This is a genomic window from Methylibium petroleiphilum PM1, assembly GCF_000015725.1.
Classification (GTDB): Bacteria; Pseudomonadota; Gammaproteobacteria; order Burkholderiales; family Burkholderiaceae_C; genus Methylibium; species Methylibium petroleiphilum.
Genome location: NC_008825.1, coordinates 1,176,233 through 2,071,161 on the forward strand (window position 1 = coordinate 1,176,233; position 894,929 = coordinate 2,071,161).

Sequence of the window (894,929 nt, forward strand, 5' to 3'; positions counted from 1 at the left end):
TCAGCACGGTGCAGATCATGAGCCGCGCCTGGAGCGAGAAGCACGGTGCCGCCCGGCCGCTGGACTTCAAGAACAAGCAGGAAGGTCATGCATCGCTGAACACCAACGGCACCGGCCCGTTCATGCTGGTCTCGCGCCAGCCGGACGTGAAGACGGTCTACAAGCGCAACCCGGCCTGGTGGGGCCGCTTCGCGGGCAACCTGCAGCAGGTGGTCTACACGCCGGTGAAGAGCGATGCGACGCGCTCTGCCGCGCTGATCTCCGGCGAGCTCGACTTCGTGCTCGACCCGGCGCCGCAGGACATCGCCCGGCTGCGCAACACGGCCGGCGTGCAGGTCGTCGACGGACCGGAGAATCGCGTCCTGTTCATCGGCATGGATCAGGCGCGCGACAAGCTGTTGTACGGTCGGGTGCCCGGCGACCGCAACCCCTTCAAGGACGTGCGGGTGCGCAAGGCGCTTTACCAGGCCATCGACATCGAGACGATCAAGACGAAGCTGATGCGTGGGCAGGCCTTGCCCACCGGCGGCATCACGCCGTCTCCGCTGGGCGCCTACAACGATGCGGCGCTGGAGAAGCGCCTGCCGTTCGACCTGGCGGCGGCCCGGCAGCTGATGCAGGCCGCAGGCTACCCCGAGGGCTTCGGGGTCACGCTGGACTGCCCGAACAACCGCTACATCAACGACGAGGAGATCTGCCTCGCGCTGGCGGCCATGTGGTCGCAGCTGAAGGTGAAGGTGCAGGTCAACGCGATGCCGCGCAGCACCTATTTCGCGAAGCTGGAGAAGCTGGACACCTCGCTGTACCTGCTGGGCTGGGGCGGTTCGATCACCGATGCCGAGACCACGCTGACGCCGGTGCTGCGCAGCCGCATCCCGGGCGATACGGGCGGTGTCGGGAGCTGGAACTTCGGCGGCGTCAAGGATGCCAGGCTCGACGAACTGGCCGCGGCGTCCAGCAGCGAGGCCGATCCGAAGAAGCGCGAGGCACTGGTCAAGGCGGCGCTGGCCCGCCACAACGAGCTGGTGCTGCACCTGCCGCTGCACCGGCAGATCGTGCCGTGGGCGGCGCGCAGCAACGTGACGGTGGTCCACCGCGCCGACAACTGGCTCGAGTGGTCGTGGATCAGTGTCAAGTGAGGCGGCGGCCCGCGCCGCCGACCTCAGCGCGTCGCGCGCCGCCGCACGCAGTCGATGTAGGCCTCGCCGTCCGGCGGCAACCCACTGCGCTGCGAGGTCCAGATCATCTCGCCCAGGCATTCCATCATTTCGTGCTGGGCCTCGTGGGCCGAGCCGCGGCGGGCCGCGAGCAGCTCGAAGGCCTGCTTGATGCCGCGCGGCTGGTCGACGCCCACCTGCTCGGTGATCGACAGGTGCATCGACAGGTGCAGGAAGGGGTTGGTGCGGCCGTCCTCGACGCTGTAGCGGGCCGCCACCGCGGTGTCGGCGTCGGCGAGGTCGGCGTGGTATTCGGGGTGCTGGCCGATCCAGTCGGCGGCCATCGCCTCGATCGGTGCAAGCACCTCGGCGGCCTGGTGTTTGCGCTGCACCTCGCAGAAGAAGCGGCGGACGTCGTGCTGGGAGGGCGTGAACATTGCACCATTGTCGCGCCGGCGCGGCAGGCGCCGGGGTGCGAGGGACTTCAGTCGATGCGCCAGGCTGGCAGCTGCCAGTTGCGCCAAAGCACCAGTGCGCGCAGCAGCACCGTGAGGAGCGTCCCGGCGATCAGCGCGGCAGTCTCGCTGCCGTCGAGGCTGTGCACCGCCACCACGGCCCAGCCGCCGGCGAAGGCGCACACGGCGTACGGCCGGTGGTCGCTGAAGGCCGCCGGGATTTCGTTGCACACGATGTCGCGCAGCACGCCACCGAAGACCGCGGTGACGACACCCATCAGCACCGACACCAGCGCCGGCAGCGGTGTGGCGAGCGCGATCAGCGTGCCGCTGGCGGCGAACAGCCCGAGGCCCAGCGCATCGGGCCAGACGATCGCGCGCTCGGTGGGCTGGAAGTGGCGACCGCGCATGAACAGCATCGCGATCACGGCCAGCGCCACGATGGCCCAGACGTACTGTGCATGCTGCACCCAGAAGAACGGTCGGCGGTCGAGCAGCACGTCGCGCAGCGTGCCGCCGCCGAAGGCGGTGAGGCCGGCGACCACCACGACGCCGACCGCATCGAGCCGCTTGCGCGCCGCCTCCATCAGGCCCGACAGCGCGAAGGCCAGCATCGCGGCCCACTCGGCCACGAGCAGGGCGGTCGCAAGGTTCAGCGGGTGGGCGGGCATTGGGGCGGACCATTCATGACGGCCGACATCATCACCGATCCCGTCTTCTATGCGGTGGCCGTGCCCGCGGTGCTGCTGATGGGCGTGAGCAAGAGCGGCTTCGGGGCCGGCTTCGGCGCGCTCGCGACGCCGCTGATGGCGGTCGCGCTGCCGGTCCCCCAGGCGGCGGCGATCATGCTGCCCCTGCTCGCCGTGATGGATGCCTTCGGCCTGGCCGCACTGTGGCGCGAGGCCGACCGCTCGCTGCTCCGGCTGACGCTGCCGGCCGGCCTGCTGGGCACCGCGCTGGGAACGCTCAGCTTCGGGCTGTTGCCGACGTCGACCGTGGCGGGCATCGTCGGCGCGCTGACGCTGCTGTTCCTTGCGCAGCGCCAGTTCTTCCCGCCGCGCGCCGAAGCCCCACCGCCGCCGCGCTGGTGGGGCTTCGGGCTCGGCATCGCTGCCGGCTACACCAGCTTCGTCGCGCATGCCGGCGGGCCGCCGGCGCTCGCCTACCTGATGCCCCTGAAGCTGCGCCCGCTGGTGTTCGCCGGCACGACGGCGGTGTTCTTCGCGGCGGTCAATGCGTCGAAATGGATCCCGTACGCGTGGCTCGGCCTGATCGACCTGCGGAACCTGACCACCTCGCTGCTGCTGATGCCGCTGGCGCCCATCGGCGTGTGGATCGGGGTGCGCCTGGCCCGGCGCGTCGAGCCCACGCTGTTCTACCGCCTGCTCTCGCTCGGCATGCTGCTGACCGGCGTGAAGCTGCTGTGGGACGGTCTGCGGGGCTGGGGGGCTTAGGATGCGGGCCCGGCGGTGCCTTCCGGTGCCGCGCGTCCAGCCGCAGGATCCCGCATGAAGCCTCGTTCGATCATCGTCACGGTGCACCCGGCCGCGCGCGGCGCGGTCCGCTGGCCCGCATGAGCGGCAGCCTGCATTTCGCGCGGGATCCGGCCGATCCCCGCATCGGCGTCCTGACGCTGTCGAACGCGGGCAAGCTCAACGCGATCGGCGTCGCCATGTGGCGCGAGCTCGGGACGCTGGCGGCGACGCTGGATGCGCTGCAGCCGACGCTGCACGCGGTGATCGTCCGTGGCGAGGGCGGCGACTTCGCGGCCGGAGCCGACATCGCAGAGTTCCCGGCGCACCGCTTCTCCACCCAGGCGCTGCGCGACTACCACGAGCGCCTGGTCGCGCCGGCACTGCACGCGCTGCTCGCGACGGACGTACCGCTCGTGGCGCAGATCGAGGGGGGCTGCATCGGCGGCGGCCTGGAGATCGCCGCCTGTTGCGACCTGCGCATCGCCCGGCGCGGCGCGCGCTTCGGCATCCCGATCGCCCATCTCGGCTTTCCGATGGCGCCCGACGAACTTGCGGTGGTGCTGAGCGCGGTGGGCCGGGCGAACGCGGCCGAACTGCTGCTGGAGGCCCGCCTGCTGGACACCGACGAGGCGCTGCGGCGCGGCCTGGTACAGCGCGTCGTGGACGACGTGGCAGCCGAGGCCGCCGCCACGGCTCGGCGCATCGCTGCGCTGCCGGCGTCGGTGGCGCGTGCCAACAAGCGCACGCTGCGCCAGTTGCTGAGCGGCGGGCCGACAGACGCCGAGCGCGCGCGACACTTCGGCTATGCCGACAGCGCAACGCATCTCGAAGGCGTGCAGGCCTTCCTGGATCGGCGCCGGCCGGTGTTTCCGGACGATCCGGTATGACGCGGGCGGCCACGGCGCACCTCGATGACCTTGATGTGGAACGGAATCCGCTCATGAAGAACGACAACCTGTTCGTCGCGTTGCGCGCCGGCTTCCCGGCCGATCTGGACGGCGTGGCGATCGAGGCCGACGGGGGGCTGGTCTACCGCTGGCGCGACATCGAGCGCGCCACCGCGATGATCGCCAACCTACTGGTGTCGCTGGAACTGCCGACCGGCGCCCGCATCGCCGTGCACACCGACAAATCGGTCGAGGCGCTGCTGCTTTATCTGGCCACGCTGCGCGCCGGCTTCGTCTACCTGCCGCTCAACAATGGCTACCAGCAGGCCGAGCTCGACTACTTCATCGAGAACGCCGAGCCGGACGTGGTGGTGTGCGCTACCCGCAACTTCCCCTGGATCAGCAAGCTGGCGTTCCGGCGGGGTGTGGGTCATGTGTTCACGCTGAACGACGACCGCAGCGGCACGCTGCTGGAGCGTGCCGCGCAGCAGGACGACCGGCACGAGCCGGCGCGGGTGGGCACCGACGAAGTGGCCGCCATCCTGTACACCTCCGGGACGACCGGGCGCAGCAAGGGCGCGATGCTCAGCCACGGCAACCTGCTGAGCAACGCGCGCACGCTGCAGCGCTACTGGGACTGGCGGCCCGACGACGTGCTGGTCCACGCGCTGCCGATCTTCCACGTGCACGGCCTGTTCGTCGCCTGCCACGGCGCCCTGCTGAACGGCAGCCGGATGCTGTGGCTGAACCGCTTCGATCCCGCCGCGGTGATCGAGCGCTTGCCGCGTGCCACCGTGTTCATGGGTGTGCCGACGCTCTATGTGCGGCTGCTGCAGGACCCCGCGCTGACACGCGCCGCCTGCGCCCGGATGCGGTTGTGCATCTCCGGCTCGGCGCCGCTGTTGATCGAGACCTTCCGGGACTGGCAATCGCGCACCGGCCTGACGATCCTCGAACGCTACGGCATGAGCGAGACGGCGATGCTCACCTCCAATCCCTGCCGTCCGGAAGACGGCGACCGCATCGGCGGCACCGTCGGCCGGCCGCTGCCGGGCGTGGCGTTGCGCGTGGTCGACGATGCCGGCAAGGACTGTCCGGCGGGCGAGGTGGGCGGGGTCGAGGTGCGGGGGCCGAATGTGTTCAAGGGCTACTGGCGCATGCCCGACAAGACAGCCGAGGAGTTCACCGCGGACGGCTGGTTCAGGACCGGCGACGTTGGGCGGCTCGACGAGCGGGGCTACTTGACGATCGTCGGCCGCAGCAAGGACCTGATCATCAGCGGTGGCTACAACGTCTATCCGGCCGAGGTGGAGGGTTACCTCAACGAACTGCCGGGCGTCGCGGAGTCGGCGGTGATCGGCGTGCCGCATCCGGATTTCGGGGAGGCGGTAGTGGCCGTCGTGGTGGCGCGGTCGGACGCCGGGGTGGACGGGGCGCAATTGGTGACGCAACTCAAGTCGCGCATTGCCGCGTTCAAGCTGCCCAAGCGGGTGTTCGTCATGGCCGAACTGCCGCGCAACGCGATGGGCAAGGTGCAGAAGAACCTGCTGCGCCAGCAGCATGCCGGGGTGTTCGTGAGCGCCGCCTGAGGCGGCAGCTCACTGGCTGATCTGCCGCCCGGCCTCGACTTGGGACTCGAAGTAGCGCTGCCCGCTGAAGGCGATGGTGGCGATCAGCACGGTGGCGCCGACGAACACGGCCCCGACCACACCGAACACCACCAGCCAGCCGCTCGGGCGGACAGCCGCACCGGCGTTGTGGCGCGCGTTCCAGCGTTCGTCTGGCGTCAGGCCGTAGACGATCGCGGCCAGCATGCTCGCGGCCAGCGCCAGGCCCAGCAGCGGGATCAGCGCCCAGGCCAGGCGATCGTCCTGCCCCAGTTCGAGCATGCGCTCCACGCCGTACAGGCCCAGCAGCGTCGGCGGCACGTGCAGCCAGCCCCAGGCATCGCGCAGTCCGTGCAGGTAGAAGCGGTGGAGGCCCATGCTGCCGGCGATGAAGGCGAGCCAGGTCGCCAGCGTCTTGGAGCGCGGGATCATGAACGGCCTCCTGCCGGGGGGCAATCCGAAGGCGGCGTGGCATCGCCGTCGCCGAGCCTGCGCTGCATGATGACCACGTCGAGCCAACGGTCGAACTTCCAGCCGGCCGCGTGCATCGTGCCCACATCGGCGAAGCCGAGCGCGCGGTGCAGGCCGATCGACGCGGCATTGGTGCTGTCGCCGATCACGGCGAACATTTGCCTCGCGCCCCAGGCCTCGCAGCGGGCGATCAGCTCCGCCAGCAGCGCCCGGCCCACACCCTGGCGGTGTGCGTGCGGGGCCAGGTAGATCGAGTCCTCGAGTGCGAACCGGTAAGCCAGGCGCGGGCGGAAAGGCGCTGCGTAGGCATAGCCGAGCAGGTCGCCGTGGCGTTCGGCCACCAGCCAGGGCAAGCCCTTGGCGAGCACGTCGTCTCGGCGCCGGGCCATCTCCTCGAGGCTCGGGCCCTCCAGCTCGAAGGTGCCGCTGCCATGCCGGGCATGCCAGCCATAGAGGGCGGTGAGGGCCGGCAGGTCGGCGGCGGCGCTGGGCCGCAGCAGGAGCGCAGCGGCAGGGTAGGTGGCACTCATCGGGAACGAGTTTATAATGCGCGGTTTCGGTGGCGGCTTCGTCCATCTGCCGTGCAGCAATGCGCGACGATGGCCCGGAGCGTATCTACGACGCCGAGCACGGGCAGCGCGAGCTGCCGATGAACCGATTCGCCGGCCCCGCGTGTCCCGGGTGACGTGGATCCTGAACCAGACTCAAGGAAACAACATGGTCGTGATCCGACTCGCACGTGGCGGCTCCAAGAAGCGCCCCTTCTACAACATCGTCGCCGCCCCGGCCCGCATCCGTCGCGACGGCCGCTTCCTGGAGCGCGTCGGCTTCTACAACCCGGTCGCGGCCGGCGGCGAAGAGCCGCTGCGCGTCGCGTTCGACCGCATCGACCACTGGGTCAGCCACGGCGCCCAGTTGTCGCCGACTGTCGCGCGTCTGGTGAAGGACGCCAAGGCCAAGGTCGCGCCGGCGGCCTGATGCCGCTGCTGCAGCGACGAACGCCTGCCGCACTGTGAGCGCCTCCGTGCTCGACGACGAGGTCGTCTGGCCCGAGGATGCCATCGAGGTCGGGCGCATCGTCGATGCCTGGGGGATCAAGGGGGGCATCAAGGTGCTGCCCTTCTCCAGCGATCCCCAGGCGCTGTTCTCGTCGCGCCGCTGGTTCCTGCGGCCGCCCGAGAAGCCCATGGGGCCGAAGGCGGCCAAGCCGCTGCCGACGCTGCTGCGCATCACGAACGCCCGCGAGCAGGGTGATGTGATCGTGGCTACCGCTCAGGATGTCGCAGACCGCAACGCCGCCGAGGCCCTGCGGGGCTGCAGCGTGTTCGTGTCGCGCGCAAGCTTTCCCACTGCCGACGTCGACGAGTATTACTGGATCGACCTGATCGGGCTGGCTGTCGTCAATCGCGAAGGGCAGGCTCTGGGCAATGTGGCCGACCTGCTGGACACAGGGGCGCACAGCGTGCTGCGCGTCACCCAGGTCGAGACGGATGACCAGGGCCGGTCGCTGGAACGCGAGCGGCTCATTCCCTTCGTCGCGGCCTACATCGACGCGGTGAGCCTTGAGCAGCGTTGCATCACGGTTGACTGGGGTCTCGATTTCTGAGTCGACTGCGCGCCTCCTCGCCATGCGCTTCGACGTCCTGACGCTGTTCCCCGAACTGTTCGCTCCGTTCCAGGCCGTGGGCGTGACGCGCCGCGCCTTCGAGAGCGGCGCCATCGATCTGAAGCTCTGGCAGCCCCGTGACTTTGCCGACAATGCCTACCGCCGCGTCGATGACCGGCCCTACGGCGGTGGCCCCGGCATGGTGATGCTGGTCGAGCCGCTGGAGCGCGCCTTGGCCGCGGTGCGCGATGACCAAGCCGCTGCAGGGGCCGCTCGCACGCCGGTCCTGCTGTTCAGCCCGGCCGGCGCGCCGCTCACGCAGAGGCGCGTCGAAGCGCTGGCGTCCGAGGCAGGCGCGGTCCTGGTATGCGGTCGCTACGAAGGGATCGATCAGCGCTTCATCGACCGCCATGTCGACGAGGAACTGAGCCTCGGCGATTTTGTGTTGTCGGGCGGCGAACTGCCGGCCCTGGCCCTGGTCGATGCCGTGGCGCGCCTGCAGCCCGGCGTGCTGAACGACCAGACCTCGCATCAGCAGGACAGCTTTTCCGATGGCCTGCTGGACTGCCCGCACTACAGCCGCCCGGAGCATCTGGGAGACGCCGCCGCGGACGGCGTGCCGGCGACGCTGATGTCCGGCCATCATGCCGAGATCGCCCGCTGGCGGCGCGAGCGGCAGTTGGAACTGACGGCCAGGCGCCGCCCCGATCTGATCGCCGCTGCCCGCGCCCAGGGGCGGCTGACGAAGGCGGACGAACGCTACCTGCAGTCGCTGCCGGGACTTGGCCTATAATCTAAGGCTTTTCGATCCTCTACCCGGCCATTCAAAACAGCTCCCTTGCCAGGGAACGCGGCGCGGGCACGATCACTTGGAGAACCCATGGACCTGATCCAAACCCTCGAGCAGGAAGAGATTGCTCGCCTGAACAAGACCATTCCGGCCTTCGCGCCGGGCGACACGGTGATCGTCAGCGTCAACGTCGTCGAAGGCACGCGAAAGCGCCTGCAGGCCTACGAAGGCGTGGTCATCGCCAAGCGCAACCGCGGCCTGAACAGCTCGTTCATCGTGCGCAAGATCTCCAGTGGCGAAGGCGTCGAGCGGACTTTCCAGCTCTACAGCCCGCTGATCGCGTCGATCGAAGTCAAGCGCCGTGGCGACGTGCGCCGTGCCAAGCTGTACTACCTGCGCCAGCGCAGCGGCAAGTCGGCACGCATCAAGGAAAAGCTCGCCTGACCCTTGGGTCAGCCGCTCGCGGTCGCGTCAAAAACTGCCTCACCAAGAGCCGCCCTCCGGGCGGCTTTTTCGTTCCCGAACGCCTAAGCTCGCACTTCCATGCAACGCATTCCGATCATCGATCCCAGGGCCGTGCCGGTGGTCGGGCGCGATTCACACCTTTCTGCCGTGCCGCTCGATCGCTTCCTGCCGGCGGCACTGCGGCAGCGCTTCCTCGCGCCCCCCGCGTGGCAGGTCGAGTTCCCGGGCGATGGGCGGCTCATCGATCGGGAGCCCGCCAACGCCTCGGTGCTGTTGCCGCTCGTCGTCCGCGACGGAGGTCCGGCGGTGCTGCTGACGCAGCGCACCGACCACCTGACCGATCACGCCGGCCAGATCAGCTTTCCCGGCGGCCGCGCCGAGCCGGAGGACGCCGATGCGATCGCGACGGCGTTGCGCGAGACCGAGGAAGAGGTCGGCCTGCCGCGCCGACACATCGAGGTGATCGGCACGCTGCCGATCTACACCACGGTCACCAACTTCGTCGTCACGCCGGTCGTTGCACTGATCGAGCCCGGCTTCACGGCCCGGCCCGATCCCTTCGAGGTGGCCGAGGTGTTCGAGGTGCCGCTCGCCTTCCTGATGAACCCCGCGCACCATCAGCGCCACCTGTTCGAAGGCCCGGGCGGCCAGAGGTCGTTCTACTCGATGCCGTGGTACCCGACCCCCGAGTCCCCGGGCTATTTCATCTGGGGCGCGACCGCCGCGATGCTGCGCAACTTTTACCGCTTCCTCAGCGCCTGACGACGCGGCAGCTCGCCGTCGTCCGCGTCTTGCGAGGCGGGCGCCTCGGTATCATCGACCCATGAGTTTCTTCGCGGTCTTGCTGGCCCTCGTCATCGAGCAACTTCATCCCCTGCCACGCAGCAACGGCATCCACGACGCGATGGTGGTGTGGATCCGGTGGACCGGCCGCAACTTCGATGCCGGGCGCGATCACCATTCCTGGGTTGTCTGGATCATTACGGTGGTGCTGCCCGCGCTGCTGGTGTTCGCGGTGCACTTCGCACTGGCGCACTTCAGCATCCTGCTGGCGCTGGTGTGGGACGTGCTGGTGCTCTACCTCACGCTCGGTTTCCGGCAGTTCAGCCACTACTTCACCGACATCCGCGACGCGCTGGAGCGGGGCGACGAGATCGAAGCCCGCCGGCTGCTGGCTGAGTGGCGTCAGCTCGACGCCAGCGACCTGCCGCGCACCGAACTGCTGAGGCACGTGATCGAGCATTCGCTGGTCGCGGCGCATCGCCATGTGTTCGGCGTGTTCTTCTGGTTCGTGCTGCTGTCCACGCTCGGTCTGGGTCCGGCCGGCGCGGTGCTGTACCGCCTGGCCGAGTTCTCGAGCCGCTATTGGGCCTTCCGCAGCCGCACAGTGGGAGTGCCGATCAACGAGCGGCTGATGCAGCGCTCCCAGCAGTTGTTCGCCTGGATCGACCACCTGCCGGCGCGCCTCACGGCCTTCGGCTTCGCGGTGGTCGGAGATTTCGAGGCCGCGATCGAATGCTGGCGACGCGATGCCGGGCTGTGGCGGTCACGGAACGACGGCACCATCCTGGCGGCGGCAGCCGGTGCGGTCGGTGTGCGCCTGGGCGGCAGCGCGCCGCCGCCGCTGCAGACCGATCAATCCAAGGACTTCGCCACCGGCGCCAACCGGCAGGACACGGATGCAGTGGGCTCGACGCCTGGGCTCGCACCGGAACTCGGCCACCTTCGCAGCGTGGTGGGCCTGGTATGGCGCTCGGTGGTGCTGTGGATGCTGCTGCTGGCCTTGCTGAGCCTGGCCAACCTGATCGGCTGAGGCGCGGCGGCGGGGGGCCTCGTCAGGCCATTGGCGGCTGCTTGATGAAGGCGTCCACGTCGTCCAGCACCGGTGCCAGGAAGCGCAGCGGGCGCGCAAGCGCGCCCGCCAGTGTCACGTGATTCACTCGCTCGTAGAGATGCAGGCTGACGTTCGTGCCGTGTGACTCGAGGCGACGCGCGAGCTGAATGGTGTTGCGCTGCGGGTCGACCAACGAGTCCTTCGCGGCCGCGCCGAGAAAGCTGCGGATCGCGGCGCGATCGGCATACCGGATCGGCTGAGACTCGGGTGGAACCTCGGGGTGATGGAACACCGGGCGCACGTCGGGGTTGACGATCGGGATGAAGTCGTAGGGCCCGGCCAGGCCGATCCAGCCGGCCAGCTGCCGCGGAGTGCAGTGCTCGGCGGCCAGCCAGCGCGGGTCGAGCGCCAGCATCGCGGCGTTGTAGGCGCCAGCGCTGTGACCCATCACGAAGACCCGGCCGGCATCGCCTCCCAGTCCACGCGTCTCGCCCAGCGTCCACGCCAGTGCCGCAGCGCAGTCACGCAGGAAATCGGGATAGCTCACCTGCGGATAGAGGCGGTAGTCGGCGATGACGGTCAGCACGCCTCGCGAGGCGAGCGCCTCGCCGACGAAGCGGTAATCGGCTCGCTCGCCGTTGTTCCAGGAGCCGCCGTAGAAGAACAGGGCGACCGGGTGGCCCGCGCGGGTCGCCGCGCGGGTCGGCGTGTAGATGTCGAGGCGCTGCCGTGGGTCCGGGCCGTAGGGCAAGTCGGCCTTCAGCGTGTACGTATCCGAGTCAGCCAGCGCATTGAGTACACGCGTCGGCGCACAGGCGGTCAGGCCCAGCGCCAGGCCGGTCAGGCCGCCGGTCCGCAGCAACGTACGTCGCGAGTTCATTCGTAGAGGTACGCGCGTCGCCGGCGCCTGGATGCGGACCGGGTCAGCTACCGAGCCGTGTGCGATGCCGTGCGATCTGGAATCGCACCTGCGCCGGCGCGGTGCCGCCCAGCACCTGGCGCGCATCGAGCGAGCCGCGCAGCGTCAGCGCGGCATGGACATCGTCAGTGATCGCCGGATGGAAGGCCTGCAGGGCCGGCAACGGCAGCTCGCTCAGGTCGCGGCCCTGGGCGATCGCGGTCTTGACCGCATGGGCGACCACTTCGTGGGCATCCCGGAACGGCAAGCCCTTCTTCACCAGATAGTCGGCCAGGTCGGTCGCCGTCGCATAGCCCTTCAGCGCGGCGCGTTCCATCGCCTCGGGCTTGACGCTGATGCCGCCCACCAGTTCGGCGAAGATGCGCAGCGTGTCCTTCAGGGTGTCCACCGTGTCGAACAGTGGTTCCTTGTCTTCCTGGTTGTCCTTGTTGTAGGCCAGCGGCTGGCCCTTCATCAGCGTGATCAGCGCCATCAGGTGACCAACGACGCGGCCGGTCTTGCCGCGTGCCAGTTCGGGCACGTCGGGGTTCTTCTTCTGCGGCATGATCGACGAACCGGTGCAGAAGCGATCGGCCAAGTCGATGAAGCCGAAGCTCTGGCTCATCCACAGGATCAGCTCTTCACTCAGACGCGACACGTGCACCATGCACAGCGAGGCGGCAGCGGTGAACTCGATCGCGAAGTCGCGGTCGCTCACCGCGTCGAGCGAGTTCTGGCACACGCCGTCGAAACCCAGCGTGCGGGCGACGCGCTCGCGGTCGAGCGGGTAGCTGGTGCCGGCGAGCGCGGCGGCGCCGAGCGGCAGCCGGTTGACGCGCCGGCGCACGTCGAGCAGGCGCTCGGCATCGCGGGCAAACATCTCCACATAGGCCAGCAGGTGGTGCCCGAAGCTCACCGGCTGGGCCACCTGCAGGTGCGTGAAGCCCGGCAGGATGACTTCGGCATTCGGCTCGGCCACGTCGACCAGCGCACGCTGCAGCGCCGAGAGCAAGGCGCCGATCGCGTCAATCTCGCCGCGCAGCCACAGGCGCACGTCGGTCGCGACCTGGTCGTTGCGCGAGCGCCCGGTGTGCAGCCGCTTGCCGGCGTCGCCGACCAACTGGGTCAGGCGCGCCTCGATGTTGAGGTGCACGTCCTCGAGGTCGAGCTTCCACTCGAACGCTCCCGATTCGATCTCGGCCACGACCTGCGCCATGCCGCGGACGATGGCCGCGTGATCTTCAGCCGTCAGGATGCCCTGCGCCGCCAGCATCTCGGCGTGGGCGAGCGAGCCGTCGATGTCAGCCCGCCACAGGCGCTGGTCGAAATCGACGCTGGCGGTGTAGCGCTTCACCAGCTCGCTCATCGGTTCGGAGAACAGCGCCGACCAGGCCTGGGATTTCTTGTCGAGTTGGTTGTCGTTGCTCATGACCGGACCCGCCGGGCGGTGCTTGCTGCGGGTCGTGCAGGTTGTGGACAATCGATTGTAGGAGCCTGCCCCTCGTGACCCCCCCGATGCCTGCCGCCCATCCTGCCACCCGACCCGACGGTGGCGAGATCGCCGCGGCGGTCGACACCGCCCTGTTGAGCACCGGGTTCGGGGCGTTGGGGCCTGACAGCGGCCGTGATCCCGGCCGGCCTGCGGTCGTGCCCGAGCGCTTGGCTTTTGACGTCTGCCATGTTGGCGTGGTGTTGCGCGCGCTGCTGTTCGTGCACGGCGTGCTGGCGCTGGGTACGGCGTTCAGCGTCAGCGAGATCGCGCAGTGGGGCCTGCAGTTCGCCATCGCGTCCGGCGTCGCGATGCCGGCCTTGATGTGGTGGTTGCTGACGGCCTGCCTGGCGCGGCGCTGGTTGGCCCGGCGATCGGTGGCGCTGCAATGGACGCTGGCCACGCTGTGGGGTGGCGCATGCAGTGCCGCGGCATGGTGGCTTTGGAGCTGGATGCAGTGGTCCAACCCCCGGGCGGTGGATGGCCTGCACGCGGCGGCCGGGGCCGCCACCGGGGCCGCGATGGCCGCCGCGTTCTTTCAATGGCTGAGGCAGCGAGCGAGGCTGGAGCAGCCAGCCGCGACGCGGGCCCGGCTGGCCGAATTGCAGTCGCGAATCCGGCCGCACTTCCTGTTCAACACGCTGAACACGGCGATCGCGCTGGTCCGTGTCGATCCGTCCCGCGCGGAAGCCGTGCTGGAGGACCTGGCAGAGCTGTTTCGGGTCGCGCTGAGCGACACCGGCAGCCAGGCTGCGGCGACCCTGCGCGACGAGGTCGAGCTGGCGCGCCGCTATTTGGCGATCGAGCAGATCCGCTTCGGTGATCGGCTGCAGGTGCGCTGGGAGATCGATCCCGCAGGCGATGCGGCCCGATTGCCGCCATTGCTGCTGCAGCCGCTGGTCGAGAACGCGGTGAAGCACGGCGTCGAGCCGGCCGCGGCCGGCGGCCTGTTGCGCGTGAGGACGCGGTTGCGGCGAGGCCAGGTCGAGATCCTCGTGGCCAACAGCGTGCCGCAGCAGGCCTCGGTGCCGGGGCATGGCATCGCTCTGCGCAACGTGCACGAGCGCCTGCGGCTGATGCATGACGTGGCGGCGCATTTCCAGGCCGGACGGGACGGCGACGTGTACCGCGTGCAGATCACCGTGCCGCTATGAACACCCCCGCTGCGCCCCTGCGTGTGCTGATCGTCGATGACGAGCCGCTGGCGCGCCTGCGGCTCGCGCAACTGGTGCGGGAGGTGTCGGCGGGCGGCGACCCGGCCGCCGAGGTTGCGGGCGAACTGGGCCAGGCGCAGGCGGCGCTCGACTGGCTGGCGCGGCAGGATGCCGACGTGCTGCTGCTCGACATCCAGATGCCCGGGCTCGACGGCACGGCCTTGGCCGCCCGGCTGCAGGCCCTGCCGCGTCCGCCGGCGGTGGTGTTCGTGACGGCTCACGCCGAGCATGCGCTCCGCGCCTTCGAACTGGAGGCGACCGACTACCTGACCAAGCCGGTGCGGCGCGAGCGGTTGCAGGCGGCGCTCGTTCGGGTGGCGCGACGCTCGGCAGCGCCGGGGGCCACGGCGACGGTGCTGCCGGTGATCGTGGTCAGCGAGCGGGGACGGTTGGTGCGTGTGCCGGTGGCCGATGTGCTGTACCTCAAGGCGGAGCTGAAGTACGTGACCCTGCGCACCGCGACGCACACCTACGTGCTGGACGATGCGCTGAGCGAGATCGAACAGCGGCTCGGCGACAGCTTCCTGCGCGTGCACCGCAATGCGATCGTCGCCAAGGCCGCGGTCAGCGCGCTCGAACGTCGCGCCAGCGAGGAGGAGGGCGCCGAAGGATGGGCCGTGCGCGTCGGATCCTCCGGCGAGTGGCTCGCCGTGTCGCGGCGCCAGGTCGGTGCGGTACGCGAAGCGTTGACGGCCAGCGGTCTGTAGCGCGCGCACGCCGGGCGGCTGCGGCGAGGGCGCCACGGATAATCGGTGCAATGCATCCATCCGCCTTGCTCGACCTCGCCAGTGAACTGCTGCGAGCCGTTCTGAAGCTCGACGCGCCGGCCGACGGCGTGGTATCGGCCTACTTTCGCGAGCACCGCAGCCTGGGCCATCGGGAGCGCCATGCGCTGGCCGAGACCGTGTACGCGGTGCTGCGCCGGCGCCTGTTGTTCCAGCACCTGGCGCAATCCGGGCAGGGGTCGATGGAGCGACGTCTGGTCCTGCTGGGCTGGCAGGGCGGCGACGGCATTCTGCAGGCCCACGCTTCACCGCCGGAGCGCGAGTGGTTGGCGCGAGCGCGGGCGATCGACGTCGACACCCTGCCCGAGAAACTGCGCCACAACCTGCCGGACTGGCTGGCGACGCCGCTCAAGGGCGTGCTGGGCGAGTCTGAGTTCTGGGCACTGGCGGCCAGCCTCAATGCTGCTGCGCCGCTCGATCTGCGCGTGAATGCCTTGCAAGCCAAGCGCGAGGATGTGGCGGCGGCCCTGGCCGAGGCCGGCATCGAGGCCGGCGCCACGCCGCATTCGCCCTGGGGACTGCGAATCCGGGGCAAGCCGGCGTTGAACAAGCTCGAGCTCTTCAAGCGCGGCGACGTGGAGGTGCAGGACGAAGGCAGCCAGTTGCTCGCGCTGCTGACCGAGGCGCGGCGCGGCGAGATGGTGGTCGACTTCTGCGCGGGAGCGGGGGGCAAGACGCTGGCACTCGGCGCGATGATGCGCAACACGGGCCGCCTCTATGCCTTCGACGTGTCCGGGCATCGGCTCGACGCACTGAAACCGCGTCTGGCGCGCAGCGGCCTGTCGAATGTCTACCCGGTGCAGATCGCTCACGAGCGTGACGACCGCATCAAGCGGCTGTCGGGCAAGATCGACCGCGTGCTGGTCGATGCGCCCTGTTCCGGCTTGGGTACCCTGCGCCGCAACCCCGATCTGAAGTGGCGCCAGTCGCCCAAGGCGATAGAGGAACTGCGCGTGAAGCAGGCAGCGATCCTGGCCAGTGCGGCACGGCTGCTCAAACCGGGCGGGCGGCTGGTCTACGCCACCTGCAGCCTGCTGGCCAGCGAGAACGAGGCCATCGCCGAGGCATTCTCCACAGAGCATCCAGGCTTCGAAGCACTGGCCGTCCAGCCGGTTCTGGAGTGTTGCAAGGTCGGCGATGCAGGGACGCTGGTGCAGGATGGCTTTCTTCGTCTTTGGCCTCATCGGCACGCAACGGATGGCTTTTTTGCAGCAATTTGGCTGAAAAAATAAAGAAATTCCATTGAAACAGTCGCCGCAGAACTTGCTCCAAGGCAAACAACCCCGGGAAAGTCCGTAGTTTCCCCGGGCCTTTCAGCAAGCCGACATTTACAATGCGGCGGCAATTCAAAGGATGGCGATGGAACTGGTTTCGACGATGTGGAATGGCGCGATCAACGGCTTGGCCCACGGGTGGTTGCACGCGACCTGGTGGCAGGTGCTGCTGTGCACGCTCGTGTTCACGCACGTCACCATCGCCGCGGTGACGATCTACCTGCACCGCTCGCAGGCCCATCGCGCGCTGGATCTCCACCCGGCCGTGGCGCATTTCTTCCGTCTCTGGCTGTGGCTGAGCACCGGCATGGTCACCAAGGAATGGGTGGCGATCCACCGCAAGCACCACGCCAAGTGCGAGACCGAAGACGACCCGCACAGCCCGCAGACGCGTGGCATCAAGAAGGTGCTGCTCGAAGGGGCGGAGCTTTATCGCGCCGAGGCCAAGAATGCCGAGACCCTCAGCAAGTTCAGCCACGGCACGCCCGACGATTGGGTCGAGCGTAACCTGTACACCCGATACAGCTGGCAGGGAGTGGGTGTCATGCTGCTGGTGAACGTGTTCCTGTTCGGCGCGGCGGGTCTGACCGTCTGGGCCGTTCAGATGATGTGGATCCCGATCAACGCGGCCGGCATCATCAACGGCCTCGGGCACTTCTGGGGCTACCGCAACTTCGAGGCGCCCGATGCCTCGACGAACGTGTCGCCCTGGGGCGTGATCATCGGCGGCGAGGAGTTGCACAACAACCACCACACCTACCCGACCTCGGCAAAGTTCTCGATCAAGCCCTATGAGTTCGACATCGGCTGGGTCTATATCTCGGTGCTGGTCAAGTGCGGTCTGGCTTCAGTGCGCAAGACGGCGCCGAAGCTGGCGCTCGGCACCATCCGGCCGGTGGCGGACAGCCAGACGCTCGAGGCGATCATCGCCCATCGTTATGAATTGATGGCGGGCTACGGCCGTGAATTGAAGGCGGCCTGTCGCGTTGAACTGGCGCGCCTGAAGGCCGAAGGCCAGCAGCATTCGCCGAAGTGGAACCAGCTTCATCTGGCGCATCGCTGGCTGCACCGTGATGACGATCGCATTCCGCAAGCCGTGCGCCTGCAAGTGGAAACGGCGCGCGCGGAACACCCGGTGCTCGACAAGCTCGTCACGATGCGCGAAGAGTTGCGGCAGTTGTGGACCCGTACCAACGTGTCGGCCGAACAACTCGTGGCCGATCTTCAGGCGTGGTGCAAGAAGGCCGAGGAGAGCGGCATCGCCGCGCTGCAGGAGTTTGCGCTGCGACTGCGTTCCGCACACGCCTGAGGCGCTGATCGGGCTGAACGAAACAAGGCGCCTGCGGGCGCCTTTTTCGTGGGCGGCACGGAGGATTGCGAATGGGCGGACAACAAAAAACCCGCCGAGCCAAGAGGCCGGGCGGGTTTCGCGACCGCGCGAAGCCTTACTTCAGCTTCACTTCCTTGTAGGCGACGTGCTTGCGCGCCTTTGGGTCGAACTTCATCAGCTCCATCTTCTCGGGATGCAGCTTCTTGTTCTTGTCGGTCGTGTAGAAGTGACCGGTGCCGGCTGTCGATTCCAGCTTGATCTTTTCGCGTCCACCTTTTGCCATGATCAGCTCCCGGGGTTCAGAGTTCGCCCTTGGCACGCAGGTCGGAGACGACCTGTTCGATGCCGACCTTGTCGATGAGCCGCAGTGCCGCGTTGGTCACGCGCAGGCGCACCCAGCGGTTCTCGGTCTCGAGCCAGAAGCGGCGGTACTGCAGGTTCGGCAGGAAGCGACGCTTGGTTTTGTTGTTGGCGTGGGAGACGTTGTTCCCCACCATCGGGCCCTTGCCCGTGACTTGACAGACGCGCGCCATGACGCTTCTCCGTTCGATGTGATGCAACACAGTGCGCAGAGCAGGTGAGGTGACTGGCAACCCGCCTGATGCGTACCCTTCCGGGCCTGCAGCCCGCGCAGCGCGGGCCCAAGGCACCGGGCCCTGTTCGGCAAAGACTGCGATTATAGCCAGAACTCTGCCAGTCTCGACGATCCCAGGCCGTCGAGCGGACGATCAGCCCTGTTCGAGGAAGCGCTGGGCGTCCAGCGCGGCCATGCAGCCGGTGCCGGCGCTGGTGATGGCCTGCCGGTAGACGTGGTCCTGCACGTCGCCGGCCGCGAACACGCCGGGCACGCTGGTCATCGTGGCAAAGCCGTTCAGCCCGGTACGGGTGATGATGTAGCCGTCCTTCATCTCCAACTGGCCCTGGAAGATCTCGGTGTTCGGCCGGTGGCCGATGGCGATGAAGCAGCCCTTGAGCATCAGGTCCTGCGTCTCGCCGGTCTGGGTGTTCTTCAGGCGCACGCCGGTCACGCCGCTGCTGTCGCCCAGCACCTCGTCGAGCACATGGAAGAGCTTGAGTTCGATCTTGCCGGCCGCGACCTTCTCCATCAGCTTGTCCACCAGGATGGCTTCGGCCTTGAACTTGTCGCGCCGGTGCACCAGCGTGACCTTGCTGGCGATGTTCGACAGGTAGAGCGCCTCTTCGACGGCGGTGTTACCCCCGCCGATCACGCAGACCTCCTGGTCGCGGTAGAAGAAGCCGTCGCACGTGGCGCAGCCGCTGACGCCGCGGCCCATGAAGGCTTCCTCGGACGGGAGGCCCAAGTACATGGCCGAGGCGCCCGTCGCCAGGATCAGCGCATCGCAGGTGTAGCGGCCCGAGTCCCCGGTGAGCGTGAAGGGTCGCTTGGAGAAATCGACGGCATTGATGTGGTCGAACACGACCTGCGTCTTGAAGCGCTCGGCGTGCTCCAGGAAGCGCTGCATCAGCTCCGGGCCCTGCACGCCGTGCACGTCGGCCGGCCAGTTGTCCACCTCGGTGGTGGTCATCAGTTGCCCGCCCTGGGCCATGCCGGTGATCAGAACCGGCTCCAGGTTGGCGCGGGCCGCGTAGACGGCAGCTGTGTAGCCGGCCGGACCGGAGCCGAGGATCAGGACGCGGGCATGCAGGGGAGTGGTCATGGCGGAGGGCTCGAAGGCAGGTGAAGACGTTGTTGGGGGGCCAAATCGGCGACGATCCGTGTTGGTAAGCGCTGACCGTCGGTTAGAGTTCGCATCGGTAAGATTTCACAGCCCGGGGCTGGCTTGCAGCGCAGGACGGAATTGTAGGTAGAGCTGCGAGCAGTCCGCGTCAAGGGGGCCAATGGCCTCGATAGTCCAACCAGACCGAAGGATGCCGCGATGGCCATGTTGTCCAACCTCGACCTGATCCGGCGCGTGCCGCTGTTCTCGCTGCTCACCGGCGAGCAGGCGCAGTCCATCGCCGAGGGCGTGGTCAAGCGTCGCTACCGCCGCGGCGAAGTGATCGTCGAGCAGGGCACCAAGTCGAACGCGTTGTACATCCTGCTGACCGGCCGGGCGCGCGTGGTCACGGCCGATGCGCGCGGCCGCGAAGTCATCCTCGCCGTGCTGCAGCCCGGCGACTACCTGGGCGAGATGAGCCTGATCGACAACGAACCGCACTCGGCCACCGTGCGCGCCGAGGTCCAGTGCGACGTGCTGGTGCTCGGGCGCCCCGAATTCGCGCGCTGCCTGCCGGAGAACTCCAGCCTGTCCTACGCGATCATGCGCGGCCTCGTCGCCCGCTTGCGTGCCGCGGACCGGCAGATCGAGTCGCTGGCGTTGCTGGATGTGTACGGTCGCGTCGCGCGCGCGCTGCTCGACATGTCGGAAGAAGGCGCCGAGTACAAACTGATCCGCAACAAGGTCTCGCGGCAGGATCTGGCCAAGGTGGTGGGTGCCTCGCGCGAGATGGTCAGCCGCGTGATGAAGGACCTGGAGGAGCGCGGCTTCATCCAGACGCAGGAGAACGGCTCGGTGCACATCATGGAGCGCCTGGCGCACCGTTGATGTTCGGGCGTCGCCAGAGCCGGGCGCGGATGCCGTCGCGTCCCAACAGTCCGACACAGGGCCCGCAGTCGCTTCGGCCACAATCTGCGGCATGAGTTTTCCGCTGGGTTCCCTGAGCAAGGACGCCGTGCCGCGTGACGGCGTCGCCGAATTTTCCGCGCCACGCTGGCGACTGCAGTTCGCCGTCGTCTTCGGTGGCGTGCTGTGGCTGCTGGCCCTGCTGGCGCTGGCAACGCACAGCGGCAACGACCCGGCTTGGTCCACCTCCGGCATGGCCGACGAGATGCACAACCGGGCCGGCGTGCTCGGCGCCTGGTTTGCCGACATCGCCTTCTTCTTGTTCGGCTATTCGGTCTGGTGGGCGCTGCTGATCGCCGGGCGCGCCTGGCTCAGCGCACTCGCCCGGCTGCTGCGGGCCGAGGACACGCCTGCGCGCAGCGATGTCGTGGCGGCACGGCCGGCCTGGCTGTTCTGGCTCGGGCTGGTGCTGGTGCTGGCGGCCAGCTGCTCCCTGGAGTGGACCCGCCTGTACCAGTGGGAATCGCGCCTGCCGGGCGGACACGGCGGTGGCGTCTTGGGCTATGCGCTCGGCGGCCTCAGCATGAAGGCCATCGGCTTCACCGGCTCCGGCGTGTTCTGGATCGCCGCGCTCGTGCTCGGTCTGCCTCTGGCGCTGCGCTTCTCGTGGTCGGCCGTGGCCGAGCAGCTCGGCTCGGTGCTGGAAGGGCTGCGCGAGAAGCGCCAGGAGCGCATCGAGCGTGCCGAGGACATCCGCCTCGGCGAGCAGGCGATGCGCGAGCGCGAGCATGTCGTCGAGATCGAGCGCGAGCAGCTCGACGATCACGCGCCGCTGCTGATCGAGCCCACTGTGATCGAGCTGCCCAGGAGCGAGCGCGTCGCCAAGGAGAAGCAAAAGCCGCTGTTCACCGAGCTGGCCGACACCAAGCTGCCGCAGGTGGACCTGCTCGACGCGGTGCCCGGCCGCATGGAAACCATGACGCCCGAGTCGCTCGAGATGACTTCGCGGTTGATCGAGAAGAAGCTCAAGGATTTCGGCGTTGAGGTGCGCGTTGTAGCCGCGTCGCCGGGCCCGGTGATCACCCGCTACGAGATCGAGCCGGCCACCGGCGTGAAGGGTTCGCAGATCGTCAACCTGGCCAAGGACCTGGCCCGCTCGCTCAGCCTCGTGAGCATCCGCGTCGTCGAGACCATCCCCGGCAAGAACTACATGGCGCTCGAGCTGCCGAACGCCAAGCGCCAGACCATCCGGCTGTCCGAGATCCTCGGTTCGCAGGCCTACAACGACGCGAGTTCGATGCTCACCATGGGCATGGGCAAGGACATCGTCGGTGGGCCGGTCGTGGCCGACCTCGCGAAGATGCCGCACGTGCTGGTGGCCGGTACCACCGGCTCGGGCAAGTCGGTCGGCATCAACGCGATGATCCTGAGCCTGCTCTACAAGGCTGAGGCGCGCGACGTGCGGCTGATCATGATCGATCCGAAGATGCTCGAGATGAGCGTCTACGAAGGGATCCCGCACCTGCTGTGCCCGGTGGTCACCGACATGAAGCAGGCTGCCAACGCGCTGAACTGGGGCGTGGGCGAGATGGAGCGCCGCTACAAGCTGATGAGCAAGCTCGGCGTGCGCAATCTCGCCGGCTACAACAAGAAGATCGACGAGGCCTCGACCAAGGGAGAGAAGCTACCCAACCCCTTCAGCCTCACGCCGGAGGCGCCCGAGCCGCTGGAGCGCCTGCCGCACGTCGTGATTGTGATCGACGAGTTGGCCGACCTGATGATGGTGATCGGCAAGAAGATCGAGGAACTGATCGCCCGCCTGGCACAGAAGGCGCGCGCCGCCGGCATCCACCTGATTCTGGCCACGCAGCGGCCCAGCGTCGACGTGATCACCGGGCTGATCAAGGCGAACATCCCGACCCGCATCGCCTTCCAGGTGAGCAGCAAGATCGATTCGCGCACCATCCTCGACCAGATGGGCGCCGAGGCGCTGCTCGGCATGGGCGACATGCTCTACATGCCCTCGGGCACCGGCCTGCCGATCCGCGTGCACGGCGCCTTCGTCAGCGACGAGGAAGTGCACCGCGTGGCCGACTACCTGCGCAGTCAGGGCCAGCCGAACTACATCGAGGGCATCCTCGAGGGCGGCACGCTCGATGACGAGTCGGGTGCGGGCGGCGAGGGCGGCGGCACGTCGGACGGAGAGGCCGACCCGATGTACGACCAGGCCGTGGGCATCGTGCTGCAGCACAAGCGGGCCTCGATCTCGCTGGTGCAGCGCCACCTGCGCATCGGCTACAACCGTGCGGCGCGCCTGCTGGAACAAATGGAGAAATCCGGACTCGTATCCAGCATGGCCACCAATGGAAATCGCGACCTGCTCGTGCCGGTGCGGAACGCCGAATGAGGCGGGGTCGTGTCTGGCTGGCGGCGCTGTGCCTCGCCGCAGGCGCAGCGCACGCGGATGCGATCGACACGCTCAAGGGATTCGTTGCCGAGGTGAAGACAGGGCGCGCGGCCTTCACGCAGACGGTCACCTCGCCCGATGGCGCGAAGAAGAAGTCTTCGAGCGGCAGCTTCGAGTTTTCCCGGCCCAACCGATTCCGCTTTGCCTACACCAAGCCGTACGAGCAGCTGATCGTCTCGGACGGCCAGAAGGTCTGGCTGCACGATCCCGACCTGAACCAGGTCACGGTGCGGCCCGTTGGCCAGGCGCTCGGCGCCACGCCGGCCGCCCTGCTGGCCGGTGCCTCCCTAGAGAAGGATTTCGAACTCAAGGCGCTGCCCGACGACGGGGGCCTGCAGTGGGCCCAGGCCCTGCCGCGGGTGAAGGAAGGGTCCTTCCAGTCGCTGAAGGTCGGGTTCCGCGGCAAGACGCTGGCCGCGGTCGAGATCGTCGATGCCTTTGGCCAGCGATCTCGGCTCGAGTTCAGCCAGTTCGAGGCTGACGCGAAGCTGCCTGCCGACCGGTTCGGCTTCACGCCGCCGGCCGGCGCCGACGTCATCGCGCAGTAGCCGCGTACGCCGGGGCGCAGATCTCCCCGCTGCGACAATCGCGGCATGGCGTCGCCCGCTTCCTTGCTTTCCTCGATCGATGCAGTCGCGTCCGACGACGCGCCGCTCGCCGAGCGCCTGCGGCCGGCCACGCTCGACGAGGTGATCGGTCAGCGGCAGCTGCTCGGCGAGGGCAAGCCGTTGCAGGCCGCGTTCGCGTCGGGCCGGCCGCATTCCATGATCCTCTGGGGACCGCCGGGGACCGGCAAGACCACGCTGGCGCGCCTGATGGCGCATGCCTTCGACGCCCAGTTCATCGCCATCTCGGCGGTGCTCGGTGGCGTGAAGGACATCCGCGACGCGGTCGAGCAGGCCCAGGTGGCCCAGGGCATGGGCCGGCGCACCATCGTCTTCGTCGACGAGGTGCACCGTTTCAACAAGGCCCAGCAGGACGCCTTCCTGCCGCACGTCGAGTCGGGCCTGTTCACCTTCATCGGCGCCACCACCGAGAACCCATCGTTCGAGGTCAATTCGGCGCTGCTGTCGCGCGCCACGGTGCATGTGCTGCGTCCGCTCGACGACAGCGAACTGGCCGAACTGCTGGAGCGCGGCCGGGCGCTGCTGAATGGATCGCCGCTCAGCGACGCGGCGCGCACGCGGCTGATCGCCTACGCCGACGGCGACGCTCGTCGCCTGCTCAACACCTACGAGAACATCGCGCGCATGGCCGGTGCCGTGCTCGAGATCGATGAGGCTTTTCTCGAGCAGGCGCTCGGCGAGCAGCTGCGCCGCTACGACAAGGGCGGCGACCAGTTCTACGACAGCATCTCCGCGCTGCACAAGAGCGTGCGCGGTTCCGACCCCGACGCGTCTCTGTACTGGTTCGTGCGCATGATCGACGGCGGCGTCGATGCCCGCTACGTCGCGCGCCGCCTGGTGCGCATGGCCAGCGAGGACGTCGGCCTGGCCGACCCGCGTGCGCTGCGGCTCACCCTCGACGCAGCCGAAACCTATGAACGCCTCGGTTCTCCCGAAGGCGAGCTGGCGCTAGCCCAGGCCGTGGTCTACCTGGCCGTGGCGCCCAAGAGCAATGCGGTCTACACCGCCTACAAGGCGGTGCGCGCCTTCGTGAAGAGCGACGGCAGTCGCCCGGTGCCAATGCATCTGCGCAATGCGCCGACCGCACTGATGAAGCAGCTCGACCACGGCAAGGGATACCGCTACGCGCACGACGAGGAGGGCGGTTTCGCAGCGGGAGAACGCTACCTGCCCGACGGCGTGGACCAGCAGTTCTATGTACCGGTGCCGCGCGGGCTGGAGATCAAGATCGGAGAAAAGCTCTCCCAGCTGCGCGCCCTCAACGTCGCTGCCGACGAAAAAAAGCGCCGGAACTCCTGATCTGCGGCGTTTTGCCAGCGGGACTTCCCGCAGCGGAGCGCCCGATTTGGCTGTCTACAATCCGCCGCGTCCGATGACAGGACGATGAACAAAGCCCGCAGCTGGCGGGCTTTTTGCTAGACATCGCAAACGCGGCCTACCGGCCGCTCGGCGGTGCAGCGGTGCTGATCCACAGCGCCCTACAGGGAGACCTCACGATGGACATCTTCATCCAGCAGATCATCAACGGCCTGGTGCTCGGGAGCATGTACGCTCTCGTCGCGCTGGGCTACACGATGGTCTACGGCATCATCAACCTGATCAACTTCGCCCATGGCGAGGTGCTGATGGTGGGCGCGCTCACCAGCTGGACGGTCGTCACGGTGCTGGCCGCCGCCGGCCTCCCGGGCTGGCTGCTGCTGCTGATCTCGCTGGTGGCGGCCATCATCGTGTGCTCCGCGCTCAACTTCGCGATCGAGAAGATCGCCTACCGGCCGCTGCGCAACGCGCCGCGCCTGGCGCCTCTGATCACCGCCATGGGCATGAGCCTGCTGCTGCAGACGCTGGCGATGATCATCTGGAAGCCCAACTACAAGCCCTATCCCATCCTGCTGCCCAGCGAACCGTTCAACGTGTTCGGTGCGGTGATCAACACCACGCAGATCCTGATCCTGGTCGTCACCGCGCTCACGCTGGCCGGCCTGATGTTCCTCGTCAACAAGACCAAGCTCGGCCGCGCGATGCGCGCCACCGCCGAGAACCCGCGCGTCGCCGGCCTGATGGGCGTGCGGCCCGACACGGTGATCTCGGCCACCTTCGTCATCGGCGCCGCGCTGGCCGCGCTGGCCGGCGTGATGTACGCAGCCAACTATGGCTCGGTGCAGCACACGATGGGTTTCCTGCCCGGCCTGAAGGCCTTCACGGCGGCGGTGTTCGGCGGCATCGGAAACCTGCCGGGTGCGATGGTCGGTGGCGTGCTGCTGGGCCTGATCGAGTCGATCGGCTCCGGCTACATCGGCCAGCTCACCGGCGGTGTGCTGGGCAGCCACTACCAGGACATCTTCGCCTTCATCGTGCTGATCCTCGTGCTGACGCTCAGGCCCCAGGGCCTGCTCGGCGAGCGCGTGGCGGACCGGGCCTGAGCGGGGAGACGACCATGATGAAGAACAAGCTCGTCGTCTTCCTCGTCGCCGGTGCGCTGCTGCTGCTGACGCCGCTGATCGCGCAGTATTTCGGCAACGCCTGGGTGCGCATCATCGACATCGCGTTGCTCTACGTGCTGCTGGCGCTGGGGCTGAACATCGTTGTCGGCTATGCCGGCCTGCTCGACCTCGGCTACATCGCCTTCTACGCCGTCGGCGCCTACCTGTTCGGCCTGCTCGCCAGCCCGCACCTGGCAGACCACTTCGCGGCGGTGCGCGCGATGTTCCCCTACGGCATGCACACGCCGCTGTGGTTCGTGATTCCGCTCGCCCTGGCGGTGGCCGGCACGGCAGGCGTGATCCTCGGTGCACCGACGCTGAAGCTGCGCGGCGACTACCTCGCGATCGTCACGCTCGGTTTCGGCGAGATCATTCGCGTGTTCCTGAACAACCTCGACGCGCCGGTCAACATCACCAACGGCCCGAAAGGCATCTCGCAGATCGATTCGATCAAGTTCTTCGGGCTCGACCTGGGGCGCACGCTGGACCTCGGCTTCATCTCGCTGCCCTCGGTCACGCTGTACTACTACCTGTTCCTCTCAATGGTGATCGTGAGCGTGATCATCTGCTACCGGCTGGAGCGCTCGCGCATCGGTCGGGCCTGGATGGCGATCCGGGAGGACGAGATCGCGGCCAAGGCCATGGGCATCAACACCCGCAACATGAAGCTGCTGGCCTTCGGCATGGGCGCCAGCTTCGGCGGCGTGGCCGGCTCCATGTTCGGGGCCTTCCAGGGCTTCATCTCGCCGGAGTCGTTCTCGCTGCAGGAGTCGATCATGGTCGTGGCCATGGTGGTGCTGGGCGGCATCGGCCACATCCCCGGCGTGATCGTCGGCGCGCTGCTGCTGGCGGCGCTGCCCGAAGTGCTGCGCTACGTGGCCGGGCCGCTGCAGGAGATGAGCGGCGGCCGGCTCGACTCGGCGATCCTGCGCCAGCTGCTGATCGCGCTGGCGATGATCGCCATCATGCTGGCGCGCCCGCGCGGCCTGTGGCCGTCGCCGGAGCACGGCAAGGCGGCGCCGCCGCCGAGCGGCGGTGTCCAACCCGTCCCCGCGAAGTGAGGAGAACGACATGACGAACACCGTTCTCCGCGTAGCCAACGTGTCCAAGCGCTTCGGCGGCCTGCAGGCCCTGAGCGACGTGGGCATCACCATCGACCGCGGCCAGGTCTATGGCCTGATCGGCCCCAACGGCGCCGGCAAGACCACCTTCTTCAACGTCATCACCGGCCTGTACACGCCGGACTCCGGCGTGTTCGAACTCGAGGGCAAGGCTTACAAGCCAAGCGCGGTGCACGAGGTCGCCAAGGCCGGCATCGCACGCACCTTCCAGAACATCCGGTTGTTCGCCGACATGACCGCGCTTGAGAACGTGATGGTCGGGCGCCACATCCGCACCAGGTCGGGGCTGATCGGCGCGGTGTTGCGCACGCCGGGCTTCAAGCACGAAGAAGCGGCCATCGCGAAGCGCGCCCAGGAACTGCTCGACTACGTGGGCATCGGCAAGTACGCCGAGTTCAAGGCGCGCACGCTGAGCTACGGGGACCAGCGTCGGCTGGAGATCGCCCGCGCGCTGGCCACCGAACCCAAGCTCATCGCGCTCGACGAGCCGGCCGCGGGAATGAACGCGACGGAGAAGGTGGTGCTGCGCGAGCTGATCGACCGCATCCGCAAGGACGGCCGCACCATCCTGCTGATCGAGCATGACGTGAAGCTGGTGATGGGGCTGTGCGATCGCGTGACGGTGCTCGATTACGGCAAGCAGATCGCCGAAGGCGCGCCGGCCGACGTGCAGCGCAACGAGAAGGTGATCGAGGCCTATCTGGGCGCCGGTCACAAGACCCATTGAGCGAGGAGCACACGATGGCAGACACTTTGCTCAAGGTCAGCGGACTCAAGGTCGCTTATGGCGGCATCCAGGCGGTGAAGGGCGTTTCGCTCGAGGTCAGGCAGGGTGAACTGGTGAGCCTGATCGGCGCCAATGGCGCCGGCAAGACCACCACGCTGAAGGCGATCACCGGCCTGCAGCCGGTGGGCAGCGGCGAGATCGAGTTCATGGGCCGCAACATCAAGGGCCAGGGTGCCTGGGACCTGGTGAAGCAGGGCCTGGTGATGGTGCCCGAGGGGCGCGGCACCTTCACCCGCATGACGATCACCGAGAACCTGCAGATGGGGGCGTTCACGCGCACCGACAAGGAGATCGACGCCGACCTCGAGAAGGTGTTCGGGATCTTTCCCCGCTTGCGCGAGCGCCGCAACCAATTGGCCGGCACGATGAGCGGCGGCGAGCAGCAGATGCTGGCGATGGGCCGCGCGCTGATGGCGCGCCCGAAGGTGCTGCTGATGGACGAGCCCTCGATGGGCCTGTCGCCGATCATGGTCGACAAGATCTTCGAGGTAGTCAACGATATTCACCAGCAAGGCACGACCGTGCTGCTGGTCGAGCAGAACGCCAGTCGGGCGCTGCAGCTCGCGACGCGTGGCTATGTGATGGAGTCGGGCGAGGTCACGATGAGCGGCGAGGCGAGCGCACTGCTCAACGACCCGAAGGTGAGGGCGGCCTACCTCGGGGAGTGAGCCGCGCGGCCCGCGCGCGGCGCTCAGTGCTTGTCGGCCTCACTGGTGAACGAGTCGGCGTAGAACGCCTCTGCAGGCAGGCCGCACCGCGCGACGAAGTCACGCTGGGCGGCGTCGACCATCACTGGGGCCCCGCAAGCGTAGACCTCGTGGCCGCTCAGGTCGGGCAGGTCGGCCATCAACGCCTGGTGGACGAAGCCGGTGCGGCCCATCCAGGCATCCTCCGGGCGCGGCTCCGACAGCACCGGCACGTAGCGCAGGTTCGGCATGTCGGTGGCGGCCTGCAGCGCCCAGTCGTGCAGGTAGAGGTCGGCCTGGCTGCGGCAGCCCCAGTACAGCACCGTGTCGCGCGCAATGCCCTTGGACTGCATGTGCTCGATGATGGCCTTGATGGGCGCGAAACCTGTGCCCGAGGCGAGCAGCACGATCGGCCGGGACGATTCCTCGCGCAGGAAGAAGCTGCCGAACGGCCCTTCCATGCGCAGGATGTCTTTCTCCTTCATCGCACCGAACACGTGGTCGGTGAACTTGCCTCCCGGCATGTGGCGCAGGTGCAGTTCCAGCCCCTCGGCGGCTCGATGCGGTGCGTTGGCCATCGAGTAGCTGCGGCGCGCGCCGTCGCGCAGGATGAATTCGATGTACTGGCCGGCGTGGTACTTCAGCACGACATTGGCCGGCAACTGCAGCTTCAGGATCGCCACGTCGGGCGCGGCCTTGTTCAGCGAGCCGACGCGGCAGGGCATCTTCTGTACCGCAAACTCGCCGGCGCCAGCCACGGTGCGGGCCTCGATCAGCAGGTCGGTCTGCGGGGTGGCGCAGCAGGTCAGCACCCAGCCGGCTTCTTCTTCGGCCACGCTCAATGCCTTGAGCTGGTGGGCCCCGTGGATCACGCGCCCCTCCAGCAGCCGGCTCTTGCATGAGCCGCAGGCGCCGTCGCGGCAGCCGTAGGGCAGGCCCACGCCGGCACGGATGGCGGCCGGCAGCACCGCTTCGTCGCGGGCCACCTCGAAGTGGCGGCCACTGGGCTGCAACGTCACCTTGAAATTCATTTCGTTATCCTCGACCACGATTCGAACCAGCCAGGATTGTGCCCGCCGCTCCCGTCGGCCCACGACGCCCCCACCATGCCCACACCCCCGCCCAGCCGTCCCGCCAGCTTCCGCAAGCCGCGCCTGCTGGTCGTCGGCTGCGGCGATGTCGGGCAGCGCGTGCTCGCGCAACTCGGCGGCCGCTACCGCGTGGCGGCGCTGGCCTCGCAGCCGTCGCGCCTGCAGGCGCTGCGCGCGCTCGGCGCGCGGCCGCTGCTCGGCGACCTCGACCGGCCGGCGACGCTCGGTCGGCTCGGCGCACTGGCCCCGCGGGTCCTGCACCTGGCGCCGCCGCCGGGCAGCGGCGAGGGCGATCCGCGCACCGTGGCGCTGCTGCGGGCGCTGGCGCGCGGCGGTGTCACGCGGCGCATCGTCTACGGCAGCACCAGCGGCGTGTACGGCGACACCGGAGGGGCGCGCTTCGACGAGACGCGCGCCGTCGCGCCGGCCACCGCGCGGGCGCGGCGGCGCGTCGCGGCCGAGGCGCAGTTGCGCTGGCACGGTCGCGCCTGCGGCGTGCGGGTGACGCTGCTGCGCATTCCAGGCATCTACGCGACCGATCGACCCGGCGGCGCACCGCGCGAACGGGTCGTGCGCGGCACGCCAGTGCTGGCCGCGCACGAGGACGTCTACACCAACCACATCCACGCAGACGACCTGGCGCGCTGCTGCATCGCTGCGCTGCACCGGGGGCGACCGCAGCGAGTGGTCCATGCGAGCGACGACACCGAGATGAAGATGGGCGACTACTTCGATCTGGTGGCTGATCTGGCCGGGCTGCCGCGACCGCCGCGCATCACGCGGGCCGCCGCAGGCGAAGCGATTTCCCCGGTCGGGCTGAGTTTCATGAGCGAGTCCCGGCGGCTGCTCAACCGCCGCCTGCACGAGGAATTGCGGGTAGTGCTGCGCTATCCGACGGTCCGTGAGGGGCTGATCGGAGGCTGAGCGGGCCGGTCAGATGCCGCGCGCGCGCCGCAAGGTCTGCGTGCGGTCGATGCTGTGCACCGGCACCGACTGCATCCGGCCTTCGCGCAACACCTCGATGGTCAGGTCACGCTCGGCGCTGCCTCCATTCCAGAGCATCTTGTAGAAGGACTCCAGGCCACCGACCGGCGCGCCATCGAGGCGGCGGATCAGATCGCCGGGCTGCAGCCCTGCCATCTCGGCCGGGCTGTCGCGGCTCACGCGCACCACGCGCAGGCCGTCGTCCTGCTCGACGCAGTTCACTCCCAGCCAGGCACGCATGCTGGCGCGCGATACGCCCCGTTCGCGCAACTCCGCGAAGATCGGCGGCAGCAGGTCGACCGGCACGAACATGTTGCCGGCACGGCGGCTGCCGTCGCCGGGCGCGCTGGGCACGAGCAGCGAGCCGATGCCGATCAGCTCCCCCTGCGCGTTGAAGAGCCCTGCACCACTGTGGTCGCGGCGGGCCGGGCTGGTGAACAGCGCGCCGTCGATGTGGTACTCCCAGTAGCCGGAGAAGCCGCGCCGCGACACCAGCTCCGCGGCGCTCAGCGCCCCGTCGTCGCCGCCGCTCACGAACAGCAGCGGCTCGCCCTCCGCCACCGCGTGGGCCTGGCCGAGCTGCGCCGGCGCGATGCCCAGCGGCAGCACCGCTTGCACCAGGCCGAAGCCGGTCGCCAGATCGTAGGCCACCACGCGGGCCGGCATGCGCTTGCCGCTGTCGAGCACCAGCTCGACCTCCTCCGCCTCGAGAATCAGGTAGCCGATCGTCAGCACCAAGCCGTCGCTGGCGATCACGACGCCGGAGCCGGCGCGGTATTCGCCCAGCGTGTCGATCGTGCTGGCGCCCTCGGTCGCCGTGCTCTGCACCCCGAGCACCGCATCGCTGGCCCGTTTCAGCGCCAGGCGCTGGCCCGGGAATTCGGCAGCCTCGCCGTTACCCTGACGGTCCGGTGCGGGGTGAGCGAGGCCGGCGGACAGTCCCAGAACCAGGGCGAACGACAGGCGAAGCAGAAGGGAGGGTGACATCTCGGCCTCCACGAGGGATGGCCGCAGCATGAACCGTCACCGAGCCCGACGGGAGTCTGAGGGCTTTGCGCCAGGCAAAAAGGCTGCGAGCCGAGGCGGCAACCCTAGGCCGGCGTCAGCGCCGACCGAATGGAGTTTGGCCGCGCCAGTAGCGGATCATCAGCCAGCCGCCGGCCATGCCGCCCAGGTGGGCGAAGTGCGCCACACCGCCTGTCGGGCTGATGAAGCCGAGCAGCAGTTCCAGGCCGCCGAACACCATCACAAAGGTGCGTGCCTTCATCGGGATCGGCGGGAAGAGCGGCATGATGGTGCGGTTCGGGAACAGCATGCCGAAAGCCAGCAGCAGGCCGAACAGGCCGCCCGAGGCGCCAACGGTCGGGTAGGGCGAGTTGAGCAGCCAGGCCACCAGCAACTGCGCCACGGCCGCGGCGAGCACGCTGGCGCCGTAGAACTGCACGAAGCGCTTCGTGCCCCACAGGCGCTCCAGCTCCGCGCCGAACATCCACAGGCCCAGCATGTTGAAGAACAGATGGCCGATGCCACCGTGCAGGAAGGCGTAGCTCGCCACCTGCCAAGGCATGAAACCGCCACCCAGCGGCCACAGCGCGAACAGCCGCGTGAACCACATGCCGAGGAACTGGTCGAGGCAGAACACCGCGACGTTGATCAGGATCAGGGCCTGGGTGATTGGGGGCAGGGGAGGCATGTGGCGCGGGTGGATCGGCCGCAGCGCGGCTGCCGGAGCGTGGGTGAGGGTGGGGGTGGTGCCTCGGGTCGGACTCGAACCGACACTCATTGCTGAACGGGATTTTGAGTCCCGCGCGTCTACCGATTTCGCCACCGAGGCAAGCGTGCTGCAGTGTAAGCGAGGCTGGCCGACCGCAGGCCCAGAGCCCTGCTCGCCGAATCGCCGCGAGAGCACTGTCCGGGCGCCCATGACGGGACGGGGGAAAACTACCGAGAAGCTTGCCACGCTCGTACTCATTTCAAGCCCCCCCAAGTCGCCAGAGCCTTCCCAGCAGGTGTCTTGAGAGCAAGAATTGCGTCATGAAGAAGCTGTCTCGTTGGATCGCTACTGCATCCTTCCTCGCGGTCAGTTTGGTGGCCTGTGGTCAGAACGCGGTTTTCGTCGATCGGGAGGTACGCGAGCACGTGGAGGCCGATGCCGCCGCGCGTGCCGCAAAAGCCTCGACGCCGATCGCGACAGACGACGCGCGCCTAGACCCGTTGACGGCTTCGGGTAGCTGACGGGCGCCTAAGGCACTGCACCGGCAGATGTCGCTGCCGTGGGTTGCAGTGTGGGCTCGAGGTGCTGAGCTACTGCCTATGCCGGAGTCGCCTGTGAGTTCATGGCATTCGCTGGCGGGCTTACGGTGTGATTCGACGCTGCCACAATGCGCGCAGGAAGGTGCCGCATGCCCAGTTATCTGACCGTCGAAGACACGATCGGCCGAACCCCGCTGGTTCGCCTGGTGCGCCTGCCGGGCGCCGAGAACGAGCGGCGCGGCAACGTGATCCTCGGCAAGCTCGAGGGCAACAACCCCGCGGGGTCGGTGAAGGACCGGCCGGCCATCAGCATGATCCGCCGCGCCGAGGAGCGTGGCGAGATCAAGCCGGGCGACACCTTGATCGAGGCCACCTCGGGCAACACCGGCATCGCGCTGGCGATGGCGGCGGCGATCCGAGGCTACCGCATGCTGCTGATCATGCCGGAGGACCTGTCGATCGAGCGGGCGCAGTCGATGCGTGCCTTCGGCGCGGAACTGGTGCTGACGCCCAAGGCCGGCGGCATGGAGTACGCGCGCGACCTGGCGGAGCGCCTGCAACGCGAGGGCAAGGGCCGCGTGCTCGACCAGTTCGCCAATGCCGACAACCCGCGCATCCATGTCGAGACCACCGGCCCCGAGATCTGGGACGACACCGAAGGGCAGATCACGCACTTCGTCAGCGCGATGGGGACCACCGGCACGATCACCGGCGTGTCGACCTACCTGAAGTCGAGGAACCCCGGCGTGCGCATCATCGGCGCGCAGCCCAGCGAAGGCTCGCGGATCCCCGGCATCCGCAAGTGGCCTGAGGCCTATCTGCCAAAGATCTACGAGCCCAGCCGTGTCGACGAGACCATCAACGTCAGCCAGTCCGATGCCGAGGACATGGCGCGCCGGCTGGCGCGCGAGGAGGGTCTGTTCGCTGGCATCTCGGCCGCCGGGGCGCTGTGGGCGGCGTTGGAGGTGGCCAGGACGGTCGAGAACGCGACCATCGTGTTCATCGTCTGCGACCGTGGCGACCGCTACCTGTCGACCGGGGTCTTCCCGGCCTGAGCCGCCGATGTCGCATGCGTTCCGCTTCTGCCCGAGCTGTGCCGCCGCGCTCGAATGGATCGTCGCGGCCGAGGATGGCGGCGACAAGTCCCGGCTACGCTGTCCCCAGTGCGCCTGGACGCACTGGAACAACCCGACGCCGGTGCTGGCCGCGGTGCTGGAATGCGAGGACCGCGACGGACGCCTGCTGCTGGCGCGCAACGCGGCCTGGGCGGGCAGGAACTTCGGCCTGATCACCGGCTTCATGGAGGCCGGCGAGACCCCTCAGGAGGGCATCGCGCGCGAGGTGCTGGAAGAGACCGCGCTGCGGGCGAGCCAGATCGCGCTGATCGGTGTCTATGATTTCCAGCGCATGAACCAGCTCATCGTGGCCTACCACGTGAAGGCGCGCGGCGAGATCGTGCTGTCGCCGGAGCTGGTGGAGTACCGACTGTTCGAGCCGGCGGAGGTGAAGTGCTGGACCGCCGGCACCGGGTTCGCGCTGGCCGACTGGCAGCGCACCCGCGGCATCGAGCCGCAGTGGATCGAATGGGGCCGGGCGTCGGCCTAGAATCGTTGCAACAGGGGATATCGATGGAAGTGAACAAGGAACTCGACACCCGCGGTCTGAACTGCCCGCTGCCGATCCTGAAGGCGAAGAAGGCACTGGCCGACATGAGCAGCGGCCAGACGCTGAAGGTGGTCGCCACCGACCCCGGCTCGGTGCGCGATTTCCAGGCCTTTGCCCGCCAGACCGGCAACGAGCTGGTCGACCAGCAGACCGAGGGCCAGGAGTTCATCCACTGGTTGCGGAGGCGCTGAGCTGAGCCAGCCCGCGCAAGAAAGCCGCCCTCGGGCGGCTTTTTCATGGGGTGCGGCCGCGCTCCGGGTCAGAGCGCCAGCGTCTTCAGGTACTCGCGCACGCTGGCGCCGATCTGCGGGTGGGCCATGCCGAGCTCGATGTTGGCCTGCAGGAAGCCTTCCTTGCTGCCGCAGTCGTAGCGCTTGCCCTCGTAGGTGTAGGCGAACACCTTCTGGCGGCGCAACAGGCCGGCAATGCCGTCGGTCAGCTGGATCTCACCCCCCACGCCGCGCGGCTGGTTGCGGATCTCGGTGAAGACGTCGGGCATCAGGATGTAGCGCCCGGCCACGCCCAGCCGCGACGGGGCGTCGGCCGGAGCCGGCTTCTCGACGATGCGCGAAACATCCATCATGCGGTCGTTGACCGGCGTGCCCGCCACGATGCCGTAGCGGCGGGTCTGGTCCTCCGGTACTTCCTGGACCGCGAGGATCGAGGCGCGCCATTCGTCGAACTGCTCGACCATCTGGGTCAGGATGGGCTTGTCGCCGACCATCAGGTCATCGGCAAGCAGCACGGCGAACGGCTCGTTGCGCACCAGCCGCTCGGCGCACAGCACCGCGTGACCCAGGCCCAGCATCTTGGACTGGCGCACGTAGACGCACTCCATGTCGTCGGGCTTGACTTGGCGCACCAGCTCCAGCAGTTCGGCCTTGCCGGCGGCCTCGAGTTCCACCTCGAGTTCGTAGGCCATGTCGAAGTGGTCCTCGATCGGGCGCTTGCTGCGTCCGGTCACAAAAATCATCTCGCGGATGCCGGCGGCGTACGCTTCCTCGACGGCATACTGGATCAAGGGCTTGTCAACGACCGGCAGCATTTCCTTGGGCTGTGCCTTGGTGGCCGGCAGAAAGCGGGTGCCGAGACCCGCCACGGGGAAGATCGCCTTGTTGATGAGCATGTACTTACAATCATGAGAGAAGTTCGATTCATTCTGTCATGCAGCTTCCGTCACGCGCTCCCCTGCTCAAGTGGGCTTGTGAACTTATGTCACGGCCAAGCTTGAGTCATCATCGGCCGCCATGGATCTGCTGATTGTCGAACCGATAGAAAGCGAAGTGCTGAGCTGGTTGCAGGCTCGCCACCGGGTGCGCTATGCACCCGAACTGGCGCGTGACGCACGAGCCTTCCGTCAGACCCTGTTCAATGTGCGGGCCGCGGTGCTGCCGCCGCAGTTGCGGATCGACTCCGAGGCGCTGTCGTTCGCCCCGCTGCTGCGGGCCGTGGCGCGCATCGAGCCGGGACTGGAGAACATCGACGTCGATGCCTGCTCGCGTGCAGGCGTGGAACTGGTGCGCGGCGCCGCCGCCACGGCCCCAGCCGAGGCCGAGTTCATGATTGGCGCGCTGATCACCCTGCTGCGCCCGGGCGCCGGTGGCGGCCGGGTCACGACCGGCCGTGAACTGGCCTCGGTGACGGTCGGCCTGGTCGGGTTGGCGCCGGCGGCGCGCTCGCTGTCGGCCATGCTCAGCGGCTTCGGCACGCGGCTGGTCGGCTACGACCCGACGTTGCATGCGAGCGACATCCTCTGGGGCCGCTGGCGCATCGAGGCCATGGGCCTGCGCGAGTTGCTCGAGACCGCCGACGCCGTCTGCGTGCAGTTACCCTATTACAGCCGCTATCAGGGCCTGTTCGGCGAGCGCTATCTGCCGCAGTGCAAGCCGGGGCAGGTGCTGGTCAGCACCTCGCATTCGGCGTTGTTCGACGAGGCCTCGCTGGCGATGGCCCTGCGCAGCGGCCGCATCGCGAGCGCCTGGCTCGACAGCGTGGAGCCGGGGCTGCTCGATCCGGGCCGGCCGCTGAACGGCGCGCCCAACCTGCACACGACCTCGCGTCTGGCCGGTTACACGCAGGAGTCCCGTGTCCGGAGCGTCTGGGCGGTCGCTCAGCGGCTCGACGAGATTCTCAGCCAGACCCCGCCGCTGGCGCGCGAACTCCGCGTGGCGGTGTCGCCGCCGCACGGCCCGGTGTCGGGCCCGGCGCCGCTGAGTGCGCAGCCCGACGATCTGCCGGTGGATGGTGCTGTCGTCGTCGACGATGACGACGACCTCGATCCGCCGCCACCTCCACCGTCGGCCAAGGCCGACGAAGCTCAGCTCAGCCCAAGCGCGAACGCTGAGCCCGCAAGCGATCCAGCGTCGCGCTGAAATCTGTGAGGCGCTGGCGCTCCTGCGCCACCACGGTCGCTGGAGCGCGCGCCACGAAGCTCTCGTTGCCCAGCTTGGCTTCGGCCTTGACGATCTCGCCCTCGAGCCGGGCGATCTCCTTCGACAGCCGCTCGCGCTCGGCCTCGACATCGACCTCCACGTGCAGCGCCAGCCGTGTCGCGCCGTGCACAGACACCGGCGCGGCCGCGGTGGCCTGCACGAACTCAGACTCGCTGTCGATGACCCGCACGTCGCCGAGCTTGGCCAGCGCCTTCAGCAGCGGCGTGGCCTGGGTGATGAAGGTGGCATCTCCGAAGCTCAGCAGCGGCACGCGCTCGGCCGGTGAGAGGCTCATCTCCGAGCGCAGGTTGCGGCAGGCGCCGACCAGTGCCTTCAGCTTCGCCACCCAGGCATCGGCTTGGGCGTCGACGCGTTCCAGTTGCGGCTGCGGGTAGCTTGCCGTCGCGATCGACGCGTCGCTGCCGGCGACCTTGCGTTGCGCGATCGGTGCGACGGCCTGCCACAGTTCCTCGGTGATGAAGGGCGTCAGCGGATGCAGCAGGCGCAAGACGGTCTCCAGCACGCGGATCAATGTGCGGCGGGTCGCGCGCTTCGCGGCGTCGTCGCCGACCGCGATCTGCACCTTGGCGATTTCCAGATACCAATCGCAGTACTCGTCCCACACGAAGCTGTAGACGGCGTTGGCGACGTTGTCGAGGCGGAACTCGGCGAACGCCTTCTCGACCGCCGCCTCGATGCGCTGCAGCTCGCCGGTGATCCAGCGGTCGGCGTTCGAGAAGTCGAGGTAGCCGCCCGGCACGCACTGCTCGGCCGTGTGATCCGCAAAGCCGCAGTCCTGACCCTCGCAGTTCATCAGCACGAAGCGCGTGGCGTTCCAGAGCTTGTTGCAGAAGTTGCGATAGCCCTCGCAGCGCTTGGTGTCGAAGTTGATGTTGCGGCCCAGGCTGGCGTAGCTGGCCATCGTGAAGCGCAGCGCGTCGGCGCCATAGGCGGGCATGCCCTCGGGGAACTCCTTCTTCACGCGTGCGGCGACCTTCGGCGCGGTCTCGGGTTTGCGCAGGCCGGTGGTGCTCTTCTTCACCAGCGTATCGAGGTCCACGCCCTGGATCAGGTCCACCGGATCGAGCACGTTCCCTTCGGACTTGCTCATCTTCTTGCCCTCGCTGTCACGCACCATGCCGTGGATGTAGACGGTGCGGAACGGCACGCGGCCGGTGAAGTGGGTCGTCATCATGATCATCCGGGCGACCCAGAAGAAGATGATTTCGTAGCCGGTGACCAGCACGCTCGAGGGCAGGAACAGCTCGAGTTCCTTCGTCCTCGCCGGCCAGCCGAGCGAGGAGAACGGCACCAGCGCGGACGAGTACCAGGTATCGAGCACGTCCTCGTCGCGCGTCAGCGCGCCGACGTAGCCGGCCGCGCGCGCCTTGGTCCGCGCCTCGTCCTCGCTGCGCGCGACGAACAGCTCGCCGCCGCTGCCGTACCACGCCGGGATCTGGTGGCCCCACCAGAGCTGGCGCGAGATGCACCAGTCCTGGATGTTCTTCATCCACTGGTCGTAGGTGTTGACCCAGTTTTCCGGCACGAACTTCACCTCGCCGGAGGCAACCGCGTCGATCGCCTTCTGCGCGATGCTCCTGCCGTCGGGGCCGGCCTTGCTGACCGCGACGAACCACTGGTCGGTCAGCATCGGCTCGACCACCTGGCCGGTGCGCGCGCAGCGCGGCACCATCAGCTTGTGCTTCTTCACCTCGACCAGGAAGCCCTGGGTCTCGAGGTCGGCGACCACCTTCTTGCGCGCGACGAAGCGGTCCAGCCCGCGATAGGCCTCCGGCGCAAGGTCGTTGACCTTGGCGTCCAGCGTCAGGATGCCGATCACCGGCAACCCGTGGCGCTGGCCGACCGCGTAGTCATTGAAGTCGTGGGCCGGCGTGACCTTGACCACGCCGGTGCCGAAGGCACGGTCGACGTAGTCGTCGGCGATCACCGGGATCGTGCGACCGCACAGCGGCAGCGTCACCTGCTTTCCGATCAGGCCGGCATGGCGCTCGTCCTCGGGGTGCACCATCACCGCGGTGTCGCCGAGCATGGTCTCGGGCCGGGTCGTCGCCACCACCAACTCGCCGCTGCCGTCGGCCAGCGGGTAACGGATGTGCCACAGGAAACCGTCTTCCTCTTCGCTCTCCACCTCCAGGTCCGAGACTGCCGACTTCAGCACCGGGTCCCAGTTCACCAGCCGCTTGCCGCGGTAGATCAGGCCCTGCTCATAGAGCTGCACGAAGGTGTCCGTCACCACCGGCGACAGCTTCTCGTCCATCGTGAAGTACTCGTGCCGCCAGTCCACGCTGGCGCCGACCCGGCGCATCTGCTGCGTGATCGTCGAGCCCGAGTGCTCCTTCCACTCCCACACCTTGGCGACGAAGCTCTGGCGGCCGAGGTCGTGACGGCTCTGGCCCTGCTGCTCCAGCTGGCGCTCCACGACGATCTGCGTCGCGATGCCAGCGTGGTCGGTGCCCGGCACCCACAGCGTGTTGTCGCCGCGCATGCGGTGGTAGCGCGTCAACGCGTCCATGATGGTCTGGTTGAACGCGTGGCCCATGTGCAGCACGCCGGTCACGTTGGGCGGCGGCAGCTGGATGGCGAACGAGGACTTGCCGTCGTCGAGCGTCGGCGCGAACAGGCCTCGCTGCTCCCACACGGGGGCCCACTTGGCCTCGATCGGGCCGGGTTCGAAGGATTTCGCGAGTTCGGTCATGGCAGGCTTGAAAGGAAAACGGCGCCCATGGGGCGCCGTTTCCGCTGGGTCGATGCCCCGATTCTACGAGGCAGGCCGGGCCCGCTCCGTCCGGGGCGGCGGCTTCACTTCGGCAGTCGGCCGATCTCCAGCAATTCGGGGTGTGCCTCGCGCAGTTTGCCGGTGACCGCGTCGACCTCGACGCGCACGTCGTCCCCATTGTCCTGCTCGATGTCGAACTCGTAGACCGGCGTGCCATCGGACTCGACCTCGTACTCGACGCGCTCGACCTTGCCCGGGTGCTTGGCAAGTGCGGTCTTGGTCGCGTCGGTCTCGCTGACCTTGACCTTCTCCTTGAAGCCGGGCTCGTCGGCCGACTTGAAGCGCTGCTCGCTCTCGACGATCTTGCCGGTGGCGCCGCTGCACTCCACGTCCCACAGCTTGCCGTCCTTGCCGTCGACCTCGATCTCCCAGACCGGCTTGCCGTCCTCCGGCTTCAGCACCACCTGCAGCACGGTGCCGGGGTGCTTGGCCAGCACCGTCGGGATGCATTTCTCGATGCCGACGCTGACCTTGGGGATCTTGGGTGCCGCTGCAGCTGCGGCGCTCCAGAGCGTGAGAACGGAGGTGGCGACGGCGACGGGAAGAGCGCCTCGCAGTGCTCGGAGACGGCTTGTTCGGGACAGAGTCATGGTGGAGCCTTCTGATGCAGGAAAGGGATGGGGCTGGAAAGCGAGACGGAACATCGAGACCGAGCAGCGGATCGCGCTGCGTGCAACAGGATTTTCTCCCGACCTTCGCGTTTGAACGCCTGTTCGATCCCAGGCGGTACGTCGCTGCGCAACACTCCGGGCGTTGCTTGAACGTCCCGCCAAGCCTTCTTTCTCCCGATGTCCGACTGGCTCGACCCCCTGCTGACGCGTACCGACGACCCGGTCAGTGGTGGCGCCCCTGCGGGCAGGGACAAGCGCACGCTGATCGTCGAAGCCGCGCTCGACGTGCTGCTGACCGATGGCATCGGGAAGCTGTCGATGCGGCGCGTGGCCCGGGAAGCTGGTGTGGCGCTCGGGTTGGCGCACTACTACTTTGCGTCCAAGGGCGAACTGATCGCGGCCTTGGTCGGCGCCAGCGCGCACCGCCTGCACGCGGAAGGCCCGCCGGAGACCGGCGACGCTGCAGGGCCGGGCGCCTGGCTCGGACGAGCGGAGGGCCTCGTCACCGCGGATCGGGTCCGTCTTTCAGCCGACATCGACAGCGCTGCCTTGCGTGACCCGGTGGTCGCGGAGGCCGCCGCGCAGCGTCACCGCGACGCGGAATCCGAGATGGGCCGGCAACTGGCCGCGATCACCGCCACGGCGGCAGTCGAACTCGGCGATCTGCCGTCGCTGAGCGCGGTACTGGCGGCGGCGCTCGATGGTCTGGCCGTGCGTGCCCTGATCGACCCGTCCTTCGATCTGCCGGCAGCGCATGCCGCCTTGCAGCACCTGCTGCAGGCCCGTCTGGCATCGCAGGCGGGTGCCGCGCCGAGACGGCGGACGGCCGCGACCTCCTAGCGCAGCGTGCGCCGATTCAGCGGGCCGTGCACGCCTCCAGCGCGATGCCACGCAGACGCGCCTCGCGATCCACCCACCATGCCATGCCCTGCAGGCGTTCCGGCTTGGCGCCCTCGGGGATGCGGAGCGCTCGCCACTGCGTCGAGCGCCGGCCATCCGCGTCCAGAACCAGCGGACCGGCCACGCTGCGCACCAGACGCCGTTCGACCGGGCTGCCATCGCTGCCGGCCGCGATGTGCTCGACCAGGGCCAGGTAGACCTCGGCGCCCTCGGGGAGCTTGCCACTGGCCTGCAATTGCAGGCCCAGGTAGCCGTTCCAGGCGGGGCCGCCGCCCACTGTCAGTCGCACCGCCGGTCGCCGGGCGAGCGGCCAACGAAACTCCTGCGTGCCGTCGACCGGTGCCGCCGTCGCCAGCGCCCGGCGGCGGGCAGCGGACTCGGGCAGGGCGCCTGCGGCCAGGGGTGCATCGGCCCCGGCGGCGCTCGGTTCGATCCAGTCCAGCACCCAGGTCGAGCGCGGCAGCGGCCGGGCCGCGGCGCCGGTCCAGCAGGCTTCGCAGTCGGACGACATCAGCCGCTCGATGACCTCGCGCGGCGCGCTGCAGGGCGCCGCCGCCGCGGGGGTGAGGCTGGTGAGCAGTGCGGCGCCAGCGGCGCCCAGGAGGGCGTTGCGCAAGGCTCAGGCGCGCCGTCGCGCGCGTGCGGCGTCGAGGAACTCGCGCAGGATCGGCCGGCCGTCGAGCTGGTCGGGATGGAGCTGGCGCTGCGCCATGAATTCCGGATGCCACTGCATGCCGAACACATAGCTCGAACCGCGCCAGCGCACCGCCTCGATCAGGCCGTCGGGCACCGCCACCGCCTCGATGTTCAGTTCGCGGCCCAGGTCCTTGATTGCCTGATGGTGGATGGAGTTGATCTCGGCCCGGTGCGTGCCCGGATAGAGCCCGGCCAGCCGGCTGCCCTGCACGAGGCTGACCTCGTGGAACTGGTTGTCGTAGCGGGCATCGTCGACGTGGGCGATGGCGGTGGGCACCTGGGTCGAGATGTCCTGGTAGAGCGTGCCGCCGAAAGCGACATTGATCAGCTGGCAGCCGCGGCAGATGCCGATCACCGGCTTGCCGGCGGCGACGAAGGCGTTGAACAGCTCGATCTCGTAGCGGTCGCGCACCCGGTCGCCGGCCCAGGCGGGCGCCAGCGGGGTCTCGCCGTAGCTCTCGGGGGCCACGTCGGCGCCGCCCTGCAGCACCAGGCCGTCGAGTCGCTGCGCGTAGTCGGCCAGGCTCACCTCGCTGGGCTGCAGCAAGCCCTCGCGCTCGACGGGCGGGATCATCAGCGCCAGCGCGTCGGGCTGCAGCACCCAGTGCGCCACCGATTGCTCCAGGTAGTGCAGGGTCCGGGTGAAGATGCCACCGATGTCGGCCACCGGTGTGATCGGGTGATAGATGCGCGCGGAGATGCCGATGAGCAGCGCGTCGGACATGGCAGGAAGAGTGGGTAGGACGATGGGGACGAGGATACCCTTGGAGCCGAGCGCGGCTCCATAGAATCCGCGGATGGATGTGTCAGTTGAAAACGATCGTGCGCCTCCGGGCGAAGCCGCTGGTCTGCTGCGCCACCTGAACCCCGAGCAGCTCGCCGCGGTCACGCTGCCGGCGGGCAATGCGCTGATCCTCGCGGGTGCCGGGTCCGGCAAGACGCGGGTGCTGACGACGCGCATCGCCTGGCTGGTGCAGACCGGACAGGTCTCGCCGGCCGGCGTGATGGCGGTGACCTTCACCAACAAGGCCGCGAAGGAGATGCTCACGCGGCTCTCCACGCTGCTGCCGGTGAACCCGCGCGGCATGTGGATCGGCACCTTCCACGGCTTGTGCAACCGCTTCCTGCGCGCGCACTGGAAGCTGGCGGGCCTGCCGCAGGGTTTCCAGATCCTCGATGCGCAGGACAGCGTCTCTGCGGTCAAGCGCATCGTTAAGGCGATGAAGCTCGACGAGGAGCGCTACATCCCCAAGCAGTGCGCGTGGTTCATCGCCGGCGCCAAGGAAGACGGACTGCGCCCGCAGCATATCGAGGTGCGCGACGAGCTCACCCGCACGCAGCAGGCCATCTACCAGGCCTACGAAGACCAGTGCCAGCGCGAGGGCGTGGTCGACTTCGCCGAGCTGATGCTGCGCACCTACGAGCTAATGCGCGACCACGCCGAGCTGCGCCAGCACTACCAGCGGCGCTTCCGCCACATCCTGGTCGACGAATTCCAGGACACCAATCGCCTGCAGTACGCGTGGTTGAAGATGTTCGCCGGCACCGACAACAACGTGCTCGCCGTCGGCGACGACGACCAGAGCATCTACGCCTTCCGCGGCGCGCGTGTCGGCAACATGGCCGACTTCGAGCGCGAGTTCCACGTTCAGCAAGTCGTGAAGCTCGAGCGCAACTACCGCAGCTTCGGCAACATCCTCGACAGCGCCAACGCGCTGATCGCGCACAACTCGCGCCGCCTGGGCAAGAACCTGCGCACCGAGGCCGGCCCCGGAGAGCCGGTGCGCGTGTTCGAGGCCACCAGCGACTTCGCCGAGGCGCAGTGGTTCCTCGACGAGGCGCGCCAGCTGCAGCGCGACGGCTCGCCGCGCAGCGAGATCGCAGTGCTCTACCGCAGCAACGCGCAGAGCCGGGTGATCGAGAGCGCGCTGTTCAACGCCGGCGTGCCCTACCGCGTCTATGGCGGCCTGCGTTTCTTCGAGCGTGCCGAGATCAAGCACGCGCTGGCTTACCTGCGGCTGATCGAGAATCCGAACGACGACACCAGCTTCCTGCGCGTCGTCAACTTCCCCACGCGTGGCATCGGCACCCGCACGATGGAGCTGCTGCAGGACGCCGCGCGCAGCAGCGGCCGCAGCCTCTGGCAGAGCGTGGGGGCGATCGCCGGCAAGGGCGGCAGCAACCTCGGCGCCTTCACCGCGCTTGTCGACGCGATGCGCGACGCGACGCGCGGCCTCACGCTGCGCGAGATCATCGAGCACGTGGTGCAGTCTTCCGGGCTGGCCGACTTCTACCGCAACGAGAAGGAAGGCGCCGAGCGGCTGGAGAACCTGGACGAACTGGTCAACGCCGCCGAAGCCTTCGTCACGCAGGAGGGCTTCGGCAAGGACGCGGTGGCGCTGCCGGTCGACGAACAGGCCGGCCGCATCGCCGAGCGCCTGCCGGCCGCCGTGGCCCTGGTCGACACCCAGCCCGATGCCGAGACCGGCGAGATCATGAGCCCGCTCGCGGCCTTTCTCACCCACGCCGCGCTCGAGGCCGGCGACAACCAGGCGCAGGCCGGCCAGGACGCCGTGCAGCTGATGACGGTGCACGCCGCCAAGGGCCTGGAGTTCGACCAGGTCTTCATCACCGGCCTGGAGGAAGGCCTGTTCCCGCACGAGAACGCGGCGGCCGACCTCGACGGTCTGGAAGAGGAGCGCCGCCTGATGTACGTGGCCATCACGCGCGCGCGCAAGCGGCTCTACCTGAGCTTCAGCCAGACCCGCATGCTGCACGGCCAGACCCGCTACAACCTCAAGAGCCGCTTCTTCGATGAACTGCCCGAGGCTGCGCTGAAATGGCTCACGCCGAAGCTGCAGGGCTTCGGCTCGGGCTATGCCCGCGACTACCAGGCCGCGTGGCAGCGCGGCACGGGGCTCGGCTCGATGGTGGGCGCGGGACGCGTAGTGCCTGCTTCGGCGCCGGCCGCCTTCGAAGCCCAGGCGCGCAGCACGCCGAACGGGCTGCGGTCCGGGCAAGGCGTGTTCCACACCAAGTTCGGCGAGGGCGTGATCGTCACGCTCGAGGGCATCGGCGCCGATGCCCGCGCCCAGGTCAACTTCGGCCGCCATGGCATGAAGTGGCTGGCGCTGAGCGTCGCGAAGCTGACGCCGGTCGACTGAGAGCGCGGCGCGCGCGCAACACCGCTTTCCGTCCGACGCTCCGTCATGGTGCGTTGTGGTCCCTGCTGAGACAGCCGGGAACAATTTGTAAGCAAATGCTGCGCTGCTCACAAAGGTTTGTCCTTGCTTGTTCGCGGCGGGGGTGATCCGAACACTGCCGCCACCACTCGTCGTTGGCAGTCAGGGGTGGTGCGCCGGCCGGCGGCGGGCGCTTCTTCTCTCCATACCGATACCTAGACTTGAGGAGACTCACCATGCCCTTGCTCATTGCCCTGGCGATTTCGATCGGCGTTCTGGCCGTGGTCGCGACCTTTCTTTTCCTCGGCCCGCTGGCGGCCTTCGGCGTCCAGATCTGGCAGGCCTTCGTGGCCTGGGCCTGCTACTTCCACAGCGGTGGCAAGCCCGCTTCGGCGCGGACCACCATCGTCTGCATGTCCTTCGGCATCGTCGTCGGGGCACTGTCGGTCATGCTGGCCGGGCAACTGGGTTCGCTCGGATCGCTTGCCGCACCGGTGGCGGTGGGCATCGGTGCGGCGGTGATCGTGCTGGCCGCGCACATCGGTCTGCTCGCAACGATCCCGGCCTGCGTCTACGGCTTCGCCTGCGTGGCCGGGCTCATCCTGCTGAAGAGCGTGGCGCCGGTCGACGCGATCGTGCCGTCCATCGTGTCGATCGCGATCGGCGCGGGCTTCGGTTGGGCCTCCGAGGCGCTGGCCAGCATGCTGACCAAGAAGGCCGCTCCCGCGGTGGCCTGACCCGCGGCGGCTCAGAGCGCCCGGCCGTTCCTGACGGTCGGGCGCTCTCGCATGGCCGTCCTCGTGACAGACGCGACACCGATCTGTCACCGCGCTTTCATGTCCCGTGCCTAACGTCTGCGGCTTCCCGGTGTGGCCATTCCGGCCCGCCCGCCACCCAGCAGTCGCAAGGAACGCAGACATGAATCAGCGAGTCGATCTCCCTCTGCTCGGCATCGATCGAGATGACGAGAACAGCAATACCAGCGGCAACGACAACTTCATGGCCGTGCTCGACGCCCGGCTGAGCCGGCGCTCCGTGCTGCGCGGCGGCGTGGGGACCGCGGCGGCCGTGGTGCTGGGCGGGTTGAGCGTCAGTGCCTGCGGTGGCGGGGACGACGACGCGCCGCCCGCGAACCCGCCGGTCGACAAGCTGGGCTTCACCGCCGTGGCCAAGAGCACCGCCGACGCCGTGAGCGTGCCGGCCGGCTACACCGCCGCCGTGATCTACGCACTCGGCGATCCGCTGACGGCGGGCACGCCAGCCTATGCCAACGACGGCAGCGACACCGATTTCGACCAGCGCGCCGGCGACCACCACGACGGCATGGAGTACTTCGGGCTCAACGCTGCCGGCACCGCGCGCGACGCGAACGGGTCCGAGCGCGGCCTGCTGGCGATGAACCACGAGGCACTGAGCGACAACTACCTGCATGTGAACGGCAGCTCGGCGCGTCCGCGTCCGGCATCGGAATCCGACAAGGAGATCCCGGCCCACGGCGTGTCGGTGGTCGAGGTCCGCAAGACCGGTGGCAGCTGGGCCTACGTCCAGGACTCGGCCTACAACCGCCGCGTCACGCCGCTCACGCCGGTGGAGCTGTCGGGCGCGGTGCGCGGCAACGCGCTCGCGAAGACGCTGTACTCGACCGCCGGCACCGGCGCGCGCGGCACCATCAACAACTGCGGTACCGGCTACACCCCCTGGGGCACGCTGCTGACCGGCGAAGAGAACTTCGAGGGCTACTTCACCCGCTCGGCCGGCGACGACGCGGCCCGAGGCGACAAGAGTGTCACGGCGCTCAACCGCTACAAGCGCAAGCAGGGCGCGGCCAGCCGTCACGGCTGGGAAACCAGCGGTGCGGACGACAAGTACCAGCGCTGGGACATCAGCAAGATCGGCGCCTCGGCCGACGGCAGCGACGACTACCGCAACGAGCTCAACACCTTCGGCTACATCGTCGAGATCGATCCGTACGACAAGGCGGCGACCATCAAGAAGCGCACCACCCTGGGCCGCTTCGCGCACGAGAGCGCGGCCTTCGGCAAGGCGGTCGCCGGCAAGCCGCTGGCCGTCTACATGGGCGACGACTCGCGTGGCGAGTACATCTACAAGTTCGTGTCGGCCACGAACTGGGATGCCGCCGACGCAGAGCCCTCGAACCGCATCGCCGCCGGCGACAAGTACCTCGACAGCGGCAAGCTCTATGTGGCGAAGTTCAACGACGACGGCAGCGGCGACTGGATCGAGCTGAGCTTCGACAATCTCGACGTGAAGAACTACGCCGGCTACGCTTTCGCCGACGCAGGCGACGTGGCGATCCACTCGCGCCTGGCCGGCGACGCGGTCGGCGCGACCGCGATGGACCGCCCCGAGTGGTGCGCGGTGCACCCGACGACCGGCGAGATCTACTACACGCTCACCAACAACAGCGTGCGCAAGCTCGAACCGGCGGCACCGGCGGTCGGGGCGTCGCCCGACTCGATCCAGCGCGCGCTCGACGCGGCCAACCCGCGCAGCTACAAGGACTCCTACGGCGGCGCGCCGGAAGGCTCGGCCGGCAACATCAACGGCCACATCATCCGCATGAAGGAAGACGGCGGCGAGCCCGCGGCGACCGGCTTCACCTGGGATGTCTACCTGTTCGGTGCGCAGTCCGACGCCGACACGTCCAAGATCAACCTGTCCTCGCTCACCGCGGACCAGGACTTCTCCAGCCCCGACGGCCTGTGGTTCAGCCGCTCGACCGGGCTGTGCTGGATCCAGACCGACGACGGCGCCTACACCGACGTGAGCAACTGCATGATGCTGCTCGGCGTGCCGGGCACGGTAGGCGACGGCGTGAAGACCACGCTCAGCTACACCCTGGCCGACACGTCCACGCTGAGCATCGACACCTATGTCGGCAAGAAGCCGACCGCCGACACGCTCAAGCGCTTTCTTGTCGGACCGAAGGACTGCGAGCTGACCGGCTGCACCGAGACGCCCGATGGCAAGACCGTGTTCGCCAACATCCAGCACCCGGGCGAGACGATCTCCGCCGCGACCATCGGCAACCCGGCGGGCTATGTGAGCCACTGGCCCGGCAACGCCGGCTACCAGGCGACCGTGGGCAACACCACCTCACGGCCGCGCTCGGCCACGCTCGCGATCACCAAGGACGACGGAGGCCGCGTCGGGGCCTGAGGCCCTGCGCGGCGCCCGTCCGGCGGAGGCCGGGCGGGCTTTCGAGGCCGGCGCATGCGCCGGCCTTTTTCATGCCGTCTTCGCTTCGTCTTCGCTGCTGTCGGGGCCGCCGCTGAGGTCGAAGGCGTCGACGAAGCTGAAGTACAGCGAGGCGTAGAAGATGGTCGACACCAGCATCGTGAGCGGCAGCACCGCCAGCCCCATCACCTGCTGCAGCCCGAGCAGCGCGGTGACGACCTGCAGCAGCGTCACGAACAGCATCGTCAGGCCGAACCAGGCGATGCCGTAGACGGCGAAGGCGCCGCGGCTGCGCCAGCACGCCACGATGCTGGCGAACAGCGCCTTGTTGACCGGCATGCGGCCCCAGCACACCAGGGCCGGCGCATGCCAGAAGGCGAGCGACAGCAGCGCCATCAGGCCCAGTCGCAGCAGCACGCTCCACGGCAGCAGCGGGTCCTCGAGTGCGGCGGCGGCGGTGGTCTCTTCGGTGGCGATGGCTTCGATGGCCGCCGCGAAGCGGCCGCCGTCCAGCACATGCGACAGCAGCACGACGGCGATCGCCGCCGCCGCGTAGGCTGCGCCGAGCTGCAGCAGGCGGTTGCGGTTCAGCGGGTCGCGCAGCGGCAGCAGCGCCAGTCGCGGCGTGGCGATGCGGCCAGCCAGTACCTCTCGGGTGGCCAGCAGGAAGGCGACGGTGGCCACCGGCATCAGCGACAGCGCGAGCACCGGGCCGACGGCCGGCAATTGCAGCAGCACGAACACCACCAATCCGAACAGCGCGAAGAGCGCGGCGAACGCCAGCGGCTGGCGGAAGAACACGGTGAAGCCGGCGCGCACCCACAGCAGGCCCTGACGGGCGCGAACAGTCTTGAGTTTCATCGGTCGGGGGGCTCAGCGGCTCGCGGGATGCCAGGGCGTCGCGATGCGCTCGCGCAGCACGCGCTCGAAGTGGGTGGGGTCGTGCGGCACCAGCATGCTGGCCTCGCGCGGGAGGTGCACGTCCCACAGCCGCGAGATCCAGAAGCGCAGCGCCGCGGCGCGCAGCAGCGCGGGCAGCAGGCGCAGTTCGTCGCCGGTGAGTTGGCGCACCTCGGCGTAGGCCGTCACGAAGGCCGCGGCCCGGTCTTCCAGCAGCCGGCCGCTGGCGAGGTCGATGCACCAGTCGTTCAGGCAGACGGCGATGTCGAAGGCGAGCCGGTCGACGCCGGCGAAGTAGAAGTCGAAGAAGCCGGTGAGCTGGGAGCGGCCCTCGGCGTCCTCGTCGAACATCACGTTGTCGCGGAACAGATCGGCATGGATCGGTCCGCGCGGCAGGGCGGCGTCGGAGGCCGACGCGCTGACGCTGTGCTGGAACGCCAGCTCGTCCTCCAGCAGCGCGCGCTGCGGCGGTGCGAGGAAGGTCAGGATCTGCGGCACCGTCTCGTCCCACCACGCCAGCCCTCGCAGGTTGGGCTGGTGGTACGGGTAGTCTCGGCCGGCCTCGTGCATGCGGGCCAGCATGGCGCCGACCTGCTGGCAATGCGCCGCGCTGGGGGCCAGCACATGACCGCCGCGCAGGCGCTCCACGATGGCGGCCGGCTTGCCGCACAGCGCATGGAGGATCTCGCCGTGGGCATCGGACTGCGGCATCGGGACCAGGATGTCGCGTCCGGCCAGGTGCTTCATCAGGTGCAGATAGAACGGCAGCTGCTCGGCGCTCAGCCGTTCGAACAGCGTCAGCACGTATTCGCCGCGCTCGGCGGTGAGGAAATAGTTGGTGTTCTCGATCCCGGCCTTGATGGGCTTGAGCGCCTTCAGCGGGCCGAGGCCGACCTTGTGCGCGAGGGCCGCGGCTTCGTCGAAGCCGACTTCGGTGAAGACCGCCATCGCTGGCGGCCTAGGGCCTGTTAACGCTATGGGAGGGCTTGCGCCGAGGCCCGGCGGGCCACGGGGCGAGGCGCGGCCGAGGCCGTGTGCCCGTGGCACACAACGAGGCCGCAACGTCGCCCCGTGGCCTGCCCGGCCCCGGCCCGAAGGGTGATCCCAGGAAGCGGGCGCCCTCTGCGTTGCAAATGCTCGCCGTAGCCCAAGCTACGGCTGTGCCTTGCGCCTTGATGGCGCCCGCTTCCTGGGTCACGCAAGCCCTCCCATAGCGCTAACAGGCCCTAGAAGGTGAGGACGCGCCAGACGCGCCGACCGGCGCCGCCCTTCGCCGAACTGGGGCCTTCCGCGGAGTCGCGGCCGGCATCGATCGGCAGCACCTCGTACTCGGCCTTCACCGGGCCCTTGGGCTGCACCTTGATGCTCTGCACGGCACCGCGCACGCGCAGCTCCTCGACGCGCGCGTTGTCGTCCTCGATGACGCTGCGCTTGACCGCCGGCTCACCGCGGGTGGTTGGTTGGTTCTCCTGCACCACGCGGGCGGCCGGAGCCGACGCGGCGACGGCCGCCTGGGCCAGGGCGAGCCCCGGGACCGCGCCGCAGGCGCAGCACAGCAGGGCGAGAGTCAGGGGGCGCTGCAGCGGCATGACGGTGATTGTAGGACGCGGCCTGTGGCTTCCGGGGGGTCGGGTCATGCGGCCCGGGGCAGCGGCCACAATCGGCGCCATGAGCGCTCACGACGATTCCTGCCTGTTGCTGGTGGACGGTTCCAGCTACCTCTACCGCGCCTACCACGCGCTGCCTGACCTGCGCAATCCGGCCGGCGAGCCGACCGGCGCGGTGCGCGGCATGGTGGCCATGCTGAAGAAGCTGCGCGAGGAGTTCCCGTCGGCGCACGCGGCCTGCGTGTTCGACGCCAAGGGCAAGACCTTCCGCGACGACTGGTACCCGGAGTACAAGGCGAACCGCGCCTCGATGCCGGAGGATCTGGCGAGGCAGATCGCGCCGATCCACGCTGTGGTGACGCTGCTGGGCTGGCCGGTGCTCGAGATCCCCGGCATCGAGGCCGACGACGTGATCGGCACGCTGGCGCGGGCGGCCGCCGCGCGCGGCCAGCGGGTCATCGTCTCGACAGGCGACAAGGACTTGGCGCAGCTCGTCGACGCGCACGTGACGCTGATCAACACGATGAGCGGCGAGCGGCTCGACGTGGCCGGCGTGACCGAGAAGTTCGGTGTGCCGCCCGAGCGCATCGTCGACTACCTGACGCTGGTCGGCGACGCGGTCGACAACGTGCCGGGAGTCGAGAAGGTGGGGCCGAAGACCGCCGCCAAGTGGATCGCGGAGCACGGCTCGCTGGACGGCGTGATGGCCGCGGCCGACGCCATCAAGGGCGTTGCCGGCGAGAACCTGCGCAAGGCGCTGGATTGGCTGCCGCTGGGTCGCCGGCTGGTGACCGTGAAGACCGACTGTGATCTGTCGGAGGCACTGCCGGGCTGGAACGGCACGGCCGCCTGGGACACGCTGACCTGGCGCGAGACCGACCGCGCGGCCCTGTTGGCCTTCTACACGCACAACGACTTCCGCGCGTGGCGCAATGAGCTCGAGTCGGCCCGTGCCGCCGCCGCGCCGGCCCCGCAAGTGGCGGCGGCGGAGGCCGGGGAAGGGCAGAGCGCGCTGTTCGCCGACCCGGCGGGTACCGGGCCGGCCGATGGTGGCGTCGCGCCTGCGGTCGACAAGCGCTACGAGACCGTGCTGGCGCGCGAGGCCTTCGAGGCGTGGCGCGCGCGCATCGAGGCGGCCGACCTGGTGGCTCTGGACACGGAGACCGACTCGCTCGACGGCATGCGGGCACGCATCGTCGGCCTGAGCTTCAGCGTGCAGCCCTACGAGGCCTGCTACATCCCGCTCGCCCACACCTACCCGGGCGCGCCCGACCAGCTGCCGCTCGATGAGGTGCTGGCGGCGCTGAAGTCCTGGCTCGAGGACGGCTCGCGCGCCAAGCTCGGCCAGAACGTCAAGTACGACACCCATGTGTTCGCCAACCATGGCATCGCGGTGCGTGGCTATGTGCATGACACCCTGCTGCAGAGCTACGTGCTGGAGGCGCACAAGCCGCACAGCCTGGAAAGCCTCGCCAGCCGCCACCTCGACCGCAAGGGCCTGAGCTACGAGGACGTGGCCGGCAAGGGCGCGCAGCAGATCCCGTTCGCGCAGGTCGAGCTGACGCGCGCCACCGAGTATTCGGGCGAGGACAGCGACATGACGCTGGACGTGCACAGGGTCTTGTGGCCGCAGCTCGAGGCCGCGCCGCGCCTGCGCGAGGTCTACGAGCGCATCGAGATGCCGACCTCGGTGATCCTCGGCCGCATCGAGCGTCACGGCGTGCTGATCGACAGCGCGCTGCTCGCGCGCCAGAGCGCCGATCTGGCGCAGCGCATGGTGGCACTGGAGCAGGAGGCGCATGCGCTGGCCGGCCAGCCCTTCAACCTGGGCAGCCCCAAGCAGATCGGCGAGATCCTGTTCAACAAGCTGGGCATCCCGGCGAAGAAGAAGACCGCCAGCGGCGCGCCGAGCACCGACGAGGAGGTCCTGGCCGAGCTGGCCGCCGACTACCCACTGCCGGCCAAGCTGCTGGAGCACCGCTCGCTCGCCAAGCTCAAGGGCACCTACACGGACAAGCTGCCGCTGATGGTGAACGCGGCCACCGGCCGCGTGCACACCAACTACGCGCAGGCAGTCGCGGTGACCGGCCGGCTGGCCAGCAACGACCCCAACCTGCAGAACATCCCGATCCGCACGCCCGAGGGCCGGCGCGTGCGCGAGGCCTTCATCGCGCCGCCCGGCCACGTGATCCTGAGCGCCGACTACTCGCAGATCGAGCTGCGCATCATGGCCCACATCTCCGAGGATCCGGGCCTGCTGAAGGCCTTTGCCGAGGGCCTGGACGTGCACCGCGCCACCGCGAGCGAGGTGTTCAACGTGCCGGTGGCCGAGGTCAGCAGCGAGCAGCGGCGCTATGCCAAGGTCATCAACTTCGGGCTGATCTACGGCATGGGCGCCTTCGGTCTGGCGAGCAACCTCGGCATCGAGCAGAAGGCCGCCAAGGACTACATCGATCGCTACTTCGCGCGCTTCGCCGGCGTGAAGCGCTACATGGACGAGACCCGCGCGCGGGCCAAGGAGCTGGGCTACGTGGAGACCTTGTTCGGGCGCCGCATCTACCTGCCCGAGATCAACGGCGGCAACGGTCCGCGCCGCACCGGCGCCGAGCGCCAGGCGATCAACGCGCCGATGCAGGGCACCGCGGCCGACCTGATCAAGCTCGCGATGATCGCGGTGCAGGCGGCGCTCGATGCCCAGCAGCGCGCCACGTGCATGGTGATGCAGGTGCACGACGAGCTGGTGTTCGAAGTGCCCGAGGCCGAGCTCGACTGGGCCCGGACCGCCGTGCCGGAACTGATGGCCGGCGTGGCCGAGCTGAAGGTGCCGCTGCTGGCCGAGGTGGGCGTGGGCGCGAACTGGGACCTCGCCCACTGAGGGTAAGCTCGGAGCCTGAGCGCTGCTGTGGCGCCGGGAGACCTTGGGTGAACGAAATGAGGCATCGTATGGCCCGGGCCGCCCTGCTGGCCCTGTTGTTCGTCGTCACCGCCGGCGCGCCCCAGTGGCTGCGGGCGCAGGATCTGACCGGCGAGAAGCGCGTGCTGCTGCTCGGCGCGGGCGGCGAGCGTCTGGAGATCGGCCGTGTGCGCTTCGAGCCGGTGAGTGCCGACCGCTGGCGCTTCCGCTTCGTGCTCGCCGGCGAGGGGTTCACCGAGCGCTTCCTCGCGATGCGGCCGTTCCGTTGCGTGGCCGGTGCGAGCCAGCAGCTCTGCCACTTCCCCTACGGTAGCGAAGACACGGTATCGCGCGACGACCTGTTGCCGCTCGAATACACGCTGATGTTCATCGCGACCAAGCCGGGCGCCCTGCACATCAGCGGGCGCGATGGTCTGTTCTACAAGCTGGCTTTCACCGAGCGCGGTCTGCGCGGCGAACTCTATGACGTGGATCTGGACCCGATCATCACGCCGCGCGAAGGCGGCACGCTGCGGCCCATCGGCTATCGGCAGCTCGATCGGGCCGACCCGAAGTCGCACTGGCTGCCCGTGCTGTTGATCGAGTGAGGGGGTCGCCCCGCTGCTGCGTGCACCGATCGGGCGCTCAGCGCAAACCCAGCTTGAAGGCGATCATCGCGCGCAGCTTGTTCGGCGCCACCGGTTTGATCAGCAGGTGGAAGTCGTGGCGGTTCGACTCTTCCTCGTGGCCGGTCATGGTGCTGCCGGTCACCAGGATGGCCGGCAGCGGCTGGCCGAAGGCGGCACGCAGGCTCGTCAGCGCCTCGATGCCGGTGCGCCCTTCGGGCAGGCGGTAGTCGACGATCGCCAGGTCGGGGGTCGTCACGCCGGGGCTGCCGGCCCAGGCCTCGGCGGCCGAGACGGTGTCGAAGGATTCCACGCTGGCACCCCAGCCCTTGAGCAGCACGACCAGCCCCTCCCGAACCGCCGGCTCGTCCTCGACGATGACGATGTGGCGATGCTCCAGCGTCAGTCCCAGCGCGGGCTTGCCGGTGCCCGGCTCGGAGAGCTGGCTGCGCTGGACCTTGCCGGGCGGCACCGTCAGCGTGAACACCGAGCCCCGGCCGGGCACCGACGCCAGGTGCAGCGGTGCCCCCATCAGGCGGGCCAGGCGCTGCACGATCGACAGCCCCAGGCCCAGCCCCTTGGGCTGGTGCAACCCGAGGGGTGCGTTCGCCTGCACCTGATAGAACTCGTCGAACACCCGCTGCTGTTCGGTCGGGGCGATGCCCACGCCGGTGTCCCACACCTGCAGCAGCACCTCATCGCCGCGCCGGCGGGCGCTGACCAGCACGCCGCCGTCGACGGTGTAGCGGATGGCGTTGGACAGCAGATTGCGCACGATGCGATCGACCAGCACCGGGTCGCCGTAGACCACGTGGTGCGCGCCGCGGAAGCGCAGGCTCAGGCCTTTCTCGAAGGCGGTCGGCTCGTACTGCAGCTTCAGGCGCTGGAACAGTTCGCGCAGCGCGAAGTGGCGCGGCTGCGGCTCGACGCCGCCGGTGTCGATCTTGGTGATGTCGAGCAGCTCGCCGAACAGACCCTCCAGAGCGTCGACCGAGCTGTTGATGCTGTTGACGAGGTGGGTCACCTCCTCGTCGCCGCGGCTCTTGGAGCGCAGCGCCTCGGCGAACAGGCCCATCGCGTGCAGTGGCTGGCGCAGGTCGTGGCTCGCTGCTGCGAAGAACTGGGTCTTGGCGCGATTGGCGGTTTCCGCTGCGCGCTTGGCCTCGTCGGCGGCGGCCTTCTCGGTCTGCAACTGCACGGCCAGCATCTCGGTGCGTACCTTGAGCTCGATGGCGCGGTCGAAGGTGCGGCGGTAGGCCCGACCCAGGATCGTCGTCATGAGGAACACGAGGCTCAGCACGCCGGCCAGCAGCAGGTTGTCGGTGCTGCCCAGCGTTGCGATGCGCAAGATGGTCGGCACGAAGCACAGCGAGATGAAGGCAAAGAACGCGCGGTGCTGCGAAGCCATCAGCGTGATCGAGCCGACGCAGAAGCTGTAGATGATCAGCAGCAGGGTGGTCTGGTGGAAGGCCCGCCCGTGCTCGTAGAACATCCAGGCCGCCAGGCCCCAGCAGGCGCCCGAGGCCATGGCGCCGGCGTTCCACAGGCGCTGCCAGCGCGCGGCCTGTGACGACGCTGCGGCCCAGCCGGCATGCGCGTAGCGCCGCAGCGTGACGAGGCGCAGTACCCACACCAGCCCGAACAGCACGCACCAGGCGATCAGCTCGCGGGACGGCGCAACGGGCCAGTAGATCATCGTCAGCACCATCGCGCCGAGCAGATTGCCCGACAGCGACACGCCCGTCTGGCTGTAGAGCGTGCGCACCACGTCGGGCAGCAGGTCGGCGCGGCTGACCGTCTTCCGCTCGGGCGGCATGGGCAGGGGAGGCAGCGGGGGCAGGGCGTTCATGGGTCGTGTTTCAGGTGTGCGGCCGGGCCCTCCGCCGCAGGGCGCCGGATCAGCGGTTGCCGAGGCGCCAGGTGGAGGTGAGTCCGCCCGCCTGCTGGGTCATCTGGCTCACCGCCAGCACGGCCTGGGTGCGGGAGTTGACGCCGAGTGCCCGCAGTACCGCGGCGACATGGTCCTTGATGGTCTCCACCGACAGGTTCAGGTCGCGCGCGATCAGTTTGTTGGGCTTGCCCTGCAGCAGCAGCGCCAGCACGTCGGTCTGGCGCGGCGTCAGCCCCAGCGCGGCCAGCGTGGGGGTGGTCTGGTAGTCGCTCTTTGCGGCCTGCGAGCCGATGACCTTCATGTAGCCCGGCACGGTGTCGGGCTCGGCGACCGGCGCGGCACTGCCGCCGCCCCCGTCGACGCCCATCGTCATCGGCGGCACGTAGATGCCGCCGGACATCACCAGCCGCAGGGCCTCGAACAGCGTGTCGTTGCTGGCGCGCTTGGGCACGAAGCCCATGGCGCCCATGTCGATCGAGCGGATCACGTCGCTGGTGCGGTCGCTGGCCGACACCACGACCACCGGCAGGGCCGGGTAGGCGTTGCGCAGTTCGGCGAGCAGGTCGAAGCCGTTGGCGTCGCCGAGTTGCAGGTCGAGCAGCACCAGGTCGAAATCGGCATCGGACTTGAGGGTGGCGCGGGCTGCAGCGGCGCTGCCGGCACCGACCACGGTGACGTCGTCGCCGAGACCCTGGATCACGGCCTTCAGGGCCGACAGGATGAGCGGGTGGTCATCGACCAGCAGGACCTTCATCGCTTGCCTCCGTGCGTTGGATAGAGCCCGCAGGATGGTAGCGGAGGGGCGATGCCGGACACGCCCTCTTTCGGGTGAGACCGGCGACGCCTGCTGCGAGCCTTCGCGGGTCGGTGCTAGGTGAAGCAGCGGATCAGCGACTCGGCGATGCACACCGGCTTGGCTGCGCCGTCGCGTTCGATCACGGCCTCGATGCCGAGCTGGGCTCCGCCGTCGATCGCGTCCCAGCGCTTCAGCGTGAAGCGCGCGCGCAGGCGGCTGCCCACCGGCACCGGTGCGGTGAAGCGCACGCGGTCGAGCCCGTAGTTGACGGCCATGCGCACGTCGGCGATCGCGTAGGCGCTTTCGAAGAACACCGGCAGCAGGCTCAGCGTCAGGAAGCCGTGCGCGATCGGTGCACCGAACGGCCCCAGGGCGGCGCGCTGCGGATCGACGTGGATCCACTGCCGGTCTTCGGTGGCGTCGGCAAAGCGGTCGATGCGGGCCTGGTCGATGATCAGCCAGTCGCTGTCGCCCAGCGGTTCGCCGACAAGGGCCCGCAGATCGACAAGGTGTTCGTAGCGACGCATGCGCTCAGCGGCCCTCGGCCCAGCGCGTGAGCGGCGTCCATTGCTCCAGGTCCTTCTCGACGCGGCTCGGCGCCACGTCCCACAGGGTCAGCCCGCGGGCCGCGAGATGGATGTAGTTCTGTGTGTCGCGCAGGTGGCCGAGCAGCGGCACGCCCAGCGTGCCGAGGAAGCTGTCGAGCTGGCCGGCCGAGATGCTGCCGTCCCGCACGCGGTTGGCGATCACCGCCACGTCGACCCGCTCGCTCTTGCGGCGCGCCAGCAACTGGGTGATGAAGTCGCGTGTCGCGTAGATGTCGAAGATGCTCGGCTGCAGCGGCACCAGCACGCGATCGGCGATCCGCATCACCTCGTCGAGCTTCTTGCCGTGCAGGCCGGCGGGCGTGTCCAGCACGACGTGGCTGGTGCCCTTTGGCGGCTTGACCAGGTGGTCAGGCTGGAGCTCCCAGCCGGTGATCTCCGGCAGCGCGGCGGACCGCAGGCCCAGCCAGGTGCGCGCCGACTGTTGGCGATCGACGTCGCCCAGCATCACCGCGTGACCCTGCCGGGCCAGGTAGCCGGCAAGGTTGGTGGACAGCGTGGACTTGCCCACGCCGCCTTTGGGATTGGCCACCACGATCACGGGCATTGCTTGCTCCTGTGCAAAGGTCGGGTCGCTGGGAGAGTGCGCGGGCTATGTTAGCGGCAGCCTCGCGCTCCCGCCTGCGTGCCCGGAACGATGGGACGGGAGACAGTGCCTCGGAGGGCTCTTGTCCGTGGCGGTGTAGGAGATCGGCTACGCCGGTGCGCGGGACTGTCTTCTAACGACCCGGCGGCGGCTCGGCGACGATGAGGTCACATCGCTCGAAAGCACGCCATGAGCCAAGCTGCACAGATCCTCGGCAAGGTCGAATACCGCGAAGGCGACGGTCCGATGATCGTCATCCGGCCCGGTCCGATCGAGGTCGAGACGACCGAGATGGACGCCATGCTGAGCTGGACCGACGAGGACACGCACGGCGCAGCCACGATGCCGATCGCGGACTTCCAACGCTATGTGGCGGCCGGCGCCATCCGACTGCAGGGCTGAGGGCGCGGGCGCTGCGCCTCAGATTTCCAGGTTGTCGATCAGCCGGGTCTTGCCCAGACGGGCGGCGGCCAGCACCACCAGCGGCTCGGCCGTCGGGTCGGCCGGGGCCTGCAGGTCGCTGCTGCGGCGCAGCGCCACATAGTCCGGAGCCCAGCCGCGCGACCGCAGGGTTCCCATCGCCTGCGCCTCGAGCGCCGCGGCGTCGATGCGGGCCCCACTCTTCACGGCAGCCAGCACCGCGGCCTGCACGGTGTGCAGCGTGGCCGCCAGTTGCGGCGCCTCGGCGCGCTCAGGCTCGCTCAGATAGGCGTTGCGTGAGCTGAGTGCCAGCCCGTCGTCGGCGCGTGCGGTGTCCACCGCAACGATCTCGATCGGCAGTGCGAACTGGCGCACCATGCCGCGCAGCACCATCAGCTGTTGGTAGTCCTTCTTGCCGAACACCGCCACGCGCGGCTGCACGCACTGGAACAGCTTCATCACCACGGTGCAGACGCCGGTGAAGAAGCCTGGCCGGAAGGCGCCCTCCAGCACATCGGCCAGTTCGCCAGGCGGCTGCACCTTGTAGGTCTGCGGTTCCGGGTAGAGCTCGGACTCGGTCGGCGCGAACACCAGGTTGCAGCCCACGCCCTTGAGCAGGTCGCAGTCGCGCTCCAGCGTGCGTGGGTAGCGGTCGAAGTCCTCGTGCGGGGCGAACTGCAGCCGGTTGACGAAGATGCTGGCCACCACCGGGCCGCCGTGGTCGCGCGCCTGCTTCACCAGCGCCAGGTGGCCCTCGTGCAGGCTGCCCATCGTCGGCACCAGCGCGGCCGGCCGCGTGGCGGCCAGGGCCTGGCGCAACTCGTTGATGGTGTGGACGACGCGCATGCTGTCGGTATCAGTAGGCGTGCAGGGTCTCGTCGGGGAAGCTGCCGTCCTTGACCGCGGCGACGTAGCGACGCACCGCGTCCTCGATCGACGTGGCGCTGTCCATGAAGTTGCGCACGAAGCGTGGCAGCCTGCCGCGCGTCACGCCCAGCATGTCGTGCAGCACCAGCACCTGGCCGGCGGTGCCGGCCCCGGCACCGATGCCGATGGTCATCAGCCCCGGGTTGTCGGCCTGCACCTCGCGGGCCACCCTGGAGGGCATCAGCTCCAGCACCATCATCGCCGCGCCGGCGTCGGCCAGCGCCTTGGCGTGGCGGCGCAGCGTGGCGGCGCCGGCCTCGTCCTTGCCCTGGATGCGGTAGCCGCCGAGCGCATGCACGCTCTGCGGCGTGAGGCCGAGGTGGGCGCACACCGGCACGCCGCGCTCGACCAGGAAGTTCACGGTCTCCGGCGTCCAGCCGCCGCCCTCGAGCTTGACCATCTGCGCACCGGCCGCCATCAATGTGCCGGCATTGCGCAGCGCCTGCACCGGGTTTTCCTGGTAGCTGCCGAAGGGCATGTCGGCGATCAGGAAGGCCGCCTTCGTGCCGCGCGAGGTGCTGCGCGTGTGGTACCCGATCTGCTCCATCGTGACCGACAGCGTGCTCGACTGGCCCTTCAGCACCATCCCCAGCGAATCGCCGACCAGGATGCAGTCGACGCCGGCCGTGTCCACCAGCGCGGCGAAGCTGGCGTCGTAGGCCGTGATCATGGCGATCTTCTCGCCGCGCGCGTGCATCTCGCGCAGCGTGTGCAGCGTGACGGGCTTGCGGGCACTCGGGGTGTCGGCGGGCGAGGAGTGGCTGCTCATGGTCGGGCTGCTGTCTTTCGACGCTGGGGCGGCGGATTCTGCCAGCATGCCGCCGGCCCGGCGCCCGGGGAACTCAGGACGGCTGGTAGGCGAGCCGGACGTACAAGGGCGCGAAGGCTTCGGCCTGCGTCAGCTCGATCAGGTGTTCGCGCGCCAGCTCCAGCATCGCGATGAAGGTCACCACCATCACCTGCGGGCCGCGCTGGGTCTCGAACAGGTCCTCGAATTCGACGAAACGGCGGCCCTGCAGCCGCCGCAGCACGAGGCTCATGTGCTCGCGCACCGACAGCTCCTCGCGCGTGATCTTGTGGTGCTGCACGAGCCGGGCGCGCTTGAGGATGTCGAGCCACGCGTCGCGCAGCTCTTCGACGTTCACGTCGGGGAAGCGTGGCGTCAGCGATTGCTCGATGTGCACCTGGGCACGCAGGAAGTCGCGTCCGAGCTGCGGCAGCTGATCCAGCCGGGCGGCTGCGGCCTTGATCTGCTCGTACTCCAGCAGGCGGCGCACCAGCTCGGCACGCGGATCCTCGGCCTCCTTGCCTTCCTCGCTGCGCTTCGGGGGCAGCAGCATGCGCGACTTGATCTCGATCAGCATCGCCGCCATCAGCAGGTACTCGGCGGCGAGCTCGAGGTTGCGGTCACGGATCTGGTCCACGTAGGCCAGGTACTGCCGCGTCACATCCGCCATCGGGATGTCGAGGATGTTGAAGTTCTGCTTGCGGATCAGGTAGAGCAGCAGATCCAGCGGACCCTCGAAGGTCTCGAGGAAGACCTCCAGTGCGTCGGGTGGGATGTACAGGTCGGTCGGCAGCGCGAACAGCGGCTCGCCGTACAGGCGGGCCAGGGCGATCTGGTCCACCACGTCGGTCGGGGCCGCCCCTTCGGCGACCACGCTGTCGTTGCTGCCGATCACGGTCGCGCGCACGCGCAGCTCGCGCTCAACCCTTGGTCTGGTAGACGTAGGGCTGCTGGGGCACCCGTGCGTCGCGCTGCTCGGCGGCAGCCTGGCGGTCCTGCGGGCGATCCCACAGCAGGGCGCGGCCCTGGCGCTGCTTCTCCTCGAGTTGCGGATCGCGCTGCTTCAGCGTGGCGATGAAGTCGGTCACGTCGGAGCGATAGGGTTTCCAGAACAGCGGCATGGCAGGGCTTCAGAGTTCAACCGGCATTTTACCGGGCGCGTCAGGCCGGCCCGGGGGGCGGGCTGTCACGCGGCGGTCACTGTCACATGGCCGTGCCATATTCGCGCGATGACCGAGATCGAACTCAAGCTGCAGGTGCCGGCCGTGGCGCTGGCCGCCGTGGAGCGCGCGGTGGCCACACCGGCCGCGGTGCGCACGCGGCTGCAGGCGGTCTATTTCGACACCCCGGACCGCCGCCTGGCGGCGGCCGGCATCGCGCTGCGTCTGCGCAAGGAAGGCCGGCACTGGGTGCAGACGCTGAAGGCCGGGCCGGCACACGGCATGGCGCGTGGCGAGCACAACGTGCCGCTGGTCGTGCCCGCCGGCCAGGTGCCGCAGGAGGCCGACCCGGCCCGCCATGCCGGCACGCCGCCGCATGCGGCGCTGAGCGCCGCGCTCGCGCCGCGCGACGGTGAGGCGCAGGCCCCGGCGCTCGTGGCGCAGTACCGCACCGACATCCGCCGCCTGCACCGGCCGCTGCGCAGCCGCGACGGCACGGTGGAGCTGGCGCTCGACCGCGGCGAGATCGTGGCCCGCGGTGCCGACGGCGTCGAGCGCCGCTGGCCGGTGTGCGAGCTGGAGGTGGAACTGCTGCGCGGCGCGCCGCAGGCGGTGGTGGAGGTGGCGCGCCGCTTGGCGCTGCGCCACGGCCTGTGGCTGGACGTGCGCACCAAGGCCGAACGCGGCGATCGCCTGGCGCGCGGTCTGTCGCCGGGCGAGCCGGTGCCGGCCGTCAAGGCCGAGCCGCTGCGGTTGCGCAAGGACATGCCGGCCCGCGACGCCTGGGATGCCGTGCTGCGCAACGTGCTCGCGCAGGCCACGCCCAACTGGAGTGAAATCGCCGCTGGCAGCAGCGCGGCCGAGCCGGTGCACCAGCTCAGGGTGGCGCTGCGGCGGCTGCGCTCGGCGCAGCGCTGTTTCGAGGGCTGGCCAGGCGTGCCGCCGGTGCCCGCCTGGGCCGATGCGGGGGCGGCGCTGTTCCGCGAGCTCGGCCGTGCGCGCGACGCCGAGGTGCTGCGTGGCGGGCTGCAGCGAGAAGTCGACGCCGCGCTGGTCGCCCTTGGCGAAGCGCCGCTGGCACTGCCGGCCGCCGCCGACCCGCCGCGCTGGACCGATGCCGAGCGCACCCGCCACGGCGCGGTGTGGTTCGATCTGCTGGCCGAGCTGGCGCGGCCGGCGGCCCCGGTCACTCCGGCAGCCGACGAAGCAGTCTCTCCCGCGCTGCCGGCGTTGGCGTCGCAGCGCCTGCAGGCCTGGCACGCGCAGGCGCTGCGCGACGCGAAGCGCTTCGACACCCTGAGCGACGAGGCGCGTCACCGCCTGCGCAAGCGTCTGAAGCGGCTGCGCTACACCATCGAGTTCACCGCCGGCCTGTTCCAGCGCCGCGCCGTCGAACGCTACCTCGATGCCCTCCGCGAGGCGCAGGAACACCTGGGCGAGTTCAACGACGTGTGCGTGGCGCTGGCGGCCTACCGGCCGCTGGTGCCGCAGCAGCCGCAGACCTGGTTCGCTCTCGGCTGGCTCGCAGCGCGGCGCGAGGCGACGCTGGCCGCCTGCAGCCGGTCGCTGAAGCGCCTGCGCAAGGCGCGGCCGTTCTGGCCCGACTGAGCGAGGTTCACGTGGCCGTCGGCGCGACCGACCGCGCCAGCGCCTCGGCGAGCGTGGGCGCGATGCGCTCCTCGCCGATCAGCGCCGTGAAGCCGCTGCGCTGCAGCAGCGAGCGCGGCTGCTCGTTCAGCTCGCACAGCCGCAGTCCCACGCCCTGGCGCTGCAGCGTGCGGTAGAGCTGGGTGAGGGCGTCGACACCGCTGGCGTCGATCGAGATCAGACGCTGCGCCTCGAGCACCAGCACGCGCGTGCCGGCCGGCAGGCGCGCCGGCACCGCCTCGAGCTTGGCCACCGCGCCGAAGAACAGTGCGCCGTAGAGCCGCTCGACCACCACGCCCGACGGCGTCTCGGCCGGGGCCGCCAGCGGTTCGATGCGGAACAGCGTGCTCATGCGGTAGATGAAGAACGCGCAGGCCATCACCAGGCCCACCTGCACCGCCACCGACAGGTCGAAGATCACCGTCAGCAGGAAGGTGCCGACCAGGATGATGCGGTAGGGCAGGCTGAAGTGCCGCAGCCGTGCGAACTCGTGCCATTCGCCCATGTTCCAGGCCACGAACAGCAGGATGCCGGCCAGCGCCGCCAGCGGCACGTGCTCGGCCAGCGGCGCCGCCACCAGCACCACCACGAGCAGCGTGACCGCATGCACGATGCCGGCGACCGGACTGGTCGCGCCGGCCCGCACATTGGTGACCGTGCGCGCGATCGTGCCGGTGGTCGGGATGCCGCCGAAGAACGGCGTCACCACGTTGGCGATGCCCTGCGCCATCAGCTCCTGGTTCGGGTCGTGCTTCGGCACGGTGCCCACGTTGTCGGCCACGCGCGCGCACAGCAGCGACTCCACCGCGCCCAGCATCGCTATCGTCAGCGTCGGGATGAACAGCTCCTTCGCGCTGCGCCAGCTGAGCTCGGGCCACACGAAGGCCGGCAGCGCCTGCGGGATGCCGCCGAAGCGCGAGCCGATGGTCTCGACCGGCAGGTGCAGCAGTGCGGTGGCCGTGGTCGCCAGCACCAGCACCACCATCGGCGCGGGCATGCGCGAGGCGCTGCGCAGCGTGGTGTGCTCGACCACGGTGTGGTGCTTCTGCAGCCGCGGCCACGCGAACAGCAGCGCCAGCGACAGCAGGCCGATCGCGAAGGCCATCGGGTTGAAGCTGTCGGCGTGCTCGAGCAGCACGCCGATCTGCGTGAAGAAGTCGGCCGGCAGCTTGGGCGTGACCAGGCCGAACAGGTCCTTGAGCTGCGACAGCGCCACCAGCACCGCGATGCCGTTGGTGAAGCCGATCACGATGGTGATCGGCACGTAGCGCACCAGGCCGCCGAGCCGGAACAGCCCGAGCGCGAACAGCATCGCGCCCGCCAGCACCGTGGCGATCAGCAGGTTGGCCAGGCCGTAGCGCTCGACGATGCCGTAGACGATGACGATGAAGGCGCCTGCCGGCCCGGCGATCTGCACACTGGAGCCACCGAGCGCCGACACCAGGAAGCCGCCGATGATCGCGGTGAAGATACCCTGCTCGGGCTTGACGCCGCTGGCGATCGCGAAGGCCATCGCCAGCGGCAGTGCGATCACGCCGACCGTCAGGCCGGCGCCGGCGTCGGCTGCGAAGCGGCCGCGGTCGTAGGTCTTCAGCGCATCGAGCAGGCGCGGGCGGAAGCGGTGCAGTTGCATGGAGCAGGTCCTCGGGCGTCAGGGGCGGGCGGCAGCGCGGCGGAAGGCCGTGCTGCCGGAGGACCGCAGTGGTGCAGGCGGGCGATGAAGCGACGGCGGCGTGACGGCCCCCAGGTCCGCGTCTCGGCACGGGGCAGGGGGCGGGCGTCGCGCGGGTCGCTCATCGAGGGTCGCGCGCGGCAGCGGGCGTCATCGCACCCGCAGGCCCGGCACGGCGCCGGGCGTGGGCTCGAGCAGGTAGAGCCCGGGATGGGTCTTCTCGTCGGCGTGCGACGCGGCCAGCACCATGCCTTCGCTGAGGCCGAACTTCATCTTGCGCGGCGCCAGGTTGGCGACCACCACCGTGAACTTGCCGATCACGTCGGCCGGCTTGAACGCCGACTGGATGCCGCTGAAGACGGTGCGGTGGCGGCCTTCGCCGACATCGAGCGAGAGGCGTAGCAGTTTGGTGCTGCCCTCGACGAGTGCCGCGTCGACGATCTGCGCGAGACGCAGGTCGATCTTCGTGAAATCGTCGATCGTGATCGTCGGCGCCAGCGCCTCGCCGCCGGGAACGGCTCCCGCTCCCGCCGCCGCGGGAGAGGTCTGGGGCGAGGGCTCGGCCGGTGGCTCGAACAGCGCATCGAGCAGCTTCGGGTCGACGCGCTGCATCAGGTGCTTGTATTCGCTGATCGCGTGCGCGCCCAGCAAGCGGCCGGCGTCGGCGAAGCGCATCGGCTCGACCTTCAAAAACCCTTCGACCTGCGCCGCCAGCGCCGGCAACACCGGCTTCAGGTAGATCGTCAGCAGGCGGAAGGCCTCGATGCAGGTGCTGCAGACCTGCTGAAGGCGTGCGTCCTGGCCAGCCTGCTTGGCGAGCTCCCAGGGCTTGTTGGCGTCGACGTACTCGTTCACACGGTCGGCCAGTGCCATGGCCTCGCGCAGGGCCTTCGCGTACTCGCGATCCTCGTACAGCCGCGCGATGTCGTCGCGCGCAGCCTGCAGGCCTTCGAGCAGCGTGCGGCTCTCGGCCGGCAGCTCGGCGGTCAGCCGGCCGTCGAAGCGCTTGGACAGGAAGCCCGCCGCCCGACTGGCGATGTTGATGTACTTCCCCACCAGGTCGCTGTTGACCCGCGCGACGAAGTCATCCGGGTTGAAGTCCACGTCCTCGACGCGGCCGTTCAGCTTGGCCGCGATGTAGTAGCGCAGCCACTCGGCATTCATGCCGATCTCGAGGTAGCGCAGCGGCGAGATGCCGGTGCCGCGGCTCTTGCTCATCTTCTCGCCGCTCACGGTGATGAAGCCGTGCACGAACACGTGGTCCGGCGTGCGCCGGCCGCTGAAGTGCAGCATCGCCGGCCAGAACAGCGTGTGGAAATAGGTGATGTCCTTGCCGATGAAGTGCACCTGCTCGGTCTTCGGGTCGGCCATGAAGGCCTCGAAGTCCAGCCCCTGCTTGTCGAAGTAGTTCTTCAGCGAGGCCAGGTAGCCGATCGGCGCGTCGAGCCACACGTAGAAGTACTTGCCCGGCGCGTCGGGAATCTCGATGCCGAAGTAGGGCGCGTCGCGCGAGATGTCCCAGTCGGCCAGACCGCCGTGGCCCTGCTCGTCGGTGGCGAACCACTCCTTGATCTTGTTCAGCACCTCGGCCTGCAGGCGCGGCTGGCCGCTGATCGGCGCGCTGCCGTGGGTCCAGTCCTTCAGGAAATCGAGGCAGCGCGGCGAGCTGAGCTGGAAGAAGTGGTGCTCGCTGGTCTTCATGACCGGCGTTGCGCCGGTCAGCGTGGAGTACGGGTTCTTCAGCTCGGTGGGCGCGTAGACCGCGCCGCAGACCTCGCAGGAGTCGCCGTACTGGTCCTTGGCGCCGCACTTCGGGCATTCGCCCTTGATGTAGCGGTCGGGCAGGAACATGGCCTTCACCGGGTCGAAGAACTGCTCGATCTCGCGCGTGAAGATCAGCCCGTTCCTGCGCAGCGCCCGGTAGGTGTCCTGCGCGAGCTGGTGGTTCTCGGGGCCGTCGGTCGAGTGCCAGTTGTCGAAGGCGATGTGGAAGCCGTCGAGGTAGGGCTTGCGGCCGGCGGCGATGTCGGCCACGAACTGCTGCGGCGTCTTGCCGGCCTTCTCGGCGGCGATCATGATCGGCGCGCCGTGTGCGTCGTCGGCGCCGACGAAGTGCACCGCGTGGCCCTGCATGCGCTGGAAGCGCACCCAGATGTCGGCCTGGATGTACTCCATGATGTGGCCGATGTGGAAATGCCCGTTGGCATAGGGCAGGGCGGTGGTGACGAACAGCTGGCGCGGCATGGGAACGGGGCCGGCGGGGGCCGGCAGGGACAATGGCCGAAGAAAAAGATTGTAGGTCTGGCCCCCGATAATCCGGCCCTTGCCCGGCTTCCGCCGGCCTGTCGATCCGGCTTCCGCTCCGCATGAACCCGCTCCTGCCGCCTCACCGCACGCTCCGTCCCACTGCCCTGCGGTCCGCCGTCGGGAGCGCCTGAATGCCACGCGGCCTGTACGTGGCGTGGCGCCTGCCGCTGGTGTTCTGCGGCCTGCTGGCGCTGCTGGTCGGCATGCTGCTGATCGGCTGGCGCGACTACGCGGCGCTGCTGCAGTCGCAGGAGTTGCGCCTGCGCAGCGAACAGGCGATCGCGGTGCTGGCCGAACTCGACCGCCTCGCGGTGCCGCCCACCGAGATGGCGCTGTGCGTGGCCGTCGGGGCGCCGGTGGCCTCGGCCCCCGAAGGCCGTCCGGACGGCAACCCCTGGAACGAACCGCTGGCGCGCCTGCGCGGCCTGGTGGCGGACAACCCCTCGCAGGTCGGCCGCGTCGAGTCGCTGACGATGGCGCTGCGTGAATGGCAGCAGCTCTACACGTTGCCGCTGCAGCAGGCCTGCACGGCTGGGCAGCGGCTGGGTTCGGCCTATGTGCAGTCGCTGTTCCGCGTGGCCGCGCCCACCCGGGCCCGCATCGCTGCCGAACTCGCCGGCCTGCGGCGCACCGAGGCGGGCCTGCAGGCCGAACGTGCGGCCGGCGGGCAGGCCGCGCGGGAAGCGACCGACAAGCTGATCGTGCTGGTGGCGGTGGTGGCCGCGCTGCTGGGTGTGGTGGCGCTGCTCGCGGTGCGCGGCTTCGCAGCCCAGCTCGCGGCCGCAGGCCGGCGCATGGAGCGCGAGGCCGACGAGCGCGGGCACGCCCAGGAACGCATGCTCGATGCCCAGCGCCGCCTGCGCATGGTGCTCGAGCACATCAGCGAAGCCGCGATCGCCTACGACGAGACCGGGCGCGTGCAATGGATCAACCCGGCCGGCGAAGTGATGTTCGGGCGCTCGCGCCAGGGCATCGGCGGACAGCCGATCTCGCTGCTGATCCCGTCGCTCGCCGAAGACCTGGACTGGCCGGTCACCCAGCCCGAGGCCGAACTCGACGGGCTCACCCCGTCGCCGTGGACCGTGCGCCGCGACACCGTGTCGGGCCAGCGCGCCGGCAGCGGCGGGGTCGAGGTGCCGATGGAGATCGCCCTGGTGCAGACCCACGTGGACGGCGAGCGCATCGGCATCTGCCTGTGCCGCGACCTCAGCGAGACCGAACGCGCGGTGCGCATGACGCACGCCTTCGCCGCGATGCTGGGCGACGCGCTGCGGCAGCCGCTGGCGCAGGTGCGCGATGCGCTGGCGCTGCTGCCGACGCTGCCGCCGGGCGCACTCGAGGCCCCGCTGCGCCAGCAGCTCACGCTGGCCTGGGGCCACAGCGAGCGCACCCTGGGGCTGGTCGACGACCTGCTGGAGCTCGAACGCCTGCGGGCCGGGCCGCGCCACGCCCGCGTCGTGCCCACCGACCTGGCGTCGGAACTGCGCGCCGCGGTCCGTGCCGCCCAGGTGCGGGCGCGCCGCCAGCAGGTGCGCCTGCTGCTGGAGCCGCCGGACGGCCCGCTGCCGGTGCAAGCCGACACGCGCGACCTGGGTCGGCTGCTGTCGCGCCTGCTGACGCTGGCGACCGACGCCTCGCCGGCCGGCGGCGAAGTGCGGGTGGCGGCTTCGCTGCGCGGCGACGCGGTCCGGGTGGAGCTGTTCGACGACGGCCCGGCGCTGCCCGAGGGCTATGCCGAGCGGGCTTTCGACCCCTTTGCGCCGCCCGAGCCGGCCCAGGGCCGACCCGGCATTGGCCTGAGCCTGGCGATCTGCCGCGAGCAGGCGATGCAGCTCGACGGCCACGTCGGGCTCGCGCCGGCACCGTCCGGGCCGGGCGCGCTGTTCTGGATTTCCCTGCCCCTGCGGCCGACGGGGCCCTGAAGTCGCGCACCGGTTTGCGGGGCAGGGCTCGGCTAGACTCGGCCGCGCCTTTGCACACCATTTCATAGACCCATGACCTCGCTCCTGAACGACGCCGCCGTGCTCGCCGCGCTGAAAGCCGTCGTCGATCCGAACACCGGCCGCGACTTCGTCTCGACCCGGCAGCTCAAGAACCTGAAGCTGGAGGGTGGCGACGTCGCGTTCGACGTCGAACTCGGCTATCCCGCCAAGAGCCAGATCGCGGCGCTGCGCAAGGCGCTGATCGCCGCCGCGCGCGCCGTGCCCGGCGTCGAGAACGTCAGCGCGAACCTCGGCGTGAAGATCGTCTCGCACGCGGTGCAGCGCGGCGTGCAGTTGCTCCCTGGCGTGAAGAACATCGTCGCGGTGGCCTCGGGCAAGGGCGGCGTGGGCAAGAGCACCACCGCAGTCAACCTGGCGCTGGCGCTGGCCGCCGAGGGCGCCAGCGTGGGCGTGCTCGACGCCGACATCTACGGTCCCAGCCAGCCGATGATGCTGGGCATCGAGGGCCGCCCCGAGAGCGCCGACGGCAAGAGCATGGAGCCGCTCGAGAACTTCGGCGTGCAGGTCATGTCGATCGGCTTCCTGGTCGACGCCGACAGCCCGATGATCTGGCGCGGCCCGATGGCCACCCAGGCGCTGGAGCAGATGCTGCGCCAGACCAACTGGCGCGAGCTCGACTACCTGATCGTCGACATGCCGCCCGGCACCGGCGACATCCAGCTCACGCTGTCGCAGAAGGTGCCGCTGACCGGCGCGGTGATCGTCACGACGCCGCAGGACATCGCGCTGCTCGACGCCCGCAAGGGCCTGAAGATGTTCGAGAAGGTCGGCGTGCCCATCCTCGGCGTGGTGGAGAACATGGCGGTGCACGTGTGCTCGAACTGTGGCCACACCGAGCACATCTTCGGCGCCGACGGCGGCCAGAAGATGAGCACCGAGTACGGCGTCGACTACCTCGGCGGCCTGCCGCTGAGCATGGCGATCCGCGAGCAGGCCGACGCCGGCCGGCCCACGGTGGTGAGCGACCCGGACGGCGACATCGCCGGCATCTACAAGAGCGTGGCCCGCAAGATCGCGATCAAGATCGCCGAGAAGGCCAAGGACTACTCGTCCAAGTTCCCGACGATCAGCATCTCCAAGACCACCTGAGCGGAGGCAGCACGCGCATGAACGGAAGCGATCGCCCGTCAGCGCGACCCTCCGTGACCGTGGCGGTGGTGATCGAGCGTGAGGCGCAACCCAACCGCTGGGAAGACTGGCGCTTCCGGCTCGTCGAAGTGCTGCGCGACGACGACGGCGCGTTCGGCACCGCGCCCCGCCTGCTGCGTGACGACGGCCGCTTGGCACGCTGGCTGCACCCCGGCTTCACCATCGAGCTGTTCGCCGACGAATGCGAGGGCTACTACCTCAACCTCAGCTCGGGCGCGCCGGTGTGGTTCGTCGCCTGGCGCATCGCCGACGACGACCCCTCTCGGGCCTGGCCCGAGACCGTGAGCCTGTCGTACAACGAGGCCGGCCGCTGGCTCGATGCGCAGGAGCGCGTCGACAACCTGCCGCTGCCGCCCGACGTGACCGCCTGGTTGCAGGCCTGGAACGACGAGCACTACCGGCCCGAGCCCAAGCGCCGCAAGCGTCCGGCCTCCTTCCTGCCGCCGGAGCAGCGATGAGCGACGCCTCCGACGGCTTTCTGTCGCGCTGGTCGCGCCGCAAGGCTGCGGTGAAGGGCGGGCGGCTGTCGCCGGACGAGCCGCTGCCGACCCCCACCGCTGCGCTCGTCGAGGCGCCCGCCGCCGTTGCGCCGGCCTTGCCTGTCGATCCGGCCGCCGACGCCGAGGCGGCAGCGGCCGAACCACTGCCGACGCTCGACGACGTGGCGGCGCTGCGGCCCGGCGACGAGGTGTCGCGCTTCGTCGCGCGCGGCGTCGACGAGGACGTCAAGCGCGCGGCGGTGAAGAAGCTGTTCACCGACCCGCACTACAACGTGATGGACGGGCTCGACATCTACATCGACGACTACAGCCAGCCCGACCCGATCCCCACGGCGATGCTGCGCCAGTTGAACCAGGCCAGGTTCATGGGCCTGTTCGCCGCCGAGGAAGCGGCCGAAGTGCAGGCCGAAACCCAGGCCCGTGCTGCGGCGCAAGCGACTGCCACGCCCGCCCACCCTGCCGACGCGGTGCCTGTCGCCGAGGCTTCTCCATCCCCCTTTTCCCCTGCCGAGGACGCAGGCGCGCCGGCCCCCGCCGTCGCCGCCGTGCCCCACGCCCCCGATGAAGACCCTGATCTGCAACTGCAACCAGACGATGCCGCTGGACGGCCCGGCGCTGCAACGCGCGCTGGGACCGGCGGCCTCTGACGGCCTCGACGTCGTCCACACGCTGCTGTGCCGCCGCGAGGCCGGTGCGTTCCAGCGCGCCGCGAAATCGGGCGAGGACCTGGTGGTCGCCTGCACGCAGGAGCAGCGGCTGTTCCTCGAGCTCAACGCCGAGACCGAGGGCGCGCCCGGCGTGCAGGAGCGGCCGATCCGCTTCGTCAACCTGCGCGAGACCGGCGGCTGGTCGAAGGACGTGCGCGCGAGGCCGACGACGCTCACGCCCAAGCTCGCCGCGCTGCTGGCGGCGGCTCAGCTGCCCGATCCGGAACCGGTCGCCACCGTCGGCTACCGCTCGGCCGGGCGCTGCCTGATCGTCGGCCCGGCCGACGCGGCGCAGCGCGCCGCACTGCTGCTGCAGGACGCGCTCGACGTGTCGTTGCTGCTCACGGCGCCCGGCGGCACGCTGCCGCAGGCGCGCAGCCTGCCGGTCGCCGCGGGCCGGGTGACGGCGCTGACCGGCTGGCTCGGCGCCTTCGAGGCGACCTGGACCTCGACCAACCCCATCGACCTGGACCTGTGCACGCGCTGCAATGCCTGCGTCGAGGCCTGCCCCGAGTCGGCGATCGACTTCAGCTACCAGATCGACCTGGCGAAGTGCAGCGCCCACCGCGACTGCGTGAAGGTCTGCGATGCCGCCGGCGCCATCGACTTCCAGCGTGCGCCGGGCGAGACCACCGAGCGCTTCGACCTCGTGCTCGATCTCGGCGTTGAGCCGCTGATCGGTCTGCACCAGCCGCCGCAGGGCTACTTCCACGCGGCCGACGAGGCACAGCTCGTGTCCGCGGCGCTGCGCCTGCGCGGGCTGGTGGGCGAGTTCGAGAAGCCCAAGTTCTTCCAGTACAAGCACAAGCTCTGCGCCCACAGCCGCAACGAACGCGAGGGCTGCACCGCCTGCATCGACGTGTGCTCCGCACAGGCCATCGGCAGCCGGCGCAGCGAGAACGGACCGGAGAAGGGCGGCATCAGCGTCAACCCCAGCCTGTGCGTGGGCTGCGGCGCCTGCACCACCGTGTGCCCCAGCGGCGCGCTGACCTATGCCACACCCACGCCGGCGCACCAGGGCCGGCGCCTGCGCACGCTGCTCGCCGCCTACCGGCAGGCCGGCGGACCCAAGCTGGCCGGTGACGCGGCGCTGCTGCTGCACAGCCAGGGCGCCGGCGTGCAGCTGATCGACGCGCTCGGTCGCGCGGCGCGCACCGAGCCCGCGGTCCGCGGCGTGCCGGCCCGCGTGATCCCGGTCGATGTGTTCCACACGGCCTCGGTCGGGCTCGACCTGTGGCTCGCGGCCATCGCCCACGGCGCTGCGCAGGTGTGGGTGCTGATGACCGACGAGGAGGCGCCTGACTACCGCGCGGCGGTGGCGGCCCAGATGGCCGTGGGCCAGGCGCTGCTCGACGGCCTGGGTTACCGCGGCCGCCACCTGCGGCTGATCGAAGCGCGCGACGTCGCCGCGCTCGACGCCGCGCTGCAGGGCGAGCCGGCGCAGACCGTCGCGCAGCCGGCCGGCTTTGCGGTGCAGGCCGACAAGCGCGCCACGCTCGACCTCGCGCTCGACCACCTGCTGGCCCAGGCGCCGGCGCGGCCGGTGCCCGAGGCGATCGCGCTGCCGGCCGCGTCGCCGTTCGGCAGCCTGCAGATCGACACCGGCAAGTGCACGATGTGCCTGAGCTGCGTGGGCGCCTGCCCCGAGAGCGCGTTGGGCGACAACCCCGAGCGCCCGCAACTGCGCTTCACCGAGAAGAACTGCGTGCAGTGCGGGCTGTGCGTCGTCACCTGCCCGGAGGGCGCGCTGGCGCTGGCGCCGCGCCTGTGGCTGGCCGACGGCGGCAAGGCGCGCAAGCAGCCGCGCGTGCTGCACGAGATGCCACCCTGGGCCTGCGTGAAGTGCGGCAAGCCGTTCGGCACGCAGAAGGCGATCGAGGGCATGCTGACGAAGCTGGCGGGCCACTCGATGTTCCAGGGCGCGGCGCTCGAGCGCCTGAAGATGTGCGGCGACTGCCGCGTGATCGACCTGCACACCAACCCGAACGAAGTGAAGATCACCGACCTCTGAGCCGCGTGGCCGACAGGACCGCTCCCCGATGAAACCGCAACCGATCCAGTTCGCCACCCCGGCCGACGACCGCGAGGAACTCGCGCGGGCCGAGATCTACGGCCTGCTCGCGCAGCTGTTCGTCGCTCCGCCCGATGCCGCCTTCCACGCACAGCTGCGCGTGGCGCCCACCGAGGCGCCCACGCCCGGCGGCTTTCTCGAGCCGGCCTGGGGCGAGGTGGTGGCGGCCGCGCGGCGCGTGCCGCCGGATGCGGTGGCCGCCGAGTACGACGCGCTGTTTCTGGGCGTCGGGCGGGCCGAGATCTTTCTCTACGGCTCCTTCCATCTGGCCGGCGCGCTGAACGACCGGCCGCTGGTCGAGCTGCGCGCGGACCTGCGCACGCTGGGCCTGGAGCGCGCCGACGGCGTGAGCGAGACCGAGGACCACATCGCCAGCGTGTGCGAGGTGATGCGCTTCCTGATCGCCGGCGACGACCCCGAGATCTGCAACCTGGAGCAGCAGCGGCGCTTCTTCCGCATCCACCTGCAGACCTGGGCCGAGGCGCTGTGCGCTGCCATCGAGGCGCACCCGCGCGCCGACTTCTACCGCGCCGTGGCCGGTTTCCTGCGTGCCTTCGTCGAGGTGGAGACGCAGGGCTTCGACCTGATCGACTAGCGCCTCAGGCCGGCAGCGTCGTCTCCGGCAGTTCGCTGTAGAGCCGCACGCTGAACACCGCGCCGCGCGCGCCGTCGTCGCGGTTGGCCGCGGTCAGCGTGCCGCCGTAGCGCTCGATCAGGCTGCGGCTGATCCACAGGCCCAGGCCGGTGCCGTCGGTCTTGGTGGTGACGAAGGGCTGAAACAGCCGCGACTCGATCTCCGGTCCCAGCCCGGGGCCGCTGTCGGCCACGTCGATCTGCACGCCCTGCACGCGGCCGTCGGCGGCGTGCCAGTCGCGTGTGTGCAGCGACAGCGTGCCGCTGTCGGGCATCGCGTGCAGCGCGTTGATCAGCAGGTTGAGCAGCACCTGCTGCAGCTCCTGGCGGTTGATGGCGGCACTGGCCGTCGCCCGGTCGTCGCGCTGCACCGCGATCCGGGTGCGCGCGAGCTGAGGCCCGACCAGCAGCAGCGAGTCGTCGAGCGCGCGCGCCACGCTCACGCTGTCCACGTAGCCGGCGTATTCGTTCGGGCGCGCGAACTGCAGAAGTTGCGTGACGATCAGCCGCATGCGCTCGATCTGCTCGTCCACCAGCCGCAGCTCGGCGTCGACCTTGGCGGCGGTCTGCGGCCCGAGCAGCTCGCGGAGCAGGTCGAGGTTGCCCTGGATCACCGCGATCGGGTTGTTGACCTCGTGCGCGATGCTGGCGGTGAGCTGGCCCACGGTGGCCAGCTTCTCCGAGCGCAGCAGCTGCGCCTGCGCCTGCTCCAGGTCGCGCGTGCGCTCGACCACCTTGCGGTCGAGCTCGTCGCCCCAGCGCTGCAGCGCGCGCGTCTTGTCGTCGATCACGTCGAGCAGGTGGTCCAGGTGGGCGGCGAGCCGGCCGATCTCGTCGGGGTGGTGGCCGGCCGCGCCGACGCGCGCGTCGAGCCCACCGGCCTCGACCTGCTGCATCGTGCGCGCCATCTGCTCCAGCGGCTTGAAGATGCTGCGCGCCCAGCGCAGCGACACCACGGTGGCGCCGATCATCACGGCGAAGAAGATCGCGCCGATGCTCAGCAGCACGGCGTACTTCAGCCAGGTGAAGGGCCGTTCCAGGTAGCCGACGTAGAGCATGCCGACGCGCCGGCCGGCGCCGTCGGCCAGCGGCAGGTAGCCCGAGACGTACCAGTCGTTGACGACGAAGGCGCGGTCCAGCCACGGCTGACCGCCGCCGAGCACGGTGTCGCGTACCGCCTGCGACACGCGGGTGCCGATGGCGCGGTTCTTGGGATCGTCGCCGAACAGCCGCACGTTGGTGCTGATGCGCACGTCGTCGAGGAACAGCGTCGCGGTGCCGCGGCTGCCGAAGGGCAGCGCGCCTTCGGGGTAGACGATCTCGTTGATGTGGTCGATGAAGGGCAGGTTGCGGTTCAGCAGCACGCCGGCCTGCACGTGGCCGCGCAGCACGCCGCGTTCGTCGTGCACCGGCGCGGTGGCCAGCACGACCATCGCGCGGTCTTCCTGCGTGCGAGCCGTGGGCGCGGCGTTGCGCGTGCTCACCAGCGGCACCGCGACGCGGTCCTGCAGCGCCGGCGCGAGACGCGCCAGTTCGTCGGGCTGCAGCACCTCGATGCTGGCGCGTGCCCGGCCGCTTTCGGCCGCCGCCGCACGGAACGCCGGCGAGCGCCCGTCGGTGGCCGGGGCCGCGCCGAAGTCGGTGATGCGCAACGTCCCGTCGGGGGCGCGCAAGTTGATGAAATCGAGGCCTTCGCGGGCCTTGAACGCCTGCAGCAGCGTCACCCACGTCCCCGCGTCGGCCGACGTCGCCGCCGTGTCGTCGTCCAGCGCACGGTGCAGTGCCTGCGAGTCGGCCACGGCGGCGGCGCTGCTGCCCACCTCGCCGAGCACGCGCTCGAAGTAGCCCTGGGCCACCGCCAGGTCGCTGCGCACCTTGGTGATCAGCAGGCGGTCCAGCGCCACGTTGCCCCAGACCAGCAGCAGCAGGCCCAGCAGCGGCAGCACCACCACCAACGGCAGCAGCACCATCGCCAGCAGCTTGCTGCGGATCGGCAGCCGCTGGAAGCGCTCGTAGAACGTCATCTCAACCGCCCGGTGCAACCCGACGCAGCAGCAGCCGAACGTCGCTGCGCGAACCCAGCGGCCGCCGCGGATCCGGCTCCGCCGGTCCGCCAGCGGCGCCCCCTGGGGTGAGCGGCGCAGCCGCAACGGGGGGACTCAAGCGACTAGCCATTCGGCGCAGCGCCGCTCCAGCGTGCGGCGCGAGATGCCCAGCAACTCAGCCGCGCGCGTCTTGTCGCCCTGCACCGATTCCAGCACCGCGAGGATGTGCTGCTTCTCCAGCGTCTGCAGGTCGGTCGGGCCGGCGCTCGCGCCGGTGCGCGACGTAGTACCGCCGGGGTAGAGCGCTGACACGTTGAGCGCGCCCAGGATCATCGAGCGCTCCACCAGGTTGCGCAGCTCGCGCACGTTGCCGGGCCAGTCGTACTGCTGCAGGTAGGCCATCTCGGCCGGGCTGACGGCGATCGGCTCGACGCCGAGATGCGGCGCCAGCGTGGCGATGAAATGCGCCACCAGCTCGGCGATGTCGTCCTTGTGCTCGCGCAGCGGCGGCAGGCCGATCTCGACCACCTGCAGCCGGTAGTACAGGTCCTTGCGGAAGCGCCCGGCGGCCACCTCGTCGGCCAGCCGCCGGTTGGTGGCGGCGACGATGCGCACGTCGACCGGGATCTGCTGCTCGCTGCCGACCGGACGGATGCGGTGGTCCTCCAGCACGCGCAGCAGTGCAGCCTGCTGGGCCAGCGGCAGTTCGGCGATCTCGTCGAGGAACAGCGTGCCGCCCTGGGCGTAATAGAACAGCCCGTCGCGGCCGTGCGTCGCGCCGGTGAAGGCACCCTGGGCATGGCCGAACAGCTCGCTCTCGATGCGCTCGGGCGCGAGGCTCGCGCAGTTGACCGGCACGAAGGGTTCCGGTGCGCGCGGGCTGTGGCGATGCAGCGCGATCGCCGCCAGCTCCTTGCCGGTGCCCGATTCGCCCGACAGCAGCACGGTGCTGGCCACCGGCGCGGCGCGCTGCAGCGCGCGCCTGAGGTCCTGCATCGCCGGCGAGCTGCCCACCAGGCCGTCGAAGCCCTCGCCGCGCTGCGAGATCATGTGCTTGAGCACCCAGTTCTCGCGCTTCAGCAGCGTGCGGTCGAGGCCGTGCTTCACCGCGTTGAGGATCTGCGTCACGCGAAACGGCTTGAGAACCAGGTCGGAGGCGCCCGCGCGCAGCGCCTCGATCGCGGTGTCGAGATCGGCATAGGCGGTGATCAGCACCACCTCGCCGCTGTAGCCCTGCTCGCGCAGCTCGCGAAGCCAGGCGAGGCCGCTCTTCCCGGGCAGCGAGATGTCGAGGATCACCAGGTCGAAACGGTGCCGGCGCACCAGCGCGTCGGCCTCCTCGGCGCTGGCAGCGCTCTGCACGTTGCCGCAGCGCGGTGCCAGCGTCTTCTCGAGGAAGTTGCGCATGCCCTGCTCGTCGTCGACCAGCAGCACCGAGGCGCGCGGCCAGGCGTCGAGTCCGGGGGCGGGAGCGGGCAGGGCGGGGCTGGCGGGCATGGGGCGGCGGGCAAGGCGGGCAGGGAACGGCTGCGACTGTGGCACAGCCTCACGTTGCCCGCGCCGCGGGCCGGCGGCGGGCGCGCGCGACGTCGTGCGGCGGGGTGACGGCCGGACAGTGTCCGAGCCACTCCCTGGGACTTTCCCGCATCCTGCGGCCCATCGCGCTGCGACAGCCTGTCGCGCCATCGGTGGTCAAGCTGTCGATCTCCAGGGGCGGTGCGCGACAGGCTGGCGCGGGCTCCGCGCTGCTGCACTGCAGCGTCCTTCCCGGGGCTGCTGCTGCGGGGTTTCCCTTTGCGCAGTCACGCACGGCGTGCAAAAGCCAGGGCTAACATAGGAATGGAATTGCCGAAGTCGGCGATCAGCTCGATGCCAAGGCACGCGCGCCCCACCGGGCGCAGAGACCCAGGAGTCAGCCATGAACGATCCGAAATCCAAGCTCTCGCGCCGCCACGTCGTGGCCGGTGCCGGCACCGTGGGGGCGCTGGCCGCTGCGGCGGTGGTGCTGCCGGGCGCACGCGAGGCCGAGCCCGCGGCCGCCGCGGCGGGGCCCCGGGCCGAAGCCGGCGAAGCCGCCGGCTATCGCCTCACAGCGCATGTGCAGCGCTACTACCAAACCACCAAAGTCTGAGTGCCGGAGGTCCCATGTTGCTCACGCGCAAGTCGCCTGATGCGGGCTCCGGCTCGCCTGCATCGTCGCTGGTCTCGAGCCTCTCGCGCGGCCTCTCGCGCGCCATCCCGACGATGGACCGTCGGTCCTTCCTGCGCCGCTCCGGCCTGGGCGTGGGGGCCGGTCTCGCCGCCGGGCAGCTGACGTTGGTGCGCAAGGCGCAGGCCTCGGATGCGTCCAAGGCCGAGGCGGGCCCGGGCAAGGTGGAGGTCAGGCGCACGGTGTGCGGTCACTGCTCGGTGGGCTGCGCGGTCGACGCGGTGGTGCACAACGGCGTGTGGGTGCGCCAGGAGCCGGTGTTCGACTCGCCGATCAACCTGGGCGCGCACTGCGCCAAGGGCGCTGCGCTGCGCGAGCACGGCCGCGGCGAATACCGCCTGCGCTACCCGATGAAGCTGGTGAACGGCAAGTACGAGCGCATCAGCTGGGACACCGCACTCGACGAGATCAGCGCGCGCATGCTCGAGCTGCGCAAGCAGAGCGGCCCGGACTCGGTGTTCGTGGTCGGGTCGAGCAAGCACAACAACGAGCAGGCCTACCTGCTGCGCAAGTGGATGAGCCTGTGGGGCAGCAACAACTGCGATCACCAGGCACGCATCTGCCACAGCACCACGGTCGCGGGCGTCGCGAACACCTGGGGCTACGGCGCGATGACCAACTCCTACAACGACATGCAGAACGCCCGCATGGCGCTCTACATCGGCTCCAACGCCGCCGAGGCGCACCCGGTGTCGATGCTGCACATGCTGCATGCCAAGGAGACCGGCTGCAAGATGATCGTCGTGGACCCGCGCTTCACGCGCACCGCGGCGCGTGCCGACGAACACGTGCGCATCCGTTCGGGCTCGGACATCCCCTTCCTGTTCGGCGTGCTGCACCACATCTTCAAGAACGGCTGGGAAGACAAGCAGTACATCAACGACCGCGTCTACGGCATGGACAAGGTGCGCGAGGACGTGCTCGCGAACTGGACGCCGGACAAGGTGCAGGAGGCCTGTGGCGTCGACGAGGCCACCGTGTTCCGCGTGGCCAAGACCATGGCCGACAACCGCCCCGGCACCATCGTCTGGTGCATGGGCCAGACCCAGCACACCATCGGCAACGCGATGGTGCGCGCCTCGTGCATTCTGCAGCTCGCGCTCGGCAACATCGGCAAGAGCGGCGGCGGCGCCAACATCTTCCGTGGCCACGACAACGTGCAGGGCGCCACGGACGTGGGCCCCAACCCCGATTCGCTGCCTGGCTACTACGGCCTGGCCGAGGGCTCGTTCAAGCATTTCGCCAAGACCTGGGGCGTGGACTTCGAGTGGATCAAGAAGCAGTACGCGCCGGGCATGATGACCAAACCCGGCATGACGGTGTCGCGCTGGGTCGACGGCGTGCTCGAAAAGAACGAGCTGATCGACCAGGACAGCAACCTGCGCGGCCTGTTCTTCTGGGGCCATGCGCCGAACTCGCAGACGCGCGGCCTGGAAATGAAGAAGGCGATGGACAAGCTCGACCTGCTGGTGGTCGTCGATCCCTTCCCGTCGGCCACCGCGGCGATGGCGGCGATGCCCGGCAAGCCCGAGGACCAGAACCCCAACCGCGCCGTCTACCTGCTGCCGGCGACGACGCAGTTCGAGACCAGTGGCTCGTGCACCGCGTCGAACCGCTCGATCCAGTGGCGCGAGCAGGTCATCGAGCCGCTGTGGGAGAGCCGCAACGACCACATGATCATGTACCAGCTCGCGCAGAAGCTGGGCTTCGACAAGGAGCTGACGAAGAACTACAAGCTGGTCGCCGGCAAGGGCGGCATGATGGAGCCCGAGCCCGAATCGATCCTGCGCGAGATCAACAAGAGCGTCTGGACCATCGGCTACACCGGCCAGAGCCCCGAGCGCCTGAAGGTGCACATGCGCAACATGCACGTCTTTGACGTGAAGACGCTGCGCGCCAAGGGCGGCACCGACAAGGAGACCGGGTACTCCCTCGACGGCGATTACTTCGGCCTGCCTTGGCCGTGCTACGGCACGCCGGAAATGAAGCACCCGGGCTCGCCCAACCTCTACGACACCTCCAAGCACGTGATGGACGGCGGCGGCAACTTCCGCGCCAACTTCGGTGTCGAGAAGGACGGCGTCAACCTGCTGGCCGAGGATGGCTCGTTCTCCAAGGGTGCGGACCTCACCACCGGCTATCCGGAGTTCGACCACGTGCTGCTGAAGAAGCTCGGCTGGTGGGACGAACTGAGCGAGCCCGAGAAGGCCGCGGCCGAGGGCAAGAACTGGAAGACCGATTCGTCGGGCGGGATCATCCGCGTCGCGATGAAGAACCACGGCTGCCATCCGTTCGGCAACGCGAAGGCGCGGGCCGTGGTGTGGAACTTCCCCGATGCGATCCCGAAGCACCGCGAGCCGCTGTACTCGACGCGTCCGGACCTGGTGGCCAAGTACCCGACGCACGACGACAAGAAGGCGTTCTGGCGCCTGCCCACCTTGTTCAAGACCGTGCAGGACAAGAACAAGGACATCGGCAAGGACTTCCCGCTGATCATGAGCAGCGGGCGGCTGGTGGAGTACGAGGGCGGCGGCGAGGAGACCCGCTCCAACCCCTACCTGGCCGAGCTGCAGCAGGAGATGTTCGTCGAGATCAACCCAGCCACCGCCAACGACCGCGGCATCCGCAACGGCGAGACGGTCTGGGTCCGCACGCCGACCGGCGCGCGCCTCACGGTCAAGGCGCTGGTCACCGAGCGAGTGGACCGCGAGACGGTGTGGCTGCCCTTCCACTTCTCGGGCCGCTGGCAGGGCGTCGATCTCGCGCCCTACTACCCGCAGGGGGCGATGCCGGTCATCCGCGGCGAGGCGATCAACACCGCCACCACCTACGGCTACGACAGCGTCACGATGATGCAGGAGACCAAGACCACGGTCTGCCAGGTCGAGCGCGCCTCTGTGTGAATTGGAGAGTTGACATGGCAAGAATGAAGTTCATCTGCGACGCCGAGCGCTGCATCGAATGCAACGGCTGCGTCACCGCCTGCAAGGCCGAGCACGAGGTGCCCTGGGGTGTGAACCGACGCCGCGTGGTGACGCTCAACGACGGTGTGCCGGGCGAGCGCAGCATCTCGGTGGCCTGCATGCACTGCTCCGACGCACCCTGCATGGCGGTGTGCCCGGTCGACTGCTTCTACCGCACCGACGAGGGCGTGGTGCTGCACGACAAGGACATCTGCATCGGCTGCGGCTACTGCAGCTATGCCTGCCCGTTCGGCGCGCCGCAGTTCCCGACCAACGGCACGTTCGGGCTACGCGGCAAGATGGACAAGTGCACCTTCTGCGCCGGGGGCCCGGAGGCCAATGGCTCCGAAGCCGAGTTCGAGAAGTACGGCCACAACCGCCTCGCCGAGGGCAAGCTGCCGGCCTGCGCCGAGATGTGCTCGACCAAGGCCCTGCTCGGCGGCGACGGCGACGTGGTCGCCGACATCTTCCGCACCCGCGTGCTGACGCGTGGCAAGGGCTCCGAGGTGTGGGGCTGGGGCACGGCCTACGGCAAGCCGACCGGTGGCGCGGCGCAGCCGGCCGCGGCCGAAGGCGGCAAGTCATGAGGCGGTCCCTGCCGCGTGGTCTGGCCCTCCTCGGCGCAGTGCTCCTGGCCGCCGGGCTGACGGCGTGCGCCGACAAGCCGCAGACGGCGTCCGGCCCCAAGAAGGGCGACAGCAAGCCCTGGGACGGCAGCACCGAAGCCGGCTACACGGCGCCGGACTGGAAGCAGGGCGACCGCGCCAGCTGGGAACAGCAGCTGAGGGCCCGCAACCAGCAGCAGAACGAGTACACGCGCTCGCGCTGATGGTGCGCGACGTCGAACACCGGCCGCAGCGTTGACAGGGGGATGCCGATGACACACACGATGCTTCGATGGTGGGCTGCCGGCTGCCTGGCATGGCTCGGCAGCGTGGCGGTGGCGCAGGGCACCCCGGTCGCCGACCCAGCCGTGTCGCCTGTTGCACAGGCCGCGCCGACCGCCCCGGCCGCCAGCGCGGCGGCCCTGGCGCTGCCCGACGCGAACGAGACCAACGCCCAGCGCGCCAAGACCCAGCCCTACAACAACGCGCCGTTCTGGCGTGCGGTGCGCGAGTCGGGGCAGCAATCGGGCATCAGCAACCTGCCGGGCGCCGAGAAGGGTGTGCTGATCCAGCAGTTCGTGCAGTACCCCGGCTCGCGCTTCACGACGGCGGGCGAGGCCTGGCGTGAGGTGCGCAACCGCTGGATCATTCCCTACGGCGGCGCGCTGCTGCTGATCGTGGTGGTGGCGATCGGCCTGTTCTTTCTGGCCAAGGGTCCGATCGGCGTGCACGCACCGGATACGGGCCGCAAGATCGAGCGTTTCACCTACTTCGAGCGTGCCGCGCACTGGAGCAATGCGGTGGCCTTCGTGGCGCTCGCGGTGTCGGGCGTGGTGATGGCGTTCGGCAAGTTCTTCCTGCTGCCGGTGATCGGCGGCACGCTGTTCGGCTGGCTGGCCTATGCGCTGAAGAACCTGCACAACTTCGCCGGACCGGTGTTCGCGGTCTCGCTGGTGATCGTGTTCTTCACCTTCGTGCGCGACAACCTGCCACGCAAGGAAGACCTGTTGTGGCTGGCCAAGGGCGGTGGCCTGTTCAACGGCGCCCACGTGCCTTCGCACCGCTTCAACGCGGGCGAGAAGCTCATCTTCTGGGGCGGCGTGTTTGCGCTGGGCATCGTGGTGGTGGGCTCGGGCCTGGTGCTCGACAAGCTCATCCCCGGCCTCGCCTACACGCGCGGCGACATGCAGATCGCCCACATGATCCACGCCGTGGCCACGGTGCTGATGATGGCGATGTTCCTCGGCCACATCTACCTCGGCACCATCGGCATGAAGGGCGCCTACCGCGCGATGCGCGACGGCCAGGTCGACGCCGCCTGGGCACGCGAACACCACGAACTCTGGTACGACGACATCCAGGCCGGGAAGATCCCCGCGCAGCGCACGCCGTCGCCGACACCGGCGGCCGGCACGCAGGGCGCGGCCGTGCAGTCCTGAACGGGAGCGAGACGATGCTGATGATGAACCGACCCACCCCGGGCCCGCGCTGCGTGGCCGCGGCGCTGTGCGCCGTGCTCGGCCTGGCCCTGCTGCCGGCCGCTCACGCCAAGCTCCCCGCACCCACGCCCGAAGCCAAGGCCAAGGCCGACGAGGCCAAGGCAAAGACCGCCTGGTCCGACAAGGTGGCGGCCTTCCAGCTCTGCAAGTCGATGGATCGCGTGGCCGCTCGTTACGCCCAGGAGGCCAAGGCGGCGGGCAAGGAGACCAAGCCATCGATCGCCACGCCGGCCTGCACCGATCCCGGGCCCTACCAGGTGGCCGCGACCGCCGCCACGCCGCCGCTCGAGGCCGCCGGAGCGCACTCGCCGGCCAAGACGGCGACCACCCCGCCCAGCGGCAAGGCGACCTCGGCAGAGCAGACCGGGACGCCGAAGAAGTAGCAGGGCGGTGAGCCTGACGCCCGGCACGGGCGCGTCGTCGTGAAGGAGTCTGCGATGTCCTACCGGTTCGCCTTGTTCCTGGTTTCCGCCGTCGCGCTGTCGGCCTGCGTCAGCAAGCCCCCTCCCGGCGGCAACACGCCACCGAGCGCCGCACAGGGCGTGTACTTCATCGAGCCCGTCGACGGCAGCACCGTCAGCAGCCCGGTGAAGGTGAAGTTCGGTCTCAAGGGCATGACGGTCCGGCCGGCCGGCGAGCTCGCGGAGGGCACCGGGCACCACCACCTGCTGATCGATACCGCGGGTCCGGGGCAGGGCAACGTGATTCCGGCGGACGGCAGCCACTTGCACTTCGGCAAGGGCCAGACGGAGACCGAGGTCCAGCTGGCGCCCGGCAGCCATGTGCTGAAGATGCAGTTCGCGGACGGCCTCCACCAGTCCTACGGGGAAGCGATGAGCGCCTCGGTGCGCATCACGGTCCGGTGACGGCGCGTTCCTCCGCCCGGTCGAGCGGGCCGCGCTCGTTTCGGGCCACACTGCGGGCATGAACGATCAGGACCCGCCGCTGCCTCGATTGAGCCGCGCTCAGGCAGCGCTGACCCGCAGCGTCGACGTGCTCGACGAGCACGGCCAGCGCGAGACGATCCAGATCCCGGCCGAGCGCCCGTTGACGGTGTTCGTCGACAAGCGAGAGCTCGTCACGCTGATGACGCTGGGCGCCGAACCCGAACTGCTGGTGCTCGGCTACCTGCGCAACCAGCGCCTGGTCGACTCGATGCACGACATCGACTCGGTCACGGTCGACTGGGACGTGGGCGCCGCCGCGGTGAAGACGCGCGCCGGCATCGAGGATTTCGACCGCAAGACCGCCCGGCGCGTGGTCACCACCGGCTGCGGTCAGGGCACGGTATTCGGCAGCCTGATGGACGAGCTCGACACGCTGGTGCTGCCGGACCCGCAGGCCGCCCGCATCAGCCAGCGCGCGCTGGTGGCGCTGCTCGATGCGGTGCGCCGCCAGGAGAGCACCTACAAGTCGGCCGGCTCGGTGCACGGCTGCGCGCTCTTCACGCTGGCCGGCGACGACGCGCGGCTCGAGCTCTTCGTGGAGGACGTGGGCCGCCACAACGCGATCGACACGCTGGCCGGCTGGATGTGGCTGCGCGGTCTGGGCGGGGCCGACAAAGCCTTCTACACCACCGGTCGCCTGACCAGCGAGATGGTCATCAAGTCGGCGCAGATGGGCGTGCCCATCATCGTCTCGCGCTCCGGCATCACGCAGATGGGCCACGAACTGGCCACGCGGCTCGGCCTGGCGCTGTTCGGCCGCGCGACCAACCGGCACTTCCTCTGCTACAGCGGCTTCGAGCGCTTCGACGGCGATCCGTCGCTGGCGCGGCCCCCTTCCGTGCCGCCGGCCGGGGAGGGCGGGAGCCGGGCTGCCTAGAATCCGGGCTTCTTGCAGGAAGAAGCACCGCGATGAGCATCAAGAGCGACAAGTGGATCCGGCGCATGGCCGAGCAGCACGGAATGATCGAGCCCTTTGAGCCCGGCCAGGTGCGCAACGCCCCCGACGGCCACCGCATCGTCAGCTACGGCACCAGCAGCTACGGCTACGACATCCGCTGCGCGCCGGAATTCAAGGTCTTCACCAACATCTACAGCACGGTGGTCGATCCGAAGGCCTTCGACGAGAAGAGCTTCGTCGACATCGACGCCGAGGTCTGCATCATCCCGCCCAACAGCTTCGCACTGGCGCGCACGGTCGAGTACTTCCGCATACCGCGCAACGTGCTGACCATCTGCCTGGGCAAGAGCACCTACGCGCGCTGCGGGATCTAATGTAGTCAAGAGCTTTCTGAGTAATTTGAGCAAGGTAGACGGGCTGAACTGAATTTCTTCTTGGTCATTGACTTCTAACGGCTGTTTGGCAAGCCCGCGCAGCGGGCGCGTCAGTCCATAGTGTGGGGAACCGGGGAACCGCCCGAAGGGCGGCTGTGCACACCCATGAGGTGTGTACAGCCCGGTTGTCCACACGGGCGAGTGGAATGCTTGGGTTGCCGGCGGGCTTTGAAAGGTGTGGTCCTCCGTCGAGGTCAAGCTCGGCCCGTCTTGGACAACACTTGCCTAGGCGCGGCCAGGTTTGCAGGAAGCAGTTGCCTGCTTCGAGTTGCCTCTCGCCACGAAGGCGAGGGGGATTCTGCGGTCGTTGCTGGACGCAGGCGCCTGAAGTCGGCCGCACGCCCTGACCGTCTACCCAAACGGTCGGCCGGCTTGCTGGTGCGGCATCGTGACGTTGCGGTAGCACCCGGGAACGGCGAAGGACGTCCTCCTGACGATGGAAGACGAAAAGGGGCGTTCGCCAGCGTGATCGTGTGGCGCGGTGTCTGGTAGCGGCAAGGTGCGATCAACAAGTCTCCTGGCTAGCCGCCTCTATGTACTCACGCCGCCGCGGGGCCGACTGGTTACCGAGAGCCGTGATTTTCACCAAAGAAGTCAAAGAAAAAGCCGTAAAAAAAGCACGGCGTTCGCCTTGTTTTGTGCTCGCGCGATCTCTATTGTTCAGGGGATGCAAGCACCCTTGACGCCATGAAGACCGCTGAAGACAAGCGCAAGATCTCGGTGCAGATGTGGGCGCCGCTGCTGCACAAGTTCAACGAGCTGTGCAACAAGGCTTGCCTGAACCGCGATGCCTACTTTGACTTGGTGCTTGACCACGAGGCGCCGATGCTCCTGTCTGAGCTTGCCGGAAGGAAGAACTCCGCGGCGGCGCGCAAGTACGTGAAGCGGTGCCTGCTCGAGCTTCAAGACCTGAGGCCGGTGAGCTTCAACCTTCGACGCAGCACCGCGGAAGCGGTGGATCGGGCCTGCGATGAAGCGAACCTGTGGCGCGACGTGTTCATCAACCGCGTGGCCTATCTGTTGGTTGTCAGGACGTCGAGCTTGGAATCGCAGTGGGACATTGAGTTCAAGCACTACCGGGACGAGATCTTCGAGGACGGGTGGGAGATCAAACGCCTGCTGCTCGGTCCTCGACTTCTAGCGATCGCTGACTTCCTCGGCGACGACCCCTTCGCCGGCATCCGAGCCGTCCTGCGGGCGGCCGATCGCGACACCGGGGGGGGCCTGCACCTGCAGCCTCTTGGCATGCCGGGGGCGGTACGTGAGCAACGAGGCCTCGCGGGTTTCACCACCTATTTGGAGGACGAGTTCGTGCCGGGCACCGAACCGAACGCTGCGCAGGCTCGGATGGTGGAGGTGCTCTTAGAGACCTTGCGCGAAGAAGGCGCCGAACGAAGCGGCGGCACCGCAGTGCGAAAGTCTCCGAAGGCGAAGAGGTCCAAGGGAAGCAGCCGTCGTGTTGGTGCATAAGGAGACGTCGATGACAAGGAGCAGTGAGTCGTTTTCGGCGGAGCGCCTTCTCGCAGAGTTCGATGAGGTGAACGCGGCGATGGCGGCAGCGAACACGTGGATGGCGAGTCTGGAGCTACGACGGCATCAGCTTGCTGACCTTCTCGACACAGCGACGCGGCCGACGACGACGCAGCTCGTCGCGGTCGCGCCGAAGATGGTTCACCGTGGCGTGCTGTTCCGAGGTGACCTTCGGCGCATGTGGAACTTCATCGACATCCACCTGTTTGTGCTGCGGGGGCTGCGGGCGGCGGTGCCTGAAAGGCGGGCATCGATGGCCGCTGCGATGTCATGCCGCGGTACGGCGCGCAGCTACGTGGCTGAGGACAGGCAACGGTTGTTCTTGGGCAAACCGGACGGATGGGTTCGCCGCCACAGCGTCGAGCTGTCCGAGGGGTGGTACGCCGACACGAACCTCAGCGTCGAGCGCATGCGAGTGCTTCTCCCCGTTGCAGTTCGCGCGGCCGGGTGGAGGTGGGGCGACGACGTGCGGGTCTTTTGGCGACCGACTCCGTTGAACTGAAGAAGTCCGGTCAAGATGTATGGTATTCCATACAGTATCGACGCGGCGAGGTGCTGTGGGGGTTGCCGGACTGGTGAAGTCCTCCAGTCCGGCTAAGATGCCCGGATGATTCCAATAATTCCCGGTCTGAAACCACAGTTCTCCGGCCATGAGACCTTCCCTCTGAGGCAGCTTTGGCTGCACAAGGCGGTGCGCGCGGTCGAGGAGAACGGCGCGGCCTCCTCACCCTTCGGCGATGAAGAGGCGATCGTCCGCTTCGGGGTGGGCAAGAACATGGTCACCTCGATCCGCTTTTGGGCGACGGCCTGCCGCGCCATCAGGGAAGAGGGCGACGGCTACGCGCCGACCGGGCTCGGTGCCGACATCTTCGGGCTCGATGGCTTCGACCCGTACTGCGAGCAAGCCGCGACGCCGTGGCTCATGCATTGGTTTCTCGCGAGCACCTACGACAAGACAACTACGTGGTACTTCCTCTTCAACCACGTCACTCAGCAGGTATTCGAGCGCGAGGCCGTGGTCGCCGCACTGCTTGGCGGGTTCAGTGAGCTGACGCAGGCAGTGCCAACTCTCAAGCGCATTTCGCCGGCGACTCTGAAGCGGGACGTCGAGTGCTGCATACGTAGCTACGTACCGCGGCTAGGAAGCGAATCGCCCGAGGAGATGAGCGAGCCGCTGCTTGGTGAGCTTGGCCTCATTCAGCAGAACGCCAAGGGTACGTTCGAGTTCCGGCGAGGCCCAAAGCGATCGTTGCCGGACGGCATCTTCGCCTATGCGCTTCTTGAGTACTGGAAGCGTCAAGCCGCCGGGTCGGTCATGGCGTTCGATCGCGTCGCCCACGACTACGGTTCACCGGGGCGGGTTTTCAAACTGGACGAAGGTGCGGTAGCCGACCGCCTGATGGCGCTCGAAGCGCTGACCGACGGCGACATCCAATGGACCGAGCAGGCAGGAATCAGGCAGGTCACGCGCACGGGGCGGGCGCTCGCGAACATCGACGAAGCGATGACAAAGGTGCTGAGGGCGGCGTATGGGAGGCGCTAAGAAGATGTCCGATGAACAGCTAGTTCCACGGCCACTGTCGGAGGTCGTCTCGATATCTCGGCAGTTCCTGCGCTCCATCCGCCTCGACGCCGATTTCGGTCGGGAAGACGCGTTGTCCGGCTACGTCTGCCAAGGGACGGCTCGATCACTCCTGGAGAGCATGGCCCGGCAACTGGTGTCGACGCGGCAACGGGCCTTCACGTGGACCGGACCGTACGGCGGCGGAAAGTCGTCCCTGGCGCTGATGCTGTGCTCTCTGGTCGGCCCGAACCCGCGACTGCGTGCGCGTGCTCGCGACATCCTCGACCTCCCGGCCGACAGCCCGGTGAGCAAAGCCTTTGAGGCGCGAGGCGAGGGCTGGCTCGTGGTCCCGGTGGTCGGCAAGCGTGCAAGCGTCGTTCAAGAACTGCACACTGCCCTGAACAAGGCGCGAGGAGGCGGCCGTCGAAAGCAAGGTGAGCTTGTCACCGAACTGGTCGCGGCCGCGGAAGCGCACCGCCAAGGCGTGCTGGTCGTGGTCGACGAACTCGGCAAGTTCCTCGAGGCTTCTGCACAGGGCGCCGGCGACGACATCTACTTCTTTCAAGAACTTGCCGAGGCGGCAAGCCGCACCGCCGGCAAGCTCGTGGTGGTGGGCATCCTCCATCAAGCCTTCGATGCGTACGCGACGCGACTGGGCCGCGACGCGCGAGACGACTGGGCAAAGGTGCAAGGGCGCTTCGTCGACATCCCACTGGTTGCTGCCTCCGACGAGGTGATCGAACTGATCGGGCAGGCGATCGACGTCAATCCGTCAGTCGATAGATCCCTGCTGATGCATTGCGTCGAACCCGTAGCTTCGGCCATCCGGACACGGCGCCCCGGCACGCCGGCAAGCCTCGCTAAGAGCCTGGCCAAGTGCTGGCCGCTTCATCCTGTGACGGCATCGCTGCTGGGTCCGATCTCGAAGCGCAAGTTCGGCCAAAACGAGCGCAGCACCTTCGGCTTCCTCGCGTCGCGCGAGCCCAATGGCTTTGCAGAGTTCATCGAGGGCCAGCCAGCGGACTGGAGGTCCATCTACGAGCCGGCGCGCTACTGGGACTACCTGCGTGCCAACCTGGAACCGGCCATCCTTGCGTCACCGGACGGCCACCGTTGGGCTGCGGCGGCCGACGCCGTCGAACGCGCCGAAGCCAAGGGCGAGGCCATCCATGTTGCGGCAACCAAGACCGTCGCGTTGATCGAGATGTTCCGCAATGGCTCCGGTCTCGTCGCGGACGAGTCAGTCCTCCGAGTCTCGGTTCACGCCCGCAACTACGGGGAAGTGAGCAAGGCGCTGCACGACCTGGTGCAGTGGAAGATCCTGATCGAGCGTCGCCACCTCGGGGCGTACGGTGTGTTCGCCGGAAGCGACTTCGACATCGAGGGGGCCATCTCGCATGCGAGAGGTGAGATCGGCGGTCCGTCGTTGGAGCACGTGTCCGCGCTGAGCGATCTGCAACCGGTCTTGGCCAAACGCTTCTATGCGCAGACAGGTACCATGCATTGGTTCACTCGGCGCATCGTGCGACTGGCCGACCTGCCTCACACGCTGGAGCACTTCCGGCAGGACAAGGGCAGCGCCGGCGCGTTCCTTCTCTGCCTTCCCGATGTCGACACGAGCGAACGCACCGCCGAGCGTCAAGTGAGATCGGCCAGCGCCGAGAACCCGACCGTGCAGGCGTTGCTAGGAACACCGGCGAATGCCGCTCGGATATCGGAGCTCGCGCTCGAGCTGGCGGCAGTCGAGCGCGTGATGAAGACGCGGCCCGAGCTCGAAGGGGATGCGGTGGCGCGACGGGAGCTTGGTGGGCGTCTCGCAGCCGTCCGTGGCGCTCTGGAGGACGAACTCGCCGATGCGTTCGTCCTGTCGAAGTGGTACTGGAAGGGAGAGCGGACCGGCGCCGACAAGCACAGCTCGCTCTCGTCGATCGCATCAGACGTCGCCAAGGACGTCTACCGCAAGGCGCCGACGATCTTCAGCGAACTGCTGAATCGCGAGGATCCATCGAGCAACTCGAACAAAGCTCGTAAGGATCTGATGTACCAGATGATCCGCGGCGGTGCCCGCGAGAACCTCGGCTACACAGGCTATCCCGCGGACGCTGGCCTCTACTACACGATCTTGCAGGCCACCGGCGTGCACCGCAGAGACGAGAAACGCGGCTGGGGCTTCTACGAGCCCTATGTGACGAACCCTCGGCTCGAGGGCATGTGGCAAATGTGGACGGCTGCTCGTGAGCGCGTTGCGCAGCCGGCCCACGAGACGACGGCTTCCGATCTGTATGCCTACTGGGGTGCACCACCCTACGGCGTGCGTGCGGGGGTCATGCCGGTGCTGGCGCTTGCCTTTTACCTGGCATACCGGTCCGAACTCGCGATGTACGTTGACGGTGTGTTCACGCCGGACCTCAGCGAGGCGGTGATCGACGACTGGCTGCAGGATCCACAACGGATTCGCTTCCAGTACGTTGCGGCGTCCAAGGACCAGGAAAGCCTGGTCAAGGCGATCGCAGCCAGTGTCTCGGAACAGTCCAACGTCACCATTCCGGCGGCACCACTGGACGCGGCGCGCGCGCTCGTTGGTCTGGTGACGTCCCTGCCAGGCTGGACTAAGCGAACGCTCACGGTATCGCCAGCCGCGCAAGATGTCCGCGCGATGCTTCTCAAGGCGAGCGACCCGCACAAGGTTCTGTTCGCCGATCTACCGACGCTGCTCAAGGCCGACTCACCGAGCGAGTTGGTGCTGCGCCTTCGCGCTGTCACCAATGAGCTGTCGACTGCCTATCAATCGATGTTGGCGCGCGTCCGTGAGCACGTGTTGAAGGCGCTCGACCATCAGGACCGGCCTCTTGAATCGCTCAACCATCGCGCGATCAACGTCAAGGGCATCACGGGTGAGTTCCGACTGGATGCGTTTGCAGCCCGCCTGGAAGTGTTCGACGACACCGACCAGGCTGTGGAGGGGATCATCAGCCTCGCGGTCAGCAAGCCGTCGGCGCAGTGGGTCGACCGCGACATCGATGCTGCGCTGCTTCAACTCGGCTCCTGGGCCATCGATTTCCGTCGGGCCGAAGCCATGGCGCCGTTGCGAGGCCGCCCATCGACGCGGCGCGTCATCGGTGTCGTGTTCGGCGCCGGCAAGGGTCAGGACGCAACCGGCTCTGTCGACGTCGCGGAGAGCGACATTCCCGCGATAGACCAGCTCGTGAAAGAGCTGCTAGCCACCGTCCAACGTGAGCGACGGGAGATTGTTCTGGCCGCTCTGGCAGAAGCGGGAGCAATGTTGGTCAAGCTAGGAATGAAGGAGAAGGCGTGATGGCAGAACACCATGTGCTGGGCCTGTCCGGAGGAAAGGACAGTGCGGCCCTGGCCGTTTACATGCGGCTCCACCACCCGGAGCTCGAGATCAAGTACTTCTTCACGGACACCGGCAAGGAGCTGCCCGAGGTGTACGAGTTCCTGGGGCGCCTCGAGGGCTTCTTGGGCCGTCCGATCAACTACCTGAACCCGCATCGGGACTTCGACTTCTGGCTTCGCCAATATGGCAACTTCCTGCCATCAGCGAGCACTCGCTGGTGCACGCGCAAGCTCAAGCTGGAACCGTTTAAGAACTGGATCAAGCCTTGGCTGGCCGCCGGCGACAGCGTGCATAGCTACGTTGCGATACGGTCGGATGAGGATCATCGGGAAGGCATGGTCGCCCAGCATGAAAACCTTTCGGTGCACCTGCCCTTCCGCGAAGCCGGCGTCGACAAACTCGCCGTGCTTGAGATTCTCGAAGGCTCTGGGCTCGGCTTGCCGAAGTACTACGATTGGCGCTCGCGCAGCGGCTGCACGTTTTGCTTCTTCCAGCAGAAGGTCGAGTGGGTTCGCCTGAAGCAGATTCATCCGGATGAGTTCGAGAAGGCAAAGGCCTACGAGAAGACCGCCATCGAACACGGATCGCCGTTCACGTGGGCACACCGGGAGCCGCTGACCGAACTGGAACAACCCGAACGGATGGCCGAGATCGAGACGGACTTCGAGCTCCGCAAGCAACGCGAGTTGGCGCGCCGCAAGCCCAACCCGCTGCGGCCGGTGACCTGCGAGCCTGTCGACATCGACGACCTCTACCTCGAGGACGAAGGCGGGGGCGCTTGCCTCGTGTGCCACAAGTAGAAGTCATGAGCTCGACGGGCATTGAACGTCGTCACCGATCTGCCGAGGCCGATCAGGCGGGCTTGTGGTGCGACACAAGGCAGCGCCCGAGCACGACGCTGAGCCCTGAGGTCGAGCCAGACCCCAATGCATTTGACTGGCACAGCAGAAAACTGCTTGCCAGCTGTACCACGCCGTGGTGTCTCACCTCGAGATAACGGAACAGGAACAATCCGACGAACTGCACTGGATCCTCGACCAGGTGCGTGCGGAACTCAACGCCAGATCTAAGCGACGTGACTAGCTGCTAGCGCAGCCAGCCGTCGAGCTTGTCAAAGATGCGCTCACACAGGTGCTGAGACCGCTGCTCGATGAACGACGCATCCCACTTCGCGCCGACAGTTCCGCGCAGGGCCAACGGCGCCAAGTGCGGCACGTGTTGAGTCCCTGCACTCAGCGTGCTGAGGCTCGGTGGTAGCGAAGCGATCCCCAGGCTCGCCATGAGGGCACCGGAACTCGGGCCTGCGGCGGTACTGGTTGGCGTGGTCAGGTGCCAGTAGTAGAAGGCCTTGTCCGGCCACTCCGAGTACACCGACGAGTTCACCGGCATTGACAGTAGGGTCAGGTTGCCAATCTTGTCGACGATGGACGTGTTGCCCGGGTAGATCGCCGGATCGAACATCGCAGGAAACGTCAACTTCTTGGGCTGGTCACGTGTCGCCACGTGCTCGATCACCTCGAAGGCTGAAGCGTGCCAAGCCTTTGAGGTCAGCATTGGCACCGAACCGGGCTTGCCATCGACGTAGAAGCCCTCTCGTCCAGCGGCGAGATCGACCCCAACGTCGTGCGCTGAGACGAACAACCCGAACTTGCATACGGTCTTTCGCTGATACCACGGCGAACCCTTCGCAGCGTTCACCCAGAGCGGGCGAGCTGCGATGCTGCTGGTCGCATCGTAGATCCCCTGGCCAGCGAGGGCCAAGCGGAGGGCACCCTTGAGGTAGGCGGCTGTCTGGTTGGCAGCGCCTCCCTTCAGGGACATGTTCGGCGCATGCTGGTCGAAGAGCTTGCGGTAGTCCGAATCAGGGAATCGCCCTTGCGACGCTCCCATCCAAAGGGTGAAGAACGCCGCGACCGCCTTCGCGGCTGACAGAAACTCTGCCGATGCGCCAGCCAATGCCACCGGGTCGCCCTTGGCCCGAAGAAGCTTGGCGTAGAACAGGCTGAGGACAGAGTGCGCCATGGCATGCTGTGCATCGCGAACGAAGTAGATGCATAGGGCCGCCAGGTCCGCATCGTCGAGCGGCATGCCGAGCTGCTGGAGGTGCGTCACCAAGCCCAGGTTGGTCGAGTTCTTCGGGGATCGCCGTGGCTTGACGACGACATCGAAATACTCCGCTTGGTCAGCTAACGCCTGAACGAACGTCGCAGCCAAGGCGCTCGGCGGCGCTGGCAGCGTGGCCGTCAACCAGTCCCGTTCTTCGCTGAAGCGCTTGCTCAGCTCGGTCCCGTCATACACCAACGCGGTCGACACAATCACCCGATCGGTGAGGTCCTCCTTCCGATCAGCGGTGCTCTCTTCATCGAAAACGCGCTCGATGCGATCCACCTGCGGCTTGATGCCCGTTGAGTAGTTGGCTCCCCAGGCCTTCACGACGGCCGGCTTGAACACCTCAAATGCGGTTAGCGGAGTGCCGGTGGCATTGAGCGACTGGAACATGTCGAACGCCAGACTCTCGTCCAAGCATTCGATCACGACAACATGACACCCTTTGCGCAGATAGATCGAAGCCGCGAGCAACAGCACCGCCGAATAGAAGCACTTCTGCTCTGGTGCTCCCAAGGCTCCGATCTTCGTAAGGTCCGGGGGGTATCCGGTGAAGCGTTCAAGCGCGCTGCCTTCCATATCGTTCGCGACAAGTAGGCGCGAGGCCAGCACCTGGTCCGCAGTCTCAAGCTGCGAATCAATGGTATCGATGAACTCTTCGACGACCGACTTCAAACGATCATCCAGCGCCAAGTCCGCCAGCTTGACCCCATTGATCGCATTCGCCAGTAGCGATGAAGTGTTGGACCGATAGAACGCGTCGATGGCGCCGGCCAACGTCCATTGGTCCGAGACGGGGTTGCTGGTCACGTCACCGGCGCGAATGACGATGGGCTTGCGGCTCGGCTGGGCCCCCCCCTTGGTCGTCTCCACGGAAAAGAACTCGCGAATCAGACGGACCTCGTCGGTCAGTTCGTTCGCCAAGCTTGCGAACTCGGCATGGGCGCCGCCGACCGTGGTCAGCTGGCTCGCCAACCGTCCCGCGTACTCAGCAAACACGCATGCGAGGATGGCTAGGGACGTGATGCGCTGCTGGCCGTCGACCACGTTGGAAACTTTGGTCAACAGATTCGGCGTGTCGAAGTGGGTTCCCAGCTTCGGATTCTTTTCGTCATGAAGAATGACCGTGCCGAGGAACAGCGCATGCGTGGGCTTAGAGAGCGTGCGGCGAACGGCGGCGAAGATGTCCGTGATGAGCTTCTTCGCGTTTTCGTCATCCCATGAGTAGTTCCGCTGGTAGTAGGGGATGTAGAAGCCCCTGCCCATCTGAGAAAAGAAGCCATGCAGTGCTTCGGCGCTGTGGGTAAACGGCTGAGCCAACGTTCTGTCTCCCTAGTTGTCGTCGTTCACGATCGCGGCTACTGCGGCGGCGATGTCGTCGTCATTGAGAAAGGGCGCCTGGCCGAACACCAGGCCTTGTTCGCCCGCAAGCTTGGCTGCGAGATGCCCCTTGCCGAGCAACAGTTCGGCCCCTGGACGATCGAGCGCGATCTTCGAAGTGGCTTCACTGGCCACCTTCAAAATGAGCCGGTTGCCCAGGTTCTCTCGTAGCTGCATCGGCATAACGTCCTTGTCGGGACGCTGCGCAGCGAAGACCAAATGGATGCCAGCCGCGCGTGCCTTGACGCCCAGGCGAGCCACTGCCGCACTCACCACGCCCTTGTAGTTGTCGTCGAGCATCCAGTCCGCGAACTCGTCGTGCACAAGCACGATCATCGGGAGTCGGCGATCTGGCGTGATTTTCGAGTTGAAGGTTGGCAGGTCCCGGGCTCGGACTTCCGCGAACTGCCGGTACCGCTGGTCCATTTCTTCGACGAGCGCCTTCAGCACCTCGATGGCCCGCTCCTGCGTCGTGATGATCGGCTCGCGTAGGTGCGGTAACGCTTCGAGCGCGGCATAGTCGACCCCCATCTTCGGATCGATCAGGACGATCTTGGCAAGGCGGCTGGGGTTGGTCGCGGCAATGTCCAGCAGCAGCGACTGGATGAGCACCGACTTGCCGCTGCCCGTCGCGCCGGCGACCAGAGAGTGCGGCTCGTGCTGCGACAGGCCGCCAAAATCGCCGCCTAGATTCAGGTAAAGGACGTTGCCATTGAGTTCCTGCAGGCCGAGTGCGAACGAAGTATTGATGCCCGCCGCGTTGCGCTTGAGTTCTCGCCGTGCCCAGACATCCCACAGCGAAACCGCCTGGCGCTTCTCGCCGGCGATCGACACGATGATCTCGCCCGGCTTGGGCTGGACGGTCACCAGCTGCAGGCTGTGGGTCGTGAGCAGCTGCATGCGCTTCGACTCGATGTCTTCGACCCGAAGCCGATCGGAACCGGCCAAACGCACGAGGCAGCCGTTAGGTGTCAAGCGCGTGCCGATGACGTTGGCCTGCAGGCCATAGCTGTTCAGCGCCTTCTTCAGCGCCGCTGTCATCTCGCGGGCCCAGGCCTCCCTGTCGTCAGTCGCGGTCGAAGCGGACCCGGCGTGGCTTCCGATGAGCTGCGTCAACGCCGGACCGTAGGCCGCAGCTGGCTGCGGCGCCGCTACGTCCAGTGGCGCGGCGACGGCCAGCGGCACCGCAGGTTCGAGGGGAACCGCTGGCTCCGGAGCGGCTGCAGCAGGTTCCTCTCCCGGCACGACGGCCGCCGGGGCTTCCGGTGCCGCAGGCGCCGCGGCGACGGGCGGCGGTGCAGTGTCACCCACCAGCTTGCCAATCATGTCGGTCCAGGTGACCCGCGCAGCGGGCGCATGGGCGTCGCTCAGCTGCCATGGCTTGTCACCACCGATCGACTCCCGGACCTCGGTCGGGTCGCGTTCCTGTGCATACGCCTCCGCGATGCGCCGCAGGGCCGTTCGATCGAAAACCTCCTGGAAAGCGATCGCGGGAGCGCTGATTTCCACGGGTGCACGCATCGACTGTGTATCTGGCTGGCCGGCATCTGCGCTGTGAAGGAACACGTGGGAGTAGCCGCGCAATGACAGCTGCACCGTTCCTTTGCGGATCTCATCCCGTGCGCGCTCGAGCAGGGCGGTCTGGTCTGGGGGGATGACGGCATCGATCAGGAGGTCAGCCAGGCGCGCGAGCCAAAGGTCTCTGTCCAGTCTGCCAGGGTCGCCGAACAGCGCCTCCCTCAAGGTGGTCAGCGTCGCCAGCAACTGTGCCCGGGAGCCGCGCTTGGCGTCCGCGGCGGCTTCGGCGGCGACGTACTTCGACTCGACAACCGCCAGGTGCAGACGGATGCCTTCCGACGACTCCTCGATGCAAAGTCCGAGCAGGTCGGCAATGCGGCTCTCGCGCTGCGCCAGCCAGCTCGCGTAGTCGTCAAGAAGGAAGAAGACCTGCACCGGGCTCTTCTGCGGGCTGCCGCACACACGCCAGAACTCGTGCTGAACGAGGTAGCGGCTGAGCGTCAGGCCCAGCATCTCGCCGGCGGACACGCCGCGCTTCGCGGCGCGCAAGACGATGTCGCCCGATACCGCCAGCGCGTCGCGGATGACGCGATCCGCGGCCGCGTCGAGCCGGTCGACAGGCACGTTGAGACCCAGCTCGTCAATGCGGCGACGCGCGAGGACCTTGAGCAGGCGCAGCTCGGACGTCGAGCTGACGATCATGTTGCGCCCGTTGGTCCTGTGACGGCGGTATCGCACCACCTTGATGTCGTTGGCCAGCAGCTGCCGCTTGTCGAGCAGCTCGTCGTAGGTGGCCACCCACTCAGCGATCTGGTGCGCATCCCGGAAGATGTCGCCCAGGCGCTCGTTCTTCAGCGAGATCTGGCGTGCCGGAACCAGGTGGTGGCCGGCCGGGGGATCCTGCTGCCGCACCACTGCGCCCACCATGTCGACGTAGGCACGTCCGGACGCGGTCTGCTGTGGGCAGGTCAGAAATGTCGTCGACTTGAGCTCGTTCTCCCCGGACACGCTGCGGTATGACCAGCGTGACGGCGCGTGCTCGAGCGAGTCACGGTCGTTGAGCCAGTGTTGAGGCACCCACTCCGGTGAGGCGGTTCGTGCGACGACGTCGTGCAGGAACGCGATGTCGAAGGGGCGGAAGCCGTGCGCGGACTCGGGGAGCGAGCCGCTGGTGGGGACGACGGAGATCCTCAACTTCGACATGAAGTTGTCCGAGGTCTCGCTGACCACGGGAACGTCAGGGTCCGCATCGGACTTGCTCACCAGCTCGGCGTAGAGCTTGCGCAACTTGCCTGGGTCCGTGTGGCGCACCGCCACGTTGCACTGGAGGTCCGACTCCTCGCTCTCCAGGTCGGTGAGAGCCCGAACGGTGGCCAGGGGCAGCGCGGCCGCGTCGGCGTTGTACAGCACGACCGACATGCTGCTCGCCTCGTGCCGCTGCAGGCCGACGTAGCGTTCGATGAGCTCACGCACTTGCCGTGCGGCTTCCGTGGGGCTCACATCGGTCAGCTCATCGTCGCCCGATTGCACCGGCTGCTCCATCAGGCTGTAGCCGTTGACCGTACTGGACTCAGCTACAAGCACGGGCGCCCCGTTGCGGTCGGCGACGGCGACCTCGGGGTAGAAGGGGTGGGCCAGCTCTTCGGTGAACTCCTGGAAGAAGATGTTGCGGTCCCCGAAGTCGATGTGCTCGGAAGACAGCAGGTGGTTGATCAGGCCGGCCGTGCGCCTGAGCTTGACAGCAAGTGCCTTCATCCGCTCGGGATGCCACGGGGGCACGACGAGGCTGGGCTGGTCGCCGGTGACAACAACGGTCCCGGCACGCAGGATCAGGTTGACCAGCTTCGATCGCGCGACATCGCCTCGGGCGTTGTCTTTGAGCAGCCGCAGCAGCGCCGCAAAGTGCTCGGCCTGCTGCATCACCGCATCAGTGTGCAGACCGCGGCCGATCATGTCGCCGAGGGCCTGCTGGTACGTCTCCTGGAAGCGATCCCAGGCCTCGACGATGGCCTTCGCCTGCTCCGGGGTGAGGCGCTCCTGCTCCTTAAGCTGCTTGATCGCTTGCGACACTTCGCGGCCGAGGTTGCGGATCTTCGCGGGCTGCGGGACCAGGGAGCCCGCGTCGCGTCCGAAGGTAGCCTCCAGCGTGCTCACATCGAGCAGAGAGACCGACTGGATGCCGCCCTTCTTGCTGACCAGCCGACGCGGTACTTCGGTGCAGGCGATCGTGCCCTTCTGGCGCAGCCGCTGCACGTCGTCCAGGAGCTGCAGGCCGATGGCCTCGGGCTGCCCCCACCAGATCAGGTGCGTCTTGTCCGCCGACACGACTTTGTCGCCCTGGCGGATTTCCAGTGCGACCTCGAACTTGAGCTGGATCTGCTGACGCGCGACGGAGATCACCGGCTTGGCCGACTCGGGTTTGCGCGCGCGCTCGAACTCCAGAAAGGCCGGGAAGTCGAACAGCGGGTCCGGCAGCCCGGGGTAGTTCGGCACCGAGCGCTCGAACGACACGCGCTCTTGCAAGAGCACCCGCAGCGCCCGGTACATCGTCGAGAAGTAGTTCCCGATGTCGTGGTTGAAGCGCTCGCGCCAATCCTTGCGGCCGCGGGCGACCTTGATCCGGACTCGTCGATCACCCACGGCGCTGGCTTCGGCCGCTGTCAGCCGTTGGATGGCGGTGACCAGGCCCTCCAGGAAGTCCGTGCAGTCGATGGGCTTCCCAAAAAGGGCCTTCTCCCACCTTGCCTTGAGCTTCGGATGTTGGTCGAGGTAGGCGCGATGAAGGTCGAAGAACTGCTCGTCCTCATCGGTCCACTCGTTGCGCTTCTCGCGGGTCCTGAGATCGACCAGGTGAGCTTCCCACTCCGGCGACAGGACATCTGTGTCGTTGCAATCTTCCTTGAAGAACTCGGTCGTCTCGTCGGCCAGGCCTCGCTTCTTCTCCTTCGGTCGGTCGAACAGCAGGTGGATGCCATCGGCCTCCCACTCGAAGTCGCACAGCGCCCGCGCCACGTCGAGGTCCCCCGGCTGCGCGGCGATGAAGCCGCCAATGACCGGCCGCGCCTCAAGCTTGATATTGGCCTCGTTCTCTTCGAACCGGTCGCGGATGTCCGCGCCATCGATCGTCTGGCCGTTCTTTCGCTGCTTGACGACCAGCGGGGCCCGTTCGTTGAAGAGCTTCTCGAACGCCTTGCGCCATGGCGTGATGGCAATGCCATAGGTGCGGCTGTTTGTGAACAGCGCCGTATCGCGGGGCAAGCGCAGTTCCGGCAGCGCACGGCCGATGGCCGCGCGGATGGGAAGTCCTTCGGACTTCGAGGCTTGGCCAATCGCCGCACAGAACGCGGCCAGCTGGTGGAGCGAAAACTCCTCGGCGGCGAGCAGGCCACGGAGGGCTGCGATGAAGACCTGATGGTCATCGTCGGCCAGCAGTAGCCCGGTGCCGAGGATCGTCGCCTCGACCCACTCCGCGGCCTGGCCGTGAAACTCGGCTGCGCCGATGGGCGTGACATGGCCCAGGGTGTCTTCGAGGTTTGGCTCGAGACCGTTGGCCGTCAGCATCGCCGCCTTGTCGGTGGGCGTGTTGCGAACGGCTCCCGCGTTCTCTTCGGTTAGCAGGTCGGGATGCAGGGTCTCGTTGACGACGAGAGTCCTGGGGATGCGCACGTCAACCAGCGCCCGGAGCGTGGTGTCGCTGTGGATCTCACGAACGATTGCCGCGATGTGGCCGCTGCTCAGACGGTCAAGACGAAACAGCGCCGGCGCCTCGGAGGCGCCGTCAGCTTGCTTGGCAGTGGCAATGCGCTGGCGAAGGATGGCCGCGCCCACGCGGCCGACAATGATGTCTGCGATGCTCACTGGGCACCTCGGCGGGTGAATGGGTTCTCCACGAAGGCGCACGAATCTGACAGGCGCCGCACCAGACCGAGGCCGAGGAGACGAGTCTCCAGGTGGGCCGCGTTGTCCATCAGCGCGGCCTGGTCCACCTGGTGGCTCTCGATGTAGCGGGCGCCTTCTACGTGCCCGACCACGATGCCGTAGCGCCGGTAGATCTCGGCCAGGAACTGTGAGTACTCCATCGTGTCGTCGACGACCGTGACGACGAGTGCCTTCAGCAGCCTGTCGCTTGGCGCATAGCGGACGCGCCGGCTCAACCGCCGTGAACTGAGGCCAAGTGCCCGAGACCATGTGCCATGGATGCGGGCAACGTGCTGTTCGTGCCGGTTGAGGGCGCGCTCGAGGAGCCGGCCGAGCAACTCGGTGGGTGCCATGTTGGTCAAGGGCACCTCGTCGTCCTTCTCGTACTGGAAGTGCTCCCGCACGAGGGCGGCGCAGTTGCCCGTCGGGTCTTCGGAAGCCAGCGCTTCCAGCCATGCCGGTGTCGTTTGGAACCGCTTGATGAGCGCTTCGATGGCACGAACAGACATGCCTTGGTTGGTCTGGAAGCCAGCGATCGAGAGCGCGCGAACCTTCGTCCGTTGCTTCGACACGATCTCGCACAGCAACTCCACCGGCTCTTCAGCGCCGATGGCGTCCCGGGCTTGCTCAAGGAAGTACAGCAGGAGGTTCAGGCCGGTGATGGTGATGAGGTGGTCCAGGCCGTCGTACAGCGGCATGTCGCGCGACAGCACGGCCAGCCAGTCGTCGCACAGGCGATCAAAGCGTGGGGCGCTGGCCAGGGGGAGGTAGCCGACTTCCTTTTCCTTGTCCGCAAGATGCGGCGGGCCCTGCAGGGAGGCGACCAGCCGGTCCATTTGCGATTCGGACTGGAACATGCGTCGCACGAGCTCGGCGCCGAGTTGCGGACTGCGCACCGCCCGGCTCAGCATCAGGTAGAGCAGTTCGCCTGTGCGGGCGAAGAAGCGGCGATCGTTGGACGCGTTGCCACTCGCGTCGAAGCGCAAGTCTTCGTACAGCGCGGCCGGCCCGAACGGGAAGACGAAGCGCGAACTCCAGCGCTTGTTGCTCTGTCCCTCGAAGGCAGAGGTGCGCAGCAGCTCGACAGCGCGCGCGAAGTCGTCGAAGCTCGTGAATCTGCGCTTCAACTCGTTCACATACCGTTCCGGCGGATCCGTCGCGTCCTCGCGAAATAGTTCGACCCACCGTGCCCACTTGGCTTCGTCGGAGCCGGTGGTGGAGCGCACGACCTCGATGTACGGGTTGTTGAAGAGGATGTTGCGCAGGCGGACCTGGTGCTGCGGGCGGTAGCGCACGCGGCCTTGGGCCGGTTCCCGCAACGGGTTGCTGAGGTTCGACTGCAGGACGTTGAAGAACTCGAGGACTGCCAGATGGGGAAGCTGCTCGTCGTACAGCCGGTGGCCCCAGATCTGCTCGTCGACGACGAATGAGACTTCCTTGATGGTGGGTGTCATGCACCGGCTCCCACGGTCACACGCTTGAGAAAGCCGCTGCCGTTTTCCTCGATCTCGATGAACGCGAGCTGCAGCTCGCCAGCGTCGGCGGTGGGTTCGCCGGGCTCGCTGTCATGTTCTGTCATCTGCTGCTGCCGCACGTGTTCCGCCTTGCGCAACAGTCGAACCTTGAACGCCAGCAGGTCTTCGTAGCACTCGTTGGAGAAGCTGCTCGGCAACGCGCCCTCAGCCACCCGGCAGATAAACTCGAATCGAACCGGCGTCAGGTCGAACTTGACCGATGCGGCCGCACCCGGGGCGACGTGCACCTCGATGGCCGGCCGCTGCGTGATCTGATCGAAGCGCAGGCGCAGCCCGGCCCCGTTGCCGACTCGCTTGGCAGGCACTTCGGTGTCGCACAGCACGCTGATCTTTGACTGGCTGAACCCGCCCGAGCTCGCGATGAAGATCGTGTCGGTGTTGTCGAGCAGAAGGCCCGTCATGACTCGGTTCAGGCCACGCACCATGCGCCCGCGCACGTGAGGCGACACCGCAAGGTTCTGTTCGCAGCACCGCTGCAGCGCCAGGTAGTCGCCTGCGAAGCGGAACATCGACAGGCTCCAGAATGGATAGGCTGCCGCGTCCTCAGCTGGCAGCGTGAAGAACAGGCGCTGCCGTTGGTCGCTGAGGCGCTGCACGAAGGCCGCGGCGGTCTGCTCTTCGCGCGCCGACTCGTCACCTTCCAGGTATTGGGCCTGCTGGGTGAGGTACCCGGCGCCGGCGCCGTAGACCCGGTCGTTGGCCACCAGTCTGTCGAAGTCGATGCGCAACGATTGGTCGTGCTGACCGTACACGAGGAGGCCGTCGATCGTGTTGGTCGACTCCTCGCCGATGCCGAAAGAACCCAGGGTGCGGAAAACCGTCCGCGCCATCGCGCGACGATGCCCAAGATTTGCACCGAAGACGTTCCGGTAGATGCTGGCGCGATCGGTCAGCCGCTCCTCCTGCAGGCGCGCGACGTCGCCGCACGTCATCAGGTTGTCCTTCGCATCCGGGTGACCAAGCAGCATGTTGGCCACTAGCGCGAGGAGGTCGCGCATCGGCAGGTGGGCGCCGTTCAGGCGGGCGAGGTCGATCAGGTCCTCAAGGCGACTGATGAACAGGCCGGCATCATCGGCGCCCATCGCGCGCCGACGGTTGGCGGCGATCGGACACTGACGGTCACCGGCGTTCAGCTGGCATCCATCGCAGTGGCTCCAGTCGGGGTGTTCGGTCACTGCCTTGATGACCGCGCGGAAGGAGTGGCGCTGAGTCGCGCCGCCGAGGTCGTTGAGCATCAGCCCAGGGATCGTTCGGCCCGGCTCAAGGAAGGCTCGCTGCACGTCATCGAGGAGCCGAGAGGCCGAGCCGTCCGCGGGCGAGCGGAAGGTGCGCAGCCGGTCGAGGATCTGGCCGTGGTTGCAAGCGATGACGTAGCCGACCGGGTGGCCCGGCTCAAGCGCGGACGACTCCAGCCCGGCCAACACGGCTAGGCCCTGCTCAGGGGTCAGCTCGCTCAGGTCCTTGACGAAGGTCAGGGCACGACCGCCGGCGAGTTCCAGCGTCTTGGTCTTCTCGTGCCGATCCCATCCTTTGGGGTCGCCACCCAGCCGCTCCCAGAGCTTGCGTGCGTGGTACGTCTTGCCGTCACCGGCGGTGCCGGCGATCAGGATCGACCGCACTTCGCCGGCGGCCACCTTCTCGGCCATGGCATCGACGGAGGGCGTCGGAAGTTCGATGGGCCGCACCTGCGCCCGCTTGAGCGCGGCGTTGATGTGCTCGTCGAACAGGTTGCCGTTGGTCGGCAACGGTCCGTAGTTGCGTAGAAATCGAATCCAGTGTGCTGCGGGTGGCGTCACGGCCCCCTCCCCTGTGTTGCTCCGTGCCCGTTCCCGGCCGGCGGTTGGATTGCTGGGTTATTTTCGCCCTTGGCAGGCCAGGACTTTCTAATACAGCGGGAAATGTCGCTCCTTGTAAACCGAACGCGACACGAGCGGGCGGAGTGCAGATGCTCTGTGCCGCAAGCGGGGCAGCTTGGGGTAGGGAAAACGCGGACCCGGATCTGAGAGGGGTTCGAGGCGGCGTAGCCACCAGGAACGTCACCCGGGCAGGTCGGCCCCTACCGGTGGCCCCTTACGGGTCAAAGGGGGCGGCGGTTTCGTGTGCCGCGCTGAAGTAGGCAGCCGGCATGCCAAGCGCATCGGCGACACTTCGACCTCCAGGTCAATGGCAGCGGGGGCACGATGGGCATTGCAGAGGGCTTCTATGCCAACGTCACGCTGACGGATGTGCTCCTGGCGTCAGCGTACTACCCGATCCTGGTGGACTTGGCCAAGCACAAGCATCGTCTCACCTATGGCGAACTGGTCGAACGCGCGAAGGCCGAGTATCCGGAGAGGCCGGTGGTGCAGAAGGCCATTGCGGTGTCCACTGGTCGCCGGCTCGATGTGGTCCGCATGTTCACGAGCGAACGAGGTCTTCCGGACCTGACTTCCCTCGTCATTAACAAGGGTTCTGGCGAGTGCGGCAGTGGCTTCACTCGCCACTTCGATCCAGTCGCCGCCCGCGAACGAGTTTTCGAGTTCGACTGGAGCACGGTGAGCCTGGACTTCGCCTGCTTCGTCAAGTCGACCGAGGTCGCGGTGCAACCGCGCAAGAGGGTGAAGGAGCCGCGCGCTCGTGAGCTAATGGCGATCTTCTACCAACAGCACAAGGCGACGTTGCCGCCGGCCGTGCGCGATCGCCGCGAGGTGATCGTCGAGCTGATCATGGAAGGCTTTGCAGAGCACGAAGCCTTTGCGCTGGCCATCCGAGACGTCGGATAGCAGTCGTATGGCAACACTGACAATGATCGTTGCACCTGAGGCGTGGCGGTAGTGCGGTGCTCGATGCGGAGGATCGTGGAGGCTGCCGGATGAAGTTGGAATCGGGGAGAGCATCGATCGTGATTCGCACCGGTACCCCTGGAACGGTGGTTTTCGAGGTGATGGGTTCGACTGGGGAGGTGCTGGCGAAGAGCATGCCGTTTCCCACGATCTGCCGCCTTGAGGCGGCGTTGGCAAGCATGGGCGCCGCGGTCGATGGGACATGGCGGGCCACGTGTGGTCCGGAAGGAGGGACGTTGCTGCTGGTCGGTCGTCGGCGAATCCCACTTCATGGAACGCCTTCGGAGGCCGAAGTATCCCTTGCCATTCAGGTCGTCGCGGAAGCGCGGATCATTGACCTGCGCCCGGAAGGCCGAAGAAGACAGGATCTGACCGGGCTGCGATGTGACCTTTCCGATGGATAGGTGGCTCACCTCCTGAGCCAGTGGGCGTACATACTCTCTGTCGAAAGGGTCGGGCATGAACAATCTCGAGCAGTCCATCGAACGAAAAGGCGTGCCGGTAGTGGCAGCGACAGACGCCTTCTACCGGGAGAACGCGCAGTCGTACTTCGACCGGACCTTCGGTCTTTCCATGGTCCATCTCTATCGCCCGTTCTTGGAGGCGGTCGGCGAGCATGGCCGGATCTTGGACGTTGGATCCGGTTCAGGCCGTGACGTCAAAGCCTTTCGGGCATTGGGTTACGACGCCTTCGGTATCGAGGCGTCGCCGGAACTTGCCACCCTAGCGTCGCGCCACGTAGGGCCGTACTTCACGGTCGCGCGCGCGGAGTCCTTCGAGACGAACGAGCGGTTCGATGCAATCTGGGCATGCGCTTCGCTTTTGCATTTGCGTCGTTCAGAGCTTTACGGAACCATCAGAAGCTTGCGAGATCTGCTCAGACCCGGTGGAGTCTTCTTCGCAACAGTCCAAGTCGGCGTCGGCGACCAAGTGCAATCGGACGGGCGCCGATACACGTACTACAGCGCTGCAGAGTTCGAGGATGCGATCACGGAAAGCGGTCTTCAGGTGCTCCGGTCCTGGGAAAGCAAGGATGTGATGCGGCCGGACGGTCCGCTATGGATCAACGTCCTCGCTCGCCGTGGAGCTGAACCGTCCCGCTAAGCTGTTGGCTGGGCAACTGAAGGTTTCGCCAGCTCGGCAAGAAGCTCATCGGCTCCTGCCCGGACGAGTCTCTGAATGCTGTTTGGAAACGCGGCTGCTTCCCTGACTTTGAGGGGAGCTCCGATTGCGACCTTCGCCTCGTCTTGAGGCTCTTGCGCCCCTGCATGGAGTTCCTTTAGGACCTCAAAGTGCGCCAGGTACTTTCCGAAGGAAGCCAAGAGCTCGGCGTGGTGCGGCATCACCAAGCCAGCCTTCTCCCCTATTAGCTTTGAGATGCTGCTGCCGATGTCGACAATCCTGTCGAAGTAGCCATCGACACCGAGGCCGCGGCCGTAGACGATGCTCCAGTCCATGATCGTTCGGAACTTGCGCCAGGCTCCTGTGGTCTCGTCGTAGATCTCAAAGAATCGGCCATCTGGATCGACCTCCTTCAGCTGATCGGCTTCGCCGGAAAGCGTCAAGTCCCGGAAGCGGTTTGGGTCCTGACTGATGAGAGCTTCATTCATCCGACGGTAGACCTCATTGGACCCGTCGAACAGCGCGCGCAGAGGTCCATACAGCTCCATGAACTGCCGCACTCGCCAATCGAACAGCGTTTGCCGGACTTCGTGGTTCGCCTTCTTGTCGGCCAGGTTCTCATCCAGGATCGCACGCTTGGCGGCCTGCTGATCCTGATGCTCGAGCAGGCGTGCTTGCATGAAGTACCCGATGCCACCTGTGATCAGTCCGCCGATCAAGACGGAGATCAGCGTGGTCAAAGGTGTCGTCCACCACGCTGACGGCAGCTTTCCTTCGATCCGGGCGACCGCTGATTCAAGGCCAGTCAGCGACTTCGTTAACGCAGCTTCATCTGGTTGCGATCCCTTGCCGTGGCCTGTCGCTGCGGGCGCTGGTGGAGGACTGACCTGGGTCGTTATCACTGGCGCCACCGCCGCGGAGTCAACGGCTTTCGGTGGGGGCGTCTGCTGCGCGCTGGCCAGCGTTGTCACGGTGGCCAAGGCAAACGCGATGAGCCATGTCTTCATGTTCCCTCCGGAGCGCGTTGATCGCGAATTGTGCCGCCATCGGAAGGCAGCCACCGCTCGTGCGGCCGACGTGAAGAAGGGCGCTAACATGATGCTGCCGTGCTGGAATGTTGCGCACGGGCAGACCGCCTGGAGCGACGCAGCGGTCGAGTTAAGCGGTGCACTTGGAGAGGCCTCGATGCGCAACGGCGCGGGGAAGCGGGTCGGCGACGACCTCTACGTCCATCTCGAGTTCGTTGACGATCTCGCGGATTCGTCGCAACGCGCGATCATTCGGAATGCGCTTCAGCGGCTCGACGATGGAGGGCGAGCGTTGGCCAACGTCGCGAAGATCAACACCCGCTCACAGCGCGTTTCACTTCTCGCCTACCCGGAGTTCGATGACGAGCCGTTTCCAGCCCTTGCTTTGAGCTGGTCCCCAGGGAGGAGCGGCAACAGCGAGCCAGTGCTACGGTCCTATGTCGAATCGCTGAACCCACCGATCCTGCACAGGAAGGAGCTGCTGGTGTCGGATCGGCATCCTGCGCGGGAACGTTGGTGCGCGATGACCTCACAGGCCGAAGCGCTCGGCTTGTTCGACGATCCGCTGTCAATCGGCTTCCGAATGAACTGGGAGCGACACATTGCGGCAAAGGGATATCAGCTGCTCGGTGGCCAGCTCGCGCCGTTGGGCAACGCCATCGACGATGTTGATGGGCGGGCGAACCGGGTAGGGCAATGTGTTCAGCGTCACCTGACCGCGCTCGGGCGGTCGGCGCTCTCGGCACCGGTCCAGACTTTGCTGCGGTTGGGTTTGCTAAGCCGCGAGATGTCATTCTTCGACTATGGCTGCGGACGAGGCGACGACCTGTCAACGCTCAGTGGCGAAGGTTTCGCTGCCCAAGGCTGGGATCCTCACTACGCGCCGAACAGGCCGCTCTCCACTGCCGAAGTGGTCAACGTCGGCTTCGTGATCAACGTCATCGAAGATCCCGCGGAGCGCGTCGACGTGCTCCACCGCGCTTTCTCCCTCGCCCAGCGCGTGATGTCCGTGGCAGTGATGCTGTACGGACCGGAGAACGCTGGAAAGCCATTCGGCGATGGCTTCATGACGTCGAGGGGCACGTTCCAGAAGTACTTTCAGCAGGCGGAACTGAAAGACTACCTCGAGCAGGCGCTGCACCAGGAGGCAATCCTTGTTGGGCCAGGCATGGCATTGGTCTTCAAGGACAAGGATTGGGAGCAGCGATACCTCGCCGGCCGATACAGACGGCGCGACGTGACGGAGCGCCTGCTTGCTGTCCGGCCGAGGCCGCCCAAGCCAGTCAGGGAGCAACCTGTCCGTGAGATCGCCGCGCCACGGACGCCTGAACCGCCACATCCACTGCTCACGGAGCTGTGGCGTGCAACCCTTGACCTGGGCCGATACCCAGAAGAGGCTGAGATTGACAGGCTGCCGGAACTCATCGACGTCTTCGGCAGCTTGGGCCGAGCCATCAGGAAGATGGTCCGCAGCTTCGATGGGGCTATGCTGGCGAAGGCGCAGGCGGCGCGCGCCGACGACTTGCTGCTCTACTTCGCGATCCAGCAGTTCAGCAAGCGCCCTCGGTATCGTCAGCTGGAGGTCCGCCTACAGCGAGACGTCAAGGCGTTCTTTGGTGACTATGCGAGTGCCCAGGCGGCCGGTATGGAACTGCTCACTCGTGCGGCTGATGGAGATGCGCTGCTCACGGCTTGCCGAGAAGCGGTGACTAGCGGGCTCGGCTGGCTGGACGCCGACAAGCTGCAGCTTCATGTCTCGCTGGTCGAGCGGCTCCCGATTGTCTTGCGCGCCTTCGTTTCGTGCGGCCTCCTGGTCTACGGTGACCTGGGCAAAGTGGATCTCGTCAAGGTGCACTGCGGCTCAGGGAAACTGACGCTGATGCAGTTCGAAAACTTCGATGCACAGCCACTGCCGCTGATGACCAGGCGCATCAAGGTGAACGTACGCCGCGCCGACTACGACCTCTTCGTGTACGGGGCCGAATACCCCAAGCCGCCTCTCTATCTCAAGGGTCGCTACATGCACGAAGAAATGGCGCACTACGAAGAGCAGGAAGCCTTCGATCGGGCACTGGAGGAAGCTGGTGTCCTGGGCAGCGCCGAACATGGACCGACCTATGAGCAGCTGGAGAAGAGCTTGGCAAGGCGCAGGCTGGAGGTCAAAGGCTTTTCCCTTCGCCGCAGCACGACCATCCCATCGCTCGACGAAGCGTGTGGCGCGACGCTTTCCTACCGCAGCTTCATCGAGTGCGGCGAAACCCAGGCGCGGCTGCGGCTGCCCAACACCCCGCTGAATCCGGAGAGCTATAACGCCTTGTACGACTTGGCCGTGAAGCTGCTCGATCCGATCGTGGAGTACTTCGGCGCGATCCGCTTGACCTATGGCTTCTGTTCCCCTGGTCTGGGCGCGCACATCAAGAGGCGGGTGGCACCCGACTTGGACCAGCATGCGGCACATGAACTGAACCGGCGCGGCCAGCCGCTTTGCGAGCGCGGTGGCGCCGCATGCGACTTCATCGTCGACGATGAGAACATGGAGGAGGTCGCCGATTGGATTGTCGAGAACCTCCCTTTCGATCGGCTCTACTACTACGGGAAGGACAGGCCGATCCACCTCAGCTATTCGCCTACCGAGTTGGGAGAGGCGATCGAGTTGCGGGCTGGACCTTCCGGCCGCCTGGTGCCCCGGCGCTACAAGTCGGCAGGAACTCCCAAGTGAGCTGTTCGAGACGACCTGCCGCCGGACGAAAAGCCACTAACCCCCGAGCTGTTCGAAGACGTAGAAGCTGATCGAGTCTGGCGCAATCTTCACCCGCAGCGCTTCCCTGCCACGTCGCCGCGCCTTCTCCTTCGCAGCTGCAAAGGACTCAGCAGAATCGGCGACCCCCATGCGGGCGGCATCGACACTGGCTCCCTCATCCAGGGCGTAGGCGCAGTCAACGACCAGCAGATCTGCTTGCTCACCGACTTGTGCGAGGCCGAGTGGGTTCGCGCAACTTCTGCCAAAGAAGTCGTTCAGCCGAACGTCGACATCGACGTGGTTACGAAGTGCCGCGCACAGTTGCTCGTGCTGCTCGCGCTCGCGCTCGCAGTACGGCGCACCAAGATCGTCCCTTGCAACGCAGACCAACTTCCCGGCTGTGCGCGCTGAATTGATCTTGCTGCGTGCCTCGGTCTGGGAAAGGTGACGCTTCTTGACGGTACCGATCGGGAAGTTCGACAGATCAACGTCCCAGAACGAGAGATAGGTGATCGGATCATCCATGGCGTTTTGTGCCTCATGGCACGCGGGCGACCTCGACATTATGGAGTCCACGCCACGCGCGCGGCTGGCGCACTGCGGCTCGAACAGACCGCGCTTTCCTCTGGCCTACTCCAGCGCTGTGGCTTCCACGATCGCCGCAAACTGCTCCAACATCTCCGGCTGCTGCTGCTTCAGGTACTTCGCCACCTTCGCGTTCTCAAGAAGCTTGGCGAGGTAGCCCCTGGCCAAGACAAGGTTTAACACGTCCTGCCCGTACGACTGCTCGACCAACCGATACTGGCCCTGCAGGTTCGCCATCTCGCGCTCCATGCGCGCCATCTGCTCGGGCGTCACGCCGCTCACTTTCCGTGGCCGCATTCCGTCCACCAAGGCCGACGCTGAAGTCGCGACAAGCAGCGCCTCGGCATAGGCCACAGTGAGGTTGTTCGCGGAAATCATCAACTCCGCGCACTCCACCTGGCGCGTCGGCTTCATCTTGCGGATCACCCGGCCCAGCTCAGCCGAGAACTGCCGGTCCTTGAAGAGCTCGACAGCCTCCGGGCAGATCCCGTCCAGGAGGTTCACCTTCTTGGCGATATGGCTCACGTCCACACTGAGCGCGCTGGCCAACCGTTCGGGTGAGACACCCCGATCGATCGCGCGTCGGATCATGTAGTGCTCCTGGATCGTCGACAGGCGGTTGATCCGGTTGTTGTAGGTGTAAGCCTCGTCGTCGGTGGCGACCAAGCAGGGTGCGTCCTCCTGCCCCAGGTCGCGCAGCACCACCAGCCGCACGTGCCCGTCTAGTAGAAGGTGCTGGCCCGTGCCGGCGTCCATCGCCGCAACGGAGAGCGGCTCAATCAGCCCGATCTCCTGGATTGACGCCCGGATCTGCCTGAACTTCCGCGACGTCGCCAGACCAGCCGGCACCTTGCGCGAAGGCAGGATCCGATCCAACGGCACCACCAGCGGCGCCGGCACAAAACCCAAGGCAACACCAGTCATGCCCGCCGCCCGTCGGTCCACACCCGCTCGGCGAGGTACTTCGGCAGGGTGTCCAGCCCCTCGGCCCGGAGCAAGTTGACGAAGTTCTCGTCCTGAAAGAGTTGCTGCAACGCACTCACCGCGAAGAGCAGTCGTTGCTGTGCGAACGTCGCCTTTCGCACCATAGCCTTCTGTCGCTCGACCTCCTTCTGATAGGTGCGTACCAGGCTCGAGGTCGTCACGTCTGCGGCCTTGCGCGGCATGCACTTGCCGACCGATCGCCCGAGGACGGCACGCCGCTCAAGCACACGCCGAGCGTCGATCAGTCTGCGCCCCCGTAGCGTGCCCGCCTCGTAGGCGTCCTGCAGTGCGGTCTGCACGGCTTTGTTGTCGTCGCCTGCGCCGACGATGGATAGAGCCGCATTCAGTGGCAGGTCACCCTTCTCGACGGCGACCAGCAGTCGCTGCTCACCTCGCTGGATCAACGTGAGGATGCCTTGGACATAGCTCAGCGTTAGCCCGGTTTTGGTGGCGATCTGCTTCGGCGTGTACCCCCGATCTCGGAGCTGCTGGATGCCGGCGAGCAACTCCAGCGGCCGCCACTGCCGCCGCGCGATGTTTTCAGTCAAGCTCATGATGAACGCGTCTTCGTCGCCGACGACAACGACCAGCGCAGGAATCGTCGCCTCGCCCAGCGCCTTGAAGGCCTTCATGCGCCCCTCGCCGCACACGAGCAGGTAGCGTTCGTCGCCATTAGGCCCACGCCGCGGTGTCACGACGATCGGCTTCTTCAACCCGATGGTCTTGATGTTGCCGACGATCTCCCCAAAGGCCCGGCTGTTGCGCTCGCGCGGGTTGAGCACCTCGATGCGATCGATCGGGATCTGTCGAAGCTCCTGCTGGCGATCTGCGCTCACGCCGCCACCCGCAGCCGCGCCCGGGCGGCCATTCCATAGAGGTAGTCGAGCGTCTCGAAGCGATAACTCTCGAGCTCAGCGGTGTTCTGCTCGGCAAGGCTGATGCGCGACGGGCCGAAGTCAACCCGCGGGAGGAGGTAGAAGTCCCGCACTGCCTGGTTGCCGTCATCGAGCCGGGCCGCCACGGAGATGTCCGGCGCGAGGCTGGTGTCGAGTCGAATCTTCCAACGGTTGTGGCCACTGTCGACGGCGTGGCACCGTGCAAGGACGATGGACACCGTGAACTCGCGGTTCACCCACAGCACGTCGGTGGCCGGGTCTCGCTCGAAGGAGCCGCCGAGGTTGGCGATCTCGCGCTCGATCTGCTGCACCAGGTCAGGGTGCATGCGGCGCAGCTGGCGGTTGATCTCCACGTATCGGTAGTCGCGGTCGGGTGTATAGCCCACCAGCTGATAGGCACGGACGAGGCTGCCGAAGCGGTGCGCATAGACAGCGGCGCAGGGCATGCCTTCGGCCTCGTTGATCACCAGTCCGGACAGGAAGCCGCGGTTGCGATACAGACCGCGCAACCGTTCGATCAGCTCCTCGTCGGTGTAGCGACGCGCCCGTGCCCGGATGATCCCCTGGGCGGTGTAGAACACGTCGGGCGGCACGATGCCGGTGAACGCGCCCTCCCGCCGGATCCACATGTCGGGCGGATTCACCACCCGCACCTTCTTCAGCTTGAACGAGACCCGGTTGTAGATGTTGTGGCCGACGTACTTCTCGTTGGTCAGCACCTCGTGCACCGTTGCCCGGGTCCACTCGCGGCCGAGGTCCGTGCGCAAGCGCATGCCGTTGAGCCGGCCAGCGATCTCCGATTCAACCAGACCGTCGTCAATGAACCAGCGGTAGATCTGGTTGACGATCCGAACCTCTTCTTCGGGGCCGGGCGTCAGGATGACGCGGTCGGTCTGCAGGCTCTTCTGCTCCCCGCGGGAGAGCTCCGTCTTAGCCGCCCCCTGTACATCAACCAGCGTGCGGCGCAGGCCGTACCCGGCTGGCCCGCCCTGACGAAAACCCAGCTCGATCAGTCGGCACTGGCCAGCAAACACTTTTGCCGAGAGCTCGCGGCTGTACTCGCCAGCCATCGCCCGCTTGACACCCTTGACGATCGTCGACACCGGCGAGCCGTCGTTCTCGAACTGTTCGGCGCAGTAGGCGACTTGGATACCAGCACGCCGGCAGATGTACTCGTAGTACGCGCTCTCGTCGGCGTCCTGGAAGCGTCCCCAGCGGCTGACGTCGTAGACGAGGATGATCTGGAAGTCGGCGCGCTTGTTCTCCACGTCATGAATCAGGCGCTGCAGCGCTTGGCGTCCGTCGATGCGCAGCCCGCTCTTACCCTCGTCTGCGTAGGTCGCAACGATCTCGATGCCGCGCCGCGCGGCGTACTCGCGGATCTTGTCGCCCTGGTTCTCGGTGGAGTACTGCTGGTGCTCGGTCGACATGCGCACGTACTCGGCCGCGCGCATGCGGATGGGCACCTCCTGCCCTTCGGTTCGTGGGACGTCCGATTGCATGTACGGCCTCCACCAGGTCAACGGGCCAACGGGCCTCACCGGCAAGGCACCGGTGGCGCAGGCGACGCCGTCGGTCGATGCGGGCCTGATGGAAAGGTCGTGCGTCGGCGCTCGGCGGTCGTGTTCGCCCTGCCAAGGTAGCAGCGAAGCTATGGCGCGTCGATCGAGTAGGCTGTTTGCAATCAGCTGCGAAGACGCTAAGTGCCTGACAGCAAAGTTATTTTGACGATCCACGCGTCCATCTTTGCAATCTCGCCCTTTTCGGCCGGAGTGAGGTGGTAAGTGCCTGAGGCCAAAGGAGAAACCTGCGGGATCGCGTCCATCTTTGCAATCAAACCTGGTTGACGCATGGCGTTGCGAACCTGTTGTTGACGGCGGTTGCGCTCGACGTAACCGGGGTGCTCGGCCCGGTACTGCTGCCAGTAGTCGGTGTGGCTCTCGCGCCAGCGACGCTGGCACTGGAGTTGGTTGGCGCGGTAGTCCCCGTCGGCGTGGCGTTTCTCCCGTTGCCAAAGCTTGCGGCGCTCTCGCTGGCACTCGGGTCGGCTGCAGTAGTTCTGTGTCGGCACGCGTGCTGATGTCTGGAAGGCGTCTGCGCACGCGAGGCATCTCTTGAGTCCCATGGAATCCTCCCTGCGCGAAGGGCGTGATAGCCCGGTGGCAGCGGCAGGGCGCCGCCGCTAAGCTGGCGCGATGGACTCGGACGAACGTCAGTCGCTGATGCGCATCGCTGCGTTCGGCCAAGTCCGACGTCTACTCGAGACTCACGACCAACTGACGGCCACCGACCTGGGCGCCGGGTTCACCTTCGAGGGCGAGCGTGTGCCGCTCGTGAACCCGCAACGCGGCATCTTCAAGCCGCAGCAGATGCAGCACCTGCTGTCGATCAAGACGGTGTTCCCAAAAGCTGGCGCCAAGGTCTGGTACGACGACCAGAGGCACGTCCACCGCCAGATCTACGAGGGTGAAGAGACGATCGACTACGCGTTCATGGGCACCGACCCCGACGTGGCCGAGAACCGCTGGCTGCGCGAGGCGATGGAGCAGCAGGTGCCAATCATCTACTTCCTCGGTGTGTCACCCGGGCGCTACCAGCCGGTCGTGCCGGCGTTCATCGTGGGTTGGGACGCGCAGGCATCCAAGGCGAAGGTGGCGTTCGGTGACCCGTTGTCCCTGGCTGCCAAGCCCCCGGGGGACCGTGCTGAACGTCGGTACGCGCTGCGCATGGTGCAGCAGCGCTTGCATCAGGCCTCGTTCCGCGACGCGGTTATCACCGCCTATCGTGGGCGGTGTGCGCTGTCAGGCTTGCCAGAGCCGCTGTTGCTGGATGCGGCTCACATCGTGGCTGACATGGACGAGCGGCTTGGGCAGCCGATCGTCCCGAATGGCATTCCGCTCTCGAAGATCCATCATGCGGCCTTCGACGCGCACCTTATTGGGGTCGACCCGGATTATCGCGTGCATGTTTCGGAGCGGCTACTTGGGCAGAACGACGGTCCCATGCTCGAGGCTTTGAAGCGACTTCACCGCGGCGAGCTGCACTTGCCTTCCCGATCCCAGGACCGACCTGATCGCGAACGCTTGGCACGTCGGTTTGAGCTTTTCAAGGCAGCGGCATAGCGCGCAGCGAAGCGAGTCGACGTGCAAGCTACTGTTTTCCTCTTTGGGGTTGGCCTGTGCTAGAGATCTCGCCCCGATGCCGCGCGCAGCGCGGGCGCGTATGGCGCAGGCTAGCTTGGCAGGCCGCCGCTCTTCTCGGTGGGCACCAGCTTGGCGTCGGACAGCACCTTGCCCTTGGGCAGATGCTCGGCCGCGTCCGCCTTGATCGCCGCAAGTTGACGAGCGGTCAGCGGCTCGTCATCGGGCTCGTAGCACGAGGGCCGCATCTTCTCGCCTGATCCAGCCAGTAGCGCGGCCAGCAACTTGCTCTCGTGCTCAAACTGCTGCGCCGGTGTGCTCGAAGCGAGGTCAGCCTAGCCGCGCTCGACGGCGACGCGCATCTGCTCGGCGAGCTCTTCGGGCGTGCCGGCAAGGCTGAGGTCGCGAGCGTCGAAGACGCTAGCGCTTGGCTGCTTGTGCTTTGTGCGGCCCACCTTGGCCTTAGCTGCGGCGATTCGTGACCGCGCTTCTTCTTCGGTGAAGCGCGGATTCCACCGAATGAACTCCGCGACCGTCATGCCCGCCAGGTCCTGCTCGAAAGCGACCTCGTACGCGACCGACGCAGGCGTGCCACCGGTGCCGGGCTGCTTGTTCTTCCTGTTCATGGTTTATCCGTCAAAGTCTAAGTGGACGGTGATGCAGAACGCGCGAGCGTACTGATCCAGGCCGCCGCCTTTGTAGCGCCGGCGAGGCGGCCGCCAGCGCTGGATCGAAGGCGCCAACGCGCGCGCGATAGTCCTCTTCCATCAGGCGCTCGAAGTTAGGACTGCCAAACTCGCGCCTGACTGGCTGCATCTGATCCCAAAGGCGGTCCTCGAGCGAGCCGAGCGCCACGCGTCGAAGGATGGTCCGACAGATCGCGGCCTTTCGCTTGCGCAGCGATGTCAACCAACGCGCCCCTCGCGGTCGCTCCTGCTTTCGAGGTACTCGATGAGCCGGTCGAGCTGGTGCCGGAAGAAGTAGAGCACCATCATGAGAATGGCGAAGGCGACCAGCGCCAGGTAGTGCGTAGATCGGGAGTGTTAGCCACCCCAGCCTGACAAGCCAGTCCACGAGCCATGGCTCCAGGTCGTCGGAGACGAAGACTTGCAAGCCACTCAGCAGCCGCTCGTACGCAGGCGTTCGCACAAACCGCTTCAGACAGTCCAGCAGGGCGCGTCGTTGAATGGCAATGTAGGCGTCGACGTTCGTCGTCACGATTGAAGACGGTGGATTCAGGCTACGACCACATCGGTCATCCACGACTCGAGCCGTAAGGCGCGGCGAGGCTTTCAAACGTTGTCAGGGGCCCCACGAACATCAGCCGTACCGTTCCAGTCGGTCCGTTGCGCTGCTTACCAACGATGATTTCGGTCAGTCCTGTGCACATGCTGGCCGCCCGTGTGTAGTCGTCGCGGTATAGAAGGACGATGACGTCGGCGTCGCATTCAATGGCTCCTGAGTCGCGCAAGTCTGCCAAAGTAGGGCGTTTGTCGGAGCGCGACGCGGGAGATCTTCCTAGTTGCGACAACGCGACCACGGGACAACCGAGTTCTCGAGCAAGTCGCTTCAAGCCCCTCGAGATCTCTCCGACTTGGCCAGCCCGTGTCTCGATGTTGGAAGTGAGTCCTCCGGCCATGAGTTGCATGTAGTCAACGACAACTAGGCCGAGCCGCCCCATTGCGTCTGCGCGTTTGTTCGCCCGTGCGATCAATTCGTTGACTGACAGCGACGGCGTGTCATCGATGACAAGGGGGGCGTCGGACAGCAGATTGAAGGCTTCGATTGCATGACTCCAGTCGTCATCGCTAAGCTGTGCCATTCTCACTCGTTGCAGATCGACTCGACTGATCGAGCTGACGAGTCGGTCCATGACATGGCGGCCGTCCATTTCCATTGAGAAGATGAGGACTGGGGTCCCCTGCTGGATGGCTACGTGGGTGGCAACGTTCAGTGCAAGCGCGCTCTTCCCGATCGACGGACGACCGGCGATCACGATGAGATCTCCCCGGTGCATACCCGTCGTGAGTTGGTCGAGTTCGCGGAACCCGGTTGGCAAGCCAGATGGATCTTGCGTCTGTCCGCGATCGTGCCGATCCGACAGCCGATCGATGAGGTCGGTCAAGAGCTCCCGTGCGGAGGCATCGAGCGACATCGGTACACCTTGTGTGTCACCGCCGCCCGTTGACCGCTTGCAGCTGTGAACAGTCACATCGCATGCGCGCGACCGTGAGTTGAGTCTGTCCTGAGCCATGGCTCCCATGCCGTCGGCCATTCCCCGTGCTACCGAGCCAGCGCACGGTCTCGAGGTCTCGCAGACCTAGATGCTACTCTAAGTCTGTAGACGCATAGTCATCGCACACGCAACCTTCCAGCCCATGTCACGGGGGAAGGTTGCACATGAATCCGCGCGCGCCCGTTTGGCGCGCCATCTACGCGGCGAGCGTGCGTTGCGTGGCCTGTCCCAGGAGGCGCTTGCTGACCTTGCCCTTCTGCACCGAACCTATGTGGGCTCGATTGAGCGCTGCGAGCGCAACGTGTCGCTTGACAACGTCGAACGACTCGCGCGGGCGTTGAATGTCGACATCGCAGATTTGCTTGCTGCCGACTGACGGAGACTAGGTGAGTCGACCCAAACGGAAGGGCGCGCCGCGTGTCGACAACGAGTACGATGTCCGACGAACCGGGCGAGCGCGCGCTCGTGGGCTCGGGTGCGCCTGCAGCTAGACTCTTACGGCGCGCCAGCGCGTAGCTGCGCCGAAGTCCTCGGTCAACACGCACGTTCACATGCACAACACCCCGCTGATTGACTGGCACTCGATGTTCATGGGCGTCGCCATGCTCGCGGCTGCTCGGTCCAAGGACGCGAGGAAGCGGAACGGAGCCTGCATCGCGAGCGCCGACAACAAGATTCTTGGCGTCGGCTATAACGGGCTGCCCCGCGGGTGCGACGATGACGACCCTTCGTACTGGGCGGACGTCGACGACGATCCCGTTCAGTCTCGACATAGCTACATCGTCCATGCTGAAGTGAACGCAATACTCAACTGCGTGGTTCTTCCGCTGACGGGAAGTACGATCTACACGACGCAGTTCCCCTGCCCGAGGTGCGTACAGTCGATCATTCAGGTGGGTATCAAGCGGGTAGTCTTCTTGGACAAGAAGACTCATCAAGTCGCACTCAACAGTGCCTCGGACAAGATGCTCGTAGACGCAGGCATCGAAGTCTTGTCCTTGGAAGAACTGGAGTCGACAGCAAGCCGATGGTGCGAGAAGCTCGACGAGTTTGTTCGAACTACAGGGCAGGAGATGCCTGTCGCGACTGCTCCTCTGCCTCCGAGCGGGATTTAGCTTCATACGCCGTGCGCAAGCGTTCATTCTCCGCGCGGAGATCTGCAATTGCTCGCGCTTGCTCTGCAAGTTGCGCCTCTGCCTTGCGCAGGCGTGCCTCGTCCCGAGATGAAATCTGACAGCCGAGTCGGTCTTGGGCGACAAGCACGTAGGGCTCAAGAGATCTGGGATTGCGGTGCCCTACTTTGATTGCAACCGCTGCAGCTACAGAAGCGGCAGAAGTATCAAGACCAAGCGCGAGCCGTTCCATCAGTTCTAGAAGAATCTGTACATTGACGAAGCGGATTCGCAACGCGTGGAATGACGTTCCCTTCTGAGCACCAATGGAACGCATGAGCTTGGAGAAGATCGTCGTGATTGACCTGTCCTCCAACGGGGTGCAATCGCGTGCCGACAGGAATAGCCCTTGCGGCGGCCGCGTCACTTGCTTGCCTACCAAGAGCTGTGATCGAGGGCCGTCGATGAAGTCACAGATGCGAAGCAAGATCGACGTCGGCAGTTCATAGGTAATGCCGCGATTGAACTTCTGCCGTATAGGGCGGATCAAGACGGTCGCACCAGTATTCGGTCCAATCAGCGAGCGCTTGAACTGATCCACTTGGAAAGAGTTGATCGAACCTCGTCGCAGCCCTGTTTCCAGACCGATGTCAAGTAGCAGGGCGTTTCGCTGCCTTACGTAGACAGACTGCTCGGACGTCATGATCGCGTCCAACACGTCGTCGCGGTCTTGATCGCTCAAGAGGTGCTTTCGGAGACCACGGTCACCTGCAGTCGTCACGCGAAAGAGCGCGGGGTACGTCCGAGTCGAACGACGATTGCCAGACGAGCCTACGCCAATCCCGCAATCAATCTGCGTGCCATTTGGACCGACAGCGTGGTCTGCGATCCGCTTGGTCTTGCGAAGCCAAAGAAACCAGCCGTACACGCAAAGCAGCTTCTGGTTCACAGTGCCGCGAGCGATGCGCTCGTCCCCTTTCGACGCGGGGTTGGCAAGAACGAGCTTCAGCTCAGCGTCTCGAAACTGCTTGAGCGTGGTGTCGCTGGCAGAGACTGGATCAATGCCTACTGATGCGCAGTGTGCCCAGAAGCTCACAACGTTCAGCACCTGCCCATGCACTGTGCTGAGAGCCAGCTGGCAGTAGTCAAGCTGGTGGAACGCGAAGTCAGTGACATCGTCGACCAGCATGCCTCGGTGGGTGTCGTAGACAAGGATGGCATTCAAGTCCTGCCGCAACCGAACTTGCAATTGGTTCCTCACGTCAGCCTCTTGCCCGGGGTGGACGTGGCGGCGAAGCGCCTGTGGTACCCGGCTTGACGAGTCTTGCCAGCTTTTCGCGCAGTTGCTGGATCTGTTTCTCCTTGCGCTGGAGTGCATCGGCCGACGCGTTGCTGAGCGAATCCAGTTGAACGCGCAACCGGCGAACTTCGTCCTGCAGCGTCTGATTCTCGCGAAGCGCGATCACCAGCCTCGCTTCCGCCGCGCTCTGAAGCTTCTGCACAAGCAGGGTCTGTTTCTTGACGGCGGAGATCTTTTCCCCAACTTGCTGGGTCCTCCGCGATCGCTCGGTCCTCAGCAAGCGAACGGCTGCTAGGAGTGCCGTGGCACGCGCTGTGGAGCTCGCACTGGCCCGCAGTGTCTGCGATGCGTTTCTACCGAATTGAGGTAGTCCCGGCAACGCCTGCGTGAGGTGACCGGTCTGCCAAGCGCAGAACTGGCGCAACGAACTCGGCAGTTCGCCAATCAGGACTTCGGCTGTTGCATCACCGGCCCGGGTTTTGATTGACTCGATCACACCAGCCAGCGCGTCAAGCTTGGCCTGCAGATTCCGCGCGGCCTCGGCTTGGGTGAGGAACGCTACTGCAGGCTTGGGACCAGAGGATCTCTTCTGCCGGCTCACGCTAGCTGCTCCCGGGGCGCGCTTGTGCGTCAGCGACCGCTTGCTCGAGTTCCGTGATCTCTGCCGTCATCTGCTTCCACAGCTTGCCACCGACCGGCAGCTCAGACAGGCGACGGCGCAGGTTGGCAATCCCGAGCGTCATGGCTTGCGCGTGGATCGGCGAGCGTGCGTGGAATGGACACTTCGAGCAGGTCTTGGGGGATGCGTTCTCGCGCCTTGGCCTGCCTGACCCACGTGAGCACTTGGCCGTCGCGCTGCGTGCGTCAGACGCGCAGCAATCGCCGTGGCGAAACGGAACCACCTTGTGGCCCTTACGCAGGAGAGCTTCCGTGAGGAGGTCAGTCGCCGCGCGAAGGTCAACGTCGTCGTACGTCATTCTTGAGGCGATGCGTGCGTGGAGGCGGTTGACGAAGACTGTGAATCCACCATAGAGGCTGTCGGTGCCGCGCACGATGGAGTTGACAATAGCTGCCAGTCGTTCGCGAGCTGCATCGGCAACAGTCGCTTCCAGGTCAGCAATGACCTCGGCAGGCGGCAAGCGTAAGCGACCAAAGCCTTCCAGTTGGTCTAGGGTGTTTCCGCGCATCGGATCGGACAGGTAGATGTTTGTGACGTCCAGACGGCCGTGATGGTCATATTGCTGTGAAAGCGCCAGGAGTGACGGGCTCGAGTAGCGGTTGATCATGATCAAGCCGTAGGCGCGACGGCCCATGTGCGATGCGTAAGCCAGTCGCTCGGCGGACGCTCCAAAGGCTCTCCGAAGCAGGCGGCGCGCACTGCGTGACCTGCTGAACTGAAACGTTCGGCTGGTCAAGGGATGCTTCGCGCGCACGGTCGGCACACGAAACAGCGACCGTCCAGTGCTCGGTCCGTGTCCTTGGTTGAGCCGGCGTTCGACGTCAGAAGCGGAGTGCAGCACCCGAACAGCAGCCACCGTCGCGTCGTTCACGAAGAAGTCACGGTAGTCCTTGGTGAACTTCTCGAGATAGAAGCTGCAGACGTAGAGGTCCAATGTCACATCGAATGGCCGCAACGAATCGTCCTTGAGTCCAATTACGGGATGTTGGATCTCGTCTTTGCGGCGAGCGTTGAAGAAGGCAACGGTGACAAAACACGCAGACATCAGGCAATCGATGGCTTCACTGAGCGTGCACTCGGTCGGGTTCTGGGCGACTCGACAGCGAATGTTGCGGATCCGCATGCCCGATAGCTCTTGAAAGCGCGCCGCGTCAGCCGACTGTGCCAAAACCTTGGCGACAAGGTCGGCACGAGCGCCAGAGTCTTTTGGGGGACTTCGACTGAGTTCGTCTGCAATCGTGTTCAACAGAGCGACCAGGGGTTCCGCCAGGGTATAGATCCAGGCGAAGCACTCCTTTAGAAGAGTCCCAACATGTTCCGGGCGCATGTTGCGCGTGCGCCCATTGGGAAGTCCAAGCTTGTTGGAAAGTACGAACGGATCAGGGAAGGGTACGAATGTAAGGCCCCGTCCCTCGGGAAGGTCTGACGCAAGATTCACAACGTCAAAGATCGCAAACAGCGTGCTGCTCTTGAGCTGATGGCCCCCTATGTCCCGAGTGCTCGGCTGGTCAAGCCGTAGGACTTTCCGAATTGCCCGTCGCACAGCTGCGGTCTCTGGCCCGGAGCAGTTCGTTCCCAAGTGACGCTTGACGCGATCGGTTATGCAGATGCCGTCGCGGATCTTAGGCTGCGATGTCATGCTCTGGATCGCACGCACGCCGAGCTGCTTCGCAAGGCCCAAGGTCCTCTCTTGGAGACGGAGGGCCTCGGACCAGCCGCCTGCAACTAGTTTGGTCAACAGAATCCTGATTGTCTCCTTGTCGCATTCGGAGGGAGCGTAGATTCCCTCGACATACAGGAATTCAATGAACTTGACGATGGTCCTGATTTGACCTGCGACGTCTGTCGCCTTACTCTTCGACTTCTTGCGGCGCCGGCAGATCAAAGTCACTGCATCTAAGACGAACGCTGAAAGGCGGGGGTTCTGGGCGATAGGCTCCACCTTGGAGAACGGAGTTGCCGGTAGCCACATCTTGTTGAGATCGACTTTGATGGGCTTGTCTGGTTGAAACTCGTCCGGCAGCAAGATGACGCCATCGACGTAGTCGAAGAGCTTGGACGAGGCTGCTACACGAGTCGTCATCGTTTGAGTGTGAGTCTTGCTGGACACACTTCGCGCGGCGCATCTAGCTCAGTGGCGGGAATGCTGGTGGATCGACAGGCCCTTCGGCCAGTGCCAGGTACCTTCGATAAGGTCCCTGCGCGACAATTTCTCGAAGGCCGAATGTGAACAGCATCGTAGGAAGGTGGTGCTTCTCGAATGCTTCGGCGTTCTCATCGAGGAGCGCCTTCCAGTGACGACTGTAGAACCGGTGCGTGCACGTGAGGTCCCTGAGTGCATCGGTGTCGATGACGATTCTTCTGTTGGGGCACCCGGCGCCAAGGTGGCATTCGTGTGCTTCGCAAAGCCCGTCGACGAGCATATCGAGCCTCGGTGGTGTTGCAGGGTCAGCGCACGAACTTCCATCGCCCACCGGTGAGAAAAGCCTGCCCGTCGGGCATGGTTGACCTTCGATGGCGAACTGCACAGAGCGTTCTAGCTCGCGCTGGTAGGCCAAATTTATTGACGAGTTAATGGCCCGAAGGATGGGTTGGTCCAGGTAACGCGCCGTTGTGGTTGACGTAGCATGTCCGGCCTTCCGTTGCGTCGCCTCGATACTCGCGCTCTCGAGATCAAAGGCATTGATCGCTTGAACTCGAACCTGGTCCAGTGAGAACTGAGGCAAGTCATGTCGAGAGATGAATCCCGACAGGACGTAGTGCCAGTTGGCATAGGGACGGACTACGCCGCGCCTAGCTACGTGCGTGTTGAAGAAGAGGCGGTCCTCACCGCTCGCGACCCAACCGAGCGCTTTGACTTCGCCAAGATTCTCTTTGAGTGTGCGCAAGGCCCGCAGGACTTCGTGATCTCGAGGTGATACGACCAGATCGGGAGCAGTTTGATTCGTTCGTCCCTTCAGTGAAGTCACGATGAACCCATTGCCGTTAGGAACTATTCCCTTCGTGGTGAGGGCTACGACAGTCGTGAAGTTCCATCGTGACGCGCATTGAAGAATGAGCGCGCAGGCAAGCATTTCCGTCTGAGTCAGGACCGTTGGGGTCAGGAGTCGATATGCTTTGTTGCGATCGATCTTCACGCCGTAGTCACGGGCCAGGGCGCACATCGCTTCGCCGCCATACACGGTTGGAAGTATTGGTACACGTGCCTCTCGCCGCCACTTTTCGATGACCTGGGCGTATGCGGTCAAGACCGTTTGGGGGCTAGCCACGCGCACTATCTCAGGCACGAACTTATGCCGCAGGTGCGCGTTGGACTCAATGAACAACTTGAGTTGCTCGAGCTCGCTTCCGTGGCACTCGCTCCGCGCAAGGTCTGCGATCGTCAACTGCAGAGTGGCGAATGCGTCAAGATCCTTGACTGCTCCCTCGACGACTCTGGCGAGATCGGTGTCGAGCGTCTGCCGTATTTGGGCCTTGAGGTCAGCTAATGACTCGTGGGGCAGTGCACCCACAGGGTAGCGATGAACAGTGTTCGCGCCGTCCGGTAGTTCGCTGAACAACTTTCGATTCTGAGGCGCGACGCGATCGAACCGGCTGACGAAGTGGCGGCTCAGTCGTTCTGGGTCGATGTTTGGCGGAAAGAGCTTGTGCTCTAGCAGCCAGCGCCTAGTCTCATTTGAACGACTGAACTTCTGAGCTTCTGGCCAGCTGGTCTCGGCAATAGAGTCCTCGAGCGCGGCCAGAGCTCGAGCAATGTCTGTGAGTCCTACTCGACCGACAGGTATCGACGCAGCCGCGAGCCACTCGGCGTTCTCCGCCGCTGCGGAAAGCGCCAGCCAAACGGAGTCCGCCACGCTGGTGTGTTCAGGTGTCGACTCGGCGCGTCTGGCACGCGCACTGAGCACTTCAGCAACCCATCCAGGAGCGCCCAACTGCGTGTCGAGCTTGCGGAACAGCTTACGGCCGGTGTATATCGCACCGTAGCGGTTCAGACGGACTGCGATGCTGATGTCCATTACCGTACGCGTGAAGACTAGACACTGCCGGGAAGTAGCTCGGCAAAGCTACGTTGCGCACCGTCTCTATACTACATTAGGCATCATCGTCAACGTCACGCCCTTCGAGCCGGAATGGGAAGGCTACGTGACGCTGGAGTTCAGCAACACCACGCCGCTGCCGGCCAAGATCTACGCGGGCGAGGGCTGCGCACAGGTGCTGTTCTTCGAGAGCGACGAGGTCTGCGAGACCAGCTACAAGGACCGCGGCGGCAAGTACCAGGGGCAGCGGGGCGTGACTTTGCCCAAGACCTAGCGTTGGTGGCGCCGTGGCGCGGGCGCCGCGCCGGGCCGCTGTGTTGCGCTCGTGTCCCCCGCGGTCCGCCCTGCGGGCCGACCGCTCCTCCTTTACCTCGCTCCACACAGCGGCCCGTCACGGCGCTTCGATACACCGTGGATTGCCACGGTCAAAAGACCTTCGTACGCCGCGGTGGTGCGTGCGACCAGGGCGTCGGGTGAATGGCGAAGTGAGGTAGAGGAGGAGGGCCGGGCGTGAGCCCGGCACGGGGGACACGAACGCAGCCGTTCACCCGGCGCCCTGGTCAGCAGCGCTCAGCCTGATCGGCGGCGAACGGACTGTAGGAAGTTGCCTGACACGCCACTACCGCTCCACGCAGCAAGCGCTCAACTGCGGAGGCTTCGGCGGTGTATTCGCGGCATTGCGGGTGTGCGGCGCCCCTAAGCTCATGACATCGAAATGCCATCCACGATGGCCCCGGAGCCGACTCATGAACCCGCGCGACCTGCCTGCCGACTATCACGACCTGCCGACGATGCCGGCCGAGTTGCTCACCGAGTTCGACGACACCGGCTTCGCGTCGATCGACGACATCGCCTGCACCCGCCTGGGCGTGAAGGCTTCGCAGACCCCGCTGGCGGTCGATGTGTGGACGCTGTCGCGCTTCCGGGCGCTGATGGCCGAGGAGGGCTGGCCGGTGCACGCCGCCCGCATGCTGTTCGACCGCGTCTACGCACACGAGCGCCTGGCCTTCGCCCACAGCAGCGCCAACCAGATCCTGCGCGAACTCGCGCTCGACCTGTTCCGCCGCATGCACGCCGACGACGGCCTGTCGCACTGAGGCCGCCGCCGCCGACGCGCGGCCGGGCCTGCTGTCCTTCCCCGAGATCGCTCCCTGGCTCAGCGAGAAAGCGCGGCGCCCGGCAGTACCATGGGCCGCATCGTTCGGCTTCCGGGGAGGGGCGTCATGAAGTGGGAAGGCCAGGAACAGAGTGACAACGTCGAGGACCGCCGCGGCATGGGCGGCGGTGGGCGCGGCGGACTGCCGATCGGTGGCCGCGGCATCGGTGTCGGCACCATCGTCATCGCGCTGGTGGCGGGCTGGATCTTCGGCATCAACCCGCTCACCGTGCTCGGCATCCTGAGCGGTGGCGGGGGCGCACCCACGGCGCAGGTCTCCACCGGCCCGGCCCCGGCACCACCGGCCGACGACGCGCAGGCGCGCTTCGTCTCCGTGGTGCTGCGCAGCACCGAGGACGTGTGGACCGAGGTCTTCCGCAGCGGCCAGGCGCAATACGTGCGGCCCAAGCTGGTGCTGTTCCGCGGTGCCACGGCCACCGCCTGCGGCACGGGCCAGAGTGCGATGGGCCCGTTCTACTGTCCCGGCGACCAGCAGGTCTACATCGACCTCCAGTTCTTCGACACGCTGCACCAGCGCCTCGGCGCGCCCGGCGATTTCGCGCAGGCCTATGTGATCGCGCACGAGGTCGGCCACCACGTGCAGCAGCTGCTGGGCATCAGCGAGAAGGTGGAAGCGGCGCGGCGCGGCGGCAGCGAGGCCCAGGCCAACGCGATGAGCGTGCGCCTGGAGCTGCAGGCCGACTGCTTCGCCGGCGTGTGGGCCAACCGCTCGCAGCAGGCGCGGCAGTGGCTGGAGCAGGGCGACATCGACGAGGCGCTGAACGCGGCCTCGCAGATCGGCGACGACACGCTGCAGCGGCGCAGCCAGGGGCAGATCGTGCCCGAGAGCTTCACCCACGGCAGCAGTGCACAGCGCGTGAGCTGGTTCAAGCGCGGCATGCAGACCGGCCGCATCGCCGACTGCAACACCTTCGAGGCCAGCCGGCTCTGAGTGGGGCCCGGGCAGCGCGGTGCGCTGCTCGCCCCCGCTGGGCCTACTTCGCGGCCGGCTCGCCGATCTCGATCTGCAGCCCGGTCGTCCCCACGGCCACGGCGTCCGACAGGCCCTGCAGGTCGCCCGGCTGCGGCATCGCATCGCCGCTGCGCGACAGGCGGGCGCCGACCACCACCTGGGTCGCACCCGAGAGCCGGGCCGCCGGCGACATGGACAGGCTGTCGTCGAGCGTGAACTGCAGCGGCAGGTCCTTCGCCTGGCGGCGCAGGATGGCGAGCGGCATGCGAGGAGCGCCTTCGCCGGCCGCCCGCGCGAACACGAACAGCGTGTCCTCGGGGGCCACGCGGTCCTTCAGCGACGGCGCCAGGCGCACCGTGCCACTCACCCGGGCCGGCACGCCGGCGGGCAGCGGCGGCGACGACGCGGCTGGCGTCACGGCGGGCGCAGACTCGGCGGACGGCGGCAGACCGGCGAGCTGGCGCGCCTGCGCCACGCTCGCGCGGATCTGCTGGGCGAACGGGCTGTCGGGCGGCTCCACGCGCGCCAGTGCCTCCCAGTGCTTCACCGCCGTCGGGTAGTCCTTGCGGTCGAAGGCGATCAGGCCGGCGAAGGCGAGCGCCTTCGGGTGCGCCGGGTCGAGCGCGAGCGCGCGTTCGACCAGCCGAGTCGGCTCGCCGTGCATCGCATCGCGGTCCAGCGCGACCAGCGAGGCGCCGAGGTCCACCAGCAACGAGGGGTCGCGAGGATTCAGCGCGACGGCCTTGCGGTAGGCCTCGACGGCTTCCGCATGCCGGCCCAGCGCCGCGTAGGAGCGCGACAGCATCTGCCAGCCCTCGGCGTCGTCGGGGAGGGACTTCAGCCGCTCGGCGAGTTGATCGACCATCGCGGCGATCTGCGCCCGGGCCGGGTCGCCGCCCGCGCCGCTCGCAGCGGCCGGCGGGGGGGCGGCGGCCGACCGCGACCCGGGACCGAGATCCAGCAGGCCGGGGGCGCCGAGCCAGCCGTAGCCGCCGCCGACGATGACGAGCGAGAACACCGCGAGCGCGGCCGTCAGCCCGAGCCGGCGGCGCGGACCGGCGGCGGCCGTGTCGCCGGCATCGGCTGGCAGGGAGGTCGGCGCGGTGCGCCAAAGAGGGCGCGTCAGGGCGGCGATCGCGGCAAGGCACAGTGCGGCCGCCAGCAGCAGGAAGAACAACAGCATCGGGGTCATGGGGCGCGCGGTCCGGCGCCGTCGGCGTCGTCCTCGTCGGGTTCGAAGTGATCGTCGCTCAGCCGCGCGCGCCGGCGCAGCACCAGCAGCAGGGTGACCAGGCCGCCCACCAGCAGCACGAAGGGGCCGAACCACAGCAGCCAGGTGCTGGTCCGGACCGGCGGGCGGTAGAGCACGAAGTCGCCGTAGCGGTCGGTCATGTACTGCAGGATCTCGGCCTGGCTGCGGCCTTCGCTCAGCATGCTGCGGACCTGCCGGCGCAGGTCGACGGCGAGGTCGGCGTGCGAGTCGGCGATGGTCTGGTTCTGGCAGACCAGGCAGCGCAGCTCGGCGGCGATGCGCATCACGCGCGCCTCGAGCACCGGGTCCTCGGCCAGCGGCGGGGCGTCCTTCGCCACGGCAGGGCCGGCCAGCAGGCCCGCCAGCAGGGCCGCGGCAACGAAGCGGCGCCCGCTAGCCATTCAGGGCCTTCAGCAGCGGCCGGATGCGGGTTTCGATGACGGCCGGCGTCAACGGGCCGATGTGCTTGAGGCGCACCAGCCCCTGCTGGTCGATCACGAAGGTCTCGGGCACGCCGTAGACGCCGAAGTCGATGCCGACGCGGCCGTCCGCATCGAAGGCCGAGGCATCGTAGGGGTCGCCGAAGCGGCGCAGCCACTCCAGGCCGGCCGGCCGGGTGTCCTTGTAGTTCAGGCCGATCACCGGCACCGACTTGCTGCGGGCGAACTCCATCAGCGTCGGGTGTTCCTCGCGACAGGCCACGCACCACGAGGCCCACACGTTGAGGATCCACACCTTGCCCAGCAGGTCGTCGCGGCGCAGCGTCTGGTTCGCGTCGTCCAGTCGCGCGAGCGTGAAGGCCGGTGCGGGCTTGCCGATCAGCGGCGAGGGCACCTCGGTCGGCGACAGCCCGAGCCCGCGCCACAGGAAGACGACAAGGACGGCGAACAGGCCGAGCGGAAGGATGTAGCGCAGGCTCCTCAGCATCACGCCACCGCTCCGGCCGGGCCGGCCTGCTGCCCGTGCTCCTGGCGCTGCCGGGCGCGGTAGCGCCGATCGCTCGCCGCGAGGGCGCCGCCCAGCGCCATCAGGACGCAGCCGCCCCAGATCCAGTTGACGAAGGGCTTGAAGTAGACCCGCACGATCCAGCTGCCGTCGGCGGTGGGCTCGCCCAGCGACACGTAGAGGTCGCGCGTGATGCCGCGGTTGATGTCGGCCTCGGTCATCGGGTTGCGCTGCACGCGGTAGATGCGCTTCTCGGGCTTCAGCAGCGCCACCGCCTTGCCGTCGCGCGTGACTTCGATCTGGCCCTGCAGGCCGTCGTAGTTCGGGCCCTGGATCTCCTTCAGGCCGCGCAGCGCGAACACGAAGCCGCCGGCCTCGGTGGTGTCGCCGATCGCCATCTTCACGTCACGCTCGAGCTGGTAGGTGGTGACCATGCTCACGCCGAAGGCGAACACCGCCACGCCCAGGTGGGCCAGCATCATGCCGAGCATCGCGCGCGGCAGCTGCCGCGCGCGGGCCGCCAGGCTCATCGGCAGGCCACCGGCCGGGCGCAGCCGCTCCCACAGGTCGACCCCGAGGGCGGCGACGATCCAGTAGCTCATCAGCAGGCCGAGCGTCGCGCCCAGCGCGATGCGGCCGGCCAGCCAGCCCGTGAGCAGCGCCGCGACCACCGCGATGGCGGCAGCCCAGCGCAGCCGGCGGGCCAGGTCGGGCAGTTCGGCCTGCTTCCAGCGCGCCAGCGGCCCCACGCCGAGCAAGAACACCGCTGGCGCCATGAGCGGCACGAACACGGCGTCGAAGTAGGGCGGCCCGACGGAGATCTTGCCCAGGCCCATGGCGTCGAGCAGCAGCGGGTAGAGCGTGCCGAGCAGCACCGACAGCGTGGCGACGACGAACAGCACGTTGTTGGCGAGCAGCATCGACTCGCGCGACACCACGCCGAAGCGCGCGCCGAGCCCCACCTTGGGCGCGCGCCACGCGTACAGGGTGAGCGAGCCGCCGATCACGATGACCAGGAACAGCAGGATGAACAGGCCGCGCTGCGGGTCCGTGGCGAAGGCGTGGACCGACGACAGCACGCCCGAGCGCACGAGGAAGGTGCCGAGCAGCGACAGCGAGAAGGCGACGATCGCCAGCAGCACCGTCCAGGACTTGAAGGCGCCGCGCTTCTCGGTGACCGCCAGCGAATGGATCAGCGCCGTGCCGGCCAGCCAGGGCAGGAAGGAGGCGTTCTCCACCGGGTCCCAGAACCACCAGCCGCCCCAGCCCAGCACGTAGTAGGCCCAGGTGCTGCCGAGCATGATGCCCAGCGTCAGGAAGGCCCAGGCGGCGGTGGTCCAGGGCCGCGTCCAGCGCGCCCAGGTGGCGTCGAGCGTGCCGCCGAGCAGCGCCGCGACGGCGAAGGCGAAGGCCACCGAGAAGCCCACGTAGCCCATGTAGAGCATCGGCGGGTGCACGATCATGCCGGGGTCCTGCAGCAGCGGGTTCAGGTCGTTGCCGTCCGGTGGGACCGGGAACAGGCGGTCGAAGGGGTTGGAGGTGATCAGCATGAACAGCAGGAAGCCCACGCTGATCAGGCCCATCACCGCGAGGATGCGCGACACCACCGGCACCGGCAGGTGGCGGCTGCGCAGCGCCACCGCGAGCGTCCAGCTGCTGAGCATCAGCACCCACAGCAGCAGCGAGCCCTCGTGGCTGCCCCAGGAGGCGGCGATGCGGTAGAACAGCGGCAGCGCGCTGTTCGAGTTGGTGGCCACGTTCAGCACCGAGAAGTCGTGTCGCACGAAGGACGCCACCAGGCAGCCGAAGGCCAGCGCGACCAGCAGGAACTGCGTCTGCGCCGCCGGCCGCGCGAGCGCCATCCAGTCGGCGCGGCCGCGAGCGGCGCCCAGCAGCGGCAGGGTGCCCTGGATCAGGGCGGTGGCCAGCGCCAGCAGCAGCGCGATCTGCCCGAGCTCGGGAATCATGGTCGGGTTTCCTTGACGACGGTCTCGCCGAGCTTCTGGTTGCTGGCGCCGGCGCGCTGGAGCGCCTCGGCGGCTTCGGGCGGCATGTAGTTCTCGTCGTGCTTGGCGAGCACCTCGCGGGCAACGAACACGCCGTCGTCGCCGAGCTGGCCTTGTGCGACGACGCCCTTGCCCTCCTTGAACAGGTCGGGAAGGATGCCCTGGTAGCGCACCGGAATGCTCTTGACGGTGTCGGTCACGACGAAGCGCACCACCAGGCCGTCGCGCTGCACGCTGCCGCCGTCGACCAGGCCGCCGAGGCGGAAGGCGCGGCCCACCGGCGCCTCCTTCGCCGCCACCTGGGCCGGCGAATAGAAGAACACGAGGTTGCTCTGGAAGGCATTGAGCACCAGCGCCGCGGCCACGCCCACGGCCGCGACGATGCCGACGATCAGCACCAGGCGCTTCTGGCGCGGCTTCATGGCTGCAGCTCCGTGTCGACCGTCTCGCCGGCGGCACGCGCGAGCGCCAGGCGCTGGCGGCGCGCGACCCGCCAGGGTTCGGCCGCCATCAGCAGGGCCGTGACGGCATACGAGCCCCACACGTAGAGGCCATAGCCGCCCATGTCGAAGAACGCCGAGGCGCTGGGCCAATTCATCAGGACTGCTCCTCGCGTGTTCGGGACCGTGTCGCCAGGTCGCGCACCCAGTCGGCATGCGACTCGCGTTCCAGCACCAAGGCGCGGGCGCGCATGAACACGACCGCGAAGGTGTAGGCCCAGAACGCGAACGTCATCAACAGCATTGCCGTCAGCATGGTGGTGGCCATCTTGGGTGCCGCGGTCATGGTGATCGTGGCGCCCTGGTGGAGGGTATTCCACCACCGGACCGAAAAATAGATGATGGGGATATTCACCGCGCCCACGATCGCCAGCAATGCTCCGGCACGGTCGCCGCGTCGCACGTCGTCGATCGCCGCAACCAGCGCGATGTAGCCTAGATACAGAAACAGCAGGATCAGTTCCGAAGTCAGCCGGGCGTCCCACACCCACCAGGTGCCCCATGCGGGTTTGCCCCAGAGGGCGCCGGTCCACAGCGCGAGGAAGGTGAACAGCGCGCCGGTCGGCGCCAGCGCGTGCGCCAGCATGAAGGCCATGCGGGCATTGAACATCCAGCCGACGGCGGCCCAGAAGGCCATCGCGAGGTAGATCACCATCGACATCCACGCGGCCGGCACGTGGATGAAGATGATGCGGTAGGACTCGCCCTGCTGCGCGTCGGTGGGCGCGACGAAGAAGCCCATGTAGAGCCCGGCCGCCGCCAGCGGCGCGGCCGCCGCCCACAGCCAGGGGATGAGCCGGCCGGCCAGCGCGTGAAAGCGCGCGGGCGCGGCGAAGGTGAACCAGCGAAAGCGTTCGGTCACGCCGTTTTACTCCAGTGAGATGCGCAGCGCGGCTGCGGTGGCGACCGGCGCCGTCAACGCCGTCAGGATCAGCAGCGCCCCGAGGATGGAGAAGTGTCCTCCAGGCGACAGGCCGGCGTCGACCGCAGCGACGGCGCCGGTGCCGAAGATCAGCGCCGGGATGGTGAGCGGCAGCACCAGCAGCAGCAACAACACGCCGGCGCTGCGCAAGCCGAGCGTCAGCGCCGCGCCCACCGCGCCGAGCAGGCTCAGCACCGGAGTGCCGAGCAGCAGCGACACGAGCAGCGCGCCGAGCGCGTCGCGGTGCACGTCGAACAGCAGACCCAGCAGCGGCGCGGCGGCGATCAGCGGCAGGCCGCTCAGCGTCCAGTGGGCCGCCGACTTGGCCGCGGCGATCACCACCGCGCTGCGGCCGGTCAGCAGCATCTGTTCCAGCGAGCCGTCGGCGAAGTCGCTCGCGAACAGCTGCGACACCGACAGCATCGCGGCGAGCAGCGCGCACACCCAGGCCAGGCCGGGCGCCAGCTGGCGCAGCACCTGCGGCTCGGGCCCGACGCCGAGAGGGAACAGGCTGGCGGTGACGACGAAGAAGGCCACCGGCATCAGCGTCTCGACGCGTCGGCGCAGCGCGAGACGCAGGTCGCGCAGGTAGACGGCGAGGAACAGGTCGCGCATCTCAGGCGCACCGGTCCAGGTCGATCTCGCGCGGCCGCAGCCGCACCGTGTCGAGCTCGAGGTGGCTGGTCAGCAGCACGCTGCCGCCGCGCGCCGCATGCGCCAGCAGCAGATCGTTCAGTCGCTCGATGCCGTCGGCATCGAGCGCGTCGTAGGGCTCGTCGAGGATCCACAGCGAGGGCTCGTCCTCGACTGCCAGCCGAGCCAGCGCGACGCGCCGCCGCTGCCCTTGCGACAAGGTGCGTACCGCGGCCGTGCGGCGGCCCTGCAGGCCCATGCGGTCGAGCGCGGACTGCACAGCGGCGGCGCTGCAAGGGCGCCCGTGCAGGCGCAGCAGGAACTGCAGCGACTCGGTCGCGCTCAGGTCGTCCTTCAGCGCATTGGCGTGGCCGATGAAAACGAAGCGCCGGTCCACGGCAGATGTGCTGGCCGCCACGCCGTCACGCAGGATCTCACCGTCCTCGGGTCGGGCCAGGCCGGCGGCGAGGCGCAGCAGGCTGGTCTTGCCGCGACCGTTGCGACCGCGCAGCCAGACGATCTCGCCGCCGGCGACCTCGAACGCCAAGCCCTTGAACAGCAGGCGGTTGCCGCGCCGGCAGGCCAGGCCGGTGGCCGACAGGTGTGGTGCAGCGGCAGGGGACGGCGGGACGTGTGGCGACAACACGGGACGTTTCAGGTTGCAAGGGCGGTGCGCAAGGCGTGCCGACTGTACTGCGGTCGTGGCCGGCCGCTGGGCGTACGAACGGCCCACGGCGGAGACCGGAGGGCGACTCCGGTTGCGCTTGCTCACATCTGAATCGTCTTTATGCAGACAAGCACAAATACGGCAGCAAATCATCTGCGACAGCGTGTAAGCGCTGCGTGCACTGCCAACTATTGACGCGTTTTTCGCTGGTTCAAGCGCGAGTATTCGTCCGCTCCGATCCCGCCGGCTTCCGGCAGCGTCCGGCGCACGAAAGAACGAACGAACAAGAAGGGTCCGTCGCCCGATCGGCGGACGAGCAGCTCAGGGGAGATCGTGATGTCCATGTCCAGCCTGTCGAGTGTCGGCCGCCGTGCGGCGGGCGCGGTACGCATGCCGGCCGCGGCCTGGGTTCAGGGCGGTTGGATGCGGCGCGAGGAGGCCATCATGGGCACCTCGATCAGCGTCGAGCTGTGGAGCGAAGACCCGTCCGCCGGCAACGCCGCGATGGATCTGGTGATCGGCGAGATGCACCGCATCGACCGCGGCATGAGCCCGCACAAGCCGGACTCCGAGCTGTCGCGCATCAACCGAGAGGCGTCGGTTCGGCCGGTACCGCTCAGCGAAGAGATGTTCGCGCTGCTGGCGCGCTCGCTGGAGTTCTCGCGCCGCTCCGAAGGTGCCTTCGACATCACCTTCGCCGGCGCCGGCCGGCTGTACGACTACCGCGAGCGCATCCGGCCGACCGATGCCGCGCTGGCACAGGCCTGTGCGGCCGTCGGCCACCAGTACCTGGAGCTCGACGCCGCCGCGCGCAGCGTGCGCTTCGCCCGCGACGGCCTGCGCATCGACCTGGGCGGCTTCGCGAAGGGGCATGCGGTGGACAACGCCGCCGCGATCCTTGCGCGCCGCGGCATCCGCCATGCCTTCATCAGCGCCGGCGGCGACAGCCGCGTCATCGGCGACCGCCGCGGCCGGCCCTGGACCATCGGTGTGCGCGATCCGCGGCGGCCTGGCGAGATCATCGCGCTGCTTCCGCTCGAGGACGCGGCGGTCTCCACCTCCGGGGACTACGAGCGCTACTTCGACACGCCCGACGGCGCACGCTGCCATCACATCCTCGATCCGAGGACCGGCAAATCCCCGGACAGCGTGCGCAGCGTGACCATCATCGCGCCGGACGGGCTGACCAGCGAAGCGCTCTCGAAGTGCCTGTTCGTGATGGGCGTCGAGCGCGGCCTGCGCTTCGTCGAATCGCACGCCGGTGTCGACGCCGTGGTGGTCGACGCGGCGGGGGCGCTGCACTACTCGTCCGGACTGCTCGCCGCCGGCGCGCAGCCGCGGCAGTGACACAAGAACCGCAAGTGACTCTCGCTCGTTGAATTCACCGATCAGGGGACCAGGATGAAGAACCAGCTGGGAAGACAACAGGCACTGCTGCTGGCCTGCAGCGCCGCGCTGCTGGGCCTCGGGCTCACGGCGTGCGGCAGCGGCGGTGGCGGCTCGGACACGGTCACCGTCCAGGGCGACGTGCCGATCGCCTACGTGAAGCGCGCCAACACGATCCGCATGAACCCGACCAACGGCGCGCCGACCGCGCCGGGCGGCGACCTGATGATCCGCGAGAAGTCCTCGCCGAGCGCGCCCGAGCACAACATCACCACCCAGTTCACGCAGGGGCAGGGCGACGCGTCCGACCCCGAGGTCTCGTACGACGGCAAGAAGATCGTTTTCGCGATGCGCTGCCCGACCACGAACACTGCGCAGATCGATGGCGGGCCCGCCTGCACCGGCCGCTGGAACATCTGGGAATACGACATGACCACCGGCGGCTACACCGGCGGCAGCTTCCGGCGCCTGACCAGTTCGACGCAGGACGATGACGTGGACCCGGCCTACCTGCCGGCCGACCGCGGCTTCGTGTTCTCGTCGAATCGCCAGACCAAGTCGAAGACGACGCAGGCGCTCGGCCAGACCTACTACGCACTCGACGAGTACGAGCGCGAGCGCGTCTTCAACCTGCACACGATGACCGCCAACGGCGTGAACATCCAGCAGATCTCGTTCAACCAGAGCCACGACCGCAACCCGGTGGTGCGCCCGAACGGCGACATCCTGTTCTCGCGCTGGGAGCATGTGGGCGACCGCAACCGCTTCGCGATCTTCCGCACCAAGCCCGACGGCACCGACATGTTCGTGCTGTACGGCGCGCACAGCCCGGGCAACAGCTTCCTGCACCCGCGCGACATGGATCCGGCCGGCGCCTACAGCGGCTTCCTGACCTCTTCGCTGATGTCGCTGTCGGGCACCCACGAGGGCGGCTCGCTGATGCTGGTCGACGCCGCGAACTACTCCGAATACAACACGCCCGCCAACCGCAACGTACAGGCGCTGGGCGGGCAGGCGCAGATCACCGCGCAATCGCTCAACGACGGGCGAGGCCTGTCGCGCTACGGCCGCGTCACCTCGCCGTTCCCGCTGTGGGACGGTACCGACCGCGTGCTGGTGGGCTACCGGCCCTGCGAGGTCACGCGCGACGGCGACGTGGTGTCGTGCGCGACACTCAGCAGCGCCGAGATTGCGCGGCTCAACGACGAGGAGCGCACCGAGGCCGAGGTCGCTGCCGACCCGGTGCAGGACAACGTGCCGCCGTCGTACGCGATCTACATGTACGACCCGTCCAAGCAGACCTGGCTGAACGTGGCCGCTCCGCCTTCGGGCTTCATGTACACCGACCCGGTCGCGCTGCAGCAGCGCCCCGAGCCGAACGCCGCCGACCCGACCAACGTGGACCCCACGCTCGCGGCGCAGAATCTGGCGCTGATCGAGGTGCGCAGCGTCTACGACACCGACGGCCTCGACCGCATGGGCACCTCGATGCTCGCCGCCGCCGACCTGCCGAGCGGCTGCACCACCGCGATCGAGAAGACCGCACCGACCGATCCGCTGGACACCCGCAACCTGGTCGCCGACCTGCTGCGCATCAAGGACCCGGCCGACCCGGCCTACAACTGTGCGCCGGCGCGCTTCGTTCGCGCGGTGCGGGCGGTGGCGCCGCAGGCCAACATGATGGGCATGCGCGAGGCGATCGGCGAGACCGACTTCGAGCCGCAGCAGATCCTCGGCTACGCGCCGGTGGAGCCCGACGGTTCCTTCAAGCTGCAGGTGCCGGCCGACACCCCGCTGGCACTGGCGATCGTCGACGCCAAGGGCCGTGGTATCCAGACCCACCTGAACTGGATCCAGGTGCGGCCCGGCGAACGCCGCACGTGCGACGGTTGCCACAGTCCGCGGCGCGGTGCTGCGCTCAACTCGGGCTCGATCGTCAACACGCTGGCGACGGCGCTGCTGCCGTCGATGTCGGGCGCGCACCAGTCCGGCGAGACCATGGCCTCGCTGCGCACGCGGCTGGATCCGACGGCGCTGAGCCTCGGCGCCGACATGGTCTACACCGACGTGTGGGCCGACACCAGCCGCGGCGGCGTGGCGCGCGCGCCGATCACGGTGCGCTACACCGGCAACACCAATCCCGCCGACGACCTGGCGACTGCGGTGCCGGTCAGCGGCATCATCAACTACGCCGAGCACATCCAGCCTCTGTGGACGCGCAACCGTGGAGGCAACACCTGCACGGGCTGCCACAACGACCCGGCCAAGCTCTCGCTGCAGGGCACGACCAGCGGTACGGGCCGACTGCTGTCCTACGACGAACTGCTGATCGGCGATCCGGTGATCGACGCCGGCACCGGCCTGCCGGTGACGCGCATCGAGGACGGCGTGCCGGTGATCGTGCGCGGCGCCGCAGTGGTGGAGACCATGAGCGGCAATGCCGGCGGTCTGGCGCGCATGAGCCGGCTCACCGAGATCCTGTTCGGCGAGGAGCTGATGGCCGGCGCCGCGGCGCGCACCGCGCATCCCAACCCGCCCGGCACCGCACCGAACCACGCGACCATCCTCAATGCGGCGGAACGCCGTCTGGTGACCGAGTGGATGGACCTGGGCGGCCAGTACTTCAACGACCTGACCAGCAGCCCGAGCGTCGTCAACGTCGCCGCGGCGCTGACCCAGGCCTCGTTCGAGGCCCAGGTGCAGCCGGTGCTGCGTGCCAGCTGCTCGGCGGGCTGCCATCAGCCGGGCGGCAATGCCGGCGCGTCGCAGACGACGCCTTCCTATGCGCGCAACCGCTTCATCCTCACCGGCGACCCGGGCGGTGACTACAACGTCACGCTGACGATGATCTCCGACACCTGCAACGCGGCGGCGAACTACCTGCTGAGCCGTCCGTCCACGGTGCCGCACCCGGCCGGGGCCGCCGGCCAGAGCGCCGCCGTGCTGCCGGTCGGCAGCGCGGGCTACACGGCGATCGCCAACTGGATCACCAGCGGATGCACGCCATGACCCTGAAGACTCTGCTGCCGCTGACGGCGCTGCTGCTGGTGAGCTGCGGCGGCGGCGGCAATCCGCTCGGCAATCCGTCGGACGTGGACAACAGCGGCGGCGTCACCGGCCAGAAGCTGTCGTTCATCTACTTCCAGAAGTGCATCAACCCGATCTTCCAGGCGCAGCTGCAGATCAACATCAACGGCGTGATCTCGACCAACAGCTGCGCCGGATCGGGCTGCCACGACAACACCAACGGCACCGGCGGCGCCTTCCGCGTGGTGCCGACGGCCGCCGAGGTCGACCTGGCCGATCCGGCCAACACGCCCGAAGTGGTGCGCGACAGCGACATGTACAAGAACTTCTACTCGGCGCAGGGCGAGGTGATTCCCGGTTCGCCCACCACCAGCCGGCTCGTCACGAAGCCCCAAGTGCTGGGCGTGCTGCACGGTGGCGGCCTGATCTTCGAGAACGACCAGGACCCGAACGTCAAGCTGCTGCAGTACTGGATCGGCCACCCCTCGCCGCAGGGCCAGGACGAGTTCAGCGTCGCCGGCAACAGCATGTTCACGCCGGCCGATCCGGCCACCGGCGTCTGCAACACCCAATGAACCGAACCTGCCTCTTCTCCGCCCGTCGGGCCCTCGCGCTCGCGCGCCACGGCCTCGCCTTCACGCTGCTCGCCGCTGCGGCGGCCGGCCTCCCCGTGCGTGCCGCGGAAGACGCTGCCACTGCGGCCGACGACGAGGAGCGCGTGCAGATCGCCGACCCCTACATCGAGCTGCACACCGGGCCCGGCCGTGGCTACCCGGTGCACTTCGTCGCGGCGCGCCAGGAGTGGATCGCCATCACGCTGCGGCACACCGATTGGTACAAGGTGCGCACCGCCGGCGGCAAGGAAGGCTGGGTGCACCGCAAGCAGCTCGAGACCACGCTGACCGAGGCCGGTGGCGCCAAGACCTTCCGCGACATCGCGCTCGACGATTACCTGGGCCGTCGCGTCCAGCTCGGCGCAGCCTGGGGGCAGTTCAAGTCGGAGCCGATGCTCAAGTTCTGGACCAGCTACAAGCTGTCGGACACGCTGAGCGTCGAGGGCACGATCGGCCAGGTGCAGGGGCTCTACTCCGGCACCGACTTCTGGCACGTCAACGTGCTGGCCGAGCCCTGGTCGGACCAGCGGCTGTCGCCGTTCTTCGGCATCGGCCTGGGCAAGTTCCGCAACTTCCCGAACCAGAGCCTGGTGGCGGCATCGGTCACCGACGCGAAGCTCGCGAACGCCGGCATCGGCGCGCGCTATCACGTCTCCGAGCGTCTGGTGCTGCGGGTCGACTACACGATCTACACCGCCTTCGTCGCCGACACCCGCAGTACCGAGTACCGCGCGGTCACCGCCGGCCTGTCCTTCTTCTTCTAACGAGAACACCATGACCGGAAGACCCCACGCCCAGCCTCTGCTGACGACGGCCCTCGCGGCCGCTGCCCTGACCGCCGCGCTGGCCACGGCGCCCACCACAGCCGCCGCCCAGAGCCAGCAACCCGGCAACGAGCAGGTCATCGTGCCGGAGGTCGACCGCCGCGACGTCCAGCTGCCGCGCTTCCCGTCGAACGACTTCGAGATCGGCCTGTTCACCGGCACCTACGCGACCGAGAACTTCGGCTCCAGCGTCGTCGGCGGCGTGCGCCTCGGGTACCACATCACCGAGGACTTCTTCGTCCAGGGTGTCTATGCGCAGACCAAGGTCAGCGACGAGGCCTTCCGCCAGGTGCTGCCCGGCGGCGTGTTCGCCGACGAGGACGAGAAGCTGGCGTACTACAACCTCTCGGTCGGCTACAACGTGCTGCCCGGCGAGGTCTTCCTCGGCCGCAAGCGGGCCAAGGCCACCGCCGTCTACGTGATCGGCGGCATCGGCAGCACCAAGTTCAACGACCAGCGGCGCCAGACCTTCAATGTCGGACTGGGCATGCGCCTGATGCTGGCGGACTGGGCGGCCATGCAGGTCGACATGCGCGACCACATCTTCTCGATCGACGTGCTGGGCAAGCGCCAGAGCACGCAGAACCTCGAGCTGACGGCCGGCCTCAGCTTCTTCTTCTGAAGGAAGGACGCCCATGACCCTGATCCTGCAAGTCCCGCGTCGACAGGCGCTGCGCCTGTGCGCCGGTGCGGCGCTGGGCGCCTACGCCGGCCTCTGCGTCCCGGCCATCGCACCGTCCACGACGGCGCCCGACTTCACGCTGCGCAGCATGGACGGGCCGAACCTGCGGCTGCAGGAGCAGCGCGGCCGGGTGGTGATGGTGAACTTCTGGGCCACCTGGTGCGGTCCGTGCCGACAGGAAATGCCACACCTCAACCGGCTGTACGAGAAATACCGCGCGTCGGGCTTCGTGCTGATCGGCGTGAACGTCGACGACGACGTGCGCAAGGCGGCCGACGTGGCCGCCAAGCTGGGCGTGAGCTTCCCGGTGCTGCTGGACACCGACAAGAAGGTGAGCCGCCAGTACGACCTGAGCACCATGCCGTCGACGATCCTGATCGATCGCGACGGGCGCGTGAAGTACGTCCATCTTGGCTACAAGACCGGCTACGAGGACACCTACGACAAGCAGGTCCGGGAGCTGCTCAAGCAATGAAGCCGCCACGCATCCTCACTTCCGCGGCGGCTGCGCTGCTGGGCCTGTCGCTGCTGACGGGCTGCGCCATCCAGCCCTGGGTCAAGCCCTATGAGCGCGAGCGACTCGCCGATCCCATCATGCAGTTCGCGCAGGACCCGCTGGTGGACAAGCATCGCGAGCATGTGCGCAGCGTACGCGAGGGCGCGCGCGGTGCCACCGGGGTACAGGGAGGTGGTTGTGGCTGCAACTAGCCTTCGCCGCCTGCGCCGACGCCACTGGGCGCGTGTCGCCGGCCTGCTGGGCAGCGTGCTGGCCGCCGGTGCGGCCCGCGGCGTCGACCTGCCGGGCGACCAGGCCGAGGCGCTGGCCCACGTCTACAAGGGCGGCGGCGTGACCGCCTCCGGCCCGGCGCTGCTGGTGCGCAAGAGCCTGGCCGACAAGGTGTCGCTGTCGGCCTCCTATTACGTGGATGCGGTGAGCAACGCGTCGATCGACGTCGTCACCACCGCCAGCCCCTACCGCGAGCGTCGCACCGAGTACGGCTTCGGTGCCGACTACGTGGTCCGCGACTCCAAGCTCACGCTGGGCTTCACCCACAGCAAGGAGCCCGACTACACGGCCGACACCATGAGCTTCGACGTGAGCCAGGAGGTGTTCGGCGGCATGACCACCGTGAACCTGGGCTTCACGCGCGGCTCCGACAAGGTCGGCAAGAAGGACTCGCCCGAGTTCTCGGACTACGCCCGGCACTGGCAGTACCGCCTGGGCGCGACGCAGATCCTGACACCGCGCTGGCTGATGAGCGCGAACCTCGAAGTGCTGTCGGACGACGGATTCCTGGGCAGTCCCTACCGCGTGGCGCGCGTGTTCGGCGCCGCCGTGCCCGAGCGCAACCCGCGCACGCGATCGGCGCGAGCCGTCAAGTTCCGCGTGGTTGGCGACCTGGGTTCGCGCGACGCGCTGCGCGCCGAGTACCGCTACTTCTGGGACACCTGGGCCATCAAGGCGCACACCGCGGAGGTTGGCTACAGCCGCTACTTCGGCGAGCTCTGGCTTGGCGATGCCTTCGTGCGCGTGCACACCCAGGACCGTGCGCTGTTCTACAGCGACAACGCCACTGTCGAGACAACCTACATCTCGCGCAACCGCCAGCTGAGCAGCTTCAACAACATCGGGCTGGGCAGCAAGCTGTCCTACACCTTCAAGCAGGTGCCGGGGCAGTACGAGCTGAAGGCGGGCGGTGCGCTGGAGTTCGTTCGCTACAACTTCCGCGATTTCACCGACATCCGCACCGGCAGCCGCTACAGCTTCACCGCCAGCGTGCTGCAGGTCTATGTATCGGCCACCTTCTGAAAGAGTCCGGCGTATGTTCAGTCGATGCTGTAGAGCCCTCGTGGCCGGGTGCCTGATCGGTGTGGTCCTCGCGCCGGCGCTGGCCGCCGATGCGGCCGCCACGCCGCCGGCCAGCGTGCCCGCCGGCGGCCTGGACAGCCGCATCCAGGACGTCAAGGGCGACGTGATCCGCCTCAACCGTGACCTGCTGGTGCTGGAGGAGGAACTGCTGTTCCCGGCCAGCACTCAGGTGGCGCTGTTCGTGTCGATGGACGTGGGCAAGCTGTTCGAGCTCGACTCGGTGCAGATCAAGCTCGACGACAAGGTTGTGGCGAACTACCTCTACACGCCGCTGGAAGTGCAGGCCCTGCACCGCGGTGGCGTGCAGCGTGTCTACCTCGGCAACCTGCGCACCGGCGAGCACGAGCTGGTGGCCTTCTTCACCGGCAAGGGGCCGCACGAGCGCGACTACAAGCGCGGCGCGACCGTGAAGTTCGAGAAGGGCACCGACCCGAAGTACATCGAGCTGCGCATCAACGACTCCACCGGCAAGCTGCAGCCGGAGTTCGACGTCAAAGTCTGGCAGTGAGGCGCATGGGTTCGAGGTCCTTCCTGTCGCGCGCAACGAAGCGGCTCCTTGCCACGGCCGCATTCGCGGCGCTGTTGCCGGCCGGCGGCGCGCTGGCGGCCGAGCCCCAGCCGCAGCGGGTGATCAAGGACCCGCACTACGGCGACACGCTGTTCCACTTCTTCCAGGACCACTACTTCACGTCGATCACCACGCTGATGACCTCGCAGCACTTCGACCGCGTGCCCGCGCACGCCGACGATGCCGAAGTGCTGCGCGGCGGGCTGCTGCTGTCCTACGGCCTGCACCGCGAGGCCGGTGAGATCTTCGCGCAGCTGATCGAGAAGGGTGCGTCGCCGGCGGTGCGCGATCGTGCCTGGTACTACCTGGCCAAGATCCGCTACCAGCGCGGCTTCCTCGCCGAGGCCGAGCAGGCCATCGACCGGGTCGAGAACCACCTGCCACCGGCGCTGGAAGACGACCGCGGCCTGCTCAAGGCCAACCTGCTGATGGCGCGTGGCGACCACGCCGGCGCCGCCGCCGTGCTGAACGGCATGGCCAAGCGCCCCGGCGCCGGCCAGTACGCGCGCTTCAATCTCGGCGTAGCGCTGGTGCGCAGCGGCGATACCGCAGGCGGCAGCGCGCTGCTCGACGAGATCGGCCGTGCGCCGCAGCCGGACGAGGAGTTCCGGACGCTGCGCGACAAGGCCAACGTGGCGCTCGGCTTCGCTGCGCTGCAGGACGAGCGGGCCGAGGCGGCGCGCGGCTACCTGGAGCGCGTGCGGCTGGAGAGCCTGCACGCCAACAAGGCTCTGCTCGGCTTCGGCTGGGCGGCCGCGGCGCTCAAGCAGCCGGCCAAGGCCCTGGTGCCGTGGACCGAACTGGCGCAGCGCGACGGCAGTGACGCGGCGGTGCTCGAGGGCCGCATTGCCTTGCCCTATGCGTATGCCGAGCTGGGGGCTCTGGGTCAGGCGCTGGCGGGCTACAACGAGGCGATCGCCGCCTACGACCGCGAGGCGGCGCACCTGAACGAATCCATCGCGGCGATCCGCGCCGGCAAGCTGGTCGAGGGCCTGATCGACCGCAACCCCGGCGACGAGATGGGCTGGTTCTGGACGCTGCGGGAGCTGCCCGAACTGCCGCACGCCGGGCATCTGGCGCAGGTGCTGGCGGAACACGAATTCCAGGAGGCCTTCAAGAACTACCGCGACCTGCGTTTCCTGTCCAACAACCTGCAGCACTGGGCCGACAACCTCGGCGTGTTCGGCGACATGCTCGCCAACCGGCGCCAGGCGTTCGCGCAGCGGTTGACGCAGGTCCAGGCGGGCGCCAAGGCGAACGAGAGCGGGCTCGACGCGGTTCAGCAGCGTCGCGACGCGCTGGCCGGCGACCTGGCGCGCGCCGAATCGCAGGCCGACGGTGTGGCCTTCGCCGATGCGCGGCAGCGCGAGTTGCTGACCCGCATCGACGACGTGCGTGCTGCGCTGAAGGCGCAGGCCGGCGACCCGCAGTTCGCGACGGCGCCCGACCGGGTCCGGCTCGCCGCCGGGGCGCTGAGCTGGCAGCTGGCGCAGGACTACCCGGCGCGCGTGTGGGAGGCGAAGAAGGCGCTGCAGACCATCGACAGCGAGCTGGCCGAGGCGCGCCGCCGCGACACCGCACTCGCCCAGGCGCAGCGCGACGAGCCGGTGCGGTTCGGGAGTTTCGACGGGCGCATCGCCGAGCTCGACCGCCGCATCCAGGCGCTGATCCCGCGCGTCGCCGCGCTGAGCCGCGAACAGCAGCAGGTGGTGCAGGACATCGCGGTGGCGGCGCTGACGCGCCAGCAGGAGCGCCTGACGGCCTACCTCACCCAGGCCCGCTTCGCAGTCGCTCAGCTGCATGACCGTGCCACCCTGGCCAAGGAGACCGACCGTGCGTCCGCGCAGTAGCCGTCGCTTGCTGCTGCCGCTGCTGATCGCCGGCGGGCTGGGTGCATGCGCCGGCAAGCGCAGCGGCACGCCCGACGACGAACCGACGCTGCGCAGCCTGGCCGGCCGCGAGATCCGTGTGCAGCAGGACGCCGGCATCGCGGGCAGCGAGGAGCAGGCGATCGCGGCCTACCGCAAGTTCCTCGAGGTGGCGCCCGGTGCACCGCAGCGCGCCGAAGCGATGCGACGCCTCGGCGACCTGGAGATGGAGAGCGCCGACAAGCGCAGCGTCGAGGCCACCGCGACCAGCGGGCCCGATTACCGCGCCGCCATCGCCAGCTACCAGGGCTATCTGAAGGCCTATCCCAAGGACCCGGGCAACGACCGCGTGCTCTACCAGCTCGCGCGCGCCCAGGAGCAGGGCGGTGAACTGGAAGTGGCGCTCAAGACCCTCGACCGGCTGGTGCAGGACTACCCGCAGACCGCCTACCGCGACGAGGCCCATTTCCGCCGTGGCGAGCTGCTGTTCACGGTGCGGGACTACGCGAAGGCCGAGCAGGCCTACGGGACCGTGCTCGCCGGCGACGAGGAGGGCCCCTACCAGGGACGCGCGCTGTACATGCAGGGTTGGTCGCGTTTCAAGCAGGGGCGGCTCGAGGAGGCCCTGAGCCCGTTCTTCGGTGTGCTCGACCTGACGCTGGGTGATCTCGAAGGCGACGACGACCTGGACAGCCTGGCCGACCTGAGCCGCGCCGACCGTGAGCTCGTCGAGGACACGTTCCGCGTCGCCAGCCTGTGCCTGCAGAACCTGCAGGGCGCCGAATCCATCCCGGCCTACATCACCAGCGACGTGCGGCGCGGCTACGAGTTCCGCATCTACCAGCAGCTCGGCGAGCTCTATATCAAGCAGGAGCGCACCAAGGACGCGGCCGACACCTTCGGCGCCTTCGCGCGACGCCAGCCGCTGCACGCGCAGGCGCCGGTGCTGCAGGCGCGCGTGATCGAGATCTACCAGCAGGCTGGCTTCGCCAACCTGGCGCTGGAGGCGAAGAAGGAGTACGTGGACCGCTACGGCGTGAGCAGCGAGTTCCGCCGTGCCAACCCGCAGGGCTGGGAACGCGCGCAGCCGCTGGTCAAGACCCACCTGGCCGAGCTGGCGCGCCACTATCACGCCAGCGCGCAGAAGAGCAGGAGCACGGCCGATTACCAGGAGGCGGTGCGCTGGTACCGCAGCTGGCTGGAGTCGTTCCCGACCGACCCCGATGCAGCGGCCAACAACTTCCTGCTGGCCGAGCTGCTGTACGAGGACGCCCGCCACGCCGAGGCCGTGACCGAGTACGAGAAGACCGCCTACCAGTACCCGCCCCACGCGAAGAGCGCCGACGCCGGCTATGCGGCGCTGCTCGGCCATGCGCAGCTCGAGAAGAAGGCTCCGGCGGCTGAACGGCCGGCGCTGCAGCGTGCGGCGGTGGCCAGTGCGCTGCAGTTCGCGAAGGCCTTCGACGGCGATCCGCGCGTCGGCCCGGTGCTGAGCAATGCCGCCGAGAAGCTCTATGCGCTGGGCGACGCCGAGCCGGCCGCGGGAGTGGCGCAGCAGGTGCTGGACCTGAAGCCGCCGGCCGCCGCCGAGCAGCGCCGGGTCGCGTGGACCGTGCTCGCGCACACTGCCTTCGAGCAGGGCGCCTTCGACCGTGCCGAGCGCGGCTATGGCGAGGTGATCGCGCTGACGCCGGAGAAGGCACCTGGCCGTGGTGAGCTGGTCGAGCGCCAGGCCGCGTCGATCTACAAGCAGGGCGAGCAGGCCCGCGCTGCGGGTCAGTCGCGCGAGGCGGTCGACCATTTCGCGCGGGTGGCCACGGTCGCGCCGCAGTCGACCGTGCGGGCGACCGCGCAGTACGACGCCGCGGCCGCGCTGATCGGCCTGAAGGACTGGGACGGCGCAGCCCGCGCGCTCGAGGACTTCCGCCAGCGCTTCCCGACCCACCCGCTGCAGCCGGAGGTCGGCGGCAAGCTGGCAGTCGTCTACGTCGAGCAGGGCCGCTGGGCCCAGGCCGCCGGCGAGTACGAGCGACTGGCGGCCGCGGCCAAGTCGCCAGCCACCGCGCGCGCCGCGCAGTGGCAGGCAGCCGAGCTGCACGAGAAGGCGGCCGAGAAGGGCGGTTCGCGCGCCGCGGCCGCGAAGGCCTACGAGACCTATCTGAAGCAGCACCCCGAGCCGCTGGAGCCGGCGATGGAGGCGCGCTACAGGCTCGCCCGCATCGCCAAGGCGGAGGGCAACGCGACGCGCGAGCTCGCACTGATGCAGGAGAACCTGCAGGCCGACCAGCGCGGTGGCACGGCGCGCACCGACCGCACCCGCTACCTCGGCGCCACCGCGGCGCTGGCGCTGGCCGAGCCAAGCCTGGACGCCTACCGCAAGGTGGCGCTGGTCGAGCCGCTGGCCAAGCAGCTCAAGTTGAAGAAAACCCGGATGGAAGAGGTGCTGAAGGCCTATGGCGTGGCTGCCAACTACGGTGTGGCCGACGTCACGACGGCGGCGACCTTCCACACCGCCGCGCTCTACCAGGATTTCGGCAAGGCGCTGATGGGCTCGCAACGGCCGAAGAAGCTGTCGAAGGCCGAACTCGAGCAGTACAACGTGCTGCTGGAGGAGCAGGCCTTCCCGTTCGAGGAGAAGTCGGTCGAGCTGCACGAGGTGAACGCGCGCCGCGCCGCCGCCGGGCTGTACGACCCCTGGGTCCAGCGCAGCTTCGCGGCGCTGCGCGAGCTGCAACCGGTGCGCTACGGCAAGGTCGAGCGCAGCGAGGGAGTGATCGATGCGATCCGCTGACGCGCACCGCGCATCTTCCTTCGCCGGCGTGGCCGGTCTCGTGCTGCTGCTGGGCGCGGCGCTGAGCGGCTGCGCCGCGATGCAGCAGCCCTTGAAGGCGCTGCAGCAGGTGGTGACACCGGCCGCGTCCGAGCCCGCCGCGTCCGCTGCCGATGCCGCTGCCGCAGCGGCACCGGCCCCCGTGGCGGCACCGGTGGTCGCAGAAACGCCGGTGAGCCCCGCGGTGCAGCGCGCCTACGACGAGGCCCGCAAGGCGATGCGCGCCGGTCGGCCGGCGGATGCCGAGCGCGGGCTGCGCGCGCTCGTGAAGTCCAACCCCGAACTCGGCGGCCCGCATGCCAACCTGGGCCTGCTGCTGCGCCAGGCCGGCCGGCTGCCCGAGGCGGTGGCCGAGCTGGAAGCGGCGGTGCACGCCAACCCGCAGCAGGCGGTCTATTTCAACCAGCTCGGCATCGCCTACCGCCAGCAGGGCGAGTTCGCGAAGGCGCGCGAGGCCTACGAGCGCGCCATCGATCTCGACGCGACCTATGCCTCGCCGCTGCTGAACCTGGGCATCCTGCACGACCTCTATCTCGGCGAGGGCTCTCGTGCCCTCGCGCTCTACGACCGCTACCTGGCGCTGTCGCCGGGCGGCGACGCGCAGGTCGCGAAGTGGGTCGCCGACCTGAAGAACCGCAAGCCGCCGCCGGTGACGGTGAGCCGCAAGGAGCAGCCATGAGACCGTCGTCCGTTCGCGGTGTGCTCGCCGTCGTCGCGATGGTGGTGGCTGCACCCGCGGTGTGGGCGCAGGACCGCGCCGACATCGACCGCACGCAGATCATCGGCAACCGCGAGTTGCCGAAGGTGCTGTACATCGTGCCTTGGAAGAAGCCCTTGCCCGGCGATCTGTCGGGCCGGCCGGCGGTGAGCGTGCTCGACGAGGCGCTCGCACCGATCGACCGCGACGTATTCCGCCGCCAGCTCCAGTACGACGCGCAGTTGCAGCCCCGTCCAGCGGGGGCGGCGCCGGCCCGTCCTTGATCCGAGTCCCTCCCCCTTACCCAGTTCGTCACAGGAGAAGCCCATGAGCATCCTCGAATTTGCCGTCAAGTTCTTTCAGGACAGCGGCGTTGCCATCTACTTCAGCATCGCGATCATGGCCATCGGCCTGGCGATCGCGATCGAGCGCTACATCTTCCTGAACCGCGCCCGCAGCCAGAACCGCAAGCTGTGGGCACAGGTGCTGCCGATGCTGCAGAACGGCCGCTTCAAGGAGGTGCAGGGCGTGACCGAGAAGTCGGACGCCGCGATCGGCAAGATCGTCGCCAACGGCCTGCAGCGCATGCAGAGCCCGGGCCGCCGCGAGGACATCGATGCGGCGATGGAGGAGGGCATGATGGAGATCGTGCCGCGCCTGGAGAAGCGCACGCACTACATCGCGACCTTCGCCAACGTGATCACGCTGGTGGGCCTGCTGGGCACCATCATCGGCCTGATCAAGGGCTTCACCGCGGTGGCCGCGGTCAACCCGGCGGAGAAGGCCGAGCTGCTGTCGGCGTCGATCTCGATCGCGATGAACAACACCGCGTTCGCACTGTCGGTGGCCATTCCCTTCCTGCTGATCCATGCCTTCCTGCAGGCCCGCACCAGCGAGATCGTCGACGGCCTGGAGGCCGCGAAGATCAGCTTCCTGAACCTGGTGCAGCGCATCAAGGCCGAATCGGCTCCGGCGAGGTAATCCACCATGCGTGTCCGACGCCTGCGCAAGAACGTGGCCCAGCTCGAGGTCACGGCGTTCATCAACGTCATCGTCGTGCTGGTGCCATTCCTGCTCTCGACTGCGGTGTTCACGCGGCTGTCGGTGCTCGAGCTGACGCTGCCCGCGCCGTCGTCCGGCGTCGAGCAGCTCAAGGTCGACGACCTGAAGCTCGAGGTCGTGATCCGTCCCGACGCGCTGGACGTCGGCGACCGCATCGGCGGGCTGATCCAGCGCATCCCGATGGCCTCTGCCGGTCATCACGATCTGGCCGCGCTGTCGCTGCTGATGCAGCAGGTGAAGCTCAAGTTCCCGGAAACCACCACAGCGACCGTGCTGGCCCAGCCCGACACGCCGTACGAACTGCTGGTGCAGGTGATGGACACGATGCGCGAGGCCCCGGCAGCGCCGACCGTGCAGGCCCACGCGACCGCGCCGGCCGCCATGTTGTTCCCGGACATCTCGATCGGCGACGCTCCGATCAGCGTCGCCAGGAAATAGGGAGAGGTCGACGATGAAGCTCACCCCGCTTCAGAAGCGCGCCGAACGCAAGGCGCGCAACAACCACGGTCTGGACATGAACCTCGTGGCCCTGATCGACATCTTCACGATCCTGATCTTCTTCCTGATGTCGAGCACCGGCGTGGAGGTGCTGAGCACCAGCCGTGCGGTCAAGCTGCCCGAGTCCAGCGCCGAGAAGACGCCGCGCGAGACGATCGTGGTCACCGTCAGCGGCTCGGAGATCCTGGTCGATGGCCGCAAGGTCGCCACGGTCGGCGAGGCCATGGCGGGCGAGGACGACCTGATCGCGCCGCTGAAGGCCGAGCTGGATCTGCAGGCCAGCCGCCCGGTGCTGCGCAAGGAGAACGAGGCGCAGGGCAAGGCCGTGACGATCATGGGCGACAAGGACATTCCCTACCGCCTGCTGCGCAAGGTGATGTACACCGCCGCGCGTGCCAACTTCAGCGACGTGGCGTTCGCCGTCACGCGGAAGGCGACGACATGAGTGCCGCCGCTGCTTCTGTCTCGTTCCGTGCGCCGCTGCTGCCCTGGGCGGTGGCGCTCGAGGACGAGGCGCGCTTCCGCCGCATCCTGCGCGCCGTGCTGGTCGCCTGCGTGATGGTGTGCCTGGCGCTGCTGCTGATGCCGCGGCCGGTCGAGGACCGTGCCGCGCCGGTCGAACTGCCGCCGCGCCTGGCCAAGCTGGTGCTGGAACAGAAGCCCGTGCCACCGCCACCGCCTCCACCGGCCGCAAAGGCAGCGGCCCTGCCGCCGCAGGCCGACCCGAAGCCGATCGGCTCGACCAGCAAGCCGCCGAGCCGCGACCCCGAGACCGTGCGCAGGCCGGTGCCCGAGGCGCGCCAGCCGGTGGCCGGCAAGCCGCCAGGCGAAGTGGCCGAGGCCGCGCGCCGCAAGGCAGCCGGCGTGGGCTTGCTGGCAATGGCCGATCAACTGGCCGAGATCCGCGGTGCGCCGGTGGCGGTGCAGTTGCAGAAGGACATCAAGCAGGGGCCCGGTGTGGGCACCGGCAAGGGCGTGGGTGTCGGGGCCGGCACCGAGGCCGGCACGCCGGCGCGTGCGCTGATCACGTCGAACGCCGGCCAAGGCAGCGGCGGCATCAACACCGCGGCCTACAGCCGCGACACCGGAGGCGGCGGTCTCGCCGGCCGCGCGACCACGCTGGTGGAGGGTGTGGCCGGTGGTGGCGGGGGCGGCGGCCCGGGCGGTGGTGGCGTGGCCGGCAAGGGCGGCGGCAGCGGTGGTGGGGGAGGCGGCGGCGGTGGGGCAGGGGCCGGCGGCACGCTCACCAAGAGCGGCAGCGGCAAGGCCTCGCGCTCGATCGAGGAGATCAAGCTCGTGTTCGAGCGCAACAAGGGCGCGATCTATGCGCTCTACAACCGCGCGCTGCGCGAGGACCCGTCGCTGCAGGGCAAGGTGGTGCTCGAACTGAAGATCGCGCCGGCCGGCGACGTGGTGGGCGTGCGCATCGTGTCGAGCGAACTGCATGCGAGCGAACTGGAAGGCAAGCTGCTGGCGCGCGTGCGGCAGTTCGATTTCGGCGCGAAGGACGTGGAGCAGATGGTGGTGTCCTGGCCGGTGGATTTCCTGCCGTCGTGACCTCGTTGCTCCGTGCGGAGGTCTGTCTGTCGAGTGGTGGAGGGGCGCCGTGACGGGCCGCTGTGTTGCGCTCGTGGCCCCCGCGGTCCGCCCTGCGGGCCGACCGCTCCTCCTTTACCTCGCTCCACACAGCGGCCCGTCACGGCGCTTTGGCACATCACGGACCGCGTGGACTTGAAGACCTTCGCTCGCCGCGGTGGGGTACCCTGGTCAGCAGCGCGCAGTTAATGCACGCGGGAGCAATGCGAACCTCAGCGTGTGTTGACGATGTCGCGGTGCATCGGCGCCAACCGAGCGAGCAGCCGGTTCTGCACCGAGAAGGGGATGCCCTGCCGGTCCATCGACTCCTGAAGCACCTCGACCAGCGCGTTGAAGTCGGCCTTGCGGATCTTCATCTCGGCGTGGGAGTTCTTCATCGTCTCGCCCTCGTAGACACAGGAGCCGCCGGACACCACACAGAACTGGTCGACGAGCTGCTTCTGCAGCTCCGACAGCTTGGTTTCCTTGAAGAATTCGCCGATGCGCGGATCGGCCGCGAGACGGGGCACGAAGTCGGCCATCAGTTTCGTCAGACCAGGCGTGCCGCCGAGGGCACGGTAGAGCGCATCGTCGGGGGGCGTGGATTGCGCGGCGGCGGAGAGCGCCGCCATGGCGCAGCTCAGGGCGATCAGGAGACGCTTCATGGGGAGGCTCATGGGTACGGGCGGGGTTGTCAGAACGCCACCTGGGCCGACAGGTAGGCGCCGCTCTGGTGCCGGTCGACGACGGCCGGCACGATGCGGCCGAGATCGACCCAGGCCAGCGTCAGCGACAGGTTCTTGCCCGGGGCCCAGGCGATGAACAGGTCCTTCCAGTCGTCTTCGGCCAGGCCGTTGCCGAGCAGCGAGGGGTTCAGGTTGTCCGGCTTGAAGCGGTACTCGGCGCCGATCGCCAGATTGCGGCGCAGCAGCCAGGCCACGGAAAACTCCGGCAGCAGCTTGTAGCGGTCGCGCGCCGTGCCGCCGAAGCCGAGCAGGCCGTTCTGGTTGGCCTTGGTGGCCCGCAGCGTCGTGTTGAGCAGCACGCCCTGCGCGAGCAGGAGCTTGGTGGCACTGAGGTAGACGTCGGTGCCGCGGTCGTCGGCGCCCAGGGCATGCAGCGTCGGAGCCAGGCCGCCGGCGTCGAGCCGCTTGCGCTCGAGGCCGATGGCGATCTGCGGCATCCACGTGTCGCTGTCCAGCACGGCATCGCCGGCGATTCTGAGCTTCAACGCGAAGATGTCCTGCTTCAGCCTCAGGCCGGGCAGGCCGAGCGCGGTGCCGGTGCGTCCGGTGTCGAAGTCCTGGCGGGCCAGCGACAGTTCGATGCGCTCGTCGAAGCTGGTGGCCACGCCGTAGCCGGTGAGCCCGTAATCCTGTGTCCTCAGGCGCGTCAGGTAGGCGCTGGCGCCGAACTGCCCGACGCTGGCATAGCTGCCGGTCAATGCCCAGGGTGTCAGGCCGCCACCGGCGGCGCCGTCGATGCTGCTGACGCCACCGGTCAACAGCAGCTTGCCCTCGCGCGCCGGTGCCGGGGCGGCAGCAGCCAGGGCCGATGCCGCCAGCAGGAACAGCGCGGTCACGCGGCCGCCGACCCCGACGGTCGATCGGAACTCGCGACTCAGGACTTCGAATGACATGGAGGCTCCCACCACCGACGAAAGAGGCCGCGCGGCGGCGGCGGTTCGTGACGTCCTGGGCACGGCGGTGCGTGCGGACGTCGCCGCGGACCCCCGGCTGCAAGTTGCGCGCCTGACATGTTGCGGCATGTCAGTGGCGCCTCAGTCGTCGAACAGCGATCGCGTATGCGGCTGCGCGGCCGGCTTCGCTGCGTCGGGTGGGACAAGCTCGCCGGGGCGCGACAGCGAGCCGACCCGCACGCCCAGCAGGCGCAGGCGTCGCTCGAGCGGGGCGCGCTTGAGGCATTCGCCGGCCGCCCGACGGATCGCCGCGAGGTCGTCGACCGGGGCCGGCAGCGTGAGGTCGCGGGTCACCGTCCTGAAGTCGTCGTAGCGCAGCTTCAGCCCGATGGTCCTGCCGACGTAACCCTTGCGCTGCAGGTCGTCGGCCACCTGCTCGCACAGCCGCGTGAAGATGGCCGACAGCGCTGCGCGGTCGTTGCGCGGGTGCAGGTCGCGGTCGAACGTGGTCTCGCGGCTCAGGCTGACCGGTTCGCTGTGCGTCACCACCGGCCGTTCGTCGCGGCCGTGGGCGGCGGCATGCAGCCAGGCGCCGTAGTGGGCGCCGAAGTTCTTCAGCAGCCAGGCCGCGTCGGCGGCGGCCAGCTCGCCGATCGTGCGGATGCCCAGGGCCTCGAGCTTCGCCGAGGCCTTCGGCCCGATGCCGTTGATGCGCCGGGCCGGTAGCGGCCAGATGCGTGTCTCGATGTCGGCCTCGCGCAGGATCGTCAGGCCGTCGGGCTTGTCGAGTTCGGAGGCGAGCTTGCTCAGCAGCTTGTTGGGCGTGACGCCGATCGAGCAGCTGAGGCCGGTGGTTTCCAGCACGCGGGCCTTGATGGCGCGCGCCAGCGTCGCGCCGCGGTCGACCGCGACACCGGGCAGGGCCGAGAGATCGATGTAGATCTCGTCGACGCCGCGGTCCTCGATCAGCGGTGGCGTGTTGCCCACGACCTCGGCCACCGCCGCCTTGAACAGGCGCGAGTAGCGCCGGTACTCGTCGAAGTCGACCGGCAGCAGCACCGCGTCGGGCGCCAGGGCGGCCGCCTTCATCAGTCCCATGCCGGAGTTCACGCCGTAGCGGCGCGCCGCATAGGTGGCGGTGGTGACGACGCCACGGCCGGCGTAGTGGCGCAGCGTCGCGTAGCGGCGGCTGCCGTCGGCCAGCACCTCCGGTTCGTGGCGCCGGCCCCCGCCGATGACCACCGGCTCGCCTTTCAGTTCCGGATAGCGCAGCAACTCGACCGACGCGTAGAACGCGTCCATGTCGAGGTGGGCGATGTAGCGTTCTGGCATGTGCCGAGCCGCCGGCCGGGAGGCGGCCCTGGCGGGGGCTCAGTGCGTTTGGCGGTGTTCGAGCGACAGTGCGTACAGCCGGCCGCTGCGGGCGCCGCTGCGGCAGAACGCCAGCACCGGCTTGGGCAGGCGCTCCATCAGCGCGGCCATCGCCTGCGCCTGTTCGGGCGTCTGGAAACCGCCGGCAACCGGCAGGTGGGCGTACTCGAGGCCGGCGGCCCGTGCGGCGGCCTCGATCGCGGCGCTGGTCGGCTGGTCCGGCCCGCCTTCGAAGTCGGGGCGGTTGTTGACCACACTGCGGAAGCCGGCGGCGGCCGCGGCGGCCATCGCGTCGGGGGTCAGCTGGGGGGCCGTGGCGATCTCGGCATTCAGGCGGGTGGCGGGCAGATCCATCGGGGCGTCCTCGTGATGCGGGTGGCGTGCCGGAGCGAGCTTACTTCGACAGCGCCTGCTTCACCGCGGCCGACACCAGGCCCATGTCGGCCTTCCCGGCCAGGCGGGTCTTGACGGCGCCCATCACCTTGCCCATGTCGCCCGGGCCGCTGGCGCCTAGCTCGGCGACGATCGCGGCCACCTCGGAGGCCACCTGCTCGGCGCTCAGGCGCGCCGGCAGGTAGGCCTCCAGCACGGCCAGTTCGGCGGTCTCCTTGTCGGCGAGGTCGGTACGGCCGGCGGCGCTGAACTGGCTGATCGAGTCCTTGCGCTGCTTGATCAGCTTGTCGACGATCGCGATCACCATGGCGTCGTCGAGCACCACGCGCTCGTCGACCTCCTTCTGCTTCAGCGCGGCCAGCAGCAGGCGGATGGTGCCGAGGCGTGCTGCGTCCTTGGCGCGCATCGCGCTCTTCATGTCTTCGGTGATGCGGTCTTTGATCGGGCTCGTCATGAGGCTCTCTCCGGTCTCCAGAAACGATCAAGCCCGCTTGGGCGTCCCCGCGCGGGCTTGATGTGGTGCCGACTGAGGGGTGATCAGTACAGCTTCTTGGGCAGCTGCATGCTGCGCACGCGCTTGAAGTGGCGCTTCACGGCGGCCGCCTTCTTGCGCTTGCGCTCGGCGGTGGGCTTCTCGTAGAACTCGCGGGCCCGCAGGTCCGTCAGCAGGCCGATCTTCTCGATCGTGCGCTTGAAACGACGCAGAGCCACATCGAAGGGCTCGTTTTCTTTGACGCGAACGGTGGTCATGAAACGGTGGATCCTTGAATTTGCGCACCGGGTTCCGGGGAATCTTTCCGGATGACTCGGGCCGGGTTCGGCGCGCGGTTTGCCAGCAAAGACGAAGATTATAGACCGGCGGCGAAGACCGGCGCAATGCAGCCTGCGCTGGGCGTCAAGGGTGCGGAACCGGTGTCTCCGCGCGGCCGGCGGCGGCCAGGGCCTCGGCGCAGGCGTGCCCGCTGGCCCAGGCCCACTGGAAGTTGTAGCCGCCGAGCCAGCCGGTCACGTCGACCACCTCACCGATGAAATGCAGGCCGGGCACACGCCGGCTTTCCATCGTCTGTGAACTGAGCTCACGCGTGTCCACGCCGCCGGCGGTGACCTCGGCCTTGCGGTAGCCCTCGGTGCCGGCCGGCGTCAGCATCCAGTGCTGCAGCGAGGCGGCGAGGGCGGCCAGATCCTTGTCCTTGACCTCGGGCAGTGGCCGCGCGGCCAGGTGGCCGAGCGGTGCGCACCAAGCCTCGGCCAGGCGGGCCGGCAGGCGGGTCGCCAGTTCGTTGCCGAGCTGGCGCCTGGATACCGCCTTGGCCTCGCGCAGGGCGGACGCCAGGTCCTGGCCCGGCGCCAGGTCCAGCGCGATCGGCGTGCCGGGCTGCCAGTAGCTGGAGATCTGCAGCACCGCCGGGCCGCTGAGCCCGCGGTGCGTGAACAGAAGGTCCTCGAGGAAGCGTCCGGCCGCGGAGCCGCTGCCGGTGCTCACCGTCACCTCGAGCGACAGGCCCGCCAGGGCCGCGAACGGCGCCCAGGCGGTGGCGTCGAAGGTCAGCGGCACCAGCGCGGGTCGAGGCTCGACCACGCGGTGGCCGAACTGCCGCGCGAGCCGGTAGCCGAAGTCGCTGGCGCCGATCTTCGGGATCGAGAGCCCGCCGGTGGCGACCACCACGCGCCTTGCGCGCACGCTGCCGCGATCGGTGTCGAGCTCGAAGCCGCGGACGGCGGCCCGCCGCACGGCGGCGACGCGGCAGGGCTGCCAGCGCGTCACGCCGCCGGCCTCGCACTCGCGCAACAGCATGGCGATCAGGTCCTCGCTGGACTCGTCGCAGAACAGCTGGCCCTTGTGCTTCTCGTGCCAGGGAATGCGGTGGCGCTGCACCAGGGCGATGAAGTCGCGCGGCGTGTAGCGTGCCAGCGCGGAGCGGCAGAACGCCGGATTGCCGGACAGGAAGTTCGCCGGCCCGGTTTCGAGGTTGGTGAAGTTGCAGCGCCCGCCGCCGGAGATGCGGATCTTCTCGGCCAGCTTCTCCGCGTGATCGACCAGCAGCACGCGCAGGCCGCGCTGGCCGGCGACGCCGGCACAGAAGAGGCCGGCTGCTCCCGCGCCGATCACCACGACGTCGAAGGAGGAAGCGGCCTGCATCGGGACGATTATCGGGGCGCGCGCCACGCGTCCATGCGCTGCTGCAGGTCGGCGAAGCGCTCGACCAGCTGGTCCAGCACCACGCGCACGCGCACCGGCACGTACTCGCGACTCGGCAGCAAGGCGTGCACCGGCACCTCGTCGCCGCGGTGGCCCGGCAGCACCTGCACCAGGCGGCCGGCCTCGAGATCGGCGAGCACGTCACACAAGGCTTTCGACGCGATGCCGCGACCCTGCAGTGCCCATTGCCGTGCCAGCGAGCCGTCGCCGCACAGCGCCCCGCCCACGCGCACCGGTTCGCCCTCGCCACGCACGCTGCGGCCCCGCCAGAAACGCCAGTCGCGGTTCGCGCGGCCCCCCAGCATCCACAGCAGGCAGTCGTGCCCGGCCAGATCGGCGGGCGTCTGGGGCGTGCCGCGCCGGCGCAGGTAGGCCGGCGATGCGACCGCGATGCGCGGGCCGCTGCACAGCGGGCGAGCCACCAGGCCGGAGTCGGGCAGGGCGCCGTAGCGCACCGCGATGTCGACCGCCTCGCGTCGCACGTCGTGCAGCCGGTCGCTGACATGCAGGCTCAGTCGCACGCCGGGGTGGGCCGTCAGCCACGGGGCGAGCCAGGGCGAAAGCAGCTGGTAGGTGGTGTCGGCGGGCGCGGCGAGTTGCACTTCGCCCTCGACCGTGCCGGGCTCGGCGCGCAGGCCCGCAGTGCCCTCCGCCCACTGCGTCACCATGGCCTCGCAGGTGGCGAGGAATCGTTCGCCCTCGGGGGTGAGGCGCAGCGCGCGGGTGCTGCGCTCGATCAGCCGTCGCTGCAGCGACGCCTCGATGCGCTTGATGGTTGCGCTCACCGCCGCCGGCGTCAGCGCCAGCTGACGCGCGGCGGCGCTGAACGATCCGCTGCGGGCCACCTGGATGAAGAGGTTCAGGTCGTCGAGATGCATGGGAGGGGATCAAGTTTCAAATATTTATTGAAAGTATTGTCGATTGATAAGCGTTGATTCGTTCTCACGGTCTTTCGACAATGCCTCATCCCGCCTCGGGTCCCGTTCCCCCTGCAAGGAGTTCCGCATGAAAGCCGTCGCATTCACCCGCAGTCTGCCGATCGACGCTGCCGGCGCCCTGGTCGACATCGACCTGCCCGTGCCCGAGCCGCTGCCGTACGATCTGCGGGTCGCGGTGCGGGCGGTGTCGGTCAACCCGGTCGATACCAAGGTGCGCCGCAACGGCGCGCACGCCGACGGCACGCCTCGTGTGCTGGGCTGGGACGCCGTCGGCGTGGTCGAGTCGGTCGGAAGCGCCGTCACGCGCTTCCAGCCCGGTGACCGGGTCTGGTATGCGGGCTCGATCGCGCGCAACGGCAGCAATGCCGAACTGCACCTGGTCGACGAGCGCCTTGCCGGTCGCGCGCCCGCGTCCCTGACGGATGCGCAGGCCGCGGCTTTGCCGCTCACCGGCATCACCGCCTGGGAACTGCTGTTCGACCGCCTGCTGGTCCCGCCCGGCAAGCGCGGCCGCGACAGCGCGGCTGGCGAATCCCTGCTGGTGATGGGTGCGGCCGGCGGCGTGGGCTCGATCCTGGTGCAGTTGGCGCGTCGCCTGACCGGGCTCACGGTGATCGGTAGCGCGTCGCGACCCGAGACCCAGGCCTGGGTGCGCGAGCTCGGCGCCCACCACGTGATCGATCATGGCCGCCCCTTGGGCGAGGAGCTGCGGCGCATCGACCGGCCGGAGGTCACGCACGTGGCGAGCCTCACCCACACCGACGTGCATTTCACGCAGCTCGTCGAGGCGCTGGCACCGCAGGGGCGCATCGCGCTGATCGACGACCCCGAGCCGATCGACGTGCGCCTGCTCAAGCGCAAGAGCGCGTCATTGCACTGGGAGCTGATGTTCACCCGCGCGCTGTTCGGGACGCCCGACATGGTGGCGCAGCACCACCTGCTGAACGACCTGGCGGCGCTGGTCGACGACGGCGTGGTGCGCAGCACGCTGGGCGAGCACTACGGTCGCATCACGGCGGCCAACCTGACGCGCGCGCACGCGCTGATCGAAAGCGGCCGGGCGCGGGGGAAGATCGTGCTCGAGGGGTTCTGAGGTCCGAGGGTGGTCCGGTGCGCGAACACGTTGCCGTCGGCTTCAGCCGACCGCCGCTGGCGGGACGTCATCGCCGGTCATCCTCGCCTCTGCGCGAAGGCGCGGCAGGTACTGCGGGTACTCGCGCTGGATGAAGTCGACCAGGTACTCGCGCACATGGCAGCGCAGGTCCCAGCCGGCCGGTGCCGAGGCCGAGGTCACCAGGCAGCGCAGCTGCATCGCGTGCTCGCCGGCCTCGGTGACCTGCAGCAGCGCGAAGCGGCCGTCCCAGTGCTCGGTCGATTCGCAGGCGCGCTGCAGCGCCGCGCGCAGCGGGGCGAGCGGCATGCGGTAGTCGACCCACAGGAACACGGTGCCGATCAGCTCCGAGGTCTTGCGCGTCCAGTTCTGGAACGGCTTCTCGATCCAGTACTGCAGCGGTACCACCAGGCGCCGCTGGTCCCAGATGCGCACGACGACGTAGGTGCCGGTGATCTCCTCGATCACGCCCCATTCGCCCTCGACGATCACCACGTCGTCGATGCGGATCGGCTGACTCAGGCCGATCTGCAGACCGGCGATCAGGTTGCCCAGCACCGGCCGCGCCGCGAAGCCGGCGATGATGCCCACCACGCCGGCCGATGCCAGCAGGCTGGTGCCGATCTGCCGCACCGCCGGAAACGTCATCAGCATCAGCGACGCGCCGATCAGCACGGCGAGGCCGGCCACGGTGCGCGACAGCACGCGGGTCTGCGTGTGGATGCGGCGCGCCTCCAGGTTGTCGGCCACCGTCACGGGATGGGCCGCGATCACCGCCTTGGCGAGGCCGTTGACGGCGCGCACCAGAAGCCAGGTGAATGCGGCGATCAGCAGCAGGCCGGTCAGCCGCTGCACCGAGGCCAGGCCGGCCAGTGTGTCGGGCGCCGCCTCGTGCCACACCAGGTTCAGCGCCAGCAGCGGCAGCGCCCAGCGCGCCGGGCTGCGCACCGCCTGCGCCACGGTCGAAGCCAGCGGTGTGCTGCGGGTGGCGCGCCGCACCACGCGCTCGCCGACATGGAACACGAGTTCAGCGAGCAGCATGGCCGCCGCCGCGATGCCCAACGCGGGCAGCCAGTCGGCGATCGACGGGGGGAGCCAGTTCGGAAAGTTCATCCCTGCTTGAGCACCGACTGGCGCGGAGGTTCCATCGTGCGCCGCCTCAGCGCGTGGCCTCGACCACCGTGGCGACCGCCTGGCCCAGCTCGATCACCGCCAGCGCGTAGTAGCTCGACCAGTTGTAGCGCGTGATCGCATAGAAGTTCTGCGTGCCGGCCACGTAGCTCGGTGCCGCGTTGCCGTTCTGCAGTTCGACCAGCGCCAGCGGGCCCTCGTGCTGCCGGCCCGCGGTTTCCAGAGCCGCGCCGTGCTCGGCGAACTGCGCTGCGCTGAAGCTGGGCAGGATGTCGGGCGCCAGCAGCACGGCGCGCTCGGCCACGTCGACCGGCGCGCCCACCGCGTAGTGGGTCGGCTGGCCGCGCTGCCAGCCGAACTCGGCCAGGTAGTTCGCCACCGAGCCGATCACGTCGGCAGCGCTGGCGTGCAGATCGACACGGCCGTCGCCATCGAAGTCGACCGCGTACTTCAGCCAGGAACTCGGCATGAACTGCGGCATGCCGATCGCACCGGCGTAGCTGCCCTTGAGCGCCAGCGGGTCGCTGCCCTGCTGCCGGCACAGCAGCAGGAAGCTCTCCAACTCGTCGCGGAAGAAGGGGCTGCGGTCGCGCCGCGCGTCGCGCGGGAAGTCGAAGCTCAGCGTGGCCAGCGCGTCGAGCACGCGGAAGTTGCCCATGTGCTGAGCGTAGATGGTCTCCACGCCGACGATGCCGACGACGATGGCCGCCGGCACGCCGTAGCGCGCCTCGGCCTCGCGCAGCCAGCGCTCGTTGTCGCGCCAGAAGGCCACGCCGGCGCGGATGCGCACCGGCTCGACGAAGCGCGCGCGGTAGGCCGCCCAGTTCTTGGCCGTGCCGGCCGGCGGCGGCTGGATCAGCCGCACCACGCCCGGGATGAAGCGCGCCTGCGCCAGCGTCTCCTCGACCCAGGCGCGGTCGAGCCCGCGCCGTTCGGCAATGCCGGCGGCGAGCGCCACCACGTCCTCGCGGCGGCCGTAGGTCACGGCGTCGGGCGCGTTGTCGTCCTGCAGGGCGACGGGCTTCTTGCGGGTCCGCGCGGCCTCGGCGTTGGTGGGCGGGCAGAGCGTGCCGAGCGCGACCAGGGTCGCGGCGAGGGCAGGAAGGAGGGGGCGGGCTTTCGTCATCATCGGGAAGCGGCGACCGGCATCTTGGACGGGGAAGTGTGAGGCTTCAGAGGGCGCAGGGCAGCCACGGCGGTGGCGGCGAGCCGGCGCGCCTGCACGGCCTGCCGGCGCCTGGAGGCCGGTGCGTCGGCACGGGCGTAGCGCAGGCGGTCGAGCGCGTCCAGCGCCCGCGCAGCGGGTTCTGCCGCACTGCCATGGCGTGCCCGAAGGGCCGCGGCCAGCGTGCGCGGCGGCATGCCGTCGTGCGCCGGGATGCCCCGCTTCGCAGTGGCCTGCCGCACGCGCGCATAGGCGCGCAGCCAGGGGTCGGTCCGGTGGTGGCCCCACCAGGCCCAGCCGGCGACCGCCAGGCTCAGGCCGCTGGCGACGACGATCAGCAGCAGGGCCAGGTCCTCCCAGCTCGGCGAGGCATAGCCCAGACGCTTGAGCAGGTCGAACTGCGTGCCGCGCGAATAGTTCAGCACCCACTGGTTCCATGCGTTGTTGGCCGACTCCCACAGCGCACGCAACTGCAGCAGCGCGTCGGGCGCCACGCCGCCGAAGGCGGTGGCCACGAAGCCGGGGGCTGGCGCCAGCGGACGGCTGCGGTCGATGCGCTCGGGCGCCACCGCCGCCGTCGGATCGGCGCGCACCCAGCCCTGGCCGGGCTGCCAGTATTCCGCCCAGGCGTGCGCGAAGCTGTTGCGCACGACCAGCGTGCCGTCGATCGGGTTGCGCTCGGCGCCCTGGTAGCCGGTGACCACGCGCGCGGGCACGTCGAGCGCGCGCAGGATCACCACGAAGGCGGTCGCGAAGTGTTCGCAGAAGCCGGCCTTGCCGTCGAGCCAGAACTCGTCGATCGCGGTGCCGCGCTGCGCTTCGTCGTAGAGGCCCGGGGCCAGCGTGTAGCTGTAGTTCTCGCGGCGGATGTGCTGCATCAGCGCGGCGGCGAGGGTGTTGCCGTCGGCCTGGGCATAACGCGGGTCGCGCCGCAGCGCCGCGGCCCATTCGAGCGTGCGGGGGTTGAAGCCGGGCGGCAGGTCCAGCGCATCCTGGAGGCCGAGCGTGGGCTCGGTCGGGCCGTGGGCGAAGCGCGGCCACGAAGGGGCGGTGTAGCGGATGCGCTCGGCCAGCGGGCGGTTCGTGATCCAGTGCAGGTCGTCGAGCAACTGCGTGCGCAGGTTCTCCAGCGCCGGCAGGGCCGGCGTGGCTTCCAGCGCCGGGATGGTGGACAGCCGCGATGGTTCCACCGTGACCTCGAGCTCCACCGGCTCGCCGATCGGCCGCAGGTTGCGCGCCAGCGTCGCGCCCGACGCGAAGCGTGGCGAACCGACGCGCCACGTCGTGCCATCGAAGCCGGTCAGCACCGGCCCGCGGAAGTACAGCTGTTCCGGCGGTGGCGGCGTGCCCGAGAGCACGCGCACGCGCAGCGCGATGCTGTCGTCGGCGGCCAGCTCGGCGATCATGCCCACGCGCATCTCGCCGGACAGGCCGGTCTTCGCGCCGGCGTCGTTCGGCACGCCCCACAGCGGACCGATGCGCGGGAACAGCAGGAACAGCAGCAGCATGACCGGCGCGCCGAGCAGCGCGAAGCGGCCGGCCAGCGCACCGGCCCGGTCCAGGCCGGGCTGGCCGACCGGCATGTGCGCGAGCACCAGCGCGGTCATCAGGCCCCACACTGACACCAGCATGGCCGCGGCGATGACCATCGACTGCGAGCTCAGGAAGTGGGTCAGCACCAGGAAGAAGCCGAGGAAGAACACCGCGAAGGCATCGCGCCGCGCGCGCAGCTCCAGCGTCTTCAGCGCCACCAGCACCACCAGCAGCGTGATGCCCGACTCCTTGCCGAGCAGCGTGCGGTGCGTCATGAAAGTCAGCGCCAGTGCCAGCAGCAGCACGCCGGCCAGCACCCAGCGGCTCGGCAGCGCCGCGCCACGCACCGCCAACGCCCCGCGCCACAACAGCACGGCGGCCGTCAGCGCAGTGCACCAGACCGGCAGCTGGCCGACGTGCGGCAGCACCGTCCAGGCAATCACCGCCAGCAGGAACAGCGTGTCGCGTGCCTCGCGCGGCAGGTGTCGCCAGCCGGGCCACGCGATCGTCGCGGGTCGGCGCATCAGGCCCACAGCGCCAGTGCCTCCAGCGCTGCGCGCCGATGCGCCTCGCCTGTCGCCGGCGGCCATTCACGGCCGGGCAGGCGCAGCCCCCACGCCGCGCCACCGTGCTCGACGGCGAGCACCCAGGCCGCCAGCCGCGAGAGCCGGGCCTCGGGCGACAGACCCCCGGTCGCCGCCCAGTCCAGCCAGAGTTCCTGGCGGGCCGCGCTGCGGGTATCGCGGCTGACCAGCTCGCCGCCGGTGTCGAGCGCACGCGCGGCCTTCTTCCAGACCACCAGCTTCAGCGGGTCGCCGCGCCGGTAGGCACGGATGCCCTCGAGCTCGCCGCCCTCGCTGCTGCGCGCCGTGCTCGCCTCGCCACCGACGGCCCGGGCCGGAGGCAGTGGAGGCGTGGGCCGCTCTGGTTGCGGGTAGGCGAGCACGGTTGCCTGCGGGCGCCACTCGCTCCAGGCGCGGAACAGCCCCAGCGGGAAACGCGTTTCCAGCACCACGTGGGGCAGCGGCAGCCGGCCGCGTCGCGGTGCGACGAAACTCAGCTGCATGGCGGACTGGCCGCCCGCCGGCACGTCGGTCCAGCTCCAGTGTGGCGGTCGTTCCGGGCCGGCCAGCCGCAGGCCGATGCCGTGCCGGGTGCGAGTGGCGGTGGACGCCAGCACGCACTCGACCACCGCCGCGTCACCCGCGAACACCGGCTGGGGCGGCCGCAGGTGCAGGCTCAGGCCGCGCAGCGTGGCATGCGTGACGTGCATCGACACCAGGCCGCTGCCGGCCAGCAGGAAGGTCAGCAGGTAACCCAGGCTGAGCTGGTAGTTGATCGACGCGACAAGCAGCACGCCCAGCGTCAGCGCGAACACCCAGCCGGCGCGCGTGGGGAGGATGTAGACGTTGCGCTGCGTGAGCTGCAGCGTGTCGCTGCGCGGATGGCGGGCGTCCCACCAGGTGCGCCAGCGCGTGCGCAGCGGCGCGAGCGGGCCGCTGCGCGCCGTCGGGTCGTCGAGCACCGCGCTCACGTCGGCTCCGTGGCCTTCAGGGCAGCGCGATCGCGTCGATCATCGCGCGCACCTGTTCGCGCCGGCCCCGGCCGGCCCCGGCGACAGGCAGCAGGCGGTGCGCCACGGTCTGCGGCAGCACGGCCTGCAGGTCGTCGGGCGCCACGTAGTCGCGCGCATCGAGCAGCGCATGGGCCTTGGCGGCGCGCAGCAACGAGATGCCGGCGCGCGGCGACAGGCCCTCGACGAACCAGCTGCCGTCGCGCGTGGCGGCGATCAGCGCCTGCAGGTAGTCGAGCAGCGGTTCGCTGGCGTGCACGGCCAGCACCGCCTGCTGCGCGGCCTGCAGGTCGGAGGGGCTCATCACCGCGTGCAGCTCGTGGATGGCCTCGCGGCGGTCGCGGCCGGACAGCAGCGCGCGTTCGCTGGCGCGGTCGGGGTAGCCGAGCGTGATGCACATCAGGAAGCGGTCGAGCTGGCTCTCCGGCAGCGGGTAGGTGCCGAGCTGGTCGCTCGGGTTCTGCGTGGCGATCACGAAGAAGGGCGCGGGCAGCGCCCGGGTCTCGCCCTCGACGCTGACCTGGTGCTCCTCCATCGCCTCGAGCAGCGCGCTCTGGGTCTTGGGGCCGGCGCGGTTGATCTCGTCGGCCAGCAAGACCTGGGCGAACACCGGCCCGGGGTGGAACACGAAGCTCTCCTTGCCGCGCTCGTAGACGCTGACGCCCACCAGGTCGGAGGGCATCAGGTCGGCGGTGAACTGCACGCGCGAGAAGCGCAGGCCGAGCGAGACGGCCAACGCGTGGGCGAGGGTGGTCTTGCCGACGCCGGGCACGTCTTCGATGAGCAGATGACCGCCGGCCAGCAGGCAGGCGAGGCTGTCTTCGATCTGGGGGCGCTTGCCGACGATAATCGTGGCGATCTGATCGACGAGCTGGTGAAGCCGGGTGTGCAGGGTCATGGCGCACACCTTAGCCGAAAGCCGCCGTTCCCGAGACCTCGCACCGCCAAGACGGATGGCCACCGCCTACTACTCCCACCCCGCCTGCCGCACCCATGACATGGGCGATGGCCACCCCGAGTGCCCGCAGCGGCTCGACGCCATTGCCGACCACCTGATCGCCACCGGCCTGGACATCGCGCTCGAGCAGCGCGAGGCGCCGCCGGTCGACGAGGGCACCTTGGCGCTGGCCCATGAGTCGCTGTACGTCGCCAACCTGCGCGGCTTCATGGAGCAGGTGGAGGCCACCGGCCAGCGCCGCGCGCTGGACCCCGACACCGTCGCCGGCCCCGGCACCTGGGCTGCGGCGCTGCATGCGGCCGGGGCCGCGGTGGCGGCGACCGATGCGGTGCTCGATGGCGAGATCGAGAACGCCTTCTGCGCGGTGCGCCCGCCGGGCCACCATGCCACCCGGCGCCAGGCCATGGGTTTCTGCTTCTTCAACAACGTCGCCGTCGCGGCACGCCATGCACTCGACCGGCGCGGGCTGGAGCGTGTGGCGATCATCGATTTCGATGTCCACCACGGCAACGGCACCGAGGACATCATCGCCAACGACGATCGCGTGCTGATGTGCAGCTTCTTCCAGCATCCGCTGTACCCGAACTCCGGGGCCCAGCCGCTGGGCGACAACATGGTGAACCTGCCGGTGCCGGCATATACCAAGGGATCCGAGATCCGCGAACTGATCGACCGGCACTGGTTGCCGCGGCTCGAGGCCTTCCGGCCGCAGATGCTGTTCATTTCGGCGGGTTTCGACGCTCACCGGGAGGACGATCTCGGTCAACTCGGGTTGGTGGAGAGCGACTACGCCTGGATCACGCGGCGCCTCAAGGGTGTGGCCGAACGCCATGCCGACGGTCGCATCGTCTCGTGTCTGGAGGGGGGCTACGCACTGAGTGCGCTGGCGCGCAGCGTGGCCAGCCACGTGCGAGTGCTGGCCGGACTGACCGATTGACGGCGCTCGCACGCCGCATTCCGCACCGAACCCGAAGGACCCGATGGCCCGACCGATGACCCCCGACGAGCTGAGTGCGCTGGGCAGCGCGCTGCTCACCACCAATGCCGCGCTGGAGCTCGCCGTGCTCGGTGGCTGCCTGCTGCTGGCGTGGGCGCTGGCTCGCACGCTGCGCGGTCGGCGCGAGGATCCCCATTCGGTGCTGTTCGGTCGCCGACTGGTCGACGGCGCGCTGTTTCCGCTGCTCTCGCTGGGACTCGTGCTGGCCGCGCAGCACCTGCTGCTGGCGGTGCTGCATCTGCCGCCGGCGGTACTGCGCATCGCGGTCGCGCTGCTGCTGTCGCTGGCGCTGATCCGCGTGTTCGTGCGGGTGCTGCGAGCGGCGTTCCCGGCGTCGGCCTTCGTGCGCATCGTCGAGCGCTGGCTGTCGTGGGCAGTGTGGATCGGCATGATCCTTTGGTTCACCGGCGTGCTGCCGATGCTGATGGAAGAGCTGGAAGGCATCAGCTGGAAGGTCGGCAGCGATCGCATCTCGCTGCGGGCCCTGCTCGAGGGCGCGTTCAACGCGGTGATCGTGCTGATGCTCGCGTTGTGGCTCAGCGCGGCGATCGAGGCGCGGCTCCTGAAGGGGAGATTGACCGACCTTTCGCTGCGCAAGATCGCGGCGAACGCCACCCGCGCGCTGCTGCTGTTCGTCGGCCTGCTGATAGCCCTGTCGGCGGCCGGCATCGACCTCACCGCGCTCAGCGTCTTCGGGGGGGCGATCGGGGTCGGGCTCGGCTTCGGCCTGCAGAAGCTCGCGTCCAACTATGTCAGCGGCTTCGTGGTGCTGGCCGAGCGCTCGCTGCGGATCGGTGACCTGGTCAAGGTCGACAACTTCGAGGGCCGCATCACCGACATCAACACGCGCGCGACGATCATCCGCGCCGCCAACGGCCGCGAGTCCATCGTGCCGAACGAGCTGCTGATCACGCAGCGCGTCGAGAACGCTTCGCTGACTGAGACCTGTGTCATGGCCTCGACGGTGGTTCAGGTCGCCTACGGCACCGACGTCCTGAAGCTGCGCCCCAAGCTGCTCGCGGCACTCGGAAGCATCGAGCGCATGATGAAGGACGACAGTCACTCGGCGGCGGTCCACCTGACCAACTTTGCGGCCGACGGTCTGGAGCTGACCATCTGGTACTGGGTGCCGGACCCGCTGAACGGCCAGTCCAACCTGCGCTCCGAAGTGAATCTGGCCATCCTGGCGGTGCTCGACGCCGAGGGCATCGAGATCCCGTTCCCGCAGCGTGTGCTGCGGCGCGTGCCGCCCGCCCACAAGCCGCCATCGGCGGCCTCGCAACCGCCCTGATCGTCAGGCCGACGCGCTCTGCGACCAGTTCGGGAAGCGCACCCGGCACTCGATGCCGGCCGGCAGCAGTTCGCGCCACTCGACCTCTCCGCCGAGCTGCTTGACTCGCTTGCGGATGCCGCCGAGGCCCAGGCCATGCGCCCACGCCTGCGGATTGCGGCCGTGGCCGTCGTCGTGCACACGCAGCTCGAGCCGATCGTCGGCCAGTTGCAGCGAGATCGCCACCCGCGTGGCCCGGGCGTGTGCGATGGTGTTGCTGACCAGCTCGCGCAGCACGCGCGTCAGGGCCGACCACTGCACCACCGTGAGCTCCGCGTCGCGATCGAACTGCGTGTGCCAGTCCAGCACGACGTTGGCGATCTGCAGCCGTTGCTGCACATCGGCCTTCCATTCGGCCGCGGCATGGGACAGGCGGTGGCTGCTGACCGCGAGGCCGCGCGTGAGCGTCTTCAGATCCTGCAGCGTGTGGCGGATGTAGTCCTCCTGCTCCGGGCTCTGGGCCTGGTACATCAGCGTCAACAGCCGCGCGCCGATGTCGTCGTGCAGGTCCTGCGCCAGGCGACTGCGCTCCTCGCTGCGACCCCGCTCGACGGCCTGGTCGAAGGCGACCGCGCGCTTGAGCTGCTCGACGATGCGGTCCGCCAGACGCGCGTCCTCGCGCGTGAACAGGCGCCGGCCGCGCTGCGAGTAGCGCAGCACCAGCGTCTCGTCGGCGCGACCGCTGATGCGGCTGAGGTCGGGCACCGGCACGGTCAGCGCCGAGCCGTCACCGCTGGCACGTGCATGCTGGGTGGATTTCGGCGCAACCGCGGCCTCCAGCGGTTCGAACAGCTCGCGCAGCAGGCTCAGCAACGAGGTCGACGCGCGTTCGGGGTGGGCCTCCACCTCGCGTGCCATGCGGTATAGGCGCTCGAACAGGCGTTCCATCGTGACCATGCCGGTGCCGCGCAGGTGGTTCAACAGCCACTGCCGCACGCTGACGTACAGGCCGATCGACAGAAAAACCGACAGCGTGATCGACGTGAACTGACCGAAGGAGAAGGCCGTGACGAACAGCAGGTCGAGCGAGGTGGCGACGGTGCTGACGCCGGCCAGCAGCGAGAACTCGCGCAGCATCTGCTGCGACTTGGCGAGAAACGGCACCAGCAGCATCAGCGAGGCGAGGAAGACCACCCAGATCATCGAACCGACGGTGGCGATCCCCTGCTGCGCGCCCGGGGTCTGGCCGACGGCGGCGATCGCGGCGGTCAGCAGGATCCAGGTGCCGGCGGTCACGATGCCGAATCGGCGTTGCACCAGGGCATAGGGGTGCGGCTCGATGCGGTAGGACAAGCTCAGCAGGCCGATTGCCGAGAGACCGAGCGCGGCACCGATGCCCTGGGTCCACCACCAGGCCTGCGGCAATGCGGACCGAACATCGAGCGTCAGCAGGCCGCCGACCAGGCCCCACACCAGCAACGCGATCGCCGGGCCACCGGGCAACCGCCTCGGGTGCAGGCAGGCAGCGTGGACGATGGCCGCAGCGGTGACCAGATCGAAGGCCATGCGGGCATGAACTTCCAATCCCGCGTAGCCCCGAGGCAGCGTCAGCTCCGACACCCCCGCCGCAGCGATGAACAGCAGATTGCCGCACTGGCTGAGCGCCATCAGCGCAAACAGGGCGTTGGCGAGCATCGGTCGCACCAGCACCACCACCATCGCGATCAGGTAGAGCACCAACGCCAGGCCGGCGAGCAGCCAGTACATCAGCCCCAGCCGGAAACTGCCGCGAGGCTGGAGCTGCAGCTCGGCCGTGCCGCCTTCGGCGAAGTAGAAACGCACATGGCCCTGGGACAGCGCCCGCTCGAGCTGGTCGTGCAGTTCGTGGTGGCGGGCCCGCTCGGCATCACCAGGCAGCCAGCGCGGCGAACGCTGCAGGGCCAGCGCGTCGAGCACGGCGACCTGGCTGTCGCCGCCGATGATGCCGAGCAGCGCGTGGCCGACGAAAGGCTGCAGCGCCGGCTCGTTGCTGGCCGCCAGCAGCAGCTGGCCGTGCTCGTTGCCGCGCCAGCTGGCGTCCAGGCGTGGTTGCTGCGCGAGTTCGCGCGTCAGCAGGAACAGCGCCAGGCAGCCCAGCAGCGCCAGCACGACCAGTGCCCGCAGCCGCCAGCCGAGCCAGCGCGAGCTGCGCAGCCGCGACGGCAGCCATTGCTCGAGGACCGTGGTGTCGATGCCGGAGTCGTTGTCGTCGAGCCGCGACGTGGGCGGGCCGGAAGTGTGCGCGTCGCGCCGCGACGGCCTAGTGGGATGGCGCTCGGCCGGCGCGTTCATCGACAGGCCGTGTTGTCAGCGAACCGAACGCGGGCTCACACGAGACCTTGCTTGCTGGCCAGCACGGCGGCCTCGGCGCGGCTGGAGACATTGAGCTTGCGGTAGATGGCCTTGATGTGGTCGTTGACGGTAAACCACTTGATGCCCATCAGACCGGCGATCTCCTTGATCGTGAAACCTTTGCTGAGGTAGGTCAGCACCTCGGTCTCGCGCGGCGTCAGGCGCTCGTGGTCCGGCTCCGCGTAGACCGCGGGGGCAGCCGGGCGGGCGGGCTGGAAGTCGCCCGGCGCGTGGGCGCTGTCGAGCGCCATCGAGCCCGAGTCACCGAGCCGGAAGTGCGACAGCAGACGCCGCGCGATCGCCGGCGACAGTGGCGGCTGGCCACGAACGATCTTCTGCAGCTCCTCGACCAGCACCTCGAAGCGGTCTTCCTTCAGCAGGTAGCCGTCGGCGCCGCACTGCAGCGCGGGGAAGAGATGGTCGTCGTCCGAGTACAGCGTGGTGACGATCTTCGTCGCACCGTGTCCGGCCAGTTCGGTGAGCAACTCGAGGCCATTGCCGTCGGGAAGCTCCAGGTCGACGAGCACCAGCTTGAACGGCTCGCTGCCCGCCGGCAACGGCGGGGCACCGCCGATGCCGAGCTGGCGGCGGGCGGATTCGAGGTCCCCGGCCTCGGCCATGCCCGTCACGTCGGAAAAGCTCTCGCGCACGACGCGCGCCAGGAAGTGGCGTGCGACGGGGTTGTCTTCGACGATCAGTACCTTGACGGCCATCGGATTCTCCAGAAAGGGGGACGAACGTCGTGGACCCGGCGCGGCGTCATCGCGGCGGATCCGCGTCGGCCTGGACAGCGCGCGACAGGCGCACATAGCGCTCGCGCAGGTCGGAGAGCCGTTCGTTCTTGGCGGACTCGCTCATCCTGGCGTCGAGCAGCACTTCGGAGCGCTGCTTGAAGTCGTCGACGTCGAGCACGAACTTGAGCTGCTGGTTGCTGGAACGCTTGAAACCGGCGAGGTCGAACATGCGCTTGAGCATCAGCTTCTCGTCATCGGTCCGACCCACACCGAAGATGTAGTCCGCGATGCGCTTGCGCACCGACAGGGGCAGGTCGCGGCGCCACAGCAGTGGATCCTTCGGGATCATCGCCGACTCCCACAGGATCCGCAGCTGCATCGCCTGAGCGGGCGACTGCTCGCGCAGGCGATGCAACTCCTCGGTGTTGTACGTGCCGGCATGGACCTGGCCGCCGAGCACGGCCGCGAGCGTCTGCGCATGGGTGCCGCGGCGCAGTGCCTGGAAGTGTTCTTCCGGCTTGATGCCGCGCGGCACGAACAGCGCGTACTCCAGCATCACGGCACCGGAGGTCGAGCTGGGCTCGCCCATCGCGAAACGCCAGGTGCGTGGGCGGTTGAGCAGAGGGTCGATCGACAGCAGTGCGCTGTCGCGACGCGTGACGATGATCGAGCGATAGCCGAGCGAGCCCGCGGAATCGACCAGCTGAGCGAACACTTCCACGTTGGTGCGCTCGATGCAATCGAGCGCGGCCTTGTTAGAGACCCAGGCCAGCTGCACCAGGTTGCGAACCACCGCGTCGACGGCTTCTTCGTAGGTGGCGTGGTAGACGCCGTGCACGTCGAGTCCGGTGCCGCGGCGCATGGCGGCGAAGAAGGGTTCCCAGGCTGCGCGGGTCTCGGCGACGGTGGTGGTGGTGATCACGCCGAAGGCCAGCGACGGAGCGTCGGCCGCAGCCACCCGGCCAGCCAGGCCGACGAGGACGAGCATGAGCAGCTTCAGCAGCAAACGGCGCACGGAGGGCTCGCGTTGAATGGGCACGCGAATTTAGCACCGGGGCCGGGCGGACCCGACCCATCAAGAGGGCCCCCCGACGGGGGGCCGCAGCGCCGAAGGCCCTGCGGTAAGAGTCGCTTCAGTCGACGCTGAGCACGATCTTGCCGCGCACCTGCCGTGACGCCATCAGCTCGAAGGCGCTTGGCAGGTCGCGCAGCGCGTAGCGGTGCTCGATCACCGGCTTGATGCGGCCCTGGGCGTACCAGCTCGCCAGTTCGTTCAGGGCCCGCGCGTTCTGCTGCGGTTCTCGCTTGGCGAACTCGCCCCAGAACACGCCGACCAGCGAGGCGCCCTTGAGCAGGGCCAGGTTCAGCGGCAGCGCCGGGATGGCGCCGGCGGCGAAGCCGATCACGAGGTAGCGGCCGCGCCAGGCGATCGAGCGGAACACCGGCTCGGCCATCGCGCCGCCGACGGGGTCGTAGACCACATCCGGCCCCTTGCCCTCGGTGGCGGCCTTGATCTGCTCGCGCAGGTCGGCGCTCGTGTAGTTGATCGACGCGTCGGCCCCGAGCGTGCGGCACAGCGCGCACTTCTCGTCGCTCGAGGCGGCGGCGATCACGCGCGCACCCACCGCCTTGGCGATCTGGATCGCGGCGGTGCCGACGCCGCCCGCCGCACCCAGTACCAGCACGGTCTCGCCGGCCTTCAACTGTGCGCGGTCGACCAGCGCGTGATGGCTGGTGCCGTAGGTGCACAGGAAGGCGGCAGCGTCGTCGAACGCGAAGCCCGACGGCAGCGGCATCACCTGCCGGGCGTCGACGCACACATGGCTGCCGAACCCGCCGATGCCGCCGAACGAGGCGACGGCCATGCCGACGTGCAACTGCGTCACGCCGGGACCGACTGCCTCGATCACGCCGGAGAACTCTGCTCCCGGCACGAAGGGCAGCGGGGGCTTCAGCTGGTACTTGTTCTGCACGATCAGCAGGTCGGGGAAGTTCAGGCTGGCGCAGCGCACCGCCACGCGCACTTCGCCGGCCTGCGGTTCGGGCGTGGGCAATTCGGTCCACTTCAGCGCCTCGGGGCCGATCGGGTTGTCGCAGAGCCAGGCGTGCATGTCGTCTCCTTGCTGCCGCAGTCAGCCGCGGCGACCGATGATAGGTAGAGGGCCGCGGGAACTCCGTCGCCGAGGCGACGTGGGGGCTCCCTACAATGAGTCGGATGCGCATCCTTGTTGCCAACGACGATGGTTATCTCGCCCCTGGACTGGCGGCGCTGGTCGAAGCGTGTCGCGGATTGGGCGAACTCGACGTGGTCGCGCCCGAGCAGAACTCGAGCGGCACCTCCAACGCGTTGACGCTGCAGCGTCCGCTATCGGTCTGGACCGCGGCCAATGGCTATCGCTACCTGAACGGCACGCCGTCGGACTGCGTGCACGTGGCGCTGACCGGGCTGCTGCCGCAGCGGCCCGACCTGGTGGTCTCGGGCATCAACAACGGCGCGAACATGGGCGACGACACGCTCTATTCCGGTACGGTGGCCGCGGCGATGGAAGGCTATCTGTTCGGCATCCCGTCGATCGCCTTCTCGCTGAGCGAGAAGGGGTGGACGCACCTCGACACGGCCGCGCGCGTGGCACGCCGTCTCATCGAGCAGGTGATCGCGCTGCCTCCGGTGCCCGGTGCCTGGCTGCTCAACGTGAACATTCCCGACCGGCCCTACGAGGACTTGCGCGGTCTGCGCACCACCCGGCTCGGCCGCCGCCACGCCAGCGAACCGGTGATCCGCCAGAGCAATCCCCGCGGCGAGCCGATCTACTGGATCGGTGCAGCCGGTGACGCTCGCGAGGCCGGTGCCGGCACCGATTTCCATGCCGTGGCTCAGGGCCACGTGTCGGTCACGCCGCTGCAGGTGGACCTGACCGATCACACCTGCCTGCCGGCTTGGGGCTCGTGGCTGGAACGCGCTGGCGAGGGCGGGCGATGAGCGCCGGCCAGCGACCGGCCCCGAAGTTCCCGCTGCGGCTCGACCAGGTCAAGCCGGCAGGTCGCTCAGGCGCCGCACCCTTGCTGCGGCCCCAGCGGCCATTGCACCAGGCAGCCACGGAGCGCGGCCGCGGCACCACGCCGGCTGGTCTGGGACTCGATTCGCACCTGGTGCGCGAGCGCATGCTGGCGCGCCTTCAGGCCGAAGGTGTGCGCGACGCGCGCGTGCTCGCGGCGATGCGGGCCGTGCCGCGGCACAGCTTTGTCGATACTGCGCTGGCCAACCAGGCCTACGAGGACACCAGTCTGCCGATCGGACTCGGGCAGACGATCTCCAAGCCCTCGGTGGTGGCGCGAATGATCGAGTTGATGCTCGCCCTGCAGCCGGCCGGCGCGCGACCGAGGCTGCTCGAGATCGGCAGCGGCTGCGGCTACCAGGCGGCCGTGCTGGCGCAGTTGGCGCGCCAGGTGGTGTCGATCGAGCGGCTGCGACCGCTGTATGACAAGGCGCGGGAGAACCTCGCGCCATTGAACTTCGGGAACCTGCGGCTGGTCTATGGTGACGGCCGTATCGGCCATGCACCGAACGCGCCCTACGACGGCATCATCGCGGCGGCGGGCGGTGAAGACATCCCGCAGCCCTGGATCGACCAACTTGGCCCGGGAGGACGGCTCGTCGCGCCGATGCTCGACGCGCGCAGTGGAGGGCAGGTGCTGGTGGTGATCGACCGTCATGCCGATGGCAACCTGGTGCGCTCGCTGCATGAGGCTGTCAGATTCGTCCCCCTAAAATCCGGCACCGACTGAACGAATGCGACGCAACCTCATGTTTTTTCCTGTCCCCGGTCGCACGCTGTCGCGCGGTCTGACGACCGCGCTGCTGGTGTTCCTGCTCGCGGCCTGCGTGCAGGCGCCACGGCGTGCACCCCCTGTCGAGGATCGCAGCACGCGCAGCCCGGCCGCAGCAGTGGCCGTTCCGGCGGGCGCGGCCGTGGCGTCGGCTGCCAGCGCGCCCGACGCCGGCAAGCCGCTGCCCGGCGCAGAGAACGCCGGCAAGCCGGGCTACTACACCGTCAAGCCGGGCGACACGATGATCCGCATCGGTCTCGAGACCGGCCAGAACTGGAAGGACATCGCTCGCTGGAACGGCATGGAGAACGTGAACGCCATCGAGGTCGGTCAGGTGCTGCGCGTGCTGCCGCCGACGGTCGACCCGACGGTGGTCGCGGCCAAGCCGGTGGCCAGCACGAAGGTTGAGGCGCGGCCGCTCGAGACCAAGCCGGGCGCCGCTGCGGCGTCGGCACCGGGAGGCAGCGCGTCGGGCGGTACCGTGGCAGCGGCCCCGCAGGCACCGGTCATCACCCAGACTCCCGCGGCCTCGTCGAACCGGGACGATGACGAACTGAACTGGGCCTGGCCGGCTTCGGGTGCCGTGCTGGCAAACTACGACGAGGCGCGCAACAAGGGGCTCGCGATCGGCGGCAAGGCCGGCGATCCGGTGACCGCGGCAGCGGACGGGCGCGTCGTGTATGCCGGGTCGGGTCTGCGCGGTTACGGCAATCTCGTGATCGTGAAGCACAACACCACCTACCTGACCGCCTACGCGCACAACCAGACGCTGCTGGTCAAGGAAGACCAGCCGGTCAAGCGGGGCCAGAAGATCGCCGAGATGGGCTCGACCGACGCCGAGCGGGTACAACTGCATTTCGAGATCCGCAAGCTGGGCAAGCCGGTCGATCCGGTCAAGCTTCTGCCACCACGCTAGCGACGCGCCCGACCATCATGAACCACAGGAAGCACTCTCCGCCCGGCAACGGACACGCGCTTCCTGATGCGAGGGCCCTGCCGCACGGGGCCTGGCCGGTCGAGCCGACGCATGGTGGTGGAGATCCGCCGAATGGTGCGGACGACCTGCCGGAGCCGGTGCAGGAGCACCTGCCGATCGCTGCCGGCGAAGGCGAGGTTGGCAACACGCTGCAGACCTATCTGCGCGAGATCCGGCGAGCGCCCCTGTTCACGCCCGACGAGGAATTCGCGATGGCCACGCGCGCCCGGGCCGGCGACTTCGCGGCGCGGCAGCAGATGATCGAGCGCAATCTGCGGCTCGTGGTCAGCATCGCCAAGAGCTACCTCAGCCGCGGCCTGCCGATGACCGACCTGATCGAGGAAGGCAACCTCGGCCTGATGCACGCGATTGGCAAGTTCGAGCCTGAACGCGGCTTTCGCTTCTCGACCTACGCCTCGTGGTGGATCCGCCAGAGCATCGAGCGCGCGATCATGCACCAGGCCCGCCTGGTGCGGCTGCCGGTGCATGTGGTGCGTGAACTCAACCAGGTGCTCAAGGCGCGCCGTGCGCTGGAGGGCGAAGCCGCAGCGAGCGCCGACGGGCGGACCGTCCGCGTCGACGAGATCGCTGCAGCGTTGGGGCGCCCGGTGACCGAGGTGTCCGAACTGCTGCGATTTGCCGAGCAGCCCACGTCGCTCGATGCGCCGCTCGAGCGCCAGGCAGGCAATGGGGCCGAGACGCTGGGCGACATGGTGGCCGACGAGCAGGCCACGGACCCGCTGGGCCACACGCTGAACCATGAACTCGACGTGCTGCTGGAGCATGGTTTGGGCGAACTGAGCGAACGCGAGCGCGAGGTGCTGGCTGGGCGCTATGGATTGCACGACAGGGAACCCGAGACGCTGGAGGTACTTGCCGAGCGGCTGGGCCTGACGCGCGAGCGTATCCGCCAGATCCAGCAGGAGGCGCTGCTCAAGCTCAAGCGCCGGATGGCACGCAACGGCGTCAACCGCGACTCGATCTTCTGAGTGGGAGGGTTACCGGCAGCGCCGGCCATGGCCCCGGATAATCTGCGGCATGACAGCAGGCGATGAATGGTTGACGGTCGAGTCGCTCGACCTCGAGGCACAAGGCGTGGCGCACAACGCCGAAGGCAAGGTGGTGTTTGTCGAGGGCGCCTTGCCGGGTGAGCAGGTTCTGGTGGCCGTGGGACGGCGCAAGAACAACTGGGAGCAGGGCACGATGACGGCGCTGCGCCGCGAGAGCTCGCAACGCGTCACGCCGCGTTGCGAGTACTTCGGACTCTGCGGCGGCTGCAAGATGCAGCATTTCCATGTCGGTGCTCAGGTCGCGGTGAAGCAGCGGGTGCTGGAGGACAACCTCTGGCATCTGGGCAAGGTGAAGGCCGGCCAGATGCTGCGGCCCATCGAGGGGCCGACCTGGGGCTATCGCTACCGGGCGCGCCTGTCGGTGCGGCATGTCGTCAAGAAGGGCAAGGTCCTGATCGGCTTCCACGAGCGCAAGTCGAGCTACGTGGCGGACATGAGCCGCTGCGAGATCCTGCCGCCGCACCTGAGTGCGATGCTGCTGCCACTGCGCGCCCTGATTGCCGCCATGGACGGCCGCGACCGGCTGCCGCAGATCGAGGTGGCGATCGGCGAGGCGCCCGACGGGCTCGTGACGGCGCTGGTGCTGCGCCACCTCGAGCCCCTGAGCGCAGACGACCTGCAGAGGTTGCGGGCTTTTGGCGCCGAGCACGGCGTGCAGTGGTGGCTGCAGCCCAAGGGGCCCGACACCGTGCAGCGGCTCGACGACGGCGGACCTCAGCTCGCCTACACGTTGCCGGAATACGGCGTCGTCATGCCCTTCAAGCCGACCGATTTCACCCAGGTCAACCACGCCATCAACCGCGCGCTGGTGGTGCGGGCGCTGCGGCTGCTGGCCGTGCAGGGCGACGAGCGCGTGATCGACTGGTTCTGCGGGCTCGGCAATTTCACGCTGCCGCTGGCCACGCAGGCGCGAGAGGTGCTCGGGATCGAGGGCAGCGAAGCATTGGTGGCGCGCTCACGGGACAACGCGGCGCTCAACGGCCTGTCGCACAAGACGCGCTTCGACGCGCGCAACCTGTTCGAACTGCTGCCGGCGGATCTGGTGGCCTACGGCAGCGCGACAAAGTGGCTGGTCGACCCGCCGCGCGAGGGCGCATTCGCCCTGGCCAAGGCCGTGGCCGATGCGGTGCAGGACCCGGGGCAGGCGCCCGGCTGGGTGCCACCGGCGCGCATCGTGTACGTGAGCTGCAATCCGGCCACGCTGGCGCGCGACGCCGGCCTGCTGGTGCACCAGGCCGGCTACCGCTGCGTGCAGGCTGGCGCAGTGAACATGTTCCCGCACACCGCGCATGTGGAAAGCATTGCGGTCTTCGACCGCAATGCTTCGGCTTAGGCGCATGTCGCAGAGCGACGTGATGCCGTAGCCAAAGCGCCAGGGTGCCGACCGCAATGCCCCGGCTTAGGCGCATGTCGCAGAGCGACGTGATGCCGTAGCCAAAGCGTCAGGGTGCCGACCGCAATGCTTCGGCTTAGGCGCATGTCGCAGAGCGACGTGATGCCGTAGCCAAAGCATCTGCGTTGAGCCAGGTACAAAGAAAAAGGCCCCGCGGAGCGGGGCCTTGTCGATCCGGCGAGGCGACTTACTCGCGTTCGCCGCCGAAGATGCCCAGCAGGCTCAGCAGGCTCTGGAACACGTTGTAGACGTCAAGGTAGATGGCCAGCGTCGCGGTCACGTAGTTCGTTTCGCCGCCATCGATCACGCGCTTGATGTCGTACAGCATGAACGCCGAGAAGATCACGATGGCGAGCACCGAGACCGTCAGGAACAGCGCCGGCATCTGCAGCCAGATGTTGGCGACGCTGGCCACGATCAGGCCGATCACACCCACCATCAACCACTTGCCCAGCCCGGACAGGTCTCGCTTGATGGTGGTCGCCAGCGTGGCCATGCCGAAGAACACCAGCGCGGTGCCGCCGAAGGCCATGCCGATCAGGGTGGCGCCGTTGCTGTAGTTGCCCAGCACGCCACCGATCAGGCGCGACAGCATCAGGCCCATGAAGAAGGTGAAGCCCAGTAACAGCGCGACGCCGATGCCGGAGTTCTTGAACTTCTCGATCGCGAAGAAGAAGCCGAACGCGATGCCCATGAACAGCAGGAAGCCGATGAAGGGGCTGCCGGCGAAGAAGCTGAAGCCGGTCGCGACCCCCACCCAGGCACCCAGCACGGTCGGCACCAGCGACAGCGCCAGCAGCCAGTACGTGTTGCGCAGGACGCGATTGCGCTCGCCGCCGACGGCGGCCGAGCCGGGGTAGGCGGTTTGCAGGGTGTCGTTCATTCGATAACCTCCATAGGGAAGAATAGGCTTGCTTGGAGCTGACGTCCGGATTCTAGTTCCGTTGTGCGAGTGATGCGCAGGCTGCCCCGGTTCCAATGGCGGGCTGATGAGGAATTGGCCGCAGTCTCTTTGCCACGGGGCCCGGGTCGCCTTAGAGTCGGGTTAACCCATAGTCGGAGGATTCCATGCAGACCAAGTCCGTGCTGTCCCTCGAGGATGTCAAGCGCATCGCGGCCGCAGCCGAAGCCGAGGCACTGGCGCACCAGTGGCCGGTGACGATCGCGATCGTCGACGATGGGGGGCATCTGCTGTGGCTGCAGCGTCTGGACGGCGCGGCGCCGGTCTCGGCGCATATCGCGCCGGCGAAGGCCCATACCGCCGCGCTGGGCCGGCGAGAAAGCCGGGTGTACGAAGAGGTCATCAACCAGGGGCGCACGTCGTTCCTGAGCGCACCGACCATCGCAGGCATGCTGGAGGGGGGCGTTCCCATCCTGCTGCAGGGTCAGTGCGTCGGCGCGGTGGGCGTCAGCGGCGTGAAGTCGAACGAGGACGCACAGGTGGCCAAGGCGGGGATCGCCGCGCTGGGCTGACCGGCAGGCCAGACGAGGACGGGGCGTTCCCGACCCTGCGGGGTCACTTGGTGAGGATGAGCTTGCCGAGCCGCGTGCTGCGCAGTTGGTAGAGCGCTCCGTTGTGCTCGATGTGCACAACATTGCGGCCCTGGAGCAGCGCCGCGCTATGAACCTGGGGCGCGGGCGGGGCGGTCGCCGCAGTACAGGGCACCGCGGGTCCAAGGCCGCCGGAACGCAGGGAAGGCAGGTCGAGAGTCGGGTTGGCGATGTTCATCAGGCATCCCTCAACGTGGTGAACGCAGCGCCCACCAGGCGCCCAGGACAACGACGGACAGGCTGGCCAGCCACCACATGTTCAGGCGAGTGCCGCAGCCGGTTGAGCCACGCGCAGGCGGCCCACCAGGCCGCAAGCGGGTTGCTGGCGGGCCTCGTCGAACACTGAGCGGGCGCAGTCACCGCAGCGGCCGCAACCGGTGGCGACACCGGTGTTCAACTGCAATTCATCGAAGCTGTCGCAGGCCGTTGCATGGCGCTCGATCTCGCGATGAGAGATGCGGTGGCAGACACAGACGATCATGGTGCGGCAGTCCGGGTTCAGAGTGCCTTCACTATAAATAGGAATGATTCGTAATACAAGCCCCTGTTGGCCCAGGGGCTTGTGCTGACCGTGCCGTCGCTCAGGAACCGATCTCGCCCATCTGCGACTGCAGGTAGTTCTGCGGACCGACCTGGTCGACCAGGCCGAGCTGCGTCTCAAGGAAATCGATGTGCTCCTCGGTGTCGTCGAGGATGCCCTGCAGCAGGTCGCGCGAGACGTAGTCGCGCACCGTCTCGCAGTGCGCGATGCCATCCTTGATCGTGAGTTGCGCGGTCTGCTCCAGTTGCAGGTCGCTGCGCATCGCCTCGACGACATCCTCGCCGATCAGCAGCTTGCCCAGGTCCTGCAGGTTCGGCAGGCCGTCGAGCATCAGGATGCGGTCCATCAGGCGGTCCGCGTGCTTCATCTCGCCGATCGACTCTTCGTATTCCTTCTTCGCGAGCTTGTCGAAACCCCAGTGCTTCATCAAGCGGTAGTGCATGAAGTACTGGTTGATCGCGGTCAGCTCGTTCTTGAGCTGAGCGTTCAGGTATTCGATGACTTTGGCGTCGCCTTTCATGGCCCTCTCCGTGGTGTGATTCGCTGCATTATCGAAGCGCAGAGGCGGCTTTCCAGCGATCCGCCTGCCAAGGCCCCGCCGATTCGCTCTTGACGCGCATGCGACTGACTCGCAGTCCCGGAGCGGGCGCGAAGCCAGCTACAATTCAAAGGTTTACCCGCACCCACCTGCCGCCCACCGAAACTTCCGCTGTTTCCCGCCGGACTCAGGCCCGAAGAGCCGAGCTGGGCGCGCGCAAATGACGGAGTTCCCGTGCTGCCAGATCTGCCCCTCGCTCTACTTGCTCTCGCAGACGGCACGGTCTTTCAAGGTACCTCGATCGGCGCGGCCGGTCGCACGGTCGGCGAGGTGGTGTTCAACACCGCGCTCACCGGCTACCAGGAAATCCTCACCGACCCGAGCTACTGCCGGCAGATCGTCACGCTGACGTATCCGCACATCGGCAACACCGGCGTCAACGAGGAGGATGTCGAAGCCTCGAAAGTCCATGCCGCCGGCCTGATCATCAAGGACCTGCCAGTCCTCGACTCGAATTTCCGCAAGACCCGCACGCTGTCGCAGTACCTGCGCGACGAAGGAACGGTGGCGATCGCCGACATCGACACCCGCAAGCTCACCCGCATCCTGCGCACCGGCGGGGCCCAGAACGGCTGCATCGTGGCGCTGCCGCGCGGGGAGACCTTCACCGAGGCGCTGGTCGCCGACGCGGTGGCCCGGGCGCGCAGTGCGCAGAGCATGGCAGGCCTGGATCTCGCCAAGGTCGTGAGCACTGCGATGCCCTACGGTTGGACCGAGACCGAGTGGTCGCTGGGCACCGGCTACGGCACCCAGGCGGCGCCGAAGTTCCACGTCGTCGCCTATGACTTCGGCGTCAAGCGCAACATCCTGCGCATGCTGGCCAGCCGCGGCTGCCAGGTCACGGTGGTGCCGGCCAAGACGCCGGCCGCGGAGGCGCTGCTGCTGAAGCCGGACGGCATCTTCCTCAGCAACGGCCCGGGCGACCCCGAGCCCTGCGACTACGCGATCGAGGCAACGCGCACGCTGATCGACACCGGCCTGCCGGTGTTCGGCATCTGTCTGGGTCACCAGATCATGGCGCTGGCTTCGGGGGCGAAGACCTTCAAGATGAAGTTCGGGCACCACGGCGCCAACCACCCGGTAAAGGACCTGGACGACGGCCGCGTCAGCATCACGAGCCAGAACCACGGTTTCGCGGTCGACGAGAAGTCCCTGCCGGCCACCCTGCGCCCCACGCACGTGAGCCTGTTCGACGGCACGCTGCAGGGGCTGGCGCGCACCGACAAGCCCGCCTTCTGCTTCCAGGGCCACCCGGAAGCGTCTCCCGGGCCGCACGACATCGGCTACCTGTTCGACCGCTTCATTGCGCTGATGGAAAAGAACTGACATGCCCAAGCGCACCGACCTTCAAAGCATCCTCATCATCGGCGCCGGCCCGATCATCATCGGTCAGGCCTGCGAGTTCGACTACTCCGGCGCTCAGGCCTGCAAGGCGCTGCGCGAGGAGGGCTATCGCGTCATCCTCGTCAACAGCAATCCGGCGACGATCATGACCGACCCGGAGATGGCCGATGCCACCTACATCGAGCCGATCACGTGGTCGGTGGTCGAAAAGATCATCGCCAAGGAGCGCCAGACGCATCCCGACGAGAAGATGGCGATCCTGCCCACGATGGGCGGCCAGACCGCGTTGAACTGCGCCCTCGACCTGCACAAGCACGGTGTGTTGTCCAAGTACGGCGTCGAGATGATCGGCGCCAACGAGCACGCGATCGAGAAGGCCGAGGACCGCCTGAAGTTCAAGGACGCGATGACCGGCATCGGCCTGCATTCGGCCAAGAGCGGCATCGCGCACTCGATGGAGGAGGCGCTGGCCGTCCAGCGTCGGATCACGAGCGACATCGGCGGCACCGGTTTCCCGATGGTGATCCGCCCGAGCTTCACGCTCGGCGGCACCGGCGGCGGCATCGCCTACAACCCCGAGGAGTTCGAGGAGATCTGCAAACGCGGCCTCGACCTCTCGCCGACCAAGGAACTGCTCATCGAAGAGAGCCTGATCGGCTGGAAGGAGTACGAGATGGAGGTGGTCCGCGACAAGGCGGACAACTGCATCATCGTCTGCTCGATCGAGAACCTCGATCCGATGGGCATCCACACCGGCGACTCGATCACCGTGGCGCCGGCCCAGACGCTGACCGACAAGGAATACCAGCTGCTGCGCAACGCCAGCATCGCGATCCTGCGCGAGATCGGCGTCGACACCGGCGGCTCCAACGTGCAGTTCTCGATCAACCCGGACAACGGCCGCATGGTCGTGATCGAGATGAATCCGCGCGTGTCGCGGTCGTCGGCCCTGGCTTCAAAGGCCACCGGATTCCCGATCGCGAAGGTGGCCGCCAAGCTGGCGGTCGGCTACACGCTCGACGAACTGCGCAACGACATCACCGGCGGCGCGACGCCGGCGAGCTTCGAGCCCAGCATCGACTACGTCGTCACCAAGATCCCGCGCTTCGCGTTCGAGAAGTTCCCGGCCGCCGACTCCCGCCTGACCACGCAGATGAAGTCGGTGGGCGAGGTGATGGCGATGGGCCGCAGCTTCCAGGAGAGTTTCCAGAAGGCGCTGCGCGGTCTCGAGACCGGCATCGACGGCCTGTCCGAGCGCAGCACCGACCGCGAGGAGATCGTCCAGGAGATCGGCGAGGCGGGTCCGGAGCGCATCCTCTATGTCGCCGACGCCTTCCGCATCGGCCTGAGCCGCGACGAGATCTTCGAGGAAACCGCGATCGACCCATGGTTCCTGGCACAGATCGAGCAGCTCGTGCAGGCGGAGCTGGCGCTGAAGGGCCGCACGCTGGCCAGCCTGTCGACGGACGAGCTGCGCTTCCTCAAGCGCAAGGGCTTCTCCGACAAGCGCCTGGCCAAGCTGCTCGGCACCCACCAGCATGAGGTGCGCGCCGCGCGCCACGCACAGGGCGTGCGGCCGGTCTACAAGCGCGTCGACACCTGTGCGGCCGAGTTCGCCACGCAGACCGCCTACATGTACTCGACGTACGACGACGAGTGCGAGGCGCAGCCGACCGACCGCAAGAAGATCATGGTGCTCGGCGGCGGCCCGAACCGCATCGGCCAGGGCATCGAGTTCGACTACTGCTGCGTGCACGCCGCGCTGGCGATGCGCGAGGACGGCTACGAGACCATCATGGTCAACTGCAACCCCGAGACCGTGTCGACCGACTACGACACCTCGGACCGGCTTTACTTCGAGCCGGTGACGCTGGAAGACGTGCTGGAGATCGTCGACAAGGAAAAGCCGGTCGGCGTGATCGTGCAGTACGGAGGCCAGACGCCGTTGAAGCTGGCGCTCGACCTGGAGCGCGCCGGCGTGCCGATCGTCGGCACCTCGCCGGACAGCATCGACATCGCGGAAGATCGCGAGCGCTTCCAGCAATTGCTGCACAAGCTCGGTCTGAAGCAGCCTCCGAACCGCACCGCGCGCACCGAGGAGGCCGCGCTGCAGCTGGCGCAGGAGATCGGCTACCCCCTGGTGGTGCGCCCGAGCTACGTGCTGGGCGGCCGTGCGATGGAGATCGTGCATGGCGACAAGGACCTCGAGCGCTACATGCGCGAGGCGGTCCGCGTGTCCGAGAAGTCGCCGGTGCTGCTCGACCGCTTCCTCGATGACGCGGTGGAGGTCGATGTCGACTGCATCTCCGACGGCCACGACGTGATGATCGGCGCGATCATGGAGCACATCGAGCAGGCCGGCGTGCACTCCGGCGACTCGGCGTGCTCGCTGCCGCCGTATGCGCTGAGCCCGGCGCTGCAGGATGAACTGCGGCGCCAGACCGCGGCGATGGCGAAGGCGCTGCAGGTCGTGGGCCTGATGAACGTGCAGTTCGCGATCCAGGGCGAGGGCGACGAGGCGGTCGTCTACGTGCTCGAGGTCAACCCGCGCGCGTCGCGCACCGTACCCTTCGTCTCCAAGGCCACCGGCCAGCCGCTGGCCAAGATCGCGGCGCGCTGCATGGTCGGCCAGAAGCTGGCCGCGCAGAAGGCCCTGAGGGGCGAGGCGCCGCGCGAGATCGTGCCCTCGTACTACAGCGTCAAGGAAGCGGTGTTCCCGTTCAACAAGTTCCCCGGCGTCGATCCCATCCTCGGCCCCGAGATGCGCTCGACCGGCGAGGTGATGGGGGCGGGCCGCAGCTTCGGCGAGGCCATGCTCAAGAGCCAGCTCGGCGCCGGCTCGCGCCTGCCGTCCAGGGGCACGGTCGTCATCACGGTGAAGAACGCCGACAAGGATCGCGCGGTCAAGATCGCCGGCGATCTGGTCGATCTCGGCTTCAACGTCGTCGCCACCAGGGGCACGGCAGCGGCCATCTCGGCGGCCGGCGTGCCGGTGAAGGTGGTCAACAAGGTCAAGGACGGTCGGCCGCACATCGCCGACATGATCAAGGCCGGCGAGATCCAGCTGGTATTCACGACCGTCGACGAGACCCGTACCGCGATCGCGGATTCGCGCTACATCCGCACCGCGGCGATCGCCAACCGCGTCAGTTACTACACGACCATGGCCGGCTGCGAGGCCGCGGTCGAGGCACTGAAGCATCAGGACGATCTGACCGTGCTTTCCCTGCAGGAACTGCACGCGGAACTCCACTAAACTGCGCGCTTCACACGGCCGCCCCGGAGCCCCGGGGCGGCTGAGTTTTTTGCACGCACCGATTCGACGAGAAGAGATCATGGCCACCATCCCGCTGACCAAACGCGGCGCCGAGAAATTGAAGGAAGAGCTCCACCGCCTGAAGTCGGTGGAGCGGCATGCCGTGATCCAGGCGATCGCAGAGGCGCGTGCGCAGGGTGATCTGTCGGAGAACGCCGAGTACGAGGCCGCCAAGGACAAGCAGGGCTTCATCGAGGGACGCATCCTCGAGATCGAAAGCAAGATGGCGGCGGCACAGATCATCGATCCTGCGATGCTGGACGCTGGCGGGCGGGTGGTGTTCGGCGCGACGGTCGAGCTGGAGGAGGAGAGCTCGGGCGACAGCGTCACGTACCAGATCGTCGGTGACGACGAGGCCGACCTGAAGCAGGGGCTGATCTCGGTCAGCTCGCCGATCGCGCGCGCGATGATCGGCAAGGAAGCCGGCGACGTGGCGGAGTTCCAGGCGCCCGGCGGCACGCGCCGCTACGAGATCGTCGAGGTCCGCTACCTGTGAGCGGCGCCAGCCTGGTGGCCGTGCCTGAACGGCTGCGGCGCCTGATCCCCGGCCTGTGGTTCGGCGTGTTGCTGGCCATTGCCCTCATCGCCGCCCCCAGCCTGTTCAGCTTGCTGGACCGGCCGTCGGCCGGGCGGGTGGCGGCGCGGCTGTTCGCGCTCGAGGCCCAGCTCAGCCTGGCGCTGTGCGTGCTGCTCGGGTTGCTGGAGCGCCTGCGGGCCGGCCGCCGCGCGAAGGCCGGGCAGGGCTCGCCGGTCAGCGCCGAACTGCTGCTGCTGCTGGGTGTGCTGTTCTGCACCGTGCTCGGCCACTACGCGCTGCAGCCGATGATGGAGGCCGCACGCGCCGGGGAGGGGCGCTGGTCGTTCGGCGCGCTGCACGGCGTGTCGACGACCCTCTACGCCGTGAAGAGCCTGTTGGTCGCTACATTGGCCTGGCGGGCGGCACGGGGCTGACGTCCCGGTTCGGTGCTTCCGCAGCGTGCGGAGGCCGATTGTTTACCGCCCCGAGGAGAGTCGCTTCATGACGTCCATGCCGCCGCCGCTGAAACGGACGCTGACGAGCATCTTCCTCGCCGGCTTGCTGGCTGCGCTGCCATTGGCTGCCACGCTTCTGGTCATCGTGTGGGTGCTGCGCCTGCTGTTCGCCTATGTCGGGCCGGGCAGCTTCATCGGTCAGCGACTGGTGGCGCTGGGCCTGGGCGGCGGCAGCTCCGAGGTGCTGGGCTACCTGATCGGCGTTGCCCTGGTGCTGGCGGCGATCTTCGCGCTCGGTGTCGTGGTCCAGACGCGCCTGCGCGGCTGGCTGGCACGCAGCGTCGACGCGCTGATCCAGCGCATTCCGGTCGTGCGCAGCATTTACGGCATCACCCAGCGCTTCGTCGAACTGCTGTCGCCGCGCGGGGCCGACGGCGGCGGGCTTCAGTCGATGCGGCCGGTCTGGTGCCACTTCGGCGGACCGGGCGGCGTGGCGGTGCTGGGCCTGCTGTCGGCCGCCGAGACCATCGACCTGGGCGGTGCGCCTTACCACGCAGTGCTGGTGCCGACCGCCCCGGTGCCGGTCGGCGGCGGGTTGCTCTACGTGCCGCAGGCGTGGATCACGCCGGCCGAGATCGGCATCGACGCGCTGACGAGCATCTACGTTTCCATGGGCGTCACCTCGGCCCAGTACCTGCCGCAGACGCCGGCAGACGGCCGATGACTCAGTCGCCCAGTTTCTTCTTGCTTGGCAGCCGCTCCTTGGCCCGCTTGACGATGCCGCCGGAGGTGATGCGCTGGTTGCCCAGCACGGTGAGCTTCTTCACCTGGGCACGGTGGTTGCCGCTCTTGGAGAACTTCAGGATCTTCACCACCCGCGGGCCGGCCTGGCGGTGTTCGTCCGGCGTCTTTTCCTTCGGCTCGACCGGGCGCCACAGCACCAGCAGCTTGCCGATGTGCTGGACGGGCGCCGCGCCGAGCTGTTCGCACAGCGTGGCGAAGATCGTTTCGCGGGTCTCGCGTTCGTCGGAGAACACGCGTACCTTGATCAGGCCGTGGGCCTTCAGCGCGGCGTCTGCCTCCTTGGTGACGGCGGGAGTCAGACCCTCGCCGCCGATCATCACGACCGGATCGAGGTGGTGCGCATCGGCACGGTGGGCCTTGCGCTCGGCAGGCGTGAGTTGAATGGCAGGCATCCCCGTATTATCGACGCGACATGAAAGTCAAAACCAAGAGCAAGAAGGTCAACAAGGCGTGGCTCAACGATCACATCAACGATCCCTACGTCAAGCTGGCCCAGAAGGAGGGCTACCGGGCCCGTGCCGCCTACAAGCTCAAGGAGATCGATGAGGCGCTGGGGCTGATCAAGCCGGGCCAGGTCGTCGTCGACCTCGGCGCGGCACCCGGCGCCTGGAGCCAGTACCTGCGCCGCAGGTTCGCACCCAAAGAGGCCGGCACCGGCGGCGCCGCGGCCGGTGCACTGAACGGCCGCATCATTGCACTCGACCTCCTGGATTTCGAGCCGATCGAGGGCGTGCAGTTCATCCAGGGCGATTTCCACGATGAGGCGGTGCTTGCGGAATTGAGCGCCGCGATCGGCGGGCGCGGCGTCGACGTGGTCGTGTCGGACATGGCGCCGAACCTCTCTGGCATCGCCTCCTCAGATTCCGCGCGCATCGCGCTGCTGGTGGAGCTGGCGGTCGAATTCGCCGAAACCCACCTCCATCCGCACGGCGCGCTGGTCTGCAAGGTGTTCCACGGCAGCGGCCACAGCCAGCTGGTCGAGCTGTTCAAGAAGCGTTTCCGGGTCGTGAAACCGATCAAGCCCAAGGCATCTCGTGACAAGTCGTCGGAAACCTTTCTGGTCGGCATCGGTCTCAAATCGAGGTGAAACCGGCGGAAATTCCCGCGAATCCAGGCCTTGACCTATCGCAGCCGATGACAAAGCCGATCGGCGTCCCGGGGTTGACTGGACTAAACTCGGCCCCATATCCCGCGAGAGTGAGACATATCCCGTGCAGCAAGTGAGTGACGCCCATTTCGGGCAGGATTCGGTGAAGGAGCCGCGGTGAACAATCAATGGTTCTCGAAGGTCGCTGTCTGGCTGGTGATCGCCCTGGTGCTGTTCACCGTGTTCAAGCAGTTCGACCGCACGGCGGCCGCGGGCGGGCAGATCGGCTATTCCGACTTCCTCGAAGAGGTGCGCAGCAAGCGCATCTCGACCGTTACCCTGCAGGAGAGCGGCAACGGTGCGACGGAGATCCGGGCGGCCACCACCGATGGCAAGACGCTGCGCACCACCGCCACTTACCTTGATCGGGGGCTGGTCGGAGACCTGATCAACAACGGCGTCAAGTTCGACGTCAAGCCGCGGGAGGAGCCGTCGATCCTGATGAGCATCCTGCTCAGCTGGGGCCCGATGTTGCTGCTGATCGGCGTGTGGATCTATTTCATGCGACAGATGCAGGGCGGCGGCAAGGGCGGCGCCTTCAGTTTCGGCAAGTCCAAGGCGAGGATGCTGGACGAAGCCAACAACTCCACCACGTTTGCCGACGTTGCCGGCTGTGACGAAGCGAAAGAGGAAGTCAAGGAGTTGGTCGACTTCCTGAAGGACCCGCAGAAGTTCCAGAAGCTCGGTGGGCGCATCCCGCGCGGCGTGTTGCTGGTCGGCCCGCCAGGCACCGGCAAGACCCTGCTCGCCAAGGCGATCGCCGGCGAGGCGAAGGTGCCGTTCTTCTCGATCTCGGGTTCCGACTTCGTCGAGATGTTCGTCGGTGTCGGCGCGGCGCGTGTGCGCGACATGTTCGAGCAGGCCAAGAAGAGCGCGCCCTGCATCATCTTCGTCGATGAAATCGACGCGGTCGGGCGCCACCGCGGCGCTGGCCTGGGCGGCGGCAACGACGAACGCGAGCAAACGCTGAATCAGATGTTGGTCGAGATGGACGGCTTCGAGACCAACCTCGGCGTCATCGTGATGGCGGCCACCAACCGGCCCGACATCCTGGATCCGGCTCTGCTGCGTCCGGGCCGTTTCGACCGCCAGGTCTACGTGACGCTGCCCGACGTGCGGGGCCGCGAGCAGATCCTGAACGTGCACATGCGCAAGGTGCCGATCGGCCAGGACATCCGCGCTGACATCCTGGCGCGCGGCACGCCGGGCTTCTCGGGCGCCGACCTGGCTAACCTGGTCAACGAAGCGGCGCTGTTCGCCGCGCGGCGCAGCGCCCGCGTCGTCGAGATGGCCGACTTCGAGAAGGCCAAGGACAAGATCATGATGGGCCCCGAGCGCAAGTCCATGGTCATGCCCGAGGAGGAGCGCCGCAACACCGCCTACCACGAGGCTGGCCACGCACTGGTGGCGCGTCTGATGCCCAAGACCGACCCGGTGCACAAGGTCACCGTGATTCCGCGTGGTCGCGCGCTGGGCGTGACCATGCAGTTGCCGGAGACCGACCGCTACAGCATGGACAAGGAGCGCATGCTGAGCACGATCTCGGTGCTGTTCGGCGGCCGCATCGCCGAAGAGGTGTTCATGAACCAGATGACCACCGGCGCCAGCAACGACTTCGAGCGCGCGACCCAGATCGCCCGCGACATGGTGATGCGCTACGGCATGACCGACGAACTGGGCCCGATGGTCTACTCCGAGAACGAAGGCGAGGTCTTCCTCGGTCGCTCGGTCACGAAGACGACCAACATGTCCGAAGAGACGATGCGCAAGGTCGACTCGGTGATCCGCCGCATCATCGACGAGCAGTACACCACCGCCCGCAAGCTCATCGAGGACAACCAGGACAAGATGCACGCGATGGCGAAGGCGCTGCTGGAATGGGAAACCATCGACGCAGAGCAGATCGACGACATCATGGGCGGCAAGCCGCCGCGGCCGCCGAAGGACTGGACGCCCAGTAGCGCGGCCGGCGTGAACGGCGGCAGCGGTAACGGCGGCACGCCGGCCGTCAGCACCGACGGTGCTCCGGCCGCGGTCTGACGTTCCGCTCGTTTGTCGATCGCGCAACGGGGCTTCGGCCCCGTTTGCTTTGAGCGGATCTCTTTTCCCCACTGACCCCACGATGTTCTGGCAGACCACGCGATTCCGCATCGATCTCGTCGCCCCGCGCGTCATGGGCATCGTCAATGTCACGCCGGACTCCTTCTCCGATGGCGGGCTGCATGGGGGCGCCGCCGGGGCGCTGGCCCACTGCGAGCAGTTGCTGAAGGACGGCGCCGACATCCTCGACATTGGTGGCGAATCGACCCGCCCGGGCGCGGAGCCGGTGCCGCTGCAGGACGAACTGGCACGCGTGCTGCCGGTGCTGCGCGGCGCGATGGCGCTCGGCGTGCCTGTGTCGCTAGACAGCTACAAGCCCGAGGTGATGCGCGCCGCGCTCGACCTCGGTGTGGACATCGTCAACGACATCAAGGCGCTGCGCGAACCCGGGGCGCTGGACGTGGTGGCGGCGCACGCGAACTGCGGTGTCTGCCTGATGCACATGCGCGGCGACCAGCCGAAGACCATGCAGGACGGCGATCCGCAGTACGACGACGTGGTGACCGAGGTGCGCTCCTTCCTGCGGGCGCGCGTCGAAGCGCTGCGAGCGCGGGGCGTCGACGACGCCCGGATCACGCTCGACCCGGGCATCGGCTTCGGCAAGCGCACCGAGCACAACGTGGCGCTGCTGGTCCGTCAGCAAGAGCTGCTGGGCCTGGGGCTGCCGCTGCTGGCGGGCTGGTCGCGCAAGGGCGTGCTGGGCCGGCTGACCGGCCGCGAGATCGGCGACCGCCTGGTGCCCAGCGTCGCGGCGGCGCTCGCCTCGGTGCAGCGCGGGGCGCGCATCGTGCGCGTGCACGACGTGGCCGCCACCGTCGATGCGTTGAAAGTGTGGCGGGCTGCCGGTCTTTGCCCGTGAGCGCAGGATTCGCCTCGCCGGGCGCCCGGCACAATGGCACCCCATGAGCAGAACCTATTTCGGCACCGACGGCATCCGTGGCGCCGTCGGCCAAGCGCCGATCACGCCCGACTTCGTGTTGCGCCTCGGTCATGCGGTCGGTCGGGTGCTGAAATCGCAACAGACCTCCCCGGCGTCGCGGCCCACGGTGCTGATCGGCAAGGACACGCGCATCTCGGGCTACATGCTGGAGTCGGCCCTGGAGGCGGGCTTCGCCTCGGCGGGCGTGGACGTGCTGCTGACCGGCCCGCTGCCCACGCCCGGCGTCGCCTACCTCACGCGGGCGCTGCGACTCAGCCTGGGCGTCGTCATCAGCGCCTCGCACAACCCCTATGGCGACAACGGCATCAAGTTCTTCTCTGCCAAGGGCGAAAAGCTGCCCGACAGCTGGGAGCAGCAGGTCGAGGCGACCGTCGAGGAGGCGGCACAGTGGGTCGACTCCAGCGGTCTGGGCAAGGCACGCCGGCTCGACGATGCACAGGGCCGCTACATCGAGTTCTGCAAGAGCACGGTGGCCGGTGAACTGAGCTTGAAGGGCCTGAAGCTCGTGGTGGACGGCGCCCACGGCGCGGCCTACCAGGTGGCGCCCGCGGTGTTCCACGAACTCGGTGCCGAGGTGATCTCCATCGGTTGCAACCCGAACGGGCTCAACATCAACGACGGCTTCGGGGCCACCCATCCCGAGGCGCTGGTGAGCGCCGTGCAGGCCCATCAGGCCGACTACGGCATCGCGCTCGATGGCGATGCCGACCGACTGCAACTGGTCGATGCCACGGGCCGTCTCTACAACGGCGACGAACTGCTGTACCTGATGACGCTCGACCGACTCGCGGCCGAGCCGTCGGAAGACGCTGCGCCGTCGCGCGTCGGCGTGCCCGGCGTGGTCGGGACGCTGATGACCAATCTCGCGGTGGAGCAGGCCCTCGCGGCGCGTGGCGTCGCATTCGTGCGCGCCAAGGTCGGGGACCGCTACGTGCTCGAGGAATTGCTGGCGCGCGGCTGGCAGCTCGGCGGCGAGGGCTCGGGTCATCTGATCGCGCTGGACAAGCACACCACCGGCGACGGGCTCGTCAGCGCATTGCAGGTGCTGCAGGCGGTGGTGCGCAGCGGGCGCACCCTGGCGCAACTGCTGGAGGGGTTGACGCTGTTTCCGCAGGTGCTGCTCAACGTCCGGCTGCAGCCGGGTCAGGACTGGAAGGCCAGCGCCGCGCTCGCCGAGGCGCAGCGCGAGTCGCTGGCCGAACTGGGCGAGCGCGGCCGCATCCTGATCCGGCCGTCCGGCACCGAGCCGCTGCTGCGCGTGATGGTCGAGGCCAGCGACGCAGCCCTGGCGCAACGCTGCGCCCAGCGCATGGCCGACGCGGTGCGCCGAGCTTGATCCGACGTGCGCGGGCCGCCTTGGCTCGGGCACGCCGCCCACGTCACTTCTTGACCGGCGGGATCAGCACCTTGTCGATCACATGCACCACGCCGTTGCTGGCGAGCACGTCGCTCTGGGTCACCAGCGCTTCATCGACCGTCACGAAGGTTCCGGCCTTTGCTACCGCCAGGTTGGCGCCTTGCGCGGTCTTCAGGTTGCCCGGTTGCACGTCGGCCGCCAGCACCTTGCCCGGGGCCACGTGGAACAGCAGCACCGCCTTGAGCTGTTCCTTGTCCTTGCTCAGGGCATCCAGGGTCTTGGCCGGCACGGCCTTGAAGGCGTCGTCGGTCGGTGCGAACACGGTGTAGGGGCCGGTGCCGTTCAGTGTCTCGGCGAGGCCCGCCTCGGCGATCAGCTTGTTCAGGGTCGACAGCGACGGCGTTGCGGCGGCGGTGCCGGCGATCGTCTTCGGCGCTGGGGTCGAAGCGCAGCCGGCCAGGGCCAGCCAGGCGGCCGAGGTAGCAAGCAGCAGGGTGCGTTTGTTCATGGAAGCTCCTGTTTCTGTGAAGGGGCGGCGGAGGCTCAAGCCCACCAAGCCGATCGCCGCGGAGCATAGAAGTCGATCGTGACACTCCGGTGACGAATCGGCGAGGGCGCTGTCACGAAAAAGTCCAGGCCCGCCACTGTCGGCGGCGCGTCATGGCTCTGTCACAAAGCCCACCTAGAGTGCGGCCCATCGATCCACCAAGCTTCGAAAGGGCTGCTCATGAACGTTTCTCTCCTCCGCTCCACCCTCGCGGCGGTCGCGCTGATCGCCGTGGCCGGCACTGCCTCGGCGCAGGACATCACCGGCGCCGGCGCCTCCTTCCCGGCCCCGGTCTATTCGAAGTGGGCCGATGCGTACAACAAGGCCACCGGCGCGCGCCTCAACTACCAGTCGATCGGTTCGGGCGGCGGGATCAAGCAGATCAAGGCCAAGACGGTCGATTTCGGTGCGTCCGATGCGCCGCTGAAGGACGAAGAGCTGGCCAAGGACGGCATGGTGCAGTTCCCGACCGTGATCGGCGGCGTGGTCCCGGTCGTCAACATCAAGGGCATCGCCCCAGGCCAGATGAAGCTGACCGGCCAGGTGCTGGGTGACATCTATCTGGGGAAGATCACCAAGTGGAACGACCCCGCGATCGCCGCGCTCAACGCCGGCGTGACGCTGCCCGATGCCTCGATCGCCGCGGTGCGCCGCGCCGACGGTTCGGGCACCACCTTCCTGTTCACGAACTACCTGTCCAAGGTCAACGCGGAATGGAAGACCAAGGTCGGTGAAGGCACCGCGGTCAACTGGCCGACCGGCGCTGGCGGCAAGGGCAACGAGGGCGTGTCGGCTTTCGTGCAGCGTCTGCCGAACTCGATCGGCTATGTCGAGTACGCGTACGCCAAGCAGAACAAGATGTCGCACGTGATGCTGAAGAACAGGGACGGCCAGTTCGTCGGTCCGGACGAAGACAACTTCAAGGCCGCCGCCGCCGGCGCGGAATGGGCGAAGAGCTTCTACCAGGTCCTGACCGAGCAGCCGGGCAAGGAAGCCTGGCCGATCACCGGCGCGACCTTCATCCTGATGCACAAGTCTCAGGACAAGCCCGAGAGTGCCTCCAACGCGCTGAAGTTCTTCGAGTGGGCCTACAGCAGCGGCGACAAGATGGCGGCCGACCTCGACTACGTTCCGATGCCCGACACCGTCAAGACGATGATCCGCAAGCTGTGGGCGGACAACATCAAGGACGCCTCCGGCAAGGCCGTCGCCTACAAGTGACCTGCCACGCCGACCCTGGGAGGGGTCGGTTCGAGGGGAGGCGCGCATGCGCCTCCCTGTTGCTGCAACGAAGGAGGAGGCGACGTGGCCGCTACACTGCCTGCAACCCCGTACCCCGATCAAGACAAGATGGAACGATCCGACCCGCAGGATCGGCCGCCGGTCGTGCGCAAGGCGGCGCCCTGGGCCGACACCGTGTTCTCGGTGCTCGCGCACGCGGCCGCCATCCTGACCCTCGGCCTGCTGGTCGGCATCATCGTGTCGCTGATCATCGGCGCCGGACCGGCCATCCAGGAATACGGCCTGAGTTTCCTGTGGCGCAGCGAATGGGATCCCGTCCAGAACCAGTATGGCGGGCTGGTGATGATCTACGGCACCGTGATGACCTCGTTCATCGCGTTGCTGATCGGCGTGCCGGTGAGCTTCGGCATCGCGCTGTTCCTGACCGAACTCTCGCCCGGCTGGCTGAAGCGGCCGCTGGGCGTGGCGATCGAACTGCTGGCCGCCGTGCCGTCGATCGTCTACGGCATGTGGGGCCTGCTGGTGTTCGCCCCCATCCTGTCCACCTACGTGCAGCAGCCGCTGCAGGGCGCCTTCGATGGCGTGCCGGTGCTGGGCACGCTGTTCAGCGGCCCGCCGGTGGGCATCGGCATCCTGTCGGCCGGGATCATCCTGGCGATCATGATCATTCCCTTCATCGCCTCGGTGATGCGCGACGTGTTCGAGGTCACGCCGCCGATGCTCAAGGAGTCGGCCTACGGTCTCGGCTCCACCACCTGGGAGGTGGTGTCGAAGGTCGTGCTGCCGTACACCAAGACCGGCGTCATCGGCGGGATCATGCTGGGGCTGGGCCGTGCGCTGGGCGAGACGATGGCGGTCACCTTCGTCATCGGCAACTTCAACCAGCTCAATTCGTTGTCGCTGTTTGAGGCGGCGAACAGCATCACCTCGGCCCTGGCCAACGAGTTCGCCGAGGCCGGCGAGGGCCTGCACCAGGCGTCGCTGATCTACCTGGGCCTGGTCCTGTTCTTCATCACCTTCGTGGTGCTGGCCTGTTCGAAGCTGCTGCTGGCGCAGCTCAAGAAGGGTGAAGGGAGCCGCTCATGAGCAGCATTGCAAGTCCTTCCGCTGCCGCGCTGCAGGCCTCGCGGCTGAACAAGCACGCCAGCCGCAAGCGCATCAACGCGATCGCGCTGGTGCTGTCGCTGGCCGCCATGTCCTTCGGCGTGTTCTGGCTGATCTGGATCCTGATCGAGACGGTGCGTCTGGGCGTCGGCGGTCTTGCGCTGTCGCTGTTCACGGAGATGACGCCGCCGCCGCAGGCCGAGTCCGGCGGCCTGGCCAACGCGATCTTCGGTTCTTTGCTGATGGTGTCCTTGGCCACGGCGGTCGGCACGCCGGTCGGCGTGCTGGCCGGGGTCTACCTGGCCGAGTACGGCCAGAAGACCTGGCTGGGCAGCGTCACGCGCTTTATCAATGACATCCTGCTGTCGGCGCCCTCGATCGTGATCGGCCTGTTCATCTACGCCGTCGTCGTGGCGCAGATGAAGACCTTTTCGGGCCTGGCCGGCGTCATGGCGCTCGCGCTGATCGTGATCCCGGTGGTGATCCGCACCACCGAGAACATGCTGAGCCTCATCCCGAACTCGCTGCGCGAGGCAGCGTATGCGCTGGGCACGCCGAAGTGGAAGGTCATCATGACCGTGACGTTGAAATCGGCTCGCGCTGGCGTGATGACGGGCGTGCTGCTCGCCATTGCCCGCATCGCCGGCGAAACCGCGCCGCTGCTGTTCACCGCGCTGTCCAATCAGTTCTGGACCACCGACCTGAACCAGCCGATGGCCAGCCTGCCGGTCACGATCTTCAAGTTCGCGCTGAGCCCGTACGAGAACTGGCAGAAGCTGGCGTGGGCCGGGGTCTTCCTGATCACGATCGGCGTGCTGGTGCTCAACATCCTGGCCCGCGTGCTGTTCCGCAACAAACACTGAAGGAATTTCGACATGGACGTCAAAGTCGAACTGCCCGTGACCGAGAAGCCCAAGCTCGCGGTGCGCAACCTGAACTTCTACTACGGCCACTTCCATGCGCTGAAGAACATCCACCTCGACATTCCCGAGAACAAGGTCACGGCCTTCATCGGGCCGTCGGGCTGCGGCAAGTCGACGCTGCTGCGCACCTTCAACCGCATGTTCGAGCTCTATCCGGAGCAGCGCGCCGAAGGCCAGATCCTGCTCGACGGCGACAACATCCTGACCTCGAAGGACGATGTCTCGCTGATCCGCGCCAAGATCGGCATGGTGTTCCAGAAGCCCACGCCGTTCCCGATGTCGATCTACGACAACATCGCCTTCGGCGTGAAGCTGTTCGAGACCCTGCCGCGCGTGGAGATGGACGAGCGCGTCGAGTGGGCCTTGAAGAAGGCGGCGCTGTGGAACGAGGTCAAGGACAAGCTCGGCCAGAGCGGCTCCGGCCTGTCGGGCGGCCAGCAGCAGCGCCTGTGCATCGCGCGCGGCATCGCGATCAAGCCCGAGGTGCTGCTGCTCGACGAGCCCTGTTCGGCACTGGACCCGATCTCCACCGGCAAGATCGAGGAACTGATCCACGAACTGAAGTCGGATTACACCGTGGTGATCGTCACGCACAACATGCAGCAGGCTGCACGCTGTTCGGACTACACCGCCTACATGTACCTGGGCGACCTGATCGAGTTCGGCCCGACTTCGGAGCTCTTCATGAAGCCGAAGAAGAAGGACACCGAGGACTACATCACCGGCCGCTTCGGCTGAGCCAGGGGGAACGAACATGAGCGACAAGCATCTCTCGACGCAGTTCGACAGCGAACTCAGCGGCATCTCCACGCGCGTGCTCGAGATGGGCGGCCTGGTGGAGTCCCAGGTGGCGCAGGCGATGTACGCCTTGACCAACTTCAGCAGCGAGACGGCGAGCCAGGTGCTGCTGCAGGAGGAGAAGGTCAACCAGATGGAACTGGACATCGACCGCGATCTCTCCAGCATCATCGCGCGGCGCCAGCCGACCGCGCGCGACCTGCGCCTGCTCACCGCCGTGAGCAAGACCATCGGCAACCTCGAGCGTGTCGGCGACGAGGCGGCGCGCGTGGCACGCACCGTGCAACGGCTGGTCAACACGGGCGTGTCGAGCCGCCTGCGGCTGCCGGTCTCCGACGTGTCCTTCGAGGCCACGCTGGCGATCGCGCTGCTGCGCAAGTCGCTCGACGCCTTCGCGCGCCTCGACGTGGAGAAGGCGATCGAGGTGATCAAGCAGGACGACCAGATCGACCAGGAGTTCGAAGGCCTGATGCGTAAGCTGATCACCTTCATGATGGAAGATCCGCGCACCATCTCGTCGAGCATCGACCTGGTGTTCGTGGCGAAGGCGATCGAGCGCGTGGGCGACCATGCCAAGAACCTCGCCGAGCAGATCATCTACATCGTCAAGGGCATGGACGTGCGCCACAACCCCGTCGAAACCGTGGAGTCGATGGTCAAGTGACTCTCAAAAGGAGCGAACGATGAGCCGAGTGCTGGTGGTGGAAGACGAGTCGGCGATCGCCGAACTGATTTCGATCAACCTGCGGCATGCCGGCTACGAAGTGACGATCGCGGCTACCGCCGACCAGGCGCAGCTCGCGATCGACAGCGTGCTGCCCGATCTGGTGATCCTGGACTGGATGCTGCCGGGCCAGTCGGGTCTGGCGCTCGCGAAGCGCTGGCGCGGCGAGAGCCGCACCAAGGAGCTGCCGGTCATCATGCTGACCGCGCGCGCGGAGGAGGGCGACAAGGTCGCCGGCCTCGACGCGGGCGCCGACGACTACCTGACCAAGCCGTTCTCCACCCACGAGCTGATGGCGCGCATCCGTGCCGTGCTGCGCCGCAAGGCGCCGGAAGCGCTCGACAGCGCTGTCGAACTCGGCGTGCTGAGGCTCGACCCGTCGACGCGCCGTGTGGCACGCGGCGAGCAGGAGGTCAAGATCGGCCCCACCGAGTTCCGTCTGTTGCATTTCCTCATGACGCACCCCGAGCGGGTGCACAGCCGTGCCCAGTTGCTCGACCGCGTGTGGGGCGACCATGTCTTCATCGAGGAGCGCACGGTCGACGTGCATGTGAAGCGCCTGCGTGAAGCGCTGGCGCCGGTGGCCTGCTCGACGATGATCGAGACGGTGCGAGGCGCCGGTTACCGCCTGACGCAGCAGATGGCGGCCGCCGCGGCCTGATCGGCCGGCCACCCGCGGGGTGAGTCCACTTGACCTGGCTGTTTCCGCGCCTCTTCTCCTGCCTTGTCGCGCTGCTGCTGGGCGGGACGGTCGGCTATGTGACCGGCGCAGCGGTGCGCGCGCCGATCCTGGGTGCCTTGCTGGGTGGCGCGCTGGCGATCGGCTTGATCGCCGCCGTGGACACCCTGCGCGGCGCGCGGCTGATCGCCTGGTTGCGCGGCTCGCAGGATACCGACGCGCCGCGTGACGCCGGCTTCTGGGGCGAGATCGCCTACCGCGTCGAGCGCGGCATCCGGGCGCGTGAGCGCAGCACGGTGCAGGAGAAGGCGCGGCTCGCACAGTTTCTCGACGCGATCGAGGCCTCGCCGAACGGCGTGTTGATGCTCGACGTCAACGGGCAGATCGACTGGTGCAATTCGGTGGCGGCCTCGCACTTCGGTCTCGACCCGCGGCGCGACCGGCTGCAGCGCATCACCAACCTCGTGCGCGCGCCGGCCTTCGTGGCCTACCTGCAGGCCGGCGTCTACCGGGAGGCGGTGGTCTTCCCCAGCCCGAACGGGCTGGGCACGCTGTCGGTCCTGGTGCGCGACTATGGTGAAGGCATGAAGCTGGTGCTGTCGCAGGACATCACCGAGCGCGAGCGGGCCGACGCCATGCGCCGTGATTTCGTGGCCAACGTGTCGCACGAGATCCGCACGCCGCTGACGGTGCTTTCGGGATTCATCGAGACCATGAGCACGCTGCCGCTGACCGAGGTGGAGTCGCGTCGCGTGCTCGTGTTGATGAGCCAGCAGGCTCAGCGCATGCAGACGCTGGTGAGCGACCTGCTGACGCTCGCGCAGCTCGAGGGCAGCCCGCGTCCGGCCGCCGACCGCTGGATCGCGGTGTCGCGGCTGCTGCAGCTGGTCGAGGCCGACGCCCGCACGCTGTCGCAGGGCCGGCACACGCTGACGCTGGCTGGCGACGACAGTGCACAGATCGCCGGAGCCGAAACGGAGCTGCTGAGCGCGCTCACCAACCTGGCGAACAACGCCGTGCGCTACACACCCGAAGGCGGACGCATCGACATCAGCTGGCGCCGGCTGGCCGACGGCAGCGGCGAGTTCGCCGTCAGGGATACCGGCCTGGGCATCGAGCGCGAGCACCTTCCGCGCTTGACCGAGCGCTTCTACCGGGTCGATGGCAGCCGCTCGCGCGACACCGGCGGCACCGGCCTGGGACTGTCGATCGTGAAGCACGTCGCGCAGCGCCACGGCGGCGAACTCGACGTCCAGAGCGAGCCCGGCAAGGGCTCGACCTTCCGTCTCGTCTTTCCGGCCGCGCGCCTGCGCTGCGTGGCGGCGCCGACGACACCTCAGCCGGCCAGCGACCCGGGGGTCCCCGTGGGCGGCCTCACGGCCGACACGCGCTGAAGCAGGGCCAGCAGCAGCGCGCTGACGCAGCCGAGCGCCACCACGTTGGCCAGCCAGAACGCGGCCGGGCCCGCCAGCGCGTTCGGCCAGACCGGTGGCGGGCTGAAGGCGAGCCAGGCCCCACCGGCCAGGCCGATGCCCCACAGCCCGATCGCATAGCTCAACGCCGGCAGCAGCGCGATGCGGTAGGCGCGCAGCGCGAAGGAGGCAATGCATTGAGTGGCGTCGGCGAGCTGGCTCGCGGCGACGAACAACAGCAGCTGGGTGGCCACGGCCTGCACGGCCGGGTCCGGGCTGTAGGCGCGCGCGAGCGGGCCGCGCAGCCCGGCCAGCAGTGCACCGAGCATCGCCACCAGCGCCAGCGCGAGCCACAGGCCCTGCCGCCAGATGCGCCGCGCCTGCGTGCGGTCGCCGGCGCCGAGGGCTTGCGCAGTCTGGGCGCCGGTGGCGATGCCGATCGACAAGGGCAGCATGTACAGCACCGCCGCCACGTTGGCGGCGATCTGGTGTCCCGCCAGCGGCGTGGTGCCCAGTCGGGCGATGAACACCGCCATCAGCGCGAAGCCGGTCACTTCGAAGAACAGGGCCGCCCCGCTGGGCAGGCCGAGCCGCAGCAGTTCGCGCTGCGCGTCCCAGCGCGGCCGTGACCAGCGGGCGAACAGCTGCAGTTCGCGATAGGCCGGATGACGCATCAGCATCAGCGCGGCCACGCCGGCCAGCGTGCACTGCACGATCAGCGTGGCGATCGCGCATCCGGCCACACCGAGCGCCGGCACGCCGGCGCCTCCGAAGATCAGCCAGGCGTTGAGCGGCAGCTTGAGGCCCAGCGCCATCAGCTGGAGCAAGGTGACCAGCAGCGGCCGCGACAGGCCCTGGTTGAGGCCGCTGTAGACACGGAACAGCAGGCCCGCCGGCAGCGACCAGGCCAGCCAGCCGAGGTAGGACTGCACGCGCTCGAGCACCGCCGCATCCGTCCGGGCCCAGCTCAGCGCCAGGCCGGGGAAGAGCAGCACGGTCATGCCCGGCAGTGCGATCGCCAGCGCCAGCCACACGCCCTGCTGGAAACTGCGGCGGACGCCTTCGTGGTCGCCCGCACCGTGATGGTGGCCCACCACCGGGATCAGCGCCTGGAGCACGCCGGTCAGCGCGATGTAGACGCAGATGTAGACCGCTGCCCCGATCGACAGCGCGGCCAGATCGGTGCTGTCGTGACGACCGGTCATCACCGTGTCTGCCACGGTGTAGCCGATCACCGCCACCTGGCCGACCAGGATCGATGTGGCGTGGCGCGCGATGCGTCCGGTGGTCCCCGCGCCGCTCACCGGCCGGCGCTCGCGAGATCGCGTCGGTAGACGACGGTCTGCTCGGCGCGATCGGTCGGTCGGCGCTCGCGCGCCAGCAGCTTCCAGCCGGGCCGCGCCAGCGTCTCGGTCACGGCGTTCGCGCGCGCCGTGGTCAGCAGGAACTCGCAGCCGGTCTGCGGCGGGACCGGGTGCGTCTCGACACGCCAGCCACCGTGGTACTCCAGCGCGGCCAGCTGGGCCCGTGGCAGGCCGACCGTGGCGATGCAGGCGTCGCTCGGCACATGCTGGGCGATGCGCTCGACCAGCGGGCGGTCGCTGCGCGCGTAGTCCAGAACCGGCAGCAACAGTGTCATCGCCAGCAGCCAGCACAGGCTCAGGCCGCCGGCCGGCAGCACCAGGCTCTTCCAGAGCACGGGGCGATGGCGACCGGTGCGCCAGCGCACCAGCAGCAGCCACGCCAGGGTGCCGGCCACGGCCGCCAGCAGCGGGAACCACGCGAAGCTGCTCTGGTAGCCCGGCACCAGCCGGGCAACGTTGGAGGCGGTCTTGGCCGGCACCCCGGTCTGCAATGCGGCGTAGACGACCCACACCGCGATGGCGGCGATGCTGAAGAACGCGACCGAGAACCAGTCGATCGCGGCCGACACGCTGCGCTGCAGGGTCGGCAAGGCGAACGCGGCCAGCGCGGCCAGCGGCGGGAGGGCCAGCATCAGCGCCCGGTCGGAGCCGCCCATGCCGATGCAGGCGAGCAGCGCGACGGCTGCCGCGGTGGCGGGCACCGCGATGTGCCGATGCATCAGGTGGCCCCGCCAGCGCCACAGCGTCCAGCCGGCCATCGCCCAGGCCGGCCAGGCGAACCAGGCCAGCAACTGCACCACCTGGCTGACGTCGGGCGTGCCGAGCCGCCAGCTCCAGGCGCCGATCGCCAGCGCGATGGTGGACGCCAGCGCGGCAGCCCCCACGATCCAGAGCGAGAACAGCCGGGCCAGCGGAAAGCTCGACCGCAGGCAGACGACAGCGCCGGCCAGCGCGTAGCCCAGTCCGATGGCCGGCGCGCCGCTGGCGGCCAGTACCGGCAGCGCCAGCAGCACGGCCCCGCGCGACGCCCAGCGGCGCGAGACACTCGCCGCCATGGCATAGAAGAACAGCGCTGCCGCGAACAACTGCATCAGCTCCGGCGTGGTTTCGTGCCCCAGCTGCAGCAGGCCGAGCGTGGCCATCAGGGCCAGCAGGGCGCCGTCGGCGATGGCCCGTGCGTAGTCGACCGGGCTGGCCTCGCCGCCGAAGGCGAACGGCAGCGGCTGGGCGTTGTCGGTCCTTGCCAGGTGGTAGGTGCCGTACCAGGTGAAGACCAGCACGCCGACCAGCAGCAGCGCGAATGGCAGGCGGGCCGCGAGCGCCGGATCGAGCAGACCGCCGAACAAGTGGATGCCCAATGCACCGAGCCAATACGGCAGCAGGGCGCCGTCTGCCGGCAGCCCGGCAATCGAGGGCGACAACAGGTCGGCCCCACCCTGCGCCAGGCTGAACATGTAGCCGAAGGCGGTGATGTCGGCATTGCGCCAGGGATCTCGGCCGAACAGGCCGGGCAGCACATAGGCGGCACAGAACAGCAGCAGCGCGCTGCGTGGCAGGCGCTCGACGGCACGCTGCGAGACGAGGGCGGGAGTGGGGGTGCTCAAGACAGGAGGGGCGGTGGCGGCGACGCGGCATCTTGCAGCAAAAGCCGCGACCGCGAACGTAAAGCAGGCGCACCGAACGTGGCGGTGCCCCGGCAAGTCCCGGCCCCGGGGCCCGAGTCGGCAACAAAAAAGGCAGCCGAGGCTGCCTTTGCACGTGTGCGAACCGCCGTCACTTCTTGGCGCCGAGGTGCGCGAACTTGTTGCGGAACTTCTCGACGCGACCGCCCAGGGAGTCGACGCTCTTCTGGGTGCCGGTGTAGAACGGATGCGATTCGCTGGTGGTCTCGAGCTTGAACAGCGGCAGTTCGCGGCCGTCGTCCATCTTGACGGTTTCGCGGGTCTGGGCGCACGAACGCGTCACGAACTTGAAACCGTTGGAGAGGTCCACGAAGCACACGTCGCGGTAGCTGGGGTGAATGCCGTCTTTCATCTCGAATCCTCGCAGGGTCTGGGTGCGGGAGCCACGCTGAGTCGCCACTGCGGCCATACAACGCACTTTCCGCCATGGCGAAAGCCTGAAATTATGCCATGCATCAACGACTTAGGCCAGGGGCTCAGCCGCCGCGGCGCATCATGTCGAAGAAGTCGAGGTTGGTCTTCGTGGCCTTCATCTTGTCGAGGATGAACTCCATCGCCTCGATCTCGTCCATCGAATAGAGCAGCTTGCGCAAGATCCAGGTCTTCTGCAGGATCTCTGGCTTGAGCAGCAGCTCCTCGCGGCGGGTGCCCGACTTGTTCAGCAGGATCGACGGGTAGACGCGCTTCTCGGCCATGCGGCGATCCAGGTGGATCTCGCAGTTGCCGGTGCCCTTGAACTCCTCGTAGATCACCTCGTCCATGCGGCTGCCGGTGTCGACCAGCGCGGTGCCGATGATGGTCAGCGAACCGCCTTCCTCGATGTTGCGCGCGGCGCCGAAGAAGCGCTTGGGGCGCTGCAGCGCATTGGCATCGACGCCACCCGTCAGCACCTTGCCGGAGGAGGGAAGCACGTTGTTGTAAGCGCGCGCCAGGCGGGTGATCGAGTCGAGCAGGATCACCACGTCCTTCTTCAGCTCCACCAGCCGCTTGGCGCGCTCGATCACCATCTCGGCCACCTGCACGTGGCGTGCGGCGGGCTCGTCGAAGGTGGAACTGATGACCTCGCCGCGGATCGTGCGCTGCATCTCGGTCACTTCCTCGGGCCGCTCGTCGACCAGCAGCACGATCAGGTGCACTTCTGGGTAGTTGGCGGTGATGGCGTGCGCGAGGTTCTGCATCATCACCGTCTTGCCACTCTTCGGGGCCGACACCAGCAGCGCCCGCTGGCCCTTGCCCAGCGGGGCGATCAGATCGACGATGCGGCTGGTGATGTTCTCCTCGGCCTTGATGTCACGTTCGAGCTTGAACTGCTCCTTGGGGAACAAGGGCGTCAGGTTCTCGAACATGATCTTCTGCTTGTTCTCCTCCGGCGTGATGCCGTTGACGATGTCCACCTTCACCAGGGCGAAGTAGCGCTCGCCGTCCTTGGGGACGCGCACCTCGCCTTCGATCATGTCGCCGGTGTGCAGGTTGAAGCGGCGGATCTGGCTGGGGCTGAGGTAGATGTCGTCGGTGCTCGCGAGGTAGCTCGCCTCGGGGGAGCGCAGGAAGCCGAAGCCATCGGGCAGCACTTCCAGCACGCCGTCGCCGAACACCTGCTCGCCCTGCTTGGCGCGCTTCTTCATGATCGCGAACATCAGCTCCTGCTTGCGCATGCGGGCGCTGTTCTCGATCTCCAAGGTTTCGGCGACCTTGATCAGTTCGGATATGTGCTGGGCTTTGAGTTCGGATAGATGCATGAAGCGCACCTCGGGGGCAAGCGTGACCACCCGGAAACGGGCGCCACCGGAGTCGGGCGATCGCAGGCTCTGGATAGGGCCCGGACCGCTCGCGGTCGGTGCCGATCGACATGCGATCGACGGTAGGACAGGTGTTCTGGGAGGGGGTGCCGGCTCCACGCGCTGGATGCAGCGTGGCGGCAATCTCGCTGGTGCTCGGGGCAGGCGGGTGGCCTCGCCCCGGCACGTTTGCAGCGATTATAGGTGGCCGTCGAGGAATGCGGTCAACTGCGACTTGTTCAGGGCGCCGACCTTGGTGGCGGCCAGTTGCCCGCCCTTGAACAGCATCAGCGTCGGAATGCCGCGGATACCGAACTTCGCCGGCACGTCGCGGTTCTCGTCGACGTTCATCTTCGCGATCTGCAGCTTGCTGCCGTAATCCTTGGCGACTTCGTCGAGGATCGGGGCAATCATCTTGCACGGGCCGCACCACTCGGCCCAGTAATCGACCAGCACGGGAGTACCGGACTTGAGCACGTCGTCGTCGAACGACGCATCGGAGACGTGTTTGATCAGTTCGCTGGCCATCATGGGTCCTTCAACTGCCGCCTGTCGTGCGCAGTTCGCACGAGCTTCCAGGGCACAATGATTTTGACACAAGGCCCCCTGGCGCGCCGCGCGGCGCCGGCCCTGCACGCTATGGGGACGATAGAAGGATCCCGCCCCTGAATCCGACACCGGACCCTGCCGCCAAGGACATGCCACCCGAGGCCGACCTGGCGGTCGCCGCATGCTGGACGCGCCTAGTGCGCGAGATCGCGGCGTTTTCGCGCCGCGAGGCCCTTGCATCGCGGGATGTCGTCGTGCTGCTGCCCTTTGCTCAGCATCTTTCGTTGGCGCGGGCCGCCTGGCTGGCGCTCGACCACGCGCCCTGGATACCGCGTTTCGAGACGACGCAGACCTTGCAGCGTTCGCTCGGTCCACCGCTGCCGGCCGCACCAGGCGAACTGGCTTTCGATCCGGTGGCCGATCCGCTGCAGGCCGCACAACTGCTGCGCGAGCAGGTTCCGGATTGGCCGCATCGCGACCCGCGCGGCTTCGCGCTCGCCGTCGCGCGCCTGAACGAGACGGCGCAGGTGCTGGCGCGCGCCAGGCTGGCGCTGCCGCCGGCCCAGCGCGCGGCTTGGCTCGAGAAGGCCCGTTCGCTGCTGTCCGGCCCCACCGGGCCGGGCCAGCAGGAGCGCGCGCTGGCGCGGCTCGCGCTCGAGTGGTCGAACACGGCGGCCACGATGGGCGCCGATGCGCTCTACGCCCTGAGGCCGGCGGCCTGGGTCGCACTGCGGGTCGGCGCCTCCGATCCGCTGGTCGAGTCCTTGTTGGCCGCATCGTCGGAACCGGTGCTGTGGCTCGATGCCGATCTGCGTGCCCCCGGCCTTCGCAGTGTTCCCGGTGCAGTGCAGGTGAGCGAGTGCGACGATTTCGAGGACGAGGCGCAGCGGGCGGCGGCGCAGGTGCTGGCTCATCTGGCGCAGGGCGAGCAGCCGGTGGCCCTGGTGGCCCTTGACCGCGTGCTGGTGCGTCGCGTGCGAGCGCTGCTCGAGCGGCAGCAGGTTCCGGTGAGCGATGAGACGGGCTGGAAGCTGTCGACCACCCGTGCAGGCGCCACGGTGATGGGCCTGCTGCGCGCGGTGCATCCCCGCGCAGCGACCGACGACCTGCTCGACTGGCTGGCCTCGGCGCCAGCCCCGGTGGATGGCCGTGCGGCGCTCGATGCCGCGTGGCGACGCGACGGCATCACCGCGTTGCGGCAGGTCGACGAGGCCCGCCTCGAGCCTGCTGCGCTCGCCCTTTGGCAGCAGTGGCTCGCGATCGGCGAGCCCTTGAGCGCAACCCGCCGCCTGGCGCTGGGCGAATGGCTGTCCCGCCTGCGCGAGGCGCTGCTGCGCGCCGGGCTGTGGGAGTCGCTGCTGGGCGACGCGGCCGGTCGGCAAGTCATCGATGCGCTGCGGTGCCGCGCCGAGCCACCGGCCGGCAGCGCCTGGGGGCAGCAGGCGGCGCGCGTGCGCTTCGATGCCGACGGCTTGCGCGACTGGGTCGACGGCGTGCTGGAGGCGGTTTCATTCGAGCCGCCGTCGCCCGACCTCGGCGGTGCGGCGCCGGTGATCCTCACGCCGCTGGCGCGCGCGATGCTGCGTCCGTTCGCAGCGGTCGTGTGTCCGGGTGCGGATGCGGCGCATCTCGGCGCGCTGCCGAAGCCGCAGGCCTTGCTGGGCGACGCACTGGCGGCCGCGCTCGGCCTGCCGTCGAGCGCGCAGCGTCGCGAGCACGAGCGACGGGCCTTCGCGCAGTTGCTGCGGGTGCCGCAGCTCACGCTGCTGCACCGCCGGCGCGACGGGGCCGAGCCGCTGCAGGCCAGCCCGCTGTTGCTGCAACTGCAGTTCGACGCACGCGAAGCCGTCAGGTCGGGCGGTGAGCCGCGGACGCCCGTCGCCGTCGTGCCGCGCCCGCTCGCGCACCCCTTGCCGGTCGCGCCGGCGCTGTTGCCCGACTCGCTCAACGCCACGGCCTACGAAGCGCTGCGCGCCTGTCCCTATCGCTTCTTCGCGCAGCGCCTGCTGGGCCTGGCCGAAGCCGAGGAACTCGACGACGCCGTCGACAAGCGCGACTACGGCACGTGGCTGCATGCGGTGCTGCAGGACTTCCACCGCCAGCGGCAGCCCGGTGCGCCGCAGGACGATGCCGCCTTGCTGCTGCGCATTGCCCGCGCGCGGCAGGCGCTGCTGGCGCGAGACGATGCCGATTTCCTGCCGTTCGCCGTGTGGTTCGAGGACCTGCTGCCGCGCTACCTCGCCTGGTGGCATGCCGAAGAGGCGCTGGGCGCGAACGTGATCGATACCGAACTCGAACTGCTAGCACAGCCGCCAGCGCTGGCGGCCGCCGGCCTGCGCCTGCGCGGCACGCTGGACCGCATCGATGCCGTGCCGGGCAAGGGGGGCCACGGTGCGCACCGCATCCTCGACTACAAGACCTCCAGCGAGACCACCCTGCGCGAGCGCCTGCGGCAGCCGCTCGAGGACACCCAGCTGCCGTTCTACGCCGCGCTGCTGGACGCGTCGCGCGGCGTCCCGCCAGGCGACGTGCAGGCCGCCTACCTGTCGCTCGACGGGCGCGAGGGCGTGAAGCTGCTGGCGCATCCCGACGTGGCCGCCAGCGCCGCGACGCTGCTCGAAGGCATCGCGGCCGACTTCACGCGCCTGCAGGCCGGCGCGCCGATGCCGGCGCTGGGCGAGGGCAGCGCCTGCGAGCACTGCAGCGCACGCGGCCTGTGCCGGCGCGACCACTGGCGCGAGGACCGGGCATGACGTCGGCGGCGTTCGCCTACCGCATCGATGGCGCGCTGGTGGCGCCGGCGGCGTTCTACCGCGTGGCCTGCGACCCGCGCCGCAGCGTCGTCGTCGAAGCCTGTGCCGGCGCCGGCAAGACGTGGATGCTGGTGTCGCGCATCCTGCGTGCGCTGCTCGATGGCGCGGCGCCGCAGGAGATCCTGGCCATCACCTTCACCCGCAAGGCTGCGGGCGAGATGCGCGAGCGCCTGCAGGGCTGGCTGCACGAGTTCGCGCTGTGCGACGACGCGCAGCGCGAGCAGGCGCTGGTCGATCGCGGCTGCACGCGGCAGGAGGCCGGCGTGCTCGTGCCCCGGCTGGCCGCGCTGTACTCAGAGTTGCTGTCCGGCGGACGGCTGGTCGAGATACGCACCTTCCATGGCTGGTTCAGCCAGTTGTTGCGCGCCGCGCCGCTGGCGCTGCTGGAGCCGCTGGGCCTGCAGTCCGAGGTCGACCTGCTCGAGGACCGCAGCGACCTGCAGCCGCACTACTGGCGGCGTTTCCTGTCGGCCGTATCGGCCGATGCCGCCCTGCGCGAGGACTTCGCGGCACTCGTGCACGATCGCGGGCGCCACGTGGCGCAGCAGTGGCTCGAGGCTGCGCTCGACCAGCGCGTCGAGATCGAACGGACCGATGCCGCCGGCGTGCTGGAAACCAGCGTGCCAGCGGCCGCAGCGCTGTGGCCGCAGTTCGACGGACTGGCCCATCCCGCCGACTGGCTGGCGCAGCCGGACATCCGGAGCGCGCTGTCGACTCTGGCGGTGGCGCTGGGGGCGGCCGGGGGCAAGAAGTCGCGAGATGCGGGCAGCGCACTCGAGCAGGCGCTGGCCGGCATCGAAGCCGATCCGTCGGCGGCCTTCGACGCCGCCTGGCAGGCCTTGTTCACCAAGACCGGCGAACTGCGCAAGCAGATCGACGCACCGGGCCTGAACGAGGCGGCCGACGTGCTGCGGCGCATTGCCGAGGCCATGGACCAGCAGGCGGCGCACCGTGCGCATGCGCGCATGGTCCGGCTGTCTCGCGTATTGCTCGCCAGCTACCGCCAGCTCAAGCGCGACCGCGGCCTCGCCGACATGGCCGACCTCGAGGCCTGCGCCGAGCACCTGCTGGCCGATGCCGAACTGTCGGGCTGGGTTCAGGAGCGGCTGGATGCGCGCGTGCGTCACCTGCTGATCGACGAGTTCCAGGACACCAGCCCGCTGCAGTGGCGCACGCTCGACGCCTGGCTCAGCGGCTACGCCGGGGCCGGCGGCGGCAGCAGCGGACAGCGGCCCCTGTCGGTCTTCATCGTCGGCGATCCGAAGCAGAGCATCTACCGCTTCCGTCGGGCCGACCCGCGCGTCTTTGCGCAGGCGCGCGACTTCGTCGTCACCGCGCTGGACGGTGCCCACCTGGCCTGCGACCACACGCGCCGCAACGCGCCCCGGGTGCTGGCCGTACTGAATGCGGTGTTCGCGCACGCGCAGGCTGGTGGCCGGTTCGACGACTTCCGCCCGCACACCACCGACGTGAGCGAGCCGCCCGGTGCGGTGTGGTTGCTGCCGGCGGTGCCCCGGCCGGAGAAGGGCGGCCCGGTGGTTGCCGCCGGCGGTTGGCGCGACAGCCTCACCACACCGCGCACCGAGCCTGAAGAGGTGCTGCGGCGGATCGAGGCGGAGCAGGTTGCGGTCGGCATCACCGCCCTGCTGGCCGAAGGGGGGCTGGCCCCGGGCGACATCCAGGTGCTGTGTCGCAAGCGGGCCCCGTTGGCACTGGTGGCCCAGGCGCTGCGTGAACGTGGCGTTCCCCACGCCACGCCCGAGCAGCGCGAGCTGATGGCGGCGCCCGAAGTGCGCGACCTGGTCGCGCTGCTCGATGCGCTGGCGTCACCGTCGCACGACCTGTCGTTCGCGCAGGCCCTGAAGAGTCCGGTGTTCGGCGCGAGCGATGACGACCTGGTGGCGCTCGCACGGGCGGCGCGGGCTGAGCGGCTTGCCTGGAGCGAGGTGCTGCTGCGTGGCGCAGGCGCGGGCAGGGCGGCCCTCGATCGGGCCCGCGCGCTGTGGCCCGGCTGGCTGGCGGCCGCCGCGGCACTGCCGCCGCACGATCTGCTCGATCGCATCGTCGACGAGGGCGAGGTGCGCGAGCGCTATGCCGCTGTGGTACCGCCTGCGGGGCGCTTGCTGGCGCTTGCGGCCATCGATGCGCTGCTGGCGCAGTCGCTGCTGCTCGACGGTGCGCGCCATGCCACGCCCTACAACTTCGTGCGTGCGCTCCGGCGCCGGCGCGTGCTGCTGCCGCCGCAGAGCGCGGCCGACGCGGTGCAGTTGCTGACCATCCATGGCGCCAAGGGCCTGGAGGCGCGCGCGGTGTTCGTGATCGACACCATGCCGGAGGCGCCGAAGGCGGAGACCGCGACCCTGCTGATCGACTGGCCGGCCGATGCGGCGCACCCCCATTGCTGCGCCTTCGTCGCCAGTGAGTCGCGTTGCCCGCCGTCGCTGCGCGCCCTGATGGCGGCCGAGCAGGAAGGGCGGGCGCGCGAGGAGCTCAATGCGCTCTACGTGGCGATGACCCGGGCCCGAGAGCGGCTCGTCTTCAGCGCGACAACCCCGCACCGCGCGGCGCCAGGGCCGAGCGCGTGGCAGCGACTCGCTGAAGCGGGGGCGGATGCCGTCCCACCGTCAGCCGATGCCGGTGGCACGGCAGGGTCCGCCGGGTCGGCCGAGAGCCCGGTGGTGCTGCTTGCGCTGCCGCGCGTCCGTCTCGCCGCCGAGCCCTCCGACCCGGTGGCGGCCGACGCCGACACCGAAGCTGCGCAACTCGGCCGTGCGGTGCATCGCGTGCTCGAATGGCTGCCGGCCGACGCCGCGCTCGATGCGGCCGCAGCGGCGGCGGCCATCGAGTTCGCGTTGCCGCCCGACGCCGCGCCTCGCGTGGCCGCGCTGGTGCGGGCGGTGCTGGGCAGTGCGGCCTGTGCACGCTTCTTCGACCCGGAGGCGCTGCACTGGTCGGGCAACGAGGTGGCGATCGCATGGCGCGGCGCCGCGTTGCGCATCGATCGGCTGGTGGCATTGCACACGCCCGCAGGCCCGGAGTGGTGGGTGCTCGACTACAAGCTGCAGCACGCACCGCAGGCGATCGAGGCCTACCGGGAACAACTGGCCGGCTACCGCGAGGCCGTGCAGTCTCTGCAGGGGGGCGAGAGCGTGCGTGCGGCCTTCATCACCGCGGCCGGCGAGGTGATCGAACTCTAGGGCCCGCTGCGCGAGGCTGGTGGCTCGTGCGGAAGCTTCGTTGGCGGGAGTGCCTGTGCTGCGGCCTGGCCGGCGCGCATTGCGCCCTCGAGCGTGGCGGGGTAGGGCCCATCGATGTAATCACCCGCGGCGAGCAATCCCGGCGCGATGCTGCCGCCCGGGCGCCGCAGACCGGGCGTGCAGAGGAAGGTGGCGCGCTTCTCGCTGAGCACCCGCAGCAGCCGGGGCTCGCTCGGCAGGCAGCGGCCGAGCTGCGCTGTGGCCTGCAGGCGCACCGCCTCGGCCGTGGCGTCGAGCCCGCGCACGACGGCGTCGGCCGCGCCGCTGATGACGAAGGCCAGCGTGCCGGTTGCGCCCGGTTCGCGTGCCGGGTCACGCAGCTGGCCGAGATCGAACACGTATTGCGCCGGCGACACGGCGTCGCGCGCGTCCAGGGCGAGCATCGGCGCCGGGAGCCGGGCTCCGGATGCGTGCAGCAGCACGGTGACGATCGGTTCGTAGCGCAGCGCGGCGGCCAGCTCGGCCCAGGCCGGCGCATGCGGCGCGGCGAGGCGGGCGGCCTCGACGGCGCTGCAGGCCAGCACCACGCGGTCGAATCGCTCGCCATCGACCTGCCAGCCGCCGGTGTCGGGGGCGATCGCGTTCACGCGCCGTCCGGTGTGCAGCACCGCGTCGCGGGTGCGCAGCCACGTTGCGGCGGCGTCGGGCCACAGCGCGCCGAGGTCCACGCGCGGCAGCAGCAGGTCCGAGGCGCCGGGGCCGGCGAACAGTGCGTCCCGCAGCACGCGCAGGAACACCTGCGCGCTCGCCTGCTGCGCCGGCGTGTTGAGCGCGGCGACGCACAGCGGTTCGATCAGGGCTCGGCGCAGCGTGGCGGGCAACGAGGCCGTGAGGTCCGCGACCGTCAGGCGTTCGTCGCAACGGAAGCCGCGCAGCAGCCATCCGCCGGTCGTGCACAGCAGCGCCATCCGCTCGCGCAGCGACCAGCCCCGGGCAGACAGCACGCCGCGCACGAAGCCGGGCAGCGCCGGCCCGCGCGGCAGGGACAGGCCATGTCCTTGCGCATCGATCAGGGTGAGGGGTCTGCGCTGCAAGACCGTGCGCTCATCGACCCCGACCGTCCGCAGCAGCGACAGCGTCGCGCTGTATGCGCCGATCAGGATGTGCTGGCCGTTGTCGAGCGCCAGGCCGTCGACCGACGCGGGCAGGCGCCGCGCGCGACCGCCCAGCGACGGCGCCATCTCGGCCAGCGTGACCTGGTGGCCGAGCGCGCTCGCCTCGACCGCTGCGGCCAGCCCGGCCCATCCGCCCCCGACGATCGCAACCCGCAGCGCCGACGTCATGCGAACACTTCGGTGATGGGGTCTAACCAGCCACCCTCAGGAGGAAAACCGAGGCCATCGCGCAGACGCCGCGGATCCGGCTTCGCCGGTCCGCCAGCGTCGCCCCCTGGGGGGGAGCGGCGCAGCCGCAACGGGGGGTCACCTTTCACGCCAGTTGGTTTTCCACGCCAGCCACAGCTTGCGCAGCGGGGTCAGCGCGGTGCGCTGGTGCAGCACCTGGAAGCCGGTGGCCTCGATCTCGCGCAGCAGCGTGCGGTAGATCTCCGCCATCATCAGGCCTGGCCGCTGTGCACGGCGCTCGTCGGCGGGCAGCGCCGCGAACGCCTCGTCGTAGGACCGGTGCGCGCGCTCGGCCTGGAACTTCATCAGCGAGGTGAAGCGCTCGCTGTAGCCCCAGGGCGCCTCGCGCTTGAGCAGCTCGTGCGCCTTCACGTCGAAGCGCTGCAACTCGCTCACCGGCAGGTAGATGCGGCCGCGGCGCGCATCGTCGCCGACGTCGCGGATGATGTTGGTGAGCTGGAAGGCGCGGCCCAGGGTGTGGGCATAGCGTCGCGTGCCCTCGCTCAGCGGGCGCCCGGGCTCGCAGCCGAAGATGCTGGCAGCGACCTCGCCGACCACGCCGGCCACCAGGTGGCAGTAGCGTCGCAGCGTCACGTCGTCGAGGTAGCGCGTCTGGGTGAGGTCCATCTCGCAGCCGTCGATCACGGCGCTCAGGTGCTCGGCACGGATGCCGTAGTCGGCCACGTGCGGCATCAGGGCCTGCAGGACCGGGTGGTGCGCCTGACCGGCGAAGGCCTCGGCCACCTCCTTGCGCCACCAGGCCAGCTTGGTGGCCGCGACGCCGGGGTCGGAGACTTCGTCGACGACATCGTCGACCTCGCGGCAGAACGCGTAGAACGCGGTGATGGCGGCGCGGCGCGGCGGTGGCAGGAACAGGAAGGCGTAGTAGAAGCTCGACCCGCTCGCAGCGGCCTTGTCCTGCACGTACTGTTGGGGCGTCATGGGGCGAGGGCGGGGCGGGCGAGTCGGTGCGGTGATTCAGGAGATTGTCACATCGGCCGCGGGCCGCACCGTGCTCCGTCAGGCGCGTGCACGCATGCGGCAGGCACGCCAGGCGATCAGCGGTCCGTCCAGCGCCCGCAGCCGCGGCCGCCGGCGCAGCGTGGCGAACTGCAGGGCCTCGATCTTGTCGACGATGCGCAGGCCGCCCTGCACCACGCCGCGCAGTTCCCAGCCGGCCCGGCCCGGCAGCCGGTGGACCAGCGGCGCGCCGCTCAGCATCAGCCCGCGCGTCCAGGCGCATTGCGCCTGCACCAATGCCCGGCTGGCGACGCTGTCGTGCTGCAGGAACAGCGCGGCCTCGTCGACGCCGTGGGCAGCGCACTGGTCGAGCGGAATGTAGAGCCGGCCGCGCGGCAGGTCGATGCTCAGGTCCTGCCAGAAATTGATGAGCTGCAGCGCGCTGCAGATCGCATCGGAGCGCTGCAGGCTGTCGGCGTCCTGCACGCCGTACAGGTGCAGCAGCAGCCGTCCCACTGGATTGGCCGAGCGGCGGCAGTAGTCCAGCAGTTCGGCGCGGTCGGAATAGCGGGTCTGGACCACGTCCTGCACGAAGGCGTCGAGCAGGTCCTCCAGCAGCGGCAGCGGCAACGCGTGCTTCGCGATCGCGACGGACAGCGGCTCGAACACGGCGGCCCAGCGTTGCGAGACCGCCGCGCCGGCGGCGACGGCATGCAGGTCGGCGCGGTAAGCCGCCAGGTCGGAGAGCCGCTGCGCGGCGGGCGCATCGCCCTCGTCGGCCAGATCGTCCGCCGTGCGGGCGTAGTGGTAGACCGCCGTCACGGCCGGCCGCAGGGCCGGTGGGCAGAGCAGCGAGGCGACAGGAAAGTTCTCGTAGTGATCGACGCTCATCGGGGCCTGCATGCTGGCGTGCGGCCGCATTGTCCACGCCGGCGGCGCGCAGCGAGCCGGGACGGACGCCGCGTTGACAGGCCCTGCGACCGACCCGTATATTACTGACCAGTCAGTCATTAAATCTTCCGGAGCTCCGTTCCACTGCGCCGGGAGTCCATTCCCGTCCCGTCCACCTGACGTTCAAGGGTTCGACATGCGCCTGCCGTTCTCTCGCCGCGTCCGCCTCGCCGTGATGCCGCTGTGTGCCCTGTTCCTGCTGGCCTGTTCGAGGCACGAGCCGGCGCCCGAGCCGGTGCGAGCCGTCCGCACGCTCACCGCTGCGGGCGACGTGGCCGGCGGTCGCTACGAGTTCGCCGCCGAGGTGAAGGCGCGCATCGAGTCGCGGCTCGGCTTTCGTGTCGGTGGCAAGATCCTGCGGCGCGATGTCGATCTGGGCGACAGCGTCAAGGCCGGCCAGGTGCTCGCTCGGCTCGATCCCCGCGATCTGCGGCTCGGCGAAGACAGTGCGCGGGCGGCCCTGTCGTCGGCCCAGGCCAGCCATGACCTCGCCGCAGCCGACCACCGGCGCTACCAGGAACTGCTGGCCCAGGGCTTCATCAGTGCAGCCGAGCTCGAGCGTCGCGACGCCACGCTGAAGGCGGCGCGCGCCGCGCTCGACCAGGCCCGTGCCCAGTTGGCCGTGCAGGGCAACCAGGCCGACTATGCGGTGCTGCGGGCCGATGCGGCGGGCGTCATCACGGCGGTGGAGGCCGAGCCCGGCCAGGTGATGGCGGCTGGGGCGGCCGTGCTGCGACTGGCCCAGGACGGGCCACGCGACGCGGTGTTCTCGATCCCCGAGGACAAGCTGGCGCTGGTGCGGGCGCTGGTAGGCAAGCCCGGCGCGGTGAAGGTTCAGCTCTGGGGTTCGTCGGAGTTGCTGCCGGCGACCGTGCGCGAGATCGCCGCGGCCACCGATGCCGCCACGCGCACCTTCTTGGTCAAGGCGGACGTGGGGCGTGCCGAGGTCAAGCTCGGACAGACGGCGGCGGTGATGATCGAGACGCCTCGGATCGCCGGCGTCATCAAGCTGCCGCTCAGCGCGCTGGTGGAATTGCAGGGCAAGACCTCGGTATGGCTGCTCGATGCGCAGAGCATGACGGTGCGGGCCCAGCCGGTGCAGGCCAGCGGCGCCGAGGGCAATGCGGTCATCGTGACGGCCGGCCTGGTGCCGGGCCAGGAGGTGGTGACTGCCGGCGTCCACCTGCTGACTCCGGGCCAGAAGGTCAAGCGCTACGCCGAGCCGGGCGCGGCAGCCGCCGCCGCGTCGGCCGTGACCGCGGTGACTCACTGAGTCCGAGGCCGTGATGGACGCACCCGCTGCCGATCGCTTCAATGTCTCGCGCTGGGCACTCGAGCACGCCGCGCTGACGCGCTACCTGATGGTGGTGCTGATGGTGCTGGGCTTCGTGGCCTACTTTCAGCTGGGGCAGGACGAGGATCCTCCATTCACCTTCCGCGTGATGGTGGTGCAGGCCTTCTGGCCCGGTGCGACCGCGCAGCAGATGGCCGAGCAGGTGACCGACAAGATCGAGCGCACGCTGCAGGAAGTGCCCTATGCCGACAAGATTCGCAGCTACACCAAGCCCGGCGAGTCGCTGACGCTGCTGCAGATCAAGGACTCGTCGCCAGCGCGCGAGGTACCCAACGTCTGGTACCAGGCGCGCAAGAAGCTGGGCGACGCGCGGGGCCAGTTGCCCTCCGGCGTGCAGGGCCCGTTCTTCAACGACGAGTTCGGGGACGTCTATGGCTCGATCTACGCGCTGTCGGCCGATGGCTTCAGCGACGAGGAGCTGCGCCAGCATGCCGAGTCGCTGCGCACACGGCTGCTGCGGGTGCCCGACGTGGCGAAGGTCGAGCTGTTCGGCGTGCAGGCCGAGAAGGTGTACGTCGAGATCCCGCAGAAGCGGCTGGTGCAACTGGGCATCGACCTGAACGCGGTACTGGCCCAGCTGGGCGCGCAGAACGCGGTGGAGGGCGCGGGCGCCTTCCACGTCGCCGGGCAGACGGTGCAGGTGCGCATCGGCGGTCAGTTCAACTCGATCGACGAACTGCGCGCCTTCCCGATCCGCGCGGTCAATGCGAGCACCGGCGCGGCCAGCAGCCTGCGGCTCGGCGACATCGCGACCATCCAGCGCGCCTACGTGGACCCGCCGAGCATCAAGGTTCGCCACCAGGGACGCCCGGTGATCGCGCTGGGCATCTCGATGTCGCGCGGTGGCGACATCATCGAGCTCGGCAAGAACCTGCAAGCGGCCACCGCGAAGATCCAGGCCGACCTGCCGATGGGTGTGGAGCTGTCTCAGATCCAGGACCAGCCGCAGGCGGTGTCGCGTTCGGTGGGCGAGTTCGTGCGGGTGCTGATCGAGGCGGTGGTGGTCGTGTTGGCGGTGAGCTTCATCGCGCTGGGCCTGCACTCCAGGCCGCTGCGCATCGACGTGCGACCCGGGCTGGTGGTGGCCATCACGATTCCGCTCGTTCTGGCGATCACCTTCATCACGATGTACTACTGGAGCGTGGGCCTGCACAAAATCTCGCTCGGCGCGCTGATCATCGCGCTGGGCCTGCTGGTCGACGACGCCATCATCGCCGTCGAGATGATGGTGAGGAAGCTCGAGGAGGGCTACGACAAGGTCCGCGCCGCCACCTTCGCCTACGAACTGACCGCGAAGCCGATGCTGACCGGCACGCTCATCACCGCCGCCGGCTTCCTGCCGATCGGGCTGGCGAAGTCGGTGACGGGCGAGTACACGTTCGCGATCTTCGCCGTGACCACGGCAGCGCTGCTGATTTCCTGGGCGGTGTCGGTGTACTTCGTGCCCTACCTCGGACTGCTGCTGCTCAAGGCCAGGCCGCACACGGCGGGCGAGGCCGCGCACGAGCTGTTCGACACACCGTTCTACACGCGCTTTCGGGCGCTCCTCAACTGGTGCGTGGCGCACCGCTGGCTGACCATCGGCGTGACGCTGCTGGTGTTCGCGCTCGGCATCGTCGGCATGGGGCGGGTGCAGCAGCAGTTCTTCCCCGACTCGAGCCGCCCGGAGATCCTGGTCGACCTGTGGCTGCCGGAGGGCGCCTCCTATGCGGCCAGCGAGGACGTTGCCAGGCGCTTCGAGGCCCGCCTGATGCGCGAGCCCGGGGTCGAAGCCGTGACCACCTGGGTCGGTTCGGGTGTGCCGCGCTTCTACCTGCCGCTCGACTTCGTGTTTCCGCAGACCAATGTGTCGCAGTTCATCCTGCTGCCCAAGGACCTGGCGGTGCGCGAGACGCTGCGCCAGAAGCTACCGGCGCTGCTGGCCGAAGAATTCCCTGAGGTGCGCGGGCGGGTCAAGTTGCTGCCCAACGGGCCGCCGGTGCCCTATCCGGTGCAGTTCCGGGTGATCGGCGACGACGTCCAGGCGGTGCGGCAGTGGGCCGACGAGGCCAAGGCCATCCTGCGCGGCAACGCCAGCATGCGCGGCGTCAACGACAACTGGAACGAGTCGGTGAAGGTGCTGCACCTCGAGGTGGACCAGGACAAGGCCCGCGCGCTCGGCGTCACCAGCCAGGCCATCGCCCAGGCCTCGCGCACGGTGCTGACCGGCAGCACGGTGGGCCAGTACCGCGAGGGCGACCGGCTGATCGACATCGTGCTGCGCCAGCCGGCCGACGAGCGCAACGCGCTCACCGACCTGGCCAATGGCTACGTCCCGACCACTAGTGGCCGCTCGATCCCCCTGGTCCAGATCGCCAAGGTCGGTTTCACCTGGGAGCCGGGCGTGCTGTGGCGAGAGGGGCGGCATTACGCCGTCACCGTGCAGGGCGACGTGGCCGAAGGCCTGCAGGGCGCCACCGTGACGGCGCAGCTGTGGCCACAGCTCGAACAGCTGAGCCGGCGCATGCCGCCGGGCTACACGATCGAGATCGCCGGCGCGGTGGAAGAGAGCAGCAAGGGCCAGGGGTCGATCGCCGCCGGGGCGCCGCTGATGCTGTTCATCATGTTCACGCTGCTGATGCTGCAGCTGCACAGCTTCAGCCGCGCGGTGCTCGTGTTCCTGACCGGTCCGCTGGGCATCGCCGGGGTGGCGGCCGCGCTGCTGCTGCTGGGGCGGCCGTTCGGCTTCGTCGCATTGCTGGGTGTGATCGCGCTGAGCGGCATGATCATGCGCAACTCGGTGATCCTGATCGACCAGATCGAGCAGGATCGCGCCCGTGGCATCCCGGCCTGGACGGCCATCGTGGAGTCGGCCGTGCGGCGCTTCCGACCGATCGTGCTGACGGCCGCCGCCGCGGTGCTGGCGATGATCCCGCTGACCCGCAGCGTGTTCTGGGGGCCGATGGCGGTGGCGATCATGGGCGGGCTGATCGTCGCCACCGCACTGACGTTGCTGGCCCTGCCGGCGATGTATGCGGCGTGGTTCAGGGTCCGGCGCCCCGAACTGGAAGCCGGCTAAAATCGCCGGTCGTCCGAATCGGGGCCCCGGCGAAGCGGTGCACCGAACTCGACCGAACTCGACGACAAGGGCCGGCGGGCCCTTGTTCAATTTCCAGCGCGGGTGGCGAAATTGGTAGACGCACCAGGTTTAGGTCCTGACGCCCGCAAGGGTGTGCGGGTTCGAGTCCCGCCCCGCGCACCACACGCATCCTTCAGTCCAGCGAGAGAGTACAGATCATGGCTGTCACCGTCGAAACCCTCGAGAAGCTCGAGCGCCGCATCACCCTCATCCTGTCGGCCGACACGATCAAGAACGAGGTCGAAATGCGCCTGAAGCGCCTGGCCAAGACGGTCAAGGCCGACGGCTTCCGCCCCGGCAAGGTGCCGATGAGCGTGGTGGCGCAACGCTATGGCTACTCGGTCCAGTACGAGGTGATGAACGACAAAGTCGGCGAGGCCTTCAGCAAGGCCGCCAACGAGGCGCAGCTGCGCGTCGCCGGCGCGCCGCGTATCTCCGAGAAGGAAGGTGCACCCGAAGGCGAGCTGGCCTTCGACGCGACCTTCGAGGTCTATCCGGACGTGAAGATCGGCGACCTGTCGGCCACCGAGATCGACCGCGTGAGCACCGAGGTGACCGATGCCGCGATCGACAAGACGCTGGACATCCTGCGCAAGCAGCGCCGCACCTTCGCGCAGCGCGCGGCGAGCGAAGGCGCGGTCGACGGCGATCGCGTGACGATCGACTTCGAGGGCAAGATCGACGGGGTGCCGTTCGACGGTGGCAAGGCCGAGGGGTTCCAGTTCATCCTTGGCGAAGGCCGCATGCTGGAGGCCTTCGAGAAGGCGGTGCGCGGTATGAAGACCGGCGAGTCCAAGACCTTCCCGCTGCAGTTCCCCGACGACTACCAGGGCAAGGAAGTGGCCGGCAAGGAGGCTGACTTCCTGGTGACGCTGACCAAGATCGAGGCACAGCACCTGCCGGAGGTCGACGAGGCGTTCGCGCAGTCGTTGGGGATCCAGGACCCGACCCTCGAAGGCCTGCGCGCCGACATCCGCAAGAACCTCGAGCGCGAGGTCAAGAACCGCCTGATCGCCCGCAACAAGTCGGCGGTGATGGAGGCCCTGATCAAGGTGGCCGACCTCGACCTGCCGAAGGCGCTGGTGCAGAACGAGACCGATCGCATGATCGAGGGCGCCCGCGCCGACCTGAAGCAGCGTGGCATCAAGGACGCCGACAAGGCGCCGATCCCCGCCGAGATCTTCCACGAACAGGCCGAGCGGCGAGTGCGCCTGGGCCTGGTGGTGGCGGAGCTGGTGCGCACGAACCAACTGCAGGCCAAGGGCGAGCAGATCGGGGCGCACATCGAGGAGATGGCGCTGAGCTACGAGAAGCCCGAGGAGGTCCGCCGTTGGTACTTCGGCGACCGGCAGCGCCTGGCCGAGGTCGAGGCCCTGGTGGTCGAGAACAACGTCACCGAGTTCGTGCTGTCGAAGGCCAAGGTCAGCGACAAGCAGCTGCCGTTCGACGAGTTGATGGTCTGACCCGGCAACGCTGTCTCCGAAGGCGCCGTGCCGCGAGGCCGGCGCCTTCTTGCCATCTCTCGAGGCTTGCTCTTGACGCGACATAATCAAGCCGCATCTGAAGCAGGTCGTCGAATCAAGGAGTGCCATGAGCGCGCTGGAAACACAGAATCTGGGCATGGTGCCCGTCGTCATCGAGCAGTCGGGCCGCGGCGAACGCGCCTACGACATCTACAGCCGTCTGCTGCGCGAGCGCGTGATCTTCCTGGTCGGTCCAGTCAACGACCAGACCGCCAATCTGGTGGTGGCGCAGCTGCTGTTCCTGGAGAGCGAGAACCCCGACAAGGACATCTCGCTGTACATCAACTCCCCGGGCGGCTCGGTCAGCGCCGGTCTGTCGATCTTCGACACCATGCAGTTCATCAAGCCCGACGTGTCGACGCTGTGCATGGGCATCGCGGCGAGCATGGGGGCTTTCCTGCTGGCCGCCGGCGCCAAGGGCAAGCGCTTCGCGCTGCCGAACTCGCGCGTGATGATCCACCAGCCCTCGGGCGGGGCCCAGGGCCAGGCGACCGACATCGAGATCCAGGCGCGCGAGATCCTGAAGCTGCGCGAGAGTCTCAACGGCATCCTGGCCGAGCGCACCGGCCAGCCCCTGGAGAAGATCCGCGCGGACTCGGAGCGCGACTACTTCATGTCGGCCGAGGAAGCCACCGGCTACGGCCTGATCGACAAGGTGATTGCGCAGCGCGCCTGACCCGACTGGCCGGGTAACTGGGTGGGCAACGGGGCCTTTTTCGACACCAAGGCCCCGTTTTCTTTTCCCTTATCATTCTTGTCACTCCCCAGACGGCTCGTCCCATGCCCGAGAAAAAAGGCTCCTCCAGCGAAAAAGTGCTGTATTGCTCGTTCTGCGGGAAGAGTCAGCACGAGGTGAAGAAGCTCATCGCCGGCCCGTCGGTGTTCATCTGCGACGAGTGCATCGAACTCTGCAACGACATCATCCGTGACGAAGTGCCCGCGGAAAGCGGGGACGCGAAGGCAGCCAAGAGCGATCTGCCGGTACCCGGCGAGATCAAGGCCAGTCTGGATCAGTACGTGATCGGACAGGAGCCGGCCAAGCGCACGCTGGCCGTCGCGGTCTACAACCACTACAAGCGCCTCAAGCATGTGCAGGGCGTGGGCAAGAAGGAGGACGTGGAGCTCGCCAAGAGCAACATCCTGCTGATCGGCCCCACCGGTTCCGGCAAGACACTGCTGGCGCAGACGCTGGCGCGGCTGCTCAACGTGCCGTTCGTGATTGCCGATGCCACCACGCTGACCGAGGCCGGATACGTGGGCGAGGATGTCGAGAACATCATCCAGAAGCTGCTGCAGAACTGCAACTACGAGGTCGAGCGCGCGCAGCGCGGCATTGTCTATATCGACGAGATCGACAAGATCTCGCGCAAGGCCGACAACCCCTCCATCACGCGTGACGTGTCGGGCGAGGGTGTGCAGCAGGCGTTGCTCAAGCTCGTCGAGGGCACGATGGCCAGCGTGCCGCCGCAGGGCGGCCGCAAGCACCCGAACCAGGACTTCCTGCAGATCGACACCACCAACATCCTGTTCATCTGCGGCGGCGCCTTCGACGGCCTCGAGAAGGTGATCCAGAACCGCTCCGAGAAGTCGGGGATCGGCTTCGGCGCCAGCGTGCAGAGCAAGACCGAACGCAAGGTCAGCGAAGTGTTCCGCGAAGTCGAGCCCGAGGACCTGATCAAGTTCGGTTTGATCCCTGAGCTGGTCGGCCGCCTGCCGGTGGTCGCCACGCTGGGCGAGCTGACCGAGGACGCGATGGTGCAGATCCTCACCGAGCCGAAGAACGCGCTGGTCAAGCAGTACCAGAAGCTGTTCGCGATGGACGGCGTCGAGCTCGAGATCCGGCCGTCGGCGCTGACCGCCATCGCCCAGAAGGCGCTGGCCCGCAAGACCGGAGCGCGCGGGCTGCGCTCGATCATGGAGCACTCGCTGATGGACACCATGTTCGATCTGCCCACCATGGATGGCGTCCAGAAGGTCGTGCTCGACGAGCACACGATCGAAGAACACACCAAGCCGCTGCTGGTCTACCGCGAACAGAAGGCCAGCGCCTGAGGCCGTAGGCGCATCCGAGGCTGGCCCGTCACCGCTCCGCCTGCCACCGTCGCCGCCACCCCAGGCTCCCTTCTTGCAATTCCCCGCTCGGGCTCCATCTGAGCCTGAGAAAGAGAGGCCTCCATGTCCGGACATCCCGTTCTTCCCGCCGACCCGATCACGCTGCCGCTGTTGCCGCTGCGTGACGTGGTCGTGTTCCCTCACATGGTGATCCCGCTGTTCGTCGGCCGCCCCAAGTCCATCAAGGCGCTGGAAGCCGCGATGGAAGCCGGCCGCCAGATCATGCTCGTGGCTCAGAAGGCCGCCGGCAAGGACGAACCCAAGGCGGACGACATGTTCGACATCGGCTGCGTCTCGAGCATCCTGCAGATGCTGAAGCTGCCCGACGGCACGGTGAAGGTGCTGGTCGAGGGCATGCAGCGCGCCACCACCGTCAGCATTGACGACAGCGGCGAGTACTTCACCGCCGAAGTGGCCCCGATCCCGCCCGAGCAGGGCGCCTCGCCGGAAGTCGAGGCGCTGCGTCGTGCCGTGACGCAGCAGTTCGACCAGTACGTCAAGCTCAACAAGAAGATCCCGCCCGAGATCCTGACCTCGATCGCCGGCATCGACGACGCCGGCCGCCTGGCCGATACGATCGCCGCCCACCTGCCGCTCAAGCTCGAGAACAAGCAGGCCATCCTGGATCTCGACTCCGTGAACGCGCGGCTCGAGAAGCTGCTCGAGCAGCTCGAGCATGAGGTCGACATCCTGCAGGTCGAGAAGCGCATCCGCGGCCGCGTCAAGCGTCAGATGGAGAAGAGCCAGCGCGAGTACTACCTCAACGAGCAGGTCAAGGCGATCCAGAAGGAACTCGGCGAGGGCGAAGAAGGTGCGGATCTCGAGGAGCTCGAGAAGAAGATCATCGCCGCCAAGATGCCCAAGGACGCGCGCAAGAAGGCCGACGCTGAGCTGAAGAAGCTCAAGCTGATGTCGCCGATGTCGGCCGAGGCGACGGTGGTGCGCAACTACATCGACACCCTGGTCAACCTGCCCTGGGCGAAGAAGACCAAGATCAAGCACGACCTGCTCAATGCCGAGGACGTGCTCAACGAAGACCACTACGGCCTCGACAAGGTCAAGGACCGCATCCTCGAGTACCTCGCGGTGCAGGCGCGCGTGGACAAGGTCAAGGCGCCGATCCTGTGCCTGGTCGGCCCCCCGGGGGTCGGCAAGACCTCGCTCGGTCAGAGCGTGGCGCGCGCGACCGGACGCAAGTTCGTGCGCATGGCGCTAGGTGGCGTGCGCGACGAGGCCGAGATCCGCGGTCATCGCCGCACCTACATCGGCTCGATGCCTGGCAAGGTGCTGCAGAGCCTGACCAAGGTGGGCACGCGCAACCCGCTGTTCCTGCTCGACGAGATCGACAAGCTGGGCATGGACTTCCGCGGCGACCCGTCGTCGGCGCTGCTGGAAGTGCTCGATCCCGAGCAGAACCACACCTTCAGCGACCACTACATCGAGCTCGATTTCGACCTCAGCGACGTGATGTTCATCGCCACGTCGAACTCGATGAACATCCCGCCGGCGCTGCTGGACCGGATGGAGGTGATCCGTCTGTCCGGCTACACCGAGGACGAGAAGCTCAACATCGCGCAGAAGTACCTGCTGCCCAAGCAGTGCAAGAACAACGGCGTGAAGGAAGAGGAACTCGACGTCACGGAGAGCGCGCTACGCGGCATCATCCGCTACTACACGCGCGAAGCCGGTGTGCGCTCGCTCGAACGCGAGATCAGCAAGATCTGCCGCAAGGTGGTCAAGGGTCTGTCGCTGAAGAAGTACGCTGGCCGCGTCGTCGTCACCGACGAGAACCTCAACGACTTCCTGGGCGTCCGCAAGTTCGACTACGGCCGTGCCGAGAAGGAAGACCAGGTCGGCCAGGTGGTCGGTCTGGCGTGGACCGAGGTCGGCGGCGACCTGCTGACCATCGAGGCGGCGGTGATGCCCGGCAAGGGCAACATCATCCGCACCGGTTCGCTCGGCGACGTGATGAAGGAATCGGTCGAGGCGGCCCGTTCGGTGGTGCGCTCGCGCGCCCGTCGACTGGGCATCAAGGACGAGCTGTTCGAGAAGCGCGACATCCACATCCACGTGCCCGATGGCGCAACGCCGAAGGACGGGCCGAGCGCCGGTGCGGCGATGACGACGGCGTTCGTGTCGGCGCTGACCGGCATTCCGGTGCGCTCGGATGTCGCGATGACCGGCGAGATCACGCTGCGCGGCGAGGTCACGGCGATCGGCGGGCTCAAGGAAAAGCTGCTGGCGGCCCACCGTGGCGGCATCAAGACCGTGATGATCCCGGAAGAGAACGTCAAGGATCTCCAGGACATCCCCGAGAACGTCAAGAACCACCTCGAGATCGTGCCGGTGCGCTGGATCGACAAGGTGCTGGAGGTCGCACTCACGGCCCTGCCGCAGCCGCTGGTCGACGAGGAGCCCAAGCCCGAGACACCCAAGCCCGATGCGGCACCGGCGGCCGGCGGAGAAGTGATCAAGCATTGAGCCGGCGGGGCGGTGGCGTGCTTGCGTCACCGCCACTGCTTCGGCTATACTGCGAGGCTCGCAACGAAGCGATTCCTTGCGAGACGGTCAGTGAAAAGTGTGCGGGAATAGCTCAGTTGGTAGAGCGCAACCTTGCCAAGGTTGAGGTCGCGAGTTCGAGCCTCGTTTCCCGCTCCAGTCTTGTGATGAAAGGGAAGCTCATGCTTCCCTTTTTCGTCAGCGGTTTGTTGTCAGGATCGCTGGTGTGGTCGTGCGACTCCAGGGCGCGGTAGCAAAGCGGTTATGCAGCGGATTGCAAATCCGTCCAGGGCGGTTCGACTCCGCCCCGCGCCTCCAGTCTCCGTACGGTTGTGCTTCCTCATCGCCTCGCGCCAGCGAGGCGTTTTTGTTTCCGGCCTCCTGTGCGGCGCTACCATCCGCTCGGGCCTCGATGGCGAAATTGGCAGACGCAGCGGACTTGAAATCAATTTGAGCGCCCGCGCGGAAACGCGCGGGATGAATCCCGTCAAATTCGGAGAACCCCCTGCGGTGCGTTACGCATCGCGAGGCAACGCCGAGCCAAGCCGCAGCCGGGCCGGGGCGGAAGGTGTAGAGAGCGGACGGCGGGCACCTAAGGCGCAAGCGATGGTGAAGGCGCGCTCCAGACCCCGAACGCGTACAGCGCTGGCTGCGCGCGGCGGCGAAAGCCGTAGCAGGTAAGAAAATCCGCCGGACCCTGACCGGTCCATCCCGGTTCGATCCCGGGTCGAGGCACCACCGAGCCCCCTGCGGGCGGCTTTGCCGTCCGCCGTGCGGCGTTTCGCGCACGCGTGTGCCTCGCCTCAGACCGCCGGGAGTTGTCGCGTCTCGACCTCGAAGTCCAGCCACCGGCCTGCGACCAGTGTCAGCGTCGCCAGGTCGCCGGTGGTCCACAGCCGGGCGGGCCGGGCGGCGGCCTGTACGTCGGCGGACCGCAGGCCGACGATGAGCTGCTGCACGCGTCGCGCCACGGCGTCGGCCGTGTCCACCAGCTGAACCCCAGCGCCGAGCGCCCGCTGGATGTGCTGCGCCACGAACGGATAGTGCGTGCAGCCCAGTACCACGGTGTCGACCGCCGCCTCGCGCAGTGGGGCTGTGTACCGGTCCACCAGGGCCAGCACCTCAGCGCTGTTGGCATCGCCGGCCTCGATCGCGTGCGCGAGACCGGCGCAGGCCTGCAGATGGAGCTGGGCCCCCTGCGCATGCGAACTGACGAGCCGACGGAACTTGTCGCTGGCCAGCGTGCCGCGCGTCGCCATCACGCCGATGCGGCCGCTGCGGCTCAGTGCGATAGCGGGCTTGATGCCGGGTTCGACCCCGACGAACTGCACGTCGGCATGCTCTTCGCGCAGCGCGCGGACCGCCGCGGCAGTGGCGGTGTTGCAGGCCACCACGATGAGCTGAGCGCCTTCGCGCAGCAGGTGGGTGGTCAGCACGCGCGAGCGCTCGACCACGTAGCCTTCGTCGCGCTCCCCGTACGGAGCGAACCCCGAGTCCGCGACGTACAGCAGGCGCGAGTGCGGCAGGTGGCGGTGCAGTGCGCGCAACACCGACAGCCCGCCGACGCCGGAATCGAACACGCCGATGCAGGCGGCAGAGGGGCGGTCGTCCAGCGGCGCGGCGGTGTTCGTCATGGGCGCGGGAGTCTAGCAAGTGGCCGGATCGCGCAGTTCGGCGCCCTTCATTGACGCCATCGGACATGTCTGGCCGGTGTGGCGATCGGTATCATTCCGCCGGAACCGAACGATCGTGCTTTTTTGCGGGGCGCCGTCCGGGTCGGGCAGGTGGGCTCCATAGAATCGCAGCGCAGGTTTGCATCAATTCCGGAGAAGATCGAATGAAGGCACTGGTCGCCGTGAAGCGCGTGGTGGACTACAACGTGAAGGTTCGCGTGAAGAGCGACGGCACGGGAGTGGACACCGCGAACGTCAAGATGAGCATGAACCCGTTCGACGAGATTGCCGTCGAAGAAGCGGTCCGGCTCAAGGAGAAGGGTGCGGTCAGCGAGGTCATCGCCGTCTCCTGCGGCGTCACCCAGTGCCAGGAGACCCTGCGCACCGCGATGGCCATCGGCGCCGACCGCGCCATCCTCGTCGAGTGCACCGAAGAGCTCCAGCCACTGGCGGTGGCCAAGCTCCTGAAGGCCCTGGCCGACAAGGAACAGCCTCAGCTCGTCATCCTCGGCAAGCAGGCCATCGACGACGACTGCAACCAGACCGGCCAGATGCTCGCCGCGCTCGCCGGCTGGCCCCAGGCCACCTTCGCCAGCAAGGTCGAGATCCTCGACGGCCGGGCGCAAGTCACCCGCGAGGTCGACGGCGGCCTGGAGACCGTCTCGGTCGCGCTGCCGGCGGTGGTCACGACCGACCTGCGCCTGAACGAGCCGCGCTACGTCACCCTGCCCAACATCATGAAGGCCAAGAAGAAGACCCTCGAGGTCCTCAAGCCGGCCGACCTGGGCATCGACGTCACTCCGCGCCTCAAGACCCTCAAGGTCAGCGAGCCGCCCAAGCGCGGCGCCGGCATCAAGGTGCCCGACGTCGCCACCCTCGTGGCCAAGCTCAAGACCGAAGCCAAGGTGATCTGATCATGACCACTCTCGTCATCGCCGAACACGACCATGGCAGCCTCAAGGGCGCCACCCTGAACACCGTCACCGCCGCGCTGCAATGCGGCGGCGAGATCCACGTGCTGGTCGCCGGCCACCAGGCCGCCGCGGCGGCGCAGGCGGCCGCGCAGATCGCCGGCGTGACCAAGGTGCTGCACGCCGACGCGCCCCAGCTCGCCGAGCAACTCGCCGAGACCGTGGCGGCGCAGGTGCTGGCCCTGGCCGGCGCCTACAGCCACCTGCTGTTCCCGGCCACGGCCCACGGCAAGAACGTCGCGCCGCGCGTCGCAGCGCTGCTCGATGTCGCGCAGGTCAGCGACGTCACCCGCGTCGACAGCCCCGACACCTTCGAACGGCCCATCTACGCCGGCAACGCGATCGCCGTGGTGCAGAGCAGCGACAAGGTGAAGGTCCTGACCGTGCGCACCACCGGCTTCGACGCCGCGGGCACGGGTGGTAGCGCGCCGGTGGAGAGCGTGGCGCCGGTGGCCGACGGCGGCAGCAGCCGCTTCGTCGGCCGCGAAGTCACCAAGAGCGACCGGCCCGAACTCACCGCGGCCAAGATCATCGTCAGCGGCGGCCGGGCGCTGGGCAGCAGCGACAAGTTCAACGAGGTGCTCACGCCGCTGGCCGACAAGCTCGGCGCGGCGTTGGGGGCCAGCCGTGCGGCGGTCGATGCCGGCTACGCGCCCAACGATTGGCAGGTCGGGCAGACCGGCAAGATCGTCGCGCCCAGCCTGTACATCGCCGCCGGCATCTCCGGGGCCATCCAGCACCTCGCGGGCATGAAGGACTCCAAGGTGATCGTCGCGATCAACAAGGACCCCGAGGCCCCGATCTTCAGCGTCGCCGACTACGGCCTCGAGGCCGATCTGTTCGAGGCCGTGCCGGAACTGGTCCGGCAGCTCTGAGCTCGACCGCATTCCCCACCCCGGCATCCGAACGCGACGGACCGCGCCCGGGTGCCTCATCGAACCGACAGAAGCTCGGCCTTCCAGGAGACACGTCATGAGCTACCAGGCCCCCGTCAAGGACATGCTGTTCTGCATGCAGGAACTCGCGGCGCTCGAGGAAGTGGCCAGGTTGCCTGGCTTCGAGGACGCCGGCATCGACACGGCCCAGGCCGTGCTCGAGGAGTGCGCCAAGTTCAACGAGGGGGTGGTGGCGCCGCTCAACTGGGAAGGGGACAAGCAGCCCTCGTCCTGGAAGGACGGTCGTGTCACCACGACGCCGGGCTTCAAGGAGGCCTTCCGCGGGTTCGTCGAGGGTGGCTGGCAGGGGCTGCAGCATTCGGTCGACTTCGGCGGGCAGGGTCTGCCCAAGACCATTGGCTCGGCCTGCGGCGAGATGCTCAACAGCGCCAACCTCAGCTTCGCGCTGTGTCCCTTGCTGACCGACGGCTGCATCGAGGCGCTGCTGACCGCCGGCTCCGAGGCGCAGCAGCAGACCTACATCCCGAAGATGATCTCCGGCCAGTGGACCGGTACGATGAACCTGACCGAGCCGCAGGCCGGCTCCGACCTCGCGCTGGTGCGCACGCGCGCCGAGCCGCAGCCTGATGGCAGCTTCAAGCTGTTCGGTACCAAGATCTTCATCACCTACGGTGAGCACGACATGGCCGAGAACATCGTCCATCTGGTGCTGGCCCGCGTCAGCGGCGCGCCGGAGGGCGTGAAGGGCATCTCGCTGTTCATCGTGCCCAAGTTCCTCGTCAAGGCCGATGGTTCGCTTGGCGAGCGCAACGACGTGCACTGCGTCAGCATCGAGCACAAGCTGGGCATCAAGGCCAGCCCGACCGCGGTGCTGCAGTACGGCGACCACGGTGGCGCGGTGGGCTACCTGGTCGGCCAGGAGAACCGCGGCCTCGAGTACATGTTCATCATGATGAACGCGGCCCGCTATGCCGTCGGAGTGCAGGGCATCGCGGTCGCCGAGCGCGCCTACCAGAAGGCCGTCGCCTATGCGAAGGACCGCGTGCAGAGCCGCCCGGTCGACGGCTCGGTGCGCGGCAGCGCACCGATCATCCACCACCCCGACGTGCGCCGCATGCTGATGACGATGCGGTCGCACACCGAAGGCTGCCGCGCGATGGCGATCGTCGCTGCCGCCGCCTACGACGCGGCGCATGCCCACCCCGATGCCGAGGTGCGGGCGCAGAACGAGGCCTTCTACGAATTCATGGTGCCGCTGGTCAAGGGTTACAGCACCGAGATGAGCGTCGAGGTTGCGAGCCTGGGCGTGCAGGTGCATGGCGGCATGGGCTACATCGAGGAGACCGGCGCGGCGCAGTACTACCGCGACGCCAAGATCCTCACCATCTACGAAGGCACCACCGCGATCCAGGCCAACGACCTGGTGGGCCGCAAGACCGCGCGCGATGGCGGCGGCACGGCCAAGGCGATCGCGGCCCAGATCGCGCGCACCGAGGCCGAGCTCGCGGCGCGCGACAGCGTTGCGGCCCGCGCGGTGCTCAAGCGCCTGACGGCCGCGCGCACCGCCTTCGAGCAGGTGGTCGATTTCATCGCCGGCCAGACCAAGGCCAGCCCGAACGCGGTGTTCGCCGGCAGCGTGCCCTACCTGCTGCTGGCCGGCAGCCTGATGGCCGGCTGGCAGCTCGCCCGGGCGCTGCTGGTGGCCGAGACGCGCGCCGCGGCCGGCGATGACGTGGCCTTCATGAACGCCAAGGTGGCCACGGCGCGCTTCTACGCCGAGCACCAGCTGAGCAAGCTGCCCGGCCTGCGCGACAGCATCGTCGAGGGGGCCGATTCGGTCACCGCGTTGGCGCTGGACGCGTTCTGAGCGGCGGGTCTTCGATGCCGCTGCCGCCGATCCTGCAGAAGCTGCCGCTGCCGATCATCGGCGCGCCGCTGTTCATCATCAGCAACCCCAGGCTCGTGATCGAGCAGTGCAAGGCCGGTGTCGTCGGCTCGATGCCGGCACTCAATGCGCGCCCGGCCGCGCAACTCGACGACTGGCTGGCGGAGATCACCGAGGCACTGGCCGCCCACGACCGGGCGCATCCGGAGCGACCGGCCGCCCCGTTCGCGATCAACCAGATCGTGCACCGGAGCAACGACCGCCTCGAGCACGACATGGCGGTATGCGCGAAGTACAGGGTGCCGATCGTGATCACCTCGCTCGGCGCGCGCACCGACATCAACGATGCGGTGCACGCCTGGGGTGGCGTGGTGCTGCACGACGTGATCAACAACACCTTCGCCCGCAAAGCCATCGAGAAGGGCGCCGACGGCCTGATCGCGGTGGCGGCCGGTGCCGGCGGTCACGCGGGCGTGAAGAGTCCGTTCGCGCTGGTGCAGGAGATCCGCCAGTGGTTCGACGGCCCGGTGGCGCTCAGTGGCGCCATCGCGCATGGCGGTGCGGTGCTCGCGGCGCGTGCGATGGGTGCCGACTTCGCCTACGTCGGCTCGGCCTTCATCGCCACCGAGGAGGCGCACGCGGTCGACGGCTACAAGCAGGCCATCGTCGAAGGCAGCTCGGACGACATCGTCTACAGCAACCTTTTCACCGGCGTGCACGGCAACTACCTGAAGGGATCGATCCGCAGCGCCGGCCTCGATCCCGATGCGCTGCCCGAGAGCGACCCGAGCGCGATGAACTTCGGCGCGGCGCTGAACGACAGCGGACCGAAAAAGGCCTGGAAGGACATCTGGGGCTGCGGGCAGGGCATCGGCGCGGTGCAGCAGGTCGTGCCGGCCCGCTTGCTGGTCGAGCGACTGGCGCGCGAGTACCGCGACGCAGTGTCGCGCGTCGCATCCTGAACCCTCGGCGCACTCAGCGCGCGGTCAGTCCCAGCAGCTCGACCTCGAACACCAACGTGGCATTCGGCGGGATCAGGCCGCCGCCCGCGCCTCTGGGGCCGTAGGCGATGTCTGAGGGGCAGGTCAGCTTGGCGCGGCCGCCGACCTTCATGCGCTGCACGCCCTCGGTCCAGCAGGGGATCACGCGGTTGAGCGGGAACTCGATCGGCTCGCCGCGCTTGTAGGAGCTGTCGAACTCGCGACCGTCGGTGAGCTTGCCGCTGTAATGCACCTTCACCACGTCGGTCGGTCGCGGGCTGCCGCCGCTGCCGTCCTTCAGCGAGAGGTACACCAAACCGCTGGGCGTGACCACCGCGCCGGCCTCCTTGGCGGCGCCGGCCAGCGCATCCGGCTGTGCCCGGGCCGCCATGCTGCCGAGTGCCAGCAGGCCGCCGATCAGCAGCACAGGGAGGTTCGAGGTCGGTTTCGTCACGGGCAGCTCCGGCGGGCAAGGGGATGAGGCGGCGGATCATGCCCGCGTCGCCGCGCCGGTGCAAACACTTGCGCTTCCGCGACATCGATCTCGGGGGCCGGCTGTCGCCGGCCGCCACGCCGGTTCACACCCCGGCGACCGCGCCGAGGCGTGCAGCAGGGGCATGGCCGCGGGGGCGCAGGGTGGCAACCGGCACGCGCGTCGGCGCGTTTCCTACAGACGCAGCAGTCCGCGGCCGACCCCCGGCTTGGGTGGTGAGCTACGGCGCCGGCACCGCCTTGCATCTAAGCTGTACACATCGTCGCTGCCATTGCAGATGGGAGTCCGCATCATGAGCACCGCCTCGTCACTTGCCGCTGCCGACGCCAGCTATGAGCTGCGCTTCGACTCCATGTTCGTCGCCGGACGGGGTCTGTCCTTTCCCTGCGACGCCCACGGGTGCGTCGACCTCGATCGGCTGAGCGAGCGCGCGCGTCACAACTACCTGTACGCAAGGGCCGTCGTGGGCCGCGAATTCCTCACGCCCTCGGTCTGCTGCTGCGCCCTGCACTGAGCCGCCGATCGCGCCCGGCCCCGGCCGCCGGGCTATTGGCCTATCACAAAGTGCGGACCGCATGGTGATCGCCGCGGCCGCTGACAGAAGATCGGGAAGTTTTCCCGGGTGTCGAATTTGCGGCTTGAGGGAAACTCTCCCGCTCGTCACGCATCCCACGCAGGCGTGGCCGGCCCCTAGCCGCGTTTCGAACGACAACCGAGGAGACCTTTCGCATGAAATTCCATTGCCCGCGTGGCGTCACGCTGCTGCCTGCCTTCGCGATCTCGCTGGTTGTCGGGCTCCAGGCAGCGCCGGCCCAGGCAGCCGGCGAAGCCGGCCTGGCTTACGTCAGCAACCAGAACGGCGAACTGTCGGTGATCGACCTCGCCACGATGGAAGTCACCAAGGAGTTCAGCAGTCCGGGCAAGGAACCGCGCGGCCTCGGCGTCACCGCCGACGGCAAGCTGCTGGTCACCGCGAATCGCGCCGATGGCAACATCTCGGTGATCGACCGCGAGACCGGCAAGCTGCTGAGCACCGTCGTGATCGGCAAGAACCCCGAGTTCGTGCGGACCCGCGGCCACATGGCCTTCGTGTCCTTCGAACCGGCCTCCGACGGCAAACCGCCGCCGAAGCCGGGCTCGCCGGAGGCGATGGCTGCGGAGAAGGCCAAGGATGACGACGATGAGAGCCCTGCTTACGTCGCCGTGGTGGATCTGAAGGCCGGGAAGGTGCTGCGGCGCATCCGCGGGGGGCTCGAGACCGAGGGCATCGAGTTCTCTGCCGACGGCAAGCACATCCTCGTGACCAACGAGGAAGATGACAACATCACGGTCCACAATATCGCGACCGGGAAGAAGGTCAAGACCGTCGATGTCAAGCCGTATGGCGATCGGCCGCGCGGCATCAAGCGCGCGCCGGACGGCAAGTCCTATGTGGCCACCATCGAGCACGGCAACACGCTGGTGGTGATGGACGACAAGTACAAGGTCGTCAAGTCGGTCCCGACCGGCGACACGCCGTACGGGCTCGCCTTCGACCGTAGCGGCGAGCGCCTGTTCGTGGCCAATGCGAAGAGCAAGACGCTGCAGGTCTACAACGCCAAGACCTACGAGACCATCAAGACCATTCCGACCGGTGAGCGCTGCTGGCATTTCACCTTCACCCCGGACGACAAGCAGATCCTGATCGCCTGCGGCCGCTCGCACGAGGTGGTGGTGATCGATGCCACGACGCTGGAGCCCACCAAGCGCATCGCCGACAAGAAGCTGCCTTGGGGCATAGTCACGTATCCCAAGTCGGTCGGCAGCCTCGACTGGCCGGAGTGAACGGCGTCTGCGGGTTCGGGTCGCCGTGTGCGACCTGACCCGCGGAGGTGAACCATGCTCGGAGTGGCCGATTACGGCGCGTTCGTCGTCACGGTGATCGTTTTCCTGGCGATCCCGGGCCCGGGCAATCTGGCGCTGATCACCTCCACCGGCAAGGGCGGGCTGCGCGGCGGCTTCGCTGCGACGCTGGGCGTCATCGCCGGCGACCAGTTGCTGATGTGGCTGGCGGTGGCCGGTGTGGCCGCGCTGTTGCAGGCCGCCCCGGTGGTGTTCGGCGCGGTGCAGTGGGTGGGCGCCGCCTACCTGGCCTACATCGGCTGGCGGCTGATCACCAGCCGGCCCGGTGATGCACCGGTGCTGCAGATCCTGCCGCGGCACTACTTCCGCCAAGCCTGCATGATCACCCTGCTCAACCCCAAGGCCATCGTGTTCTACATGGCGTTCTTCCCGCTGTTCGTCGACCCGGCGCGTCACCAGGGCCTGCCGACCTTCGGCCTGATGGCGGCCACGATTGCCGTGCTGACCTTTCTCTACGGTGCCATCGTGGTCCTGCTGACGCACCGGCTGGCCGACAGGCTGCGCGCCAGCCCGCGCATCACCAAGGCGCTGGAGCGGCTGGCGGGCGCGCTGCTGATCGGTTTCGGCGTGAAGCTGGTGCTGAGCCGGTAGCGGCCGGGCCGGCTGCCCCAGGCCGGGCGCAGCCCTGCCGAAGAAGCCTATTGCGTCTGCGGTGCAACGGCGGTATCAATGCAGTATTCCGACGGCTCGCCAACCACCGAGGAGACTGCATGGCCACCAAGACCGGGATCGACCAGGACGCGCTGATCACGATGTTCTCTCAGGCCAGCGCCAAGCAGGGTGAGGCGCTGCGGCAGGCCGTCGCCGAAACCACGCTGCGCGCCCTGCAGGGCCGCGAGCTGACGCTGAAGAACATCCGCAGCGTGCTGAAGACCGTGGCCGAAGCCGCTTCCAACGGCGCGGCCCAGCACGGCGGCAAGCCTGCCGAGGTGGAGGCGCTGCTCGGCTCGGCGATCGATGGCATGGACGCGGCGCTGCTGCAGGCCGTCGAGGCCAATCGCCGGGCGCTGCAGCAATTCCTCGACCAGGGTGCCGACCTTCAGAAGGGCGGTATCAAGAGCGCATTGAGCGACCTCGAGAAGCTGGAGGACACCTTCTTCAGCAGCGTCAGCAAGGCGGCCCAGACGGCCGGCGCGCCGCTTCAGGGACCGTGGGCGCAGGTCCTGGACTCGATGAAGCTCAAAGGCACCGACAGCGGCGCCCAGGCGGCGCAGACGGTCGAGCAACTGCTCTCGCAGACGCAGACGGCGATGCGCGACGGCCGGGCCATGAGCCTGCGCGCTGGCAAGGCGCTGATGGACAGCTATGCCGCCCTGGTGAGCGGCGTGCTGATCGGCATGTCCGAAGGCCTGCAGCGCGGGGGCAAGGATGCCGGTGCGCCGTCCTCGCGCAAGCGTTGAGCCGACCCGGGAGCGACGCCATGACCGACCATGTCTACAAGACCATCGAGCTGACCGGCTCGTCGAAGAAGGGCATCGAGCCCGCGGTGCAGAACGCCATCGCGAAGGCGCACGAGACCGTGCGCAACATCCAGTGGTTCGAGGTCACCGAGACGCGCGGTCACGTCGTCAAGGGCAAGGTGGCGCACTGGCAGGTGTCGCTGAAGGTGGGCTTCACGCTCGATTAGCTGGCAGGTCCGGTGGGGTGGGCAGTATGGAAATGGCGTTGATCGATGGGGTCCTGGCGGGCATCGCGCTCGCCGTGTGCGTCGTGCTGCTGCTGCGTCTGGTGGCCGGTGCGCGGCGCCGCGACCGATTCGACGCCGCCGCGCGGCGCACTTGGCGGGCCGGTCGTCAGCGCGCTGTGGCGCTGTGGCGCTGGCCGGGCCAACGCCGGGCGGCGGCCCGCGCGGCCGACGAGATCATCCGTCGCGCCGCCCGCCGCGACGCCGACCAGGACGGCAATGTGATCCGCCCCAAGGCCTTCCACGAAGGCCGCGGCCCGCGCAAGCCGCACTGACGGCGCGGCCCGCGCAAGCCGCACTGACGGCGCGGCCCGCGGGGGCGCGGTCGCCGGCCGGGACGGCCGGTGGCAACATGGCGTCCGCTGCGACCGGCGCTCCCCGCCGTTGCCCCCTGGCTACCGACGGAGACTTCTCGACGATGCGACAGTACTTCCTGCCCCTGCTGCTGGCTACCGGCCTGCTGGCTTCGTGCGCCACGGTGGTGAACCCTGTCACCGGCCGCGAGGAGCGCTCGGTGATGAGCGAGGAGGCCGAGATCGCCGAGGGCAAGAAGGCCCACCAGCAGGTGCTGGCCGAGTACGGCGTCTACGGCGACGCCAAGGTCCAGTCCTACGTCGACGACCTGGGCCAGCGTCTCGCGAAGCAATCGCACCGTGCCCACCTGCAGTGGACCTTCACGGTGCTCGACAGCCCCGAGATCAACGCCTTCGCGCTGCCGGGCGGCTACGTCTATGTGACGCGCGGGATCATGGCCTACATGGAGAGCGAGGCCGACCTGGCGGGCGTGATCGGCCACGAGATTGGCCACGTGACGGCGCGCCACGGCGCGCAGCGGGCCACCCGCCAGCAGACTGCCGGCATCGGCGTGCTGGCGGCGAGCGTGCTGGGCGCAGTGCTGGGCGTGGGCGACGTGGCGAGCCAGGTCTCGCAGAGCGTGGCCGCCGGCTACGTGGCGTCGTACAGCCGAGAGCAGGAGCTGCAGGCCGACCAACTGGGCGCCGAGTACCTGTCGCGCAACCGCTACGACCCGCAGAACATGGTCGACGTGATCCGGGTGCTCAAGCGCCAGGAGCAGTTCGCCGCCGACCAGGCCAAGGCCGAAGGTCGCACGCCGCGTCAGGGCGGCGACTGGCTGGCCTCGCACCCGAGCAATGAGCAGCGCCTGCAGCAGATCACGCAGATCGCCGCCGGCTACAAGGGCAGCGGCTACGTCGACGACGGACGCGCGCGCTACCTGCAGGCCGTCAACGGCCTGCCGTTCGGCGACAGCCGCGAGCAGGGCGTGACGCGCGGGCGCAATTTCTATCACGAGCCGCTGGGCATCGCGCTCACCGCGCCGCAGGGCTGGAAGATCCAGAACGCGCAGGACGCCGTGACGGTGGTCAACGCCACTGGAGACGCCGGGCTCATCATGCAGACCGTGCCCGACAAGGCCGGCAGGAGCCACGAAGAGATCATCCGCAACCTCATCAAGCCGACCCAGGGGCGCACCGAGCCGCTGTCGCTGAACGGCCTGAGCGCCACGCATTTCGTCGGTGCGCGCCAGAACCAGCAGGGCCAGACGCAGAACGTCGAGGCCACGCTGGTGACCGGTCCGGGTGCCAAGAACTATGCGCTGCTGTATGCGGCCAAGAACGCCACCGCGCTGCAGAACGCCCGTCCGCAGCTGCGCGAGACCGAAGGCTCGTTCCGCGCGCTCACCGCGGCGGACCGCAGCGCGGCCCGGCCGTGGGTGCTGAAGTCCGTGGCCTATCCGCGGGGCGGTTTCGCCGAGCTGGCCCGCCGCTCGCCGCTCGGCGGCAACGCGGAGCAGCAGCTGCGCCTGATCAATGGCCTCTACGGCGCGACCGACGAGCCCAAGGCCGGCCAGCTGGTGAAGGTGGTGGAGTAGGTCAGGGTGCTTCAGCCCGCCGCGTCGACCGTCCCCGCGGCGCGCCGCTCGGCATGCTCGCGCACCCCGGCGGGCAGGCGCTTGAGCATGAAACGGATGGCCAGCGGCACCAGCACCAGGTCGTCGACCACGCCGAAGAAGGGCACGACGTCGGGGATCAGGTCCAGCGGCGAGAACAGGTAGAGCACCACCATCGCCGTCCCCGCCTTCAACCACAGCGGCGCGGCCGGGTGGCGCAGCGCGTACCAGAGCTGGCGCGCGTCACCGCGCACTGCGAGCCACAGCACCGACAGACGTTTCCACATTGCAGGACCTCCGTGCCATCCGCGCCGCTCGGCGAGCGACGACGCTGGCAGTTGCGGCCCGCGGCGCCGAAACTCAAGGGGCCGCCGCCAGAATGTCGACCGATTCTCCCGCGGGGAACCCTGGGGCCTCTCGCGCATCAGACACCGATGACCATGACGAACGACTGGATCGAAGCCCTGAACCGCAGCCTGCGTGGGGCCGTTTCCCTGGTGCTGAAAATGGCGCTGACCCTCGCGGGCCTGGTGTTCATGCTCGGCGTGGTGGTCCTCGGCCTGACCCTCGGCGCGGTGCTGGTGGTGTGGGCGCTCCTGCAAGGCAAGCGGCCCCGGGCCGTGCGCTTCGGCCGTCACCCTGGCGCCGACTGGAATCGCTTTCGTGCGGCCGCCGCGGCGCGGCGCTCGCCAGGGGCTCGCCCCGACGTGCCGTCGCGCGGCGACGTCGTCGACGTGGAAGTGCGCGAGATCGCCGACCCGCGGCCGCGCGGCGACTGACGGACGGCCCGCACCCGGCCCCCGACGGCCTCGGCGCCGCGAACCGTCCAGTCCGGAGGCACAGCACGATGGACCGCAGAGCCTTGCTGGCCCGGGCTGCTGCGGGAGCCTTGGTGGCGACTGGGCTGTCGCCCGTCGCGGCCACTGCGGCGCAAGCCGGTCTTCCTGTGCTCACCCGACCCATCGCCCGCAGCGGCGAGAGGGTGCCGGTGGTGGGCATGGGCACCTGGCTCAGCTTCGACGTGTCGCCCGGCGATGCCGAGGCGCTGGCGCGGCGCAGCCAGGTGCTGGCGCGTTTCTTCGCCGGTGGCGGGCGCCTGATCGACTCCTCGCCGATGTACGGCCACGCCGAGGCGGTGCTGGGTGCGTTGCTTCCGACGCTGCCGCAGCCGACAGCACTGTTCAGTGCCACCAAGGTGTGGACGCCGATCGGCAGCTACGGCCCCACGCAGATGCAGCGCTCGCTCGACCTGTGGGGGCTGTCGCGTTGCGACCTGATGCAGGTGCACAACCTGCTGAACTGGCCGGCCCACCTGCCGACGCTGCGTCGCTGGCGCGCCGAAGGCCGGGTGCGCCACCTTGGCCTGACCACCTCGCACGGCAACAAGCACGACACGGTGCGCGAGCTGCTCGACAGCGAGCGCGACCTCGACACACTGCAGATCACCTACAACCCCGCCGACCGGCGCGCCGAGCCGCTGATGCGGCAGGCGGCCGCCCGCGGCATGGCCGTGGTGCTGAACCGGCCGTTCGACGGCGGCAGCGTGCCGCGCCGGCTGCGCAACGAGCCGATGCCGACGTTCGCCGCCGAACTGGGCTGCAGCGCCTGGGCGCCGCTGGTGCTGAAGTGGGAGCTGGCGCACCCGGCGGTGAGCTGCGTGATCCCGGCCACCACCGACCCGGATCACATGGCGCAGAACCTCGAGGCGCTGCGCGGTCCGATGCCGGATGATCGCCAGCATGCCGCGCTGACGGCCGTGTTCGACCGCGTGTTCGGCTAGGCCCGTCGGACGCTAGCCGGGCGTCGAGGCGTCGCCGTCCTCGCCGCCGTGCGCCAGTGCCTGGCGAGCCAGTTCCTCCTCGCTGAGTTCGGGCGCCGCCTCCAGTGCGGCCAGCTCCTCCAGCATCTCGGGCGTGGCTTCGGCGTTGCCGAGCAGCACGTCCTCGAGCGTGGGGTGAGCGACCGCGATCTCCTCGTGATCCTCGGGCGAGGGGTGCACGACGGCCGGGTCGAGCGCCGGCAGGCGGGCCGCGGCGAGTTCGAGCTGCTGGTCGATCAGCTTGGAGAAGTTGCCGTCGTCGGGCAGGGTGGTGGTGCTCATAGCGGGCCTCCTTGCGGTCGGGTCGACAGGCGGATCATGCACTGCGCGGCCGGTGCTTGCCAGGCCCCGGCGGCCACGCAATCCGACCTACGATCCGAACCGCGCAGCCGCCGTTGGAAGCCGATGAAACTCTACGCCCACCCGTTCTCGTCCTATTGCCAGAAGGTCCTGATCGCCTTGTACGAGAACGACACGCCCTTCGAGTGGGGGCTGCTCTCCCCAGACAACAAAACCCAGCTCGCCGAACACGCGGCGCTGTGGCCGCTGCGGCGCATGCCGGTGCTCGTCGATGCCGATCGCACCGTGATCGAGGCCAGCCTCATCGTCGAGCATCTGGACCTGTACCACCCCGGGCCGGTGCGTCTGCTGCCGACGGACGCGCGCGACGCACTCGCGGTGCGCAGCCTGGATCGCTGCTTCGACAACTACGTCATGACGCCGATGCAGAAGATCGTGCTCGACGTGCTGCGCCCCGCCGAACATCGAGATCCCTATGGCGTGGCGGAGGCGAGGCGCCTGCTCGACGCCAGCTATGCCTGGCTCGACGGCCGGTTGGCCGGGCGCACCTGGGCAGCCGGCGACGCCTTCGGCCTGGCCGACTGCGCCGCGGCGCCCTCGTTGTTCTATGCCGACTGGGTGCAGCCGATCGGCGCCCGGCATCGCGAATTGCGAGCCTACCGGCAGCGGCTGCTGGCACGGCCCTCGTTCGCGCGTGCAGTCGACGAGGCGCGGCCCTACCGCACGTTCTTTCCTCCGGGCGCGCCCGACCGGGACTAGCAATGACCGGCCCCTCGGTCTCGGCTGGTGCCGCGCTCTACATCGCGGTGATTCAGTTCCTGTTCGTCACCACCTGGACGGTCTACGCGATCTATCTGCCCCAGCTGCTGGAGACCACCGGTCTGCCCAGGGCCTGGGCGCCATGGATCCTGTTGTTCGACCAGCTGGTGTTCCTGGTGGCCGACATCGCCACCGGCGTCTTCGCCGACCGCGTGCAGCGCACGCTCGGGCGCATCGGCCCGTGGATCGTCGGCGCGACGGCGCTGTCCTGCCTCGCCTTTTTGCTGCTGCCACTGGCGGCTCGTTCGGGCAGCGCCGCGTCAGGGTGGTTGCTCGCGCTGACGCTGGTCTGGACGCTCAGCTCGTCGGCGCTGCGCGCGCCGCCCTGGGTGCTGCTCGGCCGCCACGCTGCACGCCCGGCGCTGCCGTGGCTGAACGCGCTGACGCTGCTCGGCCTAGCGGCCGGCGGTGCGGTCGCGCCCTACCTGGGTGTGCTGCTGAAGGGGGTCGATCCGCGGCTGCCGTTTGCCCTGTCCAGTCTCACGCTGCTCGCCACGACCGCCGGCCTGGTGCAGGTCGAACGCGCGCTGGCGCGGTGGCGATCGGCGCCGCTGCCGGCAGAGACCACGCAAATCCCGCACGTCGGTGGTGCCGGCCATGCGGCGTGGATGCTCGGCGTGCTGCTGCTGGCGACGGCATACCAGGCCCAGGTGTTCGTCAATGCCGTGCCGCACTACCTGCGTTTCGCTGCGCCGTCGGCGCTGGAATGGCTGCTGCCGCTGTTCTGGGTGGGCTTCGGCGTGGCGATGCTGCCCGGCGCTGCGCTGTGCCGTGCGTTCGGCGCCCTGCCGACCCTGGCCGCGTCCGCGCTGTGCGGTGCCGCGGCGGCACTGGCCAGCGCGGTGGCGGCGTCGCTGCCGTGGCTGGTGGCGGCCCAGCTCGGGGCCGGCGCGGCCTGGGGCGGCATGCTGCTCGCCATGTTCGCGTCGGCCGCCGAGCGGGGCCGCAGCGGGCGCGAGGGGCTGGTGCTCGGCACGATGTTCGCGATGCTGGCGCTGGCAACGCTGCTGCGCATCGGCGCGGTACTGGCCGGCGTGCAGGCCGATGCCGCGCGGGCCGCTGCGCTGGCCTGGATGCCCGCCGCGCTGTGGGGCATCGGAGGCGTGCTCGTTGCGCTGCTCGCGCGCCGCAGCGCGCGGCCGGACTGAGTGGCCTATTTGCCCCAGGAGTCCTTCAGGCCAGTGATGCGGTTGAAGACGGGTTGGCCCGTCCGGTGGGCCTTCGAGTCGGCGACGAAGTAGCCGTGTCGCTCGAACTGCAGACGTGACTCGGGCATCACCCGACCGACCGATGCCTCGACGTAGCCGGCCGCCACGCGCCGGCTGTCCGGATTCAGCACCGTCAGGAAGTCGCGCCCGCCGGCGTCGGGTTGCGCCTCGGTGAACAGGCGGTCGTAGAGCCGCAGCTCGGCCGGCACCGCCTCGTGCACGCCCACCCAGGTGATCGTGCCCTTGACCTTCACCGCGTCGGCGCCGGGCGTGCCGCTCTTGGTGTCCGGCACCACCGTGGCGAGCACCGCGACGATGCGGCCGTCGGCGTCCTTCTCGCAACCGGAGCACTCCACCACCACGCCGTACTTCAGCCGCACCTTGTTGCCGGGGAATAGGCGGAAGAATCCCTTCGGCGGCTGCTCGGCGAAGTCGTCGCGCTCGATCCAGACCTCGGGGCCGAGCGTGAACTCGCGCGAGCCCAGCTCGGGCAGGTGAGGGTGGGCCGGCGCGTGGCAGGGCTCCAGGTGGTCGGCGCTGCCGAACACCTCGGCCCAGTTCGTGAGCTTGAGCTTCAACGGATCGAGGACAGCCATCGCGCGCGGCGCCTTGCCTTCCAGGTCGTCGCGCAGTGCGGCGTCGAGCGTGGCGTAGTCGATCCAGCTGTAGTCCTTGCTGACGCCGATGCGCTCGCAGAACAGCTGAATGCTATCGGGCGTGTAGCCGCGCCGGCGCAGTCCGACGAGGGTGGGCATGCGCGGGTCGTCCCAGCCGTCAACGTGGCCCTCGTCCACCAGTTGCTTGAGCTTGCGCTTGCTGGTGACCACGTAGGTCAGGTTGAGCCGCGCGAATTCGTGCTGGTGCGGTCGCGGCTGCGCCAGCAGGCCCAGCGTGCACAGCGTGTCGAGCAGCCAGTCGTAGAACGGGCGCTGGTCCTCGAACTCCAGTGTGCAGATGCTGTGGGTGATGCCCTCCAGCGCGTCCTCGATCGGGTGCGCGTACGTGTACATCGGGTAGATGCACCAGGTGTCGCCGGTGTTATGGTGCGTCGCGCGCTTGATGCGGTAGATGGCCGGGTCGCGCAGGTTGATGTTGGGCGAGGCCATGTCGATGCGCGCGCGCAGCACCGCGGCGCCGTCGGCGAGCTGGCCGTCGCGCATGGCCCGAAAGCGCGCCAGGTTCTCGGCCGGCGTTCGGCTGCGGAACGGGCTGTCGGTGCCGGGCGTGTTGAAGTCGCCGCGCGTGGCGCGCATCTGCTCCGCGCTCTGCTCGTCCACGTAGGCGAAGCCCGCGGTGACCAGGGCCTCGGCGGCGCGGTACATGAAGTCGAAATAGTCGCTGGCGTAGTACAGGTGCTCCACCGGCGTCTCGGGGTGGGCGGGATCGCGCCCCTGCCAGTCGAAGCCGAGCCACTTGACGGCGTCGACGATGGCGTCGACGTACTCCTGCTCTTCCTTCTCGGGATTGGTGTCGTCGAAACGCAGGTGGCACACACCGCCGTAATCGCGCGCCAGCCCGAAATTCAGGCAGATGCTCTTCGCGTGGCCCACGTGCAGGTAACCGTTGGGCTCGGGCGGGAAACGGGTACGGATCTTCGCGGCGTCGAGCGGTGCGCCGGCGTGGTGGGCGGCGTCGCCGGGCGATCCGGCGTGGCGGCGACCGGCGTAGGTGCCGGCTTCCAGGTCGCGCTCGATGATGCCGCGCAGGAAATTGCCGGGGCGGTGCGGCTCGGCGGAGGCGTCGCCCGGGCCGGGCTTCTTGGGAGCGTGGTTCATGGCGGGCGGGAAAGGGAAGCGGTCATTCTAAGGAGCGCCCTCGTGCCGGCGCCGGGGCGTTGCATTCACAAAACTTCACCCGTTTTCTTGCATCTGGATACGGATCGCTGTGAACCTGACCAGGGGCTGACCCGTTCTTAGCAGCAAGGACATGAAAACCTTCCCCTTGGAAGCGTCCTGACAAGGAGACCGTATGAAGCAAGCGATCCGCAAGACCCTGGCCGTCGCCGCACTCGGCCTCGCCGGGCTGGCCGCCACCGGTGCGGCGCATGCCGGCGGCGTGAACTGGCACATCGGCATCAACCTGCCGGGCATCTTCTATCCGGCGCCGCCGGTGGTCTACGCACCGCCACCGGTCGTCTACGCGCCGCCTCCGGTGGTCTACGCCCCGCCGCCGCCGGTGTACTACCGCCCGGCGCCCATCGTCTACCAGCCGGCACCGGTCTATGTGCAACCGGCACCGCGCGGCTACTGGCGTGAGGGCCGCTGGCACGACCACGGTCGTCGAGACGGCTACCGCGATGGCTATCGCGATCGCAACGGCGACGGACGGCCCGACCGCTACCGCTACTGAGCGACCGACCGGCCCAGCCGGTCGGTCGAGCGGCCTCCCTTAGAATTCGGGCCCATCGAGATCGTGCCATCAGGGAGTCGCGTGCCGTCCGTCCAAGTCACCCCGTCCGCTGCCGGCGCAACGCTGGAACAGTCCGCATCGGAACATGAACTGGCGGTGCTGCTGGTCGAAGCGTTGAACCTGGAGGTCGCACCGGCCGACATCGATCCGAACGCGCCGCTGTACGGCGAAGGCCTCGGCCTCGATTCGATCGACATCCTCGAAGTCGCGCTCGAGGTCTCCCGGCGCTACGGCTTCCAGTTGCGATCCGACGACGAGAACAACCAGCTGATCTTCCAGTCCCTGCGCAGTCTTGCGACGCATGTCGCGAAACACCGCAGCACCTGAGAGCCAGAGCGTCCCCATGCCGAACGGGCGCCTCAGTCTCGGGCTGCTGGCGGCAGCGGCCTACGCAGTCCTTTCCCACTGGCTGATGGTGCATGCGGCCAATCGGCCGTGGGCCATCGCGGCGCTGTTCGGTCCGCTGCTGCTGGCGGCGCTGGGCTTCGCGCTGCGGCAGCGCAACGGGCCGCTGCTCGCGGGGCTCGCGTTCGCGCTGCTGGGGCTCTATGGCATCGTCGAGCGCGGCGGCGTCGGCGACGTGAACCGGTTGTACGTGCTGCAGCACGCCGGCATCCATTTCGCGTTGTTCGTCAGCTTTGCGGCCTCGCTACGGCCTGGGCGGCTGTCACTGATCGGCGGCGTGGCGCAGCGCGTGCATGGTGGATCGCCGCTGTCGCCCGAGATGGTGCGCTACACCGGCAAGGTCACGCGCCTGTGGGCCGGTTACTTCCTCGCGATGACGTTGGCCTCGCTGTGCGTCTATGTGCTGGCACCGTGGAGCGTCTGGTCGCTGCTGGCCAACCTGGTCACGCCGGTGCTGATCGCCGCATTGTTCGTCGGTGAACACCTGCTGCGCTACCGCCTGCACCCCGAATTCGAACGCGCCACGCTGGCCGCGGCCGTGCGCGCCTACAGCCACAAGCCGGTGAACGGCGACGCCGCGGGGCGATGAGCGAGGTGGTCGCCTTGAGCACTGCCGGGCCCGCGTTGCTGCCGCTGATCGAACGCGCCGACCTCGACGCGCCGCTGGCCTGGCGCGCGGGTGTCGCTGTCAGCGCGCGCCGGTTCCTGGCCGACGTGGCGGCGCAGGCCGCATGCTTGCCGGCCGCCGGCCCGCTGGTCAACCTGTGCGGCGACCGCTATCGCTTCGCGGTCGGCCTGGGCGCAGCGCTGCTGCGCGGTCGGACCAGCCTGTTGCCGCCGAACGCGCTGCCCGACACGCTGGCGCGCCTGCGCGGGTCCTGGCCAGCGCTCGAAGCCTTGACCGACGATGAAGCGCTGGAAGTCGACGGCGTGCCGCTGCTGCGGGCGTTGACCGATACGGAGAAGCCGGGTTCGGCAACGGTGCCGCGCATCGCGGCCGACCTGGAAGCCGCCTGCCTGCTGACCTCGGGGTCCACCGGCGAGCCGCAGCCGCACGCGAAATCCTGGGGTGCAGTGGTCGCCAACATCCGGGCCGCGTCGCTGCGCCTCGCCGAGGTGCTGGAGCGCCCGTCGCTGGCCGGCCTGAACCTCGTGGCCACGGTGCCGGCGCAGCACAGCTACGGCTTCGAGTCGAGCGTGCTGCTGGCCCTGCTGGGTGGTGCGGCCTTGGACAGCGGGCGGCCGTTCTACCCGGCCGACATCGTTCAGGCGCTGGCGCGTCTGCCGCGCCCGCGCGCGCTGGTCACCACGCCGTTTCACTTGAAGACGCTGCTGCTGTCCGGCGTCGCGCTGCCGCCGACCGACCTGCTGCTGTGCGCGACCGCGCCGCTGTCGCCGCAGCTCGCGCTGCAGGCCGAGCGCGCCTTCGGCGGGCCGCTGGTCGAGATCTATGGTTGCACCGAGGCCGGGCAGGTGGCGACGCGCCGCACGGTGCATGGCGAGTCGTGGCAGACCTTCGGCGCGCTGCGCGTGCACAGCGAAGGCGAGGGCGAGTCCGAGCGCTTCATCGTCGACGGCGGCCACGTGCTGCAGCCGACGCCGCTCGCCGACGTGCTGGAGCTCGAAGGCGCGCAGCGCTTCCGGCTGCTCGGGCGCGCCAACGACCTGATCCACGTGGCCGGCAAGCGCAGTTCGCTGGCGCATCTGAACTACCACCTCAACAGCATCGAGGGTGTGGTCGACGGCGCCTTCTGGCTGCCCGAGGACGTGGCCGACGGCGTGGTCCGGCCGGTGGCCTTCGTCGTGGCGCCGGGACTGAGCAGCGCGCGGATCATCGCGGCCCTGCGTGCACGGCTCGAGGCGGTGTTCGTGCCGCGCCGCGTGCTGCACGTCGATGCGCTGCCGCGCGAGGCGACCGGCAAGCTCACCAGCGGTGCGCTGGCGCAGTTCGCGCGGGCACGGCTCGACCGGCAGGCCGCACCGTGAACGAACCGGCCGTGCACCTCACGCGCCGCGTGGCGCCCGACCATCCGGCGTTCGCCGGGCATTTCCCGGGGCAGCCGCTGTGGCCCGGCGTGCTGCTGCTGGCCGAAGTGATGGAGGCGTTGCAGGCCGCGCCGGCACTGGCGGCGCGCCTGGGCGAGCGGCCGACGCTGGCGCAGGCGAAGTTCCTCGCACCGGTAGGCCCGGGCGACACGCTGGTCGTGTTGCTGTACGACGAGCCGCGCGGCCTGCGCTTCGAGCTGCGGCGCGGTGAGGTGCTGGCGGCCAGCGGCCTGCTGTTGCCGGAGGCCGCGGCATGAGCGCGGGCTCGCACACCAGCCGCCACGGCGATGCCGTCCCGGCCGACTGGACCCGCGAACCCGAGCGCAGCAACGCGACCGCGCTGCGCGTGATGAGCTGGATCGCGCTGCACTGCGGGCGACGCGTCGCACGCTGGGTGCTGCACCCCATCACGCTGTACTTCCTGCTGTTCGCGGCTGGCCCTCGGCGCCACTCGCGCCGCTACCTGGGCCGCGCCCTGGGGCGTCCCGCCCGACTGGCCGATGCCTATCGGCAGGTGCATGCCTTCGCGTCGACGATCCTCGATCGCGTCTACTTCCTCAGCGGGCGCATGGACCTGTTCGATGTGCAGGTGCACGGCGAATCGCTGATCGACGCCACGCTGGCCGACGGCCGAGGTGCTTTCCTGGTGGGGGCGCACCTGGGCAGCTTCGAGGCGCTGCACGTGGTGGGCCGCACGCGCCCGGCGCTACGCATCGCGATGGTGATGTACCCCGACAACGCCCGCCTCATCAACAGCGCGCTGGCCGCGGTGGCGCCCGACTTCCGAGCCGACATCATCGCGCTCGGCCGCATGGACTCGATGCTGGCGATCCGCGACTGGCTGGACGCCGGCGGGTTGGCCGGCATGCTGGCCGACCGCTCGCTGCCCGAAGGCAGCTCGACCCGATCGAGCAGCGTCAGCCTGCCGTTTCTCGGGCAGCCTGCGGAATTCAACGACGGCCCGTTCCGGCTCGCCGCGCTGCTGCGACGGCGCGTCGTCTTCATGACCGGGCTCTACCTGGGCGGCAACCGCTACGAGGTCCGCTTCGCGCCGCTGGCCGATTTCAGCGAGCGTGCCGGTGACCCGGCCGAGCGCGAGCGGCAGATCCGCGCGGCGCTGCAGGCCTATGCCGATCGGCTCGAGGCACTGTGCCGTGAACACCCCTACAACTGGTTCAATTTCCATGACTTCTGGCGCGAGGATGCACCCCGTCGTTGAACGACGCCGCTGCCTGCATCGCCTCGTGCAGGTGGGGGCCTGGCTGGCGCTGGGAGCGCCCGGCGTGGCGTCGGCCGCGGGGCCGGTCTTCGAGTTGCCGGAGCTGATGGCGCTGCTGGCCCGCCAACGCAGCGGCGAAGCCCGCTTCACCGAACTGCGCCATGTGCAGGGCCTGGATCAGCCGCTGGAAGCCAGCGGCACGCTCAGCTTCGCGGCGCCGGACCGCTTCTCGCGGCAGACGCTGAAGCCGCGCCCCGAATCGATGGTGGTGGAGGGCAACACGCTCACCATCCAGCGCAGCGGCCGCAGCCGCAGCTTCGCGCTCGACGCGACGCCCGAACTGGTGGCGCTGGTGGAGGCGGTGCGCGGCACGCTGACCGGCAACGCGCAGACGCTGACGCGCTATTTCCGCACCACGCTCGCTGGCAGTGCGGACAAGTGGACGCTCGACCTCGTGCCGGCCGACAGCCGGCTGGCGGGCCAGGTGCGCAGCGTGCGCATCGCCGGCCAGCAGGGCGCGCTGTACAGCATCGAGATGCTGCTGGTGGGCGGTGACCGCTCCGTGATGAGCATCGAACCGCTGCCCGCCAGCGCGTCGGCCTCGGCCCCGGTGCGGCCCTGATGCGTCCCGCCACGCCGTGGCCGCATCGGCGCGCCTGGATCGTGCTGACGCTGTGGCTCGCCGGCATGCTGGCGGGGGGCGCGCTGATTGCCCGCACCGGCTTCAGCACCGACCTGTCGGCCTTCCTTCCGGCGCGCCCCGATGCGAGGCAGCGCGTGCTGATCGAGCAATTGCAGAACGGCGTGGCGGCCCGCACGCTGCTGGTCGGCATCGACGGTGGCGATGCCGCGCAGCGGGCCCAGGCCTCGCGCACGCTGGCCGCGGCCCTGAGTGACAGCGGCCGTTTCGACCAGGTACAGAACGGCGATCGCAGCCCGGGCTCCGGCGAATGGGCCGCCGCCGGCACGTGGCTGGTCGAGCATCGCTACCAGCTCAGCCCGGCAGTGACGCCGGAGCGGTTCAGCGTCTCTGGGCTGCGCGACGCGATCGACGAGACGCTGTCGCTTCTGGGCACGCCGGCCGGCAACGCGGTCAAGCCGCTGCTCGAGCGCGATCCGACCGGCGAGATGCAGCGCATCGCCGAATCGCTGATCCCGGCCAGCGCGCCGCGCAGCGAGGAGGGCGTCTGGGTCGCCCGCACCGCGCCGCGCGCCTTGCTGCTGCTCACCACGCACGCCGCCGGCGCCGATCTCGACGGCCAGGCCGACACGGTGGCGCAGGTGGAGCGGGCCTTCGCGCCGCTGGCCGCGCAGGGGCTGACGCTTCAGCTCAGCGGCGCGCCGGTGTTCGCGGTGCACAGCCGTGCGCAGATCGAGCAGGAGGCCATCCAGCTGGCCCTCGTCGGCAGCCTGGTGATGGGCGGCCTGCTGCTGCTGGCGTTCGCCTCGCTGCCTGCACTGGCGGTGGCGCTGCTGCCGGTGGCGACCGGCATCGTCGCCGGCATCGCGGCGGTGAGTGTCGGCTTCGGCACGGTGCACGGTTTCACGCTGGCCTTCGGCAGCACGCTGATCGGCGAGGCGGTCGACTACGCGATCTACTACCTGATCCAGGCGCGCGGGGCCGCGGCACCCGGCGGCGGCTGGCAGCGCTGGTTGAAGGACAACTGGCCCACGGTGCGGCTGGGCCTGCTCACGTCGGTGTGCGGCTTCGCGGCACTGGCGTTCTCGGGCTTTCCGGGTCTGGCGCAGCTGGGGGTGTTCTCGATGGCCGGGCTCACCGGTGCCGCACTGGCGACTCGCTTCGTGCTGCCGGTGCTGGTGCCCGACGGCGCGGCCGGGCGAGGGCTGCGTCAGTCGATGGGTCGCTGGGCCGGCGCCGTGCTGCGGCGGTTGCCGCGGCTGCGCGTGGCCTTCTTCCTGCTCGGCGCCGCGGCGTTGCTGTTGCTTGCGACGCGCAGCGAGCCGCTGTGGCGCGGCAGCCTCTCTTCGCTCAGCCCGGTGCCGCCGGCGGCGCTGGCGCTGGCCGAGCAGCTGCGGGCCGATCTCGGTGCCGACACGGCGCGCACGCTGGTGGTCGCCACCGGCGCCGATCCGCAGGCTGCCCTGCGGGCCGCCGAGGCGGCCGGCCAGCGGCTCGATGCGCTGGTGGCGCAGGGCCTGCTGGCCGGCTACGAATCGCCGGCCCGGCTGCTGCCGAGCGTGGCGACCCAGCGCGCACGCCAGGCCGCCTTGCCCGAGGCGGCCGAGTTGCGCGAACGGCTGCTGCAGGCCACCGCCGGCGGGCCGCTGAAACCGGCGCGGCTGGAGCCCTTCATTGCCGAGGTGCAGCAGGCCCGCGGCATGACGCCCGTCGAGCGCGCGGCGCTGGACGGCAACCCTCTGGCGTCGGCGGTCGACGCGCTGATGCTGCCGCGCCGCGACGGCGGCTGGTCGGCCCTGATCGCGCTGCAGCCGGGCCCGACCGAACTGGGCGCCGAGCGCCTGCGTGCCGCCTTGGAGGGGCTGGGCGGGCTCGAGGTGGTCGACATCGGGCTCGAGCTGAACAGCCTTTACGGCAGCTACCTGCAGGAGGCCTTCCTGCAGGCGTTGCTGGGTGCGGCTGCGGTGTTGCTGCTGCTGGCCCTCTCGCTGCGCTCGCTCCCGCGGCTGTTTGCGGTGTGCCTGCCACTCGCGCTGGCGGTGCTGCTCACGCTGGCCGGCCTGGCGCTGCTCGACGTGGCTCTGGGCATCCTGCACCTGGTCGGCCTGCTGCTGGTGGTGGCGGTGGGCTCGAACTACGCGCTGTTCTTCGACCAGATCCAGAACACTCCGGCGCACGATGCCGCGGCCGTGCCGGCGCTGGTCAGCGATGACACGCTGGCCTCGCTGCTGCTGGCCAACCTGACCACGGTGGCGTCGTTCGGGCTGATCGCGCTGTCGGACATCCCGGCGCTGTCGGCGATCGGCCGGGTGGTGGCGCCGGGGGCCCTGCTGGCCCTGTTGCTGGCGGCCGCCTGCTCACGGCCGCTGCGCCTGGAGCGTGCTGCCTGAGCGCGGGTCCGGCGCGGCATTCCGGTCAGCCTGCTGTGGGAAAATTGACGCTTGCAGTAACCCGCCAGCGCCCCGCCACCGCGGCGGCTTTCCCCATGTCCCACGCCTCCTCCTCGAGCGCTGCCTGGCCGATGCCGCCGCTGCTGCGCGCCAGCCTCGGCCTGCATGCGGTGGCGGCCGGCGCGGCGATCGCCTTGCCGGGGGCGGCTCCGTGGGCTTTCGGCAGCGTGCTGGCCAACCACGCGGCGCTCACCGCGGCCGGCCTGTGGCCGCGCAGCCGGCTGCTCGGCCCCAACGTCACGCGGCTGCCCGATGCCAGCGCCGCGCGCGGCGAGATCGCGCTGACCATCGACGACGGCCCGGACCCCGCGGTCACGCCCGCGGTGCTCGACCTGCTGGACCGGCACGGCGCGAAGGCGAGCTTCTTCTGCATCGCAGCGCGTGCCGCGACCCAGCCAGCGCTGACGCGCGAGATCCTTGCGCGTGGCCACTGCGTGCAGAACCACAGCCATGTGCACCGCCACAACTTCGCGATGCTCGGGCCGCGCGGCTACACCGCCGAGCTGGAGAGGGCACAACAGGTGCTGGCCGACATCACCGGGCGCCGCCCGCACTGCTTCCGCGCGCCGGCGGGCCTGCGCAACCCCTTCCTCGACCCAGTGCTGCACCGGCTCGGCCTGCACCTCGTGAGCTGGACCCGGCGCGGCTTCGACACCCGCGAGCGCGCACCGCAGCGTGTGCTCGAGCGGCTGACGCGCGACCTCGCTGCCGGCGATATCCTGCTGCTGCACGACGGCCATGCGGCGACGACGGCGGCCGGCCGGCCGGTGCTGCTGGAGGTGCTGCCGCCACTGCTGGAGCGCTGCCGTGCCGCTGGGCTGCGTGGCGTGACGCTGACGGCCGCACTGCCGCCGCGCCGGACGGCGAGCGACGCATGAAGCCGTTGGCAGTCACCGACCACACGCTCGCCAGTGCGCTGGGCGTCGGCCGCGCGGCCACGCTCGCCGCACTGCGTGACGGCCGCAGTGGCCTGGCGCGCAAGACCTTCGAGACCGCGGCCCTCGACACCTGGATCGGCGAAGTGGAGGGCGTCGACGCGCAGGCGCTGCCGCCGGCGCTGGCCGACTTCGACTGTCGCAACAACCGGCTGGCCTGGCTCGGTCTGCAGGCCGACGGTTTCGCCGCCAGCGTGGCGCGGGCGCGCGCGCGCTTCGGGCCGCGCCGCATCGGCGTGTTCCTCGGCACCAGCACCTCGGGCATCCTGCAGACCGAGCTGGCTTACCGCCGCCGCGATCCAGCGACCGGCGCGCTGCCGGCCGACTTCCGCTACGCGCAGACGCACAACACCTACTCGGTGGTCGACTTCACGCGCCGCGTGCTCGATCTGGAGGGGCCGTCCTGCGCCGTGTCGACCGCCTGCTCCTCGAGTGCCAAGGTGTTCGGCCACGCCGCTCGCCTGATCGAGCTGGGCGTGATCGACGCGGCCGTGGTCGGCGGGGTCGACAGCCTCTGCCTCACCACGCTGTACGGCTTCAACTCGCTGGAGCTGCTGTCGGACGACATCTGCCGGCCCTGGGACGCGCAGCGCCACGGCCTGTCGCTCGGCGAGGCTGCGGCCTTCGCGCTGCTGGAGCGCGATGCTGACACACCGCAGGCCTGGTTGCGCGGCGTCGGCGAGAGCAGCGACGGTTTCCACATGAGCAGCCCGCATCCGCAGGGCGCCGGTGCGGCCGAGGCCATGCAGGCAGCGCTCGCCCAGGCTGGCGTGGCGCCGGGCGAGATCGACTACCTCAACCTGCACGGCACCGCGACGCCCAACAACGACAGTGCCGAGGACCTGGCCGTGTGCACGGTATTCGGCGACCGGCTGCCCTGCAGCTCGACCAAGGGCGCCACCGGGCACACGCTCGGCGCGGCCGGCGGCGTGGAGGCGGCGATCGCGATGCTGGCACTGCAGCACGGCCTGATGCCGGGCGGCCTGAACCGGCGCACGCCCGACGCGGCGTTGCGCAGCCGCTACCTCGACGCCAACGTCGAGGCACGCCTCCGCCTGGTGGCGAGCAATTCCTTCGGCTTCGGCGGGTCCAACGCCTGCCTCGTCTTCGGGGCCGCCGCATGAGCGTTGCGCTGAGCGTGAGCGTGCGCGGCATCGGCTTGCTGGGACCGGGCCTGGCCGATTGGAGCGGAGGGCAGCCACTGCTGCGCGAGCCGTCCTCCTGGGTCTTCCGGCCCACCGTGCTGACCGCGCCGGCCCGGCTGCCGCCGGCCGAGCGCCGCCGCGCCGGCGACGTCGTGAAGCTGTCGATCGCCGTGGCCGACCAGGCCTGCACCGAGGCCGGCGCCGACACCCAGCATCTGGCGACGGTGTTCACCGCATCGAGCGGCGACGCTGCCAACTGCAACGCGCTGTGCGAAGCGCTGGCGACGCCGCAGCGCGCCATCTCGCCCACGCGCTTTACCAACTCGGTGCACAACGCGGTGGCGGGCTACTGGCACATCGCCACCACCAGCCGCGCGCCGTCGACCAGCCTGTGTGCCCACGACGGCAGCTTCGGTGCCGGCTTGCTGGAGGCGATGGCGCAGTGCGTGAGCGCACGCCGCCCGGTGCTGCTGGTGGCGGCCGATGCGCCTTACCCGGAGCCGCTGCACAGCGTGCGGCCGCTGTCGGCCGCCTTCGGCGTGGCCTTGCTGCTCGATGTCGGTCCGGACGACGCACCGATGCTGACGCTGCGCAGCGACGAGACCGAGGCCCCTGCGAGCGACTGCGGCGATGCCGCACTCGATGCGCTGCGCCTCGGCGTGCCGGCCGCTCGCAGCCTGCCGCTGCTGCGCGCGCTGGCCGGCCGTGCGCCGGCTTCGCTGCGCATCGAGGGACTGAAGGGCTTCACGGTCGAGGTCCGGCACCATGCGTAAGTCCTTCCCGGCCGCCGCCCCGGCCACGCTGGATCGCGCCGGCATCGCGCTGCGCATCCCGCACCAGGGGCGAATGTGCCTGCTCGACCGTCTGCTGTCGTGGTCGCCGGAGCAGATCCACTGCGCCGCCGAGAACCACAGCGAACCCGACCATCCGCTGCGCAGCGCGAGCGGCCTGCTGTCGCCGTGTGCGATCGAGTACGCCGCGCAGGCCATGGCCCTGCACGGCGCGTTGCGCGCGCCGCCCGAGGCCGGCCCGCGGCCCGGGTACCTGGCAAGCGTGCGCGACGTGCGGCTGGCAGTGGCGCGGCTGGATGGCGTGGCCGGGCCGCTGCAGGTGCGCGCCGAGCGTCTGGCCGGTGAGGATCGGCAGGTGATGTACCGCTTCGAGCTCAGCGACGGGCACGGTCGACGGTTGGTCGACGGGCGCGCGACCGTGGTGCTCGACACGCCGCTCGCGAGGCAGCCCGCCATGCAGGACCTGCCGTCACCGAGGAGCGAGCCATGAGCCTGGACCACAAGCGTGCGCTCGTCACCGGCGCCAGCGGCGCGCTCGGTGCCGCGATCGCCCGGCGGCTGGCGCGCGACGGTGCGTCGCTGCTGCTGCACGCCAACGCTCGGCCGCAGGCGGTGGAAGCGCTGGCCGAGGCGATCCGCGCCGACGGCGGCCAGGCGCAATGCTGCGTGTTCGACCTGACCGACGCCGACGCCTCGCGTGCGGCCTGCGAGCGCCTGCTCGAGGCCGGGCCGGTGCAGGTGATCGTCAACAACGCCGGCGTGCACGATGACGCGGTGTTCCCCGGCATGCGCGCCGAGCAGTGGCACCGCGTGATCGACGTGTCGCTGCACGGTTTCTTCCACGTGACCCAGCCGCTGCTGCTGCCGATGCTGCGCACCCGCTGGGGCCGGGTGATCAACATCTCCTCGGTCGCGGCGCTGGCCGGCAACCGCGGCCAGGTGAACTACGCGGCGGCCAAGGGCGCGCTCAACAGCGCGACCAAGGCTCTGTCGCTGGAGGTCGCGAGCCGGGGCGTCACCGTCAATGCCATCGCGCCCGGCATCATCGCCTCGCCGATGGCCGATGCCGCCTTCGACGCCGCGACCATCGCGCAGCTGGTGCCGTGCAAGCGTGCCGGCACGCCCGAGGAAGTGGCCGACCTGGCCGGCTTCCTCGCCAGCGCCGCGGCGGGCTACATCACCGGCCAGATCATCTCGATCAACGGCGGCATGCTGTGAGCGTCGGTTGCAGCTGACCGTCGAGTCGCTCTGACACTGCCCGGCGCGCTGCAGATCGAATGCCTTCCCAAGTCGTGCTGGTCAGCAGCACTCACTCAGCAGGCGACCGCTGTCAAGCCTGGAACGGCGGCTGTCGCCGCAGCCGGCGCAGTAGGAGTACGGGCAGGCGCAACAGGAACTCCAGCATCAGCCGCGTGTGCATCCAGGCCAGCAGCAGGTTGTCGCGGCCGTAGCGGAAGTGCGAGACGCCGCCTTCCTCGGGGCGCAGGTACTTCACCGGTGCGTCGCGGTTGATCGGCTTGATGCCGCGCCAGGCGAGGCGCACCACCGCTTCGGTGTCGAAATCGAAGCGGCGCATCCAGGGCTGGCGCGCCATCACCGCGGCGAGCGCGGCGACCGGGTAGACGCGAAAGCCGTACAGCGAGTCGGCCACGCCGGCACCCAGGGTCTCGAGGTTGGTCCAGGCGTTGGAGACACGCCGGCCGCGCACCCGCAACAGCGGCGCGCTGGCATCGAACACCGGGCGGCCGAGGATCATCGCGTCGGGCCGGGCGAGCGAGGCGCGCATGAACTCCGGAATCAGGCCCGCCGGGTGCTGGCCATCGGCGTCCATCGTCAGTGCATGGGTGTAGCCGGCGGCCTGCGCGGCCTGCAGGCCGTGCAGCACCGCCGCGCCCTTGCCCTGGTTGACGGGCAGCAGCAGCACGTGCAGCCCCTCGTCGCCGACGGCCAAGCGCTGAACCTCCGTGCCGCTGCCGTCGGTGCTGCCATCGATCACCACCCACACCGGGTTCCACTGCGCACGCGCCTCGCGCACCGTGTCGCAGAGCTTGCGCCCGGTGTCGAAGCTGGGGATCAGCACCAGGTGCGTGGTCGACGGCGTCATGCGGTGGGCCCGGACGGCTTCACGCCGGCAGCGAAGTAGGCTTCGAGCTGTGCGAGCAGCGCATCGGTGTCCTCCTGCGGCGCGAAGCGCTCGCCCAGCCGGACCGAGAAGCGGATCGGCAGCGGCGGCAACTTCCAGATCGGCCAGCCCTTTCCGAGGTAGGGCGACTCGGTGTCGATGAAGACCGTCTGGATCGGTGCCCCGGCGAGCTTGGCGATCAGCGTCACGCCGGGCCGGAACGGGTTGACCGGATGCCGCGTCGTGCGCGTGCCTTCGGGAAACAGCACCAGTTGGCCGCCGTGCTGCAGGTCCTGCACCGCGAGGCGGATCATGCCGCGCGGCGAGTCGTTGCGGATGTAGCGCGCCAAGCGTGCGCCCGCACCGAGGAAGGGGTTGCGCATCAGTCCGGCCTTCATGATGCAGGCGCTCCTGGGCAGGCGGGCCACCAGCATCAGCGCGTCGAGCAGGCTGGGGTGGTTGGCGACGACGATCAGCCGTGGCTCGTCCTTGAACGCATCAAGAGCGTTCGCATCGAGCTTGATCATGCCGCTGGCCGAAGCCAGCAACCAGTAGAGTCGGTAACCGTAGGCGATGCCGGCGCGACCGACGACCAGGCCGCGATCGCGCGGCAGCAGCGGGTAGAGCAGCAGCGCGGTCAGGTTCCAGATCGTCGACATCACGCCGAGCAGCAGCAGCAGCGCGAGCAGGGCCAGGCTCAGGGGAAGGGCGAACAGGCGCTTCATCGATCGGAGGATACGGTCTCGGACGAGGTCGCGAAGACCCAGCTGAACACGATGCCGAACGAGAGGTTGTCTCGCTGGCGTACCAGCGGGCTGTCGGCGAAGCGTGCGCCGTGCAGCGTGTCGTGGCGGACGAACAGTCCGGCCCAGGTGCGCTCGAAGCGCCGCGACAGCGTCGCGGTGGCCTGGGCCCCTGCATAGCCGCCGGGGCTGCGGTAGGCCGGTCGATCGGCGGTGGCGTCGGCCGTCGGCACGTCGTAGAAGTAAGCGTTGAAGCGGCGGCTGCCGAACACCGGACCGCTCATCAGTCCGAGGTTCCAACCGGAGCTGCCGACGTTCTCGACATCGAGGCCGAGATTCGGCGTGGCGGTCCAGCCGATCCCGCGTGCGCGTGACTCTAGCGTCAGCGCCGCGCGCACGGGCGCTCGCAACTGCAGGGTCCAACCGGTGCCGCGGGCGGCGGTCCAGTTCAGGTTGGGTCCGAACTCGAGCGTCGGCGCGAGATCGCTCATGCCCCGGCGCGCGTCGTTGTCCTCGCTGCGCGTCGGCGCGGTGGCGGCGAGGCTCAGGTCGAAGTCGAGCCGGTCCGACTCGAACAGCACGGCGCGTGCACCGTCCCGGTCGGCCTTGAAGATCTTCCCGCGGTACACGGCGTAGGGCACTGGCAGCAGCCAGTCGTGCGACTGGTTCGCTCCGCGGTAGTGCGGCAGGCGCAGGCCTGCCACACCGAGTCCCAGTTCCCACAGCGGTCTTTGCGCCTGGGCCGCCACCGGCAGCGAGGCGGTGCAGGCCAGCAGCGAGGCGATGCAGGCGTTCCCGGCCAGCCGCCTCACGCGCGCACCTCGCCGGGCGCGAAGGCGTGGGCTTCGATCTCGACCAGCAGTTCGCGGCGGCACACGTCGCCCTGCAGCAGCACGGCGTCCCGCAGCGCCACGGCGTCGGCGCCGAGCGCGTCGCCGAGCAGCGACCGCACCTGTGCGGCGTCGCTCGCGTGGCGCACGTACACAGTCAGCGAGAGCTGATCGAGCTCGAAGCGCGCGCTGCTGCGCTGGCGCGCGGCGCCGAGCACCGCCTCCAGGTTGGTGAGGGTCTCACGCGTCTGCGCGGCCACGTCGCCCGCGTGCAGGCTGGCGTGGCCGACGATGCTGGCCGTGCCGGAGATCAGCAGCGCCACCTGGCCCGCGCCGGCGTCGAACACCGCCGCACGCGAGAAGCTCGGGCTGCGCGGGCCGTACTCGCTCGGGTAGTGGTAGGCCGACACCTGGCGCGGGTTCTCGACTTGCAGCGGCTGCGTGCGGCCGGCCAGGAAGTGCACGCAGAACGGGCCGCCTTGCGTGCCCAGCGCGCAGGCCGCCGGCGCGCCCTCGAAGGCAGGGCGCTGCGCATCGAAGAACGCCTGCTGGCGCCCCAGGTTGAACTGGCGGTAGCGCTCCAGGCCGTCGCCGTCGCCGTTGATGTCGGGCAGGTAGTTCCACAGCCGCAGCAGGTGCTCGCAGCCGGTATGGGCCAGCGTGGCGAACACGTCCTGGTAGGCGCGCTGTGCGAGGGCCTGCATGCCAGCACCGGCTTCGAGCGTTTCGTCGAGTTGCAGTGAGCCGAACAGCCAGTGGCCGTCGTGCTGCCAGTGGACGCGGCCGCAGCGGCCGGTGTCGACCAACGGTGCCGGGCTGCACCAGGCGTCGACGCGTGGACCGGCGGCGCCCAGCGTGCGGGCAGCCACCGCGGCCAGGCCGGGTGCGGCGGCCATGCCGTAGCCGAGTGCGCCCAGCGGCGGCGTCGCGCCGGCGGCGAGCGCCGACCACTGCGACGGCGTGAGGCGTTGGACGCTCAGATGGGGCGAGGGAAGGGCAGCCGGCACCGTCACTGCGCCTCGAGGATGTTCTCGCCGCGCAGCGGGCCCATGTCCTGGATGTTGCGACGATGCCGCCGCCAGCCGCCGATGGTGCGGCGCAGGCTGCGCAGCGAGATGAGGTAGTAGATGCCCTTCATGGCCCACAGCGACGGCCAGATCGGCGTCTTGCCGTAGATGTCGCCGGCCAGCAGCGACAGCAGCGCTTCTTTCACGCGCAGTGGGTTCGCCGGGTACATGAACATCTCGCGGATGGTCGGGTTGGTGACACGGAAGATGAACCACGAGTACTCGCGCGGGCCCTTGCGCATCGTCGCCTCGAAGCGGCGGCGGGCTGCGGCGGCCTCGCCGGGGCGGTCCAGGCAGGTCGCCACCACCTCGGCGCCGTCGAAGGCGCTGTGCATCGCAAGGTAGACCCCGGACGAGAACATCGGGTCGATGAAGGTGAAGGCATCGCCGAGCAGCAGGTAGCGTTCGCCGCTGCAGTGGGTGGCGCAGTACGAGAAGTTGCCGGTCGCGTGCACGTCGCCGCCCACCAGCGTGGCGTCCTTCAGGCGGTCGGCCAGTTCGGGGCACAACGCGATCGTGTCGTCGAAGAAATCCTTCAACGGCTTGTCGCGCTGCTTCAGGTAGTAGGGCCAGCACACGGCGCCGACGCTGGTGGTTCCGTCGGCCAGCGGGATGAACCAGAACCAGCCGTGGGCGAACCACATGATGCTGATGTTGCCTTCCTTCACACCCGGCAGCCGACGCGCGCCGGTGTAGTGGCCGAACAGCGCCGAGCTGTTGTGCGCCGGGTTCTTTTCCTTGCAGCGCAGCTTGTTCGCGATGAAGGTGTCGCGCCCGGAGGCGTCGACCACGAAGCGGGCGCGCCAGCGGCGCGCGGCGCCGTCGTCCAGCGTGGCCTGCACGGTGGCGCCGTCGGCGTCGAAGCTCACGTCGCGCACGCGGCAGCCTTCCAGGGACCTGGCGCCGGACGCCGCCGCATGGCGGAACAGCAGTTCATCCAGCTTGGAGCGGCGCACCTGCCAGGCATAGGGCTGGCGCTTGTCCCATTGGTCGGCGAACTCGAGGTAACTGCGGTGCTCGTGCTCGGGCGACACGAACTCGATGCCCCACTTGGGCATGCCGATCTTCTCGACCTGGTCGCGCACGCCGAGCCGCTCGAACAGCGCGACGTTGGCTGGCAGCAGCGACTCGCCGATGTGAAAGCGCGGGTGGTGGGCCTTCTCCAGCAGCACGACGTTGCGGCCCTGCTTCGCCAGCAGGGCCGCGACGGTGGAGCCGGCCGGGCCGCCGCCGATCACCAGGACGTCGCAGGAGGAGGGCGCCGTGTCGGAGGAGGATGCAGCGGAATTCATGGGTTCAGTTCCGGGCCGGCTTGCGGGCCGTGTACTCGGAGAAGATGCCGAGCTCGACATGGCGCTGCACCTGCTCGAAGCCCGCGGCCCGAAGCGCCTCCATCACCGAGTCCGGCGAGATGCAGGCTTCGATGGTGTCCCAGTAGTAGCGCCACAGCTCGGCGGTGTCGCTGCGGCGCCCGACGGCGCGGGCGATCAACGGCACCACCGCACGCATGTAGCCGCGCAGCAGCGAGGTGGGGATGCGCCCGACCGGGCGCGTGATCTCGAGCAGCAGCAGCCGTCCGCCGGGCCGCAGGGCGCGGTGGAACTCGGAGAACGCGGCCGACACGTCGGCGATGTGCCGCAGCGCGTAGCCGAGGCTGAGGAAATCGGCGCTGGCATCGTCGCAGGGCAGGGCCTCCGCGCGGCCCTGCCGCAACTCGACGCCGGGCAGATGCACTTCGCCCATCATGCCGGGGCTGGGATCGACGCCGACCAGCCGGCCGCCCGGACCGATCAGGCGCAGCGCCTCGCGCGCGACCATGCCGGTCCCGATGCCGACGTCCAGCACCTGCGCGCCGGTGGCGAGCCCGGCCCGCTCCAGCGCGCGCCGTCGGTACCAGGGGCCGGAGCCCAGGGCCAGGATGCGCTCGATGCGCTCGTAGTCCGGTGCGGTGTCGTCGAAAATGCGGCGCAGGAAGCGCTGGTGATCGGCTTCGTCTCCATAGTAGGCGCTGAGCGGCGCGTGCGGGGCCAGGGCCTCGCGGGACGGCGGGGTGGAGGGCGGGCCGGGTTGCATCGATCGATTATGGCAAGCCGCTGGAGCCGCCCCTCCCGCATGACCGAGCGCGGGCAGGGGGCCGCCGGGGCGGCGACACTCCGGGTCGGCCGATCGCCGGCCGTCATGGTCGCGGTGGCTTCACGCAAGTTCACAGTCCTTCACGCCGGGCTCAAGTGCGCGTGGCAACTTTCGCCTTTGCCCGAGATCGCAGTGACATGAAAAGAACGACGCTGTTGGGGGGGGCCGTGGTGCTGGTCGCCGCAGGGGCCGCCCTCGCCTGGACGCTGGCGCAGCGCCCGCCGGCCGGCGCCCCGCGTGCTGCGGCTGCGACCGCCGGCACCGCCGTCACGGTGACCACGGTGCCGGCACGCCGCGAGGATTTCGCGCTGGAGCTGGGGGCGACCGGCACGGTCAGCGCGCTGAACCGCGTGGAGATCCATCCGCAGATCAGCGCCGCCATCGAGCGGGTGCACATCCGCGAAGGGCAGACGGTCCGTGCCGGCGAACTGCTGTTCACGCTTGACAGCCGGGCTGCCGAGGTGCGGGTGGCCCAGGCCCAGGCGCAGTTGCAGCGCGATCTGGCCACGCTGGCCGACGCCGAGCGGCAACTGGCCCGCAGCCGCGATCTGCTGCGCCAGGATTTCGTGTCGCAGAGCGCCGTCGACACCAACCTCAGCCAGGTCGAGGCGCAGCAGGCGGTGGTGGTGGCCGACCGCGCGGCGATCCAGGCAGCGCGTGTGGACCTCGGCTACGCGCGCATCGTGGCCCCGAGCGCCGGCCGCGTGGGCGCGATCGCGGTCTATGCCGGCAGCTATGTGACGCCGGCGTCGCCAGCGCTGGTGACGATCACCCAGCTCGACCCGATCGCGGTGAGCTTTCCGGTGCCGCAGCGGCACATCGGCGCGTTGCTGGACAGCCTGAAGTCGGGCACCGGCCGCGTCACCGCGCGCCTGCCGGGCGCGCAGGCGCCGCTCACCGGCACGCTGCAGTTCGTCGACAGCGCCGTCGACGCGAACTCGGGCACGGTGCAGGTCAAGGCGCAGTTCGCCAACCCGCAGCAGCAGCTGTGGCCCGGTGCCTATGCCGACGTGAAGCTCGCGGTCGGCAGCCTGCCGGGCGCGATCCTGGTGCCGCAGGCCGCAATCATCCAGGGCGCCAAGGCCAAGTCGGTCTACGTGGTCGGTGCGGACGACAAGGCACAGCTCCGCGAGGTGGAGGTCATCGCCTCGGCCGGCGACGTGGCGGCCGTCAGCGGCGTGCAGGCAGGCGAGCGCGTCATCGTCGACGGCAAGCAGAACCTGCGGCCCGGTGCGGCGGTGGTCGAACAGGCCCCGGCGGCGGCCGCAGCGAGCCGGCCGGCGCGGCGCGTGGCCGCCGCGTCGGAGCCTCGGCCATGAACCTGTCGGAGCTGTTCATCCGCCGTCCGGTGATGACGGTGCTGCTGAACCTGGCCATGGTGGTGGCCGGCGTCATCGCCTACCGGCAGATCCCGATCGCCGCACTGCCGAGCTACAACACCCCGGTGATCAACGTCACGGCCTCGCTGCCCGGTGCCAGCCCCGAGACCATGGCCACCTCGGTGGCGCTGCAGTTGGAGAAGCAGTTCTCGACGATCCCCTCGCTCAGCATGATCAGCTCGACCAGCACGCTGGGCACCACCTCGCTGACGCTGGAGTTCGACGAGGGCCGCGACATCGACGCGGCGGCGGTCGACGTGCAGGCGGCGCTGCTGCGTGCCGAACGCACGTTGCCGCAGGACATGACCGCGCCGCCGTCCTATCGCAAGGTCAACCCGGCCGACGCGCCGGTGCTGCTGATGGCGATGACCTCGCCCTCGCTGAACCTGTCGGACCTGAACGACTACGCCGAGCACCTGATCTCGCCCGCGCTGTCCACGCTGCCTGGCGTGGCGCAGGTCAACATCTTCGGCCAGCGACGCTTCGCGGTGCGGGTGAGGGTGCACCCGCAGGCGCTGGCCGCGCGCGACATCGCGATCGAGGAGCTGAGTGCGGCGCTCGCCACCGCCAATGCCAACACGCCGGTCGGCACGCTCGAGGGCGACCGCCAGACGCTGACGGTGCAGGCCAACCGGCAGCTGCGCAACGCGGCCGAGTTCTCCGACCTGATCGTCAGCAGCAAGAACGGCAACACGGTGCGGCTGCGCGACGTGGCGACCGTGGAGGACAGCTACGAGAGCGTCAAGACCTCGGCCAACTTCAACGGCGAGGCGTCGATCACGCTGGCCGTGCAGCGCCAGCCCGACGCCAACACCGTGGCGGTGGTGGATGCGGTCAAGGCCGCGCTGCCGGGCTTCACCGCACAGCTGCCGCAGTCGATCCAGCTGAGCCTGCTGAACGACCGCTCCACCTCGATCCGCGAGGCACTGCACGACGTGAACCTCACGCTGCTCGGCACCATCGTGCTGGTGGTGCTGGTGATCTTTCTCTTCCTGCGGAGAGCGGTCGCGACGGTGATCCCGACGCTGTCGCTGCCGGTGTCGCTGATCGGTGCGGTGGCGCTGCTGTGGGCCGGCGGCTACAGCCTCGACAACATCTCGCTGCTGGGCCTGACGCTGGCCGTGGGCCTGGTGGTGGACGACGCGATCGTGATGCTCGAGAACATCATGCACCACGTCGAGCAGGGCATGGACCCGTTCGAGGCGGCGTTGAAGGGCTCGCGCGAGGTCGGCTTCACCATCATCTCGATCTCGACCTCGCTGGTCGCGGTGTTCATCCCGATCTTCTTCATGCCCGGCGTGATCGGCCTGCTGTTCCACGAATTCGCGGTGATCGTCTCGCTGGCCATCCTGGTGTCGGCCTTCGTCTCGCTGACCCTGGTGCCCATGCTGGCCGGACGCTACCTGAAGCCCGAGGCCACGCAGCGCCCGCCGGGTGCGCTGGTGCGCGGCTTCGAGCGCGGCTTCGAGGCCGTCACGCGCTGGTACACGCGCTCGCTCGACCTCGCGCTGCGGCACCGCCGTCTGATGCTGGGTGTGGGCGTGCTGACCTTCGCGCTGACCGCGCTGATGTTCGTCACCATTCCCAAGGGATTCTTCCCGGAGGAGGACATCGGCCAGATCCGCGCCTCCACCGAAGCCGCCGAGGACACCTCGTTCGCGGCGATGGTGAAGCTGCAGGACCAGGCGGTGCAGGTGATGCTGGCCGACCCGAACGTGCTGAGCGTGAACTCGGTCAACGGCGGCAGCGGCACGCAGAACACGGGCCGCATGTTCATCAACCTCAAGCCGCGCGGCGAGCGCCTGCCCATGAAGCAGGTGGTGGAAGGGCTGCGCAAGAAGTTGAGTCAGGTGGCCGGTATCACCGTCTACCTGCAGCCGGTGCAGAACCTGCAGCTCGGCGGGCGCCCCAGCAAGAGCCGCTACCAGTACATCCTGCAGAGCGTGAAGGCCGATGAGCTGAACGACTGGGCGGCCAGGCTGCAGGAGAAGCTGCGCGCCGATCCGCGCTTCCGCGACGTCACCTCCGACTCACAGCTCAAGGGACTGCAAGCCTCGCTGAAGATCGACCGCGACAAGGCCAACACGCTGGGCGTGTCGGTCGACTCGATCCGCAACGCGCTGTTCAGCGCCTTCGGCGAGCGCCAGGTCGCCACCATTTACACCACCGCCGACAGCTACCAGGTGATCATGGAAGTGGCGCCCGACGCCAAGCGCGACGAGAGCGCCTTCGACGGCATCTACCTGCGCAGCAGCAACGGTGCACTGGTGCCGCTGAACAGCTTCGCGACGGTCGAGCGCACGCTGGGGCCGACCTCGGTGAACCACGTCGGGCAGCTGCAGGCGGTGACGGTGTCGTTCAACCTCGCGCCGGGCGTGCCGCTCGGCGATGCCACCCGGCAGCTCGAGGCCTACGGGCAGGAGATCCGCCTGCCGGCATCGGTGATCACCAGCTACGGCGGTGACGCAGCGGTGTTCAAGACCTCGCAGGGCAGCCAGGCCATCCTCATCGTTGCGGCGTTGCTGGTGATCTACGTGCTGCTGGGCGTGCTGTACGAGAGCTACATCCACCCGCTGACCATCCTGGCCGGCCTGCCATCGGCCGCGGTGGGGGCCTTGCTGATGCTGGAGTTCTTCGGGCAGGACCTGACGCTGATCGCGACCATCGGCATCCTGCTGCTGATCGGCATCGTGAAGAAGAACGCGATCATGATGATCGACTTCGCGCTCGACGCGCAGCGCCATCAGGGCATGGCGCCCGAGGCAGCGATTCGCGAAGCCTGCGTGCGGCGCTTCCGGCCGATCACGATGACCACGCTGGCCGCGCTGATGGGCGCGCTGCCCATCGCGCTGGGCATCGGCGCCGGCGCCGAGCTGCGGCAGCCGCTGGGTCTGGCGGTGGTGGGCGGCCTGCTGTTCTCGCAGGCGATCACGCTCTACCTCACGCCGGTGATCTACCTCTACCTCGACCGCTACAGCGGTCGTGGGCCGATCCAGACGCCGGAGGTCGTGGAAGCCCGCTGAGGGGGGCGGCAGCGAGGGGGCGTCGGGTCTGGATCAGCGCCGCTTGCTGCCGCCCAGCAGGCTGCCCAGCACGCCGCGGATGATCTCGCGGCCCACCGTGGTGCCCATGGTGCGCACGGCCGACTTGGCCATCGACTCGGCCAGACCCTCGCGCTTGCCGCCGCGCGGCCCGGTCGAGCCGAACAGGATGTCGCCCAGCCCGCCGAGCATGCCGCCGCCGTCCTGTGCCGGCGCGGTGCCGCCGGCGCCGCGATTCGCCTTCAGCGCGTCGGCCGCCTCGGCCGTGGCGGCGCCGCGGCCCTTGAGCTTCTCGTAGGCCGACTCGCGGTCGACCACCTTCTCGTACACGCCGGCCACCAGCGAGCCGGCGATCAGCGCCTGGCGCTGCTGTGGCGTGATCGGGCCGATCTGGCTGCCCGGCGGGATGACGAAGACGCGCTGGGTGATGCCGGGGCGGCCCTTCTCGTCGAGCAGGCTGACCAGCGCCTCGCCGACCGCCAGCTCGGTGATCGCGGTGGCGATGTCGAGCCCGGGATTGGCGCGCATCGTCTCGGCGGCCGACTTGACGGCCTTCTGGTCGCGCGGCGTGAAGGCGCGCAGCGCATGCTGCACGCGGTTGCCGAGCTGGCCGAGCACGCTGTCGGGCACGTCGAGCGGGTTCTGCGTCACGAAATAGACGCCCACGCCCTTGGAGCGCACCAGCCGCACCACCAGCTCGATGCGCTCGACCAGAGCCTTCGGGGCGTCGGTGAACAGCAGGTGAGCCTCGTCGAAGAAGAACACCAGCTTGGGCTTCTCCAGGTCGCCCACCTCGGGCAGCAACTCGAACAGCTCGCTGAGCATCCACAGCAGGAAGGTGGCGTAGAGCCGCGGCGCGGTCATCAGCTTGTCGGCGGCCAGGATGTTGATCACGCCCTTGCCGTCTGCGGTCTGCATGAAGTCACCGATGTCGAGCATCGGCTCGCCGAAGAACTTGTCGCCGCCTTGTTCCTCGATCTGCATCAGGCCGCGCTGGATGGCGCCCACGCTGGCGGCGCTGATGTTGCCGTATTCGGTCTGGAACTCCTTGGCGTTGTCGCCCACGTGCTGCAGCATCGCGCGCAGGTCCTTCAGGTCCAGCAGCAGCATGCCGTTGTCGTCGGCGATCTTGAACACCAGCGACAGCACGCCCTGCTGGGTCTCGTTGAGCGCGAGCATGCGGCCCAGCAGCAGCGGGCCCATGTCGGACACGGTGGCGCGCACCGGGTGGCCCTGGGCGCCGAACACGTCCCACAGGGTGGCCGGGCAGGCGAGCGGGGTCGGCAGGTCCAGGCCGCGGTCCTTCAGCACCTTGGCGAGCTTGTCGTTCACGCTGCCGGCCTGGGCGATACCGGTCAGGTCGCCCTTCACGTCGGCCAGAAAGACCGGCACGCCGATCTTCGAGAACTGCTCGGCCAGCGCCTGCAGCGTGATGGTCTTGCCGGTGCCGGTGGCCCCGGTGATCAGCCCGTGGCGGTTGGCCAGGGCGGGCAGCAGCGCGCATTCGATCTCGCCGTGCTTGGCGATCAGCAGGGGTTCGGCCATGAGGTCCTCGGCAGGGGGGCGGGCGAAGACGCGGAGGCGTCCACTAAAATCTTTCCAATCCTAAGCTTTCCGAAACGAGAACAACATGGCCGGCCATTCCAAATGGGCCAACATCCAGCACCGCAAGGGCCGCCAGGATGAGAAGCGCGGCAAGATCTGGACCCGCATCATTCGAGAGATCGTCGTGGCGGCCCGCGCCGGCGGCGGCGACACCGCGATGAACCCGCGGCTGCGCCTGGCGATCGACAAGGCCAAGGCCGCCAACATGCCGGCCGACCGCATCAAGTACAACGTCGACAAGGCCACCGGCAACCAGGAAGGCGTCAGCTACGAGGAGATCCGCTACGAGGGCTACGGCATCGGCGGCGCGGCGATCATCATCGACACGATGACCGACAACCGGGTGCGCACGGTGGCCGAGGTGCGGCACGCCTTCAGCAAGTACGGCGGCAACCTGGGCACCGACGGCTCGGTGAGCTTCCAGTTCAAGCACTGCGGCCAGTTCATGTTCGCGCCGGGCAGCAGCGAGGACAGGATCATGGAGGTGGCGCTCGATGCCGGCGCCGAGGACGTGGTGACCGACGACGACGGAACGGTGGAGGTGCTCTGTGCGCCGCCCGATTTCGAGGCCGTGCAGGCGGCGTTGCAGGCGGCCGGGCTGGTGCCCGAACTGGCCGAGGTGACGATGCGTGCCGAGAACACCGTGGCGCTGGACGGCGAGGACGCGCAGCGCATGCAGAAGCTGCTCGACGTGCTGGAAGACCTGGACGACACGCAGGCCGTGTTCCACAACGCCGAACTGGACGAGTGAGCAGGACGACATGAAGGTTCTCGTCATCGGCGGTGGTGGCCGCGAGCACGCGCTGGCCTGGAAGCTGGCGCAGTCGCCCAAGGTGCAGATGGTCTACGTGGCGCCGGGCAACGGCGGCACGGCGCTCGACGTGCGCCTGAAGAACGTCGCGATCACCGAGGTGGACGCGCTGGCCAACTTCGCGCAGGCCGAGAAGATCGGCCTCACGGTGGTCGGCCCGGAGGCGCCGCTGGCGGCCGGCGTGGTGGACGTGTTCCGCGCGCGCGGACTGCGGGTGTTCGGCCCGACCCAGGCGGCCGCGCAACTGGAGAGCTCAAAGGCCTTCTCGAAGGACTTCATGAAGCGCCACGGCATTCCCACGGCTGCCTATGAGACCTTCTCCGATGCGGCGGCCGCGCATGCCTACGTCGACCGCATGGGCGCGCCGATCGTCGTCAAGGCCGACGGCCTGGCGGCCGGCAAGGGCGTGGTGGTCGCGGCGACGCTCGACGAGGCCCACCAGGCGGTCGACTGGATGCTGGCCGGCCACAGCGGCGACAACAAGCTCGGGGTCACGCACAACGCCGGTGGAGCGCGGGTGGTGATCGAGGAGTTCCTGGCCGGCGAGGAAGCCAGCTTCATCGTGCTGGCCGATGGCCGGCACGTGCTGCCGCTCGCCACCAGCCAGGACCACAAGCGCCTGAAGGACGGCGATGCCGGACCGAACACCGGCGGCATGGGCGCCTACTCGCCGGCGCCGGTGGTCACGCCCAACATCCACGCCAAGGTGATGCACGAGATCATCCAGCCCACGCTCGACGGCATGGCACGTGATGGCATTCCCTATACGGGTTTCCTGTACGCCGGGCTGATGATCGATGCCCAGGGCAACCCGAAGACGCTGGAATTCAACTGCCGCATGGGCGACCCGGAAACCCAGCCCATCATGATGCGCCTCAAGAGCGACCTGCTGGACGTGCTGACGCATGCCGCCGACGGCACGCTCGACCAGGTCGAGCTGCAGTGGGACCGGCGTTTCGCGCTCGGCGTGGTGATGGCCGCGCACGGCTACCCGGAGCAACCGCGCAAGGCCGACGTGATCACCGGCCTGCCGCCCGAGACCGCGGACGCGGTGGTGTTCCACGCCGGCACCAGCAAGCCGGGCAAGGACATCGTGACGAGTGGCGGCCGCGTGCTGTGCGTCACCGCGCTCGGGGACTCGGCCAAGGTCGCGCAGGCTCGCGCCTACGACGCACTCTCGGGCATCGCCTTCGACGGCATGCAGTTCCGCCGCGACATCGGTCACCGCGCGATCAAGCGCTGACGCCCGCCCGATGACTGACACGCAAGCCGTCCGGGACTACCTGCTGGGTCTGCAGGAGCGCATCGTCGCCGCGCTGGAGGCGGAGGACGGCGGGCGCTTCCTGAGCGACCGCTGGACGCGCGAGCCGGGCGGCAAGCTGGAGGGCGAGGGTCTGTCGCGCCTGATCGAGGGCGGCCGCCTGCTCGAGCGCGGCGGCTGCAGCTTCAGCCATGTGCGCGGCCGGGCACTGCCACCGTCGGCCACCCAGCATCGCCCCGAGCTCGCCGGCGCTCCCTTCGAGGCGATGGGCGTTTCGCTGGTGTTCCACCCGCGCAACCCCTATGTGCCGACGGTGCACATGAACGTGCGCATGCTGGCTGCACACCGAGCCGACGGCGAGATCGTCACCTGGTTTGGCGGCGGCATGGACCTGACGCCGTACTACGGCTTCGAGGAAGATGCGGCGCATTTCCATGCCACCTGCCGCGACGCGCTGGCGCCGTTCGGCGACGACAAGTACCCGCGCTTCAAGCAGTGGTGCGACGAGTACTTCTTCCTGAAGCATCGCAACGAGCCGCGCGGCGTCGGCGGCGTGTTCTACGACGACTTCTCCGAACTCGGCTTCGATGGCAGCTTCGCGATGACGCGTGCGGTCGGCGACGCGCTGCTCGCGGGCTATCTGCCGATCGTGCAGCGCCGCCAGGCGCTGCCGTTCGGCGAACGCGAGCGCGGGTTCCAGGCCTACCGGCGCGGCCGATACGTCGAGTTCAACCTGGTGTGGGACCGCGGCACGCTGTTCGGGCTGCAGTCCGGCGGGCGCACCGAATCCATCCTGATGTCGATGCCGCCGGCCGCGGCCTGGCGCTACGACTGGCAGCCCGAGGCCGGCACGCCGGAAGCCCGGCTCTACAGCGACTTCCTGCGGCCCCGTGATTGGGTGGCCCCGACTTGAACGCCTCGCCCCAACGCCGCATCGGCCTGTACGGCGGCAGTTTCGATCCGCCGCACATGGGCCATCTGGTGCTCGCGATGACCGCCGTGCAGCACCTCAAGCTCGACGAGCTGCGCTGGATCCCGGCCGGCGTGGCGTGGCAGAAGGAGCGCACGTTGCTGAGCGCCACACACCGCGCCGGCATGGTGAAGGCGGCCATCACCGGCCACCGCGGCTTCAAGCTCGACCGTCGCGAGATCGAGCGGAACGGCCCCAGCTACACCATCGACACGGTGCGCGAGTCGCAGCTCGCCGAGCCGAACGCGAAGTGGTTTCTGGTGATCGGACAGGACCAGTACGAACGCCTGCCCACCTGGCACGAGTGGCGCGAGCTGATCACGCGAGTCACGTTGGCGGTGGCCGGCCGCGACGGCAAGTCACCGTCGCCGCCTTCCGAACTGCTGGCGGTTTGGCACCGCATCGAGGCGCTGCCCATGCCGCCGATGAACGTCTCGTCGACGGCGATCCGTGCCCACCTCGCGGCCGGTGGCACCGCGCAGTCGCTGGTTCCCGACATGGTGCCCACCGTGGTCGCGCGCTATATTGACCGTTACCACCTCTACGCGCCGCCTCGCGGTGGCGTCCCCGCCGCCTGAGGGCGGCACCCAGCCCGGAGCTGCATGGACATCCGCAAACTGCAACGCGCCATCGTCGATGGCCTCGAGGACGTGAAGGCCCAGGACATCCAGGTCTTCAACACCGAGCACCTGTCGCCGCTGTTCGAACGGGTGATCATGGCCTCGGGCCTGAGCAACCGGCAGACGAAGGCCCTGGCCGCCAGCGTGCGCGACGCGGTCCGATCGCAGGGCTTCCCGGTCATGCGCACCGAGGGCGAGGACAACGGAGAGTGGATCATCGTCGACTGCGGTGCGGCTGTGGCGCACATCATGCAGCCCGAGATCCGCCGCTATTACCACCTCGAGGAGATCTGGGGCGGCAAGTCGGTGAAGATGAAGTTCGGCGCGGTGAGCAAGGGCCTGGTCAAGGCCTCGGCGCCGGCCGCGCCGGCGCGCAAGTCCGCCGCGGCCAAGGCGCCTGCGGCCAGGAAGGCGCCGGCCCGCAAGACGGCGGCTTCTGCGCCGGTCGCAAAGAAGACACCGACCCGGTCGGCCCCGACCACCCGCGCACCGGCCACGAAGCGCGCTCCCGCGAAGAAGGCCGCGCCGTCGCGCAAGACGTCGCGCGCATGAAGCTCGCGCTGGTCGCCGTCGGCCAGCGCCTGCCAGCCTGGGCCGAAACGGCCTGCGAGGATTACCTCAAGCGCTTTCCCGCCGATTGGCGCGTGGAACTGAAGGCGGTGAAGGCGGAGCCACGCACCCAGGGCAAGACCGTGGACGCCATGAAGGCCGCCGAGGCGCAGCGCATCGAGGCGGCCTGCGCCAGGGGCGTGCGCCGTGTCGTGCTCGACGAGCGCGGCACCCGCCTGACCACCCAGCAGCTGGCGCAGAGGCTGCAGGCCTGGCAGCTCGACGGCCGCGACGTGGCGCTGCTGATCGGCGGCCCCGATGGCCTGGCCGACACGCTCAAGGACGGCGCCGACGAGACGCTGCGTCTGTCGGACCTGACGCTGCCTCACGCCTTCGCACGGGTCTTGCTCGCCGAAGCGCTGTACCGGGCGTGGTCGGTCAACGCCGGCCACCCCTATCACCGCGAGTAGCGAGCGTGCCCGAATTCCTCTACCTGGCGTCGCAGAGTCCGCGGCGCCGCCAGCTGCTGCTGCAGATCGACGTGCGCCACGAACTGCTGCTGCCCGGCGCCGACGAGGACAGCGAGGCGCTGGAAGCCGTGCTGCCCGGCGAGGCGGCGGCCGACTATGTGCAGCGCGTGACGCTCGCCAAGCTGGCGGCGGCGCGGGCGCGCCTGCTGCAGCGGGCACTGCAGGCGGCGCCGATCCTGTGCGCCGACACCACCGTGGTGCTGGGCGGCCGCATTCTCGGCAAGCCGGCCGATGACGAGGAAGCAGCACACATGCTCGAGGCCCTGTCGGGCCAGACCCACCAGGTGCTGACGGCGGTGGCCGTGGTCGAAGGACCGCATGCGGCCTTCGAGCCCCAGCTGCGGCTGCAGGTGTCGACCGTGCGACTGTGCCGGCTGACCTCCGACGAGATCGTGCGCTACGTCGCGAGCGGCGAGTCGCACGGCAAGGCCGGGGCCTATGCGATCCAGAGCCAGGCGGCCGCATGGATCGAGCACATCGATGGCAGCTACACCGGCATCATGGGTCTGCCGCTGTTCGAGACGGCACAACTGCTGAAGCCGTTGGGCTGGCAGTTCTGACAGTGCGCGACCCCGGAGTCGCACGGTACGACCGCTGCGCATCCTTGCCCCTTAATATCGCCCGCATGCAAGACATCCTGATCAACTGGTCCCCGCAGGAGACCCGTGTCGCCATCATCGAGAACGGTGCGGTGCAGGAATTGCATCTCGAGCGAACGCTCGAGCGTGGGTTGGTCGGCAACATCTACGCCGGTCGCGTGGTGCGGGTGTTGCCGGGCATGCAGAGCGCGTTCATCGACATCGGACTCGAGCGGGCCGCATTCCTGCACGTGGCCGACCTGCACCGCGAGGACGCGCCCGGCCGCGACAATCCGCCGCCGGCACCGATCGAGCGGCAGGTGTTCGAGGGCCAGGCACTGCTGGTGCAGGTGATCAAGGATTCCATCGGCACCAAGGGCGCGCGACTGTCGACGCAGATCAGCATCGCAGGGCGGCTGCTGGTTTTCCTGCCGCAGGACGACCGCATCGGCATCAGCCAGAAGATCGGATCGCACGAGCTGCGCGAGCAGCTGCGCACGCGCATGCAGGCCCTGGTGGCCCCGCCGAACGGCGGCAGCAGCAGCGGCGGCTTCATCCTGCGCACCAATGCCGAGGAGGCTACCGATGCCGAGCTGGCGGAAGACATCGCCTACCTGCGCAAGACCTGGACCGCAATCCGGGAGCGCGCCTTCAAGGCGCCATCCGGCACCTTGCTGCACCTGGACCTGAACCTGATGCAGCGGGTGCTGCGGGACCTGACCCACGACCAGACCCATGCCGTGCGCATCGACTCGCGCATGCAGTACGAGGCGCTGAAGGAGTTCGGCGAGCAGTACATGCCGAGCTCGGTGGCCAAGCTCGAGCACTACCACGGCGAACGGCCGATCTTCGACCTGTTCGGCATCGACCAGGAGATCGAGCGTGCGCTGGCGAGGCGTGTCGACCTGAAGAGCGGCGGCTACCTCATCATCGACCAGACCGAGGCGCTGACGACGATCGACGTCAACACCGGTGGCTACGTCGGCGCGCGCAACTTCGACGAGACGATCTTCAAGACCAACCTCGAGGCGGCGCTCGCCATCGCCCGCCAGCTGCGGCTGCGCAATCTGGGCGGCATCATCATCATCGACTTCATCGACATGGCTCGAGAGGAGCACCAGAACGCGGTGCTCGCCGAACTGCGCAAGCAGCTCGCGCGCGACCGCACCAAGACCACGGTGAGCGGCTTCACGCAGCTCGGCCTGGTGGAGATGACGCGCAAGCGCACCCGCGAATCGCTGGCCCACCTGCTGTGCGAACCGTGCCCCACCTGCCAAGGCAAGGGCCAGGTGAAGACGCCGCGCAGCGTCTGCTACGACATCCTGCGCGAGATCCTGCGCGAGGCGCGGCAATTCAACCCCAAGGAGTTCCGCGTGGTCGCCAGCGCCGCGGTGGTGGAGATGCTGCTCGACGAGGAGAGCCAGCATCTCGCCGGCCTGTCCGACTTCATCGGCAAGCCGGTGTCGCTGCAGACCGAGCCCGGGCTCTCGCCCGAGGCCTACGACATCGTGCTGCTGTAGCGGACCGCCTTCCGCCGGCGGAGCGCAGTAGTGCAGTCGGCCCGCGGGCCTTGTGCACTCCGCGGCTTTTGTGTCCCTACAATGCCGGCCGAACCATGTCGCCGTCCGTGATCGTCATCCACCGCAGCGAGGCGCCGCGCATCGGCGCCCGCGGGGCTCCGACGGCGCTCTACACCGTGTCACGACTTTCATCGGGCCCTGGGGTCCGAGCAGCCGGTGCCGGCTGGTATCCTGCCCGGGTATCGAGTTTGTTGCGCTGCGGCCTGGTGCGCCGCGCCGGCGACACCGTGCACGAGCCCGCGCTTGCGGATGTCCCGGTCGCTTCTTCCGACGGACCTTTCCTCCCCGACAGCATGCCTCACATCGAGCCTCGTCTCGACACGACGATCCGCGATGCGGGCGCTCTGGCCGCTCACTCTGCCGCATGACCCACCTTCGAGCCCTGTCTTCTCCTCCCTCGATGCTGCGCCGCAGCTTGGTGGCACTGCCGCTCGCCGCGGCGCTGCCGTCCGCGCTGGCCCAGTTCCGCGTCGAGATCTCCGGCGTCGGCGCCACGCAGTTGCCGATCGCCGTCGTGAAGTTCCGCGACGAGGAGAAGGCGCCGCAGCCGGTGGGCGCCATCGTGCGGGCGGATCTCGAGCGCAGCGGGGTGTTCCGCAATCTCGACACCTCCGGCGTGGTGCTCGACGAAGGTTCCCAGCCGGCGATGAGCGACTGGCGCGGCCGCAGCGCCGATGCGCTGGTCGGCGGCTCGGTGACGCGCCTGGCCGATGGCCGTTTCGATGTGCGCTACCGTCTGTGGGACGTGGTGAAGGGCCGCGACCTCGGCGGCCAGAGCTATGCGGTCCCTGCCGGCGATCTGCGGCTCGCGGCCCACCGCATCGCCGACGCCATCTACGAGAAGCTCACCGGCGAGAAAGGCGTGTTCTCGACGCGCATCGCCTACGTCACCAAGGGCGGCGGTCGCTTCACGCTGTGGGTGACCGACGCCGACGGCGAGGGCGGCCAGTCCGCGCTGGCCAGCCCCGAACCCATCATCTCGCCGGCCTGGTCGCCCGATGGTCGCGAACTGGCCTACGTGTCGTTCGAGAGCCGCAAGGCCGTGGTCTATGTGCAGGAGGTCGCCAGCGGCAAGCGCCGCACGCTGGCGAGCTTCCGCGGCTCGAACAGCGCGCCGGCGTGGTCGCCCGACGGCCGCCAGCTCGCGCTGACCCTCAGCCGCGACGGCGGCTCGCAGCTCTTCGTGATGGGGCGCGACGGCGAGGGCGTGAAGCGCCTGACCAGCAGCGGTGCGATCGACACCGAGGCCACGTGGGCGCCGGACGGCAAATCGATCTATTTCGTCAGCGACCGGGGCGGCAGCCCGCAGATCTACCGCGTGCCGGCCGGTGGCGGCAATGCCGAGCGGGTGAGCTTCAGCGGCAGCTACAACATCAGCCCGGCGATCAGCCCGGACGGCCGCACGATGGCCTACATCTCGCGCGACGGCGGCGCCTTCCGGGTGCAGGTGATGGACCTCGCCAGCGGAACCGCCCGCGCGGTGAGCGACACCAAGGACGACGAAAGCCCCAGCTTCGCGCCGAACGGCCGACTCATCATCTACGCCACCCGAGACGGTGGCCGCGATGTGCTGATGACCACCACGACCGACGGCAAGATCAAGGCCCGCCTCGTGTCGACCCAGGCTGATGTGCGCGAGCCGGTCTGGGGCCCCTACGGACGCTGAGCCCTGCGAGCTCGCGCTTGTTTCGTCGATCGACCACCATTTACCAATGAGGAGAAAACCATGATGTCGATGATCCGCCGCTCCACCCCTGCCGTGGCCCTGCTGGCCGCTCTGGCCCTGGCCGGCTGCAGCTCGCCGGTGAAGCTGGACGAGCCGCCGGTGGAAAGCCGCACCGCGGCTCCGGTCGGCGGCGCCGGTGCCGGCGGTTCGGCCAGCGGGACCAGCCAGTCGCAGGTCGCCAACGTCGACCTGTCGGCCCAGCAGGCCGGTGCACTGGGCAAGGTGGTCTATTTCGACTTCGACAGCTTCCTCGTGAAGGACGAATACCGCCCGATCGTCGACAACTACTCCAAGGTGTTGAACAGCGACCGCAAGAAGCGCGTTGTCATCGAAGGCCACACCGACGAGCGCGGTGGTCGCGAGTACAACCTTGCGCTGGGCCAGAAGCGCGCCGAGGCAGTAGCCAAGTCGCTCACGCTGCTGGGCGTGCAGGACGGGCAGATCGAGTCGGTCAGCTACGGCAAGGAGCGTCCGGCGGTCACCGGCAGCGACGAGGCGGCGTGGGCCAAGAACCGCCGTGCCGAACTGCGCGACCGCTGAGATGACGCGCAGCACCGTCACGGTGGCCAGGATCGCCGGCTGGCGCCCCGCGATCCTGGCTGCGGCACTGCTGGGTGCCGGGGCCGCACAGGCCGGTCTGTTCGACGACGACGAGGCCCGCCGTGCCATCCTCGATGCGCGCGCGCGCATCGACCAGGTCGATCAGGCCGCCAAGGCGCGCGAAGCCGAGTTGACGGAGCAGGTGAACCAACTGCGGCGCAGCGTGCTCGACCTGAATACCACCATCGAGCAGCTGCGCGCGGACCTGGCCAAGCTGCGCGGCAGCGACGAGCAGTTGCAGCGCGACGTGGCCGAACTGCAGCGCAAGCAGAAGGACGTGCAGCAGGGCATCGACGAACGCCTGCGCAAGATGGAGCCGCAGAAGGTCACGCTGGACGGCAAGGAGTTCCTCGCCGAACCCGAGGAAACGCGGCTGTACGGCGAGGCCGTCAACGTGCTCCGGCAGGGTGATTTCGCCGGCGCGGTCAACGCCTTCAGCGCCTTCCAGCGCCGCTACCCCAGCAGCGGCTACTCGACCGCGGCGCTGTACTGGCTGGCCAATGCGCAGTACGGCAAGCGCGACTACAAGGACGCCATTCCGTCCTTCCGGGCCCTGGTGGCGGCGGCGCCCGACCACCCGCGTGCGCCCGAGGCCCTGCTGTCGATCGCCAACTGCCAGCTCGAGCTGAAGGACACCAAGTCCGCACGCCGCACGCTCGACGAACTGCTGAAGAATTACCCGAAGAGCGAGGCCGCGCAGGCCGGTCGCGAGCGGCTCGCCTCATTGAAGTGAGCGCGTTACCGGAGCCTGACGAAGCCGACCTGGAGCGCCGCTTCGGGGGCCTTCGGCGGCTCTACGGAGAGGCCGGGTACCGTCGGATCAGGGCGGCCCGGATCGGCGTGGTCGGTGTCGGCGGCGTCGGCTCCTGGGTGGCCGAGGCGCTGGCGCGTAGCGGCGTGGCTGCACTCACGCTGATCGATCTCGACCACGTCAGCGAGTCCAACATCAACCGGCAGGTGCAGGCCCTCGACGCCACCCTTGGCCAGGCCAAGGTGCTGGCCTTGCGGGATCGCATCGCGCAGATCCATCCGGCGTGCCGGGTGCATGCGGTCGAAGCTTTTGTCGAGGCCGACAACTGGCCGGCGCTGTTGCCGGAACGCATCGATGCGCTGGTGGACGCCTGCGATCAGGTTCGTGCGAAGGCGCTTCTGGCGGCGTGGGCGCTCGATGCCGGCTTGCCCTACGTATCGGTGGGGGCCGCTGGCGGCAAGCGCCGCGCGCAGGCGGTCGAGGTCGAAGACTTGGCCGAGGTGACCCACGATCCCTTGCTGGCGTCCCTGCGGCAGCGCCTGCGCCAGCGGCACGCGGCGGCGCGCAAGGGGGCGATCGGCGTGCGCTGCGTGTTCTCGCGCGAGGCCGTGAGCGAACCCGACGAGGCTTGCCGGGTTGACGGCAGCCTCAACTGCCATGGCTACGGATCCGCCGTCAGCGTCACAGCCACCTTCGGTTTGGTCGCCGCAGGTGAGATCATCGAGGGCCTCGTGGTCCGTGATGCGCAGACTTGAATCCGAGAAAAAAGTCTGGCTATAATGAGCGGCTCTACGGCGGGTTGTTAGCTCAGTCGGTAGAGCAGCGGACTTTTAATCCGTTGGTCGCGTGTTCGAGTCACGCACAACCCACCAAGGCGCTCCTCACGGGGTGCTCACCGTGGCCAGTTCACGGGCTCTTAGCTCAGTTGGTAGAGCAGCGGACTCTTAATCCGTAGGTCGAGTGTTCGAGTCACTCAGGGCCCACCAAGAAAGACAAGGCCTCGCACGACAGTGCGGGGCCTTTGTCATTTCTGGCTGTCGCGCGCGCGAGATTCCTCATCAGGCGATGGCCAATCGCCCAGCCTCTCGTGATGTCCGCGGCCTTGGTGACTGAGGATCAGTGTGAATCGCGCGGCGATCCATCCTGTCTGTTCGATGAGGTGCTCTGGTACCAGTATCGGGTCATAGAGCAGCGTCATGTGCGGTGTGCGGGACGGCTTCGGCCTGAGCCCTGCGCGGCGTAGTTCGTCTCCAAGTGCGTCCCGCAGTCGCGTCACGGCGTCATCGCTCTGTGCATCGCAGCGCAGGACGAAGGGGTTGTTGCCTGCGGTGTTGAAGCTGGATGCACGATCGAACAGGATGGACGAACCCGGCCAGGGCACTCGGGCAGCCGCGGCCCGGGCGGCTTCGATATCCGATCGAGGGATCCTGTTGGCGTAGCCCGCGACCGCATGCAGGCTGACGTGCAGGTTCTGAGGTGGGAGGCACGGACCCCGCAGCCCATGGCGCCTGCGCAGCTCGGCGCCGGCCTGGGCCAAGTGTTCTGCGTCGTCGCGCAGAGGGACGAGTGCAAAGAACAGGTTGTAGCCACGCAACTGGCCGGCGCGCCCGTGGACGGCCTCGGGCTGGAACAGTGCGGGCTCGGCAGGAACTCCTGGCAGGCTGATTTGATCGGGCATGGCATCCGCTCCTCGGGTCGATGTGCTGGTGGCAAACGGGTCTTCACGCGAGCCTCGAACGACCCCGCCGACCCTGGGTCATTCGTTGTCTGACAGCGGCGGCCGGTCTAAGGGTTACATCCCATGGCCTCTGTCGCCTGCGTGACGGAAACGCTGCCTTCGCTCCTCCATCCTTGGGCAGCGCTTCTCCCGTGACGCGACGCTCGGTCACGGCCGCTGAAATCACCAAGTGAAGGGAATCGTGATGAACGACAAGACCGTTGCCAAGACCACCAGGGTGGACGCCGTGGTCATCGGGGCAGGCATCGCCGGCCTGTACCAGGTCTATCGCCTGCGTGAGCAGGGGTTCGACGTCCAGGCTTTCGAGGCCGGCTCCAACGTCGGAGGCACCTGGTACTGGAATCGCTACCCGGGCGCCCGGTTCGATTCCACGGCCGAGGTCTACCAGTTCTGGTTTTCGGAAGATCTCTACAAGGGGTGGAAACCGAGCGAGCGCTTCCCGGCGCAGCCCGAGTCCGAGCGCTGGCTGAACTACGTGGCGGACCGCTGTGACCTGCGCAAGCATTACCGGTTCAGCACGCGCGTCGAGGCGGCGCACTACGATGAAGCTGCGCAGAGCTGGTCGATCACGACCGACCAGGGCGATACCGTCCAGGCGCGCTTCCTCATCACCTGCTGCGGCATGCTGTCGGCGCCGCTGACGTCGGTGTTCCCCGGTCAGGACAGCTTCAAGGGCCAGTTGTTCCACACCGCGCGTTGGCCGAAGGAACCGGTCGATTTCACCGGCAAACGCGTGGGCATCGTGGGCACCGGGGCGACGGGCATCCAGGTCATCCAGACGATCGCGAGTCAGGTCGGCCACCTCAAGGTGTTCCTGCGCACGCCGCAGTACACGATCCCGATGAACAACCCGAAGTACACCGAGGCGGTCTGGGCCGGATTCTCGAGCCGCTTCCACGAGATGAAGGAACGCGTGCAGCGAACCTTTGCCGGCCACGTCTACGACTTCGGCGGCTACGGCACTTGGGCCGAAAGGACGCCCGAGGAGCGGATCGCCGTGCTGGAGGAGCTCTGGAACGACGGCTCGCTGGCGTTGTGGCTGGCCTCGTTCTCCGAAATGTTCTTCGACGAAAAGGTCAACGCCGAGGTCTCCGAGTTCGTGCGCGGGAAGATGCGCGAGCGGCTCAAGGACCCGGTGCTGTGCGAGAAGTTGATCCCCACGAACTACGGCTTCGGGACCAACCGCGTGCCACTGGACACCAACTACCTGGAGGCCTACCACCGCCCGAACGTCGAGATCGTTGACGTGAAGGCGTCGCCGATCGAGTGCGTCACGCCCGAAGGTGTGCGAACGGCCGACGGCAAGCTCCACGAACTCGACATCCTGATCCTGGCGACGGGTTTCGATGCGGGAACGGGTGCACTGACGCGCATCGACATCCGCGGTCGCGGCGGGCGCTCGCTCAAGGACGACTGGGGCCGCGAGATCCGCACCACGATGGGCCTGCAGGTGCACGGCTATCCCAACCTCTTCACGACCGGGGCGCCGCTGGCGCCGTCGGCGGCCTTCTGCAACATGACCACCTGCCTGCAGCAGCAGGTCGACTGGATCACCGAGTGCCTGGTGGCGCTGCGCCGTAAGGGCCTGACCGTCATCGAGCCCAGCCGGGCGCTGGAAGACGAATGGGTGGCTCACCACGACGAGACCTCCAACGCGACGCTGCTGGTCAAGACCGATTCCTGGTACATGGGAACCAATGTCAAGGGCAAGCAGCGCCGCATGCTTTCGTACATCGGTGGGGTCGGAAAATACCGCCAACGCTGCGAAGAACTGGCCGCCGGCGGCTATCCGGGTTTCGAGATGCGCTGAGTTTGCTAGTCGGTCTCGGGCGTCAGCGTCAGGACGGCGGGGATCGTCTCGTCGCAGCTGTCCAGCAGCCCGGCATGCACGGCCCGCAATGTCGCGAGGCTGCCGACGTGGGGCAGGACCGTGTCCGCACCGCAGAGCGGACACACGGCGGTGGATTCGCCGTGTGTCCAACTCACCACGTCGGACGGCTCGAATGTGGCCAGGCAAGAGAAGCAGCCTGCAATCCGCGCCGAAGCCAGTTCGGCGCGGTTGTTGAAAGAGTCGTAGCCAGTGTCCGACATGTGCGAAGCGTCGGTTGCAGGACTCAGGACGTCACGCTGTCGCGCAGCGCCTTGATCTGGTCGTGGTTGGACTGCACCCCAAGCAACTGCCGGCCGAGCGTCTGCTGCACGTCGATCGGCAGTTGCTGCTTCAGCGCCTTGCGGTAGCGGGCCAGTGCCGCGTCCTCGCCGCGCTCGCACTCCTCCAGCAACGCGTGATCGCTGCTGCCGGTGAATGCATCCTTCACCGACACCCATCCCCGATGAAGGGCGCCGGCGACGCTGCCATGATCCTCGGGGCTTCCCCCGTGCTGCAGGACCAGGGCCTGCAACTCCACCGCGGCGCTTTCGCATTCCGCGGCACGGGCCTGCAGTGTCTGCTTGAGGGCGACGGACTCGGCTCGCTCGGCGCATTTCGCGAATCCGTACTGGCCGTCTTTCGACGTTTCGATCAGTTCGTTCAGGATCTGGATGACTTGCTTGTCGCTCATGGGAACTCCTCGAAGTTGGGCAAGTGGGACCACCCGGGATGGATGGGACCGTGGCAACTCGATGATGGGTAGCCTGCAGTCCAAAGGCAGTAGGGCGATCGCGCCGCGTGCTGTACGAACGCGCCTACACCGTGTCTCCTTCGCTGCGAATGAACGGCCCCTTGATCTGGCGCAAGGCCTGCTGGGCGGTCTGGATCGACGCTAGCGACCGACGGCGCGGCGGGTGTTTATCGCCGTGGCCGTACGCTTTCTTACACTGCATCAACCCCCCGTGCACGCCAGCTTGACCATCATTCGCCAGGAGCATCGGGCTCTGTCTGCGATGCTGCGCGCCATCCACCTGATGCTGGGAGAGCATCGCCGGCGCGGAACGCTGCCGGACTTCGGGATGTTGCGCGCCATGCTCTTCTACGTCGACGAATTTCCCGAGCGCCTGCACCATGCCAAGGAAAGCCGGCTGCTGTTTCCGATGCTGCGGTCGCGCAGCGCAGAGCGCACCGCCGTGCTGAACCGGCTCGATCAGGACCATGCCCAGGGCGAGCAGTTCATCCGCAAGCTCGAACACGAACTGCTGGCCTTCGAGGTGATGGCCGAGACGCCCCAGGGCGAGGAGCGACGCGAGCGTTTCGAGCGCTCGATGACGGCCTACATGCACTTCTACCTGAACCACATGCGCACGGAGGAGGCGATGGTGCTGCCGATGGCCGAGCGCGTGCTCGGTGATCAGGACTGGAGCGAACTCGATGCGGCCTTCCTGCAGAACCGCGACCCGCTTGCCGGCGACGAGGGCGATGCGGTGTATGCCGATGTCTTCAGGCGCATCACCGAAGCGCAACCGACCCTGCTGGGTCTGGGCTCCGCGCTGGAAGCACTGGCCGGGCGGGCGACGGCGAGGTCCGTCTAGAGCGCTCGAGACCGGCCCAGGCGGCCGGGCGACCGATCGGTCTCCGGCGGACCGATACTGCGTCCATGCAGGACGAGGCCCCAATTCCCCCGACGCCGCGCTGGATTCGCGCGCTGTGGTCGCTGGCGGGGGGGCTGGCCTTGCTGACGGGCCTGGTCGGCATCGTGCTGCCCTTGTTGCCCACGACGCCCTTCGTGCTGCTGGCGGCCTTCTGCTTTGCGCGCGGGAGCGAGCGCTGCGAACGTTGGCTGCTCGGGCATCGACGCTTCGGACCGATGATTCAGGCGTGGCGTTCGCATCGCGCGATCCCGCTGGCGGCGAAGCGACTGGCCACGGTGATGATGACGCTGGGCTGTGTCTGGTCGTGGTGGTGGCTGACTTCGCCCTGGCGATGGATGCCCGCACTGTGTTGCACCGCCGTTGCGCTGTGGATGTGGCGCCTGCCGACGGCGGACGCGACGCGGCGGCTGCCAGGTCGCGATTGAGCGACGTTGCTCAATCGCAATCTCCGCGCGACCGGGTCGGATTTCGCTCGCGGGCAGAATTTGCGCATGAACCGGCCGACCCCCGCTGCTGCATCGACCACCCTGCGCTGCATGCTGCTGTGGATCGGCGTGCTCGCGTTGTCAGCCTGCGCCGGTTACAGCCCTTCGGGCCTGCCCGTCGGTACACCGCAGGCGCAGGTCATCGAGCGCATGGGGCCGCCGACCGGGCGCTATGCACTCGCTCCAGCCGGTGAGCGGCTGGAGTTCGCCCGAGGCCCGATGGGCAAGCACACTTACATGCTCGACTTCGATGCCGACCAGCGGCTGCTGCGCTGGGAACAGGTGCTGACCGAGAAGAACTTCTATGCACTGCAGATCGGCATGAGCCGCGACGAAGTGCTGCGGCGCATCGGCCATCCGTCGAACGTGCGCTTCCTGTCACGTCAGCAGCACCAGCTCTGGTCGTACCGCTACGACACGCCGTTCTGCGTGTGGTTCCAGGTCAGCCTCGACACCTCCGACAAGGTGGCCGAACTGGGCAACAACGTCGATCCGCAGTGCGACGATCTCTTCGACGGTCGCTGATTCCATGCCCACGATCACCCTGTACGGCATCCCGAACTGCGACACCGTGAAGCGGGCCCGCGCCTGGCTGGAGGCCCGCGACGTTGGCTACACGTTTCACGACTTCAAGAAGCAGGGCGTGCCTCCCGACGCGCTGGCCAGATGGGTGTCCGCCACCGGCTGGGAGACGCTGGTCAACCGCAAGGGCACGACCTGGCGCCAACTCGATCCTGCGGTGCGGGAGTCCGTCGTCGACGCGTCGAGCGCCCAGCGGGCGCTCAGGGAACATCCGTCGCTGGTGAAGCGGCCCGTGGTGGAGTGGCCGGGTGGCGTGACGGTCGGCTTCGACGAGGCGGTATTCAGCGCACGGCTGTCCCACTGAGGACGCGACGACCGTCGTGCCGCGTCCTCACAACTCACAAGGCGGTGGTCACGCGGCGAGCAACTGCCTCAGCACGAAGGGCAGGATGCCGCCGTGCTTGTAGTAGTCCACCTCGATCGGCGTGTCGATGCGCAGCGTGACGATCACGGTCTTCTTCTCACCGGTGGGCGTGGTGATCACCAGCGTGGCGTCCGATTGCGGCTTCATGTCGGCATCGACCACCACGTCCACCACCTCGTCACCGATCAGTCCCAGCGTGCTCCATGAGTCGCTGCCCTTGAACTGCAGCGGCAGTACGCCCATGCCGACCAGGTTGCTGCGGTGGATGCGCTCGAAGCTCTTCGCCACCACGGCCTTGATGCCCAGCAGCTGCGTGCCCTTGGCGGCCCAGTCGCGCGACGAGCCGGTGCCGTACTCCTCGCCGCCGAAGATCACCGTGGGTACGCCGGCGGCGATGTACTGCATGGCGGCGTCGTAGATCGCGAGCTTGCGGCCCTTGTCCGCACCGTCGAGCTGGAAGAGGGTGTAGCCACCTTCCTCGCGCGCGCCGTCGTCCTTGGGCGGCAGCATCAGGTTCTTGATGCGCACGTTGGCGAAGGTGCCGCGCATCATCACCTCGTGGTTGCCGCGGCGCGAGCCGTAGCTGTTGAAGTCGGCCTTCAGCACACCGTGCTCTAGCAGGTACTTGCCGGCCGGCGTGGTGTCCTTGAAGGAGCCGGCCGGCGAGATGTGGTCGGTGGTGATCGAGTCGCCGAACAGGCCCATGATGCGTGCGCCCTTCACGCCGGCGTCCGCCACGGCCGGCTCCATGGTGAAGTCCTGGAAGAACGGCGGCTCGGCGATGTAGGTGCTCTTGGGCCAGGTGTAGACATGGCCCTTCACGCCCTTGATCTGTTCCCACAGCTTGCCGGGATCGCTCTTGACCTTGTCGTAATTCTTCTTGAACGCCTTGCCGTCCATCGCGAACTTCATCAGCTTGTAGATCTCGTCGCTGGTGGGCCAGATGTCGCCCAGGTAGACCGGCTTGCCGCCCTTGCCGGTGCCCACCGGTTCCGTCATCAGGTCCCTGCTCACGGTGCCGGCGATCGCATAGGCCACCACCAGCGGCGGGCTGGCCAGGAAGTTGGCCTTCAGGTTCGGGTGGATGCGGGCCTCGAAGTTGCGGTTGCCCGACAGCACGGCGGCGCACACCAGGTCGTTCTTCGTGATCGCCTCGTTGATCTCGGGCGTCAGGTCGCCGGCATTGCCGATGCAGGTGGTGCAGCCGTAGCCAGCGACGAAGAAGCCCAGCTTCTCCAGGTAGGGCAGCAGGCCGGCCTTCTCCAGGTACTCGGTGACGATGCGCGAGCCCGGCGCGAGCGAGGTCTTCACGTGCTTCTTCACCTTCAGCCCGGCCTCGACCGCCTTCTTCGCCAGCAGCCCGGCGGCCAGCAGCACGCCCGGATTGCTGGTGTTGGTGCAGGAGGTGATGGCGGCGATCAGCACGTCGCCGTTCCGGATTTCCAGGCCGTCGCTGGTGGCAAAGGCCTGCCCCAGCTTCTCAGCCGGCTGGTTGAAGCCGTTCTCCGCCGGCGGCTTGCTGAACAGCGAGCCGAACTGCGACTTCACGTGGCCGAGTTCGATGCGATCCTGCGGCCGCTTCGGGCCCGACAGCGACGGCGCCACTGTGCCCAGGTCGAGCTTCACGACCGCGCTGTAGTCGATGTCGCCGGCCTCGGGCACGCCGAACAGCTTCTGCGCCTTGAAGTAGGCCTCGAAGGCCTCGATCTCGGCCTTGCTGCGGCCGGTGCCCTGGAAATAGTCGATGGTCTTCTCGTCGACCGGGAAGAAGCCCATCGTGGCGCCATACTCGGGCGCCATGTTGCCGATCGTGGCGCGGTCGGGCAGGGCGAGGGTGCGGGTGCCTTCGCCGAAGAACTCGACGAACTTGCCCACCACCTTGGCCTTGCGCAGGATCTCGGTGACCGTCAGCACCAGGTCGGTGGCCGTCACGCCCTCGCGCAGTTGGCCGGTGAGCTCGAAGCCCACCACGTCGGGTGTCAGGAAGTAGACCGGCTGGCCCAGCATGCCGGCCTCGGCCTCGATGCCACCCACGCCCCAGCCGACCACGCCGATGCCGTTGATCATCGTGGTGTGGCTGTCGGTGCCCACCAATGTGTCGGGGTAGAAGATGCCGCCCTGGGTCTTGTGCACGCCGCGCGCAAGGTACTCGAGGTTCACCTGGTGCACGATGCCGAAGCCGGGTGGCACGACGCCGAAGGTGTCGAAGGCGTCCATGCCCCATTTCATGAACTGGTAGCGCTCGCGATTGCGGCTGAATTCCAGCTTCATGTTCAGGTCCAGCGCCTTGGCCGACCCGAAGTGGTCGATCATCACCGAGTGGTCGACCACCAGGTCCACCGGCACCAGCGGCTCGATCGCCTTGGGGTTCTTGCCCATCTTCGCGGCCACGTTGCGCATCGCGGCCAGGTCGGCCAGCAGCGGCACGCCGGTGAAGTCCTGCAGCACCACGCGCGCGACGACGAAGGGGATCTCGTCGCTGCGCTCGACGGTCGGCCGCCAGTTCGCGAGCTGCTCCACGTGCTCCTTCGTGACCTTCTTGCCGTCGCAGTTGCGCAGCACGCTCTCCAGCACGATGCGCACCGACACCGGCAGGCGCGCCACGTTCGGGAAGGTCTTCGCCAGCTCGGGTAGCGAGTAGAACCGACCCTCCTTGCCGGAGGCGGTCTTGAAGCTCTTCAGGGTCTTCGGGAAGGCGTGCGGGCTCGTGGCGGGCATGGTCGACCTCGGTGTGGGTTGGGGTTGAAAACGATTATGCGGTTTGCATGCCAACACCACATGACATCGCGGCACCTAGGTCGACGCACCCTTGCGAGGGCCGGTGCGCACCCCCGTGATCCGCTCCAGTGGGGAGGATCCCACGATGGCCATGCGACCGAACAATCGCCGCGGGCCATCGAAGGGCAGGAGGCGATCATGCAGGGGATGTCGAGGCGTGATGTGGTGGGGCGTGCGCTGGCCTTGGCCGCGGCCGCTGGGGTCCGGGTCGCCGGTGCCGCAGCGGTGCGACGATCCGGCGACGGTGCGGCCGCGCCGTCGATGCTGCTGGCGCGTGAGGCCGCGGCCGGCCAGTCTCCGGTCGGCTACCGGGTCAGCGAGAAGCTCGACGGCGTCCGGGCGCAATGGGACGGACGCGAGCTGCGGTTTCGTGGTGGCGGCGTGGTGCCGGCACCGAGCTGGTTCACGGCCGGCTTGCCGGCCGTGGCGCTGGACGGCGAGCTGTGGCTCGGCCGTGGCCGTTTCGAGGCGCTCACGGCGATCGTGCGGGACCGGCAGCCCGACGATGCCGGATGGCGGCAGGTGCGCTACGGTGTGTTCGAGCTGCCGGGAGCGCCCGGCCCGTTCACCGAGCGGGCAGCGCGGATGGCTCAACTGGTCAGTCAAACGGGGCCCGGGCCGCTGATGGCAGTGGAGCAATGGGAACTGCTCGATGCCGCAGCCCTGCAGGACCGACTGGCCAGCGTGGTGGCGCAGGGCGGCGAAGGGCTGATGCTGCACCGGGCCGACGCCCCCTACGTCACCGGCCGCAGCGAAGTGCTGCTGAAGCTCAAGCCGCTGCAGGACAGCGAGGCGGTCGTCATCGGGCACGTCGCGGGGAAGGGCCGCTTTGTCGGGCAGTTGGGCGCCTTGCGCGTGCGCACGCCGCAGGGACGGGAGTTCGCGCTGGGCACGGGCTTCAGCGATGCACAGCGGGCTTCACCGCCTCCGCAGGGCACGGTGGTCACCTACACCTACCGCGGCACCACGGCGCGCGGCCTGCCGCGCTTCGCCAGTTTCCTGCGGATGGCCGGGCCTTGACGCCGGTCCCGGCCACGGCTTGAGGTATGTTGCGGGCGATGAGCGAACACAGCTTCTACTGGCACGACTACGAAACCTTCGGGCGCTGGCCGCGGCGCGACCGGCCGGCGCAGTTCGCTGGCGTGCGCACCGACGCCGAGCTCAACGAGATCGGTCCGCCGCTGATGCACTACTGCCAGCCCGCGCCCGATTTCCTGCCCGACCCCGAATCGTGCCTGCTGACCGGCATCCTGCCGCAGACCTGCCTCGAGCAGGGCCTGCCGGAACATGCTTTTGCTGCCGCCATCGAGCGCGAGCTGGCGGCGCCGGGCACGGTGGGCGTGGGCTACAACACCATCCGCTTCGACGACGAGGTGACGCGCCATCTGTTCTGGCGCAACCTGATGGACCCCTATGCCCGCGAATGGCAGAACGGCTGCGGGCGCTGGGACCTGCTCGACGTGGTGCGCTGCACCTATGCGCTGCGGCCCGAGGGCATCGAATGGCCGCGCCACGAGGACGGGCGGGCCTCGTTCAAGCTCGAGCACCTGACGGCGGCCAATGGCCTGGCACATGAGGCGGCACACGACGCGCTGTCGGACGTGCGTGCCACCATCGGCCTGGCGCGGCTGATCCGCCGGCACCAGCCCCGCCTGTGGGACTTCTGCTTCCGGCTTCACCGCAAGGACGCGGTGATGGCGGAGATCGGTGCCGGTGCGCGGCGGCCCTTCCTGCACATCTCCGGCATGTACCCGGCCGAGCGGGGTTGCCTCGCCGCGGTGTGGCCGCTCGGCGCTCACCCGACCAACAAGAACGAACTGATCGTCTGGGATCTGGCAGCCGACCCCAGCGAACTCTACGGACTCGATGCCGCCGCGATCCGCCAGCGCCTGTTCACCAAGGCCGAAGATCTGCCGGAGGGCACGACGCGCCTGCCGATCAAGAGCATCCACATCAACAAGTCGCCGATCGTCATCGGCAACCTCAAGACGCTGAGCCCGGCGATGGCCGAGCGCTGGGGCTACGACGCGGCCCGGGTGCAGCGTCACGCCGACATCGCCCTGGCGCACGACGCGCTGCCACGCGCGCTGTGGGCCGACGTGTTCGCGCGGCCCGCGCCCGAGCAGGCACCCGACGTCGACGAAGACCTGTATGGCGGCTTCGTCTCCAATGCCGACCGGCGCACGCTCGAGCGGCTGCGTGGGCTGCCGCCGGAAGGGCTGGCGGGCCAGCGCCCGTCGTTCGAGGACGGGCGCCTGGAGGAACTGCTGTTCCGTTACCGGGCGCGCAACTTTCCGGACACGCTCGATGCCGAGGAGCGGGCCCAGTGGGAGCAGCATCGCGCCGAGCGGCTGCACCTGGGCGTCGGCGGCGGCAGCAGCCTGGCGGCCTTCTTCGAACGCATCGACGCGCTCAGCGAGTCGGCCGACGAGCGGGGCCAGGACATCCTGGGCGCGCTCTACGACTACGCCGAGCAGATCGCGCCGTCGGCCCCCTGACGCCCGTGCGCGGAAGCGAACGATGAAGATCGGCGTGATGGGCGCGGGGGCCGTGGGCTGCTACTACGGCGGCATGCTGGCGCGTGCCGGCCACGAGCTGGTGCTGGTTGGCCGACCGACCCATGTCGAGGCGCTGCAGCAGCGCGGCCTGCGCTTGCAGACGGCGGCCTTCGACGTCGAACTGCCGGTGCGCGCCAGCACCGAGGCGGCGGCGCTGATCGACGCGGCGCTGGTGCTGTTCTGCGTCAAGTCGACCGACACCGAGGCGGCCGGCCTCGAGCTGCGTGACCACCTGGCGCCGGACGCGCTGGTGCTGAGCCTGCAGAACGGGGTCGACAACGCCGAACGGCTGCAGGCACTGGTCGGTGTGCCGGTGTGGCCTGCGGTGGTCTTCGTCGCCGCCGAGATGGCCGGTCCCGGCCACGTGAAGCACAACGGCCGCGGTGAACTGGTGATCGGACCGACCGCCGTGCACGGCACATCGGGCACGCTGGAGGCCGCCGGCCTGCTGGCGCTGCTGGGCGATGCCGGCGTGCCGGCCGAGACCGGGAACAACGTGGCCGGCGTGCTGTGGGCCAAGCTGGTGCTCAACTGCGCCTACAACGCGCTGTCGGCGTTGACGAACCTGCCCTACGGCCCGCTGGTCGCGCGCGAGGGCATCGCGCGCGTGATGGACGACCTGGTGGCCGAGTGCCTGGCCGTGGCCGCTGCCGATGGCGTTCGGATCCCGGGCGAGGTGCCGGCGTCGGTGCGCCGCATCGCGCAGACCATGCCGGCGCAGTTCTCGTCGACCGCGCAGGACCTGCGCCGCGGGCGCCGCAGCGAGATCGATCACCTCAACGGCTACGTCGTGCGGCGCGGCGAGGCCACCGGCACGCCAACGCCGGTGAACCGCTGCCTGCACGCGCTGGTGAAGGCCCTGGAAGCGCCGCCTACCTGATGCGCGTTCCCTGGCGTCCGCTGCACGCGCTGCCGCTGCATGTCGTCAACGGCATCGGCGTCGCACTCGGCATCTGCCTGATCCAGGCGCTGGTGTCGGCGCTGGCCGGCAGCGCGCCGGCGCTGTGGGCGGTCAGCGGCGCGGTCTGCGTCAGCCTGGCCGACTTGCCCGTGGTGCCGCGGCGCAGCTGGCTCAGGGTGTCGCTGGCGGCGTTCAGCACCTGCGTCGTGACGGCGTTCGTCGTCGCGCTGCGCCTGCATCCGGTGGCGCTCGGCGGCGTGGTGGCGCTGGTGGCCTTCGCTTCCGCGATGACGCTGGCCTGGGGCCTGCGCGCCGGTCCGGTGTCGTTCGTCGGCATCCTCGCGATCGTGTTCGCGATGGCGTCGCCGCCTGTGTCGGGCGCGGCTGCGGTGTTCGCGCACACCACCTGGACGGCACTCGGCGCGGCGTTGTACATGGCCTGGGCGATGTTCTGCTCGGTGATGCTGCAGCGCCGCTATCGAGCGCTGGCCCTGGCTGGCGTGCTGGAGGGGCTGTCCGCCTTGCTGCGGGCGCGCGCCGCATTGCTCGTGCCTTCATCGCCGCAGGTGCGCGACAGTGACTCGGCCGCCGACCGGCTGCGAACGTGGATCCGCGACGAGACGGCACTCAACGACCGGGTGCAGGCGGCGCGCGATCTGATCTTCGAGCGGCCGGACCGCGATACCGAAACGCGGACCTTCGCCGGGTTGCTGGTCACCGCCGTCGATCTGCGCGACACCCTGCTGGCCAGTGAGCTCGATCTGGGCTTGCTGGGTGACGATGCGCTGGCGGCTGCGGTGCGCCAGCGGCTCGCCGCCAATCTGGAGGCGCAGGCGGCCGCGCTCGATGCGATGCAGGGCGCGCTGCGCTACGACGACCCGGTGGAGGCTGCGCACGACAGCGACGACCGCCCGTTGCATGCCTGGGTGGCCGGTGTCTCGATCCCGGCGGGCGACCGGCGTGAACACCTGCTGCCGGCGCTGGCCGATCGCGCGCAGCACATGATCGACGACCTGCGGCAGATGCGCGCGCTGTTGCGCGGAGAGCTCTTGCCGCTGCGTTTGACGCAGGAAGAGTTGAGCCTGTTCGTGTCGGTCGAGGGCTGGCCGCTCGCTGCGCTGAAACCACACACCAGCGGGAGATCGCCGGTGCTTCGGCACGCCGTGCGCTCGGCCGTCGCGCTCGGGGCGGCCTACTTCATCGGCGAGGCGCTGCCATGGGCCTCGCACCCGCACTGGCTGGTGCTGAGCGTCGCGGTCGTGCTGCGCGGCAATCTGGAGCAGACGCTCGAGCGGCGCAACGCGCGGCTCGGCGGCACGGTGCTCGGCTGTCTGCTGGTACTCGGGCTGGCGCAACTGCACTGGAGCGGCGTGGCCTCGGTGGCCTTCCTGCTGGCGGTCGCGGCCGCGCATGCCTTCGTCAACGTGCGCTATCTGGTCACGGCGATCGCTGCCACAGTGATGGCCCTGCTGCAGGCCCACCTGGCCGATCCGGCCGCTGGCTTCGCAGTGGCCGAGCGCCTGGCCGATACCGCACTCGGCGCCGGGCTGGCCTGGGCGTTCTGCTACGTCCTGCCGTCGTGGGAGCGCAACAGCCTCACGCGCGCGCTCGACCGGCTGCTGAACAGCCTGAACGCGCTGGCCATCGAGGTGCTGACCTGGCCCGAGCCCGGGCGCAGCCGCGCGCCGCTGGGTCTGGCGCGTCGCGAGGCCTATGAGTCCCTCGCCGGGCTGGCCGCGATGGCACAGCGAAGCAGCGTCGAGCCGGAACGCGTGCGGGTGCCCTTGCAGGCCATCACCGACGCACTGACCCACGGACAGGAAATGCTCGGCCACCTGGCCGCGATGCGGCAGATGCTCACCCGCCGGGTCGACGCGCTCGATCGCGAGCCGGCCGAGGCGGTGCTGCGTCGCGCCGCCGCGGCGGTGCACTCCTGCCTCGCGCCGCGCCCGACTTCGGCTGCCGCCACGCTGGCCGAAGTGGCACCGGCAGCGCTGCCGTCCTTCGAACTGCCGGCCCAGTCGGCAGGGGCGGCGCTGTTGCCGTGGTTCGAGCGCCGCTCGCAGATGGTGGTACGGGCCGCTCATGGTGTGGCCGCCGCGGTGCAACGGCTGCGCGCGCACGCGCAACGGCGGGTCTGAAAGGAAAACGGCCCGCAGGAGCTGCGGGCCGTGGCCTCGAGCGGGGTCGCCGGTGATCAGGCGGTGACTTCCTTCGCGACGCTCGCGTACTCGTCGATCTGGTCGAAGTTCATGTAGCGGTACACGCTGTCGGCGTCCTTGTTGATGATGCCCATCGCCTCGTGGTACTCGGCCACGGTCGGAATCTTGCCGAGCTTCGAGGCGATCGCCGCCAGTTCGGCCGAGGCCAGGAACACGTTGGTGTTCTTGCCCAGGCGGTTCGGGAAGTTGCGGGTGCTGGTGGAGACGACGGTCGCGCCTTCACGCACCTGGGCCTGGTTGCCCATGCAGAGGCTGCACCCGGGCATCTCGGTGCGGGCACCGGCGGCGCCGAAGTTGGCGTAGTGGCCTTCCTTGATCAGCTCGCTCTCGTCCATCTTGGTCGGCGGGGCGACCCACAGCTTGACCGGAATGTCGCGCTGTCCGCCCAGCAGCTTGGCGGCGGCGCGGAAGTGGCCGATGTTGGTCATGCACGAGCCGATGAAGGCCTCGTCGATCTTGGTGCCGGCGACCTCGGACATGAACTTGGCGTCGTCCGGGTCGTTGGGGCAGCAGACGATCGGTTCCTTGATGTCGGCCAGATCGATCTCGATCACGGCGGCGTACTCGGCATTCTTGTCGGCCTCGAGCAACTGCGGATTGGCCAGCCAGGCCTCGACCTTCTCGATGCGGCGCTGCAGGGTGCGGGCGTCGGCATAGCCGTCGGCGATCATGTTCTTCATCAGCACCACGTTGCTGGTGAGGTATTCCTTGATCGGCGCCGGGTTGAGCTTGATGGTGCAGCCGGCGGCCGAACGCTCGGCCGAGGCGTCGCTCAGCTCGAAGGCCTGCTCCACCTTCAGGTCCGGCAGGCCCTCGATTTCCAGCACGCGGCCGGAGAACACGTTCTTCTTGCCGGCCTTGGCGACCGTCAGCAGGCCGGCCTTGATCGCGTACAGCGGGATCGCATGCACCAGGTCACGCAGCGTCACGCCCGGCTGCATCTGGCCCTTGAAGCGCACCAGCACCGATTCGGGCATGTCCAGCGGCATCACGCCGGTGGCCGCGCCGAAGGCGACCAGGCCCGAGCCTGCGGGGAAGCTGATGCCGATGGGGAAGCGCGTGTGGCTGTCGCCGCCGGTGCCCACGGTGTCGGGCAGCAGCAGGCGGTTGAGCCAGCTGTGGATCACGCCGTCGCCCGGGCGCAGCGCCACGCCGCCGCGGTTGCTGATGAAGGCGGGCAGCTCGCGGTGCGTCTTCACGTCCACGGGCTTCGGGTAGGCCGCGGTGTGGCAGAAGCTCTGCATCACCAGGTCGGCGCTGAAGCCCAGGCAAGCCAGGTCCTTCAGTTCGTCGCGCGTCATCGGGCCGGTGGTGTCCTGGCTGCCGACGGTGGTCATCTTGGGCTCGCAGTAGGTGCCCGGGCGCACGCCCTGGCCCTCGGGCAGGCCGACCGCGCGGCCGACCATCTTCTGCGCCAGCGTGAAACCGGCCTGGGTCGCGGCCGGGGCCTTGGGCAGGCGGAAGAGCGTGGATGCGGGGAGGCCGAGAAACTCGCGCGCCTTGCCGGTGAGGCTGCGGCCGATGATCAGGTTGATGCGGCCGCCGGCGCGCACCTCGTCGAACAGCACCTCGTTCTTCAGCTTGAACTCGACGACGGTGGCGCCGTTCTTCTGGATCTTGCCCTCGTACGGCAGGATGTCGACCACGTCGCCCATCTCGAGCTTGGATACGTCCACCTCGATCGGCAGCGAGCCCGAGTCTTCCTGGGTGTTGAAGAAGATCGGCGCGATCTTGCCGCCCAGCGTGACGCCGCCGAAGCGCTTGTTCGGCACGAAGGGGATGTCCTGGCCGGTGGCCCAGATCACGCTGTTGGTCGCGCTCTTGCGCGACGAGCCGGTGCCCACCACGTCGCCGACGTAGGCGACCAGGTGGCCCTTCTTCTTCAGGTCGTCGATGAACTGCATCGGACCGCGCTTGCCGTCTTCCTCGGGCTTGAAGGCCGCACCTTCGCGGGTGTTCTTCAGCATCGCCAGGTAGTGCAGCGGGATGTCCGGGCGGCTCCAGGCATCGGGCGCCGGCGACAGGTCGTCGGTGTTGGTCTCGCCCGGCACCTTGAAGACGGTGACGGTGATCTTCTTGTCGACCTCGGGGCGCGAGGTGAACCACTCGGCATCGGCCCAGCTCTGGATCACTTCCTTGGCCTTGGCGTTGCCGGCCTTGGCCTTCTCGGCCACGTCGTGGAAGAAGTCGAACATCAGCAGCGTCCTCTTCAGGCCTTCGGCCGCGACGGCGGCCACGTCGGCGTCGTCGAGCAGGTCGATCAGGGGCTTGACGTTGTAGCCACCCACCATCGTGCCCAGCAACTCGGTGGCCTTGGCCTTGGAGATCAGCGCGACCGCGAGATCGCCGTGCGCCACGGCGGCCAGGAACGAGGCCTTGACCTTGGCGGCGTCGTCGACGCCCGGTGGGACGCGGTGTGTCAGCAGGTCGAGCAGGAAGGACTCTTCGCCGGCCGGCGGGTTCTTGATCAGCTCGATCAGTTCGGCCACCTGCTTCGCTTCGAGCGGGAGCGGCGGGATGCCGAGCGCGGCGCGTTCGGCGGCATGTTGGCGATAGGCTTGCAGCATGGTGGACTCCGGGGACGGTAGGAGGAGGGCGGGGGACGAAAGCGGAGGGGCCCGGTCAGGCGGCGCGCGGCACGATGACTTTCAGGCCTTTGAAGTAGAGGCGGAAGAACTCGGCATCTCGGGTGATCAGGCCGTTGCACTGAAGCAAGGCGTGGGCCCCGACGATGAAGTCGGGCACGTTGCGCTGGCGGGCACCTCCGCGCGAGCGGTAGCGACGCTGCATCTCGCCGGCACGCACCGCGGATTTCTGCTCGACCGCGCTGTAGACGATGCCCATGTCCTCGAGCACCTGCACGGCGCGATCGCCTTCCTCGAGCGAGCTGCAGACCTCTGCGATGACGACATCGCAGACGGCGACCGGCCCGCGCGACAGCGCGTCGCGCAGCGCGGCCTCGGCCGTGTCGGCCTCGGGGCTCTCGCTGAGGAGTTCGATCAGGACGGAGGAATCGATCGCGATCATCGACGGCGGGGCGCTCAGCGATCGACGGGATCGCCGGGGGCCCGACCGCGCACCGCGCGCAAGGCCTCGTCGACCGAGGTGAAGCCGTCGAGCTTGAACTTGCCGCGAGCGCGAGAGATGGCGTCGTCGACGTTCTTGCGCAGGATGATGCGGCCGCCGTCGAGCTCAACCTTCAGCTGCGTGCCCTTGACCAGCCCGAGGGCGTCACGCACGGCCTTGGGCAGAGTGATCTGCCCGCGCTCGGCAACGGTGGCTTCCATGCTGGCTCCCGTGAATCTGCATCGGTCGGTATGTATGAATTATACATACCTGAATCCGCATATTCAATCATGGAGCGCACGCCGGCGCCGGCCAGGGCCAGCGCGGCGGGGGTCGATCGGCGTCTCAGCGCGCCGCGGCGGTGACGGCCGCGACCGCGGCGCGCTGCTCCGCGAGGGTGCAGCCATCGACCATGCGCTGGCCGATCTTCTGGTTCATCATCATCGACTTCACGGGGATCTGCAGCCACACGACGCCGCTGCGTCTGTCCTCGAGCCGGACGGCGCCGGTGGTGGTTTCCTGCGGCGTCATCACATAGGCCGCCTTGTTGAACACGACCTCGAAGTGGCCCGGCTTGTTCTGCACCGGGGTCACGCTGACGGTCTGGTTGAACTCGCACTGCGCGGTGCCGGTCAGCACGCGGTTGGAGATTGCCAACTGGTTGTCGCTGATCGTCTCGGTCACTTCCGTGGCGAGCGCCAGGCCCTTGGCTTCGGACTTCAGTTCCTTGCGCGACTGCGACACCGGCTTCTTGGCCGGGGCCGGCTTCGCGGCGGGAGCGGTCTGCGCCTGCGCCAGGGCGGCGCCGCCGGTGGTCATCAGGCCGGCGACCAGCAGCGACAGGGCCAGGGGGGTGATGCGGCTCATCGGTTCTCCAAGCGAGTATGAAAGTCTTGATTGTCGAACGTGCGGCCGTCAGTTTCGTTGCAAGTTGCATCAGGGTGCGCCGCGGGCGCCCTGCGTCGGACGGGCGGCCGAGCCGCAGGGTGGCCGACGGCACGAGAGCGCGCAAGCTTTTGGTGCGTTGTCCGGCGAGGCCGGACGTGCGCGAGATCACGACGCCGAGGGTCGGGGAGGCCGCGCGGCATATCCGGTTGTGCTAGGGAGCATTCGCGGGTCCCGCCTGCCCGGCCGGCACCTCGGCGTGACGCCGTGTCGCCGGCCGATCGGCGGTTCTTTCGACTGGTTGCAGGCTGTGGGTCGGCAGCGACAGGCGATGCGGCGCGCGTCGTGACATCGGGCCGGTTCAGCCGCCGGATTCGTCGGACGGGGGCATGCAGCGTGCCGCAGCCTGCTCGATCACGAGGTCCGAGCGGGCGTGTGCGACGCAGGGCAGGATGATGCCGGCGGCTTTCTCGTCGGCACTGAGCCCCGGCCATTCGATGCGGTATGCCACCTCGCCGTGGCGCGATTCGCACAGGCAGGCCCGGCAGGTGCCGTTGCGGCAGGAACTGGGCAGGCGGATGCCGGCGCGCTGCGCGGCGACGAGCAAGGGCACCGACGCGGGTGCGGCGAAGACCCAGCCCGCCGGTTGCACCGTCACCGTATGGATCGCCGTGTCGTCGCTCGTCATGCGGCTGACTCTAGCGGCATGCCGCGCGAGGGTGCCAACGACGGTGCGGCCTTCATCGGACAATCGCTGCGATCGATCGATCGATCGATCGTTTGAACCGCTCCGGCAACCTCAGGACTCCGAATGGCCGCCTCCAGCTTGCTTGCCCTCATCGACGATATCGCGAGCGTGCTCGACGACGTGGCCCTGCTCACCAAGGTGGCCACCAAGAAGACCGCGGGGGTGCTGGGTGACGATCTGGCGCTCAACGCCCAGCAGGTGACCGGCGTCTCGGCCGACCGCGAACTGCCGGTCGTGTGGGCCGTGGCGCGGGGCTCATTGAAGAACAAGGCGATCCTGGTGCCTGCGGCGCTGGCGATCAGCGCCTTCGCGCCCTGGGCCGTCACGCCGCTGCTGATGGTCGGGGGCGCGTTTCTCTGCTACGAAGGCTTCGAGAAGCTGGCGCACAAGTTCCTGCACGACAAGGCGGAGGACGAGGCCCGCCGGGCGGAACTGGCCCGCGCGGTGGCCGATCCGGCGCTGGATCTGGTGGCTTTCGAACAGGACAAGATCAAGGGTGCGGTGCGCACCGATTTCATCCTGTCGGCCGAGATCATCGCGATCACGCTGGGCACCGTGGCCGAGTCACCCTTCATCACGCAGGTGTCGGTGCTGGTGGGCATCGCGCTGCTGATGACGGTCGGCGTCTACGGGCTCGTGGCGGCGATCGTGAAGCTCGACGATGGCGGCCTCTATCTGAGCCGTCAGCCGGGCGGCGGGGCATGGGGCCGCTTTCAGCGCGGTCTGGGCGCCGGCATCCTGAGAGCGGCACCGTGGCTGATGAAGGGGCTGTCGATCGCCGGCACCGCAGCGATGTTCCTGGTGGGTGGCGGCATCCTGACGCACGGCATCCCGGTGCTGCACCATGCCCTCGAGGCGATCGTGGCCCGGGTCGCGGCGTTCGCCGGTGGCGTCGGGGGGGTGTTGCAGGCGTTGCTGCCGAGTGTGCTGGATGGTGTGCTCGGCATCGTGGCAGGGGCGCTGGTGCTCGCTGGCACGAGCTTGGTGCGCCGGATCATGGGGCGCGCCAAGGAGGGCGCGACGCCTGCCTCGCGATAGGCCGTGAAGGAGATTCCTTCGCAGCTTCTCGCCGTGCGCGGAATCTGCCCGCCGGACCGCGACGCGGGTTTGTTTCCGGCTCCGGCACCTCGGTCCGCAAACGAAGCAGCCGCCCGTAGGCGGCTGGTTGAAAATGCCTCGGCCGGCTTCGCCGGTCGAAACCGATCGCCTGTCAGACCGAGAATTCCTCGATCTTGCGGCCGGAGGCCAGCGCTGCCTTCAACCAATTGGGTTGCAGCCCGCGGCCGCTCCAGGTATCGCCGGTCGCGGTATTCCGATACTTGACTGCGACCTTGCGGCCGGCGGTCCCGCCGGTTTTTGCAGCCTTGGCCGGTTTGACCGGGGACTTGCTACGCCCCAGATCCGCCAGCGTGATGCCGTGTTCGTCCATCAAGGCCTTGATCCTGGCGATGACCGCGCTGTGCTCGGCACGACGTGCGGTCTCGATCTGCTCGGTCAGGGCCGCAGCCTGCCGCTCGAGCGCGGCTTTCTGGGACATCAGGTCTTGGTATGTGGCCATTTCAGCGTCCAGCTCCATCGAATTGAATTGAAGCGGGGGGAATAGCGCCCGCCTGAATTTGATTCTAGGCGGTCCGGCGAAAATCGTGCAATGTGACAACTCAGAGAAAACCCGGCCGCGGCCGGGTTCCAGGTGGAATATGTCGGGAATTATTTGTAGCCGACCCGATCGAGGCTCTGCTGAACCCGGATGGAATTCAGCCCGACCACCGAGATCGGAATCAGTTCGGCCTTGAAAGCCCCCAGCGCGTCGAGTGCCGGATTGGCGACCTTCACGCCCGGCACCACTGGATATTCGTTGTTGCCGTTCGCGAAATAGGTCTGGGCCGAATTGGTGGACAGGTATTCGAGGAACTTCACGCCGGCATCGCGGTTCTTCGCGTGCCGGGCCAGCGCGCCGCCGGCGATGTTGACGTGGGTGCCCCAGGATTGCTGGTTCGGGAACACGACCTCGATCTTCTCGACCACGGCCTTGTCTTCCGGCTTTTCCGAGCGCATCAGGCGTGCCAGGTAGTAGCTGTTGGTGAGGGCGATGCCGCACTCGCCGCTCGCCACGGCCTTGATCTGGTCGGTGTCGCCGCCCTTGGGGGCGCGCGCCATGTTGTCGACCACGCCCTTGAGCCAGGCCTCGGTCTTCTGGGCACCGAGGTGCTCGTACATCGAACCGAACAGCGACAGGTTGTAGGGGTGCGAGCCCGAACGGGTGCAGACCTTGCCCTTGTTCTTCGGATCGGCGAGTTCCTCGTAGGTGTCCACGTCGTCGCGCTTGACGCTGCCCTTGTTGAACACGATCACGCGCGCGCGGGTGGAGAAGCCGAACCACTGCGAGCCCTGGCCGTCGTCCTTGCCGCGCAGCTGCGCGGGAATGCGCGACGCCAGCACGCTGGACTTGACCGGCTGGAACAGGCCGTCCGCGTCGGCCAGGATGATGCGCGCGGCATCGACCAGCAGGATCACGTCGGCCGGGCTCGAGGCGCCTTCGCTGCGCAGGCGCGCCAGCAGACCGGCGTCGTCGGCGTCGACGCGGTTGATCTTGATGCCGGTCGACTTGGTGAAGTCGGCGTAGAGCGCCTCGTCGGTCTGGTAGTGACGCGCCGAGTAGAGGTTCAGCACCTGGTCCTGCGCGGCAGCGGCGAACGAGGCACAAAGGGCGGCGGCGGCCAGGGCCGTGCGGGCGAGGGTAGAGCGGACCATCGTGGAGTCTCCTGTGACAACGATCTGTCAGTATAAGAGTCAACACGAATGATTCGCGTCTGCGTCACCATTCCAGGCATCCGCAACGCACCGCCCGCGCGGTGCGGGCCACGGCCGAACTCAGGTCGGCGTCGGCGGCACGTAGCCGGCGGGCTGCTCGGCGCCGGCGCCGAAGAAGTAGTTCTCCATCTGACGCGCGAGGTACTGCCGCGCACGGGCGTCCGCCAGATTCAGGCGGTTCTCGTTGACCAGCATCGTCTGGTGCTTGAGCCACTGGGCCCAGGCTTCCTTGCTGACGTTGTCGAAGATGCGCTGGCCCAGTTCGCCGGGGTAGGGCGCGAAATCCAGTCCGTCGGCGTCTTTCTTCAGCAGGGCGCAGTGCACGGTACGGGCCATGGGGAACTCCTTGTCCTTGTGATCGGGTCGACGAGGCTCGTCAGGCGAGCTTCTTCACCAGGACCAGCGAGCGTCGGTCCCAGTTGTACTTGCGTTTGCGCGCTTCGGGCAGCCAGTCGGCATCGACCTGGACGAAGCCGCGCTTGATGAACCAGTGCATCGTGCGGGTGGTGAGCACGAAGATGCTGGTGAGGCCGGCGGCACGGGCGCGCTGCTCCACGCGCTTGAGGATGCGCTCGCCATCTCCCTGGCCCTGCACGCTGTTGCTCACCGTCAGCGCTGCCATTTCGCCGGTGTGAGCCTCGGGGTAGGGGTAGAGCGCCGCACAACCGAAGATCACGCCGTCGTGCTCGATCACGGTGTAGTGATCGATGTCGCGTTCGATCTCGGTGCGGTCGCGCTTGACCAGCGTGCCGTCGCGCTCGAAGGGTTCGATGAGCTGCAGGATGCCGCCGATGTCGTCGGAGCTGGCCTCGCGCAGGCTCTCTAGCTTCTCGTCGACCACCATCGTGCCGATGCCGTCGTGTGTGTAGACCTCGGTCAGCAACGCGCCGTCGGCGTTGAAGGGCAGGATGTGCGAGCGCTCGACGCCACCCTCGCAGGCCTTGATGCAGTGGCGCAGGTAGAAGGCGGTATCGGTGGGTTGGGTCGGGTCGGGCAGGGCGGCCAGCAGGCGCCGGGCGTCGGCCAGCGCGAGCTCGGTATCGATCGCGCTCTCGGCGTCGCGCGGGTCCTCGCGCACGCCTGGCACCTCGGTCAGGAACATCAGCTTGTCGGCCTGCAACGCGATGGCGGTGCTGGTCGCCACGTCTTCCATCGTCAGGTTGAAGGCCTCGCCGGTCGGCGAGAAGCCGAACGGCGACAGCAAGACGATCGCGCCGATGTCGATGGCACGGCGAATGGCCGCCGCGTCGACGCGCCGCACGATGCCGCTGTGAAGGAAGTTCACGCCGTCGACGATGCCGACCGGCCGTGCCGTCAGGAAATTGCCCGACACCACGCGCACCGTCGCGTTGGCCATCGGCGTGTTCGGCAGGCCCTGCGAGAACGCCGCCTCGATCTCGAAGCGCAGCTGGCCGGCGGCCTCCTGGGCGCAGTCGAGCGCCACCGCGTCGGTGATGCGCAGGCCGTGGCTGAAGTGCTCCGGGTGGCCCTTGGCGCGCAGCTGCTCGCTCACCTGCGGGCGGAAGCCGTGCACCAGCACCAGCTTGATGCCCATCGCATGCAGGATCGCCACGTCCTGCACGAAGGCGTTCAGTCGGCCCGCGGCGATGCCTTCGCCGGCCATCGCGACCACGAAGGTCTTGCCGCGGTACGCGTGGATGTAGGGCGCGACCGAGCGAAACCAGGGAACGAAGGTGTGCGGGAAGACGAGGTCCATGAGACGGGCGCCGGGATAATCACGGATTCTGCCCGACACCATGCCCGAGACCGCTCCCCGCACCGCCGCCCCTGCACCGCCGCGATCGCTGCCACCCATCCGCTTCCCCGAGGCGCTGCCGGTCTCGGCCCGGCGCGACGAAATCGCCGAGGCGGTGCAGCGCCACCAGGTCGTCATCGTCTGCGGCGAGACCGGCTCCGGCAAGACCACGCAGCTGCCCAAGCTGATGCTGGCGCTGGGCCGCGGCAAGGCCAATGCCAAACCCGGCGAGCGGGGACGGCTGATCGGCCACACCCAGCCGCGGCGCATCGCGGCGAGCTCGGTCGCCAAGCGTATCGCCGACGAGCTGGAAACGCCGCTCGGCGAGGTGGTGGGCTACAAGGTGCGCTTCCAGGACCGGCTGACGTCGGGTGCCTCGGTGAAGCTGATGACCGACGGCATCCTGCTGGCCGAGACGCAGACCGACCCGCTGCTGCAGGCCTACGATACGCTGATCATCGACGAGGCCCACGAGCGCAGCCTCAACATCGACTTCCTGCTCGGCTACCTGCGGCAGATCCTGCCGAAGCGGCCCGACCTGAAGGTGATCGTGACGTCGGCGACGATCGATGCCGATCGGTTTGCACGGCATTTCGGGAGCGTCCGCCCGACGCCGGACCGCCCCAAGCCGGGCGGCGCGCCCTCGGGGGGCGGCGACAGTGCGGAGCGCGGAGCGTGGGGGCACGAACTCGTGCCGGCGCCGGTGATCCAGGTGAGCGGCCGGCTGTTCCCGGTCGAGCAGCGCTGGAGGGCTTTCGAGGAGTCGCGTGAGCACGACCTGAACGACGCGATCGCCGACGCCGTCGACGAACTGTGGCGCGAGGGCCGCGGCGACGTGCTGGTGTTCCTGCCCGGCGAGCGCGAGATCCGCGAGGCCGCCGACCACCTGCGCAAGCACCTGCTGCAGCAGCACCGCGGCGGCCCGCAGCCCGAGATCCTGCCGTTGTTCGCGCGGCTGTCGCAGACCGAGCAGGACCGCGTGTTCCAGGCCGGCAACGGGCGGCGCATCGTGCTGGCCACCAACGTGGCCGAGACCTCGCTCACGGTGCCCGGCATCCGCTACGTGGTCGACGCCGGCACGGCGCGCGTCAAGCGCTACAGCTATCGCAACAAGGTCGAGCAGCTGCAGGTGGAGCCCATCAGCCAGGCCGCCGCCAACCAGCGTGCCGGCCGTTGCGGGCGCGTGGCCGACGGCATCTGCATCCGCCTATACGACGAAAAGGATTACGCGGGCCGGCCGCGCTTCACCGACCCCGAGATCCTGCGCAGCTCGCTGGCCGGCGTGATCCTGCGCATGAAGGCGCTGGGCCTCGGCGACGTGGAGGCCTTCCCCTTCCTCGAGCCGCCGCCGAAGAAGGCGATCGCCGACGGCTACGCGCTGCTGAACGAGCTGGGCGCGACCGACGACGACAACGCGCTCACCGCGATCGGCAAGGAGCTCGCCAGGCTGCCGCTGGACCCGCGCATCGGCCGCATGATCCTGGCTGCGCGCGACCGCCAGGCGCTGGCCGAGGTGCTGGTGATCGCCAGCGCACTGTCGGTGCAGGACGTGCGTGACCGGCCGCTCGAACAGCAGCAGGCCGCCGATCAGAAGCACAAGCTGTTCGACGACGAGCGCTCTGAGTTCGTCGGCTACCTCAAGCTGTGGCAGTGGATCGAGGCTGGACGCGGCCACGCCGCGCACCCGTCGGCCATGCCGGCGCCGGCCCGTGCGCCGGACGGCCGCGGCGAGGGCACGGCCGCCCACAAGCTCTCCAACCGCCAGCAGGAGCAGCGCCTGCGCGAGCACTTCGTCAGCCCGCGCCGCGTGCGAGAGTGGCGCGACATCCATTCGCAGCTGCACACCGTGGTGGCCGAGCACGGCTGGCGGCTCAACGGTACGCCGGCCACCTACGAGCAGCTCCACCTGGCGATGCTGGCCGGGCTGCTGGGCAACGTGGGTTGCAAGAGCGACGACGAGGATTGGTACCTCGGCGCGCGCGGCATCAAGTTCTGGCGCCACCCCGGCGCGCACCTGAGCAAGAAGCCGGGCCGCTGGCTGATCGCCGCCGAGCTGGTGGAGACCACGCGGCTGTTCGGCCGCGCGCTGGCGGCGATCGAGCCGGCGTGGATCGTGCAGGTGGCCGGCCACCTGCTGAAGAAGCAGCTGCTCGAGCCGCATTGGGAGAAGAAGGCGGCCGAGGTGGTGGCGCTGGAGCGCGCCACGCTGTACGGGCTGGTGGTCTACAACAACAAGCGGGTCAACTTCGGCAACGTCGACCCCGCCGCCGCGCGCGAGATCTTCATCCGCGAGGCGCTGGTGAACGGCGAGTGGGAGAGCCGCCTGCCTTTCCTTGCGCACAACCGCAAGCTGATCCGCCAAGTGGAGGAGCTGGAGCACAAGTCGCGCCGGCAGGACGTGCTGGTCGACGACGAACTCATCTTCGCCTTCTACGACCAGCAACTGCCCAAGGACGTGCACTCCGGCACCACGCTCGAACGCTGGTACCGCGCCCAGAGCCCTCAGCAGCCGAAGCTGCTGATGCTGACCAAGGACGAGCTGATGCGCCACGAGGCCGCGGGCATCACGACCGCGGCCTTCCCGAAGACGCTGCGCCTGGGCGGCATCGACTGCGAGGCCACCTACCTGCACGAGCCCGGCGACAGCAAGGACGGCCTGACCGTCACCGTGCCGATCTACGCGCTGAACCAGGTGAACGACGAGCGCTGCGAGTGGCTGGTGCCGGGCCTGCTGAAGGACAAGGTGCTGGCGCTGATGAAGAGCCTGCACCAGCGGCCGCGCTCGCGCCTGGTGCCCCTGCCCGAGGCCGCAGCCGAGTTCTGCGAGCTGGTGCCGTTCGCGCAGGGCGGCCTGGTCGACGCGCTGCTGAAGGCGGTGCGCGAGCGCACCCAGATCGCGGTGCAGCGCAACGACTTCAAGCTCGAGACGCTGCAGCCCCACCTGTTCATGAACTTCCGTGTTGTCGACGAGCACGGCCGCCAGCTCGGCATGGGCCGCCACCTGCCGACGCTGAAGGCCGAGTTGGGCGCGCAGGCCAGGTCGGCGTTCCAGGCACTGGCGGCCTTGAAGCTGGGCGGGGTGGAGCAGGCGGCGAACTCGCCATCACCCCAACCCTCTCCCACCAGCGGGAGAGGGAACCGCACAAACTCTCTCCCTCTCCCGCCCGCGGGAGAGGGCCGGGGTGAGGGCACGCCACCCTCGGCCACGCCGCCTCAGCGCCACACCACCTGGTCCTTCGGCGAACTGCCCGAACTAATGGAGATCCGCCGCGGCGCGCAGAGCCTGGTCGGCTTCCCGGCGCTGATCGACAAGGGCGGCCACGTGGAGATCGAGGTGTTCGACGAGCCCGACGTCGCGGCCACGCGCCACCGCGCCGGGCTGCGCCGCCTGGTCGCGCTGCAGATCAAGGAGCCGCTGAAGTACCTGGAGAAGAGCATCCCCGACCTGCCGCGCATGGCGGTCGCGTACATGGCGCTCGGCGGCAGCGCCGACGAACTGCGGGCGCAGATCATCGACGTGGCGCTCGACCGCGCCTTCCTCGTCGAGCCGCTCCCCACCGATGCAGCGGGCTTCGCGAAGCGCATCGACGAGGGCCGCACGCGGCTCAACCTGATCGCGCAGGAGGTGGCGCGCCTCGCGGCGACCGTGCTCGCCGAGCAGGCGACCGCCACCCGCAAGCTCAAGGACACGCGGCCGGCCAAGGAGGTGGCCGACGACGTGGCGGCGCAACTGGCGCGTCTGTGCCCCAAGCGCTTCCTGGCCGAGACCGGCTACGCGCAGTTGCACCACCTGCCGCGCTACCTGAAGGGCGTCACGCTGCGGCTCGACAAGTGGCGCGCCGACCCGGCGCGCGATGCGGCCCGCCTGGCCGAACTGCGCCCGATCGAGCAACGCTACCTGCGCCGCGTGGCCGAACTCAAGGGCGCGGCCGACGCGCGGCTCGACGAGTTCAGATGGCTGATCGAGGAACTGCGCGTGAGCCTTTTCGCACAGGAACTCCGGACACCCCAACCCGTGAGCGCCAAGCGCCTGGAGAAGGCCTGGTCCCAGCTGAGCGCGTGAACATCCGGCTCGGCAAAGTGCGCTGGCTACAATCGCGGCTCAGTCGGGGCGTAGCGCAGCCTGGTAGCGCAACTGGTTTGGGACCAGTAGGTCGCGAGTTCGAATCCCGCCGCCCCGACCAATGTTCATGCGGCCTGTCAGGTGGAAGCCTCCAGGCCGCTTTTGCTTCTGACGGACCGGCCCGTCCGAGGCGAGCGCTCCTATCGACAACCCGGCATCCCGGCGCCGGCAAAAGCGCTGGGCAGTGCCGATGATCTGGGTCGAGCAGCGCAGGGGCCCGCTCCGGCGCCGCGACATTCGCAGATCGGCTGCTCTGCGTGCCAACGGTCGGACTCCACCTGCGCAACGACGCCCGGGTCCATATGCCCGTGTGTCGGAAACAGCCTCAGGCCGCGCTCGCTGAAGTCGCCCATGGCTATCCCACCACTGATCAATCGAGACAATTCGGTCGCGAAGTCCTCGGCCCAGATCACGCGCTGAAGCTTGTTCATGACCCATTCTGGCAACGGCGGCGGGCGCTGTGCGCGCCGGGGCAGCACCGCCGTTGACCCACATCAAGCGCCGAGCAATCGGGGCAGAGGTCGGCGTTGACGGCTCCCTGTCGGGTTCGGATTCACGGCTTGCTGCTGTAGTTCAGCGGCACCCAGACATAGCCCTTGCCCTCGGCACGAAGGCGTCCGATGCCCGGGAACGAGACATGAGCGATGGCCACGTAGTAGCCTTGGCGGGCCGCATCGGCGAAGGCCTTGCGGCGCTGCGGCATCGCCGTCTTCGAGTCGACATCGAACTTGATGACGATCGAGGGGTCGGGAAACTGCACGGCGGCCACGTGCATCGTGTCGCCCCAGATCACCAGTTTCTGCCCGCGGCTCTCGACGACATAGAAGGTGTGACCCGGCGTGTGGCCCGGCGCCGGCTCGGCGCGCACCCCGGGCACCAGGTCGGTGCTGCCCGTGAACGTCTTCAGGCGGCCGGCGTCCTGGTAGGGTTTGACGGCGGCCATCGCGCCGGCGAAGAAGCCCTTGGCGTCGTCGGGCGCCCTGGCCATCTGCTCGTTGCTGAGCCAGAAGTCGGCGTCGTGCTGGTCGAAGCGCAGCGTCGCGTTCGGGAACGCCGCCTTGCCGTCGGCGAGCAGGCCGCCCACATGATCGGGGTGAAGGTGGGTGATGTAGACCTCGTCCACCTGCTCGGGCAGGTAGCCGGCGGCCTTCAGGTGGGCCGGCAGCTTGCCGAGCGTCGGGCCGAACAGGCCGGCGGCGCCGGTGTCGATCAGCACCAGCCGCGTCCCGGTGTTGACCAGGTAGGCGTTGACCGAGGTCTCGAGCGGCACGCCCAGGTAGGCCCGCTGCAGCGCGCGCTTCACCTGGCCGGGCCGGGCGCCGGACAGCAGCTGGTCGACCGGCAGGTCCACGGTGCCATCGGACAGCGCGGTGATCTCGAAGTCGCCCAGCATCATCCGGTGGTAGCCCGGCGCCTGGGTCTTCTGCTGCGGCGCCTCGGCGCGGCTGTCGGTGAGGGCGGGGCCGCCGGCCGACAGCGCGACGATGAGCCCGAAGATGGCAAGGAGTTTGCGAGTCATGGGACGTTCTCGGGAGTCGCTAAGGGATAGAGCGGTAGGCAGTCTAGGCCTCATGAGATAAAACCGCTCGGGCTCGCGGCATGGCCGCCAAGGAAGGCAATTTGGGCGCTCGTCTGGTCGAATGGCGTCGTACGTTCCGGCGGCAGGCTGCCGGGTCTTTGCTGCTGCTGCTGGCCGTGGCCGTCTTCCTGGGCGTCTCGCTCGCGCAGAGCTTCGATCGCTACCAGGTCGCGGCCGATGATGACCTCGAGAACCTCACGCTCAACCTCGAGCGCTATCTCTTCACCCGCTTGCAGGCGGCCGACCTCGTGCTGCAGTCGGCGGCGCAGAGCTTCGCGCTGATGAGCGCGGCCGGTCCGGTGAGCGAGACCGAGTTCAATGCCGCACTGTTCGAGTTGCAGAAGCGGCTCCCCGATGCCCCGGCACTGCGCGCGGCCGACCACACCGGGCTGGTGCTCTATGGCGGGGGTGTCGACCCTGCGCAGAGGCTCAGCGTAGAGCGGCGCCAGTTCTTCCAGGAAGCCAAGAGTTCCTCGACGATGGTGCTGGGGCTGCCGCTCAAGTCACGCATCACCGGCCGCTGGGTGCTGCCGCTGGCCCAGCAGCTGCGCGACCACCGCAACGCCTTCGCCGGTGTCGTCTACATCAACCTCGATCTCGAGGAACTGAACGGATTCTTCGGCTCGTTGAAGCTTGGCGCCCAAGGGGTGATCACGCTGTTCAACGCGCGCCGGGAAGTCCTGCTGCGCCTGCCGGCCGCGCCGATGGCGCAGGACGAGCAACCGGTGCGCGTGGCGGCGCCGGAGGTTCTGAACTCGCTCGCGTCAGGCAAGCCGGCGGACCGGTTCCGCACCCGAAGCTCGATCGACGGCGTGCTGCGGGCCGTGATGTACCGGCAGGTCGGCGGCTATTCGGTCTTCATCCTGGCCGGCCTGGCGGAGGCGGACTTCCGGGCGCCCTGGTACCGGGAGCTGGCGATCACGGTGGCGTTCTGGCTCGTTCTGGCGGGTGCGCTCTGTCTGTTGTTGGTGCAGCAGTACCGGTCGGGGCGCGGCCAGCTGCGGGCGCTGCGGCTGCTCCAGGAGGCCAAGGAGCAGGCGGTGCGGGCCAATGACTCGAAGTCGCTGTTCCTGGCCAACATCAGCCATGAGATCCGCACGCCCCTCAACGGCGTGCTGGGCTTCGCGCAGATCGGCTACCGCGATCCGTCGGTCGTTCCGGAGGCGCGCCAGAAGTTCGCGCGCATCCTCGAGTCCGGCAAGCTGCTGCAGGGCATTCTGAACGACGTGCTGGACATGTCCAAGATCGAGGCGGGCAAGCTCCTGCTGGACCCAACCCCCACGATGCTGCGGCCGGCCCTGGAGCGTGCGGTCGACCTGGTCCGGGGCTTCGCGCGCGACAAGGGCATCGCGCTGTGCCTCATGGTGGACCGTCGCGTGCCCGAGGTCATCGTCGTCGATCCCCTGCGGCTGGGGCAGATCCTGCTCAACCTGCTGTCGAATGCGGTCAAGTTCACCGCGTCCGGCCAGGTGGACGTGACGGTCGGCGTCTCCGGCGACAAGCTGGTCATCAACGTGCGGGACAGCGGGCTGGGCATGTCCGAAGAGCAGATCTCCCGGCTCTTCATGGCGTTCGAGCAGGCCGATCGATCGACCACGCGTCGTTATGGAGGCACCGGCCTGGGCCTGGCGATCACCAAGCGGCTGGTCGAGATGATGAATGGCTCGATCGTGGTCACGAGCCACCTGGGGGCCGGATCCACGTTTTCGATTCGCCTGCCGCTCGCGCGCTCGACCTTGACCTCGGTGGAGCCCGAAGGGCCGGTCGGCACCGACGCGGAGCCTGTCGGTGCCGACACGATGCTGCAGCCTCAACGGGGCGAACGCGAAGAGACCGCGGGCCGGCTGCCGCATTCGAGGCTCGACGGGATGCGCGTGCTGGTGGCCGAGGACAACCCGGTCAATCAGATCGTCATCGAGAGCATGCTGTCGATGGAAGGGGCCTCCGCGGAGGTGGTGGCTGATGGCTACGAGGCGATCGACCGCGTCGCCGCGCAGCTGGATCCGAAGTACAACGCGGTGCTGCTGGACGTGATGATGCCTGGCATCGACGGCTACGAGACCGCGCGACGCATCCACTCGCTGGACGCGGAGTTGCCCATCATCGGCCAGACCGGTCACGCGCTCGCGGAGGATCGCACCCACTGCATCGAGGCTGGCATGGTCGAGCGCGTCACCAAGCCGCTCGATGCGGATGAACTCGTCAGCGTGCTGCTGAAGCATTCGCGCCAGGTCTGACGCCTGCCGGATCTGTCGACGAGCGCGAAGGCGCCGTTGCGCCATTTCCACCTGCTCAGGTGTGGTGTTGGGCTGAGAGGGCCGGCAAGCTTCTAATCTGTCAGCCGCGCGGACCCGGACGGCACACGCATTCTCTTCAGCACTCCACCAGGAACCTCATGTCCCCTTTGCTCAAGTTGATCGCTACATTGCCATTGTTGATGCTGCTGCCCACGAGCTCGGCGCAGACCAACGGATTGACCGCGACGGCCGGCGCGACGTGGACGCCCTGCGCGGAAGAACGCGCGCAGTGTCAGTTCTCAGGACGTCGCAAGGTGCGCTTCGGTGCCGGCTCGGCCGGCTGGTCGATCAGGGTGCACGAGGACGGCGTGAACTGCAGCAACGGCATTTTCGGTGACCCAGCGCTGGGCGTCGAGAAGCGCTGCGAAGTCGAGAGCGTCACGACACGCGAGCCCCTGTCCGGTGCGCCATCGGTGATCGAACCGGCTGGTCCGCGGGTGGCGCCGATGAGCCGCTCGAGCCCGCTGCCCAGGGCGGTCGGTGGTGTGCCGACGCCGGTGGAATCGGCCAAGTATCCGATCGTGGGGCCGATCGTCGCCGTCGAGGGCCAGGTGATCGAACGTGTGCGCGTGCGCAGCAGCAGCGGCCCCTGCATCGTTGTGGCAGTCAACGATGTGACGATCCGCAACGCCGAGATCGGACCGTGCGGGCCGGGCGAGGAAGGCAAGGGCGTGGACGTGCGCCCAGGCGCCACCCGCCTGACCATGCAGCGCAACTACATCCACGACATATCGACGGCGCTCTACGTCGACGGCGGACGGCACCCGATCATCTTCGACCGCAACTACGTCACTAACATCCGCGGTCCGATGCCGCGGGGACAGATGGTGCAGTTCAACGGCGTCGATGCGGGCAAGTCAGGGAGCAAGATCACCTGTAATGTGTCCGACACGCTGCGGGCTGCGCACAGCAACGTGGAAGACCACATCAACATGTTCAACTCGCCCGGCTTGGCGAAAGACCCGACCGAGATCGCCTACAACCGGCTGCGCGGAGGCCACCCCGTCAGCAACTCCGGCACGGCGATCGTGGTGGGCGATGGAGACACGGGCGGCAACGCCTGGGTGCACGACAACGTCGTGGTTCATGTTCGCAATGTGGGCATCGGGGTCGCCGGTGGCGTGAACGTCTCGGTCGAGAACAACCGCATCGTGATGGACAAGGCCGTCACCTACAGCAATGTCGGCCTCTACGTCTGGAACCAGGGAAAGGGGGCCTGCAGCGGGCATGCCGTCCGCAACAACCGGGTGTGGGTCGCCAGTTCGAAAGGCGAACAGAACCCGTGGTGGAACAACGGCAACTGCGGGGCTGTCGAAGTCAGCGGCAACACCTTCGGCGACGGAGGCCTTCACGCATCGATCTTCGACGAGGTGCCGGCGCCCTGCCGTTGACGGCATGCCAGGGAGACCATGTCCTGCGCGGTGACGGGGTGCCGCGTACACTTCCCCGGCCCCCTCTGCCCGTAGCTCAACTGGATAGAGCACCAGCCTTCTAAGCTGGGGGTTACAGGTTCGATTCCTGTCGGGCAGGCCAGTTGGGAAACCACCGTGCCGGCGATCCACGGTATGGCCTTCGTGCCCGCCGACATGACCTACCGAGGAGTGAAGTCTTGAACTCCCGTGTTGCCGAGTTGTCGTCCTCCGCGCCGTCCGTCGATCGCAGCCTGCGCATCGTGTGGCGCCGCCGCCTGGAGGCGGTGCGGTCGCAGTCGCTGCAGCTCGCTGCGCCGCTGTCGGCCGAAGACCGCTGCGTGCAGTCGATGCCGGATGCCAGCCCCACCAAGTGGCACCTCGCGCACACCACCTGGTTCTTCGAGACCGTGGTGCTGCAGGCGCACCAGCCAGGCTACCGCGTGCACGACGAGCGCTACGCCTTCCTGTTCAACTCCTATTACGAGTCGCTCGGGCCGCGTCATCCACGCGCCCAGCGTGGCCTGCTGACGCGACCGTCGAACGAGGAGGTGCTGCAGTACCGGCGTCATGTCGACGAGGCGATGCTCACCTTCGTTCGCGAGTCGGACGACGCCGCTTGGCTGGCCGCGCTTCCGCTGATCGCGCTGGGCCTGCAGCACGAGCAGCAGCACCAGGAACTGATGCTGACCGACGCCAAGCACCTGCTGTCGCTGAACCCGCTGCAGCCCGGCTACCGCAGCGCGTCTCCGGACGGCGAAGGCCGGGTGTTCGCCGCGCGCGGCCTGCATCCCGCACCGGTGTGTGGCCCGCCGTTGCGCTGGCTGGCGCGCGCCGGCGGTATCGCGGACATCGGCGCGCCTTCCACGACGGCGTTCGCCTTCGACAACGAGACGCCGTGTCACCGCGCACTGCTGCAGGCGCACGAACTGGCCAGCCGGCCGGTCGCCAACCGCGAGTTCCTCGAGTTCATGCGCGACGGCGGCTACCGTCGACCCGAGCTGTGGCTCAGCGATGGCTGGGCGGCCGTGCAGCAGCAGGGCTGGGCCGCGCCGCTGTACTGGAGCGACACCGAGGCGCGATGCCCGGGGGTCTTCACGCTGCTGGGGCCGCGGGCGCTGGATCTCGACGAGCCGGTGAGCCACCTGAGCTTCTACGAGGCGGCCGCTTACGCCACCTGGGCCGGTGCGCGCCTGCCGACCGAGTTCGAGTGGGAGGCTGCGGCCGCCGACGGCGTGCTGGAAGGGACGGGTGAGGTCTGGGAGTGGACGCGTTCGTCCTACGATCCCTACCCGGGGTTCCGGCCGCAGGCCGGGGCCGTGGCCGAATACAACGGCAAGTTCATGGTAGGTCAGCTGGTGCTGCGAGGCGGCAGCTGCGCGACGCCGAGCGGGCACGCGCGGCCGAGCTACCGCAACTTCTTTGCGCCGGGCGCGCGCTGGCAGTTCGCGGGCCTGCGGCTCGCGAGGGATGTCTCGTGACGACGCAGCCGTTGCGGGCCACGCCCGATGCTCGCGCCCATCTGCTGCCCGTGACCGACGCGCAGCCGCCGCACCAGGTGATCGACGGCGACTTCGCCCGTGAGCTGCTAGCGGGGCTGGCGCGCCGGCCGCGCAGCATTGCGCCCAAGTTCTTCTACGACCGCGAGGGCTCGGCGCTGTTCGACCGCATCTGCGAGCTGCCCGAGTACTACCCGACGCGCACCGAACTGGCCCTGATGAAAGCGCAGGCCGACGAGATGGCCGAGTGCATCGGTCCGGACGCCGAGATCGTGGAGTTCGGCGCCGGCTCGAGCCGCAAGATCCGCGTGCTGCTGGGGGCGCTGCAGCGGCCACGTCGCTTCGTTCCGATCGACATCTCGGCCGAGCACCTGCACGTCGCGGCCGATGCGCTGCGTGCCGACCACCCGGGGCTGGACGTGCGCCCGATCGCCGCAGATTTCACCCGACCCTTCGACCTGCCGGCACCGCATGCCGCGAGCCGTCGCCGTGTCGGCTTCTTCCCTGGCTCGTCGATCGGCAACTTCGGCCCCGACGAAGCGCTGGGCTTTCTGCGCCGCACGGCCGTGCTGCTGCGCGGCGGCGGGTTGTTGATCGGCGTCGATCTGGTCAAGGATCCGGCGCTGCTGCACGCCGCCTACAACGACACGGCCGGCGTCACGGCCGCGTTCAACCTGAATCTGCTGGCGCGCGCGAACCGCGAACTCGGTGCGAACTTCGATCTCGCCCAGTTCGCGCACTACGCCCCTTACCGGCCGGCCGAGCAGCGCATCGAGATGCACCTGGTGAGCCGCCGTGCGCAGCAAGTGCGGCTGTGCGGCCATGTCTTCGAGTTCGCCGAAGGCGACACGCTCCACACCGAGAATTCGCACAAGTTCAGCGTCGCGGGATTCCGCGCACTGGCCGAGCAGGCTGGCTACACGCCCCGGGCAGTGTGGGTCGACCCGCAGCGGCTGTTCAGCGTCCATTGGCTGGCCCTGCCAGCGTGAAGGGGGAGTTTTCTATGAAGGCGGAGTGGAACGGCGTGGTCATCGCCGAGAGCGACGACACCGTGGTGGTCGAGGGCAACCACTACTTTCCGGAGAGCGCGCTCCGGCGCGAGTACGTGGTCGGCAGTAACCACCACACCATGTGCTCGTGGAAGGGCGAGGCGAGCTACTACTCGCTGCTGGTCGACGGTGACCTGAATCCGGACGCCGTCTGGTACTACGCCGAACCGAAGGAAGCCGCGGCCGAGATCAAGGGTCGGGTCGCGTTCTGGAAGGGCGTCAAGGTCTCCTAGGCGCTGCGCCGGCGCAATGGCGGCACAGGCAGGCGACCCCGCGTTGCTCGGGCGGCAGCCCGGTCAGGCGTTCGGGGGCGATGCACACGGTGCTGCACCAGCAGGCCACGTCGAAGCGGCCGGCCGCGGCCACGGAGCAGCCGTTCGGCCCGCCGCAGGCCGGGCAGTCCGGGGCCTGCAGCGGCCCCGCGCTCAGGCGATGGCGACCGGAATCTTGCCGATCTTCGCCTGCCATTCGGCCGGTCCCGTCTGGTGCACCGAGCTGCCGGTCGAGTCGACGGCCACCGTCACCGGCATGTCCTTGACGTCGAACTCGTAGATCGCCTCCATGCCAAGGTCGGCGAAGCCCAGCACCTTGGCCTGCTTGATCGCCTTGGCCACCAGGTAGGCGGCGCCGCCGACGGCCATCAGGTAGGCGCTCTTGTGCTTGCGGATCGCCTCGATGCCGGCCGGGCCGCGCTCGGCCTTGCCGATCATGCCGATCAGGCCGGTCTGGGCCAGCATCATCTCGGTGAACTTGTCCATGCGCGTGGCGGTGGTCGGGCCAGCCGGGCCGACCACCTCGTCGCGCACCGGATCGACCGGGCCGACGTAGTAGATGACGCGGTTGGTGAAGTCCACCGGCAGCTTCTCGCCCTTGGCCAGCATGTCCTGGATGCGCTTGTGCGCGGCGTCGCGGCCGGTGAGCATCTTGCCGTTGAGCAGCAGCGTGTCGCCCGGCTTCCAGCTCGCCACCTCCTCGCGCGTCAGCGTGTCGAGATTGACCGACTTGCTCTTGTTGTAATCGGGAGCCCATTTCACGTCGGGCCAGAGGTCCAGGCTCGGCGGCTCGAGGTAGGACGGGCCGGAGCCGTCGAGCACGAAGTGTGCGTGGCGCGTGGCGGCGCAGTTCGGGATCATTGCCACGGGTTTGCTGGCCGCGTGCGTCGGGAAGGTCGAGATCTTCACGTCGAGCACCGTGGTCAGGCCGCCCAGGCCCTGGGCGCCGATGCCGAGGGCGTTGATCTTGTCGCACAGCTCGATGCGCAGCTCCTCCAGCTTGTTCTGCGGGCCGCGCTGCTTGAGCTCGTACATGTCGATGTCGCCCATCAGCGACTCCTTGGCCATCAGCATGGCCTTCTCCGCCGAGCCGCCGATGCCGATGCCCAGCATGCCCGGCGGGCACCAGCCGGCGCCCATCGTCGGCACCGTTTTCAATACCCAGTCGACCAGGCTGTCGCTGGGGTTGAGCATCACGAACTTGCTCTTGTTCTCGGAGCCGCCGCCCTTGGCGGCCACCTGCACGTCGACCGTGTTGCCCGGCACGACCGTCATGTGCACGACGGCCGGGGTGTTGTCCTTGGTGTTCTTGCGCTCGAAGTGGGGATCGGCCACGATGCTGGCGCGCAGGGTGTTCTCGGGGTTCAGGTAGCCGCGACGCACGCCCTCGTTGACGGCATCCTCGATCGAGCCGGCGAAGCCCTCGAAGCGCACGTCCATGCCGATCTTCAGGAACACGTTGACGATGCCGGTGTCCTGGCAGATCGGCCGGCGTCCTTCGGCGCACATCTTGGAGTTGGTGAGGATCTGCGCGATCGCGTCCTTGGCGGCCGGGCTCTGCTCCTGTTCGTAGGCACGCGCCAGGTGCGTGATGTAGTCTGCCGGGTGGTAGTAGCTGATGTACTGCAGCGCGGCAGCGATGCTGTCAACGAGATCGGCGTGTCGGATCGTGGTCATGGGGCTGTCCCGTGATCGGGGAGTGGCTGCGGAACGGAGGGCGGCGGTACCCGGCCGGTCTGCCGGGCAGCGGCACCAGGGCAAGTCGATAAGTTTACTGTTCGGGGGGACGCTCGTCCTCGTCCGGCCGATGCTCGGGCCGGGGCCGCCAGAGCAGCCAGACCAGCGTGAAGCCGGTGGCCGCACCGATCACGGCCAGCGAAGCCAGTCCCACGAGCAGCGGCGCACCGGCTGATTGCGCGGCCGTCCACAGCCCTTCGATGAAGCCCTGTTGCTCGAGCAGCGCCGCGGTCTCGCTTTCGACCCGCAGCGCCGCGGCCTCGTCGTCCGGTTCACCGAGCAGGAATCGGCCGATCTTGTAGGCGGCCCAGTAGATCGGAGGGAAGGTGAAGGGATTCGTGATCAGCGTGGCTGCCGCCGCGATCGCGACATGGCCGCGCAGCGCGATCGCCACGGCGATGGCGAACAGGAACTGCGCCACCGGCAGCATGAAGCCGACGAACACCCCGATGGCGACCGCCCGCGCCACGCTGCCGCGGTCGGTGCGCCACAGGCGCTCGTTGTCGAGATGGTGCGCGACCGGGCGCAGCCATTTCGAGCGGCGAAGCTGCTCGCGGGTGGGGATCCAGCGTTTCACGCGGGCTGCCGCCGGGGCCGCGGCGGAGTCAGTGCTTTTCCTGGTGAGTCGCTGCTGTCATCAGCTTGTCGGTGTAGGCGATGGCGAGCGCGGACAGCAGGAAGGTGATGTGGATCAGGGTCTGCCACAGCAGCACCTTGTCGGTGTAGTTGCCCGCGTTGATGAAGGTCTTGAGCAGGTGGATCGAGCTGATGCCGATGATGGCCGTGGCCAGCTTGACCTTCAGCACCGAGGCGTTGACGTGGCTCAGCCACTCGGGCTGGTCGGGGTGGCCCTCGAGATTCATGCGCGACACGAAGGTCTCGTAACCGCCGACGATGACCATGATCAGCAGGTTGCTGATCATCACCACGTCGATCAGCGCCAGCACCACCAGCATGATCACCGTCTCGTTCAGGCTCGCGATGGGTGCGTCGGTCTTGTAGCCGATGCTGGTCACCAGCTTCTGCAGTGCCTCGGTGTTGCCGAACGCCGCCTCGATCAGGTGGACCAGTTCTACCCAGAAATGGAAGACATAGACCACCTGCGCCAGGATCAGGCCCAGGTACAGCGGCAGCTGAAGCCACCGGCTGGCGAAGATCAGATTGGGCAGGGCGGGGAGCTTGTTCTTGATCGGGTCAGGGGAGGCGGACATGGGGAGGGAACGAAGGAGGAGGCGCAGATTCTATTGAACACCGCTCCGTGGGAGCGTGCCCGCATGAAGCAATGGCTCGGGGCTAGCCGCAATGGTCAGGGTCTGCCGGTCCGCGCTACATTGCCAAGCTGCGAGTAAGGGCATCGTAAGAGCGTCTGCCTATGGTGCCGACCGACAACTACGCCTCGAGGAGACGAACATGAGCAGTCAGGAACCCCACATCTACCTCCCTCCGGCGGAGCTCGCCGGCGCTGCCCATGTTTCGGGCATGGCGGCCTACGACAAGCTGGTCGCCGAGGCCGCGGCCGACTATCAGGGCTACTGGGGGCGGCTGGCACGGGAACTGGTGAGTTGGAAGAAGCCTTTCACCAAGGTGCTGAACGACAGCGATGCACCGTTCTTCAAGTGGTTCGAGGACGGCACGCTGAACGTCTCCTACAACTGTCTCGACCGCAACGTCGAGCGCGGCCTGGGCGACAAGACGGCCATCATCTTCGAGGCCGATGACGGCAAGGTGACCACCGCCTCCTACCGCCAGCTGCTGGCCCAGACCTGCCGGCTCGCCAACGGCCTGCGCTCGCTGGGCGTGAAGAAGGGTGACCGCGTCGTCATCTACATCTCCATGTCGATCGAGGGCGTGGCGGCGATGCAGGCCTGCGCCCGCATCGGGGCGACCCATTCGGTCGTGTTCGGCGGTTTCTCGGCGCAGAGCCTGCGCGACCGCATCGCCGATACCGGCGCAGTGGCCGTGATCACCGCGGACCAGCAGGTGCGCGGCGGCAAGCAGTTGCCGCTGAAGGCGATCGTCGACGAGGCGCTGGCGCTGGGTGGTTGCGAGAGCGTCAGGCATGTGCTCGTCGCCAAGCGCACCGGCGCCGACGTCGGCTTCCAGGCCGGGCGCGACGTCTGGCTGAACGAACTGCTCGCCGGCCAGGCCGACACCTGCGAGCCGGAGTGGGTCGAGGCGGAGCATCCGCTGTTCCTGCTCTACACCTCGGGCTCGACCGGCAAGCCCAAGGGCGTTCAGCACGCCAGCGGCGGTTACCTGCTCCACGCGGCGCTCACCACCAAGTGGACCTTCGACCTGAAGGACGACGACATCTTCTGGTGCACTGCCGACATCGGCTGGGTCACCGGGCACAGCTACATCACCTACGGCCCGTTGGCGCTGGGCGGCACCGAGATCGTGTTCGAGGGTGTGCCGACCTATCCGGACGCTGGCCGCTTCTGGCAGATGATCCAGAAGCACAAGGTCTCCGTCTTCTACACCGCGCCGACGGCGATCCGCTCGCTGATCAAGGCCGCCGAGGGCAACGAGGCGGTGCACCCGAAGAAGTACGACCTCTCCAGCCTGCGCATCCTCGGTTCGGTGGGCGAGCCCATCAACCCGGCCGCCTGGGAGTGGTACCACCAGCACATCGGCGGCGGCCGCTGCCCGATCGTCGACACCTTCTGGCAGACCGAGACCGGCGGCCACATGATCACGCCGCTGCCGGGCGCGACGCCGCTGGTGCCGGGTTCGTGCACGCTGCCGTTCCCCGGCATCCAGGCCGCGATCGTCGATGAAACCGGCAAGGACGTGCCGAACGGGCAAGGTGGCATCCTGGTGGTGAAGCAGCCCTGGCCCAGCATGATCCGCACGATCTGGGGCGACCCGGAGCGCTTCAAGAAGAGCTATTACCCGGAAGACTTCAAGGGCAAGTACTACCTGGCCGGCGACGGCGCGATCCGCGACGAGAAGACCGGCTACTTCACCATCACCGGTCGCATCGACGACGTGCTGAACGTGTCAGGCCACCGCATGGGCACGATGGAGATCGAGTCGGCGCTGGTCTCGCACACCGAACTCGTCGCGGAAGCGGCGGTGGTCGGCCGCCCGGACGACACCACCGGCGAGGCGATCTGCGCGTTCGTGGTGCTGAAGCGCCCTCGTCCGACCGGTGAGGAAGCGAAGAAGATCGCTGCCGAACTGCGCAACTGGGTCGGCAAGGAGATCGGCCCGATCGCCAAGCCCAAGGACATCCGCTTCGGCGACAACCTGCCCAAGACCCGCTCCGGGAAGATCATGCGCCGCCTGCTGCGCTCGATCGCCAAGGGCGAGGCCATCACCCAGGACACCTCGACCCTGGAGAATCCGGCCATCCTCGAGCAGTTGGCTCAGACCAACTGACGTGCTCTGTCGGACATGAAAAAGGGCCCCGCATGCGGGGCCCTTTCTGTTTTGGCGAGGCCGCTGGCGCGGCCTGCACAGATCACTTCAGGCCGAGGATCCAGGTCACCAGTTGCTGGGCTTCGGCTTCGTTCACCTGCGGATTGGCCGGCATGGGGATCTGACCGAAGGAACCCGAGCCGCCCTTGATGACCTTGGTGGACAGTTTCGCCACGGCATCCTTGTCGCCGGCGTACTTGGCAGCCACGGCCTTGAACGACGGGCCCAGGACCTTCTGGTCGACCTGATGGCAGGCCATGCAGTTCTTCTTCTGCGCCAGATCGGCGTTGGCGAAGGCGGGTGCGGCGCTCAAGGCGCCAACGACCACACACATCATCACTTTCGGGTTCATCGAGGGTCTCCTTGCTGTGTCATGGCTGGGGTAAAGTGCCCAACGCATTGTACGTGGGCGGGGTTGACCTGCGCGCGCGGCCGGCAAGCGCCGGCAGAGGAGAAGGCGATGTGGTTCGTGGTCCTGGGCGTCGTGTTGTCCGCGTTGAAACTGCTCGACATCGGGGTGGTCGGCGTTTGGTCGTGGTGGGCCGTGCTGGCGCCGTTCGCGCTGGCCGTGATCTGGTGGACCTGGGCCGACATGTCGGGTTACACCAAGCGCAAGGAAATGGAAAAGATGGACGAGCGCAAGGTCGCTCGTCGCAACAAGAGCATGGCCGCACTGGGGATCGACCCGCGCGGCTTCGAGAAGAAGAAGGCGGCCGCCTTCAAGGCGTCCCAGGCGAAGCGGACCGACAAGATCGAAGGTCAGCGTGAGGCGCAGCGCCAGAAGGCCCGGGATTCCGTACTCAACAGCCGCTTCGACAGCCAGAGCACCAGCCGCATCGACGGCGGACCGGACACCAAGCGCTGATCACTGTTCGCGCAAGCGTCCGACCATGAACAAGGCGACCCGCGGGTCGCCTTTTCCTTGCGGTCCGGTCCCGCCGCCTACCTACTCGAAGCGGTCCAATACCGCGCCGCTGCTGGCGCTTGACGCGTTCTTCGCGAACTTGGCCAGCACGCCGCGTGTGTAGCGCGGCGCCGGTGCCTTCCAGGCGGCGCGACGCTTTGCGATCTCGGCCTCGCTCACGTTGAGGTTGAGCACCAGCGTGTGCGCATCGATGGTGATCGAGTCGCCTTCCTGCACCAGCGCGATCGTGCCGCCGGCCGCGGCCTCAGGTGCCACGTGGCCGACCACCATGCCCCAGGTGCCGCCGGAGAAGCGGCCGTCGGTGATGAGCCCCACCGATTCGCCCAGCCCTTGGCCGATCAGCGCACCGGTCGGCGCCAGCATCTCGGGCATGCCCGGGCCCCCCATCGGGCCCAGGTAGCGCAGCACCATCACGTCGCCGGCCTGGATCTGCTTGGCCATGATGGCGGCCAGCGCCGACTGCTCGTCGTCGAACACGCGCGCCGGGCCAGTGATGCTGGGATTCTTCAGGCCGGTGATCTTGGCCACGGCGCCCTCAGGCGACAGGTTGCCCTTCAGGATGGCCAGGTGGCCTTGCTCGTACATCGGCTTCGTGATCGGGCGGATCACGTCCTGGTCGGCGCGCGGCGCATCGGGGATGTCGGCCAGGTTCTCGGCCACGGTCCTTCCGGTGATGGTGATGCAGTCGCCGTGGATCAGCCCGGCGGCGAGCAGCGTCTTCATCACCTGCGGGATGCCGCCGGCGCGGTGCAGGTCGATCGCCAGGTACCTGCCGCTGGGTTTGAGGTCGCACAGCACCGGCACCTTGCGGCGCACGCGCTCGAAGTCGTCGATCGTCCACTCGACGCCGGCGGCGTGCGCGATGGCCAGGAAGTGCAGCACCGCATTGGTCGAGCCGCCGGTGGCCATGATCACCGCGACCGCGTTCTCGATGCTCTTGCGTGTGACGATGTCACGCGGCTTGAGGTCGGCCTTCACTGCCTCGACCAGCACGCGCGCCGCTTCCTTGGTGTGCGCGACGATCGGGTCCTCGACATTGGCCATCGTGGAGGCGAACGGCAGGCTCATGCCCAGGGCCTCGAAGGCCGAACTCATGGTGTTGGCGGTGTACATGCCCCCGCAGGAGCCACTGCCCGGGATCGCGCGTCGCTCGATCTGGCAGAAGTCTTCCTCGCTCATGTTGCCCGCGGTGAACTGGCCGACGGCCTCGAACACGCTGACGATGTTGAGATCCTGGCCCTTGTACTTTCCCGGCAGGATGGTGCCGCCGTAGACGTAGATCGCGGGCACGTTGGCGCGCAGCATGCCCATCATGCCGCCCGGCATGTTCTTGTCGCAGCCGCCGACCACCAGCACGCCGTCCATCCACTGGCCGCCGACGCAGGTTTCCACGCAGTCGGCGATGACCTCGCGCGAGACCAGCGAGTACTTCATGCCCTCGGTGCCCATCGCCATGCCGTCGCTGATGGTGGGGGTGCCGAAGATCTGTGCATTGCCGCCGGCCGCCTCGATGCCCTCGACCGCGGCGTCGGCCAGCTTCTGCAGGCCCGAGTTGCAGGGCGTGATGGTCGAGTGGCCGTTCGCCACGCCGATCATCGGCTTCTTGAAGTCGGCCTCCTGGTAGCCCATCGCGTAGTACATCGAGCGGTTGGGTGCGCGGGCCACGCCTTCGGTGATGTTCTTCGAACGGCGGTTGATGCTCATGATGGCGGGCTCCTGGGCTGGCGGTTGGTAGGCGTGCGGCGCGAGTATCGGCCTAGGCCTCTGTCTTCGTCCAATATATGTTGGCGGCTCGATTGATATGCTTGGTGAATGACCAACGACCTGATCGACGTGCGCGTCTGGCGGCAGTTCCTCGCCGTGGCGGAACTGCTGCACTTCGGCCGTGCCGCGCAGCGACTGCACATGACGCAGCCGCCGCTGACGATGGCGATCCAGCAACTGGAGCGGCGCCTGGGGCAGCCGCTGTTCGTGCGCAACCGCCGCACGGTGACGCTTGCGCCCGCCGGGGCCGCGCTGCTGCAACCGGTGCGTCAGTGGCTGGCGCAGGGGGAGGCCTTGTCGGTGCTGGCGCGTGCGGTGGGCGAGGGCGATGTCGGGCGGCTGCGCCTGGGCTTCGTGTCGACGCTGGGGTTCGGCCCCTTGCCGGACTGGCTGCGTGGCTTCCGGGAGCGCCACCCGCGCATCGAGGTCGAGTTGCGTGAGGTCACGACCGACGTGCAACGCCACGCCTTCGCGCGGTCCGAACTGGATGCCGGCTTCATGCTGCACGCCAGCGGCATGGACCCGGGGGTGGAGAGCGCGGGGCTGGATGCCCTGCGCGTGCTCGAGGAGCCGCTGGTGCTGGCGCTCCCCGAGGCGCATCCGCTGGCCCGGGCCACGCGCCTGTCCCTCCCGGTCCTGATGGCGCAGCCGTTGGTGATCTTTCCCCGGCCGATCGCGCCCTCGCTGTTCGATGCGGTCCTGGCTTACTACCACCGCCACGGCGCGGTGCCGACGATCGCGCAGGAGGCGATTCAGATGCAGACGATCGTCAACCTGGTGTCGGCCGGGCTGGGCGTGGCCTGGGTGCCCGAGGTGGTGACCCGCATGCAGCGCCGCGGGGTGGTCTACCGTGCCCTGCCGCCGTCGCTGGCCGTCGGCGCGCCACGCTGCGAGACGAGCCTGGTGTGGCGCCGCGAACCGCCGGCGGTGGTGGCGCGCTTCGTCGACTTCGTGCGCGCCGCGCCGTCGCCAGGCGGTTGAGGTCGCGGGGCGCTGCGTTATCGTGCCGGCCTGTCCAGATGCCTGCGGCCCCCGGCGGCCGCAACCGACACGCCCATGCTGATCCATCCGCAGTTCGACCCCGTGGCCCTGGAACTCGGGCCGCTGGCGATCCACTGGTACGGTCTGACCTACCTGGTGGCCTTCGGCCTGTTCCTGTGGCTCGCGTCGCTCCGGGTGCAGCATTCGCCGTTCAGGGAGACCGGCTGGACGCGACGCGATGTCGAGGACCTGCTGTTCTATGGCGTGCTGGGCGTGATCATCGGTGGGCGGCTCGGCTATGTACTGTTCTACAAGCCCGGCTACTACGCGGCGCATCCACTGGAGGTGTTCGAGGTCTGGAAGGGCGGCATGGCCTTCCACGGTGGCCTGCTCGGCGTGATCGGCGCGATGGCGCTGTTCGCCCGCACCCGCGGGCGACGCTGGCTCGAGGTGACCGACCTCATTGCGCCCTGCGTGCCGACCGGTCTGGCCAGCGGACGCATCGGCAATTTCATCAACGGCGAGCTGTGGGGCCGGGCGGCCGATCCATCCTTGCCGTGGGCGATGGTCTATCCGCAGTCGGGCAGCGAGATCCCTCGTCATCCGTCGCCGCTGTACCAGTTCGCGCTCGAAGGGCTGCTGCTGTTCGTCGTGCTGTGGCTCTATGCGCGCAAGCCGCGTGCGACCGGGCAGGTCTCGGGCGCCTTCCTGGTGGGCTATGGCGTGCTGCGCTTCATCGCCGAATACTTCCGTGAGCCGGACGGCTTCCTGGGCCTGCTGGCGCTGGGCATGAGCATGGGACAGTGGCTGTGCGTGCCGATGGTGGCGGCCGGCGTGGCGCTCTGGGTGTGGGCCGGCCGACGGGCCTGACCGTCGCACTTGGAGGGTGCGCACTCTTTGTGTGCGATTGACCCAGAAAAACCGCCCGACCTCGCGGTCGGGCGGGATAAAAGGGACTAGCCCTGCTGAGGAGACAGCGACTGCGCGGCTCAGGCGCCAGTCACTGCATCTTCAGCAACTGGTATGCCAGGTGTGTGGCAGAACAGCCTGGCTCACGCGGCCTCGCGTTCGACGTGACCGTGACGCGTGTACAGGAAGTCGAGCACTTCCTTGCGGTAGTGCACATAAGCGGGATCTTCGGCGAGTTCCACCCGCAGGCGCGGGCGCGCCAGGTCCACCGTCAGGATCTCGCCGATGGTGGCGGCCGGGCCGTTGGTCATCATCACCACGCGATCGCTGAGCAGTACCGCCTCGTCGACGTCGTGGGTCACCATCACGACGGTGCTGCGGGTGCGTGCCACGATCTTCAGCAACTCGTCCTGCAGGTGGGCGCGGGTGAGGGCATCGAGCGCGCCGAACGGTTCGTCCATCAGCAGCACCTTGGGCTCCATCGCCAGCGCACGGGCGATGCCGACGCGCTGCTTCATGCCACCGGAGATCTCGTGGGGGCGCTTCGCGATCGCGTGCGACATGCCCACCAGCGCGAGCGCCGCTTGAGTGCGTTCCTTGAGCTGTTCCTTCGACTCGCTCGCGCCGAACACGCGCTCCACGCCGAGGTGCACGTTCTCGTAGCAGGTCAGCCACGGTAGCAGCGAGTGGTTCTGGAACACCACCGCACGCTCCGGGCCCGGTGCCGCGATCTCGCGGTTGTCGCACAGCAGCACGCCACTGCTGGGCGTCAGCAGGCCGGCGATCAGGTTGAGCAGGGTCGACTTGCCGCAGCCCGAATGGCCGATCAGCGTGATGAACTCGCCGCGCTCGATCTGCAGGTTGATCTCGCGCAGCGCATGGAAGCGGCCCTTGCGCGTGGTGAACACCATCTCGGCGTTCTGCACTTCGATGAAGCTGGTCATGGGAGTCTCCTCAATCGTCGAAGCTGAAGCGGCGTGCGATCAGCATCAGCGCCTGCTCGAGCAGCAGACCGACGATGCCGATGACGAAGATCGCGATCAGGATATGGGCCACGTTCAGGTTGTTCCACTCGTCCCAGACCCAGAAGCCGATGCCGACGCCGCCGGTCAGCATCTCGGCAGCCACGATCACCAGCCAGGCCGTTCCGACCGACAGGCGAACGCCGGTCAGCATGTAGGGCAGCACGGCGGGGAACAAGATGCGCGTCATCACCTTCCACTCGCTGAGGTTCAGCACTCGTGCCACGTTCAGGTAGTCCTGCGGCACGCGCTGCACGCCGACGGCGGTGTTGATGATCATCGGCCAGATCGAGCAGATGAAGATCGTCCAGATGGCCGCCGGATTGGCGGCCTTGAACACCAGCAGCCCGATCGGCAACCACGCCAGTGGCGACACCGGTCGCAGCAGGCTGATCAGCGGCGAGATCATGTGGTTGACGAAGCTGAAGCGCCCGAGCACGAAGCCGGCCGGAATGCCCACCAGCGCGGCAAGCCCGAAGCCCAGCGCAACGCGTTCGAGCGAGAACAGTACGTTCCAGCCGATGCCCTGGTCGTTCGGGCCGTTGTCGTAGAACGGATCGCTGAACAGCTTCGCGAACTCGGCCCAGGTGGCCGCAGGCGTCGGGAAGGCGCCGCCGTTCATCGTGAGCAGCGCCCAGATGCCGATCAGCAGGCCGGCGCCGAAGATGGGCGGCAGCACGCGCAATGCGAGCCCGCGCCAGTCGAAGGGCTCGGCCGGAAGGCGGGCCGCTGGCTTGGCCGACGGCAGGTTGGCTACAGACGCCGCCAATGCGGGCTTGCTGACACTCACCGCGGCGGGCGTACCGGCGAGGCCGGCACCCGAGGGATCGTGAAACACGGCACTGACCATGGGGTTCTCCTTGCTTTAAGCCTTGATCTTGAATCCGTCGGCATAGGCCTTCGGGTTCTTGCCGTCCCAGACCACGCCGTCGATCAGCTTGCTGCTGCGCATCGAATCCTTCGGCACATTGATCTTCATGGCGCTCGCCACGTCCTTGTAGAGCGCGATCTGGTTGACCTGCTGCGCCACGGCCAGGTAGTCCGGGTGTTCCTTCAGCAGGCCCCAGCGCTTGTGCTGCGTGAGGAACCACATGCCGTCGCTCAGGTAGGGGAAATTGACGGCCCCGTCGTTGAAGAACTTCATGTGATTGGGATCGTCCCAGGTCTTGCCGAGACCGTTCTGGTAGCGACCGAGAATGCGCTGGTTGATGGCATCCACCGAAGTGTTGATGTACGCCTTCTGCGCAACCGTCTCGGCCATCTTCATCTTGTTCTGCAGGCCGGCGTCGATCCACTGGCTGGCTTCCAGCACGGCCATCATCACTGCGCGCGTGGTGTTCGGGTTCTTCTTGACGAAGTCGTTGGTCGTTCCCAGCACCTTCTCGGGATGGTCCTTCCAGATGTCCTGCGTGGTGTTGGCCGTGATGCCGATGCCGTCCATGATGGCGCGGTGGTTCCAGGGTTCGCCCACGCAGAAGCCATCCATGTTGCCCACGCGCATGTTGGCCACCATCTGCGGTGGCGGCACCGTGATGAGCTTCGCGCCGGACAGGGGGTTGATGCCGGCGGCCGCCAGCCAGTAGTGCATCCACATCGCGTGCGTGCCCGTCGGGAAGGTCCCGGCGAAGGTGTACTCCCGCTTCTCCGTCGCCATCAGCTTGGACAATGAAGGCCCGTCGACGGCGCCCTTGTCCGCAAGCGCTTTCGACAGCGTGATCGCCTGACCGTTGTTGTTGAGCGCCATCAGCACGGCCATGTCCTTCTTGGGGCCGCCGGTACCGAGGTGCACGCCGTAGATCAGCCCGTAGAGGACGTGCGCCATGTCGAGCTCGCCGTTGACCAGCTTGTCGCGCACGCCGGCCCAGGACGCTTCCTTGGTGGGCACGATCTTCACGCCGTACTTCTTGTCGAAGCCGAGCACCGAGGCCATCACCACGGAGGCGCAGTCGGTCAGCGGGATGAAGCCGATCCGCACCTCGTCCTTCTCGGGCTTGTCGGAGCCGGCGGCCCAGACGGCGGATTGCAATCCAGGCACGGCGCCGACGGCGGTGGCGGCTGCAGCGGCCTTCAGCATGGTGCGGCGGCCCAGCAGGGCGCGGTTGGCGATGTCGTTCGGCATGGCATTCGGACTCCAGAAATCAGGCTCAAATGAAAAACGGCGCCATCACGACCACACAGCCCTGGAGCGGTGCGGGGTGAGACGCCGTCGTCTGCTGCGGTGTGGCCGAGCGTGGCCGCACCGGAAAGGGGATCGCCGTTGATCCTTGGGTGCACTGCAGCAAACCTCGTGCCAGAGCGGGAAAATCGAGCGCCTCAGCCCAGCATGTCGGCCACGTCGATCAGGCGTTGCGCGACCTCCGCGACCCGCAGGCCGCGGTCCATCGCTGTCTTGCGCAACCGGGCGTAGGCCTCGTCCTCGCTGAGTTGCTGGCGGCTCATCAACAAGCCTTTGGCGCGGTCGATCAGCTTGCGGTCGCTGAGCTGCGTGCGCGCGTCGGCGAGTTCGCGGCGCAGGGCTTCCTCGTGCTGAAAGCGTGCGAGCGCGACGTCGAGCACCGGTTTGATGCGCTCGGGCGCCAGGCCGGCGACGACATAGGCCGTCACGCCGGCGGCGATGGCCGCGCCGACGTGGCTGGTGTCGGCGTCGTCGGTGAACAGCACGATGGGCCGGCGTTCGTCGCGCGTGGACATCACGACGTGCTCGAGCGTGTCGCGCGCCTGGCTTTGCGCGTCGACAACGATCATGTCAGGCTGGATCTGCGCGATGCGCTCGGGCAGGAAGGCATCGATCGGCAATACCGCGACGATGTTGTAGCCGTTGGCCAGCAGGCCGATGCGCAGGCTGCGCGAGCGTTCCGCCTCGACGAGTGCGTCGTCGTCGTCCGCGGCCGGGGTGAGCGATTCCGGTGCGACGATGACGATGCGCAGCGCCTGGAGAGAGGTCATGTTGGCTGCGCTGCAAGGAGCGCGCCAACGGCCACCACGCCGACGCCGGAAATGACAAGGCCCGCTCGAGGCGGGCCTTGTCACGGAGTCGGTACCGTGAGTCTAGATCGGGCTCTGTGTCGCGAAGGCGCGGCGCCACAACGCCATCGGCAGCAGCTTGCCGAGCGCGGTGGGCGGTGCGGCGTGCGGACGTTCGTCGAGCAGTTCGCGCTCCGACAGCGTGTCGAGAAACTGCATCACCGCCGAACGTGCCAGGCCGCTCTCGGCCATCAGCTGGCGCACGGTCACGTGGCGGTGGGACATCTGGTGCAGCATGCGCCGGTAGGCCGTGCGATGGAATCCTGCCGGCAGGTCGGGCCAAGCGGAAAGCTTGTACTGTTTCATGGGGCGATCTACCGGGAGCGCGGCCTCACGCCGCTGTGAACGCAGGTTAACCAGCGCGCCCGGACTGCGATAGGTCGACAGTCCCGAATATCGTGTTTTCCGTCACACCCGCCATGTGACCAAAGGAAACGAATGGCATGGTTTTGTGGCAGGGCCGGTGCTCGAGGTCACCGGAATCGCCTCACTACACTCCTGCGATGCTGATTCTCGGCTTCGAATCTTCCTGCGACGAAACCGGCGTGGCGCTGGTGGCGGCCGACCATGGCGAGCGCCCGCGACTGCTTGCCCACGCCTTGCACAGCCAGGTCGCCATGCACGAGGCCTACGGCGGTGTCGTGCCCGAACTCGCCTCGCGCGATCACATCCGTCGGGCCTTGCCGCTGACGCGACAGGTGCTTGCCGAGGCGGGCCGGGCGTTGGCCGATGTCGACGTGGTGGCCTACACGCGCGGTCCCGGGCTGGCTGGCGCGCTGCTGGTCGGCAGCGCGGTGGCCTGCGCGCTCGCCGCGGCGCTGGACCGGCCGGTGCTGGGCATCCATCATTTGGAGGGTCATCTGCTGTCGCCCTTCCTGTCGGTCGATCCGCCGCAGTTCCCGTTCGTGGCGCTGCTGGTCTCGGGCGGGCACACGCAGCTGATGCGGGTCGACGGTGTGGGCGATTACGCGTTGCTTGGCGAAACGATCGACGACGCGGCCGGCGAGGCCTTCGACAAGTCGGCCAAGTTGCTCGGCCTGGGCTACCCCGGCGGACCTGCGCTTGCCCGCCTTGCGGAGTTCGGTGACCCGACCGCCTATGCGCTGCCGCGGCCGTTGCTGCACCGGGATACGCTCGATTTTTCCTTCGCCGGACTCAAGACCGCGGTACGCACCCAGGTTCTGAAGCTCGGTGAGGGCGTCTGCGAGCAGCCGCGTGCCGACCTCGCGGCTGCCACGCAGGCCGCGATCGTGGAGGTGCTGGTGAAGAAGTCGCTCGCCGCGCTGCGGGCCACCAGGCTGCAGCGGCTGGTGGTGGCCGGTGGTGTGGGGGCGAATCGCAGCCTGCGGTCGCAGCTCGATGCCGCTTGCGCGAAGCGCGGCGTGCGTGTGCACTATCCGGAGGTGTCGCTGTGCACCGACAACGGCGCGATGATCGCGCTGGCCGCGGCCATGCGGCTGCAGGCCGGCCGCGCGACCGCACGACGCGACCACGCGTTCGACGTGCAGCCGCGCTGGCCGCTCGCCGCGCTGGACGTCGGGGTGCCCTGAGCGAGGCCCCGACGTTCGGTTCGCCGCCGGATCAGCCGACGGCGAGCTGCGTGGCCGGCTTGAGCTTCTTGGTCAGTGTCAGGCTCAGCACGCCGTTTTCCAGGCGAGCCTGGGAAGCGGACTCGTCCACCTCGACCGGCAACGTGAAGCTTCGGGCGTAGGCAGTGCGGCTGCGTTCGCGCACCAGCAACTGTTCGCCTTCGGCGGCCGGCGCGTCGGCGGGCGACGAAGCCTCGATGCTGATGCGCTTGCCGTCGATCGTAACCTTGACGTCTTCCTTCGCGACGCCGGGCATGTCGAGCTGCACGCTGTAGGTCTGCTCGGTCTCGCGCAGATCCAGTGCAGGCTGGCGGGTGGCGGGCTCGGAAGCGGCAGCGGCGAAGACCCGTTCGACGCTGCCGTCGAACAGGCGGTCGAAGGCGCGGCCCAGGTTGCGGGCGTGGCCGTTGTAGGCGTGGCGGTGGGTGCGGGTGATGGGCATGACGAACATGGCGTTCTCCTAGAATCAGGTGGAAGGCAGCGAACGGCTGCCCATGCCGCCGAATTGAGAGCGGCATTTTTGTTTTCAAGGCCGTTGTATTTCGAGGCGCCGCCCTCACGCGGAGCGGCCTTTTTCGGGGGATCCCAGCGATGCGCGAGCTCATCCGGCAGCTGCCCGGCTCCAAGATCCGCGAGGTGGCCAATGCCGGGTTGGACCGCAGCGACGTGCTGGCGTTCTGGTTCGGCGAGGGCGACGAAGTGACGCCCGGTTTCGTGCGCGACGCGGCCGTCGCGTCGCTGAAGCAGGGCGAAACCTTCTACTCGCACAACCTGGGTCTGCATGAACTGCGCGAAGCGCTGGCCGGCTATGTCGGTGCGCTCCACCGGCCGCTCGGGCCGGAGCGGATCGCCGTCACTTCCTCGGGCGTGAACGCGCTGATGATCGCGATGCAGGTCCTGGTCGGGGCCGGCGACGAGGTCGTGGCGGTCGTGCCGGTCTGGCCCAACCTGACTGCGCAGCCGGTCATTCTGGGCGCGCAGGTGACTCGCGTGCCGCTGCGGCCGCAGTCCGGCGCCTGGCGGCTGGATCTGGACGAACTGCTGGCGGCGGTCACGCCACGTACCCGCGTGCTGCTGGTGAATGCGCCGAACAACCCCACCGGTTGGACGCTGAGCCGGGACGAGCAGGCGGCGATCCTGGCGCACTGTCGTCGCACCGGCACCTGGATCGTTGCCGATGAGGTTTACGAGCGGCTCTACTTCGGGGGCGGCGCGAGGGCCGGGGGGCCGCCGGCGGCGCCGTCCTTCCTCGACGTCGCCGACGCCGACGACCGCTTGCTGGTGGCGCACAGCTTTTCCAAGAGCTTCCTGATGACCGGTTGGCGGCTCGGCTGGCTGGTGCTGCCACCGGCCTTGCTGGACGCAGTGGGCAAGCTGATCGAGTTCAACACCTCGTGCGCGCCGGTCTTCGTGCAACGGGCCGGACTGGTGGCGGTGGAGGGGGCGGCGGCAACGCTGCCGAGCCTGGTCGGACACCTGCGAACCTGTCGCGACACCTTGCTGCCGGCGCTGCAGGCGCTACCCGGCTTGGAGGTGGCGGTGCCCGAGGGCGGCATGTACGCCTTCTTCCGCGTGGTGGGCGAGACGGACTCGCTGGCGTTCGCGAAGCGCCTCGTGGCCGAGGCTGGCCTGGGCCTTGCACCGGGCGCGGCCTTCGGGCCGGAGGCCGAAGGCTGGCTGCGCTGGTGCTTCGCGTCGCGCGACCCGGGCCGCCTGACGCAAGGGGTCGAACGCCTGCGGCAGGGACTGCGGCTATAATTTCCAAGTTTCGCGGCCCGCGGCTGCGTAACGTCAGCACGGCATGGGTCGGTTTCACCCGTGACCGCAAGTGGAAATCCGAAACCGTGGCACGCCGTTCCTGCGAGCGTCAGCGGTTTCATCGCAACCAGGAAACAGACATGGCAGTTGCCGACCTCAACATCTCCGAAATCGTCAAGTCGAACGCGCGCGGTGCTTCCGACACAGGATCGCCCGAAGTGCAAGTGGCCATCCTGACCGCTCGCATCAATGACCTGACCCCCCACTTCAAGACCCACGCCAAGGACCATCATGGTCGTCGCGGCCTGCTGAAGATGGTGAGCCGCCGCCGCAAGCTGCTCGACTACCTGAAGGGCAAGGACGCCGACCGCTATACCGCGCTGATCCAGAAGCTGGGCCTGCGCAAGTAAGCCGAATCGCATGACGAAGAGCCTGTCTGGCACCCCCAGCGCAGGCTCTTCGTGTTTTGGAGCAAGCCGCACGCGAGCGTCGATGTGTCATTCCAACGCGATTGCCGTTGCAGACGCGCTGGAATGGCATCCCGCTCGAGCGCTGAGCTCCCGGTGACAGGCGCCACCGATCGCGCCCCGAGTCGCCCCGGCGTACCGCGCCGGGCATCCAATTGGAGACAAGCATGAGCCTGTTCAACAAGATCACCAAGACCTTCCAATGGGGTCAGCACACCGTCACGCTGGAAACCGGTGAGATCGCCCGTCAGTCGGGGGGTGCGGTCATCGTCGACATGGACGGCACCGTGGTGCTGGCCACGGTCGTGGCCGCCAAGAACCCGAAGCCGGGCCAGGACTTCTTTCCGCTGACCGTCGACTACATCGAGAAGACCTATGCCGCCGGCAAGATCCCCGGCAGCTTCTTCAAGCGTGAAGGCCGCCCGAGCGAACTGGAAACGCTGACCAGCCGCCTGATCGACCGTCCGCTGCGCCCGCTGTTCCCGGAAGGCTTCTACAACGAGGTGCAGGTCGTCGTGCACGTGCTGTCGCTGAACCCCGAGGCGTCGGCCGACATCGCCGCGCTGATCGGCTCCAGCGCCGCGCTGGCGATCAGCGGCATCCCGTTCAACGGCCCGATCGGCGCGGCGCGCGTGGGCTACATCAACGGCGAGTACGTGCTCAACCCGGGCCCGACGCAGCTGGCCGATTCCAAGCTCGACCTGATCGTCGCCGGCACCGAGGCGGCCGTGCTGATGGTGGAGTCCGAGGCCGACCAGCTGCCCGAAGACATCATGCTCGGCGGCGTGGTATTCGGTCACGAGCAGGGCAACATCGCCGTGCGCGTGATCAACGAGCTGGTGCGCGAGGCCGGCAAGCCCGAGTGGCAGTGGACCCCGCCCGCCAAGGACGAGGACTTCATCGCCAAGGTCAATGGCCTGGGCGAAGCCAAGTTGCGCGCGGCCTACCAGATCCGTTCCAAGCAGGATCGCACGCAGGCCACCCGCGCGGCCTACGCCGAGGTGCTGGCCGCACTGGCCGCCGAAGGCGCGGCGGTCGACAAGGTCAAGGTCGAGAACCTGCTGTTCGACATCGAAGCCAAGATCGTGCGCAGCCAGATCCTGGCCGGCGAGCCGCGCATCGACGGCCGCGACACCCGCACGGTGCGTCCGATCGAGATCCGCTCCAGCGTGCTGCCGCGCACCCACGGCTCGGCGCTGTTTACGCGCGGCGAGACCCAGGCGCTGGTCATCACGACGCTGGGCACCGAACGCGACACGCAGCGCATCGACGCGCTGGCCGGCGAGTTCGAGGACCGCTTCATGTTCCACTACAACATGCCTCCTTTCGCCACCGGCGAGACGGGCCGCGTGGGCTCGCCCAAGCGCCGCGAGATCGGCCACGGCCGCCTCGCCAAGCGCGCGCTGATCCCGGTGCTGCCGAAGAAGGACGAGTTCGCCTACGCGATCCGCGTCGTCTCGGAGATCACCGAATCGAATGGCTCCTCGTCGATGGCCTCGGTCTGCGGCGGCTGCCTGTCGATGATGGACGCGGGCGTGCCGCTGAAGGCCCACGTGGCTGGCATCGCGATGGGCCTGATCAAGGACGGCAACCGCTTCGCGGTGCTGACCGACATCCTGGGCGACGAGGATCACCTCGGCGACATGGACTTCAAGGTGGCCGGCACGACCACCGGCGTGACCGCGCTGCAGATGGACATCAAGATCCAGGGCATCACCAAGGAGATCATGCAGGTGGCGCTGGCGCAGGCCAAGGAAGCGCGTCTGCACATCCTCGGCAAGATGGTCGAGGCGCTCGGCGGTGCGAAGGAAGAGCTGTCGGTGTTCGCGCCGCGCCTCTACGTGATGAAGATCAACCCCGAGAAGATCCGCGACGTGATCGGCAAGGGCGGCGCCACCATCCGCGCGCTGACCGAGGAGACCGGCACGCAGATCAACATCGAGGAAGACGGCACCATCACCATTGCGTCGACCGACGGCGACAAGGCCCAGGCGGCCATGAAGCGCATCGAGGAGATCACGGCCGAGGCCGAGATCGGCAAGGTCTACGAGGGCCCGGTCACGAAGATCCTGGACTTCGGCGCGCTGGTCAACATCCTGCCCGGCAAGGACGGGCTGCTGCACATCAGCCAGATTGCCCACCAACGCGTGGAGAAGGTCACCGACTTCCTGACCGAAGGCCAGATCGTCAAGGTCAAGGTCCTGGAGACCGACGAGAAGGGGCGCATCAAGCTGTCGCTGAAGGCGCTGCTCGAGCGGCCCGAGGGCTATGTCGAGGAAGAGCGCCCGCGCCGTGAATACGGTGACCGGGGCGATCGCGGTGACCGCGGCCGTGACCGGGGCGACCGCCCGCCGCGTCGCGAGCGTGGCGACGCGCCGCAGGCCGCGCCCGAGTCCGACGTGCCCTCGCCGCAAGCGGAGTGAGGCAGAGGATGGACGCGTCGTCGCCGGCTCGGCGCCGCTGACGACGCAGACACGCACGACGCATGCAAGCGATCGAAATCTCCCAGCCCGGCGGGCCCGAGGTGCTGCGTCTCGTCGAGCGGCCCGAGCCGGAGCCAGGGCCGGGGGAACTGCTCATCGACGTCGCCGCGGCCGGAGTCAATCGGCCTGATGTGCTGCAGCGCGCCGGGGCCTACCCGCCGCCGCCCGGCGCGTCCGACCTGCCGGGGCTGGAGGTGGCGGGGCGCATCGTCGGCGGCGACGCGGGTGCGCTGGCTGCGGCAGGCTTCCGGCTCGGCGACCGCGTCTGCGCGCTCACCCACGGCGGTGGCTATGCGCAGCGCTGCGTGGCGCCGGTCGGCCAGTGCCTGCCGGTGCCGGCCGGCTGGAGCGACATCGAGGCGGCCAGCCTGCCGGAGACGTTGTTCACGGTCTGGATCAACGTCTTCGAGCGGGCCCGACTCCAGCCCGGCGAGACGCTGCTGGTGCAGGGCGGCGCCAGTGGCATCGGCGTGACGGCGATCCAACTGGCCAAGGCCTTCGGTTGCAGAGTGTTCGTGACGGTCGGCGACGACGCGCGGGCGCAGGCCTGCCGCGCCATCGGCGCCGACGAGGCGATCAACTACCGGACCCGGGATTTTGTTGCCGAAGTCGAGCGCCTGACCGGAGGCCGGGGGGTCGATGTGATCCTCGACATGGTGGCCGGCAGCTACGTGGCCCGTGAACTCCGGTGTCTGGCCGACGACGGACGGCTGTCCATCATTGCGGTGCAGGGCGGCACGAAGGCCGAGTTCGACGCCGGCGCGCTGCTGCGCCGCCGGCTCACCATCACCGGCTCCACGCTGCGTCCACGCACCACCGAGTACAAGGCGGCCGTCGGTGCCGCGCTGCGCGCCCGGGTCTGGCCGCTGATCGAGGCCGGGCGTTTCAAGCCCATGATCCACAAGACGTTTCCCGCCGCGCAGGCTGCGCAGGCTCATGAGCTGATGGAGTCCGGTCAGCACGTGGGCAAGCTCGTCTTGACCTGGTGACAAGGAGAAGCCAATGAGTGACATCCGCCGCAAACTGGTGGTCGGCAACTGGAAGATGCACGGCACCCACGCCACGAACGAGGCCCTGCTCGAAGGGCTGAAGTCGGCCGGCCCCTTGCCCTGCGAGGCCGCGGTGTGCGCACCGTTTCCCTATCTGGCGCAGGCGGCGGAGCGGCTGGCCCGCAGTGCGATCGCCTGGGGTGCGCAGGACTGCTCGGTGCACGAGCAGGGCGCCTACACCGGCGAGGTCTCGGTGGCGATGCTGGCCGACTTCGGCTGCCGCTACGTGATCGTCGGGCACTCGGAGCGGCGTGCCCTGCACGCCGAAAGCGATCAGCTGGTGGCCGACAAGGCCCAGGCGGCGCTGGCCAGGGGTGTGACGCCGATCGTCTGCGTCGGCGAGACACTCGCGCAGCGCGATGCAGGCGAGACGGAAGACGTTGTCAAGCGGCAGCTCTCGGCCGTGATCCATACGCTTGCGCACTGCGTTGGCGAGATGGTGGTGGCCTATGAGCCGGTGTGGGCCATCGGCACGGGCCGCACAGCCAGCCCGGAGCAAGCGCAGGCGGTCCATGCGCTGCTGCGGGCTCAGCTTGCTGCGGCCACGCCGCGCGCTGCGCAGATGAAGTTGCTCTACGGCGGCAGCGTCAAGCCCGACAACGCCGCGACGCTGTTCGCTCAGGTCGACATCGACGGCGGCCTGATCGGCGGCGCGTCGCTGAAAGCCGCTGATTTCATCGCGATCTGTCGTGCCGCGAGCACGCGCTGAACGCCGCTAGTTCTTGAATCCTGGAGTCGATTTATGCAGATGCTGTTGACGGTGATGGTGGTGGTGCAGATGCTTTCCGCGCTGGTGATGATCGGCCTGGTGCTGATCCAGCACGGCAAAGGCGCCGACATGGGCGCGTCGTTCGGCAGCGGCGCCTCGGGCAGTCTGTTCGGTGCCTCGGGCAGCGCGAACTTCCTGTCGCGCTCCACGGGTGTGTGTGCGGCGATCTTCTTCGCCTGCACGCTGGCGCTCGCCTATTTCGGCAACCTGCGTGCGAGCACCGGCGGTGGCGAGTCCATCCTGGAGCGCGCGGTTCCTGCATCGACGGCGGCGAGCGCGGCGCCAGCCTCCCAGATCCCCGGTGCGGCATCGGCTGTCGCGCCGGTCGTCGTGCCGCAAGCGCCTGCAGTCGAAGCCTCGGGGGCCGCTCAGATCCCTGCGAAGTGACAGCCAGGCGATAGCTTTCCCGACCCGCGTGGCACGGCAGCGCAAGTCGCTGTTGTCATGCTGCGAATGGCGCAAAGTCGTACCAGTTTGACGATAGAATCAATGGCTGTCCGGTGAGCAATTCCTCATGCAATCCGGGCGGTGAATTCCGCGGTGCACGTGGCTGCGGAGCGAGTGAAGGCCGTCGTGGTGAAATTGGTAGACACGCTATCTTGAGGGGGTAGTGGCGAAAGCTGTGCGAGTTCGAGTCTCGCCGACGGCACCAAGAACAAGAAACGTTCGTTTCGGGCTGGAGCAGCATCCGGCGCAGCCCAAAGCGCCCTGACAGCAATGCACAGGGGACCGGGCGCGCTGAGCGTGTGGAGGGGTCTGGCAACAGGCCGCGTCACTGCAGCGCGCTTTGTTTTTGCCGGATGAGCGCAGCCAATCGATCGACGTACCGAGCCACGCACCACGATGAACCTCGAGTCCTACCTGCCGGTGATCCTGTTCATCCTCGTGGGCGCTGCGGTCGGCATCGCGCCGCAGTTGATCGGTTTCATCTTCGGCCCGCACCGGCCCGACGCGGACAAGAACTCTCCGTACGAGTGCGGCTTCGAGGCCTTCGAGGACGCGCGGATGAAGTTCGATGTGCGCTACTACCTCGTCGCCATCCTATTCATCCTGTTCGACCTGGAGATCGCCTTCCTGTTCCCCTGGGCCGTTGCGCTCAAGGAGATCGGCGCGCCGGGCTTCTGGGCCATGATGGTTTTCTTGGGCATCCTGGTCGTCGGCTTTGCCTACGAATGGAAAAAAGGCGCTTTGGATTGGGAATGACCGCAATGACCAGGAGCTTCTGAGATGGGCATCGAAGGCGTTCTCAAGGAGGGGTTCATCACCACCTCCGCCGACAAGTTGATCAACTGGTCGAAGACCGGTTCGCTGTGGCCCATGACCTTCGGTCTGGCGTGCTGCGCGGTCGAGATGATGCACGCGGGCGCGGCCCGCTACGACATCGACCGCTTCGGCATGCTGTTCCGCCCCAGCCCGCGCCAGAGCGACCTGATGATCGTCGCCGGCACGCTGTGCAACAAGATGGCGCCGGCCCTGCGCAGGGTCTACGACCAGATGGCCGAGCCGCGCTGGGTGCTGAGCATGGGCTCGTGCGCGAACGGCGGCGGTTACTACCACTACAGCTATTCGGTCGTGCGCGGCTGCGACCGCATCGTGCCGGTCGATGTCTACGTGCCGGGCTGTCCGCCAACGGCCGAGGCGCTGCTCTACGGCATCCTGCAGCTGCAGGCCAAGATCCGGCGCGAAAACACCATCGCCCGCTGAGCCGGACGCTGCTGCCCCTCCATGGACCACAAAATCGACCTCCTGCAGCCGGCCCTCGAAGCCGCACTGGCCGGCAAGATCCAGGCGCTGGTGCGCGATCGCGGCGAACTGACACTGACGGTGACGGCCGCCGACTATCTGGCCGTGTGCACGACGCTGCGCGATCATGCCGAGCTGAAGCTCGAGCAGCTGATCGACCTGTGCGGTCTCGACTACTCGTCCTACAAGGACGGCGCGGGCTCGCCCTACACCGAAGGCCCGCGCTACTGCGTCGTGCTGCACCTGCTGTCGGTCAGCAAGAACTGGCGCCTGCGGCTCAAGGTGTTCTGCGCCGACGACGGGTTGCCCGTCGTGCCGTCAGTCAACGAGATCTGGGCTGCCGCAAACTGGTTCGAGCGCGAGGCCTTCGATCTCTACGGCATCGTGTTCGAGGGCCATGCTGACCTGCGCCGCATTCTCACCGACTACGGCTTCATCGGTCATCCGTTCCGCAAGGATTTCCCGACCACCGGGCACGTGGAGATGCGCTACGACGCCGAGCAGCGTCGCGTGATCTACCAGCCTGTCACGATCGAGCCGCGCGAGATCACGCCGCGCATCATCCGCGAGGACAACTACGGCGGTCTGCACTGACGCGCTGCGAGAACCCGAGTCCCTCATGGCCGAGATCAAGAACTACACCCTCAATTTCGGGCCGCAGCATCCGGCGGCCCACGGCGTCCTGCGCCTGATCCTCGAGCTCGACGGCGAGGTGATCCAGCGCGCAGATCCGCACATCGGCCTGCTGCACCGCGCGACCGAGAAGCTCGCGGAGAGCAAGACCTACATCCAGTCGCTGCCCTACATGGACCGTCTCGACTACGTGTCCATGATGTGCAACGAGCACGCCTACTGCCTGGCGATCGAGAAGCTGCTCGGCGTCGATGTGCCGGTCCGTGCCCAGTACATCCGCGTGATGTTCTCCGAGATCACGCGCATCCTGAACCACCTGCTGTGGATCGGCGCTCACGGTCTCGACTGCGGTGCGATGAACATCCTCATCTACGCCTTCCGCGAGCGCGAGGACCTGTTCGACATGTACGAGGCGGTGTCGGGTGCGCGCATGCACGCGGCCTACTTCCGTCCGGGCGGCGTGTACCGCGACCTGCCGGACACCATGCCGCAATACCGGGTCTCGAAGATCCGCAACGCCAAGGCACTGGCGAAGATGAACGAGAACCGGCAGGGCTCGCTGCTGGACTTCATCGAGGACTTCTGCCGTCGGTTCCCCAAGAACGTCGACGATTACGAGACGTTGCTCACCGACAACCGCATCTGGAAGCAGCGCACCGTGGGCATCGGCGTCGTGACGCCGGAGCGCGCACTGAACCTCGGCTTCACCGGTCCGATGCTGCGCGGCTCGGGCATCGCCTGGGACCTGCGCAAGACGCAGCCCTACGACGTCTACGACCGCGTCGATTTCGACATCCCGGTCGGTGCCGGCGGCGATTGCTACGACCGCTACCTGGTGCGCGTCGAGGAGCTGCGCCAGTCGAACCGCATCATCCAGCAGTGCGCGGCCTGGCTGCGCGCTAACCCCGGCCCGGTGATCACCGACAACCACAAGGTCGCGGCGCCGGGGCGGGTGGACATGAAGTCCAACATGGAAGAGCTGATTCACCACTTCAAGCTCTTCACCGAGGGCTTCCACGTGCCCGAGGGCGAGGCCTACGCGGCCGTCGAGCACCCGAAGGGCGAGTTCGGCATCTACCTGGTGAGCGACGGTGCCAACAAGCCCTACCGACTCAAGATCCGCGCGCCCGGCTTCGCCCACCTCGCGGCGATGGACGAGATGTCGCGCGGCCACATGATCGCCGACGCCGTGGCGGTGATCGGCACGATGGACATCGTTTTCGGCGAGATTGACCGATGACACTTTCCGAAGCCACCAAGGCGCGCTTCGACCGCGAGGTCGCCAAGTACCCCGCCGAACAAAGGCAGTCCGCGGTGATGGCCTGCCTGGCCATCGTGCAGCAGGAGCAGGGGCACGTGTCGGCCGATGCCGAGCGGGCCATCGCGGCCCACCTCGGCATGCCGCCGATCGCGGTGCACGAGGTGACCACCTTCTACAACATGTACAACCAGCAGCCGGTCGGCCGCTTCAAGCTGAACGTCTGCACCAATCTGCCGTGCCAGCTGCGCGATGGTGAGACCGCGCTGCAGCACGTGTGCAAGAAGCTCGGCGTCGAGCCCTACGGTTCCACGGCCGACGGTGTGTTCACCGTGCAACCGAGCGAATGTCTCGGCGCCTGCGCCGATGCGCCGGTGATGCTGCTCAATGACCGCCAGATGCTGAGCTTCATGACCGAGCAGCGGCTCGACGAACTGCTAGCGCTGCTGGCAGCGCAACCGAAGTGAGGGCGCCGACGATGCTCGACCTGTCGAAGTTCCAGGCCACCGGTCGCGAGACCTGTTTCCACGACCGTCACATCGGCGCGCAGATCGTCGCCGGGCTCGACGGCCGCAACTGGCGCCTGAAGGACTACGAGGCGCGCGGCGGCTACCAGGCGCTGCGCAGGATCCTGCAGGGTGGCGAGGGCGTCGAGCCGATGACGCCGGACCAGGTGATCGCCGAGGTCAAGGCCTCCGGGCTGCGCGGGCGCGGCGGCGCAGGCTTCCCGACCGGGCTGAAGTGGAGCTTCATGCCGCGCCAGTTCCCGGGCCAGAAGTACCTGGTCTGCAACTCCGACGAAGGCGAGCCGGGTACCTGCAAGGACCGCGACATCCTTGCCTACAACCCGCATATCGTCATCGAGGGCATGATCATCGCGGCCTACGCGATGGGCATCTCGGTCGGCTACAACTACATCCACGGCGAGATCTTCGAGATCTACGAACGTTTCGAGGAAGCGCTCGAGGAGGCCCGTGCCGCCGGTTACCTGGGCAACGCCATCCTCGGCTCCGCCCACAGCTTCCAGTTGCACGCCTTCCATGGCTTCGGTGCCTACATCTGCGGCGAGGAGACGGCGCTGCTCGAATCGCTGGAGGGCAAGAAGGGTCAGCCGCGCTTCAAGCCGCCGTTCCCGGCCAGCTTCGGCCTGTACGGCAAACCGACGACGATCAACAACACCGAGACCTTCGCCGCGGTACCCTGGATCATCCGCAACGGCGGCCAGGCCTATCTGGAATGCGGCAAGCCGAACAACGGCGGCACCAAGATCTTCTCGATGGTCGGCGACGTCGAGCGTCCCGGCAACTACGAGATCCCGCTCGGCACCCCGTTCTCGACATTGCTCGAGCTCGCCGGCGGCGTGAAGGGCGGCCGCGGCCTGAAGGCGGTGATCCCGGGCGGCTCGTCGGCGCCGGTGCTGCCGGCCTCGATCATGATGAACACGACGATGGACTACGACTCCATCGCGAAGGCCGGCTCGATGCTGGGTTCCGGTGCGGTGATCGTCATGGACGACACGCGCTGCATGGTCAAGAGTCTGCTGCGCCTGTCCTACTTCTACCAGCACGAGAGCTGCGGCCAGTGCACGCCGTGCCGCGAAGGCACCGGCTGGCTGTGGCGCATGGTCGATCGCATCGAGCGCGGCCACGGCCGGATGGAAGATATCGATCTGCTGAACTCCGTGGCCGACAACATCCAGGGGCGCACGATCTGCGCGCTGGGTGATGCGGCCGCCATGCCGGTGCGCGCGATGATCAAGCACTTCCGCGAGGAGTTCGTGCACCACATCGAACACAAGACCTGCACGGTCCCGGCCTACGTCTGACGGGACACCCAAGATGGTTGAAATCGAACTCGACGGCCGCAAGGTCGAGGTGCAGGAAGGCAGCATGGTGATGCATGCCGCCGACAAGGCCGGCACCTACATCCCGCACTTCTGCTATCACAAGAAGCTCAGCATCGCGGCCAACTGCCGGATGTGCCTGGTCGACATCGAGAAGGCGCCCAAGCCGATGCCGGCCTGCGCCACGCCGGTGACGCAGGGCATGATCGTGCGCACCAAGAGCGACAAGGCGCTCAAGGCGCAGAGCTCGGTGATGGAATTCCTGCTCATCAACCACCCGCTCGACTGCCCGATCTGTGACCAGGGAGGCGAGTGCCAGCTGCAGGACCTGGCGGTGGGCTACGGCAAGTCGGCCTCGCGCTACGAGGAAGAGAAGCGCGTCGTGCTGCACAAGGACGTCGGACCGCTGATTTCCATGGAGGAGATGAGTCGCTGCATTCACTGCACCCGCTGCGTGCGCTTCGGCCAGGAAGTGGCCGGCGTGATGGAGCTGGGCATGATCCATCGCGGCGAGCACAGCGAGATCACCACGGTGGCCGGCGACACGGTCGACTCCGAACTGTCGGGCAACATGATCGACATCTGCCCGGTCGGTGCGCTCACCAGCAAGCCGTTCCGCTACAGCGCCCGCACCTGGGAGCTGTCGCGACGCAAGTCGGTCAGCCCGCACGATTCGACGGGCGCGAACCTGATCGTGCAGGTCAAGAACCACCAGGTGATGCGTGTCGTGCCGCTTGAGAACGAGGCGGTCAACGAATGCTGGATCGCCGACCGCGACCGCTTCTCCTACGAAGCCCTGAACACTGACGAGCGCCTCACCGCGCCGATGATCAAGCACGACGGGCAGTGGCGCACCGTCGACTGGAATACCGCGCTGGAGTACGTCGCCAACGGGCTGAAGTCGATCCAGTCCGAGCACGGTGCCGCGTCCATCGGTGCGCTTGCCACCGCGCACAGCACGGTGGAAGAGCTTTACCTGCTCGGGCAACTGGTGCGTGGCGTGGGTTCGGACAACATCGACCACCGCTTGCGGCATGCCGAGTTCGACACGGTCGAGAAGGCTCGCTGGCTCGGCACGAGCATCGAGTCGCTGTCGACGCTGGACCGTGCCTTCGTCATCGGTTCCTTCCTGCGCAAGGACCATCCGCTGTTCGCGCAGCGTCTGCGCCAGGCGGCCAAGCACGGCGCGCAGGTCTCCAGCCTGCATGCGCTGGCCGACGATTGGCTGATGCCGATCTCCACGCAGTTCACCGCGGCGCCGAGCGCCTGGGTGGCCGCACTGGCCGGTGTGGCCGCGGCGGTGGCCTCGCACACCGGCGCCGCGGCGCCGGTGGCGGCCGAGGCGAGCGAGCCGGCCAAGGCGATCGCCGCGTCACTGCTGAGCGGGCAGCGCAAGGCGGTGCTGCTCGGCAATGCCGCGGTCCAGCACCCGCAGGCTTCCCGGCTGCTTGCACTCGCCCAGTTCATCGCCGAGCAGACCGGTGCCACCTTCGGGGTGCTCGGTGAGGCGGCCAACAGCGTGGGCGCGCAACTTGTCGGGGCCCAGCCGCGCAGCGGCGGGCTGAACGCCGGGCAGATGCTGTCGCAACCGCTGAAGGCCTACCTGCTGCTCAATGCCGAACCGGTGCTCGACGCGGCCGATGGCCGGCAGGCGGCGGACACGCTGGCCCGGGCCGGCATGGTGGTGTCTCTGAGCGCCTTCAGGAACGCCAATCTCGAGCACGCCGACGTGCTGCTGCCGATCACGCCGTTCACCGAGACTTCGGGCAGCTTCGTCAACGCGGAAGGCCGCGTGCAGGGCTTCCACGGCGTCGTCCGGCCGCGCGGTGATGCCCGCCCGGCCTGGAAGGTCCTGCGCGTGCTCGGCTCGATGCTGGGCCTGCCGGGCTTCGGCTTCGAGACCTCCGAGGAAGTCAAGGCACAGGCGCTGGGTGACGTGTCTGCAGCACTGGCGTCGCGGCTCGGCAACGCCAGCCGTGCGAGCGTGGCGATTGCCGCAGATCGCCCCACGCTCGAGCGCGTGGCCGACGTGCCGATCTACGCAGGCGACGCCATCGTGCGCCGTGCACCGTCGCTGCAGGCCACCGCCGATGCACGCGCACCGCGTGCCGGGCTGCCGACGGCGCTGTGGCAGCGCCTCGGGTTGGTTGAGGGGGGCCAGGTCCACGTGCAGCAGGGCAGTGCATCGCTGCGGCTCGCGGCCTACCACGATGCCACGCTAGCACCGACCGCCGTGCGGGTGCCCGCCGGCCATGCCGCCACGGCAGCACTGGGCGCGATGTTCGGCGAGATCGCCGTCGAGAAGGCCTGAACATCATGATCGAGAGCTTCAACCAGTTCGGCAGCAGCCTGCTCGGCGGCTTCTGGCCCGTCGTGTGGAACCTGATCAAGATCGTGGCACTGATCGCGCCGCTGATGGGTTGCGTCGCCTACCTCACGCTGTGGGAACGCAAGGCCATCGGCTGGACGCAGATCCGTCCCGGCCCCAACCGCGTCGGCCCCTGGGGCCTGCTCACGCCGATCGCCGATGCGGTCAAGCTGATCTTCAAGGAAATCATCCTGCCGACGGCGGCCAACAAGGGCCTGTTCCTGCTCGGCCCCGTGATGACCATCATGCCGGCGCTTGCCGCCTGGGTGGTCGTGCCGTTCGGCCCGGAAGTGGCGCTGGCCAACATCAACGCCGGCCTGCTGTTCCTGATGGCGATCACCTCGATGGAGGTCTATGGCGTGATCATCGCCGGCTGGGCATCGAACTCGAAGTACGCCTTCCTCGGCGCGCTGCGCGCCTCGGCGCAGATGGTCAGCTACGAGATCGCGATGGGCTTCGCGCTGGTGGTGGTGCTGATGGTGTCGGGCACCCTGAACATGACCGAGATCGTGCTCGGGCAGGACAGGGGGCGCTTCGCCGACATGGGGCTCAACTTCCTCAGCTGGAACTGGCTGCCGCTGTTCCCCATCTTCATCGTCTACTTCATCTCCGGCCTCGCCGAGACCAACCGCCACCCCTTCGACGTGGTGGAAGGCGAGTCCGAGATCGTGGCCGGTCACATGATCGAGTACTCGGGCATGGCCTTCGCCATGTTCTTCCTGGCCGAGTACGCCAACATGATCCTGATCTCGGCGCTTGCCGTGACCATGTTCCTGGGGGGCTGGCTGCCGCCGATCGACAGCGTCGTCTTCAACTGGATTCCGGGTTGGATCTGGCTGGGCCTCAAGACCTTCGTGGTCGTGACCATGTTCCTGTGGGTGCGCTCCACGTTCCCGCGCTTTCGCTACGACCAGATCATGCGGCTGGGCTGGAAGATCTTCATCCCGATCACGTTGATCTGGCTGGTCGTCGTGGGGCTGTGGATCCAGTCGCCGTGGAACATCTGGAAATAAGGAGGGCCTGACCATGTCCGCTGTGGCCTCCATCAAGGAATTCTTCAACACCTTCTTCCTTCTCGAACTGCTGAAGGGGATGAAGCTGACCGGCCGGCACTTCCTGTCGCCGGCCATCACGGTGCAGTTCCCGGAAGAGAAGACGCCGCTGTCGCCGCGTTTCCGCGGCCTGCACGCGCTGCGCCGCTACGAGAACGGCGAGGAACGCTGCATCGCCTGCAAGTTGTGCGAGGCGGTCTGTCCGGCGCTGGCCATCACCATCGAGTCCGAGGTGCGCGACGACGGCAGCCGCCGCACGACGCGCTACGACATCGACCTGACCAAGTGCATCTTCTGCGGCTTCTGCGAGGAAAGCTGCCCCGTCGACTCGATCGTAGAGACCCACATCTTCGAATACCACGGCGAGAAGCGCGGCGACCTGTACTTCACCAAGGACATGTTGCTGGCCGTGGGCGACCGCTACGAAAACGAAATCGCCGCCAACAAGGAGGCCGACGCAGCCTACCGGTGACCTGGCCCTCGAGGGCCCGGACTTCGGTTGCGGACGACACCATGAACACAGAATCTGCGCTTTTCTACGTCTTCTCGGCGATCCTCCTGTTCGCCTCGTTCCGCGTCATCACCGCGCGCAGCGCCGTCTATGCCGCGCTCTACCTGGTGCTGGCCTTCTTCAACGCCGCCTGCGTGTGGATGTTGCTGGAGGCCGAGTTCCTGGCGATCTCGCTGGTGCTGGTCTACGTCGGGGCCGTGATGGTGCTGTTCCTGTTCGTGGTGATGATGCTCGACGCCAATGCCGACACGGTACGCAAGGGCTTCTGGCAGCTGTTCCCGGTGGCAGGCACGATCGGCGCAGTGATCGCGGCCGAGATGATCTGGGTGCTGCGCCGGGGCTTCGATCTGCCCGAGGCGCCGCCGCTCGATGCCGTGGCCGCGCAGATGGGCAACACCAAGCTGCTCGGCATCGAGATCTACACGCACTACCTGTACCCGCTGCAGATCGCCGCGGTGCTGCTTCTGGTGGCCATCATCGCGGCGATTGCGCTGACGCTGCGCAAGCGCAAGGACAGCAAGTACGTCGACCCGTCCGCACAGGTGAAGGTGCGCAAGGCCGACCGCGTGCGCATCGTCCAGATGCAGCCCGAGCGTCCGCCAGCGCCGCCGGCGCCGGCCGAACCGGCAGCCACCGGAGGGAAGACATGAGCATCACGCTGGGCCATTACCTCTCGCTGGGCGCGATGCTGTTCGCGCTGTCGGTGATCGGCATCTTCCTGAACCGCAAGAACCTCATCGTGCTGCTGATGGCGATCGAGCTGATGCTGCTGGCCGTCAACCTGAACTTCGTGGCCTTCTCCCACTACCTGGGCGACATGGCCGGCCAGGTGTTCGTGTTCTTCATCCTGACCGTGGCCGCCGCCGAATCGGCGATCGGCCTGGCCATCCTGGTGGTGCTGTTCCGCAACCGATCGACGATCAACGTCGACGAGCTCGACGCACTGAAGGGCTGACCCACGACCCAACGCAGGGGCGGGCCGGCGTGCCCGTCCGTTCGAAAGAGCAGAGAACAACAAGATGGCTGGACTTTCACAATCGATGCTGCTCGCCGTACCGCTCGCGCCCCTGGTGGGTGCCGTGGTGGCCGGCCTGTTCGGCAAGGCGGTCGGGCGGCGTGGTGCGCACAGCGTCACCATCCTCGGTGTGCTGATCGCCTTCGTGCTCTCGGCGATCACGCTGAAGGCCGTGGTGCTCGACGGCGCGCGCTTCAACGCCACGATCTACGAGTGGCTGGTGATCGGCGGCCTGAAGATGGAGGTCGGCTTCCTCGTGGACGGCCTCACCGCGATGATGATGTGCGTGGTGACCTTCGTCTCGCTGATGGTGCACATCTACACCATCGGCTACATGGAAGAAGACCCGGGCTACCAGCGCTTCTTCTCCTACATCTCGCTGTTCACCTTCTCGATGTTGATGCTCGTGATGAGCAACAACATGCTGCAGCTGTTCTTCGGCTGGGAGGCGGTGGGCCTGGTGAGCTACCTGCTGATCGGCTTCTGGTACACCAAGCCGACGGCGATCTTCGCCAACATGAAGGCCTTCCTGGTGAACCGGGTCGGTGACTTCGGCTTCATCCTCGGCATCGGCCTGCTGCTGGCCTACGGCGGCACGCTCAACTACGGCGAGCTGTTCGCCCAGGCGCCCGAACTGGCGAAGCAGGGTTTCCCCGGCACCGACTGGATGCTGATCACGGTGGCCTGTATCTGCCTCTTCATCGGCGCGATGGGCAAGAGCGCGCAGTTCCCGCTGCACGTCTGGTTGCCGGACTCGATGGAAGGCCCGACGCCGATCTCGGCGCTGATCCACGCGGCGACGATGGTGACCGCCGGCATCTTCATGGTCGCGCGCATGTCGCCGCTGTTCGAGCTGTCCGATACGGCGCTGTCCTTCGTGATGGTGATCGGCGCGATCACCGCGCTGTTCATGGGTTTCCTGGGCATCATCCAGAACGACATCAAGCGCGTGGTGGCCTACTCGACGCTGTCGCAGCTGGGCTACATGACGGTGGCGCTCGGGGCCTCGGCCTACTCGATCGCCGTCTTCCACCTGATGACCCACGCCTTCTTCAAGGCGCTGCTGTTCCTCGGTGCCGGCTCGGTGATCATCGGCATGCACCACGACCAGGACATCCGCAACATGGGCGGCCTGCGCAAGTACATGCCCATCACCTGGATCACCTCGCTGCTGGGCTCGCTGGCACTGATCGGCACTCCGCTGTTCTCGGGCTTCTACAGCAAGGACTCGATCATCGAGGCGGTGCACGCGAGCCACCTGTGGGGCTCGGGCTTTGCCTACCTGGCGGTTGTCGCCGGCGTGTTCGTCACGGCCTTCTACTCGTTCCGGATGTACTTCCTCGTGTTCCACGGCAAGGAGCGCTTCCGCGACAAGCCCTTCCCGGGCGAGCACGACCACCACGACGCGCACGATGACCACGGCCATGCCGTGCACCATGATCCGCACGAGTCTCCCTGGGTCGTGACGGTGCCGCTGGTGCTGCTGGCCATTCCGTCGGTGCTGATCGGCTACCTGACGATCCAGCCGATGCTGTTCGGGGACTTCTTCAAGGACTCGATCTTCGTCAATGCCGCCGCGCATCCGGCACTGGAAGAGCTGGCCGAGGCGTTCCACGGCGCCGCGGCGATGGCGCTGCACGGTCTCCAGACGCTGCCGTTCTGGCTGGCGCTCGCCGGCGTGGTGATCGCCTACGTGTTCTACATGCTCAAGCCGGGCATCCCTGCCGCGATCGCGCGCACGTTGTCGCCGATCGTGCGTCTCCTCGAGAACAAGTACTACATGGACTGGATCAACGAGAACCTGCTGGCGCCGGCCGCCCGTGGCCTGGGGCGCGGCCTGTGGAGGGGTGGCGACGTGGCCGTCATCGACGGTGCGATCAACGGCTCGGCGCGCCTGGTCGGCTGGATCGCCACGCTGACCAAGCCCTTCCAGTCCGGCTACATCTACCACTACGCACTGGTCATGATCATCGGCGTGTTCGCGCTGATGACCTGGTTCGTGTGGCTGGCCAAGTGAGCGAGGACGACTGACATGGGTCTGCTTTCGCTCGCCATCTGGATGCCGATCGTGTTCGGCGTTGTGCTGCTCGCCGCCGGGCGCGACGAGCACGCCGGCGTCGTCCGCTGGATCGCGCTGGTCGCCGCGGTGCTCAGCTTCGCCGTCACGCTGCCGCTCGTCACGGGCTTCGACACCGCGACCGCGTCGATGCAGTTCAGCGAGAACCTCGCCTGGATCGACCGCTTCAACGTGCGCTACCACCTGGGCGTCGACGGTATCTCGGTGTGGTTCGTGCTGCTCACGGCCTTCATCACGGTCATCGTCGTCATCGCCGCCTGGGAGGTGGTCACGGAGCGCGTCAACCAGTACATGGGCGCCTTCCTGATCCTGTCGGGCCTGATGGTCGGTGTGTTCTCGGCGCTCGACGGGCTGCTGTTCTACGTGTTCTTCGAGGCCACGCTGATCCCGATGTACATCATCATCGGCGTGTGGGGCGGCCCGCGGCGCGTCTATGCCGCGTTCAAGTTCTTCCTCTACACGCTGCTCGGCTCGCTGCTGATGCTGATCGCGCTGATCTACCTGTACTACAAGTCGGGCGGCAGCTTCGAGATCCTCGAGTGGCACACGCTGCCGCTGCCGATGACGGCGCAGACGCTGCTGTTCTTCGCCTTCTTCGCCGCCTTCGCGGTCAAGGTGCCGATGTGGCCGGTGCACACCTGGCTGCCCGACGCCCACGTCGAGGCACCGACCGGCGGCTCGGTGGTGCTGGCGGCCATCATGCTCAAGCTCGGCGCCTACGGCTTCCTGCGCTTCTCGATGCCGATCGCGCCGGACGCCAGCCACGAATGGGCCTTCTTCGTCATCGCGCTGTCGCTGATCGCCGTGCTGTACATCGGCCTGGTGGCGCTGGTGCAGCAGGACATGAAGAAGCTGGTGGCCTATTCGTCGATCGCCCACATGGGCTTCGTGACGTTGGGCTTCTTCATCTTCAACGAACTGGGCGTCTCGGGCGGCATCGTGCAGATGATCAGCCACGGCTTCGTCTCGGGGGCCATGTTCCTGTGCATCGGCGTGCTCTACGACCGCGTCCACTCGCGCGAGATCGCGTCCTACGGCGGGGTGGTCAACACGATGCCGAAGTTCACCGCGCTGGCGGTCTTCTTCGCCATGGCCAACTGCGGCCTGCCGGGCACCGCCGGCTTCGTCGGCGAGTGGATGGTGATCCTCGGCGCCGTGAAGTTCAACTTCTGGATCGGCCTGCTGGCAGCCACGACGCTGATCTTCGGTGCTGCCTACACGCTTTGGATGGTCAAGCGCGTCTACTTCGGCGCGGTGGCGAACGACCACGTGCGCGAACTGACCGACATCAACGGCCGCGAGTTCTTCATGTTGTCGCTGCTGGCCGCCGCGGTGCTGTGGATGGGCGTCTACCCGAAGCCCTTCACCGACGTGATGCAGGTCTCCGTGACCGAACTGCTGAAGCACGTGGCTGTCTCGAAGCTGAACTGATCGCCAGGCCACCTCTATGAACGACATGAACTGGCTCGCCATCTACCCCGAGATCGTGCTGCTCGCGATGACCTGCGTGATCGCGCTGGTCGATCTGTACTCGCGATCGCCCAAGCGCACCCTGACCTATGTGCTGTCACTGGCGACGCTGGTCGCCGTGGCGCTGATGCATCTCAGCTACTTCCGGGGCGGCTTCACGCTCTACGCGATGCAGGGCATGGTGGTGGCCGATCCGATGGGCCATCTGCTGGCCTTCTTCGCCACCGTCGCGACCTTCATCACGCTGGTCTACGCGCGCCCTTATGCCGCCGACCGCGAGCTGCTGAAGGGCGAACTGTTCACGCTGGCGCTGTTCTCGCTGCTCGGGATCTCGATCATGATCTCGGCCAACAACTTCCTGGTCATCTACCTGGGCCTGGAGCTGATGTCGCTGAGCCTGTACGCGCTGGTCGCGCTGCGCCGGGATCACGCGGTGTCCACCGAAGCGGCGATGAAGTATTTCGTGCTGGGCGCGCTCGCCAGCGGCTTCCTGCTGTACGGCCTGTCGATGATGTACGGCGCGACCGGTTCGCTCGACCTCGGCGAGGTGTTCAAGGCCATCGGCACCGGGCAGATCAACAAGCAGGTGCTGGTGTTCGGCGTGGTGTTCGTGGTCGCCGGCCTGGGCTTCAAGCTCGGCGTCGTGCCCTTCCACATGTGGGTGCCTGACGTCTATCAGGGTGCGCCCACGGCGATCACGCTGATGATCGCCGGCGCTCCCAAGCTGGCCGCCTTCGCGATCACGATCCGCCTGCTGGTCGAGGGCATGATCGGCCTCGCGCTCGACTGGCAGCAGATGCTCATCGTGCTGTCGGTCGCGTCGATGGTGATCGGCAATGTCGCCGCGATCGCGCAGAGCAACCTCAAGCGCATGCTGGCCTATTCGGCGATCGCCCAGCTCGGCTTCATGCTGCTGGGCCTGACGCCGACCGTGATCTCCGGCAACACCTTCTCGGCCGCCAACGGCTACAGCTCGGCGATGTTCTACCTGGTCACCTACCTGCTGACCACGTTGTGCACCTTCGGCGTGATCATGGTGTTGGCACGCCAGGGCTTCGAGGCCGAGGAGATCGATGACCTCCGTGGGCTCAACCAGCGCAACCCGCTGCTCGCAGCCATCATGGGCATCTGCATGTTCTCGCTGGCGGGCATCCCGCCGGCGGTGGGCTTCTATGCCAAGCTCGCGGTGCTGCAGGCGCTGGTGTCGACCAACGTCACCGGCTACATCGTGCTGGCTGTCGTGGCGGTGCTGTTGTCGCTGGTGGGCGCCTTCTATTACCTGCGCGTCGTCAAGACCATGTACTTCGACGAGCCGGCCGCCGGCCCGGCGCTCGTCGCAGGACCGACCGAGGTGCGCGTGCTGTTGTCGCTGAATGGCGCGGCGGTGCTGGTGTTCGGCCTGCTGCCCGGTGGTCTGATGGCGCTGTGCGCCGACGCCATCCGGCTCGCGCTGGCCACCTGAGGCCGGCATGACGACTTCGCCCGCCGTCTGGCTGGTGCTCGCCCTGGCGCTGCTGGCGGCCAATCTGCCGTTCGTCAATGAACGGTTGTTTGTCGTTGGCCCGCAACGGGCGCCAGCCAAGCCGCTCGGCTGGCGCCTGCTCGAACTGCTGAGCCTGGGCGCGCTCGTCGTGCTGCTCGGCATGGGACTCGAGGCCCGCATCGGTCAGCGCCATCCGCAGGGTTGGGAGTTCTATGCGGTGATGCTGTGCCTGTTCTTCACGTTCGCATTTCCCGGCTTCGTGTGGCGTTACCTTCGGCGCCATCCTCCTGGCTGAACCCGGATCGCGATGAGTGCCACACCCGACCGGATGTCCCCCGCCGACGACCGCCACCTGCGTGAGGACTGCGTCATCAGCACCCAGGTCTATCGCGGCCATTTTCTCGACGTGCGCCGCGACACGGTGCGCCTGCCGGACGGTGGCGAAGCGGCCCGCGAGTACATCGTCCACCCCGGGGCCGTGATGATCGTGCCGTTGCTCGACGACGGCCGCCTGGTCGTCGAGCGGCAGTTCCGCTATCCCTTGCACCGTGCCTTCATCGAGTTCCCGGCCGGCAAGCTGGACGCCTGCGAACCCGTGCTGCATTGCGCGGTGCGCGAGTTGGCCGAGGAGACCGGCTACCGGGCGCGCGAATGGGCGCGGGCCGGCCTGCTGCACAACGCCATCGCCTACTCCGACGAAGGCATCGAGGTCTGGTTCGCGCGTGGTCTGGTCGCCGGCGAGCGCCATCTCGACGCCGGCGAGTTCCTCGACGTCTCCACGGTCACGCTGGAGGAGCTCGAGGTGATGGCGGCGAGCGGCGAACTGACCGACGCGAAAACGCTGATCGGCATGCTATGGCTCACGCATTGGCGCGCCGGGCGCTGGGTTTTGCAATGGCAGCCCGCACCGACGGGCGTCGTTGGCGCATGATGTCGTCATGAAGGTTCTGAGTCTGCGCTGCTCGCACGGTCATGGCTTCGAGGGCTGGTTCGGCTCCGAAGACGATTACCGTTCACAGTGCGAGCGCGGGCTGGTCGAGTGCCCGCTCTGCGGCAGCGGCGAGATCAGCCGCCTGCCCAGCGCACCGCGTCTGAATCTCTCGCCGTCGCGTGCGGTCGAGGCGGCTTCCAGTGCGCCGACGCCCGAGCAGCAGAGCGTCGAGGCGCTCTGGCTGCGCGCGGTGCACCACGTGATGGCCCAGACGGAGGACGTCGGCGAGCGCTTCGCCGACGAGGCCCGCCGCATCCACTACGGCGAGACCGCGGAGCGCGGCATCCGTGGCCAGGCCAGCGCCGAGCAGACCCAGGCGCTGCGCGAGGAGGGCATCGAAGTGCATGCGCTGCCGGTGCCCAAGGCGCTCAAAGGCCCGCTTCAGTAGAGCCCCCGTCGCCCGCGGCGCGACTGGCGCCGCCTCGCTCAGAGCAGGCGGCCGGGGTTCATCAGCCCCTGAGGATCGAGGGCCTGCTTGATCGAGCGCATCAGTGCCAGTGCGACCGGCGACTCGTAGTGCTGCAGTTCCTCGCGCTTGAGCGCGCCGATGCCATGCTCGGCCGAGATCGAGCCGCCATGCGCCTGGACGGCGTCATAGACGATCCGGTTCACGGCCGGCTCGTGGCCGCGCAGGAATGCCGCCGCGTCGATCCCTTCCGGCGCCTGCACGTTGTAGTGCAGATTGCCGTCGCCGAGGTGGCCGAAGTTCACCAGCCGGGCGCCCGGCACGGCAGCCTGCAGCAAGGCGTCGGTGGTGACCACGAAGTCCGGGATGCGCGACACCGGCAGCGCAATGTCGTGCTTGATGTTCAGGCCTTCCTCGGCCTGGGCCAGCGGGATGCTCTCGCGCAGGTGCCACAGCTGCCTCGATTGCTGCACGCTCTCGGCCACCGCGGCATCGACGATCGTGCCCGCCTCGAGCGCGCTCTCGAGCAACCCTTCGAACAACCCGCGTGCATGTGCCTCGTCTTCGATGTCCGACTGCTCGAGCAGCACTGTCCACGGGCTGGGCGCCAGCGGTCGCGGCAGGGCGGGGAAGTGTTTCTCGACCAGCGACAGCGCAAAGCGCCCCATCACCTCGAAGCCGGTCAGCCCGGCGCCGAGCCGGGCCTGGGCCCGCTGCAGCAAGGCCACGGCGTCGGCCAGCGTGGCGCACGCGGCCAGCGCGGTGCAGCGTGCCGCAGGTTGCGGGTGCAGCTTCAGCGTCGCCGCGGTGATGACGCCCAGCGTGCCTTCGCTGCCGATGTACAGGTCGCGCAGGTCGTAGCCGGTGTTGTCCTTGCGCAGGCCACTCAGGCCGTCCCAGATCTCGCCGGCGGCGGTCACCACCTCGAGCCCCAGGCACAGTTCACGCGCATTGCCGTAGCGCAGCACCTGGGTGCCCCCGGCGTTGGTGGCCAGGTTGCCGCCGATCGTGCAGCTGCCCTCGGCCGCCAGGCTCAGCGGAAACAGCAGGCTCTGCGCGGCGGCAGCCTCCTGCACCGCTTGCAGCACGCAGCCGGCCTCGACCGTCATCGTCGAGTTGGCGGCGTCGATGGCGCGCACGCGGTTCAGGCGCGCCAGGCTCAGCAACACCTGGCGACCGCTACCGTCGGGCACGCCACCCCCGACCAGGCCGGTGTTGCCGCCCTGCGGGACCAGACTCGTGCCGTGCGCGACGCAAGCCCGCACCACCGCCGCGACTTCGGCCGCGCTGCCGGGCCGGACCACCGCCAGCGCCTTGCCGTGATAGCGCTTGCGCCAGTCGATCTCCCAGGCCGAGCGGTCGCCATCGGTCAGCACCTGCGCCGGCCCCAGCGCGGCGCGCAGCGCATCGAGCAGCGAAGCGCTCATGACGAGGCGCCGGCAGCGGCCTGCTTGAAGCGCCAGCGCACGTGCAGCGCGCAGGCGGCGAACAAGGTCAAGCACAGCACGATCTCCAGCCCCGCGAGCCAGGCGCTCAGGCCACGGTCGCCGCTGGCGCGCACCACGCCCTCGATGAAGTAGAGCCAAACCAGCAGGCTGACCCAGCGGTAGGTGTACATGCGCCGCTTCAGCAGGCCGGCCAGCGGCAGCGCGAGCGGCAGCACCTTGAATGCCAGCATGCCGCTGCCGGTCGGCGCCAGCCAGAGCTCCCACAACAGACCGAGCACGATCAGGCCGAGCAGGCTCCCCACCGCGACGGCCCGCGTGCCGTCCACCGCATTGCATCGAAACATGGCTGGCATCATATCGAGCATGACCGTTCCCGATCTCCTGAAGGCCGGCTGGCGCGAACGCATCGCGCTGCTGGCCGAGACGCTGCAGACCTGGCCCTGGCTCGACACGCTGAAGACCCTGCGCCAGCGCTTTCGCGAAGACCGCCTCGGGCTCACCGCCAGCAGTCTGACCTTCACCACCACGATCGCACTGGTGCCGCTGGCCACCGTGACGCTGGCGATCTTCAGCGCCTTCCCGATGTTCGGCCAGTTCCAGGGTGCCCTGGAAAAGTACTTCATCCAGTCGCTGGTGCCCGATGGCATCGCCAAGCCGGTGCTGGGCGCGCTGACGCAGTTCGCCGGCAAGGCGCACCGGCTGGGCACCGTCGGCCTGGTGGTGCTGGTGCTCACGGCGCTGGCGCTGATGCTCACGATCGATCGCACGCTCAACGCGATCTGGCGTGTGCGCAAGCCGCGGCCGATCGCGCAGCGCGTGCTGGTCTACTGGGCCGCCGCCACGCTCGGTCCGCTGCTGCTGGGCGTGAGCCTGACGCTCACCTCCTATGCGATCTCGGCTTCGCGCGGCGTGGTCGGCGCCATGCCGGGCAGCCTGAGCGTGTTGCTCAATGCACTGGAGTTCGGCCTGCTGGCTGCGGCGATGGCCGGGCTGTTCCACTACGTGCCCAACACCGAGGTGCGCTGGCGCCACGCCCTGGCGGGCGGGCTGTTCGTGTCGGCCGGTTTCGAGCTGGCCAAGAAGGGCCTGGCCTGGTACCTGGCCCAGGTGCCGACCTACTCGACGATCTACGGCGCTTTCGCCACCGTGCCCATCTTCCTGATCTGGCTCTACCTCGGCTGGGTGATCGTTCTACTCGGCGCGGTGATCGCCGCCTACGCGCCGAGCCTGTCGATGCACATCGTGCGGCAGCCCAACACCCCGGGCTACCGCTTCCAGGCCGCCGTCCAACTGCTGCGCGAGCTGGCCGCGGCGCGCGCCCGCGGTGAACGCGGCCTGGGGCTCGTCGGCCTGGCGTCCACGCTGCGCACCGATCCGCTGCAGATCGAGCCCTCGCTGGAGCGGCTGGTCGAGCTCGACTGGGTCGGTCGCCTCGACGAGGCCGGCGAGAAGCGCTATGTGCTGCTCTGCGACCCGAACACGACGCCGGCTCAGCCGCTGCTCGCCGCGCTGCTGCTCGACCCCAGCCCCGGTTTGCGGGGGTTCTGGCAGCGCGCGCGCTTCGGCGAGATGACGCTGCAGGAGCTGATCTGATCCCGGGTCGGGCAACCGCGATCCCGTCAGACGGTCACGCTCCTAGTTCCTTCTGTGGCCCTCGCCGGGGATTCTGGGTATATTGAATTCAACGGCATCTCGAAGGAGCCCATCATGAAAGTCAGCGACATCCTGCGCGTCAAGGGGGGCACCCTGTTCACCGTCACGCCCTCCCAGCCCCTGGCCGAGGCGTTGCGCACCATGGCAGAGCGCGACATCGGCTCGCTGGTCGTGATGGAGCACGGTGATGTGGTGGGCCTGCTGACCTTCCGCGAGGTCATCCAGGCTATCGTCGGCAATGGTGGCAATGTGGGCGACACCATCGTGCGCACGGTCATGGAAGACCACCCGATGACCTGCACCCCCGACACCGAGATCGACGAAGTGCGCCGCATGATGCTCGGCCGCCATGCCCGTTACATGCCGGTGCTGACCCAGCGCACCCTGATGGGCGTGATCTCGTTCTACGACGTCGCCAAGGCGGTGGTCGACGGGCAGGATTTCGAGAACCGCATGCTCAAGGCCTACATCCGCGACTGGCCGGTCGAGGAAGACTCCGCCCCGGCGCCCCAGCAGTAGCGCCGCAGTCGCAACCGCGGCGTTACAGGGTCCCCACCCGGACGTGAGGCATTTGGCAGGGACCCCGCTGCAGGGGTATCGGGGTGTTACCACTTCAGCCGCGCTTCATCTGAAACGCCGATGCTCTCCGCATGGGATGCGGGAGAGCCATCATGAAGCTTCGATTTCGGCGGTTGGGTCGCGGTGTCGCGTCGCTGGGCCTGGCTGCGGTGGTGTGCAGCAGCGCGGCCGTGGAGACGGCGCCCGGCGAGGACTCGGCCCCGAACGCACCGTGGACCGTGCAGCCGGCATCGCCGTCCTGGCCGTCGAGAGCGCAATCCGAACTGCGCGACGCGACGCGGCAGGATGCTGCCTTCAAATTCAGCATCGTCGAACTGCCGCGCTATGACGTGCCCGGTGCCGGCCGCCCGCGCCGCGCTCACCACGCACTGAGCATGAGTTCCGAGACGCCGCAGCGCATGCTGCGCTCCATCGGCGTCGAGGCCACCGACTGCGCCACACGCCTTCGGCTGCCGACCCGGCTGCGCCAGGACCGCGATGGCTCCAGCGTCGAGATGCGCGCCCACCTCGGGCTGGCCTGCCGATTCTGAGCGTCCGAGCGGCGGGGCCGGGCCGGGCATGGGGGTGACGGCACGGGCCGCTGTCACAATGCGGCTTGAGTTCCGCATTCGCCCCGAATCATGTCCGGCAGCACCCTCGGCCACTTGTTTTGCGTCACCAACTTCGGTGAATCCCACGGACCCGCCATCGGTTGCGTGATCGACGGCTGTCCGCCCGGCATGAGCCTGAGCGAGGCCGACATCCAGCCCGAGCTGGACCGCCGCCGTCCCGGCACCTCGCGCCACGTGACCCAGCGCAATGAGCCCGACGCGGTGGAGATCCTGTCCGGCGTCCACGAGGGCCGCACCACCGGCACACCGATCTGCCTGCTGATCCGCAACACCGACCAGCGCAGCAAGGACTACGGCAACATCGTCCAGACCTTCCGCCCCGGCCACGCCGACTACACCTACTGGCACAAGTACGGCCTGCGCGACCCGCGCGGCGGTGGTCGCAGCTCGGCGCGCCTCACCGCGCCGATGGTCGGTGCCGGCGCGGTGGCGAAGAAGTGGCTCAAGGAACACCACGGCATCGCCTTTCGCGGCGGCATGGCGGCGCTGGGCGAGATCGACATCGCCTTCGAGGGCTGGCAGCATGTGCCGGACAACCCCTTCTTCGCGCCCAACGCCAGCCAGATCGGCCAGCTCGAGGACTTCATGGACGCCTTGCGCAAGGAGGGCGATTCGGTCGGCGCGCGCATCGTTGTCGAGGCCACCGGCGTGCCGGTCGGCTGGGGCGAGCCGCTGTTCGACAAGCTCGACGCCGACATCGCCCACGTGATGATGGGGCTCAATGCCGTCAAGGGCGTCGAGATCGGTGCGGGCTTCGCGAGCGTCGCGCACCGCGGCTCGATGCACGGCGACGAACTCACGCCCCAGGGCTTTCGCAGCAACCACGCCGGCGGTGTGCTCGGCGGCATCAGCACCGGGCAGGATATCCGCGTATCGATCGCGATCAAGCCCACCAGCTCGATCCGCACGCCACGCCAGTCGATCGACCTGCAGGGCCAGCCGGCGACGGTCGAGACCTTCGGCCGCCACGACCCCTGCGTCGGCATCCGCGCCACGCCGATCGCCGAGGCGCTGCTGGCGCTGGTGCTGATGGACCATGCACTGCGCCACCGCGCGCAGTGCGGCGACGTGCGCCTGCCGGTGGCGCCGATCGCGGCGCACCTGCCGGACGCCTGACGGGGAGCCCCGATGCGCCACGCCCTTCGATCGTTCGTCGCGCTGTGCGGCCTGGCGGTGGCCGCTGCGGCCTGGGGGCAGGATTCGCCGCAGCGCGTCGAACTCAAGCGCAGCGACCTGAGCGGCGCGCCCGGCATGGAGGTGGTCTCCTCGATCGCCGAATACAAGCCTGGCGACACGCTGGAGGCGCACTTCCACCACGGGGTCGAGGCGGCCTACGTGGTGCAGGGTGCCACGGTCCAACTGCCCGGCAAGGAGCCGATGGCGCTGCCGACAGGCATCGCGATCCACAACCTGCGCGACGTGCGGCACGGCGGCTTCAAGGTGATCGGCGACACCTCGCTGAAGGTGTTCACGGTGCACGTGGTCGACAAGGGCAAGCCGCTCTACGATCTGGCGAAATAGCCGGGCCACCGCCACCGCCGCGGCGGCGCGATCAGAGCGTGAGCCGCCAGCCGTCGACGAGGGCCGCAGGTGCCGTGATCGAGGCGAGCTGCCGCGACTGGTAGGTGCTGCTGTCGGGCATCCGCTCGCAACGGTCGCCCAGGCCCACCAGGCCATCGCCGAACAGGCGCAGGAAGCTGTCGTCGAAGCGCATCACCTCCAGCGGCGCGGCCAGTTCGCCGCCCTCGACCCAGAAGCAGGCGAAGCGTGTCATGCCGGTCATGCGGCAGGCCTGGCGGTCGCTGTAGTTCAGGTACCAGAGGTTGCTCACGCAGAGGCCCGAGCCTAGCGTCTCGAGCAGTCGCCCATGCGGCAGTGCACCGGGCGCCAGCGCCAGCGCCTCCGGCGTCTCGGCCGCATTCGCGCCGTTGGCCGGCAGGCCGTACTCGCGGGCCGAGCGGGGCGCGTTCAGCGTGTCGACGGCGCGGCCGTCGCTGACCAGCAGGACCTCGGCCGGGCGCACGAAGCCGTCGGCCGTGAAGGCCGGCGTGAAACCGTGGCCGGGCGCCTCGCTCAGGCGCACCGACGGGTGCAGGCGGGCGTCGCCGTGCGCCAGCTTCGCCAGCGAGGACACGCCGGTGCGCCGGGCCTTCAGGCCGAAGCCACTCCAGCCCAGCGTGGCCAGCAGTTCGTTCATCGCCGCCGGGCTGAACAGCGCGCGGTAGGCACCGGGCGGCAGCGCGCGCGCCGGCTGGCGCAGCAGCGCGAGCTGGGCTGCCGCTTCGCGAAGGCGTGCCGCGAACTCGGACAGCGACCACGCCGTGCCGCCGTACTGCGTTTTCACCGCCTTGTCGGCAGCGTGGACCAGGCACCACTCGAAGTCAAAGCTTTCCACGCGGCGCCAGTGGCGTGCACCCAGGCTGTCGGCGTAGGCGCGCACCACCGGGCCGCCGGCATAGAAGCCGACGAAGTCCAGGCCGTCGGCGTGCTCGCGCACGGCGTCGATCACGGCCGCGGGCGACGGCAGCGCACCGCGGTCGTCGCGGTCGCTGCTGTGCGCTTCCTCCGGCAGCAGCAGCCAGGGGTCGTCGGGGATCAGCGAGAGATCGTGGATCAGAAGCGTGCGCTCGGCGAGCAGGCGTTGCGTGTCGAGCGCCAGGTCGCCGGTGAGGGTGAGGCTGCTCTCGGTGTGGCGCCGGCCGCGCACCACGGCCAGCGTCGCCTGTGCCTGCAGCACATGGGTGGCCTGGCGCAGCGCCGCGCGGTTGAAGCGCAGGAAGTCGCTGGCCTCGGCGTTCAGTGCCAGACTGACGCGGTCCACGCCATCGGCGCGGCACACGCTGTCGGCCAGCGCGTCGAAGTGAGGGCGCTCGGTCAGCCCGCTCATCCGTCGACCCCGCCGAACACGTCGACGCCGGTGAACAGGCAGGCCGGAGAGGCGTGCCCGACCCGGATCACCTGCGAGGGCTCGCCCTTGCCGCAGAAGGGCGTGCCCATCACCTCGCAGGTCGACGCATCGCCCACCCCGGCCAGCGAGCGCCAGAAGGTCGCGCTCACGCCGCGGTAGTTCGGGTTGCGCACCACCTCGGCCAGCCGGCCGTGGCGGATCATGCGGCCGTACTCGCAGCCGAACTGGAACTTGTTGCGCGAGTCGTCGATGCTCCACGAGCAGTTGGTGTGCATCACCACGCCGTGGTCGACCGCGGCGATCAGTTCGTCGAGCGTGCTGTGCCCGGGTTCGACGTTGAGATTGCTCATGCGGTCGATCGGCGCGCGGTTCCAGCTGCAGGCCCGCGTGGTGGCCACGCCGCCCACGTCGTGGCCGGCGGCCCGGGCGCGCGCCTGCGACAGGCTGCCGCCCAGCGGGTGCAGCAGCACGCCGCGCTCGATCAGCATGCGGCGCTCGGCCGGCGTGCCGTCGTCGTCGAAAGCGAAGCCGGCGAATTCGTGCGCACGTGACGGATCGAAGCTCACGTTCAGCAGCTCGCTGCCGTAGCGGTAGTGGCCGAACAGGTCGAGCGTGACGAAGCTCGTGCCGGCGAAGTTGCGCTCGTCGCCGAGGATGCGGTCCAGCTCCAGCGGATGGCCGATGCTCTCGTGGATCTGCAGCATCATCTGGTCCGGCATCAGCAGCAGGTCCATGCGGCCGCTCGGGCAGTGGGGTGCGGCCACGAGCTCCAGCGCCTCGCGCGCGACGCGCGGGCCGTCCTGCTCGAAGCGGGCGCGGTCCAGCACTTCCAGCCCGCCCTGCTGGCAGTAGCCGTTGTACTGTCCGGCGCTGGACCGCACCTGCGTCACGCCGCCGTCGACCGCCGTCACCTGGATGGCCGGCGTGAGGTAGGCGAAGCGCTGCTCGATGTGGGCGCCGTCGCTGCTCAGGAAAAGTTGATCGGTCTCGACGCTCCACAGGCTGGTCTGCGCGTCGACGATGCGCTCGTCGATCCGGCAGGCCGCGTTCACGCGCATCAGCAGCTCGAGCTTGTCGCCCAGCGTCAGGGTGTGGTGCGGTCGCTCGACGCGGCTGGCGTATTGGCCGCTGTCGCGCGGGCGCGGCAGCTCCGCGGGCGTGAACACCGTCTTGCCGGCGCCGGCCCGGGCCAGCGCGTGGGCGCGCAGCAGGGCGGTACGCAAGCCGGCTCCGGACGTGTCGGCGGTGGCCGCATGGCCCACGCCACCGTCGACGACGGTGAGCATCACACCCTCGTCACGCACTCGCTTCGGCGTTTCGGCAACGCCCTGGCGCACGCCGAGCTGTTCGGATCGCTCGCTGACGCCGCGTGCGGTCCAGTGCGTGACCGAATCGGGCAGGGCGGCGGTGGCGCGGCGAACGGTGGCGGCGAGCGTGTCGAGCATCTGGGGCAGCGGCAAAGGGGCGCAGGTCAGTCTACAAAGGCCGGCGCGCCCCCAGTTCAGCACTCGACGATGTTGACCGCCAGTCCGCCGCGCGCGGTTTCCTTGTACTTCGTCTGCATGTCGGCGCCGGTCTCGCGCATGGTCTTGATGACCTGGTCGAGGCTCACGTGGTGGGTGCCGTCGCCGCGCAACGCCATGCGCGCCGCGTTGATGGCCTTCACCGAGGCGATGGCGTTGCGCTCGATGCACGGGATCTGCACCAGCCCGCCCACCGGGTCGCAAGTCAGGCCCAGGTGGTGCTCCATGCCGATCTCGGCGGCGTTCTCCACCTGCGCCGGCGTGCCGCCCAGCACCGCGCACAGCGCGCCGGCGGCCATCGAGCAGGCGACACCCACTTCGCCCTGGCAGCCCACCTCGGCACCGGAGATCGAGGCGTTCTCCTTGTAGAGGATGCCGATGGCCGCGGCGGTGAGCAGGAAATCGACGATGCCAGCATCGCTTGCGTCGCGAACAAAGCGGGCATAGTAATGCAGCACGGCCGGCACGATGCCGGCGGCACCGTTGGTCGGTGCCGTGACCACGCGCCCGCCGGCGGCGTTCTCCTCGTTGACCGCCAGTGCGTAGAGGTTGACCCAGTCCAGCACCTGCAGCGGGTCGCTGAGCGCGGCGGTCGGGTCGGCCGTCAGGTCGCGGTAGAGCCTGGCGGCGCGCCGCTTGACCTGGTAGCCGCCGGGCAGCACGCCCTCGGTGCGCAGGCCGCGCTCCACGCAGGCCTGCATCACGCGCCAGATGCGCAGCAGGCCGGCGTCGATCTCGGCGTCGCTGCGCCAGTGGCGCTCGTTGCGGCGCATCACCTCGGCGATAGAGCAGCCGAGCTCGCGCGTCAGGCGCAGCAGTTCGTCACCGCTGCGGTAGGGGTGTGGCAGCACGGTGGTGTCGGGCACGACCTTCTGTTGGCGGCTGCCGTCGGCGGCCACCTCGTCACTCAGCACGAAGCCACCACCGACCGAGTAGTAGCAGCGGTTCGCCAGTTCGACGCCGTCGGCGTCGTAGGCGGCGAAGCGCAGGCCGTTGGGGTGGAAGGGGAGGCTCTGGCGGCGCCGGAACAGCAGATCGCGGGCCTCGTCGAAGTCGATCTCGTGCTGGCCCAGCAGCGCCAGGCGGCGATGTTCGCGCAGGGCGGCCAGACGGGTCGGGATGGCGTCGACATCGACGCTGTCGGGGTCCTCGCCGATCAGTCCCAGCAGCACGGCCTTGTCGGAGCCGTGGCCCTTGCCGGTGGCGCCCAGCGAACCATAGAGTTCGGACACCACGCGCGCGGTGCGCTCCAACAGGCCCTCGTGCGCCAGGCGCTGCACGAACAGCTTGGCCGCCCGCATCGGCCCGACCGTGTGCGAGCTCGACGGCCCGATGCCGATCTTGAACAGGTCGAAGACGGAAACGGCCATCGCAGTGTCGTGGTGAGGCTAGGGGGTCCGGCAGGCCACGGCCAGATCGGCCGCGAAGGCGTCGACGGTCTCGGGCCGGGTGTCCCAGGCGCACATCAACCGGCAACCGCCGTTCGGCAGCATCTCATGGAAGCGCCAGCCTTGCGCGCGCAGGGCCTCGATCGCGGGGCGCGGCAGCTCGGCGAACACGCCGTTGGCCTGCGGCGCGTGCAGCAGGTGCACGCCGGGCAGGGTATCGATGGCCGCCGCGAGCCGCTGGGCCATCGCGTTGGCGTGGCCGGCGTGCGCGAGCCAGGCGCCACCTTCGAGCAGGCCGACCCAGGGCGCGGTCAGCACGCGCATCTTCGAGGCCAGCTGGCCGGCCTGCTTGGCGCGCCACTCGAAGCCGTCGGCCAGCCCACGGTCGAAGAACACCACCGCCTCGCCGACCGGCGCACCGTTCTTCGTGGCGCCGAACGACAGCACGTCGACGCCGGCGCGCCAGCTCGCATCGGCCGGCGCGCAGCCCAGCGAGGCCACGGCGTTCGCGAAGCGGGCACCGTCCATGTGGACCTTGAGCTTCAGTTCACGCGCGGCGGTCGTCAGTGCGCGCAACTCTTCGACTGCGTACACCGTGCCCAGCTCGGTGGCCTGGGTCAGGCTCACCGCGCGGGCGCGCGGCGCGTGCAGATCGCGGCGCCGGCGGGCCGCGGCGTCCAGCGCCGCGGGCGTGAGCTTCGCGCGCCGGGCGGCATCGGAGCCGTCGTCGCAGGTCAGCAGCGAGACGCCCTGGCCCATGAAGCCCACCGCATTGCATTCGTCCGCCGCGATGTGCGCCAGCGGGGTGCACACCACAGCCTCGTAGGGTCGGCACAGCGCGGCGAGCGACAGCGCGTTGGCCGCGGTGCCGTTGAAGACGAAGTACACCTCGCAGTCGGTGTCGAACACCCGGCGCACCGCGTCGCAGGCGCGCTGCGTCCAGACATCGTCGCCGTAGGCCGGCGCATGGCTGCCGCCGTTCGCCTCCAGCAGGGCGGCCAGCGCCTGCGGTGCGAGGCCGGCCCAGTTGTCGCTGGCGAACTGGTCCTTCATGCCTGCTTGTCGGCTTCGGCGTAGGCGCTCAGCGGCACGCAGCTGCAGAACAGGTTGCGGTCGCCGTGCACGTTGTCGACGCGACCGACCGGTGCCCAGTACTTCTGACGCCGCAGGCTGCTCACCGGGTAGGCGGCCTCCTCACGCGAGTAGGGGTGCGGCCAGTCGGCCTTCAGCAGCGCCTCGGCGGTGTGCGGCGCGTGCTTGAGCGGGTTGTCGTCCTGCGGCCAGTGGCCTTGCTCGACCCGGGCGATCTCGGCGCGGATCGCGATCAGTGCGTCGCAGAAGCGGTCGAGCTCGTGCAGCGACTCGCTCTCGGTCGGCTCGACCATCAGCGTGCCGGCGACCGGGAAGCTCAGCGTCGGCGCGTGGAAGCCGTAGTCGATCAGGCGCTTGGCCACGTCCTCGGCGCTGACGCCGCTGCTGTCCTTCAGCGGGCGCAGGTCGAGGATGCACTCGTGGGCGACACCGCCGCCCTTGAGCCCGTCGACCTCGCCGCTGAAGTGGATGTCGTAGTGGTCGGCCAGCCGCGCGGCGATGTAGTTCGCGCTCAGGATCGCGGTCTCGGTCGCAGCGGTCAGGCCGGCTGCACCCATCATGCGGACGTACATCCAGCTGATCGGCAGCACCGCCGCGTTGCCCAGCGGCGAAGCACTGACGGCCCCCACGCTCGGCCCTGCGGGCACTTCGCTGCCCCCCGAGAGGGCGCTCGCCACCTTGGGGCGGCCCGGCGTCGGCTCGACCGCGCTGCCGACGTAGGCATCCACGGAGCTCGCCGAGGCGCCCGTGCGGTGCGTCGGCAGGAAGGGCACCAGGTCCTCGACCACGCACACCGGGCCCACGCCCGGGCCGCCGCCGCCGTGCGGAATGCAGAAGGTCTTGTGAAGGTTGAGGTGGCTCACGTCGCCGCCGAACTCGCCCGGCGCGGCCACGCCGACCAGCGCGTTCATGTTCGCGCCGTCCACGTAGACCCGGCCGCCGTGCTGGTGGACCAGTGCGCACAGCGCCTTGATGTGCGGGTCGAACACGCCGTAGGTCGACGGGTAGGTGACCATCACGGCGGCCAGTTGCGAGCTGTGCTGCTCGCACTTGGCGCGCAGGTCGTCGAGGTCGACGTTGCCCTCGGCGTCGCACTTCGTCACCACCACGCGCATGCCGGCCATCTGGGCGCTCGCCGGGTTGGTGCCGTGCGCCGACTCGGGGATCAGGCAGACGTCGCGCTGCGCGTCGCCGCGCGAGGCATGCCAGGCCTGGATCGCCAGCAGGCCGGCATATTCGCCCTGCGAGCCGGCGTTGGGCTGCAGGCTGATGCCGGCGTAGCCGGTGGCCTCGCACAGCCACTGGCGCAGCTGGGCGTCGAGTTCGGCATAGCCGGCCAGCTGCTCGGCCGGGGCGAACGGGTGGATGTGCGCGAACTCGGGCCAGGTGATCGGGATCATCTCGCTGGTCGCGTTGAGCTTCATGGTGCACGAACCCAGCGGGATCATCGTGCGGTCGAGCGCGAGGTCCTTGTCGGCCAGGCTGCGCAGGTAGCGCAGCATCTCGGTCTCGCTGTGGTGGCTGTTGAAGACCGGGTGGGTCAGGTAGGCGCTGGTGCGGCGCAGCTCGCTGGGGATCAGCGGGTCGGCGCCGTGCGCGAACGCAGCGACGTTGGGCACCATGCCCTCGGAGCGCGCGAACCATGACCACAGCGCGGTGAGATCTTCGCGCGTGGTGGTCTCGTCCAGCGTGATGCCGAGCTGCGTGGCCGACAGGCGTCGCAGGTTGGCTCCGGCATCGCGGGCGCGGCGGGCGATGGCATTGGTTTCGATGCCGGTCTCGACGCACAGCGTGTCGAAGGCGCTGTCACCGGCGAGCTCGAAGCCCATCGCGCGCAGGCCGTGCGCCAGGATGGCGGTGTAGCTCGCCACGCGCTGCGCGATGCGCTTGAGCCCCTGAGGTCCGTGGTAGACCGCATACATGCTCGCCACCACCGCCGGCAGTACCTGGGCGGTGCAGATGTTCGACGTGGCCTTCTCGCGGCGGATGTGCTGCTCGCGCGTCTGCAACGCCAGCCGGTAGGCGGGCCGGCCGTGCGCGTCGACGCTCACGCCGGCCAGGCGTCCCGGCATCGAGCGCTTGAACTCGTCACGGCAGGCCAGGAAGGCCGCGTGCGGGCCGCCGGCGCCCATCGGCATGCCGAAGCGCTGGGTGCTGCCGATGGCGATATCGGCACCCCATTCACCGGGCGGCGTGAGCAGCGTCAGCGCCAGCAGGTCGGCGGCGACGACGAAGGCCGCACCGCTGGCATGCGCCGCATCCACATAGGGCTTCATGTCGTGCACGATGCCGCCGGTCGCCGGGTACTGTGCGATCACGGCGAAGTACTCGTGCTGCGCCATCAGCTCCGGCACCAGGCCCACCAGCACCTCGATGCCCAGCGGCCGCGCGCGCGTGCGGATCACCTCGATGGTCTGCGGGTGGCAATCCGAAGCCACGATGACCGTGGCGCTCTTGCTCTTCACGCTGCGTCGGGCCAATGTCATGGCCTCGGCGGCGGCGGTGGCCTCGTCGAGCATCGAGGCGTTGGCGATCGCCATGCCGGTCAGGTCGCACACCATGGTCTGGAAATTCACCAGCGCCTCGAGCCGACCCTGCGAGATCTCGGCCTGGTAGGGCGTGTAGGCGGTGTACCAGGCCGGGTTCTCGAGGATGTTGCGCAGGATGACGCCCGGCGTGTGCGTTCCGTGGTAGCCCTGCCCGATGTAGCTGCGGTACACGCGGTTCTTCGCGGCGATCGCCTTCAGCTCGGCCAGCGCCTGGACCTCGCCGACGGGTTCGGGCAGCACCATCGGGCGCGCGCGGGCGATGCTGCGCGGGACGATGGCCTCGATCATGGCCTGGCGCGAAGCCGCGCCGATCACCGACAGCATGTGCTGTTCGTCGGCGGGGTCGATGCCGATGTGACGGCCGGCGAAGTCGGTGGTGTGTTCGAGTGCGGCGAGGGGCAGGGCGAGGGGCCTGAGCATGGTGTGCTCCGTGAGGGAAGGAAGGGCGGTGGACCGGACAGCCAGGAGGGTCGTGACAGCAGGAGGACAAGCAGGCGGCCAGCGGGATGGCGTGGCCGCGTGGTGCCTCAGAGCGTCTTGAGCAGCGCGTCGTAGCCGGGTGCGTCCATCAGTTGGTCGAACTCGGTCATGTCGGCGATCTTGACCTTGAAGAACCAGCCCTCGCCCAGCGGGTCGCTGTTGGCCAGTGCCGGGTCGTTGCGCAGCGCCTCGTTGACCTCGACCACCTCGCCGCTGACCGGCATGTAGAGGTCGGCCGCCGCCTTGACGGACTCGACGACGCCGGCGATGTCGCCCTTCTTGTAGGACGTGCCGACCGCCGGCAGGTCGACGAACACCACGTCGCCGAGCGCATCCTGCGCGTGCAGCGTGATGCCGACGACGGCGGCATCGTGGTCTTCGATGTTGATCCACTCGTGGTCGGTGGTGAACTTGGTGGTCATGGAGGCTCCTGAAAGGATGGACGGCCTGAGTCGAGCGTGGGCCGGAAGGTTGACGAAGAGGGGCGAGGCTGGAGTGTCAGGCACGCACGTAGCGGTGCGGCGTGAAGGGCAGGGCGACCACGCGCATGGGCAGCCGCTTCCCGCGCACCATGGCGAACACCTCGTGCGAGACGGTGGCATGGTTGCTGGCGATGCAGGCCATCGCGATCGGCTGGTTGACGGTCGGACCGAGGGTGCCGCTGGTTACCCGGCCGATGCGATGGCCCTGGCTGTCGACGAGTTCGGTGCCCTCGCGCACCGGCACCCGCTCCAGACCGATCAGGCCGACGCGGCGCTCGCTCACGCCGCCGGCGAGCTGGGCGTCGATGACGGTCGCCCCGGGGTAGCCACCGGCCCGCGCGCCGCCGGCGCGCCGCACTTTCTGGATGGCCCAGGACAGTCCGGCCTCGATCGGCGTGGTGGCGGTGTGGATGTCATGCCCGTAGAGGCACAACCCTGCTTCGAGGCGCAGGGTGTCGCGCGCGCCCAGGCCGGCCGGCGCGACCTCGGGCTGGGCGAGCAGCTCGCGCGCCAGCGCCTCGGCATGGGTGGCCGGCACCGAGATCTCGAAGCCGTCCTCGCCGGTGTAGCCGGAACGGGTGAGGTAGCAGTCGGAGCCGACCAGCGTGAAGGCGCCGCCGGTCATGAAGGTGAGGGCGCTCACGCCGGGGTTCAACCGCGCCAGGGCCGTGACGGCCTTCGGCCCCTGCAGGGCCAGCAGCGCTCGCTCGGGCAGGGGCTGCACCGTGCAGCGGTGGCCGATGTGCGCCTGCAGGTGGTGCAGGTCGGTGTCCTTGCAGGCGGCGTTGACGATCAGCAGCAGGTCGTTCTCGCGCCGGGTGACCATCAGGTCGTCGAGCAGGCCGCCGCCGGCATTGGTGAAGAAGGCGTAGCGCTGCTTGCCGACACCGAGGCCGAGCACGTCCATCGGCACCAGGGTCTCGAGCGCGAGCGCGGCCTGCTGCAGGTCGTCGGCGACCAGCCGGATCTGGCCCATGTGCGACACGTCGAACAGCGCGGCCGCATCGCGGCACTGGCGGTGTTCGGCCAGGATGCCGCTCGGGTAGTTGACCGGCATGTCGTAGCCGGCGAAGGGCACCATCTTGGCGCCGAGTTCGCGGTGGAGCGCGTGCAGGGGCGTGGTGAACAGGGGGGCAGCAGGGCTGCCGGCTAGTGCGGACATCTCGACTCCAAGGGCATGAAGGAAACCACCGTTGCCGGTGATGCCTGCCCTCGCTGTCCGCTTTACCTGAGAGATTGGCCGGTTCCGGTGTGTCGCACCTCGACCCGCTTGCCCCTTCGGTGGGCTGCCCCGGGTGCAGCCTCTCTCCAGTGAGGACGCCTCCGCTGGGAGGCGTTTGCCAGTCCTTTTGCCTGAGCGTTCGAGGTGTGTCCTCTGCGCCTTCGGCGGCTGCCGTCGGTGTGCTGACGGCAACGCTCTCCTGACGGTAACGATTATATGCACACGATCTCCTATTGATGCACGGCGGCACCACCGGCGTGACCTGTGCACGACCGCGGCGCGCCCGCGCCGCTGCGGCAGAAGGCTCAAGTCCGCGCCCGGCGGGCCGATACCTTTCCCGATGCACGCCCGGCGTGCTGCGCAAGGGGCCGGCGAACGGCCCGACAGGAACCTCCCGCGTGTCCTTGCTCCAGCCCTTGTACGACCCCCGCGTGGTCGTGCTGTCCATCGCTGTCGCGATCCTGGCTTCGTTCGTCACGCTCGAACTGGCCAAGCGCGTGCGCAGTGCCGACCGCGTGCTGTCGATGTGCTGGTGCATCGGCGGCGCCCTGGTCATGGGCAGCGGCATCTGGTCGATGCACTTCGTCGGCATGCACGCCTTCAGCCTGACGATCCCGCTCGGCTACCGCGTTTCGACCACGCTGCTGTCGTGGGGCGTGGCGCTGCTGGTCTCGCTGGTGGCGCTGGGGATCGCCGGGCGGGAGCAGCTGTCACGCAGCCTGCACGTGTGGGGGGCGCTGGCGATGGGCGGCGGCATCATGGCGATGCACTACATCGGCATGGCCGCACTGGAGATGGCGCCGGGCATCCAGTGGGATGCGCGCTGGGTGGCGGCATCCGGGTTGATTGCGGTGACCGCATCCGCTGCCGCTCTGCGGATCTTCTTCTGGATGCGCCGCCATGCCGGCTGGTCGGCGCTGGCCTACCAGTGCGCTGCAGCGGTGGTCATGGGACTCGCGATCAGCGGCGTGCACTACAGCGGCATGGCAGCTGCAGGCTTCCCCGAGGGCAGCGCCTGCCTGAGTCTGGACGGCATCAACGGCGACTCGCTGGTGCTGATCGTCAGCGTGGCCACCGTGCTGATGCTGACGATCACGCTGGTGACCTCGGTCTTCGACCGGCGCATGCAGGCCACCGCGGACGGCCTGTCGCAGTCGTTGCAGCAAGCCAACGAACGCCTCCAGTCGGCCAACGACGAACTGAGCCGCCTGGCCTACCAGGACGCGTTGACGGGCTTGCCCAACCGCAGCTACTTCGAGTCGCGCCTGAGCCAGGCGGTCGCCCGTATCGAACGGCTGCGCGAGCTGCCGACGCCCTCGGCATCGGCGGGCCTGGCGGTGCTGTTCATCGACCTCGACGGCTTCAAGCCGATCAACGATTCCTACGGTCATGCCCATGGCGATCTGGTGCTGCAGGCTGTGGCCGTGCGCCTGCGCGAGGCGGTGCGCGCGGCCGACACGCTGGCCCGCCTGGGCGGCGACGAATTCATCGTGCTGGTCGAGGACGTGAGCTGCGCGGGGGATTGCATCCACGTCGCGAAGCGCGCCCTGGCCAGCATGGGCGAGCCGCTCGTCGTGGTCGGCCAGCCGGTCCACCTGTCGTGCTCGATCGGGGTGGCGATGTACCCCGACGCCGGCGACGCCAGGCGCCTCATCGCGCACGCCGATGCGGCGATGTACGAGGCGAAGCGGGGTGGCGGCAGCACCTACGCGGTCTACGAGTCGGCGATGAACCAGGGCGCCGACCAGCAGGTGGCGCTGTACAACGATCTCGTCACGGCGATGGAGCGTGGCGAACTGCAACTGCACTACCAACCCAAGGTCGATCTACGTACCGACACGATCCGCGGCGTCGAGGCGTTGATGCGCTGGCGCCATCCCCAGCGGGGCATGGTGAGCCCGGTGGCCTTCATCCCGGTGGCCGAGCGCTTCGGCCTGATCAACACGCTCGGCGCCTGGGTCATCGACGAAGCCTGCCGGCAGCTGAGCGCCTGGGCCGACGAAGGCCTGCACATGCGCGTGGCGATCAACCTGTCGGCGCACCAGCTCATGCAGGCTGACCTGACAGAGCGGGTGGCCGACGCACTGGCGCTGCACCAGGTCGAGGCTTCGCAGCTGATCTGCGAGATCACCGAGTCGGTCGCGATGGAGGACACCCGCGTCACCCAGCGCGCGATCGACGGCCTGCTGGCCATCGGCGTGCAACTGGCGATCGACGACTTCGGAACCGGCTACTCCAGCCTCAGCTACCTGCGCCAGCTGCGGGCCCGGCAGCTGAAGATCGACCGCAGCTTCATCCGCGACCTGGCCGGCAGCAGCGACGCCCGCGCGGTGGTCGATGCGGTGATCCGGCTGGCCCATGCGCTGGGCATGCAGGTGGTGGCCGAGGGCGTGGAGGAGACCGACCAGCGCGACCTGCTGGTCGAGATGGGTTGCGACCAGCTGCAGGGCTTCCTGTACGCCAAGCCGATGGCGGCCGACGACATCTCGTACTGGGCGCGCCACCGCGGCGAGCAGCACGCGGTGCCGTTCTCCGACTCGACCCTGGTCGACACGATTCCGGGTTGACCGCGCTTCCAGCCGAGCGCCGGCTGTGGGATAGTCTTTCCGACCCGCCGCACGAGCGGGCCTGTCGCCGAGGCGACGGCACGAGGAGACATCCCATGAGCAGCAACATCAGCATCTACGAACAGGGGCTGGACCAGACCACGGCGAACTTCGTCGCGCTCTCGCCCGTCAGTTTTGTCGAACGCAGCGCCGAGGTGTTCGGCGACCTGCCGGCCGTCGTGCACGGGGCGCGCCGACAGACCTGGGCGCAGACGCGCGAGCGTTCGGCGCGGCTCGCCGCGGCGCTGCGTGCACTCGGCGTGGCGCGCGGCAGCACCGTCAGCGTGATGCTGCCCAACACGCCGGAGATGGTGGAGGCGCACTACGCGGTGCCGGCGCTGAACGCGGTGCTGAACACGCTGAACACCCGGCTCGACGCCGCGCTGCTGGCCTGGCAGATGAACCACTGCGAGGCCCAGGTGCTGATCACCGACCGCGAGTTCGCGCCGACCATCGCCGAGGCGCTGCGGCTGCTGCACAGCGAGCACGGCCGCACACCGATCGTCATCGACGTCTGCGACAGCGAGTACGCCGGTCCGGGCGACCGGCTCGGCACGCACGAGTACGAGGCATTGTTGGCCGCCCACGCGCCGCTGGCGCGGCTCGATGGTCCGGCCGACGAATGGGACGCCATCGCCGTCAGCTACACGTCGGGGACCACCGGCGACCCCAAGGGCGTGGTGACCCACCACCGCGGCGCCTACCTGAACGCGGTGAGCAACGCGGCCACCTGGACCATGCCGCACTTCCCGATCTACCTGTGGACGCTGCCGATGTTCCACTGCAACGGCTGGTGCTTCCCGTGGACGATCGCGATGCTGGGGGGCACCCACGTGTGCCTGCGCCGGGTCGATGCGCCCAGCATCCTCGGCGCGATGCGCGAGCACCGCGTCGATCACTACTGCGCTGCCCCGATCGTGCACAACCTGCTGATCGCCGCGCCCGACGAGCTGCGCGCCGGCATCACGCAGAAGGTGCGCGGCATGGTGGCGGGTGCCGCGCCGCCGGCCGCGATGATCGAGGGCATGGCGAAACTGGGCTTCGATATCACCCATGTCTACGGCCTCACCGAGGTCTACGGCCCAGCCGCCGTGGCCGTGAAGCGCGCCAGCTGGGCCGGCGAGAGCCTGTCCGAGCAGACGCGGCTCAACGGCCGCCAGGGCGTGCGCTACGCGCTGCAGGAGGGCATGACGGTGCTGGACCCCGAGACGATGGTCGAGACGCCGGCCGACGGCCAGACGATGGGCGAGATCATGTTCCGCGGCAACATCGTGATGAAGGGCTACCTGAAGAACCCCCAGGCCAGCGCTGCGGCTTTCGCGGGCGGCTGGTTCCACACCGGCGACCTGGCGGTGATGGAACCGGACCGCTACGTCAAGATCAAGGACCGCAGCAAGGACATCATCATCTCCGGCGGCGAGAACATCAGCTCCATCGAGGTCGAGGACGCGCTCTACCGGCACCCGGCGGTGATGGCCTGCGCGGTGGTCGCGAGACCCGACCCGAAGTGGGGCGAGACGCCGGTCGCCTACGTGGAGCTCAAGCCCGGCGCCGAGGTGAGCGCGGCGGAACTGGTCACCCACTGCAAGTCGCTGCTGGCTGGCTACAAGGCGCCGAAGGAGGTGCGCTTCGAAGCCATCCCCAAGACCTCGACCGGGAAGATCCAGAAATTCCAGCTGCGTGAGCGGGCCCGCTCGACGCAGGCGATCGAATAGCAGCGCGCAGGAGCCGAGATGTCCGTCACCGAAAGAGACGACCCGTTCGTGCTGAAGACGCAGGATGCCCGCGGCGTCGTCACGCTGACACTGAACCGCGCGCACGCCTTCAACGCGCTGTCCGAAGGCATGCTGGCCGCGCTGCAAGCCGAGCTGGACGCGGTGGCGGCGGATGCCTCGTCGCGCGTGGTCGTGCTCGCCGCCAGCGGCAAGGCCTTCTGTGCAGGCCACGATCTCAAGCAGATGCGCGCCGCGCCCTCGCTCGGCTACTACGAGACGCTGTTCGCGCAGTGCACGCGCGTCATGCTGAGCCTCCAGAACCTGCCGGTGCCGGTGATCGCCCGTGTGCAGGGCCTCGCCACTGCGGCCGGTTGCCAGCTCGTCGCGATGTGCGACCTGGCGGTCGCGGCGCGCGAAGCGCGCTTCGCCGTGAGTGGCGTCAACCTCGGACTGTTCTGCTCGACGCCCAGCGTGGCGCTGGCGCGCAACCTGCCGCGCAAGCAGGCGATGGAGATGCTGCTCACCGGCGATTTCATCAGTGCCGAGGAGGCGCGCGAGCGCGGTCTCGTCAACCGCGTGGCCGAGGCCGATCGGCTCGATGCCGAGGTGGCGCAACTGGTGCAGCGCATCGTTGCCAAGCCGCGCGTCGCGATCGCGGTCGGCAAGGCCCAGTTCTACCGCCAGGTCGAGGCCGGCATCGCGTCGGCCTACGAGATCGCCGGGCAGGCGATGGCCTGCAACATGATGGACGAGGCAGCGCTGGAGGGCGTGCAGGCCTTCATCGACAAACGCAGCCCGACCTGGGCGGTCGCCGAGCCGGGCCGCTAGCGACGTTGCCCCGGCTCGTCAGCCGGCGAGCCCCAGCATGCGTGCGCCCAGCGCCTCGGCCACCTCGATGCCGTCGACGCCGGCCGACATGATGCCGCCCGCATAGCCGGCGCCTTCGCCGGCCGGGTAGAGCCCCACGACGTTGAGGCTCTGGTAGTCCTTGCCGCGCGTGATGCGCAGCGGTGACGAGGTGCGCGTTTCCACGCCGGTGAGCACGGCGTCGGGCAGCGAGAACCCGGCGATCTGCTTGTCGAACGCCGGGAGGGCCTCGCGGATCGCGTCGATCGCGTAGTCGGGCAGGCTGGCGTTGCCGGTCTGGGCCAGGTCGGTCAGGTGCACGCCCGGCTTGTAGGAGGGCAACACGCTGCCCCAGGCGGTGCTGGGCCGGCCGACCAGGAAATCGCCGAGCCGCTGGCCCGGCGCCTCGTAGCTGCGCCCGCCCAGCTCGTAGGCACGCGACTCCCAGTAGCGCTGGAAGGCGATGCCGTCGAGCGGGTTCACCGGACCCTCGGTGAGGCCGTCCTGCCGGTAGTCCTGCGGTGTGATGCCGACCACGATGCCGGCATTGGCGTTGCGTTCGTTGCGCGAATACTGGCTCATGCCGTTGGTGACCACGCGCCCCGGCTCGGACGTGGCGGCGACCACCGTGCCGCCCGGGCACATGCAGAAGCTGTAGACCGAGCGGCCGTTGCGCGCGTGGTGGACCAGCTTGTAGTCGGCCGCGCCGAGGAGCGGGTGGCCGGCATTCGGGCCGAAGCGGGCCTTGTCGATCAGGCCCTGCGGGTGCTCGATGCGGTAGCCGATCGAGAACGGCTTGGCTTCCAGGTAGACGCCGCGCCGCTGCAGCATCTCGAAGGTATCGCGTGCGCTGTGGCCGAGGGCGAGCACCACGTGGTCGGCGCGCAGTTGCTCGCCCGAGGCGAGTGTGACGCCGCGGAGATGGCCGTCCTCGATCAGCAGGTCGGTCACACGCTGCTGGAAGCGGATCTCGCCGCCCAGCGCCTCGATGTCGGCGCGCATCTTCTCGACCATGCTCACCAGCCGGAAGGTGCCGATGTGCGGCTTGGCGACGTAGAGGATCTCCTCCGGGGCGCCGGCCTTCACGAATTCGGTCAGCACCTTGCGCGTCAGGTGGCGCGGGTCGCTGATCTGGCTCCACAGCTTGCCGTCGGAGAAGGTGCCGGCACCCCCCTCGCCGAACTGCACGTTCGATTCGGGGTCGAGCACGCGGCGCCGCCACAGACCCCAGGTGTCCTGGGTGCGCTCGCGCACCGCCTTGCCGCGTTCCAGCACGATCGGGCGCAGGCCCATCTGCGCCAGGATCAAGGCCGCGAAGATGCCGCAGGGGCCGAAGCCGATGACCAGCGGACGCAGCGGCGGCGCCGTGCCCGCGGCTGCGGCGTAGTAGCCGTCCGGCGCCTGTCCGACGAAGCGGTACCGGGTGTCCGGCGCCGGCCGCACGTGCGGGTCGCTGCCGAGCCGAGCTCGCACGGCGGCCTCGTCGGCCACTTCGCAATCGACGGTGTAGATCAGCACCACCGCTGTCTTGCGGCGCGCGTCGTAGCTGCGCTTGAAGACGGTGAAGGACTGCAGCTGCGCGTCGGCGATGCCCAGGCGCGCTACCACCGCGGGACGCAGCGCGTCCTCGGCGTGGTTCAGCGGCAGGCGCAGTTCGGTGATTCGCAGCATCGGTGCGAGGCCCCGGCCGGTGCCGGCGCGGCCGCGCGGTGCTCCGGGATCAGCCGCCCTTCTTGGAGCGCTTGCCCGGATTCTTCTTGCTGCGGGTGTGCGAACCGCGCTCCAGGCTGACCTTCTGGCCGCGGCCTGGCGTGAACACCACGCCGGTCGGCGGGGTGGGGCGGGGGGTGGCACGGCGGTCGGCTTCGGTCTTGATCTGGTTGCCCATGTCGGCTCCGGTAGGAATTGGCGAAACTCAGGATTAGGCCACAGGTCGCGCTGGCGAGCCGCCGCGGCGTGCGATCCCGTCGCTGCCCGCGGCCCCGATCGCGTCGCCGGCGGCGGGGTAGAGCCGCAGCAACAGCTCGCGGCTGCCGTCGCTCAGCAGCGCCTGCAACTGTGCCCGCAGGTGCTGCACGTCCTCCGGGTCGTCGCCGCCCTCGCGGGCCGACCAGAGCGCGGCCAGCAGTTCGGCGCGCGGCTGCAGCACCTGGCTCACCGCGTCGTGCCAGAAGTCGGGCTGCTCGGCCTCGGCCCAGTCGCCGCGACCGCGGCCGTAATGGGCCACCGCCAGGTAGCCCAGCAGCGCCGAATGCGCGAGGCCGGTCAGCACCTCGTCGGTCCAGGCCAGCGACGGCGCTTCCACGCCGCGCACCAGGTTGTAGCCGCGCGCCAGGCCGGCGGCCCCCAGCGCGCCGAGCACGCCGCCGGCCAGCAGGCCCCCGCCGAGCGTGAGACCGCCGGTGGCGATGTCGGCCTTCAGCCCGGCCAGCGCGCCGGTCAGCAGCCCGCCCAGCACCGCGGCCTTGCCCTCGCTGGCCGGCTCCCGCACCGCGTAGTGCTCGGCCAGGCGCGTCAGCACTCTCTCGGTCGCCCGGCCGTCCAGACCGTGCAGGTGGATCAGCCGGTCGGTCGAGGCGCGGACGTCGGCGTCGAGTCGCTCGGCCAGCGCCTGCATCGCCCGTTCGCGCGGCGTGACCGTGCCCTCGCGACGCAGGCCGAGCGCCGCGCCCACTTGGCGCAGCCGCCCGCTCCAGCCGGCCTCGACCACCGGTTCGCGGTCGAACGCAGCGCGCGCCAGCCGCTCGGCCAGCACCTCCATGGCTGCCGACCAGGTGGCCCGTCCGCGTTCGTCCCAGGCGGTGCGCAGGCGTTCGAACGCGGCCTGCCGTGCCGCCGGCAGCGCCGCTCCCACGGCCTGCAGCAGCCTGCCTTCCTGGACCCAGCAGCGCACGAAGGCGTCGAGTGCGAGCACCTCGCGCACACAGCTGAACGGTTGCACCCGCTCTCGCCAGCGCTGCAGTTCCGCGGCTTCGGCCTGCGGCGGTTGCGGCCGGCCCAACTGATTGAGCAGCACCAGCACCGGCTTGTCGATCAGCTCCAGCACCCGCAACTCCGCGTCGAGGTAGCCGGCGTCCTGCGGCGACTCGGAAGCGTTGACGAGGTAGAGCACCGCATCGGCCTGCTCGAGCACGTTGCGCACCGCGCGCTGGCTGGACCAGAAGGCGCGGTCGCGGAAGCGGTCCCAGACCTCGCTCAGGAACCAGCCGATCGGGTTGCCGGCCTGCGCGAGCCGTTTCGCGAGCCGCGCGCTGTCGCCGAAGCCGGGCGTGTCCCACAGCAGCAGGCGGTCGCCGGTGGGCGACTCGACCAGCGTGTGCGGCTCGGCGCTCTGCGTCACGTGCGCCTCGTCGCGCACTTCGCCGATGTCGCGCCGGAGCAGGCTGCGAGCCAGCGTGGTCTTGCCCACGTTGGTGTGCGACACGAGGCTCAGCGCCACGGTGACGGCGCTCGCGTCCGCGCTCATGCCTGCAGCCCCTTGTCCGCTTCGAGCGCCTGCAGGTCCGGCGCGGACAGGTCGACGAACACCGGCGTTCGCCCCAGCTCGCCCAGCATCTGCCGCCAGGCCGTGCGCCGCTGCTCGTGTCGCGCGGCGCCGTCGGCGCCGCCGAAGCGGGCCCGGAAACCCGATTCGTCGACCAGCACCACCAGCTGTTGACCGGCAGGCGCCCGCGTGGCGAGCGCCTGCACGAAGGCGCCGTGGGTCTCGCGCTCGGGCGTCGCAGTCAGCGCGAACAGCACCACGACGACCGCGCCGGGCGACGGCGGCAGCGACAGGGTCGCGAGCTCGTCCTCGCCGCCGAGCGGGACGCTGTCGTTCAGGCGCAGGTCCAGCCGCGGGCCCAGGCCGCTTTCCAGCGCGGCACGCAGCGCGGGCTGCAGGGCTGGCGGCAGCGCATAGCTGTAGGGCAGGACCTGCACGGCACGGCGTTCGCCGTCGCGGGCCGGCAGCAGGCGTTGGTAATAGGGCTCGTCCAGCGGCAGCGGCAGGTGCCGCGCCAAGCGGCGCGCCCGCCAGGCGGCCGACAGCGCGAGCGCGGTGCGCGGCAGCAGCACGGCCAGCGCGATCGTCAGCGCGTGCAGGTGGATCCAGCGCGCGGCGTTCTCACCCGGCCCGACCGAGAAACGCAGGCTCGCGAGCTGTGCCGCGTCGGGCAGCGCCAGGCCCGACAGCGCCGAGGCCGGCCCGAGCACGAGGCCCAGCCACTGCTGCACGTGCTGCGCAGTCAGGAAGGTGCTGTCCCAGCCGGCGCGGTACTCGAAGGCGATGCCGCGCAGGTAGAGCGCGGCCAGCGCGCCGATCGCGAATGCGGCCGCGGCTGCGTGCAGCACCGTGGCGATCCGGGCGCCGTGCAGCGCCGCCGAGGCCTCGGCCCAGGCGGAGGCGAAGCGCCGCAGCGTGGACGCTGCGGGAGCGCTCCGCGTCGCGCGCGTGCCGGCGCGTTCGAGCCATCGGATCAGCGCGCGGCGGATCGGCCCGCCGGCATCGGCCTGGGTCGCGCCGGCCGGGCGCAGGCCATGCAGCGCGAGCACTGCGTACACCGCCAGATTCCACACCAGCAGCGCGAGCAGCGGCGGCGCGAGGATGTTGATGCGCTGCGACGGCCCGATGGCGTCGCTGGCCGCACCCGCCAGCAGCGCCAGCGCCAGCAGGGCACCGCCCAGCCAGCCCGGCCAGGTCGTCGCTGCCAGCACCGCCCGCACGGCCGGCTCGCGCTCGGTCAGTCGCGCAGCGGCCAGGCCGGCCCGCTGTGCGATCAGCACGTCCGCTTCCGCACGCTCACCGGCAGCGCGCGCAGCCTGCTCGCTGGCCCAGGCCGCATCGGCTGCGGTCCAGGGCGGGGTCATCGGGGCTTCGAAGCTGCGAACGAGCAGCACGCGGCGAGCGTCGTCGGCGTTCATGCGGTCCGGGGCGTCGGCAAGCGCGGCAAGGTGGGCCGAGAGAGGGAGAGGCGGTGCGAGGAAGGCATGTCGTTGCGGATGGTTGCACAAGATTTTGCGGAACAACCCCGGCGCAGGGCCTTCTACCTCTGTCAACTCTCCCGGAAAGGACCGATCCCGATGCCCAAGATCTCCCGAACCCTCGCGCTGCTGCTGGCTTGCGGCAGCGCTGCGGCCTCCGCCCAGGTCACGCTCAAGGACGATGGCGAGTGGCGCGCGCTGCTCGGTGCCGGCCTCAGCGCCAGCAGCGGCAACACCCGCGCCACCAGCCTCACGATCAAGGGCGAGGCCGTGCGCCTGACGCCCGAGGACAAGTGGGCGATCTACGGCGACGGCCTGTACGCCGAGAACGAGGGCGAGACCTCGGGCAACCAGATCCGCCTGGGCACGCGCTACGACTTCAACCTCACGCGCGAGGTGTTCGCCTTCGGGGGTCTCGACGCCGAGCGCGACGGCATCGCCGATCTCGACCTGCGCACCGCCCTGAGCGGCGGCCTGGGCTACAAGTTCGTCAACACGCCCGAGCACACCTTCAACGTGTTCGGCGGTCTGCAGTACGCGCGCGATCGCTACAGCGAACCCCGCCCGGTGGACGGCGCCGACCGCGTGCGCTACAGCGCGCTGAGCGCGCTGCTCGGTGAGGAGTCCACTCACAAGCTCACCGACACCGTCTCGGCCAAGCAGCGCTTCGAGCTCTACCCGAGCCTGAAGAACGACGGCGAGTTCCGCGCCCGCTTCGACGCCGACCTGGCGGTGGCGATGACCAAGGCGCTGAGCCTCACGGTGGGCATTGCCTCGCGCTACGACAGCGAGCCCGGCCTCGGCCTGAAGAAGACCGACACCCTGCTCACCACGGGGATCAGCGCGCGTTTCGACTAGGACCCGCTAGCGCCGCAGCGTGCGGTAGACCGCGCTCTCGAAATCGACGAAGCCCGGATAGGACGCCACGTCCTGGAAGGGCAGGATCTGCGTGCCCCAGAACCCGCCGATGCGGTTCTTGCGGTCGATCCAGTAGTAGAGATTGCCGAGGCCGGCCCACATCAGCGACCCGGCCGGTCGGCCGGTGGGGGTGTCCTCGTCGTTGACCATGAAGGTGTAGGCCCAGGACTTCGACAGGCCGGGGAAGAACTCGCCGGAGTTCGACAGCGCGGGATTGGTCGTCACCCAGCCGCCGCTCTTCAGTGCGCCCAGCCCGTTCTGCGACATGCGCTGCACGATCTCGGCGCGCAGCACGCGGCCGTTCGCGCCGTCGCCGTCGTTGAGCAGCATGCGGATGAACTTCATGTAATCGCCGACCGTGCCGTACAGGCCGTGGCCGCCCATGTCCATCTCGGGCGGCTGCGGCAGCACCAGGTCGGGCACCGGCGTGAGCTTGCCGTCGGCGGCGCGCATGTGCAGCGAAGCGCGCCGCTGCATCATCGAGGGCGTGATGACGAACGCGGTGTCGTTCATGCCCAGCGGTGCGAACAAACGCTCGGCCATCACTTCGCCGAGCCGCTTGCCACGCACGGCCTCGACCACCTTGCCCAGCCAGTCGATGTTGCAGCCGTAGTTCCAGCGCTCGCCCGGATCGAACAGCAGCACCGACTGGATGGCCTCGTAGGTGTTGGCGATGAGGGTCGGGATGTTCTTCGCCTGACGGTAGGCCAGGTCTTCGGGGCTGAAGAACTCGTAGCCGAAGCCGGCGGTGTGCAGCATCAGGTCGTTCAGCGTGATGGCGCGGCGCGGCGGGCGCGTCTTCGGCTGGCCGTCGGCATCGAGGCCGTCGTAGACCTGGATCGCGGCGATGTCCGGCACGTACCGCGACGCCGCATCGTCGAGGCCGACGAGGCCTTCCTCCACCAGCTGCATCACCATCGCGCCGGTGAGCGCCTTGGTGCAGGAGAACAGGCACATCACGGTGTCCACCGTCATGGGCCGGTCGCTGCCGAGCTCGCGACTGCCGGCGGCGCCCTCGTAGAGGTTGCCGCGCGCATCGGTCGCCATCGCGACGACGCCGGGTGCGCCACCGGCGCGGCCGACGGTGCTGTCGAGAACCGCGTCGGCGGCCTGCTGGAGGGAGTGCTGCGTCATGCCGTGTTCCGTTCGAGAGGCGGCCGGGCCGCGAGAGCCGGGCCGGCACTCTCTCGCGGTGGTGCCGGCCTGCGTGGATGCCCGAATGTAGTCAGCGCGGCAGCAGGCGGGAGCAGGGCAATCCCGCGGGCGGGCGCGTCGCCTGCCCGTGGCTCAGGCGACCTTCACCACCACCTTGCCGAAGTTCCTGCCCTCGAGCAGCGAGACCAGCCCCTGCGGCGCGCCTTCCAGCGTGTCGATGACGTCCTCGCGCACCTTGATGCGGCCCTGCGCGAGCAGGCCGCTCATCTCGCGGAAGAAGGCCTCGTAGTGCTCGGCGTAGTGGTCGTAGATGATGAAGCCCTGCGTCTTCAGGCGCTTGAGCAGCGAGGTCAGCAGCAGCGGCATGCGGTCGCCCGATTCGCCACCGCCGTTGTAGTGCGCGATGAGGCCGCAGATCGCCATGCGCGAATGCAGGTTGAACAGCGGCAGCACCGCGTCGAACACCGCGCCGCCGACGTTCTCGAAGTAGATGTCGATGCCGTCCGGGCAGGCCTTCTTCAAGTCGCCGGGCAGATCGGCCGAGCGGTGGTCCACGCAGGCGTCGAAGCCCAGTTCCTGGACGGCATAGCGGCACTTGTCGGCGCCGCCGGCGATGCCCACCGCACGCAGGCCGCGCGCCTTGGCCAGCTGCCCGGCGATCTGGCCCACCGCACCGGTGGCGGCGGCGATCACGAAGGTTTCGCCGGCCTTCGGCTCGCCGATGTTGACCAGGCCGTGCCAGGCGGTGAAACCCGGCATGCCGAGCACGCCCAGGCCCCACGACGGATGCGCCATCGACGGGTCGAGCTTGATGTCTATGTCCGAGCCGTCCGACAGCGCGTAGTCCTGCCAGCCGCTGGCGGCGATCACCAGGTCGCCGGCCTTGTAGCCGGGATGGCGGCTTTCCTCGACGCGCGAGATCGTGCCGCCCACCATCGCGCCGCCGAGGTCGACGCCGGGCCGGTAGGAGTAGCCCTCGTTGAGGCGGATGCGCATGTACGGGTCGAGCGACAGCCACAGCGTGCGCAGCAGCATCTGTCCCTCGGCCGGCTTGGGAATGTCGACGGTCTCCAGGCGGAAGGTGCTGGCGGTCGGCATGCCGGCGGGGCGTTCGGCCAACACGAAACGGCGGTTGGTCGATGAGGTCTGTGGCATGGCGGGAGTCCTGTCTCGGTGGGGTGCGGGTGGTTTGTCGCGATCGAGGGGCCGTGCGTGCCGTTCCACGCTCACATGCCTGCGTAGTTCGGCCCGCCGCCCCCCTCGGGGGTGACCCAGACGATGTTCTGCGTCGGGTCCTTGATATCGCAGGTCTTGCAGTGCACGCAGTTCTGCGCGTTGATCTGCAGCCGGTCGGTGCCGGCCTCGGTCTTCACGAACTCGTACACGCCGGCCGGACAGTAGCGGCTCTCCGGACCCGCGTATGTCGCCAGGTTGACAGCCACCGGCACGCTCGCGTCCTTCAGCGTCAGGTGGGCCGGCTGCTGCTCTTCATGGTTGGTGTTGCTGATGAACACCGAGCTCAGCCGGTCGAAGGTGAGCTGGCCGTCGGGCTTGGGGTAGGCGATCGGCGTGCACTGGTCGGCCGGCTTGAGCCGCGCGTGATCGGCCTCGGTGCGGTGGATCGTCCACGGCGGGCGCTGCACGCCCAGCCTGGGCAGCAGCCACTGCTCGATGCCGGTCATCAGCGCGCCCACGGTGTTGCCCTTCTTGAACCACTGCTTGAAGTTCTTCGAGCGCTGCAGCTCGGCGTGCAGCCAGCTCGCCTCGAAGGCCGCCGGGTAGGCGGCGAGTTCGTCGTGCTGGCGCCCGGCCGCCAGCGCCTCGGCCAGCGCCTCGGCGCACAGCATGCCGGTCTTGATCGCGGCATGGCTGCCCTTGATGCGCGCGGCATTCAGCGTGCCGGCCTCGCAGCCCACCAGCGCACCGCCGGCGAACACCAGCTTGGGCAGGCTCAGCAGCCCGCCGGCGGTGATGGCTCGCGCACCGTAGCCCAGTCGCTTGCCACCGGCGAGCACCGCACGGATGGCCGGGTGGGTCTTCCAGCGCTGCATCTCCTCGAACGGGCTGAGCCAGGGGTTCTGGTAGTCCAGCCCCGTCACGAAGCCGAGCGTGACCTTGTTGTCCGCCAGGTGGTAGAGAAAGCCGCCGCCATAGGTGTGCGAGTCCATCGGCCAGCCGGCGGTGTGCACCACATGGCCGGGGCGGTGCTGTGCGGCGGGGATCTCCCACAGCTCCTTGACGCCCAGCGCATAGCTCTGCGGGTCGCGGCCCGCGTCGAGCCGGAACTTCGCGATGAGCTGGCGGCCCAGGTGCCCGCGGGCGCCTTCGGCGAACACGGTGTACTTGCCGCGCAGCTCCATGCCGAGCTGGAAGTTCTCGGTCGGTTCGCCGTCCTTGCCGATGCCGAGGTTGCCGGTCGCGACGCCGCGCACCGCACCCTGCTCGTCGTACAGCACTTCGGCGGCGGCGAAGCCGGGGAAGATCTCCACGCCCAGGGCCTCGGCCTGCTGGGCCAGCCACTGGGTCACGGCGCCCAGGCTGATGACGTAGTTGCCCTGGTTGTGGAAGCAGTCGGGCACCAGCCAGTCGGGGGTGCGCGTGGCGCCGGTCTCGGAGAGGAAGAGCACGTCGTCGCCGCTCACCGGCTGCTCCAGCGGGGCGCCGCGTTCCTTCCAGTCGGGGAAAAGCTCGGTGATCGCGCGCGGGTCCATCACGGCGCCCGAGAGGATGTGGGCGCCGGGCTCGGAGCCCTTCTCGAGCACGACGACGGAGACCTCCTGGCCGCGTTCGGCGGCGAGCTGCTTCAGGCGGATCGCCGTGGCCAGGCCGCCGGGTCCCGCGCCCACCACCACCACGTCGTAGTCCATGGCCTCGCGCGGGCCGTGCTGGTCGAGGAGGGCTTGCGGTGTCATGTCTCGTTCCTGTGCTTCGCTTCGGAGGGCCTCCGAAAGGCGCGCGGATTCTAAGCCGCAGCACGAGGAAAACGAACGGTCGTTCTATTCTGTTCCGGCGCGGTCCGGTGCACCTTACAGCGGCAGCAGCTTGACGTCGAACAGCCGTTCGCCCAGCCACACCAGCGCCACGATGCCGGCGAAGGCCGAGCCGCTGCGCAGCCAGGCGCCGGTATGGCCGCGTTCTCGCACCGGCCACAGCAGCAGCGTCGCGACCGCGACCACGAGCAGCTGACCGACCTCGACACCCAGGTTGAACTGCAGCAATGCGCCCGCCATCGCCCAGGGCGCGAGCTGCAGCTCGATCAGCGGCCCGGCGAAGCCGAAGCCGTGGATCAGCCCGAAGGCGAACGCCGCGACGGCCCGGCGCCTGCCGAGGAAGGGCCGGATGTTGTCGAGCGCGGTCAGCGCGATGGTCACCGCGATCAGCGGTTCGATCACGCTCGGCGGCACGCTGAACACGCGCAGCGAAGCGAGCCCCAGCGTGACCGAGTGGCCGACGGTGAAGGCCGTGATCAGGCCTGCCAGCGGCCACAGGCGCCCGCGCCAGCCGCCGTGCCGGGCATCGGGGCCGAGCACCAGCGGCAGCAGCAGGCAGATCAGGAACAGCACGTGGTCCGCGCCGATCAGGATGTGGTGCAACCCCTCGCCGAAGAAGCCCGGCGCGGGCGCCGACTCGGCGGGCGGGTCGACGCCGACCGCGGCCCCGGATGCGCCGGCGCTCGGAGCCAGCCGCAGCGGCGTGCCGCCCGGCGTCAAGCTGCGCAGCGGGCCGGTCGGTTGGCCCTGGGCGTCGAGCACGACCAGCAGGCCGCGATGCGTCGGGTCGGTGTCGCGGAACAGGCCATAGTCCAGCGCGGGTGCGCCGGCCGCCGCGCAGTCGCTGGCGTAGTGCAGCAGCGCGTACACGCCGTCGGCCTTGCGGTCCAGCGCCAGGCCCGGCAGCGCGCGCAGGTGGCAGCGTCCGTCGTCCAGGCGCAGCCGGTCGGCCACGTGGCCGGCGATGTCGGCCTCGCGCGTTCGCACCTCGCCCCAGCTCAGCTGGCCATCGGCGTTGGCGTCGAGCTCGAGCACGGTGTCGAGGTCGCGCAGCGCCACGTCGACCTGCAGTGCCAGCTTGCCGTGCGCATCGACGCCGGCGCGCAGGTAGGCGTCGCTGGCCTGGTGGGCTGAGGCGAGCAGCGGCACACCCAGGACCGACAGCCCCACCAGCAGCGCGCGCAGCCTGCGCATCGGTGCGCCGGTCATTGCGCGTTCCCGGCGGATGCCGGCTCCAGCCGCGCATCGCGCAGGCCGATCTGCCGCGCCAGCGCCACCACCTCGGTCTGCGCCGCCGCGTCGCCGGCGGCCGTGGCGGCGCGCTGCATCACCACGAAGTCGATCGCCTCGCGCTGCGATTTCAGGTTCAGGCGCGCCAGCGCCAGCGCGCGCGTAGGTGCCGCCTCGACGTCGAGAGCGAAGCGCGCCCGCTCGCGCGCATGGACCGCGACCGCCTCCGGTCGCAGGCCGGCCTGCGCATAGCGTGCGGCGACCGTGCCCTGCAGGCGGGCCGCATCGGCGCTGCCGAGGGCGCGGGCGACCACGGCCCGGCGCAGCAACCCGGCCTCGCTGTCGTCGTTGCCGAGCAGGCGCTCGGCTTCCGCCCAGGCCCGTGTGTCGATCAGCGCGTCGACCAGCGCGATGCGCGCGTAGGCATCGTCGGGCTGCGCCTGCAGCGCGGCGCGGAACTGCGCGAGCGCCGCGTCCGGCCGCCCGGCGCGGGTCTCCAGTTCGCCGAGCGTGGTGTGGATCCACGCGCGCCAGCCGGGGTTGCCGGGCGGCGCGGCGAGCAGGGCGTCGAGCCGGCGCCGAGCGGCCTCGTTCTCGCCGCGCAGGGCCTGGTTCTCGGCCTGGCAGGCCTGGGCGTAGAGCGGCTGGCCGGCGTCGGCGAGGCGGGCGCAGGCGGCATCCGAATCGGCGTAGCGGCCCTGCACGCGGTAGACGGTCGCCAGCGTCAGCAGCGCCTGCGGTTGGCGCGGCGTGGCGGCGAGCAAGGCCTGCAGTTCGGCGGCGGCGCCCTCGAAATCGTGCAGGTACTGGCGCAGCGTGGCGCGCTGCAGGCGGATCTCTGCGGGCGGCGCCGGATCGGCCTCCCAGGCGCGCAGCGCGCCGAGGGCCTGGCCCGCGAGCCGAGCATCGCCATCGTGACGGGCGCGCTCCAGCAGGCTGCGCGACAGTGCCAGTGCGGCCTTCGCGTCACGCGGTTGCGCCGACAGCTGGCGCCGCAGCGCGCGCTGCTCGCTCACGTAGGTGCCGAGCGTCGGCAGGGTCTCGACGATCTCGTCGTCGCTGGCGGGCCGCAGCGCGGCGGCCTGCGCAGAACAGGCCACCGCCAGCAGCCCGAGCCAGGCCGGCACGCGCCGGCAGGCGCGGCCGACGCTCATTCGTCGATCGACGTGGGGTAGGGCGCGCGGTCGTCCACGTTGTCCGGCGGCATCGTGACGGCGCTCACGTCGACCGGTTCGCTGTCGTCCAGCATGCGGCTGGCCAGGCTGGCGATGTAGTCGAAGAAGCCCTGGTTGCTGGCGCTGGCGCTGTCGGGCGCCACGCTGTTGTCCTCGGCCGAGCCACCGCCTCCGCCCCCGCAGGCCGCCAGCGCGAGGCTGGCGGCCGCGGCGAGGAGCGCGGCCCGCAAACGTGTGGTGTTCATGGGGTGCTCCTCGGGGTCAGTGGCTGGTGCCGCCGATCGGCGTCGCCAGGTAGGGGAAGGCGCTCAGCAACGGCACCGTGGCCTGGTCGACGGCATCGTGCACCGCCGCCGAGGTGGCGCCCAGCGGCACGCTCGAAGGCTTGCACTGCGAGCTCAGGCTGCTGACACCCGGCACGCCGTTCAGGCCCAGCGCGTTGCCGTCGCCGTTGATCACGCACAAGCCACCCAGCACCGCGACGAGCGAGATGTCGACCACGTCGTCGTTCGGCCGCCGGCCGTTGGGGTAGCCGGCCAGGTCGACCGCCTGCGCCAGGTTCTGCGGCCCGCCGACGCGCAGCACCTCGCCGGCGACGCCGAGCCGGTTCTGCTGCGCGCGCGGCACCGGTGCGATCGCCGTGTTCAGGCGCAGCATCTCGGCCGGCGTGACGGTGGCGGGCTTGTTCACGCCGGCGATGCCGGTCAGGAACACCGTGGCCAGGTCGGTGCGCGGCAGGTTGGTCGGCGCCAGCGCGGCGGCATTGCCGTCCGCCAGCACCAGGCCCAGCAGCGCCGGCAAGGTCGGGTGGGTCACGTAGTCGAGGAACTGCGTGTCGTTCTGCGGCTTGGAGGCGTTGAACCGGTCCTTGTCCTTCAGCCCGATCACCACCTCGTTGACCAGCGGCATGCCCAGGCGCGACACCTGCACCCAGGGTCCGGCGTTCAGCGAGGCGGTCTGGTAGCCGGCCTTCGGTGCGCCCGACAGCAGCTGGCCCTGGCGCAGGCTGGCGGTGGTCCAGCCGCCGATCACCGGGTCGCTGCCGGCGGTCAGGCAGTCCTTGTGGATCTCGAGCGCCAGCGTGGTGACGTTCTTGTCGTCGATGGTGTTCGGCGCGGCATTGAGGTTCGCCGGGTTGGTGATGACGCTGGCCGGCGCATTGACCAGGTCGAAGACCGTGCCCAGGTTGACGGCGAACGGGTCCTTGCGCTGGCCGACGAACACCTTGCCGGGCGCGCTGCAGCCGGGGATGTTGACGCTGTAGACGTGCTGGGCGGCATAGGCGGGGTAGTCGGCGAGGGTCTTGACGCCGATGTTGTCGACCGGCTTATCGAAGGTGGCGCTGCCGCCGGTGGCGTTGGTGATGGAGGCGCGGCTGCCGGAGCGGCGGTCGCCGCGCACGATGCCGACGGTGAAGGTCTCGGCGACGTTGAGGTTCGCGTCCTTGACGTTGGACACGGCGCCGGCCTGCGTCAGCGGGATCGACACCATCTTGTTGCCCACCGGCAGCTTGACGTCCTTCAGCGCGTTCAGGAAGCGGAACTGGAAGGTCAGGTCTTCCTTGGCGTCGCCGTTGTTGTCGATGTGGATCTCGTACAGCGCGTTCGGGTCCAGCTTGAAGTAGTTGGGGCCGCCGTAGGCGTCCTGCAGCGGCAGGTAGTTGGCGATCAGGGTCACGTAGTTCGCGCGGCCGGTCTCGTAGCTGCGGAACATGTAGAAGTCCGTGGCGTCGACCTTCGGGGCGGTGGTGATGAACGGGGCTTCGCGGTGGCTGGACGCCAGCGCGGCGCTGCCGGCGGCGCTCAGTGCGCAGGCCGCGACCACGAGCTTCAGGGCGCCGCTGCTGCGCGGGGGGGTGATGTCGAGCATGCTGTCTCCTCAGGGTTGCGGTGGGACCGCAAGGTCCGACCCTCACCCGGAAGCGACGGTGCCGAGGCCCTGCTGGAGTCGCATACGCAGTCGCTGCGCGATCGGATGCAACGGCGTCATCTTGGTGACAGCGCTGACGCGTGTGCGTGATATCTTGGCTGGCACAGAACACGACACGGCGACGAACGGAGACCCCATGAGCCATACCATCGACTTGTCCGGCCGCGTGGCCCTGGTGACGGGCGCCTCCAGCGGCCTGGGCGCGCAGTTCGCGCTGACGCTGGCCGCCGCCGGCGCGGCGGTGGTGCTGGGTGGCCGCCGCATCGAGCGGCTGAAGACCCTGAGGGCCGAGATCGAGGGCCTGGGCGGCGACGCCCACGTGGTCGGCGTCGACGTGACCGACCCCGACAGCATCCGCTCCGCGGTCGCCCACGCCGAGACCGAATGCGGCGCGATCGACATCCTCGTCAACAACTCCGGCGTCAGCACCACGCAGCGCATCATCGACGTGACGCCGGAGGACTACGACTACATGATGGACACCAACACGCGCGGTGCCTTCTTCGTGGCGCAGGAGGTCGGCAAGCGCATGATCGCGCGCGCCAAGGGTGCGGCGCCGGGCACCTTCACCGGCGGGCGCATCGTCAACATCGCGTCGGTAGGCGGGCTCAAGGTACTGGGGCAGATCGGCGTGTACTGCATGAGCAAGGCCGCGGTGGTGCACATGACGCGCGCGATGGCGCTCGAGTGGGGCCGCTACGGCATCAATGTGAACGCGCTGTGCCCCGGCTACATCGACACCGAGATCAACCACCACCACTGGGGCACCGAGCAGGGCAAGAAGCTGGTGGACATGATGCCGCGCAAGCGCGTCGGCCAGCCCAAGGACCTGGACACCGCGCTACTGATGCTGTGCGCCAACGAGAGCCATTTCATCAACGGCGCGGTGCTGCAGGCGGACGATGGATTCGGCCTCTGACGCCGGCGAGCGCCGGCCCGCGCGGGCAGCGCTGCGCGTGCTGTCGCTGATCGAGCAGCGCGTGGTGGCGGTGCTGGTCGAGAAGCAGCACACCGTGTCCGACAGCTACCCGCTGAGCCTGAACACGCTGCTGCTGGGCTGCAACCAGAAGACCGCGCGCGAGCCGGTGATCAACGCGACCGAGAGCGAGGTGCTCGCCGCGGTCGACGAACTCAAGCGCCTGAGCCTGGTGATCGAGGTCAGCGGCAGCCGCGTGGCCCGCTACGAGCACAACCTGCAGCGCGTGCTGGGCGTGCCCAGCCAGGCTGCGGCGATCCTCACGCTGCTGATGCTGCGCGGGCCGCAGACCGCGGCCGAGCTGCGGGCCAACACCGAGCGGCTGCACCGCTTTGCCGACATCTCCTCGGTCGAGGGCTTCCTCGACGAGCTGGCGCTGCGCGAGCCGCCGCTGGTGGTGAAGCTGCCGCGCGCACCGGGCTCGCGCGAGGCGCGCTGGGCGCAACTGCTGGGCGGCCCGCCCGAGGTGTCCGTCGCGGCGCCGGCCGGCGCCGCACCCGAGGATCTGGTGACGGCCGGCGAGATCCAGGCGCTGCGCGCCAACCAGCACCGCCTGCAGGCCGAGGTGGTGATGCTGCGCGCGCAACTGCACCGGCTGGCCGCCGAGCTCGGCGTCGACCTGTCCTAGGTTGCCGGCCGGGTAATTTGCCCGCGCTGCGCCGGCCGCGTGCAAACGCCGGGTCTCGGGCTCAGAATCGCCAGCGCCCGCCGTGCGGGCCGCCTGACCCACCAGCCCGGATTCCGATGATGTTCCTGCGCCGCCACGTCGACCGCTTCCTCAGGTCTGCCTTGTTCGGCCTCGCGCTGGCCGGCGCCGCTGCGGCCGGTGTCGCTGCGCCGGGCGCCGGCCCGGCCGCCTGGAGCGGCGATCTGCGACCGATCACCGCCGACCAGTGGAACGCCGAGCGCGCGGCGCATCTGCTGGAGCGGGCCGGCTTCGGTCCCACGCCCGAGGAGATCGCGCGCTTCGCCGCGATGACGCCGCAGCAGGCGGTGGCCACGCTGGTGCGGCCGCAGGGCATCGACAACAGCCACCTGCCGCCGTTCGACGCCTCCGACATCCACGAGCCCGGCCTCGAACCGTTTCCCGCCAGCCGGCCGGCCACCACCGAGGCGGCCAAGGCGCGCGGCGAGGCGCTCGGCGTGGCCGCCAAGCCCGAGGGCAACCGTCGCCTGCAGCCGGTGGTCAACAAGTTCTTCTACTGGCTGCGCGCCAGCCGCCTGGAGACGCACCGCGTCGCCTACTGGTGGGCCAACCGCATGCTGCTGACGCAGCGGCCGCTGGAAGAGAAGATGGCGCTGTTCTGGCACGGCCACTTCGCCACCCATGAGGACAAGGTGCGCGACGCGCGCAAGATGCTGCAGCAACTGCAGCTGTTCCAGGCCAAGGGCCTCGGCAACTTCCGCGAGCTGATGATCGGCGTGGCCCAGGACCCGGCGATGCTGGCCTTCCTGGACGCCGGCGTGAACGTGAAGGGCGCGCCCAACGAGAACTTCGCGCGCGAGATCATGGAGATGTTCACCATGGGGGTGGGCAACTACAGCGAGCGCGACATCCGCGAGGCGGCGCGCGCCTTCACCGGCTGGAACTACGACGACCTGCGCTTCGTCGTCAACCGCGCCCAGCACGACGACAGCGACAAGCTCGTGTTCGGCCGCCGCGGCCCGTTCGACGGCGTGCAGGTCATCGACCTGATCCTCGAGCAGCCGGTCACGGCCGAATACCTGGCCGGGCGCATCTACCGCTACCTGGCGCGCGACGAGATCACACCCGAGCTGCGCAAGCGCCTCGGCGCCGTGCTGCGCGACAACCGCTACGAGATCGCGCCGCTGCTCGAAGCCATCTTCCTGTCGCGCGACTTCTACAGCCCCGAGGTGGTGGGCACGCGCATCAAGAGCCCGGTGGAGCTGGTCGTCTCCACCTACCGCAAGCTCGGCCTGAAGGACGTGCCGGGCGTGCCCGACTTCAACGACGTGACCGGCGCGCTCGGCCAGCACCTGCTGTACCCGCCCACCGTGGCCGGCTGGGCCTACGGCCGCAGCTGGATCACGCCGGGCCTGCTGATGGAGCGCGGCAATTTCGCGCGCGACGTCCTGTTCCCCGACTTCACCGCGCTGCCCCACGACCGTTTTCCGACCAACGCCACCGGCCTGGAGATCCAGGCGGTGCACGAGCGCATCTCGCGCGGGCTCGACATCACCGCCGCCACCGTGCCCGAAGGCAAGGACATGGCGGGCGGCGAGGCGATGGCCATGTCCAACCGCATGAGCGACCGCGACGAGGAGTTCAACACCCGCTACGGCAGCTACCGCGGCTGGCAGAAGGCGGTGGAGGTCGTGAAGCCCATCCCGCGCACGATGGCGCGCGTGGACCTGAGCGGCCTCGTCGTCGCCAGCGGCAGCCGGACCACGGCCGATGCCGTCGACGCGCTGTCGCGCCGCTTCCTGAGCGCGCCGATCAGCGCTGCGCAGCGCACGGCCTGGGTCGAGTTCCTGACGCGCGAGCTGGGCACCGACCGCATCGAGCGCGCTGCCACCTACATGGAGGACGGCCTGCGCATGCTGCTGCACCTGATGCTCGCCAGTCCCGACTACCAGCTCGGATGAACAGGAAGGCCCCGCGATGAGCGCTTCGTCCCACACGCCCGCACGCCCCGCCCTGACGCGGCGCGCGCTGCTGCAGGCCGGCGTCGGCGGCCTCGTGCTGCCTTCCGCCTTCGCCGCGATGGCGCAACCACCGGCCGCGGTGCCGGCGTCCGACCGGCGCCGCATCCTCGTGGTGCTGGAGATGTCGGGCGGCAACGACGGCCTGAACACCGTGGTGCCCTACGCCGACGACACCTACTACCGGCTGCGGCCCAAGCTCGGCATCCCCGCCCAGCGCCTGCGCCGCATCGACGACCACCACGGCTTCAACCCCGGCCTGGCGGGCTTCGAGCGGCTCTACAAGGACGGCAAGCTCGCCATCGTGCACGGCTGCGGCTACGACAACCCGAACTTCTCGCACTTCTCGTCGATGGCCTATTGGCACACCGCCGCGCCCAACAGCGGTGAGGAGTACGGCTGGGTCGGCCGCCTGGCCGACGCGATGCGGCCCGACGGCGCCAGCAACTTCATCGTCAACATCGACGCCACGCAATCGCTCGCGGTGCGCAGCCGGCGCCACGTGCCGGTGGTGTTCGACGACCCGGAGAAGTTCGTCCGCGAGGGCTTCTTCGAGGAGCGCGGCCTGCTCGACCGGGTCGAACCGTCCGAAGCCTCCGACAGCGCCAACCGCCGTTACCTGCGCGACATCGCCCGCAGCGCCCGCGATGCCTCCGAACTGGTGCGCCAGGCGTGGTCCAAGTACTCGACGCCGGTCGACTACGGCGTGCTGCCGGTCGACCTGCCCAAGGTCGCCTCGCTGATCGCCGCCGGCCTGCCGACGCAGCTCTATTACGTGGCCTACCGCAACAACGCCTTCGACACCCACGTGCACCAGGCCGACCTGCACCAGCGCCTGCTGACCTACGTGTCCGACGGCGTGCTGGCCTTCATGCGCGACATGGAGCGCATCGGCCGCGCCGACGACGTGGTGCTGATGGCGTTCTCGGAGTTCGGCCGCCGCGTGCCCGAGAACACCAGCCTCGGCACCGACCACGGCACCGCCGGCCCGATGTTCATCGTCGGCAAGCCGGTGAAGGGCGGGCAGTACGGCCGGCCGGTCAGCCTGACCGAGCGCACGCCCGACGACAACCTGCGCCACACCACCGACTTCCGCCGCACCTACGCCACCGTGATGGACGGCTGGTTCGGCCGCACCGACACGCAGGCGGTGCTGCGGGGGCGCTTCGAGAGCTTTCCGCTGTTTGCTTGATAGAGGTTGCAATGCGGGTCCCTGGGTGCGGGCGCCGCGCCGGGCCGCTGTGTTGCGTTCATGTCCCCCGAGCCCGCCCTCCGGTCGGGCTCTCCTCCTTTACTTCACTCCACACAGCGGCCCGTCTCGGCGCTTCGATACACCGTGGACTGCGGGAGGTTGAAGACCTTCGCACGCCACGGTAATGCGTGCGACCAGGGCGTCGGGTGAATGGCGCAGCGAAGTAGAGGAGGAGAGGCCAGCCCGTCGGGCTGGGCTCGGGGGACATGAGCGGAGCCGTTCACCCGATGGCCTGGTCAGCAACTCTCAACAGAGGCAAGCGGCAGAACTCCAAACCGACCCCCATCGCCAACAAGGCCAACCGACTTCGGCAATGATGCTTCCGTGCGCGGACGGCCGCGCCCGCGGCCCGGAGGACGGCAATGCTCGACGCGGCGCTCTTGAGCTATCTGATGGCGGCCGCTGCGCGCCTCTCGGGCTACGACCCGGTGCCGCTCGAACAGCTGCCCTCGGTCCATCTGATGCCGGCCTCGGTGATCCGCTCGCAGGTCTGTCCGGTGCAGCCGCAGACCTGTGCCGACATGGTGGCCATCTACGACAACACCCGCAGCCGCATCCTGATCAGCGACGAGCTCGATCCGCACAGCAGCCACGACAGCTCCTTCATCGTGCACGAGCTCGTGCACGTGCTCGAGTTCCGGCGCAAGGCCTCGGGCTACCAGCAGGACTGCGAGGAGACGCTCGCCTCCGAACGCACCGCCTACCGTGCCCAGAACCTCTACCTGCGCGAGCAGGGGCGCCCGGAGCGCTACGGCGGGCAGCTGCAGCAGATGGTGTGCGCTCGCGAGCAGCCGCCCGGCGCCGGCACGATGCGGCTGGAGATGGCGCCGGTCGGATCGCGAGACGAGATGGCGCTCGAGGGGTTCATGCAGGATCTCGGGCGCCGACGTTCGGCGAACGCTCCGCCGCGCTGAGCGTCTCCTCCGACGCTCGGTGGCCGTCGATCGGCCGCAGTGCGGCCAGGAACTGCTGCGTCGCGCGTGCCCACGAATACTGCTCGCCGTGGCGGCGCACCGCGTCGCGCGGCAGCTGCAGCGCGCGCAGGCAGGCCTCGCGCAGGTCCGTGTGCAGCACGCCGCCGCCGGAGCGGCCCACCACGTCGATCGGGCCCGGCACCGGGAAGGCGGCCACCGGCGTGCCGCAGGCCATGGCCTCGGCCATCACCAGCCCGAAGGTGTCGGTGACGCTCGGGAAGACCATCACGTCGGCGCTGCGGTAGAGCGTGGCCAGCGCCGGGCCGTCGAGCACGCCGAACCAGCGCACGCCCGGATAGCGCGCCTCCAGGCGGGCCCGCGACGGGCCTTCGCCGGCGATCCATTTCTCGCCGGGCAGGTCGAGCTTCAGGAAGGCGTCGACCTGCTTCTCCACCGCGACCCGGCCGACGTAGAGGAACACCGGGTGCTCGGCGCGCGGCAGTCGCGCGCCCTCGGCGCTGAACAGGCCCAGGTCGACACCGCGCGACCACCAGCGCGCATGCCGGAAACCGCGGGCGCGCAGGTCGTCCACGATGGCCGGCGTGGGCGTCAGCGTGCCCAGCCCGGCATTGTGAAAGCGCCGCAGCAGCGCATAGCTCCAGGCCGTGGGCAGGCGCGTGCGCGCGTGCACGTATTCGGGAAAGCGGCTGTGGTACGCGGTGGTGAACGGCCAGCCGCGCGAGCGGGCCACCGAGCGGGCCAGCCAGCCCAGCGGGCCCTCGGTGGCGATGTGCAGGCAGTCGGGCGCGAAGGCGTCGATGCGCCGCGCCACGCCGCTGCGCGTGGCGAGCGCCAGCTCGATCTCCGGGTAGCTGGGGCAGGGCACGCTGCGGAAGCCCTGCGGCGACAGCAGCTCCACCTCGTGGCCCAGCTTCTGCAGTTCGCGGCGCGTCATCTTCAGCGTGCGCACCACGCCGTTGACCTGCGGTTCCCAGGCGTCGGTGACGATCATCAGCTTCATGCGTTCTCCGGTGTGGCGTTGGGAAGCGGTGCGCGGTGGGCGCCCTGGCTCGTGTGGCGGCGGTGCAGCGCGGTGATCGCGGCGGTGGCCAGCGCCACCAGGGCGCCGAAGCCCCAGATCAGCAGCGCCAGCGGCAGGCCGGCTGCGGTCAGCGCGGCATAGAGCGCCAGCAGCGCCAGCACGCCCAGGTTCTCGTTGAAGTTCTGCACCGCGATCGAACGGCCGGCGCTCAGCAGCGTGTGGCCGCGGTGCTGCAGCAGCGCGTTCATCGGCACCACGAAGAAGCCGGCGCAGGCGCCCACCGCGGCCAGCAGCGGCGCGGCCGCCATTGGCTGCTCGATGACCGTCATCCACGGCACCAGCAGGCCCATCGCGATGCCGAGCGGCAGCACCCGCGTGGCGTTCGGCAGGCTCAGCCAGCGACCGGCCGCCACGGCCCCGGCGATCAGGCCGAGCGCGGTCGCGATCTGCAGCCCTGCGGCTTCGTGCAGATCCAGCCCCAGCGAGTGCTCGGCCCAGCGCAGCACGACGAACTGCAGCGTCGCGCCGACGCCCCAGAACAGCGTGGTCACGGCCAGAGAAACGCGACCGGCCGGATCGCGCCACAGCCGGCCGTTGTCGTCGGCGAACTGCCGCAGCAGCCGGCCCGGCGCCACGCGCGGGTAGCGCGCGCCGCTGTCCGGGATGCACAGGTTCAGCACGCCGGCCAACACGAACAGCGCCAGCACCGTGAGCAGCGCCGGCAGCAGCTGCGTGCCGCCGGTCGGCAGCGCCTGCGCCAGCGGCGGCAGCCAGGGCGCGGCGGTCTGCGCCGACGGGCTGACCAGCAGGCCGCCGAGCGCGGTGCCGAGCAGGATGGCGCCGACGGTGCAAACTTCGATCCAGCCATTGGCCGCCACCAGCCGGGCCGGCGGCAGCAGCTCGGTCACCAGCCCGTACTTGGCCGGCGAGTAGGCGGCCGCGCCGATGCCCGCCAGCGTGAAGGCCAGCAGCGGGTCACCGCCGGCGACCAGCAGCGCGCAGGCGCCAGCCTTCAGCCCGTTGCTGACGAACATGACGCGCGCCTTCGGCCGGGCGTCGGCCAGTGCGCCCACGAAGGGCGCGAGCAGCACGTAGGCGAGCGTGAAGCCTAGCTTGAGCAGCGGGGCCCACCACAGCGGCGCGCCGAGCTCGTCCAGGCGGGCGATCGTGACGATCAGCAGCGCGTTGTCGGCGAGGCCCGAGACGAACTGCGCGGCGATGAGGACGTGGAAGCCGGTGGGCACGAGGCGGGGGCGGGCGCCGGCGGTGCGCCGGCCGCCCGATTGGATGACGCGCCCGTGGCGGCGTCGTGACCGCGGCGTGACCGGCGCGTGTCGGCGCCGCGCCGGCTCAGCCGCGCACCAGCTTGTTCACCAGCTCGGCGGTGCTGCCGGCGGCGTACTTGCGCAGCAGCCGGGCGCGGTAGATGTCGACGGTGCGGTGGCTCACGCCCAGCACCTTGCCGATCTGCTTGCTGGTCTGGCCCTCGATCAGCAGCGCAGCCACCTCGCGCTCGCGCGCGGTGAGCCCGGCGCGGCCGGCGGGCGTGAGCGGGCGCTGCGAGGACAGGTCCTCGAAGCTCCAGATGCCGGCCTCGTGCGGCGTCTCGCGGTTGATGGCGCGGCCCATCACGTGGCACCAGAACAGCTCGCCGCGCGGATTGCCGGGTTCACGTTTCATGATGCGGTCGTCGGCGTAGCGGCCGTGGCGGTCGAGCTTGAGCAGGATGCGCGCGCCGGTGCGCTCGAACTCGTCGTGGCTCGGGTAGAGCACCTCGAAGGACTGGCCGATCAGCGCCTCGCGCGGCGAGCGGAAGATCTCGGCCACCGCCTGGTTGCAGTCGACGATCTTGCGGTGGCTGGAGATCACCAGGCCCACCGGCGCCAGCTCGAAGGCGCCGCGGTGGTCGATGGTGGCGACGGCGGCAAGAGAGGCGCTAGTCATTGCTTAGGCGATTGTACGTATGCGGATACGTAGTACGCTGCGTGCTGGTGTCACCGCCCGATGGAGCGAACTGCATGAACAAGGTCTACCCGAGCGCGAAGGCCGCGCTCGACGGCATCGTGAAGGACGGCCAGCTGCTGGCCGTCGGCGGCTTCGGCCTGTGCGGCATCCCCGAGGCCCTGATCGACGCGCTGCGCGACAGCGGCGTCAAGGACCTGACGGTGATCTCCAACAACGCGGGCGTCGACGGCTTCGGCCTCGGCAAGCTGCTCGACACGCGGCAGATCAGGAAGATGATCTCCAGCTACGTGGGCGAGAACAAGGAGTTCGAGCGCCAGTTCCTGGCCGGCGAGCTGGAGCTGGAGTTCACGCCCCAGGGCACGCTGGCCGAGAAGCTGCGCGCCGGCGGCGCCGGCATCCCGGCCTTCTTCACCAAGACCGGCGTCGGCACCATGGTGGCCGAGGGCAAGGAAACGCGCGAGTTCGACGGCGCCGTCTACGTGATGGAGCGTTCGCTGCTGCCCGAGGTGTCGCTGGTCAAGGCCTGGAAGGCCGACAAGAGCGGCAACCTGCTGTTCCGCCGCACCGCGCGCAACTTCAACCCGGCGGTGGCGATGGCCGGGAAGCTCACGGTGGTCGAGGTCGAGGAGATCGTCGAGACCGGCCACTTCGATCCCGACGCGGTGCACCTGCCCGGCATCTACGTGCACCGCATCGTGCTCAATGCCACGCCGGAAAAACGCATCGAGAAGCGCACCATCACCGAGAAGGCGGGAGTCTGACCATGGCCTGGACCCACGACCAGATGGCGGCACGCGCCGCCAAGGAACTGCACGACGGCTACTACGTCAACCTCGGCATCGGCCTGCCCACGCTGGTGGCCAACTTCGTCGATCCGACGATCGAGGTGTGGCTGCAGAGCGAGAACGGCATGCTCGGCATCGGTCCGTTCCCGACCGAGGACGAGGTCGACGCCGACATCATCAACGCCGGCAAGCAGACCGTGACCACCCTCGCGGGTTCGTCGATCTTCGGCTCGCACGACAGCTTCGCGATGATCCGCGGCGGCAAGATCAACCTCAGCATCCTGGGCGCCATGCAGGTCAGCGAGCACGGCGACCTGGCCAACTGGATGATCCCCGGCAAGATGGTCAAGGGCATGGGCGGTGCCATGGACCTGGTGGCCGGCGTGGGCCGCGTCATCGTGCTGATGGAGCACGTGGCGAAGAAGAAGGACGGCAGCATCGACCTGAAGCTGCTGCCCAAGTGCACGCTGCCGCTCACCGGCGTGGGCGTGGTGAACCGCATCATCACCGACCTGGCCGTGATGGACGTGACGCCGCAGGGCCTGAAGCTCGTGGAGCTGGCCGCCGGCGTGACGCGCGAGGAAGTGCAGGCCAAGACCGGCGTGCCGCTGCGCTGAGCCGCGCACCCGCAAACAACGCCCGCGCCGGGCCCTGAACGGGCACCGCGCGGGCGTTGCCCCATCCGGCGCCCGCGGTGCAGGGTCTTCGGCCGAACCCGGCCTCGGCAGCCCTACAATGAAAATCATTCGTATTCACAGGACTGTCGATGAAACGCCGCCTCTTCCTCGCCGTCGCCGCCATCGCTGCCGGTTCGGCTTCCGCCCAGGGGGCGCCGGCCGCTGCCGCCGCCGGGCCGACGCCGGCCGCTGCTGCCGCCGGGCCGACGCCGGCCGCCGTGGCCGCGCACTACGCTGTGCTGGTGCACGCGAACTACGAGGACAGCCTGCAGGCCGCGCGCGCACTGCAGCAGGCCGTCGTGGCCTTCGTCGCCACGCCGTCGGCCGAGGCCCTGGCCGAGGCGCGCAAGCGCTGGCTGGCCGCGCGCGAGTTCTACGGCCAGACCGAGGCCTTCCGCTTCTACGGCGGCCCGATCGACGACGACAAGGGCCCCGAGGGCCGGATCAACGCCTGGCCGATGGACGAGTCCTTCGTCGACGGCGTGCAGGGCAAGCCGGGCAGCGGGCTGATCGGCAACCGCAAGTTCGTCATCAGCAAGAAGAACCTCGCGGCGCAGAACGAGCGCGGCGGCGAGGAGAACATCGCCACCGGCTGGCACGCCATCGAGTTCCTGCTGTGGGGCCAGGACCGGTCGGAGACCGGCCCGGGCGACCGCAGCTTCGAGGACTTCGTCGACGGCAAGGCGCCCAACGCCGACCGCCGTCGCCAGTACCTCACGGTGGTGACCGAGCTGCTGATCGACGACCTGGCGGGCCTGGTCAAGGCCTGGGCGCCGGCCACCAAGGGCAACTACCGCGCGCGCTTCGAGCAGGGCGGCAAGGAATCGGTGCGCAAGATCCTGGTGGGCCTGGGCTCGCTGTCGCGCGGTGAGCTGGCCGGCGAGCGGCTGGAGGTCGCGCTCAACAGCCAGGACCAGGAGGACGAGCATTCCTGCTTCTCCGACAACACCCACCGCGACGCGGTGAACAACGCCAAGGGCATCGAGAACGTGTGGCTCGGCCGCTATGTGCGCGCCGACGGCAGCACGCTGCAGGGCGCCTCGCTGCGCGAGCTGGTGGCGGAGAAGGATGCCGCGCTGGCCGAGCGCGGCACGCGCCAGATCGCCGCCTCGGTGGCGGCGGCCGAGGCCATCCAGGCGCCATTCGACCGCGAGATCGTCGGTGCCAAGGACGCGCCGGGCCGCCAGCGCATCCAGAAGACGATCGCCAGCCTCACTCAGCAGAGCAAGGACCTCGTGGCCGCCGCCAACGCGGTGGGCATCACCAAGCTCACGCTGGTGCAGCCGTGAGCCGGCGCGGGCGCGCGGCCGGCCGCGCCGCCGCGGTGCTGGCGGGCGTGGCCGGTGTGGTGGTCGGCGTGGTCGCCGCCACCGCGCCGCGCGACGACGACCCGCTGGGCGAGAAGACCGGCGGCGCCACCACGGTCCATGCCACTGGCCGCCAGGCGTTCTCCTTCCCGGCCGCCAACCTGGCCGACGAGGAGCACACGCGCTTCGTCATCGGCAACTCCTTCTTCAAGCGCAACTGGGTCGAGGCGCCGGCCTCCACCGGCGTGCGCGACGGCCTGGGGCCGCACTTCATCGCGCGCTCCTGCGGCGCCTGCCATGCGATGGACGGCCGCGGCGCGCCGCCCGAGGCCAAGTCCAAGGACCCGACCGTGGCGTTGCTGATGCGGCTGTCGGTGCCGGGCGAGGCCGATCCGAAGCAGGGCGTCGTGCCCGAGCCGGTGTACGGCGACCAGTTCAACAACGCCGCGGTGCAGGGCGTGCGGCCCGAGGGCGAGGTGCGCATCCGCCACCAGCCGGTGCGCGGCCGCTACGCCGACGGCACGCCGTACACGCTGCAGGCGCCGCGCTATTCGTTCGCGCGGCTGGCCTACGGGCCGATGCGTGCCGACGTCCTGGTGAGCCCGCGCATCGCGCCGCAGCTGATCGGCGTGGGGCTGCTGGAGGCCATCCCCGAGGCCGAGATCCTGCGCAACGCCGCTGACCAGGCCGCCGCCGGCGGGCCGGTGCGCGGCGTGCCCAACCGCGTGTGGGACGTGCGTGCGCAGCGCCAGATGCTCGGCCGCTTCGGCTGGAAGGCTAACGTGGCCACCATCGCGCACCAGACCGCCGGCGCCTTCCACGGCGACATCGGCATCACCTCGCGCTGGTTCCCCGACGAGACCTGCACGCCGGCCCAGGCCGACTGCGCCGCCGCGCCGCGCGGCGCGAAGGGCGAGGCGCCCGAGATCGACGACAAGACGCTCGACGACGTGGTGTTCTACCAGGCCGTGCTCGCGCCGCCGGCACGCCGTGCGCCGCGCGACGCCCAGGTGCTGCAGGGCCAGGCGCTGTTCACCCGGGCGCAGTGCGCGCAATGCCACCGGCCGAGCTACGTGACCGCCGAGCCGCCGTTCCCGCCGCTCAGCAGCCCGGCGCTGGCGGGCCAGCGCATCTGGCCCTACACCGACCTGCTGCTGCACGACATGGGCGAGGGCCTGGCCGACGGCCGGCCCGACTTCGCCGCGAACGGTCGGCAGTGGAAGACGCCGCCGCTGTGGGGCATCGGCCTCCTCGAGGACGTCAACGGCCACACGCGTCTGCTGCACGACGGCCGCGCGCGCGGCGTGCTGGAGGCGGTGCTGTGGCACGGCGGCGAGGCCGAGGCCAGCCGCCAGCAGGTGCTGAAGATGAGCCGCGCCGAGCGCGAGGCGCTGGTGCGGTTCGTGGAGTCGCTGTGATGACGAAGAAGCTCCTCGCAGGCCAGGCCGCGGCACGCGCCGCGATGCTGCTGCCGTTCTTGATGGCCGGCACCGCCGCGCCGCCGGCCGCTGCGCAGAGCGACTGGGCCCGCTCGGCGGTGCCGGTGTACGGCCCCACCGCGGTGCTGCAGGGCCTGAACGAGCACTGGACCCTGCCGCATGCGCGCGCCTTCGCCGCCGAGGCCCAGGCGCTGCCGGCGGCGGTGGAGGCGCGCTGCAATGCGGGCCCCGCCACGCCGGCCGCCGGCCGCGCGCTGGAAGGCGCGCGTGCGCAGTGGCGTCGCAGCGTGCAGGCCTGGGAGCGACTGTCCACGGTGGCCGTGGGGCCGCTGGTGGAGCGGCGCTCGCTGCGGCAGATCGATTTCGCGCCCACGCGGCCGGCGCTGATCGAGAAGGCGGTGCGCGCCGCGCCGGCCGACGCCGCCGCGATGGAGCGCGTGGGCACGCCCGCCAAGGGCCTGCCCGCGCTGGAGTGGCTGCTGTGGAGCCGGCCGGTGGCGCCGGGCACACCGGTCTGCCGCTACGCCGTGCAAGTGGCACGCGACATCCAGCGCGAGGCCGACGCGCTGGCGCAGGCCTTTGCCGCCCAGGCCACGGCCGCGGCCGAGCACGACGCCGACGGCGAGGTGGACGAAGCCAGCGTGGTGGCCGGCAGCACCGAGTTCGTGAACCAATGGGTGGGCGGCGTGGAGCGCCTGCGCTGGGCCCAGATGGAAAAGCCGCTGCGCGCCGCCGCCGGCCGCGCGCCCGACTGGCCGCGCGCCGCCAGCGGCGGCAGCGTGGTGAGCTGGAAGGCGCAGTGGGAGGCGCTGCGCGGCCTGGGCGTGTTCGCCGGTGGCGAGGCGCCGCTCGCGGGCCAGGGCCTGGTGCCGCTGGAGACCTGGCTGCGCAGCAAGGGCCGCAACCCCGAGGCCGACCGCCTGGTGGCCGCGGCCCGGCAGGTGGACGCGCGCCTGCAGCGCATCGACACGAAGCGCCCGCCCACCGTGCTGGCCGCCGCCCAGGCGCTGGCCGCGCTGAAGCGCGTGGCCGAGGCCGACGTGGCGCCGGCGCTGGAGGTGAGCCTGGGCTTTTCCGACGCCGACGGCGACTGAACGGGGCAGGGCCGTGGACCGCTCAGCACGCTCTGCCGACGCGCCGCCGCCGGACCGCCGCCGCGTGCTGAAGCTCGCCGCCGCAACTGCGCTGGCCGGGCTGGGCGCGCACGGTCCGGCCTTCGCCGCCACGGCCCCGCGCCTCGGCTGGGCCGCGGCCTGGGACGGCGAGGCCGGCGCCGAGATCGGCGTGGTGGCACCGCAGGGCGCCGCGGCGCTGCGCGTGCAGGCCCGGCTGGCGGTGCCCACGCGCGCCCACGGCCTGTGGGCCGAGGCCGGCGGCCGCAGCGTGCTCGCCGTGGCCCGCCGCCCCGGCGACTGGCTCGTCCGCTGGCAACCCGACGGCCGGCGTTCGCCGCAGTGGCAGTGGGCGGAGCCCGGCCGCGCCTTCAACGGCCACGTGATCGCCGGCGCCGGCGGCACGCGCCTCTACACCACCGAGACCGACCTCGAGACCGGCGCCGCGTGGATCGGCGTGCGCGACGCGCGCTCGCTGGAGAAGCTGGACGAGTGGCCCACGCACGGCATCGACGCGCACGAACTGTTGCTCGACGACGATGACACGGGCGGCCACGACGCACCTTCGCTGTGGGTGGCCAACGGCGGCGTGCCCACGCGGCCCGAGACCGGCCGGCAGAAACTAAACCTCGACCGCATGGATTCGTCGCTGGTGCGGCTGGACGCGCGCAGCGGTGCACTGCGTGGCCAGTGGCGCCTGGACGACCGTCGCCTCAGCCTGCGCCACATGGCCTGGCGCGACACGCCGGCAGCCGGTGCGCGCACGCAGCGCGTGCTCGGCATCGCGCTGCAGGCCGAGCACGACGACCCGGCAGCCAGGCAGGCCGCCCCGGTGCTGGCGCTGTTCGACGGCGAGCGGTTGCGCACCTTCGATGGCGGCGCCCCAGCGGGCGCGTCAGACGCAATGGGACTGGCCGGCTACGGCGGCGACATCGCCGCCACCGCCGACGGCTGGGCCGTGAGCTGCCCGCGCGTGAACGGCGTGGCGCTGTACGCCCCCGACGGCCGCGCACGCGGCGTGGCGCCGCTGCCCAACGCCTGCGCGCTGGCCGTCGTGGACGGCGTGTGCTGGGCCGCCGGGCAGACCGAGGCCATGCCACTGAACGCCGCACCCGGCCGCGAGCGGCGCCGTCTGCAGCACACCGCACCACTGCGCCTCGACAACCACTGGGTCGGCCTCGCAGTCTGACCCCCTCTCCCCGCCCACGGGGAGAGGGCCGGGGTGAGGGGCTTCGCGCCGCCCGCCCGCTCAGCCCCGCCGCGCCGCCTCGATCGCCGCGATGTCGATCTTGCCCATCGTCATCATCGCGTCGAAGGCCCGCTTGGCGGCCTGGGCGTCGGGGTCGTTGATCGCCTCCATCAGCGCCCGCGGCGTGATCTGCCACGACAGGCCCCACTTGTCCTTGCACCAGCCGCAGGCGCTCTCCTGGCCGCCATGGCCGACGATGGCGTTCCACAACCGGTCGGTCTCGGCCTGGTCTTCGGTGGACACCTGGAACGAGAAGGCCTCCGAGTGCTTGAACTCCGGCCCGCCGTTGAGGCCCAGGCAGGGGATGCCCAGCACGGTGAACTCCACCGTCAGCACGTCGCCCTGCTGACCCGACGGGTAGTCGCCCGGCGCGCGCAGGATGGGGCCGACCGCGCTGTCCGGAAAGGTGGCGGCGTAGAAGCGCGCAGCCTCCTCGGCGGTGCCGTCGTACCAGAGGCAGATGGTGTTCTTGCTGGGCATGGGGGTCTCCTGTTCGGAACGTAACGCTGTTGTCTGCATCAAGGCTGTGCGATGGCTTCGACCTGGATGCGCAGGTCCACGTTCATGTTGAAGCCATAGTCCTTGCCCGCGCTCAGGCCGAAGTCTTCGCGGTTGAAGCTGCCGCTGGCGTCGGCGCCGCAGTAGTCGCGCTTGAGCATCGGGTGCTGTATGCACTTCAGCGAGTGGACCGCGAGCGTCAGCGGGCGCGTCACGCCGTGCAGCGTGAGCTCCCCCACGAGCTGCGTCGGCACGCCGTCGACCGGCGACTGCAGAGCGCCCTTGAAGACCGCGCGAGGGTGCTTCTTCACGTCGAAGAAGTCCTTGCCGCGCGCCCAGGTGGCCAGCGCGTCCATGCCGAAGTCGATGCTGGCCAGCTCCGTCACGATCTCGACGGTGCCGGTGCCCGCGGCCTTGTCGTACAGCACCTTGCCGCTGCTCTTGTTGAGCTTGCCGCGCCACACCGAGATGCCCATGTGTGTTGACGATCACTGAAAACTGACCCACCTGAGGGCATTGCGATCGTTCAAAACTGACCCACGCAAACACACTGCCCTGCTCGATGAACGAGCGGGGAGAGCCAGGAGTGATCAGCGTGGCGATGTTGGCCAAGATCAGACGGATGCACCTGCGAGATGGCCTGTCCATCCGCGAGGTGGCGAGGCGCACGGGCTTGTCGAGGAACACCGTGCGGCAGTGGTTGCGCGAGGAAGGCGTGACCGAGCCGAAGTACCCCGAGCGCAGCACGGCGAGCGTGCTTGACGCCTGGGCCGAGCACTTGGAGGCGGCACTGCGTGCCGATGCGCACCGCCCGGTGCGCGAGCGGCGCACGGCCAAGGCCCTGTTCGAGCAGATCCGGGCGCTGGGCTACGCGGGCAGCTACCCGCGCGTGGTCGTGTGGGTGCGCCGCTGGCGCGAGCGGCAGGCCAGCGCCCCGCGGCGTGCGGCCTTCGTGCCGATGAGCTTCGAGCTGGGCGACGCCTTCCAGTTCGACTGGAGCTGCGAGTACGTCTTCGTGGGCGGACTGCGCCGCCGGCTCGAGGTGGCGCACACCAAGCTGGCGGCCTCGAGGGCCTTCTGGTTGACGGCCTACCCTGCCCAGAGCCACGAGATGCTGTTCGACGCGCACGCCCGGGCCTTCGAGGCGCTGGGTGGCGTGCCGCGCCGGGGCATCTACGACAACATGAAGACCGCCGTGGACAAGGTCGGTGTGGGCAAGGCGCGCTCCGTCAACGCCCGCTTCCAGGCCATGTGCTCGCACTACCTGTTCGAGCCCGAGTTCTGCAACCCGGCCTCGGGCTGGGAGAAGGGCGTGGTCGAGAAGAACGTGCAGGACCGCCGGCGCCAGGTGTGGCGCGAGGCCGGCGAGCGGCGCTGGAGCGACCTGGCCAGCCTGAACGCCTGGCTGGCCGAGCGCTGCCGCCAGGGCTGGGAGGAGACGGCACACCCCGAGTGGTCCGAGCTGAGCGTGGCCGACGTGCTGCAGGACGAGCGCACCCGCCTCATGCCATGCCCGAAGCCCTTCGACGGCTACGTCGAGCAGCCCGTTCGGGTGTCGGCGACGGCGCTGGTGCACTTCCAGCGCAACCGCTACAGCGTGCCGACCCGCTGGGTCAACGAAGTGCTCAGCCTGCGCGCCTACCCCGAGGCCGTGGTGCTGGTGGCCGAGGGCGTCGAGGTGGCCCGGCACACGAGGAGCTTCGAGCGGGAGCTGACCTTCTACGACTGGCAGCACTACATCGCGCTGGTGCAGACCAAGCCGGGGGCGCTGCGCAACGGCGCGCCCTTCAAGGCCATGCCCGAGGTGCTGCAGACGCTGCAGCGTCACCTGCTGCGCCATGCCGGCGGCGACCGGGTCATGGCGCAGGTGCTGGCGGCCGTGCCGGTGCACGGGCTGGAGGCCGTGCTCGTCGCAGCGGAGATCGCGCTGGAAGCCGGCAGGCCGAGTGCCGAGCATGTGCTCAACGTGCTGGCGCGGCTGAAGGATGGGGCGCCGGCGCTGCGCGAGCTGACGCAGCCCGCCCCGACGCTCAAGGAAGAGCCCCGCGCCGACGTGCAGCGCTACGACAGCCTGCGGGAGGCCCAGCAGCCATGAGCGCCGAGATCGTCACGCGCCTGAAGGCGCTCAAGCTACACGGCATGGCGGCGAACTGGCCGGAGCTGGTGGCGCGCTGCCGGCATGCGGCGCTGGAGCCCGAGCAGTTCGTCGAGCAGTTGCTCGATGCCGAGGGCGCCGAGCGCAACGTGCGCTCGATCGCGTACCAGATGACGGCGGCCCGGTTCCCGGCGCACCGGGACCTGGCGGGCTTCGACTTCGCCAGCAGTGCGGTCGATGAAGCGCTGGTGCGCAAGCTGCACACGACGGCGTTCACTGAGGCCGCCCACAACGTGGTGTTCATCGGCGGGCCGGGCACGGGCAAGACGCACCTGGCCACCGCGCTCGGCATCGAGGCGGTCCAGCGGCACGGCAAGCGGGTGCGCTTCCACTCGACGGTGGAACTGGTCAACGCGCTGGAGGCGGAGAAGGCCGCAGGCCGGGCCGGGCAGATCGCGCACCGGCTGACCTACGTGGACCTGCTCATCCTGGACGAGCTGGGCTACCTGCCGTTCAGCCAGGCCGGCGGCGCCTTGCTGTTCCACCTGCTGAGCAAGCTCTACGAGCACACCAGCGTGGTGATCACGACCAACCTGAGCTTCGGCGAGTGGGCCAGCGTCTTCGGCGACGCGAAGATGACCACTGCGCTGCTGGACCGGCTCACGCACCACTGCCACATCGTCGAGAGCGGCAACGACTCCTGGCGCTTCAGGCACAGCAGCACGACCACCGCTGCGGCACGAACCCGATCAACGACGCAACGCAGGAAAGGACCGACCCAAGACCCCAGAACCGCAGAGATATCCACAGACCAAGGCACCCTCGGGTAGCCTACAGGGGTGGGTCAGTATTGAATGATCGCAGCGGGTCAGTTCTGGGCGATCGTCAACACCCAGGGTCTTGGACAGCGTGAGGATGTCGGGCACCACGCCGTCGCGCTGGCACGCGAACATCAGGCCGGTGCGGCCCACGCCGGTCTGCGCCTCGTCCAGGATCAACAGCATGCCGCGCTCGCTGCACTTGGCCTTCAGCGCGGCCAGGTAGCCCAGCGGCAGGTCGATCAGCCCGCCCGAGCTGAGGATGGGCTCTGCGATGAAGGCCGCGAGGTTGCCGCTCGATTGGCGGTCGATCAGGTCGAAGGCGTAGTCCAGCTCGGCCTGCCAGTCGAAGCGGCCGTCGCGCTCGAAGCGCGGGCGGTAGGGGTAGGGCGCGGGGATCGCGAACGAGCCCACCGCGGCCGGCCCGTAGCCCTTGCGGCCCGCGCTGTAGGTGGCTGACGCCGCGCCGCCGGTCATGCCGTGCCAAGACTGCGCAAAGCTCACCACCTCGTACTTGCCGGTGTAGAGCTTGGCCATCTTGATCGCGGCCTCGTTGGCCTCGGCGCCGGTGCTCAGCAGCATGGCGCGCTCCAGGCCGGCCGGCGCCACGCCGGCCAGGCGCGTGGCCAGGTCCACCACCGGGCGGCTCAGCATGCCGCTGAACAGGTGGTCCAGCGAGCGGGCGTGCTCGGCCACCACCGCGGCGATCTCGGGGTGGCCGTGGCCGAGCAGCGCGCTCATCTGGCCCGAGGTGAAATCGAGGATCGCGCGGCCGTCGGCGTCGTAGACGAAGCTGCCTTGGGCGCGCTCGATGATCATGGGCTCGAACGTGCCACCGTAGCGTATGAGGTGCCGGCGGGCGCGCTGCCAGAAGTCGGGGTCGGCGTTGCGGGAGGAGGTCGTCGTCGTGGTCGTCGTCATCGCGGGCTCCAGGGAGAGAGGGGGATCTGTGGCCGCAGGCTAGAGGCGGCACGCTCGCAAGAAAAGCTAATATTTCTGAACGCTGCTATCAGAAGTGCTAACGCCGTGAGCCGCTCCCTCGACATCGACCTGTTGCGCACCTTCGTGGCCATCGCCGAGACGCGCACGCTGGGCCGCGCGGCCGCGCGCATCGGCCGCACGCAGGCGGCGGTGAGCATGCAGGTGCAGAAGCTCGAGGCCCTGCTGAGCCAGCCGCTGCTCAACCGCACCGGCCGCGGCGTCACGCTCACGCTGCACGGCGAGCGCCTGCTGGGCCATGCGCGCACCCTCCTGCGCCACCACGACGCGGCGGTGGCCGACATCACCGGCGCGGGCCTCACCGGCACGCTGCGCTTCGGCTGCCCCGACGACTACGCGGCCGCCTTCCTGCCGCACATCCTGCGCAGCTTCGCGGGCCGGCATCCGCAGGTGTTCGTGGAGGTGGTGTGCGCCCCCACGCCGCGGCTGCTGGCGCAGCTGGGCCAGCACGCGCTCGACCTGGCGTTGATCTCCACCACCGAGGGCGAGCGCTCGGCGGCCATCCTGCGGCGCGAGCCGCTGGTGTGGGTGGGCAACCGGCACGACCACGCGGCCACGCAGGAGCCGCTGCAGCTGGCGCTCTCCGACCCCGACACGCTGGACCACCGTGCCGCCCGCGAGCGGCTCGACGCCGCCGGGCGGCCCTACCGCGTGGCCTACGCCAGCGGCAGCATCTCGGGGCTGCTGGCGGTGGTGCGCTCGGGCCAGGCCATCGCGGTGCTCACGCAGGCCGCGGTGCCGGCCGACCTGCAGGTGCTGCCCACCGACGCGCGGCTGCCGCCGCTGCCCACGGTGGGCCTGAGCGTCCGGTTCGACCTGCCGCGGCCGCCGGAGCTGGTGGTGGAGTTTGCCGAGCACCTGCAGCGCATCGTGCCGGCGCTGTAGGTCTTGGTGGGGCCCTCAGCCCTGCCGCGGCGACCCGACCGTCTCGTCCCTCGGCTCGGGCTGCCACACGCCGTCGACCAGCCGCTCGTTCGGCCTGAACTGGGCCTTGTAGGACATCTTCGGGCTCTCGCCGATCCAGTAGCCGAGGTACACGTGCGGCAGCTTGAGCTGGCGCGTCTGCTCGATCTGCCACAGCACGTTGTAGGTGCCGTAGCTGGCGTCGGGATCGGGCTCGTAGAAGGTATACACGGCGCTCAGGCCGTCGTTCAGGATGTCGAGGATGGACACCATCTTCAGCGTGCCCAGCTGGCCTTCGGGCGCTGGCTCGCGGAACTCCACCAGGCGCGAATTGACGCGGCTCTGCAGCAGGAACTGCGTGTACTGGTCGATCGAGTCGTGGTCCATGCCGCCGCCCGCGTGGCGGCCGGCCTGGTAGCGCAGGTAGAGCTGGTAGTGCTCGGGCACGAAGCACAGCCGCAGCACGCGCGACTGCAGGCCCTGGTGGGCCTTCCAGGCGCGGCGCTGGCTGCGCGAGGGCTGGAAGCCCGCCACCGGCACGCGCAGCGGAACGCAGGCGCGGCAGCCGTCGCAATAGGGCCGGTAGGTGAACATGCCGCTGCGCCGGAAGCCGTTGGCCACCAGGCCCGAATAGGTGTCGGCGTGGATCAGGTGGCTGGGCGTGGCGACCTGCGAGCGCGCCTGCCGTCCGGCCAGGTAGCTGCAGGGGTAGGGCGCCGTCGCATAGAACTGCAGCGACGCGAGCGGAAGTTCTTTCGGATGGGTCACGGGGCGGCCGGGCGGAGCGAGATCTCGGTCACGCTGGACGATGCAGGATCCGGGCCGGTGTCGAGCCGGAGCTGCGTCCAGTGCGATCGATGATAGGTCCAATCCTCCGGCGGGCGCTGCGCGACGGTGCGCGCCAGGTGCCCCTCGAACGCGGGACGGTCGATCTCGCGCGCGCCCAGCGAGCCCAGGTGCGCGGTGCGCTGCTGGCAGTCGATCAGCGCGATGTCGTTCGCGCGGCAGAACGCCACCAGCGCGGCCAGCGCGATCTTGGAGGCGTCGGTGGCGTGCGAGAACATCGATTCGCCGAAGAACATGCGCCCGAGGTTCACGCCGTACAGGCCGCCGAGCAGCCGGCCGTCGACCCAGGTCTCGAAGGAGTGCACCGCGCCGAGGCGGTGCCACTCGGTGTAGGCCGCCTGCAGCTCGGGCTGGATCCAGGTGCCGTCCTGGCCTTCGCGCGGGGTCGTCGCACAGGCGTGGATCACGGCGGCGAAGTCGTGGTCGATGCGCACCTCGCAGTGCGGCGCGGCGCTGAAGCGGCGCAAGGTCTTGCGCAGCGAATGCGAGAGCTTGAACTCCGCCACCGGCAGCACCATGCGCGGGTCGGGGCTCCACCACAGCACCGGCTGGCCTGCGCTGTACCAGGGGAAGATGCCGCGCGCGTAGGCCTCGGCCAGGCGCCGCGGCGAGAGGTCGGTGCCGGCCGCCACGAGGCCGGGCACTTCGCTGCCGGCCGGCAGCGCATGGCGCGTGTCCGGCAGGGGGTCGTCGGGGCTGGCAAGCCAGGTGGGCATGCGCGCATTGTCCGCATCCGCCCTCCGGTCGCGTGGCCGTGCGGCCTTGGCGCCGCATGGCTGGTTTGTAAGATGCGACCAATTATCATTTGCAAGCCGCCTGACCCTGGAGCCTTCCCTGATCCTCGACGAACTCGAACCCGGCCAGCACGCCACGGTGGCGGCGCTGCGCCTCGCCGGAGCGGCGGTGGACGCCGCGGTGCTGCAGCGGCTGGGCGAGCTGGGTTTCCTGCCGGGCGAACCGGTGCGCCTGCTGCGGCGCGGGCCGGGCGGCCGTGAACCGCTGGCGGTGCAGGTCGGCGACACGATGTTCGCGCTGCGCCGTGCCGAGGCGGCCTGCATCGAGGTCACGCCGATCGCCGAGGTCGGCCCGTGAGCGCGGCAGCCTCGGCCGAGGCCCGGTTGCTGCAGGTGGCGCTGGTCGGCAACCCGAACTGCGGCAAGACGGCGCTGTTCAACCTGCTGACCGGCGCGCGCCAGAAGGTCGCCAACTACGCCGGCGTGACGGTGGAGCGCAAGGTCGGCGTGCTGCCGCTGAGCGACGGCCGCAGCGTGGCGGTGTTCGACCTGCCGGGCACCTACAGCCTCACGCCGCTGACGCCCGACGAGGAGGTGACGCGCGACGTGGTGTTCGGCCGGCGCGCCGGCGAGTCGGCGCCGGACGCCATCGTGGCCGTGGTCGACGCGACCAACCTGCGCATGAACCTGCGGCTGGTGCTGGAGCTGCGGTCGCTGGGTCGGCCGATGATCGTGTCGCTGAACATGGCCGACGTGGCGCGTTCGCGCGGCCTGCAGATCGACGTGGCGCGGCTGTCGGCCGAGCTGGGCGTGCCGGTGGTCGAGACGGTGGCAGTGCGGCACAACGGGCATGCGGCGCTGCGGGCCGAGATCGAACGCCAGGCGCTGCGGTTCGGTGCCGCGGCGGACACCGCGGCCTTGCCCGCGGCGGTCGCACCGGCCCCGACCACCGCCGAACTGCAGCGCGAGGTGCGCCGCATCCTCGCGGTGGCGGCGCCCGGGGCCCTGCAGTTCGAGCGCTTCGACCACCGCATCGACGCCGTGGTGATGCACCCGGTCTGGGGCCTGGTGCTGCTGGCCACGCTGCTGTTCCTGATCTTCCAGGCGGTGTTCTCGTGGGCCAACCTGCCCATGGACGCCATCAAGGACGGCATGGCCTGGCTCGCCGAGCAGACGACGGCCCGCATGGCCGAGGGCCCGCTGCGCAGCCTGCTGGTCGACGGCGTGATCGCCGGCGTGGGCGGCGTGCTGGTGTTCCTGCCGCAGATCCTGATCCTGTTCTTCTTCATCCTGCTGCTGGAGGATTCGGGCTACCTGCCGCGCGCCGCCTTCCTGCTGGACACGGTGATGGGCAAGGTGGGGCTGTCGGGCCGCGCCTTCATCCCGCTGCTGTCGAGCTTCGCGTGTGCCATCCCCGGCATCATGGCCACGCGCACCATCGCGAACTGGCGCGACCGGCTCGCGACCATCATGGTCGCGCCGCTGATGACGTGCTCGGCGCGGCTGCCGGTCTATGCGCTGCTGATCGGTGCCTTCATCCCGGCGCGCGACATCGGGCCGTTCAACGGGCAGGGGCTCACGCTGTTCGCGCTCTACGCGGCGGGCGTGCTGTCGTCGATGGCCGTGGCCTGGCTGCTCAAGCGCTTCTGGATGAAGAGCAGCTACCAGCCGCTGATGCTGGAGCTGCCTCCGTACCGCCTGCCCAGCCTGCGCAACCTGGGCTACGGTTTGTGGGAGCGGGCGCGCATCTTCGTGCGGCGGGTCGGCGGCATCATCTTCGCGCTGACCGTGCTGCTGTGGTTCCTGTCGAGCTACCCGGCGCCGCCCGAAGGCGCCACCGGGCCGGCCATCCAGTACAGCGCGGCGGGCTGGCTCGGGCAGGCGCTGGAGACGGTGTTCGCGCCGATCGGCTTCAACTGGCAGATCTCGATCGCGCTGGTGCCGGGCCTCGCCGCGCGCGAGGTGGTGGTGGGCGCGCTGGGCACGGTCTATGCGCTGTCGGGCAGTGAAGATGCCGTGGCCGACACGCTGATGCCGGTGATCGCGAGCCAGTGGTCGGTGGCGACGGCCTACGCGCTGCTGGCGTGGTTCGTGTTCGCGCCGCAGTGCCTGTCGACGCTGGCCGTGGTGCGGCGCGAGACCAACTCCTGGCGCTACCCCGTGCTGATGGCCAGCTACCTGTTCGCACTGGCGTACGTGGCGGCCTTCATCACCTACCGCGTGGCGCTCGCGCTGGCGGGCTGAAGGCGAGCGAACGATGCAGCACCTGGTCGTCGGCCTGCTGGTGGCGCTGTGTTCGGTCTATGCGCTGTGGTCGCTGATGCCGACGGCCTTGCGACGCCCGCTGGCCGGGTGGCTGCTGCGCGTGCCAGGGGTCGGGCAGGGCGGCCCGCTGGCGAGCGTGCTGCATCGCGCGGCGGCCGGGCCCAGCGCGTGCGGTTGCGATGGCTGCGATGCCAAGCCCGCGGCTCGGCCGCGCGCCGACGCGGCGGTGCCGATCCGCATCCACCGCAAATCCGGCAGGCGCTGAGAGGTGCACGGCCTCCAGCGCGGGCTGCTCAGCCCTCGATGCGCCGCCTAAGCCGGCGCATGCCCAGCCAGGCGGTGAGCGCGATCACCGGCACGGCCAGCGCAATGACCAGCTCCACCGGCACCGGCAGGTGGACCGCGTGCGCGCCCTTGGCCAGGTAGCCCACCAGCCCCACGCCGTAATAGGTGATGGCCGCCACCGACAGCCCTTCGACCGCCGCCTGCAGACGCAGCTGCAGGTGCTGGCGTGCGTTCATCGTCGACAGCAGCTCGCGCGCGTGTTCCTGCTGCAGCGTCTCGACCCGCGTGCGCAGCAGTTCGCTGGCGCGCGACACGCGCTCCGACAGTGCGCCTAGGCGCCGCGAGGCCCAGGCGGTGGTGGTGACCGCGGGCTTCAAGCGGCGGTCGACGAACTCGCGCACCGTCTGCAGGCCTTCGAGGCGGGTCTCGCGCAGTTCGTCGATGCGCTGCTCGACCAGATCGAAGTAGGCCGACGATGCCGAGAAGCGGCTGTGGTGCCGCGCGTAGGTGGATTCGACCTCGCGCGCGAGCCGCGTGAGCGAATCCAGCAGCCGCGCCTCGTCGGTCGTCTCGCTGCCGGCGCGGGTGTCGGCCAGGCCGGCGAGCTGGCGTTCGAGCTCGTCGAGACGGCGCGTGGTGTCGCGCGCCACCGGCAGGCCGAGCAGCGCCATCATGCGGTAGGTGTCGATCTCGAGCAGGCGCTGCACGTTGCGCCCCAGGCGCCGCGGCGTGATCGACGGGTTGCCCACGCCGACCAGCCAGCGGCCGTAGCCGTCGGGGTGCAGCCGGAAATCGCTGTAGATCTGCAGGTCGCCGTCGGCGATGTCGGCACCGACCAGCGAGTCGGCATCCAGCCAGGCGTCGACCAGGCCGCGAAGGTTCTGCTCGCGGGAATTCAGGACCAGCAGATTGGTGGCGACCAGCAGTTCACCCGGCACGCTCGCCAGCCAGCCGTCCGGCAGCGAGCGATAGGCCGGCGCGGCGTCGAGCGCTTCGTCGGCGCGCAGCGGGCGCCAGATCGTGTAGCTGACGAACTCGGTGTGGCGCTCCCAGCGCAGCCGCGCCCCGGGCAGGTCGATGCTGAGGTGGCTGGCCTCGGGCGCCGGCAGCGGCAGGTGCAGGTCGCGCAGCAGCGTTTCGAGATGGGCGCGGTCGGCCACCTGCACCTCGGGGCTGGAGACGAAGGCCAGGTGCGATACCGCCAGCGGCGGCTGCATCCGTTCATACGGCCGCGCGTGGACTTCGTTGTGGAGCGCGGTGCGCAGCGGGTGAGGGTGACGGGTCGGCATGGGTCGAGAGTATCCCGCGACTGCCCCTCGACCCGCAGTGGCGTACCTTGTCCCGTAGCATGTCGGACCGACCCTGACGAATCTCGATCACCCAACATGCTGCGTCGCCGTGAGTTGCTCCTTTCTGCCCTGGTGGCCGCCGTGCCGTCGGTGCGTGCTGCCGATCTGCCGTCGTTCCCGCGGGCCGCGTTCGACGCGAAGACCGTGGCCCAGTTGCTGAAGGCGCTAGGCCTGCCGGCGCCGGTGGCCAGCAAGGACGTGCTGCTGCAGGCGCCCGATCTTTTCGAGGACGGTACCGTCGTGCCGGTGACGCTGGGCTGCGCGCTGCCGGGCGTGCAGCGGCTGCTGCTCGGCGTCGAGCGCAATCCGACGCTGCTCGCGGCCCTGTTCGAGCCCGGCGAGTCGCTGGAGCCGAACATCGCCATCCGCGTGAAGATGCAGGAGACCTCGAACGTGATCGCGCTCGCCGTCATGAAGGACGGCCGCGTGCTGATGGCGAACAAGGAGGTCAAGATCACGCTCGGCGGCTGCGGCGGGGCGGCCGAGCCGCAGCCGGAACAGTCGGCGCAGCCGACGCTGATCCGCGTGCAGGCCGCGGGCGCCGGCGCCACCGTGCGCTCGCTGATGAAGCACGAGATGGAGAGCGGCCAGCGCAAGGACGGCAGTGGCCGCACGATCCCGGCCTGGCACATCCAGGAGGTGGTGGCGCGCGTCAACGGCCAGCCGGTGCTGACCGCACAGTGGGGCACGGCGGTGTCGAAGAACCCCTTCCTGCAGTTCGGCGTGCGCGGCGTGAAGCCGGGCGACAAGGTCGCGCTGGCCTGGGCCGACAACCACGGCGTCAGGCGCAGCGACGAGGTCGCCGTCGCCTGACGTTCACCCCCGGCCGGCGAGGCGCATCAGCCCAGCGCGTCGGCCCAGATGTTCTTCGCCCAGCCGAGCGCGTACTGCGCCTCGAGCGCATTGCGCTCGCTCGACAGGCCACCGGAGCCGGCCACCGTCTTGAAGGTCTTCTCGGCCTCCACGTACTCGTGCACGCTGGCGACGTGCACCACCAGGTCCGGCGCGACGAAGCTGTAGCAGGTGTTGGTCAGCAGCGGCTTCGGGTTCGGCGCCAGGCCGGAGAGCTCAGACACGATGGCCGCAGCGGCCACCTTGGCATGCGAGTTGGCCATGTGGCCGGACTTGGGCATGCCGGCGGCGAGCTGGATGGCATCGCCGATCACGTGGATGTCCTTCGCGGCGGTCGACTGGAAGGTGAGGTAGTCGACGCCGACCCAGCGCTTGTTGGAGTTGGCCAGGCCGGTCTGCACCGCGATCTGCCCGGCGCGCTGCTGCGGCAGCACGTTCAGCACGTCGGCCTTGAAGTTCTCCTGCACCTCGAACTTGAGCGTGTTGCCCTCGATGCCCACCACCTTGTGCTGCGGTCGGTATTCGATCAGGCCGGGATAGAGCTCGCTCCAGGCCTTTTTGAACAGCGCGCCCTTCGAGGTCACGTCGGGGTTGGCGTCGAACAGCACGACCTTGGACTTCGGCTTGGCCTTCTTGAAGTAGGACGCCACCAGCGCCACCCGCTCGTAGGGCCCGGGCGGGCAGCGGTACGGCGCCTCGGGCACCGTCAGCGCATAGACGCCACCGTCGGGCAGGGCCTCGAGCTGCTTGCGCAGCGCCACCGTCTCGGGCCCGGCCTTCCAGGCCTGCAGCACTCGGCCCTCGGCATGGGCCTCGCTCAGGCCCGGAACGGTGTCGAGCTGCAGCTCGACCCCCGGCGACAGCACCAGCTTGTCGTAGCGGATGCTGCCGCCGCGCGCCAGCGTCACGGTCTTTTTGGCCGGATCGACCGCCGAGACGTAGTCCTTCACGACGGTGATGCCGTGCTGCCTGCGCAGCCCGTCATACGACGTGGCCAGCGACGACAGGTCGCGCGCGCCTTCGAGCACCAGGTTGCTGAGCGGGCAGGAGATGAAGCTGTCGTTGGGCTCGATCAGCACCACGTCGATCTTGTGGTCCGACAGCAGCCGCACGTACTTGGCCGCGGTGGCGCCGCCGTAGCCGCCGCCCACCACCACCACCTTGGCCGATTCGGGCACGCGCGATGTCGCGCAGCCGCCCAACAGCGCCAGCAGGCCGGTCGCGCCGGCACCCTGGATCAATGCACGTCTTTGCATGGCGGTCCCCCTTCTATTTCTGTGAGGCGAAGTAGCCGGCGATCGCGTCGAGCTGCGCCGGCGTGTAGCCCTTGGTGAGCTGGTGCATGATCGTCGCGGGGCGCTTGCCTTCGCGGAAGGCGGTGAGCTGTTCGACGAGGTAGGCCTTGTCGAGCCCGGCCAGCTTGGCAAGCCCGGCGTCGGTGGACGACGAGCGGCCTTCGGTGCCGTGGCAGTTGGCGCAGGTGGCGGCCCAGCTGCGCACCTGCAGGGCGGCGGCGTCCTGGGCCAGCGCGCCGCCGGCGGCCAGGCTGGCGACCAGCGCGGCAGCGGCCAGCGTCGATCTCGCAAGCAGTGTCTTCATGTCGTTCTCCTGGTTCCCCGGTCTCGGGCCGGAGCGCATGGTGCCAGCATGCCGGCCCTTTGCATATTTGCGGTGCAACTATCGATCCGCGCCCGCCGACAGCAGGGGTGTGTCATGCGCTACCAGGTAGGCCTCGGCCTCTTCGAGGATGAAGTAGCGGAAGGCCTCGGCCGACGGCGACAGCAGTTTGGACAGCAGGTGCACCACGTTCCAGCTGCGCATCACCGGCGCGCCCTCGACGTCGACCAGGTGCAGCAGGCCCGACCGCAGTTCGAGCCCCACCGTGTGCAGCGACAGGAAGGACAGGCCCATGCCGGCCATCACCGCCTGCTTGATGGTCTCGTTGCTCGACATCTCCATGCTGATGCGCGGTGCGAAGCGGTGCTCCTTGAAGAAGCGCTCCATCGCGTTGCGCGTGCCCGAGCCGGGCTCGCGCACGATGAAGGGGTAGGGCGCCAGCGCCTCCAGCGGCGGGTGGCCGAAACGCAGCAGCGGGTGGTCGGGCGGCGCGATGAACACCAGCGGGTGCGCCGCGAACGGCTCGGCGCGCGTGGCCAGCTCCTTCGGCGGCCGGCCCATCACGGCCAGGTCGCACTCGTTGGCGTGCAGCAGGTCGAGCAGCTGCTCGCGGTTCTGCGAGACCTGCAGGCGCACGTCGATGCCGGGGTGCTCCTCGCGAAAGCGCGCCAGCAGCCGCGGCACGAAGTACTTGGCGGTGCTCACCATGCCGATCGTCAGCAGCCCGGTTTCCAGGCGCTGGAAGCGCGCCATCGCGTCGTCGGCGTCCTTCAGTGTGGCCAGCAGCCGCTTGGCGTAGACCAGGTAGTACTCGCCCGCGGTGCTGAGCGAAACGCCGCGCCCGCTGCGCTCGAACAAAGGCAGGCCGACCTGCGATTCGAGCTCCTTGACCTGCATCGTCACGGCCGGTGGCGTGAGGTGCAGCGCCTCCGCCGCGCGCGCGAAGCTGAGGTGGCGTGCCACCTCGGTGAAAACCCGAAGCTGGCGGAAGGTGACGTTCTTCATTAAGGCAAATGTGAACCCGAAGCCAAGAAGATATGAATTCCTCTTAGTCCAATACGAACCTATCTTGTGCCCCAGGCCGTGTCAATCGAACCGGACCAGCAAGGAGGCCGTCTTGAACAAGCCGATGGAAGACGCAGCGATCACCGACGTCAAGAAGCGCTACAGCGCGGGCGTCCTGAAGTACCGGCAGATGGGCTACTGGATGCCCGACTACGTGCCGAAGGACACCGACACGATCTGCCTCTTCCGCATCACGCCGCAGGACGGCGTGGACCCGGTGGAGGCCGCGGCTGCGGTGGCCGGCGAGTCCAGCACCGCGACCTGGACCGTCGTGTGGACCGACCGCCTGACGGCCTGCGACAGCTACCGCGCCAAGGCCTACAAGGTGGAGCCGGTGCCGGGCATTCCGGGGCAGTTCTTCGCCTGGGTGGCCTACGACATCATCCTGTTCGAGGAAGGCTCGATCGCCAACATGACGGCGAGCCTGATCGGCAACGTGTTCTCGTTCAAGCCGCTGAAGGCGGCGCGGCTCGAGGACATCCGCATCCCGGTCGCCTACGTGAAGACCTTCAAGGGCCCGCCGACCGGTCTGGTGGTGGAGCGCGAGCGGCTGGACAAGTTCGGCCGCCCGCTGCTGGGCGCCACGACCAAGCCCAAGCTGGGCCTGTCGGGTCGCAACTACGGCCGCGTGGTCTACGAGGGCCTGAAGGGCGGCCTCGATTTCATGAAGGACGACGAGAACATCAACTCGCAGCCTTTCATGCACTGGCGCGACCGCTACCTCTACGTGATGGACGCGGTGAACAAGGCCAGCGCGGCCACCGGCGAGATCAAGGGCAGCTACCTGAACGTGACGGCCGCGACCATGGAGGACATGTACGAGCGCGCCGAGTTCGCCAAGGAACTGGGCAGCGTGATCGTGATGATCGACCTGGTGATCGGCTACACGGCGATCCAGAGCATGAGCAACTGGGCGCGCCGGAACGACGTGATCCTGCACCTGCACCGCGCCGGCCACGGCACCTACACGCGCCAGAAGAACCACGGCGTGAGCTTCCGCGTGATCGCCAAGTGGATGCGGCTGGCCGGCGTGGACCACATCCACACCGGCACCGCAGTCGGCAAGCTCGAGGGCGACCCGATGACGGTGCAGGGCTACTACAACGTGTGCCGCGACAGCGTCACGAAGCAGGACCTGCCGCGCGGACTGTTCTTCGACCAGGACTGGGCCGACCTGAAGAAGGTGATGCCGGTGGCGAGCGGCGGCATCCACGCCGGCCAGATGCACCAGCTGATCGACCTGTTCGGCGACGACGTGGTGCTGCAGTTCGGCGGCGGCACGATCGGCCACCCGCAGGGCATCCAGGCCGGGGCGGTGGCCAACCGCGTGGCACTGGAATGCATGGTGAAGGCGCGCAACGAAGGCCGCGACATCAAGAACGAGGGCCCGGAGATCCTGCGCAAGGCCGCGCAGTTCTGCGCGCCGCTGAAGCAGGCGCTCGACACCTGGGGCGAGATCAGCTTCAACTACACCCCGACCGACACCAGCGACTACGCCGTCACGCCGGGCGTGGCCTGACAGGGAGCACCCGACCATGATGACCAACCCCACCGGCCGCCTGACCCAGGGCCAGTTCAGCTTCCTGCCGGACCTGAGCGACGCCGAGATCACGCTGCAGATCGAGTACGGCCTCGGCAAGGGCTATGCGTGGAGCGTGGAGTACACCGACGATCCGCACCCGCGCAACACCTACTGGGAGATGTACGGCAACCCGATGTTCGACCTGCACGACGCCGCCGGCGTGCTGATGGAACTCAACCACTGTCGCAAGACCTTCCCGAACCACTACATCCGCCTGATGGCCTTCGACTCGACACGCGGCATCGAGTCGATCGCGATGAGCTTCATCGTCAACCGTCCTTCGAAGGAGCCGGGCTTCATGCTCGATCGCCAGGAAAGCAACGGCCGCACGATGCGCTACCAGGTGCGCGGCTACGCCGCCGAGCAGCCCGAAGGCGAACGCTACGGCGAGCGCTGAAGCACGCTGACGAGTCCGCCATGAACCAGCCGCTGTACGCCATCCCCGGAGCCTCCGAGGCCGTGCCGCCGGTCTCGGTCGCCGCGGCATCGGCGTCCGGCGCGACGACGGTGGCCGAGGTGCTGGCCGACAGCCAGGTGGAGGCGGTGCTCGACGAGCTGGACCGCGACCTCATCGGCCTGGCACCGGTGAAGCAGCGCATCCGCGACATCGCCGCACTGCTGGTGATCGACAAGCTCCGGCTCAACCTGGGCCTCGCCGCGCAGTCGCCGTCGCTGCACATGAGCTTCACCGGCAACCCCGGCACCGGCAAGACGACGGTGGCGATGCGCATGGCCGAGATCCTGCACCGCCTGGGCTATGTGCGCAAAGGCCATCTGGTGGCGGTGACGCGCGACGACCTGGTGGGGCAATACATCGGCCACACCGCGCCCAAGACCAAGGAAGTGCTGAAGAAGGCGATGGGCGGCGTGCTGTTCATCGACGAGGCCTACTACCTGTACCGCCCCGAGAACGAGCGCGACTACGGCCAGGAGGCGATCGAGATCCTGCTGCAGGTGATGGAGAACCAGCGCGACGACCTGGTGGTGATCCTCGCCGGCTACAAGGACCGCATGGACACCTTCTTCAAGTCCAATCCCGGCATGAGCTCCCGCGTTGCGCACCACCTCGACTTCCCGGACTACAACCAGACGGAGCTGCTGAGCATCGCCGACCTGATGCTGCAGCAGCAGAACTACCGCTTCGACACGGCTCCCGGCGCCGACGCCCGCGCGGCCTTCGGCGACTACCTGAACCTGCGCATCGCGCAGCCGCACTTCGCCAACGCACGCAGCGTGCGCAACGCGCTGGACCGCGCGCGCCTGCGCCAGGCCAGCCGGCTGTTCGCGGACCGCCACCGGGCGCTGAGCCGCGACGACCTCACGACGCTCAGCGCCGACGACATCCACGGCAGCCGGCTGTTCCAGCGCGGCTGACCCACAAGAACACCACACTGCACAGGAGCCCCCCATGGACCCCATCGAGCTCGAGCAATGGCTCTCGGCGCACCCTCCGGCGCTGGCCGACGTGATCCGGCACGTGGCGGCGGCCTGCGCACGCATCAGCCGGGCGGCCGCGCGCGCGCCGCTGGCGGGGCAGCTCGGCGGCGCCGGCTCGCTCAACTCGCAGGGCGAGCCGCAGCAGCGGCTCGACGTGCTGGCCGATGCCTGCGTGTCGCAGGCGCTGTCAGCCTGCACCCATGTGGCCGGCTGGGTCAGCGAGGAGCACGCCGATGTGACGGTGTCGCCCGAGCACGGCAGCGGCGGCGCCTACCTGGTGGTGTTCGATCCGCTCGACGGCTCGTCGAACGTCGAGACCAACGTGGCGATCGGCAGCATCTTCTCGGTGCTGCCCCACCTGTTCCGCGGCACGCCGGCCAGCGCGGCCGCCTTCATGCAGCCGGGCCGGCGCCAGGTGGCGGCCGGCTACGCGATCTACGGCCCCTCGACGGTGCTGGTGCTGAGCCTGGGCCAGGGCGTGCACATGTTCACCCTCGACCCGGACGCGCCCGGCGACGCCGCTCGCTGGGTGCTGACGCGGGCGGACGTGGAAGTGCCGGTGTCGACCACCGAGTTCGCGATCAACGCCTCGAACCAGCGCTTCTGGGAGAAGCCGGTGCAGCGTTACGTGGCCGAGTGCCTTGCGGGCCAGAGCGGGCCACGCGGCCGCGACTTCAACATGCGCTGGGTGGCCAGCCTGGTGGCCGAGGTGCACCGCATCCTCACGCGCGGCGGCGTCTTCCTGTACCCGCGCGACAGCAGGGAGCCCTTCAGGCCCGGGCGCCTGCGGCTGCTGTACGAGGCCGCACCGATGGCCTGGCTGATGGAGCAGGCCGGCGCGGCGGCGACCACCGGCACCGGCCCGCTGCTGGAGCTGGTGCCCGACGCGCTGCACCACAAGGTGCCGGTGATCCTGGGATCGCGCGACGAGGTCGAGCGCATCGTGACCTACCATGAGGACCCGAGCGCCAATGTGTCCTGGCAGCTATTCAAGACACGCTCGCTGTTCATCCAGCCGCAAGCCTAGGCCGACGCATGAGCCGCAAGCATCCCGTCATCGCGGTCACCGGGTCCAGTGGGGCCGGGACGACCACCGTCAAGCGCGTGTTCGAGAACATCTTCCGGCGCGAGGGCATCCGTCCGGCGGTCATCGAGGGCGATGCCTTCCATCGCTTCTCGCGGCAGGAGATGAAGGAGCGCATCGCCCAGGGCGATCTGGAGGGCCGTGCCGTCAGCCACTTCGGGCCCGACACCAACGAGTGGGCGCTGCTGGAGCAGCAGTTCCGCGCCTACGGGCAGGGCGGGCGCTGCCGTTCGCGCTACTACCTGCACAGCCCCGAGGAAGCCGAGCCCTACCAGCAGGAGCCCGGGACCTTCACGCCCTGGGTGGAGACGCCGGCCGATACCGACCTGCTGTTCTACGAGGGCCTGCACGGTTGCGTGAAGACCGAGAGCATCGACATGGTGCGGCACGCCGACCTGAAGATCGGTGTCGTGCCGATCATCAACCTCGAATGGATCCAGAAGATCCACCGCGACACCAGGGACCGCGGCTATTCCAAGGAGGCGGTGTCCGACGTGATCCTGCGGCGCATGCACGACTACGTGCACTACATCGTGCCGCAGTTCGGCGAGACCGACATCAACTTCCAGCGCGTGCCGGTGGTCGACACCTCCAACCCCTTCATCGCGCGCGACATCCCGACGGCCGGCGAGAGCCTCACGGTGATCCGCTTCAAGAACCCGCGCGGCATCGACTTTCCCTACCTGCTGTCCATGATCGACAACTCGTTCATGAGCCGTGCGAACACCATCGTCGTGCCGGGCGGCAAGATGGACCTGGCGATGCAGCTGATCCTGACGCCGATGATCCTGCGGCTGATGGAGATCCGCCGAGCCCAGTTGCAGTGAGCCCGCTGCGTCGACCCCTGAACCAAGGAACAACATGACGATCCGTCTCGTGAGCTTCGACCTCGACGGCACCCTGGTCGACACCGCCGCCGAGATCGCCGAGGCCGTGCACCGCGCCTTCGACGACGTCGGCATCGAGCGCCGGCCGCAGGCCGAGATCACCAACCTGATCGGCCGCGGCACGCGCGAGCTGATGCTCAAGCTGCTGGCGCGCGTGATGCTGGAGCAGCCGGCGCTGTCGGAGCGGGTGCAGGCCGACGCGGTGCTGGAGCGCTTCGAGCACCACTACGCCGAGACGGCGGGCTGCTTCGGCAAACCGTACCCGGGCTGTGTCGCGACGCTCGAACGCCTGCGCGACCAGGGCGTGCGGCTGGTGTGCGTGACCAACAAGGAGCAGCGTCATGCCGAGCGCGTGCTGGCGGTGACGCGGCTCGACGGCTACTTCAGCATGCTGATCGGCGGCGACACGCTGCCGGTCAAGAAGCCGCACAACGGCGTCCTGGCCCATGTGCTGCGCCACCACGGCGTCAGCGCCGACGAGGCGGCCCATGTGGGCGACTCGTCGATCGACGTCGAGAGCGCACGCAACGCCGGCGTGCGGGCCTGGGCGGTGCCGCACGGCTACAACGCGGGGGTGCCGATCGAGGATTCCAACCCGGACCGGCTGTTTCCCAACCTGCCGGCGATCGCCGACGAGGTGGACGCCGTGCTGGGGCCGCTGCCGGCATGATGTGACGCAACGATTCACGAACGGGAGACGCTGATGCTGGCCGCCTTGCTGTGGGATGTGGATGGCACCATGGCCGAGACCGAACGCGACGGTCATCTCGTCGCGTTCAACGAAGCCTTCGAGGCGCTCGGCCTGCCGTGGCGATGGAGCGTCGAACGCTACACCGAGCTGCTGCGCGTGACCGGGGGACGCGAGCGCCTGCTGCACGACATGACCACGCAGGCCGACGCTCCTGCCGGCGCGGCCGAGCGCGACCGTCTGGCCGCGGCACTGCATGCCGAGAAGAACCGCCGCTACGGCCAGCTCGTGGAGCGCGGCGCGATCGCGCTGCGCCCCGGCGTGCTGCGGCTGATGAACGAGGCCACGGCGAGCGGGGTGCAGCTGGCCATTGCCACAACCACGTCGCGCGTGAACCTGGAGGCCTTGCTGGGCGCGCAGCTCGGCACGAACTGGCCCACACGCTTCGCGGCCATCGTCTGCGGCGAGGACGCGCCGGTGAAGAAGCCCGACCCGCAGGTCTACCTGCGATGCCTGGATGCGCTGCAACTCGACGCCGACGAGACGCTCGCGATCGAGGATTCGCCGAACGGACTGGCCGCGGCCCGCGCCGCCGGTATCGCGACGCTGGTGACGCGCAGCCTGAATTTCGCGAGCCACGCCTTCGAGGGCGCGCTCGCTGTCTGCGACGACCTGGACCACCCGGCGGCGCCGTCGCCGCACCTAAAGGGCGCGCGCGCCGCGCGCATCGACCTCGCACTGCTGCGGCATTGGCATGCCACGTGGTGGCAGGAGCCGCTGCGCGCCTGAGCTCAGGCCTCGCGCTCGATGACCCAGGCCTGGTAGCGCAGCGCCGCCACGGCACCGGCGACGATGCCGGCCACCGCGATGAACGAGCCGGCCGACAGCAGCGACAGCCCGCTGAGTCCCTGGCCGATCGAGCAGCCCAGCGCCGTGACGCCGCCCACGCCCATCAGCACTGCACCGACCAGATGCTGGGCGGTGTCGCGCACGTCGCGAAAGCCCTCCCAGCGGAACTCCCGTCGCAGCAGGGCGGTGGCGGCGGCGCCGAGCAGGGTGCCCAGCACGGTCGTGATGCCGAAGCTCAGCACCGTGCCGCGGTCGGACCACAGCGTCAGCAGATCCAGCGTGTAGGCCGTGGGCGCGACGAAGCTCAGCGCTTCCGGGCGGCGAGAGTGGGTGGCGAGCCAGGCCGGCTCCAGGGTTTCGGGGTGTTCGCTCAGGTGACCGAGCGAGCCCGTGACGAACCATGCCGCGACGATCAGCGCGCCGATGGCCAGACCGCCGAGCAGCGGTCCCGGTTGCAGGAAGTCACGGCTCCGCCGCAGCCAGAGCAGCAGCGGCACTGCCAGCAGCACGCACAGCGCGGCGCGCAGCCACGGCAGCGGCAGGTCGACAACGCGAGACAGCCACGAGGGCAGATCCTGCGGGCCGGCCAGCAGCGGCCCGACCGGGTCCAGCCATTCGACGCGCGGCAGCGCGAACGCGCCGCGCAGCGTCATCTGCGCCGCGAAGCCGACGACCAGTAGAACCACCAGGGCCTTCAGGCTGCCGCCACCGGCGCGCACCAGGGCCCGCGAGGCGCAGCCCGAAGCCAGCACCATGCCGAAGCCGAAGGCCAGCCCGCCCAGGCCCTGCGCCAGCCAGCTCAGGCGTCGACCGGTGTAGATGGACGCGCTCAGGTCCACGCCGCCCAGCCCGATCAGCGCCTGCGTGCCGACCAGCGCCACCAGCGCGGCCCAGACCCAGGTGCGCAGCCGGGTCGCGTCACCGAAGTTCACCACGTCGGCGATCGCACCCATGGTGCAGAAGCGCGTGGCCTGGGCGAGGGCGCCGAAGGCGATGCCGAGGGCCAGTCCGCACAGCAGCACGGTCTGGATCAATTGACTGGGGTTCGTGTCCACGGGGGGCGGCAAGGCAAGTCGGTTCCCCGGGATTCTGACGCGCCGCCGTCAAGCTAGGTGTGCTGCCGAGTCACCTCACTGCCTACGATGCGGTCCTTCCTGTCGGAGCAAGGGGGCGTTCATGGCCACGAAGACGATCAAGCGCAAGGGACTGTCGCTGCACGCCGGTCTCAATCTGGTCAGTGGCACGCACTACGGCGGCTGGACCGGCGAGCTCAGCGCCTGCGAGTTCGACGCCGAGGACATGGCGGCGCTGGCACGCGCTCAGGGCCTCAAGCCGACGGTACTGCTGACGAGGAAGGCCACCCGCGCGGCGTTGCTCGCCCGCATCCGAGCCGCGGCGAAGGCGCTGAAGAGCGGCGACCTGTTTTTCCTGACCTACTCCGGTCACGGCGGCCAGGTGGACGATGTGACCGGTGAGGAAAGCGACAAGCTCGACGAGACCTGGTGCCTGTACGACGGGCAGCTGATCGACGACGAGCTCTATGCCGAGTTGGGTCGCTTCGCGAAGGGCGTGCGCGTGCTGGTGCTTTCCGACAGTTGCCACAGCGGCACCGTGACGCGTGCGACATCGCCCGCGCCCGGTGGCGTGCCGATGCCGCGCTCGCGCATGATGCCGCCGGCGATCGCGCGGCGGACCTACCGCGACCACCAGGCGTTCTACGACAAACTGCAGCGCGACGTGGCTCGCGCCAGCGGCGGTCGGCCGGTGGAGCCCGATGCTGCGCTGGCGCAACTGGCGGTCAGTCCGCGACTCACGGCACTGGCGGCCCGGCTGAAGGCCGCGGTCATCCTGGTGTCGGGTTGCCAGGACAACCAGAGCTCGCTCGACGGCGAGCACAACGGTGCGTTCACCGAGCAGCTGCTGCGCGTCTGGAACCAGGGCAAGTTCGAGGGCAATTACGCCGGCTTCCACGCGAGGATCAAGGCCGGCATGCCGGCGAGCCAGACACCCAACCTGTTCGTGCTGGGACCGGCCGCGACCTTCCTGCGGCAACGGCCCTTCACGCTGTGAGGCGTGCGGCGCGGTTCATGGCCGCGTCATATCCGGCCCATCAGCAGCAGCACGATGACGATCAACAGCACCAACCCGACGCCGCCGCTGGGGCCATAACCCCAGTTCCGGCTGTGGGGCCAGTTCGGGATCGCGCCGATCAGGATGAGGATCAGGACGATCAGCAGGAGGGTACCGAGGGTCATGGGATGCTCCGGGAGTGTCGAAGGACCTCACGGTAGGCGGCCCGCGGCGCCGGCGATGTCGGAGCGAGGCTCGTCGCGAAGTCGGTCAGTGCCCCGCCTGCGCGGCTACGGCAGCGAGCGACTGCGCGATGCAGCCGCGGCGTGCGATCAGCTGGCGTACTTGACGCTGCAGCCGTAGGGCGTCGCGGTGCCGGTGCTCACCGCCTTGCCGGCCAGCGACTCGGTCAGGGCGGCCTTGACGAAGTTCCGTGCGCCCTTCACGTCGGCCGGGTCGGCGGAGCGCTTGTCGTCGATGCCGCCCGCATAGATGAGCTTGCCGCCCGGATCGATGACGTACATGTGCGGCGTGGTCTTGGCGCCGTAGGCCTTGCCGACGCCGCCCGCATCGTCCATCAGCAGCGCCGTGGGTGCCGCGCCCCAGCCCTGGTACTTGGCCTGCAGCGCTGCGGGCTCGAGGTAGTCGGTGGCGCCCCGTGCGGTGGAGCTGATGCTCAGCCACGCCACGTTGCGACCGACGAACTCCTTCTGGAGGCTCTGCATGTTCTGCGAGCTGTAGTGCTTCTGCACGAAGGGACAGCCCGGATTGGTCCACTCGAGCACCACGTGCCGGCCCTTGAAGTCGGCGAGCTTCACGGTCTTGCCATGGGTGTCCTTCAGCTCGAAGTCCGGAGCCGCCTCGCCGATGCTCACGGCCAGCGCGGCACCGGGCAGCGCCGTCAGGGCGGTCGGCAGTGCGATGACCGCCGCGGCCGAGAGCGTGAAACGTCGGCGGTTGTTCGAAAAGGCTCGCATCGTCATCTCCTTCGGAACTACAGGGTCGACAAGGCCTCGCGCACGAGACCTCCGGTGAGGATCTCCGGCAGCAGCAGCGGCTCGCGGCCGGGGCGCATCAGCACATAGACGGGCACGCCGTTGCGACCGAGCCGGCCGAGCGCGGCGGTGATGCGCTCGTCGCGGTGGGTCCAGTCGGCGCGCATCAGCGCCACGTTGGAGCGGGTGAAGGCCTGCAGGGTTTCATCGGTGTGCAGCACGAGCCGCTTGTTGACCTGGCAGCTCACGCACCAGGCGGCGGTGAAGTCGACGAAGACGGCCCGGCCCTGCGCCAGATGCGCGTCGATGGCGGCCTCGTCATAGGCTTGCCAGGCCGTGTGGGGCGAGCCGGCGTTCGACGCCGTGCCGTTACCGGCCTGCGGTGAGGCCGCCCGCTCGGATACCGGCCACCCCCAGGCCAGCACGGCGACCAGCAGCACGGTCACTCCCGCGCGCGCCGCCACGCCGCGCCACACACTCGCCAGCCACAGCCCGAAAGCCAGGCCGACCAGCGCCACCAGCGCGCGCGTGCTGCCGTCGATGCCGGCTTGCTGGCCCAGCACCCACAGCAGCCACACGACGGTGGCGAACATCGGGAACGCCAAGCCTTGCTTGAGCCTCAGCATCCAGGGCCCGGGCCGCGGCAACCGCGCGCGCCAGCCCGGCCGCAGCACCAGCAGCACATAGGGCCAGGCCATGCCGAGTCCGAGCGCCGCGAACACGCCCAATGCCTGGGCCGGCGGTTGCGCGATGGCGTAGCCGAGGGCCGCGCCCATGAACGGCGCCGTGCACGGGCTCGCCGCCACGACCGCGAGCACGCCGGATCCGAAGGCGTCCACCGCTGGTCGCTGTGCGCGCCATTGCGCCAGCCCTTGCGGCATCAGAAGGCCGAATTCGAACTGGCCGGCCAGGTTGAGCCCGAGCAAGAAGAACAGCAGCGCCAGCGCGAACACCACGCCGGGCTCCTGCAGCTGGAAGCCCCAGCCCACGGCGCTGCCGGCCGCACGCAGTGCGAGCAGCGCTGCAGCGAGCGCGACGAAGCTGCACACCACGCCCACGCCGTACGCCAGCGCGTGCATTCGCAGGCGGCGGGCGTCTCCCTCCTGCCGCGCGAGGCCGAGCAGCTTGATCGACAGCACCGGGAACACGCAGGGCATCAGGTTCAGCAGCATGCCGCCCAGGAAGGCCAGGCCCAATGCCGCCAGCAGGCCCACAGGGGCGCTGCCGCGCAGCGAGGCGGGGCCCCGATCCTCGGCCGCGGCGCGCGCGCCGGCGGGGACGGTGATCGTCGCGACGGGACGCAACGGTGCGCTGAACTCGACCGAGCGTTGCGGGCCGCCCCAGACGGCGGTCCCCGAGGCGCCGGGGGCGGCCTGCGCAACGGCGATGCCGTCGAGTCGGGCCGGCACCGTTGCGCCCTCCAGCAGCTTCAGCTTCAAGGCATAGCCGCGCGGGCCGCGATAGAGCGCATGGCTTGCGGGTTCCAACAACTGTTCCGCATACGGGAAGACATGAACCTCCGGTGCATCGGCGGGCAAGTCGCCGCCTGCCGGTTCGAGCGTCAGCAGCAGGTCTCGTCCGGCCTGCTGAACCTCCGCGGTCCACGCCGAGAGGGGCCCCGCCTGCGCCGCCGCTGCCTGCGCGAACAGTGCCGCGTGCGCGGCGGGTGCGGCGTTGTCGGCGGCCGCTGCCTCGGCCACCGGCAACCGCAGATCGAGCGTCGCCTGTTCGGGGATGCAGACGTCGTTGCACACCAGCCAGCGTGCCTGGGCCTGCAGCCTCAGCGTGTCGCCCGGCCTGGCATCGGGCGGTGCCGTGTACTGCAGCGGGAGCAGCACCTCGCCTTCGTAGCCGTAGTTGACCAGCGGGCCGATCGGCAGGCGTTCGGGCGCTGGCCATTCGATCTCGCCCATCCGGCTGCCGGGCGGCAGCGTCCAGCTCAGCGTCGTGGGCAGGCCCGAATCGCCCGGGTTGCGCCAGTAGGTGTGCCAATGCGGGATGTGCTGGAGCTTCAGTCCGATCCTGAGCGTCTGACCGGCTGCCACCGCACCGCGCTCGGCCACCAGTTCGGCCGTGACGTGGTCGGTGCGCACCGCAGCCGCGTGCGCCGCGCCGCCGAGGAGGAGGGCGGCCGAGGCGAGTGCCGCGACGAACAGGGGACCGAACGGTTGGGGCACGTTGCCGAGTCTCCGGGGCTGTATCGGGAAGCGGTGCGATTCTGAGGGCAGCGCGGAGTTCCACCCTGCGGCAGGGTTGATGCGCCTCAGCGTGCAGGGGATGCAAGCCGCGTGAGCGCTTGGCGCCTTTTGAAGTACAGCGCGCTTGTAGGGCGATGCACTGAGTCACCGGCCGTGGCACCCGTGGCCCGGACCCGTAAGCCCTTGATTCCATTGCCTGCGGATCGGGAGGCGTGCGCTCTGCGGCACCGGCGGTCTCTGGCACGCCTCGTGCGCCTGACGGGGTCGTGCCATGGGAGATCCACCGATCCGTGGCCTCTGCAACGGTGGATAACAAGGAGACCAAGACCGTGAAGACGATCCAGAAGATGGGGCGCATTGCCCTGGCTGCAACCTGCCTGCTGTCGGGCGCCGCGCTGCATGCCGAAGAAGGCCCCTGGATGATCCGCGCTCGCGCGCTGCTCATCGATCCGGACAACAAGTCCGACGCGATTCCGTCGCTGGCGGTTCCTTCCAACGCGGTCGAGGTCGACAGCCGCTGGGTGCCCGAACTCGACATCAGCTACTTCTTCAACAAGAACATCGCAGCCGAACTGGTGCTGGCCTACACCAAGCTGGACGTGAAGGTGAACGACAGCGCCATCGGCGCCTTCAATGCCGGCTCGTTCTACGCGTTGCCGCCATCGCTGCTGCTGCAATGGCACTTCCTGCCGGACGGGGGCATCCGTCCCTACGTCGGCGCAGGGATCAACTACACGCACATCTCTCGCGTGAAGCTCTCGGTGCCGGGCGTGTTGCCGCTCTACCTCGACAGCAGCAGCGTCGGTCCCGCGCTGCAGGCCGGCGTCGACTTCAAGCTCGACGGTCCGTGGTCGCTGAACTTCGACATCAAGAAGGCCTGGATCGAATCGGACGTCCGCACGGGCGCCGGTGTGCGCGTGAGCAAGGTCAAGCTCGATCCCATGCTGATCGGCATCGGCGTCGGCTACCGCTTCTGAACGCCGGGGGGCCGCGGCGACGCGGCGCTATCCCCCTGAACCAGGGCCGTCCCCGCGGTGACGTCATCCTTCACCTGCGGGGGCGTGCGGTGTTCTCGCCGACGGCCGGGCCGACAGAATCGGAGCGTGAAGACGTCGCAATCCGAGTTGGACTTTGCCGATACGGTCCCCGCTGCACTGGCGGAGGCGGAGACAGGAACCTGGTTCACCGGGGCGCGGGTCGGTGGCGCCGCGTCCGTCGACACCGCGGCCTGGATTCACGAACTCGACACCAGCGTCAGCCTGCCCACTCGGGAGCGGGCAAGCAAGGGTTTCCGTGATGCGCCCGATCCCTACGGCCGGCGCGGCTATGACCGGCGCTACCCGGTGGTCACGATCGTGAGCGCGATACGCCGTCGCCGCGTCGTCTGCACCATGGCGACGGCCGCCGTGCTGTTCGGGCTCGTCTCGCTCCTCGTCGGTTGACTGAGCGATCGTCCGGCGCGGGGCCTGGACAAGTCCCCTGGAGGTCAGTGCTGAACGCCACCGACCCCGAGCTTCAGCAGCAGCCGCAGGTACTCGAGTCGCGCGTGAAGCTCCGTCAGATCCTGCACCAGGTCGGCCCAGAGCGCCTCGCGTGCATCGAGTGTCCGGTGAGCGGGCAGCGACGAAGGCTTGAGAGGATCAGGTGTGTCCATGTCGGGCACTGGGGAGGTTGCAGAGCCTTCATGGTCTCGCTCGCGCCTCCCGTCGACAACCCCGTGTTCGGGGTGACGCGGCGACATCGGCGCCGGTCGGTCAGAAGCGTCGGGTCTCGGCCGCTTCGCGGAGCTGCCGGCACTCCAGGCGGTTCGTGAAGCGAGCCTCCTCGCACCGCCGGTGAACGCAGAAGGGCCTCACGAAGAAATTGCGGTCGGCACAGAGTTCGGTCGGGCCGGCCGCGACGACCCGCGACCGGCTGCTGCGCTTGGGACTCTGCGGCGGTTTCGCGGCTGTCTCGGTGAGCTTCGCGTCAGCGTTCTTCGGCGGTGAGACGGCGGGCCGGGAGTCCTCGGCCGTGGGTCCTGTCGATGCTGGGGTGGGAGTGTCAACCGTCGCCGGCGGCGACTCGGTGCGCAGCGTGGTCGGCGCTGCCGCGGCCACGACCGGTGACCCGGCGGCAGCGCTCACTCGCTCGCTGTTCTCGTTCGAACTCAAGGGCCACAGCATCGCGAGCGGAAGCAGCACGCTCAGGCTGGCCAGAGAGGGCCTGAACCAGGGGCGAGAGTGCTGCAGCGTGCTTCGAGGCGCCACGGACGGCAGCCCGGCCACCGCCGCGGGTGGGGCTCGCAGAGGCCGGGGGGGCTCTGCCGTGACCACCAGTTCCTGCGCGCGGTGCGAGGCACGCGGTGCCGTGGTGCCCTCCAGTGCGCGGCGGAACGTCGCCACGTCCTGCGGGCGGTCTTCGGGCCGGACGGACAGACCCCAGTCGATGGCCGAAAGGAAGCCGTGCGAGAGGCCGGGAAACGGGCGCTCGGCGAGCCGGTGCATGTCGTCGTGGATCGAGCGCGCTGTCGACGCGGGCGGCGGCTTGCCTTCCAGCAGAAAGGTGACCAGCGCCGAGAGGGCGTAGAGGTCGGTCCAGGGGCCTTGGCGAAGCCGCGTCGCTTCGGCGTACTGCTCGATCGGCGCGTAGTGCGGCTTGACCACGGCGGTGAGGAGTTGCGTGCGATCGCCGATCAGTCGGCGCGCGGCGCCGAAGTCGAGCAATACCGGCAGGCCGGCGCCCGTCAGGATCACGTTGTCGGGCGCGACGTCGCGGTGGTAGATGCGCTCGGCATGCAGCAGCTGCAAGGCCTCGAGCAGCGGGTCGACGATCGAGCGCAGCCAGATCTCGGTGGGCGCTTGCGTCATCGAGCGCCGCAGCTCCCACAGTGTGGGTCCGCGAAGATAGGGCATGGCCATGTAGGCCGTGCCGTTGGCCTTCCAGCTGCTGTGGACCTTGACCATCGCTGGATGCGAGAACCTGGCGAGCAGCTTGGCCTCGTCGACGAAGGACTCCAGCGCGAGCGCGAACGTGGTGGCGTGGGTGAGGGAGCGCACCGTGACCTCACAGCCCTCGCCACGACAGACCAGGTGAGAGGGCAGGAACTCCTTGATCGCTACATCTCGATCCAGCGCATGGTCGCGGGCGAGGTAGACGATGCCGAAGCCGCCGACCGCCAGGACCCGGACGATCTCCATCTCGCCGAAGCGGGTGCCCAAGGGAAGAGCCAGTCGGTCCATCAGGGAATCTCGGTGTCGGCTGCCGTGGAGGACGAGCGATTCGGAACGCGGCGCCGCATGACGGACGCCGCTGCAGAGTCTTGCCCCTGGTGCCGGCCTCGTCTGTCGGACAGGACGGCGCCGTGCCGTAGGACCGGGATCACAGCGCGGCGCAGCTTCAGGGACCAGGGAGCGAGCTTAGTCGCAGTGCGGGGAAGCCCGCTCCCCGATGTGCGGGGCGGCTGCGCGCCCAGTCTCGGGCCGCTCCTATGATGGAGCGGGACGGTTCGAATAGCGGGGAGACCCCATGACGATAAGAACATGGACACTGACCCTCGAGTCAGGCCGACAGGGCGGCTTCACGCTGCGCGACGAACGCGGATTCGAGATCGAGAACGTGCGCGCGATCGAACCCAAGGGGCGCGATCCGGACGGCAACCCGATCCACGTCTTCGAGATTGCCGTGAACCTCAGGGAAGTGGCGGCGCAGCCGAAGCGGCGCTGACCAGCCCTGCAAAGCAAAAAGCCCCGCACTTGCGTGCGAGGCCTTGCTTTTCTTGGCTCCCCGACCTGGGCTCGAACCAGGGACCTACGGATTAACAGTCCGGCGCTCTACCGACTGAGCTATCGAGGAATTGAGCCGCAGATTATAGCGGTTTCGCTGTCGCGCTCACAAGTCCGCGCTGAGCGAGACGCGCCAGGTGCGCGGTGCCATGGGGTAGAGGTAGGCGTGCTCGAACTGGTAGGGCGATTCCTGCCAGGCGCGTCGGTCGAGGACGTTGTCGACGCCGATGCGCCACACCAGCGTGCGTGTGTCGATCTTCTGGGCGTAGCGCGCTCCCAGGTCGACGCGTGCCCAGCCGGGGATGCGCGTCGCGCCGTCGTCCGGCAGCAGCGTGCGGTCGCTCTCGGCGACGATGCCGCCCTGCAGGCTCAGCCCGGCCAGGCCGGCCACCGCGTACTGGGTCTGCAGCTTGAACACGCGCTCGGGCACGTTGGGCGGGCGCTGCCCATCGACCGCAGGGTCGGCGCTGTCGGTTCGCTCGGCATGCAGCAGCATCGCGCTGGCGACCCATGTCCACGCCCCCGTTCGGGCCTCGATGCCGGCTTCCAGGCCGCGGTGCCGTGCGCTGCCATCGGATCGAAGCGGGCCCGGTACCACGCTGTCATCGCGTGCGTAGACCGGCCGGTCGATGTCGAAGGCGGTCAGGTTCCAGTCCAGTGCGTCGGTGCGACCCTTGACGCCGACCTCCAGTTGCCGGCTCTTCAGCGCGGGAAGCGCTTGCCCGGGGTTGCTGTAGCTGAGCGGCCGGTTCGGCACAACCTGCGATTCGATGCCCTGGCCCCAGCTCACGTAGCTCATCAGCCCGGGCCGCCACTCGTAATTGAACGCGATCCACGGCGTGGTGACGTGCTGGCCGTAGCCGGTGGCTTCGGTGTTCGAGGTGGTGACGGCGTTGCGGTGCAGGCGCGTGTGGCGCAGGCCGAGCCAGGTGCTGAGGGCGGGGGTGAGCTGGATCACGTCGCGCAGGTAGAGCTCGGTGTTGCGCTCCGTGCGATCCGTGTTGTCGCTCAGGATCGCGGGCCCTGGCGGCGTGACGGCGCTGCCGTCGATGCTGCCCACGCCGGCGTAGGTGTAGATCTGCTGCTCGAAACGCGCCTTGAAGCGCGAGAACAGCACCCCGGCGGTCAGCTGGTGAGCCAAGCCCGCGGTGGCGAACCGGCCCTGCAGCGACAGATCGAGCGCGTTGGTGACGCGGCGCTCGTTCTCGCTGCGGAAGTCGTAGAGGTCGAAGCTGCCGTCGCTGCAGTAGCGGTCATAGTTGCCCTCGGCGTCACAGCCGTAGGGGAAGGCCAGGCGGTCGTCCGTGTGGAGCCGCTGTGTGCCGTAGTGCGCCTTGGCGCTCCAGTCGGCGTTCAAGCGCTGCGTCAGGCGCAGGCTGGCGGTCTGTCCTTCCAGTACCACCGGCTGAGACCACGGCTGGTTGTTCAGGTTGATGCGCGGATCGATGCGGTTCGCACTGGGCACGCGATCGCCGAGCAGGCTGAAGGCCGGCTGGCTGGGCTGCGAGCGGCGGCTGGTCTCGACTTCAGCCTCGATCAGGGTGTCGGGCGTGGGGCGCCAGTCGCCCGCCAGCGCGAACAGGTGGCGCTTGCCCTTCGCGGCACGCAGTTCGGGGTCGAGGTGCTCGGCCGCAACGTTGACGCGCACGCCGAAGGCCCGGTCGTTGCCGAAGCGGGTGGCCAGATCCACCGCGCCGAGCACGCTGTTCGCGCCGCGCCAGGCCAGCGTGGCGCTGCGCACGTCGGCATCGGGCCGCTTGACGACCAGGTTCGCCAAGCCGCCCGGCGCGCTGGTGCCGGCCTGGATGCCGCTGGTGCCCTTCAACAGTTCGATGCGCGCCTTGTTGTCCAGGGCGATGGCGGTCTCGGCGTTGATCGGCAGCCCGTCGCGGCGGTAGTTGTAGCGCTGGTCGAGCACATAGCCGCGCACCGTGAGCGAGTCCCAGTAGCCCACGCTGTTGTAGGCGTCGCTGACGCTGGCGTCCTGGCTGGTCAGCGCGCGCAGGTTCTGCGCGCCCGTGTCCTTGAGTTGCTCCTCGCCGATCACGCGCGCCTGCAGCGGACTGCGCGTCAGCGGGATGTCGCCGAAGCCGGTGAGTTCGGCGCGGTTGCTTTCGCGGGGCGCCGAGATGCTGACCGTGGGCAGGGACGTCGCCGTGTCGTCTGCCGCCTGGGCAGTTGCGGTGCTGGCCAGCGTGGCGAGTGCCACGTGGGTGAGAGTGAACGGTCGAGACGTTGCCATCGTGCTTCCAATGCGACGGCAGGGCGGCGGTTCCGCAAGGTGGACGCACCCGCAGGGCGGGGCGAGGCACACCGAAGATCGCTTCCCTGCGCGAGGATTACCTCAATCAGGTTCGAAGGGACTTTCTCAGTCGAGCCCGGGCCTCTTGCGAGAGCGGGTCAACACCCCTAGCTGGTGTCGCGCGGTGCTGCGCGACACGTACGGATTATGACGTGCGGATCACCGGCTGTAGCGCGCACGCCCAAAAAGAAGGAGCCCGCACGCGGCGGGCTCCGTTCACGACGCGACGTGCCGCGCTCAGTCGAACACCGGCGTTTCCACGCCCAGCACCTTGTGGAGCTTCGGGCTGGTGGTGGTGTACTGCAGGTGGATGCGCTTCTCGGGGAAGATGTAGGGCGCGGCGCCGAAAGCGGCGAGCGCAGCCTCGTGGAAGCCCGAGAGGATGAGCTTCTTCTTGCCCGGGTAGACGTTGATGTCGCCGACCGCGAAGATGCCCGGGACATTGGTCTCGAACTTCTCGGTGTCGACCACGACCTGCTTGCGCTCGATGTTCAGGCCCCACTCGGCGATCGGGCCCAGCTTGGGGCTCAGGCCGAAGAACACCAGCAGCATGTCGAGCGGCACCACGCGGGTCACGCCGTCGCCGCCGGTCACCTTCACGCTGCGGAGCTGGCCCTCGGTCGCTTCGAAACCAGTGACTTGGCCGACGATGAACTGCATCTCGTAGGCGTCGCACAGCTCCTTCATCTTCGCGACCGAGGCTGGAGCGGCCTTGAAGCCGTCGCGGCGGTGCACGAGGATCACGCTCTCGGCCTTGTTCGGGCCGTCCTGGACGAAGTTCAGCGTCCAGTCGAGCGCCGAATCACCGCCGCCCACGATCACCAGGTTCTTGCCGGCGAAGGCGCTCGGGTTGCGCACGCGATAGTGCAGCTGACTGCCGTCGAACTGGTCGAGCCCGTCGACCTTCAGCAGCCGCGGCTGGAACGAGCCCACACCGCCGGCGATGAAGATGGTCTTGGTGATGAAGCGCGTGCCCTTGCTGGTCTCGAGGTCGAAGCGACCGTCGTCGCGCTTGTTCACCAGCGTGACTTCCTGGCCCAGGTGGAAGGTGGCACCGAAGGGCTCGATCTGCTTGAGCAGGTTGTCGGTGAGTTCCTTGCCGGTGCACACCGGCACCGCGGGAATGTCGTAGATCGGCTTGTCCGGATAGAGCTCGATGCACTGACCGCCCGGGTAGGCGAGCGAGTCGATGATGTGGGCCTTGATCTCGAGCAGGCCGAGCTCGAACACCTGGAACAAGCCGACCGGGCCGGCACCGACGATGACCGCGTCGGTCTCGATCGGGCCGTCGTGGCTGTTCGCGGTGGCGGTGATGGCGGGGTTGATTTGCGGGTCCATGAGGAAAGGCAAGGTGGATTCGGTCAGCGGATCAGTTCGCCGAGCTTGTCGGTACGGTCTTTCCAGTCGTCGGCATCGGGCAGGGCGGTCTTGCGCTTCGTGATGCTCGGCCACTTCTTCGACAGCTCGACGTTGATCGCGATGAACTGCTGCTGGTCGCCGGGCACGTCTTCCTCGGGCAGGATCGCATTGACCGGGCACTCGGGGATGCAGACCGCGCAGTCGATGCACTCGTCGGGGTCGATCACCAGGAAATTCGGGCCTTCGCGGAAGCAATCCACCGGGCAGACGTCGACGCAGTCGGTGTATTTGCAGCGGATGCAGGCTTCGGTGACGACGTGGGTCATGGCGGTTCGGGGTGGGTGAGGGACGGCGTCGAACGACGCAAAGCACACGATTTTAAGGGTTCGGGGTTTTCACGGAACGGGTTGCCGGGACGCAGGCGGGGTCTCGCGTCCGCAGGGCCTGCCGCGCGGCGACATGCGGCAGGGCCGCGGCCCCGACACCGACCGTCACCACGGCGGGTCGGCCGCTGTGCAGCACGCTGGCTTCCGCCAGCGTGGCGACCCGATGATCGCTGCTCAACTGGTCGGTACAGCCGGCGCGCGAGACCACGCAGACCGGGGTCTCCGCCGGCCAGCCGGCATCTCGCAGGCGGCGGGCCAGCGCGGCGAGCTGGCGTCCCGCCATGTAGAACACTTCCGTGTCGGCGCTGCGGGTCGCCAGCAACTCGCCGGCACGCGTCATGGCCGTGCTGAGGCTGACGCTGCGGCCGCTGCCGCGGCGCGTCAAGGGGCGTTGCATTGCCGCCGCAGCGGCAATGGCGGCAGTGACGCCGGGCACCACCTCCGCCGTCAGCCCTTCGGCCGCCAGCGCCAGCAGCTCCTCCTCCAGGCGGCCGAACACGCTGGGGTCGCCGCCCTTGAGACGCACGACGCGCAGGCCCTGGCTGGCGAACTTGACCAGCAGGGCGTTGATGCGTGTCTGGCCGGTCGCATGGCAGAAGCCGCGCTTGCCGACGTCGACCCAGCGCGCCTGCGGCGCCAGTTCGCGCAGGGCCGGATCGGTGAGCGCGTCGAACAGCACCACTTCGGCCGCAGCCAGGCGGCGCGCGCCGCGCACGGTGATCAGGTCCGCTGCACCCGGGCCGGCCCCGATGAAGACGACGGGCGGGAGGCCGTTGTCCATAACATCGGCCACGTCAGGCCGCCGCTGAGACCAGCAGCGCGCCGCTGGTGCGGTTGCTGGCCGGGTCGACGATGATCAGCGCACCGCCGATGCGGTTGGCCACATAGGCCTCCACCGGCAGCGGCGCCTGCGCCTCGATCTGCACCTGGCCGATCTCGTTGACGGCGAGTTCGTGCGCGTCGGTGTCTTCCAGCGTATGGATGTCGCGCCGGCTGTCGATGGCCGTGATGCGCGCCTGCACCCAGCGATGCCCGTGGCGCAGCCAGTACTTGCGGCCGACCTGCGCCGGCTCGGTGTCGAGCCAGGCCAGCGTGGCGGCGAATTGCTGCGTCGTCTGCAGCGGCGCGGCACTGGCGATCCAGTCGCCGCGCGAGATGTCGAGCTGGCGGTCGAGCACCAGGCCCGCCGACTGACCGGCTTCGCAGGCATCGACCACCGCGCCGGCATGGCGCACCTCGGCCACGACGGCGGTCTGGCCGCTCGGGAACACCTGCACCGTGTCGCCGGCGCGCACGCTGCCGTGGGCGATGCGACCCCACGCCGTGCGCGGCTGATGGCCGGTGCCCTGTTCGCCCTGCTTGGCGACGTATTGCACCGGGATCAGCAGTGCGCCGTCGTGGCGTTCGTCGGTGGCTGGCAGCGTGTGCAGCAGCTCCAGCAACGTGGGGCCGCTGTACCAATGCCAGACGGCCGAACGCACCGTGGCGTTGTCGCCGCGCAGCGCCGAGACCGGCACGATGCCTGCCGGCACGATGCCGGCCTGGCCGGCGAACTGGTTCAGAGCCTCGCTCACTGCGCCGAAGGCCTCCTCGGCGTCGGCGTCGATCGCGTCGAGCTTGTTGATCGCGAACACGATGCTCGGCACGCGCAGCAGCTGCGCGAGCAGCGAGTGGCGGCGCGTCTGCGGGAGCAGCTGCACCGGCTTCGAGCGCCAGTCGAGCTTGGTGATGTCGACCAGCACCACCGCTGCGTCGCTGCCGGCGGCGGCGGTGACCATGTTGCGGGTGTACTGCTCGTGACCCGGCGCGTCGGCAATGATGAACTTGCGCTGGCGCGTGGCGAAGTAGCGGTAGGCCACGTCGATCGTGATGCCCTGTTCGCGTTCGGCCTCGAGCCCGTCGGTCAGCAGCGACAGATCGATCGCGCTGCCGGCGGCGCGCTTCTCCAGCGCGTCGAGCTGGTCGGCCAGGATCGCGCGGCTGTCGTACAGCAGGCGGCCGATCAGCGTGCTCTTGCCGTCGTCGACGGAGCCGGCGGTCAGGAAGCGCAGCGCGTGGTGCTGGAGATCGTCATTCATGGTGTTCAGAAATAGCCTTCCTTCTTGCGCCGCTCCATCGAAGCGTCCGAGGTGCGGTCGTCCATGCGGGTCGCGCCGCGCTCGCTGATGGTGACCGTCAGCGTTTCGGCCACGATCTCGGCGGCGTTCGCGGCCGGGCTCTCGACCGGGCAGGTGCAGGTCATGTCGCCGACGGTGCGGAAGCGCACCAGCGCTTCCTCCACGGTCTCGCCGGCCTCGGGCGGCGTCACGTCGGTCAGTGGAACCAGCAGCCCCTTGCGGCGGATCACCTGACGCTGGTGTGCGAAGTACAGGTTCGGCAGCGGGATGTTCTCGCGGGCGATGTAGAGCCACACGTCGAGTTCGGTCCAGTTGCTGATCGGGAAGGCGCGGAAATGCTCGCCGGGCTTGATGCGCGTGTTGAACAGGCTCCAGAGCTCCGGACGCTGCTCCTTCGGCTGCCATTGGCCGAAGCTGTCGCGGTGGCTGAAGATGCGTTCCTTGGCGCGCGCCTTCTCCTCGTCGCGGCGGGCGCCGCCGATCAGGCAGTCGAAGCGGTGCTCCTCGATCGCCTCGAGCAGCGTCACGGTCTGGTGGCCGTTGCGCGACTCCAGCGGGTGCGACAGCCGGATCGTGCCGCGCTGGATGGAGTCCTCGAGGTGGCCGACGACCAGGCGCTCGCCCATCTCGGCGATGCGGCGGTCGCGGAATTCGATGACTTCGGGGAAGTTGTGCCCGGTGTCGACGTGCAGCAGCGGGAAGGGCAGGCGGCCCTCGAACTCATTACCCTGCCTGCGCATCTTGAAGGCCTTCTCGGCCAGGCGCAGCACGACGCAGGAGTCCTTGCCGCTCGAGAACAGCAGGGCCGGGCGCTCGAAGGCGCCGGCCACCTCGCGCAGGATGAAGATGGCTTCCTCTTCGAGCGCGTCGAGATGACGATGGTCGATTTCGGGCAACAACTGGTTCATGTCGAGAGACGCATTCATTGGGGAGCTCCGATCGCGGAGACGACGGCCGCTTCCTGGTGGACGTGCAGGCCGCATTCCTTGGCGGTCTCGTCCTCCCACCACCAGCGGCCCGCGCGGAAGGGTTCGCCCACCGCGATCGCACGGGTGCAGGGTGCGCAGCCGATGCTGGGCATGAACTGGTCGTGCAGCGGGTTGTAGGGCACCTGGTGGCGTTCGATGTAGTGCCACACGTCGGCCCAGCTCCAGTCGGCCAGCGCGTTGAGCTTCAGCCGGCCGGCGTCGTCGTGGTCGCGGAACGGCACCTCGCCGCGCGCGTCGGACTGCTCGCGGCGCAGGCCGGTGATCCAGGCACCGCGCTCGGCCAGCATGCGCGACAGCGGCTCGAGCTTGCGGATGCCGCAGCAGCCCTTGCGCAATGCGAGGCTCCGGTACATGGCCTCCTCGCCGTTGGTGCGCACGAACTCGATCACCGCCTCGTTCTTCGGGCGGTAGACCTCGACCGCCAGGCCGTAGTGCTGCTCGATGCGGTCGATCAGCGCGCTGGTCTCGGCGTGCAGCTTGCCGGTCTCGAGCGTGCCGATCGCGATCGGCAGCGCGTGGCGCGCGATCAGGTCGGTGATCACCATGTCTTCCGCGCCGAGGCTGGTGGCCTGCACGATGCGTCCGGCATGCTCAACTGCCGCGTCACGCAGCCGCTCCACGGCTTGCGCGACGCGCGCCTCGAAGCCTTCGGAGGCTCGCGCATACAGCGCGATCGCGCTCATATCGCCGCTCCCTGGCCGACGAACTCCCGCACCGGTTCGGCGACGAGGGCCTCGACGGCGGCCGGCGGCAGCGCGAACAGCGGGTGGTTGTCGCGCGCGTCGCCCTGGTAATGGCCGCGGAAGAAGCCGAGCGCGCGCTCGGCCACCTCGACCGACTGGTCGCCGCGCAGCGCCACGGCATCGAAGCCGGTGCGGGCCAGCAGCGGCATCATGTCCACCAGCACGTCGCCGGTGGCACGCACCTCGCCGGTGAAGCGATAGCGCGAGCGCAGCAGGCGGGCCTGCGTGTAGGCACGGCCGTCCACCCACTTCGGGAACTGCAGCGCCACCAGCGCGAGGCGGGGCAGGTCGCCTTCCAGTGCCTCGACGTCGGCGTCGTTCGGCAGGATCACGCCGAGCGGCAGGTCGGCTGGCCACTGGCTGCGCACGCCGTGCCATTGGGTCAGCGTCAGCAGGCGCTGGGGGGCGGGCGTGATGGTGACCATCGGGCCGTCCTCGCCGCCGACGGTGCGCCATGCGTCGCGATGGATGTCGATGAATTTCATGCGGCCACCTTCGCCGTGCTGCGGCGCACCGCGTTGGCGGCGGTCTTGAAGGGCTCGAGGCCGACGCGCCGCACGGTGTCGATGAAGCGCTCGTTCGCGGCGCGCTGGCCGCGGTAGGTCTCGATCACCGCCTCAACGGCGTCGGCCACCTCATCGGCCGCGAACGACGGGCCGATCACCTTGCCCGGCACCGCCGAGGCCAGGCCGCCACTCAAGGCCGAGCCGTCGGAGCCGCCCAGCGTGACCTGGTACCACTCGGCGCCGTCCTTGTCGACGCCGAGGATGCCGATGTGGCCGCTGTGGTGGTGGCCGCAGGAGTTGATGCAGCCGCTGATGTGCAGGTCGATGTCGCCGATGTCGTAGAGCTCGTCGATGTCGGCAAAGCGCTCGGTGATCTGCTCGGCCACCGGGATCGAGCGCGCGTTGGCCAGGCCGCAGAAGTCGCCGCCGGGGCAGGCGATCATGTCGCTCAGCAGCCCGATGTTGGGCGTGGCGTAGGCGGCGTCGCGCGCAGCCCGCCACAGCGCGTACAGGTCTTCCTCGCGCACCCAGGGCAACAACAGGTTCTGGTCGTGCGTGACCCGCGTCTCGCCGTGCGAGTAGCGGTCGGCCAGGTCGGCGGCCAGGTCGAGCTGCGTGTCGGTGGCGTCGCCGGGCGCCTGGCCGGCGCGCTTGACGGACAGCGTGACCGCGCGATAGCCGGCGAGCCGGTGGCCGTGCACGTTGCGCTCCAGCCACTTGCGGTAGGCCACGGGGGCATCGGCCGGGGCACCGTCCCCGGCGCTCGCGTGGGCGACGACGCCCTCGGGCAGCACGAAGCAGGCGGACACGCGGTCCAGCTCGGACTCAGGGATCAGTTGCGCGTCGCCATCGACGTCGCGGCTCAGGATGGCCTCGAACTCCTTGCCCACCTGTTCGATGAAGCGCTCGCCCTCGGCTTTGACCAGGATCTTGATGCGCGCCTTGTACATGTTGTCGCGCCGGCCGTAGCGGTTGTAGACGCGCACGATCGCCTCGATGAAGACGAGGATCTGGTGCCAGGGCAGGAACTCGCGGATCACCACGCCGGGGATCGGCGTGCGCCCCATGCCGCCGCCGACCAGCACGCGGAAGCCCACCTCGCCGGCGTCGTTCTTGTGCAGGTGCAGGCCGATGTCGTGCCAGGCGGTGGCGGCGCGATCCTCGGTGGCGCCGGTGACGGCGATCTTGAACTTGCGCGGCAGGAAGGCGAACTCCGGGTGCAGCGTGGTCCACTGCCGCAGGATCTCGCAGTAGGGCCGCGGGTCGACGATCTCGTCCGGTGCCACGCCGGCCAGCGCATCGCTGGTGGTGTTGCGGATGCAGTTGCCGCTGGTCTGGATGCCGTGCATGTCGACGTCGGCCAGCAGGTCCATCACGTCGGCGCTCCGGTCGAGCGGGATCCAGTTGTACTGGACGTTCTGGCGCGTGGTGAAGTGCGCATAGCCACGGTCGAACTCGCGGGCAATGCGCGCCAGCTGGCGCAGCTGGCGGCTGCTGAGTTCGCCGTAGGGGACCGCCACGCGCAGCATCGGCGCATGGCGCTGGATGTACCAGCCGTTCTGCAGGCGCAGGGGGCGGAACTCGTCGTCACCCAGCGTGCCGGCGCGGTTGCGCTCGAGCTGGTCGCGAAACTGCGCTGCGCGCTGGTGCACGAAGGCGCGGTCGAAGGGGGTGTATTGGTACATCGTTCGTCTGTCAAACCATCGTGGTTCAGTAAATGACCTTCACGCCGGCGGCGACCAGCGCGGTGCAGAGAAAGCCGCGAACCAGCCGGTCGGGCAGCTGGCGGGTCAGCTGGGCACCGATCCAGATGCCGGGGATCGAGCCGACCAGCAGCGTGACCAGCAGGAGCCAGTCCACATGGCCCAGCGTGGCGTGTCCGATGCCGGCGACCAGCGTCAGCGGCACCGCGTGGGCAATGTCGGTGCCGACCAGTCGGCGGGTCTCGATCCGGGGGTGCAGCAGCAGGATCAGGGTGGCGCCGATCGCGCCGGCGCCGATCGAGCTCAGCGAGACCAGCACGCCCAGCACGACGCCCGAGGCCACCGTCCAGGCCGCCTTGCGCTCCTGCGGCAGCCAGCGCTCCAGCTTCAGGCCGACCGCATGCCAGGCCTGCCGGTAGGCCACCGTGACCGCGGTGATGAGCAGGGCGATGCCGAGCGCCAGCGTCAGGGCGCTGGCCCAGGCCTTGGTGACGCCGGTCGCGTGCATCAGGGCGATCGTCGCCAGCGCCGCCGGGATGCTGCCCATCAGCAACTGCTTCAGGATGTCGTGGTCGATGTGCTGCTGCCGCCAATGGGCGATGGAGCCCGAGATCTTGGTCAGCCCGGCGAACCAGAGATCGGTCCCGATGGCCACTGCCGGCGGCAGCCCGAACACGCCCAGCATCAGCGGTGTCATCAGCGAGCCGCCGCCGACGCCGGTCATGCCGACAATGGCGCCTACGCCGAAACCGATCAACACCGCGATGAAGTCCATGTATGCCTGTTGCGCCGCCGCAAAAATGCCGCAGTGTCGAACTGTAGGGACCGCATGAGCAAATGCGAACAACAGATAAATGAGTTGCTTATCCGCCAGAGGAATAAAGAATCTTGGGTCGAGCCGTTTTGATGTCTGACAACTTTCCTGTCTCGCACCGGCGGCGCTGCCTGCTTGCCGGCGCGGGCGGGTTGCTGGCGTTGGCCAGCTGCTCGACGACGGCGCCGCCCGCCACGGCTCCCGCGCCGCCAGTGGCGGCTGCGCCGTTGCCGCCGCTCCGGCCGCCGCGCATCGGCCTCGCGCTGGGCGGCGGCGCCGCCCGCGGCTTCGCCCACATCGGCGTGATCCAGGTGCTGGAGGAGCAGGGGATCCGGCCCGACCTCGTGGTCGGTACCTCGGCCGGCAGCTTGGTGGCGGCCCTGTGGGCGGCCGGCCACAGCGGCGCCGAACTCGGCGCGCTGGCCGAGAGCATGGACGAATCGGCCTTGACCGACTGGATGTATCCGGGGCGCGGCCTGCTGCGCGGTGAGGGCTTGGCGCGCTACGTGCGCGAGCACACCGACGGCCGGCAGATCGAGGCCATGAAGCTGCCGCTCGGCATCGTCGCCACCGATCTGGCAAGCGGCGAAGCCATCCTGTTCCAGCGCGGCGACCCGGGTGTCGCGGTGCGGGCGTCGAGCGCGGTGCCGGCGGTGTTCCAGCCGGTCCGGATCGGTGCCCGCGAATACGTCGATGGCGGCCTGGTCGCGCCGGTGCCGGTGCAGTTCGCCCGGCAGATGGGGGCCGAACTGGTCATCGCGGTGGACATCTCTGCAGCCACCGAGGGCCAGCCGACCGGCGACGCCCTCAAGATGTTGCTGCAGACCTTTGCGATCATGGGCCGCAATCTTGGCCAGTACCAGTTGCGCGAGGCGGACGTCGTGATGCGCCCCAAGCTGCAGGGCGTGTCCGGTGCCGATTTCGGTGCCCGCCGGCTGTCGGTGCTGGCCGGACGCGAGGCCGCGCTGACGACGCTGGCCGATCTGCGCACCCGCATCGCGGCCAAGACGCACCGCTGACGCGACGAAGGAAAGTTGCCGCACCAATAAAAACGGCCCGGAGCAAGTCCGGGCCGAAAGGTACCTGGAACCGATGTTCGCAAGGGTACCGAGGAGACAACCTAACGGTCAGACGCCACGGGCAGCGCGGCGTCTCACACCCATCAGATGGAGGGCAGTCTCACAAGTTCAATACGCCACGCAAAGAAAGTGGCGTCTGCCGGGCGGACGCGCCACCCGGCCCAGTCAGATCAGCGGCGCGCCTTGGTGGCGGCAGCGGTGGCCTTGACGGCGTTGGTGTTCAGCGCCTGGAAGTTGGCTTCGGCCACGTCCTGGGCTTGCTTGGCGGCCTTCGTCACGCTCTCGAGCGCGTTGTTGGCAGCGGCGACGGCCGACTTCACCAGCGCGGCGGCATTCTCGGTGCCGGCCGGGGCGTTCTTGATCGCGGTGTCGACCACGGCCAGGAAGCTCTTTTGCGCTTCGCTGATCTTGCCTTCGGCGATCTTGCTCACTTCGGCGTTGGTGCCCGAGGCGATGTCGTACAGGTGGCGGCTGTAGGCTGCGGCCTTTTCGGCGGCGGGCTGCAGCAGGTTGGCTTGCAGCGCCAGCAGTTCTTGCGCGTCCTTGGCCGACAGGGTGGCCTTGGCGTGCTCGGCGACTTCACCGAGGCCGGACTTCGCGACTTGCAGGTTCAGCTCGACGAGCTTCTCGACGCCTTCGAAGGCCTTGTTGGTGAGACCGAACAGGGTCTCGAGGTTGGCCTTGTGTGCAGCGATGATTTGTTCGGCGGTCAGCATGTGGAGGTCTCCAGAGGTTGCGGGTCAGTGGGGCTGCAACGTTTGGTGCACTGCAGCATAGGATGAAGTATACGAGTGCAGCCGCCGCTTTCAAGTCTTTTTTGTTGCGTTGCAGCAATTTAGTTGCCGACCCCTAGAAGGGCCTCGGGACAGGCGTGCGGGCGGCCGTGCAGAACGCGCGACACAATCCGCGCTCCCATGCACGCCTACTACAGCGACCACTACGTCCTGCCGCTGCCGGCGGGCCATCGTTTCCCGATGGCGAAGTACCGGATGCTGCGGGACCGGCTGGCCGCCGAACTGCCGGCGTTGCGGCTGGTCGAGGCGCCGGCTGCCAGCGACGGCGAGCTCGCGCTGGCGCACGAGCCGGCGTGGGTGAACGCGGTGCTGGACGGCACGCTGAGCGCCACGCAGCAGCGAGAGATCGGTTTTCCCTGGTCGGAGGCGATGGTCGAGCGCTCTCGCCGCTCGGTGGGGGCGACGATCGCTGCCGCGCGCCGCGCGCTGGACGAGGGCGTGGCGGCCAATCTGGCGGGCGGCACCCACCACGCGTCGGCCGACAAGGGATCGGGCTATTGCGTCTTCAACGACATTGCCGTGGCCGCACGGCTGATGCAGGCCGAGTGGCACCGGGCGCGGCGCACGTTGCTGCGGGTCGCCGTGATCGACCTCGACGTGCACCAGGGCAACGGCACCGCGGCGATCTTCCGCGACGACCCGACCGTCTTCACGCTCTCGCTGCACGGCGAGAAGAACTTTCCCTTCCGCAAGGAGGCGAGCGACCTCGACGTCGAACTGCCCGATGGCTGCCGCGATGCGGCTTATCTGGCGGCGCTGGACGGAGCGCTCGCCACCTTGTGGGCGCGGCACAGCGACGCGCCGCCCGGCCTGGTGTTCTACCTGGCCGGCGCCGATCCGCACGAAGGCGACCGGCTGGGCCGCCTGCGGCTCAGCGCGGCGGGGCTGGCCGAGCGGGACCGGCGCGTGTTCGCCGCCTGCGCCGAGCGCGGCATCCCGGTGGTCATGACGATGGGGGGCGGCTACGGCGTGAACATCGACGACACCGTGACGGTCCAGCTGGCGAGCTACCGCGAGGCGCTTGCCGGCTGGTCGGCCTGGCGGGCACGGGCGGTGGTCACTGCGGACGGGACGGCCGCCGCCGGCCTCCGATAATGGATCGCATGTCCGAGACCCCGCCGCCTCCCGACCGACCTGCACCGCGACCGCGCGGCGACTTCCGCTGCTTCCGCGCCATCGCCACGCGCTGGATGGACAACGACGTCTACGGCCACGTCAACAACGTCGTCTACTACAGCTACTTCGATACGGCGGTGAACGGCTACCTGATCGACGCCGGGGTGCTGGACATTCACGCCGGGCCGGTGATCGGCCTGGTGGTCGAGACGCAATGCCGCTACTTCGCGCCGCTGGCCTTCCCGCAGCCGATCGAGGCCGGACTGCGCGTCGCGAGCCTGGGCCGCTCCAGCGTGCGCTATGAGGTCGGGCTGTTCGCCCACGGCGACGTGACGAGCGCCGCGCACGGCCACTTCGTGCATGTCTACGTGGACCGCGCGACGCGCCGCCCGGTCGACTTGCCGGCGGCGCTGCGACAGGCGCTGGAAGCGCTGCAGTGACGGGGACGCGACGGCGAAGGAGGGCCGCATGACCGGGCGGTCGACGGCGGTCCTGCCGGTGTTCGACGCCGAGGCCACTGCGGCGCTGCTGCCGGCGGCTCCGCTGGTCGATGCCGTCGCCGATGCCATGCGCGCCCGGCGGGCGGGGCGGCTGGCAGCACCCGAGCGCGGCGTCCTGCCGCTGCCGGAGGGTGGCCGCTACCTGGTCATGCCGGCCGCCGACGAGCACCTGGCTCTCACGAAGTCGCTCACCGTCCATCCGGGCCGGGCCGCGCACGGCCTGCCGACGATCCAGGGGCAGGTGCTGGTGGCCGACGCACGCGACGGCCGGCCGCTGATGCTGCTGGACGCCCCGACGCTCACCGCGCGCCGCACCGCCGCCGTCACGGCGCTCGGCCTGCGCGTACTCTCGACCGCGCCGGTCCGGTCGGTGGCCTTGCTGGGCACCGGCGCGCAGGCGCTGGCGCACGCGCGCGTGCTGGCTGAACTGGGCGAGGTGAGGGCGCTGCATGTCGTGGGCCGGACGACGGCGCAGGCCGACGCGTTCGCTGAGCGGCTGGCGGCCGAACTGGGCAGCGTCGAGCTCACGGCACATGGCCATCTTGCCGACGCCCTCCGTACAGCGCAGGCCGTCGTGACACTGACCACGAGCCTGCGGCCGGTCTTGCCGGACCAACAGCCCGCCGGCCTGCTGGTGGTCGGCGTCGGGGCTTTCACGCCGCAAATGGCCGAGTTGCCGCCAGCGCTGCTGCGGGCGCGCCGCGTCGTCGTCGATGCGCTCGACGGCGCACGCCACGAAGCCGGCGACCTGATCCAGGCGGCAGTGGTCTGGTCCGGCGTCACCGAACTCGTCGACCATCTCGATGCCCGGCCGGAAGGTGGCGCTGCGCCGGTGTTCAAGACCGTCGGCCATGCCGCCTGGGATCTGGCGGCCGCCCACGTCGCGCAGCGTATGCTCACAACTTCCTGACAACTGATATATCAATGCTGACCGTCGCACTCCACCCCCGCCGCGCCGCGCGATGGCATTTCATTCTGCTGGCGTTGGTCGGTTGCCTGCCCACCGTCGCGGGGGCGGCCGAGATCGACGGCAGTGCCCTCGGCGTGGTCTGGGCGGTCCCGTTCGCAGGCATCCTGCTGTCCATCGCCCTGATGCCGCTGCTGGTGCCCGCCTTCTGGCACCACCACTACGGCAAGGTCGCACTCGGCTGGGCGGCGGCCTTCATGCTGCCGTTCGGCGCGCTGTTCGGCGCCGGCGCCGCCGCTGCGGCATTGGTCCATGCGGCGCTGGCGGAATACATCCCGTTCATCATCCTGCTGACCGCGCTGTTCACGGTGGCCGGTGGCATCCACATCCGCGGGAACTTCCACGGCAGCCCGGGCTTCAACGTGGTGCTGATGGCGATCGGCGCGGTGCTGGCGAGCTTCATGGGCACCACCGGGGCGTCGATGCTGCTGATCCGACCGCTGATCCGCGCCAACGACAACCGCCGGCATGCGGCGCATGTCGTCATCTTCTTCATCTTCATCGTCTCGAACGCAGGCGGTTCGCTGACGCCGCTGGGCGACCCGCCGCTGTTCCTCGGCTTCCTGAAGGGGGTGGACTTCTTCTGGACGGTGAAGCACATCTTTCCCGAGACGCTGTTCCTGGTCGGTGCGCTGCTGGCCATCTTCTATGTGATCGACCGCCACTACTACGTGAAGGAAGGTGTGTGCCCGGTCGACCCGACGCCCGACACGCCGGGCTTCGCGATCGAGGGCAAGGTCAATCTGCTGCTGCTGGGCGTGGTGGTCGCACTGGTGCTGATGAGCGGCACCTGGCAGCCGGGCATCGAATTCGCGGTCTTCGGCACCCCGGTCGGCCTGCCGCAACTGGTGCGCGACGTGGCGCTGGTCGGCGTGACGCTGCTGTCACTGAAGCTCACGCCGCGCGGCGTGCACGACAGCAACCAGTTCAACTGGGCGCCGATGCTCGAGGTGGGCAAGCTGTTCGCCGGCATCTTCCTGACCATCGCGCCGGTGCTGGCGATGCTGAAGGCCGGCCCGGCGGGCGTGTTCGCGTCGATCGTCGGGCTCGTCACCGCGCCCGACGGACAGCCGATCCCGGCGATGTACTTCTGGGCGTCGGGGCTGCTGTCGAGTTTCCTCGACAACGCGCCGACCTACCTGGTGTTCTTCAACCTCGCCGGCGGCGACCCGCAGGTGCTGATGACGACGCTGGCGCCGGTGCTGGCGGCCATCTCGGCCGGCGCGGTCTTCATGGGCGCGAACAGCTACATCGGAAACGCGCCCAACCTCATGGTCAAGGCGATCGCCGAGGACCGCGGGCTCCGGATGCCCAGCTTCTTCGGCTACATGGTCTGGAGCTGCGGCATCCTGCTGCCGCTGTTCGCGGTGATGACCTTCATCTGGTTTCTCTAGGAGCAAGAACGCATGGACAAGGTCCTGGTGGCGCGTGCCGCCTTCCCCGACATCGTCGATCGCCTGCGCGCGCACTTCGAGGTCGAGGACAACCCGAGCGACACGGTGCTCGACAAGGCACAGCTGATTGCGCGCCTGCAAGGCAAGGCCGGCGCGTTCACCACCGGCAGCGAGCGCATCGACGCCGAGGTGCTGGCGGCCTGCCCGCAGCTGCGTGCGGTCTGCAACATGGCGGTCGGCTACAACAACATCGACGTGGCCGCCTGCACGGCGCGCGGCGTCATCGTCACCAACACGCCCGACGTGCTGACCGAGACCACCGCTGACTTCGGCTTCGCGCTGATGATGGCCGCTGCGCGGCGCATCGCGGAATCGGAACACTACCTGCGGCGCGGCGAATGGACGAAGTGGCACTACGACCAGCTCGTCGGCTCCGACGTGCATGGCGCCACGCTCGGCATCCTCGGCATGGGCCGCATCGGCCAGGCGATCGCACGGCGCGGCGCGCTGGGTTTCGGCATGCCGGTGATCTATCACAACCGTTCGCGGCTGGCGCCGGAGATCGAGTCCGCCCTGAACGCGCGCTACGTCGACAAGGCCACGCTGCTGCGCGAGTCCGATCACCTGGTGCTGGTGCTGCCGTACTCGGCGGCTTCGCACCATGCGATCGGCGCAGTCGAGCTGACGCACATGAAGCCGACCGCCACGCTCACCAACATCGCGCGCGGCGGCGTGGTGGACGACGCGGCGCTCGCCGAGGCTCTGAAGGCGCGCCGCATCGCCGCGGCCGGGCTCGACGTGTTCGAGGGCGAACCGAAGCTGAACCCGGCATTGCTGGAACTGCCCAACGTCGTGCTCACGCCGCACATCGCCAGCGCCTCCGTCGCCACGCGCCGCGCGATGGCGAGCCTGGCGGTCGACAACCTGATCGCGGCGCTGGGCTGCGGGCCGCAGGCTGGTCGTCCGCCGACGCCGGTGAACCCGGAGGTGTTGGCGCCGCGCTGATCGGAATGCCTCGTGCGAGGCCGTCTCGGCGTTTTCCCGCAAATAGAGCGGGAGCTTTTCCCGGTCGTCGACAGCTTGTTGTCAGTTTGAATGATGGACGCGCCTGAGAGCGCGTCTTTCCTCATTCTGACTTTCACGGATTCGACGATGACCCCCTCCAAGAAAACCTCGAGCCGGTTCGCGCCCGGCGTGGCGCTGGCCTGTCTGTCCTCGTTCGGTTCGGCGCAGGAAATCGCGCCCGACCGACGCGCGATCTCGGCCCTGCCGAGCGTGACCGTGACGGGCACACTGCCGGATCGGCTGGAAGCCGTGCCGGGATCGAGCGCGGTGGTCGGCGCCCGGCAGCTCGAGGCCGAGCGGCCTTATTCGGTCCGCGAGGCGCTGCAGGCCGTGCCCGGCCTGCACGTGGTCGGCGAGGACGCCTTCGGGCTGAATCTGAACATCGGCATCCGCGGGCTGGACCCGCGCCGTACCAGCCGCACGCTGCTGCTGGAGGACGGCATGCCCATCCACCTGGCGCCCTACAGTGACCCTACGGCCCACTACCACACGCCGCTGGAGCGTGTGGAGCGGGTCGAGGTGATCAAGGGCTCGGGCCAGATCGTCCACGGACCGCAGACGGTGGGTGGCGTGATCAACTTCGTGACCAAGCCGGTGCGGCGCAGCTTCGGCGGCGAAGTGGACCTGGCGGTCGGTGACCGCAATTTCAGCCGTGCCGCCGGCGCGGTCGGCAGCGGCGGCGACTGGGGCGGCTGGCTCGCCGAGGCGGCACTGCGCCGAGGCAACGGCAGCCGCGACGGCAGCTTCCACCGCATCCGCGACGCGTCGCTGAAGACCGAGTTCGACCTGGGCGACAAGCAGTCGCTGCGTCTGAAGTTCGGCTACTACGAGGAGGATTCGAAGTTCGGCGAAGCCGGCCTCGACCAGGCCCGCTACGACGCCGACCCGTACCAGAACGCCTTCCGCAACGATGTCTTCGAGCTCGAGCGCACCGCCTTCCAGGCCGTGCACAGCTTCAACTTCTCCGACACCACGCGGCTCGCGACCCAGGTCTACTACCAGAAGACCGATCGCGCCTCGTACCGCCAGCTCGACGCGATCGTCGAGGCCGAAGCGGACGGCGTGGAAGCCGAGAAGGAGCGCGAGGGCCTGCGCTTCGACGAGGTCGGGGCTGACGGTGCGGGCCTCGTTGCCGGCTGTCCGGAGGACATCGACTACACGGTGCCGAATGGCTTCGAGCAGTTCGCGAGCCTGTGCGGTAACCAGATGCGTCCGCGTCGCTACGAGTTCTACGGCATCGAACCGCGCCTCGAGATGCAGCATGGCGCCTTCGGCCTGCGCAGCGAGCTGGTCGCCGGGGTGCGGCTGCACCACGAGAAGGTGAACCGCAAGCGCTACAACGGCGCGACACCCACCGCGCGCGAGCACTCGCCCGGCACCGGGCTGCGCGACGAATTCGACATCGAGACAGACGCCGTCGCCGCCTACGTTCAGAACACCTTCTACGCCGGTGACTGGTCGTTCACGCCCGGCGTGCGCTACGAGAGCTACCGTCAGAAGAACCGCATCACGCAGGACGAGTTCGCGCCGGTCACGCCCGGCATCGAGACATCGCAACGCAACAACGAGCTGCTGCCCGGTTTCGGGCTGACCTACTTCGGCCTCGCCAACACCACGCTGTTCGCCGGCATCCACCGCGGCATCGCGCCGCCTCGGCCCGATGCCAACCTGCCACCCGGCGACGCCGACCTGCAGAAGGTCGACCCGGAGCTCAGCACCAACATCGAGCTCGGAATGCGCCATCGTCCGCGGCAGGGCGTGCAGCTGGAGGCCACGCTGTTCCAGATCGACTTCAAGAACCAGATCCTGCCGGGCTACGCGGTCGGCCTGGGGCAGACCTTCGCGAATGCCGGTCGCACCCTCAACCGCGGCGTCGAGTTCGGTTCACGCATCGACTTCGGCCGCCTTCAGGGCCGGCCCCACAACCCCTACCTGACACTGAGCTACACGAGCCTGTTCACCGCCCGGTTCGACAGCGATCTGCTGACGCCCGACTTCGCGCCCGGCGAGGACGAGACCACGGTGTTCGCCAATGCCCGTGGCAAGCGCCTGCCCTACGCGCCGCGGCACCTGCTGTCGGCCGGGCTCGGCTACGAGCACGGCTCGACCTGGGATGCGCGCATCGGCCTCACGCACGTGAGCGAGCAGTACACCGATGCGCTCAACACGCGGGCGCCGGCGGCGGATGGACAGTCGGGCGTGATCCCGAGCTACACGACGCTCAACGCCTCGTTCAACTACCGCCTGAAGCCGCAGGGCGTGACGCTGTACCTGAGCGCCACCAACCTGACCGACAAGCGCTATCTCGTTAGCCGGGTCAATGGGGCCTTCGCCGGTGTGCCGCGCCAGCTCTACGCCGGCGCGCGTTTCAGCTTCTGAGTCGCGGCCCATGCGTCCTGACGCTGCGCCGGCTGCCTATGGGCGGCTGTCCGTCACGATGCACTGGCTGATGCTGGCGCTGATCGCGCTGGCCTACCTGTGCATCGAGCTGCGCGTGCTGTTCGAGCGCGGCACGCCGCTGCGCGAGTTCCTGCGCCATGCGCATTTCTCGATCGGCCTGACGGTGATGGGCCTGGTGCTGGTGCGCCTGTGGGGGCGATGGCGCGGCGGCACGCCGCCCATCGTGCCGGCGCCGCCGCGCGCGCAGCGGCTGGCCGCGCACGCGGTGCACCTGCTGCTGTACGCCTTCATGGTCGGCATGCCGCTGGTCGGCTGGGTGATGCTGAGCCTGCGCGGCGACCCGGTGCCGTTCTTCGGCATCGAGTTACCACCGCTCGCTTCCGAGAACAAGGACCTGGGCAAGTGGCTGCGTGGCTGGCACGGCGACGTGGGGCGCATCGCCTACGGCGTGATCGCGCTGCACGCGGGCGCCGCGCTGTTCCATCACTACCGGCTGCGCGACAACACGCTGCGCCGCATGCTGACGGTGCGCTGAGTTCATGACCGGTCGCGAGGCCGGGACGGGCTGACACAATCACGGCACGATGCAACTGCCCGACTGGTCGCCCCTCCTGGTCCTCGCGCTGCTGGCGCTCAATCTCGTGTTGCTGCTGTGGCTGGCGTTGCGTCGGCCCGACGATGCGCCGTTGCGCGGGCTCGGCGAGCGGCTGCAGCAGACCGTCCGTGGCGACGCCGAGCGTCTGGAGCGTGAACTGCGCGGCGAGGTGCAGGAGAGCGCGCGCGGCACGCGCCAGGAACTGACCGCCTCGCTCGGCCTGTTTCAGCAGACGCTGCTGAACCAGAGCAGCGACGTCGCGCGCACGCAGAACGAGCAGATCGACTCCTTCCGCACCCAGCTCGCGGCCACGCAGCAGGCACTGTCGGACACGCTGCGCGGCAGCACTGGCGCGCTCACCCAGTCGGCGCTGGCGGCGCGCGAGGCGCAGGACGGCGCGCTCAAGCGCTTCGGCGACAGCCAGGCCGAGCAGCTGCGCGCGCTGTCCGAGGCCAACGAACGACGACTGCTCGAGGTCCGCCAAGCGGTCGAGGCGCGGTTGACGGCGCTGCAGGCTGACAACGAGAAGAAGCTTGAGCAGATGCGTCAGACGGTGGACGAGAAGCTGCACGCCACGCTGGAGCAGCGTCTCGGAGAGAGCTTCAAGCAGGTGGCCGACCGGCTGGAGCAGGTGCACCGCGGCCTGGGCGAGATGCAGGGGCTGGCGCGTGACGTGGGCTCGCTCAACCGCGTGCTGACCAACGTCAAGACGCGCGGCGTGTTCGGCGAGGTGCAGCTCGCCGGCCTGCTGGAGCAGGTGTTCACGCCCGAGCAGTACGGCGTCAACGTCGAGACGGTGCCTGGGAGCGGCGCGCGCGTCGAATTCGCGGTCAAGTTCCCGGGGCGGCGCGACGATGGCCTGCCGACCTGGCTGCCGGTCGACGCCAAGTTCCCGCGTGAGGACTACGAGCGCCTGCTCGATGCGCAGGAGCGCGCCGACGCACCGGCGGCCGAGGCGGCGGCGCGGGCGATCGAGCAGCGCCTGCGGTTGGAGGCGCGCACCATCCGCGAGAAGTACGTCGCCGCGCCGCACACCACCGAGTTCGCGATCCTGTTCGTCCCCACCGAGGGCCTGTACGCCGAGGCGCTGCGCCGGCCCGGGCTGGTGGAGGCTTTGCAGCGCGAGCACCGCGTGACGCTGGCCGGCCCCACCACGCTGCTGGCCACGCTGACCAGCCTGCAGATGGGCTTTCGAACGCTGGCGCTCGAGAAGCGATCGGCCGAGGTCTGGGAAGTGCTGGGCGCAGTGAAGCAGGAGTTCGCGAAGTTCGGCGAGGTGCTGGCCAAGACGAAGAAGAAACTCGAGGAGGCCAGCAACACCATCGATGCGGCCCAGACCCGCACGAACGTGATGCAGCGCAAGCTGAAGACGGTCGAGGCCCTGGACGAGACGCGGGCTCAGGCGCTGCTGCCGGGGGGCCTCGAGACCGTGGAAGACGAGGAGCGAGAACCCGTCCCGCGCGACCACCGTGGCTGAGGACGCGCCGGCGGCTCAGGGCGCGAAGGCGCTGGCGCTGCGGTTGCTGCCGCTGATCGGCGGCCAGCTCTGCCTGCACGCCGCGATGACCGGCCTGCGCATGGCCGCGCCACTGCTCGCGCTGCACGAAGGCCACAGCGCAGCAGCGGTCGGCGGGCTGCTGGCCCTGTTCGCGGTCGCGCCGATCGTGCTCGCGTTGCCGGCGGGCCGCATGGCCGACCGTCACGGCTACCACCGCCCGCTGCGCTGGGCCGTGGCGCTCGCCTTCGGCGGCGCCTTGCTGGCCGTGCTGGCGACGCTGCTGCCGGTCGGCTGGCACTACGCGGTGCTGTGTGCCGCCGCGATGTTGTGTGGTGGTGGCGCGAACTTCGGCCTGATCGCGATCCAGCGCACGGCCGGCCGGCTGGTGAGCGACCCGACCGGACTGAAGCGCGTGTTCAGCTGGCTCGGCCTGGCGCCGGCGCTGAGCAATGTGGTCGGCCCGGTGATCGCCGGTGTGGTGATCGACGCGGCCGGCTTCGGTGCCGCCTTCGCGGTGCTGGCCCTGCTGCCGCTCGCGAGCCTGTTGTGGTCGCGCCGGGTGCCGCGCGAGGTGCCCGCAGCGGCTCCCGCCGGTGCGCCGCGCAGCCACCGTGCTTCCTGGGAGTTGCTGACGGCGCCCCCGATGCGCCGGCTGCTGCTGGTGAACTGGCTGCTGTCGAGCAGCTGGGACGTGCACAGCTTCGTGGTGCCGGTGCTGGGCCACGAGCGCGGGCTCAGCGCGTCGGCGATCGGACTGATCCTCGGCGCCTTCGCGCTCGCGGTGGCCGGTGTGCGGCTGGTGATTCCGCTGCTCGCTCACCGGCTGCGCGAGGGCGCGGTGCTGGCCGGCGCGATGCTGCTGACGGCTGCCGTGTTCGCCGTCTATCCGCTGGCGCACGCGGCGCTGGCGATGGGCGCCTGCGCGGTGGTGCTGGGCCTTGCACTCGGCACGGTGCAGCCGATGATCATGTCCACGCTGCACCAGATCACGCCGCAGGCGCGCCACGGCGAGGCGATCGCGCTGCGCTCGATGACCATCAACCTGTCCAGCGCGCTGATGCCGCTCGGCTTCGGCATGGCCGGCGCGGCATTCGGTGCGGCCGGCGTGTTCTGGCTGATGGGCGCGATGGTTGGCGCGGGCGCGTGGCCGGCCCGCCGGCTGGCCGCGACCGGCTGATCCGGGGTCTTCTCAGCGCGGCACCGCGAAGACCGCGTCGTCGGTAGCGACGAACAGGCGGTCGTCATCGGCCGGCGTCACCGGGTGGCCGCCAGTGAAGGCGCCGAACGCCGGCAGCACAGTGCGCTGCGGGCCGACCACGAAGCAGGGCAGCCGCAGGCGCTCGCCACCCCAGGCCAGGTGATGCACCGGATGCAGGTGACCGCAGAGCAGATGCGGCCCGGCCGACGGGCGCGGGTGATGGCCGAATGCGAAGGGATCGAGCTGCCAGGGCTCGTCCACGACCGCGAGGCCCAGGTCGGCCGGCGGGTCGCCGGCGTGGGCGTCGTGGTTGCCGCGCACCAGTGTCAGCGCGAGATCCGCATGGCGCAGACGCCAGGCCCGCAGTGCCGCCAGAGTGGCGCCAGCCTGAGAAGATCGAGCATGAAGGAAGTCGCCGAGGAAGACGATGCCGCGCGCCGGCCGCGATGCCAGCAGCGCGTCCAGCGCCGCCAGATTCTGCGATGTCGTGCCATGCGGCACCGGCAGGCCGCCGGCGCGGAAGGCGGCGGCCTTGCCGAAGTGCACGTCGGCCACCACCAGCAGCCGCTGTCGCGGCCACCATGCGGCCCGCGCGGGCAGCAGTTCGAGGGTTTCGCCGGCGATGTCGATCTGCATGGTCATCACGGAGCGGCGGCTCGCTCGAGCTCGCGCAGCAGCCGCGCGACGCGGTCCGTCAGCGCCTCGGTGCTGAGTGCCTCGCGCAGCCGCTCGACCATCAGCGGGAAGCCGAACGGCGTTGCGCGGCGCAGTTCGAAGAAGGCGAGGCGTCGCTGGGTCAGCGCGGTGAGCGTCTCACGCAGCCGGCCGAGCTCCAGCTCCTGTTCCAGCACTTCGCGCTCGGCCTGGCCCAGCAGCAGGTTGCCGGCGTCATGGCGCTGGAACACGTCGAAGAACAGGCTCGACGAAGCCTGCAGCTGCCGTGCGCTGCGCGCCTGGCCCGGGTAGCCCTGGAACACCAGCCCTGCAACGCGGGCGATCTCTCGGAATCTTCGGCGCGACAGCTCGGTGGCGTTCAGGCCGGCCAGCACGTCCTCCAGCAATGCGTCGGTCGTCAGCAGGCGCTGCGCGGCCTCTGGCGTCGCGAGCAGCGCGGACCAGTCCACGGGGGTGGCGCTCAGCAGCTCGAAGCCGTAATCGTTGACGGCGATCGAGAAGCTCGCCGGTTGCCGTGCGCCGACACGGTAGGCCAGCAGCGCGGCGAGGCCGACGTGCACGAGGCGCCCGGCGAAGGGATAGAGGAACAGGTGCTGGCCCTCGCGGCTGCGCATAGTCTCGGCCACCAGCACGTCGGCCGCCGGCAGCGCCGACCAGCGCGCCTGCAGTTCGAGCAGAGGGCGCAGCGCCCGCATCTCGGGACCGGGGAAACGGTCACGCGCAGCCTGCTGCAGCCGCTCCAGTGCCGCGTGCGCCAGCTCGGACGACAGGGGCATCTGCCCGCCTTGCCAGCGCGGCACCGCGCCGCGCCGGCCGGTCGCGGGCCGCACGAAGGCGGTCATCTCATGGCTGCGCACGAACTCCAGCCGGCGCCCCCCGAACAGGAAGTGGTCACCGCGGCGCAACCGCGCGATGAACGACTCCTCGATGCTGCCGAGCCGCGTACCGTTCACGAAGCGCACCTGCATCGCGGCGTCGGAGACGATGGTGCCGATGCCCATGCGGTGTCGGCGGCCGATCGCCGCATCGGGCACGCGGTACATGCCGTCGTCGTCGGGCAGCACGCGGCGGTACTCGGGGTAGACGACCAGGCTCTGTCCGCCGCGCGCGACGAAGTCGAGCGCCCACTGCCACTCGACATCCGTCAGCGTGCGGTAGGCGTCGGTGCGGCGCACTTCCGCCAGCAGGTCCGACGCGCGAAACCCGCCGCCGAGCGCGACGGTGACGAGGTGCTGCACCAGCACGTCGAGCGGCTTGTCCGGGGCGCGGCGCGACTCGATGCGGCGCGCGGCGACCGCGCGGATCGCCGCGGCCGCCTCGAGCAGCTCGAGGCTGTGCGTCGGCACCAGCGTGAGCCGTGAGACCCGGCCGGGCGCATGGCCGCTGCGGCCGGCACGCTGCAGCAGCCGCGCCACGCCCTTCGGGCTGCCGATCTGCAGCACGCGCTCGACCGGCAGGAAGTCGACGCCCAGGTCCAGGCTGGAGGTGCTGACCACCGCCTTCAGCCGGCCCGACTTCAGACCCTCTTCGACCCAGCCGCGCAGTGCGGGATCGAGCGAGCCGTGGTGCAGCGCGAGCACGCCGGCCCAGTCGGGGCGCGCATCGAGCAGCTTCTGGTACCAGATCTCGGCCTGCGAGCGGGTGTTGGTGAAGACCAGCGTGGTCGAGTGACGGTCGATCTCGTCGATCACCGGCTGCAGCATCTCGATGCCGAGGTGGCCGCCCCAGGGGAAGCGCGACGGGTTCGGCGGCACCAGGGTGTCGACCACCACGCGCTTGGGCAGGCGGCCCTGCACCAGCACGCCCTGGGCGTCGGCGTCGCCGAGCAGCACCTGCCGCGCGCGCGGCAGGTTGCCCAGCGTCGCAGACAGGCCCCACACGACGAGGCGCGGCTGCCAGTGCCGCAGCCGCGCCAGCGCGAGCTGAGTCTGCACGCCGCGCTTGTTGCCCATCAGCTCGTGCCATTCGTCGACGATCACCATGTCGACGTGCTGCAGGCGCCGCGCCGCGTCGGCCTGGCTCAACATCAGCGACAGGCTCTCGGGCGTCGTGACCAGCGCGGCGGGCGGCGACTTCGCCTGGCGCGCGCGCTCGGAGCTCGGCGTGTCACCGGTGCGCAGGCCCACGCGCCAGCCGGGCATCAGCTCGGAGAGCGGCGCCTCGAGCGCACGCTGCGTGTCGGCGGCGAGAGCGCGCATCGGTGTGAGCCACAGCACCCGCAGGCCGCGGCTGTCGTCGGTGCCGGCGGCCCGCTGCTGCAGCGCGCGGCCCAGGGCGGCGAACCAGACCGCGTAGGTCTTGCCGGCGCCGGTGGTGGCGTGCAGCAGGCCGCTGTGGCCGCGCGCGGCCGCCGCCCAGACCCTGCGCTGGAACGCGAACGGCTGCCAGCCGCGAGCGGCGAACCAGCCGTCGAGTGCGGCTGGCGGCGACGCGCGCCGGTTCATGTGAGCAGGCCCTTCAGCGTGGCGAGCGTGTCGGCTTCCTCGACCGGTTTGTCGGGACGTGTCCGAAGGATGCGCGGGAAGCGCACCGCGACGCCCGCCCTGTGGCGCGTCGAGAGAGCGATGCCCTCGAATCCGATCTCGAACACCAGCGTCGGCCGCACGCTGCGCACCGGCCCGAACTTCTCGATCGTCGTCTTGCGGATCACCGCGTCGACGCGAGCGATCTCGGCGTCGCTCAGGCCGGAGTAGGCCTTGGCGAACGGCACCAGGCGGCGCTCGCCGGGCGCACCGTCCGGCGGGGCGTCCCACACCGCGAAGGTGTAGTCGGTGTAGAGCGAGGCGCGCCGCCCGTGGCCGGCCTGGGCGTAGACGAGCACCGCGTCGACGGCATAGGGGTCGACTTTCCACTTCCACCACACGCCGACGTCCTTGGTGCGACCGACGCCATAGCGCGCCTCGCGGGCCTTCAGCATCAGGCCCTCGACGCCGCGCTCACGGGCGGTGTCGCGCAGCACGGCCAGTGCAGCCCAGTCGGGGGCCTGCACCTGGGGCGAGAGCTGCAACGCGGGGTCGGCGGTCGCGGAGATCAGTTGCTCGAGGCGCATGCGCCGCAGGTGCTGGGGCTCGTCGCGCCGGTCGACACCCTCCTGCTCCAGCAGGTCGTAGGCGATCAGCACCGCCGGCAACTCCTGCAGCAGGCGCGCTCCGAGGGTCTTGCGGCCGATGCGCCGCTGCAGGGCTGCGAACGGGGCAGGTCGGCTGTCCTGCCAGACGACGATCTCGCCGTCGATCACCGCGCCGTCGGGCAGCGACAGCTTCGCCAGCTCGGGGAAACGGTCGGTGATCAGCTCCTCGCCGCGCGACCAGAGCCAGGATTGTCCGCCGCGCCGCACGAGCTGGGCGCGGATGCCGTCGTACTTCCATTCGGCCTGCCAATCGGCGAGCGCGCCGAGCGTCTGCGGCTCGGCCTGCAGCGGATGCGCGAGGAAGAACGGGTAGGGCTGGCCGCCGGGCGAGGCGTCGCCGGTTGCGGCCTCCGGCGCCAGCAGCGCGGCGTAGGCGTCGGCCGTCGGCTGGGCGCCTTTGTCGGTCCAGCCCATCAGCCGTTGGGCGATGAGCTTGGCGTCGAGCCCGGCCACCGCGGCCAGCGCGCGCGTGAGCAGCAGCCGCGAGACGCCGACGCGAAAGCCGCCGCCGATCAGCTTGCCGAGCAGGAAGCGGCCGGGGGTGTCGAGTTCGTCCCACGCATCGAACAGCGCGGTGCGCACCTGCTCGGGCGGCGCACCGCGCAAGGGACCGATGCGCTCGCGCATCCAGTCATCGAGGCCGAGCGCGCTGTCGCGTACCGGCGGCGGCAGCACGAGCGCGATCGTCTCGGCCAGATCGCCGACCGCCTCGTAGCAGGCGTCGAACAGCCAGGGCGGCAGGCCGGCGCGCTCGGCGGCCAGTTGACGCAGCAGCGCCGTCGGCACGGCCTGTCGCGGCTTGCCACCGGCCAGGAAGTAGGCCGCCCAGGCGGCATGGCGGGCGGGAGCGGCCCGGAAGTAGGCCGTCAGCGCCTCGAGCTTCTCGTGCGTCGAGGTGGTCGCATCCAGAGCGGCGTAGAGCCGGGCGAAGTCACGCACCGCCGGTCTCCGCGGCCGGCGGGGCGGTCTCGTCCTCGTCGCCGTACTCGGTCTGGAAGGCGGCGGCGTCGAGGCCCTGCTCGCGCAGCCAGCGGATCAGCGGGCCGGTCTCGCCGTGCGTCACGACGATGCGCCCGGCGCCGGTGGCCCCGATCGCCTCCAGCAACGCCGGCCAGTCGGCGTGGTCGGACAGCACGAAGCCGCGGTCGACGCCGCGCCGCCGCCGCGTGCCGCGCAGGCGCATCCAGCCGCTCGCGAAGGCGTCGTGGAACTCGCCGAAGCGCTTCAGCCACGGCGAGCCGGCCGCCGAGGGTGGGGCCAGCACGAGCGCGCGCCGCAGGTCGACGGGGTCACCGACCTGGTCGACCGTGATCGTGGGCGGCAGCGCCACGCCGGCGGCACGATAGGCGTCGTTGAGCGTCTGCACCGCGCCATGGCAGACGATGGGGCCGATCGAGGCGTCGACGCCGAGCAGCACGCGTTGCGCCTTGCCGAGCGCATAGCAATACAGCACGCTGGCCTGGCCCGCGTCGGCGTTGTCTCGCCACCAGTGCTCGACACCGTCAAACACCTGCGCCGGCGGGTCCCAGCGGTAGATCGGCAGGCCGAAGGTCGATTCGGTGACGAAGGTGTCACAGCGCAGCGGTTCGAACGGTGCGCAGCTCGCGTCCGGCGCGAGCTTGTAGTCGCCCGAGACCACCCACACCTCGCCACGGTGCTCGAGTCGTACCTGGGCCGAGCCGAGCACGTGGCCGGCGGGGTGCAGCGACAGCGTCACGCCATGGTGCGTGATGCGTTCGCCGTACTCGAGCGTGTCGAGGCCCACATCGCCCAGCCGCGTGCGCACCAGCGTCGCGCCCGCGCGCGCCGCGAGGTAGCGGCCGTGCCCCGGGCGGGCGTGGTCGGCGTGCGCGTGGGTCAGCACGGCGCGGGCCACCGGCCGCCACGGGTCGATGTAGAAGTCGCCGGCGGCGCAGTACAGCCCCTCCTTGCGCACGACGACCAGATCGCTCATGGCACCCCGAGGCCAGCCATGGCGGCGCGGCTCAGTAGATCAGCCGGTCCGGCCGGATGTCGCGCAGGATGGTGGTGGCGATCTCCTCGATCGACTTGTGCGTCGAGCTGAGCCAGGCGATGCCCTCGCGGCCCATCATCGACTCGGCCGCCGACACCTCCAGGCGGCAGTTCTCGAGCGAGGCGTATTTGCTGTTCGGGCGCCGCTCGTGGCGGATTTCGCGCAGGCGCTCTGGCGCGATCGTGAGGCCGAAGCACTTCTTCTTGTGCGGCACCAGCGCGGAGGGCAGGGCGCCGCGGTCGAAGTCCTCGGGGATCAGCGGGTAATTGGCTGCCTTGATGCCGTGCTGCATCGCCAGGTAGAGCGAGGTCGGCGTCTTGCCGGAGCGGCTGACGCCGACCAGGATCACGTCGGCGATGTCGAGGTTCTTGGACGACTGGCCGTCGTCATGGGCGAGCGAGAAGTTGATCGCCTCGATGCGATCGGTGTACTCCTGACTCTTTGAGATGTCGTCGAAGCGGCCGACGCGGTGGTTGGACTTGATGCCGAATTCAGCCTCGAGCGGCTCAACGAAGGTGCCCAGCATGTCCAGCACCAGACAGTGGGCGCTGCGGATGATGCCGCGCACCTCGGTGTCGATCAGCGTGATGAAGACGATCGGTCGCTTGCCCTCGCGCCCGGCGGTGTCGTTGATCTCGCGCACCACCTGGTAGGCCTTGTCGGGGGTGTCGATGAAGGGCCGGCGCACGTGGCGGGGCTTGGCCGAGAACTGCGCCAGGATGGAGTTGCCGAAGGTCTCGGCGGTGATGCCGGTGCCGTCCGAAACGAAGAACACTGTGCGATTTGGCATGGGGAAGAAGGAGCGCGGCGCGCTTTTAGGGGGTGGCCGTCAGGGCAAACGATTGCAACGGGGACCGTACAATCTAAACCAGTTTGCACCTGGCCCTTCAGCATCCGACTCCAGCCATGAGCCCCGCGCCGAGAACAAGACGAACAGGCGTGAGCGCGGCCGACTGGAAGCCTCGGTGGCCGCAACGGTGCGCCCCGGTTTCATCACATCACGGAGTTTTCCCATGTCCAGCTTTGATGCGACCGCCCTGGTCGTCCCGTTCGAACGACTGAGAATGACCGACGTCGACGCGGTTGGCGGCAAGAACGCCAGCCTCGGCGAGATGATCAGCCAGCTCGCGGCCTCCGGCGTGCGGGTGCCCGGCGGCTTCGCGACCACGGCGCACGCCTTCCGGCAGTTCCTCAAGCACGGCGGGCTGGTCGACAAGATCAACGCACGGCTGTCGGCGCTGGACACGGACGACGTGCGGGCATTGGCCGAGGCCGGTGCCGAGATCCGCGGTTGGGTTGAAGCGCAGCCGTTCCCGGCCGACCTGCAGGACGCGATCGCGACCGAGTTTTCGCAGCTCACCGCCGGCAACCCCGGTGCCTCGTTCGCGGTGCGTTCTTCGGCCACCGCCGAGGATCTGCCCGACGCCAGCTTCGCGGGCCAGCAGGAGACCTTCCTGAACGTCGTCGGCATCGAGGACGTGCTGCACAAGATGAAGGAGGTGTTCGCCAGCCTCTACAACGACCGCGCCATCAGCTACCGCGTGCACAAGGGCTTTGCGCACGCCGACGTGGCGCTGTCGGCCGGCGTGCAGCGCATGGTGCGCTCCGACCTCGGCGCGGCCGGCGTGATGTTCACGATCGACACCGAGTCCGGCTTCAAGGACGTGGTCTTCATTACCTCGAGCTACGGCCTGGGCGAGACGGTGGTGCAGGGTGCCGTGAACCCGGATGAGTTCTACGTGCACAAGCCGGCGTTGAAGGCCGGCAAGCTGGCGGTGATCCGCCGCAACCTCGGCTCCAAGCTGATCAAGATGGAGTTCGCCACGCCGCAGGAAAAGGCGGCCAGCGGCAAGCTCGTCAAGACCGTGGACACGGCGACCGAGCAGCGCAACCGCTACTCGCTGTCCGACGCCGACGTGACCGAACTCGCCCGCTACGCGCTGATCATCGAGGAGCACTACGGCCGCCCGATGGACATCGAGTGGGGCAAGGACGGCGGCGATGGGCAGCTCTACATCCTGCAGGCCCGTCCGGAAACCGTGAAGAGTCAGGCCGAGGGCAAGGTCGAGCAGCGCTACAAGCTCAAGGGCTCGGGCACCGTGCTGGCCGAGGGACGCGCGATCGGCCAGAAGATCGGCACCGGCCCGGTGCGCATCGTGCACAGCCTGGCCGAGATGGACCAGGTGCAGAGCGGCGACGTGCTGGTCACCGACATGACCGACCCGAACTGGGAGCCGGTGATGAAGCGCGCCAGCGCCATCGTCACAAACCGCGGCGGGCGCACCTGCCATGCAGCGATCATCGCGCGCGAGCTCGGCATCCCGGCGGTGGTGGGCTGCGGCGATGCGACCGAGACGCTGAAGGACGGTGCACTGGTCACCGTGGCTTGCTCCGAGGGTGACACCGGCTACATCTACGACGGACTGCTCGAGACCGAGATCAGCGACGTGCAGCGCGGCGAGCTGCCGTACTGCCCGGTCAAGATCATGATGAACGTGGGCAACCCGCAGCTGGCCTTCGACTTCGCGCAGATGCCCAACTCCGGCGTCGGCCTGGCGCGGCTCGAGTTCATCATCAACAACAACATCGGCGTGCACCCGAAGGCGATCCTCGACTACCCGAATGTCGACGCCGACCTCAAGAAGGCCGTCGAGAGCGTGGCCCGCGGCCACGCCTCGCCGCGCGCCTTCTACGTGGACAAGCTGGCCGAGGGCATCGCGACGATCGCCGCCGCGTTCTGGCCCAAGCCGGTCATCGTGCGCCTGAGTGACTTCAAGTCGAACGAGTACAAGAAGCTGATCGGTGGCTCGCGCTACGAGCCCGAGGAAGAGAACCCGATGCTGGGCTTCCGTGGCGCGTCGCGCTACATCAGCAGCGAATTCGGCGAAGCCTTCGCGATGGAGTGCGAGGCGCTCAAGCGTGTGCGCCAGGAAATGGGCCTGACCAACGTCGAGATCATGGTGCCGTTCGTGCGCACGGTGAAGCAGGCAGAGCGTGTGGTGGGCATGCTGGCCGAGCACGGGCTCAAGCGCGCGGCGGCCGGCGGCAGCGACGACCTCAAGGTCATCATGATGTGCGAGGTGCCGAGCAACGCCATCCTGGCCGACCAGTTCCTCGCGCACTTCGACGGCATGTCGATCGGTTCGAACGACCTGACCCAGCTCACGCTCGGACTGGACCGCGACTCCGGGCTCGAACTGCTGGCGGCCGACTTCGACGAGCGCGACCCGGCCGTCAAGGCCATGATCTCGCGAGCCATCACCGCGTGCCGTGCCACCGGCAAGTACATCGGCATCTGCGGCCAGGGGCCCAGCGACCACCCAGACTTCGCCGACTGGCTGGCGGCCGAGGGCATCGTGTCGATCTCGCTGAACCCCGACACGGTGGTCGACACCTGGCAGCGTCTCGCCAAGCGCTGAGTTCTGCACGCTGCAAGTCCGCGGGCTGAGCCCCGGACCTCGGAACGGCCCCGATCGGGGCCGTTTGCCGTTTTGCGTGCGCCAAGCTTCGGGTAAGTCCTAACAGGGCATATCAGAGCATCGTCAGGTTTCGTCAGCATCGCGTAAGGCGCTATTTCACAATGAAAGGAACCGTTACGGGGCCCCATGCTGCTGTTCATCGCATCGATCAAGCTCATCGCAGAGATCGCCCTGTGCGCACTGGCCGGACGCTGGCTGCTCGGCGTCCTGGCGGGCGCCAAGCGCGAACAGAATTTCTTCTATCAGTTGCTGAACGGCCTGACCCGCCCCTTCACCACTGCGTTCCGCGCCATCACGCCGAAGCTGGTGATCGACCGTCACATCCCGCTGCTGACCTTCATCGCGCTCGCGTGGATCTGGGTGTTCATGGTGATCGAGAAAGTCAGCCTCTGCCGGGCGGCGCCAGGTCAGGGGCTGTGCCAATGAACTCGGCGACCGTGCCGCGCCAGGGTGGTTGGTGGCGTCATCTGCTGCTCAAGTGGCGCGCGCAAATGCTGCTCGTCATCAATCGGCGCGATGGGGCGCTCGAGATCTTCGACGAGATGCTGGGGCAGTGGCCTGACGACGCGTATGCGCTCGCCAGCCGAGCTCACGTGCTGGCGCAGGCCGGACGGGCCGATGCGGCGATGGCCGATTTCCGCCGCTTGCTCGATGCGCAGCCCGAGCACGCCCATGCCTGGTTCAACCTCGGTTTCCTGCTGGAGCAGCAGGGCCGGCTCGACGAGGCCGAACAGGCATTCCGCCGCGCGCTCGAACTTGAGTCCAAACTCGACCGGGCCTGGTACGGCCTGGGTCTGGTGCTGATCCGTCAGCACCGCTACGACGAGGCCGTCGCCGCGTTGAAGCGCAACACCGAACTGCAGCCCATGAGCCCGCACGGCTGGTACCAACTGGCGCGGGTGCATGTCGATCGTCAGCAACCCGAGGAGGCGGCCAAGATCATTCGCCATCTCCAGGGGTTCGAGCCCAAGGTGGCCGCTCAGCTCGAGCGGGAAACCGGACTGCTCGGCTCGCCGGCCGGCGGGCACTGAAACGCGCCCGTCCACGGGCGGCAGGCATCGCGTCGAAGAACGCGAGGGACGGTGGCATCAGCAAGACCGGTGACCCCCCGACGGGGTTGGAGACAACAAGGACTGGAGCACAGCGATGCAGGTGACTGAACAGCAGCGGCTCTACTGGCAGAAGAACCTCAGGATCACCTCGGTCCTGCTGGCGATCTGGTTTGTAGTGACCTACGTAATGGCGTATTTCGCGCGAGACCTCAGCTTCTCGTTCTTCGGCTGGCCTTTCAGCTTCTACATGGCGGCGCAGGGCTCGCTGATCATCTATGTGGTCATCATCTGGTACTACGCCAGGACGATGAACCGCCTCGATCAAGAACACGGCGTTGCCGAGGAGGACTGACATGGCTGGAATCACACCGAATGCGGCCGCCGCGGGCAGCAGTCGCGCCGCCAACGCGGCCTTCAAGTCGCAACTTAACAAGGTCTACACCTGGTACACCGGTGGCTTCATCGCCTTCGTGATCGTGCTGGCGGTGCTGGAGCAGATGGGGCTGCCGCGCAGCTACATCGGCTTCATCTTCCTGCTGGCTACCGTGGCCCTGTATGCCGGCATCGGCATCATGAGCCGCACCACCGATGCGGCCGAGTACTACGTGGCGGGGCGCCGCGTGCCGGCGGTCTATAACGGCATGGCCACCGGTGCCGACTGGATGTCGGCCGCCTCGTTCATCGGGATGGCCGGCACGCTGTACCTCACCGGCTACGGCGGCCTGGCCTTCATCATGGGCTGGACCGGCGGCTACTGCCTGGTGGCGCTGTTCCTGGCGCCCTACCTGCGCAAGTTCGGGCAGTTCACCATTCCCGACTTCCTGGGTGAACGTTACGGCGGCAATCTGGCCCGGTTCATCGGCATCTTCGCGGCGATCCTGTGCTCGTTCACCTACGTGGTGGCGCAGATCTACGGCGTAGGGTTGATCACGGCACGCCTGAGCGGGCTGGCGTTCGAGATCGGGGTGTTCGTCGGCCTCGGTGGCATCCTGGTGTGCTCCTTCCTCGGCGGCATGCGCGCGGTCACCTGGACGCAGGTGGCGCAGTACATCATCCTGATCATCGCGTACATGATCCCTGTGGTTTGGCTGTCGGTGAAGCAGACGAGCGTGCCGGTGCCGCAGGCCATCTACGGCGCCCAACTGCAGAAGATCACCGCCAAGGAAGCTCAGCTCAAGGCCGACCCGAAGGAACTGGAGGTCATCGCCGCCTTCAAGCAGCGTGCCGAGGGCGCCGATGCCAAGTTGAAGGACGTGCCGGCCGCGATGGCAGCCGACAAGGCAGCGGCCGAGCAGAAGCTCGCCGACCTGAAGGGCGCGAATGCACCGCTGGCCGATGTGCAGGCGGCCGAGAAGGCGCTGGCTGCCTTGCCGGCAACGGAAGCCGATGCCAAGAAGGCCTACACGGCGGCGAAGACTGCGAACGAGGCGCGTGCCAAGCCCTTGGCCGGCATGCCACCCCACGCACAGCAGTACGCCGGCGACCCGAATGGCGACGAGAAGGCGCAGAAGACCTTCGACGATTCGCGTCGCAACTTCCTGGCGCTGGTGTTTTGCCTGATGGTCGGCACGGCCGCGCTGCCGCACATCCTGATGCGCTATTACACGACGCCTTCGGTCAAGGAGGCGCGCGAATCGGTGACGTGGTCGCTGTTCTTCATCTTCCTGCTTTACTTCACCGCGCCGGCGTTGGCCGTGCTGGTGAAGTTCGAGGTGTTCAACAACGTCGTCGGCACGCCGTTCGACCAGTTGCCCGCCTGGATCGCCAACTGGGCGCGGGTCGATCCGACGCTGATGTCGGTCACCGACATCAACAAGGACGGCATCCTGCAGCTCGGCGAGATGAAGATCGGCGGCGACATCATCGTGCTGGCCACGCCTGAGATCGGTGGCCTGCCGTACGTGGTGTCGGGCATGGTCGCCGCAGGCGGTCTGGCAGCGGCGCTGTCGACCGCGGACGGCCTGCTGCTCACGATCGCCAACGCGCTGTCGCACGACCTGTACTACAAGATGATCGATCCGAACGCGTCGACCTCCCGCCGCGTGACGATCTCCAAGATCCTCTTGCTGGTCGTGGCCCTGGCAGCGGCCTACGTGGCGTCGCAGAAGCCGGCGGACATCCTGTTCCTGGTGTCGGCGGCGTTCTCGTTCGCGGCGGCGGGCTTCTTCCCGGCCCTGGTGCTCGGCATCTTCTGGAAGCGTGCTTCCAGCGCCGGGGCCGTGCTGGGCATGATCGCCGGCCTGGGGACGACCATGTACTACATGGTCCACAACCAGCCCTGGCTGCGTGGCGTGTTCGGCATCACCGATCCCGTCAGCCTGTGGTTCGGCATCCAGCCGATCTCGGCGGCGACCTTCGGTGTGCCGATCGGTTTTGCGGTGATCATCATCGTGAGCCTGTTCACTCCGGCACCGAACAAGAAGGTGCAAGAGCTGATCGAGCACGTTCGCTATCCGAACCTGCGCGGCGACACGGTGAAGAGCCTGGGTACCTGAGGCCCCGTGGGGCCGGCCTCAGGGCTGGCCCGCCACGGCTGACTGGCGGCCCCCGGCAACGGGGGCCGTTTCCATTGATGCGGCTATAATCTTTGGCTCACCTTGCCGCACTCCTTGTTGACGCTAGGGGGCGGCTTCCCCGCCGACCGATCACCGTGCCTGCACGGCCGCAAAGCGGACATCCACAAGGAGTACCGATGCGTCATTACGAAATCGTCCTGCTGATCCACCCGGATCAAAGCGAGCAGGTTCCGGCCATGCTGGAACGCTACAAGGGCCTGGTCACCGCTGCCGGTGGCAAGGTGCACCGCGTCGAGGATTGGGGTCGCCGCCAACTGGCCTACCTGATCAACAAGCTCGCGAAGGCGCACTACCTGTGCCTCAACATCGAGTGCAGCAAGGAAACGCTGCTCGAGCTCGAGACCGGCTTCAAGTTCAACGACGCCGTGCTGCGCCACCTCACGGTGGTCAAGAGCAAGGCCGAGACCGCGCCCTCGATCATGATGAAGGCCGTCGAGCGTGAGGAATCACGCAAGGCGCCGCAGCCGCAGGAAGCCGCTGCCTGATTCCGGTGAAGCCCTGCCTGCCGCAGGCGCCTGCATGAACCGCGTGGTTCTTCAGGCGCAGTTGGTGGAGCGGGGCGTGATGCGCTACACGCCCGCCGGTTTGCCGGCACTCGACTTGAGCCTGAGGCACGAGTCGCAAGTGACGGAAGCCGGGCACCCGCGCCGGGTCTCCCTGGAGATCCGGGCCGTGGGAATCGGGGCGGTGGCCGAGCAGCTCGGCAAGCTGGCGGTGGGAGACACCGCCGGGTTCGCCGGATTCCTCGGGTCCCACCGCAACGGCAAGGGCGTGCTGCTGCACATCACCGAATTCGACGCCCAGCCCGCTTCGCTTTGAGCAACCCGTTTCAGATTTCAGGAGTTCACTATGCCCCCGCCCCGTGGTAAAGGCCGTTTCGGCAAGGACAAGCGCCCGAAGCGCAACACCCAATCGCTGCTGTTCCGTCGCAAGCGCTTCTGCCGCTTCACGGTCACCGGCGTTACCGAGATCGACTACAAGGATGTCGACACGCTGCGCGACTTCATCGCCGAGAACGGCAAGATCACGCCCGCCCGCCTGACCGGCACGCGTGCCTTCTTCCAGCGTCAGCTGTCGACCTGCATCAAGCGCGCCCGCTTCCTGGCCCTGCTGCCGTACAGCGACCAGCACAAGTCCTGAGGAGCCCGCCATGCAAATCATCCTGCTCGAGAAGGTGGCCAACCTCGGCAACCTCGGTGAGGTCGTCAAGGTCAAGGACGGCTACGCACGCAATTTCCTGATCCCCAGCGGTGCTGCACGTCGTGCCACCGAAACGGCGGTCAAGGAATTCGAAGCCAAGCGCATCGAACTGGAAAAGGCTGCGGCTGCAAAGCTGGCCGCCTCCCAGGCCGAGGGCGAGAAGCTCAACGGCAAGACCATCAGCATCACGCAGAAGGCCGGCGTCGATGGCCGCCTGTTCGGTTCGGTCACCAACCACGATATCGCCGAAGCGCTGGGCAAGGCTGGCTTCAAGGTCGTGAAGTCGCAGGTGCGCCTGCCCAACGGTCCGCTGAAGACCGTGGGTGAGCATCCGGTGACGGTCGCCCTGCACACCGACGTGGTGGTCGACGTGAACGTGACGGTGGTCGGCGAGACCGACTGAGTCTTCTGTCCGCTCGCGACGAAGGCCGGCATTCGCCGGCCTTTGTTTTTGCGGCGGTGCCTGTACAGCGCCGCCCCCAGACCACCCACCGGATTTCCACAGACTTGCCCACAACGGCGGGTCGGCGACCGGCATAAGATCGAACGATGTCAGCCATTTTCTCCGGGGGCGGCGCGCGCCCTGATGCCCGCGGCGACGACGAGGTCGCCCGCCTGCGCATCCCGCCGCAATCCATCGAGGCCGAGCAGAGCGTGCTGGGGGGGCTGCTGATCGACAACGGCGCCTGGGACCGGGCCGGCGACCTGCTGAACGACGGCGATTTCTACCGCCACGAGCACCAGTTGATCTACGGTGCCATCGGCAAGCTGATCAACGCCAGCAAGCCGGCCGACGTGATCACCGTCTACGAGCAGCTGCAGTCGCTCGGCAAGGCCGAGGAGGTGGGCGGGCTGGCCTACCTGAACCAGCTCGCGCAGAGCGTGCCGAGCGCGGCCAACCTGCGCCGCTACGCCGAGATCGTGCGCGAGCGCAAGATCCTGCGCGACCTGGTTGCCACCAGCGATGAGATCGCCACCAACGCCTTCAACCCGCGCGGTCGCGCGGTCTCCGAGATTCTCGACGAGGCCGAGGGCAAGATCTTCAAGATCGGCGAGGCCGGCTCGCGCACCAAGCAGGGCTTCCAGGGCATGGACACCCTGGTCGTGCAGCTGATCGACCGCGTCACCGAGCTGGCCGAGAACGGCGCCGAGGAAGTGACCGGCGTGCGCACCGGCTTCTTCGACCTCGACCGCATGACCGCCGGCCTGCAGCCGGGCGACCTGATCGTGCTGGCGGCGCGCCCGTCGATGGGCAAGACCGCGTTCGCGCTCAACATCGGCGAGCACGTCGCGGTGCAGGAAGGCCTGCCGGTGGTGGTGTTCTCGATGGAAATGGGCGCCTCCCAGCTGGCGTTGCGGATGGTGGGTTCGCTCGGCCGCATCGACCAGTCGGGGCTACGCACCGGCCGGCTGCGTGATGACGAGTGGGGGCGTCTGACCGAGGCGGTCGACAAGCTCGGCAAGGCCAGCGTGTTCATCGACGAGAGCGCGGCGCTGACGCCGAGCGAACTGCGCGCCCGCGCCCGCCGTCAGGCGCGCCAGTGCGGCCAGCTCGGCCTGATCGTGGTCGACTACCTGCAGCTGATGAGCGGCTCCAGCTCGAACGAGGAGAACCGCGCCACCGTGATCGGCGAGATCTCGCGCGGCCTGAAGTCACTGGCCAAGGAACTGAAGTGCCCGGTGATCGCGCTGTCGCAGCTCAACCGCAGCGTCGAGACGCGCACCGACAAGCGGCCGATGATGAGCGACCTGCGCGAGTCGGGCGCGATCGAGCAGGATGCCGACGTCATCATGTTCATCTACCGCGACGAGTACTACAACAAGGACACCAAGGAGCCTGGTGTTGCCGAGATCATCATCGGCAAGCAGCGTAACGGCCCGGTCGGCACGGTGAAGCTCACCTTCCTGAAGCCCCTGACCAAGTTCGACAACCTCGCGCCGGGCAGTAGCGGCAGCGACTACTGACGCCCGGGTGGGGTTTCAGGGTGGGCGGCTTGACAGTCGGCCCCCATGTACATACGCTGTCCATGGACAGGGGCAAGGGGCCCCGATCGGGAGAGACGACATGGCCGCAGCCGTCGAACGCATCGTGGTGCAGGCAACCTCGCAGGACAAGAAGGCGATCGCCGCCAAGGCAAAGCGTCTGGATCTGCCCGTGTCGGAACTGATGCGCCGCGGCGCCTTCGCCTACGAGGCCAAGGAAGCGGACCAGGAACTGGGCGTACTGGCCGATGCCGCGCGCGATGCTGCCGATCGCGCCGGCGCCGCCATCGACGATGCGCTGAATTTCATCGAGGCGAGCAACAAGCGCATCGCCGCGATGGAGGCAAAGGCGTCCCGCCCGCCGAAACCAGCCGCCGGCCGGGCAGCGGTGCGCAAGGCCGCCTGATGGGTGTCACCGACCGCGTCTGGGGCGCGCTCACCTCGATGATCAAGCTCGAGGACAAGGTCAACCGGCAGTCCGACGCGATGAAACTGCAGCAGCAGAAGATCGAGGACCTGACCGGCCGCGTGATCCGGCTCGAGGCTCAGCTCGAACTGCTGACCACGGCTGCGGTCGTGAAGCGGTTGAAGAACGACTGAGCCTTGGCCGCGCGACCGGCGCGACCGTCAGTGGAAATCGCGCGAACTCGTCGCCAGCCGGCCCAGCCAGGGCGTCATGTCGACCAGCCGCCGCGCCAGCAGGTGCGTCACCCCTTCCGGCGAGCGCTGCCATTCCCCGGCCACGGCCAGCAGGCGTGAGGCGAGCAGCGCCTGGCGGAAGCGCTCGCGCACGCCCTTCCAGACGATCACGTTGACCGAGCCGGTCTCGTCTTCCAGCGTGACGAAGATCGTGCCCTTGGCGGTCTCGGGCTGCTGGCGGCCGACGACGATGCCGCAGGCCCAGACGCGGCAGCCATCCTTCAGGGCACCGAGCTCCCGCGCGTTGCGCCAGCCACGCTGTACGAGTCGCGGACGCAGCAGCGCCAGCGGATGGCGGCGCAGCGTGAGCTGGGTGCTGGCGTAGTCGAGCGTGATCTCCTCGGCCTCGGGCGGCGCGGGCAGGACGAGCGGGTCTTCGCGATGCGTCGCACCGGCGAGCAGGGCGGTGCGGCGGGGCTGGCCACTCGCATGCCACGCCTGTTGCCGGCGGTGGCCGGCCAGGCTCTGCAGTGCGTCGGCGCGGGCCAGCACCTGCAGGGCCTGGGGATCGAGCCCGGCGCGCCGCGCCAGGTCGTCGAGGCTGGCGAATGTCGACACAGCGCGGGCAGCCACGATGCGGTCGGCGGCCGCCTCGCTGAAGCCGGAGACGAGGCGCAGCCCCAGGCGCACGGCGGGCTGCAGCGAGCGTGCCGCGCAGGGCGTGCTGCCCGGTGACGCCGGCTCGAGCGTGCAGTCCCAGCCGCTGTGGCCCACGTCGACCGGGCGCACTTCGACCGCGTGGCGCCGTGCGTCCTGGACCAGCTGCGACGGTGCGTAGAAGCCCATCGGTTGCGAGTTCAGCAGCGCGGCCAGGAAGATCGCCGGCTCGTGGCACTTGAGCCAGGCGCTCAGGTAGGCCAGCAGCGCGAAGCTGTAGGCGTGGCTCTCCGGGAAGCCGTACTCGCCGAAGCCCTTGATCTGCTGGAAGATGCGCTCGGCGAACTCGCGGTCGTAGTTCTTTTCCACCATGCGACCGACGATGCGCTGGTGGAATTGCTGCAAGCCGCCCTTGCGTTTCCAGGCCGCCATCGCGCGGCGCAGTTCGTCGGCATCGCCGCCGCTGAAATCGGCCGCGATCATGCAGATCTGCATCACCTGCTCCTGGAAGATCGGAACGCCCAGCGTGCGCTCGAGCGCCTGCTCGAGCGCTGGGTAGGCCGGTGGCGGGCGCAGGCCCCGGCGCTGCAGATCACGCTGCTTCAGGTAGGGATGCACCATGCCGCCGCTGATCGGGCCCGGCCGCACGATCGCGACCTGCACCACGAGGTCGTAGAACTCACTTGGCTTCAAGCGAGGCAGCATGCTCTGCTGGGCCCGGCTCTCGATCTGGAACACGCCCACGGTGTCAGCTTCCTGGATCATTTCGTAGGTGGCGATGTCATCGCGCGGGATGTCCTGCATCCGCCATGACGGGGATATGGGTGCGCCGCCGTTGGCGCCGGGCGGCGGGCCGCGCCAGTCGGTGATCAGCGCGAGCGCGCGCTTCAGCGCACTCAGCATGCCCAGCGCCAGCACGTCGACCTTCAGCAGCCCCAGCGACTCAAGATCGTCCTTGTCCCACTGGATCACGCGGCGGTCCTTCATCGCGGCGTTCTCGATCGGCACCAGGCGCGACAGCGCGTCCCGCGCGATGACGAATCCGCCGACGTGCTGCGACAGGTGCCGCGGAAAGCCGATCAGCGCGGCGCTCAGTGCCAGCCACTGCCGGGTGACCGGGGCGTCCGGATCGAAGCCGGCCTCGACCAGCCGGGCGGGCAGAGCCTCATGCCCGTCGAACCACTGGTGGCTCTTCGCGAGGCGGTCGATGCGCTGCCCGTCCAGCCCCAACGCCTTGCCGACCTCGCGCACCGCACCGCGCACGCGGTAGGTCGCCAGTGCGGCGGCCAGTGCGGTGCGGTGCGTGCCGTACTTGCCGTAGATGTACTGGATGACTTCCTCGCGCCGCTCGTGTTCGAAGTCGACGTCGATGTCGGGCGCCTCACCGCGCTCCTCGCTGATGAAGCGCTCGAACAGCAGTGGGGTCTGCGTCGGGTCGACCTCGGTGATGCCCAGGCAGTAGCAGACCGCCGAATTGGCGGCCGAGCCGCGACCCTGGCACAGGATGCCCTCGGAGCGGGCGAAGCGCACCACGTCGTGAACGGTGAGGAAGAAGGCCTCGTAGCGCTTGCGGAAGATCAGCGCGAACTCGTGTTCGATCTGCGCCTGCACCATGCCAGGCACGCCGCCGGGATAGCGCACGCAGGCCCCTTCCTCGGTCAGGCGCCGCAGGTGGCTGCTGGCCGTCTCGCCGGCCGGCACGATCTCGTCCGGATACTCGTACTTCAGCTGCTCCAGCGAGAAGTCGCAGGCCCGCGCGAGGTCCACGCTGCGCTGCAGCCACTCGGGACGGCAGAGCTGCGCCAGCGCCAGCCGCGAGCGCAGGTGCTGCTCGGCGTTGCGCATCAGCGCGTAGCCGCAGTCGGCGACGCGGCGCTTCAGGCGGATCGCGGTCAGCGTGTCCTGCAGCGGCTTGCGCGAGCGCACGTGCATCAGCACGTCGCCCGCCGCCGCCAGTGGCAGGCCGGAGGCGGCCGATGCGTCGAGCAGGCGCTCCACGAAGGACTCGTCGTCGGCCCAGCGCAGCAGCTCGACCGCGATCGAGGCGCGCTCGCCGCAGCGGCCCGCCAGCCAACGGGCCTGCGCGAGCAGGGTGGCGTGAGGCTCGTCGCGGCGTGGGATCAGCAGCGCCAGGCAGTCGGGCACGCCGGCGGCATGGCCCTGGCCGGCCAGCAGCGCATCGAGGTCGTCGACGCTCAGTTGGTAGTGCCCCTTGGCGCTGCGGCCGCGACCGAGCGTGATGAGACCACAGATCTGGGCATAGCCTTCGCGGTTCTTCGCCAGCAGCACCAGGCGGCAGCCCGGTGCGGTGGGCGAGGCCGCGAGCGTGAACTCGCTACCGATGATCAGGGCCGGCAACGGCGGGTTGCCGTTCTCGCGCAGCCGCTTCAGCGCCGCATGCGCCCGCACCACGCCGGCCACCGAGCACTCGTCGGTGATCGCGATCGCCGCATAGCCGAGCTGGGCGGCGCGCTCCACCAACTCCTGTGGGTGCGAGGCGCCGGTCAGGAAGCTGAAGTTCGAGCGGCAGTGCAGCTCCGCGTAGGCCGGCAGCCCGGGTCGCGTCCAGTGCAGCGGCGGCGGCGGAGGCGACGCCGGCTGCGGCGTCTTGGGATGGGCTGGTTGCGGCATCGTCTCACCCGAACCAGCCGTGCAGGAACCAGCCCCCCGACGAGGCGTCGCCGGGGTGCTCGCGGTAGATCCAGCGCAGCCGGTGGTCGGGGCCCTCGGCCACGTGGTAATCGCGCCGCACCAGCGCGCCGTCGAACCAGCCGGCCTCGATGCGCTCGGCCCGCGAGCACACCCGCAGGGGCCCACCATGCCGCGGCCGGCCCAGGGCATCGCTGGCCAGCGGCAGCGGCAACGGCAGCAACCAGAGTGGTCGGGGGGCGGTGGGAGCGGGCGCCGTGGTCACAAAGGGCGCTGGGGGCGGTTCGCCGACCGACCGGACACGCTGCGCGTGCTCGGGTCGGTGATCGGCCCGCGGCACCCAGCGCCGCACGTGATCACTCCCCAGCCGCGCGGTCAGTCGGTCAAGCAGCGCGGCGTGTTCGCCGTCCTGCCGGCCTGGTCCGGGCAGCAGCTCGCCAGGCGTGCCGCCGTGCGGCACGGCGGCTTCCAGTTCGAGCGCGAGCTCGTAGACCGGCGCGGCGAGCACATGGCGCTGCAGGCGCTCGCGCCACAGCAGCGCGAGCTGGGCGATGTCGCGGCTCGGGGCCGACAGCTGCAGTCGCAGCCGGGTGTCGGGGCAGGGCTCGCGGCCGTGCTCATGGCGCAGTCTCAGTGCCAGCACCGTGACGGCCTGCCAGCGCAGCTGCAGCCAACCGCGCAGTGCCGGCAGCAGAGCCTCGACGGCGGCCATCAGCACCGCAGCCTCGTCGGCGCGCTGCAGCAGTTCGCGTCGAGCCAGGAAGTGCTCGGGCGGCACGAACCACGGCCTCGGGTCTGGGGCATCGCCATAGCAGCGGTCGAGCGCCCGGCCCAGGTCCACGCCGAGCCGGCGCTGCAGACCGGCACGTGGCAGCGCGCGCAGCGCCCTGAAGGTCCGGATCCCCAGCGCCTGCAGCAACTCGCTCTGGTGGAGGCTGGGCGGCAGCAGACGCGCCAGGCTCGCTACCGGCAGCCGATCCAGCTGCTGCGCACTGCTCCGGGCCTGCAGTGCATGTCGCCGGGCCAGGCCGCTGGTGGCGAACAGCCAGGCGGCGCCGGGGGTGGGCGCACAGCCCGTCCGCACCTGCACCCCGCTCGTGCGCGCCAGGGCTTGTGCCCGGTGCAGCAGCGCATGGATGCCGCCGAACAGCCGCAGCGTGCTCTGCACTTCGAGCAGCACCCCGTCCGGAATGAGGCTCAGGTGGGGCGTGAGCGCAGCGAGCGCCAGGGCCAGTCGCTCGACCAGCGCGGCCTCGCGCGGCCGGTCACGCGGGAACACGACGAGCTGCGGCAGCAGGGACAAGGCCGTGGCCACGCTCTGCCCGGCTCGCACCCCGAGGGCGTGCGCCGCGCGGTTGGCGCCGAGCAGCATGTGCTGCTCGGTCACCGCTACCGGCAGCGCGGCCTCAAGCCCGGTGTGCGAACCGGGCAGAGCTTGCAGCGGCAGCTGGGGCAGGTAGAGGGCGATCCACAGCATCGTGAGGACTCCCAGTGAGCGGCGACGCGGGGCGCACCGATGCCGGCCAGGGCAGGGCCAGCTGCAGGGGGCGGGCCATCGGCGGGCCGCGGCGCTTGAACACGTCGACGGCCAGGGCATGGCCCGGCAGCGGTTGACAGGCCAGGCGCAGCGGCGCCGGGCTGCTCAGCGAGCGGGCCGCGGGCGCCTGCAGGCTCAGCAAGGGCGTGAGACCCGCTTGCGCGGCCAGGTGCAGGCGGCGCAGCGTGGGGCGGGTCACCGGCCGTTCGCTCCACCACAGCACGGCGGCGCAGCTGCCGGCGCGCACCGCCTGCTCGGCGGCCCAGGCGGCATCGATCGCTGTCTGCGGCGCCAGGCACAGCAGCCGTGAGCCGTCCAGGCCGAGGGCCTGCAGCGCGCTCAGGCAAGGCCAGCCCGGCGGGGAGATCCAGACCGTTTCGCGTGCGGCCTCCTGGCGCTGCCCCAGTTTGCGCAGCCACGGCACCAGCAACGCCAGTTCGCCGCTGGCCGGCGCGGCCAGCAGTTCGGTGAGGCCGCTCGCGGGCCAGCCTCCGCCGGGCAACTGCTCGTCGAGCGCCGGCCATCCGGTGGAAAGGGTCGGCAGCGGCGGCCGAGCCAGCACGCCGGCCCGCCATAGCGCGGCCCCGGGGCGGTCCATGAAGGAGGCCAGGCCGCGCGGTGGCGGCGACGGTGCGGTGGCGGCGGGGTCGAGGAGCATGGCGGAGAAGCAGACGGAGATGAATACTGTACATAAATACAGTATCCACGTGCGCGATTCCGCTCCATGCAGATCCCCGTCGGCGGAGGCCGCCGGGATTGGCTTACGGGTTCATCCGGTGTGCGGCGAGGGTGAAGGCCGGCACGCTCGCGCTTGCATTTCGCACCACCCCTGTCCCAGGAGACATTGATGAGCACCCCCGACACCTGCTGCAGCATCGCGCCTTATTTCAAGGTGGCGCCCGGCAAGCTCGATGAGTTCAAGGCGCTGACCGCGCGCTTCATCGAGAAGACACGCAGCGAACCCAAGTGCGCGCACTACGCCTTCAGCTTCGATGGCGATGCAGCGCACTGCCGCGAAGGCTATGACGGTGCAGCAGGCCTGCTGGCCCACCTGGAAAATGTCGGTGCCCTGCTGGGCGAGGCACTGAAGATCGCTGAAGTGACGCGGGTCGAAGTGCACGCGACAGCAGCCGACATCGAGCAACTGCGCGAGCCGCTGAAGGGCCTGAACCCGCAGTACTTCGTGCTGCAGAGCGGCGGCTTCCGCCGCTGAGGCAAGCCCGGGCCGGATGAAGCCCATCCTCTGGGCTTCATCCGCCGAGCGCGCGGTTCAGACGCGCTCGAAGATCGCGGCGATGCCCTGACCGCCGCCGATGCACATCGTCACCAGCGCGTAGCGGCCGCCGGTGCGCTGCAGTTCGTACAGGGCCTTGGTTGTGATGATGACGCCGGTTGCGCCGACCGGGTGGCCGAGCGAGATGCCCGAGCCATTGGGGTTGACCTTGGCAGGATCGAGGTCGAGCTCGCGCACCACGGCACAGGCCTGCGCGGCGAAGGCTTCGTTGGACTCGATCACATCGAGGTCCTGCACCTTGAGGCCGGCCTTCTTCAGTGCGAGTTGGGTCGCCGGCACCGGGCCGATGCCCATGATCTTCGGCTCCACGCCGGCATGGGCGTAGGCCACCAGGCGTGCCAGCGGCTTCAGGCCCCCGGCCTTGACCGCCTCGGCGCTGGCCAGCACCACGGCCGCCGCGCCATCGTTGATGCCCGAGGCATTGCCGGCCGTGACCAGGCCGCCGTCCTTCTTGAACGCGGGCTTCATCTTGGCCAGCGTCTCGACCGTGGTGTCGGCCTTCACGTGCTCGTCGGTGTCGAAGCTCACGGTTCCCTTGCGGGTGACGATCTCGACCGGCACGATCTGGCTCTTGAAGCGGCCCTCGGCGATCGCCTTGGCGGCGCGGTGGTGACTCTCGGCGGCCAGCTCGTCCATCATGCTGCGGGTGATGCCGAACTGCTCGGCCACGTTCTCCGCGGTGATGCCCATGTGGATCTTGTGGAAGGGGTCGTGCAGGATGCCGACGGTGTAGTCGACCATGGCCGTGTCGCCCATGCGCGCGCCCCAGCGGGCCGTGTTCACGTGGTAAGGGCCGCGTGACATCGACTCGGCGCCGGCCCCGATGGCCAGCTCGCAGTCACCCAGCAGCACCGACTGCGCCGCCGAGACGATGGCCTGCAGGCCCGAACCGCACAGACGGTTCACGTTGAAGGCCGGCGTTTCCTTCGACAGCCCGGCGTTGATCGCGGCGACGCGGCTCAGGTAGGCGTCGCGCGGTTCGGTCGGGATCACGTTGCCCATGGCCAGGTGGCCAATGCTGTCGGCCGCTGCGCCGCTGCGCTCGATCGCTGTCCTGACCGCCAGCGTGGCCAGGTCGGCCAGGGGCGTGTCCTTCAGCGTGCCGCCGTAGGTGCCGATGGCGGTGCGCGCGGCACCGACGACGAAGACGTCTCGGGAAATGGTCATCGCAGGTCTCCTTTTGTGCAGAGCATCAATTGTGCGCCTGCCGCCCGCGGGCACCCCTACCCGTGCAGGTGGGCCTACAACACGTCCGACGCGTAATCGGCCAGCCGCGAGCGCTCGCCGCGCGCCAGCATCACGTGGCCGCTGTGTGGCCAGCCCTTGAAGCGGTCGACCGCGAAGGTGAGGCCCGAACTGCCTTCGGTGAGGTAGGGCGTGTCGATCTGCGCCAGGTTGCCCAGGCAGACGATCTTCGTGCCCGGCCCGGCGCGCGTGATCAGCGTCTTCATCTGCTTGGGCGTCAGGTTCTGCGCCTCGTCGATCAGCACGAACTTGTTCAGGAAGGTGCGCCCGCGCATGAAGTTCAGGCTCTTGATCTTGATCTTGCTGCGCACCAGGTCATTGGTCGCGGCGCGGCCCCATTCGCCGGCGCCCGAGTCATTCTTGGACAGCACCTCGAGGTTGTCGTCGAGCGCGCCCATCCACGGGCCCATCTTCTCTTCCTCGGTGCCGGGCAGGAAGCCGATGTCCTCGCCGACCGGCACGGTCACGCGGGTCACGATGATCTCGCTGTAGCGGCGATCGTCCATCACCTGCGACAGGCCGGCGGCCAGCGTCATCAGCGTCTTGCCGGTGCCGGCGGTGCCGGTGAGGGTGATGAAGTCGCAGTCCGGGTCCATCAGCAGGTTCAGCGCGAAGTTCTGCTCGCGGTTGCGCGCGGTCACGCCCCAGATGGCGTTCTTGGCATGCGAGTAGTCCTTCAGCGTCTTCAGCACCGCGGTCTTGCCGGTGATCTCGGTGACCTTCGCGTAGAGCGGTGCGGCGCCCGGGGTCTCAAGGTAGACGAACTGGTTGACCATCAGCACCGGCACCAGCGGCCCGGCGATGCGGTAGAACGTGGAGCCGCCTTGCTGCCAGCTCTCCATGGTCTTGCCGTGGCGCTCCCAGAAGTCGGCCGGCAGCGGCAGCACACCGGTGTAGAGCAGGTCACCGTCTTCCAGCGTCTTGTCGTTGAAGTAGTCCTCGGCCGGCAGGCCCAGCGCACGGGCCTTGATGCGCATGTTGATGTCCTTGGACACCAGCACCACGTCTCGTGTCGGGTGCTGCTCGCGCAGGCCTTGCACCACGCCCAGGATCTGGTTGTCGGCCTTGCCCTGCGGCAGCCCGGCCGGCAGCTTGGCGTCGAGGAAGGTGGTTTGGAAGAACAGGGTGCCTCCGGCCTCCTTGTGACCGGTCTTCGCGAGCGCCACGCCGGCCGCGGGATCGAACTTCGCGCTGTCGGCGCCGCCGGCCAGTGCGTCGAGCTCGCGGCTGACCTGGCGCACGTTGCGCGAGACCTCGCTCATGCCCTTCTTGTGCCCGTCGAGCTCCTCGAGCGTGATCATCGGCAGGTAGACGTCGTGCTCGTCGAAGCGGAACAGCGACATCGGGTCGTGCATCAGAACGTTGGTATCCAGGACGAAGAGCTTGGGCGGGCCGCTGGCGCGCGGCTTGCGCGGGCGCGGTTCCGTGGCGGTGCCGCGGCTGATGGCCTTGACCGGCAGGTAGCCGGCCGCCGGGGCCTGTACTGCTCGCGGCGTGGCAGCGGGTGCCGGGGCGGGCGCCTTGGCGGCCGGCGCCTTGGGGTGGGGGTCGAACAGGTCGAGCAGGGCAGGACCGGGGTTGTCCTGCTTGGTGGCGCGGGTGCCCGGTTTGGGTGCGGCCTGGGAGTCGAAGTCGCTGGCGCTGAGGAGGGAGGCTTTCTTGGCGGGCGGTTTGGGCAGGGGCATGGACTTCGAGGGCCTTAAGAAGTGAAAAAGCCGCACAGTCGCCTGTGCGGCTTGCTCGGATGCGGTGAATGACTCACGGGCATGAACCCATTATGCACACCGCATGCCTGACTTCAATCTCCGCTGTGTGACGCCTTGGTAACGGTAACGTCAGGTTCTCAGGCGGCCTTCTTCAGCGCCTTGACCGACTTCAGCACCTCGTCGACATGGCCGGCCACCTTGATGCCGCGCCACTCCTCGACCAGCACCCCGGCGGGATCGATCAGGAAGGTGCTGCGCTCGATGCCCTTGACCTTCTTTCCGTACATGATCTTGTTCTTGACCACGCCGAACATGTGGCAGAGCTTTTCCTCGGTGTCGGCGATCAGCTCGAACGGCAGCTCGAGGTTCTGCTTGAACTTGTCGTGCGAGGCCATGTTGTCGCGCGACACGCCGAACACCACCGCGCCGGCCTTCACGAAGTCCTTGTGGCGGTCGCGGAACTGCATCGCTTCGGTGGTGCATCCGGGGGTGTTGTCCTTCGGGTAGAAGTACAGGATGACCGTCTGACCCAGATAGGCCTGGGGCGTGAACTTCACGCCACCGGTGGCCTGCGCTTCAAATTCCGGGAGGGCTTTATTGAGGGCGGGCGTCATGAAGGGTGCTGCTGAGGAGGCGCCTTGAGTAAGGCTAACTGTTGATTATAAAGGCGCTGTCAAGCGATACCGCCACCCCACACACTGCGGTTGCCGCGCCGCGGCGGTAGGTCGGACTCACGGCGGATCGATCAGCAGGGCGGCGATCACGCTGCGTCCCTCGGCCGCCAGCAGGTTGTAGGTGCGACAGGCGGCGGCGGTGTCCATGGTCTCGAAGCCGATGCGCCGATCGATCAGCGGGCGCAGCCATTCGGGGCGCGGGAAACGCAGCGCGTTGCCGCTGCCGAACAGCACAAGCTCCGGGCCGAGGACCGCGAGCGCCTCGAAATGCCGGGGGCCCAGCGTGTCGAAGCGGGCGTCCTGCCAGGACGTCACCTCGCCTTGCCAGGGCAGCACCACACTGTCGCGCCAGGTGCGCTCGCCGATCTGGACGCTGCTGCGTGTGTAGCCGCTGATCACGTTGGCGGCGGCGATGCGATCGGGCTGCAGTTTCATGGGGCGCGGGAGAGGGGCGGGGCAGGCTCGGAGGCGAGCGCTGTGGTCTAATTTTAGGCTCTGCGCGCAGCGCCGCCGCAGTCGTTCCATTGAGATCCAGGAGTTCTCGTGCCCAAGCCCATCGCCAAGTCCAGCAAGCTCGCCAACGTGTGCTACGACATCCGTGGTCCGGTGCTGGACAAGGCCCGCGCCATGGAAGAAGAGGGCCAGAAGATCATCAAGCTCAACATCGGCAATCTGGCGGTGTTCGGCTTCGATCCGCCCGACGAGATCGTGCAGGACATGATCCGCAATCTTTCCCAGACGGCGGGCTACACCGACAGCAAGGGTCTGTTCGCACCGCGCAAGGCGGTGGTGCATTACGCGCAGGAGAAGGCGATCTCCGGCGTGACGGTCGACGACGTCTATCTCGGCAACGGTGCGTCCGAGCTGATCGTGATGAGCCTCAACGCGCTGCTCGACAACGGCGACGAGGTGCTGGTGCCGGCACCCGATTACCCGCTGTGGACTGCGGCCGTGTCGCTGTCGGGCGGCAATCCGGTGCACTACCTGTGCGACGAGGCGAGCGACTGGTACCCGGACATCGACGACATCCGCCGAAAGATCACGCCGAACACACGCGCCATCGTCGTCATCAACCCGAACAACCCGACCGGCGCGCTGTACCCGGAGAGTCTGCTGCGCGAGATCGTCGAACTGGCCCGGCAGCACCAGCTGATCATCTTTGCCGATGAGATCTACGACAAGACGCTGTACGACGGCAACACCCATACCAGCATCGCTTCGCTGGCCGACGACGTGCTGTGCGTGACGCTGAACGGCCTCAGCAAGAACTACCGTGCCTGCGGCTACCGCGCCGGCTGGATGGTGGTGTCGGGCGACAAGCGCTGCGCGAAGGACTACATCGAGGGGCTCAACATGCTCGCGTCGATGCGCCTGTGCGCCAACACACCGGGGCAGCTGGCCATCCAGACCGCGCTCGGCGGCTACCAGAGCATCAAGGACCTCGTGGCGCCGGGCGGCCGGCTGACGCGCCAGCGCGACATGGCCTACGAGCTGCTGAGCCAGATTCCCGGCGTGAGCGTGGTCAAGCCCAAGGCGGCGCTGTACATGTTCCCACGGCTCGACCCCAAGCTTTACCCGATCCAGGACGACCAGCAGTTCGCCTACGAACTGCTGGCCGAGGAGAAGGTGCTGATCGTGCAGGGCACGGGCTTCAACTGGCCGCAGCCCGACCATTTCCGCGTCGTGTTCCTGCCGAACTCCGACGACCTGAGCGACGCGATCGGCCGCATCGCCCGTTTCCTCGACCATTACCGCAAGCGCCACAGCGTCTGACACCGTGTCCGAATCGAAGATGAAACCGATCCAAGTGGGCCTGCTCGGCGCGGGCGTGGTGGCTGGCGGCGTGGTGCAGGTGCTGCAGCGCAACCGGGCCGAGATCCAGCGCCGCGCCGGCCGCGGCATCGAGGTCGCCGCGGTCGCCGCGCGCGACGTGGCCAAGGCGCGCGCCACGCTCGGCAGCGAGGTGGTGCTGACCGACGACTTCGACGCCCTGGTGCGCCGGCCCGACATCGACGTGGTCGTCGAGGTGATCGGCGGCACGACACGGGCCCGCGAGCTGGTGCTGGCCGCCATCGCCGCCGGCAAGCCGGTGGTCACCGCCAACAAGGCGCTGCTGGCGGTACACGGCACCGAGATCTTCGCGGCGGCGCGCGAGCGCGGTGTGGCGGTCGGCTTCGAGGCGGCAGTGGCCGGCGGCATCCCGATCATCAAGGCGCTGCGCGAGGGCCTGACCGCGAACCGCATCAACTGGATCGCCGGCATCATCAACGGCACCACCAACTTCATCCTGTCGGAGATGCGCTCCAAGGGGCTGGACTTCGGCACCGTGCTGAAGGAAGCCCAGCGCCTGGGCTACGCCGAGACCGACCCGACCTTCGACATCGAGGGCATCGACGCCGCGCACAAGGCGACGATCATGAGTGCGATCGCCTTCGGCACACCGGTGCAGTTCGAGCACGCCTACATCGAAGGCATCACCAAGCTGCAGGCGGCCGACATCCGCTACGCCGAACAGCTGGGCTACCGCATCAAGCTGCTGGGCATCACCAAGCGCCGCGAAGATGCGCAGGGCATCGAGCTGCGCGTGCACCCGACGCTGATCCCGGGCACGCGCCTGATCGCCAATGTGGAGGGTGCGATGAATGCCGTGGTGGTGCAGGGCGACGCGGTCGGCTCCACGCTCTACTACGGCAAGGGCGCCGGCGCTGAGCCGACGGCCTCGGCCGTGGTCGCCGACCTGGTCGACGTGACCCGGCTCATCACCGCCGACCCCGATCACCGCGTACCGCACCTGGCCTTCCATCCCGATGCGGTGGCGGCCACGCCCATCCTGCCGATCGAGCAGGTCGTCACCGCCTTCTACCTGCGCCTGCAGGTCGCCGACAAGGCGGGCGTGCTGGCCAACATCACCCGCATCCTGGCCGACCACGCGATCTCGATCGATGCCGTGCTGCAGCGCGAGTCGGCCGAGGGCGAGAGCCAGACCGACCTGATCATCCTGACCCACGACACGCTCGAAGGGAAGATGAACGCGGCGCTGGCGCAGATGCAGGCGCTGCCGACCGTGCTGGCGCCCATCGTGCGCATCCGCAAGGAAGAACTGTCCTGATGCCCCACCCCCGTTGCGGCATGCTGGTTGTTGTGAGTCCGAATCGTCCATGAACTACCTCAGCACCCGCGGCGACTCCACGCCGCGCGGCTTCTCCGACATCCTGCTCGAAGGCCTGGCGCCGGATGGGGGTCTCTACCTGCCGGAGCGCTATCCGCGCGTCGATGCGGCCACGCTGGCGCGCTGGCGCGGCCTGTCCTACGCCGACCTCGCGTTCGAGATCCTGTCGCTCTACATCACCGACATTCCGGCCGACGACCTGCGCACGCTGATCCGCAAGACCTACACGCGCGAGGTCTTCGGTACGACCGAGATCACCCCGCTGAAGCCGCTGGAGCCTGGCGTCGCGCTGCAGGCCCTGTCGAACGGACCGACGCTCGCGTTCAAGGACATGGCCATGCAGCTGCTGGGCCAGCTGTTCGAGTACGAGCTGGCGCGCCGCGGCGAAACGCTCAACATCCTGGGCGCGACCTCCGGCGACACCGGCAGCGCGGCCGAGTACGCGATGCGCGGCAAGCAGGGCGTGCGCGTCTTCATGCTCAGTCCGCACGGCCGCATGAGCCCGTTCCAGCAAGCGCAGATGTTCAGCTTGCCCGACGCGAACATTCACAACCTCGCGGTCGAGGGCGTGTTCGACGACTGCCAGGACATCGTCAAGGCCGTGTCCAACGACCTGGAGTTCAAGCGCCGCTGGCGCATCGGCACCGTCAACTCCATCAACTGGGCAAGGCTGCTGGCGCAGGTGGTGTATTACTTCGCCGGTTATTTCCAGGCCACGAAGTCGAACGACGAGCGGGTGAGCTTCTCGGTGCCATCGGGCAACTTCGGCAACGTGTGCGCCGGCCATGTGGCGCGCATGATGGGCCTGCCGATCGAGCAGCTGGTGGTCGCGACAAACGAGAACGACGTGCTCGACGAGTTCTTCCGCACCGGCAGCTACCGCGTGCGCGGCGCGGCCGACACGCATGAGACTTCGAGTCCCTCGATGGACATCTCCAAGGCCAGCAACTTCGAGCGCTTCGTGTTCGACCTGCTGGGTCGCGACGCGGCACGCACGCGCCAGCTGTTCGGTGACGACATCGCACGGCACGGCGGCTTCACGCTGACGCCCGCCGAGTTTGCGCGGGTGCGCGAGTTCGGCTTCGTGTCCGGCAAGAGCACGCACGCCGACCGCGTGGCGACCATCCGCGACACTCAGCAGCGTTTCGGCGTGACCATCGACCCGCACACCGCCGACGGCCTGAAGGTGGGCCGTGCGTACGTGAAGCCCGGCACGCCGCTGCTGGTGCTGGAGACCGCGCTGCCGATCAAGTTCGCCGCCACCATCCTCGAGGCGCTCGGCCACGAGCCGCCCCGGCCGGCCGGGCTCGAGGGGCTCGAGCAGCTCCCCAGGCGCTTCAAGGTCATGCCGGCCAGCTCGGCGACGGTGCAGGCCTACATCGTCGAGAATTGTTCGACATGAGGGTTGTCGCCGGATGAAGGTCGTCGGTTTCTGCGGGTACTCGGGCTCGGGCAAGACCACGCTGGTGGAGCAGCTCGTGGCGCGCCTGCGCCTCGCCGGGCACCGCGTCTCCGTCGTCAAGCACGCCCACCACGACTTCGATATCGACCAGCCCGGCAAGGACTCGCACCGTCACCGCGCCGCCGGTGCCTACGAGGTGGTGATCGCTTCGAACCGGCGCCTCGCGAAGATCCGCGAGTACGACCTCGAGGCCGATCCGAACCCGCACCAGCTGATCGCCGAACTGTCCGACGCCGACTGGGTGCTGGTCGAGGGCTTCAAGCACGCCGACCTGCTGAAGATCGAGATCTGGCGTGCCGAGACCGGGCAACGGGTGCAGTACCCGCATGATCCCTTCGTGGTCGCGATCGCGACCGACAGCCCCGAGGCCCTGCCGTCGCCGACGCAGCTGCCGGTGCTCGACCTGAACGATGCCGACGCGGTAACGGCTTTCCTGATCCGCCAAGCCGCACGCCACGACTACCGGTCCCCTTATGACGACGCCGACAACGAAGCCGCCTATGTCGCCCCCTCGGCCGATGTTGAGCCTGACCGACGCGCTGGCGCGGCTGCTCGCCGGCACGACGGCACTGGCTGAGACCGAGACGGTCTCCACCTTCGAGGCCCTCGGTCGCGTGCTCGCGGTCGATGTGGTCTCGCAGCTCGACGTGCCGCCGCATGACAACAGCTCGATGGATGGTTACGCGCTGCGTACGGCCGATGTGCCTCAGCCCGGCACGCTGCTGACCGTCAGCCAGCGTATCGCGGCGGGGCAGGTCGGCGCGGTGCTGGCACCCGGCACGGCCGCGCGCATCTTCACCGGGGCGCCGGTGCCGGAGGGCGCCGATGCGGTCGTGATGCAGGAGCAGTGCGAGCCGGTCGACGGTGGCAGCGTGCGCGTCCAGATCCGACCGACCGCGGGCCAGTGGGTGCGCCGCCGCGGCGAGGACGTTTGTGCCGGCAGCGTGGTGCTGGCGCGCGGCAGCCGTCTCACGCCTCAGGCTCTCGGACTGGCGGCCTCGGTGGGCGCGGCGACGCTGAGCGTGGTGCGCCGGCCGCGCGTCGCGCTGTTCTCGACCGGCGACGAGCTGGTGATGCCCGGCGAGCCGCTGAAGCCCGGTGCCATCTACAACTCCAACCGCTACACGCTGCGGGCGCTGCTGCAGTCGGCCGGCTGCGAGGTCAGCGATCTCGGCATCGTGCCGGATCGGCTCGACGCCACCCGCGAGGCGCTGCGCCGGGCCGCCGAGGGCCATGACCTGATCCTCACGTCCGGCGGGGTGTCGGTCGGCGAGGAAGACCACCTGAAGCCGGCCGTCGAGGCCGAAGGCCGGCTCGACCTGTGGCAGATCGCCATCAAGCCGGGCAAGCCGCTGGCCTTCGGCGAGGTGCGCACGAGCGGAGCCGACCGGCCGGCGCTCTTCATCGGCCTGCCCGGCAACCCGGTGTCCAGCTTCGTGACCTTCCTGCTCGCGGTGCGCCCGGTGCTGCAGGCCCTGCAGGGTCTGCCAGGTGCGGAGCCGGCCGGCTGGCCGGTCCGTGCGGACTTCGACTGGCCACGGCCGGATGCCCGGCGCGAGTTCCTGCGGGCCCGGCGCAATGCCGATGGCGGGCTCGAGCTGTTCGGCAACCAGAGTTCGGGGGTGCTGACCTCGGCGGTCTGGGCCGAAGGCCTGATCGACAACCCGCCGGGCCGGGCCATCGCACGGGGCGACATCGTTCGCTTCCTGCCGTTTGCGGCGCTTCTGGCATGAAAGGCCGCGCATGAAGGTGCAGGTGCGCTACTTCGCCTCGGTCCGCGAGGCGCTGGGTCCCGGCGAAACGGTCGAGCTTGCCACGGGCACGCGCCTGTCCGGGCTGCGGGACCAGCTCATCGCAAGGGGCGGGCGTCATGCCGAGGCACTGGGCCGCGGTCGTGCTCTGCGCATGGCGCTGGACCAGGCGATGGTCGACGATGAGGCCATGACGGTGCATGAAGGCGCCGAAGTGGCCTTTTTCCCGCCGGTCACGGGCGGCTGAGCCGCGCGCCGCCCTGCGGCGTGGCCTTCGAGGGATGGCGGGGCGTTCAGGATGCGCTGATCCTGCGCGCAGTCACCGGGTATACGCTTTGCAACCAGAACGCAGGGAACTGCGGTCTATGCTGCAGACTCTGCCTCTCAGCCGTACATGATTCCCATCTCACGCCCTTCCGACCCCGCGAGTCCCCCCGCGGTGAGCGCCCGTCCGACGGTCGTGGAGCCCCAGCGGCTCCCGTCCGGTACGGCCGTGGGCAGCTTCGTGCTGCAGAAGCTCCAGGTGCGCGACGAATTCGGCCTGCGTTACCTGGCCACTGCCAGTGCGTCGGGCGGCGAAGTCACGATCGAGGAGTTCGCGCCGGCCGGTATCTCGCTGCGCGACACGACCGGGCTGCTGCGGCCCCGTTCGCCGGCCCATGCGGCCTTGTGGGAGGAGGGCCTGCAGGCCTTCCTGCAGGAGTCGGAACTGCTCGCCAAGCCCCTGCATCCCGCGCTGATGCGCATCGGCGCGGTGTGGCAGATGCGCGGCACCGCCTACCGGCTGTGGCCGCGCGTCGACGGGCGCACGCTCGCCGAGGTCTGCGCCGCGATGACCGAGGCGCCGAGCGAGGACTGGCTGCGTCGGATGATCGGGCCGGTGCTCGATGCACTGGAGAGCCTGCACGAGGCCGGATGGGTGCACGGCAATGTCCGACCCGGGCAGATCCTGGTGCAGCCGGATGGCACGCCGATGTTGCTGGACACCGCTGCGGTCCGGACAACGATCGGTGCGCGCCTGCCGCAGCACCCTGCCTGGCCGGAGCCCGGCTTCCGGCCCCCCGAGCTGGCCGAGCCACCGAGCGAGCACGCGCCGGGACCCTGGTCCGATCTGTACTCGCTGGCCGCCGTGGTGCAGTTCTGCATGAACGCGCCGCGACTGGGCGATGGTGCCGCCACGCAAGCTGGCAGCGCACCGGCAGTTGGGCGCTATGCGCACGGCTTCGTGTCGGTGCTCGAACGTTCGCTGGCCGCCGATCCGCGTGAGCGGCCGCAGTCGGTAGCGGCCTTCCGTCGCCAACTGCAGGCGGCGGGTGGCGGCGTGGCCGCTGCGGCACGCGAGCCGGTGGTCGCGCCGGAGCGTCGGGGGTTGGCGCTGTCGGACATCCCGGTACTGAAGACGCCGTTCCCGGAGCGCGAGGTGCTGTGGTCGGTGTCGGGGCCGGCGGAGCTCGGTCGCGACAGCCGGCCGCAGCCGCTGCCCAGCCTGCGCTCCGACCCCATGCTGCACGGCGCCCCGCGGTCGGCCCGACCCGCACCGCCACCCCCACCGCGCCCGCGCCGCTGGCCCTGGGCGGTGGCCGGCGTACTGGGGACGCTGCTGGTCGCCGGACTGGTCACCTACCAGCTCACCGGTGATACGAGTTCCCGGCTCGCGAGCATGATGCCGTTCCAGGCAGCGTCGCCGTCGGCGGAACAGGCCTTGCTGCAACGCGACCCTTCCGCGGCTGGCACGGCGGAGCCGGCCGCCTCCGAGCCGGCGCCGGCCGCGCAGGCGGCCAGCAGGCCCGTCACGCCGCTGCAGGCGGTGAACGTCCAAACCGGTCGCGGTGTTGTCACGGCGGCCCCCTCCGCCTCAGCGGCGACGGGGGGGGCCCGGGCGGCTGTGGCGGCGGCGGCGACGGTGCGGCCGGAGCGCGCGGCCTCCGCGCCTTCCACCGTCAGTGCGGTGCCGCCATCACAACAGGCGCAGGCCGCCGAGCCGGTGCGCCGCGAAGCCGTGCCCGGCACGCCGGCCGAGGCCTGTGCGCCGCGGACCAATTTCTCGCTCTATCGCTGCATGCAGGTGCAGTGCGAGCAGAGCCGCTTCTACGCGCACGCGCAGTGCGTTCGGCTGCGCCAGAACGACGAACTGCCGAGCTGAACGCTCATGGGCCGCGCACTCGGCCAGAGGACAGGGCGGTGCGAGAATCCTGTGCCATGAAGACCGGCCGCGTGACCATCCAGACGGAGGACTTTGATCTGTCCTCCGAAGTGGCCGCGTTGCGCGCCCATCAGCGCGGCGTCGGTGCAGTCGCCAGCTTCGTCGGCACCGTCCGCGACCGCAACGACGGTGACGAAGTCAGCCGCATGGAGCTCGAGCACTACCCCGGCATGACCGAGCGGGCGATCGAGGCCATGATCGACGCAGCCTTCGCGCGCTTCGACCTGCTGGGCGCCCGCGTCATCCATCGCATCGGCCCGCTCGAGGTGGGCGAACAGATCGTGCTGGTGGTGGTCAGTTCCGCGCACCGCGGCCAGGCCTTCCAGGCCTGCGAGTTCCTGATGGACTACCTGAAGACCCAGGCACCGTTCTGGAAGAAGGAACAGACTCCGCAGGGCGCCCGCTGGGTCGATGCCCGCGTTGCCGACGACGACGCCCTCCGACGCTGGGGCATCGCAGCGAGCGGCAACGCGTGAGCGCCGCCGTGGCCACGCCGCTGTTGCAGGCGCTGTGCGTGGCGGCCGGCTCGGCGGTCGGCGCGTTGCTCCGCTGGCGTGTCGCGCTGTGGCTCAACCCGATGTGGAGCGGCTTTCCGCTGGGCACGCTGCTGATCAATGCTTCGGGCGGCCTCGTGATCGGCGCCGCCGCGGCCTGGCTGTCGCAGCGGCCCGATGACCTGCTGCGCCTGCTGCTGATGACCGGCCTGTGCGGCGGGTTCACCACCTTCTCAGCGTTCTCGCTCGAATCGCTGGTGCTGCTGCAGCGCGGTTCCTATGCCATGGCACTGGGGCACACGCTGGCGCATGTGCTGGGCTCGCTGGCCTGTGCCGCACTCGGCTGGGCGCTGGCGCAGGCCTGGCTCGCGGCCCGCTGAGCGGGCCCGCTTGATGCAGGTCAAGCCGGCCCGTGCTTGAAAAGTCGCAGTGCCGGGCCCATCTTCGGTGCAATCCGGAGGAATTTCCCCATGCGTATCGACAAACTCACGACCAAGTTCCAGGAAGCGCTGGCCGACGCCCAGAGCCTCGCCGTCACGCGCGACAACCCCTACATCGAGCCGGCCCACGTGCTGGCTGCGATGCTGGCGCAGACCGACGGCCCCAAGGCCTTGCTCGAGCGGGCTGGCGCCAACACCGCGGCCCTGCGGACCGCGATGGACGTGGCCCTCAACGGACTGCCGCAGGTGCAGGGGGGCGGGCAGGGCGTGCAGCCCGGCCGTGATTTCGTCACCCTGATGCAGGCGGCCGAGCGCGATGCCGCGAAGCGCGGTGACCAGTTCATCGCCAGCGAGATGTTCCTGCTCGCCCTCGCCGATGCCAAGACCGACCTCGGCGGCATCGTGCGCGGCCACGGCCTCACCCGCAAGGCGCTGGAGACCGCGATCGACGCGGTGCGCGGCGGCCAGAAGGTCGACAGCGCCGAGTCCGAGGGCCAGCGCGAGGCGCTGAAGAAGTACACGCTCGACCTCACCGAGCGCGCCCGTGCCGGCAAGCTCGACCCGGTGATCGGCCGCGACGACGAGATCCGCCGCGCGATCCAGGTGCTGCAGCGGCGCAGCAAGAACAACCCGGTGCTGATCGGCGAGCCGGGCGTCGGCAAGACCGCCATCGTCGAGGGGCTGGCGCAGCGCATCGTCGCCGGCGAGGTGCCCGAGTCGCTCAAGAGCAAGCGCGTGCTGGTGCTCGACATGGCCCTGCTGCTGGCCGGCGCCAAGTACCGCGGCGAGTTCGAGGAACGGCTCAAGAGCGTGCTGAAGGAAGTGGCGCAGGACGAGGGCCAGACCATCGTCTTCATCGACGAGATCCACACCATGGTGGGCGCCGGCAAGGCCGAGGGTGCGATCGACGCCGGCAACATGCTCAAGCCCGCACTGGCGCGTGGCGAACTGCACTGCATCGGCGCCACCACGCTGGACGAATACCGCAAGTACGTCGAGAAGGACGCCGCGCTCGAGCGCCGCTTCCAGAAGGTGCTGGTCGGCGAGCCCAGCGTCGAGGCCACCATCGCCATCCTGCGCGGCCTGCAGGAGAAGTACGAGGTCCACCACGGCGTCGAGATCACCGACCCGGCGATCGTGGCCGCGGCCGAGCTCTCGCACCGCTACATCACCGACCGCTTCCTGCCCGACAAGGCCATCGACCTGATCGACGAGGCCGCGGCCAAGGTCAAGATCGAGATCGACTCCAAGCCCGAGGTGATGGACAGGCTCGACCGCCGGCTGATCCAGCTGAAGATCGAGCGCGAGGCCGTGCGCAAGGAGAAGGATGAGGCCTCGCAGAAGCGCTTCGGCCTGATCGAGGAGGACATCGCCAAGCTGGAGCGCGAGGCGGCCGACCTGGACGAGGTGTGGAAGGCCGAGAAGGCCACCGCCCAGGGCTCGGCCCACCTGAAGGAAGACATCGACCGCATCCGCACGCAGATCGAGGAGTTCAAGCGCAAGGGCGACTTCAACAAGGTCGCCGAGCTGCAGTACGGCAAGCTGCCGGAGCTGGAGAAGAAGCTCAAGGACGCGCAGGCCAAGGAGGCCAAGGGCGGGGTCGATGGCAAGCCCACGCTGCTGCGCACGCTGGTCGGCTCGGAAGAGATCGCCGAGGTGGTGGCGCGCGCCACCGGGATCCCGGTCGCCAAGCTGATGCAGGGCGAGCGCCAGAAGCTTCTCGACATGGAAGTGAAGCTGCACGAGCGCGTGGTGGGCCAGGACGAGGCGATCCGCGCCGTGTCCGACTCGATCCGTCGTTCGCGTGCCGGCCTGTCCGACCCGAACCGCCCGACCGGCTCCTTCCTGTTCCTCGGCCCCACCGGCGTCGGCAAGACCGAGCTGTGCAAGGCGCTGGCCGGTTTCCTGTTCGACACCGAGGAAGCCATGATCCGCATCGACATGAGCGAGTTCATGGAGAAGCACTCGGTCGCCCGCCTGATCGGCGCGCCGCCGGGCTATGTGGGCTATGACGAGGGGGGTTATCTCACCGAGGCAGTGCGCCGCAAGCCCTACAGCGTGCTGCTGCTCGACGAGGTGGAGAAGGCGCACCCCGACGTGTTCAACGTGCTGCTGCAGGTGCTGGACGACGGCCGCCTGACCGACGGGCAGGGCCGCACGGTGGACTTCAAGAACACGGTGATCGTGATGACCAGCAACCTGGGCTCTCACCTCATCATGCAGATGGCGGGGCAGGACCCGGAGCTGATTCGCGAGGCGGTGTGGGGCGAGCTGAAGACGCACTTCCGGCCGGAGTTCCTGAACCGCATCGACGAGACCGTGGTGTTCCATGCGCTCGACGCGCAGCACATCGAAGCGATCGCGGGCATCCAGCTCAAGGCGCTGGAGGCGCGTCTGGCCAAGCTGGACATCCGCCTCGAGGTGTCGGCGGCGGCGCTGTCGGAGCTGGCGAAGGTGGGCTTCGATCCGGTGTTCGGGGCGCGGCCGCTGAAGCGGGCGATCCAGCAGCGCATCGAGAACCCGCTGTCCAAGCTGCTGCTGGAGGGCAAGTTCGCGCCGAAGGACGTGGTGCCGGTCGACGTGGACCCGATCCGCTCGCCGGGCGAGTTCCACTTCGGGCGCGTGGTGCACTGAGGCACACCCCCACGCAGCCCGTCCCGGCGGGCCGCGTGGGGCAGATGACTCAGTTCCGCGGCTGTGCGGAGTTCGGCAACCGGGCCGCGAGCAGCAGCGCGTCGTCGAGCCGGCGCAGTTGCAGCACCATCAGGGCCAGCGAAACGTGCGGCTTGTCGAGCACGACGTGCAGCGCAGCACCCGGGTGCGCCGGCAGTGGACGCAGCAGCAGATGGTGTTGGCCGAGGGTGACCGACATGTCGGGCACTGCCGCACCCAGCCCGAGCGCGCGGCTGGCGCTCATCATCGTGGCCAGCACGGAACTGCCGTGGCGCCCCAGCTCGTCGGGGCCGGGCCGTGCACCTGCGTGGCCGATCGGCTGGCCGGTCATGATGTCGAAGGCGCAGGCACTCACGACGCCGGTGAGCTGGCTCAGATCGTGAAGATAGCGTTCGAGCGGCTCGTCGTGCGCCGGTGAGGGCGCGCCGACCACCGGCATCGGCGTCGGCACCGATGCAGCCCGGGCGGCCACGGCATTGGCCGCCGTGGCGGCGGCAGCGGCCGTGGAGCCGGTGCCCAGCAGCGGCAGCGTGGCCACGTCCTGACCGGGCTTGGTCTGGCGTTGCCAGGCATTCCACGCCAGGCAGAGTTGGCCCCACACGTCGGCCGGGCGGGTGACCTGGGCCGTGGGCGTGGCGTCCAGCGCGGTGGCCGCGCGGAACTTGGCCACCTCGGCCGGCAGTGCGGCGCCGGCGGTCAGCGGCAAGAAGAGCATGCGGCGGCAGATCCAGCCACCGCGCAGCACCGCCTCGCGCCAGGGTGCCAACGCCGTCGTCAGCGCATGGGCCGGCAGGTCGCCGACCATCATGATGCCCAGCCGCGCGCGGCCCAGCAGCACGCGTGCGAGGGTCTGGCGGGTGTGGGTGTCGGCATCGACCTCGGTGCTGTAGAGCCGTACGCTGCGGCCATTGGCGGCGGGGCAGTCGACGTACTCGATGGTGGCCAGCACGGTGCCGGCGCCGTTGCGCCGCACCACCAGCCGCTGCACGGCACGCTGGCTGGCCGCTGCGATGCCGCCCAGCAACTTGCGCGAGGCCGAGGTGCCCAGGTCGTGCACCGACACGAATTCCGGCTGCAGGTGGTCGAACTGCTGCGTCATCGCATCGGCCGGCTCGCAGGCGACGAACAACTCGCGCACGCCATTGCCGACCGCGCGACCGATGTCCTGCGCGTCGTCCGCCTGCTCCGCGGCGCCCGCCTGCCCATTGGGGAAGCGCGGCGAGATCTGGGTCAGCACGCGCGTCGATTCCCAGTCGTGCGCGGCCGGCGGCGACGTCGGGGGGCGGCTGGATCGGCTGTGGGGATCGGAGGAAAAACTCATGGACAACGCCAGGCTGGACGGCCATCCGGAGCGAATGTCACCAAGTGTAATGCGCGCCCCGAGGTCGATCGGGTCGCACTTTCCGCCGGGTCGGTGCGACGGGGGGCGTCGATAGAATCCGGGCCAGATGTCGCGCCGCTGCGGTGCGTCCGGTCCTGAAACTGCCGACATGCCGACCCGCCACGAAGCTGCATCCCCGTCTCCCGTGGTGATCATCGGCGCGGGTCTGGCCGGCTTGACGGTGGCACTGCAATTGGCCCCGAGACACCCCGTCGTGGTGCTCGCCAAGCGCAACCTCGACGAAGGCGCCACGGCCTGGGCGCAGGGCGGCATCGTCGGCGTGCTGGGCAGTGACGACAGCATCGAGAGCCATGTGCGCGACACGCAGGATGCGGGCGCCGGTCTGGTCGACGAACACACCGCGCGCTTCATCGCCCAGCACAGCGCCGAAGCGGTCGAGTGGCTGGTCGAGCGCGGCGTGCCGTTCTCGCCCGATCCCGAAGGCCCGCTCGGCCTGCATCTCACCCGCGAGGGCGGGCATGCGGTGCGGCGCATCGCGCACGCCGCCGACGCGACCGGCAAGGCCATCCACGACGTGCTGCTCGATGAGGTGAGGCGCCATCCGAACATCACGCTGCGCGAACGCTGGATGGCGGTCGACCTGATCACCTCGCGGCATCTCAAGACCGACGGTTCGCCGCGCTGCTACGGCGTCTACGCGCTCGACATCGACCGCCAGCGCGTCGAGACGCTGCCGGCCGCGGCGGTGGTGCTGGCGACCGGCGGCGCCGGCAAGGTCTACCGCTACACGACCAACCCCGACACCTCCACCGGCGACGGCATCGCGATGGCCTACCGAGCCGGCTGCCGCGTCGGCAACATGGAGTTCGTGCAGTTCCACCCCACCTGCCTCTACCACCCGCAGGAGCGCAGCTTCCTGATCACCGAGGCGCTGCGAGGTGAAGGCGGGCAGCTCAAGCTGCCGGACGGCACACGCTTCATGGCGGCCCACGACGAGCGGCTCGAACTCGCGCCACGCGACGTGGTGGCCCGTGCGATCGACTTCGAGATGAAGAAGCACGGCCTCGACCACGTGTGGCTCGACGCCACGCACCTCGGCGAGGCCTTCCTGAAGTCGCACTTCCCGACCATCTTCGCGCGCTGCCTTGCGCTCGGCATCGACATCTCCAGACAGCCGATCCCGGTGGTGCCGGCCGCGCACTACACCTGCGGTGGGGTGGTCACCGATCTCGACGGCCGCAGCGACCTGCCGGGGCTGTATGCGGTGGGCGAGACCACCTACACCGGCCTGCACGGCGCCAACCGGCTGGCCAGCAACTCGCTGCTCGAATGCGTGGTGCTGGGCAAGACCTGCGCCGAGCACATCCTCTCGCAGCACGAGAGTGGGCTCCCCGTCCTGCCGGCCTGGGACGAAAGCCAGGTCGAGAACGCCGACGAGCAGGTCGTCATCTCGCACAACTGGGACGAACTGCGCCTGCTGATGTGGAACTACGTCGGCATCGTGCGCACCACCAAGCGGCTGGAGCGGGCGCTGCATCGCATCAAGCTGCTGCGCAGCGAGATCGACGACTACTACGCCAACTTCCGCGTCACGCGCGACCTGCTGGAACTGCGCAACCTCGTTGATTGCGCCGAGCTCATCGTGCGGTCCGCGCTCAGCCGCCACGAAAGCCGCGGGCTGCACTACAGCCGCGATTTCCCGCAGACGCTGCCGGTCAGCTTCCCGACCATCCTGACGCGCAAGCCCAAGCGCAAGGCCGCGCCCTGGGCGGCCTGAGCCGCGTTCGGCCCGGGCTTCAGGCGCGCGCCCGCATCGCGGTGCGCGCCTGGACGAACTCGAACGCGAAGCCGACCGCGCTGGCCACCAGTCGCTCGGCCATCAGACGCTCCTTCTCGCTCTGGTAGAAGACCAGATCCACCTCGTGGCGGATGTAGCGCGCGGGCAGCCGGTTCAGCGCCACGCAGGCCACGTCGGGCAGCAGGTCGTCGCTGATCAGCGGATAGTGGTCGCGCCATGTGCGCACGGCGTCGAACACCGCGCGTTCCTGGTAGTTGCGGATGCCCGCGAATTCGGAGCTCATGCGGTCGATTGTCACGAGCGTGCAGCGCCGGCAAATGCCGAATTGCGCGGCAGAGCGCCCGCTTTTCGCCCGGCGAGGCCGGTGCTCAGGCGTCGCCGAGCACGCGCATCGAGTAATCGGTCGCCGTGACGTCCTTGGTCAACCGGCCGATCGAGATGCGGTCCACGCCGGTCGCGGCGATGTCGCGCACCTGGTCCAGCGCGACACCGCCCGACACCTCCAGCAGCGCGCGGCCCGCGTTCACCGCCACTGCCTCGCGCATCTGCGGCAGGTCGAAGTTGTCGAGCAACACGCTCACCGCGCCGTGGTCCAGCGCCTCGCGCAGTTGCGCGAGGGTCTCCACCTCGATCTGGATGTCGACGCCCGCATCCAGCTCGCGCGCCGCCGCCAGCACCTGCGCAATGCCGCCGGCCGCTGCGATGTGGTTCTCCTTGATCAGGATGCCGTGCCACAGCGCCAGCCGCTGGTTCTGGCCGCCGCCGGTGCGCACCGCGTACTTCTGCGCCTGGCGCAGGCCGGGCAGGGTCTTGCGGGTGTCGAGGATGGCGCAGCCGCGCGGGTTGGGCGAGGCGCCGGCGATCGCGTCGACGTGGCGGCGCGTCAGCGTCGCGGTGGCCGACAGCAGCTGCAGGAAATTGAGCGCCGGCCGTTCGGCGGCCAGCAGCGCGCGGGCATCGGCCTCGATCTCGCACACCAGCGTGTCGGAGTCCATGCGCGCGCCCTCGGCGTAGTGCCACTGCACGTCCGCCTGCGGGTCGAGCGCAACCACGCAGTCGAAGAACCAGTGCCGGCCGCACAGCACCGCCGCCTCGCGCACAAGCACGCGCGCGCGCACGCGGTGCCCCTCGGGGACCAACCGGCCCGTCCAGTCGGTGCGGCCGATGTCCTCGAACAGCGCGTCGCGCACGTTGCGCGCGCGAGCTTCGTCGAGCGTCTCGTTGGTCTCGAAAGTGAGCATGCCTCGCGGCTCCATCATGCGTATACAGCGTGGTTCGATGCAGACGGCCGTCTGCCGAGCAGCCGCCGCGGATCCGGCTCCGCCGGTCCGCCAGCGGCGCCCCAAGGGCCACGCAGTGGTCCCTTCCGGGCCACGGGGGAGCGGCGCAGCCGCAACGGGGGGAGCGTCATCACGCGGCACCGATGTTGGGGACGAAGCCGCGAGCCGGCTGGCTGATCGCGCCGGGATTCGCCTTCACGAAATCCAGCATGCGCTCGATGCAGCCCAGCGCCTGCGTGCGGGTCGGTTCGGGCACGGTGATCGCGCCGCGGCCGTGCTCCAGGCAGTCGACCACGCCCTGCAGCGCGTTCATCGCCATCCACGGGCAGTGCGCGCAGCTCTTGCACGTGGCGCTGTTGCCGGCGGTCGGCGCCTCCAGCAGCGTCTTGCCGGGTGCGAGCTGGCGCATGCGGTGCAGGATGCCGTTGTCGGTCGCCACAATGAAGGTCTGGCGGTCGCTGCCGGTCACGGCGTTCAGCAGCTGCGAGGTCGAGCCCACCACGTCGGCCAGTTCGACCACGCGCTTCGGCGACTCCGGGTGCACGAGCACCAGCGCGTCGGGGTGCTCCTTCTTCATGAGCTCGAGTTCCAGGCCCTTGAACTCGTCGTGCACGATGCACTCGCCCTGCCACATCAGCATGTCGGCGCCGGTGTGCTCGGCGATGTAGCGGCCCAGGTGCCGGTCGGGCGCCCACAGCACCTTCTGGCCCTGGGCGTGCAGGTGCTCGACGATGGCGACGGCGCAGGAACTGGTCACCATCCAGTCGGCGCGCGCCTTCACCGCCGCGCTGGTGTTGGCGTAGACCACCACGGTGCGGTCGGGGTGGGCGTCGCAGAAGGCTGCGAAGTCTTCGGGCGGGCAGCCCAGGTCGAGCGAACACGTCGCGTCGAGGTCGGGCATCAGCACCGTCTTCTCGGGCGACAGGATCTTGGCGCTCTCGCCCATGAAGCGCACGCCGGCCACCACCAGAGTCTGCGCGGCGTGGTCGCGGCCGAAACGCGCCATCTCCAGCGAGTCGGACACGCAGCCGCCGGTCTCCAGCGCCAGGTCCTGCAGGTCGCCATCGACGTAGTAGTGAGCCACCAGCACGGCATTGCGCTCGGCCAGCAAACGCCTGGCACGCGCCTTCAGTTCGTCGCGACGGGCCGGTGTCAGCGGCTCGGGCACCTTGGCCCAGGCCTGGGAGGTGCAACTGGCGCCGGTGGCGTCCTGCTTGGTGAAGTCGTAGAGGATCTGTTCGCTCATGAGGGCTCCTGGGCGTATTTTCGCCGAGCGCGCAGGCTCAAGCCGACGCGAAGAAGCGACTCGGCGGCGCTCCGACCGAGCGCCGCACCATCGCGCTGAAGGCGCTGGGGCTGGCGTAGCCCAGTTCGGTGGCGATCTGGCCCATCGGCGTGCCACGCGCCGCCAGCGACAGCGCGCGCGCCAGCAGCACCTGCTGGCGCCACTGCACGAAGCTCGTGCCCAGGTCCTGGCGGAACAGCCGCGCCACCGTGCGCTCGCTGGCACCGACGTCGCGCGACCAGTCGGCCAGCGTCTCGTGGCGCGTCGGGTCGTCGAGCACCGCTTCGCACAGCGCACGCAGCCGCTTGTCCTGCGGCAGTGCGACGCCCAACGGCACCGGCGCGGCGCGCTTCAATTCGTCGGCCAGCAGCGGGGCGATCAGCTTCTCACGCGCCAGTTCGTCTGCGCTCGGTGATGCACCGTCCGGGTTGGTCGGCAGCGCCAGCATCAGCGCGCGCAGCAGTTCCGACACCTCGAGCACCCGGCAGTGCCGCCAGTCGCTGCCGACCGTGTCGCTGCGCTGCGGCCCGCAGCGGCCGGGGCGCTGGTGCAGGTACAGCGTGCGCAGCTCGGCCGTCTCCACCACGGTGATCGCGTGCTCGATGCCGGGCGGTACCCACACCGCACGCGAGGGTGGGACGAGATAGGTGCCGCGCTCGGCGGTCAGCCGCATCACGCCGGTGGCCGACCAAGCGAGCTGGGCCCAGGCATGACTGTGCGGCGCCACCCGGGTGTCGGTGGCCAGCGTGTGCTGCTTGGCGCGCAGCGGGCGCTCGGCGGTGGGGGTGAACAGGTGCGGCGTCAGCGGGCCGACGCTGGTCGAGGCGGGTTTGATGCGGGCGCTGGACGGTCTTGGCATGATCTCGATAGAAGTTGTCCCGCTATCGTAAGCGCGCCGCAGCGTCCCCACCTAGCATCGGGGCATGCAGATTCCAGTTCCCGCTTCTTCGCCTGCCGCCGGCGCCACGCTGCGCCAGGACGCCCGCACCATCGGCCTGGTCGGCCTGGCGCACGGCACCTCGCACTTCTTCCACATGCTGTTGCCGCCGCTGTTCCCGGCCTTCATCCGCGACTTCGGCCTCAGCTACTCCGAGCTCGGGCTGCTGGTCACCATCTTCTTCGTGGTGTCGGGCATCGGCCAGGCGCTGGCCGGCTTCCTGGTCGACCGCGTGGGCGCGCGGCCGGTGCTGTTCCTGGCCCTGGGGCTGTTCGTCGCTTCGGCGCTCATGGCAGCCACGGCCCATGGCTATGTCGGCCTGATGCTGGCCTCGGCGCTGGCCGGGCTTGGCAATTCGCCCTTCCACCCGGTCGACTTCACGATCCTGAACAAGCGCGTCTCGCCGCCGCGCCTGGGTCACGCCTTCTCGGTCCACGGCATCACCGGCAACCTGGGCTGGGCCGCCGGACCTGTGTTCATGGCCGGGCTGACTGCCGCCACCGGCTCCTGGCGCATCGCCGCCGCGGCGGCAGGCGGTGTGGCGCTGCTGGTGCTGGTGGTGCAGGTGCTGAACCGCGAGGCGATCGACGACCGCGCCAGCAACTGGGCCCACGAGTCCAAGGCCGGCATCACGGATCTGCCCGAAGAGCACCCGATGGCCTTCCTGAAGCTGCCCTCGGTATGGCTGTGCTTCGCCTTCTTCTTCTGGACCACGGCGGCACTCACGGCGATCCAGAGCTTCGCCAGCCCGGCGCTGCAGCAGATGTACGGCCTGCCGCTGACCGTGACCGCCTTCGTCGTGACCGGCTACATGCTGTGCGGCGCAGCCGGCATGGTGATCGGCGGCTTCCTGGTCACGCGCATCCAGCGTCTGGAGCGCACCATCGGCTACGCGATGGCGGCATCGGCCGGCCTGCTGCTGCTCACCGGCACCGGCTGGTTGCCGGGCCTCGCTGCGGCGGCGGCAGCCTCGCTGGCCGGTTTCGGGACCGGGCTCGCCGGGCCGTCGCGCGACATGCTGATCAAGCGCGCCGCGCCGCCGGGGGCCACCGGCCGTGTCTACGGCACCGTGTACTCGGGCCTGGACATCGGGTTCGCGCTCGCCGCGCCGCTGTTCGGCGCCTTGCTCGACCACGGGCAGCCGAACAGCGTGTTCCACGGCGCGGCGCTGATGATGTTGCTGGGCGTGATGTCGGCCTCGATGGTCGGTCTGCGCATCGCGCGCGGCCGCGCCGTGCCGGTGCTCGCGACCTGAGTCCGAGGCGCCAGCACGGGGACAGCGCGGAGCGCGACGCCGCGGCTACAGTGCCGCCCATGCACACTCCCGTTGCGCGTCTGGCCGGCCATGCGCTGGTCGAGGCGCTGATCGCTCAAGGCGTCGGCACCTGCTTCGGCGTGCCGGGCGAGAGCTTCCTGCCGGTGCTCGACGGCTTTGTCGAGCACGCCGGGCGCATCCGCTTCGTCAGCTGCCGCCAGGAGGGCGGGGCAGCCTTCATGGCCGAAGCCCAGGGCAAGCTGACGCGCCGCCCCGGCATCTGCTTCGTCACGCGCGGACCGGGTGCCGCCAACGCCGCCGTTGGCCTGCACACCGCCTTCCAGGACAGCACGCCGATGGTGCTGTTCATCGGCCAGGTGGGGGCCGAGGTGCGTGACCGCGAGGCCTTCCAGGAACTCGACTACCGCGCGGTGTTCGGTCCGAACAGCGGCGGCTTCGCCAAATGGGTGGGCGAGGTGGCCAGCGCCGACCGCCTGCCCGAGTACGTGGCGAAGGCCTTCCACCTCGCGATGCAGGGCCGTCCCGGGCCGGTGGTGCTGGCGCTGCCCGAGGACATGCTGCGCACGCCGACCGCCGCGCCGGTGCTGCCGCGCGTGGAGCCGGCCCAGGCCTGGCCCGCGCCCGGCGCGCTGCGCGAGGTGCGCACCCGGCTGCTCGCCGCGCAACGGCCCTTGCTGCTCGCCGGCGGCAGCGGCTGGGATGCCGGTGCGGTGCAGGCGCTGCAGCGCTTCGCAGAGAACTGGCAGCTGCCCGTGGCCTGTGCCTTCCGCTTCCAGGATCTGTTTGACAACCACCACCCGCTCTACGCCGGCGATGTGGGCATCGGCGTGAACCCGAAGCTGGCCGAGCGGGTGCGCGATGCCGACCTAGTGCTGGCCGTCGGTCCGCGGCTGGGCGAGATGACCACCGGCGGCTATGCACTGCTGGCCGCGCCGCGTCCGCGGCAGACGCTGATCCACGTTCACGCCGGCGCAGAGGAACTGGGCAGCGTCTACGCCGCCGACCTGCTGCTGCAATCTTCGATGGCGAACGCGGCGCGCGCGCTGGAAACGCTGGCGGCACCGGCTGCCGTGCCATGGTCGGCCTGGGCCGCCGCGGCGCAGGCCGACTACCAGGCCAACCTCGTGCCGCTGCCGGTTGCGCCGCTCGACCTGGCCGAGGTCGTGAAGACCGTGCAGCGGCTCGCACCGGCTGATACCGTGGTCACCAACGGGGCCGGCAACTTCAGCGGCTGGCTGCACCGCTACTGGCGCTACCGTGGCCTCGGCAGCCAGCTCTCGCCGACCTCGGGGGCCATGGGCTATGGCATCCCCGCTGCCATCGCGGCCAACCTGCTGCTGCCGGGCCGCTGCGTCGTCGCCTTCACCGGCGACGGCGACGGGCTGATGACGGTGCAGGAACTCGCCACGGCGCGGGCGCACGGGGCCCGGCCCATCGTGGTGCTGGTCGACAACGCGAGCTACGGCACGATCCGCATGCACCAGGAACGCGAGTTCCCGGGCCGCGTCAGTGGCAGCGATCTGGTGAATCCCGACTTCGTGGGGCTGGCGCGGGCCTTCGGCTGGGTGGCCGAGCGCATCGAGCGCACCGAAGCCTTCGCACCAGCCTTCGGCGCCGCGCTGGCGCGCGACGAACCGACCTTGCTGCACCTGATACTCGACACCGAGGTCAGCACCACGCGCAGCACGCTGAGCGCGATCCGCGCCACCGCACTGCAGCGGCGTCACACCTGAATCCCGAGGAGTTCTGCCATGCACCCCCTGCGATCGACCCTTGCCGTGATGGCTTGCCTCAGCCTCGGCGCCTGCGTGGTGCCGATTCCCGTTCCGGCGCCGGCGCCTTCGCAACCTTCGCCGCCCGCTTCCGCCCCGGCGCCGGTCCCCGCGCCCACCCCACCGAACGTGGCTGCGGCGCCCGACCCGGCCGTGCTCGGCGCGTGGCGCATCGAGCAGGCCCGCAGCGAGCCGTTGCTGGATCGCAGCGCGGCCCGCGTCGACTTCGGGCCCGACGGCCAGCTCGCCGGCAACGGCAGCTGCAACACGCTGCGTGGTCGCTACACGCTCAGCGGCAACACGCTGAAGATCGGCCCCATCGTCACGACGCGCATGGCTTGCGCCACCCAGGCCATGGAGCAGGAAGACCGCGTGCTCACGGCGCTGGAGCGGGCCGCCACCGCACGAGTCCCGCCGCACGGTTTTCTGACGCTGGCCGATGCCGACGGTGCGGTGTTGCTGCGCGCATCGCGTATCGACGCGAAGCCCTGAGCGTCCGCGCCGGACTCAGGCCGCCGCGGGCCGCCGACCGGCGAGCAGCAGCACCACGCCGACCAGCACCACGCCGGCCGCGGCCCACTCGTAGCCGCTGACGGTCTCGCCGCCGAGCCACACGCCGAGCAGCAGTGCGATCACCGGGTTCACGAAGCAGTAGCTCGACGCCAGTCCCGGCGACGCCTTCGCGAGCAGCAGCATGTAGGCGTTGAAGGCGATCAGCGAGCCGAACACCACCAGGTAGAGCCAGGCCGCCACGGCCAGTGGTGCCGGGGGCCACTGGCGAGCGAACGTGGCGTATTCGCCATGCAGCGCGGCCATCGCCAGCAGCACCGCGCCGCCGCAGAGCATCTCGCTCGCGAAGCCCATCGCGCCGGGCGCCAGCGGCGTGCGGCGCTGGCTCAGCAGGCTGCCGGCGGTCCAGGTCAGGCAGGCCAGCGCGATCGCCGTCAGGCCGGCGGCCGAGGCCTGGAAGCCGGCGCCCTGGGTCAGCATCAGCACCCCGCCCAGGCCGATGGCGATGCCGGCCGCCTCCAGTCGGCTCGGGAATACGCGCCACAGCATCAGGCCGGCCGCCATCATGACCGGCACCACGGCGATGAAGGCGACCACGAGGCCGGAGCCCACGCTCTGCTCGGCATAGGCGGTGCCGCCCATGCCTCCGCCGAGCATCAGCGCGCCGACCAGCAGTGCGTTCCGCCACTGCCGGGCATTCGGCCACGGCGCACGCTTCACCCAGCGCATCCACGCGGCCAGCAACGCGCCGGCGACGAAGAAACGCGAGCCCATCTGCAGGAAGGGCGGGAAGCTGATCAGCGCGAACTTGATCGCGAGGTAGGTCGACCCCCAGACCAGCCAGGTGGCGGCGAGGCAGGCGATCACCAGCGGCGTCAGCCCAGGGCGCGGCAGGTGCAGGGGAGGGGCCAGCGAACTCATGCGCACATGCTACGAAGCCGGGCGCGGCGCCTGAAGAGCGCAATCAAGGAAAGACAGCGTCGCCGCCTTCGATTTGCAGGAAAGTCGCGTGCTAGGCTTCATCATGTCCGCCGCGATGAGTCTCGACGCCTACGACACGCGCATCCTGGCCGAACTGCAGGCCGAGGCCCGGCTGAGCATGGCCGAGCTGGGCCGGCGCGTCCACCTGAGCCAGCCCGCCGTGACCGAGCGCGTGCGCAAGCTCGAGGCGGCCGGCGTCATCACCGGCTACCGCGCCACGGTCAACCTGCAGGCGCTGGGCTACGGCATCCGCGCGATGATCCGCGTGGGCCGCGCCGAGTACGCGCGGGTGGTGAAGCTGGTGCAGCAGACGCCCGAGGTCATCAATGCCTACAACGTGACCGGCGAGGACAGCTGGATCCTCGAGATCGCCGTGATCGACGTGGCGCATCTCGACGCGGTGGTCACCAGGTTCTGCATCCTCGCCGAGACCTCGACCGCCATCATCCTCAACCCCGCGCGCGAGCACCAGCCGATGCTGCCGCCGCGCCGCGAGGACGTGAAACCCCCGATCAGGAAAGTGGAGAACGCATGAGCCGCCCGGCCCTCGAATTTGCAGTTTGCGACCTGTGCGACGAGCACAAGAACGACACCGACGGCGCCTTCCGCGTGCTGCCGCCGGTGTTCCACAGCTACGGCGGCGTCGCCAAGTTCGCCGGGCCGGTGAGCACGGTGAAGTGCTTCGAGGACAACAGCCTGGTGAAGCTCGCGCTCGACGAACCCGGCCAGGGCCGCGTGCTGGTGGTCGACGGCGGCGGCTCGCTGCGCCGCGCGCTGGTCGGCGGCAACATCGGCGCGGCCGCCGCGAAGAACGGCTGGGCCGGCGTGCTGGTGAACGGCTGCGTGCGCGACGCGGCGGAACTGGCGGCCAGCGCGGTGGGCATCCGCGCGCTGGCGCTGATGCCGCTGCCGACCGAGAAGCGCAACGAGGGCCAGCGCGACGTGGCGGTGCAGGTGCAGGGCGTGTGGGTGCGGGTGGGAGACTGGCTGTATGCCGATGAAGACGGCGTCGTCGTGATGCCGTCGCCGGCCGGTTGAGCGCGATCGCCTGCCGCAGGGCCGCTGCCCCGTGACCGAGCCCAGCCCCGCGTCGCTGCTCGGACCCCGACCGCCCGCGCCCTGGCTGGGCGAGTGGTGGCCGCGCCTGCGGCCCTGGGTGCTCACGACACTGGCCATGCTGCTGGCGGGTGCCGTGGCGCTGGCGCTGCAGGGCCTGCTGCGCGAGGTGCGCTATGCCGACGTGATGGCCGCGATGCACGCCACGCCGCCGTCGGACATCGCGTTCGCGCTGCTCGCCACCGCGGCGAGCTACCTCGCGCTGGCCGGGTATGACGCGTCGGCGCTGGTCTATGCAGGCGCCAGGGTCGGGCGCAGCACGGTGCTGCTGACCTCGTTCGTCGCCTACGCGCTGGCCAACACCATCGGCCTCGGCCCGCTTACCGGCGGCGCGGTGCGGATGCGGCTGTACGCCGCGGCCGGACTGGCGCCGCCGCAGATCGCGCGGGTGATCGCCTTCAACGCTGCCGCGTTCACGCTGGGCATCACCGCCTTCGGCGCGCTCGGGCTGCTGTGGGGGGCCGACGACGTGGCGTCGCTGCTGCACACGCGGCCAGGAGGCTTGCGCGCCGGCGCCGCGGTGCTGCTGCTGGCGCTGGCTGTCTTTCTGGTGCTGTGCCTGCGGCAGCGCACGCTGAATGTGGGCCCGCGCTGGACGCTGCGGCTGCCGTCGGCGGGCCTGGCGTTGCGCCAGCTGGTGATCTCGGCGCTCGAGCTCGGCGCGTCGGCCGCGGCACTGTGGTTCCTGCTGCCCGACGACCGCATCGCGCTGCCGACCTTCATGGCCTTCTATGCCATCGCGATCACGGCCGGCATCCTGAGCCATGTGCCAGGCGGCGTGGGCGTGTTCGAGGCGGTGATGCTGCTGGCCAGCGGCGCGCACGTGCCGACCGAGGCGATGCTGGGCGCCTTGCTGCTCTACCGCGGTCTCTACTACGTGCTGCCGCTGGTGCTCGCCACGGCGCTGCTGGCGTCCTACGAACTGCGCTCCGGCGTGGCCGCGCCGGTCGGCCGTCTGGCGGTGCGCCTCAGTCCTCGGTTGATGGCTGCGCTGACGCTGGTGGCCGGCCTGTGGCTGCTGGTCTCGGGCGTCACGCCGGTGACCGAGGATGCGCGGCAGATCCTCGCAGCGCTCGACCTGCCGCTGCCGCTGATCGAGGCCTCGCATTTCCTCGGTAGCGTCGCCGGCCTGGGGTTGCTGCTGGTCGCGCGCGGGCTGCTGCACCGGCTCGACGCGGCCTGGTGGGCGGCGCTGGTGCTGGCGGTCGTGGCGGCGGTGCTGGCGCTGCCCAAGGGCATTGCGCTGCACGAGGCGGCGCTGCTGTCGACGCTGGCGCTGCTGCTGCTGATCTCGCGCCGGCAGTTCGACCGCCGCTCCTCGCTGTTCGCGCAGCGTCTCGAGCCCGGGTGGCTGCTGGCGTTGGGCGGCGTGATCGCCGCCTGCGTGTGGGTGCTGTTCTTCGCCTATCAGGAGGTCGCCTACAGCAACCGGCTGTGGTGGCAGTTCGAGCTCGACGCGCATGCGCCGCGCTCGCTGCGCGCGCTGATGGGCGTGGCATTGATCGGCCTGGCGTTCGGCCTCTGGCAGTTGCTGCGCCCGCCGGCCGGCGGCGCGGCGCCGGCCACGGCCGAGGAGATCGCGCGCGCGGCGGCGGTGGTGCGGAGCAGCCCGTCGTCCGACGGCTGCTATGCGCTGGTCGGCGACAAGCACCTGCTGTTCTCGCCGTCGGGCCGCAGCTTCCTGATGTTCGGCAAGCAGGGCCGCTCCTGGGTGTCGCTGTTCGGCCCGATGGGTGACGCGCGCGAGTGGCCCGACCTGGTGTGGCGCTTCGTCGAACTGGCGGCGGCGCATGGAGGCCGCGCGGCCTTCTACCAGGTCCGGCCGGTCGCGCTGCCGCTCTACCTGGACTGCGGCCTGCAGGCCTTCAAGCTGGGCGAGCATGCGCACGTCACCTTGCCCGACTTCGATCTCAAGGGTGCCAAGCGCGCCAACCTGCGCTCCGGCGTGAACCGCGGGGAGCGCGAGGGCCTGAGCTTCGAGGTGCTGCCGCCGGCGGCGGTGGGCGCGGCGCTGCCGGAACTGCACGCCGTGTCCGATGCCTGGCTCGGCCAGCAGAAGTCGCGCGAGAAGGGCTTCTCGGTCGGCCGCTTCGACGAGCGCTACCTGCAGCAACTGCCGGTCGCCGTGGTGCGGCGCGAAGGCCGCATCATCGCTTTCGCCAACCTGCTAGCGACCGACGCGAAGGACGAGGCCAGCATCGATTTGATGCGCCACCTGCCGGAGTCGCCGCCCGGCACGATGGACTTCCTGTTCGCCAAGATCATGCTGTACCTGCAGGCCCAGGGCTACCAGCGCTTCGGCCTGGGCATGTCGCCGATGGCCGGCATGGCCGAACGGCGCCGCGCGCCGCGCTGGCAGCGGCTGGGGCGGCTGCTGTTCGAGCACGGCGAGCGCTTCTACAACTTCCGCGGCCTGCACAGGTTCAAGGACAAGTTCGAGCCGGTCTGGGAGGCGCGCTACCTAGCCGCACCCGGCGGCGTGGCGCCGCTGTTCGTGCTGGTCGACGTGGCCGCATTGATTGGCGGCGGCGTCAAGGGCGTGATCGCCAAATGAGCGTGGCGCGCGCACCCGCACCCGCACTCGCGTTCGCGGTGGCGCTGGCTGCCGCGGGCATGGCGTCGGTGGCGGCACCGGCCCGTCCGGCGCCGCCGGCGTCGGCACCGTTGCAGAAGCCGGCCGCCGCGGCCGCGCAGACGGTGTCGCACGGCCTGTTCACCGGCGTGCAGGTCTTTCGGCCCGCGGGCGAGGTGAAGCAGTTCGTGCTGCTGCTGGCCGACGAGGCCGGGCCCGACGCGACCGAGCGGCAACTGGCGCAGTCCATGACGAAGGCCGGCGCCCTGGTGGCGGCCGTGCCGCTGGCGCCGTTCCATCGCCGGCTCGAGGCGCAGGGCGGCAGCTGCCTGTACGCGGCGGGCGCCTTCGAGAACCTGGCCCACCAGGTGCAGGCCATCGAGAAGCTGCCGACCTACCTGGAGCCGATGCTGGTCGGTGCCGGCGCATCTCGAGCCGCCTTCGCCTACGGGGTGATGGCGCAGGCGCCGGCCGGCAGCTTCGTGTCGGCGCTGTCGCTGGGCTTCTGCCCGCGCCTGGACGACAGGACCCCGCTGTGCGCCACCAACGCGCTGCGCTGGCAGGCGGCGACCGGTGGTCGCGGCGTGGAACTGCAACCGGCGACGCAGGCGGTCGCGCCCTGGGCGGCGGTGCAGAGCGGCAGCGAGACCGCCGCCTGCAGCGCGAGCACGGCCCAGGCCTTCGTCGCGCGCGTCCCGCAGGCCCGTTGGGTGCCGCTGCCGTCGGGCGCGCCGGCCGCCACGACAGGCAACGATGGCACCGCGGGCTTTGACGCGGCCTATGCGCGCCTGGCCACCCACCGCGTGTCGCTCGGCGCGCCACCGGCCCAGCTGGCCGACCTGCCGATCGTCGAGGTGCCGGCGACGGCGGCGGCCGGCAGCGACGCGGGCAACGCTCGGCGCTTCGCGGTGCTGTTGTCGGGGGACGGCGGCTGGGCCGGGATCGACAAGAGCATTGCCGCCGCGCTGGCGAAGCAGGGCGTTCCGGTGGCCGGTTTCGATTCGCTGCGCTACTTCTGGAGCGCGCGCACGCCCGAGGGCCTGGCCGCCGACCTCGACCGTCTGATCCGCTACTACGCCGCACGCTGGCAGCGCAGCGAGGTGCTGCTGATCGGCTACTCGCAGGGCGCCGACGTGCTGCCCTTCGCGATCAACCGACTGCCGGCCCGCACGCGCGCCAGCGTGCAACTGACGGCGCTGCTCGGCCTGGGCCAGAAGGCAGCGTTCGAGTTCCACGTGACCCACTGGATCGGCGCCAGCGGCGACCGCCCGATCGCCCCCGAGGCCCAGAAGCTGTCGGCCGCGGGCACGCTGTGCATCCACGGCAGCGACGAGCGCGATTCGCTGTGCCCCCAGCTCGCACCGAAGCACGTGCGCGCGCTCGTGCTGCCGGGCGGGCACCACTTCGGCGGCGACTATGACGCGCTGGCCGGCCGGATCCTGGAGGCGGTGCCGCGCTGAACGAGTGCCGGTGCGGGATGGTGAGTCGGTGCCGGACGACGGGCCTTTCACGCCCGCCCGGCCAGCTCCCGCAATACCTGCTCGAACACCTCGACCGGCTGGCCGCCTTGAACCAGGTGCCGGCCGTCGATGACGATCGAGGGCACCGAATGGATGCCACGGTCGAGCCAGAGCTGCTCCTGTTCGCGCACTTCGGCGGCAAACTCGTCCGACGCCAGCAGAGCCTGCGCGCGCTGCGGGTCGAGCCCCGCCTCGCCCGCCACGCTCACCAGCAGGCCGGGGTCGGCGACGTTCTCGCCGTCGGTGAAGTAGGCGCGCAGCAGTGCGTGCTTCAGTTCGCGCTGGCGGCCTTCGAGGCCGGCCCAGTGCAGCAGCCGGTGGGCGTCGAAGGTGTTGTAGGTGCGGCTTCGGCGGCCGAAGCGGAAGCCCACGGTCTCACCACGCAGGCGGATCATCTCGGAGTTACGCGCGCAGTCCTCCGGTGTGATGCCGTACTTGCGCGTGAGGTGGGCCACGATCTCCTCGCCTTCGGGCGGCATCTGCGGGTTCAGCTCGAAGGGCTGGACATGCAGCTCGACGGACAGCTCGCCGTCCAGGCGCTGGATGGCCTGCTCCAGCGCGTTCAGGCCGATGGCGCACCAGGGGCAGACCACATCGGACACGAAATCGATCTTCATCCTCTTCATGGAGGATCAGTCTAGCGGCGAAGCCCGGGCTGCGGCGCCGCAGGCCCGGAACGGGCCGTCACTGGCTCACGTGGATCAGCTCGCGCACCCGTGGGTAGATCTGCTGCTGCCAGCGCCGGCCGCTGAACACGCCGTAGTGGCCCACGCCGAGCTGCACGTGGTGGGTCTTGCGGAAGGGGGCGAGGCCACCGCACAGGTCGTGCGCGGCGACGGTCTGGCCGATCGAGCAGATGTCGTCGCGCTCGCCCTCGACGGTGAAGAGCGCGGTGCGGCGGATCGCTCGGGTGTCGACGGTGCGGCCGCGGTAGTTCAGGTCGCCCTGCGCCAGCGCGTAGTCCTGGAACACCAGTTTCACGGTCTCCAGATAGAACTCGGCGGCCAGGTCGTTGACGGCGAAGTACTCCTCGTAGAACTGCCGCGTGGCCTCGGCCTTCTCGATGTCGCCGGTGGCGATGTGGTGGTACAGGTCGGCGAAGGCCTTGCGGTGCCGGTCCGGGTTCATGCTCATGAAGGCGGTGAGCTGCAGGAAGCCGGGGTACACGCGCCGCATCGCGCCGGCATAGCGCAGCGGCACGTCGTGTACCAGGTTCTTCTCGAACCACTCGATCGGCTTGCTGGTCGCGAGCTTGTTCACCTCGGTCGGGTTGATGCGGCAGTCGATCGGGCCGGCCATCAGCGACATGCTGCGCGGCTGCGCCGGGTTGTCGTCCTCGCTCATCAGCGCCACCGCGGCCAGCGCCGGCACGCAGGGCTGGCAGATCGCCATCAGGTGCGAGCCGGGGCCTATGGTCTCCAGGAACAGGATCAGGTGGTCGATGTACTCGTCCAGGCCGAACGGCCCCTCGGCCAGCGGCACATGGCGGGCGTTGTGCCAGTCGGTGATGTAGACGTCGTGGTCGGCCATCATCGTGCGCACCGTGTCGCGCAGCAGCGTGGCGAAGTGGCCCGACAGCGGCGCGGCGATCAGCACGCGCGGCTGGTCGGCCGGAGCGTCCTCGCGCACGAAGCGCAGCAGGGTGGCGAAGGGCGTGCTGGTCACCACCTCCTCGCGCACCTTCAGCTCGCGCTCGCCGACCCGCACGGAGCTGATGCGGAACTCGGGCCGCTGGTGCGTCAGCCTGGCGAGCGAGAACACCTCGCAGGCGGCAGCCAGCTTGCGCACCGCCGGCAGCTGCTTCAGGACGAACCACTCGTGGCTGAGGTAGCTCGCTGCGGTACTGGCCGCCGTCTGGAGCGGCGCCAGCAGATCGGTGTGGTTCTGGTAGGCCTGGTACATCATGGGCTGCCTCATCCCCCGTCGACAGGCGGGGTCATGCAAGGCACCGCAGGCAAGTTGCAGGCCATGCGGAGTCGCCGCCCCAGGCTGGCACAGCGATTGCGGGAGGGAGTGCACCTGGAGGACGGATGCACCATGGCCAAGGCCACGCTCACGATCAGCAGCAAGAACTATTCGTCGTGGTCCCTGCGCGGCTGGCTGCTCGCGCGCTTCGCGGGGCTGGACTTCAGCGAGCACGTCCTGCCGCCCGACGATCCGGGCGTGAAGGCCGAGATCCTGCTGCTGGCGCCTTCGATCCTGGTGCCGCGGCTGCGCCACGACAAGGTCGACGTGTGGGACACGCTGGCGATCGCCGAGTACCTGCACGAGATCAAGCCCAAGGCCGGGCTGCTGCCGGCCGATCGTGCGGCGCGCGCGCACTGCCGGGCCGTCTGCGGCGAGATGCACTCGGGCTTCAGCTCGCTGCGCTCGGCGCTGCCGATGAACCTGAAGGGCAGCTTCCCGGGCTACAAGGTGTGGAGCCGGGCGCAGTCGGACATCGAGCGCGTGGTCGAGATCTGGTCGGACTGCCTGAAGCGCTACGGCGGTCCATGGCTGTTCGGTGAGCACCGCACGATGGCCGATGCGATGTACGCGCCGGTGGTCACGCGGCTCAAGACCTACGACGTGCGCATCAGCGACCGCGCCTGCATCGAGTACTGCCTGCGGGTGATGTCGATGCCCGAGATGCAGGAATGGATCGCGGCCGCGAAGACCGAGCCGGAGTCGATGGAGGAACTCGAAGTCGAGTTCTGACCGCCCGCCGTCACCGACGGCCCGCTCCCGCCCTGGTGGGGGACGGAAACGGGCCCGGCGTTCTCAGAACCAGGCCTTGGGCGCCGGGATATCGCAGACCGGATCGACGTCGATGGTCTTGAAGTCGGCCGGGCCGACCACTTCCAGGTACTCCATGTCGGGCGAGTAGTCGAACAGGAAGTGGCGGACGCCCGGGCGCTGGTGCACGCAGTCGCCGGCAGAGACCAGCGTCTCCTGGTCCTCGTACATGAACTTCGCCCAGCCCCTGAGCATGATCACGATGTGGAACTCCGCCTCATGGCGGTGCCACCCCGTGCCTTTCTCCGGTGCATTGTTCGCGATCACCAGCTGCGCGATCACCTTGCCGTTGGTGGCCTCGGCGATGCCCAGATCGCGGTAGAGGAAGAAATCGCGCAAGCCGTCGCTGCGGAAGTGGGTGTCGGTCGGCTTGACGTGGGAGAACTTCGTGGCGGTGCGATCGAGCATGGCGGGGCCCTCCGGGGTTGGTAATGGATTGCTGCTATGCACAAACCATTCCTGCCGGAGCGATCCGGCCTGCCCCGGGACAGGGCAGCGCTCAGTGCGGCGACATCACCTCGAGCAGACGGTCCAGCCCGCCCTGCTCGATCGATACCATCGCCTGCGCCCGCACCGCGGGCTTCGCGTGGTAGGCCACCGACAGGCCGGCAGCGCCCATCATCGGCAGGTCGTTGGCGCCGTCGCCCATGGCGATCGCGCGCGAGGGCGCGATGCCCAGCTGCGCACAGGTGGCGAGCAGCATCTTCCGCTTCTCCTCGCCATCGCAGATGTCGCCCCAGTCCTGGTCGACCATCCGGCCAGTGAGGGCGCCGTCGGCCACCTCGAGCACGTTGCTGCGGGTGAAGTCGAGGCCCAGCCGGTCGCGCACGTGGTCGCTGAAGAAGGTGAAGCCGCCCGAGACCAGCAGCGTCCTCAGGCCCGCGGCCCGGCAGGCGCGCACCAGCGTCTCGGCGCCGGGGTTGAGCTGCAGGCGCTGGGAGAGCACCTGCTGCATCGCCGTCACCGGCACGCCCTTCAGCAGTGCCACGCGCCGTCGCAGGCTGTCCTTGTAGTCGGCGATCTCGCCGCGCATCGCGGCCTCGGTGATGGCCGCGACCTCGGCCTTGCGACCGGCCGCGTCGGCGATCTCGTCGACGCACTCGATGTTGATCAGCGTCGAGTCCATGTCGAAGGCGATCAGGCCGAAGTCCGGCAGCTTCAGGGGTGGCGCGATGCCCCGCACGGTCAATCCCGGGGCGAACTCGGTCGGTGGCGTCATGCTCATGCGGAAAGGGCGGGGGTGGGCGTGCCGAGCGAGCGCAGCACGTCGCGGATGAACTGGGCGCGGGCCATCGGATCAGGCAGGGCCTTCTCGATGCGCAGCTTGTCGTTGCCGGCCAGCTTGATGTGGCGGTTCTTCTGCACCAGCTCGATGATGCGCAGCGCGTCGACCGGCGCGTCGGGCCGGAAGCCGATGCTCATGGCCTGCGGGCCGGCGTCGATCTTGAGCACACCGTAGGCGCGCGCCTGCACGCGCAGGCGGTGCACGTCGAACAGCGTCTGCGCCTGCGGCGGCAGCTTGCCGAAGCGGTCGACGATCTCCTCGAGCATGGTGTCGATCTTGTCCAGCCGGTCGGCGCTGGCCAGCCGCTTGTAGAGCGACAGGCGCACATGCACGTCGCCGCAATAGGCGTCGGGCAGCAGCGCCGGCGCGTGCAGGTTGACGTCGGTGGCCACGTTCACCGGGTTCAGCAGATCAGGCTCGCGGCCGGCCTTCATCTCGCGCACTGCGGTGGCCAGCATCTCGTTGTAGAGCTGGAAGCCGACCTCCATCATGTTGCCGCTCTGGTTCTCGCCCAGCACCTCGCCAGCGCCGCGGATCTCCAGGTCGTGCATCGCGAGGTAGAAGCCCGAGCCGAGCTCCTCCATGTCCTGGATCGCCTGCAGGCGCTGCGCGGCCTGCTTGGTGAGGCCTTCCACATCGGGCACCAGCAGGTAGGCATAGGCCTGGTGGTGCGAGCGGCCGACGCGCCCGCGCAGCTGGTGCAGCTGTGCCAGGCCGAACTTGTCGGCGCGGCTCATCACGATGGTGTTGGCGGTGGGCACGTCAATGCCCGTCTCGATGATGGTCGAGCACAGCAGCAGGTTGTGCTTCTGCGCGACGAACTCGCGCATCACCCGCTCCAGCTCGCGCTCGGGCATCTGGCCATGGGCGACCGCGATGCGCGCTTCCGGAAGCAGTTCCTCCAGCGTGCGGCGGCGGTTCTCGATGGTCTCCACCTCGTTGTGCAGGAAGTAGACCTGACCGCCGCGCTTCAGCTCGCGCATCACCGCCTCGCGGATGGTGCCGTTGGACTCGCCGCGCACGAAGGTCTTGATGGCGAGCCGGCGCTGTGGCGCGGTGGCGATCACGCTCAGGTCGCGCAGGCCCTCGAGCGCCATGCCCAGGGTGCGCGGGATGGGCGTGGCGGTGAGGGTCAGCACGTCGACCTCGGCGCGCAGCGCCTTCATGGCTTCCTTGTGGCGCACGCCGAAGCGGTGCTCCTCGTCGATGATCAGCAGCCCGAGGTTGGCGAACTTGGTGTCCTGGCTCAGCAGCTTGTGTGTGCCGACCACGATGTCGATCGTGCCCTCGGCCAGTCCGGCCATCGCCGCCTTGATCTCCTTGGCCGAGCGGAAGCGCGACATCTCGGCCACCTTGACCGGCCACTTGGCGAAGCGGTCGGCGATGTTCTGGTAGTGCTGCTCGGCCAGCAGCGTGGTCGGCGCCAGCAGCGCCACCTGCTTGCCGCCGGTGACCGCGACGAAGGCAGCACGCAGCGCCACCTCGGTCTTGCCGAAGCCGACGTCGCCGCACACCAGACGGTCCATCGGCTTGGGGCTGACCAGGTCCTGGATCACCGCGTGGATCGCGGCGCGCTGGTCGGCCGTTTCCTCGAAGCCGAAGCTGGCGGCGAAGGCCTCGTAGTCCTGCGGCGAGAAGCGGAAGGCATGGCCTTCACGGGCGGCGCGGCGCGCGTACAGGTTCAGCAGCTCGGCGGCGGTATCGCGCACCTGCTCGGCCGCCTTGCGCTTGGCCTTCTCCCACTGGCCGGAACCCAGCCGGTGCAGCGGCGCCTCCTCGGCGCTGACGCCGGTGTAGCGGCTGATGAGCTGCAACTGCGCGACCGGCACGTAGAGCGTCGCCTTGTCGGCGTACTCGAGGTGCAGGAACTCGCTCGGCCCGTCGCCCAGGTCGATGTTGACCAGCCCCACGTAGCGGCCAATGCCGTGGTTGGCATGCACCACCGGGTCGCCGACCTTGAGCTCCGACAGGTCCTTAATCAGCGCGTCGACATCGCTGGTCTGCTCCTGCTTGCGGCGGCGCCGTACCGTGGGTGCGGCGTCGAACAGCTCGGTCTCGGTGACGAACTGGATGCCGGGCGTGCCCGACCCACGGACCCAGAAGAAGCCGCTCGCCAGCGGCGCGACGGTGATCGCGTAGCGGTGATCGCCGGCCTCGAAGTCCGCGAGCGAAGCGACCGTCGGCGGCTCCAGCTGGTGGTCGCGCAGCAGCTCCAGCAGGCTCTCGCGTCGGCCCTCGCTCTCGGCGACGAGCAGCACGCGCGGGCCGGTGCTGTCGGTGCCCTGCTTCGCGAGGTGCTGCTCCAGCTTGCGCAGCGGGTCGGGCGTGCCGCGCTCGACGGCCAGATCGGGCAGCGGGCGCACCCATTCGAGCGGGTCGCTGCCGCGCAGCGACAGCTGCGCATGGTCGTTGCAGCGCGCGAAGAAGGCGTCGGGCGGCAGGTAGATCTCCTGCGGCGGCAGGATCGGCCGCTCGGGGTCGTGCTGCAGGAAGCGGTGGCGCTCGCGCGTCTCGCCCCAGAACTTGTTCAGCGCTGCATCGACCTCGCCGTGCAGCACCAGTTCGGCCGCGGCGCCGAGGTAGTCGAACACCGTCGCCGTCTCGTCGAAGAACAGCGGCAGGTAGAACTCGATGCCGGGACCGGCCAGGCCGGTGCCCATGTCCTTGTAGAGGCGCGAGCGGCTCGGGTCGCCTTCCATCTTCTCGCGCCAGCGGGCGCGGAAACCGGTGCGGGCCGCCTCGTCCATCGGGAACTCGCGGCCCGGCAGCAGCCGCACCTCGGGCACCGGGTAGAGGCTGCGCTGGCTGTCGGGGTCGAAGGTGCGGATCGAGTCGACCTCGTTGTCGAACAGGTCCACGCGATAGGGCACCGGGGAGCCCATCGGGAACAGGTCAATCAGCCCGCCGCGCACCGCGTACTCGCCGGGCGACACCACCTGGCTCACGTGCTGGTAGCCGGCCAGCGTGAGCTGGGCCTTCAGCGCCGCCTCGTCGAGCTTCTGCTTCTGAACGAAGTGGAAGGTGTAGGCCGCCAGGAAGGACGGCGGCGCGAGCCGCAGCAATGCCGTGGTCGCCGGCATCAGCACCACGTCGATCGCGCCCTCGCTCCGCGCATGCAGGATGCGCCACAGCGTGGCCAGCCGCTCGGAGATCAGGTCCTGGTGCGGCGAGAAGCTGTCGTAGGGCAGCGTCTCCCAGTCGGGGAACACGGCGACGCGCAAGCCTGGCGCGAAGAAGGCCAGTTCGTCCTGCAGCCGCTGCGTGTCGGCCGGTTCGGCACTGATGACGGCGGTGATCTGCCCCTGCGCGGCGCGCTGCTCGGCGAAGCGCGCGAGCAGCAGTGCATCGGCCGAGCCGAACGGGCGGGGCAGGGTGTAGCGCTTGCCGGGGGCGAGGGCGGGGAGGTCCATGCGGTGAAGAAAGTCGAAAGCAGATCGCCCCGCCGCGGGAGCAGGCGGGGCGATCCACGGGGTGAATTCTAGAATCGGCATCCGATGACCCCGAATCCCGCTCTCGAGCCACCCCGGTGCTATGCGCTCGTGCCCTGTGCGGGCGTCGGTGAGCGGGCCGGCGTGGGCGGGCCCAAGCAGTACCGCGAGATCGCCGGCCGCAGCGTCGTCGCGCACACGCTGGCGGCGCTGGCGCGCGTGCCGCGCCTCGCCGGCACGCTGGTCGTCGTGGCGCCGGAGGATCGCGTGTTCGAGGCGCATGCGCCGGCGGTGCAGACCTGGGTGGCGCGCGTCGGCGGCGCCACGCGGGCGGCCAGCGTGCTCAACGGGCTGCAGGCGCTGGCCGGGCGCGGCGCACGCGACGACGACTGGGTGCTGGTGCACGACGCGGCGCGCTGCCTGCTGCAGCCCGCGGACGTGGAGCGCCTGATCGCCGCCTGCGAGGGCGACGCCGTCGGCGGCCTGCTCGCGCTGCCGGTCGCCGACACGCTCAAGCGCGAAGGCGCCGGCCCCGGCGAGGGCCGCGTCTCGGCCACCGTCGAGCGGCGCGCGATGTGGCAGGCGCAGACGCCGCAGATGTTCCGTCTGGGCCTGCTGCGCGAGGCGCTGCGCGCCGCCGGCGACACCGTCACCGACGAAGCGAGCGCGATCGAGGCGCTGGGCCACGCGCCGCGGCTGGTGCCGGGATCGCTGGAGAATTTCAAGCTCACCTGGCCGGCTGATTTTTCGCTGGCCGAACGACTGCTGAGGACACGCTGATGAACCCCGTTCCGTTCCGCATCGGCGAGGGCTGGGACACGCATGCGCTGGTCACCGGCCGCAAGCTCGTCCTCGGTGGCGTCGACATTCCGCACAGCCACGGTCTGCTCGGTCACTCCGATGCCGACGCGCTGCTGCACGCGATCACCGACGCGCTGCTCGGGGCCGCGGCGCTGGGCGACATCGGCCGCCACTTCCCCGACACCGACGCGCGCTTCGCCGGCGCCGACTCGGGCGTGCTGCTGGCCGAAGCGGCGAAGCGGGTGCGCGAGGCGGGCTGGGTAGTGGGCAACGTCGACGCCACCATCGTCGCGCAGGCGCCGAAGATGGCGCCGCACATCCCGGCGATGGTCGAGCGCATCGCCGCCTGCCTGGGCGTGGCGGCGTCGCAGGTCAACGTGAAGGCGAAGACGGCCGAGAAGATGGGACCGGTGGGCCGCGGCGAGGCCATCGAGGCGCGCGCCGTGTGCCTGCTGCTGCCGGCCTGAACGGCCGGGGGTTCAGTAGATCTCGGGCACGATCATGTGCTCGGGCACCGGGTGGCGCAGGTAGTCCGCGTGCCGCACGCGCTCGGGCAGCGTGACCGTGGGACGTTCTACCTCGTGGTAGGGCATCTGGCCCAGCAGGTGGGCGATGCAGTTGAGCCGCGCGCGCTTCTTGTCCACCGCCTGCACCACCCACCAGGGCGCCTCGGGGATGTGGGTGCGTTCCAGCATCGTTTCCTTGGCCTTGGTGTACTCCTCCCAGCGGCGGCGCGATTCCAGGTCCATCGGGCTGAGCTTCCACTGCTTCAGCGGGTCGTGGATGCGGCCGAGGAAGCGCAGGTGCTGCTCCTCGTCGGTGATCGAGAACCAGTACTTGATCAGCTGGATGCCCGAGCGCACCAGCATCTTCTCGAACTCCGGCACCGAGCGGAAGAACTCTTCGACGTCGGCCTCGCTGCAGAAGCCCATGACCTTCTCGACGCCGGCGCGGTTGTACCAGCTGCGGTCGAACAGGACGATCTCGCCGCCGGCCGGCAGGTGCGACACATAGCGCTGGAAGTACCACTGCGTGCGCTCGCGGTCGTTGGGTGCCGGCAGCGCGACCACACGGCATACCCGCGGGTTGAGCCGCTGCGTGATGCGCTTGATGGCGCCGCCCTTGCCGGCCGAGTCGCGCCCTTCGAACAGGATGACGACGCGGTGCCTGGTGGCAGCCACCCAGTCCTGCAGCTTCACCAGCTCGCTCTGCAGGCGCAGCAGCTCGCGGAAGTAGCGGCTGCGCTCCAGGCGCTGGGCCTCGCGCTCGGCATCGCTCGGCGCGCCGGACGGCGACACGAGGTCGCGGTCGTCGATCTCCATCTCGAGCTCTTCGTCGTAGCTGTCGACGAGATCGCGGTGGAGGCGCTGCAGCAGGTCGTCGTCGTCGTGGTCGATCCGGTCGTTCAGGCTCATGGGCGGGGCAGGCGAGGGGTTGCGGGAGGACACAGGCGTCCCGTTCGAGCGTGCCCGGTTCGCGTGACCGTTTCGTGACGGCCCGAGGCCCCTGTCTACGGCGCCCGCTTCAGCCGGATGTGCGCCACGAAGCCGCCGTCGGCCGCATTGGCGATCTCGAAGCTGCCGCCCATGCGCTGCACCGCCTTCTCGACGATGGCCAGCCCGAGCCCGGCACCGGTGGCGGCGGTGCGGGCCGCGTCGCCGCGGTAGAACGGCGTGGTCAACTGCGTGAGCTTCTGCGGCGGCACGCCCGGCCCGTGGTCGCGCACACTGACGATCACCCACGGCCCGGTGCGGGCGTAGCTGACCACCACGTAGGCGATGCCGTCGGTGGAGCGGCCGTAGCGTCGGGCGTTCTCGAACAGGTTGCCGAGCACGCGGCCGAGTTCGGTGTCGTCGGCCATCACGCGGGTGTCGATCGCCACGCGCGACTCGATGCGGATCTGCGTCGGGTCGCGGAAGGCCGAGATCTCGCGGTCGACCACGCTGCTCAGGTGCACCGGCACCAGCTTCACCTCGCCGGGTCGCGCGTAATCCATGAACTTGTCGATGATGGCGTCGAGCTGGTCGATGTCGGCCGCCATGTTGCGCTTGGCCTCTTCGTCGACGACGCTCATCTCGGCTTCCAGCCGCATGCGAGCCAGCGGCGTGCGCAGGTCGTGGCTGATGCCGGCCAGCATGACCGCGCGGTCTTCCTCCACCTTGGCCAGCTCGCGTGCCATGCGGTTGAAGCCCATGTTGACCTCGCGGATCTCGCTGGTCATGGTCTGTTCGTCGAGGCGCGATTCGAACTCGCCGTCGCGGATGCGGCTGGCCGCGAACGACAGTTCCTTCAGCGGCCGGTTGATCAGCCCGGCGATCACCGCAGAGGCCAGCAACGTGGCGATCAGCGCGATGCTGGTCCAGACGAAGTAGGTGCTGCCGGCCACGGCCTCCACGCGCTTCGGGTCGGCCTGCAGCCAGTACGGATCGTGCTCGATGTTGAAACCGACCCACAGGCCCGAGACGCCGTTGACGCTGTTGGCGACCAGCGTGTCGGGCCCGAGCCGGGAGCGCAGCTCCTGCCCCACGGCACGGCTGAAGCGGTCGACCTCGAAGGGCTCGTACTTGTCCTTGGGCTCGCGCGGCACGATCTTGACCGACTCCTGGTCGCTCATCGTCTTGACCAGCGTCACGCGGTTGATCGCGTCGGCGTAGCGCATCGCGGCGCGCGACAGGTTCACCAGGCTGGCGATCTGGCGCGCCGCCTGCACCGCGCGCGGCTCGAACTCCAGCGCGCGGAAGGTCTGCATCCACGCGAAGATGCCGCCGCACAGCAGCAGTGCCAGCAGGATGAAGGTGCGCCAGAACAGCGTCATCGCGAAACGCGGCAGCAGGTGCCATTCGTCCGCCGACGCTTCCGCTGCTGCGCGCTCCGCCGACGGCCGCGCGCGGTGTGGCTGGGGTGCCCGCGCGGTGCCGCGCGAGGCCCGCCTCACCCGTTCATTCGAGATGAGCGGGTCAACCATGGCCAGCGCTCACCAGGGGCCGGGAGACGGCGTGTGTTCGGTGCTTCAAGCTGCGCCGTCCGGCACGAACACGTAGCCCACGCCCCACACGGTCTGGATGTAGCGGGGCTGGGCCGGGTCGGGCTCGATCATCTTGCGCAGGCGGGAGATCTGGACGTCGAGACTGCGGTCGAAGGGCTCGAACTCGCGGCCACGGGCCAGTTGCGCCAGCTTGTCGCGCGACAGCGGCTGGCGCGGGTGGCGCACCAGCGCCTTCAACATGGAGAACTCGCCGGTGGTCAGCGCGATCTGCTCGCCGTCCTTGGTCAGGCGGCGCAGCGCCAGGTCGAATTCGAACGGGCCGAAGCTGACGGTCTGTGCCTCCTTGGCCGGCGCGCCGGGGGCTTCCAGCGTGGGGCGGCGGCGCAGCACGGCGTTGATGCGCGCCAGCAGCTCCCGCGGGTTGAAGGGCTTGGGCAGGTAGTCGTCGGCGCCCACCTCGAGACCGACGATGCGGTCCACGTCCTCCACCTTGGCCGTCAGCATGATGATCGGCGTGGTGTCGTTGTTGGCGCGCAGCCGACGGCAGATGGACAGGCCGTCCTCGCCGGGCAGCATGAGGTCGAGCACGATCAGGTCGATGGTGTCGCGCGTCATCACGCGGTTGAGCGCCTTGGCATCCTCGGCCAGCAGCACCTCGAAGCCTTCCTGCGTCAGGTAGCGGCGCAGCAGGTCGCGGATGCGGTCCGGACGTTGGCTGTTGGCGGTTGCATTCATACGCTCTCCTGCATTTGTAACAGCGGCATTGTGCGCAACGAAACCGAGTGAAACGGGCCGGTTTTCCCGCTGTTACATATCTTGCGCCTTGCCGAATCGAGGGCGCAAGCGGGGTTGCGAGCAAGCCGTCGATGCTGTGCCACAGTGGCGTCGATGCGCCCGTGCATCCGCCGGGCCGCGCCCACTCTTCGCCCTGAAAGGACTCTCCGTGATCGATCGATTGATGCGCCGGCGCCCGAGCCCGAGCGCCGCCCTGGCCGTCGCCGCGCTGGCGCTTGCGTTACCGGCCGCGCATGCGGCCGACGCGCCGCCGCGCGAGAACCTCGTCAGCTTCACCACCACCGCGAGCATCGAGGTCACCAAGGACCTGCTCGGCATCACGCTGCAGGCGGTGCGCGACGGCAACGACGCCGCGGCCGTGCAGGCGCAGCTGAAGAAGCTGCTTGACGCGGCGCTGACGGAAGCGAAGAAGGCTGCCCAGCCCGGCGCGCTGGACGTGCGCACCGGCAACTTCTCGCTCTACCCGCGCTACGGCAAGGACGGCCGCATCAGCGGCTGGCAGGGCCAGGCCGAGCTGATGCTGGAAGGCAAGGACAGCGAGCGCGTGGCGCAGACCGCCGGTCGCCTGACCGGCATGAACATCAGCAGCGTCGGCTACAGCATCTCGCGCGAGCTGGCCGAGAAGCACGAGAGCGAGGTCACCGGCCAGGCGATCCAGAAGTACCGTGCCAAGGCCACCGAGCTGGCCCGGCAGTTCGGCTACGCCGGCTATGCGCTGCGCGAGGTGAACGTGCAGACGGCCGACAGCGGCGGCGGGCCGCGCCCGGTGCTCTACCGCGCCAAGAACGAGATGTCGATGGCCTCGGACGCGCCGGTGCCGGTGGAGCCGGGCAAGGGCACGATCAGCGCGACGGTGAGCGGGAGCGTGCAGCTGACGCGGTAGCTCGCTGACAGGCGGTCACTCGGTTGCGGGCGTCGAGCCCGCGCCCTCGCCGATCGCTGCGCTGGCCGATCCCCTTGAAGGGGCCCCTCGGCCTTCGCTCCGCGCTCTACTGCGCCGTCCACCCACCGTCCATCGCCCACGCCTGGCCCTTCACGTTGGACGCGGCGTCCGAACACAGGAAGACGGCCAGCTCGCCCAACTGCTCGGGCGTGGTGAACTGCAGCGAAGGCTGCTTCTCGCCCAGCAGCTCCTTCTCGGCCTGCAAGACCGGGATGCCCTCGCGGGCCGAGCGGTCGTCGATCTGCTTCTGCACCAGCGGCGTCAACACCCAGCCCGGGCAGATCGCGTTGACGGTGATGCCGGTGGTCGCGGTCTCGAGCGCGATCGACTTGGTGAAGCCCACCAGCCCGTGCTTGGCGGCCACGTAGGCGCTCTTGCCGGCCGAGGCCACCAGGCCGTGGGCTGAGGCGATGTTGAGCACGCGGCCCCAGTTCTTCCTGCGCATCTGCGGGATCGCCAGGCGCGTGGTGTGGAAGGCCGAGCTCAGGTTGATCGCGATGATCGCGTCCCACTTGGCGACGGGGAAGTCCTCGACGTTGGCCACGTGCTGGATGCCGGCGTTGTTGACCAGGATGTCGACGCCGCCGAAATCGGCCGCCGCGTAGGCCATCAGGGCCTCGATCTCGGCTGCCTTGCTCATGTCGGCGCCGTGGTAGCCCACCTTGATGCCGTGGGCCTTGCCGGCCGCCAGCACCTCCGCCTTCGGTGCCTCGCTGTCGCCAAAGCCGTTGAGGATGATGTTCGCGCCCTGGCGCGCCAGGACGATCGCGATGCCGAGGCCGATACCGCTGGTCGAGCCGGTGACGAGTGCGGTCTTGCTGTTCAACATGATCCGGGTGCTCCTTGCGTTGGGTAGGATCATTATCGAGAGGAAACCCTATGACCGAACCGCGACTCGACTTTGTTCCGTGCCTGGACACCCAGGGCCTGCACCGCATGGCCTATTGGGAGTGGGGCGAACGCGACAATCCGCGGGTCGTCGTCTGCGTGCACGGCCTCACGCGCCAGGGGCGCGACTTCGACACCCTGGCCCGGGCGCTGGCGGCCGATTACCGCGTTGTCTGCCCCGACGTGGCGGGCCGCGGCCGTTCCGACTGGCTGGCCGATCCGGCGGGCTACCAGGTGCCCGCCTACGTGGCCGACATGGTGGCGCTGCTGGCGCGCATCGGCGCGCCGCAGGTCGACTGGGTCGGCACCTCGATGGGCGGCCTGATCGGCCTGGGCGTGGCCTCGCTGCGCGACGGCGCCGGCGGCACGCTGGTGCGCCGCCTGCTGCTCAACGACGTGGGGCCGGCGCTGGGCGCCGACGCGATCCAGCGCATCGGCACCTATGTCGGGCTGCCCAAGCGCTATGCCAGCCTCGATGAGGCCGCCGACTACCTGTGGAGCATCTCCAAGGGCTTCGGGCCGCACAGCCGCGAGCAGTGGCTGGCACTGACGAAGCCACAGCTCAAGCCGGTGCAGGACGCGCAGGGCGAGGGCTTCGTTTCGCATTACGACCCGCGCATCGGCCTGCCGTTCAAGGCCGTCACGCCGGCGCTGGCGGCGGCCGGCGAAGCGATGCTGTGGCAGCGCTACGACAGCTTGCGCTGCCCGACGCTGGTGCTGCGTGGTGCCGAGTCCGACCTGCTCTCGCACGAGACCGCACTGGCGATGACGCAGCGGGGACCGAAGGCGCGCCTGGTGGAGCTGGCCGGCGTCGGGCACGCGCCCACGCTGGTGGCCGCCGACCAGGTGGCACTGGTGCAGGAGTTCCTCGCCTCGCCATGAAGACCGTGCCCGCGGACGCGGCCCTCGAGACCGCGCCCATCGTGCTGCTCGCTGGCGACGTGGCCGGCGAGGAGGCCCTGGCGCCCGGCCAGCCGGCCGGCGATGCCGCGTCGCAGGACGCGGTGCTGGCTCGCGCGCGTGCCTTCGCCGAGCCGCTGCTGGCCGGCGAGCGCTTCGACACCGGCGAGGACGCGCTGGCGCACGCCGACGGCGTGGCGGCCATCCTGCAGGCCATCGGCGCGGCGCCCACGATGCGGGCCGCGGCCTACCTGGTCTACGCTGGCGACTACCTCGCCAAGCCCGAGGAGGTGATCGCCAAGGCCTACGGCGACAGCTATGCGAGCCTGGTCGCGCACACCCGCAAGCTTGTGCAGGTGCAGCGCAGCGCGCGCGAGGCGCTCGGCGACGCGGCGCTCGACGCCGCGCAGCAGGCCGCGCAGGTGGAGCGCGTGCGCAAGATGCTGCTGGCGTTCTCGCGCGACCTGCGCGTGGTGCTGCTGCGCCTGGCCTCGCGGCTGCAGACGCTGCGCTACTACGCGGCCAGCAGGCAGGCGTGCCCGCAGGCACTGGCGCGCGAGTCGATGCAGGTGTTTGCGCCGCTGGCCAGCCGGCTCGGCATCTGGCAGATCAAGTGGGAGATCGAGGACTTGGCGTTCCGCTTCCAGCAGCCCGACGAGTACCGGCGCATCGCCAGGCTGCTCGACGAGAAGCGCGTCGAGCGTGAGCAGGTGGTGGAGGCCGCGCGTGCCCGTCTCGTGACGGTGCTGGCCGAGGTCGGCGTGCGCGCCGAGGTGCAGGGGCGGCCGAAGCACCTGTACAGCATCTGGAAGAAGATGCGCGGCAAGCACCTGGACTTCGAGCGCGTGCTCGACGTGCGGGCGCTGCGCGTGATCGTCGACGACGTACCGGCCTGCTACGCCACGCTCGGCCGGGTGCACGAACTCTGGCGCTCCCTGCCCGAGGAGTTCGACGACTACATCGCCCGCCCCAAGGCCAACGGCTACCAGTCGCTGCACACGGTGGTGCTGGACGAGCAGGACCGCCCGATCGAGATCCAGATCCGCACGACCGCGATGCACGAGCACGCCGAGAGCGGCATCGCCGCCCACTGGGCCTACAAGGAAGCGGGCGCCCGTGGCTATGCCGGCGTCAGCGCCGGAGGCGACTTCGAGGAGCAGGTGGCGCAGGCCCGCAAGGCCGTGCTGCGCCAGCTGCTGGCCTGGGAGCGCGAGCTGGTCGAGCCGGGTGGCGACGGTGCGGTCGGAGCCGGGCAGGGCTTGTTCGACGACCGCATCTACGTGTTCACGCCGCAGGCTGCCATCATCGAGCTGCCGGCCGGCGCGACGGCGATCGATTTCGCCTACACGCTGCACACCGACCTGGGCCACCGCTGTCGCGGCGCGCGTGTCGACGGCGCGATGGTCACGCTGAACACGCCGCTGCAGAGTGGCCAGACGGTGGAGATCGTGGCGGTGAAGGAGGGCGGGCCGTCGCTCGACTGGCTCAACGGCGAGCTCGGCTACCTGCGCAGCTCGCGCGCCAAGACCAAGGTGCGTGCCTGGTTCAACGCGCTGACCCAGCAGCACACCATCGCAAGGGGCCGCGAGGCGGTGGAGAAGCTGCTGCAGCGGGAGGGCCGCACGGCGATCAAGCTCGACGAGTTGGCCTCGCAGCTGGGCTTCCGCAACGCCGAGGCGCTGTTCGAGGTGGTGGGCAAGGACGAGTACTCGCTGCGCAACATCGAGACGCTGTTGCGCCCGCCAGAGCCGCTGCCCGACCCCGACGAGGCACTGGCTCAGCGCCTGCGCCGCGGGCCGAGCAGCGACGCCACGCCCAAGGGGGGCGTGCTGGTGGTCGGCGTGGAATCGCTGCTCACCACGCTGGCGCGCTGCTGCCGTCCGGCACCCCCCGACGCGATCGGCGGCTACGTGACGCGTGGCAAGGGTGTGGCGATCCACCGCACCGGCTGCTCCAATTTCCGGCAGATGGCCGGCCGCTCACCGGAGCGGGTGATCAGCGTGGCCTGGGGTCGGCCGCGCGGTGATGCCCCGTCCGTGTACCCGGTCGACGTGGCCGTGGAAGCAGCGGACCGGCAGGGCCTGCTGCGCGACATCTCCGAACTGTTCGCGAAGGAGAAGATGAACGTGGTGGGCGTGCACACGCAGTCGCTCAGGGGCACGGCGTGGATGACCTTCACGGTGGAGATCTCCGATTCCGCGCGGCTGCAGGCCGTGCTGGGCTCGGTGTGCCAGGTGAGCGGCGTGCGCAGCGCGCGCCGTCGCTAGCGTGCGGCCCGGTTGCCGGGCGTCAGCCCGTTCGGGCCATGCTAGACTCCCGGCTCCTCAGGCGCGTAGCTCAGCTGGTTAGAGCACCACCTTGACATGGTGGGGGTCGTTGGTTCGAGTCCAATCGCGCCTACCAAATTCGGTAGAGAGAAAAAGCACCTGGCGGAGACGCCAGGTGCTTTTCTTATGCCGGTACGGAAAAAGTACGGCGAATCAACTTGCCGGCGGACGCGCTCGAGACTTGAGCTTCAAGAAGCTTAGCTTCATGCCGCGTGCAGCCCGCCGGTCAACAGGATGTCGCCCTGGCCAGCGAGGGCGTGCAGCGATACCTGTGGCAAAGCGCCTTCGGCGTGATGCTGATCGAAGTGCGCGACGGTGTATTCGAGATCCTCAGGGCCGGCATGCGCGCTTCGGCGAATTCGGTACTCGGCGCTTGACGGCTCACGGCCGACGCCACTCCCGCTCGAGCACATTGGTCCACAGCCGCTGCAGGTTGTCGAGGCCGCCCGCGGTGGAACTCCACAGCGTGGCGTCACCGATCAACAAGGTACCGGCGAACACATCTCGGTGCGACTGAAGCAAAGCGTCGAAGAGGAGACCCCGCTCCTGGACGAACGGATGCGGCGGGGCCGCCGGATCGATGCGCTGGCGCGCGAGCACCTCGAGCTTGTGAACGGCGTCCGCGCGGCGCTCGAGGTGCGGGAGATGGGCATGCAGGTTGAGCGATCCGATGCCTTCGAGCAGGTGCAGGCGATCGAGCTCTCGCGCCGCTTCGATGGGCGCAGGCCGTCCGTCCGCTTCGACCGCAGGGCGCAGCCCGAACCGGTTCTCCACCGGAACCCCCAGTCCCGCCAGCAGAGAACGCGCAAAGCCTCCGAAGCGCTGCTGCGGTGGAATCGTCCTGTCGCCGTGGTGCGTGAATTCCGCCAGCTGCAGCGCCATGCGCTCGTCGTGCGGCAGATCGGGCACGACCCCGATGTCGTGGTGCGGGCAGACGAACAGCAGGTGGTCGGGGTCGGCCAGGAAGCGCTGCACGGCGGTGACCTCCTGCGCGCTGGCCGTCTGTGCGGTGCGCAAGGAGTCGAAGCTGATCACGATCACCGTGTCGGCTGAGCCGAGCAGATCGTCGTCGAGCGGCCGTTGCGCGCCGTCGTCCCCACCGCGCTCGGCCTCGGCCACCGTGCTGCCGCACCGCGCTCTCGCCAGCTCGACGAAGGCCACGAAGTTCTGCCGCTGGATGAAGTCGAGGAAGCCACCGATGCCCTGGTCGAAACGTTGCGGATCGGACAGCGCCTCGTACCTCGGATAGAGCATCCGGCGGCTCTCGAACAGGGCGGGGAAGCGGTTGTCGATGACCGCCAGCGGAGCGCCGGTTTCTTGTGGCCTGCTCCAGGCGAAGTACAGCAGGACCTTGCGTCCGACCGCGCTGCTGCCTGCCATTGCCGGCTCCTTCTCGTGGTGCGGCCGGGCCGGCCGCGCCACGGAACTTAGCTGCTCTTCTGCGTCTTGTCACGGCCTGGCGACCCCATCGCATCGCACGCCGATGCCAGGTACCTTCTTCTTGGCGGTGGGACCGGACATCCGTCCGCTATTGCTGCTTGGCACCCTCCGTCAGACGCCGACCCAGCCCGACGGCGTACGGGGCGGCACGGGCCGCGAGCATCGGGTCGCCGGACGGTTCCACGCCCTTCGGCAGCACCATCGGGTTGTAGGTGATCGTCAGGCACTCGCCACCGCTGTCTTCCGCCGCGGAGGTGATCTTCAGCAGGCCCAGATTCACCTTCTTGCGGCCTTCCGGCAGCGGCACGGTGGCGCTGTCGATCTTGTCGTCGGCCTGGGCCAGCTCCAGGTTGAAGTTGAACGCGACCTTGCCGTCCTTCACGCGTTGGCGCAGGTCGTCGAAGAGGAAGGCCGGCCCTTTGGCCTTGGCTTCCTCGTCCGTCAGGCCCTGGAGCCCGCCGACAGGTTCGAAGATCCATTTTCCGAACTGCCGGGTTCCGCTGGCATTGACGAAGCCGAAGGCGTGCACGCCCCAGTAGTTGACCGTGCCGAAACTGGCCGGCACCGGCTGAGACGCAAAGTACTTGCCCTGCAGCAGCACTTCGGGGTTGGCGTCGGCGAAGGCCTTGACCTTGGCAGCGTCCGGCGTCTTGGTGACCGGGTCGGGTTGCAGCGAAGCCAGGCGGCCGAAGAACTGCTGCGGCGACGACGCACCGAACACCGGTGCCGAGATGTTGCCCATCTGCCACTGCTCACCGTTGGGCAGGTTGAACTGCAGGGCCAGGTTGCGCTGGGACCTGGCATTGTCCGGCGCCTTCGGGTTGGCGCCGCCTACCGAGAAGCGCGCCACCACCGGCACCGGGTTGCCGCTGAAGGCCGAGGCCGTGGACAGCGCACGTGCATCCGCCGAACCGAGGAACTCGCCCGTCGCGCAGATGCCCTTCGCACCCGAACGGCGAAAGCCTTCGAACTTGCCGAAGGTGGACTCGAACTGGTTCAGGAAGGTGTTCGGGTCGACCGGCGCGGCCGAGGGCGATTGCGCGAAGGCGCTCGCGGTCAACAAGGCGCAGGCCGCGGCCACGGCGGTGGGAACCAGTTGGGTCATGGATTAGCTCCTGAGGCGAGAAGTAGGGCGGGGAAGCCGCGTGCCGGTGACCGCATCGGGCCTTCGGCAACGCTTGAATGCGTTGTCGCTTCCGGAGGACCAAACTTACAGTGCGACCCGCCAAATCGCGGATCGCGCCTCAGATCGCGCGCTGGCTGACGCGCAAGGACAACGCGTCCGCGCTCTCCTTGCGCTCGCTGTAGCGGTCCACAAGGTAGGGCGCCACGTCGCGCGTCAGCAGCGTGAACTTCATCAGCTCCTCCATCACGTCGACCACGCGCTCGTAGTAGGCCGACGGCCTCATCCGGCCCGCGTCGTCGAACTCGAGGTAGGCCTTCGCGACCGAAGACTGGTTCGGGATCGTGATCATGCGCATCCAGCGCCCGAGCACGCGCAACTGGTTCACCGCATTGAAGGACTGCGAGCCGCCCGACACCTGCATCACCGCGAGGGTCTTGCCCTGCGTGGGGCGCACCGCGCCCACGCTCAGCGGGATCCAGTCGATCTGCGCCTTCATGACCGCGGTCATGGCGCCATGGCGTTCGGGGGAGACCCACACCATGCCTTCGGCCCACGCGGCTGCCTCGCGCAGTTCCCGGACCTTGGGGTGGCCCTCCGGTGCGCCGTCGGGCAGCGGCAGGCCGGCGGGATCGAACACCCGCACGTCAGCGCCCATGGCGATCAGCAGGCGTGCGGCTTCCAGCGCGAGCAGCCTGCTGTACGAGCGCTCGCGCAGCGAGCCGTAGAGGAGCAGGAAACTCGGCGCGTGGCTCGACGTGCCGGCGCCGCTCAGGCGCGCGCCGGTCGGCGTGTCGAAGAGCGTTGCGTCGATGTTGGGCAGGCTCAGGTCGGGGAGTGAGGGGTTCGTCGTCATGGTTTCAGTCCTGCCTCGTACCAGCCCTTGCTGGCGTTCACCCAGCGCACCACCAGCAGCATCACCGGCACCTCGATCAGCACGCCCACCACGGTGGCCAGCGCCGCGCCCGATTCGAAACCGAACAGGCTGATCGCCGCCGCCACGGCGAGCTCGAAGAAGTTGCTGGCGCCGATCAGCGCCGATGGGCAGGCAACGGCGTGAGTTTCGCCGAGCCGCCGGTTCAGCCCATAGGCGAGGCCGGCGTTGAACAACACCTGCAGCAGGATCGGCACCGCCAGCATCCCGATCACCAGCGGCTGCTGGAGGATGGCCCGGCCCTGGAAGGCGAACAGCAGCACCAGGGTCGCGAGCAACGCGGTGATCGACCACGGGCCGATGCGGTTCAGCAGGCTCTCCAGCGCGCCCGCGCCGCGCCGCAGCAGCGAGCGGCGCCACAGCTGCGCCAGCACGACCGGGATCACGATGTAGAGCACGACCGACGTGACCAGCGTGTCCCACGGCACGCTGATGGCCGACAGGCCCAGCAGCAGCGCCACCAGCGGCGCGAAGGCGAACACCATGATGGCGTCGTTCAGTGCCACCTGCGACAGCGTGAAGAGCGCATGCCCGCCGGTCAGCCGGCTCCACACGAACACCATCGCCGTGCAAGGCGCGGCGGCCAGCAGGATCAGGCCTGCCACGTAGCTGTCCAGCTGATCGGCGGGCAGGTAGGGCGCGAACACATGGCGGATGAAGATCCACCCGAGCAACGCCATCGAGAACGGCTTGACCGCCCAGTTGACGAACAACGTGACGCCGATGCCGCGCCAATGCCGTCGAACCTCGGCCAGTGCGCCGAAGTCCACCTTCAGCAGCATCGGGATGATCATCACCCAGATCAGCAGGCCCACCGGCAGGTTGACCTGCGCGAACTCCATGCGCCCGATGGCCTGAAAGGGCCCTGGCAGCCATTGCCCGAGCGCGATGCCGACCACGATGCAGAGGAAGACCCAGACGCTGAGATAGCGCTCGAAGAGACTCATCGGCGCGGGCGCTGCTGTCGGCGCAGGCAGTGTGGCGGTGGACATGGATGAATCAACGCGTGCCGATGTCCTTGATCTCGCGCTGGATCGCCAACCGGTCCAGCGACGCCATCGGCAGGGCCAGCATCAGATCGATGCGCCGCTTGAGGATGACCGCGGTGTCCCAGAAGGCGCGCTCCTTCTCTTCATCGCTTCCCTGCACCACCGAAGGATCCGACACGCCCCAGTGGGCCGTCATCGGCTGGCCTGGCCATACCGGGCACACCTCGCCCGCGGCGTTGTCGCAGACGGTGAACACGAAGTCCATCTCCGGCGCACCGGGTCGGCCGTACTCCGACCAGTCCTTGCTCCGGTAGCCTTCCGCGGGGATGCGCATCTTGCTCAGCGTGTGCAGTGCGAGCGGGTTCACCGTGCCCGCCGGGTGGCTGCCGGCGGAGTAGGCCTTGAAACGTCGGCCTCCGGCGTTGTTGAGCAGGCCCTCGGCCATGATCGAGCGGGCGGAGTTGTGCGTGCACACGAAGAGCACGTTGTAGATCTTGTCGGTCATGTTCGCGTCCTGGTCGAGGGGTGGGGAGTTCAGGCAAGTCTCAGCAGGTCGTGCATTCGGTAGCCGGCACGAGCTCGCAGGCTTGGCCCTGGCAGCAGTGAGCGGTCAGGTAGGAGAGCAGCGCGTTCATGTGGGCCAGTTCCGGCCGGTAGATCAGATGGCGGCCGTCCCGCTCCTGCGAGACCAGACCCGACACCAGCAACCCCTTCAAGTGAAAGGACAGCGTGGACGCGGGCACGTCGAGCGTGGCCGCCAGGTCCCCTGGTGTCATGCCTTGCGGCCCGGCACCCACCAGGGCGCGGAAGATGCGCAGGCGCATCGGCTGGGCCAGCGCGGCGAGCGATGTCACGGCGATCTTTTCGTCCATCAGGGGGGTCCTTCGGGCAAGGGGCTCAGGGCGTGCTGACGATGGCGGGCATGGCAGTCTGCCGGGCAGGCAATGCGAGGGTGACGAGCCAGCAGGCCATCAGCATCGCCGCAGAGCCGCTCAGGGAGAACAGCAGGCCGCCCCACTGATAGAGCAGCCCTGACAGCAGCGTGCCGAAGAAGCGACCCAGCGCATTGGCTGCGTAATAGAAGCCAACGTCCTCCGCCGCCTTCTCGGAGCCCGCACAGGCCAAGATCAGGTAGGAATGCACCGACGAGTTGACGGCGAAGGCGAAGCCGAACAGCGCCAGGCCGCCCACCACCACCCACTCCAGGTTCGGCAGATCCATCGCTACCGCGATGGCCAGGCCCAGGGGCACGGTGGCCAGCAGCGCCGACCACCATCGCGCCGCGGGCACTTCGGTGCTCAGGCCATCTTCGCTGCGCTTCACCAGCGAGGGGGCCAGGGCCTGCACGAGCCCGTAGCCGATGGTCCACGCGGCGAGAAAACCGCCGACCATGGTGAAGGTCCAGCCCGATGCGTACAGGAAAACCGGCACGCCGACCACGAACCACACGTCGCGCGCACCGAACAAGGCAACGCGTGCTGCGGCCAGCAGGTTGATGGCGCGGTTCTTCGCAAACAGTTCCCGGGCCGATTTCGAGGCTTTGGCCTTGCCCATCAGCGGTGGCACGAACCCCACCACACCGGCCAGCACGAGTGACAGCAACCCCGCCATCGCCCACAGCGAGGACTGGAAGCCAAGTCGGTCGAGCAGCAGTCCGCCGAGGAAGAAGCCCACGCCCTTCATCGCGTTCTTGCTGCCGGTGAACCAGGCGACCCACTTGAACAGCTGGCCCGAGGCGGTGCTTGCGGTCAGCTTGATCGCGGACTTGCTTGCAGTCTTGGTCAGGTCCTTCGCGACGCCACACACGCCCTGCGACAGCACGACCCAGGCGACCGACATCGTTACCGTCCAGTCGGGCGAAAGCTGCGACAGCAGCAGGAAGCCCAGGATCTGCGTGCACAGGCCCACGATCAGCATGCGCTGGATGCCGTAGCGCGTGGCCAGCCACCCACCCACGAGGTTGGCCACCACACCCATCGCCTCGTACAGCAGGAAAAGGAAGGCCAGGGTGAAGGGCGAGTAGCCCAGGCGGTAGAAATGCAGCAGCACCAGCATGCGCAGTGCGCCGTCGGTGAGGGTGAAGCCCCAGTACGCCGCGGTGACGATGGCGTAGTTGCGCGCGCCGTGGGTCGGGGCCGCCGAAGACCCGCCCGGCTTTGCAGGCGGCGAGGTGTGCGTGTCCATGTCGGTCACAACCCCTGGGCGTGCAGGTGGCACGCCAGATCCACCATGCGGCAGGCATAGCCCATCTCGTTGTCGTACCAGGCGTAGACCTTCAGCATCGTGGAGTCGGTGACCATCGTGGACAGCGCGTCGACGATCGAACTGCGGGTGTCGCGTGCGTAATCGGCGCTGACCAGCGGGCGCTCCTCGTAGCCCAGGATGCCGGCGAGCGGGCCACGCGCCGCCTCGGCGAACAGGCGGTTCACTTCCTCGGCGGTGGTCTCGCGCCGCAGCTCGAACACACAGTCGGTGAGCGAGGCATTGAGCACCGGTGCGCGCACCGCGTGACCGTTGAGCCTGCCCTTGAGTTCGGGGTAGATCAGCGCGATGGCCGTGGCGCTGCCGGTGGTGGTGGGCGCGAGGCTGAGCATTGCGCTGCGGGCGCGGCGCAAATCCTTGTGGGGCGCATCCACCATGAGGTTGGTGTTGGTGGGATCGTGGATCGTGGTGATCTGGCCGTGGCGGATGCCCAGAGCCTCGTGCACGACCTTGACCACCGGCGCCAGGCAGTTGGTCGTGCAGGAGGCCGCGGTGACGATGCGGTGCTGCGTCGGGTCGTACAGAGAGTGGTTCACTCCCATCACCACGTTCAGCACGCCGCCCACCTTCACCGGTGCGGCCACGATCACCCGTTTGGCACCGCGGTCGAGATGGCCCTGCAGGGTCTCGGGTGTGAGGAACTTGCCTGTGCACTCGAGCACCACGTCCACGCCGTGGTCGCCCCAGGGAATATCGGCTGGGCTGGCGTGAGCGGAGTAGCGGAGTTCGCGGCCGTCGATACGGACTGCGTGGTCGCCCTCGGCCTGGATGTCGGCATGCCAACGACCCTGCACGCTGTCGAACTCAAGGAGGTGGGCGGTTGCTGCCACGCCCCCCCTCAACTCGTTGAGGTAGACGACGTCGAGGCGGTTGTGAGCACGGGGATCACCGGTCGGCCTGTCAGCAGCACCCAGGGCCGCTCGCAGCGCCAGGCGTCCTATGCGGCCCATCCCATTGATGCCGACTTTCATGTGCGGTGCGTCCTTCCAGGGGCGAGATCATAAAATGATTCCAGTATTATGGAAGTATTGGATGACATCTTTGTGACCGCGCCTCGGTGCGCTCGTGGATGAAGCGCACCGAGCCGATCTGGAGCCGCTAATCGAGCATCAGGTACATGCCGAAGCAGGCGACGGCTGCAGACATCAGCCACTCGACAACCCGGCGCAGGCGAACGGGACGATGCAGCCGCAGAGACGGGGGCAGCGGCGAAGCGGCGTCGGTTGTCGTGGTCTTCATCGGCATGGCGTGTCTGGGGAGCGGAGGACGTGCGGGAGCACGCTCCTGGTCGCCGGCGAAACGCAGGGGCTGCGACTCGCCTGTGGCGCAGGCTACGTTCCGATTCTTAAGCCTTCGTGAAGCGGGTCGGTGTTGCGCGTGGACGCGCCACAGGTGTTGCATCGGCTCGCCCGGTGCGACACGCGCCGAGCCATGGCCGTGTCGCCCCGCAGGGCCGTCGCGGCCCGCCGGGCCTTTGTTTTCGCGGGTTCCGGTGGCATCACCGCGCGGCGGGCACGCGCCGTGGCGGCACGGCACGGGCATTGCACTGTGAGGGTGGGGCGGTGTCGCGACGCGCGAGCGTGCGACGGTCCGCCGCAGGAGACAAACCCCAACACAGGTTCCCCCATGAAGATTCGAATCACCACCCTGGCCGTTCTGACGAGCGGCCTCCTGTTGTGCGGTGCCTCGGGCCAGGCGCTCGAGAAGGCGCCGGTGCTGTCGCTCGACGCGGCGCAGAAGGCGGCGGCGGCCTGCCGGACGCTGGCCGTGCAGAAGAACTGGCGCATGGCGATCGCGATTGCCGATGCCGGCGCCAATACCGTGCTGTTCGAGCGCATGGACCGCAGCTTCCTCGGCAGCTCCGACATCGCGGTGCGCAAGGCCAAGACCTCGGCCAACTTCCCGTTCCCGACCCGCACCGCCGCCGAACTGAGCCACGGCAAGGACGGCAAGCCGGGCGTGGTGCCCGGCTTCGCGTGGACGCCCGGCGTGGTGACCTACGGCGGCGGGCTGCCGATCATGGCCGGCGGTGCGCACATCGGCGGCATCGGCGCCAGCGGTGGCTCGCCCGAGGAGGACGAGCAGTGCGCGAAGGCCGGGCTCGACGCGATCAGGGACCTGCTGAAGTGAGGTGTGCCTGATCGAGCGGTGGCGGGGCGGTGCGATGCCGCCCCGGCCCGCTTACCAGGGCACGTAGTCCGCGTCGGCCGCCTTGCGTTCGGCGGCCTTCACGCGCACCGACTCGGCCCGCAGGAAGGCGATGATCACGCGGATCTCGCCGTCGCTCAGCGCACCGCCGAAGCCGCCCATCTGCGTGTTGGGCCGGCCGTTCTTGATGATGCCGAACATGTAGTCGTCGCTGTTCGCGCCGCCCGGGCCCCAGGCCCCCTTGATGAGCTGCGGCCCCTTGCCGCCCTTGCCGCGAGAGTTGTGGCAGAGCTGGCAGTTGCGGCCGAACAGCTCGCTGCCCTGGCGTTCGAGGTCGGCGGCACCGAGTTCGGCGGGGGCCGTCGTGGCCGCGGGCGTCCCGGCGGCCGGGGCCGAAGCGCCCGGGCCGCCGGGGCCGAAGGCGAGCGCAGCGCAGGGCAGCACGGTGAAGAGCAGGGCGGCGAGCGGGCGCCGCAACGAAGGAAGACGCATGGTGGGCAGGAAGGTCGGAAACACGGTCATGGGGAGGCGGGTCGGGGTCAGGGCGGCGTGATCTTCGGCAGGTCGTGGCCCTGTGCGATCGCGTCGAAGCGACCCTCTCCGCGGAGGGCTTCCACGGCGGCCGCGATGTCGCGCGTCAGCGCTTCGTCGGCGCGTCGCGTCGCGACGGTCAGTCCGGTCACCAGGTCGGCGTCGCCCAAGGATTCGGTGCCGCGCACGTAGCCCTTCGCGGCGTCGTCGGCCAGCCAGGGCGACCAGATCAGCGCCACGTCGATCTCGCCGGACTTCAGGCCGGCCAGCAGGGCCGCGCTGCCGGGGAAGGGCGCGCGCGGCAGGTTCATTCGGTGCAGGTAGAGGTCGGCCGGCGTGGCCGAGACCGCGCCGATCTTGCGCGCACGGCGCAGGCTGGCGGTGGTCGGCACCGGACGGCCCGGCGCTGCCACCGCGACGTAGCCGAGCAGCAGGTAGGGGCCCGACTGGGTGAGCTTGCGCTCGGCCAGCTCGCCGGTCATGTCGGGGCCCTGGGGAATGCCGAGGTAGGCGTCGCACTGGCCGGCGGCGAGCGTCTGGCGCAGCGCCTTGCCGATGCCGCCGCGGTTCGGCACCTGCACCCACACCAGCCGCAGCGGGCGGTTCAGCTGCTTCGCCAGCGCCTGGGCCACCTCGACGTCGATGCCTCGCTCGGGCGTGGCCTCGGCGGCGAACGGCGGGTCGTCCTGGTCGACGCAGATCTTGAGCGCGGCGGTCGCAGGCGCATCGGCGGCGCAGGCGATGCCGGCCACGGCCATCAGCGCGGCGAGCGCAAGAGGTCGGATAGAGGTTGTCATGATCGATGCGGCCGGCGGGGCGCGGCAGCCGCCGCGCCCCGCCGTGGGCTCAGTCGGACAGGCCGAACACCATCATCCCGCCGCCGCGGTTGTTGCGCTTGAACAGCTCGTCGTAGACCAGCGGCCACAGGCTGCCGCCGCCGGGACCGTAGACGATCGCCACGTACTGCTTGCCGTCGGCGGTGAAGGTGGTCGGGTTGCCGTGGATGCCGGAGCCGACATTGAAGCGCCACAGCTCCTCGCCGGTGTCGTCCTTCAGCGCGCTGAAGTAGCCTTCTGCATCACCCGAGAACACCAGCTTGCCCGCGGTGGCAAGCAGGCCGCTCGTGGCCGGCGTGCTCTGCGGACGCGTCCAGACCTGTTCGCCGGTGGTGGCGTTGAAGGCCTTCACGCCGCCCGTGTAGGGGTTGGCCTTCAGCACCTTCGACGACAGGAACCACTCGCCCTTCTTCCACTCGGACTTCTTCGCCTGCACGTCCATCGAGCTGTCGATGAAGGGCACGTAGATCAGCTTGGTCCGCAGGCTGTACGCAGCCGGGTGCCATTCCTTGCCGCCGTCGAGGATGGGAGCGATGTCGGTCGCGACGCGGTCGTAGCCGGGCACCTTGTCGGGGTTCACGATCGGGCGGCAGTTCTCGCCGAAACCGGTGACCCAGTTCACCCGCGCGATCGGCACCACCCAGTTGCACTTGCCGTTGGTGCGGTCGATCGAGTACAGGTGGCCGTTGCGGTCGCCGTGCAGCCAGACCTTGCGACCCTTGTCGTCGTCAACGAGGATCATCTCGTTGTTGCCGTCGTAGTCCCAGGCGTCGTTCGGCGTGTACTGGAAGTGGTACTTGATCTTGCCGGTGTCGGCGTCGAGCGCGACCGTCGAGTTGGTGTACAGGTTGTCGCCCTTGCGCACGCTCGGGTCGAAGGCCGGCGACGGATTGCCCACGCCCCACAGCACGGTGTTGGTCTTCGCGTCGTAGGTGCCGGTGAGCCAGGCCGCGCCGCCGCCGGTCTTCCACGAGTCGTTGGCCCAGGTCTTGGCCTGCGGGTGGTCGGCGCTGGTGGGGCGCGTCTTGAACTCCCAGATCGTGTTGCCGGTGGCCGGATCGAGTGCGGTGATGCGACCGACGTTGGCGCCGACGTCGCCGCTGGCGCTGCCGACGATCACCATGCCCTTGGCGACCAGCGGCATCGAGGTGTAGATCTCGCCGGTCTGGTAGTCGCCCATCTTGCGTTCCCACACCACCTGGCCGGTGGTGTTGTTCAGCGCGACGACGTGCGTGTCCAGGGTGGCCATGAAGACCATGTCCTTGTAGACGGCCACGCCGCGGTTCACCGCGTCACAGCACAGCTTCGGGCCCAGGTCGCCGGGCAGTGAGCGCTCGTACTTCCACAGCATCTTGCCGGTCACGCCGTCGAGCGAGAACACCTTGTTCTGGCTCGCCGTCACGTAGATGCGGCCGTTGACCACGGTGGTCTGGCTGTCCTGCGCCTCGTTGACGCCGAACGACAGGTTCCACTTGGGCACCAGCTTCTTCACGTTGTCGGTGGTGATCTGCGTGAGGGCGCTGAAGCGCGTGTTCTGGTAGTCCTTGCCGTAGTGCAGCCAGTTGTTGGCGTCCTTGTCGGCGTTGAGCAGCATGTCGTTGCTGACGTAGTTCGGGCGCCACTTGAAGGTGGCCTCGAGAACGTTGACGCCCAGCGGCGGCTCGGCGTCCTGCGCCTGGCCGATCGATGTGAGGGCGAGCAAGCCGAGGCAGGCGGCGAGAGGGCGCAGCCCTGCCGTGCGGGAGAGGTTGAAGCGGATCATCGTTGAGTCTCCTGGTCGCGTACGCGTAGGGGTCGGTACGTCGTGTTGTTCGCCAAAAAAACGGCCCGGGTTCCCACAACGCCGGAGCGATGCGTGAACGCGGGCCTCAAGACACTGACGAAAGTGTTCTTTGAAAGATCAGAAGTTGTGGTTGATGCCGACGTTGATGAACGTCGTCTTCGCGTCCGGCTTGAAGCTGCCGTCGGCCACGATGCTGGTCTTCAGGGCGGCGGCACCGGTGGCGCCGGCGTCGGCGTCGACGAACGCGGCCTGCGCGTAGATCGTGGTGCGCTTGGAGATGAAGTAGTCGTTGCTCAGCACGAGGTTCTTCGTGTGGTTGGACTTGTTCTCCTTGTCCTTGTTGTCGTAGTAGGCGACGGTGGCGTTGTTCATCGGGTGCCACTTCCAGTCCACGCCGACGCCCAGGCCGTTGACCTTGGAGCTGGTGGTGCCGTCGGCGTTGTTGTTCTCGCCGCGCAGGAAGTTCGCCTTGAACGTGAAGTCGCCGAACGGCACGGCGGCGCCGACGCCGGTGTGCTTGACCACCTTCTCGCCGGTGATCTGGTCCTTCATGAACTCGTGCGAGAACGACAGCGTCACCGGGCCGCTGTAGCTGAGGCCCACGGCGAGGATGGAGTTGTTCGACGTGCTGCCAGCCTGCTCGCCCAGCGAATACAGCACGCCGGCCGTCACCGGACCGAAGGTGTTGCGGTAGTGGATCGAGTTCTTGAAGAAGATGCCGACGTCGTTGTTGCTGTTGACGCTGCCCGCACCGGCGATCGGCTCGAGCTGGTTGTAGGCCCAGGCGTAGAGGTTGGAGAACTGCTCCTTGAACGCGCGCGGCTCGGTGCCGATGTGCGCCAGCAGCGCGGGGCCGTACTGGCGGCCCAGGATCAGCGTGCCCCAGTCGCCGGACAGGCCGACGTTGGCCTGACGACGGAAGAGCACCGTGCCGACGGCGGGCGTGCCGTTGTCGCCGGTGCCGTGCAGGCCGCCGGTGTCGGTGTCGAAGTGCGACTCGAGGTTGAAGAAGGCCTTCAGACCGCCGCCCAGATCCTCGGTGCCCTTGAGGCCCCACACGCTCTGGCGCAGGCCGCTGGTCTCGAGCCGCGTGAGGCGGCCGCCCGCGGCGGACTTCGATTGGGTCAGGACGCCAGCGTCGATGATGCCGAAGATCTGGACCGACGAGGCGTCGGCGGCTGCGGCTGCGCCGGAGGCCAGCGCGAGGACTGTTGCAGTGGCGGCGAGACGCCGTTGCTTTGCCGAGATGCCGGTGGCTTTCTTGTCCATTGTGTCTCCTGGTTTTGTTAGGTAAGGGCAGTCCCCGCGTTGTGGATGGCGGGGCTCGCCTGTCGTGAACGGTCGACTTCCTGCCGTGTCGCCGTGCGGCCTCTTCTGCAGCATCCATGCCATGCGTCGCGACATCCCGCTTCACGAGGGCGTGCTCTCTTACGCAACGGGGAAAGCGGGGTGTGCGCGGTGTTTCGATGGCGCATCTGCCGCATCACAGTTGTCGCTCGTGCGACAAGCGTCGAAGTCCTGCGTCCGAGTGAAAGCGGTGTGCCGCATGTGCGCCCGACGTGCCGTCGGGACACGCATCGGCAGGCGTCTTTCCAGGGTTTGTATGTGTCACTGCAGCGACAGTTGATGCAGCACACCTGTCGCTGCGCACGGCGCCTTGCTGCGATGCGTCGAGCGCGGTCGCCGCCGCGCGGCGAGCATGCGGAACGGGCGGTCGGCGCGGCGGCGGCAACAGATGTCGCGTGTCCGGGCACGTGCGTGCGAAGCGTCCTGCCCGTCGCGGGCAGGTCCGGTGACGAGGGGCGGACGACGCCAGCGCCTATATCGACCCGGAGGTCGATATAGGCGCAAGCTGGAATATTCGGGGCCCGCGGCCGGTGAATATCACTCCGGCTTCTGCGTGCCCAGGTATTTCAGATAAGCCACCAGTTCCCAGATTTCTTCCTTGGTGAATACATCGCCCCAGGGCGGCATCGGCGTGGCACTTCCACCACCGTCGGAAATCATCCGGAAGGCGTATTCGGGCAGCAGGTCCTGGCGGCCGACGAACAGCGGAGGCGCGTGGCCGTGGCAGAACGCCGCGCAGGTCGAGTCGAAGCGGCTCTTGCCGGCACTGATGCGCGCGGGATCGCTCAGGTCGATCGGCGGCGCATCGGCGGGGCTCGTGCCAGCGGCCGGATCGGGCGGCGGAGAACCGCCGGCCAGGGCCCCGGCGACCAGCAGCGCGGTCCCGGCGGCGAAGGTGAAGGTCAGGAGGAGGGGTCTCATGCAGAAGCTTCGATGTCGTGGTCGTGGAGCGGAATCGAGACGAGGGGTGGGCTGGAACCCGCCACCCACCCCTCGTGCCGGGCCGGGTCAGTTCACCTGCACGGCCACCAGTTCGGCCGGGAGGCCGGCTCCCCCGATCGGCGCGACGACGAACTGCTTGCCGCCGGCGGAGTAGGTCATCAGGTTGCCGAACACGCCGCCGGGCAGACGGACCTCGCCAACCAGCGCGCCGGTCTTCGCGTCATGCGCGTAGAGGAAGGGCTCGGGCTCCTCCTTCGTGGCCTGCGTGATCAGCGCGTTGCCGCGTGCCGACAGGCCGATGACGCTGTTGGTGCCCTCCGGTGCGAGGAACAGCACGTTCTCGGTCAGAGCGATGTGGCTCTGGCGCGGCACACCCACGCGGTCGAGCTTCAGGTCCTTCAGGGCCGGGTGATCGACCGGGCCGCGGCCGGCCGGGATGCGCCACAGGTGCTTGCCGGTGTTCATGTCGATCGCGGTGACGGTGCTGAACGGCGGCTTGAACAGCGGCAGCCCGTCCGGACCACCGACACCGGCCCAGGTGCCGGTGTAGTCGTACAGGCCGGTCGTCCCCTTCTTCAGCTTGATGCCGAACGGGATCGTGAACGAGGGCACGTAGAGCACGTTGGACTTCGGGTTGTGCGCGGCGCCCACCCAGCTGGCACCGCCGAGCACGCCCGGCACTTCCAGCGTGCCGGCCTTGTCGAGCGTCGGCGGGAAGTAGAGCGGGCCGTAGTTGTAGCGCGCCAGGATCTTCTTCGCCTCCTCCTTCAGCTTGGGCGTCAGGTCGATCAGGTCGTCCTCGGTTACGCCCTGCTGCACGAAGGGCGCCGGCTTGCTGGGGAAGGGCTGCGTCGGCGACGACTTCTCGCCGGGCACGGTGGACTGCGGCACCGCCTTCTCCTCGATCGGCCAGATCGGCTTGCCGTTGACTCGGTCGAACGCGAACACGAAGCCCTGCTTGGTCACCTGCACCGCGGCCTTGATCTTGCGGCCGTCGACGGTGAGGTCCATCAGGTTCGGCGCGGCCGGCAGGTCGTAGTCCCAGATGCCGTGGTGCACGATCTGGTAGTACCACGCGATCTTGCCGGTCTTGGCGTTCAGCGCCACCAGCGACTCGCCGAACAGGCCGTCGCCCTTGCGCTGGCCGCCGTAGAAGTCGTTCGCCGGCGTCGACAGCGGCAGGTAGACCAGCCCCTGCTCGTCGTCGCAGCTCGCGCGCGTCCACATGTTCATGCCGCCGGTCGACTGCGCCGAGTCGCCTTCCCACGTCTCGTTGCCGGGCTCGCCCTTCTGCGGCGGCGCATGGAACACCCAGCTCTGCTTGCCGGTCATCAGGTCGAAGCCGCGCACGTCGCCGGGCGGGTGGTTCTTCAGCGGGTCGCGGCCGATCGCGAAGGAGTCGAGGACGGCGAGGCTGGGGATCACCTGTCCGCCGCAGATGATCGGCGGCGTGGTCGGGCTCACCAGCGAGCGGTCGACCGGGCGGCGCAGGCCCTTGGTCAGATCGATGCGACCCTTGTCACCCCAGCTCTCGATCGGCTTGCCGGTCTTCGCGTTCAGTGCGACGAGGTAGGCGTCGGGCGTGCCGACGAAGAGCCGCCGGTCCTCGCCCTTTTCCCAGTAGGTCACGCCGCGGCTGATGAAGCCCAGGTTCGGCGGTGTGCCGTCGGCCCAACCGCCGCCGTCCCAGGTCCACAGCGTCTTGCCGGTGGCGCCGTCGAGCGCGGTCACGATGCCCAGCGGCGAACTGGAGTACAGCACGCCGTTGACCGCCAGCGGCGTGGACTGGTTGACCCAGGTGCGCAACTCCGGGTTGTCGATCGGCAACTGGTTGCCGGGCAGTGGCACGCGCCAGGCCACCTTCATCGACTTCACGCTCTGCAGCGTGACGTTCACGCCCGGCTCGAAGCGGGATCCCGCCTTGTCGCCGTTGTACTCGCGCCAGTTGCCGGTCTCGGCGGCACTTGCAGCGATGCACGCAGCGGCCGTCGCCGTCAGCAGCGCCGTGGTTCTGATCGACATTGTCTTGCTCCTCGTTGTGGGACGACGCGTGGCGCCCGTCCCTTGTCTCCATATATTCGGCAGGCACGCGGCCGACCGGTCCGGCAGGCAATTTGCGGGATAGCGACAAACTGCCTGCGCGGCCTTGGGCTGCAGGACACATGCCATTTCGGCAGGGATTAATTCCCGACCCGACACGATCCGGGATAATTTCCCGCGCGATAAATGTCGGGACGAATTCCCGTATTCATGGCGCGAGCCACCGGATAGGGAAATGCAATAAATCGGTGGGGAGCTGCGATGGCGGGTTCGCGCCATCGCAGCTCACGCGCTCGCCCGGATGCCCAAGCGCGCAGTCGGCGGCGCCGTGGCTGCGACACGTGTCGCGCCGATCGTCGCGCCGCGACATCTGCAGCGTGACGCGGCCCGGAGCGCTTGCGATGCCTCTGCGGCGCGTGGCATGGAAACTGCCTTTGTGGTGCCCGGGGCTCCTGCGATACCGTGTGTCGGCGCACGAGAAGCACCTAAAAAACCACCATGGAGACGATGAGATGAATCACTTTCCCAGCGGCAACAAGAAACAGCTGGCGGCACTCGCCGCGGCCCTGACCGTCGGCCTGTTCGCCGCGGCACCCGCGGGCGCTGCGGGCAGTGGCCCCGGCTTCGACGACCCCAACAACTGGCCCCAGTACCACCGCAGCTTCAACGCGTGGCGCTTCAGCCCGCTGGACCAGATCAACAAGTCCAACGTCAGCAAGCTCAAGGTGGCCTGGATCCACCAACCCGGCACCATCACCCACGGCCTGCAGGCCACGCCGATCGTGATCGACGGTGTCATGTACACCATCGCGCCGGACAACAACGTGTTCGCGCTCGACGCGGCCACCGGCAAGATCATCTGGCGCTACACCGCCAAGCTCGACCCGATCGTCAAGGAAGTGTTCTATGGCTCGGCCAGCCGCGGCGTCACCGTGGGCCGCGGCAAGGTGTTCATCGGCACGCTGGACGGCCGCTTCGTCGCGCTCGACCAGAAGACCGGCAAGGAGCTGTGGTCGACCCAGCTCAGCGACATGAAGAAGGACTACGGCGCGCTGTTCTCCTCGCCGCCGCAACTGGCCGGCGACACGCTGTTCGGTGGAACCACCGGCGGCGACCAGCCGATCATCGGCAAGATCTTCGCCGTCAACGCCGACACCGGCGCGCGCACCTGGACCTTCGAGGTGCCGAAGGACGACCCGAAGAGCTGGCCCGGCGACAGCCGCAAGGTCGGCGGCGGCTCGGCCTGGCTGCCGGGCACCTACGACCCGACGACCGACACCATCTACATCGGCACTAGCAACGCTGCGCCGGACTTCAACCACGACGACCGCAAGGGCGACAACCTCTACACCGCCACGCTGCTGGCGCTCGACCCCAAGACCGGCAAGGTCAAGTGGCACCGCCAGGAGGTCCCGATGGACACCTGGGACTTCGACGCGGCCTACGAGGCGCTGCTGGTGCCGGACGGCAAGGGCAAGAACGTGCTCGTTCACCTGAACAAGAACGGCTTCGTCTACGTCATGGACAAGGACACCGGCGCCATGCGCAATGCGTGGCAGTACACCGAGAACATGAACTGGGCCAAGGGCGTGGATCCCAAGACTGGCCTGCCGATCGACCCGGTGTATCCGGAGACCGACAAGCAGAAGCTGCACTGTCCCAACCTGCTGGGTGCGCGCAGCTGGAACCACGGCGCCTACAACCCGAACACCAAGCTCTGGTACTCGCACGGCATGGAGGTCTGCAACTTCGTGACCAGCGCGAAGCAGGGCCCGGTGCCCGGCATCGGCGGTCTGTCGCTCGGCCTGTCGGACATCAAGCTGACCGATCCCCCGGGCAAGAAGGCCGACGGCTGGCTCGCCGCCTTCGATCCGCTGACCGGCAAGCAGGCCTGGAAGGTGCGCTTCGACATGCCGCCGCTCAGCTCGGCACTGGCCACCGGCGGCGGCCTGGTGTTCACCGGCGACATGTACGGCAACCTGTTCGCCTTCGACGCCGACAATGGCAAGGAGCTGTGGAAGTTCGCGGCCGGCTCGGGCGCTCGCGGCGGCCCGATCAGCTACTCGGTCAAGGGCAAGCAGTACATTGCGATCCCGACCGGCCTGGGCTCGCACGCGCCGGGCTTCCTGACCGGAGCCTTCCCGCAGATCCGCAACCTGCCGGGTGGCGCTGCGCTGCTGGTGTTCGCCGTCGACTGATGCTCGACGCGTGATGTTCTGAACACGGCGCTCGCTGCGCCGTGACGGGGAGGACGGTTAGTGGCCGTCCTCCCCCTTGACCTTGTGAAACGAGAACGAAGGAAGTCTTTCCGATGAAGAGCCTGCTGAGCCCCCGCCTCGTGACCCTCGCCGCCGTGCTGGCGTGTGCCGTCGGTCCGGCGATCGGCACGCCGCCGCCCAAGCCCGCCAACGAGTCGGCGCCTGCCGGCGGTGCTGCCGCACCGAGTTTCGATCTGAACGACGTCGCGCGCATCGAGGCCGGCAAGAAGCGCTTCAACTCCACCTGCTCCGCCTACTGCCACGGTGCCGAGGGCGAGGGCGGCAAGACGCCGCCGTTCAAGGGCAACACGAAATTCGTGGCGGCCGATGCCTACAAGACCATCAGCGAAGGTCGCCGCGGTTCGGACATCATGCCGCCGTGGGGCAATGCCTTCACGCCCGAGCAGATCTGGGAGTTGGTGGCCTACATCCAGTTCCTGTCGAAGCAGCCGCCGTCGCAGTGAGGGGTGCTGGGTTCAGGTCTTGAAGTGGTCGAAGCGGGCGTAGATGTCGCGCTCCGGGCAGCCCCGTCCGTCGACCAGGCGCAAGCCCTCCGAGGCCTGGATGACGCCGATGCGCGTGACCGGCGTCTGGGCCGCCCACGCGGCATCGACCACCGCCTGCCGGTCACCGCGCCGGGCCGTGAACAGCAGTTCGTAATCGTCACCGCCGGCCAGCGCGAACTGGCGGCGCAGTGACGGCGGCAGCTGCGTCAGCAGCGCCGACTCCGGCAACGCGTCGACGTCCAGCGTGGCACCGACGGCCGAACTCTCGAGGATGTGGCCCAGATCGCCGATCAGGCCGTCGGACACGTCGACCGCGCTGGTCGCGATGCCGCGTAGCGCCAGGCCGAGCTCGACGCGCGGCGTCGGCATCTCCATCGCCATGCGGGCCGTCTCGAACACCTCGCCGTCGGCCTGCAGCGTGCCGCGGAACACCTCCAGCGCGATGCGTGCATGGCCGGGCTGGCCGCTGACGTAGAGGTCGTCGCCGGGCAGGGCGCCCGAGCGCAGCAAGGCTGCACCGACCGGCACCTCGCCGAACACCGTGATGCAGATGTTCAGCGGACCGGCCGTGGTGTCGCCGCCGATCAGCTCGCAGTCATGCTCGTCGGCCAGGCGGAACAGACCGGTCGCGAAATCGGCCAGGAAATCAGGGTCGGCGCTGGGCAGCGAGAGCGCGAGCGTGAAGGCCAGCGGACGCGCACCGCAGGCGGCCAGGTCGGACAGGTTCACCGCGAGCGCCTTGTGGCCCAGCCGCTCGGGTCTCACCGTCGACAGGAAGTGGCGGCCCTCGACCAGCATGTCGCTGGAGATCGCCAGCGACATGCCGGGCTTCACGCGCAGCAGCGCGCAATCGTCGCCGACGCCGAGCGCGGCACGCCGCGCAGGACGCTTGAAATAGCGGTCGATCAGCTCGAACTCACCGAGCGGCATGGTGTTTCTCCGCGGCGGTGCGTTCAGCCTGCGACGACACCCACACCCGCGGCGTGGGCCTGCTGGTCGGCGTGGTAGCTCGAGCGCACCATGGCGCCCACGGCGGCGTGGCTGAAGCCCATCGCGTAGGCCTCGGCCTCGAAGCGCTTGAAGGTCTCGGGCGTCACGTAGCGCCGCACCGGCAGGTGGTGCCCGCTGGGCGCCAGGTACTGCCCGATGGTGATCATGTCGATGTCGTGCGCACGCATGTCGCGCATGACCTGCAGGATCTCCTCGTCCGTCTCGCCCAGCCCGACCATGATCCCGCTCTTGGTCGGCACGCCCGGGGCGAAGGCCTTGAAGCGCTTGAGCAGGTCCAGGCTGAACTGGTAGTCCGAGCCGGGCCGCGCTTCCTTGTACAGGCGCGGGGCGGTCTCGAGGTTGTGGTTCATCACGTCCGGCGGGGCCGCCTTCAAGATCTCCAGCGCGCGGTCGGCGCGGCCGCGGAAGTCGGGCGTGAGGATCTCGATGCGGGTGGCCGGGGAGAGGGCCCGCACCTGGCGGATGCACTCGACGAAGTGGGCCGCGCCGCCGTCGCGCAGGTCGTCGCGGTCGACGCTGGTGATGACCACGTAGCTGAGCTTGAGCGCGGCGATGGTCTTGGCCAGGTTCTGCGGTTCGTCGGGGTCGAGCGGGTCGGGGCGGCCGTGGCCGACGTCGCAGAACGGGCAGCGCCGGGTGCACTTGTCGCCCATGATCATGAAGGTGGCGGTGCCCTTGCCGAAGCACTCGCCGATGTTCGGGCAGCTGGCCTCTTCGCAGACGGTGTGGAGCTTGTGCTCGCGCAGGATCTGCTTGATCTCGTAGAAGCGGGTGCTGGGGCTGCCGGCCTTGACGCGGATCCAGTCGGGCTTCTTCAGCGTCTCGGCCGCCACCACCTTGATCGGGATGCGCGCCGTCTTGGCTTGCGCCTTCTGCTTGGCGAGCGGGTCGTAAGTCATGACAGGCTCCGTGTCAGCACAGCACTGTGCTGGAGCTGGCGCCCTGTTGCAGCAGCCTCACGACGTGCGGCGGCGTGATGCGGCGGCGCGTGCCGCCGGCCGGCACCGGGCCGCCGGAGCCGCGGGCGAGGTTGGTGATGGCGTCGCTGCGGTAGACGCGGTCGCTGCGGATCTCGGCCTCGAAGGCATTCGCATGGCGGGTCAGCGTGTCCAGATCGGCGTCGACCAGCAGGCAGGCGTGGGCGAGCACGATCTGCTCGGACGCGCTGGCGCGCCGCCAGTACTGCGCGGTGCCGGCGACCTTGCGACCGTTCACCGCGAGGTTGTAGCGGCCATCGCAGAACGAACCCGACACCGCCTGCGGCGTCGCGAGGATGCCGAACGTGGCTGCACTCGCCTGCAACAGGCGGCACAGTGCCGTGTACACCGCATCGGCAGCCGAACCCATGGCGGCGTGGGTACGCCACGCCAGGCTGAGGTTCACCATGCCCGGCCCCTGCGGCACCAGTCCGCCGCCCGAGCAACGCACCTGCACCGGCAGACCCTGCGCCGCGAAAATGGCACAGGCGGCCTCGAAGCGCTCGAAGCGCCTGTAGGAGGCCGGCACCACGAAGCCGGGCGTGGCCTCCCACACGTGCGCCACGGCCACGCCTTCGGCCGCGCGCTGCAGCAGCGCCTGCTCGATGGCCACGCCGTCGCTGTCGGCGGGCGCGCCGTCGAGCAGGGTGAACTGGCGCCGTACCGACGGTTCGACCATCGGTGCGGCGTGGTGCGACTCAGCCGCCCACATGCTGCTTGAGCAGCCGGTTGACGTCGTTGGCCCGTTCCATCTGGACCATGTGGCCGGCGTCGTCGAACACCTCCACCGTCGCGCCGGCCGGGGCGTTGCCGGCATGGGCCGCCGGCACCACCTGGTCGTCGCGACCCCAGACCACGAGCACCGGCTTGCCGGTCGACTCGAGCTGCAGACCGGGCTGCGACGCCTGGCGCCCGGCCGCGAACAGACCGCGACCCAGCGTGGCCAGCACCTCGCTCACGCCGTCGAGGCGCTTGTACTTCAGCACATCGTCGACCATCTGGCGGCTCACCAGCCCCGGGTCCTTGAACAACTGCTCCAGCACCGGCTTCAGGTCACGGCGCGATGCGGCGTTGGCGAAGCCCTCGGTGTAGCCGTTGTTGATGTCCGGGCCGAGGCCGGCGCTGGCGATCAGGCTCAGCGAGGCCACGCGCTTCGGGTGCGACAACGCCAGCTGGGAGGCGATCGCGCCGCCCATCGAGTGGCCGACCACGTGCGCCTGCGCCACGTCGATCACGGCCATGAAGCGCGCCACGAAGTCCGCCAGCGCCTCGAGGCTCGCACCCGGCAGCTTGGCGTCCGACTGGCCGTGACCCGGCAGGTCGAGCGCGATCACGGGGCTCTTCTCGCCGACGGCGTCGATGTTGAACAGCCAGTTGTCCAGGTCGCCGCCGTAGCCGTGGATGAACAGCACCGGGGTGCCGTCTTCCGCACCCTTGCGGGCGTAGCGGATGCGGGTGCCGTCGACATCGGCGTACAGGTAGGCCGGGCCGGCGCTGGCTTCGTCGTCCTCGTCTGCCGCGGGCATCACGTAGGACGCGATGTAGGCGTCGATGTCGGCATCGCTGACGTCGCTGCCGCCCATCACGCCGAGCAGCGCCTTCACCGGCAGCAGTTCGCCGTCGCTGGCCACCTTGCGGCGCAGCACGCCGGGGTCCGGCGCCTCGACCGCGTTGGCGATCTTGTCGGTTTCCACGTCGAGGATGGGCGTGCCCACCTCGATCTCGTCACCCACGTCGACCAGCCAGGCGACGACGGTGCCTTCGGACATCGACAGGCCCCACTTGGGCATGACGATGGGAGTGATGCCGGACATCAGTGCTTTCCTTTCATGGTGCGGCGCACCGCGTCGGCGACCTGCGCGGCCGACGGAATGTAGAGATCCTCGAGGGTCGGGGAGAAGGGCACCGGCACGTGCGGCGGCGACACCAGTTCGATCTGGGCCTTGAGCGCGCCGAAGGCCTGCATCGCGACCTGGGCCGACACGTCGGTACCGATGTTGCAGCGCGGGCTGGCCTCGTCGACGCAGATCAGGCGGCCGGTCTTCGTGACGCTGTCCAGCACTGTGTCCATGTCGATCGGCGACAGCGAGCGCAGGTCGACGATCTCGACCTCGACACCTTCCTTGGCCAGTGTGGCGGCGGCGTCGAGCGAGCGGTGCACCATCAGACCGTAGGTCACGATGGTGGCGTGCTTGCCTTCACGCACCACGTTCGCCTCGCCGAACGGGATCGCGTACGAGGCCTCGGGCACCTCGCCCTCGAAGCCGTAGAGGTTCTTGTGCTCGCAGAAGATCACCGGGTCGTTGTCGCGGATCGCCTGGATCAGCATGCCCTTGGTGTCGTAGGGCGTGCTCGGGCACACCACCTTCAGGCCGGGGATGTGGGTGAACAGCGGCGTCAGCATCTGGCTGTGCTGGGCGGCGGCGCGGAAGCCGGCGCCGACCATCGCGCGGATCACGACCGGCGTCTCGGCCTTGCCGCCGAACATGTAGCGGAACTTGGCGGCCTGGTTGAAGATCTGGTCGAAGCACACGCCCATGAAGTCGATGAACATCAGTTCGGCGACAGGACGCATGCCGCAGGCGGCCGCACCGACGGCCGCTCCGACGTAGGCGCTCTCGGACAGCGGTGTGTCCATCAGGCGGTCGCCATGCTTGGCGTACAGGCCCTTGGTCACGCCGAGCACGCCGCCCCACGCGTCCATCTCGCCCTGGCCGCCGGCGCCGCCGACGATGTCCTCGCCGAGCACGATCACCGACGGGTCGCGCGTCATTTCCTGATCAAGCGCCTCGTTGATCGCCTGCTTCATGCTGATTTTTCTGGCCATGAAATGTCTCCTGGGTCTGTTCGGGTGTCTTGTGGTGTGCGCGCGCTTCAGTAGGACACGTACACGTCGGTCAGCAGGTCGGCGGCGGTGGGCAGCGGGGCGGCCTTGGCCTGCTTCACCGCGTCTTCGATCAGTGCGGCCACTTCCTTGTCGATCGCCTCGAGTTCCGCCGCGCTGATCACGCCGGCCTTCGTGACATGCGCCTTGAACTTCAGCAGGCAGTCCTGGTTGGTGCGGATGTCGTCGAGCTCGCCCGGGGCGCGGTAGGTCTGCGCGTCGCCCTCGAAGTGGCCGTAGAAGCGGACCATCTTCACTTCGAGCAGCGAGGGGCCGCCGCCTTCACGGGCGCGCTTGATCACTTCGCCGGCGGCCTCGTAGACTGCGAAGAAGTCGGTGCCGTCCACCGTGATGCCGGGCATGCCGAAGCCGGAGGCGCGGTCGACGTAGCTGTCCACCGCGGTGCCGTAGTCGCGCGAGGTCGATTCGGCGTAGCCGTTGTTCTCGACGACGAAGATCACCGGCAGGGTCCACACCGCGGCCAGGTTCAGGCTCTCGAGGAAGGTGCCCTGGTTGGAGGCGCCGTCACCGACGAAGCAGATGCCGACCTCGTTCTTCTTGCGGAACTTCGCGGCCAGAGCCGCGCCGCAGATCAGCGGTGCGCCGGCGCCGAGGATGCCGTTGGCACCCATCATGCCCTTGGACAGGTCGGCGATGTGCATCGAGCCGCCCTTGCCGTTGCCGCAGCCACCCTTCTTGCCGTAGATCTCCTTCATCATCGCGACGACGTCCACGCCCTTGGCGATGCAGTGGCCGTGGCCGCGGTGCGTGGAGGCGATGCGGTCACCGTCGCCCAGGTGGCTCATGATGCCCACGCCGCCTGCCTCCTCACCGGCGTACAGGTGCACGAAGCCGGGGATGTCGCCGCGGCCGAAGTCCACGTGCAGTCGTTCCTCGAAATCACGGATCGTGCGCATCGAGCGATAGCAATTCAGCAGCGCTTCCTTGCTCAGAGGGAACGGGTTCTTGCCTGCCATGGTGTTGTCTCCTATCTAGGCTGGGTGGGTCATGAGGCGGAACAGGCCTTCGCTCGCAGCGAGCTGCATGCAACGGGCCACGTCCACCGTGGGGAAAGCGTTCTCGCGCAGCGTGATCTCCACGCGGTCGCCGGTGTCGAAGGTCAGCTCGCGCTCGCCGTCGAGCGCCACCACGCCGGCGTCGAGCGCCACGGCGAAGGGCTGGCCGGCCGGCATGGCTTCCCAGTGCGCGATGCCGACCGGACGCACCATGCCCGGCGCGATCGGCGCCAGCAGCTGGAGCTTGCGCGTCGCGGGGTCTTCGCTGAGCTGGATGGCCAGGCCGCCCGGGTCGCGCCGGCCGACCGGGTGCAGCAGCCCGCCGATGGCGGACAGGCCGATCGCCTGCGGTTCGGCGAAGGTCAGGTAGGCGGCGGCCAGGCTCTCGGTCTTCCAGACCGCGCGTGCGCCGATGAAGCGATCGGTCGAGATCACCGCGTCGACCAGCGCGATGTCGCGCCGCTCGCCCTCGTTGATCGACACCTCGAGCAGCTTGTTCGGCATCAGCGCCTGCGCGTCGCTCAACTGGCCCGAGGCGTAGAGACCGACCGCGATGCCGGTGATGGTCGACTCGCGCATCTCGGGGAAGGCATTGTTGGTGCCGGTGGACAAGCCGGCGATCGGGATGTCCGCACATTCGCGCACCACTGCGCGGTGGGTGCCGTCGCCGCCGAGCACGACGATCGCCCGCACGCCGGCCTGGCGCATCAGGCGCGCTGCGGTGAAGGTGTCGTTCACCGTGGTCGTGGGTTCCATGTCCACGAACTCGAGCTCCGGGAAGGCGTGATGCATCTCGTGCTCGCGCTTGAGGTTGCGCGTCAGCATGGCGCGGATGCCGCCGTTGTCCGGCATCATCAGAACCTTCTTCACGCCCATCGCGCCGGCCGCGCTCATCACGCGCATCACGATGCTCACGCGATCGGTGATCTGCAGGTTGCCGGCGTTCGCGATGATGCGGCGGATATCGCGCGCCGACACGGGGTTCGCGATGATGCCGATGCAGGGTGCCGAGCTCGCTCCGGGAGCGGACATGCGGAAGTCTCCAGATTTCGTTATGCGGCTGTCAGCGCAAGCCGCGTGCCATGCCGGGGGCGCCGTGGCGAATCGGGCTGCAGGCCGCGCCGATGCTGGATTCGCCCCACGGCAGTGCGATCGGGCGCGGACGCTGCGGCGTCGCAGCGAGACAGGTGTGACAGGCTCGATGCGACAGCCGTCGCGCCGACGCATCGGTCGCGCCCGGCGGTGGCGGATCAGCAGCTTCGGGTCAGCGCGGCAGCGGCCAGCGCGTAGTCGGGTTCGTCGGTGATCTCGCGCACCAGCTGCGCGTGCAGCACGCGGTTGTGGCCGTCGAGGACCAGCACCGCACGCGCGGTCAGGCCCTTGAGCGGGCCGCTGACGATGTCGACGCCGTAGGCGCGCGCGAAATGCGGGCTGCGGAACAGCGACAGCGCGACCACGCGGTCGAGCTGGGCCGCGTCGATGCGGCTCTGCGTGGCGAATGGCAGGTCGTGCGAGATCGACAGCACCACGGTGCCGGGGGTCTGGCGCGCGTGGTCGTTGAAGCGGCGCAGCGACGCCGCGCAGGTCGGCATCTCCAGGCTGGGCACGATGTTGAGCAGCTTGCGCTGCATGCCGAACTGCTCGAGGCCGACGTCGACCAGGTCCTTGCCTGTCAGCGTGAACTTGGGCGCCTCGTGGCCGACCACCGGCAGGTGGCCTTCGGTGTAGACGGGGGTGCCCTTGAGGGTCAGGCGCGTCACGGGCGTTCTCCAGGGGGGCCGGGAATCCGCAGCGGCCGGCGTGCCGTCGTGCCGCCGCTGCGGGTCGTCATCGTGCGATGCCGGCGTGGTTCAGGCCGGCGCCTTGGCGGTCATCGCCTGGCCCACGCGCTCCGAGATCAGCCCCATCACGGCGCCGCACACGATGGACACCAGCACCCAGCCCAGCTTGCCGTCGAGCGGCGCGCCGGCACCGAAGAACGACGCCGCGCCGATGAAGGCACCGGGGATGAAACTGAACAGGTCCACCTTCGACAGCTGACACAGCGCCCAGCCCAGCACCGCGAGCAGCAGGCTGAAGATCACCAGGCCCACGCCCTGCACCCCGCCGCCGAGCTGGCCGTTGAGCCAGACGATCGCCGCCGAGATCAGCGTGCCGGCGAAGGCGCTGGCGATCGCCTTCACGAGCCCGGCCTTGCCGCCGCCGGCGGCGTAGAACGAGGCCCAGGTCAGGAAGGTGATCCAGGTCATCACCTTGGGCTCCAGGTAGCCGAGCGTGGCGAAGCACCAGATGCCGACCCAGAGGCCGACGCTGAGCGAGATCGCGTTCAATGCATTCATGTGGTTTGTCTCCTTGGGGTGGATGCACTCGTTCGTCGACCCGCGGGGCGCGGGCCGCACCTGTCTGTTCGCAGGCGGGCTGGAGGTGCAATCGCCATGCCCATGGCCGGCGCGACAACAGCCCCGGGCGAGAGGTGCGCGTTCGTGGTGGCGTCGCCACAATCTCGGCCTCGCGGGCGGCCCGCCGCGGCGCACGGCGGGCCGGTGTCGCACCGGCGCATCGGTACGAGACACACCTGTCGCAGCGACGCCCGTCGCTCAGGAGGGCCGGGGTGCGACGCTCAGGGCGAGCGAGGGGTGCGGCAGCGCGGGCACCGGCGCCGGCGTGGGAGCCTGGCGCCCGGCCTGCAGCGCGCGCTGCAGCGACGGCAGCACGCGCGCCGGGTCGTCGCCCAGCACGCGGACCGCACACACGCCGTCGGCGCCGCAGCGCGCCGCGGCTTCCACCCGCTCGGGCGTCAGGATGCCGCCGATCGCGACCACCGGCCGGCCGGCCATGGCGCACCACCACGCCAGGTTGTCCAGGCCCTGGGGCCGCCACGGCATGGCCTTGGTCAGCGTGGGCCAGACCGGGCCGCAGGCGACGTAGTGGGGCGCCAGCGTGCGGGCGCGCGCCAGCTCCCACAGGCTGTGCGAGCTGATGCCGAGCGCGAGCCCGCTGGCGCGCAGCCGCGCCCGGCCCTCGTCGCCCAGCGCCAGCAGGTCCTCCTGGCCCAGGTGCACGCCGGGGGCACCCAGTTCGGCGGCGAGCTGCCAGTGGTCGTTGACGAACAGCGCGGCGCCGGTCCCGCGCGCTGCGGCGATGCCGCGCTGCAAGGTGGCACGCAACGCGGGATGCCAGCCGGCGTCGGGGACGGCTGGCGTCTTGAGGCGCAGCTGCAGCGTGCGGACGCCGGCGGCCAGCACCTGCTCCGCCCGCGCGGCGCTGTCGACGATGGCATAGAGGCCGAGCGAGGCGGGCGGTGCCTCAGACTCGGCAGCCGGCGCGAACACCGGCGCAGCGCCCCACGACAGCCAGGGCATCAGGCTCGGATCGCTGGCGAACCCGGCCGCGGCCCGCACCGGCCCGCGGCCCGCGCCGGCCGGGTGAGCGTGGCGCAGTGCGTGGCCGGTCGCCATCTTGGCCAGTACCAGCGCGTCGGCCGGCACGAAGCCGAGCGCCAGGGCGGCCGCCGCGCTGCTGGCGAAGGTGCAGCCGCTACCGTGGTGGTGTGGCGTGGCGATGCGCGGCGCGGCGAGCCAGCCGTCGGCCTGCTCGGTGGCCATCCAGTCCAGCACGCGGCCGTCGAGGTCGGCGGCGTCGCCGCCGGTGATGCAGACCGCCTGCGCGCCGCGGCGCCGCAGCGCCAGCGCCTGAGCCGGCAGGCCGGCCGTGCCAGCCTCGGGCTGGCCCAGCAGCGCAGCCGCCTCGCGGCGGTTCGGGGTGATCAGCGTGGCGCGGGGCAGCAGCAGCTCGCGGTAGGCGGCCAGCGTGTCGGGGTCGGCGAAGGTGGCGCCGCTGCTGGCCGCCAGCACCGGGTCGACCACCAGCGCCACCGGCTGACGGCGCCGCAGCCGGTCGATCCAGTGCGCGACCCGCCGCACATGTTCCGCGCCGCCGAGCAGCCCGGTCTTCACCACCTGGGGCGGCAGGTCGTCGGCCAGCGCCTCCAGTTGCGCCTCCAGCGCAAGCGGCGGGAGCCGCTCGATGCGCGTGACCGCGAGCGAGTTCTGCGCGGTGACGGCCGACACCACCGGGCAGAGGTGCACGCCGAAGGCGTCGGCCGCGCGCTGGTCGGCGCTGAGGCCGGCGCCGCCGCCGCTGTCGGTGCCGGCGATGCTCCAGACCACCGGACGGGTCGTGCGCTCCGCCGTCATGACGCGTCCGCCCGCAGCGCCGCCGAGCCGGCCGGCGGGTCCGGCAGCGTGAAGGGCTGGCCGCTGACCGGCGTGCTGGCGACGGCGAAGTCCTGGCGCGCCATGACGCCGGCCCGCCAGGCGGCGCGGCCGGCTTCGACGGCCAGGCGGAAGGCACGCGCCATCGCCACCGGTTCGCGCGCGTGCGCGACGGCGGAGTTGAGCAGGACCGCGTCGAAGCCCAGCTCCAGCGCCTGCGCGGCATGCGAGGGCGCGCCGAGTCCGGCGTCGATGATCAGTGTGGTGTCCGGCAGGCGTTCGCGCAGCGTGCGCAGCGCGAACGGATTCAGCAGGCCCTGGCCCGAGCCGATCGGCGCGCCCCAGGGCATCAGCAGCGGGCAGCCGGCATCGAGCAGGCGACGGCAGCTGACGAGATCGTCGGTGCAGTAGGGAAACACGGTGAAGCCGTCGCGCACCAGCTGCGAGGCCGCCGTCAGCAGCTCGAACGGATCGGGCTGCAGCGTGTGCTCGTCGCCCACCACCTCGAGCTTGAGCCAGGGCGTGTCGTAGAGCTCGCGCGCCATGTGCGCCAGTTGCACGGCCTCGCGCGCGGTGCGGCAGCCGGCGGTGTTGGGCAGCAGGCGCGCGCCGGTGTCGCGCAGGGTCTGGCGGATGGTGGCGATGTAGCCGTTGTCGCCGGCCGCCGCGAGCGTGCGCTTGAGGCCCACGGTGACCACCTGCGTGCGCGCCGCACGCAGCGCGCCCTGCAGCACCGCCGGAGAAGGGTAGCCGGCGGTGCCGAGCAGGAAACGGCTGTGCAGGCGCACGCCGCCCACCTGCCAGGGATCGTCGTTGGCCATGTCGGCTGGCGGGGGGACGGCCGGGGTTGCTTGGAGCATGGGGAGGTCCTCGTGGAAAAGCGGTCGTGCGGGGATCGATGGGCTCAACCGCCGACGATGGGTTGGAACAGCAGGATCTCGTCGCCGTCCTGCAGCACGTGGCCGGCGCGCAGGGCACGGGCGACGAACTCGCCGTTGACGGCGGTGGTGATGGCCTCGGGCGCTTGGCCGAGCAGGCGCAGCAGGTCGGCCAGCGTGCTGCCGCGTGCGAGCCGGCAGCCGCGGCCCTCGAGATGCACCGTGACCATCGTGTCCTCGTGTGCCGGCGGGCCGCTCATCGCTCGATCTCCGGTCCGGGCAGCGCGGCGTCGGCACGCAGCCTTGCCCAGGCGGCCAGCGCGTCCTCCACCAGCGCCGGCGCCAGCAGCCAGCCGTGACGGAACAGGCCGTTGACGGCCACCCGCTGCGGCGTGACGTCGATGTGCGGCCGGTTGTCGGGCAGCGCCGGGCGCAGGTTGCGGTCGAGCCGCAGGATGCGTGACTCGGCCAGCGCCGGCATCACGCTGTGCGCGGCGGCCATCAGCTCGACGGCGCTGCGCAGCGACATCGGCGAACGGTCCTCGCTCTCGATCTCGGTCGCGCCCAGCAGCACGATGTCGCCGGGTCGCGGCACCAGGTAGACGCGGTGCCGCGGGTGCAGCAGCCGCACCGGCCGCAACAGGCCGTGGCCGGGGGCGTGCAGCCACACGGTCTCGCCGCGTACGCCGCGCAGCGGCAGCGTCGGCCGCCCGCCGAGGCCGCGCACGTCGAACACCGTGTCGAAGCGCCGCCAGCCGGACTCGGCGCCGTCGATCTGCAGCGCGCCGTCGTGCAGCGTGCCGACGCGGCAGCCCCAGTGCCACTGCACGCCGGGGGCATGGTGGTAGAGCGAGAACATTGCCTTCACCGGCTCGATCTGCGCCTCGCCGGGAAGCAGCCAGGCATGGCCGGGCGGCTGCAGCGCGGGCTCCATGTCGGCCAGTTGCTGCGCCGACAGCGGCGAGGCGGTCGCGCCCGGGACCGCCGCCAGGCGCGCCAGCACGCGCTGCGCGGTGGCGAAGTCGTTGCGGTGCGCGAGCAGCAGGCTGCCGAGCTGGCCGAAGGCGGGCGGGTCGGGCAGTGCGGCGACGATGTCGCGCCACAGCGAAATGGAACGCCAGCCGAGCGTCGCGATGTCCGGGCCGGCGTTGTCGAGTTCCGCCAGCGGGCTGAGCATGCCGGCCGCGCTGAAGGCCGCGGCGCCCTGGCCGTCGAAGCGCGGCTGCGGGCCGGGCGCCGGGTCGAACACGCTGACGCGGTGGCCGGCGCGCGCCAGCCGCCAGGCCAGCAGCCGGCCCAGCAGGCCGGCGCCGGCGATGCCGAGATCGAGCAAGGGCATGGCGTTCAGCCCTTGTCGACGGCGAGCGGGATGTAGATCTCGCCGCCGGCCTGCCGGAACTGGCTCGACTTCTCGGCCATGCCGGCGCCCAGCGCCTGCGCCTCGCTGACGCCGCGCTGCGCGGCGTAGTCGCGCACCTCCTGGGTGATCTTCATCGAGCAGAACTTGGGCCCGCACATCGAGCAGAAGTGCGCCACCTTGCTGGCGTCCTTGGGCAGCGTCTCGTCGTGGAAGTCGCGTGCGGTGTCGGGGTCCAGCGAAAGGTTGAACTGGTCCATCCAGCGGAACTCGAAGCGCGCCTTGGACAGCGCGTCGTCGCGGGCGCGAGCGCCGGGGTGACCCTTGGCGACATCAGCCGCGTGCGCGGCGATCTTGTAGGCGACGATGCCCTGCTTCACGTCCTCGCGGTCGGGCAGGCCCAGGTGTTCCTTGGGCGTCACGTAGCACAGCATCGCGGTGCCGAACCAGCCGATCATGGCCGCGCCGATGGCGCTGGCGATGTGGTCGTAGCCGGGCGCGATGTCGATCGTCAGCGGCCCCAGCGTGTAGAACGGCGCCTCGTGGCAGTGCTTGAGCTGCTCGTCCATGTTGGCCTGGATCATGTGCATCGGCACGTGGCCCGGGCCTTCGATCATGGTCTGCACGTCGTGCTTCCAGGCCACCTGGGTCAGCTCGCCCAGCGTGCGCAGTTCGGCGAACTGCGCCTCGTCGTTGGCGTCGGCGGCCGAGCCGGGGCGCAAGCCGTCGCCGAGCGAGAAGCTCACGTCGTAGGCCTTCATGATGTCGCAGATGTCCTCGAAGTGCTCGTAGATGAAGCTCTCGCGGTGGTGCGAGATGCACCACTTGGCCATGATCGAGCCGCCACGCGAGACGATGCCGGTGCGGCGGTCCGCGGTGAGGTGGATGAAGGGCAGGCGTACGCCGGCGTGGATGGTGAAGTAGTCGACGCCTTGCTCGGCCTGCTCGATCAGCGTGTCGCGGAAGATGGCCCAGGTGAGGTCCTCGGCCACGCCGCCCACCTTCTCGAGCGCCTGGTAGATCGGCACGGTGCCGATCGGCACCGGCGAGTTGCGCAGGATCCAGTCGCGCGTGGTGTGGATGTTGCGACCGGTGGAGAGGTCCATCACGTTGTCGGCGCCCCAGCGGATCGCCCACACCAGCTTCTCCACCTCTTCCTCGATGCTCGACGTGACGGCCGAGTTGCCGATGTTGGCGTTGATCTTCACCAGGAAGTTGCGGCCGATCGCCATCGGCTCCACTTCGGGGTGGTTGATGTTGGCCGGGATGATGGCGCGGCCGCGCGCCACCTCGTCGCGCACGAACTCAGGCGTCACGATGGCCGGGATCTGCGCACCCATCGGGTTGCCGCGCAGGCGCTGTTCGCGCGGGGCGTCGCCGAGGTACTCCCGCATCCACTCGCGCTTGCCGTTCTCGCGCAGCGCCACGTACTCCATCTCGGGCGTGACGATGCCGCGGCGCGCATAGTGCATCTGCGTGACGTTGGCGCCGGCCCTGGCACGGCGCGGAGGCCGCTGCAGCGCTGCGGCGTCGAGGCGCAACTGTTCGATGCGCTCGGCCTCGCGGTCCTCGTGCTTCGCGCCGTCGTCCAGCGCCTGGTGCAGCCGGCCGGCATAGACCTCGGTGTCGGCACGCTCGTCGAGCCAGGGCGTGCGCACGCTGGGCAGGCCGCGCCTCACGTCGATCGCGACGCCGGGTTCGGTGTACGGACCCGAGGTGTCGTACAGCGAGACGGTCTCGCCGTTGGTCAGCGTCACTTCGCGCATCGGTACGCGCAGGTCGCTGCGCGAGCCTTGCAGATAGGACTTGCGCGAGGCGGGGAAGGGCTCGCGTGTCAGCGAGAGCAGGGTGGCGAGCTTGTCGGGGGCGTTCATCGTGGGCTCCTTCGTGAGAGTGATTGCTCCGAAGGTCGCCCCATGAAGACGCCCACCCGGGAAGGGGTGACGCCGCTGGAGTGAGAGCTCTTCTTCCGCCGGTACTAACCGGTTCAAGTTCGCGGGTTCGGATAACCGTCTCAGCACGCAGAACAGCGTGCACCCCGGAGCAGTGCTCATTTTGGAAGGGGGCGGGAACGACTGTCAATGCAGGGCGGCGATGAATTTCAGTCGAATCGTTTTCACGCACCCGAAGGCGATGCGACACCTGTCGCAGACGAGGATCTGCATGCGACAGATGTCGCAGGCCTCGAGCGCGCGGAGATGGCTTGGCGTCAGGTCCGCGCAGGAGAACGAGCGCGACGCGGCCGAGGGCGCCGGTGGGCATGCTGCGTGCTATTGCAGGGGCGGTCGCTGCAGCGCGTGCAGTGGCCGCCGGTGTGTCCGGGACGCGCCTTTCGCGTGGCGCGCCCCATGAATCCCGGGGGTTTCCGCTGTGGCACAGCCCATGGCGATCGAGCGATCATCGAACAACAAGAAGAACTTCAGCCATCGGGAGTAGACGGCAGAAGCCATCGGAGGTGACGAATGATTTCTGAGCGCACGCAGCACATCGACAACGTGGTGTCGGTTGTCACCAACCCCATCGACGAGGCGTCCGAGAAGAGCCGCGTCTACAAGTCCTGGGCCCGCTGCGTCAACGACTACGGGCTCGATCCTTCTCGGCCGACGCCGGCGCGCATCCTGCCGTCGCAGGAGGTGCGCGAGCATCAGCAGCAGATCGAGGAGTTCCTGCGCGTCGCCCGCTCCGGCATGGAAGACATGTACCGCCGCGTGGCCGACCTCGGCTACATGCTGCTGCTGACCGACGCCGCCGGCATCACCGTCGACTACATCGGCAATCCGGCGTGGGACAGCGAGCTGCGCGCCGCCGGCCTCTACCTCGGCGCGGACTGGAACGAGGCTCACGCCGGCACCTGTGGTGTCGGCACCTGCCTGATCGAGCAGACCCCGATCACCTGCCACCAGGCCGAGCACTTCGACGCGACGCACATCGGGCTGACCTGCACCACCGCGCCGCTGTTCGACCCGAACGGCAAGCTGCTGGCCGTGTTCGACGTGTCGGCGCTGCGCTCGCCGCGCGCCAAGGACAGCCAGCACCTCGTGTTCCATCTCACGTCGATGTACGCGCAGATGATCGAGGACGCGAACTTCCTGCGCCACTTCCGCAAGAACTGGATCCTGCGTCTCGGCAAGTCCTGCGGCTTGGTCGACGTGTCCGGCGACACCATGCTGGCCTTCGACGACGACGGCCTGATCGTCGGGGCCAACACCGGCGCGCGCGCCAAGCTGTGGCCGTCGGCGCGCGGCCGTCAGGGCGGGGCGCTGGTCGGTCGCTCGCTGTCGGAGGTGTTCGCCACGCCGATGGAGGCCATCTGGCGCATCGCGCGGGCCGGCACGGGCCTGGACGTGTCGGTCACCTGCTCGGAGCCGCGTGAGCACTACTACGCCACGGTGGTCGCGCCGCGCGAGAAGGGCTCGCTGACCTCGCTGCTGGCGGACCGGCCGGTCGCGGTGTCGACCGTGGCCCGCTCGGCCGACAGCTTCCCGGCGCTGGACCGGCTGGCCGGTGGCGACCCGGCGATGGACCGCCTGCTGGTTCAGGCCAAGCGCCTGGTGGACCGCAAGGTCAACATCCTGATCCATGGCGAAACCGGCTCCGGCAAGGAAGTGTTCGCCAAGGCGCTGCACGAATCGAGTTCGCGCGCTCGCATGCCTTTCATCGCGGTCAATTGCGCGTCGATCCCCGAGTCGCTGATCGAGAGCGAGCTGTTCGGCTACACGCCGGGCAGCTTCACCGGCGGCAAGAGCAAGGGCATGAAGGGCCTGATCCTGCAGGCCCACGGCGGCACGCTGTTCCTCGACGAGATCGGCGACATGCCGCTGCATCTGCAGACGCGCTTCCTGCGCGTGCTGTCGGAATCCGAGGTGCTGCCTCTGGGTGCGGAGCGGCCGATCCCGGTCGACTTCACCGTCATCGCCGCGACCCACCGCGACCTGCGCGACCGCGTGGCCGCGGGCACCTTCCGCGAAGACCTCTACTACCGCCTGTGCGGCGCGACGATGTCTCTGCCGGCACTGCGCGAGCGCGCCGACAAGCGCTACCTGATCGAGTCGGTCTTCAACGACGAGGCGAAGGGTCTGACCGAGCACGCCGGCATTTCCGCGGAAGCGATGGAATTGCTGCTGACCTACAGCTGGCCGGGCAACATCCGCGAATTGCGCAACGTGCTGCGTTTCGCGCTGGCGATCAGCGGCGACGGGCCGGTGACGGTCGACGACCTGCCGCAGGAGATCGGCATGCAGCGCCTGGGACATGGCCGGCCGCTGCAGTTGCAGGCGAGACTGGGCGACGAAGGTATCGCGATGGCCGCGGGCGTTGACGACATCGACGCGGAGCGACTGCTCAACTCGCTCAAGCGCAACAAGTGGAACATCACGCTGGCCTCGCAGGATCTGAAGGTCTGCCGGGCCACGGTCTACCGGCAGATGAAGCGCTTCAAGATCACGCCGCCGAACCACCAGTAGCGCGCCGGGGGACCGCCCACCGCGCTGCAGTTGCTGCGGCGCGGCGGGAAAACCCTCCGGAGCCGCTGGCGCCCGCCTCCTAGAATGGGAATCCTTCTCAGGAGAGGATCCCATGACGCAAGCGAAAGTCCGGTCCCCGCGCAGCACGACCGCGCCGGCCGACGAAGCCCCGGACGCCGGCAACCTTCGGGTTCTGAAGAAGTACCCGAACCGCCGCTTGTACGACACCCAGACCAGCGGCTACATCACGTTGGCCGACGTGCGGCAGATGGTCCTCGACAACGAGAGCTTCGTCGTGCGCGACGCCAAGACCGGCGAGGACCTGACGCGCAGCATCCTGCTGCAGATCATCCTGGAGGCCGAGACCGGCGGCATGCCGATGTTCACGACGCCGGTGCTGGCACACATCATCCGTCTGTACGGCCACACGATGCAGGGACTGCTGGGCTCCTACCTCGAGAAGAACATCCAGGCCTTCACCGAGATGCAGAGCCGCTTCGCCGAGCAGTCCGGGCTGAGCACCGGCAAGGCCTACAGCCCCGAGCTGTGGGCGCAGTTCATGAACGTGCAGGCGCCGATGATGCAGGGCCTGATGAGCAGCTACCTCGACCAGTCGAAGAACCTGTTCGTGCAGATGCAGGAGCAGATGCACAAGCAGACCGAGAGCCTGTTCTCGGCAACCACCGGCGCGAAGAAGTAGCCGCCACCGGCCGGCCTCGGCCCACGCGAAGGCAGGACGACCCGGATCGGCGAAAATCCGCCGATGACCCAGACTGCTGATGCGGCTTCGACCGCCCTGACCTCGGGCGACGCCGCCTCCCGCAACATCCCCAAGATCGGCTTCGTCTCGCTCGGTTGCCCCAAGGCGCTGACCGATTCGGAGCTCATCCTCACGCAACTGCGTGCCGAGGGTTACGACACCTCGAAGAGCTTCGCTGGTGCCGACCTGGTGATCGTCAACACCTGCGGCTTCATCGACGACGCGGTGAAGGAGAGCCTCGACACCATCGGCGAGGCGCTGGCCGAGAACGGCCGGGTCATCGTCACCGGCTGCCTGGGCGCGAAGGCGGGCGAGGGCGGCGGCAACCTAGTGCGCCAGATGCACCCGAGCGTGCTGGCGGTGACCGGGCCGCACGCGACGCAGGAGGTCATGGACGCCGTGCACGTGCACGTGCCGAAGCCGCACGATCCCTTCGTCGACCTGGTACCGGCCTACGGCGTGAAGCTCACGCCCAGGCACTACGCCTACCTGAAGATCAGCGAAGGCTGCAATCATCGCTGCAGCTTCTGCATCATCCCCAGCATGCGCGGCGACCTGGTGTCGCGGCCGATCGGCGACGTGCTGAACGAGGCACGTGCGCTGTTCGAGTCGGGCGTGAAGGAACTGTTGGTGATCAGCCAGGACACCTCGGCCTACGGCGTCGACGTGAAGTACCGCACCGGCTTCTGGGACGGCAAGCCGGTGAAGACGCGCATGACCGACCTGGTGGAGCGCCTCGGCGAGCTGGCCGAGCCCTTCGGCGCGTGGGTGCGGCTGCACTACGTCTATCCCTATCCGCACGTCGACGAGATCCTGCCGATGATGGCCGGCGGCCGGGTGCTGCCCTACCTGGACGTGCCGTTCCAGCATGCGCACCCCGACGTGCTCAAGCGCATGAAGCGGCCCGCCAACGGCGAGAAGAACCTCGAGCGCCTGCAGCGCTGGCGCGAGGCTTGCCCGCAGATCGTGGTGCGCTCGACCTTCATCGCCGGCTTCCCCGGCGAGACCGAGGCCGAGTTCGAGCACCTGCTCGACTTCATGCGAGAGGCCCGCATCGACCGGGCCGGCTGCTTTGCCTACTCGCCGGTCGAAGGCGCGAGCGCGAACGCGCTGGCCGGCGCCTTGCCCGAGGCCGTGCGCGAGGAACGCCGGGCGCGCTTCATGGCGGTCGCCGAGGCGGTGTCGGCCGAGAAGCTGCGCGAGCGCGTCGGCGCCGAGATGCAGGTGCTGATCGATGCTGCACCGGCGCTCGGCAAGAAGGGCGGCCGAGGCCGCAGTTACGCCGACGCGCCCGAGATCGACGGCGTGGTGCACCTGCTGCCGCCGCAGAAGGCCTCGAAGCAGTTGCGCGTAGGCGAGTTCACGCGCGCCCGCATCGTCGGCACCCAGGGCCACGACCTGGTGGGCCAACCGCTGTGAGTCGCGCATGAGCGGCGGCAGCGACGACGGACGGCACGGGGACGATCCGCTCACCACCGGGCTGATCCACCACCGCTACGAGCCGCCGGCCGGCTTCGGCGCGGTGCCGCCGGCGGTGTACAAAGCCTCGACGGTGATCTTCCGCAACGTGGCGGCCCTGCGCGCCCGTAACTGGAAGGAGAAGACCGGCTACACCTATGGCCTGCACGGCACGCCGACCACCTTCACGCTCGAGGAACGCATCGCGACGCTCGAGGGCGGGCGCCGGACCCTGCTGGCGCCGAGCGGCCTCGCGGCGATCGTGCTGGTGAATCTGACCCTGCTCAAGTCGGGCGATGAGGTGCTGCTGCCGACCAACGTCTACGGTCCCGGCAAGGAGCTGGCACGGCAGGAGCTGGCGCGCCTCGGGGTCACGCACCGGTTGTACGACCCGCTGGATGCCGCGGCACTGGCTGCGATGATCGGACCGCAGACGAAGCTTGTCTGGCTCGAGGCGGCGGGATCGGTGACGATGGAGTTCCCCGACCTGGCCGGCCTGGTGGGCGCCTGCCGGGCGCGGGGCGTGACGACCGCGCTCGACAACACGTGGGGCGCCGGCGTCGCCTTCTCGCCCTTCGATCAGGGCGTCGACATCTCGGTGCACGCGCTGACCAAGTACCCGTCGGGTGGGGGCGACGTGCTGATGGGCTCGGTGACGACACGCGACGAGGCGCTGCACCAGCGCCTGACGATGACGCACATGCACCTCGGCCTGGGCGTCGGTGCCAACGATGTGGAGTTCGTGCTGCGCTCGCTGCCGACGCTGGCGCTGCGCTATGCCGCGCACGACGCCGCCGCGCGCCGGCTGGCGGCGTGGTGGCAGACGCGGCCCGAGGTGGTGCAGGTGCTGCACCCGGCACTGGCCGGCGCACCCGGCCATGCGCACTGGGCCGCCAGCTGCCGTGCCGCGGCGGGGCTGTTCTCGGTGGTGTTCGATGCGCGCTTCACGCAGACGCAGGTCGACGCCTTCGTCGATGCGCTGAGGCTGTTCAGGATCGGCTATTCCTGGGGCGGACCGATGAGCCTGGCGGTACCCTACGACCTGACCGTGCTGCGCGGACCGGCCTCGGCGGGGCAGGGCACGCTGGTGCGTTTCTCGGTCGGGCTCGAGGCCGTGGAGGATCTGCAGGCCGACCTCGAACAGGCCCTGGCCGTACTGCCGCCCTGAGGTGTCGTGGGGCTCAGGTGTCCTTGCGGGGGCTGCTGATCTTGTGCCGCATCAACTGGCCTTTCTCCCGCTCCCAGTCGCGCTTCTTCTCGGTCTCGCGCTTGTCATGCAGATCCTTGCCCTTGGCGAGGGCGATGTCGGCCTTCACGCGCCCGCCCTTGTAGTGCAGGTTCAGCGGCACCAGCGTGTAGCCCTTCTGCTCGACCTTGCCGACCAGACGACGGATCTCGTCCTTCTTCATCAGCAGCTTCTTGGTCCGGTCGGCCTGCGGGTGGACGTGGGTGGACGCGGTGCGCAGCGGGTTGATCCGGCAGCCGATCAGGAACAGCTCGCCGTCCTTGACGACGACGTAGCCATCGGTCAGCTGCACCTGGCCGGCGCGGATGGCCTTCACTTCCCAGCCTTCGAGCACCATGCCGGCCTCGAACTGCTCCTCGATGGTGTAGTTGAAGCGGGCCTTCTTGTTGTCTGCGATGGCCATGAAGCCTCTCAATAGAATCGCTTCATTGTATGAAGCACGTCAAGAAGTCCGTTCTGCTGTGGTACTCGGCGCAGGAGATGTACGCACTCGTCACCGACGTGCCGGCCTATCCGCAGTTCCTGCCGTGGTGCGACCGCACCGAGGTGCTCGAATCGACCGAGCACGGCATGACGGCCCGCCTGCATCTGGCCTACCACGGCGTCCGCCACGCGTTCACCACCCGCAACGAGCACCAGGCCGGCCGGTCGGTCGTGGTCTCGCTGGTCGACGGGCCGTTCTCGCAACTGGAGGGTGTGTGGCAGTTCGTGCCGCTGGGCGCCCCGGCCGACGACAGCGCGGCGCCGCGGGCCTGCCGCGTCGAGCTCGACCTGCGCTATGCCTTCAGCAGCCTCGCGCTGGAAGCGGTGGTGAGCCCGGTGTTCGATCGCATCGCCAACACCCTGGTCGACTCCTTCGTCAAGCGCGCCGAGCAGGTGCATGGGCCGCGTTGAGGGTCAGCCGGTGCGGGTGGAGGTGGCCTACAGCCCGCGCGGGCGCGCGGTCGACCTGAGCGAGCTGGTGCTGGCCGAGGGCTGCACCGCGCTGCAGGCGCTGCAGGCGAGCGGCCTGCTGGAGCGGCACCCGGAGATCGACCTGGCGGTGCTGCGCGTCGGCGTGTGGGGACGTCTGTGTCCGACGGACGAACGGCTGCGCGAGGGCGATCGGGTGGAGGTCTACCGACCGCTAACGGTCGATCCGAAGGAAGCGCGGCGCCTGCGCTACCGCCGCCAGCGCAGCCGGCTCAGCGGCACTCGGTGACCATCGCCTGGCGGGTCTGCTCGACCTCTCGGGCACGGGCGGCGTCGTCGAGGATCTCGCGCTCGCCCTGGGCGTTGGTGCGGGCGATGCGCTGGCCGCTGTCGAGCGAGCGCATGTAGGTGCGGGCGCGTTCGCAGTTCTGCGCCTTCTGCTGGGCGACACGTGCCTCGTCGGCGCGTCGCTTGGCGGCCTCTTCCTGCTCGGCCTGCTTGCGCTTGGCCTCGAGCGCGGGATCGCTGGCGCTGGCGGCAGCGGCCGGTGCCGACGCCGCACTCGCGGCGGGCTGCACGACCACCGGCGCAGCGCTCAGCGGGCGCTGCAGGATGTCCTTCGCCGGCGTACCGGAGGGCGGCGGCAGATCGCTGTACTGGACCTGGCCTCGGCCGTCGCGCCACTTCCATTGCGCCTGGGCCGGCAGGCAGGCGACGAGCACGCAGGCGCCGAGCAGGGCGCCGAGCCAGCGGGTGGTGAGTGCGGTCATGGCGCGAGTTTAGCGGTCGACCCGCGAACGGCCGTGCAGCGCGACGGCAGGGGTCCGGTCGCCGGCGGCAGCGAGCGTGCATTCCTCACGCCGGAACGTCGCACAGAGCCGCCTCCGTATAATCTGCTTTTGCGACTGGAGCTTTTCCCATGCGCCTTCTCGGCAAAGCACTCACCTTCGACGATGTGTTGCTGGTGCCCGCCTTCTCCCAGGTCCTGCCGCGCGACACCAGCCTGGCGACGCGTCTGTCCCGCAACATCACGTTGAACCTGCCGCTGGCGTCTGCCGCCATGGACACGGTGACCGAGGCGCGCCTCGCGATCGCGCTGGCGCAGGAGGGCGGCATCGGCATCGTCCACAAGAATCTCAGCCCCAAGCAGCAGGCCGCCGAGGTCTCGCGCGTCAAGCGCTACGAGTCGGGACTCCTGCGCGATCCGATCACCATTTCATCGGGCGTTCGGGTCCAGGACGTGATCAACCTGTCGCGCCAGCACGGCATCTCCGGCTTCCCGGTGGTCGACGACGGCAAGGTCGTCGGCATCGTCACGGGTCGCGACCTGCGCTTCGAGACCCGACTGGATGCGCCGGTGCGCGAGATCATGACGCCGCGCGAGCGCCTCGTCTCGGTCAACGAGGGCGCCACGCTCGAGGAAGCCAAGTCGCTGATGCACCGGCACAAGCTCGAGCGCGTGGTGGTCGTGAACGCCGCCAACGAGCTGCGCGGCCTGTTCACGGTGAAGGACATCACCAAGCAGACCAACTTCCCGAACGCAGCGCGCGACGCCCAGGGTAAGCTGAGGGTCGGCGCCGCGGTCGGTGTCGGCGAGGGCACCGAGGAGCGCGTCGAGGCGCTGGTGAAGGCTGGCGTCGATGCGATCGTCGTCGACACGGCGCACGGCCACAGCAAGGGCGTGATCGAGCGCGTGCGCTGGGTCAAGAGGAACTATCCGCAGGTCGACGTGATCGGCGGCAACATCGCCACCGGCGAGGCGGCGCTGGCGTTGGCCGAGGCGGGCGCCGACGGCGTGAAGGTCGGCATCGGGCCGGGCTCGATCTGCACCACCCGCATCGTCGCTGGCGTCGGCGTGCCGCAGATCACCGCGATCGACAACGTGGCCACCGCGCTCAAGGGCAGCGGCGTCCCGCTGATCGCCGACGGCGGCATCCGCTACTCCGGCGACATCGCCAAGGCCCTGGCCGCCGGCGCCAACACCGTGATGATGGGGGGCATGTTCGCCGGCACCGAGGAAGCGCCGGGCGAGATCGTGCTGTACCAGGGCCGTAGCTACAAGAGCTACCGCGGCATGGGCTCGATCGGTGCCATGCAGCAGGGCAGCGCCGACCGCTACTTCCAGGACAACACGGGCGCCAACCCGAACGCGGACAAGCTGGTGCCCGAGGGCATCGAAGGCCGGGTGCCCTACAAGGGCTCGGTGATCGCCATTCTGTTCCAGATGGCCGGCGGCTTGCGCGCCTCGATGGGCTATTGCGGCTGCGCCTCGGTGGAGGAGATGCGCGAGCGTGCCGAGTTCGTCGAGATCACCTCGGCCGGCATCCGCGAGAGCCACGTGCACGACGTGCAGATCACCAAGGAAGCGCCGAATTACCGCGCCGACTGAACCGACACGGCGGCACGCCGAGGGCGTGTCGATCCGTGGCGCCCGCGCCGACGGCGGGCTGGAAAGACCGAGCCGATGACCTCCCCGCCGCGGGCCCGCGTAGCGGCCATGCCCTTCATCCTGATCACGGTGCTGATCGACATGGTGTCGATCGGCCTGATCATCCCGGTGCTGCCGCTGCTGGTCGGCAGCTTCACCGGCTCGCCCTCCGACACCGCGTTCTGGTTCGGCGTGGTCACCTTCGCCTTTGCGATCGCCAACTTCTTCGGCTCGCCGATCCTCGGCGCACTGTCCGACCGCTACGGGCGCCGGCCGGTGCTGCTGATCGGCTTCTGCGGCCTCGCGCTCAACTTCTTCTTCACGGCGCTGTCGACGGCGCTGTGGATGCTGGTGGCGGTGCGCCTCGTCGGCGGGGCGATGCAGGCGAATGCCGCGGTCGCCAACGCCTACGTCGCCGACATCACGCCGCCCGAACAGCGGGCACGGCGCTTCGGACTGCTGGGCGCGATGTTCGGCCTGGGCTTCATCCTCGGGCCGGTGCTGGGCGGGCTGCTCGGCGCGATCGACCTGCACCTGCCGTTCTACGTGGCAGGCTCACTGGCGCTGGTGAACTGCCTGTACGGCTGGCTGGTGCTGCCCGAGTCGCTGCCTGCCGAGCGCCGGCGTGCGATCGACTGGAAGCGCGCCAACCCGTTCAGCGCGCTCCGGGACCTGGCCGGCCTGAAGGGCGTGGGCTCGCTGGTGGCGGTGCTGGCGCTGTCGGGGCTGGTGCAGTTCACACTGCACATCACCTGGGTGCTGTACACCACCTACAAGTTCGGCTGGGGACCGCTGGAGAACGGCTGGTCGCTGTTCGCGGTCGGGCTGATGTCGGCCCTGGTGCAGGGCATGCTGCTGGGGCGGCTGCTCAGGCGCTTCAGCGCGCAGCGGCTGGCGGTGACCGGCCTGGTGTCGTCGAGCCTGGCCTATGTCTGCTGGGGCCTCGCGACCGAGGGCTGGATGATGTACGTGGTGATCGCGTGCAACGTGCTCGGGTTCGGCGTCACGGCCTGCCTGCAGAGCATCGTGTCGAACGCTGCCGACCCGCGCACCCAGGGGCAGACGATGGGCGCGGTATCGTCATTGAACAGCCTGATGGCCGTGGTGGCGCCGGTGATCGGCGCACCGCTGCTCGGCCTGGTGTCGCACCTGCCGCAGGGCGACTGGCGCATCGGCGCCCCCTACTACTTCTGCGCCGCGCTGCAGGCCACGGCCATGCTGCTGGCGCTGCGGCATTTCCGTGCGCAGCGCGGCCAGCGCGCCGCGGCTGTCGCGACCGAATCTCCCGTCTGATCGAACCGTCTCGAGCCCTCCACCATGCACGACAAGATCCTCATCCTCGACTTCGGTTCCCAGGTCACGCAGCTGATCGCAAGGCGCGTCCGCGAGGCGCATGTGTACTGCGAGATCCACCCGAACGACGTGTCGGACGAGTTCATCCGCGAGTTCGCGCCGAAGGGCATCATCCTGTCGGGCAGCCACGCCAGCACCTACGAGGACCACGACCTGCGCGCCCCGCAGGCGGTGTGGGAGCTGGGCGTGCCGGTGCTCGGCATCTGCTACGGCATGTTCACGATGGTGGTCCAGCAGGGCGGCGAGGTTGAGGCCAGCGCGCACCGCGAGTTCGGCTACGCCGAGGTGAGGGCGCATGGCCACACCCGGCTGCTGCAGGGCATCGAGGACTTCAGCACCCCTGAGGGCCATGGCATGCTGAAGGTGTGGATGAGCCACGGCGACAAGGTCACCAAGCTGCCGCCCGGCTTTAAGCTGATGGCCAGCACGCCGAGCTGCCCGATCGCCGGCATGGCCGACGAATCGCGCGGCTACTACGCGGTGCAGTTCCACCCCGAGGTCACGCACACGGTGCAGGGGCGCGCGCTGCTGGAGCGCTTCGTGCTCGAGATCGCGAAGGCGCAGCCCGACTGGGTGATGAAGGATCATGTCGCCGAGGCGGTGGCGGCGATCCGTGCGCAGGTGGGTGACGAGGAGGTGATCCTCGGCCTGTCGGGTGGCGTGGACTCCAGCGTGGCGGCGGCGCTGATCCACCGCGCCATCGGCGACCGGCTGACCTGCGTGTTCGTCGATCACGGCCTGCTGCGCCTGAACGAAGGCGACATGGTGATGGAGATGTTCGCCGGCAAGCTGCACGCGAAGGTGGTCCGCGTCGATGCCGCCGAGCTGTTCATGAACGAGCTGGCCGGCGTGGCCGACCCCGAGGCCAAGCGCAAGATCATCGGCCGGCTGTTCGTCGATGTCTTCAAGGCCGAGGCGGCCAAGCTCAAGGCGAGCGGCGCGGGGCACCGCGGCGCGACCTTTCTGGCGCAGGGCACGATCTACCCGGACGTCATCGAGTCGGGCGGTGCCAAGACCAAGAAGGCCACCACGATCAAGAGCCACCACAACGTCGGCGGCCTGCCCGAGCAGCTCGGCCTGAAGCTGCTCGAGCCGCTGCGCGACCTGTTCAAGGACGAGGTGCGCGAGCTGGGCGTGGCCCTGGGCCTGCCGCACGACATGGTCTACCGCCATCCCTTCCCGGGCCCTGGCCTGGGCGTGCGCATCCTCGGCGAGGTGAAGAAGGACTACGCCGACCTGCTGCGCCGCGCCGACGCGATCTTCATCGAGGAGCTGCGCAACACCGTCGACCCGGCCTCCGGCAAGACCTGGTACGAGCTCACCAGCCAGGCCTTCGCGGTCTTCCTGCCGGTCAAGAGCGTGGGCGTGATGGGAGACGGTCGCACCTACGACTACGTGGTCGCGCTGCGCGCGGTGCAGACCAGCGACTTCATGACCGCCGACTGGGCCGAACTGCCCTATGCGCTGCTCAAGCGCACCTCGGGCCGCATCATCAACGAGGTGCGCGGCATCAACCGCGTGACCTACGACGTGAGCAGCAAGCCGCCAGCGACGATCGAGTGGGAATGAGCCAGAATGGCTCGACAGCGTTCGGCGAGGTTCGCCGGTTCGCAAATTCCCGTTATCTGACAATGGGTTAGCGTTCAATGTGGTTCGTCGGCGTTCATCGTCGACCGAGCTCAAGTGACGGTATCCGTGACGGTGTTTGCGCTGCTACGCTGAAGCCGCCCGAAAAATACCGTCAGACGGGCTGACGGTATCGGGTGACGGTATCGGTGAGGCCCCCCATGTCAGTCGTGCGACGCCTGGACGAAGCTGCGCAAGCCATCCCCTTGCGGGCGCGATCACTCACGGATCTCCAGCTCAAGGCCCTGAAGCCGCGGGACAAGGCCTACAAGGTCAGCGACCGGGACGGGCTGTACGCCTACGTGGCGCCGTCGGGGACCGTCAGCCTGCGGTACGACTACCGCATCGGCAGGCGCCGCGAGACCCTGACCCTCGGTCGCTACGACGCCACCGCTCCGGCGCGGGTGCCTCGGTCCCTGGACGTGCTCGAGTACGGCATGGGCCTGTCCCTGGCCGAGGCGCGACTGCTGCTGACCAAGGCGAAGCGCGCGCTCGAGCAAGGCGTGTCGCCTTCGCGCGCGAAGGCCGAGCAGAAGGCGGCGGAATCCGACGCCCTCACGTTCGGCAAGTGGGCCGAGCGCTACTTCGAGTTCAAGGGTGATCCCAAGAGCAAGGGCGAGCAGCTGGCCGACAGTACGCTCGCCATGCGTCGCTCAACCTACAAGCGCGCGCTGGAGAAGCCCCTGGGCAAACTGATGCTGGAGGAGATCACACCCAACCGGCTGGCGGCCCTGTGCGACGACATCAAGGCGCAGCGTGGCCCGGCGGTGGCGGTGCACGCCCGCGAGATCGTCCTGATGGTCTACCGACACGTCCAGCGCAAGGGGATCGAAGTGCCGAACCCGGCCGAACGGGTGCAGGCGAGCGCCATCGCCCGCTTCGAGCCGCGCGATCGTGCGCTGTCTCCGAGCGAGCTGCGCCTGTTCCTCGCGGCGCTGGACCAGTGCGCGACGATGCCGACGCTGCGGCTGGCCGTGCGCTTTGTGCTGCTGACCGGCGTTCGCAAGGGCGAGTTCATCGGTGCGACGTGGGACGAGATCGTCTTCGACACCGAGACCTGGACGATTCCGTCGCGCCGGATGAAGGGTGGCAGGGCCCACGTGGTCTATCTCAGCGACCAGGCGATGGACATCCTGACGACGCTGCGGTCGTGCTTCTCGGCAAGCCGCTACCTTCATCCCGGCCGGTATGACAGCGACCTGCCGATCAGCGACGCGACCCTGAACCGGGTCATCGCGATGGCGATCCGTGGCATTCAGGCGACCGCTCCGGAGTTTCAGCCGTTCACCGTGCACGACCTGAGGCGGACCTTCAGCACCTCGCTGAACCGGGCCAAGTTCGACGAGCGCTGGATCGAGATGGCGCTGGCGCACGTGCCCCGGAACCGCATCGCCGCGACGTACAACGTGGCCCGCTATGCGGCCGAGCGCCGGATCATGATGCAGGCCTGGGCCGACATGCTCGACCTTTGGGAGAAGGGCGAGTCGGCCAAGGAAGTGATCTTGAAGGCGAAGCAGGCAGCCTCCGAGGTGACCGACTTCGAGTTGGAAGACGATCTTTGACCGATCTGGACTGGAGCGGCGGACCCGCTCGCACCACCCGGGGCAGGACAGCGAAAGCCCGTTCCTCCCGCTGGGCTCGAATCGAGCACGCCTGGGCAGCTTCGGCTATCGTGGCGGACGTGAACTTCAGCAAGCGCCTTCGTGCCCGCCTCATCGGCATCCTGTCGATGGCCTTGCTGTTTTCCCAGATCGCTGTCACCGCCTACGCCTGTCCGGCCCTGGGCGAGCGCGCCGACACGGGCGCTGCCGACATCGCAGCCATGGCAGGAATGCCCTGCGCGGAGATGATGGCCGCCGGGGAGCCACTCGATCCCGAGCAGCCGACGCTGTGCATGCAGCACTGCCAGTTCGGGTCGACCTCGCACGTGGTCGATCACGTGCCGTCGGTGTTCGCTCCGGTGACTGCTTTCCCCGCGTTGTTCACCGTCTCCTTCGACGAACGGTTCCACCTCGCCCTTCGTTCCTGGGCCGAGGACGACCGCCTGCGGGACCGACCGCCGCCTCTCGCGCACAGCATCGCGCACTGCTGCTATCGCATTTGATCTCCTGAAGTTGCCCGCTTGAGGGTTCGCGGCGCTGCCGCGGCCACGCTTGCCGAACTTCAGGAGTTCCCATGGATTCGCACATCCTCAGGAGGCCGCAAGGCCTTCGACTGGCGTTGTCGCCCGTGCCGGTGTTGGTGCTGTCGCTGGCACTCGGCAGCTGCCCCGCCTTCGCTCAGACCTCGCTCTCGCTCGAACGCGCGGTCGCCGACGCGGCCGCGCGTTCGCCGCTCGTGAGCGCCTCCGACTCGCAGGCTAGAGCCGCGCGCGAGATGGCCGTGGCAGCGGGCCAGTTGCCCGATCCCGTGCTCAAGCTCGGCCTCAACAACCTGCCGGTCGATGGGCCTGACCGCTACAGCGTCACCCGCGACTTCATGACGATGCGCTCGGTCGGGGTGATGCAGGAGCTGACCCGGGCCGACAAGCGCAAGGCCCGGGCGGGTCGCAGCCAGCGCGAGGTGGAACTTGCGCAGGTGGCACGCCAGGCCACCATTGCAGACGCGCAGCGGGACGCAGCGACGGCCTGGCTCCAACGCTCGTACCTGGAGTCGATGCGAGACCTGATGCAGGCGCAACTGACCCAGGCGGAACTCCAGGTCCAGGCTGCGGAGACGCTGTACCGCAGCGGCAAAGGCTCGCAGGCCGAGGTCTTCTCTGCCCGCGGATCGGTGGAGCAGCTTCGTGACGCGCTGGCGCAGGTCGACCGTCAGGTCGCGGTCGCGACCCTTCAGCTGGGTCGGTGGGTGGGCGAGGGTGCCCAGCAGCCGCTGGAGCCGCGTCCCGTGCTCGCGCTGCCTGCCTGGATCGAGGGCGCCCTGGCGGAGCATCTGGCCCAGCACCCGCAGATCGCCGCCGCGGCGCAACAGGAGGCCATCGCCGACAGCGATGCCGCCTTGGCGCGCGCCGAGCGGTCGTCCGACTGGAGCGTCGAGCTGATGTACAGCCAGCGCGGCCCGGCGTACTCCAACATGGTGTCGATCAATCTCTCGGTCCCGCTGCAGTGGGACCGGAAGAACCGGCAGGACCGGGAACTGGCCGCGAAGCTGGCCGGCATCGACGAGGCGCGTGCCCGCCGCGAGGAGCTTCAGCGTGCGCACGAAGCCGAGGTGCGCGCGATGCTGCAGGAGTGGCGCAGCCACGAGGACCGCCTGCGGCGCTACGACGCTTCGCTGCTGCCCCTGGCCAGCCAGCGCAGCGAAGCCGCCATCGCGTCCTACCGCGCCGGGTCCGGTCCGCTGACCGCCGTGCTCGATGCCCGCCGCAACGAGGTCGATGTGCGCCTGGAGCGCCTGCGCATCGAGATGGACCGTGCCCGCATCTGGGCTCAGCTGAACTACCTGCTGCCGTCGCACGACAGCGCCCAAGACAAGCCGGAGGCGGCCCGATGAACACTCGACAGATCCTGTGGACGGTCGGCGCCGTTTCTGCGCTGGCCCTGGGCGGCTATGCGCTCTACCAGCTCGGCATGCAGCGCGGCATGGGGCACTCGGCAACAGGGCCGGCCGACCCGGCGAGCCCGTCCCCAGCCGAAGACCCGACGAGCAGCATCGCCGCTGGCGAAGCCGCGACACGGCGCCACATCAAGGCCGGCATCAAGGCGGGCGATGTCGATCCCGCCACCGGCAAGCCGGTCCTTTACTACCACGACCCGATGGTGCCGGGCAAACGCTTCGACGCGCCGGCCAAGTCGCCCTTCATGGACATGATGCTGGTGCCGGTTTACGGCGGTGCCGGTGGCGAAGACCAGGGCACGGTCACCGTGAGTCCGCGCATCCAGCAGAACCTGGGTGTGCGCACGGCCGAGGTCGTGGAGGGCACGTTGCAGCCCATGGTCAGCGCCGTCGGCAGCATCGCCTGGAACGAGCGCGACCAGTCGGTGGTGCAGGCAAGGGCGACGGGCTACATCGAGAAGCTGCATGTGCGGGCAACGCTCGACCGCGTGCGCGCAGGCCAGCCCTTCGCCGACATCTACGTGCCCGAGTGGGTCGCAGCCCAGGAGGAGTACCTCGCTGTCAAGCGTTTCGCGAAGGATGATGCGGGGCTGGCAGCAGCAGCACGCCAGCGCCTGCTGCTGGCCGGCATGAGCGAGGCGCAGGTCGTGCGCGTCGATGCGGCGAGCACCGTGCAGCCGCGCATCACGCTGGTAGCACCGTCGAGCGGCGTGGTCGCCGAACTGGTCGCCCGCGAGGGCATGACGGTGAGTCCGGGGATGATGCTGGCGCGCATCAACGGCCTGGCCGCTGTCTGGGCGAATGCCGAGCTGCCCGAGAGCCAGGCCGCGCTCGTGCGGCCCGGCAGCCAGGTCGAAGCGCGCAGCCCCGGCGTCCCGGGGGCGGTGTTCCGCGGCACCGTCCAGGCGCTGCTGCCCGAGGTGAACGCGACCACGCGCACCCTGAAGGCGCGCGTGCAGTTCGCCAACCCCGAGGACCGGCTGGTGCCGGGCCTCTTCGTCACGATGCAGTTCATGGACATGCGTGCCCAGAAGGCCATGCTGGTGCCGACCGAGGCCGTGATCCAGACCGGCCGGCGCGCGGTGGTGATGGTGGCTGAGGAGGGCGGGCGGTTTGCGCCGGTCGATGTGGAGACCGGTCTGGAAATCAGTGGCCAGACCGAAATCAAACGCGGTCTGAAGGCAGGCCAGCGTGTCGTCGTCTCGTCGCAGTTCCTGATCGACTCCGAAGCCAGCCTGAAGGGTGTCGAGGCGCGGCTGAACAACCAGCCGGCGCCGACGGCAGCCAACACCGCCCAGCGCCACAGCGCGCAGGGGCTGATTGAGTCGCTGGACCGGGAGAGCGTCACGCTCAGCCACGGCCCCATCCCGAGCGTCGGCATGGGCGCGATGACGATGGAGTTCAAGCTGCCGCCGCCCAATCGGCTGCCCCGTGGCCTGGCGGTGGGTGACCGCGTCGATTTCGAGTTTTACGTCGACCCGACCGATGGCCCGACGGTACTCACGCTGACGTTGCTGCCGCCGGCAGCTCCCGCTGCCGCCGCGCCGGGAGCTTCGCGATGATCGCCGAGCTGATCCGCTGGTCCATCGTCAACCGCTTCCTCGTGCTGCTGGCGACGGTGATCGTCACAGCCTGGGGCCTGTGGGCCGTGCAGCGCACGCCGCTGGACGCGCTGCCCGACCTGTCGGACGTGCAGGTCATCATCCGCACGCCGTACCCAGGGCAGGCCCCTCGCATCGTCGAGAACCAGGTCACCTACCCGTTGACGACGACGATGCTGTCGGTGCCCGGCGCCAAGGTCGTGCGCGGCTACTCGTTTTTCGGCGACAGCTTCGTCTATGTGCTGTTCGACGACGGCACCGACCCGTACTGGGCGCGCTCGCGGGTGCTGGAGTACTTGAACCAGGTGCAGTCACGCTTGCCCGCCGCTGCGAAGCCCGCGCTCGGGCCGGATGCGACCGGCGTGGGCTGGATCTACCAGTACGCGCTGGTGGACCGCAGCGGCACGATGGACGCGGGGCAACTACGCGCGCTGCAGGACTGGTTCCTGAAGTACGAGCTGAAGACGGTGCCGAACGTGGCCGAGGTGGCGTCGGTCGGTGGCATGGTGCGCCAGTACCAGGTGCTGCTCGATCCGGACAAGCTGGCGGCCTACAACGTGCCGCATGGCGCCGTGATCGACGCGATCCGCAACGCCAACCAGGAGGCCGGCGGCTCGGTGCTCGAGCTGGGCGAAGCGGAGTACGTGGTGCGCGCCTCGGGCCTGCTGGCGACGTTGGACGACTTCCGCAAGATCCCCTTGAGCGCCACCGATGCCGGCGTCAGCGTGCGACTGGGCGACGTGGCGCGCATCCAGGTGGGGCCCGAGATGCGCCGCGGCATCGGCGAGCTCGACGGGGAGGGCGAGGCCACCGGTGGCGTGATCGTGATGCGCTCGGGCAAGAACGCGCTGGAGACGATTGCAGCCGTCAAGACCAAGATCGCATCGCTGCAGGCCAGCCTGCCGAAGGGCGTGGAGATCGTGCCGACCTACGACCGCTCCAGCCTGATCGAACGGGCCGTCGAGAACCTCAGCCACAAGCTGATCGAGGAGTTCATCGTCGTCGCGCTGGTGTGCGTGGTATTCCTGTTCCACCTGCGCTCGGCGTTTGTCGCCATCGTCACGCTGCCGCTCGGCATCCTGGCGAGTTTCATCGTCATGCACTACCAGGGGGTGAACGCCAACGTGATGTCGCTCGGTGGCATCGCCATCGCCATCGGCGCGATGGTCGATGCGGCGGTGGTGATGATCGAGAACGCGCACAAGCACATCGAGGCCTGGCGTCACGAGCACCCGGGCGAGGATTTGAAGGGTGAGGCGCAATGGCGCGTCGTCGGCGACGCCGCGGTCGAGGTCGGCCCGGCGCTGTTCTTCTCGCTGTTGATCATCACGCTGAGCTTCATCCCGGTGTTCACGCTGGAGGCGCAGGAAGGGCGGTTGTTCTCACCGCTGGCCTACACCAAGACCTATGCGATGGCGGCATCGGCCGGGCTCGCGGTGACGCTGGTGCCGGTGCTGATGGGTTACCTGATCCGCGGCCGCATCCCCGACGAGCGGCGCAACCCGCTGAACCGCGCGCTAATCGCCATCTACCGGCCGCTGCTCGACGGTGTGCTGGCGTGGCCGAAGGCGACGATCGCGGTGGCGCTGCTGCTGCTCGCCAGCACCGCCTGGCCGATCCTGAAGATCGGCGGCGAGTTCATGCCGCCGCTGGACGAGGGTGACCTGCTCTACATGCCGACCGCGCTGCCGGGGCTGTCGGCCGGCAAGGCCGCCGAGCTGCTGCAGCAGACCGATCGGCTGATCAAGACGCTGCCGGAAGTGCAATCGGTCTACGGCAAGGCCGGCCGCGCCGAGACCGCCACCGACCCGGCGCCGATGGAGATGTTCGAGACCACGATCCAGTTCAAGCCGAAGGACCAGTGGCGTGATGGCATGACGAGCGACCGGCTGGTCGAGGAGCTGGACCGCATCGTCAAGGTGCCGGGGCTGTCAAACATCTGGGTGCCGCCGATCCGCAACCGCATCGACATGCTGGCCACCGGCATCAAGAGCCCGGTCGGAGTGAAGGTGGCCGGCACCGACCTGGCCGAGATCGACCGCATCGCCAGTGAGGTCGAGAAGGCGGTGAGGGGCGTGCCCGGCGTCAGCAGCGCGCTGGCGGAAAGGCTGACGGGTGGGCGCTACGTCGACGTCAACATCAACCGCGACACGGCGGCGCGCTACGGCATGAACATCGCCGACGTGCAATCGGTCATCAGCACCGCGGTCGGCGGCGACAACGTCGGCGAGACGGTCGAGGGCCTGCAGCGCTTCCCGATCAACGTGCGCTACCCACGGGAAGTGCGCGATTCATTGGAGAAGCTGCGCAAGCTGCCGTTCGTCACCCCGCGTGGTGCGCGCATCGTGTTGTCCGACGTGGCCGAGCTTCGCATCAGCGACGGCCCGCCGATGCTGCGCAGCGAGAACGCACGCCTGGCCGGCTTCGTCTACGTCGACATCCGTGGGCGCGACCTGAAGTCCGCAGTGATCGACATGCAGAAGGTGGTGGCCGAGCAGGTGAAGCTGACACCGGGCTACTCGGTCTCGTGGTCGGGTCAGTTCGAGTTCCTGGAACGCGCGACGGCCAAGCTCAAGGTCGTCGTGCCCTTCACACTGGGCATCATCGTCGTGCTGCTCTACCTGACCTTCCGCCGCTTCGACGAGGCGCTGCTGATCCTGGCCACGCTGCCGTTTGCGCTGATCGGGGGCTTCTGGCTGCTCTACCTGCTGGGCTACAACCTGAGCGTGGCGGGCGCCATAGGCTTCATCGCGCTGGCCGGCGTGGCGGCCGAGTTCGGCGTCATCATGCTGCTCTACCTGAAGCAGGCCTGGGAGGCGCGGTTGGCGCGCGGGCTGAGCAGCGATGCCGATCTCATGGATGCGATCCGCGAAGGCGCCGTGCTGCGCGTGCGACCGAAGGCGATGACGGTGGCCGTCATCATTGCCGGCCTGGTGCCCATCATGTTCGGCGGCGGCACAGGCTCCGAGGTGATGCAGCGCATTGCCGCGCCGATGGTCGGCGGTATGGTGACTGCGCCACTGCTGTCGATGTTCGTTGTGCCGGCGATCTACCGGCTGGTTCGCAGACGCAGGCGCGCCAGTGCTGGCGAAGCCGCCGCCGTTCCCGGCAAATCTTCAATCCCGACTCCGGCGCCGTCAGCAGCATGAGTACGATTGGCCGAAGGTGGCCGAAGCACACTTCGACTACGGCCCCGTCTTCGCGACTTCGTTGGCTGCAAGCGCGACCTCGTGTGTGGCCGGCTGCGCATTCAGCGCCGGCCAATCATGCGGAACTGCAGCTTCTCCTCAAGCGTCAGATTGAGAACCTCGTTGCGAACCTCCTCGCGCGTCCTGCCCGGGCCAGAGTTCTTGACCGGGACGGGGAGACCTCGCTCCAGATACCAGAGCGACCCGTCCTTGCGTGCAGCGTCAAGTTCCTGAATCACTTCGGCGCGCGACTTTCCGGGACCGGGGTTCTTGACCGGGACCGGAAGACCGTGATTCAGATACCAGAGCGACCCGTCCTTGCGCGCCGCCTCAAGTTCCTGGATCACTTCGGCGCGGGTTCTGGTGCTCTTGCTGTACTCGGGGTGAAAAGTGGCATCACCGTCGCCGACCGGGGCGTGCCACGGCGCCGTTGCCGACGCCATTCCGGGTGCTGCGAGTGCCGCGGCAACGGCTACCAGGGCCAAACTCTTGATGATGCTCATGATGTGTTTCCTTCCGTCTGATTGCACCCGGCTGTAGGGCCCGAGCTGTGCCGATGGGCACAACGCAACCTTAGGAAACACCCACCGACCAGAGGCCGACTTGCAGATGACAAATTCGTCACCTTGGCAGCTCGGCATGGCGCACAAAATGCAACCATGAAACTGCTTGTAGTCGAGGACGAGGTCAAGCTCGCCGAATACTTACGCAAAGGCCTCACCGAGTCGGGGTACGTGGTCGACGTGGCCCATGACGGCATCGACGGCCTGCACCTTGCCATGGAAGGCAACTACGACCTGCTGGTGCTCGACAGCATGCTGCCCGGCATCGACGGCCTGGCGCTGCTCGCAGCCTTGCGCAGGTCCAAACATACCCCGGTGCTGATGCTGACGGCACGGGTCCACGTCGATGACCGCGTGCGGGGCCTGCAAGGGGGCGCGGACGACTACCTGACCAAACCCTTTGCCTTCACTGAACTTACCGCGCGCATCCAGGTGTTGCTTCGACGCGCGGCTCCAAGTCAATCAGCGTCTGAGCCAACGCTGCTCCGCATCGCCGACCTTGAAGTGGACCTGCTGCGTCGCAAGGCGGTGCGAGCGGGCCAGCGCCTGGACCTGACAGCCAAGGAGTTCAGCCTTCTGGCGCTGCTGATGCGACGGCAAGGCGAAGTGCTGTCACGCACCGAACTGGCCGCACAGGTGTGGGACATGAACTACGACAGCGAGACGAACGTCGTCGAGGTGGCGATCCGCCGCCTGCGCAACAAGTTCGATGCACCCTTCGAACAGGTTCTCCTGCACACGGTCCGGGGCATGGGCTACGTGCTCGAGGAGCGCCAACCTTGAGCCGGCCGACCGTCCGCTCGCTGGGGCGCCGGCTTTCGTGGTGGCTGGCCCTGCAGACGCTGATCGGGCTCGGCACGGTCTGCGCAGCGGTGTACGCCGTCGCCGCGATGAGCCTGTCCAACCGCCAGGCAGAGTCATTGACGCAAAAGCAGGCGCTGATCCGGCATGTGCTCGCAGAGGCTGAAGCGGACCGCGATCTGGGTGAACTCAAGCACAGGCTCGACGACTTTCTGCTGGGCCATGAGGATCTGACGTTGACGCTTCAGGCCGGCGCCGATGTGCCGCTCTACCGGTCCAGCACCGTGGAGTCGGCGCTTGCCAAGCGAGTTTCGACATTCGAGGTGCCCTTCGCCTGGCAGGGTGCGCGGTCGATCAGGGCGACACTGACCCTCGACGCACGGTCCGATGCCCAACTGTTGCAGCGGCTGGCCATCACGCTCGTCGGTGCCGCCGCTGTCGGTGCGGCACTGGTGTCCTTCGGAGGGTTCCGGTTGGTGCGGCGCGGCCTGGCCCCCGTTCGAGACCTGGTCGAACAGACCCGCCACCTGGCCGCTGACTCGTTGCGCCAACGTCTGGATGGTTCGAGACAGCCCGAAGAGTTGCAGCCGCTTGTCGAGCAGTTCAATGCGTTGCTGCAACGCCTGAATCAGGCCTATGAACAACTGGAGGGGTTCAACGCCGACGTTGCCCACGAACTGTGCACGCCGTTGACCACGCTGATCAGCGCCACCGAGCTGGCCCTTCGCAAGACCCGCGGCGTCGAAGAAATGCGCGAGGTCTTGGGCTCCAACCTGGAGGAGCTTCGGCGGCTGGCGGGCATCGTCCACGACATGCTGTTTCTGTCTCACGCGGACCGCGGAGCCACCGCTCGCCGCGAACCCACGGCAAGCCTAGCCTCCCTCGCCGCCACCGTCGTGGAGTACCACGAGGCGGCCTTTGAAGAGGCCAGCCTCAAGGTGGAGATCGTCGGCGATGCCGCCTGCGAAGTCGATGTCGCGCTGGTACGGCGGGCCCTGTCCAACCTCGTTGGAAACGCTACGCGCTACGCAACCCCAGCGTCCGCTGTGCGAATTGAGATCAGCGAGATTGGCGCCGGGCAAATGCGCATCGCAGTTGTGAACCAAGGGCAGGCAATTGCCTCCGAACAGATACCGCGCCTGTTCGACAGGTTCTATCGGGGCGACAGCGCCCGACGCGACGCAGACGCGCATCACGGCCTGGGTTTGGCCATCGTGGCAGCGATTGCGCGCATGCACGGTGGCCGACCGGTTGCGCAATCTGAAGGCGGAATCACGTCGATCGGAATGACGCTGGTTGCCGAGCGCTGCACACCGACAACCCGGCCATGCACACCCTGACCACCCCTGCGAGGCGGAAGCGGGCACCGGAAGATGACAAATCTGTCATCTTGATGACGGGCCTGTGTCGGGCCTGCTCTTCTACATTGAACCGCCCAGACAAGTGGTTGGGGCGGAGAAGTCTTTGTTCGCGCACAGCAATCGTGCTGCAGTAAAGTAGAGGGATGGATGTGTTGATCCGAGCGCTTCTGATCTGGTTGTTGGTGCTGGCAGTTCCCGCCCAGGGTGCTGCGGCCGCGACCATGGCGTTCTGCGGTCCCAATCACCATGGCGGCGGTCCTGCCGCGCAGATGCGAACGGCTGCACCTTCCAACCACTCGCATCACGACGGTGCCATCGCCGCAGAGCACGAGCATCCTCAGGCTGAGGCTCAGGCTCAGGCGGACAAGGGCTCGTCAGCCTCGGCGGCCTCTGCCAAAGTCAGCGATGCCAGCAAGCACAAGTGCAGCGCCTGCGCTTCCTGCTGCTCGGCGGGGGCGATCCTGAGCTCAGTGCTGGCTGTACCGGCACCCGTTTTCACCCCCACGGTGTTTTCCACCGTGGTGCCAGGCGTCGACACCTTCGCCGCCGACGGCCCCGACCGCCCCCCCCGAATCGTTCTCGCCTAGCTGGCGAGCTCGCCGCGTGCGCTGATACGCGGGTTCTCGCCAGGCTCTGTCTCTCCTTTGCCGCGCATGCGGCACTGGAGCTCCCCAGACTTTGACGCGAGGACATCATGGTCCATTCCATTTGTATTCCTGTGCCAGCAGTGCACGGGCGGTGGCGCACGCCATCCGCAATGCGATCCGCGCTGCTCGCGGCCTCGTTGCTCGCCACGCTGACAGTTCAGGCGCAACCGGCTGCAAAAGCCGCCAGGCCCGATCCGCTCGATCCGAAGGCCAGCGTGCCCGCTCTGAGCTACGTGTCGTCGTTCTCCCAGTACCGGTTGCTGGGCGAAGAAAAGCCAGTCTCCTGGCGCGACGCTAACGACACCGTCACCCGCATTGGTGGCTGGCGTGTCTATGCCCGCGAGGCCCAGCAACCTGACCCGGCACCTGCGTCACCCGCCGCATCTGCTGCGGTACCCACTGACAAGGCCAAGCCCATGCCCGCCGGGCATGGTGGCCACAAGATGCCATGAAGCCCAGCCCGATGAACCTCGCCATGAACCGCGGTGCTATGCCACCGCACCCTGCAAGCAGGCGCGCACCAGCCGCCGCACGTCCGCAGCGCTTGCTGGCCGTGCTCATCAGCGCTGCCGTGCTCGGCGGGTGCGCCTCGTTCAGCCCCGATGGCGGCTTCGCAGCGGTGGAGAAGACCGCCAAGGACCGACTGGGCAAGGACGTGCAATGGGCCCGCTCAGACGCCGATCAGGACAGCATCGCCAAGCGTGTCGGCGAACTGTTGTCCAAGCCGTTGACCGTGGACGATGCCGTGCAGGTGGCCTTGCTGAACAACCGCGGGTTGCAGGCCGACTTCCAGGACCTTGGCGTCACCGAGGCCGAGGTCGTGCAGGCCGGGCGCCTACCGAACCCGGGCTTCAGCTTCGGGCGTTCCAGCCGCGGCGACGAGCGAGAGATCGAGCGCGGCCTGCATTTCAACCTGGCGCGCTTGGTAGCAATGCCGCTGATCGGCCGCATGGAAGCGCGCCGCTTTGAGCAAGTGAAGGGGCGCGTGGCGATGAGCGTGCTGTCGCTGGCCGCCGACACGCGCAAGGCTTACTTCACAGCGCTGGCGGCGGAAGAGACCGTTCGCTACATGCGGCAGGTGAAGCAGGCGGCCGACGCCAGCGCCGAACTGGCCCGGCGCATGGAGCAGGTCGGCAACTTCAACAAGCTGCAGCGTGCGCGGGAACAGTCGTTCTATGCCAATGCCGCGCTGCAGCTGGCCCGGGCGGAGCAGGCCCAGCGCTCGACGCGTGAGCGCCTGGTGCGGTTGCTCGGCGTCTGGGGGACCCAGACCGCGTTCGCTTTGCCCGAACGGCTGCCCGACCTGCCGCCGTCGCCACTTGAGCTGCCCGATGTCGAGCAGGTGGCCCTGGCCCAGCGGCTGGACGTGCAAGGCGCCAAGCAAGCGGCGGAACAGACGGCGAGCAACCTGGGTTTGACGAGAACCACGCGCTTCGTCAACGTGCTGGAACTGGGCGTGATGCGCAACAGCTCGAACGAAGAGCCGACCCAGCGCGGCTGGGAGATCGGCTTGGAGTTGCCGCTGTTCGACTGGGGCGGTGCGCGTGCGGCGCGTGCCGAGGCGGTGTACATGCAGACGCTTCATCGCGCCGCCGAGACTGCGATCAACGCGCGATCCGAGGTGCGCGAGGCCTACACCGGCTACCGCTCGGCTTACGACATCGCACGGCACCACCGCGACGAAGTCGTGCCGCTGAACCAGCGCATCGCCGAGGAGAACGTGCTTCGCTACAACGGCATGTTGATCGGCGTGTTCGAACTGCTGGCCGACGCCCGCACGCAGATCGCCAGCGTGAACGCCTCCATCGAAGCGCTGCGCGACTTCTGGATCGCGCAGGCCGACCTCGACATGGCGCTGATCGGCAAACCCAGCCTGGCCGCAGCAGCCGGCCCCGCGATGGCGGCCGAAGCCGCCGGCGCAGGGCATTGAACATGAAGGACGTCCTCATGAACGAAAGACACATGCTTTCCCGACGCAAGATGCTCGGCGGTGCTGGCGCCATCAGTGCTGCAGTTGCTGCCGCCTCCGTCAGCAAGGTGGCCATGGCCGCGCTGCCCGAGCCGGTCATCCAGACCAAGCCCGACACCATGCCGCCGCTGGTGCCGAACACCGGGCGCCCCTACAACCCCGTCGTCACGCTCAACGGCTGGACGCTGCCCTGGCGCATGAACAACGGCGTCAAGGAGTTCCACCTGGTCGCCGAACCCGTGGTGCGCGAGATGAGCCCCGGCTTCAAGGCCCACCTGTGGGGCTACAACGGCCAGAGCCCGGGGCCGACCATCGAGGTGGTGGAAGGCGACCGCGTGCGCCTCTTCGTCACCAACAAGCTGGGTGAGCTGACCAGCATCCACTGGCACGGCCAGCGGCTGCCCAACGGCATGGACGGCGTGACGGGGCTGAACCAGCCCGGCATCCCGCCCGGCAAGACCTATGTCTACGAGTTCGTCGCACGCCGTCCTGGCACCTTCATGTACCACCCGCATGCCGACGAGATGGTGCAGATGGCGATGGGGATGATGGGCTTCTGGATCACGCATCCGAAGGGCAAACACCCGCTGATCGACGAGGTCGACCGCGACTTCTGCTTCCTGCTCAACGCCTACGACATCGACCCCGGCGCCGCCACGCCGAAGATCATGACGATGCTCGACTTCAACCTGTGGAGCTGGAACAGCCGCATCTTCCCGGGCATCGACCCGCTGGTGGTGCGGCACATGGACAAGGTGCGCATCCGGGTCGGCAACCTGACCATGACCAACCACCCCATCCACCTGCACGGACACGAGTTCCTGATCACCGGCACCGATGGCGGGCCGACCCCCAAGAGCACGCGCCAGTACGAGGTGACGGCCGACATCGCGGTGGGGCAGATGCGGCAGATGGACTTCCTGGCCGACGAGGAGGGTGACTGGGCATTCCATTGCCACAAGAGCCACCACACGATGAACGCGATGGGCCACGACGTGCCGACCATGATCGGCGTGGACCATCGCGGTGTGGCCAAGCAGATCACCAAGCTCATCCCCGACTACATGGTGATGGGCGAGCGCGGCATGAAGGACATGACCGAGATGGAGATGCCGCTGCCCGACAACACCGCGGCCATGATGGCTGGTACCGGGCCGTTCGGCGCTGTCGGCATGGGCGGCATGTTCAGCGTTGTGAAGGTGCGCAAGGACCAGAAGCGGGGCGACTACAGCGACCCGGGTTGGTACCAGCACCCGCCGGGCACGGTGGCCTACGAGTTCACCGGGGCCTTGCCGGACCCGGCGCGCTTCAAGGCCGATGTGAGCCCGGGGCCAGGCTCCATGCCTTCGATGGCCAAGCCCGCTCAGGACGTTGAGGTCAAGGTGCGCAAGCCTGCCGGCGGCCACTCGGGCCATTGAGGGGCGCGCATGGACCGCAGCACGCGCACCACCGCCATCACATCCGATCACCACACCCCAAGGAGACTCAAATGAACGACCTGACGGGAAGCCCGCTCGCCCGCCGCGCCGCCATCACGCGCATGGCGGCGGCCGCCGCTGCCGCGGCGCTGCCCCTGTTCGCCCCGGCTGCGCGTGCCCACACCGACAAGCCCCACGCCCCCAAGAAGGGGCCTGTCGTCAAGGAGCAGAAGGACTGGGGCATTGCCGGCGATGCCAAAGCTGCCAAGCGCAGCATCGAGGTCGGCATGGCCGACAACATGCGCTTCACGCCCGCGCGCATCGAGGTCCGGCAAGGCGAGACGGTGAAGTTCGTGGTCCGCAACACGGGCAAGGTGATGCACGAGTTCGTCATCGGCACCAAGGCCGAGAACGGCAAGCACGCTGAGATGATGGTCAAGTTCCCGAACATGGAGCACGACGAGCCGTACATGGCGCATGTCCCGCCCGGCAAGACCGGCGAGATCGTCTGGACCTTCAACCGTGCCGGCGAGTTCGAGTTCGCCTGCCTGATCGCCGGTCACTACCAGGGCGGCATGGTGGGCACGATCATGGTCGCGCCGGCGGGCAAGGCATGAAGCGCCGTCACGCACTGGCTTCCTTGCTCAGCGCGGGTGGACTGCTGGCGATCCCTGGGGTGTTGCAAGCGCAGGGCCAGACGGTGTTCGTCGAGGTCTGGAAGAGCCCAACCTGCGGATGCTGCAAGGACTGGATCACCCACCTCGAGGTGAGTGGTTTCCGCGTCAAGGTCAACGATGTCGGCAACACCGCAGCGCGTACTCGGCTGAAAGTTCCCATGAAGCTTGGCTCGTGCCACACGGCTCTGGTCGGCCGTTATGCCATCGAGGGCCACGTCCCCGCAGTCGACATACGCCGGCTGCTGAAAGAACGCCCCGACGCGATCGGCCTGGCCGTGCCGGGCATGCCGGTCGGCTCACCGGGTATGGACGGTCCTGCTTTCGACAACCTGCAGGACCCCTACGACGTGCTGCTCATCGCCCAAGATGGCAGTACCCAGATTTTCAACAGCTACTTCAAGCAAAAGGAACGCTCATGAACCACTCAAAAACCTTCGTTCGCGCCACTGGCCTCGCTCTGCTGATTTCGGCCGTACTTGGATCGCCCGCCTGGGCTGCCAGCCACCAGGGCGGCCACGGTGCCCATGGTGATCATGGCAAGCCGATGGCGCAGGCCGCCGCGGGCGACATGACCGATGGCGAGGTGCGCAAGGTGGACAAAGACGGTGGCAAGCTGACGCTCAAGCACGGCGACATCAAGAGCCTGGACATGCCGGCGATGACGATGGTCTTCACGGTCAAGGACAAGGCGATGCTCGACAAGCTGAAGGCCGGCGACAAGATCAAGTTCAAGGCCATCAACGACGCGGGCAAGTTCACCGTCACCGAAATGCAGATGGCACAGTAAGGTAGCGTCGGGCCCGCCCGCGGTGGGCGGGCTCGGTCTTCCCAACGACGGTTGACGGCCCAGGCAGCCACCGATCAGAAAGAAAACCATGAAGCAGTTCCGAGCCTGCGGCGTGCTGGCCATGCTGGCACTTTCCGGTGTGGCCTTGGCCTCCAGCCACATCGTCGACATCGCGTGGTCCTCCGACGGCCGCTTTGCTCACAACACGCAGATTGCGGCCGGCAAGTTCGTCGAGGCCTGCGGCAAGCTGGCGGTGGGCGAGGGTGTGCGCTGGAACTTCGCGGCCACAGCGCCGGTGGACTTCAACATCCACTATCACGTCGGCAAGGAGGCCGTGTTCCCGGCCAAGCAGGCACAGGTCAGCAGCGGCGGCGACACGCTGAAAGTCACGGTGGCGCAGGACTACTGCTGGATGTGGACGAACAAGGGCAGTGCCCCGGTGAGCTTGACGGTCGACCTGGCGCGCTGAACTCGCTTTGCTGCCACCGGCAGCGTCGATCAGGTCGCCCGGCGCCGCGCGCGCCCCGGTTGCAGTCCGGCGGTCCTGCCGGCTGCGTGATGCGCCACGGCCGCTGGCGCGACTCCCTCGTGGGCGAGCGAGTCGATGATCGGGCAGTCGGGCCGATCGTCACCGTGGCAGCAGTGCACCAGGTGCTCGAGCGTCGCCTTCATCGACTGCAACTCGTTCAGCTTTTCGTCGAGTTCTTCGATATGCGCCTGCGCCAAGGCACGCACCTGCCGGCTCGGGCGCTTGCGGTCTTGCCAAAGGCCGAGCAAATCGCGAATCTGCTCGATCGAAAATCCGAGGTCGCGCGACTGGCGCACAAAGCGCAGCGTGCCGACTTCCTTGGCGGTGTACTGCCGGTAGCCGGAATCGGTGCGTGCCGCCTCGGGGAAGAGCCCGACGCTCTCGTAGTGGCGAATCATCTTCGCCGAGACACCAGAAGCTTTCGAGGCTTCGCCGATGTTCATGCTCATCGCTGCTCTCCCAAGGCTGCCACGATTCGTGGCTGCTGGTTTGTCGGCTGCGCCGAATGCTCGTTGGCGACCCCGTGCCAGCGGCGCAGCGTCAGCGCGTTCAGCACCACGCTGACGCTGCTGAAGGCCATCGCGGCACCGGCGATGACCGGGTTCAGCAGGCCCAGTGCTGCGAGGGGAATGCCGAGCACGTTGTAGCCGAAGGCCCAGAACAGGCCCTGCTTGATTTTCGAGTAGGTGCGGCGCGAGATGTCCAGCGAGTCGGCCACCAGCCTCGGGTCGCCGCGCATCAGCGTGATGCCGGCGGTCTCGGTCGCCACGTCGGCGCCGCCCGCCATCGCGTATGACACCGAAGCGGCAGCCAGCGCCGGTCCGTCGTTCAGGCCATCGCCGACGAAGGCCACCACTTCGCCGGCGTCGCGCAGTTCCTTGACGATGGCGGCCTTGTCGCCCGGCAGCACCTCGGCGCGCACCTCGGCGATGCCCAGTTCTTTCGCGACGGCGTCGGCTGCGCCGCGGTTGTCTCCGGTCAACATCACGGTGCGGATGCCGAGCTGATGCAGCCGCGACACGGCTTGCGCCGCGGCCGGCTTCACCGTGTCGCCGAAGGCCAGGAGACCGAGCAGACGACGCTGGGCAACATCGGACTGGACCAGCCACGACACGGTCTGGCCCTGCCGCTCCAGCCGTTGCGCTTCAGCATGCAAGCCGCCTTCTTCAAGACCCAGCTCGCGCAGCATGCGCGTGCTGCCCAGGGCCAGCGTCTGGCCACGCACCGCGCCCTGCACCCCGCGCCCCGGCAGCGCCTGGGCATCGTGCGCCTCGGGCACCAGCAGGCGCTCATGGCGAACCTGGTCCATCACGGCCACGGCGAGCGGATGGCTGCTCGACTTCTGCAGCGCAGCGGCCAGCCGCAGCACATCGTCCCGGGTCGAACCTACCGCTGCCACCACGGCAGCGAGCAACGGCTTGCCTTCGGTGAGCGTGCCGGTCTTGTCGAACGCGACCACGGTGACGGCGTGTGCGACCTCCAGCGCTTCGGCGTCCTTGATGAGGATGCCGTGGCGCGCAGCGACGCCGGTGCCGGCCATGATGGCCGTGGGCGTGGCCAGACCCAGCGCACACGGGCAAGCGATGACCAACACCGCGACAGCGTTGATGAGCGCATGCTCCCAATCACCCGTAAAGCCGAACCATCCCAGGAACGTGAGCAGTGCGATGACCAGCACCACGGGAACGAACACCGCGCTCACGCGGTCCACGATGCGCTGGATGGGAGCCTTCGCGGCCTGAGCCGATTCGACCATGCGGATGATGCGGGCCAGCGTCGTCTCGGCGCCGATGGCCGTCGTGCGGACGGTCAGAGCGCCTTCGGCATTGATCGCGCCGCCGGTCACTTTGTCGCCCACGCCCTTGGCCACCGGCAGGCTTTCGCCGGTGATGAGCGACTCATCAATGTGGCTGCGGCCTTCGACGATCTCGCCGTCGACGGCCACGCGGTCTCCGGGGCGCACGATGACGAGGTCGCCGACCACGACGTGTTCCACCGGAAGGTCCAACTCGACTTCACCACGGCGCACGCGGGCGGTGGTCGGCCGCAGCGCGTTCAGCGCCCGGATGGCATCGGCCGTCTGCCGCTTCGCGCGCTGCTCGAGCCACTTCCCCAGCAGCACCAGCGTGATGACGGCTGCGGAGGCTTCGAAGTACAGGTGCGGCATGCCATGCGCGGCATGCTTGAAGAGCAGGTAGACAGATAGCCCGTAGGCCGCCGAAGTGCCCAAGGCCACCAGCAGGTCCATGTTGCCGGTCTTGGCGAGCAAGGCCTTCCAGCCCGCGCGGTAGAAGCGCCAGCCGAGCCAGAACTGCACCGGGGTTACGAGGGCCAGTTGGAGCCAGCCATCCAGCATCCAGTCGATGCCGAAGAGCTGCAGCAGCATCGGCAGGACCAGGGGCAGCGTCAACGCGCCGCTCACGGCCACCGGCCACCAGGCCGGCAAACGGGCAGCCGGCTGCGACTTCGCGTCCTGAACGTCCTTCGCGCTGTAGCCGGCCTTCTCGATCGCGGCCTTCAGCGCTGCGACCGACACGGTCGACAGCGCCTGGATGTTTGCCTTTTCAGTCGCAAGATTCACCGTGGCGCCGGATACGCCGGGGATCTTTCGCAGCGCCTTCTCGACGCGAGACACGCACGAGGCGCAGGTCATGCCTTCGACCAGCAGCGTGGTTTCGGTCGTTGCCAGGTCGTAGCCGGCTTTGCGCACGGCAGCGGCCAGCGTGTCGGCCGTCACTGCAGGGTCGGCGCTCACGACGGCTTGTTCGGTCGCCAGGTTGATGCTGGCTTGCCTGACGCCGGGGACAGCCTTGAGCGACTTCTCGACGCGCATGACGCAGGAGGCGCAGGTCATGCCCGTGACCTGAAGCTTGATGTCGGACAGTGCGGCGGTGTTCATGGATGCCTCGGGAAGTTGTTCGATCTTGTGCATCGTCAAGGTTCTAACGATGGCAAGGTCAACACCCGCCGGCGGATTCTGCCTTGTGCAATCGTGGACTTCTGGAATCGGCGCTTGACCTTCCAACAGTAGGAGGGTGGAGAGTCAAGCCATCAACAACCCACTGGACTCACCATGATTGCTTTCGAAGTCAACGACATGACCTGCGGCCACTGCGTCAGCACCATCACCAAGGCGCTGAAGGCCGCCGACAAGGACGCCAAGGTTCAGATTGACCTGGCCATGCACCGGGTGCAGGTGGAGCCGGTTTCGGCCGATGCCGAGGAACTGGCGGAAGCCATCAAGGACGCGGGCTACACGCCGGTGCCTGTCGAGGCGGCTGCCGGTGGAGCGGCGCCGCAGAAGCGTGGGTCGTGCTGCGGGCACTGCCAGTGATGAGCGCGGACGCGGTCGTCCGCCCCGTATCCAAGTCGTGCCTGCGTCTTCAAATGGAGCCCGCGAACTTGGCATCCCCTTGATGCGCGTCAATCACCGCGGGCGCGATGTTCGTAGGATCTTCAGTATGGGGCAGATCACTTGCTGTTCCACCAACACATGCGCTCTCGATTCGGCCGCCACCAGACACGACACATCGCCGCGGTGATGCTGTTCGTGTGGCTGTTCGCGGTGGCTGCGAGTTGGGCCAACGCGTGCATCCTGCTCCCGGAGAGTTCGAGCGATCACCACGCGCGCGGGGGCTTCATCGTCCCGCACGGTTCGAGTGACGAGGACACTGCTGGCGCAAGTGGTCCGCACGAGGCCGATCCGGTGCTGCAAGCCTGCGCGAGCTTCTGCGAGACTGAGCAGAACATCGTCACCAAAGCCCAGTCGGCCAAAGCCGATGGTGCCGCGGAGCAGGCGGCACTGGTGGCACGGGTCTTCGCCTGCTGGCCTGCCTTCATGCCCGGACAGGCCGAAGTCCGCTGGCGCGCCCTCGCGGCGCCCCCGCCACCGGGACCGCCGGTGGCCATCGCCTTTCTTCGTCTGACCATTTAGCCCCGGCCGGGCTGGTACCGGCGTCGGCGTGCCCTGCACGCTGGCCAGCCTGCGCGTCCACACCTCCTTCGCTGCGGCTGAACCGCAGGTGTCTCCCTGCCGTCCCTCGACGGTGATTCATCCCCGTTCTCACTGGAGTTTGATCATGGCAACTCTTCGTACCTTCGCCCTGGCCGGCGCACTGGCTTTCACGCTGGCGGCCTGCGCCCAGACCCCTGCCACGCCCGGCAGCCAGGAACACACGGCCCACCATCCACCGGGCGCAGCCTCGCCCGCGGCGGCTCCGGCCGACCGCACGGTGACGATGGATGCGCACATGAAGGCAATGCGCGAGATGCACGAGAAGATGTCTCGCGCCCGCACGCCGGAGGAACGCAATGCACTGATGGCCGAGCACATGAAGCTGATGCAGGAGGGCATGGGCATGATGGGCGGCATGGGCCCCGGGCCCATGGCCGGCATGGGAGGCGCGGGAATGGGGAGCATGCGCGCCATGGGCCCGATGGGCGCGGCCAGCGCACCGATGGACATGGCCACGCGCCAGCAGATGATGGAAAAGCGCATGGAGATGATGCAGTCCATGATGCAAATGATGATGGACCGCATGGGCGCTCCCCCGGCCAAGCCCTGATCGACGGCGCCTGCCTGCGAGGGGACGCCCGGCGACGAGGAGATCTTCGCCGCGACTTGTGGATCAAGTCGCGGTGGCCTGCGGACATTCGCTCGCGCCGTGCCCGACTCAACCGCTCGGCCGGACCTTGATCTATTCCGCTTGACCTTCCCACGTTGTCAAGGTCTAAGGTCGTTGCATCCCTGGCAGGCACCGCAGGTGCTTCGGCGGGGCAAGGAGCCATGCATGAACCACCCTGTTAATGAGTCCCATGCGAACGGCGCGCCTTCGCGTCGCCGCCCGGCAACTATCGCGATGCTGATGGTCGTACTGATCGTCGCGTTCTACCTGCTGCGCGAGCACTGGGGGCATGTGTCCGGCCTGTGGCCGTACCTGCTGCTGATGGCCTGCCCGCTGATGCACCTGTTCCACGGCCATGGCGGTCACGGTGACCATGCACGACATGAGAGCCATGGACCGGACAAGCCGGTGAGCGGAAGCTGAGCCATGGACATGCAGACTCACAAGCACGAAGGGCACGGCACGACCCGACAGCATGGTCACGTGCATGGCCACCATCACCATGGGAGGCTGCACGAGCCCAGCCCGGCGCCGGACGCAGCGGGTGAAGCCCCGCCGGCCGGCACGATCTACACCTGTCCCATGCACCCTGAGGTGCGACAGGACCACCCTGGCAACTGCCCCAAGTGCGGCATGACGCTGGAGCCGGTGCTACCGACACTCGACGAGGACGAGAATCCCGAACTGGCCGACTTCTCCCGACGCTTCTGGTGGACCCTGCCGCTGACGGTGGTCGTCACGCTGCTGGCCATGGTGGGCCATCGCCTGCAGTGGTTCAGCATGGGCGTGCAGAGTTGGGTGGAACTGGTGCTCTCCGTACCCATCGTCCTGTGGGCGGGCTGGCCCTTCTTTGTTCGCGGCGTGCAATCGATCCGCCTGCGCAGCCCGAACATGTGGACGCTGATCGGGCTGGGTACCGGGGCGGCGTTCGCCTACAGCGTGGTGGCGACATTGGCGCCGGATGTCTTTCCGGACTCGTTCCAGGCCATGGGGCGGGTGGCGGTGTACTTCGAGGCCGCGGCGGTGATCATTTCGCTGACGCTGCTGGGCCAGATGCTCGAACTCAAGGCCCGGTCGCAGACCTCGGCCGCCATCCAGTCGCTGCTGGGCCTGGCGCCGAAGACCGCGCGTCGCATTGCCGCCGATGGCAGCGAGGACGACGTGCCGCTGACACACGTCCACGTCGGCGATCTGCTGCGTGTGCGGCCCGGCGAGAAGGTGCCGGTGGATGGCGTGGTGACCGAAGGCTCGAGCGCGGTCGATGAGGCCATGCTGACCGGCGAACCCCTGCCGGTGAGCAAGCGGGCCGGCGACAAGTTGATCGGCGCCACGCTGAATACCAGCGGGACGCTGGTGATGCGCTCGGAACGTGTCGGTGCACAGACCATGCTGTCCCAGATCGTGCAGATGGTGGCGCAGGCCCAGCGCTCGAAGGCGCCGATGCAGCGCATGGCCGACCTGGTGGCTGGCTGGTTCGTGATGGCTGTGGTCGCCATCGCCGTAGTGACTTTCTTCGTCTGGGGCATCGTCGGCCCCGAACCGAGCTGGGTCTACGGGCTGATCAACGCGGTCGCCGTGCTGATCATCGCCTGCCCGTGCGCGCTGGGGCTGGCCACACCGATGTCGATCATGGTCGCGACCGGGCGCGCCGCGACGCAGGGCATCCTGTTCCGCGACGCAGCAGCGATCGAACACTTGCGCAAGGTCAACACGCTGATCGTCGACAAGACCGGTACGCTGACCGAAGGCAAGCCCAGCTTCGAGCGCGCCATGCCGGCGCCGGGCTTTAGCGCGGAAGAGGTGCTGCGTCTGGCCGCGAGCCTGGACCAGGGCAGCGAGCATCCTCTGGCCGACGCCATCGTCCGCGCGGCTCGCGAGCAGGGTCTGGTGCTCGACAAAGCGGAGGGGTTCGAGTCGGGTTCGGGCATCGGCGTTCGTGGCCTGGTGGGCGGGCGCCAGCTGGCACTTGGCAACACTGCCCTGATGGAGCAACTGGGCATTGACGTGTCGGGCCTGTTGCCGCAAGCCGAGGCGCTGCGCGGCCAGGGCGCCAGCGTGATGTTCCTCGCCGCAGATGGCAAGCCAGTTGGCTTGCTGGCCGTCTCTGACCCCGTCAAGGCGAGCACACCGGAGGCGCTCGCCACCTTGCGCGCCAAGGGGCTGCGCGTGGTAATGGCCACTGGCGACGGCATCACCACCGCGCGTGCGGTGGCCACGCGGCTGGGCATCGACGAAGTGCACGGCGAGGTGAAGCCGGCCGACAAACTGGCGCTGGTGCGGCGGCTGCAGGCCGATGGCCATGTGGTGGCAATGGCAGGAGACGGCATCAACGATGCACCGGCGCTGGCCCAGGCGGATGTCGGCATCGCCATGGGGACGGGGACCGATGTCGCCATGAACAGCGCGCAGGTCACCCTGGTCAAGGGCGACCTGCGGGGCATCGCTGCCGCCCGGGCCTTGTCGGTGCAGACCGTTGCCAACATGAAGCAGAACCTTGGTTTTGCCTTCATTTACAACGCGCTGGGCGTGCCGCTGGCCGCGGGGCTGCTGTACCCGCTCACAGGCTGGTTGCTGTCGCCGATGATCGCCGCGCTGGCGATGAGTCTGAGCTCGGCGTCGGTGATCGCAAACGCGCTGCGGCTGCGCAGGGTGAGGGCGTGAGCGCAGCTACTGGCAACATGCAGCTTATCGCTTCGCCTTCGCCACTTCCTCCGCCACGAGGGCAGCGAGCTGGTCCGGCCCGAAGCTGGGCAGGCTGCGGCCGTTGACGAAGAAGGTGGGAGTCCGTTGGACCTGCAGTGCGGTGAGGTCCTCGACCTCCTGGGCAAGCAGCGTCTGCATGGCGGGTTGGGCCATGTCTTCCCGGGCTCGCTCGATGTCCAGGCCGGCGGCCTTCGCGATCTCGAAGGTGAGGTCCGGGTTGGGCCGGCCGTGGTCGGCCCAGGTCGGCTGCGCCTGCAGCACCGCTTCCAGTACCGGCAGAAACTTTCCCTGGCGCTTGGCCGCTTCAAGCAGCTTCACCACCTGGTCGGAGCCCTGGTGGAACGGCGCGTAGCGAATGACGAGCCGGACGTCGTCCGGGTACTTCGCCATCAGGCTCTTGACGATCGGATAGAAGGCGCGGCAGGTTTCGCAAGCCGGGTCGAAGAACTCGACGATCGTGACCGGCGCGCCCTTGGGGGCCGAGCACCGGCGAGTGCATGCGCACCAGCCGGGTCTGCTCGGCGCGCACCGTCTGGTCCTGGGCGCTCTGTGTCTGCTTCCGATACAGGCTGACACCCACGGCAAAAGCGGCGACAACGAGGATCAGGATGCCGCCGACGGCGAGCCTCTTGGTGTTCATGAGCGGGTCCTTCGCAGGTAGACGAGCAGGAGGGCGACGATCGCAGCGAAGGCGATCAGCGACAGCCACGGAATCTGGATGTCGCCGAGGATCACCAGCTTCTGATCGCTACACGACGGGCCGGCACCGCAGGGGATCCGCCACTGTGGCACCCAGCCTGCAATCAGCGCTGTGTGATAGCCCGCCACCGCGACGCCGCCCAATGCCAGCGGAAACGCATAGACGGCCCCGCGCCGGTCGTTGCCGAAGGCCGCCATGCCGAGGATCACGGCCAGCGGAAACATCAGGATGCGCTGGTACCAGCACAGCTGGCAGGGCGTCATGCCCATCACCTCGCCGATGAACAGCGCGGCGAAGGTCGACACGAGGGCGACGGCCCAGGCGGCCGACAGCCACACCCACCCGGTGCTCGGCCGGGTGGGTACTGGGCTGTCATGTTCACCGCGCGCGGTGTTCATCGCGCGGGCCACCTTACTTCAGGGTGAAGCGTGCCGTCGCCGGCTTGCCGGCGACCGTCACGACGGCCACGGCCTTGGTGCCCGGGCCGACCTTGAAGCTGCCGGTGGCTTCGAGTTTGTCGCCGGCAGGCTTGAGCTCGATCTCCTGCTTGTCGGTGCCGCTCAGCAGCGTGAGCTTGGCGGTGGCCTTGCTCAGGTCGGCCGCCTTGCCGTGGTCGCGCAGGTGGAGCTGGATCACGGTCGGCTTGGCCACCAGTTCGTAGTCCATGTCCTTGACCTCGACCACCACGCCGCCGTGCAGCGGCGTGTGCGCGTGGGCGTGGTCGTGCGGGTCGCCGGCGGCGAAGGCCGTGGTGGCCAGGACCAGGGTTGCGGCGGCGAGCAGGTGTTGCGGCTTCATGGAGCGTCCTTTCGTGTGAGGGGAGAGCAGGGGATTCAGAGCGCCTCGGCGTCCTTGTCGTCCATCAGCGCTTCGGCCGATCGGCGGCCGAACAGCCAGAACATCGCGGGCGTGAGGAAGGTGTCGAGCAGGGTCGAGCTGATGAGGCCGGAGAAGATCACCACGGCCACCGGGTGCAGCACCTCGGTGCCTGGCTGCTCGGCCTCGAACAGCAGCGGGGCCAGCGCGAAGGCGGTCACCAGCGCCGTCATCAGCACCGGGCTCAGCCGCTCCATCGAGCCACGCAGAATCATCTTCTGGTCGAAGGACTCGCCCTCGAAGCGCATCAGGTTGATGTAGTGGCTGACCTTCAGGATGCCGTTGCGCACCGAGATGCCGGCCAGCGTGATGAAGCCCACCAGGGCCGCCACCGACAGCGGCTGGCCCGACAGCCACAGGCCGATCACCGCGCCAACCAGTGCCAGCGGGATGTTCACCATGATCAGCGCCGACAGCGCGGCCGACTTGTAGCGGCTGTACAGCACCACGAACATCAGGGTCAGCGAGACGATGGACAGCAGGCCGACCAGGCGTGAGGCCTCTTCCTGCGCCTGGAACTGACCGCCCAGGGTGATGAAGTAACCCTCGGGCAGCTTGGTCTCGGCCACCACCTGGCGGATGTCGGCCACGATCTCCGACAGCGCGCGCCCCGAGGCATTGGCCGACAGCACGATGCGCCGCTTGCCGTCGTCACGGCTGATCTGGTTCGGGCCGTCGCCGTCCTCGATGGTTGCGATCTTCGACAGCGGGATGCGGCCGGTCGGCGTCTCGATCAGGATCTGGCCCAGCCCTTCGACCGAGCGTGCCGATTCCGGCAGTTTCACCACCAGCGCGAAGCGCCGGCTGCCTTCGACGATCTGGGTGACTTTCTCGCCCTCGACCAACGCCTGCAGCGCGTTCAGCACCTGCGGTGCCGGCACGCCGTACTGCGCCGCGGCGGCGTAGTCGATGCGCACCTTGATCTGCGGCGCCAGCACCTGCTTCTCGATCTGCAGGTCGGCGATCCCGGGGATGGCGGCCAACTTGGCGCGCAGCGCATCGGCCTGGCCGCGCAAGGCATCGAGGTCCTCGCCGAAGATCTTGATGGCGATCTGCGAGCGCACGCCCGAGAGCATGTGGTCGATGCGGTGCGAGATGGGCTGGCCGATCTCCAGCGCTGCGGGCAGATTCACCAGGCGCGCGCGGATGTCCGCCTTGATCTCGTCCATGCTGCGGGTCAGCTCGGCGGTGGGCTTGAGACCCACGTCGAGCTCGCTGACGTGCACGCCCTCCGCGTGCTCGTCCAGCTCGGCCCGGCCGCTGCGGCGACCGACGTGCGTGACCTCGGGCACCTGCTTGATGAGCACCTCGGCCTGTCGGGCGAGCGCCGAAGTCTCGGTGAGCGTCACGCCCGGATTCAGCCGCAGGCCGACCAGCAGCGTGCCTTCGTTGAACGGCGGCAGGAAGGTCGTCGGGAAGAACGGCACGGCCGCCGCGGCCACCAGCACGGCCGCACCTGCAGCGGCCATGGCGGCCTTGGGCCGGTCCAGCACGCCCTGCAGGCTGCCGCGGTAGTGCGCCTTCAGCCAGGCCAGCACCTTGGTGTCGCCATGGTCCAGGTTCTTCATGCGCGGCAGCAGGTAGAAGCTGAGCACGGGCGTCACCGTCACCGACACGATCAGCGAGGCCAGCGTCGAGACGATGAAGGCGATGCCCAACGGCACGAACAGCTTGCCTTCCAGGCCCGGCAGCGCAAACAGCGGGATGAAGACGAGCACGATGATGACCGTGGCGTACAGGATGGCCGAACGCACTTCCATCGTTGCGCGCGCCACGATCTCGATCGGGTGCAGCCGGTGGTCCGGATGGTTCGCCCGGTCGGACTTCAAGCGCCGCAGCACGTTCTCGACGCCCACCACCGCGTCATCGACCAGGCCGCCGATGGCGATGGCCAGGCCGCCCAGCGTCATCGTGTTGATCGACAGCCCGAAATACTTGAAGACCAGCGCCGTGATGAAGATCGACACCGGGATGGCCGTGAGCGCGATGATGGTCGGCCGCAAGGTGCCCAGGAAGAAGAACAGGATCACCGCCACGAAGATCGAGGCGCCGATCAGCTTGCCCTGCAGCGTGGTGATCGAGGCCTCGATGAAGCTGGCCTGACGGAAGGTGACACGCGGCGCTTCCATGCCGGCCGGCAGCGAGGCCTTCAGCCCCACCAGGGCGTCCTCGATGGACTTCGTCAGCGCGATCGTGTCGGCGGTCGGCTGCTTCTGGATGCCCAGGATCACGGCCGGCTTGCCTTCGTAGCCGGCATCGCCGCGCTTGGGTGCCGCCGCAAAGGTGACCTCGGCGATCTGGCGCATCAGGATGGGTTGGCCATCCTTGGCGGTAAGCGCCAGGTTGTTCAGGTCGTCCAGGCGCGAGGTGCGGCCCAGGTTGCGGATCAGGTACTCGCGCCCGTTCAACTCCAGGAAGCCGCCCGAGGTGTTGGACGAGTAGCCCTTCAGTGCGCCTTCAAGCTGGTCGTGCGTGATGCCGAGCTCCGCCATGCGGGTCGTGTTCGGCTGCACCTGGAACTGGCGGACCTCGCCGCCGATCGGGATGACCTGAGCGACGCCCGGCACCGACAGCAGCCGTGGGCGCAGCACCCAGTCGGCGTACTCGCGCACGGCCATCGCGCTGATCTTGCTCGGATCGACCGGAATGGCGATCTGCATGATCTCGCCCATGATCGAGCTGATCGGGCCCATGCGCGGCACCACGCCTTCGGCGATGCCTTCTTCCATCGAAGACAGCCGCTCCGACACCAGCTGCCGCGCGCGGAAAATGTCCGTGCTCCAGTCGAAGGTGACATAGAGGAAGGACAGGCCGGCCGACGAGGTCGAGCGCACGCTCTCTACGCCAGGCAGACCGTTCATGGTCGTCTCCAGCGGGAAGGTGATGAGCTGCTCCACCTCCTCGGCGGCCATGCCGCCGGCCTCGGTCATGATCGTGACGGTGGGCTTGTTGAGGTCCGGGAACACGTCCACCGGCGTGGTGGACAACGTGAACGCGCCGTAGGCCATCAGAACCACGCTGGCGATGATCACCAGCAGCCGGTTCGTCAGGCTGTTGTCGAGTAGCCACTTGAACATGTCAGCGCACCTGGTTGATCAAGGTGGCGCCTTGCGTCGCGACCCGGTCGCCCGGCTCCAGGCCCGACGTGACCGCGGCGTTGACGCCGTCCAGCGGCTCGGTGGTGACGGTTCGGGGCTCGAAGCGCTCCGGCGCCGTCTTGACCCACACGACGGTCTGGTTAGCCGGGTTCTTCATCAGCGAGGCGACGGGCACCGAGATGCCCTTGATCTTGTCCTTGGTCTGCACGAACACGCGCACCGGCTGGCCGACTGCCAGCAGGGTCAGCGCATCACCCTGAGCCCGGAAGGCGAGCGGCAGCGCCTGCTCGCGCAGGCTGCGCGTGGCGCCGATGAAGGTCAGCGGCACACGTTGGTTGCCCACGGCCATCGTCGCCGTGCCGATGTTCGCTGCGATGGCAGCGTCGAAGGCCAGCGCCTCGATGCGCAGCCGCGAGGGGTCGATGATCTCGAAGACCAGTTCGCGGGCATCGACCACCTGGCCGGCCACCACGTTGGCGGCGGCGATGACGCCGGACACTGGCGCGACCAGCGCCTCGCGGGTGGACAGGCCACCCCCGACGGCTGCGATGCGCGCCGTCAGGCTGGCGGCTTCGCTTTCGGCCGCTTCTATCTCCTTGCGCGGCACCGTGTCGGCCAGTTCCTGCAGGCGGGCGATGCGCTTGTCGGCCAGCGCCTTGGCGGCACGCAGTTCGGCGAGCTGCGCGGCCTGGTTGGAGCGTTCGATCGGCGCAGCCGACGGCACGACATAGGCCAGCACTTCACCCTTGCGTACCGCCTGCCCGGGGTTGGGCAGGCCGCGCGGGCCGGGCTCGATGCGGCCGGCGTTCAGCGGTTGCACCTTGCCACCGGCGTTCGGGTCCATCAGCACCTTGGCGCCCAGTTCCACGGTGCGTGGCAGTTCGGCAGCTTCGGTGACGAGCGTGCGCACGCCCAGCTGGCGCTGCGCCGGCTTGGGCAGGAAGACGCTGCCGTCGGGCTGCCGCTGCGGCCCGTTGGCGCTGGGCGCTGCGGGGGCGTCGCCGTGGTCGTGTCCTTCGCCGGCATGGACCGGGGCAAGCCCGGTCGAGGCGATCAGCAGCGCGAGGCTGGAGGCGATCAGGGCGCGCTTCATGCTGCACCCCCGGCGCGAACGCTGCGCGCACTCATCGCCCGGCGCCCACCCCAGGCGAGCAAGGCCAGCGCTGCCAGACCTCCGGCACCCCATGCTGCGTACTCAGTCCACGAGTGCGTGTGAACAGCCTCGTCGGCATGAGCCTCAATATGGATGTCGAGTTCACCGGCCAGCAGGTCGACCTCGGTGCCGGCGGTCACTGTGGCGGTGATGGGGAGCACGCCTTCCTTGGGGGCCTCGGGCAGCACGACCTCGTATTCGTCTTCGCCTTGTTTCTCGGCCTTGAACTTGGCGCCGCCGATCTCGAGTTCGATCTGCGCGCCGCGCACCGGGCTGTTGTCGCCGAAGCGGTCCAGGTACAGCGTGATCTGCTTGCCGCTGAGCACGCCCACGAGTTCGAAGGTTTCGGACACGGCCGAGAAGCGCGGCAGTGCCTGGCCGACGGCTGCGGGGGCAGCGTCACCGTGGTCATGGCCTTCGCCCGCCCATGCGGGCGAGCCAAGGAAGGTGGCCGCAACGAACAGCGCGGCCAGGGTGTGGGGGAGGTTCATGGATGGATTCCTGAAGAGTTCGATGCGTGGCAGGGCGTCACTGAGGAAGAAGGCCCAGGGCCTGCCGCCACGCGGAGATGGCTGCGGCGAGTTCGATGCGGGTGCGCGCGGCCTGGCGTTCGGCCTCGGTGGCCTCGGCCTCGATGCGCAGGCGAGTCGGCAGGTCGGTTTCGCCAAGGCGGAAGGACTTGTCGAAGAAGCCGCGAGACTCGCGGGCGAGCTGGGCGCGGCGCTCCGCAGCAGCAAGCTGGGCGCGGGAGGCGTCCACACGGACCTTTGCGGCCTCGCGTTCTGCGATCACACGCTCGCGTTCCAGCGCCAGTTGAGCCTGGACCTCGGTCGCTTCGGCGCGCGCGTTGGCGGTCCGGGCGTCGTGGCGGGGGCCGCCGCCGAAGGGGATGCGCACGCCCAGCGTGATGGTCTGCTGCGCTGCTTCGCCGAAGGCGCCGCGGTCGCGCGTGGTCGCCAGCATCAGCTCGGGATTCGCGCGCGACTGTGTCGAGGCCAGCGCTGCGGTCCGCTCGGCGACGGCAGCGCGATCCTTCAGCTCCAGCAGCGCGGCGTGGGCCTCCATGTCGGTCGCGGCCATGCCGGGGTCGGGCTCTGCCGCGGAGGCCGCCGCTTCGCTCGTCGCTGGCGCGGTTCCAGTCAGCGCCCGCAGATGCTGCCGGGCCGCTGCGAGGCCGGCTTCGGCCTGGGCCATGTTCGCCTCGGCACTTGCCACGGCGCCGTCGGCCTGGTGCTGGTCGGCGCGGGCTAGGTCGCCGGCTCTTGTGCGCCGGGCCACATCGGCAGCGATGCGGCGGGTGTTGTCGAGCTGGTCGCGGGCGCTGTCGACTTCGATGCGCGCTCGTTGCCACTGCCACCACGCCTCGCGGACGGTCGCGGCAACGCGCAGTTGCGCTGCAGTGGCGCGGCTCTCGATCGCCGCACCTTCTGCTTCCGCGAGTGCTGCGCTCCTGCCACGCTCACCGGGCAGCCAGAGCGGCACGGCGACACCGACCTCGAGTTCTCGAGCACCTTGGTTGCGGTTCAGGCGGTCGGTCTTGTTCGAGATTTCCAGGGCTGCGGGTTCCGGCGTCCAGGCTGTCGCCGCGCTCTGCTGCGCACGCACGGCGTTGCGCCGCGCCTGCAGGGCCATGGCCTCGGGCTGGCGGGCCCAGGCGGCGTCGAAGACCTGCCGCAGGCTCAGGGAGGCCGCGGCAGTCTGGGGCGCTGCCGGCGCAACCGATGTAGAGGCGGGCTGCGCCTGCACGGCGATGCTGAAGACGGCCACGGCAGCCGTCGCACCCGCGCGCAGCAGCCTGGCCCTTGTTCGAGTTCTTGGATTCATCCGATGCTCCAGTGTTGAAAACAACCCACGGGAGATCGGCAAGCAACGACCAAGAGGTCGCGTCGTGCCTGAAAGCGCCGCACGCTGCGGCGCGCACTCAGGCGCGAACGGGCTTCAGAGAAGGAAGAGACCCGCCTCGCCGATCAGGCGAGGGGCCGCCACTGAGGGCGTTCGGGTCGGGTCGGTGCGTGCGCACCGCCGGCTTCGTCCAGGGTGGCGCTGGGGTGCGCCGTCGAAAGCGCGCCGGGCAGGCCCGACGGCAGGGTGAGCATCACGCTGCAGTAGCCGTGGCAGTGACCGCAGTCCAGGTCCATGGCGCCGGGTGCCTTTTCGCCCGCGGCATCTGCAGTCGCAACCAGGTCCGCAACCGTCTCGGCGTTGCCGATGGTGTCCGCGTGGTGCTGGTGCTCGTGGTGACCGAAGTGCGCTGCGCCGGCCTGCTCCTCGTGCCCGCAATACGACGCCACGGCCGCCCAGCTGAACTGGAGCGGCAGAAGGGCGAGCAGGACTATGGCGAGAATTCGACGCACAGATAAGAGTCTAGCGGCTACAGGGTTGGCCTCGTCGCCCCCAAGGCGACCGGGCTGTGGGGTTTCACCACTTCGAGGCGCGCACACGCGCGACGTTTCGGTTCATGCGGTGGCGGATGACCCGTTCGTACAGCCAGCGTTTCACGCCCGACAGATTGGAGCCGTGGCGCGCGTAGAAGGCATCGGGGCTGTCGAAGACGCCGAAGTCGTCGGCGATGCCTTCCTTCTGGATGTAGGCGTCCTGGCCGCGCCAATCGACGCCGGGCGCCGACAGGTCGGGCGTGGCGGCGCCGTAGCCGCAGAAGCGCCGTGCCTGCGGGAAGCGGCGCTGCAGGCTGGCCAGGTAGGGTGCATCGAGAATGAAGCCTTCCAGCGCGATCCACCGGCCTTCCAGGCTGACCTCGACCCAGCTGTGGATGATGCGCTGCGGGGCCAGCCAATAGGCGAGGCCGGTGATCGCACCCTTCTGCAGCGGCTTGTCGATCGTGAAGCCGTGGAAGCGGCAGGGGATGCCCACCGCACGCAGCAAGGCCATCAGCAACGTGCTCTTGGTGTTGCACTGGCCGATGCCGTCGGCCAGCACCCGGGATGCCGGCAGCTCGTCGCCTTCGTTGTAGCCAAAAGCAATCTCGTTGCGGACGAAGTCGTAGACGGCGCCGATGCGGTCGTAGGGGCTCAGGGTTAGCCAATCGCGACGGGCGACCAGTGCCTCAATTTCTGGGTGATGGAGGTCGAGCAGCGGTGACGCAGTCAGCAGGGTGTGCATCGCGTCAGACATGGTGTGGCTCCTTCAGGCATGTGCCGGCACGGGGCGCAGTTCTGCCCGGGCCTGCTGGATGACGGAACGGGCGGCGCTCAGCGCCAGCACGCCCATGACCGCGGCGACGGCAAGATCGGGCCAGCCGCTGCCGGTGCCGAACACGCCCAGCGCCGCGGCCATCACGGCCAAGTTGCCGATCGCGTCATTGCGGCTGCAAAGCCACACCGAGCGCATGTTGGCATCGCCCTCGCGCCAGGCGTAGAGCATCGCGGCGACCGACACGTTGGCCAGCAGCGCCAGGGCACCGATGGCGCCCATCGTCACCGGCTCGGGCACGGTGCCGGAGGCCGCCGACCAGGCGGCCCGGCCGAGCACGAAGATGCCGAAGGCGCCCATGGTCAGTCCCTTGAAGAGCGCAGCGCGTGCGCGCCAGGTCAGCGCCATGCCCAGCACGAGCAGCGAGATGCCGTAGTTGGCGGCATCGCCGAAGAAGTCCACGGCGTCGGCCAACAGCGACACCGAGCCGGCGCGCAGGCCGCCTGCGAGTTCGATGCCGAACATCGCCGCGTTGATGAACAGGGCCGCCCAGAGCACGCGGCGGTAGCGCGGGCTCTGGCTGGCGGGTGGCGCGGCGCAGCCGTGGCTGCAGCAGGAGTCGCTCATGACGGTCCTTCGGATGTCGATGCCGGCATTTGAAACCCTGTAGCTGCTCCAGAGTCAAGCGGCTATGCTGCGACTCCCGCTGGCCGTCACTCCGCGCTGCTCAGGAGCCCCGATCCATGCTCGACTTCCTCCGCGTCACCGGACTGTTCTTCGTCACCGCCGTGGCCGAGATCGTCGGCTGCTACCTGCCCTGGCTGGTGCTGACGCAAGGTCGATCGGCATGGTTGCTGGTGCCGGCAGCCGCATCGCTTGCGGTGTTCGCGTGGCTGCTGACGCTGCATCCCAGCGCCGCGGGCCGCACGTACGCGGCGTATGGCGGCGTCTATGTCGTGGTCGCGCTGCTGTGGCTGTGGCGCGTCGACGGCGTCGTGCCGACAAGATGGGACCTCGTCGGCGGCGCCATCTGTCTCGCCGGCATGGCGATCATTGCCCTGCAACCCAGGGCGGCAAGCTGAGGAAGGGGAAGGCGATGAAGATCGGCGAGCTGGCCCTGGCGGCGCAGACCCAGGTCGAGACCATCCGCTATTACGAGCGCGAGGGCCTGCTGCCGCAGGCGCCGCGCAGCGAGGGCAACTACCGCATCTACGGGCCCGAGCATGTCGAGCGGCTGGCCTTCGTGCGCCATTGCCGTTCGCTGGACATGACGCTGGACGAGATACGGGTGCTGCTGCGCTTCAAGGACGCGCCCCAGGCCGAGTGCGGCGAGGTCAACGCCCTGCTCGACGAGCACATCGGCCATGTCGCCACCCGCATCCGCGAGCTTCGCCAGCTGGAGAAGCAGCTGAAGGCGCTGCGCGAGCAGTGCGCAGGCGTCCACGCGGCGGCGCACTGCGGCATCCTGAACGAACTGGTGCAGGCATCTTCGGCGCCCGCTGGTGCCGCGCCCCACAGGGCGGCAGCCCGTCACGTGGCGGGCTCGCACACGCGCGGCTCGCGTCGCCAGGGCTGACGGAACGATCCCGCCAGCGATGCTGGCGAACAGTGCAGCGGCATGAAGGCGTGTGGAGGCGGGGCTTGCCGTGTCGACCCACGCTATCACGCCGTTCTCGCCGTCAAGGTCTGCGCGCTCGCCGGGCGAGCGCTGGCGGCCTGCGGCCGTCTTCGAACCCTGACGGCTGCGCTGCGCCGTGGTGCTCCGGTCTCGGGCCATCCCGCCCGATACAGACCGGAGTTCGCCATGTCGATGACTTCCACTTCTTCCGCTGTCGATGCGCTGCTGGTGCGCGATGTCGATGGCCAGTACCGTCCTGCGCGTGCCGAGGAGGTGCTGTCGCAGGCCCGCCGCGTGCTGTCGCAGCGGGTGCGCCGCGGCGCCACGATGTCGTCGCCACAGGCCGTGAAGGACCACCTGCGCCTGGAGATCGGGATGCTGGAGCACGAGGTGTTCTGCGTGCTGTTCCTTGATGCGCAGCACCGGATCATTGCGCTGAAGCAGATGTTCCGCGGCACGGTGACGCAGACCTCGGTCTACCCGCGCGAGGTGGTCAAGGAGGCGCTGGCCTGCAACGCTGCGGCGGTGATCCTGGCGCACAACCACCCTTCGGGTGCGGCCGAACCGAGCCGTGCCGACGAGTTCCTGACGCAGACGCTGAAGACGGCGTTGGCGCTGGTGGACGTGCGGGTGCTCGATCACTTGGTGGTGGCGGGCGCCGAGGTTCGTTCGTTTGCCGAGCTTGGACTGCTCTGAGCGCGGTGGGGCGCCGGGCGCGCCCCTTGCGTTCTCGCTATTCCGTGGCGTTGATCAGGCGAGCCCGATCCTCCGGATGTCGAGCGCGAAGGGGCCTGCCTGGCGGGCGGCGATCATCAGGCCGACCTGGCGGATGCGCGCTGGGTCGAGTGGTGGAGCATCGGCAATCTCGTGTCCACGGAAGCTGGCGCGGAAGTCGGCCAGCGGCAGGCGCAGGGTCTGCCAATCGCTGCCTGCTGGAGCAAAGCCGGCTTGATAGTTCAGGCTGTCGAAGCCGTCGTCGGTCAGCAGGCTGAGCTTGAACTGCTTCTTGTCGCCGCGTACCTCGAGCAGGCAGGCCGCCGCGCCCGGCAGACCCCGTTCACCCGGGCTGGACCGCACGGAGGCGAAGCCGCCATGGCGCTCCAGGGAGACGGTGCCCTCAAACACGGCGTGTCCTGCCGGGTCGTGGCGGAGAGTGCTGCGGGAGACGCCGCCCATGACGCGGTCGTCGATGGCACGCCAGGCGGCCACTGCGACAGGGTTGGCGAATTCGAACAGCAGCGTCGGCACGGCGAGGGTTTCGGGGGTTGCAGGGCTGGGCGCTTCAGGCGCCGTCACTCATCGGTGCTCAGGATGGCGACGATGTCCTGGCGATCGCCGAGCAGGCGGACGACGTCCAGGTGGTCCGTGGCCTCGAAGTAGAGCCATTGCATGGGAAAGCCGGTGACGCGCCAGGAACGCAGGCCCGGGATCTCGCACAGCAGCCCCAGGCGGGGCGAGCCCATGCCGGGCATGCGCTCGATCGGTTCGAGGGCGGCGATGGCGGCGTCGAATATGCGCTCGGCCAGCTCGACACTGCCTTCGTTGGCGTAGTGCCTCGTGGCTTCCAGCAGATCGGCCTCGGCCTGCGGGCGCAGGTGGGCGCGCTTCAACGTGGCTTGCCCAGGGCCTGCTTCTTCAGCTGGGCGGCGCGATGGGGGGTGAGCTCCTGGCCGGGGCCGGAGTTCAGGCCCTCTTCGATCAGCTCGCGCAGGCGCTTCTTCGCCTGCTCTTCCTGGTCGCGGCGGATCAGCTCGCGCAGGTACTCGCTGGTGTTGCCGTACTGGCCGGAGCGCACGCGTTGATCGACATAGTCGCGCATGGCTTCGGGCAGGGCGAAGCTCATGGTGTTGGTACTCATGGCCGCAATGCTGCTTGCGACTATCAATAGTTGTCAAGAGCTTCCGTGCCCTCGTGGTTCACACACCGGAGCAGGGCGCTTCCGCCGCAGGACTCAGTTCGATCGGATGTGCTGCCGGCACCGCTGCCCTTCGGTCAGGACGGCAGATCCTCCGTTTGCATCAAGGCTTCGATCAACGGGCAGTTCACCTTGCGCTTCGTGGTCGCGCAGCGACTCACCAGTTCCTGCAAGGCTCCTTCGAGCACCCGCAGGGCCTGCAGGCGTTGCCGCACGTCTGCCAGCTTGTCCTCGCCGATCTGGCGCGCTGCCGAGCATCCCCGACCATCGTCGAGCGACAGCAGCGCCTGCACGTCATCGAGGGTGAACCCCAGCGACTGGGCGCGCTTGATGAACCGAAGCCGGGTCAGCGCCGGTGGCGCATACCTACCGATGCCGCCAGCCGGGCGGTCGGGGACAGCCAGCAGCTTGCGACGCTGGTAGTAGCGGACCGTCTCGACGTTGACCCCCGCCGCTGCAGCGAGCTGGCCAATCGACATCTGTTCTCTCATGGGCTTGACTCCGTACTCAGGTACGTACCTAGACTAGCGCGGATCCAAGTTGACAGGAACCTGCGTGTTACGACCCTGGACCACATCCGGCTCGATGCTGAGCGGCGTTGCCGCCGCTATCGGCGCATCGGCCTGCTGCGCCGGGCCGCTGCTGCTGGTGGTACTCGGCATCGGCGGCGCCTGGGGTTCGCGGCTGGTGGCCCTGGAGGCCTACCAGCCGTACTTCATTGCAGCCGCGCTGACCTTCTTCGGCCATGCCTTCGTCAGGCTCTACCGCGCGCCGGAGAACTGCGAGCCCGGCGAGGCCTGCGCGGCCCCGGCCGTGCGCCGCAGGCAGCGCGGCATCTTCTGGGTCGTCGCGGTCGCGGCCGCAGCCCTGATGTCCTTTCCCGTGTATGCGCCGCTCTTCTACTGAGGTGAACCCATGAAGCTCGTCCCAATCCTGATGGCTGGCCTGCTCGCGTCTGCCGGAACCGCGGCTGCGGGCTCCCGCACCGTCACGCTGGACGTGACCAAGATGGACTGCGCGGTGTGCCCGATCACCGTCCGCAAGGCCCTGGAGAAGGTGCCGGGCGTCGAGAACGCCAAGGTCGACTTCAAGAGCAAGCGGGCGATCGTGGCGTTCGATCCCGCGAAGACCTCGCCAGAGGCACTCGCGCGGGCCACGGCCGACGCGGGGTTCCCTTCGTCCGTGAACCAGGGTCAGTGAGGTGGGCGCGATCGTTCTTCAGTCTGTCGTGACCTGTCCGCAGTGCGGCCATGCGAAGGAGGAAACGATGCCGACCGACGCCTGCCAGTGGTTCTACGAGTGCGAGCGCTGCAAAGTGGTGTTGCGTCCGAAGGCGGGCGACTGCTGTGTGTTCTGCTCCTTTGGCACCCACAAGTGCCCGCCGATTCAGGCGGATGGATCTTCGTCGTGCTGTTCGCGCTGAGCGTCTCGTTGGCGACCTGAGGCGGTGATCCGCACTGCGCGGCCTGTGCCATCGGCGTCGTTGTCGCTCGAGTTCGAGGTAGTGGTCTCCCGGTCCCGTTGGATGCATGGCAATGCCTCCGGGCGAGGTGTCGTTGGCCCGCCACGTTGAGATTGATCGATTCGAGCGCGGCCGATGTGCAGCAGCGGGTGCATGCAGGTCCTGGTGGGCCTGGGCGTCTCCCCGCTGTGCGGGGCCGGGCTGTCGCGCTGCGCGTCGAGCCGCCGGGGTACCGGCGTCTCGCCCCTGACGGGCTTCCATCCCTGACGCAACGCGGTCAGGCCGGCAGAGCCGGCTGAGACACGCGGCGGCCCTTTCCCGTGCCCGGGGATCGCGGGCCCTGTTCCCTTCACGCTGCGCGTGAACGAGGCCCGCTTGGCGAACTGACCGGCTTGCAGGTCGCTGCGCTCGGTGCGGCGCCGGCCAGATCGCCACCCCGGTCACCCGCCATGCCCGGAGCCGGGCCGCTGAATGCCGCAAGGCAGACAGATGCTCGCAGCGGCTCGACCGCCGCGCCATTCGCTGCGCTCGGTGGCACGTCGGCCGCAGAGCCGCCGCTGCTCGTGATCTTTCGGTCGGCTGCGCGGCAACCGCTGCGCCAGGCAAGCTGGCACATCGGCCGCGACGCTGCGCCGCCCGGGGGGAGGGGGCAGCCCGTGCGCCAGTCGTCCCACCGCGCTCCCCCCACGCGCCCCCGTCAACCAGTGAGGGGGACTTGTGGGGGGATCTTCAAGCGGTGGGCCGGGAAACCGGCTCACTGCTTCGGCTGCGAACAACCCCACCCATCCCCAACCCCTTCCCGTGAGGAAAGGGGCCATGCCCACCCCCCGCCCGCCCGTGGGCGGGAGCGAGGAAGTCCGAGCGAGAGGATCAGTTTTCAGGGAACCCGGACCGGGACCCGGCTGGTTACTCTCGATCGGAGATCGTCATGGCGAACGTTTCTGTCATCCAGCGTCACGCGCACCTGGCCGGGGCCGTCAAGCTCGAATTCGTCAACGGCCGCGAAGGCAAGATCGCCAAGGCCGTGCTGACCGCGATCAGCAACACGCGGCGCGGTTCGGGTGAAGCCCGCGAGGAGGAATCCACCGCGATCCAGTGGACGCTGTGGGGCAAGCAGGCCGAGAACGCGGCCGAGTACCTGGGCAAGGGCTCGCACGTCAACATCGTCGGCCGGCTGCGCAACAACAACTACGAGAAGGACGGCGAGACCGTCTACGGCATGGCGTTCACGGCCGAGGAGATCGACTATCTCGACAGCCGCGCCGAGAGCGAAGCCCGCCGCAACGGCGGACCCGGTGCCGAAGGCGGCACCACCAGCGCCGAGCGCCCCAGCGCCCCGGCTGCGAGCCGCAAGCCCCGCAGCGCGCGCCAGCCGGCGCACGCCGACGCCTGAACCCTCATAGGGTAGGCGTGAAGCTGGTCCACAAACAACCGAGCCGCGCCCGCCCTTCGAACACTCAACGATCGAAGGAAACCATCATGTACTCGACCCCGACCCTAGCGACCCGCTTTGCCCGCAACACCCGCGTGATGCGCGGTGACCAGCCCCTGAGCGAAGACCAGATGCGCGCCGCGGCGCCGTCCATCTTCGCCGAGGGCAAGCACGCGAGCCGCTCCGAGCGCTACACCTACATCCCCACCATCGATGTCCTGCGCGGCCTGCGCAAGGAGGGCTTCGAGCCCTTCATGGTCGCCCAGGGTGCCAGCCGCGTCGAGGGCAAGGCGGAGTTCACCAAGCACATGATCCGCATGCGCCACGCCGGACAGGTGCAGACCCGGCCCGAGGCGAACGAGATCATCCTGATCAACAGCCACGACGGCGCCAGTTCTTACCAGATGCTGGCCGGCATGTTCCGCTTCGTCTGCTGCAACGGCCTGGTGGTGGGCGAGGTGGTGGACGACATCCGCATCCCGCACAAGGGCAACATCCAGGGCGAGGTGATCGAAGGCGCGTTCCGCGTGCTCGACGAGTTCGAGGCGGTGAACGAGCACACCGAGGCGATGAAGGCGCTGCAGCTCCAGCCGCCGGAGGAGATCGCCTTCGCGACCGCCGCTCTGGCGCTGCGCTTCGGTGAGCGCGGCGTGGAAGAGACTGGCGGACACAAGCCCGCGCCGGTCACTGCCGAGCAGCTGATCGAGGCGCGCCGGCCCGAGGACATCGGTCACAGCCTTTGGACGACTTTCCAGCGCGTGCAGGAGAACGTGATCCGCGGTGGCCAGCCCGGCCGCAGCGCCCAGGGGCGCCGGCTGCAGACGCGCCCGGTGGGCAGCATCGATCGCGGGGTGAGCCTCAACCGTGCGCTCTGGATGCTGGCCGAGGAGATGCGCAAGTTGAAGGGCTGACCGCAGGCAGAGCGCGCCAGATTCGGCCTCGAATCTGGCGCGCTCGCAGTGCTGGACCGGCCCGACCATCGGGCTGGTCTTCCCACTCCATCCGACGAGGCGCCGATGAGTCCCGATGCGATCGAAGCCGCGCTCACGGAATTCGACACGCGGTCGCGCCAGGCGACCCAGGCAGGAGCGCAGGCGTTCGCGCGGCTGCTCAAGCTGGCCGAGGAGCGAGACTCCGGCCAGATCCCACGTATCGCGCGGTTCCTGGCCGCGACGTACAACGGCCGGGCCTTCAAGTTCGACCTGTTCGAGCTGCGCGCGGTCGACATCGCGATCAGCGACGACATACTGTGCTGCCTCGATGCGCTGCGCTGGGGCCGGGCCGACCTGCACACGCTCATCCCCGACGGTGACGCCCGCGTGCGCGCCGTCATCGAGAGCTGGGGCCTGCGCTGGCCGGACGGATCTTGATTGCGAGGCGGAAGATCGCCCCAGCATTGACCGCTACGCGCGCAGCGCCGCGAGACGAGCCGTACGGCCGCTCGCCGGCCTCCACTGCGTGTCGGCCGGCTCGCGTGGCCCGGCGGCACCCCGTCGAGGGGTGCACGCCAGGCAGCCTGCAGCCTGCGCTGCGTCGACGCTGCTGCCCGCACCTGGCGATGGACGGACAGTCCGAGTAGAATGCATCGCAACTGCAACGCACTGCCTGCCCGCCATGAAATCCGCCACCCTGCCGTCGCTGCGCGTCGAGCCCGAACTGCGCGAAGCCGCCGAGAGCGTGCTCCAGGAAGGCGAGACGCTGTCGGGCTTCATCGAGGCATCGGTGCGGGAGACGATCCAGCGACGCCGCGTCCGTGCCGAGTTCATCGCGCGTGGCCTGGCCTCGCGCGAGGAGGCCAAGCGCACGGGTGTGTACATCGACGCCGACGTGGTTCACGCCGAGCTGGCCAAGAAGCTGGCCCAGGCCCGAACGAGACTGCAGAAGAAGGCCCGTGCGTGAGCTTTGCCGTCCGGTACAGCGCGTCGGCCCGGGATGACCTGACGCGGCTCTACGAGTACCTGCTCGATCGCGCTACGACGGTCGAGGACCTCGATCTCGCCGAGCGGGCGCTGGGTGCGGTCACCGACGCGGTCGAGAGCCTGAAGCGCTCGCCGTTCATCTACCGCAAGGCCGACGACGACCCTTTCCTGCGCGAACTGCTCATCCCCTTTGGAAGCAGCGGCTACGTGGCGCTCTTCGAGATCGAGGATGCTGCGACGGTGACGGTCCTGGCCGTGCGTCACCAGCTCGAGGACGACTATCACTGAGCGCGGCGCGCGCGCCTGCATCTGCGCGCGCTGAACTCCAGCAATGCTTCAACGCGCCCACATCCAGGCCGCTATCGCCCAACTCAGCGCCGATGCCAGGAGCGCCGCGGCGGCGTGAGTCAGCCAACTGTCAAAGCGCGCGAGGCGCCGCTGTTCCTGACATGACCCGGCGAGGCGCTGCAGGAAAGGCTGCAACTCGTCTCGGAACAAGGTTGTCGCGGCACTCTGCATTGCTCGCACCTGCGCCTCACCCGCGCTTCGCGCCAGCTCGTCGGTGCGCTGCGCAATGTGCCGGATCGCCACGCCCTTGGCGTTTTCGGTAATGGCCGTCATCCGTGCCTCGAATGACGTCAGTTGATCCGAGAGGGTCGCGCTGGCCTGCATGAGCGCTTCCCGGCTCGCGTCCACGGCTGGAACGACGGTCTCCAGCCTTTCCGCCACCTGGGCGATCTCCCCAAGCGCTTCGGCCACGAGCGCCTCGCGCGCGGTGGTGAGGTCGTTCACGCTTCCGCGCTCGTCTCGGTTGGCGAGGCACCTGCCGAAAGCGCGTGGAGGTCCAGTGCGCCGAAGCAGGCATCGAGCTCCAGCACGACGCCGGACGCCAGTCGGCGGGTGGCGAGTTTCTGGGCCAGGGCCAGCTTCTCGGTGGCGTCCTTGGCCTTGGCAATCAGCGACTTGTAGTCCGTGGTGTCGCGCGCCAGGGTTCCAAGGTCCGACTTGATCCCCCGGATCCGACCGTAGATCTCATTCGCGCCCAGGCTGCATGCCGTGTTGGGAACGGCGATCGGGTGCTGGGCGAGGTAGGCCAGCAACAGGTAGAAGGTCTGCTCGACGGGCCGGCCAGGCTCTGTCATGTTGAACAGGATCTTCAGTCGCGACGGCGGGACGCCCAGGCGCGACAGATCGATCAACGTCGCGATGGTGTCCTGCTGCTGCTTCAGGGGCGGCACCGTCGGTACGACAAAGCAGTCAAAGTCCTCGTGGCTGCCGCGGTAGCTCTGCATCAGGAACAGCAGCTGATCGACGTTGCTGGCGCCAATGTCGACGATGGCGCTGTTCACCGTCTGCAGGTACTCCTGCAACTCGGCGAACTGCCCACCGCGCAGAGCCGTCGTCTTGCCCTCATCCGCGTTCACGCTCTCCACGCTGATGAGTTCGGCACCTTGGATGCGAGGCAACAGCAGGTGCCGGGAGACGGTGGTCTTGCCGACGTTGCCCGAAAAGTTGATGACTGCGATCTTCATGGGTCTTCCTTTGCACGGAGGAGGGGGTTGGTGATCTGACTGCGAAGGAAGGCCTCGGCCTGGTCCTTCCCGCTGGCCTCCTCGGCCAGGCCAGCCGAGCCGGTCGCTTCTGCAGGAGGCAGCGCATGGGCCGCTGTCAATGGCCGTGACTCCCGCTGAATTCCTCGCACGGAAGCCCCTGTCGCGACGGGAGCGGCGTGCCGAATCGCTTCTCGCCTGACGGTGCTGATGCTTACTTGCACACCGGCGCCGGCCAGAGCTCGGCGTATGGCGTCCAGGCTGTACCCCTGTGCGCGAAGCTGGGCGATCTCCGCCTCGAACCTGCGCGCCTTGCGCGTGACGCGTCCAGGAGGCTCTTTCGGCAAGAGCTTCATCTCGCAGTTCTCGTTCGGACCCGGTGCGCCTCGTTGCCGCTCGCTGTTCATGGCTGTGCGGTGCGTGTTCGGTCGCTGTTCACACCTGGTGCGCTTCGGAGCCTATCGCGCACGATCTCGAATGTGCCGAGTCTGCCCGGGCGCAGCTACCCGTATCGCTTGTTCATGTAGCGCCGACCAGGCCAGGCCGGCACCGGTCAGTCGCGGTTCACCTTGCCAGGGCCGATGTGCTCCAACGTGAACTTGCCGGTGTCGCCCGTAGCTTCGGCGACGATCAGGCCCTGCGCACTTGGCGTCCAGCCGATCGCTCCGACTTCCCGGAAGTCAGCCGTGAAGACGCTGCGCTCCTTCCCGGGGCCGCCGCCCAGCCGCAGAGCCGTCCCGGGCGGCATTGGTGCACCGCGCCACGTGATCCCGCTCGTGTACTCGGTAGCAGCCCAAGGCTGGGTCGCCTGCGCGCCGCCCGGTCCGTTGAAGTCAACCCACAGTGGGTTCGATTCCGGCGTTGGCCAGTTCGGCGCCGCGGACAAGGCCCCTACCTCGTCTGATGCGAGCCAGCCCATGAGACCGCTCATCGAGTCAAAGGTCGCGCCCGTCTCCGCGACGGCGCGAATTGCCCCGAGGCGCGAACCGAAACCCGCCTGGATCAGCGTCGCGGCGGCGATCGACAGCGTGCCGGTCTCCAGTGCTGCGACCGCGTGCGCCCGCGGGTAATCCGACAGCTTGATCTCGTCCGAAAAAAGGTCCTCGTGTGCCTCAGCACGGACCCGTACCGCCTCCATAGCCCAGGGAAGGTTGTAGACGAACGCCTGCTCGATGAACTGAATCTCGTCGTCGCTGTCCTCGGACAATGCGTCGGCCACGGGCTGACCGAGAAGCCATCGCCTGAGCAAAGATTCCCACCCGTCGATCAGCTTGTCCGGCTTGAACGGCGCGATGTCGAAGGCGATCTCGGCAAACGCCACGATGGCCTCGACCGCCTCATTGTGCTGGCCGAGGTCGATGCTGACGTTCGCCGTCAGCAGCAGTTGCTCGAGTTCTGGCGCGTGCTTGTCGAGGGCCTTGCCCGCGGCCAGCCCCACACCCGCTAGAAAGTATCCCCGCCGTTGCGTGGGCGTACTGTTGCGCCAGACGTATCGCGCGCGAGCGTGCAGTCCCTTTGGCAGCGCTTGGCGTATCCCCTCTTTGTGGCGGGCGAGGCGCCGCTGGAACAGAGAGGCTACGAGGATCTCATCCAGCTTGGTTTCGACTTCGGCATCAAGCACGATGGTGTCGCCCAGCAGGCTGAAGATCGCGGTGTCCAGGCTTGCCAGATGCTGGTCCCACCGGTGCCGCGCTTCGGTTGCTTCCTCGGTCGTCTCGGACGGGAGCACCGGGAATTCCCAGGCAGCCTGCCCGGCGACGTACTCGAGAAGGGCTCCGACGTCGCGGGTGCCCAGCTTGTTGGCCATCCGACTGAGTAACGTAAAGATCAGACGCAACAGGCCGCTCTCCATCTCCCGGCCGCTGTGGTTCGCAACCAAGTCCTGCCAGTCGTTGCGCCGCTGCCGATGGTTGTCGAACATCGGATACACCACGAGGCCTTCGACGTCGATGTAGGCGCGCCCAGCCCGGCCGACGACATTGCGGAACTCCGCTACGTCGAGGAGGTCGCGGCCGCGTCTGACGCCGCGGAAGACCAGGGAGGTCGCGGCAAGGTTGAGTCCCTGGGCCAGCGTCGGCGAGGAGACCGTCACGCGCAGCACCCCCTCGCGCAGCAAGCGCTCGACCTCCTTGCGGTACGGCGTGGGTAGGGCGCCGTGGTGCACGGCAACCCCGAGCTTCAGGCAGGCGAGGATGTCATGATCGGGTCCGAACCACTCGGTACCGACAGCTAGCGCCCTCGTCAGCGCGGACGGCGCTTGCTCCAGTACCGAGTCGATGTGGCCGCGCTTGTGCATCTCGATAATGGTCGCTGCCAACGGCAGCACCGAGCGGCGCATCGGGCAGAAGACAAGGACGGTCTGGCCCTCTTCCACCAGGCGCCAGGCCGTCGCGATGCACAGCTGCGCCTGATCGGCCGGGAACAGCTTCCTGGCGCGGCCACGCGTTGGCTTCTTCGCGACCACGAATCTCGGGATGAAAGGCTTCTCGTCGCCGACGTTGACGTTGAGCTGTGCGTGCTGACCCTTCCAATCCACCTCGCCGAAGCGCAGCCGGGTCGGACGCCAATCGTCCTTGATCAGCCCGTCGGGGCGATCACGTGTCAGCCAGCCCGCGAAGTCCTCCAACTGGTCCCCATCGGGAAGAATCGCAGACAGGCACACGATGCGCCGCTGTGCAGCATCGGGCCGACGCAGCAGGCGCTGGATCTGGGCCTCGTAGCGGACCTCACGTTCGCCCAGGCCGATCATGTGACCTTCGTCGAGCACGATAAGGCCGACGTCATCCAGCAACGTCGGATCACTACGCAGCGCGAAGTCGAGCTTTTCGGGCGTGGCGACAACGATGTCTGTCGAACGCAGCGCGTCGATGTCGGCGCCACTGGCGCCGATGCTGCCGTACAGGCTCGAGACAGACTTGCCTACTGGCGCGAAGGTGCGCCGCAGCCCGACCTCAGTCTGCGCTGACAGCGCGCGCAACGGCGTGACGAAGACGACGCGCCGGCCTCGCGCCAGGCTGGCCAGGATGCACAGCTCCGCGATGCGCGTTTTGCCTGCGCTCGTCGGGAGCGACAGCACGAGGTTCACCTCGGCATCGAGGACTCGACGTGCTGCCTGCAATTGGGATGGCCACAGCTCGATCTCGGACCGGCCTCTGCGGTAGAGCGAAGCGATGAAGATCTTTCGCAGTCGCACCCAGTCGCCGACGTCGGCCCCGGGCGGTCCACCGAGCGGTAGCACCTGATGGAAGCTTGTCTCCCATAGGCCGCCCAGGAGGTGGATCGCCAGGCGGTGGCACCACCAAGCGGCGACGAGGTCGAGGTCTGCGGCGACGTCGAGGCCGCGTTGTATTCGTTCGCGTGCCGACTGCAGCAAGGTCTCATCGCCGCGCTCCAGCCCGAGCATTGCAACCGCGAGCGCAGCCATGAAGTTGTCTTCAACTGCAATGAGCACGGCGTCAACTCGGTCGTCCGAAGTCTCTTCATCGTCAGCACCGGCGCTGGTCACCTTGGCGTCGCGTTGGCTTAGGCCAGCAACAAGTGCATCGTCGCTGCCTCGGTCCGCAGCGAACCAATCGGCGAGATCTCGGGCAAGGCCGTCCAAGTCGCGGAGCATGAGTTTCGCCAGCCCTGTCTCCATCGTCGACAGGTTCGCCTCGCCGAGTCCTTTGTAGAGGAGCGAGTAGGCCCGAGCCGAGAAGCGGCCCAAGTGGTAGGCGGCGGCAGCGACGAGCCGATGAAAGCCTCGTTCAGCGCCGGCCGGTCCGCGTGCGACGACAGCTTCGAGTGCCTCGGCGGCAATCTCAAAGGCCTTGCGCGCCGTTGCGGCATCGCCACCCAGGTCGGTGTAGCGAAGCCCGTGCAGCAGGAGCGAGTAACCGTAGGACAGCAGCTCGTCCGACAACTCCGCGCCGAAGTTCGGAGATTCCTCTGGCAGAACGCCTTCGCGCCAGATCATGCCGCGCGCCTGGCCGCGGGCGAGCAGGCGCGCACGGTAGCCGGGCACCACGGCTGCTTCGATGTTTATCCGGAGTTCGTCGAGCGTCGCAGCCATTACTTGCCCACCGCCACGAAGACCGCCTTGATGAATTCCTGGTGCCCTTCGACGCGAAGGCCGACGTAATGCTGCGGCACAGGACCCGCATACGCCTGCAAGTTCACCTTTAGGAACTTCAAGGGGTCGTTACCTGAGAAGGTAAAGAGCATGTGTGAGATCTGAGATGGGCGAATGCCTTCCTTGAGCTGTGCCTTGTCCAGAGCATCGCCCAGCGCGGTGTCGCCAGCCTCATTCGCCCGATCGGCAACGAAGGCAAGCGCATGTGGTGACGGCAGTCCGTTGTTGGCCGAAAGCGCCGTTCTGGCCTCGTCGATCACCTCCGTACGCATCCCGGCCCGGCTCTTCACCTCAGCCTTCAAAATCTTCAGCGGGCCACCCTTGGGGTCCAGCTTGAACGCCAGGACATCTTCGCCGCGCATCGACATGTTGCGATGGTCCTTCCAGCGCAAACGTTTGATGCCAAGGCTGAATGGCGTGGCTGCGTGCACATAGGCGTTGCAAAGAATCTCGCCGAGGTCACCGGAGCGAATGGACGCCTGAGTTGGAAGCTTCTGCTCGACGTGCGCCGCGGCTGCCGGCTTCCCCAACTTCCTCAGCAGACCCGCGATTCGCTTCGGGTCTACGTAGTAGCTCGGTACGGCCTTGGCAACCGCTTCAACTGCCTGCGCCTGCTTGGTGGCGTCAACGGCCAGGCGGAGCAGCTTGTGCTTCGGTACGGATTCCTCGTTCTCTATACACCACTTCGATAGGTCCAACATGCTCCCTCTGCCGTCGTTCCACCCTTCTTTGAGGGTGCGAAATCAACTTCACCAGTCGTGGGACTTCTGGCCCAATTGTCCGATACCCAGGACGTCGAGAGTCGCCGAACTCCGAGCGCCGGGTTGGTTTGAGGGCGCGGCAGCGGTAGATGTGCCTCTCTTGCGGGGTCGCACCGGGGCGAATCCCGGCCTCATCGAGATGAAGCTCGCTCATGTGACACGCACTCGATGGACTGCAGGTCGAAAGTCCTTTCTGTTCGGGTTGCTTCGCGGCAAGGTGCAGCAGCTCCGGCGGCACCGACGGCATCCAGGCGGGCTAGCAAGTCGCACTACTTCTGTACAAGTAGCGCGTCTGCGGTCATCCTGCGTGAGCTGGCCAGGTTGCTCGTTCTGCGTGCGTGGGCGCCGCCCTGTGCGAATTGGTGCGAGGTGGCGGGAAAGAAGGCATCGACTCGCTGGACCGACACCATATCCAGCTCGGTTGGCCAGTCTCGTAGACAGGCACAGCTTCGTCGAAGCCGGCGGGAACGATGAACAGCATCGGCGCCGACCCTTCGCAGTCGGTGAGCGCGGCGCTCGCGATCCTGTCCTTCTTTCCGAGGTTGTAGTGCAGGCCCTTCACGAAGGCGCGGCTCTCACCGACGAGCTTGTCCAGGAGCTGCTTCTCGAACCCATCTTCGACCGGCAGCCATTGCCGCGTCACTGGCATCAGGGACAGCTCGTGGATCGCCGGAACGCCGGCGCTGCTCACGCCAAAGGTGGCGATCATCACCATGCGGATGTCGTCGCTGGCACCCCACAGCGCCAGTTCGGACTCGAAGCGCCGGCCGAGCCGCCTGTACAGCTGCTCGTCGATTGCGAAGGCCTGGTCGGGCAGGTGCTTCACGATCGCCTTGAAGCCGTAGCGTGCTGGCACGATCTCCTTGACCTCGCAGATCAGCAGCATCAGCTGCTGTTCCTTTCCGGGCGCAGGCACGGCGCTTTGCCACTGCGCCAGGCGGCGGGCATTGTTCGCGTCGCGCTCTTCAATAAAGAACGGTTCCGGCACGTAGAGCCGGGCGCGCAGGGCGTCGCCGCGGGCGAGCTTGTGCTCGGCTGCGTGGAGCAGGTGCCTTCGCACTGTCGCCCAGGTTCGCTTGCCAACGAAGCCGGGATGCCAGCGCGTCAGCTCGGCCTGGTCCCACAGGTAGTGCAGCAGGCCGCGCAGTGAGAGCTTGGTCCCGGTGGAGGAAACGCTATCGCCCTCTCCGCCAGTGGGAGGGATCGTCGACCGGCCGGGCATCTTGGTCAGCGGGAAGTCCAGGTTGAGCGTCGTCTCGCCGGTGGCCGGGTCCTCGGTGATCGCGCTGCCCAGTACCTGCCCCAGGCCGGAGAACTCGGCCGGCGGTTCGTAGGACGGGCAGTCGGGCGCGTGGTGGCTTCCCGTGTCCGGCATGCGCTTGACGATATAGCCATCGCCCAGGCGCGCCACATACATCTCGATGCCTTCGACCATGCACATGCAGCGGGGGCGCTGGTGGGCCGTATGCGCTTCCGCGACGGCATCTGCGAACCTTCGCGCCGCGACCTCGAAGCGACGGCCGGCGATCTCATAGACTGCAGCGGCTGCCGTGATGCCCTGGGCCGAAGTCTCCACGGGCCTGGCCTCACCGCACGGGTGCTGGCGCGGCGCGGTCGCGCGAGCGCTGCATCTCGGGCGTGGGGACGACTACCGGGCGGTGCGACGGTGCCGCCTTGTCGTAGACCTTCACCTTGGGCACTTGGCCGTCGCGGATGCGCTGGGCTAGCTTCTCGGTGGCGGCGGCCATCACGGCTGCACGCTGCTTCTCGGGCACCTTCTTGGCGACAAGCACCGCCTCGATGGCGGCGAGCACGGCTTTGCGGCCGCCGCCGCCGCGGGCGGATGCCTTCTCGGCTGGCGCCGCCGCCGCACCGCTGCTCGCATCCCGGGCCGGCTCGATGCGATTGACCTGGCGCGCCTCGCGCTCGCGCTTGAGCACTTCCAGGTCACCGGGGTTCGGCTCGTAGCCCAGGGTCTTTACGCCGCGCACGGAGGCCTCGAGCCAGACCATGCGCTTGAAGTCATCGTTGCCCGAGACGCGCAGCGCCTTCCAGTTGCGTGCCTCGGCCACGTCGACCATCGAGCGTGCAACCGAGGGGCTGTTGGTGTCGGTGGCCAGGCGGAAGGTCGACTCGGTGAAGGCGACGCGCGAGGTGTCGCCGCGGAAACGGTACTCGGTGCGGCCGATGGTCACGTCGCCCATCGTCACCGGTGCGCGCTTGATGATGTAGCGTTCCATCAGTGCTGATTCGAGGCGCGCGACGAGCGCAGCACGTTCGGCCTGGGCGTCGATCTTCGCGACGGCCTTGGCATCGACTTGCTCCGGCTGCGCCGTGGCCTTGCTGGCGCGGGAAGCCGGGGCGGCGCTCGCGGCCTCGGGCACGTCGTCTCGCACCGGACCCGGGTCCAGCGGTCGCTCGGGCGGCGCTGGACGCTGCTCACCGCGTTGCCACGCGCCGTCGACCTTCTGGATCGGGGTGCGCTTGCCGTCCTCGGCCACGGCGACGAAGCGCGTGCTGCCGAGCTGGTCCGCCTTGGCGACCATCTCCGGGAACGTATTCGCGCGGTAGGTCACCTCGGCGAACGGGTCTCGCAGCTCGAAGCGTTCGCCGGGCTCCGGCTCCGGCGTCTGGAACTTCGCTATGGCCACTGGCGCACGGTTGGCGGGCTCGACGGTGCCGCCCTGGACGGGCGCGGCCTGTCGGACGGGGGTGTTGTCTGCATCCATGGCGACCTCGCGATGTTGGGTTGGAGATGGCTCAGGGCTGGGCGACGGCTGTCGCGCTCAGCGCGACCGGCAGCGCGCGGTACAGCTCGATCTCGACGCGGCGGTTCAGGCCGCGGCCTCCGGCGCTGGCGTTGTCGGCCACGTGGTCGCCGGCAGGCTGGTAGGTGGCGCGGATGCGGGCCGGGTCCACGCCCGCGGCCACCAGGTAGTCGCGCACCGCTGCCGCCCGCTCCCGGGCGATCCGGCTCTCGGTCGGTGCGTCGGTGGTGCCATCGGTGCGCCCGCGCAGCAGGACCAGCGGAGAGTTCTTCGCGTCCTCGACCAGTGCGGCCGTGACGTCGGGCGGGATGGCGACGCGCGCGCTGCCGAAGTCGAACCGCACGGTGAAGACGCTGTTGGCCTTGACCTGCTGGGCGGCCGGCGCCTGCATGGCGGCCAGCAGCTGCTGGCGCGCCGCCAGGTTCGCCAGCGTGGCGGCGGTGGTTTCGGCAACGCGGCTGGACTCCGTGGCCAGCAGGCGGGTGTTCTGCAGGTCGTTCTTGCAGACCTGCAGCTCGACGGCCATCTGGGAGTTCACCGGTCGCTTCTGCGACTTGTCAACCGTCGGCGGCTTCGGCGGGGAACTGCACGAGGCCAGCGCGAAGAGCCAGGGCACGAAGGGTGTGAGGGCGATGCGGGTTCGCATGGCGTTGCTCCCGGGTCTAGGTGATGTCGGCGCGTTCGATGACGGACGGATCGGCGATGACCACGGTGCTGTCTTCGCTGAGCAGGACGTCGTCTTCGTCGGCGACGGCTTCGATCGCGCCGCCGTTCGAGGCTCCGCCCGGCCGAGGGCCGACCATGAAGTCGAGGATGCCTTCGGCGACCTGGCCGGGCTCGCCATCGGCGAGTGCGGGCAGCCGGCTCATGTCGTAGGCCAGTTGCTCGTAGTCCAAGCCATCGCCCGGGCCCAGCTCGTCGTCCACGTAGCGCCAGCGCTCCTGCACGCGGGCCAGGTGCAGGTCCATGTTCATGCGCGGCACCGCCGGTGCCGGCCGCAGGCGCGAGGTGAAGGCCTTGTCGCGGTAGTAGCGGATCTTCTCGCCGAGGATCGGCTTGCAGTTCTCGAATATCACCACCAGGCGCTCGCTGCCCAGCTCCTTGAACTCCTGCGGCAGCAGCAGCGCGCGGCGCTGCTCGCTCTCGTTGCGGCTGACGGTGCTGTGCCCGTGGCCGCTGAAGGATCGGCTGTGCCCGCGCGAGGTGGCGCGCTCGGTGAAGTGGCCGAGCATGGCGCTGTACTCGTCGGCGTCACGCTGGCTGCGCGCGTCCTCGTCAAACGGCGAGAAGGCGTAGACCGCCTGCCCGTGTGCGGCGCGGTAGCCGGCCGTGATGTCGTAGTTCTCGCCCTTGATGTCAAGCACGACGACGGAGTCGGGCCAGTTGAGCAGGTTCGGGATCACGACGCCCACGCCCTTGCCGCTGCGGGTCGGCGCCGACAGCATCACTGAGAGCTGGCCAGGAAGCGACAGGAACTTGCCCCGGTGGCGGCCGATGAGGATGCCCGGCTGCCCGTCGCCGCCCGTGAGGCCCGCGCGATCAACCTCGGCGGGGCTGGCGAAGCGGGCATCGCCATGCAGGGCCCGCCGCGGACGTGCGGCGGCGACCAGACCGGCTGGCAGCAGGATCAACAGGCCGATCCCCGACACGCCGATCGCGAGTTGCAGCTTCTTGCGGAGCTGGGCATCGTCGGCGTAGAGGCCCCAGTAGTGAACGATGCTGGCGAACTGCGCCTGCTTGGGGTTCGCCTTGTTCAGAACCAAGAACAGCACACCGGCCAGGTAGACCGCCGCGCAGGCCAGTGCGATGTAGCCCATGACGGCGAAGGCGCCGGCCGCGACCTTGCGGCCCGTGGGCCAGGCCGAGAACGGAAGGGCTGCAACGCTGCTCATGCTGCCGCCGACTGCTGATCCCAGCGCCCGAGCCGCTGGCGCCGGGGCTCGTAGAGGATCTCGGAGATGAAGCGCCCGTGCTCGTCGCGATCGAACTGCACGATCACGTCGACGACGACGCTGAGCAGCCACTTGATCTCGTCCATGCGCAGGCCACCGCCAGCGCCGGTCTCGCGGATCATCAGCGACATCTGCTCGAAGGCCAGCGCACAGCTGCCTGCATGCACGCTAGTGATGCTGCCCGGGTGGCCCGAGGCCGCGAGACGCACGAAGTAGAAGCACTCGTCGCCCCGCACTTCGGCCAGGAAGATGCGGTCGGGCTTCATACGAAGGCAGGCTTCGAGCAGCGACTTCGCAGTCACGCGGGCCGTGCCCTGGGCATCCTTGCTGTAGAACAAGTGCACCACGTTCGGGTGGTTCGGCAGGGTCAGCTCGGCCGTGTCCTGGATCGTGATCAGCCGCTCGTGCTTCGGCACTTCCTCGACCAGGCCCTTCATGAAGGTGGTCTTGCCCGAGCCGGTCTTGCCGCTGACGACGATGGTCTGGTGCTTGCGGACGGCCAGCCGCAGGAACTCGGCATAGCGGCCGGCGTCCTTCAGCTCGACCAGTTCGCGCTCGAAGGGCAGCAGGTCCGCGTTCGGGGTGCGCGTCACGGTGGCCGTGCGCTCGAACAGGCCCTCGCGCTCGAAATCGTCCAGCCGCTTGATCAGGTGCGACGGCTTGCGCACCGTGATCGATACCGTACCCCGCGGCACGGCCGGTGGGATGACGAACTGGATGCGCTCGCCGCTGGGCAGCGTGGCCGACAGCAGTGGCCGTTCCTGGTTGACCTGCTGGTCGCAGAAGGTGGCGACGGCGGTGGCGAGCGACAGGCAGCGCTCCTGCGTCATCTCGGGCGCCGGTACGGTCTGCCAGCCACGCACCGTCTCGACCAGCAGTTCGCCGGGCCGGTTGACGCAGACTTCCAGCACGCCGGGCGCATCGAGTTGGTCGCGCAGAGGGCGCAGGAACTCGACGACCGACGTGGCATCACCGCACCAGCCTTCGCCGAGATCCTCGCGCTCGCAGGCGTGCTGGTTCATTGCGTGCCCTCGCGAGGCGGCGCGCTGGCCGTCGGCCGCAGTTCATACACCGACGAGAAGTCCACGTCGCGGGCGACGTAGATGCCGACGATGCCGCCCTGGTTCTGGTAGATCAGCGGCGGGATGTTGATCGTGCTGTCCAGCACCTTCTCGGCGAGCTTGCTGGTGTTGGCCGTGGTGGACGGCAGCACGATGGTGTCGGCCTGCCTGTCGCTGGCCTGGTTCTGGATGACCAGCTTCACCGAGTCGTCGATCAGCGACAGCAGCATGGCCGCGCCGATGCGCTCGCCCCAGCGGTTGTCGACGTAGCCGTCGATGCCGGATTCGCCGAGCTGTCCGGTGCCGGGCGAGTCGATGTCCACCGTCACGCCCAGCGGCGTGCGGATGCGGGTCCAGAGCACGGGGATGCGGACCGTGCCCGGCCGGACCGAGGCGATGCGGTACTCACCGTCAAGGTGCGAGCCACGCTCGATCAGCAGCACGCGGCCGTCGTCGCTGAAGACATTGCGCTGGACTTGGCAGCCGACGAGGCCCGAGGTGGCGCTGATCACCTTGGTCTTCAGCGCGCAGGTGAAGGCTGTGCCCTTGGGCAGCGTCAGGCTGCGGTTGCCAAGCATCGAAGCGGCCACCTTCGGGGTGGAGGACCCCTGAAGCTGGCCCCCGAACAGGCCACCCCCTGCGGGTGGCGCACCGATGGGTGCGGTGCCCGCCATCGGGGGCCCACCGAGGAGGGACCCCGACGGCAGCTGCCCGGTGGCCTGGCCCGTGGCCAGCGCCGCGGTCTTGGTGAGGTTGTCGAGCAGGCCCTGGAGCTGGCGCTGATAGCCCTGCAGGTTGCGGGAGGTTGCGGCGAGCGGATCGTTCGCGTCGGCGGGCTCGGCCGCCGTCGGGCCCTCGTCAGGCGGTGCACCAGCATCCATCCTTCGGTTGGACGACCCTTGCGGAGGGAGTGCCCCCGGCCGGGTGGTGACCAGCAAGACGGGGGCATCCTCCGGCGGGACCACCTTCGGGCCACCCGGTGCGGGTGCCGCCGATCCGGTGCGCCGCACGCCGATGGGTTCGGCCAGCTCGTCAGCGGTGGGCGTCAGGGCCGGGATGCGCGGTGCAGTGGCCACCGCTGCGCTGGCTGTTGGAGCGGGCGGCATCTCGAGCCTGCGCGGCTCTGCCGTGGCTGCGGTCGGCTTGTCGCGCACCAGCTTCGACTCCGCCTCGTCGGCCTTCTTGCCGCTGGCCGAGAAGCGCTGGATGGTGACTGCCGCCACCGCGACCAGGGAGCCGACGAGCAGCGCCACGGCCAGCAGGCCCTTCTTCGACATCGAAACGCGCTGCCGGGCAGCGACATCGGGAATGCCGGGCTCGCCGGGCAGGGGCGAGATGCCACTGCCGTCGGGCTCGATCTCGGCGCCCAGGTCTGGATCGCGGTCCCGCGGATCGCTCGGGTCGTGCGTCATGGTGTCGCTCCCTTGCGCGCTTCGGAAGGCGCGTTGCTTCCACTGACGTCGGCCTTCAGGACGCGCTGCACGCCGGGCACCGTGGTGCCGTCACCCGGCGGCCTGCCGTCCAGATCGAAGGCTTCGTTCCACAGGCCGACGACGGCCGAGCCGGCCCGCAGCATCAGCCGCCGGCTGACGCGATCGACCACCAGCAGGTCGTCCTCCATGCGGGCGTTGACCAGCGTCTCGCTGCCGTCGCCCAGGACATGGAAGACTGCCGGCACCTCGCGGTTGCCGGGAAAGCGGAGGTAGGTGAACCGCCCGTCGTCATAGACCAGCGTCGGCACGATGTCCTCAGACCCGGCGCCCTCGGCGATCGAGTACTGGGTGTTCATCACCTGCGCCTTGGCCTGCAGGCGCTCTGCGACGACCTGGTGCGGTGCAGGGGGTGGCGGCACGAGAGGCAACGCCATCAGTGGTGTCGTGTCGTGCAGCGCGAGGCGCGCCGGGGGTGCCACCCGTGCGGGGGCCTTGACGACGAGCCGGTAGACCGGCGGCTTCGGGTCGCCGTCGGCCAGCACGACGAAGCGGAAGCTGTGCGTTCGGCGGTCGGTGACCACGGCCAGGGTGTTCGCGGCGCTGGCCGAGCTCTTGGCCTTGACGAACAGGTTCCGGCCCCCGGGCTGGGCAGCGATGCACCACGCGGCATCGACCTTCGTGCAGTCGCCACCCAGGCCGGCGGCGACCTCGGTGATCGCCTCGTCGGCATCGAGCACGACCAGCGTCACGACGCCGCGCTTGACCGGGACGGTGACGACGGCGCGCGGGTCGTAGACCACTTCGCGCAGACGCGGATCCATAGACTCTGCAGCGACCGACGTGGAGCCGCAGGCCGCGACGCAGGCAAGGGAGACCAGCCGGGCCAGTGACTTCATGGCTTGGCCCCCGGTGCCGCGGTGTTGATCTCGGGATCGGACCGGTAGGCAGTTACGACGAAGCCGAACGGGTTCTCGAGCCGGTCGCGCTCCTTGGCCAGGACCTTGGGCTGGTACTGGTAGACGACGCTGGCCACGTGGCGCGTGGTGACCTCGGGCAGGTTGCGGTCCGTCAGGCGCACTACCTTGTCGTAGGTGACCGTGGCCTCGCCCTGGTTGCCGGGGCGGCCGGACGCAGCTAGGCGTACGCCGACGACATTGATGCGCCAGTCCTCGGCGGCACCGATCCGCTTCTGCAGCGCGCCGTCGCCCTCGAACTGACGGTTGTAGTCGGCGAAGACCGCCGGCACCGCCATGCGCGCAACCTGGTCGAAGTCGCGCTGAAGGAACATCCAGCTGTAGCCCTCGCGTGCCCGCACGAAGGTGGCGAGGTTGTGCTTGTCCAGCGCCTCCATCGGGGGGATGGTCTCGACGGAGAGTCGCTGCTGGACCGTGGCCTCGCCAGTGACCCGGTCGACCACGATGGGGATCTCCACCACGCGGCGCAGCGGGCCCTGGACGAACACCGCGGCGATGCCGATCAGGCCCAGCACCAGGCCGGCAATGGCGACCCACCAGGCCCGGCGCTCCGAGCGTTCGAGCATCAGCGCGCGGTCGACTTGCCCCTCTGCTGTTCCTCAGCCTGTCGCACTATCGGAATCAGTGCCCGCGTCACCAGATCGTTCACCAGCCGGTTGCGGGTGAGGTTGCGGTGCGCCGCGTCGTGCAGGATGTTGCCGAGAGCCCGCTGGCGGTTGCCGAGAACCAGCAGCGCGATCGGCACGGCCCAGGGGACTTCGAGCGCCAAGACGAGTGCCGCGGCAATCGCCGCAATGTCAAAGCTCACGTCCCCTGCGGGGCGCCAGCCTCGCAGCTTCAGCAGTGGCAGGTGCGGATTGCCGGCGCGACGCAGCGACTGCCGGAGCAGTGCGATGTCGGACAGCACTTGCGAGCGGGTGGCCATGGCGGACCTCCTTGCACGCGGCCGTCGGGCCCGCGATCCCGGCCCGCACTCGACACGATCGTCCCAGCCGCGCCCAAAAGGTACCAAGCCGGCGCGACTATCGATCGCGGTTTAGCAACTTTCGCTTCGCGTCAGCCACGCTAAACGGCGTGCCGGTTCATCGCCCGACAGACCGCGCGGATCAGGGTGCCCGACACGATCCGGGATGCCCATAATCTTCCGCGGGACGGATCCAGGCAGACTGGAGGGATGGGGATGACCGCTGTTCGTGAGCTGCACGAGCTGTGCCGACAGATGACGCCGAGCATCGCCGACGGGGTCTTCGTCTACTGCACGTTCAGTGACTTCCACCTCCCCGAACGGCTCGAACCCATCTGCACCTTCCGCGAGGCCGAAGGACTGACAGCCATCGTCGGAAAGTCGCAGGCTGAGGCGGCCGGGGTGCCCTACACCTTCCCCTGCCGCCTCATCACCCTCGCAGTGCACTCGTCGCTTGATGCGGTCGGCTTCCTCGCCTGCATCACCGGCCGGCTCGCGCATGCCGGCATCTCCTGCAATGCCGTCGCGGCCTTCCACCACGACCACCTCTTCGTCCCCGAGGCTCGTGCCGCGGAGACGCTGGAGATCCTTCAGCACCTGGCCGCCGAGACACGCGCCGGCTGAGGACTGCCCGCGCAAGCGACGGTCTGCGCGATCGTCGTTTAGCAGAGCTGACGCTGCCTCAAATTTGCGCACATCGCGCACGAAGCGTTGACACGCCCTGCCCGCAATTCCTAGGCTGACCTCCCGGCACCCTCTCGCACGCCCCCGGCCTTCGGGCACCCGCGTCGCGACGTGTCGGATGACATCGGAGTGCAGCCATGACCACGCCTTCGTCATCGGGCCAGGAACTTTCTGCGGACGGCTTGCCACCCGCAAGCGGGCGGCGACGCCGCGCGAAGCCCAAGAAGCGGGCTGACTTCCGCACGCAGGCCGCGGAAGATCAGATCGCGCCCTCTCGCGCATTGAGCCGCGACGAGGCACAGGTCCGAGCCCGCTGGACCTGCACTTGCGGTCGCTGTGAACTCGTTGTGCAACGCGTCGATGCGAACGTCCAGGTCAGGCAGCGCACCTGGCTGGCAACTGGGACGGTCCTCGACGAAGTCTTCCTGCTGCATTCGCTTGCCGAGTTCGATCTCTGGCATGCGGCCTCGCCCACAAGATTCGATCACCCCGTGGCGCATGACGAGATCAGGCGGCTTGCGCACGCCAGCCTTTCCGCACCGAGCCCTGGGACAACAAATGTCGGCCCAGTCTCCCACGGCCGCGGCTGAGCTGTGCGAGCTTGCCGGCTCGCTCGTCGTGGCGGATGAGGCGAGCGCGATCTCCATCCTGGAACTCGCGTCGCGGGTCGGAGGCGCCGACGCTGCACTGTTCGTCTGGGTGGTACCGGGACACAACGAGCATCTGTGGTTTCGGTCGCTCTCGGCGCTGGATCACCGCTGGTGCGCAACGATGCTGCGGCGGCTGCACGAAGGCCCGGGCAACTGGCTGGGGCACGCCGCTCGTTCCAGCGAACCGGTGCTCGCTCGCGGGCCGGCGGAACCCTCTGCCGGTGGCAGTGCGACATTGACTGATGGGCCCGACGTTCGAGCCGCCTGGCTTGTTCCCGCGCCATCTCCGCAATCGTCGGACGCGCTCGGCCTGCTGATCCTCGCGAGCACCGACGAGACGCGACTGGACGTCACACGCGCAGTCTTGCCAGCGTACCGCGCGCTGGCGCTGACCCTCGCCGAATGGTTCCAGCGCCGCGGTCGCGAAGAGCTTGTCCAACGCGCGCACCTGACGGACCGCGACCTCGAGCTGTTGCGCCACGAGCAGATGGGCCATGGCTCCAAGCGAATCGCCACGGCATTGCAGGCCGAGGCCAAGACGATCGACTGCCGATTCCATCGGCTCAATGTCCGACTGGGCGTGGCGAATCGAGCCGATCCGGCTTGATGAAGTCGTCTCCACCGTGATCGACGGCGTCCCTCGCGCCGAGGGGGCTATCCAGCTTGATCGGCCGCTGCACGAATTGTTCGGAGGGCTCTACTTCCCTGTCCCCAAAGCGCTGGAGCGATTCCTCGTGCCGAGCGGAGATGTCGAGATTCGTCTGGAACTGTACTGCGACTGGTTTGACATCCGCACCGCAAGGCACTGGGCTCCCAAGGACGCGGTGACTGCGTGAGTAGTCTTCTGTGGTGGGAGCCAGTTCGCGCCGTCGATTCGTTTGCGCTAGACCTCGCGGCAACCGCAGTACTTTGACAGCAGCTGATTCGAACCTTCTGTTCCCCGTGGCGCTAGCCAGCAGTGGACGATCAGGTTGCGACATCGAATCAGCCAGACGACGTCGGCGGTGGCCTTGAAGGCGGTTGCCCGGGCCGGCGGGTCGCCCCCGACTGGGCGACGGCAATCCGGCATTCAGCGGACGCGCGTGCCTCGGAAGCGCCAATGACTGGAACCGCTGCATAGCGGCGAATCTCGCGGCCTTCTCCGCACATGTCGGACCGCGGACCGTCGCCCTTCAATACCAGGGGCCGCTCATCTCCAAAGCCATCGGAGTGTCGTAGTCCCGCGCGAGAAGTACCCTCTGCTCTTGGGCTGCCGTGCGCCGAAGCGTCTCACTCATTGAGGCTTGCTGGTTCCAAGTCTGGCATACCAGGCTGCTGCATGGACCCGCGACTCCAAGCCCAGCTTGCGAAGCAGGTTCTGCACGTGGATCTTCACCGTGGCCTCGGCAATGCCCAACTGCCGGGCAATGAGCTTGTTGCTGCAGCCTTCGGCCACCAGAGCCAGGGTCTCGCGTTCCCTTGCCGAAAGCTGGGCCAGTGGGTCGGCCGGAACCGCCCTGTCACGCGCCGACGGTGGCGTCGCGTGGACCTCAGTGGCGGATACCGCCATCTGGGCTGTGGCGATCGCCCCAGCGGCCAACTTGAGGGCCACGGGCGCGCTCAGGCTGGCGCTGCCGCTGATGGCCGAGACGATGGCATCGCCGAGTTCATCGATCTCGGCGGTCTTGAGCAGATAGCCGGCGGCGCCGCGCGACAGTGCGGCCACGATGTCGGCGTGGTCCTCGCTCATGGTGAGCATCAGCACCCGCATGCCAGGTGCCGCGCTCAGCAGGGCCGGCAGGGCATCGACGCCCGATACGCCGGGCAGGTGGTTGTCCAGCAGCAGCACATCGGGGCGCATACGCTCGACGACACCTTGGGCCTCGCCCGCGTCACCCGCCTCAGCCACTACCTCGAAGCGGCCGTCAGCCGCAAGCAGCGTCACCAGCCCGCGGCGGAACAGCGTGTGGTCGTCCACGACCACCACGCGGATGGGCAGCTGGCGCTCGCTGTTCATGCCTGAGACGTGACCATCGCGCGCTAGGCCGCCAGGGCCACGGAGGCCGGGCGCGAGGGCACCGCGATGCGCACCTGGGTGCCCTCGCCGCGTGTCGAGGTGATCTCGACCTCGGCCCCGATGCCGGCCGCGCGCTCGCGCATGATGCGCAGGCCCACGTGGCCGTCGTCGCCATCGTCGCTGTTGCGGGCCGCCAGGTCGAAGCCGCGGCCGTCATCGCGCACGGTCACGCTGAGCTCGGGGCGCGGGTCCAGCGTCACCCACACCTGCCGCGCCTGGGCATGCTTGCGGACGTTGGACAGGGCCTCCTGCACCACGTGCAGCAGCTGCACCTGCACGTCGGGCGCCAGTGGCAGCACGGGGCCGCGCACGTCCAGCTGCGCGGGCAGGCCGGTCTGGTGCTGGAACTTCTGCAGCGTGGCGCGCAGGGCCGCCGCCAGCTCGGCGCCGTCGCTGCGGGTGCGGAAGTGCAGCAGCAGCTCGCGCACGTCGGCCAGGCTCTCGCGCACGCCGGCATCGAGCTCGTCGACCACCCGCGTGGTGGCCGCCGGGTCGCCGCGGCGCAGGGCGCCGCGCAGCATCTGCAGCTGGATCTTCATGAAGGCCAGCGCCTGGGCGATGGAGTCGTGCAGTTCCCGGGCGATGAAGCCGCGCTCCTCGGAGACAGCCGCCTCGCGCTGCAGGGCCTGCGCGCGCACGCTCTCGATGCCGCCCGCCAGCTGGGCGGCCAGGCCCTCGAGCAGCGCGCGGTCGTCGTCGAGCACGGGGCGCGTGGCGTCGCGCCACAGCAGGTCGACCTCGCCCAGGGTCTGGTCCTGCAGCAGCACGGGCAAGGTTAGCACGCGCTGGAAGCCGAAGCGGCGGCAGGTGCCGGCGCTGTCGCCGGTGTCGCCGTCCGTCAGGGCGTGGATGGTGATGGTGCGCGGGCCGCCCGGGGCGGCGCCGTTGCCGCAGTGGCAGTCGCCAGGGGCGAGGCAGCGTTCGTGTTCCAGCATGGCCGCAGGCACGCGGTCGGCGGCCAGCATCAGCATGCGCCCCTGTTCGGCGTCGTGCCAGCGCAGCAGCGCGGCGTCGGCCCGGGCCACCTCGCGGAACTGGCGCACGAAGCCCTGCGCCAGCTCGTCCAGGCTGGCGGCCTGGGCCACCCGCCGGCTGGCCTCGTACAGGGCCGCCAGGCGCTCGCGCTCGGTGCGCAGGTGTTCGGTCTTTTCCGCGACCTTGGTCTCGAGCCCGCGGTACAGGTCTTCGAGGCGCATGGCCATGTGGTTGAAACCGTCGGCCACCTCGCCGAACTCGTCGTGGGTCTCGACGTCCACACGCGCGCCCAGGTCGCCGCGCGCCACCGCCTCCAGCCCGCGCTGCAGGCGGGCCAGCGGCTGGAAGATGAACAGGTGCGCGGCATAAAGCAGCGCCACGCCGGCGGCCAGCGCCAGGGCCAGCAGGGTGAACTGCAGGGCGCTCAGGATCGACGTCCAGCGCTGAAGGTGCGCCTCGATGCCGGTGACGAGGTGGTCGATCTCGATCACCAGGTCGCCCGCCAGCTGGCCCGCCTGCAGCGGCGTGGCGCCCTCGGAGATGGCGCGCTGCAGCGCCTGCCAGCGGCTGCGCACGGCCTGCAAGGCTGCGCGGGTGTCCTCGTCTCGCGGCACAAAGAGGGGGCGGGCCGGGTCGCCGGCGTCCAGCAGGGCCAGGGTGGCGTCGTACTGCTGGGCCAGGGCCGGCAGCTGCGGCAGGTCCTGCGCGGACGCCACCTGGGCATAACGCCAGGTCTGCATGCGCAGGCGGCCGGCCTCGTTGACTGCGGCGGCGCCGCCCTCGAGCTGCCAGGTGACCCACACGGTGAAGGCGATGGAGCCCAGGGCCACGACCATGATCAGCGAGCCCAGGGCCCCCAGCTTGGCCGCCAGCGAGGCGCGCTGCAGGCGACGGCTCGCGCGCAGGAAGGCGGCGTTCATGCGGGCGTGCCCGGCGTGGTGGCGGGCTGCGGCGGGCTGCGCCGGCGGCTCGCCATCTCGTGGCCCATGGCGGCCAGCGTGTCGGCGGGCAGGCCGTGCGCGGCGCTGGGGAAGGCCACCGCCTCCTCGATCGCGATGTGGGCCTCGTAGCGGGTTTCGAACTCGCGCCAGCCGGCGCGCACGCGGCCTGCGGCGCGGATGTCCCATCGCCCGGCGCATACACCTTCTAGCACCGTGCGCCATTCTTGCCAGGCGGCCGAGAGCGCCGTGTGGTCAGCTTGCAGGCGTTCGGCCAGCGCGCCATGGCCGCTGGCGCGCAGGCGCGGCAGGACGTGGCGCTCCTCGTCCTCGTGGTGCAGCGGCCCGGCGATGTCGAAGTAGCGCAGCACATCGCGTGCCGCGGCGGCGGCCTGTGTGTCGGCGCCGTACGCATCGAGGTGGGCGCCGAGGCGCTGCAGCAGGTCGAGGCTGCGCTTCACGCGCTCGTGGCAGGCCTCGAGCATCTCGAAGGGCTGCTCGAAGCCGACGGCAGGGCTGGCGTGCAGCAGCGGCGTGGGCATGGCGGACGTGGCGGTGCTCGTCACGGTGCCCACCCGGCCGCACGCAGCGGCGCCAGGGGGCCGAGCACGTCGTGCGTGAGCGCGGTGGCCACGATGGCCAGCACGCAGGCCAGCGCACCCGCGAAGGCCAGGCCGCGGCCCCGCGGCGTGCGGGCGCGCTTGAGCGCAAACGAGCCGAGCACGATGTAGGCCACGATGAGGGCCAGCTTCACCAGCAGCCAGGGCGCGTGGGCCAGGCTCAGGCCGAGCATGGCCCACAGGGCGCCGCCAGCGGCCAGCAGCAGGCTGTCGATCAGCACGCTGGCGCGGCGAACGCCGGCCCGCAGGGGCCACGCGGCCCGCCACTGCACGCCCAGGCCCCGCGCGGTGAACAGCCCCACGCTGGCGCCGGCCAGCGCCATGTGCGCCGACTTGAGGGCAGGGTACTGCGACAGCCACTCCATAACGAAGGCGATTCTGCGGCGAGCCGGGTGCCGCAGCCCTTGATCCTGTTCAAGGACATTCCCGAAGGCCTCTCCGACGATGCCCTTCCCGCCCCGGAGCCCGGAAAGAGATGCCATGGCCAGCCCCTCGCCCACGACCCCGTCGCCCAGCGCCTGCGCGGGCCTGCGGCGGGCCTTGCTGCACGAGGGGCGGTCGGGTTTCCCGATCGAGCCCTCGCCGTTCCAGGCCCTGGTGCGCCGCCACGGTGGCAGCCCGCGCGAGCTGTTGCTGCACTGCCAGGCGCTGCAGGCCGAAGGCGCGGTGGCGGGCCTGCGCCCGCGCTGGCGGCCGGGCCTGGCCTCGGCGGCGGTGCGGCTGCTGGCCCACGGGCCCGGCCCGCTGGCGCAGCCGCCCGCGGGTTTGCGGGCGCTGCCTGGCGCCATGGCCTGGGCCGTGGTGGAAGGCCCGCCGGCTGGGCCCGCGGCAGGCTGGCAGCCGCCTCTGGGATGGGTGGACCTGGCGGCCATCGATGCGGCAGCCGCGCAGCAGCAGGCCGAGGCCGTGCAGTGCCTGGCGCCTGCCCTGGCGTGGGCCGCATGGTCGAGCGCGCCCGCCGGCACGGACGCGGCCGCCACGGGCTGCCGCTGCGGCCGCGGCGAGGGCCCTTGCCAGGCCCGTGCGCTCGCAGCGGCCTGCGAGCGTGGCTTGCCGATGCTGGCGCACCCCTACCGCGCCGTGGGCCGCGGGCTCGGTATCAGCGAACGCGAGGTCGTGCAGGCGCTGCGGCGCTGGCGCACCAGCGGGCAGCTCGCGGGCGTGGGCTTTGCCGAGCCCGTGCCCGACGGCCCGGTGCTCGAATGGCACGCGGCCTACACGTCGGCGGCCCTGGAGCCGGCGTTGCGCGATGCGATCGCGGGCCACGCCAGCGTCGGCCGGCTGGTCACGGCACCGGTGTCGGCGGGGGCTGCGCCGGCGGGGCTGGCTGCCCTGGCCCAGCTGGTGGCGCCGGGCAGCGCCACGCCCACCCGCCTGGCCGAGCAGCTGGCCCACGCGGGCCTGGGTCGCGGCCTGCTCGGGGTGATGCAGGTGCGGTGCACCCGGCTGCGCCAGGAGCCGATGCTGTTTGCGCCCGTGGAGCCGGCCGCCGCGGGGGCCTGAGCGGCACCGCGGCAGCGCGGCGCCAGCCCGTCGATCAGCCGATCAGCCGATCAGCCGGGATAGGCCGCCAGGCGGCCAGCATCCAGGATGTGGATGTCGCGGCGGTCGACGCGGATCAACCCCGCGTCCTCCAGTTCGCGCAGCACCCGGCTGAAGTACTCCGGCGTCAGGCTCAAGCGGGAGGCCAGCACCGACTTGCTCACCGGCAGCGAAACCGTGCCCGGTACGCCCTCAGCCGCCGCCGCGTCGTCGCGCGGGTTCAGCAGGTAGCCGATGACGCGCTGCACGCCGTTCTGCAGCGCATAGGCTTGAACGTCCTGCACCAGGCCGTGCAGGCGCCGGGACAGGCCGGCCAGCATGCGCAGCGACAGCTGCGGGTCGCGCGCCAGCTCGGCCATCACCGCGCGCCGGCTGACCGACACCAGCAGCGTGTCCACCAGCGCCTGCGCGCTCACCATGCAGGGCTTGCCCAGGAACATCAGCGCCTCGGCGAAGCTGCCGCCGGGGCCGATGATCTCGACGATCTTTTCCTGGCCCGTGGGCGAGGCCACGAACAGCTTGACCTGGCCCCCGGCGATGACGTGGAAGTGCTCGCAGGGGTCGCCCTGCTGGAACACCAGCTGCCCGCGGTCGAACTGCCGCAGCACGCTTCCGGCGCCCAGGTTCTGCAGGCTCTGTTCGTCGGCGTCGCTGAAGAGCGGCAGGCGCGCCAGGTAGCGGACGATGTCGAAGCGGCGGGTCTCGAGCACGGGTGGTGGCCTCGGCAGATGAGGCCTGCATGCTGCGCCGGCCCCGGGGTCTGCGCCTTGACGGCCCTCAATGGCGGACGAGGCCGGCGGCCAGGCTCGGCCGCGTTGGGGGCTGGCCCGGCTGCACCACGGTGTCTGGCGCGCCGCCGCGGGCGAGTTCCTGGCGCAGGGTCTGCAGCTCCTCGGCCGAGATCCACTGCGGGTGCACCGTGGTGCGCAACTGCACGGCCATGCCCGACTGCAGCAGCAGCGCCAGGCTGCGCGCCACCGCACCGGCGGCGCCGTGGACGCCCGTGATGCGGTCGTGCTGGGCGCCGCCGTCGTGCAGCGGTGCCTTGATGTCCAGGCCCACCCAGTCGAGCGATGGCAGCACCGCCTGCAGCCGCCGCGGCGCCATGCCGGCGGTGTGCAGGCCGGTGCGGAAGCCCAGGGCCCGCACGGCATCCAGCGCGGCGGGCAGGGCGGGGTCGAGCGTGGGCTCGCCGCCGCTGAAGACCACCGCGTCCAGCAGCCCGCGGCGCGTGCGCAGCCAGTCGTGCACCTCGGCCCAATGCGGGATGCCGGGGGCGGGCTGGCGGCCCTGCAGCTGCGGGTTGTGGCAGTACACGCAACGCCAGGCGCAGCCCTGCACGAACACCACGGCCGCCAGGGCGCCGGGGTAGTCGATGCTGGTGAAGCGTTGCAGGCCGCCGATGCGCAGCGCCGCGGCGCCCTCAGCGCGTGGGCTGCAGGCCGGCACGGCGCTCCTCGAAGTGGCGGCGCTCGAGGAACTCGCCCTGCTTGCCGGTGTTGAAGCTGGCCACCGGGCGGTGGTAGCCCATCACGCGCGTCCAGACCTCGCAGCGCTGGCGCTCGTGCTCGGCCAGCTCGAGGGTCTCGGGGTTGGGCGGGGTGCTGGTCATCATGCGGTTTCTCCTTCGGGGGTGGGCTGTGGCGCGAGGGCCTGGCGCTTCATCGCCAGCCGCTCCTCGTCACAGGTCGGGCAGAACTCGTGGCGCCCGGCCAGGTAGCCGTGTCTGGGGCAGATGCTGAAGGTGGGCGTCACCGTCACGTAGGGCAGGCGGAAGTTCGTGAGCGCGCGCCGCACCAGCGTGCGGCAGGCGTCGGCGCTGGACAGCGGCTCGCTCATGTACAGGTGCAGCACGGTGCCGCCGGTGTACAGGCGCTACAGCGGCTCCTGCCGCGCCAGGGCCTCGAAGGGGTCGTCGGTGAAGCCCACCGGCAACTGCGAGCTGTTGGTGTAGTACGGGTGCTCGTCGGTGCCGGCCTGCAGGATGCCGGGGAAGCGCTTGCGGTCCTCCTTGGCAAAGCGGTAGGTCGTGCCTTCGGCGGGCGTGGCTTCCAGGTTGTAGAGGTGGCCGGTTTCCTCCTGGAACTGCACCATGCGCTCGCGCACGCGGTGCAGCAGCCGCAGGGCCAGCGCCTCGCCGGCGGGCGTGGTGATGTCGTCGGCGCCGCCGCTGAAGTTGCGCACCATCTCGTTGAGGCCATTCACGCCCAGCGTGCTGAAGTGGTTGCGCAGCGTGCCCAAGTAGCGCCGGGTGTACGGGAACAGGCCCTGGTCCATGAGCCGCTGGATGAACTTGCGCTTGATCTCCAGGCTCTGCCGGCCCAGCTCCAGCAGCGCATCCAGCCGCGCCATCAGCGCGGGTTCGTCGCCCGCGTGCAGGAAGCCCAGCCGCGCGCAGTTGACCGTGACCACGCCCACCGAGCCCGTCTGCTCGGCGCTGCCGAAAAGGCCGTTGCCGCGCTTGAGCAGTTCGCGCAGGTCGAGCTGCAGGCGGCAGCACATGCTGCGCACCATGTGCGGCTCCAGGTCGCTGTTCACGAAGTTCTGGAAGTAGGGCAGGCCGTAGCGCGCCGTCATCGCGAACAGGCGTTCGGCGTTGGGCGAATGCCAGTCGAAGCCCTTGGTGATGTTGTAGGTGGGGATGGGAAAGGTGAAGACGCGGCCCTTGGCGTCGCCCGCGCTCATGACCTCGATGTAGGCGCGGTTGATGAGGTCCATCTCGGCCTGCAGATCGCCGTAGCAGAAGGGCTGCTCCTCGCCGGCGATCACCGGCACCTGCTCCTTCAGGTCGTCGGGGCAGGTCCAGTCGAAGGTGAGGTTGGTGAACGGCGTCTGCGTGCCCCAGCGGCTGGGCACGTTGAGGTTGTAGATGAGCTCCTGGATGCACTGGCGCACCTGCTCGTACGTCAGCGCGTCCTTGCGCACGAAGGGCGCCAGGTAGGTGTCGAAGCTGCTGAAGGCCTGGGCACCGGCCCACTCGTTCTGCAGCGTGCCCAGGAAGTTGACGATCTGGCCCACCGCGCTGCTCAGGTGCTTCGGCGGCCCGGCCTCCACCTTGCCCGGCACGCCGTTCAGGCCCTCGTGCAGCAGCGTGCGCAGGCTCCAGCCGGCGCAGTAGCCGCTGAGCATGTCGAGGTCGTGGATGTGGAGGTCGGCCTCGCGGTGGGCGCGGCCGACGACCGGCGGATAGACGTGGTCGAGCCAGTGGTTGGCCACCACCTTGCCGCTGACGTTGAGGATCAGCCCGCCTAGGCTGTAGCCCTGGTTGGCGTTGGCGCGGATGCGCCAGTCGCGCTGCTGCAGGTACTCGTCCATCGTGGCCTGCACGTCGACCAGGCTCCTGTGCGCATCGCGCTGCTGCACCAGCTGCGCGGCGGCCTCGAGGGGAACGACGCGGTCGTCGCGCTTGGCGACGAGGGCGGGGGGGCGTGGTGGGAACATCGGCGGGCTCTACCGGTAGTGGTGGAGCGACACCTTAGACACTACCGGTAGTGTCCACAAGCGTGAGCGCGGCCCGCGGCAGCCCGGAACGACGCTGCCTTGACCGAACGCAAACCCAGGCGTGGCCGGTTGCAGCGCCAACGCTGCGCCGAAGGCCTTCAGGCCCGCAACAATGGCCTTCCCGATCCTCGACCTGCCCACCCCGATGCACATCGCCAGCTTCGCCGACCTGCTGCAGGCCGCCACCCAGCAGCCCCAGCCCCAGCGGCTGCTCTTCGTCTTCACCCGTGCCGAGCTGCCCGAAGGCGCCACGCCGGCCCAGCGCGCACGCTTCGAGGCCGGCGAGGGCGGCGAACTGGCGCCGCTGATGTGCGTGGACAAGTCGCCCGCCGAGCTGCCTTCGTTCGCGGCGCTGCAGGCCGAGGCGCGCCAGGCCGGGCCGGCCTGGGACATCGTGTTCGTCGCCGCCATGGCCGATCGCCCCGGGGCCGCCGACGAAGCCCTGCAGCGCATGGTGGACGCCGTGAAGCAGGGCCGCATCGAGGGCTTCCTGGCCTTCGACGCCGTCGGCGAGCCGGTGCACTTCGGCTGAGGCCGCCGGCGGCCACGCCCCGGGCCTGAGCAGACTGCACCGGCCCCAGACGGGGCCCCGTTCAGGCCCGTGCTCAGGCCCGTGTTCAGGCCGCGACCGCAGCACCCACCCGGAACACGCCCACCGCCGCCACCATCTGCTCGGCCTGGTGCTTCAGGCTGTCGGAGGCCGCGGCGCTCTCCTCTACCAGCGCCGCGTTCTGTTGCGTCACCTGGTCGAGCTGCGTCACCGCCTGGTTGACCTGCTCGATGCCGCGCGACTGCTCGTCGGCCGCGCCGCTGATCTGCGCCACGGTGTCGCTCACGCTGCGCACGCGGGCCACGATGGCGTCGATCTGCTGCGTGGCCTGCGCCACGCTGGCCTGGCCGTGGCTCACGCTTTCCACGCTGCCGGCCACCAGCTCCTTGATCGAGCGCGCCGCCTCGGCGCTGCGTTGTGCCAGCGCCCGCACCTCCGACGCCACCACCGCGAAGCCGCGGCCGTGCTCGCCGGCGCGCGCCGCTTCCACCGCGGCGTTGAGCGCCAGGATGTTGGTCTGGAAGGCGATGCCGTCGATGACGGCGTTGATCTCGCCGATGCGGCGGCTGGCCTCGCTGATGCGCTGCATGGTCTGGCCCACGGTCTGCATCAGCTCGCCACCCTGCGCGGCCTCGTCGCGCGCCTGCTGGGCGAGGCTGGACGCGCTGCGCGCGGCGTCGGCGCTGTGGCGCACGGTGCCGGCCAGCTGCTCCATCGAGGCCGCGGTCTGCTGCAGGTTGGAGGCCTGCTCCTCGGTGCGCTGCGAGAGGTCGGTGGTGCCGGTGGCGATCTGCGACGAGCCCGTGGCGATGCTCTCGCTGGCCTCGCGCACGCGGCCCACCAGCCGCGTGAGGATCTGGTCCATCTGCGCCAGGGCGTGCATCAGGCGGCCGGGCTCGCCGCCCTGGCGGGACTCCAGGCGATGGCCCAGCTCGCCCGAGGCCACGCGTTCGGCCACGGCCACGGCCTGTTCGATGGGCCGCGCGATGGCGCGGGCCAGCCAGGTGCCCAGCCCCGCCGCGGCCGCCAGCATGCCCAGGCCGAGCACGCCCAGGCCGATCAGCGCCTGGTGGATGCGGGCCGCGACCTCGGCCCCCGTCTCGCGGGCCAGCCGGGCCTGGAACTGCGACATGTCCAGCACGCGCTGCTGCAGCGCGTCGAGCGCCGGCAGGGTGCTGCCCAGCAGCTGCGCCTGGGCGGCCTCACGCTGGCCGGCCTTGAGCAGGCGGTCGACCTCGGAGAACGCGGTCACGTAGGCCACGCGCGCTGTCTTCATCGCGGCCAGCTTCTCGCGCCCGTCGGGCAGCGTGACCAGACGCTCGAGCGTGGCCATGGCCTCGTCGATGCCCTGGCGGTTGGCGGCGATGCGCTCGCGCACGGCCGCGGCGGCGGAGCCCTCGACGAAGAACAGCTCCATCGTGCGCCGGGCGTTGGCGCGGGTGAGCGTGTCGATGCTGGCGGCGGCGCCGGCCTTGACCCATTCACCCTGCACGATGCGGTCGACGGCGTCGCCGGTGCGTTGCAGGGCCAGCAGCGCCAGGCCGGCCATCACGGCGGCCAGGACGAGCAGGGTGCCGAAGCCGACGCCGATGCGGCGGGCGATGGTCAGGCGCTGGATCCAGTTCATGGTGGCGCCCTCCTTGGGCGCGGCAGGTTCTGATTCGTTGGCGACGCGGCGGCGCCGTGTCGGCATGCCGGACGTATCGGCCCTGCCGGCCGGTGTGTTGAGTGCTCCGGGCGGCCTGTTCGGCGGGTTCTTGATGGAGCGCAAACGTGCTGCAGAAACAGCGGCGCGGCGGGGTCGCGGCTCAGCCCGGCGGCGGCCGGCGCGGGGCCGCCGCGAAGGGCGCGAACAGCTGCGTCTCCTCGAGCGCGGCGTGCTCGGCCAGCTCGGTGAGAAAGCGTTCGAGCAGCGCCCCGAGCGGCGCCGTGGTGGCGACCGGTGGCGCCGGTGGCTCGTGCAGCAGCGCCTGGTGCAGCGCGCGCAGCGTGGCCACGGTGGCTTCGTGCGCGGCGTGCTCGCGGGTGATGTCGTCGATCAGCACGCCGATCAGCGCGTTGCCGCCTTGGTCGATCATGGGGAAGAGGCGCATCTCCTCCTTGAACATGTGGCGCTCCAGCTCGGCGGCGAAGGCCGCCAGGTGCCGCGCCATCGCCATGGCTGGCGGCGAGGGTGGCAGGGCGGCGAGCAGGCCCTGCAGAGCCGCCAGGTCGCGCCGATGGCCTTCGTGGAAGCGCTCCACGATGTGCTCGGCCAGCGACGCGCCGGTGGTTTGAGCACCTCTCACGCCGGCGTGGGCTCGGGCATCGCCATCCGCCGCAGCACCGGCGCGAGGAAGGGCGCCGATCGGGCGGGCGGTGGGGATGTTCATGGGGTGGTCGTCGCGGGTAGGGGCTTCGGGCCTGTGGGCAGGGCGCTGTGCGAGCATCGGCCGCACAGGGCGTCGTGATGCTGAGGTGTCCCAGTACCCGCCGCCTTGAACTGGATCAGGGCGCGTCGACCGCGCGAAAGGAGCCCGCCCGATGGCCCAAGCCCATGCCCGACCCGGCGAGGTCGTGCGACTCGCGCCCTACGGCGAGCGCCTGGCCGAACACCGCACCACGGCCATCCTGAAGGCCGAGCAGCTGGAGCTCGTGCGCATCGTGCTGCCCGCCGGGCGCGGCCTGCCCGAGCACCGCGCGCCGGGCGAGATCACCGTCTTGTGCCTGGAAGGCCGCATCGCCTTCGACACGCCGGCGGGCCGCCAGGTGATGCAGGCCGGCGACCTGATCCACCTGCCGCGCCAGGAGCCGCACGCGCTGCTGGCGCTGGAGAACGCGTCGGCGCTGGTGACGCTGTGCATCGCGCGCACGGCCTGAACCTCAGGGCTCGCGAGCCAGGCGCCTGGGGTGCGGCGAGGCCTAGGCAGCGGCCCTGCGGCCGTCGCAGGCGCTGCGCCGCCGCACCAGCGACATCACCGTGGCGATGAAGGCCGCGATGGCCAGCACCGACAGCCAGGCGCCCGCCTGCCGCAGGCCGGCGCTGCCGGCCAGGCCGCCGGCCACGCGCAGCGCCACCGAGGCGTGCAGCAACACGAGCGGCGCAAACAGCCGGGGCGCAAACGGCACGGCCACACGCAGCACGGCCGGCAGGATGATGGGCGCGTGGCCAAGGACCATCGAGAACACGAAGCCCAGCAGCAGCGCATGCAGCGCGGCGTCCCAGGTGGCGGTGCCGGGCTGCAGGCCCTGCGTGGCCATCAGCCCGCCCGCTAGGCCCAGCCAGGCGTAGCCAGCCAGCAGGCACAGCGCCACGTAGCGGGGCAGGCCGCGCTGGCGCACGGTGCGGCGGGCGAGGTCGTGGCGCCACAGCCAGATCGCCAGGCCCAGCAGGGCTGCGCCGAAGCCGCGGGCGCCGGCCTTGGCCCAGACGGTGGCCGTCGAGCCCGGCGCCAGGGCATCCGGGGCCACCGGGTTGCCTGCCAGCACGCCCAGGGTGTGCACCAGCAGCGCCAGAGCCACTGAGGCCATCAGCACGGCAAAGCCGGCGGCCGCACCCGGCGGGCGCGGGGCCAGGCGGCTGAGCTCCAGCCGCTCGCCCGCGATGGTGAGCACCAGGAAAGCCAGCCACCACGGTACCACCGCGGCCACGCTGGCACTGGCCAGCAGCAGCGCGTTGCCGCAAGCCCAGGCGGCGGCGGCCAGCGCCAGCACGCTGACGACGGGCTCGGGCTGGCGGCGCCAGATGGCCAGCGTGGCCAGCAGCAGGGCCAGTGCGGCGAGCAGCCACAGGGCGGCGGCGGCAACGGCCAGGCCTGCCAGCTGGGCCGCTGTGCCCAGGGCCGCCAGCAGCGGCATGGCGTAGGGCAGTGCGCGCCGCGGCCAAGCGGCCTGTCGAGGCAGCGCCGTGACCAGGGCGACGGCGCGTTCAAGCGAAATGACGACACCGAAGAAGCCGCAGACCATCAGCGCCCCGTGGCCGACGGCGGCGCGGGCCAGCGCGGCCGGCGGGGCCTCGGGCACCCAGGCGCCCAGACGCCACAGCCCGGCAGCCAGGCCGAACAGCATCGCCAGCAACCCGGGCAGCAGCAGGGGCAGGCGCTGCCAGGCGGGGCCGCGGCGCGGTGGTGGCGACGGGGCGGCGAGGGCCGGCTTCACGACGACGCCACCCGCTCGGCCGGCTGCCCGCTGCGGCGGGCTAATGGTCGTGTTCAGGGTGGTACTCATTCTCGGGATCCCAACCGAGCTGCTCCCGCGCCGCGGGGCTGAGCCGGCTGGGGTGCCAGGCGGGCTCGTCGAGCACCTGCACCTGCACGGCCTGGTCGGCGCCGACGGCGGCTTGCAGCTCGGCCTCCGCGTCCTCGGCGATCAGCCCCGCCATCGGGCAGGCGGCGCTGGTCATGATGAGGTCCAGCGCCACGGCGTCCGCGTCGTCGCGCAGGCCTTCCACCAGCCCCATGTCGACGATGTTGATGCCCGACTCGGGGTCGATCACGCGTTCCAGCGCGGCGCGCAGCGCGGGGGGCCAAGTGGCGGGGGCGTTCATGGCGAACACTGGCAGTGGCCGCAGCAGCCGCTGGTGTCGCCCAACGGCTGGCCCTCGGCCACGCGGCCGATGCGCACCTGCCAGACGGCGGGCCCCTGCTGCAGGTAACGCCAGTCGAACTGGCCGGTGCGCGTGCGGTCGAACTGAAAGAACAGCGGCAGCGGGTCGTGGTCGTTGACGATCTCGAACGCATCACCCGGGGCGAGTGCGTCGAAGGTGCCGAAGATCAACGGGTGGCGCTGCGGCGGTGGCACGGTGCGCACGTCGATCGAGCGGGGTTCGGCGATGAGGGTGTCGGACATGGCGGTCAAGGGCAGGATTGAGGAACGCGCCCATTGAGCCCGCTCGGCGCCCGGCCTGCCTTGACCCGGTTCAAGAATCAGCCCGGCCGCCCGTCGGCCCGCGGCCGGCCCATCCAGCGGCCGTAGCGCAGCGCCCAGCCCACCGCGGCCGCGGCCCAGGCAAAGGCGGCCAGCAGCAGCAGCGCCACGGGCGCGTCGGGCCACAGCGCCGACAGCACACGCGCCACCGCCGCCAGTTGCACCGCGCCGTACAGCAGCAGCGCGGGCCCGTCGGCCACCAGCGGCCGGCCGCTGTGGCCGGCGGCCACGCGCGTGATCATCGCCAGCAGCGTAGCCCCCAGGAAGCCCACCGTCAGCGCATGCAGCGGCGCCAGGCCCAGCGAGCCGGGACCGATCTGCCACAGCGCCATCCCGCGGGCCACGGCCAGCAGCGCAAACGTGATCCCCAGCCACACAAAGCCAGCGTGCAGCATGGCCAGCAGCCGCACCGCGAAGCTCTGCACCAGGCCCCAGCGCAGCGCCAGCCACAGCATGAGCACCGCCGTGGGGGCCTGCACGGCCAGCAGCAGGGCCTGTGCCCAGGCCGGCAGCACGCCCAGCATCGCCTCGGCCGCGGAGCCGCTGGCGGTGGCCAGCAGCGCGGCCAGCATCCACTGCAGCAGCGCGTCGGGCCGCCAGGCGTGGTGCAGCGGCAGGGCGCTGGTGGTGAAGAAGGGCAGCATGCGGTGCGACACGATGGCGAACACCGGCGCCACGAAGCCCCACAGCAGGACGGCCGTGGTCGCGCGGGCGATGTCCACACGGCCCGCCGCCAGGGCCAGTGCCGCCACCCCCATGGCCGCCGCGCCCAGGGCGCTGGTGGCCACAATGGCGCGGGCGTGCAGCGTGTCGGGCACGCGGCTGGCGCGCACCAGCCGCCCAAACCGCCACAGCAGCCGAGTCCACACGGCCGCTGCGCCCAGCAGGCCCGCAGCGGCCAGCCCTGCGTGCAGGTGCACGCCCAGCAGCAGCACGGCCATCGCGGCGCCATACGCCAGCACGGCCCGCACCAGGCTGCTGCCGGGCACGTCGGGCAGGCCCAGCCAGCGCGGGCCGGCCGTGAACAGGAAGCCGATCATGAACAGCGGATTGAACGCCACCGCCATGAGCAGGCCGTGCGCCACCGGTGGCACCACGGCCCAGGGCGTGGCGATGCCCGCGTGGCGCAGCGCCAGCATGAGCGCCCACCACAGCCCCGTGGCCGCCAGCGCCACGCCGCCGGCAAAGAAGGCCAGGCGATGCGGCGCCGTGGCCAGCCGCGCCCAGCGCCAGGGCGTGGCCGCCGCCGCGCTGGGCGGTGGCGTCGGGCTGCTGTGGGCTGCCGGCCGGATCGGGATCACACGGGCTCCTGGATGCCCTCAGCACCAAAGCCTTCCGAGAAGCGGTACGGCCCGGTGCCGGCGTTGTCGGCCAGGCCGGCGGGCACGAAGCCGCCGCGCTGGATGTCGAAGACGTGGATCTCGCCGTCCTCGATGACGTAGTGCCAGCCGTGCAGCGAGAGCACCCCGGCCTCGACCCGCTCGCGCACCATGGGGTAGTCCATCAGCCGCTCGAGCTGCAGCACGATGGCGCGCTGCTCGGTGCGGCGCAGCGCCTCGGGCCCAGGGTCTGCCACGGGCAGCGTGGCCTCGCGGCCCAGTTCCAGCCAGGCGCGCAGGTTGGTAGCGCTGGCGGGCACCTCGCCGTACAGCGCACGGATGGCGCCGCAGTGCGTGTGCCCGCAGACCACGATGCGCTGCACGTTCAGGTTCAGCACCGCGAACTCGATGGCCGCGGCTGTGCCGTGGAAGCCCTGGCTCTGGTCGTGCGGCGGCACGAAGGCGCCGACGTTGCGCACCAGGAACAGCTCGCCCGGGCCTGCGCCCGTGAGAAGGTAGGGCACGATGCGCGAATCGCTGCAGCCGATGAACAGCGTGGTCGGGTGCTGGCCGTCGTCCACCAGGTGGCGGAACAGGCTGCGCTGCGTGGGGAAGGCGTCGTCGTGGAAGCGGCGCAGGCGCTGCAGCAGGTCGTCTTCGGGCATGGCGGGCCCTGGGCTACTGCAGCAACGGCGAGTCGGCGGCGTCGAGCTCGACGCCTTCGATGTGGGCCTCGCCGGCCAGACGTTGCAGGTGCTGGCGCAGCGCCGTCGCAAAAGCCTGGCGCTGCAGCGCGGCGCGCACCGAGGCCTGCACGGCCTCGAAGCCGGGCACGCGGCCGCTCTGGCGTTGCAGCACCTCCACCACGTGCAGGCCGAAGCGTGTGTGCACCAGGCGCGGCAGCATGCCCAGCTCGGGCTGGCCAAACAAGGCGCGGGCGAACTCGGGCGCGCAGTCCGCAGCCTCGAGCCAGCCGAGCTCGCCGCCGTGTTCGCCGCTGGGGCAGTTGCTCAGGCGCGCGGCGGCGGTGGCGAAACGGTCGCCCTCGGCCACGGGCGCATCGATCTCGCTGCGGCTGCGGCTGCGCAGCTCCACCAGGCAGGCCTCGGCGCGGGCGCGCAGCCTGGTGATGTCCACGCCGTCGGTCACGCCGAACAGGATGTGGCGCACGCGCACGCGCTCGCCCTGGGCAAAGCGAGTCGGGTTGGCGGCGTGCCAGCGGCGGCAGGTGGCCTCGTCGGGCTCGGGCACGGCCAGGGCCTGCGAGAGCAGGGCCTCGATGGCCTCGCTGGCGGCTTCGCTGGGCGCGCCCTCTACCGGGGCGGGGTCGTCGGCGGCCAGCAGGCCCTGGGCCATGGCTTGCTGGCGCAGCAGCTCCTGGTGGGCGCGGCGGCGCAGCTCGTCGGCCGGCAGCGTGCCTTCGGCGGCCGTGGCGAGTGCCACGCCGTTGACGTGAGGCAGGGCGGCGTTCATCGACGCACCCCGCCGTTGTGGCCTGCCGGCAGGTTGAGCCGCCGCGAACGCACCAGCTGGTAGGGCCGCAGCAGGTAGCTCACGCTGCCGAAGCCGCTCCACACGTGCACCAGGCGGCTGAAGGGGAACAGCAGGAAGATCGTCAGCCCGAGCACGATGTGCACCTGGTACGGCCAGGCCATGTTCACCAGGCCCGCGGCGTCGGGGTTGAAGGTGACGATGCCCTGCGCCCAGTGCGACAGGATCAGCATCATCGAGCCGTCGCTGTGGCCCAGCGAGAAGGGCAGCGTCACCAGGCCCAGGCTCAGCTGCACCCAAAGGATCCACAGGATGGCGAGGTCCGTGCGGTGGCTGGTGTAGCGGATGCGCGGGTCGGTCATGCGGCGCCAGATCAGGCCGCTCAGGCCGATGAAGCACACGGCGCCGGCCACGCCGCCGGCCACGATGGCCAGCATCTGCTTCTGCGCCGGCGTGACGAACAGCGTGTAGACGGCGGTGGGCGTGAGCATGCCCACCGCATGGCCGAAGAACAGGAACAGGATGCCGGCGTGGAACATCACGCTGGCCCAGCCCAGGTTGCCCTTGCGCAGCATCTGGCTGGAATCGCTTTTCCAGGTGTACTGGTCGCGGTCGAAGCGGGCCAGGCTGCCCATCAGGAAGACGGCCAGGCAGATGTACGGGTAGACCGCAAAGAGGAAGTGGTGGAGGGAGCTCATGGCGCGGTGTCCTTCGGCGTGCGCTCAGGCCGCGTGGCGCGCGGCATCACCGGCGGCCTTGCGGTGGATGTGGATGGGTTGCGGCTGGTCGGGCCTCGACTGACCCGATGTGGAGCAGCCGCCGAAGGCCTCGGGCTCCGCCCAGGCCTCGTCCAGCTCGGGCTCGGGCGGCAACTGCACGCGCTCGGCGCGCTCGCCGGCCAGCTCCAGCACGGCGGCCAGCAGGCTGGCGTAGGGCGATCCGCGGTCCAGCGTGGCCGTGAAGATGGCGCGCACGATGTGCGCCAGCTCGCGCAGGAACTCGCGCGCCGCCTCGGGCGGCTGCGTGCTCGCGTACTCCAGCACCACGGGCAGGTGGTCCGGCAGTTCGCCGTCGGTGAGCAGCAGGCCGGCGCGCTCGTAGGTCTGCACCAGGTCGATCATCGCGGGGCCGCGGTCGCGGCTGTCGCCGTGCACGTGCTCGAACAGGTGCAGTGCGGTGCGGCGGCCGCGGTCGAACAGCTCCACGTACTCGGCCTCGGTGCGCAGCGCCGGCAGCTTGATCAGCCGCTCGATCAAGGCCTGCACCTCGGTGAGGCGATGGCCCTGCAGCGCGCCTTCGTCGACCAGCGCCTGCGCGATGGCCGGCAGCGCCGCGCGCAGCTCGTCGTCGGGATAGCGCAGCAGCCAGGCGATGGCGCGCAGCGTGTGCGCCATGCGGCGCGGGGCGGTGTTGAAGAAGGCCATGGTCACAGCTCCGCCTTGATGGGAATGGTGCGCTTCTTCTCGCTGCCGAAAAGACTCGTCTCGGTGGTGCCCTCGCTGCAGCCGTTGCCGAAGCTGAAGCCGCAGCCGCCGCGCACGTTGAAGGCGTTCTCAGCGTACTCGCGGTGCGTGGTGGGGATGACGAAGCGGTCTTCGTAGTTCGCGATGGCCATGATCTTGTACATGTCCTCCACCGTGGCCTGGCTGATGCCGGCCTGCTGCAGCGGTGCGCTGTTGTCGGCACCGTCGACGTGGCGGCCGCGCATGAATGCGCGCATGGCCAGCATGCGTTCGAGCGCGCGCACCACCGGGGCCTCGTCGCCCGCCGTCAGCAGGTTGGCGAGGTACTTCACGGGGATGCGCAGCTGGCGCACGTCGGGCAGTTCGCCCACCGTGCCGACGTGCCCCGCCTGCGCCGCCGCGGTGATCGGCGACAGCGGCGGCACGTACCACACCATCGGCAGCGTGCGGTACTCGGGGTGCAGCGGCAGGGCCACCTTCCACTCCACCGCCATCTTGTAGACGGGGCTGTTGCGCGCCGCGTCCATCCAGGCTTCCGGGATGCCGTCGGCGCGCGCCTGCGCGATCACCTTCGGGTCGTTCGGGTCGAGGAAGATGTCGAGCTGCGCCTGGTACAGGTCGGCGTCCTTGGGCACCGACGCGGCCTCGGCGATGCGGTCGGCGTCGTACAGCAGCACGCCCAGGTAGCGGATGCGGCCGACGCAGGTTTCAGAGCACACCGTGGGTTGCCCGGCCTCGATCCGCGGGTAGCAGAAGATGCACTTCTCGGCCTTGCCGCTCTTCCAGTTGTAATAGATCTTCTTGTAGGGGCAGCCGCTCACGCACATGCGCCAGCCGCGGCACTTGTCCTGGTCGATGAGGACGATGCCGTCTTCCTCGCGCTTGTAGATGCTGCCGCTGGGGCAGCTGGCCACGCAGGCCGGGTTCAGGCAGTGCTCGCACAGGCGCGGCAGGTACATCATGAAGGTGTTCTCGAACTCGCCGAGCATGGCCTTCTGCGCTGCTTCAAACCCGTCGAGGTTGGCGTCGACGCTGCGCTTGCTGAACTCGCCGCCCAGGATCTCCTCCCAGTTCGGGCCCCACTCGATCTTCTCCATCCGCTGGCCCGTGATCAGGCTGCGCGGCCGCGCGGTGGGAGCATGCTTCATTTCCGGCGCCGACTGCAGGTGGTCGTAGTCGAAGGTGAAGGGCTCGTAGTAGTCGTCGATCTCGGGCAGGTTGGGGTTGGCGAACAGCTTCATCAGCAGCTGCCACTTGCCGCCCTGCCTGGGCTGCAGCTTGCCGTCGGGCTTGCGCACCCAGCCGCCGTTCCACTTGGTCTGGTTCTCCCATTCCTTGGGGTAGCCGATGCCGGGCTTGGTCTCGACGTTGTTGAACCAGGCGTACTCGACGCCGGGGCGGCTGGTCCAGACGTTCTTGCAGGTCACGCTGCAGGTGTGGCAGCCGATGCACTTGTCCAGGTTGAGCACCATGCCGATCTGTGCACGTACTTTCATCGCGATCTCCTTGTTCGTGGCGGTCGGCGTGCTCAGGGGTTCTCGCCCTGGGCCTGGTACACGGCAGCAAGGTGGTCGTCGGCCGGGGTGTCCAGCCAGTCCACCTTGGCCATCTTGCGCACCACCACGAACTCGTCGCGGTTGGTGCCGATGGTTCCGTAGTAGTTGAAGCCGTAGCTGTACTGCGCGTAGCCGCCGATCATGTGCGTGGGCTTGGTGACGATGCGCGTCACCGAGTTGTGGATGCCCCCGCGCACGCCGGTGATCTCCGAGCCTGGCGCGTTGATGATCTTTTCCTGGGCGTGGTACATCATGGTCATGCCCGGCTTGACGCGCTGGCTGACCACCGCCCGCGCCGAGATCGCGCCGTTCACGTTGAACAGCTCGACCCAGTCGTTGTCGGCAATGCCCGCGGCCTTGGCGTCTTCTTCGCTCAGCCAGATGACGGGGCCGCCGCGGTTGAGCGTCAGCATCATCAGGTTGTCGCTGTAGGTGCTGTGGATGCCCCACTTCTGGTGCGGCGTGATGAAGTTCAGCACCACCTCCTTCTGCCCGTTGGGCTTGGCGCCCAGCATCGCGGCCGTGGTCTTCAGGTCCACCGGCGGGCGGTAGCTGCTGAAGCCCTCTCCGAAGGCCACCATCCAGGGGTGGTCCTGGTAGAACTGCTGGCGCCCGGTGAGGGTTCGCCAGGGGATCAGCTCATGCACGTTGGTGTAGCCGGCGTTGTACGAGACCTTCTCGCTCTCCAGACCGCTCCACGTGGGGCTGCTGATGATCTTGCGCGGCTGCGCCTGCACGTCGCGGTAGCGGATCTTCTCGTCCTCGCGGTGCAGCGCCAGGTGCGTGTGGTCGCGGCCGGTGATCTTGCCCAGGGCCTCCCAGGCCTTCACGGCGACGTGGCCGTTGGTCTCGGGCGCGAGCTGAAGGATCACCTCGCAGGCGTCGATGTCGCTCACGATGCGCGGGCGGCCTTCGGCGTCTACGCCGTTGAGTTCAGCCAGCTGCTTGACCTCGACCTCGGTCTTCCAGGCGATGCCCTTGCCGCCGTTGCCGACCTTGGTCATCAAGGGGCCCAGCGAGGTGAATCGCTTGAAGACGCCAGGGTAGTCGCGCTCCACCACCGTCATCACCGGCGCCGTCTTGCCGGGGATCAGCTCGCACTCGCCCTTGCGCCACTCCTTGAAGTCCCAGCCCTGCGCCAGCTCGGCGGGCGTGTCGTGCTGCATGGGCGTCAGCACCAGTTCCTTCTCCACGCCCAGGTGGCCGACGCAGACCTCGCTGAAGGCCTTGGCGAAGCCCTTGTAGATTTCCCAGTCGCTGCGCGCCTGCCACACCGGATCCACGGCCGCGCTCAGCGGGTGGATGAAGGGGTGCATGTCGCTGGTGTTGAGGTCGTTCTTCTCGTACCAGCTGGCCGTGGGCAGCACGATGTCGCTGTACAGGCAGGTGGTGCTCATGCGGAAGTCGAGGGTCACCACGAGGTCGAGCTTGCCCTCGGGCGCGTGCTCGTGCCACTTCACCTCGTGCGGCTTGGCGTCGTCGCGGCCGAGGTCCTTGCCCTGCACGCCGTTCTCGGTCCCCAGCAGGTGCTTGCAAAAGTACTCGTGGCCCTTGCCGCTGCTGCCTAGCAGATTGCTGCGCCAGACGAACAGGTTTCGTGGCCAGTTCTGCGGCGCGTCGGGGTCCTCGCAGCTCATCTCCAGGCGGCCGTCCTGCAGCGCGCGCACGGCGTAGTCCTTGGCGTCCTGGCCGGCGGCGGCGGCGTCCTTCACCACCTGCAGCGGGTTGGTCTTGAGCTGCGGCGCGCTGGGGAGCCAGCCCATGCGCTCAGCGCGCACGTTGTAGTCGATCAGGCTGCCGCCAAACTTGCCCTTGTCGGCCTCGGTCTTGAACAGCGGGCTCAGGATGCTCTCGACGCCCAGCTTCTCGTAGCGCCACTGGTCGGTGTGGGCGTAGAAGAAGCTGGTGCTGTTCTGCTGCCGAGGGGGGCGGATCCAGTCGGTGGCAAAGGCCAGCGGCACCCAGCCGGTCTGCGGGCGCAGCTTCTCCTGACCCACGTAGTGCGCCCAGCCGCCGCCGCTCTGGCCGATGCAGCCGCACATCATCAGCAGGTTGATGACGCCGCGGTAGTTCATGTCGGCGTGGTACCAGTGGTTCATCGCCGCGCCGATGATCACCATCGACTTGCCCCGTGTCTTCTCGGCATTGGCCGCGAACTCGCGGGCGACGGTGATCACCTGGGCGCGCGGCACGCCAGTGATCCGCTCCTGCCAGGCGGGGGTGTACGGGGCGTCGTCGTCATAGCTCTTTGCACCGCTGCCGAGGCCGCGGTCGATGCCGTACTGCGCGGCCTGCAGGTCGAACACCGTGGCCACCAGGGCGTGGCGCTCCTCGCCTTCCTTGCCCAGGCGCAGGCGCACGGCCGGGACACGGGCCTGGTTGAGCTCGCCACCGGCCTGCGGGCTGGGCGTGAAGTGCGGCACCTCGGCGCCGGCGAAGTAGGGGAAGGCCACGTCCACGACCTCGTGCGCCTGCGCGCCGTCTTCCAGCACGCTGAGCTTGAGCTTCACGTCGCTGTCATGGCGAGCCTCCTTGGCCTCGAGGTTCCACTTGCCAGCGTCGTCGCGGCCCTCGGCGCCCCAGCGGAAGCCGATGGAGCCATTGGGCAGCACGGCCTTGCCGACGGTGTCGAAGGCGACCGTCTTCCAGTCGGGGTTGTTGGTCTGGCCGAGCTTGCCGTTGAAGTCACTGGCCCGCAGGTAGCGCCCCGGGGCCAGCACCGTGCGCCCATCAGGCAGGCGCTTCTCTTCGAGCAGCACCAGCAGCGGCAGGTCGGTGTAGCGCCGCGCGTAGTCGTCGAAGTAGGCGGCGCGTCGATCGAAGAAGAACTCCTTCAGCGCCACATGGCCCATGGCCATGGCCAGCGCCGCGTCGGTGCCCTGCTTGGGGTGCAGCCACAGGTCGGCGAGCTTGCTGACCTCGGCGTAGTCGGGCGTGACGGCCACCGTCTTGGCGCCCTTGTAGCGCACCTCGGTGAAGAAGTGCGCATCGGGCGTGCGCGTCTGCGGCACGTTGCTGCCCCAGGCGATGATGTAGGTGCTGTTGTACCAATCGGCGCTCTCGGGTACGTCGGTCTGCTCGCCCCAGATCTGGGGGCTGGCCGGCGGCAGGTCGCAGTACCAGTCGTAGAAGCTCATGCAGACGCCGCCGATGAGCGAGAGATAGCGCGATCCCGCGGCGTAGCTCACCATGCTCATGGCCGGGATGGGGCTGAAGCCGATCACACGGTCGGGGCCGTACTTCTTGATCGTGTAGACGTTGGCCGCGGCAATGAGCTGGTTGACCTCGTCCCAGCTCGAGCGGACGAAACCGCCCATGCCGCGCACCTTCTGGTAGCCGCGGCGCGTGGCTTCGTTCTCCACGACCAGCGTCCAGGCGTCCACCGGCGTCTTGCTCACCTTGAGCGCCGCGCGCCAGGCCTCGAGCAGGCGGCCGCGCACCATCGGGTACTTCACGCGGTTGGCGCTGTAGAGGTACCAGCTGTAGCTGGCGCCGCGGGCGCAGCCACGCGGCTCGTGATTGGGCAGGTCGGCGCGGGTGCGCGGGTAATCGGTCTGCTGGGTTTCCCAGGTGACGATGCCGCCCTTGACGTAGATCTTCCAGCTGCAGCTGCCCGTGCAGTTGACGCCGTGCGTGCTGCGAACGATCTTGTCGTGGGCCCAGCGGTTGCGGTAAGCGTCTTCCCAGGTGCGGTCTTCGCCGGTGGTGCGGCCGTGGTCGCCCGAGAAGGCTTCCTGCGGCAGCTTGAAGTGCGTGAGGCGGTCGAGAAAGTGGGACATGCGAAGGTTCCTCAGGTGAACGCGGGCAAAGGGGTGGGCATCGAGGCGCTCAGCAGGGCGTGGCCGCCGAGGGGCGGCCGTACTGCCACCACGTGACCGCGATGCAGGACAGGTAGAAGAAGGCGAACAGCTGCAGCGCCGGTGCCGGGCCCGAGCCCGTGGCGATGGCTGTTCCCAGTGCCTTGGGGATGACGAAGCCGCCGTAGGCGCCCACGGCGCTGGCAAAGCCCAGCGTGGCGCCGGCCTCGCGCAGGGCGCGGGCCGCAGCTTGGTCGGCGCTCTCCTTGCCGTGCAGCAGGCGCTGCTGGTGGTCTTCGGCGTAGGCCAGCGGGATCATCTTGAAGACGCTGCTGCTGCCGATCCCGGCGGCGGCGAACAGCACCATGGCCGCGGGCACGAACAGCGGCAGCGACACCGCCTGGCCCGGCTGACCGATGGCCACCAAAGCCACCAGCGTGGCGGCCAGCAGTGCCACGAAGGCCAGCAGGGTGACCCGGGCCGCGCCCAGGCGGTCGGCCAGCAGCCCACCCGCTGGCCGCAGTACAGCGCCCAGCAGAGGGCCGGCCCACACCCACAGCAGCGGGTCCGCGCCGGGCAGGCGGCTTTGCAGCAGCAGCGGCAGCGCCGCGGCCCAGCCGATGAAGCTGCCGAAGCTGCCCAGGTACAGCCAGCTCAGCAGCCAGTTGTGGCGCCGCGCGATGACGACGGCCTGCTCGCCGAAGCGGCCGCGCACGGGGGCGAGGTCGTCGAGCCCGAACCAGCAGCCCACGGCGCAGGCCACGATCAGCGGCACCCACAGCCAGCCGGCGTTCTGCAGCCACAGCGCGTGGCCATCGGCCGCGGCCTGCGGCGCACCGCCCAGGGTGCCCAGCATCGCCGTGCCCACCACCACCGGCACCAGCGCTTGCGCCAGTGGCACGCCCAGGTGGCCAAGCCCGGCGCTCACACCCAGGGCCCAGCCCAGCGAACGCCGCGGGAAGAAGGCGCTCACGTGGGCCATGGCGCTGGCGAAGTGGCCGCCGCCCAGGCCGGCCAGCAGGGCCAGCGCCACGAACACCTCGTAGGGCGTGGCGGCGTCCTGCACCGCCCAGGCCAGGCCCAGCGTGGGCAGCAGCAGGCTGGCGGTGGACAAGGCCGTGAACCGGCGGCCGCCGAAGGTGGGCACGGCGAAGGCGTAGACCACGCGCAGCGTGGCCCCGCTGAGCGCGGGCAGCGCGGTCAGCCAGAACAGCTGGTTGGTGGTGAAGCGAAAACCCGCCGCCGGCAGGTGCACCACCACCACCGACCACAGCATCCACACCCCGAAGGCCAGCACCAGGGCCAGCGTCGACAGCCACAGGTTGCGCTCGGCCACACGACGGCCCTGGAGGCGCCAGAACGTGGCGTCCTCCGGGTTCCAGTGCGTGATCAGGTGCGAGGCCGACATGGCGTGAACGGGTGGCGGAATCGTGGGCTCAGGGGTTCTTCACGTACGCGCCCGCGCGCAGGTAGAACCACCAGTTGATGACGAGGCACAGCGCGTAGAACACCGCGAAGCCATAGAACGCGGTCTGCGGTGTGCCGGCCTTGATCTGCTGGCCGATCAGCACCGGGGCCACGAAGGCGCCGTAGGCGGCCACCGCCGAAGTCCAGCCCAGCACGGGGCCGGCCTGGGCGCGGTCGAAGATCACGCCGATGGTGCGGAAGGTGCTGCCGTTGCCGATGCCGCTGGCAAAGAACAGCAGCATGAACAGCCCCAGGAACAGCGGGAAGTAATGCTCCGGCGTGGCCGAGGCGTAGGCCAGGCTCATCACGTAGCCCACGCCCACCGCGCCCGCGGCCATGAGCACGGTGATGATCTGCGTGACGATGGAGCCGCCGAACTTGTCGGAGATCCAGCCGCCCAGCGGCCGCACCGCAGCACCCACGAAGGGGCCGATCCACGCGTAGGTCAGCGCCGACGGGGCGTTCGGGTTCTTCAGCGTGTGAGTCATCACGCCATCGGCGCCCGGCACGTGCTGGAAGCCGAAGATCACCGTGATGGCCAGCGGCAGCGCCATCGAGAAGCCGATGAAGGAGCCGAAGGTGACGATGTACAGGGCCGTCAGGCTCCAGGTGTGCTTGTCGCGGAAGATCGCGAACTGCTTCTTCACGCCTTCCTTCATCTCGCCGAAGGCCGCCAGGCGCATCACCGCCAGTGCGAGCACGATGTCCAGCGGGATGGCCACCCACATGCTCAGCACGCCCAGGCCGGTGGGTGCCGGCAGGTAGAGCCAGAGCATGAAGATCGCGGGCACGAAGGCCAGCGTGTAGAGGTAGGTGATCTTCGCGAAGGCGGTGATCGGAGAGCCCGTGTTGGGCGACACCGTCTTCAGGTTGTTCATGCCCCACCAGCACAGGATGGAGAGCGGCACCAGCGACAGCACCCAGGCGAAGCCCGCGTTCTGGATCCACGTCGGCGTGCCGGCGGCAATCTTGCCGAAGATCCAGCCGCTGTCCTTCACCAGTGTCATGGGCTCGCCGCCGAAGGCGCCGAGCAGCGGCAGCGTCATCACCAGCGGGATGACGATCTGCATGGTCGTGACGCCGAAGTTGCCCAGCCCCGCGTTGAGCCCCAGCGCCGTGCCCTGCAGCCGCTTCGGGAAGAAGGTGCTGATGTTGCTCATCGAGCTGGCGAAGTTGCCGCCGCCCACGCCGCTCCACAGCGCCATCAGCTGGAACACCCACAGCGGCCACTCCGGGTGCTGCAGCGCGATGCCGGTGCCGATGGCCGGCGCCAGCAGCATCGCGGTGGTCAGGAAGATGGTGTTGCGGCCACCGGCCAGGCGGATGAGGAAGCTCGCCGGGATGCGCATGGTGGCACCCGCGATGCCAGCGATGGCGGTGAGCGTGAACAGCTCGGCCTGGGTGAACGGAAAGCCCAGGTTGAGCATCTGCACGGTGATGATTCCCCACATGCCCCAGACGGCAAAGCCGCAGAGCAGGGCGGGAATGGACAGCCACAGGTTGCGGTACGCCACCTTGCTGCCCGTGCTGGCCCAGAAGGCCTCGTCCTCGGGTCGCCAGTCGGCGATGTCGGCGCTGCGGCCGGGGGTGGCGCCGGCGCCGGGCGCCGGGGCGGTGCGTGTCGTCATGGTGTTCTCCTGCCGCGGCACCGGGGTTCAGTCCGCGAGCTTGAATACGGGGGCGTCGCGGCCCATCACCGGGGTGCGGCGCACCTCGGTCCAGTACATCCAGATCAGGCTCACCCAGACCACGCCGTACATCAGCATGAAGGCGCTGGAGCGGATGCCGGTGAGGTCCATCAGCACGCCGAAGAGGATGGGCAGGACGAAGCCGCCCAGGCCGCCGGCCAGGCCCACGATGCCGCTGACCGCGCCGATGTTGTTCGGGTACTCGTCGCCCAGGTACTTGAAGACGCTGGCCTTGCCGAAGGCCCAGGCCACGCCCAGCACGGCCATCAGCACGGTGAACCAGACGACGTTCAGGCCGATCTCGAAGGTCTTCGGGCCGTTGACGGTGAGCACCGTGAACTGCGTCTGCGGGTAGCTCAGCAGGAACAGGCAGATCCAGCTCACCCACATCACCCACCAGGTGACCTTGTGCGCGCCGTACTTGTCGGACAGCACGCCGCCAACGGCCCGCAGCACGCCGCCGGGCAGGCTGAAGCACGCGGCCAGCAGCGCCGCGGTGGTGATGGACAGGCCGAACTCGCCGACGTAGTACTGCACCATCCACAGCGCCAGCGCCACGTAGCCACCGAAGACGATGCTGTAGTACTGGCAGTACTTGAGCACCGCGGGGTCCTTGAGCAGCTTGAGCTGGTCCGACAGCTTGGTGTCACTGGGCACCACGTGCTTGGGGTCGTGGTGGCTGAAGAACCAGAACACGACGACGGTGAGGGCCATGATCGCGGCGTACACCTGCGGCACGGCCGCCCAGCCCAGCGCAGCGATGATGGCCGGAGCGACGAACTTGTTGACGGCGCTGCCCGAGTTGCCAGCGCCGTACACGCCCATCGCCATGCCCTTCTTTTCCTTCGGGAACCAGCGCGCGACGTAGGGGGTGCCGACGCTGAAGGAGCCGCCGGCCAGGCCGACAAACAGGCCGATCACCAGGAAGTGCCAGTACGCCGTGGCGTAGGACATCAGGAAGATCGGCGGCACGGTGATGGCCATCAGCACCGTCATCACGATGCGGCCGCCGTAGCGGTCGGTCCAGATGCCCAGCGGCACGCGGATCAGCGAGCCCGTGAGCACCGGCGTGGCCGTGAGCAGGCCGAACTCAGTGGCGTTCAGGCCCAGCTGCTTCTTCAGTGGGATGCCGATGACGCCAAACATCATCCACACCATGAAGCACACGGTGAAGGCCAGGGTGCTGACGATGAGCACGCTCCAGGCCTTGGAAGAGGTGGTGGCGCTGCTGCTCCGCGAGGGGACGTTGGGCGAGGGTGAGGTGGTGACGGCGGCCATGACGGGCTCCGGGCTGGAATGCCGTCACTGTCAGCCTCGCGCGCCCGGCCCACCATCCGCCAGCGGCACTGGCGGGCTGCGGCAGAAGGTGTAGTCGGGGTCGGCGGGGCTAGTTCTGAAGAACTAGAGGGGAGCCGCGGGCGGCTGCTTTTTGAGGTGGATCAAGACGCCGGTATGGGCGGTCGAGTTCGGGGCTGTGAGCCAAGCGCTACAGCGGGGGCAGCGCTGATGTCTCTCAGTCCGCCGGGCAACGGGCCCGCCCTAACCTGTACGAACAGCCATTCGGTCCGCTGTGCTGATCCCGGTCCCGCTGGTCAGTTGCGCGGAAGTGGAGAACGGCCCACACCTATGCCCACTCAAGACTGAGGCTGTGTGAGAACTCCTGTCGTCGACGCTTTCGGAACGAGTTGCGCTTCTGGCGCTGCACGCGCGTTCATTGGCCCACAGTAGTCATTACAGAGCTATATGCCGCGTTTGGAGGTCTTGACGGGTCTACGGCCCGCCATTTCGCATAACAAGGCGCCTACGCGCCCACCAGCTTCATGGCCTTCAGCGTTTTGGCAATACCAAGGATGCTCATTACACGCTTGAGGTTGTAAGCCAGTACGTGAAGGCTCATTTCTGTCGCAACGTTGGGCAGTCTCCGGGTCAGGAAGTGCGCTGAGCCCATCCAGTGTTTCAGTGTTCCGAACACATGCTCAACAGTCCGCTTTCGAACCGCCATAGCGGTTGGCCGGCTATCCAGTCGTCGCTGCACCTTTTCAAGCACCGCCTCGTGTTCCCAGCGGGAGATACGCCTGTAGTCACCTGTCGTGCACTGCGCCTTGATCGGGCATTGCGGGCACGCGCTGCTCCAGTAGCGACGGATCTCCAGGCCGCGCTCATCGCGCGTGTAGCGGTGAATGGCGCGCTGCCCGGCAGGACATTGGTACTCATCATCGCGGGCGATGTAGATGAAGTCAGACTTATCAAATCGTCCCTCAGCCTTAGCATTGGATGTCATTGACTTCGGAACGTAGGCCAGGATCCCAGCGTCGTCGCATGCCTTGAGTTCGATGCTGTTGTAGTAGCCACGATCGGCATGGGCGTGCAGCCTGATCTTGCCCATCGCACCGCGCGCCGCCAGCGCCATCGCGCTGAGCTGCGACCTGTCGCTGCTGTCGTTGGTCACGTTGTGCGTAACGATCAGATGGTGCTTGGCGTCTACAGCTACTTGGACGTTGTAGCCCACGATCCCCGAGCCCAGCCGACTGGTGGCCATGGAGCGCGCATCTGGATCAGTCAACGACAGCTGTTCGTCTGGCTCGGACTTCAACTGCGCCCTGAGCCCATCGAGTTCGCGCATGCGCTTGCGCAACTTCTTGATCTTCTCCTGCAGTCGCTCGGTCTTGGCCTCCACACCGACCGATTGCGTGCGATCGGCAGTCTCCAGCGTGTCCAGGTAGCGCTGGATGCTCTGCGCAACCTGCTCTTGGAATCGGTCGATCTTCACCTCCGTGAAGTTCCGGTCCCGGTTGTTGACCGCCTTGAACTTGCTGCCGTCGATGGCCACGATGGCCTGCGAGAAGAGCTTCAGTTCGCGACACAGGACAACGAATCGGCGGCAAGCGTTCTGGATGCCTTTGCCGCTGCCGCGCCGGAAGTCAGCGACGGTCTTGAAATCAGGAGCCAGCCTGCCTGTCAACCACATCAGCTCAATATTGCGCTGACACTCCCGCTCCAGGCGCCGACTGGATTGAATGCGGTTGAGGTAGCCGTAGATATAGATCTTCAGCAGTACCGCTGGGTGATACGAGGGTCGACCCGTCGATGCCGGCGTCAGCCCATCGAAGCCCAAGGCCTGTAAGTCGAGTTCGCTGACGAATGCGTCGACCACTCGGACCGGGTTGTCCTCGGCGACGAAGTCGTCAAGGCACTCTGGCAACAACGTAACCTGGTTCCGGTCGCCACCTTCAACAAATCGGGCCATCTGGCAGCCTCCGCTAACCGCGTCGGCTCGTCACTCTACGCAAGCAATCATCGATCTGGCAGCGGGTTTTCACACAGCCTCGACTGGGTGCTGCCGTTCAGGCTCGGTGCTTGAGCGGCTGCTCTGGCCGGAAGCAGCCTTGCGTGGATCGGCTCGTCCAATGACCGCTCCGGCTTCGTGATCGTTCAGCCGCACGACGCAACGGTCTCTTCGGCGGTCGAACGACCGGTCTGAGCGGCCGCGAACTGGCACTATCGACCCACAGCAGCCGGCGGTTAAACAGAAGACCGGTCATTCCCGCGGCGAAGGGCGACCCCAACGGCTGCAGCTTCCTTGAGACCAGGGCGCATGCGCGCTCGTTGACGTGAAACCCGTCGGCAGCGGCGAACCACGGCCTCTCGGTGGTAACGCTCGGAGTGGCACTGACCTGGCGCGTACGCGCCGCCGTCTTCAGAGGCGTCACCTTGGATGCCTTCGCCGAGTTTGTGCTTGGTCGGGCAGCTTGGTCGGCTGACCGTATCGGTGCCGTCCACGACGCCGGAAAGTGGTCTGCAGGGTCAGGACTCAGGTCGTCCAGCGCATCAGCGTCACGAGCAGCACCAAGACGCCCAGGCCGAGGTTGATCGAGACCCATGTGCGAATCTGCGCCAAGACCGCACCACCGGCGGCCCACTCGGACGCTGCCACGGCCCGGCCGAGCCGCTTGAAGAGCACGAAGCGGATGTGCATGAAGATCGCCACCATCGCGACGCCCACCGCCGCCATGACGGTCCAGGCCAGCGGCATCTCGAAGTTGCCCCCCGACTGCACCACCTGCTTGGCCACACGGCCCAGCATCCACACGCCGCTGGCCAGCGTCAGCAGCGCGGCCACAAGTACCGCTTGGAAGAAGCGGCCGAGCACATCGTGCATCAGCCGCAAGCGGACTGGCGCTTCGAGCTGGGCGACGGCCGGGCGCAGGAAGAAGTGCGCAAATGCCATGCCACCGATCCACAGGATGATGGCCAGCACATGAACCGTCTTGAGGGCAGCGTAGATCATTTCGAACTTCCGTTCAGATTCAAAACAAACCCAGGAGCCAGTCACTGCCCCAGGCCCATGCCATCAGCATGACGCCCGCAGTGACGCACATCGCCAGGGCCGCCATCGCCAGCCCCAGGACAACCGCAACACCATCGCGAAACACCAGCCCCAGTCCGATGAGCATCAGCGCCAGCGCCGGGAGCACGTTGCCGAAGGGGATGGGCATGACGACGATGAAAGCCATCAACCCAATCGCTGCGGCGGTCCATGACCGTCTCTCCGGGGATGCAAGATGGCTCAGCCGGGCCCTGGCAAGACGCCCAGCCACGCAATAGGCAGACGCAAGCATGCCCAGCACCCGCTGCGCCCAGGTGCGTGAGAGTTCGAGTTCAGCCACCCGCCGAGGAAGGCATGCAGAGGACTGACCCCGCCACATCGCCGCCGCCAGCGCGGCCATTCCCAGGCCAAGCACAGTGCCGACGCCAGGCACGGGAAGGAGACACGGGACTGCCATCAGCAGCAGCCAGGTGCCGTGCGCGGCAGGCCCGTGGGCTTGCGCCAGGGTTTGCATCGACACCCTCTCGGCAGGCAGGTTCGCGGCTGTCTCACGCAGCCGCTGCACGATGGATTCCGTCATGGGGCCTCGACGTCGTCCCGCAAGGCACGGCGGGGACTGAGCAGATTGTCCTGAATGCTCATCAACTCACTCACGGCACGCTGCTTGCCGCCGGACGGCGGATCACCACCACCACCAGCGTCACCACCGTCAGAGGAACGACGAAGCCAAGCATGACACCCGAGAACGCCTGCAGCGCGTCGTGCTGCTGCGCGGCCAGGATCAGGTAAGCCACGTAGGCGACGTAGTAACCGAGGAAGACGCCGCCTTCCCAGCGCGCAATCTCACGGCCTGTGATGAAGACCGGCAGGCACGCGAGCGCCACGGCCAGCATGACCCAAATGTCGAAGGCCAGCAGCGACGGCGCCATGGCCAGGCCGAGGTCACCCGACACCAGGCCCGACAGGCCCAGGCAGCCCAGAATGTTGAAGGTGTTGCTGCCGACGACGTTACCTACTGCGATGTCGCGCTCGCCCTTGATGGCAGCGGTGATGCTGGTGGCCACCTCGGGCATGCTGGTGCCCGCGGCGACGATGGTCAGGCCGATGATCAAGTCGCTCACGCCCATCGCCTTGGCGAAGTTCACCGAGGCCTGCACGAGGTATTCGGATCCGAACACCAGCGCCGCCAGGCCGGCACCGATCAGCAGCAGTTGGGCGGGCAGCCGGTCGTCCCAAGCACCCGCTTCGGCGGGTTTGATCTCGTGGGCGTACTCATCCTTGGCGGCCTGTGTCTCGCGCCGCGATTGCACGACGAGGAACGCCGTGTACGACACGAGCAGCACGAAGAGAATTCCACCGTCGAAGAACGACAGTCGGCCGTCCAACCCCAGCGCCAGCAACAGCAGGCTCGCGCCGATCATGATCGGCACTTCCTGGCGGATCAGTTGGATGTTGACCACCAGCGGCGCGATCAGCGCACTGATGCCCAGGATGAACAGCACATTGAAGATGTTGCTGCCCACCACGTTGCCGATGGCAATGTCGGTCTTGCCGTCGAGCACGGCACCGACACTCACCGCGACCTCGGGCGCGCTGGTGCCGAAGGCCACGATGGTGAGTCCTACGACGAGCGGGCTGATGCCGAACGACAGCGCCAGCTTGGACGCACCGCGGACGAGCACGTTGGCACCGATGACCAGCAGGATCAGGCCACCGAGAAAAATGAGTATGTTCATGATCTGGCACTGTAGCTGCAAGCGTTCGCCCACCGCAGGCTGCAACGCCACCTGGGCCACTCAGCGGTCGGCCTGAGAGCCAGTTCCGCAATCAGACCCGGGAGCGGCTGCGGCTGCGCTCGGCTCAGCATCGCGGGCTGGGCCTGCTCCGCCCCACGGGCCCTCACAAGACCCGACCCGCGTGCTGCAGTGGTGCCACGCCCAAGAAGCCTACCAGTCAAGCTGCCACTGGCTGGCGCGGCTGAGGACCTGAGCCGCCACCGCGGCGGCGCAACAGCGCGATGAGCAGGTGCAGCCCGGCGCCTAGCAGCACGAGCAGCACGCTGCCGATGCCCCAGATCACCCATGTCGCCACGGTCAAGCCACCCGCCAGCGCGGGTGCGGCCTGCAGCAGGCCGTCGACAAACGGCGCAAAGCCCGCCATCAGTTGGCTTGCCCACTGCGCGACTTCGGGCGGCACCCAGGGGGCCAGCCAATCCGGCACAGCGATGGTGCCGGCGCCTGATGCAGCCCCTGTGAGCGCGCCCGCGTTCGAAACCGTCCAGACGGCAACGGCATGCAGCGCCCAGGCAGCCAGCGACCACAGCGCCAGAAGTGCGACGACGGAGAACCAACTGAGGACGTAGAACATGACTGGACTTCCTATGGTATTCGAATGGCACAGAGTATCGGGACCAATGCGCTTCGCACAAACCAGATTCGCACGCACTTAAACTTCGGTTTTCCCGCACCGGAGGACACATGCTGAACTACCGACATCTCCACTACTTCTGGGTTGTCAGCAAGGAAGGCGGCTTCGCCCGTGCCGCCGAACGGCTGGACATGGCGGTGCAGACCATCAGCGCGCAGGTGCGCGAGCTGGAGAAGGCGCTGGGCCACCAGCTCCTCAAGCCCTCGGGCCGTGGCGTGGCCCTCACCGAAGCAGGTCAGGCTGCTTTTGCACGCGCCGAGGAGATTTTTCAGCTGGGCCAGGGCATCCCTGACGAGGTGCGCGAAGCGGCCAGCGGCAAGGTGGCCCGCCTGGCGGTTGGGTTCTCCGATGGCATCTCGAAGCTTGCAGCCCATGCGCTGCTGGAGCCCGTGTTGAGCACACCCAACCTTCGGTTGGTCTGCCACGAAGGAGAGTTCGAGCAGCTGCTGGGCGAACTGGCGCTGCATCACCTGGACCTGGTGCTGGCCGGTCAGGCCGCACCGCGCAACCCGAACCTGCGCCTCACCAGCGAGCGCCTCGTTGAGTCACCGGTCGAGTGGTATGGCCCGGCCCGGCTGGTCGGGAAGCCCGAGCGCGACCGGTTTCCGCAAAGCCTGAACGACTTGCCTGTTCTGCTGCCCACTGGGCACTCGGCCCTGCGCCCGACGCTGGACCACTGGTTCGAAACGCAGGGCCTGCGCCCTCGCATCGTAGGGGAGTTCGAGGACAGCGCCCTGCTGGCGGTGTTTGCGGCTCGCGGCCTGGGCGTGTTCCCGGTCAGCCGACTCGGAGCAGACGACGTCGGCCTGATGCGCGGCCTTCGGCTGCTGGGCAGTAGTGATGGCGTGAAGGAAGAGATCCACGCCATCCGGTCGCGGCGCGGCCAGCACCACCCCCTGGTGACGCAGGTGGTGGCCGCGGCGCGACTTTAGAGGTGTCCTGATCGACCTCGATCAGGCGGCGTGGCGATGGGCCACCTTCGTGGCGCTCGGCTCCTCGCCATCGTAGAGCTTCCAGTGGCGTCGAGCGGCCTCCACCACCAAGGTTTCGCCGTCGGCCAGATGGCCATCGGCGCGCGCCGCGGCCAGGGACAGGCGCATCACCTTCCTTTGCAGCGCCGGATCGGAGATCTCGGCCATCAATGACGCCAAGGCGCTGTCATCGACGTTGCCCATGAGCGATCCGGTCTCGTACCCACCCGCCAGGAGCTCTTCGCACAAGGTGTGAACGATGTGCGGCAGGAGCTGGGGCTCCAGCCCGAGTTCGCGCTCCGCGCCCAACTGCTTGAGGATGTTGAATTCGGAACTGCACACGTGACCGTCGGAGATGAGCACCAGCGCGACGATGCGCGCGGCGGCTTCTGGGCTGTTGTGGGGGTAGCTGCGCACGATGGGTCTCCGTTGAGATAGGTCAGTCTGAGGTGACAAGCTGAGTTTCAGAGTCAGTCGCCCCGGGCGGGATGCCGGCGTTCAGACTGGCGTGTACGACGCTCGGCCGGGATCGGGATGGGCACGAGCACTGGCGCTTGCTGTGGCACCCACTGCCTGAGGTCCTCCTTCAGCAAGCGCAGGCTCTGCTTGATCCGGGCAAGTACGAGGGACGCAAAGCGGAAGGAAGGCTTCATGGCGGGTGAGCTCGGAAGTGAGGACAGGCGGGAATATGCATCCTGTCCTGCTTCTGAAGAAGCGATACTTCCGAGCATCTAACTCAGGAAAATACGAACTCGCCGGAAGATGGAGCGCCCGTTGCAGAGCGGAACTCACGTCCGGTCCGGCCGGACCTCACTGACCTTGGCGAGCCGGAAAGCCCGGTCGTCGCCCTTGTAGTCCCACTGCTCGATCCGACAGCATCCCGGCGCCGCATCCGCGCCCCAGCGCAGCAGATTGACCGAGTTGGGCATGCCATCACGCACCCGGGACGACACGGCCGTGCCCGCCTGCACGACCCACAGCGAACGCGCCAGGCCTTGCAGCGGCATGACGTAGGGGAGGTGGATGTGACCGCCCATGACGAGGTCGGCGCCGGCTTCAGCCCAAGGCTGCAGAGCGGCCGCATGCCCGCGCAGTCGGTTTGGCTCTTCCTCGGCACGCGTGACGGCTATGGGCTGGTGCACCACGACCACGCGCAGCTGCGCGGGGTCGGCATGCTCCACAAGTCGCGCGACACGGTCGATCTGCAGCGCGGATACCTCACCATCTTTGTGTCGCCAGGGTCGCGTGGTGTTGACGCACACCACCAGGAGTTCCGGGGAGCGGTGCACCGGCTCGAGGTCTATGCCGAACGCGGCGCTGTACCGCCCATACGGGCTGCGCAGGCGCGCCCACAGATCGAAGAGCGGGATGTCGTGGTTGCCTGGGACGGCCAGCACGGGAGCTCCCAGACGGTCCACGAACGAGCGTGCAGCCCGGAACTGGGCCGGACGCGCGCGCTGCGTGATGTCGCCCGACAGCACAACCACATCAGGACGCTGCTGGTGGGCCAGCGTGCCCAGGGCTTCGACGACCGCGCCCTGCTCGGTGCCGAAGTGCGTGTCGGAAATCTGCAGCAGGACGCTCAAGGCGCTGCCCCTTCGGCGCTGGATCGGGCGTCGACAACGGCAGCGTCGCGCTGTGGCATCAGCAGGTACAGTGGTTTGGCCAGCACCCGGAAGTCCAGCGGTGCGCGCATCATCGTCACTTCGCCATCGAAGGCCACCTTCACCCCGCTGCGGCCCTGCGGCAGCGTAGGCCGCACCACCAGGTGCTCGAACTCGAAGCGCTCGACGCCTGCGGCTTCACCCAGCCTGCCCATGGCGCCATGCAGCATCAGGCCGATCATCGACAGCGTTCCGATAGGCCGCAGCACGAGCGCGGCCATGCTGCCGTCGCCTGGCGTGCCGGCCAGGGTGTCATCGGGCTCGGCGCCGAACTGCTGCAGCTGCAGGCGGTTGTTGCCCACGAAGAGCGTCAAGGTCTGCATGTCGCGCACCTTGCCACCCATCTCGATGTGCAATCGCAAGCGGCGCTGCGCACGAAGCAAAGTCGCACAGGCTGCCACGAACGCCACCCAGCGGCTGCGACCGAAGCGGGCCTTGTAGGCTTCACGGTCTTCCAGCAGTTCAGGATAGAGCCCGAGACTGGCGTTGACCAGGAACACGCGGTCGTTGATGCCGGCCACTTGAACCGGCGCAGGCACCGAAAGCAGCAATTGGCGGACGGCATCGGCCGGGTCTGCGGGTATGCCGTGCGTGCGGGCAAAGTAGTTGAAGGTGCCCTGTGGCACCACGCCCATGGCGCAGCCCGCAGCGTGTGCAGCCTGTGCCACGGTGTTGAGCGTGCCGTCGCCACCGACGGCGACCACGGCCGTGCGGGTGGCGATCGCCCTCGTCGCCGCCTGGTGCGACACGCCAATCAACTCGGCGGGGCTGCAGAAGAGCAAGTCACCCCGCCGTCCACCCGCGCGCAGCGCGGCTTCGACGATTTCGCGCTTCGCCTCCGCGTCGCTGCTGCCCGCCGCCGCATTGACGATGAACTGCAGCGAAGACGTGGGGTCGATTTCCGGGAGAGCGGCCATGGCCCAAGGCGCGTTCAGGTCTTTTCCCGCGTCAAACGTTCTGCAAAAGAGATGCCGATGGCAGAGAGCACGAAGGTGAAGTGAATGACAGCCACCATCGTCACGATCTGGATATTCTCCAAAGTCAAATCGCCGCTCAGGTACGTCTTCAAGGCATGCACGCCTGAGATCGAGATGATGGCGAATGCAAGCTTCAACTTGAGGTTGTAGGTGTTGACGTGGTCCAGCCAGTCGGGCTTCTTCATGTCCTTCTTGTCGAAGTGCCCCGTGGTCACGAAGAGCGACACACCGGCGAGCGCGACCACCCACACCAACTGCGCCACCATCGTCATGTCCACCAGTTCGAGCACCTTGATGATCAGGTCGATCTTCTCGAGATCGCCGAACAGCAAGGTGCTCATCAGCTTGTAGGTTTCCAGCAGGAACTTTCCCAGAATGCCGAAGATGATCGCCACCAGACCCACATAGAAAAACAACATCGTGAATCTCATGCCGTAAAGCAGCGACCCGACCCGTGAAAGCAGCATTTCCATTCTTGTTTTCCTTGAAACAGAGCCGACAATTACGTCGAACAGCGAACCAGCCGAAGCTTCCTGCGCCACGCAGGCCAGCTCGCCCAGGCGACTGAAGCTGACCGAGGCGGACGATTTCAATCGTGGCGCAGCAGGTCACCGAAGACGGTGTGCTCGCCCTCCTTGCGATCGGCGCCAGGCGCGTCGTACAGCACGAGCCAGCGCGCCTTGCCGCCCGACAGCGCCGGCGGCAGGTCACAGATGGCTTCGGCACGGTTGGTGCCGCGACCATGTGGCAGGGGCACCGACTCGGTCAGCGCCGACTCGAAGCGCACCGGCTCGCGGTTCGCGGCCAGCAAGGGCCGGGCGGCGGGCCACTTGAAGACGCGGATGTCGCCGTTCAGCACCATCGTCGGGCCGGCCAGGATGTAGAGGTCGTCGCCGGAGAAGTGCAGGTCCCGCACGCCCAGGCCGTCGAGCTGCAGGAAGTGCTTGCGGATCAGCGTGCCGCTGTCGTCGAGGGGCGCCAGGCGCAGCTGGTCACCGCGGGTCTCGACCGCGACCTCGAGCAGCGCCGACCAACCGCGCAGCACCGGGCCGCGCAGGCCGAGCAGCAGCCGGCGGCCGTCCACGGCCAGGCCTTCGATGTCGAAGCCGTTGTCCTTTCCCGGGATGGCCAAATACGGTCCGAAGTGGGGGTCATCGGCGAGCGCACGGGTGAGCAGGTTCGTTTGCGCATCACCCTTCAGGCGCAGCGCCCGTCGGCCGTCCTTGGCCTGCCGTACCAGGCAGGGCTCGCCCTTGGCGTCAGGCTCGATGGGCAGGCAGGCCAGCAGGCGCCGATTGCCGTCGAGCGCCACCTTCGACAAGCGCTTGGCGTTGTCGGCGTGGTCCCGGTCCGGTTTGGCGTTCTTGCGCTTCAGGCCATGCGAGCCCACCAGCCACAGGTAACCGTCGGCCACGGCCATGCCTTCCAGATCGGCCTCTTCCCCGGCCGTGCCGGGCAGGTCCAGCAGATCGGCGAGCGGGAAGTCGCGCACCTCGCCGAAGCGCAAAGCCTCGCGCCCCACCGGGGCGAGCAGGCGCAGGCGGTCCAGGCCGCAGGCTTCGTCGCCCGCCACCCAGAGCCAGTCGCCGGTGAAGGCCGCGCCGGACAGATTCGATTGAACCAGGGAGTCAGGAGCGAACTCCAGACGGACGGCATTGGCGGTTCGAGCGTTGGGCATCTGGTGCTTCTCCAAAGGGTGACGGGCCAGCAGGCACGCGTGCTGCAATGCGTGCCGGCCTGAGCCGCCAAACCCCGAAGTCTGCGGCCGAAGCTCCTTCCTATGTTCAGGTTTATCCGATGTTCACGTTCTCGAAAGACTGCTTTTCCAGAACCGCCAGGCACCCCACATTCCGTCTGTCCCTCAACCGATGGAGATCCGTGATGCAAGTGCTCTTCAAGTCCCGCCATCCGCAAGCCACTGACTTGCGCGACCTGACCGAGCGCCGCGTGCGCTTCGTGCTGCGACGCCTGGGCTGGCTCGTGCCGCGCGCCGAGGTGCAGATGTCGGACGTGAACGGGCCGCGCGGCGGCATCGACAAGCGCTGCCAGGTGGAACTCCGGACCGATGGCGCCGGGTCGGTGGTCGTCGCCTCCGTGGCGAGCGACTGGCGCACGGCGCTGGACAACGCGCTGGCGCGTGCCGCGCGGTTCCTGATGCGCTTGTGGCGCCGGGGCAGTGACTCCCGTCGCATGCGCCAGCGCTTCATCGGTCACGAACGCTGAACTCGAACGACCTCAGGACTCGACTCCATGAACTCCATGACGCCCATCCCCTCGACCACTCGCCCGGAGACCGCGCATTCGGCGTCTATCGCCGCAGGCAACGCGACACCCACGGATGTCGTAGGTACGAGCCGTGTGCTGCGCAACACATACGCCTTGCTGTCGATGACGTTGCTGTTCAGCGCGGCCATCGCTGCTGCCAGCGTGACGTTCCAGCTGCCGGCGCCGGGCATCCTGCTGACCCTGGGCGGCTACTTCGGCCTGCTCTTTGCTGTCTACAAGTTCAAGAACAGCGGCTGGGCCTTGCCGGCTGTGTTTGCGCTGACGGGCTTCATGGGCTACTCCCTGGGGCCGGTGTTGGCCAAGTCGCTGGCACTGCCCGGCGGTGCACAGGTCGTGACGATGGCCCTGGCGGCCACGGGCGCCACCTTCCTGGCCTTGTCGGCCTGGGTCTTGACGACCCGTCGCGACTTCAGCTTCATGGGCGGCTTCCTGTTCGCCGGCATGGTCATCGCGCTGATTGCCGGCCTGGGCGCGGTGTTCCTGCAGGTTCCGGCGCTGGGCCTGGCCGTCGCCGCGATGGTGGCGCTGCTGTCGGCCGGCCTGATCCTGTACGAGACCAGTCGCATCGTCACCGGTGGCGAAACCAACTACGTGCTGGCCACCGTCGGGCTGTACGTCTCGATCTTCAACCTGTTCACGAGTCTGCTCAGCCTGTTCGGCTTCGGCAACTCGGATGAATGAACCCTCATCAGGAGCACCCCATGAAATGCCCCACCTGCACCGACACCGCACTCGTGATGAGCGACCGCCAGGGCGTCGAGATCGACTACTGCCCGCAATGCCGCGGCGTGTGGCTGGACCGCGGCGAACTCGACAAGCTGATCGAGCGCTCGGCGAGCCTGGCACCACCGGTCCCAGCCGGCAACGCGGCCGCCCGATCACAGCCCCAGTTCGCGGACTCCGATTACGAGCATGGTCGAGGCCAGCAGGGCGGCCGCAGGAAGTCCTGGCTAAGCAACATCTTCGACTGACCCGCGACCCACTGCACCCAAGGGAGACCCATGATGCGCAGTTATCCCGTGAACAGCCCGCAGGCCGCAGCCCGCATCGTCGCACTGACGGTGGTCGCCGATGGCGACATCGGCGACGCTGAGATCAAGTGGCTCGACCGCCTTGCCGTGCATGAGCAGTTGGGTCTGGCGCGGCATGAGTTGCACGCGCTGCTGGACACCTTCTGCGAGGATCTGCTGTCCAGCGACCAGTTGAAGTGGGCCGACGCCTGCCCGGTGGACGAGCGCACGCTGGCGGACCTGATGGGTGAAGTCCAGGACCCCGCGCTACGGCTGAAGTTGCTGCGCTTGTGTGTCGAGCTTGCAGAAGTCGACGCGCATGTTGACGACGGTGAATCGAGCGTTCTAATCGCCGCGGTCGAGCATTGGGGCTTGCACCGTGAGATGTTTCGGCCGTCGTCTCGGAACTGACCGGCTCGCCCTGCCTGATCAATCCGAGGTGTGGGTCTGTGGGCTTTCGGCGGGGCGTGTCGGAAGTGCCCCATGGCGTGCCCATGATCGGGTCGAGATCGATGTTGGCTGTCCGCTATGGAGACACAACGGCTATGTCTGCTGATGGCCGGGAGTGTGAGTCCAGACCCGTGCCTGACAGCGGACGTTCGCGTATCGCCGCCCCGGTCATCAACTGGGGCGGCTTTTCATTGCAAGCGATCAGATCTCGGTCTGCTCAGAGATCTCGAGGGCGTCGTCAACCTCGATGCCGAGGTATCTCACCGTGGACTCCAGCTTGGAGTGTCCGAGGAGCAGCTGAACCGCGCGCAGGTTCTTGGTCCGACGGTAGATCAGCGTCGCCTTCGTCCTGCGCATCGAGTGCGTACCGTACTCGGCGCGGTCCAGGCCGAGTTCGTCGACCCAGTGCCCGAGGATGCGGGCGTACTGCCGGGTGCCCAGGTGTGGCGAGTCATGAAGACGGCTGGGGAACAGGAAGTCGTCGGGCTTCAGCTCCGCCTGCTTGATCCAAGCCTGCAGCGCCTCCCGAGTCGCTGGCGTGATTTCGAACTGCACCGGGCGCTGGGTCTTGTGCTGCATGACGATGGCACGCGTAGCCAACTGATCGCCGTGACACACGTCTCGGACCTTCAAGGCAACCAGATCGCAGCCTCGGAGCTTGCTATCGATACCCAGGTTGAAGAGCGCAAGTTCACGCACTCGGTGGTCCATCTGCAGACGCACACGGAGCGCCCAGATGTCCTTGAGCTTGAACGGGGCCTTCTGCCCCACGATCTTGCCCTTGTTCCAAGGCTCGCGACGAGCCGTATTGGCAACGGAACCCATGATGGTCTCCCATCAAGTTGAGGGCCGGTCAAGATGCGCCTGTGCGGGACCGGGGCGCTTGCCCTGAGTCAAGGCCTGTCGTCTTGCCCCGCCAGGCCGAAGTCCGCTACCGGGCACGGGGCGAGACTCACAGTCCCGGCCAGTTCCTGCCGCTCGTGTCCGACTGCTTTGGCTGAATCTGGCCCACAGTGCAATGGACGACGCCGCCGCCGAGGCGCGCGGGCGTCCCGCGCTTGTCATCGGTGGCTGTTCGCTGGGCCCGTCGCTTCAATGGCAACGTGGTCGACGCCTTTCCGCGAGAACCGCGATGCCGCGCGCCGATAGTCGGCCGTCATTTGCGGCGTCATCAACTCGAGCATCACCGTGTTCTCGATCCAGAACTCGATGACGTGGTTCGTGCCGCGCGACAGCTGGACGGCGCGCCAGCCCTCGCGACTCGCCAGCGCAAAGATCCCGGTCGCGTCGAGCGCCACCGACACTGCGGCATGGGTCGCGACGTAGGGTGACGCGTCGGAGACATGACGAAAGTTCGCCTGACCCTGGCCCGCATCGGGGAACATCTCGGTGCCGACGGGATACACCTCGATGGCGGTGCCGTGCTCGTCGCCCGCCCAGGCGATGAACGAATCACGGTAGGGACCGAAGCCGGTGAGCGTGCCGCCGAACATCTCGGTCAGCACCGAGGCCACGTGCCTCGGGTCGCGGGCGGGCAAAGACAGGTGGTGAATCATTGGGCCCCCAGCGGATCGGCGACGGCCTGCGGCGCCGGCAGAAAGACCGGCTCCCACGCATCCTGCAACCGGCTGGCGACGGCCGGGTCGTCGTTCATCACCGGGCCGAGCAGCGCGAACAGCGACTCACCGTGCAGCGGCAGCGCGTCCCATCCCGCGGCAAGTGCGCGGCCGGCCTCGTCGCCGAAGAGATGCCAGACCAGCGCCATCGTGCTCGGGTGGACCGTGCCCGCACCGCCCGAGGAGAAGATCCGGTTCTCCGCGTCGATCTTCCACGCCCTGCGCGGCTGGACGACGCGGGTGCCTTCGGCCGGCAGCCTGCGCGACAGGGTGGCCGGCGAGGTGACTTCCAGCCCCTGCAGGACGCCGGCGCGGTGCAGCACCGCCATGCCGGCGCAGTTGCCGGCGATCCAGCGGCCCTCGGCGCGATGGGCGCGCAGGAAGTCCAGCAGCATTGGGTTCAGTGACTGCGCGCCGGCGCCGATGCCGCCCGGAATGTAGACCAGGTCGAACCGTTCGTCGGACTCGATCTTCCGGTCGATGTGGACGCGGGTGCCCATCTGCGTGGCGACGCTGCTGCCGCCCTGGAAGCTGCCGAGCACGACGTCGAGCTTTTCGCCACGGTTGGCCATGGTCCATGCCTGGGCCTTGAACAATTCCCACGGAATCAGCAGATCCTGTTCTCCCGCGTTGGGGAATGCCAGGACCAGGATGGAGCGGATCGTCTTCATGATGTTGGGCCTTGTGACCAGAGGATGAATAGGCGCGTGCGCTTGGTCGCGGCGCTCGGCCCGAGATCGGAGCAACGAAGGAGCTGTTCAGTCGCGCGCCGTCGGCTTGGTGCCAGCGGCGGGCTGCAGCAGTTCGCTGAAATCAGCCGCCGCCTTGCGCAAGGCCAGTTGGGCCGGCGCAAGCCGGCTGAAGCGCACCTTCATGTCGGACAAGGGAGTGAAATAGCCCAGCGAAAGTGCCGCCAGTTGCTGGCCGGTGTCGGGTGCAAGGGCCTCGATCTCGACGGCCGCGCCACCGCGGTCGAGTGGTGCAAACAGCAGCAGCGCGGAAACGGCATTGAGGGACGGCGAAACCGTCTCGACGCGCGTGATGGCTGCGCGCAGCACCGCCGGGTGTCCCGTCTGTGCGCGCGGCAGCGTGTGGACACGTTCGAGCAGTGCGCCGCGCAGGTGGCCGAGCAGGGCGCGACGCTCTTCTTCGGTGATGTCGGTCCCCGTGTCGGCGCGCCACTCGATGGCGTCGATGGTCACTCGCGCAGGGTCGATGACCATGACTGAACGACTGCTCGCGGAGCCACGGTCGGCATCGGGCGTGAGCGCGGCGTAGCTGCTCAGGAAGTCCGCGCGCGGCGGGACCATCACCGTGCTGCAGGCGCTGGCGGCGGCCACGCAGGCGACCGCGATGGCGTAGCGGACGGCCGTCACGACGCACCCCCGCATTCGAGCTTGCCCATCGATCGGGTAACACAGCGGGCATTGCGCCGCGTTTCGGAGGCGGGGCCTGCTTCACCGTCGATGAGCAAGCCGATCTCGCCGCGCGTGAGGCCGATGTCCTTGAGCTGGTCATCGTCGAGCTGCCACAGGATCCTCGCGTCGTCGCGGTTCTGCCGCGCTCGCGCACGGCGTTCCATGAAGCGTTGCAAGGCACCCGTGATCGATTTCCACAAAGCCGACCCGGACCGGGCCACGGCGCCGTGACGACCCCCAGCTGACAGTTCGCTCGGCCGATAGACCAGCCCAGACAACTGCCACGCCAGCCGGCGCCGCACCGCGGACGGCCTCGACACTGTTGACAGCAGCAGGTTGCGCAGTCGGCGCAGGCCGGGGCGGGCGGCGGCCATGCGTGTCAGCCGATCGGTGAATGCGACGATCTGCACGGCCACCGGACGACGTTGCGCGCTGTAGGCGTCCAGCGCGCCCATGTTGCCCGCGAGTGCGGCGACGAGCGCATCGGCCAGCGTCACGGCATCCAGGATGCCGGCATTCATGCCCTGCCCGCCAGCGGGGCTGTGCACGTGCGCAGCGTCACCGGCGAGCAGCACGCGGCCGGCGCAGTAGGTATCGGCGATGCGATGGTGAACACGGAAGCGCGAGCTCCACAGCACTTCGTGGACGACCGCTGGCTCACGCTCGGGGCCGCGGGTGTCCAGCAACGCCTGCAAGAATGCCGCGTCGGCCTTGTCGGGCGCCTCGGCGACCGTGGCGACGATGCGGTGCACGCCGTCGGCCAGTGGAGCGACGACCACCATGCCGGCTGCCGAGAAATAGAGGATCACTTCGTCGCTGGGCACCGCACCACTCAAGCGCACATCGGCCAGAACGAAGGTTTCGCCGTAGCTGCCTCCCGTGAACGGGATGCCCGCCTGTTCACGCACGGCGCTGTGCATCCCGTCGGCACCCACGATGAAGCGCGCCGTCACCCAGCTGCCATCGTCCAGCAGCGCTGTTGCCTTCGCGTCGTCCTGCTTCAGGCCGATCAGCGTGCGCGGGCGCAACACCTGCCCGCCCAGGCCGAGCAGGCGCTCCAGCAGGATGCCTTCGGTGGTCGCCTGCGAGATCATCAGCGTATAGGGATATGCCGTCGGCAGGTCCTCGAACCCGATCGGCACCAGCACGCGGTCGCGATCGCGAATCGTGAAGCGCTTCGCCGGGATGCCGCGTGACACGAGCGTGTCCGTCACGCCCAGCGGTTCGAGCACTTCCAGCGTGCGGGCGTGGACAACCGCGGCGCGCGACGTGTTGGCACCGGCCGCCTGGCGATCGACGAGCAGGGTGCGCACCCCGCGGGTGGCCAGCGCAGTCGCGAGCGTGAGGCCGGTGGGGCCGGCACCGACGATCAGCACGTCGGTGTCGATGCCGGAAGCGGCGGAATTGACGGACGGAGATGCTTGCATGGTGCGGTCCTTCGGTCGGGTGGTGCGTTTGATCGCGGTGACCGAGAGGCTAGGGATAGCGGCCCGGCAAGTCGTGCCGGAGCGGTGTCGAAACGGTGTCGATCCCGTACAGTCCCACCACGCCGATCCCTTCGCGCCATGAACGAATCCCAGCCTCTGCTGATCCGTTTCGGCGACTTCGAACTCGACGAGGCGAACGCCATGCTCAAGCGCCACGAGCAGGCGCTGGATCTGCCGCCGCGGGCGTTCTCGGTGCTGTGCGAGCTGGTGCGGCGCCCCGGGCAACTGGTGACGAAGGACATGCTGCTCGACGCCGTCTGGGGGCATCACCACGTCAGCGAATCGGTGCTGAAGTCGGCCGTGCGGACGTTGCGGGCCGCTTTCGACGACGACGCGAGAGCGCCGAGATTCATCGAGACCGCCTCGCGGCGCGGCTACCGGTTCATCGCGGTGCCCGGCCCCGAGCGGCGTCCCACTTCGGTCGCTCGCTCGAACGACGGTTCGGCCGTGCCGGTCGTGGAAGCGCCGGCAGTCTCCGGGACCTCGGGCGGCACCCGGTTGGTCGGGCGCGGCGCGGCGCTGGATCGGCTGCATGCGGCGTGGGATCGCGCCCGGGCGGGGCAGCACCAGTTGTGCTGGCTGGCCGGCGAGGCCGGGGTCGGCAAGACGACCCTGGTCGACGACTTTGCGGCCTCGCTCGGCCCGGTCGCGTTCGCGCAGGGGCAATGTGTCGAGCAACACGGCCCAAGCGAGCCGTACCTGCCGGTGCTCGAGGCCCTGGCCACGCTGTGTCGCGCCGATCCCGCGCTGGCCACTTTGCTGCGCAGCGTCGCACCGACCTGGCTGCTGCAGCTGCCGTGGCTGTGCAGCGAGGCCGAGCGCGACAGCCTGCGCCGTGAACTGGCCGGCACGAGCCAGGCCCGCATGCTGCGGGAGTTCGGCGAACTGCTGGACCGCTGTACCCAGGACCGGCCGCTGCTGCTGGTCACCGAGGACCTGCACTGGAGTGATCAGGCCACCGTGACCCTGCTCAACCATGTGGCACGCCGGCGCGGCAAGGCCTGCTGGATGTGGCTGGCCACCTTCCGTGCGGCCGAGGTGATCGCCGAAGACCATCCGTTGAAGGCCGTGCGGCACGAACTGCGGCTGCACCGGCTGGTGGACGAAATCCTGCTCGATCCGTTCTCGGAGCGTGAACTGGCCGCCTATGTGTCGCGGCGGCTCGGTGGTATCGCCGGGTCCGAGTCCTTCGTGCAGGCGCTGCACCGCCACACCGACGGATTGCCCCTGTTCGTGGCGAACGTCGTCGACGAACTGCTGACCCAGGGCGCGCTGCATGCCGGCGCCGTGGTGCGTGACGCCCCGCTTGCCTTCGAGACGCTGTCGGTACCGGAGAGCCTGGCGGGCATCATGGAGCGGCAGATCCTTCGCCTTCCGGCCGACCAGATCGCGCTGCTGGAGGCTGCCAGCGCGTGCGGCGTCGAATTCAGTCCGACGGTGGTGGCGCAGGTGCTTGCGCGGAATGTCGACGAGGTGGCACGGCAATGCGACCTGCTGGCCGGACGACAGCAATGGCTGGTGCCGGCCATCGAGGAGCACGCCGCAGCCGACGCGGCGGCGCCCCGCTACGCCTTCCGTCATGCGCTGGTTCGTCATGTGTTCCACGACCGCATGGGCGCGCTGGCACGGGCTCAGCTGCACCGCCGTGTCGCGCTGGTGCTGGCCGGTGCTGCGGCATCCGGGGCCGTCGTCTCGGCCGCCGAGCTAGCGACGCAGTTCGAACTGGGGCAGGACCCTGACGCGGCGCTGCCCCACGTCGCAGCGGCTGCGGCCGCCGCGTTGCAGCAGTTCGCGCCGGCCGACGCCTTGCGCCTCGCCGACCGCGGGCTGGCGATCGCCCGTCGCCGCCGATCCGGCGCGTCGGGGCAGGACGTGCTGGCCACGCTGCACACCTTGCGCGGCGCGGCAGCAGCGCAGCTGGTGGGGGTCAGCGCGGACGAGACGCTGCAGTCGTTCGAGCAGGCGCAGGCGGCCCTGGGTGGCTTGCCGACACATCCGCTGCGCAGCATGGCGCTGCACGGGCTGGGGCTGGGGCTGTTCCTGCGCGGCGCACTCGCCCCGGCGCGCGAGCTGGCGCAGCGCAGCCTCGCGCAGGCGCTGCAACGCGACGACGCTGTGCTGGTGGTGACGGCCTGCGACCTGCTCGGGCAGATGCTCAAGCTCGAAGGCCCGCCGCTCGAAGCGATCGCCGTGCTTGAGCAGGGCATCCAGGCGGCAGCGGGGCTCGACGAGCAGACGCTGCAGACGGCCTTCGTGCTCGACCCGCTCGTCAACATGCAGGCCGCGCTGGCGATCCCGTTGCTGCTGGCCGGCTTCGACCAGCGTGCAAAGGTCCAGTCCGAGCTGGCGCTGGCACGTGCCCGGGCCCTGAAGCAGCCCATGGCACGCATGATTTCGACCTGGCTGGCGGCGCTGTGCGAACTGCGCCGCGACGACCGAGTCCAGGTTGCTGCCCTCGCGGCGCAGTTGAGCGCGATCACCGACGAGGGTGCGTTGGCGCATGGCGAAGGCCCCAGCCAGTGGTTCCGCGGCCTGGTGCAGGCCTGGTCGGACGCGCCTGCGGAGGGCTACGCACAGATAGCCCGCGCTTACAGACGCTACGCGCAGGTCGGCATGTCGTACGGCTCGTCGGAGGTGCTGGGCTATGCCACCGAGGCGTTGATCCTCGCGCGGGACGGCGCTCGCGCGCTGCAGCAGGCTGAAGAGGCACTCGACATGGCGGCGCGCCTGGAGGACCACTCCTACCGGGTCCGGCTGCTGCTGCTGAAGCGGCACGCTCTGCTGGCTCAAGGCGCGGAGCGAGACGCCGCCGCCGCCGCCCGGGAGGCCCTGGCCGAAGCTCGCCGCCAGCGATCCCCGTGGCTCGAAATGACCGTCCTGGTCGAACTCTGCGACGGTCCGCACGCGGACACCGGGGACGTCGAGGCATTGCGCAAGGTGGTCACCGGCATGCCGGCGGGCAGCACTGCACCGTTGATGAACCGCGCCCGCGCCTTGCTGGGCGACCGCTGAGCGGGGTATCGCCCGCGCACTCGACACCGAATCGACACCGATTCGGCACGACTGCCCGGCGCAGGGCGCTTACGCTGGCCCATCTCGATCGAACGCACCGCCATGACACTGAACGCCGTCCCCTCCCATCCCGGCAGCCTGTGCTACGTGCTCAAGCTGCACCGCGATTCGCGTCCCGCGCAAGGCCTGATCGCGGGCCTGATCGAACATGTCGCCACGGGCGAATCGGTCCCGTTCGACGATGCCGCGCAACTCGTCGCGGCGCTGCTGGCGCATGCGGCCACGGACGCGGCGCAATCCTGTCACCAAACCCGAGGGGAGCCGTCGTGATCCCGCCGTCGATGCGCACGATCTGGGAAGCGTATGGCGCTGCCATCGGGAGGGACCGCTCGTCCGACTTCTACGAGCCGTTCCACTTCCACGACAACAATCAGGGCGCCCTGGAACTCGCGACGCTGGTGCTGCAAGGCACCAAGCGCGGCAGTGCCAGCCTGGTCTGGACCTACGAGCACGACAACAAGCGGCCGCCGTGGCCCGGCAGCCTCAGCATCATGACCGACTGGCTCGGCACCCCGCTGGGCATCATCGAAACACGCACGATCGAAGCTGTCCCGTTCGACGACGTCACGGCGGAATTCGCGGCAAGCGAGGGGGAGGGGGATCTGTCGCTTCGATACTGGCGGCAGGGCCACTGGGACTACTTCACGCGAGAATGCAGGCGCATCGGCCGCCGGCCCGACCCCAGGATGCTCGTATTCTGCGAGCGCTTCGACCTGGTGTTTGCCATGAACCCCGGCGTCCCTCACGCCCCGGCCTCCTGAGCGTCCGCTCATCGGCAGGACGCAGGGCCGCTCCTACAACTGCTTTGGGTCGACAGTGACCCATCGCGCCGAGGATGAGCAGTCGTTCGCCTTGGCGCCGACGAGGCTTGACCTAGTTTGGTGGGCCTGGGCCGCCGGCCGCCGCAGGTCGCCGGCAATGTCAGCAGTACCCGTTCAATAGGGCCGTCGTTGCGCCAGCCCGTTCTAGGCCGAACGACCGCAAGATGACTACGACCGTGAGCTCGAGGGCTGGCGCCGACAGACCGCAATCGCTGCGCTGCTGCCGCCCAGGCTGGCGTCGCGACGTGCGGCAGCGGGGTCGAGCGGGCAGGTTCAAGCCGGCAGGAAGAAGTCGGGCAAGCAGCGCGGAGCGGCGGCGCGCTACAGTCGAGCCGATGAAGTGTAGCCAGCGAAGCGCTTGCTCTAGACCTGACGGTACTTTGGACGGTAAATCGCCGATTCGAGCCCTTGGCTCCCTCGGCTATTGATCATTGAGTGGGAATAGGGCGATCTGCAGCGGGGCGGGTGTCGTCGCACGGCAGCTTTGCCTCGTCAGATCAGATCGGCGCGGGTTGACAACGACTTGCGGTGGTGCCTCGATTGAATATAAGATAACGCGAATTATTATCATTCGCGGTATTTTTGATCGAACCATCCCATGGATTCAATTGCCGCCCGCCTTTGGGTTTGGCCGGTCGTTCTGGGTGTCTTGACGGCTACCGGCCTCGTGTCGGCGTTGTTGTCGGATGCCTGGGGCGACGTGTGGTCGTGGTTCGCGCTCAGTGTGCCGGTTGCGGTCATGACTTGGCATGGCGCACGCCGACGCGTGCGGCCCGCCACCGATCGAACCCCCTAAGGAACAGACGATGAGAACACTCGCCCCCGTGGCGCTGGCTGCGGCTATGGCCTGTCAGCTCCCCGCCGCGTACGCGCAATCCGAAACGCCATCGGCCCCGGCCGACGCGAACGCCACCGTGACGCTGCCGCCGATCACCGTGAAGGCCAGTGCCGACGCCTCGGCGCAAGGGCTGTCCCCGGCGTTTCCGGGCGGGCAGGTGGCGCGCGGCGGGCGCGCCGGCATCCTCGGCACCAAGGACAACCTGGACACGCCGTTCAGCATCACCAGCTACACCAACGAACTGATCCAGGATCGCCAGGCCAGGAGCGTCGGCGACGTGCTGCAGAACGATCCGGGCGTGCGCGTGGCGCGCGGCTTCGGCAACTTCCAGGAGTCGTACTTCATCCGCGGCTTCATCCTCGGCTCCGACGACGTGGCCTACAACGGCCTGTACAACCTGCTGCCGCGCCAGTACATCGCGACGGAATTGTTCGAGCGCGTGGAGGTGTTGCGTGGCGCGTCGGCCTTCCTGTCCGGCGCCACGCCGTCGGGGGGTGGCCTCGGCGGCAGCATCAACCTGCTGCCCAAGCGCGCCTCCAACGAAGACCTGAACCGCGTGACGGTCGGCGCGGCCAGCGGGCCGCAGGGCAGCGCGGCCGTGGACATTTCCCGTCGCTTCGGTCCGGACCGGAGCACCGGCTTGCGCCTGAACGCGGCTTACCGTGATGGTGACACCGCGGTCGACGAGGAAAAGACCCGTCTCGGCCTCGTCTCGTTGGGCGCGGACTGGCGCAGCCGCGACGTGCGACTGTCCGGCGACATCGGCTTCCAGGACAACCGGCTGAAGCGCACCCGCAGCAGCGTGACGCTGGGCGATTTCCTGACGCCGGTGACGGCGATGCCGGCCGTGCCGGACAACGAGACGAACGCATCGCAACCGTGGTCGTACTCGAACGAGAAAGACGTGTTCGGTACCTTGCGCGGCGAAGTCGACCTCGGAGCCGACGTCACGGCATGGGCGGCCTACGGCCTGCGCCGCAGCGACGAGGCCAATTCGCTGGCGAACTTCACGCTGCTCGACCCGGTCAGCGGCGACGGCTACACCTATCGCTTCGACAACACCCGCGAAGACCGCGTCGACACCGGCGAGTTGGGGCTGCGTGGCAAGCTCAGGACGGGCAGCGTGGGTCACGAGTGGGTCGTCTCGGCGTCCTACTTCAGGCTGGAAACGAAGAACGCCTATCTGTTCGACTTCGGCAACCAGCAGGCCACCAATCTCTATCGGCCGGTGCGGTCGCCCGAGCCGGCATTCAGCGCCGGCGCCGGCGGCGGCAACGATCTGGCGTCGCCGGCGCTGACGGCGCGCACCCGCCTCACCAGTCTGGCGCTCGGCGACACCTTGTCGTTCGATGGCGATCGCTTTCTGCTGACACTGGGTGCCCGCCATCAGAACCTGCGCATCGAGAACTACGCCTACACCACCGGCGTCGCTGCACCGGTCTACGACGACAGCCGCGTCAGCCCGCTGGTCGGCGCGGTCTACAAGGCGACGAAGCAGTTGTCGCTCTACGCCAACTACATCGAAGGCCTGAGCAAGGGTGACACCGCGCCGGCCACAGCCAACAATCCGAACGCCATGCTGGCGCCCTATGTCTCCAAGCAGAAGGAGATCGGCGCGAAGTACGAGGCCGATCGCCTGGGCCTGGGTGCAGCGCTCTTCAGCACCGACAAGCCGCGAGCGGTGGGTGGCACCACCGGGACCACGTTCACCGCGGGCGGCGAGGATCGCCACCGGGGTGTCGAGCTGACCGCCTACGGCGAGGCCGTACGCGGCCTGCGTGTGCTGGGCGGCCTGACTTGGCTCGATGCCAAGCAGAAGGAAACCGGCAGTGCGGCCACCGAGGGCAAGCGCACGCTGGGCATTCCCCGCACGCAGGCCAATCTCGGCGTCGAGTGGGACGTGACCGGCGTGCAGGGCCTCGCGCTCGACGCCCGCGTGGTCCGCACCGGGTCGGTCTACGCCGACAGCGCCAACACGTTGCGCGTGCCCGGCTGGACCCGGGTGGATGTGGGGGCGCGCTACCTGTTGGACGTGCAGGACCGCCTGGTGACGCTGCGCGCGCGCATCGACAACCTGACCGACCGTGACTATTGGGCTTCGGTCGGCGGTTATCCGGATGCCGGCTATCTGAACATCGGCGCGCCCCGCACCTTCGTGCTGAGCGCCAGCGTCGACTTCTGAGCGAGGCGGCTGCATGCTCGACGCCCGCGCGATCCGCACCTGGACCTGGCTGCACAAGTGGAGCAGCCTGGTCTGCACGGTGTTCATGCTGCTGCTGTGCCTCACCGGCCTGCCGCTGATCTTCCACCACGAGATCGGCCACCTGCTCGGCACCGAGGTCGAGGCGCCGCCGATGCCGGCCGGCACCCCCTACGCCAACCTGGACCGCGTGCTGGAAGTCGCGCGGGCGCGCCACCCCGAGCGCGTGGTGCAGTTCGCCTCGCAGCCCGAGGACAGCACCGACCTGTGGTTCGTCACGCTCACGCCCACGCCCGCGCCGACCGAGGACTTCAAGTCGGTGGCAGTCGACGCGCGCACGGCCGAGGTGCTGGCCGAGCCGAAGTTCGACGAGGGCTTCATGCACGTGATGTTCAAGCTGCACGTCGACCTGTTCGCGGGCCTGCCGGGAACGCTTTTCCTCGGGTTCATGGGGCTGCTGCTGCTCGTGGCCATCGTCAGCGGCGTGGTGCTGTACGCGCCCTTCATGCGCAAGCTGCGCTTCGGCGAGGTGCGGCGCGAGCGGTCCGCGCGCGTCAAATGGCTGGACCTGCACAACCTGCTGGGCATCGTGACGCTGGTCTGGGCCTTCGTGGTCGGGGCCACCGGCGTCATCAACACCTGGGCCGACCCGCTGGTGAAGTACTGGCAGTACGACCAGCTCGGTGCACTGCTCGCGCCCTACCAGGGCCAGCCGCCGGTATCCGTGGGCGAGCGCGGTTCGGTCCAGCGCTCGCTGGACGGCGCGCTGGCGCACGCGCCGGGCCGCAAGCTGTCGTTCATCGCCTTCCCGGGCACGGCCTTCTCGAGCCCGCACCACACCACCTTCTTCCTGCGGGGGGATGAGCCGCTCACGTCCAAGCTGCTGCAACCCGTGCTCGTCGACGCGAAGACCACCGAGGTCACCGCGGCGCCGGCGCTGCCGTGGTACCTGACCGCGCTGCTGGTGTCGCAACCGCTGCACTTCGGCGACTACGCCGGCCTGCCGATGAAGATCCTTTGGGCGCTGCTGGACATCGCCACCATCATCGTGCTCGGCAGTGGCCTGTACCTGTGGCTGCAACGCAAGCAACCCAGACCACTGGCCGACGAGGCCGGCGTGGCGCAGCCCGCTACTTGACGCGCTGCTTCTCGAGCTTGCGCGCCAGCGTGCGCCGGTGCATGCCGAGCCGGCGCGCGGTCTCGGAGATGTTGAAGCCGGTCTCGGCCAGGGTCTCGTGGATGCGCTCCCACTCCAGCGTCTTGATGGAGCTGGCGCGCTGCGTCAGGTCGACCTCGGCGTTGCCCTCGGCGCGCCCGAAGGCCGCCTCGATGTCGTCGGTGTTGGAGGGCTTGGCCAGGTAGTGGCAGGCGCCGAGCTTGATGGCTTCCACGGCGGTGGCGATGCTGGCGTAGCCGGTCAGCACGACGATCAGCATCTCGGGGTCGTGCGCGTGCAGCGTGCGCACGCAGGCCAGGCCGGAGCCGCCGCCGGCCAGCTTGAGATCGACCACCGCATAGCCCGGCGTGCGCTCCCGCAGCAGCGCCGCGACCTGTTCCAGATTCGCCGCCAGCAGCACCGTGTAGCCGCGGCGCTCGAACGAGCGGCCCAGTGTGCGGGCGAAGGAGGCATCGTCCTCGACGATCAGCAGCAGCCGCTCAACGTCCATGGGCTTCCGGTTCCTCGAGCGTGATCGCTGACAGCGGCAGCCGTATTGTGACGATCGCGCCACCGCTCGAGCGGTTGCGCGCAGCGACGGTACCGCCCAGCGTGCGCACGACGTTGACCACCAGGAACAGTCCCAGGCCGCCCCCGGGTCGCCCCTTGCTCGACTGGTAGGGCTTGCCGAACTGCGCCAGCATCTCCGGCGCGAAGCCGGGTCCGGTGTCCTTGACGGTCAGCACCAGCGTGTCGCCGTCGCGGTCGACATCCAGGCCGACCCAGCGTGGCGAGGCCTCGAGCGCGTTGTCGAGCAGGTTGTGCAGGGTCTGCTTGACGGCCGAATCCGAGACGATCGGCGGGTCGTCGTCGCCGAAGCGGTTCGCATAGGTCAGCGTGACGGCGGGTCGCGTGGTGCGCCATTCGGCCAGCAGGTCGTCCAGGAAGCGACCCAGCGTGGTGGCCACCGAGGCCTCGCCGCGCGCCTTGCCGGCCGACAGCAGGATACCGCTGACGATCGCCTTGCAGCGCTCGATCTGCGTCTGCATCTCGCAGACCTCGCCGTGCAGTTCGGGGTCGGAGGTGAAGTGCGGCAAGTGGCGCCAGTCGCCGAGGATCACCGACAGCGTCGACAGCGGCGTGCCGAGCTCGTGGGCCGCGCCGGAGGCGAGCAGCCCCATGCGCACGATGTGGTCCTCCTCGGCTGCGCGCTGGCGCAGTGCGGCGAGCCGGGCGTCACGGTGGCGCAGGTTGCGCTCGATGCGGGTGACGAAGGTGACCAGCAGCGCCGCGTCGAGCACGAAGCAGATCAGCAGGCCGCGGATGTAGGGGCTGGCGAGACCGCCCCCGGGGTCGAGCGGGATCGGCAGCGGGCGGTGCAGGCTGGTGAGGGCGACGACGCAGCCTCCGGTGATCGCCACCAGCGTCCAGATCGACGCCGTCTCCAGCAGCACGGCTCCCAGGATCACCTGCAGCAGGAACAGGAAGACGAAAGGGTTGCCGGTCCCGCCGCTCAGAGAGAGCTGGACCGTCAGCGCGCCGACGTCGACCAGCAGCGCGACGAAGAGCTCGCGGTCGGACACCCGCTGGCGCGATCGCCAGCGAGCCTGACTCGCGACGTTGAACGCGACCAGGCAGGCCAGCGTCGCCGCCATCTGCTCCAGCGGCAGCCGGATCCCGAAGCCGAAGTGCACGACCGCGATCGTCGCCACCTGGCCCACCACCGCGATCCACCGCAGCTGGATCAGCTGCTGCATGTTGTTCAGGCCGGTCGAGGTGTCGACGATCGCGGCGCGAGCGCCGGTCGTCGCCGCGTCAAGCTTGCGGCGCATCGCGCTCTCCTGCGGGGACGGCTGCTGCGCCGCGGCGGCGGCGAGCGTCGTGCACCACCCACAGTACCGCGCCGGCAACCATGAACGCCAGCGCAAACCAGGTCAGTGCGTACACGAGGTGGTTGTTGGCAAAGCGGATCACCGTGAGCCCGCCGACCGGCCCGTCGCCGTCCGGCACCGGCGCGGCGCCGGCGTCCGCGTCGACGAAATAGGGTGCAATCTGGCCCAGGCCGTGGGCGCGAGCGATGCCGGCCACGTCGCGCGAGGTCCAACGGTCGGCCGCAGGGTCGTTGCGGCGCAGGAAACCGCCGCCCGGTTCGCTCAGCCGCAGCAGTCCGGTCACGACGATCTCGTCGCCCGCAGCCGCCGCCGGCGCGCGCCAGCCGGGCGGCACGAAGCCGCGGTTCACCAGCACCACGCTGCCATCGGCCTGCCGCAGCGGCGTCAGCAGCCAGTGACCCGCGCCGAGCACGGTGACCGCCTGCACGCGCGTGGCCTGCGCGTGCAGGTAGCCGTCCGGCGAGCCGGACGCGGCGGTACTCGTCGGTGGCCGCAGTGACCTCGGGCCAGCGTGCGCGCTCGGGCGCCGCGACCGGCGCCGCGTGCACGCGCTGCTCGACGCGCTCGATCAGGTCGAGCTTCCAGGCGCGCCGCTGGAGCTGCCAGCCGCCGAGCGCGGTGAACACGACGAAGGCCGCCAGGGCCGCGGCCGCGACAACCAGGCGCACGTGCGTCGATCGGCCGGCGTCGGGCGCGGCAGCGTGCCGGCCCGCCGGGCTCAAGGCATGTTGCGCACTTCGTGCATCGACGCCGGCATCATGTTGTGGTTGAGGTGGTACATCACCCACAGCGAGCCGCTCAGCGTGATCACGACGAGCACGAGCGTGAAGATCAAGGCCAGGATCGTCCATCCGCCTTCGGACTTTGCGTTCATGTGCAGGAAGTAGACCATGTGGACGACGATCTGCACCGCGGCGAAGCCGAGGATGACGAGGGCCGTGAGGCCCGACGAGGCGATCACCTTGCCCATCACCAGCCAGAACGGGATCGCGGTCAGCACCAGCGACAGCATGAATCCGATGACATAGCCCTTCAGCGAGCCGTGGCCGGCCTCGTCGCCCTCGTGGCCGTCGTGGTGGTGCGTATCGACCGGCGCGCTCATGGCAGCACTCCCATCAGGTAGACGAAGGTGAAGACGCCGATCCAGACGACATCGAGGAAGTGCCAGAACATCGACAGGCACATCAGGCGGCGCCGGTTCTCCGCGACCAGGCCGTGGCGACCGACCTGGACCATCAGCGTGACCAGCCACACCACGCCGAAGCTCACGTGCAGCCCGTGCGTGCCGACCAACGTGAAGAACGAGGACAGGAAGGCGCTCCGCTGCGGCACCGCGCCCTCGTGGATCAGGTGCGCGAACTCGTAGAGCTCCAGGCCGATGAAGCCCGCGCCGAACAGTCCGGTGATCGCGAGCCACAGCAGCGTCGCGCCCTGGCGGCGGCGCTGCATCTCGATCATCGCGAAGCCGTAGGTGATCGAGGACAGCAGCAGCAGCGAGGTGTTAATCGCCACCAGCTTCAGGTCGAACAACTCCGCGCCGCTCGGGCCGCCGGCATAGCTGCGGCCTAGCACGCCGTGCACCGCGAACAGGCAGGCGAAGATGAGGCAGTCGCTCATCAGGTAGAGCCAGAAGCCGAGCAGCGTGCCGTTCTCGACATGGTGCTCGCCGACGACGTGGAAGCGCGGCGTGGCTGTCGCGCCGGCGGTGCCCGGCAGCGCCGGGGCGAGGGTGGCGGTATCAGACATGGGCGGCAGCGAGCAGGCGGGTGCGGGCTCCCTCGACGCGGGTCACCTCGTCGGCCGGGATGTGGAAGTCGCGGTGGTAATTGAAGGTGTGCACGATCACCGCCACCATCAGCACGGCGAAGGCGACACCGGCCAGCAGCCACATGTGCCAGACCAGCGCGAACGCGCAGACCGCCGCGATCGCCGAGATCACGAAGCCGGCGCCGGTGTTCTTCGGCATGTGGATCGCGGTGTAGCCGTTGAGCGGCCGTGCGTAGCCGCGCGACTTCATGTCGTGCCAGGCGTCGTTGTCGTGCACGATCGGCGTGAACGCGAAGTTGTAGGCCGGCGGGGGCGAGGCGGTCGACCACTCCAGCGTGCGGCCGTCCCAGGGGTCGCCCGTCGTGTCGCGCAGCGCGTGGCGGCGACGGAAGCTCACCACCAGCTGGATCAGGAAGCAGGCGATGCCCAGCGCGATCAGCACCGCGCCGAAGGCGGCGATCTGGAACCAGATCTGCAGCGAGCTGTCCTCGAAGTGGCTGACGCGGCGTGTCACGCCCATCAGACCCAGCACGTACAGCGGCATGAAGGCGAGGTAGAAGCCGCTCAGCCAGAACCAGAACGAGCACTTGCCCCAGAACGGATCGAGCTTGTAGCCGAAGGCCTTGGGATACCAGTAGGTGATGCCGGCCAGCAGGCCGAACAGCACGCCGCCGATGATCACGTTGTGGAAGTGCGCGATCAGGAACAGGCTGTTGTGCAGCACGAAGTCGGCCGGTGGCACCGCGAGCAGCACGCCGGTCATGCCGCCGATCACGAAGGTGACCATGAAACCCACGGTCCACAGCATCGGCACCTCGAAGCGGATGCGGCCGCGGTACATCGTGAACAGCCAGTTGAAGATCTTCGCGCCGGTCGGGATCGAGATGATCATCGTCGTGATCCCGAAGAAGGAGTTGACGCTGGCGCCCGAGCCCATCGTGAAGAAGTGGTGCAGCCAGACCAGGTAGGACAGGATCGTGATGACCACCGTCGCGTAGACCATCGAGGCGTAGCCGAAGAGGCGCTTGCCGGAGAAGGTGGACACCACCTCGGAGAAGATGCCGAACACCGGCAGCACCAGGATGTAGACCTCGGGGTGGCCCCAGATCCAGATGAGGTTCACGTACATCATGGCGTTGCCGCCGAGGTCGTTCGTGAAGAAGTTCGTGCCGACGTAGCGGTCCAGCGAGAGCAGCGCCAGCACGGCGGTCAGCACCGGGAAGGCCGCGACGATCAGCACGTTGGTGCACAGCGCGGTCCAGGTGAAGACCGGCATCTTCATCAGCGTCATGCCCGGCGCGCGCATCTTGACGATGGTGGCGATCAGGTTCACGCCGGAGAGCAGGGTGCCGACCCCGGCGATCTGCAGCGACCAGATGTAGTAGTCGACCCCCACGTCGGGGCTGAAGGCGATGCCCGACAGCGGCGGGTAGGCCAGCCAGCCGGTCTTGGCGAACTCGCCGACGAACAGCGACACCATCAGCAGGCCGGCGCCGAAGGTCGTCATCCAGAAGCTGAAGTTGTTCAGGAACGGGAAGGCCACGTCGCGGGCGCCGATCTGCAGCGGCACGACGAAGTTCATCAACCCGGTGACCAGCGGCATGGCCACGAAGAAGATCATGATCACGCCGTGGGCCGTGAAGATCTGGTCGTAGTGGTGCGGCGGCAGGTAGCCCAGGTTGTCGCCGAAGGCGATGGCCTGCTGGGCCCGCATCATCAGGGCGTCGGCGAAGCCGCGCAGCAGCATCACCAGGCCCAGGATGATGTACATGATCCCGATCTTCTTGTGGTCGATGCTGGTGATCCAGTCACGCCACAGCGTTCCCCAGGCGCGGAAGCAGGTCAGCGCGCCGAGGACCGCGATGCCGCCCAGCACCACCATCGCGAAGGTCGCGAGCAGGATGGGCTCGTGCAGCGGGATGGCGTCCCAGGTCAGGCGGCCGAACAGGAGCTTCGTCGTATCGGGATGGTCGAACATCGTGGGTGCGGGGCCAGGGGGATCGGTCGGCGAGGCGGGGGGGCGCGGGCCGGCTCAGGGGGTCGCGACGAACGCGGGACGCGTGGCGGCGTCGGTGGCGACGAGTGGTGCATCGGCATCGGCCACGGTGCAGACCGCGTCCGGGCCGTTCGGCAGCGCGTTCGCGCCGGCGCCGCGGCGCGCGTCCAGGGCCATGATCTGCTTCATGCACAGCGTGCCGGGCTCGACGCAGCGGTCGACGATGGCGTCATAGAGGTCGGGGGCGACGCGGGCGTAGCGGCGCGCCGGTTCGCGCTCGCTGGGCTTCTCGAGCTGAAGGTAGGCGGTGCGGTCGAGCGTGCCCCGGCCCGCGCGGGTGGCGTCGACCCAGCGATGGAAATCCTGCGGCGCCATGCCGCGGAAGGTGAAGCGCATGCCGGAGAAGCCCGCGCCGCTGTAGTTGGCCGAGAAGCCTTCATAGTCGCCCACCCGGTTGATCACCGCGTGCAGCTTGGTCTCCATGCCGGGCATCGCGTAGATCTGGCCGGCCAGCGCGGGGATGTAGAACGAATTCATCACCGATGACGAGGTGATCTTGAAGCGGATCGGCACGTCGACCGGCGCGGCCAGTTCGTTGACGGTGGCGATGCCCTGCTCGGGGTAGATGAACAACCACTTCCAGTCGAGCGCCACCACCTCGACGGTCAGCGTCGGCGTGTCCGGCGCGACCGGGCGCTGCGCGTCGATGCGCTGCAGCGGACGGTAGGGATCCAGCGTGTGGGTGCTGATCCAGGTCACGGCACCGAGGGCGATGATGATCAGCAGCGGCGCGGCCCAGATCACCAGCTCGAGCTGGGTGGAGTGGTCCCAGTCGGGGGCGTAGGTGGCCGCCTTGTTCGATGCGCGGTAGCGCCAGGCGAACAGCAGCGTCAGCACGATCACCGGCACGATGATCAGCAGCATCAGCACCGTGGAGACCACGATCAGGCGGCCCTGCTGGGCGGCGATGTCGCCGGACGGGTTCAGCAGCACGGTGTCGCAGCCGGCGAGCAGGGCGAGCGGGGCGAGCGCGAGCAGCAGACCGCGGAGTGACTTGAGTGGGCGCATGCGAGGGCGTGAGAGGTTCGGCGCCGCGGACCACGGACGGGGCGGCGCGGGCGCAATGTAGAGGCCCCGGCGCGTGCCGGCGATTGGACGTTTTGTCCTATGGCGGCCGGCGCCGCGCCATGCGAACCTGCGTCACCGTCCCGTCAAGCCGCCGTCCCGGGTCGCCCGGAGGCCGTCCGTCCGATGTCCAGCTTCAGCCACGCCCAGCCCCACCTGCCGTCGTCCAGCGCCGCCGAGCGCGACGCGCGGCAGCGCTCCGCCGATCACCAGAAGGTCGCTCCCGGCGAGATCGCGGTGGGCGTGGTCATCGGCCGCGCGTCCGAGTACTTCGACTTCTTCGTCTACGGCATCGCCTCGGTGCTGGTGTTCCCGGCGTTGTTCTTCCCCTTCGTCGACCGCCTGCAGGGCACGCTGTACGCCTTCGTGGTGTTCTCGTTCGCCTTCATCGCGCGGCCGCTCGGCACCGTGCTGTCGATGGCCATCCAGCGGCGCTGGAGCCGCGGCACCAAGCTCACGGTGGCGCTGTTCCTGCTGGGCACCTCGACCGCCGGCATCGCCTTCCTGCCCGGCTACCAGACGCTGGGCGCGGCCTCGATCGTGCTGCTGGCGCTGTTCCGCATCGGCCAGGGCGTGGCGCTGGGCGGGTCCTGGGATGGGCTGCCCTCGCTGCTGGCGCTCAATGCCCCGCCCGAGCGTCGCGGCTGGTACGCCATGCTCGGACAGCTCGGCGCGCCACTGGGCTTCATGCTCGCCAGCGGCCTGTTCGCCTACCTGGTGGCGAGCCTGTCGACCGCCGACTTCCTGGCCTGGGGCTGGCGCTACCCGTTCTTCGTGGCCTTCGCGATCAACGTGGTGGCGCTGTTCGCGCGGCTGCGGCTGGTCGTCACCCACGAATACGAACGCCTGCTCGACGAGCGCGAACTCGAGCCCATCGGCGTGCTCGAACTGGTCCGCAGCGAGGGCCACAACCTGGTGATCGGGGCCTTCGCGGCGCTCGCCAGCTACGCGCTGTTCCATCTGGTGACCGTGTTTCCGCTGTCGTGGGTCACGCTCTACTCGCAGCAGTCGGTGGCCGGCTTCCTGACCATCCAGATCTTCGGCGCCGCACTGGCGGCCGGTGGCATCGTCGCCTCGGGCTGGATCGCCGACCGCATCGGTCGGCGCAGCACGCTGGGCGCTTCGGCGGTGCTGATCGGCATGTTCAGCGGCTTCGCGCCCACGCTGCTGGGCGGTGGCCCGCTGGGCCAGGACGTGTTCATGCTGATCGGCTTCGCGCTACTGGGGCTGTCCTACGGCCAGGCGGCCGGCGCGGTGACCTCGAACTTCTCGTCGAAGTACCGCTACACCGGCGCCGCGCTGACCGCCGACCTGGCCTGGCTGATCGGCGCGGCCTTCGCGCCGCTGGTCGCGCTGGGGCTGTCGGCCCACTTCGGACTGGCCTACGTCAGCATCTACCTGCTGTCGGGCGCGGCCTGCACGCTGGCCGCATTGAGCCTCAACCGCGCGCTGGGCCCTCGCGACTGAGCCTGCGCCGGCGTCCGGCGCGCTCGCTTTCCTCCATCGACGGTGGCCCGATCGGCCGCCGCCCGCAGCACAATGCAGCCCATGCCGGTCCCGGGGCGGGCCGGTGACCGATCTCATCGTGCGAGGAGAAGACCCCGATGGAGTACGTTCCGCTCGGCCGGACCGGGCTGAAGGTGTCCCGGCTGTGCCTGGGCTGCATGACGTATGGCGTGCCGGAGCGTGGCACCCACCCCTGGACGCTGGACGAGGCGCAGAGCCGCCCCCTGATCCGGCGCGCGCTCGACCTGGGCATCAACTTCTTCGACACCGCCAACAGCTACTCCGATGGCACGTCGGAAGAGTTCGTCGGCCGTGCCCTGCGCGAGCTGGCCCGGCGCGATGAGATCGTGCTCGCCACCAAGGTGTACTTCCCGTCGCGGCAGGCCCCCAACGTCGGCGGTCTGTCGCGCAAGGCCATCCTGACGGAGATCGACAACAGCCTGCGCCGGCTGGGCACCGACTACGTGGATCTGTACCAGATCCATCGCTGGGACTACGGCACGCCGATCGAGGAGACGCTGGAGGCGCTGCACGACGTGGTGAAGGCCGGCAAGGCGCGCTACATCGGCGCGTCGTCGATGTACGCATGGCAGTTCGCCAAGGCCCTGCACACCGCCGAGCGCCACGGCTGGACGCGCTTCGTGACGATGCAGAACCACCTCAACCTGATCCATCGCGAGGAGGAGCGCGAGATGCTGCCGCTGTGCCGCGACGCCGGCATCGGCGTGCTGCCATGGAGCCCGCTGGCGCGCGGCCGTCTCACCCGCGACTGGACCGAAGGCAGCGGGCGCATGACGACCGACGAGGTCGGCAAGCGGCTCTACCTCGAGCGCACGGCCGAGTCGGACCGGCAGGTGGTCGAGGCGGTGGCCCGGGTGGCCACGGCCCGCGGCGTGCCCTGGGCACAGGTGGCGCTGGCCTGGGTGGCGCAGCAGGCCGGCGTGACCGCGCCGATCATCGGTGCGTCGAAGCTGCAGCACCTGGACGATGCGGTCGCGGCGCTGTCGCTGCGCCTCGCGCCCGAAGAGCTGCAGGCGCTGCAGGCCCCGTACATTCCGCATGCGATCGCCGGCTTCGAGTGAGCGGCGATCCGGACCACGGCGGAGAACAGGAGAGAACGGCGCATGCGCATGGTGTTCGGGGTGCTGGGATTGCTGGTCGCGCTGGCGATCGTGGGTTCGCTGGTGAAGCGGCAGCTGCAGGCCGTCGGCGCGCCGGTGCGGCCCGAGGCGGCCAGTGCCGCCGGCGTGGCGCTGCCGGCCGGCACGGGCACGCCGGCTCAGCAGTCGCAGCAGTTGCAGCGCCGCGTCGCCGACGACGTGAACCGGCTGATGCAGCAGGTCCCGGCCCGCGTCGAGGGCGCCAACCCGTGAGGCCCGCTGCATGAGCGATTCCGCCGAACAGGCGCGCAAGGACGAGGCCGCGATGCGGCTCGCGCTCGACCAGGCGCAGAACGCCTGGCTGGTGGGCGAGGTGCCGGTCGGTGCGGTGATCGTGCGAGAGGTCGACGGTGTGCACCAGGTCGTGGCGACCGGCTACAACCGCCCGATCACCACCCACGACCCGACCGCGCACGCCGAGATCGTCGCGCTGCGCCACGCCGCGCAGCTGCTCGGCAATTACCGCCTGCCGGACTGCGAGCTGTACGTGACGCTGGAGCCCTGCGCGATGTGCGCGATGGCGCTGGTGCACGCGCGCTTCAAGCGCGTGGTGTACGCCGCCGCCGACCCCAAGACCGGCGCGGCCGGTTCGGTGATCGACCTGTTCGCGCAGCGGCAGCTGAACCACCACACCGCGGTGCAGGGCGGCGTGCTGGCCGACACCTGCGGCCAATTGCTGCGCGAGTTCTTCGCCGAGCGGCGTGCGCAGGCGCGCCGCGAACGCAACGAGTCGTCCGCCGCTCCGGCAGCGCCGGCCGCGGGCGCCCCTGAAACCGACTACAACATCGTCGAGGTGATCGAGATGCAAGACACGATGCCTGGCGACCTGACGGACCTTTGATGCACGCCCCCCACTCGCACGACCACGATGGTCACGACCACGACCATGAGGCACCGGCACGCAGCCTGACGATCCACTCGCCGTCGGGCGTGGTGGCGCAGGGCGCGGCGCTCACCCGGGCGCAGCGCCACCTGCGCCGGCTCGGCTTCGACGCCCACGTCGACGACTCGGCGCGCGCCCGCTCGCAGCGTTTCGCCGGCGATGACGACACGCGCCTCGCGGCGCTGCACCGCGTGGCGCGCGACGGCCGCGACATCGCGCTCGCCTCGCGCGGCGGCTACGGCCTCACGCGCCTGCTCGACCGCATCGACTACCCGCTGATCGCGCAGTCCATCGACGCCGGCAAGCGCTGGGTCGGCTACAGCGACCAGACCGCCTTCCAGCTCGCGGTGCTGGCCCACACGCAGCGCCCCACCTGGGCCGGCCCGCTGGCCTGCGACGACTTCGGCCGCACGCCGGAGCAGGGCGGCGTCGACGACATCACCGAGGCCTGCTTCGCCGAGGCGATGCGAGGCGAACTGGAGGCCATCGGCTTCCGCACCGAGGTCGGCTTCGACGGCCTGCAGGCGCGAGGCACGCTGTGGGGCGGCAACCTGTGCGTGCTGCTGTCGCTGCTGGGCACGCCGCACTGGCCGCGCGTCAAGGGCGGCATCCTGTTCCTCGAGGACGTGAACGAGCATCCCTACCGCATCGAGCGCAGCCTGCTGCAGCTGCAGCAGGCCGGCGTGCTGGATGCGCAGAAGGCGGTGGTGCTGGGCGGCTTCACTGACTACCGCAAGTCGCCGCTGGACCGCGGCTACACGCTCAGGAGTGCCGTCGAGCACCTGCGCGGCACGACGCGCACGCCGATCCTGACCGGGTTGCCGTTCGGCCACGTGCCGACCAAGGTCTGCCTGCCGGTCGGGCGTCGGGCCACGCTGGTCGTCGAGGGCCGCGACGCGATGATCGGCTGGGCCTGAGGCGCGGCGCGCGGACCCCCCGCTCGCTACCATCGGGCCTGCCGCCTCCGCTCCGAGCCTGATCCGCCGCCCACCGTGTCGCCGCCGTCGAGTCGCTTCCTCCCCGCGCTGTCCCGGCGGCTGGCGTTGCTGCTGTGCGGCACGGCCCTCGTGGCCGGCTGCAACAACAGCCCGCTGCCGGCCGGCGAGGCGGCCACCAACACGCTGTTCACCGGCTTCCAGGAGAAATCGCCGCGCCACCTGGACCCGACCGCGTCGTACTCGAACGACGAGACCAAGATCACCTACCAGGTCTACGAACCGCTCTACGGCTACCACTACCTGAAGCGGCCCTATCAGCTGGTGCCCAAGGTCGCGGTGGCCGTCGTCGCCCCGAAATACTTCGACAAAGCCGGCCAGCCGCTGCCCGACGACGCGCCGGGCGAGCAGGTCGCACTCAGCGTCTACGAGGTGCCGCTGAAGCACGGCGTGCGCTACGCACCGCACCCGGCGTTCGCCAAGGACGGGCAGGGCCGCTACCGCTACCACACCGACCATGCGCTGACGCGTGCCGAACTCGGCGATCGCCACTCGCCGCTGGATTTCGAGCACCAGGGGACGCGCGAGCTGGTGGCCGACGACTTCGTCTATGCCATCAAGCGCCATGCCAGCACCCGGGTGCAGGCGCCGGTGTTCTCGGTGTTCTCGGCTTATGTGCTGGGGCTCAAGGACTACGGCGCGCTGCTGCACGCCGAGGACAGCAAGCTGCTCGCCGGCCTGCCCGCGTCGGCGCTCGACAAGCCATTCCTTGACCTGCGCAGGTTCCCGCTGGCCGGCGCGGAGGCGCCGGACCCGCACACGCTGCGCATCCGCATCCTCGGCAAGTACCCGCAGTGGCCGTACTGGATGGCGATGACCTTCCTTGCCCCTATCCCCTGGGAGGCCGATGCCTTCTATGCCCAGCCCGGCATGGCGGGCCAGGGCATGAGCCTGGAGACCTGGCCGGTCGGCACCGGCCCCTACATGGCGACGGTCTACGAGCAGGACCGCCGCCACGTGCTGGAGCGCAACCCGAACTACCGGCAGGACGACCTGTATCCCTGCGAGGGCGCGCCGGACGATACGCCCGAGCTGCTGGCCGACTGCGGCCAACGCATGCCCTTCGTCGACCGCCTCGTGTTCCGTGCCGAGAAGGAGAAGGTGCCGATCAAGTCGAAGTTCATCCAGGGCTATTCCGACGTGCCGGAGATCGAGCGCCCCGAGTGGGGCATCGAGTTCCATGCCGACGCCGACGACTCCGAGGCGACGCGGCGGCTGTTCGCCGAGCGCGGCTTCCGCTTCCCGCGCGCGGTCGACGTGTCGAACTGGTACGTCGGCTTCAACTGGCTCGATCCGGTGATCGGCAAGGGCGACACGCCGGAGCAGCAGGTGAAGAACCGCAAGCTGCGGCAGGCGCTGTCGATCGCGATCGACTGGGAGGAGTACGTGCGCGTGTTTCCGAACAAGGGCGGCGAGCCGGCCCACGGCCCGCTGCCGGCCGGCATGTTCGGCTCGCGCCACGGCACGCCGGCCGGCTTCAACCCGGTCACGCATGTGCAGGTGAACGGCGGGATCAAGCGGCGACCGCTCGCCGATGCCGAGCGCCTGATCGCCGAGGCCGGCTATCCGGGCGGTCGCGACGCGACGAGCGGTCGGCCGCTGGTGCTGAACTACGACTACCAGCGCATCCCGACGCCCGAGCTCAAGGCCGAGATGGACTGGATGGTCAAGCAGTTCGCGAAGCTCGGCGTCACGCTGGAGATCCGCGCGACCGACTACAACCAGTTCCAGGACAAGATGCGCAAGGGTCGGCAGCAGGTGTTCTGGTGGGGCTGGCTGGCCGATTACCCGGACGCCGAGAACTTCCTGTTCCTGCTCTACGGCCCGAACGCCAAGGCCGGGAACGACGGCGAGAACGCCGCCAACTACGCCAACGCCGAGTACGACCGGCGCTACGAGCGCCTGCGCCTGCTCGACGACGGGCCGCAGAAGCAGCAGCTGATCGACGAGATGGTGGCCCTGCTGCGCGAGGACGCGCCCTGGACCTTCGGCTTCTTCCCGTACTCGGCCAGCGCCTTCCAGCCCTGGGTGCACAACGGCAAGCCCGGCGTGATGGTGCGCGACATGGCGCGCTACTACCGGGTCGACCCGGCGCTGCGCGTCGCGAAGCAGGCCGAGTGGAACCGGCCGCAGTGGTGGCCGCTGGGATTGATGGCGTTGGCCGCGCTCGCCGTGGCTTGGCTGGCGCGCCGGGTGTTCATGGCCCGCGAGCGCAGCACCGCGCGAGGCCGCAGGGCCACCGGCGCGCGCGCGGGGGAGGGCGCCGGAGCATGACCGCCTACGCACTGCGCCGTCTGGGCTATGGGCTGCTGGTCCTGCTCGGCGTCAACCTGTTCACCTTCTTCCTGTTCTTCACCGTCAACACGCCGGACGACATGGCGCGGCTCAACATCGGCGGCAAGCGCGTCACCGCCGAGCAGGTCGACAAGTGGAAGGCCGAGCGCGGCTACGACAAGCCGCTGTACTGGAACGCCGCGGAAACCGGCACCCGGCAGGCCACGAACACCATCTTCTGGGAGCGCTCGGTCAGCCTGTTCGCGCTCGACTTCGGACGCGCCGACGCCGAGTCGGCCGGCGACATCGGCACGCAGATCAAGAGCCGCATGGCGGCGAGCCTGCAGCTCGCGCTGCCGCTGTTCATCCTGCAGGTGATCGTGAGCACGCTGTTCGCGCTGCTGCTGGTGTTCTTCCGCCATTCGCGGCTCGACTTCTGGGGCGTCGTGCTGTGCGTGGTGATGCTGTCGATCTCCAGCCTGTTCTACATCATCGTCGGGCAGTACCTGTTCTCGCGCGTGTTCCGGCTGGTGCCGATCTCGGGCTACTCGCCCGGCTGGGACGCCTGGCGCTTCCTGGTGCTGCCGGTGTGCCTGTCGCTGCTGTCGCGCCTGGGCAGCGAGGCGCGGCTCTACCGCGCGATGTTCCTCGAGGAACTCAACAAGGACTATGTGCGCACCGCCAAGGCCAAGGGCCTGGCCGAGCACGTGGTGCTGCTGCGCCACGTGCTGCGCAACGCGCTGCTGCCCATCATGACCAGCGCCGGTGCCTACCTGCCCTACGTCTTCCTCGGCAGCCTGGTGTTCGAGCGCTTCTTCGACATCCCGGGCCTCGGCGCCTACGTGATCGATGCCATCAGCGGCCAGGATTTCGCGATCGTGCGCAGCATGGTGTTCGTGGGCTCGGTGCTCTACATCGCGTCCTATGTGCTGATCGACATCCTCTACACCTGGGCCGACCCCCGGGTGCGGCTGGGCTGAGGGAGCGAACGGCATGCCCCGACTCGTCTTCCTCTGGACCGACGCGGTGATGCTGCTCCTGGCGCTGGGCGTGACGCTGTACGCTTGGTGGATATGGCGCAATCCGGAGGCGCGGCGGCCCTGGCGCAAGGCCTTCCGCGAGGCGCCGGCGCTGTGTTCCGCGCTGGTGCTTCTGGCCTTCGGGACGGTGGCGCTGCTCGATTCGCTGCACTTCCGCCGCGCCCTGCCGGCAGGCGAGGGGCAGGTGCAGGCCTACAGTCCTCGCGCGGAATCGGTGCTCGATGCGCTGCTGGCGCGCCAGTTCGAGATGCGCGAGGCCACCTACTCGCGGCCGCTGGCCTGGCAGGGCTTCGCGAAGCAGAGCCTGCAGGTGGGCGGCAGCACCGAGCGCGGCTACCCGCGGCTGCAGCATGCCGGCGCCCACCTCCAGGACCCAGCCACGCAATGGGCCGCCGACGTGACGCGGCGCGCGCTGGCCGGGCTGGCCGCCGGCGCCGCTGTCGCGGTGGTCATCGGCGCCGCGCTGGCCGGCGCGATGGCGCGGGCCGGGCGGCGCTCCTTCGCGCAGTCGTTGCGCGCACTGCTGCGCAACGAGACCGACCTGCCCGTGCGCGCGGCCTGGCTCACGCTGGCGGCGATGGCGCTGCTGGCTGGTCCGGTGATCGCGCTGATGGGCCACTACCACGTGCTCGGCACCGACCGCACCGGCAACGACGTGCTGCTGCAGGCGCTCAAGAGCGTGCGCACCGCCTTCGTGATCGGCACGCTGGCGACGATCGCCACGCTGCCGCTGGCCATCGTGTTCGGTGTGGTCGCCGGCTACTTCCGCGGCTGGGTCGACGACCTGATCCAGTATGTCTACACGACGCTGTCCTCGGTGCCCAACGTGCTGCTGATCGCCGCCTGCGTGCTGATGGTGCAGGCCTTCATCGACCAGCATCCGGAGCTGTTCGAGACCGGCGCCGAGCGCGCCGACGTTCGGCTGCTGCTGCTGTGCCTGGTGCTGGGCCTGACCGGCTGGGCCTCGCTGTGCCGGCTGCTGCGCGCCGAGACGCTGAAGGTCCGCGAGCTCGAATACGTGCAGGCAGCCACCGCCTTCGGCGTCGGGCCGCTGCGCATCATGGCGCGCCACATCCTGCCCAACGTGATGCACCTGGTGCTGATCACCACGGTGCTGGAGTTCTCGGCGCTGATCCTCTACGAAGCGGTGCTGAGCTATGTGGGCGTCGGTGTCGACCCGTCGATGAACAGCTACGGCGGCATGATCAACCTGGCGCGCAGCGAGATGAGCCGCGATCCGGTGGTGTGGTGGTCGTTCGCCGCGGCCTTCGGATTCATGGTGACGCTGGTGCTGGCGGCCAACCTGTTCGCCGACGGCGTGCGCGACGCCTTCGATCCGCGCTCACGCAGCTTCCGCGCCCGTGTGCTGCCGGCCGCCGGCAAGTCGGTGCCATGAGCACGCCGGGCCGCCCCGAGGGCGAAAACCGGAGTGCGCAGCACGAAGGTCGTCCAGTGAGCGCTGCGCCTGCAGACACCCTGTCCATCGAGGCGCTGCACGTCGCGCTCGACGCCGACGCCGGCCTGGTGCGCGCGATCGACGGCCTGAGCCTGGCGATCACGCGTGGCGAGACCTTCGCGCTGGTGGGCGAGTCGGGCTGCGGCAAGAGCATGACGGCGTTGGCGCTGATGCGGTTGCTGCCCGAGAACGGCCGCGTCACCGCGGGCTCGGTGCGGCTGGGCGGCGAGGAACTGCTGGACCTGCCGGAGTCGCGCATGCGGGCGGTGCGCGGTGCGCGCGTCGGCATGATCTTCCAGGAGCCGGCGACCAGCCTGAACCCGGTGATGCGGATCGGCACGCAGATCGTCGAAGCGATCGAGGCGCACACGGCGCTGCGCGGCGCGGCAGCGCGGGCCAAGGCGCTGGACTGGCTGAAGCGCGTGGGCATCCCCGAGCCCGAGAGGCGCATCGACGACTACCCGTTCCGCCTGAGCGGCGGGCAGAAGCAGCGCGTGATGATCGCCATCGCGCTGGCCGCCGAGCCCGAGTTCCTGGTGGCCGACGAGCCGACCACCGCACTCGACGTCACGATCCAGAAGCAGATCCTCGACCTGCTGCGCGAACTGCAGCGCGAGCGCGGACTGGGGCTGATGCTGATCACGCACGACCTCGGCGTGGTGGCCGGCATGGCGCAGACGGTGGCGCTGATGTATGCCGGCCAGATCGTCGAGGTGGCGAGCGCGAAGGACTTCTTCGCCCACCCGCGCCACCCCTACGCCCGGCTGCTGTTGCGCGCCGTGCCCGACGCCAGCCAGCGCGGCGGCGAGCTCGCGGCGATCGCCGGCAGCGTGCCGCCGCTGTGGCGGCGCTTCGAGGGCTGCCGCTTCGCCGACCGCTGCGACCGCGTGTTCGATCGCTGCCACGGTACCGAGCCGCCGCTGATCGAGACCGCGGCCGGCCATCAGGTGCGCTGCCTGCTGTATGTCGACGGCGCATCGCCGCCCGGGTCGGCGCCGGCCACGACAGCGATCGACGCGCCTGCGGCCCGGCCGGCGCCGGCCGAGCCCTCGCTGCTGCTGGACGTGCAGAACCTCGTGGTGCGTTTCCCGGTGCGCGGCGGGCTGCTGCAGCGCGCCCGCTCGCACGTGACGGCGGTCGACGGCGTGTCGTTCCGGCTCGACGCCGGGCGCACGCTGGCGCTGGTGGGCGAGTCGGGTTGCGGCAAGACGACGATCGGCAAGGCCCTGCTGCAGCTGCTGCGCGGCACGGCGGCGGTCGAGGGCCGGGCGCTGTGGCGAGGCGAGGACCTGTTCTCGCTTCAGGGTGATGCGCTGCGGCGGGCGCGCCGCGAGATCCAGATCGTGTTCCAGGACCCGTTCGCGTCGCTCGACCCGCGCATGCGGGTGTTCGAGGCGCTGGAGGAGGGCCTGGTTGCACTGCGGCCCGAACTCGACCGTGCCGCGCGCCGCGCGCGCATCGAGACGCTGGTCGAGCGCGTCGGCCTGCGCCGCGACGCACTGGAGCGCTGGCCGCACGAGTTCTCGGGCGGCCAGCGCCAGCGCATCGCGATCGCGCGGGCGCTGGCGGTCGAGCCGCGCCTGCTGGTGTGCGACGAGCCGACCTCGGCGCTCGACGTGTCGGTGCAGGCGCAGATCCTCAACCTGCTGCGCGAGCTGCAGCGCGAGCTCGGCGTGTCCTACCTGTTCATCACGCACAACATCGGCGTGGTCGAGTACATCGCCGACGAGGTGGCCGTGATGCACCGCGGGCGCTTCGAGGAGGTGGGTCCGGTCGGCGGCGTGCTCGAAGCGCCGCGCAGCGCCTACACGCGTCGCCTGCTGGCGGCCGTGCCGAGGCTGGACCGCCAGATGTTCCAATCGTCCCAGTTCGATCCACCGTGACCCGCAGGAGCCACCCCGATGTCCCGTAGACCCCCGACTTTTGCACGCTGCACGGCGCTCGTCGGCAGCGCGCTGCTGTCGTTCGCCGCAGGCGTGCAGGCGCAGGACGCGCAGAGGCTCGAGCGGGTCGAGGTGACCGGTTCGGCCATCAAGCGCAGCCAGGTCGAGGGGCCGGTGCCGGTGCAGGTGGTGACCCACAAGGACATCGAGCGGACCGGCGCGTCGACGATCAACGAGCTGATGAAATCGATCATGTCGCTCGACATCTTCGATGACGGCGAGCTGTCCTCGGGCACGCCGGTCGGCTCGGGCACTGCCATCGTCTTCATGCGCGGCCTGGCCGAGACCAATGTGCTGGTGCTGCTGAACGGCCGCCGGCTGCCGATCAATGCGCTGTACGACTCCTCGGGGGCGGGCGCCGCGGTCGACGTCAACTCCATCCCGCTCGCCGCGATCGAGCGCGTGGAGATCCTGAAGGACGGCGGTTCGGCGATCTATGGCGCCGATGCGGTGGCCGGCGTCGTCAACTTCATCACCCGCAAGAGCTACACCGGCTTCGAACTGCGCGCCGGCTACGGCATTTCCAGCCGCGGCGATGGCGAGGAGCGCAAGGCCGGCCTGTCGGCCGGCTTCGGCTCGCTGGCGGCCGACGGCTACAACGTGTTCGCCGGCCTCGACCTGTTCAAGCGCGACCCGATCCAGCGCAGCGACCGCGACATGTCCAGTTCGGCCGATTTCCGGCGCTTCGGCGGGCCCGACAGCCGCAGCATCTTCGCGCCCACCGGCAACTATGTCGATGCCGACTTCATCCCCATTCCTGGCGCCTACGTGCGACCCTGCCCGCCGGCGCAGATCGGTGCCGACGGGCTGTGCCGCTACGACTTCAATGCCAGCCTGCTGAGCGCCTACAACGGCGCCGATCGGCTCAGCGGCATGCTGCTGGGCACGGTGCAGCTGACGCCCGGTCTCCAGGGCTTCGCCGAGGTGCTGGCCTCCCGCTCGCGCGACACCTTCGTGGGCCATCCCGCGCCCGACTACTTCCTCGACGGCAACGGCGACTTCTTCGTTGGCCGTTTCATGCAGGGCGGGCCGCGCCTGACCCAGCGCACGGCCAACCTGCTGCAACTGTCGACCGGGCTCGAGGGCACGCTCGGCGAGGTCGAGTGGAAGGTCGATGTCGGCCAGGGCCGCAGCCGGGTCGTCAACGACGACCGCAACTATTTCACCTATGCCGGCGTCGACCAGCTCGACGCCAGCTCGCTCAACAACGACCCGGCGCTGGTCGAGTCGCTGAAGGTGCGACCGCGCCGCGAGGGCGAGTCGAAGATCCTGTTCGCCAACGGCAAGCTGACCGGCGAACTGCTGCAGATGCCGGCCGGCCCGCTGTCCTATGCGGTCGGCACTTCGGTCTGGAAGGAGTCGATCGTCGACACGCCGGATGCGCTGTCGCAGGCCGGAGAGATCGTCGGCAGCATCCAGCAGGCGGCCGTCGATGCCGAGCGCAAGGCCTACGCGTTCTTCACCGAGCTCAACGTGCCGGTGACGCCTCAGCTCGAAGGGCAGGTGGCGTTGCGCTACGACCATTACCCCAGCGCCAGCAAGACCAGCCCCAAGCTGGCCGCGCGCTACCTGTTCACGCCGGCCTTCAGCACCCGGGCCTCGTACACCGAGAGCTTCCGCATGCCGAGCCTGAAGCAGCTCTACGGCGCGCGCGAGAGCGGCGCCGCCGACTTCACCAACGACACGCTGTGCGCCGCCTTCGGCCAGCCGGCCGGCTGCACGCTGTCGGGCTTCTTCGCCAACGGCTCCAACCCGCGTCTGCAGCCGGAGAAGGGCCGCACCTACAACCTCGGCTTCGTGCTGTCGCCAGAGGGGGGGTTCAATGCCACGCTCGACATCTGGCAGATCAAGATCGCCGACCAGATCAACACGCCGACCGTCGACCAGGCCATCGCGGCCGGCAAGTTCGCCCAGGACGCGCAGGGCCGCATCGTCGTCGACACCGACCTGCAGAACTTCTCGAAGGCCCGCGTGCAGGGGCTGGACCTGCAGCTCGAGCAGCGCCTCGGCAGCGCGGGCGCCGGCAGCTTCACGCTGCGCAACGACACGGCCTACTACCTGAAGCAGGAGCGGCAGGACGGGCCGGGCCAGCCCTGGCAGGACCTGAAGGAGACCTACGCCGCGCCGAAGTGGCGCAACCTCTTCAGCGTGACCTGGGAGCTGGCGACCTGGGCCAACACCCTGGCGCTGCGCTCGACCGGCGGCTTCTACGACACCGACGAGCCCGATCCTGCGCCCGGCACCCGCAAGGTGGCCGCCCACCACGAGGTCGACTGGGTGTCCGGCTTCACCGGCCTGAAGAACCTGCGCCTCGACTTCGGCATCCGCAACCTGTTCGACCGCATGCCGCCGTTCAGCGTGACCAACGCCTCCGACGGTCGCTACTCCCAGCTCGGCTTCGCCGAGCTGTACACCAACCGGGGGCGCTTCTTCTTCCTGAATGCGAGCTACGAGTTCAATTGAACCGTCGAAGTCGTCGTGCAATTCGAGCTGCCAGCTTGTCAGCGATATCGAAAGCGAAACGACAGCTCGACGACGATGCTGCCAGGGACGATCGAGGAAAGGTGCTCCGTCGATCCATGGCATGAATGTTGTATGAGAATTTGAAAAATTCTCTTACGACGTCCGATGAACGAACTGACCCGGATCAAAACCAGGAGCGCCTCCCTCGACGCACGGCGTATGCTTTTGGCCGACCGGCAGCCCGCCGGGTTTCATAATCGCATCCGCTCACGAAGCGCTGTTCCGCCCGCTGACCCCGTGGGTCCGCGATGAGTCGCTCCTGCGAGCGGCATCGTCCCCCCGCGACAATCTCGTTTCAACGCACGCCTCCCGGAGATTTCATGATTCGTTGCTTTCGTGGCCGTTCGGCTGTCGCCTTGCTGGGGACGTTCGCCTTGGCCCTGCTGATGGCCGGGACGGCCCTGACGCCTTCGGTCGTTCATGCCCAGGCGGTGGTGCCCAGCGAGCCGGCGGCCTCCGCGGCCGTCGTCCCTGCGGCGGCCGCGCCAGCACCGGCGGCGGTGGCCGAGAACCCCTATGGCCTGGAGTCGCTGTGGCGAACCAGCGATGGCGTTGCGAAGGCCGTGCTGCTGATTCTGGTCGTGATGTCGATGGGCAGTTGGTACATCATCGTCGTCAAGTTCATCGAGCAGGCCAGGCTCAACCGCCAGGCCAAGCTGGCCGCCAAGAGCTTCTGGAGCGCCGGCAGCGTGCGGCAGGGGGCCGACACGCTGGAGCAGACGAGCCCGTTCCGCTTCATCGCCGAGGCCGGCCTCGAGGCGACCAAGAAGCACGGCGGCCTGTTCGAGCACGTGGACCTGAACAGCTGGGTCACGATGTCGATCCAGCGCGCGATGGAGCGCGTGCAGAGCCGCCTGCAGGACGGCCTGGCGTTCCTGGCCACCGTGGGTTCCACCGCACCCTTCGTCGGTCTGTTCGGCACGGTCTGGGGCATCTACCACGCCCTCACCGCGATCGGCGTGGCCGGGCAGGCCTCGATCGACAAGGTGGCGGGCCCGGTGGGCGAGGCCCTGATCATGACGGCCATCGGCCTGGCGGTCGCCGTGCCGGCGGTGCTGGGCTACAACTGGCTGGTGCGTCGCAACAAGGGCTCGATGGAAGAAGTGCGCGCCTTCGGCAACGACCTGCATTCGGTGCTGCTCGCCACGAGCCGCGCCCCGGCCAAGGCCTGAGCGATGGCGATGAGCGTCGGCCCCGCGGGAGGGGACGAGGACGAGGTCGTCTCGGCGATCAACACCACGCCGCTGGTCGACGTGATGCTGGTGCTGCTGATCATCTTCCTGATCACCATCCCGGTCGTCACCACCTCGATCCCCGTCACGCTGCCGAAGGAGACGATCCAGGTCCGCGAGAGCAAGCCCGAGAACGTGATCATCTCGGTCGACGCCGGCGGCGCGATGTACTGGTACGACAGCCGCGTGCCGAACGCGAACGCGCTGGTCGAGCGGCTCAAGAAGGTGGCGGCGATGAAGCCGCAGCCCGAGGTGCAGATTCGCGGTGACCTTGCGGCACGCTACGACGCGGTCGGCAAGGTGGTCTACGCCTGCCAGCGCGCCGGCATCACCAAGGTGTCGTTCATCACCGAGCCGCCGCCGCGCGGCGGTTGACGCAGGAGCCTTTCGACCATGGCCATGAGCCCGCTGGGCGCCGACGCCGGCAACGAGCCCGAGCTGATGATGGAGATCAACACCACGCCGCTGATCGACGTGATGCTGGTGCTGCTGATCATGCTCATCATCACCATCCCGATCCAGCTGCACGCGGTCAAGCTCGACATGCCGGTCGGCCCGCCACCGCCGCAGGTCGTGCCGCCGCAGGTGATGAAGATCGACATCGATGCCAACGATGCGATCTTCTTCAACGCCGAGCCGGTCGCCAACGTCGTCGAGGCCGAGCGCCGGCTGCAGGCCATGGCGGCACTGCCGCTGGAGGCGCAGCCCGAGCTGCACCTGCGGCCCGACCGGCTCTCGAAGTACAGCACCGTGGCCGGCGTGATGGCCGCGGTGCAGCGCAACGGCCTCACCAAATTCGGCATCGTCGGCAGTGAACAGTTCATCGAATAGCGTCGCGGCCGGCCCGCTGCACGCCGGGGCCCGGAGTCCGTTGGCATGGACCTGAGCTTCGAACGTCAGCCGCCGTCGCGGCGCTTCGTCGGCTTCGTCGTCGTGGCGGTGCTGCACGTCTTCATCTTCTATGCGCTGGTGTCGGGTCTGGCCCGCAGCGTGGTCGAGGTGGTCCGCAAGCCGCTCGAGGCGAAGATCATCGCGGAGCTCCCTCCGCCGCCGCCGCCTCCGCCGCCCCCGCCGCCGCCCAAGGAGATCCGGAAGCCTGCGCCACCACCGAAGGTGAAGGCGCCGCCGCCGCCCTACGTGCCGCCGCCGGAGATCACCCCGCCGCCGGCCCCCGCGCCGCCGATCACCGTGGCGCCCGAGCCGCCGAAGGTGGAATACAAGATCGAGCCGCCCCCGCCGCCCGCCCCGCCGCCGGCGCCGCCGGCCCCGCCTGCTCCCAGCCGCAGCGACATCACGGTGGTCTGCCCGACGCAGGTCAAGCCGGAACTGCCGCGCCGCGCCCTGCAGGAGGGCACTTCCGGCGTGGTACGGGCGCAGGCGCGCATCAGCGGCGGCGTGGTCAAGGAGGTCACCATCCTGTCGGGGCCACGCGTCTTCCACGCCGCGGTGCGCAGCGCGATGCTGCAGTACAAGTGCGTGAGCGGTGCCGACGACGTGATCGCCGTACAGGAGTTCGAGTTCAAGATCGAGTGAAGCCAGCCGGACCGGCGGCCGGCCTGCCCGGTGCCGGGTTCAGGGCGCGATCGCGTCCAGCAGCTCGGTCTCGATGGCGATCTGCTGTCGGTTCTGCTGCAGCGACGCGCCGTTGATCAGGAAGGTGTCCTCGACGCGCTCACCGAGTGTGGTGACCTTGGCGAGCTGCAGGTTGAGCTGGTGGCGCGCCAGAACGCGCGCGATCGCGTAGAGCAGGCCCGATCGGTCGCTGGCCGACACGCTGAGCAGCCAGCGCTGGGCGCGCTCGTCGGGCTTGAGCAGCACCCGTGGCGTGACCGGGAAGGACTTGACGCGACGCGACAGGCGGCCGCGGCTCGGTTCGGGCAGCGGCCCGTCGGCGGCCAGCGCCTCGGACAGCTGGATCTCGACCAGCGAGATCAGGTCGCGGTAGGCCACGTCGACGTACTGTTCGACGTGCTGCGAGATGACCTGGAAGGTGTCGAGCGCGTAGCCGATGGTGGTGGTGTGGATCTTGGCGTCGAGGATGTTGAAGCCGGCGCTGTCGAAGTAGCCGCAGATGCGCGCGAACAGGTCGGGCCGGTCCGGTGCGTAGACCAGCACCTGCAGCCCTTCGCCGACGCTGGAGAGGCGCGCCCGCACCACCGGGATGCGGGTGTCGACGTGGCGGTAGAGCGAGCGGGCGTGCCAGGCGATGTCGGCCGCGTCGTGGCGCACGAAGTAGCTGAGCTCCAGCGTGTCCCACAGCGGCTGCTGCACGCCCGGCAGCAGCGAATACAGGTTGAGCACGTGCAGGGCTTCCTGCTTGCGCGCCTCCAGCTCGGCCGCGACGTTGGGCTTGGCGCCGCCGAGCGCGCGCAATGTGGCGCGGTACAGATCCTCGAGCAGTTTGCCCTTCCACGCATTCCAGACCTTGGGGCTGGTGCCGCGGATGTCGGCCACGGTCAGCAGGTAGAGCGCGGTGAGCGTGCGAGGGTCCTTGACCTTGGTGGCGAAGGTCTCGATCACCTCGGCGTCGCTCAGGTCCTCCTTCTGCGCGATGCGGCTCATGGTGAGGTGCTCGCGCACCAGGAACTCGATCAGCTGCGCGTCCTCGCGCGCGATGCCGTGGTCGCGGCAGAAGCGCCGTACCTCGACGCCGCCCAGGTCGGAGTGGTCGCCGCCGCGGCCCTTGGCCACGTCGTGGAACAGCGCCGCCACGTACAGCACCCACGGCCGCTCGAACTGTGCACCGAGCTGCGAGCAGAACGGGTACTCGTGAGCATGCTCGGCGATGAAGAAGCGCCGCACGTTGCGCAGCACCATCAGGATGTGCTGGTCCACGGTGTAGACGTGGAACAGGTCGTGCTGCATCTGCCCGACGATGCGGCGGAACACCCACAGATGGCGTCCCAGCACCGACGTCTGGTTCATCAGCCGAAAGGCGTGCGTCTGCCGGCCCGTGGGGTTGATGAGGATCTGCATGAACAGCGCGCGGTTGACCGGGTCGCGCCGGAACGCGCCGTTCATCACGTCGCGCGAGTTGTACAGCGCGCGCAGCGTGCGCGCCGACAGGCCCTTCATGCCGACCGTCTGCTGGTAGGTCACGAAGGTCTCGAGGATGGCGTGCGGATCGCGCTGGTAGAGGTCGTCGCTGACGACCTCGAGCATGCCGCCACGGTCGAGGAACTTGTCGTTGATGGGGCGCATCGGCGACTTGCCGGTGCCCTGGATCTGCTCCTCGATGTTGAGCATCAGGATCTGGTTGAGCTGCGCCACTGCCTTGGCGGCCCAGTAGTACCGCCGCATCAGCGCCTCGGAGGCGCGCCGCTCGCGCGTGCTCTGGTAGCCGAAGCTCTCGGCCACGGCAGTCTGCAGGTCGAACACCAGCCGATCCTCGCGCCGGCCCGCCACCATGTGCAGACGCGCCCGGATCAGCTTGAGCAGGCCTTCGTTGCGCTGCAGTTGCTTGACCTCGAAGGGCGTGACCATGCCGTTGGCGGCCAGTGCGGTCCAGGTCTTGCCGAGCCGGGCCGCGCGGGCGATCCAGATCACGGTCTGCAGGTCGCGCAGGCCGCCCGGGCTTTCCTTGCAGTTGGGCTCCAGCGAGTAGGGCGTGTCCTCGTACTTGGTGTGGCGCTGGTGCATCTCCAGCGTCTTCGCCCGCAGGAACGCGGCCGGGTCGAGCGCGGCCAGGTGGGCACGCCGGAACTCGTCGAACACGCGGCGCGAACCGCACAGGAAGCGCGCCTCGAGCAGAGCGGTCTGCACCGTCACGTCGCGCTCGGACTCGGCCACGCACTCGTCGATGGTGCGCACGCTCGATCCGATCTCGAGGCCGATGTCCCAGCAGGCGGTGATGAAGCCGCCGATGGTGGACTTGAGCGCGTCGTTGTCGTGCGCGTCGCCGTGCGTGGCCGGGAGCAGCACCAGCACATCGACATCGGAGTAGGGGAACAGCTCGCCGCGGCCGTAGCCGCCCACGGCCACCAGCGCCGCGCCCTTGGGCATCAGCGCGTGCTGCCACAGGTGCAGCAGCGTGCCGTCGACGTGGCGTGCCAAGCCGCGGATCAGCCGCGTGGCGGCCGGTGCGGTGGGGCGCGAGGCGCGGAAGCGCTCGATCAGCGCGGCCTTGCCGTCGCGCAGGCGCGCGCGCAGCGCCGGCACGGTGGGGGCGGGGGGCGTTGCGGGCAGCAGCGCTGCGCTCATCAGGCCGCGCCGGGTTCCGGCGGCGGTGGGCTGCCGGCCGAGAGGGTGAGCACCTCGTAGCCGGTGTCGGTGACCAGCACCGTGTGCTCCCACTGCGCCGAGAGCGAGCGGTCCTTGGTCACGATGGTCCAGCCGTCGCCCAGTTCCTTGATCTCGCGGCGCCCGGCGTTCACCATCGGCTCGATCGTGAACACCATGCCGGGCACCAGTTCCTCCAGCGTGCCGGGGCGGCCGTAATGCAGCACCTGTGGTTCCTCGTGGAACTTGCGGCCGATGCCGTGCCCGCAGAACTCGCGCACGATCGAGAAGCCCTGGCGTTCGGTGAAGGTCTGGATCGCGTGGCCGATGTCGCCGAGCCGCACGCCGGGCTTCACCTTGACAATGCCGCGCCACATGGCCTCGTAGGTGAGCGAGCACAGCCGGCGGGCCGCGATCGAGCCCTCGCCGACCACGAACATGCGACTGGTGTCGCCGTGCCAGCCGTCCTTGATGACGGTGACGTCGATGTTGACGATGTCGCCGTTCTTCAGCGGCCGGTCGTTCGGGATGCCGTGGCAGACCTGATGATTGATCGACGTGCAGATCGACTTGGGGTAGGGCGTGTAGCCGGGCGGCGCGTAGTTCAGCGGCGCCGGGACGGCATCCTGCACCTCGACGATGTGCCGGTGCGCCAGGCGGTCCAGCTCGTCGGTGGTGATGCCGGGCTTGACGTGCAGCGTCAGCATGTCCAGCACCTCGGAGGCGAGCCGCCCCGCGATGCGCATGCCGTCGGCGTCGGCGGCGGTCTTGATCGTGATCGACATAGCCGGGGATTATCTCATCAGGCCCGTAAAATCTAGGGTTTGCGAGGGGACATCCCGCCTCGCACCGCACGCCCTCCAGACCCGCGACTTCCGCGCGCCCCATGACCCAGCCCACGATCCTCTCCTTCGACGGCGGCAACGCGCTGTCCGCCTTCCGTGCCCAGGCCCTGTTGCCGCGGTTGCAGGCGCTCGCCGCCGGCATCACCGCGGTCCATGCCCGGCACGTGCACTGGGTGGCGGCGGAGGCGGCGCTCGATGCAGCCGCACGCGACAAGCTGGCCGGCCTGCTGCGCTACGGCAACGCCTATGCCGGCCCGACGGAGGGCACCCTGGTGCTGGTGATGCCGCGCCTGGGCACGGTGTCGCCCTGGGCCAGCAAGGCCACCGACATTGCCCACAACTGCGGCCTGGGCATCCGCCGCGTCGAGCGCGTCACCGAGTACCGGCTGACGCTCAAGGGCGGACTGCTCGGCGGCAGCAAGCCGCTCACCGATGCCGAGCGCGCGGCCGTGGCCGAACTGCTGCACGACCGCATGACCGAGAGCGTGGCCTTCGAGCACGGCGCCGCGGCCCACCTGTTCGATGCCCAGCCGGGGAAGCCGATGGAGACGGTCGACGTGATCGGCCGGGGTCGCACGGCGCTGGAAGCGGCGAACCGCGACTTCGGCCTGGCGCTGAGCGACGACGAGATCGATTACCTCGTCGCCGCCTTCACCGGACTGCAGCGCAACCCGACCGACGTGGAGCTGATGATGTTCGCGCAGGCGAACTCCGAGCACTGCCGCCACAAGATCTTCAACGCGCAGTTCACGATCGACGGCGAGGCTCAGGAACACTCGATGTTCCAGATGATCCGTCACACCCACAAGACCTCGCCGCAGCACACCATCGTGGCGTACAGCGACAACGCGGCGGTGATGGAGGGCTTCCCGATCGAGCGCTGGCTACCGCAGGGCTACACCAATGCGCCGGTCTATGCGGCGCGCCACGAGACGGCCCACGTGCTGATGAAGGTCGAGACGCACAACCACCCGACGGCGATCTCCCCGTTCGCCGGTGCGTCCACCGGCGCCGGCGGCGAGATCCGCGACGAGGGCGCCACCGGGCGCGGCGCCCGGCCCAAGGCCGGCCTGACCGGCTTCTCGGTCTCCAACCTCCAGTTGCCCGGCACCCATGAGCCCTGGGAGCGTGTGCGCTACGGCAAGCCCGAGCACATCGCGAGCGCGCTGCAGATCATGATCGACGGCCCGCTGGGCGGCGCGGCCTTCAACAACGAGTTCGGCCGACCCAACCTGGGCGGCTACTTCCGCGTCTACGAGCAGACGGTCGGCGCCGGTGCGCAGGCGCAGCGCCGCGGCTACCACAAGCCCATCATGATCGCCGGGGGCCTGGGCACGATCAGCGACGGCCAGACCCACAAGATCCCGTTCCCGGCCGGCACGCTGCTGATCCAGCTCGGCGGTCCCGGCATGCGCATCGGCATGGGCGGCGGTGCCGCCAGCTCGATGGCGGCCGGCGCCAACACCGCGGCACTGGATTTCGATTCGGTGCAGCGCGGCAATCCGGAGATCCAGCGGCGCGCGCAGGAGGTCCTGAACCACTGCTGGGCGCTGGGCGCGGGCAATCCCATCCTCGCGGTGCACGACGTCGGCGCCGGTGGCATCAGCAATGCCTTCCCCGAGCTGGTGCACGACGCCGGCCGCGGCGCGCGTTTCGACCTGCGCAAGGTGCCGCTGGAGGAAAGCGGCCTGGCGCCGAAGGAGATCTGGTGCAACGAGAGCCAGGAACGCTACGTGCTGGCGATCGCGCCCGAGAGCCTGCCGCTGTTCGAGGCGATGGCCACCCGTGAACGCTGCCCCTACGCGGTGGTCGGTGTCGCCAGCGACGCACTGCAGCTGGTGCTCGAGGACGGCCCCGGCGGACAGGGCGAGCACGGCACGCCGATCGACATGCCGATGGACGTGCTGCTCGGCAAGCCGCCGAAGATGCACCGCCAGGTGCAGCGCGTGGCGCACCACCTGGAGCCGTTGGCGCTGGCGGGCGTGACGCTGCAGCAGGCCGCCTTCGACGTGCTGCGCCATCCCACGGTGGCCAGCAAGCGCTTCCTGATCACCATCGGCGACCGCACGGTCGGGGGTCTGAGCCATCGTGACCAGATGGTCGGCCCGTGGCAGGTGCCGGTGGCCGACTGCGCGGTGACGCTGGCCGACCATGCCGGCTTCCACGGCGAGGCCATGGCGATGGGCGAGCGCACGCCGCTGGCCCTGATCGACGCGCCGGCCGCCGGCCGCATGGCGGTGGCCGAGAGCATCACCAACCTGCTGGCCGCGCCGATCGAGCTGCCGCGCGTCAAGCTCAGCTGCAACTGGATGGCCGCCTGCGGCGAACCCGGCGAGGACGCAGCGCTGTACGACACGGTGCGCGCGGTCGGCCTGGAGCTGTGTCCGGCGCTGGGCATCGCGGTGCCGGTCGGCAAGGATTCGCTGTCGATGCGCACGCGCTGGAGCGACGCCGAATCCGGCGAGGCGAAGCAGGTGACCGCGCCGGTCTCGCTGATCGTCACCGCCTTCGCCAGCCTCGCCGACGTGCGCGGCACGCTCACGCCGCAGCTGCAGCCGGGTGATACCTCGCTGATCCTGATCGACCTGGGGCAGGGCCGCAACCGCCTGGGCGGCTCGATCCTGGCGCAGACGCTGGAGCAACTGGGCGACAGCGCACCCGACCTCGACGATGCCGCGCTGCTGAAGCAGCTGGTGGCCGCCATCCACCGCCTGCGCGGCGAAGGCCGGCTGCTGGCCTACCACGACCGTTCCGACGGCGGCCTGTGGGCGACGGTCTGCGAGATGGCCTTCGCCGGCCACTGCGGCGTGTCGCTCAACGTCGACCTGCTGGTGACCGAGGGCGACGGCGTGTCCGACAGCCGCATGGACAGCGGCGATGCCAAGAACTGGGCCGGCCAGGTGGGTGCGCGCCGCGAGGAGCTGACGCTGAAGGCGCTGTTCGCCGAGGAGTTGGGCGCGGTGATCCAGGTCGCCGGCGCCGAGCGCGACAAGGTGCTCCACGTGCTGCGCGAGGCCGGCCTCGGCCGTCACAGCCACGTGATCGGCAAGCCCAACGACCGCGGTGTCGTCGAGGTCTGGCGCGACGCCAAGGCCGTGTTCAGCGCGCCGCTGCGCGAACTGCATCAGGCCTGGGACGAGGTGAGCTGGCGCATCGCCGCGCTGCGCGACCACCCGGGCTGTGCCGAGGCCGAGCATGCGGCAGCCGGCGCGCCGGACGATGCCGGCCTGCAGTGGCAACCCAGCTTCGATCCGGCCGAGGACGTGGCCGCGCCCTTCCTGAAGCTCGCCCGTCCGAAGCTCGCGATCCTGCGCGAGCAGGGCGTCAACTCGCACATCGAGATGGCCTATGCGATGGCGCAGGCCGGCTTCGAGACCTACGACGTGCACATGAGCGACCTGCAGTCGGGCCGGGCCCGGCTCGACATGTACCGCGGCTTCGTCGCCTGCGGCGGCTTCAGCTATGGCGACACCTTGGGCGCCGGCGAGGGCTGGGCGCGCTCGGTGCTGTTCAACCCGCGGCTGGCCGACCAGTTCGCGGCGTTCTTCAACCGCGACGACAGCTTCGCGCTCGGCGTCTGCAACGGCTGCCAGATGATGGCGGCGCTGGCGCCCATCATCCCCGGCGCTCAGGCCTGGCCCAAGTTCACCCGCAACCGCAGCGAACAGTTCGAGGCGCGGCTGGCGCAGGTGGAGGTGCTGGAGAGTCCGTCGCTGTTCTTCGCCGGCATGGCCGGCAGCCGGCTGCCGATCGCGGTGGCGCACGGCGAGGGCTATGCCGACTTCTCCCAGCGCGGCGACGCCCGCGCGGTGCACCGCGCCATGCGCTACGTGGACCCGGCCGGCCGCGCCACCGAGGCCTATCCCCACAACCCCAACGGCAGCCCCGAAGGCCTGACCGCGGTGACCACGCCCGACGGCCGCTACACCGCGCTGATGCCGCACCCCGAGCGCGTGTTCCGCAACGTGCAGATGAGCTGGAGCGGCGGTGACGTCACCGCTGCCAGCCCCTGGCTGCGCATGTTCCGCAACGCGCGCCGCTGGGCTGCCTGATGGGAGGCGGGCCGCTGTGGTCCCCCGCGGACCGGCATGCCCGCCTCGACGCGCTGCGCGGTCTGGCCATCGTCTGGATGGCGGTGTTCCATTTCTGCTTCGACCTGGCCCACTTCCGGCTGATCGGCGCGAACTTCCACGCCGATCCGTTCTGGCTGCACCAGCGCACCGGGATCGTCAGCCTGTTCCTGTTCTGCGCCGGCCTCGGCCAGGCCGTCGCGCTGCACGCCGGCCAGGGCGGGGCGCGCTTCTGGCGCCGTTGGGCACAGATCGCCGGTTGCGCGCTGCTGGTCAGCGCCGGCAGCGCGCTGATGTTCCCGCGCAGCTGGATCAGCTTCGGCGTGCTGCACGGCATCGCGCTGATGCTGATCGTCTGCCGTTTCTCTGCCGGTGCAGGGCGCTGGCTGTGGCCGCTGGGGCTGGCGGCGATCCTGCTGCCGCAGTTCGTGCAGCACCCGCTGTTCGACAGCCGGCTCGCCAACTGGGTCGGCCTGGTGACGCGCCGGCCGGTCACCGAGGACTACGTGCCGCTGCTGCCCTGGCTGGGCGTCATGTGGTGGGGCCTGGCGGCCGGCCGGTGGTTGATCGAGCACCGCCCGGGATGGCTCGGCGGCCCGTTGCCCACCGCAGCCCGACCGCTGGCCGTGCTGGGGCGCTGGAGCCTGAGCTTCTACATGCTGCACCAGCCGCTGCTGATCGGCGCGCTGATGCTGTGGCTGGCCGTGCGGTGAGGTGCCCACAATGACGGACGGCGCAGCGATCGGCGAACGCGCCCGCCGCATGCTGCCCTGGCTGGTGGCGGTGGCCTTCTTCATGCAGACGCTGGACGGCACCATCGTCAACACCGCGCTGCCTGCGATGGCGCGCGACCTCGGCGAGAGCCCGCTGCGCATGCAGGCCGTCGTGATCGCCTACATGTTGACGGTGGCGCTGCTGATCCCGGTGTCGGGCTGGCTGGCCGACCGCTTCGGAACGCGGCGCATCTTCATCGGCGCGATCGTCGTGTTCAGCGTCGGGTCGGCGGCCTGCGCGCTGTCGGCCACGCTCGGCCAGCTCGCCGCGGCGCGCGTGCTGCAGGGCGTGGGCGGCGCGCTGCTGCTGCCGGTGGGTCGGCTCGCCATCCTGCGTGTGTTCCCCAAGGACCAACTGCTGCGCACGCTCGCCTTCGTCACGATCCCGGGCCTGGTTGGTCCGCTGATCGGTCCCAGCCTGGGCGGCTGGCTGGTCGAGGTGGCCACCTGGCACTGGGTGTTCCTGATCAACCTGCCGGTCGGCCTGGTGGGCGTGGTGGCCGCACGGCGCTACATGCCGGACCTGCGGGACGGCGCGGCGCAGCGTTTCGACCTGTGGGGCTACGTGCTGTTCGGCGCGAGCATCGTGATGATCTCCGTCGCGCTGCAGGGCCTGGGCGAACGGGCGCTGGGGTTCGCGAGCTCGATGCTGCTGCTGTTCGCCGGTTTCGCGGCGCTCGGCGGCTACTGGCTGCATGCGGCGCGCGCGCCGCAGCCGCTGTTCGGGCTCGGGCTGTTCTCGATCCCGACCTTTGCGGTGGGCCTGATCGGCAACCTGTTCGCGCGGCTCGGCAGCGGCGCGATTCCCTTCCTGATGCCGCTGTTCCTGCAGGTCGGGCTCGCCTATTCGCCGGCCGCCGCCGGCATGAGCCTGATCCCGACGGCGCTCGGCGCGATGCTGTCCAAGACCTTCGCCGAGCCGCTGATCGGGCGCCTGGGCTACCGCCGCACGCTGATCGGCAACACCGTGCTGCTGGGGCTGATGATCGCCAGCTTCGCGCTGGTCGATCTGGAGACCGGCCGCTGGGCGCTGATGCTGCACCTGGCCGCGTTCGGCATCGTCAACTCGCTGCAGTTCACCGCCATGAACACGCTGACGCTGGGGGACCTGGAGGGCCGCAACGCCAGCGCCGGCAACAGCCTGCTGTCGGTGGTGATGCAGGTCTCGATGAGCCTGGGTGTCGCGGCCGCCGCCGCGCTGCTGGTGGCGTTCGGCGGACACACGCAGGCCCAGGGATCGGCGGCCGTGGTGCAGACCTTCCACGCGGCCTTTGCCTGCATCGGCCTGATGACGGTCTGCGCTGCGCTCGTCTTCGCGCAGCTGCAGACCTGCGACGCGCCGCAGGCGGTGCCGCGCGTGCCGGACGAGCACTGATGCGCGAATGCGTTTTCCAACCGTGCGGGACTGGCCGTCGGGCATGAAAAAGGCGCCCCGCAGGGCGCCTGATGTCGTCGAGGGCCCGCGATCGGGTCACTCGAACTTGTAGTCGGTCTTGGCCTTGCTCTTGAGTTCGTCGCGGAAGGCGCCGACCTTCTGCTGGCTCAGGCGCTGCTCGATCTGCGGCTTTACTTCGGCCAGCGGCGGGAACTGGGCGTCGCGCACGTCCTCGAGCTTCAGGATGTGGAAGCCGTACTGGCTCTTGATCGGTGCCTCGGTCATCTTGCCCTTCTCGAGCTTGACCATCGCGTTGGAGAACTCGGGCACGAAGCTGCCCGGGGCCGCCCAGTCGAGATCGCCGCCGTTGGGCGCCGAGCCCGGGTCCTTGCTGGACTTCTTGGCCGTTTCCTCGAAGCTCGCGCCGCCCTGGATCTGCGCGATCAGGGCCTTGGCCTCGTCCTCGGTCTCCACGAGGATGTGGCGCACACGGTATTCCTTGTCGCCGGCCTGGGCCTTGTACTTGTCGTACTCGGCCTGGACCTCGGCGTCGGTGACGGGGTTCTTCTTCTGGAAGTCGGCGAACAGCTCGCGGATCAGGATGCTCTGGCGGGCCAGTTCCATCTGCGCCTTGTATTCCGGCGTGGCGGCCACGCCGCGCTTCTCGGCGGCCTGCGTGAAGATCTCGCGCAGCACCACCTCGTCCTTCACCTGACGCTCGGTCTCGGGCGGCAGCTGCTGGCCCTGGCTCTGTGCCTGCTTCGTGACCTGCAGCAGCAGGGCGTCGGCGCGCGCCTTCGGGACCGGCTTGCCGTTGACGATGGCGATGTTCTGCGCTGCGGCCAGCGCCGGGGCGAGCAGGGCGGCGGCCAGCGCGATGGACGATGCGCGAACGGCAAGGGTGTACGGCTTCATGCGATCAGAACCTCGGTAGGGAAAGGGCGGCGGGCGGCGTCGCGGGGCGACGGCTTCAAGGGGTGCTGCGGGCCGCTTCGGTGGGGGTGAGCGTGGTGAGTGCCAGGGCATGAATGCCGCGGGGCATCCACGAGGCGACGGCATCATACACAAGGCGGTGCCGCGCCAGACGTGACAAACCGTCAAAGCGCTCACTGACCAGATGGACGCTGTAATGCCCGCCTTCGCGGGCGCCGGCATGGCCGGCGTGCTGGTGGCTGTCGTCGCTGACGTGCAGCGATTGCGGCGCCAGCGCGTCCCGCAACGCGGCCTCGAGCTCGGCCGCGGTCGGGGCGAAGGCCGGCGCGGTGCGCCCCACGTTCGGCTCACTCATCTTCGGTCTTGATGTGGCGGCTCAGGTAGAGGCCTTGCGCCAGCGTGAACAGGAGCATCAGGCCCACGCCGCCGAACAGCTTGAAATTGACCCACACGTCGGTCGGGAAGCTGTAGGCGACGTAGAGGTTCGCCAGGCCCATGAACGCGAAGAAGGCGATCCACATGAAGTTGAGGTTGCGCCACACCGCCGGCGGCAGCTGGAGCTGGCCGCCCATCAGCGTCTGCAACAGGTTCTTTCGAAACACGGCGTGACTGAGCCAGAACGCCGTCCCCATGACCCAGTACAGCACGCTGGGCTTCCACTTGATGAAGGTCTCGTTGTGGAACCAGACGGTGGCGCCGCCGAGCACCGTGACCAGCCCGAGGCTGACCCACAGCATCGTGTCCACCTTCCTGCCGCGCAGCAGCAGCCAGCCGATCTGCGCGAAGGTGGCCACGATGACCACCAGCGTGGCCAGCAGCACCGGGGCCTCCTTCGGGCCGACCATGCCGCCGGAGACCAGGAAGCCGAAATGCTGGCTGGCGAACGCGGCCGCCGCGTCGGGTTGGCCTTCGGCCACCTTGAAGGCCACGAAGAACAGGACGATGGGAAGCAGGTCGAACAGGAACTTCATCGCGAGGGTCGGTCGTTGCCCAGGGCCCCGATTGTGCGGTGCCGGCGCCGGGGCGCTGGCACCGGGTCATTTCCGGGGCTCGAAGCCCAGCGAGGCCGAGTTGATGCAGTAGCGCTCGCCGGTCGGCTCGGGGCCGTCGGGGAAGACGTGGCCGAGGTGCGCGCCGCAGTCCTGGCAGCGCACCTCCACGCGCACCATGCCGTGGCTGCGGTCGACCACGCGGTCGATGATCTCGCCGCGCAGCGGCTGGAAGTAGCTGGGCCAGCCGCAGCCGGCGTCGAACTTCGTGCCCGAGTCGAACAGCGGCGCGTTGCAGCCGACGCAGTGGTACACGCCTTCCTGCCAGTGATCGGCATATTTGCCCGTGAAGGCACGCTCGGTGGCGCCGTGGCGCGTTACCTCGAACTGCATCGGGTCGAGCTGGGCACGCCATTCGGCCTCGGTCTTCTGGACCTTGCGGGGCTTGTCGTCGGTGGAACTCATGATGAACAGGACACCTCCAGGGTTTGCGCCCAATCGGGCGGAAACTCGGCATAGGCCGAGTGCTCCGGCTGTTCGTCGAACGGCCGCTCCAGAACTTTCAGCAGGCGCTGTGTCTCGCCGAAATCGCCACCCTGTGCCGCACGGATCGCGTTCTCGCACAAGTGGTTGCGCAGCACGTACTTGGGGTTCGCGCGGTCCATTTGCAAGCGGCGCTCGGCCTCCGCGCGGCCGTCGAGCGCGAGGCGACGTGCATAGCGGTCGGCCCAGGCATCGAAGGCCGGGCGGTCGAGGAAGAGGTCGCGCACCGCCTGCGGCTCGGCCGGCGACCACTGCGCCAGCCGGCGCCAGGTGATGGTGTGGTCGGCGCGCTCGGTGGCCATCAGCTGGAGCCAGTCGTCGGCCAGCGCCACGTCCTCGTCGCGTTCGCCGGCGAGGCCGAGCTTGGCGCGAAGCCGCGCCGCCATGGCCTCGGAGAACGTGTGCTTGTAGGGCTCGATCGCCTCCAGCGCCAGGTCGCCGGTGGCCTCGGTCACCTCGCCGCCCATCGCGATCAGCGGCAGCATCGCCTGCGCCAGCGCATGCAGGTTCCAGAACGCCACGCTCGGCTGGCGCGAGTAGGCATAACGGCCCTGGTGGTCCGAGTGGTTGCAGACATGGCCGGGGTCGAAACCGTCGAGGAAGCCGAACGGACCGTAGTCAATCGTCAGGCCGAGGATCGACAGGTTGTCGGTGTTCATCACGCCGTGGCAGAAGCCCACGGCCTGCCAGTCGGCCAGCAGCGTGGCGGTACGGCGCGCCACCGTCTCCAGCAGCGCGGCATAGGGATTGGCCGCCTCGCGGCAGGCGGGGTGGTGCTGGTCGATCACGAAGTCGGCCAGCGTGCGCAGCGCTTCGGGCAAGCCATGATGGGCGAAGTGCTCGAAGTGGCCGAAGCGCACGAAGCTCGGCGCCACCCGCGTCACGACCGCGGCGGTCTCGACGGTTTCGCGCCGCACCGGCAGCGGTGAACCGACGACCGCCAGCGCGCGCGTCGTCGGAATGCCCAGGAAGTGCATCGCTTCGGAACACAGGAACTCGCGGATCGACGAACGCAGCACCGCGCGGCCGTCGCCCATGCGCGAATAGGGCGTGCGGCCGGCGCCCTTGAGCTGCAGCTCCATCGGTCCGTTCGGCGTGTCGATCTCGCCCAGCAGCAGGGCCCGGCCATCGCCCAGCTGACCGGCCCAGACGCCGAACTGGTGGCCGCTGTAGACGGTGGCCAGCGGCTCGCTGCCCGGCCAGGTGCGTCCGCCGGACAACACCTCCAGCGCCTGCCAGTCGGCGCGCTCGGCCCAGTCGCCGGGCCAGCCGAGCAGGCGGGCGGCGCTGTCGCTGGTGGCCACCCAGTGCGGCTGCGGCAGCGCCTGCGCTGCGAGTCGCGTGTGGAAGACGGGGCCCAGTGCGGCATAGCGGTTGCGCCAGTGCAGGCCGAGGGGCGTCGCGTCGGGCCGGTCGAGCTCCGGCAGGGAAACATCTTGCATGCCCGGCAGTCTAGCGAGCCCTCTCACGCCTGCTGCGGTCTAGGGCATACCCCAGCCTAAGCCTTGCGGGACGCTTTCTATGATCGCCCGCATTCCATTGCCAATCGAAGAGGGAAAGACCATGGCCTTGTTGATGGGGCAGATGATGCAGATGCCGCTGCTGATCTCGTCGCTGATCACGCATGCGGCGCGTCACCATGGTGACACCGAGATCGTTTCCAAGCGGGTCGAGGGTGATGTGCATCGCTGCACCTGGGTCGATGTCGAGCTGCGCGCCCGCAAGCTGGCGCAGGCGCTGGCGCGGCTCGGCTGCGAGGCGGGCGACCGCGTCGGCACGCTGGCCTGGAACGGCTATCGCCACCTCGAGATCTACTACGCCTCGTCCGGCTCGGGGCTGGTGTGCCACACCGTCAATCCGCGGCTGTTCCCGGAGCAGATCGCCTGGATCGTCAACGACGCCGAGGACCGGGTGCTGTGTTTCGACCTGACGTTCCTGCCGCTGGTCGAGAAGCTCGCCGCGCAGTTGCCCACGGTGCGCCACTTCGTCGCGATGACGGACCGCGCCCACATGCCGGCACAAACCAGCGTGCCGAACCTGCTGTGCTTCGAGGAGCTGGTGGAGGCCGAGAACGGCGACTACCGCTGGCCCAGCTTCGACGAGAACACGGCGTCGAGCATCTGCTACACCTCGGGCACGACCGGCAACCCCAAGGGTGCGGTCTACAGCCACCGCTCCAGCCTGTTGCACGCGATGGCGGCGGCGCTGCCGGACGGCATGGCGCTGGCGGCTCGCGACACCGTGCTGCCGGTGGTGCCGATGTTCCACGTCAACGCCTGGGGCCTGCCCTATGCCTCGGCCCTGACCGGCTGCCGGGTGGTGTTTCCCGGCCCGCACCTCGACGGCAAGTCGCTCTACGAGCTGTTCGAGGCCGAACGCGTGAGCTTCAGCGCCGGCGTGCCCACCGTGTGGCTGGGCCTGCTGACCTACGTGAAGCAGAACGGCCTGAAGTTCTCCACCTTCAAGCGCACCGTCATCGGTGGCTCGGCCTGCCCGCCGGCGATGCTGAAGACGCTGGAGGACGACTACGGCGTCGAGGTGATCCACGCCTGGGGCATGACCGAGATGTCGCCGCTGGGCACGCTGGCGCGCCTGAAGTCCAAGCACGACGCGCTGCCCAAGGAGGCCCAGCGCCACCTGCAGGAGAAGCAGGGCAAGGTGGTGTTCGGCGTCGACATGGCGATCGTCGGCGACGATGGAGGCATGCAGCCCTGGGACGGCAAGAGCTCCGGTGACTTGCTGGTGCGCGGGCCGTGGGTGATCGACCGCTACTTCAAGCAGACGGCCTCGCCGCTGCACGACGGCTGGTTCCCGACCGGCGACGTGGCGACCATCGACGCCGACGGCTACATGCAGATCACCGACCGCAGCAAGGACGTCATCAAGTCCGGCGGCGAGTGGATCAGCTCGATCGAGCTGGAGAACATCGCGATGGCGCATCCCGGCGTCCACGAGGCGGCCGTGGTGGCCGCCTTCCACCCGAAGTGGGACGAACGGCCGCTGCTGGTGGTGGTGCCCAAGCCGGGCGTGGAGCTCACGCGGGCGCAGTTGCTGGCGCACTACGAAGGCCGGATCGCCAAGTGGCAGATTCCGGATGACGTGGTGTTCGTCGCCGAGATCCCGCACACCGCCACCGGCAAGATCCAGAAGATGCGGCTGCGCGAGCAGCTCAAGGATCACAAGCTGCCGACCACCTGAACGGCCCACCACGAGCGGAGACGACGATGCGGATCGCGACCTGGGTGCATCAAACGGCGGTCGGTTCGCTGTTGCTGCTGGCCGTGGGCACGGTGGCGGCGCAGAAGGGCGAGACCGTCAAGATCGCCTGGATCGACCCGCTGTCGGGCCTGATGGCCCCGGTGGGCCAGAACCAGGTTCGGAGCTTCCAGTTCTTCGCCGAGAAGTTCAACAAGGATCCCCGGCTCAACCCGGCCGGCGTGCGCTTCGAGATCGTTCCGTTCGACAACAAGCTCAGCCCCAGCGAAACCGTCAACGCGCTGAAGTCCGCGGTGGACCAGGGTGTGCGCTACGTGACGCAGGGCAACGGTTCCTCGGTGGCCGGCGCGATGATCGATGCGGTGGCCAAGCACAACGAGCGCAACCCGGGCAAGGAGGTGATCTACCTCAACCACTCCGCGGTCGACCCCGACTTCACCAACAGCCGCTGCAGCTACTGGCACTTCCGCTTCGACGCCGATACCTCCATGAAGATGGAGGCGCTCACGACCTTCATCAAGGACCTTCCCGACGTCAAGAAGGTCTACCTGCTCAACCAGAACTACTCGCACGGCCAGCAGGTGGCGCGCTACGCGAAGGAGAACCTCGCGAAGAAGCGGCCCGACGTGCAGGTGGTCGGCGAAGACTTCCACCCGCTCGCGCAGGTGCGCGACTTCGCGCCCTACATCGCCAAGATCAAGGCGAGCGGGGCCGACAGCGTGATCACCGGCAACTGGGGCTCCGACCTGTCTCTGCTGATGAAGGCCGCCAACGAGAGCGGCTACGCCGGGCGGTTCTTCACCTACTACACCGGCGTGACCGGCGCGCCCACGGCGCTCGGCCGCAACTTCGACGGCCGTGTCTACCAGGTCGCCTACCACCACTACAACATGCCCGGCGCGATGGGCCAATGGCAGAACGAGTTCCGGCAGAAGCTCAACGACGACTTCTACACCGGCTCGGTGGTCCACATCTACAACATCCTCTCGCAGGCGATGGCGCGGGCGAAGTCGACCGAGCCGCTGAAGGTGGCGGCGGCGATGGAGGGCCTGAAGTTCAACAGCTTCAGCGGCGAGGTCGAGATGCGCAAGTCCGACCACCAGCTGCAGCAGCCGCTCTTCATCACGGTGTGGCAGCAGGCCGACGCGAAGTTCCCGTACAGCCCGGAGAACACCGGCATGACGCTGGCGCCGGTCAAGGAGTTGCCGGCCTTCGTGTCGAGCACGCCCACCAGCTGCCAGATGAAGCGGCCCTAGGGCTCGTTCTCTGCAGCGCGGACGCGAGCACGGGCGCCCGATGGAGTTCTTCACCCTCTCGATGCTCAACGGCCTGAGCTACGGGCTGCTGCTGTTCATGCTCAGCTCGGGGCTGACGCTGATCTTCAGCCTGATGGGCGTGCTGAACTTCGCGCACGCCAGCTTCTACATGCTGGGCGCCTACCTGGGCTACACGATCGCCAAGGGGGTCGGCTTCTGGCCCGCGCTGGTGCTGGCGCCGTTGGCGGTCGGAGTGCTCGGGGCGTTGTTCGAGCGCGCCTGCCTGCGCCGCCTGCACCGCCACGGCCATGTGCCCGAGCTGCTGGTGACCTTCGGCCTGTCCTACGTCATCCTGGAAGTGGTGCAGTTGCTGTGGGGGCGCGTCGCGCTCGATTTCCAGCCACCCGCCGCGCTGCGCGGCCCGGCTTTCACGCTGGTGGCGACGGCGGGTGAGGGCCTGCAGCTGCTGTGGGGGGCGGCGCCGGCCGCCCTGTGCAGCGCCGCCGGGGCCGTGTGCTCGCCGTTCCCTGCCACGCGTGGTTTCATGATGCTGGTGGCCCTGCTGATGCTGCTGGCGCTGTGGCTGCTGATCACCCGCACCCGCGTCGGCCTGGTGATCCAGGCGGCACTGACCCACCCTGAGATGGCCGAGGCGCTGGGGCACAACGTGCCGCGCGTGTTCATGGGGGTGTTCGGCGCCGGTGCGGCGCTGGCCGGGCTGGCCGGCGTGATCGGCGGCAGCACCTTCGTCACCGAACCGGCGATGGCGGCTACCGTCGGCTCGGTGATCTTCGTCGTGGTGGTGGTCGGCGGCATGGGCTCGTTGCCGGGCGCCTTCGTGGCGTCGCTGCTGATCGGCGTGCTGCAGACCTTCGCGGTCGCGGTGGACTACTCGCTCGGCGCGCTGCTGCGCTCGCTGGGCCTGGAGGTCGGCCCTGCCGCGGCGGGCAACTCGCTGCTGCGGCTCACGGTCTCGCAGGTCGCACCGATCCTGCCGTACCTGCTGCTGGTGCTGGTGCTGATCTTCCGCCCCCGCGGACTGCTCGGCACGCGGGAAGGCTGAGCAGGCCATGGCGCTGGTGTTCCGATACCGCCCGCGCAACGTGGCGCGCGGTCTCGTCTGGGGGCTGTTCGCGCTGCTGCTGGCCGTGGCGCCGCTGCTGTTCGGCAGCGGCCTGTCGCTGACGCTGCTGTCGCAGATGGGCATCGCGATCATCGCCTGCCTGTCCTACAACATGCTGCTGGGGCAGGGCGGCATGCTCAGCTTCGGCCACGCGGTCTACAGCGGCCTCGGCGCCTACCTGGCGATCCATGCGCTCAACCGCGCGGCCGACGGGCAGCTGCCGCTGCCGGTGAGCCTGGTGCCGCTGGTCGGCGCACTCGCCGGGATCGGCGTCGCGCTGCTGCTGGGCTTCGTCACCACCCGCAAGTCGGGCACGCCGTTCGCGATGATCACGCTGGGCCTGGCGGAGCTGGTGTTCGCGATGTCGCTGATGGTCCCCGAGTTCTTCGGCGGCGAGGCCGGCGTCGCCGCCGACCGCGTGATCGGTGCGCCGGTGGCGGGCATCAGCTTCGGTCCGCAGATCCAGGTCTACGCCCTGATCGCGCTCTACACCTTCTTCGCCACGGCGGCGATGTTCGCCTTCACGCGCACGCCGCTGGGTCGCATGCTCAACGCGGTGCGCGACAACCCGGAGCGGGTCGGCTACATCGGCTACGACGCCCAGCGGGTGCGCTATCTCACCTTCGTCATCGCGGGCGGCTTCGCCGGCCTGTCGGGGGGCCTGCACGCACTGAACTTCGAGATCGTCACCGCCGAGGTCGTGGGCCTGCAGCGCTCGGGGGCCTACCTGCTGTTCACCTTCCTCGGCGGCGCGGGCTTCTTCTTCGGCCCCATCCTCGGCGCCGTGCTGATGGTGCTGGCCTTCGTGCTGTTCAGCGAGTTCACCCAGGCTTGGCTGCTCTACCTCGGCCTCGTCTTCCTGATCATGGTGATGTACGCGCCGGGCGGCCTGGCCGGTCTGGTGATGATGAACCTGCGCGTCGCGGCCTACGGCCGGCTGCGTCCGCTGTGGCCGGCCTACCTCGCGCTCGCCGGCACGGCGCTCACGGTGCTGGCCGGCGTCGGCGCGATGATCGAGATGGTGTATCACCTGCGGCTCGACGCCGCGCTGGGCAGCGGCCCGCTGCGCTACCTGGGCGTGCCGCTGGAGCCGCATGGCGTCGACAGCTGGTGCGGCGCAGTCCTGGTCGCGCTGGCCGGGCTGGGCCTGTTCGAGCTCACGCGCCGCGAGTTCGCCCGTCGATGGGGCGCCGTGCAGCAGGAAATCGCGCACGAGATCCGGCAGAAGGAGGCCTCGTGAGCCTCACGGCCGACTTCGCGCTCGAGCTGCGCGGCGTGCGCAAGCATTTCGGCAAGACCGAGATCATCCGCGGCGCCGACCTGCAGGTGCGCTCCGGCGAGCGCGTGGCGCTGATCGGACCCAACGGCGCCGGCAAGTCGACGCTGTTCAACCTCATCAGCGGGCGCTTCGCGCCCAGCAGCGGCGAGATCCGGCTGCACGGGGCGCGCATCGACGGCTGCGCACCGCACGAGATCAACCGCCTGGGCCTGGCGCGCAGCTTCCAGGTCAGCAACCTGTTCACGCGGCTGTCGGTGTTCGAGAACCTGCGCTGCGCCGTGCTGTGGAGCCTGGGGCATCGCTACGCGTTCTGGAAGTTCCTGGCCGACCTGCGCGACGCCAACGAGCGCGCCGAGCAGGTGATGGCGATGCTGCACCTCGACCGCAAGCGCGACGTGGCGGCAGCCGACCTGACCTACGCCGAGCAGCGCGCACTGGAGATCGGCCTGACGATCGCCGGCGGCGCCGGCGTGATCCTGCTCGACGAGCCCACCGCCGGCATGAGCCGCAGCGAGACGCGCCGCTTCGTGCAGCTGATCCGCGAGGCGAGCGAGGGCCGCACGCTGCTGGCCGTGGAGCACGACATGGGCGTGGTGTTCGATCTGGCCGATCGCATCGCGGTGCTGGTCTACGGCGAGGTGATCGCCTGCGACACGCCCGCCGCCGTGCGGGCCAACGCGACGGTGCAGGAGGCCTACCTGGGTGCCGCGCTGGCGGTCGGGGACGCGTGATGCTGCGCCTCGACGAACTCCACGCCTACTATGGCAAGAGTCACGTGCTGCACGGCGTGTCTCTGCAGGTGCAGCCGGGCGAGATCGTCAGCCTGCTGGGCCGCAACGGTTCGGGCCGCTCGACCACGGCGAAGGCGGTGATGGGCCTCGTCGACGGCCGCGGCAGCGTCACGTGGCGGGGCGAGGAGTTGCTGGGGCGCGCCCCGTTCGACATCGCGCGCCGCGGCGTCGGCTACGTGCCCGAGAGCCGTGACGTGTTCCCCGGCCTGACGGTGCTGCAGAACCTGCAGCTCGGGCAGAAAGGTGGGGCGGGCCAGCCGGCGCGGCCGCCACGCTGGCGCCTCGACGACATGTACCGGATGTTCCCGCGCCTGAAGGAGCGCGAGCACACCGAGGCGGGCCTGCTGTCGGGCGGCGAGCAGCAGATGCTGACGCTGTGCCGCACGCTGATGGGCGATCCCGACCTGGTGCTGGTCGACGAACCGACCGAAGGCCTGGCGCCGAAACTGGTGGAGCAGGTGGCGGGCTTCCTGCGCGAACTGCAGCAGCGTGGCATGGCCGTGCTGCTGGTCGAGCAGAAGCTCACCATCGCACTCGACGTCGCCCAGCGCTGCTATGTCATGGGCCACGGGCGCATCGTGTTCGAGGGCACGCCGGCGGACCTGCGCGCCGACGCCGAAGTCCGCCGGGAGTGGCTGGAGGTCTGAGTCCGGCACGGCTGTCACGGCAGCGACACGCCGCCGCGCCGCTTCTGCGCCAGAATCGAACGATCGTTCTATTTCCGACTGTCGTCCTGGAGAGCCCGATCCATGAGTGCCCGTTATGCAGTCCACGGCCCGGCGGCCGTCATCACGCTCGACAACCCGCCGGTCAACGGCCTGGGCCATGCCACCCGGCGCGACGTGGCCGACGGCCTGGTGCGTGCCCAGGACGATCCGGCGGTGCAGGCGATCGTGATCACCGGCGCCGGCCGGGCCTTCTCGGGCGGCGCCGACATCCGCGAGTTCGACACGCCGCAGGCGATGCGCGAGCCCAACCTGCTGAGCCTCATCCTCGCCATCGAGGCGTCGGGCAAGCCGGTGATCGCCGCGCTGCACACGGTCTGCATGGGTGGCGGACTGGAGCTCGCGCTCGGCTGTCATTACCGCGTGGCCGCGCCGGGCTGCCAGGTCGCCCTGCCGGAGGTGAAGATCGGCCTGATCCCGGGGGCCGGCGGCACGCAGCGCCTGCCGCGCGTGCTGGGCGTCGAGGACGCGCTGAACATGATCCTCAGCGGCGAGCCGGTGGCGAGCGAGCGGCTCGCGGCGCTGCCCGGCCAGCGGCTGTTCGACCGGCTGGTCGAGGGCGATCTGATGACCGGGGCGCTGGCCTTCGCGGCCGAAGTGGCGGCTCGGCGCCCGCTCCCGCTGGTGCGCCGGCTCACGGCCCATCACCCGAACGCCGACGCCTATTTCCAGTTCGCCCGCAACACCGCCACCGCGATGGCCCCGCAGTTCCCGGCGCCGCGCAAGTGCATCGACATGGTCGCCGCCTCGGTGGCGCTGCCGTTCGATGAGGGCCTGCGGCTGGAGTGGTCGACCTTCACCGCGCTGATGCTCACGCCCGAGTCGCGTGCGCTGCGGCATGTGTTCATGGCCGAGCGCGCGGCGGGCAAGATCGCCGACGTGCCGGCCGACACGCCGGTGCGCAGCGTGAAGCGGCTCGCCGTCATCGGCGCCGGCACCATGGGCGGCGGCATCGCGATGAACTTCCTCAACGCCGGACTGCCGGTGGTGATGCTCGAGACGAAGCAGGAGGCGCTGGATCGCGGCGTGGCCACGATCCGACGCAACTACGAGGCGCAGGTGAAGAAGGGCAAGCTCACGGCCGAGCGGGCCGAGCAGCGCCTGGGCCTGTTGAGCACGACGCTGGACTACGCCGACCTGGCCGACGCCGACATGGTGATCGAGGCGGTGTTCGAGGACCTGGGCGTCAAGGAACAGGTGTTCCGTCGCCTCGACGAGGTGATGAAGCCCGGCGCCATCCTCGCGTCCAACACCTCCACGCTGGACCTGAACCGAATCGCCGCGTTCACGCGGCGGCCACAGGACGTGATCGGCACCCACTTCTTCAGCCCGGCCAACGTGATGAAGCTGCTGGAGGTGGTGCGCGGTGAGCAGACGGGCAAGGACGTGCTCGCCACCGTGATGCAGCTGGGCAAGAAGATCCGCAAGACCTGCGTGGTCTCGGGCGTCTGCGATGGTTTCATCGGCAACCGCATGGTCGAGCAGTACCTGCGCCAGGCCTTCCTGCTGGTCGACGAAGGCAGCACGCCACAGCAGGTGGACAAGGCGATCGAGCGCTTCGGCTTCGCGATGGGTCCGTTCCGCATGAGCGACCTGGCGGGCAACGACATCGGCTGGGCGATCCGCAAGCGTCGCTACGCCGAACGGCCGCACATGCAGTACAGCAAGACCCCCGACTTGCTGTGCGAGACCGGCCGCTTCGGCCAGAAGACCGGTGCCGGCTGGTACGACTACCAGGCCGGCAAGCGCGACGCGATCCCGTCGCCGGTGGTGCTCGAGCTGATCGAAGGCCATCGCAGGACGCTGGGCATCACGCCGCGCAAGATCGGCGACGACGAGATCGTCGAGCGCCTGGTCTACGCGCTGGTGAACGAGGGCGCGCACCTGCTCGAGGAGGGGATCGCGGCCAAGGCCGGCGACATCGACATGGTCTACCTCACCGGCTACGGCTTCCCGCTGCACCGCGGCGGGCCGATGCGCCATGCCGACGAGGTGGGCCTGTTCAACGTGGTGCGCGCGATGCGGCGCTTCCAGCACAACCCGCTCGACGACGCGGCCTTCTGGGAGCCGGCGCCGCTGCTGGCGCGCCTGGCTGCCGACGGCAAGACCTTCGGCCACGGCCTGTAAACGCGAGGACGCCAAGCATCATGACGAAAGCAGTGATCGTCTCCACCGCCCGCACGCCGCTCGCCCGCAGCTGGAAGGGCGCCTTCAACATGACCCACGGCGCGACGCTCGGCGGCTTCGCGGTGCAGGCCGCGGTGCAGCGCGCCGGCATCGAGCCCGCAGAGGTCGAGGACGTGATCCTCGGCTGCGCCTTCCCCGAGGGCGCGACCGGCAGCAACATCGCGCGCCAGGTCGCGCTGCGGGCCGGGTTGCCGGTCACGGTGAGCGGACTCACCGTCAACCGTTTCTGCTCCAGCGGCCTGCAGAGCATCGCGTTGGCTGCACAGCGCATCGTGGCGGGCGAGGGCGGCACGTACGTGGCCGGCGGCGTGGAGAGCATCTCCTGCGTGCAGAACGAGATGAACCGGCACCTGCTGGCCGACCCCTGGCTGCGCGAGCACAAGCCCGAGATCTACTGGCCGATGCTGCAGACCGCCGAGACGGTGGCGCGGCGCTACGGCATCGAGCGAGAGCGCATGGACCGCTACGGTGCCGCCAGCCAGCAGAAGGCCTGCGCGGCGCAGGAGGCCGGCCGGTTCGCCGACGAGATCGTAGCCGTCACGGTGACGACCGGCACGGCCGATCCGGTACACGGTGTGCGCAGCCGGGACGTGACGGTCAGCGCCGACGAGGGCCTGCGCCACGGCACCACCTACGAGGCGGTGGCCGGCATCCGCAGCGCGCTGCCGGGCGGCGTGGTGGCGGCCGGCAACGCCAGCCAGTTCTCCGACGGTGCCGGGGCCTGCGTGGTGATGGACGAGGCGCTGGCCGAGCGCCGGGGCCTGAAGCCGCTGGGCCGCTTCCTTGGCTTCGCGGTGGCCGGCTGCGAGCCCGACGAGATGGGCATCGGCCCGGTGTTCGCGGTGCCCAAGCTGCTGCAGCGCCTGGGCCTGGCCGTCGACGACATCGACCTGTGGGAACTCAACGAGGCCTTCGCGGTGCAGGTGCTGTATTGCGCCGACCGCCTGGGCCTGCCGATGGAGCGGCTCAACGTCAACGGCGGCGCGATCGCGGTGGGCCATCCCTACGGCGTCAGCGGCCAGCGCCTGGTCGGCCATGCGCTGCTCGAAGGACGGCGCCGCGGCGCGAAGCGGGTGGCGGTCACGATGTGCATCGGCGGCGGCATGGGCGCCGCCGGCGTGTTCGAGGTGCTGTGAACCGCCGACTCGCATCATGAGCTTCCGCGCCACGCTCGACTTCCTGCTGCACGACTGGCTGCGCGTCGAGACGCTGACGCAACGCCCGCGCTTCGCCGAGCACAGCCGCGAGACCTTCGACGCGGTGCTCGACACCTGCGAACGCATCGCCCGCGAGACCTTCGAGCCGGCCAACCGGCGCGCCGACGTGCAGGAGCCGCACTTCGACGGCGAGCGCGTGCACTTGCCGGAGAGCACCAGGACCGCGACCGAGGCCTACGCCGCGTCGGGCATGCTGGCTGCGGCGCAGGACGTCGAGATCGGCGGCATGCAGTTGCCCTGCGTGGTCGAGATGGCCGCCAACGCCTGCTTCTTCAAGGGCAGCGTGGCGATCAGCGCCTACGCGATGCTGACCACCGGCAACGCCAGCCTGCTGATGGCGCACGGCACGCCGCAGCAGATCGACAGCTTCGCGCGGCACGAGTTCTCCGGTCGCTGGTTCGGCAGCATGTGCCTGTCCGAGCCGCAGGCCGGCTCCAGCCTCGGCGACGTCACCACCCGCGCGCGCCCCGACGGCGAGGGAAGCGAGCACGATCCGCTGGGGCCGCGCTACCGGCTCAGTGGCCACAAGATGTGGATCTCGGGTGGCGAGCACGAGCTCACCGAGAACATCGTCCACCTCGTGCTCGCCAAGATCCCCGCGGACGACGGCACGCTGCCGGCCGGCGTGAAGGGCCTGTCGCTGTTCATCGTGCCCAAGTGGCTGGTGCAGCCCGGAGGCCGACTCACCGGCGAGCGCAACGACGTGGCGCTGGCAGGCCTGAACCACAAGCTCGGCTACCGCGGCACCACCAACACGCTGCTGAACTTCGGCGAAGGCCGCTTCCGGCCGGGCGGCGCGGCCGGGGCGGTCGGCTACCGCGTCGGCGCGCCGGGCGAGGGCCTGCGCTGCATGTTCCACATGATGAACGAGGCGCGCATCGGCGTCGGCCTCGGCGCGGTGATGCTGGGCTACGCCGGCTACGAGAGCAGCCTGGCCTACGCGAAGCAGCGGCCACAGGGCCGGCCGCTCGGTGCCAAGGACGCCGGCCGCCCGCCGGTGGCCATCGTCGAGCACGCCGACGTGAAGCGCATGCTGCTGGCGCAGAAGGCCTACGTCGAGGGCGGTCTGGCGCTGGCGCTCTACTGCGCGCGGCTGGTCGACGACAAGCGCAGCGGCAGCGCGACCGAGCAGGCCGAGGCCGGCGTGCTGCTGGAGCTGCTGACGCCGATCGCGAAGAGCTGGCCCAGCGAGTGGTGCCTGGAGGCCAACAGCCTGGCGATCCAGGTGCTCGGCGGCAGCGGCTACACGCGCGATTTCCCGGTCGAGCAGCACTGGCGCGACAACCGGCTGAACATGATCCACGAGGGCACCCACGGCATCCAGGGGCTGGACCTGCTGGGCCGCAAGGTGGTGATGGATGGAGGAAAGGGCCTGAGGCTGCTGGCCGGCCGCATCGACGCCAGCATCGCCCGGGCCGGCCAGGTGGCAGGGCTGGCGGAGCAGGGCAACGCGCTGGCGCGGGCGCTGCAGCACCTGGGCGCCGCCACCAAGGCGGCCTGGGCCAGCGGTGAGCCGCGCGACGCGCTGGCCAATGCCACGCCCTACCTGCAAGCCTTCGGCCACGTGGTGCTGGCGTGGATGTGGCTGGAGTTGGCGCTGGCCGCCCGCGCGGCGCTGGACGCTGGCAGCGACACGGCGTCAGGCAGCACCGCAGCGGCGCTCTACCATGGCAAGCTCGCCGCGGCGCGCTACTTCTTCCACTACGAGCTGCCCAAGATCACGGCCTGGCTCGCGGTGGTCGAGACGCGCGACGCGACCTGCCGCGACCTGGACCCCGACTGCCTCTGACGATGAAACCGCAAACCCTCGACTCCCTGATCTGGCCGCTGATCTTCGGCGGCATGGCGCTGCTGATGCTCGGCCTCTGGACGATCGACGCCGCCGCCGTGCTCGGCCACGCCCTCGCGTGGAGCGGCACGGCGCTGATCGCCGTCGGCGCGGTGATGATCTGGCTGCGCTCGCGCCTGCCGGCCCAGGGCGACGGCGAAGGGAGGCCGCGATGATCCACCATGTGGTGATCTGGACGCTCAAGGACCCGGCCGACGCGCCGCGCTTCAAGGACCTGCTCGACAGCTGTTCCGACCTGGTGCCGGGCATGCTGGCCTTCGATGTCGGGATCCGCACGCCCGGCCTGGAAGCCAATGCCGACGTGGTGCTGGTGTCCGCATTCGCCGACGCTGCGGCGCTCGACGCCTACCAGCAGCATCCGGCCCATCAGGCGGTCGCCGCGCAGCTCGGGCCGCTGCGCAGCGACCGGCGCGTGGTCGATTACCGGTCGGCCTGAGGCCGGCCGGCGCCCACCGCACGCGGTCGGCGTCGCCTCGTCCCGATGATCGCCGACACCTATCCCTTCCCGATCCGCATGAACGCTTCCGTCCTCGCTTTCCTGTCCCGGCTGCTTCGGCTGTCGAGTTGCGTCGCCCTGTTCGGCGTCAGCGGCTGGAGCGCCGCGGCCGACACCGCGCCCTACGTCTTTCCGAGCTACCGCGACGGCGCCGCCGTGAAGGCGCGTTGCGACCGCACGCTGCGCGAGATCGAGGCGCAGGCGCGGCGCATCGCGGCCGGTCGGGGCCCGGACGGCGTGCTGGTCGAGATCGACCGGCTCGGACAGACAGTCGACGACAGCATGTCGCCGGTGTTCTTCCTGGCGAACGTGCACCCCGACAAGCCGGTGCGCGACGCGGCCGAGGCCTGCGAGCTGCGCTACCAGGCCTTCACCAGCCGGCTGTACCAGAACCCCAGGATCTACCGGCGTCTGCAGGCGCTGCAGCCGGTCGATGCGATCGACCGGCAGATGCGGGCCGATCTGCTCGCGAGTTTCGAGGACGCCGGGGTCGGCTTGCCGGCCGCGAAGCGCGACCGCGCACGCGCGCTCAACGACGAACTGGGCCGCCTGTCGCAGGACTTCGAGCGTCGCCTGCGCGAGGACAAGACCCGCGTCGCCTTCACCGACAGCGAGCTCGACGGGGTGCCGGCCAGTGTGTGGAGCACCGCCCCCCGCGACGCGCAGGGCCGGGTGCTGCTGGGGCTCGACTACCCGACCTACTCGCCGGTGGTGGAGAACGCGCGCAGCCCGGGGGCACGCGAACGCATGTGGCGGGCCTTCCAGGCGCGCGGCGGCCAGGCGAACCTGAAGACGCTGGCGCGGCTGGGCGAGAAGCGCCGCAGCTACGCGCGCCTGTTCGGTGTCGAGAGCTATGCCGATTTCACGCTGCGCCGTCGCATGGCGCTGAACGTGGGCAACGTGCAGGCCTTCCTCGGCGAGGTGAAGGGCGAGCTGGGCGAGCGCGAGGAACGCGATCTGTCCGAACTGCGTGCCGCCAAGGCCGCCGAGTTGAAGACGGCGCCCGACACCACGCCGCTGAAACGCTGGGACGTGGGCTACTACCTCGAGCGCGTCAAGCGCGAGCGCCTGGCGCTCGACCAGGAGAGCTTCCGCCGCTATTTCCCGCCGCAGGCCAGCGTCGACTTCGTGTTCGCGCTCGCCGGGCGGCTGTTCGGCGTGGGCTTCGAGCCGGTGCCTCAGTCGCTGTGGCATCCCGACGCCAAGGCCTACGTCGTGGTCGACGCCGCCAGCCGCACGCCGCTGGCCACGCTCTACCTCGATCTCTACCCCCGTGCCGACAAGTACGGCCACGCGGCGGTGTGGCCGCTGCGCGGCTCGTCGACCTGGAGCGGGCAGTTGCCGACGGCCGCGCTGGTGACCAACTTCGACCGCCAGGGCCTGACGATCGACGAGCTGGAAACGCTGCTGCACGAGTTCGGCCATGCGCTGCACGTCACGCTGTCGCACACGCGCTATGCCGCACAGGCCGGGACCGCGGTCAAGCTCGACTTCGTCGAGGCGCCATCGCAGATGCTGGAGGAATGGGTCTACGACGCCCAGGTGCTGGCGCTGTTCCAGCAGGTCTGCGCGAGCTGCGAGCCGGTGCCAGCCGACCTGCTGGCGCGCGCCGTGCAATCGCGCAGCTTCGCCAAGGGGCTGCAGTTCGCGCGCCAGCATCTGTACGCCAACTACGACCTCGCGCTGCACGACAAGGACGCGCCGGACCCGATGGCGCTGTGGGCCCGCATGGAGAGCGCCACGCCGCTCGGCTACGAGCCCGGCTCGCTGTTCCCGGCCGGCTTCTCGCACGTCGCCGGCGGCTACGGCGCCGGCTACTACGCCTACCTCTGGAGCCTGGCGATCGCGCAGGATCTGCGCACCGCCTTCGCGGCCGACCCGCTGGACCCGGCCGTCGGTCGTCGCTACCGTGAGACGGTGCTGGCCAACGGCGGCCAGGCTCCGCCCGCCGAGCTGGTGGCGCGCTTCCTGGGGCGTGCGCCGAGCAACGCCGCGTTCTTTGAGTGGCTCGAGCGCTGAGGCGGCGCGTTCACGGCACGGACCCGACACGATGGACTTCCCGGTACTCATTCCCTTCGTGGAGCAGCTCGGCTTCGAACTGGTCCGTCTTTCCGACGGCGAGGCCGAGATCACGGTGCGCGTCGTGGACGCGCTGACCAATTCCTTCCAGGTCGCCCACGGCGGTCTGACGATGACCCTGCTCGACGTCGCGATGGCGCATGCCGCGCGCAGCAGCAACTTCGCGCAGGCCGGGCTCGGCCCCGGCGTCGTGACCGTGGAGATGAAGACCAGCTTCCTGCGTCCCGGCGAGGGCCTGCTGCGTTGCCACGGCCGGCTGCTGCACCGCACGGCCACGCTGGCGTTCTGCGAAGGCCGCGTGCTCGGCGAGGACGGCGTGCTGTGCGCACATGCGACAGGCACCTTCAAGTACCTGCGCGCGCTGCCGGCCGGCGCGCGTGAGCCCAAGTCGCTGCAGCGCCGTCTCGCCGGCAGCGGCTCCGACTGAAACCCGCACCGGAGACACACCATGACCGCAACGATCAACCAGCAGATCCTGCTCGCCTCGAGGCCCGATGGCGAACCGACGGTCGACAACTTCCGCCTCGTCGAGACGCCGCTGGCCGAGCTGGAGGACGGCCAGGTGCGCGTGCGCCACCACTACCTGTCGCTCGACCCCTACATGCGCGGCCGCATGAACGAGGGCCGCAGCTACGCCCAGCCCCAGCCGCTGGGCGAGGTGATGATCGGCGGCACCGTCGGCGAGGTGGTGGCCTCGCGCCACGCGTCCTTTGCTGTCGGCGATGCCGTGGTCGGCATGGGCGGCTGGCAGCTCTACCAGACGGTCGACGCCAGGCAGCGCGGCGCGCTGCAGAAGGTCGACACCACGCAGATCCCGCTGTCGGCCTACCTGGGCGCTGTCGGCATGCCGGGCGTGACGGCGTGGTACGGCCTCACGCAGATCATCGCGCCGCAGGCCGGCGAGACGGTCGTGGTCAGCGCGGCGAGCGGTGCGGTCGGCGGTGCGGTGGGGCAGCTGGCGAAGGCGCGCGGTGCCCGCGTGGTCGGCCTTGCCGGCGGGCCGGAGAAGTGCGCCTACGTCAGCGGCGAGCTGGGCTTCGACGCCTGCATCGACTATCGCCAGCACCCGGATCTCAAGTCGCTGAGCGCGGCGCTGAAGGCGGCCTGTCCGAACGGCATCGACGGTCACTTCGAGAACGTCGGCGGCCTGATCCTCGACGCCGTGATGCTGCGCGCCAACGCCTTCAGCCGCATCGCCTTCTGCGGGATGATCGCCGGCTACAACGGCGAGCCGATCCCGATGCAGAACCCCTCGCTGATCCTGGTGAACCGGATGAAGCTGCAGGGCTTCATCGTCACCGAGCACACGGCCTTGTGGCCGCAGGCACTGAAGGAACTGGGTGCGGCGGTCGCGAGCGGCCGGCTCAAGTACCGCGAGAGCATCGCCGAGGGCCTGGCCGGTGCGCCGCAGGCCTTCCTCGGGTTGCTGAAGGGCCGCAATTTCGGCAAGCAGCTGGTGAAGCTGGTCTGAGCCCCGGCCGGAACCGGCAGGCCCGTCGAGCCGTCGAAGCTTCAGGCCGGACACCGCGCAGGAGCCCCTCATGAACCACGGCACGCCACCGATGCAAGCGGGTGACGAGTTCCGCGAGGATCTGCGTCCGCTGGCCGCGACCGTGGCGCGCGCCGGGCAGGGCGCGGCCGCCGCGCGCCGCGTGCTCGGCGCGCAGGAGCTCGCACCGCTGACGCGCCTGAACGACTGCCGCTCGATGGGCGCGCTGGCGCTCAGCGTCGGCGTCAGTGCCGCGGCGATCACGTTCGGGCTGGCCGTCTGGCCCAGCCCCTGGGTGCTGGCGAGCGTTCTCGTGGTCGGGGTGCAGCAGCACGGCTTCTTCATCCTGGCCCATGAGGCGGCGCACTACCGGCTGCTGTCGAGCCGGCGACTCAACGACGTGCTGGGGCGACTGATCGGCATGGTCGGTGGGATCTCGATGTGCACCTACCGCGTGATCCACCGCCTGCACCACAACCACCTCTACGGTCCGCAGGACCCCGACACCGCGATCCACGGTGGCTATCCGCGCGGCGTGGCCTATCTGTGGAAGAAGCTCGGCGCGGACCTGCTCGGCGCGAATGCCTGGAAGACCTACGCCTACTTCTTCGGCGCGCCGGCGATCCGCGACGAGACGGCCATGGGGGGTGAGGGTGCGTTGCGGTCGCAGAAGCTGCTGAACGACACCTCTGCGGACTTGCGGCGCGCCGCGCGCCAGGACCGGTGGTGGGTCGTGGCCGCGCAGCTCGCGTTGCCGGCAGCGAGCTTCGGACTCGGGGGCTGGCAGGGGCTGGCGCAGTACGCGGTGCTGTGGGCGCTGCCGCTGCTGACGGTGCTGCAGCCCATCCTGCGGCTGCGCGCGATCTGCGAGCACGGCGCGGTCACCGATCTCGGCTCACCGCTGACGGCGGCGCGCAGCAACCTCACCGGCCCGGCGAAGAGCGGCCGGGCCGCCGACACGCTGCTGAACCTGCTGGGCCGCGCACTGCTGTTCCCGCACCACGTGAATCACCACCTCGAGCACCACCTGTACCCGGCCGTGCCGCACTACCACCTGCCGCGGCTGCACCGGCTGCTGGCGGCCAAGGGGGTGCTCGACGGCGCCGAGGTGCGCGACCTGTCCGACACCTTCCGCCGCCTCTTCGCGCCACGGCCCGCGCACCGCGCCGCACCACCGACCCTCCCCGGAGCCTCCACCCCATGAGCGACCTGATCCTGCACCACTACCCAGCCTCGCCGTTCGCCGAGAAGACCCGGCTCATCCTGGGCTACAAGCGGCTGGCCTGGCGCAGCGTGACCATCCCGATCATGATGCCCAAGCCGAACCTGGTGGCGCTGACCGGTGGCTACCGCAAGACGCCCGTGCTGCAGGTCGGTGCCGACATCTACTGCGATACCGCGCTGATCGCCCGCGTGATCGAGGCCCATGCGCCCGAGCGCACGCTCTATCCGGCCGAATCGGCGGGTGAGGCACCGCTGATCGCGCAATGGGCCGACTTCACGCTGTTCTGGACCGCCGTGCCCTACACGCTGCAGCCCGCCGGCATGGCGGCCATCTTCGCCGGCGCGCCGCCCGAGGTGCTGAAGGCGTTCGGCGCCGATCGCGCCGCGATGACCACGGGACTGCACTGGCCGACCGTGAGCGACGCCACCGCGCAGCTGCACAACCACCTGGGTTGGATCGAACAGCGGCTGGCCGACGGGCGCGCCTTCCTGGGCGGCGGCACGGCGAGCATCGCGGACTTCTCGGTGGCGCACTGCGTGTGGTTCGTGAAGAGCGCGCCGCCGGTGGCCGGGATCCTGGACGCTTACCCGAACCTGCTGGCTTGGCATGCCCGCGTGCTGGCTTTCGGCCACGGCCGACCCGAAGCGCTCGGCGAGGACGAGGCCCTGACCATCGCGGCCGGGGCGAAGGCGCATGCACCGGTGAGCGTGATGCCGGGCCTGGGCTTCGAGGCCGGCGAGCGCGTGGCGGTGTCGGCGGTGGACTACGGTCGCGACCCGGTGGTCGGGCCGCTGGTGGGGCTGACGCGGGAGACCGTCACGGTCGAGCGCCGCGACGACCGGGCAGGGCAGGTGCGCGTGCATTTCCCCCGTTTGGGCTTCCAGATCAAGAAGGACACGACGGCATGATCCAGCAGTTCGCCGGCCGCACCGCGGTCATCACCGGGGCCGGTTCCGGTTTCGGCCTGGAGGCCTCGCGCATCGCCGCGCGCGAGGGCATGAAGCTGGTGATGGCCGACGTGCAGGCCGATGCGCTGGAGCGCGCGGTGGCCGAGATCGAGGCGCTGGGGGCCGAGGTGCTGCCGTTCCGGCTCGACGTGGCGCAGGCCGCCGAGGTCGAGGCGCTCGGGGCTGCGACGCTGGCGCGCTTCGGCGCGCCGCACCTGGTGTTCAACAACGCCGGCGTCGGTGCCGGAGGCCTGATCTGGGAGCACACGCTGAAGGATTGGGAGTGGGTCATCGGGGTCAACCTGATGGGCGTGGCGCACGGTGTCCGCGTGTTCACGCCGATGATGCTGGCGGCCGCGGCGCAGGACGCGGGCTACGAAGGGCACATCGTCAACACGGCGTCGATGGCCGGCCTGCTGAACACGCCGAACATGGGCGTGTACAACGTCACCAAGCATGCCGTGGTGTCCCTCAGCGAGACGCTGTACCAGGATCTGCGGCTCGTCACCGAACGTGTCGGTGCCTCGGTGCTCTGCCCCTACTTCGTGCCGACCGGGATCGGGGACAGCCACCGCAACCGGCCGACCGCGCTGCGTGGGCAGCGGGCGACGCAAAGCCAGCGCGTCGCGCACGCGATGATCGGGAAGGCCGTGGAATCAGGGAGGGTCAGCGCGGCGCAGGTGGCGCAGTTCGTGTTCGATGCCGTGCGCGAAGGCCGCTTCTACATCTACAGCCACCCACAGGCCCTGGCCGGCGTGCGGGCGCGGATGGAGGACATCGTCCAGGGCCGCAATCCCAGCGATCCCTACGAGGCGCGGCCTGACCTGGGCCAGCAGCTGAAGGCGGCATTGCGCCTTGCAACTTCAAGTGATTAATCACATTAAAAATAAATAATAAGCTATTGATTTTCAATGATTAAATTCATTTCTTAAAGTTATTTCTACGCGATGCAGCAGGGCAAAAGCTGACCTGGTCGAACAGCCGGCCACGACATTCTCCGCGGCAATGCCGGGCCGGCAGACTCGCGTGGCACACTGCGCCGCCCATGAAGCCGCCTCCGACCTTCCACGCCCCCTCCGGCCGCACCGCGCATGCGCTGCGGCCGTTCCGCAGATGAGCGGCGCTCGACGCGCAGCGGTCATCGGCGGCGGCCCCGCCGGCCTGATGGCCGCGGAGGTGCTGGTGGTCGGCGGCGTGCAGGTCGACCTGTACGACGCCATGCCGTCGGTCGGACGCAAGTTCCTGCTCGCCGGCAAGGGCGGACTCAACCTGACGCATGGCGAGCCCTTCGAGGACTTCCTCACTCGCTACGGTGCGCGGCAGGCACAACTCGCGCCCTGGCTGACGGACTTCGATCCGGCCGCGCTGAGGCGATGGGCCAACGCGCTGGGCATAGCGACCTTCGTCGGCAGTTCCGGCCGGGTCTTTCCGAGCGACCTGAAGGCCGCACCGCTGCTGCGGGCCTGGCTGCAGCGCCTTCGGGGGGCCGGGGTGAGCTTCCATCAACGCCATCGCTGGTGCGGCTGGACCGACGACGGTGCGTTGCGTTTCGCGACCCCGACCGGCGAGCGCACCGTGCGCCCCGACGCTGTGCTGCTGGCGCTGGGCGGCGCCAGCTGGGCGCGGCTCGGCTCCGACGGGGCCTGGCTTCCGGGGCTCGCCGCGCGCGGTGTCGATGTGGCGCCGCTGCAACCGTCGAACTGCGGCTTCGACGTCGGGCGCGCCGGCCGGGCGCCGGGTTGGAGCGCCCACCTGCGCGAGCGCTTCGCCGGCGCGCCGGTGAAGCCGGTGGTGCTGAGCACCGAGACCTCCGACGGCCGCCGCTTCCACCGCCAGGGCGAGTTCGTCGTCACCGCGACCGGCGTCGAGGGCAGCCTGGTCTATGCCGCCTCGGCGCTGCTGCGCGACGAGATCGCCGCGCACGGCGAGGCGAGCCTCACGCTCGACCTGCTGCCGGATCGCAACCCGGACTGGGTGGCCGCTGAAGTGGCTCGGCCGCGCGGACCGCGCTCGCTGTCGACCCACCTCAAGAGCCGGCTCGGCATCGACGGCGTGAAGGCCGCGCTGCTGCATGAACTGCTCGACAAGGAGCAGTTGCACGACGCCGCGCGCCTCGCCGCGGCCCTGAAGGCGCTGCCACTGCGGCTGGTGGCGGCCCGGCCGGTCGACGAGGCCATCAGCACCGCTGGCGGCGTGCGCCTCGAGGCGCTCGACGAGCGGCTGATGCTCAGGGCGCTGCCCGGCGTGTTCTGCGCCGGCGAGATGCTCGACTGGGAAGCGCCGACCGGCGGCTACCTGCTCAATGCCTGCTTCGCCACCGGCCGCGCCGCGGGGCAGGGCCTGCTCGCCTGGCTGGCGGCAGGCGAGCGCTGAACCGGGCACGACGCCGGCACGGCGTCAGCAGGCACAATGGCGGGATGACTGCCACCCAGCCTGTTCATCTCGTGCGCCCGGCGCCCGTCCATGTGCATCCGTCCAGCGAACGCTGGAGCGTGGAGGCCATCGAGGCCCTGTTCGCTCTGCCGTTCAACGACCTGATCTTCCGTGCCCAGCAGGTGCACCGTGAGCATTTCGATGCCAACGCGGTCCAGCGCTCGACGCTGCTCTCCATCAAGACTGGCGGTTGTCCGGAGGACTGCGCCTACTGCCCGCAGTCGGTCCACCACGACACCGGTGTCGAGGCCGACAAGCTGATGGATGTGGCCACGGTGCGGCAGGCGGCGCAGGCCGCCGCCGCGGCCGGCGCCACGCGCTTCTGCATGGGCGCGGCCTGGCGTGAGCCCAAGGACCGCGACATCGAGAAGGTGGTCGAGCTGGTCCGCGAGGTCAAGTCGCTCGGCCTCGAGGCCTGCTGCACGCTGGGCATGCTGAGCAAGCCGCAGGCGCAGGCGCTGAAGGAAGCGGGCGTCGACTACTACAACCACAACCTCGACACCGCGCCGGAGGCCTACGGCCGCATCATCAGCACGCGCGTCTACGAGGAGCGCCTGCAGACGCTGGCGCACGTGCGCGACGCCGGCATGAACGTGTGCTGCGGCGGCATCGTCGGCATGGGCGAGAGCCGGCGCGAGCGCGCCGGGCTGGTGGCGCAGCTGGCCAACCTGGACCCGCACCCGGAGTCGGTGCCGATCAACGAACTGGTGCAGGTCGAGGGCACGCCGCTGGCCGGCAGCGACAAGCTCGACCCCTTCGAGTTCGTGCGCACCATCGCCGTCGCCCGCATCACCATGCCGACCGCCTACGTGAGGCTGTCGGCAGGCCGCCAGGAGATGGGCGACGCGATCCAGGCGCTGTGCTTCCTGGCCGGCGCCAATTCCATCTTCTACGGCGACAAGCTGCTGACGACCGGCAACCCGGACGTCGAGCGCGACGAGGCGCTGTTCGAGCGACTCGGCCTCACGTCGGCCTGATGCCCGGTGCCCGCATGACGGGCGCTGGCATGCTCAGCCGAGCTTCTTGACGAAGCCGCGCATCTCGCTGGCCGAGTAGCCGCGCATCGTCTGCGTCCGCACGTTGCCCAGCTGCGCCATCTTCAGCGCGCTGAGCATCGCGCCTTCCTCGGGGCCCTCGGTGATCAGCACCAGGTCGTAGGGGCCCTGGGTCCAGTGCACGCTCTTGACCGTGACACCCAGGCCCTCGGCCAGCGCCTTGTAGGCCTCGAAGCGCTCCGGCGAGTCCTTGATGCTGCGTGCGCCCTGGTCGGTGAAGTTCACCAGTGTGATGAAGGCAGGCATGGCGTTCCCCTCGTGGAGCCCGGTCACCCGGGCGGGACGCTCCGCCGTGCTGGCGCCGCGTGCTGGTCGGAGCGTCGTCGGCCCCGGCACCGCGTGCACTTCCATCGCACCAGCCTGTTAGCTTCGGCGCTGCACCGGCCAAAGGCAAGGCCGCCGTGTGGCGGCCCGGCCGGCCGGCGCGCGCCGCCGCCTCAGGCCGTGCCTTTGCCGGCCTCGAGGGCCGCGCGGCGCTTGCCGCGCGAGCGGATGTTCAGCGCCTCGACGCCCAGCGAGAACGCCATCGCGGCATAGATGTAGCCCTTGGGCACGTGCATGTCGAAGGCCTCGGCCGTCAGCGCCATGCCGACCATCACCAGGAAGGCCAGCGCCAGCACCTTGACCGACGGATGGCGGTCGACGAACTCGCCGATCGGCCGGGCCGCCACCAGCATCACGCCCACCGAGGTCACGACCGCAGCCACCATCACGCCGATCTGGTCGACCATGCCCACCGCGGTGATCACCGAGTCGAGCGAGAACACGATGTCGATCACCGCGATCTGACCGATGACGCCCCAGAACAGACGGTTGCCGGCGGCCTTCAGCGCGGCCTCGTCGGTGGCCGGCGGGCCGTCGCGCTCGGGCGCCTCGACCTCCACGAAGATCTCGTGCGAGGCCTTGTAGAGCAGGAACAGGCCGCCGAACAGCAGCACCAGGTCGCGCCCGCTGATGCCTTGGCCGAGCACCGAGAACAGGTCGGCCGTCAGGCCCATCACCCAGCTCAGCGAGAACAGCAGCAGCAGCCGAGAGACCATCGCGAAGCCCAGGCCGAGGCGGCGCGCCTTTTCGCGCGTCTCCGGCGGCAGCCGGCCGACGAGGATGGAGATGAAGATGATGTTGTCGACGCCCAGGACGATTTCCAGGGCGGTGAGCATCGCGAACGCGATCCAGATGTTGGGGTCGAGGAGGAAGTCCATGGCAGCAGGTTGAATGCGGGGATGCCGCAGCAGGCCTGCAGTGCAGGCCGGGGAGACATTGGGGCCGCGGGACGTCCGCGGCAGGGTTCAGGCGAGGCGGGATGCCGTTCGGGGCGGCCGCCGCAGCCCGTCGAGGTAGGGCGGGCGCAAGCGGCTGTCGGCATCGGGCCGCGGCAATGCGGCGCGCGGCGCGGTGAAGCCCGGCAACGCGGCTTCGGCCAGCAGCCCCGGGCCGTCCGCTGCGCTCTCGGCCTGCGCCTGCGACATCGGGTCCGGCAGCGTCAGGCGGTCGAGCGCGCGTTCCGGCATCGCCGCCTCGGACTGCAGAGCCCGGGCCGTGCTGTCGTGGCTCACATCCGCCGGCACGAGGATGCCGCAGCAGCACAGGAGGACGGCGAACAGGACGGCGTGGAGCCTGAAGATCATGGGCCGAATTGTAGGGGGCGCGGCCGGCGCGTTGTCCTACAGCAGGGACTTTCGGGCGCCTACAGACTGTCACGAAGGGCGATCTAGCATCTGCATCCATGACAGCCCGACCCCGACTTGCCGACATCGACAGCCTCCTCGCACCGGCCGCCCCGGCACCGGCCGACATCGACTTCGACCTCGACGCGCACCACAGCACGGAGGTGCTGCTGGCGACGCACCAGGTGCTGGTGGCACGCTGCGTGATCGACTTCGCGGGGCGCGGTGAACCGGTGGAATCCGAGCTCGTGATTCCGCGTCGCGACTGCCAGGGCGACCGCCCGCGCGGCATCGCGCTGTGGCGCGCGGCTCAGGAACTGCTGGCGCAGTTGCTGCTGCGTCGGCCCGGCGTGCACCCGACGATCCGCATCGCGATCGGCAGCGAACTCGTTCCGCTCGCCGCCGCCTGAAGACGCAGGCCGTCCCGGCCTGCCGCAGCCTCCGGTATCGTACGGAGGCTCGCATCCTCCTTCCTCTCTCCCTCCATGCAAAGACGACAACTGCTGCGCGGCATGGCCGCGTCGGCCACGCTCCAGGCCCTGCTGGGCGGTGACGCTGCCGCAGCGGGCCTGAAGGCGATCGGCCAGGCCGAGGCCTTCGACTACGCGCTGCTCAAGGGCCGCGCTCGTGCGCTGGCTGCCAAGGCCTACCAGGCGCCGCGGTCGGTGCTGCCGAAGGCGATCGACTCGCTCGACTGGGACCGCCACCAGGCCATCCGCTTCCGACCCGACCACGCCTTGTGGGGCGAAGACGAGCTGCGCTTCCGGGTGCAGTTCTTCCATCTGGGGCTGTTCTTCAAGTCGCCGGTGCGCATTCACGAGCTGGTGGACGGCCGGGCCCGCGAACTGGCCTACGACGCCGAGATGTTCGACTACGGCAAGAGCGGGGTTCAGGGCAGTCAATTGCCGAGCGACCTGGGCTTCGCCGGCTTCCGGCTGAACTTCCACACCGATCTCGAGCGCGACATCTCGGCCTTCCTGGGCGCGAGCTACTTCCGCGCGGTCGGCGGGGAATGGCAGTACGGTCTGTCGGCGCGCGGCTTGGCCGTCGATACCGGCCTGCCGCGACCGGAGGAGTTTCCGAACTTCGTCGCCTTCTGGCTGGAGAAGCCGGCGCGCCAGTCGAGCAGCATCACGGTGTATGCGCTGCTCGATTCGCCCAGCATTGCCGGGGCCTACCGTTTCGTCATCACGCCGGGCGACACGCAGGTGATGGACATCGATGCGGCGCTCTACCCGCGCAAACCCATCGAGCGCCTGGGCATCGCGCCGCTGACCAGCATGTTCCAGTACGGCGAGAACGACCGCCGCGTCGCCAACGACTGGCGGCCCGAGGTGCACGACAGCGACGGCCTGCAGATGTGGACCGGCAGCGGCGAGTGGATCTGGCGCCCCCTCACCAATCCCGCCACGCTGCGCTTCAACGCCTACCAGGACGAGAATCCGCGCGGCTTCGGCCTGCTGCAGCGTGACCGCAACTTCGACCACTACCAGGACGACGGCGTGTTCTACGACAAGCGGCCCTGCGTGTGGGTGGAACCGAAGTCGGGCTGGGGCGCCGGCTCGCTGCAGCTGGTGGAGATCCCGACCGCCGACGAGACCTTCGACAACATCGTCGCGTTGTGGAATCCGGCGCGCCCACCGCAGGCCGGCGAGGAACTGCTGTTCGCCTACCGCCTCTACTGGGGCGCGCAGCCGCCGGCCCGGCCGCCGCTCGCGCGCTGCGTGGCCACGCGCACCGGCCTGGGCGGTGTGATCGGTCAGCCGCGCAAGTATTTCTCGTGGCGGTTCGCGGTCGATTTCTCCGGCGGCGACCTGTCGCTGATCGGGCCGAAGGCCAAGGTCGAGGCCGTCGTCAGCGCCTCGCGTGGCCGCGTGGAGATCACGTCGGCGCGGCCCTTGGCCTCGGTCTCGGGCTACAGGGCGATGTTCGACGTGGTGCCGCCGGCCGGCACCGAGCCGATCGACCTGCGCGTCTACCTGCGCTGCGACGGCCAGTCGCTCAGCGAGACCTGGCTCTACCAGTGGAGCCCGCCGCCCGCGGCCGAACGCAAGCTGGTCTGAGCGCGCGTCGAGATGCAACGATCGGTGTCCGGCCGGTCGCTACACTGCGCGCCTTCCCGATGATCCGCGGCCCGTTGCCGGGCCCCTCCCGAGTCCGTGGACAAGATCCTGCTGCAAATCGCCGCCGAGCTGAAGGTTCGGCCGGCCCAAGTCAACGCTGCCGTCGAACTGCTCGACGGCGGGGCCACGGTGCCCTTCATCGCGCGCTACCGCAAGGAGGCGACCGACAACCTCGATGACACCCAGCTGCGCGACCTGGAAGCGCGCCTGGGGTACCTGCGCGAGCTCGAGGAGCGCCGCGCCGCCGTGCTGAAGAGCATCGACGAGCAGGGCAAGCTCACGCCCGAACTGCGCGCCGCGATCGACGCCGCGCCGACCAAGCAGGAGCTGGAAGACCTCTACCTGCCCTTCAAGCCGCGGCGTCGCACCAAGGGCATGATCGCCCGCGAGGCCGGCATCGAGCCGCTGGCCGACCGCCTGTTCGCCGACCCCACGCTCGACCCGCTGGTCGAGGCCGCCGCCTTCGTGGCCGGCTATGCGGGCGGCGCCGAGGCGCTGGCGACCGCCGGCTTCGCCGATGTCCACGCGGTGCTCGACGGCGTGCGCGACCTGCTGTCCGAACGCTGGGCCGAGGACGCCGCACTGGTGCAGTCGCTGCGAGGCTGGCTGTGGGACGAGGGGCTGCTGCGCTCCAAGCTGATGGATGGCAAGAACGAGCAGGACGCGGAGATCGCGAAGTTCCGCGACTACTTCGACTACGACGAGCCCATCCGCACCGTGCCCTCGCACCGTGCGCTCGCGGTGTTCCGAGGTCGCACGCTGGAGATCCTGGACGCGAAGCTGGTGCTCGACGAGGAGGCGCTGCCGGGCAAGCCGACGCTCGCCGAAGGGCGCATCGCGGTGCATCTGGGCTGGAGCCACGCCAAGCGCCCGGCCGACGAGCTGATCCGCAAGTGCGTGGCCTGGACCTGGAAGGTCAAGCTCAGCCTGAGCCTGGAGCGCGACCTGTTCGCGCGGCTGCGCGAGGATGCCGAGAAGGTGGCGATCAAGGTCTTCGCCGAGAACCTGCGCGACCTGCTGCTGGCCGCGCCGGCCGGCAAGCGCGTGGTGATGGGCCTGGACCCCGGCATCCGCACCGGCGTGAAGGTGGCGGTCGTCAGCGACACCGGCAAGGTGCTCGACACGGCCACGGTGTACCCGCACGAGCCCCGCAAGGACTGGGACGGCGCGATCCACACGCTGGGCCGGCTGGCCGCGACCCACGGCGTCAACCTGATCGCCATCGGCAACGGCACCGCGAGCCGCGAGACCGACAAGCTGGCGGCCGACCTGATCAAGCGCATCCAGCAACTGGCCCCTGGCACGCACATCGAGAAGGTGGTCGTCAGCGAGGCGGGCGCTTCGGTCTACTCGGCCTCGGAGTTCGCCAGCAAGGAACTGCCGGAGCTCGACGTGAGCCTGCGCGGAGCGGTCTCGATCGCACGGCGGCTGCAGGACCCGCTGGCCGAGCTGGTGAAGATCGACCCCAAGAGCATCGGCGTCGGCCAGTACCAGCACGACGTGAACCAGAGCGAACTCGCGCGCACGCTCGACACGGTAGTGGAGGACTGCGTCAACTCGGTCGGCGTCGATCTGAACACCGCGTCGGCGCCGCTGCTGTCGCGCGTATCCGGGCTGTCGGGCGCGGTCGCGGCCGGCATCGTGCGTTGGCGCGATACGCACGGCGCCTTCCGCAACCGCCGCCAGCTGCGCGAGGTCGCGGGCCTGGGTGAGAAGACCTTCGAGCAGGCGGCCGGCTTCCTGCGCATCCGCGACGGCGACAACCCGCTCGACCTGTCGGGCGTGCACCCCGAGACCTACCCGGTGGTCGAGAAGATCATCGCCGCCGTCGGCCGACCCGTCGGTGATCTGATCGGCAACAGCGACGTGATCCGCAAGCTGCGGCCCGAGGCTTACGCCGACGAGCGCTTCGGCGCGATCACCGTGAAGGACATCCTCGCCGAGCTGGAGAAGCCTGGCCGCGACCCACGCCCGGACTTCAAGGTGGCGCGCTTCAACGAGGGCGTCGACGACATCAAGGACCTGCAGGCCGGCATGACGCTGGAAGGCACGGTCAGCAACGTGGCGCAGTTCGGCGCCTTCGTGGACCTGGGCGTCCACCAGGACGGGCTGGTACACGTGAGCCAGCTGGCGAACAAGTTCGTCAACGACGCGCGCGAGATCGTGAAGACCGGCGACATCGTCAAGGTCAAGGTGCTCGAGGTCGATCTGGCGCGCGGCCGCATCTCGCTGACGATGAAACTCGACACCAGCGTGGCGCGCGGACGCGACGGACGCGGCGAGGGCAGCGAGAACGGCTACCGGCCGGCCGGACGCGATGAGCGTGCCCGCAGCGGTGCGCCGCGCGGCAGCTCACCCCAGTCCGCCGCCGGCGGCGCGATGGCCGCCGCGTTCGCGAAGCTGCAGTCGCGGCGCTGAGTTGCCCGTCGCGCTTCAGGTGCGCGTCGCGCTGCGCCGGACCACCGGGTAGCGCACGCTGTCGGCCGGCATCGTCGACACGCGACGGACCGGCAGCGCGCCGAGCACGCGCGGCGCCGCCGACGGGCTGGACGCCTGCATCACGATGCGCATCGCTGCCAGGTCGCTGTGCGACAGGCCGCCGGTCGCCACGGTCTGCGGAATCACTGCCACGCCGGTGGCCATCGCGAGGCCGACAGTCGCCAGGGCACGGCGCTGCCAGGTGGCGGCGCCGCTGCCGCGGAGCGCCACGTCATTGCGAACGCCGGCCGGCGCCGGAGCGCTGATCGTCGGGCGCACCACGCCGGCGTAGCGCCAGGCGGCCTGCAGCACCGCCGGCGCGCGCGATTCCTCGGGAATCAGCAGCCAGCCACGGCGACGCCAGGCCAGGCCGAACTCGCTGCGGCTGGTGAGCACCGCCAGCGGCACGGCCAGCACCAGGGGCAAGGCCAGCGGCAGCACGCGCCAGGCCTCACCGGGCTGGCCGGCCAGCCACCAGGCCAGTGCCGCGGCGACGATCGCACCGATGACGCCGAAGCGCCCGATCGCCTCGCGCCAGCCGACCGCGGTGGCTTCCCGCGAGGGCGATTTCCAGTTCAGCTTCAGCCCCGTCAGCGCACCCAGCACGAAGATCGAGTGGGCCACCATGCGCACCGGCGCCTGCACTGCCGACATCAGCGCTTCGAGCAGCGCGCTGGTCACGAGGGTCTGGCGGCCACCGTAGCCGGCCTCCTGACGGCGCCGGATCACCAGCAGCACCGCCAGCACGCGAGGCACGAGCAGCAGGGCGAGCGTGGCGCTCCACAGCATCATCTGCGCCAGCGGGAGGCCGGCCCCCTCGGTCGCGGCCTGCAGGCCGTCGCCGGCGAACCAGGGGAGCACGCCCAGCAGCACGAACGCCAGCCAGATCGGCGAGGCCACGTAGGACATGGCGCCGGTGACGAACATCGCCCGGTGCACGCCGGCAAAGCCGGGTTCGGCCACCAGCCGGGCGTTCTGCAGGTTGCCCTGGCACCAACGACGGTCGCGCGTCAGTTCGTCGATCAGGTGCGGCGGCGCCTGCTCGTAGCTGCCGTCGAGTTCGGGCAGCAGCCACACCTCGTACCCGGCCCGGCGCATCAGCGCCGCCTCGACGAAGTCGTGCGACAGGATCTCGCCGCTGAGGCCGCCCTTGCCGGGCAGTTTCGCCAGCGCGCAGTGTTTCATGAAGGGTTCGACGCGCAGGATCGCGTTGTGGCCCCAGTAGTGCGATTCTCCCAGTTGCCAGAAGCGCAGGCCGGCGCTGAACAGCGGGCCGGTCACCCGGCCGGAGAACTGCTGCAGGCGGGCGTGCAGCGAATCGTGGCCGCAGGAGCGGGGCGCGGTCTGGATGATGCCGGCCTTGGGCTGGGCCTCCATCAGGCGCACCATCGTCAGCAGTGCGTCGCCGCTCATCACGCTGTCGGCGTCGAGCACCACCATGTAGCGGTAGTCGCGGCCCCAGCGGCGACAGAAGTCGGCCACGTTGCCGGCCTTGCGCTTGGTGCGCCGCTGGCGCCAGCGGTAGTAGATGCGGCTGCTGTCATATCCGTCGGCGGCCAGCGCCTCGCGCAGGCCGCGCCAGGCGGCCAGTTCGGCGTCGCGCAGCGTCAGGTCGCCGGTATCCGACAGCATGTAGACGTCGAAGCGGTCGAACGAGCCGGCGCGCGACAGCGATTCGATGGTGGCGCGCAGGCCGGCCACGACGGTGGCGATGTCCTCGTTGCAGATCGGCATCACCACGGCGGTGCGGGCGTCCTCGGCGATCGGCCGGCCGGCCACGTCTTCGGGGCTCAGCGCATGGTGGTCGCCGCGGCGCAGGCTCACGTAGCCCATCACCGCGGTCACGCAGCCGGCCGCCACCCAGGCGAACAGCAGCGCGAACAGCCCCGTCTGCAGCACGGCCCAGGGGCCGCTGTGACCGGGCCCGGCGGCACCGTCCAGCACCGCGGTGGCCAGGCCGGCGCTGCCGATGACCAGCGCCAGCAGCAGGCGGCGGCGCGCCGTCGCCGCGGCGAGCCAGGCCGGCGCCGGCTGTGTCTCGCGATCGCCCCGGGCACTGAACAGTCGGCCCAGCCCGGCCGGCACGCCCGTCCAGGGCTCCGGGGTCATGCTGCCTCGGCGGACCGGGGGCGCTGTTTCGGTGCGCGCCGGCGTGGGGCGCAAGGGAGCGGGGGTGACGGTGGCGTTCATTCCGGGGGCAGGGCGTAGGTCCATGTTTCGGTGAGCACGTTGGCACCGTCCTTCAAGAGAGCGCGCAGCTCGACAGGCTGCTTGGCATCGAGGCGCTGGACCTTCAGGTTCAGTCGCCATCCCTTGGTGGCCGGGTTGCGGTAGACGTTCGCTAGCAAGACGCGTGCGTTGTCACTCGATGTGACAAACGGCTGAGGCGCGACGGTGGCCGACGGCGTGTCGAGCGGACCGCCGGCATAGTCGATGTGGAACTGCAACTCGCCGGGCTGCGGGGCTTCCAGTCCCCGACCGCGGCGGGACTGCAGTACCCGGCCCAGGCGCAGAGGCCCCTGTGGGGCTGCGCCCTGCCAGAGCAGGGTGTAGCGCAGGGACAGCGGCTCGCCGGCGGCCGGCAGGCGCGCCGGTACCCAGTACGCCACCACGTTGTCGTTGGTCTCGTCGGGCGAGTGGAACTGCATCAGCTCGACGCGTCCGGCGCCCCAGTCGCCCTCGGGGCGCACCCACACGCTGGGCCGCTGTTCGTAGCGGGCCTCGGTGTCTTCGTAACTGGAGAATGCGCGGTCGCGCTGCATCAGGCCGAAGCCGCGCAGGCCCTGCATCGCAAAGCTGGTCGTGAAGGGACGCTCCGGGTTCAGCAGCGGGCGCCAGAGCCACTCGCCGTTTTCGGTCTCGATCGACAGGCCGTCGGCGTCGTGCACCTCGGGCCGGAAATCGCCCACGGCCTGCAGCGGCTGCGGATGGTTCTCGCCGCCGAAGTACATGCTGGTGAGCGGGGCGATCCCGAGCGTGCTGACCGCGCCGCGCAGGAACAGGCGGGCCTGCACCGCCACCTCGGTCACGCGGCCCGGTCGCAGCTCGAAGCGGTAGGCGCCGGTGACGCGTGGGCCGTTGAGCAGCGCGTACAGCGTGAGCGTCTGCGCGCCGCGCGCCGGCCGCTCGATCCAGAACGCCTCGAAGACCGGGAATTCCTCCCCGGCACCGCCGGCGGTATCGACGGCGATGCCGCGCGCTGAGCTGCCGTAGTGCTGGCCGGCACCCACGGCGCGCAGGTAGCTGGCGCCCAGGAAGACGACGAACTCGTCTTTGTAGCCCGGTCGGTTCAGGGCGTGGTGGACGCGAAAACCGGCCAGTTCGGCCTGCGCCTGGCCGGCCATGGCGGCTGCGGCCGGGCCATAGTCGAAGGCGCCGGCAGGCACGTTCAGCGGCACTTCGCGGCCCTCTACCAGTTCGTTCACGCGCACGGGGCGGGTGTGGATGCCGCCGACATGGAAGAACTGCAACTCGAAGGGCAGGCCGGCATCACGCCACCATGCCGCGCGCGGCTGGAAACGGATGGCGCGGTAGTCGTCGTAGCTCAGTGCCGCGAGGCGAGGGTTCGCGGAGGGCGGCGGTTCGCGGTAGGGCGCGGCAGCGAGCGCCCGGGCGCGCTCGGTCAGCCCGTTCAGGTCGAAGGCCGCCTGGGCCTTCGCACCCATCAGGGCCCCCGCTGCGGCACAGCCCCAGATCAGCGATCGCGCTGAGCGTGAACGGGCACGACCCATCAGGGGCTGAGAGAGGGCGGTGGCGTTCACGGGATCGTGGAGGGGATCGACGAATTGGTGCAATGCAGCACGATTGTTGCGCGGACTGGCACGGTTTGCAGCCCCCGGAACAATGAGGGTGTGAACGCATGTTCGTGGCACGCGCCGGTGCCGGCCATCGGCGGCCACCGACTGCGTCTGTAGGCCGCCGCCTACGCACGGCGGCGACGCCGCCAGCAGCCCGTTAGCATCGGCCGATGACCACCCCCGCGTTGCGCATCTACGCCGGCCGCAGCGCCCGCGCCCACCTGGCCGAACACGGCCTGCGGCCGCAGGACGTGCGGGTGGTGGCCGGTGCCGCCGGCGGTCCGAAGGGGCTGGTGCTGGGGCCGATGGACCGCTACCTGTTCGGGCAGTGGCTGGCCGGCAGCACGCACACGGTCCACCTCGCCGGGGCGTCGATCGGTGCGTGGCGCATGGCGACGGCCGCGCTGGCCGATCCGCGGGCCGGCTTCGCGCGACTGACCGAGGACTACATCGCGCAGACCTACGAACTCGACCCCGGCCGCACGCTGCCGAACGCGGCCCAGGTCAGCCGCGGCTTCGAGCAGGAGCTGCGCGCCTTCTTCGACGGACAGGTCGAGGCGCTGCTGGCCCATCCGCGCTACCGCCTGCACATCGTCACCTCGCGAGGCCGCCACGTGCTCGGCCGCGAGGGCCGCGTGCGCACGCCGCTCGGCTATGCCGGCGCGCTGCTGAGCAACGCGCTCAGCCGCCGCACGCTCGGCGCCTGGCTGGAGCGCGTGGTGTTCTCCTCGCCGGGCGAGGCGCTGCCGGTCGACCTGAGCGACCTGCGCCACCGGCAGGTGCGACTGACGGCGGAGAACTTCCGCCCGGCCCTGCTGGCGTCGTGCTCGATCCCGTTCGCGCTGAAGGCGGTGCACGATATCCCCGGCGCACCGCCCGGAGCCTACTGGGATGGCGGCATCACCGACTACCACCTGCACTGGAACTACCCCTCGATCAACCGCGGCGCCGCACCCGGCCTGGTGCTGTACCCGCATTTCCAGAAGGCGGTGGTGCCCGGCTGGCTCGACAAGTCCCTGAAGCACCGCCACCACGCCACGCCTTTCCTCGACAACGTGATGGTGCTGGCGCCCGACCCGGCCTGGGTGCGCACGCTGCCGCACGGCAAGCTGCCCGACCGCAGCGATTTCAAGCGTTATGCCACCGACCTGGCCGGCCGCATGGCGGTGTGGCGCCGTGCGGTGGCCGAGAGCGAGCGGCTGGCCGACGACCTGGCTGTTGCGGTGGCGGCCGGGCCGCGGTTGACGGTCGAGCCGCTCTGAGCCCTGCCGCGCGTCGCGCGACAATCGCGGCATGGCTCTCGACGATCCGCTGTCCCCGCTGCCCGAGATCGCGCTCGGCACCTACGTCCACTACAAGGGCGCACGCTACGAGGTGCTCGGCGTCGTGCGGCACAGCGAGACTCTCGAGCCGCTGGTGCTCTACCGCCCGCTGTACGGCGACCACGGCCTGTGGGTGCGGCCGTTCACGATGTTCACAGAATCGCTGATGGTGGACGGCCTGCTGCGCCCGCGCTTTGCGTTCGAGCACGGCGGCACCGCGATCGACTGAGCGGCGCCCGGGACCGCTCCCGCCGGTCGTCTTTACCTGGCAGCAATCAACGCCCCGTCGCGCACGGCGTTGAGAAGGGATGGGCCCGGCATCCGGGCCGCTGCGGAGACCCTTCATGTCCAACTTCCTTTCCCTGTGGCGCCGGGCCCGGTTCGGCGCGCTGCTGATCCCGGCCCTGCTGGGCGGCTGTTATGTGGTGCCGGTCGTGCCGGTGCAGCGGCCCATCTACGGGCCGGGCTACGACCGGCCCTACCAGAGGCCCTACTACCGCGGCTATTACCGCGTCGGCGAGGCGGCGGCGCCGGTGGTGGCGTCGGCCGCCGCGACCGGCGCGCTCGAGCCTCACATCGAGGCGGCCAGCATGTCCCGGTAATCGTCGGCGCTCGCAAGACGCGGGTTGGTCTTGTGGCAGTGGTCGAGCAGGGCGCCGCTGACGATGCGCTCCTGCCATGCTGCATCTACCCCCATCGCAGCCAGGCCGCCGGGCAGGCCGAGCCGGGCGTTCATGTCGACGAGCGCCGCCGGCAGGTCGGCGGCCGAAGCCAGGCCCATCGCCTGGGCCATGCGTTCCAGGCGTCGCTCGCCGCGCACGCTGTCGGCGTCGGCGTTGAAGCGCACGACGGTCGGCAGGAACATCGCATTGAGGGTGCCGTGGTGCAGCCGCGGGTCGATGCCGCCGAGGCTGTGCGACAGCGAGTGCACGCAGCCCAGCCCCTTCTGGAAGGCCATCGCGCCCTGCATCGACGCGCTCATCATCTGGCGCCGCGCCTCACGGTCGCCGCCGTTGCGGGTGGCGCGCTCGATGTGGGCCCAGGCTCGCGCCAGGCCGTCGAGCGCGATGCCGTCGGCTGGAGGATTGAAGGCCGCCGACATGAAGGTCTCCATGCAGTGCGCCACCGCGTCCATGCCCGTGGCGGCGGTGAGGCCGGACGGCAGGCCGAGCGTCAACTCCGGGTCGCAGATCGCTGCCTTGGGCACCAGGTGCCAGGAATGGAAGCCGAGCTTGCGGTGGTCGTCGACGATCACGATCGCGCCGCGCGCCACCTCGCTGCCGGTGCCGGCGGTGGTCGGCACGGCGATCAGTGGGGCTGCCGCCGCGGTGATCTTCGGCGAGCCGCCTTCGATGGTGGCGTAGGTCTTCAGCTCGCCGGGGTGGGTGGCCAGGATCGCCAGCCCCTTGGCCAGGTCGATGCTCGAGCCGCCGCCCACGGCCACCAGCCCGTCGGCGCGGTGCGCGTCCCAGGCCTCGCGGGCCGCGCGCACGGCCGCCTCGGTGGGATTGGACGGGGTGCCGTCGAACACCGCGACGGGCAGGTCCTTCATCGCGTCGAGCGCCTTCTGCAGCACGCCGGCGGCACGCACCCCGGCGTCGGTGATCACGAGCGGACGGCAGATGCCGACACGTGCGCACTCGGCAGCAAGCTCGCGCACCGCGCCGAAATCGAACTGGACCTGGGTGATGTAGAAGATGCTGGCCATGCTGGAGTGCCTCGGGGCGCGCGGTTCGAGCCGGAAACGGCGGCTGCCAGTATGCTCGCGGCCGATGCCGTCCGCCGCCTTCCAGCCGCCCCAGCACGGACTGACCCCGACGATGCGCGACGTGCTCGACCGCATGCGCCGCGCCGGCCGGCCACCGCTGCACACGATGAGCGTCGACGCCGCGCGCGAGGCCTACCGGCTCGGTGCCGAGATCCTGGATCTGCCGCGGGTGGCGCTGGCGCGCGTCGAGGACCTGCTCGTCCCGGCGCGCGACGGCCACCTTCTGCCGGCGCGCCTGTATGCACCGAGCAGCGCGCGCCTGCCGGTGCTGCTCTACCTGCACGGCGGCGGTTTCACGATCGGTAGCCTGGACACCCATGACAGCCTGTGCCGGCAGCTCGCGCTGCAGGGTGGCGCGGCGGTGCTGTCGCTGGACTACCGGCTTGCGCCGGAGCACCGCTTTCCGGCCGCGGTCGACGATGCCTGGGACGCGCTGCAGTGGGTGGCGCGCGAGGGCGGGGCGAGGCTGGGGCTCGACGACACGCGCCTCGCGGTCGGCGGTGACAGTGCCGGCGGCACGCTGTCCGCGGTGTGCGCACTGATGGCGCGCGATGCCGCTCTGCCGCTGGCGCTGCAGCTGCTGTTCTACCCGGGCACCGCCGCCCGGCAGGACAGCGACTCGCACCGCCGCTTTGCCGAGGGCGTGCTGCTGGCGCGGCCGCTGATCGACTGGTTCTTCGGCCACTACATCGCGACCGAGCACCGCGAGGACTGGCGCTTCGCCCCGCTGCTCGCACCCGACCACGGCGGTGTCGCGCCGGCCTGGATCGGCCTGGCCGAATGCGATCCGCTGGTCGACGAGGGCGTGGCCTACGGCGACGTGCTGCGCGCCGCGGGCGTGCCGGTGCAGCTGGAGCTGTGGCGCGGCGTGGTCCACGATTTCATCAAGATGGGCCGCGCGGTGCCGGAGGCGCGCCAGGCGCACGCCGCGGCGGCCCGGGCACTGAGGGAGGCCTTCTCGCCATGACGCTCCAACGCAGCGATTTCCGCCATCTGCACGCCCTGCGGGTGCGCTGGGCCGAGGTGGACATGCAGCAGATCGTGTTCAACGGCCACTATCTGATGTACTTCGACACCGCGCTGGCCGACTACTGGCGTGCGCTGGCCCTGCCTTACGCCGAGTCGATGCAGCACTTCGGCGGCGACCTGTATGTGCGCAAGGCGACGCTGGACTACCAGGGCTCGGCGCGCTACGACGACGTGCTCGACATCGGCATCCGCTGCACCCGCATCCGCACCTCATCGCTGCTGTTCCACGGCGCGGTGATGCGCGGCAACGACCTGCTGGTCAGCGGCGAGCTGGTCTACGTGTTCGCCGACCCGGCCACGCAGACCAGCCGGCCGGTGCCGCCGGCGCTGCGCGAGGTGTTGGAAGGCTTCGAGGCCGGCCAGTCCATGCTCGAGGTCCGCACCGGGGACTGGTCCACGCTGGGCGAGGCGGCGCGTTCGATCCGCACCGAGGTCTTCATCGACGAGCAGCGCATCCCGGCCGCGATGGAGTGGGACGCCTCCGATGCCACCGCGCTGCATGCGGTGGCCTGCAACCGCCTGGGCTTCCCGCTGGCAACCGGCCGTCTGGCGCAGGAGGCGCCGGGCCTGGCCCGCATCGGGCGCATGGCGGTGCGCCGGCCGCTGCGCGGCGGCCGGGCCGGGCGTGCGGTGCTGGACGCGCTGATCGCGCTGGCCGCCCGGCGCGGCGACGGCGAGATCGTGCTGAGCGCCCAGCTCTCGGCCGTGCCGTTCTACGCACGCGCCGGCTTCACGCAGAGCGGGCCGGGCTTCGAGGAAGCGGGCATCCCGCACGTGGAGATGCGCCGCAGCCTGTAGCGCGCCGGCATCGGCCGCGCTTGGTGCGACCGGCGCTGCGAGGCATCATGCCGGGATCATGACGAGGCAGCCCCGATGAGCACCGCAAGCGACGCACTGTTCAAGAAACTGGCCAACGACCTGGGCGTGGAGTTCTCCGAGGAGATTCGCGCCGTGCCGCACTACGAGGTGTCGGTCGAGCACGACGGCATCCTCTACGTCAGCGGCCAGATCCCGCGCATCCGCGGTGCGGTAGCGGTGGCAGGGCGCGTCGGCGCCGAGATCTCGCGCGAGGAGGCCCGCCATGCGGCCCGCATCTGCGTGGTGAAGGCGCTGGCCGTCGTGCGCCAGGCCGCCGGCGGCGACCTGAGCCGCGTGAAGCGCATCCTGCGCATGACGGTCTACGTGCAGAGCGCGCCGAACTTCACCGAGCACAGCGAGGTGGCCGACGCCGCCTCGGACATTCTCTACACGCTGTTCCAGCCGGGCGGCGGCCACACCCGCACCACGGTCGGCGTGGCCCAGCTGCCCAAGAACGCGGCGGTCGAGATCGACATGATCGTCGCGCTGGGCGACCGCGAGGCGGGCAGCAGCACGTTCTGAGCGGCCGGGGCGGACCGCGCGGCGGTTCAGGCGGTCGCGCTCAGCGCTTCGATGGCTTCGCCCAGCTCGAGCCAGCGCGTCTCGAAGGTCTCGATCTGCTCGCTGAGCAGCTTGAGGCGCTTGCCGCGCTCGGCGCGTTCGGCCGCCGTCAGCGACGGGTCGGACAGGCTGGCCGCCAGGGCGTCGCGCTCCGGCACCGCCGTGGCCAGCCGGGCTTCGAGCTTGCCGAACTCGGCCTTCAGCGGACGGGCCTGCTCGGCTGCCCGCTGGCGCGCCTGGGCCTGGGCCTTGCGGTCCTCGCGGCGGTCGACAGGCTCGTCCGGGGCTTTCGACGGCTTCGCGGTCGCCTCGACCACGGTCGGCGCTGCGGTCGCGCCCCGCGCCGCCTGGGCGTAGGCGCGGGCCTGCTCGCGCGACTGCTCCAGCAGCCAGCGCTGGTAGTCGTCGAGGTCGCCGTCGAACTCGCGCACGCCGCCGGCGGTGACGAGCCAGAACTCGTCGCAGACCTCGCGCAGCAGCGCGCGGTCGTGGCTGACCAGCATCACGGTGCCCTCGAACTCGTTGAGCGCCAGGGACAGCGCCTCGCGGGTGGCGAGGTCGAGGTGGTTGGTCGGCTCGTCGAGCAGCAGGAGGTTGGGGCGCTGCCAGACGATCATCGCCAGCACCAGGCGCGCCTTCTCGCCGCCGCTCAGCGAGCCGACCGGTTGGTGGACCATGTCGCCGGTGAAGCGGAACTGGCCCAGGAAATTGCGCAGCTCCTGCTCGCGCGCGCCCGGCGAGACCTGCTTGGCCAGCCGGATCATGTGTTCCATCGGCCCGCTCTCGGGCGTCAGCACGTCCATCTCCTGCTGTGCGAAGTAGCCGATCGCCAGGCCCTTGCCCTCGGTCACGCTGCCGCCCAGCGCCGGCAGGGCGCGCGCCAGCGTCTTGACCAGCGTCGACTTGCCCTGGCCGTTGGCACCGAGGATGCCGATGCGCTGGCCCGGCATGACCGAGCGGTCGATGTCGCGCACGATGGTGATCGGCTCGCCGCCTTCGACCGCGTAGCCACAGCGCATTTCGCGCATGGCCAGCATGGGGTTGGGCAGGTTGTCGGGCTCCCGGAACTCGAAGGCGAAGTCGGCCGCGGTCAGCACCGGCGCGATCTTCTCCATGCGCTCCAGCGCCTTCACGCGGCTCTGTGCCTGCTTGGCCTTGCTGGCCTTGGCCTTGAAGCGGTCGATGAAGCGCTGCAGCTGCGCCACCTTCTCCTGCTGGCGCCCGAATGCGGCCTGCTGCTGGCTCATGCGCTCGGCGCGCATGCCCTCGAAGGCGCTGTAGTTGCCGCCGTAGCGCGTGAGCTGGGTCTCCTCGAGGTGCACCGTCACGCGGGTGATGGCGTCGAGGAACTCGCGGTCGTGGCTGATGACCAGCATGGTGCCCTCGTAGCGCTGCAGCCAAGCCTCCAGCCACACCAGCGCGTCGAGGTCCAGGTGGTTGGTGGGCTCGTCGAGCAGAAGCAGGTCGCTCGGGCACATCAGCGCGCGGGCCAGCTGCAGCCGCATGCGCCAGCCGCCGGAGAAGCTGTTGACCGGCGCGTCCAGCTGGGCGCTCTTGAAGCCCAGGCCCAGCATCAGCGCCTGGGCCCGCGGCGAGGCGTCGAAGGCGCCGACCTCGGCGAGCAGGCCGTGCGCCTCGCCGATCGCGTTGCCGTCGTCGGCCGCTTCGGCGGCGGCCAGCGCGGCCTGTGCCTCCATCAACCGGGTGTCGCCTTCCAGCACGAAGGCGGTGGCCGGCTGGTCGGTCTCGGGCATGTTCTGCGCCACCTCGGCCATGCGCCAGCGCGGCGGGATCGAGAAATCGCCGGCATCGGCCTGCAGCCGGTGTGTCAGCAGCGCGAACAGCGAGGACTTGCCGGCGCCGTTGCGGCCGACCAGGCCGACCTTCTCGCCGGGGTTCAGCGTGAGGTTGGCGCCTTGCAGCACGATCTTGGGGCCGCGGCGCAGGGTGAGATTCTTGAGAACGATCATGAGGACAGCAGGGAAGCCCGGGTCAGCAGCAGCACCTGGTCGTCGCCGGCGCTGGTTTCGAGCCACACGGCCTCGATGGTGGGAAAGGCGCGCTCGAAGTTCGCGCGCTCGTTGCCGATCTCCAGCACGAGCACGGCATCTTCGGTCATCTGCGCCGGCGCGTCTTGCAGCAGCTTGCGCACGAAGTCCATGCCGTCCTCGCCGCCGGCCAGCGCCAGCTCGGGTTCGGCCCGGTACTCCGGCGGCAGGTCCGCCATCGATGCGGCATTCACGTAAGGCGGGTTGCAGAGGATCAGGTCGTAGGGGCCGTGCACGCGCGCCAGGCCGTCGGAGCGCAGCAGCGTGACGCGATCGCCCAGGCCGTGAGCGTCGACGTTGATCTTCGCCACGGCGAGCGCGTCCTCGGACAGGTCGCTGCCGTCGACGCTCACCTCGGGCCAGGCCATCGCGGCCAGCACCGCGAGGCTGCCGTTGCCGGTGCACAGGTCGAGCACGCGTCGCGTGTGGGCGCCGAGCCAGGCGTCGATCGTGCCGTCGGCCAGCAGCTCGGCGATGAAGCTGCGCGGCACGATGGTCCGCTCGTCGACGTAGAAGGCCACGCCCTGCAGCCAGGCCTGCTTGGTCAGGTAGGCCGCCGGCAGGCGTTGGCGGATGCGACGGTCGATCAGCGCGTCGACCACCAATCGCTCGCTCGCGGACACCGGTCGCGCGGCGTGCTCGTCCAGCCCGTCGAGCGGCAGGTCCAGCGCCCACTGCACCAGCCAGGCGGCCTCGTCGAAGGCATGGGTCGTGCCGTGCCCGAACGACACCCCGGCCTCCTGCAGGCGCGCGGCCTGCGCCTCGACCAGCTCGATCAGCGTCATGCGACCAGACGCTCGAGCGTGCTGCGGTAGATCTCCTTCAGCGGCTCGATCTCGGCCACCGCGACGTGCTCGTCGATCTGGTGGATGCTGGCATTGACCGGCCCGCATTCGACCACCTGCGGGCAGACGGTGGCGATGAAGCGGCCGTCGGAGGTGCCGCCGGTGGTGGACAGCTCGGTCGTGCGGCCGGTCACCTGCAAGATCGCGCTGCCCAGCGCCTCGGTCAGGCTGCCGGGGCGCGTGAGGAAGGGCCGACCGCCCAGCGTCCAGTCGATCGTGTACTGCAGGCCGTGGCGGTCCAGCACCGCGGCGAGGCGCTGCTGCAGGGTCTCCGGCGTCGATTCGGTCGAGAAACGGAAGTTGAAGTCGACCACCGCCTCACCCGGGATGACATTGCTCGCGCCGGTGCCCGCGTGCAGGTTCGAGACCTGCCAGCTGGTCGGCGGGAAATGTTCGTTGCCGCCGTCCCAGACCACTTGCACCAGCTCGGCCAGCGCCGGCGCCACCGCGTGGATCGGGTTCTTCGCCAGGTGCGGGTAGGCGATGTGACCCTGCACGCCTTGCACGACCAGCCGGCCCGACAGCGAGCCGCGGCGGCCGTTCTTGATCATGTCGCCCACCGCGTTCACCGAGGTCGGTTCGCCGACGATGCAGCCGTCGAGCCGCTCGCCGCGCGCCTGCAGCCAGCGCACCACCTGCGTGGTGCCATCGAGCGCAGGGCCTTCCTCATCGCTGGTCAGCAGCAGCGCGATCGAACCAGCGTGTCGGGGATACGCCGCGACGAATTCCTCGATCGCGACCACCATGCAGGCGATCGAGGTTTTCATGTCGGCCGCGCCGCGCCCGTAGAGACGGCCATCGCGGTGGCTGGGCACGAACGGGTCGCTGGTCCAGCGCTCCAGCGGGCCGGTGGGCACCACGTCGGTGTGGCCGGCGAACACGAGCGTGAAGCCGTCGGCGGAACGGCCGCGGCGCACGGCCCACAGATTGGTGACGCGGAAGTCGTCCGGGCCGCTCTCGAGCGTGTGGCAGTCGAAGCCCTGCGCCTGGAGCCGCTGCACGACCAGCGCCTGGCATCCGGCGTCCTCGGGCGTGACGGAAGCGCGCGCGATCAGTTGCTCGGCGAGCGCAAGCGCCGTCGGGGGCAGGGCACTCATCCGCGCGATCGACTCACAGCGCGCCGAAGTTCGTGCGGCGATCGTCCTGCCGCACGTCGAGCGTGATGTCGGTGAAGGACGGGCCCTCGTCCTTCTCTTCCTTCTTCGGCACCAGCTTCGACTGCGTGGGACTGTCGTTCTGCAGCCGCCACATCAGGTTGGTGGGCGAATCGGCATAGCTCAGACCCTCGTCGCGGGTGATCACGCCGTCGTTGATCAGGCGGGCGAGCTCCTGCTCGAAGGTCTGCGAGCCCTCGGCCAGCGACTGCTCCATCGCCTCCTTGACGCCCGGGAAATCGCCCTGCGCCATCAGGTCGGCCACCAGCTTGGTGTTGAGCAGCACCTCGACGGCCGGCACCCGCCCGCCCTGGGTCGAGCGCACCAGGCGCTGCGACACCACGGCCTTGAGTGCGGAGGACAGGTCGCCCAGCAGGGCCGGGCGCGCCTCGGGCGTGTAGAAGCTCAGGATGCGGCCCAGCGCGTGGTAGCTGTTGTTGGCGTGCAGCGTCGAGACCACCAGGTGCCCCGACAGCGCATAGGAAATCGCCGCGGTCATGGTCTCGCGGTCGCGGATCTCGCCGATCAGGATGCAGTCGGGCGCCTGGCGCAGCGCGTTCTTCAGACCGATCTGCAGCGACTGCGTGTCGCGACCCACCTCGCGCTGGTTGACGATCGCCTTCTTGTTGGTGAACAGGAACTCGATCGGGTCCTCGATGGTGAGGATGTGGCCGGCGAGGTTGCGGTTGCGGTGCTCCAGCATCGCGGCGAGCGTCGTGCTCTTGCCGGTGCCGGTGGCGCCGGCCAGCAGGATCAGGCCGCGCTTCTCGAGGATCAGCGTGTTCAGGATCTCCGGCAGCTTCAGCGAATCGAGCGTCGGGATCTCCACCGGGATGCAGCGGAACACCGCGGCGATGGAGCCGCGCTGCCGGAAGGCGCTGAGCCGGAAGCTGCCGACGCCCTGCAGGCCGACGCCCATGTTCAGCTCGCCCAGCTCCTCCAGCTCCTCGAGCTGCTTGGGTGTCAGCAGCTCGGCCAGCAGCTGCCGCGGCTGCTCCGGCGTGAGCGACTGGTCGGACAGCTGCAGCAGCTGGCCGTTGATCTTGATCTGGATCGGCGCGTTGGCCGTGAGGTAGACATCCGAGGCCCGCTTCTCGGCCATCAGCCGCAGCACCCGCTCCATGTTTCCGCTCATCGCACCGACCCTTCCCGTTGAGTGTTCCGGTCGCCGTTCCGGCGCCGTTCGATCAGGCGCCGCGCAGCAACTCGTTGATGCTGGTCTTGGCGCGCGTCTGCGCATCGACCTTCTTGACGATCACCGCACAGTACAACGAGTACTTGCCGTCCGCGCTGGGCAAATTACCGGAAACCACGACCGAACCCGCCGGCACGCGGCCGTAGCTCACCTCGCCGGTGGCGCGGTCGTAGATCTTGGTGCTCTGGCCGATGTAGACGCCCATGCTGATCACCGAGTTCTCCTCGACGATCACGCCTTCCACCACCTCGGAGCGGGCGCCGATGAAGCAGTTGTCCTCGATGATGGTCGGGTTGGCCTGCAGCGGCTCCAGCACGCCGCCGATGCCCACGCCGCCCGACAGGTGCACGTTCTTGCCGATCTGCGCGCAGGAGCCCACCGTCGCCCACGTGTCGACCATGGTGTTCTCGTCGACGTAGGCGCCGATGTTCACGTAGCTGGGCATCAGCACCGCGCCCTTGGCGATGTAGCTGCCGCGCCGGGCCACTGCCGGCGGCACCACGCGCACGCCGGTGGCCCGCATCGCGGCCTCGTCGAGGTGGGCGAACTTGGTGTCGACCTTGTCGAAGAAGCCCAGGTCGCCGGCCCGCATGATCTTGTTGTCGGTCAGTCGGAAGCTCAGCAGCACCGCCTTCTTGACCCACTGGTTCACCTGCCACTGGCCGACGCCCTGGCGCTCGGCCACGCGCAGGCGGCCCTTGTTCAGGTCGGAGATGACCTGCTCGACCGCCTCGCGCACTTCGGGCGCGTTGGCCGCGGTGATGGTGGCGCGGGATTCCCACGCGGCGTCGATGGTCGATTGCAGTTGGGTATGGGACATGGAGACTCAGCTGGACTGGATGAAGGAAACGATGCGTTCGGCCGCTTCGACGCATTCGTCGATGCCGGCCACGAGCGCCATGCGGATGCGCCCCTGGCCAGGGTTCGTGCCCTGCGCCTCGCGGGCGAGGTAGCTGCCGGGCAGCACCGCCACATTGTATTGAGCGAGCAGCTCGCGGGCGAAGCGGATGTCGCTGCCGCCGCAGACGGCCGCCGGCAACCTGGCCCACAGGTAGAAGCCGGCATCGGGCAGCGCGACGTCCAGCACGCTGGCGAGCCTCGGCGTCACTTGCTCGAATTTCTGGCGGTAGAGCGCCCGGTTGGCCGCCACGTGGGCCTCGTCGCCCCAGGCCGCGAGGCTGGCGCGCTGCACCGCCGGGCCCATGGCGGCACCGTGGTAGGTGCGGTACAGCAGGAAGGCCTTCAGGATTGCCGCGTCGCCGGCCACGAAGCCCGAGCGCAGCCCCGGCACGTTGGAACGCTTGGACAGGCTGGTGAAGGCGATCAGGCGCCGGAAGTCGCTGCGCCCCAGCGCCAGCGCGGCCTGCAGGCTGCCGAGCGGTGGCTCGTCACGAAAGTAGATTTCCGAGTAGCACTCGTCGGAGGCGATCACGAAGCCATGCCGGTCCGACAGCTCGAACAGCCGCTGCCATTCGTCGAGCGGCATCACCGCGCCGGTCGGGTTGCCCGGCGAACAGACGTAGAGCAGTTGGGTGCGGGCCCAGGTGGCGTCGTCGATGGCCGACCAGTCCACCGCGAAATTGCGCGCCGGGTCGCTGTTGGCGAACACCGTCTGCGCACCGGCGAGCAGCGCCGCGCCTTCGTAGATCTGATAGAACGGGTTGGGGCAGACGACGGTGGCGCCGGGGCGCGTGGGGTCGATGACGGTCTGCGCCAGTGCGAACAGGGCCTCGCGCGAGCCGTTGACCGGCAGCAGCTGCGTCGACGCGTCGAGCGTGACGCCGTAGCGCCGGTGCACCCAGGCGGCGCACGCCTCGCGCAGCGCCGGCTCGCCGGCCGTGGCCGGGTAGCTGGCCAGGCCGTCCAACGCTGCAGTGAGCGCCTCGCGGATGAAGGGAGGCGTCGGATGCTTGGGCTCGCCGATACCGAGGCTGATGGGCCGCAGCGCCGGATTCGGCAGCACGTCGCGGGTCAGTTCGCGCAGCCGCTCGAACGGGTAGGGCTGCAAGCGGGAAAGCAGGGGGTTCATGCGGGCGGATTATCCTGCGGGCTGCATCGTGAACGGCCCGCCCGACACCGCGATTCTTTCGTGTGCAAAATGCTTGCGGACGAACCAACGCCACCGCATGAGCCAGACACGCCGACTTCCCGCATCGCTTCCGGCCGACGCTTCGGACCTGGCGCTCGACGGCCAGTTGTGCTTTGCGCTGTACGCCGCGTCGCTGGCAATGACCAAGGTCTACCGGCCGCTTCTCGCGCGCATCGGCCTGACCTATCCGCAGTACGTGGTGCTGCTGGCGCTTTGGGAGTGCGACGGGCTCAATATCGGTGAGCTCGGCGAGCGCGTCTCGCTCGATTCAGGCACGCTGACGCCGCTGCTCAAGCGCATGCAGGCGCTCGGCCTGATCGAGCGCACCCGCAGCGCCGCCGACGAGCGCCAGGTGCTGATCACGCTGACGCGGGCCGGGCGTGATCTCAGCACCGCCGCGTTGGCCATCCAGGAGCAGGTGGCCTGCGCGACGGCCTGTTCCAACCGGGAGCGCCAAGGCTTGACGCAGGCGCTGCAGCAGTTGAGGGCGGCGCTGCTCTCGAACGCCGACACCTGAAGGCCCGGCCGCGGGCCTCGCTCAGGTCGGCAGCCCGCGCTCCGTGGCGTGCTGCGGCAGCACGACGAGCGGTTCGGGCTTCCAGCCCTTCTTGCGGTGCTCCGCGACCACGTTGGTGTAGATGCCGCCGCGCACGTACCACCTGGCAGTGATGCGGGCGAAGCGCGGCGCGGTGGTCTCGACGATCTTGCCGAGGATGTCGTTGGTGACCTTCTCGTGGAAGGCGCCCTCGTCGCGGAAGCTCCACATGTACATCTTCAGGCTCTTGAGTTCGACGCACAGCCCGTCGGCAATCATGTCGATCGTGAAGTGCGCGAAGTCGGGTTGCCCGGTCAGCGGGCACAGGCAGGTGAACTCTGGGATCTGGAACTGGATGACGTAGTCGCGCTCCGGCGCCGGGTTCGGGAACACATGCAGTTCCTTGCTCGGCGCGGTGGGCGGATTGGGGGGCATCGGGCGCTGCCGGGGCGGCGTGCGCGGGCTGGATTTCTTGGCGGTCTTGGCCATGGTTCGACGCCGCTGCACATCCCGCGCAGTCGACGTTTGCTTGCAGTTCAGGGGAGGGCCCGATGCTATCATCCCGAGCACTCTCAAGCCGGCTCGCGAGCCGGTTTCTCATTACAAATCAACGAGTTAGCGGCGCAGTGCGGGGCCACGCAACAGCCCGGCGCAGCGCCCTGCGAACCGCCCGCGATGCGCCTCAACTCGATCAAGCTCTCCGGTTTCAAGTCCTTCGCCGAGCCGACGAACTTCCAGCTGCCCGGCCAGCTCGTCGGCGTGGTCGGGCCGAACGGCTGCGGCAAGTCCAACATCATGGACGCGGTGCGCTGGGTGCTCGGCGAGAGCAAGGCATCCGAGCTGCGCGGCGAGTCGATGCAGGACGTGATCTTCAACGGCTCGGGCAACCGCAAGCCGGCCAGCCGCTCCAGCGTGGAGCTGGTGTTCGACAACGCCGATGCGCGCGCCGGCGGTTCCTGGGCCCAGTTCGCCGAGATCGCCGTCAAGCGCGTGCTCACCCGCGACGGCACCTCCAGCTACTACATCAACAACCAGCCGGTGCGGCGCCGCGACGTACAGGACGTGTTCCTCGGCACGGGCCTCGGGCCGCGCGCCTACGCGATCATCGGCCAGGGCACGATCAGCCGCATCATCGAGTCCAAGCCCGAGGAGCTGCGGCTTTTCCTCGAAGAGGCCGCCGGCGTCTCCAAGTACAAGGAACGCCGCCGCGAGACCGAGAACCGTCTGAAGGACACGCGCGAGAACCTGCAGCGTGTCGACGACATCCTGCGCGAGCTCAACGCCAACCTCGACAAGCTGGAGAAGCAGGCCGAGGTCGCCGCCCAGTACCGCCGCCTGCAGGAGGCCGGCACGCTGAAGCTGCACCAGCTGTGGTTCCTGAAGCACCGCGACGCGGCGTCCGAGGAGGAGCGCGTGCACAAGGCCGTGCTCGAGGCCACCAATGCCATCGAGTCGCGGCTGGCCGAATTGCGCCACGTCGAGGCCGAGCTGGAGACGGTGCGCCAGTCGCACTACGCGGCGAGCGACGCGCTGCACACCGCCCAGGGTTCGCTGGCCGAGGCCGCGCTCGAGGTGAGCCGGCTCGAGGAACGCATCCGCTACGTGGTCGAGGGTCGCCAGCGCGTCGAGCAGCGGCTGGCCGAACTGACGGGCCAGAACGCGAACTGGGACGAGCGGCGCCAGCAGGCGGTGGCCGAGCTCGAAGAGATCGCCGCGCAGATCGCGCTGGCCGACGAACAGGCCGAGCTGCTGGCCGCGCAGGCCGAGGAGCAGTCGGGCGCCTTGCCGGGCGTGGAAGACACGGTGCGCGCCGCGCAGGGCCGCGCCAACGAGCAGCGCGGCAAGGCCGGCCAGGTGCAGCAGCAGATCCAGTTGCTGGCCGCCGAGTCGCGCAGCGTCGAGGAGCAGAGCCGCGCGCTCACGCAGCGTCGCGAGCGCCTGGCCGGCGAGCGCCAGACGCTGGCAGCGCCCGACGAGGCGCGCCTCGAAGGCCTGCGCGTTCAACTCGCCGGCGCTGAGGAAGGCCAGGCGGTGGCCGATGCGCGTGCCGAGGAACTGACCGCGTCGGTGCCCCAGCGCGATGAAGATCGCCGCGCCCGGCAGGAGCGCGTCAACACCGAAGCGGCCCGCCAGGCCGACCTGAGCGCCCGCCTCGATGCGCTGCGCGCGCTGCAGGAGAAGGTGCAGACCGAGGGCAAGCTCAAGCCCTGGCTCGCCAAGCACGGGCTCGACGGGCTGAGCGGGCTGTGGACGCGGCTGCACATCGAGGCCGGTTGGGAGACCGCGCTGGAAGCGGCGCTGCGGGAGCGCATCAATGCGCTCGAGGTCGGCCGCATGGAGACGGTGCGCGCCTTCGAGGGCGATGCTCCCCCGGCCAAGCTGGCCTTCTACACCCCGCCGAGCGGCGCGATCGCCAACACCCATGCCACGCTGCCTCGGCTGTCGGACCTGTTGCGTCTGGGCGGGCAGGTCGGTGATGCCGGGCTGGCAGCGCTGCTGAACGACTGGCTCGAAGGCGTGTACACCGCGGCTTCGCTCGACGAGGCGCTGGCCGACCGCGGCAAGCTGACCCACGGCGAGGTCATCATGACGCCGGCCGGCCACGCGGTCAGCCCGTTCGCGGTGAGCTTCTATGCACCCGACTCCGAGCAGGCCGGCATGCTGGCGCGCGCCCAGGAGATCGAGAACCTGGAGAAGCAGACACGCGCCCAGGCACTGATCGTCGACGAGTCGCGCGCCGCCCTGGTGCGGGCCGAGGCTGCCTACACCGATGCCTCGTCGCGGCTGGTCAGCGCACGTCGCGAGGCCGCCGAGGGCCAGACGCGCACCCACCAGCTGCAGGTCGAGGTGCTGCGGCTCGCCCAACTGAGCGAGCAGACCAGCGCACGGCGCGAGCAGATCGAATCCGAGCTGGCCGAGATCGACGCCGGCCTGGAAGAACTGCAGGAGCGCCGCGTCACCGGCGAGGCCCGCTTCGAGGAGCTCGACCTGCAGCTCGCCAACGAGCAGGAGCGCCATGCCGACCTGGAGGAGGCGGTGATCCAGGCCGAACGCCAGCTCAGCGGCGCGCGCGAGCAACTGCGCACGCTGGAGCGCGAGGCCCAGGAGGCGCAGTTCAGCTCCCGCGCACTGGCCGCGCGGCGCGGCGAGCTGCAGCGCTCGATCGAGACCGCCGCCCAGCAGGTGGCCACCAACGAGCAGAGCGCCGCCCAACTGCAGGAAGAGCTGGGGCGCCTGACCGACGCCGCCGCGCAGGCCGGCCTGCAGACCGCGCTGGCGCTGAAGCTCGAGCGTGAGCAGGCGCTGGGCGCGCAGCGCAGCGCCTACGACGAGCTGTCGGCCCGACTGCGCCAGGCCGAAGAACAGCGCCTGGGTTTCGAACGCAGCCTCGAGCCGCTGCGCGAGAAGATCGGCAAGCTGCAGCTCGAGCAGCAGGCCGCACAACTGGGCGGTGCGCAGTACCTGGAGCAGTTGACGGCCGCGCAGGTCGACCTGGAGGCGCTGGGCAAGAACATCGAGGACGACGGCGTCAAGCTCTACGGCCTGCAGGGCGAGATCGACCGCATCAACCGCGAAGTGGCGGCGCTTGGCGCGGTGAACCTGGCCGCGCTCGACGAACTGACCGCCTCGCGCGAACGCAAGACCTTCCTCGACGCGCAGTCGGCCGACCTGATCGACGCGATGACCACGCTGGAAGACGCCATCCACAAGATCGACCTCGAGACGCGCGACCTGCTCAAGGGCACCTTCGACACCGTCAACGAGCATTTCGGCCGCATGTTCCCGGAGCTGTTCGGCGGCGGCAACGCCAGGCTGGTGATGACCGGCGACGAGATCCTCGACGCCGGCGTGCAGGTGATGGCGCAGCCACCGGGCAAGAAGAACAGCACCATCCACCTGCTGTCAGGCGGCGAGAAGGCACTGACGGCGATCGCGCTGGTGTTCGCGATCTTCCAGCTCAACCCGGCGCCGTTCTGTCTGCTCGATGAAGTGGACGCGCCGCTCGACGACGCCAACACCGAGCGCTACGCCAAGCTGGTGCGCAGCATGGCCGAACACACGCAGTTCCTGTTCATCTCGCACAACAAGATCGCGATGGAAATGGCCGAGCAGCTGATCGGGGTGACCATGCAGGAGCAGGGCGTGTCGCGCATCGTCGCGGTCGACATGGACGCGGCGGTCTCGATGGCCGAGGCCGCATGAGAGAGGCCATGAACCAAGCGTTCGCGCGGGCCGCAGCGCCGGGCCGCCCCCAGCAAGGCCCGACCCTCCGGGAGGGTCGCTCGACGGACCCGGCGAGCGGGGAGCCGTCATGAGCACGCTGCAATTGTCCTTGGCCATTTTGGGGGGGCTGGTGCTCGCCGCGATCGTGGCCCACGGCACCTGGCAGGCGCGCCGCAACGAGGTGAAGCGTGTGGCGCTCGAGCCCGGGGCGGAGCCCGCGCCGCTGCAGGAGCCGAGCTTTGCGCCGACCGAGCCACCCCGGGCCGACGATACCGGCCCGAAGGCGGAGGCCGAAGACAGCCAGCCGCCGCGCATCGAGCCGACGCTGGTGCGCCGCGCCGCCGGCCTGCCGCGTCTCGACGCGCTGATCGACGCGATCGCCACGCTGACCGTCGACAACCCGGTGAGCGGCGAGACCGCGATCGCCCACCTGCCGCCGGCCCGGCGTGCCGGCAGCAAGCCGTTGCTGGTCGAGGGACTGAACGCCGAGTCGGGTGAATGGGAAACGCCGGCCGCCGGCCAGCGCTACGGGGAGTTCCAGGCCGGTGTGCAACTGGCCAACCGCAGCGGGGCGCTCAACGAGATCGAGTACTCCGAGTTCGTGCAGAAGGTGCAGGCCTTCGCCGAACCCATCGGTGCGCTGCCCGATTTTCCCGACATGCTCGACGTCGTCGCGCGGGCCCGCGAGCTCGACGCCTTCGCCGGCCAGCACGACGCTCAGCTCGCGCTGCGGCTGGTATCGCGCGGCGCCGCGTGGTCGCTGGGCTATGTGCAGCAGCACGCTGCCCGCCACGGCTTCATGGTCGGCGCGCTGCCGGGCCGCCTGGTGCAGCCCGGCGAGGACGAGGGCGCGCCGCCGGTGCTGACGCTGCAGTTCGATCCGCAGGCAGCGCTGGCCGACGAGCCCAGCCAGGCCGCCGTCCGCGAGCTGACGCTGGCCTTCGACGTGCCGCAGACCGCTGCCGCGGCCGCACCGTTCGCTGCCTGGTGCGCCGCCGGTGAGGCACTGGCCGCCGAGCTCGACGCCGCGATGTACGACGACAGCGGCCAGCCGCTGCAGCCGGCGGCCTTCGCCTCCATCGGCCAGGCGCTCGAAAGCCTGTACGAGGCGCTCGCGGCACGCGACCTCGCGGCCGGCAGCGCCGCGACGCGCCGGCTGTTCAGCTGAACGCGAGCGGGCACCTGCCGATGTCCGACCGCGCGGAAGATCCGGCCGCCCGCGCCGCGCAACTGCGCGAGCAGCTCGAGTACCACGCCCACCGCTACTACGTGCTCGACGCGCCGGAGATCCCGGACGCCGAGTACGACCGCCTGTTCACCGAACTGCAGGCGCTGGAGGCGGCGCACCCCGGGTTGCGGACGCCGGACTCGCCGACCCAGCGCGTCATCGGCGCGGTGCTCGAAGGCCTGTCGGCGGTGCGGCACGCGGTGCCGATGCTGTCGATCAAGACCGAGACCGACACCACGCCCACCGGTGCGCTGAAGTTCGACGCCGCGGTGCGCAACGCACTGAAGCTGCCGCCCGACGCGCCGCCGCTGCGTTACGCCGCCGAGCTGAAATTCGACGGCTTGGCGATCAACCTGCGCTACCAGGCCGGCCGGCTGGTACAGGCCGCCACGCGCGGCGACGGCGAGACCGGCGAGGACGTGACGCACACCGTCGGCACGATCGAGTCGGTGCCGAAGCAGCTGCGCGGCATCACGGCGCCGGTGCTAGAGGTGCGCGGCGAGGTCTTCATGCGGCGAGACGACTTCGAGGCGCTCAACGAGCGCCAGCGCGAGGCCGGGCTCAAGACCTTCGTGAACCCGCGCAATGCGGCGGCCGGCATCGTGCGCCAGCTCGACGCCAGCATCGCACGCCAGCGGCCGCTGAGCTTCTTCGCTTATGGACTGGGCGACGTGCAGGGCTGGGACGTGCCGCCCACGCACGCCGGGTTGCTGGACGCGCTGGCGGCGCTGGGGCTGCCGGTCGACGCGCACCGCACCGTGGTCGAGGGCGGCGAGGCGCTGGCCGCCTTCCACGCCGGCATCGCGGCTGAGCGCGACGCGCTGCCGTTCGACATCGACGGTGTGGTCTACAAGGTCGACGAGCGTGCGCTGCAGCAGCAGCTCGGCTTCAAATCGCGCGAGCCGCGCTGGGCGGTGGCGCACAAGTACCCGGCGCAGGAGCAGTCGACCCAGCTGGCCGGCATCGAGATCCAGGTCGGCCGCACCGGCAAGCTCACGCCGGTGGCCAAGCTGCAGCCGGTGTTCGTGGGCGGCACGACGGTGAGCAATGCCACGCTGCACAACCGCTTCGAGCTGCGCCGCAAGGGCATCCGCATCGGCGACACGGTGATCGTGCGGCGCGCGGGCGACGTGATCCCCGAGGTGGTGGGTCGCGTGCCCGTCCCGCGAACGGCGTACATCCCCAACTTCCGCATGCCGCGCGCCTGCCCGGTGTGCGGCAGCCAGGCGCTGCGCGAGCGCGGCAGCGTCGACTACCGCTGCTCGGGCGGCCTGTTCTGCGCTGCACAGCGCAAGCAGGCGCTGCTGCATTTCGCCGGGCGGCGCATGATGGACATTGAGGGACTGGGCGACAAGCTGGTCGAGCAGCTTGTCGACGGCGGCATCATCCGCACGCTGCCGGAGCTCTACAGGCTCGGCGTGGCCAAGCTCGTCGCGCTGGAGCGCATGGGCGACAAGAGCGCGGCCAACCTGGTGGCAGCGCTGGAGGCGAGCAAGGCCACGACGCTGGCGCGCTTCCTGTTCTCGCTGGGCATCCGCCACATCGGCGAGGCGACCGCCAAGGACCTGGCGCGACATTTCGGCGCGCTCGACCGCGTGATGGACGCGAGCGTCGAGCAACTGCTGGAGGTCAACGACGTGGGCCCGGTGGTGGCGCAGAGCCTGCGTACCTTCTTCGATCAGCCGCACAACCGCGAGGTGGTCGAGCAGTTGCGCGCCGCCGGCGTGCACTGGGACGAGCACTCCGGCGAGGCCGACCTCACGCCCAGGCCTCTGGCCGGCAAGACCTTCGTGTTGACCGGCACGCTGCCGAGCCTGGGGCGCGAGGCCGCCAAGGAGCTGATCGAGGCCGCCGGCGGCAAGGTGGCCGGCTCGGTGTCGAAGAAGACCGACTACGTGGTGGCCGGCGAGGAAGCCGGCAGCAAGCTCGAGAAGGCTCAGGCACTGGGTGTGGCCGTGATCGACGAGGCAGCGCTGCGCGCGCTGCTGGACTGAGGACGAAACCGGGAGGTGCAGACGCCATGGCTGTTCGAGACATCCTGAAGATGGGCGATCCGCGCCTGCTGCGCATCGCGCACCCGGTGCGCGAATTCGACACGCCCGCGCTGCACGCGCTGATCGAGGACATGTTCGACACGATGGAGGCGGCCAACGGTGCCGGCCTGGCGGCACCGCAGATCGGGGTGGACCTGCAACTCGTGATCTTCGGCTTCACGAAGAGCGAGCGCTACCCGGAGGCGCCGCCGGTGCCGCGCACGGTGTTGATCAACCCGCAGATCACCCCGCTGTCGGAGGATCTGGAAGACGGTTGGGAGGGCTGCCTCTCGGTGCCCGGGCTGCGCGGCGTGGTGCCGCGCCACCAGCGGATCCGCTACACCGGTTTCGACCCGCAGGGCCGGCGCATCGAGCGCGAGGCCGAGGGCTTCCACGCCCGCGTGGTGCAGCACGAATGCGACCACCTGGCCGGGGTGCTCTACCCGATGCGGGTGCGCGACTTCAGCCGCTTCGGCTACACCGAGGTGCTGTTTCCAGGGCTCGATGACGGCGACGATTGAACGGGCGAGATTGCCTCACCAGTCTGAGATTGACGGATTCTCATAGCTGTAAGTGTTAGGGAACACGAAATTTGAGAACGAGAACGACAGACTGACTTCCAGCGAGGCGACCTGGTGCCACCAGCCCAGCGGGAGGAAGACGGTGTCACCCGGTTCCAACACCACCTCGAGCACCTTGACGTCGCGGAAGGCCGGGTAACGGTCAAGGTCAGGATGATCCAAGTCGATTGCGCTGAACACCCCGTCGTGGTTGTATAGACGCGGCGTCTCGAGTGGCGAGATGAAGCGCCAGCGCTTGCGTCCGACCACCTGGGTGTGCAGCAACATCAGGGTGTCGTGATGCAGGGGAGTGACGGTGCCGGCCGGGCCGAACCAGAACGAGGAGCGTTGCGCCAACTGTGCCGGGTCGCAGAATAGCGGCAGCGTTCCAATGTCAGCCAGCAGTGGCGCGAACTCCGGTCGGCGCAAAATCTCGTTGTTGGCGGTCAGATAGTAGTCGTTGGTGGCACCGCCCGCCAGCACGCGATCGACGAAATCGCCGAGCCGGACGTTGTGGCGGTGCTTGAGCTTGTCCTGCTCGTACTTCGGGTTGACGGCCCGTTCCGCCTGGATCTCGACATCGAGGTGACCGAACCGTTCGCGCAGGTCGGCCGGCGACCAGCGATGCAGAGCGGGCCAATCGCCCGCCACGTCGGTCAGCACGAGCGGCCGGGAACCCACCACGTAACGCTCGAAGAACTCGGCCGGCGAAACGTGGCTGCGTTTCTCCACGCCGTCGTAGGCCCAACCCATCTCCCAGATGCGCTGTTGATTGGCCATCACCGAAGCGAACTTGCGCTGCAACTGTTGGTGGCGGCGTGCGGCCACGAACACCGGGTGGACCTCCATCGCGGCGATTGCCTGCTGAGCGGCCTGCCGGTCCAGGCCCGCGGCGACCATGGTGTCTGTCATCGAAGCCGCTGTGCAGTCGCGCAGCCGGTTCTCGGCGATCCACTGCATCCAGCGGGCATCGTCCGGCCGCGGTTGCCGCTGATAGCCTACCGGTTGCGGTGCGGGGGGGATTTCGCGAAGGGCCATGGGGTCGTAGTTCGAATGACCCGTCGAGGAACGAACGGGCGCGTCAACCGGCATGGTAAGCGCGCCGAAGGGCGGACCGCGTTTGAAAAGCGGGCTACTTCGACAACAAGGGCCGCAGCGCCGGCCACACGTTGCCCAGGATGATGGGGTGGGCGGCTTCTTTCGGGTGGATGCGGTCCGGCTGGAACAGTTCGCTCGCGTTCGGCGCATCGCCCACGCCCTTCAGCAGGAAGGGCAGCAGCGCCGTGCCTTCGGCCCGGGCGACCTTGCCGAACAGTGCCGCAAAGTCTTCGTTGTACTGGCGGCCGTAGTTCGGTGGCACCTGCATTCCGATCAGCAGCACCCGCGCACCTGCAGCCTTCGAGGTCCGCGCCATCTCGGCCAGATTGCGCTCGGTCATCGCCAGCGGCAGGCCGCGCAGGGCGTCGTTGCCGCCCAGTTCGACGATCACCACCGCCGGCTTGTGCTGCGCCAGCAGCGCCGGCAGGCGCGAGCGGCCGCCCGAGGTGGTATCGCCGCTGATGCTGGCGTTGACGACGCCGGCGGCGATCTTCTCCTGCGCCAGGCGCTTCTCCAGCAGGGCCACCCAGCCGCTGCCGCGCTGCAGGCCGTACTCGGCCGACAGGCTGTCGCCCACGACCAGGATCATCGGCCGGGTGGCCTGCGCCCGCACCGGCAGGACCACAAGCCCCGCCAACGCCGATGCGGCGAGCTGCTTGATACAGTCCCTGCGACTCAATGACATCCGATTCCTCCTTCATGACCGAAGCGATCATCGCCGTCGAGCACGTCAGCAAGCGCGTGCAGGACTCCAGCGGCGAGCTGACCATCCTGCACGATATCGACTTCTCGCTCGCGGCGCAGGAGTCGGCGGCCATCGTCGGAGCGTCGGGCTCGGGCAAGAGCACGCTGCTGGCCATCATCGCCGGGCTCGACACGCCGAGTGAAGGCACCGTGAGGCTCGCCGGCATCGACCTGTTTGGCCTTGATGAGGACGCCCGGGCCGCAGTGCGCGCCGAGCGTGTGGGCTTCGTGTTCCAGAGCTTCCAGCTGATGGGCAACCTGACCGCGCTGGAGAACGTGATGCTGCCGCTGGAACTGCAGGGCCGTGGTGACGCCCGCGCCGCCGCGACCGAGATGCTGGTGCGCGTGGGGTTGGGTGAGCGGCTGGGGCACTACCCGAAGCTGCTGTCCGGCGGCGAACAGCAGCGCGTGGCGCTGGCGCGTGCCTTCGTCGTGAAACCGGCGCTGTTGCTGGCCGACGAACCCACCGGCAGCCTGGACTTCGCGACCGGCGAGAAGGTCATGGAGCTGATGTTCGAGCTCAACCGCGAGCAGGGCACGACGCTGGTGCTGGTGACCCACGACCGCGCCATCGCCGCCCGCTGCGACCGGCAAGTCAGGATCGAGGCGGGGCAGCTGACGTCCTCGTGAGCCCGGTCGCGGCAGCCGTTGCGAAGCAAGGCACCCGCGGGCAGTGAGACCGCCCCCGATAATCGCCCCATGTCCTCCTCCCCCCGCATCCTGTTCGGCTTCCACGCCGTCACCGTCCGTGTCAAGACGGCCCCCGGCTCCGTCGTCGAGCTCTACATCGACGGCACGCGGCGCGATGCGCGCATGCGCCAGTTCATCGAACGCGCCAAGGAAGCCGGCGTGCGCCTGATCGAGAGCGACGAGCTGCGCCTGCAGGCGCTCTGCGGCACGCACCGCCACCAGGGCGTGGTGGCCAAGGTCACCGCGGCACCGGCCACGAAATCGCTCGATGACCTGCTCGACACGGTGGAGGGCCCGCCGCTGCTGCTGGTACTCGACGGCGTGACCGACCCGCACAACCTCGGCGCCTGTCTGCGCGTGGCCGACGGGGCCGGAGCCCATGCGGTGATTGCGCCGAAGGACCATGCCGTCGGCATCAACGCCACGGTCGCCAAGGTGGCGAGCGGCGCGGCCGAGACGGTGCCCTATTTCATGGTCACGAACCTGGCGCGCACGCTGGGCGAACTGAAGGAACGCAACATCTGGGTCATCGGCACCGCCGACGATGCGCCGCGCACGCTGTACGCAGCGGACCTGAGGCAAGCGGTCGCGCTGGTGCTGGGCGCCGAAGGGCAGGGCATGCGCCAGCTCACGCGCAAGACCTGCGACGAACTCGTCAGCCTGCCGATGGCCGGCGCGGTGGAGAGCCTGAACGTCTCGGTGGCGAGCGGTATCGGTCTTTACGAGGCGGTGCGCCAGCGCGGCGCGACCTGACGCGGAGCCGCGACCACCGCCTGCACATAGACTGCCGACATGCCCGTCCTCGAAGTCCTGCATCCGCTGGTCCGACACAAGGTCGGGCTGCTGCGCGCCGCCGACATCTCGACCAAGAAGTTCCGGGAGATCACCGCCGAGATCGCCCGGCTGCTGGCCTACGAAGCCACGGCAGACTTCCCGCTGGAGCAGGTGACGGTGGAGTGCTGGAGCGGACCGACGGCGGTCGACCAGATCAAGGGCAAGAAGGTCACCATCGTGCCGATCCTGCGGGCCGGCCTGGGCATGATGGACGGCGTGCTCGACATGATCCCGAACGCCAAGATCAGCGTGGTGGGTCTCTCGCGCAACCACGACACGCTGCAGCCGGAGCACTATTTCGAGAACCTGGTCGGTTCGCTGGAAGAGCGCACCGCGCTGATCATCGACCCGATGCTGGCGACCGCCGGCTCGATGATCGCCACCGTCGACCTGCTCAAGCGCAAGGGCTGCCGCGACATTCGCGCGCTGGTGCTGGTGGCCGCGCCGGAGGGTGTGAAGGCGCTGAGTGCGGCCCACCCCGAAGTGCGCTGCTGGACGGCGGCGATCGACAGCCACCTCAACGAGGTCGGCTACATCATCCCCGGGCTCGGCGACGCCGGCGACAAGATCTTCGGTACCAAGGGCTGAGCGGCACGTGCTCAGGCGTGGCGGCTGTCGCGCCGCATGCGGTTTTCGGCCCAGCGGCTGAGCGCCAGCGCCGCGAGCAGCCAGCCCAGGCCGACCCAGTGCAGGCCGCCGTAGAGTCCGGACCCACTGGCGCCGGCGGCTTCCTGCGCTGCGACCAGCGCGCCGCCCCCCGCTGCGCCAACCGCCTGGCCGAGGTAAATGGCCGACGTGTTCAACGCCATCAGTGCCGGCGCCAGGGCCGGCGCGGCCTGACCCAGGCGGGCCTGCTGCGCCGAATTGGCCGCGAACATGCCCAGCGCCCACGGCAGCAGCACGCAGGCCATCGACAGGTAGCCGGTGCCCAGCGGCCAGATCAGCATCGTCAGGGCCACGGCACCGAGTAGCAAGGTCACCGCACGCGCCGCGCCGATGCGGTCGACGTGGCGCGACAGCAGCACGTTGCCGATCAGCCCGAAGGCACCGAACCAGGCGAACAGCAGGCTGATCTGCGTGGGCCCGGCGCCGAGTACCTGCTTGTAGTACGGCGCGAAGTAGGTGAACACGGTGAACTGTCCCGCGCCGAACAGGGCCGTGACCGCCACGATCGCCATCAGCAGCGGGTGCGTCAGCACCTCGCGCCAGGCGCGCAGGTTCATGGCCGGCGGCCGCACGCCGTCGGGCATCACCACCCACACCCAGACGGCGCCACCGGCGGCCAGCAGCGCCACGAGGCCGAAGGCCCAGCGCCAGCCGAGTGCCTCGCCGATGTAGCTGTGCAGCGGCATGCCGAACACCGAGGCCACCGACCAGCCGAGGAAGACGAAGGTGATGGCTCGGCCGCGCTGCGCCGGCGGCGCCAGCCAGCCGATCGCCGCCGCGGCCTGGGGCGTGAACACCGCGGCACCCAGCATGCAGAACGCGCGCACCGGCGCCAGCGCGGCGTAGCTGGGCATCAGCGCCGATACGGCGTGGCCCACCGCATACCAGGCCAGCGTGAAGGCCAGCAGCCGGCGGCGGTCCACGCGGCCGACTGCCGCCGCCAGCAGCGGAGCGCCCAGGCACATCATCACGGCGGCGATCGCGATCAACTGGCCGCCGAGCGCCACGCTCACCTGCAGCGAGCGCGTCAGGTCGTTCAGCGAACCGGCGATGACCATCACGCCGCAGCCGATCACGAAATTGCCGAACAGCAACGCCCAGCGCGCGCCGCGCAGGGCGTCGATTGGCTCAACGTGCGATGCGGCAGGGGCGTCGGCGCTCAGCCTCGCGCCCGGCGCGTCATCCACGCAGGACCCGCAGGGCCTCGGGGTTCACCACGTTGGTCGGCTTGCCCTGGATGAAATTGATGACGTTGTCGAACGCAGCGTCGAAGTACTGCTGGTAGGTCTCCTGCTCGACATAGCCGATGTGCGGCGTGCAGATGGCGTTCTCCAGCCGCAGCAGCGGTGTGCCTTGCATGATGGGCTCGCTGTCGAACACGTCGACCGCCGCCATGCCAGGCCGGCCGCGGTTCAGCGCCGTCACCAGCGCGTGCTCCTCCAGCAACTCGGCGCGGGCCGTGTTGACGAACAGCGCGGTCGGCTTCATGCGCTGCAGGTCCTCGAGCCGGACCAGGCCGCGGGTGGCCTCGTGCAGACGCAGATGCAGCGAGATCACGTCGCAGGATTCGAAGAAGCTCTCGCGCGACGTGGCCACCTCGTGGCCATCGGCCTGCGCCTTGCCGCGTGAGGTGTCGCTACCCCACACCACCACCTTCATGCCGAACGCCCGACCGTAGCCGGCGACCAGCTGGCCGATGCGGCCGTAGCCCCACAGGCCCAGCGTCTTGCCCCGCAGCACCATGCCGAGCCCGAAGTTGGCCGGCATCGATTGCGACTTGAGCCCGGCCTGCTGCCATGCGCCGTGCTTGAGGTTGCTCACGTACTGCGGCAGGCGGCGCATGGCCGCCATGATGAGTGCCCACGTCAGCTCGGCCGGCGCCACCGGCGAGCCCACGCCCTCGGCCACCGCGATGCCCAGACGGGTGCAGGTTTCGATATCGATGTGCGGGCCGGCGCGGCCGGTCTGCGCGATCAGCTTCAGGCGCGGCAGCTTCTCGAGCAACTGTCGCGTGAACTGGGTGCGTTCACGGATCAGCACCAGCACGTCCGCATCGCGCAGCCGCACGGCCAGCTGGCCGTTGCCCTTGACGGTGTTGGTGAAGACCTTGGCGCTGTAGCCCTCGAGCTTGGCGGCGCAGGGGAGCTTGCGGACCGCGTCCTGATAGTCGTCCAGGATGATGATGTTCATGGGCTGCAATGGGCCGCCGTACCACGGCCAGAGCGGTCGATTGTGCACGCCCTGCGCCGGACCGGGGTTACCGGTAGCATCCGCCACCTCACGAGGAGACTCCCATGGCAATCACGATGCATTCGGCCAGCGTGCCCATCTTTCTGACGATGCTCGGCAACCTCGCGAAATGGCTGGACAAGGCCGTGGCGCATGCCCAGGCGAAGAAGTTCGATCCCGACACGCTGCTGACCTCGCGGCTGGCGCCCGACATGCTGTCGCTGGGCAAGCAGATCCAGATCGCCTGCGACAGCGCCAAGTTCGGCGTCGCGCGGCTGGCCGGCGGCGACGCGCCGAAGTTCGACGACTCCGAGTCCACCATCGCCGAGCTGCAGGCCCGCATCGAGGCGACCGCGGCCTACCTCCGCGGCGTGCCCGCGGACCAGGTCGACGGCAGCGAGGACAAACCCATCAGCGTGCCGGTGCGCGGCCGCGATCCGCTGCAGTTCACCGGTGAGCAGTACCTGAAGCACTTCGCGCTGCCGAACTTCTTCTTCCACGTGACCACCGCCTACGCGCTGCTGCGTCACAACGGCGTGGAGCTCGGCAAGGCCGACTACCTGCGCGGGGGCTGAGCCCGCAGCGCCCGTGCGAACCCCGATGCGGCGGAGGAGGGTAGCGACTAGCCTGTTCCCATGAAGTGGATGCGTCGGTGTCTGGCGGCCCTGCTGCTGGCGGGCGTGGGCGTGATCGCGGCCTTGCTGGTCTACCGGCAGCTCGCGCTGCCGATCGCCGAGGGCCGGCTGCGCGTCGAGGGCCTGCGCGCCGGGTTGCAGATCGAGCGCGACGCTCAGGGCGTCCCGACGATCCGCGCCACCTCGATCGACGACGCCTGGTTCGGCTTGGGATTCGTGCATGCGCAGGACCGGCTGTGGCAGCTGGAGACCCACCGGCGCATCGGCGCGGGCCGGCTGGCCGAGGCCTTCGGGCCGCGCGCGGTGGAGAGCGACCGTTTCCTGAGGGCGCTGGGCGTGCGGCGTGCCGCGCAGGACCAGTGGGAGCAGGCCGGGCCGGGCGTGCGGGCGATGCTCAATGCGTACGCGGCGGGCATCAATGCCTACCTGCGCGGCCACCTGCGGGCCCGGCCGCCGGAGTTCCTGCTGCTCGGGCTGCAGCCCGAAGCCTGGAGCCCGGTCGACAGCCTCGCGTGGTCGACCATGATGGCCTGGGACTTGGGCGGCAACTGGAGCACCGAGCTGCTGCGCATGCGCCTGGCGCTGACGATGCCGGTCGGACGCATCCAGCAACTGCTGCCGCCGTATCCGGGCGAGAAGCCGCTGGCCACGGCCGACTACGCGGCGCTGTACCGCCGGCTGGAGCTGGGTGACGGCCAGCTGCTGCAGCGGGCCGCCGTCACCGACGCGAGCGGCCTGCCGTGGCAGATCGAGAGCGGCGTCGAGGGCGTCGGCTCGAACAACTGGGCCGTGGCCGGTACACGCAGCGTCACCGGCAGCCCCTTGCTGGCCAACGACCCGCACCTCAAGCTGAGCGCGCCGACCCTCTGGTACGTGGCCCGGCTCGAGGCGCCGGGCCTGAAGGTGGCCGGCGCCAGCGTTCCGGGCCTGCCATTGATCGTGCTGGGGCAGAACGAACGCGTGGCCTGGGGCTACACGAACACCGCGCCCGACGTGCAGGACCTCTACATCGAGCGCATCGACACCGGCGACCCCGAGCGCTACGAGACCCCGGACGGTTGGGCCCATTTCGAGAGCGTCCCGGAAACCATCCGTGTGAAGGGCGCCGCCGACGTGAGCTTCATCGCGCGCCGGACACGCCACGGCCCGGTGCTCTCCGACGCGCTGCCGGCCCTGCAAGGCCTCACCGGCGCCGGTGGTCCCGTGCCGCGCTATGCGCTGGCGCTGCGCTGGACCGCCCTGGAGCTCGATGCGTCCGACACCCTGGCCGCGGGCCTGGCCTTCAACCTCGCCGGCTCGGTGGATGAGTTTCTCGCCGCGTCGGCGCAGTACATGGCGCCGATGCAGAACATGGTGGTGGCCGACGCCCAGCACATCGGCTTCGTCTCGGCTGGCCGTGTGCCGCTGCGACGCCCCGACAACGACCTGCGCGGGCTGGTGCCCGCGCCGGGCTGGGACGCCCGCTACGACTGGGCTGGCTGGCTGGCGCCAACCGCCACGCCACGCGACCGCGACCCGGCGCGCGGCTGGATCGCGAGCGCGAACCAGCGCATCCACGGGCCGCAGTACCCGCACTTCATCAGCAGCGAATGGGCACCGCCGTACCGGCAGCAGCGGATCGAACGACTGCTGGCCGCGCGGCCCCTGCACAGCCTCGACAGCCTGGCCTCGATCCAGGCCGACCTGCTGTCCACCGCCACCCAGCGCCTGTTGCCTTTCCTGCGCCAGGCGCACTCGGTGCACCCGCTGGCGCCGGCGGCACAGCATGCGCTCGAGGGCTTCGAGGGCACGATGGCCGCCGAACGGGCCGCGCCCCTGATCTTCATGGCCTGGGTGCGCCAACTGACGTGGGGCCTGTTCGCGGACGATCTCGGCGAAGCCCTGTTCATGGAACAGATGGCCCGGCGCAGCTTCCGCGAAGCGCTCGAGGGCGTGCTCGACCGCAACGACACCAGCTGGTGCGACGACCTTGGCAGCCCCGCGGTCGAGACCTGCGCTGAGCAGGTCGACGCGGCCTTCACGCGCGCGCTCGACGAACTGCAGACCGCGCAGGGCGATGACGTGAGCCAATGGCGGTGGGGCCAGGCCCACCAGGCGCGGCTCGAGCACCGTCCGTTCAGCAGCGTGCCGTGGCTGGCGCGATGGTTCGAGCTGAGAAGCCCTGTGGGCGGTGACGCCTTCACCGTCAATGCCTCCCGCGTGAGCCTGCGGCCGGACGCCGGCAGCGGCGAGCTCTACCTGGGCGACCACGGTGCCGGTCTGAGGGCTCTGTACGACCTGGGGGCCCGCAAGCGCTCGCGTTTCATCCACTCGAGCGGGCAGAGCGGCATCGTGTTCAGCGCCGACTACCGCAACCTCAACGAACGCTGGTCGCGGGTGGAGTACCTGCCGCTGTGGGGCGATGGCCGGCCGGGCCGGATCCTCGAACTGGAGCCGCGCTAGGGCAGGGGGCCAGTCCTCGCGACGCCGGGTGGCAGCGAGGGCAGCAGCGTCGACACGGCCTCCGCCAGCGCGAACACCGAGAGTGGGGCGCTGCCTTCAGCCTTGTTGTTGATGGTCGTGAAGACCGGCTGACCCGCCGCCGCCGTGACTGCGATCAGCCGCGCCAGCGCCTGGCGCGTGACCGGGTCGGGCGCGGCGAGCGCGTCGAAGGGCTCGAACCGCGCCTTGGCCTGCCGGTAGCGCAGCCCCCGCGGCAGGTTCCAGCGGCACACCAGGGGGCCGGGCCAGGTCGCGCGCAGCATCGGGAGCTGCGCCTCGAGTGGCGGCATGCGGTCGTGCAGGCCGAGGCAGTAGCGAACACCGTGCAACTTCAGCAGCGCGGCCAACTCGGGAACCAGCAGCCCTGCGTCGCGCAACTCGATGGCCAGCAGACCGTGATCGGGGCGCGGCAGCTCGGTGAACAGGCAGTCAAGCGCCTGCAACAGCCGGCCGGGCTGTGAAGTCGACAACCACTCGGCAGGCAAGGGCGACAGCTGGAACAGCAGCACGCCCAGCTTGCGTCCCAGGCCCTCGACCGCCGGCCGCAGCACCGTTTCCAGCGTGAGCACCGGATCGAGGAACAGCGGATTCGGGCGCGCGGGTGCGCCGCTGGATGGGTCCCGCAGTGCCGCGTCCGTCACCGACGCGCCGGCCTTGACGACGAAGCGGAAATCGTCGGGGACCTGGTCTGCCAGTGCAGCGTACTCCGCGGTCGACAAGGGCCGGTAGAAGCTGCGATCTAGGCTCACGGTCCGCAGCAGCGGGTGCTGCGCGTAGGCGGCAAGACCGAATTTCGACAATACGCTCTCGGAATGCCGGTCGCGAAACACCAGTCCTTCCCAGCCCGGAAAGTACCAGGACGACGTGCCGAATCGGACCAGCGGCCCGAGGTCGACCGCCCATTGCTTCAGTCGCGCATCGGCTTCAACGGCTCGAACCCTCGTCGTACCGCGCGCTCTGCCAGGCCGGGCCGGGGTCGATGAGTCAATGCCGAACAAGTCTGGGTGCGAGGGGTCCACGCGCAGCAGTATCGGCGCCGAATCGACCAGCGAACGTGCGGACGATGGGAGCCGTCCGACAACACTGACTGTTGGGAAACCTGTCATGAATCAATGACTTATCCTCCGTTCCGAGGCGGTTCTTGTCGCCTCCGTGCGACAAGATTCCATTCGACCGCTAGCTCGCGACAACATTCCGTTGGGAAGCGGATGTTCGGCTGTTTGGAGCGGCAACTGAGCATTGGCGGACTTGCCCCCTTGATGCTGAGGCGTCGACAACGATCTAGCTGTGAAGCGTCAAGGTGTTGTTTCTTGACGAGCTGAGTCTGGACATGGGCACAGCGCCGCCGATGCCGCTGTGGGGGCGGTGCCAGTTCGTCGAGAACATCAGCGACCCGCGCATGACGCAGCGCATCGCGCAGGAATCGGGCGCGCGCATCGGCGGGACGCTGTTCTCCGACGCGCTGTCCGATGCCGCCGGCCCGGCGCCGACCTACCTCAGGATGAACGAGCACAACGCGCGCTCGCTGGCCGAGGCGCTGGGCGCCTGATCGATCACGCGCGCGGCGACAGCCCGTCGGCCAGCGACAGCCGGTAGGCGCGCCAGCCCGGCATCAGGCTGGCGAGCCAGCCCGCGGCCAGCACGCCGCCGATCAGCAGCCACTGCGAGGACCCGGGCGCCGAGCGCGACAGCGTGATGCCGAACTGCTGCTGCAGCCACGGCCCGGCGAGCAGGACCGCGATCGCCGTGGCGACGATGCCCGCGCACACGCCCGCCGCGGTGACCAGCGCGCCCTCGATGGCCAGCAGGAACAGCATGTGGCGCGGCGCCGCGCCGACCGCGCGCAGCACCGCCAGCTCGCGGCGCCGCTCGTTGAGCCCTGCCAGCACCACCGACACCAGTCCCGCCAGGCTGACGATCGCGACGATCACCGACATGCCGAGCATCGCGCGCTCGCCGGCGCCGATCACGTCCCACAGCTCGTCGAGCGCAACGCCGGGCAGCACCGCCATCAGCGGCTCGCCCTCGTAGTCCGCCACTGCGCGCTGCACGCCGAACACCGCGCTGCGGCTCTTCAGGCCGACCAGCGCCGCGGTCGCCAGCTTGGGCGTGAGGTCGAGCTTGCGCGCCTCGTCGGCCGTCACGCGCATGCCCGGCAGCGGCGTGCCGGCGACCCAGTCGACGTGGATCGCCTCCATGCCCTCCATGCCGATGTGCACCGTGCGGTCGACCGGCGTGCCGGTGCGCGCGAGGATGCCGACCACCGTGAACGGCTTATCGGCATGCTCGGCGCCGGGGATCGTGCCGGCGCCGTGGCTCAGCGTGATGCGATCGGCGAGGCGGTAGCCGAGGCGCTCGGCGACGTCGGCGCCGAGGACGGTCGCGTAGAGATCCGCCGCGTCGGCGTTGAACGCACGGCCCTGCGCGAGCGCGAGCAGCTGGCGGTCGCCGTAGCGGAAGCGCTCGAAGTAGGCCGGCGTCGTCGCGAGCACTGCGAAGCCGCGGTGCGAGTCGCCGAGCGACAGCGGCACGACCCAGTCGACCCCGCGCAGCGCGGCGAGATCGCGGAGGCTGCTCATGCGGATGTTGTTGGTCGCGCCGCCGATGCGAAACACCGCGTACAACATCAGCTGGACCGAGCCGGTGCGCGCGCCGACCACGAGGTCGGTGCCGCTGACCGACTGCGAGAAGCTTTCGCGCACGTCGCCGCGCAGGCGCTCGACGCCCAGCAGCAGGAGCGTCGCCAGCGCGACCGACAGCACGACCAGCACGAGCGTGGAGCGGCGGTGCCAGGCGCTGTGCCAGGCGATCGAGACGAGCGGCTTCATGCGCCGGCCTCCTTGCGCACGCCATGCAGCTGCGCCGTCGACACGCGCCGGTCGAAGCGCGCGGCCAGGCGCTCATCGTGGCTGACGAAGACCAGCGTGCTGCCGGCGCGGCGGCATTCGCCGAGCAGCAGGTCCATGAAGCCGTCGCGCAGGTCGGCGTCGAGCGCCGAGGTCGGCTCGTCGGCGATCACGATCTCGGGCGAGCCGATCAGCGCGCGCGCTGCCGCGACGCGCTGCTGCTGGCCGACCGAGAGCTGTGCCGCAGGGCGCGACCACAGCGCGCGCGGCAGACCGACTTGCCCCAGCAACTGCTCGGCACCCGCCGAGGTGCTGCCGGCAAGCTGCGCGGCCCGGTGCGCGCGCTGGGCCGAGAAGCGGCAGGCGAGCAGCACGTTGTCGAGCGTGCTGAGGTAGGGCAACAGGTTGAACTGCTGGAACACGTAGCCGACGTGGTCGGCGCGAAAAGCGTCGCGACGCGCGCCCGACAGTGCGCTCCACGACTGGCCGAGCAGCCGAACCTCGCCGACACGCGGCAGCAGCACGCCGGCGAGCAGGCCCAGCAGCGTGCTCTTGCCACTACCGCTGGGGCCGTGCAGGAATACGCTGGCGCCGGCGTCGATGGCCAGCGCGTCAATCGCCAGCGTGTCCTCGGCGGATCCCGGCCAAGCGTAGCGTAGCGCCTCGAGCTCGATCGTGGCTGCAGTCATTTGGCGAGCGTGAGCTTGTTCGCCGGTCGCTTCAGCGTCTGGCGCGACTGACCGTGCGGCCCGGCGACCTGGACGTCGAGCTGCTGCAGCTTCGGGAACGCCTTGAACAGGCCGATGTCGACCTGGCTCGCGCGCGCCGTGTCGGCGCAGGCGAACACGAAGCGGCCCTCCAGGTCGGCGTGCTCGCCTTGCTCGGACGGCGCTGCGGCGGCGCCCAGTCCGAGCACCGGGGCCGTCAGCTCGACGTCCTGCTGCCGGCACTGCGCGGCCGGATCGAATCCGAACAGCTTGGCCGCGTCGCGCAGCGTCGCGACCGCCGCGTCGGCGCGCTTTCGCTCGGCGTCGTTGCGCGGCGCGCGCTCGATGCCGATCAGGTTGTCCAGTGGTGTATCGAGTTCGAAGGTCACGCGGTTGGACTCGACCGCGACGTCGAGCTTGGCGACGCCGTGCTGGTGCGCCGTGCCATGGGCATGGGCCAATGCCGTGCCGAGCGCGAGGCACACGCCGGCGGTCCGACGGACCGATCGTTTCGTCATCATGGGGTGGTCTCCAGGCTTGCGTCGCCCCGACATCGCGGGGCAAGGTGCAACGCGCGCCGGTGCGCGCGGTCGACGGGCTCAGCCGGCGCTGGGCGGACCGCGATTGCGCAGGATGCGCGAAGGCGTCGCGGCAGGTCGCGGCGACACGACGGTGACCACGTCGTCGACGCTCGCCAGCAGCACCGTGGCGGGCAGCGCCGCGAACGGCGCGCACGCGAGGACGGCACCGACGGCCACGCAGGTGGCGCAGCACGTCTCGTCGTGCCCGGTGTCGGGCGCGCCCTGCACGGCGGCGAACGCCGCACGGTCGTGGAACACGTGGCCGAAGCCGTGCTGAAGCGCGGACAGTTGCAGCCAGGGCAGCAGCAGGGCCAGGGCCAGCGCCAGCACGGCGCCGTTCAGCGCGCGGCGGCGTAGGGGGTCGGTCGCAATCGCGGCGCAACGCGTCATGGCCGCGGCTTCGCCACGTAGCGCTCGATCGCGCCGGCCTGCAGGCGATAGCCGCTCGCGCCCATGGCCGCGTCCTCGCGGTGCGCGATCGTCAGCTTGCCGCTGATCCACACCGCGTCCATCGAGCGATAGCCCTTGGCCGGCTGCGTCATAACGACGTGGATGATCTGGTTGGCCGGCGGCGGCGGCGTGTGGATGCAGGCTCCGAAGTAAGGCACGAGCAGGAACTCCTTGAGCTCGCCCTTCACTTCCTCGAGCGGCACGATGTAGCCGGGCAGCTTGACGAGGTTGCCGTCCATCGCGCCCACGGTCGGCGCGGTGTCCCAGATCTCGCGCATCGCCTTCATCGCATCGCGTGCGCGCGGATCGGCATCGCTGAACATGCTGACGCCATTGGTCGCCTCGCGCATCTGCTTGGACGGGTCCCAATCGGGCGGCACCAGGTCGTCCCAGGAGATGGTGCGCATCTGATCGCCGGGCGCGGCGCGCAGTGCAACGGTCAACCCGCCGCCCGTGGCGGCGACGGCGGCAGCGCTCAAGGCACGCAGGAAGGGGCGTCGTTCCATCGTCGGTCTCGCGAAGGCGCCCATTACGCCACATCTGCGCAATGCCCGCCCCGCGGCGCCCCGCTGGGCGCGCGGTCGTCAGCCAGCGGCCAGCCTGCCTTTACGTTCGGGCAACGTGGCGGCGCACGATGAGTCCCGGTGATGGCACGCCGCGGCATGTCCGTCCCTGGACAATGCGTGCGACGCCGAACGGCATGTGCCGTTGCGCACAAGCATCCTGCGCATGGCCGAGTATGGCCGCCAGCCCTGGACGATCTATGGCGTGCTGCCCACGCACCTGAGTGTGTCGACGCTGAGCGTGAGCAGCCTCTATGGCTCGCTGGCGGGCTTCGTCGGCTTCTACACGGTGCTGCTGATCGTCGAGGTCTACCTCATGCAGAAGTTCGCGCGTCAGGGTCCGGGCAGCCTCGGCACCGGCCGCTACCAGTTCGAGCCGGCTCACGCCTGAAGGATCCGCGATGCTTGACTATCCAACCCTCAAGGTGATCTGGTGGCTGCTCGTCGGCGTGCTGCTGGTCGGCTTTGCCATCATGGACGGCCACGACATGGGCGTGGGCACGCTGCTGCCCTTCGTCGGCCGTGGCGATGAGGAACGCCGCGTCGTCATCAATACCGTCGGCCCGCACTGGGACGGAAACCAGGTCTGGTTCATCACCGGTGGCGGCGCCATCTTTGCAGCCTGGCCGCTGGTCTATGCCACCGCGTTCAGCGGCTTCTACTGGGCCATGCTGGCGGTGCTGTGGGCGCTGTTCTTCCGCCCCGTGGGGTTCGACTACCGCAGCAAGATCCACGACGCCAGGTGGCGCAACACGTGGGACTGGGGCCTGTTCATCGGTGGCGCGGTACCGCCGCTGATCTTCGGAGTGGCCTTCGGCAACCTGCTGCAGGGTGTGCCGTTCGGCTTCGACGATTTTCTCGTCAGCACGTACACGGGCAGCTTCTGGCAGCTGCTCAATCCCTTCGCGCTCCTGGCGGGTGTGGTGAGCAGCGCGATGATCACGATGCAGGGCGGCACTTACCTCGCGCACCGCACGGAAGGCGAGATCCAGCGGCGCGCGGCGCGGGGCGCCGTGGGCGCGGCCGTGCTGATGGTGCTGGCCTTCGTGGCCGCAGGGGTCTGGCTGCGCATCGGCGACATCCAGGGCTTCGTCATCACCTCGGCGCTGGACCCGGCCGCCATGCCCGACCCGTTGGCCAAGACGGTGGTGCGCAGCGCTGACGGCTGGTGGCTCAACTATTCCCGGCAGCCCTTGATCTGGGCGCTGCCGGCCATTGGGATCGCTGGCGCATTGCTGGCCGCCGGTCTCGTGGCGCTGCGCCGAACGTTGAGCGCCTTCGCGGCTTCGTCATTGGCCATCGTGGGCGTGGTCGGCACCGCTGGCGCCGCCATGTTCCCGTTCATCATGCCCTCGTCGAGCATGCCCAACGCGAGCCTGACGGTGTGGGACAGCGTGTCCAGCCCCATGACGCTGGGCCTGATGTTGGCTGCCACGCTGGTCTTCATGCCGCTGATCGTGCTCTACACGTCATGGGCCTACCGGGTGATGCGCGGCAAGGTCACCGTGGCCCACATCCGCGCGAATGAACACAACGCGTACTGATGCCACTTTCTCGGCCGTGGCCAGGAGCCGAACCATGAACCCGACACTCCCCCTTGCATGCCCGGGCGCCCGCGCATCGGTTGACGCAACTCCGCACGATCCTGACAAGCGGCAGTGGCTCATTGCCACCGGTGCGGCTGGCGGTGTCGCAGCCCTGGCCACAGCCGTTCCCTTTGTCTCCACCTTCGCGCCCAGTGAGCGGGCCAAAGCCGCGGGCGGTCCGGTGGAGGTGGACTTGTCCGACATGGCCACCGGAGGCAGCAAGACCGTGGAATGGCGTGGCAAGCCCGTCTGGGTCGTGAAGCGTACGCCCGCCATGCTGGCAGCCCTGCAGGGCCACGATGCCCAGCTCGTGGATCCGCAGTCCCAGAAGGACCAGCAAGCCGCCTATGCGCGCAACGAAGCGCGTGCGGTCGGCGCCGCGAATCCCAGTCTCCCTGATGGCTGGTCCGGTGGCTTCTTCTGTCCTTGCCACGGCTCAACCTTCGGTGGAGCAGGGCGTGTCTTCAAGAACAAGCCGGCGCCAGCGAACCTCGAAATTCCGCCTTATCGCTACGCGAGCGACTCGCGCATCCTCATCGGCGAAGACGCCGCCTGAAAGGGACATGTCATGTGGTACTTCGCCTGGGTCCTCGGTGTCGGCTTCGCGGTGCTGCTGGCCATCATGAACGCGATGTGGGGTGAGAACGAGGCTGCGCGCGCAGCCGCTGGAAGGCACGCCCTGGGTGACACGGATCTGCCGTGAGTCGTTCGCTGTCAGACCACCATGACGCAGCACCCGATGGGGCGTCCATGCATCTGCCCAGCCTGGCGGTCGGGCTGACGATCATGGTCGGCGGTACGGTGTATCCGCTGATGATGGCCAAGGCGTCGGGTCATGCCGACCACGGCCTGGCTACGCTGCTGTTCTGGGCCATGAGTGCCGGATTCATTCGTGGTGTGGGGTTCGTCCCGCACCACAGGACCTGGCGGTGGATCTTTTCTGGCTGGGCTTGCGCTGTAGCGCTGGCAGCGGCCGCTGTGGCTCGATGGGCGGCATGAGTGCCGACCGAAGGCACGCAAACCATGTTCAAACTGTTGCACGAGGGGGCCAGCGGCGCCATGGGCTACCTGCTGGCTGACGACGACACGGCAGAAGCCGTTGTCATCGCATCCGTTGGTCACCTAAAGGTGGCGATCTGTGACACAGACTTCACCTGGGTCCACCAGCCGTAGTGAGCCAGGCGCAGCAGTCGCAACCACATCCGGTAGGCCCCATCTGTGAGTTGACATAATATACAGCCCATTTTCGGCGGAGATAGCGACAGAAGAGAGCAGGGCGGCGCCTGCGTCGGGGCCTCCGTCGAACCCGAAGAAGGCGGACAAGATGACCGCAAAGAGCAGCGCCAGCGGCACCCCGGCGCGCTCAAGCTTCTTCGCGATCCCCTCCCACAGTGACCGCATGGCGGGCTCAGTCGATCGCTCGGCGCGGATCGAGACCACCACCTCGGCCGGGTCCAGTCCGGCCAGCTCGGCTAGTTGCGCGGCGTGCACGTCGTCGGGCGAGTTCTTGCCCGTGTTCCACCGCTGAACGGTCTTCTCCGGAACGTCCAGCTCGCGAGCGAGCCGGTAGTTAGAGGGCAGGCCGCGCGCTGACTTGGCGGCTTCCAGAAGTTCGCGAGTCGAGATCATTTGGGCACCCCTGTCCGTACGTACAAGGCCTGTACCGTACAGGACCGGCCCGACACCAGCAAGGCGCCCACTTGCGTACGGACGTGCATGTCCGGTACATTTGCGCCGTCCGCCGGGTTCGTCCTTAACGAAGCCCGACCCCGGCCCAGCCCCGGCGGACCCCTCAGGGGCGGGGCGGCAATGGAAGGGGTTCCATATGGCGGGCAAAGGCCAGCAATTCATCATCGAGCTGCCCACGCAGCCCGGCATGCCGCAGCGGTGGGTCAAGCGCGTCTGTCGGGAGCAGGGCAGCTACTACATCGCCTATGAGCGCACCAGCGCGCGGCGCATGTCCGGCGGCATCGTCTCGGGTGCGTTCGCGTGGATCGGCGTCCCTGACGCGAAGGTTGTGCCGGCATGAGCGGCTTCGATCTGTCCACCCTGCAGCACGCCGAGCTGGTGGCGCTGCGCGCCCGGCTCGACGCGCTGATGGCAGCGACGGCGCCGCGCCTGCCGATCATCATCGGCGACCGCGTGTGCTTCACGTGGTCGGACTCGACGTTCTACGGCACGGTCGAGGGCTTCGCCGACGATCACCAGCACCGGCCCTCCGCGTGGCTGCGTCTCGCCGGCCATGCCTGGGTCCACCGCGAGCCGCTCGCGAACCTGCGTCGCGTGTGCGGCGAGTGCAGCGGCTGCAAGGCCCTCGCGCACCGGCCGGGGTGCCTGCAGTGAAGCGCCTTGCGCTCGTCCTGGCCATCCTCGCCGCCTACGCCGCGGCGAGCGTCGAGCCACCAGCGGAAACGATCACGGCGGCAGAGCAGGGCGCCCGGCCGTGACCGTCGCAGTGCTGTTCGCCCGCGCTGATTCGGTCTACAAGACCTTGCCCGGCTGCGATGTGTGGGGCATCGATCGCGACGCGCGCCGCTGGCCTGGGGGCGTGCCGGCGGTTGCGCATCCGCCGTGCAGGGCGTGGGGCTCACTCCGGCACTTCGCGAAGCCGCGCCCCGACGAGAAGGATCTAGCGCTGTGGGCTGTTAGCCAGGTGCGCGCGCACGGCGGCGTGCTGGAGCATCCGGCGGCATCGACGCTCTGGCCCGTGGCAGGGCTGCCGGCGATCGGCGAGCGTGACGAGTTCGGCGGCTGGACGCTGCCGATTTTTCAAAGCTGGTGGGGCCACCGCGCGGACAAGGCTACGCGCCTGTACATCGTTGGGTGTGAGCCGCTCGACGTGCCGGCGATCCCGCTGCGCCTGGGCGAAGCTACGCACGTCGTCTCGCCGTCGTCTCGCATCCGCGCCGGCCACCCGCGGTACCGGCCGCAGCTCCGGAAGGCAGAGCGCGAGCACACCCCCCCCCAGCTCGCGGCGTGGCTCGTCGAGCTGGCGTCTAGGTGCCGGCCGTCATGAGGCAGCGATTCAGCCCGGCGCCGATGCGCCCAGGCGAAACCCTGGGCGAGTATCGACAGCTCGACGGCGAAGCCCTCGCGCTGCGCCAGGACGAGCGCGACGCGCAGCAGCGCCTGAGCACGCTGCCGGCGTCGTGGATAGATCGCCTGTACAACCGCTGGCGCCGCTGGCGTCTCGCCGATCGGGCGCCAGCGAATCTCGACTTGCTGCAGCGCGTGCGCAGCATCCGCGCGGCGACGGCGGCCGGGCTCAATCCCGACGCGAACGACACGGAGCTGTGCACGCTGGCCGACCTCACCGCGCGCGACATGGAGCGCCGTCTCGGGCAGCGCGAGCAGATCACGCGGGCCACCATCGCTCCGGCCGTCTCTCCGTGGTCGGTCGATTGGGTCGAGCGCTGCGCCACGCTCGCGGCCTTCGCTGAAGCGCAGCACTGGCTGGAGCGCCGCGGCGTCGTGCATCGCGTGCGCGGTGCCATCGTGCCTTTCCTGCGCCGCGTCTGCTGCGCGCGCTGGTGGCGCCGCGTGCTGCGCAAGGTGCACGCGCGGGCGGTCGAATCGACGGCGCGCGCGATCGGCCTCGTGCACAAGCGGGCAGGGTGCTACGTGAGTCACGACGGGCTCAACCGCCGCACCGGCCAGCGCGTGCGCAACGAACGGGCGCTGGAGTCGGTCGCGGCCATCAATGAGCACGGGCAGGCCTACACCCTCGCCGAGCTGGCGGCCCGTGGCCCAGCGAACCGCGAGATTCGTCGGCATGAGCTGATGACGCGCATTGCGGGGTTTGAGCTGATCGCGAAGGACTGCGACGACGAAGCGTTTTTCGTCACGGTCACGTGTCCATCGCGCATGCATGCCTATCGAACCAAGGGCGATGGGTACGGCGTGGAGCGCAACCCAAAGCACGACGGCACAACGCCGGACGAGGCTCAGCGCCACCTGTCGAAGCAGTGGCAAAAGTGCCGCTCGGCGGCCGATCGCGCTGGGCTACAGTGGTACGGATTCAGGATCGCAGAGCCCAACCACGATGGAACTCCACATTGGCATTTCTTGTTGTTCTTCCCCAAGATGGCGATACCTGGGGGAAGTGGTGCCGCCGTTCGTGGGCGCGACGGTGGATGTGTCGCTGACGGCTCACCCGCCGCGCGATCCGCTCTAGCCTCCAGCGCCCGAGCTGGTCTCGCGCGGCCTGGATGTAGGGTGGCGGTGCGGCTCTTGCGGCGCTATTTTCTGTGGCAAGCTGACCCGGCTGAGAGAGGGGCCCGGAAGCATCGTGTTGAAGTAGTCAAGATCGATTGGACCCAGGGCTCGGCGGCCGGCTACATCGCAAAGTACGTCGCGAAGAACATCGACGGATACAAGGTCGAGAAAGACCTGTACGGGAACGATGCGCTCACCAGCTCGCGCCGCGTTGATGCCTGGGCCTCGACGTGGCGCATTCGACAGTTTCAACAGATCGGCGGTGCGCCGGTCGGCATCTGGCGCGAGCTGCGTCGCCTGCACCCAGACCAAGCCCAGGCCGCGGCCGGCGTCGCCTTCATGCTCGATGCGGTCAACGTCACCAGCGGCGCCGAGAAGATCGACGAAGCGCACGACATTGAGCGGCGCGAGACCGCGGCGCACGGCTGGGCCGCGTACACAGAGCTGCAGGGCGGCCCGCGCGTGCCGCGGCGCTCGCTGCGCGTGCGCCTGCTGCGCGAGCAGACCGGCGAAGTAGGGCGCTACGGCGAACTCATGGCGCCGCGGTCGATCGGCGTCGAGACAACAGAGATTCGCCTAGAGCGCGTGCCGGCCTTCGGCATTGTCAAGGCCTTCGATCGTCGGCGGACCGTGCTCGCGGAAGTGGAGAGCGAGCGGTGCGCCTGGATGATCGTGCCCAAGGGAACCGAGGGCGCAGCCGCATTGCGGTTTGCATTGCCGGGCGGCGAAGCCGCGCGGCCTTGGAGTCCTGTCAATAACTGTACGCGGCCGGACCTATACAAGCGTCATCCGGCGGCGCTGTTCGGGCCTTCGATAGAGCGCACGCGCAAGCGCGGGCGTTGGCATGCATGGGACCGGGGTCGGTCACACCCAAAGGAAGCCGACCATGAGCGAAACCACCCCCCACCGCAGCCCGAAGATCGTCGCGGCTGAACTCGACGCGCTGCACTCCAGCTCGAGCACGAAGTTCGTGCCGGTCAACGTCGTCAAGGCGATCGAGCTGCAGCGCGAGCTGAACGCCGGCATCGTCGCGACGCTCGACGCTGCGGGCCTGCTGCCCGACGACGCGGCGCCGTCCAGATCGGACCCGGCTTGATCATGGCGGCCGAGACCATCGGCCGCTGCAAGTGCCCGCTGTGCAGCTCCGACCGCGCGCGCCTGTCGCTCGCGAAGTCGAAGCTGTCGGTGATCACTTGCAACGCCTGCAACTTCCAAGGATTCGCGCGCAGCGATCGCAGTGACGACAAGCTGCGCGCGCTGCTGATCGCGGAGCCGGCCGCACCGCCGGCCGACGATCCACCGGCACCGCCGGCACCGATCGCCACGGCGCCGCAACCGGCGCCAGCGACGCGCGCACCGATGGGGTGGGGGGTGCTGGGCCATGCATGACGACGACGCGCCCCAGGCGCCCGAATCGCCTGGCCTCGACGCACTCGCCGCCCAGGCCGTCGAGCTGGAAGCCGGCGCGCTGCCGCCGGGCCTGCGGCCACCGGAGCCCGCCCAGGTCATCGCCGACAGCTCGGCCGAGCTGCTGGGCGCGCTGACGATGGCGCGGCTGTTGGTCGCGCCCATGTTCGAGTGGTGGCCGAAGTTCGGCGACACGTGGAGCGATGGCACGCTGCAGAGCATCTCGACGGCCGGCGCCCAGGTGATGGAGCGCCACGGCTGGAGCCTGGGCGATCTCATGTCGAGCTGGGGCCCGTACATCGCGCTCGCCATGGCGACGGCACCGCCGACGCTCGTGACGCTGCAGGCGATCAAGGCCGAGAAGGCTCGGCAGGCCATGCCACGCGCGGAGCCGGCCGAGGCCGAGGAGGGCGTGCGGCCATGAGCGTGCTGAATCGGCCGATGGTCTGGGCCTACATCGGCGCCAGCGGCAGCGGGAAGGGCGTGTCGATCAACAAGGCCTTGGCGGCGCTGAAGCCGCAGCGCCTGCTGATCTGGGACCCACGTGACGAGTACGGCAAGCACGCGAAGCGGATCACGACGCTGCCGGCGCTGGTGGCCGAGTTCAAGAAGGCCGGCGACGGACCCGTGCGCGTGCGCTACGTGGCGGGCTCGGGGATGCCGCTAGCCGACGCCTTCGCGCTGGTCTGCTCGCTCGCATTCGAGGTGGGCTCGCTGGTGTTCCTGGCCGAAGAACTCAGCGACGTGACGACGGCCAGCCAGGCGCCGGCCGCGTGGCGCCGCTGCATCACGCAGGGCCGGCACCGCGCGCTGCACATCATCGGCGCGGCCCAGCGGCCGGCGCTGATCGACAAGACCTTCATGGGCAACTGCACCTTCATCCGGTGCTTCACGCTGCGCTACAGCGACGATCGCGCGGCCATGGCAAAGGCGCTCGACGTACCGCTGGCCGACGTGTCGGCGTTGCAGACCGTCGAGACCGAGAAGGCCACCACGATCGCGTACCTCGAGCGGGATTTCCGGGCCGGCGTGTTGCAAAAAGGCTCGATTCGCATGTCTCGGTGAGGTGGGCTACGTAGGGGCTACGTACGGGCGTCCGGGCCCCCAACGTACAGCGGCGCGGGGCGCAATGGTGGCTCTCTTCAACCCACCATTTGCACAGGAATCGACCCCATGAAAGCCCAACTCAAGAACGCCGCCATCACGACCGCGATCGTGCTCGCCACGATCTACGCGCTGCGTCAGGTCTCGGCCACCCGCAGCATCGTCGACAAGGCACTGATCGGCTGATCGGCCGGCGGCTCTCCCTCCACCCAACGAACAGGACACCCGCTCATGCGCCCGATCCGTCTCCCCCAGCTCCAGAACGTCGGCCCGAATCAGCGGGTTTCCCTGTCGCTGCCGCTCGGCGTCACCTACCAGAAGCTCTATTTCCAGCTCGGCACCAACATCCTGACTTCGCTGATCACGAACATCGTGCTCAAGCTGAACAACAAGGAATTCGCCCGCTGGAAAACCGCTGCCGACTTGATCGCGCACAACGCCTACAAGGGCAACTACACCGGCTCAACTGCGTTCCTCGTGATCGACTTCACCGAGCGCCTCGCTCGTGAAGAAGCCGCGCTGACGCTGGGCACCGTTGCGGCCACCCAGGAAGCCGGCGTCCAACAGTTCACGCTGGAATTCGATCTCGGCAACTACACCGCGGTCGCGGCCTCGATCATCACGGGCTGGGCCGACGTGGAAGCCCCCAGCGCGAACCGCATCATCCAGCGCGTGCAGTACATGCAAAAGGTGATCGGCGCCGCGGCGCAGGAGCAGATTTACATCCCGTTCGGCGTGAACGGCTTCCAAGTCAAGCGCCTGCTGATCAAGCATGCCCAGCTCTCCAGCGTGCGCGTGCGCCGCGACGGCTCGGACATGTACGACGATCTGCCGACCGCCTTTGCGAACCAACGGCTGCAGGACTTCGGCCGCGTGCCACAGGCCGGGTATTTCTGCGTCGACTTCCTGCCCGACAGCCTGCAGGCGAACGCGCTGAACACCGCGCAGATTCTGGTCGCGCCCGGCCAGGCCGTGCCGGTGCAGAACCTCGACGTGCGCGTCACCACGGCCGCGGCCGACACCCTCGACATCTACGTCGAGGCCTATTCGCTGAACTCGCAACTCTGACACCCACCGCGAAGCGAAGCCGAGAAGGCAGGGCGGGCCGGCACTGACACCGGCCCGCCCAACACGGAAGGAAACAGGACATGAGTGCAGCACTCGACGCGGCAGCCGGAGACCCCTACTACACGCAGAGCCTGCCGGGAGACTGGAGCGACACGGCCAAGATGGCGCCGTTCCAGCCCGCCGCGGCAGGGTCGAGCTGGTGGGAAGGGGCGATCCAATACGGCTTGGTCCGCGCGATCGACAACCGCTTCGGCCCGGTGAACATCGCCGGCAACAACCAGCCGGGCACATTCGCGGGTGCCAACGGCCGCACCTACACCCAGGCGCCCAACGCCACCGGTCAGACCCTGCTCGGCGGTGCGCTGGGCGGCGGCATGGGCACGTGGCTGCTGCTGGGCGGCGTCGCCCTCGCGGCCTTCGCGCTGCTGAAGCGCTGACGCCATGGCCGGCGGCAGCGGCATCGCGGCCGGCGCATCTGCCGGCGCGGCATTCGGCCCGTGGGGCGCTGCCATCGGCGGCGTGCTCGGCGGTGTGTCCGACCTTGCGGGCGGCGGTGGTGGCGGCGGCCCCTTCCTCGGCGGTGAGGCCGGCTCGGCAGCTCACGGCAACCGGCTCGACGGCTCGGGCTGGTCGGTGAACTTCGGCGGCACGCAGATCGCGACGCCGAGCAAGACCGACTACAGCGCCGAGGGCCTGCCGTCACCGGCCGGGCTCGTCACGGCCGGCGGCGTGTCCCCTGTGCTGATGATCGGCGGCGCGGTGCTGCTGGTCGCGGTGCTGTTGCTCAAGCGCAAGCGGGGCTGATGTGGGAGCGCAGGCGCTGCACCGAGTGCGGGTTGAGCGATCGAGCGACGGCGCTGCATCGTTGACGCGGCTTGCGGCCGTCGATCGTCGCTCGGTTGATGGATCGACCGCGGCGGAGATCGCCGAGGGCTGCGAGCTGCTCGACGTGATCGAGGCCGGCCAGGTCGTCGGCGCTGTCGCGGTGTCGATCGACGGCAACGTGGCGACGCTGAAGGCAGCGGCCACCACCGGCAGCCGAACGTACGAAGCGCTCGACGCGCTGGAGGCCGCGGCCAAGGATGCCGGCGCGGTGCTGCTGGGCATGTTCACGCGGCGCGGCGCGCTGGTGCCGCTGCTCGTGGCCCGCGGCTATCGCATCCGCTCGATCGAGCTGGAAAAGGACTTGTGAGCCATGGGCAGTAAGCAGAAGAGCAGCAGCGCGAGCAGCAGCACTAGCACGCAGCAGGACAACCGCGTAGCGGCCGAGGGCTCGACCGTCATCGGCGCGGGCGGCTCGCTCACGTCCGACAGCTCGACGCGGTTCGATGTGCGCGACAGCAGCACCAAGAGCACCAGCACCAGCACCACCACGACGGTGAACAACGCCGACGCGGCCAAGATCGTCGAGCTGAACGGCCAGCTACAGGGCCAGCTCGCCGAGTCCCAATCGGACGCGGTGAAGTTCATTGCCCAGCTCGGCAGCGACACCATCAAGAGCCTGGGCGAGTCGGTCACGTCGCTCTACTCCCAGGCCGGCAACAACACGACGCGGGCCTATGCCGACGCGATCGAGGCCAGCGCGCCCAGCGACGGCAAGCTGGCCGACGGCTTCAAGTATTCGGCCATTGCAGCCGCTGCGGTCGCAGCGCTGTTCATCCTCTCGAAGGGCAAGTGACATGGAGCTGTTGACGTTCGCCATTGCGGCCAACGAAACCAAGGTGTTCAAGCGCGCCGGCCGCTACTTCGAGATCATCGACGCGGCCTATGCGCTGAACGTCGATCTCTACGATGCCAACGGCGGCAAGTCGGACGGCATGCTCGGCGCGCTGTCGGGCCTGTTCGTCTCGGGCCCCTTCACGGAATTCGTCGTCACCAACGGCGCCGTCGCGCAGACCGTGACCCTCATGGTTCACGAAGGGCAGGGCGGCTCGCGGCGCCAGCCCGGCGTCGTGCGCGTCGTTGATCAAGGCGTCGAGAAAACCGCCGCGCTCTCGCAGTTCCTGAACTCGACGCGCGTCGCGGCCACGGTCGGCGCGGTCGGCCTGTCGGTGCTGGTGGCGGGCTCGCGCAAAGTCGCCATCAAGCGCGTGCAGATCGCAGCGGCCACCGCACAAGCGGTGTTCTTCGGCTACGGCACAGGCGCGCCGGGCACGGTGCTCGGCTCGACCACGGCGAACAACAAGCGCGTGGGCGGCCCGGCGTCGGCGGCCACCGCCTACGCGGCCACCGCTGCCGGCGCCACGCCCACCGCGCCCGAGCTGCCGGGCTACATCTTCGGCGGCCGTGTGTACGTGCAGGACTTCGTGACCGTCGAGCTGGCGCTGACGACACCCATCCTGCTGCAGCCTGGGCAGTGCTTCCTGATCAATGGCGCCGTCGTGAACCGTGAGGTCTGCGGCAACTTCGATTTCGAGGAATTCGACTGATGAGCCGCGTTGCCGTCGCGGCCGTCGCTGCTGTTGCGCTGATCGGTGGCGCGGTGCTCGCGCGCCGTGCGGCCGACGGCGCTGCCCAGGCCGAAGCGATGGGCGAGGGCGACGGCGCAACCGCGCTCGACTACTTCAACCCGCTGGGCGCGATCGAGCGCCAGCTAGACCAACAGCAGACCGAGGCCGCCATGCACGACACGAACACCGCCGCGTTCCTCGCGATGATCGCGAGCGCCGAAGGCACCGATCGACGTCCAGACCCCTACCGCGTCTGCTACGCCTACGCGCACACCATCGCCGATCTGTCGGACCACCCGGCCGTCACGGGCGAATGGAAGGGCGAGCGCCTGCCCGATGCGATGTGCGCGGGCGCGGGCTTCGGGCCCGGCTGCGTGAGCAGCGCGGCAGGGCGCTACCAGCTCATCAAGTCCACGTGGCTGCTGTGCAAGCGCCAGCTAGGGCTGACCGACTTCGGACCCGCCAGCCAGGACGCGGCAGCGGTCTACCTGATCCGCAAGCGCGGTGCGCTCGACGACGTACAGGCCGGCCGCGTGGCCGATGCCGTCGCGAAGTGCCGGCTCGAGTGGGCCAGCCTGCCCGGCGCCGGATACGGCCAGCCCGAGCGCCGGCTGACTGCGTTGGTCGACGCATTCGAGCGGGCCGGCGGGGTGCTCGCATGAGCGGCTTCCCCAAGGTCGAAACCGTCGTGATCGGCGGCGTGCTCGGCGTGGGCGTGCTGCTCGCGATGTGGGTGCTCAAGCGCGGCGGCATCCAGAACGCGGCCGAAGTGCTGACGACGGGCGCGATCCGCGCCGTTGACAGCACCGCGGCCGGCGTCGTGGGCGGGGTGGGTGCCGTGGTGGGCCTGCCGACGCCTTCGCAGACCGTCACCAGCCCGGCACAAGCCCGCTACCTGATCGACGTAGGCGGGTACTTCTTCGCGTCGCGCTGGGCCAGTGCCGGCGCGCTCGCACAGGCGCTGTTCCTCGACGAAGGCAGCGGCACCCCACCGCCGGCCGGCTCGCCCGCCCAGGTGGCCTTGATCACGCTCGCGCCGGCCCAGGGAACGGGCGACTTCGCGCGCTCCGACCGTGAGGCCTACTACGAAACCTCCGGCCGCGCCGGGTCCAACGGGCAGACCGACGCCGGCATGGGCACGGGCTACGTTGACGCCATGGGGAACTACTACCCATGAGCCCGCTGGCACTCGGTTTCCTGGGCGATGCGGTGCGCTCCGTGCTCGACCGCGTTTTCCCCGATCCGATCGAGCGGGCGCGCGCTGAGGTCGAGTTGATCAAGGCGCAGTCGGAAGGCACGTTCGATCAACGCGCGGCCCAGGCGCTGGCGCTCGCGCAGATCGGCGTGAACAACACCGAGGCAGCGTCGCCGGGCATTTTCAAGGGCGGCTGGCGGCCGGCCGCCGGCTGGGTCTGCGTGGGCGCGCTCGCGTGGCAGTTCGTCGCGCGGCCGATGGTCGCGTTCGGCTTCGCGGTCGCAGGGCATGAGCTGCCCGAGCTGCCGACGATCGACGGCGCGCTATGGGAGCTGCTGTTCGGACTGCTGGGCCTGGGCACGCTGCGCAGCGTCGAGCGCATCAAGGGCAAGTCATGACGATCGAACAGGCCACGTTCCTGCTGGCCATCCTCAATTCCACCGCCGTGCCCATGCTGCTGGCGGCCCACAAGTTCATGCGCCGAGTCGAGCGGCGTCTAGACCGGCTGGAGCGGGTTCTCGACCTCGACCCGCTGCACACCACGTGAGGAACACCACCATGGCGAAGCGACTCCCCCCGCGCAAGAAGAACGGCCAATTCCGCCGTCGCAAGAAGTGAGCGGCACCGCGAAGTCGATCGCGATCGGCGTCGCGGTCGCGGTCATTGCGGCGCTTATCCTGCGGCGTTTCGAGCGCCAGGCGAAGCCGGCCGAGCTGGGCCCGTGGCAGTACATCGACGGCAACGGCCAAGTGCGCGGGGTGCGCGTGTGATCGGCCGAGACAAGGTGCTGCACGCCATCGCGGGCGCGCTCGTGTTCCTGATCGCCTGGGTGCTGCTCGACTCAGGCCCGGCCGCGCTCGGCGTCGTGCTGGCGGTCGGGGCGGGGAAAGAGCTGTATGACCTTGCCCACCGTGACCGGCACACGCCGAGCTGGGCCGATCTCGCGGCCACCGTCGCGCCGGCCGTCGTCCTGTGGTTCGTCGTCGGGCTCGTGCTCGACGTGGACAGCGCTCGGGCTGTTGGCGGACCCGAACTCGCTCAGGGCCAGCACGCGGCCCAGCTCGCGGCGTAGCGACGCGATTTCGCGCTGCAGGCAGCCCACCATGCCGGCGTGCATGACGGCGCTGTTGTGCGCCTCGCACGCCACCTCCGATTGACCCCAGCGGGTGAGCCAGAACAGCGCCAGCAGCACCGGCCGCGGCGCGTTGCCGTCCACCAGCCAGCGCCGCACCGTGCGGTCGGTCACGCCCAGGGCGCGAGCGAGCACGGCCGATCCGGGGTTGCCCAGGTCGGCCAGCAAGTCAGGGAACGCGGGGAGCTGCCGAGGCAGCCGATTCAGCATGACGGTGCATCGTCAGGCGGGGGTCAGACCTGTAACGGGTGTCCCATCGGAGACACCAAAGCGGTGCGGTTTCGCACGGCCGGACAGCCATTGCCACACCCCCAGGGCCAGCCCAAGAGTTGACATAATATACATTGGCGCGGTTAGTTGGATGAATGGGAGGGGTCGCCTCCCATGAAGCTGAACCTTTACAGCATTGACCATGCGCCCCGTGCACTCCCAATTTGGGAAACGATCCTTGAGGATCTTGGCCGGCCTCCGCCGCACCGTGTCGCACGGGTCCTGGGGGTCGGCTTGAGCACGGTCTACCGATGGAACAAGGCGCGGTCGGCGCCGCGCTCCGCCTGCCTGGCGCTGTACTGGCTGACCCGCTGGGGTCGCTCGGCGGTGCATTGCGCGGCCGTCAACGATGCTACGGCGGCCGTGGGCTACGTCAACGCGCTCCGGCGGGAGAACGGCGAGCTTCGCGCCCAGCTTGCCCACGTCCTGGCGCTCTCCGACTCTGGCGCTGCCAATGCGCCCCTCCTGGGAGACGGCCGTGGCTGACCTCCTTCATCGGATGCCGTGTTCGAAGGGGGGCCCCGCAGGGGGGAGCGCGAAAGCTCCCGGGGGCGGGCAAAGCCCGGTGTGGGGGTGCAACCCCCGCGTGCTGACGTGCCCTCGGCTAGTGGCTGGTGTTGTAGCGCTGCGGGAGGGTGACCCTGGCAAGCAATCCGAAGGCAGGCCGGGTAGCAGCTGGCCGGACGGACGGGGGTGGGAGACGAGGTACGAGGCGACCGCCCCGGGACGGACGGACAGCGGCGCCCCGGCGACCGCAGGGAGGCGGGGCGGCCGAAGGCCGACCGGCCTAAATTTATTCCTAGGACACTTTAGAACAATGAGTAAACAAAGCCGGCGATCGGCACCCCCCTTCTTCATAGACAGAACGGTGGTGCTAAAGTGATACCACATCAAACGAAAGGGGGCCCTCGTGGCGTTCACTGCTCGTCTGCCCGAATCGGTCGAGGCCGATGCCAAAGCCTATGCGGAGTTCGTCGGGGTCAGCATGAATGCGCTCCTGGCGATCGCGCTGCGGGACTACCTCGATGCCCGAATGCCGGATGGCCCGGGTGTGCGCAGGGCGCCCAGGCCCCCTGCCTCGGTCGAAGCGCCCTCACCGGCCCAGAAACCGGCCTTCAAGGCCCCGGCGAGCCGTTCGGACCCCTGCCCCTGCGGTGCGGTCGATCTGAACGGCCACGCGCTGAAGTGGAAGCACTGCCACGGCAAACCCTGAGGGGGCGTCATGGCTGAGCCCGCGTTCCAAGTTCAGGACGCCTGGGAGCGGATGGCCGATGGCCCCTTCACGCCCTACGACCCCTGGGATCGGCTGGCCATGGAGGTGGTCAAGGGTCGCTGGCACCGGGTCCGCTGCTGGCTCTTTGGGTCCGTCGAGGGCGACATATGGCGTCTTCTCAACGGTGATCCGCTCTACAGGGCCGCGCACATCGGCGTCGGCTGGGCTTGGGGCCTCGACATCTGGCGCGCAAAGTGGGATTTGCGGCTCAGCTACACGCTGAGTATGTGGATAAGTGGTATCACGAAACCCCTGGCGGGGTTATACATTGGCGCGGTTATTCAGGCCATCCCAAGGGTTGATCCAGCCCCTCTCTGGGCCCCCTCGACACCGCTGATGCGGCGTTCGAGAGCGCTCGCGAACGCTCAGATCAACCCGGCAGCGCGCGAGGATGTGGCGATGAACGGCTCAGGGTCTGCCTCGGGCTCGGCCTCGACGGCGCGATCGAAGGATGCTGCGTCGGCCTCGCCAGGCGTCAGCGTCTGCTTGTCCAGTGGGCGGCAGATGCGACGCTGCAGGCGGTTCAGGCGATCGGAGTGCTCCATCGCCTGGACCACCGCTTCCGGCTCCATCAACAAAGCGAACGGGTTCGACGTGATCTGGATCGGAAGCATGCTGTCCCTTTCGAAGGTGGCGTGGCGATGATCCCAATGTAGGCAGGCCGAGTGGCCTGCCGTAGTCGTCCCGGCGCCAAATGGCGTGTCGGAATTTGGATGACACGCTGTCGGGTCGAGACCTCGCCGTGGTCCTCAGCGCGCCGGCAAGGCCGCGAGCCGCAACGCGAGCCGTTCGCGTCCGGCCCTCTGCGCCAGGTCGGCCGCCGTGAGTTCGTTGCGTTCGCGCGCCTGAGGATTCGCGCCGGCAGCCAGCAAGGCGTCGATCAGGTCCTCGCTGGCGTGCAGCACGGCCATCATCAAGGGTGTGCGTCCGTTCGGCGCCCGGGCATCGACGACGGCACCCTGCTTCAGCAGTAGCTCCAGCACGGGCTGCGAGTTGCCTGCCGCGGCGTAGTGCAGCGGCGTCCAGCCCGGCGGATCGACGACCGCGCCGCGCTCGATGAGCGCCGATGCCACCTCGGGTTGCCCCTTGAGAGCGGCCACCATCAGCGGCGTCTCGCCCGCGGTGTTGCGGGCGTTGGGGTCGGTGCCGGGCAGGCGCGCGAGTGTCAGCGCGGCACCGGCGGATTCTGCAAACAGTGCGCGGGAGATGGCGGGTTGGCCCTTGGGATCGGGCGAATTGGGGTCGAAGCCGAGCGCGACGAGCTTGCGGATCGCCGCACTGTCGTCGCTGACGACGGCTCGGAAAAAGTCGTCGTAAGAGCCGGCGTTGGCCGAAGAAAATGACAGAGCGACAAGCAGATACAGAAGCTTTTTCATGTCATTGATCAGGAGTTTTCAGGCTCCCGCAACTGCACGGCCGGGCCGAACAGGCGCTCGAAGTTGCGGCTCGTCGCCTCGGCTACGGCCTCGATGGAACAGCCCTTGATCTGCGCCAGTTGCGCGGCGACCAGCGGTACGTAGGAGGGGTTGTTGGTCTTGCCGCGGTGGGGTGCGGGTGCGAGGTAGGGGCTGTCGGTCTCGATCAGGCAGCGGTCGAGCGGCACTTCGCTCGCCACTTGGCGCAGTTCGGCAGCGTTCTTGAAGGTCAGGATGCCGGAGAACGAGATCATGAACCCGAGTTCCAGCGCCAGGCGCGCGACCGCGCGGGTCTCGGTGAAGCAGTGGAAGACACCGGTCACGCCGCCCTCGGGGCCGGCGCCCTCCTCGCGCAAAATCGCCAGCGTGTCGTCGCTGGCGCTGCGGGTGTGGATGATCAGCGGCAGGCGGCTCTCTCGCGCGGCCCGGATGTGGACGCGAAAGCGCTCGCGCTGCCAGGCCATGTCGGCCACGCTGCGCTCTCCGAGGCGGTAGTAGTCGAGCCCGGTCTCGCCGATCGCGACAACGCGCGGCTGTGCCGCTAGCGCCAGCAGATCCGCGACACTGGGCTCCCGCACGCCCTCGTTGTCGGGGTGCACGCCGGCGCTGCACCAGAAGTTGTCGTGCCCCATGGCAAGCGCATGGACGGTGTCGAACTCTTCGAGCGTGGTGCAGATGCACAGGGCGCGATCGACCCGCTCACGCGCCATCGCAGCGCGGATGGACGGCAAATCGGCCTGCAGTTCGGGGAAGCTCAGGTGGCAATGGGAGTCGACGAACATCGCGGGCAGATTCGTCAGAAGGAATTCAGCGGAATGATCGGCGTGGCGCGGGCGGGCCGCCCTCTTCGACTCGGCCGATCCGGCCGCCGGCTAGATGGTCTGCGTCGGCTTGGCCGAGGAGATCGAGGTGCCGAGGATTTCCTCGATCTTGACCTTCAGCAGGCGGGTCTTCTCGTCGGTCGGAAAGCGGACACCGACGCCTTGCGTGCGGCCCCCCGATGCGTTGGCCGGCGTGACCCAGCCGATCTTTCCGGCCACCGGATAGCGCTGCGGGTCGTCGGGCAGCGAGAGCAGCAGGTAGATGTCCTCGCCGAGCCGGTATTCGCGCGTGGTGGGCACGAACAGGCCGCCTTCGGCGAACAGCGGGATGTAGGCGGCGTACAGCGCGCCCTTCTCGCGGAACACGAGCTGGATCACGCTCGGGCGTGCGCTGTTGGCAGCAGCGCTGGCGGGGCCCCGGGCGTTCGATTCGTTCATCACTTCAGTGTAGCCAATGACGGGCGGCGCGAGTGTTGCGCATCGCCTTCTTTGCCGGGCCGCAACGCCGCGCGCACCCGCAAGACCAGGGCTTCCACGCCGAGGCCTGCGTTCCATGGATGCTCGGCGTGTCGAGCCGCACGGCGCAGGTCTGCGGAGCAATCGGTCAGTCGCGCCACGTCGCCGCCGGCCGGCAGGCCGTCGGCCGGGAAGTAGCGGGGCAATGCCCCGACCGCGATCGCCAGTGCATCGTGGCAGAGCTTCTGCAAGGCATCGATCGCAATCGGCAGCGGCCAGGTCGCCAAGGTGGCGGCCTGGCCTGCCAGCACCTCGCGCGGCAAGCGCAGCCAGGCCGGTGCATCCACCCCCAACGCGAGCCGCTCGTGCGCTTCCAGCGGCTGGCCGCCAGCCGCCGCCAGCAACACCTCGGGTTGCGCGACCTGCCGTGCGGCCAGCCAGCCGGCCGCGACATCGGGCGCTGGCAACGGCACGCGCAGGGATTGGCAGCGGCTGCGCACCGTCGGCAGCAGACGCTGCGGCGCGGCGCTGGCCAGCACGAAACGCGCCCTTCCCGGCGGCTCTTCCAGCGTCTTCAGCAAGGTGTTGGCGCTCGCGGGGTTCATGCGTTCGGCCGGGTAGATCACCGTCACCTTGGCGCCGCCACGCGACGAAGTCTGCTGGGCAAAGGCCACGGCCGCGCGGACCGCCTCGACCTTGATCTCGCGGCTGGGCTTGGCCTTGCTCTTGCCGCCCTCGCCGTCGGCGGCCTCGTCGCTCCCCGACCATCCCAGCGCCTCCTGGAGTGCCTCGGGGACCAGGACCATCAGGTCGGGATGGGTGCGAGCCGCGATCAGCCGGCAGGCCGCACACCCCCGACAGGCGCGGCCACCGGGGCGCGCCGCCGGGTCATCGCCTTCGCACAGCCAGGCCGCCGCCACCGTGAGTGCCAGCTCGAACTGCCCTACCCCTTGCATGCCGTGCAGCAGCAAGGCATGACCGCGCGTGCCGTGCAGCGCCTGCGCGAGCGGGGCCTCGAGCCAGGGCAGCAGCCCGTCGTCGGAACTGGCGCTCACCAGCCCCGCTCCGCCAGCATGGCTGCGATCTGCACCGCCACCTGGTCGCGCGATTGCGAGGCGTCGATGCGCACGAAGCGCTCCGGCTGGGCCTCGAAACGTGCCCGATAGCCGTCGCGTACGCGATGGAAGAAGGCCTCGTCCTGCCGCTCGAAGCGGTCCGGCGTGCGAGCCGCCACCAAGCGCTGCGCCGCGACAGCCGGATCCAGGTCGAACCACAGCGTCAGGTCGGGTTGGCGCAGCCCGCCGGGGCCGCGCTGTACCCAGCTCTCCAGCGTGGTCAGCACCGCAAGGTCGAAGCCGCGGCCAGCCCCCTGGTAGGCGAAGGTCGCATCGGTGAAGCGGTCGCACAGCACCACGGCGCCGCGCTCGAGTGCAGGCGCGATGCACTGCTGCAGATGGTTGCGCCGCGCCGCGAAGATCAGCAGCGCCTCGGTCAGCGCATCCATGCCCTGGTGCAGCACCAGATCCCTCAGGGTCTCGGCGAGGGGTGTGCCGCCCGGCTCGCGGGTGCGCACGACCTCCAGGCCGCGGCGCTGCCAGCGCTCGGCCACGGCATCGAGGTGGCTCGACTTGCCAGCGCCGTCGATGCCCTCGAAGCTGATGAAGCGCCCGGACGGCGGCGCGAGGGGGGCGGCGCTCATGGCGCGGCGCCGCGGCCGCCGCCGCGCTGGTATCGGTTCACGGCCCGATTATGGTCGGCGAGGTTTTCGCTGAACTGGCTGCTGCCGTCGCCCCGGGCGACGAAGTACAGCGCCCGGCTCGTCTCCGGCCGCACCGCCGCGATCAACGAGGCCTTGCCCGGCATCGAGATCGGTGTTGGGGTCAGGCCCGTGCGCAGGTAGGTGTTGTAGGGCGTGTCGGCCTGCAGGTCGCGCCGCCGCAGGTTGCCGTCGAAGGCCTCGCCGAGCCCGTAGATCACCGTGGGGTCGGTCTGCAGCGGCATGCCGATGCGCAGCCGGTTCACGAACACGCTGGCGACCTTGCCGCGGTCTGCCGTCTGGCCCGTCTCCTTCTCGATGATCGACGCCAGCGTCAGGGCCTCTTCGGGGCTCTTCAGCGGCGTGTCGGGCATCCGCTCGAGCCAGGCCGCCTCGAGGCGGCGCTGCATCGCGCGGTGGGCACGCTGCAGCACGGCGAGGTCGCTCGCCCCCTTGCTGTAGGCGTAGGTGTCGGGGAAGAACCAGCCCTCCGGCGATCGGCCCGGTGAGCCCAGCGCCGCCATCACTTCGGCATCGTTCATCGAGGCTGTGTCCGGCTTCAGCGCCTCGGCCTTCGCGAGCTCGGCGCGGAACTGCCGGAAGGTCCAGCCTTCGATCAGCCGCACGGTGGCCTGGGCCTCGTCGCCGCGCACCATCTTGTTCAGCAGCGCGAGCGGCGTGGTGCCCGGGCCGATCTCGTAGCTGCCCGCGCGGATCTTGCGCGCTTGGCCGGACCAGCGGAACCACTCGTAGAGCAGCAGCGGCGGCGCGCGGACCCCTGCGTCGACCCACCCCTGGGCGATCTCGCGTGGCGACGTGCCCGGCTCCACCGACAGCTCGACGCTGGGCGAGGCCAGCGCCAGGGGCTGCGTCAGCCACCAGGCCGCCAGACCGCCGCCAGCGAACGCCAGCACCAACAGCAGGAACAGCCCTCGCTTCAGTGCGCGCTTCATCGTCGGGAGAGAACTTTCATGTCGACGCTGATGATAATCAGGCCATGTCGACCCCTCTCCCCTCCAGCACCTCCGTGGCCGACGGCGCCGTGCGCCTGCTGCACAGCGGAGTGATCCGCGCGGCCGGTGCCGACGCCGCGAGCTTCCTGCACGGCCAGCTCACCAACGACATGACTGGACTGGGCCTGGGCGAGGCCCGGCTCGCCGCCTACTGCTCGCCGAAGGGCCGCATGCTTGCGAGCTTCGTGGCCTTCAAGCGCAGCCACGACGAGATCTGGCTGGCCTGCCGCAGCGATGTGCTGCCCGCGACCCTCAAGCGCCTGCGCATGTTCGTGCTGCGTGCCAAGGCGCAACTGAGCGAAGGGGGCGACGACGCCGTGCTGGTGGGGTTGGCCGGCCGCAGCGCCGCGGCCTGGCTGGCGCAGGTGCTGCCAGCGGCGGTGAACGGCGCGGTCTGGTCGCGGCATGCGCTGGACGACGCGCTGCTGGTCCGGCTGCCCGACGGCGCTGGCCAGGCGCGCTGGCTGTGGGCCGGCCCCGCGGCGCAAACCGACGCGGTGCTGAATGCCCTGCCGGCCCTCGCACTGGAGCGCTGGGACTGGCTCGAGGTGCACAGCGGCGTCGCGCCCATCGTGGCGAACACCGTCGAGGCCTTCGTGCCGCAGATGCTGAACTACGAGCTGGTGGGCGGCGTGAACTTCCAGAAGGGCTGCTACCCCGGGCAGGAGATCGTCGCGCGCAGCCAGTACCGCGGCACGATCAAGCGCCGCGCCGCGCTCGTGCACGGCGACGCCGCCGCCCTGCCCGGCCAGGAAGTGTTCTGGAGCGGTGATGACGCCCAACCCAGTGGGCTGATCGCGCTGGCGGCGCCGGCACCCGGCGGCGGGTGGGATGCGCTGGTCGAGCTGAAGCTCTCGGCGCTCGACGACGGCAGCCTGCACCTCGGCAGCAGCGGCGGCGCCAGGTTGCAGCCGCTGGCGCTGCCCTACGCGGTGCCGCGCGAGAACGCGGCCTGAAGCGGCGATGCAGGCTGTCTCACCGATGGGGCGGCACGCGCTGTTCATCTATTACCGCGTTCGCGACGTGCACGCCGACGAGTTGATGGCGGCTGCGACGGCAATGCAGATCACCCTTCAGGCGGCCCATCCGGCGCTCGATGTGCGTCTGCTGCGCCGGCCTGAAGCGCAGGAGGGTCTGCACACCTGGATGGAGACCTACGGCCTGCCGCCCGACGCTGATCCGGCTGCGCTGGCGGCCGATGTCGAGCGGGCCGCTCGGGGGCTTGCGCCCTGGCTGGTCGGCGCTCGCCACGTCGAGCATTTCGTCGCATGTGCCTCGTAGCACTGGCGCTCGACCAGGACCGGCGTTTCCCGCTGGTGCTGGCGTCCAACCGCGACGAGTTCTTCGATCGTCCGACCGCGCGATTGGCCTGGTGGACGCCCCAGGGCGGCGGTCCCGACATCCTGGGCGGTCGTGATCTGCAGGCCGGCGGCACGTGGCTGGGCCTGACCGCTGCCGGTCGCCTGGCGCTGGTCACGAACGTCCGGGCGCCGGGCAGGCAGGATGCCCAGGCGCCCTCGCGCGGCGGCCTGGTGCCGCACTGGTTGCATGGCGAGCAGCCGCTCGACCGCTTCTGGACCCAGGTGGCCGTGTCGGGCTACAACGGCTTCAACCTCGTCGCGGCCGATTTCGCGCGCGGCGAATGCTTCTGGGCCAGCAGTGCGACGGCGCTGCCGCGCCGCATCGAGCGTGGCCTCTACGGGCTGTCGAACGCGGCGCTCGACACACCGTGGCCCAAGGTCGAACACCTGAAGGCACGCGTGAAAGGCGCCCTCGCCGAAACGGCTGCGGAAGAGCCGGTCGATGCGCTCGCCAGTCGATTGTTCGAAGCGCTGGTCGACCGCAGCGTGGCCGCCGATGCCGAGCTGCCGTCGACCGGCATTCCGCGTGAGCTGGAGGCGCAACTCTCCGCCGCCTTCATCCGCACGGTGGATGGGCGCTACGGCACGCGCTGCTCCACGCTGGTGATCACCGAGCGAGTGAAGCGCCAGCTCGTCACGCACGTGTTCGAGCGCAGCTATGCCGTCGGCGCGGGCGTGGCCCTGTTGCGGCGCTCGCGTTTGCTGGACTGGCCGCCGCGCTACAGCGGGGTGGGACAGGTGCCGCACGCCGCGGCCGAATCGGTGTCGGAAAGCACCGTGGAGGAGCCCAGCGCGCTGCCGGCAAAGGACAGCACGCCGCCGCGGCGCATCCGTGCGCGCGGGGTCCTCAAGCCGGCTCGCTGAGCCGCAGAGGCATCAGGCGCTGCGCGCCATCAGCGCAAGCATCAGTTCGATGCGGGCCTGGGCTGGTGTCCGGGCTTCGCTGATCGGCAAGGCGTCGTGGCCGGTCGGCAGCACGGCGCCGTCGGCGACGCGCGTGCAGCGCTGCACCACGATCCCCGCCGCCTGGGCGCTCCGCAACGCCGCTTCCAACGCGTGGTGCAGGCTGCCGTTGCCGGTGCCGGCCACGACGACACCATCGACTCCCTGCGCCCGCAAGGCGTCGACCACCGCGCCCGATGCACCGGCGTGGCTGACGACGATCTCGACCCGCGGCTCGGGCCGCTCGAGGACCTCGACGCCGAGCGGCAGGCCCGTCGGCCAGTCGCGCAGGCGACGCACGCCGCCTCCTTCGATCAGGGCGATGGCCCCGTCATCGCCAGCGCCGAATGCGTCGAGCCGATGCGTATGGCGCTTGCGCACATCGAAGGCACCGAACACCGAGCCGGCGAACACCGCGCAGACGCCTGCCGCGCCCGGCTCACGCGCCAACGCAACCGCATCGAGCAGGTTCTGCGGGCCGTCGGCCTGCACGGCGGTGGCGGGCCGCATGGCACCGGTCAGGACCACCGGCTTGCACGGCGCCAGCACGCGCTGCAGCAGGTAGGCGGTTTCCTCCAGCGTGTCCGTGCCGTGGGTGACGACGACACCGCTCACCTCGGGGCGTGCGAGATGGTGCGCGACGCGGCGGGTCAGCGACCGCCACACCGCCACGCCCATGTCCTTGCTGTCGATCTGGGCCACCTGCTCTGCTTCGATCGGCTGGCCGGTCAAGGCCGGCACCGCTGCCAGCAACTGCGCGATGCCCAGTTTCGCTGCGGTGTAGCCGAGGCTGTCGGTGGCCGTGGCCGCGGTACCCGCGATGGTGCCGCCGGTGGCCAGAATCACGACGCGCGCCACGGGCTGGGGTTCAGGGCTTTGCATTTTCTGGGAAGCTGGATAAAAATACAGTCACTGGATAAAAATTCAGTGCGCCGGTCTGGTGACAGCCCGGCTCCCGACACCGCAGGAGCACCCGCATGGACGACGCCCCCAAGCTCACCGCCAGGCAGCAGCAGATCCTTGATCTGGTGCAGACCTCGATCGAGCGCACCGGATCACCGCCCACGCGCGCCGAAATCGCCGCCGAACTCGGCTTCCGTTCTGCCAACGCGGCGGAGGAGCACCTGCAGGCCCTGGCACGCAAGGGCGTGATCGAACTGGTGGGCGGCACCTCGCGGGGCATCCGTCTGAAGTCTGACACATTGCGTTCGCTGAACCAGTTGCGCAACAAGCAGTTCTCGCTGCCGCTGCCCAGCCTGTCGCAGCTGATGCTGCCGCTGGTCGGGCGTGTGGCTGCGGGCAGCCCCATCCTGGCGCAGGAACACATCGACCAGAGCTATGCGATCGAGGCCAGCATGTTCCCTCGACGGCCCGACTACCTGCTCAAGGTGCGGGGCATGAGCATGCGCGACGCCGGCATCCTCGATGGCGACCTGCTCGCAGTGCAGAAGGCCCGGGAAGCCAAGAACGGGCAGATCGTCGTCGCCCGCCTGGGCGACGAGGTCACGGTCAAGCGCTTCCGGCGCGTGCGCGGCACGATCGAACTGCTGCCCGAGAACCCGGATTTCGAGCCCATTGTCGTCACGCCGGAGAGCGGTGAGTTCGAGATCGAGGGCTTGGCCGTCGGGCTCATCCGCAACACCCTGCTCATGTGAGATCGGCTGGCGCCTGAATTCATGGCCCCCGCGGGTGGTGGGCATGCGCGCCAAACGGCGTGTTATCCCGCGGACCAGGCCCATCGACATCAATCCTGCTGAACTTCCGATTGGAGATTCACCATGGTCACGGTCTTTTGGAACCCCTTGCGGCGCTGGTGGCAGACCGCCTTCCAGGCCTCCACGCCTGCTACGGTACCGGCGCTCGTGTTCAGGTCACCGGCATTCCGCACCCGCCCCGTCTCAGCCGCCACACCGCGACCCCGGCCGGTCACGCCCTTCAGGGCCGCGCTGCCCCGCGTCGCCGGCATCGAGAACGCGCGGCGCGCCGCGAGGCGCTTCTGGATGACCATGGACCCCGAGGACCAGCGGCGTGCCGCGATCGGCGGGTCGTTCGCGGAGGTGTGTGCAGCGCTCGAGAGCCTGGCAGCGATCGAAGACCGGCGGGCCTGAGTTTCCAGGCGCCGCCGGACACGAGCCGGGCCTTGCGCCCGGCTCTTTACCGTCAGCCCATGTGCAGGCCGCCGTTCACCGAGAAGTCGGCACCGGTGGCGAAGCCGGACTCCTCGGAGGCCACCCACGACACCATCGAGGCGATGTCCTCGGGCGTGCCGAGCCGCTTGACGGGGATGGTCGCCACGATCTTGTCGAGCACGTCCTGGCGGATCGCACGGACCATCTCGGTACCGATGTAGCCCGGGCTCACGGTATTGACCGTCACACCCTTGCTGGCCACTTCCTGGGCCAGCGCCATCGTGAAGCCGTGCATGCCGGCCTTGGCCGCCGAGTAGTTCGTCTGGCCGAACTGGCCCTTCTCGCCGTTGACCGAGCTGATGTTGATGATGCGGCCCCAGCCGGCGTCGGTCATTTCGTCGATCACCTGCTTGGTCACGTTGAACAGGCTGTCGAGGTTGGTGCTGATCACCGCGCTCCAGTCGTCACGGGTCATCTTGCGGAACATGCCGTCACGCGTGATGCCGGCGTTGTTCACCAGCACACTGACCGGCCCGTGCTGTGCCTTGACCTCCTTGAAGGCCTCGACGGTCGACTCCCATTCGGCCACGTTGCCCACCGAAGCGTGGAAGCTGTAGCCGAGTGCGGCCTGCTCGTCGAGCCACTTCTTGAAGTTGCGGCTCGGGCCGCAACCGGCCACGACGGTGAAGCCGTCCTTGTGCAGACGCTGGCAGATCGCGGTACCGATGCCGCCCATGCCCCCCGTGACGTATGCGACCTTCTTGCTCATTGTTCTGCTCCTCTGTGGTTTGTCATGGCCGCTCTAGCGTCGCGTGCCGATATGCGTGGGTCAAGGGTATTCGCCCGATCCGGGCTCACCCTTAATGAATGCGCGGTTGCTCCTCAGCGCTCCACGGTCAATGCAACACCCATGCCGCCGCCGATGCACAGCGACGCAATGCCGCGCTTGCTGCCGCGGCGCTGCATCTCGTGCAGCAGCGTCACCAGCACGCGGCAACCCGACGCACCGATCGGGTGGCCGATGGCGATCGCCCCTCCGTTGACGTTGACCTTGCTGGTGTCCCAGCCCATCTCGTTGTTGACCGCGCAGGCCTGGGCAGCGAAGGCCTCGTTGATCTCCAGCAGATCCAGGTCGGCCGGCTTCCAGCCCGCCCGCTCCAAGGCACGCTTGCTGGCAGGCACCGGGCCCATGCCCATCAGCGACGGGTCGAGGCCGGCGCTCGCGTAGGAGGCGATGCGTGCAAGCGGCTTCAGGCCGAGCTGGTCGGCCTTCTTCGCGCTCATGACCAGCACCGCGGCCGCGCCGTCGTTCAGGCCCGAGGCGTTGCCGGCGGTCACGCCGCCCGCCTTGTCGAAGGCCGGGCGCAGGCCGGCCAGCACGTCGGCGTTGGTCTTGCGGTTGATGAACTCGTCGGCCGCGAACACGATCGGGTCGCCCTTCTTCTGGGCGATGCTGAACGGCACGATCTCGTCCTTGAACTTGCCGGCATCCTGGGCTGCGGCCGCCTTCTGCTGCGAACCCAACGCCAATGCGTCCTGCTGTTCGCGCGTGATGCCGTATTTCTTCGCCACGTTTTCGGCGGTGATGCCCATGTGGTACTGGTTGTACACATCCCACAGGCCGTCGACGATCATCGTGTCGATCAGCTTCCAGTCCCCCATGCGCTGACCGTCGCGTGAACCCGGCAGCACGTGCGGCGCCAGGCTCATGTTCTCCTGGCCGCCGGCGATCACGATCTCGGCATCGCCGTCGCGGATGGCCTGGGCTGCCAGCATCACGGCCTTCAGGCCGGAGCCGCAGACCTTGTTGATGGTCATGGCCGGCACGCCCTGCGGCAGGCCGGCCTTGATGACCGATTGGCGCGCCGGGTTCTGGCCACTGCCTGCAGTGAGCACCTGACCGAGGATCACCTCGCTGATCTGCTCGCCGGACAGGCCGCTGCGCGCCAGCAGGGCCTGGATCACTGCGGCGCCGAGTTCCGGCGCCGGGGTCTTGGCGAGCGTGCCGCCGAACTTGCCCACGGCGGTGCGGGCGGCGCTGACGATCACGATGTCGGTGGTCATGGCAATTCTCCTTGCTGAAGTGACCGGGATGGGCGATTCCGCGGTGGAATGAAAAGGGACAGTGTGGAAGGGGTCAGGCCTTGGCCTTGACGTAACGGCCGGGTGCCGGCTCGATGATCTTGTGGTTGCGGTCACCGGGCGCCTTCGGCGCCGGCACCAGCTTGCCGCCCAGCGGCTTGAGCCAGTCGGTCCAGGCGGGCCACCAGCTGCCGGGATGCTCGGTGGCGCCTTCGAACCAGGCATCCGCAGTCTTGGGCAGGCGGCTGTTGATCCAGTGGCTGCGCTTGTTCTTCGTCGGGGGGTTGATGACGCCGGCGATATGGCCGGAGGCGCCCAGCACGAACTGCTTCTTGCCCGGCAGCACCTCGACGGTCGCGTAGGCGCTCTGCCACGGCACGATGTGGTCCTCGCGCGAGGCGTAGATGAAGGTCGGCAGGTTGACCTTGCGCAGGTCGAGCGGCTCGCCGCACACCGTCACCTTGCCGGGCTTGATGAGGTTGTTCTCGAGGTAGGTGTGGCGGAGGTACCAGCAGTACATCGGCCCCGGCAGATTGGTGCTGTCGGAGTTCCAGTACAGCAGGTCGAAAGGCGGCGGCGTCTCGCCCTTCAGGTAGTTGCCGACCACGTAATTCCACACCAGGTCGTTGGGGCGGAGGAAGCTGAAGGTTGCCGCCAGTTCCTTGCCCTTGAGCAGACCGCCCTGGCCGAGCGCCATCTCGCGCATCGACACCATCTGCTCGTCGACGAACAGGTCGAGCACGCCGGTGTCGGAGAAATCGAGGAAGCTCGTCAGCATCGTGAGGCTCGCCGACGGGTGCTCCCCGCGGGCGGCCAGCACGGCCAGTGCAGTCGCCAACAGCGTGCCGCCGATGCAGAAGCCCAGCGTGTTGATCTGTTCCTGCTTCGAGATCGCCTGCACCTCGCGGATCGCGCGGATCACCGCGTGCTCGATGTAGTCGTCCCAGGTCTTGTCGCCGAGGCTCTCGTCGGCGTTCACCCAGCTCAGCATGAACACGCGATGCCCCTGGCTCACGGCATAGCGCACCAGCGAGTTCTCGGGCTGCAAGTCCATGATGTAGAACTTGTTGATGCACGGCGGCACGATCAGCAGCGGCCGCTCGTGCACCTTGGCCGTCAGCGGCTTGTACTCGATCAGCTGGAACAGCGCGTTCTCGAACACCACCGAACCTTCGGTTGTCGCCACGTTGCGGCCGACCTCGAACAGGCTCTCGTCGGTTTGCGACAGATGGCCCTGGCGCACGTCGTGCCACAGGTGCTGCAGTCCCTGGGTGATGCTTTCGCCCTGGGTCTCGATCGCCTTGCGCTGCGCCTCGGGGTTGAGTGCCAGGTAATTGGCCGGCGACGAGGCGTCGATCCACTGCTGGACCGCGAAGCGGATGCGCTGCCGGGTCTTTTCGTCGGCCTGCACCTGGTCGGCGAGCTGCAGCAAGGTGCGGGCGTTGAGCATGTACATGCCCGCCGTGAAGGCCGCCGCCGGGTTGGACATCCAGTCCTTGGCCGCAAATCGCCGGTCGGCGGGCGGTGGTGCCCCATCGGCACCCTGCGTCGCCTGGTTCCAGAGTGCGGCCGCTTCGCTCAGGTAGGACGATTGCAGCGCGGGCAATGCGTCGGCCGGAAGCTGCACGCCCGTCATGCCCTTGAGGGCCTCGGTCCAGCCCTGGGCCAGCTGCTGCGCGGATTGGGCGAAGTCCATCCCCGGGGCAACGCCACCCCAACCGGTTGCGCCTTTGTTCATGTGTCTCCTCGCCTGTCGGCCACTCGCCTACGATGGTCGGCTGCACACGAAGTTTCGCTGAACCCCTTGCCGTTGCTTGCAGCCCTGATTCATTATGCGACTCACCCTTGCGCAGAACTGAATCCAATGTACTTGGTTGCAATCGCCTGGCTGTACGTGGCACTGCTGATGGCGGCCGCCGAAGCCACCCACAGCCAGGGCAGCGTGCTCGGCGCATTCTTCACCTTCTTGCTGTACGGCTTGGGCCCGGTGGCGCTGATGATCTACCTGCTTGGAACGCCGGCGCGTCGTGCCGCGCGGCGTCGCGCCGAGGCGTCGCAGGCCTCAACGCCGCTCGATCCAGATGGCAGCGGCCATGCGCCCGCTGTTGCCATGGCGCGGACGGTCGCGACGGAACGAAAAGAAACGTGAGGCTTCCTCGACAGTGCACCAGGTTCCGCCCTCGATGCGCTCGAGGCCAAGCGCCGCCAGTCGGTCGCGTGCCAGGCCTGCCAGATCGGCTAGCCACTTCCCCGCCGTATGGGACTTGAAACGCCCGTGGGGCGTTGCCTGCGACACGCCGAAGCCGGCCAGCACGTCAGCCCCCACCTCGAACTGACGTGGCCCGATGCAGGGGCCAAGCCAGGCCTCCAGCTCGGCCGCGGGGCAGCCGGCCGCCTGGCACAGAGCGGACACGGTCGTCTCCAGCACCCCGGCCGACAGACCTCGCCAGCCGGCGTGAGCGGCAGCGACGCCGAGGCCTCCCGGCGCAGCGAACAGCACTGGCAGGCAGTCGGCGACCTGGATCACGCAGGCCACGCCAGGGTCGGTGGTCCAGCAGGCGTCGGCTTCGGGCACGGAGTCCGAGGGTTCGGTCAGCGGCAGACGCAGCGCACGCACGCCGTGAACCTGGCGCAGGAAGACCGGCGTGCCGCCCAGTGCGGCCGCGTAGCGACGCCGGTTCTCCGCCACGGCGAGCGGATCGTCGCCGACCGCACTGCCGAGATTGAGCGACTCGAACACGCCCCTGCTCACGCCGCCGGCGCGCGTGCTCATCAGCGCACCGACCCTGGCCGTCGCAAAGCGAGGCCGGAGCGCCTCGGAGAGAGGGTTGGTCACGGCTCGAAATCCGGGCAGGCCGAAGGCTGCGCGCGCTGGAAGGCCGGCTCGGCCATGCAGGCCTCGAACACCCGCATCACCGTGGGTACGTGGTCCAACCGGCAATCGAAGCGCTGCGCATTGAAGATCTGCGGCACCAGCACGCAGTCCGCCAGCGTCGGTGACTCCCCGTGGCAGTAGCGTCCGGTGCCCGGCTCCTGCGCGAGTCGCTGCTCGACCACACCCAGGCCCTGCTCGACCCAGTGCCGATACCAGGTGTTCTTGGCCACCTCACCCACCTGCAGCTCCCGCACCAGGTAGCGCAGCACCCGGAGGTTGTTCAGCGGGTGGATCTCGCAGGCGATGTCGAGCGCCAGCGAGCGGATGCGCGCGCGATCGAGTGCCGTGCCCGGCAGCAGCGGCGGCTGCGGGTGCACTTCGTCGAGGTATTCGATGATCGCCAGCGACTGGCTGATCGACGCCTCACCGTCGATCAGCTGCGGGACGAGCCGGGCGCTCGACACCGCGCCATAGGCCGCGGCGAGGTGCTCGTTGCGCGCCAGGTGCACCGCGCGGTAATCGTGGGCCAGTCCCTTGAGCGCCAGCGCGATCCGCACACGGAACGCGGCCGAGGAGCGGAAGTAGCTGTACAGCTCCACGGCGCGTCCGCTCAGCCGGTGATGTGCACGCGCAGCGGCTCCAGGCCCTCGACGCGTGCCTCGAGCAGGTCACCGGGCACGACCGCTGCCACACCCTCCGGCGTCCCGGTGTAGATCAGGTCGCCCGGCGCTAGCGTCCATGCGGCCGACAGGTGCTCGATGATCTCAGCCACGCTCCAGATCATGCGGTTGATGTGGCTGACCTGGCGTACCGTGCCGTTGACGTCGAGCACGATCGGCGCCGTGTGGATGCCGGGCACCTGCGCGGCGGGCGTCAGCGGCCCGATCGGCGCCGACGCCTCGAAACTCTTGCCGATCTCCCAGGGCCGGCCGGCCTTCTTCATGTCGTTCTGCAGGTCGCGCCGCGTCATGTCCAGCCCGACCGCGTAGCCCCACACATGGTCGAGGGCGGCTGCGGCCGGGATGTCACGCCCGCCCTTGCCAAGAGCCACCACGAGCTCGACTTCATGGTGCAGGCTCTTCGTCAGGCCCGGATAGGGCATCTCGCCGGTCGTGCCGGCGTCCACCGCCAGCACCGCGTCGGCCGGCTTCATGAAGAAGAACGGCGCCTCGCGGCCGGTGTGGCCCATCTCGATGGCGTGCTCGGCGTAGTTGCGGCCGACGCAGTAGATGCGGCGCACCGGGAAGCGCTCGCTGCGGCCTTGCACCGGAACGCTGGGCGTGGAAGGAAGTTCGATCACATGGTGAAGGATGGGCATGGTCGTTGGGCGAACTTCATCAAGGCGCCGAAGATGATGCCACGCGGACCCGGGCACAGGTCCGCCATGGGTTCGTCGCGAGGGCCCCGGTACACTCGCTCGCCATGTTCTCCGCACGCAGTTTCCGGCATTGCAAGACCTGCGGAGGTCCCGTCGGTTACCGCATTCCGGCCGACGACAGCCGTGAACGCGCGGTCTGCACGGTCTGCGAGGCGATCCACTACGAGAACCCGCTGAACGTGGTCGGCACGCTGCCGACCTGGGACGACCAGGTGCTGCTGTGCCGGCGGGCCATCGAACCGCGCCACGGCCTTTGGACGCTGCCGGCCGGCTTCATGGAACTCGGCGAGACGCTGGAGCAAGGCGCGCTGCGCGAGACCGACGAGGAGGCCGGCGCGCGCGTGCAGTTGCAGGGGCTGTTCTCGGTCCTGAACGTGGTGCGGGTCGGCCAGGTCCATTTCTTCTACCGCGCCGCGCTGCAGGATCTCGATTTCGCGCCCGGCGTCGAGTCGCTGGAGGTGGCGCTGTTCCGCGAAGCCGAGGTGCCGTGGGAGCACCTGGCCTTCCGCACGACGGCCGAGACGTTGCGCCGTTACTTCGCCGACCGGGCCGGGGGTCAATTCGGGCTGCACTGTGCCGATATCGCATGAGCACACGCCTGTCCCGATGACGCTACCGCCCTCTTCCACCGCCACGACCCGCCTGCGCGAAGACCTGATCCACCCCGACCCGCTGCTGGACTGTCTGCTGGAAGTCTGCCGCGTGCACGGCGTGGCCGCATCGCGCGCATCGCTGTCGGCGGGCCTGCCGCTGGTCGACGGCCGCCTGACGCTGGCCTTGGCCGAACGTGCTGCCGACCGGGCGGCGATGACCGCGCGTCTGCAGCGCATGGCGCTCGATGCGGTCGATACGGCCACGCTCCCCGCCATCGCCGTGCTGCACGACGAGCGCGCCTGCGTGCTCCTTGGCCGCGATGCCTCCGGCGCCTGGCAGGTGCTGATGCCGGAGACCGGCGCCGGTGCCGTGACGCTGGACGCCGACCAGCTGGCCGAGCGCTACAGCGGCGTGATGCTGTTCGTGCGGCCGCAGTTCCGCTTCGACGAACGTGCGCCCGAGGTGCGCGCCACCCGCGCCGGCCACTGGTTCTGGGGCGCCGTGCTGGCGCAGCGGAACGTGTACCGCGACGTGCTGTGGGCGGCACTGCTGATCAACCTGTTCGCGATCGCCTTCCCGCTGTTCTCGATGAACGTCTACGACCGCGTGGTGCCCAACCATGCGGAGGAGACGCTGTGGGCGCTGGCGATCGGGGTGCTGATCGTCATCAGCGCCGATCTGTTCATGCGCACGCTGCGCAGCCATTTCGTCGACGAGGCCAGCGCCCGCATCGACGTGCAGATCTCGGCCACGCTGATGGAGCGCGTGCTGGGGATGCAGCTCTCTCACAGGCCGGCGGCAGTCGGCTCGTTCGCGTCCAATCTGCGCGGCTTCGAGCAGGTGCGCGACTTCATCGCCTCGAGCACCGTCACGGCGCTGATCGACCTGCCGTTCGCCCTGCTGTTCATCGGCGTGATGTTCTGGCTGTCGCCCTGGCTCGCTGCGCCCGTGGTAGTCGCCTTCGTGCTGGTCGTGGTGGTCGGCTACATCCTGCAGCACCGGCTGCACGAGCTGTCGCAGGCCACCTGGCAGGCCGGCGCCCAGCGCAACGCGACGCTGATCGAGAGCCTGACCGCGATCGAGACCGTCAAGACCCAGGGTGCCGAAAGCGTGATCCAGGCCCGCTGGGAGCAGACCAATGCCTACCTGGCCGGCATCAACATGCGCATGCGCGGCCTGTCGTCCACCGCGCTGTCGGCCACGGCCTGGCTGACGCAGTTGGTGAGCGTGTCGCTGATCGTCATCGGCGTCTACCTGATCGGCGACCGCCAGCTGACGATGGGTGCGCTGATCGCCGCCACGATGCTCAGCGGCCGTGCGCTGGCGCCGGCCGGGCAGATCGTCGGCCTGCTGCTGCAGTACCAGGGGGCGGTGACGGCGCTCGAATCGCTGGAGAAGATCATGGCCCAGCCCGTCGAGCGGCCGGCCGGCAATGCCTTCATCCACCGGCGCGAACTGCGCGGCGAGATCGAGTTCCGGGACGTCCATTTCGCCTACCCGGGACGTTCCGACAGTGCGCTCGACGGCGTGAGTTTCAAGATCGCCGCCGGCGAACGGGTGGCGCTGATCGGCAAGGTCGGCTCCGGCAAGAGCACGATCGAGAAGCTGATGCTGGGCCTGTACGCCCCCACCGCGGGCGCCGTGCTGCTCGACGGCATCGACCTGCGCCAGCTCGACCCGGCCGACGTGCGACGCAACCTCGGCTACGTGTCGCAGGACGTGACGCTGTTCTTCGGCAACCTGCGCGAGAACATCGCCTTCGGTCTGCCCTACGCCGATGACGAGGCCATCGTCGCGGCGGCCGAGGTGGCCGGACTCAGCGAGTTCGTCAACCGCCATCCCCGCGGCTTCGACATGCCGGTGGGCGAACGCGGCGAATCGCTGTCGGGCGGCCAGCGCCAGAGCGTCGGACTGGCCCGCGCAGTGCTGCACAACGCGCCGATCCTGCTGCTCGACGAGCCGACCAGCGCCATGGATTTCGCCACCGAAGCTCACGTCACGTCGCGCCTCGCTTCGATCGCCAGCAACAAGACGGTGGTGCTGGTCACGCACCGCACCTCGCTGCTGCCGATGGCCACGCGGCTGATCGTCGTCGACCAGGGACGTGTTGTCGCCGACGGGCCGCGTGAGCAGATCATGCAGGCGCTTGCCGCCGGTCGCATCACGAGGGCGGCCTAGCATGGGCAGTCCCGCCCCCCGCCTGATGGGCTTCGGCCGCGCGCTGCTGGCCGGGCTGGAGCGCACCCGCCTCTGGCTCGAACCGCTGACGAAGCGGGTGTTCGGCCCGGTGGCGCCGTCCGCCGCGGTGGGCAGCACCGGCTACGAGGCAGAGCCCGAGGCCTTGCTGGCCCGCGCCCGCACTCAGCGGGCACAGGTGATCGTGCGGGCCGCGGTCTGCGTGGTCGCGGTGCTGCTGGTCTGGGCTGCGCTCGCCCGGATCGACGAGGTGACACGCGGTGACGGCAAGGTGATCCCGTCGCGGCAGTTGCAGGTGATCCAGTCGCTCGATGGCGGGGTGGTGTCTGAGATCCTGGTCAAGGAGGGCCAGGTGGTCGAGGCTGGCCAGCTGCTGTTGCGCATCGACGAGACGCGCGCCACGTCGGGGGTGCGCGAGAACGCCGCGCAGAGCTTCGCGCTGCTGGCCCGGCAGGCCCGGCTGCGTGCGCTGGCCGAGGGCAACCCGTTTCAGCCGCCCCCGCCGAGCAAGGACCCGGAAGAGCGCCGCATCATCGAGGAGGAACGCCGACTCTACGAGTCGCGCCAGTCCGAGCTCTCGACCATCGTGTCGATCAGCCGTCAGCAGCTGATGCAGCGCGAGCAGGAGCTCAACGAGGCCCGCTCGCGCCGCGCCTCGGCCGAACGGGGTCTGGACCTGTCGCAGCAGGAGCTGGCGAAGACGCGGCCGCTGCTGGCCTCCGGCGCAGTGTCGGAGGTCGACATCCTGCGGCTCGAGCGCGACCTGAGCAAGTACCGCGGCGATGTCGAGCAGGCCGGCGCGCAGATCGCCCGGGTGTCGGCGGCCGTCGGCGAGGCGCAGCGCAAGATCCAGGAGACCGAGATCGCCTTTCGCAACGAGGCCCGCAAGGAACTGGCCGATGTGCTGGGCCGCATGAACGCGCTGACAGAGGGGCGCGTCGCGCTGAGCGACAAGGTCGACAAGGCCCAGGTCAAGTCGCCGGTGCGCGGCCGTGTGCAGCGTCTGCTGGCCAACACCGTCGGCGGCGTGGTGCAACCTGGCCGCGACATCGTCGAGGTCGTCCCGCTCGACGACGCGCTGGTGCTCGAAGCCCGGGTGTTCCCGCGCGACATCGGCTTCATCCACCCAGGCCAGCAGGCGACGGTGAAGTTCACGGCCTACGACTTCTCGATCTACGGCGGCCTCGATGCGACCGTCGAGAACATCAGCCCCGACACCGTGATCGACGAGAAGGGCAATGCCTTCTACGTCGTGCGCGTGCGCACGCGCCTGGCTCAGCTGGGCGACAAGCTGCCGATCATTCCCGGCATGACGGCCGAGGTCGACATCCTGACCGGCAAGAAGACGGTGATGTCCTACCTGCTCAAGCCGGTGCTGCGGGGCAAGGCCTACGCGCTGTCGGAACGCTGACTGACCACCGGCTCATCGCCGCCGCAGGCCGCCCGCCGGGCTCTTCGAGGCAGCATGAGCGATCGCGCTGGAGACCGACTTCCCGGCGTACTAAGTCGCGTAACAACGTCGATTCCGTGCGCGGGATCACGTTCGCCTGCCGGGTCGGCCACTTAAGGCGGCCCAATGCCCGATATGCTCGACCTCACGCTTCGCGGCCCCGCCGCTCGCCCTTAAAGGATTGCCGTGCCCATCGTCGCCACCGTCCAGCTTGGAAAAGTCACCGCCGTCTGGGGCCTTGCCCGGATCCGGCTACCCGATGGCAGCACCCGCCAGATCCAGGTTGGCGACATCGTGCACAAGGGCGACCTGATCCTGACGGCGCAGAACAGCATCGTCGAGATCAAGAACGACGGCAGCGAAGCCACGTTCGCCGTGGCCGATGGACAACTCACCGAAACGCCGGCCATTGCCCAGGCCGTTGGGCCCGAAGACATCGATCGCGTGATCCAGGCCTTGAACGAAGGCGACCCCGATGCCGCCACTGCGGCCGGCGGACCGGCCAGCGGCGGTGAGGCTTCCCCGGCGTTGCGTGTCGGCCGCATCTCCGAGTCGGTGGGTGGCGACACGCTTCTGATCGACACCGCGCGTGCAGGCCGCGAACCCGCGTCCTTCTTCGACGCCGAGATCCAGGACGCCGGCCAGCGCGGCGCAGCGGCCCCTGCGCCCGCCCCGGCGCCCAACCAGAGCCCCGTGCCGGTCATCACGCCGGCCGGCGGCCTCGAGGACGCGAGTTCGATCCCGATCAATCTGTCGGGCACCGATCCGGAGGACGGTACGGCGCCGATCGTCACGGTGACCACCCTGCCGCCGGCGTCGCAAGGTCAACTGTTCCTGGCGGACGGGACGACGCCTGTCGTGGCGGGTACTCCGCTGACGGCCGCTCAGGCGGGCTCGCTGGTGTTCGTGCCGGCTCCGAACTTCACCGGCACTGCGAATGTCGACTTCACGGTCACGGATTCCGCCGGGGCCACGAGTCCCCCGGTCACCGCCAGCATCGTCGTCGCCCCGGTCAACGACGCGCCGGTCGCGATCGGCAGCACCCTCACGGCCGTGGAGGACACGCCCATCTCGCTGAGCATGGGTGGCATCGACATCGAAGACGGCACGGCGCCGATCGTCACGGTCATCCTGTTGCCGACGGCTTCGCGCGGCACGCTCTTCCTGGCCGATGGGGTGACACCGGTCGTGGGCGGACAGCCGCTGACCGCAGCCCAGGCTGCGTCGCTGGTGTTCGTGCCCGCGCCCGACTTCACCGGCACAGTCAACATCCCGTTCACCGTGACCGACTCCGAAGGTGCGAGTTCGACCACGGGCGCCGTCCTGATCACGGTGAACCCCGTCAACGACGCCCCCATCGGCACGCCAGTGACGGCCACGGGCATTGAAGACGCCACGACGATTCCGATCAGCCTGGGCGGCACCGACGTCGAGGACGGCATTGCGCAGACCGTGACCGTGATCCTGCTGCCTCCGGCCGCGCGCGGAACGCTCTATCTCGCCGACGGCGTCACACCGGTGGTGGGTGGTGCTCCGCTGACGGCCGAGCAGGCGCAATCGCTGGTGTTCGTGCCCGCACCCGACTTCACGGGCACGGTGAACATTCCCTTCACGGTCACCGACTCCGAGGGTGCCGTGTCGGCCACCACCACGGCGGCGATCACCGTCACGCCGGTCGCCGATGCCCCCACGCAGACGCTGCCCGCCAGCCAATCGCTTCCCGAAGACACGCTGCACACCTTCACCGCGCTCGCCGGCAACGGCATCACCGTGGCCGACGTCGACAGCGACTTCGTCACCACCACGCTGACCGTCGGGCACGGCGTCCTTACGGCCGTCGAAGGGAACGGCGTGGCCATCGCCGGCAACGGCAGCGGTACTGTCGTGCTGTCCGGCACGCCCGACCAGATCAACGCTGCGTTGGAGGGCTTGCGCTACCAGCCCGACGTGAACTACAGCGGATCGGACGCCTTGATGGTGAGCACCACCGACGGCGAGACCGCACCGGTCGTGGCGAACGTGGCAATCACCGTGGTGCCGGTGGCCGATGCGCCGGTGATCAACGTCGGCACGGCCGGCACGGTGCTCTACGACCAGCTGCCCGGCGCCGTCGAAGGTGCGACCTTCCAGCGCTACGACAACGTGGCGACGATCGACCCCGACTCCGCACGCGATCCCGCGTCGCTGGCCGCGGCGCTGGCTGGCGTGACGCCGACGGCAACCACGGTGCAATCCAGCTACGCCGCCCCGACGATCGCCGAGGACCAGGCCTACCGCATGACCGGGCTGGTGTTCCTGGAGGCCGGCCACACCTACACCTTCACCGGCGAGCGCGACGACACCGCCCTGATGGTGCTCGGGGGGCAGACCGTGTTCCAGCAGGGCTTCGACAACGCCGGCTTCTACCAGGCCGCGCCGTTCGTCGCGAGCGCCTCCGGTTACTACACGATCGACTTCATCTTCTACAACGGCGACGGCCCCGGCAACGCCGTGCTCACCGTCAGCACCGACGGCGCCCCCCCCATCGCCTTCGACAGCAGCAACTTCACGCTGGTGCCCAGCATCGAAGCGCTCGATGCGGCGAACGCTCCGCACGACGCGCTGGTCGGCGGCACGGGCGGCGGCTATTACCCGGTGACGAGCACCGCTCCGGACAAGGGCACGATCGGCTTGCCGCCCGTCGGCGTGGCTCTGTCGGACACTGACGGCTCGGAAGCGATCTCGGTCGTGACCATCGGGCAGATCCCGGTCGGCGCCACGCTGTCGGACGGTACGCACAGCTTCACGGCCACGGCCGGCAACACCAGCACGGCCGTCACCGACTGGGCGCTCTTCCAACTGGTGATCACGCCGCCGCCGCAGTACAGCGGCAGCTTCGACCTGCTCGTGACCGCCACCAGCCAGGAGGCCGCCAACGGCGACGCCGCCTCCAGCACGGCGACGATCCCGGTCACGGTGGTCTACACGAATGAGGCGCCCGTCCAGACGGTGCCCGGAACGCAGGCCGTCAACGAGGACACGCCGCTGGTGTTCTCGGCCGCGAACGGCAATGCCCTGAGCGTTGCCGACGTCGACAGCCCGTCGCTGACCACGACCGTCAGCGTGAGCAACGGCATTTTCACGCTGGGCTCGACGGCCGGCGTCACGGTGGTCGGCAACGGCAGCAACCTCGTCAGCCTGATTGGCTCGGCCGCAGCAATAAATGCCGCGCTGGAAGGCTCGCAGTTCATCGGTCCCGCCGACTTTAACGGCGCGGCGCAACTGACCCTGACTACCTCGGACGGCGTGGCCGCCCCGACCGTCGGCAATGTCGGCATCTCCATCGTGCCGGTCGCCGACATCGCGACCGACGTGGCTTCCACTGTCGAGAATCGAGCGGTAGTGATCGACGTGAACGCGAATGACACGTTCTCGAACGCCGACCACACCATCACCGCCGTCAACGGCACGCCGATCGCGGCGGGCACCGCGGTGGCAGTCGCCAACGGTAGCGTGCTGCTGCAGGGCGATGGCACGCTGCTCTTCACGCCGGATCCCGGCTATCACACCTCCACCGGCGTGCCGACGAGCTTCTCCTACACCGTCACGTCGGGCGGTCTCACCGAAACGGCGGCCGTCGCCGTCGACGTGCGTCCGGTGAACGATACGGTCACGCCGACGCTCAACGTGACGTCGGTCGGCCGCTGGACTTTCGACGAAGCCGCGGCGGGCTCGACCACCGACCGCTACAACGCGCACACTGGCGCGCTGACCGACTCCACGCCGTCGCCGGCGGCCGTGGCTCCGACCTGGGTGGCCGGACACGACGGCGCCTCGGGCAGCGCCCTGCGTTTCGACGGCGCCGGCAGCTTCGTCGCGCTGGATGCCCAGACCACGGCGCCGCTGATGGGCACCGCTTCACTGACCTTCTGGATCAAGACGACGCAGATCGGCTCCAGCCGCACGACGGGCTGGAATTCACCCGCCGTCATCGCCAGCGAGCAGCACGGCGGACAGAACGACATCCAGTGGGGCGTTATCAACGATGCGGGCCAGATCGGCTTCGGCATCGGCGACGTGACCGGCGTCTACAGTACGACCAGCATCGACGACAACGCATGGCACCAGGTGGCGATCACGCGCGACGCGGCGACCAAGCTCGTGCAAGTCTTCGTCGACGGCAGGCTGGAAGCCAGCGGCTCACCCAACGACGCCGCCTTCACGGCCACGTTGAACCGGCTGGCGGGCTTCGGTGCCACGAATGTCTTCGCCAACGACGCGGCCGGGACGAACATGGTCGACAACCACTTCCTGAGGGCCGATCTCGACGATGTCCGCATCTACAACCACGCGCTCACGGCCGATCAGGTGGCGGCGATCCGATCGGTCGAATCGGGCCATCGGGATATCGCCGTGGCCAACGACGGCGATCCGATCAAGCTGAACGTCACCGCAGACCACTACACCACGCTGTCGGTCGCGGGCCTGAACGCGGGCATGACCCTGACCGACGGCACGCCGGGCCACGCCGTCACGGCCGCCGGAACCGACGACACGATCGACCTGACCGGCTGGAACCTGAGCAACCTGTCGGTGACCGGTGCGGGCTCGGCGCTGCTCGAATTCACGGCGACCAACACGGTTGCCGACGAGAGCCGGTCCAGCACCCAGTACATGAACATCGTGGACGGTACGTCCCTCCTCGCCGGCGGGGCCGGCAACGACACCCTCAACGGCACCGCGAACGCAGACCTGCTGATCGGCAACGGCGGCAACGACACGCTCAACGGCGGTGGCGGCAACGATCGGCTGATTGGTGGTGCTGGCAACGACACCCTGAACGGCGCCGCCGGCCACGACGTGCTGCAGGGAGGCGCTGGCGACGACCTGCTGACGGGCGGCGCCGGTTCTGACACCTTTGCGTGGTCGCTCGCCGATCGGGGCGCCAGCGGGGCGCCGGCCCGCGACACGATTGCCGATTTCAACGTCGCGCCGGTGTCGGCCGGTGGCGATTCGCTGGACCTGCGGGACCTTCTGGTGGGTGCCAATCACGTGGGCACTGATCCCGGCAACCTCGAAAGCTACCTGGACTTCGACACCAGTTCCACGCCGGGCAGCACCATCATCCACATCAGTTCGTCCGGCGGCTTCGCCAATGGGGCTTACTCGGCCGGCAGCGAGGATCAGCGCATCACGCTCGAATCCGTCGACCTGCGCAGCGCGCTGAGCCTGGGTTCAGCGGCCTCCGACAATCAGATCATTCAGGAACTGTTGACGCGCGGCAAGCTGATCGCCGACGGGCACTGATCGGTCCGGGAGCGAGGCACGCCGCGCCCGCGGCGGCCGAAGCTCCGAGCAACCCGCCGCTCAACGCAGTGGCTGCGTGCTGACCCAGGGACCGGTGATCCCGTCGAGCCCGCAGGCCCACAAGGCCTGCGCGTCGGCAGCGTCCGCCACGCCCTCGGCCAGCACCCTGATCTCCAGGCCATGCAGCGTCCAAGCCAGGCCCCGCACGAAGTCCGCACGGGTGCTGTCCTGCGCAAGGCCGCTCGCCAAGGCGCCATCGAGCTTCACGTAGTCGAGTCCGGCTTCGTAGAGCCGGTCGATGCGCGCCAGGCGCTCGCCGGCGTGCTCGAGTCCGAGTTGCACACCGAGTGGCCGCAGTTGCTGCCCCAGGTCCCGCAACACCGGCAATTGCTCGACGGCTGCGCGTTCGCCCACCTCCAGCCACAGCACCCGAGCCGCCTGTGCATGGGCCGAGACCAGGCCGCGCAAGCTGGCGAGGAAGCCGCTGTCTGCCAGGGAATCGGCCGCGAGATTCACCCCGCGTGGCACTCCGTCGAGCGCGATCTGCTCCAGTGCCAGACGCACCGCCAGGAGATCGGTGCTGGCACTGAACTGACTGCGCAGGACCCAGGGCAACCAGCGTGCGGCAGGCTCGAACGCCCCGCCCTCGTGCAGGCGCAGCCGCAAGGGGCTCTCCAGGTGGAGCAGCCGCGCGTCGCGGCCGATCACCGGGAAGCTGCCCAACTGGGCGTCGCCGCGCTCCAGCGCCTGCCGGAGCAACAGCCTCCAGCCGCTTTCGCCCAGTGCGGTCTCGGCGTTCGTTTCGGACAGCCCGTCGACCGCCAAACCGAAGCCGTCCTGCGTCTCGGCCCGCACCAGCGCCGCGTCGGCAGCCTGCATCAGCGTAGCGACGCTGTCTCCGGCCCGCCACGACACGGCCCCGATGGCCACGCGCACCCCGGTCCAGGGCTTCAAGGCTGTCTTCACAGCGGTCTGCAGAACGGCGGCGACGTGGGCGGCGTCGGCATCGGCGGCTTGCACGGCGAAGTCGGCGCCGTTGAGGCGTCCCGTCATCGGGGCGGCGCCGCCCGCTGTTGCGCTCCGCAGGCTCAAGGCCAGAGTCTGCAGCAGGGCGTCGGTGGCCGCGTGGCCTGCATTGCGGTTGAGGCCCGCGAGGTCGTGCACTCGCGCCAGCAGCAAGACGCCGGCGCGTGGCGTGTCTTCGCGCACCAGCATTGAGCTCAGTTGAGCAAGGAAGTGGCTGCGGTTGGACAGCCCGGTGAGCGGATCCGTCTGCGCCTGCTGGCGCAGCGCCTCGAGCTGTGCGCCTTGCTCCCCGAACACGGCCTGCAACCGTTGCACCATGGCGTTCATCGCCCGGCTGAGCTGGCGCAGTTCTGGGACGCGTGGTTCGGGTACGGTAACGAAACGCCGTTCGACGATGGCGCGCGCCTGGTCGACCGTTGCCTGCAGCGGCGCGCGGATCCGCCGGAGCACCAGCGAACCGAGCGCACCTGCCAGCAGCCCGATCAGGACCAGCCAGCCGGCCGACCGCAGGCTGCTCTGCCAAAGATCGTCGAGCGCAAAACTCGACGCGCTCACCACCTCGAGGGTGCCCAGCGACCGCCAGCCGTCGGAGACCTGCGCGACACCGGGAAGCGACTGGATCGGCACCAGCCCCCTGAACCAGGTCGGCACCTCTGTCGGCTCGGCCGCGCCAAGGCGTTCGACGAGCATCTGCCCTTCCGGTCCCCTCAGGCTGATGCGCTCATAGAAGCCGGTGTCGAACTGTGCGCTGATGGCGAGTTCGGCCAGCGCGAGATCGCCGTTCTGCTGCGACAGCGTGAGTGCCAGCGCCTGGGCGTTGTCGCTGTTCTTCAGGCGCAGCTGCGTTTCGAGGTAACCGCGTGCCGAACCCACGGTGACCAGCGCGCTGCCCAGCACGCCGACCATGACGGTCGCGAGCAGCAGCAACCAGAGTTGTCGGATCAGCGACATTGCCCGCCCCTCGATGTGCACAGTGCCATGTTCATACGAAACCTTCCGCTCGGGCCTTGCCGAGCACCTCTCGCCAGCGCGACAGCCTCGCCGTCGGATCGCCGGCCTTCTGCGCACCCGTGCCCTGCCAAAGTCCCTCGGCGTTGAAGCTGAACACCGGACTCAGGTCGCGCCGCAACGAGGCGGGCCGGATCTCTGCGATCAGGTTGTCGAGGATCAGGGGTTCGGCAGCGGGCTGGGCGTAGTAGGCCAACACCATGTGGGCCCGCACATGGCCACCCAGATCGGCACGCACATAAACCATTCTCAGCTTGGCGGGCGGCAACCCCGCGGCGATCAGCGAAAAGTACTTGGCGATCGCGAAATCCTCGCAGTCGCCGGCCCCGCGCGCCAGCAGCTCCAGCGGACTGGCCCACTGGTCCACCTGACCCACGGTGTCGATGTCCTCGGCGAACACGATGTGCTCGTTGAACAGCCGGTTGAATGCCTGGAGACGAGCCTCCTCCGACATCGACTGCGAAGCCACGATCGTCGATTGCAACAGGCGGACGCCCCGCTCCGCCTCAGGCCCCTGACGCTGTGCAGCGGCGAGCATCCGGTCGCGATCCCAGGCCCGCGGAAGCACCCCCGGCACGAGCAGCGCCAGCACCAGCAGCCACAGCGTCAGCGCCCACGACCGTGAACAGACGACGCGGGGAAGCGCGGGGATTCGTGGAGCAGGAAGGGACGCGATCGCGCTCGGAGCCATCGGGGTGTCTTCGGCCTTTTTGCCGATGGACTTGAACCGCCTGTATCCGATCGTGCGCCCACGTCCCTGTCCACGAGGCCATGCGAGGCGCGGTGTTGCGAAATTCACGACGTTCGCCAGCATCTTGCGTCATCCGGTCGGCGGCCCCGTGGATCAGGGAACGAGGGCTCCGGGGGTGCATGAGAAACTCGGGATCCACTCAATACTGCTTCATGAAGCGCGAGTGCTCGCCTCGTTTCCAAACACTGGATCTTCTGCAATGACTGTTTCGCGCGCCCTGACTTTCTCCTTGCTGATCGCCACCTCGACCGCAGCTCTCTCCCAGACTGACGACCCGCTCAAGGCCGCTGCACAGAAAGCCATCCAGACCAATCCAGAAGTCACGGCCCGTTTCAACGCCTTTCGCGCCGCCAGCAACGAGGTCGATGTCGCACGCGGCGCCTACTATCCCCGGGTGGACCTGAACGCCGACGTCGGTCGCTCGCGCGACAGCATCGATACGCGGAACCCGAAAGACCAGAGCCTGTCGCGCACCGGCGTCGGAGTCAGCCTGACCCAGCTGCTGTGGGACGGCCAGTTGACCCAGTCTGAAGTCAGCCGCTTCGGCCACGCCCGCAGCAGCCGCTATTTCGAGTTCATCGAGGCCACCGAGCAGACTGCCCTGGAAGCCAGCCGTGCCTACTACGACGTGCTGCGTTTCCGCAGGCTCGTGCTGCTGGCAGAAGACAACTACGTGCAGCATAAGGTCTCGCACGACCAGATCCAGAACCGCTTCAAGGCCGGGGTCGGGCGCGGCGTCGATGTCGAGCAAGCGGCAGCGCGGCTGGCCCTGGCCGAAACGAACCTGTCCACCGAGACCGCCAACCTCCACGACGTGGTGGCGCGCTACCAGCGCGTGGTCGGTGAAGCGCCGCCTGCGCAGCTGACACTGGGCGCCGGACTGACCCAGGGCATGCCGGCCAGCGCCAGCGAGGTGCAGACACAGGCCACGCTGCGCAACGCGGGCATCTCGGCGGCCGTGGAAAACCTGCGGGCCCTGCGATCGCAATCCGAGGGGCAGCGCAGCGCCTTCCAGCCGCGCGTCGAGGCACGCGCCCGCGGCAGCGAGGGACACAATCTCAATGGCTTGCAGGACCAGCGACGCGAGGCCGCTGCGGAGGTGGTGCTGAGCTGGAATCTCTTCAATGGCGGCTCCGATCAGGCGCGCGTGCGCCAGTTCGCCGATCTCGTCACCCAGGCGGCCGACCTGCGCGACCGTACCTGCCGCGACGCTCGCCAGACCGCCTCGATCGCGTTCAACGACACGCTCAAGCTCGTCGAGCAGCTGCGTTATCTCGAGCGCAACGTCGTTGCGATCGAGCGGGCGCGCGATGCTTACCGCCAGCAGTTCGAGATCGGCCAGCGCAGCCTGCTCGACCTGCTGAATGCGGAGAACGAGGTCTACACCGCGCGGCGCGCCTATGCCAACGCGGAGCACGAACTGCGCATTGCCTACGTGCGCACGCACGCGGCGACCAACACCCTGACCGCCGCGCTCGGCCTGTCGCGGATCGACACCGGCGCCCTGCCGGACGACAACTGGAACGCCGGCGACGATGCCGCGGCACGCTGCCCGATCACGGCCGCTCCGCTGGCGACCACGTCCCGCGAGGAGCTCGACGCGCGCGCGAAGGCGCTGTCCGAGGCACGCCCCGGCGTCACGCCGACCCCGGCCACCAAGGCCCCGGTGGCACGCTGAGCGCAGCCCTCCCGACATAGTGAGTGATCGAAGCCAGCGCCGCCGGTCGCGCGGCGCGCTTCATGGCCTGGAGAGTACAGTCTCTGGGCTATACTGCGCGGCTTGTCGGGGCGTAGCGCAGCCTGGTAGCGCACTTGCATGGGGTGCAAGGGGTCGCGAGTTCGAATCCCGCCGTCCCGACCAAAGAAAAGACGAGGCCTAGCCGGTGATCACCACGGGCTAGGCCTTTTGTCTTTTCCCATGTGTCGCGGGTTCGAACCCGGGTGTCGCGTCGCGCACATCGAGCGATGGCGCTAGGGCAGCAGCAGTTGCCGGATCGACACGAGTTCGTCGCGCATCGTCGCCAGCGTCGGTGGAACGGCGTTGACTCGAACGCGCGCCACGGCGGCGGTCGGAGCAACTGCCGCTGCCTCCATGGCCTCGGCCTCCGGCAGTATTTCGTCGGCCGACGGCAGGCCTCCATCGTCCTGCGTCGGCACCTGGGCCGCCTCGGCCGCGAGGGCGGCACGCACACCCGCCTCAGAAAGACGGTTGCGCGCACCGCTGATGGTGAAACCCTGCTCGTACAGTAGTTCCCGGATCCGCCGGATCAGCAGGACCTCGTGGTGCTGGTAATAGCGACGGTTGCCACGCCGCTTCATGGGCTTGAGTTGCGAGAACTCCTGCTCCCAATACCGCAGCACATAGGGCTTGACGCCGCACAGCTCGCTGACTTCACCGATCGTGAAATACCGCTTGGCGGGGATCGGCGGCAGCGATTTTTCCATTGGAAATCAAAGGCCTGTGGCGTATGACCTCAGACTTTACTCGAACTCCTCCGCGCTCGGTATGTCACCTTGCACGACGCCCTTGAGTTTGTGGCTTGCGTGGAACGTCACCACATTGCGCGCCTTGATCGGGATCGCCTCCCCGGTGCGCGGGTTGCGCCCGGGCCGGGGGGCCTTGCGCCGGATCTGGAAGTTGCCGAAGCCGGAAAGCTTGACGTCCTGCCCCTCGACCAGTTGGCCGTGGATCAGTTCGAAGAAGGCCTCGACCATGTCTTTGGATTCACGCTTGTTCAGGCCCAGGCGCTCGAACAGCAGTTCGGCGAGTTCGGCCTTGGTCAGCGTCGGTGTCTCGAGGGTCGGGAGCAGCACTCGGTCCATGGTCGGATTCTTCCGTATCGGCGCCGGTCAGGCCCGCAGGCGGGCGCCCAGTTGCGCAGAAAGTGTGTCCAGCACGGAGCGGACTGCGGCGTCGATGCGCTCGTCGGTCAGCGTGCCATGCTCGTCCAACAGTTCAAGCCGTATGGCCAGGCTGCGCTCACCGGCAGCCACCTCGGCACTTGGGTTCTTGGGGCGGTAGACATCGAACAGGCGTGCGCTGCGCACGACGCCGCTGCTGGGTGCTACGGAGATCGATTGCATCAGTGCATCGTGAGCTACGTGATCGCCGACGATCAGGGCGATGTCCCGAACCGCCGCCTGCTGCTTCGGGATGGCTGTATAGATGGGCACACCGCCCTCCGACAGCGCCTGCGCATCAAGTTCGAACACGACCGGCGCTTGCGGCAACTCGTAGGCCTGGCGCCAGCGCGGGTGCAACTCGCCGATCCAGCCGACTGTCCGGCCGTCGCACTCGATGCGGGCGCTGCGCCCCGGATGCAGGGCTGGGTGCTCCGCCGCGACGAAGCGCGGTCGGCGTGGCACCAGCAGCGCTTCCACATCGCCCTTCACGTCGAAGAAGTCGACGCCGCGTTCGGTGGTGCCCCATTGCGGTTCATCGCAGCCCCCATAGGCCAGGCCTCCCAGTCGCAGCGGCTGGTCGACGCCGGCGACACCCGAATCGCTGTCGACGGCGGCGGGATCGCGCAGGAATACGCGGCCGATCTCGAACACGCGCACCCGCGCCGCCTTGCGCGCGAGGTTGAAGCGCAACACGTTGATCAGGCTGCCGATCAAGCTGGATCGCATCACGGCCAGCGGCGCAGCGATCGGATTGAGCAGCCGGATCGGGGCCTCGTTGCCGGCGAAGTCGCGCTCCCAGCGTGCCTCGACGAAGCTGAAATTCACGGTTTCCTGGTAATCCAGACCGGCCATCGCGTGCCGTAGCGTGTGCAACCCGCGGCGCGATTCCGACATCACGCGGGGCGTCACGGGGGCCAGCGGCGGTGTGTCGGGCAGCATCGAGTAGCCGAGGACACGGATGACCTCCTCGATCAGGTCTTCCTCGATCTGCAGATCGAAACGCCAGCTCGGCGGCGTGACGATGATGCGTCCATCCTCCTCGCGACACGCCAGACCCAGCCGCTGGAAGACGCCGACGCACTGGGACTGCGAGACCGGCATGCCGATCACGCGGCAGGCACGATCGACGCGCATCGCGACCGGCGTGCGCTCGGGCAGCGCGAGGATCTGGTCGTCCATCGGACCGGCTTCGCCACCGCAGACGTCGAGGATCAGCTGCGTGATGCGCTCGATGTGCTCGACCGTCTGCGCCGGATCGACGCCGCGCTCGAAGCGGTGCCCGGCGTCGGTGCTGAAGTTGTAGCGGCGTGAGCGTCCTGCGATCGACTGCGGCCACCAGAATGCGGCCTCGACGTACACGTTGCGGGTGTCGTCGGTCACCGCGGTGGCCTGGCCGCCCATGATCCCGGCCAGCGATTCGACTTGCCGATCGTCGGCGATCACCCCCACCGCTGCGTCGACCTCGATGGTGCTGCCGTTCAGCAGTTCCAAGGACTCACCGGACCGACCCCAGCGCACTTCGAGCCCCCCATGGATCTTGTCGAGATCGAAGATGTGCGAAGGACGGCCGAACTCGAACATCACATAGTTCGAGATGTCGACCAGTGCACTCACAGAGCGCTGGCCGCAGCGTGCGAGGCGCTCCACCATCCAGGGCGGTGTCGCCGCCCGCGGGTTCACGCCGTGGACGATGCGCCCCGAGAAGCGGCCGCACAATTCGGGCGCTGCGACGCGAACCGGCAGCTTTGCGCCGTGCGTCGGCAGCACCGGCGCAAAGGCCGGTTGCTTGAGCGGCACGCCCGTCAGCGCCGACACCTCGCGTGCGATGCCGTAGACGCTCAGGCAATGGGCCAGGTTGGGCGTGAGCTTCAACGTGAATAGCGTGTCGTCGAGCTGGAGATGGCTGCGGATGCTCGTACCGACCGGGGCATCGTCGGCCAGGATCAACAGGCCGCCATGGTCTTCCGACAGCTTGAGCTCGCGCGCTGAGCACAGCATGCCCTGGCTCTCCACGCCGCGCAGCTTGCCGAGCTTGATCTGGAACGGAGCACCGCCCGCCTCGGCCGGAGGCAGTTCCGCGCCCACCAGCGCGCAGGGAACCTTGATCCCGGCTCGCACGTTCGGCGCACCGCAGACGATCGACAGTGGCGTACCGGCGCCCACATCGACCCGGCAGATATGAAGCCGGTCGGCGTTGGGGTGCTTCTCGATAGCGAGCACCTCAGCCACGACCACCTTGTCAAACGGCGGCGCCACAGGGCGCAGTTCCTCGACCTCGAGGCCGGCCATGGTCAACGTCTCGGCCAGCGCGGGGGTCGATAGCGGCGGATTGCAGAACTCGCGCAACCAGGATTCAGGAAATTGCATGACGCCTGTGTCGTTGGGGAAGTCGGATCACTTGAACTGCGACAGGAAGCGCAGGTCACCGTCGAAGAACAGCCGAAGGTCGCTGACGCCATAGCGCAGCATCGCCAGCCGGTCGATGCCCGAGCCGAAGGCGAAGCCGATGTAGCGCTCTGGGTCCAGGCCCATGTTGCGGATCACCTGCGGGTGCACCTGTCCGGACCCCGACACCTCGAGCCAGCGGCCCTTCAGCGGACCGCTGCCGAACATCATGTCGATCTCGGCGCTCGGTTCGGTGAACGGAAAGTAGCTGGGCCGGAAGCGGATCTGCAGGTCACTGGTCTCGAAGAAGGCTCGGATGAAGCTCACGTAGACCGACTTCAGGTCCTTGAAGCTGATGTTCTGCCCCACCCACAGCCCCTCGACCTGGTGGAACATCGGCGAGTGCGTCGCATCGCTGTCGACGCGGTAGGTGCGCCCCGGAGCGATGACGCGGATCTCCGGCATCGGCAGCCCGGCATCGAGCGCGGCGCGGTGCGCTTTCACGTGCCGTACCGCGTGGCGGATCTGCATCGGGCTGGTGTGGGTGCGGAGCACCTGGCCGCCCTCGACATAGAAGGTGTCGTGCATCGAGCGCGCCGGATGGTCGGCTGGCGTGTTCAGTGCAGTGAAATTGAACCAGTCGGTTTCGATCTCCGGGCCGTCGGCCACCTCGAAGCCCATCGAGCCGAAGATCGCCTCGATGCGCTCCATCGCGCGAGTGATCGGATGCAGGCCGCCGCTGCCGCGGCGCCGGCCCGGCAGAGTCACATCGAGCGACTCGGCGCGCAGCTGCTGCGCCAGTTCGGCATCGGCCATGGCCTGGCGGCGCGCCGTCAACGCCGCTTCGACCTGCTGCTTGGCCGCGTTGATCTCGGCGCCGCGCGCCTTCTTCTCGTCGACCGGCAGGCTCGCCAGCTGCTTCATTCGCGCCGTGAGTTCACCGCTCTTGCCGAGGAACGCAGCCTTCGCATCCTCGAGCTCGGCCGGGGTACGGGCCTTCTCGAAGGCCTGAGCCGCCTGTTGCACCAGTTGACTGAAGGCTTCCATCAGATCTCTGTCTTGCGGATGAAGAGGTGACGCTGAAAAAGCGAGGGGCCGACGCTTGCGCCTCGGCCCCTGCAGTGCACATCGGGCCTGCAAGGCCCGACGTCGATCAGGCGAGCTGGGCCTTCACCTTCTCGACGATGCTGCCGAAAGCGGCCGGATCGTTGACGGCCAGTTCCGCGAGCATCTTGCGGTCGATGTCGATCGCGGCCTTCTTGATGCCGGCGATGAAGCGGCTGTAGGTGATGCCGTGGCTGCGCGAAGCCGCGTTGATGCGGGCGATCCATAGGCGACGGAAGACGCGCTTGCGGTTGCGGCGGTCACGATAGGCGTATTGGCCCGCCTTCATCACCGCCTGTTTGGCGATGCGATAGACGTTCTTGCGACGGCCGCGGAAGCCCTTGGCGAGCTCCAGGACCTTCTTGTGACGAGCGCGTGCGGTGACACCACGTTTGACGCGAGGCATGTTTCTACTCCTTCAAGAATTGATCTGAGACCTGGACGTCGCGACTCAAAGGCCTGCGAACGGCAGCATCTGGGCCATATGGCCCATGTTGGTCTCGTGCACCGTCGCCGTACCCCGCAGGTGGCGCTTGTTCTTGGTGCTCTTCTTGGTGAGGATGTGGCGCTTGAACGCCTGACCTCGCTTGACGGTGCCGCCCGGGCGGACACGGAAACGCTTGGCAGCGCTCTTCTTGGTCTTCATCTTGGGCATGACTGCTCCTTCTAGTTTGTTCCCGCAGGCGCCGCGAACCACTCGCGGACTTGGGGCCTGTCGGTCACTTGTGCCTTCGTTGCGGCGACCAGACCGCAACGACGGTGAACTCACTTCTTTCGCTTCGGCCCGAGCACCATGATCATCTGGCGCCCTTCGAGCTTGGGCATGTTCTCCACCACCGAGACATCGGCGAGTTCGTCGCGGATGCGCTCGAGCAGCCGCATGCCGATGTCCTGGTGCGTGATCTCGCGGCCGCGGTACCGCAGGGTCACCTTGCCCTTGTCGCCTTCTTCGAGGAAGCGACGCAGGTTGCGCATCTTGATCGCGTAATCGCCTTCGTCGGTACCGGGCCGGAACTTCACTTCCTTGATGTCGATGACGTGCTGCTTGGCCTTGGCTTCCGCGGCCTTCTTCTGCTCCGCGTACTTGAACTTGCCGTAGTCCATCAGCCGGCAGACCGGAGGGTCTGCCGTGGCTGAGATCTCCACCAGATCGACGTCCGCCTCACCCGCCAGGCGCAAGGCCTCCTGGATGCTGACGATGCCAAGCGGCTCGTTCTCGGGCCCGTTCAGGCGCACTTCCGGCGCCATGATTTCCCGGTTCAGCCGGTGCTTGCGTTCGTCGTTACGGGTGCGACGGTCAAAGAAATTAGCGATGGTCAGAATCCTTTCGAGCCCTTTGCGTTCCTGCGCTCAGGCTCCACATCGAACACACACGCGCCTGGACAACCAAGGCGTGGGGCGGGAAACGAACTCCTCCCGCATCACACCTTGTGGGCGATGTCGCTAGCCATCCTCTGGGAAAAGGCATCTAGAGGCATCACGCCGAGGTCTTGGTTACCCCGGGCGCGCACCGCAACGGCCCCCGCAGCCTTTTCCTTGTCGCCAACGACAAGGATGTACGGAAGCTTTTGCATGGAATGCTCTCGGATTTTATACGTGATTTTCTCGTTGCGCAAATCGACGCCGGCTCTAACTCCTTGTTTTTGCAGCGTTTTCGCAATCTCTGCGGCGTAGTCGGCCTGCCCGTCGGTGATGTTGAGCACCATCACCTGCACCGGGGCGAGCCACGCCGGTAGCGCGCCGGCATGCTGTTCGATGAGGATGCCGATGAAGCGCTCGAGGCTGCCGACGATCGCCCGGTGCAGCATCACCGGGAACAAGCGCTCTCCGCTTTCGGCCACGTAGACCGCATCCAGGCGCTCCGGCAGCGAGAAATCGACCTGCATCGTGCCGCACTGCCACTGGCGACCCAGGGCGTCCTTCAGCGTGTACTCGATCTTCGGGCCGTAGAACGCGCCATCACCCGGCGACACGACGAATTCGCAGCCCGACGCCCGCAGGCTCTCCATCAGCGCGTGCTCGGCCTTGTCCCAGACCGCATCGGAGCCGATCCGCTTCTCGGGCCGGGTGGCGACCTTGTAGATGATGTCGTTGAAGCCGAAGTCCTTGTAGACCTTCTGCAGCAAGGCCGTGTAGGCCACGCACTCCGGCAGGATGTGCTCCTCGGTGCAGAAGATGTGTCCGTCGTCCTGCGTGAAGCCGCGCACCCGCATGATGCCGTGCAGGCCGCCGGTGGGTTCGTTGCGGTGGCACTGCCCGAACTCGCCATAACGCAGCGGCAGGTCGCGATAGCTCTTGATGCCCTGCTTGTAGATGAGGATGTGGCCCGGGCAGTTCATCGGCTTGAGCGCGTAATCACGCTTCTCCGACTCCGTGACGAACATGTTCTCCCTGTACTTGTCCCAGTGTCCGGTCTTCTCCCACAGACCCTGGTCGAGAATCTGCGGCCCCTTGACCTCGAGATAGCCGTTGTCGCGGTAGACCGCGCGCATGTACTGCTCGACCTGCTGCCAAACCGTCCAGCCCTTCGGGTGCCAGAACACGAGGCCCGGCGCGTGCTCGTCGAGGTGGAACAGGTCGAGTTCGCGGCCGAGCTTGCGGTGATCGCGCTTCTCGGCCTCCTCCAGCATGTGCAGATACTGCTGCAGTTCGTCCTTGCTGGCCCAGGCCGTGCCGTAGATGCGCTGCAGCATCTCGTTGCGGTGGTCGCCGCGCCAGTAGGCGCCGGCCACCTTCATCAGCTTGAAGTGCCTGAGCTTGCCCGTGCTCGGCACGTGCGGGCCGCGGCACAGGTCCTCGAACCGCCCTTCACGGTACAGCGACACATCCTGGCCGGCCGGAATGCCGGCGATGATCTCGGCCTTGTAGTCCTCGCCGATCGACTTGAAGTACGCCACGGCCTCGTCGCGCGGCAGCACGCGGCGCTCGACCTTCTCGTCCTTCTTCGCCAGTTCCGTCATCTTGGCCTCGATGGCCGCCAGATCCTCCGGCGTGAACGGGCGCTTGTACGAGAAGTCGTAGTAGAAGCCGTTCTCGATGACCGGTCCGATCGTCACCTGCGCTTCGGGGAACAGTTCCTTCACTGCGTACGCCAGCAGGTGGGCCGTCGAGTGGCGGATCAGGTCGAGGCCGTCGGCATCCTTGTCGGTGACGATGGCGAGCCGTGCATCGCCCTCGATGCGATGGCCCGTGTCGACCAGCTTGCCGTCGACACGGCCGCCCAGCGCCGCCTTCGCGAGCCCGGTGCCGATCGATGCCGCGACCTCGGCCACGGTGACCGGGCCGGGGAACTCGCGTTGCGAGCCGTCGGGAAGCGTGATCACGATCATGAAAGAGCCTCTGAAATGAAAAAAGCGCGGTGGAGACCGCGCTTCGAGACGAAAAGAACAGACGTGCTCAGACTGCGGTCGGACAACCCTGGTGCATGGTGGTCGACGTTCGCGGTGTCATAACCCGGCGTGCCTTTCTCGTCCTTGTTCGTGGATGCGAGCGCGCATTGTAGGCGCCGCCCGCTGATCCCCGATCAGTGGAACTGCTCTTCCTCGGTCGAGCCGGTCAGCGCCTTGACGCTGGACGAGCCGCCCTGAATCACCGTGGTGACGTCGTCGAAGTAGCCGGCGCCGACTTCCTGCTGGTGCGACACGAAGGTGTAGCCCTGCTCGCGCGCCTTGAACTCGGGCTCCTGCACCATCTCGACGTAGTGCTTCATGCCCTCGCCCTTCGCATAGGCCTGGGCGAACTGGAAGGTGTTGTACCAGTTGATGTGGATGCCTGCGAGGGTGATGAACTGGTACTTGTAGCCCAGCTCCGAGAGCTTCTCCTGGAACACGGCGATCGTCTTGTCGTCCAGGTTCTTCTTCCAGTTGAACGACGGCGAGCAGTTGTAGCTCAGCAGCTTGCCCGGGTGCTTGGCATGCACGGCCTGCGCGAACTCACGGGCGAATCCCAGGTCCGGCGTGCCGGTCTCGCACCACACGAGGTCAGCGTAGGCGGCGTAGGCAACACCGCGGCTGATGGCCTGCTCCAGGCCGTTCTTCACGCGGTAGAAGCCTTCCTGGGTGCGTTCGCCGGTCAGGAATGGCTTGTCGTTGGCGTCGTGGTCGCTGGTGATCAGGTTGGCGGCCTCGGCATCGGTCCGGGCCAGCACGATGGTCGACACGCCCATCACGTCGGCGGCGAAGCGCGCGGCGATCAGCTTCTCGCAGGCTTCCTGGGTCGGCACCAGCACCTTGCCACCCATGTGGCCGCACTTCTTCACTGCGGCGAGCTGGTCCTCGAAGTGCACGCCGGCGGCGCCCGCGGCGATCATGTTCTTCATCAGTTCGAAGGCGTTCAGCACGCCGCCGAAGCCGGCTTCCGCATCGGCCACGATCGGCAGGAAGTAATCGATGAAGTCCTTGTCGCCGGGGCCCGTGCCGCGCGACCACTGGATCTCGTCGGCGCGCTTGAAGGTATTGTTGATGCGGCGGACCATGGTCGGCACCGAGTCGTAGGCGTACAGCGACTGGTCGGGATACATGGTCTCGGAGGTGTTGCCGTCGGCGGCAACCTGCCAGCCTGACAGATACACGGCCTCGACGCCGGCCTTGGCCTGCTGCATCGCCTGACCGGCGGTGATCGCGCCGAAGGCATTGACGTAGCCCTTCTTCGACGCGCCGTTGCACTGTGCCCACAGCTTTTCGGCGCCGCGCTTGGCGATCGTGTACTCGGGCTGCAGGCTGCCGCGCAGGCGAACCACGTCGGCAGCGCTGTAGCCGCGCTTCAGGCCTTTCCAGCGCGGGTTCTCCGCCCAATCTTTCTCGAGGGCGGCGATCTGTTGTTCACGGGTCGGTTGGCTCATGTCGGGCTCCGGAAGTGGTGAATGAGGTGGTGGGGAAACGCTACCTCAGCGTAAGGCCAAACGCCGCGCCGAAGAAGACTTCTATCTTATATAAGACTTCTATGTAAATCCAATAAAAACAATGACTTGAGAACAATATTTCCGCATGTGAAATCAGTTCTTTCGCCATGAAAAAATCTGCGGCACTGCAGCATCGTAGCTTTTTGCATTGCAGCACAACCATTTCTCATCGTGGAAATTCGAGGCGGGGGCGCGCTTCGCTCGCCGCGCCGGGCCGCGAGCGACGATGATGGCGGCCATGACTTCCTTCGCCTTCCTCTCCGGCAGCAGCTTCCTGAAGCTTCCATCACAAGCCGATCGGCCCTATGCCATCGCCGGCCTCGCGTGGGATGGCGCGGTCACCAACCGACCGGGCGCTCGCTTCGGTCCGCGCGCCATCCGCGAAGCAAGCCACATGCTGTGCGACGGCATCCATCCGCACTTCAACATCGACCCCGCGCCCTACCTGACCGACCTCGGTGACCTGCCGCTGCCCAACACCAGCCTCGAAGCCATGCGCGTGGCCATGGCGCCGAGCGTGAACGCGATGATCCGCGCCCACCACATGGCCTGGATCGGCGGCGATCACTCGGTCACGCTGCCACTTCTGCGGGCCTACAAGTCCTGGCTCGGCCGACCGCTGGCGGTGATCCATTTCGATGCCCACTGCGACACCTGGGAAGACCACTTCGGCGAGCCCAGCGGCCATGGAACGTGGGTCTACGAGGCCCTCCAGGAGGGCCTGGTGCTGCCCGAATGCTTCACCCAGATCGGCATCCGCTCGGCGGGCGCACGCGAGGCACGCGACTATGTGCGGACCCGGGGCGGACAGATCTTCGACGCGCGGCAACTGCGTGGCCTCGAGAGCCCGGCGCAGCTGGCGCCCGTGACCACCGCGATTCGGAAGCGGCTCGCCGCCCACGGCAACCCGCCGCTCTACCTCAGCCTCGACATCGATTGCCTCGACCCGGCGTTCGCACCAGGCACCGGCACACCCGAACCCGGCGGCATGACGACGAACCAGGTGCTGTCGCTGCTGGAGGAACTGGCTGATCTCGATTTCGTCGGCATGGATTGCGTGGAGGTCGCTCCACCCTACGACCACGCCGAACTCACGAGCTACGCTGCGGCAAGTTTCGTGTGGACCTACCTGTGCGGTCAGCTGGCGCGCCGCGGCGCCACACGGCCGGCCTGAGTCCGTCGGGGCGCCGCCTCGGCAGGTAGACCGCCAGCAGCGCCAGCAGGCCGAGCACACCGAACGGCCAACGCAGATCCACGCGCGACGCGACCGGATGCGCCAGTTGCTCGCTGGTCAGCGCCGCATACAGCGCCTGGGGCGTGGTGAGTCGCTGGTAGGCCAGGCCCGTTTCGCTGGCCAGCAGTTGCAGATAGGGCTCGCGCAGCGACGACAAGTGCTCGCTGCCGGGCGTGGAACCCAGCATCACGCCCGTGCGTTCGCTGCCGTCCTCGACCATCTGTTCGCCCGCCACGCTGCCGCCCCGCCCGTAGCTGCGCGGGTCGAGCTGCATGACTTCGTTGGCCTCCCAGTAGCCGTAGGCGCGGCCCTCGAGGTCGTGCTTCGGGATGCGTGCCGGCAACAGGCCGCCCACGCCCACCACCAAGCCCGGCGCGACGCGCACCGCGCCGTCGTCGCTGGGCCGGTACTGCGGGTTGACCGGCGGGGCCTCCTGCCCGTCAGTCACGAACACCAGGGCCGGTCTCGACGGCAACGCCTTGGCGATCTTCAGCCCGCTGTACAGGCCCTTGGCCACCTCGCTGTTGCCGGTCCAGGCCATGCGGCCGTCGATGTTCGACAGCACGGCCAGCAACTCCCGCTGGTTCTCGCACACCTCCACCGGATCCATCAGAAGGAAGGAGCGGTATTCGGTGAACAGGCCCCAGCCGATGCGGCTTCCGCACGGCAGCTTGCGCAGCGCTTCGCCGATCACGAGCTTGGCCTGCGCCAGACGCGTGACCGAACGGCCTTCGTGCTGTTGGTCGGCGACCTCCATGCTCTGGGTCACGTCGAGCACGATCACCATGTCGCTCTGGGGCCGTGCCCAGGTGAGGTACGGCGACGCGAAGGTGATGGTCAGCGCCAGCGCGGCGAGCGCCAGGCAGGCGCGCGCGGTCCCACCCTGCAGCAGCAGCGCCCGCAGGCCGGGGCCCTTCACGGCAGCCCCCGCGACACGCCACGCATCGTCGTGGCGGCGCGCTCGGCGTTCTCCGGCGGCCCGCCGGCATCCGGGTCCGCGTCGTCGGGGTCGGGTTGCAGCCGCTGGGCGCGCTCGAGGTTGTATCGGGCCTCCCAGTGCTCCGGGTCCTGCCGCAGCACCTCGCGGTAGCTCGCCTTCGCAAGCTCGATCAACGGCAGCGCCTGGCCCGGCAGGGCCGAGCCACGCAACACCAGCGCCTGCAGCAGCAGCTGGTTCGCGGCGTTGTAGCGGGCGGCACGCCCGAGCGCGCTGTCGTCCTGCAGCACGCGGTAGGCATCGATCGCCGCCTCGTGCTCGCCACGTCGGGCCAGCTCGGTGGCATGCGCGAAGCGCAGCTCGGCGCGCGCCGTCGGGTCGGGCCGCTCGGCGATGCCGGCACGGATCATCGCGTTGTCGCGCTGCTTGTCCTGCCAGCGCCAGCCGTCGATGACGGCTGCCAACGCGAGGAGCGCCAGGGCCCCCCAGGCCAGCCTCAACCGGGTCCGCGGCGTCATCAGCGCCATGATCGCCCCTCGGCCCAGCGGCTGGCGAACAGCAGCAGCACCGCCGCCAGCGCCAGCGCGTAGGCATGCGCCGACAGGTCGCGGCGCGGCACCAGATCCTGGTAGGTGATGGGCAGATTCTCCAGCCGGCCCACGTCTGCGATCGCGCGCTTCAGCGCCTCGGGGTTCTCGGCCTCGTAGGCGCGGTAGGGCACGCCGGCCGACTGGAAGAAGCGATCGAGGAAGATCTCCGGTACGGTGTCCGCGGCGCCGGGCGCATCGCCCGCGTTCGCGTGCAGCCCCGGACTGCGCGCCGAGCGGATGTAGATCCAGTACAGCGACACGCGTTGCGCCTGCAACCGGTCGACGATGAGCTGACGCACACCCGGTTCGATGTGGTCGCCGCCGTCCGAGACCAGCAGCACGATGCGCGAGCCGGTGTAGGGCCGGTCATCGAAGAAGCGCAGGCCCTCGAGCAGGGCCGCGGCGATGTCGGTCTCGCCCAGGCCGCGCCCGATCTCGCCGGCGGCGATGGCCGCCTGCACAACATCGGTCTTCTGGGTGAAGTCGAGTACCCGGATCGGCAAGGTGCTGAACACCGCCATCGCGAAGCGGTCCTGCTGCCGGCTGGCTGCGAACTCGCCCAGCAACTGGCGCGCCGCCTGCCCCTTGCTGACGCGCACGCTCTGGTCCTGCTGGTTGTAGGCATACCAGGCGGCCGAGCCCGGGGTCGGGCCATTGACCGACGCCGAGCTGCTGACGAAGCGCTCGTCCATGCTGCGGCTGCGATCGAGCAGCAACGCGATCTCGGCGCCCTGCCCCACCCGCTCGACCGCGTACTCGGCGCGGTACATCCCGGCCAGCGCCACCACGATGCTCGCAATGGCGAAGGCTCCCAGCACGCGCAGCAGCCACTTGAGCAGCACCGAAGGGCGGTCCGCCGGCAGCAGCGCGAGCCATGAATGGCGCTGGGTCGCGCGGCCGTCGCGCCACAGCGGCAGCAGTGCCAGCGGCAGCAGGCAGAGCCAGGCCGGGTGCGCCCAGCCGATCGAGTCGAGCGGGTTCATCGCCATCTCACGCCCGTCCCCGCTCGATGTCGAAGCAGCGCCGGCAGAAGTCACGCAACCACAGGCGATCGGCCTCGAGCGGCGCCTGCCCGCCGAAGAAGAAGCGCTCCGAGCGCTCGAAGAACTGCAGCATCTCGCCACGCACCGCCGCGTAGGCCGGCTGCTCGGCCACGAAGCGATCGACCGCGCCGGCATGGAGCACGCGGCGGGCCGTGGCATCGAGCGCCGCATGCAGGGTGCGCCACGCGTCCAGCCATTCATCGGTCGGTGCGGTCACCAGCACGCCCTGGAGCTGTCGGCGCGCCCGCGCGAACGGCCGCTGCCGACGTCGCCACCACGGCCAGCCCAGATAGACCATCGCCAGATGGGCCAGCGGCAGCAGCGCCAACGCGGCATACAGGCCCAGGCGTCGCCGCTCCGGCAGGGTGTCGACCCGCAGCGCCGGCGTATCGGGGCGCAGGGTGCCCAGGCCGGCCCGCAACGGCGCCTCGACCGGGGCCAGCGGTGCGAGGCCGACCGGCGCGAAATCGATGCGCAGCTCTTCGCCACGCGGCTGGCCGTCGAAGCGCAGCGTGAACGACGGCAGGTCCAGCACCACCGGTTCGCTGGGCGCGCGGAACACCTGGTAATCGAACCCCAGGGTGTAGCGCCGGCCCCGCAGCGTGGGCCGCCAATCCTGCGTGACCCGCCGCAGCTCGAAGGAGTGCCCGATCCGCCCAGGCGTCGGGATCGACGCCTCGTCCAGCGTCAGGCGGCCCGGCACGTCGAGCACGATGGTTCGCGTGAGCACGTCGCCCACCCGATGACCGTAGGCCCGTGGATCGTTGACCTGCGCGACGATCGGCTCGGTGTCCTCGGCATCGGCCGCAGCGAGGCCGCTCGCCGACAGCAGGCCGCAGGCGACGGCGAGCATGGCCGCCCGTGCAGCGTCACCGGGCCGGGACGTGCCGCGCGGAAGGCGCCGGATTGCCACGCTCAGCCCTGCACGAAATGGGCGCTCACCGCATCGGCCCGGTAGCCGTCGTCGAGGACGAGCGGATCGAGGCGATGCCGGTGGAACAGCGCCTGCAACGCGGCGCGCCGCCCGGCCTGGACGGCGCGCCAGCGCTCGCGCAGCGCCGGCCGCACCCAGACCAGCGTCTGCTCGCCGCTTTCGGGGTCGGCCAGCTGGATCAGGCCGTTGCGGGGCGGGTCGAACTCCTGCCGATCCCACACCATCACCGGCACCACCTCGTGATGGGCCAGCCCCCCCAGCACGGTCTCGAGATCGGCGATCGGCAGGTGGAAATCGGACACCAGGAAGACCAGCGCGCGCCGGTGCGGCAGCGCACGCGCCGCCTCAGCCAGACCGATCGCCGAGCCCTGCGGATCGAGCCGGCGCAGGCGTTGCGCCAGCAGGCCGCCGAGGCCGCGCCGGCGCGTCGGCGGCAGCAGCCAGTCGCGCCGCAACCGCTCGTCGCAACCGATGAAGCCGAAGGAGTCGCCGGCGCGCCACGCCGACTCGGCCGCTGCCTGCGTGAAGTCGGCCAGCACGTCGAGCTTGCGGCGCACGCCGCGGTAGCCCATCGAGGCAGACAGGTCCGCGATCACGACGACCGCCACCGCCTTGCGTTCGCTGAACACGCGCACCTGCCATTGACCGAAGGCGTCGCGCAGGCTGGCGTGCACGTCGATGCGCCGCGTGTCGGGCGCTTGCGTGAGCGGCACGTGGCCGCGGAACTCGAGGCCGGCCTCGCCGCGCCGGCTGCGGTGCGCACCCGGCACGTGGCCGGCGGCGCCGTGCCGCACACGGTAGTGGAACTCGCGCACTGCAGGGGCCGCCGGCTTCACGGCGCGGCCACCTTCGAGACGATGCCCTCCATGAGGGCCGCAATGATCTCGGTGCGCCGCAATTCGTAGACCGGCTGCAGGCAAAGGCGGTGGGCGATGGTCTCGTAGAACACCGAGCGCAGGTCCTCCGGCGTGGCGTAGCTGCGGCCGTCCAGCCAGGCTGCAGTACGCGCGGCCCGCAGCATCAGACTCATGCCGCGCGGGCTGGCGCCCGCGAGCATCAGGTCGGCGGTGTCGGCCTCATCCAGTGCCACGCCGTAGTCGGCCGGCGCGGCGGTGGCGCGCCACAGGTGCAGCGCATAGTCGCGCAGCGCCTCGGACGCCTGCACGCCGCGCTGCACCGCCGCCGCCACGGCCGGCAACTCGCGGTAGGGCAGCATGCCGGCCGGCAACTCGTCGATCAGCGCATCGGTGTCGTGGAAGCGCGGGTCGAACATCAGCGCGCGGCGATCCTCGTCGCTGGCCGGCGCGTCGATGGTGATCTCCATCATGAAGCGGTCGCGCGCCGCGGAGGAGATCTCGAAGGTCTCCTCGCGTTCGACACGGTTGCGGTCGGCGAACACCAGCAGGTGTGGGAACCGGAACTCGCGGTTGAACGCCGTCAGGCTGCGTTCGGCCATCACGCGCAGCAGCAGCGCATGCACCTGGGGGCGTGCACGGTTGATCTCGTTGAAGAAGAAGATGGCCAGCTCGTCGCCGTGCTGCGTCAACGGTCCCGGGTCGACCTGCGGTCGCCCCTCGCTGCTGATGTGTGTGTGGTAGACGAGGTCGTTGGGCATCAGGTCGATCGTGCCCTCGGTGCGCCCGAAAGCGCCACCGATCAGGTGCGCCACGCTGCGCAGCAGCGTCGTCTTGCCGACTCCCACGTCGCCCTGCAACAGCACGTGTCCGCGGGCGAACACCGCCATCGTGATCAACCGCAGGGCGCGCTGCTGCCCGATCACTGCGCGCGCCGCCAGCGACTCCAGCTGCAGCGCCCGCTCGCGCCAGTCGCTCAGCTGCGCGTCATTCAACTCCATGGGGCTCCTTCGCGGGTCTGGACGGACCCGATGAAAACGAGCATGTCAAAGCCATGAGACGAACACAAGCTGCGGGCTTCCCCGTGGTGCTCCGCAAAGGAGCAAATCAGACCTGCAGAGCTGTCGTCTTCTTGACCGTGCGCAGCACGAGCATCGAATTCGACCGCAGCACGCCCGGCAGGCGCATCAGCACCTGGGTGTGGAAGCGCTCCAGGTCGTCCGCATCCTTGTAGGTGAAGCGGATCAGGTAGTCGTTGGTGCCGGCGACGTAGAAGCAGTCGAGGATGCTCGGCACGTCGAGCACGGCCCGCTCGAAGGCCTCGATCGCCACCGTGGTCAGCCGCTCCAGGTTGACGATCGTGTAGCTGGTGCCCGGCTGGCCGACGGCGCGCGGGTTGATCAGTGCCACGTAGCCGGCGATCACCCCGCCGTCCTCGAGCTGCTTGACCCGTCGCAGGCAGGCTGAGGGCGACAGATGGACGCGCTGCGCGAGGTCCTGGTTCGAGACCCGGCCGTCGGTCTGGAGCTCGCGCAGGATGCTCCGGTCGACGGCATCGAGCTGCGCATCCGATTGCTTGCGATCCTGCTTGTTTGCCATCGTATTTCAGGATTTATTGATTTATTCGAATTTTATGCGAATCACGCGGGTTCATCCCGGCCGTTTGCGCAAGCACATTGCGTCACGCGACGACTAGACTGAAGTCCAGTGACACACCGCCGCGGCAGCATGCGTCGCGCGCTTGCAAGGACCGGTTCCATGACCACAGACCTCGACGCCTACTGGATGCCCTTCACCGCCAACCGGCAGTTCAAGAAGGCGCCGCGGCTGTTGTCCAAGGCCTCGGGCATGCATTTCTGGACGCCCGAGGGCCGCGAGGTGCTGGACGGCATCGCCGGGCTGTGGTGCGTCAACGCGGGCCACGCCCGCCCGAAGATCGTCGAGGCCATCCGTGCCCAGGCGCTGGAGCTCGACTTCGCTCCGCCCTTCAACATGGCTCACCCCAAGGCCTTCGAGCTGGCGGAGCGTCTGGTCCAGCTGACGCCGGCCGGGCTGAACAAGGTCTTCTACACGAACTCGGGCTCGGAGTCGGTCGAGACCGCGCTGAAGATGGCGATCGCCTACCACCGCGCCCGCGGGGAAGGCTCGCGCACCCGGCTGATCGGTCGCGAGCGCGGCTACCACGGCGTCAACTTCGGCGGCATTTCGGTAGGCGGCATGGTCGCCAATCGCAAGATGTTCGGATCGATGCTGACCGGCGTCGATCACATCCGCCACACACACGATCCGGCGCGCAACGCCTTCTCGATCGGCCAGCCGCAGCACGGCGCCGAACTGGCCGACGACCTGGAGCGTCTGGTGGCGCTGCACGACGCCAGCACGATCGCCGCAGTGATCGTCGAGCCGGTCGCCGGTTCCACCGGCGTGCTGCTGCCGCCGCAGGGCTACCTGGAGCGCTTGCGCGCGATCTGCGACAAGCACGGCATCCTGCTGATCTTCGACGAGGTGATCACCGGGTTCGGTCGCACCGGCGCGCCGTTCGCGGCACAGCGTTTCGGCGTTACGCCCGATCTGATGACGGTCGCCAAGGGTCTGACCAACGGCTGCGTGCCGATGGGTGCGGTGTTCGCGAAGCAGCACATCCACGATGTGTTCATGAACGGCCCGGAGCACCTGATCGAGTTCTTCCACGGCTACACCTACTCCGGCCACCCACTGGCCTGCGCCGCGGCGCTCGGCACGCTCGACACCTATGCCGAGGAAGGCCTGCTGACGCGCGCGTCGGAAATGGAGGCTTATTTCGCCGACGCGCTGCACAGCCTGAAGGGCCTGCCGCACGTGATCGACATCCGCAACATCGGGCTGGTCGGCGGCATTGAGCTGGCACCGATCGACGGCTCACCGGGCAAGCGCGCGTTCGACATCTTCCTCGAGTGCTGGGAACGCGGCGTGCTGATCCGCACCACCGGCGACACCGTGGCGCTGTCGCCGCCGCTGATCATCTCGAAGACGCACGTCGACCAGATCGTCGGCACGCTGGCCGACGCGCTGAAACGTGCGGGCTGAGCCCGCCCCGGCAGCCCCTTCTTCCCCTCGCGCAACCCCTTTCTCCGAGAGCACTGCCTAGCGCCTACCGTATGAGCCTCCTTCGCGCCGATCAGGACCTCACGCGAGACTCGTATTACGCCGCCACCGCGCCGCGTGAGGCGGATCTGCCGCCGTTGCAGGAGGACCTGACAGCCGATGTCGCGGTGGTCGGCGGTGGCCTGGCCGGCCTGTCGGCCGCCATCGAACTGGCCGATCGCGGCTTCAACGTGGTGCTGCTCGAGGCGCGGCAGATCGGCTGGGGGGCTTCCGGCCGCAACGGCGGCCAGGCGATCCATGGGCTGGCCTGCGACCAGTCGGAGATCGAGGCGCAACTCGGGCTCGCCGAGGCGCAGCGCATCTGGAACATGTCGATCGAGGCGCTCGACCTGATCCGCGCGCGCTGCCGCCGCTTTGCCATCGACTGCGACTGGCAGGACGGCTACCTGGGCCTGGCCGTCAATGCTCGCAAGGCGCGCGAACTGCAGACCTGGCACGAGCGCATGGCCAGCGTCTACGGCTACCCAATGCAGTGGATCGCTCCCGACGAACTGCCCCGCTGGATCGCCAGCCCGCGTTTCCACAGCGGCCTGCACGATGCGCGCTCCGGTCACCTGCACCCATTGAAGTACAGCCTGGGGTTGGCCCGCGCGGCGCGTTCACTCGGGGTGCGCCTGTTCGAGCACTCCGCGGTCACCGCGCTCGAACAGGCCGCGGCCCCCGGCACCTCCAGCACCGTGCGCACCGCGTACGGCAGCGTGCGGGCACGGCAGGTGCTGCTGGCTGGCAATGTCTACCTGCAGGAGCTCGCGCCGCAGATCGCACCGTCGCTCAACGCCCGCATCATGCCGGTCGGCACCTACATCGTGTGTTCCGAGCCGCTCGATCAGGCTCGCTGCGACGCCCTGATCCCGTCGCGCTCGGCGGTGTGCGACACCAACTTCGTGCTTGACTACTTCCGGCCGACCGCCGACGCCCGCCTGCTGTACGGCGGCCGCGTGAGCTACAGCACGGTGACTCCGGCGAACCTCGCGGCAGGCATGCAGCAGCGCATGGTCGCCACCTTCCCCCAACTCGCCGGCACGCGCATCGACCACGCCTGGGGCGGCTTCGTCGACATCTCGATGAATCGAGCACCCGATTTCGGGCGCCTGCCCGCACGCGGTGCGGGCGGCGGCGCGGCCACCGCGTCGAACATCTATTACCTGCAAGGCTTCTCCGGTCACGGGCTGGCGCTCACCGGGCTGGCCGGCCAACTGGTGGCCGAGGCGATGGCCGGCGACGCCTCGCGCTTCGACACCTTCGCACGCCTGAAACACCACGCCTTTCCCGGCGGCCGTCTGCTGCGCACGCCCGCGCTGGTGCTCGGCATGGCGTACTACCGACTGAAGGACGCCCTGTGATGCCCTTCCGCCCCCTCCTCCGTCCTGGCGAGACAGTCTGCTGCAGCCGTGGCATGCTGCTTGCACACCATGGCTGCATCCGGCATGCCTCGCACCCCGACTGTGCTCCTGTGCGACTCGCCTCATGAACCGCCCTGACCTCCCTCGCGCTCCGGCCCGCGCTGTCGTGCTGGTGCCGGCCTGCAACCGCATCATCGGCCTGCACCCCTTCCACGTGGCCGGGCAGAAGTACATCGACGCGGTTCGCCTGGCCGGCTGCCTGCCGCTGGTGGTGCCATCGGCCCAGGCGCACGAGATCGATGAGTTGCTCGACCTCGCCGACGGCGTGTTCCTGACCGGCTCGCCAAGCAACGTGCACCCGCGCCACTTCGACGAGGTGGTGCACGACCCCAGCCTGCCGCTCGACCCGGTGCGCGACGACTGGACGCTGCCGCTGATCCCGCGTGCGCTCGAGCGCGGCATCCCGCTGTTCGCCATCTGCCGCGGCTTCCAGGAAACCAACGTGGCCCTGGGTGGCACGCTGCACCAGGCGGTGCAGGAGCGGCCGGGACTGATGGACCATCGCTCTGACGACGCCCAGGCGGTGGACGTGCAGTACGGCCCGGCTCACGCCGTGAGCGTGGTCCCCGGCGGCCTGCTCGACACCCTGCTCGGCGGCGCCGACTTCAAGGTCAACAGCCTGCACGGCCAGGGCGTGAACCGCCTGGCCCCGGGGCTGCGCGCAGAGGCTACAGCCCCGGACGGCATCATCGAGGCTTTCAGCCTGCCTTCGGCGCCGGCCTTCAACCTCGGGGTGCAGTGGCACCCCGAATGGCAGGCGCGCGACAACCCGGTGTCGATGAAGCTGCTGCGCGCCTTCGGTGACGCCTGCCGCAGCTTCCGTGAACTCAACCGTGAATCCGTCCGCGAGCGTCCTCGCGTGCCCTAGATCCCTGCCAGGCTCCGCAACGACCGCGGAGCTCGATGCGACGGCGCGCCGCTCCCCTCCCAAAGCGCGCAGCGAATGAAACAGGTGACTTATGGTGGTCCGCGACAACTTCACATTCAGCGAACTCGAACAGTGGCTCAACGAACGCCGCGTGACGGAGATCGAGTGCCTCGTGCCCGATCTCACCGGCGTGGCACGCGGCAAGATCCTGCCGCGCGAGAAGTTCACCGAAGACCGCGGCATGCGGCTGCCCGAGGCGGTGGTCGCGATGGGCGTGACCGGCGAATTCCCGGAGGAAGGGCCGTACTACGACGTCATCAGCCCGACCGACCAGGACATGCACCTGCGTCCCGACCCGACCACGGTGCGTATCGTGCCCTGGGCGACCGACCCCACCGCGCAGGTGATCCACGACTGCTTCGACCGCAACGGCAAGCTGGTGCCGTTCGCGCCGCGTTCGGTGCTGCGCCGGGTCTGCGAGCTGTTCGAGTCCGAGGGCTGGAATCCGGTGGTCGCGCCCGAACTGGAGTTCTACCTGGTGGCGCGCAACACCGATCCCGACGTGCCGCTGAAGGCCCCGGTCGGCCGCAGCGGCCGCTCCGAGACCTCGCGCCAGGCCTACTCGATCGATGCGGTCAACGAGTTCGATCCGCTGTTCGAGGACGTGTACGACTACTGCGAGAAGATGGAGCTCAACGTCGACACGCTGATCCACGAAGTGGGTGCCGGCCAGATGGAGATCAACTTCTTCCACGCCCACCCGCTGGGTCTGGCCGACGAGGTGTTCTTCTTCAAGCGTACGGTGCGCGAGGCGGCGATGCGCCACAACATGTTCGCCACCTTCATGGCCAAGCCGATCGCCGGCGAGCCGGGCAGCGCGATGCACATCCACCAGAGCATCGTCAGCAAGGCCACCGGCCGCAACATCTTCAGCAATGCCGACGGCACGCCGAGCCAGGAGTTCTACTGGTACATCGGCGGCCTGCAGAAGTACGTGCCGGCGGCGATGGCGCTGTTCGCCCCCTACGTGAACAGCTACCGCCGCCTGGTGCGCTCGAACGCCGCACCGATCAACATCCAGTGGGGCACCGACAACCGCACCGTCGGCATCCGCTCGCCGGTCGCCACCGCGGCCGCCCGACGCATCGAGAACCGCGTCATCGGCGCCGACGCCAACCCCTACGCTGCGCTGGCCGCCACGCTGGCCTGCGGTTACCTGGGCATCAAGAACCGCATCGAGCCCACGCCGGAATGCAAGGGCGACGCCTACCTGGGCGACTTCCAGCTGCCGCGCAGCCTGGGCGAGGCGCTCGAGCTGCTGCGTGCCGAGAAGGATCTGGCCGAGGTGCTGGGCGAGTCCTTCGTCACCGTCTACACCGAGGTCAAGGAGATCGAATACGCCGAGTTCATGAAGGTGATCTCACCGTGGGAGCGTGAACACCTCCTCCTGCACGTCTGACCGAGCGGAGCGAACGAAATGAGCCGAACCACGCAAGACTGGCAGGCCGCCGACGCGGCGCACTTCCTGCACCCCTTCACCGACTTCGACGCCCTGGCGAAGAAGGGCTCGCGCATCATCGAGCGAGCCGAGAACATCTACCTCTGGGACAGCGAGGGCCACAAGATCCTCGACGCGATGAGCGGGCTGTGGTGCGTCAACGTCGGCTACGGCCGGCAGGAACTGATCGACGCCGCGACCGCCCAGCTCAAGCAGTTGCCCTTCTACAACGCCTTCTTCCAGACCGCCACCCCGCCGGCGATCGAGCTGGCGGAGCTGCTGAGCGAGGTGACGCCGCCGCAGTTCAGGCACGTGTTCTTCTCGGGCTCCGGCTCCGAGGGGAACGACACCGTGGTGCGCATGGTGCGTCGCTACTGGGACGTGCTCGGGCAGCCCGAGCGCAAGGTGATCATCAGCCGAAACAATGCCTACCATGGCTCGACGATGGCCGGCGCCTCGCTCGGCGGCATGAGCGGCATGCACGCCCAGGGCGGCCTGCCGATCCCCGACATCACCCACATCGAGCAGCCCTACTGGTACGAGCTGGGCCGCCCGCAGGGTCTGAGCCGCGACGACTTCGGACGCCTTGCTGCAAGCTGGCTGGAGAAGAAGATCCTCGAGGTCGGGCCCGAGCGCGTGGCCGCCTTCATCGGCGAGCCGGTCCAGGGCGCCGGCGGCGTGATCATCCCGCCGGCCACCTACTGGCCCGCCATCCAGGCGATCTGCGACAAGTACGGCATCCTGCTGGTGTCCGACGAGGTGATCTGCGGCTTCGGCCGCACCGGCCGCTGGTGGGGCTGCGAGACCATGGGCACCCGCCCCGACCTGATGACCTTCGCCAAGGGCGTGACCTCCGGCTACATCCCGCTGGGCGGCGTGATGGTCGGCGAGCGTGTCGCCCGAGTGCTGATCGAACAGGGCGGCGAGTTCAACCACGGCTATACCTACAGCGGCCATCCGGTGGCCTGCGCCGTGGCCCTGGCGAACATCCGCCTGATCCAGCGCGAGCGGCTGGTGGACCGGGTGCGCGACGACCTCGGCCCCTACCTGGCCCAGCACTTCGAGGCGCTGAAGGCCCATCCGCTGGTCGGCGACGCCGAGACCTGCGGCCTGATGGGGGCGGTGGTGCTGGCCAGGGACAAGGCCAGCGGCACGCCATTTGCATCCGATCTGGAGGTCGGCATGGTCTGCCGTGGGCACTGCTTCGGCAACGGGCTGATCATGCGCGCGGTTGGCGACAGAATGATCATCGCGCCACCGCTGGTGATGACCCGCGACCAGATCGACGAGATGATGGTGCTGATCAAGCGTTGCCTGGATCTGACATGGGCGGACGTCAAGGCCCGGGGCTGGGTCTGACCGAATTGCCTGGGGGTCATCGTCTCGGGGAAGCTGTGCGTTAGCGCGTTGCGTTCTTACTTTGTCTTTGTCTCAACCCGGAGGATTCCATATGAAGCTGTTGTCGTCGCGCCGTGCGGTCGGTGCCCTGGGCCTGGTCGCCAGCGTCGCTGCCGCGTGCGGCCTGCTGAGCAGCCCGGTGCATGCTCAGGAGGAGAAGGTCCTCAATGTCTACAACTGGTCCGACTACATTGCCGAGGACACGCTGGCCAACTTCGAGAAGGAAACCGGCATCAAGGTTCGCTACGACAACTTCGACAACAACGAGATCGTCCATGCCAAGCTGGTGGCCGGCAAGACCGGCTACGACGTGGTGGTGCCCTCCTCCTACTGGGCCAAGCTGCAGGCCGACGGCGGCCTCCTGCAGAAGCTGGACAAGGCGCAGCTGCCGAATCTGAAGCACCTCGACCCGGCGCTGCAGGAGCAGCTCGCCAAGCTCGACCCGGGCAACCAGTACCAGGTCAACTGGCTGTGGGGCTACACCACCGTCGGCATCAACGTCGACAAGGTCAAGGCCGCCCTGGGCAACCTGCCGATGCCCGACAACGCCTGGGACCTGGTCTTCAAGCCGGAGTACATCTCCAAGCTCAAGAGCTGCGGCGTGAGCATGCTGGACTCCGCCACCGAGGTGGTCCCGGCGGCCCTGCACTACCTGGGCAAGCCCGCGTACAGCAAGAACCAGGCTGACTACGCCGGCGTCGCACCGCTGCTCAAGAGCGTGCGGCCCTACGTGACGCTGTTCAGCTCGTCCGGCTACATCAACGACATGGCCAACGGCTCGATCTGTCTTGCACTGGGTTGGTCGGGCGACATCAACATCGCGAGGCAGCGTGCCATCGACGGCAAGACCGGCCAGAAGATCGAGGCCCTGATCCCGAAGACCGGCGGCGTGCTGTTCTTCGATGTGATGGTGATCCCGGCCGATGCCCCGCACCCCGGCAATGCCCACAAGTTCATCAACTACATCCTGCGGCCCGAGGTGGCGGCCAGCCTGACCAACAAGGTGTTCTACGCCAACCCGAACAAGGAATCGAAGAAGTTCGTCAAGCCCGAGATCGCCGGCAATGCCACCGTGTTCCTGAACGAGGCCGACCTGAAGAAGATGGCCGCGCCCGACAGCATCGGCAGCGACATCCGGCGGACCATGACGAGGCTGTACACGTCGTTCAAGACCGGTATCTGACCGTTCGGCCATAACGAGGGAGGGCGTGATGGCGAACGACAACGGCGGCGCAAAGGCCGCCAGCGGCTACCTGCAGATCCAGGACGTGGTGAAGGACTTCGGCGGCGGTGCCGTCGCGGTCAACCACGTCAGCATCGACATCGCCCAGGGCGAAATCTTTGCGCTGCTGGGCTCGTCGGGCTGCGGCAAGACCACGCTGCTGCGGATGCTGGCGGGCTTCGAGACGCCGACGTCCGGGCGCATCGTGCTCAACGGGCAGGACCTGGCCGGCATGCCGCCCTACGAGCGGCCGATCAACATGATGTTCCAGTCGTATGCGCTGTTCCCGCACCTCACGGTGTGGGACAACATCGCGTTCGGCCTGCGTCGCGACGGCATGCCCCGGGATGAGGTCGCGCAGCGGGTCGACGCGATGCTCAAGCTGGTCCAGCTCGGCAAGTACGGCAAGCGCAAGCCGCACCAGCTCTCGGGTGGTCAGCAGCAGCGTGTCGCGCTGGCGCGCAGCCTGGCCAAGCGGCCCAAGCTGCTGCTGCTCGACGAGCCGCTCGGCGCGCTCGACAAGAAGCTGCGCGAGGAAACGCAGATCGAGCTGGTCAACATCATCGAGGAGGTCGGCGTGACCTGCGTGATGGTGACGCACGACCAGGAAGAAGCCATGACCATGGCCTCGCGCATCGCGATCATGAGCGAGGGCAAGGTGCTGCAGGTCGGTGCGCCGGCCGACGTCTACGAGACGCCGGCCACGCGCTTCGTGGCCGACTTCATCGGCAACGTGAACCTGATGGAAGGGACACTGAGCGAGGACCACCCCGATCACGTTGTGATCTCCTGCAAGGACTGCAGCCACCTCGTCGGTCACGGCATCACCGGCACCGAGGGCATGACGGTCAGCGTCGCGGTGCGACCCGAGAAAATCGGCCTCGGCCCCGACGAGCCACCGGGCCCGCACAACCGCGCGCGCGGCACGATCAAGGACCTGTCCTACTTCGGCAGCTTCACCGTCTACCACCTCCAGCTCGACAGCGGCGCCGTGCTGAAGATCAGCCAGAGCAACGTCGAGCGGCATCGCGACGTCGAGCTGACCTGGGGCGACACCGCCTGGGCCTCGTGGTCGCCGTCGTCGCAAGTGGTGCTGACGCAATGAGCGGCGACCCCGACCTGATGGCGAGGGTACGGCAGGTGCCGCTGCTGGGGCGTCTGGCCGGCCTGCTGGGCGGCCGGCGCTCCGTCATCGGCATCCCCTACGTCTGGCTGCTGGTGTTTTTCCTGTTTCCGTTCCTGATCGTCATGAAGATCAGCGTCTCCGAAATGGAGAACGTGCACTTCAAGGACCTGATCACGGTCAGCGACGGCGTGATGAACCTGTCGCTGAAGTTCAGCAACTACATCTACATCACGCAGGACGACCTCTATTTCTCCACGTACCTGTCGAGCCTGAAGTACGCCGCCGTCACGACGGTGCTGTGCCTGGCGATCGGCTACCCCTTCGCCTACTTCATGGCGCGCGCCAAGGCGACGCTGCAGCCGGCGCTGCTGATGCTGGTGATGTTGCCGTTCTGGACCTCGTTCCTGCTGCGCGTCTACGCGTGGAAGGGGCTGCTGGGCGAGAACGGCTGGGTCGCCGACCTGTTGATCGCGCTGCGCATCGACCACCTGTTGCTGGCCGGCGGCCTGATTCCCTCGCTCGGCAAGTTCATGAACTCGCCGTTCTCGCTGGTGATCGGCATGGTCTACACCTACCTGCCGTTCATGATCCTGCCGCTGTACGCGAACCTGTCCAAGATGGACCTGCGGCTGCTGGAGGCGGCCACCGACCTGGGCGCCACGCCGGCCACAGCCTTCTGGAAGATCACCGTGCCGCTGTCCAAGGCCGGCATCATCGCCGGCTCGATGCTGGTGTTCATCCCCTGCGTCGGCGAGTTCGTGATTCCCGAACTGCTGGGCGGGCCGCAGACGCTGATGATCGGCCGCGTGCTGTGGGACGAATTTTTCAGCAACAACGACTGGCCGATGGCATCGACCGTCGCGGTGGTGATGATCCTGCTGATCATCGTGCCGCTGGCGATCTTCAACCGCTACCAGGCCCAGACGCAGGAGGCCCGGCGATGAGCAGCGGACGCCGTACCCTGTTCGGCGCCGGCTTCGCGCGGCTGTTCGCCCGGGGCTGGCTGGGCGCCGGCTACCTGTTCCTGTACCTGCCGATCGTCGCGCTGGTCATCTACTCGTTCAACGATTCGCCGCTGCCCAGCGTCTGGGCCGGCTTCACGCTGAAGTGGTACGCCAAGCTCGCCACCGACAACGAGATGCTCTCGGGCCTGTGGCTGAGCCTGAAGATCGCCTTCTTCACGGCCTGCGGCTCGGTGGTGCTCGGCACGCTGGCGGCCTTCGCGCTGGTGAAGTACACGCGCTTTCGCGGCCGCACACTGTTCGGCGGCATGGTGAGCGCGCCGCTGGTGATGCCCGAAGTGATCGTCGGCCTGTCGCTGCTGCTGATGCTGGTGTCGGTGCAGCGTGCGCTGGGTTTCCCGGAGCGCGGCACGCTGACCATCTGGCTCGGCCACCTGCTGCTCGGGATGGCCTACGCCACCGTCGTCGTGCAGGCGAGATTGCAGGAACTCAACCCGCAGCTCGAGGAAGCAGCGATGGACCTGGGCGCGCGGCCGGCGCAGGTGTTCACGCTGGTCACGCTGCCGATGATCGCGCAGTCGCTGGTCTCGGCGTGGCTGCTCACCTTCACCATCTCGCTCGACGACGTGGTGTTGTCGGCCTTCCTGTCCGGGCCGGGCTCGACCACGATGCCGCTGGTGATCTTCTCGCGCGCGCGCCTGGGCGTGAATCCCAGCGTCAACGCAATGGCGACCGTGATCATCACCATCGTGTTCATCGGTGTGATCACGGCGAGCTACCTGATCGCCCGCGCCGAGCGCGAACGCAGCCGCGCCATGGCGCAGGCGCAACGCGACGGCGGCTGACGAATCCCTGCCTCCCCGAAGAAAACCGAACAACCGTCAACAGGAGTCCCGACCGATGAAGAACCTGCAATCCACGGCGCTTGTGCTCGCGCTGGCCGCGGCCTTCCCCGCCGCCCGGGCGCAGAGCAATGCCGACCTCCTCAAGGAACTGCAGTCGCTGAAGGACCGCGTGACCGAGCTCGAGAGCAAGCTCAAGTCGGCCGAGAGCAAGGCCGCCGCACCGGCCGCGGCGCCCGCCGCAGCGCAATGGGGCATGACGCCGGAGCAGGCGCAGGAGTTCGCGCGCGTTCAGGTCAAGACCGAGTCGATCGAGGACAACCTCGAGGCCTGGGGTTTCAAGGGCCTGACGATCACCGGTTACGTGGAGCCGGTCTTCATCTACAACCAGCGCCAGGACCGCGCAGGTTTCCAGTTCCTCAACCAGCAGGGTGACGGCTATTTCTACGACACGTCCTACATGGGCGCGGCGTCGATCGACTTCACCAAGGAAACCGACAGCGGTACGCGCTGGAAGCTCACCCTGACGCCGAACCGCGGCGTCGGTGCCGCCATCGACGGCCTGAGCATCGTGCAGGAGGCCTCGGTCTCGGTGCCGCTCGGCGACCTGCAGACGCGGCTGATCGCCGGTCAGATTCCGGACTGGTCAGGCTACGAGTACCAGCAGCCCACGCTCAACCCCTTTACCACCCACAACCTGCTGTACGACTTCACGCTGCCGCTCGGCTACACCGGCGTCGGACTCGACGTGACCAGCGGCAAGTGGTGGATGCGCGGCATGATCGCCAACGTCAACGCCACCCAGCGCGGCCCGGGCGAGAAGTCGCCGGCGCTGGTCTACCGCGTCGACTACTCCAAGGGCGAGTTCAACGGCTTCGGCTTCGCCGGCCTGCACGGCAAGTCACCGAACTTCAATACCGGCTACAACACCATGGCCCACCTGTTCGAGGTGGACGGCTACTTCATCCGCGGTGACTGGACGGTCCAGGGTCAGCTCAGCTACGGCCAGCAGAAGGAAGGCGCGGTCACGCCCGATGCCTCGGGCCGTTACCGCGATGCGCGCTGGTACGGCGTCTCGGGCCTCGCCGGCTACGCGATCACGCCGCGATTGCAGGGCCTCGTGCGCGCCGACTATCTCAAGAACGAGAAGAACGGCGGCGGTCTGTACACCTACAACGGCTACTCGTTCATCGATGAGAACGGCTTGCTGGTCTACGGCAACGACGGCCGCAACGGCATCGGCCCGGATCTCGCCGGTGACCTGGACCGCGGCGCGAACCGCTACGCGCTGACAGTGGGCCTGAAGTACGCACTCAACCAGAACACCACGCTGAAGGCGGAGTACCGATTCGACGGCGCGGATCGCGCCGTGTTCGAGGATGTCGACGGCGGCGGCTTCAAGAAGACCAACCAGCTGCTCGGGGCCTCGATCGTCGTGTTCTTCTGAACCGTGTCCTGCCGCGGCCCCGGCTGCGGCAGGACCCTCCAACCATGGTCCGGCGCCCTCTCCCCTTCCACACTGCCGCCACCGCCGCCGAGCCGGGCGGTCCGGCGCCGGAGCGGCGGCTGCGCGGCGATCCGCGCTTCGAGACGCTGAACCACTACACCGATCCGAGCGGACAGTTCTTCTCCGGCGTCTGGTCGGGTGGCATCGGCGCCTGGCGCGTGGTGTACGCGGACCATGAGGAGGAGTTCTGCCAGCTGCTCGAAGGCGAAGTGCAGCTCACCGATGCCGACGGCGCGCAGACCCGCCTGAAAGCCGGCGACGCCTTCGTGGTGCCGGGCGGCTACCAGGGTGTGTGGGAGAACCTCACGCCGGTGAAGAAGCTGTACGCGATCATGATCCTGAAGGAGACCCCATGACCACCGCCACGATCGACTGGCATGCCCGCTCCGCCGCCCTGACGTTGGATGGGCGCGCCGTGATCGGCGGCGAGCGCCATCCGGCACGGGCCGGCGAATCCTTCGACTGCATATCGCCGATCGATGGCCGCGTGCTCGGCCGCGTCGCGCGTGGCCAGTCGGCCGACATCGACGACGCGGTCGCCTCGGCACGTGCCGCCTTCGACGACGGCCGCTGGTCGCGGCGCCCCCCGGCCGCGCGCAAGCGCGTGCTGCAGGCCTTCGCCGAGAAGATCCTCTCCGCGAAGGAGGAACTCGCGCTGCTCGAGACGCTGGACATGGGCAAGCCCATCCAGTATTCGCTCAGCGTCGACGTGCCCTCCACCGCACGCTGCATCGCCTGGTATGCCGAGGCGATCGACAAGGTGTACGACGAGATTGCGCCCACCGGGCCCGGCGCGCTGGCGCTGATCCGTCGCGAGGCGATGGGCGTGATCGGCGCCATCGTGCCCTGGAACTACCCGATGATCATGGCCGCCTGGAAGCTCGGCCCCGCGCTGGCGGCCGGCAACTCGGTGGTGCTCAAGCCCAGTGAGAAGAGTCCGCTGACCGCGCTGCGCCTGGCCGAACTGGCGCTGGCTGCAGGCTTGCCACCCGGCGTGTTCAACGTGGTGCCCGGTTATGGCCACGAGGCCGGCGAGGCGCTGGCGCTGCACCCGCAGGTCGACGCGATCGGCTTCACCGGCTCCACCCGCGTGGGTCGCAAGATGCTGGAGTACGCCGGGCGCAGCAACCTCAAGCGCGTCTACAATGAGCTCGGCGGCAAGAGCGCCTTCCTGGTGTTTCCCGACTTCGATGACCTCGACCGCTGCGCCGCCACCGTGGCCGGCAGCATGTTCTTCAACCAGGGCGAAAGCTGCAACGCGCCCTCGCGGCTGCTGGTGCACGAGAGCATCGCCGACGACTTCGCGAGGCGCGTCGCCGCCGAGGCGCCGCAGTACCGACCCGCCGACCCGCTGGACGCCAAGACCGTGATGGGCGCGCTGGTCGACGACGGCCAGCTGCGCACGGTCATGGGCTACATCGATGCCGGACGGTCCGAAGGGGCCACCGTGCTGGCCGGGGGCACGCAGGCGCGCACCGACAGCGGCGGCTACTACGTCGAGCCCACGGTCTTCGACGGTGTGCGCAACGACATGAAGATCGCACGCGAGGAGATCTTCGGGCCGGTTCTGTCGATCATCCGCTTCAAGGACGAGGCCGAGGCGATCCGCCTCGCCAACGATTCGCCGTACGGGCTGCAGGCCAGCGTGTGGAGCTCGCACATCGATCGTGCGCACCGTGTCGCCGCATCGCTGCGTGCCGGTACGGTGCACGTGAACCAGTACGACGAGGACGACATCACCGTGCCCTTCGGTGGTTTCAAGCAGAGCGGCAACGGCCGCGACAAGTCGCTGCACGCCTTCGACAAGTACACGGAGCTGAAGACGACCTGGCTGCGCATCAACGCGGCCTGAAGACCTTGTTGGGCCGCTCCGCCCACCGAGCCGGCAGAGGAGACGAGCATGAAGATCTCGCGCAACGAACAGCTGATGGCCCGCAAGGCCGCCGCCACGCCGCGCGGCGTGGGCGTGATGGCCGGCTTCTTCGCCGACCGCGCCGAGAACGCGCTGCTGTGGGACGTGCAGGGTCAGCGCTACATCGATTTCGCCGGTGGCATCGCGGTGCTCAACACCGGCCACCGCCATCCGAAGGTGGTGGCTGCCATCGAGGCCCAGCTGCAGCGCTTCACGCACAGCTGCTACCAGGTCGTGCCCTACGAGAGCTACGTCGCGCTGGCCGAGAAGCTCAACGCCATGACGCCCGGCAAGCACGCCAAGAAGACCGCCTTCTTCTCGACCGGCGCCGAGGCGGTGGAGAATGCCGTCAAGATCGCCCGCGCCCACACCCGGCGCGGCGGCGTGATCGCCTTCGGCGGTGCCTTCCACGGCCGCTCGCTGTTCGCGGTGGCGCTGACCGGCAAGGTGCAGCCCTACAAGGCCGGCTTCGGCCCCTTCCCGCCGGAGATCTACCACGCCCCCTTCCCTTGCCACGGCGCCTCGCTCGATGCGGCGAAGAAGGCGGTCGAGCAACTCTTCAAGGCCGACATCGAGCCCAGCCGCGTCGCGGCCATCGTGTTCGAGCCGGTGCAGGGCGAAGGCGGCTTCAACGTGATCCAGGCCGAGGCGGTGAAGTGGCTGCGCAAGCTGTGCGACGAGCACGGCATCGTGATGATCGCCGACGAGGTGCAGACCGGCTTCGGTCGCACCGGCAAGATGTTCGCGATGCAGCACTTCAACGTCGTGCCCGACCTGCTCGTCAGCGCCAAGAGCCTGGCCGCCGGCCTGCCGCTGTCTGCGGTGACCGGCAGCGCCGAGATCATGGACGCACCGGCCCCGGGTGGCCTGGGCGGCACCTATGCCGGCAACCCGCTGGCCATCGCCGCGGCCCACGCCGTGATCGAGGTGATGGCCGAGGAGAAGCTGCCCGAGCGCGGGCAACAGCTCGGCAACGAGCTCAAGACCCTGCTCAACGGCCTGCGGGCCGAGGTCCCGCAGATCGCCGACGTGCGGGGGCTGGGTGCGATGGTCGCGGTCGAGTTCCAGCACCCCAAGACCCAGGCGCCCGACGCCGACATGACCAAGCGCGTACAGGCCGAGGCGCTGCGCCGACACCTCATCCTGCTGAGCTGCGGCGTCGACGGCAACGTGCTGCGCTTCCTGTTCCCGCTGACCATCGAGCATGCGGTGTTCGGCGAGGCCCTGGGCATCCTCAGCGATGCGCTGAAGGCAGCCTCGCGTGGCTGACGCGCCCAGTTCGCTCGCCGAGTTCGCACGCTCGGCGGGCGCATCGCTCGCCGCCGAGGGCGTGCACACGCTGCTGGTGCAGTTCACCGACCTGCACGGCGTCGCCAAGGGCAAGCTGGTGCCACTGCACCAGCTGGAGACCGTGCTGACCGATGGCGCCGGATTCGCCGGCCCGTCGATCTGGGGCACCGGCCTGCCGCGCACCGGCCCCAGGGCCGAGTACTACGCACGCGGTGACGCCGCCACGCTGCAGGCGTTGCCTTGGATGCCCGGTGTCGCTCGCCTCGTCGGCGACGGCTTCGTCAATGGCGGCGCCTTCGATGCCTGTCCACGCCAGGTGCTCAAGCGCGCCACGGCCCGCCTCGCCGCGCGCGGCTGGACGCTGCAGACCGGCATCGAGCCCGAGTTCTTCCTGCTCCGCCGCGAAGGTGTGCGCTACGTGCCGGTCGACGATGCCGACCGGCTCGACAAGCCGAGCTACGACCTGAAGAGCCTGCCGCGCCAGCAAGGCTTCCTGCAGGCGCTGCGCGTCGCACTCGAAGGTGCTGGCTTGCAGGTCCTGCAGATCGACCACGAGGACGCCCACGGCCAGTACGAGCTGAACTTCCGCCACGACGAGGCACTGCGCAGCGCCGACCATGTGATGCTGTTCAAGCTGGCCGCGCACGCGCTCGCCGAACAGCGTGGCTGCGTGTTCTCGATGATGCCCAAGCCCTTCGCCAACCAGCCGGGCAGCGGGCTGCATTTCCACGTGTCACTGTGGGACGCTGGGCGTTGCCTGTTCGACGCGGCCGATGCCGCCGAGCCACTGTCGCGGCTCGGACGACAATTCGTCGCCGGTGTGCTGGCCCACAGCGCGGCGCTGTGCGCGCTGGCCGCGCCCACGGTCAACAGCTACAAGCGCCTGGTGGTGGGCGAATCGCTGTCGGGCACCAGCTGGGCGCCCGCTTACGTGGCGCACGGCCCGAACAACCGCACGGCGCTGGTGCGCACGCTTGCCGGCCGCTTCGAGTGGCGCGTGCCGGATGCCTCGGCCAATCCTTACCTGGCGACCGCGGCGCTGATTGCGGCCGGGCTGGACGGCATCGACCGCGAGCTCGATCCCGGCCCGGCCTGCACCGACGACCTGTTCGCGCTGAGCCTGGCCGAGATCCGGACTCGCAGGATCGCGATGCTGCCGCAGAGCCTGGGCGAGGCGGTTGACGCGTTCGAGGCCAGCGAGCTGCTGCACGGCGCGCTCGGCGACACGCTGCACCGCGAGTTCGTGCGGCTCAAGCGCGCCGAGTGGATCGACTACGCCCGCCACGTCAGCGACTGGGAACACGCGCGCTACGGCGCGACGTTCTGAGCCTCGCCCCGCCGGCAGACCGAGGCTCAAGTCCGGCGCGGCGGGGCCGATGACGCGGGAATACTCCGGACAGGACCCATGGCAGCGTGGTGGCATCGATTCGTGCGAGTTCGCGGCGGCCCGCCCCCGGCCCGCCCTGCTCCGCTGCCCGTTTCGCCGGCCGTCGCTGCCGCCGTGGCGGCCGCTGTGCCGCGGCTGGACCTCGATGACCCGCTCGACGAACTGGCAGCCCCACCGCTGCTGCCCTGGCTGCTGGCGCTCGAGTCGGTCGTGGAGCAGGCCGACCCGACCCTGCAGGAGCGGCGCGCGCTGCGCGTCGTCGATGCGCTGATCCAGCGCCCCGAGGCGCCGCTCGAGCTGATCCCGCGCGCCCGCACCGTCATTCCCCACCTGCTGGCCCTGCTGCGCCGGCCCGATTGCGCGCTGCCGGCGCTGGCCGAGCAGGTCGGCCGCGACCTGGTGCTCACCGCCGAGGTGATGCGTGCGGCACGCAGTGCCGCGCTGGGCACGTCCGGTGGCCCGCCGCCGGACCTGCAGCAGGCGCTGGCGCGGCTCGGCGTGGTCGGGCTCAACGCTGCCATCGCCCGCGTCGTGCTGCGACCGATGTTCGAGTCCGAGGGCGACGGCCTGTTCGCGCGCTCCGGCCCGCGGCTCTGGGAGCACGCCGAGGCCAAGGCCCAGCACTGCCGCGCTCTGGCCGCAGCCGGTGGCGTCGACGCCTTCGACGCCTACCTCGCGGGACTGATGCACAACAGCGGCTGGACCGTCGCGCTCCGTGCGCTCGACCGCAGTGGTCTGTTCGACGAGCCGCCGCCGGCGGTCTCGCCGCGCCTGAGCGCCGCGTTCTCGCGCGCGCTGCAGCCGCGCTGCGACGCGTTGTTCGGCCGCGTCGCAGCGAGCTGGCAGGTCACGCCCTCACTGACCGCGGTGGCCACGTCGGCTGCGGCGCCCGGCGGGCTGGCGGCCAGCGACCTGCCGCTCGCCGCCTTGCTCCGGCGCGCCGACGCCCTGGCCAGCCGCATGGTCGCCGGATCGCCAGCCGCCGGGGCGGCCTGAGCTGCGGCGCCGCAGCCCGTTGGCGGACTCCTCAGTACTCCCAGAAGATCCGCTGCAGATCCTGCGAGCTCACGCCGCGCGTCAGCGCGACCGCGGCCAGGATCTTGGCCTTCTGCGGGTTCAGGTCGTGCGCGACGACCCAGTCGTACTTGTCGTCGGGCTGCTCGGCATTGCGGATCACGAAGCCGTCGGCCACGCGCGAGGAGCGGATGACCTGGACGCCCTGGGCGCGCACGCTCTTGAGCTTCTCGACCGCGTAGTTCGGCACCGAGCCGTTGCCGGTTCCGGCGTTGACCACCGCCTTGGCGCCCGAGCGCAGCGCCGCGTCGTACAGCTCCGTCGTCATGTTGCCGTAGCCGTAGACGATGGCCACCTCGGGCAGCGTCTCGATGCTCTCGATGTCGAACTCGCTGTTCACGGTGTGGCGCTTGGCCGGCAGGCGGAACCAGAAGGTCTTGCCCTCCACCGACATGCCGAGCGGCCCCCACTGGCTGCCGAAGGCGCTCGTCTTGATGTTGATGCGCTTGGCGACGTCACGGCCCGAATGGATCTCGTCACTCATCGCCACCAGCACACCCTTGCCGCGCGAGGCCGGGTCGGCCGCGACCACCACCGCGTTGTAGAGGTTGAGCATGCCGTCGGCCGACATCGCCGTGCCGGGCCGCATCGAGCCCACCACGACCACCGGCTTGTCGCTGCGGATCACCAGGTTGAGGAAGAAGGCCGTCTCTTCCAGCGTGTCGGTGCCGTGGGTGATGACGATGCCGTTCACCGCCGGGTCGCGCACCAGTTGCGAGACCCGCTTGCCGAGCTGCACCAGCTTCTCGTTGGTGAAGCTCTCCGAGGCGATCTGGAACACCTGCTCGCCGCGCACCTGGGCCACGTCGGCCAGCTCGGGCACGCCGGCGATCAGCTTGTCGACCGGTACCTTCGCCGCCTGGTAGGACGCGCTGTTGGTGGCGGCCGCGCCCGCGCCAGCGATCGTGCCCCCGGTGGCGAGCACCACCACCTGCGGCTTGGTCACCGCGACCTGCGCGTGGACGGACGGCGCGCCGAGACCGATCCATGCGACCACGGCCAGCGCGCGTAGCGCCGTGCCGAGCTGGAAGAAGCGTTCGTTCATGGGGCTCCCCTGAGGCAACAAGACCACCCGGAATGGGTGTAGGCCGAACCTGGGAGCAAGTGCCATGCCCCAAGGCTGACTTTTGCCACATTGACACAATCGACGGCCCGGCACAATGCCCCGTTGCCTTTCGCTGCGGCTGGTCTGTCGCGATGGGTCCTCGACGTTCGACAGGGAGCAGCAATTGATACTCGTGACCGGCGGCACAGGCTTCATCGGCTCGCACACCAGCGTGGCGCTGGCGAATGCGGGCCATGACTTCGTCATCCTCGACAACCTCGCCAACAGCCAGCGCGACGTGCTCGACCGCCTGGCGCCGCTGTGCGGCAAGCGGCCCGCTTTCGTGGAGGGCGACGTGCGCGATGCCGCCACCCTGGACCGCGTGTTCGCGCAGTACCCGATCCGTGCGGTGATCCACTTCGCTGCGCTGAAGGCGGTGGGCGAATCGGTGCAGAAGCCGCTGGCCTACTACGAGAACAACATCACCGGCACCCTGCGGCTGCTGGAGGCGATGCGCCGCGCCGCGGTGCACACGCTGGTGTTCTCGTCCTCCGCCACCGTCTACGGCGACCCGGCGTCGGTACCGATCCGCGAGGACTTCCCGCTATCGGCCACCAACCCCTACGGCTGGACCAAGCTGATGGTCGAGCAGATCCTCGCAGACCTGTCGAAATCCGAGCCGCAGTGGCGCATCGCGCGGCTGCGCTACTTCAACCCGGTCGGCGCCCATGAGAGCGGCCAGATCGGCGAAGACCCCTCGGGCATCCCGAACAACCTGATGCCCTACGTCGCCCAGGTGGCCGTGGGCCAGCGGCCACAGCTGCAGGTGTTCGGCGGCGACTACCCGACGCCCGACGGCACCGGCGTGCGCGACTACATCCACGTGATGGACCTCGCCGAGGGCCACGTCGCCGCCCTCGACAGCCTGGCCCGCGAACCCGGCCTGTTGACGGTGAACCTGGGTACCGGCCTGGGCGTCTCGGTGCTGGACATGGTGGCCGCCTTCGAGAAGGCCAGTGGCCGCCCGGTGCCCTACCGCATCGTCGATCGCCGGCCCGGCGACGTGGCGGCCTGCTGGGCCGACCCGGCGCTCGCGCTGCAACGGCTGGGCTGGCGCACCCGCCGCGACCTCGACCAGATGTGCGCCGACGCCTGGCGCTGGCAGAGCAACCGGGCGGCGTGGTCGGCGTGAGGCCGGCTGCGCACGCCTCCTGCTGCGCGTGAGCCTCGGGCCGCCCACCCCCACGAGTGCTGCCCACCGCGCGCCGTGGTGGGCGTATGCCAGCCTCGGCGCCAGCATGGCGCTGGTCGGCAGCTATGTCGGCCTGTCGAAGCTGCTGGTCGCTGTGTTCCCGGTTCTGCTGCTGGCCTGGCTGCGCTTCGGCATCGCGGCCATCGCGATGGTGCACTGGGTGCATCGGACCGCCGACGAGCCGCGGCTGGGCCGACGCGACCGCTGGCTGCTGTTTCTCGAAGCCTTCTTCGGCAACTTCCTGTTTTCGGTGTGCATGCTGTTCGGCGTGGCCCTGAGTTCGGCACTGGCGGCCGGCGTGATCATGGCCGCGCTGCCGGCCGTGGTGGCCCTGCTGTCGTGGGTCGGACTGCGAGAGCGCATTGCGCCACGCGTGCTGGGCGGCATCTGCTGCGCGGTGGCCGGGATCGCGCTGGTTTCACTGGCCCAGGCCGGGCCCGACGGCGGCGGGAGTTCACTGCTCGGCAACGCGCTGCTGCTCGGTGCCGTGTTCTGCGAGGCGCTCTACGTGGTGATCGGCAAGCAGCTTACCGGCCAGGTGAGCGCACGCCGCATCAGCGCGCTGGTGAACCTGTGGGGCCTGGCACTGGTGACGCCGTTCGGCCTGTGGCAAGCGTGGCAGTTCGACTTCTCGGCGGTGCGCGGCGGCGTCTGGGTGCTGCTGCTGTTCTACGCACTCGCAGCCAGCATGGCGACGGTGTGGCTGTGGATGACGGGACTGAAACACGTGCCGGCGTCGTCGGCTGGCGTGTTCACGGTGCTGCTGCCGATCAGCGCCGCCGCCATCGGCGTTCTGCTGCTGGGCGAGCACGTCAGCGGCATCCAGCTCGGCGCCTTCGCCCTGGCACTGGCCGGTGTGGTGCTGGCCACCTGGCCGGCGCAGCGGAACGCCGCGTACTGAACTGAAAGGCCTGCGGCGCCGTCAAGCCGCCGCCGCGACCTCGTCCACCGTCGGCCGGCGGCGCGCCAGCGCCGACACCACCTCCGGCGGCTCGTTCTTGAGCCGATGATCCGACCAGACCTGCCGCCAGCGCCGGGCGCCGGACATACCGCTCCACAGGCCGAGCATGTGGCGCGATACGCGCGACCAGGGCTCGCCCTGCAGCCGCTGAAGCTCCATGTAGCGCACCATCGCCGCCTCGATGTCGGCACGGTCTCGCTCGAGTGGCGCGTCGCCGAAGAAGCGCACATCCCAATCAGCCATCAGCCAGGGATGGTGGTAGGCCTCACGCCCGAGCATCACGCCATCGACCTGCGCCAGGTGCGTGGCGATCTCGTCGTGGGTCTTGACGCCGCCGTTCAGCACGATCGTCAAGGCCGGGAAATCGCGCTTGAGGCGGTAGACCCACTCGTGGCGCAGCGGTGGCAGTTCGCGGTTCTCCTTCGGGCTGAGGCCCTTGAGCCAGGCATTGCGTGCGTGGACGATGAACACCTCGCAGCCGGCCGCTGCCACGGTGCCGATGAAATCGCGCACGAACCCGTAGCTCTCGGTCCGGTCAATGCCGATGCGGTGCTTCACGGTCACCGGGATGCCCACCGCGTCACGCATCGCCTTCACGCCGTCGGCCACCAGGTCGGGCTCGGCCATCAGGCAGGCGCCGAAGGCGCCACGTTGCACACGCTCGCTGGGACAGCCGCAATTGAGGTTGATCTCGTCGTAGCCCCAGCGCTCGCCGAGCTTCGCGCAGGCGGCCAGATCCTCCGGCTCGCTGCCGCCCAGCTGCAGCGCCACCGGGTGCTCCTCGGGGCCGAAGTCCAGATGCCTCGGCACATCGCCGTGCAACAGGGCTCCGGTGGTGACCATCTCGGTATAGAGCCGGGTGTGGCGCGAGAGCAGGCGATGGAAGTGACGGCAATGTCGATCGGTCCAGTCCATCATCGGCGCGACCGACAGGCGCCACGGATTCCACTGCCGATCCGAAGTGAGGTCTCGTTCCACTGAACTGCCAGAAGGATGAGGTGCAAGGCTCAGAGCCAGCACGATGACCGCATTGTCCCAGTTGCTCGCATGCCAAGTATCGTGCCGAGCCCGGCCTTGCTCAGCGCCGTTGCCGCAGCGCCAGCGCTTCGTTGACCACCAGCGCGCCGAGCACCAGCGCTCCGCCCGTCAGCGTGCTCGGCCCCGGTCGCTCACCGGCCCCGAGCCAGGCCCAGCTCACACCGAACAGCACCTCTAGCAGGCCCAGCAGCGCGATCTCCGGTGCCGGCAGTTCGCGGGTCAGCCGCACCACGAGCAGGCAGGGAATGGCCAGTTGCACGGCACCCAGCAGACCGAGCAGCCCGAGGTCGTGGTCCGAGGCCTGCAGCGGCCAGGCGAGCGGCAGCGCCACGACGGCCGACAGCAGCCCACCGATCAGCACGGCCGGCAGCATGTCCTGGGTGGCCACTGCGGCTTCGTCGGGATCGGCCGGGCCGTGGCTGGCGTACTGCAACACCGTCCAGTTGGTGGCCGCCGCCAGCGGCACCGTCAGCGCGATCAGGGTACCGGTGAGCGACATGCCCGCTCCCGCCTCCTGGCCGAACATCCAGGCGATGCCGATGCCGCCGACCGCGATCGCGATCCAGGTGCGCGCCGGCAGCCGGTGGTGCAGGAAGATCCGCGCGAACAGCGCGGTGATCAGCGGCCCGATCGCCATCGTGACCAGCACGTTGGCCACCGTCGTCAGGGTGATCGCCACCATGAAGGCAGTGAACATCGTCGCCCAGCACAGTCCCGATGCCCACACCGGCCAGGGCGCACGCAGCAGGCCGCGCCACAGCGCCGCGCCCCGCATCGCGCTCAGCGCCACCGTGAGCGTCAGCGCGTTGAACAGGCTGCGCCAGAAGGTCACCTCGAAGCTGCGCGCAGCGTCCAGGTGACGAGTGACGACACCGGCGATACTCCAGAGGAGCGTCACCACGATCATCAGCGTGACCGCGCGTCCGTGTGTCATCGACCCCGGCAAGGACTCAGGCGGCTTCGCGCGACGCGCGCTTGCGCTCGTGTTCCTTCAGGTGGCGCTTGCGCAGCCGGATCGACTTCGGGGTGATCTCCACCAGCTCGTCGTCGGCGATGAACTCCACCGCGTACTCGAGCGACAGGATGATCGGCGGCGTGATCTTGATCGCATCTTCCTTGCCGCTGACGCGGAAGTTGGTGAGCTGCTTGGCGCGCACCGCGTTGACCACCAGGTCGTTGTCGCGCGAGTGGATGCCGACCAGCATGCCTTCGTACACCGGGTCGCCGGCCTTGACGAACATGCGCCCGCGGTCGTCGAGCTTGCCGAGCGCATAGGTCACGATCTCGCCGTCGTCCTGGCTGATCAGTACTCCGTTCTTGCGGCCCTCGAGCTCGCCCTTGTAGGGCTCGTAGCCGTCGAAGATGTTGCTGATGAGCCCGGTGCCGCGGGTCAGGTTCATGAACTCGTTGGAAAAGCCGATCAGGCCGCGCGCCGGAATGCGGTACTCCAGGCGCACGCGCCCCATGCCATCGGGCTCCATGTTCACCAGATCGGCCTTGCGCAGCCCCAGCGCCTGCATCACCCCCCCCTGGTGCTGTTCCTCGACGTCGGCGGTCACCAGCTCCATCGGCTCGTGGCGCTCGCCGTTCACCTCATGGAACACCACGCGCGGCTTGCTCACCGCGAGCTCGTAGCCCTCACGGCGCATGTTCTCCAGCAGGATGGTCAGGTGCAGTTCGCCGCGGCCCGAGACCTCGAAGATGCCGTCCTCGTCGGTGTCCTTGACGCGCAGCGCCACGTTGCTCTGCAGCTCGCGGTCAAGCCGGTCGCGCAGCTGACGGCTGGTGACGAACTTGCCTTCGCGTCCAGCCAGCGGCGAGTTGTTGACGCAGAAGTTCATCGTCAGCGTGGGCTCATCCACCTCCAGCATCGGCAGCGGCACCGGATCGTCGATGTCGGTCAGCGTGACGCCGATGCCGATGTCCTCGATGCCGTTGATCAGCACGATGTCGCCGGGGCCGGCCTCGGTGGCCTGCACGCGCTCCAGACCGTCGAACTTCAGCACCTGGTTCACGCGCGCCTTGAACGGGATGCTGTCCTCGCCGGAAAAAACCGCCACGTCCTGCATCGGCTTGAGCGTGCCCTGATTGATGCGTCCGATGCCGATGCGGCCGACGAAGGTGGAGTAATCGAGCGAGCAGATCTGCAGCTGCAGCGGGCCTTCCGGATCGCCTTCGTGCGGCGGCACGTGCTGCAGGATGGCGTCGAACAGCGGCGCCATGTTCGTCCCTACCTCGCCGGGCGTCGTCGACGCCCAGCCGTTCAGGCCGGAGGCGTAGATGATCGGGAAGTCGAGCTGTTCCTCGGTGGCGCCAAGCTTGTCGAACAGGTCGAAGGTGGCGTTGATCACGTAGTCGGGCCGCGCGCCGGGGCGGTCGACCTTGTTGACGACGACGATGGGCTTCAGGCCCAGCGCCAGCGCCTTCTTCGTCACGAAGCGGGTCTGCGGCATCGGGCCTTCCACCGCGTCGACCAGCAGCAGCACCGAATCGACCATCGACAGCACGCGCTCGACCTCGCCGCCGAAATCGGCGTGCCCGGGGGTGTCGACGATGTTGACGTGGGTGCCCTTCCACTCGACGGCACAGTTCTTCGACAGGATCGTGATGCCACGTTCCTTTTCGATGTCGTTGCTGTCCATCACGCGCTCGGCGACCTTCTCGTTCTCGCGGAAGGTGCCGCTCTGGCGCAGCAGCTGGTCCACGAGCGTGGTCTTGCCGTGGTCGACGTGCGCGATGATCGCCACGTTGCGGATCTGGCGGGCGTTGTTGCTGGTCGTCATGTCATGCTCACTTGCTTGGATTCGGTAAGGGGCGCAGCGGTCGCGGTGTCGGCGGCAGGGCTGGCGTCGATCAGCGCCTGCACTTCAGGCGGGCTCAGCAGCCGGTCGGGGATCAGTTCTCCGGCCTTCACGTGGGCGCTGCCGAGGAAGGCACGCGGCTCGGGGCCGTACACCCGCACCGCGGCGCAATCCACAGCCTCGACGCGGCGACGCAGGCCGGACAGGAAGCGGCCGGCGTCGTCAGCCGTCAACCGCACGGCAGGCCAGTCGGCCACCAGCACGTCGGGCGGCAACAGGCGCTGCTCGCGCAGCACGGGATCGAGCGCCTGCAGCGCGTCGATGGTGATCGCGCCGTCCAGTTGCACCGGTCCGCTGGCCACCCGGCGCAGCGCGCTCAGGTGGGCGCCGCAGCCGAGCGCACGGCCCAGGTCTTCGGCGAGTGTACGGATGTAGGTGCCCTTGCTGACGCAGACCTCGATGTCGAGCTCGTCAGCGTGCCAGCGCAGGATGTCCAGCCGATGAATCACGACTCGCCGCGGGGTGCGTTCGACCTCGACGCCGGCGCGCGCGTATTCGTAGAGCGCCTTGCCCTCGCGCTTGAGCGCCGAATGCATCGGTGGCAGCTGCATCGTCTCGCCGGTCAGGGCGGCGCAGGCGGCGCGCAGCGCCGCATCGTCGAAGGACACCGGGCGCGTCTCGATCACCTCGCCCTCGCCGTCGCCACCGATGCGCGTGACGCCGAGCTTCAGCGTCGCACGGTAGGTCTTGTCGGCATCCAGGCTGGCCTGCGAAAACTTGGTGGCCGCGCCGAAGCACAGCGGCAGCAGGCCCGTCGCCAGCGGATCGAGGGTGCCGGTGTGCCCCCCCTTCTCGGCGCGCAGCATGCCCTTGACCTTCTGCAGCGCATCGTTGCTCGACCAGCCCAGCGGCTTGTCGAGCAGCAGCACGCCGTGCAGTGCACGGCGCGGTGCACGCGGCTCGCGCACGGCTTGCGGCACGCGGCGGGGCGGACGGTTCAGCGCAACCGGGTTCACGTCAGGCCTCGGTGGCACCCGGTTGATCGTCCGCGTCCTTCGCCCGGGTCGCGTTGGCCTGGTGGATCAGCGCGTTGAGGTCGGCCGCACGCTCGGTGGTACGGTCGAACTGGAAATGCAGCGTGGGCACGGTGTGGATCTGCAGGCGCTTGAAGAGGCTGTTGCGCAGGTAACCGGCGGCCTCGTTCAGCGCGGCGGCGCACTCGGCCGGATCGCCGATCAGCACCGAGAAGAACACCTTCGCGTGCGCATAGTCGGGCGTGACCTCGACCGCCTGGATCGTGACCATGCCGATGCGCGGGTCCTTGAGCTCACGGATGAGCCCGGCGACGTCGCGCTGGATCTGGTCGGCCACGCGCAGGCCGCGGTTGGGAATGGCGCGCTTGTGCTTCATGATGGGCTCCTGAACGACCCCTCAAGCACGAACCCCGCCGACTTTCGAGGGCGGGGTCCGTGCACGAGGCCAACTCCGCCTTACAGCGTTCGGGCGACTTCCTTGATCTCGAAGACTTCCAGCTGGTCGCCCTCTTTGATGTCGTTGTAGTTCTTCAGCTTGATGCCGCACTCGAAGCCTTCCTTGACCTCGCGCACGTCGTCCTTCATGCGGCGCACCGACTCGATCTCGCCGCTGTAGACCACCACGTTCTCGCGCAGCAGGCGGAAGCGTGCGTTGCGACGCACGATGCCGGAGGTGACCATCGAGCCTGCCACCGTGCCGATCTTCGAGGCCACGAACACCGTGCGGATCTCAGCGGTGCCGATGAGCTCTTCCTTCTGCTCCGGCGCCAGCATGCCCGTCATCGCCGACTTGATCTCGTCGACCGCGTCGTAAATGATGTTGTAGTAGCGCAGGTCGACGTTGTTGCCCTCGGCCAGCTTGCGCGCACCGGCATCGGCCCGCACATTGAAGCCGATGATGACGGCCTTCGACGCGATGGCCAGGTTGACGTCGCTCTCGCTGATGCCGCCCACCGCTGCGTGCACGATCTGCACCTTGACCTCGGCCGTGCTGAGCTTGAGCAGCGAGGCGCCCAGCGCCTCCTGCGAGCCCTGCACGTCGGCCTTGATGATGAGCGGCAGCGTCTGCACCTCACCCTGGCCCATGGTCTCGAACATGTTCTCGAGCTTGGCGGCCTGTTGCTTGGACAGCTTCACGTCGCGGTACTTGCCGGAACGGAAGGTGGCGATCTCGCGCGCACGCCGCTCGTCGGACAGCACCATGAACTCGTCGCCGGCCTGCGGCACCTCGGTCAGGCCCTGGATCTCGACCGGGATCGACGGGCCAGCCTCGGTGGCGGGCTTGCCGTTCTCGTCGAGCATGGCGCGCACACGGCCGTAGGTCGAACCGGCCAGGACCACGTCGCCGCGCTTGAGCGTGCCCGACTGCACCAGCACCGTCGCGACCGGACCGCGGCCCTTGTCGAGCTGCGCCTCGATCACCAGACCCTTGGCAGGCGCGGCAACCTGCGCCTGCAGTTCCAGCACCTCGGCCTGCAGCAGCACCTGCTCCAGCAGCTCGTCGATGCCCTGACCGGTCTTGGCCGACACCTGCACGAAGGGCGAATCGCCGCCGAAGTCTTCCGGGACCACCTGCTCGGCGATCAGTTCGCTGCGCACGCGCTCCAGGTTGGTGCCCGGCTTGTCGATCTTGTTGATCGCCACGATCAGCGGCACCTCGGCCGCCTTGGCGTGGTGGATCGCTTCCTTGGTCTGCGGCATCACGCCGTCATCGGCCGCCACGACCAGGATCACCAGATCGGTCGCCTTGGCGCCACGCGCCCGCATCGCCGTGAAGGCTTCGTGGCCCGGGGTGTCGAGGAAGGTGATCATGCCGCGCGGCGTCTCGACGTGATACGCGCCGATATGCTGCGTGATGCCGCCGGCCTCACCCGCCGCCACGCGCGTGGTGCGGATGTAGTCGAGCAGCGAGGTCTTGCCGTGATCCACGTGGCCCATCACCGTGACCACCGGAGCGCGCGGCTCCAGCGGCACGTCGGTCACTTCCACGTCGTCCTCGAGGAAGGCATCCGGGTCGTCGAGCTTGGCCGTGAAGGCCTTGTGACCCATCTCTTCCACCAGGATCATGGCGGTTTCCTGGTCGAGCTGCTGGTTGATGGTGACCATCTGACCCAACTTCATCAGTTGCTTGATGACCTCGGAGGCCTTGACCGACATCTTGTGCGCCAGATCGGCGACGCTGATGGTCTCGGGCACGTGCACCTCGTAGACCTGAGCCTCGGCCGGCGCGGTGAAGGTCGACGGGCTGTCGCCACGGTCGCCGCCGCGACGCCCGCCGCGCGGTGCCTTCCAGCCGCCACGGCCGCCGGCATCGGGGCGTGCTCCGCCGCGCAGCGCGGCGCGCTTCTTCGCGGCGTCGTCGGCCCAGCTCGACGACAGCTTCTCGGACTTGACCGACTTCTTGTCGCCCGGCTTGGCGGCACCCGCAGCGCCTGCTGCCGCCGGGGCGCCCGGCTTGGCGGTGGGCTTGTGGATCGTGCCCTTGATGCCTTCGGCCGGCTTCGGCTCCTCGGGCTTCTTCGCCACGAGCACCTTCTTCGGCGCGTTCATCATCGCGCGGATCGCGGAGGCCTCGTCCTCGGCGGCCTTGCGGCGCTTGGCGAGGTCGGCGGCCTTCTGCTTCTCCTCGGCTTCGATGTCGGCGGCCTTCACCACGCGCAGCGCGGGCTTGGGCGGTTCGGCCGGAGCGGCCACTGCCGGCGCAGTGTCCGGCGCGGCGGCCTTGACACCGGTCGCTTCGACCTTGGCAGGCACCACCGGTTCGGCGGCAGCGGCCTCCAGCGCAGCGGCTGCAGCTTCAGCCGCGGCACGCTGGCGCGCCTCGGCGGCCTCCCTCTCGGCCTGCTCCTGGGCCTCGCGCGCACGGCGCTTCTCGGCCAGATCCTCTTCCTGGCGGCGCAGCAGCTCGGCCTGACGGCTGGCTTCTTCTTCGCGCTTCTGCAGTTCGGCTTCGTCGATCACCGGTGCGGCAGCCGTCGTCTCTTCAACGGCAGCCGGCGCATCGTCGCGCCTGATGAACGTGCGCTTCTTGCGCACCTCGACCTGGATGGTGCGGGCCTTGCCGGAGGCATCGGCCTGCTTGATCTCGGTGGTAGATTTCTTCGTCAGCGTGATCTTCTTGCGCTCGGCGCTGCCGGTGCCGTGCGAGGAGCGCAGGAAGTCGAGCAGGCGCTCCTTGTCGGCTTCGGTCAGCGCGTCGTCCGTGGACGCCTTCGCGACGCCAGCGGAGTGAAGCTGCTCGAGCAGCGCCGCAGCCGGGCGATTCAGCTCGGCGGCAAACTGTGCGACGGTAGTCACAGCCATTGTGGAGTGTCCTTGGTGTATCGGTGCGAACGGTGATGCGGAGTGCGGTGCGGGCGGCGCTTCAGGCAGTGAACCAGTGCTCGCGCGCCTTCATGATCAGGGCCTTCGCCTGCTCGTCGGCCACGCCGGTCAGCTCGGTCAGTTCGTCGACCGCGAGATCGGCCAGGTCGTCGCGCGTGTGGATGCCGCCTTCGGCCAGCCTGGCGATCAGCTCGGCGTCGAGCCCCTCGAGGTCGCGCAGATCCTGCGAAACGCTTTCGAGCTTCTCTTCCTGGGCGATCTCCATCGTCAGCAGTGCGTCCTTGGCCCGCGTGCGCAACTCGTGGACGGTGTCCTCATCGAAGGACTCCATCTCCAGCATTTCCTGCAGCGGCACGTAGGCCACTTCCTCGAGGCTGGTGAAGCCCTCGGCGATCAGGATGTCGGCCACCTCGGCATCGACGTCGAGCTTCTCGACAAACAGCTTGCGGATCGACTCCGATTCGGTCGCCTGCTTGTCCTGCGACTCCTCGGCGCTCATGATGTTGATGCGCCAGCCGGTCAGCTCAGAAGCGAGGCGCACATTCTGGCCGCCGCGGCCGATGGCGATGGCGAGGTTCTCCTCGTCGACCACCACGTCCATCGCATGCTTTTCCTCGTCGACCACGATCGACTGCACATTGGCCGGCGCCAACGCGCCGATCACGAACTGCGCCGGATCGGCCGACCACAGCACGATGTCGACACGCTCGCCAGCCAGTTCGTTGGTGACGGCATTGACGCGCGAGCCGCGCACACCCACGCAGGTGCCGATCGGGTCGACCCGCTTGTCGTGCGACAGCACGGCGATCTTGGCGCGCGAACCTGCATCTCGGGCGCAGCTTTTGATCTCGAGCAGGCCCTGCTCGATCTCCGGAACCTCGTGGCGGAACAGTTCCACCATGAAGCCAGGTGCGCTGCGCGACAGCATGATCTGCGGCCCGCGTTGCGTGGTGTCCACTTCCGTGATGTAGGCGCGAACGCGGTCGCCGGTGCGGAGGTTTTCCTTGGCAATCAGCTCACTTCGCTTCAGACGCCCCTCGACCCGGCCGCTCTCGACGACGAGGTCGCCCTTGTCGAGGCGCTTGACGGTGCCGACGAAGATCTTGTCGCCGCGCGACAGGAAGTCATTGAGCAACTGCTCGCGCTCGGCGTCGCGCACCTTCTGCAGGATCACCTGCTTGGCGGCCTGCGCACCGATGCGCCCGATCGACACCGACTCGATGGCTTCCTCGATGTAGTCGCCTTCCTCGATGTCTTCGATGCGGTCGCGGGCATCGGTCAGCAGTTCCTCGGCGTCGGCGTTCTGCAGGCCGGCGCTGTCGGGCACGACGAGCCAGCGGCGAAACGTTTCGTACTCGCCCGTGTCGCGGTCGACCGATACGCGGATGTCGACCTCGCCGCCATGCAGTTTCTTGCTCGCCGAGGCGAGCGCCGCCTCGACGGCCTCGAACACGACATCACGCTCGACGCTCTTCTCGCGAGCGATCGCATCCACAAAGTCCAACAGATCGCGGTTCATTGTTCGTAACCTCCGGGTACCTGCGCCGCGGGCTCGGCTGGCTCCTTGCCCTTGCGGCCCTTGAAGTCCACGACCGGCACGAGCCGGGCGTCGCGAACTTCCTCGAGCGTGAATCCCAAGACCTGATCCTGCTTGCCGTCGTTGAAATGCAGTTCCCACGCCTCGCCGGACGCCGCGAGCACGCCCTGGTACTTTTTGCGGCCCTGGAACGGCAGCTTCAGCGTGATGTCGATCCGCTCACCGGCGAAGCGGGCGTAGTCGGCCGACTTCTTCAGCGGACGGTCCAGGCCGGGCGAGGAGACCTCGAGCCGCGAGTAATCGCAGTTCTCGACCTCCAGCACATACTGCAATTGGCGGGTCACCTTCTCGCAGTCCTCGACCGTCACGAATTCCCCCGGACCACCGTCGTAGACCTGTCCCGGCACCCGGTCGATGAACACGCGCAGCAACCCCTGCGAGCCCCGCTCGCATTCCACCAACTCATAACCGAATCCGGTCACGGTTTTCTCAACGGCTGCCTGCCAACTCATCGACTGAAGGTTCCCGGGTTGAAACCCGCTCCATGAACTGCAAAAAGGAACGACCGCAAAAACAATCGAACAAAAAAAAAGGGCTGGAATCTCCGGCCCAATTTCTTGTCTGGCGAAATCTGGTCTAGCGAAGCCGGGATTGTAGCGTGGGCACGCACTACCGGCAAGCATCGGGGGTGTCAAGAGCATGGCGGAGCCACGCCGCCGTGCCAGAATTTCAGGCTGCAAACAGTGGGATGGAGACATGACATGGGCTTTCTCGCCGGCAAGCGGCTGCTGATCACCGGACTGCTGTCCAACCGCTCGATCGCCTACGGCATCGCCCGCGCCTGCCGGCGCGAAGGCGCTGAACTGGCGTTCAGCTATGTCGGCGAGCGCTTCAAGGAGCGGACCACCGAATTCGCCCGTGAGTTCGACTCCAGCCTGATCTTCGACTGCGACGTCGCCGAAGACGCCCAGATCGACGCGATGTTCCAGCAACTCGCCCAGACCTGGCCCCAATTCGACGGTTTCGTCCACTCGATCGGCTTCGCGCCGCGCGAGGCGATCGCCGGCGACTTCCTCGACGGCCTGAGCCGCGAGGCCTTCCGCATCGCCCACGACATCTCCTCGTACAGCTTCCCGGCGCTGGCCAAGGCGGCGGCGCCGCTGCTGACCCCGAAGGCCGCGTTGCTGACGCTGACCTACCTGGGCGCCGAGCGGGTCGTGCCGAACTACAACACCATGGGCCTGGCCAAGGCCTCTCTGGAGGCCAGCGTGCGCTACCTCGCCGGCAGCCTGGGCCCGCGCGGCGTGCGCGTCAATGGCATCTCGGCCGGGCCGATCAAGACGCTGGCGGCGTCGGGCATCAAGGGCTTTGGCAAGATCCTCGACGTGGTGGAGAACAATGCGCCGCTGCGCCGCAATGTGACGATCGACGACGTGGGCAACGTTGCGGCTTTCCTGCTCAGCGACCTGGCGGCCGGCGTGACAGCCGAGATCACCTATGTCGACGGCGGCTTCAGCCGGGTCGCCAGCGGCATGACCGACGCCTGATCCCTGTTGCCGGAGGCGATCGATCGTCTCCGGACGCTGACCTCACTGCTTCACGCAGTCCACGGCGTAGCGGCGCTCGCCGCTGTCGGTTTCCTCCTCGACCAAACCGTGCACATCGGTGTCGAAACCGGGGAATCGACGGTTGAAGTCGCGGGTGAAGCGCAGGTAGTCGACGATCTTCTTGTTGAAGCGCTCGCCCGGGATCAGCAGCGGGATGCCCGGTGGATAGGGTGTCAGCAGCGAGGTGGTGATGCGCCCTTCCAGGCTCTCGATCTCCACTCGCTCGGTCTTGCGGTGCGCGATGTGGGCGTAGGCCTCACTGGGCTTCATCGCCGGCTGCAGGTCCGACAGGTACATCTCGGTGGTCAGCCGGGCGATATCGCCCTTGACGTAGGCCTCGTGGATGCTCTGCGCTAGGTCGCGCAGCCCCATGCGCTCGTAGCGCGGGTGGGCGGCGCAGAACTCCGGCAGGATGCGCCATAGCGGCGCGTTCTTGTCGTAGTCGTCCTTGAACTGCTGCAGCGCGGTCAGCAGCGTGTTCCACCGGCCCTTGGTGATGCCGATCGTGAACATGATGAAGAACGAGTACAGCCCGGTCTTCTCGACGATCACGCCATGCTCGGCCAGGAACTTGGTGACGATCGAGGCCGGGATGCCGGTCTTGGCGAACTTGCCGGCCACGTCGAGTCCCGGCGTCACAAGCGTCGACTTGATCGGGTCGAGCATGTTGAAGCCTTCGGCCAGCGGACCGAAGCCGTGCCACTTGGCGTCGGCCTTGATCATCCAGTCCTCGGGCTTGCCGATGCCGTCCTCGGCCAGCTTGTCGGGGCCCCAGACCTTGAACCACCAGTCCTTGCCGAATTCCTTGTCGACCTTGCGCATCGCACGCCGGAAGTCGAGCGCTTCCTGGATGCTCTCCTCCACCAGTGCGGTTCCTCCGGGGGGCTCCATCATCGCCGCCGCGACGTCGCAGCTCGCGATGATCGCGTACTGCGGCGACGTCGAGGTATGCATCAGATAGGCTTCGTTGAACAGGTGGCGGTCGAGCTTGGTGTTCTGGGCATCCTGCACCAGCACCTGAGAAGCCTGGCTGATGCCGGCCAGCAGCTTGTGGGTCGACTGCGTGGCATAGACCACCGCTTCCTTCGGCCGCGGACGGTTCTTGCCCATCGCGTGGTAGCTGCCGTAGAACTTGTGGAAGGCAGCGTGAGGCAGCCAGGCCTCGTCGAAATGCACCGTGTCGATCCAGCCGTCGAGCAGTCCCTTGATGGTCTCGGTGTTGTAGAGCACGCCGTCGTAGGTGCTTTGCGTCAACGTCAGGATGCGCGGCTTGACGGTGGCCGGGTCCACATGCGCGAGCAGCGGGTTGGCGGCAATGCGCTTGCGGATCGCCGCGGGCTCGAACTCGGCCTTCGGGATCGGGCCGATGATGCCCAGGTGGTTGCGCGTCGGCGGCAGGAACACCGGCACCGCGCCGGTCATGATGATCGCGTGCAGGATGGACTTGTGGCAGTTACGGTCCACCACCACCACGTCGTCGGGCGCCACGGTGTGGTGCCAGACCATCTTGTTGCTGGTGCTGGTGCCGTTGGTGACGAAGAAGCAGTGGTCTGCGTTGAAGATGCGGGCCGCATTGCGCTCGCTCTGAGCCACCGGGCCGGTGTGGTCGAGCAACTGACCGAGCTCGTCGACCGAGTTGCAGACGTCGGCGCGCAGCATGTTCTCGCCGAAGAACTGGTGGAACATCTGCCCGACCGGGCTCTTCAGGAACGCCACGCCGCCGCTGTGGCCAGGGCAGTGCCAGGAATAGGAACCGTCCTGCGCGTAGTCGACCAATGCCTTGAAGAATGGCGGCGCCAGGCCGTCGAGATAGCTCCTGGCCTCGCGGATGATGTGGCGGGCCACGAACTCGGGCGTGTCCTCGAACATGTGGATGAAGCCGTGCAGCTCGCGCAGCACGTCGTTGGGCAGGTGTTGCGAGGTGCGGGTCTCGCCGTAAAGGTAGATCGGAATCTCCAGGTTCTTGCGGCGGATCTCGCGGATGAACTGGCGCAGGTTCAGCACGGCCGGCGCGAGTTCGGGCCCCTCGTGGGTGAACTCGTTGTCGTCGATCGACAGGATGAAAGCACTGGCGCGGCTCTGCTGCTGGGCGAACTGGCTCAGGTCGCCGTAGCTGGTGACGCCCAGGATCTCGAAGCCTTCCTTGACGATCGCGTCCGCCAGCGCACGGATGCCCAGTCCGGAGGTGTTCTCGGAGCGAAAGTCCTCGTCGATGATGACGATGGGGAAACGAAAGTGCTGCATCTGGAGGCCTCCGGCGGGCGCTGCTGGCGGGACCACCCCGCTCAAGGAAGCGCGGAGTTTAGGGCTACATCTGCAACGGCTTGATGAGCCAGGGCACGAAACGCTGCGTCGTACACTGAATGCAACATTGTTCGTCAGACGCAAGCACATCCGAGGAGGCCCGATGGACTGGAGTGCCGCCACCTGGTGGTGGATCGCGAGCGGCGCGCTGGTCGCGGCCGAGCTGACCACCGGCACCTTCTACCTCCTGATGCTCGCGCTGGGCTTCGTGGCCGCGGCCTTCGCCGCCCATGCCGGCTTCGGGTTCAGCGTCCAGATGCTCGCGGCGGCCCTGGTCGGCGGCGGCGCGGTGATCGCCTGGCACCTCAAACGCCTGCGGCGGCCCCCCGCTGCGGCGGCCAGCGCCGACCGCAACGTCAACCTCGATATCGGCGAGCGCGTGCATGTCACCGAGTGGCAGGCCGACGGTTCGGCCACGGTCAGCTACCGCGGTGCGCAGTGGAGCGCGCGCTACGCCGGCGATGGCGCGCCGTCGCCCGGAGAGCATGTCATCCACGCCATCGACGGCTCCCGCTTGCTGCTGGTTCGCTGATTCCCCTTCCTCCTTCAGGGATCCCCATGGAAATCGTCGCCATCGTCTTCTTCGTCATCGCCATCATCTTCATCGCGCGCTCGATCAAGGTCGTGCCGCAGCAGAGTGCCTGGGTCGTGGAGCGGCTCGGCAAGTACCACGCAACGCTCGTCCCCGGCCTGAACTTCCTGGTGCCCTTCGTCGACCGCCTCGCCTATCGGCATTCGCTGAAGGAGATTCCGTTGGACGTGCCGAGCCAGGTCTGCATCACCAAGGACAACACCCAGCTCACTGTCGACGGCATCCTCTACTTCCAGGTCACCGACCCGATGCGTGCCAGCTACGGCGCGTCCAACTACATCCTCGCGATCACCCAGCTGGCCCAGACCACGCTGCGCAGCGTGATCGGCAAGATGGAGCTCGACAAGACCTTCGAGGAGCGCAACGCGATCAACGCCGCCGTCGTCCACGCGCTCGACGAGGCGGCGCTGAACTGGGGCGTCAAGGTGCTGCGCTACGAGATCAAGGACCTGACGCCGCCGGCCGCCATCCTGCACGCGATGCAGGCCCAGATCACCGCTGAGCGCGAAAAGCGCGCGCTGATCGCGGCTTCGGAGGGCCGGCGCCAGGAGCAGATCAACATCGCCACCGGCGAGCGCGAAGCCTTCATCGCCCGCTCAGAGGGCGAGAAGCAAGCCGAGATCAACAACGCACTGGGCGAGGCCGCCGCCATCACCGCGGTCGCCGAGGCGACCGCCGGTGCGATCCGCCAGATCGCCGCGGCGATCCGCGAACCCGGTGGCGAGCAGGCCGTGCAGCTGAAGGTGGCCGAGCGCGCGGTCGACGCCTACAGCCAGCTCGCACAGAAGAACAACACCATGATCGTGCCGGGCAACATGAGCGAGGTCTCGGCGCTGATCGGCACGGCGATGACACTGTTCAACAAGGGCGTGCCGACGAAGTGAGCCGCCCATGGCCCTAAACGTGCTCGGCGAGACGCTGCGCGCCTGCTCCTACGATCCGCTGACCGGCTACTTCCGAGACGGCTGCTGCAGCACCTCGGCCGAGGATCTCGGCACGCACGTGATCTGCACCCGGGTCACTGCCGCTTTCCTTGCCTTCTCGCGCGAGCGCGGCAACGACCTCGTCACACCGCGGCCGGAGTGGCGTTTTGCCGGCCTGAAACCAGGCGACCGCTGGTGCCTGTGCGCCCTGCGCTGGAAGGAGGCGCTCGAAGCGGGTGCGGCGCCGCCGGTCGTTCTGGACAGCACGCACGAGCGCGCCCTGGCCTACGTCTCGCTGGAGCAGTTGCAGTCCCACGCGTTGTGAGGGCCGGAGCGCGGACCACCCCTGCACGTAGGCGCATTCCGACAAGCGCCCTGCCCGACGGCCGACGGCTGGCGCTGACCCGCGCCGGCAGGAAAGACCGGGCACGCTGGTTACGCTTTTGCCCATGTCAACGACCACGTGGGAAAGGACCCTGCGTATGCAAGAAGAAAACAATCTGCAGCCGCTGCAACTGCAAATCGCGGCCCTCCGGGCGGCCGAACCTGCCGCCGACGGGGCGGCCATCCTGTTGAAAGCGGACGCCCTGCTTGCCGGCGAGCGCCGCAGTCTGGCCATCGCCATCATGCGGGACCTTGCCCCGCTGGTCGCCGTGACCTTGCTGGCCAAGGCAGCCGAAGCCGGAACCGTGCCTGGCGAAGCAAACGCTCCTCCCGTGCCGCCGGCACTCGAGTGTCTGGGCATTGGCGCGGTGGCTGCGCAGGACCCGACGCGCGTGCGATTGCACTTGCAGTTCGACAACGGCCTGATGCTGCCGGCTGAAATGTCCAAGGAGGCCGCACGCGCCTTGATTCGTGGGCTCGAATCGGAACTGAAGAGCTGACGCTCCTCTCCCCCATCGGAGCCACCCCCCTATCGGGACGCGCCCATGGCAAGGATCGCCGAAGCTTCGGCACCGCGGTGATGTCCGCTTTCCCGGGAGCTTCAATGTCCCTGTCTCATGCAAATTCGCGACCGTTCGGCGCGAGTGACGTGCCTCCTGCGAGCCCGACTGCCGGCAGCAGCGAGAGCGAAACGGAATCCTCGGGTTGGCTCGCTTCGTCGTTCGACCTGAAGTTGGGACTCGATGTCTGCGAGCGCCCCTTGGACAGCCTCCCCAGCGACCAACTGGAGGCGCTGATCCAGCAGGCCGTCAACCGCGAGCAGACGGCCGCTCGCGTGAACAGGGTTTACGCGGACCAGCGCCGCAACCAGCGGCGCCGCGAAGACCGCAGCTGAAGCGCGCTACGGTCTCGCAAGTTCGCATGGACGTCCGCCTTACGGCTCAGCGCGTCTGCTTCTTGAAGGCATCCTGCAACTCACCGGGCAGGGTGTCGATCGGGTGCTCGATCACGGTGAGGCCACTGCGCAACTCGAACGTCGAATCGATCCAGTCGCCTTCATCGCCCTGCTCGGGCTCGCTCAGATCGAGATCGACCGCCAGCGAATTCAGTGGCCGGATCGGCTTGGCAGGAGGCGGAGGCCGGCGTGGCGGCCCGGAACTGTACGCAGCCATCTGGTTGCACCCATGGGGAGTGTGCGTAAACCGAAGCTTAACGCCGTTGGGCCGGATCGCACAGCCGCTTGCGCCGCAGAGCAGGAAGACAGGCTGCCCGAATGGGTCGAACGCAGTCATTCACCCTGCGTAGTAGAATCTTCGCAGGGAGTCCTCCACTCATCCGCGGATTAGGCGCACGGGGTTCTCCACATTGAACGCGATGGCCATCGGGACGGCCGGCTACACCGCGATGCTGTGCGTGCTGGCGCTCGAACAGCACGGTGTGCGCCCGGACCGCGGGCCCGTCCTGGTCACCGGTGCAGCCGGTGGCGTGGGGACGATCGCCATCGCGGTGCTCGCCAAGCTGGGCTTCGATGTGACGGCCTCCACCGGCCGGCTCGAGGAAGCGGCCTTCCTGCAGAAACTCGGCGCGAGCCAGGTCATCGACCGCGCCACGCTGGCCAGCGCCGGTGAGATGCTGGGTGAAGAAAAATGGGCCGGCGCGATCGACACGGTCGGCAGCGCGACCCTCGCCAATGTGTGCGCAGCCACCCGGTACCGCGGCACGGTCACCGCCTGCGGGTTGGCCCAGGGCCTGGACTTTCCCACCTCCGTGCTGCCGTTCATCCTGCGCAACATCACGCTGTGCGGGATCGACTCGGTGATGGCCCCCTACGAATTGCGCGCCGAGGCCTGGCAACGTCTGGCCCGCGACCTCGACGTGAAGAAGCTCGATGCCGTGACCCAGGTGCTCGGCCTGGACCAAGCGATTGCGACGGCCAACGACGTGCTGTCAGGCAACCCACCTACACAAGAGGTGAATCAGTGGCTACTAAACAGGATACCCCCAAGAACAGCGCCGACATCGCGACCGATTCCGAGTCGCCGATCGATCGAATCGAGCGCCTTACGCAACAGCTCGACACCCTGCTGTGTAGCTTCACAGGAGAAGGATGGGAATGTTTCAGC

The 894,929-nt window shown here is 68.9% G+C and carries 846 protein-coding genes, 12 tRNA genes, 8 pseudogenes and 3 riboswitches (2 of these 869 running past the window's edge); of the genes and pseudogenes, 476 read left to right on the forward strand and 390 right to left on the reverse strand.

The genetic code is table 11. The annotated features are described in order from the left end of the window. On the forward strand, nucleotides 1-1,139 hold the 3' portion of the coding sequence (locus MPE_RS05495; protein ID WP_011828695.1) for an ABC transporter substrate-binding protein. 448 nt of this gene lie to the left of the window's left edge; the window shows 1,139 of its 1,587 coding nt (coding positions 449-1,587); its start codon lies beyond the left edge, outside the window; the stop codon is at nucleotides 1,137-1,139. A gap of 23 nt (nucleotides 1,140-1,162) precedes the next feature. Here the strand turns inward: MPE_RS05495 and MPE_RS05500 are convergent, their stop codons facing one another. Both MPE_RS05500 and MPE_RS05505 read right to left on the reverse strand, forming a co-directional pair. Then, the gene (locus tag MPE_RS05500; RefSeq protein ID WP_041929555.1) at nucleotides 1,163-1,594 is read right to left on the reverse strand and encodes a DUF1841 family protein; all 432 of its coding nucleotides are present in this window, start codon (nucleotides 1,592-1,594) and stop codon (nucleotides 1,163-1,165) included. A gap of 47 nt (nucleotides 1,595-1,641) precedes the next feature. Further along, nucleotides 1,642-2,283 (reverse strand): trimeric intracellular cation channel family protein, encoded by a 642-nt coding sequence (locus MPE_RS05505; protein WP_011828696.1) that lies wholly within the window; start codon nucleotides 2,281-2,283, stop codon nucleotides 1,642-1,644. 15 nt (nucleotides 2,284-2,298) lie between these two features. Here MPE_RS05505 and MPE_RS05510 point away from each other — a divergent pair, with 15 nt between their 5' ends. The 3 genes from MPE_RS05510 to MPE_RS05520 all read left to right on the forward strand — a co-directional run bounded on the left by MPE_RS05510 (nucleotide 2,299) and on the right by MPE_RS05520 (nucleotide 5,563). Continuing rightward, the gene (locus tag MPE_RS05510) at nucleotides 2,299-3,066 is read left to right on the forward strand and encodes a sulfite exporter TauE/SafE family protein (RefSeq protein ID WP_011828697.1); all 768 of its coding nucleotides are present in this window, start codon (nucleotides 2,299-2,301) and stop codon (nucleotides 3,064-3,066) included. A gap of 119 nt (nucleotides 3,067-3,185) precedes the next feature. Continuing rightward, complete coding sequence (locus MPE_RS05515; RefSeq protein WP_011828698.1) at nucleotides 3,186-3,974, forward strand: enoyl-CoA hydratase/isomerase family protein; 789 nt, start codon at nucleotides 3,186-3,188, stop codon at nucleotides 3,972-3,974. A gap of 53 nt (nucleotides 3,975-4,027) precedes the next feature. After that, the gene (locus MPE_RS05520) at nucleotides 4,028-5,563 is read left to right on the forward strand and encodes a malonate--CoA ligase (protein WP_041929959.1); all 1,536 of its coding nucleotides are present in this window, start codon (nucleotides 4,028-4,030) and stop codon (nucleotides 5,561-5,563) included. Nucleotides 5,564-5,572: 9 nt separating this feature from the next. Here the strand turns inward: MPE_RS05520 and MPE_RS05525 are convergent, their stop codons facing one another. Together MPE_RS05525 and MPE_RS05530 are read right to left on the reverse strand one after the other, a co-directional pair. Further along, complete coding sequence (locus tag MPE_RS05525) at nucleotides 5,573-6,013, reverse strand: TM2 domain-containing protein (protein WP_011828700.1); 441 nt, start codon at nucleotides 6,011-6,013, stop codon at nucleotides 5,573-5,575. Then, nucleotides 6,010-6,582: a GNAT family N-acetyltransferase gene (locus MPE_RS05530; protein WP_011828701.1), complete on the reverse strand. Its 573-nt coding sequence runs from the start codon at nucleotides 6,580-6,582 to the stop codon at nucleotides 6,010-6,012. The genes MPE_RS05525 and MPE_RS05530 overlap by 4 nt, the downstream gene beginning before the upstream one ends. A gap of 187 nt (nucleotides 6,583-6,769) precedes the next feature. Here MPE_RS05530 and rpsP point away from each other — a divergent pair, with 187 nt between their 5' ends. The 6 genes from rpsP (at nucleotide 6,770) to MPE_RS05560 (ending at nucleotide 10,726) form a co-directional block, all read left to right on the forward strand. Beyond that, nucleotides 6,770-7,030 carry a 30S ribosomal protein S16 gene (rpsP, locus tag MPE_RS05535; protein ID WP_011828702.1) on the forward strand — a complete coding sequence of 87 codons (261 nt, stop codon included), beginning with the start codon at nucleotides 6,770-6,772 and terminating at the stop codon, nucleotides 7,028-7,030. 46 nt (nucleotides 7,031-7,076) lie between these two features. Next, nucleotides 7,077-7,658 (forward strand): ribosome maturation factor RimM, encoded by a 582-nt coding sequence (gene rimM, locus MPE_RS05540; RefSeq protein ID WP_011828703.1) that lies wholly within the window; start codon nucleotides 7,077-7,079, stop codon nucleotides 7,656-7,658. Between the two features lie 22 nt (nucleotides 7,659-7,680). After that, nucleotides 7,681-8,451, forward strand: a complete 771-nt coding sequence (trmD, locus tag MPE_RS05545; RefSeq protein WP_011828704.1) for a tRNA (guanosine(37)-N1)-methyltransferase TrmD — start codon at nucleotides 7,681-7,683, stop codon at nucleotides 8,449-8,451. 87 nt (nucleotides 8,452-8,538) lie between these two features. Then, nucleotides 8,539-8,892 (forward strand): 50S ribosomal protein L19, encoded by a 354-nt coding sequence (gene rplS, locus MPE_RS05550; protein ID WP_011828705.1) that lies wholly within the window; start codon nucleotides 8,539-8,541, stop codon nucleotides 8,890-8,892. Nucleotides 8,893-8,991: 99 nt separating this feature from the next. Beyond that, nucleotides 8,992-9,675: a CoA pyrophosphatase gene (locus tag MPE_RS05555; protein ID WP_011828706.1), complete on the forward strand. Its 684-nt coding sequence runs from the start codon at nucleotides 8,992-8,994 to the stop codon at nucleotides 9,673-9,675. 61 nt (nucleotides 9,676-9,736) lie between these two features. Continuing rightward, nucleotides 9,737-10,726, forward strand: a complete 990-nt coding sequence (locus tag MPE_RS05560) for a CobD/CbiB family protein (RefSeq protein WP_011828707.1) — start codon at nucleotides 9,737-9,739, stop codon at nucleotides 10,724-10,726. A 22-nt stretch (nucleotides 10,727-10,748) separates the two neighbouring features. Here MPE_RS05560 and MPE_RS05565 read toward each other — a convergent pair whose 3' ends face one another. Beyond that, entirely contained in the window at nucleotides 10,749-11,627 is an 879-nt protein-coding gene (locus tag MPE_RS05565) for an alpha/beta hydrolase (protein WP_011828708.1), read from the reverse strand. 43 nt (nucleotides 11,628-11,670) lie between these two features. Further along, nucleotides 11,671-13,074 (reverse strand): argininosuccinate lyase, encoded by a 1,404-nt coding sequence (gene argH, locus MPE_RS05570; protein ID WP_011828709.1) that lies wholly within the window; start codon nucleotides 13,072-13,074, stop codon nucleotides 11,671-11,673. Between the two features lie 41 nt (nucleotides 13,075-13,115). On the opposite strand from argH, the gene MPE_RS05575 reads away from it, so the two are divergent. From MPE_RS05575 to MPE_RS05590, 4 genes are all read left to right on the forward strand, one after another. Then, nucleotides 13,116-14,288: a sensor histidine kinase gene (locus tag MPE_RS05575; protein ID WP_237706372.1), complete on the forward strand. Its 1,173-nt coding sequence runs from the start codon at nucleotides 13,116-13,118 to the stop codon at nucleotides 14,286-14,288. After that, nucleotides 14,285-15,055: a LytR/AlgR family response regulator transcription factor gene (locus MPE_RS05580; RefSeq protein WP_011828711.1), complete on the forward strand. Its 771-nt coding sequence runs from the start codon at nucleotides 14,285-14,287 to the stop codon at nucleotides 15,053-15,055. The genes MPE_RS05575 and MPE_RS05580 overlap by 4 nt, the downstream gene beginning before the upstream one ends. Nucleotides 15,056-15,105: 50 nt before the next feature. Next, the gene (locus tag MPE_RS05585; RefSeq protein ID WP_011828712.1) at nucleotides 15,106-16,365 is read left to right on the forward strand and encodes an RsmB/NOP family class I SAM-dependent RNA methyltransferase; all 1,260 of its coding nucleotides are present in this window, start codon (nucleotides 15,106-15,108) and stop codon (nucleotides 16,363-16,365) included. A 127-nt stretch (nucleotides 16,366-16,492) separates the two neighbouring features. Continuing rightward, the gene (locus tag MPE_RS05590; RefSeq protein ID WP_011828713.1) at nucleotides 16,493-17,716 is read left to right on the forward strand and encodes a DesA family fatty acid desaturase; all 1,224 of its coding nucleotides are present in this window, start codon (nucleotides 16,493-16,495) and stop codon (nucleotides 17,714-17,716) included. Between the two features lie 136 nt (nucleotides 17,717-17,852). On the opposite strand, the gene rpmG is transcribed toward MPE_RS05590, so the two are convergent. From rpmG to trxB, 3 genes are all read right to left on the reverse strand, one after another. Next, on the reverse strand, nucleotides 17,853-18,020 hold the full coding sequence (gene rpmG / locus MPE_RS05595) for a 50S ribosomal protein L33 (protein WP_011828714.1): 168 nt from the start codon (nucleotides 18,018-18,020) through the stop codon (nucleotides 17,853-17,855). 16 nt (nucleotides 18,021-18,036) lie between these two features. Continuing rightward, a complete protein-coding gene (gene rpmB, locus MPE_RS05600) occupies nucleotides 18,037-18,270 on the reverse strand; it encodes a 50S ribosomal protein L28 (protein ID WP_011828715.1) in 234 nt (77 codons plus the stop codon). Between the two features lie 195 nt (nucleotides 18,271-18,465). Further along, nucleotides 18,466-19,416 carry a thioredoxin-disulfide reductase gene (gene trxB, locus MPE_RS05605; RefSeq protein WP_011828716.1) on the reverse strand — a complete coding sequence of 317 codons (951 nt, stop codon included), beginning with the start codon at nucleotides 19,414-19,416 and terminating at the stop codon, nucleotides 18,466-18,468. Nucleotides 19,417-19,635: 219 nt separating this feature from the next. Here trxB and MPE_RS05610 point away from each other — a divergent pair, with 219 nt between their 5' ends. From MPE_RS05610 to MPE_RS05645, 8 genes are all read left to right on the forward strand, one after another. Next, nucleotides 19,636-20,304, forward strand: coding sequence for a Crp/Fnr family transcriptional regulator (locus tag MPE_RS05610; RefSeq protein ID WP_011828717.1), 669 nt, complete (start codon nucleotides 19,636-19,638; stop codon nucleotides 20,302-20,304). A gap of 91 nt (nucleotides 20,305-20,395) precedes the next feature. Next, nucleotides 20,396-22,729, forward strand: a complete 2,334-nt coding sequence (locus MPE_RS05615) for a DNA translocase FtsK (protein WP_011828718.1) — start codon at nucleotides 20,396-20,398, stop codon at nucleotides 22,727-22,729. After that, nucleotides 22,726-23,337, forward strand: coding sequence for an outer membrane lipoprotein periplasmic chaperone LolA (gene lolA / locus MPE_RS05620; protein WP_011828719.1), 612 nt, complete (start codon nucleotides 22,726-22,728; stop codon nucleotides 23,335-23,337). Before MPE_RS05615 ends, lolA begins: the two co-directional genes overlap by 4 nt. 45 nt (nucleotides 23,338-23,382) lie before the next feature. After that, a complete protein-coding gene (locus MPE_RS05625) occupies nucleotides 23,383-24,714 on the forward strand; it encodes a replication-associated recombination protein A (protein ID WP_011828720.1) in 1,332 nt (443 codons plus the stop codon). Nucleotides 24,715-24,911: 197 nt separating this feature from the next. Then, the gene (locus MPE_RS05630) at nucleotides 24,912-25,835 is read left to right on the forward strand and encodes a branched-chain amino acid ABC transporter permease (RefSeq protein ID WP_036231029.1); all 924 of its coding nucleotides are present in this window, start codon (nucleotides 24,912-24,914) and stop codon (nucleotides 25,833-25,835) included. Between the two features lie 17 nt (nucleotides 25,836-25,852). Next, nucleotides 25,853-26,956: a branched-chain amino acid ABC transporter permease gene (locus tag MPE_RS05635; RefSeq protein ID WP_036231025.1), complete on the forward strand. Its 1,104-nt coding sequence runs from the start codon at nucleotides 25,853-25,855 to the stop codon at nucleotides 26,954-26,956. Nucleotides 26,957-26,966: 10 nt separating this feature from the next. Continuing rightward, nucleotides 26,967-27,743, forward strand: coding sequence for an ABC transporter ATP-binding protein (locus MPE_RS05640; RefSeq protein ID WP_011828723.1), 777 nt, complete (start codon nucleotides 26,967-26,969; stop codon nucleotides 27,741-27,743). A gap of 14 nt (nucleotides 27,744-27,757) precedes the next feature. Next, a complete protein-coding gene (locus tag MPE_RS05645) occupies nucleotides 27,758-28,471 on the forward strand; it encodes an ABC transporter ATP-binding protein (RefSeq protein WP_011828724.1) in 714 nt (237 codons plus the stop codon). A gap of 23 nt (nucleotides 28,472-28,494) precedes the next feature. Here MPE_RS05645 and MPE_RS05650 read toward each other — a convergent pair whose 3' ends face one another. Then, complete coding sequence (locus MPE_RS05650; protein WP_011828725.1) at nucleotides 28,495-29,520, reverse strand: CDP-6-deoxy-delta-3,4-glucoseen reductase; 1,026 nt, start codon at nucleotides 29,518-29,520, stop codon at nucleotides 28,495-28,497. A 75-nt stretch (nucleotides 29,521-29,595) separates the two neighbouring features. Between MPE_RS05650 and MPE_RS05655 the strand changes: the two genes are divergently transcribed. After that, the gene (locus MPE_RS05655) at nucleotides 29,596-30,504 is read left to right on the forward strand and encodes an NAD-dependent epimerase/dehydratase family protein (protein ID WP_011828726.1); all 909 of its coding nucleotides are present in this window, start codon (nucleotides 29,596-29,598) and stop codon (nucleotides 30,502-30,504) included. A gap of 9 nt (nucleotides 30,505-30,513) precedes the next feature. Here MPE_RS05655 and MPE_RS05660 read toward each other — a convergent pair whose 3' ends face one another. From MPE_RS05660 to MPE_RS05670, 3 genes are all read right to left on the reverse strand, one after another. After that, on the reverse strand, nucleotides 30,514-31,551 hold the full coding sequence (locus MPE_RS05660; protein ID WP_148210896.1) for a S1C family serine protease: 1,038 nt from the start codon (nucleotides 31,549-31,551) through the stop codon (nucleotides 30,514-30,516). 115 nt (nucleotides 31,552-31,666) lie between these two features. Further along, a complete protein-coding gene (locus tag MPE_RS05665) occupies nucleotides 31,667-32,257 on the reverse strand; it encodes a rhomboid family intramembrane serine protease (protein ID WP_011828728.1) in 591 nt (196 codons plus the stop codon). Nucleotides 32,258-32,313: 56 nt separating this feature from the next. Further along, a tRNA-Leu gene (locus tag MPE_RS05670) sits at nucleotides 32,314-32,398 on the reverse strand. Nucleotides 32,399-32,598: 200 nt separating this feature from the next. On the opposite strand from MPE_RS05670, the gene MPE_RS05675 reads away from it, so the two are divergent. From MPE_RS05675 to MPE_RS05690, 4 genes are all read left to right on the forward strand, one after another. Continuing rightward, a complete protein-coding gene (locus MPE_RS05675; protein ID WP_041929557.1) occupies nucleotides 32,599-32,799 on the forward strand; it encodes a hypothetical protein in 201 nt (66 codons plus the stop codon). A 167-nt stretch (nucleotides 32,800-32,966) separates the two neighbouring features. Then, nucleotides 32,967-33,872, forward strand: coding sequence for a cysteine synthase CysM (cysM, locus tag MPE_RS05680; RefSeq protein WP_011828730.1), 906 nt, complete (start codon nucleotides 32,967-32,969; stop codon nucleotides 33,870-33,872). Between the two features lie 7 nt (nucleotides 33,873-33,879). Further along, a complete protein-coding gene (locus MPE_RS05685) occupies nucleotides 33,880-34,422 on the forward strand; it encodes an NUDIX domain-containing protein (protein ID WP_011828731.1) in 543 nt (180 codons plus the stop codon). Between the two features lie 23 nt (nucleotides 34,423-34,445). Further along, nucleotides 34,446-34,673, forward strand: coding sequence for a sulfurtransferase TusA family protein (locus tag MPE_RS05690; RefSeq protein WP_011828732.1), 228 nt, complete (start codon nucleotides 34,446-34,448; stop codon nucleotides 34,671-34,673). 68 nt (nucleotides 34,674-34,741) lie between these two features. Here MPE_RS05690 and galU read toward each other — a convergent pair whose 3' ends face one another. Further along, complete coding sequence (gene galU, locus MPE_RS05695; RefSeq protein WP_011828733.1) at nucleotides 34,742-35,608, reverse strand: UTP--glucose-1-phosphate uridylyltransferase GalU; 867 nt, start codon at nucleotides 35,606-35,608, stop codon at nucleotides 34,742-34,744. A 121-nt stretch (nucleotides 35,609-35,729) separates the two neighbouring features. Here galU and MPE_RS05700 point away from each other — a divergent pair, with 121 nt between their 5' ends. Further along, the gene (locus MPE_RS05700; RefSeq protein WP_011828734.1) at nucleotides 35,730-36,854 is read left to right on the forward strand and encodes an NAD(P)-dependent oxidoreductase; all 1,125 of its coding nucleotides are present in this window, start codon (nucleotides 35,730-35,732) and stop codon (nucleotides 36,852-36,854) included. Here MPE_RS05700 and MPE_RS05705 read toward each other — a convergent pair. Then, complete coding sequence (locus MPE_RS05705) at nucleotides 36,805-39,630, reverse strand: valine--tRNA ligase (protein WP_011828735.1); 2,826 nt, start codon at nucleotides 39,628-39,630, stop codon at nucleotides 36,805-36,807. The two genes, MPE_RS05700 and MPE_RS05705, sit on opposite strands and share 50 nt — an antisense overlap. Nucleotides 39,631-39,734: 104 nt before the next feature. Next, complete coding sequence (locus MPE_RS05710) at nucleotides 39,735-40,301, reverse strand: PepSY domain-containing protein (protein WP_011828736.1); 567 nt, start codon at nucleotides 40,299-40,301, stop codon at nucleotides 39,735-39,737. 198 nt (nucleotides 40,302-40,499) lie between these two features. On the opposite strand from MPE_RS05710, the gene MPE_RS05715 reads away from it, so the two are divergent. Next, nucleotides 40,500-41,162 carry a TetR/AcrR family transcriptional regulator gene (locus MPE_RS05715; RefSeq protein WP_011828737.1) on the forward strand — a complete coding sequence of 221 codons (663 nt, stop codon included), beginning with the start codon at nucleotides 40,500-40,502 and terminating at the stop codon, nucleotides 41,160-41,162. A 16-nt stretch (nucleotides 41,163-41,178) separates the two neighbouring features. Here MPE_RS05715 and MPE_RS05720 read toward each other — a convergent pair whose 3' ends face one another. Both MPE_RS05720 and MPE_RS05725 read right to left on the reverse strand, forming a co-directional pair. After that, nucleotides 41,179-41,838: a hypothetical protein gene (locus MPE_RS05720; RefSeq protein ID WP_011828738.1), complete on the reverse strand. Its 660-nt coding sequence runs from the start codon at nucleotides 41,836-41,838 to the stop codon at nucleotides 41,179-41,181. Between the two features lie 3 nt (nucleotides 41,839-41,841). Beyond that, nucleotides 41,842-42,642: a gamma-glutamyl-gamma-aminobutyrate hydrolase family protein gene (locus MPE_RS05725; protein WP_011828739.1), complete on the reverse strand. Its 801-nt coding sequence runs from the start codon at nucleotides 42,640-42,642 to the stop codon at nucleotides 41,842-41,844. A gap of 73 nt (nucleotides 42,643-42,715) precedes the next feature. On the opposite strand from MPE_RS05725, the gene MPE_RS05730 reads away from it, so the two are divergent. The 3 genes from MPE_RS05730 to MPE_RS05740 all read left to right on the forward strand — a co-directional run bounded on the left by MPE_RS05730 (nucleotide 42,716) and on the right by MPE_RS05740 (nucleotide 48,280). Continuing rightward, nucleotides 42,716-45,082, forward strand: a complete 2,367-nt coding sequence (locus MPE_RS05730; RefSeq protein WP_011828740.1) for a UvrD-helicase domain-containing protein — start codon at nucleotides 42,716-42,718, stop codon at nucleotides 45,080-45,082. Between the two features lie 254 nt (nucleotides 45,083-45,336). Beyond that, nucleotides 45,337-45,837, forward strand: a complete 501-nt coding sequence (locus tag MPE_RS05735) for a DUF1097 domain-containing protein (protein WP_011828741.1) — start codon at nucleotides 45,337-45,339, stop codon at nucleotides 45,835-45,837. Between the two features lie 181 nt (nucleotides 45,838-46,018). Further along, entirely contained in the window at nucleotides 46,019-48,280 is a 2,262-nt protein-coding gene (locus MPE_RS05740; protein ID WP_011828742.1) for a PhoX family protein, read from the forward strand. 69 nt (nucleotides 48,281-48,349) lie between these two features. Here the strand turns inward: MPE_RS05740 and MPE_RS05745 are convergent, their stop codons facing one another. The 3 genes from MPE_RS05745 to MPE_RS05755 form a co-directional block, all read right to left on the reverse strand. Continuing rightward, a complete protein-coding gene (locus MPE_RS05745; protein WP_011828743.1) occupies nucleotides 48,350-49,159 on the reverse strand; it encodes a BPSS1780 family membrane protein in 810 nt (269 codons plus the stop codon). A 12-nt stretch (nucleotides 49,160-49,171) separates the two neighbouring features. Further along, nucleotides 49,172-50,146 carry a homoserine kinase gene (locus tag MPE_RS05750; RefSeq protein ID WP_011828744.1) on the reverse strand — a complete coding sequence of 325 codons (975 nt, stop codon included), beginning with the start codon at nucleotides 50,144-50,146 and terminating at the stop codon, nucleotides 49,172-49,174. Between the two features lie 278 nt (nucleotides 50,147-50,424). Continuing rightward, a complete protein-coding gene (locus tag MPE_RS05755) occupies nucleotides 50,425-50,787 on the reverse strand; it encodes a hypothetical protein (protein ID WP_049820774.1) in 363 nt (120 codons plus the stop codon). A gap of 79 nt (nucleotides 50,788-50,866) precedes the next feature. Between MPE_RS05755 and polA the strand changes: the two genes are divergently transcribed. Both polA and MPE_RS05765 read left to right on the forward strand, forming a co-directional pair. Further along, nucleotides 50,867-53,680 carry a DNA polymerase I gene (gene polA / locus MPE_RS05760; protein ID WP_011828746.1) on the forward strand — a complete coding sequence of 938 codons (2,814 nt, stop codon included), beginning with the start codon at nucleotides 50,867-50,869 and terminating at the stop codon, nucleotides 53,678-53,680. Between the two features lie 68 nt (nucleotides 53,681-53,748). Next, complete coding sequence (locus MPE_RS05765) at nucleotides 53,749-54,306, forward strand: hypothetical protein (RefSeq protein ID WP_011828747.1); 558 nt, start codon at nucleotides 53,749-53,751, stop codon at nucleotides 54,304-54,306. Nucleotides 54,307-54,343: 37 nt separating this feature from the next. Here the strand turns inward: MPE_RS05765 and MPE_RS05770 are convergent, their stop codons facing one another. From MPE_RS05770 to MPE_RS05785, 4 genes are all read right to left on the reverse strand, one after another. Then, nucleotides 54,344-56,173, reverse strand: coding sequence for an ATP-binding response regulator (locus tag MPE_RS05770; protein WP_011828748.1), 1,830 nt, complete (start codon nucleotides 56,171-56,173; stop codon nucleotides 54,344-54,346). Between the two features lie 49 nt (nucleotides 56,174-56,222). Further along, on the reverse strand, nucleotides 56,223-56,969 hold the full coding sequence (locus tag MPE_RS05775; RefSeq protein WP_011828749.1) for a response regulator: 747 nt from the start codon (nucleotides 56,967-56,969) through the stop codon (nucleotides 56,223-56,225). A 116-nt stretch (nucleotides 56,970-57,085) separates the two neighbouring features. After that, the gene (locus MPE_RS05780; protein WP_011828750.1) at nucleotides 57,086-57,538 is read right to left on the reverse strand and encodes a MaoC family dehydratase; all 453 of its coding nucleotides are present in this window, start codon (nucleotides 57,536-57,538) and stop codon (nucleotides 57,086-57,088) included. A 4-nt stretch (nucleotides 57,539-57,542) separates the two neighbouring features. Beyond that, nucleotides 57,543-58,163, reverse strand: coding sequence for a nucleotide-binding protein (locus tag MPE_RS05785; RefSeq protein ID WP_011828751.1), 621 nt, complete (start codon nucleotides 58,161-58,163; stop codon nucleotides 57,543-57,545). A gap of 228 nt (nucleotides 58,164-58,391) precedes the next feature. Between MPE_RS05785 and MPE_RS05790 the strand changes: the two genes are divergently transcribed. Further along, complete coding sequence (locus tag MPE_RS05790; protein ID WP_011828752.1) at nucleotides 58,392-58,604, forward strand: hypothetical protein; 213 nt, start codon at nucleotides 58,392-58,394, stop codon at nucleotides 58,602-58,604. Between the two features lie 18 nt (nucleotides 58,605-58,622). Here the strand turns inward: MPE_RS05790 and panC are convergent, their stop codons facing one another. The 4 genes from panC to MPE_RS05810 all read right to left on the reverse strand — a co-directional run bounded on the left by panC (nucleotide 58,623) and on the right by MPE_RS05810 (nucleotide 61,457). Further along, nucleotides 58,623-59,468, reverse strand: a complete 846-nt coding sequence (gene panC, locus MPE_RS05795) for a pantoate--beta-alanine ligase (protein WP_011828753.1) — start codon at nucleotides 59,466-59,468, stop codon at nucleotides 58,623-58,625. Between the two features lie 10 nt (nucleotides 59,469-59,478). Beyond that, entirely contained in the window at nucleotides 59,479-60,318 is an 840-nt protein-coding gene (gene panB, locus MPE_RS05800; RefSeq protein ID WP_148210897.1) for a 3-methyl-2-oxobutanoate hydroxymethyltransferase, read from the reverse strand. A 73-nt stretch (nucleotides 60,319-60,391) separates the two neighbouring features. Next, the gene (locus MPE_RS05805; RefSeq protein ID WP_011828755.1) at nucleotides 60,392-61,243 is read right to left on the reverse strand and encodes a segregation and condensation protein A; all 852 of its coding nucleotides are present in this window, start codon (nucleotides 61,241-61,243) and stop codon (nucleotides 60,392-60,394) included. Nucleotides 61,244-61,256: 13 nt separating this feature from the next. Beyond that, the gene (locus MPE_RS05810; protein WP_011828756.1) at nucleotides 61,257-61,457 is read right to left on the reverse strand and encodes a DUF3460 family protein; all 201 of its coding nucleotides are present in this window, start codon (nucleotides 61,455-61,457) and stop codon (nucleotides 61,257-61,259) included. 108 nt (nucleotides 61,458-61,565) lie between these two features. On the opposite strand from MPE_RS05810, the gene MPE_RS05815 reads away from it, so the two are divergent. After that, nucleotides 61,566-63,104 carry a CYTH and CHAD domain-containing protein gene (locus MPE_RS05815; RefSeq protein ID WP_011828757.1) on the forward strand — a complete coding sequence of 513 codons (1,539 nt, stop codon included), beginning with the start codon at nucleotides 61,566-61,568 and terminating at the stop codon, nucleotides 63,102-63,104. 7 nt (nucleotides 63,105-63,111) lie between these two features. On the opposite strand, the gene MPE_RS05820 is transcribed toward MPE_RS05815, so the two are convergent. Then, on the reverse strand, nucleotides 63,112-64,776 hold the full coding sequence (locus MPE_RS05820) for a SulP family inorganic anion transporter (protein WP_011828758.1): 1,665 nt from the start codon (nucleotides 64,774-64,776) through the stop codon (nucleotides 63,112-63,114). A 189-nt stretch (nucleotides 64,777-64,965) separates the two neighbouring features. Beyond that, nucleotides 64,966-67,059 carry a methionine--tRNA ligase gene (gene metG / locus MPE_RS05825; protein WP_011828759.1) on the reverse strand — a complete coding sequence of 698 codons (2,094 nt, stop codon included), beginning with the start codon at nucleotides 67,057-67,059 and terminating at the stop codon, nucleotides 64,966-64,968. Nucleotides 67,060-67,253: 194 nt separating this feature from the next. On the opposite strand from metG, the gene MPE_RS05830 reads away from it, so the two are divergent. The 6 genes from MPE_RS05830 (at nucleotide 67,254) to MPE_RS05855 (ending at nucleotide 74,147) form a co-directional block, all read left to right on the forward strand. Beyond that, the gene (locus MPE_RS05830) at nucleotides 67,254-69,044 is read left to right on the forward strand and encodes a PAS domain-containing sensor histidine kinase (RefSeq protein ID WP_011828760.1); all 1,791 of its coding nucleotides are present in this window, start codon (nucleotides 67,254-67,256) and stop codon (nucleotides 69,042-69,044) included. Nucleotides 69,045-69,116: 72 nt separating this feature from the next. Beyond that, nucleotides 69,117-70,214 carry an iron-sulfur cluster carrier protein ApbC gene (gene apbC, locus MPE_RS05835; RefSeq protein WP_011828761.1) on the forward strand — a complete coding sequence of 366 codons (1,098 nt, stop codon included), beginning with the start codon at nucleotides 69,117-69,119 and terminating at the stop codon, nucleotides 70,212-70,214. A 17-nt stretch (nucleotides 70,215-70,231) separates the two neighbouring features. After that, on the forward strand, nucleotides 70,232-70,732 hold the full coding sequence (locus MPE_RS05840) for a DUF3305 domain-containing protein (protein ID WP_011828762.1): 501 nt from the start codon (nucleotides 70,232-70,234) through the stop codon (nucleotides 70,730-70,732). Further along, entirely contained in the window at nucleotides 70,729-71,421 is a 693-nt protein-coding gene (locus MPE_RS05845; protein ID WP_011828763.1) for a DUF3306 domain-containing protein, read from the forward strand. The genes MPE_RS05840 and MPE_RS05845 overlap by 4 nt, the downstream gene beginning before the upstream one ends. Then, on the forward strand, nucleotides 71,369-73,492 hold the full coding sequence (locus tag MPE_RS05850) for a 4Fe-4S dicluster domain-containing protein (RefSeq protein WP_011828764.1): 2,124 nt from the start codon (nucleotides 71,369-71,371) through the stop codon (nucleotides 73,490-73,492). Before MPE_RS05845 ends, MPE_RS05850 begins: the two co-directional genes overlap by 53 nt. A 28-nt stretch (nucleotides 73,493-73,520) precedes the next feature. After that, nucleotides 73,521-74,147, forward strand: a complete 627-nt coding sequence (locus MPE_RS05855) for a TorD/DmsD family molecular chaperone (RefSeq protein WP_011828765.1) — start codon at nucleotides 73,521-73,523, stop codon at nucleotides 74,145-74,147. 4 nt (nucleotides 74,148-74,151) lie between these two features. On the opposite strand, the gene MPE_RS05860 is transcribed toward MPE_RS05855, so the two are convergent. Continuing rightward, complete coding sequence (locus MPE_RS05860; RefSeq protein WP_011828766.1) at nucleotides 74,152-76,209, reverse strand: sensor histidine kinase; 2,058 nt, start codon at nucleotides 76,207-76,209, stop codon at nucleotides 74,152-74,154. 135 nt (nucleotides 76,210-76,344) lie between these two features. Beyond that, on the reverse strand, nucleotides 76,345-77,727 hold the full coding sequence (locus tag MPE_RS05865) for a sigma-54-dependent transcriptional regulator (protein ID WP_011828767.1): 1,383 nt from the start codon (nucleotides 77,725-77,727) through the stop codon (nucleotides 76,345-76,347). Between the two features lie 421 nt (nucleotides 77,728-78,148). On the opposite strand from MPE_RS05865, the gene MPE_RS05870 reads away from it, so the two are divergent. From MPE_RS05870 to MPE_RS05935, 14 genes and pseudogenes are all read left to right on the forward strand, one after another. Continuing rightward, entirely contained in the window at nucleotides 78,149-78,361 is a 213-nt protein-coding gene (locus MPE_RS05870) for a hypothetical protein (RefSeq protein WP_041929558.1), read from the forward strand. A gap of 14 nt (nucleotides 78,362-78,375) precedes the next feature. Continuing rightward, complete coding sequence (locus tag MPE_RS05875) at nucleotides 78,376-81,342, forward strand: formate dehydrogenase subunit alpha (RefSeq protein WP_011828768.1); 2,967 nt, start codon at nucleotides 78,376-78,378, stop codon at nucleotides 81,340-81,342. Between the two features lie 14 nt (nucleotides 81,343-81,356). After that, complete coding sequence (gene fdh3B, locus MPE_RS05880; protein ID WP_011828769.1) at nucleotides 81,357-81,989, forward strand: formate dehydrogenase FDH3 subunit beta; 633 nt, start codon at nucleotides 81,357-81,359, stop codon at nucleotides 81,987-81,989. After that, entirely contained in the window at nucleotides 81,986-82,231 is a 246-nt protein-coding gene (locus MPE_RS05885; RefSeq protein ID WP_011828770.1) for a hypothetical protein, read from the forward strand. The genes fdh3B and MPE_RS05885 overlap by 4 nt, the downstream gene beginning before the upstream one ends. 48 nt (nucleotides 82,232-82,279) lie before the next feature. Beyond that, nucleotides 82,280-83,446 carry a formate dehydrogenase subunit gamma gene (locus tag MPE_RS05890; RefSeq protein ID WP_011828771.1) on the forward strand — a complete coding sequence of 389 codons (1,167 nt, stop codon included), beginning with the start codon at nucleotides 82,280-82,282 and terminating at the stop codon, nucleotides 83,444-83,446. A gap of 14 nt (nucleotides 83,447-83,460) precedes the next feature. Further along, nucleotides 83,461-83,889 (forward strand): hypothetical protein, encoded by a 429-nt coding sequence (locus tag MPE_RS05895; RefSeq protein WP_011828772.1) that lies wholly within the window; start codon nucleotides 83,461-83,463, stop codon nucleotides 83,887-83,889. A gap of 54 nt (nucleotides 83,890-83,943) precedes the next feature. Then, nucleotides 83,944-84,372 (forward strand): DUF4399 domain-containing protein, encoded by a 429-nt coding sequence (locus MPE_RS05900; RefSeq protein ID WP_011828773.1) that lies wholly within the window; start codon nucleotides 83,944-83,946, stop codon nucleotides 84,370-84,372. A 58-nt stretch (nucleotides 84,373-84,430) separates the two neighbouring features. Further along, nucleotides 84,431-85,330, forward strand: a complete 900-nt coding sequence (locus tag MPE_RS05905) for a formate dehydrogenase accessory sulfurtransferase FdhD (protein ID WP_011828774.1) — start codon at nucleotides 84,431-84,433, stop codon at nucleotides 85,328-85,330. A gap of 32 nt (nucleotides 85,331-85,362) precedes the next feature. Then, nucleotides 85,363-85,722: pseudogene (locus MPE_RS05910) on the forward strand (dCTP deaminase); the annotation flags it as partial. Between the two features lie 750 nt (nucleotides 85,723-86,472). Next, nucleotides 86,473-87,255 carry a hypothetical protein gene (locus MPE_RS05915; RefSeq protein WP_011828776.1) on the forward strand — a complete coding sequence of 261 codons (783 nt, stop codon included), beginning with the start codon at nucleotides 86,473-86,475 and terminating at the stop codon, nucleotides 87,253-87,255. Nucleotides 87,256-87,265: 10 nt separating this feature from the next. Beyond that, nucleotides 87,266-87,817: a hypothetical protein gene (locus MPE_RS05920; RefSeq protein ID WP_041929559.1), complete on the forward strand. Its 552-nt coding sequence runs from the start codon at nucleotides 87,266-87,268 to the stop codon at nucleotides 87,815-87,817. 105 nt (nucleotides 87,818-87,922) lie between these two features. After that, the gene (locus MPE_RS05925) at nucleotides 87,923-88,858 is read left to right on the forward strand and encodes a DUF4007 family protein (RefSeq protein ID WP_011828778.1); all 936 of its coding nucleotides are present in this window, start codon (nucleotides 87,923-87,925) and stop codon (nucleotides 88,856-88,858) included. Between the two features lie 4 nt (nucleotides 88,859-88,862). Beyond that, nucleotides 88,863-92,195: a hypothetical protein gene (locus MPE_RS05930; protein WP_011828779.1), complete on the forward strand. Its 3,333-nt coding sequence runs from the start codon at nucleotides 88,863-88,865 to the stop codon at nucleotides 92,193-92,195. Beyond that, nucleotides 92,195-93,037 (forward strand): phosphoadenosine phosphosulfate reductase family protein, encoded by an 843-nt coding sequence (locus MPE_RS05935; RefSeq protein ID WP_011828780.1) that lies wholly within the window; start codon nucleotides 92,195-92,197, stop codon nucleotides 93,035-93,037. The genes MPE_RS05930 and MPE_RS05935 overlap by 1 nt, the downstream gene beginning before the upstream one ends. 286 nt (nucleotides 93,038-93,323) lie before the next feature. On the opposite strand, the gene MPE_RS05940 is transcribed toward MPE_RS05935, so the two are convergent. From MPE_RS05940 to MPE_RS05955, 4 genes are all read right to left on the reverse strand, one after another. Continuing rightward, nucleotides 93,324-95,663 (reverse strand): DUF262 domain-containing protein, encoded by a 2,340-nt coding sequence (locus MPE_RS05940; protein ID WP_011828781.1) that lies wholly within the window; start codon nucleotides 95,661-95,663, stop codon nucleotides 93,324-93,326. A 12-nt stretch (nucleotides 95,664-95,675) separates the two neighbouring features. Beyond that, entirely contained in the window at nucleotides 95,676-101,099 is a 5,424-nt protein-coding gene (locus MPE_RS05945) for an FtsK/SpoIIIE domain-containing protein (protein ID WP_011828782.1), read from the reverse strand. After that, nucleotides 101,096-102,454: a methylation-associated defense system protein MAD7 family protein gene (locus MPE_RS05950; RefSeq protein ID WP_237706374.1), complete on the reverse strand. Its 1,359-nt coding sequence runs from the start codon at nucleotides 102,452-102,454 to the stop codon at nucleotides 101,096-101,098. Before MPE_RS05950 ends, MPE_RS05945 begins: the two co-directional genes overlap by 4 nt. A 155-nt stretch (nucleotides 102,455-102,609) precedes the next feature. Next, nucleotides 102,610-104,490 (reverse strand): DEAD/DEAH box helicase family protein, encoded by a 1,881-nt coding sequence (locus MPE_RS05955; protein ID WP_011828784.1) that lies wholly within the window; start codon nucleotides 104,488-104,490, stop codon nucleotides 102,610-102,612. 384 nt (nucleotides 104,491-104,874) lie between these two features. Between MPE_RS05955 and MPE_RS05960 the strand changes: the two genes are divergently transcribed. The 3 genes from MPE_RS05960 to MPE_RS05965 all read left to right on the forward strand — a co-directional run bounded on the left by MPE_RS05960 (nucleotide 104,875) and on the right by MPE_RS05965 (nucleotide 106,620). After that, the gene (locus tag MPE_RS05960; RefSeq protein ID WP_011828785.1) at nucleotides 104,875-105,456 is read left to right on the forward strand and encodes a hypothetical protein; all 582 of its coding nucleotides are present in this window, start codon (nucleotides 104,875-104,877) and stop codon (nucleotides 105,454-105,456) included. Nucleotides 105,457-105,545: 89 nt separating this feature from the next. After that, the gene (locus tag MPE_RS23185; protein WP_148210900.1) at nucleotides 105,546-105,920 is read left to right on the forward strand and encodes a hypothetical protein; all 375 of its coding nucleotides are present in this window, start codon (nucleotides 105,546-105,548) and stop codon (nucleotides 105,918-105,920) included. A gap of 55 nt (nucleotides 105,921-105,975) precedes the next feature. After that, nucleotides 105,976-106,620, forward strand: a complete 645-nt coding sequence (locus MPE_RS05965; RefSeq protein ID WP_011828787.1) for a class I SAM-dependent methyltransferase — start codon at nucleotides 105,976-105,978, stop codon at nucleotides 106,618-106,620. Here MPE_RS05965 and MPE_RS05970 read toward each other — a convergent pair. Continuing rightward, nucleotides 106,617-107,645 carry a hypothetical protein gene (locus MPE_RS05970; protein WP_148210901.1) on the reverse strand — a complete coding sequence of 343 codons (1,029 nt, stop codon included), beginning with the start codon at nucleotides 107,643-107,645 and terminating at the stop codon, nucleotides 106,617-106,619. The genes MPE_RS05965 and MPE_RS05970 overlap by 4 nt on opposite strands. Here MPE_RS05970 and MPE_RS05975 point away from each other — a divergent pair. Next, complete coding sequence (locus MPE_RS05975; RefSeq protein ID WP_237706375.1) at nucleotides 107,629-110,385, forward strand: DNA phosphorothioation-associated putative methyltransferase; 2,757 nt, start codon at nucleotides 107,629-107,631, stop codon at nucleotides 110,383-110,385. The genes MPE_RS05970 and MPE_RS05975 overlap by 17 nt on opposite strands. 36 nt (nucleotides 110,386-110,421) lie before the next feature. On the opposite strand, the gene MPE_RS05980 is transcribed toward MPE_RS05975, so the two are convergent. The 5 genes from MPE_RS05980 to MPE_RS23190 all read right to left on the reverse strand — a co-directional run bounded on the left by MPE_RS05980 (nucleotide 110,422) and on the right by MPE_RS23190 (nucleotide 114,996). Beyond that, nucleotides 110,422-110,931 carry a hypothetical protein gene (locus tag MPE_RS05980; RefSeq protein WP_041929561.1) on the reverse strand — a complete coding sequence of 170 codons (510 nt, stop codon included), beginning with the start codon at nucleotides 110,929-110,931 and terminating at the stop codon, nucleotides 110,422-110,424. A gap of 105 nt (nucleotides 110,932-111,036) precedes the next feature. Continuing rightward, nucleotides 111,037-111,915 (reverse strand): plasmid partitioning protein RepB C-terminal domain-containing protein, encoded by an 879-nt coding sequence (locus tag MPE_RS05985; protein WP_011828790.1) that lies wholly within the window; start codon nucleotides 111,913-111,915, stop codon nucleotides 111,037-111,039. Further along, on the reverse strand, nucleotides 111,912-112,811 hold the full coding sequence (locus MPE_RS05990) for a ParB/RepB/Spo0J family partition protein (RefSeq protein ID WP_011828791.1): 900 nt from the start codon (nucleotides 112,809-112,811) through the stop codon (nucleotides 111,912-111,914). Before MPE_RS05990 ends, MPE_RS05985 begins: the two co-directional genes overlap by 4 nt. Further along, entirely contained in the window at nucleotides 112,808-114,373 is a 1,566-nt protein-coding gene (locus tag MPE_RS05995; RefSeq protein WP_011828792.1) for a recombinase family protein, read from the reverse strand. Before MPE_RS05995 ends, MPE_RS05990 begins: the two co-directional genes overlap by 4 nt. A 197-nt stretch (nucleotides 114,374-114,570) precedes the next feature. Continuing rightward, complete coding sequence (locus MPE_RS23190; RefSeq protein ID WP_011828793.1) at nucleotides 114,571-114,996, reverse strand: hypothetical protein; 426 nt, start codon at nucleotides 114,994-114,996, stop codon at nucleotides 114,571-114,573. Nucleotides 114,997-115,066: 70 nt separating this feature from the next. Between MPE_RS23190 and MPE_RS06000 the strand changes: the two genes are divergently transcribed. After that, the gene (locus MPE_RS06000; protein ID WP_011828794.1) at nucleotides 115,067-115,993 is read left to right on the forward strand and encodes an HNH endonuclease; all 927 of its coding nucleotides are present in this window, start codon (nucleotides 115,067-115,069) and stop codon (nucleotides 115,991-115,993) included. Between the two features lie 110 nt (nucleotides 115,994-116,103). On the opposite strand, the gene MPE_RS06005 is transcribed toward MPE_RS06000, so the two are convergent. The 3 genes from MPE_RS06005 to MPE_RS06015 form a co-directional block, all read right to left on the reverse strand. Continuing rightward, the gene (locus tag MPE_RS06005) at nucleotides 116,104-116,295 is read right to left on the reverse strand and encodes a hypothetical protein (RefSeq protein WP_041929562.1); all 192 of its coding nucleotides are present in this window, start codon (nucleotides 116,293-116,295) and stop codon (nucleotides 116,104-116,106) included. Nucleotides 116,296-116,346: 51 nt separating this feature from the next. Further along, nucleotides 116,347-116,637 carry a hypothetical protein gene (locus MPE_RS06010; protein WP_011828796.1) on the reverse strand — a complete coding sequence of 97 codons (291 nt, stop codon included), beginning with the start codon at nucleotides 116,635-116,637 and terminating at the stop codon, nucleotides 116,347-116,349. A 629-nt stretch (nucleotides 116,638-117,266) separates the two neighbouring features. Continuing rightward, the gene (locus MPE_RS06015) at nucleotides 117,267-118,166 is read right to left on the reverse strand and encodes a replicative DNA helicase (RefSeq protein WP_011828798.1); all 900 of its coding nucleotides are present in this window, start codon (nucleotides 118,164-118,166) and stop codon (nucleotides 117,267-117,269) included. Nucleotides 118,167-118,389: 223 nt separating this feature from the next. On the opposite strand from MPE_RS06015, the gene MPE_RS23200 reads away from it, so the two are divergent. Together MPE_RS23200 and MPE_RS06020 are read left to right on the forward strand one after the other, a co-directional pair. Then, nucleotides 118,390-118,623: a helix-turn-helix domain-containing protein gene (locus tag MPE_RS23200; RefSeq protein ID WP_011828799.1), complete on the forward strand. Its 234-nt coding sequence runs from the start codon at nucleotides 118,390-118,392 to the stop codon at nucleotides 118,621-118,623. A gap of 175 nt (nucleotides 118,624-118,798) precedes the next feature. Beyond that, complete coding sequence (locus MPE_RS06020) at nucleotides 118,799-119,362, forward strand: deoxycytidylate deaminase (RefSeq protein ID WP_011828800.1); 564 nt, start codon at nucleotides 118,799-118,801, stop codon at nucleotides 119,360-119,362. Here the strand turns inward: MPE_RS06020 and MPE_RS23205 are convergent. The 4 genes from MPE_RS23205 to MPE_RS23215 form a co-directional block, all read right to left on the reverse strand. Next, nucleotides 119,307-120,548 carry a site-specific integrase gene (locus MPE_RS23205; RefSeq protein WP_148210903.1) on the reverse strand — a complete coding sequence of 414 codons (1,242 nt, stop codon included), beginning with the start codon at nucleotides 120,546-120,548 and terminating at the stop codon, nucleotides 119,307-119,309. The genes MPE_RS06020 and MPE_RS23205 overlap by 56 nt on opposite strands. Nucleotides 120,549-120,621: 73 nt before the next feature. After that, a complete protein-coding gene (locus MPE_RS23210; RefSeq protein ID WP_011828802.1) occupies nucleotides 120,622-121,260 on the reverse strand; it encodes a hypothetical protein in 639 nt (212 codons plus the stop codon). Between the two features lies 1 nt (nucleotide 121,261). Next, on the reverse strand, nucleotides 121,262-123,421 hold the full coding sequence (locus MPE_RS06030) for a hypothetical protein (protein ID WP_011828803.1): 2,160 nt from the start codon (nucleotides 123,419-123,421) through the stop codon (nucleotides 121,262-121,264). Nucleotides 123,422-123,464: 43 nt separating this feature from the next. Beyond that, nucleotides 123,465-125,354 (reverse strand): hypothetical protein, encoded by a 1,890-nt coding sequence (locus tag MPE_RS23215; RefSeq protein ID WP_011828804.1) that lies wholly within the window; start codon nucleotides 125,352-125,354, stop codon nucleotides 123,465-123,467. 67 nt (nucleotides 125,355-125,421) lie between these two features. Here MPE_RS23215 and MPE_RS06045 point away from each other — a divergent pair. The 3 genes and pseudogenes from MPE_RS06045 to ypfJ all read left to right on the forward strand — a co-directional run. Next, nucleotides 125,422-125,649 (forward strand): annotated as a pseudogene (locus MPE_RS06045) (dCTP deaminase); the annotation flags it as partial. Between the two features lie 472 nt (nucleotides 125,650-126,121). Beyond that, on the forward strand, nucleotides 126,122-126,472 hold the full coding sequence (locus MPE_RS06050; protein WP_011828805.1) for a hypothetical protein: 351 nt from the start codon (nucleotides 126,122-126,124) through the stop codon (nucleotides 126,470-126,472). A gap of 126 nt (nucleotides 126,473-126,598) precedes the next feature. Beyond that, entirely contained in the window at nucleotides 126,599-127,483 is an 885-nt protein-coding gene (gene ypfJ, locus MPE_RS06055; RefSeq protein WP_011828806.1) for a KPN_02809 family neutral zinc metallopeptidase, read from the forward strand. 43 nt (nucleotides 127,484-127,526) lie between these two features. Here ypfJ and MPE_RS06060 read toward each other — a convergent pair whose 3' ends face one another. The 10 genes from MPE_RS06060 to MPE_RS24275 all read right to left on the reverse strand — a co-directional run bounded on the left by MPE_RS06060 (nucleotide 127,527) and on the right by MPE_RS24275 (nucleotide 134,773). Beyond that, nucleotides 127,527-128,696, reverse strand: coding sequence for a tetratricopeptide repeat protein (locus MPE_RS06060; protein ID WP_011828807.1), 1,170 nt, complete (start codon nucleotides 128,694-128,696; stop codon nucleotides 127,527-127,529). Further along, the gene (locus MPE_RS06065; RefSeq protein ID WP_011828808.1) at nucleotides 128,693-129,157 is read right to left on the reverse strand and encodes a cytochrome c-type biogenesis protein; all 465 of its coding nucleotides are present in this window, start codon (nucleotides 129,155-129,157) and stop codon (nucleotides 128,693-128,695) included. Before MPE_RS06065 ends, MPE_RS06060 begins: the two co-directional genes overlap by 4 nt. Continuing rightward, the gene (locus MPE_RS06070; RefSeq protein ID WP_011828809.1) at nucleotides 129,150-129,683 is read right to left on the reverse strand and encodes a DsbE family thiol:disulfide interchange protein; all 534 of its coding nucleotides are present in this window, start codon (nucleotides 129,681-129,683) and stop codon (nucleotides 129,150-129,152) included. Before MPE_RS06070 ends, MPE_RS06065 begins: the two co-directional genes overlap by 8 nt. Then, nucleotides 129,683-131,668 carry a heme lyase CcmF/NrfE family subunit gene (locus MPE_RS06075; protein WP_011828810.1) on the reverse strand — a complete coding sequence of 662 codons (1,986 nt, stop codon included), beginning with the start codon at nucleotides 131,666-131,668 and terminating at the stop codon, nucleotides 129,683-129,685. The genes MPE_RS06070 and MPE_RS06075 overlap by 1 nt, the downstream gene beginning before the upstream one ends. Continuing rightward, complete coding sequence (ccmE, locus tag MPE_RS06080; protein WP_011828811.1) at nucleotides 131,665-132,129, reverse strand: cytochrome c maturation protein CcmE; 465 nt, start codon at nucleotides 132,127-132,129, stop codon at nucleotides 131,665-131,667. The genes MPE_RS06075 and ccmE overlap by 4 nt, the downstream gene beginning before the upstream one ends. Next, nucleotides 132,126-132,305 (reverse strand): heme exporter protein CcmD, encoded by a 180-nt coding sequence (gene ccmD, locus MPE_RS06085; RefSeq protein WP_036232507.1) that lies wholly within the window; start codon nucleotides 132,303-132,305, stop codon nucleotides 132,126-132,128. The genes ccmE and ccmD overlap by 4 nt, the downstream gene beginning before the upstream one ends. Then, the gene (gene ccmC, locus MPE_RS06090) at nucleotides 132,305-133,069 is read right to left on the reverse strand and encodes a heme ABC transporter permease CcmC (protein WP_011828812.1); all 765 of its coding nucleotides are present in this window, start codon (nucleotides 133,067-133,069) and stop codon (nucleotides 132,305-132,307) included. The genes ccmD and ccmC overlap by 1 nt, the downstream gene beginning before the upstream one ends. 6 nt (nucleotides 133,070-133,075) lie before the next feature. After that, nucleotides 133,076-133,744: a heme exporter protein CcmB gene (ccmB, locus tag MPE_RS06095; protein ID WP_011828813.1), complete on the reverse strand. Its 669-nt coding sequence runs from the start codon at nucleotides 133,742-133,744 to the stop codon at nucleotides 133,076-133,078. A gap of 1 nt (nucleotide 133,745) precedes the next feature. Continuing rightward, the gene (gene ccmA, locus MPE_RS06100; RefSeq protein WP_011828814.1) at nucleotides 133,746-134,408 is read right to left on the reverse strand and encodes a cytochrome c biogenesis heme-transporting ATPase CcmA; all 663 of its coding nucleotides are present in this window, start codon (nucleotides 134,406-134,408) and stop codon (nucleotides 133,746-133,748) included. Between the two features lie 209 nt (nucleotides 134,409-134,617). Beyond that, a complete protein-coding gene (locus tag MPE_RS24275) occupies nucleotides 134,618-134,773 on the reverse strand; it encodes a hypothetical protein (RefSeq protein ID WP_158304599.1) in 156 nt (51 codons plus the stop codon). On the opposite strand from MPE_RS24275, the gene MPE_RS06105 reads away from it, so the two are divergent. Genes MPE_RS06105 through MPE_RS06185 form a run of 17 tightly spaced genes read left to right on the forward strand, consistent with a single transcriptional unit; the run spans nucleotide 134,766 to nucleotide 151,912 of the window. After that, nucleotides 134,766-135,776 (forward strand): FAD:protein FMN transferase, encoded by a 1,011-nt coding sequence (locus tag MPE_RS06105; protein ID WP_011828815.1) that lies wholly within the window; start codon nucleotides 134,766-134,768, stop codon nucleotides 135,774-135,776. The genes MPE_RS24275 and MPE_RS06105 overlap by 8 nt on opposite strands. A 54-nt stretch (nucleotides 135,777-135,830) precedes the next feature. After that, nucleotides 135,831-138,824: an HzsA-related protein gene (locus MPE_RS06110; RefSeq protein ID WP_011828816.1), complete on the forward strand. Its 2,994-nt coding sequence runs from the start codon at nucleotides 135,831-135,833 to the stop codon at nucleotides 138,822-138,824. Then, nucleotides 138,821-139,417, forward strand: a complete 597-nt coding sequence (locus MPE_RS06115) for a hypothetical protein (protein ID WP_148210905.1) — start codon at nucleotides 138,821-138,823, stop codon at nucleotides 139,415-139,417. The genes MPE_RS06110 and MPE_RS06115 overlap by 4 nt, the downstream gene beginning before the upstream one ends. Then, a complete protein-coding gene (locus MPE_RS06120) occupies nucleotides 139,414-140,220 on the forward strand; it encodes an SH3 domain-containing protein (RefSeq protein ID WP_011828818.1) in 807 nt (268 codons plus the stop codon). The genes MPE_RS06115 and MPE_RS06120 overlap by 4 nt, the downstream gene beginning before the upstream one ends. Before the next feature lie 10 nt (nucleotides 140,221-140,230). Continuing rightward, nucleotides 140,231-140,902, forward strand: coding sequence for an outer membrane beta-barrel domain-containing protein (locus tag MPE_RS06125; RefSeq protein ID WP_011828819.1), 672 nt, complete (start codon nucleotides 140,231-140,233; stop codon nucleotides 140,900-140,902). A 13-nt stretch (nucleotides 140,903-140,915) separates the two neighbouring features. Continuing rightward, entirely contained in the window at nucleotides 140,916-141,437 is a 522-nt protein-coding gene (locus MPE_RS06130) for a TlpA family protein disulfide reductase (protein WP_011828820.1), read from the forward strand. After that, complete coding sequence (locus MPE_RS06135; RefSeq protein WP_049820775.1) at nucleotides 141,434-141,670, forward strand: DUF4266 domain-containing protein; 237 nt, start codon at nucleotides 141,434-141,436, stop codon at nucleotides 141,668-141,670. The genes MPE_RS06130 and MPE_RS06135 overlap by 4 nt, the downstream gene beginning before the upstream one ends. After that, nucleotides 141,657-142,772 carry a DUF3570 domain-containing protein gene (locus tag MPE_RS06140; protein WP_051495728.1) on the forward strand — a complete coding sequence of 372 codons (1,116 nt, stop codon included), beginning with the start codon at nucleotides 141,657-141,659 and terminating at the stop codon, nucleotides 142,770-142,772. Before MPE_RS06135 ends, MPE_RS06140 begins: the two co-directional genes overlap by 14 nt. Before the next feature lie 40 nt (nucleotides 142,773-142,812). Beyond that, the gene (locus MPE_RS06145) at nucleotides 142,813-143,340 is read left to right on the forward strand and encodes a hypothetical protein (RefSeq protein ID WP_036232518.1); all 528 of its coding nucleotides are present in this window, start codon (nucleotides 142,813-142,815) and stop codon (nucleotides 143,338-143,340) included. A 5-nt stretch (nucleotides 143,341-143,345) separates the two neighbouring features. Next, nucleotides 143,346-145,250: a tetratricopeptide repeat protein gene (locus MPE_RS06150; protein WP_011828823.1), complete on the forward strand. Its 1,905-nt coding sequence runs from the start codon at nucleotides 143,346-143,348 to the stop codon at nucleotides 145,248-145,250. Continuing rightward, nucleotides 145,234-148,059: a tetratricopeptide repeat protein gene (locus MPE_RS06155; RefSeq protein WP_011828824.1), complete on the forward strand. Its 2,826-nt coding sequence runs from the start codon at nucleotides 145,234-145,236 to the stop codon at nucleotides 148,057-148,059. Before MPE_RS06150 ends, MPE_RS06155 begins: the two co-directional genes overlap by 17 nt. Next, a complete protein-coding gene (locus tag MPE_RS06160; RefSeq protein ID WP_011828825.1) occupies nucleotides 148,046-148,777 on the forward strand; it encodes a tetratricopeptide repeat protein in 732 nt (243 codons plus the stop codon). Before MPE_RS06155 ends, MPE_RS06160 begins: the two co-directional genes overlap by 14 nt. Next, the gene (locus MPE_RS06165) at nucleotides 148,774-149,079 is read left to right on the forward strand and encodes a hypothetical protein (protein WP_011828826.1); all 306 of its coding nucleotides are present in this window, start codon (nucleotides 148,774-148,776) and stop codon (nucleotides 149,077-149,079) included. The genes MPE_RS06160 and MPE_RS06165 overlap by 4 nt, the downstream gene beginning before the upstream one ends. A 43-nt stretch (nucleotides 149,080-149,122) precedes the next feature. Next, entirely contained in the window at nucleotides 149,123-149,776 is a 654-nt protein-coding gene (locus MPE_RS06170; RefSeq protein ID WP_011828827.1) for a MotA/TolQ/ExbB proton channel family protein, read from the forward strand. A 6-nt stretch (nucleotides 149,777-149,782) separates the two neighbouring features. Next, nucleotides 149,783-150,295: an ExbD/TolR family protein gene (locus MPE_RS06175; protein WP_011828828.1), complete on the forward strand. Its 513-nt coding sequence runs from the start codon at nucleotides 149,783-149,785 to the stop codon at nucleotides 150,293-150,295. 13 nt (nucleotides 150,296-150,308) lie between these two features. Further along, a complete protein-coding gene (locus tag MPE_RS06180; RefSeq protein WP_011828829.1) occupies nucleotides 150,309-150,800 on the forward strand; it encodes an ExbD/TolR family protein in 492 nt (163 codons plus the stop codon). Beyond that, the gene (locus tag MPE_RS06185) at nucleotides 150,797-151,912 is read left to right on the forward strand and encodes an AgmX/PglI C-terminal domain-containing protein (protein WP_011828830.1); all 1,116 of its coding nucleotides are present in this window, start codon (nucleotides 150,797-150,799) and stop codon (nucleotides 151,910-151,912) included. The genes MPE_RS06180 and MPE_RS06185 overlap by 4 nt, the downstream gene beginning before the upstream one ends. A 251-nt stretch (nucleotides 151,913-152,163) precedes the next feature. Here MPE_RS06185 and MPE_RS06190 read toward each other — a convergent pair whose 3' ends face one another. The 8 genes from MPE_RS06190 to MPE_RS06225 form a co-directional block, all read right to left on the reverse strand. After that, on the reverse strand, nucleotides 152,164-152,595 hold the full coding sequence (locus MPE_RS06190; RefSeq protein WP_041929567.1) for a group I truncated hemoglobin: 432 nt from the start codon (nucleotides 152,593-152,595) through the stop codon (nucleotides 152,164-152,166). Nucleotides 152,596-152,624: 29 nt separating this feature from the next. Next, the gene (locus MPE_RS06195) at nucleotides 152,625-153,569 is read right to left on the reverse strand and encodes a DUF3034 family protein (RefSeq protein WP_011828832.1); all 945 of its coding nucleotides are present in this window, start codon (nucleotides 153,567-153,569) and stop codon (nucleotides 152,625-152,627) included. Between the two features lie 141 nt (nucleotides 153,570-153,710). Continuing rightward, nucleotides 153,711-154,901 (reverse strand): DNA polymerase IV, encoded by a 1,191-nt coding sequence (gene dinB, locus MPE_RS06200; protein WP_011828833.1) that lies wholly within the window; start codon nucleotides 154,899-154,901, stop codon nucleotides 153,711-153,713. Nucleotides 154,902-154,940: 39 nt separating this feature from the next. Further along, nucleotides 154,941-155,294, reverse strand: a complete 354-nt coding sequence (locus MPE_RS06205; protein WP_011828834.1) for a protein tyrosine phosphatase family protein — start codon at nucleotides 155,292-155,294, stop codon at nucleotides 154,941-154,943. Nucleotides 155,295-155,334: 40 nt separating this feature from the next. Continuing rightward, entirely contained in the window at nucleotides 155,335-155,787 is a 453-nt protein-coding gene (locus MPE_RS06210; protein WP_011828835.1) for a GatB/YqeY domain-containing protein, read from the reverse strand. A gap of 83 nt (nucleotides 155,788-155,870) precedes the next feature. After that, complete coding sequence (rpsU, locus tag MPE_RS06215; protein WP_011828836.1) at nucleotides 155,871-156,083, reverse strand: 30S ribosomal protein S21; 213 nt, start codon at nucleotides 156,081-156,083, stop codon at nucleotides 155,871-155,873. 145 nt (nucleotides 156,084-156,228) lie between these two features. Beyond that, complete coding sequence (locus MPE_RS06220; RefSeq protein WP_011828837.1) at nucleotides 156,229-157,473, reverse strand: BaiN/RdsA family NAD(P)/FAD-dependent oxidoreductase; 1,245 nt, start codon at nucleotides 157,471-157,473, stop codon at nucleotides 156,229-156,231. An 8-nt stretch (nucleotides 157,474-157,481) separates the two neighbouring features. Continuing rightward, nucleotides 157,482-158,411 carry a LysR family transcriptional regulator gene (locus tag MPE_RS06225; RefSeq protein ID WP_011828838.1) on the reverse strand — a complete coding sequence of 310 codons (930 nt, stop codon included), beginning with the start codon at nucleotides 158,409-158,411 and terminating at the stop codon, nucleotides 157,482-157,484. Nucleotides 158,412-158,538: 127 nt separating this feature from the next. Here MPE_RS06225 and MPE_RS06230 point away from each other — a divergent pair, with 127 nt between their 5' ends. Further along, a complete protein-coding gene (locus MPE_RS06230; protein ID WP_041929568.1) occupies nucleotides 158,539-159,564 on the forward strand; it encodes a zinc-binding alcohol dehydrogenase family protein in 1,026 nt (341 codons plus the stop codon). 42 nt (nucleotides 159,565-159,606) lie between these two features. On the opposite strand, the gene MPE_RS06235 is transcribed toward MPE_RS06230, so the two are convergent. From MPE_RS06235 to MPE_RS06255, 5 genes are read right to left on the reverse strand one after another with little or no spacing between them, the layout of a single operon-like run. After that, on the reverse strand, nucleotides 159,607-160,695 hold the full coding sequence (locus MPE_RS06235) for a mechanosensitive ion channel family protein (RefSeq protein WP_011828840.1): 1,089 nt from the start codon (nucleotides 160,693-160,695) through the stop codon (nucleotides 159,607-159,609). A 46-nt stretch (nucleotides 160,696-160,741) separates the two neighbouring features. Further along, nucleotides 160,742-161,842, reverse strand: a complete 1,101-nt coding sequence (gene mltB / locus MPE_RS06240; protein WP_011828841.1) for a lytic murein transglycosylase B — start codon at nucleotides 161,840-161,842, stop codon at nucleotides 160,742-160,744. Continuing rightward, nucleotides 161,839-163,935 (reverse strand): transglutaminase TgpA family protein, encoded by a 2,097-nt coding sequence (locus MPE_RS06245; RefSeq protein WP_011828842.1) that lies wholly within the window; start codon nucleotides 163,933-163,935, stop codon nucleotides 161,839-161,841. Before MPE_RS06245 ends, mltB begins: the two co-directional genes overlap by 4 nt. Then, nucleotides 163,935-164,945 carry a DUF58 domain-containing protein gene (locus MPE_RS06250; RefSeq protein ID WP_011828843.1) on the reverse strand — a complete coding sequence of 337 codons (1,011 nt, stop codon included), beginning with the start codon at nucleotides 164,943-164,945 and terminating at the stop codon, nucleotides 163,935-163,937. The genes MPE_RS06245 and MPE_RS06250 overlap by 1 nt, the downstream gene beginning before the upstream one ends. Nucleotides 164,946-164,961: 16 nt before the next feature. Further along, entirely contained in the window at nucleotides 164,962-165,882 is a 921-nt protein-coding gene (locus MPE_RS06255) for an AAA family ATPase (protein ID WP_011828844.1), read from the reverse strand. 55 nt (nucleotides 165,883-165,937) lie between these two features. Between MPE_RS06255 and MPE_RS06260 the strand changes: the two genes are divergently transcribed. Next, nucleotides 165,938-166,879, forward strand: a complete 942-nt coding sequence (locus tag MPE_RS06260; protein ID WP_011828845.1) for a histone deacetylase family protein — start codon at nucleotides 165,938-165,940, stop codon at nucleotides 166,877-166,879. Between the two features lie 43 nt (nucleotides 166,880-166,922). Then, nucleotides 166,923-168,230 (forward strand): mechanosensitive ion channel family protein, encoded by a 1,308-nt coding sequence (locus MPE_RS06265; protein WP_011828846.1) that lies wholly within the window; start codon nucleotides 166,923-166,925, stop codon nucleotides 168,228-168,230. Nucleotides 168,231-168,233: 3 nt separating this feature from the next. On the opposite strand, the gene MPE_RS06270 is transcribed toward MPE_RS06265, so the two are convergent. The 4 genes from MPE_RS06270 to MPE_RS06285 form a co-directional block, all read right to left on the reverse strand. Beyond that, nucleotides 168,234-170,540 (reverse strand): ATP-binding protein, encoded by a 2,307-nt coding sequence (locus MPE_RS06270; protein WP_011828847.1) that lies wholly within the window; start codon nucleotides 170,538-170,540, stop codon nucleotides 168,234-168,236. A gap of 35 nt (nucleotides 170,541-170,575) precedes the next feature. Continuing rightward, nucleotides 170,576-171,313 (reverse strand): LuxR C-terminal-related transcriptional regulator, encoded by a 738-nt coding sequence (locus MPE_RS06275; RefSeq protein ID WP_011828848.1) that lies wholly within the window; start codon nucleotides 171,311-171,313, stop codon nucleotides 170,576-170,578. Nucleotides 171,314-171,359: 46 nt separating this feature from the next. After that, complete coding sequence (locus tag MPE_RS06280; RefSeq protein WP_158304600.1) at nucleotides 171,360-172,322, reverse strand: phosphonate ABC transporter substrate-binding protein; 963 nt, start codon at nucleotides 172,320-172,322, stop codon at nucleotides 171,360-171,362. Between the two features lie 145 nt (nucleotides 172,323-172,467). After that, a complete protein-coding gene (locus MPE_RS06285; protein ID WP_011828850.1) occupies nucleotides 172,468-173,445 on the reverse strand; it encodes an NADPH:quinone oxidoreductase family protein in 978 nt (325 codons plus the stop codon). Nucleotides 173,446-173,549: 104 nt separating this feature from the next. Between MPE_RS06285 and surE the strand changes: the two genes are divergently transcribed. Genes surE through rlmD form a run of 5 tightly spaced genes read left to right on the forward strand, consistent with a single transcriptional unit; the run spans nucleotide 173,550 to nucleotide 178,541 of the window. Continuing rightward, a complete protein-coding gene (gene surE, locus MPE_RS06290) occupies nucleotides 173,550-174,314 on the forward strand; it encodes a 5'/3'-nucleotidase SurE (RefSeq protein WP_041929570.1) in 765 nt (254 codons plus the stop codon). Then, nucleotides 174,311-175,120 (forward strand): protein-L-isoaspartate(D-aspartate) O-methyltransferase, encoded by an 810-nt coding sequence (locus tag MPE_RS06295; RefSeq protein WP_011828852.1) that lies wholly within the window; start codon nucleotides 174,311-174,313, stop codon nucleotides 175,118-175,120. The genes surE and MPE_RS06295 overlap by 4 nt, the downstream gene beginning before the upstream one ends. A 19-nt stretch (nucleotides 175,121-175,139) precedes the next feature. After that, nucleotides 175,140-176,078: a peptidoglycan DD-metalloendopeptidase family protein gene (locus MPE_RS06300; protein WP_041929980.1), complete on the forward strand. Its 939-nt coding sequence runs from the start codon at nucleotides 175,140-175,142 to the stop codon at nucleotides 176,076-176,078. A 17-nt stretch (nucleotides 176,079-176,095) separates the two neighbouring features. Beyond that, entirely contained in the window at nucleotides 176,096-177,127 is a 1,032-nt protein-coding gene (gene rpoS / locus MPE_RS06305) for an RNA polymerase sigma factor RpoS (protein ID WP_011828854.1), read from the forward strand. A gap of 49 nt (nucleotides 177,128-177,176) precedes the next feature. Further along, nucleotides 177,177-178,541: a 23S rRNA (uracil(1939)-C(5))-methyltransferase RlmD gene (rlmD, locus tag MPE_RS06310; RefSeq protein WP_011828855.1), complete on the forward strand. Its 1,365-nt coding sequence runs from the start codon at nucleotides 177,177-177,179 to the stop codon at nucleotides 178,539-178,541. A 247-nt stretch (nucleotides 178,542-178,788) separates the two neighbouring features. Here the strand turns inward: rlmD and MPE_RS06315 are convergent, their stop codons facing one another. Beyond that, nucleotides 178,789-179,484, reverse strand: coding sequence for a Bax inhibitor-1/YccA family protein (locus MPE_RS06315; protein ID WP_011828856.1), 696 nt, complete (start codon nucleotides 179,482-179,484; stop codon nucleotides 178,789-178,791). 185 nt (nucleotides 179,485-179,669) lie between these two features. Here MPE_RS06315 and MPE_RS06320 point away from each other — a divergent pair, with 185 nt between their 5' ends. Beyond that, nucleotides 179,670-180,074, forward strand: coding sequence for a GlcG/HbpS family heme-binding protein (locus tag MPE_RS06320; protein WP_011828857.1), 405 nt, complete (start codon nucleotides 179,670-179,672; stop codon nucleotides 180,072-180,074). A 43-nt stretch (nucleotides 180,075-180,117) separates the two neighbouring features. Here MPE_RS06320 and hemP read toward each other — a convergent pair whose 3' ends face one another. From hemP to bfr, 3 genes are all read right to left on the reverse strand, one after another. Next, nucleotides 180,118-180,330, reverse strand: a complete 213-nt coding sequence (hemP, locus tag MPE_RS06325) for a hemin uptake protein HemP (protein ID WP_049820777.1) — start codon at nucleotides 180,328-180,330, stop codon at nucleotides 180,118-180,120. 81 nt (nucleotides 180,331-180,411) lie between these two features. Then, nucleotides 180,412-180,633, reverse strand: a complete 222-nt coding sequence (locus MPE_RS22690) for a (2Fe-2S)-binding protein (RefSeq protein WP_011828858.1) — start codon at nucleotides 180,631-180,633, stop codon at nucleotides 180,412-180,414. Nucleotides 180,634-180,733: 100 nt separating this feature from the next. Then, a complete protein-coding gene (gene bfr, locus MPE_RS06335) occupies nucleotides 180,734-181,213 on the reverse strand; it encodes a bacterioferritin (protein WP_011828859.1) in 480 nt (159 codons plus the stop codon). Nucleotides 181,214-181,465: 252 nt separating this feature from the next. Here bfr and carA point away from each other — a divergent pair, with 252 nt between their 5' ends. The 5 genes from carA to MPE_RS06360 all read left to right on the forward strand — a co-directional run bounded on the left by carA (nucleotide 181,466) and on the right by MPE_RS06360 (nucleotide 187,647). Further along, entirely contained in the window at nucleotides 181,466-182,617 is a 1,152-nt protein-coding gene (gene carA / locus MPE_RS06340) for a glutamine-hydrolyzing carbamoyl-phosphate synthase small subunit (RefSeq protein ID WP_011828860.1), read from the forward strand. Between the two features lies 1 nt (nucleotide 182,618). Further along, nucleotides 182,619-185,891 carry a carbamoyl-phosphate synthase large subunit gene (gene carB / locus MPE_RS06345; RefSeq protein ID WP_011828861.1) on the forward strand — a complete coding sequence of 1,091 codons (3,273 nt, stop codon included), beginning with the start codon at nucleotides 182,619-182,621 and terminating at the stop codon, nucleotides 185,889-185,891. 79 nt (nucleotides 185,892-185,970) lie between these two features. Next, a complete protein-coding gene (gene greA, locus MPE_RS06350) occupies nucleotides 185,971-186,447 on the forward strand; it encodes a transcription elongation factor GreA (protein WP_041929571.1) in 477 nt (158 codons plus the stop codon). After that, nucleotides 186,444-186,902: a DUF4149 domain-containing protein gene (locus tag MPE_RS06355; RefSeq protein ID WP_011828863.1), complete on the forward strand. Its 459-nt coding sequence runs from the start codon at nucleotides 186,444-186,446 to the stop codon at nucleotides 186,900-186,902. The genes greA and MPE_RS06355 overlap by 4 nt, the downstream gene beginning before the upstream one ends. A gap of 67 nt (nucleotides 186,903-186,969) precedes the next feature. Then, entirely contained in the window at nucleotides 186,970-187,647 is a 678-nt protein-coding gene (locus tag MPE_RS06360; protein ID WP_011828864.1) for a DUF502 domain-containing protein, read from the forward strand. A gap of 1 nt (nucleotide 187,648) precedes the next feature. On the opposite strand, the gene MPE_RS06365 is transcribed toward MPE_RS06360, so the two are convergent. Beyond that, a complete protein-coding gene (locus MPE_RS06365) occupies nucleotides 187,649-188,119 on the reverse strand; it encodes a YhbY family RNA-binding protein (RefSeq protein WP_011828865.1) in 471 nt (156 codons plus the stop codon). Between the two features lie 20 nt (nucleotides 188,120-188,139). Between MPE_RS06365 and MPE_RS06370 the strand changes: the two genes are divergently transcribed. From MPE_RS06370 to glmM, 4 genes are all read left to right on the forward strand, one after another. After that, nucleotides 188,140-188,814: an RlmE family RNA methyltransferase gene (locus MPE_RS06370; RefSeq protein WP_011828866.1), complete on the forward strand. Its 675-nt coding sequence runs from the start codon at nucleotides 188,140-188,142 to the stop codon at nucleotides 188,812-188,814. A gap of 177 nt (nucleotides 188,815-188,991) precedes the next feature. Then, a complete protein-coding gene (ftsH, locus tag MPE_RS06375) occupies nucleotides 188,992-190,914 on the forward strand; it encodes an ATP-dependent zinc metalloprotease FtsH (RefSeq protein ID WP_011828867.1) in 1,923 nt (640 codons plus the stop codon). 82 nt (nucleotides 190,915-190,996) lie between these two features. Beyond that, nucleotides 190,997-191,833, forward strand: a complete 837-nt coding sequence (gene folP / locus MPE_RS06380; protein WP_011828868.1) for a dihydropteroate synthase — start codon at nucleotides 190,997-190,999, stop codon at nucleotides 191,831-191,833. 43 nt (nucleotides 191,834-191,876) lie between these two features. Continuing rightward, nucleotides 191,877-193,250 (forward strand): phosphoglucosamine mutase, encoded by a 1,374-nt coding sequence (gene glmM, locus MPE_RS06385; RefSeq protein WP_011828869.1) that lies wholly within the window; start codon nucleotides 191,877-191,879, stop codon nucleotides 193,248-193,250. A 43-nt stretch (nucleotides 193,251-193,293) separates the two neighbouring features. On the opposite strand, the gene MPE_RS06390 is transcribed toward glmM, so the two are convergent. Next, a complete protein-coding gene (locus tag MPE_RS06390) occupies nucleotides 193,294-193,779 on the reverse strand; it encodes a fasciclin domain-containing protein (protein WP_011828870.1) in 486 nt (161 codons plus the stop codon). Nucleotides 193,780-193,998: 219 nt separating this feature from the next. Here MPE_RS06390 and pstS point away from each other — a divergent pair, with 219 nt between their 5' ends. The 7 genes from pstS to phoR all read left to right on the forward strand — a co-directional run bounded on the left by pstS (nucleotide 193,999) and on the right by phoR (nucleotide 200,682). Further along, the gene (gene pstS / locus MPE_RS06395; protein ID WP_011828871.1) at nucleotides 193,999-195,039 is read left to right on the forward strand and encodes a phosphate ABC transporter substrate-binding protein PstS; all 1,041 of its coding nucleotides are present in this window, start codon (nucleotides 193,999-194,001) and stop codon (nucleotides 195,037-195,039) included. Between the two features lie 129 nt (nucleotides 195,040-195,168). Next, nucleotides 195,169-196,146, forward strand: a complete 978-nt coding sequence (pstC, locus tag MPE_RS06400) for a phosphate ABC transporter permease PstC (RefSeq protein ID WP_049820778.1) — start codon at nucleotides 195,169-195,171, stop codon at nucleotides 196,144-196,146. Beyond that, nucleotides 196,143-197,027, forward strand: a complete 885-nt coding sequence (pstA, locus tag MPE_RS06405) for a phosphate ABC transporter permease PstA (RefSeq protein ID WP_011828873.1) — start codon at nucleotides 196,143-196,145, stop codon at nucleotides 197,025-197,027. Before pstC ends, pstA begins: the two co-directional genes overlap by 4 nt. 12 nt (nucleotides 197,028-197,039) lie before the next feature. Continuing rightward, nucleotides 197,040-197,825, forward strand: a complete 786-nt coding sequence (gene pstB, locus MPE_RS06410; protein ID WP_011828874.1) for a phosphate ABC transporter ATP-binding protein PstB — start codon at nucleotides 197,040-197,042, stop codon at nucleotides 197,823-197,825. Between the two features lie 16 nt (nucleotides 197,826-197,841). Beyond that, entirely contained in the window at nucleotides 197,842-198,549 is a 708-nt protein-coding gene (gene phoU, locus MPE_RS06415) for a phosphate signaling complex protein PhoU (RefSeq protein ID WP_011828875.1), read from the forward strand. Nucleotides 198,550-198,568: 19 nt separating this feature from the next. Further along, on the forward strand, nucleotides 198,569-199,270 hold the full coding sequence (gene phoB, locus MPE_RS06420; RefSeq protein ID WP_011828876.1) for a phosphate regulon transcriptional regulator PhoB: 702 nt from the start codon (nucleotides 198,569-198,571) through the stop codon (nucleotides 199,268-199,270). Between the two features lie 29 nt (nucleotides 199,271-199,299). Further along, complete coding sequence (phoR, locus tag MPE_RS06425; RefSeq protein ID WP_011828877.1) at nucleotides 199,300-200,682, forward strand: phosphate regulon sensor histidine kinase PhoR; 1,383 nt, start codon at nucleotides 199,300-199,302, stop codon at nucleotides 200,680-200,682. Here the strand turns inward: phoR and MPE_RS06430 are convergent. The 5 genes from MPE_RS06430 to trxA all read right to left on the reverse strand — a co-directional run bounded on the left by MPE_RS06430 (nucleotide 200,625) and on the right by trxA (nucleotide 206,052). Next, nucleotides 200,625-202,004 (reverse strand): MATE family efflux transporter, encoded by a 1,380-nt coding sequence (locus MPE_RS06430; RefSeq protein WP_011828878.1) that lies wholly within the window; start codon nucleotides 202,002-202,004, stop codon nucleotides 200,625-200,627. The two genes, phoR and MPE_RS06430, sit on opposite strands and share 58 nt — an antisense overlap. After that, nucleotides 202,001-203,668 (reverse strand): hypothetical protein, encoded by a 1,668-nt coding sequence (locus MPE_RS06435; RefSeq protein WP_041929572.1) that lies wholly within the window; start codon nucleotides 203,666-203,668, stop codon nucleotides 202,001-202,003. The genes MPE_RS06430 and MPE_RS06435 overlap by 4 nt, the downstream gene beginning before the upstream one ends. Before the next feature lie 169 nt (nucleotides 203,669-203,837). Beyond that, nucleotides 203,838-204,098 carry a type B 50S ribosomal protein L31 gene (locus MPE_RS06440; protein ID WP_036229732.1) on the reverse strand — a complete coding sequence of 87 codons (261 nt, stop codon included), beginning with the start codon at nucleotides 204,096-204,098 and terminating at the stop codon, nucleotides 203,838-203,840. Nucleotides 204,099-204,222: 124 nt separating this feature from the next. Continuing rightward, entirely contained in the window at nucleotides 204,223-205,485 is a 1,263-nt protein-coding gene (gene rho / locus MPE_RS06445; protein ID WP_036229752.1) for a transcription termination factor Rho, read from the reverse strand. Nucleotides 205,486-205,722: 237 nt separating this feature from the next. After that, a complete protein-coding gene (trxA, locus tag MPE_RS06450; RefSeq protein WP_011828882.1) occupies nucleotides 205,723-206,052 on the reverse strand; it encodes a thioredoxin TrxA in 330 nt (109 codons plus the stop codon). 170 nt (nucleotides 206,053-206,222) lie between these two features. On the opposite strand from trxA, the gene MPE_RS06455 reads away from it, so the two are divergent. Together MPE_RS06455 and MPE_RS06460 are read left to right on the forward strand one after the other, a co-directional pair. After that, a complete protein-coding gene (locus MPE_RS06455) occupies nucleotides 206,223-208,826 on the forward strand; it encodes a PD-(D/E)XK nuclease family protein (protein WP_049820779.1) in 2,604 nt (867 codons plus the stop codon). Next, nucleotides 208,823-212,083: a UvrD-helicase domain-containing protein gene (locus tag MPE_RS06460; RefSeq protein ID WP_011828884.1), complete on the forward strand. Its 3,261-nt coding sequence runs from the start codon at nucleotides 208,823-208,825 to the stop codon at nucleotides 212,081-212,083. Before MPE_RS06455 ends, MPE_RS06460 begins: the two co-directional genes overlap by 4 nt. Here MPE_RS06460 and hpnE read toward each other — a convergent pair. From hpnE to hpnC, 3 genes are all read right to left on the reverse strand, one after another. Next, a complete protein-coding gene (hpnE, locus tag MPE_RS06465; RefSeq protein WP_011828885.1) occupies nucleotides 212,080-213,426 on the reverse strand; it encodes a hydroxysqualene dehydroxylase HpnE in 1,347 nt (448 codons plus the stop codon). The two genes, MPE_RS06460 and hpnE, sit on opposite strands and share 4 nt — an antisense overlap. A 138-nt stretch (nucleotides 213,427-213,564) precedes the next feature. Further along, nucleotides 213,565-214,428: a presqualene diphosphate synthase HpnD gene (hpnD, locus tag MPE_RS06470; RefSeq protein ID WP_011828886.1), complete on the reverse strand. Its 864-nt coding sequence runs from the start codon at nucleotides 214,426-214,428 to the stop codon at nucleotides 213,565-213,567. Nucleotides 214,429-214,506: 78 nt separating this feature from the next. Continuing rightward, nucleotides 214,507-215,337: a squalene synthase HpnC gene (gene hpnC, locus MPE_RS06475; protein ID WP_011828887.1), complete on the reverse strand. Its 831-nt coding sequence runs from the start codon at nucleotides 215,335-215,337 to the stop codon at nucleotides 214,507-214,509. 196 nt (nucleotides 215,338-215,533) lie between these two features. On the opposite strand from hpnC, the gene MPE_RS06480 reads away from it, so the two are divergent. The 9 genes from MPE_RS06480 (at nucleotide 215,534) to MPE_RS06520 (ending at nucleotide 226,321) form a co-directional block, all read left to right on the forward strand. Then, nucleotides 215,534-216,670, forward strand: coding sequence for an efflux RND transporter periplasmic adaptor subunit (locus MPE_RS06480; protein WP_011828888.1), 1,137 nt, complete (start codon nucleotides 215,534-215,536; stop codon nucleotides 216,668-216,670). Between the two features lie 13 nt (nucleotides 216,671-216,683). Further along, the gene (locus MPE_RS06485; protein ID WP_011828889.1) at nucleotides 216,684-219,809 is read left to right on the forward strand and encodes an efflux RND transporter permease subunit; all 3,126 of its coding nucleotides are present in this window, start codon (nucleotides 216,684-216,686) and stop codon (nucleotides 219,807-219,809) included. Between the two features lie 96 nt (nucleotides 219,810-219,905). Further along, nucleotides 219,906-219,992, forward strand: a tRNA-Leu gene (locus MPE_RS06490). A 35-nt stretch (nucleotides 219,993-220,027) separates the two neighbouring features. Beyond that, a complete protein-coding gene (tig, locus tag MPE_RS06495) occupies nucleotides 220,028-221,332 on the forward strand; it encodes a trigger factor (RefSeq protein ID WP_011828890.1) in 1,305 nt (434 codons plus the stop codon). 127 nt (nucleotides 221,333-221,459) lie between these two features. Next, the gene (gene clpP / locus MPE_RS06500) at nucleotides 221,460-222,068 is read left to right on the forward strand and encodes an ATP-dependent Clp endopeptidase proteolytic subunit ClpP (protein WP_011828891.1); all 609 of its coding nucleotides are present in this window, start codon (nucleotides 221,460-221,462) and stop codon (nucleotides 222,066-222,068) included. A 104-nt stretch (nucleotides 222,069-222,172) separates the two neighbouring features. Continuing rightward, a complete protein-coding gene (gene clpX / locus MPE_RS06505) occupies nucleotides 222,173-223,444 on the forward strand; it encodes an ATP-dependent Clp protease ATP-binding subunit ClpX (protein ID WP_011828892.1) in 1,272 nt (423 codons plus the stop codon). A gap of 123 nt (nucleotides 223,445-223,567) precedes the next feature. Then, on the forward strand, nucleotides 223,568-225,985 hold the full coding sequence (gene lon / locus MPE_RS06510; protein ID WP_011828893.1) for an endopeptidase La: 2,418 nt from the start codon (nucleotides 223,568-223,570) through the stop codon (nucleotides 225,983-225,985). A gap of 101 nt (nucleotides 225,986-226,086) precedes the next feature. Beyond that, nucleotides 226,087-226,162: transfer RNA gene (locus MPE_RS06515), tRNA-Gly, on the forward strand. Nucleotides 226,163-226,247: 85 nt separating this feature from the next. Next, nucleotides 226,248-226,321 (forward strand) — tRNA-Cys (locus tag MPE_RS06520). A gap of 485 nt (nucleotides 226,322-226,806) precedes the next feature. On the opposite strand, the gene murI is transcribed toward MPE_RS06520, so the two are convergent. Then, nucleotides 226,807-227,637: a glutamate racemase gene (murI, locus tag MPE_RS06525; protein ID WP_011828894.1), complete on the reverse strand. Its 831-nt coding sequence runs from the start codon at nucleotides 227,635-227,637 to the stop codon at nucleotides 226,807-226,809. A gap of 203 nt (nucleotides 227,638-227,840) precedes the next feature. Here murI and MPE_RS06530 point away from each other — a divergent pair, with 203 nt between their 5' ends. The 4 genes from MPE_RS06530 (at nucleotide 227,841) to MPE_RS06545 (ending at nucleotide 232,390) form a co-directional block, all read left to right on the forward strand. Continuing rightward, complete coding sequence (locus MPE_RS06530; RefSeq protein ID WP_011828895.1) at nucleotides 227,841-228,590, forward strand: electron transfer flavoprotein subunit beta/FixA family protein; 750 nt, start codon at nucleotides 227,841-227,843, stop codon at nucleotides 228,588-228,590. Nucleotides 228,591-228,592: 2 nt separating this feature from the next. Continuing rightward, complete coding sequence (locus tag MPE_RS06535) at nucleotides 228,593-229,522, forward strand: electron transfer flavoprotein subunit alpha/FixB family protein (RefSeq protein ID WP_011828896.1); 930 nt, start codon at nucleotides 228,593-228,595, stop codon at nucleotides 229,520-229,522. A gap of 97 nt (nucleotides 229,523-229,619) precedes the next feature. Further along, nucleotides 229,620-231,410, forward strand: coding sequence for an acyl-CoA dehydrogenase (locus MPE_RS06540; RefSeq protein ID WP_011828897.1), 1,791 nt, complete (start codon nucleotides 229,620-229,622; stop codon nucleotides 231,408-231,410). A 14-nt stretch (nucleotides 231,411-231,424) separates the two neighbouring features. Continuing rightward, the gene (locus MPE_RS06545) at nucleotides 231,425-232,390 is read left to right on the forward strand and encodes an NAD(P)H-dependent flavin oxidoreductase (protein ID WP_011828898.1); all 966 of its coding nucleotides are present in this window, start codon (nucleotides 231,425-231,427) and stop codon (nucleotides 232,388-232,390) included. A gap of 13 nt (nucleotides 232,391-232,403) precedes the next feature. On the opposite strand, the gene MPE_RS06550 is transcribed toward MPE_RS06545, so the two are convergent. Continuing rightward, nucleotides 232,404-232,799, reverse strand: a complete 396-nt coding sequence (locus MPE_RS06550; protein ID WP_036232172.1) for an FKBP-type peptidyl-prolyl cis-trans isomerase — start codon at nucleotides 232,797-232,799, stop codon at nucleotides 232,404-232,406. Between the two features lie 394 nt (nucleotides 232,800-233,193). Here MPE_RS06550 and MPE_RS06555 point away from each other — a divergent pair, with 394 nt between their 5' ends. From MPE_RS06555 to MPE_RS06585, 7 genes are all read left to right on the forward strand, one after another. Beyond that, complete coding sequence (locus MPE_RS06555) at nucleotides 233,194-233,415, forward strand: hypothetical protein (RefSeq protein ID WP_011828900.1); 222 nt, start codon at nucleotides 233,194-233,196, stop codon at nucleotides 233,413-233,415. A gap of 215 nt (nucleotides 233,416-233,630) precedes the next feature. Next, nucleotides 233,631-234,725 carry an amine dehydrogenase large subunit gene (locus MPE_RS06560; protein WP_011828901.1) on the forward strand — a complete coding sequence of 365 codons (1,095 nt, stop codon included), beginning with the start codon at nucleotides 233,631-233,633 and terminating at the stop codon, nucleotides 234,723-234,725. A 54-nt stretch (nucleotides 234,726-234,779) separates the two neighbouring features. Beyond that, nucleotides 234,780-235,394, forward strand: coding sequence for a LysE family translocator (locus tag MPE_RS06565; RefSeq protein WP_041929573.1), 615 nt, complete (start codon nucleotides 234,780-234,782; stop codon nucleotides 235,392-235,394). A 119-nt stretch (nucleotides 235,395-235,513) separates the two neighbouring features. Beyond that, complete coding sequence (locus MPE_RS06570; RefSeq protein WP_011828903.1) at nucleotides 235,514-236,203, forward strand: DUF6781 family protein; 690 nt, start codon at nucleotides 235,514-235,516, stop codon at nucleotides 236,201-236,203. A gap of 20 nt (nucleotides 236,204-236,223) precedes the next feature. Further along, entirely contained in the window at nucleotides 236,224-236,430 is a 207-nt protein-coding gene (locus MPE_RS06575) for a dodecin (protein ID WP_011828904.1), read from the forward strand. A 32-nt stretch (nucleotides 236,431-236,462) separates the two neighbouring features. Further along, complete coding sequence (locus tag MPE_RS06580) at nucleotides 236,463-236,762, forward strand: hypothetical protein (RefSeq protein ID WP_129447956.1); 300 nt, start codon at nucleotides 236,463-236,465, stop codon at nucleotides 236,760-236,762. 143 nt (nucleotides 236,763-236,905) lie between these two features. Beyond that, nucleotides 236,906-238,378: a M48 family metalloprotease gene (locus tag MPE_RS06585; RefSeq protein WP_011828906.1), complete on the forward strand. Its 1,473-nt coding sequence runs from the start codon at nucleotides 236,906-236,908 to the stop codon at nucleotides 238,376-238,378. An 11-nt stretch (nucleotides 238,379-238,389) separates the two neighbouring features. Here the strand turns inward: MPE_RS06585 and MPE_RS06590 are convergent, their stop codons facing one another. Beyond that, nucleotides 238,390-238,683, reverse strand: coding sequence for a YkvA family protein (locus MPE_RS06590; RefSeq protein ID WP_011828907.1), 294 nt, complete (start codon nucleotides 238,681-238,683; stop codon nucleotides 238,390-238,392). A 147-nt stretch (nucleotides 238,684-238,830) separates the two neighbouring features. On the opposite strand from MPE_RS06590, the gene MPE_RS06595 reads away from it, so the two are divergent. Then, entirely contained in the window at nucleotides 238,831-239,175 is a 345-nt protein-coding gene (locus tag MPE_RS06595; protein ID WP_011828908.1) for a hypothetical protein, read from the forward strand. Nucleotides 239,176-239,342: 167 nt separating this feature from the next. After that, entirely contained in the window at nucleotides 239,343-240,176 is an 834-nt protein-coding gene (locus MPE_RS06600) for an aldo/keto reductase (protein WP_011828909.1), read from the forward strand. 12 nt (nucleotides 240,177-240,188) lie between these two features. Here the strand turns inward: MPE_RS06600 and MPE_RS06605 are convergent, their stop codons facing one another. Beyond that, on the reverse strand, nucleotides 240,189-240,497 hold the full coding sequence (locus tag MPE_RS06605; RefSeq protein WP_011828910.1) for a hypothetical protein: 309 nt from the start codon (nucleotides 240,495-240,497) through the stop codon (nucleotides 240,189-240,191). A gap of 123 nt (nucleotides 240,498-240,620) precedes the next feature. Between MPE_RS06605 and MPE_RS06610 the strand changes: the two genes are divergently transcribed. Both MPE_RS06610 and MPE_RS06615 read left to right on the forward strand, forming a co-directional pair. Further along, nucleotides 240,621-241,274, forward strand: coding sequence for a glutathione S-transferase family protein (locus tag MPE_RS06610; protein ID WP_036235555.1), 654 nt, complete (start codon nucleotides 240,621-240,623; stop codon nucleotides 241,272-241,274). A gap of 2 nt (nucleotides 241,275-241,276) precedes the next feature. Further along, nucleotides 241,277-242,482, forward strand: coding sequence for an MFS transporter (locus MPE_RS06615; protein WP_011828912.1), 1,206 nt, complete (start codon nucleotides 241,277-241,279; stop codon nucleotides 242,480-242,482). Between the two features lie 5 nt (nucleotides 242,483-242,487). Here MPE_RS06615 and MPE_RS06620 read toward each other — a convergent pair whose 3' ends face one another. After that, nucleotides 242,488-244,317, reverse strand: coding sequence for a glutamine--tRNA ligase/YqeY domain fusion protein (locus MPE_RS06620; RefSeq protein ID WP_011828913.1), 1,830 nt, complete (start codon nucleotides 244,315-244,317; stop codon nucleotides 242,488-242,490). A gap of 193 nt (nucleotides 244,318-244,510) precedes the next feature. On the opposite strand from MPE_RS06620, the gene MPE_RS06625 reads away from it, so the two are divergent. The 13 genes from MPE_RS06625 to fabG all read left to right on the forward strand — a co-directional run bounded on the left by MPE_RS06625 (nucleotide 244,511) and on the right by fabG (nucleotide 255,800). Continuing rightward, the gene (locus tag MPE_RS06625; protein ID WP_011828914.1) at nucleotides 244,511-244,891 is read left to right on the forward strand and encodes a hypothetical protein; all 381 of its coding nucleotides are present in this window, start codon (nucleotides 244,511-244,513) and stop codon (nucleotides 244,889-244,891) included. 81 nt (nucleotides 244,892-244,972) lie between these two features. Further along, on the forward strand, nucleotides 244,973-245,278 hold the full coding sequence (locus MPE_RS06630) for a phosphopantetheine-binding protein (protein WP_011828915.1): 306 nt from the start codon (nucleotides 244,973-244,975) through the stop codon (nucleotides 245,276-245,278). 16 nt (nucleotides 245,279-245,294) lie between these two features. Further along, nucleotides 245,295-245,945: a COG4648 family protein gene (locus MPE_RS06635; RefSeq protein ID WP_036234908.1), complete on the forward strand. Its 651-nt coding sequence runs from the start codon at nucleotides 245,295-245,297 to the stop codon at nucleotides 245,943-245,945. Then, a complete protein-coding gene (locus MPE_RS06640) occupies nucleotides 245,942-247,342 on the forward strand; it encodes an AMP-binding protein (protein WP_011828917.1) in 1,401 nt (466 codons plus the stop codon). Before MPE_RS06635 ends, MPE_RS06640 begins: the two co-directional genes overlap by 4 nt. Next, nucleotides 247,339-247,659: an ApeI family dehydratase gene (locus MPE_RS24570; protein WP_011828918.1), complete on the forward strand. Its 321-nt coding sequence runs from the start codon at nucleotides 247,339-247,341 to the stop codon at nucleotides 247,657-247,659. Before MPE_RS06640 ends, MPE_RS24570 begins: the two co-directional genes overlap by 4 nt. Then, the gene (locus MPE_RS06650; protein WP_011828919.1) at nucleotides 247,656-248,621 is read left to right on the forward strand and encodes a lysophospholipid acyltransferase family protein; all 966 of its coding nucleotides are present in this window, start codon (nucleotides 247,656-247,658) and stop codon (nucleotides 248,619-248,621) included. The genes MPE_RS24570 and MPE_RS06650 overlap by 4 nt, the downstream gene beginning before the upstream one ends. Continuing rightward, the gene (locus tag MPE_RS06655; protein WP_148210908.1) at nucleotides 248,605-249,243 is read left to right on the forward strand and encodes a LolA family protein; all 639 of its coding nucleotides are present in this window, start codon (nucleotides 248,605-248,607) and stop codon (nucleotides 249,241-249,243) included. Before MPE_RS06650 ends, MPE_RS06655 begins: the two co-directional genes overlap by 17 nt. Further along, the gene (locus tag MPE_RS06660; RefSeq protein ID WP_011828921.1) at nucleotides 249,243-251,651 is read left to right on the forward strand and encodes an MMPL family transporter; all 2,409 of its coding nucleotides are present in this window, start codon (nucleotides 249,243-249,245) and stop codon (nucleotides 251,649-251,651) included. The genes MPE_RS06655 and MPE_RS06660 overlap by 1 nt, the downstream gene beginning before the upstream one ends. A 95-nt stretch (nucleotides 251,652-251,746) precedes the next feature. Continuing rightward, complete coding sequence (locus tag MPE_RS06665; RefSeq protein ID WP_041929575.1) at nucleotides 251,747-252,589, forward strand: polysaccharide deacetylase family protein; 843 nt, start codon at nucleotides 251,747-251,749, stop codon at nucleotides 252,587-252,589. Then, complete coding sequence (locus MPE_RS06670) at nucleotides 252,586-253,770, forward strand: beta-ketoacyl-[acyl-carrier-protein] synthase family protein (protein WP_011828923.1); 1,185 nt, start codon at nucleotides 252,586-252,588, stop codon at nucleotides 253,768-253,770. Before MPE_RS06665 ends, MPE_RS06670 begins: the two co-directional genes overlap by 4 nt. Then, complete coding sequence (locus MPE_RS06675; protein ID WP_011828924.1) at nucleotides 253,767-254,564, forward strand: beta-ketoacyl synthase chain length factor; 798 nt, start codon at nucleotides 253,767-253,769, stop codon at nucleotides 254,562-254,564. Before MPE_RS06670 ends, MPE_RS06675 begins: the two co-directional genes overlap by 4 nt. Beyond that, a complete protein-coding gene (locus MPE_RS06680; RefSeq protein WP_011828925.1) occupies nucleotides 254,557-255,072 on the forward strand; it encodes an ApeP family dehydratase in 516 nt (171 codons plus the stop codon). The genes MPE_RS06675 and MPE_RS06680 overlap by 8 nt, the downstream gene beginning before the upstream one ends. Beyond that, nucleotides 255,069-255,800, forward strand: a complete 732-nt coding sequence (gene fabG, locus MPE_RS06685; protein WP_011828926.1) for a 3-oxoacyl-ACP reductase FabG — start codon at nucleotides 255,069-255,071, stop codon at nucleotides 255,798-255,800. Before MPE_RS06680 ends, fabG begins: the two co-directional genes overlap by 4 nt. 112 nt (nucleotides 255,801-255,912) lie before the next feature. Here fabG and MPE_RS06690 read toward each other — a convergent pair whose 3' ends face one another. The 6 genes from MPE_RS06690 to MPE_RS06715 are packed head-to-tail and all read right to left on the reverse strand — an operon-like array spanning nucleotide 255,913 to nucleotide 261,417. Then, a complete protein-coding gene (locus tag MPE_RS06690) occupies nucleotides 255,913-256,686 on the reverse strand; it encodes a glycosyltransferase family 2 protein (RefSeq protein ID WP_011828927.1) in 774 nt (257 codons plus the stop codon). Continuing rightward, nucleotides 256,683-257,429, reverse strand: a complete 747-nt coding sequence (locus MPE_RS06695; protein WP_011828928.1) for a lysophospholipid acyltransferase family protein — start codon at nucleotides 257,427-257,429, stop codon at nucleotides 256,683-256,685. Before MPE_RS06695 ends, MPE_RS06690 begins: the two co-directional genes overlap by 4 nt. Then, entirely contained in the window at nucleotides 257,426-258,259 is an 834-nt protein-coding gene (locus MPE_RS06700) for a MipA/OmpV family protein (RefSeq protein WP_011828929.1), read from the reverse strand. Before MPE_RS06700 ends, MPE_RS06695 begins: the two co-directional genes overlap by 4 nt. Then, nucleotides 258,256-259,284, reverse strand: coding sequence for a chorismate transformation FkbO/Hyg5 family protein (locus MPE_RS06705; protein WP_041929989.1), 1,029 nt, complete (start codon nucleotides 259,282-259,284; stop codon nucleotides 258,256-258,258). The genes MPE_RS06700 and MPE_RS06705 overlap by 4 nt, the downstream gene beginning before the upstream one ends. A 2-nt stretch (nucleotides 259,285-259,286) precedes the next feature. Further along, complete coding sequence (locus tag MPE_RS06710) at nucleotides 259,287-260,636, reverse strand: NAD(P)/FAD-dependent oxidoreductase (protein WP_011828931.1); 1,350 nt, start codon at nucleotides 260,634-260,636, stop codon at nucleotides 259,287-259,289. 4 nt (nucleotides 260,637-260,640) lie between these two features. After that, on the reverse strand, nucleotides 260,641-261,417 hold the full coding sequence (locus MPE_RS06715) for a class I SAM-dependent methyltransferase (protein ID WP_011828932.1): 777 nt from the start codon (nucleotides 261,415-261,417) through the stop codon (nucleotides 260,641-260,643). A 197-nt stretch (nucleotides 261,418-261,614) separates the two neighbouring features. Between MPE_RS06715 and MPE_RS06720 the strand changes: the two genes are divergently transcribed. Both MPE_RS06720 and MPE_RS06725 read left to right on the forward strand, forming a co-directional pair. Continuing rightward, the gene (locus MPE_RS06720; RefSeq protein ID WP_011828933.1) at nucleotides 261,615-262,796 is read left to right on the forward strand and encodes an efflux RND transporter periplasmic adaptor subunit; all 1,182 of its coding nucleotides are present in this window, start codon (nucleotides 261,615-261,617) and stop codon (nucleotides 262,794-262,796) included. Then, a complete protein-coding gene (locus tag MPE_RS06725) occupies nucleotides 262,793-265,879 on the forward strand; it encodes an efflux RND transporter permease subunit (protein ID WP_011828934.1) in 3,087 nt (1,028 codons plus the stop codon). The genes MPE_RS06720 and MPE_RS06725 overlap by 4 nt, the downstream gene beginning before the upstream one ends. A gap of 33 nt (nucleotides 265,880-265,912) precedes the next feature. Here MPE_RS06725 and MPE_RS06730 read toward each other — a convergent pair whose 3' ends face one another. Next, nucleotides 265,913-267,442, reverse strand: a complete 1,530-nt coding sequence (locus MPE_RS06730; protein ID WP_011828935.1) for a helicase HerA-like C-terminal domain-containing protein — start codon at nucleotides 267,440-267,442, stop codon at nucleotides 265,913-265,915. An 85-nt stretch (nucleotides 267,443-267,527) separates the two neighbouring features. On the opposite strand from MPE_RS06730, the gene MPE_RS06735 reads away from it, so the two are divergent. The 14 genes from MPE_RS06735 (at nucleotide 267,528) to MPE_RS06800 (ending at nucleotide 278,464) form a co-directional block, all read left to right on the forward strand. After that, a complete protein-coding gene (locus MPE_RS06735) occupies nucleotides 267,528-268,253 on the forward strand; it encodes a YebC/PmpR family DNA-binding transcriptional regulator (RefSeq protein WP_011828936.1) in 726 nt (241 codons plus the stop codon). 10 nt (nucleotides 268,254-268,263) lie between these two features. Continuing rightward, complete coding sequence (gene purD / locus MPE_RS06740) at nucleotides 268,264-269,556, forward strand: phosphoribosylamine--glycine ligase (protein ID WP_011828937.1); 1,293 nt, start codon at nucleotides 268,264-268,266, stop codon at nucleotides 269,554-269,556. 10 nt (nucleotides 269,557-269,566) lie between these two features. After that, entirely contained in the window at nucleotides 269,567-270,487 is a 921-nt protein-coding gene (gene hemF / locus MPE_RS06745) for an oxygen-dependent coproporphyrinogen oxidase (RefSeq protein ID WP_011828938.1), read from the forward strand. Then, a complete protein-coding gene (gene nadD, locus MPE_RS06750) occupies nucleotides 270,484-271,122 on the forward strand; it encodes a nicotinate-nucleotide adenylyltransferase (RefSeq protein ID WP_011828939.1) in 639 nt (212 codons plus the stop codon). The genes hemF and nadD overlap by 4 nt, the downstream gene beginning before the upstream one ends. Before the next feature lie 24 nt (nucleotides 271,123-271,146). Continuing rightward, entirely contained in the window at nucleotides 271,147-271,716 is a 570-nt protein-coding gene (gene rsfS, locus MPE_RS06755; protein ID WP_011828940.1) for a ribosome silencing factor, read from the forward strand. Continuing rightward, nucleotides 271,713-272,183 (forward strand): 23S rRNA (pseudouridine(1915)-N(3))-methyltransferase RlmH, encoded by a 471-nt coding sequence (gene rlmH, locus MPE_RS06760; protein WP_011828941.1) that lies wholly within the window; start codon nucleotides 271,713-271,715, stop codon nucleotides 272,181-272,183. The genes rsfS and rlmH overlap by 4 nt, the downstream gene beginning before the upstream one ends. A gap of 5 nt (nucleotides 272,184-272,188) precedes the next feature. After that, on the forward strand, nucleotides 272,189-272,803 hold the full coding sequence (locus MPE_RS06765) for a Maf family protein (protein WP_011828942.1): 615 nt from the start codon (nucleotides 272,189-272,191) through the stop codon (nucleotides 272,801-272,803). Nucleotides 272,804-272,868: 65 nt separating this feature from the next. Beyond that, nucleotides 272,869-274,341: a ribonuclease G gene (gene rng, locus MPE_RS06770; RefSeq protein WP_011828943.1), complete on the forward strand. Its 1,473-nt coding sequence runs from the start codon at nucleotides 272,869-272,871 to the stop codon at nucleotides 274,339-274,341. A gap of 424 nt (nucleotides 274,342-274,765) precedes the next feature. Then, complete coding sequence (gene tolB, locus MPE_RS06775; protein WP_193373377.1) at nucleotides 274,766-276,067, forward strand: Tol-Pal system beta propeller repeat protein TolB; 1,302 nt, start codon at nucleotides 274,766-274,768, stop codon at nucleotides 276,065-276,067. A 60-nt stretch (nucleotides 276,068-276,127) separates the two neighbouring features. Next, nucleotides 276,128-276,667 (forward strand): peptidoglycan-associated lipoprotein Pal, encoded by a 540-nt coding sequence (gene pal, locus MPE_RS06780; RefSeq protein ID WP_011828946.1) that lies wholly within the window; start codon nucleotides 276,128-276,130, stop codon nucleotides 276,665-276,667. Between the two features lies 1 nt (nucleotide 276,668). After that, entirely contained in the window at nucleotides 276,669-277,460 is a 792-nt protein-coding gene (gene ybgF, locus MPE_RS06785; protein WP_011828947.1) for a tol-pal system protein YbgF, read from the forward strand. After that, entirely contained in the window at nucleotides 277,457-278,233 is a 777-nt protein-coding gene (locus MPE_RS06790; protein WP_011828948.1) for a tRNA threonylcarbamoyladenosine dehydratase, read from the forward strand. The genes ybgF and MPE_RS06790 overlap by 4 nt, the downstream gene beginning before the upstream one ends. A 41-nt stretch (nucleotides 278,234-278,274) precedes the next feature. Further along, nucleotides 278,275-278,350 (forward strand) — tRNA-Lys (locus tag MPE_RS06795). Between the two features lie 38 nt (nucleotides 278,351-278,388). After that, nucleotides 278,389-278,464, forward strand: a tRNA-Lys gene (locus MPE_RS06800). A 38-nt stretch (nucleotides 278,465-278,502) separates the two neighbouring features. Here the strand turns inward: MPE_RS06800 and MPE_RS23910 are convergent. Next, nucleotides 278,503-279,156, reverse strand: a complete 654-nt coding sequence (locus MPE_RS23910; protein ID WP_011828949.1) for a 2'-5' RNA ligase family protein — start codon at nucleotides 279,154-279,156, stop codon at nucleotides 278,503-278,505. 244 nt (nucleotides 279,157-279,400) lie between these two features. On the opposite strand from MPE_RS23910, the gene MPE_RS06810 reads away from it, so the two are divergent. After that, the gene (locus MPE_RS06810) at nucleotides 279,401-281,026 is read left to right on the forward strand and encodes a flavin-containing monooxygenase (protein WP_011828950.1); all 1,626 of its coding nucleotides are present in this window, start codon (nucleotides 279,401-279,403) and stop codon (nucleotides 281,024-281,026) included. 5 nt (nucleotides 281,027-281,031) lie between these two features. On the opposite strand, the gene MPE_RS06815 is transcribed toward MPE_RS06810, so the two are convergent. Beyond that, on the reverse strand, nucleotides 281,032-281,307 hold the full coding sequence (locus MPE_RS06815; RefSeq protein WP_011828951.1) for a hypothetical protein: 276 nt from the start codon (nucleotides 281,305-281,307) through the stop codon (nucleotides 281,032-281,034). A gap of 23 nt (nucleotides 281,308-281,330) precedes the next feature. Beyond that, entirely contained in the window at nucleotides 281,331-281,777 is a 447-nt protein-coding gene (locus MPE_RS06820) for a ferritin-like domain-containing protein (RefSeq protein WP_011828952.1), read from the reverse strand. A 283-nt stretch (nucleotides 281,778-282,060) separates the two neighbouring features. Here MPE_RS06820 and MPE_RS06825 point away from each other — a divergent pair, with 283 nt between their 5' ends. From MPE_RS06825 to MPE_RS06840, 4 genes are all read left to right on the forward strand, one after another. Beyond that, nucleotides 282,061-282,681, forward strand: coding sequence for a hemerythrin domain-containing protein (locus tag MPE_RS06825; protein WP_231497430.1), 621 nt, complete (start codon nucleotides 282,061-282,063; stop codon nucleotides 282,679-282,681). Nucleotides 282,682-282,746: 65 nt separating this feature from the next. Continuing rightward, the gene (locus tag MPE_RS06830) at nucleotides 282,747-283,166 is read left to right on the forward strand and encodes a YbaN family protein (RefSeq protein ID WP_011828954.1); all 420 of its coding nucleotides are present in this window, start codon (nucleotides 282,747-282,749) and stop codon (nucleotides 283,164-283,166) included. A 66-nt stretch (nucleotides 283,167-283,232) separates the two neighbouring features. Continuing rightward, a complete protein-coding gene (locus tag MPE_RS06835) occupies nucleotides 283,233-283,751 on the forward strand; it encodes a hypothetical protein (protein ID WP_011828955.1) in 519 nt (172 codons plus the stop codon). 4 nt (nucleotides 283,752-283,755) lie between these two features. After that, entirely contained in the window at nucleotides 283,756-284,112 is a 357-nt protein-coding gene (locus tag MPE_RS06840; protein WP_011828956.1) for an arsenate reductase, read from the forward strand. A 48-nt stretch (nucleotides 284,113-284,160) separates the two neighbouring features. Here the strand turns inward: MPE_RS06840 and acnA are convergent, their stop codons facing one another. Continuing rightward, the gene (gene acnA, locus MPE_RS06845; RefSeq protein WP_011828957.1) at nucleotides 284,161-286,890 is read right to left on the reverse strand and encodes an aconitate hydratase AcnA; all 2,730 of its coding nucleotides are present in this window, start codon (nucleotides 286,888-286,890) and stop codon (nucleotides 284,161-284,163) included. Nucleotides 286,891-287,097: 207 nt separating this feature from the next. On the opposite strand from acnA, the gene MPE_RS06850 reads away from it, so the two are divergent. The 4 genes from MPE_RS06850 to MPE_RS06865 are packed head-to-tail and all read left to right on the forward strand — an operon-like array spanning nucleotide 287,098 to nucleotide 292,550. After that, a complete protein-coding gene (locus tag MPE_RS06850; RefSeq protein WP_011828958.1) occupies nucleotides 287,098-287,970 on the forward strand; it encodes a DNA ligase in 873 nt (290 codons plus the stop codon). A 38-nt stretch (nucleotides 287,971-288,008) separates the two neighbouring features. Next, on the forward strand, nucleotides 288,009-289,448 hold the full coding sequence (sbcB, locus tag MPE_RS06855; protein ID WP_011828959.1) for an exodeoxyribonuclease I: 1,440 nt from the start codon (nucleotides 288,009-288,011) through the stop codon (nucleotides 289,446-289,448). Nucleotides 289,449-289,470: 22 nt separating this feature from the next. After that, nucleotides 289,471-290,388, forward strand: a complete 918-nt coding sequence (locus MPE_RS06860) for a ketopantoate reductase family protein (RefSeq protein ID WP_011828960.1) — start codon at nucleotides 289,471-289,473, stop codon at nucleotides 290,386-290,388. Next, entirely contained in the window at nucleotides 290,388-292,550 is a 2,163-nt protein-coding gene (locus tag MPE_RS06865) for an FUSC family protein (RefSeq protein WP_011828961.1), read from the forward strand. Before MPE_RS06860 ends, MPE_RS06865 begins: the two co-directional genes overlap by 1 nt. A 56-nt stretch (nucleotides 292,551-292,606) precedes the next feature. On the opposite strand, the gene acnB is transcribed toward MPE_RS06865, so the two are convergent. From acnB to MPE_RS06890, 5 genes are all read right to left on the reverse strand, one after another. Next, complete coding sequence (acnB, locus tag MPE_RS06870) at nucleotides 292,607-295,198, reverse strand: bifunctional aconitate hydratase 2/2-methylisocitrate dehydratase (RefSeq protein ID WP_011828962.1); 2,592 nt, start codon at nucleotides 295,196-295,198, stop codon at nucleotides 292,607-292,609. A gap of 55 nt (nucleotides 295,199-295,253) precedes the next feature. Continuing rightward, nucleotides 295,254-295,658, reverse strand: a complete 405-nt coding sequence (locus MPE_RS06875; protein ID WP_011828963.1) for a type II toxin-antitoxin system VapC family toxin — start codon at nucleotides 295,656-295,658, stop codon at nucleotides 295,254-295,256. A gap of 14 nt (nucleotides 295,659-295,672) precedes the next feature. Then, nucleotides 295,673-295,918 carry an AbrB/MazE/SpoVT family DNA-binding domain-containing protein gene (locus tag MPE_RS06880; protein WP_011828964.1) on the reverse strand — a complete coding sequence of 82 codons (246 nt, stop codon included), beginning with the start codon at nucleotides 295,916-295,918 and terminating at the stop codon, nucleotides 295,673-295,675. A 124-nt stretch (nucleotides 295,919-296,042) separates the two neighbouring features. Then, nucleotides 296,043-296,564 (reverse strand): hypothetical protein, encoded by a 522-nt coding sequence (locus tag MPE_RS06885; protein ID WP_011828965.1) that lies wholly within the window; start codon nucleotides 296,562-296,564, stop codon nucleotides 296,043-296,045. Nucleotides 296,565-296,943: 379 nt separating this feature from the next. Beyond that, a complete protein-coding gene (locus tag MPE_RS06890) occupies nucleotides 296,944-297,270 on the reverse strand; it encodes a 2Fe-2S iron-sulfur cluster-binding protein (RefSeq protein ID WP_011828967.1) in 327 nt (108 codons plus the stop codon). A gap of 123 nt (nucleotides 297,271-297,393) precedes the next feature. Here MPE_RS06890 and MPE_RS06895 point away from each other — a divergent pair, with 123 nt between their 5' ends. Beyond that, nucleotides 297,394-298,368: a DUF808 domain-containing protein gene (locus tag MPE_RS06895; protein ID WP_011828968.1), complete on the forward strand. Its 975-nt coding sequence runs from the start codon at nucleotides 297,394-297,396 to the stop codon at nucleotides 298,366-298,368. A gap of 172 nt (nucleotides 298,369-298,540) precedes the next feature. Here MPE_RS06895 and MPE_RS06900 read toward each other — a convergent pair whose 3' ends face one another. The 4 genes from MPE_RS06900 to argA all read right to left on the reverse strand — a co-directional run bounded on the left by MPE_RS06900 (nucleotide 298,541) and on the right by argA (nucleotide 301,858). Beyond that, nucleotides 298,541-298,906, reverse strand: a complete 366-nt coding sequence (locus MPE_RS06900) for an H-NS histone family protein (RefSeq protein ID WP_231497429.1) — start codon at nucleotides 298,904-298,906, stop codon at nucleotides 298,541-298,543. A gap of 131 nt (nucleotides 298,907-299,037) precedes the next feature. Then, the gene (locus tag MPE_RS06905; RefSeq protein ID WP_011828970.1) at nucleotides 299,038-300,081 is read right to left on the reverse strand and encodes a Fe(3+) ABC transporter substrate-binding protein; all 1,044 of its coding nucleotides are present in this window, start codon (nucleotides 300,079-300,081) and stop codon (nucleotides 299,038-299,040) included. 120 nt (nucleotides 300,082-300,201) lie between these two features. After that, nucleotides 300,202-300,477, reverse strand: coding sequence for an oxidative damage protection protein (locus tag MPE_RS06910; protein ID WP_011828971.1), 276 nt, complete (start codon nucleotides 300,475-300,477; stop codon nucleotides 300,202-300,204). Between the two features lie 40 nt (nucleotides 300,478-300,517). After that, entirely contained in the window at nucleotides 300,518-301,858 is a 1,341-nt protein-coding gene (argA, locus tag MPE_RS06915) for an amino-acid N-acetyltransferase (RefSeq protein ID WP_011828972.1), read from the reverse strand. A 40-nt stretch (nucleotides 301,859-301,898) separates the two neighbouring features. Here argA and hrpA point away from each other — a divergent pair, with 40 nt between their 5' ends. Continuing rightward, complete coding sequence (gene hrpA / locus MPE_RS06920) at nucleotides 301,899-305,960, forward strand: ATP-dependent RNA helicase HrpA (RefSeq protein WP_011828973.1); 4,062 nt, start codon at nucleotides 301,899-301,901, stop codon at nucleotides 305,958-305,960. A gap of 44 nt (nucleotides 305,961-306,004) precedes the next feature. After that, nucleotides 306,005-306,081, forward strand: a tRNA-Pro gene (locus tag MPE_RS06925). A gap of 79 nt (nucleotides 306,082-306,160) precedes the next feature. Here MPE_RS06925 and MPE_RS23915 read toward each other — a convergent pair. Then, nucleotides 306,161-306,451 (reverse strand): hypothetical protein, encoded by a 291-nt coding sequence (locus tag MPE_RS23915; RefSeq protein ID WP_148210911.1) that lies wholly within the window; start codon nucleotides 306,449-306,451, stop codon nucleotides 306,161-306,163. A 122-nt stretch (nucleotides 306,452-306,573) separates the two neighbouring features. Then, nucleotides 306,574-307,539 (reverse strand): MBL fold metallo-hydrolase, encoded by a 966-nt coding sequence (locus tag MPE_RS06930; RefSeq protein ID WP_193373379.1) that lies wholly within the window; start codon nucleotides 307,537-307,539, stop codon nucleotides 306,574-306,576. 80 nt (nucleotides 307,540-307,619) lie between these two features. On the opposite strand from MPE_RS06930, the gene MPE_RS06935 reads away from it, so the two are divergent. The 6 genes from MPE_RS06935 to MPE_RS06960 all read left to right on the forward strand — a co-directional run bounded on the left by MPE_RS06935 (nucleotide 307,620) and on the right by MPE_RS06960 (nucleotide 314,086). After that, a complete protein-coding gene (locus MPE_RS06935) occupies nucleotides 307,620-309,836 on the forward strand; it encodes a hybrid sensor histidine kinase/response regulator (RefSeq protein WP_041929577.1) in 2,217 nt (738 codons plus the stop codon). Nucleotides 309,837-309,994: 158 nt separating this feature from the next. Beyond that, a complete protein-coding gene (locus MPE_RS06940) occupies nucleotides 309,995-311,287 on the forward strand; it encodes a right-handed parallel beta-helix repeat-containing protein (protein ID WP_011828977.1) in 1,293 nt (430 codons plus the stop codon). 65 nt (nucleotides 311,288-311,352) lie between these two features. Then, a tRNA-Arg gene (locus tag MPE_RS06945) sits at nucleotides 311,353-311,429 on the forward strand. A gap of 76 nt (nucleotides 311,430-311,505) precedes the next feature. Next, nucleotides 311,506-312,786 carry an ergothioneine biosynthesis protein EgtB gene (gene egtB / locus MPE_RS06950; protein ID WP_011828978.1) on the forward strand — a complete coding sequence of 427 codons (1,281 nt, stop codon included), beginning with the start codon at nucleotides 311,506-311,508 and terminating at the stop codon, nucleotides 312,784-312,786. Between the two features lie 11 nt (nucleotides 312,787-312,797). Continuing rightward, nucleotides 312,798-313,793: an L-histidine N(alpha)-methyltransferase gene (gene egtD, locus MPE_RS06955; RefSeq protein WP_375136165.1), complete on the forward strand. Its 996-nt coding sequence runs from the start codon at nucleotides 312,798-312,800 to the stop codon at nucleotides 313,791-313,793. A gap of 14 nt (nucleotides 313,794-313,807) precedes the next feature. Continuing rightward, complete coding sequence (locus MPE_RS06960; RefSeq protein ID WP_011828980.1) at nucleotides 313,808-314,086, forward strand: DUF427 domain-containing protein; 279 nt, start codon at nucleotides 313,808-313,810, stop codon at nucleotides 314,084-314,086. On the opposite strand, the gene MPE_RS24970 is transcribed toward MPE_RS06960, so the two are convergent. From MPE_RS24970 to MPE_RS06975, 4 genes are all read right to left on the reverse strand, one after another. Next, the gene (locus tag MPE_RS24970; protein ID WP_083767951.1) at nucleotides 314,073-314,321 is read right to left on the reverse strand and encodes a cysteine-rich CWC family protein; all 249 of its coding nucleotides are present in this window, start codon (nucleotides 314,319-314,321) and stop codon (nucleotides 314,073-314,075) included. The two genes, MPE_RS06960 and MPE_RS24970, sit on opposite strands and share 14 nt — an antisense overlap. Continuing rightward, nucleotides 314,279-315,802 carry a fumarate hydratase gene (locus MPE_RS06965; protein WP_011828981.1) on the reverse strand — a complete coding sequence of 508 codons (1,524 nt, stop codon included), beginning with the start codon at nucleotides 315,800-315,802 and terminating at the stop codon, nucleotides 314,279-314,281. Before MPE_RS06965 ends, MPE_RS24970 begins: the two co-directional genes overlap by 43 nt. A gap of 94 nt (nucleotides 315,803-315,896) precedes the next feature. Further along, nucleotides 315,897-316,439 (reverse strand): DUF2062 domain-containing protein, encoded by a 543-nt coding sequence (locus MPE_RS06970; RefSeq protein WP_011828982.1) that lies wholly within the window; start codon nucleotides 316,437-316,439, stop codon nucleotides 315,897-315,899. A gap of 28 nt (nucleotides 316,440-316,467) precedes the next feature. Further along, on the reverse strand, nucleotides 316,468-317,073 hold the full coding sequence (locus tag MPE_RS06975) for a TIGR00645 family protein (RefSeq protein ID WP_011828983.1): 606 nt from the start codon (nucleotides 317,071-317,073) through the stop codon (nucleotides 316,468-316,470). Between the two features lie 199 nt (nucleotides 317,074-317,272). Between MPE_RS06975 and acs the strand changes: the two genes are divergently transcribed. Further along, nucleotides 317,273-319,243 carry an acetate--CoA ligase gene (acs, locus tag MPE_RS06980; protein ID WP_041929579.1) on the forward strand — a complete coding sequence of 657 codons (1,971 nt, stop codon included), beginning with the start codon at nucleotides 317,273-317,275 and terminating at the stop codon, nucleotides 319,241-319,243. Nucleotides 319,244-319,325: 82 nt separating this feature from the next. On the opposite strand, the gene MPE_RS06985 is transcribed toward acs, so the two are convergent. Then, nucleotides 319,326-319,634 (reverse strand): c-type cytochrome, encoded by a 309-nt coding sequence (locus MPE_RS06985; RefSeq protein WP_036228610.1) that lies wholly within the window; start codon nucleotides 319,632-319,634, stop codon nucleotides 319,326-319,328. 108 nt (nucleotides 319,635-319,742) lie between these two features. Here MPE_RS06985 and MPE_RS24975 point away from each other — a divergent pair, with 108 nt between their 5' ends. Beyond that, on the forward strand, nucleotides 319,743-320,147 hold the full coding sequence (locus MPE_RS24975; protein ID WP_081771338.1) for a TIGR04438 family Trp-rich protein: 405 nt from the start codon (nucleotides 319,743-319,745) through the stop codon (nucleotides 320,145-320,147). A gap of 81 nt (nucleotides 320,148-320,228) precedes the next feature. On the opposite strand, the gene ilvD is transcribed toward MPE_RS24975, so the two are convergent. Beyond that, the gene (gene ilvD / locus MPE_RS06995) at nucleotides 320,229-321,911 is read right to left on the reverse strand and encodes a dihydroxy-acid dehydratase (protein WP_011828986.1); all 1,683 of its coding nucleotides are present in this window, start codon (nucleotides 321,909-321,911) and stop codon (nucleotides 320,229-320,231) included. Between the two features lie 108 nt (nucleotides 321,912-322,019). On the opposite strand from ilvD, the gene MPE_RS07000 reads away from it, so the two are divergent. Continuing rightward, complete coding sequence (locus MPE_RS07000) at nucleotides 322,020-322,952, forward strand: LysR family transcriptional regulator (protein ID WP_011828987.1); 933 nt, start codon at nucleotides 322,020-322,022, stop codon at nucleotides 322,950-322,952. Between the two features lie 75 nt (nucleotides 322,953-323,027). Further along, a complete protein-coding gene (lgt, locus tag MPE_RS07005; RefSeq protein ID WP_011828988.1) occupies nucleotides 323,028-323,822 on the forward strand; it encodes a prolipoprotein diacylglyceryl transferase in 795 nt (264 codons plus the stop codon). Nucleotides 323,823-324,004: 182 nt separating this feature from the next. Here lgt and MPE_RS07010 read toward each other — a convergent pair whose 3' ends face one another. The 5 genes from MPE_RS07010 to MPE_RS07030 all read right to left on the reverse strand — a co-directional run bounded on the left by MPE_RS07010 (nucleotide 324,005) and on the right by MPE_RS07030 (nucleotide 328,213). Next, nucleotides 324,005-324,805, reverse strand: a complete 801-nt coding sequence (locus tag MPE_RS07010; RefSeq protein WP_011828989.1) for an ABC transporter ATP-binding protein — start codon at nucleotides 324,803-324,805, stop codon at nucleotides 324,005-324,007. Between the two features lie 10 nt (nucleotides 324,806-324,815). Next, nucleotides 324,816-325,733 carry a nitrate ABC transporter permease gene (ntrB, locus tag MPE_RS07015; RefSeq protein WP_011828990.1) on the reverse strand — a complete coding sequence of 306 codons (918 nt, stop codon included), beginning with the start codon at nucleotides 325,731-325,733 and terminating at the stop codon, nucleotides 324,816-324,818. A gap of 15 nt (nucleotides 325,734-325,748) precedes the next feature. Then, nucleotides 325,749-327,002: a CmpA/NrtA family ABC transporter substrate-binding protein gene (locus tag MPE_RS07020; RefSeq protein ID WP_011828991.1), complete on the reverse strand. Its 1,254-nt coding sequence runs from the start codon at nucleotides 327,000-327,002 to the stop codon at nucleotides 325,749-325,751. 194 nt (nucleotides 327,003-327,196) lie between these two features. Beyond that, nucleotides 327,197-327,829 (reverse strand): ANTAR domain-containing response regulator, encoded by a 633-nt coding sequence (locus MPE_RS07025; protein WP_011828992.1) that lies wholly within the window; start codon nucleotides 327,827-327,829, stop codon nucleotides 327,197-327,199. A gap of 102 nt (nucleotides 327,830-327,931) precedes the next feature. Then, nucleotides 327,932-328,213 carry a MarR family transcriptional regulator gene (locus MPE_RS07030; RefSeq protein WP_011828993.1) on the reverse strand — a complete coding sequence of 94 codons (282 nt, stop codon included), beginning with the start codon at nucleotides 328,211-328,213 and terminating at the stop codon, nucleotides 327,932-327,934. Between the two features lie 197 nt (nucleotides 328,214-328,410). Between MPE_RS07030 and tsaD the strand changes: the two genes are divergently transcribed. Then, entirely contained in the window at nucleotides 328,411-329,457 is a 1,047-nt protein-coding gene (gene tsaD / locus MPE_RS07035) for a tRNA (adenosine(37)-N6)-threonylcarbamoyltransferase complex transferase subunit TsaD (protein WP_036230548.1), read from the forward strand. A 31-nt stretch (nucleotides 329,458-329,488) separates the two neighbouring features. Here the strand turns inward: tsaD and MPE_RS07040 are convergent, their stop codons facing one another. After that, nucleotides 329,489-329,947 carry an Hsp20/alpha crystallin family protein gene (locus MPE_RS07040; RefSeq protein ID WP_011828995.1) on the reverse strand — a complete coding sequence of 153 codons (459 nt, stop codon included), beginning with the start codon at nucleotides 329,945-329,947 and terminating at the stop codon, nucleotides 329,489-329,491. Nucleotides 329,948-330,087: 140 nt separating this feature from the next. Between MPE_RS07040 and MPE_RS07045 the strand changes: the two genes are divergently transcribed. The 24 genes from MPE_RS07045 (at nucleotide 330,088) to MPE_RS07160 (ending at nucleotide 352,854) form a co-directional block, all read left to right on the forward strand. After that, nucleotides 330,088-331,254, forward strand: coding sequence for a pyridoxal phosphate-dependent aminotransferase (locus MPE_RS07045; protein ID WP_011828996.1), 1,167 nt, complete (start codon nucleotides 330,088-330,090; stop codon nucleotides 331,252-331,254). Nucleotides 331,255-331,394: 140 nt separating this feature from the next. Then, nucleotides 331,395-331,664, forward strand: a complete 270-nt coding sequence (rpsO, locus tag MPE_RS07050) for a 30S ribosomal protein S15 (RefSeq protein WP_011828997.1) — start codon at nucleotides 331,395-331,397, stop codon at nucleotides 331,662-331,664. Between the two features lie 224 nt (nucleotides 331,665-331,888). After that, nucleotides 331,889-334,144 carry a polyribonucleotide nucleotidyltransferase gene (pnp, locus tag MPE_RS07055; protein ID WP_011828998.1) on the forward strand — a complete coding sequence of 752 codons (2,256 nt, stop codon included), beginning with the start codon at nucleotides 331,889-331,891 and terminating at the stop codon, nucleotides 334,142-334,144. A gap of 62 nt (nucleotides 334,145-334,206) precedes the next feature. Then, nucleotides 334,207-335,193, forward strand: coding sequence for an NAD(P)H-quinone oxidoreductase (locus tag MPE_RS07060; RefSeq protein WP_011828999.1), 987 nt, complete (start codon nucleotides 334,207-334,209; stop codon nucleotides 335,191-335,193). A 22-nt stretch (nucleotides 335,194-335,215) separates the two neighbouring features. Beyond that, nucleotides 335,216-335,962 (forward strand): triose-phosphate isomerase, encoded by a 747-nt coding sequence (gene tpiA, locus MPE_RS07065; protein WP_036230575.1) that lies wholly within the window; start codon nucleotides 335,216-335,218, stop codon nucleotides 335,960-335,962. 33 nt (nucleotides 335,963-335,995) lie between these two features. Then, entirely contained in the window at nucleotides 335,996-336,409 is a 414-nt protein-coding gene (gene secG, locus MPE_RS07070) for a preprotein translocase subunit SecG (protein ID WP_011829001.1), read from the forward strand. A 180-nt stretch (nucleotides 336,410-336,589) separates the two neighbouring features. Beyond that, a tRNA-Leu gene (locus MPE_RS07075) sits at nucleotides 336,590-336,674 on the forward strand. A gap of 191 nt (nucleotides 336,675-336,865) precedes the next feature. Further along, entirely contained in the window at nucleotides 336,866-337,225 is a 360-nt protein-coding gene (locus MPE_RS07080; RefSeq protein ID WP_011829002.1) for an NADH-quinone oxidoreductase subunit A, read from the forward strand. A gap of 24 nt (nucleotides 337,226-337,249) precedes the next feature. Further along, nucleotides 337,250-337,726, forward strand: coding sequence for a NuoB/complex I 20 kDa subunit family protein (locus tag MPE_RS07085; protein ID WP_011829003.1), 477 nt, complete (start codon nucleotides 337,250-337,252; stop codon nucleotides 337,724-337,726). 21 nt (nucleotides 337,727-337,747) lie between these two features. Then, on the forward strand, nucleotides 337,748-338,359 hold the full coding sequence (locus MPE_RS07090) for an NADH-quinone oxidoreductase subunit C (RefSeq protein ID WP_011829004.1): 612 nt from the start codon (nucleotides 337,748-337,750) through the stop codon (nucleotides 338,357-338,359). Between the two features lie 25 nt (nucleotides 338,360-338,384). After that, on the forward strand, nucleotides 338,385-339,638 hold the full coding sequence (locus tag MPE_RS07095; protein ID WP_011829005.1) for an NADH-quinone oxidoreductase subunit D: 1,254 nt from the start codon (nucleotides 338,385-338,387) through the stop codon (nucleotides 339,636-339,638). Beyond that, complete coding sequence (locus MPE_RS07100; protein WP_011829006.1) at nucleotides 339,635-340,123, forward strand: NADH-quinone oxidoreductase subunit NuoE family protein; 489 nt, start codon at nucleotides 339,635-339,637, stop codon at nucleotides 340,121-340,123. Before MPE_RS07095 ends, MPE_RS07100 begins: the two co-directional genes overlap by 4 nt. An 11-nt stretch (nucleotides 340,124-340,134) precedes the next feature. Then, entirely contained in the window at nucleotides 340,135-341,481 is a 1,347-nt protein-coding gene (gene nuoF / locus MPE_RS07105) for an NADH-quinone oxidoreductase subunit NuoF (RefSeq protein ID WP_011829007.1), read from the forward strand. A 13-nt stretch (nucleotides 341,482-341,494) separates the two neighbouring features. Further along, nucleotides 341,495-343,810 carry an NADH-quinone oxidoreductase subunit NuoG gene (nuoG, locus tag MPE_RS07110; RefSeq protein WP_011829008.1) on the forward strand — a complete coding sequence of 772 codons (2,316 nt, stop codon included), beginning with the start codon at nucleotides 341,495-341,497 and terminating at the stop codon, nucleotides 343,808-343,810. Nucleotides 343,811-343,815: 5 nt separating this feature from the next. Next, nucleotides 343,816-344,880, forward strand: coding sequence for an NADH-quinone oxidoreductase subunit NuoH (gene nuoH, locus MPE_RS07115; protein WP_011829009.1), 1,065 nt, complete (start codon nucleotides 343,816-343,818; stop codon nucleotides 344,878-344,880). A gap of 13 nt (nucleotides 344,881-344,893) precedes the next feature. Further along, on the forward strand, nucleotides 344,894-345,391 hold the full coding sequence (gene nuoI, locus MPE_RS07120) for an NADH-quinone oxidoreductase subunit NuoI (RefSeq protein WP_011829010.1): 498 nt from the start codon (nucleotides 344,894-344,896) through the stop codon (nucleotides 345,389-345,391). A 41-nt stretch (nucleotides 345,392-345,432) separates the two neighbouring features. Then, nucleotides 345,433-346,080 (forward strand): NADH-quinone oxidoreductase subunit J, encoded by a 648-nt coding sequence (locus MPE_RS07125; RefSeq protein ID WP_011829011.1) that lies wholly within the window; start codon nucleotides 345,433-345,435, stop codon nucleotides 346,078-346,080. Beyond that, the gene (gene nuoK / locus MPE_RS07130; protein WP_011829012.1) at nucleotides 346,077-346,385 is read left to right on the forward strand and encodes an NADH-quinone oxidoreductase subunit NuoK; all 309 of its coding nucleotides are present in this window, start codon (nucleotides 346,077-346,079) and stop codon (nucleotides 346,383-346,385) included. Before MPE_RS07125 ends, nuoK begins: the two co-directional genes overlap by 4 nt. Before the next feature lie 64 nt (nucleotides 346,386-346,449). Further along, nucleotides 346,450-348,462, forward strand: a complete 2,013-nt coding sequence (nuoL, locus tag MPE_RS07135; protein WP_011829013.1) for an NADH-quinone oxidoreductase subunit L — start codon at nucleotides 346,450-346,452, stop codon at nucleotides 348,460-348,462. Between the two features lie 15 nt (nucleotides 348,463-348,477). Next, nucleotides 348,478-349,953 carry an NADH-quinone oxidoreductase subunit M gene (locus tag MPE_RS07140; protein WP_011829014.1) on the forward strand — a complete coding sequence of 492 codons (1,476 nt, stop codon included), beginning with the start codon at nucleotides 348,478-348,480 and terminating at the stop codon, nucleotides 349,951-349,953. A gap of 16 nt (nucleotides 349,954-349,969) precedes the next feature. Further along, nucleotides 349,970-351,454 (forward strand): NADH-quinone oxidoreductase subunit NuoN, encoded by a 1,485-nt coding sequence (nuoN, locus tag MPE_RS07145; RefSeq protein WP_011829015.1) that lies wholly within the window; start codon nucleotides 349,970-349,972, stop codon nucleotides 351,452-351,454. Nucleotides 351,455-351,461: 7 nt separating this feature from the next. Beyond that, a complete protein-coding gene (locus MPE_RS07150; RefSeq protein ID WP_011829016.1) occupies nucleotides 351,462-351,770 on the forward strand; it encodes a DUF2818 family protein in 309 nt (102 codons plus the stop codon). Between the two features lie 12 nt (nucleotides 351,771-351,782). After that, complete coding sequence (locus MPE_RS07155) at nucleotides 351,783-352,406, forward strand: NUDIX domain-containing protein (RefSeq protein WP_011829017.1); 624 nt, start codon at nucleotides 351,783-351,785, stop codon at nucleotides 352,404-352,406. A 7-nt stretch (nucleotides 352,407-352,413) separates the two neighbouring features. After that, nucleotides 352,414-352,854 carry a DUF1178 family protein gene (locus MPE_RS07160; RefSeq protein WP_011829018.1) on the forward strand — a complete coding sequence of 147 codons (441 nt, stop codon included), beginning with the start codon at nucleotides 352,414-352,416 and terminating at the stop codon, nucleotides 352,852-352,854. Between the two features lie 38 nt (nucleotides 352,855-352,892). Here MPE_RS07160 and MPE_RS07165 read toward each other — a convergent pair whose 3' ends face one another. Next, nucleotides 352,893-354,299 (reverse strand): FAD-binding oxidoreductase, encoded by a 1,407-nt coding sequence (locus MPE_RS07165; protein WP_011829019.1) that lies wholly within the window; start codon nucleotides 354,297-354,299, stop codon nucleotides 352,893-352,895. Then, complete coding sequence (locus MPE_RS07170) at nucleotides 354,296-354,664, reverse strand: DUF2069 domain-containing protein (protein WP_036230578.1); 369 nt, start codon at nucleotides 354,662-354,664, stop codon at nucleotides 354,296-354,298. The genes MPE_RS07165 and MPE_RS07170 overlap by 4 nt, the downstream gene beginning before the upstream one ends. Before the next feature lie 19 nt (nucleotides 354,665-354,683). On the opposite strand from MPE_RS07170, the gene MPE_RS07175 reads away from it, so the two are divergent. From MPE_RS07175 to MPE_RS07195, 5 genes are all read left to right on the forward strand, one after another. Continuing rightward, nucleotides 354,684-355,913 (forward strand): YihY family inner membrane protein, encoded by a 1,230-nt coding sequence (locus MPE_RS07175; protein ID WP_036230567.1) that lies wholly within the window; start codon nucleotides 354,684-354,686, stop codon nucleotides 355,911-355,913. A 114-nt stretch (nucleotides 355,914-356,027) separates the two neighbouring features. Next, complete coding sequence (locus MPE_RS07180) at nucleotides 356,028-356,492, forward strand: CBS domain-containing protein (RefSeq protein ID WP_011829022.1); 465 nt, start codon at nucleotides 356,028-356,030, stop codon at nucleotides 356,490-356,492. Between the two features lie 152 nt (nucleotides 356,493-356,644). Further along, complete coding sequence (locus MPE_RS07185; protein ID WP_011829023.1) at nucleotides 356,645-357,082, forward strand: hypothetical protein; 438 nt, start codon at nucleotides 356,645-356,647, stop codon at nucleotides 357,080-357,082. A 90-nt stretch (nucleotides 357,083-357,172) separates the two neighbouring features. Beyond that, the gene (gene aroC, locus MPE_RS07190; RefSeq protein WP_011829024.1) at nucleotides 357,173-358,279 is read left to right on the forward strand and encodes a chorismate synthase; all 1,107 of its coding nucleotides are present in this window, start codon (nucleotides 357,173-357,175) and stop codon (nucleotides 358,277-358,279) included. A gap of 12 nt (nucleotides 358,280-358,291) precedes the next feature. Beyond that, complete coding sequence (locus MPE_RS07195; RefSeq protein WP_011829025.1) at nucleotides 358,292-358,684, forward strand: cupin domain-containing protein; 393 nt, start codon at nucleotides 358,292-358,294, stop codon at nucleotides 358,682-358,684. 31 nt (nucleotides 358,685-358,715) lie between these two features. On the opposite strand, the gene MPE_RS07200 is transcribed toward MPE_RS07195, so the two are convergent. The 7 genes from MPE_RS07200 to gcvT form a co-directional block, all read right to left on the reverse strand. After that, complete coding sequence (locus MPE_RS07200; RefSeq protein WP_011829026.1) at nucleotides 358,716-360,050, reverse strand: metallopeptidase TldD-related protein; 1,335 nt, start codon at nucleotides 360,048-360,050, stop codon at nucleotides 358,716-358,718. Next, entirely contained in the window at nucleotides 360,047-361,516 is a 1,470-nt protein-coding gene (locus tag MPE_RS07205; RefSeq protein ID WP_011829027.1) for a TldD/PmbA family protein, read from the reverse strand. The genes MPE_RS07200 and MPE_RS07205 overlap by 4 nt, the downstream gene beginning before the upstream one ends. A 56-nt stretch (nucleotides 361,517-361,572) precedes the next feature. Next, nucleotides 361,573-362,964: an L-serine ammonia-lyase gene (locus MPE_RS07210; RefSeq protein ID WP_011829028.1), complete on the reverse strand. Its 1,392-nt coding sequence runs from the start codon at nucleotides 362,962-362,964 to the stop codon at nucleotides 361,573-361,575. Between the two features lie 18 nt (nucleotides 362,965-362,982). Further along, on the reverse strand, nucleotides 362,983-364,035 hold the full coding sequence (locus MPE_RS07215; RefSeq protein ID WP_011829029.1) for a threonine aldolase family protein: 1,053 nt from the start codon (nucleotides 364,033-364,035) through the stop codon (nucleotides 362,983-362,985). Beyond that, the gene (gcvP, locus tag MPE_RS07220; protein ID WP_011829030.1) at nucleotides 364,032-367,043 is read right to left on the reverse strand and encodes an aminomethyl-transferring glycine dehydrogenase; all 3,012 of its coding nucleotides are present in this window, start codon (nucleotides 367,041-367,043) and stop codon (nucleotides 364,032-364,034) included. The genes MPE_RS07215 and gcvP overlap by 4 nt, the downstream gene beginning before the upstream one ends. Nucleotides 367,044-367,150: 107 nt before the next feature. Further along, nucleotides 367,151-367,525, reverse strand: coding sequence for a glycine cleavage system protein GcvH (gcvH, locus tag MPE_RS07225; RefSeq protein ID WP_011829031.1), 375 nt, complete (start codon nucleotides 367,523-367,525; stop codon nucleotides 367,151-367,153). A gap of 76 nt (nucleotides 367,526-367,601) precedes the next feature. Beyond that, nucleotides 367,602-368,747, reverse strand: coding sequence for a glycine cleavage system aminomethyltransferase GcvT (gene gcvT, locus MPE_RS07230; RefSeq protein ID WP_011829032.1), 1,146 nt, complete (start codon nucleotides 368,745-368,747; stop codon nucleotides 367,602-367,604). Between the two features lie 43 nt (nucleotides 368,748-368,790). Continuing rightward, nucleotides 368,791-368,907, reverse strand: a riboswitch (glycine riboswitch). A 9-nt stretch (nucleotides 368,908-368,916) separates the two neighbouring features. Next, nucleotides 368,917-369,019, reverse strand: a riboswitch (glycine riboswitch). 186 nt (nucleotides 369,020-369,205) lie between these two features. On the opposite strand from gcvT, the gene MPE_RS07235 reads away from it, so the two are divergent. The 3 genes from MPE_RS07235 (at nucleotide 369,206) to MPE_RS07245 (ending at nucleotide 373,956) form a co-directional block, all read left to right on the forward strand. Beyond that, nucleotides 369,206-371,374: a putative bifunctional diguanylate cyclase/phosphodiesterase gene (locus MPE_RS07235; RefSeq protein WP_237706377.1), complete on the forward strand. Its 2,169-nt coding sequence runs from the start codon at nucleotides 369,206-369,208 to the stop codon at nucleotides 371,372-371,374. 95 nt (nucleotides 371,375-371,469) lie between these two features. After that, nucleotides 371,470-373,128, forward strand: a complete 1,659-nt coding sequence (locus tag MPE_RS07240) for an acyl-CoA synthetase (protein ID WP_011829034.1) — start codon at nucleotides 371,470-371,472, stop codon at nucleotides 373,126-373,128. 18 nt (nucleotides 373,129-373,146) lie between these two features. After that, a complete protein-coding gene (locus MPE_RS07245; protein WP_011829035.1) occupies nucleotides 373,147-373,956 on the forward strand; it encodes an enoyl-CoA hydratase in 810 nt (269 codons plus the stop codon). Between the two features lie 18 nt (nucleotides 373,957-373,974). Here the strand turns inward: MPE_RS07245 and MPE_RS07250 are convergent, their stop codons facing one another. The 4 genes from MPE_RS07250 to MPE_RS22700 are packed head-to-tail and all read right to left on the reverse strand — an operon-like array spanning nucleotide 373,975 to nucleotide 378,876. Beyond that, nucleotides 373,975-375,645 carry an NAD(P)/FAD-dependent oxidoreductase gene (locus MPE_RS07250; protein WP_011829036.1) on the reverse strand — a complete coding sequence of 557 codons (1,671 nt, stop codon included), beginning with the start codon at nucleotides 375,643-375,645 and terminating at the stop codon, nucleotides 373,975-373,977. 49 nt (nucleotides 375,646-375,694) lie between these two features. After that, nucleotides 375,695-375,862: a hypothetical protein gene (locus MPE_RS24425; RefSeq protein ID WP_011829037.1), complete on the reverse strand. Its 168-nt coding sequence runs from the start codon at nucleotides 375,860-375,862 to the stop codon at nucleotides 375,695-375,697. 33 nt (nucleotides 375,863-375,895) lie between these two features. Next, nucleotides 375,896-377,440 (reverse strand): GTPase domain-containing protein, encoded by a 1,545-nt coding sequence (locus tag MPE_RS07255; RefSeq protein ID WP_011829038.1) that lies wholly within the window; start codon nucleotides 377,438-377,440, stop codon nucleotides 375,896-375,898. After that, nucleotides 377,437-378,876 carry a DUF2868 domain-containing protein gene (locus MPE_RS22700; protein WP_049820783.1) on the reverse strand — a complete coding sequence of 480 codons (1,440 nt, stop codon included), beginning with the start codon at nucleotides 378,874-378,876 and terminating at the stop codon, nucleotides 377,437-377,439. The genes MPE_RS07255 and MPE_RS22700 overlap by 4 nt, the downstream gene beginning before the upstream one ends. Before the next feature lie 159 nt (nucleotides 378,877-379,035). On the opposite strand from MPE_RS22700, the gene MPE_RS24280 reads away from it, so the two are divergent. Next, nucleotides 379,036-379,794: a DUF481 domain-containing protein gene (locus tag MPE_RS24280; protein ID WP_036235360.1), complete on the forward strand. Its 759-nt coding sequence runs from the start codon at nucleotides 379,036-379,038 to the stop codon at nucleotides 379,792-379,794. 6 nt (nucleotides 379,795-379,800) lie between these two features. Here MPE_RS24280 and acmB read toward each other — a convergent pair whose 3' ends face one another. The 7 genes from acmB to MPE_RS07300 all read right to left on the reverse strand — a co-directional run bounded on the left by acmB (nucleotide 379,801) and on the right by MPE_RS07300 (nucleotide 388,273). Then, entirely contained in the window at nucleotides 379,801-380,988 is a 1,188-nt protein-coding gene (acmB, locus tag MPE_RS07270) for a methyl acetate hydrolase AcmB (RefSeq protein WP_011829040.1), read from the reverse strand. A 153-nt stretch (nucleotides 380,989-381,141) separates the two neighbouring features. After that, on the reverse strand, nucleotides 381,142-382,164 hold the full coding sequence (curA, locus tag MPE_RS07275) for an NADPH-dependent curcumin/dihydrocurcumin reductase (protein WP_011829041.1): 1,023 nt from the start codon (nucleotides 382,162-382,164) through the stop codon (nucleotides 381,142-381,144). A 71-nt stretch (nucleotides 382,165-382,235) separates the two neighbouring features. After that, a complete protein-coding gene (locus MPE_RS07280) occupies nucleotides 382,236-383,921 on the reverse strand; it encodes an electron transfer flavoprotein-ubiquinone oxidoreductase (RefSeq protein WP_011829042.1) in 1,686 nt (561 codons plus the stop codon). Nucleotides 383,922-384,035: 114 nt separating this feature from the next. After that, complete coding sequence (locus MPE_RS07285; protein ID WP_011829043.1) at nucleotides 384,036-385,208, reverse strand: HupE/UreJ family protein; 1,173 nt, start codon at nucleotides 385,206-385,208, stop codon at nucleotides 384,036-384,038. Continuing rightward, the gene (locus tag MPE_RS07290) at nucleotides 385,205-386,383 is read right to left on the reverse strand and encodes a tetratricopeptide repeat protein (RefSeq protein WP_011829044.1); all 1,179 of its coding nucleotides are present in this window, start codon (nucleotides 386,381-386,383) and stop codon (nucleotides 385,205-385,207) included. The genes MPE_RS07285 and MPE_RS07290 overlap by 4 nt, the downstream gene beginning before the upstream one ends. Then, nucleotides 386,380-386,649, reverse strand: coding sequence for a hypothetical protein (locus tag MPE_RS07295; RefSeq protein WP_011829045.1), 270 nt, complete (start codon nucleotides 386,647-386,649; stop codon nucleotides 386,380-386,382). Before MPE_RS07295 ends, MPE_RS07290 begins: the two co-directional genes overlap by 4 nt. Before the next feature lie 16 nt (nucleotides 386,650-386,665). After that, nucleotides 386,666-388,273 (reverse strand): DUF4331 domain-containing protein, encoded by a 1,608-nt coding sequence (locus MPE_RS07300; RefSeq protein WP_011829046.1) that lies wholly within the window; start codon nucleotides 388,271-388,273, stop codon nucleotides 386,666-386,668. A 196-nt stretch (nucleotides 388,274-388,469) separates the two neighbouring features. Between MPE_RS07300 and MPE_RS07305 the strand changes: the two genes are divergently transcribed. From MPE_RS07305 to MPE_RS07325, 5 genes are all read left to right on the forward strand, one after another. Then, the gene (locus MPE_RS07305) at nucleotides 388,470-389,252 is read left to right on the forward strand and encodes an SDR family oxidoreductase (RefSeq protein ID WP_011829047.1); all 783 of its coding nucleotides are present in this window, start codon (nucleotides 388,470-388,472) and stop codon (nucleotides 389,250-389,252) included. Then, nucleotides 389,236-389,937, forward strand: a complete 702-nt coding sequence (locus MPE_RS07310) for a YceH family protein (protein WP_011829048.1) — start codon at nucleotides 389,236-389,238, stop codon at nucleotides 389,935-389,937. Before MPE_RS07305 ends, MPE_RS07310 begins: the two co-directional genes overlap by 17 nt. Nucleotides 389,938-390,053: 116 nt before the next feature. After that, entirely contained in the window at nucleotides 390,054-391,916 is a 1,863-nt protein-coding gene (locus tag MPE_RS07315) for a DUF1800 domain-containing protein (protein WP_202796708.1), read from the forward strand. Nucleotides 391,917-391,932: 16 nt separating this feature from the next. Beyond that, a complete protein-coding gene (locus tag MPE_RS07320; RefSeq protein WP_011829050.1) occupies nucleotides 391,933-393,165 on the forward strand; it encodes a DUF1501 domain-containing protein in 1,233 nt (410 codons plus the stop codon). A 422-nt stretch (nucleotides 393,166-393,587) separates the two neighbouring features. After that, nucleotides 393,588-394,139 carry a DUF6647 family protein gene (locus MPE_RS07325; RefSeq protein WP_011829051.1) on the forward strand — a complete coding sequence of 184 codons (552 nt, stop codon included), beginning with the start codon at nucleotides 393,588-393,590 and terminating at the stop codon, nucleotides 394,137-394,139. Here the strand turns inward: MPE_RS07325 and MPE_RS07330 are convergent. From MPE_RS07330 to MPE_RS07340, 3 genes are all read right to left on the reverse strand, one after another. Further along, entirely contained in the window at nucleotides 394,090-395,160 is a 1,071-nt protein-coding gene (locus tag MPE_RS07330) for a glycosyltransferase family 4 protein (protein ID WP_011829052.1), read from the reverse strand. The two genes, MPE_RS07325 and MPE_RS07330, sit on opposite strands and share 50 nt — an antisense overlap. Continuing rightward, nucleotides 395,157-396,425, reverse strand: a complete 1,269-nt coding sequence (gene lplT / locus MPE_RS07335) for a lysophospholipid transporter LplT (RefSeq protein ID WP_011829053.1) — start codon at nucleotides 396,423-396,425, stop codon at nucleotides 395,157-395,159. Before lplT ends, MPE_RS07330 begins: the two co-directional genes overlap by 4 nt. A gap of 106 nt (nucleotides 396,426-396,531) precedes the next feature. Further along, on the reverse strand, nucleotides 396,532-397,125 hold the full coding sequence (locus MPE_RS07340; RefSeq protein WP_011829054.1) for a PAS and helix-turn-helix domain-containing protein: 594 nt from the start codon (nucleotides 397,123-397,125) through the stop codon (nucleotides 396,532-396,534). Between the two features lie 74 nt (nucleotides 397,126-397,199). Here MPE_RS07340 and MPE_RS07345 point away from each other — a divergent pair, with 74 nt between their 5' ends. The 6 genes from MPE_RS07345 (at nucleotide 397,200) to MPE_RS07370 (ending at nucleotide 403,655) form a co-directional block, all read left to right on the forward strand. Beyond that, complete coding sequence (locus tag MPE_RS07345; protein ID WP_011829055.1) at nucleotides 397,200-397,907, forward strand: CoA transferase subunit A; 708 nt, start codon at nucleotides 397,200-397,202, stop codon at nucleotides 397,905-397,907. Between the two features lie 2 nt (nucleotides 397,908-397,909). Further along, nucleotides 397,910-398,548 carry a CoA transferase subunit B gene (locus MPE_RS07350; protein ID WP_011829056.1) on the forward strand — a complete coding sequence of 213 codons (639 nt, stop codon included), beginning with the start codon at nucleotides 397,910-397,912 and terminating at the stop codon, nucleotides 398,546-398,548. 149 nt (nucleotides 398,549-398,697) lie between these two features. After that, a complete protein-coding gene (locus MPE_RS07355; protein ID WP_011829057.1) occupies nucleotides 398,698-399,897 on the forward strand; it encodes an imelysin family protein in 1,200 nt (399 codons plus the stop codon). Further along, nucleotides 399,894-401,333, forward strand: a complete 1,440-nt coding sequence (locus MPE_RS07360; RefSeq protein ID WP_011829058.1) for a di-heme oxidoreductase family protein — start codon at nucleotides 399,894-399,896, stop codon at nucleotides 401,331-401,333. Before MPE_RS07355 ends, MPE_RS07360 begins: the two co-directional genes overlap by 4 nt. Beyond that, nucleotides 401,333-402,448, forward strand: a complete 1,116-nt coding sequence (locus MPE_RS07365) for an imelysin family protein (RefSeq protein ID WP_011829059.1) — start codon at nucleotides 401,333-401,335, stop codon at nucleotides 402,446-402,448. Before MPE_RS07360 ends, MPE_RS07365 begins: the two co-directional genes overlap by 1 nt. 13 nt (nucleotides 402,449-402,461) lie before the next feature. Next, complete coding sequence (locus tag MPE_RS07370) at nucleotides 402,462-403,655, forward strand: DUF1513 domain-containing protein (protein WP_011829060.1); 1,194 nt, start codon at nucleotides 402,462-402,464, stop codon at nucleotides 403,653-403,655. Nucleotides 403,656-403,715: 60 nt separating this feature from the next. Here the strand turns inward: MPE_RS07370 and MPE_RS07375 are convergent, their stop codons facing one another. Then, entirely contained in the window at nucleotides 403,716-404,195 is a 480-nt protein-coding gene (locus MPE_RS07375) for a VOC family protein (RefSeq protein WP_011829061.1), read from the reverse strand. Nucleotides 404,196-404,233: 38 nt separating this feature from the next. Next, nucleotides 404,234-404,689 carry a YceI family protein gene (locus MPE_RS07380; RefSeq protein ID WP_011829062.1) on the reverse strand — a complete coding sequence of 152 codons (456 nt, stop codon included), beginning with the start codon at nucleotides 404,687-404,689 and terminating at the stop codon, nucleotides 404,234-404,236. Between the two features lie 119 nt (nucleotides 404,690-404,808). Between MPE_RS07380 and istA the strand changes: the two genes are divergently transcribed. Together istA and istB are read left to right on the forward strand one after the other, a co-directional pair. Continuing rightward, on the forward strand, nucleotides 404,809-406,308 hold the full coding sequence (gene istA / locus MPE_RS07385) for an IS21 family transposase (protein ID WP_036236417.1): 1,500 nt from the start codon (nucleotides 404,809-404,811) through the stop codon (nucleotides 406,306-406,308). Beyond that, complete coding sequence (istB, locus tag MPE_RS07390; RefSeq protein ID WP_011829064.1) at nucleotides 406,305-407,138, forward strand: IS21-like element helper ATPase IstB; 834 nt, start codon at nucleotides 406,305-406,307, stop codon at nucleotides 407,136-407,138. The genes istA and istB overlap by 4 nt, the downstream gene beginning before the upstream one ends. A gap of 60 nt (nucleotides 407,139-407,198) precedes the next feature. On the opposite strand, the pseudogene MPE_RS07395 reads toward istB, so the two are convergent. After that, nucleotides 407,199-408,047: pseudogene (locus tag MPE_RS07395) on the reverse strand (aspartate aminotransferase family protein); the annotation flags it as partial. Nucleotides 408,048-408,152: 105 nt separating this feature from the next. Here MPE_RS07395 and MPE_RS07400 point away from each other — a divergent pair. After that, nucleotides 408,153-409,010 carry a LysR family transcriptional regulator gene (locus MPE_RS07400; RefSeq protein WP_011829066.1) on the forward strand — a complete coding sequence of 286 codons (858 nt, stop codon included), beginning with the start codon at nucleotides 408,153-408,155 and terminating at the stop codon, nucleotides 409,008-409,010. 15 nt (nucleotides 409,011-409,025) lie between these two features. On the opposite strand, the gene MPE_RS07405 is transcribed toward MPE_RS07400, so the two are convergent. Further along, entirely contained in the window at nucleotides 409,026-409,796 is a 771-nt protein-coding gene (locus tag MPE_RS07405; RefSeq protein WP_011829067.1) for an arginyltransferase, read from the reverse strand. After that, nucleotides 409,793-410,590, reverse strand: coding sequence for a leucyl/phenylalanyl-tRNA--protein transferase (gene aat, locus MPE_RS07410; protein WP_011829068.1), 798 nt, complete (start codon nucleotides 410,588-410,590; stop codon nucleotides 409,793-409,795). Before aat ends, MPE_RS07405 begins: the two co-directional genes overlap by 4 nt. Here aat and MPE_RS23235 point away from each other — a divergent pair. From MPE_RS23235 to MPE_RS07425, 3 genes are read left to right on the forward strand one after another with little or no spacing between them, the layout of a single operon-like run. Further along, complete coding sequence (locus MPE_RS23235; RefSeq protein WP_083768014.1) at nucleotides 410,589-410,966, forward strand: FeoA family protein; 378 nt, start codon at nucleotides 410,589-410,591, stop codon at nucleotides 410,964-410,966. The two genes, aat and MPE_RS23235, sit on opposite strands and share 2 nt — an antisense overlap. Next, a complete protein-coding gene (gene feoB, locus MPE_RS07420; protein WP_011829070.1) occupies nucleotides 410,963-412,852 on the forward strand; it encodes a ferrous iron transporter B in 1,890 nt (629 codons plus the stop codon). The genes MPE_RS23235 and feoB overlap by 4 nt, the downstream gene beginning before the upstream one ends. Nucleotides 412,853-412,865: 13 nt before the next feature. Beyond that, nucleotides 412,866-413,138 carry a hypothetical protein gene (locus tag MPE_RS07425; RefSeq protein ID WP_011829071.1) on the forward strand — a complete coding sequence of 91 codons (273 nt, stop codon included), beginning with the start codon at nucleotides 412,866-412,868 and terminating at the stop codon, nucleotides 413,136-413,138. A 28-nt stretch (nucleotides 413,139-413,166) separates the two neighbouring features. Here the strand turns inward: MPE_RS07425 and MPE_RS07430 are convergent, their stop codons facing one another. Further along, a complete protein-coding gene (locus tag MPE_RS07430; RefSeq protein WP_011829072.1) occupies nucleotides 413,167-414,447 on the reverse strand; it encodes a DUF3422 family protein in 1,281 nt (426 codons plus the stop codon). Between the two features lie 96 nt (nucleotides 414,448-414,543). Here MPE_RS07430 and MPE_RS22705 point away from each other — a divergent pair. Beyond that, nucleotides 414,544-414,966 (forward strand): annotated as a pseudogene (locus MPE_RS22705) (thiosulfate oxidation carrier protein SoxY); the annotation flags it as partial. 57 nt (nucleotides 414,967-415,023) lie between these two features. Beyond that, entirely contained in the window at nucleotides 415,024-415,320 is a 297-nt protein-coding gene (soxZ, locus tag MPE_RS24580) for a thiosulfate oxidation carrier complex protein SoxZ (RefSeq protein WP_255343835.1), read from the forward strand. A gap of 26 nt (nucleotides 415,321-415,346) precedes the next feature. Here soxZ and MPE_RS07440 read toward each other — a convergent pair whose 3' ends face one another. From MPE_RS07440 to MPE_RS07450, 3 genes are all read right to left on the reverse strand, one after another. Then, the gene (locus MPE_RS07440; protein ID WP_011829074.1) at nucleotides 415,347-416,615 is read right to left on the reverse strand and encodes an NAD(P)/FAD-dependent oxidoreductase; all 1,269 of its coding nucleotides are present in this window, start codon (nucleotides 416,613-416,615) and stop codon (nucleotides 415,347-415,349) included. Nucleotides 416,616-416,628: 13 nt separating this feature from the next. Further along, entirely contained in the window at nucleotides 416,629-416,958 is a 330-nt protein-coding gene (locus MPE_RS07445) for a c-type cytochrome (protein WP_011829075.1), read from the reverse strand. 78 nt (nucleotides 416,959-417,036) lie between these two features. Further along, complete coding sequence (locus tag MPE_RS07450; protein WP_011829076.1) at nucleotides 417,037-417,981, reverse strand: LysR family transcriptional regulator; 945 nt, start codon at nucleotides 417,979-417,981, stop codon at nucleotides 417,037-417,039. A gap of 124 nt (nucleotides 417,982-418,105) precedes the next feature. On the opposite strand from MPE_RS07450, the gene MPE_RS07455 reads away from it, so the two are divergent. The 7 genes from MPE_RS07455 to MPE_RS07485 are packed head-to-tail and all read left to right on the forward strand — an operon-like array spanning nucleotide 418,106 to nucleotide 424,508. After that, nucleotides 418,106-419,560 carry a form I ribulose bisphosphate carboxylase large subunit gene (locus MPE_RS07455; RefSeq protein WP_041930003.1) on the forward strand — a complete coding sequence of 485 codons (1,455 nt, stop codon included), beginning with the start codon at nucleotides 418,106-418,108 and terminating at the stop codon, nucleotides 419,558-419,560. Between the two features lie 16 nt (nucleotides 419,561-419,576). Next, entirely contained in the window at nucleotides 419,577-420,020 is a 444-nt protein-coding gene (locus MPE_RS07460; protein WP_011829078.1) for a ribulose bisphosphate carboxylase small subunit, read from the forward strand. Nucleotides 420,021-420,040: 20 nt separating this feature from the next. Then, complete coding sequence (cbbX, locus tag MPE_RS07465) at nucleotides 420,041-420,997, forward strand: CbbX protein (protein WP_011829079.1); 957 nt, start codon at nucleotides 420,041-420,043, stop codon at nucleotides 420,995-420,997. Between the two features lie 34 nt (nucleotides 420,998-421,031). Continuing rightward, on the forward strand, nucleotides 421,032-422,087 hold the full coding sequence (locus tag MPE_RS07470) for a class 1 fructose-bisphosphatase (RefSeq protein ID WP_011829080.1): 1,056 nt from the start codon (nucleotides 421,032-421,034) through the stop codon (nucleotides 422,085-422,087). Between the two features lie 8 nt (nucleotides 422,088-422,095). Next, nucleotides 422,096-422,971: a phosphoribulokinase gene (locus MPE_RS07475; protein ID WP_011829081.1), complete on the forward strand. Its 876-nt coding sequence runs from the start codon at nucleotides 422,096-422,098 to the stop codon at nucleotides 422,969-422,971. A 34-nt stretch (nucleotides 422,972-423,005) separates the two neighbouring features. Further along, entirely contained in the window at nucleotides 423,006-423,701 is a 696-nt protein-coding gene (locus MPE_RS07480) for an HAD-IA family hydrolase (RefSeq protein WP_011829082.1), read from the forward strand. A 33-nt stretch (nucleotides 423,702-423,734) separates the two neighbouring features. Then, complete coding sequence (locus MPE_RS07485) at nucleotides 423,735-424,508, forward strand: HAD-IA family hydrolase (RefSeq protein ID WP_011829083.1); 774 nt, start codon at nucleotides 423,735-423,737, stop codon at nucleotides 424,506-424,508. 2 nt (nucleotides 424,509-424,510) lie between these two features. Here the strand turns inward: MPE_RS07485 and MPE_RS07490 are convergent, their stop codons facing one another. Beyond that, complete coding sequence (locus MPE_RS07490) at nucleotides 424,511-425,623, reverse strand: YeeE/YedE family protein (RefSeq protein WP_237706378.1); 1,113 nt, start codon at nucleotides 425,621-425,623, stop codon at nucleotides 424,511-424,513. Nucleotides 425,624-425,744: 121 nt separating this feature from the next. Here MPE_RS07490 and MPE_RS07495 point away from each other — a divergent pair, with 121 nt between their 5' ends. Then, complete coding sequence (locus MPE_RS07495) at nucleotides 425,745-426,638, forward strand: caspase family protein (protein WP_011829085.1); 894 nt, start codon at nucleotides 425,745-425,747, stop codon at nucleotides 426,636-426,638. A 26-nt stretch (nucleotides 426,639-426,664) separates the two neighbouring features. Here the strand turns inward: MPE_RS07495 and MPE_RS23240 are convergent, their stop codons facing one another. The 3 genes from MPE_RS23240 to MPE_RS07510 all read right to left on the reverse strand — a co-directional run bounded on the left by MPE_RS23240 (nucleotide 426,665) and on the right by MPE_RS07510 (nucleotide 429,810). Further along, a complete protein-coding gene (locus MPE_RS23240) occupies nucleotides 426,665-426,823 on the reverse strand; it encodes a DUF3309 family protein (protein ID WP_011829086.1) in 159 nt (52 codons plus the stop codon). Nucleotides 426,824-426,970: 147 nt separating this feature from the next. Next, complete coding sequence (locus MPE_RS07505; RefSeq protein ID WP_011829087.1) at nucleotides 426,971-427,615, reverse strand: thioredoxin family protein; 645 nt, start codon at nucleotides 427,613-427,615, stop codon at nucleotides 426,971-426,973. 17 nt (nucleotides 427,616-427,632) lie between these two features. Next, nucleotides 427,633-429,810 (reverse strand): protein-disulfide reductase DsbD family protein, encoded by a 2,178-nt coding sequence (locus tag MPE_RS07510; RefSeq protein WP_011829088.1) that lies wholly within the window; start codon nucleotides 429,808-429,810, stop codon nucleotides 427,633-427,635. 368 nt (nucleotides 429,811-430,178) lie between these two features. Between MPE_RS07510 and MPE_RS07515 the strand changes: the two genes are divergently transcribed. Beyond that, complete coding sequence (locus MPE_RS07515) at nucleotides 430,179-430,808, forward strand: OmpW/AlkL family protein (protein ID WP_041930006.1); 630 nt, start codon at nucleotides 430,179-430,181, stop codon at nucleotides 430,806-430,808. A gap of 126 nt (nucleotides 430,809-430,934) precedes the next feature. Then, nucleotides 430,935-431,273 (forward strand): hypothetical protein, encoded by a 339-nt coding sequence (locus MPE_RS07520; protein WP_036231765.1) that lies wholly within the window; start codon nucleotides 430,935-430,937, stop codon nucleotides 431,271-431,273. A 44-nt stretch (nucleotides 431,274-431,317) separates the two neighbouring features. Here the strand turns inward: MPE_RS07520 and MPE_RS24430 are convergent, their stop codons facing one another. Both MPE_RS24430 and MPE_RS22715 read right to left on the reverse strand, forming a co-directional pair. Continuing rightward, the gene (locus MPE_RS24430; RefSeq protein WP_162833819.1) at nucleotides 431,318-431,485 is read right to left on the reverse strand and encodes a hypothetical protein; all 168 of its coding nucleotides are present in this window, start codon (nucleotides 431,483-431,485) and stop codon (nucleotides 431,318-431,320) included. A 100-nt stretch (nucleotides 431,486-431,585) separates the two neighbouring features. Continuing rightward, nucleotides 431,586-433,052, reverse strand: coding sequence for a serine/threonine protein kinase (locus tag MPE_RS22715; protein ID WP_011829092.1), 1,467 nt, complete (start codon nucleotides 433,050-433,052; stop codon nucleotides 431,586-431,588). A 286-nt stretch (nucleotides 433,053-433,338) separates the two neighbouring features. Between MPE_RS22715 and MPE_RS07530 the strand changes: the two genes are divergently transcribed. Then, nucleotides 433,339-433,536 carry a hypothetical protein gene (locus tag MPE_RS07530; RefSeq protein ID WP_011829093.1) on the forward strand — a complete coding sequence of 66 codons (198 nt, stop codon included), beginning with the start codon at nucleotides 433,339-433,341 and terminating at the stop codon, nucleotides 433,534-433,536. Nucleotides 433,537-433,589: 53 nt separating this feature from the next. Here MPE_RS07530 and MPE_RS07535 read toward each other — a convergent pair. The 11 genes from MPE_RS07535 to MPE_RS07585 form a co-directional block, all read right to left on the reverse strand. Then, nucleotides 433,590-433,665 (reverse strand) — tRNA-Asn (locus MPE_RS07535). A gap of 36 nt (nucleotides 433,666-433,701) precedes the next feature. Further along, on the reverse strand, nucleotides 433,702-435,837 hold the full coding sequence (locus MPE_RS07540; RefSeq protein ID WP_011829094.1) for a TonB-dependent siderophore receptor: 2,136 nt from the start codon (nucleotides 435,835-435,837) through the stop codon (nucleotides 433,702-433,704). A 297-nt stretch (nucleotides 435,838-436,134) separates the two neighbouring features. Continuing rightward, complete coding sequence (locus MPE_RS07545) at nucleotides 436,135-437,235, reverse strand: NAD(P)/FAD-dependent oxidoreductase (RefSeq protein WP_011829095.1); 1,101 nt, start codon at nucleotides 437,233-437,235, stop codon at nucleotides 436,135-436,137. A 23-nt stretch (nucleotides 437,236-437,258) separates the two neighbouring features. Then, nucleotides 437,259-437,582 carry a ferredoxin FdxA gene (gene fdxA / locus MPE_RS07550; RefSeq protein WP_011829096.1) on the reverse strand — a complete coding sequence of 108 codons (324 nt, stop codon included), beginning with the start codon at nucleotides 437,580-437,582 and terminating at the stop codon, nucleotides 437,259-437,261. Nucleotides 437,583-437,634: 52 nt separating this feature from the next. Further along, the gene (gene cobA / locus MPE_RS07555; RefSeq protein WP_011829097.1) at nucleotides 437,635-438,423 is read right to left on the reverse strand and encodes a uroporphyrinogen-III C-methyltransferase; all 789 of its coding nucleotides are present in this window, start codon (nucleotides 438,421-438,423) and stop codon (nucleotides 437,635-437,637) included. A 13-nt stretch (nucleotides 438,424-438,436) separates the two neighbouring features. Next, nucleotides 438,437-439,720: a sulfate adenylyltransferase subunit 1 gene (locus MPE_RS07560; RefSeq protein WP_011829098.1), complete on the reverse strand. Its 1,284-nt coding sequence runs from the start codon at nucleotides 439,718-439,720 to the stop codon at nucleotides 438,437-438,439. A 5-nt stretch (nucleotides 439,721-439,725) separates the two neighbouring features. Further along, nucleotides 439,726-440,685 carry a sulfate adenylyltransferase subunit CysD gene (cysD, locus tag MPE_RS07565; protein WP_011829099.1) on the reverse strand — a complete coding sequence of 320 codons (960 nt, stop codon included), beginning with the start codon at nucleotides 440,683-440,685 and terminating at the stop codon, nucleotides 439,726-439,728. Next, nucleotides 440,682-441,431, reverse strand: coding sequence for a phosphoadenylyl-sulfate reductase (locus MPE_RS07570; protein ID WP_011829100.1), 750 nt, complete (start codon nucleotides 441,429-441,431; stop codon nucleotides 440,682-440,684). Before MPE_RS07570 ends, cysD begins: the two co-directional genes overlap by 4 nt. Continuing rightward, nucleotides 441,428-441,976, reverse strand: coding sequence for a DUF934 domain-containing protein (locus MPE_RS07575; RefSeq protein WP_011829101.1), 549 nt, complete (start codon nucleotides 441,974-441,976; stop codon nucleotides 441,428-441,430). Before MPE_RS07575 ends, MPE_RS07570 begins: the two co-directional genes overlap by 4 nt. Next, nucleotides 441,973-443,682, reverse strand: a complete 1,710-nt coding sequence (locus MPE_RS07580) for a nitrite/sulfite reductase (protein ID WP_011829102.1) — start codon at nucleotides 443,680-443,682, stop codon at nucleotides 441,973-441,975. Before MPE_RS07580 ends, MPE_RS07575 begins: the two co-directional genes overlap by 4 nt. 25 nt (nucleotides 443,683-443,707) lie before the next feature. Continuing rightward, entirely contained in the window at nucleotides 443,708-444,475 is a 768-nt protein-coding gene (locus MPE_RS07585; protein ID WP_011829103.1) for a sulfite exporter TauE/SafE family protein, read from the reverse strand. 131 nt (nucleotides 444,476-444,606) lie between these two features. Between MPE_RS07585 and MPE_RS07590 the strand changes: the two genes are divergently transcribed. Then, complete coding sequence (locus MPE_RS07590; RefSeq protein ID WP_011829104.1) at nucleotides 444,607-445,533, forward strand: patatin-like phospholipase family protein; 927 nt, start codon at nucleotides 444,607-444,609, stop codon at nucleotides 445,531-445,533. A gap of 230 nt (nucleotides 445,534-445,763) precedes the next feature. Here MPE_RS07590 and phaP read toward each other — a convergent pair whose 3' ends face one another. After that, nucleotides 445,764-446,309: a TIGR01841 family phasin gene (gene phaP, locus MPE_RS07595; protein ID WP_011829105.1), complete on the reverse strand. Its 546-nt coding sequence runs from the start codon at nucleotides 446,307-446,309 to the stop codon at nucleotides 445,764-445,766. Nucleotides 446,310-446,507: 198 nt separating this feature from the next. Between phaP and MPE_RS07600 the strand changes: the two genes are divergently transcribed. From MPE_RS07600 to MPE_RS07640, 9 genes are all read left to right on the forward strand, one after another. Further along, nucleotides 446,508-447,482 (forward strand): histone deacetylase family protein, encoded by a 975-nt coding sequence (locus tag MPE_RS07600; protein ID WP_011829106.1) that lies wholly within the window; start codon nucleotides 446,508-446,510, stop codon nucleotides 447,480-447,482. Continuing rightward, complete coding sequence (locus MPE_RS07605) at nucleotides 447,482-447,943, forward strand: acyl-CoA thioesterase (protein ID WP_011829107.1); 462 nt, start codon at nucleotides 447,482-447,484, stop codon at nucleotides 447,941-447,943. The genes MPE_RS07600 and MPE_RS07605 overlap by 1 nt, the downstream gene beginning before the upstream one ends. A 28-nt stretch (nucleotides 447,944-447,971) precedes the next feature. Then, on the forward strand, nucleotides 447,972-448,913 hold the full coding sequence (locus MPE_RS07610) for a delta(1)-pyrroline-2-carboxylate reductase family protein (RefSeq protein ID WP_011829108.1): 942 nt from the start codon (nucleotides 447,972-447,974) through the stop codon (nucleotides 448,911-448,913). A 14-nt stretch (nucleotides 448,914-448,927) separates the two neighbouring features. After that, nucleotides 448,928-450,364: a sodium:proton antiporter gene (locus MPE_RS07615; RefSeq protein ID WP_011829109.1), complete on the forward strand. Its 1,437-nt coding sequence runs from the start codon at nucleotides 448,928-448,930 to the stop codon at nucleotides 450,362-450,364. A gap of 12 nt (nucleotides 450,365-450,376) precedes the next feature. Further along, nucleotides 450,377-451,369 (forward strand): 2-hydroxyacid dehydrogenase, encoded by a 993-nt coding sequence (locus MPE_RS07620; RefSeq protein ID WP_011829110.1) that lies wholly within the window; start codon nucleotides 450,377-450,379, stop codon nucleotides 451,367-451,369. A 147-nt stretch (nucleotides 451,370-451,516) separates the two neighbouring features. Next, a complete protein-coding gene (locus MPE_RS07625) occupies nucleotides 451,517-453,808 on the forward strand; it encodes a TonB-dependent receptor family protein (RefSeq protein WP_202796709.1) in 2,292 nt (763 codons plus the stop codon). Between the two features lie 10 nt (nucleotides 453,809-453,818). Continuing rightward, nucleotides 453,819-454,364, forward strand: a complete 546-nt coding sequence (locus MPE_RS07630; protein WP_011829112.1) for a cytochrome b — start codon at nucleotides 453,819-453,821, stop codon at nucleotides 454,362-454,364. Nucleotides 454,365-454,413: 49 nt separating this feature from the next. Next, nucleotides 454,414-455,901, forward strand: coding sequence for a DNA recombination protein RmuC (locus MPE_RS07635; protein WP_011829113.1), 1,488 nt, complete (start codon nucleotides 454,414-454,416; stop codon nucleotides 455,899-455,901). Continuing rightward, nucleotides 455,894-457,099, forward strand: coding sequence for an MFS transporter (locus MPE_RS07640; protein ID WP_011829114.1), 1,206 nt, complete (start codon nucleotides 455,894-455,896; stop codon nucleotides 457,097-457,099). Before MPE_RS07635 ends, MPE_RS07640 begins: the two co-directional genes overlap by 8 nt. A 12-nt stretch (nucleotides 457,100-457,111) precedes the next feature. On the opposite strand, the gene pdeM is transcribed toward MPE_RS07640, so the two are convergent. From pdeM to ppsR, 5 genes are read right to left on the reverse strand one after another with little or no spacing between them, the layout of a single operon-like run. Beyond that, nucleotides 457,112-457,756 carry a ligase-associated DNA damage response endonuclease PdeM gene (gene pdeM / locus MPE_RS07645; RefSeq protein ID WP_011829115.1) on the reverse strand — a complete coding sequence of 215 codons (645 nt, stop codon included), beginning with the start codon at nucleotides 457,754-457,756 and terminating at the stop codon, nucleotides 457,112-457,114. A gap of 5 nt (nucleotides 457,757-457,761) precedes the next feature. After that, the gene (locus tag MPE_RS07650; protein ID WP_011829116.1) at nucleotides 457,762-460,239 is read right to left on the reverse strand and encodes a ligase-associated DNA damage response DEXH box helicase; all 2,478 of its coding nucleotides are present in this window, start codon (nucleotides 460,237-460,239) and stop codon (nucleotides 457,762-457,764) included. Next, nucleotides 460,236-461,864 (reverse strand): ATP-dependent DNA ligase, encoded by a 1,629-nt coding sequence (locus MPE_RS07655; RefSeq protein ID WP_011829117.1) that lies wholly within the window; start codon nucleotides 461,862-461,864, stop codon nucleotides 460,236-460,238. Before MPE_RS07655 ends, MPE_RS07650 begins: the two co-directional genes overlap by 4 nt. Then, nucleotides 461,857-462,879, reverse strand: coding sequence for a ligase-associated DNA damage response exonuclease (locus MPE_RS07660; RefSeq protein WP_011829118.1), 1,023 nt, complete (start codon nucleotides 462,877-462,879; stop codon nucleotides 461,857-461,859). Before MPE_RS07660 ends, MPE_RS07655 begins: the two co-directional genes overlap by 8 nt. Before the next feature lie 31 nt (nucleotides 462,880-462,910). Beyond that, entirely contained in the window at nucleotides 462,911-463,729 is an 819-nt protein-coding gene (gene ppsR / locus MPE_RS07665) for a posphoenolpyruvate synthetase regulatory kinase/phosphorylase PpsR (protein WP_011829119.1), read from the reverse strand. A gap of 223 nt (nucleotides 463,730-463,952) precedes the next feature. On the opposite strand from ppsR, the gene ppsA reads away from it, so the two are divergent. From ppsA to MPE_RS07725, 12 genes are all read left to right on the forward strand, one after another. After that, a complete protein-coding gene (gene ppsA / locus MPE_RS07670; RefSeq protein WP_041929583.1) occupies nucleotides 463,953-466,358 on the forward strand; it encodes a phosphoenolpyruvate synthase in 2,406 nt (801 codons plus the stop codon). Nucleotides 466,359-466,544: 186 nt separating this feature from the next. Continuing rightward, entirely contained in the window at nucleotides 466,545-466,844 is a 300-nt protein-coding gene (locus MPE_RS07675; RefSeq protein ID WP_011829121.1) for a hypothetical protein, read from the forward strand. Then, the gene (locus MPE_RS07680) at nucleotides 466,841-467,449 is read left to right on the forward strand and encodes a tetratricopeptide repeat protein (protein WP_011829122.1); all 609 of its coding nucleotides are present in this window, start codon (nucleotides 466,841-466,843) and stop codon (nucleotides 467,447-467,449) included. Before MPE_RS07675 ends, MPE_RS07680 begins: the two co-directional genes overlap by 4 nt. Before the next feature lie 115 nt (nucleotides 467,450-467,564). Then, nucleotides 467,565-467,822 carry a DUF4212 domain-containing protein gene (locus tag MPE_RS07685; protein ID WP_011829123.1) on the forward strand — a complete coding sequence of 86 codons (258 nt, stop codon included), beginning with the start codon at nucleotides 467,565-467,567 and terminating at the stop codon, nucleotides 467,820-467,822. Between the two features lies 1 nt (nucleotide 467,823). Beyond that, a complete protein-coding gene (locus MPE_RS07690; protein WP_011829124.1) occupies nucleotides 467,824-469,965 on the forward strand; it encodes a VC_2705 family sodium/solute symporter in 2,142 nt (713 codons plus the stop codon). A 197-nt stretch (nucleotides 469,966-470,162) separates the two neighbouring features. Beyond that, nucleotides 470,163-470,531, forward strand: a complete 369-nt coding sequence (rpsF, locus tag MPE_RS07695) for a 30S ribosomal protein S6 (RefSeq protein ID WP_011829125.1) — start codon at nucleotides 470,163-470,165, stop codon at nucleotides 470,529-470,531. Nucleotides 470,532-470,565: 34 nt separating this feature from the next. Then, nucleotides 470,566-470,865 carry a primosomal replication protein N gene (gene priB, locus MPE_RS07700; protein ID WP_036231689.1) on the forward strand — a complete coding sequence of 100 codons (300 nt, stop codon included), beginning with the start codon at nucleotides 470,566-470,568 and terminating at the stop codon, nucleotides 470,863-470,865. A gap of 30 nt (nucleotides 470,866-470,895) precedes the next feature. Continuing rightward, nucleotides 470,896-471,186: a 30S ribosomal protein S18 gene (rpsR, locus tag MPE_RS07705; RefSeq protein ID WP_011829127.1), complete on the forward strand. Its 291-nt coding sequence runs from the start codon at nucleotides 470,896-470,898 to the stop codon at nucleotides 471,184-471,186. 10 nt (nucleotides 471,187-471,196) lie between these two features. Next, the gene (rplI, locus tag MPE_RS07710; RefSeq protein ID WP_011829128.1) at nucleotides 471,197-471,649 is read left to right on the forward strand and encodes a 50S ribosomal protein L9; all 453 of its coding nucleotides are present in this window, start codon (nucleotides 471,197-471,199) and stop codon (nucleotides 471,647-471,649) included. Between the two features lie 146 nt (nucleotides 471,650-471,795). Then, the gene (gene dnaB / locus MPE_RS07715) at nucleotides 471,796-473,211 is read left to right on the forward strand and encodes a replicative DNA helicase (protein ID WP_011829129.1); all 1,416 of its coding nucleotides are present in this window, start codon (nucleotides 471,796-471,798) and stop codon (nucleotides 473,209-473,211) included. Nucleotides 473,212-473,311: 100 nt separating this feature from the next. Next, on the forward strand, nucleotides 473,312-473,635 hold the full coding sequence (locus MPE_RS07720; RefSeq protein WP_011829130.1) for a hypothetical protein: 324 nt from the start codon (nucleotides 473,312-473,314) through the stop codon (nucleotides 473,633-473,635). Next, the gene (locus MPE_RS07725; RefSeq protein WP_036231697.1) at nucleotides 473,635-473,829 is read left to right on the forward strand and encodes a hypothetical protein; all 195 of its coding nucleotides are present in this window, start codon (nucleotides 473,635-473,637) and stop codon (nucleotides 473,827-473,829) included. The genes MPE_RS07720 and MPE_RS07725 overlap by 1 nt, the downstream gene beginning before the upstream one ends. Before the next feature lie 27 nt (nucleotides 473,830-473,856). Here the strand turns inward: MPE_RS07725 and MPE_RS07730 are convergent, their stop codons facing one another. The 3 genes from MPE_RS07730 to imuA are packed head-to-tail and all read right to left on the reverse strand — an operon-like array spanning nucleotide 473,857 to nucleotide 479,369. Then, entirely contained in the window at nucleotides 473,857-477,156 is a 3,300-nt protein-coding gene (locus MPE_RS07730) for an error-prone DNA polymerase (protein WP_011829131.1), read from the reverse strand. A 4-nt stretch (nucleotides 477,157-477,160) separates the two neighbouring features. Further along, nucleotides 477,161-478,651, reverse strand: coding sequence for a Y-family DNA polymerase (locus MPE_RS07735; protein ID WP_041929584.1), 1,491 nt, complete (start codon nucleotides 478,649-478,651; stop codon nucleotides 477,161-477,163). Next, on the reverse strand, nucleotides 478,581-479,369 hold the full coding sequence (gene imuA / locus MPE_RS23770) for a translesion DNA synthesis-associated protein ImuA (RefSeq protein WP_011829133.1): 789 nt from the start codon (nucleotides 479,367-479,369) through the stop codon (nucleotides 478,581-478,583). Before imuA ends, MPE_RS07735 begins: the two co-directional genes overlap by 71 nt. 189 nt (nucleotides 479,370-479,558) lie before the next feature. Between imuA and MPE_RS07745 the strand changes: the two genes are divergently transcribed. Then, nucleotides 479,559-479,924 (forward strand): putative quinol monooxygenase, encoded by a 366-nt coding sequence (locus tag MPE_RS07745; RefSeq protein WP_011829134.1) that lies wholly within the window; start codon nucleotides 479,559-479,561, stop codon nucleotides 479,922-479,924. 57 nt (nucleotides 479,925-479,981) lie between these two features. Here the strand turns inward: MPE_RS07745 and MPE_RS07750 are convergent, their stop codons facing one another. The 4 genes from MPE_RS07750 to MPE_RS07765 all read right to left on the reverse strand — a co-directional run bounded on the left by MPE_RS07750 (nucleotide 479,982) and on the right by MPE_RS07765 (nucleotide 484,065). Beyond that, a complete protein-coding gene (locus MPE_RS07750; RefSeq protein WP_011829135.1) occupies nucleotides 479,982-481,172 on the reverse strand; it encodes an acetyl-CoA C-acyltransferase family protein in 1,191 nt (396 codons plus the stop codon). 74 nt (nucleotides 481,173-481,246) lie between these two features. Continuing rightward, the gene (locus MPE_RS07755; protein WP_011829136.1) at nucleotides 481,247-482,935 is read right to left on the reverse strand and encodes a PhoH family protein; all 1,689 of its coding nucleotides are present in this window, start codon (nucleotides 482,933-482,935) and stop codon (nucleotides 481,247-481,249) included. Nucleotides 482,936-483,093: 158 nt separating this feature from the next. Beyond that, the gene (locus tag MPE_RS07760; protein WP_011829137.1) at nucleotides 483,094-483,570 is read right to left on the reverse strand and encodes a peroxiredoxin; all 477 of its coding nucleotides are present in this window, start codon (nucleotides 483,568-483,570) and stop codon (nucleotides 483,094-483,096) included. Between the two features lie 117 nt (nucleotides 483,571-483,687). After that, nucleotides 483,688-484,065, reverse strand: coding sequence for an Mth938-like domain-containing protein (locus MPE_RS07765; protein ID WP_011829138.1), 378 nt, complete (start codon nucleotides 484,063-484,065; stop codon nucleotides 483,688-483,690). 108 nt (nucleotides 484,066-484,173) lie between these two features. Here MPE_RS07765 and MPE_RS07770 point away from each other — a divergent pair, with 108 nt between their 5' ends. The 10 genes from MPE_RS07770 (at nucleotide 484,174) to clpB (ending at nucleotide 495,783) form a co-directional block, all read left to right on the forward strand. Continuing rightward, nucleotides 484,174-485,403 carry a pyridoxal phosphate-dependent aminotransferase gene (locus tag MPE_RS07770; protein WP_011829139.1) on the forward strand — a complete coding sequence of 410 codons (1,230 nt, stop codon included), beginning with the start codon at nucleotides 484,174-484,176 and terminating at the stop codon, nucleotides 485,401-485,403. A 19-nt stretch (nucleotides 485,404-485,422) separates the two neighbouring features. Next, the gene (locus tag MPE_RS07775) at nucleotides 485,423-486,739 is read left to right on the forward strand and encodes a homoserine dehydrogenase (RefSeq protein WP_011829140.1); all 1,317 of its coding nucleotides are present in this window, start codon (nucleotides 485,423-485,425) and stop codon (nucleotides 486,737-486,739) included. A gap of 49 nt (nucleotides 486,740-486,788) precedes the next feature. Continuing rightward, nucleotides 486,789-488,201, forward strand: coding sequence for a threonine synthase (thrC, locus tag MPE_RS07780; protein WP_011829141.1), 1,413 nt, complete (start codon nucleotides 486,789-486,791; stop codon nucleotides 488,199-488,201). A 13-nt stretch (nucleotides 488,202-488,214) separates the two neighbouring features. Beyond that, nucleotides 488,215-488,838, forward strand: coding sequence for a molybdopterin-guanine dinucleotide biosynthesis protein B (gene mobB, locus MPE_RS07785; protein ID WP_011829142.1), 624 nt, complete (start codon nucleotides 488,215-488,217; stop codon nucleotides 488,836-488,838). Then, nucleotides 488,780-489,994 (forward strand): molybdopterin molybdotransferase MoeA, encoded by a 1,215-nt coding sequence (locus tag MPE_RS07790; protein WP_011829143.1) that lies wholly within the window; start codon nucleotides 488,780-488,782, stop codon nucleotides 489,992-489,994. Before mobB ends, MPE_RS07790 begins: the two co-directional genes overlap by 59 nt. A gap of 10 nt (nucleotides 489,995-490,004) precedes the next feature. Beyond that, nucleotides 490,005-490,259 carry a MoaD/ThiS family protein gene (locus tag MPE_RS07795; RefSeq protein ID WP_011829144.1) on the forward strand — a complete coding sequence of 85 codons (255 nt, stop codon included), beginning with the start codon at nucleotides 490,005-490,007 and terminating at the stop codon, nucleotides 490,257-490,259. Nucleotides 490,260-490,451: 192 nt separating this feature from the next. Continuing rightward, nucleotides 490,452-492,155: a serine/threonine protein kinase gene (locus tag MPE_RS07800; protein WP_158304601.1), complete on the forward strand. Its 1,704-nt coding sequence runs from the start codon at nucleotides 490,452-490,454 to the stop codon at nucleotides 492,153-492,155. Between the two features lie 56 nt (nucleotides 492,156-492,211). Beyond that, nucleotides 492,212-492,691, forward strand: coding sequence for a molybdenum cofactor biosynthesis protein MoaE (locus MPE_RS07805; protein ID WP_041929587.1), 480 nt, complete (start codon nucleotides 492,212-492,214; stop codon nucleotides 492,689-492,691). After that, on the forward strand, nucleotides 492,688-493,089 hold the full coding sequence (gene crcB / locus MPE_RS07810) for a fluoride efflux transporter CrcB (RefSeq protein ID WP_237706380.1): 402 nt from the start codon (nucleotides 492,688-492,690) through the stop codon (nucleotides 493,087-493,089). Before MPE_RS07805 ends, crcB begins: the two co-directional genes overlap by 4 nt. Nucleotides 493,090-493,179: 90 nt before the next feature. Next, nucleotides 493,180-495,783 carry an ATP-dependent chaperone ClpB gene (clpB, locus tag MPE_RS07815; protein WP_011829148.1) on the forward strand — a complete coding sequence of 868 codons (2,604 nt, stop codon included), beginning with the start codon at nucleotides 493,180-493,182 and terminating at the stop codon, nucleotides 495,781-495,783. Nucleotides 495,784-495,832: 49 nt separating this feature from the next. Here the strand turns inward: clpB and MPE_RS07820 are convergent, their stop codons facing one another. Then, nucleotides 495,833-497,143 (reverse strand): roadblock/LC7 domain-containing protein, encoded by a 1,311-nt coding sequence (locus MPE_RS07820; protein ID WP_041929588.1) that lies wholly within the window; start codon nucleotides 497,141-497,143, stop codon nucleotides 495,833-495,835. Between the two features lie 169 nt (nucleotides 497,144-497,312). On the opposite strand from MPE_RS07820, the gene nadB reads away from it, so the two are divergent. Next, entirely contained in the window at nucleotides 497,313-498,941 is a 1,629-nt protein-coding gene (nadB, locus tag MPE_RS07825; RefSeq protein WP_041929589.1) for an L-aspartate oxidase, read from the forward strand. Nucleotides 498,942-498,960: 19 nt separating this feature from the next. Here nadB and MPE_RS07830 read toward each other — a convergent pair whose 3' ends face one another. From MPE_RS07830 to MPE_RS07845, 4 genes are all read right to left on the reverse strand, one after another. Further along, complete coding sequence (locus MPE_RS07830; protein WP_011829151.1) at nucleotides 498,961-499,245, reverse strand: late competence development ComFB family protein; 285 nt, start codon at nucleotides 499,243-499,245, stop codon at nucleotides 498,961-498,963. 85 nt (nucleotides 499,246-499,330) lie between these two features. After that, nucleotides 499,331-500,203: a carboxylating nicotinate-nucleotide diphosphorylase gene (nadC, locus tag MPE_RS07835; RefSeq protein ID WP_011829152.1), complete on the reverse strand. Its 873-nt coding sequence runs from the start codon at nucleotides 500,201-500,203 to the stop codon at nucleotides 499,331-499,333. Between the two features lie 169 nt (nucleotides 500,204-500,372). Next, nucleotides 500,373-501,488, reverse strand: coding sequence for a quinolinate synthase NadA (gene nadA, locus MPE_RS07840; RefSeq protein ID WP_011829153.1), 1,116 nt, complete (start codon nucleotides 501,486-501,488; stop codon nucleotides 500,373-500,375). A gap of 37 nt (nucleotides 501,489-501,525) precedes the next feature. Further along, entirely contained in the window at nucleotides 501,526-502,386 is an 861-nt protein-coding gene (locus MPE_RS07845; protein WP_011829154.1) for an AraC family transcriptional regulator, read from the reverse strand. A 64-nt stretch (nucleotides 502,387-502,450) separates the two neighbouring features. Here MPE_RS07845 and MPE_RS07850 point away from each other — a divergent pair, with 64 nt between their 5' ends. Genes MPE_RS07850 through MPE_RS22720 form a run of 3 tightly spaced genes read left to right on the forward strand, consistent with a single transcriptional unit; the run spans nucleotide 502,451 to nucleotide 506,004 of the window. After that, nucleotides 502,451-503,719 carry an MFS transporter gene (locus MPE_RS07850; RefSeq protein ID WP_011829155.1) on the forward strand — a complete coding sequence of 423 codons (1,269 nt, stop codon included), beginning with the start codon at nucleotides 502,451-502,453 and terminating at the stop codon, nucleotides 503,717-503,719. Between the two features lie 59 nt (nucleotides 503,720-503,778). Next, on the forward strand, nucleotides 503,779-505,473 hold the full coding sequence (locus tag MPE_RS07855; protein ID WP_011829156.1) for a thiamine pyrophosphate-binding protein: 1,695 nt from the start codon (nucleotides 503,779-503,781) through the stop codon (nucleotides 505,471-505,473). An 18-nt stretch (nucleotides 505,474-505,491) separates the two neighbouring features. Beyond that, entirely contained in the window at nucleotides 505,492-506,004 is a 513-nt protein-coding gene (locus MPE_RS22720; RefSeq protein ID WP_011829157.1) for an META domain-containing protein, read from the forward strand. Nucleotides 506,005-506,019: 15 nt separating this feature from the next. Here MPE_RS22720 and MPE_RS07865 read toward each other — a convergent pair whose 3' ends face one another. Further along, nucleotides 506,020-506,943 carry an EamA family transporter gene (locus MPE_RS07865; protein WP_011829158.1) on the reverse strand — a complete coding sequence of 308 codons (924 nt, stop codon included), beginning with the start codon at nucleotides 506,941-506,943 and terminating at the stop codon, nucleotides 506,020-506,022. 103 nt (nucleotides 506,944-507,046) lie between these two features. Here MPE_RS07865 and MPE_RS07870 point away from each other — a divergent pair, with 103 nt between their 5' ends. The 4 genes from MPE_RS07870 to MPE_RS07885 are packed head-to-tail and all read left to right on the forward strand — an operon-like array spanning nucleotide 507,047 to nucleotide 512,151. After that, nucleotides 507,047-507,538, forward strand: a complete 492-nt coding sequence (locus MPE_RS07870) for an Lrp/AsnC family transcriptional regulator (protein WP_036235574.1) — start codon at nucleotides 507,047-507,049, stop codon at nucleotides 507,536-507,538. Continuing rightward, entirely contained in the window at nucleotides 507,535-508,041 is a 507-nt protein-coding gene (rraA, locus tag MPE_RS07875; protein WP_011829160.1) for a ribonuclease E activity regulator RraA, read from the forward strand. Before MPE_RS07870 ends, rraA begins: the two co-directional genes overlap by 4 nt. A 31-nt stretch (nucleotides 508,042-508,072) precedes the next feature. Next, nucleotides 508,073-510,673 (forward strand): bifunctional lysylphosphatidylglycerol flippase/synthetase MprF, encoded by a 2,601-nt coding sequence (mprF, locus tag MPE_RS07880; RefSeq protein ID WP_011829161.1) that lies wholly within the window; start codon nucleotides 508,073-508,075, stop codon nucleotides 510,671-510,673. Beyond that, the gene (locus MPE_RS07885; protein WP_011829162.1) at nucleotides 510,670-512,151 is read left to right on the forward strand and encodes an AcvB/VirJ family lysyl-phosphatidylglycerol hydrolase; all 1,482 of its coding nucleotides are present in this window, start codon (nucleotides 510,670-510,672) and stop codon (nucleotides 512,149-512,151) included. Before mprF ends, MPE_RS07885 begins: the two co-directional genes overlap by 4 nt. Before the next feature lie 47 nt (nucleotides 512,152-512,198). On the opposite strand, the gene MPE_RS07890 is transcribed toward MPE_RS07885, so the two are convergent. Both MPE_RS07890 and MPE_RS07895 read right to left on the reverse strand, forming a co-directional pair. Continuing rightward, nucleotides 512,199-512,837, reverse strand: coding sequence for a DsbA family oxidoreductase (locus tag MPE_RS07890; protein ID WP_011829163.1), 639 nt, complete (start codon nucleotides 512,835-512,837; stop codon nucleotides 512,199-512,201). Nucleotides 512,838-512,895: 58 nt separating this feature from the next. Further along, nucleotides 512,896-514,116: a polyhydroxyalkanoate depolymerase gene (locus MPE_RS07895; RefSeq protein ID WP_011829164.1), complete on the reverse strand. Its 1,221-nt coding sequence runs from the start codon at nucleotides 514,114-514,116 to the stop codon at nucleotides 512,896-512,898. Between the two features lie 132 nt (nucleotides 514,117-514,248). Here MPE_RS07895 and MPE_RS07900 point away from each other — a divergent pair, with 132 nt between their 5' ends. Further along, nucleotides 514,249-514,908 (forward strand): glutathione S-transferase family protein, encoded by a 660-nt coding sequence (locus MPE_RS07900; protein ID WP_011829165.1) that lies wholly within the window; start codon nucleotides 514,249-514,251, stop codon nucleotides 514,906-514,908. 63 nt (nucleotides 514,909-514,971) lie between these two features. Here the strand turns inward: MPE_RS07900 and MPE_RS07905 are convergent, their stop codons facing one another. The 3 genes from MPE_RS07905 to mfd form a co-directional block, all read right to left on the reverse strand. After that, the gene (locus MPE_RS07905; protein WP_011829166.1) at nucleotides 514,972-515,394 is read right to left on the reverse strand and encodes a cupin domain-containing protein; all 423 of its coding nucleotides are present in this window, start codon (nucleotides 515,392-515,394) and stop codon (nucleotides 514,972-514,974) included. Between the two features lie 91 nt (nucleotides 515,395-515,485). Next, nucleotides 515,486-516,205: a phosphoserine phosphatase SerB gene (gene serB / locus MPE_RS07910; protein WP_041929590.1), complete on the reverse strand. Its 720-nt coding sequence runs from the start codon at nucleotides 516,203-516,205 to the stop codon at nucleotides 515,486-515,488. A gap of 2 nt (nucleotides 516,206-516,207) precedes the next feature. After that, complete coding sequence (gene mfd / locus MPE_RS07915; RefSeq protein ID WP_041929591.1) at nucleotides 516,208-519,681, reverse strand: transcription-repair coupling factor; 3,474 nt, start codon at nucleotides 519,679-519,681, stop codon at nucleotides 516,208-516,210. 84 nt (nucleotides 519,682-519,765) lie between these two features. Between mfd and ispD the strand changes: the two genes are divergently transcribed. Both ispD and ispF read left to right on the forward strand, forming a co-directional pair. After that, nucleotides 519,766-520,479, forward strand: coding sequence for a 2-C-methyl-D-erythritol 4-phosphate cytidylyltransferase (gene ispD, locus MPE_RS07920; protein ID WP_011829169.1), 714 nt, complete (start codon nucleotides 519,766-519,768; stop codon nucleotides 520,477-520,479). Then, the gene (gene ispF, locus MPE_RS07925; protein ID WP_011829170.1) at nucleotides 520,479-520,967 is read left to right on the forward strand and encodes a 2-C-methyl-D-erythritol 2,4-cyclodiphosphate synthase; all 489 of its coding nucleotides are present in this window, start codon (nucleotides 520,479-520,481) and stop codon (nucleotides 520,965-520,967) included. The genes ispD and ispF overlap by 1 nt, the downstream gene beginning before the upstream one ends. Before the next feature lie 12 nt (nucleotides 520,968-520,979). On the opposite strand, the gene ppk2 is transcribed toward ispF, so the two are convergent. The 3 genes from ppk2 to ompR form a co-directional block, all read right to left on the reverse strand. Then, nucleotides 520,980-521,915, reverse strand: a complete 936-nt coding sequence (gene ppk2, locus MPE_RS07930; protein WP_193373380.1) for a polyphosphate kinase 2 — start codon at nucleotides 521,913-521,915, stop codon at nucleotides 520,980-520,982. Nucleotides 521,916-522,010: 95 nt separating this feature from the next. Continuing rightward, entirely contained in the window at nucleotides 522,011-523,315 is a 1,305-nt protein-coding gene (locus MPE_RS07935; protein ID WP_011829172.1) for a sensor histidine kinase family protein, read from the reverse strand. Nucleotides 523,316-523,510: 195 nt separating this feature from the next. Next, a complete protein-coding gene (gene ompR / locus MPE_RS07940) occupies nucleotides 523,511-524,221 on the reverse strand; it encodes an osmolarity response regulator transcription factor OmpR (RefSeq protein WP_011829173.1) in 711 nt (236 codons plus the stop codon). Between the two features lie 223 nt (nucleotides 524,222-524,444). Here ompR and MPE_RS07945 point away from each other — a divergent pair, with 223 nt between their 5' ends. Beyond that, nucleotides 524,445-525,164: an SIMPL domain-containing protein gene (locus MPE_RS07945; RefSeq protein WP_011829174.1), complete on the forward strand. Its 720-nt coding sequence runs from the start codon at nucleotides 524,445-524,447 to the stop codon at nucleotides 525,162-525,164. 106 nt (nucleotides 525,165-525,270) lie between these two features. Here MPE_RS07945 and MPE_RS07950 read toward each other — a convergent pair whose 3' ends face one another. Beyond that, a complete protein-coding gene (locus MPE_RS07950; protein WP_011829175.1) occupies nucleotides 525,271-526,053 on the reverse strand; it encodes a 3-hydroxybutyrate dehydrogenase in 783 nt (260 codons plus the stop codon). A gap of 50 nt (nucleotides 526,054-526,103) precedes the next feature. Here MPE_RS07950 and MPE_RS07955 point away from each other — a divergent pair, with 50 nt between their 5' ends. From MPE_RS07955 to MPE_RS24285, 4 genes are all read left to right on the forward strand, one after another. Beyond that, a complete protein-coding gene (locus MPE_RS07955) occupies nucleotides 526,104-526,994 on the forward strand; it encodes an alpha/beta fold hydrolase (RefSeq protein ID WP_011829176.1) in 891 nt (296 codons plus the stop codon). Further along, nucleotides 526,991-529,279: a RelA/SpoT family protein gene (locus tag MPE_RS07960; protein ID WP_011829177.1), complete on the forward strand. Its 2,289-nt coding sequence runs from the start codon at nucleotides 526,991-526,993 to the stop codon at nucleotides 529,277-529,279. The genes MPE_RS07955 and MPE_RS07960 overlap by 4 nt, the downstream gene beginning before the upstream one ends. 59 nt (nucleotides 529,280-529,338) lie before the next feature. Further along, nucleotides 529,339-529,415, forward strand: a tRNA-Val gene (locus MPE_RS07965). Between the two features lie 136 nt (nucleotides 529,416-529,551). Next, nucleotides 529,552-529,716, forward strand: coding sequence for a hypothetical protein (locus MPE_RS24285; protein WP_158304602.1), 165 nt, complete (start codon nucleotides 529,552-529,554; stop codon nucleotides 529,714-529,716). Nucleotides 529,717-529,720: 4 nt separating this feature from the next. Here the strand turns inward: MPE_RS24285 and MPE_RS07970 are convergent, their stop codons facing one another. From MPE_RS07970 to MPE_RS24290, 9 genes are all read right to left on the reverse strand, one after another. Next, a complete protein-coding gene (locus MPE_RS07970; RefSeq protein ID WP_011829178.1) occupies nucleotides 529,721-530,719 on the reverse strand; it encodes a hypothetical protein in 999 nt (332 codons plus the stop codon). 148 nt (nucleotides 530,720-530,867) lie between these two features. Beyond that, nucleotides 530,868-531,884, reverse strand: a complete 1,017-nt coding sequence (locus MPE_RS07975; protein ID WP_011829179.1) for a catalase family peroxidase — start codon at nucleotides 531,882-531,884, stop codon at nucleotides 530,868-530,870. A gap of 139 nt (nucleotides 531,885-532,023) precedes the next feature. Next, nucleotides 532,024-532,758 carry an arsenical resistance protein ArsH gene (arsH, locus tag MPE_RS07980; protein ID WP_011829180.1) on the reverse strand — a complete coding sequence of 245 codons (735 nt, stop codon included), beginning with the start codon at nucleotides 532,756-532,758 and terminating at the stop codon, nucleotides 532,024-532,026. Further along, complete coding sequence (gene arsB / locus MPE_RS07985; protein ID WP_011829181.1) at nucleotides 532,755-533,828, reverse strand: ACR3 family arsenite efflux transporter; 1,074 nt, start codon at nucleotides 533,826-533,828, stop codon at nucleotides 532,755-532,757. The genes arsH and arsB overlap by 4 nt, the downstream gene beginning before the upstream one ends. A 7-nt stretch (nucleotides 533,829-533,835) precedes the next feature. Next, a complete protein-coding gene (locus MPE_RS07990) occupies nucleotides 533,836-534,330 on the reverse strand; it encodes an arsenate reductase ArsC (protein ID WP_011829182.1) in 495 nt (164 codons plus the stop codon). 40 nt (nucleotides 534,331-534,370) lie between these two features. After that, a complete protein-coding gene (locus MPE_RS07995) occupies nucleotides 534,371-534,697 on the reverse strand; it encodes an ArsR/SmtB family transcription factor (RefSeq protein WP_011829183.1) in 327 nt (108 codons plus the stop codon). A gap of 25 nt (nucleotides 534,698-534,722) precedes the next feature. Next, a complete protein-coding gene (gene arsJ / locus MPE_RS08000; RefSeq protein WP_011829184.1) occupies nucleotides 534,723-536,009 on the reverse strand; it encodes an organoarsenical effux MFS transporter ArsJ in 1,287 nt (428 codons plus the stop codon). Nucleotides 536,010-536,014: 5 nt separating this feature from the next. Next, nucleotides 536,015-537,058: an ArsJ-associated glyceraldehyde-3-phosphate dehydrogenase gene (locus MPE_RS08005; protein ID WP_011829185.1), complete on the reverse strand. Its 1,044-nt coding sequence runs from the start codon at nucleotides 537,056-537,058 to the stop codon at nucleotides 536,015-536,017. A 127-nt stretch (nucleotides 537,059-537,185) separates the two neighbouring features. After that, nucleotides 537,186-537,332 carry a hypothetical protein gene (locus MPE_RS24290; protein WP_158304603.1) on the reverse strand — a complete coding sequence of 49 codons (147 nt, stop codon included), beginning with the start codon at nucleotides 537,330-537,332 and terminating at the stop codon, nucleotides 537,186-537,188. Between the two features lie 381 nt (nucleotides 537,333-537,713). Here MPE_RS24290 and MPE_RS08010 point away from each other — a divergent pair, with 381 nt between their 5' ends. Further along, nucleotides 537,714-538,217: a GlcG/HbpS family heme-binding protein gene (locus MPE_RS08010; RefSeq protein WP_011829187.1), complete on the forward strand. Its 504-nt coding sequence runs from the start codon at nucleotides 537,714-537,716 to the stop codon at nucleotides 538,215-538,217. A 51-nt stretch (nucleotides 538,218-538,268) separates the two neighbouring features. Here the strand turns inward: MPE_RS08010 and MPE_RS08015 are convergent, their stop codons facing one another. The 6 genes from MPE_RS08015 to MPE_RS08040 all read right to left on the reverse strand — a co-directional run bounded on the left by MPE_RS08015 (nucleotide 538,269) and on the right by MPE_RS08040 (nucleotide 545,696). Next, entirely contained in the window at nucleotides 538,269-538,757 is a 489-nt protein-coding gene (locus MPE_RS08015; RefSeq protein ID WP_011829188.1) for a c-type cytochrome, read from the reverse strand. Nucleotides 538,758-538,774: 17 nt separating this feature from the next. Beyond that, entirely contained in the window at nucleotides 538,775-539,563 is a 789-nt protein-coding gene (locus MPE_RS08020) for a substrate-binding periplasmic protein (RefSeq protein WP_011829189.1), read from the reverse strand. A 49-nt stretch (nucleotides 539,564-539,612) separates the two neighbouring features. Next, the gene (locus MPE_RS08025) at nucleotides 539,613-541,364 is read right to left on the reverse strand and encodes a methanol/ethanol family PQQ-dependent dehydrogenase (protein ID WP_011829190.1); all 1,752 of its coding nucleotides are present in this window, start codon (nucleotides 541,362-541,364) and stop codon (nucleotides 539,613-539,615) included. Nucleotides 541,365-541,502: 138 nt separating this feature from the next. Continuing rightward, on the reverse strand, nucleotides 541,503-542,654 hold the full coding sequence (locus MPE_RS08030; RefSeq protein ID WP_011829191.1) for a porin: 1,152 nt from the start codon (nucleotides 542,652-542,654) through the stop codon (nucleotides 541,503-541,505). A 615-nt stretch (nucleotides 542,655-543,269) separates the two neighbouring features. Beyond that, nucleotides 543,270-543,653, reverse strand: coding sequence for a c-type cytochrome (locus MPE_RS08035; RefSeq protein WP_011829192.1), 384 nt, complete (start codon nucleotides 543,651-543,653; stop codon nucleotides 543,270-543,272). Between the two features lie 87 nt (nucleotides 543,654-543,740). Continuing rightward, nucleotides 543,741-545,696 carry a pyrroloquinoline quinone-dependent dehydrogenase gene (locus tag MPE_RS08040; protein ID WP_011829193.1) on the reverse strand — a complete coding sequence of 652 codons (1,956 nt, stop codon included), beginning with the start codon at nucleotides 545,694-545,696 and terminating at the stop codon, nucleotides 543,741-543,743. A gap of 530 nt (nucleotides 545,697-546,226) precedes the next feature. Here MPE_RS08040 and MPE_RS08045 point away from each other — a divergent pair. Both MPE_RS08045 and MPE_RS08050 read left to right on the forward strand, forming a co-directional pair. Next, nucleotides 546,227-547,912, forward strand: coding sequence for a pyrroloquinoline quinone-dependent dehydrogenase (locus MPE_RS08045; protein ID WP_011829194.1), 1,686 nt, complete (start codon nucleotides 546,227-546,229; stop codon nucleotides 547,910-547,912). 113 nt (nucleotides 547,913-548,025) lie between these two features. Further along, nucleotides 548,026-548,436, forward strand: coding sequence for a c-type cytochrome (locus MPE_RS08050; RefSeq protein ID WP_011829195.1), 411 nt, complete (start codon nucleotides 548,026-548,028; stop codon nucleotides 548,434-548,436). Nucleotides 548,437-548,448: 12 nt separating this feature from the next. Here the strand turns inward: MPE_RS08050 and thiL are convergent, their stop codons facing one another. From thiL to thiC, 14 genes are all read right to left on the reverse strand, one after another. Next, nucleotides 548,449-549,408: a thiamine-phosphate kinase gene (gene thiL, locus MPE_RS08055; protein WP_011829196.1), complete on the reverse strand. Its 960-nt coding sequence runs from the start codon at nucleotides 549,406-549,408 to the stop codon at nucleotides 548,449-548,451. Nucleotides 549,409-549,431: 23 nt separating this feature from the next. Then, nucleotides 549,432-550,388 (reverse strand): lipoyl synthase, encoded by a 957-nt coding sequence (gene lipA, locus MPE_RS08060; RefSeq protein ID WP_011829197.1) that lies wholly within the window; start codon nucleotides 550,386-550,388, stop codon nucleotides 549,432-549,434. A 13-nt stretch (nucleotides 550,389-550,401) separates the two neighbouring features. Beyond that, nucleotides 550,402-551,178, reverse strand: coding sequence for a lipoyl protein ligase domain-containing protein (locus MPE_RS08065; protein ID WP_011829198.1), 777 nt, complete (start codon nucleotides 551,176-551,178; stop codon nucleotides 550,402-550,404). Beyond that, complete coding sequence (locus tag MPE_RS08070; protein ID WP_011829199.1) at nucleotides 551,165-552,280, reverse strand: acetoin dehydrogenase dihydrolipoyllysine-residue acetyltransferase subunit; 1,116 nt, start codon at nucleotides 552,278-552,280, stop codon at nucleotides 551,165-551,167. Before MPE_RS08070 ends, MPE_RS08065 begins: the two co-directional genes overlap by 14 nt. Then, nucleotides 552,280-553,293 (reverse strand): alpha-ketoacid dehydrogenase subunit beta, encoded by a 1,014-nt coding sequence (locus MPE_RS08075; protein ID WP_011829200.1) that lies wholly within the window; start codon nucleotides 553,291-553,293, stop codon nucleotides 552,280-552,282. The genes MPE_RS08070 and MPE_RS08075 overlap by 1 nt, the downstream gene beginning before the upstream one ends. 47 nt (nucleotides 553,294-553,340) lie before the next feature. Further along, the gene (locus MPE_RS08080) at nucleotides 553,341-554,327 is read right to left on the reverse strand and encodes a thiamine pyrophosphate-dependent dehydrogenase E1 component subunit alpha (protein WP_011829201.1); all 987 of its coding nucleotides are present in this window, start codon (nucleotides 554,325-554,327) and stop codon (nucleotides 553,341-553,343) included. A 15-nt stretch (nucleotides 554,328-554,342) separates the two neighbouring features. Next, complete coding sequence (locus tag MPE_RS08085; protein WP_011829202.1) at nucleotides 554,343-555,398, reverse strand: ATP-NAD kinase family protein; 1,056 nt, start codon at nucleotides 555,396-555,398, stop codon at nucleotides 554,343-554,345. A gap of 218 nt (nucleotides 555,399-555,616) precedes the next feature. Next, a complete protein-coding gene (tpx, locus tag MPE_RS08090; RefSeq protein ID WP_011829203.1) occupies nucleotides 555,617-556,126 on the reverse strand; it encodes a thiol peroxidase in 510 nt (169 codons plus the stop codon). Nucleotides 556,127-556,216: 90 nt separating this feature from the next. Further along, a complete protein-coding gene (locus MPE_RS08095; protein WP_011829204.1) occupies nucleotides 556,217-556,705 on the reverse strand; it encodes a DUF1097 domain-containing protein in 489 nt (162 codons plus the stop codon). A 258-nt stretch (nucleotides 556,706-556,963) separates the two neighbouring features. Beyond that, nucleotides 556,964-558,562, reverse strand: coding sequence for a bifunctional hydroxymethylpyrimidine kinase/phosphomethylpyrimidine kinase (gene thiD, locus MPE_RS08100; protein ID WP_011829205.1), 1,599 nt, complete (start codon nucleotides 558,560-558,562; stop codon nucleotides 556,964-556,966). Beyond that, a complete protein-coding gene (locus MPE_RS08105) occupies nucleotides 558,559-559,440 on the reverse strand; it encodes a thiazole synthase (protein WP_011829206.1) in 882 nt (293 codons plus the stop codon). The genes thiD and MPE_RS08105 overlap by 4 nt, the downstream gene beginning before the upstream one ends. Nucleotides 559,441-559,484: 44 nt before the next feature. After that, on the reverse strand, nucleotides 559,485-559,718 hold the full coding sequence (gene thiS / locus MPE_RS08110; protein ID WP_011829207.1) for a sulfur carrier protein ThiS: 234 nt from the start codon (nucleotides 559,716-559,718) through the stop codon (nucleotides 559,485-559,487). Further along, nucleotides 559,715-560,797, reverse strand: coding sequence for an FAD-dependent oxidoreductase (locus MPE_RS08115; protein WP_011829208.1), 1,083 nt, complete (start codon nucleotides 560,795-560,797; stop codon nucleotides 559,715-559,717). Before MPE_RS08115 ends, thiS begins: the two co-directional genes overlap by 4 nt. 5 nt (nucleotides 560,798-560,802) lie before the next feature. Continuing rightward, complete coding sequence (gene thiC, locus MPE_RS08120; RefSeq protein WP_011829209.1) at nucleotides 560,803-562,689, reverse strand: phosphomethylpyrimidine synthase ThiC; 1,887 nt, start codon at nucleotides 562,687-562,689, stop codon at nucleotides 560,803-560,805. Between the two features lie 73 nt (nucleotides 562,690-562,762). Further along, nucleotides 562,763-562,866: riboswitch (TPP riboswitch) on the reverse strand. Between the two features lie 411 nt (nucleotides 562,867-563,277). Here thiC and MPE_RS08125 point away from each other — a divergent pair. From MPE_RS08125 to MPE_RS08140, 4 genes are all read left to right on the forward strand, one after another. Continuing rightward, a complete protein-coding gene (locus MPE_RS08125; RefSeq protein ID WP_011829211.1) occupies nucleotides 563,278-565,278 on the forward strand; it encodes a sigma-54-dependent Fis family transcriptional regulator in 2,001 nt (666 codons plus the stop codon). Between the two features lie 112 nt (nucleotides 565,279-565,390). After that, a complete protein-coding gene (phaR, locus tag MPE_RS08130; RefSeq protein ID WP_011829212.1) occupies nucleotides 565,391-565,978 on the forward strand; it encodes a polyhydroxyalkanoate synthesis repressor PhaR in 588 nt (195 codons plus the stop codon). 63 nt (nucleotides 565,979-566,041) lie between these two features. Then, a complete protein-coding gene (gene rimO, locus MPE_RS08135) occupies nucleotides 566,042-567,457 on the forward strand; it encodes a 30S ribosomal protein S12 methylthiotransferase RimO (RefSeq protein WP_011829213.1) in 1,416 nt (471 codons plus the stop codon). A gap of 7 nt (nucleotides 567,458-567,464) precedes the next feature. Beyond that, the gene (locus MPE_RS08140; RefSeq protein WP_011829214.1) at nucleotides 567,465-568,664 is read left to right on the forward strand and encodes a cystathionine beta-lyase; all 1,200 of its coding nucleotides are present in this window, start codon (nucleotides 567,465-567,467) and stop codon (nucleotides 568,662-568,664) included. A gap of 13 nt (nucleotides 568,665-568,677) precedes the next feature. Here the strand turns inward: MPE_RS08140 and smpB are convergent, their stop codons facing one another. Next, the gene (smpB, locus tag MPE_RS08145; protein ID WP_011829215.1) at nucleotides 568,678-569,145 is read right to left on the reverse strand and encodes an SsrA-binding protein SmpB; all 468 of its coding nucleotides are present in this window, start codon (nucleotides 569,143-569,145) and stop codon (nucleotides 568,678-568,680) included. Nucleotides 569,146-569,174: 29 nt separating this feature from the next. Between smpB and MPE_RS08150 the strand changes: the two genes are divergently transcribed. Together MPE_RS08150 and MPE_RS08155 are read left to right on the forward strand one after the other, a co-directional pair. After that, on the forward strand, nucleotides 569,175-569,636 hold the full coding sequence (locus tag MPE_RS08150) for a type II toxin-antitoxin system RatA family toxin (RefSeq protein ID WP_011829216.1): 462 nt from the start codon (nucleotides 569,175-569,177) through the stop codon (nucleotides 569,634-569,636). Continuing rightward, nucleotides 569,623-569,943 carry an RnfH family protein gene (locus MPE_RS08155; RefSeq protein WP_011829217.1) on the forward strand — a complete coding sequence of 107 codons (321 nt, stop codon included), beginning with the start codon at nucleotides 569,623-569,625 and terminating at the stop codon, nucleotides 569,941-569,943. The genes MPE_RS08150 and MPE_RS08155 overlap by 14 nt, the downstream gene beginning before the upstream one ends. On the opposite strand, the gene MPE_RS08160 is transcribed toward MPE_RS08155, so the two are convergent. Next, a complete protein-coding gene (locus MPE_RS08160; protein ID WP_011829218.1) occupies nucleotides 569,927-570,424 on the reverse strand; it encodes a DUF4124 domain-containing protein in 498 nt (165 codons plus the stop codon). The two genes, MPE_RS08155 and MPE_RS08160, sit on opposite strands and share 17 nt — an antisense overlap. A gap of 149 nt (nucleotides 570,425-570,573) precedes the next feature. Between MPE_RS08160 and guaB the strand changes: the two genes are divergently transcribed. The 8 genes and pseudogenes from guaB to MPE_RS08200 all read left to right on the forward strand — a co-directional run bounded on the left by guaB (nucleotide 570,574) and on the right by MPE_RS08200 (nucleotide 583,366). Further along, nucleotides 570,574-572,043: an IMP dehydrogenase gene (gene guaB, locus MPE_RS08165; RefSeq protein WP_011829219.1), complete on the forward strand. Its 1,470-nt coding sequence runs from the start codon at nucleotides 570,574-570,576 to the stop codon at nucleotides 572,041-572,043. 45 nt (nucleotides 572,044-572,088) lie between these two features. Next, a pseudogene (locus MPE_RS08170) lies at nucleotides 572,089-573,375 on the forward strand (MFS transporter); the annotation flags it as partial. Nucleotides 573,376-573,399: 24 nt separating this feature from the next. Continuing rightward, nucleotides 573,400-575,004, forward strand: a complete 1,605-nt coding sequence (gene guaA / locus MPE_RS08175; RefSeq protein ID WP_011829221.1) for a glutamine-hydrolyzing GMP synthase — start codon at nucleotides 573,400-573,402, stop codon at nucleotides 575,002-575,004. A gap of 218 nt (nucleotides 575,005-575,222) precedes the next feature. Then, entirely contained in the window at nucleotides 575,223-576,623 is a 1,401-nt protein-coding gene (locus tag MPE_RS08180) for a tyrosine-type recombinase/integrase (protein WP_011829222.1), read from the forward strand. Between the two features lie 119 nt (nucleotides 576,624-576,742). After that, nucleotides 576,743-577,165 carry a hypothetical protein gene (locus MPE_RS22725; RefSeq protein ID WP_148210915.1) on the forward strand — a complete coding sequence of 141 codons (423 nt, stop codon included), beginning with the start codon at nucleotides 576,743-576,745 and terminating at the stop codon, nucleotides 577,163-577,165. Between the two features lie 71 nt (nucleotides 577,166-577,236). After that, the gene (locus tag MPE_RS08190) at nucleotides 577,237-578,553 is read left to right on the forward strand and encodes a TolC family protein (protein WP_011829224.1); all 1,317 of its coding nucleotides are present in this window, start codon (nucleotides 577,237-577,239) and stop codon (nucleotides 578,551-578,553) included. Further along, on the forward strand, nucleotides 578,550-580,178 hold the full coding sequence (locus MPE_RS08195) for an efflux RND transporter periplasmic adaptor subunit (RefSeq protein ID WP_011829225.1): 1,629 nt from the start codon (nucleotides 578,550-578,552) through the stop codon (nucleotides 580,176-580,178). Before MPE_RS08190 ends, MPE_RS08195 begins: the two co-directional genes overlap by 4 nt. Continuing rightward, nucleotides 580,175-583,366 carry an efflux RND transporter permease subunit gene (locus MPE_RS08200; RefSeq protein ID WP_011829226.1) on the forward strand — a complete coding sequence of 1,064 codons (3,192 nt, stop codon included), beginning with the start codon at nucleotides 580,175-580,177 and terminating at the stop codon, nucleotides 583,364-583,366. Before MPE_RS08195 ends, MPE_RS08200 begins: the two co-directional genes overlap by 4 nt. Before the next feature lie 101 nt (nucleotides 583,367-583,467). Here the strand turns inward: MPE_RS08200 and MPE_RS23245 are convergent, their stop codons facing one another. Beyond that, nucleotides 583,468-583,908, reverse strand: coding sequence for a DUF4148 domain-containing protein (locus MPE_RS23245; protein WP_011829227.1), 441 nt, complete (start codon nucleotides 583,906-583,908; stop codon nucleotides 583,468-583,470). Between the two features lie 156 nt (nucleotides 583,909-584,064). Between MPE_RS23245 and MPE_RS08210 the strand changes: the two genes are divergently transcribed. The 10 genes from MPE_RS08210 to MPE_RS08245 all read left to right on the forward strand — a co-directional run bounded on the left by MPE_RS08210 (nucleotide 584,065) and on the right by MPE_RS08245 (nucleotide 592,097). Further along, entirely contained in the window at nucleotides 584,065-584,751 is a 687-nt protein-coding gene (locus MPE_RS08210; protein ID WP_011829228.1) for a heavy metal response regulator transcription factor, read from the forward strand. Further along, nucleotides 584,748-586,109: a heavy metal sensor histidine kinase gene (locus MPE_RS08215; RefSeq protein WP_011829229.1), complete on the forward strand. Its 1,362-nt coding sequence runs from the start codon at nucleotides 584,748-584,750 to the stop codon at nucleotides 586,107-586,109. Before MPE_RS08210 ends, MPE_RS08215 begins: the two co-directional genes overlap by 4 nt. A gap of 164 nt (nucleotides 586,110-586,273) precedes the next feature. Next, nucleotides 586,274-586,717, forward strand: a complete 444-nt coding sequence (locus MPE_RS23920) for a hypothetical protein (RefSeq protein ID WP_011829230.1) — start codon at nucleotides 586,274-586,276, stop codon at nucleotides 586,715-586,717. A 170-nt stretch (nucleotides 586,718-586,887) separates the two neighbouring features. Next, on the forward strand, nucleotides 586,888-587,229 hold the full coding sequence (locus tag MPE_RS23925) for a hypothetical protein (protein WP_148210916.1): 342 nt from the start codon (nucleotides 586,888-586,890) through the stop codon (nucleotides 587,227-587,229). A 38-nt stretch (nucleotides 587,230-587,267) separates the two neighbouring features. Then, nucleotides 587,268-588,707, forward strand: coding sequence for a TolC family protein (locus MPE_RS08220; protein ID WP_011829232.1), 1,440 nt, complete (start codon nucleotides 587,268-587,270; stop codon nucleotides 588,705-588,707). A gap of 32 nt (nucleotides 588,708-588,739) precedes the next feature. Continuing rightward, nucleotides 588,740-590,164, forward strand: coding sequence for a multicopper oxidase family protein (locus MPE_RS08225; protein WP_041929595.1), 1,425 nt, complete (start codon nucleotides 588,740-588,742; stop codon nucleotides 590,162-590,164). A 71-nt stretch (nucleotides 590,165-590,235) separates the two neighbouring features. Then, nucleotides 590,236-590,781, forward strand: coding sequence for a cupredoxin domain-containing protein (locus MPE_RS08230; RefSeq protein WP_011829234.1), 546 nt, complete (start codon nucleotides 590,236-590,238; stop codon nucleotides 590,779-590,781). After that, nucleotides 590,778-591,260, forward strand: coding sequence for a DUF411 domain-containing protein (locus MPE_RS08235; RefSeq protein WP_011829235.1), 483 nt, complete (start codon nucleotides 590,778-590,780; stop codon nucleotides 591,258-591,260). The genes MPE_RS08230 and MPE_RS08235 overlap by 4 nt, the downstream gene beginning before the upstream one ends. Next, entirely contained in the window at nucleotides 591,257-591,628 is a 372-nt protein-coding gene (locus tag MPE_RS08240) for a copper-binding protein (protein WP_011829236.1), read from the forward strand. Before MPE_RS08235 ends, MPE_RS08240 begins: the two co-directional genes overlap by 4 nt. Before the next feature lie 88 nt (nucleotides 591,629-591,716). After that, nucleotides 591,717-592,097: a hypothetical protein gene (locus tag MPE_RS08245; RefSeq protein ID WP_011829237.1), complete on the forward strand. Its 381-nt coding sequence runs from the start codon at nucleotides 591,717-591,719 to the stop codon at nucleotides 592,095-592,097. A gap of 29 nt (nucleotides 592,098-592,126) precedes the next feature. Here MPE_RS08245 and cueR read toward each other — a convergent pair whose 3' ends face one another. Continuing rightward, nucleotides 592,127-592,600, reverse strand: a complete 474-nt coding sequence (gene cueR / locus MPE_RS08250; protein WP_083767954.1) for a Cu(I)-responsive transcriptional regulator — start codon at nucleotides 592,598-592,600, stop codon at nucleotides 592,127-592,129. 2 nt (nucleotides 592,601-592,602) lie between these two features. After that, nucleotides 592,603-595,056, reverse strand: a complete 2,454-nt coding sequence (locus MPE_RS08255) for a heavy metal translocating P-type ATPase (protein WP_011829239.1) — start codon at nucleotides 595,054-595,056, stop codon at nucleotides 592,603-592,605. 174 nt (nucleotides 595,057-595,230) lie between these two features. Here MPE_RS08255 and MPE_RS08260 point away from each other — a divergent pair, with 174 nt between their 5' ends. From MPE_RS08260 to MPE_RS08280, 5 genes are all read left to right on the forward strand, one after another. Then, the gene (locus tag MPE_RS08260; protein ID WP_011829240.1) at nucleotides 595,231-595,491 is read left to right on the forward strand and encodes a heavy-metal-associated domain-containing protein; all 261 of its coding nucleotides are present in this window, start codon (nucleotides 595,231-595,233) and stop codon (nucleotides 595,489-595,491) included. Nucleotides 595,492-595,632: 141 nt separating this feature from the next. Then, on the forward strand, nucleotides 595,633-596,091 hold the full coding sequence (locus tag MPE_RS08265) for a hypothetical protein (protein ID WP_011829241.1): 459 nt from the start codon (nucleotides 595,633-595,635) through the stop codon (nucleotides 596,089-596,091). A 145-nt stretch (nucleotides 596,092-596,236) separates the two neighbouring features. After that, nucleotides 596,237-596,722, forward strand: a complete 486-nt coding sequence (locus MPE_RS08270) for a hypothetical protein (RefSeq protein WP_011829242.1) — start codon at nucleotides 596,237-596,239, stop codon at nucleotides 596,720-596,722. Nucleotides 596,723-596,947: 225 nt separating this feature from the next. Further along, nucleotides 596,948-597,205 (forward strand): DUF2933 domain-containing protein, encoded by a 258-nt coding sequence (locus MPE_RS08275; protein ID WP_011829243.1) that lies wholly within the window; start codon nucleotides 596,948-596,950, stop codon nucleotides 597,203-597,205. 3 nt (nucleotides 597,206-597,208) lie between these two features. After that, nucleotides 597,209-599,443 carry a copper-transporting P-type ATPase gene (locus MPE_RS08280; protein WP_011829244.1) on the forward strand — a complete coding sequence of 745 codons (2,235 nt, stop codon included), beginning with the start codon at nucleotides 597,209-597,211 and terminating at the stop codon, nucleotides 599,441-599,443. A gap of 24 nt (nucleotides 599,444-599,467) precedes the next feature. Here MPE_RS08280 and MPE_RS08285 read toward each other — a convergent pair whose 3' ends face one another. The 10 genes from MPE_RS08285 to MPE_RS08330 all read right to left on the reverse strand — a co-directional run bounded on the left by MPE_RS08285 (nucleotide 599,468) and on the right by MPE_RS08330 (nucleotide 609,089). Next, the gene (locus MPE_RS08285) at nucleotides 599,468-600,061 is read right to left on the reverse strand and encodes a DsbA family protein (protein ID WP_237706404.1); all 594 of its coding nucleotides are present in this window, start codon (nucleotides 600,059-600,061) and stop codon (nucleotides 599,468-599,470) included. 60 nt (nucleotides 600,062-600,121) lie between these two features. Further along, nucleotides 600,122-600,583 carry a disulfide bond formation protein B gene (locus MPE_RS08290; protein ID WP_011829246.1) on the reverse strand — a complete coding sequence of 154 codons (462 nt, stop codon included), beginning with the start codon at nucleotides 600,581-600,583 and terminating at the stop codon, nucleotides 600,122-600,124. Nucleotides 600,584-600,596: 13 nt separating this feature from the next. Continuing rightward, entirely contained in the window at nucleotides 600,597-600,983 is a 387-nt protein-coding gene (locus MPE_RS08295) for a hypothetical protein (RefSeq protein WP_011829247.1), read from the reverse strand. Between the two features lie 35 nt (nucleotides 600,984-601,018). Further along, on the reverse strand, nucleotides 601,019-604,138 hold the full coding sequence (locus MPE_RS08300) for an efflux RND transporter permease subunit (RefSeq protein ID WP_011829248.1): 3,120 nt from the start codon (nucleotides 604,136-604,138) through the stop codon (nucleotides 601,019-601,021). 1 nt (nucleotide 604,139) lies between these two features. Then, nucleotides 604,140-605,252, reverse strand: a complete 1,113-nt coding sequence (locus MPE_RS08305) for an efflux RND transporter periplasmic adaptor subunit (RefSeq protein ID WP_011829249.1) — start codon at nucleotides 605,250-605,252, stop codon at nucleotides 604,140-604,142. Beyond that, nucleotides 605,249-605,803, reverse strand: coding sequence for a hypothetical protein (locus tag MPE_RS08310; RefSeq protein WP_011829250.1), 555 nt, complete (start codon nucleotides 605,801-605,803; stop codon nucleotides 605,249-605,251). Before MPE_RS08310 ends, MPE_RS08305 begins: the two co-directional genes overlap by 4 nt. Nucleotides 605,804-605,840: 37 nt before the next feature. Beyond that, nucleotides 605,841-607,136, reverse strand: coding sequence for a TolC family protein (locus MPE_RS08315; protein WP_011829251.1), 1,296 nt, complete (start codon nucleotides 607,134-607,136; stop codon nucleotides 605,841-605,843). A 143-nt stretch (nucleotides 607,137-607,279) separates the two neighbouring features. Continuing rightward, the gene (locus tag MPE_RS08320) at nucleotides 607,280-607,666 is read right to left on the reverse strand and encodes a hypothetical protein (protein ID WP_041929598.1); all 387 of its coding nucleotides are present in this window, start codon (nucleotides 607,664-607,666) and stop codon (nucleotides 607,280-607,282) included. A gap of 64 nt (nucleotides 607,667-607,730) precedes the next feature. Continuing rightward, nucleotides 607,731-608,444, reverse strand: a complete 714-nt coding sequence (locus MPE_RS08325) for a transglutaminase-like domain-containing protein (RefSeq protein WP_011829253.1) — start codon at nucleotides 608,442-608,444, stop codon at nucleotides 607,731-607,733. A 12-nt stretch (nucleotides 608,445-608,456) separates the two neighbouring features. Continuing rightward, a complete protein-coding gene (locus MPE_RS08330; protein ID WP_011829254.1) occupies nucleotides 608,457-609,089 on the reverse strand; it encodes a cation efflux transmembrane domain-containing protein in 633 nt (210 codons plus the stop codon). 116 nt (nucleotides 609,090-609,205) lie between these two features. Between MPE_RS08330 and MPE_RS08335 the strand changes: the two genes are divergently transcribed. The 3 genes from MPE_RS08335 (at nucleotide 609,206) to radC (ending at nucleotide 610,776) form a co-directional block, all read left to right on the forward strand. Beyond that, entirely contained in the window at nucleotides 609,206-609,544 is a 339-nt protein-coding gene (locus MPE_RS08335; RefSeq protein WP_041929599.1) for a YnfA family protein, read from the forward strand. Nucleotides 609,545-609,558: 14 nt separating this feature from the next. After that, nucleotides 609,559-610,038: a Cd(II)/Pb(II)-responsive transcriptional regulator gene (gene cadR, locus MPE_RS08340; protein WP_011829256.1), complete on the forward strand. Its 480-nt coding sequence runs from the start codon at nucleotides 609,559-609,561 to the stop codon at nucleotides 610,036-610,038. Nucleotides 610,039-610,266: 228 nt separating this feature from the next. Beyond that, the gene (gene radC / locus MPE_RS08345) at nucleotides 610,267-610,776 is read left to right on the forward strand and encodes a RadC family protein (RefSeq protein ID WP_011829257.1); all 510 of its coding nucleotides are present in this window, start codon (nucleotides 610,267-610,269) and stop codon (nucleotides 610,774-610,776) included. Nucleotides 610,777-610,830: 54 nt separating this feature from the next. Here the strand turns inward: radC and MPE_RS08350 are convergent, their stop codons facing one another. From MPE_RS08350 to MPE_RS08365, 4 genes are all read right to left on the reverse strand, one after another. After that, nucleotides 610,831-611,328, reverse strand: coding sequence for a CIA30 family protein (locus MPE_RS08350; protein ID WP_049820785.1), 498 nt, complete (start codon nucleotides 611,326-611,328; stop codon nucleotides 610,831-610,833). Nucleotides 611,329-611,372: 44 nt separating this feature from the next. Next, complete coding sequence (locus MPE_RS08355) at nucleotides 611,373-611,690, reverse strand: type II toxin-antitoxin system RelE/ParE family toxin (RefSeq protein ID WP_041929600.1); 318 nt, start codon at nucleotides 611,688-611,690, stop codon at nucleotides 611,373-611,375. Continuing rightward, the gene (locus MPE_RS08360) at nucleotides 611,687-611,938 is read right to left on the reverse strand and encodes a type II toxin-antitoxin system ParD family antitoxin (RefSeq protein ID WP_036228883.1); all 252 of its coding nucleotides are present in this window, start codon (nucleotides 611,936-611,938) and stop codon (nucleotides 611,687-611,689) included. Before MPE_RS08360 ends, MPE_RS08355 begins: the two co-directional genes overlap by 4 nt. Before the next feature lie 134 nt (nucleotides 611,939-612,072). Beyond that, on the reverse strand, nucleotides 612,073-612,474 hold the full coding sequence (locus tag MPE_RS08365) for a MerR family transcriptional regulator (protein WP_237706382.1): 402 nt from the start codon (nucleotides 612,472-612,474) through the stop codon (nucleotides 612,073-612,075). Nucleotides 612,475-612,550: 76 nt separating this feature from the next. Between MPE_RS08365 and MPE_RS08370 the strand changes: the two genes are divergently transcribed. The 8 genes from MPE_RS08370 to MPE_RS08400 all read left to right on the forward strand — a co-directional run bounded on the left by MPE_RS08370 (nucleotide 612,551) and on the right by MPE_RS08400 (nucleotide 617,096). Next, entirely contained in the window at nucleotides 612,551-612,901 is a 351-nt protein-coding gene (locus tag MPE_RS08370; protein ID WP_011829261.1) for a mercuric transporter MerT family protein, read from the forward strand. Between the two features lie 9 nt (nucleotides 612,902-612,910). Then, a complete protein-coding gene (gene merP / locus MPE_RS08375) occupies nucleotides 612,911-613,195 on the forward strand; it encodes a mercury resistance system periplasmic binding protein MerP (RefSeq protein WP_011829262.1) in 285 nt (94 codons plus the stop codon). 1 nt (nucleotide 613,196) lies between these two features. Continuing rightward, complete coding sequence (locus MPE_RS23250; RefSeq protein ID WP_081771238.1) at nucleotides 613,197-613,418, forward strand: GDCCVxC domain-containing (seleno)protein; 222 nt, start codon at nucleotides 613,197-613,199, stop codon at nucleotides 613,416-613,418. Between the two features lie 967 nt (nucleotides 613,419-614,385). Continuing rightward, the gene (locus MPE_RS08380; protein WP_011829263.1) at nucleotides 614,386-614,850 is read left to right on the forward strand and encodes a single-stranded DNA-binding protein; all 465 of its coding nucleotides are present in this window, start codon (nucleotides 614,386-614,388) and stop codon (nucleotides 614,848-614,850) included. Between the two features lie 86 nt (nucleotides 614,851-614,936). Further along, a complete protein-coding gene (locus MPE_RS08385) occupies nucleotides 614,937-615,800 on the forward strand; it encodes a DUF932 domain-containing protein (RefSeq protein ID WP_011829264.1) in 864 nt (287 codons plus the stop codon). Between the two features lie 105 nt (nucleotides 615,801-615,905). Continuing rightward, nucleotides 615,906-616,259: a DUF7673 family protein gene (locus tag MPE_RS08390; RefSeq protein ID WP_041929601.1), complete on the forward strand. Its 354-nt coding sequence runs from the start codon at nucleotides 615,906-615,908 to the stop codon at nucleotides 616,257-616,259. A gap of 244 nt (nucleotides 616,260-616,503) precedes the next feature. Continuing rightward, the gene (locus tag MPE_RS08395; RefSeq protein ID WP_011829266.1) at nucleotides 616,504-616,788 is read left to right on the forward strand and encodes a YlcI/YnfO family protein; all 285 of its coding nucleotides are present in this window, start codon (nucleotides 616,504-616,506) and stop codon (nucleotides 616,786-616,788) included. Beyond that, nucleotides 616,785-617,096, forward strand: coding sequence for a type II toxin-antitoxin system RelE/ParE family toxin (locus tag MPE_RS08400; protein ID WP_011829267.1), 312 nt, complete (start codon nucleotides 616,785-616,787; stop codon nucleotides 617,094-617,096). Before MPE_RS08395 ends, MPE_RS08400 begins: the two co-directional genes overlap by 4 nt. A gap of 48 nt (nucleotides 617,097-617,144) precedes the next feature. Here the strand turns inward: MPE_RS08400 and MPE_RS08405 are convergent, their stop codons facing one another. The 13 genes from MPE_RS08405 to MPE_RS08470 all read right to left on the reverse strand — a co-directional run bounded on the left by MPE_RS08405 (nucleotide 617,145) and on the right by MPE_RS08470 (nucleotide 632,343). After that, nucleotides 617,145-617,600, reverse strand: a complete 456-nt coding sequence (locus tag MPE_RS08405; RefSeq protein ID WP_011829268.1) for a hypothetical protein — start codon at nucleotides 617,598-617,600, stop codon at nucleotides 617,145-617,147. Then, the gene (gene stbB / locus MPE_RS08410) at nucleotides 617,597-618,340 is read right to left on the reverse strand and encodes a StbB family protein (protein ID WP_011829269.1); all 744 of its coding nucleotides are present in this window, start codon (nucleotides 618,338-618,340) and stop codon (nucleotides 617,597-617,599) included. The genes MPE_RS08405 and stbB overlap by 4 nt, the downstream gene beginning before the upstream one ends. Nucleotides 618,341-618,911: 571 nt before the next feature. Continuing rightward, nucleotides 618,912-622,409, reverse strand: a complete 3,498-nt coding sequence (locus MPE_RS08420; RefSeq protein WP_011829271.1) for a DEAD/DEAH box helicase — start codon at nucleotides 622,407-622,409, stop codon at nucleotides 618,912-618,914. Continuing rightward, nucleotides 622,409-623,170 carry a Hachiman antiphage defense system protein HamA gene (locus MPE_RS08425; RefSeq protein WP_011829272.1) on the reverse strand — a complete coding sequence of 254 codons (762 nt, stop codon included), beginning with the start codon at nucleotides 623,168-623,170 and terminating at the stop codon, nucleotides 622,409-622,411. Before MPE_RS08425 ends, MPE_RS08420 begins: the two co-directional genes overlap by 1 nt. 358 nt (nucleotides 623,171-623,528) lie before the next feature. Next, nucleotides 623,529-624,806, reverse strand: a complete 1,278-nt coding sequence (locus MPE_RS08430) for a DUF1173 domain-containing protein (protein WP_049820786.1) — start codon at nucleotides 624,804-624,806, stop codon at nucleotides 623,529-623,531. A 10-nt stretch (nucleotides 624,807-624,816) separates the two neighbouring features. Continuing rightward, nucleotides 624,817-625,959, reverse strand: coding sequence for an LPD7 domain-containing protein (locus MPE_RS08435; RefSeq protein WP_011829274.1), 1,143 nt, complete (start codon nucleotides 625,957-625,959; stop codon nucleotides 624,817-624,819). Between the two features lie 31 nt (nucleotides 625,960-625,990). Then, the gene (locus tag MPE_RS08440) at nucleotides 625,991-626,644 is read right to left on the reverse strand and encodes an OmpA family protein (RefSeq protein ID WP_011829275.1); all 654 of its coding nucleotides are present in this window, start codon (nucleotides 626,642-626,644) and stop codon (nucleotides 625,991-625,993) included. A 16-nt stretch (nucleotides 626,645-626,660) separates the two neighbouring features. Continuing rightward, entirely contained in the window at nucleotides 626,661-627,890 is a 1,230-nt protein-coding gene (locus MPE_RS08445; protein WP_011829276.1) for a type IV secretory system conjugative DNA transfer family protein, read from the reverse strand. Then, nucleotides 627,887-628,972, reverse strand: a complete 1,086-nt coding sequence (gene virB11, locus MPE_RS08450) for a P-type DNA transfer ATPase VirB11 (RefSeq protein WP_011829277.1) — start codon at nucleotides 628,970-628,972, stop codon at nucleotides 627,887-627,889. Before virB11 ends, MPE_RS08445 begins: the two co-directional genes overlap by 4 nt. Next, complete coding sequence (virB10, locus tag MPE_RS08455; RefSeq protein ID WP_011829278.1) at nucleotides 628,969-630,423, reverse strand: type IV secretion system protein VirB10; 1,455 nt, start codon at nucleotides 630,421-630,423, stop codon at nucleotides 628,969-628,971. Before virB10 ends, virB11 begins: the two co-directional genes overlap by 4 nt. Continuing rightward, entirely contained in the window at nucleotides 630,420-631,340 is a 921-nt protein-coding gene (locus tag MPE_RS08460) for a TrbG/VirB9 family P-type conjugative transfer protein (RefSeq protein ID WP_011829279.1), read from the reverse strand. Before MPE_RS08460 ends, virB10 begins: the two co-directional genes overlap by 4 nt. Continuing rightward, nucleotides 631,337-631,984: a VirB8 family type IV secretion system protein gene (locus MPE_RS08465; RefSeq protein WP_011829280.1), complete on the reverse strand. Its 648-nt coding sequence runs from the start codon at nucleotides 631,982-631,984 to the stop codon at nucleotides 631,337-631,339. Before MPE_RS08465 ends, MPE_RS08460 begins: the two co-directional genes overlap by 4 nt. Then, nucleotides 631,984-632,343 carry a fatty acid desaturase family protein gene (locus tag MPE_RS08470; RefSeq protein WP_011829281.1) on the reverse strand — a complete coding sequence of 120 codons (360 nt, stop codon included), beginning with the start codon at nucleotides 632,341-632,343 and terminating at the stop codon, nucleotides 631,984-631,986. Before MPE_RS08470 ends, MPE_RS08465 begins: the two co-directional genes overlap by 1 nt. Before the next feature lie 255 nt (nucleotides 632,344-632,598). On the opposite strand from MPE_RS08470, the gene MPE_RS08475 reads away from it, so the two are divergent. The 4 genes from MPE_RS08475 to MPE_RS08485 all read left to right on the forward strand — a co-directional run bounded on the left by MPE_RS08475 (nucleotide 632,599) and on the right by MPE_RS08485 (nucleotide 634,552). Next, nucleotides 632,599-633,006, forward strand: a complete 408-nt coding sequence (locus MPE_RS08475; RefSeq protein WP_011829282.1) for an ACT domain-containing protein — start codon at nucleotides 632,599-632,601, stop codon at nucleotides 633,004-633,006. 197 nt (nucleotides 633,007-633,203) lie between these two features. Further along, nucleotides 633,204-633,656, forward strand: coding sequence for a hypothetical protein (locus tag MPE_RS23930; protein WP_148210917.1), 453 nt, complete (start codon nucleotides 633,204-633,206; stop codon nucleotides 633,654-633,656). Continuing rightward, nucleotides 633,625-634,323: a helix-turn-helix domain-containing protein gene (locus MPE_RS08480; protein WP_011829284.1), complete on the forward strand. Its 699-nt coding sequence runs from the start codon at nucleotides 633,625-633,627 to the stop codon at nucleotides 634,321-634,323. The genes MPE_RS23930 and MPE_RS08480 overlap by 32 nt, the downstream gene beginning before the upstream one ends. Further along, nucleotides 634,283-634,552, forward strand: a complete 270-nt coding sequence (locus tag MPE_RS08485) for a hypothetical protein (RefSeq protein ID WP_041929603.1) — start codon at nucleotides 634,283-634,285, stop codon at nucleotides 634,550-634,552. The genes MPE_RS08480 and MPE_RS08485 overlap by 41 nt, the downstream gene beginning before the upstream one ends. Nucleotides 634,553-634,989: 437 nt before the next feature. Here the strand turns inward: MPE_RS08485 and MPE_RS08490 are convergent, their stop codons facing one another. The 4 genes from MPE_RS08490 to MPE_RS08505 are packed head-to-tail and all read right to left on the reverse strand — an operon-like array spanning nucleotide 634,990 to nucleotide 638,670. Continuing rightward, nucleotides 634,990-635,712, reverse strand: a complete 723-nt coding sequence (locus MPE_RS08490; RefSeq protein WP_011829285.1) for a response regulator — start codon at nucleotides 635,710-635,712, stop codon at nucleotides 634,990-634,992. Between the two features lie 23 nt (nucleotides 635,713-635,735). Beyond that, nucleotides 635,736-637,667, reverse strand: a complete 1,932-nt coding sequence (locus MPE_RS08495; RefSeq protein ID WP_011829286.1) for a type IV pili methyl-accepting chemotaxis transducer N-terminal domain-containing protein — start codon at nucleotides 637,665-637,667, stop codon at nucleotides 635,736-635,738. Then, on the reverse strand, nucleotides 637,664-638,251 hold the full coding sequence (locus tag MPE_RS08500; RefSeq protein ID WP_237706383.1) for a hemerythrin domain-containing protein: 588 nt from the start codon (nucleotides 638,249-638,251) through the stop codon (nucleotides 637,664-637,666). Before MPE_RS08500 ends, MPE_RS08495 begins: the two co-directional genes overlap by 4 nt. Further along, complete coding sequence (locus MPE_RS08505) at nucleotides 638,248-638,670, reverse strand: SirB2 family protein (protein WP_011829288.1); 423 nt, start codon at nucleotides 638,668-638,670, stop codon at nucleotides 638,248-638,250. The genes MPE_RS08500 and MPE_RS08505 overlap by 4 nt, the downstream gene beginning before the upstream one ends. A gap of 115 nt (nucleotides 638,671-638,785) precedes the next feature. Between MPE_RS08505 and MPE_RS08510 the strand changes: the two genes are divergently transcribed. Beyond that, nucleotides 638,786-639,808, forward strand: coding sequence for a hypothetical protein (locus tag MPE_RS08510; protein ID WP_011829289.1), 1,023 nt, complete (start codon nucleotides 638,786-638,788; stop codon nucleotides 639,806-639,808). A gap of 50 nt (nucleotides 639,809-639,858) precedes the next feature. On the opposite strand, the gene MPE_RS08515 is transcribed toward MPE_RS08510, so the two are convergent. From MPE_RS08515 to MPE_RS08530, 4 genes and pseudogenes are all read right to left on the reverse strand, one after another. Further along, a complete protein-coding gene (locus tag MPE_RS08515; protein WP_011829290.1) occupies nucleotides 639,859-640,557 on the reverse strand; it encodes a Crp/Fnr family transcriptional regulator in 699 nt (232 codons plus the stop codon). A 67-nt stretch (nucleotides 640,558-640,624) separates the two neighbouring features. Continuing rightward, nucleotides 640,625-641,296 (reverse strand): anaerobic ribonucleoside-triphosphate reductase activating protein, encoded by a 672-nt coding sequence (locus MPE_RS08520; RefSeq protein ID WP_011829291.1) that lies wholly within the window; start codon nucleotides 641,294-641,296, stop codon nucleotides 640,625-640,627. After that, a complete protein-coding gene (gene nrdD, locus MPE_RS08525; RefSeq protein WP_011829292.1) occupies nucleotides 641,271-641,462 on the reverse strand; it encodes an anaerobic ribonucleoside-triphosphate reductase in 192 nt (63 codons plus the stop codon). The genes MPE_RS08520 and nrdD overlap by 26 nt, the downstream gene beginning before the upstream one ends. Further along, nucleotides 641,459-643,213: pseudogene (locus MPE_RS08530) on the reverse strand (ribonucleoside triphosphate reductase). The gene nrdD and the pseudogene MPE_RS08530 overlap by 4 nt, the downstream one beginning before the upstream one ends. Nucleotides 643,214-643,460: 247 nt before the next feature. On the opposite strand from MPE_RS08530, the gene MPE_RS08535 reads away from it, so the two are divergent. Beyond that, nucleotides 643,461-643,880 (forward strand): hypothetical protein, encoded by a 420-nt coding sequence (locus MPE_RS08535; protein ID WP_011829293.1) that lies wholly within the window; start codon nucleotides 643,461-643,463, stop codon nucleotides 643,878-643,880. Nucleotides 643,881-643,965: 85 nt separating this feature from the next. Here MPE_RS08535 and MPE_RS08540 read toward each other — a convergent pair whose 3' ends face one another. Together MPE_RS08540 and MPE_RS08545 are read right to left on the reverse strand one after the other, a co-directional pair. Continuing rightward, nucleotides 643,966-645,525, reverse strand: coding sequence for a methyl-accepting chemotaxis protein (locus tag MPE_RS08540; protein ID WP_041930037.1), 1,560 nt, complete (start codon nucleotides 645,523-645,525; stop codon nucleotides 643,966-643,968). Between the two features lie 181 nt (nucleotides 645,526-645,706). After that, nucleotides 645,707-646,270, reverse strand: a complete 564-nt coding sequence (locus MPE_RS08545; RefSeq protein ID WP_049820787.1) for a hemerythrin domain-containing protein — start codon at nucleotides 646,268-646,270, stop codon at nucleotides 645,707-645,709. Between the two features lie 151 nt (nucleotides 646,271-646,421). Here MPE_RS08545 and MPE_RS08550 point away from each other — a divergent pair, with 151 nt between their 5' ends. Beyond that, nucleotides 646,422-646,757 (forward strand): cupin domain-containing protein, encoded by a 336-nt coding sequence (locus tag MPE_RS08550; protein ID WP_011829296.1) that lies wholly within the window; start codon nucleotides 646,422-646,424, stop codon nucleotides 646,755-646,757. A 42-nt stretch (nucleotides 646,758-646,799) separates the two neighbouring features. Here MPE_RS08550 and MPE_RS08555 read toward each other — a convergent pair whose 3' ends face one another. The 18 genes from MPE_RS08555 to MPE_RS08640 form a co-directional block, all read right to left on the reverse strand. Further along, nucleotides 646,800-648,104 (reverse strand): DUF8744 domain-containing protein, encoded by a 1,305-nt coding sequence (locus MPE_RS08555; protein ID WP_011829297.1) that lies wholly within the window; start codon nucleotides 648,102-648,104, stop codon nucleotides 646,800-646,802. Then, entirely contained in the window at nucleotides 648,076-648,423 is a 348-nt protein-coding gene (locus MPE_RS08560; RefSeq protein WP_011829298.1) for a metal-sulfur cluster assembly factor, read from the reverse strand. Before MPE_RS08560 ends, MPE_RS08555 begins: the two co-directional genes overlap by 29 nt. Beyond that, nucleotides 648,420-648,725: a DUF2249 domain-containing protein gene (locus tag MPE_RS08565; protein WP_041929604.1), complete on the reverse strand. Its 306-nt coding sequence runs from the start codon at nucleotides 648,723-648,725 to the stop codon at nucleotides 648,420-648,422. The genes MPE_RS08560 and MPE_RS08565 overlap by 4 nt, the downstream gene beginning before the upstream one ends. A gap of 77 nt (nucleotides 648,726-648,802) precedes the next feature. Next, nucleotides 648,803-650,104 carry an NnrS family protein gene (locus tag MPE_RS08570; protein ID WP_011829299.1) on the reverse strand — a complete coding sequence of 434 codons (1,302 nt, stop codon included), beginning with the start codon at nucleotides 650,102-650,104 and terminating at the stop codon, nucleotides 648,803-648,805. Then, entirely contained in the window at nucleotides 650,101-650,787 is a 687-nt protein-coding gene (locus MPE_RS08575; protein ID WP_011829300.1) for a carbonic anhydrase, read from the reverse strand. Before MPE_RS08575 ends, MPE_RS08570 begins: the two co-directional genes overlap by 4 nt. A 13-nt stretch (nucleotides 650,788-650,800) precedes the next feature. Next, nucleotides 650,801-651,595, reverse strand: coding sequence for a peptidylprolyl isomerase (locus MPE_RS08580; RefSeq protein ID WP_011829301.1), 795 nt, complete (start codon nucleotides 651,593-651,595; stop codon nucleotides 650,801-650,803). Then, nucleotides 651,592-652,311 carry a respiratory nitrate reductase subunit gamma gene (gene narI / locus MPE_RS08585; RefSeq protein ID WP_011829302.1) on the reverse strand — a complete coding sequence of 240 codons (720 nt, stop codon included), beginning with the start codon at nucleotides 652,309-652,311 and terminating at the stop codon, nucleotides 651,592-651,594. Before narI ends, MPE_RS08580 begins: the two co-directional genes overlap by 4 nt. Nucleotides 652,312-652,335: 24 nt before the next feature. Beyond that, nucleotides 652,336-653,037 (reverse strand): nitrate reductase molybdenum cofactor assembly chaperone, encoded by a 702-nt coding sequence (gene narJ, locus MPE_RS08590; protein WP_011829303.1) that lies wholly within the window; start codon nucleotides 653,035-653,037, stop codon nucleotides 652,336-652,338. A 2-nt stretch (nucleotides 653,038-653,039) separates the two neighbouring features. Beyond that, entirely contained in the window at nucleotides 653,040-654,572 is a 1,533-nt protein-coding gene (gene narH / locus MPE_RS08595) for a nitrate reductase subunit beta (protein WP_011829304.1), read from the reverse strand. Between the two features lie 32 nt (nucleotides 654,573-654,604). Continuing rightward, nucleotides 654,605-658,411 carry a nitrate reductase subunit alpha gene (locus tag MPE_RS08600; protein ID WP_011829305.1) on the reverse strand — a complete coding sequence of 1,269 codons (3,807 nt, stop codon included), beginning with the start codon at nucleotides 658,409-658,411 and terminating at the stop codon, nucleotides 654,605-654,607. A 49-nt stretch (nucleotides 658,412-658,460) separates the two neighbouring features. Continuing rightward, complete coding sequence (locus MPE_RS08605; protein WP_011829306.1) at nucleotides 658,461-659,837, reverse strand: MFS transporter; 1,377 nt, start codon at nucleotides 659,835-659,837, stop codon at nucleotides 658,461-658,463. A 28-nt stretch (nucleotides 659,838-659,865) separates the two neighbouring features. Then, complete coding sequence (locus MPE_RS08610) at nucleotides 659,866-661,524, reverse strand: MFS transporter (RefSeq protein WP_011829307.1); 1,659 nt, start codon at nucleotides 661,522-661,524, stop codon at nucleotides 659,866-659,868. A gap of 27 nt (nucleotides 661,525-661,551) precedes the next feature. Beyond that, entirely contained in the window at nucleotides 661,552-662,862 is a 1,311-nt protein-coding gene (locus MPE_RS08615) for an MFS transporter (protein ID WP_011829308.1), read from the reverse strand. A gap of 523 nt (nucleotides 662,863-663,385) precedes the next feature. Next, a complete protein-coding gene (locus tag MPE_RS08620; RefSeq protein ID WP_011829309.1) occupies nucleotides 663,386-664,831 on the reverse strand; it encodes an IS1182 family transposase in 1,446 nt (481 codons plus the stop codon). Between the two features lie 564 nt (nucleotides 664,832-665,395). After that, nucleotides 665,396-665,872: a CopD family protein gene (locus tag MPE_RS08625; RefSeq protein ID WP_011829311.1), complete on the reverse strand. Its 477-nt coding sequence runs from the start codon at nucleotides 665,870-665,872 to the stop codon at nucleotides 665,396-665,398. Between the two features lie 19 nt (nucleotides 665,873-665,891). Then, nucleotides 665,892-666,491 (reverse strand): exopolysaccharide biosynthesis protein, encoded by a 600-nt coding sequence (locus MPE_RS08630; RefSeq protein WP_041929606.1) that lies wholly within the window; start codon nucleotides 666,489-666,491, stop codon nucleotides 665,892-665,894. 70 nt (nucleotides 666,492-666,561) lie between these two features. Beyond that, nucleotides 666,562-667,647 carry a calcium/sodium antiporter gene (locus MPE_RS08635; protein WP_011829313.1) on the reverse strand — a complete coding sequence of 362 codons (1,086 nt, stop codon included), beginning with the start codon at nucleotides 667,645-667,647 and terminating at the stop codon, nucleotides 666,562-666,564. Between the two features lie 217 nt (nucleotides 667,648-667,864). After that, on the reverse strand, nucleotides 667,865-668,278 hold the full coding sequence (locus MPE_RS08640; RefSeq protein WP_011829314.1) for a hypothetical protein: 414 nt from the start codon (nucleotides 668,276-668,278) through the stop codon (nucleotides 667,865-667,867). Nucleotides 668,279-668,388: 110 nt separating this feature from the next. Between MPE_RS08640 and MPE_RS08645 the strand changes: the two genes are divergently transcribed. Further along, entirely contained in the window at nucleotides 668,389-669,270 is an 882-nt protein-coding gene (locus tag MPE_RS08645) for a LysR family transcriptional regulator (RefSeq protein WP_011829315.1), read from the forward strand. Between the two features lie 21 nt (nucleotides 669,271-669,291). On the opposite strand, the gene MPE_RS08650 is transcribed toward MPE_RS08645, so the two are convergent. The 5 genes from MPE_RS08650 to MPE_RS08675 form a co-directional block, all read right to left on the reverse strand. After that, on the reverse strand, nucleotides 669,292-669,726 hold the full coding sequence (locus tag MPE_RS08650; protein WP_011829316.1) for a tellurite resistance TerB family protein: 435 nt from the start codon (nucleotides 669,724-669,726) through the stop codon (nucleotides 669,292-669,294). Nucleotides 669,727-670,097: 371 nt separating this feature from the next. Beyond that, the gene (locus tag MPE_RS08660) at nucleotides 670,098-670,895 is read right to left on the reverse strand and encodes a metallophosphoesterase family protein (RefSeq protein ID WP_011829318.1); all 798 of its coding nucleotides are present in this window, start codon (nucleotides 670,893-670,895) and stop codon (nucleotides 670,098-670,100) included. After that, complete coding sequence (locus tag MPE_RS08665; RefSeq protein ID WP_011829319.1) at nucleotides 670,892-671,890, reverse strand: diacylglycerol/lipid kinase family protein; 999 nt, start codon at nucleotides 671,888-671,890, stop codon at nucleotides 670,892-670,894. The genes MPE_RS08660 and MPE_RS08665 overlap by 4 nt, the downstream gene beginning before the upstream one ends. Nucleotides 671,891-671,904: 14 nt before the next feature. Beyond that, the gene (locus tag MPE_RS08670) at nucleotides 671,905-672,543 is read right to left on the reverse strand and encodes a YqhA family protein (protein ID WP_237706384.1); all 639 of its coding nucleotides are present in this window, start codon (nucleotides 672,541-672,543) and stop codon (nucleotides 671,905-671,907) included. Beyond that, nucleotides 672,540-673,628, reverse strand: coding sequence for a DUF3616 domain-containing protein (locus MPE_RS08675; protein ID WP_011829321.1), 1,089 nt, complete (start codon nucleotides 673,626-673,628; stop codon nucleotides 672,540-672,542). The genes MPE_RS08670 and MPE_RS08675 overlap by 4 nt, the downstream gene beginning before the upstream one ends. Before the next feature lie 203 nt (nucleotides 673,629-673,831). Between MPE_RS08675 and MPE_RS08680 the strand changes: the two genes are divergently transcribed. From MPE_RS08680 to MPE_RS08695, 4 genes are all read left to right on the forward strand, one after another. After that, nucleotides 673,832-674,173, forward strand: coding sequence for a hypothetical protein (locus MPE_RS08680; protein ID WP_041929608.1), 342 nt, complete (start codon nucleotides 673,832-673,834; stop codon nucleotides 674,171-674,173). Nucleotides 674,174-674,308: 135 nt separating this feature from the next. Then, nucleotides 674,309-674,917: a Bax inhibitor-1/YccA family protein gene (locus MPE_RS08685; protein ID WP_237706385.1), complete on the forward strand. Its 609-nt coding sequence runs from the start codon at nucleotides 674,309-674,311 to the stop codon at nucleotides 674,915-674,917. 20 nt (nucleotides 674,918-674,937) lie between these two features. Beyond that, on the forward strand, nucleotides 674,938-675,207 hold the full coding sequence (locus MPE_RS08690) for a TFIIB-type zinc ribbon-containing protein (RefSeq protein ID WP_011829324.1): 270 nt from the start codon (nucleotides 674,938-674,940) through the stop codon (nucleotides 675,205-675,207). Between the two features lie 33 nt (nucleotides 675,208-675,240). Continuing rightward, nucleotides 675,241-675,657, forward strand: a complete 417-nt coding sequence (locus MPE_RS08695; protein WP_041930046.1) for a tellurite resistance TerB family protein — start codon at nucleotides 675,241-675,243, stop codon at nucleotides 675,655-675,657. A gap of 240 nt (nucleotides 675,658-675,897) precedes the next feature. On the opposite strand, the gene MPE_RS08700 is transcribed toward MPE_RS08695, so the two are convergent. From MPE_RS08700 to MPE_RS08720, 5 genes are all read right to left on the reverse strand, one after another. Beyond that, nucleotides 675,898-676,521, reverse strand: a complete 624-nt coding sequence (locus tag MPE_RS08700) for a tyrosine-type recombinase/integrase (protein ID WP_011829326.1) — start codon at nucleotides 676,519-676,521, stop codon at nucleotides 675,898-675,900. A gap of 236 nt (nucleotides 676,522-676,757) precedes the next feature. Next, complete coding sequence (locus tag MPE_RS08705) at nucleotides 676,758-677,210, reverse strand: hypothetical protein (RefSeq protein WP_158304604.1); 453 nt, start codon at nucleotides 677,208-677,210, stop codon at nucleotides 676,758-676,760. A gap of 38 nt (nucleotides 677,211-677,248) precedes the next feature. Continuing rightward, the gene (locus MPE_RS08710) at nucleotides 677,249-677,983 is read right to left on the reverse strand and encodes a DJ-1/PfpI family protein (RefSeq protein WP_011829328.1); all 735 of its coding nucleotides are present in this window, start codon (nucleotides 677,981-677,983) and stop codon (nucleotides 677,249-677,251) included. An 87-nt stretch (nucleotides 677,984-678,070) separates the two neighbouring features. Beyond that, entirely contained in the window at nucleotides 678,071-678,688 is a 618-nt protein-coding gene (locus MPE_RS08715) for a DUF3313 family protein (protein WP_237706386.1), read from the reverse strand. Then, nucleotides 678,685-680,373 (reverse strand): FAD-dependent oxidoreductase, encoded by a 1,689-nt coding sequence (locus MPE_RS08720; protein WP_148210918.1) that lies wholly within the window; start codon nucleotides 680,371-680,373, stop codon nucleotides 678,685-678,687. The genes MPE_RS08715 and MPE_RS08720 overlap by 4 nt, the downstream gene beginning before the upstream one ends. On the opposite strand from MPE_RS08720, the gene MPE_RS08725 reads away from it, so the two are divergent. The 5 genes from MPE_RS08725 to MPE_RS08745 all read left to right on the forward strand — a co-directional run bounded on the left by MPE_RS08725 (nucleotide 680,296) and on the right by MPE_RS08745 (nucleotide 688,286). After that, nucleotides 680,296-683,229, forward strand: coding sequence for an ATP-binding protein (locus MPE_RS08725; RefSeq protein WP_011829331.1), 2,934 nt, complete (start codon nucleotides 680,296-680,298; stop codon nucleotides 683,227-683,229). The genes MPE_RS08720 and MPE_RS08725 overlap by 78 nt on opposite strands. A 102-nt stretch (nucleotides 683,230-683,331) precedes the next feature. After that, a complete protein-coding gene (locus tag MPE_RS08730; RefSeq protein ID WP_036233098.1) occupies nucleotides 683,332-683,559 on the forward strand; it encodes a hypothetical protein in 228 nt (75 codons plus the stop codon). Next, the gene (locus tag MPE_RS08735; protein ID WP_085984393.1) at nucleotides 683,556-684,050 is read left to right on the forward strand and encodes an ASCH domain-containing protein; all 495 of its coding nucleotides are present in this window, start codon (nucleotides 683,556-683,558) and stop codon (nucleotides 684,048-684,050) included. The genes MPE_RS08730 and MPE_RS08735 overlap by 4 nt, the downstream gene beginning before the upstream one ends. Before the next feature lie 866 nt (nucleotides 684,051-684,916). Further along, nucleotides 684,917-687,130 carry a TonB-dependent receptor gene (locus MPE_RS08740; RefSeq protein ID WP_011829333.1) on the forward strand — a complete coding sequence of 738 codons (2,214 nt, stop codon included), beginning with the start codon at nucleotides 684,917-684,919 and terminating at the stop codon, nucleotides 687,128-687,130. A 13-nt stretch (nucleotides 687,131-687,143) separates the two neighbouring features. Continuing rightward, a complete protein-coding gene (locus tag MPE_RS08745; RefSeq protein WP_011829334.1) occupies nucleotides 687,144-688,286 on the forward strand; it encodes a PepSY-associated TM helix domain-containing protein in 1,143 nt (380 codons plus the stop codon). Here the strand turns inward: MPE_RS08745 and MPE_RS08750 are convergent. The 7 genes and pseudogenes from MPE_RS08750 to cyoA all read right to left on the reverse strand — a co-directional run bounded on the left by MPE_RS08750 (nucleotide 688,279) and on the right by cyoA (nucleotide 695,027). Then, the gene (locus MPE_RS08750) at nucleotides 688,279-688,815 is read right to left on the reverse strand and encodes a response regulator transcription factor (RefSeq protein ID WP_011829335.1); all 537 of its coding nucleotides are present in this window, start codon (nucleotides 688,813-688,815) and stop codon (nucleotides 688,279-688,281) included. The two genes, MPE_RS08745 and MPE_RS08750, sit on opposite strands and share 8 nt — an antisense overlap. Further along, entirely contained in the window at nucleotides 688,805-690,136 is a 1,332-nt protein-coding gene (locus MPE_RS08755) for an ATP-binding protein (protein ID WP_011829336.1), read from the reverse strand. The genes MPE_RS08750 and MPE_RS08755 overlap by 11 nt, the downstream gene beginning before the upstream one ends. After that, nucleotides 690,120-690,918: pseudogene (locus tag MPE_RS08760) on the reverse strand (SURF1 family protein). Before MPE_RS08760 ends, MPE_RS08755 begins: the two are co-directional and overlap by 17 nt. Beyond that, nucleotides 690,915-691,298, reverse strand: a complete 384-nt coding sequence (gene cyoD, locus MPE_RS08765) for a cytochrome o ubiquinol oxidase subunit IV (protein WP_011829337.1) — start codon at nucleotides 691,296-691,298, stop codon at nucleotides 690,915-690,917. The pseudogene MPE_RS08760 and the gene cyoD overlap by 4 nt, the downstream one beginning before the upstream one ends. Next, nucleotides 691,295-691,942, reverse strand: coding sequence for a cytochrome o ubiquinol oxidase subunit III (cyoC, locus tag MPE_RS08770; RefSeq protein WP_011829338.1), 648 nt, complete (start codon nucleotides 691,940-691,942; stop codon nucleotides 691,295-691,297). Before cyoC ends, cyoD begins: the two co-directional genes overlap by 4 nt. Next, nucleotides 691,935-693,941: a cytochrome o ubiquinol oxidase subunit I gene (cyoB, locus tag MPE_RS08775; protein WP_011829339.1), complete on the reverse strand. Its 2,007-nt coding sequence runs from the start codon at nucleotides 693,939-693,941 to the stop codon at nucleotides 691,935-691,937. The genes cyoC and cyoB overlap by 8 nt, the downstream gene beginning before the upstream one ends. Before the next feature lie 54 nt (nucleotides 693,942-693,995). Next, nucleotides 693,996-695,027 (reverse strand): ubiquinol oxidase subunit II, encoded by a 1,032-nt coding sequence (gene cyoA / locus MPE_RS08780; RefSeq protein ID WP_011829340.1) that lies wholly within the window; start codon nucleotides 695,025-695,027, stop codon nucleotides 693,996-693,998. 183 nt (nucleotides 695,028-695,210) lie between these two features. Between cyoA and MPE_RS08785 the strand changes: the two genes are divergently transcribed. The 14 genes from MPE_RS08785 to MPE_RS23935 all read left to right on the forward strand — a co-directional run bounded on the left by MPE_RS08785 (nucleotide 695,211) and on the right by MPE_RS23935 (nucleotide 711,629). Then, nucleotides 695,211-696,551, forward strand: a complete 1,341-nt coding sequence (locus MPE_RS08785) for an MFS transporter (protein WP_011829341.1) — start codon at nucleotides 695,211-695,213, stop codon at nucleotides 696,549-696,551. A gap of 137 nt (nucleotides 696,552-696,688) precedes the next feature. Next, a complete protein-coding gene (locus tag MPE_RS08790; RefSeq protein ID WP_011829342.1) occupies nucleotides 696,689-697,672 on the forward strand; it encodes an aldo/keto reductase in 984 nt (327 codons plus the stop codon). A 42-nt stretch (nucleotides 697,673-697,714) separates the two neighbouring features. Further along, on the forward strand, nucleotides 697,715-697,963 hold the full coding sequence (locus tag MPE_RS08795) for a hypothetical protein (RefSeq protein ID WP_011829343.1): 249 nt from the start codon (nucleotides 697,715-697,717) through the stop codon (nucleotides 697,961-697,963). Between the two features lie 10 nt (nucleotides 697,964-697,973). Beyond that, nucleotides 697,974-698,591 carry a tRNA adenosine(34) deaminase TadA gene (gene tadA, locus MPE_RS08800; protein ID WP_011829344.1) on the forward strand — a complete coding sequence of 206 codons (618 nt, stop codon included), beginning with the start codon at nucleotides 697,974-697,976 and terminating at the stop codon, nucleotides 698,589-698,591. Further along, entirely contained in the window at nucleotides 698,591-699,550 is a 960-nt protein-coding gene (locus MPE_RS08805) for an LD-carboxypeptidase (RefSeq protein ID WP_011829345.1), read from the forward strand. Before tadA ends, MPE_RS08805 begins: the two co-directional genes overlap by 1 nt. 75 nt (nucleotides 699,551-699,625) lie before the next feature. Further along, a complete protein-coding gene (locus MPE_RS08810) occupies nucleotides 699,626-701,902 on the forward strand; it encodes an ABC transporter substrate-binding protein (protein WP_011829346.1) in 2,277 nt (758 codons plus the stop codon). Further along, on the forward strand, nucleotides 701,899-702,882 hold the full coding sequence (locus tag MPE_RS08815; RefSeq protein ID WP_011829347.1) for an ABC transporter permease: 984 nt from the start codon (nucleotides 701,899-701,901) through the stop codon (nucleotides 702,880-702,882). The genes MPE_RS08810 and MPE_RS08815 overlap by 4 nt, the downstream gene beginning before the upstream one ends. A gap of 13 nt (nucleotides 702,883-702,895) precedes the next feature. After that, the gene (locus MPE_RS08820) at nucleotides 702,896-704,338 is read left to right on the forward strand and encodes an ABC transporter permease (protein WP_011829348.1); all 1,443 of its coding nucleotides are present in this window, start codon (nucleotides 702,896-702,898) and stop codon (nucleotides 704,336-704,338) included. 56 nt (nucleotides 704,339-704,394) lie between these two features. Continuing rightward, nucleotides 704,395-706,281, forward strand: coding sequence for a dipeptide ABC transporter ATP-binding protein (locus tag MPE_RS08825; RefSeq protein WP_011829349.1), 1,887 nt, complete (start codon nucleotides 704,395-704,397; stop codon nucleotides 706,279-706,281). A gap of 18 nt (nucleotides 706,282-706,299) precedes the next feature. Beyond that, entirely contained in the window at nucleotides 706,300-708,804 is a 2,505-nt protein-coding gene (locus MPE_RS08830) for a TonB-dependent receptor plug domain-containing protein (RefSeq protein WP_011829350.1), read from the forward strand. 380 nt (nucleotides 708,805-709,184) lie between these two features. After that, nucleotides 709,185-710,036 (forward strand): MotA/TolQ/ExbB proton channel family protein, encoded by an 852-nt coding sequence (locus MPE_RS08835; RefSeq protein WP_148210919.1) that lies wholly within the window; start codon nucleotides 709,185-709,187, stop codon nucleotides 710,034-710,036. A gap of 3 nt (nucleotides 710,037-710,039) precedes the next feature. Beyond that, entirely contained in the window at nucleotides 710,040-710,471 is a 432-nt protein-coding gene (locus MPE_RS08840) for an ExbD/TolR family protein (RefSeq protein ID WP_011829352.1), read from the forward strand. Nucleotides 710,472-710,489: 18 nt separating this feature from the next. Further along, nucleotides 710,490-710,927, forward strand: a complete 438-nt coding sequence (locus MPE_RS08845) for an ExbD/TolR family protein (protein ID WP_011829353.1) — start codon at nucleotides 710,490-710,492, stop codon at nucleotides 710,925-710,927. A 45-nt stretch (nucleotides 710,928-710,972) separates the two neighbouring features. Continuing rightward, nucleotides 710,973-711,629, forward strand: coding sequence for an energy transducer TonB (locus MPE_RS23935; RefSeq protein WP_011829354.1), 657 nt, complete (start codon nucleotides 710,973-710,975; stop codon nucleotides 711,627-711,629). A gap of 39 nt (nucleotides 711,630-711,668) precedes the next feature. Here MPE_RS23935 and MPE_RS08855 read toward each other — a convergent pair whose 3' ends face one another. Both MPE_RS08855 and map read right to left on the reverse strand, forming a co-directional pair. Beyond that, nucleotides 711,669-714,296, reverse strand: coding sequence for a [protein-PII] uridylyltransferase (locus MPE_RS08855; RefSeq protein ID WP_011829355.1), 2,628 nt, complete (start codon nucleotides 714,294-714,296; stop codon nucleotides 711,669-711,671). Then, nucleotides 714,296-715,099: a type I methionyl aminopeptidase gene (gene map / locus MPE_RS08860; protein WP_011829356.1), complete on the reverse strand. Its 804-nt coding sequence runs from the start codon at nucleotides 715,097-715,099 to the stop codon at nucleotides 714,296-714,298. The genes MPE_RS08855 and map overlap by 1 nt, the downstream gene beginning before the upstream one ends. Nucleotides 715,100-715,200: 101 nt before the next feature. On the opposite strand from map, the gene purL reads away from it, so the two are divergent. Genes purL through mdtD form a run of 3 tightly spaced genes read left to right on the forward strand, consistent with a single transcriptional unit; the run spans nucleotide 715,201 to nucleotide 721,377 of the window. Continuing rightward, complete coding sequence (gene purL / locus MPE_RS08865) at nucleotides 715,201-719,211, forward strand: phosphoribosylformylglycinamidine synthase (protein ID WP_011829357.1); 4,011 nt, start codon at nucleotides 715,201-715,203, stop codon at nucleotides 719,209-719,211. Then, on the forward strand, nucleotides 719,211-719,942 hold the full coding sequence (locus tag MPE_RS08870; RefSeq protein WP_011829358.1) for an acetyltransferase domain-containing protein: 732 nt from the start codon (nucleotides 719,211-719,213) through the stop codon (nucleotides 719,940-719,942). Before purL ends, MPE_RS08870 begins: the two co-directional genes overlap by 1 nt. A gap of 10 nt (nucleotides 719,943-719,952) precedes the next feature. Continuing rightward, entirely contained in the window at nucleotides 719,953-721,377 is a 1,425-nt protein-coding gene (gene mdtD / locus MPE_RS08875) for a multidrug transporter subunit MdtD (protein WP_011829359.1), read from the forward strand. A 96-nt stretch (nucleotides 721,378-721,473) separates the two neighbouring features. Here mdtD and MPE_RS08880 read toward each other — a convergent pair whose 3' ends face one another. The 5 genes from MPE_RS08880 to MPE_RS08900 all read right to left on the reverse strand — a co-directional run bounded on the left by MPE_RS08880 (nucleotide 721,474) and on the right by MPE_RS08900 (nucleotide 725,284). Then, a complete protein-coding gene (locus MPE_RS08880; protein ID WP_011829360.1) occupies nucleotides 721,474-722,292 on the reverse strand; it encodes a peptidylprolyl isomerase in 819 nt (272 codons plus the stop codon). 55 nt (nucleotides 722,293-722,347) lie between these two features. Further along, nucleotides 722,348-722,665: a BolA family protein gene (locus MPE_RS08885; protein WP_011829361.1), complete on the reverse strand. Its 318-nt coding sequence runs from the start codon at nucleotides 722,663-722,665 to the stop codon at nucleotides 722,348-722,350. Beyond that, a complete protein-coding gene (locus MPE_RS08890; RefSeq protein ID WP_011829362.1) occupies nucleotides 722,658-723,281 on the reverse strand; it encodes a septation protein A in 624 nt (207 codons plus the stop codon). The genes MPE_RS08885 and MPE_RS08890 overlap by 8 nt, the downstream gene beginning before the upstream one ends. A gap of 66 nt (nucleotides 723,282-723,347) precedes the next feature. Beyond that, nucleotides 723,348-723,764 (reverse strand): peptide-methionine (R)-S-oxide reductase MsrB, encoded by a 417-nt coding sequence (gene msrB / locus MPE_RS08895; RefSeq protein ID WP_011829363.1) that lies wholly within the window; start codon nucleotides 723,762-723,764, stop codon nucleotides 723,348-723,350. Beyond that, nucleotides 723,761-725,284: a protein adenylyltransferase SelO gene (locus tag MPE_RS08900; protein WP_011829364.1), complete on the reverse strand. Its 1,524-nt coding sequence runs from the start codon at nucleotides 725,282-725,284 to the stop codon at nucleotides 723,761-723,763. The genes msrB and MPE_RS08900 overlap by 4 nt, the downstream gene beginning before the upstream one ends. 121 nt (nucleotides 725,285-725,405) lie before the next feature. Here MPE_RS08900 and MPE_RS08905 point away from each other — a divergent pair, with 121 nt between their 5' ends. The 19 genes from MPE_RS08905 to bioB all read left to right on the forward strand — a co-directional run bounded on the left by MPE_RS08905 (nucleotide 725,406) and on the right by bioB (nucleotide 747,131). Next, the gene (locus MPE_RS08905) at nucleotides 725,406-727,040 is read left to right on the forward strand and encodes a 3-(methylthio)propionyl-CoA ligase (protein WP_041929610.1); all 1,635 of its coding nucleotides are present in this window, start codon (nucleotides 725,406-725,408) and stop codon (nucleotides 727,038-727,040) included. Nucleotides 727,041-727,066: 26 nt separating this feature from the next. Then, nucleotides 727,067-728,314: a branched-chain amino acid ABC transporter substrate-binding protein gene (locus MPE_RS08910; RefSeq protein ID WP_011829366.1), complete on the forward strand. Its 1,248-nt coding sequence runs from the start codon at nucleotides 727,067-727,069 to the stop codon at nucleotides 728,312-728,314. A 40-nt stretch (nucleotides 728,315-728,354) separates the two neighbouring features. Beyond that, nucleotides 728,355-729,377, forward strand: a complete 1,023-nt coding sequence (locus tag MPE_RS08915) for a branched-chain amino acid ABC transporter permease (RefSeq protein WP_011829367.1) — start codon at nucleotides 728,355-728,357, stop codon at nucleotides 729,375-729,377. A 7-nt stretch (nucleotides 729,378-729,384) separates the two neighbouring features. Then, nucleotides 729,385-730,677: a branched-chain amino acid ABC transporter permease gene (locus MPE_RS08920; protein ID WP_011829368.1), complete on the forward strand. Its 1,293-nt coding sequence runs from the start codon at nucleotides 729,385-729,387 to the stop codon at nucleotides 730,675-730,677. Beyond that, complete coding sequence (locus MPE_RS08925) at nucleotides 730,674-731,447, forward strand: ABC transporter ATP-binding protein (RefSeq protein WP_011829369.1); 774 nt, start codon at nucleotides 730,674-730,676, stop codon at nucleotides 731,445-731,447. Before MPE_RS08920 ends, MPE_RS08925 begins: the two co-directional genes overlap by 4 nt. Then, nucleotides 731,447-732,154 carry an ABC transporter ATP-binding protein gene (locus tag MPE_RS08930; protein ID WP_041930050.1) on the forward strand — a complete coding sequence of 236 codons (708 nt, stop codon included), beginning with the start codon at nucleotides 731,447-731,449 and terminating at the stop codon, nucleotides 732,152-732,154. The genes MPE_RS08925 and MPE_RS08930 overlap by 1 nt, the downstream gene beginning before the upstream one ends. A 102-nt stretch (nucleotides 732,155-732,256) precedes the next feature. Continuing rightward, nucleotides 732,257-734,359, forward strand: coding sequence for a 3-hydroxyacyl-CoA dehydrogenase NAD-binding domain-containing protein (locus tag MPE_RS08935; protein WP_011829371.1), 2,103 nt, complete (start codon nucleotides 732,257-732,259; stop codon nucleotides 734,357-734,359). A gap of 20 nt (nucleotides 734,360-734,379) precedes the next feature. Further along, entirely contained in the window at nucleotides 734,380-735,555 is a 1,176-nt protein-coding gene (locus tag MPE_RS08940; RefSeq protein WP_011829372.1) for an acetyl-CoA C-acyltransferase, read from the forward strand. A gap of 16 nt (nucleotides 735,556-735,571) precedes the next feature. After that, a complete protein-coding gene (locus MPE_RS08945; protein WP_011829373.1) occupies nucleotides 735,572-737,425 on the forward strand; it encodes an acyl-CoA dehydrogenase in 1,854 nt (617 codons plus the stop codon). A 2-nt stretch (nucleotides 737,426-737,427) separates the two neighbouring features. Continuing rightward, nucleotides 737,428-737,640 carry a hypothetical protein gene (locus MPE_RS08950; RefSeq protein ID WP_041929611.1) on the forward strand — a complete coding sequence of 71 codons (213 nt, stop codon included), beginning with the start codon at nucleotides 737,428-737,430 and terminating at the stop codon, nucleotides 737,638-737,640. After that, nucleotides 737,637-737,921 carry a Dabb family protein gene (locus tag MPE_RS08955; protein WP_011829374.1) on the forward strand — a complete coding sequence of 95 codons (285 nt, stop codon included), beginning with the start codon at nucleotides 737,637-737,639 and terminating at the stop codon, nucleotides 737,919-737,921. Before MPE_RS08950 ends, MPE_RS08955 begins: the two co-directional genes overlap by 4 nt. Before the next feature lie 78 nt (nucleotides 737,922-737,999). Next, nucleotides 738,000-740,000 (forward strand): M3 family metallopeptidase, encoded by a 2,001-nt coding sequence (locus tag MPE_RS08960; protein WP_158304605.1) that lies wholly within the window; start codon nucleotides 738,000-738,002, stop codon nucleotides 739,998-740,000. Between the two features lie 31 nt (nucleotides 740,001-740,031). Continuing rightward, a complete protein-coding gene (locus tag MPE_RS08965; protein ID WP_041929612.1) occupies nucleotides 740,032-740,487 on the forward strand; it encodes a PaaI family thioesterase in 456 nt (151 codons plus the stop codon). Nucleotides 740,488-740,508: 21 nt separating this feature from the next. After that, a complete protein-coding gene (locus MPE_RS08970) occupies nucleotides 740,509-741,531 on the forward strand; it encodes an NADP-dependent oxidoreductase (RefSeq protein WP_011829377.1) in 1,023 nt (340 codons plus the stop codon). A 70-nt stretch (nucleotides 741,532-741,601) separates the two neighbouring features. After that, nucleotides 741,602-742,753 (forward strand): fatty acid desaturase, encoded by a 1,152-nt coding sequence (locus MPE_RS08975; RefSeq protein ID WP_011829378.1) that lies wholly within the window; start codon nucleotides 741,602-741,604, stop codon nucleotides 742,751-742,753. Beyond that, a complete protein-coding gene (locus tag MPE_RS08980) occupies nucleotides 742,750-743,682 on the forward strand; it encodes a glutathione S-transferase family protein (RefSeq protein WP_011829379.1) in 933 nt (310 codons plus the stop codon). Before MPE_RS08975 ends, MPE_RS08980 begins: the two co-directional genes overlap by 4 nt. Then, entirely contained in the window at nucleotides 743,679-744,596 is a 918-nt protein-coding gene (locus MPE_RS08985) for an SDR family oxidoreductase (protein ID WP_011829380.1), read from the forward strand. Before MPE_RS08980 ends, MPE_RS08985 begins: the two co-directional genes overlap by 4 nt. 238 nt (nucleotides 744,597-744,834) lie before the next feature. Then, nucleotides 744,835-746,094: a TIGR03862 family flavoprotein gene (locus tag MPE_RS08990; protein WP_011829381.1), complete on the forward strand. Its 1,260-nt coding sequence runs from the start codon at nucleotides 744,835-744,837 to the stop codon at nucleotides 746,092-746,094. 44 nt (nucleotides 746,095-746,138) lie between these two features. Next, nucleotides 746,139-747,131: a biotin synthase BioB gene (gene bioB, locus MPE_RS08995; protein ID WP_011829382.1), complete on the forward strand. Its 993-nt coding sequence runs from the start codon at nucleotides 746,139-746,141 to the stop codon at nucleotides 747,129-747,131. Nucleotides 747,132-747,164: 33 nt separating this feature from the next. Here the strand turns inward: bioB and MPE_RS09000 are convergent, their stop codons facing one another. The 3 genes from MPE_RS09000 to MPE_RS09010 form a co-directional block, all read right to left on the reverse strand. Next, complete coding sequence (locus MPE_RS09000) at nucleotides 747,165-747,455, reverse strand: GYD domain-containing protein (RefSeq protein WP_011829383.1); 291 nt, start codon at nucleotides 747,453-747,455, stop codon at nucleotides 747,165-747,167. A 191-nt stretch (nucleotides 747,456-747,646) separates the two neighbouring features. Continuing rightward, nucleotides 747,647-748,411, reverse strand: coding sequence for a TerC family protein (locus tag MPE_RS09005; RefSeq protein ID WP_011829384.1), 765 nt, complete (start codon nucleotides 748,409-748,411; stop codon nucleotides 747,647-747,649). Between the two features lie 87 nt (nucleotides 748,412-748,498). Continuing rightward, entirely contained in the window at nucleotides 748,499-748,837 is a 339-nt protein-coding gene (locus MPE_RS09010) for a hypothetical protein (protein WP_011829385.1), read from the reverse strand. 98 nt (nucleotides 748,838-748,935) lie between these two features. Here MPE_RS09010 and MPE_RS09015 point away from each other — a divergent pair, with 98 nt between their 5' ends. From MPE_RS09015 to MPE_RS09025, 3 genes are all read left to right on the forward strand, one after another. Further along, entirely contained in the window at nucleotides 748,936-749,286 is a 351-nt protein-coding gene (locus tag MPE_RS09015) for a hypothetical protein (protein WP_011829386.1), read from the forward strand. 75 nt (nucleotides 749,287-749,361) lie between these two features. Next, the gene (locus tag MPE_RS09020; protein WP_011829387.1) at nucleotides 749,362-750,939 is read left to right on the forward strand and encodes an OpgD/OpgG family glucan biosynthesis protein; all 1,578 of its coding nucleotides are present in this window, start codon (nucleotides 749,362-749,364) and stop codon (nucleotides 750,937-750,939) included. Between the two features lie 96 nt (nucleotides 750,940-751,035). Further along, nucleotides 751,036-753,417, forward strand: coding sequence for a Tex family protein (locus MPE_RS09025; protein ID WP_011829388.1), 2,382 nt, complete (start codon nucleotides 751,036-751,038; stop codon nucleotides 753,415-753,417). Nucleotides 753,418-753,432: 15 nt separating this feature from the next. Here MPE_RS09025 and mdoH read toward each other — a convergent pair whose 3' ends face one another. Together mdoH and MPE_RS09035 are read right to left on the reverse strand one after the other, a co-directional pair. Then, entirely contained in the window at nucleotides 753,433-755,586 is a 2,154-nt protein-coding gene (gene mdoH, locus MPE_RS09030) for a glucans biosynthesis glucosyltransferase MdoH (RefSeq protein ID WP_011829389.1), read from the reverse strand. A 77-nt stretch (nucleotides 755,587-755,663) separates the two neighbouring features. Next, nucleotides 755,664-757,142 (reverse strand): glucan biosynthesis protein G, encoded by a 1,479-nt coding sequence (locus MPE_RS09035; RefSeq protein WP_237706387.1) that lies wholly within the window; start codon nucleotides 757,140-757,142, stop codon nucleotides 755,664-755,666. Nucleotides 757,143-757,444: 302 nt separating this feature from the next. Here MPE_RS09035 and MPE_RS09040 point away from each other — a divergent pair, with 302 nt between their 5' ends. The 3 genes from MPE_RS09040 (at nucleotide 757,445) to MPE_RS09050 (ending at nucleotide 759,198) form a co-directional block, all read left to right on the forward strand. Beyond that, nucleotides 757,445-758,536 carry a patatin-like phospholipase family protein gene (locus MPE_RS09040; protein ID WP_011829391.1) on the forward strand — a complete coding sequence of 364 codons (1,092 nt, stop codon included), beginning with the start codon at nucleotides 757,445-757,447 and terminating at the stop codon, nucleotides 758,534-758,536. A gap of 31 nt (nucleotides 758,537-758,567) precedes the next feature. Beyond that, nucleotides 758,568-758,825 carry a DUF1653 domain-containing protein gene (locus MPE_RS09045; RefSeq protein ID WP_011829392.1) on the forward strand — a complete coding sequence of 86 codons (258 nt, stop codon included), beginning with the start codon at nucleotides 758,568-758,570 and terminating at the stop codon, nucleotides 758,823-758,825. Nucleotides 758,826-758,940: 115 nt separating this feature from the next. Next, nucleotides 758,941-759,198: a hypothetical protein gene (locus MPE_RS09050; protein WP_011829393.1), complete on the forward strand. Its 258-nt coding sequence runs from the start codon at nucleotides 758,941-758,943 to the stop codon at nucleotides 759,196-759,198. On the opposite strand, the gene gbd is transcribed toward MPE_RS09050, so the two are convergent. After that, nucleotides 759,168-760,304: a 4-hydroxybutyrate dehydrogenase gene (gbd, locus tag MPE_RS09055; protein ID WP_011829394.1), complete on the reverse strand. Its 1,137-nt coding sequence runs from the start codon at nucleotides 760,302-760,304 to the stop codon at nucleotides 759,168-759,170. The two genes, MPE_RS09050 and gbd, sit on opposite strands and share 31 nt — an antisense overlap. 64 nt (nucleotides 760,305-760,368) lie before the next feature. Between gbd and MPE_RS09060 the strand changes: the two genes are divergently transcribed. From MPE_RS09060 to MPE_RS09070, 3 genes are all read left to right on the forward strand, one after another. After that, nucleotides 760,369-761,331, forward strand: a complete 963-nt coding sequence (locus MPE_RS09060; protein WP_011829395.1) for an alpha/beta hydrolase — start codon at nucleotides 760,369-760,371, stop codon at nucleotides 761,329-761,331. Further along, entirely contained in the window at nucleotides 761,328-762,191 is an 864-nt protein-coding gene (locus tag MPE_RS09065; protein WP_011829396.1) for a YbgC/FadM family acyl-CoA thioesterase, read from the forward strand. Before MPE_RS09060 ends, MPE_RS09065 begins: the two co-directional genes overlap by 4 nt. A 75-nt stretch (nucleotides 762,192-762,266) precedes the next feature. After that, nucleotides 762,267-762,773: a RidA family protein gene (locus tag MPE_RS09070; protein ID WP_011829397.1), complete on the forward strand. Its 507-nt coding sequence runs from the start codon at nucleotides 762,267-762,269 to the stop codon at nucleotides 762,771-762,773. A gap of 26 nt (nucleotides 762,774-762,799) precedes the next feature. On the opposite strand, the gene MPE_RS09075 is transcribed toward MPE_RS09070, so the two are convergent. From MPE_RS09075 to dapC, 6 genes are read right to left on the reverse strand one after another with little or no spacing between them, the layout of a single operon-like run. After that, nucleotides 762,800-764,782 (reverse strand): ABC-F family ATP-binding cassette domain-containing protein, encoded by a 1,983-nt coding sequence (locus MPE_RS09075; RefSeq protein ID WP_011829398.1) that lies wholly within the window; start codon nucleotides 764,780-764,782, stop codon nucleotides 762,800-762,802. Beyond that, the gene (gene prmB, locus MPE_RS09080) at nucleotides 764,779-765,645 is read right to left on the reverse strand and encodes a 50S ribosomal protein L3 N(5)-glutamine methyltransferase (RefSeq protein ID WP_011829399.1); all 867 of its coding nucleotides are present in this window, start codon (nucleotides 765,643-765,645) and stop codon (nucleotides 764,779-764,781) included. Before prmB ends, MPE_RS09075 begins: the two co-directional genes overlap by 4 nt. Next, nucleotides 765,642-766,793 carry a succinyl-diaminopimelate desuccinylase gene (gene dapE, locus MPE_RS09085; RefSeq protein ID WP_041930053.1) on the reverse strand — a complete coding sequence of 384 codons (1,152 nt, stop codon included), beginning with the start codon at nucleotides 766,791-766,793 and terminating at the stop codon, nucleotides 765,642-765,644. Before dapE ends, prmB begins: the two co-directional genes overlap by 4 nt. 22 nt (nucleotides 766,794-766,815) lie before the next feature. After that, the gene (locus tag MPE_RS09090) at nucleotides 766,816-767,994 is read right to left on the reverse strand and encodes a PilT/PilU family type 4a pilus ATPase (RefSeq protein WP_011829401.1); all 1,179 of its coding nucleotides are present in this window, start codon (nucleotides 767,992-767,994) and stop codon (nucleotides 766,816-766,818) included. 52 nt (nucleotides 767,995-768,046) lie between these two features. Next, the gene (dapD, locus tag MPE_RS09095) at nucleotides 768,047-768,874 is read right to left on the reverse strand and encodes a 2,3,4,5-tetrahydropyridine-2,6-dicarboxylate N-succinyltransferase (RefSeq protein WP_011829402.1); all 828 of its coding nucleotides are present in this window, start codon (nucleotides 768,872-768,874) and stop codon (nucleotides 768,047-768,049) included. Nucleotides 768,875-768,880: 6 nt separating this feature from the next. Next, nucleotides 768,881-770,083 carry a succinyldiaminopimelate transaminase gene (dapC, locus tag MPE_RS09100; protein WP_011829403.1) on the reverse strand — a complete coding sequence of 401 codons (1,203 nt, stop codon included), beginning with the start codon at nucleotides 770,081-770,083 and terminating at the stop codon, nucleotides 768,881-768,883. 97 nt (nucleotides 770,084-770,180) lie between these two features. On the opposite strand from dapC, the gene MPE_RS09105 reads away from it, so the two are divergent. Beyond that, nucleotides 770,181-770,660 (forward strand): MarR family winged helix-turn-helix transcriptional regulator, encoded by a 480-nt coding sequence (locus MPE_RS09105; protein ID WP_011829404.1) that lies wholly within the window; start codon nucleotides 770,181-770,183, stop codon nucleotides 770,658-770,660. 21 nt (nucleotides 770,661-770,681) lie between these two features. On the opposite strand, the gene queF is transcribed toward MPE_RS09105, so the two are convergent. Then, a complete protein-coding gene (queF, locus tag MPE_RS09110) occupies nucleotides 770,682-771,113 on the reverse strand; it encodes a preQ(1) synthase (protein ID WP_036230262.1) in 432 nt (143 codons plus the stop codon). Nucleotides 771,114-771,353: 240 nt separating this feature from the next. Here queF and smc point away from each other — a divergent pair, with 240 nt between their 5' ends. The 4 genes from smc (at nucleotide 771,354) to def (ending at nucleotide 778,684) form a co-directional block, all read left to right on the forward strand. Then, the gene (smc, locus tag MPE_RS09115) at nucleotides 771,354-774,881 is read left to right on the forward strand and encodes a chromosome segregation protein SMC (protein WP_011829406.1); all 3,528 of its coding nucleotides are present in this window, start codon (nucleotides 771,354-771,356) and stop codon (nucleotides 774,879-774,881) included. Between the two features lie 109 nt (nucleotides 774,882-774,990). After that, on the forward strand, nucleotides 774,991-776,070 hold the full coding sequence (locus MPE_RS09120; RefSeq protein ID WP_011829407.1) for a cell division protein ZipA C-terminal FtsZ-binding domain-containing protein: 1,080 nt from the start codon (nucleotides 774,991-774,993) through the stop codon (nucleotides 776,068-776,070). Between the two features lie 20 nt (nucleotides 776,071-776,090). Continuing rightward, nucleotides 776,091-778,124 (forward strand): NAD-dependent DNA ligase LigA, encoded by a 2,034-nt coding sequence (gene ligA, locus MPE_RS09125; RefSeq protein ID WP_011829408.1) that lies wholly within the window; start codon nucleotides 776,091-776,093, stop codon nucleotides 778,122-778,124. A gap of 26 nt (nucleotides 778,125-778,150) precedes the next feature. Then, nucleotides 778,151-778,684, forward strand: a complete 534-nt coding sequence (def, locus tag MPE_RS09130) for a peptide deformylase (protein WP_011829409.1) — start codon at nucleotides 778,151-778,153, stop codon at nucleotides 778,682-778,684. Between the two features lie 15 nt (nucleotides 778,685-778,699). On the opposite strand, the gene MPE_RS09135 is transcribed toward def, so the two are convergent. Both MPE_RS09135 and MPE_RS09140 read right to left on the reverse strand, forming a co-directional pair. Next, complete coding sequence (locus MPE_RS09135; RefSeq protein ID WP_011829410.1) at nucleotides 778,700-779,761, reverse strand: cupin-like domain-containing protein; 1,062 nt, start codon at nucleotides 779,759-779,761, stop codon at nucleotides 778,700-778,702. A gap of 94 nt (nucleotides 779,762-779,855) precedes the next feature. Then, nucleotides 779,856-780,506: an arylesterase gene (locus MPE_RS09140; protein WP_011829411.1), complete on the reverse strand. Its 651-nt coding sequence runs from the start codon at nucleotides 780,504-780,506 to the stop codon at nucleotides 779,856-779,858. Nucleotides 780,507-780,520: 14 nt separating this feature from the next. On the opposite strand from MPE_RS09140, the gene MPE_RS09145 reads away from it, so the two are divergent. The 3 genes from MPE_RS09145 to upp all read left to right on the forward strand — a co-directional run bounded on the left by MPE_RS09145 (nucleotide 780,521) and on the right by upp (nucleotide 782,677). Further along, the gene (locus tag MPE_RS09145; protein WP_011829412.1) at nucleotides 780,521-781,195 is read left to right on the forward strand and encodes an ABC transporter ATP-binding protein; all 675 of its coding nucleotides are present in this window, start codon (nucleotides 780,521-780,523) and stop codon (nucleotides 781,193-781,195) included. Nucleotides 781,196-781,264: 69 nt separating this feature from the next. Beyond that, a complete protein-coding gene (rlmB, locus tag MPE_RS09150; protein ID WP_011829413.1) occupies nucleotides 781,265-782,008 on the forward strand; it encodes a 23S rRNA (guanosine(2251)-2'-O)-methyltransferase RlmB in 744 nt (247 codons plus the stop codon). 39 nt (nucleotides 782,009-782,047) lie between these two features. Next, nucleotides 782,048-782,677, forward strand: a complete 630-nt coding sequence (gene upp / locus MPE_RS09155; RefSeq protein ID WP_011829414.1) for a uracil phosphoribosyltransferase — start codon at nucleotides 782,048-782,050, stop codon at nucleotides 782,675-782,677. Nucleotides 782,678-782,688: 11 nt separating this feature from the next. Here the strand turns inward: upp and MPE_RS09160 are convergent, their stop codons facing one another. Then, nucleotides 782,689-783,942 carry an MFS transporter gene (locus MPE_RS09160; RefSeq protein WP_011829415.1) on the reverse strand — a complete coding sequence of 418 codons (1,254 nt, stop codon included), beginning with the start codon at nucleotides 783,940-783,942 and terminating at the stop codon, nucleotides 782,689-782,691. Then, the gene (locus MPE_RS09165; RefSeq protein ID WP_041929615.1) at nucleotides 783,935-784,945 is read right to left on the reverse strand and encodes a D-2-hydroxyacid dehydrogenase family protein; all 1,011 of its coding nucleotides are present in this window, start codon (nucleotides 784,943-784,945) and stop codon (nucleotides 783,935-783,937) included. The genes MPE_RS09160 and MPE_RS09165 overlap by 8 nt, the downstream gene beginning before the upstream one ends. A gap of 104 nt (nucleotides 784,946-785,049) precedes the next feature. Between MPE_RS09165 and MPE_RS09170 the strand changes: the two genes are divergently transcribed. After that, complete coding sequence (locus MPE_RS09170) at nucleotides 785,050-785,559, forward strand: DUF1993 domain-containing protein (protein ID WP_011829417.1); 510 nt, start codon at nucleotides 785,050-785,052, stop codon at nucleotides 785,557-785,559. Nucleotides 785,560-785,619: 60 nt separating this feature from the next. Continuing rightward, nucleotides 785,620-788,061: a penicillin acylase family protein gene (locus MPE_RS09175; protein WP_011829418.1), complete on the forward strand. Its 2,442-nt coding sequence runs from the start codon at nucleotides 785,620-785,622 to the stop codon at nucleotides 788,059-788,061. On the opposite strand, the gene MPE_RS09180 is transcribed toward MPE_RS09175, so the two are convergent. Further along, nucleotides 788,058-789,098: a DUF72 domain-containing protein gene (locus tag MPE_RS09180; protein ID WP_158304606.1), complete on the reverse strand. Its 1,041-nt coding sequence runs from the start codon at nucleotides 789,096-789,098 to the stop codon at nucleotides 788,058-788,060. The two genes, MPE_RS09175 and MPE_RS09180, sit on opposite strands and share 4 nt — an antisense overlap. Before the next feature lie 401 nt (nucleotides 789,099-789,499). Here MPE_RS09180 and MPE_RS09185 point away from each other — a divergent pair, with 401 nt between their 5' ends. After that, the gene (locus MPE_RS09185; RefSeq protein WP_237706388.1) at nucleotides 789,500-789,649 is read left to right on the forward strand and encodes a hypothetical protein; all 150 of its coding nucleotides are present in this window, start codon (nucleotides 789,500-789,502) and stop codon (nucleotides 789,647-789,649) included. 4 nt (nucleotides 789,650-789,653) lie between these two features. Here the strand turns inward: MPE_RS09185 and MPE_RS09190 are convergent, their stop codons facing one another. From MPE_RS09190 to MPE_RS09210, 5 genes are all read right to left on the reverse strand, one after another. Beyond that, nucleotides 789,654-790,928, reverse strand: a complete 1,275-nt coding sequence (locus MPE_RS09190; RefSeq protein ID WP_011829421.1) for an ABC transporter permease — start codon at nucleotides 790,926-790,928, stop codon at nucleotides 789,654-789,656. Continuing rightward, nucleotides 790,925-791,635 carry an ABC transporter ATP-binding protein gene (locus tag MPE_RS09195; RefSeq protein WP_011829422.1) on the reverse strand — a complete coding sequence of 237 codons (711 nt, stop codon included), beginning with the start codon at nucleotides 791,633-791,635 and terminating at the stop codon, nucleotides 790,925-790,927. The genes MPE_RS09190 and MPE_RS09195 overlap by 4 nt, the downstream gene beginning before the upstream one ends. After that, entirely contained in the window at nucleotides 791,632-792,174 is a 543-nt protein-coding gene (locus tag MPE_RS09200) for a DUF2796 domain-containing protein (protein ID WP_011829423.1), read from the reverse strand. The genes MPE_RS09195 and MPE_RS09200 overlap by 4 nt, the downstream gene beginning before the upstream one ends. 78 nt (nucleotides 792,175-792,252) lie before the next feature. Next, on the reverse strand, nucleotides 792,253-792,624 hold the full coding sequence (locus tag MPE_RS09205; protein WP_011829424.1) for a hypothetical protein: 372 nt from the start codon (nucleotides 792,622-792,624) through the stop codon (nucleotides 792,253-792,255). Next, nucleotides 792,621-793,190 (reverse strand): DUF3299 domain-containing protein, encoded by a 570-nt coding sequence (locus MPE_RS09210; RefSeq protein ID WP_036230275.1) that lies wholly within the window; start codon nucleotides 793,188-793,190, stop codon nucleotides 792,621-792,623. The genes MPE_RS09205 and MPE_RS09210 overlap by 4 nt, the downstream gene beginning before the upstream one ends. Before the next feature lie 223 nt (nucleotides 793,191-793,413). On the opposite strand from MPE_RS09210, the pseudogene MPE_RS09215 reads away from it, so the two are divergent. The 5 genes and pseudogenes from MPE_RS09215 to MPE_RS09230 form a co-directional block, all read left to right on the forward strand. Then, nucleotides 793,414-793,638: pseudogene (locus tag MPE_RS09215) on the forward strand (cytochrome ubiquinol oxidase subunit I); the annotation flags it as partial. A 10-nt stretch (nucleotides 793,639-793,648) separates the two neighbouring features. Beyond that, on the forward strand, nucleotides 793,649-794,791 hold the full coding sequence (cydB, locus tag MPE_RS09220; protein WP_011829426.1) for a cytochrome d ubiquinol oxidase subunit II: 1,143 nt from the start codon (nucleotides 793,649-793,651) through the stop codon (nucleotides 794,789-794,791). 34 nt (nucleotides 794,792-794,825) lie between these two features. After that, the gene (gene petA / locus MPE_RS09225) at nucleotides 794,826-795,389 is read left to right on the forward strand and encodes a ubiquinol-cytochrome c reductase iron-sulfur subunit (protein WP_011829427.1); all 564 of its coding nucleotides are present in this window, start codon (nucleotides 794,826-794,828) and stop codon (nucleotides 795,387-795,389) included. A gap of 12 nt (nucleotides 795,390-795,401) precedes the next feature. Beyond that, nucleotides 795,402-795,536 (forward strand): cytochrome bd-I oxidase subunit CydX, encoded by a 135-nt coding sequence (gene cydX, locus MPE_RS23270; protein WP_081771270.1) that lies wholly within the window; start codon nucleotides 795,402-795,404, stop codon nucleotides 795,534-795,536. A 47-nt stretch (nucleotides 795,537-795,583) separates the two neighbouring features. Beyond that, nucleotides 795,584-795,832: a cyd operon YbgE family protein gene (locus MPE_RS09230; protein WP_011829428.1), complete on the forward strand. Its 249-nt coding sequence runs from the start codon at nucleotides 795,584-795,586 to the stop codon at nucleotides 795,830-795,832. A gap of 123 nt (nucleotides 795,833-795,955) precedes the next feature. On the opposite strand, the gene MPE_RS09235 is transcribed toward MPE_RS09230, so the two are convergent. Further along, nucleotides 795,956-796,462: a DUF3693 domain-containing protein gene (locus MPE_RS09235; protein ID WP_011829429.1), complete on the reverse strand. Its 507-nt coding sequence runs from the start codon at nucleotides 796,460-796,462 to the stop codon at nucleotides 795,956-795,958. A gap of 196 nt (nucleotides 796,463-796,658) precedes the next feature. On the opposite strand from MPE_RS09235, the gene MPE_RS09240 reads away from it, so the two are divergent. The 19 genes from MPE_RS09240 to MPE_RS24300 all read left to right on the forward strand — a co-directional run bounded on the left by MPE_RS09240 (nucleotide 796,659) and on the right by MPE_RS24300 (nucleotide 807,042). Then, complete coding sequence (locus tag MPE_RS09240; protein ID WP_041929618.1) at nucleotides 796,659-796,862, forward strand: hypothetical protein; 204 nt, start codon at nucleotides 796,659-796,661, stop codon at nucleotides 796,860-796,862. After that, on the forward strand, nucleotides 796,859-797,176 hold the full coding sequence (locus MPE_RS09245; RefSeq protein WP_011829430.1) for a hypothetical protein: 318 nt from the start codon (nucleotides 796,859-796,861) through the stop codon (nucleotides 797,174-797,176). The genes MPE_RS09240 and MPE_RS09245 overlap by 4 nt, the downstream gene beginning before the upstream one ends. 100 nt (nucleotides 797,177-797,276) lie before the next feature. Beyond that, nucleotides 797,277-797,849, forward strand: a complete 573-nt coding sequence (locus MPE_RS09250; protein ID WP_011829431.1) for a hypothetical protein — start codon at nucleotides 797,277-797,279, stop codon at nucleotides 797,847-797,849. Further along, nucleotides 797,846-799,981: a replication endonuclease gene (locus MPE_RS22735; protein ID WP_011829432.1), complete on the forward strand. Its 2,136-nt coding sequence runs from the start codon at nucleotides 797,846-797,848 to the stop codon at nucleotides 799,979-799,981. Before MPE_RS09250 ends, MPE_RS22735 begins: the two co-directional genes overlap by 4 nt. Then, entirely contained in the window at nucleotides 799,935-800,144 is a 210-nt protein-coding gene (locus MPE_RS09260) for a hypothetical protein (RefSeq protein ID WP_041929619.1), read from the forward strand. The genes MPE_RS22735 and MPE_RS09260 overlap by 47 nt, the downstream gene beginning before the upstream one ends. 2 nt (nucleotides 800,145-800,146) lie before the next feature. Then, the gene (locus MPE_RS09265; protein WP_011829433.1) at nucleotides 800,147-800,437 is read left to right on the forward strand and encodes a hypothetical protein; all 291 of its coding nucleotides are present in this window, start codon (nucleotides 800,147-800,149) and stop codon (nucleotides 800,435-800,437) included. Further along, nucleotides 800,430-800,879, forward strand: a complete 450-nt coding sequence (locus MPE_RS09270) for a hypothetical protein (protein ID WP_011829434.1) — start codon at nucleotides 800,430-800,432, stop codon at nucleotides 800,877-800,879. Before MPE_RS09265 ends, MPE_RS09270 begins: the two co-directional genes overlap by 8 nt. Next, a complete protein-coding gene (locus MPE_RS09275) occupies nucleotides 800,876-801,520 on the forward strand; it encodes a hypothetical protein (protein ID WP_011829435.1) in 645 nt (214 codons plus the stop codon). The genes MPE_RS09270 and MPE_RS09275 overlap by 4 nt, the downstream gene beginning before the upstream one ends. A gap of 270 nt (nucleotides 801,521-801,790) precedes the next feature. Then, nucleotides 801,791-802,627: a major capsid protein P2 gene (locus tag MPE_RS09280; RefSeq protein WP_011829437.1), complete on the forward strand. Its 837-nt coding sequence runs from the start codon at nucleotides 801,791-801,793 to the stop codon at nucleotides 802,625-802,627. Nucleotides 802,628-802,707: 80 nt separating this feature from the next. After that, nucleotides 802,708-803,064: a hypothetical protein gene (locus MPE_RS09285; RefSeq protein ID WP_011829438.1), complete on the forward strand. Its 357-nt coding sequence runs from the start codon at nucleotides 802,708-802,710 to the stop codon at nucleotides 803,062-803,064. Between the two features lie 4 nt (nucleotides 803,065-803,068). Further along, nucleotides 803,069-803,431 carry a hypothetical protein gene (locus MPE_RS09290; RefSeq protein ID WP_011829439.1) on the forward strand — a complete coding sequence of 121 codons (363 nt, stop codon included), beginning with the start codon at nucleotides 803,069-803,071 and terminating at the stop codon, nucleotides 803,429-803,431. A gap of 61 nt (nucleotides 803,432-803,492) precedes the next feature. Next, a complete protein-coding gene (locus MPE_RS09295; RefSeq protein WP_041929620.1) occupies nucleotides 803,493-803,819 on the forward strand; it encodes a hypothetical protein in 327 nt (108 codons plus the stop codon). 3 nt (nucleotides 803,820-803,822) lie between these two features. Next, nucleotides 803,823-804,305: a hypothetical protein gene (locus MPE_RS09300; RefSeq protein ID WP_011829441.1), complete on the forward strand. Its 483-nt coding sequence runs from the start codon at nucleotides 803,823-803,825 to the stop codon at nucleotides 804,303-804,305. A gap of 1 nt (nucleotide 804,306) precedes the next feature. Then, the gene (locus tag MPE_RS09305) at nucleotides 804,307-805,056 is read left to right on the forward strand and encodes a hypothetical protein (RefSeq protein WP_011829442.1); all 750 of its coding nucleotides are present in this window, start codon (nucleotides 804,307-804,309) and stop codon (nucleotides 805,054-805,056) included. Further along, nucleotides 805,056-805,739: a glycoside hydrolase family 24 protein gene (locus MPE_RS09310; RefSeq protein WP_237706389.1), complete on the forward strand. Its 684-nt coding sequence runs from the start codon at nucleotides 805,056-805,058 to the stop codon at nucleotides 805,737-805,739. The genes MPE_RS09305 and MPE_RS09310 overlap by 1 nt, the downstream gene beginning before the upstream one ends. Further along, entirely contained in the window at nucleotides 805,736-806,254 is a 519-nt protein-coding gene (locus MPE_RS09315; RefSeq protein WP_011829444.1) for a hypothetical protein, read from the forward strand. Before MPE_RS09310 ends, MPE_RS09315 begins: the two co-directional genes overlap by 4 nt. After that, on the forward strand, nucleotides 806,251-806,670 hold the full coding sequence (locus MPE_RS09320) for a holin family protein (protein WP_011829445.1): 420 nt from the start codon (nucleotides 806,251-806,253) through the stop codon (nucleotides 806,668-806,670). Before MPE_RS09315 ends, MPE_RS09320 begins: the two co-directional genes overlap by 4 nt. After that, entirely contained in the window at nucleotides 806,667-806,819 is a 153-nt protein-coding gene (locus MPE_RS24295) for a hypothetical protein (protein WP_158304607.1), read from the forward strand. Before MPE_RS09320 ends, MPE_RS24295 begins: the two co-directional genes overlap by 4 nt. A gap of 67 nt (nucleotides 806,820-806,886) precedes the next feature. Continuing rightward, on the forward strand, nucleotides 806,887-807,042 hold the full coding sequence (locus MPE_RS24300) for a hypothetical protein (RefSeq protein ID WP_158304608.1): 156 nt from the start codon (nucleotides 806,887-806,889) through the stop codon (nucleotides 807,040-807,042). 71 nt (nucleotides 807,043-807,113) lie between these two features. Here the strand turns inward: MPE_RS24300 and MPE_RS22740 are convergent, their stop codons facing one another. Continuing rightward, nucleotides 807,114-807,614, reverse strand: a complete 501-nt coding sequence (locus MPE_RS22740; protein ID WP_011829447.1) for a hypothetical protein — start codon at nucleotides 807,612-807,614, stop codon at nucleotides 807,114-807,116. Between the two features lie 174 nt (nucleotides 807,615-807,788). Here MPE_RS22740 and MPE_RS09330 point away from each other — a divergent pair, with 174 nt between their 5' ends. Both MPE_RS09330 and MPE_RS09335 read left to right on the forward strand, forming a co-directional pair. Then, nucleotides 807,789-808,160, forward strand: a complete 372-nt coding sequence (locus MPE_RS09330) for a hypothetical protein (RefSeq protein WP_041929621.1) — start codon at nucleotides 807,789-807,791, stop codon at nucleotides 808,158-808,160. Nucleotides 808,161-808,584: 424 nt separating this feature from the next. Further along, on the forward strand, nucleotides 808,585-808,887 hold the full coding sequence (locus tag MPE_RS09335; RefSeq protein WP_011829449.1) for an SEC-C domain-containing protein: 303 nt from the start codon (nucleotides 808,585-808,587) through the stop codon (nucleotides 808,885-808,887). Between the two features lie 425 nt (nucleotides 808,888-809,312). Here the strand turns inward: MPE_RS09335 and MPE_RS09340 are convergent, their stop codons facing one another. From MPE_RS09340 to mltG, 7 genes are all read right to left on the reverse strand, one after another. Beyond that, nucleotides 809,313-809,561: a hypothetical protein gene (locus MPE_RS09340; protein ID WP_011829450.1), complete on the reverse strand. Its 249-nt coding sequence runs from the start codon at nucleotides 809,559-809,561 to the stop codon at nucleotides 809,313-809,315. A gap of 135 nt (nucleotides 809,562-809,696) precedes the next feature. Further along, entirely contained in the window at nucleotides 809,697-810,323 is a 627-nt protein-coding gene (locus MPE_RS09345) for an ankyrin repeat domain-containing protein (RefSeq protein WP_011829451.1), read from the reverse strand. Nucleotides 810,324-810,331: 8 nt separating this feature from the next. Further along, nucleotides 810,332-811,144 carry a TatD family hydrolase gene (locus MPE_RS09350; RefSeq protein ID WP_011829452.1) on the reverse strand — a complete coding sequence of 271 codons (813 nt, stop codon included), beginning with the start codon at nucleotides 811,142-811,144 and terminating at the stop codon, nucleotides 810,332-810,334. Nucleotides 811,145-811,234: 90 nt separating this feature from the next. Further along, nucleotides 811,235-811,621 carry a PilZ domain-containing protein gene (locus MPE_RS09355; protein ID WP_041929622.1) on the reverse strand — a complete coding sequence of 129 codons (387 nt, stop codon included), beginning with the start codon at nucleotides 811,619-811,621 and terminating at the stop codon, nucleotides 811,235-811,237. Further along, a complete protein-coding gene (gene holB / locus MPE_RS09360) occupies nucleotides 811,621-812,694 on the reverse strand; it encodes a DNA polymerase III subunit delta' (RefSeq protein WP_011829454.1) in 1,074 nt (357 codons plus the stop codon). The genes MPE_RS09355 and holB overlap by 1 nt, the downstream gene beginning before the upstream one ends. Beyond that, on the reverse strand, nucleotides 812,691-813,338 hold the full coding sequence (tmk, locus tag MPE_RS09365; protein ID WP_011829455.1) for a dTMP kinase: 648 nt from the start codon (nucleotides 813,336-813,338) through the stop codon (nucleotides 812,691-812,693). The genes holB and tmk overlap by 4 nt, the downstream gene beginning before the upstream one ends. After that, nucleotides 813,335-814,348, reverse strand: coding sequence for an endolytic transglycosylase MltG (gene mltG / locus MPE_RS09370; protein WP_011829456.1), 1,014 nt, complete (start codon nucleotides 814,346-814,348; stop codon nucleotides 813,335-813,337). The genes tmk and mltG overlap by 4 nt, the downstream gene beginning before the upstream one ends. Nucleotides 814,349-814,392: 44 nt before the next feature. On the opposite strand from mltG, the gene ygfZ reads away from it, so the two are divergent. From ygfZ to MPE_RS09385, 3 genes are read left to right on the forward strand one after another with little or no spacing between them, the layout of a single operon-like run. Next, a complete protein-coding gene (gene ygfZ / locus MPE_RS09375) occupies nucleotides 814,393-815,364 on the forward strand; it encodes a CAF17-like 4Fe-4S cluster assembly/insertion protein YgfZ (RefSeq protein ID WP_011829457.1) in 972 nt (323 codons plus the stop codon). A 7-nt stretch (nucleotides 815,365-815,371) separates the two neighbouring features. Beyond that, the gene (locus MPE_RS09380) at nucleotides 815,372-815,689 is read left to right on the forward strand and encodes a DUF4936 family protein (RefSeq protein WP_011829458.1); all 318 of its coding nucleotides are present in this window, start codon (nucleotides 815,372-815,374) and stop codon (nucleotides 815,687-815,689) included. Continuing rightward, a complete protein-coding gene (locus MPE_RS09385; protein ID WP_011829459.1) occupies nucleotides 815,677-816,633 on the forward strand; it encodes an NRDE family protein in 957 nt (318 codons plus the stop codon). Before MPE_RS09380 ends, MPE_RS09385 begins: the two co-directional genes overlap by 13 nt. A gap of 12 nt (nucleotides 816,634-816,645) precedes the next feature. On the opposite strand, the gene MPE_RS09390 is transcribed toward MPE_RS09385, so the two are convergent. Next, complete coding sequence (locus MPE_RS09390; RefSeq protein WP_011829460.1) at nucleotides 816,646-817,593, reverse strand: asparaginase; 948 nt, start codon at nucleotides 817,591-817,593, stop codon at nucleotides 816,646-816,648. Nucleotides 817,594-817,688: 95 nt separating this feature from the next. On the opposite strand from MPE_RS09390, the gene lexA reads away from it, so the two are divergent. Then, nucleotides 817,689-818,366 carry a transcriptional repressor LexA gene (lexA, locus tag MPE_RS09395; RefSeq protein ID WP_011829461.1) on the forward strand — a complete coding sequence of 226 codons (678 nt, stop codon included), beginning with the start codon at nucleotides 817,689-817,691 and terminating at the stop codon, nucleotides 818,364-818,366. Nucleotides 818,367-818,455: 89 nt separating this feature from the next. Here the strand turns inward: lexA and MPE_RS23940 are convergent, their stop codons facing one another. The 4 genes from MPE_RS23940 to MPE_RS09415 form a co-directional block, all read right to left on the reverse strand. Beyond that, nucleotides 818,456-818,719 carry a hypothetical protein gene (locus tag MPE_RS23940; RefSeq protein WP_011829462.1) on the reverse strand — a complete coding sequence of 88 codons (264 nt, stop codon included), beginning with the start codon at nucleotides 818,717-818,719 and terminating at the stop codon, nucleotides 818,456-818,458. Between the two features lie 152 nt (nucleotides 818,720-818,871). After that, the gene (gene phbB, locus MPE_RS09405) at nucleotides 818,872-819,609 is read right to left on the reverse strand and encodes an acetoacetyl-CoA reductase (RefSeq protein ID WP_011829463.1); all 738 of its coding nucleotides are present in this window, start codon (nucleotides 819,607-819,609) and stop codon (nucleotides 818,872-818,874) included. A gap of 113 nt (nucleotides 819,610-819,722) precedes the next feature. Further along, complete coding sequence (locus MPE_RS09410; RefSeq protein ID WP_011829464.1) at nucleotides 819,723-820,904, reverse strand: acetyl-CoA C-acetyltransferase; 1,182 nt, start codon at nucleotides 820,902-820,904, stop codon at nucleotides 819,723-819,725. Between the two features lie 73 nt (nucleotides 820,905-820,977). Continuing rightward, a complete protein-coding gene (locus tag MPE_RS09415; RefSeq protein WP_011829465.1) occupies nucleotides 820,978-822,660 on the reverse strand; it encodes a PHA/PHB synthase family protein in 1,683 nt (560 codons plus the stop codon). 126 nt (nucleotides 822,661-822,786) lie between these two features. Here MPE_RS09415 and MPE_RS23275 point away from each other — a divergent pair, with 126 nt between their 5' ends. After that, nucleotides 822,787-823,071, forward strand: a complete 285-nt coding sequence (locus MPE_RS23275; RefSeq protein WP_036229322.1) for a hypothetical protein — start codon at nucleotides 822,787-822,789, stop codon at nucleotides 823,069-823,071. Here MPE_RS23275 and pgeF read toward each other — a convergent pair. The 3 genes from pgeF to MPE_RS09430 are packed head-to-tail and all read right to left on the reverse strand — an operon-like array spanning nucleotide 822,985 to nucleotide 825,115. Next, on the reverse strand, nucleotides 822,985-823,695 hold the full coding sequence (gene pgeF / locus MPE_RS09420; protein ID WP_011829466.1) for a peptidoglycan editing factor PgeF: 711 nt from the start codon (nucleotides 823,693-823,695) through the stop codon (nucleotides 822,985-822,987). The two genes, MPE_RS23275 and pgeF, sit on opposite strands and share 87 nt — an antisense overlap. Before the next feature lie 59 nt (nucleotides 823,696-823,754). Further along, nucleotides 823,755-824,396: a maleylacetoacetate isomerase gene (gene maiA, locus MPE_RS09425; RefSeq protein WP_011829467.1), complete on the reverse strand. Its 642-nt coding sequence runs from the start codon at nucleotides 824,394-824,396 to the stop codon at nucleotides 823,755-823,757. An 11-nt stretch (nucleotides 824,397-824,407) separates the two neighbouring features. Then, nucleotides 824,408-825,115 (reverse strand): fumarylacetoacetate hydrolase family protein, encoded by a 708-nt coding sequence (locus MPE_RS09430; protein ID WP_011829468.1) that lies wholly within the window; start codon nucleotides 825,113-825,115, stop codon nucleotides 824,408-824,410. A gap of 104 nt (nucleotides 825,116-825,219) precedes the next feature. On the opposite strand from MPE_RS09430, the gene MPE_RS09435 reads away from it, so the two are divergent. From MPE_RS09435 to MPE_RS09450, 4 genes are all read left to right on the forward strand, one after another. Further along, nucleotides 825,220-825,765, forward strand: coding sequence for an NUDIX hydrolase (locus MPE_RS09435; RefSeq protein ID WP_011829469.1), 546 nt, complete (start codon nucleotides 825,220-825,222; stop codon nucleotides 825,763-825,765). 16 nt (nucleotides 825,766-825,781) lie between these two features. Beyond that, on the forward strand, nucleotides 825,782-827,947 hold the full coding sequence (locus MPE_RS09440; RefSeq protein ID WP_011829470.1) for a type I secretion system permease/ATPase: 2,166 nt from the start codon (nucleotides 825,782-825,784) through the stop codon (nucleotides 827,945-827,947). Nucleotide 827,948: 1 nt separating this feature from the next. Next, complete coding sequence (locus tag MPE_RS09445; protein ID WP_011829471.1) at nucleotides 827,949-829,376, forward strand: HlyD family type I secretion periplasmic adaptor subunit; 1,428 nt, start codon at nucleotides 827,949-827,951, stop codon at nucleotides 829,374-829,376. Between the two features lie 225 nt (nucleotides 829,377-829,601). After that, complete coding sequence (locus tag MPE_RS09450; RefSeq protein WP_011829472.1) at nucleotides 829,602-834,701, forward strand: beta strand repeat-containing protein; 5,100 nt, start codon at nucleotides 829,602-829,604, stop codon at nucleotides 834,699-834,701. A gap of 60 nt (nucleotides 834,702-834,761) precedes the next feature. On the opposite strand, the gene MPE_RS09455 is transcribed toward MPE_RS09450, so the two are convergent. Together MPE_RS09455 and MPE_RS09460 are read right to left on the reverse strand one after the other, a co-directional pair. Then, the gene (locus MPE_RS09455; RefSeq protein WP_011829473.1) at nucleotides 834,762-836,678 is read right to left on the reverse strand and encodes a bifunctional diguanylate cyclase/phosphodiesterase; all 1,917 of its coding nucleotides are present in this window, start codon (nucleotides 836,676-836,678) and stop codon (nucleotides 834,762-834,764) included. Nucleotides 836,679-836,709: 31 nt separating this feature from the next. Further along, complete coding sequence (locus MPE_RS09460; RefSeq protein WP_237706390.1) at nucleotides 836,710-837,549, reverse strand: transglutaminase-like cysteine peptidase; 840 nt, start codon at nucleotides 837,547-837,549, stop codon at nucleotides 836,710-836,712. A 25-nt stretch (nucleotides 837,550-837,574) separates the two neighbouring features. Between MPE_RS09460 and MPE_RS09465 the strand changes: the two genes are divergently transcribed. Together MPE_RS09465 and MPE_RS09470 are read left to right on the forward strand one after the other, a co-directional pair. Continuing rightward, the gene (locus MPE_RS09465) at nucleotides 837,575-839,164 is read left to right on the forward strand and encodes a TolC family outer membrane protein (RefSeq protein WP_237706391.1); all 1,590 of its coding nucleotides are present in this window, start codon (nucleotides 837,575-837,577) and stop codon (nucleotides 839,162-839,164) included. Between the two features lie 106 nt (nucleotides 839,165-839,270). After that, nucleotides 839,271-839,347: transfer RNA gene (locus tag MPE_RS09470), tRNA-Pro, on the forward strand. 110 nt (nucleotides 839,348-839,457) lie between these two features. Here MPE_RS09470 and MPE_RS09475 read toward each other — a convergent pair. From MPE_RS09475 to MPE_RS24305, 10 genes are all read right to left on the reverse strand, one after another. Next, nucleotides 839,458-839,931, reverse strand: a complete 474-nt coding sequence (locus MPE_RS09475) for a MerR family transcriptional regulator (RefSeq protein ID WP_011829476.1) — start codon at nucleotides 839,929-839,931, stop codon at nucleotides 839,458-839,460. 36 nt (nucleotides 839,932-839,967) lie between these two features. After that, nucleotides 839,968-840,309, reverse strand: coding sequence for an integration host factor subunit alpha (locus MPE_RS09480; protein WP_011829477.1), 342 nt, complete (start codon nucleotides 840,307-840,309; stop codon nucleotides 839,968-839,970). 27 nt (nucleotides 840,310-840,336) lie between these two features. Next, a complete protein-coding gene (pheT, locus tag MPE_RS09485) occupies nucleotides 840,337-842,757 on the reverse strand; it encodes a phenylalanine--tRNA ligase subunit beta (RefSeq protein ID WP_011829478.1) in 2,421 nt (806 codons plus the stop codon). Nucleotides 842,758-842,784: 27 nt separating this feature from the next. Then, nucleotides 842,785-843,822 carry a phenylalanine--tRNA ligase subunit alpha gene (pheS, locus tag MPE_RS09490; protein WP_011829479.1) on the reverse strand — a complete coding sequence of 346 codons (1,038 nt, stop codon included), beginning with the start codon at nucleotides 843,820-843,822 and terminating at the stop codon, nucleotides 842,785-842,787. 106 nt (nucleotides 843,823-843,928) lie between these two features. Next, on the reverse strand, nucleotides 843,929-844,285 hold the full coding sequence (rplT, locus tag MPE_RS09495; RefSeq protein ID WP_011829480.1) for a 50S ribosomal protein L20: 357 nt from the start codon (nucleotides 844,283-844,285) through the stop codon (nucleotides 843,929-843,931). Between the two features lie 45 nt (nucleotides 844,286-844,330). Continuing rightward, nucleotides 844,331-844,534, reverse strand: coding sequence for a 50S ribosomal protein L35 (rpmI, locus tag MPE_RS09500; protein WP_011829481.1), 204 nt, complete (start codon nucleotides 844,532-844,534; stop codon nucleotides 844,331-844,333). Between the two features lie 110 nt (nucleotides 844,535-844,644). Further along, nucleotides 844,645-845,202 carry a translation initiation factor IF-3 gene (gene infC, locus MPE_RS09505; RefSeq protein WP_081771180.1) on the reverse strand — a complete coding sequence of 186 codons (558 nt, stop codon included), beginning with the start codon at nucleotides 845,200-845,202 and terminating at the stop codon, nucleotides 844,645-844,647. 98 nt (nucleotides 845,203-845,300) lie between these two features. Continuing rightward, nucleotides 845,301-847,208: a threonine--tRNA ligase gene (gene thrS, locus MPE_RS09510; protein ID WP_011829483.1), complete on the reverse strand. Its 1,908-nt coding sequence runs from the start codon at nucleotides 847,206-847,208 to the stop codon at nucleotides 845,301-845,303. A 194-nt stretch (nucleotides 847,209-847,402) separates the two neighbouring features. Continuing rightward, nucleotides 847,403-848,719, reverse strand: coding sequence for an isocitrate lyase (aceA, locus tag MPE_RS09515; protein ID WP_011829484.1), 1,317 nt, complete (start codon nucleotides 848,717-848,719; stop codon nucleotides 847,403-847,405). A 153-nt stretch (nucleotides 848,720-848,872) separates the two neighbouring features. Further along, nucleotides 848,873-849,019 carry a hypothetical protein gene (locus tag MPE_RS24305; protein ID WP_155935775.1) on the reverse strand — a complete coding sequence of 49 codons (147 nt, stop codon included), beginning with the start codon at nucleotides 849,017-849,019 and terminating at the stop codon, nucleotides 848,873-848,875. Here MPE_RS24305 and speB point away from each other — a divergent pair. Continuing rightward, a complete protein-coding gene (speB, locus tag MPE_RS09520; RefSeq protein ID WP_148210920.1) occupies nucleotides 849,018-849,953 on the forward strand; it encodes an agmatinase in 936 nt (311 codons plus the stop codon). The genes MPE_RS24305 and speB overlap by 2 nt on opposite strands. Here speB and MPE_RS24310 read toward each other — a convergent pair. The 7 genes from MPE_RS24310 to MPE_RS09555 all read right to left on the reverse strand — a co-directional run bounded on the left by MPE_RS24310 (nucleotide 849,871) and on the right by MPE_RS09555 (nucleotide 855,970). Next, nucleotides 849,871-850,932 carry a vWA domain-containing protein gene (locus tag MPE_RS24310; RefSeq protein WP_011829486.1) on the reverse strand — a complete coding sequence of 354 codons (1,062 nt, stop codon included), beginning with the start codon at nucleotides 850,930-850,932 and terminating at the stop codon, nucleotides 849,871-849,873. The two genes, speB and MPE_RS24310, sit on opposite strands and share 83 nt — an antisense overlap. Next, entirely contained in the window at nucleotides 850,929-851,468 is a 540-nt protein-coding gene (locus MPE_RS24315; protein ID WP_011829487.1) for a hypothetical protein, read from the reverse strand. Before MPE_RS24315 ends, MPE_RS24310 begins: the two co-directional genes overlap by 4 nt. Beyond that, a complete protein-coding gene (locus MPE_RS09535) occupies nucleotides 851,468-852,523 on the reverse strand; it encodes a vWA domain-containing protein (protein ID WP_036229385.1) in 1,056 nt (351 codons plus the stop codon). The genes MPE_RS24315 and MPE_RS09535 overlap by 1 nt, the downstream gene beginning before the upstream one ends. Before the next feature lie 7 nt (nucleotides 852,524-852,530). Further along, entirely contained in the window at nucleotides 852,531-853,436 is a 906-nt protein-coding gene (locus tag MPE_RS09540) for a hypothetical protein (protein ID WP_011829489.1), read from the reverse strand. 62 nt (nucleotides 853,437-853,498) lie between these two features. Beyond that, on the reverse strand, nucleotides 853,499-854,353 hold the full coding sequence (locus MPE_RS23780; RefSeq protein ID WP_011829490.1) for a DUF58 domain-containing protein: 855 nt from the start codon (nucleotides 854,351-854,353) through the stop codon (nucleotides 853,499-853,501). After that, a complete protein-coding gene (locus MPE_RS09550; RefSeq protein ID WP_011829491.1) occupies nucleotides 854,350-855,372 on the reverse strand; it encodes an AAA family ATPase in 1,023 nt (340 codons plus the stop codon). The genes MPE_RS23780 and MPE_RS09550 overlap by 4 nt, the downstream gene beginning before the upstream one ends. Before the next feature lie 106 nt (nucleotides 855,373-855,478). Next, nucleotides 855,479-855,970: an Lrp/AsnC family transcriptional regulator gene (locus tag MPE_RS09555; protein WP_011829492.1), complete on the reverse strand. Its 492-nt coding sequence runs from the start codon at nucleotides 855,968-855,970 to the stop codon at nucleotides 855,479-855,481. 159 nt (nucleotides 855,971-856,129) lie between these two features. Between MPE_RS09555 and aptA the strand changes: the two genes are divergently transcribed. The 15 genes from aptA (at nucleotide 856,130) to MPE_RS22745 (ending at nucleotide 873,926) form a co-directional block, all read left to right on the forward strand. Next, the gene (gene aptA, locus MPE_RS09560; RefSeq protein ID WP_011829493.1) at nucleotides 856,130-857,437 is read left to right on the forward strand and encodes an omega-aminotransferase AptA; all 1,308 of its coding nucleotides are present in this window, start codon (nucleotides 856,130-856,132) and stop codon (nucleotides 857,435-857,437) included. 71 nt (nucleotides 857,438-857,508) lie between these two features. Next, complete coding sequence (locus tag MPE_RS09565; RefSeq protein ID WP_011829494.1) at nucleotides 857,509-858,858, forward strand: NAD(P)/FAD-dependent oxidoreductase; 1,350 nt, start codon at nucleotides 857,509-857,511, stop codon at nucleotides 858,856-858,858. A gap of 124 nt (nucleotides 858,859-858,982) precedes the next feature. Further along, nucleotides 858,983-859,786 (forward strand): gamma-glutamyl-gamma-aminobutyrate hydrolase family protein, encoded by an 804-nt coding sequence (locus MPE_RS09570; RefSeq protein ID WP_011829495.1) that lies wholly within the window; start codon nucleotides 858,983-858,985, stop codon nucleotides 859,784-859,786. A 91-nt stretch (nucleotides 859,787-859,877) separates the two neighbouring features. Then, a complete protein-coding gene (locus MPE_RS09575) occupies nucleotides 859,878-861,245 on the forward strand; it encodes a glutamine synthetase family protein (RefSeq protein ID WP_036229350.1) in 1,368 nt (455 codons plus the stop codon). A gap of 18 nt (nucleotides 861,246-861,263) precedes the next feature. Then, the gene (locus MPE_RS09580) at nucleotides 861,264-862,643 is read left to right on the forward strand and encodes an aspartate aminotransferase family protein (protein ID WP_011829497.1); all 1,380 of its coding nucleotides are present in this window, start codon (nucleotides 861,264-861,266) and stop codon (nucleotides 862,641-862,643) included. Between the two features lie 91 nt (nucleotides 862,644-862,734). After that, complete coding sequence (locus MPE_RS09585) at nucleotides 862,735-863,865, forward strand: polyamine ABC transporter substrate-binding protein (protein ID WP_011829498.1); 1,131 nt, start codon at nucleotides 862,735-862,737, stop codon at nucleotides 863,863-863,865. Between the two features lie 28 nt (nucleotides 863,866-863,893). Beyond that, the gene (locus MPE_RS09590) at nucleotides 863,894-865,009 is read left to right on the forward strand and encodes an ABC transporter ATP-binding protein (RefSeq protein ID WP_011829499.1); all 1,116 of its coding nucleotides are present in this window, start codon (nucleotides 863,894-863,896) and stop codon (nucleotides 865,007-865,009) included. 17 nt (nucleotides 865,010-865,026) lie between these two features. Further along, nucleotides 865,027-865,974, forward strand: coding sequence for an ABC transporter permease (locus tag MPE_RS09595; protein WP_049820890.1), 948 nt, complete (start codon nucleotides 865,027-865,029; stop codon nucleotides 865,972-865,974). Beyond that, nucleotides 865,971-866,837, forward strand: coding sequence for an ABC transporter permease (locus MPE_RS09600; RefSeq protein ID WP_011829501.1), 867 nt, complete (start codon nucleotides 865,971-865,973; stop codon nucleotides 866,835-866,837). The genes MPE_RS09595 and MPE_RS09600 overlap by 4 nt, the downstream gene beginning before the upstream one ends. A 55-nt stretch (nucleotides 866,838-866,892) precedes the next feature. After that, nucleotides 866,893-868,281 carry a DUF3138 family protein gene (locus tag MPE_RS09605; protein WP_011829502.1) on the forward strand — a complete coding sequence of 463 codons (1,389 nt, stop codon included), beginning with the start codon at nucleotides 866,893-866,895 and terminating at the stop codon, nucleotides 868,279-868,281. Nucleotides 868,282-868,325: 44 nt separating this feature from the next. Then, complete coding sequence (locus tag MPE_RS09610; RefSeq protein WP_011829503.1) at nucleotides 868,326-868,697, forward strand: cupin domain-containing protein; 372 nt, start codon at nucleotides 868,326-868,328, stop codon at nucleotides 868,695-868,697. Beyond that, entirely contained in the window at nucleotides 868,694-870,193 is a 1,500-nt protein-coding gene (locus tag MPE_RS09615) for an aldehyde dehydrogenase (RefSeq protein WP_011829504.1), read from the forward strand. The genes MPE_RS09610 and MPE_RS09615 overlap by 4 nt, the downstream gene beginning before the upstream one ends. 48 nt (nucleotides 870,194-870,241) lie before the next feature. Then, the gene (gene gabT / locus MPE_RS09620; RefSeq protein WP_011829505.1) at nucleotides 870,242-871,522 is read left to right on the forward strand and encodes a 4-aminobutyrate--2-oxoglutarate transaminase; all 1,281 of its coding nucleotides are present in this window, start codon (nucleotides 870,242-870,244) and stop codon (nucleotides 871,520-871,522) included. Next, the gene (gene glnT, locus MPE_RS09625) at nucleotides 871,515-872,870 is read left to right on the forward strand and encodes a type III glutamate--ammonia ligase (protein ID WP_011829506.1); all 1,356 of its coding nucleotides are present in this window, start codon (nucleotides 871,515-871,517) and stop codon (nucleotides 872,868-872,870) included. The genes gabT and glnT overlap by 8 nt, the downstream gene beginning before the upstream one ends. A gap of 174 nt (nucleotides 872,871-873,044) precedes the next feature. After that, complete coding sequence (locus MPE_RS22745; RefSeq protein WP_011829507.1) at nucleotides 873,045-873,926, forward strand: HDOD domain-containing protein; 882 nt, start codon at nucleotides 873,045-873,047, stop codon at nucleotides 873,924-873,926. A gap of 31 nt (nucleotides 873,927-873,957) precedes the next feature. On the opposite strand, the gene MPE_RS09635 is transcribed toward MPE_RS22745, so the two are convergent. After that, nucleotides 873,958-875,049, reverse strand: coding sequence for a type II asparaginase (locus MPE_RS09635; protein WP_011829508.1), 1,092 nt, complete (start codon nucleotides 875,047-875,049; stop codon nucleotides 873,958-873,960). Between the two features lie 184 nt (nucleotides 875,050-875,233). Here MPE_RS09635 and galE point away from each other — a divergent pair, with 184 nt between their 5' ends. Together galE and MPE_RS09645 are read left to right on the forward strand one after the other, a co-directional pair. Further along, nucleotides 875,234-876,241 carry a UDP-glucose 4-epimerase GalE gene (galE, locus tag MPE_RS09640; RefSeq protein WP_011829509.1) on the forward strand — a complete coding sequence of 336 codons (1,008 nt, stop codon included), beginning with the start codon at nucleotides 875,234-875,236 and terminating at the stop codon, nucleotides 876,239-876,241. 106 nt (nucleotides 876,242-876,347) lie between these two features. Continuing rightward, the gene (locus MPE_RS09645; protein ID WP_011829510.1) at nucleotides 876,348-877,202 is read left to right on the forward strand and encodes a DMT family transporter; all 855 of its coding nucleotides are present in this window, start codon (nucleotides 876,348-876,350) and stop codon (nucleotides 877,200-877,202) included. A gap of 21 nt (nucleotides 877,203-877,223) precedes the next feature. Here MPE_RS09645 and dusA read toward each other — a convergent pair whose 3' ends face one another. The 8 genes from dusA to rimP form a co-directional block, all read right to left on the reverse strand. Next, nucleotides 877,224-878,180: a tRNA dihydrouridine(20/20a) synthase DusA gene (gene dusA, locus MPE_RS09650; RefSeq protein ID WP_041929626.1), complete on the reverse strand. Its 957-nt coding sequence runs from the start codon at nucleotides 878,178-878,180 to the stop codon at nucleotides 877,224-877,226. A 160-nt stretch (nucleotides 878,181-878,340) separates the two neighbouring features. Further along, nucleotides 878,341-879,234 carry a DMT family transporter gene (locus tag MPE_RS09655; protein WP_011829512.1) on the reverse strand — a complete coding sequence of 298 codons (894 nt, stop codon included), beginning with the start codon at nucleotides 879,232-879,234 and terminating at the stop codon, nucleotides 878,341-878,343. A gap of 16 nt (nucleotides 879,235-879,250) precedes the next feature. Beyond that, on the reverse strand, nucleotides 879,251-881,083 hold the full coding sequence (gene typA, locus MPE_RS09660) for a translational GTPase TypA (RefSeq protein WP_011829513.1): 1,833 nt from the start codon (nucleotides 881,081-881,083) through the stop codon (nucleotides 879,251-879,253). Next, the gene (gene truB, locus MPE_RS09665; RefSeq protein WP_011829514.1) at nucleotides 881,080-882,117 is read right to left on the reverse strand and encodes a tRNA pseudouridine(55) synthase TruB; all 1,038 of its coding nucleotides are present in this window, start codon (nucleotides 882,115-882,117) and stop codon (nucleotides 881,080-881,082) included. Before truB ends, typA begins: the two co-directional genes overlap by 4 nt. Nucleotide 882,118: 1 nt before the next feature. Further along, nucleotides 882,119-882,511: a 30S ribosome-binding factor RbfA gene (gene rbfA / locus MPE_RS09670; protein ID WP_011829515.1), complete on the reverse strand. Its 393-nt coding sequence runs from the start codon at nucleotides 882,509-882,511 to the stop codon at nucleotides 882,119-882,121. 80 nt (nucleotides 882,512-882,591) lie between these two features. Next, a complete protein-coding gene (infB, locus tag MPE_RS09675; RefSeq protein WP_011829516.1) occupies nucleotides 882,592-885,438 on the reverse strand; it encodes a translation initiation factor IF-2 in 2,847 nt (948 codons plus the stop codon). Nucleotides 885,439-885,499: 61 nt separating this feature from the next. After that, the gene (nusA, locus tag MPE_RS09680; RefSeq protein WP_011829517.1) at nucleotides 885,500-886,978 is read right to left on the reverse strand and encodes a transcription termination factor NusA; all 1,479 of its coding nucleotides are present in this window, start codon (nucleotides 886,976-886,978) and stop codon (nucleotides 885,500-885,502) included. After that, nucleotides 886,975-887,508 (reverse strand): ribosome maturation factor RimP, encoded by a 534-nt coding sequence (gene rimP / locus MPE_RS09685; RefSeq protein ID WP_011829518.1) that lies wholly within the window; start codon nucleotides 887,506-887,508, stop codon nucleotides 886,975-886,977. The genes nusA and rimP overlap by 4 nt, the downstream gene beginning before the upstream one ends. 249 nt (nucleotides 887,509-887,757) lie before the next feature. On the opposite strand from rimP, the gene fabI reads away from it, so the two are divergent. Beyond that, nucleotides 887,758-888,543 (forward strand): enoyl-ACP reductase FabI, encoded by a 786-nt coding sequence (fabI, locus tag MPE_RS09690; protein WP_011829519.1) that lies wholly within the window; start codon nucleotides 887,758-887,760, stop codon nucleotides 888,541-888,543. Between the two features lie 42 nt (nucleotides 888,544-888,585). Here the strand turns inward: fabI and MPE_RS09695 are convergent, their stop codons facing one another. Continuing rightward, nucleotides 888,586-890,847, reverse strand: a complete 2,262-nt coding sequence (locus MPE_RS09695; RefSeq protein WP_011829520.1) for an arginine/lysine/ornithine decarboxylase — start codon at nucleotides 890,845-890,847, stop codon at nucleotides 888,586-888,588. Nucleotides 890,848-891,010: 163 nt separating this feature from the next. Here MPE_RS09695 and MPE_RS09700 point away from each other — a divergent pair, with 163 nt between their 5' ends. The 5 genes from MPE_RS09700 to MPE_RS24855 all read left to right on the forward strand — a co-directional run bounded on the left by MPE_RS09700 (nucleotide 891,011) and on the right by MPE_RS24855 (nucleotide 893,701). Further along, entirely contained in the window at nucleotides 891,011-891,439 is a 429-nt protein-coding gene (locus MPE_RS09700; RefSeq protein ID WP_011829521.1) for an NfeD family protein, read from the forward strand. Nucleotides 891,440-891,465: 26 nt separating this feature from the next. After that, a complete protein-coding gene (locus tag MPE_RS09705) occupies nucleotides 891,466-892,383 on the forward strand; it encodes an SPFH domain-containing protein (protein ID WP_011829522.1) in 918 nt (305 codons plus the stop codon). A gap of 7 nt (nucleotides 892,384-892,390) precedes the next feature. Beyond that, nucleotides 892,391-892,747 (forward strand): DUF2237 family protein, encoded by a 357-nt coding sequence (locus MPE_RS09710; RefSeq protein WP_011829523.1) that lies wholly within the window; start codon nucleotides 892,391-892,393, stop codon nucleotides 892,745-892,747. A gap of 157 nt (nucleotides 892,748-892,904) precedes the next feature. Next, the gene (locus tag MPE_RS09715) at nucleotides 892,905-893,306 is read left to right on the forward strand and encodes a hypothetical protein (RefSeq protein ID WP_011829524.1); all 402 of its coding nucleotides are present in this window, start codon (nucleotides 892,905-892,907) and stop codon (nucleotides 893,304-893,306) included. 260 nt (nucleotides 893,307-893,566) lie between these two features. Next, nucleotides 893,567-893,701: a hypothetical protein gene (locus tag MPE_RS24855; RefSeq protein WP_259372571.1), complete on the forward strand. Its 135-nt coding sequence runs from the start codon at nucleotides 893,567-893,569 to the stop codon at nucleotides 893,699-893,701. Between the two features lie 46 nt (nucleotides 893,702-893,747). Here the strand turns inward: MPE_RS24855 and MPE_RS09725 are convergent, their stop codons facing one another. Further along, nucleotides 893,748-894,098 (reverse strand): hypothetical protein, encoded by a 351-nt coding sequence (locus MPE_RS09725; RefSeq protein WP_148210922.1) that lies wholly within the window; start codon nucleotides 894,096-894,098, stop codon nucleotides 893,748-893,750. An 82-nt stretch (nucleotides 894,099-894,180) separates the two neighbouring features. On the opposite strand from MPE_RS09725, the gene MPE_RS24980 reads away from it, so the two are divergent. Further along, nucleotides 894,181-894,929 carry the 5' portion of a zinc-binding dehydrogenase gene (locus MPE_RS24980; RefSeq protein WP_049820794.1) on the forward strand. Its footprint extends 118 nt past the window's final position, so 749 of the gene's 867 nt are visible here — the first part of the coding sequence; its start codon is at nucleotides 894,181-894,183; the stop codon falls past the right edge of the window.

Bases quoted from the DNA above. Each gene is read 5' to 3' on its own strand.
- MPE_RS06030 (WP_011828803.1), bottom strand. From the start codon at position 123,421: ATGACGACTCGTGTAGCAGCCTCGTCCAAGCTCTTCGACTACGTCGAT.
- MPE_RS07845 (WP_011829154.1), bottom strand. From the start codon at position 502,386: ATGCCAAGACCGTCCAGCGCCCGCATCAAACCCGCCTCGACCAGCGTC.
- MPE_RS07215 (WP_011829029.1), bottom strand. From the start codon at position 364,035: ATGAAGGACCAGTTCGCCAGCGACAACTGGGCCGGCCTCGCACCGCAG.
- MPE_RS08395 (WP_011829266.1), top strand. From the start codon at position 616,504: ATGAAATCCGCCACCCTGCCGTCGCTGCGCGTCGAGCCCGAACTGCGC.
- MPE_RS05765 (WP_011828747.1), top strand. From the start codon at position 53,749: ATGGCCCGGGCCGCCCTGCTGGCCCTGTTGTTCGTCGTCACCGCCGGC.
- MPE_RS07570 (WP_011829100.1), bottom strand. From the start codon at position 441,431: ATGAGCGCGATCGCGCTGTATGCGCGAGCCTCCGAAGGCTTCGAGGCG.
- MPE_RS06065 (WP_011828808.1), bottom strand. From the start codon at position 129,157: ATGGCTAGCGGGCGCCGCTTCGTTGCCGCGGCCCTGCTGGCGGGCCTG.
- MPE_RS06235 (WP_011828840.1), bottom strand. From the start codon at position 160,695: ATGAACTTTCCGAACTGGCTCCCCCCGTCGATCGCCGACTGGCTGCCC.
- MPE_RS05635 (WP_036231025.1), top strand. From the start codon at position 25,853: ATGAAGAACAAGCTCGTCGTCTTCCTCGTCGCCGGTGCGCTGCTGCTG.
- lexA (WP_011829461.1), top strand. From the start codon at position 817,689: ATGGACGACGCCCCCAAGCTCACCGCCAGGCAGCAGCAGATCCTTGAT.
- MPE_RS08690 (WP_011829324.1), top strand. From the start codon at position 674,938: ATGAAATGCCCCACCTGCACCGACACCGCACTCGTGATGAGCGACCGC.
- MPE_RS08560 (WP_011829298.1), bottom strand. From the start codon at position 648,423: ATGAACGCCCCCGCCACTTGGCCCCCCGCGCTGCGCGCCGCGCTGGAA.
- nrdD (WP_011829292.1), bottom strand. From the start codon at position 641,462: ATGATGACCAGCACCCCGCCCAACCCCGAGACCCTCGAGCTGGCCGAG.
- MPE_RS06885 (WP_011828965.1), bottom strand. From the start codon at position 296,564: ATGAGCCGCATCACCCCCCTGGCCCTGTCGCTGCTGGTCGCCGGCCTG.
- MPE_RS07095 (WP_011829005.1), top strand. From the start codon at position 338,385: ATGGCCGAGATCAAGAACTACACCCTCAATTTCGGGCCGCAGCATCCG.
- ybgF (WP_011828947.1), top strand. From the start codon at position 276,669: ATGACGCGCAGCACCGTCACGGTGGCCAGGATCGCCGGCTGGCGCCCC.
- MPE_RS09445 (WP_011829471.1), top strand. From the start codon at position 827,949: ATGGGCAGTCCCGCCCCCCGCCTGATGGGCTTCGGCCGCGCGCTGCTG.
- MPE_RS08485 (WP_041929603.1), top strand. From the start codon at position 634,283: ATGTCCGACTGGGCGTGGCGAATCGAGCCGATCCGGCTTGATGAAGTC.
- MPE_RS09065 (WP_011829396.1), top strand. From the start codon at position 761,328: ATGACGCTCCAACGCAGCGATTTCCGCCATCTGCACGCCCTGCGGGTG.
- arsJ (WP_011829184.1), bottom strand. From the start codon at position 536,009: ATGGACACGCACACCTCGCCGCCTGCAAAGCCGGGCGGGTCTTCGGCG.
- MPE_RS07945 (WP_011829174.1), top strand. From the start codon at position 524,445: ATGCGCCGGCGCCCGAGCCCGAGCGCCGCCCTGGCCGTCGCCGCGCTG.
- MPE_RS08195 (WP_011829225.1), top strand. From the start codon at position 578,550: ATGAACACTCGACAGATCCTGTGGACGGTCGGCGCCGTTTCTGCGCTG.
- MPE_RS05885 (WP_011828770.1), top strand. From the start codon at position 81,986: ATGAGGCGGTCCCTGCCGCGTGGTCTGGCCCTCCTCGGCGCAGTGCTC.
- lgt (WP_011828988.1), top strand. From the start codon at position 323,028: ATGCTGATCCATCCGCAGTTCGACCCCGTGGCCCTGGAACTCGGGCCG.
- MPE_RS09020 (WP_011829387.1), top strand. From the start codon at position 749,362: ATGCAAAGACGACAACTGCTGCGCGGCATGGCCGCGTCGGCCACGCTC.
- polA (WP_011828746.1), top strand. From the start codon at position 50,867: ATGAGCGCTCACGACGATTCCTGCCTGTTGCTGGTGGACGGTTCCAGC.
- MPE_RS06660 (WP_011828921.1), top strand. From the start codon at position 249,243: ATGCGTCCCGCCACGCCGTGGCCGCATCGGCGCGCCTGGATCGTGCTG.
- rplS (WP_011828705.1), top strand. From the start codon at position 8,539: ATGGACCTGATCCAAACCCTCGAGCAGGAAGAGATTGCTCGCCTGAAC.
- prmB (WP_011829399.1), bottom strand. From the start codon at position 765,645: ATGACGCTGATCGAGCTGGTCGAGGCGCAGGCCGCGCGCCTGCAGGAG.
- MPE_RS07480 (WP_011829082.1), top strand. From the start codon at position 423,006: ATGACGATCCGTCTCGTGAGCTTCGACCTCGACGGCACCCTGGTCGAC.
- MPE_RS09000 (WP_011829383.1), bottom strand. From the start codon at position 747,455: ATGCCTGCCTTCATCACACTGGTGAACTTCACCGACCAGGGCGCACGC.
- MPE_RS09290 (WP_011829439.1), top strand. From the start codon at position 803,069: ATGGCCGGCGGCAGCGGCATCGCGGCCGGCGCATCTGCCGGCGCGGCA.
- MPE_RS07750 (WP_011829135.1), bottom strand. From the start codon at position 481,172: ATGACCATTTCCCGAGACGTCTTCGTCGTCGGTGCCGCGCGCACCGCC.
- rpsR (WP_011829127.1), top strand. From the start codon at position 470,896: ATGCCCCCGCCCCGTGGTAAAGGCCGTTTCGGCAAGGACAAGCGCCCG.
- MPE_RS08390 (WP_041929601.1), top strand. From the start codon at position 615,906: ATGAGTCCCGATGCGATCGAAGCCGCGCTCACGGAATTCGACACGCGG.
- rng (WP_011828943.1), top strand. From the start codon at position 272,869: ATGCAAGACATCCTGATCAACTGGTCCCCGCAGGAGACCCGTGTCGCC.
- mltB (WP_011828841.1), bottom strand. From the start codon at position 161,842: ATGATGACGAAAGCCCGCCCCCTCCTTCCTGCCCTCGCCGCGACCCTG.
- MPE_RS09145 (WP_011829412.1), top strand. From the start codon at position 780,521: ATGACCGAAGCGATCATCGCCGTCGAGCACGTCAGCAAGCGCGTGCAG.
- MPE_RS06245 (WP_011828842.1), bottom strand. From the start codon at position 163,935: ATGCGCCGACCCGCGACGATCGCGTGGCCCGGCTGGCGACACCTGCCG.
- MPE_RS08155 (WP_011829217.1), top strand. From the start codon at position 569,623: ATGGGCCGCGTTGAGGGTCAGCCGGTGCGGGTGGAGGTGGCCTACAGC.
- MPE_RS09210 (WP_036230275.1), bottom strand. From the start codon at position 793,190: ATGGAACGACGCCCCTTCCTGCGTGCCTTGAGCGCTGCCGCCGTCGCC.
- MPE_RS07795 (WP_011829144.1), top strand. From the start codon at position 490,005: ATGAAGGTGCAGGTGCGCTACTTCGCCTCGGTCCGCGAGGCGCTGGGT.
- MPE_RS08855 (WP_011829355.1), bottom strand. From the start codon at position 714,296: ATGAGCGCAGCGCTGCTGCCCGCAACGCCCCCCGCCCCCACCGTGCCG.
- cyoA (WP_011829340.1), bottom strand. From the start codon at position 695,027: ATGCGCCCACTCAAGTCACTCCGCGGTCTGCTGCTCGCGCTCGCCCCG.
- virB10 (WP_011829278.1), bottom strand. From the start codon at position 630,423: ATGACGCACGACCCGAGCGATCCGCGGGACCGCGATCCAGACCTGGGC.
- MPE_RS08750 (WP_011829335.1), bottom strand. From the start codon at position 688,815: ATGGACGTTGAGCGGCTGCTGCTGATCGTCGAGGACGATGCCTCCTTC.
- rho (WP_036229752.1), bottom strand. From the start codon at position 205,485: ATGCATCTATCCGAACTCAAAGCCCAGCACATATCCGAACTGATCAAG.
- MPE_RS05815 (WP_011828757.1), top strand. From the start codon at position 61,566: ATGACCGAGATCGAACTCAAGCTGCAGGTGCCGGCCGTGGCGCTGGCC.
- MPE_RS09555 (WP_011829492.1), bottom strand. From the start codon at position 855,970: ATGGCAAACAAGCAGGATCGCAAGCAATCGGATGCGCAGCTCGATGCC.
- ntrB (WP_011828990.1), bottom strand. From the start codon at position 325,733: ATGGTCAGTGCCGTGTTTCACGATCCCTCGGGTGCCGGCCTCGCCGGT.
- MPE_RS09580 (WP_011829497.1), top strand. From the start codon at position 861,264: ATGAGCCGAACCACGCAAGACTGGCAGGCCGCCGACGCGGCGCACTTC.
- MPE_RS09300 (WP_011829441.1), top strand. From the start codon at position 803,823: ATGGGCAGTAAGCAGAAGAGCAGCAGCGCGAGCAGCAGCACTAGCACG.
- MPE_RS06590 (WP_011828907.1), bottom strand. From the start codon at position 238,683: ATGTGGAAACGTCTGTCGGTGCTGTGGCTCGCAGTGCGCGGTGACGCG.
- MPE_RS09430 (WP_011829468.1), bottom strand. From the start codon at position 825,115: ATGCCCATCCTTCACCATGTGATCGAACTTCCTTCCACGCCCAGCGTT.
- MPE_RS08075 (WP_011829200.1), bottom strand. From the start codon at position 553,293: ATGGCCAGAAAAATCAGCATGAAGCAGGCGATCAACGAGGCGCTTGAT.
- MPE_RS08540 (WP_041930037.1), bottom strand. From the start codon at position 645,525: ATGAACTGGATCCAGCGCCTGACCATCGCCCGCCGCATCGGCGTCGGC.
- MPE_RS06820 (WP_011828952.1), bottom strand. From the start codon at position 281,777: ATGAGCGACAAGCAAGTCATCCAGATCCTGAACGAACTGATCGAAACG.
- MPE_RS05845 (WP_011828763.1), top strand. From the start codon at position 70,729: ATGAGCGACGCCTCCGACGGCTTTCTGTCGCGCTGGTCGCGCCGCAAG.
- MPE_RS06135 (WP_049820775.1), top strand. From the start codon at position 141,434: ATGAAGCCGCCACGCATCCTCACTTCCGCGGCGGCTGCGCTGCTGGGC.
- nusA (WP_011829517.1), bottom strand. From the start codon at position 886,978: ATGAACCGCGATCTGTTGGACTTTGTGGATGCGATCGCTCGCGAGAAG.
- MPE_RS09350 (WP_011829452.1), bottom strand. From the start codon at position 811,144: ATGTTCGTCGACTCCCATTGCCACCTGAGCTTCCCCGAACTGCAGGCC.
- glmM (WP_011828869.1), top strand. From the start codon at position 191,877: ATGAGCAGAACCTATTTCGGCACCGACGGCATCCGTGGCGCCGTCGGC.
- MPE_RS09345 (WP_011829451.1), bottom strand. From the start codon at position 810,323: ATGAAAAAGCTTCTGTATCTGCTTGTCGCTCTGTCATTTTCTTCGGCC.
- purD (WP_011828937.1), top strand. From the start codon at position 268,264: ATGAAGGTTCTCGTCATCGGCGGTGGTGGCCGCGAGCACGCGCTGGCC.
- MPE_RS05840 (WP_011828762.1), top strand. From the start codon at position 70,232: ATGAACGGAAGCGATCGCCCGTCAGCGCGACCCTCCGTGACCGTGGCG.
- MPE_RS08230 (WP_011829234.1), top strand. From the start codon at position 590,236: ATGAACGACCTGACGGGAAGCCCGCTCGCCCGCCGCGCCGCCATCACG.
- MPE_RS08900 (WP_011829364.1), bottom strand. From the start codon at position 725,284: ATGCAAGATGTTTCCCTGCCGGAGCTCGACCGGCCCGACGCGACGCCC.
- MPE_RS07045 (WP_011828996.1), top strand. From the start codon at position 330,088: ATGCGCGAGCTCATCCGGCAGCTGCCCGGCTCCAAGATCCGCGAGGTG.
- MPE_RS07515 (WP_041930006.1), top strand. From the start codon at position 430,179: ATGGGGCGCATTGCCCTGGCTGCAACCTGCCTGCTGTCGGGCGCCGCG.
- MPE_RS08020 (WP_011829189.1), bottom strand. From the start codon at position 539,563: ATGACAACCTCTATCCGACCTCTTGCGCTCGCCGCGCTGATGGCCGTG.
- MPE_RS06680 (WP_011828925.1), top strand. From the start codon at position 254,557: ATGCGTAAGTCCTTCCCGGCCGCCGCCCCGGCCACGCTGGATCGCGCC.
- MPE_RS08440 (WP_011829275.1), bottom strand. From the start codon at position 626,644: ATGCGAACCCGCATCGCCCTCACACCCTTCGTGCCCTGGCTCTTCGCG.
- MPE_RS05565 (WP_011828708.1), bottom strand. From the start codon at position 11,627: ATGAACTCGCGACGTACGTTGCTGCGGACCGGCGGCCTGACCGGCCTG.
- MPE_RS07505 (WP_011829087.1), bottom strand. From the start codon at position 427,615: ATGCGAGCCTTTTCGAACAACCGCCGACGTTTCACGCTCTCGGCCGCG.
- MPE_RS08235 (WP_011829235.1), top strand. From the start codon at position 590,778: ATGAAGCGCCGTCACGCACTGGCTTCCTTGCTCAGCGCGGGTGGACTG.
- MPE_RS09565 (WP_011829494.1), top strand. From the start codon at position 857,509: ATGAGCCTCCTTCGCGCCGATCAGGACCTCACGCGAGACTCGTATTAC.
- gcvP (WP_011829030.1), bottom strand. From the start codon at position 367,043: ATGCTCAGGCCCCTCGCCCTGCCCCTCGCCGCACTCGAACACACCACC.
- MPE_RS07345 (WP_011829055.1), top strand. From the start codon at position 397,200: ATGAACAAGGTCTACCCGAGCGCGAAGGCCGCGCTCGACGGCATCGTG.
- MPE_RS06285 (WP_011828850.1), bottom strand. From the start codon at position 173,445: ATGCACGCCTGGCTCTGCGACAACCCGATCGGCCCCGAGGCGCTGAAG.
- MPE_RS08535 (WP_011829293.1), top strand. From the start codon at position 643,461: ATGGCCTTCCCGATCCTCGACCTGCCCACCCCGATGCACATCGCCAGC.
- MPE_RS09205 (WP_011829424.1), bottom strand. From the start codon at position 792,624: ATGACGCGTTGCGCCGCGATTGCGACCGACCCCCTACGCCGCCGCGCG.
- MPE_RS23930 (WP_148210917.1), top strand. From the start codon at position 633,204: ATGACCACGCCTTCGTCATCGGGCCAGGAACTTTCTGCGGACGGCTTG.
- MPE_RS08665 (WP_011829319.1), bottom strand. From the start codon at position 671,890: ATGGCCGCTCTCCCGGAAATCGACCCCACGTCTTCGCTGCAGTTCATC.
- MPE_RS08640 (WP_011829314.1), bottom strand. From the start codon at position 668,278: ATGTTCTACGTCCTCAGTTGGTTCTCCGTCGTCGCACTTCTGGCGCTG.
- cbbX (WP_011829079.1), top strand. From the start codon at position 420,041: ATGAACCAGCCGCTGTACGCCATCCCCGGAGCCTCCGAGGCCGTGCCG.
- MPE_RS08565 (WP_041929604.1), bottom strand. From the start codon at position 648,725: ATGTCCGACACCCTCATCGCCGAACCCCGCTCGATCGACGTGCGCACC.
- MPE_RS08955 (WP_011829374.1), top strand. From the start codon at position 737,637: ATGATCCACCATGTGGTGATCTGGACGCTCAAGGACCCGGCCGACGCG.
- MPE_RS08890 (WP_011829362.1), bottom strand. From the start codon at position 723,281: ATGAAGTTCCTGTTCGACCTGCTTCCCATCGTCCTGTTCTTCGTGGCC.
- MPE_RS07820 (WP_041929588.1), bottom strand. From the start codon at position 497,143: ATGAGTTTTTCCTCCGATCCCCACAGCCGATCCAGCCGCCCCCCGACG.
- MPE_RS07000 (WP_011828987.1), top strand. From the start codon at position 322,020: ATGACCAACGACCTGATCGACGTGCGCGTCTGGCGGCAGTTCCTCGCC.
- MPE_RS09310 (WP_237706389.1), top strand. From the start codon at position 805,056: ATGAGCCGCGTTGCCGTCGCGGCCGTCGCTGCTGTTGCGCTGATCGGT.
- MPE_RS07765 (WP_011829138.1), bottom strand. From the start codon at position 484,065: ATGAAACTGCAGCCCGATCGCATCGCCGCCGCCAACGTGATCAGCGGC.
- MPE_RS05735 (WP_011828741.1), top strand. From the start codon at position 45,337: ATGCCCTTGCTCATTGCCCTGGCGATTTCGATCGGCGTTCTGGCCGTG.
- MPE_RS07350 (WP_011829056.1), top strand. From the start codon at position 397,910: ATGGCCTGGACCCACGACCAGATGGCGGCACGCGCCGCCAAGGAACTG.
- MPE_RS08365 (WP_237706382.1), bottom strand. From the start codon at position 612,474: ATGTCGATTGGCCAGCTCGCTGCAGCGGCGGGGGTCAACGTCGAGACG.
- MPE_RS08050 (WP_011829195.1), top strand. From the start codon at position 548,026: ATGAAGAGCCTGCTGAGCCCCCGCCTCGTGACCCTCGCCGCCGTGCTG.
- MPE_RS08210 (WP_011829228.1), top strand. From the start codon at position 584,065: ATGAAACTGCTTGTAGTCGAGGACGAGGTCAAGCTCGCCGAATACTTA.
- MPE_RS05925 (WP_011828778.1), top strand. From the start codon at position 87,923: ATGATTCCAATAATTCCCGGTCTGAAACCACAGTTCTCCGGCCATGAG.
- MPE_RS07205 (WP_011829027.1), bottom strand. From the start codon at position 361,516: ATGCTCGACACGCTCGCCGCCACCGTTCGCCGCGCCACCGCCGCCCTG.
- MPE_RS08385 (WP_011829264.1), top strand. From the start codon at position 614,937: ATGTACTCGACCCCGACCCTAGCGACCCGCTTTGCCCGCAACACCCGC.
- MPE_RS08460 (WP_011829279.1), bottom strand. From the start codon at position 631,340: ATGAAGTCACTGGCCCGGCTGGTCTCCCTTGCCTGCGTCGCGGCCTGC.
- MPE_RS05745 (WP_011828743.1), bottom strand. From the start codon at position 49,159: ATGAAACTCAAGACTGTTCGCGCCCGTCAGGGCCTGCTGTGGGTGCGC.
- hrpA (WP_011828973.1), top strand. From the start codon at position 301,899: ATGCCCGAGACCGCTCCCCGCACCGCCGCCCCTGCACCGCCGCGATCG.
- MPE_RS08240 (WP_011829236.1), top strand. From the start codon at position 591,257: ATGAACCACTCAAAAACCTTCGTTCGCGCCACTGGCCTCGCTCTGCTG.
- MPE_RS07080 (WP_011829002.1), top strand. From the start codon at position 336,866: ATGAACCTCGAGTCCTACCTGCCGGTGATCCTGTTCATCCTCGTGGGC.
- MPE_RS07675 (WP_011829121.1), top strand. From the start codon at position 466,545: ATGCTGCTGTTCATCGCATCGATCAAGCTCATCGCAGAGATCGCCCTG.
- MPE_RS23935 (WP_011829354.1), top strand. From the start codon at position 710,973: ATGGACCTGAGCTTCGAACGTCAGCCGCCGTCGCGGCGCTTCGTCGGC.
- sbcB (WP_011828959.1), top strand. From the start codon at position 288,009: ATGAGCGAACACAGCTTCTACTGGCACGACTACGAAACCTTCGGGCGC.
- MPE_RS09615 (WP_011829504.1), top strand. From the start codon at position 868,694: ATGACCACCGCCACGATCGACTGGCATGCCCGCTCCGCCGCCCTGACG.
- MPE_RS06965 (WP_011828981.1), bottom strand. From the start codon at position 315,802: ATGACCACGATCCGACACGCCGATCTCGTTGACAGCATCGCTGCCGCG.
- MPE_RS09655 (WP_011829512.1), bottom strand. From the start codon at position 879,234: ATGACACACGGACGCGCGGTCACGCTGATGATCGTGGTGACGCTCCTC.
- MPE_RS05560 (WP_011828707.1), top strand. From the start codon at position 9,737: ATGAGTTTCTTCGCGGTCTTGCTGGCCCTCGTCATCGAGCAACTTCAT.
- MPE_RS06485 (WP_011828889.1), top strand. From the start codon at position 216,684: ATGGACGCACCCGCTGCCGATCGCTTCAATGTCTCGCGCTGGGCACTC.
- MPE_RS09105 (WP_011829404.1), top strand. From the start codon at position 770,181: ATGAGCCAGACACGCCGACTTCCCGCATCGCTTCCGGCCGACGCTTCG.
- MPE_RS09700 (WP_011829521.1), top strand. From the start codon at position 891,011: ATGGACTGGAGTGCCGCCACCTGGTGGTGGATCGCGAGCGGCGCGCTG.
- MPE_RS06260 (WP_011828845.1), top strand. From the start codon at position 165,938: ATGGCCACCGCCTACTACTCCCACCCCGCCTGCCGCACCCATGACATG.
- MPE_RS08840 (WP_011829352.1), top strand. From the start codon at position 710,040: ATGGCGATGAGCGTCGGCCCCGCGGGAGGGGACGAGGACGAGGTCGTC.
- rpsF (WP_011829125.1), top strand. From the start codon at position 470,163: ATGCGTCATTACGAAATCGTCCTGCTGATCCACCCGGATCAAAGCGAG.
- MPE_RS06220 (WP_011828837.1), bottom strand. From the start codon at position 157,473: ATGCAGGCCGCTTCCTCCTTCGACGTCGTGGTGATCGGCGCGGGAGCA.
- MPE_RS08035 (WP_011829192.1), bottom strand. From the start codon at position 543,653: ATGAGACCCCTCCTCCTGACCTTCACCTTCGCCGCCGGGACCGCGCTG.
- MPE_RS23915 (WP_148210911.1), bottom strand. From the start codon at position 306,451: ATGAACAAGCTTCAGCGCGTGATCTGGGCCGAGGACTTCGCGACCGAA.
- MPE_RS09535 (WP_036229385.1), bottom strand. From the start codon at position 852,523: ATGAACCCGCTCGACTCGATCGGCTGGGCGCACCCGGCCTGGCTCTGC.
- clpP (WP_011828891.1), top strand. From the start codon at position 221,460: ATGAGCGCGCTGGAAACACAGAATCTGGGCATGGTGCCCGTCGTCATC.
- MPE_RS08545 (WP_049820787.1), bottom strand. From the start codon at position 646,270: ATGAACATCCCCACCGCCCGCCCGATCGGCGCCCTTCCTCGCGCCGGT.
- priB (WP_036231689.1), top strand. From the start codon at position 470,566: ATGAACCGCGTGGTTCTTCAGGCGCAGTTGGTGGAGCGGGGCGTGATG.
- MPE_RS22690 (WP_011828858.1), bottom strand. From the start codon at position 180,633: ATGATCGTCTGTGTCTGCCACCGCATCTCTCATCGCGAGATCGAGCGC.
- MPE_RS07310 (WP_011829048.1), top strand. From the start codon at position 389,236: ATGGATTCGGCCTCTGACGCCGGCGAGCGCCGGCCCGCGCGGGCAGCG.
- radC (WP_011829257.1), top strand. From the start codon at position 610,267: ATGTCGATGACTTCCACTTCTTCCGCTGTCGATGCGCTGCTGGTGCGC.
- MPE_RS07685 (WP_011829123.1), top strand. From the start codon at position 467,565: ATGCAGGTGACTGAACAGCAGCGGCTCTACTGGCAGAAGAACCTCAGG.
- surE (WP_041929570.1), top strand. From the start codon at position 173,550: ATGCGCATCCTTGTTGCCAACGACGATGGTTATCTCGCCCCTGGACTG.
- MPE_RS05580 (WP_011828711.1), top strand. From the start codon at position 14,285: ATGAACACCCCCGCTGCGCCCCTGCGTGTGCTGATCGTCGATGACGAG.
- MPE_RS08070 (WP_011829199.1), bottom strand. From the start codon at position 552,280: ATGTCCGGCATCACTCCCATCGTCATGCCCAAGTGGGGCCTGTCGATG.
- MPE_RS08015 (WP_011829188.1), bottom strand. From the start codon at position 538,757: ATGACCGTGTTTCCGACCTTCCTGCCCACCATGCGTCTTCCTTCGTTG.
- MPE_RS08675 (WP_011829321.1), bottom strand. From the start codon at position 673,628: ATGCCCAACGCTCGAACCGCCAATGCCGTCCGTCTGGAGTTCGCTCCT.
- MPE_RS08490 (WP_011829285.1), bottom strand. From the start codon at position 635,712: ATGAACAGCGAGCGCCAGCTGCCCATCCGCGTGGTGGTCGTGGACGAC.
- MPE_RS05975 (WP_237706375.1), top strand. From the start codon at position 107,629: ATGAGCCATGTCTTCATGTTCCCTCCGGAGCGCGTTGATCGCGAATTG.
- MPE_RS06185 (WP_011828830.1), top strand. From the start codon at position 150,797: ATGAGTGCCGCCGCTGCTTCTGTCTCGTTCCGTGCGCCGCTGCTGCCC.
- ppk2 (WP_193373380.1), bottom strand. From the start codon at position 521,915: ATGAGCCTGAACGACCGGATCGACCACGACGACGACGACCTGCTGCAG.
- MPE_RS07610 (WP_011829108.1), top strand. From the start codon at position 447,972: ATGACCGGGCGGTCGACGGCGGTCCTGCCGGTGTTCGACGCCGAGGCC.
- msrB (WP_011829363.1), bottom strand. From the start codon at position 723,764: ATGAGTTCCACCGACGACAAGCCCCGCAAGGTCCAGAAGACCGAGGCC.
- MPE_RS06560 (WP_011828901.1), top strand. From the start codon at position 233,631: ATGAAATTCCATTGCCCGCGTGGCGTCACGCTGCTGCCTGCCTTCGCG.
- MPE_RS05920 (WP_041929559.1), top strand. From the start codon at position 87,266: ATGACAAGGAGCAGTGAGTCGTTTTCGGCGGAGCGCCTTCTCGCAGAG.
- MPE_RS07540 (WP_011829094.1), bottom strand. From the start codon at position 435,837: ATGGCAACGTCTCGACCGTTCACTCTCACCCACGTGGCACTCGCCACG.
- arsH (WP_011829180.1), bottom strand. From the start codon at position 532,758: ATGACGACGAACCCCTCACTCCCCGACCTGAGCCTGCCCAACATCGAC.
- MPE_RS24275 (WP_158304599.1), bottom strand. From the start codon at position 134,773: ATGGACATCACGATCTCCCCTGAGCTGCTCGTCCGCCGATCGGGCGAC.
- panB (WP_148210897.1), bottom strand. From the start codon at position 60,318: ATGAGCAGCCACTCCTCGCCCGCCGACACCCCGAGTGCCCGCAAGCCC.
- MPE_RS08965 (WP_041929612.1), top strand. From the start codon at position 740,032: ATGGACTTCCCGGTACTCATTCCCTTCGTGGAGCAGCTCGGCTTCGAA.
- MPE_RS08115 (WP_011829208.1), bottom strand. From the start codon at position 560,797: ATGCCCTTGCTCGATCTCGGCATCGCCGGCGCCGGCCTGCTGGGCCGG.
- MPE_RS06625 (WP_011828914.1), top strand. From the start codon at position 244,511: ATGAAGCAAGCGATCCGCAAGACCCTGGCCGTCGCCGCACTCGGCCTC.
- MPE_RS07325 (WP_011829051.1), top strand. From the start codon at position 393,588: ATGCTCGACGCGGCGCTCTTGAGCTATCTGATGGCGGCCGCTGCGCGC.
- MPE_RS05895 (WP_011828772.1), top strand. From the start codon at position 83,461: ATGCTGATGATGAACCGACCCACCCCGGGCCCGCGCTGCGTGGCCGCG.
- MPE_RS09570 (WP_011829495.1), top strand. From the start codon at position 858,983: ATGAACCGCCCTGACCTCCCTCGCGCTCCGGCCCGCGCTGTCGTGCTG.
- MPE_RS07195 (WP_011829025.1), top strand. From the start codon at position 358,292: ATGCGCCACGCCCTTCGATCGTTCGTCGCGCTGTGCGGCCTGGCGGTG.
- curA (WP_011829041.1), bottom strand. From the start codon at position 382,164: ATGCCACAGACCTCATCGACCAACCGCCGTTTCGTGTTGGCCGAACGC.
- pnp (WP_011828998.1), top strand. From the start codon at position 331,889: ATGAGCCTGTTCAACAAGATCACCAAGACCTTCCAATGGGGTCAGCAC.
- MPE_RS07975 (WP_011829179.1), bottom strand. From the start codon at position 531,884: ATGACCCAACTGGTTCCCACCGCCGTGGCCGCGGCCTGCGCCTTGTTG.
- MPE_RS09305 (WP_011829442.1), top strand. From the start codon at position 804,307: ATGGAGCTGTTGACGTTCGCCATTGCGGCCAACGAAACCAAGGTGTTC.
- MPE_RS09035 (WP_237706387.1), bottom strand. From the start codon at position 757,142: ATGGGTGCGAAGGCCCAGGCGGCCTTCGACCTGAACGGGCTGACCGAG.
- MPE_RS09320 (WP_011829445.1), top strand. From the start codon at position 806,251: ATGAGCCCGCTGGCACTCGGTTTCCTGGGCGATGCGGTGCGCTCCGTG.
- MPE_RS07200 (WP_011829026.1), bottom strand. From the start codon at position 360,050: ATGAGCGGGCTGACCGAGCGCCCTCACTTCGACGCGCTGGCCGACAGC.
- MPE_RS05725 (WP_011828739.1), bottom strand. From the start codon at position 42,642: ATGTCCGACGCGCTGCTCATCGGCATCTCCGCGCGCATCTATCACCCG.
- rpoS (WP_011828854.1), top strand. From the start codon at position 176,096: ATGAACCACAGGAAGCACTCTCCGCCCGGCAACGGACACGCGCTTCCT.
- hpnD (WP_011828886.1), bottom strand. From the start codon at position 214,428: ATGACGCCCCAACAGTACGTGCAGGACAAGGCCGCTGCGAGCGGGTCG.
- MPE_RS07060 (WP_011828999.1), top strand. From the start codon at position 334,207: ATGCAAGCGATCGAAATCTCCCAGCCCGGCGGGCCCGAGGTGCTGCGT.
- aptA (WP_011829493.1), top strand. From the start codon at position 856,130: ATGACCACAGACCTCGACGCCTACTGGATGCCCTTCACCGCCAACCGG.
- MPE_RS06575 (WP_011828904.1), top strand. From the start codon at position 236,224: ATGACCGACCATGTCTACAAGACCATCGAGCTGACCGGCTCGTCGAAG.
- MPE_RS09595 (WP_049820890.1), top strand. From the start codon at position 865,027: ATGGCGAGGGTACGGCAGGTGCCGCTGCTGGGGCGTCTGGCCGGCCTG.
- MPE_RS09120 (WP_011829407.1), top strand. From the start codon at position 774,991: ATGAGCACGCTGCAATTGTCCTTGGCCATTTTGGGGGGGCTGGTGCTC.
- MPE_RS06225 (WP_011828838.1), bottom strand. From the start codon at position 158,411: ATGCATCTCGACGACCTGAACCTCTTCATCCAGGTGGCCCGCAGCGGA.
- MPE_RS08815 (WP_011829347.1), top strand. From the start codon at position 701,899: ATGACCGCCTACGCACTGCGCCGTCTGGGCTATGGGCTGCTGGTCCTG.
- MPE_RS07955 (WP_011829176.1), top strand. From the start codon at position 526,104: ATGACCGAACCGCGACTCGACTTTGTTCCGTGCCTGGACACCCAGGGC.
- MPE_RS06270 (WP_011828847.1), bottom strand. From the start codon at position 170,540: ATGAACGCGCCGGCCGAGCGCCATCCCACTAGGCCGTCGCGGCGCGAC.
- MPE_RS08790 (WP_011829342.1), top strand. From the start codon at position 696,689: ATGGAGTACGTTCCGCTCGGCCGGACCGGGCTGAAGGTGTCCCGGCTG.
- MPE_RS09340 (WP_011829450.1), bottom strand. From the start codon at position 809,561: ATGCTTCCGATCCAGATCACGTCGAACCCGTTCGCTTTGTTGATGGAG.
- MPE_RS05610 (WP_011828717.1), top strand. From the start codon at position 19,636: ATGGCCATGTTGTCCAACCTCGACCTGATCCGGCGCGTGCCGCTGTTC.
- MPE_RS05655 (WP_011828726.1), top strand. From the start codon at position 29,596: ATGCCCACACCCCCGCCCAGCCGTCCCGCCAGCTTCCGCAAGCCGCGC.
- MPE_RS09070 (WP_011829397.1), top strand. From the start codon at position 762,267: ATGAGCACCGCAAGCGACGCACTGTTCAAGAAACTGGCCAACGACCTG.
- MPE_RS07170 (WP_036230578.1), bottom strand. From the start codon at position 354,664: ATGTTTCGATGCAATGCGGTGGACGGCACGCGGGCCGTCGCGGTGGGG.
- MPE_RS09590 (WP_011829499.1), top strand. From the start codon at position 863,894: ATGGCGAACGACAACGGCGGCGCAAAGGCCGCCAGCGGCTACCTGCAG.
- MPE_RS09635 (WP_011829508.1), bottom strand. From the start codon at position 875,049: ATGAACGAACGCTTCTTCCAGCTCGGCACGGCGCTACGCGCGCTGGCC.
- MPE_RS05615 (WP_011828718.1), top strand. From the start codon at position 20,396: ATGAGTTTTCCGCTGGGTTCCCTGAGCAAGGACGCCGTGCCGCGTGAC.
- MPE_RS08025 (WP_011829190.1), bottom strand. From the start codon at position 541,364: ATGATCCGCTTCAACCTCTCCCGCACGGCAGGGCTGCGCCCTCTCGCC.
- ygfZ (WP_011829457.1), top strand. From the start codon at position 814,393: ATGTCGACCCCTCTCCCCTCCAGCACCTCCGTGGCCGACGGCGCCGTG.
- narI (WP_011829302.1), bottom strand. From the start codon at position 652,311: ATGAGCTCCCTCCACCACTTCCTCTTTGCGGTCTACCCGTACATCTGC.
- thrS (WP_011829483.1), bottom strand. From the start codon at position 847,208: ATGATCGTGATCACGCTTCCCGACGGCTCGCAACGCGAGTTCCCCGGC.
- MPE_RS08575 (WP_011829300.1), bottom strand. From the start codon at position 650,787: ATGCCCGAAGACGACCTGCTGCAGCGCCTGCGCCGCTTCCACGACGAC.
- nuoL (WP_011829013.1), top strand. From the start codon at position 346,450: ATGGCTGGACTTTCACAATCGATGCTGCTCGCCGTACCGCTCGCGCCC.
- MPE_RS06455 (WP_049820779.1), top strand. From the start codon at position 206,223: ATGCCACCCGAGGCCGACCTGGCGGTCGCCGCATGCTGGACGCGCCTA.
- MPE_RS09380 (WP_011829458.1), top strand. From the start codon at position 815,372: ATGCAGGCTGTCTCACCGATGGGGCGGCACGCGCTGTTCATCTATTAC.
- MPE_RS06230 (WP_041929568.1), top strand. From the start codon at position 158,539: ATGAAAGCCGTCGCATTCACCCGCAGTCTGCCGATCGACGCTGCCGGC.
- MPE_RS09355 (WP_041929622.1), bottom strand. From the start codon at position 811,621: ATGAACGAATCGAACGCCCGGGGCCCCGCCAGCGCTGCTGCCAACAGC.
- MPE_RS06390 (WP_011828870.1), bottom strand. From the start codon at position 193,779: ATGAACAAACGCACCCTGCTGCTTGCTACCTCGGCCGCCTGGCTGGCC.
- nuoK (WP_011829012.1), top strand. From the start codon at position 346,077: ATGAGCATCACGCTGGGCCATTACCTCTCGCTGGGCGCGATGCTGTTC.
- MPE_RS06900 (WP_231497429.1), bottom strand. From the start codon at position 298,906: ATGGAGCTGGACGCTGAAATGGCCACATACCAAGACCTGATGTCCCAG.
- dnaB (WP_011829129.1), top strand. From the start codon at position 471,796: ATGTCAGCCATTTTCTCCGGGGGCGGCGCGCGCCCTGATGCCCGCGGC.
- MPE_RS08295 (WP_011829247.1), bottom strand. From the start codon at position 600,983: ATGAAGCCGCAACACCTGCTCGCCGCCGCAACCCTGGTCCTGGCCACC.
- fabG (WP_011828926.1), top strand. From the start codon at position 255,069: ATGAGCCTGGACCACAAGCGTGCGCTCGTCACCGGCGCCAGCGGCGCG.
- MPE_RS08970 (WP_011829377.1), top strand. From the start codon at position 740,509: ATGACCGCAACGATCAACCAGCAGATCCTGCTCGCCTCGAGGCCCGAT.
- MPE_RS06860 (WP_011828960.1), top strand. From the start codon at position 289,471: ATGAAGATCGGCGTGATGGGCGCGGGGGCCGTGGGCTGCTACTACGGC.
- MPE_RS05515 (WP_011828698.1), top strand. From the start codon at position 3,186: ATGAGCGGCAGCCTGCATTTCGCGCGGGATCCGGCCGATCCCCGCATC.
- guaB (WP_011829219.1), top strand. From the start codon at position 570,574: ATGCGCCTTCTCGGCAAAGCACTCACCTTCGACGATGTGTTGCTGGTG.
- MPE_RS07470 (WP_011829080.1), top strand. From the start codon at position 421,032: ATGGACCCCATCGAGCTCGAGCAATGGCTCTCGGCGCACCCTCCGGCG.
- MPE_RS05740 (WP_011828742.1), top strand. From the start codon at position 46,019: ATGAATCAGCGAGTCGATCTCCCTCTGCTCGGCATCGATCGAGATGAC.
- MPE_RS24315 (WP_011829487.1), bottom strand. From the start codon at position 851,468: ATGACGCCGCGGACCCGGTTGAGGCTGGCCTGGGGGGCCCTGGCGCTC.
- gbd (WP_011829394.1), bottom strand. From the start codon at position 760,304: ATGGCCAGCATCTTCTACATCACCCAGGTCCAGTTCGATTTCGGCGCG.
- MPE_RS08820 (WP_011829348.1), top strand. From the start codon at position 702,896: ATGCCCCGACTCGTCTTCCTCTGGACCGACGCGGTGATGCTGCTCCTG.
- MPE_RS06910 (WP_011828971.1), bottom strand. From the start codon at position 300,477: ATGGCCCGTACCGTGCACTGCGCCCTGCTGAAGAAAGACGCCGACGGA.
- MPE_RS06565 (WP_041929573.1), top strand. From the start codon at position 234,780: ATGCTCGGAGTGGCCGATTACGGCGCGTTCGTCGTCACGGTGATCGTT.
- MPE_RS09575 (WP_036229350.1), top strand. From the start codon at position 859,878: ATGGTGGTCCGCGACAACTTCACATTCAGCGAACTCGAACAGTGGCTC.
- MPE_RS08580 (WP_011829301.1), bottom strand. From the start codon at position 651,595: ATGAACGCCGCCCTGCCTCACGTCAACGGCGTGGCACTCGCCACGGCC.
- aat (WP_011829068.1), bottom strand. From the start codon at position 410,590: ATGCCCACCTGGCTTGCCAGCCCCGACGACCCCCTGCCGGACACGCGC.
- MPE_RS07020 (WP_011828991.1), bottom strand. From the start codon at position 327,002: ATGCCGAACGACATCGCCAACCGCGCCCTGCTGGGCCGCCGCACCATG.
- MPE_RS07650 (WP_011829116.1), bottom strand. From the start codon at position 460,239: ATGAACCGGCGCGCGTCGCCGCCAGCCGCACTCGACGGCTGGTTCGCC.
- MPE_RS06695 (WP_011828928.1), bottom strand. From the start codon at position 257,429: ATGAAGCGCCTGTTCGCCCTTCCCCTGAGCCTGGCCCTGCTCGCGCTG.
- pgeF (WP_011829466.1), bottom strand. From the start codon at position 823,695: ATGAGCACGCGCGCCGGCGGCGTGAGCAGGGGCGTGTTCGAGTCGCTC.
- MPE_RS08625 (WP_011829311.1), bottom strand. From the start codon at position 665,872: ATGATCTACGCTGCCCTCAAGACGGTTCATGTGCTGGCCATCATCCTG.
- dinB (WP_011828833.1), bottom strand. From the start codon at position 154,901: ATGCCAGAACGCTACATCGCCCACCTCGACATGGACGCGTTCTACGCG.
- MPE_RS09455 (WP_011829473.1), bottom strand. From the start codon at position 836,678: ATGTCGCTGATCCGACAACTCTGGTTGCTGCTGCTCGCGACCGTCATG.
- MPE_RS05785 (WP_011828751.1), bottom strand. From the start codon at position 58,163: ATGCCCGTGATCGTGGTGGCCAATCCCAAAGGCGGCGTGGGCAAGTCC.
- MPE_RS07340 (WP_011829054.1), bottom strand. From the start codon at position 397,125: ATGACTAGCGCCTCTCTTGCCGCCGTCGCCACCATCGACCACCGCGGC.
- mdtD (WP_011829359.1), top strand. From the start codon at position 719,953: ATGACGGACGGCGCAGCGATCGGCGAACGCGCCCGCCGCATGCTGCCC.
- MPE_RS07295 (WP_011829045.1), bottom strand. From the start codon at position 386,649: ATGAACACCACACGTTTGCGGGCCGCGCTCCTCGCCGCGGCCGCCAGC.
- MPE_RS09230 (WP_011829428.1), top strand. From the start codon at position 795,584: ATGCATCTGCCCAGCCTGGCGGTCGGGCTGACGATCATGGTCGGCGGT.
- MPE_RS07040 (WP_011828995.1), bottom strand. From the start codon at position 329,947: ATGTTCGTCATGCCCATCACCCGCACCCACCGCCACGCCTACAACGGC.
- MPE_RS08905 (WP_041929610.1), top strand. From the start codon at position 725,406: ATGGCCTTGTTGATGGGGCAGATGATGCAGATGCCGCTGCTGATCTCG.
- MPE_RS07155 (WP_011829017.1), top strand. From the start codon at position 351,783: ATGAGTGCCACACCCGACCGGATGTCCCCCGCCGACGACCGCCACCTG.
- tadA (WP_011829344.1), top strand. From the start codon at position 697,974: ATGAGCGATTCCGCCGAACAGGCGCGCAAGGACGAGGCCGCGATGCGG.
- MPE_RS09480 (WP_011829477.1), bottom strand. From the start codon at position 840,309: ATGGACCGAGTGCTGCTCCCGACCCTCGAGACACCGACGCTGACCAAG.
- MPE_RS07790 (WP_011829143.1), top strand. From the start codon at position 488,780: ATGTTGAGCCTGACCGACGCGCTGGCGCGGCTGCTCGCCGGCACGACG.
- MPE_RS08920 (WP_011829368.1), top strand. From the start codon at position 729,385: ATGGCGCTGGTGTTCCGATACCGCCCGCGCAACGTGGCGCGCGGTCTC.
- MPE_RS07970 (WP_011829178.1), bottom strand. From the start codon at position 530,719: ATGGCAGGCAGCAGCGCGGTCGGACGCAAGGTCCTGCTGTACTTCGCC.
- MPE_RS07885 (WP_011829162.1), top strand. From the start codon at position 510,670: ATGAGCGTGGCGCGCGCACCCGCACCCGCACTCGCGTTCGCGGTGGCG.
- MPE_RS22700 (WP_049820783.1), bottom strand. From the start codon at position 378,876: ATGAACGCCGACGACGCTCGCCGCGTGCTGCTCGTTCGCAGCTTCGAA.
- MPE_RS08960 (WP_158304605.1), top strand. From the start codon at position 738,000: ATGAACGCTTCCGTCCTCGCTTTCCTGTCCCGGCTGCTTCGGCTGTCG.
- MPE_RS08755 (WP_011829336.1), bottom strand. From the start codon at position 690,136: ATGCGCCGCAAGCTTGACGCGGCGACGACCGGCGCTCGCGCCGCGATC.
- MPE_RS09010 (WP_011829385.1), bottom strand. From the start codon at position 748,837: ATGATCTTCAGGCTCCACGCCGTCCTGTTCGCCGTCCTCCTGTGCTGC.
- MPE_RS06170 (WP_011828827.1), top strand. From the start codon at position 149,123: ATGAGCATCCTCGAATTTGCCGTCAAGTTCTTTCAGGACAGCGGCGTT.
- MPE_RS23235 (WP_083768014.1), top strand. From the start codon at position 410,589: ATGCGCGCATTGTCCGCATCCGCCCTCCGGTCGCGTGGCCGTGCGGCC.
- MPE_RS07440 (WP_011829074.1), bottom strand. From the start codon at position 416,615: ATGCAAAGACGTGCATTGATCCAGGGTGCCGGCGCGACCGGCCTGCTG.
- MPE_RS08600 (WP_011829305.1), bottom strand. From the start codon at position 658,411: ATGTCCCACTTTCTCGACCGCCTCACGCACTTCAAGCTGCCGCAGGAA.
- MPE_RS05810 (WP_011828756.1), bottom strand. From the start codon at position 61,457: ATGCCGCTGTTCTGGAAACCCTATCGCTCCGACGTGACCGACTTCATC.
- MPE_RS09265 (WP_011829433.1), top strand. From the start codon at position 800,147: ATGGCGGCCGAGACCATCGGCCGCTGCAAGTGCCCGCTGTGCAGCTCC.
- MPE_RS05710 (WP_011828736.1), bottom strand. From the start codon at position 40,301: ATGACTCTGTCCCGAACAAGCCGTCTCCGAGCACTGCGAGGCGCTCTT.
- MPE_RS05640 (WP_011828723.1), top strand. From the start codon at position 26,967: ATGACGAACACCGTTCTCCGCGTAGCCAACGTGTCCAAGCGCTTCGGC.
- MPE_RS07720 (WP_011829130.1), top strand. From the start codon at position 473,312: ATGGCCGCAGCCGTCGAACGCATCGTGGTGCAGGCAACCTCGCAGGAC.
- rlmB (WP_011829413.1), top strand. From the start codon at position 781,265: ATGTCCTCCTCCCCCCGCATCCTGTTCGGCTTCCACGCCGTCACCGTC.
- MPE_RS06665 (WP_041929575.1), top strand. From the start codon at position 251,747: ATGTCCCACGCCTCCTCCTCGAGCGCTGCCTGGCCGATGCCGCCGCTG.
- MPE_RS05715 (WP_011828737.1), top strand. From the start codon at position 40,500: ATGTCCGACTGGCTCGACCCCCTGCTGACGCGTACCGACGACCCGGTC.
- thiS (WP_011829207.1), bottom strand. From the start codon at position 559,718: ATGAGCGGCCCGCCGGCACACGAGGACACGATGGTCACGGTGCATCTC.
- phoB (WP_011828876.1), top strand. From the start codon at position 198,569: ATGAGCCGAGTGCTGGTGGTGGAAGACGAGTCGGCGATCGCCGAACTG.
- MPE_RS23205 (WP_148210903.1), bottom strand. From the start codon at position 120,548: ATGCTGGTCGACGATGTCACTGACTTCGCGTTCCACCAGCTTGACTAC.
- MPE_RS07165 (WP_011829019.1), bottom strand. From the start codon at position 354,299: ATGAGCGCTTCGCTGCTCGATGCGCTGCGCGCCGCGCTGGGGCCGGCG.
- MPE_RS05750 (WP_011828744.1), bottom strand. From the start codon at position 50,146: ATGGCGGTCTTCACCGAAGTCGGCTTCGACGAAGCCGCGGCCCTCGCG.
- MPE_RS06000 (WP_011828794.1), top strand. From the start codon at position 115,067: ATGGACTCGGACGAACGTCAGTCGCTGATGCGCATCGCTGCGTTCGGC.
- virB11 (WP_011829277.1), bottom strand. From the start codon at position 628,972: ATGAACCAGCACGCCTGCGAGCGCGAGGATCTCGGCGAAGGCTGGTGC.
- MPE_RS09240 (WP_041929618.1), top strand. From the start codon at position 796,659: ATGGCGGGCAAAGGCCAGCAATTCATCATCGAGCTGCCCACGCAGCCC.
- MPE_RS08975 (WP_011829378.1), top strand. From the start codon at position 741,602: ATGAACCACGGCACGCCACCGATGCAAGCGGGTGACGAGTTCCGCGAG.
- MPE_RS08005 (WP_011829185.1), bottom strand. From the start codon at position 537,058: ATGAAAGTCGGCATCAATGGGATGGGCCGCATAGGACGCCTGGCGCTG.
- MPE_RS22720 (WP_011829157.1), top strand. From the start codon at position 505,492: ATGCACCCCCTGCGATCGACCCTTGCCGTGATGGCTTGCCTCAGCCTC.
- MPE_RS05730 (WP_011828740.1), top strand. From the start codon at position 42,716: ATGGATGTGTCAGTTGAAAACGATCGTGCGCCTCCGGGCGAAGCCGCT.
- petA (WP_011829427.1), top strand. From the start codon at position 794,826: ATGAACCCGACACTCCCCCTTGCATGCCCGGGCGCCCGCGCATCGGTT.
- MPE_RS05585 (WP_011828712.1), top strand. From the start codon at position 15,106: ATGCATCCATCCGCCTTGCTCGACCTCGCCAGTGAACTGCTGCGAGCC.
- MPE_RS08935 (WP_011829371.1), top strand. From the start codon at position 732,257: ATGAGTGCCCGTTATGCAGTCCACGGCCCGGCGGCCGTCATCACGCTC.
- gcvT (WP_011829032.1), bottom strand. From the start codon at position 368,747: ATGTCCGCACTAGCCGGCAGCCCTGCTGCCCCCCTGTTCACCACGCCC.
- MPE_RS07085 (WP_011829003.1), top strand. From the start codon at position 337,250: ATGGGCATCGAAGGCGTTCTCAAGGAGGGGTTCATCACCACCTCCGCC.
- MPE_RS06255 (WP_011828844.1), bottom strand. From the start codon at position 165,882: ATGACCCTGCACACCCGGCTTCACCAGCTCGTCGATCAGATCGCCACG.
- guaA (WP_011829221.1), top strand. From the start codon at position 573,400: ATGCACGACAAGATCCTCATCCTCGACTTCGGTTCCCAGGTCACGCAG.
- MPE_RS06715 (WP_011828932.1), bottom strand. From the start codon at position 261,417: ATGCAACCCGGCCCGCCCTCCACCCCGCCGTCCCGCGAGGCCCTGGCC.
- MPE_RS09715 (WP_011829524.1), top strand. From the start codon at position 892,905: ATGCAAGAAGAAAACAATCTGCAGCCGCTGCAACTGCAAATCGCGGCC.
- hpnE (WP_011828885.1), bottom strand. From the start codon at position 213,426: ATGACGTCGGCGCTGCGGGTTGCGATCGTCGGGGGCGGATGGGCCGGG.
- mobB (WP_011829142.1), top strand. From the start codon at position 488,215: ATGAAGGTCGTCGGTTTCTGCGGGTACTCGGGCTCGGGCAAGACCACG.
- rimO (WP_011829213.1), top strand. From the start codon at position 566,042: ATGACCCAGACTGCTGATGCGGCTTCGACCGCCCTGACCTCGGGCGAC.
- pstS (WP_011828871.1), top strand. From the start codon at position 193,999: ATGAACGTTTCTCTCCTCCGCTCCACCCTCGCGGCGGTCGCGCTGATC.
- MPE_RS09090 (WP_011829401.1), bottom strand. From the start codon at position 767,994: ATGAGCGGAAACATGGAGCGGGTGCTGCGGCTGATGGCCGAGAAGCGG.
- MPE_RS09170 (WP_011829417.1), top strand. From the start codon at position 785,050: ATGGCAATCACGATGCATTCGGCCAGCGTGCCCATCTTTCTGACGATG.
- MPE_RS07090 (WP_011829004.1), top strand. From the start codon at position 337,748: ATGGACCACAAAATCGACCTCCTGCAGCCGGCCCTCGAAGCCGCACTG.
- phaP (WP_011829105.1), bottom strand. From the start codon at position 446,309: ATGCTGACCGCCGAACAAATCATCGCTGCACACAAGGCCAACCTCGAG.
- MPE_RS22715 (WP_011829092.1), bottom strand. From the start codon at position 433,052: ATGGACCGACTGGCTCTTCCCTTGGGCACCCGCTTCGGCGAGATGGAG.
- MPE_RS08435 (WP_011829274.1), bottom strand. From the start codon at position 625,959: ATGGATGCAGACAACACCCCCGTCCGACAGGCCGCGCCCGTCCAGGGC.
- MPE_RS07030 (WP_011828993.1), bottom strand. From the start codon at position 328,213: ATGAAACAGTACAAGCTTTCCGCTTGGCCCGACCTGCCGGCAGGATTC.
- MPE_RS08085 (WP_011829202.1), bottom strand. From the start codon at position 555,398: ATGTCCGCTCCCGGAGCGAGCTCGGCACCCTGCATCGGCATCATCGCG.
- aroC (WP_011829024.1), top strand. From the start codon at position 357,173: ATGTCCGGCAGCACCCTCGGCCACTTGTTTTGCGTCACCAACTTCGGT.
- MPE_RS08280 (WP_011829244.1), top strand. From the start codon at position 597,209: ATGGACATGCAGACTCACAAGCACGAAGGGCACGGCACGACCCGACAG.
- MPE_RS08930 (WP_041930050.1), top strand. From the start codon at position 731,447: ATGCTGCGCCTCGACGAACTCCACGCCTACTATGGCAAGAGTCACGTG.
- MPE_RS07605 (WP_011829107.1), top strand. From the start codon at position 447,482: ATGGATCGCATGTCCGAGACCCCGCCGCCTCCCGACCGACCTGCACCG.
- MPE_RS05860 (WP_011828766.1), bottom strand. From the start codon at position 76,209: ATGACGTTCTACGAGCGCTTCCAGCGGCTGCCGATCCGCAGCAAGCTG.
- ccmE (WP_011828811.1), bottom strand. From the start codon at position 132,129: ATGAAGCCGCGCCAGAAGCGCCTGGTGCTGATCGTCGGCATCGTCGCG.
- murI (WP_011828894.1), bottom strand. From the start codon at position 227,637: ATGACGAACACCGCCGCGCCGCTGGACGACCGCCCCTCTGCCGCCTGC.
- MPE_RS05970 (WP_148210901.1), bottom strand. From the start codon at position 107,645: ATGAAGACATGGCTCATCGCGTTTGCCTTGGCCACCGTGACAACGCTG.
- argA (WP_011828972.1), bottom strand. From the start codon at position 301,858: ATGGACCTCGTCTTCCCGCACACCTTCGTTCCCTGGTTTCGCTCGGTC.
- MPE_RS07445 (WP_011829075.1), bottom strand. From the start codon at position 416,958: ATGAAGACACTGCTTGCGAGATCGACGCTGGCCGCTGCCGCGCTGGTC.
- MPE_RS09600 (WP_011829501.1), top strand. From the start codon at position 865,971: ATGAGCAGCGGACGCCGTACCCTGTTCGGCGCCGGCTTCGCGCGGCTG.
- MPE_RS06675 (WP_011828924.1), top strand. From the start codon at position 253,767: ATGAGCGTTGCGCTGAGCGTGAGCGTGCGCGGCATCGGCTTGCTGGGA.
- MPE_RS08480 (WP_011829284.1), top strand. From the start codon at position 633,625: ATGTCGGCCCAGTCTCCCACGGCCGCGGCTGAGCTGTGCGAGCTTGCC.
- clpX (WP_011828892.1), top strand. From the start codon at position 222,173: ATGCCCGAGAAAAAAGGCTCCTCCAGCGAAAAAGTGCTGTATTGCTCG.
- smpB (WP_011829215.1), bottom strand. From the start codon at position 569,145: ATGGCCATCGCAGACAACAAGAAGGCCCGCTTCAACTACACCATCGAG.
- MPE_RS07380 (WP_011829062.1), bottom strand. From the start codon at position 404,689: ATGGGCATCTCGGTGTGGCGCGGCAAGCTCAACAAGAGCAGCGGCAAG.
- MPE_RS09075 (WP_011829398.1), bottom strand. From the start codon at position 764,782: ATGATCGTTCTCAAGAATCTCACCCTGCGCCGCGGCCCCAAGATCGTG.
- MPE_RS08620 (WP_011829309.1), bottom strand. From the start codon at position 664,831: ATGGCCCGATTTGTTGAAGGTGGCGACCGGAACCAGGTTACGTTGTTG.
- MPE_RS06115 (WP_148210905.1), top strand. From the start codon at position 138,821: ATGACCCTGAAGACTCTGCTGCCGCTGACGGCGCTGCTGCTGGTGAGC.
- cysD (WP_011829099.1), bottom strand. From the start codon at position 440,685: ATGAATGCGTCTCTCGACATGAACCAGTTGTTGCCCGAAATCGACCAT.
- rlmH (WP_011828941.1), top strand. From the start codon at position 271,713: ATGAAGCTCGCGCTGGTCGCCGTCGGCCAGCGCCTGCCAGCCTGGGCC.
- phaR (WP_011829212.1), top strand. From the start codon at position 565,391: ATGACGCAAGCGAAAGTCCGGTCCCCGCGCAGCACGACCGCGCCGGCC.
- MPE_RS07365 (WP_011829059.1), top strand. From the start codon at position 401,333: ATGACGAAGAAGCTCCTCGCAGGCCAGGCCGCGGCACGCGCCGCGATG.
- MPE_RS07895 (WP_011829164.1), bottom strand. From the start codon at position 514,116: ATGATGTACCAGGCCTACCAGAACCACACCGATCTGCTGGCGCCGCTC.
- stbB (WP_011829269.1), bottom strand. From the start codon at position 618,340: ATGAAGATCGCAGTCATCAACTTTTCGGGCAACGTCGGCAAGACCACC.
- MPE_RS08030 (WP_011829191.1), bottom strand. From the start codon at position 542,654: ATGGACAAGAAAGCCACCGGCATCTCGGCAAAGCAACGGCGTCTCGCC.
- rpsU (WP_011828836.1), bottom strand. From the start codon at position 156,083: ATGACCACCGTTCGCGTCAAAGAAAACGAGCCCTTCGATGTGGCTCTG.
- MPE_RS08360 (WP_036228883.1), bottom strand. From the start codon at position 611,938: ATGAGTACCAACACCATGAGCTTCGCCCTGCCCGAAGCCATGCGCGAC.
- MPE_RS08095 (WP_011829204.1), bottom strand. From the start codon at position 556,705: ATGAATGCATTGAACGCGATCTCGCTCAGCGTCGGCCTCTGGGTCGGC.
- trxA (WP_011828882.1), bottom strand. From the start codon at position 206,052: ATGGCCAGCGAACTGATCAAACACGTCTCCGATGCGTCGTTCGACGAC.
- acnA (WP_011828957.1), bottom strand. From the start codon at position 286,890: ATGCCCGCCACGAGCCCGCACGCCTTCCCGAAGACCCTGAAGAGCTTC.
- MPE_RS06165 (WP_011828826.1), top strand. From the start codon at position 148,774: ATGAGACCGTCGTCCGTTCGCGGTGTGCTCGCCGTCGTCGCGATGGTG.
- MPE_RS08835 (WP_148210919.1), top strand. From the start codon at position 709,185: ATGATTCGTTGCTTTCGTGGCCGTTCGGCTGTCGCCTTGCTGGGGACG.
- MPE_RS07870 (WP_036235574.1), top strand. From the start codon at position 507,047: ATGTCCGCCGCGATGAGTCTCGACGCCTACGACACGCGCATCCTGGCC.
- MPE_RS07245 (WP_011829035.1), top strand. From the start codon at position 373,147: ATGTCCGTCACCGAAAGAGACGACCCGTTCGTGCTGAAGACGCAGGAT.
- argH (WP_011828709.1), bottom strand. From the start codon at position 13,074: ATGAGCAACGACAACCAACTCGACAAGAAATCCCAGGCCTGGTCGGCG.
- phoU (WP_011828875.1), top strand. From the start codon at position 197,842: ATGAGCGACAAGCATCTCTCGACGCAGTTCGACAGCGAACTCAGCGGC.
- galU (WP_011828733.1), bottom strand. From the start codon at position 35,608: ATGCTCATCAACAAGGCGATCTTCCCCGTGGCGGGTCTCGGCACCCGC.
- MPE_RS07450 (WP_011829076.1), bottom strand. From the start codon at position 417,981: ATGAAGAACGTCACCTTCCGCCAGCTTCGGGTTTTCACCGAGGTGGCA.
- MPE_RS08335 (WP_041929599.1), top strand. From the start codon at position 609,206: ATGCTCGACTTCCTCCGCGTCACCGGACTGTTCTTCGTCACCGCCGTG.
- cysM (WP_011828730.1), top strand. From the start codon at position 32,967: ATGCCCAGTTATCTGACCGTCGAAGACACGATCGGCCGAACCCCGCTG.
- thiD (WP_011829205.1), bottom strand. From the start codon at position 558,562: ATGACGGCGGAGCGCACGACCCGTCCGGTGGTCTGGAGCATCGCCGGC.
- smc (WP_011829406.1), top strand. From the start codon at position 771,354: ATGCGCCTCAACTCGATCAAGCTCTCCGGTTTCAAGTCCTTCGCCGAG.
- MPE_RS07320 (WP_011829050.1), top strand. From the start codon at position 391,933: ATGAGCGCTTCGTCCCACACGCCCGCACGCCCCGCCCTGACGCGGCGC.
- panC (WP_011828753.1), bottom strand. From the start codon at position 59,468: ATGCGCGTCGTCCACACCATCAACGAGTTGCGCCAGGCCCTGGCCGCC.
- MPE_RS09435 (WP_011829469.1), top strand. From the start codon at position 825,220: ATGTTCTCCGCACGCAGTTTCCGGCATTGCAAGACCTGCGGAGGTCCC.
- MPE_RS06195 (WP_011828832.1), bottom strand. From the start codon at position 153,569: ATGTCATTCGAAGTCCTGAGTCGCGAGTTCCGATCGACCGTCGGGGTC.
- carB (WP_011828861.1), top strand. From the start codon at position 182,619: ATGCCCAAGCGCACCGACCTTCAAAGCATCCTCATCATCGGCGCCGGC.
- MPE_RS08795 (WP_011829343.1), top strand. From the start codon at position 697,715: ATGCGCATGGTGTTCGGGGTGCTGGGATTGCTGGTCGCGCTGGCGATC.
- rplI (WP_011829128.1), top strand. From the start codon at position 471,197: ATGCAAATCATCCTGCTCGAGAAGGTGGCCAACCTCGGCAACCTCGGT.
- MPE_RS08040 (WP_011829193.1), bottom strand. From the start codon at position 545,696: ATGTCGATCAGAACCACGGCGCTGCTGACGGCGACGGCCGCTGCGTGC.
- MPE_RS09315 (WP_011829444.1), top strand. From the start codon at position 805,736: ATGAGCGGCTTCCCCAAGGTCGAAACCGTCGTGATCGGCGGCGTGCTC.
- nuoF (WP_011829007.1), top strand. From the start codon at position 340,135: ATGCTCGACCTGTCGAAGTTCCAGGCCACCGGTCGCGAGACCTGTTTC.
- gcvH (WP_011829031.1), bottom strand. From the start codon at position 367,525: ATGACCACCAAGTTCACCACCGACCACGAGTGGATCAACATCGAAGAC.
- MPE_RS24280 (WP_036235360.1), top strand. From the start codon at position 379,036: ATGCCCAAGATCTCCCGAACCCTCGCGCTGCTGCTGGCTTGCGGCAGC.
- MPE_RS09390 (WP_011829460.1), bottom strand. From the start codon at position 817,593: ATGCAAAGCCCTGAACCCCAGCCCGTGGCGCGCGTCGTGATTCTGGCC.
- MPE_RS08740 (WP_011829333.1), top strand. From the start codon at position 684,917: ATGAGAACACTCGCCCCCGTGGCGCTGGCTGCGGCTATGGCCTGTCAG.
- serB (WP_041929590.1), bottom strand. From the start codon at position 516,205: ATGACGCCACCGACCGAGTTCGCCCCGGGATTGACCGTGCGGGGCATC.
- MPE_RS08140 (WP_011829214.1), top strand. From the start codon at position 567,465: ATGAGCGGCGGCAGCGACGACGGACGGCACGGGGACGATCCGCTCACC.
- MPE_RS24975 (WP_081771338.1), top strand. From the start codon at position 319,743: ATGTGGTTCGTGGTCCTGGGCGTCGTGTTGTCCGCGTTGAAACTGCTC.
- MPE_RS05650 (WP_011828725.1), bottom strand. From the start codon at position 29,520: ATGAATTTCAAGGTGACGTTGCAGCCCAGTGGCCGCCACTTCGAGGTG.
- MPE_RS08330 (WP_011829254.1), bottom strand. From the start codon at position 609,089: ATGAGCGACTCCTGCTGCAGCCACGGCTGCGCCGCGCCACCCGCCAGC.
- MPE_RS08985 (WP_011829380.1), top strand. From the start codon at position 743,679: ATGATCCAGCAGTTCGCCGGCCGCACCGCGGTCATCACCGGGGCCGGT.
- MPE_RS08885 (WP_011829361.1), bottom strand. From the start codon at position 722,665: ATGAGTGAGCCGAACGTGGGGCGCACCGCGCCGGCCTTCGCCCCGACC.
- MPE_RS06635 (WP_036234908.1), top strand. From the start codon at position 245,295: ATGCCGAACGGGCGCCTCAGTCTCGGGCTGCTGGCGGCAGCGGCCTAC.
- MPE_RS09410 (WP_011829464.1), bottom strand. From the start codon at position 820,904: ATGACCACCGACATCGTGATCGTCAGCGCCGCCCGCACCGCCGTGGGC.
- ppsA (WP_041929583.1), top strand. From the start codon at position 463,953: ATGTCCAGCTTTGATGCGACCGCCCTGGTCGTCCCGTTCGAACGACTG.
- MPE_RS24295 (WP_158304607.1), top strand. From the start codon at position 806,667: ATGACGATCGAACAGGCCACGTTCCTGCTGGCCATCCTCAATTCCACC.
- MPE_RS07660 (WP_011829118.1), bottom strand. From the start codon at position 462,879: ATGAGCGATCTGGTCGTCGTGCGCAAGGAGGGGCTGTACTGCGCCGCC.
- cueR (WP_083767954.1), bottom strand. From the start codon at position 592,600: ATGAACATCGGCGAAGCCTCGAAAGCTTCTGGTGTCTCGGCGAAGATG.
- MPE_RS07425 (WP_011829071.1), top strand. From the start codon at position 412,866: ATGCAGCACCTGGTCGTCGGCCTGCTGGTGGCGCTGTGTTCGGTCTAT.
- ccmB (WP_011828813.1), bottom strand. From the start codon at position 133,744: ATGCGCGACCTGTTCCTCGCCGTCTACCTGCGCGACCTGCGTCTCGCG.
- MPE_RS08945 (WP_011829373.1), top strand. From the start codon at position 735,572: ATGAGCTTCCGCGCCACGCTCGACTTCCTGCTGCACGACTGGCTGCGC.
- MPE_RS09645 (WP_011829510.1), top strand. From the start codon at position 876,348: ATGGCGCTGGTCGGCAGCTATGTCGGCCTGTCGAAGCTGCTGGTCGCT.
- MPE_RS09460 (WP_237706390.1), bottom strand. From the start codon at position 837,549: ATGCTGGCGAACGTCGTGAATTTCGCAACACCGCGCCTCGCATGGCCT.
- MPE_RS05960 (WP_011828785.1), top strand. From the start codon at position 104,875: ATGGGCATTGCAGAGGGCTTCTATGCCAACGTCACGCTGACGGATGTG.
- tig (WP_011828890.1), top strand. From the start codon at position 220,028: ATGGCTGTCACCGTCGAAACCCTCGAGAAGCTCGAGCGCCGCATCACC.
- nuoG (WP_011829008.1), top strand. From the start codon at position 341,495: ATGGTTGAAATCGAACTCGACGGCCGCAAGGTCGAGGTGCAGGAAGGC.
- narJ (WP_011829303.1), bottom strand. From the start codon at position 653,037: ATGGCCTTCTTCAACACCGCCCCGCGCCGCATGGCGCACACGCTGCGC.
- MPE_RS07485 (WP_011829083.1), top strand. From the start codon at position 423,735: ATGCTGGCCGCCTTGCTGTGGGATGTGGATGGCACCATGGCCGAGACC.
- MPE_RS05905 (WP_011828774.1), top strand. From the start codon at position 84,431: ATGAACGATCAGGACCCGCCGCTGCCTCGATTGAGCCGCGCTCAGGCA.
- MPE_RS06930 (WP_193373379.1), bottom strand. From the start codon at position 307,539: ATGACTCGCAAACTCCTTGCCATCTTCGGGCTCATCGTCGCGCTGTCG.
- MPE_RS08080 (WP_011829201.1), bottom strand. From the start codon at position 554,327: ATGGCAGGCAAGAACCCGTTCCCTCTGAGCAAGGAAGCGCTGCTGAAT.
- typA (WP_011829513.1), bottom strand. From the start codon at position 881,083: ATGACGACCAGCAACAACGCCCGCCAGATCCGCAACGTGGCGATCATC.
- MPE_RS08505 (WP_011829288.1), bottom strand. From the start codon at position 638,670: ATGGAGTGGCTGTCGCAGTACCCTGCCCTCAAGTCGGCGCACATGGCG.
- MPE_RS06110 (WP_011828816.1), top strand. From the start codon at position 135,831: ATGAAGAACCAGCTGGGAAGACAACAGGCACTGCTGCTGGCCTGCAGC.
- MPE_RS08310 (WP_011829250.1), bottom strand. From the start codon at position 605,803: ATGAACCTCCCCCACACCCTGGCCGCGCTGTTCGTTGCGGCCACCTTC.
- MPE_RS08045 (WP_011829194.1), top strand. From the start codon at position 546,227: ATGAATCACTTTCCCAGCGGCAACAAGAAACAGCTGGCGGCACTCGCC.
- MPE_RS06975 (WP_011828983.1), bottom strand. From the start codon at position 317,073: ATGTCCGCCTCCCCTGACCCGATCAAGAACAAGCTCCCCGCCCTGCCC.
- MPE_RS06730 (WP_011828935.1), bottom strand. From the start codon at position 267,442: ATGGCCGAACCCCTGCTGATCGCCAAGCACGGCGAGATCGAATGCGCG.
- MPE_RS09270 (WP_011829434.1), top strand. From the start codon at position 800,430: ATGCATGACGACGACGCGCCCCAGGCGCCCGAATCGCCTGGCCTCGAC.
- MPE_RS07805 (WP_041929587.1), top strand. From the start codon at position 492,212: ATGAAGACCGGCCGCGTGACCATCCAGACGGAGGACTTTGATCTGTCC.
- MPE_RS07995 (WP_011829183.1), bottom strand. From the start codon at position 534,697: ATGGACGAAAAGATCGCCGTGACATCGCTCGCCGCGCTGGCCCAGCCG.
- imuA (WP_011829133.1), bottom strand. From the start codon at position 479,369: ATGCTCCTCGACCCCGCCGCCACCGCACCGTCGCCGCCACCGCGCGGC.
- MPE_RS05915 (WP_011828776.1), top strand. From the start codon at position 86,473: ATGAAGACCGCTGAAGACAAGCGCAAGATCTCGGTGCAGATGTGGGCG.
- aceA (WP_011829484.1), bottom strand. From the start codon at position 848,719: ATGAGCCAACCGACCCGTGAACAACAGATCGCCGCCCTCGAGAAAGAT.
- MPE_RS09045 (WP_011829392.1), top strand. From the start codon at position 758,568: ATGGCTCTCGACGATCCGCTGTCCCCGCTGCCCGAGATCGCGCTCGGC.
- greA (WP_041929571.1), top strand. From the start codon at position 185,971: ATGGCCACCATCCCGCTGACCAAACGCGGCGCCGAGAAATTGAAGGAA.
- MPE_RS23275 (WP_036229322.1), top strand. From the start codon at position 822,787: ATGTACTTGGTTGCAATCGCCTGGCTGTACGTGGCACTGCTGATGGCG.
- MPE_RS23245 (WP_011829227.1), bottom strand. From the start codon at position 583,908: ATGAGCATCATCAAGAGTTTGGCCCTGGTAGCCGTTGCCGCGGCACTC.
- MPE_RS06130 (WP_011828820.1), top strand. From the start codon at position 140,916: ATGACCCTGATCCTGCAAGTCCCGCGTCGACAGGCGCTGCGCCTGTGC.
- MPE_RS08880 (WP_011829360.1), bottom strand. From the start codon at position 722,292: ATGAAGCCGTACACCCTTGCCGTTCGCGCATCGTCCATCGCGCTGGCC.
- MPE_RS05755 (WP_049820774.1), bottom strand. From the start codon at position 50,787: ATGCCGCTGCAGCGCCCCCTGACTCTCGCCCTGCTGTGCTGCGCCTGC.
- rsfS (WP_011828940.1), top strand. From the start codon at position 271,147: ATGGACATCCGCAAACTGCAACGCGCCATCGTCGATGGCCTCGAGGAC.
- dusA (WP_041929626.1), bottom strand. From the start codon at position 878,180: ATGATGGACTGGACCGATCGACATTGCCGTCACTTCCATCGCCTGCTC.
- MPE_RS06010 (WP_011828796.1), bottom strand. From the start codon at position 116,637: ATGAACAGGAAGAACAAGCAGCCCGGCACCGGTGGCACGCCTGCGTCG.
- MPE_RS09200 (WP_011829423.1), bottom strand. From the start codon at position 792,174: ATGATGACGAAACGATCGGTCCGTCGGACCGCCGGCGTGTGCCTCGCG.
- MPE_RS08695 (WP_041930046.1), top strand. From the start codon at position 675,241: ATGCGCAGTTATCCCGTGAACAGCCCGCAGGCCGCAGCCCGCATCGTC.
- MPE_RS07250 (WP_011829036.1), bottom strand. From the start codon at position 375,645: ATGCTGCGAATCACCGAACTGCGCCTGCCGCTGAACCACGCCGAGGAC.
- MPE_RS07210 (WP_011829028.1), bottom strand. From the start codon at position 362,964: ATGGCCGTTTCCGTCTTCGACCTGTTCAAGATCGGCATCGGGCCGTCG.
- MPE_RS07495 (WP_011829085.1), top strand. From the start codon at position 425,745: ATGGCCACGAAGACGATCAAGCGCAAGGGACTGTCGCTGCACGCCGGT.
- MPE_RS07285 (WP_011829043.1), bottom strand. From the start codon at position 385,208: ATGACCGGCGCACCGATGCGCAGGCTGCGCGCGCTGCTGGTGGGGCTG.
- MPE_RS05935 (WP_011828780.1), top strand. From the start codon at position 92,195: ATGGCAGAACACCATGTGCTGGGCCTGTCCGGAGGAAAGGACAGTGCG.
- MPE_RS07960 (WP_011829177.1), top strand. From the start codon at position 526,991: ATGAAGACCGTGCCCGCGGACGCGGCCCTCGAGACCGCGCCCATCGTG.
- MPE_RS06940 (WP_011828977.1), top strand. From the start codon at position 309,995: ATGTCCCCTTTGCTCAAGTTGATCGCTACATTGCCATTGTTGATGCTG.
- MPE_RS08305 (WP_011829249.1), bottom strand. From the start codon at position 605,252: ATGAAGCGCGCCCTGATCGCCTCCAGCCTCGCGCTGCTGATCGCCTCG.
- MPE_RS09140 (WP_011829411.1), bottom strand. From the start codon at position 780,506: ATGTCATTGAGTCGCAGGGACTGTATCAAGCAGCTCGCCGCATCGGCG.
- MPE_RS06650 (WP_011828919.1), top strand. From the start codon at position 247,656: ATGAGCGCGGGCTCGCACACCAGCCGCCACGGCGATGCCGTCCCGGCC.
- MPE_RS05705 (WP_011828735.1), bottom strand. From the start codon at position 39,630: ATGACCGAACTCGCGAAATCCTTCGAACCCGGCCCGATCGAGGCCAAG.
- MPE_RS07625 (WP_202796709.1), top strand. From the start codon at position 451,517: ATGACCCCCTCCAAGAAAACCTCGAGCCGGTTCGCGCCCGGCGTGGCG.
- purL (WP_011829357.1), top strand. From the start codon at position 715,201: ATGACCCAGCCCACGATCCTCTCCTTCGACGGCGGCAACGCGCTGTCC.
- bioB (WP_011829382.1), top strand. From the start codon at position 746,139: ATGACTGCCACCCAGCCTGTTCATCTCGTGCGCCCGGCGCCCGTCCAT.
- ppsR (WP_011829119.1), bottom strand. From the start codon at position 463,729: ATGCCAAATCGCACAGTGTTCTTCGTTTCGGACGGCACCGGCATCACC.
- MPE_RS08220 (WP_011829232.1), top strand. From the start codon at position 587,268: ATGCCACCGCACCCTGCAAGCAGGCGCGCACCAGCCGCCGCACGTCCG.
- MPE_RS05820 (WP_011828758.1), bottom strand. From the start codon at position 64,776: ATGCAACTGCACCGCTTCCGCCCGCGCCTGCTCGATGCGCTGAAGACC.
- fdxA (WP_011829096.1), bottom strand. From the start codon at position 437,582: ATGACCCACGTCGTCACCGAAGCCTGCATCCGCTGCAAATACACCGAC.
- MPE_RS07150 (WP_011829016.1), top strand. From the start codon at position 351,462: ATGACGACTTCGCCCGCCGTCTGGCTGGTGCTCGCCCTGGCGCTGCTG.
- MPE_RS09550 (WP_011829491.1), bottom strand. From the start codon at position 855,372: ATGGAGTTGAATGACGCGCAGCTGAGCGACTGGCGCGAGCGGGCGCTG.
- MPE_RS06070 (WP_011828809.1), bottom strand. From the start codon at position 129,683: ATGCTGAGGAGCCTGCGCTACATCCTTCCGCTCGGCCTGTTCGCCGTC.
- MPE_RS06585 (WP_011828906.1), top strand. From the start codon at position 236,906: ATGCGACAGTACTTCCTGCCCCTGCTGCTGGCTACCGGCCTGCTGGCT.
- MPE_RS07900 (WP_011829165.1), top strand. From the start codon at position 514,249: ATGGCCAAGGCCACGCTCACGATCAGCAGCAAGAACTATTCGTCGTGG.
- MPE_RS06280 (WP_158304600.1), bottom strand. From the start codon at position 172,322: ATGCTCGTCCTCGTCGGCCTGGCTGGCCGGGTGGCTGCGGCCGACGCT.
- MPE_RS06365 (WP_011828865.1), bottom strand. From the start codon at position 188,119: ATGCCTGCCATTCAACTCACGCCTGCCGAGCGCAAGGCCCACCGTGCC.
- MPE_RS09135 (WP_011829410.1), bottom strand. From the start codon at position 779,761: ATGGCCCTTCGCGAAATCCCCCCCGCACCGCAACCGGTAGGCTATCAG.
- pstA (WP_011828873.1), top strand. From the start codon at position 196,143: ATGAGCAGCATTGCAAGTCCTTCCGCTGCCGCGCTGCAGGCCTCGCGG.
- MPE_RS07315 (WP_202796708.1), top strand. From the start codon at position 390,054: ATGATGTTCCTGCGCCGCCACGTCGACCGCTTCCTCAGGTCTGCCTTG.
- MPE_RS22735 (WP_011829432.1), top strand. From the start codon at position 797,846: ATGAGGCAGCGATTCAGCCCGGCGCCGATGCGCCCAGGCGAAACCCTG.
- MPE_RS07575 (WP_011829101.1), bottom strand. From the start codon at position 441,976: ATGAAATTCATCGACATCCATCGCGACGCATGGCGCACCGTCGGCGGC.
- MPE_RS07620 (WP_011829110.1), top strand. From the start codon at position 450,377: ATGGACAAGGTCCTGGTGGCGCGTGCCGCCTTCCCCGACATCGTCGAT.
- MPE_RS09330 (WP_041929621.1), top strand. From the start codon at position 807,789: ATGAAGCTGAACCTTTACAGCATTGACCATGCGCCCCGTGCACTCCCA.
- MPE_RS07680 (WP_011829122.1), top strand. From the start codon at position 466,841: ATGAACTCGGCGACCGTGCCGCGCCAGGGTGGTTGGTGGCGTCATCTG.
- MPE_RS07990 (WP_011829182.1), bottom strand. From the start codon at position 534,330: ATGACCGACAAGATCTACAACGTGCTCTTCGTGTGCACGCACAACTCC.
- MPE_RS08470 (WP_011829281.1), bottom strand. From the start codon at position 632,343: ATGGCCACCCGCTCGCAAGTGCTGTCCGACATCGCACTGCTCCGGCAG.
- MPE_RS08380 (WP_011829263.1), top strand. From the start codon at position 614,386: ATGGCGAACGTTTCTGTCATCCAGCGTCACGCGCACCTGGCCGGGGCC.
- ypfJ (WP_011828806.1), top strand. From the start codon at position 126,599: ATGAAGTGGGAAGGCCAGGAACAGAGTGACAACGTCGAGGACCGCCGC.
- MPE_RS07635 (WP_011829113.1), top strand. From the start codon at position 454,414: ATGCAACTGCCCGACTGGTCGCCCCTCCTGGTCCTCGCGCTGCTGGCG.
- MPE_RS09060 (WP_011829395.1), top strand. From the start codon at position 760,369: ATGCCGTCCGCCGCCTTCCAGCCGCCCCAGCACGGACTGACCCCGACG.
- MPE_RS06175 (WP_011828828.1), top strand. From the start codon at position 149,783: ATGCGTGTCCGACGCCTGCGCAAGAACGTGGCCCAGCTCGAGGTCACG.
- MPE_RS06890 (WP_011828967.1), bottom strand. From the start codon at position 297,270: ATGACGAGCGACGACACGGCGATCCATACGGTGACGGTGCAACCGGCG.
- MPE_RS05660 (WP_148210896.1), bottom strand. From the start codon at position 31,551: ATGTCACCCTCCCTTCTGCTTCGCCTGTCGTTCGCCCTGGTTCTGGGA.
- MPE_RS07580 (WP_011829102.1), bottom strand. From the start codon at position 443,682: ATGTACCAATACACCCCCTTCGACCGCGCCTTCGTGCACCAGCGCGCA.
- MPE_RS07600 (WP_011829106.1), top strand. From the start codon at position 446,508: ATGCACGCCTACTACAGCGACCACTACGTCCTGCCGCTGCCGGCGGGC.
- ligA (WP_011829408.1), top strand. From the start codon at position 776,091: ATGTCCGACCGCGCGGAAGATCCGGCCGCCCGCGCCGCGCAACTGCGC.
- MPE_RS06555 (WP_011828900.1), top strand. From the start codon at position 233,194: ATGAGCACCGCCTCGTCACTTGCCGCTGCCGACGCCAGCTATGAGCTG.
- rimP (WP_011829518.1), bottom strand. From the start codon at position 887,508: ATGAGTTGGCAGGCAGCCGTTGAGAAAACCGTGACCGGATTCGGTTAT.
- MPE_RS06295 (WP_011828852.1), top strand. From the start codon at position 174,311: ATGAGCGCCGGCCAGCGACCGGCCCCGAAGTTCCCGCTGCGGCTCGAC.
- MPE_RS07290 (WP_011829044.1), bottom strand. From the start codon at position 386,383: ATGAGCGTCGGCCGCGCCTGCCGGCGCGTGCCGGCCTGGCTCGGGCTG.
- MPE_RS09605 (WP_011829502.1), top strand. From the start codon at position 866,893: ATGAAGAACCTGCAATCCACGGCGCTTGTGCTCGCGCTGGCCGCGGCC.
- MPE_RS08830 (WP_011829350.1), top strand. From the start codon at position 706,300: ATGTCCCGTAGACCCCCGACTTTTGCACGCTGCACGGCGCTCGTCGGC.
- ispD (WP_011829169.1), top strand. From the start codon at position 519,766: ATGACCCCGAATCCCGCTCTCGAGCCACCCCGGTGCTATGCGCTCGTG.
- MPE_RS06610 (WP_036235555.1), top strand. From the start codon at position 240,621: ATGAAACTCTACGCCCACCCGTTCTCGTCCTATTGCCAGAAGGTCCTG.
- MPE_RS24430 (WP_162833819.1), bottom strand. From the start codon at position 431,485: ATGGACACACCTGATCCTCTCAAGCCTTCGTCGCTGCCCGCTCACCGG.
- MPE_RS08980 (WP_011829379.1), top strand. From the start codon at position 742,750: ATGAGCGACCTGATCCTGCACCACTACCCAGCCTCGCCGTTCGCCGAG.
- MPE_RS06205 (WP_011828834.1), bottom strand. From the start codon at position 155,294: ATGGATCTGCCCGCCACCCGCCTGAATGCCGAGATCGCCACGGCCCCC.
- MPE_RS06815 (WP_011828951.1), bottom strand. From the start codon at position 281,307: ATGTCGGACACTGGCTACGACTCTTTCAACAACCGCGCCGAACTGGCT.
- MPE_RS06275 (WP_011828848.1), bottom strand. From the start codon at position 171,313: ATGGCCGTCAAGGTACTGATCGTCGAAGACAACCCCGTCGCACGCCAC.
- MPE_RS08010 (WP_011829187.1), top strand. From the start codon at position 537,714: ATGAAGATTCGAATCACCACCCTGGCCGTTCTGACGAGCGGCCTCCTG.
- MPE_RS05930 (WP_011828779.1), top strand. From the start codon at position 88,863: ATGTCCGATGAACAGCTAGTTCCACGGCCACTGTCGGAGGTCGTCTCG.
- MPE_RS06440 (WP_036229732.1), bottom strand. From the start codon at position 204,098: ATGAAAGACGGCATTCACCCCAGCTACCGCGACGTGTGCTTCGTGGAC.
- pal (WP_011828946.1), top strand. From the start codon at position 276,128: ATGATGTCGATGATCCGCCGCTCCACCCCTGCCGTGGCCCTGCTGGCC.
- MPE_RS06720 (WP_011828933.1), top strand. From the start codon at position 261,615: ATGAAAAGAACGACGCTGTTGGGGGGGGCCGTGGTGCTGGTCGCCGCA.
- MPE_RS08065 (WP_011829198.1), bottom strand. From the start codon at position 551,178: ATGTGGGCGGCTGAGTCGCACCACGCCGCACCGATGGTCGAACCGTCG.
- nuoH (WP_011829009.1), top strand. From the start codon at position 343,816: ATGATCGAGAGCTTCAACCAGTTCGGCAGCAGCCTGCTCGGCGGCTTC.
- MPE_RS07615 (WP_011829109.1), top strand. From the start codon at position 448,928: ATGCTGACCGTCGCACTCCACCCCCGCCGCGCCGCGCGATGGCATTTC.
- hemP (WP_049820777.1), bottom strand. From the start codon at position 180,330: ATGAACATCGCCAACCCGACTCTCGACCTGCCTTCCCTGCGTTCCGGC.
- MPE_RS05520 (WP_041929959.1), top strand. From the start codon at position 4,028: ATGAAGAACGACAACCTGTTCGTCGCGTTGCGCGCCGGCTTCCCGGCC.
- MPE_RS06190 (WP_041929567.1), bottom strand. From the start codon at position 152,595: ATGAAGCGTCTCCTGATCGCCCTGAGCTGCGCCATGGCGGCGCTCTCC.
- MPE_RS05555 (WP_011828706.1), top strand. From the start codon at position 8,992: ATGCAACGCATTCCGATCATCGATCCCAGGGCCGTGCCGGTGGTCGGG.
- MPE_RS06075 (WP_011828810.1), bottom strand. From the start codon at position 131,668: ATGATTCCCGAGCTCGGGCAGATCGCGCTGCTGCTGGCGCTGGCCACC.
- pdeM (WP_011829115.1), bottom strand. From the start codon at position 457,756: ATGCAGATCGACATCGCCGGCGAAACCCTCGAACTGCTGCCCGCGCGG.
- MPE_RS07725 (WP_036231697.1), top strand. From the start codon at position 473,635: ATGGGTGTCACCGACCGCGTCTGGGGCGCGCTCACCTCGATGATCAAG.
- MPE_RS07950 (WP_011829175.1), bottom strand. From the start codon at position 526,053: ATGTTGAACAGCAAGACCGCACTCGTCACCGGCTCGACCAGCGGTATC.
- MPE_RS06710 (WP_011828931.1), bottom strand. From the start codon at position 260,636: ATGAATTCCGCTGCATCCTCCTCCGACACGGCGCCCTCCTCCTGCGAC.
- map (WP_011829356.1), bottom strand. From the start codon at position 715,099: ATGTCGATCACGATCAAGACCGCCGCCGACGCCGACGGCATGCGCATC.
- MPE_RS08745 (WP_011829334.1), top strand. From the start codon at position 687,144: ATGCTCGACGCCCGCGCGATCCGCACCTGGACCTGGCTGCACAAGTGG.
- MPE_RS09245 (WP_011829430.1), top strand. From the start codon at position 796,859: ATGAGCGGCTTCGATCTGTCCACCCTGCAGCACGCCGAGCTGGTGGCG.
- MPE_RS23215 (WP_011828804.1), bottom strand. From the start codon at position 125,354: ATGGACATCAGCATCGCAGTCCGTCTGAACCGCTACGGTGCGATATAC.
- MPE_RS08845 (WP_011829353.1), top strand. From the start codon at position 710,490: ATGGCCATGAGCCCGCTGGGCGCCGACGCCGGCAACGAGCCCGAGCTG.
- MPE_RS08200 (WP_011829226.1), top strand. From the start codon at position 580,175: ATGATCGCCGAGCTGATCCGCTGGTCCATCGTCAACCGCTTCCTCGTG.
- MPE_RS09705 (WP_011829522.1), top strand. From the start codon at position 891,466: ATGGAAATCGTCGCCATCGTCTTCTTCGTCATCGCCATCATCTTCATC.
- gabT (WP_011829505.1), top strand. From the start codon at position 870,242: ATGAAGATCTCGCGCAACGAACAGCTGATGGCCCGCAAGGCCGCCGCC.
- MPE_RS08635 (WP_011829313.1), bottom strand. From the start codon at position 667,647: ATGAACATACTCATTTTTCTCGGTGGCCTGATCCTGCTGGTCATCGGT.
- MPE_RS06105 (WP_011828815.1), top strand. From the start codon at position 134,766: ATGTCCATGTCCAGCCTGTCGAGTGTCGGCCGCCGTGCGGCGGGCGCG.
- MPE_RS06315 (WP_011828856.1), bottom strand. From the start codon at position 179,484: ATGAACGACACCCTGCAAACCGCCTACCCCGGCTCGGCCGCCGTCGGC.
- MPE_RS08495 (WP_011829286.1), bottom strand. From the start codon at position 637,667: ATGAACGCCGCCTTCCTGCGCGCGAGCCGTCGCCTGCAGCGCGCCTCG.
- MPE_RS08610 (WP_011829307.1), bottom strand. From the start codon at position 661,524: ATGACGACACGCACCGCCCCGGCGCCCGGCGCCGGCGCCACCCCCGGC.
- MPE_RS09725 (WP_148210922.1), bottom strand. From the start codon at position 894,098: ATGACTGCGTTCGACCCATTCGGGCAGCCTGTCTTCCTGCTCTGCGGC.
- MPE_RS08180 (WP_011829222.1), top strand. From the start codon at position 575,223: ATGTCAGTCGTGCGACGCCTGGACGAAGCTGCGCAAGCCATCCCCTTG.
- MPE_RS07560 (WP_011829098.1), bottom strand. From the start codon at position 439,720: ATGAATGACGATCTCCAGCACCACGCGCTGCGCTTCCTGACCGCCGGC.
- MPE_RS06480 (WP_011828888.1), top strand. From the start codon at position 215,534: ATGCGCCTGCCGTTCTCTCGCCGCGTCCGCCTCGCCGTGATGCCGCTG.
- MPE_RS08630 (WP_041929606.1), bottom strand. From the start codon at position 666,491: ATGACGGAATCCATCGTGCAGCGGCTGCGTGAGACAGCCGCGAACCTG.
- upp (WP_011829414.1), top strand. From the start codon at position 782,048: ATGCCCGTCCTCGAAGTCCTGCATCCGCTGGTCCGACACAAGGTCGGG.
- MPE_RS06605 (WP_011828910.1), bottom strand. From the start codon at position 240,497: ATGAGCACCACCACCCTGCCCGACGACGGCAACTTCTCCAAGCTGATC.
- lon (WP_011828893.1), top strand. From the start codon at position 223,568: ATGTCCGGACATCCCGTTCTTCCCGCCGACCCGATCACGCTGCCGCTG.
- speB (WP_148210920.1), top strand. From the start codon at position 849,018: ATGACTTCCTTCGCCTTCCTCTCCGGCAGCAGCTTCCTGAAGCTTCCA.
- MPE_RS07305 (WP_011829047.1), top strand. From the start codon at position 388,470: ATGAGCCATACCATCGACTTGTCCGGCCGCGTGGCCCTGGTGACGGGC.
- MPE_RS24305 (WP_155935775.1), bottom strand. From the start codon at position 849,019: ATGGCCGCCATCATCGTCGCTCGCGGCCCGGCGCGGCGAGCGAAGCGC.
- MPE_RS07240 (WP_011829034.1), top strand. From the start codon at position 371,470: ATGAGCAGCAACATCAGCATCTACGAACAGGGGCTGGACCAGACCACG.
- MPE_RS08725 (WP_011829331.1), top strand. From the start codon at position 680,296: ATGAACGAATCCCAGCCTCTGCTGATCCGTTTCGGCGACTTCGAACTC.
- MPE_RS05830 (WP_011828760.1), top strand. From the start codon at position 67,254: ATGCCACGCGGCCTGTACGTGGCGTGGCGCCTGCCGCTGGTGTTCTGC.
- MPE_RS07430 (WP_011829072.1), bottom strand. From the start codon at position 414,447: ATGCCGACCCGTCACCCTCACCCGCTGCGCACCGCGCTCCACAACGAA.
- MPE_RS07545 (WP_011829095.1), bottom strand. From the start codon at position 437,235: ATGGACCCGCAAATCAACCCCGCCATCACCGCCACCGCGAACAGCCAC.
- MPE_RS07185 (WP_011829023.1), top strand. From the start codon at position 356,645: ATGAAGCTTCGATTTCGGCGGTTGGGTCGCGGTGTCGCGTCGCTGGGC.
- rbfA (WP_011829515.1), bottom strand. From the start codon at position 882,511: ATGAAGCACAAGCGCGCCATTCCCAACCGCGGCCTGCGCGTGGCCGAC.
- MPE_RS05775 (WP_011828749.1), bottom strand. From the start codon at position 56,969: ATGAAGGTCCTGCTGGTCGATGACCACCCGCTCATCCTGTCGGCCCTG.
- MPE_RS09710 (WP_011829523.1), top strand. From the start codon at position 892,391: ATGGCCCTAAACGTGCTCGGCGAGACGCTGCGCGCCTGCTCCTACGAT.
- MPE_RS05700 (WP_011828734.1), top strand. From the start codon at position 35,730: ATGGATCTGCTGATTGTCGAACCGATAGAAAGCGAAGTGCTGAGCTGG.
- tmk (WP_011829455.1), bottom strand. From the start codon at position 813,338: ATGAGCGCCGCCCCCCTCGCGCCGCCGTCCGGGCGCTTCATCAGCTTC.
- rpmG (WP_011828714.1), bottom strand. From the start codon at position 18,020: ATGGCAAAAGGTGGACGCGAAAAGATCAAGCTGGAATCGACAGCCGGC.
- MPE_RS05675 (WP_041929557.1), top strand. From the start codon at position 32,599: ATGAAGAAGCTGTCTCGTTGGATCGCTACTGCATCCTTCCTCGCGGTC.
- MPE_RS09005 (WP_011829384.1), bottom strand. From the start codon at position 748,411: ATGGACTTCCTCCTCGACCCCAACATCTGGATCGCGTTCGCGATGCTC.
- MPE_RS06540 (WP_011828897.1), top strand. From the start codon at position 229,620: ATGAGCTACCAGGCCCCCGTCAAGGACATGCTGTTCTGCATGCAGGAA.
- MPE_RS08910 (WP_011829366.1), top strand. From the start codon at position 727,067: ATGCGGATCGCGACCTGGGTGCATCAAACGGCGGTCGGTTCGCTGTTG.
- MPE_RS08290 (WP_011829246.1), bottom strand. From the start codon at position 600,583: ATGAACACCGCGCGCGGTGAACATGACAGCCCAGTACCCACCCGGCCG.
- MPE_RS06320 (WP_011828857.1), top strand. From the start codon at position 179,670: ATGCAGACCAAGTCCGTGCTGTCCCTCGAGGATGTCAAGCGCATCGCG.
- MPE_RS08105 (WP_011829206.1), bottom strand. From the start codon at position 559,440: ATGCTCCAAGCAACCCCGGCCGTCCCCCCGCCAGCCGACATGGCCAAC.
- MPE_RS24425 (WP_011829037.1), bottom strand. From the start codon at position 375,862: ATGGGCAACCAGATCAAGACCGAAGCCGACCGCCGTGCCACCCCCCGC.
- MPE_RS07730 (WP_011829131.1), bottom strand. From the start codon at position 477,156: ATGCCGCAACCAGCCCATCCCAAGACGCCGCAGCCGGCGTCGCCTCCG.
- MPE_RS08870 (WP_011829358.1), top strand. From the start codon at position 719,211: ATGGGAGGCGGGCCGCTGTGGTCCCCCGCGGACCGGCATGCCCGCCTC.
- MPE_RS09165 (WP_041929615.1), bottom strand. From the start codon at position 784,945: ATGAACATCATCATCCTGGACGACTATCAGGACGCGGTCCGCAAGCTC.
- MPE_RS05530 (WP_011828701.1), bottom strand. From the start codon at position 6,582: ATGAGTGCCACCTACCCTGCCGCTGCGCTCCTGCTGCGGCCCAGCGCC.
- MPE_RS08160 (WP_011829218.1), bottom strand. From the start codon at position 570,424: ATGACCGCACTCACCACCCGCTGGCTCGGCGCCCTGCTCGGCGCCTGC.
- MPE_RS22740 (WP_011829447.1), bottom strand. From the start codon at position 807,614: ATGCTGAATCGGCTGCCTCGGCAGCTCCCCGCGTTCCCTGACTTGCTG.
- MPE_RS06835 (WP_011828955.1), top strand. From the start codon at position 283,233: ATGAACCGGCCGACCCCCGCTGCTGCATCGACCACCCTGCGCTGCATG.
- MPE_RS08475 (WP_011829282.1), top strand. From the start codon at position 632,599: ATGACCGCTGTTCGTGAGCTGCACGAGCTGTGCCGACAGATGACGCCG.
- MPE_RS07180 (WP_011829022.1), top strand. From the start codon at position 356,028: ATGAAAGTCAGCGACATCCTGCGCGTCAAGGGGGGCACCCTGTTCACC.
- MPE_RS08150 (WP_011829216.1), top strand. From the start codon at position 569,175: ATGAAGCACGTCAAGAAGTCCGTTCTGCTGTGGTACTCGGCGCAGGAG.
- MPE_RS09540 (WP_011829489.1), bottom strand. From the start codon at position 853,436: ATGCTCGCCGTCGCCTGCGGCCTGCTGTCGGCGAGCGGCCTCGCTGCG.
- MPE_RS06125 (WP_011828819.1), top strand. From the start codon at position 140,231: ATGACCGGAAGACCCCACGCCCAGCCTCTGCTGACGACGGCCCTCGCG.
- MPE_RS09040 (WP_011829391.1), top strand. From the start codon at position 757,445: ATGACCACCCCCGCGTTGCGCATCTACGCCGGCCGCAGCGCCCGCGCC.
- MPE_RS06985 (WP_036228610.1), bottom strand. From the start codon at position 319,634: ATGAACCCGAAAGTGATGATGTGTGTGGTCGTTGGCGCCTTGAGCGCC.
- MPE_RS06905 (WP_011828970.1), bottom strand. From the start codon at position 300,081: ATGGTCCGCTCTACCCTCGCCCGCACGGCCCTGGCCGCCGCCGCCCTT.
- MPE_RS06120 (WP_011828818.1), top strand. From the start codon at position 139,414: ATGAACCGAACCTGCCTCTTCTCCGCCCGTCGGGCCCTCGCGCTCGCG.
- MPE_RS06840 (WP_011828956.1), top strand. From the start codon at position 283,756: ATGCCCACGATCACCCTGTACGGCATCCCGAACTGCGACACCGTGAAG.
- MPE_RS08615 (WP_011829308.1), bottom strand. From the start codon at position 662,862: ATGGCCGCCGTCACCACCTCACCCTCGCCCAACGTCCCCTCGCGGAGC.
- MPE_RS23940 (WP_011829462.1), bottom strand. From the start codon at position 818,719: ATGGTCATCCAGAAGCGCCTCGCGGCGCGCCGCGCGTTCTCGATGCCG.
- MPE_RS07125 (WP_011829011.1), top strand. From the start codon at position 345,433: ATGAACACAGAATCTGCGCTTTTCTACGTCTTCTCGGCGATCCTCCTG.
- MPE_RS06210 (WP_011828835.1), bottom strand. From the start codon at position 155,787: ATGACGAGCCCGATCAAAGACCGCATCACCGAAGACATGAAGAGCGCG.
- dapD (WP_011829402.1), bottom strand. From the start codon at position 768,874: ATGTCCCATACCCAACTGCAATCGACCATCGACGCCGCGTGGGAATCC.
- MPE_RS08125 (WP_011829211.1), top strand. From the start codon at position 563,278: ATGATTTCTGAGCGCACGCAGCACATCGACAACGTGGTGTCGGTTGTC.
- MPE_RS09440 (WP_011829470.1), top strand. From the start codon at position 825,782: ATGACGCTACCGCCCTCTTCCACCGCCACGACCCGCCTGCGCGAAGAC.
- MPE_RS07175 (WP_036230567.1), top strand. From the start codon at position 354,684: ATGACCGTTCCCGATCTCCTGAAGGCCGGCTGGCGCGAACGCATCGCG.
- MPE_RS09235 (WP_011829429.1), bottom strand. From the start codon at position 796,462: ATGATCTCGACTCGCGAACTTCTGGAAGCCGCCAAGTCAGCGCGCGGC.
- MPE_RS09260 (WP_041929619.1), top strand. From the start codon at position 799,935: ATGAGCGAAACCACCCCCCACCGCAGCCCGAAGATCGTCGCGGCTGAA.
- MPE_RS09285 (WP_011829438.1), top strand. From the start codon at position 802,708: ATGAGTGCAGCACTCGACGCGGCAGCCGGAGACCCCTACTACACGCAG.
- MPE_RS09175 (WP_011829418.1), top strand. From the start codon at position 785,620: ATGAAGTGGATGCGTCGGTGTCTGGCGGCCCTGCTGCTGGCGGGCGTG.
- trxB (WP_011828716.1), bottom strand. From the start codon at position 19,416: ATGACCACTCCCCTGCATGCCCGCGTCCTGATCCTCGGCTCCGGTCCG.
- mdoH (WP_011829389.1), bottom strand. From the start codon at position 755,586: ATGACCCCGGAGCCCTGGACGGGCGTGCCGGCCGGGCTGGGCCGACTG.
- MPE_RS07255 (WP_011829038.1), bottom strand. From the start codon at position 377,440: ATGAGCGCGGACGCGAGCGCCGTCACCGTGGCGCTGAGCCTCGTGTCG.
- MPE_RS07865 (WP_011829158.1), bottom strand. From the start codon at position 506,943: ATGAGTTCGCTGGCCCCTCCCCTGCACCTGCCGCGCCCTGGGCTGACG.
- ilvD (WP_011828986.1), bottom strand. From the start codon at position 321,911: ATGAGCATCAACCGCCGTTCGAAGAACATCACCGAAGGCGTGGCCCGC.
- MPE_RS06580 (WP_129447956.1), top strand. From the start codon at position 236,463: ATGGCGTTGATCGATGGGGTCCTGGCGGGCATCGCGCTCGCCGTGTGC.
- MPE_RS06670 (WP_011828923.1), top strand. From the start codon at position 252,586: ATGAAGCCGTTGGCAGTCACCGACCACACGCTCGCCAGTGCGCTGGGC.
- MPE_RS06850 (WP_011828958.1), top strand. From the start codon at position 287,098: ATGTCGAGGCGTGATGTGGTGGGGCGTGCGCTGGCCTTGGCCGCGGCC.
- rpsP (WP_011828702.1), top strand. From the start codon at position 6,770: ATGGTCGTGATCCGACTCGCACGTGGCGGCTCCAAGAAGCGCCCCTTC.
- MPE_RS07630 (WP_011829112.1), top strand. From the start codon at position 453,819: ATGCGTCCTGACGCTGCGCCGGCTGCCTATGGGCGGCTGTCCGTCACG.
- MPE_RS06015 (WP_011828798.1), bottom strand. From the start codon at position 118,166: ATGTCGCTCGATGCCTCCGCACGGGAGCTCTTGACCGACCTCATCGAT.
- cobA (WP_011829097.1), bottom strand. From the start codon at position 438,423: ATGGACAACGGCCTCCCGCCCGTCGTCTTCATCGGGGCCGGCCCGGGT.
- rplT (WP_011829480.1), bottom strand. From the start codon at position 844,285: ATGCCTCGCGTCAAACGTGGTGTCACCGCACGCGCTCGTCACAAGAAG.
- MPE_RS23920 (WP_011829230.1), top strand. From the start codon at position 586,274: ATGGATGTGTTGATCCGAGCGCTTCTGATCTGGTTGTTGGTGCTGGCA.
- MPE_RS08940 (WP_011829372.1), top strand. From the start codon at position 734,380: ATGACGAAAGCAGTGATCGTCTCCACCGCCCGCACGCCGCTCGCCCGC.
- MPE_RS07455 (WP_041930003.1), top strand. From the start codon at position 418,106: ATGGAAGACGCAGCGATCACCGACGTCAAGAAGCGCTACAGCGCGGGC.
- MPE_RS05790 (WP_011828752.1), top strand. From the start codon at position 58,392: ATGAGCCAAGCTGCACAGATCCTCGGCAAGGTCGAATACCGCGAAGGC.
- MPE_RS09585 (WP_011829498.1), top strand. From the start codon at position 862,735: ATGAAGCTGTTGTCGTCGCGCCGTGCGGTCGGTGCCCTGGGCCTGGTC.
- hpnC (WP_011828887.1), bottom strand. From the start codon at position 215,337: ATGAGCGTCGATCACTACGAGAACTTTCCTGTCGCCTCGCTGCTCTGC.
- MPE_RS23200 (WP_011828799.1), top strand. From the start codon at position 118,390: ATGTCACGGGGGAAGGTTGCACATGAATCCGCGCGCGCCCGTTTGGCG.
- MPE_RS06830 (WP_011828954.1), top strand. From the start codon at position 282,747: ATGCAGGACGAGGCCCCAATTCCCCCGACGCCGCGCTGGATTCGCGCG.
- MPE_RS09475 (WP_011829476.1), bottom strand. From the start codon at position 839,931: ATGGAAAAATCGCTGCCGCCGATCCCCGCCAAGCGGTATTTCACGATC.
- MPE_RS09415 (WP_011829465.1), bottom strand. From the start codon at position 822,660: ATGAACAAAGGCGCAACCGGTTGGGGTGGCGTTGCCCCGGGGATGGAC.
- MPE_RS05665 (WP_011828728.1), bottom strand. From the start codon at position 32,257: ATGCCTCCCCTGCCCCCAATCACCCAGGCCCTGATCCTGATCAACGTC.
- MPE_RS06020 (WP_011828800.1), top strand. From the start codon at position 118,799: ATGCACAACACCCCGCTGATTGACTGGCACTCGATGTTCATGGGCGTC.
- mfd (WP_041929591.1), bottom strand. From the start codon at position 519,681: ATGGACCTCCCCGCCCTCGCCCCCGGCAAGCGCTACACCCTGCCCCGC.
- MPE_RS06620 (WP_011828913.1), bottom strand. From the start codon at position 244,317: ATGAACCACGCTCCCAAGAAGCCCGGCCCGGGCGACGCCTCCGCCGAG.
- MPE_RS08555 (WP_011829297.1), bottom strand. From the start codon at position 648,104: ATGAGTACCACCCTGAACACGACCATTAGCCCGCCGCAGCGGGCAGCC.
- cydX (WP_081771270.1), top strand. From the start codon at position 795,402: ATGTGGTACTTCGCCTGGGTCCTCGGTGTCGGCTTCGCGGTGCTGCTG.
- MPE_RS09015 (WP_011829386.1), top strand. From the start codon at position 748,936: ATGACAGCCCGACCCCGACTTGCCGACATCGACAGCCTCCTCGCACCG.
- MPE_RS08325 (WP_011829253.1), bottom strand. From the start codon at position 608,444: ATGTCTGACGCGATGCACACCCTGCTGACTGCGTCACCGCTGCTCGAC.
- MPE_RS06735 (WP_011828936.1), top strand. From the start codon at position 267,528: ATGGCCGGCCATTCCAAATGGGCCAACATCCAGCACCGCAAGGGCCGC.
- MPE_RS07735 (WP_041929584.1), bottom strand. From the start codon at position 478,651: ATGCTGTGGATCGCCCTCTACCTGCCCCAGCTGCCGCTGCAAGCTCTG.
- fdh3B (WP_011828769.1), top strand. From the start codon at position 81,357: ATGGCAAGAATGAAGTTCATCTGCGACGCCGAGCGCTGCATCGAATGC.
- MPE_RS07460 (WP_011829078.1), top strand. From the start codon at position 419,577: ATGATGACCAACCCCACCGGCCGCCTGACCCAGGGCCAGTTCAGCTTC.
- MPE_RS08275 (WP_011829243.1), top strand. From the start codon at position 596,948: ATGAACCACCCTGTTAATGAGTCCCATGCGAACGGCGCGCCTTCGCGT.
- nadA (WP_011829153.1), bottom strand. From the start codon at position 501,488: ATGAGCGAACAGATCCTCTACGACTTCACCAAGCAGGACGCCACCGGC.
- MPE_RS08190 (WP_011829224.1), top strand. From the start codon at position 577,237: ATGGATTCGCACATCCTCAGGAGGCCGCAAGGCCTTCGACTGGCGTTG.
- MPE_RS08805 (WP_011829345.1), top strand. From the start codon at position 698,591: ATGCACGCCCCCCACTCGCACGACCACGATGGTCACGACCACGACCAT.
- infB (WP_011829516.1), bottom strand. From the start codon at position 885,438: ATGGCTGTGACTACCGTCGCACAGTTTGCCGCCGAGCTGAATCGCCCG.
- MPE_RS08315 (WP_011829251.1), bottom strand. From the start codon at position 607,136: ATGAATCCAAGAACTCGAACAAGGGCCAGGCTGCTGCGCGCGGGTGCG.
- phbB (WP_011829463.1), bottom strand. From the start codon at position 819,609: ATGAGCAAGAAGGTCGCATACGTCACGGGGGGCATGGGCGGCATCGGT.
- MPE_RS05875 (WP_011828768.1), top strand. From the start codon at position 78,376: ATGTTGCTCACGCGCAAGTCGCCTGATGCGGGCTCCGGCTCGCCTGCA.
- MPE_RS05985 (WP_011828790.1), bottom strand. From the start codon at position 111,915: ATGACTGGTGTTGCCTTGGGTTTTGTGCCGGCGCCGCTGGTGGTGCCG.
- MPE_RS06050 (WP_011828805.1), top strand. From the start codon at position 126,122: ATGAACCCGCGCGACCTGCCTGCCGACTATCACGACCTGCCGACGATG.
- MPE_RS06535 (WP_011828896.1), top strand. From the start codon at position 228,593: ATGACCACTCTCGTCATCGCCGAACACGACCATGGCAGCCTCAAGGGC.
- cydB (WP_011829426.1), top strand. From the start codon at position 793,649: ATGCTTGACTATCCAACCCTCAAGGTGATCTGGTGGCTGCTCGTCGGC.
- MPE_RS07590 (WP_011829104.1), top strand. From the start codon at position 444,607: ATGTCTGACAACTTTCCTGTCTCGCACCGGCGGCGCTGCCTGCTTGCC.
- MPE_RS09185 (WP_237706388.1), top strand. From the start codon at position 789,500: ATGACGCAGCGCATCGCGCAGGAATCGGGCGCGCGCATCGGCGGGACG.
- MPE_RS09275 (WP_011829435.1), top strand. From the start codon at position 800,876: ATGAGCGTGCTGAATCGGCCGATGGTCTGGGCCTACATCGGCGCCAGC.
- ispF (WP_011829170.1), top strand. From the start codon at position 520,479: ATGAACCCCGTTCCGTTCCGCATCGGCGAGGGCTGGGACACGCATGCG.
- MPE_RS07010 (WP_011828989.1), bottom strand. From the start codon at position 324,805: ATGACCAGCTTCATCGAAGTGCAGAACGCCGAGATGGTGTTCACCACG.
- MPE_RS09385 (WP_011829459.1), top strand. From the start codon at position 815,677: ATGTGCCTCGTAGCACTGGCGCTCGACCAGGACCGGCGTTTCCCGCTG.
- MPE_RS05505 (WP_011828696.1), bottom strand. From the start codon at position 2,283: ATGCCCGCCCACCCGCTGAACCTTGCGACCGCCCTGCTCGTGGCCGAG.
- MPE_RS23185 (WP_148210900.1), top strand. From the start codon at position 105,546: ATGAAGTTGGAATCGGGGAGAGCATCGATCGTGATTCGCACCGGTACC.
- MPE_RS09195 (WP_011829422.1), bottom strand. From the start codon at position 791,635: ATGACTGCAGCCACGATCGAGCTCGAGGCGCTACGCTACGCTTGGCCG.
- MPE_RS07690 (WP_011829124.1), top strand. From the start codon at position 467,824: ATGGCTGGAATCACACCGAATGCGGCCGCCGCGGGCAGCAGTCGCGCC.
- tolB (WP_193373377.1), top strand. From the start codon at position 274,766: ATGACCCACCTTCGAGCCCTGTCTTCTCCTCCCTCGATGCTGCGCCGC.
- MPE_RS05630 (WP_036231029.1), top strand. From the start codon at position 24,912: ATGGACATCTTCATCCAGCAGATCATCAACGGCCTGGTGCTCGGGAGC.
- MPE_RS09610 (WP_011829503.1), top strand. From the start codon at position 868,326: ATGGTCCGGCGCCCTCTCCCCTTCCACACTGCCGCCACCGCCGCCGAG.
- MPE_RS06370 (WP_011828866.1), top strand. From the start codon at position 188,140: ATGAAAGTCAAAACCAAGAGCAAGAAGGTCAACAAGGCGTGGCTCAAC.
- MPE_RS09695 (WP_011829520.1), bottom strand. From the start codon at position 890,847: ATGCAGCACTTTCGTTTCCCCATCGTCATCATCGACGAGGACTTTCGC.
- MPE_RS06265 (WP_011828846.1), top strand. From the start codon at position 166,923: ATGGCCCGACCGATGACCCCCGACGAGCTGAGTGCGCTGGGCAGCGCG.
- ompR (WP_011829173.1), bottom strand. From the start codon at position 524,221: ATGAATGCAACCGCCAACAGCCAACGTCCGGACCGCATCCGCGACCTG.
- MPE_RS08255 (WP_011829239.1), bottom strand. From the start codon at position 595,056: ATGAACACCGCCGCACTGTCCGACATCAAGCTTCAGGTCACGGGCATG.
- acnB (WP_011828962.1), bottom strand. From the start codon at position 295,198: ATGCTGCAAGCCTATCGCCAACATGCCGCCGAACGCGCCGCGCTCGGC.
- MPE_RS08710 (WP_011829328.1), bottom strand. From the start codon at position 677,983: ATGAAGACGATCCGCTCCATCCTGGTCCTGGCATTCCCCAACGCGGGA.
- pstC (WP_049820778.1), top strand. From the start codon at position 195,169: ATGGAACGATCCGACCCGCAGGATCGGCCGCCGGTCGTGCGCAAGGCG.
- MPE_RS23925 (WP_148210916.1), top strand. From the start codon at position 586,888: ATGCGATCCGCGCTGCTCGCGGCCTCGTTGCTCGCCACGCTGACAGTT.
- MPE_RS06460 (WP_011828884.1), top strand. From the start codon at position 208,823: ATGACGTCGGCGGCGTTCGCCTACCGCATCGATGGCGCGCTGGTGGCG.
- MPE_RS05690 (WP_011828732.1), top strand. From the start codon at position 34,446: ATGGAAGTGAACAAGGAACTCGACACCCGCGGTCTGAACTGCCCGCTG.
- MPE_RS05870 (WP_041929558.1), top strand. From the start codon at position 78,149: ATGAACGATCCGAAATCCAAGCTCTCGCGCCGCCACGTCGTGGCCGGT.
- ccmD (WP_036232507.1), bottom strand. From the start codon at position 132,305: ATGAATTGGCCCAGCGCCTCGGCGTTCTTCGACATGGGCGGCTATGGC.
- thiL (WP_011829196.1), bottom strand. From the start codon at position 549,408: ATGCCGCTCGGTGAGTTCGAGCTGATCGACCGCTATTTCAAGCGTCCT.
- MPE_RS06180 (WP_011828829.1), top strand. From the start codon at position 150,309: ATGAAGCTCACCCCGCTTCAGAAGCGCGCCGAACGCAAGGCGCGCAAC.
- hemF (WP_011828938.1), top strand. From the start codon at position 269,567: ATGACTGACACGCAAGCCGTCCGGGACTACCTGCTGGGTCTGCAGGAG.
- MPE_RS06935 (WP_041929577.1), top strand. From the start codon at position 307,620: ATGGCCGCCAAGGAAGGCAATTTGGGCGCTCGTCTGGTCGAATGGCGT.
- cyoB (WP_011829339.1), bottom strand. From the start codon at position 693,941: ATGTTCGACCATCCCGATACGACGAAGCTCCTGTTCGGCCGCCTGACC.
- MPE_RS05965 (WP_011828787.1), top strand. From the start codon at position 105,976: ATGAACAATCTCGAGCAGTCCATCGAACGAAAAGGCGTGCCGGTAGTG.
- MPE_RS07755 (WP_011829136.1), bottom strand. From the start codon at position 482,935: ATGCCCCTGCCCAAACCGCCCGCCAAGAAAGCCTCCCTCCTCAGCGCC.
- rpmI (WP_011829481.1), bottom strand. From the start codon at position 844,534: ATGCCCAAGATGAAGACCAAGAAGAGCGCTGCCAAGCGTTTCCGTGTC.
- MPE_RS05590 (WP_011828713.1), top strand. From the start codon at position 16,493: ATGGAACTGGTTTCGACGATGTGGAATGGCGCGATCAACGGCTTGGCC.
- bfr (WP_011828859.1), bottom strand. From the start codon at position 181,213: ATGAAAGGCGACGCCAAAGTCATCGAATACCTGAACGCTCAGCTCAAG.
- MPE_RS06550 (WP_036232172.1), bottom strand. From the start codon at position 232,799: ATGGCGGCCCGGGCACAGCCGGATGCGCTGGCCGGCGCCGCCAAGGAG.
- cadR (WP_011829256.1), top strand. From the start codon at position 609,559: ATGAAGATCGGCGAGCTGGCCCTGGCGGCGCAGACCCAGGTCGAGACC.
- MPE_RS08550 (WP_011829296.1), top strand. From the start codon at position 646,422: ATGGCCCAAGCCCATGCCCGACCCGGCGAGGTCGTGCGACTCGCGCCC.
- MPE_RS07585 (WP_011829103.1), bottom strand. From the start codon at position 444,475: ATGGACTTCATCGCGGTGTTGATCGGTTTCGGCGTAGGCGCCATTGTC.
- nuoN (WP_011829015.1), top strand. From the start codon at position 349,970: ATGAACGACATGAACTGGCTCGCCATCTACCCCGAGATCGTGCTGCTC.
- MPE_RS07830 (WP_011829151.1), bottom strand. From the start codon at position 499,245: ATGAGCTCCGAATTCGCGGGCATCCGCAACTACCAGGAACGCGCGGTG.
- MPE_RS05900 (WP_011828773.1), top strand. From the start codon at position 83,944: ATGTCCTACCGGTTCGCCTTGTTCCTGGTTTCCGCCGTCGCGCTGTCG.
- cyoC (WP_011829338.1), bottom strand. From the start codon at position 691,942: ATGTCTGATACCGCCACCCTCGCCCCGGCGCTGCCGGGCACCGCCGGC.
- MPE_RS08270 (WP_011829242.1), top strand. From the start codon at position 596,237: ATGGCAACTCTTCGTACCTTCGCCCTGGCCGGCGCACTGGCTTTCACG.
- MPE_RS08990 (WP_011829381.1), top strand. From the start codon at position 744,835: ATGAGCGGCGCTCGACGCGCAGCGGTCATCGGCGGCGGCCCCGCCGGC.
- cyoD (WP_011829337.1), bottom strand. From the start codon at position 691,298: ATGAGCGCGCCGGTCGATACGCACCACCACGACGGCCACGAGGGCGAC.
- rpsO (WP_011828997.1), top strand. From the start codon at position 331,395: ATGGCAGTTGCCGACCTCAACATCTCCGAAATCGTCAAGTCGAACGCG.
- lipA (WP_011829197.1), bottom strand. From the start codon at position 550,388: ATGACTTACGACCCGCTCGCCAAGCAGAAGGCGCAAGCCAAGACGGCG.
- narH (WP_011829304.1), bottom strand. From the start codon at position 654,572: ATGAAAGTACGTGCACAGATCGGCATGGTGCTCAACCTGGACAAGTGC.
- MPE_RS06690 (WP_011828927.1), bottom strand. From the start codon at position 256,686: ATGACGCCGTCGACCACGCACCTGGTGCTGATCCCCAGCTTCGACACC.
- MPE_RS07160 (WP_011829018.1), top strand. From the start codon at position 352,414: ATGAAGGTTCTGAGTCTGCGCTGCTCGCACGGTCATGGCTTCGAGGGC.
- acs (WP_041929579.1), top strand. From the start codon at position 317,273: ATGAGCAGTCAGGAACCCCACATCTACCTCCCTCCGGCGGAGCTCGCC.
- MPE_RS06810 (WP_011828950.1), top strand. From the start codon at position 279,401: ATGAACGACAAGACCGTTGCCAAGACCACCAGGGTGGACGCCGTGGTC.
- MPE_RS05855 (WP_011828765.1), top strand. From the start codon at position 73,521: ATGAAACCGCAACCGATCCAGTTCGCCACCCCGGCCGACGACCGCGAG.
- MPE_RS07330 (WP_011829052.1), bottom strand. From the start codon at position 395,160: ATGAAGCTGATGATCGTCACCGACGCCTGGGAACCGCAGGTCAACGGC.
- MPE_RS08950 (WP_041929611.1), top strand. From the start codon at position 737,428: ATGAAACCGCAAACCCTCGACTCCCTGATCTGGCCGCTGATCTTCGGC.
- MPE_RS08225 (WP_041929595.1), top strand. From the start codon at position 588,740: ATGCTTTCCCGACGCAAGATGCTCGGCGGTGCTGGCGCCATCAGTGCT.
- MPE_RS08700 (WP_011829326.1), bottom strand. From the start codon at position 676,521: ATGGGTTCCGTTGCCAATACGGCTCGTCGCGAGCCTTGGAACAAGGGC.
- istB (WP_011829064.1), top strand. From the start codon at position 406,305: ATGAGCGCCGAGATCGTCACGCGCCTGAAGGCGCTCAAGCTACACGGC.
- MPE_RS06895 (WP_011828968.1), top strand. From the start codon at position 297,394: ATGGCCGCCTCCAGCTTGCTTGCCCTCATCGACGATATCGCGAGCGTG.
- MPE_RS05995 (WP_011828792.1), bottom strand. From the start codon at position 114,373: ATGCAATCGGACGTCCCACGAACCGAAGGGCAGGAGGTGCCCATCCGC.
- pheT (WP_011829478.1), bottom strand. From the start codon at position 842,757: ATGCAATTTCCTGAATCCTGGTTGCGCGAGTTCTGCAATCCGCCGCTA.
- MPE_RS08605 (WP_011829306.1), bottom strand. From the start codon at position 659,837: ATGTCGGCCTCGCACCTGATCACGCACTGGAACCCGGAGGACGCCACG.
- MPE_RS05510 (WP_011828697.1), top strand. From the start codon at position 2,299: ATGACGGCCGACATCATCACCGATCCCGTCTTCTATGCGGTGGCCGTG.
- MPE_RS06530 (WP_011828895.1), top strand. From the start codon at position 227,841: ATGAAGGCACTGGTCGCCGTGAAGCGCGTGGTGGACTACAACGTGAAG.
- MPE_RS05625 (WP_011828720.1), top strand. From the start codon at position 23,383: ATGGCGTCGCCCGCTTCCTTGCTTTCCTCGATCGATGCAGTCGCGTCC.
- metG (WP_011828759.1), bottom strand. From the start codon at position 67,059: ATGCCGCGCCAGCTGTTCGTCACCACCGCCCTGCCCTATGCCAACGGG.
- MPE_RS07760 (WP_011829137.1), bottom strand. From the start codon at position 483,570: ATGACGCCCGCCCTCAATAAAGCCCTCCCGGAATTTGAAGCGCAGGCC.
- MPE_RS23190 (WP_011828793.1), bottom strand. From the start codon at position 114,996: ATGGGACTCAAGAGATGCCTCGCGTGCGCAGACGCCTTCCAGACATCA.
- MPE_RS06160 (WP_011828825.1), top strand. From the start codon at position 148,046: ATGCGATCCGCTGACGCGCACCGCGCATCTTCCTTCGCCGGCGTGGCC.
- MPE_RS08730 (WP_036233098.1), top strand. From the start codon at position 683,332: ATGACACTGAACGCCGTCCCCTCCCATCCCGGCAGCCTGTGCTACGTG.
- MPE_RS09190 (WP_011829421.1), bottom strand. From the start codon at position 790,928: ATGAAGCCGCTCGTCTCGATCGCCTGGCACAGCGCCTGGCACCGCCGC.
- MPE_RS06615 (WP_011828912.1), top strand. From the start codon at position 241,277: ATGACCGGCCCCTCGGTCTCGGCTGGTGCCGCGCTCTACATCGCGGTG.
- MPE_RS07530 (WP_011829093.1), top strand. From the start codon at position 433,339: ATGACGATAAGAACATGGACACTGACCCTCGAGTCAGGCCGACAGGGC.
- MPE_RS05685 (WP_011828731.1), top strand. From the start codon at position 33,880: ATGTCGCATGCGTTCCGCTTCTGCCCGAGCTGTGCCGCCGCGCTCGAA.
- MPE_RS05865 (WP_011828767.1), bottom strand. From the start codon at position 77,727: ATGCCCGCCAGCCCCGCCCTGCCCGCTCCCGCCCCCGGACTCGACGCC.
- MPE_RS08680 (WP_041929608.1), top strand. From the start codon at position 673,832: ATGCAAGTGCTCTTCAAGTCCCGCCATCCGCAAGCCACTGACTTGCGC.
- nadB (WP_041929589.1), top strand. From the start codon at position 497,313: ATGCCGACCCGCCACGAAGCTGCATCCCCGTCTCCCGTGGTGATCATC.
- acmB (WP_011829040.1), bottom strand. From the start codon at position 380,988: ATGACGCAGCACTCCCTCCAGCAGGCCGCCGACGCGGTTCTCGACAGC.
- MPE_RS08425 (WP_011829272.1), bottom strand. From the start codon at position 623,170: ATGTTGGACCTATCGAAGTGGTGTATAGAGAACGAGGAATCCGTACCG.
- secG (WP_011829001.1), top strand. From the start codon at position 335,996: ATGCAGATGCTGTTGACGGTGATGGTGGTGGTGCAGATGCTTTCCGCG.
- apbC (WP_011828761.1), top strand. From the start codon at position 69,117: ATGACCTCGCTCCTGAACGACGCCGCCGTGCTCGCCGCGCTGAAAGCC.
- arsB (WP_011829181.1), bottom strand. From the start codon at position 533,828: ATGTCCACCGCCACACTGCCTGCGCCGACAGCAGCGCCCGCGCCGATG.
- MPE_RS06150 (WP_011828823.1), top strand. From the start codon at position 143,346: ATGGGTTCGAGGTCCTTCCTGTCGCGCGCAACGAAGCGGCTCCTTGCC.
- MPE_RS23240 (WP_011829086.1), bottom strand. From the start codon at position 426,823: ATGACCCTCGGTACCCTCCTGCTGATCGTCCTGATCCTCATCCTGATC.
- rlmD (WP_011828855.1), top strand. From the start codon at position 177,177: ATGACAGCAGGCGATGAATGGTTGACGGTCGAGTCGCTCGACCTCGAG.
- pstB (WP_011828874.1), top strand. From the start codon at position 197,040: ATGGACGTCAAAGTCGAACTGCCCGTGACCGAGAAGCCCAAGCTCGCG.
- MPE_RS06725 (WP_011828934.1), top strand. From the start codon at position 262,793: ATGAACCTGTCGGAGCTGTTCATCCGCCGTCCGGTGATGACGGTGCTG.
- MPE_RS07775 (WP_011829140.1), top strand. From the start codon at position 485,423: ATGAAACCGATCCAAGTGGGCCTGCTCGGCGCGGGCGTGGTGGCTGGC.
- dapC (WP_011829403.1), bottom strand. From the start codon at position 770,083: ATGAACCCCCTGCTTTCCCGCTTGCAGCCCTACCCGTTCGAGCGGCTG.
- MPE_RS06570 (WP_011828903.1), top strand. From the start codon at position 235,514: ATGGCCACCAAGACCGGGATCGACCAGGACGCGCTGATCACGATGTTC.
- MPE_RS05890 (WP_011828771.1), top strand. From the start codon at position 82,280: ATGACACACACGATGCTTCGATGGTGGGCTGCCGGCTGCCTGGCATGG.
- MPE_RS08645 (WP_011829315.1), top strand. From the start codon at position 668,389: ATGCTGAACTACCGACATCTCCACTACTTCTGGGTTGTCAGCAAGGAA.
- MPE_RS07375 (WP_011829061.1), bottom strand. From the start codon at position 404,195: ATGCCCAGCAAGAACACCATCTGCCTCTGGTACGACGGCACCGCCGAG.
- rpmB (WP_011828715.1), bottom strand. From the start codon at position 18,270: ATGGCGCGCGTCTGTCAAGTCACGGGCAAGGGCCCGATGGTGGGGAAC.
- MPE_RS06655 (WP_148210908.1), top strand. From the start codon at position 248,605: ATGCACCCCGTCGTTGAACGACGCCGCTGCCTGCATCGCCTCGTGCAG.
- MPE_RS06060 (WP_011828807.1), bottom strand. From the start codon at position 128,696: ATGACCCCGATGCTGTTGTTCTTCCTGCTGCTGGCGGCCGCACTGTGC.
- MPE_RS06360 (WP_011828864.1), top strand. From the start codon at position 186,970: ATGACGTCCATGCCGCCGCCGCTGAAACGGACGCTGACGAGCATCTTC.
- mltG (WP_011829456.1), bottom strand. From the start codon at position 814,348: ATGAAGCGCGCACTGAAGCGAGGGCTGTTCCTGCTGTTGGTGCTGGCG.
- trmD (WP_011828704.1), top strand. From the start codon at position 7,681: ATGCGCTTCGACGTCCTGACGCTGTTCCCCGAACTGTTCGCTCCGTTC.
- MPE_RS07140 (WP_011829014.1), top strand. From the start codon at position 348,478: ATGGGTCTGCTTTCGCTCGCCATCTGGATGCCGATCGTGTTCGGCGTT.
- MPE_RS06640 (WP_011828917.1), top strand. From the start codon at position 245,942: ATGAGCGAGGTGGTCGCCTTGAGCACTGCCGGGCCCGCGTTGCTGCCG.
- MPE_RS08420 (WP_011829271.1), bottom strand. From the start codon at position 622,409: ATGGCTGCGACGCTCGACGAACTCCGGATAAACATCGAAGCAGCCGTG.
- MPE_RS05500 (WP_041929555.1), bottom strand. From the start codon at position 1,594: ATGTTCACGCCCTCCCAGCACGACGTCCGCCGCTTCTTCTGCGAGGTG.
- thiC (WP_011829209.1), bottom strand. From the start codon at position 562,689: ATGAACGCCCCCGACAAGCTCGCCACCCTGCTCTCGCTGACACGCGAG.
- MPE_RS06880 (WP_011828964.1), bottom strand. From the start codon at position 295,918: ATGGAAGCCACCGTTGCCGAGCGCGGGCAGATCACTCTGCCCAAGGCC.
- MPE_RS23910 (WP_011828949.1), bottom strand. From the start codon at position 279,156: ATGCCCGATCAAATCAGCCTGCCAGGAGTTCCTGCCGAGCCCGCACTG.
- nuoI (WP_011829010.1), top strand. From the start codon at position 344,894: ATGTCCGCTGTGGCCTCCATCAAGGAATTCTTCAACACCTTCTTCCTT.
- queF (WP_036230262.1), bottom strand. From the start codon at position 771,113: ATGCCCCCCAATCCGCCCACCGCGCCGAGCAAGGAACTGCATGTGTTC.
- nadC (WP_011829152.1), bottom strand. From the start codon at position 500,203: ATGCTCACTTTCGAGACCAACGAGACGCTCGACGAAGCTCGCGCGCGC.
- def (WP_011829409.1), top strand. From the start codon at position 778,151: ATGGCTGTTCGAGACATCCTGAAGATGGGCGATCCGCGCCTGCTGCGC.
- pheS (WP_011829479.1), bottom strand. From the start codon at position 843,822: ATGGAAGCCTTCAGTCAACTGGTGCAACAGGCGGCTCAGGCCTTCGAG.
- thrC (WP_011829141.1), top strand. From the start codon at position 486,789: ATGAACTACCTCAGCACCCGCGGCGACTCCACGCCGCGCGGCTTCTCC.
- MPE_RS06300 (WP_041929980.1), top strand. From the start codon at position 175,140: ATGTTTTTTCCTGTCCCCGGTCGCACGCTGTCGCGCGGTCTGACGACC.
- MPE_RS08915 (WP_011829367.1), top strand. From the start codon at position 728,355: ATGGAGTTCTTCACCCTCTCGATGCTCAACGGCCTGAGCTACGGGCTG.
- MPE_RS08510 (WP_011829289.1), top strand. From the start codon at position 638,786: ATGGCCAGCCCCTCGCCCACGACCCCGTCGCCCAGCGCCTGCGCGGGC.
- MPE_RS07745 (WP_011829134.1), top strand. From the start codon at position 479,559: ATGAGCACCCCCGACACCTGCTGCAGCATCGCGCCTTATTTCAAGGTG.
- MPE_RS08300 (WP_011829248.1), bottom strand. From the start codon at position 604,138: ATGTTCAAGTGGCTACTCGACAACAGCCTGACGAACCGGCTGCTGGTG.
- MPE_RS08465 (WP_011829280.1), bottom strand. From the start codon at position 631,984: ATGCTCGAACGCTCGGAGCGCCGGGCCTGGTGGGTCGCCATTGCCGGC.
- MPE_RS06875 (WP_011828963.1), bottom strand. From the start codon at position 295,658: ATGATCGCGATCGATTCCTCCGTCCTGATCGAACTCCTCAGCGAGAGC.
- rraA (WP_011829160.1), top strand. From the start codon at position 507,535: ATGAGCCGCCCGGCCCTCGAATTTGCAGTTTGCGACCTGTGCGACGAG.
- MPE_RS06865 (WP_011828961.1), top strand. From the start codon at position 290,388: ATGCGCGTTCCCTGGCGTCCGCTGCACGCGCTGCCGCTGCATGTCGTC.
- MPE_RS09050 (WP_011829393.1), top strand. From the start codon at position 758,941: ATGTCCAACTTCCTTTCCCTGTGGCGCCGGGCCCGGTTCGGCGCGCTG.
- MPE_RS05980 (WP_041929561.1), bottom strand. From the start codon at position 110,931: ATGGATGATCCGATCACCTATCTCTCGTTCTGGGACGTTGATCTGTCG.
- MPE_RS05645 (WP_011828724.1), top strand. From the start codon at position 27,758: ATGGCAGACACTTTGCTCAAGGTCAGCGGACTCAAGGTCGCTTATGGC.
- MPE_RS07905 (WP_011829166.1), bottom strand. From the start codon at position 515,394: ATGCTCGATCGCACCGCCACGAAGTTCTCCCACGTCAAGCCGACCGAC.
- MPE_RS24290 (WP_158304603.1), bottom strand. From the start codon at position 537,332: ATGCCGATGAAGACCACGACAACCGACGCCGCTTCGCCGCTGCCCCCG.
- MPE_RS07855 (WP_011829156.1), top strand. From the start codon at position 503,779: ATGCACACTCCCGTTGCGCGTCTGGCCGGCCATGCGCTGGTCGAGGCG.
- lolA (WP_011828719.1), top strand. From the start codon at position 22,726: ATGAGGCGGGGTCGTGTCTGGCTGGCGGCGCTGTGCCTCGCCGCAGGC.
- MPE_RS08445 (WP_011829276.1), bottom strand. From the start codon at position 627,890: ATGAGCAGCGTTGCAGCCCTTCCGTTCTCGGCCTGGCCCACGGGCCGC.
- MPE_RS07300 (WP_011829046.1), bottom strand. From the start codon at position 388,273: ATGCTCGACATCACCCCCCCGCGCAGCAGCGGCGCCCTGAAGCTCGTG.
- MPE_RS06595 (WP_011828908.1), top strand. From the start codon at position 238,831: ATGACCATGACGAACGACTGGATCGAAGCCCTGAACCGCAGCCTGCGT.
- MPE_RS05525 (WP_011828700.1), bottom strand. From the start codon at position 6,013: ATGATCCCGCGCTCCAAGACGCTGGCGACCTGGCTCGCCTTCATCGCC.
- MPE_RS07100 (WP_011829006.1), top strand. From the start codon at position 339,635: ATGACACTTTCCGAAGCCACCAAGGCGCGCTTCGACCGCGAGGTCGCC.
- MPE_RS07935 (WP_011829172.1), bottom strand. From the start codon at position 523,315: ATGACGCTGTTCTGGCGCACCTTCATCCTGCTGGCACTGCTGCTGTGC.
- MPE_RS08245 (WP_011829237.1), top strand. From the start codon at position 591,717: ATGAAGCAGTTCCGAGCCTGCGGCGTGCTGGCCATGCTGGCACTTTCC.
- MPE_RS05850 (WP_011828764.1), top strand. From the start codon at position 71,369: ATGCCGCTGGACGGCCCGGCGCTGCAACGCGCGCTGGGACCGGCGGCC.
- MPE_RS07850 (WP_011829155.1), top strand. From the start codon at position 502,451: ATGCAGATTCCAGTTCCCGCTTCTTCGCCTGCCGCCGGCGCCACGCTG.
- MPE_RS07280 (WP_011829042.1), bottom strand. From the start codon at position 383,921: ATGACACCGCAAGCCCTCCTCGACCAGCACGGCCCGCGCGAGGCCATG.
- MPE_RS08785 (WP_011829341.1), top strand. From the start codon at position 695,211: ATGTCCAGCTTCAGCCACGCCCAGCCCCACCTGCCGTCGTCCAGCGCC.
- merP (WP_011829262.1), top strand. From the start codon at position 612,911: ATGAAGCTCGTCCCAATCCTGATGGCTGGCCTGCTCGCGTCTGCCGGA.
- MPE_RS09280 (WP_011829437.1), top strand. From the start codon at position 801,791: ATGCGCCCGATCCGTCTCCCCCAGCTCCAGAACGTCGGCCCGAATCAG.
- tsaD (WP_036230548.1), top strand. From the start codon at position 328,411: ATGCTGATTCTCGGCTTCGAATCTTCCTGCGACGAAACCGGCGTGGCG.
- MPE_RS08260 (WP_011829240.1), top strand. From the start codon at position 595,231: ATGATTGCTTTCGAAGTCAACGACATGACCTGCGGCCACTGCGTCAGC.
- folP (WP_011828868.1), top strand. From the start codon at position 190,997: ATGTTCTGGCAGACCACGCGATTCCGCATCGATCTCGTCGCCCCGCGC.
- MPE_RS07355 (WP_011829057.1), top strand. From the start codon at position 398,698: ATGAAACGCCGCCTCTTCCTCGCCGTCGCCGCCATCGCTGCCGGTTCG.
- MPE_RS05780 (WP_011828750.1), bottom strand. From the start codon at position 57,538: ATGCGTCGCTACGAACACCTTGTCGATCTGCGGGCCCTTGTCGGCGAA.
- MPE_RS06960 (WP_011828980.1), top strand. From the start codon at position 313,808: ATGAAGGCGGAGTGGAACGGCGTGGTCATCGCCGAGAGCGACGACACC.
- MPE_RS07890 (WP_011829163.1), bottom strand. From the start codon at position 512,837: ATGAAGAGGATGAAGATCGATTTCGTGTCCGATGTGGTCTGCCCCTGG.
- MPE_RS07025 (WP_011828992.1), bottom strand. From the start codon at position 327,829: ATGACCTCTCTCCAGGCGCTGCGCATCGTCATCGTCGCACCGGAATCG.
- MPE_RS06545 (WP_011828898.1), top strand. From the start codon at position 231,425: ATGCCGCTGCCGCCGATCCTGCAGAAGCTGCCGCTGCCGATCATCGGC.
- MPE_RS07475 (WP_011829081.1), top strand. From the start codon at position 422,096: ATGAGCCGCAAGCATCCCGTCATCGCGGTCACCGGGTCCAGTGGGGCC.
- clpB (WP_011829148.1), top strand. From the start codon at position 493,180: ATGCGTATCGACAAACTCACGACCAAGTTCCAGGAAGCGCTGGCCGAC.
- MPE_RS24970 (WP_083767951.1), bottom strand. From the start codon at position 314,321: ATGGCAGGCGAAGATCGGCAAGATTCCGGTCGCCATCGCCTGAGCGCG.
- MPE_RS05770 (WP_011828748.1), bottom strand. From the start codon at position 56,173: ATGAACGCCCTGCCCCCGCTGCCTCCCCTGCCCATGCCGCCCGAGCGG.
- fabI (WP_011829519.1), top strand. From the start codon at position 887,758: ATGGGCTTTCTCGCCGGCAAGCGGCTGCTGATCACCGGACTGCTGTCC.